This window comes from Rhodococcus sp. RDE2, from assembly GCF_020885655.1.
GTDB lineage: Bacteria > Actinomycetota > Actinomycetes > Mycobacteriales > Mycobacteriaceae > Rhodococcus > Rhodococcus pyridinivorans.
This window is the reverse complement of the sequence record NZ_AP025186.1, coordinates 2,000,343-2,923,088: the sequence shown is the minus strand read 5'-3', so window position 1 is coordinate 2,923,088 and position 922,746 is coordinate 2,000,343. Positions and strand designations below refer to the sequence as shown.

Here is a 922,746-nt window from a genome sequence, read left to right as displayed (position 1 = left end):
CGGAGCGGTCTCCGCTCCACAGGGTGTGGAACTTGCCGGGGCGGTCGGTGCGCTCGTAGGTGTGGGCACCGAAGAAGTCGCGCTGGCCCTGGGTGAGGGCGGCGGGCAGCCGGTCGGCGCGCAGCCCGTCGTAGTAGGACAGCGACGACGCGAACGCCGGGACGGGGATGCCGAGCTGGGTGGCGGTGACCACGACGCGGCGCCAGCTGTCGATGCCGATCTCGATGGCGTCGCGGAAGTACGGCGCGAGGATCAGGCTGGGCAGCGTCGGGTCGGCGTCGTAGGCCTCCTTGATGCGGTTGAGGAACTGGGCGCGGATGATGCAGCCGCCGCGCCAGATCGTCGCGAGCGCGGCGCGGTCGACGTTCCAGCCGTATTCGGCGCTGCCGGCGGCGATCTGGTCGAAGCCCTGCGCGTAGGCGACGATCTTCGACGCGTACAGGGCGGCGCGGATGTCCTCGGTGAACTGCGCGGCGTCGGTGGGGGCGGCGCCGAGGTTGCCGGCGGCGAGGCCGCGGGCGGCGGCGCGCTGGTCGCGGGAGCCGGACAGGGCGCGGGCGAAGACCGCTTCGGCGATGCCGGTGACCGGCACGCCGAGGTCGAGGGCGGCCTTGACGGTCCAGCGGCCGGTGCCCTTCTGTTCGGCGGCGTCGACGATGACGTCGACGAGGGGTTTGCCGGTGGCGGCGTCGGTCTGGCGCAGCACGTCGGCGGTGATCTCGATGAGATAGGACTCGAGGGTGCCGGTGTTCCAGTCGGCGAAGACGTCGGCGATCTGTCCGGCGTCGTAGCCGAGGGCGTCGCGCAGCAGGTGGTAGGCCTCGCCGATGAGCTGCATGTCGGCGTATTCGATGCCGTTGTGCACCATCTTCACGAAGTGGCCGGCGCCGTCGGGGCCGATGTGGGTGCAGCAGGGGGTGCCGTCGACCTGGGCGGCGATCTTCTCGAGCAGCGGGCCGAGCGCCTCGTACGATTCGGCGGGGCCGCCGGGCATGATGGACGGGCCGTTGAGGGCGCCTTCCTCGCCGCCGGAGATGCCGGCGCCGACGAAGTGCAGGCCGCGGGCGCGCAGGGCGGCTTCGCGGCGGATGGTGTCGGTGTAGAGGGCGTTGCCGCCGTCGATGATGATGTCGCCGGGTTCCATCGCGTCGGCGAGCTCGTCGATGACCGCGTCGGTGGCGGCGCCGGCCTTGACCATGATCAGGACGCGGCGCGGCTTCTCGAGGGCGGCGACGAAGTCGTCGATGGTTTCGGTGCGGACGAAGGTGCCGTCGCTGCCGTGCTCGGCGAGCAACGCGTCGGTCTTGGCGATGCTGCGGTTGTGGAGGGCGACGGTGTAGCCGTTGCGGGCGAAGTTGCGGGCGATGTTCGAGCCCATCACGGCCAGTCCGGTCACGCCGATCTGGGCCTGCGGTGTTTCGGTGCGTTCGACGGTCATGGTCTACAGCTTCCCCCGAAACGGGGGCCGATCGAAATCGGGGCGGGCCGAACGGTGCGGCGTGTCGCGGCTCAGAGGCCGAGCAGCAGGGACAGTTCGGTGAGCCAGGGCACCGCCACGGCGATGGTGGGCACGACGAGGATGGCGGCGGCGGCGGTGTAGGCGGCGGCGGAAATGCCGAGGTTGGGGCCCGGTCCGGTGAGGCGTTGCACGCGCAGCACGGTGCTCGGACCGCCGACGGCGAGCGCGCCGGTGGGGGTGTGGGCGCCGGCGCAGGCGACGAGGGCGCGGGCCAGCGGGGCGGGGCCGGTCTTGCGGACGGCGGAGTCGTCGGCGAGCAGCTCGACGAGCAGTTTCACCGAGCCGAGCGCCGAGCCGGAGCGCACGACGCGGGGGAACGCTTCGTAGACGGCGGTGAACGCCTCGAGGATGAGGTCGTGGCGGGCGCGCAGGTGGGAGTGTTCGTGGCGCAGAATCGCGCGTAGTTCGTCGTCGCCGAGGTTGTCGAGGGTGCCTTCGCTGAGCACCACCCGGTGCCGCAGCCCGGGGAGGCAGTAGGCGATGGGGTCGGCGGTGTCGAGGATCCGCACGTGCGGGTGGTGGCGGACGGCGGCGCCGCTCTCGCGGCGGTCGAGCAGGTCGACGAGCATGCGGTGGCGGGAGCGGCGGCGGCGGGTGCGCACCGCGACGCGCAGCATGGAGAAGGTCAGGCGGGCCCCGATGAACACGGTCAGGGCGAAGACGATGACGTAGGTCAGCCACAGGGGCAGACCGAGGGCGTCGATCTCTTCGAGGGGGCCGGTGGTGGGTCGGCCGTCGGCGCCGGGTACGAGGAGGCGGGCGGCGATGGCCAGGCCGCAGGAGAACGCGGAGAGCACCGCCGCCAGGGCCACGGACTGCCACAGCACGAGGGCGGCCCGGGGGTTGCGGTGCGGCCAGGTGGCGCGGGCGAGCAGCCCCGGCACCGGACCGGCGAGGAGAAGCGCTGTGGTTCCGAAGAACAGCGCCGTGGTCGCGTTCATGACATCGAGTGTGTCAGCCGGCCCGCTCGGTGTCGTGGCCGGTGGTGTCGTCGCCGTGTTGCGCTTCGAGTTTCGCCAGCGCCGCGCGCAGGGCGGCGGCTTCGTCGGCGCCGACGCGGCCGACGAAGTGGACGAGGGCGGCGGCGCGGCCGGCGGTCTCGTCGGCCTGGTCGAGGGCGTCGACCATGAGGCTGGCGACGAGTTCGTCGCGGCCGTGCACCGGCAGGTAGCGGTGGGCGCGGTCGTCGCGTTGCTGGATGACGAGGTTCTTCTTGGCGAGGCGCTGCAGGACCGTCATGACGGTGGTGTACGCGAGGTTGCGTCGAGCCGAGAGGGCTTCGTGGACCTGCCGGACGGTCTGTGGTTCGGGGGTGGACCACAGGTGGTCCATCACTGCGCGTTCGAGTTCGCCGAGTGCTGCCATGGGTCGATTCTACGGATTTCTCCGACGAATGTGCGTACTACCCCTAGTCGTAGGGTCTGACCTGCGGTGGGACCATCGTCACCGGCGGTGGGGACCTCCGGCGGCGCCGTAGACGTGGCGGGTGCCGATGGGCACGATCAGCGGCCGGTCGGACACCGGATCGTCGATGACCGACGCGTCGAGATCGAACACCTCGCGCAGCAACTCGACGGAGATCACCTCCGAGGGCACCCCGGAGGCGACGACGCGGCCGTCCTTCATCACCACCAGGTGGTCGCTGTAGCGCACGGCGAGGTTCAGGTCGTGCAGCACCATCACCACGGTGCGGCCGAGTTCGCTGTGCAATCGGTCGACGAGGTCGAGGACCTCCACCGAGTGCGCGAGGTCGAGATAGGTGGTCGGTTCGTCGAGCAGCAGGATGTCGGTGCCCTGCGCGAGTGCCATGGAGATCCAGGCGCGTTGCCGTTGCCCGCCGGACAGTTCGTCGATGGGCCGGTCGGCGAGGTCGGCGATGCCGGTGCGGTCGAGGGCGATGGCGACCTCGTCCTCGTCGTCGGAGGACCACTGCCGGAACCACGATTGGTGCGGGTGCCGGCCGCGGGAGACCAGGTCGGCGACGGTGAGCCCTTCGGGGGCGACGGGGGCCTGCGGCAACATGCCGAGCACCCGGGCGACCTCGCGGGTGCGCATGGTGGTGATGTCGTGGCCGTCGAGCAGCACGGTGCCGGTGCGGGGTTTGAGCAGCCGGCTCAGTGCGCGCAGCAGGGTGGATTTGCCGCAGCCGTTGGGGCCGATGACGGTGGTGACCACGCCGGTGGGGATGGACAGGTCCAGGTCGTCGACGATGAGCCGTTCGCCGTAGCCGAGGCTGATGTGTTCGGCGACCAGCCGCGGCGCCGCGTGCTCGATCGGGCCGGGGGCCGGGGCGGGGGGCAGATGGGTGTCGGTCATCGGGAGACCTTTCGGTTGGAACGCACCAGCAGGTACAGCAGGAAGGGACCGCCGAGCGCGGAGGTGACCAGCCCGACCGGCAGCGGCACCGGCAGGATGGTGCGGGCGATCAGGTCGGCGGCGACGACGAACAGCGCGCCGGTCAGGGCGGAGGCGATGATCGGGCTGCCCGCCGACCCGACGAGGCGCAGGGCGATCTGCGGGGCGGCGAGGGCGACGAAGCCGATGGGTCCGGCGGCGGCGGTGGCGACGGCGGCGAGCGCGCACGCCGCGATGAGCAGCAGCGCCTGCTGGGTCTGCAGCTTCACGCCGAGGGAGCGGGCGGTGTCGTCGCCGAGGCGCAACGCCCCGACGGTGAAGGAGGCGGTCGCGGCCCAGCCGCCGACGAGCAGCAGCGCGATCGCGGCGGGCACCACCTGGCTCCAGGACACGCCGTTGAGGGAGCCGGTCAGCCACACCTGGGCGCGGCTGACGTCGTTGATGTCGGCGGAGACGAGCATCCACTGGGTTACGGCGATGAGCATGGCGTTGACGCCGATGCCGATGAGCACGAGCCGGAAGCCGTCGGCGCCGCGCCGCCAGGCCAGCAGGTAGATGACGGTGGCGGTGAGCAGCGCGCCGAGCAGCGCCGACATCGGCAACCCGAGGGTGGCGAGCAGTCCGACGATGGAGCCGCCGCTGGTGACGACGATCAGGGCGACGGCGGCGGCGGAGGCGCCGGCGGTGATGCCGAGGATGTCGGGGCTGGCCAGGGCGTTGCGGGACACCGATTGGGTGATGGCGCCGGAGACGGCGAGGGCGGCGCCGACGACCACGGCGGCGATCCCGCGCGGCAGGCGCAGGTCGAAGACGATGAACCGGTCGAGGCGTTCGCCGCCGCCGAGGAGCACCTCGACGACCTGCAGGGGGCTGAGCGGGTAGTCGCCGCGGCCGAGGGAGATCGACAGCAGCACCGCGGTGGCGACGACGATCAGCGCGCACACGATGACCATGCGGGCGCGCCAGACCACCGAGAGGGAGCCGAGCCGGAAGGCGGGCCGGCCCGGGACGCGGGTGGAGACCTGCACGGGTGAGCGGCGCTTGCCCGTCGTCGGTTCGTCCTTGTCGAGGGAGGGGGTGGGGGTGTCGTTCACAGGGCCACCAGCTTCCGGCGACGGACGAGGGCGATGAAGAAGGGGGCACCGATGAGGGCGAGGACGATGCCGACCTGCAGTTCGCCGGGGCGCACCACGATGCGGCCGACGACGTCGGCGAGGACGAGCAGCGCCCCGCCGAGCAGCCCGGCGTAGGGCACGAGCCAGCGGTAGTCGGGGCCGGTGACCGCGCGGGCGATGTGCGGGACGATCAGCCCGACGAACGCGATCGGTCCGCACGCGGCGGTGGCGGCGCCGGTGAGCACGGTGATCGCGGCGATGCCGATCACCCGGGTGGTGACGACGTTGGTGCCGAGCGAGCGGGCGACGTCCTCGCCGAGGCTGAGCAGATTCAGGGCCGGGGTGGAGGCGAGCGCGACGAGCAGTCCGACGACGATGAACGGCAACACCTGCCAGAAGACGTCCATGCCGCGGCCGGCGACGGAGCCGACCACCCAGAAGCGGTAGCCGTCGAGGCTGGTCTGGTCGAGCAGCACGATGGTCTGGATCATCGCCTGCAGGAAGAACGCGACCGCCGCGCCCGCCAACGCGAGGCTGAGCGGACTCGAGCCGCCGTTGCCGATGGACGCGAACCCGAACACGACGATGCTGGCGAGGGCGGAGCCGGCGAAGGCGAACCACAGGTACTGCGCCGGGGTGGAGAGCCCGAACAGGTAGATCGACAACACCACGAGGAAGGCGGCGCCGGCGTTGATGCCGAGCAGGCCGGCGTCGGCGAGCGGGTTGCGGGTGTGCCCCTGGATGAGTGCCCCGGCGACGCCGAGCGCGATGCCGACCAGCAGCGCGAGCAGGGTGCGGGGGACGCGCAGCGAGTGCACGATCACGTCGGTTTCGGAGCCGTCGTTGACGACGAGGGCGTGGAAGACCTCCGCGAAGGTCATCGGGCGGGCGCCGACGGCGATGCTGGCGAGCGCGCCGAGCGCGAGCAGCACGAGCAGCGCGGCCAGGCCGAGCAGGCGCCGGCGGCGCAGCGCGGCGACGCTGCTGTCGGTGGGGCGGGGGGTGAAGTCGTCGTGGCGGGCGTGGCGTTCGGTGACGATCTCGGTGCCGCGGCGCAGCAGGGCGCGGCGGGTGCCGGCCGGTCCGGTGGTGGTGCGGTCGCGCAGTACGAGCCCGGTCCATTGCAGGCCCAGGCTTTGGCCGGTGCGGCCGGCGCGGTAGCCGTGGTTCCACCACAGCAGTCCGGCGGCGGCGGCCAGGGCGGCGCCGCCGAAGACGATGCGGTCGGTCTGGCCGCCGCCGTTGGCGTCGGCGAGGGTGTCGACGACGAGGGCGCCGACGAGCAGGGGGATGGCGAGGAGCGCGAGGTCGCACAGGACGGCGGCGATCCGGCGGCCCGGGCGGGGCGGGGCGGTCGGGTCGGCGTCCGGTGGGGCGTGGGGGGTGACGGTCACGGGCGCGGGGTGCTCCTCGGGAAGGCGGTGGTGCGGTTCGGGTCGTCGCGGATCGTGGGGAACGCGAAGGCCTTCGGAGTTAGGTTACGGAATCCTATGTGTCGGCGGGAGTAGGGGATGGGGTTGCGCACACCACCCCCGGATGCAATGGTTAGGCTTACCTAATCAGGATTCACCGTCGATCAGGAGGTGTCGGATGACGACGCTGCTGCTGCCGCCCACGGCGGCACCCGTCCGCCCGTTCGAGGACACGCGCGCCCGGCTGCGCGCACTCGCCGCGGGAGCCCCCCGCGTGTATGCGGTGGCCTGTATCGACGAAGAACCCCGCCGCCGCTGGTGGTTCCTCGGCGGCGGTGAACGGCAACAGCGCATCGAGGCGCTCTACGACCGCGCCCTGCTCGACACCGAGGACCCGCGCATCGCCGTCGAACAGGTCGCCGGCGCCCTCATCCACGCCGTGGTCGGCCGCGTCCTCGCTCCCTACGCCCTCGAGGGCCGCGTCTGGGATCCGGGTCTGGACAATCTGTGGCTGCACCAGGACAGCGACGGCTGCATCGACTGGGCCGGTCTCGCCGACGACACCCTGCGGGTGCTGCCCGAGGACCGTGCCGTCGGGCAACGCGACGTGGTGGTGCTGCCGTGCGAGCGGGCGATGGCGGTGTGGACCGCCCACCGCGCCGCAACAGCCCTCGAGGCCGTCCATCTCGCGCTGCGCTCCCTCGCCCCGCTCGACCGGAACCGCTTCTGGGCGATCGTCGGGCGCACCGTCGTCACCGGCGCCGCCCAGCTGCCCGTGCTGGGCGGCGCCTCCCGCCGCACCGCCGCGCGCCGCGGTCAGGCGTTGCTCGACGCCTTCGTCGCCGCCGGCTATCCCGTCCGAGGCCTTGCCGGATTAGGACAGCCTTCCCTATAATCGAATCCGTTCCGACTGCCGGACCGCAGCGGAGTCCTGAGGGCTGCAGTGACTCCCGGTCCCTTCCCGCGGCGGGCCTCACATCCATGTGGGGCCCGCCGTCGCGTGTCCGGAGCCTGCGCCGTCGACGCACAGCGCAACCGGCCGATCGCAGGCGCTGCGGTGGCGAACCCGGAGGATGCTGGAGGAATCCGCGCCGCGACCTGGGAAGCACCGAGAGATGACCACCCTGTGGATGATCGAAGACCTCGAACCGTGGCCCGACCAACCCGTCCCCGGGCAGGTGTGTGAACCGACCACCTCCTGGACCACCCCCGGCGCGAGCGACTGCATCCGCGAACTCGTCCGGCACATACCCGCCCGGGTCGAGCAGATCACCGTCGACGATCGGATCGAACTGCTCGCCCATCTCGGTCACGGCTTCACCACCGTGCTCCCACCGCAACTCGACACCCTCGGCGACGTCGTGCTCACCGGGCATCTGGTGTGGGACCGCTATCTGTGGACGCTGTACCGCACCCGACCGCACGGGCGCGCCCGGGTCGCCGAACGTCACCCGGTGATCCAGCGGACCATCAGGATCCCGACCGCGGACGCGGGCTGGTACGGCGTCGAGTACGAGGGCGCGCGGACCATGCACCGGTTCGGGCCGATCCCCGACGGCTACTCGATCGTCGCCTACGCGCTGCTGGTGACCCTGCAGTGACCAGCCCCGCGTGCCACGCTCGGAGGTCAGGCGTCCGAAAATCGCCATGTCCTACCATCGTTCGACGGCCACCTGTCCCGGCGGCCGGTCGACCCACGCACGAACAAGGGAAGCCCGTATGAGCGACCAGTCCACCTCCGCCCCGGCCCAGCACGACGTGCAGGCGATCAACGCCGTCAACGACCGAGGCTTCAACACCGCCCTCGGCCTCGAGTTCGTCGAACTCGGACCCGATCTCGCGCGGGCCCGGTGGACGATCACCCCCACGCAGCACCAGCCCTACGGCATCGTGCACGGCGGGGTGTACTGCGCGGTGATCGAGACCGTCGCCAGCGTCGCCGGCGCCAACTGGCTGGGGGACAAGGGCAACGTCGTCGGGGTCAACAACAACACCGACTTCCTCCGCGCGACCCGCGAAGGGGTCCTCACCGCGACCGGCACCCCGGTGCACCGCGGACGCACCCAGCAGGTGTGGCGGGTGGAGATCGTCGACGAGCAGGACCGTCTCGTCGCGCAGGGGCAGGTGCGCCTGGCGAACATCACGAACGCGGACCGCATCGGGCACTGACCCTGCAGCCGGGCGGCTCCGGCCGGGACACCGTGCCCGGCCGGAGCGCCGACGATCAGCCCGCGGCCTGCGTCCCCCCGCGGCCCCGCCCGGCCGGAGCCTCCGCCGAACGGTCCCCGCCCTTCGTCGCGCTCTCGCCGTTCTGCGAGTCGCCGCCGGGTTCGTCCGAGCGCATGTGCTCGAGCGCGATCCGCGCGAACACCTGCTGCTCGGTCGCGGCCATCTCGTTGCGGCCGGTGGAGAAGAACGCCTGCGCCCACGACAACAGCGTGGACAGCTTCGACGAGAACCCCACCAGATACAGCAGGTGGATGAACAACCACGCCACCCAGCCGAGGAACCCGCTGATCTCGAGTTTGCCGACCTTGGCGACCGCACTGAACCGCGAGATGGTCGCCATGCTGCCCTTGTCGAAATACTTGAACGGTTCCCGATGGGTCGGGTCGGCGCCGTCGAGGGAGGCGATGATCTGCCGGGCCGCGTACTTGCCGCCCTGCATCGCCACCTGCGCCAGCCCGGGTAGCTTGTTCAGCGACATCATGTCGCCGATGACGAACACGTTCGGATGCCCCGGCAGTGTCAGATCCGGCAGCACCTCCACCCGGCCCGCCCGGTCGATCCCGGCGCCGGACTGTTCGGCGAGCTGCTTGCCGAGCGGGCTGGCCGCCACGCCCGCCGACCACACCTTGCACTGCGATTCGATGCGTCGCTGCGAGCCGTCCTTCTCCTTGACGACGAGACCGTCGGCGTCGACGTCGGTGACCATCGCGCCGAGCTGGATCTCCACCCCGAGCCGTTCGAGGGTGTTGCGGGCCTTGCGGCTGAGTTTGCCGCCGTAGACCGGCAGCACATCGGAGGCACCGTCGAGCAGCACCACCCGCGCCTCGGTCGGATCGATGTTGCGGAAGGTGCCCTTGAGGGTGCGGCGCGAGAGCTCGGCGATCTGCCCGGCCAGCTCCACCCCGGTCGGGCCCGCGCCGACCACCACGAAGGTCAGCAACCGGGCGCGTTCCTCGTGATCGTGGGACAGTTCGGCCTGCTCGAACGCCCCGAGGATCCGGCCGCGCAGCTCGAGGGCGTCGTCGATGGTCTTCATGCCCGGCGCGAACTCGGCGAACTGGTCGTTGCCGAAATAGGACTGGCCGGCGCCCGCCGCGACGATGAGGCTGTCGAATTCGGTGGTGGTGTACCGCTCGAGGAACCGGGAGGTCACCGTCCGGTTCTCCAGGTCGATCTTCTCGACGTCCCCGAGCAGCACCTGCGCGTTCTTCTGTCTGCGCAGCACCATGCGGGTCGCCGGGGCGATGTCGCCGACCGACAGGATGCCCGTGGCCACCTGGTACAGCAACGGCTGGAACAAGTGATGGGTGGTGCGCGCCACGACCGTGACGTCCACATCGGCACGAGCCAGGGCCTGGGTCCCGAACAGCCCACCGAAACCGGATCCGATCACGACCACACGATGACGGCGGGGTTCGGTCTGCTCGACGCTCATGGATGCTCCTTCACGTTGCCGGATGGATCGATCCCCAGTCTTGCAGTTGCCGCGCCCGCCCACAGCGCAACCGACGAGCTAACCCGGCCCGTCGCCGAGCGGCTCACGACCCGACCCGAGCAACCCGTAGACGGGGTTGTGCCGCGCGGCGTGCCGCACCGCATCGTTGGTTGCCGAGGTGTACACCTGCACGGTCTGCAACGACCGGTGCCCGAGCAGCTGCTGCAACTCGACCATCGTCGCGCCGCTGTCGGCCAGGCTCGTCGCGAAGGTGTGCCGCAACGCGTGGGCGAGCGCACCGCGTTTGCGTTCGGACTCGATACCGGCGCGGCGGTAGATGCGCCGCACCCGGTACTGCAGCGTGCCGCGGGTGATGCGTTTGCCGTCCGCGCCGACGAACAGCGGGTCGGCCGGGTCGTGCCGCTCCCACACCGGCAGTTCGTCGCGGTCGCGGGTGCGGCGCCGCGCGGCGGGGAAACGGGCGTAGCGTTCCTCGAGATAGGCGGCGACGATCGCCGTCCAGCTGTCCTCGAGGGGGATCTCCCGTTCGATCGCGCCCTTGCCGAGCACCCGCAGCACCGGCGCTTCGCGGCCGCCGAGGATGCTGCCCACATCGAGCCGGATCAACTCGTCCGAGCGGATCCCGGTGAGCAGCAGGGTCGCGATGAGCGCCAGATCGCGCTGCGGCCAGTCCCGCGCCGACTCCGCGGGACGTTGCGCCTCCACGGTGATGGTGTCGACGAGTTGATTGATCGCGGTGGGGGAGAACGCCTTCGGGGTGTGCTGCGGTTTCTTCGGCTGCGCGATCGAGGCCATCGGGTTGCCTTCCGACACCCCTTCGGAGACGAGGAAGTTGCAGAAGTTGTTCCACACCGACCACGCGCGGCGCACCGACGCCGGTTGCCGTTCGGCGGCGAACGCCGCGAACGCCGACCGCAAGCCGCGCACCGTCACGTCCCCGAGTGTGAGCGTCTCCTCCGACACGGCGCAGGTCGCGGCGAGATGGGCGCGCACCGCGTGCAGGTCGAGCCGGTAGGCCTTGATGGTGTGCGGGGACCGTTTCGCGGTCTGTAAGGTCTCCAGATACGACCCGATCCAGTCCGACAATCCCGGCTCGGTCGCGCTGCCCGCCACGATGCCCCTCCCGTGAAGATCCGCTCGTACAGATGTGCGAGTCCAGTGTGACAGCAGGGACCGACGGGACAGCAGAGACCGCGTCCGGATTCGGGGACACCGGCACCGGGTACGCGGTGGACAACAGACCCTTCGTGGAGAGGAGCACCCCATGCCCGCCGGCGATGTCGAGACGTTCCACCAGGACGGATCCTGGCACAACCGCATCGAGGGCTCGAACGACCTGCTCGGCAGCTATCCCACCCGCGAGGAGGCCGTCGCCGCCGGCCGCGATGAGGCGCGCCGCCGCAAGGTCGAACATCTCGTCCACAACCTCGACGGGAGCATCGGCGAACGCAACACCTACGGTCACGACCCGCGCGACATCCCGGGCTGATCGACCCCGAACCGAGCGACACCGAACCGATCGACACCGGGCGGAGCGACACCGGGGAGGTCAGCCGCGGCGGCGCTTGGCGCGCGCGGCGAACTCGTCGAGCACCCGCACCACGTCCTTGGCCTGCCAGATGCGATTGCGGCGCCCCTCGGTGATCTGCGTGAGGATCCCCGCGTCCACCAACCGGTCGATGGCGATCTGCGCGTTGGCGCCGGTCACCGACAAGGTCGCGGCGGCCGAGCGGTTGTCGATCACCGGTTGGCGCAACAGCACGTCCACCAGCCGGTGCACCGCCGAATCCCGCCGCGCCGTCACCCGGGACCGCCACAGCTCACGCACCGCCTCGAGATCGGCGACGAGCGTGCGGCCGTTGGCGACCGCCGCGAACGACGCATCGACGATCGAGTGCACGATCGGCCCGATGTCCCCGGCGCGGTAGGCGCCGAGCGCATCGAAGTACTCCCCGGTGTTGTGCAACAGGCCCGCCGAGACCGGCACGGCGACACTGCGGGTGAGCTGCCCGCCGCGCAGCATCGCCTGGATCAGCGCGCGGCCCACCCGGCCGTTGCCGTCCGGGAACGGGTGGATGGTCTCGAACTGGGCATGCGCGACGGCGATCTGCGCGACCACCGGCAGATCCACCCGGTTGGTGAAGACCACCAGATCGTCGATCAGCTCGGGCACCCGCGCGTGGTGCGGGGGCACGAACTGTGCGGTGTGCGGACCCAGGCTGCCCCCGCCGATCCACACCTGCTGGGTGCGCCAGCGGCCGGCGATCGCCGGATCGTCGTGCTCGAGCAGCGCGTGGTGCATCCGCAGGATCGCGTCGGCGTCGATCGCATCGGACAGCTCGAGCGCCGCGCGCATCGCCCGCACGTTGCCGACGATCAGGCGGGCGTTGCGGGAGGCGTGTTCGCCGAGTTCGGCGAGCGCGATCTGCCGCGCCCCGCTGGAGAGGTTCTCGATCTCCGAACTCGACGCGCTCTCGGTGCGCAGCAGGATGGAGGCGAACGGGGCGGTGATGTGTCCGACCTCGACGTCGAATCGGGTCAGTTCCGTGGCGGCTTCCTCGGTGAGGGCCTGCAGTTCGCCGTCGAGGGGGATCGGCCGGTGGGCGATGAAGGGGGGTACCGCGGCGCGGTAGGGGCCGGTGGTCAGGCGTTTCTCCCGCCGCGAGCCGTAGGCATCGCTGGTCACCCACGGGTGCTGTTCGTAGGTGACCGCGGGCCAGCCGGACTCGACGTCAACCGATGCCATCCCCGGACCATACCATCGGATAGTCAATTATCCGATGGTATGGATCGGGGGTGGGTTCGGTTCGGGCCCGTGTGCACGACCGGAACCGGGGGTTTGGGCCGTGGGTGATTCGGACGTATGGTGCCGGCCATGGCACTACCGACCTTCGACATCGACACGCCTATGGCCTATCACGTTGCGCAGCACAACATCCTGCAGAGACTCGATGCCGGCGACGACGCCGGGACCGTGCGGGAGGAATGGCGGCAGGCCATCGAGCGCATCATCGACAACCACCTCGCCGGCAACGACGCGCTGAGCTTCGTGACCGCTCCCGCGCTCGGCCCGGTCGACTAGTCGCCCCGACCGCAGCGGGAGGGTCTACCGCAGCACGGTGTGCTGGAGCGAACGCATCACCGTGCGATACATCCCGCCGCCGGCGCCGTCGCGGGCCAGCGCGGCCCGCGCGGCGTTGGCGCCGGGCGCACCGTGGACCGCGCCACCGGGATGCGCCGAGGCGCCGGCCAGGAACACCCGGTCCACGGGAGTATCGGCGCGGCCCAGGCCGGGGGTGGGCCGGAAGATCAGCTGTTGATGCAGGGCGGGGGTGCCCTGGTTGATGGCCCCGCCGACGAGAGCGGGATTGTGTTGTTCGAGTTCGGCGGGGCTCTGGACGGCACGGCCGAGGATGCGACCGGTGAACCCCGGTGCGTGCCGTTCGACGACGGCCTGGATCCGATCGGCGAACCGTTCGCGCCGGTCGGCGGTCCATACGAGATCCCGGGGTACATGGGTGTACGCCCAGACCGCCTCGGTGCCCGGCGGTGACCGGGACGGGTCGGTGGTGGTCATCTGGCCCAGCAGCACGAACGGATGGTCCGGCAGTGTCCCGTTGCGCAACTGGGTGTGATAGATCGCCAGCCCGCCCATGTCGACGCCGAGATGGACGGTGCCCGCCCCGGAGGCGGCCGGGTTCGACCAGGGGATCGGACCCGACAGCGCCCAGTCGACCTTCACGGTGCCGTCGTCCCACTGGAAGTGCCGCAGATCGCGGAGCAGGCGGGCCGGCAGATGCTCCTCCCCGAGCAACTGCCGGTACAGCGTCGGGGCGGGCACGTCGGCGAGCACTGCCCGGGTGGCGCGGATCCGGTCGCCGTGGGCGTCCCGGACCCCGACGCCGCGACCGTCCTGCACGAGGATGCCGGTGATCTCCCGACCGCATTCGATCGTGCCGCCGCGGTCGGTCAGCCGACGGACCAGCGCGTCGGTGATCCGCGCCGCCCCGCCCGCGGGTGCGGGGAAGCCGACGGTCTGCCCCAGCATGGTCAGCAACCACCCGAACAGTGCGCCCGCGGCGTCGTCGGGACCCAGATCACTGTGGACAGCGTTGCCCGCCAATAACATTCGAGCGCCGTCGCCGGAGAAGGTCTCCTGCCCGAACCGTCGGGCCGGTAACAGGAACCGGCGCAGCAACCGGATCGCTTCACTGCCGGTGGTGCTCCGCGCCAGGGCGGCGGTACCGCGGATCGGGGGAAACGGGCTCAGCAACGCGTCGAGGAGCGGGCCGCCGATGCGCTGCCACAGCGCGAGTTCGTCGCGCCAGGCCCGGGCGTCGTCGGGTGCGAACCGGGCCACCGACGCGGCGGTGCGTTCGACGTTGCGGGAGAGCACCGCGATCTCGTCGTCGGGAAAGAGGTGGGCCAGCACATCCCGCGCGTGACGCCAGCGCAGCCCGTAACGGTGCAGGTCCAGACCGGCGAGCACCGGGGAGGCCACCCCCATCGGATAGAAGGCGCTGCACAGATCGGTGCCGAAGCCCTCGGCGGTGATCTCGGCGCTGCGCACGGCCCCGCCGGGTTCGGCGGCGGCCTCGACCACGAGCACACTCCATCCGGCGTCGGCGAGCAGATTGGCGGCGACGAGTCCGTTCGGACCGGCGCCGATCACCACCGCGTCGTAGTCGCTCACCGGGACGAGCCCTCCGTGGCCGACGATCCGGCCGGCGGGTCGGTGCCGTTCGAGGGGTCGGCATGTTCGCCGCGGTGCGCGGTGTCCTCGGCGAGATGCGATTCGCGTCCGATGCCGAGCGGAAGGACATGGGATTCGGTCCGCATCTTCTCGACCATGTGCGGGTAGTGCAGCTCGAAGGCGGGACGCTCCGAGCGGATGCGCGGCAGCTCGTAGAAGTTGTGCCGCGGCGGCGGGCAGGTCGTCGCCCATTCGAGTGAGTTGCCGTAGCCCCACGGGTCGTCGACCGTGACGACCTGGCCGTAGCGGTAGCTCTTGAAGACGTTCCACAGGAACGGCAGCGTCGAGGCGCCCACGATGAACGCACCGATGGTGGAGATCGTGTTCAAGGTGGTGAACCCGTCGGACGGCAGGTAGTCGGCGTAACGACGCGGCATGCCCTCGTTACCGAGCCAGTGCTGCACCAGGAAGGTGGTGTGGAAGCCGATGAAGGTCAGCCAGAAGTGCCAGCGGCCGAGCTGCTCGTCGAGCATGCGTCCGGTCATCTTCGGGAACCAGAAGTAGATGCCTGCGTAGGTCGCGAACACGATGGTGCCGAAGAGCACGTAGTGGAAGTGCGCCACCACGAAGTACGAGTCGTGCAGGTGGAAGTCCAGCGGCGGGCTCGCGAGGATGACACCGGTCAGGCCACCGAAGAGGAAGGTCACGATGAAGCCGACGGCGAAGAGCATCGGTGTCTCGAAGGTGATCTGGCCCTTCCACATCGTGCCGATCCAGTTGAAGAACTTCACACCGGTCGGGACGGCGATCAGGAAGGTCATGAACGAGAAGTACGGCAGCAGCACCGCGCCGGTGGCGTACATGTGGTGCGCCCACACGGCGATGGACAGCGCCGCGATCGCGATGGTCGCGTAGACCAGGCCGCTGTATCCGAAGATCGGCTTGCGGGAGAAGACCGGGAAGATCTCCGAGACGATGCCGAAGAACGGCAGTGCGATGATGTACACCTCGGGGTGACCGAAGAACCAGAACAGATGCTGCCACAGGATCGCGCCCCCGGTGCCCGGATCGTAGATGTGCGCCCCCAACTGCCGGTCCGCCAGCAGACCCATCAGCGCAGCCGTGAGAATCGGAAAAGCCAACAACACCAGCAGGCTGGTGATCAGGATGTTCCAAGTGAAGATCGGCATCCGGAACATGGTCATGCCCGGTGCGCGCAGGCACACCACCGTGGTGACCATGTTGACCGCCGCGAGGATGGTGCCCAGACCCGACAACGCCAGACCCACGATCCACATGTTCACCCCCATCCCCGGGGAATGCGCCACATCGCTGAGCGGCGCATAGGCCGTCCACCCGACATCGGCCGCCCCGCCCGGGGTGACGAAACCGGCGACGGTGACGAGCCCACCGAACAGGAACGCCCAGTAGCTGAACGCGTTCAGCCGCGGGAACGCCACATCCGGCGCACCGATCTGCAACGGCAGGATGTAATTGGCGAAACCGAAGACGATCGGGGTGGCATACAGCAGCAACATGACCGTGCCGTGCAGGGTGAACAACTGGTTGTACTGCTCATTGGACAGGAATTGCAGCCCCGGCACCGCCAGTTCGCCCCGCAGCAACATCGCCAGGACCCCACCGAACAGGAAGAAACCGAAGGCGGTGCACAGATAGAACACCCCGAGCCGCTTCGGATCCGTGGTGGTCACTGCCTCGACGATCGCCGCACCCTTCGGGTGGCGGCGCCGCGGATAGGGACGTGCGGGCCGCAGCGGCCGCACCTCGGTGGCGGTCATGGTCGACGGCCCGATTCGTGCACCCCCGACTCGTGCACCGCCGCAGCGAGAATCTGCGCGGTGTGCAGCGGCGTGCTGCCCGGCAGCAGATCACGCACCTGGGTGCGGCAACTGAACCCGTCCGCCACCAGCAGGGTGCCCGGCGCCGCGCGGCGGACCGCGGGCAGCAACTTGTCCTCGGCGCAGGCCACGGACACCTCGTAATGCCCGCATTCGAATCCGAAATTCCCGGCCAGGCCGCAGCATCCGGCGTCGAGGACCTCGACGTCCACCCCGGCGGCGTCGAGCGCAGCCTGTTCGGCACCGTATTTCAGCACGGCATGCTGATGGCAGTGCGGTTGCAGCAACGCCGACGCGCGCTGGTGCGGCTGTAGTAACGCCGACGCGCGCAGATGTGGCGAATGACGGTCCGGGGCGCGGGCGTGCAGCAACTCGCCGAGCGTCACCGTCTGGTCGGCCAGCCGCTGCGCGTCCTGGTCGCCGTACAGCAACTGCGGCAGATCGGCGCGGAACACTGCCGCGCAACTCGGTTCGAGCACCACGATCGGGGTGCCCGCCCGCAGTTCCGGGGCGAGGATCGCCAGGGTGCGGCGCAACACCCGTTTCGCGGTGGCCAGCTGGCCGGTGGAGATCCAGGTCAAACCGCAGCAGGCGGCACGCTCGGGTAGGCGCACCGAGAAACCGGCGTGTTCGAGGACGGTGACGGCATCGCGGGCGATCTGCGGATCGAAGTTGTCGGTGAACGTGTCGGGCCACAGCAGCACCGTGCCGCGCTCACCGCCCCCGACCGGTGTCTCCCGCATGGCGAACCAGCGGTGGAAACGCTGGTCGGCGAACCGCGGCAGCGGCCGGCGTCGATCGACCCCACCGACCGTCTTGACCAGATCCGCCAGCACCGGAGCGTGCGCGACGGTGTTGACCGCGCCGGGCGCCAGGGCCGCCAGGCGCGCCCAGACGGGGATCCAGCCCATCGCGTAGTGCGCGCGAGGCCGGGGCCGGTGGGCGTAGAAGTGGGAGAGGAATTCGGCCTTGTAGGTCGCCATGTCCACATCGACCGGGCAGTCGCTGCGGCAACCCTTGCACGCCAGGCACAGATCGAGGGCGTCCTTGACCTCCGTCGAGCGCCAACCGTCGGTGATCACGTCTCCCTGCAGCATCTCGAACAGCAGGCGGGCACGACCGCGGGTGGAATGCTCCTCCTCGCCGGTGGCGCGGTAACTCGGGCACATCACCCCCGATTCGTGACCGCGGCACTTGCCGACGCCGACGCAGCGGGCCGCCGCGTGCGCGAAGCGGTGACCGTCGTCCGGATAGGCGAAGTGGGTGCTCGGTTCGGCGGGCCGGTAGTCGCTGCCCTGTCTCAGGTTCTCGTCGAGCCGGAACGGGTGGACGATCTTGCCGGGGTTCATGCGATCGTCGGGGTCGAACAGCGCTTTGAGTTCCTCGAACGCGGTGATCAGCCGCTCGCCGAACATCAGCGGTAGCAGTTCGGCGCGGGACTGCCCGTCTCCGTGTTCGCCGGACAGCGACCCGCCGTAGCGGACGACGAGCCGGGCGCTGTCCTCGACGAAGGACCGGTACTCGGCGATGCCGTGGGCGGTGCGCAGATCGAAGGGGATGCGGGTGTGTACGCATCCTTGGCCGAAATGCCCGTACAGCGAGGCGGTTCCGTAGCCGTATCGCTCGAGCAGTGCCCGGAAGTCGCGCAGATAGTCCCCGAGCCGGTCCGGGGGCACGGCCGCGTCTTCCCATCCTTCATGGGTTTCCGGTTCGTTCGGTGGGTAGGCGGTGGCGCCGAGCCCGGCCTCGCGGGCCGCCCAGATCTGTTTCTTGTGGGTGGGGTCGTCGAAGACGGCGGCATGTGCCCCGGTGCGTCGGCACACGTCGTCGATCATCGTCTTGGCCTTGTCGTCGGCGTCGGTCCGGTCGTCGCCGTTCATCTGCACCATCAACCAGGCACGGCCCTCGGGCAGTTGCTGCAGGGCCTTCTCGGCGAGGCGCCGGCTGTGTTCGAGTTCGGCGAGCCGATGGTCGATGCCTTCGAGGGCGGCGGGGCCGTGGGAGACGACGAGCGGGACGGCGTCGGCGGCGGCGGTGATGTCGTCGAAGCCGAGCAGTACCAGCGCTGACGCCGCGGGGCGGCGCACCAGCTGCAAGCGCGCCCCGAGCACGGTGACGAGGGTGCTCTCACTGCCGACGAGCAGCTGCGCGATGTCGAAGTGCTTCTCCGGCAACAGCGAATCGAGGTTGTAGCCGGAGACGCGGCGGGGGATGTCGGGATACCGCTCGCGGATGTCGTCGGCCCAGCGGTCCCGCAGGGCGCGCAGGCCGCGGTAGATCTCGGCGCGCCGGTCGTCGCCGCGCACGATCCGCTCGTAGTCGTCGTCGCCGGTCGCCTGCACCCACATGCGGGTGCCGTCGTAGGTGAGCACATCGAGGGCGAGTACCGAGTCGACGGTCTTGCCGTATGCCTGCGCCGTGGATCCGCACGAATTGTTGCCGATCATGCCGCCGATGGTGCAGCTGACGTGGGTGGAGGGTTTCGGACCGACCATCCACCCGGTGTGCTCGAGCGCGTCGTTGAGGGCGTCGAGGGCGATGCCGGGTTCGACGGTGACGGTGCCGGCGTGCTCGTCGATCTCCCCGATCCGGGTGCAGTACTTGCTCCAGTCGAGCACCACCGCGGTGTTGCAGCACTGCCCGGCCAGGCTGGTGCCGCCGCCGCGCGAGAGCACGGGGATGTCGAACTCGCGGCACACGGCGACGGTGTCGACGGCGGCCTGCGCGGTGCGGGGCACGACCACCCCGATCGGGACCTGCCGATAGTTGGAGGCGTCGGTGGAATACGCGGCGCGGGAGCCGGCGTCGAACCGGACCTCACCGTCGATGCGGTCGCGCAGGGCCGCGGCGAGCTCGTCGAACAGCAACGTCGAGCGTCGACCCGTGCGGCGGGTGGGGTGGGTGCTCACTGGATCGTCCTCCTCATGGGGTGCCCGGGACCGTTACCGCACCCGGAAGCGGTCGAGGTCGGGGAGCTTGGGGGTCAGGCCGTGCCCGGGGGTGTCGTCGCGTGGCCGCACGCTTCCGCCGGCCGGGTCGAGGGCGCCGTCGAAGAATCTCGTCTCGATGCGCACGTGATCGTGGAACCATTCGAGGTGCCGCAGGTGCGGGATCGTGGCGGCGGCGTGGACGTGCAGGTGCGGGGCGCAGTGCGCGGACAGGTCCAGCCCGTGCGCCGCGGCGACGGCGGCCACTCGTAGCCATTCGGTGATGCCGCCGCAGCGGGTGAGGTCCGCCTGCAGGCAGTCGACGGCGCCGGCGGCGCACATGCGGTGGAAGTACGGCAGGTCGTAGCCGTACTCACCGGCGGTCACCTCGGCACGCACCGCCTCGCGGACCCGGCGCAGACCGTCGAGGTCGTCGGAGGACACCGGTTCCTCGAGCCAGCGCACACCGCAGTCGGCGGCGGCGTCCATCACCCGGACGGCCTGCTTGGCGGTGTAGCCGCCGTTGGCGTCGACGAACAGTTCGGCGGCGTCGCCGATCGCCTCACGTGCGCGGCGGATGCGGTGCAGATCGCGGGGGGTCGCGGTGCCCCGGCTCTCGGCGATCTTGATCTTCACGCGGGGGATGTGCTGCTCGTGCACCCAGTGGCGCAGCTGAGCGTCGAGCCGGTCGTCGTCGTAGGTGGTGAAACCGCCGCTGCCGTAGACCGGGACGCGGTCGCGGAGCGCCCCGAGCATACGGTGCAATGGGCGAGATGCCAGGCGCGCTTTCAGGTCCCACAGGGCCACGTCGACGGCGGACAGGGCGCAGCCGGCGATGCCGGGACGCCCGGCATTGCGCAGTGCCCGCACCATGTCCTCGTGCATGCCCGGCACGTCCTGGATCGAGCGTCCGACGACGATCGGGGCGAGCAGATCGGTGACGACCGGGACACATGCCGCCGGGGCGTAGGTCCAGCCGACGCCGACACCGTCCGGATGGTGGGCGTGGACGAGGACGACGGTGGTGCTGTCCCACGCCAGGGTGCCGTCCGCCTCGGGGGTGTCGGTGGGGATCGTGTACGCCGCGGCGGTGACGTCGATGACGGTCACGTCGATGCCGTCAGCGGTTCGGGTGGGGCAGGAATTCCTGGGCCTTGGTGCGGAGGCCTTCCTTGACGAAGTCCCACCGGTCCTCGTCGCCGCCGAGCACCGCCGCCGTGGCCGCCTTGAACTGCTCCCAGGTGGCGTGCGGTGGGATCGGCGGCATGTTCGGGTCGGTGTGGACGTCGAGCAGGGTGGGACGATCGGCGGTCAGCGCCGCGTCCCAGGCGGAGTCGAGATCGTCCGGGTCGGTCACCGTGACGGCCTGCAACCCGAGGGAGGCGGCGAAGGCGGCATAGTCGATGTCCGGAAGTGTCTGGGACTCGGCGAATTTCGGGGATCCGGCCATGGCGCGCATCTCCCAGGTCACCTGGTTGAGGTCGTTGTTGTGCAGCACCGCCACGATCAACCGGGGGTCGCGCCAGCTCTGCCAGTAGCGTCGGATGGTGATCAGCTCGGCCAGGCCGTTCATCTGCATCGCCCCGTCGCCGGCGAACGCGATCACCGGCCGCTCCGGGTGGGCGAACTTCGCGCCGATCGCGTACGGCACGCCCGGTCCCATCGTGGCCAGGGTGCCCGACAGCGACCCCCGCATGCGGCCGCGGAAGCGCAGCTGGCGGGCGTACCAGTTGGCCGACGATCCGGAATCGGCGGTGACGATGACATCGTCGGGCAACCGGGGGGACAGTGCGGCGAACAACCGCAGGGGGTTGACCGGATCGGCGGGCACGGCGGCCTGCATGTCCATCGTCTCCCACCACCGGGCGACGTCCGCTTCGATCTTCTCGCGCCAGCTGCGGTCCTGCTTGTATTCGAGATGCGGCAGCAGCGCGAGCAGTGCGGTTCTCGCGTCGGCTACGAGGTTCACCTCGTTGGGATACCGCATGCCGACGAGGCGCGCGTCGAGGTCGATCTGCACTCCGCGGGCCTGACCGTAGTCGGGCAGGAACTGGGTGTAGGGGAAGCTCGAGCCGATGGTGAGCAGGGTGTCGCAGTCGCGCATCATCTCGTAGCTGGGCCGGGTGCCGAGCAGACCGATCGCTCCGGTGACCCAGGGCAACTCGTCCGACAGCACGTCCTTGCCCAGCAGGGCCTTGGCGGCGCCGGCGGCGAGCGTGTCGGCGACCTGTTCGATCTCGGCCGACGCTGCCCGCGCCCCGTTGCCGACCAGCAACGCGACCTTGTGCCCGGCGTTGAGGATCTCCGCGGCCCGGGCGATCGCCCCGTCGTCCGGGGTGATGTGCGGGCGGTCGAATCCCAGGCTCGACGGCACCATCTTGAATTCGTGGGTCGGCGGCGAGTACGGCAGTTCCTGCACGTCGGCGGGGATGATCAGCGCGGTGGGCGCGCGCTGGGTCAGGGCGGTGCGGATCGCCCGATCGAGCACGTTGGGCAATTGCTCGGGGACGGTGACCATCTGCACGTAGTCGCTCGCGACGTCCTTGTACAGGCTCAGCAGGTCTACTTCCTGCTGGTAGGAGCCGCCCATGGCGGTGCGGTTGGTCTGCCCGACGATGGCGACGACCGGGACGTGGTCGAGTTTGGCGTCGTAGAGGCCGTTGAGCAGATGGATCGCGCCCGGACCGGAGGTGGCCATGCACACCCCGAGCCGGTCGGTGAACTTGGCGTAGCCGACCGCTTCGAAAGCGCTCATCTCCTCGTGGCGGGACTGCACGAACTGCGGGTGGTTGTCCGCTCGGCCCCAGGCCGCGAGGATGCCGTTGATGCCGTCACCGGCATAGGCGAAGACGTGTTCGACGTTCCAGTCGCGCAGCCGCTCGAGCAGATGGTCTGCGACGTTCTTCTCGGCCATCGGTGTCTCCTTACCGTGGGCGTCGGGGTTGTTCGCATGCCGTTCGGAAGGGCGAGAGGGGAGGTGCAGCAGGGTGCGTCTCGGCTCCGTGGGTGCCGGATCGGACGGTGCGCTCGGTACGCCCCATGGTCGTCCTTCCCGACAGAACTGGCAACCGAACGCAAATATTGCGTTTGCGCAATGATTGCCGGGTGCAAGATGGTGGTGGGTGGGACCACACCCACCGATCCACTCGTTCGTGCCGATTCGAAGCGAAAGCCGAGGCCACGATGCGAACACCCTGGTCCGGCGCAGACGTCGCACCCCACGTCCTGCGCGAGTACGCGCTCGTCGCCGACGGAGAACGCGGCGCCCTCGTCGGCCCCCGCGGCGACTTCGCCTGGATGTGCGCGCCCTCCTGGCATTCCGACCCCGTCTTCTCCACCCTGCTCGGCGGGGACGGGACGTACGCCGTCGCCCCCGACACCACCCGCTTCGTCTGGGGCGGCTACTACGAGGACGGAACCCTGATCTGGCGCAGCCGCTGGGTCGCCACCGGCATCGTCGAATGCCGGGAAGCGCTCGCCATGCCCGCCGACCCGCACACCGCCGTGATCCTGCGTCGCATCCTCGCCCCCGAGGACGACACCCGGCTGCGGGTCATGCTGCGCACCGGCGCCGGCTGCCACCACACGACGCACCCCACCCTCCGTGACGGCCGCTGGGAACTGACCGCCGGACGGATGTACCTGCGGTGGAGCGGCGCCGCGGAGGCATGCCCGACCGAGACCGGCCTCGACATGCATCTCCACCTGCCGGCCGGACGCAGCCACGACCTGATCCTCGAGATCTCCGACCGGCCGTTCCACAGCGATCCGGCCCCGGCCGACGAACTCTGGCACCGGACGGAACAGGCGTGGGCGAGCGCGGTACGACCGATCGACGGCACACTCGCCGACCGGGATGCCCGCCACGCCACGGCCGTGCTGACCGGATTGACCAGCCGCAGCGGCGGCATGGTGGCCGCCGCGACCACCTCGTTGCCCGAACGCGCGGCGCAGGGGCGCAACTACGACTATCGCTACTGCTGGATCCGCGACCAGTGCTATGCCGGACACGCAGCCGCCGCCTACGGCCCGCATCCGCTCCTCGACGCCGCGGTGCGCTTCGTCGGGGACCGTATTCTCGCCGACGGACCCGATCTGAAACCGGCGTACACCGTCGGCGGAGGGGACGTGCCGTCCCAGAGCGCTCTGCCGCTGCCGGGCTATCCCGGCGGCTCGGTGGTCGTCGGCAACCGGGTCAACCACCAGTTCCAGCTCGACACCTTCGGTGAAGCCCTGCTGTTGTTCGCCGCCGCCGCCCGCGACGACCGACTCGACAGCCGGGACTGGCGGGCCGTCGAGACCGCCGCCGCCGCCGTCGAGTTACGCCGGTGCGACCCCGATGCCGGTATCTGGGAACTCGACCGCCGCCACTGGACGCACTCGAAACTGACCTGTATCGCGGGTCTGCGGGCCGCCGCCACCGTCGCTCCCCGCGCACAACGGGACCGGTGGAACGATCTCGCCGACACCTTGACCCGAGCCGTCCTCGCCGACAGCACCCATCCGTCCGGGCGATGGCAACGTGCACCCGACGACGACCGCATCGACGCAGCCCTGCTGCTACCCGTCATCCGCGGTGCGCTACCCGCCACCGACCCACTGAGCCGCCGCACGCTCGACACCGTCCGCACCGAACTCGGCAGCGACGGCTACATCTACCGCTTCCGCCACGACGACCGTCCCCTCGCCGACGCCGAAGGCGCATTCCTGCTGTGCGGGTTCTTCATGGCCCTCGCCGACCATCAGCAGGGCAACACCGTCGAGGCCGTGCGGTGGTTCGAACGCAACCGCGCCGCATGCGGCACCCCGGCGCTGTTCACCGAGGAATTCGACGTCGTCGAACGGCAACTGCGCGGCAATCTCCCGCAGGCCTTCGTGCACGCCCTGCTGCTCGAAGCGGCCCGGCGTCTCGCCCACCCCTGGAACTCCGAGGGATGAGCGCCCCTCACACCGAAAGGACTCCGGTCTCATGACATCCTCACGCACCGACCAGGTCGTCGTCGTCACCGGCGCCAGCGCCGGCATCGGACGGGCCGTGGCCCGCGCCTACGGACGACGCCACGCCCGGATCGCGCTGCTCGCCCGCGGCGAGACCGGGCTCGCCGCCGCCGCCCGCGAGATCGAGGCGGCCGGGGGACAGGCGCTGATCCTGCCCACCGATGTCGCCGACCCCGATGCCGTCGACGCGGCCGCCGCCGCGACGGTGGAGCGTTTCGGCCGCATCGACGTATGGATCAACGTGGCGTTCACGTCGGTCTTCGCCCCGTTCACCGAGATCACCCCGGACGAATACCGCCGGGTCACCGAAGTCGACTATCTCGGCTTCGTCTACGGCACGATGTCCGCCCTGAAACGGATGACACCGCACGATCGCGGCACGATCGTGCACGTCGGTTCGGCCCTGGCCTACCGCGGCATTCCGTTGCAGAGCGCCTACTGCGGCGCCAAGCACGCCATCCAGGGTTTCCACGAAGCGCTCCGCTGCGAACTGCTGCACCGGCACAGCAACATCCACGTCACCATGGTGCAGATGCCCGCCGTGAACACTCCCCAGTTCTCCTGGGTGCTCTCCCGGCTGCCGCGCCACGCCCGACCCGTACCCCCGATCTACCAGCCCGAGGTGGCCGCCCGCGCGGTGCTGCACGCCGCCGACCACCCGCGCCGCCGCGAATACTGGGTCGGGGCGAGCACCGCCGCGACCCTCGCTGCCAACGCACTCGCCCCCGGACTGCTCGACCGCTATCTCGCCCGCACCGGATTCGACTCCCAGCAGACCGACCGACCCCGAGACCCCGACCAGCCCGCCAATCTCTGGCAGCCCGCGGACGGGCCGGACGGAACGGACTTCGGTGCCCACGGAGAATTCGACGACCGCGCCCGGACCTCGAGTGCGCAGGCCTGGCTGTCCCGCCGTCACGGACTGCTCGCGGCGTCGGTGACCGGCGTACTCACCGCCACCGGAATGGCCCTCGCGGCACGGACCCGCACCGCATGACCTCCCCGGCCGCGGCACCCGGTCACGGATGGATCGGCCACAACAACGTGAGCGCATCCTCGGTGGCCGGTTCCCCGGCGGCCTCGGCGAAGACACCGAAGGCGGCGGCGAGTTCGTCGCGCTGCCCGGCGCTCAACCGGCTCAGGACCGCAGCGATCGCGTCGCGGCGGTGGTCCATGACGGTGTGGACCACCGCCGCACCGTCCGGTGTCAACGTCAACGCCAGTTTCCGACGATCCTCCGGAGAGTCCCGCCGATCGAGCAGACCTGCCTTCATCAGCTTGTCGACCGCCCTGCTGGCACCGGACGGATCGACCCCCAGCTCGTCCGCCACCCCGGCGAGGGTGAGAGGCCCCCGCGTGCCCACGAGCACGAGAATGCGCAGATGCGGGATGCTGACACGGTCTTCGACCTCGGCCACCGAGGCCGCCGCGATGCCCACCAGGGCACGCGACGCCGACATCACCGCATCGACCTGCCGATCGAACTTCTTGTTCGAGCGACCACCGGACGGGGACCGGGCAGGGGAGTTCATGGCGTCATCCTCCGACGATGCATGCGATCCCGCAACTGTTGCGCAACCGCACGGATCACGGCACGCCCGCTACACGACGGTGTCGAACAACTGACCCACCCCATAGGTCACGACCATCGCGAGCGCACCACCGACCACCACCCGCACCACCGCCCGACCCCGCCGGGCCCGGCCGAGCCACGCACTGATCGATCCCGTCGCCGCCAGCGCACACAACACCGCCACGAACGTCACCGGGATCCGCACCGTGTCGGGCACCGACACCACCATCAGCAGCGGCACCAGCGCGCCCAGGGTGAACGACACGGCCGACGACAACGCCGCCGACCACGGATTCGCCAGTTCGGTCGGATCGATCCCCAACTCCACCTCGGCATGCGCGGCAAGCGGATCCCGCGCCGTCAACTCCTCCGCCGCGGCACGCGCCGTGACCGCCGACAATCCCTTGCCTTCGAGCAGGGCGGCCAGTTCGGCGAGTTCGGCCTCCGGCATGGCGGCGAGCTCACGACGCTCCGTGGACAGCGCCGCGCGCTCGGTGTCGCGTTGCGTACTCACCGACACGTACTCGCCCAGCGCCATCGACACGGCCCCCGCGGCCAGCCCGGCCGCACCGGCGGTGAGGATCGCCGCCTCGTTCGTCGTCGCGGCCGCCACACCGACGACCAGTCCCGCGGTCGAGACGATGCCGTCGTTCGCGCCGAGAACACCCGCCCGCAACCAGTTGAGTCTGCTCGCCAATCCGGCGGTGTGCGGTTCGCGGTCCTCGTGCCGCCTGCGGGAATCGTTCGGTGACGCCGGATCCGGACGGGGCATGTCGTGAAGCTACACCGACGGACGGCGGCGCGGGGGGATCCCCACGGCGGAGTATCGGCGCGCCTCCGCCGCGGCGACCGCCCACTCCGGGTCCCCGGGCAGCGCACCCATCGGGTCCCGCTGCGCGCACGGCACACTCACATCGGCGGGCAGCACTGCGCGCTGCAGCGCCTGCACGATCCCCAACGGCCGATGAGCAGCCGGGGCCAGGCGGCCGATCCACCGGCGATCGCGGGCGGTCATGTCGTGCCGCAGGCTCTCCATCAGCGCCGCCACGGTTCCCGACGGCACCTCCGTGAGCCACGCGCCGATTCGGCCGATCACCGCGCCCGGCAATCCGGCGACGGTGACCTGGGCGCGCGGCATGCCGGTGACCTGCCCGTAGAGGCGGAGCAACTCGGGATAGCGCAGCGACTGTCCGCAGCCCACATCGAACGAGTCCGTGGGAGTGTCCGCGACGGCCGCCCCGAGCACTGCGGCGACCAGGTCGACGACCGCGATCGGCTCGACCCGCGAGTCCATCCAGTCGGGCACCACGGTGACGGGTAGGCGCCCCGCGAGTTGGCCGAGCACCTCGAAGCTCGTCGACCCGGAGCCGAGCACCATCCCGGCTCGCAGCGTGATGACCGTGCGGCGGGATCGGGACAGTTCCTGCTCGACCTCCCAGCGCGAGAGCAGATGCTCGGACAGCGCGTCCGGCGCACACTCGGGGACGAGCCCGGAGACGTAGACGACGCGCGTCACCGGAGAGGCATCGACCGCGTGCCGGACGGTGCGGGCCGCTGCCAGGTCGAGGTCCCGGAAGTGCGCCGAGCGCATCCCGTGCACGAGATAGACCACGACGTCGACATCGTCGAGCGCCGGTGGGAGAGTGTGCGCGGCGGTGACGTCCACCTGCGCGGTCTCGACCCGGTCGTGCCACCAGAAGCGTCGCAAGGCCGCCGGGTTCCGAGCGGCGGCGCGCACGGTGCAGCCGGTAGCGAGGAAGGCGGGTACGACCCGGCTGCCGACGTAGCCGGAGGCACCGATCACGAGAACTCTCATGCGCTGTTCCGTCCCTTGTCGCCTTCGGGAGGGATGCACGCGCGGGACCGTCGCGAAACATCAGGAGTGGTTCTCATCACCAGAAATAGTGTTACCGTTGGTCACAAATACAGTGGCCGGTATCGAAGGAGGCCTCCCATGTCGATGCTGCGCGGCAGCCCACTGCGACATCGGATACTGTTCGTCCTCGCCGTCCCCCTCGGCGCCGGACTGCTGTCCGCCCTCGGACACCTCGTCCAGCGCCGCCACGGCCGGCCCACCTCCGTCTCCGAATCCCTCTTCGCCATCGCCAGCAGCCTGCGCCGCCGCACGCTGTTCACCCGCCCCACCGGCGATCACCCCCCGGCCCCCGAGGCGTCAGGACAACCATGACCACGCACACCGTCCCCAACGGGCCCGTCCGACTCCACGTCGTCGAAGAAGGCAACCCGCACGGCCCGACGCTCGTCCTCGTCCACGGCTGGCCCGACACCCACGCCCTGTGGGACCGCGTCGCACCCCTGCTCGCCGACGACTTCCGCATCCTGCGCTACGACAACCGCGGCGCCGGCGCCTCCACCGTGCCCCGCGAGGTGGCGCACTACCGGCTCGAGCACCTCGCCGCCGACCTGCACGCCGTCATCGACGCCCTCGCCCCGAACGACCCGGTCCACCTGCTCGGCCACGACTGGGGCGCGGTGCTGTGCTGGGAAGCGGTGTGCGAACCCGACGCCGGCGAGCGCATCGCCTCCCACACCTCGATCTCCGGCCCCAACCTCGACCACCTCGGCCTGTGGATGCGCCGCCGCCTCCGGCACAAACGCCCACTCGGCCCCGCCGAACAGGCCCTCGCCTCCGCCTACACCCTCGCCTTCCAGATCCCCGGCCTGCCGAATCCGGTGCTGCGCGGCTGGCTCGCCCACCACTGGCCGGCCTTCGTCGGATTCTTCGACCGCACCGACCCCACCGCGATCGCACCCGTCGCCCCGACCCTCGCCGACGACATGGTGCACGGACTGTCCCTGTACCGGGCGAACATCCGCGCGCGTCTCGCCCGACCCCGCGAGCGGCGCACCGACGTCCCGGTCCAGCTGATCCAGAACCTGCGCGACCGTGCGGTACGTCCCGTGGGCTACGAGGACACCTCCCGTTGGGTCACCGACCTGCGCATCCACCCACTCGACGCCGGGCACTGGTCGCCGCGTTCCCATCCCCGCGACGTCGCCGACGCCACCGCCCGGTTCGTGCAGCAGATCGAGGCCGCGCGCACCTGACCGTGTGACCTCAGCCGGACGACTCCGCGCGCGGCGCCGCCTCCACCGGCGGATCGTCGTCGTGCACCGGTAGCCGACGCGGACCCGGACCCTGCTGCCCGAGCACGTCACCGGGATTCGCGAGCGGACACGACGCCAAGCTCAGGCACCCGCAGCCGATGCAATCGGTGAAACTGTCCCGCAACGCGGTGAGATCCTCGATGCGGCGGGTCAGCCGGTCGTGCCACGCCCGCGACAGCCGCGCCCAGTCCTCCGTCGTCGGCACACGACTGTCCGGCAACGAATCGAACGCCTCCTTGATCTCGTCCAGCGACACCCCCACGCCCTGCGCGACCTTGATGAACGCGACCTTGCGCAGCGTGTCGCGGCGATAACGCCGCTGATTGCCCGAGGTGCGGCGACTGGTGATCAGACCACGCGACTCGTAGTAGTGCAGCGCCGAGACCGCCACCCCGGAACGGTCCGCCAACTGGCCGGGTGTCAGCCATATCGCAGGGTTCATCGGCCCCCTCCTCGCCCCGCAGACATCGTGATCGAGTTGTGCTGCACAGTACCGGCCACCGGAGACGCCGGGCACCCGGCTCGCGTGAGCACCCGGGGTCAGAACGACGGCGGCCCGAACTCGGCAGCGACCTCCGGCGCATCCATCCGCAACATGTCGTACGCGGTGTGCGCCCACGTCCGCACCGACTTCGGGTACGGCCGCTCGAACCGTTCGCAGACCCGCGCCGTCGCCAACGCCGCCTCGAACCGCCACTTACGGGAACCGCTCACGAACGTCCGGGCCTGGAACAGATAACTCGATGCGGGGATCGTCACGCCGACCACCGTAGAACCTCCGACCGGCCCAGCGGGGGAGCGGCACCCCGCGCGCCCCGCCGCTGCCGCCCGTCCCGACCACATTCCTAAGGGAGTGTTAGGAACCGCCACAGCCCCTTCCGCAACCACTGTGACCCGAACCACTGTGGGGAGCGCACAGATCCCCGCAGCGAAAGGAGTCCCCGGTGAGCACCACCTCGACGGGCGAACGCCGAGTCATCGGCAACGTGTTGAAAGGCTCGGTCGGCAACCTGATCGAGTGGTACGACTGGTACGTCTACGCCGCGTTCAGCGTCTACTTCGCGAAGGAATTCTTCCCCGAAGGCGACCCCACCGCCCAACTGCTGTCCACCGCAGCGATCTTCGCCGTGGGATTCCTCATGCGACCGATCGGCGGCTGGATCATGGGCCGCTACGCCGACCGGCACGGACGGCGCTCGGCGCTGACCCTGTCGGTCACCGTCATGGCCGTCGGCTCCCTCATCATCGCCGTCACCCCGGCCTACGCGACCATCGGACTCGCCGCACCCCTTCTTCTCGTCCTCGCCCGCATGATGCAGGGACTGTCCGTCGGTGGTGAATACGCCACCAGCGCCACCTATCTCGCCGAGGTCGCCTCACCCGGACGCCGCGGGTTCTACTCGAGCTTCCAGTACGTCACCCTCGTCGCCGGACAGCTCATCGCCCTCGGCGTCCAGATCGTCCTGCAGCTCACCCTCTCCGCCGAGGCCATGCAGGCGTGGGGCTGGCGCATCCCGTTCGTCATCGGCGCCGTCGCCGCCGTCGCCGTGATGTGGCTGCGCCGCACCATGGACGAATCCGAAGCGTTCACCGAGGAAGTCGCGGCCAAGAGCACCGCCGACCAGCCGGACGGCGCGCCCGAGCAGGGCGGCATCCGGATGCTGCTGCAGTACCCCCGCGAATGCCTGCTGGTGTGCGCGCTGACCCTCGGCGGCTGCGTGGCGTTCTACACCTACACCACCTACATGCAGAAATACATGATCAACACCTCCGGCATCTCCAAGGACACCGTGGCCTGGATCAACTTCGCCGCCCTGCTGGTGTTCATCGTCCTGCAACCCATCGGCGGGGCCCTCTCGGATCGCATCGGCCGCCGCAAGCTGCTCATCTTCTTCGGGGTCGGCGGCACCGTGCTCACCGTCCCGCTGATGACGATCCTCGGCAGCACCACGCACCCGCTGATCGCGTTCGGACTGATGATGCTCGGCCTGACCGTCGTCACCGGCTACACCTCGGTCAACGCCATCGTGAAGACCGAACTGTTCCCCACCGAGGTCCGCGCGCGCGGTGTCGGCCTGCCCTACGCGCTGACCCTCGCGATCTTCGGCGGCACCGTCGAAACCGTCGCGCTCGCCCTCAAGCGCGCCGGCCACGAATCGCTATTCTTCTACTACGTGACCGGCTGCATCGCCGTCTCGCTCGTCGTGTACTTCTTCATGCGGGAGACCTCCGACGGCTCACCCCTGGACCGCACGAGCACCCACACCGACACCCCCGACGAGCACGCCGACCTGGCCAGCTCACGACACTGACCGAAAGGGACCCACGTGCAGATCGCGGTGGTCGAGGACGACGACGGAGTCGGCGACGCCCTCGTCGAAGCCCTCACCTCCCACGGCCACCGGCCGATCCGCATGCGGCGCGGCGCCGACCTGCTCCTCGGCCACCGCGACCTCGACGTCGTCATCCTCGACCTCGGCCTGCCCGACGCCGACGGCCTGCAGGTGCTCCGGCAACTGCGGGCCGTCAGCGACGTCCCCGTCGTGATCCTCACCGCGCGCGGCGACGAACGCTCGGTGGTACGCGGCCTGCGCGGCGGCGCCGACGATTATCTCGTCAAACCGGCCCGCCTGGCCGAACTGCTCGCCCGCGTGGACGTCGTCACCCAACGGCGCCGCGCGCTGTCCGAGTCCTCCCGCATCGTCCGCGCCGGCGACGTCGTCGTCGACCTCGATGCCCGCGAAGTCGAGGTGGGCGGCGAACCGGTGACTCTCACCCCGAAGGAATTCGACCTGCTCGCCGTCCTCGTCGCCCGCCCCGGCGCCGCGGTCAGCCGCCAACAACTCATGGATGCCGTGTGGGGCGACGCGTATGTGGCGATCTCCCGGTCGCTCGACGTGCACATGACCGGGCTGCGCGCGAAACTCGCCCGCCCCGGACTCATCTCCACCATCCGCGGCTACGGCTACCGGTGGGGCGGCTGACATGCGCCGGCGGGTCCTGGCGGTGTTGCTCGTCTTCGCGACCGTCGCCGTCGTCGCCTTCGCCGTCCCGCTCGCCCTCGCCACCAGCGCCGGCCGCACCGCCGTCCTGGGAGCGAACCGGGAAGCCGACGCCCACCACTTCGCCACCCTCGCCGTCCAGATGCGCGCCCCCGGCAGCACCGCCCTGCTCGACGAGGAAGTGACCCGCTACCACCGCCTCTACGACGAGGGCGTGCTCATCGTCGACGCGCGCGGCGCACCCCGCGCGAGCGCGGGCCTGACCCCGACCGATCCCGGTGTGCCGGAGGCGATCACCGCCGGTCTGCGCAACCAGAAACAGGGCATCGGGGGTCCGCTGACCCCGTGGTCCCCGCAGCGGGTACTGCTCGCCGTGCCGGTGGGCACCGGCGCCCAGGTCGAAGGAGCCGTCGTCGTCGAGGTGTCCACCGACGCCGCCCGCCACGACATCCGCACCTCGTGGCTGCTCATCGTCACCGGTGCGGCAGCGGCCCTCGTGCTCGTCACCATCCTCGCGACCGCCCTGTCGCGGTGGACGGTCCGCCCGCTCACCGCACTCACCGCGCGGGTCGCGGCGCTCACCGACAGCGTCCCGGCGCTGCATCCACGCTTCCGCACCGGCGACACCACCGTCTCGGTCCGCTACCACGGCCCACCGGAGGTCCGGGAATTCACGCAGGCCTTCGACACCATGTCCGAAGCCGTCCGCACGTCCACCCGCGCCCAGAAACAGCTCATCGCCGACACCGCGCACCAACTCCGGAACCCGCTCGCCGCCCTGCACATCCGGCTCGACTCCCTCGAACCGCACGTCGCTGCCGCCGGCACGGAGACCTACCGGCGCACGGCCGTCGAAGTCGACCGGCTCGGCGGCATCCTCGACGGCCTGCTCGCCCTCGCCACCGCCGAAGCACCCACCGACACAGCGGGCACCGAAGGACACGACGGGTGCGATGTCGGCGCCGTCGTCGCCGACCGCGTCGATGCCTGGTCCGAGGCCCTCGCCGAGGCCGGCATGACCGTCACCGTGGACGAACCGTCCGCGCAGCGCCTGCACGCCTGTTTGTCCGCCGACCATCTCGCGCAGGTGCTCGACGTGCTGCTCAGCAACGCGAGCAAGTACGCACGCGCGGCCACCGGGGTCCGCATCATCACCCGGCGCAGTGGCGGGACCGTCCGGATCCGCGTCGAGGACGACGGCGCCGGAGTCGCACCCGACGAGCTCGGCGCCCTCACCTCCCGGTTCTTCCGCGGGTCCGGAGCCGACGGGCCCGGCACCGGCCTCGGGCTGTCCATCGCGGTCGCGCTCGTCGAGAGCGGCGGCGGCACCCTCGACCTCGCCGCCGCCGACCCGCACGGACTCGCCGTCACCCTGACCCTGCCCGCCGACTCCCGCGCGGAGGCATCATGATCACCCGCCGCGATCTCCTGCGGTCCGTCGCGCTGCTCGCGGTCGGCGGCGCCGTCGCCGGCTGCGCACCGACCGGGCAGCGTGAGGAACTGATCCTGGCGGCAGGGGAGGAGGGCGGGTTCTTCTGGGAGTTCGCGGAACTCACCGCGGCCGCCGCCGAGCGAGCGGGTCTTCCCATTACGGTCGTGCCGGAACGCACCCCGGGATCGGTCACCAATCTCGCCGCCTTGATGGCGGGGGACGCGGAGCTGGCGCTGACCCTCACCGACGTCGCGGTGCGGGCCCACGACGAGGGCGCCCAGTTCACGGCGATCGGGCGGGTCTACGAGAACTACATGCAGTTGGCCGTGCGTGCAGACTCACCGATCCGGGAGATCGCCCAGTTGCGGGGCGCACGGATCAGCCTCGGCGCTCCCGGCTCGGGTGCCGAATTCACCGGCGAACGCATCCTCGCCGTCGCCGGGCTCGCCGAGCCGGGAGCCGTCACCCGGGTGCACCTGTCGATGGCCGACGCCGGTCGCGCAGTGGTGGACGGCGAGATCGACGCCGTCCTGTGGGCGGGTGGTGTTCCTACCCCATCGTTTGCGAACCTGGGTGTGCCGCTGCGGCTGATCGATCTGTCCGTGCTCCTCGAACCGCTGCGGGCGCGATTCGGTCCGCGTTACGAACCGGTGCTCATCCAGCCCGGCACGTACGGGCAGCCGGACGCCGTCGCCACCATCGGCTTGGGCAACCTGCTGCTCGCCGGCGCCTCGGTGTCGGACGAGGCGGCCCCCGCACTGGTGGATCTGCTCGTCGACCGCGCCTCCGAACTCGTGCCGGCCCAGGCCACCGGCAGTCAGTTCCTCGACCGGCAGTCGCTGATCGTCACCGCCGATGTCCCGCTGCATCCGGGAGCGGTGGCCGCGTACCGGCGCCATCACGGTTGACGAGACGGGCGGGCAGGGGAGAAGGACCCCGGAATCGTGCCGTCCCAAGGGCGGACAGTGGGGTGGAAGGCATGCGCTGGTGTCGTGGGGATGCGGTGCGGAGATCGGGCTCGCCCTCGAGGTTCGAGGAGATCGGGACCGGATCGGCTGTGCAGGGGACATGCGCGGGGCACAATGGAACCGCTCACCTCTGTGTGCGTGAAACCTGTTGTCTGACAATATGATTCATGGATAACGGTGATTATCCATCAAATGTGGAAGAGGTGAGAAGGGGTAAGCGGTGGTCGCGGCACCCTGGGGGACGGGATGAGTCCGCCCGCCACATGCACATCATTCGGACGGTCTACTGCGCGACGTGCACGCGACAATGACACGGTGTTGCCGCAACGCACTGCATCAGCAAACTTGCGAGTCGCAGCAGTATGCATGTCGCAGTGTGCATGTCGCGCGCAGTGCGACACCGATGAATATGCGACCGATCGTGCGGCGGCCGGGCCGGCGGCTCGGTCCGGTACAGGCGCCGCCGGGCCGAGTCGGGCCGCGTGGGATCCGAAGGCGGGCCGGGGTCGAATCGACGCGGGTTGCATGCGGGACGACATCGCATCGACGCGTGTCGAATCAAGGATCTCCGGAGCGCTCGGGACGCCCTGCCGCACCTACCCGGAGGAGGTCCGATTCCACCCTAGTTAACATAATGTAGATTATCGGCACTTTTGATATGGGCGGTGACCTGGGGTTCGGCGCTGATAATCCCGATGCCGCCGACCGGCGTCCCGATCCGCAGATTCGCGCCGTCGTCGCACTGCGTCGCATCGTGCGCCGTGTCGTCCGGCGCGCGTTGTTCACTCACGCGTCGTGCGACGTACGAACCGGGCCGCACGACGCGCTCCCGACGCTCGATCTGCCGCGCATCCCGCCGTGCCCGATCCGTGGCGCCCGATCCGCGCCGTTCGGGCTTCTCAGCCCGTGGCCGGCCCGGACCGCCGCCTGGTGTCGGTTCGCTGCCTCGGGCGCCCGGTACGACCTTCCGGGCCCGCCGCCCTCGTCCCCTGCCTGCCTGTCCGCCCAGCCGTCGTGAAAACGTCACAGTGACGTTTTCACGTGGTCCGCGGAGTCCTGCTGTGGGCACGTATCTGCGTCGATATCATCGGCGCGGCAGTGACAATGCGATCCGGGAAGGTCGACCGTGACGCAACCACGGCTCCTGCGTTTCTGGGTGGTCTTCGCGATCACCACCGTCCCGTTCTACCTCTGGGGCGCACTCACCGACGGTGAACTCGACCTCGCCGGTGCGCGCGTGCCGATCAGCGCGTTGATGTTCGCCTGCCCGGCACTTGCGGCCCTCGCCGCCGGCGGCGGACGCGACGCGGCCGGGCAACGTATGCGCACGCCGCCGCGCGCGCTGTGGCTGATCGTCGCACTCGTTGTACCAGCTATGCTGGTGCTGGTCGCATCCATCGCGGTCGCCGGTGCCGGTCCGTCCGGCATTTCCGTCTCCCTCGTGGCGGTCGCCGGTGCGTATCTCGTCGCGGCGGTGTGCGAGGAGCTCGGGTGGACGGCGGTGTTGATGCCGGCGCTGTTGCGTACCCGCGGTGTGCTGTCCACCGGCGCGGTGATCGGCGTGATCTGGGCGCTGTGGCATCTTATTCCGTACGTGCAGGCCGGTTACGGGTCGGCGATGCTGCTCGGCCAGCTCGCGTTCACCGTCGTCTTCCGGATGCTGCTGGTGCAGATGACGGTCGCCGGCGGCGGCGCGCCGATCATCGCGGTGGTCGGTCACGCCTCGTCCAATGTGGCGTGGACGCTCCTGGCGGCGAGCGGGATCTACTCGCCTGTCGCGTCCGCGGTGGCCGTCGGGGTCGCCGTGCTCGTCCTGACCTGTCTGCGGGTCGCGTCCCGCCGGGTCGAGGGTGCGGACTCCCCTCCTCCGCCTCGGACGACAGACCCAGAAACGTCACAGTGACGCATTCATCCTGGGCTCCCGTGCATTATGACGGTCGCCGCAACCGCCGCAACCGCCGCAACTGCGCGGACAGATAATCCCGGGCACGGCGATGACCACCGACCCGGACGAGTTCGTCGGCGAGCTCCTCGAGCAGTCGCGTCAGCAGCTCCTCGTCGGGTGTCCAGCCGCGCTGCCGGCACCGGTCGAGCCATTCGACCGGCGCGACATGTCCGCGGTCGGCGTTGCAGCGTCGGCACGCGGCGACCTCGTTGGCGGTGATGCTCGGCCCGCCTTTCAGTCGCGGCACCAGATGATCGGTGGTCGGGGTGATCAGCCGCCCGAACTCCCGTCCGCACCACAGGCACCGCCCGTCCTGACGGTCGAGGGCGAGCGAGAGTCGGCTGACGCGGTCCATCCTCCGATCGTGGCCCATCGGCGTCGCCGTGGTCGCCGGTGGGTCCGATCCGGTGTCCCGGAGACGATTTCAGGGGCGTGCTTCGAGGACGAGGTTGAAGGGCGTTTCGGTGGCGCGGCGGAAGGTGCCGAATCCGGCTTCGGCCGCGACATCGGCGAGCCGTCGCTCCCCTGCCTGCGCGCCGAGCCCGAGCGCGACCGGCTGGTCGAGCGACGACGGGGTGCACAGCACCGTGGACGCGGCGTAGTACATCCGGCCGACGGGATTGAGGTTCTCGGGCAGGCTGTCGCGGGCGAACGGTTCGACGAGCATCACCGTGCCGTCGTCGGCGAGCGCGCCGCGCGCGTACCGCAGTGCGCCGACGGGATCGCCCATGTCGTGCAGGCAGTCGAAGTAGCAGATCAGGTCGTAGTCGGATCCGGGGAAATCCACGGCCGAGGCGACCTCGAAGGTGGCGTTGTCGACGCCCTCCTCCGCGGCCAGTTCCGTCGCCCGCGCGATGGACGCGTCGTGGTAGTCGAAGCCGCGGATGGTGGATTGCGGGAATGCCTGCGCGAGCAGGGTTGTGGAGACCCCGTGGCCGCAGCCGATGTCGGCGACGGTGGCGCCGGCACGCAGTTTGTCGACGACTCCGTCGAGGGTGGGCAGCCACACGTCGACGAGGTTGGCGCGGTAGCCGGGGCGGAAGAACTGTTCGGTGCCGACGAACAGTTCGGGATCGTGTTCGTGCCAGCCGAAACCCTCTCCGTTGCGGATGCGTTCGGTGATGCGCAGCCGGTCCTTGTAGACCGAACTGATCAGGTGGAGGCCGCCGGCGAGGTAGACCGGGCTGTCCTCGCGGGCGAGCGCCATGGCGTGTTCCGGGGACAGTGTGAAGGTGTCGTTGTCCGGCTCGTAGGTCAGATATCCGCTCGCTACCTGTGCTGACAGCCATTCGCGTAGATAGCGTTCGCGGAGGCCGGTGCGGGCCGCGAGTTGTTCGCTGGTGGTCGGGCCGGATTCGTCGAGGGCTCGCCACAGGCCCAGATCGACACCGATCAGGACCAGGGCGCCGTTCATGGCCGCGCCCATGTCGACGACGAGTTGTCCGAGGGTCTGTTCGAGTCGTGCTTGGTCGGGTTCGTGTATCTCCGTGGTCATCACGCACCTCCTGGCGATGGGAGTACTCGCTCACGGTAGGTCGCGTGGTCGGTTCCTCGGCGTCGGCTCGGGTTCGATCGGGTGTCGATCCGGGTGGCAGTGCGGACCGGGAGGTCACGAACCGGTGTTGAGAGAATGACGCGGGGTGCACGTCGTGTTGCAGACAGCTACGCTTGTAGCAGACTGCAACATCAGGAGGCCGTCATGACGTCGTCCACCGACAAGGTCACCCGCTTCGACGCCGAACTCGTCGACAGCGCTATCGCGGAGGGCGGCCGCCAGAACCGCACCGGACGCCAGCAACTCGAATACTGGGCCCGTATCGGCCGCGCGATGACCGCCCATGAGACCGCCTCCTTGCACCGGGTGCACGAGGCGCTGGCCGGGACGCGGGAGCTGAGCGAGCTCACCGCCGCGGAGGGACGGCTGTTCGACGCGGAGATCGATGCGCGCCTGGCGGACGGGCTGGTCCGCACCGATTACGCCGCGGTGCTCGCCGCGCGTGGGGTCACCACGGTGGTGCTCGACGACGAGGGCCGGTTGGTCGAGCAGCGTCCCGACGGTAGTCGCCGGGTGCTCGACGACGCATGAGGCGTCTGGATCTGATCGTCGGTCCCAATGGTTCCGGTAAGTCGACGTTCGTCGAGTTGTCCCTCGCTCCCCTGCTGCCGCGCAGTGTGTTCGTCAACGCGGATGTGATCGCGCGGCAGCGTTGGCCCGACCGTGCCGAGGAGATGTCGTACGAGGCGGCGCAACTCGCCGCGGCGGCGCGGGACCGGTTGCTGCGGCAGGGCCGGTCGTTCATCGCGGAGACGGTGTTCTCGCATCCGTCGAAGCTGGAGCTGATCGACCGGGCACACGAGGCGGGCTTCACGGTGGTGCTGCATGTGATGCTGGTGCCGGAGGCGATGTCGGTGCTGCGTGTGCAGCACCGGGTGGCCTCCGGTGGGCATGCGGTGCCCGAGGACAAGATCCGGGCGCGTTATCGACGGTTGTGGCCGCTGGTGGCCGAAGCGATCGGCCGCGCCGATCAGGCGTCGGTGTACGACACGGCGTGCGGGACCCCGGTGGTGGTGGCGCGGTTCGCCGGCGGGGTGCCGGTGGGTGCGGTGCGCTGGCCGGGATGGGTGCCGGCGGCGCTCACCGGGCTCGGCTGAGAGATCCGGGCCCGGTGAGCGGTTGCGACGAGATCAGTTCGTCGCCGCGCTCGTGGTGAACGGCAGCACCAGCCGCGAGGGGTGCGCGGCGTCCCGGTAGATCTTGTGGGTCACCGGGCGGCCGACGGGCAGGTGGAAGGCGTCCGGCGGCAGCAGTGCGTTGTGTTCGTCGGCGAGCGGTTCGTTGTTCGACAGTTCCACGACGAGCTTGTGGCCCGGCATGAAGGTGTTGGCGAACGGATACAGCCGCAGCACGTATTCCTCGATGGTGCCGGGTTCGACCGGCACGGCGCGGGTGTGCGGATGGTAGGGGTCGCCCTCGGTGGTGCGCTCGTCGAGTTCGCGGTGGGAGGCCTTGAGGTAGCCGGTGGTGATCAGCTGCCGCTTGCCGTTCGGGGCGTAGTCCCACATGCGGAGGATGAAGTTGGTGTCGGGCTGGTCGATCTCGGCGAAGAGGTGCGCGGCGCCGGTGCCGATCATCTCGGTGGGTTCGGCGAACACCGGCGTTTCCCAGCGCAGGATCTCGACCTTGTCGGTGACCGTGAGCGGCGCCTGGTAGAAGCCGTCCGGGGCGGCGTACTGCGTGCCCATCGGTTCGGGTTCGGTGGACAGCTTGCCGCGCGGCCGCAGGTACAGCGCCCGGTGCTCGACGTCCTTGGGCGGCCACTGGTCGGCGGTGACGCGCTGTCGGGAGCCTTCGACGAAGACGTTCACGGCGGGTTCGTCCATGATGCCGTTGTCGATGCCCTTGATCCAGTAGTCGTACCAGCGGAACATCGTGTCGTGCTCTTCGATGAAGGGCCGCGACTGCATGGGCGGGTAGGGGCCGATGTCGAGCTTCTTCGGTCCCTGCAGGGCGTGGAACAGTTCGATGGTGCCGTCCATCGTCCAGCCGCGGCCCTGGTCGATCTGCAGGTAGACGGGGATGTCGATGTTCCGGGCGAGATTGATCGGGTTGCGTTCCTCGTACCAGTCGCCGTCGAGTTCGTTGGTGATGATGTCGAACCACGCCTCGTGGTGCTTCGGGTAGTGCAGCACGTGCACGAGATTCGGCCAGGCCGCGACGTCCGGGTCGGCGAGCCGCTGGGCGACGCGCGCCCGGATCTCGTCGGGGGTGTAGGTCTCGAGCATGCGGGACTTGACCCGCTCGGTGAACGCCCAGCCGGAGTCACCGCCGCGGCCCTCGCGGGCGGCGCGGGGCATGAACCACATGATGCCGCCGTGGTAGGTGGTCTCGTAGAAGTCGTAGTGGCCGCCGGAGACGAAGATGGCCTTCAGGTGTGGGGGTCGTTCGGCGGCGGCGAGGACCTGCATGGACCCGAAGTAGGAGATGCCGATCATGCCGACGTTGCCGTCGCACCACGGCTGCGCGGCGACCCATTCGATGAAGTCGTAGGCGTCCTGCCCGAGGGAGACCCCGCCGGCGTTGTAGTTGCCGATGTGCTCGCCGTCGGAGTCGCCGGAGCCGCGGATGTCGCCGATGACGTGGACGTAGTCCTCGGCGACGACGCGGGCGATGTCGCCGGCCTCGATGCAGCCGTCCCACATGGGGCTGGGGCGGCGTTGCGGCGGGGTGGTCAGGGCGAGTGCCTGGAGTTCCTTGCCGTAGGGGCTCAGCGCGACCAGCGCGGGGCGGGGCTTGTCGTCGACCCCGTGGTAGGCGTCGGCGGCCAGCTCGACGCCGTCGCGCATGGGGACCCGCAGGTGCTTGCGGATGTGGATGGTCTGTCCGCCTGCGTCGAACGTTTCGAACTCGGCCATGAGAACCTACGACTCCTCTTCGTGTCGGTGCTGGTGCGAGAACTGGGTGCGGTAGCCGTGCAGTGTGGTGAAGAACGGGGACGGCTCGAGGGTGGGATCGCCGGTGTAACCGAGGTCGTCGGCGACCGGGGCGAACGGCGAGTACGCCGAGTCGGTGTCGAGCAGTCCGTGGCACAGGCAGCGGTGCGCGGCGCCGCGCACTCCCCCTTCGATGTCGACGCTCTCGCGGAGGGCTTCGGCGGCCTGGTCGCGGTCGAGTTCGACGCCGTAGGGGGTGCCGTCGGCGCGGCGGTAGGGATGCCCGAGATAGAGGGTCTCGGGGCGGATCGTCTCGCGCAGGTAGGCGAGGCTGTCGCGGTAGGCGTCGGGGTCGGTGTAGCCGGGGAATCCGTTGGCGGCGCCGTGTACCTGGACGGCGTCGCCGACGAATACGCTGTTCTGCCCTTCGACGACGTAGGCGACCGAGCCCGGGGTGTGCCCGGGGATCGAGTGCACGGAGATCTCCACTCCCCCGCCGAGGGAGATGGTTTCGCCGCCGCGTACGAGCAGGGTCGGTTCCATCTCCCCGGAGATGACGGCCTCGGCGGCGGCGGTGACCTTCGCGGCCCCGTCGGGGTCGTTCAGGTACCGGCCGCGGCCGGTGAGGTAGTCGTCGACGTGGGCCTGCCGGGAGCGCAGCAGTGGGGCGTCGGCCTCGTGGATGACCACCTGCGCTGTGCGGCCGGTGGCCTCCCACAGGGCGTGGGCGCCGCCGATGTGGTCGATGTGCCCGTGGGTGAGCAGGATCCACCGCACGTCCTCGAGCCGCCGGCCGAGCGTGTCGAGGGCGGGGGCCATGCCCTCGGCCGGGGACGACGCGATGCCGGTGTCGACGATCGCGGGCTCGTCGGCGTCGATGAAGAAGGTGTAGAGCCCGAAGCGTCCCCATGGGGAGACGATCGGGTGGATCGTCGCCTCATTCATGGGCGGTGCCCTGCAGGAAGGCGGCGGTCTCGTCGAAGACCTGCGCGTATTCGGGGATCCACGAGAAGTTCTGCACGAAGCCGTGGTTGGCACCGGCGTAGCGGCGCAGCGTCACCGGCACCCCGGCCTCGTCGAGCCGCCGGGCGTAGAGTTCGCCTTCGTCGCGCATCGGGTCGAACTCGGCGGTGACGACCAGCGCCGCCGGCAGCCCCGACAGGTTCTGCCGCTTGATCGGTGAGACGCGCGGGTCGGCGGGGTCGGCGCCGCTGTCGAGGTAGAAGGCGTTGAACGGTTTCAGTCCGGCGGTTTCGAGGCCGTAGCCGACGGCGTTCTCCCGCATCGACGGGTAGCGGTCCTCGTCGAAGTCCAGGTCGAGGGACGGGTAGTACAGCACCTGGTGGGTGATGCGGTCGAACCCGTCGTCGTGGGCCAGGCCGGTGACGGCGGCGACGAAGTTGGCGCCGGAGCTGTCCCCCGCCACCGCGAGAATCTTTCCGTCCCAGCCGAGTTCGTTGCCGTGGTCGGCGGCCCAGCGCACGGCGCCGTAGCAGTCGTCGAGACCGGCGGGGAACTGCGCTTCGGGGGCGCGGCGGTAGCCGACGGAGATCACCGTGCAGCCGGTGGTCTTCGCGAGGTGGCGGGCGACGTGGTCGTGGGTGTCGAGGCTGCCGAGGAAGAACGCGCCGCCGTGGAAGTAGACGACCAGGCCACAGGTGTCGGTGTCGGTCGGGGTGTAGATCCGCACCGGCACCTGCCCTGCCGGGGTCGCCGCGATCGTGTCGCGGACGTCGTGCAGGGGCAGTCGCTCCTCGAGCGGCGGAACCTGTGTCTGCTCCCCGGCGCGCATCGCGGCCGGATCGAGCGGTCCGGGCGGCGGGGCGGGCAGGTCGGCGAGGATCCGGGCGATCTCGGGGTGCAACGGCATGGCCGGTCGTCTCCTTCGGGCGGTGAACGGGTGGGGTGGGGATCTACTGGGCGGGCTGCTGCGCTGCGGGTTTCTGGCCCGGGAAGACGTCCTGGACCTCGTCCTCGGTCCAGCCCTGGCGGGAGATGCGCTGCAGTTCGTCGGTGACCGGTTTGCGCTGCGCCCGGAAGGCGGTGAGCGCCGCGGCGACGGTGTCGGTGTCGCGCAGGCAGTCGGCGAGCGCCCCGGCGTCGAGGATCGCCGAGTTCGCGCCCTGACCCTGGTGGTGCAGCATCGAGTGGGCGGCGTCGCCGATGAGCACCACGGAGTTGCTGTGCCAGCGCTCGATCGGGTCGATGTCGTAGACACCGCGGATGTTGACGATGTCCATGTCGAGGCCGGCGGTGATGTCGACGATGCGCTGGTCGAATCCGGCGACGGTGGCGAGCATGTCCTCCTTGCTCACCTGCGGCGCCCAGTCGGGGTCGGGGCACAGGGCGGTGATGTCGAAGGACACCTGGCCGCGGTGGCGCAGCGGCAGCAGGTACACCTTGGTGCCCTTGCCGATGTACATGCGCAGGTTGTCGTCGGTGACCATGCCGTGCGCGTCGGCGACGTCGATGACGGCGCGGTAGGCGCGTTCACCGGAGAACACCGGTTCGGCGGCGGAGAACAGTTGCTCACGGACCACGGACTTGATGCCGTCGGCGCCGATGACCAGGTCGGCGTCGACGCTGGTGCCGTTGGTGAAGGTCAGGGTGCTGCGGTCGCCGTGGTCCTCGATGCGCTCGAGCCGGTGGCCGAGTTTCACCATGCCGTCGGGCAGGGAGGCGATGAGGGTGTCGATGAAGTCGCCGCGGTGGATCAGGTGGGTGTGCTTCTGGTCGCCGTGCGCCGGCCAGGTGTCCTTCATGATCGGCTCGCCCGTGGCGGTGAGGATCTCGAAGTAGTCGCTCGGGGAGCTGACCTTGGCGATGTCGTCGAAGATGCCCCACTCGCGGAAGCGTTCCATGCTCGACGGGCGCAGGCCGATGCCGGCGCCGACCTCGCGGATCTCGGGGGCCTGTTCGTAGACGGTGACGTTCGCGCCGAGCAACGACAGGGCCCGGGCGGCGGCCGCACCGGCATAGCCCGCGCCGACGATGGCGATGGTGAGGTTGGTCGGATCCGAGGTCTGCATGTGGGTGTCTCTTTCGGAGGGCGCGCAGGGTGCGCGCCGGGAGATTCGGGTCAGGGTTGCGCGATGGTGAGGAAGTCGGCGGGGTTCTCGACGAACAGCTTGGTGATGGTGGCCTCGTCGAGTCCGGCCTCGCGCAGGTCCGGGATGAGGTCCTCGAACAGGTAGTTCACGGTGTGTCCCTTGACGCCCGGCCAGCCGAGTGGGCTGCAGTTGGCGTCGACGCCGGCCAGGGCCTGATCGAGGTGGCCGGCGTTGAGGAAGCGCAGGAAGTGGGCGAGGCGCTCTTTGCGGGGGCGGGCCCAGAACGGCGGGTCCTCGAGTTCGGTTTCGTAGCCGAAGGTGTCGAAGCCGACCCGGCCGCCCTGCTGCGCGATCCAGGTGTCGCGGGTCTTCTCGGCGTTGACGCCGTCGTCGGCGTGCCCGAACAGCACGCGGTGCAGCGGCAGGCCCTCCTCGGTGAAGATGGCGATGGCGTTCTCGGCGTCGATGGCGAGGTGGGTGAGGATCGGCACGCCGGTGGCGAGGGCGGCGCGGGCGGCGGCGCGGTAGATGCGCTTGTCGAGTTCGGTCATCTTCCCGCCGCGGGAGACCCCGACCTTGATGACGCCGGCGCGGCTGCCGGTGTCGCCGATGCCGACGGTGATCTCGTGCACGAACTGGCGCATCAGGTAGTCGACGGAGGCGCGTTCGAAGAACGGCAGGGCGGTGTCGCCGCCGACGAAACCGGTGCAGGCGACGATGTGCACACCGGTCTTCGCGGAGAGGGACTTGTAGTAGTCGATGTCGCGGCCGTTGCAGATGCCGGTGACGTCGACGAAGGTGCCGCCGCCGTACTCGTGGAACTTGCGCAGCTTCGGGACGGTCTCCTCGTAGCGGACCTCGGGGCTCTTCCACCAGTGGGTGTCCAGCTCGGAGCCGGGCATGCCGTATCCGATGTGCTCGTGGACGGCGACGATGCCCAGTTCCTCGGGCGCGATCGGGCCCAGGACGGTGTTGACTCTCGACACAGCAATTCCCCTTCGGGACGAAGACTTCTCGGTGATGGGTGGTCGGCGGCGGTTCAGCGCGCGGCCAGCAGGTCCTGCGGGTTGGCGATGAGGATCTGCTGCACCGCGTCGTCGGTGAGACCGGCGTCGGTCAGCTGCGGCACGAAACCGGTGAGCACCGTCTCGTAGGGCAGATCGTTCGCCGGATGCCCCTTGGCGACGCCGGTGACGCTCGACGACAGCAGGATCCGGTGACCGAGACCGGCGTCGACGAGGTCGCGGACCAGGGCGACACGCTCGGTGTCGGAGATGTGGGTCTCGTCGTCGGTCCCGACATGGTCGAGGGCGATGAAGGCGCCGCGACGGGCGATCTTCTCCGGGGCGCCGGCGGCGACGGCGTCGCGACGGTCCAGGCCGGCGACGACGATGCGGTCGGCGGGCAGCTCCTCGCCGAGGGCGACGTCGAGGTCGGCGAGGGCGTCGGCGCCGTAGCGCAGGATCGCCGCGACCCCGGTGTCGCGGGCGGCGCGGGCGGCGCCGCGGAACAGGCTCTCCTCGGTGGCGGTCATGCCGTCGGGATTCGCCGCGGTGGTCACCAGGCCGGCGGGGCCGCGGCGTTCGACGCGCGGCACGACCATGCCCTCGGTGATCTCCTGGGTGAACAGGTCGGCGAACTTGTCCGCGGGCCACGGGGTGGGCGGGTTGGTCTGCGGGGTCAGGAAGTAGCCGCCGAGCAGGTTCTCCGGGCCCAGGCCGGTGGAGGCGACGATGTGCACCCCGGAAGCGCGGGAGAGGTTCTCGTACAGCGGCACGTCGCGGCCGTGGAACATGCCGGTGGCGTCGACGACGGTGCCGCCGCCGGCGGCGCGGAAGGCGCGGAGCTTGGCGAGCAGCGTCGCGAAGATCTCGGCGCGGTCGAAGTCGATGTCGTAGGCGTGCTGGGCGCCGGGCAGCACCGACAGCAGGGCCTCGTGGATCGCGACGACACCGAGGTCGTCGGCGGGGACGGGGCCGAGGACGGTGTGGACGGTGCGGGGCGCGGCGCCTGTCATCGGCACTTTCCTTTCGTCGACATCGCTGGTTACGCGACGTGGTGGCAGTCACAGTACGGATTCGGATTACAGACTGTCAAGTGAATTATCGGAACGACGTGTGACTGTACTCGCCGGTAAGTGCTGCGTCGAGGATAGGATTTCGCCCATGTCGCTCCGTGCCGCCCAGAAGCAGATGACCTACGAGCTGTTCCTCGCCAAGGCGCTCGAACTGTTCGGCACCAAGGGCTACGCCGCAACCACCATCGACGACATCGCCACCGCCGCCGGATCCACGAGAACCACCTTCTACCTGCACTTCTCGTCGAAAGCCGACGTGATGAGCGCGCTGCTGACCAAGGTCGACTCGATCCTCACCGCCGCCGACGACCCGTCGCTGACCGAGGTCGTCGCCTCCGGCTCCCGCGCGTTGATCCGGCAGTGGCTCGACCGCAAACTCACCCAGTGGGACGAGATCGAGCCGTACATGACCGCCTCCTACCAGGCGGCCCACGAACCGGACGTCGCGACGACCACCGAGCAGTGGTTCGAAAGCGCCGTCGCCGACATGACCGCCGGTCTCGACCGGGCCGGCCGGCTCGACCCGGACCGCCGGCGCATCCGCTGCGTGTTGGCGTTCGGGCAGCTCGAACACATGTCCCGGCGCTACTTCTCGCTCGGCTGGCGCACCCCGCGCGAGATCTGCCTCGACGAACTCACCGACTCGTGGTGCTACCTGCTCGACGCGCAGAACGACTGACCATCGGCGCGGTCACTCGCCGATGGTCGCGCCGGTGGTGGCCTCGACGAGGATGGCCCGCAGCCACAAGATGAACGCGGTGTCGGCCAGGCGCGGATTCCACACCATGTCGATCCCCAACGGCGGCACCGGCAACGGGAACTCCTCGATCCGCAGCGGCAACTGACGACGCATCTGTGCCGCGACCCGCCAGGTGTGGATCGCGACCCCACCGGCACGCGCCACCAACTGCGGCACCATCAGAAAATCCGACACCAGACCACCGATCCGATAGGGCACCCCGGCCGCATCCAGCACCGCATAGGGGGTGATGCGGTGCCGCGCGTCGTAGGCGGTGTGCGGCACCGATTCGAGCAACTCCAGCGCCCCGGCGTCGGGAGCGGTGTCGGGGTGCGCGACGACCACCCACCGGTTCTCGTAGAGCCGCTCGCGCGGATAGGGCGCGGCGAACGCCTCCGACACGAGCACCACATCCACCCCGTCGTCGGTGAAGTCCGCCGGCTGCGGCTCGACGAAGGTGCGGATACGCACCGTCGCGTGCGGGGCCCGCTCGCCGATCACCCGCATCAGCTCCGCCCCGACCACGAAGGCGGTGCTGGTGGTCATCGCCAGGGTGATGGTGCGCGTGTCGCGGGCCGGGTCGAAACCGGGAAAGTTCACCACCCGCGCGGTCTGCCGCAGCACCTCCCGCAGCGGCGCGATCAGCTCGACGGCGCGCGGGGTGAGCGCCAGCCCGCTCCCCTGCCGCACCACCAGTTCGTCATCGAGCAACCGGCGCATCCGGCCCAGCGCATGACTCATCGCCGGTTGCGTCATCCCGACCCGCGCGGCGGCGCGGGTGACCGAGCGTTCCTCGAGCACCGCCAGCAGCGGCACCAGCAGGTTGAGGTTCACCGCGGCCAGCCGCGCGAGGTCGGGATCGGCCGGATGCTCCGAAGGGCGGGTCACGCCCACGAACCTACCGAGCCGCCCTCGCGGTGCTCGGCAGTTCCCCGGTGACCGCGGCGCGCCGCAGCCGCGGGATGGGGATGCGGTCGTTGATCGCCACCGCCACCCCCGCGCCGTCCGGATGCCGCCAGTGCAGCAACGCCGGTCCGCGCGGATCCTCTCCGGCCAGGACGGTGGGCTCCCCGTCGACTGGCAGGTGCCCGATCGCCTTGAGATGCAGTCCGAACTGCTCGGTCCAGAAATACGGATCGGCATCGAACTCGGGTGCGGCGTCGCCGAGCAGCACGGCCGCTGCGGCGATGCGGGCCTGCTCGATCGCGCTGTTCCACAACGGGATCCGCCGCACCACCCCGCGGACCGGTACATGCGCGACGTCACCGGCGGCGACGATGCCCGGCGCGACCCGCCCGCGCGAGTCGGCGACCAACCTGCCGTCGGTGAGCACCCTGGACTCGCGCAGCCACTCGACGTTCGGGATGTCGCCGATCGCGGCGACGACCAGCTCGGCGGTGACGCGGCTGCCGTCGTCGAGGGTGATCGTCCCGGCGGCGAAGCCGGCGGCGGTACCGTAGACGAGTTTGACCCCGGCGGCGGTGGCGGCGGCGGTGAACAGCTCGGACAGATACGGCCCGAACTGCGGGCGCATCGGGGCGGTGTCGGCGACGACGGTGACCTCGCAGCCGGCCTGCACGGCGGCGGAGGCGACCTCCATGCCGAGCGGACCGGCGCCGACCACCGCCACCGACGGCCGGTCGGCGAGCCGCTCGCGCAGGGCGAGGGCGTCGTCGAGGGTGCGCAGCACCAACGCCTCCCCCAGCGGCCGGGGGCGCGCACCGGTGGCGATGACGAGCCCGTCGAACTCCAGCGCGGTGCCGTCGTCGAGGTGCACGAGCCGTGCGTCCACGTCCAGGCCGACCGCGGCGTCGCCGAGACGTTCGGTGGCGCCGTGCGCCGGGGCGGCGAGTTCGTGGGAGCCACCGTCGGTGAGCAGCGCCTTCGACAACGCGGGCCGCGAGTAGGCGGGGACCGGTTCGTCGCCGACGACGGTCAGCTGCCCGGTGAACCCGGCGCCGCGCAGGCTGTCGCAGGCAGTCTGCCCGGCGATGCCGTTGCCGACCACCACGATCCGCTCCATCACGGTGGGCATGTCAGCTGCGGTGCTCATGCGAGCTTCAGAGCGGCGACGGGACACACCCGCACGGCGGCGCTCGCGGCCGCGGCCTGCGGGCTGCCCTCGGGCACCTCGACGATGTCGAGGACCAGTTCGCCGTCGTCGTCGAGATGCATCAGCTCGGGTGCGGCCTCCTCGCACAGGCCGTGGCCTTCACAGCGGGGACGGTCGAGGGTGATCTTCATGCGGGCACAACCTCCAGGATCTCGAGGGCGTCGATGGAACGGGTGGTGTTGCTGGGCACCCGGATCGGGTCGGCGGCAACGAGGCGGCGCGCGTGCCGGGCCAGGGCGGCGATGATCGCGTGGGCCTCGAGGCGGGCCAGGCCCTGCCCGGCGCAGCCGTGCGGGCCGTAGCCGAAGGACAGGTGATCGACCGGGTTGCGGGCCACCCGGAAGGAATCCGGGTCGTCGTAGTGCCGCGGGTCGCGGTTGCCGGAGCCGAGCAGCACCGCCGCCTGCGACCCGCCGGGGATCAGGTGGCCGTCGATCTCGATGTCGCGGGTGACGGCGCGACCCCAGGCGTGCAGCGGCGCCCAGTAACGCAGCACCTCCGCGAAGGCGGACGGCACCAGCGTCGGATCGGCGCGCACGAGGTCGAACTGGTCGGGAAACGCCGCGAACAGCGCGATCAGATTGCCGATCGAGGCGATGGTGGTGTCCACCCCGGCCCCGAGATACTGGTGGATGATGTGCCCGGCGCTGCCGGCGGGGACGGCGCCGCGCGCCTCGGCGTCGAAGATGCCGCGCCCGACCGAGCCGGGGGTCAGATCCTCGGCCTGCACCTGCGAGCACCACGCGTACAGCTCCCCGGCGATGGGGAAGTTCTCGGCGGTGCGCTGGTTCATCGGGCCGAGCACCTCCATGGCGGCCTGTCCCCAGCGCAGCATGTTCGCGCGTACCTCGCCGGTGAAGCCGATGAGGTCGGCGACGACCTCGAGCGGGAAGGCGCGGGCGAGGGCGTCGATCGCCTCGAAGGAACCGGTGGTGACGAGGTCGGCGACGAGCGTGTCGGCCTTGGTCTCGATGGTGGTCTTCAGTCCGCGCAGGGCGCGCGGCGAGAGGTTCTCGGTGAGGGTGGCGCGCAGTTCGGTGTGAACGGGTGGGTCCGAGGCCAGGGAGGTGCCCTGGAGGGCGTCGTTGGCGGCGGGGTTGAAGGCGATGGCGCGCGAGGAGAACGTCGCGGTGTCGGCGAGGGCGCCGCGGATGACGTCGTAGCGGGTCAGGGCGTAGACGTCGTGGCGCGGCAGGTACACCACGGGGCCGAGTTCGCGCAGCTGTGCGAAGGTCGGATAGGGGTCGACGAGGACGTCGTCGGCGAACAGGTCGACGTCGGCGGTGGGAGGGCTGCTGGTCATGCCCTCAGTGAAGCGACCCCCCTGGGATTAATCCAACTCATAATGTGCATCATTCATCATGCACCGTGTGCATGACGTGGGTATCAGTTGCGGCGGTCCCCGTTGCGCCCGGCGGCCTGCACCTCGATCCGGCCCCACCGGCGCAGTGTCGCGTCGCTCTCGGTCAGCCGCGCCGACAGCACCGCGATGATCGTCTCCACCGCCCGGGCGCTCACCATCTCGTGGTGGTCGCAGTCGAGCCGGTACTGGTGGATCTCCCCGGCGATCACGTTGTGCCAGGCCGCCACCGCCGGAACCGGGGCCTCCGAGCGGGCCGCGGTGAAGAACAACGCGTCCCCGTCGAAGGTGTCCGGTTCGTGCCGCCGCGCGGCGCGGGCGGTGTCGGTCGACCCGGCGTGCAACCGTTCGAGGTGGGCGGCGGTCAATCCGGTGCCGCCGCCGAACGCCTCGTCGAGCACCGCGGCGGCGTGCTCGAAGCTCGGCTCACCGTCGTCGACGGGAAGACCGAGATCGCGCAGCATGTCGCGGGTGCCGACCGCCGGGGACGCCCCGACCACCAGGTGGCTGTCGAGCAGTGCGAGAGTGTCGACGATCTCCCCGGCGCGGCGCAGTTCGACGGCGACGGCGTGCGCGACAACCCCGCCGAGCGACCAACCCAGCAGGTGGTACGGGCCGTGCGGCTGCACCCGGCGGATCTCCCGCACGTAGTGGCGGGCCAGCGCGGTGATGGTGTCGTGCTGCGGACCACCGGACAGCGCCGGCAACTGCAGTCCGTAGACGGGCCGGTCGTCGTCGAGCCGGTGCGCGAGGGTGCTGTACGGCCAGGCCAGCCCCGCGGCGGGATGGATGCAGAACAGCGCGGTGCCGGTGCCGGGGCGCAGCGGCACGAGCACCCGGAACGCCTCGTCGATCCCGCTGCTCGCCTCGGACTCGCCGCTGCTCAGGTGCGCGGCGAGTTCCGCCGGGGTCGGGTGCGTGAAGATCGACGCGATCGGCACCCGCCGCCCGAGTCGTTCCCCGAGTGCCGGCAGCAGCCGGGTGGCCAGCAGCGAGGTGCCCCCGAGATCGAAGAAGTCGTCGTCGACCCCGACCCGGTCGAGACCGAGATGCTCGGCGAACAGGTCGGTGACGAGCTTGTCGAGGTCGGTACTCGGTGCCCGGTAGTCTCCGGCCGGGGCGGTGAAAACGGGGGCGGGCAGCGCGGCGCGGTCGAGTTTGCCGGCCGGGGTGAGCGGGATGTCGTCGAGCACGGTGATCACCGCCGGCACCATGTGCGGCGGAAGATGCTGCGCGATGAAGGTTTTCACCTCGGCGGCGGTGACATCGGCATTCGGGGTCAGGCGCAGGTAGGACACCGGCACCGCCTGACCGGACGGGGCGGTGTGGCCGAGGGTGTGGGCGAAGACCACCTGCGGGTGCGCGGCCAGTGCCGCGTCGATCTCGCCGAGTTCGACGCGGAAGCCGCGGATCTTGACCTGGAAGTCGGTGCGGCCGACGTAGTCGAGGCGATGATCGGCGGTCCACCGCACCAGATCCCCCGTGCGGTACATCCGCTCCCCCGAGCCGGTGGGGTCGGGCACGAACCGGGCGGCGGTCAGCGCGGGCCGGTCGTGGTAGCCGCGGGCCAGACCCGGCCCGGCGACATACAGTTCCCCGGCCACCCCGACGGGCACGGGCTGGAGCCGCCCGTCGAGGACCAGCGCGCGGAAACCGCGGCTGGGGGTGCCGATGGTGACGGGCTCACCGACGGTGAGCGGGTCACCGAGGGAGGTCATGATCGTCGCCTCGGTGGGACCGTAGGCGTCGATCACCCGCCGCGACGCCGCCCAGCGCGCCACCAGCTCCGGTGGCAGTGCCTCGCCGGCGACGAGCAGGGTGTGCAGCTCGGGGACGGTGTCCGGATCCAGCGAGGCCAACGCGGTGGGGGTGATGAAGGCGTGGCTGACCTGCTGCGCACGCAGCACCGCGGCGAGCTCGTCGCCGCCGTAGACGTGCGGCGGCACGACCACCAGCGTCGCCGCCGCGCACAGCGCCATCATCTGCTCGAAGATCGACGCGTCGAAGCTCGGCGACGCCAGATGCGACACCCGGGCCGCGGCGGTGACCTGCAGCCGCTCCCGTTCCTCCCGGGCCAGGGAGGCCAGGCCGCGGTGGGTGACCGCCACGCCTTTGGGGCGGCCGGTGGAGCCGGAGGTGTAGATCAGGTAGGCCGGATGATCCGGGCGCAGCACCGTCGGCCGGTCCGCGGCGTCGATCGGTGCGACCGGCCCGTCGGTGAGGTCGATCTCGTCGAGGACGAGCCAGTCCACCTCGTCGGGCAGTGCGTCGCGGTGCGCGGCGACGGTGATGCCGATGCGGGCGGCGCTGTCGTCGAGCATGAAGGCGATGCGGTCGGCCGGATAGGTGGGGTCGACCGGCACGAACGCCGCGCCGCTGCGCACCGTCGCCCACACCGCGGTGACCGACTCGAGCGAGCGCGGGATCGCCAGGGCGATCACCTGTTCGGGTCCGGCGCCGCGGTCGAGCAGGTGCCGCGCGAGCCGGTGCGCGCGGGCGTCGAGCTCGCGGTAGGTGAGCTGTCGGTCGCCGTCGACGACCGCGACGGCATCCGGGGCGGCGGCAACAGCGGTGTCGAGCAGCTGCGGCCACAGCACCGCCGGTTCGGCCTGCGGTCCGATCGCGGGCACCAGCGCGGTGTGTTCGGCGGCGGTGAGCAGGTCGAGATCACCGACGGGGCGGTGCGGGTCGGCGGCGATCGCGTGCAGCAGCCGGCCGAACCGGTCGGCGAAGCCGCGCACCGTCTCGGCGTCGAACAGGTCGGTGGCGTAGACGAAGGCGGCGTCGAGACCACCCTCGGTGTTCTCCCCGACGAGCAGTTCGAGGTCGAAGTTGCACACCGTCGGGTCGAGGGCGACGCCCTGCACGCTCAGGTGCGGCAGCTCCACCGCGGGCAGCTCGGCGGTGTGGAATTCGATGGAGACCTGGAACAGCGGCGAATGCGCGGTCGAGCGGGTCGGGGCGAGCGCGTCGACGACACGGTCGAAGGGCAGATCCGCGTGTGCGAAGGCATCGAGGTCGCTGTCGGTGACGGCGGCGAGCAGCTCGGTGAACGACGCGTGTGCGGGCACCGCGGTGCGCAGCACGACGGTGTTGACGAACATGCCCACCAGATCGTCGAGGGCGCGGTGCCCGCGACCGGCGATCGGGGAGCCGACGGCGATGTCGTCGCTGCCGGACAGCCGCGCGAGCAGCACCGCGAACGCCGCGTGCACGGTCATGAACACGGTGCTGTGCCGGGCGGCGGCGAGTTGCTGCAGCAGGGCGAGTAGATCGGCGTCGACGGTGAAACGGGTGATGTCGCCGCGGAAGGACTGCTGCGGCGGCCGGGGCCGGTCGGTGGGCAGCGGCAGCACCTCCGGCAGCCCCGCGAGGCGTTGCTGCCAGTAGGTGGTCTGGTCGGCGGCGAGGGTGCCGGGGCTGTCCGGGTCACCGAGCCGGTCGAGCTGCCACAGGGTGTAGTCGGCGTACTGCACCGGCAGCGGCCCGAACGCCGGGGTCTCCCCGCGGCTGCGGGCCGCGTAGGCGATCATCAGATCGCGGGCGAGCGGACCGGTGGAACCGCCGTCGGCGGCGATGTGGTGCACGACCAGCACGGCGAGATGGTCGTCACGGCCGAAGGAGAACACCCGCGCCCGCACCGGGATGTCGACGGTGACGTCGAAGCCGTCGCCGAGGAAATCGGCGATGGCGGTGTGCACGGTGTCCTCCCCGGCGGGCACCACGTCCAGCGGCAGCGGGGCGTCGGCGGCGGCGAGGATCCGCTGGTGCGGTCCGGCCGCCGACTCCGGGTAGACGGTGCGCAGGCTCTCGTGCCGGGCCAGCACATCGTGCAGGGCGGCGCCGAGCGCGGCCGGGGACAGATGCCCGGACAACCGGATGGCCAGGGGGATGTTGTAGGCGGCGGAGGTCGGGTCGAACTGGTTGATGAACCACAGTCGCTGCTGCGCCGGGGAGAGCGGGATGTGCTCGGGGCGCGGACCGGCGACCGGGCCCGATGTGGTGCCGGCGGCGGGTTCCTCGCTCTCGGGGGCGGGTCGGTCGTCGAGGTGCGCGGCGAGCGCGGCCACGGTGGGGGCTTCGAACAGGGCGCGTACCGGCACGGGTCGGCCGAGCCGGTCGCCGAGGCGGGCGACGGCGCGGGTGGCGAGCAGCGAATTGCCGCCGAGGTCGAAGAAGTTGTCGTCGACGCCGAGCCGGTCGAGGCCGAGGATCTCGGCGAGTTCGTCGGCGACGAGGGACTCGAGCGGGTCGGTGGGTGCCGGGCGGTCGCCGGTGCCGGCGGTCAGCTCCGGTGCCGGCAGGGCGGCGCGGTCGAGTTTGCCGACCGGGGTCAGCGGGATCTCGTCGAGCACGCTGATGACGGTGGGCACCATGTGCGCCGGAAGACGCTCGGCGACATGGGTTTTCACCGCGGCGGGGTCGATGTCGGCGCCGGGCACCGGGTGCAGGTGGGCGACGAGGACCGTCTCGCCGCTCGGCGCGCGGTGCGCGACGGTCGCGGCGAACCCGACGGCCGGGTGGGCGGCGAGCACGGCGTCGATCTCGCCGAGTTCGACGCGGAACCCGCGGATCTTGATCTGGAAGTCGCTGCGCCCGACATAGTCGATGCGCAGATCCCGCCGGTCGAGGTCACCGACCCAGCGCACCAGATCCCCGGTGCGGTACATGCGTTCGCCGGGGGCGCCGTAGGGGTCGGCGACGAACCGGGCGGCGGTCAGCGCGGGCCGGGCGTGATAGCCGCGGGCCAGGCCCCAGCCGGCGAGATACAGCTCACCGACGGCGCCGAACGGCACCGGCCGCAGCGCGGTGTCGAGGACGACGGCGTGCACCCCGCGCAGCGGACCACCGAGTGTGAGTGGGTCGTCGACCCCCAGGGGGTCGCTGATCGCGGCCATGATGGTCGTTTCGGTGGGTCCGTAGGCGTCGACGAGACGCCGCCCGGGCGCCCAGGTGGCCTGCAGATCGGCCGGCCACGCCTCCCCACCGACCGCGAGATCGGTGAAGGCGGTCAGATCCGCCGGATCGAGGGAGGCGAGCGCGGCGGGGGTGATGAACCCGTGGGTGACCCGCTGCTCGCGCAGCAGCGCGCCGAGTTCGGCGCCGCCGACGATGTGCGGGGGCACGACCACCAGCTCGGCGCCGGACCCGAACGCGAGGAGGTATTCGAAGATCGACGCGTCGAAGCTCGGCGACGAGACGTGCATGACCCGCGCGCCGGGACCGGCGTGGAAGCGGCCGCGCTGATCGCGGGCGAAGTTCTCCAGGCTGCGGTGGGTGGTGAGCACACCCTTGGGCCGGCCGGTCGAGCCGGAGGTGTAGATCAGGTAGGCGGGGTGATCGAGCCGCAGCGCGACGGGGCGGTCGGTGTCGTCGATCGTGGCGGTGCTCTCCCCCGCGGCGTCGCGGTCGAGGTCGTCGAGCAGCAGCCACGGCACCGTGTCCGGGAGCTGGTCGCGGTGCGCGGTGGTGGTCAGGCCGACGGTGGCGCCGCAGTCGTCGAGCATGAACGCGACGCGTTCGGCCGGATAGCGCGGGTCGACGGGCACGAACGCCGCGCCGGTCTTGGTGATCGCCCACATCGCGGTCACCGACTCGACGGAGCGGGCGATGCCGACGGCGACGAAGGTTTCCGGGCCGGCGCCGTGGCGCAGCAGCACCCGCGCCAGCCGGGTGGAGCGTTCGTCGAGGTCGCGGTAGGTCAGCACCCGTTCCCCGTCGCGCAGCGCCGGCTGATCCGGGTGTGCGGCGGCGGTCGCGGCCAGCAGGTGCGGCAGGGCGACGTCGCTGCCCCCGGCCGGTCCGTGCACCGGCAGCAGCGCGTCCTGCTCGGCGGTGGTGAGCGCCGGCAGCGCGGTGATCGGGGCGGCCGGGTCGCCGGTCAGGGCGTCGAGCACGGCGGTGATGCGTGTGGCGATCGCGGTGACGGCGTCGCGGTCGAAGACCTCCGGCAGGTACTTCATGCGCAGGTGCACCGCGGTGTCGGTGTGCACGACCACCGACAGCGGGTAATGCGCGGCGTCGCGGCCGGTGATGTCGGCGACCCGCATGCCACCGAGGTCGGTGTCGCGGTCGAGGCCGGCGCGTTCGACCGGATACGACTCGAAGACGGTGAGGGTGTCGAACCGCACCGCGGCCCCGAGATGCCGGTCGAGGGTGCCCAGGTCGAGATGGTGGTGATCGAGCAGCGCGACCTGTTCGGCCTGCACCCGGTCGACGAGCCCGCCGACGGTGTCGCCGGGCCGCACGGTGATGCGCACCGGGACGGTGTTGATGAACAACCCGACCATCGCCTCGATGCCGGGGATCTGCGGCGGCCGCCCGGAGACGGTCGCGCCGAACACCACGTCGGTGCGGCCGGTGAGCGCGCCGAGCACCACACCCCAGGCGGTCTGCACCAGGGTGTTGACGGTGACGCCGCGGGCGGTGGCGGTGTCGTGCAGCCGCACCGACAGGCCGGTGTCCAGGTCCAGGTCGAGGTCCTCGGAGATCCCGGCGGTGGTGCCGGGCCGGTGCTGCGGGGCGAGCAGGGTCGGCTCGTCCACCCCCGCGAGGGCGCGGCGGTAGGCGTCGAGAGAGGCCTGCGGGTCAAGGTCGGCGAGCCAGGTGAGGTAGCTGCCGTAGTGCGGTGCCGGCGGCAGTGCCCGCTGGTCCGCGTCGGTGGCGTAGAGCATCAACAGTTCCCGGATCAGCACCGGGGTGGACCAGCCGTCGAGCAGCAGATGATGATTCGTCAACGCCAGCAGGTGCCGGCCCGGGCCGGTGTGCACGACGGTCGCGCGCAGCAGCGGCGCGGTCTCGGTGTCGAAGCGGGTGCGCCGATCGAGGGCGAGCAGCTGCGCGGCGGCGTCGTCGGGGTCGGGGTCGTCGCTGGTGTCGGCGACGGTGAACGGCACCTCCACGTGGGTGGGGATGACCTGCACGTGCCCGTCCCCGGCGGCGGGGAACGCCGCGCGCAACGCCGGATGCCGGTCGAGCAGCAGCTGCAGGGAACGGCGAATCCGGCTCGCGTCGACCTCACCGCGCAGGTCGAGCACGAGCTGCACGATGTAGGCGTCGGGGCGGTCCCCGGCGAGCAGGGCGTGGAAGAGCAGACCGGTCTGCAGCGGCGCGGTCGGCCACACGGTGTCCAGGCGCCCGTAGCGCTGCTCGAGGCGTTCGATGACGTCCTGGTGCAGTCGCACCAGCGGCAGATCCGAGGGGGTCAGGCCCCCGGCGTGCGGGCTGCGGGTGTGCCGGGTCAATGCGGTGGCGGCGGTGGCGAAGTGGTGCGCGAGGGCGGTGACGTCGGCGTCGTCGAGCAGCCCGGCCGGATACGACCAGTGCACCTTGAGCACCGGACCGGTGGGGGTGTCGGCGGTGACGGCGTTGATGTCGAGCACCGCGGCGGCGGGCATGTCCGGGCTCTGCGCCCCACCGCGTGGGAAGCCGTCGATGGGCAGCCAGGGGGTGTCGGTGTCGGTGACCCCGGCGGTGGGGCGGCCGAGATAGTTGAAGCTGACCTGCGGGGCCGGCGCGTGCGCCAGGTCGGCGGCGGTGTCGGGGTCGAGATAGCGCAGCAGCCCGAAGCCGGTGCCGTGGTCGGGGACGGCAGTGAGGTGTTCCTTGACGGTCTTGACGGCGCGACCGGCGGCCGGGCCGGCGGCGAGCGCGTCGTCGAGGTCGATTCCGGTCAGGTCCAGGCGCAGCGGGTGGATGGTAGTGAACCAGCCGACGGTGCCGGACAGGTCGGCGCCGGCGGCGGCGGTGCTGTCGCGGCCGTGCCCTTCGAGGTTGAGCAGCAGCGAGGTCGGGTCGTGGCCGCGGTCGCGGCGCCACGCCGCCACCGCCAGGGCGAGCGCGGTGAGCAGCCCGTGGTCGACGGCGCCGTGGAAGGCGGTGGGTACGGCGGTGAGCAGCGCTTCGGTGACCGAGATGGGCAGTTCGGTGGCGACGGTGGTGACGGTGGCGTTGGTGTCGCGCGCCGGATCGAACATCCGGTGCCCGAGCGGCGGGTTCGGTCCGTCGAGCACTCCGCGCCAGAAGTCGAGTTCGGTGCGGCGCTCGGGGGCGGCGTCGCGCAGGGCGTGGGCCCAGCGGCGCACGCTGGTGCCGGTGTGCGGGGGCAGCAGCGCACCACTCGGGGCGCCGCCGGCCGCGGCGGCCGCCCACGCGGCAGCCAGATCGGGGACGAGGATGCGCCAGGACACCCCGTCGACGGCGAGATGGTGGATGACGATGAGCAACCGGCCGGCTCCGCTGGTGGCGTCGAACCACACCAGTTGCACCACCGCCCCGTTGTGCGGGTCGAGTCGGTCGGCGGCGGCGTCGAGTTCGGTGGCGGCCAGGGCGAAGAAGTCGTCGCTGTCGGCGGCGCTGGTGACCGGCACCCGGTGGATGACGGTGTCGACGTCGACGCTGCCCGGGGCGGGTACGTGCAGCACGTGTCCGCCGGGGGCGTCCGGCGCCGGACGCAGTTGCACGCGCAGCATGTCGTGCCGGTCGAGGACGGCGGTGACGATCGCCCGCAGCGTCGCCGCGTCCAGGCCGGTGGGCAGGCGCAGCAGCAGCGCCTGCGAGTAGCGGCCGATGCTGCCGCCGCGGTCGAGCATCCAGTGCGCGATCGGCGGTAGCGGCATGTCCCCGACCCCGCCGCCGGGCAGCTCGGCGAGGGTCTCGGCGGGGGCGGTGGTGCCGACGACGGCGGCGAGCGCCGCGGGGGTCTTGTGTTCGAACACCTCGCGTGGGGTCAGGTCCAGGCCGGCGGCCTTGGCGCGGGAGACCAGCTGGATGGACATGATCGAATCGCCGCCGAGGGCGAAGAACGAATCGTCCACCCCCACCGTCGGCAGGCCGAGGACCTGGGCGAACAGTTCCACCAGCACCGTTTCGGGGCCGCGCGCCGGGGCGCGGGAGACGGTGGTGCGGGCGGCGAAGTCGGGGGCGGGCAGCGCGCGCCGGTCGAGTTTGCCGGTCGCGGTGACCGGCAGCGTGTCGAGCACCACCAGGGTGGACGGCAGCATGTACGCGGCGAGTTCCCCGGCGGCATGCTCGAGCACCACGTCGACGTCGAGATCGTGGCCGGTCTCGGGCACCACGTAGCCGACGAGACGTTCGGTGCCGGCGGCGTCGTCGGTGTGGACGACGACCACGGCGCGGCCGACACCGGGGGCGCGCAGCAGCGCCGCTTCGATCTCGCCGAGTTCGATGCGGAACCCGCGCAGCTGCACCTGGAAGTCGGCGCGGCCGAGATATTCGATCTCGCCGTCGCGGGTGCGGCGCGCCAGGTCCCCGGTGCGGTAGAGCCGGTCGCCGGGGGCGCCGTGCGGGTCGGCGACGAACCGGGTGGCGGTCAGATCCGGGCGGTGCAGATAGCCGCGGGAGAGTTGGGCGCCGGAGACGTACAGTTCGCCGATCACCCCGGTGGGCACCGGATGCAGCCGGCTGTCGAGAATGTGCAGGCGCAGCGACGGCAACGGCTGCCCGATCAGGCTCGCCGCGGCGGTGGCGGCGAGGTCGCGGGTGATGGTGCGGGCGGTGACGTGCACGGTGGTCTCGGTGATGCCGTACATGTTCACCAGCGTCGGGGCGGTGTCGTCGTGGCGCCGGTACCAGCGGTCGAGCTGCCCGAAGTCGAGGGCTTCCCCACCGAAGATCACCCGGCGCAGCGCCGGCAGGTCGGTGCCGGCGGCGCGGTCGGCGTCGATGAGCTGGTAGAAGGCCGTCGGGGTCTGGTTGAGCACGGTGACCCGTTCGCGGCGCAGCAACGCCAGAAACTCCTGCGGGTTGCGGGCGGTGTGGTAGTCGACGACGACGAGCCGGCCGCCGTGGGCGAGCGCGCCCCACAGTTCCCACACCGAGAAGTCGAAGGCGTAGGAGTGGAACAGTGTCCACACATCGGAGGCGTCGACACCGAACATCTCGGTGGTGTCGGTGAGCAGGGTGACGACGGTGCGGTGCGGCACCATCACGCCCTTGGGGCGGCCGGTGGAGCCGGAGGTGTAGATGACGTACGCCGCCGCATCCGGGTGCACGCGCGGCAATCCGTCACCGCCACCGGGCATCTCGGAAAGGCGGGTGCGCACCGCCGGGTCGTGCAGGTCCACGACCGGTGGGGTGTGCGGGGGCAGGGCGGTGGCGTGTTCGGCGGTGGTGAGCAGGCACACCGGGGCCGCGTCGTCGAACATGTACGCGAGCCGGTCCGGCGGGAACGCCACGTCGATGGGCAGATAGGCGGCGCCGCTGTGCACTACGGCGAGCAGCGCGACGATCAGGTCGGTGCCGCGCGGCAACGCGACCGCGACGAGCCGGTCCGGTCCGGCGCCGTGCTCGACGAGCAGCCGCGCCAGGCGCTGCACCCGGTCGGTGAGTGCGTCGTAGCGCAGCGACCCGTCGGGGGCGGTGACCGCGATCGCGGCCGGGTCCAATCCGGCGCCGCGGGCGTACAGATCGAGCAGGGTCTCTGGGGCCGGGCGCACCGGAGCGGGGGCGGTGGGACGTTCGTCCTCGGTGAGCAGATCGACGTCGCCGATGGGGCGGTGCGGGTCGGCGGTGACCGCGTCGAGCAACCGCACCAGCCGCTGCGCGAACGAGGCGACGGTGTCGGGATCGAACAGATCGGTGGCATAGGTGAACGCCGCCGGCATCCCGCCCGGCTCCCCCACCCCGGCCGGGTCGGTGTCCTGCAGGGTCAGTTGCAGGTCGAACTTGGCGACGGGCAGTTCCGGGTCGAGGGCGTCGACCTCGAGCTCGGGCAGCACCAGATGGGCCTGCTCGGTGTTGCCGTATTCGAGGACCACCTGGAACAGCGGGGACCGGTCGGTCTCGCGGGCCGGGGCGAGCACGTCGACGAGGGTCTCGAAGGGCAGCTCGGTGTGCCCGAAGGCGGCGAGGTCGATCTCGCGGGTGCGGTGCAGGTGGTCGGTGAACGACAGGGCCCCGTCGACGGGGGTGCGCAGCACCACGGTGTTGACGAACATGCCGACCAGGTCGTCGAGGGCGCGGTGGCCGCGACCGGCGACCGGGGAGCCGATGACGATGTCGGATGTGCCGGTCAGGCGGGCCAGCAGCGCCGCGAACGCCGCGTGCGCGGCCATGAACACGGTGGTGTCGTGCTCGGCGGCCAGCGCCTCGAGGCGCCGCTGCACGTCGGCGGGCACGGTGAAGCGGTGCAGGGCGCCGTGGAAGCTGCGCTGGGTGGGGCGCGGCCGGTCGGTGGGCAGCGGCAGCAGTTCGGGGGCGTCGGCGAGGGTGTCGCGCCAGAACCGCAGCTGCGCGGCGGCGAGGGAGGTCGGGTCGTCCGGGTCGCCGAGCAGCCGGCGCTGCCACAGGGCGTAGTCGGCGTACTGCACCGGCAGCGGTGCCCGGTCCGGGTCCGTCCCGCCGGTGCGGGCGGTGTAGGCGAGCATCAGGTCGCGGGCCAGCGGCGCCATCGACGAGCCGTCCGCGGCGATGTGATGCACCACCACCGCCAGGACATGGGCGTGCTCGTCCAGGCGCCACAGCCGCAGCCGCACCGGCACGGCCGCGGCCACGTCGAAACCGGCACCGACGAACTCGCCGAGCTCGGTGGGCAGTTCCTCGGCGGTGACCGGCCGGGCGGTCAGCGCGCCGAGCACCCGGTCGGTGTCGACGACGACCTGGCGGGGACCCTGGTCGTCGCCGGGATACCAGGTGCGCAGGCTCTCGTGCCGGTCGAGCACGTCGCGCACCGCCGCGGTGAGCGCCGCGACGTCGAGGCGGCCGGACAGGCGGATCGCCAGGGGAATGTTGTAGGCGGCGGAGGTGGTGTCGAACTGGTTGACGAACCACATGCGTTGCTGCGCCGGCGACAGCGGTAACCGTTCGGGCCGCTCGGCGGCGACCAGCGGCACCCGCCCGTGCCCGCCGTGATCGTCGAGGATCCGTGCGGCGAGCGCCCGCACCGTGGGGGCCTCGAACAGGGCGCGGACCCCGGCGTCGGTGCCGAGCGCGGCGTTGAGGCGGGCGACGACGCGGGTGGCGATCAGGGAGTTGCCGCCGAGATCGAAGAAATTGTCGTCGACGGAGACCTGCGGGTGCCCGAGGACCTCGGCGACGATCTCGGCGACGGTGGCCTCGAGATCGGTGCTCGGGGCGCGGTAGTCGCCGCCGAGCCGCGTCAGATCGGGCACCGGCAGGGCGCGGCGGTCGAGTTTGCCGACCGGGGTCAGCGGCAGCTCGTCGAGCACCACCACCGCGGCGGGCACCATGTGGCCGGGCAGCCGCGCCGCGGCCCAGGCGCGCAGCGCCCGCGGATCGATCTGCGCGGCGGTGGTGTCGGTGGTGTCGGGCAGCACGTAGGACACGAGCACCGTGTCGCCGCTGGGTGCGGTGTGCCCGACGGTGTGCGCGAAGGCGATCGCGTCGTGGGCGGTGAGGGCGGCGTCGATCTCGCCGAGTTCGATGCGGAAGCCGCGCACCTTGACCTGGAAGTCGGAGCGGCCGAGATATTCGACGGTGCCGTCGTGCCGCCACCGCACCACATCGCCGGTGCGGTACATGCGTTCGCCGGGGGTGCCGTAGGGGTCGGCGACGAACCGGGCGGCGGTCAGGTCGGGGCGGCGATGGTAGCCGCGGGCCACGCCCGGCCCGGCGATGTACAGCTCACCCGCCACGCCGACGGGGACGGGCCGCAGCCGGTCGTCGAGGACGGTCTGGTGGAAGCCGACGGCGGGGCCGCCGATGGTGACGGTGTGCCCGGGCCGCAGCTGCGGGCTGACGCTGGTCTCGATGGTGGCCTCGGACGGGCCGTAGCCGTTGAACATGCGGCGTCCCGGCGCCCAGCGCGCCACCAGTTCCGGTGGGCAGGCCTCACCGGCGACGACGAGGACCTCGAGGTCGTCGAGGCCGGTGGGGTCGAGGGACGCGAGTGCGGTGGGGGTGATGAAGGCGTGGGTGACCTTCTCCTCGCGCAGCAGCCGGGCGAGTTCGTCGCCGCCGTAGACGTCCGGTGGCACGATCACCAGGGTGGCGCCGGCGCAGAACGCCTTGGTGAACTCGAAGATCGACGCGTCGAAGCTCGGCGACGCCAGGTGCGAGACGCGGGCCCGGTGGGTGATGGTGAAGTGGCTGCGCACCTCGGCGTTGAGGTTGGTCATGCCGCGGTGGGTGACCACCACGCCCTTGGGGCGGCCGGTGGAACCGGAGGTGTAGATCAGATAGGCCGGGTGGTCGAAGTGCAGCGGAGCGGTGCGGTCGGCGTCGGTGATCGGCGCGTCGCTCGTCGCGGCGATCCGGGCGGCGACCGCGTCGTCGTCGAGCACCAGCCACGGCACCTGCACCGGCAGTGCGTCGCGGTGCGCGGCGGTGGTGATGCCGAGGGCGGCGGCGCTGTCGGTGAGCATGTAGCTCACCCGCTCCGGCGGGTAGGCGGGGTCGACGGGCACGAACGCCGCGCCGGTCTTGGTGACCGCCCACACCACCGCGACCGAGTCGACCGAGCGGGTCGACGCCAGCGCGACCACCGTTTCCGGCCCGATCCGGTGCTCGTCGACGAGCAGCCGCGCCACGCGGGTGGACCAGGCGTCGAGTTCGGCGTAGGTGACCTGCCGGTCGGCGAAGCGCAGGGCGACCGCGTCGGGCAGGATCGCGGCGATCGAGGTGAGCAGTTCCGGCCACAGCTGCGGGGAGACCGGCGGCAGGCCCCGCGCCGGGGTCAGATCGGCCAGTTCCCGGTCGGTGACGATGTCGATGCTGCCGACCGCGATGTCGGGGGCGGCGGTGATCGCCTCGACGATGCGCACGAACCGGTCGGCGAACGAGGCGACGGTGGCGGGGTCGAACAGGTCGGTGGCGTAGGTGAACGACGCGCGGATGCCGGCGGGGCCGTCGGCGTCGGTGGTCTCGGCGATGGACAGCTGCAGGTCGAACAGCGCCAGCATCGGATCGAGGTCGATCACCCGCACCGACAGATCGGGCAGTTCGATCTCGGGGCGTTCGGTGTCCTGGAATTCGAGCAGCACCTGGAACAGCGGGGTGTAGGCGGTCGAGCGGGGCGGGTCGAGGACCTCGACGAGCCGCTCGAACGGCACCTCGGTGTGCCCGAAGGCGGTCAGGTCGCCGGTGCGGATGCGGTCGAGCAGCGCGGTGAACGGCTCGTCGTCGTCGACCCGGGCGCGCAGCACCACGGTGTTGACGAACATGCCGACCAGATCGTCGAGGGCGCGGTGACCGCGCCCGGCGACGGGGGTGCCGACGACGATGTCGTCGCTGCCCGACAGGCGGGCGAGCAGCACCGTCAGCGCGGCGTGCACCAGCATGAACACCGACGCGTCGTGGGCGCGGGCGATGTCGAGCAGCCGGCGGTGCGCGGCGGCGTCGAGGGTGAACGGGATGCGGGCGCCGCGCCGCGACGGCTGCACCGGGCGGGGCCGGTCCAGCGGAAGTTCGAGCAGTTCCGGGGCGCCGGCGAGGGCTGCGCGCCAGAACCGGAGCTGTTCGGCGGCCAGCGAGGTCGGGTCGGTGTCGTCGCCGAGCACCCGGTGCTGCCAGAGGGTGTAGTCGACGTACTGCACCGGCAGCGGGGTCCACTGCGGGGTCTGCCCGGCGTGGCGGGCGCTGTAGGCGGCGATGACGTCGCGGGCCAGCGGCCCCATGGAGAAACCGTCGGCGGCGATGTGATGGGCGACGAGGACGAGCACGTGTTCGTCCTCGGTCAGGGCGAGCACCCGGATGCGGATGGGGATCTCGGTGGCCACATCGAATCCGGCGGCGAGGATCGGGGTGAGTTCGGTGTCGAGGTCGGTGCCGTCGTCGACGGTGAGCACCGCCAGATCAGGGACGGCGGCGCCGGCGGGCACCACGACCTGCACGGGCCCGTCGTCGGTGAGCGGATAGCGGGTGCGCAGCGACTCGTGCCGGGCGACGACGTCGCCGATGGCGTGTTGCAGCGCCGCCTGGTCGAGCCGGCCGGTCAGGCGCAGCGCGACGGCGATGTTGTAGGCCGGGGAGGTGGTGTCGAACTGGTTGATGAACCACATCCGCTGCTGCGCCGGGGACAGCGGGACCGGGTCGGGGCGCGGCCCGGCCACCGGGGCGCCGCGCCCGGCGCCGGCGCGGTCGGGCTGGTCGAGGTGCGCGGCGAGATCGGCGACGACCGGATGGTCGAAGATCTCCCGGATGCCGAGCTCCCCGCCGGTGTCCGCGGCGAACCGGGCGGCGGCGCGCATCGCGAGCAGGGAGGTGCCGCCGAGGTCGAGGAAGTGGTCGTCGGCGCCGACCCGGTCGACGCCGAGCAGGTCGGCGAAGACGGTGGCGACGAGCTGTTCGGTGGGGGTACGCGGTGCCCGGTAGCCACCGGCGGCGGTCGGTGCCGGCGGGGCGGGCAGCGCGTTGCGGTCGAGTTTGCCGTTGGGGCCGACCGGCAGCGCGTCGAGGACGATCAGGGCGGCGGGCACCATGTAGTCCGGCAGCTGCGCGGCGAGATCGGCGGTGACCGCGGCGGTGTCGATGCTGCGGCCCGGGGTGGGCACGAGATAGCCGGTGAGCCGGTCGTCGGCGCCGTGGTGGACGAGCACCACCGCCTGCCCGATCTCGTCGCGGGCGCGCAACACCTGCTCGATCTCGCCGAGCTCGATGCGCAGACCACGGATCTTGACCTGGAAGTCGGTGCGCCCCAAGTACATCAGGGCACCGTCGGCGCGGCGGGTGGCCAGATCCCCGGTGCGGTACATCCGCTCCCCCGGCGCCCCGAACGGATCGGCGACGAACCGGTCGGCGCTCAGCGCGGGGCGGTCGAGATAGCCGCGGGCGAGCTGGATGCCGGCCAGATACAGTTCGCCGGCGGCGCCGGCGGGCACCGGATGCAGCCGCGCGTCGAGCACGTAGGTGCGGGTGTTCCACACCGGCAGCCCGATCGGCACCGATCCGTGGTCGGTGTCGGTGGTGGTCCAGGCGGTGACGTCCACCGCGGCCTCGGTGGGCCCGTACAGATTGTGCAGGGCGGTGTGCGGCAGCGCCGCGCGCAGTGCGGCGGTGGTCTCGGCGGGCAGCGCCTCCCCCGACGCGAACACGTGCCGCAACACGAGCGGCTCCCGGTCGCGGCCGTGCAGGGCGTCGACGAACACCGCGAGCATCGACGGCACGAAATGCGCCACGGTGACCTGCTCCTCGGCGAACAGCCGCAGCAGATAACCGGGATCGCGGTGCCCGCCCGGGGCGGCGACGGCGAGGCGCGCCCCGACCTGCAGCGGCCAGAAGAACTCCCACACCGACACATCGAAGGTGGCGGGGGTCTTCTGCACCACCGTGTCCTCGGCGGTCAGCGGATAGGTGTGCTGCATCCAGCGCAACCGGTTGACGATCGCGGCGTGCGGCACCGCCACGCCCTTGGGGCGGCCGGTGGAGCCGGAGGTGAAGATCACGTAGGCGAGATGCGCGCCGCTCGGCTCCGGCCGATCCGCCGCCGTCAGGGCCGCCGGGGATTCGTCGTCGAGGTCGAGCCGGTCGATGCGCAGCACCTCGGCGCCGGTGTCCGGCAGGGCGTCGGCGACGTCGCTGGTGGTGAGCACCGCGATCGGCGCGGCGGTGTCGAGGACGTAGCGCAGTCGCTCGGCGGGATGCTCCGGGTCGAGCGGCAGATAGGCGGCGCCGCTCTTGACGATCGCGTACATGCCGACGAGCAGATCCAGCGAGCGCGGCGCGGCGAGGGCGATCACCCGGTCCGGTCCGGCGCCCGCGCGCAGCAGCCGCCGCGCGAGCCGGTTGGTGACCGCGTCGAATTCGGCGTAGCCGAGGGTGCGGCCGTCGACGGTGACGGCCGGGGCGTGCGGGGTCGCGGCGACCTGCGCGGCGAACAGTTCCCCGAGGGTGGTGGCGGGACCGGCGTCGGCGGCGGTGGCGTTCCACGTGTCGAGCACGGTGCGGCGTTCGTCGGCGGTGAGCAGATCCACGTCGCCGACCGGCACCGCCGGATCGGCGGTGACCGTCTCGAGCAGCCGCACGAGGCGCTGCCCGATCGCGGCGGCGGTGGCGGGATCGAACAGGTCGGTGGCGTAGGACAGCGCGCCGCGCAGCGCGTGGGTGCGGCCGTCGCTGTCGGCGACCGCCCCGAGCTGCAGGTGCAGGTCGAACTTGGTGGTGTGCGTGTCGATCTCGGCGATGTCGACGTCCAGGCCGGGCAGGGTCAGGTGCGCGCCGGTGGTGTCGGCGAAGGCGAGCATCACCTGGAACAGCGGCGAATAGGCCGCCGAGCGGGCCGGCACCACGGCGTCGACGAGCCGGTCGAACGGCAGATCGGTGTGCGCGAAGGCCGCCAGGTCGGTGTCGCGCACCGCGGCGAGGAACTCCGCGAAGGACAGGTCGGCGGGCACCGCGGTGCGCAGCGCGACGGTGTTGACGAACATACCGACCAGGTCGTCGAGGTGGCGGTGGCTGCGCCCGGCGACGGGGGTGCCGACGACGATGTCGTCGCCGCCGGACAGGCGGGCGAGCAGCACCGCGAGGGCGGCGTGCACGACCATGAACTCGGTGGCGGTGTGGGCGTGGGCGAGCTGCCGGATCCGCCCGTACAGCTCCGGGGCGATCTCGACGTCGACGCTCGCACCGCGGAAGGACTGCTGCGGGGGGCGCGGCCGGTCGGTGGGCAACGCCAGCAGATCGGGGGCGCCGGCGAGGATCTCGTGCCAGTACTCGAGCTGCCGGGCGGCGCGGGAGGCCGGGTCGTCGACGTCGCCGAGCAGATCCGCGAACCACAGGGTGTAGTCGGCGTACTGCAGCGGCAGCGGCGCCCAGTCCGGGGCGCTGCCGACGGCGCGCGCGGCGTAGGCGGTGACCAGATCCCGCGACAGCGGCGCCAGCGACGCGCCGTCGGCGGCGATGTGGTGCACCACCACGGCGAGCACGTGCTCGTCGTCGGCGACGCGGAACAGCCGCATCCGCAGCGGCGGGTCGACGGTGACATCGAAACCGGCCGCGACCACCGCGGCGACGTCCGCGTCGAGATCGGCGGTGGCGGTGGGGGTCAGGTCCAGGGCGAGCGCGTCGACGGGCAGCACCTGCTGGATCGGCCCGGCCGGGGTGGCCGGGTAGACGGTGCGCAGCGCCTCGTGCCGGTCGAGCACATCGCGGGTCGCGGCGACCAGCGCCGCGTGGTCGAGGGCGCCGCGCAGCCGCAACGCGACCGGGATGTTGTAGGCGGCCGAGGACGGGTCGAGCTGGTCGACGAACCACAGGCGCTGCTGGGCGGCGGAGACCGGGATGCGGTCCGGGCGCGGCAGCACCGGCGCCGGGGCGGGCCGGTCGACGTCGTCGCCGGCGGGCAGGTTCGCCGCCAGCGCCCGCACGGTGGGGGCCTCGAACAGCGACCGCACCCCCAGATCGGTGCCGAAGGCGTCGTTGATGCGGGAGATCACCCGGGTGGCGACCAGCGAGTTGCCGCCGAGCTCGAAGAAGCTGTCGTCGGCGCCGACCTCGGCGACACCGAGCTGGTCGGCGAAGATCGCGGCCAGCGCGGTCTCGGTGGGCGACATCGCCGCCGCCCCGCCGGCACCGGCGAAGACCGGTTCGGGCAGTGCCTTGCGGTCGAGTTTGCCGACGGCGGTCAGCGGGATCTCGTCGAGCACCATGATCGCGGCGGGCACCATGTGGGCGGGCAGCCGCGCCGCCAGCGCCGCGGACAGCTGCTCCGGGTCGAGGGTGCAACCGGCGTCGGGCAGCACGTAGGACACGAGCATCTGTTCCCCGGAGGGTGCGGCGCGGCCGAGGGTGACGGCGAAGGCGACGTCGGGGCGGTCGCTCAGGGCGGCGTCGATCTCGCCGAGTTCGATGCGGAACCCGCGGATCTTGACCTGGAAGTCGGAGCGGCCGAGATATTCGACGGTCACCGAACGGGCGGGACGGTGCGGGTCGCGGATGCGCCAGCGGGTGACGTCGCCGGTGCGGTACATGCGGGAGCCGGGCGGGCCGAAGGGGTCGGCGACGAAGCGGGTCGCGGTCAGGCCGGGCCGGTCGTGATAGCCGCGGGTGACGCCGGGGCCGGCGATGTACAGCTCCCCGGCGACCCCGACCGGCACCGGATGCAGCCGCCCGTCGAGGATCAGCTCGTCGATGCCGCACACCGGGTGGCCGATGGTGACGGTCTCCCCCGGCACCAGCATGTCGGTGATGTTGCAGACGATGGTGGTCTCGGTGGGCCCGTACGCGTTGTACATCCGCCGCCCGGGTGCCCAGCGCGCCACCAGTTCCGGCGGGCACGCCTCCCCTGCGACGGTGACCGCCTCACATTCGACGCCGGTCGGGTCCACCGACGCCAGCGCCGCCGGGGTGGAGAACAGGTGGGTGACCCGTTCGCGGCGCAGCAGCGCCGCCAGTTCGTCGCCGCCGTAGATGTGGGCGGGCACCACCACGAGGGTCGCACCGATACCGAAGGCGGTCATGTACTCGAAGATCGACGCGTCGAAGCTCGGCGAGGAGAAGTGCGAGACCCGCGCCGCCGGGGGCGGGGCCAGGCGGGTGTGCAGGGTCGCCGACAGGTTCGCCAGGCCGCGGTGCGGCACCACCACGCCCTTGGGGCGGCCGGTGGAGCCGGAGGTGTAGATCAGGTAGGCGGGATGGTCGAACAGCAGCGTGCCCGGCCGGTCGTCGTCGGTGACCGGCTCATCACCGGCCTGCGCGATCCGTGCGTCGAGATCCGGATCGTCGAGGACGAGCCAGGGCACCGTGCCGGGCAGCTCGTCGCGGTGCGCGGCGGTGGTCAGGCCCAGGATCGCCCCGGAGTCGGTGAGCATGTACTCGATGCGTTCGGCCGGATACTTCGGGTCGACGGGCACGAAGGCGGCCCCGGACTTGGCGACCGCCCAGATCACCGCCACCGATTCGAGGGAGCGGGCGATGCCGACCGCGACGAAGGTCTCCGGTCCGGCCCCGGCGTCGATGAGGACGCGGGCGAGCCGGTTGGACCAGGTGTCGAGTTCGCCGTAGGTCATGCGCCGGTCCTCGCATACCACCGCCTCGGTGTCCGGCACCACCGCGGCGACCGCGCACAGGATCTCCGGCAGGGTCTGCGCGGAGCGCGCCGGGTCGCCGTGCGCCGGGACCAGCCCGGCGACCTCGTCGCCGCCGACGAACGGCAGATCCCCCGTGGGCAGGTGCGGGTCGGTGAGCGCCGCGGTCAGGGCGCGGCCGAGTCGCCGGCCGGTGGTGGTGGCGGTGTGCGCGTCCACCTGCTCGGGCCGGTAGCCGGTGCGGATCTGCAAGGTGGTGCCGGTGGTGTCGATCGCCACGCGCAGCACCGCCTCCGCAGGGGCGGGGGTCGGGTCGTCGAGGGCGAGCACCACCGGGCAGGCGGGCCCGAGGGCGGCGAGCACGGCCGGGTCGACGTCGGTGTGGGCGGACAGATCCGCGTCGAGGGTGCGCACGCGCCGCACCAACTCGGCGAAGGGTTCGGCCGGGTCCACGACGACGCGCAGCGGCAGCACCCGCCCGTCGCGGGCCACCCCGACGAGGACGTCGTCGTGGCCGGTCAGCCGCGCGGTGAGCGCCGCCGTGGCGGCGTGCAGCACCGCGGCGATCGTGGTGTCCGGGGCGCCCCCCTCGGTGGTGGCGAAGCGCGCGGCGAGCGCCGCGGCGGTGACCGCCAGGCGGTCCTGGGCGTCGATGGGGGTGTCGTCGGTGGGTGCGGTGACCGGGCGGGGCAGCTCGAGTCGTTCGGGGGCGTCGGCGAGGCGTTCGCGCCAGAAACCGGCGGCGGCCGCGGCGCGGCGGCGCTGCTCGCCGAGTGTCACGCTGGCCGGATGGATCGCGGCGACCATACGGTCGGGGGCGCTGCGCAGGAAGTCGTCGAGCAGTTCGACGAACCGGTCGTGGTGGGTGCGCAGTTCGTCCTCGTCGTAGCGGTGGGGGTTGCCGCGGAAGTCGAGGAAGGTCCGGGCCGGGTCGCCGCTCTGATAGATGTTGACCAACAGGTCCTCGACGGGACCGGAGGTCATGATGTGGAATTCGCCGCGGATGGCGCCGAGCACGATCTCCTGCCGGAACAGCATGACGTTGACCATCGGCCCGGCATAGCGGTACGGATCGCCGGCGGCGCCGGTCTCGCGGCGGATGTCCTCGAGGCTGAACCGCTGGTGTCGCAGCGCCCCGGTGAGTTCGAGCTGCACCCGCCGCACCAGGTCGGTGCGGGTGTCGCCCGGTTCGACGAAGATGTGCAGCGGCGCGGTGTTGACGAGCATGCCGCCGGAGCGGCGGGCCATCGCGGTGGTGCGGGCGAAGACCGGCAGGTTGATCATCACGTCGTCGCGGCCGGTCATCCGCGCGAGATAGCACGCGAACGCCGCGATCACCGCCGCCGTCGACGACAGTCCCGGCTCGTCGTCCACTGCGGTCAGCGCGTCGACGAGCTCGTCGGGGAGGGTGTGGCTCGACAGCAGCGACACCGCCGCGGTGGGGGCGTCGCGGTGCGCGAGGGTCGAGCCGTCCTCGAGTCCGGCGACCCGTTCGATCCAGTAGTCGCGGTCGGTGCGGTAGCGCTCGGAGGTGCGGTAGTCGCGGTCCCAGTCGTACAGGGCGCGCAGGTCGGCGGCCTTGGACGGCTCCGCTTCGCGGCCTTCGATCGCCGCGGTGTACAGCGCGGCGATGCGGTTGACCATGGTCATCGCCGCGAATCCGTCGAGGGCGACGTGGTGGATGCGGGCGTACCAGAGGAACCGGTCGTCGGCGATCTGCAGGATCGTCATGTTCACCAGCAGGTCGTTCGCCAGATCCACCGGGGTGGCGTAGTCGGCGGTCATCCACTCGTGCGCCGCGGTCATCGGATCGGGTGCGCCGCGGAAGTCGAGCAGCGGGATCTCGTTGCGGTCCTCGACGGTGGGGTCGACGTACTGGACGGGTTCGCCGTCGACGTCGACGACCCGCAGATAGGCGGACTGGAACTCGGCGCCGGCGCGATATCCGCAGCGTCGCAGCAGATCCAGGTCCGGGGCGCCGCGCAGATCCACATACTGCGCGATGCACACGGGTACCTCGGGCGCGAGCTGCTGCGCGAACCAGATGGCTCGTTGCGCGGACGACAGCGGGAAAGCGCCGGCCGGTATCTGCGGACGACGGTGTCGCAGCGACATGTCCCCTCCGAAAGCGATGTTGTTGGCCGTGATCGGCGTGTGTCCCCCGACATCGCGTGCAGGGGCCGACCCCGGTGCCGCTGGGCGTGCGGCGCCGCGATCGGACCCCCGTTCGATCGTGTGATCCCGTGTGACCGGGACCACACAACAAGCTAGACCACCTGTGCGACCGGTACGACCGGATTGCGGCGACGACCGCACCACCACCGGCCGATGCGCCCCGGAGGCCGTGCCCGTGCCGCGGCAGGGCCGGTACGGCACCGCGGGTGACCTCGGAAATCGTTCCCGCGCAGGGGATCAGTCGCGTTTCGATAACGTTTTCCCGACCGCCGGGAGGAATGCCCTGTTCGTGACCGGAGTGACGAATGAGGTCGGCGTCGAAGCAGGATCGGGCTCGCCGGAAACGCCCCGAAACCGGATAGGTGTCCTTATTCTCGAAGCGGCCGTCACCTTCGTGCCTCCGTGCCGCGACCGGTGCGTGACCGGATCGCGACCGGATCGTCTCGTCCCGCCTGCTCGACCCGATTCGAAGGAGCCCGAGATGTTGCGTCGCCGATCCGCCCCGCTCGTCACCGCCCTGCTCGCCGCCGCCCTGCTCGCGGCCCCCGCTCAGGCCGCCGCCGACACCGCCCCGCCGGGGGCGCCTCTCGACCAGTTGCGTGCGGAGGTCGCCGACTCGCCCGAGACCCTCGCCGCGCTCGAACGGCTCGTCGCCGATTCCGGCTCGGCGAATCCGTTCGCGCCGCCGCCGAAGAACATCCCGCAGCCGTTCTCGGCGCCCGCGCCCACCGTCGGCCCGGGCTGCGGCGGCGGTGTCGTGCCGTTCGCGATGACCACCGCCTGGGTGCATCCCGGCCCGCACGGTCAGGTGCCGTTCGGCTCGATCGAGGTGTTCGTCGAACCCACCGCCGGCGCGCCGGTGACCGCCTCGGACCTGAAGTTCGTGTGGATCAACATGGAGAACATCCGGGCCGGGGTCGCCACCCTCGACAACAACGGCGGCGGGCTGCAGTCGACGGTGATCGACAGTGGCCCCGGCGCGGTGCTCGGCGCCCTGTTCGGTTCGCTGCAGTACGCCAACGGCGCGTTCTGCCAGGTCGTCTACACCATGGGCGGCTTCTTCGCCTGAGGCCTGTGCTCCCGAGCGTGTGCTGTCGGCTCGTGTGCGGTCAGCGCAGTCGTTCGGCGTCGCGGGCCAGCTCGAGCAGCTCCGTACACAGGGCGGTCAGCTCGTCGGCCGCGGCGCCCTCGGCGACCGCGGTGGCGACGTCCTCGGCGGCGCAGCGCACCCGGAACGCGCGGTCGGCGAGCGCCTCGACCTCGGCGGCGGTGAGCACCACGGAATCCTCGGGCAGCCCGGCGCGGCGGGCGCTGCTGCGCTGCTCGTAGGCGCGTTGCCGGCACGACTGGCGGCAGTACCGGCGTCGCCGGCCGGTGCCGATCTCCGGTACCGGGCGCCCGCACCACAGGCACGTGCTCGCTCGCGTGTCACGTCCGGTCACGAGCGTCACTGTACTGCCCGCCCGCACCCCCGGCGGGGCGGCGGGAACACCGGATGCGCGGCCGGTGCGGGCGCCGTGCGCGTGGCGACGCGGCGGGTCGGTAGACTTGCCCTTCGGCTCCTCGGTGGGCCGCGGGAACGGAATCGGCTCCTCCGACGTTGAGCACAGTGGACGTCGAGCTCGGCGTCGATGCCGCACGGCATCGTCACCCGGGCGGAGCACACAAGGAAGGACACCACCATGGCAGATCGTGTACTGCGAGGCAGCCGACTCGGGGCGGTGAGCTACGAAACCGACCGCGACCACGATCTGGCGCCGCGGCGAATCGCGCGCTACCGCTGCGACAACGGCGAGGAATACGACGTGCCGTTCGCGGACGACGCGGAGATCCCCGGCACCTGGATCTGCAAGAACGGCCTCGAGGGCACCCTGGTCGAGGGCGCCGCACCGGAGCCGAAGAAGGTCAAGCCGCCGCGCACCCACTGGGACATGCTGCTCGAGCGTCGCTCCATCGAGGAACTCGAGGACCTGCTCAAGGAGCGCCTGGACCTGCTCAAGGCCAAGCGCCGCGGCGCCTGACACCACGCCGCCGAAACTCGCACGTGTGCCGCCCCGGACGATCGTCCGGGGCGGCACACGCCGTTACGGACCCGACGACGCCCTCCCGACGGGACGGTGGTTCCGCGAATTCGGTTGCGGCCCCGCCACGAATCGATCAATCGTCGATATCGGCCGGACGGTGCGTGCAATCATGATCGCACGCCGATCGATCATGATCGGCACGCCCGATCCACGACCTTCGCGCCGGTGTTCCGGCGGGTCGCTTGCAAGGGGGTGAGTGTCCGTGACCGACCGTCACCACACTGCGGCGGACGCACCGCCGACCCGGGCCGCCGCCGAACTGGCCGAGCTGCGCGCCGAACTCGACGACATCGACCGGGCCCTGCTCGACGGGGTCCGCGCCCGCCTCGAGGTGTGCGGACGCGTCGCCGAACTCAAGCAACGCCACGGCCTCGACGTCATGCAACCCGGCCGCATGGAGGTCGTGCATCGCCGCGCCCAGGACTACGCGCACCGGCACGGCCTGTCCGGCGACTTCGTGCGCTCGCTGTACACCCTGCTCATCGACGAGGCCTGCCGGGTCGAGGACCGCATCGTCTCCGGCAACGACTCCGCGGAGCGGGTCGCCTTCGGCAACGACGCCGCGGACCGGGTCGGCTCCGGTCGCCGCGGCGACGGCACGAACTGAGGCCCGTCGTGTCCGCGCCCCGACCGCTCCGCACGCTGTTGATCGACAACTACGACTCGTTCACCTACAACCTCTACGACCTGATCACCCGCGTCAACGGCCTCCCGCCGCGGGTACTCACCAATGATCGCAGCTGGGACGAGCTCGTCGCCGAACCGTTCGACAACATCGTCATCTCCCCCGGACCGGGCCGCCCCGACCGGGCCCGGGACTTCGGGATCAGCGCCCGCGCCCTCACCGACGCCGGGGTACCGCTGCTCGGGGTGTGCCTGGGCCATCAGGGGCTGTGCCAACTGTTCGGCAGCGCCGTGATCACCGCCCCCGAACCGGTGCACGGCCGCACCAGCCCGATCCTGCACGACGGCACCGGCCTGTTCGCCGGGCTGCCGTCACCGTTCGAGGCGGTGCGCTACCACTCGCTGATCGCCGACCCGGTCCCCGACGACCTCGTCGCCACCGCCCGCACCCCGGACGGGCTGCTCATGGCCGTCGCGCACCGGCACCGCCCGCTGTGGGGGGTGCAGTTCCATCCCGAATCGATCGGCACCGCCCACGGCGCGCAACTGCTCGCCAACTTCCGCGACGCCACCCCGCCGCGCAGCCCGATCACCGTCACCGCCCCCGCCGATCCGGAACCGGCACCCGAATCTGCCCCGCGCTACGTGCTCGCCAGCCGCCGACTGCCGCTGCACCTCGACCCGTCCGCCGTCTACGAGGCGCTCTTCGCCGCCGGGCCGCACGGGTTCTGGCTCGACGGCAGCGCCGCGCTGGATCCGCAGTCGCGGTTCACCGTCCTCGGCAACGGCGCCGGACCGCGCGCCGATTACCTGACCTACCGGGTCGGGGAGGGCATCGTGCGCGAACACCGCGCCGACGGCACCGTCGAGGAACACCGCCGCCCCGTCTTCGACCATCTCACCGCCCGGCTCGCCGAGCGCCGCGTCGCCGCCCGCGACGACCTGCCGTTCGGGTTCGCGCTCGGCTATGTCGGCTATCTCGGCTACGAACTCAAGGCCGACGCCGGCGCGCAGCTCGTGCACACCTCCCCCTACGCCGACGCCGCGCTGGTCTTCGCCGACCGCGCGGTGGTCGTCGACCACGACGGGCGTTGCTGTTATCTGCTGGCCCTGACCGAGGACACCGACGAGCCCGAGACGCTCGCCTGGTTCGACGCGACCGCCGCGATCGTCGCGGCGCTGCCCGAACCGGCGACCGACGAACAGGTCCCGGTGCCGCTGATCGGCGCGGACGGTGGCCCGCAGCTGCGGCTGCGGCACTCCCCGCAGCGCTATCTCGACCTGATCGCCCAGTGCCAGAACGAGATCCGCAGCGGCGAGACGTACGAGGTGTGCCTGACGAACACCGTCACCGTCGACGGCGGCATCGACCCGCTGAGCACCTACCGGGTGTTGCGCCGCATCAGTCCCACCCCCTACAGTGCGCTGCTCGACTTCCCCGAGGTCGCGGTGCTCAGCGCGTCCCCGGAACGGTTCCTGCGGATCGACGCCGACGGCACCGTCGAATCGAAACCGATCAAGGGCACCCGCCCGCGCGGCCGCACCCCCGGTGAGGACGCGGCGTTGCGGGACGGACTGCAGGCCAGCGAGAAGGACCGCTCCGAGAACCTGATGATCGTCGACCTGGTGCGCAACGACCTGTCGCGGGTGTGCGTGCCCGGCTCGGTGCACGTGCCGGCGCTGTTCGCGGTGGAAACCTATGCGGCGGTGCATCAGTTGGTGTCGACGGTGCGCGGCAGGCTGCGCCCGGACGTCTCGGCGGTGGACTGTGTGCGTGCCGCCTTCCCCGGCGGGTCGATGACCGGCGCCCCGAAGCTGCGCACCATGGAGATCATCGACAAGCTCGAGGACGGCCCGCGCGGGGTGTACTCCGGGGCGATCGGGTATCTGTCGCCGACCGGCGCCGCCGACCTGTCGGTGGTCATCCGCACCCTCGTCGCCACCGCCCACGAGGTCACCTTCGGGATCGGCGGGGCGATCGTGGCGCTGTCCGATCCGGACGACGAACTCGACGAGACCCTCGTCAAGTCCGTGGTGATGCGCCGCTGCCTCGCCGCCGCCCGCGACACCACCCCGACCGACGGGGCCGGTGCCGTCGGCTCCGCGGCCGATCTCGTCGACGGGCCACCGGTGCTGCCGGGGCGGGCCGGGCCGTGACCACGCCCGGCCGGGTGGTCGTCGCCGGCGGATGCGGCGCCGTCGGCGCCCTGCTCACCGCCGCGCTGCGCGAGGCCGGCCGTGAGGTGCTCGTCGTCGACCCGGCCGCCGACCCGGCTGCACCCGGGATGCTGCGCGCGGATCTGACCGCCCCCGACACCCGCCTCGCCGCGGCGCTCGACGGCGCCGACATCGTGGTGCTCGCCGTCCCCGACGTCGTCGCCGGTGCCGCCCTGCCGGTGCTCGCGCGGCTGCTGTCCCCGCACACCCTGCTGGTGGAGACCCTGTCGGTGAAGACCCCGATCGCCGCGGCGCTGCACACCTACCGGCCCGGCGCCTCCGCGCTCGGCATCAACCCGATGTTCGCCCCCGATCTCGGGTTGCCCGGCCGGCCCGTGCTGACGGTGCGCCACCACGACGCCCCGGTGGTGGCCGAGTTCGTCGCGGCGCTGCGCGACTGGGATGCCACGGTGGTCGAGACCACCGCCGACGAGCACGACCGGATCACCGCCGCCGTGCAGGTGCTCACCCACGCCGCGATCCTCGCGTTCGGTATCGCCCTCGACCGGCTCGACGTGCCGGAGGTCGCCGCGCAGGTCGCCGCGCCCCCGCACACCGTGCTGCGGGCGCTGCTCGCCCGCGTCGCCGGTGGCACCGCCGAGGTCTACCACGACATCCAGCTCACCAACCCGTACGCCGCCACCGCCCGCCGCGCCCTCGCCGAGGCGGTCGCCGATCTCGACGCCGCCACCGACGCGCTGCCCGACTTCGCGGCGCTGCTCGACCGGGCCCGCGCCGCGCTCGGCGACGGGCAACCCGCCGCCGCGCAGCTGTGTGCGCAGCTGTTCGCGGCGCTGCCCCGCGATCCGGGTGCGGCCGGCGATCCGAGCGAGGAAAGGAGCCGGACATGAGTGCGTCCGACATCCCCGGCCCGCAGCTGCGCGCGCCGGAACTCCCGCAATACGATCCGTCCGATTCGGCGGAGAGCGCGGTGATCGCCGGGCTGACCCGCTCGTGGCCGCGCCGCGCCGCCGTGAAGAAACCCGAGGTCGACCTCGACGCGCTGTTCGAGGCGGACCGCGCCGACTATCCCGAGCAGATGCTGCCCTTCGCCGAGCATCCGCGTTATCTCGCGCTCGACGAGCAGCAGCAGGCGCGGCTGCGGGCGTGGGCGTGGATCGCGTACAACAAGAGCGTCGTCGACATCGAACAGCACGTCGTCAACCCCGGCTTCGCGTTGATCACCGAGGACGCCTTCGGCATCGACCCGTCCGACACGGTGGTCACCGGGGTGCTCCAGGCGATGGTCGACGAGCAGTACCACACCCTCATGCACCAGCAGGCCAACGTGCTCACCCGCCGTCGCCGCGGCTGGACGCTGCCGGAGTCGGTGCTGCCGCCGTGCCCGACGGTGCGCGAGCATCGCGCCGCGGTCGCGCACGCCGAGACCCCGCGGGACGCGGCGCTGGTGCAGTTGGCGTTCACCACCGTCGCGGAGACCTCGATCAGCGCCTATCTGGCGTTGCTCACCACCGACCCGGAGCTGCAACCGGTCAACCGCGCGACGGTGGCGGTGCACCGCCGCGACGAGCTGTGCCACGCCTCGCTGGCCGGTGGGCTGCTCACCGCGGTGCTCACCGAACTCGACGACACCGATCGGGTGCGGCTGCTCGACGCGCTCGGCACCGCGGTCGCGGCGTTCACCGGCTCCGACACCTCCACCTGGGCGGCGATCATCGCGCACGAGAACATCCCCGGCGGCGACGAGCTGGTCGCCGACACCATCGCCGTGACCGAGGGCCGGCCGGTGGTGCAGGACTGCAGCGCCATCCGCCGGCTGTGCGCGGGCCTGGGGCTCGGGGACGAACTCGACGCCCGCTGGCCGTGGCCGCGCAGCGGCTAGCGCATCAGCCGCGCAGCGCCTGACACCTCGGCCGCGCGGGCCGGTTCAGCGGCCGAGCAGTGCCCGCAGGCGCGCGAGGCGGCTGCGCAGCCCCCACACGGTGACCCGGACAAGGGCCTCCTGCACGATGTTGCCGTTCATCTTCGACTCACCGATCTCCCGTTCGGTGAACGTGATGGGCACCTCGGCGACGGTGAACCCGGCCTGCAGGGTGCGCCACGCGAGATCGACCTGGAAGCAGTAGCCGTGCGAGGCGATCGCGTCGAGGTCGAGCTTCTCGAGCACCTCACGGCGATAGGCGCGGTAACCGCCGGTGATGTCCTGGACCGACACCCCCAGCGCGAGGCGGGAGTAGATGTTGCCGCCGCGGGAGAGCACCTCGCGATGCCACGGCCAGTTCACCACCGTGCCGCCGGGCACGTAACGCGAGCCGAGCACCAGATCGGCGCCGGCGTCGACCTTCTCGAGCAGCAGGTGCAGCTGTTCAGGGGCGTGACTGCCGTCGGCGTCCATCTCCACGAGCACCGTGTAGTCGTGCGCCAGACCCCACCGGAAACCGGCGATGTAGGCGGCGCCGAGACCGTTCTTCTCGGTGCGGTGCAGCACCGCGATGCGCTCGTCGGCGGCGAGGTCGTCGGCGAGGTCACCGGTGCCGTCGGGGCTGCCGTCGTCGACGACGAGGACATGGGTGTGCGGCAGCGCGGCGTGCAGCCGGGTGATGATCCGACCGAGGTTCTCCCGCTCGTTGTAGGTCGGAATGATCACCAGGGTGCGGGCGCTGGGTGCGCTGTCGTTCCCGGCCGGCGTCGCCGCTGCCATCAGAGGTCCTCCTTGTCGAACCGGCCACCGGCCGGTGCTCCTGCTGCGCCGGTGCTGGTGCGAGCTGCCGCACCGGCCTTCTCCCGCCGCCCCCGCACCAGGGCGAGAGCGGTGGCGGCCACGGCCGCGGCGCAGAGCACAAGCTCCGGCGCCACTCCGAGCCGACTAGCCAGCGTAACGTCTGCGCGCAAGGGCACCTGCGCCACCAGGGCATCGGGCACGAACAACGGTGTGCTCTGCTGCACCCGACCGTCCGGTTCGACGATGGCACTGACCCCGCTGGTCGCCGCGACGATCACGGCCCGGCCGTGCTCGACGGCCCGCACCCGCGACATCGCCAGCTGCTGATAGGTCATCTCGGTGTCGCCGAAGGTGGCGTTGTTCGTCGGCACCGCCAGCAGCTGCGCGCCGGCGTCGATCGAGTCGCGGAACGCCCGGTCGAAGGCCACCTCGTAACAGGTCGCCACCCCGATGTCGATGCCGCCGGCGGTGACCATGCCGTCGCCGTCGCCGGGCACGAAATGGCCGGCGCGGTCGGCGTACTCGGAGAACAACCGGAAGAACGACCGCCACGGCAGGTATTCGCCGAACGGCTGGATGATCTTCTTGTCGTGCCGCTCCCCCGGACCGGTCTGCGCGTCCCACACGATCACCGAATTGGTGGTGGTCCGGTCGTCGTTGACGAGCACCGCCCCGACGAGGATCGGTGCGTCGATCGCGGCGGACGCGGCGGAGATGTCGCGGGCGGCGTCGGCGTTGCGCAGCGGGTCGATGTCCGAGGCGTTCTCCGGCCAGATCACCACATCCGGGGCCGGGGCCCGCCCGGCGGCGACGTCCTCGGCGAGGGCGAGGGTGCGGGCGACGTGGTTGTCGAGCACCGCCTTGCGTTGGGCGTTGAAGTCCAGGCCCAGGCGCGGCACGCTGCCCTGGATCGCTGCGACCGTCACCGTCGACGACTCGTCGGTGGTGGTGCGCACCAGCGGCCACGCCGCCGCGGCGAGCAGCGGCCCGAGCAGCGTCACCGCGACCGGCGCCGTCCAGGCCCGCGCCGGGCGGGGACGGCGGTAGGCGGTCAGGGCGAGGGCGGCGAGACCGGCGCCGGTCGCGGCCACGGCGAACGACACCAGCGGGGCGCCCCCGACGACGGCGAGGGAGACGAACCCACCGTCGGGTTGCCCGAACGCCAACCGACCCCACGGGAACCCACCGAACGGAACGCTCGAGCGCAACCATTCGGTCAGGCTCCATGCCGCCGCGATCCACAACGGCGCGACCGGCAACGACCGCAGGTGCACCACCAGCGCCCCGAACAGACCGACGAAGACCGCCTCGGTGGCGGCGAGCGCCAACCACGGCAACGGACCGACATAGACGCCGATCCAGGGCAGCAGCGGCACCAGGAAACCGAGACCGGCGAGATAGCCGTAGCCGAACCCGGCGCGCCGCCGCAGCGGCGCTGCAGTCGATACACCGACCAGGAGCGCGATCCCGACCGGGGCGAGGAACCACAGCGGACGCGGCGGGAACGACGCGAACAGCAACACTCCCGCGACGACGGCCAGCAGCGCGCGCAGCGCGACGACACGCACCGCCCGCGCGGTGACCTTCGCGAAGCGTCGGCCGGTCACCGCGCGTACACGACCCGGCCGCGGTGCACACTGCGCACCAGCACCGGATCGGCGGTGCCCGGTGTCAGATCCGGCAGCGGCGCCACCCGTGACCGCGGATCCGTCGACCACCGCTGCACCGAATCCTTCGGGGCGCTGACCACCAGCTCCCCGACCTCCCAGATCGCATACGACGCCGGCGCCCCCGGATCGAGGGTGCCGGCCATCCCGTCACGCACCCCACCGGCGCGCCACGCGCCGCGGGTCGCGGCGGCGAACGCCGCCCGCGGCGAGATCCCGCTGCCCTCGGTGCGGTGGTGCACCGCCGCACGCAGCATCGGCCACGGCCGCGGCGCTGTCACCGGCGCATCGGAGCCGAACGCCAACGCCAGTCCGGTCGCCGCCAGCGGCGCGAACGCGTTCAACGCCGCGGCGCGGTCGGCGCCGAGCCGCTGCGCGTACATCCCGTCCGGCCCGCCCCACAGCGCGTCGAAGCTCGGTTGCATGCTCGCGATCACCCCGTACCGCGCCAACACCTCCGCCTGCGCGACCGTCAGCGACTCGACGTGCTCGAGCCGATGCCCACGCGCGGCGAGCGCCGGTCCCCCGACCTCCGCGGCGACCGCCTCGAAGGCCGCGACCGCGGCGGTGGTCGCCGCGTCACCGATGACGTGGAAACCGGCCTGGATGCCCGCCGAGGTGCACGCCCGCACGTGCGCGGTCAGCTCGTCCTCGGTCAGATAGGTGGTGCCGCAGCAGTCCGCTAGGTCGTCGTACGGGCGGGCCAGCGCGGCGGTGTGCGAACCGATCGACCCGTCGGCGAACAGATCCCCGCCCAGGGCATCGGCGCCGGTTTTCGCGAGCAGCTCCGCGGCGTCTTCGCCGGTGCGCACCGCTTGGCCCCAGTAGCCGCGCACCTGCACCGGATGGTCGGTGCCGAGCAGTTCGGTGAAGTCGTCGAGCCCGGAGATGTCGGGGCCGGCGCATTCGTGCACCGCGACGTAGCCGTGCGCGGCGAAATCGTCGAGGGCCGCCAAGCGGGCGCGGGCACGCTGCGCGGCGGTCAGCCCGTGGCGGGCGGCGCCGCGCACCGCGTGGTGCGCCGCGGCGGTCAGCGGCTGCTGCGGATCGAACCCGTCCAGCTCGTCGAGGGGTTCGGCGGCGGCCCGCAACGCGCTCGATGCCGCCGCCGAATGCGCATCGATCCGGCCGAGATAGACGAGCCGGGCCGGGGCGGCGGCATCGAGGTCGGCGGTGGTCGGCGGCGTCGGGTCGGGCCAGCGGGTCTCGTCCCAGCCGTGCCCCCAGATCACCGCGTCGTCGTGCGCATCGGCGTGTGCGCGCACCCGGCGCAGCGCGTCCTCGCGGTCGACGGCGTCGGTCAGATCCAGCCCGGTCAGGGCCAGGCCGTGGGTGGTGGTGTGCACGTGGGTGTCGACGAAACCGGGGGCGACGAACGCGCCGTGCAGGTCGACGATCTCGGCGTCCGGGTGCAGGGCGCGGCCGGGCCGGTCCTGCCCGACCCACACGACCGTGCCGTCGGTGACGGCCATCGCGGTGGCATCGGGGGCACTGGCGCTGTAGATGCGGCCGCCGACGAGAAGCTGGGTGTGCGGTGCAGGGCTCACGAGTGCCCAGTCTGCCCGGTTACCGCTCTTCGCGGCGGCGCGGGGTCTCCACGATCTCCCCTTCGAGCACGGTGCCACGGTCGTCGACCTGCTCGGTCACCGCCGGACCACCGGTCAGGTGCGGGGCGCCGCCGACGACGCTGTGGTCGACGACCTGTCCGTCGACCACCACCAGCCGCTGCGCGGAGAACCCGGTGGCGCGGGCGCGTCGCGCGACCAGCGTGCGCACCACCGGCCGCAGCGCGGCGCGGGTCGGCAGCAACAACAGCATCCCGAGCACGGTGCTGACGATGCCGGGAATCAACACCAGGGCCGCGCCGGCGCCGATGAGCGCACCGTCGGTGAGCACCCGCTCCGGGGAATTGGCGCGCGGCGCCCGGCCCCCGCGCAGTTCACCGAGGTTGCGCAGCGCGCGACGACCCAGGGCGGCGAGCACGAGATAACCGGCGGCGCTGACACCGAGGAAGATCAGCACGGTGGCCAGGGCGCCGAGGGTGGAGCCGAGCCAGGCCAGCACCGCGATCTCCGCCACGACGTAGAGCACGAACAACAACGGGTACACGGCGGGACTTCCTTCCGTCGGCGGTTTCTGTCCGGTCAACGAACGGGCCGCCGGTTTTGCTCCCGCACCCGCCCCCGGATACGGCGCGTGATCGAATGGCCGCCATGACTGCAGGTGACTGGGCGTTGCTGATGACCGCCGCGACGGCCGCCGGCTGGGTGGACGCGGTGGTCGGCGGTGGCGGGCTGATCCTGCTGCCCGCCCTGTTCCTCGTCGCCCCGCAGTTGACACCGCAGGCGGCGCTGGCGACGAACAAGCTCACCGCGATCTGTGGGACCGGCGCGGCGGTGCTGACCTTCGCGCGGCGCATCCCGCTGCGCTGGTCGCTGCTCGGCCCCGCCGCCCTGGTCGCCGCGGTGGCCGCGGCGGCGGGGGCGGCGGCGGTCTCGCTCATCGACCGGGAGGTGTTCATCCCGATCGTGATGGTGGTGCTCGTCGCGGTGGCGGTGTTCGTCACCGCCCGCCCGAAACTCGGCGCCGGCGGCACCCGCCGCCCGTCGACGCTGCGGCTGGTCACCGTCGTGATCACGGCCGCGGCGGTGATCGGCCTCTACGACGGGATCCTCGGGCCCGGCACCGGCACCTTCTTCATCATCGTGTTCGCGGCGATGCTCGGCAGCGAGTTCGTCACCTCCGCGGCCATGGCGAAGGTGCTCAACTTCGGCTCGAATCTCGGGGCGCTGGTCCTGTTCGCCGTCGGCGGGCACGTGTGGTGGGCGCTCGGGGCGGCGCTGGCGGTGTGCAATGTCGCCGGCTCGGTGCTCGGCTCCCGGATGGCGCTCGCCCGCGGCGCCGGGTTCGTGCGGGTGGTGTTGCTGGTCGTGGTGATCGCCATGGTGATCCGCCTGGGCATCGAACAGTTCGGCTGAGCCACCCGAGACGCTCGGTGCGGCAACCCCGATGCCGCACATCCCGGCGTTACCGTGGGCGGGTGAATGCGGTGGACGACGATTTTCTGGCCCTGCCGTTGCACGCCGCCGCCGACGCGGGCCTGACGGTGGCGCGGGCGGCGGGTGCGAGTCACGCCGATGTGCGGGTGCATCGGATCCGAACCGGGACGAGCACCCTGCGCGACGGCGCCCTGCAAGCGGCGGTGGACGACAGCGACTGCGGGGTGGCGGTGCGGGTGCTGCTCGACGGCACCTGGGGGTTCGCGTCGCATCCGGTGCCCGGCCCGGACGGCGCCGCCGACGCCGCGGCCCGAGCCGTCGCGGTCGCCCGCACCCTGCGCGCGTTGAACCGTGATCCGGTGCAGTGGGCCGACGAACCGGTCCACCGGGACGCGGTGTGGGTCTCGCCGTACGAGATCGACCCGTTCACCGTCCCCGCGGCCGAGCGCATCGCGGTACTCGAGGACCGTTCGCGGCGACTGCAGGACGCCGCCGGCGTCGACCACGTCGCCGCGAATCTGACCCTGGTCAAGGAACAGACCTTCTACGCCGATCTCGCCGGGTCGACGATCACCCAGCAGCGGGTGCGGATCCACTCCGACCTCGACGCGACCCGCGTCGACCGTGAGGCCGGCACCTTCGAGTCGATGCGCACCCTGGCCCCACCGACCGGCCGCGGCTGGGAGTATGTGGCCTCGGACCGGTGGTGGGACTGGAGCCGTGAGCTCGCCGAACTGCCCGAGCAGCTCGCGGAGAAGGCGCAGGCCCCGTCGGTGACGCCGGGCCGCACCGATCTGGTGATCGACCCGACGAATCTGTGGCTGACGATCCACGAATCGGTCGGGCACGCCACCGAATACGACCGCGCCATCGGCTACGAGGCCGCCTACGCCGGCACCTCCTTCGCCACCCCCGACCTGCTCGGCAGCCTGCGCTACGGTAGCGACGTCATGCACGTCACCGCCGACCGAACCGAACCGCACGGCATGGCCACCGTCGGCTACGACGACGACGGGGTCGCCGCCCAGTCCTGGGATCTCGTGAAGGACGGGGTGCTCGTCGGCTACCAGCTCGACCGGGCGTTCGCCCCGAAGCTCGGGGTGGCCCGCTCGAACGGCTGCGCCTACGCCGATTCGGCGCATCACGTGCCGATCCAGCGGATGGCGAACGTGTCGCTGCAACCCGATCCGAGCGTCGATCGCAGCACCGCCGATCTGATCGCCGGGGTCGACGACGGGCTGTACATCGTCGGTGATCGCAGCTGGTCGATCGACATGCAGCGGCACAATTTCCAGTTCACCGGGCAGCGGTTCTACCGGATCCGCGGCGGCCGCCTCGCCGGGCAGGTCCGCGATGTGGCCTATCAGGCGTCGACCACCGAGTTCTGGGGTGCCCTCGAGTCGGTCGGCGGCGCGTCGACCTGGCAGCTCGGCGGCGCGATGAACTGCGGCAAGGCGCAACCCGGGCAGGTCGCGTCCGTCTCGCACGGGTGCCCGTCGGTGCTGGTGCGCGGCGTGAACGTGCTCAACACGGTGCAGGAGGGTGGCCGATGATCCCCGGAGACCGACTCGTCGAAACCGCGCTGGCGGCCTCCCCCGCCGACGAGACCATCGTGATCGTCACCGACAACGCCGAGGCGTCGCTGCGGTGGGCCGGCAACTCGATGACCACCAACGGTTCCGTCCGTGCCCGCGGCGCCACGATCCTCGCGATCCGCCGCACCCCCGACGGGGCGCACTGCGGGGTGGTCAGCGCCGCGATCGTCGACGCCGACGACATCGGCGGGGTGGTCGGCGCGGCGTGGGAGGCCGCGCAGCAGGCCCCGGCGGCCCCGGACACGATGCCGCTGATCGACGGCGACGCCACCGACCCGCAGTGGGGCGAAGAGGCTGTCGGCACCGACATCGAGGTCTTCGCCCCGCTCCTCGACGGGCTCGCCGCCGGCTTCGACAACACCGACGCCCTCTACGGGTTCGCGCACCACCAATCCACGACGATGTGGCTGGGCACCTCCACCGGGGTGCGGCGCCGCTGGGTGCAGCGCGACGGCTCGCTCGAGATCAACGGCAAACGCGGCGGCCTGACCGGGGCGAGCGCCTGGGTCGGCGCCGGCACCGTCGACTTCACCGACCTCGCGATGGATCCGCTGCGCGCCGAGCTGGCGCGGCGGCTGGACTGGGCCGGCACCCGCGTCGACCTGCCCGCCGGGCGGTACGAGACACTGCTGCCGCCGTCGGTGGTCGCCGATCTGATGATCCCGCTGTTGTGGTCCCTCGACGGGCGCGGCGCCGAGGAGGGCCGGTCGGTGTGGGCGGGGCCCGGCGGTACTCGCCTCGGCGAGCAGATCGCGGCGCTGCCGGTGACGTTGACGTCCAATCCGGCCGCCCCGGGGCTCGGTTATGCGCCGTTCGTGGTCGCCACCGCCTCCACTGACAGCGTCTCGGTGTTCGACACCGGCATGAGCGCCTCGCGGGTCGATTGGCTGCGCGACGGCGCACTGCACGCGTTGGCGTATCCGCGGGCCGCGGCCGCCGAATTCGGCGCCACCCCCACGGCGCCGGGTGAGAACCTGCTGCTCACCGGCGGCGGCACCGCCGATGTGGACGACATGGTCGCCCGCACCGAACGCGGTCTGCTGCTGACCACCGTGTGGTACCTGCGGGAGGTCGACCCGGCGGTGCTGTTGCTGACCGGCCTGACCCGCGACGGGGTGTATCTCGTCGAGGACGGGCAGGTGCGGGCGGCGGTGAACAACTTCCGGTTCAACGAGTCCCCGGTGGATCTGCTCGGCCGCGCCACCGAGATCGGCGCCACCGAACGCACCCTGCCGCGGGAGTGGAAGGACTGGTTCACCCGCACCGCGATGCCGCCGGTGCGCATCCCCGACTTCCACATGTCCTCGGTCAGCGCCGCGCACTGACCTCCGGTCCGGTCGGCGAGCACCGACCGGACCGGCAGTGGCTCAGAGCAGGTCGGCGAGTTCCTTGCCGATCTCCTCGGGGGTGACCGTCGGCTCGAAGCGGCGCACCACCGCGCCCTGCGGGTCGACGAGGAACTTGGTGAAGTTCCATTTCACCTCGTCGGTGCCGAGCGCCTCCGGGCGGGTCTTGCTCACGTGCTCGAACAGGAAACCGTGCTGCGGCCCGAAATCGCCGGGAGCCTCGGCGCGCAGGTACCGGTAGAGCGGGTGTGCGTCGTCGCCGTTTACGTCGAGCTTCGCGAACACCGGGAAGGTGACGTCGAAGTTCACCCGGCAGAACTCCTGGATCTCACTGTCGCTGCCCGGTTCCTGACCACCGAACTGGTTGCACGGGAACGCGAGGATCTGCAGGCCGCGCTCACCCAGTTCGCGGTGCAGCGCTTCGAGCGCCTCGTACTGCGGGGTCAGGCCGCACTTGCTGGCGACATTGACGATCAGCAGGTACCGGCCGGCGAAGCGGGCGAGATCCTCGCTGCCGCCGTCGGCGGTGGCCACGGTGTACTCGTGCACGGACATGCGCTCTCCTGAACTGGGTTCGATCGGCTCGGCCCCGCAGATGAGGCCGAGATCACCACGGACCCTACGGGATCGGCGAACCCGGACGATCCGGACGCGCTCGGGTGGCGGGGTCAGTCCAGGTCACGGACGTGCCGGGCGGGACTGCCCAGATGCAGCGTGTGCGGGGCGCAGTCCTTCGTCACCAGCGAGTTCGCGCCGATCACCGCGCCGGCCCCGATGCTCACGCCCGGCATGATCACCGCCCCGGAGCCGATCCACGCGCCGTCGCCGATGGTCACCGGCTCCCCCGTCAACGTCGACGCGCGCTGTTCGGCGGTGCCCATCCGGTGGCTGCTGGTGAGCACCCGCACGTGGTCGCCGAGGAACACCCGCTGCCCGACCGTGATGTCGGCGACCGTGTCGAAATAGCAACCGTGGTTGACGAACGAGCCCGCGCCGAGGGTGAGCCGGCCGAGGCCCTGCACCACCACGCGGGTGTGGATCAGGCTCGGCGGTGCGGCGTCGACACCGGCGCGGCGCAACCACTTCCAGCGACTCCCGCTGGAGATCAGCGGGCTGCTCGCGAGCGCCACCGCGATCGCCTGGGACCGGTAGGTGTGAGAACGCGCCACGACGCCTACCGGCCGGCCGTGTCGGCGGGATCGAGCACACACGCCAACCCGACGGTGCCGGTGCGGCCGCGGCGCACCACGCTCGCGCCCACGATGATCCGGCCGAGCAGCCCGTACTTGCGGGCGATCACCGACCGGGCGTGCGCCGAACCGTCGGCGTCGAGCACCTCCCCCGTGCCCGGTACGGCCGCCGACTTCGCGTTGCCGCGCGCGTCGCAGATCGCCAGGGACACCCGCGGATCGCGGCGCAACCGCCGCACCTTGTAGGCATCGGCGACCGTCCACACCAGCAGCCGGTTCCCGTCGGGCGCCGCCCACACCGGGGTGTCCACCGCGCTGCCGTCCTTGCGGTAGGTGGTCAGCAGCACGAACTTGGCGGCGGCGAGGTCCGCGAAGGTGGGGGTCGTCGACTCGGGCATGGCCACCACCCTACAAACCGCACGGTCCGACGGCAGCGCTCGTCCCGCCGGCGCCGCGTTCTACGCTGGCGGTCATGGCCGATACCGCTGTCGACGTGCACCTGCCCGCCGGGCACCTGACCTCCGCGCAGGTGCAGGCGCTCGCCGAACTCGCCCACACCCACGGCGGCGGCGAACTGCACCTGACCGCCCACGCCCAGCTGCAGGTGCGGGGTGACCACGCCGCGATCAGCGCGGCCGTCACCACCGCCGGGCTCACCGTCGACGTGCCCACCCGCGCACGGCTTCTCGTCTCCCCGCTCAGCGGCCGCATCGGCGGACACCACGACCTGCGCGAACTCACCGCCGCGGTGATCGCGCGCCTGGACGAGCGGCCGGTGGCGGCCGGCACCGTGTTCGGGCTCGACGACGGCACCGGCGACATCGTCGCTCTCGCCCCCGCCGTCGCGGTCCTCGCCCGCCCCGACGGTCGCTTCGCGGTCATCCGCGACGGCGCCGATACCGGGGTGCGCGTCGACCCGGCCGACGCAGCCGAGGCGCTGCTCACCCCACCGACCGACCCGACCTCGGATCCGGAGCCGGTGCCGGAGCAGCCGCGGCCGCCGATCGGCTGGCTCGACCAGCCCGACGGGGCCGTCACCCTCGCCGGCGGGCTGCCCAGCGGAATCCTCCCCGCGCGACTCGCGGAATTCCTCGCCGCCGTCGAACGTCCGGTGATCGTCACCCCGTGGCGGTCGGTGCTGCTGTGCGATCTCGACGAGTGGACCGCCGAGCAGGTGGTGCGGGTGCTCGCCCCCATGGGGTTGATCTTCGACGCCGACTCCCCGCACCTGCACTGATCCGTCCCCGACCTGCACGAACGGGCGGACTTCGCGAACCGGACCGTCGCCGCCGATCCGGCCCGCCGGCGGTTCGGCCGCGCCTATCGTGGACGGATGAGCGGTCCGACAGCGGAATCCGACAGCTATGACGTGATCGTCCTCGGCGCGGGCCCGGCCGGGGAGAACGCCGCCCAGTACGCCATCGCCGGCAGCGACCGCACCGCGGTGCTCGTCGAACACGAACTCGTCGGCGGCGAATGTTCCTACTGGGCGTGCATGCCCAGCAAGGCTCTGCTGCGTCCCACCCAGGTGCTCGCCACCGCCCGCAACATGCCCGGCGTCGCCGACAAGATCAGCGCCCACGGGGTCGAGGTACCGGCCGTGCTGGCCCGCCGCGACAGTTTCACCCACAACCGCGACGACAGTTCCCAGGTGGATTGGGCGAAGGGTGCGGGTATCGACGTGGTGCGCGGCCACGGCCGCCTCGACGGCGAACGCACCGTCACCGTCGCCGGCAGCGACGGGGAGCGTCGCCTGCAGGCCCGGCACGCCGTGGTCCTGGCCACCGGCACCGTCCCGTCGATCCCGGACCTGCCCGGGCTGCGCGACGCGCTGCCGTGGACCTCCCGCGATGCGACGAACCTGCTCGAGATCCCCCGCCGCGTGCTGGTCGTCGGCGGCGGTGTCGTCGCGTGCGAAACCGCCACCTGGCTGCGGCAACTCGGCGTCGAGGAACTCACCCTCGCGGTGCGCGGCGACCGCTTGCTGCCGCGTGTGGAGTCGTTCGCCGCCGAACGCGTCGCCACCCGCATGGCCCACAAGGGCCTGGATGTGCGCTACGGCACCGAGATCCGCTCGGTGCAGCGCCCCGATGTGAAGGACACCGGCGTCGGCTGCATCCACGGTGGTCCCGCCACCGTCGAACTGTCCGACGGCAGCACCCTCGAGGTCGACGAGATCGTCGTCGCCGCCGGCCGCCACCCCACCGTGGACGGACTCGGCCTCGACAGCGTCGGCCTGACCGACGGGAAGGTGACCGTCGCCGACGATCTGACCGTCGACGGGGTGAACGGGCAATGGCTGTACGCGGTCGGGGATATCGCCGGTCGCGCCGCACTGACCCACATGGGCAAATACCAGGCGCGGGTGTGCGGGGACGTCATCGCCGCCCGCGCCGAGAACCGCCCCACCGACGGGTCACGGTTCCGGGCGAGCGCCGACCACGGTCAGGTCCCGCAGGTGATCTTCACCGTCCCGGAGATCGCCGCGGTCGGCCGCACCGCCGAGCAGGCCCGCGTCGACGGCGTCGACGTCGAGGTCCTCGAGGCCGACATCGACGTCGCCGGTGCCTCGCTGGCCCGCGACGACTACGCCGGGCACGCCGCGCTCGTCGTCGATCGGGCCACCGACACCCTGGTCGGCGCAACCTTCGTCGGTCAGGAGGTCGCCGAACTCGTCCACGCCGCCACCATCGCCCTGGTGGGGAAGGTGCCGCTGGATGCGCTGTGGCATGCGGTGCCGTCCTACCCCACCATCAGCGAGATCTGGTTGCGGCTGCTCGAATCCCGCCGCAGCTGACCGCCTCTCGAACGTGCAGTTGTCGTCGTGACACGCCGCGTGGCGACGAGAACTGCACGCCGACGGTCAGCGCGGCAGACGGGGGTTCCGGTAGTAACCGCCGAAAAATCAACGGATATGGCGTAGCCGCGGCTGATTGCTGGTGAGGGCCCGGTTCGGCCTGCGGTGGAGGCGGACTACTGGTTGGCTTGGCTCCCAACGTGGTTGGTTGATGGGAGGTCGGTTTCGTGGCGACGCGGGTGTTCGCGGATGAGGAGTTGGCGCGTCTGCGGGAGTTCCCGGAGATCGGCCGGGAGCAGCTGTTCCGGTTCTTCACGCTCTCGCCGGCGGATCTGGCGTTCGTCGATCCCGGCCGCGGTCGTGGTCCGGCTGATCGGCTCGGGATCGCGATCGCGTTGTGCACGTTGCCGTGGCTGGGATTCGTGCCCGATCGTGTGGTGACCGCCCCGCCGGTCGCGGTAGCGCGGCTGGCCGAGCAGCTGCGGCTCGACGGCACTGAGATCCGTTCCTACGGCCGCCGCGCCCAGACCCGCACCGACCATCTACGCCTGGTCGCTCAGTATCTGGGCTGGCGGGCGGCGGGTGCGCTCGAACTCAAGGAGCTCGACGAGTTCCTGCTCGCGCGGGCGATGGAACACGATTCCCCGACTCTGCTGTTCCGGTTGGGGTGTGAGTATCTGATCTCGGCGCGGGTGATCCGCCCAGGCCCGGTGAGCATGGTCGAACGCGTCGCCCACGCCCGCGAGCAGGCCCAGCGCGAGACCTACGACCGTCTGGCCCACGAGTTCACCCCGGCCCGCTGCGCCGAGTTGGACGCACTGCTGACCACCGATGCCTCGCTGGGGGTTTCGCGGTTGCGGTGGCTGTCGACCGGGCCGGTGGAGGCGTCCGCGGCTGCGGTGCGCGCCGAGGTCGACAAGCTGGCGTTCCTGCGCGACCTGGGTGCCGACCGGCTCGATATGTCGGTGCTGCCCGCCGAACGACGCCGGTTCCTGGCCACGATGGGGCGCCGGTTGACCCCGCAGGCGTTGGAACGCCGGGATCCGCAGCGGCGGTATCCGATCCTGCTCACCGTGCTGGCGCAGTCCGGAACCGACGTGCTCGACGAGGTCGTGGCCTTGTTCGATCAGGCGATCTCGGCGAAGTTCGGTGCCGCCGAACGCCGGATGCAGCAGGAATTGGCCGAACGCGGCAAATCCGGAGAGGACCGCCAGGCCCTGCTGGACGACCTCCTGGCGATCGTGACCGATCCTGCGGTGGCCGATGAGGAGATCGGTGCGTTGATCCGCGGCGATGCGATCGGGTGGGAACGTCTGCGGGCGGCGATCGCGCAGGCCAAACCCCGGTTGCCGCGTGATCACGGGCACCTGGCCGCGCTGGACTCCTCCTACAATTACCTGCGTCAGTTCACCCCCGCGGTGCTGTCGACGGTGGAGTTCGCGGGCGGGACCGCGGCGACGGAGTTGTTGATCGCGGTCGCGATGCTGCGTGAACTCAACGCGACCGCGCGGCGGAAGGTGTTCGACGAGGCCCCGACCGGGTTCGTGCCCGCGAAGTGGCGCGGCTACCTCGACGCGGCGCGCAAGTCCGGCAGCGCTACCGCCTACCGGCACTACTGGGAGCTGTGCGTGCTGCTCGGGCTGCGCAGCGGGGACGTGTACGTGCCCGGCTCACGCCGCTACGCCGACCCGGCCGCCTACCTGCTCACACCGCAGCGGTGGGAACCGCAGCGCGGCGAGTTCTGCCGTTTGGTCGGGCGGTCGGCCGATCCCGGCGTCGCCCTGGCCGCCGTCGTCGAAGAACTGCACACCGCGGTCGATGAACTCGAGACCGTGCTCGCCGAAGGTGAGGGGCCGGTACGCCTGGACGGCGAGTCCGGGGATCTGATCATCTCCCCGCTGACCGCCGAGGACGTTCCGGCCGAGGCGATCGCGCTCAAGGCCGAGCTGACCGAGATGCTGCCGTTCGCACCGATCGTGTCGTTGCTGATCGAGCTGGACAAACGCACCGGCTACCTGGACTGCTTCACCCACGCCGGCGGACAGGCCACCCGCACGCCGGAGTTGAAGCGCAACCTGATCGCGGTGCTGCTCGCGCACTCGACCAACCTCGGGTTGACCCGGATGGCCGAGGCCTGCGGCATCTCGTACGACATCTTGTCCTGGACCGACGAATGGTATGTGCGCGAGGAAACCCTGCGCGCGGCCAGCCTAGTACTCATCGACTACCACCAGCGGCTCCCGCTGACTCCGGTGTTCGGCACCGGGACCTTGTCGTCGAGCGACGGGCAGCGGTTCCCCACGCGCGGGAAATCCACCACCGCGCGGCCGATGAGCCGCTACTTCGCCGGTGAGGGCCTGTCGACCTACACCCATGTCACCGACACCCACGCCACCTACGGCACCAAGGTGATCGTGGCGACCAAACGCGAAGCCCACTACGTGCTCGACGAGATCCTGGGCAACGCCACCGATCTGCCGATCACCGAACACGCCACCGACACCCACGGGGTCACCCTGGTCAACTTCGGGTTGTTCGACCTGCTCGGGATGCAGCTGTCCCCACGCATCCGGGACCTGGGCCGCATCACCCTCTACCGGCCGGGCCCCCGCGCCGACGCCGAGGCCCGGTTCCCGCACGCGGGCCCGCTGATGACCCGCAAGGCCAACATCGATCTGATCGCCGAGCACTGGGACGACCTGCTCCGGTTGGCTGGCTCGCTGAAGTTCGGGCACGCCACCGCCTCCCTGCTCGTCGGCAAGCTCTCCGCCTCGGGCCGTCAGAACACCCTGGCCGCCGCGCTCAAGGAGTACGGGGCGCTGCGGCGCACCATCTACGCCGCGACCTGCTCTACGCACACGAGGGCACGATCCGCGCCCGCCAGCTCGCCGACCAGACCGAGCAAGCGTGGTGCCTGACCCTGGCCACCAACGCCGTGATCGCCTGGACCACCGAGTACTACGGCCTCGCGGTCGAGCAGATGCGCCGGGCCGGGCACCGCATCGACGACGAGGTCCTGGCCCACGTCAGCCCCGCGCACAGCGCCAACATCAACTTCTTCGGCGCGATCGAAGTCGACATCGAGGGCGAACTCGCCGCGCTCGGCCCGACGGGCTACCGGCCGCTGCGGGTGCGCGACACCCTGTTCTGACCGGTCCCGGCGTTACCCCAGGGCCCGGTTCGTGTGCTCGTGGTCGAGCCATTCGGTGGTCCTCATGTCCGGGATCAGGTCCGCGCAGGATCGTCCGTCCTGGGTCCAGTCGTGGTCCCAGGCCCGTGAGTGGTGCGGTCCGGCGATGTAGCCGAAGGAGTAGGGGCGCCCTCAACTCCGATCCGCAGCTTGTCGGCGGTGATGCCCGCCCACTGGCGTCCGGTGTGCCGGCTGATCACCCGCCGTGCCCGGCCGGTCCAGACGTGCAGGGCGTATTTCGGGCTCGCTGTGGGTGACGCCGGGATTCCATGCCGGCTCCTGGGTCGACTGTGCGGGCGGGGCGTCTGGTCGGCAGGTGACCGCGGCGCCGAAGGGGCGGCGCGTCAGTGGGGGCGATGCGGTTCGGCGTCGCGTTGGTCGGTGACATGCGTACTCCAGGTCCACGCTTCCCGCCGGGCGGTGTACGTCGGGGACCTCGCGGTTCCGAATGGCGAGCCCGACATATGCAGAAGTTAGGACTTACTGCGTGCGAAGAGAATCGCTTGCTGAGCTTTCGCATCCGGGTCGAGCAGCATCTGGGCCTCGACCACGAATCCGGCATCGTGCAGCCACGATGCCACCTGGTTCGGCTGCCGGCGGTGGACATGGACCTTCATCGGGTGACCGCCGTAGCCCTCTGTCTTCAACAGCGACTCGCCGCCGACGTGAAACAGGAGTTGCAACGGTCCGCCGGGACGCAGTGCTTGGTGGAAGCGCCCGAATACAGTCGGCACCTCGTCGTCTGGGATGTGGATCAAAGACTGCCAGGCGAGCAGGCCGGCCACCGAAGCGACGGGCAGGTTCAGTTCCGTCATCGAGCCCACCTCGAACCGCAGGTCGGGGTGGTCGCGTCGGGCCACGTCGATCATCGCCGGGGAGAGGTCGATACCGAAGGCGTCGACACCGAGCTCATGCAGGTGGGCGGTGACTTCACCGGGGCCGCAGCCGACGTCCGCGACCGGTCCGCCGCCAGCGGTCCGCACGCTGTCGGCGAACAATGCCAGAGCCGCGCGAAGGTACTGGTGTCCGGCGAGGGCGCCGCGCACTTGGTCGGCATAGCTGACCGCAACCGTGTCATAAGAGGTTCGGGTGTCGGCCAACCAATCATCCGTGGTCATGACCGGCACGATATTCCATGATCGCGGCGGACTCGGCGCTACCCGGGAACGGCGAAGGTGCCTCCACCCGGTCGGGTGGAGGCACCGGAACGGCGGTACGCGTCTGGCCGTGACCGCTCAACGATAGCAGTGATACCCCGGATAATGGTCTGTTATCCGGGGTAACTTGAGAGGCGACCTGCGGCGGACCCGCTCCGGGGTGCACACGAAGCGACCCCGTTATCCGGGGCTATAGTACTGAAGAGGGGAATCCGATGGCCGCGAGAGTGACCCGGCTGCGTACCGCCCCGCCGGCGCGCACCCTGCGCACCGCCGCCGAGGCGTTCCTCGACACGATCGGCTCGGCGAACACCCGCCGCGCCTACGGCATCGCCGTCGTCAAGACCGTCGACCAGCTCGACGCCCGCCACGACGGACTCACCGCCGCCAGCCGCGCCCTGGACTCGGTCACCGACACCGAAGTCGGCGCCGCACTGGAAACCCTCTGGGGCACCGCCGCGGTGAACACCTGGAACGCGCGCCGCGCCGCAGTCGCCAGATGGCTGTCCTGGTGCGCCGAGCAGGGCTGGACCGCGCCGAGCGTCCCGGCCTCGGCCGCGCGGTCCACTCCGCCGGACTCCGACACCCCCGTCCGCTCGCGTACCGCGATCGACCGGCTCATCGCCCGCCGCGAGATCCACCTGCGGGAGAAGACGCTGTGGCGGATGCTGTACGAAACCTGTGCCCGTGCCGAGGAACTGCTCCAGCTCAACGTCGAAGACCTCGACCTCGCAGGGCGGTGTGCGGCGGTGAAGTCCAAGGGCGCCAAACCCCGTACCCGCCGCCGCGGCGCCGCCCACCACGAACACGTCCTCGAGAACGTGTACTGGGACGCGGGCACCGCCCGCCTGCTGCCCCGGCTCATCCGCGACCGCACCCGCGGACCTGTTTTCGTGACCCACCGCCGGCCGGGGCCCGGCAAGTACCTCGCCGACCGCGACGTTTGTCCCAACACCGGCCTGGCCCGGCTGTCCTACGACCAGGCCCGCGACCTGCTCGACGCCGCCACCGCCGTCGATGGACCCCGGACCGGCTGGGACCTGCACGAACTGCGCCACTCCGGCCTGACCCACCTCGGGGAATCCGGGGCCAGCCTGCTGGAACTGATGGCCAAGTCCCGCCACCGCAAAGCCGAGAACCTGCGCCGATACTTCAAACCGTCCCCACAGGCGATGCGCGAGCTGACCTCGATCTTGGGCCCGGGAGCCGAACGCCGACGCTGACCAGCAGCTACGTCATATCCGTTGATTTTTCGGCGGTTACTACCGGAACCCCTACATATCGAACCGCGAGGCGACGGAGAGGCGCCGCACCTCTTCAGCGACAGCGGTAGTGACGTTCCAACGTTCGAAGCCATCGCCCCTGGCACCGAGGTGGGCGTGTTGACAGCGCTGCACATGGGCGTGGCATTGACCCAACATGTGACCTTGCACTGGCAGGACGACGAGGGCAAGGACCACACTTACAGCCATACGATGACGCTCTGAACCGAGTCCGGAACGGGTGCAGCGTACAACCCCTGCTCATCGCGTCCGCTACGGGGTTGCCTCGACGCCCGAACGAATGACGAAAGGGTGGCAGATGATCGTCTCATAAACGTGGCATTTAGACAGTCATCCAGCATGCAAACGGGACCGGGTCGACCCAGCTCCCGGCGTCTCAATTCATAGCCCCCAGCAAGCACCTGCCGAGGATCCTGCGCCTGCATCTCCTTCCGAGGATCAAGGGCCAACAAGTCTGCCTCCTGCTCCTTCCACATCAATCGAATCTGACCCTTCCGAACCTGCAAACACCGATTCCCCTGACATAACAGCGTCGACACCACCTTCGGCCCCTTCGACAGAAATGCTCACGCCTACTCCTGTCACGCCGAGTACCGATGTTGAAGAGACCTTCTCGGAAGAGAATGACAATAGGTCCCGCCCCGCGCCTCAGGCACGCCCTTTTCCACGCCAGCCTTACGAACCTCAGCAGGAGCCCACGGATCCAGATGCTCTACCTTCGATCGAAGGAACGGAGTTGCAAATTCAAGAGCGTGAGTGGTTACAGATGCGAGAGGGGGGGTATCCGCGCCAGGGACGCGAACCCGCAGCCTTACTTGAAGCCATGGTGTGCTGTTATGGCGAATGAAGTGTGGCGTTCCGAGCGGTACTACAGCTGTGTGCGAGGACTATTCTCGGTGACACTTCGGTCTAATGGAGTCGCGGTAGGCGGTGCTCACGGAGAGATAGAAATGTCACTGGACACCCAGTACAAGGGAACCGATAATACTTTCCAAATCCGACTGCGCACAGTGGAAAAATGGGGATCCGGAATTAATACTACAATTTCGCTCGCTACAGAGGCGACGTGCACAGGGGCATGTCAGCCCACTCTTACACGACCTGGAGGGCCCACTGATGTACTGACCCCCGGGCAGACTCTCCGCTACTCGGTGTCGATGAACGCCGGATCGATTCCTTCGGGTACGGTCCAGGCAGCACATAATGGTACGTTCTGGGCTCAGCCTTCCGCGCCCGGATATGCAAGTATTGATGCCCAAGCCTGGACAACGCCCCAAGTTCGTTGCGATGCGCAAGCGCTGAAGACATCTGCCGGATGTGTAATGCTGAAGGGCATCCCTACCCTCGATGTGACGACCACTCGCATCAATGCTCCCGAATTGGTGAGTCACGTGGCCAGAGCTCAAAACTCCGGACTTCCGGGGCACCCGTCGTCGGGACGCGCGCTCAATCGCATTCTTGAAAACGATCCACGCAAGGGGCCGAACCGGGCCACTGCTTGCCCGTCATGGCTGCCGCGCCCGGACTCCACTAAAACTTGCGATGAATACCCCATGGCTTCGACCGCTCAGGGCGCATCGACGGGACTTAATCCAAGCAACGGTCGTACCTTTGCGGGGTGTCTCATAACTGCATTCCCTGAAGAGTCCGGGTCCCCCGGGGGCGTCCATTTCGTAGGTTTCAGTTCGTGCATGATAAAAGCCAACCAGAATAGTGCCCAGGGAGGGATTATGGTGACTTTCTACCGCAAAAACCGCGTATTGGATGGTGACGCATTGTATGTGACTGCGGGATAGGTGGATTGAATGTTGTATTCAGGTACCGCGAATGTCGACCGAATGTTCTGTCTGAAGGATTCAGACGAGCGGGCATGGGAGGAACTGCCACCCCTTCCCGAGGAGGGTTTTGGACTTGCTGCGAGTGACGTCGGAATGGTGTATTTTTATACAGGCATGTACATGGGACCCCTCGAGTTAGTAGTTGAGGTCTTAAATGACCCCCCATCAACGGTAGATGAGGGTTGGGAAGACATCGAAGAAGTCTCGGTCCAAACTTACTCGGATACGGTCCAGGTTCTTACAGGGGCCGAGGACGTCATTCCTGGTTTCCCAGAGACGGTTCTGTCCCGGGGGGCGGGGTCTTACCGCGTCCGAGCGTATGCCACGGGACGCGATCGAATGTGGGACTTGGTCACTGAAGAACCGGTCGAACGTTACAAGGTGCAGATCTGGCCGGCTCCTTTCAGGATGCCTTCAATCATCCAGCACCAAAGTGTCCATGCTGTGATGGGCAGGTAGGAGTTGTCAAAGAGGAAGGCTCGACGAGGTCGAGCCTTCCTCCCCTCATTCGGACTCGAATGGTAAATCGCACTAGAGGTATGGAGCGAAGTTCCGGCTCAGACCCCAGGTGATCACGTCGTGGCACGTGCGCAGGAACGATGAGGATCCCGACAAGATCGTGGGAATCTCTGACTGACACGAACTTGGAAAATCGCGGGTCCAAGGACCGTCCTACTGACACGCCCGGGGAGAACCTACATTTTTGTAGGTTCCACGATTCGGTGTCGGTTTCCAGATTTCGTGGCGGTAGCGTGTCGGTTTCCGAGTTTCGTGTCGGTCGGCACCGTCCTGGACGGATACCGCGAAAGTGCCCCGGACCAGCGAGGTTGAGGTCAGGTACGGGCAGGACTCGGGTGTTCTTGTCGCGACGACCCTCGCTGCGGTAGATCGCCATCGGAGGAGCCGGGGACTGCCTATACGGAAATTCCGTAGCCATCCCCGTCGTCGGCACTATTCCGGGATGTTCTGGCCGGCCACCAACCGTGCTCATGTCCTCTACGAGAGCCGACTCGAGCCGGACCGATTGTGGCTGGCGGACTATGCACCGGAGGTGGTGCGGATCTCAGCCCAGCCGATGTGGTTGTGCGGGTTGGACGGGAAGACCATGCGCCGGCATGTGCCGGATCGGCTGCTCCTGTTTGCGTACCTTCGGGATCTCGAGGACACGAACGACCGCATGCGCGAGGGTACTGAAACCGCTCGGTACCGGTAGCGTTCCCGGAATGTATCGTGCGCCCCTGAAGAAAACCGGAATCGTTGGGCTACTGCTGGTTTTAACAGCATGCGGGGGAAGCGACGAGGAGCCGAAAGAGCCAGCATCCCGCGACAGCCTCCTGCTCACCACCGAGGACCTGCCCGCCGGAACGCAGACCGCCCGGTTCACCGAGCCGGAACAGTTGGTACTGAACCTGAAGCTGGATACGCCGAGTGACGTCGGGTTGCCGATCGACATCACGTACGAACCCGTCGGGTGCGGCGAGCAGTCGAGCTACGCCGACGAAGCCCGGCTGACGTTGAGCAACGTCGATACGACATCGATGATGGGCGCATACCTCGACAACGAAAGGTCCTATCTCGCGCTGGTCAGTGTCGCTTGCCAGGGTGATGGGACCACCTCGTTGCCATGAGCATGGGACCACCCGAGAGTGCTCATCGAGCATCGGCCTCGCTTTCTGAACTGTCAACCACGGTCCGTCCGGGACGGCTGCGTTGCCGGTAGGACGGACCCTCGATCACCAGGGTGTGCGCCGCGGAAGTGAGCCGATCGACGGCGGACTGCGCCAGCAGCGCATCGGTGGTCATCGACAACCACTCCGAGGGCTCACGATTGGAACTGACGATCGTAGATTTGCGTTTGTGCCGCTCGACGACAAGCTCGTAGAAGTCGTTCGTTTCGGTTGCATCGAGCGGCCGCAACGCGAAATCGTCGAGGATCAACACGTCGACGGCGGTGATCCGCCGCATCTCCGCGTCGAGGGAATTGTCGAGGCGGGCGGCGCGCAGGCGGGCGAAGAGTTTGTCGGCGCGGGCGCAGAGCACGCTGCGTCGTTGCCGGATCGCGATGTGACCCAATGCGGTGGCCAGATGCGTTTTACCCACGCCCACGGCGCCGAGGACCAGGACGCAGTGGCCGGCGTCGGCGAACCGCAACGACACCAGATCCGACAACAACGCCCGGTCGTAGTGCAGGTCCTCGAGTGCATCCCAGGTGTCGATGCGCATGTTCGGATCCAGCCCGGCCTTGGCCGAACGGAGGGCTGCCGACCGTGATTCGCGGCGTGATACCTCGTCGGCCAACAACAGTTCCAGGAAGGCGAGGTGGCTGAGTTGATGCTGGCGGGCCAACGCGAGTCGCTGCGGCAGAGTGTCTTTCAATGCGCCGAGTTTGAGGGCCTTGAGGATCGCGATCAGGTCGGCGCCGATCGGATCGACCGGGCCGGTGGTTGTGGTGGTCATCGGGGCTCCTTCGCGTCGGTGCCGTCGTCGGGGACGACCGTCAAATGGGGGGTCCTGTCGGTGGCAGAAGCGGTCCTCTCACCGGCAACGGTGGTCCCGCCGGTGGCGATGCAGGTCCTGGCGGTGGCGAACTCCGACGGGTCCCGGGCGAAACGAGCAGGGGCGGCGGCACCGGCCGCCGGCAGGACAGGTGGGGTGGTTTCGGTGCCACGTTCGAGCATCGAGGCGATCTTCGACACCGACACGACATCGAGGTCCAGCGCGAGGCTGCACGCCGTGTCGACCGGGTCGGGCCCGTAGCGACGCACCAACCCGAGCAGTCGGTAAACCGCTCGCATCCGGGTCCACGGCAGTCGGTCGTCGAGCAGACGCTGGGCGTAGATCCCGATGCACCGACCGTGCTCGGTGCAGGTGGCGATCAACCGATCCAGATCCCGCATCGCATATCCGACCTTCTCGGTGGGCAGATCCTCCGGATCGGTGCTGCGCCCACCGGGAGGCTGGCGGGGGTGCACCTTGACCAGGGTGCCGCGGGAGTAGAACTTCACCAGTTCGGAATCGGCGCGGGCATCGAGCACAGTCCCGATCCACTGCTGCGGAAGCGAATACAACGCCCGGGCGATCTCGGCATGGAAGTCGCGGTGCACCTTGATCCGTTTGAAGATCGGCACATCATAGGGTTGCGGAACCGCCAGCAGCATCGGCGCTTCGTCGGTGTCGAACGCCTCGGACGGGCGGGCCGCGGTGGTTCCGTGTATCCGGTGGCCCGCCACCTCACGACACCACTTCTCGGCATGGTCCTGCGCCTCGGTCAGGTCGGTGAATGTTTCACCGGCCCAGAAGTTTCCACGCACGTATTGCACGGCGCGTTCGACGCGGGGTTTGTCCTTCGGGGAGCGTACCCGAGCCGGGTCGGTGACGAATCCGACGTGCTGGGTGTAGTCCAGCCAGCCTTGGGACAGGCGCGGATTGACCGCGTCCGGGTCGGTGACGACGGCTTTCATGTTGTCGGGGATCAGGACCTTGAACACACCGCCGAAGAAGGTCCACGCCGCGTCGCAGCCGGCGATGATCGCCGTCAAGGTCTGGGAGTAGGTGAGCCAGACGAACATGTGCCGCGAGTACACGGCGGTGAAGATCAACGCGTGGACCTTGCGCCGGCGGCCGGTCTCGGGGTCGGTGAGCATCCCCAGGTAGCCGAAGTCGATCTGGCATTCGCTGCCGGGTTCGCCGTCGAGGATCCGCACGGTGGTGTCGGTGCGGCCGAATCCGCATCGCTGCGTGGCGAATCGGTGCAGGGTGCGATACGGCACCACACATCCCTGCCGCGCCAGCAGGGTTTCGATCTTGGTGATCGTCAGGGGCGGATGATCCTTGCCGCCGGTCACCCATTCGCGGATCTGGTTCTCGAAAGGCAGCAGTGTTTCCCAGGCTGCGCCGTGGCCGTGCGGGCGTGCCGGGCGCACCGCGTCGATCACCGCACCGATCAGTGTGTCGTCGAGTGCCTCGATGCTGTCGGTGCGAGCCAGGCCGGCGGCTCGAGCGGCCTCGATGTAGCGGCGGACCGTTTTGCGGTCGACGCCGCAGTGCGCTGCGATGGTGCGCAGTCCTGCGGGTCTGTCGCCGGGGCCGGTGAGCCAGATCCGGAGTACTTCTTTGACTTCGTTCACGTTGACCTCCCGAAACGCCATGCTCGCCTGCCTTCGTGTTCGGAGAACTCCGACACGAGGTATCAAACGAGCTGTTCGTCGGGACCTCGGCGCGACGCGCCGGGTGGTCCCATGACTGGCAATCCGGGTGGTCCCATCTACCTGGCAAGAATCAGGTCAAAGTGGTCCCATTCTCATGGCAGGCGACAGTCAGTGATGTTCCACTCGATATCGCGCAGGTCGCCGATGCTCACACGGGATCGTGTTCGACGTACAGGATGAACTCGCGAACCATCACCACTTCGCCACTGGACCTGCCCCCAGCGATCGCAACCGAGGACGCTGTCATCCTCTACGAGGTCTCCGATCCAGACAATCCGGAGTGGTCAAACGACGAGGTCTTCTACGGCTACGCATCTGTCGACGGGTACACGGTTGCTGTCTTGGGCATGAACGGCAAGGAGTTCGAACAGGAGTTCACCGAGTTCTTCACGAAAGCCGTCCTGAAGGTAAGAGACCGCTAGCGGGGACTGTCCGGTGAAGGTCGGTCTATCGATCGTCGGGGTTGGGGAGGTCGGGATAGTTACGTAGAGCGTGCGCTCGATCCTCGGTTCCGGCCGGGTAGAACCTGGATATCAGTTGGTCGAAATGCAGTCCGGCGTCCGAGAGGACGTGCACGAGTTGGTCGCCGAGGATGGTGTGGTCCCCGGTGCCACGGAGGCCAATGAAGATCTCCCACAGTCGAGTTCCCGGCGGAGGTGGTTCCTGTCGATGCTCAACGTGAAACGCTGCGGTGCGCTCGGAGGCCAGCGCGGGATCGAGGATCTGCCAGCGGCCGAGGACTGTGAGGGTGTCGGCAAGGACTTGGCGCAGTTCGGCGACGTACTTGTCAGCCCCTGCCTCGTCCGCATAGATCTGCAAGACATTCTCGACAAGATCCCCGTCCTGAAACGGCGCCGGCGGGTCCGGCTCGACATCCCAGACGCTGCCGAAGGAGACCGGGCGGCCACCGACTGCGGGATAATCGGTGACAGTGGATTCGACAAGGCACAGCATCGGGTGCGCGTAGAGCGCGGCTAAGCGTGCTTGAACCGCGAAGATGTCGAGCACTACGCCGGCGGTGCGCCGGTCCATTTCGGCGAGGGTGTCATATCCGGCGATCGCGAGGACGGTGCCCGAGCTAGCGGGATCGCTGCCGTAGTAGAACCTGGCGACGTCGGATAGCACATCATTGAGGGCGTCGAGGTTGCGGCCATAGCAGGAGGGAAAGGACATCGTCTCCGCGAATGCGGTGTGCATGTCCTCGACGGACGTCCACGGATCGGCGTCGATGCGGTGTACGAGGTACCCGAGATCCGCCAGGCGGGTGCAAGCGCTGTCGAGTTGGAATGCGTGGTCATACCGGTACACGTTGCCGTTTGCAAAAGACTCCAGTCGAAGCGTTGTCGCTGCTCGTTGAACAGATCGCGGTCGGTCGGATCGAGCACACCTCGGTGAGCCATACCTCGAGCCTAGGTGGGTGCGCACCCTGACCAGGTCCGATCAAGACCACTTAACGATCCGCTAACGGGATTGCGACTGGGCTGAGGATTCCGACAAGTTCGTGAGAATCAGGCACTGACACGATGTTGAGAACACGCAGGTCGGATGCACAGAGAAGTGACACCGAGCAGTGGAACCTACACTTTTGCAGGTTCCACCGGGACGTGTCATTTTTCAGATTTCGTGTTGGTAAGACGCCCTATCGCCGCATTCCTCAGTCAAGCAACGCTGCAGGTCCACGCGCTGCACGACTGACAAGCTGGGCGAGAACCACCAGGGGAAGAGTCGGATCTCGACTGCTGTGGCGGGTGTCGATCCGGGTCCGCGTGTCTCATCGTTCCGACGCGGCCGGCTGGCCTGCGCGCTGCCGTCATACCGGCTGGTCGTGCGGATAGCATCGGCCGTGTGACTACTGCGTGGAACGGCTCATGAGGGGACGCCGAACGCTTTCCGTCGAAGTCGAAGCCGTCGCGATCGAGGATGGCGAGATACCGCCTCCTCGAGTCGGATCGGTCATCGCGTTCCCACTCCGGTTCGTCGAACTGCCAGCTGTCGGTGACGGGGTGGTCACTGTGCGTGCGCTCCTCGAAGCAAGCACGCGGCCGCCAATCTGGCAATACACGGGCGAAGGCACTCCGCGCCAGTGGGAGTGGTCAGGGCTGCTGCGCGGGGATGGCTGGACCGCGTCGTGGCGGGGCTTTCGGCCGTTGACCGGCCGGGTCGAGCTCACGGGACGCTTCTACGGAGTCATGGGTTACGACACCGGAGGACGTGTCCGCGGTCGTGTCACCAGGGTCCGGATCGTCAGCGCGCGATTCCGTCGTGGGCCTGGAACGGTGGGGTCGTGGCACATGGTTTCTGGGTACCGGCAGTTGCGGGATGTCGATGCCGCACCACGATTCTTCGACCGCGATGGGTTGTTCGAACACGACGGTGACGAGGCCGACTCCGAGGTCGGAGCGTTGATCGACCTCGATCTCGACGACGTCCCGGATCTTCCTGCACGTCCGAGCATTGTTGCCGGTGACATTTCTGCCGCCGGTGGGGTGCTGTGGGTGGTCGACAGCTCCCTGCCGCTGATAGTGAGCGTCGACGCCGACCATACTGTCCACGAGTACGTGCTACCCGGGGCCGTGGGGATCTCGCGCCGGATCTGGGCGACCCCGGGCGGCTGTTGGGTCGCTGGCGGTGACGGGCTGTTTCGGGTCGAGGCGGGCGAAACCCCACGTCAGGTCGATAACATCCCAGTGCTCGCCGGCGCCGCACTCGGTGACACTCTCCTGTCCTGCCGAGCCGAAGGCAGGTGGACACTGCACGGTCCGGGCGGACATCCGATCGAGGTGAACGCTCCGAAGGGGTACGTGGCGTCCGTAGCAGTCGATGCCGACGGCTTTGTCGTCGCCGTTCGCGGCGGGGACTCGGCCTTCCGGCTCGTGCGCGTCCCTCTGGAAGGCGCGCTGACTGTCGGACCGGTTCTTCCGCACACCCGTCGCCAGCAGCATCGTATGTTCCTCGGCGGCACACCACTGCGCCTGTTCCTCGGCGAACACGCGGCACCGGTTCTCGCGGACCTCACGCTGGGAGACCCACGTCCCCTGCCGAAAGGGCTCATGTCGGCCGGGCAGGCCGGGCCGTTCGTGTGGTTCACCGACCATCCACCGGACGGGACCGGGCGCTCCGGCTGGTGGCCTCTTCCCGGGCCGGTCACCTACGACCGCGCTCGCCAGTTCTGGCTGTTCACGCTGCTCGACGGGCAGAGCCTTGAACCGGTCACCAGCACGCCGATCTTCGCGACGCGCCCACCCGTGACCGTCGACGACCACGGAACGGTGTGGGTGGTCGCCGACGGAATCAGGCCCATCCCCGACACCACGATGCAGTGGCCGAACGAACTCGATATCGCGGCACTGCTCGACGCAGCGCGCAACCACACAACCGACTCCGCCGAATGATCGTGCCGCGCTGACTCGACACAGAAAGGTGCAGGCGACCGACCTGTTCGGTGGTGACGCCCACTCGCGGCGCTTCTCAGTTCCAGATCAAGTTCGGCTGCACCACTTTCAACCCTCAGAACCGTGCCACCTACCGCTGAAAGTCACATCGTCCGATTCGGCGGCGGACGTTTCATATACGTTCGTTTTCGGAACAAGATCAATTTTGCGGACCGATCCTCAAACAGCACACCCCGAAACGGTCCGGCACTCGATCGCGTCCTGCGGAAGACGGCCATCCAACCGTCCTGCTTAACCGTCCTGCATGTCGGTCTCGAATAGCTGACTCAAACAGCACTTTCGTCGCCTCATGGACGGAATCCTGATCGGCTATTCCCGATGCAGCACCGCGGGCCAAGATCTGCAACCGCACCACAGAGTCCTCAAAGGCCGGAGTCCGCGACGACCGGCTCTATACGGACAAGGGCTACGCGGGGGACAATCGACATCGGCCCGGTCTGCGCGAAGCGCTCGCCGTCTGCCGCAGTCGTCAGCGCGGCAGACGCCGCCACACCGCCCGCGGCAGCAGCCGCATCCCGAAGAACACCGGCCGCAGCACCGCCGGCACCCACACCTCCCCGCGCCCGCGGTGCAGCGCCCGCACCGTCGCGTCGGCGACCTGCGGTGGGGTGCTCGACAACGGCGCCGGGCTCATGCCCTCCGTCATCCGCCCGATCACGAAACCGGGGCGCACCAGCAGCAGCGACACCCCGCTGCCGTGCAGGGCATCCGCCAGACCGGACGCGAAACCGTCGAGGCCGGCCTTCGCCGAGCCGTAGACGTAGTTGGCGCGGCGCACCCGCCACCCGGCGACGGAGGAGAACACCACCAGCCGCCCCGAGCCCTGCGCGCGCAGCCGCTGCGCCAGGTCGGTGAGCAACGCGACCTGCGCGAGGTAGTCGGTGTGCACGATCGACACCGCGTGCGCCGCATCGGTTTCCGCGCGGGCCTGGTCGCCGAGGATGCCGAAGGCCAGCACCGCCACATCGATCGGCCCGAAGGCGGCGATCCGGTCGAGCACCGCGGTGTGGGTGTCGAGGGCGTCGGCGTCGAACTCGACTGGGTGCACCGCCGTCGCACCTGCCGCCCGCACGGCGGCGCACTCGTCGGCCAGGTCGTCGGCGCGACGCGCGGCCAGGATCACGGTGCGGCCCGGCGCGAGTCGGGTGGCGACCTCGACGCCGATCTCGCTGCGTCCCCCGAAGATGACGACGGTTCCCTGCGCGGTGTGGTTCATGCGGCCAGTGTCCCGGGTCGATCTCCGGGATGCAGTGGCGGGGTTCTACTGTCTGCGGGATGGACAGTGACCGCACCCCGAGCATCGACGTCTCCCTCGCCGACAAGCTGCTCGCCCTGCTCGACGAGCGGTGAACCCGGCCGGGTGTCAGCCCGGTAGCACCGTCAATCCGTGCGGGCGCAGATTCATCGACTCGCAGCCGTCCTCGGTGACGACGACGATGTCCTCGATCCGCGCACCCCACTCGCCGCGGAAGTAGATACCCGGTTCGATGCTGAACGCCATGCCGGGCTGCAGGGTGTCGTCGTTGCCGGAGACGATGTACGGCTCCTCGTGCACCGACAGGCCGATGCCGTGCCCGGTGCGGTGCACGAACGCCTCCCCGTAACCGGCGGCGGCGAGCAGGTTGCGGGCGGCGGCGTCGACGTCCTCGGCACGCACCCCGGGACGCACCGCATCCACCGCGGTTTGCTGTGCCTTCTCGAGCACCGCGATCTTCGTCGCGACCTCCGGGTCCGGTTCGCCGATGCTGTAGGTGCGGGTCGAATCCGAGTAGTAGCCCGGTTCGACGGGACCACCGATGTCGATGACGACGATGTCGCCGGATTCGATGACCCGGTCGGACACCTCGTGGTGCGGGTCGGCGCCGTGCGGTCCGGAACCGACGATGACGAACGCCGCCGCGGTGTGGCCTTCATCGAGGATCGCGGCGGTGATGTCCGCGGCCACCTCGGCTTCGGTGCGCCCGGCGCGCAACCATTCACCCATGCGGGCGTGCACCCGGTCGATGGCGGCACCGGCACGGCGCAACGCCTCGACCTCGTCGGCGTCCTTGACCATCCGCAGCTGCCGGATCACCGACGTCGCCAGGGACGGGGCGCTGCCGAACCGGGCGGTCAGCGGCACCAGGTGCAGCGCCGGCATCGCCTCGGCCACCGCGAACGCCCCCGCCGTCGCGACGAGGTCGCGCACGAGCGCGTAGGGATCCTGGCCGTCCACCCAGTCCCGCACCGGCAGACCGAGCTCACCGATCGCGGAGTCGTTCAGCGACGCCAACTCCAGCCGCGGCACCACCACGGTGGCCCCGGAGCCGTCGGTGGGGATCACCAGGCAGGTCAGGCGCTCGAACGACTCGGCGCGCGAACCGGTGAGATACCGCAGGTCCGGTCCGGGTGTGATGAGCAGCGCATCGAAGCCGGCGGCGGCACCGAGTTCGGCGGCGCGGGCCAGGCGGGCCGCGTAACGGTCTGCGGGGAATCGGGTGGCGGCAGTGGTCATGTCTTCGAGCCTAGTGGCCGCGACCGGATGGCAGGATGTGGTCCGTGACCGCACCGGAGAACCCCACGCCCGCACCGGACCCCACGTTGATGCTGCTCGACGGCGCGAGCCTGTGGTTCCGCGCCTTCCACGCCATCCCGGAGAAGGTCACCGCCCCCGACGGCAGCCCGGTCAACGCGGTACGCGGATTCGTGGACATGGTGGCCTCGCTGATCCGCACCCACCGCCCCACCCGGCTGGTGGTGTGCCTGGATCTGGACTGGCGCCCGGCCTTCCGGGTCGCGGCGATCCCCAGTTACAAGGCGCACCGGGTCGCCGCCGGGTCCGACGGCACCGTCGAGGAGGTCCCGCCCGCGCTGCTGCCGCAGGTGCCGGTGATCCTCGAGGTGCTCGCCGCCGCCGGCATCGCCACCGGCGGCGCGGCCGGTTTCGAGGCCGACGACGTGCTCGGCACCCTCGCCGCCCGCGAGACCACGGACCGGGTGATCGTGGTCAGCGGCGACCGCGACCTGCTGCAGGTCGTCACCGACAGCCCGGTGCCGGTGCGGGTGCTCTACGCCGGGCGCGGCCTGGCCAAGGCCGAGTTGTTCGATCCGGCGCTGGTCGCCGAACGCTACGGGGTGCCCGCCGAGCGGGCCGGCGCCGCCTACGCCGAACTCGCGGCGCTGCGCGGCGACCCGTCGGACGGACTCCCGGGCGTCAAGGGTGTGGGGGAGAAGACCGCGGCGTCGTTGCTGCAGCAGTACGGCTCCCTCGACGCGGTGCGCGCGGCCGCGCTCGACGAGTCGACGTCGATGGCGAAGGGCATGCGGGTCAAACTCGCCGCCGCGGCGGACTATCTGGATGCGGCGCTGCCGGTGGTGCGGGTCGCCACCGACGCCGACGTGGACCTGTCCCGCTCGGACGTGTTGCCGGCGGCACCGGCCGATCCGGAGCAGCTCACCGCGCTGGCGCAGCGGTGGGGTCTGGAACGGCCGGTGTCCTCGCTGGTCGCGGCCCTGGCCGACCGCTGACCGGTCCCGGTCAGTTGGGGCGGCCGACCTCGTAGGTGCCGTTGTCGTCGGTGACGGTGACGGTCACCTCCCGGAACTGGCCGTCGACGGTGACCGCGCAGGTGAAGCTGTGCCCGGCCTCGACCTTCTGGTCGCTCGGGCACTGCACGTCGCCGACCTGCCCGGCCCCGTAGGACTCGGTGAGCACCTTCGCAATGCCGGCCTGGGTGGATTCGGTGTCGAGGACCTTCCCGCCGAACATCGTCGCGGCGATGATCCCGACGAGGGCGAGCACCGCGACGAGCCCGACGCCGCCGAGGATCCACGGCAGCTTCGACTTTCCCGTCTGCGGGCCGTTCTGCTGCGGTGTACCGGGCTGCTGCCAGGTGTTCGCGGGCGCACCCCAGGGCTGCGCCCCGGCGGGCTGCTGCCCACCCCACCCCGGGACGGGCTGCGTCGGCTGCTGACCGGGCGCGCCCCACGGCTGGGCTCCCGGCTGCTGGGCCCAGCCCGGTGCCTGCCCTGGTGCCTGTTGACCGGGTGCCTGCTGTCCCCAGCCGGGCGCGGGTGGCTGCGGGGCCGGACCCCACCCCTGGTGCGGCGCACCGGTCGGCGCACCCCACTGATTCTGGTGCCCGGCACCGGGCTGCCCGGGAGTCTGCTGCCCGGCGGGCGGCGCCCACCCGGGCTGCGGGGCGTTCCCACCCGCACCGGTGTCGGGTTGCCACGGCGACTGCCCGGTGGGTGACTGCCCCCAGCCGGTGCCGCTGCCCTGCCCCCACTGCTGTTGGCCGGCGGGCGGCGCCCACGGTGATCCGGGCTGCTCACCGCCCCCGGAGGTCGGGTTCGGTGCCCATGGATCCGTCGATTCCGGCGGCCTCTGCCCCGGCGAGTCCTGCGGTTCGTTCGGCCCGGTCATCGTCGTCTCCACTCACCCTTCCCGTTGTGTGCCCATACGGTAGCGTCCACCCGTCGCGCGGGCATCCACGCCTACCGGGCGTCCCGGACACCCCGCAGGGGCCGGGTCATTCGGCGGTGGGATCGACGGCGACGACCCCGCGGCGCACCGCCCCGACCGCCTTGCCGGCGGTGCGGGCGAGCTCCGGATCGTCCGCGCAGGTGCGGATCTGGTCGAGCAGATCGATCAGCTGCCGGCACCACCGCACGAAATCCCCGGGTGAGAGTTCCTTGCCGGCCGCCTCCGCGGCGACGAGCGCCTCGGTCAGCGACGCGGTGGACGCCCAGGTGTAGGCGGCGGTGACGAAACCGAGATCCGGTTCGCGGGTCGGGGGCAGCCGGTGCCGGATCTCGTCGGCCCGCAAGCCGTCGCAGATCCGGGTGGTCTCGGCCAGCGCGTGCCGGATCGGGCCGGTCGGTCCGACGACGGTCACCGGTTCGTCGGTGCGCGATTCGTAGATCACCGCCGAGGCGACCGCGGCGAGTTCGGCGGCGGACAGTCCCGCCCACGCGCGGCGACGCACGCATTCGGCGACCAGCAGATCCGATTCGGTGTAGATGCGGGCGAGCCGCTCCCCCGCCTCGGTGGTCGCCGGGTCGTCGCCCTGGGTGAGATAGCCGCGTTCGGTGAGCAGTGCGACGATCCGCTCGAAGGTGCGCGCCAGCGAATCCGTCGCCGCGGAGGCCTTGCGGCGCTGCTGCTGGGTCTCGCGCAGCAACCGGTGGTAGCGCTCCCCGGCCCGCGCCAGCGAATCCAGATCGGGATGCTTGCGGGCCGGATGATGCTTGAGCTCGCGGCGCAACGCGTCGATCTCGCGGGTGTCACCCTTGGACCTGCTGCGCTTGGGACGGCGCGGCGGCACGAGGCCCTTCGACCGCAACGCCGACGCGATGTCGCGGCGCCCGCGGCCGGTGCGGTGATCGACGTGCCGCGGCAGCCGCAGCGTGCCCAGCACCGTCGCCGGGGTCGGAAAGTCCCCGGCGGAGAGGCGACCGGACCAGGCGTCGGCGGTGACGACCTGCGGCCGCGGATCACCGGCATCGGTGTCCGGCAGCACCACCACGGCCAGGCCGGTGTGTTTGCCGGCGGGCACGGCGATGATGTCGCCGCGCCGCAGGGTCACCAGCGACGCCACCGCCGCGGCCCGGCGATCCTGCTTGCCGCGCCGCTCGTGGGCGCGTTCGGCGTCGGTCAGCTCCGCGCGCAACCGCAGATAGTCGAGGATCTCGCTGCCCTCACCGCCGAGCTGGTCGCGCAGCTGCGCGAGGGTGGTCTCGTTGCGGTCGATGCCGCGTTTGAGACCGACCACCGACTTGTCGGCCTGGAACTGGGCGAAGGACATCTCCAGCAGCGCCCGCGACCGCTCGACCCCGACGGCGTCGATGAGGTTGACCGCCATGTTGTAGGACGGGCGGAAGGAGCTGCGCAGCGGGAAGGTGCGGGTGGAGGCGAGCCCGGCGACCGAGGCCGGTTCGATGCCCGGCTGCCACAGCACGACCGCGTGGCCCTCGACGTCGATGCCGCGCCGCCCGGCCCGGCCGGTCAGCTGCGTGTACTCGCCGGGGGTCAGCTCGGCGTGGGTGTCGCCGTTGAACTTGACGAGCTTTTCGAGCACCACGGTGCGGGCCGGCATGTTGATGCCCAGCGCGAGGGTCTCGGTGGCGAACACCGCCTGCACCAGCCCGCGGACGAAGAGTTCTTCGACGGTGTGCCGGAAGGCCGGCAGCATGCCCGCGTGGTGGGCGGCGATGCCGCGTTCGAGGGCGGTGCGCCACGATGCGTAGCCGAGGACCTCGAGGTCGCCGCGCGGCAGATCCCGGGTGTGTTCGTCGACGATCCGGCGGATCTCGGCGGCTTCAGTGTCGTCGGTCAGGTGCAGACCCGAGCGCAGGCACTGCTGCACGGCGGCGTCGCAGCCGGCGCGGCTGAACACGAAGGTGATGGCCGGCAGCAGACCGTCGCGGTCGAGGCGGACGATGACCTCCGGGCGCGGCGGCGGCCGGAAACGGGGTCCGCGTTCACCCCAGCGGTCCATCCCGGACAGGCTCTGCCGTTGCCGCACCGCCGACGCCAGTTCCGGGTTGACGACGATGTCGCGGCCCCGGCGGGTCGGGGCGGTGTCGGTGTCGGCGCGGCGGTCGAACAGGTCGTAGATGCGGGAGCCGAGCATCATGTGCTGGTGCAGCGGGATGGGCCGCACCTCGTCGACGACGACGGTGGTGTCGCCGCGCACCGTGGTCATCCAGTCACCGAACTCCTCGGCGTTCGACACCGTCGCCGACAGCGACGCCAGCCGCACGTCCTCGGGCAGGTGCAGGATGACCTCTTCCCACACCGCGCCGCGGAAGCGGTCGGCGAGGAAGTGCACCTCGTCCATCACCACGTGGGTGAGGCCGATCAGGGCGGTGGACGACGCGTAGATCATGTTGCGCAGCACCTCGGTGGTCATCACCACCACCGGCGCATCGGAGTTGATGGACTGGTCGCCGGTGAGCAGACCCACCGCGTCGCGGCCGTGCCGGGCACACAGGTCGGCGTATTTCTGGTTGCTCAGCGCCTTGATCGGGGTGGTGTAGAAGCACTTGGAACCGCCCTGCAGCGCCAGATACACCGCGAACTCACCGACGACGGTCTTGCCGGCGCCGGTGGGGGCGCACACCAGCACCGAATGCCCGTTCTCGAGGGCGCGGCACGCCTCGATCTGGAACGGATCGAGCGGGAACCCGAGGCCGGTGCCGAACTCCGCGAGCTGCGGGGTGGGGACGAGCGGCGCGGTGCCGGTCCCGTCGTCACCGGCAGGGCCGGGAGTGGGGTCGCCGGTCACAGGGTGTCGGAGTAGTCGGTGCGGGCCGGATCGGTGGGCGCTGCCGGCTCCACCGGGCTCGGGGCGGGGATCGTCGAACCCTCGTCGTCGTCGAGATCGGCCCAGCCCTCGGCGCGGGCCTTGCGGGCGCGGCGCCGGTCGGTCAGCCGGGCGATCTGGATGGCGAACTCCACGAGCAGCGTCAGCGCCAACGCCAGGGCGAGCATGGAGAACGGATCCTGGCCGGGGGTGGCGATGGCGGCGAAGACGAACACCGCCATGATCAGCCCGCGCCGCCACGCCTTGAGCTTGGCGTAGGGCAGCACCCCGACGCCGTTGAGCGCGACGATCACCAGCGGGATCTCGAAGGACACCCCGAAGATCACCAGCAGGTTGATGAGGAAGCCGAAGTATTCGGCGCCCGACAGGGCGGTGACCTGCACGTCGTTGCCGACAGTGAGCAGGAACGACAACGCGTGGGAGATCACCAGATAGGCCAGCACCGCGCCGGTGACGAACAGCGCCGCCCCGCAGGTGACGAAGCCGATCGCGTAGCGGCGTTCCTTGCGGTACAGGCCGGGGGTGACGAACGCCCACAGCTGGTACAGCCAGATCGGGCACGCCATGACGATGCCCGCAGTGGCGGCGACCTTCAGGCGCAACATGAACTGCTCGAACGGACCGGTGGCGAGCAGACGGCACGCCCCGTCGCTGCTCAGGTCGGCGCGGGCCGAGGCGGGCAGGTCGCAGTAGGGGCCGCGCAGGATCTCCCCGAGACTCTCGAGGCCGAACAGGCTGCGGCTGTACCAGACGAAACCGAGGATGGTGGTGAGCACGATCGCAGCGAGAGCGATCAGCAGACGCGTGCGCAATTCGTAGAGGTGCTCGACCAGCGACATGGTGCCGTCGGGATTGGTCTTGCGCCGGCTTCGGCGCGGATCGAACGGGATGCGCACGGTGCGGTTCTCAGCTCCTGTCGAGACCACCGGCGTGCGGGCGTGCCGGGGTCAGCGGAACGCCGGGACACCCGCGGTGGGCGCCCCGGCAGGATGAACGTCGGTCAGGCAGACCGCGGTTCGGTGTGCGTGTTCGGCGCGGCGGGATCGGTCGTCGGCTGCGCGGCCGGCAACGGATTCGGCGCCGGCTGCTGCGGCGTGGACGCCCGGGCGTCGTCGTTCTGCATCTCCTTGACCTCGCTCTTGAAGATCCGGAGCGAACGACCGAGACCGCGCGCGGCGTCGGGCAGCTTCTTCGAACCGAAGAGAATCACGACCACCAGCGCCACGATGGCCCAGTGCCAGGGGCTCATTGCACCCATTTACAACAACCTCCACTGATCGGCTCCGATCGATGCTACCGGACCTCGAGCACACACCGAGGCCTCGCGCCGGTGTATCCACCCACAATTTGCAGAGGGTTCACACAGATGTTTCACAACTCTCGCCGTCAGGGTGTCGGCCCCGCACCGCGGCTCGCGTTCTCCCCGTCGAGCTCGGCGTAGGCCGCCAGCGCCGCCTCGGCCCGCGCCCGCACCGCCGCCCGCAACTCGGGCGGGTCGAGCACCTGCACCCCGGCGCCGAGACCGACGAGCAACCGCGCCATCCACCCCGGCGACGCGTACCGCATCGACGCCTCGCAACTGCCGTCGGGCAGTACCTGCACGTCGGTGAGCGGGTAGTAGTCGAGCAGCCACGTGTAGGACGGGGCGATGCGCAACCGTGCGGCGGGCAGCGAGGGGTCGCCCTCGAACAGTTCGAGGTGCTCGTCGTCGGTGATCGCCCGGTGCGGGGGGCGCGCCGGCTCGTCGAGCACGGTGGCGGCGTCGATGCGGTCGAAGCGGAACAGCCGCACCCCCTCGGCGCTGCGGCACCAGGCCTGCAGATAGGCGTGTTCGTCGATGATGACGATGCGGATCGGGTCGACGTCGCGTTCGGAGACGGTGTCGCGGGAGGCCGAATAGTAGGTCAGGTGCACGGCGCGCCTGTCGCGCACCGCGGCCCGCACCTGTCCGGCGGCGTCGGAGTCCCCGGCTGCCTCCGGATCCGGCTCGGCAGTCGCCGCGGTGGCGGTGTCAGTGGTGGTGTCGGCGGGCAGCGCGGCGGTCCCGGCGGCCGCCTCGATCTTCGCGATCGCCGACTGCGCCGCGGACGGGTCGACGACACCGGGCATCTCCTGCAGCGATCGCAGCGCCACGAGCAGTGCGGTGGCCTCGGTGGAGGTCAACCGCAGGGGGCGTTCGATGCCGGCGGTGAAGGTCACCACGATGCTGTCCTCGGAGAACGACAGATCGATCAGGTCGCCGGGCCCGTAGCCGGGCAGCCCGCACACCCACAGCTGGTTCAGATCGTCCATCACCTGCTTGGGGGTGACCCCGAGATCGCGGGCGGCCTCGGCCGCGCTGATCCCCGGGTGCGCCAGGAAGTAGGGCACGAGATTGAGCAGTCGTCCCAGTCGCGCCGACAGTCGTGTGCTCATCGCTCCTCCTCCCCCGCATCCGTGGTTGCCTGTTCGAGGATGCGGTGCACCTCGGCCCGCAACTCCGGTGGGTCGAGCACCAACGCGTCCGCGCCCTGCCCGGCGACGATCCGGGCGATCCATTCCCACGAGCGCACCGGCACCTCGAGTTCCACCCCGTCGCGGTCGCCGATCCGCCGGGCCGCGCCGGCCTGTCCGAGCCGGCGCAGCTCCCAGGCGCGCCCGTCGGCCACCCACAGCCGCGCCGATCCGCTGACCTCCGCCGGGGAGGTCGCGGCGAGCACGCGCCCCCGCAGATCCACCCCCTCCGGGATCTGCACCGCCCCCTCGGGGCCGATCGCGGTGATCTCGTCGCCGATGCGCGAGAGCCGGAAGGTGCGCACCGCGTCGCGGTCGCGGTCGTGGCCGACGAGATACCAGCGGCCGTGCACGGTGACCACACCCCACGGTTCGACGGTGCGCGTCGACCACGGCTCGGTGGGGGAACTGCGGTGGGTGAACCGCACCGCGCGGCGCGCGTCGATCGCGGCGAGCAACGCCGTCAACGCCGGTTCGGAACCGCGGGCGCGCGGCGGCAGCGGCGCCACCACTTCCCCACCGTCGGAGTCGACACGGATCCCGGCGGCACGCAGCTTGAGCACCGCGCCCTGCGCGGCGGCGGTCAGCTCCGGCGATTCCCACAGCGCCGCGGCGACGGCCACGGCGGCGGTCTCCTCGCGGGTGAGGTCGATCTCGGGCAGTTCGTAGGCGTCGCGGTTGATGCGGTAGCCCTCCACCGTCGACGACCGCGACGGCCGGCCCGTCTCGAGGGGCACCCCGAGATCGCGCAGTTCGTTCTTGTCCCGCTCGAACATGCGGCTGAACGCCTCGTCGCTCGCGCATTCGGAGTAGCCGGCCACCGAGGCACGGATCTTCTCCGCGGTCACGAACTGTCGGGTGGACAGCAGCGCGATGACCAGGTTCACCAGCCGTTCGACTTTCGAGATCGCCACGCGCCAACCCTAGTGCCCGCACGCCGCCGGCACCGCATCACCGTCCGTCGGATCGGACCGTCCGGTCCGATCCGACGGCCGGCGGTACTCACATGGAGGCGATGAGCCGTTCGACGCGTTCGTCCACCGACCGGAACGGGTCCTTGCACAACACGGTGCGCTGCGCCTGATCGTTGAGCTTCAGATGCACCCAGTCGACGGTGAAATCGCGGCCCGCGGCCTGCGCGGCGGCGATGAAATCACCGCGCAGCTTCGCCCGGGTGGTCTGCGGTGGGGTGTTCACCGCCGCGTCGACGGACTCGTCGTCGGTCGCCCGCGCCGCCAGACCCTTGCGCTGCAGCAGGTCGAACACACCGCGGCCGCGTTTGATGTCGTGGTAGGCCAGGTCGAGCTGCGCGATCTTCGGATCCGACAGCTCCATGTTGTAGCGGTCCTGGTAGCGCTGGAACAGCTTGCGCTTGATCACCCAGTCGATCTCGGTGTCGACCTTCGCGAAGTCCTGCGATTCGACGGCGTCGAGGACGCGGCCCCACAGGTCCACCACCTGCGCGACGTGCGGGTCGGGTTCGCGCTGGTGCAGATATTCCACGGCCCGCGCGTGGTATTCGCGCTGGATGTCCAGGGCGCTGGCCTGCCGGCCGCCGGCCAGGCGCACCGGACGCCGGCCCGTCAGGTCGTGGGAGACCTCGCGGATGGCGCGGATCGGGTTGTCGAGCGCGAAGTCCCGGAACGGCACCCCGGCCTCGATCATCTCGAGCACCAGCGCCGCCGACCCCACCTTGAGCATGGTGGTGGTCTCGGACATGTTCGAGTCCCCGACGATCACGTGCAGGCGCCGGTACTTCTCGGCGTCGGCGTGCGGCTCGTCGCGGGTGTTGATGATCGGCCGCGACCGGGTGGTCGCCGAGGAGACACCCTCCCAGATGTGCTCGGCGCGTTGCGACAGGCAGAAGGTGGCGGCCTTGGGGGTCTGCAGCACCTTCCCGGCGCCGCAGATCAACTGGCGGGTCACCAGGAACGGCAGCAGCACATCGGAGATGCGGGAGAACTCGCCGACACGGGCGACGAGATAGTTCTCGTGGCAGCCGTAGGAGTTGCCCGCCGAGTCGGTGTTGTTCTTGAACAGGAAGATGTCGCCGCCGATGCCCTCCTCGGCGAGACGCTGCTCGGCGTCGATGAGCAGTTCCTCGAGGACCCGCTCACCGGCATGATCGTGCTCGACGAGCTGGAGCAGGTCGTCGCACTCGGCGGTGGCGTACTCGGGGTGCGAACCGACATCGAGATACAGTCGCGCCCCGTTCCGCAGGAAGACGTTCGAACTGCGCCCCCAGGACACCACCCGGCGGAACAGATAGCGGGCCACCTCGTCGGGGCTCAACCGACGATGCCCGTGGAAGGTACACGTGACGCCGAACTCCGTCTCGATACCCATGATTCGTCGCTGCACACCTCGACAGTACCGCGCGAACCCGACCCCCATGGGTCGCAACGACATCTACGGTCGAGGTGTGATCGTTCCCGAGCGTTACCGCACCGCCGACCGGGCCCTGTTCGAGCGCACCGGGGCGCTGCGCGCGTCCCCCGCCGACCCACTGCTGCGCGATCTCGGGCGCGCCGCCAACCACAGTGTGCTGTGGGTGGCGTGCGCCGCGGTGTGCGCCGCTGTCGGTGGTCACGCCCGCCGCGGGGCGGTGCGGGGTCTGCTGTCGGTGGCCGGGGCCAGCGCCCTGACCAACGGGCTGCTCAAACCGCTGTTGCCGCGCCGCCGGCCCCCGGCGCGCACCGACCCGAAGTTCCGGCGCCGCAGTGTGCCGATCCCCCGCTCGTCGTCGTTCCCGTCCGGGCACGCCGCGTCGGCGGCGGCGTTCGCGACCGGGGTGGCGCTCGAATCCCCTGCGGCCGGGGCGGTCCTGGCGCCGCTGGCCGCGGCGGTGGCCTATTCGCGGGTGCACACCGGCGTGCACTGGCCCGGCGACGTCGTCGTCGGCGCCGCCGTCGGCGCGACGGTGGCGTGGTCGACGCGCCGCTGGTGGGCGGTGCGCAGCCGCGAACCGGCGACCGTGCAGGTCGCGGCCGCCGCGCCCGCCCTGCCCGGCGGCGACGGGATGCTGCTGGTGGTCAACCGCGACGCCGGGACCGCCGAGGAGATCGCCGCGGCCGTCACCGCCGCGCTGCCGGGGGTGCGGCGCGTCGATCTGGATCCCGACGGCGATCCGGCGGAGCAGCTGGAACGTCTGCTGACCGAACATCGGCCGCAGGCGGTGGGGGTGTGCGGCGGGGACGGCACGGTCGCGGCGGTGCTCGACGTCGCCGTCGACGCGCGGCTGCCGGTGGCGGTGTTCCCCGGCGGCACCCTCAACCATTTCGCGCTCGACCTCGGCGTGGTGGACCTGGAGGAGACGGTGCGGGCGGTCACCGCCGGGCAGGCGGTGGCCGTCGGGCTCGGTCAGGTCACGGTGACCGGGCCGGACGGGCGCACGGTGCGGCGGTTCGTCAACACCGCCAGCCTCGGCGGCTATCCGGATGCGGTGCGGTTGCGGGAGCACTGGGAACCGCGGATCGGCAAGTGGCCGGCGGCGGGCCTGGCGATGCTCGCGGTGCTGCGCACGGCGAGCCCGATGCCCGTGCGGATCGACGGGGCGGGGCGGGCGGTGTGGTTGCTGTTCGTCGGCAACGGCCACTACACCCCGGCGGATCAGGTGCCGATGTCCCGCGCCCATCTGGATCGGGGCACCCTCGACGTGCGGTATCTGCCCGCGGAGAGCCGGTTCTCGCGGCTGCGACTGCTCCTCGCTGCGGCGACCGGCACCCTCGGCGCGTCACCGATGTATCGGCAGCGGCACATCCCGGGCCTGTCGGTGGAGGTCATCGGGGATCCGGTGGCGTTGGCCACCGACGGGGAGGTCCTCGCCGACGGCACCGGTTTCGACTTCGAGGTGGTGCCGTCGGCGTTGACGGTCTATCGGCTCGCGGCGGATCAGCCCGCGTCGGGACCGGACCCGGTCTCCGAGCCGGTCGCGGTCTCGGACCCCGACTCGGGGGCCGGATCGGCGGGCGTCTCCGACGGCGCCGCCTGAGCAGACCCGGTGCTGGGCAGCAGCGCGTCGAGCGCCGCCCCCGAGATACGCCGGAAGGCGCGGCGCGGCCGCTGCTTCTCGAGCACCGCGACCTCGAGTTCCCCGCGGCCGAGCACCCGCGGCGCCGCATCGGCGGTGGCGGGCTGCTGCAGCGCGGTCACCGCCACGGCGACCGCCTCGTCGAGCGGCAGACCCCCCGTGTACGACGAGCGCAGCGCGGTGACGATCGGTTCGGTGTTGCCGCCCATCACCACGAACTGCGGTTCGTCGACGATCGACCCGTCGTAGGTGATGCGGTACAGCTGCGGGCCGTCCTCGGTGTCGGCGCGCCCGACCTCGGCGACGCAGATCTCCACCTCGTACGGCTTGGGCTGCTCGGTGAAGATCGTGCCGAGGGTCTGCGCGTAGGCGTTCGCCAGCGCCCGCCCGGTCACGTCCCGCCGGTCGTAGGAGTAGCCGCGCATGTCGGCGTGCATGATCCCGGCGCGCCGCAGATTCTCGAACTCGTTGTACTTGCCGACGGCGGCGAAACCGACCCGGTCGTACAGTTCGCTGATCTTGTGCAGCGCCTTCGACGGATTCTCCGCCACCAGCAGCACACCGTCGGCGTAGGTCAACGCGATCACCGACCGGCCCCGGGCGATGCCCTTACGGGCCAGCTCCGAGCGATCGCGCATGATCTGCTCGGCGGACGCATAGTACGGAAGTGTCACCGGGCATCTCCTGCGGTGCGGTCGGCCACGATGGTGCGGGCCAGCTCGGACAGGGTTTCCTCCGCGACGGCCACGGCCCCGGCCGCGGTGATCACCACCGCCGTCGGGTAGATCCCGCGGGTGGTGTCGGGACCACCGGTGGCGGTGTCGTCGTCGGCCGCGTCGTACAGCGCCTCGACGGCGCTGCGCAGCGCGCTCTGCTCGTCGGCGTCGGCGCGGTAGAGCTTCTTGAGCGACGAGCGGGCGAACAACGATCCGGAGCCGACCGCGTGGTAGCCGGCGCGTTCCTCGTAGCGGCCCCCGACCACGTCGTAGGACACGATCCGCCCGGCGCGGTGCGCATCGGCGGCGTCGAGGTCGAAACCGACCAGCAACGGCACCACGGCCAGGCCCTGCATGGCCGCACCGAGATTGCCGCGCACCATCGACGAGAGCCGATTGGCCTTGCCGTCGAAGGTCAGCGGCACGCCTTCGATCTTCTCGTAATGCTCGAGTTCGACCGCGAACAGTCGCACGAGCTCGATCGCCAGGCCCGCGGTGCCCGCGATGCCGGCCGCCGAATAGTTGTCGGTGATGAACACCTTGTCGACGTCGCGGGAGGCGATCAGGTTGCCCATGGTCGCGCGCCGGTCGCCGGCGATGAGCACACCCCCGTCGAAGGTCAGCGCCACGATGGTGGTGCCGTGCGGGGCGAGGTCCACGTGGTCACCTCGCTCGAACCGGAACCGGTTCTCCGGCAGCATCTCCGGGGCGTGCATCCGCAGGTGGTCGGAGAACGACGACAAGGGCGACGCGAGGTGCAGCTTCGGCTGCACCTCGCGGTAGGGAAGAGAGGATCGTTCGGCTGTCACTGGCCACCTTTCTGCACATATGCCCGCACGAAGTCCTCTGCGTTCTCCTCGAGCACGTCGTCGATCTCGTCGAGAAGATCGTCGGTGTCCGAGGCGAGCTTCTCGCGACGCTCCTGACCGGCACCGCCGTCACCGACGACCTCGTCGTCGTCTCCGCCGCCACCGCGTGTGGTCCGCTCCTGTGCCATAGCCGCCGACCTCCTCCTGTACTCGGCGCGGAACCGTCACCGGTCGACGATCGGTGTGGTCACCGCTGCTTCGAACTCCTACCCTACCCAGCGAAGCGGTCCACCGGTGGCGACACGCGTACTCGCGACCTGTGATCCGGCCACCGCCCACCGCAACAGGGGCGGTCAGTGGGTGAGCTGATCGACCAACTCCGCCGCCGACTGCGCCGTCTCGAGCAGCTCCCCGACATGCGCGCGGCTGCCGCGCAGCGGCTCGAGGGTCGGGATGCGCACCAGCGACTCGCGACCGAGATCGAAGATCACCGAATCCCAGCTCGCCGCCGCGATATCGGCACCGAAGCGGCGCAGGCACTCGCCGCGGAAGTAGGCGCGGGTGTCCGACGGCGGGGTGTGCACCGCATCGAGGACCTGCTGCTCGGAGACCAGCCGCTGCATCGACCCGCGAGCGACGAGCCGGTTGTACAGGCCCTTGTCCAGGCGCACATCCGAGTACTGCAGGTCGACCATGTGCAGGCGCGGCGCCGACCAGGACAGTCCCTCGCGGTTGCGGAAGCCCTCGAGCAGCCGCAGCTTCGCGGGCCAGTCCAGCAGGTCGGCGCATTCCATCGGGTCGCGTTCGAGCAGGTCGAGCACCATCGCCCACTTGTCGAGGATGTCGAGGATCCGCTTGTCCTCGGTGCCGTCGTGGAACTTCGCGACCCGCTCGTGGTAGATCCGCTGCAGCGCCAGACCGGTCAGCTCCCGGCCGTCGGCGAGCGCGACGGTCTTGCGCAGCGACGGGTCGTGGCTGATGTGGTGCACCGCGGTGACCGGGCGGGCGAGCTGCAGATCGGACAGGTCGATGCCGGCCTCGATCAGGTCGAGCACCAGCGCGGTGGTGCCAACCTTGAGGTAGGTGGACATCTCCGCCAGGTTCGCGTCGCCGATGATCACGTGCAGGCGCCGGTACTTGTCGGCGTCGGCGTGTGGTTCGTCGCGGGTGTTGATGATGCCGCGCTTGAGGGTGGTCTCGAGACCGACCTCGACCTCGATGTAGTCGGCGCGCTGCGAGAGCTGGAAACCGGGCTCGTCACCGGACTGGCCGATGCCGACGCGTCCGGAGCCGGTGATGACCTGCCGGGAGACGAAGAACGGGGTCAGGCCCGCGACCACCGCGGAGAACGGGGTCTCGCGGTCCATCAGGTAGTTCTCGTGGGTGCCGTAGGAGGCGCCCTTGCCGTCGACGTTGTTCTTGTACAGCTGCAGCCGGGGTGCGCCGGGCACACTCGACGCGTGCCGGGCGGCGGCCTCCATCACCCGTTCGCCGGCCTTGTCCCAGATCACCGCGTCGAGGGGGTCGGCGACCTCCGGGGCGGAGTATTCGGGGTGGGCGTGGTCGACGTACAGGCGAGCGCCGTTGGTGAGGATCATGTTCGCGGCGCCGACCTCGTCGGCGTCGATGACCGGGGCCGGGCCGTTGAACCGGCCCAGATCGAAGCCCCGCGCGTCGCGCAGGGGTGATTCGACCTCGTAGTCCCAGCGGGTGCGCCGTGCGCGCGGCACCCCTTCGGCGGCCGCGTAGGCCAGCACCGCCTGCGTGGAGGTCAGGATCGGGTTCGCCGATGGCTCGTTGGGTGAGGAGATCCCGTACTCGACCTCGATACCGATGATCCGCTGCATGCCCTCGAGCCTAGGCGATCCGGACGCTCACGGTCGTGAACAGCCCCGCCACCGGTCAGCGGTGCGGCTGCGGGGTGCAGTCCAGATAGCCGTGCGCGCCGATCGCCTGCAGCGCCACCCGCACCGGCAGCGGCGCCCAGCTCGCCTGCCGGTCGGTCCCGAGCCGCGGGTCGCGCACCGGGATGGCCCTGCCCCGAGTGTGCACCACCGCCTCGCCGGCGGCGCACACGTTGCGCACCCAGTCGGTGTCGGCGCCGTAGGTCAACGCGATCCGCAGATCGTCGCCGACACCGAACAGCAGCACCGGGGTGCGGAACACCCGGCCCGAGCGGCGCCCGCGATGTTCGACCACCGCGGTGCCCGGCAGCAGCTGCGCGAAGGGTGTGGTGACCCGGTTGGTGACGATCTTGTTGAACCGGGCCATGGTGCGCGGCAACGGCACGGTCGGTCCTCCCCCGATAGGCCGCGACGGCCGGACCTTCCGGAGGAGGGAAGGCCCGGCCGTCGCGGGTCGATTCCTACAGGTACTGGCCGGTGTTCGACTCGGTGTCGATCGCGCGGCTCGCGCTGGCGTTCTTGCCGGTGACCAGGGTGCGGATGTACACGATCCGCTCGCCCTTCTTCCCCGAGATCCGGGCCCAGTCGTCCGGATTCGTGGTGTTGGGCAGGTCCTCGTTCTCGGCGAACTCGTCGACGATCGAATCGAGCAGGTGCTGCACCCGCAGACCGGGTGCCCCGGTCTCGAGCACCGACTTGATCGCGTACTTCTTCGCCCGGTCGACGATGTTTTGGATCATCGCGCCGGAGTTGAAGTCCTTGAAGTACAGGACCTCCTTGTCACCGTTGGCGTAGGTGACCTCGAGGAACCGGTTGTCCTCGGACTCGGCGTACATCCGCTCGACGACCCGCTCGATCATCGCCCGCACGCACGCGACCCGATCGCCGCCGAACTCGGCGAGATCGTCGGCGTGCACCGGCAGGCTCTCGGTCAGGTACTTCGAGAAGATGTCCTGCGCGGCCTCCGCGTCCGGACGCTCGATCTTGATCTTCACGTCGAGGCGGCCGGGCCGCAGGATCGCCGGGTCGATCATGTCCTCACGGTTCGACGCACCGATGACGATGACGTTCTCGAGCCCTTCGACACCGTCGATCTCGGCGAGCAGCTGCGGCACCACCGTGGTCTCCACATCGGAGGACACACCGGAACCGCGGGTGCGGAAGATCGAGTCCATCTCGTCGAAGAACACGATCACCGGCGTGCCCTCGGACGCCTTCTCCCGGGCCCGCTGGAAGATCAACCGGATGTGCCGCTCGGTCTCACCGACGAACTTGTTCAGCAGCTCCGGGCCCTTGATGTTGAGGAAGAACGACTTCGCTTCCTTCGAATCGTCGCCGCGGGCCTCGGCGATCTTCTTCGCCAGCGAGTTCGCGACCGCCTTCGCGATCAGGGTCTTACCGCAACCGGGCGGGCCATACAGCAGCACACCCTTCGGCGGGCGCAGCGAGTACTCGCGGAACAGATCCTTGTGCAGGAACGGCAGCTCCACCGCGTCGCGGATCTGCTCGATCTGCCGGCCCAGGCCACCGATGTCGCTGTAGCCGACGTCCGGGACCTCCTCGAGCACGAGATCCTCGACCTCGGCCTTGGGGATCCGTTCGAAGGCGTAGCCGGCCTTGCTGTCGACCAGCAGCGAATCACCCGGGCGCAGCGTGAACGAGTTCTCGTCGTCGACGAGCACATCGGTCCTGTCGTCGGCGGCGGCCGCGGCGAGCGGGGCCGCCAGCCACACGATGCGTTCCTCGTCGGCGTGCCCGACCACCAGCGCGCGGGTGCCGTCGTCGAGCACCTCCCGCAGGGTGGTGATCTCGCCGACGCGCTCGAACCCACCGACCTCCACGACGGTCAACGCCTCGTTCAACCGCACCGTCTGACCGGGCCGGAAGGTGTCGAGTTCGAGATTCGGGGACACCGCGACCCGCATCTTGCGGCCCGAGGTGAACACGTCGACGGTCTGATCGTCGAACGTCTCGAGCAGCACCCCGTAGCCGCTCGGCGGCTGGGCCAGCCGGTCGACCTCCTCGCGCAGCGTGATCAGCTGCTGGCGCGCATCCTTGAGGGTCTCGAGCAGTTTGCCGTTGCGGACCGTGAGGGACTCGAGCCGGGCTTCGAGGTCGCGTACCTGATCGGACGGTTCGCCGAGCCGACGACGCAAGGTCGCCACCTCTGCGCGCAACTCTTCGATTTCGCGTGCCGCCGCAACCGCATCCGGCTTCTCTGACGAGCTCATAGCGACTCCCTCCACTGTCGGTCATTCCACGCTACCGGGACATCGCCCCACATGGGGGAGGACACGAAACAGTCGTGTTCCGAACATGTGTCGCGTGTGGGACGCGCCATGGCACCGCACACCCGACACGCTGTTAGGCTGCCCTAAATATCGTGCGTCGACCGTTTCTCTCGAAAGGTACTCCTCCGTGACCCCACGTCCAGTCCGCACACTCTGCGCCGCCACCGCGATCGCCGCCCTCACCGCCCTGACCGGCTGCAGCTCCGACGACGCCGGCGACGACACCGCCACCACGACCAGCGCGACGACGACCACCAGCACCACCGTGACCGCCGCGGTCACCGTCGAGCAGCTGCAGGAACAGATCGACGTGTTCTTCGACCCGGCCGCCACCACCGAGGACCGCGCCGCGGTCGTGGAGAACGGCACCGCGCGCACCGCCGTGCTCGACCAGTTCACCGGAGTGCTCGCCGGCTACCCGCTCACCGGCACCGTCGGCGAGATCACCACGGTCGACGCCGACACCGTCACCGCGACCACCGAGGTCGCCGGCCCGCACGGCGGCGCCCCGATGCCGCTGACCTTCGAGCAGATCGACGGCACCTGGGTCATCGCCGACGAGAGCGCCTGCTCGATCCTGGCCATGGGCACGCTCAGCTGCGAATAACCCCCGCCGGTCGGCGTCGGCTCAGCCCTTGCTGGGCCGACGCTGCGGCTTCGGGGTCTCCACCCCGTCCTGCAGACGCCGGGCACTGACCAGGAACGCCGTGTGCCCCTGCATCCGATGCTCGGGACGTACCGCCAGCCCCACCACGTGCCACCCGCGCACCATCGACTCCCACGAGCGCGGCTCGGTCCAGCAGGTCTGCTCCCGCATCGCCTCGACCACCCGCGACAGCTGCGTCGTCGTCGCCACGTAGACGATGAGCACCCCGCCGGGTACCAGCGCCTTCTTCACCGTCTCGAGCACATCCCAGGGGGCGAGCATGTCCAGCACCACCCGGTCCACACGGCCGTACTTCTCGACGTCGTAGTCCGCCAGATCCCCGAGCACCGTCGTCCAGTTCGCCGGGCGCTCCCCGGAGAAGGTGTCGACATTGCGCTCGGCGTATTCGAGATGGTCCTCGCGCACCTCATAGGAGATCACCCGGCCGCTCTCCCCGACCGCGCGCAGCAACGAACACGTCAGCGCACCGGAGCCGGCGCCGGCCTCGAGCACCGTCGCACCGGGGAAGATGTCGCCCTCCTGCACGATCTGCGCGGCGTCCTTCGGGTAGATCACCTGCGCGCCGCGCGGCATCGACATCACGTAGTCGACGAGCAGCGGACGCAACGCCAGATAGGGGGTGCCGTTGGTGGAGGTGACCACCACACCCTCGTCGGTGCCGATCAGATCGTCGTGCAGGATCCCGCCGCGATGGGTGTGGAACTCCTTGCCCGGTTCGAGCACCACGGTGTACTTGCGGCCTTTGGCGTCGGTCAACTGCACCCGGTCCCCCACCTGGAAGGGTCCGCTGCGCCCGAGTCCGCCTACTGCCATCGCCGTGTCCACCTTCGTTCCAGCCCCGCACCCGGGATCGGGCACGCGGGTCCGGCACCGTGTCGGACCCGCGTCCTAGCCTGCCAGGTGTGACCACAGCTGCGCCCACACCCCCCACCGACACCACGCGGCCGGTCGCCCTGTCCCCCTCCCGGGCCGCCGACTTCACCCGCTGCCCGCTGCTCTACCGCTTCAAGGCCGTCGACCGGCTCACCGCACCGCCGACCCGCGCCCAGGCGCGCGGCACCGTCGTGCACGCCGCCCTCGAAGCGCTGTTCGGCCTCGACGGACCGGCCCGCACCGCCACCGCCGCGCAGACCCTGCTGCCCGAAGCCCTGGCCCGGGTCCTCGCCGCCACCCCCGATCTCGGCGTCGACATCGACGACGCGGCCTTCCTCGCCGAGGCCGCCGCGCTGCTGGACACCTACTTCACCGTCGAGGACCCCACCGCCGTCACCGCCGACGGCTGCGAACTGCGGGTGGAGACCACCCTCGACGGCGACGTCCCCTTGCGCGGCATCATCGACCGCCTCGATGTCGACGCCACCGGGGCGGTGCACGTCGTCGACTACAAGACCGGCCGCGCCCCCTCGCTGCGCGGCGAGCGGGCGGCGCTGTTCCAGCTGAAGTTCTACGCGCTGATCGTGTGGCGGCAACGCGGCATCGTCCCGGCCTCGCTGCGGCTGCTGTATCTCGGCGACGGACAGGTGCTGCACTACCGGCCCGATCCCGACGAGCTGGATCGCTTCGCACGGATCGTGCGGGCGATGTGGGCGACGATCCGGCAGTTGCGCAGCAGCGGCGACTTCCGCCCCCGTCCCGGCCCCGGCTGCCGGTGGTGCGATCATCGGGCATTGTGCCCGGCGTTCGGCGGTACCCCACCGCCGTATCCCCTCGACGGCGTTGCGACGCAGTCGATCCAGTCGACACCGTCGACGTCGGGTGCGCCCCACCGTATCGAGCAGCAGGAGAATCCCGAGTGAGCGACGCCGCCTACTACGTGCCGGTCCCCCGGCCGAGCACCCCCACCGGCCCGGTCGACGACGTCGAGATCGCGATGTTCCGCCCCACCGAACACACCGTCAGCACCTGGGGACCGCACCTGCAGCACGGCGCCCCACCCTCGGCGCTGCTCGCCCGCGCCATCGAACGGCACCGGCCGCGCCCCGACACCCGCCTGAGCCGGCTCACCGTCGAACTGCTCGGCCCCGTCCCCCTCACCGACCTCGAGGTGCGCACCCACATCGAACGACCCGGCCGCCGCATCGAACTGGTCGTCGCCGAACTGTGGGCCACCGCCCCCGACGGCACCCACCGCGCGGTCGCGCGCGGCACCGGCTGGCGCCTCGAAACCGTCGACCTGCCGCAGGTCGCGCGCACCTCGGAGACCCCGCTGCCCGCCCCCGGCCACTTCGAAGCCAGTGCCCCGCATCCTGCCTGGAAGGGCGGCTACATCGGCACCGTCGACTGGCGCATCATCGTCCCCTTCGGCGCTCCCGGCCTGTCGTCGGCGTGGGTGCGCAGCGAGATCGCCCTCGTCGAAGGCGAAACCCCCAGCGGACTCGACCGGTTGATGAGCGTCGCCGACGTCGCCAACGGTGTCGGATCCAAACTCGACGCCCGCGAGTACACCTTCCTCAACACCGAACTGACCGTGCACCTGTTCCGCGCCCCCGAGTTCCGCGAACAGGACTGGGTGGGGATCGCCGCGGAGATGTCCGTCGGACCCGACGGGATCGGCACGACCGCCGGTCTGCTCTACGACGAGACCGGCGCGCTCGGCCGCATCGCCCAGAACGTGCAGGTGCGGCCCCGCTGATCAGCGGGGCCGCACCAGAAGATCGAAGATGTCGGGATCGGTGCGCGTCTATTCGGGGGCGCGCATCGCCCGGCACGAGCGGATGTTCGACGCGAGGATGGCGCGGGCACCGATCTCGGCGAGCCGGTCCATCACCGCGTTGTGGCCCTTGCGCGGCACCATCGCCCGCACCGCCACCGAGTTCTCGTTCGCCAGCGGCGAGATCGTCGGCGACTCGAGACCGGGCGTGACCTCGACGGCCTGCTCGAGCAGGTGCTTGGGGCAGTCGTAGTCGATCATCACGTACTGCTGCGCGAAGACCACACCCTCGAGGCGGGCGATCAGCTGGTTGCGGGCCCGATCCGAGTGATCCGAACCCTCCCGCTCGATCAGCACACCCTCCGAATCGCACAGCGACTCGCCGAAGGCGACGAGATCGTGCTGGCGCAACGTCCGGCCCGAGCCGACCACATCGGCGATCGCGTCGGCGACGCCGAGCTGGATGGAGATCTCCACCGCACCGTCGAGCCGGATCACCTCGGCTTCGATGCCGCGGGCGGCGAGATCACGACGCACCAGATTCGCGTACGAGGTGGCGATGCGCAGACCCTGCAGATCCTCGACCGACCAATCGCGGCCCTTCGGGGCGGCGTACCGGAAACGCGAGGACCCGAAGCCCAGCGACAGCCGCTCGGTGACCGGAGCCCCCGAATCCATCGCCAGATCGCGGCCGGTGATCCCCAGATCCAGCTCGCCGGAACCGACGTAGATCGCGATGTCCTTCGGCCGCAGGAAGAAGAACTCGACGTCGTTGACCGGGTCGATGACCGTCAGATCCCGCGAGTCGGTGCGCCGACGGTAACCGGCCTCCTGCAGGATCTCGGCGGCGGACTCGGACAGCGAACCTTTGTTGGGGACTGCGACGCGCAGCATGACGGAATTGGGTCCTTTCGAACGACGAGCAGAAGCGAGGAAGGGATCTACAGGGCACCTACAGGGCACGGACGGCGGCACCGACACAGCGGGCCACCGGCCGTCACAGATGCTTGTAGACGTCCTCGAGCTTCAGACCCCGCCCCACCATCAGCACCTGCACCCAGTACAGCAACTGCGAAATCTCCTCGGACAGTTCCTCGTCGGACTGGTACTCGGCGGCGATCCACACCTCACCGGCCTCTTCGAGTACCTTCTTGCCCTGGAAATGCACGCCGGCGTCCAGGGCGGCGACGGTGCCGGAGCCCTCGGGGCGGGTCGCGGCGCGTTCGGACAGCTCGGCGAACAGGGAATCGAAGGTCTTCACAGGGGTCGATTGTTTCATGCCCCGCCACCGGCCCTACAGCCAGGACACCACCACCCGCTCAGAAGTCGAGTTCCCGTCCGCTGACGAACCGCCGCGCCACCCCGCTGATCGGATCGGTGAACTCCAGCGACCGCGCCAGCAACCGCAGCGGATCGGTGAAATCGTCCGCGCGGCGCCGCCGGAACCGCGGATAGAAGTTGTCCCCCACGATCGGCACCCCCAACCACGCCAGATGCAGCCGCAACTGATGGGTGCGGCCGGTACGCGGGAACAACCGATAACGGGCCAGCTCCCCCCGCCGCTCGACCAACTCGATGCGCGTCTCCGAATTCGGTTCGTCGGCGAACTGCTCGGCCGTCAACTCCCCGTGCCGCTTCACGATCCGGGTGCGCACCACCTGCGGGAACGACAGGTCCGGGTGGTAGCCGGCGACCGCCTCGTACACCTTGCGCACCCGCTGCCGCTCGAACAACTCCTGATAGGGCCGCCGCCACGCCGGATCCGTGGTGCACAGCAGCACCCCGGCGGTCATCCGGTCCAAACGGTGCACCGGCACCAGATGCGGCAGCTCCAGCTCGCGCCGCAACCGCACCACCACCGACTCGCGGATGTGCGCTCCGCGCGGGATGGTCGCCAGGAAATGCGGTTTGTCGACGACGACGAGACCGTCCTCCCGGTGCAGGACGCGCACCGGGAACGGCACCGGCACCTCCGGCGCCGGATCGCGGTAGAAGTACACGAACCGCGTCGGCTGATACGGCGTGCGCGCATCGATGCGGCGGCCGTGCTCGTCGACCAGCTCGCCCGCGGCCATGTGCGCCGCCCAGTCCTCTTCGGGATGGCCGGCCTGCAGGAACTCGACGATCGTGGCCGCGTCGACGTCGGCGGGCATCCGGATGCGGTCGGGGCCGAGCCCGTCGCGCACCGGCAGCGGTGCAGCACGCACCGGTCTACGCCTCCACGGGGTCCGGGACGCAGCCCTCGCACACCAGGGTCAACTCCCGGCCGTGGATCTCCGGATGGTTCCGGTACCGCGAGGTCGGCGTCCCGCACAGGGTGCAGCGGCCGATCACCGTCGCCTCGTCGCTGAACTCGACGTTCATCCGCCCGTCGAAGACGTACAGCGAACCCTCCCACAGACCCTCGTCGCCGAAGGTCTCGCCGTAGCGGACGATGCCACCGTCGAGCTGGTAGACCTCCTCGAACCCGCGGTTGCGCATCAACGCCGACAGCACCTCGCAGCGCACCCCACCGGTGCAGTAGGTCACCACCGGGCGGCCCTTGAGATGGTCGTAGCGTCCACTGTCGAGCTCGGCGACGAAATCGCGGGTCGTGGCCACGTCCGGCACGATCGCATCCCGGAACCGGCCGATCTGCGCCTCGAAGCGGTTGCGGCCGTCGAAGAACACCACCTCGTCGCCGCGCTCGGCGACCAACTCGTGCACGCCGTGCGGCGACAGATGGGTGCCGCCGTCGACGATGCCGTGCTCGTCGACCTTCACCTCGTCGGGCACCCCGAACGTCACGATCTCCGGACGCACCTTCACCGACAGCCGCGGAAAGTCGTCGCCGGTGCCGTCGGACCACTTGATGTCGGTGTCCTTGAACGCCGCATAGCCGCGCAACCCGCGTACGTACTTCTTCACGTCGGCGATGTCACCGCCGACGGTGCCGTTGATGCCGTGCTCGGAGATCAGGATCCGCCCGGTCAACCCCAGCGACGACGCCAGAGTGTGCTGCCACAACCGGATCGCCTCCGGGTCGGGCAGCGGGGTGAACTTGTAGAACAGCACGATCTTCGGGACCGCCACCTCAGGGCACCCCCGCACCGTGCAGCTCGTGCAGATCCTCGGCGCTCAACCCCTCGAGCGTCGATCGGAACACCCGCCGCTCCGAGCCGGGCACATCCACCAGCGACGGCACCACCAGCACCGTGCACCCGGCCGCATCCGCCGCGGCCGCCCCGGTCGGGGAATCCTCCACCGCCAGGCACTGCGCCGGATCCAGACCGAGCAGCTCCGCCGCCCGCAGGTAGGGCGCCGGATCCGGTTTGCCGGCCGGCACCTCGTCGCCGCACACCGAATGATCGAAAAGCTCACGGCCCAGAGTTTCGAGGGCCACCTCGCACAACGCCCGCTCGGTGTTGGTCACCAGCACCGACCCCAATCCGGCCTCACGGACGGTGCGCAGCGCGGCCTGCGCGCCGGGCCGCCACGTGAGCCCGTCGGCGAACAACCGGCCCATGTAGTCGGTCAGCCACGCCGCCGCAGCCGCCGCCTCGTCCGGGGTCGGGTCCAGACCCAACCCGGCGAAGGTGCGCAACACCGCCAGATCCATCGGACCCCCGATCGTGGAGATGCGGGTCTCGTCGCTCATCGGCCCACCGAGATGCAACGACAACTCGTGCATCCCGATGTCCCACAAGCGTTCCGATTCGAGCAGGGTGCCGTCCATGTCCCACAGCACCGCCCGCAGCGCACCGGTCTGCACCGCGAGCGGCGCCTCCACCCGATCAGACATTGAAGTACTTCGCCTCCGGGTGGTGCAGCACGAACGCATCGGTGGACTGCTCGGGATGCAACTGAAGCTCCTCCGACAGCTCCACCCCGATCCGCTCGGGTTCGAGCAACTCGACCAGCTTGATGCGATCCTCGAGATTCGGGCACGCGCCGTAACCGAACGCGAACCGGGCGCCGCGGTAGGCGAGCTTGAAGTACTCCGCGACCTCCTCCGGATCCTCGTCCGCGGCCGTGCCGCCCTCGGCGAACGCCAGCTCCTGCCGCACCCGCCGATGCCAGTACTCGGCCAGCGCCTCGGTCAGCTGCACACCGATGCCGTGCACCTCGAGATAGTCGCGGTACGAGTTCGACGCGAACAGCTCGTTCGCGAAGTCCGCGATCGGCTGGCCCATCGTCACCAGCTGGAACGGCCACACATCCACCTGACCCGACGCGATCGCATCCTCCCGCGACCGCACGAAATCGGCGATGCACAGGAACCGCGAACGCTGCTGCCGCGGGAAGGTGAACCGGTAGCGCTCGGGAGCATCCGGACGCGGCTCGGTCAGCACCACCACGTCGTCACCCTCGGACACCGCCGGGAAGTAGCCGTACACCACCGCGGCGTGCTGCAGGATGCCCTCGGTCGCCAACCGGTCCAGCCAGTACCGCAACCGCGGCCGGCCCTCGGTCTCCACGAGCTCCTCGTAGCTCGGGCCGTCGCCGCCGCGCTGCCCGCGCAGCCCCCACTGCCCCAGGAACAGTGCACGCTCGTCGATCAGCGCCGCATAGTCCGCCAGCGGGATGCCCTTGATCACCCGGGTGCCCCAGAACGGCGGCGTCGGCACCGGCAGATCCTTCGCGACATCACTGCGCTCGGGGATCTCCACCGGTGTCTCCGCGGCCTTGCGCTTCTCCGCGATCCGCTTGCTGCGCTCGTGCCGCTCCTTGCGCTCGGCGGCCTTACGGGCGGCCTCGATCGCCTCCGGGCTGTCCGGCGCCGGACCCTCACCGCGCTTCTCGGCCATGACCCGATCCATCAACGACAGACCCTCGAACGCATCGCGCGCGTACGACACCTTGCCCTCGTAGACCTCCGCCAGATCGTTCTCGACGTAGCTACGGGTCAGCGCCGCACCACCGAGCAACACCGGGAACTGCTCGGCGACCCCGCGAGCGTTGAGCTCCTCGAGGTTCTCCTTCATCACCACCGTCGACTTCACCAGCAGACCTGACATGCCGATCACATCGGCGCGCTTGTCCACCGCCGCATCGAGAATCGTCGCGATCGGCTGCTTGATACCGAGGTTGACCACCTCGTAGCCGTTGTTCGACAGGATGATGTCCACGAGATTCTTGCCGATGTCGTGCACATCGCCCTTGACCGTCGCCAGCACGATCCGGCCCTTGCCCTCGTCACCGGTCGACTCCATGTGCGGCTCCAGGAACGCCACCGCGGTCTTCATCACCTCGGCGGACTGCAGCACGAACGGCAACTGCATCTGCCCCGACCCGAACAGCTCACCGACCGTCTTCATGCCCGACAGCAGCGTGTCGTTGATGATCGCCAGCGGCGGGGTGGTCTCCATCGCCTCGGTCAGATCGTCCTCGAGACCGTTGCGCTCGCCGTCGACGATGCGCCGCTCGAGCCGCTCGAACAACGGCAACGCCGCCAGCTCCTGCGCCCGCGACTCGCGTGCCGACGCCGCCGACACCCCCTCGAACAGCTCCATCAGCTTCTGCAGCGGGTCGTAACCCTCGCTGCGCCGGTCGTACACCAGATCCAGAGCGACCTGCCGCTGCTCCTCCGGGATCCGCGCCATCGGCAGGATCTTCGACGCGTGCACGATCGCCGTGTCCAGCCCCGCCTCGGTGCACTCGTTCAGGAACACCGAGTTCAGCACCTGCCGCGCCGCCGGATTCAGACCGAACGACACATTCGAGATACCGAGGGTGAAGTGCACCTCCGGATGCGCCTCGTGGATGCGGCGGATCGCCTCGATCGTCTCGATCGCATCGCGCCGCACCTCCTCCTGACCCGTCGAGATCGGGAAGGTCAACGCATCGACGATGATGTCCTGCGGCGACAACCCCCACTTGCCGGTCAGATCCGCGATCAGCCGCTCGGCGATGCGCACCTTGTGCTCGGCGGTTCGGGCCTGGCCCTCCTCGTCGATCGTCAGCGCGACCACCGCTGCGCCGTGCTCGACGACGTGCTCCATGATCCGCTCGAACCGCGAACCCGGGCCGTCACCGTCCTCGTAATTCACCGAGTTCACCGCGCAGCGGCCACCGAGATGCTCGAGGCCCGCCTTGATCACGTCCGGCTCCGTCGAGTCGATCATGATCGGCAACGTCGACGACGTCGCGAACCGCGACGCCAACTCCGCCATGTCCGCCGCCCCGTCGCGCCCGACGTAGTCGACGTTCAGATCCAGCATGTGCGCCCCGTCGCGGATCTGGTCCTTCGCAATGTCCAGGCACTTCTGCCAATCCGCGGCGAGCATCGCCTCCCGGAACGCCTTCGACCCGTTCGTGTTGGTGCGCTCACCGATCATCAGGATCGACGCGTCCTGCTCGAACGGCACCGAGGTGTACAGCGACGACACACCCGGCTCCGGCTGCGCGGCGCGCGGCGCCGGCTGCACCCCGCGCACCGCCTCGGCGACCTGCCGGATGTGCTCGGGGGTGGTGCCGCAGCAGCCACCGACGAAGGTCAGCCCGTACTCGGAGACGAAACCGGCCAACGCCTCGGCGAGCTCCTCCGGCTGCAGCGGGTACTCGGCACCGTTCGCGCCCAACACCGGCAGACCCGCATTCGGCATCACCGACACCGGGATCGTCGCGTGCTGCGACAGGTACCGCAGGTGCTCGCTCATCTCCGCCGGACCGGTCGCGCAGTTCAACCCGATCAGGTCGATGCCGAGTGGTTCGAGGGCGGTCAGAGCGGCACCGATCTCGGAGCCGAGCAGCATCGTGCCGGTGGTCTCCACCGTCACGTGGGTGACGATCGGGATCCGGCGACCAGCCTGCTCCATCGCCCGCTTGCTGCCGATGATCGCGGCCTTCGCCTGCAACAGGTCCTGACAGGTCTCCACGAGGATCGCGTCGGCGCCACCGTCGAGCATGCCCAGCGCCGCCTCACCGTAGGCGTCGCGCAGCGCAGCGAACGGCGCGTGGCCGAGGGTGGGCAGCTTCGTACCCGGACCCATCGACCCGATCACCATGCGGGCCATGCCGTCGGCACCGGGACCCATCTCGTCGGCGACCTCGCGGGCGAGGCGGGTACCGAGCTCGGACAGCTCACGGATGCGGTCGGCGATGTCGTAGTCGGCGAGGTTGGGCAGGTTGCAGCCGAAGGTGTTCGTCGAGACGACGTCGGCGCCGGCCTCGAAGTACGCCCGGTGGATCCCCCGGATCACATCGGGACGAGATTCGTTGAGGATCTCGTTGCACCCCTCCAAACCGCGGAAGTCGTCGAGCGAGAGATCCGCGGCCTGCAACATGGTGCCCATCGCCCCGTCTCCGATGACAACGCGCTGGGTCAGCGCATCGAGCAGGACAGAATGAAGTGGGGTGGACATGCCCTTCAGACTAGTGGGCGCCCGGATCGGCCCGGGTCGTAGGCTGGACGAGTGAGTACACCCGAGTATCCCGAGACCCCGGACCAGGACGTCCCCGTCCTGCGCGATCCGGTGCTCGTCGCCGCCTTCGAGGGGTGGAACGACGCCGGCGACGCCGCCAGCGGCGCCGTCGAGCACCTCGAGCTGATCTGGGACGCCGAGCCCTTCGCCGAGCTGGACTCCGAGGAGTACTACGACTACCAGGTCAACCGGCCACAGGTCCGTCTCGTCGACGGCGTCACCCGCGAGATCGACTGGCCCACCACCCGACTGTCGCTGTGCTCCCCGCCCGGCAGCGACCGCGACGTCGTCCTGCTGCACGGCATCGAGCCGAGCATGCGCTGGCGCAGCTTCTGCGACGCCATCATCGAACTCGTCGACGAGTTCGAGGTCCACACCGTCGTCCTGCTCGGCGCACTGCTCGCCGACACCCCGCACACCCGCCCCGTCCCGGTGACCGGCACCGCCTACAGCTCCGAGGCCGCCGAACGCTTCAAGCTGCAGACCTCCCGCTACGAAGGACCCACCGGCATCACCGGTGTGCTGCAGGACGCCTTCGTGCGCGCGGGCATCCCCGCCGTGTCGTTCTGGGCGGCGATCCCCCACTACGTGTCCAACCCGCCGAACCCCAAGGCCACCGTCGCGCTGCTGCGCCGCGTCGAGGACGTCCTCGACCTCGAGGTGCCACTCGGCGAACTCCCCCTCCTCGCCGAGGAGTGGGAGCAGACCGTCACCGACATGATCGAGGACGACGAGGAGATCGCCGAGTACGTGCGCACCCTCGAGGAGCGCGGTGACGCCGAGGCCGAGGAGGACATCTCCGAAGTCATCGCCAAGATCGACGGCGACGCCCTCGCCGCCGAGTTCGAACGCTATCTGCGGCGACGGGGCCCCGGCGGCTTCAACAGGTGAGAGATCTGCGCGAACCGCTGCAGCGCACGGCGCTGTACGCGGGAGGATTCCTCGGCCCCTTCGGCGGCAGCGTCGTGGTGTCGATGCTCCCGGAGATCGGCGCCGACACCGGTGTTTCCACCGGCACGGCCGCGACGACCGTCACCGCCTATCTCGGTGTGTTCGCCGCCGCGATGCTGTTCTCCGGCACGCTCGGCGCACGGTGGGGACGCGTCCGCACCGTGCGCACCGCCTATCTCGTCTACGCGGCGGTCTCGATCGCCGCGGCGCTGGCGCCGACCTTCTCGGTGCTCATCGGCACCCGCATGCTGCAGGGCGCGGCCAACGCGTTCACCACACCGCTGCTGCTCGCGGCGCTGGCCGTCATCACCCCGAAGGACAGGCTCGGGCGCGCGCTCGGGTTGTTCGGGGCGATGCAGGCCGCCGGCCAGACCGTCGCCCCGCTGATCGGCGGTCTCGCCGCCGAGGTGAGCTGGCGGTGGGCGTTCGTCGTGCTCGCCGGCGCCGCGCTGCTCCTGGCGCTCGCCGGGCTGCCCGACTCGGTGCGCGACGACCCGTCCGGTACCACCCGGGTCCGTCTGCGCGACGCGCTCACTCCGCGCGTTCTGCGTATCGGGCTGGTCGCGTTGCTCGGCTGGGGTGCGCTCGGCGGACTCGGGTTCCTCCTCGCCTTCCGGGTCGAGGACGACTTCGGGTTGTCCCCGTCCGAACGCGGCGTGGTACTCACCGTGTTCGGTCTCGCCGGCATCCTCAGTTCCCGACCGGTCGGGATGCTCATCGACCGCGTCGGTGCCCGCGCGATCGTGCTCATCGGCGCGGTGAGCGGCGCAGCGCTGGTCGTGGTCGTCGGTACCGTCCCGTGGCTCGTCGTGCTCGGCGTCGCATGGTTCCTGGCGGGCATCGCTTCGCAGTTCATCCTCGTCGGGGTCAACGCCGCGGTACTCGGCGGGCCGGGCGGCAACCGCGGTGGCGCGGTGTCCGTCGTGCAGGCCTTCCGGTTCGGCGGTGCGGCCTTCTCCCCTCTCCTGCTGACACCGGTGTACGGCGCCGACCCGGTCCTCGCGTTCCTGCTGCCCGCCGCACTGCTCGGTGTGCTCGTCCCCCTGGCCATGACTCGGCGTCCGGAGGCTTCGGACCGCTGATGGCGGCCTGCCCTCTCGGCTGTTGAGGTGTTGGTGGCGGTGGCCTCGATGGGTGGTGACGGGGATGAGAAGGAGGAGGAATTCTGTTTTTCTATGATTTCCGTATTGTCCAGAATATCTCCAAGGGCTCTTCGGGCTGGCTCCGCAGTAGCCTCAGACCGAGCGTCTTTCCCGTCGTCGCCCACCCGGCGTGCGGCCGGTCCACCGCTTGAATGCCACCGAGAAGCTCGACGCATCGGCGTAGCCCAGACGGTGCGCCACCCTCTCCACCGGCAGGCCCGCATCCAGCAACTCCCCCGCCATCGCCCCCAGCGTCTCGGCCACGATCGCCCGGTACGAGGTCCCCTCCTCCCCCAACTGCCGCCGGAGGGTGCGCACACTCGAACCCAACTCCGCGGCCACCTGGTCCTGCGTGGGACCCTCGGCGGCCCGGCGCAGCAGCACCTCTCGCACGCGGGCACCGAGCTCGCCGTGATTCTGTCTGCGCTGCAGCAGTTCCGCGCACTCCCGCAGCAGTACTGCGGCGGCCTCCGGGCTCGCGGTCGGCATGGGCCGGTCCAATGCCCGCGCGTCCACCACCACCGCATGCGTCGACGCCGTCGTCTCCACCCAGAAACCCCGGTCGCGGAAGACCGGCGGGACCCGCTCACCGAGCGATTCGGCCACCTCGATGCGACGGACCTCCGACGGCTGCCCCCACAGCGCACCCCAGTGCGCGAGGATCCCCGAGACGTCCCGCTCCAGCAGGAAACCCCGCAGGTGCGCCGGCACGTGCCGGTCGTCGAGGCAGAAGCGGACCTCGTCACCCGCATACTCGAGGGCCGCGCGCGAGAAGGCGAAGGTGAGGTCGAAGAAGCGGGTGCCCACCTCGATGCCGTCGCGCACCGTCGCACAGCTCATGAGGGCGTAACCGAAGATCCCGTGCACCGCCGCCTGGTACCGCAGACCGAGGGCGAACCCTTCCCCGGGCCGGTCGTCGAGCGCCTCCACGAGATTCGCGATCACGGCCAGTTCCAGGTCGTCGGTGATCTCCCCGCCCGGATCGGTGATCTGCTCCTCCCCCAACCCGGTACCCGCCAGCAATGTCTCGGCGTCGAGGCCGCGCTCGCGTCCGAACGACACCATCAGGGCCGCGCTCGTCGCCGCGCGGCGGGAGGTCCAGGGGTTCACGAGGCTCCATCCTCGGCAGCGTGGCCGAAATTCACAAGAACTTGCCGATAGTGGCATGGATCACGGAGAGCTCGGTTCGTAGCGTCGATTTCATCAGCACAGCGAGGAAAGGACGACACGGCATGAGCCTGAACGTGCACGGCAAGAGGGTTGTCATCACCGGTGGAGCGCGCGGCATCGGACAGGCGACGGCCGAAGCCCTCGTCGCGGCCGGCGCGCGCGTGGCCATCGGCGATATCGACAAGGATCTGGTGCAGGACACCGCTGCCCGGATCGGTGCGCGCTTCGGCACCACGGTGCTCGGGTTGCCTCTCGACGTCACCGACCGAGGATCCTTCGACGAATTCCTCAGCCTGGCCCACATGGAGTTCGGCGGGATCGACGTGCTCGTCAACAACGCCGGCATCATGCCCACCGGCGCGTTCCTCGAGGAGACCGACACGGTCACCGATCGGCAGATCGACGTCAACGTCCGCGGCGTGATCCTCGGCTCGAAGCTGGCCGCCGCCCGGTTCACCGAGCAGGGCTACGGACACATCGTCAATCTCGGCTCCGTCGTGGGCATCGAAGGTGCCCCCGGACTCGCGGTGTACTCCGCGACCAAGCACGCCGTGATCGGCCTCGGATCGGTGCTGCGCCAGGAGCTCGCCGGCTCGAACATCGTGGTCTCCACGATCGCCCCGGGCTTCGTGCGCACCGAGTTGATCGCGGGCATGAAGCCGAACGCGCTCATCGAGAAGCTCGCGATGGTCGGCCCCGAGGAGGTCGCCGCCGCGATCGTGCGAGTGATCGCGACAGCCCGTCCCGGCCTGCGGTACGTGCCCCGCACGGCGGGCGCGATCCTCGGAGCGCTGAAGGCGGTGCCGGAGGCGACCCGTCACCGCATCTCCGCCGCGTTCGGTCTCCAGTCGCTCGCACTGAACACCGACGAGACGGCACGTGCCGCCTATCGTCGGCGCACCGAGGCCCCCGACGCGGCAACGGCCGGTGAGGGCCCGGTGGCGAAGGATCCTTCCGGCAGCGCACGCTGATCCGACGCGCGCTGCCGGTCGGGGCTCAGTCTCCGGTCGGCAGCGCGCGCAGCGAGCGCACTGTGGCGTCGACGGCGCGAGCCGCCTCGGCGCCCTTCTTGACGAAGTGCCGCGTGAAGTACTCGACGTGCTCGTCGTGCTCGTGGAAGTGGTGCGGGGTGAGCACGACGGAGAAGACCGGCACATCGGTGTCGAGCTGGACGCGCATCAGGCCGTCGATCACCGCGGTGGCGACGAAGTCGTGCCGGTAGATGCCGCCGTCGACGACCAGTCCGGCCGCGACGATCGCGTCGTAGCGCCCCGTCTTCGCCAGTCGCTGGGCGTGCAGCGGGATCTCGAAGGCGCCGGGGACCTCGAAGAAGTCCAGGGCGTCCTGCGAGACGCCGAGGCGGGTGATCTCGTCGGTGAAGCCTGTACGTGCCTGGTCGACGATGTTGCGGTGCCAGGTCGCCTGAACGAACGCGATGCGCCCGGTGATGTCGGTCATGGTCACGAAACTAGCGCATGCCCCGTCATAGTTTGTGGTGCGGGAGGGGCGCTGTTCCGTCCTATGAGATTTCGTTTATTTCTCTTTTCCGTCATGCACAGAGTGACTACCGTGGTGGATGTGACACAGCCGGCTCCCGCCCCCGAGAACACCGTCGGTCCCCGCCCCGAGCGGTACATCGACATCTACCGCCGCGCCACCGCCCGACTGGAGGCGTGCCTGCCGCTCGGCTGGTCGCTGTCGAGCGACCGCCCCCGCTCCCCCGAGGCACCCACCCGGATGCTCGTCACCGCCCCCGACGGCGACACCGTGTCCTTCTCCGTCGTCGCCTCCCGCGGTGTGCTCTCCGGCGACGTCGCCCGCATCGCCGCCGACCTGTCCGACTCCGACCGCGGCTTCGTGTGCGCCCACTATCTGTCCGATCCGGTGCGGCGCCAGCTCGACCGGCACGGCATCTCCTACGCCGACGCGACCGGCAACCTCTCGCTCGTCGCGAACCGCCCGGCGGTGTGGGTCCGCGACCGCGGCGCCGACGCCGACCCGTGGCGCGGCCCGGGCCGCCCGTCCGGGGTGCTCACCGGCGAACCGTCCGACCGGGTGGTGCGCGCACTCGCCGATCACGTCGGGGAGATCTCCGTCCCCGAGCTGATCAAGCTGTCCGGCGCGTCCACCGGCGCGACCTACCGCGTCGTCGAGGTGCTCGTCGAACGCGAGCTCGTGCGCCGGGTCCCGCGCGGCCCGATCGTCGAGGTGCGCTGGGAACCGATGCTGCGGGCCTGGGCTGCCGAGCGGAAGGTGTGCGCGGTCCGGCGGTTCACCGCCCCCGAGGGCGTCACCGCGACCCGCGCGCGACTGGCCGAACGCATCGACATCCCCTACGCGCTCACCGGCGTCGGCGCCACCGACTACGCGGCCCCGGCGCTGCTCGAGGTCTACGCCGACGACCCCGACGACTTCGCCGACAGTCTCGGTCTGCGCCCGGTCGAGCACGGCGGCGACGTGGTGGTGGCGATTCCCTGGTCGCCGGTGGTCTTCGAACGGATGGACCGCCGCGGCGGACTGCGCCACGCCGCCATCTCACACGTCTACGCCGACCTGCTGGCGGGCCCGTTCCGCAACGACGATGCCGCCGAACACGTCCGCTCCCGACTCACCGCGGACGAGCACTGGCGACGCCCGGTGCGTTGACCGCTGCATCCGGCCGATCCGCCTCCCCGGATCCCCGGCCGAGCATTTCGATCTTTGTGTACGGTGCGAACCATGACGGGTCGCCGCGACGACAGGAGTACCGATCAGATGACCGCGCCGCGCACCGTGGAGGACCTACCGTCGGCACTCGACGGCGCCGCCCTGTCCGACCGTCTCGCGGGCCGCCGGCCCGCGGTCTTCCTCGACTACGACGGCGTGCTCACCCCGATCGTCGCCCGCCCCGAGGACGCGGTGTGGTCGGACACCATGCGCCGCACCGTCCGTGAACTCGCCGACCGCGTGTCGGTGTGCATCGTCACCGGCCGCGACCGCGACGTCGTCCAGCAACTCATGGGTGTCGACGATCTCGTCGTCGCCGGCAGCCACGGTTTCGACATCTGGAGCCCCACCGACGGGCAGATCGCCCACGACGTCCTCGCCGACTTCACCGATCTGATCACCGAGACCACCGAGACCCTGCGCAGCCGCCTGGACGGTCTCGACGGCGTCGGCATCGAACCGAAGCGCGCGTCGGTCGCCGTGCACTACCGGCAGGCCTCCCCCGAGGTGCACGAGCGGGTGGGCGCGATCGTCGAGACGCTGTTGCAGGAGAACCCCGACCGACTCGCCGTGGTGCCGGGAAAGATGGTCTACGAACTCAAACCGGCCGTGGACTGGAACAAGGGCAAGGCGGTCCTGCACCTGATCGAGGTCCTCGGTCTCGCCTCCGACGAGGTCGTGCCGCTCTATCTCGGCGACGACATCACCGACGAGGACGCCTTCCGGGCGTTGCGGGGTCGTGGCATCGGGATCCTCGTCGGCAGCCCCGACGACCCGGAGATGGCCGGGCGCCGCACCGACGCCGAGTTCGTCCTCGCGTCGGTCGACGACGTCGAACGTTTCCTGTCGACTCTGGGCAGGTGACAGCGCTACCGGACAGTTCGTGTCGACTACGACCCGCCAGGAGGTTCGCGTGTACGACCCGGAGTTCACCCTCGACTACGACGGTTTCGATCCCGACGACGAACCCCTGCGCGAAGCCCTGACCTCGACGGGCAACGGCTACTTCTGTTCACGCGGCACGGCCGAATGGGAGGACATGGGCGAGGTCCACTATCCGGGGACCTACGCGCATCGTTGCTACAACCGCGAGACCACCATCATGGGTGGCAGCCCGGTCCTGAACGAGGATCTGGTCAACCTCCCGAACTGGCTCGTGCTGAAGCTGCGCATCGACGGCGGTGAGGCGATCCGCCTGGCGCAGGTGGAGATCCTCGACTACCGGCACGTCTACGACATCCGCACCGCCACCGTGGTCCGCGAACTGCGGTTCCGGGACCGGCACGGCCGCGAGACGTCGCTGCGCAGCAGACGGTTCGTGAGCATGGAGCATCCGAACCAGGGAGCGCTCGAATGGTCGCTGACCCCGGAGAACTGGTCGGGGCGGGTCGAGATCGTCACCGCCCTCGACGGCCGGGTTTCCAATCGCGCGGTCGCCCGCTACCGCGATCTCGAGGCGCGGCACCTCGATCCGGTCTCGCCGCGCACCTACGGTCCCGAGACGATCGCGCTGAAGGTGCAGATCCGCCAGTCCGACACCTACATCGCCCAGGCCGCACGCACCCGGGTGTTCCGGGAGGGTTCGGGAGGAGCGATGCTCGTCGACCGGGATCTGTACCAGATGGAGGACTACATCCAGCAGGTCCTCTCCTTCGACATCGCCGAGGGTTCGACGGTGCGGATCGAGAAGATGGTGGCGATGTTCACTTCCCGCGACGACGCGATCACCGAGCCCCTCGCGTCGGCGGGCCGGCACGTGCTGCGTTATCCGGATTTCGCCGAGGCGTACGACGAGCACGTCGCGGCGTGGGACGAGCTGTGGGACATCTGCGACATCCGGTTGCCGCGGGAGTCGCGCGCGCAGTTGCTGCTGCGCCTGCACGTCTCGCACGTACTGCAGGTCTGCTCACGGCACACCGCGCGCCTCGACGCGGGAGTGCCGGCGCGCGGACTCAACGGCGAGGCCTATCGCGGGCACGTGTTCTGGGACGAGATGTTCGTCTATCCCTTCCTGAACCTGCGGGTCCCGGAGATCACCAAAGGCCTGATCCTCTACCGCTACCGCCGGTTGGGTGAGGCGCAGGCCGCGGCGAGCGAGGCCGGTTACCGCGGCGCGATGTTCCCCTGGCAGAGCGGCAGCGACGGCACCGAGGAGACCCAGACGGTGCATCTGAACCCGATGTCGGGTCAATGGGATCCGGACCTGAGCCGGAACCAGCGTCACGTCAGCGCCGCGATCTTCTACAACGTGTGGCACTACTACCAGGCCACCGACGATGTCGACTTCCTCGCCGACTACGGCGCCGAGATGATGCTCGAGATCGCGCGGTTCTGGGCGTCGATCGCGCACTACAACCCGGATCGGGACCGCTACGAGATCCACGGGGTGATGGGCCCGGACGAGTTCCACGAACGGTATCCGGGAGCCACCGAGGGCGGTGTGCGCAACAACGCGTACACGAACGTGATGGTCGCGTGGATCGCGGCGCGCGCCCTCGATGTCTTCGAGGTGCTGTCGAAGAGCCGGCGCACGGCCCTGCGGGCCCGGTTGCGGGTCACCGACGAGGAACTGCGCACCTGGTCGGAGATGAGCCGGAAGATGTTCGTGCCCTACCACGACGGGGTGATCAGCCAGTTCGAAGGCTACGAGGATCTCGAGGAGCTCGACTGGGAGCACTACCGCACGGAGTACGGCAACATCGGCAGGATGGACCGCATCCTGCGCGCCGAGGGCCGCGATCCGGATGCCTACAAGGTCGCCAAGCAGGCCGACACGGTGATGTTGTTCTTCCTGTTCGACGATGCCGAGTTGCGGCAGGTGTTCGAGCAGCTCGGTTATCCGTTCGGTCGCGACCTCGTGCGCCGCACCGTCGACTACTACGACCAGCGCACGTCGCACGGGTCGACGCTCAGTCACGTGACGTTCGCCGGTGTGCTCGCCACCTTCGATCCGCAGTCGTCGTGGTTGCGGTTCAAGCTCGCGCTCGAGAGCGACGTCAGCGACCTGCAGGGCGGCACCACCAAGGAGGGCATCCACATGGGGGTCATGGGCGGCACCCTCGATCTGGTGCAGCGCTACTACGTCGGTGCCCGTGCGTACGGCGACGTGCTCGTCTTCCGGCCCAAGCTGGTCTCGCACCTCGACGGGGTGTCGTTCTCCATGCGGTACCGCGGCACTCCCCTACGGGTGCGGATCGACGGCGACAAGCTGTCGGTGCGCGCCGAGACCGAGGGTTTCCGGGTGCCGGTGCGGGTCGCGGTGGACGGCGAACTCGTCGAGCTCGGCGCCGGCGAGTCGCACGAGTTCCGGCTCGCCGCCGTCCCGGCCTGACCGCGAGGAGGACATCGTGGCCGAGACGCAGTCGCGGTTCCGCGCGGTGATCTTCGACGTCGACGGGGTGCTCGTCGATTCACCGCACGAGACGGCGTGGCGGGAAGCGCTGGCGGAGTTGATGGCCGGCGACTGGTGCGACCTGCAGCCCGAGACCTCCTGGCAGGAGGACGCGTTCACCGCGGAGGTGTACCGGCAGGTGCTGTCGGGCCGGCCGCGGATGGACGGTGCCCGCGCCGCCCTCGAGTACTTCGCGGTGCCCGACGCCGAGCGTCGCGCGGTCGACTACGCCGAGCGCAAGCAGGCCCGGTTGCTGCGGTTGATCGACGAGCGCAGGTTCCGCGCCTACGACGACGGAGTGCGCTTCGTCGCGGCCGTGCAGGCGGCGGGGATCGCGGTGGCCGCGGCGTCTTCGTCGAAGAACGCCGGACTGTTCCTGCGGGCGATCCCCGCCCACGACCATCCCGGCGAGACGCTGCTCGACCGCTTCGACGCCGATCTGTCCGGGCGCCCGGTCGCCCACGGCAAACCCGACCCGGAACTGTTCCTCACCGCCGCCGACGAACTCGGGGTGCCCGCGCAGGCGTGCGTGGTGGTCGAGGACGCGATCAGCGGGATCCGGGCGGCGAAGGCCGGCGGCATGCGGGCGCTCGGTGTCGCCCGTTTCGACGACTCCGCCGATCTCGAGGACGCGGGCGCCGATCTGGTGGTGGCCTCCCTCGACGAGGTCGACGTCGACGCCTTCACCGCCGGACGACTGGCCCGTCGCGGATCAGTTTGACGCTCAGTCGATTCCGACGCCCTGCCAGTGCCAGTCGGTGATCACCGGCATGTCCTCGCCGTGGGTGCGCACGTAGCGGGTGTGCTCGGCGAGGATGTTCTCGAGTTCCTCGCGGGCGTGCCCGGCGATGGGCCGGATCCGCTCGACGCGGTCGAGGACGTCGAGCGCGAGGTGGTAGCGGTCGATGCGGTTGAGCACGCACATGTCGAAGGGTGTGGTGGTCGTGCCCTCCTCGATGTAGCCGTGGACGTGGAAGTTCTCGTGGTTGGTGCGCCGGTAGACGAGACGGTGGATCAGCCACGGATAACCGTGGTAGGCGAAGACCACCGGCTTGTCGGTGGTGAACAGCGCGTCGAAGTGCGCATCAGGCAACCCGTGCGGGTGCGCCCGGTCGTCCTGCAGCCGCATGAGGTCGACGACGTTGACCACCCGGATCCGCAGGTCGGGGAAGCGGCGGTGCAGGATGTCGACGGCTGCGAGGGTTTCCATCGTGGGGATGTCGCCGGCGCAGGCGAGCACCACATCCGGTTCGACGTCGCGGTCGGTCGAGGCCCACTGCCAGATCCCGATGCCCTTGCGGCAGTGGGTCATCGCGTCGTCGATGTCGAGGAACTGTACGGCCGGTTGCTTCCCGGCGACGATCACGTTGATGTACTGGCGGGTGCGCAAGCAATGATCGGCCACCGAAAGCAGGGTGTTGGCGTCCGGCGGCAGGTAGACGCGCACGACTTCGGGTTTCTTGTTGACGACGTGGTCGATGAATCCGGGATCCTGGTGCGAGAAGCCGTTGTGGTCCTGCCGCCACACGTGGGAGGTGAGCAGGTAGTTCAGCGACGGGATGGGGCGGCGCCAGCGGATCCGGTTCGTGGTGAGCAGCCATTTGGCGTGCTGGTTCACCATCGAGTCGACCAGGTGCGCGAAAGCCTCGTAGCTGGAGAACAATCCGTGCCGGCCGGTGAGCAGATACCCCTCGAGCCAGCCCTGGCAGGTGTGTTCGGACAGGATCTCCATGACGCGGCCGTCAGGGGCGACCCGGTCGTCACCCGGCTCGATGCGCGCGTTCCAGGTGCGGTCGGTGGCGTCGAGGACCGCGTCGAGGCGGTTGGAGTTGTTCTCGTCGGGCGCAAACATCCGGAAGTTCGTGGCGTTGCGCCGCATGACGTCGCGCAGGAAGGTGCCGAGGATGCGGGTGGCCTCGCCGGTGGCGGTGGCCGGTTCGGGAACGTCGACGGCGTAGTCGCGGAAGTCGGGCAGGATCAGATCCCGCAGCACCGCTCCCCCGTTGGCGTGCGGGTTGGCGCTCATCCGCCGGGTGCCGCCCGGCGCGAGGTCGCGCAGGGCCGCGACGGGAACACCGTCGTCGTCGAACAACTCCTTCGGCCGGTAGCTGCGCAGCCACTCCTCGAGGAGGCGGCGGTGCTCGTCGTTCCCGCGCGGATCACCGATCGGCACCTGGTGGGCGCGCCACGTGCCCTCGACCGGGGCGTCATCGACCTCCACCGGGCCGGTCCAGCCCTTCGGGGACCGGAGCACGATCATCGGCCACGCCGGTCGGGTCGCGTTTCCCGAGCTGCGGGCGGTCTGCTGGATCTCGGAGATGCGGTCGAGCGCCGCGTCGAGGGCGGCGGCGAAGCGCCGATGCATGTCGGCGGGATCGTCACCGGCGACGACGATCGGTTCGTGCCCGTAGCCGCGCAGCAGCGAGATCAGTTCGTCCTCGCCGATGCGCGCGAGCACCGTCGGGTTGGCAATCTTGAAACCGTTGAGGTGCAGGATCGGCAGCACCGCACCGTCGCGGCGCGGGTCAACGAATTTCGTCGAATGCCAGCTCGCGGCCAACGGGCCCGTCTCGGCTTCGCCGTCGCCGACGACCGCGGCGACGATCAGATCGGGATTGTCGAAGGCGGCGCCGTAGGCATGCGAGAGGGAGTAGCCGAGTTCACCGCCCTCGTGGATCGATCCGGGGGTCTCGGGGGCGACGTGGCTGGGAATGCCGCCGGGGAACGAGAACTGGCGGAACAGGCGCCGCATGCCGTCCTCGTCGCGGGAGACGTCCGGGTAGACCTCGCTGTAAGTGCCTTCGAGCCACGCCGCGGCCACCGGTCCGGGTCCGCCGTGACCGGGACCCATGACGTACATCATGTCCAGGTCGCGGGTGGCGATGGCGCGGTTGAGGTGCGCGTAGACGAAGTTCAATCCCGGTGTGGTGCCCCAGTGTCCGAGCAGACGCGGTTTGATGTGTTCGGGCCGCAGCGGTTCGCGCAGCAGCGGATTGTCCATGAGATAGATCTGGCCGACGGACAAATAGTTCGCGGCCCGCCACCACGCGTCGAGGGTGTCGAAGTCCGGATCGCTCGTGGGCCCGGGCTCGGCGGCTGCGTCGGAAGTGGTCTGCGGTGTGCGGAGTGACATCGGGTTCCTCGTCGTCGGCGACCGGGGTGCTCGTTGCAGCGGTACCCATCCGGCGACGGGCTCACTCGCCTCGGCGCCGCACCATCTCGCCGATCCAGGCCGGCGCGTACGGCGACGTGCAACCGGGGGACGTCGGATAGTCCTTCAGCACCTCGAGGCGTTCGCCGATGTCGAGCGCGCGGGCCCGGTGGTCGGGATGTTCGATGCCGATCTGCGCCAGGCACGTGTTCATCGCCCATTGCAATCGTTCGGGGGCGTCGCGCATCCGGGCGTCGATGGTGTCGAGCAGGCCGGACAGGTCGAGTCCGTCGGCGTTCTTGACGACGCGCTCGGCGGTGAGCGCCCATCCCGCGCTCGCGACGACCGGATCGGGATCGGTCATCCACCGACCGCGCAGCTCCTCGGTGTGCGGGTTCTTCTTCACGACGTAGTTGACGAACCAGTCGTGCACCTTCGGGGTGCCGGTCTCGCGGACCATCGCGTCGAGCTCGTCGACGGTGAACGCCTTGGGGCGGCAGATCAGCAGCGCGAGCAGCCGGGCGGCGGTGTCGCCGGTGGCCCAGAGTTGCTGCGCGAGCTCGTGCTGGGTCTTCACCCGCTTGGCGACGGCGCGCAGGGCGGAGAGGCTCACGCCGTGGTCGTCGCCGTGTTTCTCGTTCACCGCGCGGATCTTCGGGTCGTCGAGCGCGGCGAGTTCGGTGAGCAACTCCTCGACGGTCGGAGCGTCCGTTGTCGTCTGTGCCACCGCGATCTCCTGTTCCTGGGTGTCGGTCGCGCCTCAGCCTACGAGCGCCGGGCGACAGCATGTGCCGGTTCCGTCGTCGATTCGGGTGGGTTCGGCCCCGCTGAGCGGGGTCGGATCCACCCGAATCCGCTCACAGGCCGAGTTGGGTCACGGCGTTGCCGACGAGACCGGCGTGGTGGCGGCTGTACAGCGCGACCATCCGTTCGTCCGCGTGCCCGGTCTGCGTCATGATCGTCTGCGTGGTCGCGCCGCCGCGCACCGCCTGGGTGACGAACCCGGCCCGCAGGCTGTGCCCGCCGAGGGTGGCGACGAGGTCGTCGCTGAATCCGGCGCGGCGGGCGCGGCGCTGGATCATCGAGTGCACGGACTGTCCCGACAGCGCGGTCGTCCCCACCGTGCCGCTGTGGTGCACCGGCCGGAACAGGGACCGGTCGCCGTCCTGTGTGCGCCCGGCCGCGAGACCGCGGCAGCAGTGCTCGGCCGGGTCGGCCGCGGCGGTGCCGAGCAGGTCGACGACGGCCTCGCGTCCGGACTCGTCCCACGCGTCGAGCACCTCCCGCCAGCGTCGATAGGCGCATACCGGGCAGGTGTGCGGATCGGACCCGTACGGCAGGGTGACGGTGCGGCCGCGGGCGCTGCGGTCGGTCTTGGAGCGGCGGACCGTCACGTAGAGCCCGTCGGCGCGGTGCGGGACGACATCGGAGACGACGAGGCCGGTGAGCTCCGAGCGGCGCAGCGCCCCGGCCAGCCCCATGAGCAGCAGCGCCGCGTCGCGACGTTCGGCGACGCGTTCGGCCCACCCGGCGTCGGCCGCCTCGGAGCGCATCGCGGTGAGGATGGTGCGGATGTCGTCGGTGAGCAGCGGGGTCCGGCGCGCCGGCGGGGTGGCCCGGTCGCGTCGGATGCCGCGTAGGAGGTCGCGGACCGATTCGTGCCCACCGGGTTTCGGTAGGCCCGCGAGGGCGTGCATCTTGTTGATGGTCGACACCCACCGCGACAGCGTCGACGGCGCGTACGCCCAGCGCCCGTCCGGGCGCACTTCGGCGGCCTTCTCGGTGAGGAACCAGCTCAATTGCTCGGCGGTGGCCGGCATCGGACTGTGCCCGGTGCGTTCGCACCAGCGGGTGAAGATCGTCCAGTCGCCGATCTGGGCGGCGCGAGTGTTCTCCGAGGTCGCCTTCTCCCGCAGCCGCCGCATCGCGGTGGCGACCGTATCCGGGACCGCGGGCACCTCGGGACGGGGCAGATCCGGGCTGGTCACGGCGTGTTGATCCTCTGGACACGCAGGTCGCGGGCGAGATGGTCGCGCTGTTCGATCACCAGCCGCCGCAGCGCGGCCGGGGCGTCGGTGTGGGCCTCGAGCCAGGTGTCGACGGGTTCGAGGCTGTCGGCCGCGGGGAACAACCCGACGACGATGCGGCGGGCGATCTCGATGCTGCGGCTCGTCCAGGTCTCCTGCAGCACGGCGAAGTAGTCGGTGTCGTAGGCGGAGATCAGGTCGCGGCGCGCCCCGGCGCGGAACCCGGCGATGGTCGCGTCGAGGTGGTCGTTGGTGAGGGTGTGGTCGGCGAGGATCGTCGCCCACGCGTGCGCCTTGACCTCGGCGCGGGGACGGGAGGCGAGTGCGCGCAGGTGCGCGGTGCGTCCCGAGGCGGTGTCGTCGGTGCGCAGTTCCTCGTCGAGGTCGGCCTCGTCGGCGTCGCCGGTGGTGGTCAGCGCCGCCCACCAGCTCCATCGCAGGTCGGGGTCGAGGCGCAGGCCCTCCGGCGGTGCGACGGTGCCGCACAGGATCGCTCGCAGGTCGGCGGCGTGCCGGTCGTCGATGCTCGCCGCGACACCGACGGCGCGGGCGAACGCCAGCTGGGCGTCGCTGCCGGGTGCGGCGCCGTGCATCCCGTCCCAGACCGCGTCGAGCCAGCGACGCCGCGCATCGGTGCGCGCCGAGTCCGGCACATAGTGTTCGACGGCCTGGGCGGCGTTGGCGAGCACCGCGGTGAGCAGCGCGATGTCCGCCTCGTGCGGGGCGAACCGGGCGGCCATCGACAGATAGCGGTCGACGGCGAGTTCCCCGTCGCGGGTCGCGTTCCACAGCGCCGACCACAGCAGGCCGCGCGCGAGCGGTTCGCGGACGCGGTCCAAGGAGGACTCGACCGTGTCGAGCGACCGGGCGTCGAGGCGGATCTTCGCGTAGGTGAGGTCGTCGTCGTTGAGCAGCACCAGCGCCGCCTCGGGCAGGTCGACGGGGGTGCGTTCGTCGGCGAGGTCGACCTCGACGCGGTGGGTGCGGACGAGGTCGCCGGAGTCGTCGGGGTCGTAGCAGCCGACGGCGAGGCGATGCGGGCGCGGATCGCTCTGCACGATCTCGTACCCGGTCCCGGACTCCTCGAGGTGCAGGGTGGATACGCCGGTGGTCTGCAGCCATGCCTGCGCCCAGGACGTCAGGTCGCGGCCGGAGGTGCTCGACAGTTCGACGAGCAGATCGTCGAGGGTGGTGTTGCCGAAGGCGTGCTTGCGGAAGTACCGGCGGGCACCCTCGAAGAAGGCGTCGCGGCCGACATAGGCGACGAGCTGCTTGAGCACGCTCGCGCCCTTGGCGTAGGTGATGCCGTCGAAGTTCAGTTTCGCGGCCTCGAGGTCGACGATGTCGGCGACGATCGGATGCGTCGTGGGCAGCTGGTCCTGCAGATACGCCCAGGCCTTGCGGCGGTTCGCGAAGGCCACCCACGCGTCGGTGAACTTGGTGGCCTCGGCGCTGGTGAAGGCGCCCATGAAGTCGGCGAACGACTCCTTGAGCCACAGGTCGTCCCACCACTTCATGGTCACCAGGTCGCCGAACCACATATGGGCCATCTCGTGGAGGATCGTGTTGGCGCGCCCCTGGTGCTGGGCGGCGGTTGCGGCGCCACGGAAGACGTACGCCTCGGTGAAGGTGACGCAGCCGGGGTTCTCCATCGCGCCGAGGTTGTATTCGGGCACGAACACCTGGTCGTACTTGCCGAACGGATACGGATAGTCGAAGTGCTCGGCGTAGAAGTCCATGCCCTGCCGGGTCACCTCGACGATCTCGTCGGCGTCGAGATGCTCGGCGAGCGAGGCGCGGCACAGCACCCCCAGCGGCACCGTCAGCTCGTCGCGGCTCCACGACGCGTCGACCCGGTGGTACGGGCCGGCGACGATCGCGGTGATGTAGGTGGAGATCGGCTGGGTCGGCGCGAACGTCACGGTCTGCGTGTCGTCGCGCTGCACCGTGCGCTCGGCGGCCTCGTTCGAGAGCACCTGCCAGCGCCGCGGGGCGGTGACCACGAAGGTGAACGGCGCCTTGAGATCCGGCTGTTCGAAGCACGCGAACACGCGTCGGGCATCGGCCGGTTCGTACTGGGTGTAGAGGTAGGTTTCGCCGTCGACGGGGTCGACGAAGCGATGCAGCCCCTCCCCCGACCGGCTGTACCGGCCGGTCGCGACGACGGTGACGACGTTGATCTCCTTCAGACCACCGATGGTGATCCGCGCGCCGTCGTAGACGACGGGCACGAGCTCGCCGTTGATCGTCACCGACTCGACGGAGTCGCCGATGAAATCGAGCCAGGCCTCGTCGGTGGAGGCGGTGAATTCGAGCGTCGTGACCGTGGGGAATCCGGTGCGTCGGGCGTCGACGGCACCCCGAAGGTCTAGTTCGACGCGGTAGGAGTGCACGTCGAGTGCGCGGGCGCGCGCGGCGGTTTCGGCACGGGTCAGATTCGCGGAGCTCACGAGTCCCGATCCTGCCATCACGCGCCCGGACTCGACGGGATTAGCGGGTGTCAGGCACCGATCGCTTCGGCTGCCGGCGTGGCGGGGCGTCCGATGAGGCGTTCGAGATCTCCACTGTCGGTGTCGAGCGCGCCGACGGCGATGCCCGCGTCGGAGTCGGCGAGCACTGCCGCGAACTGTACGGGCACACCGGCGTTCTCGAGGATCGTCGCGTACTCCTCCTTCGGCAGATCCTTGTAGGTCACGGGTACGCCGACGATGCCGGAGAGGACCTCCGCCAGGTCGGCGTAGGTCAGTCGCTGACCGCCGAGTTCGTAGACGGCACCGGCGTGTCCCTCGGTCGTGAGGACCGCGGCGGCGGCTTCGGCGAAGTCCTTGCGGGCCGCTCCGGCGACGCGGCCTGTGCCGGCCGAACCGAACAGCGCCCCGGTGGCAGCGGCTGCGGTGCCCGAGTTGTCGTAGTTCTCCCAGTACCAGCCGTTGCGCAGGAGGGTGTGCTCGATGCCGGAGGCGGCGAGCAGTTCCTCGGTGGCCTTGTGTTCGCCGGCGAGGATCAGCGGGCTCGTGGCCGCGCGCAGGATCGAGGTGTAGGCGATGAACGCGACGCCGCCGGCCTTGGCGGCGTCGATGATGTTGGTGTGCTGGGGCAATCGCTGTCCCACTTCGCTGCCGGAGATGAGGAGCAGCTTGTCGACACCGGCCAGCGCCTCGCGCAGGGCCGCCGCATCGGCGTAGTCCGCGACACGGACCTGCACCCCGTCGGCGGCCAGGTCTGCGGCCTTCGCCGCGTCGCGCACGATGGCGACGATGTCGCCTGCGGCGATTCCGCGGGCGCGGAGGGCGGTGATGGTCAGGCGGCCGAGGTGGCCGGCGGCGCCGGTGACAGCGATGGTCATGGGACTCCTCGAAGTGGTCGAGCGGGCTCGGGAACCCCACCATCTCATCACTTACTTTTAGTAAGTGCAACCGTTCGAGTCAGTACCCATCGCTCGCATAGCCGCCGTATACTCGGCATTCATGAGCACCGATCGCCTCCCCGAAGCCGATGTCTTCGCGCGCGAGTGCCCGTCGCGTCCGGTGCTGCAGAGCATCACCGGGCGTTGGGGTGTGCTGGTGCTGGCGGCCCTCGTCGACGACACGCGTCGGTTCTCGGAACTGCGTCGCCGGGTCGACGGCGTGAGCGAACGCATGCTGTCGCAGACCTTGCAGACCCTCGAACGCGACGGCCTGATCCACCGAGCCGTCCTGGGGACGATCCCTCCGCACGTCGAGTACTCGCTCACCGACCTCGGACGCCGCATCACCGCGCCACTGCTGACGCTCATCGACGTCGTGGAGGAGTCGATGCCCGAGATCGCCGCCGCGCAGAACGAGTACGACCGCGGCCACTGATCCGGCAGCGCGAACCGCCCCCACCGGCCCGGATGCGGCTGACAGAATGGAGCGGCCGGTCGTTCCGGCCGGTGTCGCTCGCCGGAAGGACATCCACGATGGCGCACGTCAATCTCGGTAAGCAGCACCCGGCCGCCTACAAGAGCGTACTGGCATTGAACAAGGAGGTCGAGGAGGCCGTCGCGCAGGCCGGTCTCGATGCGAAGCTCGCCGAACTGGTGAAGATCCGCACGTCGCAGCTCAACGGGTGCGCGTTCTGCCTGCGCATGCACACGCGGGACGCCCTGGAGAAGGGCGAGACCACCGATCGTCTCGCGGTCCTCGCGGCCTGGCGGGAGTCGCAGTACTTCTCCGACCAGGAGCGGGCCGCGCTCGCCCTGGCGGAAGAGGTCACGCACCCCATGGAACCCGGTCGGCACGAGTGGGACAACGGTTCGCTCAGCGACGAGCAGGTTTCCGCCGTCACGTGGCTTGCGATCGTCATGAACGCGTGGAACCGCATCGCCGTCCGGAGCCACTACCCCGTCGGCCCCTGACCCGCACCGGCCCCACGGCATCCCTCCTCAGAAGTCGGTGAGGTTCGGGAAGAACAACACCTGCCCGACGGTGATCCTGTCCGGATCGGCGATGTGGTTGGCAGCCGCGATCATGGCGAACATCTCCGCGTTCCCGTAGTGGTCCTCCGCCAGAGCCCGCAGGGTATCGCCTGCGACGACGGTGTGCCGGTAGTTGAGCCCGGGACGGATCAGCACCCGTCCGACCTCGACGTGGTCGGGGTCGGTGATGTGGTTCGGAAACGAGATCACCGGATACAGTTGCGCCTCGCCGTACCAGCGACGTGCGAGCCCCGAGAGGGTCTCACCGGTGACCACGGTGTGGTGCCCCACGTCCCCGAGTTCGGGAACCAGCAGTGACCGGCCGACCCGGACGACGTTCGGGTCGGTGATGTGGTTGGCCGCCGCGAGCACCGGGAACAGGGTCCCGTCGCCGTAGAAGTGTTGCGCCAATCCCGACAGTGTCTCGCCGGGCGCAACGGTGTGCCGGTCGGTGATGTACGGGATGAGCAGTTCCTGTCCGACGGTGATGTCGTCCGGGTCGACGATGCCGTTCGGAACAGCGATCACGGGGTACAACGTCGCGTCACCGTAGAACCGCTGTGCCAGCTTCGAGAGGGTGTCGCCTGCGACGACTTCGTATTTCGTAACCATGACCGTGCCTCGGTGGTGTGGAGGGTCGTCGATTCGAATCGAATCGACGAGGATCATGGTGCTCACCGTCGGCACGATGCACACGCGTAGTGCGCTACCCGAATCTCGTACGAGAGATGTCCGTCGACTACGTCGGTGGCAGCAGTTCGAAGACCGGATGATGATCGGCCTCCGCGACGAACCGCTCCACCGGGTCGTTCCTGCTCGCCTCGAAATACCGTCGGGTGGCGGACGCCAACTCGACGTACCGCTGCAGGACCGGCCCGGCCTCCTCCGCCGACACCTCACGGATCGAGTAGCGGTGCGTGTCCCGCCGCCTGCTGAGCTCGACCTCACCGGCAGCACGCGCGTTGTGCACCCACCCCACCGATCCGTACGGGGCCACGAGCCAACGTTTTCCGTGCAGATCGACGATCAGCACGGGGTTGCGGCGGATCTTCCCGGTGCGCCTGCCGCGCGTGGTCAACAGATTGGAGTGCGGCACCAACCCCGCGCGGGTGAGAGCGCTCATCACGGCGTTCTCGAGGTGCCGCCACCGGCTCGGTCGGTAGGTGCGCTCGGGGCGGAACGAACTGTCGGTCATCGTCCGCCCCCACCCCGGCCACGCAACCCCGAAGGCCCGCGGCCCGTGCTCGACAAGCCGGGACGCCGACAGCCGACGTACCCCGGGCTCGCTGAGCCGGGGCAGTGTGGCCGACATGTCCGCATGTGGCCGGTCGGGCGGCGACCTGTCAGCGCCGGTCGGCGGACTCGTCGGTGACGAGGCGATACAGCACGTATACCGCGAACCACGCGATGAGCACCGACGCGATCACGAGGGCGATCTCGTAGAAGAGGACCATGTGCTCGATGCTACGACCCGCTGTGGCTACCTGCCTGTTATCACCGGAACTGTCCGCCGCGCCAGGTCGGCAGGTCGCGCGTTCCCAGTGCCACCTCGAGGGCCGCTCGTCCGGACAGCCGTGTCGAATCCAGTACCGGTAACGGCGAGTCGTCCGGGGAGACCAGCAGCGGGATCTCGGTGCACACCAGCGCGACCGCGTCTCACCCGGAGTCCGCGAGTCTGCCGATGAGGTCCATGAAGGACGCCCGGGTCTCGTCCCGGAAGACGCCGTGCACCAATTCGTCGAAGATCGCCGCGTGCACCAGGGCCTGATCGTCGTCCGTCGGGATGACGGCCTCGATTCCTCGTGCCGCCAGTTCGCGGGGGTACAGAGGGCCCTGCATGGTGAACCGCGTTCCCAGGATGCCGACGCGTCGGTGCCCGGCGCACTGCGCCGCGTCGGCGACAACGTCGATCAGGTGCAGCCCGGGAATCGCGAGGGGATCGCCGGGCGTTTCGAGCGCAAGATGGGCGGTGTTGTCCGGACACACGAAGAAGTCGCATCCGACCCTGGCCAGACGATCGACGCTGGTCGCAAGTACGGCGCGCACCGCCTCGTGGTCCCCGCGCTCCCACGCGGGCATGCAGCGCTCGAAGGAGATGCAGTCCATGGTGACGTCCGGATGTGCCGGATGCCCGACACGGGTGCTGTGCTGACACACCTCGCGCCAGCACAGCGAGGCACCTTCCCAGCTGTGGCCCAGGATTCCGACATGTCTCATCCCTGTACCCCCTTTGTCCTGCACCTGAGATCACCCTTCGTATGCAGAGCCCGTTCGACTATCCCTCCTTCATCGACATGCACGCTCGACCGAGCGCAGAATTCCAGCGCTGCAATGCCTTTCATCGCCTCCGCCGGCCCGGGCACACAGTTGACGACTCGCGTTCCGCGCACCTGACGACCGGCGCCGGAGCCGAGGGTCCCACTTTTCTGCCGGCTCCCCGATCCCCGGATCGGAGGGATGCACAGTTTTCGACCCGTGTCGGCACTTGATCGTCATAAGTGGGGATTATGACGATCAGTGCTCTCACTCGATCATGGACGAAAGCGAGCGGTTTCAATGGCGATAGTAGTTACGAAACCGGAAATCGTACGTTGTTTGGCCAGTTCAGCATGTTTCATATCGTTTCGTTTCATTACGGTCTTGTTCTGTAATAACGTAACTAAATGCGGTACGATACCTACGACCTGCGATTTCGGCGCCACGACGAGGACATCCATGACCGACGCACACTCCCCCGCCCGCGAAGCGACCACCGACGAGGACGACTCGAGCAAGCCTCGGGTGGGACGCCCCCGGAAGTACGCCACCGCAGCCGACCGCGTGCGCGCCTATCGCGAACGCGAGCGCGCCAAGAAGGAAGCTGCCGGCATGGCCCCACCGGTCGTCGAGAGCCCGGACGATGCGGTCTCCGCGCTCACGGCCGCCACCACTGCACTACGCGCGTTGGCCACCAACACCGTCGAGCAGTACTCGGCGATCGCCGAGCGGATCACCACCGCGGTCGACAAGCTCACCGACGCCGAGGCCGTCGAGGCTCAGATGACGCGGTCGGCCGCCGAACTCGCGAAGGTCAAAGCCGACGCCGACGCGAAGATCGTCCGGCTACGCGAACAACTCGCCCAGGCAATCGAGGACCGCGACAACGCCGACGCCGCAGTGGCCGCCGTCGATGCCGAACTCGCCGACGCTCGTACCGCACACACCGAACAGGTGCGCCGACTCGAGGAAGCGCATCACGCCGAGCTGACTCGGCTGAAGGACGAGCACGCGGCAACACTGCAGCGGTGGAAGGACGAATTCGAGGCAGCGACCGCCGAGCACACACGAACTGTCGGCGACCTGCGAGCGACGATCGTTCAGCAGGACGAGTCGCTCACCGCACAGCGACGGGAACTCGACGACGCGGCTGCCCAGCGTGAGCGCGCGACCGTCGAGATCACCGATCTGCGAGCCGAGCTCGCGCGCCTGCAGGCCGCGCTCGACCGGGAGGTCGCGACCCGCGAACGCCTCGACACCGAGCTCACCACCGAGCGCGACCGCACCTCCGAGCTACGGAGCCGACTCGAGGAATCGCGCATCACCGCCGCGACGGCCCAGGCGGCCGAGACCGCAGCACGGGCGCGTGGCGACGAACTGCGGGCTGAACTGTCGGCACTGCGCGACGAGATCACCGCCTTACGCGACGAGACGAGGACGCTTCAGGCGGAGAATCTGACGCTGAAGACCGAATCGAGTTCTCTCCGTGCCGAACTGGATGCAGCGAGAACGGCCGGGACGAGCTGAACCGGCCGGCCGATCATCGAGCGCGTGTCCGCGATCGGCGAGCGCGCACTCCGTCGATCACCGTCGACCACGCCAAACGACTTGCCGCGGTCATATTGGAAACGCGAACGGCGTCGCGGGTGAGAAGTGCGTTGGCCAGCACTTTCGTATGCCGCGACGCCGAACTGGTGTGACCGCTGTCGAACGGCGGGGCGGGGTCGTACTCGATCATCAACTGGATCGCCTTCGCGCGTTCCTCCCCCGCGATCCGGGCCGCGAGCGACAGTGCCAGGTCGATTCCGGCGGAGACGCCGGCGCAGGTGACGACTTTGCCGTCGAAGACCACCCGTTCGTCACCGCACGGAACCGCTCCGAACGCGCGCAACGCCGTCAGCGCTTGCCAGTGCGACGCCGCGCGTCGGCCCTCGAGGAGTCCCGCCGCGGCGAGAATCAGCGCGCCGCCGCATACGGAGACGGTCCACGTCGATGTCCGGTGTGCGCTGCGCAGCCATTCGCGGAGACGGTTGTCCTCGGCGGCGACGGCGATGGCTGTCCCCGACCCGGGTACGAGCACGATGTCCGGGCACGGTGTCTCGTCGAACGTGTGTGTCGCGCCGAGCGCGAGCATTCCGCTGTCGACAACGACCGGTCCGGTCTCGTGCCAGACGAAGCGCACGTCCGCCTCCGGAAGGTACCGGAGCACTTCGTACGGTCCGACGACATCCAGTGCGGTCAGACCCGGGAAGACGACGATGGCGATCTGCACTCCGGCACCCTAGCAGTCTGCGCACGCATGTACTCAGACTTTCGGTGCCGATCTCCGCGGGTAGGGACGAGCGTCAACCGAACTGTTCGAACAGCGAGACGATGATCCCGTCGGGTCCCCGCACGTACGCCATTCGCACACTGTTCTCGTACTCACCGATGCCCCCGACGAGGCCGTATCCCCGCTCGGCGACAGCATCGACGGCAGCGTGGAGATCGCCGACCTCGAACGACACATTGCGGATCCCGAGCTCGTTGGGCATCGCCGTCGGCGAGCCGGGAAGGTGGTCGGGTGCGATGAACCTCGAGAGTTCGAGCCGGGCTCCTCCGTCCGGCGGTCGGAGCATCACGATGTCGCAGTGCGTGCCGGGCAGACCGCAGACGGTCGCGGGAAAGTCGCCCTGCACAGTGCCGGTGCCTTCGACCTCGAAGCCGAGGCCGACGAAGAACGCCGTCGCGGCGTCGAGGTCCGAGACGGTCAGGCCGACATGATCGAAGCGTCGTACGTGTGCCATGGGATCCATCCTTCGATGTTGTCTCGTCCGTTTGCTGCTGGGACGGAGCCGGTGCTCGGATCTCGACATTCCACGGACTCGGCGGGACACCGGATCGTTTCCCACCACCGCATCGATGAGCTACGACGCGCCCACCGCTCTGCGACGCGCAACTCTGATCCAAGCGGCCCTGACAAGCATCAGCAGGCACAGCCCGATGCCCCATCCGATCTCCGACAGCATCACACCCACTCCCGCCTGACCGGTGTCGTCGGTACTGGCCACCACGCTGAAGGCGGTGGTGAATCCTGCCGCCGTGCCGATTGCGGCGGCCAGTCCGCCGCTCACCACCCAGCGAGATCGACGAGCGGAAAGGAGGCACGCCAGCACGGCGGTCACTCCACAGGCGATCACCTGCCAGGTGGGGAACTCGTTCGGTGCGGGCAGGCCGGGGCCTCGGAATTCTCCGTCGTGCTCTGCCGACCAACTCAACCATCCCGCGCAGGACAAGAATCCGAGTGCGAATGCGGTTGCACCGGTCGCCCACAGGCCGCGCCGGCCGAGACCCACGGGTCGATCACCGGTCTGCTCGTGGTCGCTCGTCGGACTCCGGACACCGGCACGCTCCCGCTGCCAGGCAACCCACACCGTGCTCACGCCGATCAGGGTCGGCACGCCCACGAAGATGAGCACGATCCACAGGAATTGAGCCCAGGAGAATTCGAAACCGGCGGCCATAGGCAGACACTATGTCGAGGGGAGGGAAAGTCCGACGCACGGTCGTGATCGGCCTACGGTGCCGGCCCTTCGATCGGCTGCGTCCCCATCCGTACGAGGAGCGCGGTCACTTCGGGTACTTGCGTAGTTCGTTCTTGGCGATCGTGCGCAGGTGCACTTCGTCGGGCCCGTCGTAGATGCGCATGGCGCGGTGCCAGCCGTACATTGCGGCCAGGGGGACGTCGTCGCTCATACCCGCGCCGCCGTGCACCTGGATCGCCCGGTCGATGACCTCGAGGGTCATGCGCGGCACTGCGACCTTCGCGGCGGACACGTACGGGGCGGCGGCCTTGTTGCCGTGTTCGTCGATGGTCTTGGCCGCGAGACGGCACAGCAGCCGGGCCTGTTCGATCGCGACGCGCGATTCGGCGATCTGATGCTGCACGACACCCTGCTCGGCCAGTGTCTTGCCGAAGGCGACACGTCCCTGCGCGCGCGTGGTCATCAATGCCAGGGCTCGTTCGGCGGCGCCGAGTGCGCGCATGCAGTGGTGGATGCGGCCGGGTCCGAGACGTGCCTGCGCCATGGCGAAGCCGCCGCCCTCCTCCCCGAGGAGGTTCTCGGCGGGAACGCGGACGTTGTCGTAGACGACTTCGCAGTGACCGTGCTGGTCGTGTCGTCCGAACACCGGCAGGTCGCGGACGATCGTGACCCCCGGAGTGTCGATCGGCACCAGGATCATGGACTGCTGACGATGGGTGTCGGCACTCGGATCGGTCTTGCCCATGACGATCAGCACCTTGCAGCGAGGATCCGCGGCGCCACTGGTCCACCACTTGCGACCGTTGATGATGTAGCTGTCGCCGTCGCGCTCGATTCTGGTCTCGATGTTGGTGGCATCGGAGCTGGCCACGGCGATCTCGGTCATCGAGAAAGCGGACCGGATCTCGCCGTTCAGCAGTGGGTCGAGCCACTGCTTCTTCTGATCATCGGTGCCGAACAGGTGGAGCAGTTCCATGTTGCCGGTATCGGGAGCCTGCCCATTGGTGGCTTCCGGGGCGAGATGCAGGCTCCAGCCGGTGATTTCGGCGAGTCCGGCGTAGTCGAGCTGCCCGATGCCGGATTCGGACGGCAGGAACAGATTCCACAGGCCCCGCTTGCGGGCCTCCTGCTTGAGGGTCTCGATGACGGGCGGGACGGTGTGGTCGTCGGGGCCGACGTTGCGGCGATAGGTCTCGTATTCGTGTTCGGCGGGGAACACGTGGCTGTGCATGAACTCCACCAGCGCCTGTTCGAGTTCGAGTGCTCTGGGAGACGGTCGAAGATCCAGTGATCCGGTGTTCGTCTGCGCGGTGAGCATGCTGTTGGCTACGTCGGTCATACGGTTTCTCCCTCGAAGGTTCGGTCGGGGACGTCGTGAAACGGGGTCGAGGTTCGGTCAGGGACTGCGGTCGAGGTCTGAGCCTCGGTACTGCATGAGATCGAGGGCGTACTCCACGTAGAGGTTCGCGACTTCTTCCGGGCTCATCCGCCCGCCGGGTCGCCACCAGGTGGGGAGAGCGGTACACATCGAAACCACGGCGCGAGCGGCGTCCTCGGGATTGCGGACCCGGAACGATCCGGCGCGCACGGCGGCCAGCACCTTCTCGTCGACGACCGCTTGTTGCCAGTTCCTCTTGTTGGCGATGATCCGTCGATTCTCCGTTGTAAGAGAACGCATCTCACTGGCACCGATGAAGCCGAGTTCGCGCCGGTGCGTGTGGTACAGCGCCAGGTTCTCGATCAACAATGTGAAGACCGTGACAGGATCTCGGCCGGCCCCTTCGGCGAGTGCGCCGCGCGTGCGCTGCTCCAGATCGTCCATCGTCACCTGATAGATCGTCATCAGGATGTCCTGCTTGCTGGTGAAGTAGTTGTAGATGCCGGGAACCGACAGGCCGCAGCGCTTGGAGATCTCGCGCATGCTCGTGCCGTGGTAACCCACGGCGAGGATCTCCTCGAGCGCGGCCTGGACCACGGGCGCGAGCGGCAACGGCTCGTACTCACGCCACTGCCGGCGCGTTTCGGTCTGTCCGAGGCGGTCTGGCCGGGCCGCAACGAGGGTTTCGGGTTCCACTGCGGGTGCCACAAGTGCCGTCCGACCGGCTTCGAGGATGTCCGCCGGCCGCACTCCGAGTGCGTCGGCGATGCGGTTCAAGCGATCAACGGTCAATCCGGTCTTGTCGTTCTCGATCTGACTCAGCGTGGCCGGGCTGACGTCGATGCGCTGGGCCAGGCCCCGCAGCGTCATGCCGCGCGCAGTCCGTACCTGGCGCAACCCGGCCCCGACCGACGCCGACCTGTCGACCGAAACCGCGCTCACCGACAACTCCTGTGTTTGGAATAGTTGAACACTGCTCACCCGACCCTCGACCGTTCCGGGCAGCGTATCCATTTGCACGACTGTCTCGCAGTCCTTTTCAGGAAAATATCGAACCGTTGACGTCGGCAAGTGTGACGTGCACCATAGGCGACACCGAGCGTGTGCTCGCTCCCGCTGTTTACCCGATGGAGGACAACATGACCGAGGTCGACGCTCCCGCAATGCGTGAACTGCTCGGAGAGAACGCGCCGAGCAATTGGGGCAAGTGGGGACCCGACGACGAGCTGGGTGCACTGAACTACCTCGACGCAGCAGAGGTTCTGCGCGGCGTCCAGCACGTCAAGTCGGGCGAGACCTTCACGCTCCAGATCCACATGGGACGCGCCGAGAGCCCCGGCGACCCGCTCTGGCCGGGTCGCGAAGGAATCAAGCGGCAGAACGTGCTCGACGAGAGCTCCTGGGACGGCGACGGGGCTCCGGCCTTCCCGGGTGGCCTGCACTACGCCGACGACACCGCCTTGGTCTTCCTCCAGGGATCGACCCAGTACGACGCACTCGGCCACGTCTGGTACGACGGCAAACTCTGGAACGGATACGACGCCCGCAGCACCGTCGGAGGAATGGACAAGGCCTCCGTCCTCCCGATCGCGGAGAAGGGCGTCGTCGGCCGCGGCGTCCTCATCGACATGGCCCGCCATCGCGGGAAGCCCTATCTCGACAAAGGTGAAACCTTCGACCACCGCGACCTCGAGGAAGCTGCCACCGCACAGGGTGTGACCATCGAGCCGCACGACATCCTGATCATCCGCACCGGATGGCTCAAGTACTGGTACGAGCTGAACAACCCCGAGCAGTTCTACGACGGATTCTGCGAACCCGGCCTGACCTACTCCCCCGAACTCGTCGAGTGGTTCCAGGACAAGGAGATTCCGAACCTGGTGACCGACACGATCGCCAACGAGGTGACCTACGACCCGCAGAGCGGCGTCGCACTGCCGCTGCACTGCGCGCTGATGCGCAATCTCGGTGTCACGCTGACGGAGATCGCCTGGCTCGACGACCTCGCCGACGCGTGCGCTGCGGATGGCCGATGGAGCTTCCTCTACACCGCCGCGCCCCTGAAGATCGTCAACGGCACCGGCGCCCCGGTGAATCCCATCGTCATCCGCTGAGGCGAACCATGACCATCTACGGCGACAAGGTGTGGTTGTCGCAGTACGACGCTGCGCAACGGCAACCACGCACGATCGAGTTCGACAATGCCCTGGCGATGTTCCGGGCGACCGTCGACCGCAATCCGGACGCCGACATCATCCGCTACTTCGACGGCCGGATCACCGCACGCGAACTCGACGAGCTGAGCGACGCCTTCGCTGCGGGCATCCTCGACGCCGGGTTCCGTCCAGGAGAACGAGTCGCGATCTACGCACAGAACGTGCCGCAATTCGTGATCGCCCAGCTCGGAACGTGGAAGGCCGGCGGTATCGCGGTGTCCGCCAACCCGATGTACCGCGAACGCGAACTCGAGGAGATCCTGCGCGACTCCGGTGCCACGGTCCTGGTCGCGCTGCAATCCCTCTACACCGACGTGGCAGCGAAGGTCGTCGAGTCGACCGACGTGCGCACCGTGATCACGACGTCGGAACTGGAGTACCAGACTGCGAACAGCGGCACCCTCGCCGGCGTCGAACGCGTCGCGTGCGCGGGCACCACGGACATGGCGGAGATGCTCGCGGCCTTCCGGGGCCGGACCGCCCCTCCTGCCGAGATCGGCCCCGACACGGTCGCTTTCCTGACGTACACCTCCGGGACCACCGGCCCACCGAAGGGCGCGATGACCACCCACCGCAACGTGGCGTTCAACGCGCAGACCTACCGGGACTGGATCGACATCGGTCCAGACGACGTCGTCCTCGGCGTCGCACCGCTGTTCCACATCACCGGGCTCGTCGGCCACATCGCCCTGTCGCTGCTGACCGGTGCACCGCTGGTGCTGATGTACCGCATGGATCCGGCCGACACCATCGACACCATCGAGAAGCAACGCGCCACGTTCACCGTGGGGTCGATCACGGTGTTCATCGCGTTGATGAACGCTCCGAACGCGAGCAAGGAGGCCCTGGCGAGCCTGACCAAGATCTATTCGGGTGGCGCGCCGATCCCGCCGAGCACCATCGCGGCGTTCGAGGAGAGGTTCGGTCACTACATCCACAACATCTACGGCCTCACCGAGACGACCTCCCCGTCACACGGGGTGCCGCTCGGCAGGCGGGCTCCGGTCGACGAGCTGACCGGAGCGACCTCCGTGGGCGTGCCGGTCTACGACACCGTCGTGCGGATCGTCGACGACAACGGCAACGATCTTCCCCCGGGCGAGGTCGGGGAGCTCGTGACGGCGGGACCGCAGGTGGTGGCGGGGTACTGGAACAACCCCGAGGCCACGGCGAACTCGATCCCGAACGGCGTGCTGCACACCGGCGATGTCGGCTACATGGACAGCGACGGCTGGTTCTACATCATCGACCGCAAGAAGGACCAGATCAACGCCAGTGGCTACAAGGTCTGGCCTCGCGAGGTCGAGGACGTGCTCTACGAACACGACGCCGTTCGCGAAGCAGCGGTGGTGGGTGTACCCGACGAGTACCGAGGGGAGACTGTCAAAGCTTTCGTCAGCCTCCGCCCCGGAGCCACGGTCACGCCCGATGAGCTGATCGCGTTCACGAAGAAGCGACTGGCGGCCTACAAGTGCCCACGCTTCGTCGAGATCATCTCCGACATCCCCAAGACGGCGACGGGCAAACTGCTGCGCCGCGAGCTACGAACGGCGACACCGTCCTGACGATGGTCGCAGAGTTTCTCGCCCGCGTGCGCACTCCGTAGGCGCTGCGCCGAAGGCGGGTCTTCTTCGGTACAGAGCTACCGGAGAAGACCCGCCTTCTCGCGTGCGACCGGACGGCACACCATCACGATCCGCACATTGCGTGGATCAACCGCGCACGGTCGCCATCAGGGCATCGAGTGACTCGGCGGCGGGGAGCGCCAGCGCGGCTCCAGCGACCTCTACGGCGCTCTCCGGCGACAACCGTCCTTCGCGTTGAGATCGAACTTCATCGTGAGCTCGTCGTCGGAGAGCGGGTTCGCCGGACCACCCCGGTTATGGTCGACGCGAGCCTCGTGCCAGGAACCGTCCCGCGTACGTACCCGGAGCACCGCCGGGAACTGATGTGGGTAGATCTCGTCGCAGCGGTCGTCGCTGTAACTCGTGACCAGCCGCGCGAGTTCGAGTGTGCGCGGATCCTTCGCGGCAGCGTCGGTGAAATCGGCGTGTCCCACACCGAGTCCCGAGCCACCGAGCAGTGCCCGTGCGACGGTGAACGGGCCCGAGAAGGCCGCGTGGTAACCGGATTCGGGAGCAGCCTTCGATGCCGGGGGCTCGGCGATCGTGCGTAGTACCGGCTTCGGTACGCCGAGTTGGATCTCCACGATGTCGGCCGGTCCAGACCGTCGCGGACGAGCGCCCGCGCGGCGTCGATGCCGGCGTGGGTGAAGTGGTTGCACGGGTAGGGCTTGAAGAAGATGCCCGGCAGTTCCCAGTGCTCGCCCAGTCCGTCCAGCACCTTCGCGGTGTCGGCCCGATCGCCGCAGAAGGCGTGCAAGAATCCGAAGCGTCCTTCGATCACGGTCGGCGGTCCGGTGAGCCCGGCGCGAGCGAATTCTGCCGAGGTGACACCGGAGTGTGCGGCCCATCCGCAGTGCGTCCGCTTGACCGTGCCGCCGGTGCGGTTGGCTTCGAGCAATCCGGCACCGAAGCTCGCGGCGATGCCCATGGCGTCCGCGATGCCTTCGGTCTCGAGTCCGTAGAGCATCGCTGCGGCGGCAGCCGAACCTACGGCACCGCAGATGGTGGTTGCGTGCTGGCCACGTTCGAAGAATTCGGAGTTGCCGAGTTCCTCGTCGTAGCCGCCCATTCCCAGGCGGACCACGATCTCGATACCCACACCCGCAGCGTCGAGAACGGCTGCACCGGAGGCTCCCACTGCTTCACCGACGGCGAGCGCCGCCGGGATCACCGAAGCGGACGGGTGCAGCACCGACGGCAGATGGGTGTCGTCGGAATCCATCGAATGGGCGAGTGTTCCGTTGACGAGCGCGGCGGTGGCCGCCGGGAACCGCTCTCGGGTGCCGATGCCGTTGGCCGCGGCTGCGCCCGACCAGTTGCGTGCCACCTCGGTGACGACGCGAGCGGACGGCTGGTCGTGCGCCGCGAGGGAGTTTCCGAGCAGGTCGAGCACCCGGCGCGCGACGTCCTTGCGCAGTTCTGCGGGCAGTCCCGTGGTGCGGATGTCGGCGGCGAGGGCGGCGAGCCGGCCGACGACCGTTCCGGTCAGGTCGTGTCGGGTCTCGGTGCTGGTCACGAGGCCACCACCGCGACGGGGCGCACGGGCGAACCGGTGCCGCCGGTGATGCGCAGCGGTGCCATGACGAACGTGAATTCGGTCAGGCCGCGGGCGCTTGCATCCTCGAGGTCGAGGTGCTCGATGATGTGGATTCCGTTCTCCACCAGCATCACTCGGTGAACCGGAAGAACACTGTGCCCCTTGCCCGCCGGGATGTGTTCGAAGGCAGTCGTGTCTGCACCGGCGGCCGCGATGCCGCTGGCCGCGAGCCACCGGCCCGCACCGACATCGGCGCCCGGAACACCGTCCTGCTGGCCGAGATAGCGTTGCGGATCGTCGAAGTACCGGGCCCATCCCGTACGGATCAGCACGACATCACCGCGGCGCGGTGTCACACCGGCGGCGTCGGCCGCGTCGCGCAGGTCCTGTTCGGTGACCGCCTGCCCCGCGTCGAGGGAGTCGACGCCGCGGACCCGTGCGTCATCGAGGAGCAGTCCACGGCGAAGCATGAAGGGAATGGACTCCGCGCCGAGCTGGGAGAATTTTCCACCGCGCTGGGCTTCCTGGGCGTCGATGCCGCCGTGCAGCTTGCCCTCGTGGCTGACGTGGGAGAGCGCGTCGACGTGGGTGCCGACGTGTCCGCCGGTCACGATGATCTCGTTCGATGCCGATCCGCCGTCGGGTCGCACCATGTCGCCGTGCCGGCGGATGAGCGTCATCCGGAATCCGGGGTGGTTCGGTGAGCAAGGCATACCGGTCGTGTGGGGATGTCCCAGCTCGACGATGTCGACGTCGGTGTCGACGACCGCATTCAGCAGTGCGTCGGGACCGGTGATGGTTTGTTCGGTCATGATGTGGCTCCTCGTACTGTGATGGCCGGGGCTCGGTCGAGTACGACGCGAGCATTCGCAACGACCGCCGGGTCGATGAATCTGCCGTTCTCGTCGAGAACCGCGGACTCCCCCGCCGCCGAGGACGCGGACGCGTCGTCAACGATGCGCTGCGCGCGCTCTCGTTCCTCGGCCGAGGGCGTGTAGGCCTCGTTGACAATGTCGATCTGCTTCGGGTGGACGACGGAGCGTCCGAAGAATCCTTGGATGCGGCCGACTCGGGACGATTCCGCGAGCCCGGCCAGGTCGCTCACGGCGGTCCAGACACTCTGGATCGGCGACGACAGTCCCGCTGCGCGTGCGGCTGTGACGATCCAGCGCCGGCGAGTCCCACGCCGACTATTTCGACCGGCTCTTCGGCACGTCCTATCGCGCCTGGGTCGAGCGCGACCGCGTGATGGTCGCCGGCCTGCAGGCGGTCAACTACGACGACAAGCTCAGCGCGCGGTGGACAGCGCTGGTCACCGATCTCAACGGCCGACTGGCCGCGCAGATGAGTAGGGACGCCGACGCCGGGGAGATCACTCCGCTGTCGGACGACCACGAAGGCCTCGTCACGACCCTGACCGACATGATCGTCATGGCCTTCTTCAAGGACCGATCACTCAGGCCGTCCGAAGCCGAGTCGAGACGGATGCTGGCCAACGTGAAGACGGTCTGGCTCGGAACATGGGTTGCGCCGAACCCGCCGTCGCATCGAGGCGACTGATACGGCGGCGTCATATCGCCTTCGTGGCGTGGTGCGACCGGTCCACGCCCCTCTCTACTACCGCGAGGCAGTTCGCTTTTCCGTTACCTCTTCACCTTCATTTCGTCGCGCGCTCAGAACAGCCCGACTGCTCGGATGATCAGACCGACAGCCACCACCAGGACCACGATCACCACGATCGCGATGGCGATGAGGGCCCCGGCACTGCGGCGCTGCGGCGGTTCGTGTTGCGGACCGCCCACAGCAGTCTCGGCGGGCGGAGTATCTCCGGGCGCCACCCCGCCTCCGGGTTCGAGACCAGGAGTGTTCGCGGGATCAGGGTTCTGCGGGTCGAACTTGGACGCGTCGGGATTCTCGTCAGCCATACTCTCCTGTACCCGATTATCGACGAGCAACGCCTCGACTTTCCTTCTTCGCAGCGCCGCACCTGCGAGTGCGCGGGGTACAACGACTGGGACAACGGTTCGATGATCCCGGAATCGACGTGGCCGCCGATACGCCGGGATAAGCTGACAACGGCCGAACAATACACCGCTGCAGGCTCCGGGAGCCGGTAACACCGCTGCTCCCAAGCCTTTTGACCTCGGGAGGAATCATGACCGACCCACAGCAGGATCCGAACAAGGACGAAGGCCAGGAGGGCCCGGCGGACGGCGGTGCAGCCGGCGTCCCGGGCGTTCACGATGGCGGAGCTGACGGGGGTGCCGACGGGGGCGCCGACAGCGGTGGCGACGGCGGAGCCGACGGCGGCGCCGATGGTGGAGCCGACAGCGGCGGTGACGGCGGAGCCGACGGCGGGGCTGACGGAGGTGCCGATGGCGGAGCCGACGGAGGCAGCTAGGTATGAGGACTCCTCATATCGCATCCAGGACTCCGGCGTCGAAACGGACGCCGGAGTCCTGGAAACACGCTTGATCGACATCGGTCGGGAGAAGTTCGCGTCCGAAATCTGGGGACGTGCACCACTGCTGACGCGTCGCGCCGGCACATTCACCGACCTGTTCTCCGCCGAGGCGGTCGACGAACTCATCTCGCGCCGAGGACTCCGCACGCCCTTCCTTCGCGTCGCCAAGGACGGGACGACACTGCCGGACTCGTCGTTCACCTCCCCCGGCGGGGTCGGAGCGACCATCTCCGACCAACTCGACGACACGATGCTCTGGCGCAACCTCGCCGACGGCGCCACCCTCGTCCTGCAGGCACTGCACCGCACATGGGAACCGATCTCGCAGTTCGGCACCGCTCTGAGCGACGAACTCGGACATCCCGTCCAGGTCAACGCGTACATCACTCCACCTCGGAACCAGGGTTTCAGCCACCATTACGACGTCCACGATGTCTTCGTCGTGCAGATCGAGGGAACGAAGAGGTGGGTGATCCACGAGCCCGTCCACCCGGCGCCGCTACGCAATCAGCCCTGGACCGATCACCGCGCCGCTGTCGCCCGAGCCGCGACAGAGCCGGCGTGCATCGACACCGTGCTCGAACCCGGCGACTGTCTCTATCTGCCGCGCGGCTGGATCCATGCCGCGGAGGCCCGAGGGGAGATCTCCATCCACCTCACCGTCGGCATCCACACGTGGACGCGCCATGCACTCGCCGAGCATCTGACCCGGGCAGCACTCGCTGCGCTCGGCGACGATCCCGGGATGCGCGGCGCACTGCCCATGGGCATCGACGACCCGGATGACGAGATCGCCGCTGTCCGTGATCATCTCATCTCCGCGATTGCAAGAGCGGACGTCACCTCCATGTTCCATCGTGCCCGGCGGGAGCAGGCCCGTCCGGCACCGCTGGGGCCGCTCGCCCAATTCGCCGCCGTCCACGATCTCGGCCCCGACACCACGGTGAAACTCCGCAGCGCACTGTATGCGCGCCTGGAAGGTTCACACCTGGTCACGCGTGTCGGCCGTGTCTCTGTGGCGGACGAGGAACTGCCGTCTGTCACGCGCCTGCTCGACGGCGGATCCCACCCGGCGAAAACCCTCGGGACCGACCTGGTCGAACGGCTGTTGCGCGCAGGGATCCTCGTCCCCGCGGAACAGTGACGGTGCACTGTGGTCTCAGCCGAACGCTTCTTCTGCGCAGACAATGCCCGCCTGCGGGGTGATCCGATGGCCGGCACGGCCCCGCGCGGATTCGCCTGGGTCCTCGTCGAATACCGGGGCAGATGGCCGGTGAACGGGTTCGAGGGGCTCGAGCTCGACGCCGCGACCAAGACGGCCGTGTTCTCCGCCGCGCAGGCGGCCCGCGCACGCATACTGCTGGTCAAGCGCCCGGGCCGTCGCCGCCGCGGCGGACACGACCATTGGGCGGTGCTCCGCCGCGAGACCTCGGGCGCGGTGCGTCAGCAATGGGGAACGTGGGATCGCGAGGAGGATCTGACACAGATCGTCACCGCCCTCGAGACTCCCGGCGACCTCGGTGGCCCCTCCGTCCTCCTGGTCTGCGCTCACGGTCACCACGACCCGTGCTGCGCCGTGCGTGGACGGCCGGTCGCGCGCGCCTTGGCCGAGCGCTGGCCCGACCAGGTCTGGGAATGCTCGCACGTAGGCGGAGACCGGTTCGCCGCCAATGTCGTCGTCGTACCCGACGGTGTCTACTACGGCGGTCTCGACGCCGAGTCGTCCGTCCTCACGATCGAAGAACACTTCTTCGACCGGATCCACCACCGTCATCTACGCGGCTACACCGATATGTCGCCGCCTCAGCAGGCCGCGCTCGCTGCCACGCTCCGACGCTTCGGTCCGGCCGGGCGCAGTGATTACACAGTCGCAGAGAGTACCCGCGAGGGTGATCTCTGGCGGATCCGGCTCGCCGGTCGTGCACCGCACCCGGAGCGTGTCGACGTCGAACTGCGGGCCCATCGCACTCCCCCGTGCCGATTGACCTGCCGTGGAGCGCCGACGGCTTCGGTCATGGTCTACGAACCCACCTCGGTCCGCACGCTGTGAGCACACGGCCGCGCGGACGGCTTCAGGTCGTCACCCCAGCTCTTCCTCTGCCTTCGCGAGGGCCGCGAACTCCTCGTCCGGGGAGTTCGCGACGAGGTGGTGACGGCTGTAGAGACCGAAGTAGGCCATGAATGCCGCGAACGCGGCGAACGTCCACAGAGCCGCGACGGGATCGACGAGGAAGGTGGCCACCACAGCGGCCGCGGCGATCACCAGCGCGAACGAGATCGTAACGACACCACCGGGCGTGCGGTACGGACGCGGCATCTCGGGCTCACGCACGCGCAGCACGATGTGGCTGACCATCATGAGCACGTAGCTCACGGCGGCACCGAAGACCGCCATGTTGAGAAGCATCGCACCTTCACCGGTCAGCGACAGGACGAACCCGATAACGCCGGGCACGATCAACGCGAGCATGGGTGCCTTGCGCGAATTCGTCACCGACAGGCTCGTCGGCAGGTAGCCGGCACGAGACAACGCGAAGGTCTGCCGCGAATACGCGTACATGATCGAGAAGAAGCTGGCGATCAGCCCGGCGAGCCCGATGTAGTTGACGACCTTCGCCGCGGTCCCGTCACCCAGCGCCTCGACGAGGGGATTGCCCGAGGTCGACAATCCCTCGGCACCCATCGCACCGGTCGCGAGGAACAGCACGGTCGCTCCTGTCACCAGGAGCACGAGCATGCTGGAGATGATGCCGCGCGGCACGTTCTTCTCCGGCTCGCGCGCTTCCTCCGCAGCGAGAGGAACGCCCTCGATCGCCAGGAAGAACCAGATCGCGAATGGGACCGCGGCCCAGATACCGAAGTAGCCGAACGGCAAGAAGTCCGAGGCACCGAGGGCACCGGTCGGCGCGATGTCCATGAGATTGTCGGACTCGAACAGTCCCACCGCAGAGATTGCGAAGATCACGAGTCCGACAAGTGCGATGGCGGTGATGACGAACATCGCCTTGAGCGCTTCGCCCGCACCGGTGAGGTGGATGCCGATGAAAATGGCGTAGACAGCGAGGTAGATCCACCATCCGTCGGTGATCCCGAAGATGTTCAACGATTCGACATAACTGCCGATGAACGTCGCGATGGCCGCAGGTGCGATCGCGTACTCGATGAGAATGGCCGTGCCGGTGGCGAATCCACCCCAGGGGCCGAGCGCGCGACGAGCGAAGGTGTATCCGCCCCCTGCGGCCGGAAGGGCCGACGACAATTCCGCCATCCCGAGCACCATCGCGAAATACATGCCCGCGATGACCACGCCTGCGATCAGCAGGCCGCCGAATCCACCTTCGGCGAGTCCGTTGTTCCATCCCGCGTAGTCACCGGAGATGACGTAACTGACGCCGAGTCCCGCGAGGAGCACCCACCCGGCGGTTCCTGTACATAGTGAACGTTTTTCGAGGTATTCACTCTTTTCGGCGTGGAAGTCGGCGCCGTCGCGATGCTTACGGGTTCCCGAACTCTTCGATGGTTCTACGACTGACATTCCGTCTCCCTGAGGCGATCGGTTCGTACGGCGGCATCACGCCGCCACGGTGGTGGAACGTTGCGCGAGCAGCGGCCGGCGTCCATGGGCTACCCCCTGGTCGTGGAAGTCGCGCAACGAGATGGAGTGCAGCCGTGTAACTCGGATGATCCAGCATCCTCCCGGGCGAACAGGGTGTCTGTTCGTTTCTCGAGTATCGGAGAAGACTGTTGCAACTCCGTTGCGAGCTTGTAATGGAACGAGTCGACACGAAGATCCGATCGCACGGTGGTCTGAACCGTCGCCACATCGTCGATACCTCGGTCCAATCCGAACCTCGAACATCCGAACCGCGGTATGTAGCCTGCGGGCGGTCCCCCTACCAACCGACGACACGTGGAGGATTCGAAGTGACTGCGCTGCTGCTGGCGGTATCGATCGTGGCTGTGGCTGCGTTCGGATGGGGCGCATCGGTGGTGTACCGGGCTCATCGTTCTGTCGTGCGCCGATCCGAAGGTCTGCTCTCGGCCACTGGGCGTACCCGGGTGAAGACAGGGCGCAATGTTGCGGTCGCCGGACTGGTCGTCGGAGCTCCGAGTCTGGCGATCGCGCTTCTGCCGACCATGGACAAGGTGGTCGTGGTGATCGTCGTTGCGCTGCTGATGCCCGGCTTGTTCCATCTGACTCGCGAGACCCTCGCCTTCCCGGTGAACGAGCACTGACTGCGGATACGACCGTCAGTTGGCGGTGTTCACATCCGTGGTGGTGACAACCGATGCGCACCATCGACCTTCGAGTCGATGACCGAACGCGATACCGACGTCCGAAAATGCGGTTGCTCGGGCTGCCACTGCTCGATAGGGTGGCCCGCATGGCGTCGGTCAGAGAGGTCCAAGTCACGTTCGATTCCACCGAACCCGAGCGACTCGCGCACTTCTGGTGCGCTGTTCTCGGCTACGAGGTGCCCACGCCGCCCGACGGGTTCGCGACATGGACCGACTACGACGCAAGCCTGCCTGCAGCGTCGCAGGGACGCGCGTTCGTGTGCGCCGACCCGACCGGTGCCGGGCCACGACTGCACTTCCAGCGAGTACCCGAAGAAAAGGTAGTGAAGAACCAGGTGCATCTCGACGTCCGCGTCGGGACAGGCTTGGAGGGTGACGAACGCCTGTCTGCTCTGCAAGCCGAATCCGACCGGCTGGTCGCGCTCGGCGCTGCGCAGGTGAAGGTTCTGCATGCCGACGGCGTCGACGAGTCCTGCATCGCCATGCAGGACATCGAAGGCAACGAGTTCTGCCTGGACTGAGCTCGTATGCCTTGGTGTTCAGTGATCCGACAACCGATCACAGAGAAGCGGTGTAGTCCTCGACGATTCGCTCGGCAACTCGGGCCAGGGCCACATTGAGATCTTGCGACAACATCCGCAACATCACGAAGGCGCGGGCGGCGTCGACGCCGCAGCGCTGCATGAGAAGACCTTTGGCCTGGCCGATGGTGTCTCGGGTGCCCAACGCCGAGCGCAGATGCAGCTCCGCGCGTGCAGCCGTGAGCTCGGCGGCCGCCTGAGCCGCCAGTGCGATGCCCAGCGCCACTGCGGCACCGTCGAAGGCCTGCGGTTTCGATGCGAACAGGTTCAGCGAACCGGCGATGTCGGTGCGGGTGTGGAGTTGGAAGGACAACACGCTGCCGACCCCGACCATCAGGGCTTCTTCCGTGAACTGCGGCCAGCGCATCTCGGATCGGAGGTCGCTGCTGTAGACGACGCTCGTGAGTCCGGCAGCATCGATACAGGGGCCACCGGCGTCGCGTTGGATCCGACCGAGTTCCTGGGACAACGACGAGGTCGCTCCGTGGGCTTCGAAGGTATTCTTGCCGATGAGCACGATATCGGCACAGTCGACCCTGGCGATCGTGGCAGCCGCAGCCGCGGTCACTGCGCGCAACGCTTCGCCGAGATCGTGCCGTCCGCTCGGTGGTCTTCGTAGATCTCCAAGGGCCTTGATTCGGCCATTATGGGAAGCCTCTTCCGCCTGTTTCACGATGCCGCGTGTCAAGGCGAAAAGTCGCGGGCAAGGTGCCCGTACCACCCACGCTACCCGTGATTGCCGGTACGGAGGTGTGAAGAGCACCTTCTGGGCGTTCGGCAGATACCTCGGGCATCGGGTGGCCGACTGTGGGTCGGAAGGTCAGAGGGTGTGGCCGAGGATGTGGGTAAGGGCGATGAGAGCGGCGAACCAGATGAGAGTTCCGCCGAGTGTGGCGAAGTCTGTGTACATGAGTGGTCTCGATCGTACGCCGGTTGAAGCATCAACAAAAATGTCCGTGGTCACAGTCCCTCGCGCACGCGTTCGACTTCCGACGGCTTGTCCCCACCGGGAATAGACGGGTAGCGGGTCGCGTTGTGCTCGGCGGATCGGGTGCGTATTCGTGTCCCCCGGGCTCAACCCATTGCCTTCACGGAAGTTCCGTTCGGCTGGAGCCGTGTTGCGCCTTTCGCCGAGAGGCGACCGAACGCACCCGGTCCCTTGACATTTCGTACGTCGCGGCGACGCATACCGCCACAGAAGTATTCGCTGCCGATGTACTCCCCGAGGATATTGCCGACCCGCCGCGTCGCCCGAACGCCCCCAGGTTCAGCCGGCACTCGACCGGGTACCTCCGTGAGAAGACAACGGTTCGAGAGACGAGCAAGTGCAGGAGGACATGCGCCCACCAAGTTGACCGCCACCGACCTTCGAGAACTACTCGATTCGACGCTCGATGACCCCGCACTCGTTCTGGAGGAGGGACGGTTCCGCGTTGTCGGAGGTCAGGAGCTGACCGATCAGAACCGACCGTTTCTCGTAGTTACCAGAGAAGACCTCCGGAAGCAGCTGCCGCAGGATCGCGACTACGACGAGAGCGACCTCGAACTGCAGGCGGGCGTGCTCGACTCGACCGTCGCAAACCTCGGCGGGTGAGTACGGAGTCGACACCGGTCGTCGGGTGATCACCCTTGTATCGGCTGCCTACCGGAACAGTCGGTGACACACTCGAAGAATGAGCGAAGAACCCACATCCGCGCCGGTCTGGAATTACCTGATGGACATGGATGGTGTTCTCGTGCACGAGGATCACCTGATACCCGGCGCCGACGCGTTCCTGACCGAACTCCGCGATACCGGTACGCCGTTCATGGTGCTCACCAACAATTCCATCCGCACGCCCCGAGATCTGCGGGCTCGCCTGCTGCTCTCCGGCCTCGACGTTCCGGAGAAGGCGATCTGGACCTCGGCGTTGGCGACGGCGACGTTCCTCGCGAATCAACGCCCCGGCGGCAGTGCCTACGTGGTGGGTGAATCCGGATTGACCACCGCGCTGCACGACATCGGCTACGTGCTCACCGACAGCGACCCGGATTACGTCGTCCTCGGAGAGACACGCACCTATTCCTTCGAGGCGATCACCACCGCGATTCGTCTGGTCGAACGCGGCGCCCGGTTCATTGCGACCAATCCGGATCCTACCGGCCCGTCACGGGAGGGTTCGCTTCCCGCAACCGGCGCCGTTGCGGCGCTGATCACCCGCGCGACCGGCCGCGAACCCTACTTCGTGGGGAAGCCGAACGCCTTGATGATGCGCTCGGCCCTGCGCGCGATCGGTGCGCACTCCGCACACACGCTGATGATCGGCGACCGCATGGACACCGACATCGTCTGCGGCCTCGAAGCCGGCCTGCAGACGCTGCTGGTCCTGACGGGTATTTCCACCCGTGAATCAGTCGAACGATTCCCCTACCGTCCGACCCGCGTCATCAATTCGGTGGCGGATCTCGTTGGCTCCACAGCTGATCCGTTCTGATTGCGAGATTGTCGGATAGGTCCTGTCGACCCGGTCCGGCAAGGACGCCGGTGACGAGTAGCTGCACCAGACGATCGGCATCGTTGACTGGTCCGCCGCCGCGCCGTGCACCAGACCTGCTCCGCACGCCTGCGGTCGGAACGGTGGTCGCGAACCAGGCAGCTTCGACGGCGAACCCTTCGTCGATGGGCTCGGTGCGCCGTTATGGCTGCGTCCGATCCGGATGGCCCCGCATTGGGTGGCCGACGATCACTCACCGACACCCGATGACACACCATTCGACCACAGCGCGGCCGCACTCGGCAGGGGTACGAGCGCGGCCGCCGCCTATAGGTACTCACGTTTCTGCCAGCCCCACCATCATCGTCAAGATGGCTGGTCCCGCTGCCGCCCTGCGTGCCGAAGTGCCCGCTGCAAGCCCTGCCCGCCGGCATTCGGAACCACCAGTGTCACCACTGGTAAATGACCTGTCTTCGGAAAATGCGGCTCCGTTGCCCCAACCTTCACTCCTACAACATCTGGGATTGGCATCCGCATCCCGAGGCTCGATGTGCCCCGCAGGAGGTGAAAGACTGAACGAGAACCGGACGCGGGTGCTTGAACCTCACCCTTACGGTTCGGTGTCACCGATACTCGGGTCAGGAGGAAGCGGCATGCGCACACTGATCGTCTACGAATCGATGTACGGCAATACCCACACTGTGGCAGAAGCAATTGCACGAGGAATAGCACCGACGGGTACTGTCGCCACGATCCCTGTGTCCCAGGCATCCCAGGAGGACGTACAGGCATACGATCTGCTGATCGTCGGTGGTCCCACGCACGTGCACGGAATGAGCCGTGACTCGACCCGGCGCGGCGCCGTCGAGGCCGCCGAGAAACCGGAGAGCAACTTGACGCTCGAACCCGACGCGGCCAGTGCGGGAATTCGTGAATGGCTCGACGGGCTTCCCCGAAGCAAGGGAAACGCCGCCGCGTTCGACACCCGAATCGACAAGCCCGCCCTTCTCACCGGGCGCGCGTCGAAAGGAATCTCGAAAAAACTACGTCACCTGGGCTTCACGATCGTCGCCGACCCAGAGAGCTTTCTGGTCGATACGCACACCCAACTCGTCGAGGACGAGGAAGCACGCGCGGAACAATGGGGCGAGAGGCTGGCGAGGCAGACTTCAGCACACACCTGACGCATACGACTCTTACCAGCCTGCGGCGCGTGCATCCATTCTCCCGGTCCCGACAGGTACGGTGCCATAGGCCGAACGTGAAGACGTGAATCTGTCATGTCTCCCGATGCTGAGCGCATCCACCACTTGTTCGTACCCCACCGCACCATCACTGGGCACGGGAGGCACGATCCACACCGATCATCTCGAGCCACGCCTCGGCGCGACGGCTGTCCGAGCCCCGGAATCCCACATAGCCGTCGGGCCGGACGATCACGACGCCCGTGCCCGGCCAACTGAGTATTCGGTGGACCCTGAGCACTTCGTTGTCGCCGGGCGGTGTCGTCGCCCGCGCCCCCTCTTTTTGCGGCGCTTCTGGTGGCACGACAGTGTCGAGACCACCGAGGTGGACGTCACGGACGGGAACACGCTTCCCGCCGCGCTCGACGATGTGGACGTCGTGGTCCATCTCGTGCACGGGATGCGTTCGGCGGATTTCCGGGAGGTCGATCTCGCGGCCGCTCACGAGGTGCGGCACGCGGTCGATGCGTCCTCGGCGACCTGCATCGTCTACGTGTCCGGTTTCGTCCCCGACTGCGATCCGGACGAGTTGTCCGAACATCTGCTCTCCTGGTGGGAGGTCGAGCAGGAACTGTCCTGGTCGAATCGACCGGTGATCACCCTGCGGGCCGGAATGGTGCTCGGATCCGGGTCGACGAGCTTCGAGGTGCTGGGCCAGCTCGCGGGGCGGCTGCCGGTGACGGTGGTGCCCGACTGGATGAACTCGAAGGTCGAACCGGTCGCGATCGTCGATCTGACCGCAGCGGTGGCCGGTGTGTCCGGATCACGGGGATGCCGCGCGCACAGGTCACCCTCTCCCGGCTGCTGGAATCGGTGATCGGTCGGATCGGGTCGTGGCTGACGGAGGTGCCCTCCGGAACCGTTGCGGCTCTGATGGAGAGTCTGCGTCACGACATGACCGCCCGGGACTTCCGGGTGGATCGGTGGCCTGGTCGCGTCGGACCACCGGCCCTTGGGTATCGAGCGGGCGCTGCAGCGCGCGGTGCTTCCCGCCGACACGAGCGTCCCGTACAGGAATCGGGATCCGATGGACCCACTGCCCGGCGATCCGGACTGGGCGGTCGCGCCACCACGGAGGCCCGCCGGTATTCGGCGCAGGGTATCCCTTTGCGGCACCGAGCGCGGATACGCCGGCGCGACGACCGAGACCTCGGGGCCGGGTCAGGTAAGGATGTCCGTCCTGTCGCGTCTCGGGGGTTCGGTGCTAGCTTCTCGACATGTCGCTACCGAACCCACCGTCGGCGAAGGATTCCGGCGGGCAGCACGAGCGCGTCGAACCGCACACCGGCGGGTTGGCGAGCAAGCTCAACTGGCTGCGGGCGGGCGTGCTCGGCGCGAACGACGGCATCGTCTCGACCGCGGGGTTGGTCGTCGGTGTCGCTGCCGCCACGACGGACGAGTCGACGATCCTCACCGCCGGGGTTGCCGGGCTTGCCGCGGGCGCGGTGTCGATGGCGCTGGGCGAGTACGTGTCGGTGAGCACGCAACGCGACACGGAGCGTGCGGCGCTGCACACCGAACGGCGCGAGCTCGCCGTGATGCCGGAGGCCGAACTCGACGAACTCGCGGGGTTGCTCGAGCGCAAGGGCTTGTCGGCGGTCACGGCGCGTGCCGCCGCCGAGGAGTTGACCGCCCGGGATCCGCTCGCGGCCCACGCCGAGGTGGAATTGGGGATCGATCCGACCGAACTGGCGAATCCGTGGGTGGCGGCGCTGTCGTCCGCGGTGTCGTTCACCCTCGGGGCGTTGGTGCCGCTGTTGATGATCGTGTCGGTGCCGGAAGCGGTGCGGATCCCGGTGACCTTCGTGGCGGTGCTGTGTGCGCTGGCCGCGACCGGATCGATCAGTGCGTGGCTCGGTCGGGCGCGGCGGGGCCGGGCGGTGCTGCGGGTGGTGCTCGGCGGTGCGCTGGCGATGGCCGTGACCTATGCAGTGGGTCAGTTGTTCGACGTGGCCCTGTAGCGCGGGTCGTCGCGTCGTGATCGTGTGCGGCAGGCCGGTTCATGCGCCGAGCGCGAAGGCGATCAGGAATCCCGCCGCGGTACAGATACCGACCCACCAGCCACCTTCCCGATAGGCCTCGGGCATCAGCGAGTCGGCCATGACGGCGATGGTGGCGCCGCCGGCGAAGGCCTGGATCAGGCCCGCCGCGGACTGCGCTGTTGCTGCGGCACCCGCAGCACACCGACCAACGCGAAGTCGGGGCGCTCGGTGAGCAGATCGGACCATCGGCCCATCCGCCGACTACCGGCCACAGAAGACGTCCCTCCCGGTCGAGGGCGGAGTGAGCGCCGCGGTCCGCGTCACCGCACGGCCGGTGAGAATCCGATCGGTCAAGGCAACTCCCAGGGGTCGGACAGCACGAACACCATCGCCGACCAGACTTCCCGGCACTCCGCCGCTCACCGTACCGCGCCGATCCACGGACGGCGAGGGCGTAACGCGCCGGGCTCTCGACGCACCCGGGCGTTGCACCCCGGGCGCCCGTCAAGGGTGCGTCAAGGCGGCGCGGACCTCGGTGGCGTGGCGCTCGAGAGTCCGCCGGGTCACAGCGTCATGGTCGCGAAGGTGCTCGCACACCGGCGCGAGTTGCTCGATCGGCGTAGGACAACGCCCGAAGGTCGGCATCGATGACGTGGATCCTCAGCGTGCTCGGCGCGGCACTCATCGCGATGGCGTTACGGGATCTCTATGCGACTTTGTAGCATCCGCACGGGTTGGGCACGCTCAGCCGAGGTGTGTTCCGGGGTGCCTGGTGGGTCGCCGGCAAGATCCGCCGCCACGGCCGGGCGCTCGGCTCGACCGGACCGCTGGGCATGATCGCCACGGTGTTGTGGGCGGCGCTGATCGTCGGCGGGTGGTCGTCGACGGCATCGACTCCCGCCTCGAGATGGCCCGCCCCCAGAACGCCGACCCCATCGACTTCGGCACCGAAGATCCGGTGCAGACCGTGCTGGAGTCGAACGGTGGTATCGGCGTCGACCGGATCATCGATGCTGTGGGTGTCGACGCGTATCGCCACAAAGCCGGTCCGGACGGTGACACGTGGGTACCTGGCGCTGCGGTGGGCCACCCCCGTGCGCCGCGAAGGTCGGCAGCACAGGCATCATCGGCGTGTACCCCGCCGATCTTCGATCGGTTCCCGCTCGGAGGGACTCCTGCCCGCTAAGCGGGCTACCCTTTCGCGCCCGCAACGGTGGCCGAACAAACGCGCCCTGGTGACAGGCAACGGTTCGGCGCAACGACCGGTTGAGACGTGACTATGAGGATTACTGCGTAATCGGCCGGGCGGCCGCGTCCCGGTCGTCTCGCTCAATCGATTCGGACAGCCCGCTCTCCTGAGGACGATAACGGCGGGCATCTTCGTTACCACCCGACGAAGAGGGAACCATGAGCTCACGCCGGTTTGGCCACTCGCCCGGATAGCCTCCATGTGACGGCACCCATCGCCTATGGTCGGCACCGGTACGGAACCAACCTCGCTCTCCTAGCGGCAGGGGCTTCTCGCGGGACACGCCGACCGGCATCCGATACTTGGAGTTCGTGCTCGGCCTACTCACCTTTCGTGCGCCGATGGTGTCCTTCTTGCGGTCCGGGGGTCTCAATGCGATAGGGTCGCAAGCGGTGTGCCGGGAAGTCTGGTCGGCGAGAACATGTTGTCGTAGTCGACCCGAAGGTGTCGGGTCCGGTCGAAAGATGAGCTGTTCGTCCGGTCGAAAGATGAGCAGGTTCGGTCAATCCAGTCTGTCTCACCGGTTCGATCCGCGGAAGGCCCAGATCCGCTTGAGTTTTTCGTGACGTTTCAGTCGTCCGAGTACCAAATCAACGTTCCCGTTGTGGTCGTTGTCCAGCCGTCATGGAGTGGACGTCGGTTCCGGATGCTGTCGACGACGGTTGCGATCATGGCGTTGACCGAGACCCACAGCGGGCGTGAACCACCTGCGGATGCGGAGTACTCGACGACGCAGCTGTGCAGGTCGCCGGGGCGGGTGTCGACACACAGTGAAGTACCGGCAGCATCGTCGGCGATGGGGATCAGGTCGGGGATGAACACTTCGGCCGGACTGCCCGCGGGCGCTGATCGGATTGCTGCCTCGTCAGGGGCGGAGCCTTCCGGCCAGCGCTCCCGTAGATCGTCGTTGATCTGCGTCCACATGTCCCAGGTGGTGAGGGTCTCGTCGAGGGAGAGCAACCGGAACATCGGGACGATCTCGATACCTCCGCCTTGGAGCTGGAACAGCTCACGGACCTCGTCCGGCCACTGATAGCCGGTGTGGTTCTCGGCGGCGTCGAGATCGTCATCGGTGGCTCCTGCTGCCACGTCCTCGAGGGCGGCGGTGGCAGCGAGGTCCTGCCACAACACGGTCAGCTCACCGCCGCGGCTGACGGACCGCGGTGTGGTGCCGTCGTCTTCCGGCTCGATCGCACTAGCGCTCTCGTACTCGGGGACTGCGGGGCGTTGCTGAACTTGCCACTGGTGCAGCGCGTCCTCGGCTCCGGCCGCGACCTCATCCAGGGACGATGAACCGTCGAGGCCGGGAAGATCGATCGGCCCCAGCACCCCGTTGATCAGCAAACGGCCCGGAACAGCCTTGATGGTGCTGCCGGTTCTGTCGGCCCACTCCCGGGCGGCTCGCGCTGCATCGCGTGCTGCCTGCACGACGGAGTCACTGTTGCTCAGGCCGTGCAGTCCTTGCCCACCACCGGTGTCACCCCGTCGGTAGAAGACTGTCAGATCCCAGGCGATCACGTGAGCATTGTGCCTTGTTCTGCTGATCGGCAGTCGAAGTGACAGGTATCTCGGGCCGAGAGAGGTCAGAACAGCGCCGGGGACACCCGTGCTGCGGTGACTGTCGAGGTTCCGTGCATCGGGTCAAGGTGACGAGCAGGTTCAGGTCTGCGCATCGGTCCCTCCAGCGGCAGCAGCGGACGGCAACGACTCGATCGCGGTGTGCTTGATGCGATAACTGGTGCCCTTCAACGCGATCACGTCGGCGTGGTGAACGATCCGATCGATCATCGCCGAGGCGATGGTGGCCTCGCCGAACACCTCGCTCCACCTCGCGAACGGCAGATTCGAGGTCAGGATGATCGAGGACTTCTCGTAGCGACTCGACACCAGCTGGAAGAACAGGTTCGCGGCATCGGTGTCGAACGGGATGTAGCCGACCTCGTCGATCACGACCAACCCGATCCGGGCGATCTTGCGCAGCTCGATATCCAACCGCCCCAACCGATGTGCATGCGCCAGCCGGGTGATCCACCCGGTCGCCGGCGCGAACGCCACCCGGTGACCGGTATGCGCGGCCGCGACCGCCAATGCTGTCGCCAAATGCGTTTTCCCTGTTCCCGGCGGTCCGAGCAACACCACATTGCGGGCCTCGGCGAGCCATCCGCCGCCTTCGAGACGGGCGATCTGCGCCCGATCGAGACCGGGCTGGACACCGAAATCGAAGTCGGTGACCGTCTTGATCGCGGGAAATCCGGCGCTCTTGATCCGCAACCGGGCCCCGGATTCGGCGCGGGCATTGGACTCGATGGCCAGCACCGCCGCCAGATACTCCTCGAACGACCAGTTCGCGGTGCGTCCCTGCTCAGCGAGGCGGGCGTATTCGGCGACGATCCGCGGAGCCTTGAGCGCCCGGGCATGGTGGACGATCACCTTGTGCGCCTCCGAGGTGGTGTGACGGGCATTCATCACGCCACCTCCGACGTCCCGAACACCGCGTCGTAGGTGGCCAGATCCGCGACCTGCACCTCGACCGCATCCGGTGCAGGTCTGCCGCGCTGAGCGGCGGTGTAGTGGGCGCGTTGCTGCCGGGCGACGGCGGCATGCTCGGGATCGGTCACCACCGCCCCCGGCCCCCACCTGCGCCGATGATCGGCGACGAGGCGATGCTCGCAGGACACCCGCACCTGCTGCGGATCGGCGGTCAGGGTGATCATCCGTCCGATCACCTCCGGATGCACCGAATAGGCGGCCCCGCCGACCTGGACGTAGTAGTCCCGGCCGAGCCGGACGGTGCGGGTGGTCCCGACCGCCGGAGCGACCGGTGGCAGCACCGTCATCGCTGCCCGGTCCTCGGCCATCGCGTCGACCGGCCGCCGCCGGGTCACCCGGTGAGTGCGTGTGTTGGCCACCGCGAGCCACCGGGTGAGCTGGAAGTTGAAATCCGCCGGGGAGGTGAACCGCCGGCCGGGCAGAAACGAGGTCCGCAGATAACCGTTGGCGCGTTCGACGATCCCCTTGGTTTCGGGATCATAGGGCGGTGCCTGCACCAGCCGGGTGGCCAGCGTGCCGCAGAACCCGGCGACGCCGTCGGCGAGCCGTCCTCGCTGCCCGATCCCGGCTTCGTTGTCCCACAACAGTGTCCGCGGAACCATCGTGAACGATTCGGTCAGCAGCTGCCACATCCCGGCCAGCAGGTCCCCGGTCACCCGCGAGGGCAGCATCACCGCGGCGAGAAACCGCGAATACGTCGCGACCATCACCAGCACCGGAAACGAACGCAAGGCTCCCGCGTGGTCGGGAACGAGCGGTCCGGGGAACATCAGATCGCACTGGATCTGCTCACCGGGCAGATGCACCAGCCGATCCGCCGGGTCGGCCGGCTGATATTCCGGACGGATACGGGCAACGTTCTCGGCGAACCACGAGTTGCCACCGCTCCAGCCGACCCGTTCGGCGAGCACCGTCGTCGGCATCGCCGGATACGTCGCCAGCAGGGTTCGCACCGCCGGTTCGGTCAGCGCCCACGCCGAGGACTGGGAACGGGCGCGTTCGTACTTCGGCGGTGCCTGGGAGCGCAACGCCTTGGCTACGGTGTTGCGCGAGAGCCCCAACTTGCGGGCGATCGCGGTCTGCGTCATTGCTTCCGAGTTGTGCAGCTGACGGATCAACGCCCAGTCCTCCACAGTGATCACTCCTCAATCGTCGAGTGGAGTGCTCACTTTTCGACCGGAATACCTGCTCAACCTTCAACCGGAGCCGACACCCGAAGGACCGTTGTGTTTGCGCCGATCTTCCTCACCCTCCCCTGTCCTGGCAATCACGATGTGCTACTCGCCCAGTGACCGGTCTGCACACCAAGTACCCATATCGCAGTCCCGGTGACCACATCTTTGTGCAGTCCTCGTGTCGCCGCCTGTTGTCCGGTACGAAGCAGCGGTACGAGGTTCGGTACGTCGACAGTGCGCTGGGTGCCACTGGTGTGGTCACCAGCGGCACCCGATCCGCGTTGCCGGCAATCGTAGTGGTGGCCGGTACGGAGGTTCCGGCTGCGGCGATGACGGCACTGATCGATGTCCTCGGTCCGTCCCGGCAGGTTTTCATCGTCGACCCGCCGGGGATGCCGGGTTTGAGCGACCCGCGATATCCCGTCCGAGATCTCTGGACCGTTTACGGGCAGTGGTTCGACACGGTGTTGGCCCAGCTGACGTCCTCACCGGTGACCGTGATCGGGTACGGATTCGGTGCCGCGATCGCCGTATCGGCGCCACGCCACGTGCACGTCACCGATCTCGTGTTGGCCGCCCCGATCGGGTTGTCCCCGATCCGGCAGACCGCGGCATCACGATGGCACCGGTGGCGGTGGCACACCGACGCCGATCCGCAGTCGGCAGAGCGGTTCCTGCGTGTGGTGACCGGTACCGGTTTCGAGCCCGATGCGGACTTGGTGGCGTTGTACTGCACTATCGGTGCGCACTACCTTCCGCCCCGGATCCGGCCATTGGTCCCCGACGACGCGATCACACAAAAGGCAGAGCACGTCCCGATCACGATCGCAGTCGGTGGAGACGACCCTTTCCTGACCGAGCCCGTGCGCGGCGCGCTCGGCGGGCGGGTACCCCAGGCATCGATCCACCTGCTCGACGGCGTCGGGCATCTGATCCCGCTCGAAGCCCCCGAACAGCTCGCCGCACTCGCCGACTCCGCGACATCCACCGCCCCTCCCCCGCGATCCAGCGGCCCGGACGATCGAGCACCAGCAACCACGTCGAGGACATGTGATGTCGAATATCTTCTCCGGTCGACCGTTTCTGTCCCGCGGATCCTGGGAGGAATCCCGCCGGGTGGCGGAGATCCTCCGCAAGGAAACCGTCGGGGCGTGCTGCTGCTGATCGGCGCGCTGGCAGCGTTGATCTGGGCGAACACCACGTGGTCGGATTCCTACCACACGTTGCGGGAGACCACCGTCGGTCCGGCTGCGTTGCACCTGGATCTGTCCCTCGGGGCCTGGGCGGCCGACGGGCTGCTGGCGGTGTTCTTCTTCGTCGTCGGCGTCGAACTCAAACGCGAATTCGTCGAAGGCAGCCTGCGGGATCTGCGGCGCGCCGCGATGCCGGTGACCGCCGCCCTCGGCGGAATGGCCGTGCCCGCACTGATCTTCGTGACGGTCAATCTCCGCGGCGGAGCCGAAGCGTTGAACGGCTGGGCGGTGCCCACCGCCACCGATATCGCGTTCGCGGTGGCGATCCTCGCCGTGATCGGCAGTCATCTGCCGTCGGCCTTACGTACCTTTCTGCTCACCCTCGCCGTGGTCGACGATCTGCTCGCGGTGACCGTGATCGCCGTGTTCTACACCGACGAGCTGAACCTGCTGTATCTGGGTGCTGCGTGGGTTCCCCTGCTGGCCTTCGGTATCACGCTGCGACGCGGGGGCGGCAGGTGGTGGTTGCTGGTGCCCTTGGCCGGCCTGACGTGGTGGCTGGTGCACGAATCCGGTGTGCACGCCACCATCGCCGGGGTACTGCTCGGGTTCGCGGTTCCCGTCACCCGCCGGGTCGGAGACAGCTCGGTCGCGGTCGCCGAGCACATCGAACACCGCATCCGGCCTCTGTCCGCGGGGTTCGCGGTGCCGGTGTTCGCGTTCTTCGCCGCCGGCGTCACCGTCGGGGGACTCAGCGGATTGTCCGATGCGCTCACCGATCCCATCTCCCTCGGGGTGATTGCCGGTCTGGTGCTCGGCAAGGTCGCCGGGATCTTCGGGGTCAGCTATCTGGTGGCCCGGTTCACCCGTGCTCGTCTGGACGACGAGCTGCGGTGGGTGGACGTGCTCGGGGTGTCGCTGCTCGGTGGTATCGGATTCACGGTGTCGCTGCTGATCGGGGATCTCGCCTACGGGGCGGGCACTGTCGCGGCCGACCACGTCAAGGTCGCGGTGCTGTGTGGCTCGCTGCTCAGCGCGGTTCTCGCCTCGATCGTGCTCACCTCCCGCAACCGCACCTACCGGAGAATCCGCGCGGCCGAACTCGAAGATGAGGACGGCGACGGGATCCCCGACGTCTACCAGCAGCGATGACCGATCTTCCCGTCTCCGGTTCGCCCCGTACCCGGTGGTGGGCCCAGGCCACCGCCCGCTCGCCCCAGGCCCTGTTGCAGTGTGTGTTCTGGCCGGTCGCAGTGATGCTGGTGGTGCACCGCACCGTGATCCTGGCGGTCGACGGGCACCGTACCGACGACTTCACCGGGGTGTATCGGGCCGCGGTCGCGTTCTGGAATCGCCAGCCGGTCTACACCGCCGCCTATCACCACGTCGACCCGCACTATCTCTACCCACCCTCGGGCTCACTTCTGATCGCCCCGTTCGCGGTGTTCGAGCACGAACTGTCGCGATGGGTGTTCATCGGCGCCAACGCCCTCGCGGTGCTGCTCGCGGTGTATCTGGTGGTTCGGATGTTCGGCCATACCGCTGCGTCGGCAGCGCTACCGATCGCCGTAACGGTGGCGTTCGTGTCCGAATCGGTGGTCAACACCTTGGTATTCACCAACATCAACGGCGTGATCCTGCTCGGACAAGTGGCCTTTTTGACGCTGCTGCTCGCCCGACGCGACCTGTGGGCGGGAGCGGCGATCGGGCTGACCTTTGCGATCAAACCGATCCTGGCGCCCCTGCTGCTTCTGCCTGTCCTGCGCCGACAACTGAAAGTGTTCATTACGGCAGCCGGAGTCCCCATCGCGCTGACCGCGCTGGCGTGGCCGTGGGCGGCCGATCCGTGGCAGTTCGTCGAACGCACCGTGCCGTATCTGCTGCAGTCCCGCGACTATTTCAACAGCTCGATTACCGGCAACGGCACCTACTACGGGCTGCCCCAACCGCTGATCCTCATCCTGCGGATCGGCTTCGCCCTGCTCACCGCGATGACGATCTATCTGCTCTACCGCTATCACCGCCACGACGAAGTATTCTTCGTCGTCACCAGCGCCGGTGTATTGATGACCGCATCCTTTCTGCTGGGCTCGCTCGGACAGATGTATTACTCCATGCTGCTGTTTCCCCTGCTGATGAGCGTGGTGTTACCGCAATCGGTGATGCGCAACTGGCCGGCCTGGCTGGCCGTCTACGGCTTCCTCAGCGCCGACCAGTGGTATTCCGGACGCTGGATCGAAGCCGGTCGTTACATCGAATACATGCGCCCGACCTGGGGATGGTCACTGCTGCTGGTCGTGATCTTCGCGGTGCTGCTCGACCGTCGAATACGACCGCCCCGTCCACCCGCCGAGCAGGACGGCAGGAACACCGGCCACCGCCCCGCATCCTCTGTGCCGCATCGTCTTTGAGGAGACAACGTGAACTGGACCGTCTTTGTCGTCTTTCTGATCGTCTGGGTGCTGTCCGGGTTGGTTACCGGATTGTGGATGGCCCGCCGTGGCCACGACCCCCGCTGGACCGTCATCGCCGTGATCCTCGGGCCGCTGTTCGTCCCGATTGCTCTCGAACGCATCGAACGCACCCCCCGCTCGGTGGAAACAGCACCGATTGCCCGGTGGGGCGCCGGTGACGCCGAGCCCGGCGGTCTTCGGGTGATGGTCGGCTACGATGGCTCGACGGAAGCCGAGCACGCCTTGCGCGCGGCGTTGCAACTGTTCGGCCCGGCCGCAGCCGTGTTCGAACTCGTCGCGGTGATCTCCTACGACGACGGCACCGATCCCGATTCGGCCGCACTCGAGCGAACCAAACGCCCCCTGGCCGACGCCGCTACCAGGGCAGGGGACCTCCCGGTCGGTTACGCCGTGCTCGCCGGCCCGCCCGGACCATGCCTGCGCTGGTTCGCCCAGGACCAGCACGCCGACACCGTGGTGGTCGGCAAGCGTGGGCGCGGGATGTCCAACCGGATGCTCGGCAGTGTCGCCGAATATCTCATCGCCCACTGCCCCGTCCCCGTCCTCGTGGTCGACCCCACACGCACCACCGCGAGCCCGTCCGTCCCCTCCGCTGCGCCGGTGGCAGTGCGAGTCTCCGCCGAGGAAATCTCCGACAGCGACGGACACCGCACCACCTGACCCTTCGGACCTGATTCGAAACACCGTCCGAGCCCACCCCGCACCCTGTGCGGGGTCCCTCCAGAGCACCGCACGGGTGGACCGACCCACTTCCTGGTGCGGCGGAATCGGCGCATGCGCCTCAGCTATCTCACCAGGAGAATCCCCTGACGAAGGAGCGCGGCAAACTCGCGGCAGCGGTCAGGAATCGACACCGAGTCGTTCGTCCGCACGAGCGACGCACATGGTCATCCAGGGGAAACATCTCGCGCGAGAGTTCATCTACCGCGGCGGCGGGTACGGATGCATATATCCGTGCGCCCAAAACGGTGGATATCCGTAGTGAGTGTAGAGGCGCTGATAGAAGTCGGAGGCTGGTACCACGGTGGGGTCGTAAGGTTCGCTTCCGGCGACGTGTTCTTTCGTCCGATCGATGTGCACGCCGCTGTCCTCGACACGCGTGATCGCATCCACCGGTACGAGCCATTTCGTCTTGCCGATCCCGAGAAAGCCACCGGAGCCCAGCTGGACAAATCTCACCTTCTGCTCGGCCTCGTCGACAAGAAGACCATCGGCGTCCCCGAGTTGCTCTCCATCGCGGTCGTATACGCGGCGCCCCGAATGTCCTCGTGCGGGTTCAGAAGCATCATCTCGCCTTCATCGAGATCGATCAACGTAGGGTAGGTCTCTTCCTCGGACACAGTCTTGCCTCCTCACCTCAGCGGTTCCACCCGCTCGCAGCGCAGAGCCTTCACCGGACGGGTGCCCGATTCGGCTCGGCCTCAACCACGCCGCACCACCGTCGCAGTTCGGTGAGCGCGGTCTGTCCGCCTGGACAGAAAGCTTCACAAGGGTGTATCCGGGGTATCGGCGTGGCTTCCCCGAGTGAGCACGATACCGAGTCCGATCATGCCGACACCCAGGACGAAGTGCAGCCAGTCATCGGCCGAGTTGAGCGGGATGAAGTTGATGGCGCCGCCCTTGTCGATCAGCAGCCCGAACACCCACAACCCCAGATAGATCAGCCCGCCGAGCAGCAGGTAGATCCCTGCAGCCGAATGGACACGGGCCGCAGCGATACCGGCGATACCGAAGACCACGTGAACGAGGTTGTGCAGCACCGACACCTGGAAAACGCCCAGCAGCATCGCGCCGGAATCGTGACCGGCACCGGCGAGATGATCGAGGTCGGAGGTGATACCCGGGATGAACCCGAGGATACCGACCAGCAAGAACATCACGCCGGCGACCACTGCCGCGGTCTGTACCGGCGTCGCGGTGAGTGAACGTCGGGCAGGGCGAGGCGATGGAGTTGTCATCATGCGACCCTTTCGCACAGTCGGTGCCTGATGCGCTCCTCGCCCGAAGGGTTCCCGACCCACAGGAGCCACAAACCGTCTCGCCACAGCCGACTTCTGCATAATTTTCGATTCGCGATCGGTGTCTCGGCGCGTCTTCACACGGGCGGACAGCAGCGGCTGCACGGGCCGTACCGATGTCCCGTACTCCTGCGGCCTCAACGCAGCCGGGACCGTGAGTGCCAGCGATGTGTGAGGCTGCTGTCGACATCGTCGGCGGTGCGCTCGAGAGCACGACGGACCACATCTTCGTGCTCGCCGAGGCAATCACGGAGCCGCGCGAGCTGATCGCCGATGGCAACGCGGTGACTGTCGGTGACCGCTTTCCACCCCAGCAGCTTCAACATCGACAGCAGCGCCTCGAGGACCTCGGGATCGGCGGCACCGTAGATTCGCGGTTGTGTGCACACCAGATCGAGCAGTTCAGCAAAGGTCGGGCGTGCGATCACCACTCGCACCCGATCGTCGAGATCGCACACCGGGTAGGGCCCCAACCGAGCAGACAGCAATTCGACGAGGACCGCCGTGCAGGCGACGAGACCGTGCACCGCGGTCGTCGGATCGTTGATTCCCGGTGACAGGGCACGTACCACCACATCGGTGAGTTGACGTAGTCCGTAGCCGACGTCCTGGGCGGTGGTGCGTTCACTGCTGGTGCGCACCGCGCTGCGGATCCGGTCGTCGAGCCGGTCGAGTGTCTCACCGGTCAGGGGGTGTTGCGGGTGCACAGGCCAGCAGCGCGCGATCGGTGTTCCCGCCACGACCGGGTCGCCCACCGGGCGATCGATCCACACGAAAGCCTCGGCGCGCACCGCCGCGTCGAGGACGGCGCGTTCGTGGATCTCGACCACGAACCCGGAATCGGCGGCTTCGACGAGGTGAGCGTGCGGCGGCGGTTCGGGCAGTGGTTGCTCCGGTCCCCCGCCGGTGGTGGCCTGCGGAAGGATATCCGCTGCCGTCGCGCAGGTGTCGGCGCGTACCTGGTCGAGGACGGTTTCGACGCGGATCTGCCGCACCAGATGGCCGAGGAACAGCACCAGCGACACCACACTGGCGACGGTCAGTGCATACGCCAGAGTCACGGCCAACTGGGGCACGAATTCGCTGGTGCCGGCGTCGGTGTCGTTACGGACTGTCCGCAGCACGGTCAAGGCGTAGATGAAGGTGCTCAGGAACAACGCCAGGGTGCGTTGCACCACGCGGTCGGCGGCGAAGGTGCGCAGCAGCCGCGGTGAATACTGGCTGCTGGCCAGCTGCAAGGTCACCAATGTGAGGGAAAACGTCAACGAAGTGACGGTGATGAGCGAGCCGGCGATCGCGCCGAGCACCTCCCGGGCCGCGTCAGCGCTCCCACCGAACAGATACCCGGCCACCTCCGCAGGCATGTGATCGTCGACGGCGGTGTCGAGTTCGGGCACGCCGATCCCGGCCAGCACCGCGAGCAGCACCGCCACGGCCGGCAACGGCCACAAGCGCGACCGAAGCGCCTCGACAAGCACTCGGCGCCGCGCTCGTACGACATCGAACACCTGGACGTGCCCTCGAGGACCGGTCATGGCAACGTCGTGCTCCTCATCGACGGTCACCACCGGGTCGGGACGATCGGCGGTGACCACCGGATGCCGAATGAGCGACATCGTCCAGGACCGAACCGTTGCCGTACTGCTGGTGGCCGATCACGCTGAGGCTGCCGTCGGTTTCGAGCACCACGGCTGCGACCTGTCCCAGGTCGCCGAAACCGGAGGCGCGCACCGCTTGCCGTACCTCGCCGGGGCTGATCCGTTGCTGTGCCAGCGCCAGGTCGAGCATTGCACCGTGCTCGACGAGCAAAGTCGGATCGGCAGTGAGCACGGCGCGACTGCGAGGCCAACGAGAGGAAACAGCAGCGGCCAGAAACTGCAGCCCAGCCAACAGCACCAGCGCCACCGCGCCCTCGGACCACGACACATCGGAACTGAGCAGAATCGTCGCCAGCGTCGAACCGAGCGCGACGGTGACGACCAGGTCGAAGGCGTTGAGTTCGGCCAGGGTTCGCTTCCCCGAGATCCGCAGCACGAACACCAGCCAGAGATAGGCGGCCGCACCGACGAGCACCACACGCATCAGATCGGACCAACTTCCGAACCACATCCGTCGGGCATACCCGCACCAGCGGGTGGGTACTCGCCCGGCCATGGCCACCGATCGCACCCGAACAGATCCGTCGCTGCAACTGTCCGTCGGCCGGGAGCAGGTCGTGATCGACAACCGATACGAGACAGCCTCGATCGTCAACGACGTCCTGATCGCGGTGTTCTTCACCATCGGCAGCGTGTTGTTCTTCTTCGACTCCACCCAGACCGCCGGCACCTGGCTGTTCCTGCTCGGCTCGCTCGACTTTCTCGCCCGGCCCGTGATCCGCCTGAGCCGGCGCACGCATCTGCGACGGCTGGGACACCGCTCCGCTCCCACCGACCGCGACTACGACTACTGATTCTCCGAATCTCGGCCCGCACTCCCCCGAGTCACCATCGTTCGGATGGGTGACGATTGCGATGCGTCGATCCGGGAATGCGATCGTCATGCACATCGATGTCGTTCTCGCCGTGGTCGGCGGACTCGGGGTAATCGTGGCAGCGATTTCCTCGGCGATGCGCCGCCTGCCGTTGTCCGAACCCCTACTCGGTCTGGTCGCCGGGGTACTGCTCGGTCCCCAACTACTCGATGCGTTGCCGATTGCACCGGTGACGGTCGAACACGGCCTGTTCCACGAGCTCGCCAGGGTTCTCTTGGCCGTGTCCGTGATGGCGGTTGCCTTGCGTTACCCCATCGCCGCGCTGCGTCGCCACCGCCGCGCACTGGCCGTGCTGCTGCTGGTCGTCATGCCCTCGATGGCGGCGATCTCGACCGGACTCGGATGGGCGGTGGCCGGATTACCGCTGGCCACGGCACTGTTGTTCGGGGCCGCGATCTGCCCGACCGATCCGGTGCTGGCCTCGAGTGTGGTCACCGGCGATCTTGCCGAACGGGACCTTCCCGCCCGGGACCGACAGCTGCTCTCGCTCGAATCCGGCGCGAACGACGGCCTGGCGCTGCCACTGGTGGTCGCCGCGATCGCGGTCGCCGGCCCACTCAGCGCCGGTGCGGCGGTCAGCGAATCACTGTGGCAGGTCCTCGGCGCCCTGGTCGCCGGCGCACTCCTCGGCGCCATAGGCGGTGCAGCACTGCGACTGGGCGACAAGCACGGCGCCACCGCACACGGCCCGGCCCTGTTGTTCACCGCTGTGTTGGCCCTGGGAATCCTCGGCGTGGCCGGTCTGCTGCACGTCGACGGGGTGCTCGCCGTATTCGTCGGCGGCCTGGCCTTCAACGCCGTCGGCACCGGCGCCGAACGGACTTCCGAAGTCGAGATCGACGAGGCCGTCAACAGGTTCGCAGTCCTGCCGTTGTTCTTCCTGCTCGGCGCCGCCCTACCGTGGCAGCAATGGGCCGAGCTGGGCTGGAAAGCGCCCGCCTTGATGGTCGCTGTCCTGCTTCTGCGGCGGATCCCGATCGTGCTGTTGTTGCGACGGCCACTGCATCTACCGCTGCCCGACGCGGTGTATCTCGGCTGGTTCGGGCCTGTGGGGGTGTCCGCATTGTTCTATCTGACGATAGAAGCCGAACGTCTCGGCGTCGACGACGCCGTGCTCGGCGCCGGCACGCTCGTGCTGACCGCGAGCACAGTGGCATTCGGTCTCACCGCCGCAGCCGGGCGCAACCTCTACGTTCGGGCCGTAACAGGAAGAGTCGATCGGGTGCGGCCGACGCGCGCTAGGGACCGGAGGTAGACGGCAATGACGTGGTTACTCAGCGCGCTCGGCGCAGCGCTCATCGCAGGGGCGTTGCGGGACATCTATGCCACGTTGTGGCATCCACACGGGCTGGGCACGCTGAGCCGCTGGGTGTTCCGAATCATCTGGTCGATCGCCGGGAGGATCCGCCGCCACGGCCGGGCGCTCGGCTCCGCCGGCCCGCTGGGCATGATCGCCACGGTGTTGCTGTGGGCTGCGATGATCGTGACCGGGTGGGCGCTGATCTACCTGCCGCACAAGCCGGGCGGTTTCTCCTTTGCCTCTGCGCTGCAGCCGCAGTCGTCATCCGATCCGGTGGCGTCGCTGTATCTGTCGCTGGTGACCGTGGCCACCCTCGGCTACGGCGACATCACTCCCGCCTATCCGGCGTTGCGGTTGCTGCTCCCGGTGCAGGCGTTGATCGGGTTCGTGTTGTTCACTGTGGCGATCTCGTGGATCTTGCAGATCTATCCGGCGTTGATCCGCCGCCGCGCCGCCGCCCGGACCGTGCATCTGCTGATCTCGACCGATTCGACCGAGGTTGCCCGCCGTGGAGAGGCGAGCATCGCGTGCGCGCTACTCGACGAGCTCACCGAGGCGTTGACCACCGTGGAGTTCGATCTGCGGCAGTACGGCGAAACGTACTTCTTCCGCGACGCCGACTCCGATCGGTCCCTGGCCGCGATGCTCGGGCACGCTCCCTCTCTGGTTCGGGCCGGGGAGGCATCGACGGCGATGGAGGTGCGCCGCGCCGCAGTGCGGCTCGAGCAGCAACTCGGGTCGCTCACCAGCTATCTCGATAGCCGCTATCTGCACACCGGAGGATCGATCGAACAGATCTGCGCTGCCTACGCCGCCGACCACCGGCACCGGACCACACCACGGTGACCCGGCGCCGGCGATGCTGCGTGAGCAGGTCAGTTGAGGGCGGCGAGCAGATCGCGGCAGGCCTGCTCACAGCGCCGGCACGCCTCGGCGCAGATCCGGCAGTGCTCGTGATGGGAACTGTGCCGGTCGCATTCGTCGCCACAGACCTGGCAGGCGGTGGCGCAGGCCTCGAGCACGGCCTTGGTGACCGTCGCGTTGTTGCCGGTCTGGCGCGAGAGGATCCGGGCGGTCGCCGCACACAGGTCGGCGCAGTCGAGGTCGGTGCGGATGCAGGTGGTCAGGTCGGCGACGGTGTCCTCGGCCAGGCACGCGTCGGCGCAGGCGGTGCACGTCTGCGCGCAGTCGGTACACGCCTCGATGCAGGCGGCCAACACGCCCGTGTCGATGTCGCCCACATTCTTCGGATAGCTCTCGAGCATGCTCGCTGCAGTGCCCATGACAGTGCTCCTTTCCTCGGGTGACGGCTTCTCACGGAACAGCAAGTTCCGCTTCGTCTGTCGCGTACCCGAGCAAGCACACTCTCAACATGTCGTACAGATTTTTCGGTGCCCGGAAGTGCCGCCGCGGTGGAGGTATTAGCCCGAATCAAGGCCGATCCGGAACTGTCTGCCATCCCCGTGGTGGTGTTGACCTCCTCCGCGGCCGAAGAAGACCTGCTACGTAGCTACCGGCTGCACGCCAACGCCTACATCACCAAACCCGTCGACTTCGATCAGTTCGCGGGCGTGATCCGCACGATCGACAACTTCTTCCTGCACGTGGTGCGTCTGCCCCATCGGCCGCCGATCTCCGGCGCACCGTGAGGCGATGCGCCGACGCGGGCTGTGCGCACCTGAGGTGACGCATCCCCTTGTCTCACGGTCGGCGCCCAGTTCGGGAGCTCGGACGAATACCAGTGCATCCTCGCCGGCGATCCGGTGGTCGATGATGCGGTCGATGGTCTGCCGCCACTGTGCACGCACGTCGTCGATGTCGGCGCCGGCGTCGAGTCGTTGCAAAATATTCTGTTGCGCAACGTGATAGGCCATGCGGGTATCGATGTCGAAGGAGGGTAGTGCCATGGGCCTGCACCCTACGGGCCACACGCGAGAAGCCCAAACACCCTGGTCGTCGTGAAGACGATTGCCGAGCCGAAGGTTTCGCTAGGACGGCGCTCGTGTATCCGGATCGCGCCTCGAGTCATCGGGGCACCGTGGGCGCAGCCGCGAGAGCGGATCGGCCTGTGGTGCGACGGGCACAGCGGGCGATCTCCGCACCGGAGGCGCGCACGCGGAACGGAGGGACATGTGATGTCTTCCAGCACCGACGAGACCAAGAAATTGTCGTTGATCGGCTCGATCGCGCTGGGCACCGGCGTGATGATCGGGGCGGGCATCTTCGCTCTGGTCGGTCAGGTCGCCGAACTGGCCGGCTCCGCGATACCGTGGGCGTTCGTCGCCGGCGCGGTCGTGGTGGCATTCAGTGCGTATTCCTATGTGCGCTATTCGAGTACCGATCCCTCCTCGGGAGGAATCGCGATGATCCTTACCGCCGCCTACGGTCCCGGGGTGATTGCCGGGTCGTTCTCGTTGTTCATGTACGTCTCGATGATCCTGGCCGAGAGTTTGCTGGCTCGAACGTTCGGTACCTATCTGCTGCGCCCGTTCGGGATGCAGAACTCCCCGGTGTGGGTGCCGGTGCTCGCCGTCACGGCGATCGTGGCGGCGACGATCGTCAATCTGGTGGGTAACCGATGGGTGGAAGGCTCGGCCACGGTCACCGCAGCGCTCAAGATCGCCGGTATCGGTGTGCTGGCGGTGGCCGGAATCATCGCCACCGGGATGTCGGCGCTGTCGGATGCGCTGGTGGGACGTCCCGGCGGAGCGCCGCCGGACAGTGGACTGTGGGGATTTCTGGCCGGCACGACCCTGTGCATCCTGGCCTACAAGGGCTTTACCACCATCACCAATCAGGGTGCGGACATCCGCAATCCCGAACGCAATATCGCTCGCTCGATCGTGATCGCGATCGCGGTATGCACCGTGATCTACCTGTTGTTGACCGTCGCCGTCGTCGGGAGCCTGCCGGTCCCGCAGATCCTCGCCGCCCGCGGCTACGCCCTCGCCGAGGCCGCCGAACCCTTGTTCGGTTCGTGGGGGGGTGTGGTTGACGGTGGCAGTGGCCGTTGTAGCAACGTTGTCGGGTCTGGTGGCGAGCCTGTTCTCCGTCTCCAGGTTGTACGACATGCTGCGCGAGATGAAACAAGTCCCGGGTGTGCCGGTGTCGCTCAACCGGCAGTCTCTGCTCATCACCGCAGCGTTGGCACTGGTGACGGCGAGCCTGTTCGACCTGAGCCGGATCGCGGCGCTCGGAGCGATGCTCTATCTGTCGATGGACATCGCCATCCACTGGGGAATGATCCGCCGACTGCGCCACCGGGTCGAGTTCACCGTGTGGATTCCGGCGGTGGCCATCGCACTTGATGTGCTCGTACTCGTGCCGTTCGTCATGATGAAAGCACGCAGCGACTGGTTCACGGTGGCGATCACCACCGCGGTGGCAGCAGTGATCATCGCCGCCCAGGCGGTGAATGCGCGGCGCCACCCCCACGACGATCCCGGACAGAACAGTTCGGCAACGTCCGAGGCGAGCTGAGACGATGCCGTCTATCTGCCGGGGTCCTTCTCCCGCGTAACCCCGCCTGCCGGATCTCGACTCAGCCGACGAGGCGACGCACCTGCACCAACCGGTCCCCGGCCTCGAGCACCCCCGCCTCGCTCGCGCCGGCGCGCAACAGCTGCCCGTTGCGCACCACCGCGACGACCGGATCGGGCAGCCCGTGCGGTGCACACCCGATCTCCTCGGCCCGCACCTGCCGTTCGGTGAGCGCAGGACCTGTCTCGGAGGTGAGCAACTCGTCGACGAGTTCGGCGCCCGTCGGGGTCGCCACGGCCAAACCGAGCATGCGTCCGGCGGTTTCCGAGGACAACACCACCGAATCCGCACCGGCGCGACGCGCGGCACGCACATTCGCCGACTCACGGATCGCCACGGTGACCGGTACGGTCGGAGCGATCTCGCGTGGAACCGATCTCGTGTTCGACCAGCCACTCGTAGGAGTGCCCATCGAGCGTACGAGCGGCGCTTCCACCAGCGTGTGCGCCATGGGTCAGCATCCGCAGACCGCCGCGACGCATCCCGAATCCTCAATCCACAGTCCCCATATTGCAGCCTGAACGCAGGCCCGGCCCGCACGCAATACGTCAGCGGATATGAACGGTGACTCTGCCCGAAAACCTCCGATTCGTACATAACTCCCCTCGCCCACTGGATTCTCATGATCCTGTTGGACGCTGGACAATGACCACTCGGCTATCGAGCAACCGGGCGGATCGCCACCGCGGTGATCTTGTACTGGGACACCCGGTGTCTTCGTCTGTACGAGCGGAGGTCAGGGCATTCACCGGTGCGTGCGGGAAGTGGAAATCGCAGAAAGCCGTGCCGGGAGCTGTCTCATCGGTGACTGTGGCGGTCAGGCGCACGGCGCCCCGCCGGCTGCGAACCTCGACGGTGTCGCCGGTCCGCACACCCATCGTTACCGCGTCCTGCGGATGGAGATCGACGGATTCGCGCGGACTCAGGTCGATGTCGGGTGTACGCCTGGTCATCGAGCCGGTGTTGTAGTGCGCCAACCGTCGGCCGGTGACGAGTACGTACGGATAATCCGCGTCGATGGCTTCGCCGGGCGCTAGGTAGGGCACGGGCGCGAGGTGCGCCCGACCGTCACCGGTGGCGAACCCCTCGAGGTACAGGGTGGCCTGCCCGGACTGATTACGATCGGGACACGGCCAGTGCAGCGGGCCCTCGCGGTCGAGGCGGCGGTGTGAGATCCCGGCGAACAACGGCGCGAGCCGAGCGCATTCGTCCATTGCCTCCGAAGGGGTGGCGCAACCGAGTTCGACGCCCATCGCGCGGGCAACACTGCTGATGATGTCGAAGTCCGTCCAGGCACCGGCCGGCGGTGCGACCGCGGGTCGCACGCGTTGAAATCTCCGATCGAAGTTCACGAAGGTTCCGTCCTTCTCGAGGAACGCTGCAGCCGGGAAGACGATGTCGGCGACGCGAGCGGTCTCGGACGGAAACAAGTCGTGACAGATGAGTAACTCGCACGAGGCCAACGCTTCCCGAACGTGCGCGGATTTCGGGTCGGATACGGCGACCTCCTCACCGATGACGTAGAGGGCACGCAGCTCGCCTGCGCAAGCGGCGTACGATCGATTGGATCGAGGTGCCGAACTCGACCTCGTAGACGCCGGGATGACGAAAGAGCTGATTGAGACGAGCGGGCGTTTGCCCCCATACCGCCACCCTGACCGTATCCGTTAGGTGCATGCACATTCCGTAAGACACCGCCGATACTTTCGACTCAGTTCTCACCGACGCAGGTCGGTACACGGACCGACATGGAATCCGAAGAGGCCTAACGAGCCAGGCTGCCACTGAGATGCACCGGCGCCCACCCTGCGGATCACAGTCGGCCGGGTGGCCGGCTCCAGCGACAACGGGTCCAAAGGCCCTTCCTCAGAGCACCAACAACTGAGACGCTGAAGGATGTCAGAAGCTGATGGTCTCGAACAAAGGCACCATTGTGCCCACACGACCCGTTATCGGCACTCCTGCAACCACGATGGCAGGGGCTATCCCACTGAGCGAATTCCTCCGGGGCATCGAGAAGGTCCGGCGCACTTTCGGGCGTGGGACGGCAGTGCCCCACGTCGTCACGTACAGCGGGTGGGATCGCTATGTCCCGCGCCTGTGAGATCATGCACGCCAAAGCGACGTGCATCGACGAACACGACACCTTGCGTACCGCGGCGCAGAAAATGCGACAGTGAGGTTTTCTCACCAGAGAGTCACCGACGACAGCAAAGACATCCGAACGGTGTGGCGTGAAAAGAGGACGTGGGGTCCTGCCTGGTAGGGATTGTTTCGAGCAAGAAGCAACCCGGAGCAGGACCCCACGTGATTACCTATCGTGCCACGCTCGACGTGCCCGAGCACACCCTGACCTTCGTCGCCCGTATCCTCGCTGCCCACCGCCGCAGGACCGATCGCCGGCCGTGGCAGCGGGCCGCGACCGTCTACGTCCAGGCTCTGATGGTGCTGCGGTGGTTCCGCGACGGCACCGACGTCGCCACCCTGGCGCGCGATGCCCGCATCTCGCAGGCCACCGCCTACCGGTATCTCCACGAAGGTATCGACGTGATCGCTGCGCACGCCCCGGACCTGCACGACGTGCTCGAACGTGGGATCGAGTCCGGCTGGGAGCATGTCTGCCTCGACGGCACCCTCATCGCCTCGACTCGCTGCCGGGAGCGTTCCGAGTCCGGGCACGACGTGTGGTACTCGGGTAAACATCGCCGCCATGGCGGCAACGTCCAGGTCCTGACCGATCCGACCGGCTACCCGATCTGGGTGTCCGAGGTTGCCCCCGGTTCGGTGCACGACCTCACCGCTGCTCGTCGGGGCGGGATCCTCGGCGCCCTCTACCACGCTGCCGCCGGCGGGATGCCCACCCTCGCCGACAAGGGGTACACCGGTGCCGGGATCGGCGTCCACGTCCCGACGAAAGGCCGTGATCTCGATATCGGCACTCGTTGCCGCAACACGCTGCTGTCTGCGATGCGTGCTCCGGCCGAACGCGCGAACGCGCTGCTGAAGACCCGGTGGAAGGCGCTGCAGCGAATCAGTCTATGTCCGTGGAGGATCGGCTCGATCGCTGCTGCGGCTCTCGTTCTTCTTCACCTGCAAGCACCGGCCTGGTGAGAAAACCTCAGTCGGGCATCCAAGCGCTACCCGTCTGTGACGACAACGGATACCTGAGAGGTGTCATTACCGATCGTGACATCGTGATCAACGGCATCGCAGCACAACTCGACCCCGCCACCACTACCGTCGGTGAACTCACCGACGATCGCCCGGTGTGTATTCAAGCCGATGCCGAAGTCGAGGACGCACTCATTGTCATGCAAGCTCACAAGATTCGACACCTGCCGGTTGTCGACGACCGCCGCGTCGTCGGGATCATCAGCGAAGCCGACCTCGCACATCATCTTCCCAAGCATATGTTCCTCGACTTTATGAAGACGATGAGCTTGCGACAAACGCTGTTGGAGTGATAACCCATGGCGTTCCTCTCTCGCCTTTCCCTGCGTATGATCGGTTGTCTTCCGAAGGCATGGCTATGAGTGCACACCGGCCGATCGTCGTGGGGGTCGACGGATCGGCACCGGCCCTGCAGGCCGTGATCTGGGGTGCACGCGAAGCCAAGGAGCGGGGTGTGCCGCTGGCGCTGGTGACGACGGTGTCGATCCGGGGCTTTCACGGAACTCCGGGCGGTATGCCGGCAGGGTTCTTCGAACAGGAGGAAGGCGAGGGGCGGAAACGACTGTCCGAGGCCACCGACCGCGCACACCGCGCGACTTCAGGCCTCGAGGTCGAGTCCCATCTGTGTACCGGATCGCCGGTGCTCGAGCTGATCGAGCGGTCAAAGACCGCATCGATGGTGGTTGTCGGGGCCGGCCACAGCCGCCTGGGATGGGAGAGATTCGGTTCTGTGAGCAGCTCGCTCGTGCTGCATACGCATGCACCGGCAGTGGTGGTGCGCGACCTGCCGTACATCGACGTCTCCGACATCACCGGTCCGGTCGTGCTGGGCGTCGACGGATCCGAAGACAATTCCCGCGCTGTCGAACTGGCCTTCGACGAAGCGGCGCGGCGGGATGTCGAACTGGTGGCAGTCCATGCCTGGTCCGACGTGGATGTGCGATCCCCCTTCCGGTTTCGGATCGACTGGGACGCCGTGGAGACCCGCGAACGGGCACTGCTGTCGGAAAACCTTGCCGGCTATGTCGAACAGTTCCCCGATGTCCCGGTCCGGCCGATCGTCGTGATGGATCAACCCTCCCGTAATCTCGCTGCACATGCCGCCAACGCTCAATTGCTGGTCCTCGGCCGACGCGGACGCGGCGGATTCCCGAATATGCTGTTGGGGTCGACCACATGGGCCTTGCTGCACACCGTGCTCTGTCCGTTGATGGTGGTGCCGTAGGTCCCTACAAGCACTCGACGGCCGTGGAACGGGCGGCATTCAGCTTTCTGCCGAGTCCGTCCGCAGGGAATCGATGGCGGCCTGCAAGGCCGTGGTGGCGTCGGCGGCGACCTCGGCCAGCCCCGGTTGCTCGGCGACCTGCACCATCAGTTGTGGGTTCATTGCATCGACGACGATGGTATGCGGATCGTTCGGGTCGGCGCGCACAACGACGTTGCATGGAAGCAGCAGGCCGATCTGTCGGTCGACGGTCACCGCCCGGTGCGCCAGCGGCGGGTTGCAGGCGCCGAGGATCAGATAGTCCTCGATGTCCTCGCCGAGTTTCGATTTCAAGGTGGCCTTCATGTCGATCTCGGTGAGCACGCCGAAGCCTTGCTCGGACAAGGCTGTGCGGGTGCGTTCGACGGCGTCGGCGAACGAGGTGTGCAGCGTTGTCGACAATGCGAGTGTCATGGCTGGTACGTCCTTGTCTCGAGCGCGCCGGTCAGGCCAGGGCGAGGAAGAGCTTTTCGAGTTCCGCCTCGGTCATCGGTTGCTTGCCGTCCTGAGCGGTGTCGGTCAGGCATTCCTTCAGACCTGTCGCGACGATCTTGAAACCCGCGCGGTCGAGGGCGCGGGAAACCGCGGCGAGCTGGGTAACGACGTCCTTGCAGTCGCGGCCCTGTTCGATCATCGAGATCACCCCTGCGAGCTGCCCTTGGGCGCGGCGCAGCCGATTGAGAACCAATGCGATGCTGTCTTCGTCGCCGACCATGTAAGTGTCCTTTCTCCGGTTTTCCACAGTATACCCCAGGGGGTAATTTAGGGTGTGGTGTACACCCGATGTGAGCCCGCGGCAGGCCGCTTCACGCCATGAGTCCGAGTCCTCGGGCACGGTCGAATTCGTCGTTGACGAGGACGACGCTGCGTTCGGGTGCATCGATCATCGATGCTGCAATCGACGAGCGATAACCGGACGCGCAATGCACCCAGACCTCACCCTCGGGAACCTCGCCGAGACGACCGGCCAGTTCGTGCAGTGCGATATTGACGGCGCCGTCGATGTGCGACTCGTCGAACTCGTTCGCCTGCCGCACATCGAGGACGGTGACCTGCTGCTCGTCGCGTCTGCGGGCCAGCGCCGAGAAATCGGCGACACGATAGGAACGCAATTCACCACCGGCGACGAGTGTGTGGATCTCACCCACCGCCGCGCCCTCGAGATCGTCGATGCCGATGCGGACGAGTTCGCGACGCGCGTCGAGTACCTGCTCCTCGCTCTCTCCGATCAGGGTCAACGGCGCTCCCCAGGTGTAGAGCCAGCCCAGATAGGTCACGAACGAACCGGACAGCTCGAATCCGAGGGTGCCGCCGAGGTGCCCGGCGGCGAAAGCAGTGCGCTCGCGGAGGTCGACCACCCATTCGCCAGCGTCGATCCTGTGGCGCAACTCGTCCGGATCGACGCGCTCGGGCATCGACAGGTCCACCGGCGCAGGCCCGGCGCGGTTGATCACTCCCATATGCGCGTAATACGCGGGATAGGCGGCCAGTCCCGCGAGCAGTTCGTCGACATAAGCTTGTTCATCCTGGGTCAGCGCCGGGTTCGACGTACGTTCGCGGCCGATAGTGGACTCGTCGCCGCTGGCGGGGGTGGCCGCGCAGAAACTGCCGAAGCCGTGCGTGGGGTACACCTTCGTCTCGGCGGGCAACTCCTCGGCGAGGCGGCGCACCGAGTGGTACTGCGCGTGGGTGAGTTCGTCGGTGTGCTCCTCGCCGACGAGGTCGGTGCGTCCGGTCGTGCCGAAGAGCATCGAACCGCCGGTGAACACTCCGACGGCAGTGTCGTCGGGGTCGCGCAGCACATAGCTGACGTGATGATGCGTGTGACCGGGAGTGTGCATGACCTGGAAGCGGAATGCTCCGGCGTCGACGATGTCGCCGTCGACCACCGCGCGCCGCGGGTAGCCGAGGTCGTCGCCGGCCGGAACGACGTATTCGGCGTTCACTGCCCGGGACAGTTCGAGACCGCCGGTGACGTAGTCGTTGTGGATGTGGGTTTCGAGTACGTGGGTGATGCGCACCCCCCGTTCGGCCGCCAGTTTCAGTACGCGGTCGATGTCGCGTTGCGGGTCCACCACGGCGCCGATCTCCCCGGCGCTGATCAGGTAGCTGCGATCGCCGAGGCCGGAGGTTTCGATGATCGACACGTCCATCGCGGGTCTCCTTCGTTCGGGGGAGGTACGGGACGAATACCCGCACCCGTATAGGTGAAAGGTTAGATGTGGGGTCTCGATCACCGCAGGAAGATCGCATCGACGAGCACGTAGGCGGCCACGGCGAACACCAGATACGCGAACCAGCGTTGCAGCCGATCGGTGTCGACGCGGGTGCCGAACTGCCCCGCGATGAGTGAGCCGACGATCGCGGTGCCGGCGAAGGCTGCGGTGATCGCCCAGTCGATGCTCGTGCCGCTCAGATGTGAGATCAGACCCGCGGCGGAGTTGACGACGATGATCACCAGTGAGGTGCCCACGGCGATGGGCATCTCGATGCCGAGCATGAGGACGAGCGCGGGGATGATGAGGAATCCGCCGCCGACTCCGAACAGGCCGGTGAGGAAGCCGACGGCGAGGCCGGCCGAGATCGACCGGGGTGCGCAGCGGCGCCAGTTGATCCGGGAGCCTTCGGTCGAGCACGCCGTTCCGGTACCCCCACGATCGGCGAGCATCCGCGCACCCGCCGCGACCGTCACCACCGCGAAACCGATCAGCAGAACACGTTCCGGGAGCAACCGTCCCACGGCGCTGCCCGCGAAGGTGGCCGGAATTCCGGTGGCGGCGAAGATGCCTGCCAGGCGCCACTCGACCAGGTGGGCGCGCATTTTCGGCAGCGCCCCCATCGCCGACGCCATACCGACGACGATCAGCGAGATCGGGATGGCCTGCTCCATGCTCAGCCCCAGGCCGAAGACCAGCGCCGGGACCGCGAGGATCGATCCGCCTCCGCCGAGCAGGCCGAGCAGCACGCCGATGACAGCCCCGAAGCCGAGCGCGAGCGCCAACGTCATCTCGATCCTTTCCGTCGATTTCTCTGTCAGCAGTACGGCGGGGCCGGTCGATCCGACGCCGAACCCGATATCGGATCCGTCCTCAGGCGGTGGGTCCGCGGCGGACCTCTCGGCCCGCAGTCACCCACGCTCTCGTTCCGCCGGCAACGGATACCGCGGGCCGTCCGGCCGATTCGAGGATCTCGGCTCCGCGCTTGCTCCGGTTTCCCGATGCACAGATGACGTAGACGGTCTCTCCCGGAGACACCTCGCCCACACGGGCGGACAGTTCGGGGAGGGGAATCAATTGGGCGCCGGGAACGTGGCCCTGGATGTACTCGTAGTCCTCGCGGACATCGAGCACCGGAGCTCCGGACTCCCACGCCTGGATCAGAGCGGCAGTGTCGACTTCGTGCATGGTGAACTCCTCGGTTCGGGTCTGTCGAGAATGGGTGAGCACTTCCGACTCTTCCGCTCAGCCCGCCGCCACGGCGGCGCGAGGGCGCCCTCCGAGTCGTTGCAGCGGGCAGTGCTCCCTGCGGTTGCAGGCATAGGTAGCGCCGGCGGCAACGACGGTGAGTGCCGCCGCGGCGATGCCGACACCGGGGTGGATCTCCTGGGCGAGGATGACGGAGGACATGATCAGGACGAACCAGCCGAAGCTCTTGCGCAGGGTGTCCGGATCGACCAGTGAGGTCAGACGGCCGCCGATGACGCTGCCCACGACGGCGGCACCGGTGACCATCGCCGCCAGACGCCAGTCGATCTGCACTGTGGACAGGTAACCGCCGAGTCCGGCGAAGGACTTCATGGCGATCACGATCAGCGAGGTACCGACCGCGACCGGCATCGGCAGACCACCGAACAGCGCCAGAGCCGGGACGACGAGGAAGCCGCCGCCGGCGCCGACGAGGCCGGTGACCAGACCGACGACCACACCGTCGAGCAGGATCTTGCCCACGGGCATCGCGCGCTCGCCCTCGTCGGCCGCGGCTTTGTTCTTACGGCCACGGAGCATCGCGATCGCCGTGGCGATCATCATCACGGCGAAGCCGAGCAACAGGACGGTGCCGGGGATGAAGCGTGAGAGCAGACCACCGCCGTAGGCGCCGACCATGCCGGCCAGGCCGAACAGGATTCCGGTGCGCCACTGCACGCGGCCGGCGCGTGCGTGGGAGATCGCGCCGACCGCGCTCGTGACACCCACGACCAGCAGCGAAGTGGCAATCGCTTCCTTGGCGTCCATGCCTGCGACGTAAGCGAGTAGCGGGACGGTGAGAATCGAGCCTCCGCCACCGAGCAGTCCGAGGGTGACGCCGACGAGGACTGCCAGAGCTACGGTCAACGCGATCATGATCAGTTCCTCTCGGCGCGTTCTGTATTCGAACGGACCAGCTGCGCGACGATGCTCTGGGCATCACACGAGGCGCCGCGGTTGTAGGGCAGCTTGGACAGCAGCATGCCCATCGCGCAGGTGTTCGACAGTGCGGCGAAGGTCAACCCACCGCCGATTCCGGCGGCGAGCCACTTGAGCTTCGGCACGGCGATGCTGCCGAGAACCGAGCTCAGCACGAGCGAACCGGCGACGAGCCGGACCTGGCGTTCGAGATCCCAGCGTTCGGCGCCGCGGTTGACGGGCAGGCCGGCCGATTCCCAGCCGAGCATGCCGCCGGCGAGGATGTGGAGGTTGAACAATCCTGCCCCGCGCAGGGTCTCTTCGGCTTGACCGGCACGCTGTCCGGATCTGCATACCAGCACGACGTTCTCGTCGAAATGGGCACAGAACTCGTCGCGGTGCTCGCGCAACAGGTCCAGGGGGACGTTGTAGGCGCCGGGAATGTGCACGGACTCGAACTCGCCCGGAGTCCGGACGTCGATGATCCGCACGTTCTTGCCGGAGTCGATCGACGCGTGCAAGGAGTTCGGGTCGACGGTGACAGCAGACTCGATCATGAATGGCCTTTCGATCAGGGAAGCCGAGAGGGAAGAGCTCCGGCAACAATACCCTTGGGGGTATTGTTCAGCCATCATACAGATACCCCTGGGAGTACTTGACATACCCTAGGGGGTATATGCCACGATGTCCACATCACCCCGGATCCAGCAACGGAGGAATCCATGATTCTCGAGCAGTACTACATCGAGTGCCTCTCCCACGCCTCCTACCTCATCGGCGACGAGAGCACGGGAAAGGCCGTCGTGGTCGACCCCCGCCGCGACATCACCGAATACCTGTCCGACGCAAAGAAGTACGGGCTGACCATCGAAGGTGTGATCAACACCCACTTCCACGCCGACTTCGTCTCCGGCCACCTCGAACTGGTCGACGCCACAGGTGCGTGGATCGGATTCGGTGAAGCCGCCGAGACCGACTACCCGATCCGGCGGTTGCGCGACGGCGAGAAGCTCTCCCTCGGCGAGGTCGAACTCGAAATCCTGTCCACCCCGGGCCACACCTGGGAATCGATCTCGGTGCTGGTGCGCGAACACCCCGGCGCCGTCCCGACCGCGGTGCTCACCGGCGACTCCCTGTTCATCGGCGACGTCGGCCGTCCCGACCTGGTCAACCTCGGAGACGGCTCGACCAGCGATCTGGCGCGGGCCATGTACCACACCGTGCACGAGAAGTTGCTGACGCTGCCCGACGAGGTCGTCGTCATGCCCGCTCACGGCGCCGGTTCGTCGTGCGGAAAGAACCTGTCGACCGAACTCACCTCGACCATCGGGGAGCAGCGCGCCACGAATCCGTCCGTGCAACCGATGAGCGAGGACGACTTCGTCGCCCTGGTCACCGAAGGGCAGCCGGCCGCCCCGTCGTACTTCTCGGTCGACGCCGCGATGAACAAGCGGATGCACCCGCTTCTGCTGCAGGACCGCACCATTCCCGAGCTGAACCCCGAGCAGGTGAAGGCCGAACTCGTCGCCGGCACGCGTGTTCTCGATGCGAGAAGCGTCGACGATTTCGCCGCTGGGCATCTGCGCGGATCGGTCAACGTCGGGTTCGACGGGCGTTTCGCCGAGACCGGCGGCATGGTCGCCGAGGTCGGCGAGAAGATCGTGCTGATCACCTATCCCGGTGAGGAGCAGGACGCCGCGGTGCGTCTCGCGCGAATCGGATCCGACGGTGCCGCAGGCTATCTGAACGTCGATCGGGACGGGGCCTTCCCCGCGGAGCTGGCCGGCCTGATCGAGGCCGCACCCCGGACGACCGTCGAGGAACTCGACTGCTTGCTCGCCGCCGACGCGGTCACCCTCGTCGACATCCGCAACCCCGGTGAGCGCGAGTTCGGGACGATCCCGGGCGCGGTGCCGATCCCGTTGGCGCAGTTGCGCGCCCGCCTGGACCAGGTGCCGGTCGGCAAGCCGATCGTGGTGCACTGTGCCGGCGGGTGGCGTTCGAGCGTGGCGGCATCGCTGCTGCGGGCGCAGGGTTTCGGGAACGTCACCGACCTGCTCGGCGGTTACAACGCCTGGGCAGAATCCCACACCCTTGCTTGATCATCGACTATTCGCATTCCACGAGATCGCGTACCGAGGAGAATTGTCATGTGGTACCCCGTCACCTGCGCGAACTGCGGAAAGACCGGATGGGGTGGATGCGGACAGCATGTCGACGCCGTCATGGCATCCGTACCCGTCGCCGACCGCTGCACCTGCCATCGGGAGACCGGACCTGCCCATGTCGAGCGCCGCAGCGTCCGCGCTCTCTTCCGTCGGTGACCATAGGCGGTCAGATGCGTGACCGGGCAGCTCGCCAGTCCCTCATCGGCGCAGAGCAGAAGGACCCCCGACAACGCCTCGCCGCAGCGCAACCAGTCCAGACGTGTATCGGTGGTAGTCGACAGCAGCAGCAAGGCGGCGCGGTCCGGTGCGTCCCGCCCACCACCGGCGGTGCCTGCAGGAAACTCCCGTTCCGTGGCGACCGTCCGATGCGCTGGGGGCAGCGCGTCGGCGGGGACCCCTTCGGGATACACCACCTGGCCGGTCCACCAGGTCAGTTCCGCTTCGTAGTCGGGATCGGCTCGGCGTAGCCCGCTGATCCGCCGGGACAGGTCCTCGAGGGCGGGCCGCTGATGTTCATCGATCACACCGAGCTGTACACCGGTGCCCTCGACGAGGTCCTGCAATCGGGCAACGGTCCTCGGCCACTGCGGTGGGGCGTCCATCAGGAGCCGCTCGGTCCGTCGACGCTCGATCGCGGCCGCTATCCGTAACGCCTGCTCGGGGACGGCGGGGGTACGACGGAACCGGAGCGTGGCCAACAGATCGTGGTACGACGCGGGCGTCAGCCGGTCGATGTCCGCCGCCCACCCGGGCGAGCAGTGCAGTTTGCAGGTGGTGCAGCACCGCTCCGCAGGAGAGCACCATCTGGCGACCCGAGGGGTCGGTGGCCGGCAGGATGCGCTCGGGGTCGCTGAACAACCTCAATTCGGTCGTGCCGAGAACCCACCGCCAGGGCTGACTGTTGTGCAGGGACGGTGCGCGGCAGGCCGACGCGACCACCGACTCGAGCGTGCGGCGGTCCGGCATCGTCTCCGCAAAAGTCCCCATGCTCGTGTGACGTCACTTCCTGCCGGCGAACCGGGGGCGTCCCGGACCGCGGTGACCCGTGCAGTCCAGTCTCGCGCGTGCCCCTGCCGTACGAGTAGGGCCCGAGGTCCCCATCGGAACCCTCGAGCCGCCCCAGGACGGGCGCATTGTCCGGATCCACATGAAGGAAGCAGGCCCTCCCGTCGCCACGCCTACCGGCGGTGTCGTTGTCCGCCGCGGGCGTGGTCACCGCACGATCAGCAACGGACAGGTGACGGTGTGTATCAGGGCGCGACTGGTCGAACCCAGCAGCATCCCGGAAAAACCACCGCGTCCGCGTCGCCCGATCACCAGCAGCTGAGCGTGCGCGGCCTGTTCGCGCAGATTGTGCGCGGGTTGGTCCATCACCATCACCGGACGGACCGGCACGTCCGGATACCGCTCGGCGTATCCGGCCAAACTCTCCGACAGCAGGACTTTTTCGCTCGTTTCCATTGTTTCCCAGTCGATGCCGACTTGGAACGGGGAGCGGACGGTGAGGTCGGACCAGGCGTGGACGGCCACCAGTTCCACCCCTCGCAGCGCGGCTTCCTCGAACGCGGCGGTGACGGCGTGTTCGCCGGATTCGGATCCGTCCACACCGACCACGACCGGCCCGGTGATGTCGGTGACCTCGACGTGCGGCAGGTCCCGCACGACGACCACCGGGGCGTGGGCATGCGCCACGACGGCGGCGCTGACCGAACCGAGAAACATCCGCTCGAGCACATTCCGGCGCCCACCTCCGACCACGACCATCAGCGCCGAGGTCGAGCACTCGAGCAGCTCATGGATCGGCCCTCCCCAACCGAGCCGGGTGTCGATATCGAGGCTCTGCTCCGGGACGGTCCTGCCCGCGCAGTCGACGGCCTCGTCCAGGTGCGTGCGCGCCTCGAGTTCTTCCTGCTCGAAGAATGAGGCGGACAGTCCAATCGGAACACCGTAGGTGCTCCGATTCGGCATCGCCGCCAGTATGGACAGGGGGACGTGGCGTCGGGCGGCTTCCTGCGCTGCCCACGCCACGGCTTGCAGCGCGGAAGGCGATCCGTCGACTCCTACCACGATCGATCGGCGCATGGTCATGGCGAGTTCCTTCGACAGGAGAAGAGCGTGTCCGGCATCGTCATCGGTGTCCCCTCCGGTGGGGTGCGTCGGCGCTGTCGCCGTCAGGGCACGATCATCAGGGGGCAGGGAACGGTGTGCAGCAGCATCCTGGTGGTCGACCCGATCCGCATGTTCGCAAAGCCGCCGCGTCCGCGGCTGCCGACGACCACCAGTCGCGCCCCATCAGCGAAGTTCTGCAACTGACGGACGGGCCGGTCCAGGGCGACGATCGCGCGGACCCGCACCTCGGGGTACTGCGGCGCGTACCTGGCCAGGTTCTCGCTCAGGAGCGTCCGCTCCCGAGCTTCGATTCCGCCCCAGTCGAGGGTCCGGCGGAAGGGCAGGTTCATCTCGGCATCGGACCAGACGTGCACCGCCACCAGCTCGGCGCTATGTAGCGATGCCTCCTCGAATGCCGCAGTCACCGCCCGCGTGCTGCAGTCGGATCCGTCCACGCCGACGACGATCGGGCCGGACAGATCCGAGACCGAGATATAGGGCAGATCCTGCACGATCACCACCGGTCCGCAGGCATGGGTGACCACCGCGGCCGCGACCGACCCCAGAAGAGCGCGTTCGACCACACTGCGGCGGCCGGCGCCGAGCACCACCAGCACCGCCGCGCTTGATCGTTCGATCAGCTCCGCGGCCGGTGGACCGGTACACAGATGGGACTCGATCTGCACTCCCGCGACGGTGTCGGATGCGTGTTTGGCGGCCTCGGCGAGTCGCTGCCGGCCGTCGAGTTCTTCCTGCTCGAAAAATGCCGTCGGCATACCTATGGGGATGCCGGGGGTGCCACGCCCGGGCACGGTCGTGACCAGCGACAACGGTATCTTCCGCAGCGAGGCTTCCCGTGCGCCCCAGGACACCGCTTGGAAGCACTGTTCGGATCCGTCGACTCCGACGACGATGGAACGGTGCGTGGCCATCTCGGCTCCTCGGATCCGGGGCGGGATTTCCCGGGTCTTTCCATCGTCACCGGGCTCGGATCGATACCGTAGAGGCGAAGGTCCCCCATCACAGGCCGAGTGTGGTCGTGCTTCGCTCGGTCGTCCGCTGGATCAGCGCCGAACGTCCACCACCGAAGGCACACGATGACAACCTTGGTGCTCGGCAGCGCCATCCACAACGGGCAATGTCTTCCCGACGCTACCGCAGCGGTCGAACGACTCGACCTGCCCGCACATCAATGTGCGGTATGGGCGTTTTCGGTGTCGTCGGTGGGTGCGACGAGCACGACTCTCTCCCCTCGGGTGGCACGATATCTACGGCGCGTCATGTCCGAACCCGACGCAGTACAGATGTTGCGGACCCGCACCGAGCTCCGGGATCACCGGTTCTTCGCCGGCGCGATCGCCCCCGGCGACTGGCCAGGCTTCGGACGCATCGTCTTTCGCCTCATGGGCGGGCGATACGGCGACGCACGGGACTGGCACGACATCGACACATGGGCCCGGACCATCGGCGGTGAGATCACCGACAACCGGCACTGACCACGCCGTACCGGGCAGACGCCCCGGTTGGACGGCGGAGCGGCAGTCCGGCACCGGACCAATTGCCGACCGTGGTGGCCCCGACAGTGCCATGATCAGAGCACCACGTCATCGCGACGCGGGACCTCCTGCGGCGGTACACCCGACTCGGGAGGAAGTGCTGCTTCCCGGGGAAGGCGCCGTGTACCAGCCAGATCACCAGCACGCCGCCCGACCGGATGCCGCCAGACCGGATGCCGCCAGACCGGTGATCGACCTGCGCCACCACGAGGCGGTTCTTGTCGACCTCGGCGTGATGATCGACTACCCCACCGCCGGTGCGCTGCTGCACCAACTGCAGGCTGCGAAAATCCATGTAGCAGTGTTCTTCCAGGGCGGTGGACCGCACACACTGCGCGAAACACCGGGTCTCGACGCTGCACCGCTGATCCGACTCGACGACGCCTCTCCCCGACAAGCCGCGGCGGGACTGCACGTTTCACCCGCGCTGACCGTCGTGCTCACCGCCGACGACGAGGTCGCCGCCGCGGCGCACCGAGCCGGGTTCGCCCTGGTGATCGTCGTCAGCGGCCCGGACAGCGCCGGGGCATCCCGCCGACAGCACACCGTGATGGTCGTCGGCGATCCCAGCGAGATCGACCTGCGCGCGGGCGATCTGCACCTGTCGGCGATCCCCGACGCCCTCACTTCCCGGCACGAGGTGGCAGCCCTGCTGCGCGTGCGCACCCCGGCGATCCTGCTCGACTTCGACGGCACCTTGGCCAACATCGTGCCGGATCCGGACGCCGCAACTCTTCCCGACGGCACCGGCGCAGCATTGCGGCGACTGGCGGCGGCCTGCCCGGTCGCGGTGATCAGCGGCCGCGATCTGACCGACGTGCAGGCACGGATCGGGATCCCCGGGATCCGGTATGCGGGCAGCTACGGCAGCGAACTCGCCGGCCCGCACGGCGAACGGTACGACGATCCCGACGCGGTGGCCGCCATTGCGCTCCTGGCCCAGGTGTCCCGACGCCTCGAACACCGGCTGCGCGCGATCCCGGGTGTCGTGGTCGAACACCGCCGCTTCGTCGTCACCGTCCACTGGCGCGCCGCGCCCCCCGAGTGCGTCGAGGACGTCACCACGGCCGTCGCCGAGATCGCAGGAGCACAGGATCGTCTCCGGATTCTGCGCGGCCGCAGAGTATTCGAGGTGATCTCTGCGCGTGCACCGGACAAGGGAGCGGCGCTGCGCCGGATCCTCGATCAGATCACCGAACCTCAGGCACTCGTGCCGATCTACTTCGGTGACGATCCGACCGACGAGGATGCCTTCGACGCCCTCGCCGACAAAGGGATCGGCATCGTCGTCCGCAGCGAGGAAGCCGACGACCGCCGCTCCGCCGCCCATTTCGCCGTGAACAGTCCCGAGCAGGTGCGCGACGTGCTGATTCGCCTGGCGGATCTGCTCGACCGCGACCCCGCCACCCCCTCTCAAGCGGGTGAGTGGATCTTGTACTTCGACGGCTACGACCCCCCGCACGAGAAGCTGCGTGAGGCGCTGTGCACGGTGGGCAACGGCTACTTTGCCACCCGCGGGTGCGCACCGGAATCCTCGGCAGGGGCTCTGCACTATCCGGGCACCTACATCGCGGGCCTGTACAACCGTCTGCACGACGATCGCGACGGTGTCCCGATCGCAAACGAAAGCCTGGTCAACGCCACCAACTGGCTACCGTTGACCTTCCGCATCGACGACGGGGAGTGGTTCGATGTCGACACCGTCGAGCTGCTCGACCACCGCCAGTACCTGAATCTGCGCCGCGCGGTGCTGACCCGACGGCTGCGCTGGCGCGACCGGCAGGGCCGCACGACCACCCTCGTCCAACGCCGCTTCGTCGCCATGCACCTGCCGCATGTCGGCGCGATGCAGACCACGGTGATGGCCGAGAACTGGAGCGGCACCATCGAGTTCCGCTCCATGCTCGACGGTGCGGTTCGCAACACCCTCGTCGACCGCTACCGCGATCTGTCCAGTGATCACCTCGAACGCCTCGTCGCCACCGAAACCACCCCCGATACGGTGGTGCTGACGATGCAGACCACCCAGTCCCGCATCCCGGTTGCGACCGCGGCGCGCACCACTATCTGGTCCGATGGACACCGCTGTGAAGGCCGATACCGGTACGTCGAGGATGACGACGGGGCCGAGGTCGGCGCCGGCGAAAGGATCGGCCACCTGATCACCGTCGACCTCGAGACCGGCGGTGCAATCGTCGTCGAGAAGACCGCGACCGTGTTCACCGGCCGCGATCACGCCGTCTCCGAGCCGGCCGACGCCGCCGAGCGTCTGCTCGCCGGTGTAGGCCGCTTCGACGAGATCCTGGATGGGCATGTTCTGGCATGGGAGCACCTGTGGGACCGCGTCGACATCGATCTTGCCCACCACCCGTACGAGTCCCGGATCGTACGCTTTCATCTGCTGCACCTGCTGCAGACCGTCTCGCGTAACACCGCCGACCTCGATGTGGGAGTGCCCGCCCGCGGACTGCACGGGGAGGCCTATCGCGGTCACATCTTCTGGGACGAATTGTTCGTCTTCCCGGTGCTGAACCTGCGCGAGCCGGCGCTGACCCGGTCACTGTTGCAGTACCGCTACCGGCGGCTACCCGAAGCGCGTCGTGCGGCGGCCGCCGCCGGCTACCGAGGGGCGATGTATCCGTGGCAGTCCGGCAGCGACGGCCGGGAGGAAAGCCAGCAGCTGCATCTGAATCCACGCTCGGGACGGTGGCTTCCCGATGCGAGTTGGCGACAGCACCACATCGGCATCGCGGTCGCCTACAACGTCTGGCACTACTACCAGGTCACCGGCGATCTGGAGTTTCTCGCCGATCAGGGAGCAGAGGTGCTGATCGAGATCGCCCGATTCTTCGCCTCTCTGGCTTCCTACGACCGGTTCCGCTCCCGGTACAGCATCCGCGGGGTGATGGGCCCCGACGAGTTCCACTCCGGGTATCCGCATGCCCCGTACGGCGGGGTCGACAACAATGCGTACACCAACATCATGGCGGTTTGGGTGATTCACCGGGCGATCGAGGCGCTCGACCTCGTCCCCGACCGCTATCGCGCCGAACTCGTCGACCGGCTGCGCCTCGATGCCGAGGAGATGGTCCGGTGGTCCGATCTCGGCCGCCGCATGGTCGTTCCCTTCCACGACGGGGTCATCAGCCAATTCGACGGTTACGCCGAGCTGTCCGAACTCGATTGGGATCACTACCGCGAACGCTACGGCGACATCCGCCGCCTCGACCGCCTGCTCGAAGCCGAAGGTGACGACGTCAACCGTTATCGGGCATCGAAGCAGGCCGACGTGGTCATGTTGTTCTATCTGCTCTCTGCCGACGAACTCCGTGACCTGCTGCAGCAGCTGGGATACGGTCTCGAACCCGAGGCGATTCCACGCACGATCGAGTACTACCTCGCCCGCACCTCCCACGGTTCGACCCTGAGCGCCGTGGTGCACGCATGGGTGCTGGCGCGAGGGCACCGCGATCGGGCAATCCGCTATTTCGAGCAGGTCCTCGCCTCCGACATCACCGATATCCAGGGCGGGACGACCGCCGAGGGCATCCACCTCGCGGCCATGGCCGGCAGCATCGATCTGCTGCAACGTTGTTTCACCGGCCTCGAGGTACGCGGTGACCGGCTGATCCTCTGCCCCCAGTGGCCCGACACGTTGGGAACCCTGGAATTCCCGATCTACTATCGCGGCCGGCAACTGTGGCTCAAGGTCAGTGGCCGTTCGATCGAGATCACCGCCGAATCGGGACATCAACCGCCGATCGAGATCATGTGCCGCGATTCGCTCGTCGTCCTGCACCCCGGTAGTAGTGTCACCGTGAGCTGACCGCGCCGACCACCGCTGCCCTCGGCGCTCACGGCCCTCGGTCAGGGCGAGAATCGATCCGGGACCAGCACGGCCGCGCCCCGAACCCGGTCGTCGGCCAGATCCGTCAACGCTCGTTGCGCCTCGGACAACCGGTACCCGTTGGCGCTCACGCGGATCCGATGCTCGGCCGCGAACCGCAGGAACTCCCGCGCCTCCCGGCGGGTATTGGCGGTCACCGACCGGATCTCCCGTTCGTAGAACAGATGCCGTTGATAGTTCAGGGGCGGGACATCGGTCAGATGAATGCACGCGAGCGACAGGATCCCACCACGGTCGAGCGCCTCGAGAGCCATCGGCACCAATTCTCCCACCGGAGCGAACACGATCGCCGAATCGAGCGGAACCGGCGGCGCGTCGGCGGCACCTTGGACCGAGGCTGCCCCGAGTTGGGCAGCAAGGTGCGGCACACCCCGCACGCGCGGACCTCGACCAACAACTCACCGGCACCAGCGCGAGGTACAGCCGCAGGTGCGAACGTCAACGGCTTGTCGTGAATCGGACGCGGATCGCTCACCCGCCACGCCATCATCGTCTCGTCCGAATCCATGAGGCCTTCCCTCCCGGCGACAATCCGCGTCCGGACCTACATGTCCCGTGACCTACATGTCCCGAGACGACCGTCCCGGTATCGAGGATGAACCGAGTACGGGATGCACACACAACGAACACCGGCATACCAGCCGAAGAGCACGGGAAAATCTGCGGACCAAGGGCTCTTGCCGTCCGACCGGCGAACTCGTCACAGTGGAGGACAGATCGGTGCCCGCGCCCCACCGTCCGGTCCGGCCGACAGATGCACCGACCTGCACGCCAGGACGGGAGCGCAGATGGACGCGCAACATGTGATCGAGGTACGCGATCTGCACAAGCATTTCGGTCACGTCCACGCACTGGACGGGCTCGACCTCACGGTCGACGCCGGAGAGATCCACGGCTTCCTCGGCCCGAACGGCGCCGGCAAATCCACCGCCTTGCGGGTTCTGCTGGGGATTTTGCGGCCCACCTCCGGCTGGGTACGGATGCTCGGACGCGATCCCTGGTCCGAGGCGGTCACCCTGCACCGCGATGTCGCGTACGTGCCCGGCGATGTCACCTTGTGGCCGTCACTGACCGGGGGCGAAACGATCGACCTACTGGCCCGACTGCGCAGCGGACTCGACGAATACCGTCGCGACGAACTCATCGAGCGGTTCGCCCTCGATCCTCGCAAGAAGACCCGAAGCTACTCCAAGGGCAACCGACAGAAGGTCGCGCTGATCTCGGCGTTGTCGTCGCATGCGCGGATGTTGCTGCTCGACGAACCCACCTCCGGTCTCGACCCACTGATGGAGCAGGTCTTCCGCGAGTGCGCCCGCGAAGCAGTGGCGCGCGGTGCCACCGTCCTGCTGTCGAGCCACATCCTCTCCGAGGTCGAGGCGTTGTGCCACAAGGTGACGATCATCCGTGACGGCCGGACGGTCGACTCCGGCGCGGTCGAACAGATGCGCCACCTCGGACGCATGTCCATCACCGCCGAACTGGTCGGCGACCCCGGCGACCTGAGGCGGGTTCCCGGCGTCACGGATGTCGTCCTCGACGGCACCACGGTGCACTGCCAGGTCGACGAGGACGGCCTCGGTGACCTCGTCCGCCTGCTCGGCGACGCCGGTGTGCGCAGCCTGATCAGCACACCACCAACTCTCGAGGAACTGTTCCTTCGGCATTACCGGGTGGAGAACGGACCGCAGCACCGAGTCGCCACCGAAGTCGAGGAGCGGACATGACCACGATGCCGGCCCCTGTGTCCCTCCGCCCCAGACGGGCCCCAGGCACTCTCACCGGTACGACACAACTGGTGCGGCTGTGTCTGCGTCGCGACAGGATCGTGCTGCCCCTGTGGGTCCTGATCATCGGGGTGCTGTTGCCGACGACCTACGCCGGCAGCATCGAGTCGGTCTACCCCACCGCAGCAGACCTACAGCGCTTCGCTGTCGCGACCGCCGCCAGCCCGGCGCTGATCGCGATGTACGGGCCGATCTTCGCGGCTACGCCAGGGGCGGTGGCCATCTGGAAGGCCGGTGCGCTGTACACCGCGATCGGAGTCGCAGTGATTCTCACCGTCATCCGGCACACCCGTGCCGAGGAGGAGTCCGGACGATCCGAACTGGTCGATTCGACCGTCGTCGGCCGGTACGCCGAACTCACGGCCGCAGTGCTCGTCGCGGCCGGCGCGTCGATCGTCGTCGGAACATCGTTCGCGTTCGTGCTGTATCTGTACGACCTGCCCGCAGCCGGTTCGATCGGCTTCGGAAGTGCCCTGGCTGCATGCGGTCTGGTGTACACCGGGGTCGCCGCGATCGCCGCACAGCTGACCGCTTCGGCACGTCCGGCGCGCGGTATCGCGCTCGGAACCCTGGGGGTGTTCTTCGCGCTGCGCGCCGTCGGCGACGCCGGGACCGGGACGCTGTCGTGGCTGTCTCCACAGGGCTGGTCGCTGCAACTGCGCCCGTTCGCCGACGAACGCTGGTGGGTACTGCTACTGCACGCGGCCGTCACGGCAGTCACGGTCACCGCGGCCTATGTGCTGCTGCACCGCCGTGATCTGGGCAGCGGACTTCTCGCCGAGCGCCCCGGCGAACGGGTCGCCGGTCCGAGCCTGGCCGGACCTGTCGGACTCGCGTGGCGGATGCACCGCGGTTCCCTTGTTGCCTGGAGCATCGCGTTGTTCCTCTACGGACTGTTGTTCGGCAGTGCCGCGCACGGGCTCGGCGCCCAGTTCGGTGGCAACGAAGCCATCGACGAGATCATCGCCCGGCTCGGCGGCACAACCGTGCTCGAAGACGCATTCGTAGCGCTGGCGCTCACCATGTTGGGTATCGCCGCGTCGGCGTACGCCATCTCCGCCACCTTGCGACTGCACTACGAAGAAACCGCGCACCGCGCCGAGTCGGTCATCGCCGGCCGCGTCGGGCGACTCCGCTGGGTGCTGAGCCACCTGATGTTCGCGATGCTCGGACCGGCGGTGGCGCTGCTCGCGGCCGGTGTCGCCGTGGCGCTGACCTATGGTGCCGCGACCGGAGACATCGCCGGCACCGCACCCGGCTCGCTCGCCGGTGCTCTGGTGCAACTACCCGCGGTCTGGATCTGTGTCGGCGTCACCATGATGCTGTTCGGGTGGCTCCCACGGTTCACACCGGCCGCGTGGGCGGTCTACGTGATGTTTCTGCTGATCTTCAGCATCGGCTCGCTCACGGATCTTCCGCAGTGGGCCCTCGATGCGGAACCGTTCGGGCATCTGCCGAAACTGCCCGGAGCAACCTTCACCCCCGTGCCGGTGATGGGAGAAATCTTCCTCGCGGTCGTCCTGATCGTTGTCGGAGCGGTCGGATTCCGTCGCCGCGATCTGAGATGAGGGTCTCGACTCGGAGAGGTCGACGTATGCGTCAGCGCATCGAGGACTACGCGTTGATCGGAGACCTGCACACTGCTGCGCTGGTGGGTCGTGACGGGTCGATCGACTGGTTGTGCCTGCCACGCTTCGACTCACCTGCGTGTTTCGCCGCGCTGCTCGACGGGGACGAGGCGGGACGATGGTTGCTCGCTCCCGTGGAAGGCGGTTCCTGCACGCGGCGGGCGTACCGCCGCGACACCTTGATCTTGGAGACCGAATGGGTCACCGCCACAGGGTCGGTGCGGGTCACCGACTGCATGCCGGTGCGGCGACAGACCGCCGACGTCGTCCGTGTGGTCGAGGGCGTGACCGGATCGGTGAGGATGCAGACCGAGCTTCGGCTGCGGTTCGATTACGGGCACATCGTCCCGTGGGTCCGCCGAGTCCCGGGATGCCTGACCGCCGTCGCCGGTCCCGATGCCGTCTGGCTCCGCACTCCGGTGCCGCTGCGCGGGCACGATATGCGAACCACCGGACAGTTCGACATCCACGCCGGAGACACCGTTCCGTTCGTGCTCACCTACGGTCTGTCCTACGAGCACGCACCCCGGCCGCTCGATGCACGCCAGGCGATCTTCGATACGGACAGGTACTGGACCGACTGGATCGACTCGTGCGATTACAGCGGGGAGCACACCGACGCGGTACGTCGTTCGCTCATCACCCTCGAGGCTCTGACCTATCGTCCGACCGGGGGCATCGTGGCGGCGGCCACCACCTCGCTACCCGAGCAGATCGGTGGCAGCCGCAATTGGGACTATCGATATTGCTGGCTCCGCGACGCCGCCTTCACTCTGCAAGCTCTGCTCGGTTGCGGATTCGTCGCAGAGGCCAAGGCATGGCGCAACTGGCTGGTACGGGCAGTTGCGGGAAACCCCGCGGACCTGCAGATGGTGTACCGGCTCGACGGAGCACGACGAGTGCCGGAATTCGCCCTGCCGTGGTTGTCCGGTTACAACGGTTCCGCACCCGTGCGCGTCGGCAACGCCGCCGCCGAGCAGTTCCAACTCGACGTGTGGGGCGAGGTACTCGACTGTCTGCATCTGGCCCGCGAGAACGGCCTGCGCGGCGACCCCGCATGGGACATCGAAGTTGCCCTGCTCGACTTCCTCGAAGGTCACTGGCACGAACCCGACAACGGACTGTGGGAGATACGCGGTCAGCCACGCCCGTTCGTGCACTCCAAGGTGATGGCCTGGGCAGGAGTGGACCGCGGCGTCCGAGCCGTTGAGCGGTTCGGCCTCCCCGGACCGGTCGATCGGTGGCGCGCGCTGCGCGAACAGATCCGAACCGAGATCCTGCAGGAAGGATTCGATGCACGCCGCGGCACCTTCACCCAGTTCTACGGCAGCCGCGGGGTGGATGCGGCGCTGCTGCTCATACCCCGCACCGGCTTTCTGCCGTGGGACGACCCCCGCGTGGTCGGCACCGTGTCGACGATCGAGCGTGAGCTGGGCCGGGACGGATTCATCCTGCGCTACCGCCCCGAGCTCGAGCAGGTCGACGGCATCGCCGAACCCGAGGCGACATTCGTGGCGTGCAGCTTCTGGCTCGCCGACGCGCTGTACGGCGCCGGTCGCGTTCACGATGCCCGCGAGCTGTTCGAACGCGTGCTGTCGGTGCGCAACGACGTCGGGTTGTTCGCCGAAGAGTACGACCCCGACGCGCGTCGCCAACTCGGCAACGTCCCCCAGGCCTTCAGCCACGTAGCGTTGGTCAACACCGCGCGGCACCTGTCCGGTTACCGCGTCGGCACCCATCGCCCTGCCCCGCGGTGACGTCGGGGAGCGTCCATGCGTCGATATCCGCTCTGCGGAGGTGTCTACCTTCGGGACACTCCGTCGAAGGAGACTCGGATCCTGTCGCCTTCTGCACGTCTCTTCGCGTCCGCATCCGTTCAGCGAACGTGGGTGTGCTCCATCAGCAGCAAGACGAGTGTCGTATGCCGTCGGTCAGGAACTACCGAACCCGTTTTGCTGCAGCACATGTCGATCATGGTGCCACATCCGATGTTGGTGGCCTTGCTCTCTGCGCCACTCCCGACGTCCATGATCTTGCTGCCCCTGCCAGGGACCGGCGCGGTCACAGTCTGTTTGGCTCGAATGCTCTGTTGTCCTGCCTGGGCCACCGGATGACCGCTCTCTGCAAGACGCGAGCCGCGCCGGCGCCCCGGTTTCCGGCCAGGAGCAGACGAAACCTGGTACACAACAGATTTGGCGCCGTTATGCACCTGTGCGCGAACCGTATCCGAGTTCTTCCCCTACCCGGAGCAGACTGCGAACCTGCCGAGTTCATGTGAACGCCCTGGACCGGACACGGCCGTCCAGGTAAGACCAGGACCGGGCACAGAGAAACAGGCCCGTGACCCGATGGTGCGCTGGATCTGCGGGTCGAGCACCCCCACTTCATCGCTGAGGCCACATGCCAGCCGGACACCCGACGGCCGTCGGGTGCCGAATGGAGGATCTCGTACTACATGGGCATGTGCATCATCGGCATCCCACCCATCATGTGCAGCCACATCATCAACTGGTGGAGCACCATATGCGCTTGGTCCATCATCGTCATCATGTTCACCGCCGCGCACCGCCCTTCCCGGGTCGTCGGGCCGAGAACTTCGACCCACGCCCACGTCCCATCGTCCTCCTCGGTGCGGCCGATTCACACCGCTGTTCACCCGTGATCCGAGTGCACACCTGCGCGCCCGAAAAGCGCGCTTTCCAGACCTGCTGAGAATGCTTGGAGGTCGAGAGCCGACAAGATGCCATTTTGTTGGATCCGCCCGAACTCGCCCCCGCATCGGCATACGCACTCGAATACTGAGGTCATGTCGACTGTCAGCGGCCTTCCGGCGCATGTACTGCTCGTCCATTTCATGGTGGTCCTCACTCCGGTGACCGCAATCCTCGTTGCAGTGTGCGGAGTGTGGCCCGCTGCCCGACGTCAACTCATCTGGCTGACCGTCGCTCTCGCGACCGTCGTACTGGCCCTGACTCCGGTGACCACGGACGCCGGTGAATGGCTCGAAGACCACGTCGAACGATCAGCGGCCGTGCACACCCACACCGAACTGGGCGACACGATGGTCTACTTCGCCACAGTTCTGTTCCTCGCCACCCTGATTCTTGCCGCGCTTCATCTCCGAGAACGAACAACTCGACCGTCCACGCTGCTCCGAGCGGTCGCAGCCGCACTGGCGCTCGTCACTGCCGCCGCAATGATCGTGCAGATCTACCGGGTCGGCGAATCCGGTTCACGCGCAGTGTGGGGCGATATCGCGGCGTCCTCGAATGCGGCCGCGCAGACACGGCAATCCCCCGCCGACAGCAACCATGCACACCCGGCACGCAGATACGACCTCGGTATCCGCTGGACCCGACCATGACCGATTCGGACGGTGATCCACCGGACCAGTCCGATCCGGAGCGAGTTCCGGATCCCGACCCCATCGCCGCCGCCGAACAGGCTGCGGCCGCACTGAGCAACGACCGCTCCCCTCGCGGCACACTCGGTCCCCGATTCGATCGCCACTCCCCCTTCTTCACCGGAATGACTGCCGCGGCGGGCGCGCTCACCACCGTATTCGTTGTCGGTGGCGCCGCACTCATGGCATTGGTGGCCGCGGCGATTCCTCCGTTGACCGAACAGGCATCGGCGCTGATCGCTGCCGCCCCGCACTACTTCGAACAACTCACCGAGCCGTCGTCATGGCTCGGCCGTCTCAATGCCCGCTTCGACCTACAACACCGGTTGACCCAGTTCTGGGGCGGCGCAGGCACATCGGTGCTCGGAGACATCGTCACCGCCGGTCAGGCCGTGTTCACCGCCTTGACCGACACCCTCATCGTCACGGTACTGACCGTCTATTTCCTCGCCGATCTCCCCCGCTTACGTGCCACCCTCTATCGGTTCGTCCCGCACTCACGGCGCCCCCGGGCGATTTTGCTCGGCGACGAGATCTTCGCGAAGGTCGGCTCCTACGTCCTCGGCAACATCCTCATCTCCCTGATCGCCGGGATCGCGGTGGCCGCTGTGGCATTGACGGTCTCGGCGCCGGTGTGCGTGACCACGATCGTGTTCTTCATCGCCTTCCGCCTCGGGGAGGACTACCTGCTCATTTCCAAGATCATCGGACGCTCGGTCGAGGTACCGGCTCTGAGTACCCTGATCGCCGTCCTGATCGGCGGCGCCCTGCTGGGCTTGGTGGGAGCGCTGGTGGCGATTCCCTTCGCCGCGGCGGTGCACCTGATCGCACAGGAAGTGCTCTTCCCACGTCTCGACCGCGGCTGACCGCCGCCACCGCAATAAGCGGACCGGTCGTCAACTACGCCGCAGGGTCGCACGCCGGGCGAGGAACTCGTCCTCGTCGATCTCACCGCGAGCGAAGCGTTCGGCGAGGATCCGTTCGGCGTCATGATGAGCCGGGCGTTCCGGTTCGGGGCGGCCTGAAGCGGCGGGCCGGCGGACCAGATAGATGCCGTAGACGGCAAGGCCGACGATCGCCGACCAGAACAAGACGAACATCACCATCATCAGCAGCCAGCCGCCCCATCCGGCGCCGTACCAACCGTGCATGGCTTTCGCCTCTCGTTTCGGTGTCCTCACGGCTCTCACTCGCGAGGGAAAGGGAGCCGGTGCCGGTGCACGAGTGCTCACAGCGACACTCGGCCCCGACCCGGCACTCGGCAAGCGGCAGCCGGACCCGTCGATCCGCCCCCGACTCGGATCGGCGGGTTCGTGTCGATGCTTCGCCACGTTTCACGCTAGGCTCGGTTTCTGATGAATCGAGCAGGAGATCCTGAGAATTCCGAAAGGCGCCGAGACGGTCTTACCCTTGCTGGACGGGGACTCTTTGCGAGCGTCGGATATCCGTCGGCACGCGCATCTCGGTAGCGTCGGCAATATCCGCTAGTGCACCCCCAGATAAGCAGGAGGGGCGCGATGACTGCTGCGTCACCGACACCGGCGACGTCGTGGATGACGCGTGTGCGTGCCCGGGCGGAGTCCGTGTTTCTCGTCGTGACCGTCACCGCCCTGGTCGCAGGTGGTCTGGCCTGGATCCTCGGCGATAGTGCGGTTGCCGACATCTGCTGGATTTTCGGCACCCTCATCGCGATTGTGCCCGCGACCTGGTGGGTGATCGGTGCACTGCGGCGGGGCCGGGTGGGGGTGGATCTAATCGCGGTGTTGTCGCTGGTCGGCACGTTGGCCGTCGGTGAGTACGTGGCCGGCGCGCTGATCGCGGTGATGCTCGCATCGGGACAGGCACTCGATGCTGCTGCCGAACGCCGTGCCACCACGGATCTGCGGGCGTTGCTCGAGCACGCTCCCCGCACCGCCCGCCGTCGGGTCGGTGACGCACTCGAGGTGGTACCTCTCGAGGTGATCGTTCCCGGCGACAGGATCGTCGTCGGGCCGGGTGAGGTGGTGCCCATCGACGGGTGGGTCGCGTCCGAGGTTGCGGTGCTCGACGAGTCGGTGCTCACCGGCGAGCCGATACATGTGCAGCGCCGGACCGGCGAGTTGGTGCGCAGCGGAATCGTCAACGCGGGCGCGGCGTTCGAGATGACCGCCCGCGCCACCGCCGAGGACAGCACCTACGCCGGCATCGTGCGCCTCGCTCGTGAGGCCGCCGCCGAAAGTGCCCCGGTGGTGCGCATCGCGGACCGGGTCGCCGCCTGGTTTCTGCCGTTGACGATGGTGGTGGCCGCGCTCGCGTGGTTGGCCGCAGGGTCGGCAACTCGTGCCGTGGCGGTGCTGGTGGTGGCCACCCCGTGTCCTTTGCTGCTCGCCGCCCCGGTCGCGATCGTCTCCGGCCTGTCCCGCGCGTCCCGATTGGGTGTGGTCATCCGCAGCGGTGGGGCGCTCGAAAATCTCGGGCAGGCCCGAACACTGATGATGGACAAGACCGGCACCCTCACCAGCGGGCGGCCCACCGGAACCGATATCGTCACCGCCGCCGGCCAAGACGCGGTGGAACTGTTGCGCCTGGCCGCCTCCGCCGATCAGCTGTCTCCTCATGTCCTTGCGGAGGCGATCGTGCAGGAGGCGAGAAAACGCAGGTTGACGTTGTCGATGCCCACCGGGGTCGTCGAGCAGGCCGGCACCGGCGTGAGCGCCACCGTAGACGGTCACCGCGTGAGCGTCGGCGCTCTCGCTCTGCCCACCGACCCTCCGGGCTGGGCACGGGCGGTGGCGAACCGGGCGGCGCTCGATGGTGCCGTGATCGCCTGGGTCACGGTCGACGGGGATCTCGCGGGTGCGCTGCTGCTCGTCGATCCGCTGCGACGCGACGCCGCCCGCACCCTGCGACGACTGCGCGCCGCCGGACTGAACCGGCTCGTGATGCTCACCGGGGACCGGCGCGAGCCCGCCGAAGCCGTCGGGTCGGTGCTCGGACTGGACGCGGTGTGTGCCGAGCAGACCCCGGCCGACAAGGTCGCCGGCGTCCGCGCTGAATGCCGTTCGGCGGTGACGGTCATGGTCGGCGACGGAGTCAACGACGCTCCGGCCCTCGCCGCGGCGACCGTCGGGGTCGCGATGGGTGCACGCGGTTCGACGGCCAGTTCCGAGGCCGCGGACATCGTGCTCACCGCCGACCGCCTCGGCCGGCTCGCCGACGCGATGGTCATCGCCCGACGCTCGCGGCGCATCGCCGTGCAGAGCGCCGTGATCGGGATGGGCCTGTCACTGGTTGCGATGGGTTTCGCTGCATTCGGCTATCTGCCTCCGGCGGTGGGGGCGCTGTTGCAGGAGGCGATCGATGTCGCGGTGATCGTCAATGCCCTGCGCGCTCTGCGCAGCGATCGTGCCCGTGCACCGGCTCTGCGCGAGGACACCGCGGCGATGGTGCACCGGTTCTCGGCCGAACACGAGGTGCTGCGCGACCACCTGTCGGTGCTGCGCGAGACCGCCCAATTGCTCGCCGACGGTGATCTCGTCGCCGCCCATGCGGGGTTGCGGCGGGTGGACACTTTTCTGTTCGACACCTTGCTGCCGCACGAGCGCGCCGAAGACACCGAGTTGTATCCCGCGCTCGCAGAGCCGTTGGGCAGCGGTGAAGCGACCGCGACGATGAGCCGGATGCATGCCGAGATCGATCGGCTCAGTCACCGGCTGCGGGCGCAGCTCGCCCAGGCCGATGCGGCCGGGGGTCTACACCCCGACCAGTGCGAGGAACTCCTCGCCGACCTCTACGGTCTGTCGGCGCTGCTCCGCCTGCACTTCGTGCAGGAGGAGGAGAACTATTTCACTCTTGCTCCCGAGGCGGACTCGGCGACCGGCCCGGAACGCCTGTAGGTGCAGACGCTCACCCCACCATGAGTAACCGAAGATCACGGAGATCCTGACGCTGCGGTCGGCGGCGGCACCGGCTGATGGGTGCTGAAGCGTGCGGCGCGACGGTGGATGCGGTGTTCGTGGCCGCGCCACCGAAGCGGCGGCAGGTGGCGTATGGGTTCGGAGTAGAACAGCCGCTTGGCGCTCTCGACGAGCACCAGGTACCCGCAGATCAACCCGATGAGAGTGAGGAAGAACCCGATCGGCAGCGGGGTGAAGCCGAGATCGTCGGACCACGGGGAAAGAGTCAGACCGATGCCGACGATGAGCACCCCGGCCACCGTGGCGACCAGCGTGCGACCGGGGCGGCTGCGGAAGAACGGGGTGCGTCGGGTACGGATGGCGAACACGATCAAGGTCTGGGTCGCCAAGGATTCGACGAACCATCCGGTGCGGAACAGCTCGGGGCCGGCATGGAACATTCCGATCATGATGCCGAAGGTCAGAAAGTCGAACAGGGAGCTGATCGGCCCGAAGAAGAGCATGAACCGTCGGATGAACGCGATGTCCCAGTGCGAAGGGGCGTGCAGTTGTTCGGCATCGACCCGGTCGGAGGGGATGGCGAGTTGGCTGGTGTCGTAGAGCAGGTTGTTGAGCAGGATCTGGCTCGGCAGCATCGGCAGGAAGGGCAGGACCGCCGATGCGGCAGCAGCACTGAACATGTTGCCGAAATTGCTCGATGTGCTCATCAGCACGTACTTGATCGTGTTGGCGAAGGTGCGGCGCCCTTCGGTGACCCCGTCGGCCAGAACCCCGAGGTCCTTCTCCAGCAGCACCACATCCGCGGCGTCCTTGGCCACGTCGGTGCCGGCGTCGACGGAGACGCCCACATCGGCTGCGTGCAGTGCCAGTGCATCGTTGACGCCGTCCCCCAGGAAAGCGACGGATCGGCCGTGGGTGCGCAGGGTGCGCACCAGTCGCGCCTTCTGCTCGGGTGACACCCGGGCGAAGATCGTCGCGTTCCGTGCGATATCGACGAACTGCTCGTCGTCGAGTGCGGCGAGTTCGGCGCCGGTGACGCTGCCGCCGGATTCCAGTCCCAGTTCGGCGCAGACCTTCTCGGCGACCTTCGGGTTGTCGCCGGTCGCGACCTTGACGGTGATGCCCAGTTCCGCCAGGCGGGCCAGGGAGGGACCCGCCGAGGCCTTCGGTTCGTCCACGAAGGCCAGGAACCCGCTCAAGTGCAGGTCGCTCTCGTCGTGTCGCTCGATTCGGTCCCGGCCCGGTGGGAGCGTTTTCGTCGCGACGGCGACCACCCGACTGCCCTGCGCGAACAACCCGTCCAAGGCCTGGTGATCGGTGGCGTCGACCTGCCGGCAGCGGGCGAGCACCGATTCGGGTGCGCCCTTGACCATCAGGGTGGGGACGCCATCGGGGGCGCGGACGAGTACCGAGGTCATCCGTCGGGTGTGGTCGAAGGGCAAGGTGTCCAGGTGCCGGTACCGCTCGGCCACCGGCCCGGCCTGCCCCGCCGCGACCCACAGGGCGGTGTCCATGGCGTTGGCGGCGAGCCGGGTGCCCGAGCCGGTGTCGGTCTCGGTGGCGAGCAGTCCGTGTACCAGCGTCGTGTCGGCGTCAGCACCAGAGGTGGGCAGGGCTCGGTCGAAGGTGATCCGGCCGTCGGTGAGGGTGCCGGTCTTGTCGGTGAGCAGGATATCGATGTCACCAAGGTCTTCGATGCACACCAGCCGTTTGACGAGTACCCGACGCGCCGCCAGGCGACGGGATCCGCTCGCCAGTGCGGTGCCGACCACCGCGGGGAGCAGTTGTGGAGTGATGCCGACCGCGATCGCCAGAGCGAACAGCAACGATTCGATCAGCGGACGGTCCAGCAGCAGGTTGGTAAGCACGATCATCGAGGTCAGGACCACTGCGACCTGCAGCAGCAGCACCGAAAACCGGCGCAACCCCCGCTGGAAGTCGGTTTCCGGTTCCCGGTGACCGAGCCCGACAGCGATACGCCCGAACTCGGCGTCGGCGCCGGTGGCGACGACGACCCCGGTCCCGGTGCCGGCATGCACCACGGTTCCCATGAACGCGCAGTCGGCCAGGTCGGCGAGCGCCGCCCCCGCCGGTTCGATCGCGGTCGACTTGCAGGCCGGTTCGGATTCGCCGGTGAGCACACTCTCGTCACATTCGAGATCGGTCACCTCGAGCAGACGCAGATCGGCCGGAACGATGTCCCCGAGAACCAGTCGCACCACATCACCCGGCACGAGATCGATGACATCGATCCGGACCGGTTGTCCGTCGCGCAGGACGACGGTGGTGTGCCGCACCCGTGAATGCAGAGCTGCAGTGGCACGTTCGGCGCGGTATTCGTTGACGAAGCCGAGACCGACACTGGCTATGAGGATCACGCCGATAACGACGGCATCGGTGCGGTTTCCGAGAAAGAACGACGCAGCCGCCGTGACGATCAACAGCACCAGCAAGGCGCTGCGCAACTGCCGTGCAAGTACCGCCCACACACTCACGCGGTAACTACGCACCGCATTCGGACCGACCTGGGCGCGGCGACGGGCCGCGGTCTCCGCGCTCAGACCAGCCGGTGAGGATCCGAGCCGGACCAGCACCTCCGGCACGGGTAGGGCAGCTGCGACGGCCGGGGTCATCCGCAGACTCGCGACGTCCTGCGCGGCATCCGTTCGGTCGCTGCGGGATGTTCGTGTCATCGCGCCTGTGCCCGCCTTCCGATTCCCATGAGGAGTGAACCTCGAAGGGCCATACCCCGATCATCACCCGTCCAGGAGGTGGGGGCGTCGAAAACGGAAGGCGCTTCGGACGGTGGCGATACCGATCAGCGAGCAGGATGGACCCGAGACCGCCGGATCACATCGGCCACGGAGCCGTGTCGACCGACGGTGCCAGGTCGAGCACTGTCCCGGTAGTGGCGCCCCCGTCGACGACGAATTCGCATCCGGTCGAATAGCTGGCCTCGGTGACGATGAACCGCACCATCCGGGCCACCTCCTCGGGGGTACCGAACCGGGCGATCGGCTGATCCGCGGCCACGGCTCGGTCCATCTGGGCGGTCATCGGGGTCTCGATCGGTCCCGGGTGCACCGAACACACCCGCACGCCGTCGGAGGCGAACTCGAGCGCGGCGGTCTTGGTCAGCCCGCGCAGCGCCCATTTGCTGGCACCATACGCTCCGAGTCCGGCGTAACCGGTCAGCCCGGCGATCGAGGAGATGTTGACGATCGAGCCATGGCTGCGGCGCAGGGCCGGACCTGTGACATGCATTCCCAGCCAGGTGCCGACCAGGTTGACCTGCAGGACATGCTCGAATTCTGCGCGGTCCTGTTCCTCGATGGTGCCGACCGCCAGGATGCCGGCGTTGTTGATCAAGGCGCGGAGAGGACCGACGGATTCGGCGACGTCGAGCGCTCGACGCCAGTCCTGTTCGTCGGTCACGTCCAGGTGGGTGAATCTCGCCTCGCCTCCGAGATCGGTTGCGGCCTGAGTGCCTTCATCGTCGAGGATGTCCGCGATCACCACATTCGCGCCGGTATCGGCGAGTTGTGTGGCAACAGCGGCGCCGATACCGCGGCTCCCGCCGGTCACGAGCACGGATCCCTGTACTGGCATTGTCATGATGTCGCTCCTTCATCGAATCGGAGGTGCCGGCACGCGGGAATCGACGCGGTGCCGAGCCTGAGATGAGCGGATGTGATCGAGGCTCGAGCACGGCGCTGCCGAGCGGCAGGAAGGTGCGCCGGCGTTCAGCGAGCGACCATCATCGGGCACGACACCGAATGCAGCAGGGCCCGACTGGTCGACCCGAGCAGCATGCCCGTAAAACCCCCGCGGCCCCGGCTTCCGACTACCAGAAGCTGTGCGCCGTTGGCGTACTCGCGTAGGCGCCGGGTGGGCCGATCCATCGCTACCACCGACCGCACGTACACGTCAGGGTACTGTTCGGCGTATCCCGCGAGACTTTCGGCAAGGACGACGCGCTCCTGGACCCCGGTGTCACCCGATTCCAGGCGATGAAAGGGAATCGGTATCTCGATATCGGACCAGACATGCACCGCGAGTAGGTCCACGCCCCGCAAGGACGCCTCCTCGAAGGCCACCGCCACCGCCCGCTGACTGTGTTCGGAGCCGTCGACCCCAACGACAACCGGCCCGGTGATGTCCAGAACCGGCAGGTACGGCAGGTCCCGCACGACGACCACCGGGCAATGCGCATGGGTCACCACCGCGGCGCTGACCGATCCCAGCAGTGCACGTTCGAGTGCATTGTGCCGACCAGCGCCGACGACCACCATGATTGCCGAGGTGGACCGTTCGACTAGTTCCGAGGCGGGTGGTCCGGTGCACAGATGGGTGTCCATCTCGGGCGCCCATGTGGTGTTCTGTGCGTACTTGACCGCCTCGTCGAGGCGCCGCCTACCGTCCGCTTCTTCCTGTTCGAAAAAGGCGGCGGGCATACCCACCGGTATTCCGGCGAAACCGCGACCGGGTACCGTCGTCACCCGCGACAACACGGCATTCCGTAGTGCGGCTTCCCGTGCTCCCCAGACCACGGCCTCGAGCGAGGCATCCGATCCGTCGACTCCCACGACGATCGACCGATGTGCGGACATGACGACCCCCTCGGGTCCGGACCGAGCCGGTGTGCTCGTGTGCCGTCCCCTCATCGTCGTCCTGTCCCTCGGCAGGGCCTAGGGGACAAGGTCCTTGCTCGGCTCACGCCGGTCCTGCGGTGTCGCCGGCGGCCTGTCCTGCAGTGGTGAGTGTCGGCGACGTCGCCCAGCGTCTGTTGTTCGGATCAGCATGGCATCACTCCCTCGCCACGAGCCGTGCGCACGGCTCGTGCCCCACGTTCGTTCGCCATCATCGGCGTCGAGTACCCATCGCGGCCCGGCCCCGAGATCTTCACCCCCTCCGTTGTGCGGTGAGTACCTCGGTTCTGTCGGTTCGACGGCACCGACACAGGAGCAGGAGGACACTTCCTCCAAGGCCCTGTAACGAGATCGGGAAGGTGCAGATCTGTCCACGCCCACGCGATAGGAGCGGTCCTGCAGGGATGAAGCCGATGAGCGACCCGACGACCGACACAGCCGGACACGATGTGCCCGTCGATCCCCTCGAATCTCTCGATCGCCTACTGCGGGATCTCCGCTCGTCCCGGACCGGCTTGTCCACTCGCGAAGCGCAACGGCGCCTGGGCGTGTCCGGCTTCAATGAGCTGGTTCGCCGCCGCCGCGAAGGCTGGTGGCGGGCACTGGGCCGGCAACTCGTCCATCCGCTCGCCTTGCTGCTGTGGATCGCGGCGGTGCTCGCGGCGGTGTCCGGATCGGCTCCCTTGGGGGCGGCGATCCTGGTGGTGATCGCCCTCAACGCCGCGTTCGCGTTCGTGCAGGAACGCCACGCCGATCAGGCCGTCGAGGCGCTCGCCGCCTATCTGCCCCAGCGTGCCCGGGTTCTGCGCGACGACATCGAAACGGAGATCGACGCGCGGGAGCTGGTACCCGGTGATGTCATCGTGGTCTCCGAGGGAAACCGGGTCTCCGCCGATGCACGTCTGCTCGACGGCGTCGCCGAAATCGACGCCTCGACACTGACGGGGGAATCGGCGCCGGTGCGGGTGAGCGCGGACAGCGCCGACAGTCATGTCCCATTGATCCACGCCCGTGATCTGGTGTTCAGCGGCACGACGTGCGTCACCGGGGAGGCGACGGCGGTGGTGTTCGCCACCGGTATGAACACCGAACTCGGCCGGATCGCCGCGTTGTCCCAGCGCGGCGGCCATCAGGAAAGTCCCCTCGAGAGGCAGGTCAAGCGGGTCGCCTGTCTGATCGCCGTCGTGGCCATCGGGATGGGTGCGGCGTTCATTCCACTCGGCACGCTGCTGGCCGGACTGTCTCTGGGTGATTCGGTGACCTTCGCGATCGGATTGATCGTCGCCAATGTCCCCGAAGGACTACTTCCGACGATCACTCTCGCGCTGGCCGTGGGCGTGCGCCTGTTGGCCCGGCAAGGTGCACTGGTCAAGCGGATCTCGGCGGTCGAGACGCTCGGTTCGACGAGTGTGATCTGCACCGACAAGACCGGGACGTTGACCGTGAACCGGATGACCGTAACGCAGGTGTGGACCAGTCAGGGGATCGTCGACTTCGACTCTCTCCCTGAATTGTCCGTGCCGGATCCGGTCGCGGAGCGGTTACTGAGGGCGGCGGTGTGGTGCAGTAACGCGGAACCGGCACCAGCCGTGGGCACCACGCGCATCGGGGAACACGAAACGGACACCGGTATCGGTGATCCGACCGAACTCGCACTGCTCGAAGCCGCCGCGCGTCTCGACATCAAACCCCGCCGCGACAAGGACGGCAGGCTGACGCAGTTCCACTTCGATCCCGCGCTGCGGCGGATGTCGACGATCGATCGTGTCGGCCACACCGTCGTCGTACACACCAAAGGCGCCCCGGAGGAAGTCCTCGCCCGCTGCGCCCATCTCGCCGAAGCCACCGGCACCAGACCGTTGACGGACGCCGATCGCACTACGATCGAGGCGATCATCGCCGATTGGGCGCGACGAGGTCGGCGACTATTGGCGATCGCCGAACGCCCTCTCGGACCGTCCGAAGTTCCGGCAGATCTGACCCGGGATCAGGCAGAGCAGGGTTCGACGTTGCTCGGGATCACCGCGATGATCGATCCGCCCCGCCCCGAGGTCCCCGAGGCCGTGGACCGCTGCCATTCGGCGGGAATCCGCTTGATCGTCGTCACCGGCGATCATGCGCTCACCGCCCGGGGGATCGCCGAGAGCGTGCACATCGGGCACCGGGGTCTGCGGGTGATCGGCGGAGACGAAGCGGACGCGATGTCCGATCGGGAACTCGACGCCACCCTGGCCGGGGACGACGAGATCGTCTTCGCCCGTAGCTCCCCAGAGTCGAAACTACGCATCACCGACGCTCTGCAGGAATCGGGGCATATCGTCGCAATGACCGGCGACGGCGCCAACGATGCGCCGGCCTTGCGGCAGGCCGATATCGGGGTGGCGATGGGACGCTCGGGCACCGATGTCGCACGCGAAGCCGCGGTGATGGTCCTTGTCGACGACAATTTCGCCTCGATCGTCGGGGCCATCGAAGCGGGCCGTCGTGTCTACGACAACGTCCGCAAGTTCATCGTCTACATCTTCGCGCATGCCACCCCCGAGGTCGTGCCGTTCCTCGCCTATGCCCTCACCAGCGGCGCGATCCCCCTGCCGCTGACGATCATGCAGATCCTTGCGGTCGATCTCGGCACCGAGACTCTTCCGGCGTTGGCGCTCGGTCGGGAGAACGCCGAACCGGACCTGATGCGACGCCCCCCTCGGCCCCGGTCGCAGCCGGTGATCGACGGCCCCATGCTCGCCCGGGCCTGGGGGCTGCTCGGTGGCATCTCCGCCGTCCTGGTGATGGCATTGTTCCTGCTCACCCTGCACATCGGCGGATGGACCTTCGGCGCTGACACCAGCACGGGTGAACTGCACCACACCTGGCAGCAGGCAACAACGATGACCTTCCTCGGTATCGTGGCCTGTCAGATCGGCACCGCCATGGCTGCCCGTACCAGCCGCAGCTCCCTCATCCGTATCGGCTTGACTACCAATCCGATGCTGCTGTGGGGCATCGCCTTCGAAATCGTGTTCGCGGCAGCCGTCGTAGTTCTTCCGCCGTTGCAATCCGTCTTCGGTACCGCGGTGCCGCAACTGTGGTTGCTGGCACTGTTGATCCCCCTGCCGGTGATCGTGTGGGGATGCGACGAGGCCTTCCGCTGGTGGTTACGAACCCACCGTTGACAGGTCGTTCACTCCACTGCCGAGGACCACTGTGCTTCGGCAGATTCTGGGGGACGTGCGACCGTTGGACCGGAGTCGAGAACACCGTGTCCGGGACACAGCGCCTCATCGCCTCGTTGCACACCGTCCGGTGGGCACTCGCGCACGCGCGCATGAGGGACCGCGCGGACTGAACGATGGAATCTTCTCGGTGTCGGTTCAGGGAGCGGAGCGGTCCACCGAGGCTGTGAAGCCTCCGTCACTGCGCGCATCGGCGAGGGTGATCTTCACTTCTACGATTGGTCCCGGCGCGCTGCCGTTTCGCGACCAGCCCATGTCCCGAAGGACCTGCAGCATCGTGGTGTTCTCCGAGAGCACGAATGCAGACAGGTGCCGAATCCCGTGTGCCCAGGCGATACCGACCAGACGTTGCAGCAGAGCGGTTCCGATGCCGTGATGTTGCATGGGGTGACTGACAGCGACCGCGCATTCCGCCGATACCCCATCGGAGGCGGAGCCAGGATCGGGATCGAGCACGGTGTAGTTCGCGACACCGACGACCGTCCCATCGTCGAACGCCCCCAGGCTCACATGCCTATCGTCCTGCCGACACAGCATTTCCACCAGTTCGTCGACGTGACGCGGGGCCACCGTGAAGAACCTCATATAGGTGTCATGTTCGGTGAGATGCTCGTGCAAAGCTCGCACGGCGCCCTCGTCCTGCGGACCCAACGGCCGAATGACCAGGTCGGCCCTGACCGACTGCTGTGTAGTGGTCCCCATCGGATACATCCCTCCGAAAGCTCGGCGATGACCGTCCTGTTCCCGGACCCACCCGCACATGCGGCCCCGGCTCATGGCCACGAGTCTGACATACGATTCGCCTCATGCGCTGACCAGTCTCGCCGCACCCGCCACATACTCGTCCGTTCACGACCACCCTTTCGGGACGCGACGGTCATCGGCACCGTTCGGTTGTGAAAGACTTTGCCCCAACGGCCATATCGTCGCATCGAGTCTCGATACGGAGAAGGCACTCGATACGGAGGAGGTATCGCATGCCCCGGCCACTCTCGATTGCTCGCGTCGCCCGTCCTATCGGCGCACCCTGACACGCTCTGTCCGAGCTCGAGGGCACCGCTGAGCGGTCCGCCCCAGCTATGACCACACTCCTGCCACCTGCTGCACGTCGCCGGATCGACCACGCGGCACGCCGAGGGCCGCAGCCGCACGACTCGAGATGTCCGGGCAGATCCGGCTCGGTTCTCGGAGACCGTTCACCGCCGTCCAACTCCTCGCTCCGAGGACCGGGTTCATCGGGGCTGCGACAACTCGGATCGGCCGCGCGTCCGTAGCGGGGTACGACTGTTTCACTGCCGGGCATGACCATCGCCTCGCCGGTCCCCGCGCGACAGATCCCGTTTGGTGGTTACTTCGCGTCGACGGCGATGGTGCGCGGGATTCGCCCGAGGACCAGCAATCCGGGCAGGCCGGCCGACGACGGGTCAGCGAACAAGCGCAGTTCCGGAGGGTGGGGTTGAGCCTTGCCCGACAGGCGGGCGGGGATGCCACGCATGAAGAACGATGTCGTCGGTAGGAAATCGTCGTCCACCGCATTCACGCGCTCGTGTCGAACAGGTCCTTGCACAGGTGCATATTGGGACGCATACTCCGCACACGGTGCAGGACGTGGTTCGTCCGCCGTTGCAGTCCGTCTTCGGTACCGCGGTGCCGGAGCTGTGGTTGCTGGCTCTGATGATCCCGCTGGCGGTGATCGTGTGGGGATGCGACGAGCTGCCCCAAATGGGGGCGTCGGACTCGAAACGGAGCGCAACGCCGATGAAGCACCAACCGATGAAACGCTGGCTGGCGAGGTGGATCGCGGTGGTGACGGCAGGAGAAGCGGTGGGTTTCGCTGTGCCTGCCGCCATCGGTGTCCTCACGCGGGATTCCGCGTCGGCATTTCCCTTGCTCCTGGTCGCCGGTGCCGTGGAAGGAGCGATCCTGGGACTCTCGCAGGCGACGGTACTGCACGGGCAATTGCCATATTTGTCGAAACGGAGATGGGTGGTGCTCACAGCTGCAGCGGCGATGTCGGCGTACGCGATCGGGCTGTTGCCCTCCACCCTCGCGGCGTGGTGGACGAGTTGGCCGCTGATCGTGCAGGTGCTCTTCTTCGGAGCGGGGCCTGTCGTCCTGCTGATATCGATCGGCCTCGCTCAATGGCTCGAACTGCGCCATCATCTTTCCGGCGCGACATGGTGGATACCCGCCACCGCTCTCAGCTGGCTTGTCGGTCTCGCTGTCTTCTTTGCGGTGGCCCCACCACTCTGGCATCCCGACCAATCCCCTGCTCTCGCAGTGACGATCGGACTCGTCGCCGGCGTCGGCATGGCATTTGCCATGGCGGCGGTGACGGGCTGGGCCATGACGGTCCTGCTCAGGCGGCAGACCTCCTCCGTCTCCCGAGCTGCGGAGTCTCGACAGGGGCGACCGTGAACGCAGTCGACGAGATTCCTTGCAGAACTCCGCCGGATCGGCTTCACTGGTCTCCAATGGAGGGGAGTATCCCCCAACTGTCTCGTCGTCACGACGGCCCGGTGATCCGGTCCCGGCGAACGGGCCCGCCTCGGGCGGGCGGGAAAGACCTCCGGTTGATCATGAACCGGAGGTGTGTCGATGACTGTTCCGTTCTGGGCGTGGGCCGCGGTGCTCGGCTTCATCGTGGCCATGCTTGCGATCGACCTGTTCGCCCACCGCTGCGCCCATGTGATCGGGGTACGCGAGGCGGCGGTCTGGTCGGCCGTCTGGGTCGGCTTCGGGATCGGGTTCGGTGTTCTGATCTGGCTCAACGCCGGCGCGGAGTTCGGCCGGCAGTACTTCGCGGGGTACCTGATCGAGAAATCCCTCGCAGTGGACAACGTCTTCGTGTGGGCGATCATCTTCACGTACTTCGCGGTTCCTCGCCGGTTGCAGCACCGGGTGCTTTTCCTCGGGGTACTGGGAGCGTTGGTCTTCCGTGGTCTGTTCATCGCTGCCGGGTCGGTGCTGATCGCCAGTTTCGGGGCGATCCTGTATCTGTTCGCAGCGTTTCTGATCGTCACCGGCTGTCGGATGCTGCGCCGCCGCGACGAGCACCTCGATCCGGAACGCTCGCGCACGTTACGCCTGTTCCGCCGCTACGTACCGATGACCGACGCCTTCTACGAGCAGAAGTTCTTCGTTCGGATCGGTGGCACACTGCTGGCCACTCCCCTGCTGGCGGTGCTGGTACTGGTAGAGGTCACCGATATCGTCTTCGCCGTCGACTCCATTCCGGCGATCTTCGCGGTCACCGACATTCCGTTCCTGGTATTCACGGCCAACGCGTTCGCCATCCTGGGCCTGCGAGCGATGTACTTCCTTCTCGCCGATCTGATCCACCGCTTCATCTACCTGAAGGTCGGCCTGGCGCTGGTACTCGTCTGGGTAGGAATCAAGATGGCACTGAAGATCGACGTGTTCTACATCCCCACCACGATCTCGTTGGCCGTGGTGACCACGATCATCGGCGTCTCCGTTGCTGCGAGTCTGTACGTCACCCGCGGCCGGGGACGCCAGGCCCCTCCGGTCACTGAGACTCCGTTCCGCAGCGCCACTGCGGCGGAACTCGCTGCCGCAGCACCCCTATGGACGCGGACACGCACACGTTTCCCGGCTCGACCGGACGACACCGACACCGACACCGACACCGGGTCTCGGACTTCGGCGACCCGCTCCGACAACTGACCGGAACAAGGATTCATTCGCGTGCCACCATGTCAGCGAGGCACGGGGAGGACATTCACATGCTCGACGACATCGAGACCCTACTGGTGAAGCGGAAAGAGGTCGGAGCTCGCATTGGTGGGGCGCGTTTGTGGGAGAAGTGGACTCCGGGACTGAGCGCGAGTCTCGCCGACCCGCAGCGGCAGATCGAAAACGACGGTTGGAAACAGGTCGCTCTCGGATCCGAGGCATGGGATCTGACGTATCGACGCTCTGTCGAAGTGCCCACCGGGTAGAGGGCGCCGATCTTCACGCCTGCGCGCGGCGGGCGCGGTCGAGCAGGATGCGTTGCTCCGCTCGCGCCACCGTCCGCCTCGTCTGCGCCGCGGCGTCGGGCGTAACCGACACGGAGGTGATACCGCGCCGGACGAGATGTTCCGCCAGGTCGGTGCTCGTCGACACGGCCTGACCGCACAGCGACGTCGTCAGTCCCGCGGCCGACGCGCGCTCGATGATGTGATCGATCGCGTCGAGCACCGCCGGGTCGAGGGTGTCGAACAGGTCCTTGCACACCTCCGAGTCCCGATCGACCCCGAGCATCAACTGCGTGAGGTCGTTGGTTCCGATGGACACGCCATGGATCCCGAGCTTCGCGTACTCCGGCAACCAGTAGACGACCGACGGGACCTCGGCCATGATCCAGCGCAGCATACGCTGGTCGGAGCCGAGCGGATGCCGGTCGAGTTGGGCGAGGCAGTCCCGCAGTTCCCAGCGGGTGCGCACGAACGGAATCATCAGGTGCACGTTCCGGTGCGTGCTCCGAACCCGGTGCAGCACATCGAGATCCAGGGAGAACAGTTCCGGATCCCGCACGTACCGGAAACACCCGCGGTAGCCGATCATCGGGTTCTCTTCGTGGGGCTCGACCTCACCACCCTCGAGATCGGCGAACTCGTTGCTGCGCAGATCGATCGCGCGATACACCACCGGACGCGGCGCGAACGCCGCCGCGATCCGCGCGACGCCACCCGCCATCTTCTCCACGTACTCGTCGCGACGACCCTGCGCGATCATGTGCGAGGGGTGCTCCCCCGCGAGCGCTTCGGTGATCATGAACTCGGCGCGCAGCAGACCGACGCCGTCGACATCGGTCGCGGCGACCGCCTCCGCGGCGTCGGGGGTGGCGAGATTGACATACACCGACGTCGCGGTGACCGTTGCAGCGTCGCTCACCACCATCGGAGGCCCCTGACCCGCCGCCTGTTGCCGGGCCACGGTACGCACCGCACCGTCGAACACCGTCCCGGCGTCGCCGTCGACGGTGATCAGCTGCCCGTCACTCAGATCGATCGTCGCGGTCCGGGCACCGACCACGACAGGTTTGCCGAGTTCACGTCCGACGATCGCCGCGTGGCAGGTGATACCACCACCGTCGGTGACGATGCCGCCGGCACGCCGCAGGATCGGCAGCCAGTCCGGGCGGGTCATCGGGGCAACGATGATCTCCCCGTCGGTCAGGCGTGTGCCGTCCGCCAGTTCATGAAGGACCCGCACCCGTCCGGTCGCCGAACCGGGACCGGCACCGAGGCCGGTCAGCAACGGTCGCGCCTCACCGTTTCCAGACGGTCCCGCCGTCGCGTTCCCCGCCGCCGCAGGCTTGTCGAGGGTGGTGATCGGACGGGTCTGCACGATCCACAACTCGTCGTTGGCGAACGCGAACTCGAGGTCCTGGGGGCGCCCGTAGTGTTCCTCGACTCCGGCGGCCAGGCGCGCGACGCGCAGGAGTTGCTCGTCGTCGAGCACCCGGGTGCGGCGCGCGGGGTCGACGGCGACGCGACTGTCCCCGCTGTCGGTGGAGGTGATGCGGAATTCCTGATGACCGAGGTGCACGTCGAGCACCGCGAAACCGTCCTTCGCCACGACATAGGTGTCGGGTTCGACCTGCCCGCCGACGACGACCTCACCGAGACCGAGCGCCGCCTCGACCACGATGCGATCGAGTTCACCGGTGCGCGGGTCGGCGGTGAACGCCACCCCGGACGACTCGGACTTGACCATCACCTGCACCACCACGGCGATGGACGGTTCGTCGGCCACCCCACGCAGCCCTCGGTAGGTGCGGGCGCGTTCGGACCACAACGACGCCCAACACCGCTGCACCGCGCGCACCACCGCGTCGGCGCCGATGATGTTCGTGTACGACTCGTGGATACCGGCGAACGACGTGTCGGAGGCGTCCTCCGCGGGAGCGGACGACCGCACCGCGACCGGCACATCGGGACCGAGGCTCTCGTAGGCGGAGACGATCGCCGCGCGCATCCCGGCCGGCACGGTCGAATCCGTCACCAGGGCGGCGAGCTCGGCGGAGGTGCGGATCAGGGTGACGTCGTCGATGTCGGCGGCGGGCACCGCCTCGGCGGCCAGCCGGGATCGGACGCCGGCTGCGTCCATCGCGTCGAGATACGCATCGGTGGTGACGGCGAACGCCGGCGGTACCGGAAACCCCGCCCGGGTGAGTTCACCCAGATTGGCGGACTTGCCACCGACCGTCGGCGCGTCGGCGGCGCCGACCTCCGCGATCGGTCGTACCCACAGATTGTCTTCGGCCATGGTTGACTCCCCGGAGTGTGGCCGTGCCGAGTGCAGGGGCGCTTTGTCTCGTGCACGGCAGGATGTGTTTCACGGTAGGCCGCTGGGGGCGGTCTTCGGATCGAATCGCGGGGTGAAAGGACGTCGGTCCGCAATCGACGACAGGGGTCCAACGACTCTTCCCCCGAGCGCGTAGGGCGGTGACGCTGGAGTCGACGGAAGGAACGAGCATGCACGCGCGGCACATCATGAGCATCCCCGTCACCACGGTCGGCCCGACGACGTCGATCGACGACTGCCTGCGCATCGCCGACGAATCCGGCTTCACCGCCCTGCCTGTCGTCGACGACGAACACCTGGTCGGCATCGTCTCCGAAGGTGATCTGCTGCGCGAGAAGTTCCACAACCATCCTCGAACGGAGGGCACCGCAGCCGATGCCATGACCAGCCCGGTGGTGGCGATGACCCCAGAGACCGAGGTCAGTGCTCTCGCCTCCGCGATGCTGCGCTCCGGTCTGCGCGCAATCCCGATCGTCGAGAACGGCAAGATCGTCGGGATCGTGACACGGCGCGATCTGCTGTCGTTGCTGACGATGGATGACACCCGCATCCTGCACGAGGTTCAGCACCGTCTCGACGTCTACGCAGGACCACATCGCTGGACGGCGACGGTCACCGACGGCCGCGTCGACGTTTCCGGCGCAGACGCCGAGGAGTCCGAACGTCGGGTCGTTGCCGCGCTCGCCGAGACGGTCCCCGGTGTGACCGGTGTACGTGTCGGCTGACGCCATGACCCCCGGCGCAGACAACCACACGCACGGTCCGCGAAAGGTGATCGGATCGAAGCAGATAGAGCGTATCGGTCCAGGTGATCTGACCGAGCTCGTCTCGGATGTCGGACCGGTACCACTGCACGTCGGTGCGGTACTTTTCCTCGCCGAGACCGACATCGACACCCCGGATCCGGCGACGGTGCGGTCCGTCCTCGCCGAGCGACTCGTCCGGATCGGGCGGTTGCGGCAACGTTTGATCGAACCGGGCTGCGGGCTCGGACGTCCCTACTGGTTCGACGATGCGCACTTCGACCTCGAAGCCCACCTGTCGCAGGTGCGGTGCCCGGCTCCCGGCGACCGGGAGGCCGTCCTGTCGCTGGCGCTGGACGCGCTCACCTGGCTATTGCCTCGAACGCGGCCGTCGTGGCGTGCGATCGTCGTCACCGACATCGCGGATCCCCACGGCCGGGTGGCGGTGGTGATGGTGCTGCACCACGTGCTGGCCGACGGGATCGGAGGTCTGGCGATTCTGGCGCACCTCGTCGATGGCCCGCACACCACCGCACCCACCGACGACCCTGTCTCGATTTCCGAGCGGCCCCGGAATCGGGAATTGTTCGTCGACAACCTCACCGAACGTCTGCGGATGCTGCGCCATCTTCCATGGACCCTCGCCCGTATTCCGGCAGCGTGGGCCGAACTCGGGCGCGGCACCGGTGGACGTGCACCTCGCTGTTCGTTCAATGCCCCCACCGGTGCTCGCCGTGCGGTCAGCACGGCCGAGATGGAGTTGGAGACCCTCCGCCGGGTGGGGCGATGCGGGGCGGCGACGGTCAACGATGTGCTGCTGGTGGCCGTCAGCGGCGCCCTGGCCACGGTCCTGCGCAGGCGCGGGGAGCGCCCGTCGGAGTTGGTGATCTCGGTACCGGTGTCCGCTCGTAGCGCTGCCGCCGGTGGCCAGTTGGGCAATCAGGTCGGGGTCATGCCCGTGCGGGTACCGCTGGTCGGGACACCGACACAGCGTCTGGTGGCCGTGGCCCACAGGACCCGACTGCAGAAGGCGACCGTGCGCGGTGGGTCAGCCGCGGTGATGGGTCCGTGGTTCCGGGCCCTGGCCGCCACCGGGATGTTCCGGTGGTTCATCGACCGGCAGCGGCTGGTCAATTCGTTCCTGTCCGACCTGCCGGGCCCACCCACGCCGCTGACGATCGCCCACGCGCCGGTCACCTCGATCATGCCGCTGATCGTCAGCACCGGAAACATCGCTGTCGCCTTCGTGGCACTGTCCTATGCGGGCACACTGACGGTGACGATCATGGTCGATCCGGATCTCGTCCCCGACCTCGAAGAGCTCACCACGGCTCTGCACGAACAGTTCCACCACCTCGCCGACGCCGCAGACCCAACAGCACCGTAACCAGCAGATATCACCGGACCGGCACACATGCGGATCTTTTGGGTCACGCGGCAGACGACGACGCGACAGACAGGACCGATGCATGTCTCCCGAGACCGAGACCTTGCGACTCCAACTGGAAGAAGTCGGGGCCCGGCACTGGTGGGCCGCGCTTCTGGCGACCCTGTCCTCCCAGTCGGGTAACGCCTACATGCGGTTCGTCGGCGTCGTCGACGGCCGAGCACGTTACCGCGGTGCCGCCTTCCCCGTCCCCCGACTATGGGGAACGGTACCCCCACAGGACCAGTGGGCACCCGGGATGGACGACAGCCTCGCCGAAATACAACACCGCATCGAAGGGGACGGATGGCGCCCGGTCGACCACGGAGCGCAGCCGTGGGAAGTGACCTACCAACGGCCGAGCACGCCTGGCGCATCCCGGTGACAACTTGGGAAGCGCACCCATGGTCCGAATTGCGCCATTTGGTGCCCTCAACCGATGTGCCACCCCGGCGAACGGCGCACCTGTTGCCACTCCTGCTGCCACCGCACGATCCGATGTCTGTTCATCACCCAGTGCAGCCCGAACAGGACGAGTGCGCATCCCGCCGTTCCGAGGACGAGAAACGCCAAAGCTGTTCCGAGCGCCGCGATCGCGTTCTCCGTTCCGGTACGCGGCGCCGGCCTGTAGTTGCCGTCCTCATCGACCCAGATGAGCACAGTCTCCCCCGCCTCGGCGCGGGTCTCGAGTCTCACCCGACCGGTGTGCTCTGTGCCCGCCGCCTCCCAACGCGCGAGAACAGGGGCAAGTCCTGTCGAAGTCTCGGATACCGGGTCCCGCACCGGCATTGCACCCGCATCGTTGTCGACCACGAGTGCCGGCACTTGCTGGGCCCCGGTGATCGCCTGATGTGATCGTTCGGTCAGCTGCGCATACGAGACGGTTCCGATCGCACCGGCAATGGGCACGAGCAGCATCATGGCGGCCACTATGAAGATCACTGCGACGGTCTCGATCCGGTCACTGCCGCGCATGAGCGGATTCGGGCTCCACGGCCGCAGGCGCCACCATCGAATCACTACCGGATCCTTGCGACTCATCACACTCTCCGGGACATCCGTTGTCCTGTCCTCGGTGTTGTTCTGTCCTCAGTGTCGACCGTCTACCGCCGTTGCTGTAGAGCCATTGGTCGCTTCCATGGGCGCGCCCGGTGGCCACCGAACGCCGGGCACGATTCGGTAGAGCCGTTGTTCCCTTCCCGGCACTGACCTGTGCGACATACGCTGGGACCGACCACCGGCAACGCCCCCGACAAATCCGCCGAGGGCGCCGCGCCGTCACCTCTGCGTGCCCCACCGCACCAGTGCACAGTCCCGGAGTCGTTCCTCCAGTGACCCGACGACTCCCCCGACCGTCGTTGTCGTCTGGAGGGCCAATCCGTGAAGACCGGCAAAGTCGTCCTGCTCGTCGTCGGCACAATCCTCTCGCTGCTCGGCATGCTCTTGGGGGCCGCCGCGTTGATCCTGGGGGTGCTGTACGTCATCCAGCGGGACAAGGGATATCTGACCACCCCCACCGAGACGTTCCGAACCGCCTCCAGCGCGCTGCTCTCCGAACGTGTGGATCTGTTCCTCGACGAACCGGCCCCGCCCGGTTTCCGCACCCAGGACATCGGCCGTTTCCTCGTGCGCGCCACGGCCACCGCACCGGAGCGTGAGATCTTCGTCGGAATCGGCCCCACCCGCGACGTCGAGGCCTATCTGGCGAACGTCGCGCACACCGTTATCACCGAGGTGCAGTTCGATCCCTTCGACGCCGACTACCGGGAGATCCCCGGCGACGAGCCCGCCGCAGCACCGAATGAGCAACCCTTCTGGGACGCCACCGCCGTCGGGGCGGGAACCCAGCAGGCCCAATGGCCGGTACGTGAGGGAAGCTGGACCGTCGTGGTCATGAATGCCGACGGCTCACCGGGAGTCGATGTCCGCCTGCAGGCAGGGGCGCACATCGACCTGCTCGGACCGCTCGCGCTGGGGGCGCTGGCCGGCGCCGTGGTGTTGCTGATCCTCGGACTGCCCCTGCTGCTCGCCGGGGCGATCGGACTCGGCCGTCACGGACCCCCACCTGCGCACCGGCCGGCATACGGTGCCGCCGACGCCACGCCCACACCGGCACCGCAACACCAGGTGCGGGCGTACCCGGTGCACCTGCGCGGAGAACTGGACGAACCGCTGTCCCGGTGGCTGTGGCTGGTCAAATGGATCATCGCGATCCCGCACTACCTCGTGCTGTTCTTCCTGAATGTCGCCTTCGTGTTCGCCACCCTGGCCGCCGGGGTCGCCATCGTGGTCACAGGCCGCTATCCCCGTGCCCTGTTCGATTTCAACGTCGGGGTGTTGCGCTGGAACTGGCGGGTGGCGTTCTACACCTATTCGGCGCTGGGCACCGACCGCTACCCCCCGTTCAGCCTGCACCGCACCGACTACCCGGCCGATCTCGAAGTCGACTACCCCCAGAGACTCTCCCGCGGACTGGTGTTGATCAAGTGGTGGCTGCTGGCCATCCCCCACTACCTCGTCCTCGCAGTGCTGGCGGGCGGATGGCTCGGCGGCTGGAGCATCGGGATCGTCACCGGCAACGGTGCTGACAACGCCACCGGCAACGGCACATGGGCGTTCGGTTCACTGCTGGGCGTGCTGGTGTTGTTCGCGGCACTGGCGGTGTTGTTCACCGGCACTTATCCCCGGGGATTGTTCGACTTCGTCATGGGCATCAACCGCTGGCTATATCGCGTGTGGGCCTATGCCGCGCTCATGCGCGACGAATATCCTCCCTTCCACTTCGACCAGGGCCCGCACGACCCGGGCGAGCGCGCCGACACCACCCCACCGCCAGGACCGGCCGCCTCCTCGTCGGTCCCGGACCATTTGTCAACCCGCGAACCACCGCGTCTGTGACGTTCTGGTCCACACTCGATGCGCCGCACCAGCGACCGTGTCCGCCCCGACGCTGCCGAGCACGACCGAGGATCGGTGTACCGGATCAGGCCTCTCGCGCATCTCTCCGGATGTCGGCACCTCGCTCGTGGACGATCCGGAGAGCTTTCGGGTCGATACGCAAACCCCGCTCCTCGAGCACGAGGGGATACGTGCGGAGCGAATCGGGGCAAGATCGGCGCCCATTCATGAGGCGTCCCTACGGACGCGGCTTCGGTGCGGTCGGCAACGGATGCTGCGGTCACCCCCGATCTGCGGTCCAGGACGGCGCGCAGGTGCCTCTGGTGGTTCGTGCGGCCGCGTTTCGGTCCCATCATGCGCGTGCCTGTGGACCATTGACTCCGACTGTCGATGCAGCATGGAGTCCGATTGCTCGCCCACTGCCGTATCGTCCGGGTACATGGCAATCGAGCCCAGTGTCCTCGACAACGCTGTGGGCCTCGGCATCGCTTATGGGGCGGGAATCGGGATGGTTCTCGGCCTTGCGATTCGAGACGATCCCGCGCAATCGGGTCGGCATGCCGGCCTCAGAACCGCATGGCCCCCTTGCCTCGATGAGGGCTCGGTGAGCAGAGTCCGCGCCACGCGCACCGTGGGCTTCCCCGTGTGTGGCTGCCGGGTGGAACAAGGGAAATCAGGTGCCTCGGCGGGCATCGGCTGCGATGGTGCGCACGGTGGCACGCATGATGTGACCGACGAACGGCCGAATCAGCCACCAGTACCGCATCATCTGCTTGTGTGAGCGCGGATCTGTCGTGCTCGTGCGGCATTCGTAGCTGAGCACACTGCGGTTCGCGCCGTTGGGTCGCACCAGGAAGTGACAACCGATCTTTCCCCATCCTGGGTCGTCGAACGCCGCGAACTCCTCGCGAGGGACGTCGCGCCATTCGATGTCGGGCTGCCAGAACTTACCGACCGCACCGAAGGCGATCTCCCGATCGGGTACCTGCCCCAGGATCAGCCAGCCGGGTAACCCAGCCGACGAGGGGTCGGCGAACATGCGCAGCTCAGGCAGCGTTGGCGCCGGTCGGCGGGCGAGACGGGCGGGCAGTCCGCGGACGAAGAAGGCCGCGGTCAGCAATGGGGTGCGGACCCGCAGGAAATCCAGATCATGCGCGGCCCGGTAGGTGGCGGACACATCGGCTTCGACCGTCAGGTGTTCGGTCAGCACGACATCGTAGGTCGGTAGATAGACATCGAGCAGATCACCGGTAGCGGGGTTGTCGGATTCGGTTCCTGTCACCGCTCCACGATAGGAACATCGTGCGCCGCAACGGGCGCTTTTCGCGCCGGGGTCATTGAGATCGTCGAAGGCCCGCCGCAGCCGCCGCTGCTCTGCAGGGTGAGCACCTACCCCTCGAGACGAATGTCGTTACCGTACCTGGCCGTGGTCCCGATCGACCGGGCCCGGCCGCGGTGCCGGTTCGGTCCCGATTCGAGCCCCTCGCCGCCGGAGCACGGACACCAGATACGCGGTCCCGGGCGTAATCTGGAAAGTCGCCAACGTCAGCGGTCGGCGGGTGAAAGCCCCGTTCCGCCGACATCGAGCAATGCCGCGGGAGATCGACAAGCACGATGGAGGAGACGTCGAATTCCTGCTTCATTGCCCGTGCCCTCGCGTGACACGGAACGGGATTCGTCGAGTCGACACCCCTCGGGGTCGGTGACTTCCGAGAATCGGCGCCCAAGTCGCGAAGCCAGGTCGTGTGCCTGCGCGATGGACGACACGGTTGGATGCTGCACACAGCAGATGCGCAACCGCTCTACTCTCGACTCGGATTCGTTGCCTCCGGCCCGACATATATGAAACGGCCGTGTAAAACACCCTCAGCCGACCAGTCGATTCGTGCTATGCGACGCCGAGACGCCGAACCGCTCGCGTCCCGGCCCGCGCAACCTAGTTCGGTTGAGACTGCTACCACTATCGCGCCAGCGACGAAAGCCACCATCCCCACAATCGGCGTCCTCAACCCGTGGCGCGCATGTGTACCTCTTCCGTCTCGGACGACCGTCTACCCCGCGACGCCACCCGCGACCGACCGAGATTTCCTACAGCGCGACGATCGACTATTCCATCGGCAAGGACACGGGGCCGGGCATAATGTGCTGGAATCAGCGAGTATCGGCCCACCCCACCGATGAAGCACCGAGTCCGAGCGAAGCATCGTCAAGGGCTGAGCCGACCGGTGGAGGATTCGTGCGCATAGGCCGTGCACCAGCTGTTCCGTGCGCCGCTCATCATGTCGGCGCACACTGGCGCGCTCTGTCCGAGGTCAAGGGCACCGGTAAGCGGTTCGCGCCGGCAATGACCGCATCCCTGCCACCTGCTGCGCGGCGTTGGATCGATCATGCCGTCGCTGAGGGCACGCCGATGGCCGCAGCTGCACGGTTGGAGATGTCCGGGGAGATCAGACTCGGCTCCTGGCGACCGTTCACCGCCGTGCAACTCCTCGCTCCGGCGACGGGGTTCATCTGGGCTGCGACCACTCGGATCGGCCCGCTGTCCGTGTCGGGGTACGATCGTTTCACCGACGGGTGTGGCGAGATGCGTTGGCGGATCGGGGGAATCATCCCGGTGATGTCTGCCGATGGTCCGGATGTCAGCGACAGTGCGGCCGGTCGCCTGGCCGGGGAGAGCATTTTCGTGCCCACAACATTTCCCCTCGCACGGTGGCGGGGCGACGAATTCGTCGCCTCGGCGACCTGGACGGTGGATGGACGCAAGGAGACCGTGCGTCTGGATGTCGCCGATGACGGGGCATTGTGCGGGGTGCGGATGCTGCGGTGGGGCAACCCCGACAATCATGAGTTCGGCCGGTATCCGTTCATCGTCGCGGTCGAGGCCGAACGCCGGTTCGGCGGCATGACGATCGCCTCGCGGATCCGCGCGAGTTGGGACACGGGTACCGGTGGGGACGGCGAGTTCTTCCGCGCCGAGATCACCTCTGCCGACTTCTTCTGACGGTCTACGAGGCCAGCCGCGAGAACCGGCGTCGTCACTCCCTGCCGGGTGTCTGTGTGTGGTCCCGCCGGTCGGCCGTCCACACCGATTGCAGCATGTGCCAGTCGGCGGGATGCGCGGCGATACCGGCCGCGAACCGATCGGCCAGCCTCTGGGTTGTGGCGTGGACGCCGCCTGCGGTATCGATCGGTGCGTCGACGTGGAATCCCCATCCGCCCGGAGTGAACCAGCAGTGCACCGGCAGCAGCGGTGCGCCGGTATCGATCGCGAGCTTGGCCGGGCCGGCCGGCGTGCAGGCCGGTTCGCCGAAGAAGGTGACCGGCACGCCCGTTCCCGTCAGATCCCGTTCACCGAGGAGTCCGACGAACCGTCCCTCCCGGATCCGGACGGCCAGCTGTTCGAACGGTGGGACAGTGCCGCCGGTGAGCGGGATGATCTCGAAACCCAGGTTTTCACGGAACCGGACGAAGCGGCGGAACAACGATTCCGGTTGCAGCCGCTCGGCGACGACGGTCGGTGTGCCGATCCGCTGTACGATCCACACTCCCGCCAGGTCCCAGTTTCCGCTGTGCGGAAGCGCCAACACTGCGCCGCGCCCACGCGCGACGGCCGTATGGATATGTTCGAGACCGGTGGCCGCGGAGTCGATGGTCTCGGCCAGCCGTACCGGATCCATCGACGGCAAGCGGAACGCTTCGCACCAATATCGCGCGTACGAACGCAGGCTCGCGCGTACGAGTTCATCCGGTACCTGATCGGGAGTGGTGGACAACACCCGAGCGAGGTTGCGGCGTAGTTGGGTCGGTCCGCCGTTTCGGGCCGCTCGATCCGCGGCCATCTCGAACAAGCGCCTCGCCGGCTCCTCCGGTAGCGCGCATACCGCCCACCAACCGGCGGCGTATGCGAGATCCCAGGCCCGATCCTTCATGCGCATCGAGTACCCCGAACGCGGAGGTCGACAACGATGACCATCACGACGGGCGCTGCGCGACGTTCACCCGATCGGCCACCCCGGGAGTCGTCCTGCTTCCTGCCACTTACGGTCCCACCGAGACAGTCTCTGCCGGTTCATCACGACGTGGACGCCGAACAGCGTGAGCGAGCATGCCACGGTGCCGAGGACGAGAATCACCAGAGCCGCACCGAGCGCCGTGACCGCATTCTCGGTACCGGTGCGGGGAACCGGCATGTAGTTGCCCGTCTCGTCGACCCCCATGCGGACTGTCTCTCCCGTGCGGCCGCGGCCCTCGAGACTCACTCGGCTGATGTACTCGACGCCGTCGTACTCCCACTGAGCAAGAACAGAGTCGAAATGAGGCGAAGACTCGGCCGACGGGTCGGGGACCGATACGTCGTCCGGATCGTCGAGAACGACCGCCGGCCCGATGCAGAGCCGATGGTCGTGCAAACCGGGTCCACTGCAGCGACCGAGGGACCTCGGTAACGAACCACGCCCGCCCCGTCCAACTTGCGAACAAAAATCCGGCTGCCTGCAGATTGCTCTGCCGACAGCCGGATTCGGTGTGCTGTATTCGGTGCGCCTACTCGGTGGGCGGGACCGCCGGTGCCTCGCGCGACAGGATCGGAAGCCGCGACGCGAACGGCAGAAGCACCACGACGACCAGCGCAACCACCAACACGCCGAGCGCCATACCCGACAGCACGTCGTGGACGTAGTGCACCCCCACCGTCACCCGAGAGAAGGCGAGCACTGCGGCGAGCGGAGCGACCAGCCAGATCAGACGCGGAGCCGCGAGGACACACGCCGTGGCGAACGACGCCGCGATGACGGAGTGGTTCGACGGCCAGGACCAGTCACCCACTTCGGGGCATTCCAGCACCGTCTCGATGCCGAGTGCGCGGCACGGTCGCGGTTCCGTCACCACGAGCTTGACGAGTTCGCTCGACAGGTAGGCACCCACGACACCGGTGCCGCCGACGGCGAGGGTGCCGAAGCCGCGGCGATCGTTCCGCCACAGCCATGCCGCGAGCACACCGGTGAAGGCGACAAGGACGAGCAACCCCTTGTCGGCGACGAGACCTGCGAGCGGTCCGAGGAAGGATCCCTCGACGGTCTGGGCTACGGACAGATACAGGCGGTCGCGCATCGGCACCGTCGCCGCCGCGAGAAGAGTCAGCACGAGCGCCACCCCTACGGCAGGGATGAACATCAAGCGGACCAACCGCGGGGATACAGGAGGTGAACTCTCGGTGACGACCATGACCGAATACGCTATCGCGCCATCTCGACCGGCTGCAGACCGGCAGGTCGGGCGGGTTCCGCCGTGCGTCTCACTCGGCAGGTTTCGGTAGGGCTCGACGGAACTAGGCTCACAGGGGTGTGGCGAACCTGGATCCTTTCCGCAACGATGGTGGCCGTCGCGGCCGTCGTTCTGCTCACCGGCGCATTCGACGTGACCTCGGTGGTGACGGCAGTACTGCTCCTCGCCCTCGCCTGGGTCGTCTCTCCCCTGTTCCTCCCCCATCACGTCGACGACGCCACCGCCCGTCGCGACGCCGCAGCCCGCGGCGTTCCGGTGGTGTACTGGCGCCCGGGGTGCACGTTCTGTATCCGGTTGCGCGCCACCCTGCGCACTCGCGCGCGTCGCGCGATCTGGGTGAACATCTGGCGGGATCCCGCTGCGGCCGCTCGGGTCCGGGAAGTCAACGGCGGGAACGAGACGGTGCCGACGGTGTTCGTCGGCGACGTGTCGCATACCAATCCCGACCCACGTTGGTTTCGCGATCAACTGGTCTGACGAGACGACCCCCGACATGAACGAGGTCCCGGATCCGTGTGGATCCGGGACCTCGTTGACGCAGAGCGGTCAGCGGCGCACGCCTCGACCGGTGACGGCCTTGACGAGGAACAGCAGGATGACCGCGCCGAGGAGGCAGGTCAGGAAGCTGAAGATCAGTCCGCCGCCTTCGACATCCACGCCGAAGACCTTCAGCAGGAAACCACCGATCAAGCCGCCGATGACGCCGACGACGATGTTGAGGAGAATGCCCTGCTGGGCGTCGGTGCCCATGATCTTGCTGCCGATCCAACCGGCGAGACCACCGATGATGATCCAACCGAGGATTCCGAGTCCGAGCATGTGCAGTCCTTTCATGAACACTGGCTAGTTCGACACAACTCAGATACCCAGTCGTCCCACCAGTCACACCTCTCACTTCTGACAACTTCAGAGTGGCACGAATGCGACGCCCGGAAGGTCGGATTCGGCGGTTCCGACCGTGGCACGTGCCGTCTGCCCGACGGGGACGGCTCGCGCTGGCACACTCGTGCGCATGACCCAGCCTCCCGTCACGATCACCGTCACCGGGCACGCCGAGCGCACCGTCGCACCCAACCGGTGCACAGTGGTGTTGCGGGTGCACGCCGACGGCTCCTCGCGCAAGCAGTCCGCCGAACCGGTGACCGCGGCCGTCGCCACCATCACCGATCTCATCACCGAACTGCGCAAGCGCACCCCGAGCCCCGTGAAGCGGTGGACCTTCGATCGGGTGCGCCACAGCCGGCGGCGCCCGTTCAACCGCGAGGGCAAGAACCGCCCGTGGGTGTACAACTCGTCGGCGTCGATCACCGTCGCCTTCCACGAGTTCGACGCTGTGGGTGCGTTCGTCGAACGGGTCGCCGAACTCGAGGTGGTCACCGTCGCCGATCTCCAGTGGTGGATCACCCGCAAGGCCCGGAAGAAGCGACTCGCACAGGTCCGCGACCTCGCCGTCCGCGACGCCCTGGACAAGGCGAAGGCGTACACGACGTCGCTGGGTCTCGACACTATTCGTGCGGTGGCCATCGCCGATCCGGGCATGCTCGGCTCCCAGCCCTCACCCGTCCATGCGGGCGGCGCTCCGATGATGCGCACCGCGATGCTGCGCTCGGATGCGATGAGCGCACCCGAGTCCGCCGAACCCGAGCTGGTCTTCGAACCCGACCGCGTCACCCTCACCGCCGACGTCGAGGCGCGGTTCGAAGCTTCCCCCTAGCGCCGGTGAAAATTCGGTGTTCCGGACCCCGCTCAGCGAGGTCGAGAACACCGAAATTCGAGCACCCCCCGCTTGATTCCTTGCGCGCCTTGTACAGACGGTGGCACGATGCCAGCACGCCGCCGATCCGCGCGGCCACAATCGAATAAGGCCCGCCAGGAGCTGCAACTCCCGACGGGCCGGATGTCCGACTGAACAGGAGTCGAACGTGGGTCAGAATACCCTGGCCGGCGGCGTGCGTCGTGGACCGCGCCTTGCCGCCAACTTCACCGTCCTGAGCAATGCCGTCATCACCGACGAGCGTTTGTCCTTCCGCGCACGGGGCGTGCTCGCCTGGTTGCTGTCCAAGCCCGACGACTGGCGCACCCGCGCCGACTCGATCGCGGCGCAGTCACCAAAAGAAGGTCGCGACGCCATCCGATCGGCTTTACGCGAGCTCGCCGACCTCGGCTACCTGGTACGCGAGAAGATCCAGAACGAGCTCGGCCAGTGGATCACCATCCAGACCATCTACGAACGTCCCGTCACCGACCCGGCGCCTGAGAATCCGACCCGCGGCAGCGCGGACATCGGAGACCCAGGCGCTCTTTCAAGTACCGATACACCAAGGACGGAAACCAACCGCACACCGCGCGTCACGAAAGCACCGCTCGGTCCGGCGGTGGTCGAGCTTGCGGCAGCCTGCAGACGGGCCGGACTCACCGCAACCTTCGTCTACCTCAAACCCGATGCGGCAGCGGCGATCGAAGCACTCGTCGCCACGCATGGTGTGCCGGCTCTCGTTGCGGCAGCGAATTCCGTGCACAGACCGGGCAATCCGATGCGGTTGGCGCACGGATGGTTGCCGTTATGGCGGTCGCTGCCGACGCCCCTTGTCCTCCAACCGAAGTGCGGCGACTGCGACGAGTACGGGTGGCTTCCCGACGACGAGCAGGGGCGTGCCGTGCGATGCGGATGTCGGGCACCGGCTGCGGCCTGAGATCCACTGCGGCGGTGCCCGGCCGAATTCCGTTGACCGATCGAATGGATCGGTTGTCTCATGAGAGGTAGGTGACGTTCTGCGGTAGACAGTCTCGCTGAGCTATCGACGGCGAGGGGTGGTGATGATGTCGGGAACCCCTATCGAAGTGGCCGTCGACTCGGTGTTCGTTCGTCCTCGGCGGTGAGGGCGAAAATTCCGTTGCCCCAGTACTCGTCGAAGAGTACTACTGGGCGCTGGCGAATTTCGAGATTCTCGAGGAGAGACACAGCGATGGCCACCACGATCGAACGGCCGGATGGCACGAGCATCCATGGTCCGGGCAAGCTTTCTGCGGAGCGTCTGCAGCACGAGCTCGCGCTGCGTCGACGCGCGCAGCGGATACCGGGGCGGCGACGTCACGACGGAAAAGGTGGGCGTCGGCAGCAGCGACGTGCCGCCGCCGGAGCGTGGTAGCTCTGCCCAGCATCGTCGAGGCTGCGGCGTGATCGGTCAGCGGCTCAACAGCGGCGATTTCCGACGATAGTGCGCGTCCAGCACGACAGCCCCGTCCTCGACGCGATCGACATCGGACCACGGAACCAGGCAGGTCCCGCGGTGGCGCCACCGGATCCACCGAGCGAGCAACACCGGGGCACGCACATCGGTGCGTTCGAATCCGAGGTACGAGCCGCGCCGGTGAGGCGAGAGGAGAAGGCCGACGACCTCCGGCGACGGCACTCCCCCACTGTCCGATACAGCCGGACGAGCAGGGAGGCGGAAGCGTATATCGCACACCCACCCGACGTGGTCGCCGTTGTGCTCGTGGACGGGCAGGTCGAGCAGATCAGTCAGGAGCATGGCGGCCTCCGGGAATGCGGCCGATGATCTGGTCCCGTACCCATCGCTCGGGCCACGTCGCATCCAAGGCCTCGGACCGCACTCGTAGCCGGAGAATGATACCGACCTCGGCAACGTCGTCCCACTTGATGCGATGCAAGCGGCTTCGGGGCAGACAGCCCCCGAAGATCCGAGTCATCAAGGTTGAGCCGGTGAGGATCGCCTCGATACGCGGTGCTGACGAGGTGACGCCGTCGGATTCGATGCCGCTGAGTTCGATGTCATCGACCGTGGCCACCGGTACGCCGTCACAGTCGAGGATCTGCCGGTCCAGCAGGTGCAGGCGGGCATCGATCAGCCGACCGTCTCGGTCGGTGCCGGCTGGGTGCTCTGATCTGCTCATTGTCCTGCTCCGGTGACGATCATCAACGGTATCGCCGCTGCCGAGGCGGCGACAATGATCACCAGGTAGACGGTACCGATCGCGTTGACGACCGGGCCGTTGACATGCTCGCCCATGTACTGCGGGTCGTTGGAGATGATCAGAACCGGTAGATACGTCAAGGGCAGGGCGATTGCGGAGAACACCACCGAGTACTCGGTGACCAGGATCGGGTCCACCCCCGTCATCAACACACCGACGGCGACGACCAACAACACCAGCATGGTCAGGTGGAATCGCGCCGCCTCCACCGGGCGTCGGAACTTGCCCCACGACCACCCCAGGAACTGCGCCAGGGTGTAGCCACCGGACAGCGCAGTTTCGAGCGCCGCGCCGAAGGTGGCCGCCACGATCCCGAGGATGATCACCGCGACCGCCAGTTTTCCTCCCGCTTCCGCCACCGGAATCAGCACCTGCGACAGGCTGGACACCTCTATCCCACCGGGCATCAGCACGATCGCAGACAGGGCGGCGATGGCCACCGAGAGGATGCCACCGAGGGGAAATCCCACGAGGACGTTGAGCCGGGACTTCGCGAGATCTCGCACCGTCCACTTCTCTTCCACCGCCCCGGAGGAGAAGAAGAACACCTCGTACGGAGTCATCGCCGCACCGAACAACGCGATCGCGTAATACCAATATGCCGCCAGGTTTTCGCCGTCCGACAGGGATGGAGTGAACACCTGGTCCGCGAGCTGCCCCCAATCCGGGCCGAGAAGGAACACCGCCACTGCGAACATGACCAGGCACAGTCCGACGACCCCGGTGACGTTCTCCATCACCGAGAACCTCACCCGCCAGATCACCAGCCACACCGCCAGGGCGGCTACCGGAATCCACAACTTCGGGTTCACACTGCTCGCCAACTGCAACGCCAGCGCAATACCACCGACCTCGGCGGTCAACGTCAACAGGTTGATCAGAAACGACGCGCTCAGATTCGCCACTGCCATGCGCGGCCCGAGACGTTCGCGAATGATCTCGAAAGTGGCTCGGCCGCTGACCGCAGCGACGCGACCGGACATCTGCGCGAAGACACAGATTCCCAGCACGCCTACCGGCACCACCCAGGCCAGGGACAACCCGAAACGCGCGCCCACCACTGCATTGGTGACCAGATCACCGATGTCGAGGAATCCCCCGATCGCGGTGAGGATTCCGAGAGCGACGGCGAAGAGACTCTTCATCCGGCCGCCTCGAGGCGGTCTCCGAGATCGAGCAACTCCGTACCTGCACGTCCGAGCTCGGCCGCAACCGCAGTCAGCTCGGTCTGCTCGCCGACTCCCGCAACGATGTCTCGTCCCCGGATGATCTGTCCGGTAACCGTGTTCGCCGCCTGCAGGACCTCGGCGCGCAGGGTTCCCTGGTCGGGGGTGTCCACCTCTCGATCCGCGGTTGCCGAGACGGCCTGGTCGACCTCTTCGAGCATGTCCGACAGGGCGATGTCCGTGGCGGCGGTGGTGTTGCGACCGTCGGCGAAAACCTGCAGGCTCAGCTGAGCCGAGACCGCCGCCGAACCGATCTGCTGCGCTGCCCGACCGAAATCGCCTTCCACCCCGCCGCGCATCGAGGCGCACCCGGATGCGAAGACACCCAGGAGCAGCGCTGCAGCGACCACAGAAAGCAGCACACCCCTGCTCCGGCGTCCACCCGTCTCCCGCGAGACGCGCCGTGAAGACCACGCGTTCCTCACCAACCTCACGATAGAGGCCGGTTTCCGTCGCCGGTCGGTTTCGACAGTGTCGACACTCGTCGCGCTGTCGACCCGGCGCCTATCGTTGTTCCCATGGATCCGCCCGTGACGCGGTACATCCAGCGCGACGGCAACGCACTGGCGTATCAGGCCGTGGGCGAGGGGCCTCATCCGATCGCATGGTTCTGCGAAGACATGATGCATCCGGACCTGATGTGGACCGATCCGCATTTCCACTACAACTTCGAACGTTGCGCCGGCTTCGCGCGTTCGCTGTTCTTCCAGCGCCGCGGATTCGGACTCTCCGATCCCGTCGACCACGTCCCCACGCTCGAGGAGCAGGCCGACGACGTCGTCGCGGTGCTCGACGACGCCGAGGTCGCTCACGCCGCGCTCGTCGGCGTGGCCAGCACCTGCGGGCCCCTCGCCTTGGTGGCCGCTCGGTATCCCGACCGTGTTTCCGGACTGGTCCTCGCCCAAGCCTGGTCCGACACCCTGTTGCCCGAGGACGGCGATCTGCCACCGGGATGGACTGCTGACGAGCGAGACCGGTTCGTCGAGTCGTATCGGGATGCGTACGCATGCTGGGGTCACGGGAAACTCACACCTCTGACGCACCCGACCCTCGATGTCCCGCACAATCGACGCATCATGGCGCTGCTCGAACGCTGCTCCGCCACACCGAGAACTGCCCAGAAACATCTCGAGTGGGCTCTCCGCGCGAACTACTCCTCGATTCTGCCGGCAATCCAATGCCCGACGAAGGTGCTGCATCAGCCGGAGACTCTGTTCGCTCGAGAGGCCGGCCGCAGGATGGCCGCGCAGATTCCGAACGGCCGCTTCTACGAACTGCCACCGATCCCCCTCGGTGCAACGCTGGGTGAAGTGCTGATCCCTGTTCTCGACCACGTGGAGGAACTCGTCAGCGGCACGGACCATCCGGTCGACGCCGATCGGTTCCTGGGCGCGGTTCTGTTCACCGATGTCGTCCGCTCCACCGATCTGCTCGCGGAGGTCGGTGACAACCGGTTCGCGAGGTTGCTGGGCGCGCACGACCGACTCGTGCGTGCGGAGGTCGAGGCCGGCGGAGGCACGCTGGTGGGCATCGCGGGCGATGGGACCCTCAGTGTGTTCGACGGTCCGGTGGCCGCACTGCAGTGCGCGCACCGGATCATCTGATCGGCATCGACTCTCGGATTTTCCGTGCGCTCCGGCGTGCATGTCGGGTCGGTGACCCGCGCCGGTCCCGGGTTGACCGGAATGACGGTCCACATCGGCGCGCGGATCGCTGCCTCCGCCGGGCCTGGCGAGGTGCGATGCTCACAGGCGGTGCGCGACCTTGCGGTCGGCGGAGATTTCGATTTCACCGACCTGGGCAGGCATCGGCTCAAAGGTGTGCCCGGTCAAGTGCAGGTGTTCAGGGCGACGGTCGGGGCCCGGCCTGCACAGCCTCCGCTGCCGCCACGCCCGACCGTCTCGGACCGGGCAGTATTGACCATGGCGCGCCGGGCTCCCGGCATGCTTCGTGAGCTCGCCCGCCTCGCAGACCGTCGCAACAGAGCAGCGAGGCGTCCACGATGATCGTCGCCGACTAGGCTCGGCTCCGTGAGCGTGCGTGCAGGAATCATCGTGACCGGGACCGAAGTGCTGACCGGGAGGATCTCCGACCTGAACGGACCGTGGTTGTCCGACCAACTCCTGAAACTCGGCGTCGACGTCGCCCACATCACGATCTGCGGTGACCGGCCCGCCGACCTGACCGCACAGTTGCGTTTCCTCACCGAGCAGGGCGTCGATCTCATCGTCACCAGCGGGGGTCTCGGTCCCACCGCCGACGACCTCACCGTCCCCACCGTCGCCGAGTACTGCGATCGCGAACTGCTGCTCGACCCCGAACTCGAAGAACACATCGCAGGTGTCATCCGCCGGTTCCGCCCGGACACCCCCGATCTCGACGCCGGGCCGACGCGTATCGGGATCCGGAAGCAGGCGCACGTGCCCGCCGGTGCCACCGCCCTGCCGCCCACCGGTACAGCGCCGGGCGTGGTCATCCCCGCGGTCGCCGGCGATCGGCCGGTACCGACCATCGTCATCCTGCCCGGCCCGCCCGGTGAGCTGCAGGCGATGTGGCCGAGCGCGGTCGCCTCCCCCGCGGTCGCCGACGTGTTGGCGCGAGCCGACGACCTGCAGCAGCACACCGTGCGCGCCTACGGATTGCACGAGGCCCAACTCGCCGAGACGCTGCGCCGGGCCGAAGCAGAGATCGCCGGCCTCGAACGCCTCGAGATCACCACCTGCCTCCGACACGGCGAACTCGACATGGTGACGCGAGTCGCCTCCGGTGACGCGGACATCTACCACCGCCTTCTCGACATCCTCACCGAACACCATGGACGCCAGATCTTCTCGACCGACGGTTCCACCATCGACGACCAGCTGATCGCCGCCCTAGACGGCCGCACGATCGCGACTGCGGAGTCGTGCACCGGCGGACTCGTCGCTGCGCGGCTCACCGACCGTCCCGGGTCGTCGGCCTATGTCATGGGTGGCGTCGTCTCGTACTCCAACGACGCGAAGTCCGATCTGATCGACGTACCGGCCGAGATGATCGCGGAGCACGGCGCGGTGAGCGAGCAGGTCGCCGCAGCTATGGCCGAGGGTGCCCGACGTCGCCTGAAGGTCGACGTCGCGGTCTCCACCACCGGGATCGCCGGCCCCGACGGTGGAACCGAGGCCAAGCCGGTGGGCACGGTGTGCTTCGGCGTCGCGATCGAGGGACGGCCGACGTACACGGTCACCCGCCGCTTCCCCGGAGACCGCGAACGGGTCCGGACTCTCACCACCACGGCGGCGCTGCATCTGGTTGTCGCACAGCTCGGTCGGAATTGAGCCTGCACGCGCGCCCCTCGGCGGCCGTCAGTTCTCCCCCGCCGCCTTCAGCTGTGCCCGAAGAGAATCCACTTCGGCTCGGAGGTCGTTGATCTCGTCGATGTAGGGACGGATCCGGGCGCGGACCGCTTCGTCGGTGTACTGCGGGATCAAGCTCCGCGAGCAGTTCCAGTCGAAGGCCTCGACCTCGATGACGATGCTTCGCTCGCATCGCGCCGAGATTCTCCGACCGTCACCGAGATCGCGCAGCCGGTCGAGAAGCTGCGGGTCGTCGTCCGCATCGACCACCCGCGCGGTACCGAAGACCTTCAACCGCCTCTTCAGCGGAAGGTCCGCGAGGAACAGCGCGACCCTTCCGTTGTCCGCGATGTTCCCGACCGAGACGAATTGTTGATTGCCTCGGTGGTCCGCGAACCCGATCGTCTGCCCACCGAGGTGGTGCAGGAACCCGACGGGTCCGCTGCGGTACTGGACATAGGGCCATCCGCTCGGGGTCACCGTCGCCATATGGAACTGGAAGCTTTCGCGTACGAGAGCGAGTTCCCGGTCGCCCAACGGCTGAGGTCCTCGGTCGGGTTCGTCGAGGTCGGCACCATAGGCAACGATGCTGCCCGCAGCTTCCTGACGAGCGACCGCCTCCGGGCCGAACGCCAGATGGTGATACCTCAATCCCATACCGATCTCCTCGCCGATGTCCGTTATGCCGACAACGAGACAGTGCATCACAATCGACCGTGACCGGAAAGACGCGGGTGTCGACCCTGCAGTTCGCCGAACAGCGGCCGTCTGGTTTACGATACGGAACGTGTCGTATCTGAATGAGCCGCCTGCGCAACGCGGACGTCCACGCGATGCCGAACTCGAGCGTCGGATCACTACCACCGTTCTCGAACTACTGGCCGAGGGAGGCTACGAGGGCGTGACGTTCGAAGCGGTCGCTCGACGTTGCCAGGCGTCGAAGGCAACGCTGTATCGACGATGGCCGTCCAAGCGCGACATGGTGCTCGCAGCAGTGAAGGACGCCCCTGCGCATCCCTCGGCGGTCCCACTCCGGCGGGGCGACACACTCCGCGACGATCTGCTGATGCTTGCGCAACGCCTCAGCCTCACCATGTCCGCAACCGACAGCAACGCCGCCTTCATGCTGCTCCACGCGGGACTCGAAGACCCGGAGTTGTGCGACGCCATCGAGGAGACCGTCGGCCCGACAGGCGCACGCCTCCCCCAGGCGGTCCTCGACGATGCCGTTGCACGAGGCGAACTCCCTTCGGGCGCTCAACCATTCGCATACGAGGAGGTCGTGGGCACAGTCCTGCTCCTGCGACGAGCGAACGGTCTCACCGTCGACGACACCTACCTCGAAGCCCTCGTCGACACCGTCATCATTCCCGCGCTCACCGCGTCCGCCGGCCGAACGGACCTGCCCGCCGGCATCTTCTCCGGCCACCCCGAAACCTCCACCACGACTACGACTACGGAGACCCCATGACCCGCTGCACCATCGAGGACTTCACCTACCGCACGATAGCCGGGGACGGCGGCGTGAAGCTCAACGTCGCCATCAGTGGCCAGGGGCCGGCTGTCGTCCTGCTGCACGGTTTCCCGCAGACCCACTACATGTGGCGCCACGTCGCCCGCACACTCGCCGACGACCACACTGTGATCGTCCCCGACCTGCGCGGCTACGGTGCCAGCGACCAACCCCCAGCCGACAACCCCGAGACGTATTCCAAGCGCACCATGGCGAACGACATCATCGCCGTCGCCCACGAGATCGGTTTCGACCACTTCGGGCTCGTCGGTCACGACCGCGGTGCGCTCGTCGCCGTCCGCGCAGGACTCGACCACCCCGACGCCGTCGACTACCTCGGCATCCTCGATGTCCTTCCCACGATGGACACCTGGGCCGTACTCCAGGGCGTGAACGCGAAGGTGGCTTGGCATCTCTATCTCATGGCCCAGCCCGCAGGGATGCCCGAGAAGATGATCGCCGCCGTCGCCCCGGAGTTCTTCGGCTCGTTCCTCGACGCGTGGGACCCCACCGGAACCACCTTCACGCCCGAGGAGCGCGACCACTACGTCACCAGCTCGATCAACTCCATCGACTCGATCGTGGCCGACTACCGCGCCACCGCCGGCATCGACCTCGACATGGACCTCGCCGACCGCGAACGCGGGACCCGGCTCACCATGCCCGTCGCGGTCATCTCCCAGGACTGGGGCTCTCAACTGGGCTTCGACGCCTCGGCTCTCTGGCAGGCGTGGGCACCCGATTTCACCTACCGGGCCACCACCAGCGGCCACTTCATGGCCGAAGAGAACCCCGACGAGATCGCCGCCTTCATCACCGAGCTGGCCTCCCGCATCCCGGCCGAGCAGCCCTGACGGACATGCCACCGGAGTCACCGGTCGGGGGTGACCATGATCACCGAAAAGCGCGCATCCTTAACATGCCGAACAAACGGGACATCGATATCATCGACCTCAATTGTTGTCTGTCGGGGGCACACGAGGAGAATCGCGCATGTCCCGGATCGATCGCAGACGCACACGCACCGTCGGCCTGCTCGCCGCAGGTCTGCTCACCGCAGGACTGAGCGTCGCGGGTCCGGTCGGTTCCGCGTCCGCCGACCCGGTCCGCAACTGCCCCGAGCGGTACGTCCTCGCCGTCGACGGAACCCGCGGCTTCGAGACCCTCGACTCTATCGATCCGGAATCCCCCTTGGCGAAGATCTCCGCTCGGTTCGAGGCTCCCGGCACCGTGGTCGAGCACATCCGCTACCCCGCAGTGGTCGTGCCGCTGCCCGGGACCGGCTCGCACGACGACTTCGACGGCATCGACGACGACGGCACCATCGCCTACGACAGGTCGAAGCAGATCGGGCATCAGCGACTCCGCCAGACCATCACCGTCCGGCACAGCACCTGCCCCGACTCGGACCTGCTGATTCTCGGCTACTCGCAGGGCGCCTCGATCGCCGGCGACGTTCTCGCCGAGATCGCAGCCGACGGGTCCGTTCCCCCCGAACGGATCTCGGGCATCCTCTACTCCGATCCCCGCGACGACCGCGGCGTCGAGACCCTGTTCCCGGGTCCCGTCGCTCCCGGCGTGACGCTCGGCGGCGGCCGGAACGACTTCGGCGAGATCCACGTCGAACGAGTCTGCATCGAAGGCGACGCGGTCTGCGACGGTCGCACACCCGAGGACGGCAAGGACTGGCTCCGGGAGAACGTGACGGGGTACTTCCAGTTGCACACGAAGTACCCCGACTACCAGCCCTGACCGAGGCTGGGAGTCGGCCGCGCGGGTGGAATCGGGTCAGACTCGGTCGCTACCGATAGCAGTAGGAGTCCGAGGACGCGTCGCCACCTTGGAGGCGAACCTGGTGCGCCCGCAGTCCCCGGAAGTCGTCGCCGTGCGGGAAGAAGCGGTCGTCGATCTCCATCCCGCCATGAGGGTCGGTGTGCATCAGTGCCATCCAGGCGCCGACCCCGTCCGGGTAGAACTGATCGTCCCAGGCCCCGTACAGGGAGTTGGTGACGTAGACCCGCTTTCCGTCCCGGCTGATCTCGACCATCTGCGGACCACCGGCCAGCGGCTCGCTCGGTACCGCCGGGTGGGCGCGGCGGCCGACGATCCCGCCGAGTCGGACGGATCCGGTCTCCTTCGGATGAGCGGGGTCGCGCACGTCGAACTGCTTGAGCTCGCCGGTGCCCCAGCATGAGACGTAGAGGAACGCGTCGTCGACGGACAGGTCGATGTCGGAGACGAGCGGCGGCACCGCACCGAACGGCTTCAGCGCCGGTGGCAGCAGGTCCGGCTCTGCGGGTTCGGCCGGGATGGTGATCACCTTGTCCACCGCCCAACCGTCGTCACCGGGGTGCCAACGCCAGACCGACGCGGACAGGTCCTCGGTCGAGACGACCACGCCGACGAATCCCCACGTGGCCTCCGGGTCGTGCGAGGGGCGCAACTCGAGCGGCATCTGGTACTGCGCGCCGAGATCCACTCGCTGCTGATGCGCACCGGTGGACAGGTCCCAGAAGTGGATGGCATGGCCGTACTCGTTCGCCAGGAGCAGCTCGGGCACCAACCCGTTCTCGATCATCGACGGTGTGCCCCACTCGCTGCTGATCAGCGTGTTCCGGTTGAGATGCCACCAGGCGTCGTACGCGAAATACTGCGGCCCCCGGTCGGTTTCCCACTGCCGGAGCACGTCGAACGTGCCGTGGTCGAGCAGGGCGATCCCGCCCGGCCCGTCCGATCCGTCGGCACCACCCAGGCAGGTCATGAAGACCCCGTCCGGTCCACAGTGCAAGGTGTGCGGTCGGGAGTAACCCGCCTTGGCGGCGAGATCGGCGGCGTCCACGACTTTGGCCACGGTGGGTTGGCGCGGGTCGGGCTCGGTGTCGAGTATGTACAGGGACGACGAGCGGATGCCCGGCACGATGAGGTATCTGCGCGCCAACCCTGTCATATCGTGACCTTCGTGCTTCAACGCGCTGCTGCAGGCGTTCCAACCGAAATGATGTAGTTCGTTGCCCAGCCCGGGTACCTCGGTCCAGCCCACCACCCGTCCGTAGGTGTCCGAGTCGGGATCCACGTCGATCACGCTCATGGCGTCGGGTTTGTCCGCCGCACGATCGAACGCGACCACGTAGGCCAATCGCTCCGGTGGGGCGGCTGCCGCGTCTGCCGCGGTCCGATAGAAGGTCGGGTCTGTGATCGGCTGACTCATTTCCAGCCTCCTTCGTCGAGGAGACCCCACGAGTCAGAGTACGAGGATCGCGCGAGGGACGGAACCGTGGCGAACTCACGGGAGCGTGCAGAGCTCCGGATGATGGTCCGTCTTCACCCGCTGCCGACGAGAACAGCTACATGCGCGCCAGGTCGCTGGTAGAACCCCCGCTCCATACGCGGTATCCGCGCTTCCAGGCGTTGCCTCGTCGGTACGAACACGAACGCGGACTGTCGCTCGCGACAACACTTCTCGGCCCGTCCGGGGTCCTCGCACCGAAGGTCCCGCTGCGTCCGCCGTGGTTGGTTGCAGCGGCACGGCGAAAAAGTGACGGAATAAGGGGAGGTTCTGTGCGAGTTCTTCACCGGAACCGCACACAACCTCCCCCGAGTTTCGACGGCCGCTACTCCTCCTCGACGCCACCAACGGCCCAACGCAAGAGGGAACCCATCCTCGGGTGAGGATGGGTTCCCTCGTCGACGAGTCCCTGGAGGGCTGTCGTCACTGCTATCCGTGCAGGACTGTTATGCCTGTGCAGTGGCAGGTTCCTCGACATGCTCCACGGGGCCAGCTTCCGTGATGGGGTAGACGGGGTATTCCACACCCGACAGGTACTGGACGGTACGCACCACCTGGCACGAGTAACCGAACTCGTTATCGTACCAGACGTAGAGGATGGCGGTGTCGCCGTCGACGATCGCTGCATTGGCATCGATGATGCACGCCGCGCGCGAACCGATGAAGTCGCTCGACACCGCGTCGGTGGCCGAGGTGTAGTCGAGGTTGCGGCGCAGCGCACCGGTGAGCGACTCCTGGTGCAGGTGCTCGAGCACCTCTTCCTTGGTGGTCTCACGAGTCAGCTGAAGGTGAAGGATCGCGACGGACACATCCGGCGTAGGAACGCGGATCGAGTTGCCGGTGATCTTCGCCTTCAGATCGGGAAGCGCCTTCGCGACCGCCGAAGCTGCGCCGGTCTCGGTGAGCACCAGGTTGAACGGCGCGGAACGACCGCGGCGGTCGGCCTTGTGGTAGTTGTCCAGCAGGTTCTGGTCGTTGGTGAACGAGTGCACCGTCTCGACGTGGCCACGCAGCACACCGAACTTGTCATCCATGGTCTTCAGCGGCGGCACGATGGCATTGGTGGTGCAGGACGCGCACGAGACGATCTTCTCGTCCGGGTCGATGGCGCGGTGGTTTACGCCGTGCACGATGTTCGGAAGGTCGCCCTTGCCCGGCGCGGTGAGCACCACCTTGGCGATACCGGGGCGAAGGTGGTTCGACAGCCCGTCACGATCGCGCCAGATGCCGGTGTTGTCGATCAGGATGGCGTTGTCGATGCCGTACTCGGTGTAGTCGACGCTCGCCGGATCGTTGCTGTAGATGAACTTGATGACGTTGCCGTTGGCGATCAGGGCGTTGTTCTCGGCGTCGACCTTGATCGTGCCGTTGAACTGCCCGTGGACGGAATCGCGACGCAACAGAGACGCACGCTTGGTCAGGTCGTCACCGCTGCCCTTCCGGACCACCACAGCGCGCAGGTTCAGGCCGTTGCCCGAGCCGGCCTTCTCGATGAGAAGACGGGCGACGAGGCGACCGATCCGACCGAAGCCGTACAGGACCACGTCCTGCGGCTTCGCGGGGCTCGTCTGAGCACCGCCGACCAGGTCCGAGAGGGTCTCGGCAACGAACTCCGGGATGGACCGTCCGGCACCCTCGGCCTGATAAGCCGTCACCAGCAGGCCGAGGTCGATCTTCGACGGCTGCAGGTCGAGGTCGGTCAGCGCCTCGAGGAACGGGAACGTCGCCTCGACCGACAGCTCGTCACCGCGGATCTGACGCGCGAAACGGTGCGTCCGCAGAATGCCGATCACCGACTTGTTCACGAGGGAGCGGCTGTGAAGCAAGATCGTGACCGAATGCCGGCGGTGCAGACCGCCGATGATCGGGATCATTGCTTCCGCAATAGCCTCTTGCGAGTTCCACTGTGCCAATTCCGGGGTGCTCACTGCGCTCCTCTGCCTTTCCGGCTCGTCTGACACGTCGCAGGCTGTTGGGTGCAGCCCAGACGAGACGCACGTCACTCGCCGGTCGGTGTCCGGATCGGTGGAACCGTACGCGACCGACGCCGATTACGGCGTGCGTACCGCCAAGCATATGAAAGAGCTCTCACGGGTCGACGCCCGGTAGGCGATACGCGCCCGCGCGTGCGGGAAGCTGATCGCTTCTACTCTGATAGGCAGGCATTCGCGGCGCCCCGTGCTGTAGATGAACCAGCGAGCTGCGTGTGTCTCCAGTCACAGCGACAGTGACGGGGTCGCGTGATGGTATCGAGAGTCCCAGTGGGCACCACGTAGATCGACATTACTGGCACACAGGTGTATGCGGATCAGGTCCTGCACCTGACTGCACAGCGGTGACGACCATCATTCTTACGGCCCCTCGCCTTATCCTCTCGAGGTGCAAGCCTCATCCTCGAGGGGTCACCGCCGCGTCCACGAGCAGACCGATATATCGCTGCCGTGGCTGCCCGTTCGCTGCGTCCCGGCTGCGCCGCCCAGTTCGTACACCGTGCCGCTCCTGACTCAGGAATACCGAACGGCACCGCTCCGGCATCCCTACCGAGGCTCTCGGTGGGGTGGGTTGATCAGTCGATGCATGTACGCCACGCGAGTCGCGCCGCCTCTGCAACCGGTTGAAGCGGTCCTACGCGCCGCTGCTCGACGTGATCTATCGGCCGGATAATAAGAATCTTTTGGATATGGCGACCCAGGTCCTCGTAAAGCACCTAAAGTGAAAACTCTCCACGAACGGTCCATCTCAGCGCGCACCGCGAATCGCATCGTGGATCCTCACCACTTCGCGCACTCGAGGAAATGAACATGACACGCATACCCCGATGTGGCAAGAATATCGGCGCAAACCGAACCGTGGGCGTGCTCGCCGCCGGAATGGTAGTTGCGTTCGGTTCGGTCGGCGTAGCGGGCGCCGCACCTGCGCCTGCGGTCGAGCGCAGCACCGAAACATACACGTATACCTATACGTTCGACGGACCCGTGACGTGCAACGGCGGACCCATGTATACCTTGACCAGCACCGTTACATCTACGGATCATCTTCTCGAGAATCCGGGCGGAAGAAGAGTTATCCGGTCGGATCTCACCGAGAAAATCACTGGCATTCCGCTGGATCCGTCATTGCCCACGGTCACTGCGACGACCGAAGCAAAGCTCGCCGCGAGCACTTCGACACAGGGAGCCTTCGCCAACACATACCATGGGAAAACAGTCGCGACCTACTCGGACGGGAGCACTGAAACTGCCTCGTTCGTCGGACATACGACCGTCAGTCCGTACCATCAGAAAATCTTGAATTTCGACAGATGTCACTGAGTTCCCATTTCGATGACTTTTCGACCGATTCCGGCATTCTCGGAACCCTCGAACCAACCGAGCTACTTGCCATTCCAGACAACTAGGGACAGAGCCCAGCATTTACTCAAGGTGTTCTCCGGACTGCGAAAGTCCGTAGCTCGTGCCTTCCGCTGCCAGGCCCCGGCTGCACGTGGCAACCCGTAAGAAATGACGAGACTGAGGAAGAATTGGTCGCTGGGCGTTGCAGGTTCCCTGATCGTTGCGACACAGTCGCAGCCTGCGAGATGGTGCTAGTTCCTGGCTGAAGCCAGAAGATGAGCGGTAACCGCATCCCAGTCGGGGAACTCGGCGCTGCCGAATTTGATCAGTTCACCCGTGAAGTCCTTCGCGCCATTGTGGTCGCGGTCGTCGACCAGGAAGTCTCCATGATTGAGGTTCTTGTGGTGCGACAGAATCAATCGTTTGTAGGCGACGGAGGTGGGCTCGATGCCGAAATGCTTCTGTACCCACAGTAGTTTGTCCGACCACGCTGACGGGTTCTTCCACGGCGCAGTCGAGAGTATGTACGCATCGAAGTGTTCGGCCAGCAGTGTGAATGCTTCGATCGCACCGTCGATGGGATCCATCAACGCGAAGATCCCGGGTGCCTCGTCATAGCGGTCCTGGTACTCATGGAAGTCGGCAGCGCCGAGCCGATCGATTCCGGACTTGAAGTGAACCAGCGTGTTGTCGAGATCGACGTAGAGGATCTTTCTGCGATCAGTCACGTCGTGACGATACCTGCGGCAGCTCACCGCGGAAAGACCGACAAAACCCGGCCTGACAGAACGTCGAATCGAAGAGATCGGCAGGTGGCGACTGCCGGTCGACCGCGAGATGATCGGAGTACTCCGATGCTTCAACCGACGCTCGACCTTACGCACAGAGGAGAAAGCTGTGAGAGTGAGTCACCTTCCCCTGCGTCTGACCACTGGCGCGTTCATCCTCAACTCGGGACTCGGTAAGCGAGCACTTTCCTCCGAAGCTGCCGCCGGGTTACAAGGCATGGCCGCCAACGCTGTTCCCGCTGTCCGCACGATGCGTCCCGAGACTTTCGGAAAGACGCTCTCTGCAGCCGAAACGGCACTCGGTATAGCACTGCTCACGCCGTTCGTGCCCTCCGCGCTTGCTGGGGCCGCACTCGCGGGCTTCAGTGGTGGATTATTGACCATGTACTGGAAAACCCCAGGCATGCACGAGCACGGCTCGATCCGACCCACCCAGGACGGCACCGCCGTGGCCAAGGACGTATGGATGTTCGGGATCGGTGCAGCCCTCGTGATCGACGCACTGGGTCGCAGACGGTAGGTATACGAAGCCCCGTCGTGCTCGTCCTCTTGTTCGAACCGTCAGCGCGCCTGGCGTCGGCGAGCAAGGTGCCTGACACGAGTTGCGGCATTGAACGCCGCCTTCACTGCGCGATCGGCAATCGACCCGTCGGCTGGTAGCAACTGGATCTGGCGGGCGAATTCCATTTGGTCGTAGCGCACAGTGTTGGTGACGACGTGTCCGTTCTCGACGACGAAGTGGTCGAATCCCTCGAGGTCGATGCGACGCCCTGTGCCGGCGATGCCCATGAAGGTTCCGACGTGTTGCCCGGTCAGGTGCCAGTGGACGAGGACATCGTGTCCGGATTCGGCAACCGAGACGATCTCGAGGGTGAAGTCGGCGAGAGCGGCGAAGACCTGTGCGAAATAGGCCGCGATTTCGGCGTGACCGTGACACGTCCCGGTAGGGAAATGCACGGTGGTGTCGGCGGTCCAGAAGTTGCGCAGACTGTCGAGGTCCTGGGCGCTGATGCGTCCGATCGCCCACTGCACGAGTTGGGTCTTGGAGGCATCGTTCGGCGGTGCGATCGGGGTCGAGGAAATGGTGTGATCGGGCATCTCTGCTCCCATGCACGGTGGTGATACTGCACGGAATCTTCCTCTCCCGAGGCTAACGCTCACCCATCCGAACGCGGACGTGAACGACCGCCCACAACGATGCCGGGTAGCACCGGGAAGGCCACTGGTGTCCCGACGCTACGCCGCGGCGCCCGCCTCGACATCGTACGAGCGCCGCAGCGTGAACTTGCTACGCGTGCAGGGCGTCCCGGAGGAAGGAAACAGCCTGGGCGACTGCGGCCTTCGCAGCGAAGGTGTCGTGCAGAGAGTTGACCATCACGAAGTCGTGAATGATGCCCTGATAGCGCACCGCGGTTGTGGGAACACCTGCCCGACGGAGCTTCGCGGCGTAGGCCTCGCCCTCATCACGCAGCACGTCGGCTTCGGCTGTGATCACGAGCGCCGGCGGCAATCCGCTGAGCTGGTCAGTGGTCGCGCGCAACGGCGAGGCGGTGATCTGGGCGCGCTCGGCCTCGTCGGTCGTGTACTGGTCCCAGAACCATTTCATGCCCTCACGCGTGAGGAAGTATCCCTCGGCGAACTCGTGGTAGCTGGCGGTGTCGAAAGCGGCGTCGGTGACCGGGTAGAACAGGACCTGGGCGGCGATATCGATGCCACCACGTTCTTTGGCGAGCAAGGTCAGGGCCGCGGTCATGTTGCCGCCGACCGAGTCACCGGCGACCCCCAGGCGGGTGCCGTCGAGGTTCTTGTCGGCGCCGGCGCTCGCGATCCACTGCGCGGTGGCCCAGACCTGCTCGATCGCGTGGGGATAGCGCACCTCGGGTGAGCGGTCGTACTCGGGGAAGACGACGGCGGCGTTCGCACCGACGGCGAGGTCGCGCACGAGGCGATCGTGGGTGTGGGCGTCGCCGAAGACCCATCCGGCGCCGTGCGTGTAGACGATGACCGGGAGCGTGCCGGTGGCCCCGGCCGGGCGCACGATGCGAACCTGGACCGTCCCGGTCGGACCACCGGGGACCTCGACCCATTCCTCATCGATCGCCGGCTTGAAGATCGGTTCGTCCTGCACACCGTCGACAGCTTTTCGGCCGTCTTCGGGAGCGAGTTGGTAGAGGTACGGCGGGTTGGCGGTCGCCTCGACGAACGCTTGGGCGGCCGGCTCGAGGGAGATGTTCTTCGGGTTCGCGGACATGACGGAACTTCCTCTTGATCGGTGGAGCCGGAAATCGAGAACGATCGTTCTCGCTCTGGTGTCGACTGTAGAGAACGACCGTTCTCAGCGTCAAGAGGGAGCCGAGAATTTCGCCGGAACCCAGCCCGATGAGGCAGAACGCCCACAACCGACGCGGCGGACGAATGCATGACAGACCCCTTGCCGGGCCGAACGAAGGCCTGGAGAACCAGCGTTCTCAGGATGCGTAGACTGGCAGCGTGAACGAGGAGACCCGTACCCGCATCGTCGAAACCGCCGATGCACTCTTCTACAGCCGCGGCTTCGGCCAGGTGGGCATGGACGCCGTGCGCGATGCCGCTGGGGTGTCGCTACGCGCGCTCTACAAGGAGTTCCCTTCGAAGGACGAGTTGATCGCGGCCGTCCTCGCCGGCCGCCACGAGATGTGGACCAAAGGGGTCGAAGCGAAGGTCGACGCGATCGCCGACCCGGCAGCCCGCCTGCTGGCCGTGTACGACTTCCTGAGCGACTGGTTCGCAGACCCTCACTTCCGCGGCTGCGGATTCATCAACGCCTTCGGCGAACTCGGGTCGGCGAACCCGCGCGTCGCCGAGATCGTGCGCGAGCACAAAGCCGATTTTCAGCGGTACGTCGCTCGCCTCGTCGCCGAGGCCGGAGCACCCGACTCGCTCGCTCCCCAGCTCGCCATCCTCGCCGAAGGCGCTCAGACCACCGCGGCCATCGCGGGCACGACGGATGCCGCGGCACAGGCGCGTGCCGCGGCGGAAATCCTCATCAATTCCGCACTGGGGCGGTGATTCCGGCCAGAGTCAGGGTGTCTTCGAACATGGCGCAGGGGTCACCCGCTACGACACCACCCGCTGTCGTGCAACAGCGCCCGACACAGAGTCTCGGTCACACGATTTCGTCGGCAGACCAAGACGTGCAGTCCCCCACATCACGCGCGCGAACATCGTTGGGCGCATCAATGATTCGGGTCGTTCGAGAAGATGGACGACTCGCGCGAACGCAGCTCCGATTCGGGGGTCACCGACGCCGGCCCGATACAACAGGCCGAGGTAGGCGTTCATCAGCCTCGTCTGCACAGACCGATCCCCCGCCACGACGGGCATCCGCAGGTCCGACTCGGCAGACATCGACCACGCCTCGTCGAGGATAGGTTCGATTCCGCGCAGGAACCGGTGCGCAAGCGTGTTCTCGTTCCCAGCACAACACTCGCGAAGACATGAGCATGCCGACCCTGCGGCACACCCCACCGGACACTCGGAGCTTCGGGCAACGTGTCGCGCTCGACGACGATCACTCGATCGAAGCGGTCGCTGAGCGCACGCGCGGCCAACAGACCCCCTACTCCGGCACCGATCACTACCGCAGTCGAGTTCCTGATCTCGGTCATGGCTTCAGTGCGTTGTCACAACAGGGCGAGAACCATCCCTCACTCGGGGGGGTAATGCGATCCGAGCTTGCGAGCTGCCTGTTGTCAGTTCGACACCAGACGCACGTACAACAACCGGTCGTCCGCGGCGATGACACCGCTCCCGAAGGAATCGATCCGGATCAACTGTTCGCCACGGACGACGCCGAGCACGATCTCGGGCAACTGGCGTGGCGGGAGGCCGACTTCGTGCGGTGCGACCTCACGTTCGGAGACCGCGAAACCGGCCTCCGGGGTCAGCAGGTCCTCGATCATCTCCACCACCGTGGGCGTAGCGGGAGCCAAACCCAGCAACCGGCCTGCGGTCTCGGCCGAGACCACCACCGTATCGGCGCCGGACTGGCGCAGCACATGGGTGTTCTCCGATTCGCGCACCGCAGCAGCGATGCGTGCCTGCGGGGCGAGCTGGCGCGCGGTGAGGGTGACCAGAACGGCGGTGTCGTCCCGGCTCACGGCCACGATGATCGACGCGGCATGCCGCGCCCCGGCCAGTTGCAGGACATCCGACTTGGTGGCCGAGCCGTGCACGGTGACCAGTCCCTGACGCGACGCGGCGTCCAGACTCATCGGATCGGTGTCGACCACCACGATCTCCGAAGGAGGAAGCCCATCGGCGAGTAGGGCATCGACAGCGCTACGGCCCTTGGTGCCGTAACCGACGACCACGGTGTGACTGCGGGTGCGCCGCCGCCACCGCTGGATCTTGAATGCCTGCCGCGAATCCGCGGTCAGCGCCGACAAGGTGGTACCGACCAACACGATCAGGAAGAACACCCGCAAAGGTGTGATGACCAGGACGTTGATCAGCCGGGCCTGCGGTGTCAGTGGCGCGATGTCGCCGTAACCGGTGGTCGACAGTGAGACGCTGGCGTAGTAGATGCAGTCGAGCAGCGAGAGCGGATTGTCCTGCACGTCGCGGTAGCCGTCCCGACCCAGATACACCACGATCACCGCCACCATCAGCGCCGCCAGGGCGTAACCGATCCGGCGTACGATCGCGCGGCCCGGACTGGTGAGCTCCTGCGGTACGCGCAGTACACCCACAAGCGCGAAGTCGGGACGGTCGGTGAGGGTGTCCGGGCGCCCCAGCGGCACCCGCAACTTACCGGGCATGATCGAACGCACCCATCCTTCGGCCGCTCACCGGACTATCCCCGTCATGCCCGTCAGCTTAGGACGATCTGCTCCCCGATGAACGTCGGTCCGCAAGCGGGGCACCCCGGCTGTCGTGTCGGTCATGACGGACGCAGATCCGGCCCGCAGCCCTCCACAGTGCGTCGCGCCGCGTCGGCAACCACATCGGTGAAGGAACCCCCGCTCTCGAGAATGCGACGCTGCCTGATCGCCCCATTACCTCGATCCAGGGTCCCCGAAAGAGCGTCGTGCACGGAGCGGTAGACGTCGAGTTCCTCCAGGATCGGCCGGACCTGAGCGAGCAGTCGCCGGACCAGGTCGACTGCCGGAACCAACTGCTCAGAGCCGAGATCGACACCGCGCCCGGCCAGACCGTCCCGCGCGGCTCTCCAGCACGCCGCGCGCAGCAGCTCCTGGTCGACCGAGGGCGTCGGCTCACCGCGTTCGATCGATGCCGTCGCCTGGGCGACCAATGCATACACCAAGGTGGCCAGCGTGACGGTCTCCTCGACGGTCGCGGGAACATCCGCGATGCGGATCTCGAGGGTCGGATGATGCGCGGAGATCCGCACATCCCAATAGACCATTCGAGGGTCCAGGATCGTGTCGGTGGTGAGCAGCGATTCGACCGCCGCGTCGTAGTGCGCAGCCGAGGCGCACTGCGGGGGCAGTCCCGCGCTCGGCCAGCGCCCCCATCGCAGGTATCGCCAGCTGGCATAACCGGTGTCCCGACCGTCGGCGAGCGGGGAATTCGCGGTCAGCGCCAGCAGAGTGGGAAGCCACGGACGCAGATGGTTGATCAGCTGGGCCGCGCGGTCACGATCGTCGACACCGATATGCACGTGGCATCCGCAGATCACGCCGTCGGCGACGCCACGATAGTGCTGTGCCATGCGTTGGTAGCGAGGCGTGGCGGTGACCGATCCGCTCGGAGGTTCGAAGATCGGTGTGCCGACCGCTACGAGCCAGCATCCTGCGCGCGCTGCGGCGTCGGCGGCCGTCGCGCGGGAGCGGCGCAGCTCTTCGCGTAGGTCCTGCGGGTGTGCACATACCGCGGTGGCGGTCTCGACCTGACACGGGGAGAGCTCGACCTCGAGCTCGATGCCGAGCGTGCGTCCGGCCGCGAGCACGTCGAGACTGCGCAGGAGGGGACGACCGGTACGGGGATCGACCAGGACGAATTCCTCTTCGACGCCGATCGTGGCCGCCGCCCCGCCGCGCACAGGAGAGGTGTCGGTCGGTCCTGTGGCGGCCATGGCGTTCTCCCCACTCGAGATCTTTCACTCTACGAAGGAAGAGCGGCCGGCGTGGGTGTACTGCAGTCGGGATCCGTCTTACCGGACGGTGCGTGTGCGTTGCCGGTTGGCGGCGTGGCGGAGCTGCAGGATCCGCAGACCCCCGGCGAGTCCGACGATCACCGCTCCGGCGATCGCAGCGAACAGCAGTGCGACACCCAGCGGCAACGAGAAGTCCCACGCGAACAGTTCGAGGGTGACGCTGTCCAGGTTCTGCAGGATGAACACCATCAGCAACAGCAGGATCAACACACCGACGATCAGGGCGGTCCACAACGCCCCGGTGCGGGTGCCTCTGATGCCTTTGCCCCGGGCGACGTCGGGATGCAGCCTGCTGGGAGCGTCCGGATCCGGTGTCGCCCCGGATGGGGGTACCGGAGTATCGCTACGTCGCGCGGGCGGCGAGAAGTCGGGGTTCGGATCACCGGGGCCCCTCGAGCTGGTCGTCATGCTCGATCGGGTACCCCGGCCCTGTTCCGGTTATCCCACCGGCAGAATCTTCGCGGTCAGTTCACGTCCCGGCTCCGGACCAGAATCCCTGCGGTTACGACCGCGACGACGATGTAGGCCGTCACGGTGATGAGTGCCCTCGGTCCCGAGATCACATCCACCACCCCGGGTGTGCCCTCCCCTCCCCCGGTGACCGCTCCGACGAGCGATCCGGCTGCGGTTCCTGGCAGGAAGGCCGTCACGTCCTCGACGAGCTGCAGCGCGGAGCCGACGCCTCTCAGCAGATTCTCGACGACGAGCGTCCACACCAGACCCAGGCCGACCGACAGCGCCGCACTGCGGGCGTAGGTGCCGAGCGCGAAGCCGATCGTTCCCCACATCATGAACACGAGGTACGCCGTACCCGCGGAGCGAAGAAATGTGCCGGCGGACGGCATCGTGAGCGGTTGTGATTCGATCGCGGCGAGCGAGACGGACACGATCGTGCACAGCGCAGCGGTGACGACCACCATCGCGGCAACGATCACCGCAAGCGCGAGCAGGGCGCCGATCGTGGGGCGCAGACGGCCATGGGTGAACACGGTCTTCCACGTCCCCCAGCTGTATCCGTTCCCGGCGATGAGGGCACCCAGGACGAGTACGAGCGCGCCACCGAACAACGGTGTGCCCTGAACCAGGACGTCGGGGATCGATTCGGGCAGGACGCTCTGCAGCAACGCTTCGGTCGGCTCCCCTTCCGTGGAGAACCCGGCCGTCCCGGTCGTGTAGGAGACGTACGGGAACACGTAGCCGAAAACCATCGCGAGCAGGAACCACGTTCCGACGGTCGCCCACATCGCCGGCCATGCACGCAACCGGTACAGCTCGGCACGCAAGCTCCGAGCAACGGTGTTGTGCCGTGCGGCAAGTGAGGTGGAATCGGAGTGCGAACGGAGTGTCGAGGCGGACATGTCACGCCCCCTTCGTGGGTGTGGAACCAGTGGTCATTTCGAAGAACACGTCCTCGAGGGTGCGTTCGGCCGGTCCGACCGACGACACATCCACGCCGTCGGCAACGAGCGCGCGGACGACCTCGGGGGCGCGATCGGGCGGCAGATCCAACAGCACCGAGTCGCCGTCGATTTCGAACCCGTTCTCTCCGGCGAGATCCGATGCGATCGAGACCACCCGATGCACGGGCGTGCCGCGAACCTTCAGCACCGCGTCGCCGAGCAGGGTGGAGACGGTCGATTCGCGCACCAGGCGCCCGTTCGCGATCACACCGACGCGGTCGCAGATCTCCTGGACCTCGCCGAGCAGATGACTCGACAGAATCACCGTGTGCCCGGACCGCGCGAGTTCGACGATGAGAGCCCGCATGTCGGCCATGCCGCTCGGGTCGAGCCCGTTCGTGGGTTCGTCGAGCACGATCAACTCCGGGTCGCCGAGCAGGGCCGCGGCCACTCCGAGACGTTGCTTCATCCCCAGCGAGTACGACTTGTACGCGTCACCGCCGCGGTGGACGAGGCCGACCCGAGCCAGCACCTCCTCGACGGATCGGTCGCTCAGCCCACGGTGGCGTGCGAGGGTGCGGAGGTTCCCTCGTCCCGACAGGTACGGGAAGAAGCCGGGACCTTCGATGAGAGCGCCCGTGGACGCTGATGCTTCGCGCGATCCGGCCGGCTTGCCGAGAACCCGGACGGATCCGGAGGTCGGGTGGATCAGGCCGAGGATCATGCGGAGTGTGGTGGTCTTCCCGGCGCCGTTGGGCCCGAGGAATCCGTAGATCTCGCCACGTCGGACGGTCATGTCGACGGAGTCGGCGGCGGCGCGGTCGCCGTAGCGTTTGGTCAGGGCCGAGGTCTCCACGACGATGTCGGTCTCGGTGGAGTGCACCCGGCCGGGCGGGTCGGTGGTGGTGATTCGGGTGTCTTCGGTCATGCTCCGATCGTGGTCAGGAAAGGCGCCGTCGTCGTCCGCCGACGGGCGTGATCGAGCTACGCAGAATTGCGTAGAGAATGCGCACCGCGTCGATCGGCCGGCGCGGCTAGCGTCGAAAGATGTGGGAATCGATCACAGCCGTGCGGTCGCCGACCCGGTGATGCGGCGCGTCGGGTTCGCGGTCACTCTCGCTGCCCTGGTCACCGTGGCGACGCTCGGGGCGAACAGCATGCGACCGCTGCCCGCCATGATCGGTGCGGGGGTACTCGCAGCGGCATGCGTCGGGGTCGCGCTGACCGCTCCCAGATGGCCCCGAACAGCCCTGATCGCGGCTCCTGCACTCGTGGGCTTGTACTTCGCGACGGGCGGCGCCGACGGGCCGATCTTCCTCCTACCCGCACTGACGGCGTTCGGTGCGGCGAGTGTGAGGCCGGTCCGAGAGCTCACTACCCCGGGCCTCATCGCAGGTCTCGTGCTGGTCGCCGGGATGACGGCGCGGGTCGTCGTCACCGGATATCCCGCATGGGTCGCGATGTGGCAGACGCTCGGCACCGCGGCCCTCGCCGTCGCCGCCGCTGCGGTGGGCTTCTGGCGGTCGGCGCGGCGGGATGCGAACGCCGAACGGGTCCGCCGCGCCGCGACCGAGGAACAACTACGGATCGCCCGCGACCTGCACGACGGCGTCGGGCACGGACTCGCAGTGATCGCGATGCAGGCCGGCGTCGCACTGCACGTGCTCGAGCGCGATCCCGACGCGGTGCGGGACGCGCTGGTCGCCATCCGCGACACGAGTCGCGATGCGCTCGGTGAGCTGCGCGCCGAACTCACGACCCTCACCGGAGACACCGCCGAGCGCCGCCCGCAACGCGGTCTCGCCGACCTGCCGGTCCTCGTCGACCGGATCCGGGCTGCCGGACTCGACGTCGACGTGAAGGTGCCGGCGCGTCGACTGCCCGCCGACGTCGATCACGTCGCGTACTCGATCGTCGCGGAGGCGATGACCAACGTTCTGCGGCACGCGCGAGCAAATACGGTGATCGTCGAAATCGCGTGTGAAGGGCAGACGGTGACCGTGCGGGTCGCCGACGATGGGCGCGGCCGCGCGACGGACGCATCCACCGGCGGACTCGGACTTCGTGCGATGGAGGATCGCGCGGCAGCCCTCGGCGGAACGCTCGTCGCCGAGCCCGGACCCGATCGCGGATTCGTGGTGCGGGCGGTGCTCCCCGTCGGTGCGTCCGAGCGTGTGGAGGACTCGCTGTGACCATCCGGGTGGTGCTCGTCGACGATCAGGCCCTCGTCCGGGTGGGCCTGCGGACGTTGTTCGCTTCCGAACCGGATATCGAGGTCGTCGGCGAGGCGGCCGGCGGCATAGAAGCACTCGCAGTCGTGGCGCACACCCGCCCCGACGTCGTTCTGTGCGACATCCGGATGCCCGCACCGGACGGTCTCGAGGTGTTGCGCCGGATCACCGCCGACCCTGCGCTGCGAGATGTCCGCGTCGTGATGCTCACGACCTTCGAGTTGGACGAATACGTCTTCGAGGCATTGCATGCCGGCGCGAGCGGATTCCTGCTCAAGGACGCGGAGCCGACGGCCCTGCTCGATGCAGTGCGCATCGTCGCCGACGGCGGATCGCTGCTCGCACCGTCGGTCACCCGGCGCGTGATCGAGCACTTCGTCCACACGCAGGACACCGCGCAACCGCACCCCCGGATCGGGGAACTCACGGCGCGGGAACGTGAGGTCGTCGCGTGGGTCGCGACGGGGCGCTCGAACAAGGAGATCGCCGACGAGCTGGTCGTCAGCCCCGACATCGTGCGCACGCACGTCTCGCGCGCGATGCTCAAACTCGGCGCTCGCGACCGGGCACAGCTGGTCGTGTTCGCGATCCGATCGGGCCTGCAGCCGTGACGGCGCCGGTTCTCTCCGAACAGCAAGCGACTCCGCATAAACAGCGCTCATCTACCCGGCACGAGGTCGGCAGGAGCCCTGGACAAGGGTCCTAAAATTATCGGTATCACCGCCCCGGAATCAGGGGCGACGAGCGGTTTCCGTCCGTCTGCGTCGGGAGGCAGCATGCCCAACACCACCAGCGACGATCTCGAAACCCTGCGCAGTGCGATGCAAGGGGTGGTGCTCGGACCCGGCGACGACGGGTACCACGAGGCACGCCGCGTCTGGAATGCCGACATCGATCGTCGGCCGGCTGCGATCGCCCGGTGCCGCAGCATCGACGATGTGAAAGCCGCGGTCGCCTTCGCGCTCGAACACGACCTGGAACTCGCAGTGCGCGGCGGCGCGCACAGCGGCGCGGGGGCCTCGGTGGTCGACGACGGCCTCGTCGTCGATCTCGGTGCCCTCAACAAGGTGACCGTCGACCCGGTGAACCGATTGGCACGGGTAGAAGGTGGCGCTCTGCTGAGCGATGTCGACGCCGCCACCCAGGTGCACGGATTGGCTGTGCCGGCGGGGCTGATCAGTCACACCGGAATCGGGGGCCTGACTCTGGGCGGTGGCATGGGTTGGCTCACCCGGCGCGCCGGATTGACCATCGACAACCTCGAGTCCGCCCGCATGGTCACCGCCGACGGCCGACTCCTACATGTGACGGCGCATGAGAATCCGGATCTGTTCTGGGCGATCCGCGGTGGGGGTGGCAACTTCGGCGTGGTTACCGAATTCGAGTTCCGATTGCACGAGGTCGGTCCCCTCGTCTCGGTCGGTCTACTGTTCTGGGAGCTCGAACACGGCCCGCAGGTCCTGCGGCTCGCCCGGGACACCATCGAAACCCTTCCCCGCGACTTCAATATCGTCATCGCCGCGCTCAATGCTCCACCGGCGCCCTTCGTCCCCGAGCAGTACCACCTGCGCCCCGGCTACGCGCTGATCGTCGTCGGGTTCGGCGCCCTTGAAGCGCACGAGGAGCTTGTGGCACGGCTCCGCAGTGCTCTGCCCCCGCTGTTCGACTTCGCCACCCCGATGCCCTTCGCCGATGTGCAGAAGCTGTTCGACGAGGCCAACGCCTGGGGTTTTCACACCTACGACACGGGCTGCTATCTCGACAGTCTCTCCGACGACGCCATCGCCGCGGTCGTCGAGCATGTCCCACAAAGGAACTCACCGCTGTCCGCGCTGCTGTTCTACCGCCTGGACGGCGCGTACTGCGAGGTCGCGGACGACGACACCGCATTCGGCGGTACCCGCACGCCCCGCTTCGCTGTCTTCTTCGCCTCGATCTGCCCCGCCCCGGACCTGCTGCCCGGCGAACGGTCCTGGGCGCGCGAGTTCTGCCGGGATCTCGGCCGGCAGTCGGCACTGTCCGGGGCGTACGTGAACGTGATGAGTGAAGCCGACACCGAACAGACGCACGGTACCTACGGTGACAACAAGTATGCGCGCCTGGCCGCGGTCAAGGCAAAATACGATCCCGGCAATGTCTTTCATCGAAACGTCAACATCACCCCGGTGAGTTCACCGACCTGAACCGACCGATCCCACGAGGCGATCGACGGCCCGACCGATTCTACGAGAAGGAATCGGCGCAGCGTTCGCCGAACATGACGGATGGGGCGTTGAGTCGGCACGCGGAATCCGAGGCAGAACCGAGACGTCGGCGACGCGCAGGCTCTCGACTCCACGAACACGGCGTTTCTCGTCGAGGGGACTGTCGGCCTCGCTGCCCATCGCGACACTGCACGACGGATGATTCATCGTCATCGCGGTGCTCCTGAGGTGCATCTCGAGATCCGTGCCGGGGCCGGGAAGAAGTTCGCGCTCGACGTTGGACGCGATCGGCTCGGTCGCGATGATCTCGCGCGTCCGCTCGAATGCCGGTACGAGCGCGTCCACGTCGCCGCGTTCGACCAGGAGGTTCGTCCGGATGGCCCGCGGAGTCGCGGGATCGGATGAGCGGATCAGCACGGTTCCTCGACTCTCGGGCGTCCAGTACGAAGACAACTCGAGTGACACACTCTCACCGAATGTCCCACCACGGGCGCCGCTTCTGCAGGAACGCTGTCATCCCCTCCGCGGCTTCCTCAGAGCCGAACATCCGTGCCGAACGTGCTGCCAGGTCATCTCCGTAACGATCGAAATCCTCGAGGATCCGCTGCGTGACGAGGCGTTTCGATTCGGCCAGACCCTGCGGTGAGCATGCACGGATCTCCGCGAGTAACTCCACCAGGACAGCTCCGGCATCGGCCACCGAGAGGGTGACGAGACCCTCGGAACATGCCTCCTCGGGACCGAACCGTTCGCCGGTCAGGAAGTACCGTGCAGCCGCGCGCGGCGACAATCGCGGGAGCACGGTCAAGGAGATGATCGAGGCGGCCAGACCGAGCCGTGCCTCGGTGAGCGCGAACGTCGACGCCGGCCCGGCGACCACGATGTCGCAGGCACCGATCAGCCCCATGCCGCCGGCGCGGACGTGCCCGTCGAGGCGGGCCAGGACCGGCTTGGGGAGCTCCAGGATCTGCCGGAGCAAGGCCGTCATGTCGCGGGTGCGTGCGGCAGCCGTCTCCTGCGCGGATCCGGAAGACCCGCTCAGATCTGCTCCGGCGCAGAACGTTCCACCGGTGTGGGTGAGGACGACCGCGCGGACGTCGGGGTCGGCGGCCGCGTCGGCGAGTCCGCCGCTCAGTTGGGTCAGCAGCGGTACGGACAGGGCGTTGCGGTTGTGCGGGGAGTCGAGGGTCAGTGTCGCAGCGCCGTGGTCGACGGCGTAGCGCACCACCACCGGATCGGGTTCGGTCATGACAACTCCTCGATGTGGTTGCCCCCTTCGCTGTCGGGACTCTCGACCAGTGCGGACACGTCGTGCGGGGTGACGACAGCGAGGACGGTGCCGACGGCGACCTGATCGCCGACTTCGACGGCGAGCGTCGTGAGCGTGCCGGCAGTGGGTGCGGTGACGGTGTGCTCCATCTTCATCGCTTCGAGCCACACGAGAGGTTGGCCCGTGTCCACCACATCGCCGACGGCCGCGCCGAGCCGGATCACCGATCCCGGCATGGGTGCGAGCAGTGATCCTTCAGCAATTCGGGCGGTGGGGTCCACGAAGCGCGGCACCGCGGTCAGGCGCACCGGTCCGAGTGACGAGTCGACGTGCACCGCGTCGCCGTATCGCGCCACAGCGAAATGCCGGCGGACACCGTCGACGTCCACAACCACGCGATCCGGTGTGAAGCCGACGACGCCGAGGTCGTCACGGCCGTCGACGTGGACACCGTCGCGCGTGAGCCGGTAGCGCACGTCGTGGTCGTTGTGGACGCCCGTGAATCGTTTGACCTGCGGCTGCGAGGGCAGATTCCGCCATCCCGAGGGCAGGCCCGCATTCACCGTGGCAGCGGCGCGATTGGTGGCCGACTCCGCCAGAGCAGCGGCGATCGCGGAGAGTGCTTCCGCGTGCGCTGAGGCGAGCGGGGCGGACAGTTCCGTGAGTCCGTGGGTGTCGAAGAAGGCGGTGTCGGTCTCCCCCGCACGGAAGGCGGGGTGTTTCAGCACCGCGACGAGGAGGTCCCGGTTGGTGACGATGCCGTGGATCTCGGTGCGCGTCAGCGTCGACGCCAGCAGACGCACCGCCCGGTCGCGGGTAGGCGCGTACGAGATGACCTTGGCGAGCATCGCGTCGTAGTGGACCCCGACCTCCGATCCCGCGACGACACCCGAGTCGACGCGCACACCGGTGCGCCGGAGCACGTCGAACTCGCGTGCCTCGTGCGGCAGCGCGAAACGGTGCAGGGTGCCGGACTGCGGTTGCCAGTCCCGGCCAGGGTCCTCGGCGTAGAGCCTGGCTTCCACCGAGTGGCCGTGCACGGGTGGCGGTTCGGGGTCGAGAGGGTCACCGTCGGCGATGCGGAACTGGAGGTCGACGAGATCGAGCCCGGTCGTGCATTCGGTGACGGGATGCTCGACCTGCAGGCGCGTGTTCATCTCCAGGAAGTGGAACTGCCCCGAGCGGTCCGCGAGAAACTCGACGGTGCCGGCACCCTCGTACCCGATGGCCTGGGCAGCGCGCCGGGCGGCGTCGAACAGGCGTGGACGCATCCCCTCGATCGCGTCGACGAGCGGCGAGGGGGCTTCCTCGATCACCTTCTGGTGGCGACGTTGGATCGAGCATTCGCGTTCGCCCACCGCCCACACCGTGCCGTAGTGGTCCGCGAGGATCTGGACCTCGACGTGCCGCCCGTTCTCGAGATACCGCTCGCAGAACACCGTCGGGTCGCCGAACGCCGACGCGGCCTCCCGGCGGGCAGCATCGAGTTGCCCCTGCAGGTCGGCCAATGTCCGCACCACCCGCATTCCGCGCCCTCCACCGCCGGCGGATGCCTTGACGAGCACCGGGAGATCGGCGTCGGTGATGTCGGCGGGGTGGAGTTCGGCGAGAACCGGGACACCGGCGTCGGTCATGATCTTCTTGGCCTCGACCTTCGAGCCCATCCGTTCGATCGACTCGGGGCGCGGTCCGATCCAGATCAACCCAGCGTCGAGCACCGTACGCGCGAATCCGGCGTTCTCGGAAAGGAATCCGTAACCCGGATGGACCGCATCGGCACCCGCCGCCAACGCTGCCGCGACGATCTTCTTCGCGTCGAGGTAGGTCTCGGAAGGGGTGACTCCCGCAAGTCGCACGGCGGCATCGGCGTCGCCGACATGCGGACTGTTCGCGTCGGCATCGGAGAACACCGCGATCGCCCCGAGTCCGGCCCGACGACACGACGCGAACACGCGGCGGGCGATCTCCCCGCGATTCGCCACGAGCACCGTGGTGATGGTCGATTCGGTCACGGGAACCTCACATCCGGAAGACGCCGAAGGATTCGGCACCTCTGATCGGGGCGGTGGCAACAGCCGACAAGCACAGTCCCAGCACGGTGCGGGTATCGCGGGGGTCGATGATGCCGTCGTCGTAGAGACGACCGGACAGGAACATCGGCAGTGATTCGGCTTCGATCTGGTTCTCGACGGCCGCGCGCATCGCCTCGTCGGCGGCTTCGTCGAAGGCCTGGCCGCGCGCCTGCGCCGCTGCGCGGCCCACGAGAGAGATGACCCCGGCCAGTTGGGCACCGCCCATGACCGCAGATTTGGCGCTGGGCCACGCGAACAGGAACCGCGGATCGAAGGCACGTCCGCACATGCCGTAGTGACCGGCGCCGTAGGACGCGCCGATCAGGATGGAGATGTGCGGCACCGTCGAGTTGGCGACCGCGTTGATCATCATCGCCCCGTGCTTGATCATGCCGCGTTCCTCGTATTCCCGACCCACCATGTACCCGGTGGTGTTGTGCAGGAACAACAGCGGCGTATCGGCACGGTTCGCGAGTTGGATGAACTGCGCCGCCTTCTGGGACTCCTCGTTGAACAGCACGCCGCGCGCATTGGCGAGAATCCCGATCGGATAGCCGTGCACCTGTGCCCACCCGGTCACCAGCGACGACCCGTAGAGCGGTTTGAACTCGTCGAAGTCGGAATCGTCGACGACGCGGGCGATGACCTCACGCGGATCGAAGGGTTGCCGAAGATCCTCGGGGACGATCCCGAGCAGCTCCTCGGCGTCGTACCGCGGTTCGCGTACGTCCGTCCGGGGTGCCGGGCCGGCCTTGCGGTGGTTGAGGCGTCGCATGATGCTGCGACCGATGCGCACCGCGTCCTGTTCGTCGACCGCGAAGTGGTCGGCCAGACCCGAGATACGCGCGTGCATCTCGGCGCCGCCGAGTGACTCGTCGTCGGATTCCTCACCGGTGGCCATCTTCACCAGCGGCGGGCCGGCGAGGAACACCTTCGACCGCTTCTCGATCATCACGACGTGGTCGGACATGCCGGGGATGTATGCGCCGCCGGCGGTCGAATTGCCGAAGACCACTGCGATCGTGGGGATGCCTGCCGCCGACAACCGGGTCAGATCGCGGAAGAGCCGGCCACCGGGAATGAACACTTCCTTCTGCGTCGGAAGATCCGCGCCACCGGATTCGACGAGGGAGATCAGCGGCATCCGGTTCTGCAGCGCGATGTCGTCGGCGCGCAATGTCTTGCGAAGCGTCCACGGATTACTGGTTCCCCCGCGCACGGTGGGGTCGGTGGCCACGATGACACATTCGACGCCTTCGACCACGCCGATGCCCGTGACGACGCTGCCGCCGACGGGAAACTCGGTGCCCCAGGCCGCGAGCGGTGAGAGCTCGAGGAACGGCGAGTCGGGGTCGAGGAGCAGTTCGATCCTCTCCCGCGCAAGCAACTTGCCTCGGTCGTGGTGTCGCCGGACGTACTTTTCTCCCCCGCCGGCGAGGGCCCCGCCGTGTTCTGTGTCGAGTTCGGCCAGGCGAGCACGCATCGTCTCGGCGGCTGCGCCGTACTCGGTGGAGCCGGGATCGAGGGTCGAGATCAAGGTGCTCACGTGTGCTTCTCCAGCAGGACGGTGGGGATATCGATGTATCTCGCGCGCAACCATTCACCGAGGCCCTTGGCCTGGGGGTCGAAGCGGGCACGGGAGGCGACGCCGCGACCGAGAATTCCCTCGATCACGAAGTTCACGGCTCGCAGGTTCGGGAGCAGATGACGCGTGACGGACAAGGGTTCGATCTCGGGGAGCAGACCCTTCAGCGTGTCGACGGTGAGAGTGTTTGCAAGCCATTGCCATTCGACGTCGGATCGGACCCACACCCCGATGTTGGCGTCACCGCCCTTGTCGCCGCTGCGGGCACCGGCGATCGTGCCGAGCGGAACGCGACGAGTATGTCCGGGCGACAGCGGCGCGGGCACACTCGGGTCCGGCAACGGTTCGAGCGCCCGGGTGGTCGCCGCGGCCGGGATGTCGACGCGGGCGCCGTCGGGCATTACCGCGACGTGCGGCACGCGCGTCGCTTCGACGTACTCGGCCGTGTAGACACCGTAGGCGGTGCCCGGACCGGGCGGAGCGGTGACGAAGAACCCGGGATAGCTGGCAAGGGCGAACTCGACGGCCGTGGAGGTGAATGCGCGTCCGACGACGTCGGGGTCAGGATCGCGCGCAGTGCAGCGCAGCAGAGCGCTCGCGGTTTCCTCGGTGTCGGCATCGGCACGGTCGGTGCGGGCGAGAGTCCATTCGAGTTCGGCAGGCCGTCTCGGCAGGTCCGATTCCATCTGAGATCGCACCAACTGGGCCTTCGCGTCGATGTCGAGTCCGGTCAGGACGAAGACGACCTCGTTGTAGAACCCGGCGAGCGCGTTGAGACACACCTTCAGGGTCGGTGGGGGCGGCTCGCCCTTCACCCCGGTGATGCGGACACGATCGGGTGCTTCCCGGCTCAGCGTGACAGTGTCGATGCGCGCGGTGACGTCGGGGTTCGCGTAGCGTCCGCCCGTCACCTCGTACAGCAGTTGTGCGGTGACCGTGCCGACGGTGACGGCTCCTCCCGTGCCCGGGTGCTTCGTGATCGTCGCCGCGCCATCGGCCTCGATCTCAGCGATGGGGAATCCGGGGCGGACGAGGTCATCGAGTTCGGTGAAGAACGCATAGTTTCCGCCGGTGGCCTGGGTACCGCATTCGATGATGTGACCGGCGACAACAGCACCCGCGAGTGCGTCGAAGTCTTCGGGTGCCCAACCGAAGTGGGCGGCGGCGGGACCGACGATCACCGATGCGTCGGTGACGCGCCCGGTCACGACGATATCGGCTCCGGCATCGAGGCACCGCGCGATGCCCCATGCACCGAGATACGCGTTGGCGGTCAGCGGGCGCGGGTCGGCGTCGAAACCGAACTCGTCGATGCGAGCGAGGAGATCGTCGCCTTCGACGTGGGCGATGCGTGGTGACAGACCGAGCCGATCCGCAACCGTGCGCAGCGCCGAGGCCAGACCCGCAGGGTTGAGACCTCCGGCGTTCGCGACGATCTGCACCCCCTTGTCGAGGGCGAGACCCATGCAGTCCTCGGCCTGCCGCAGGAACGTCTTGGCGTAACCGAGCTCCGGATTCTTCAGACGGTCGCGGCCGAGGATGAGCATCGTCAGTTCGGCGAGGTAGTCGCCGGTCATATAGTCGAGTTCGCCGCCTTCGAGCATCTCGCGCATCGCCGACAGACGGTCGCCGTAGAAACCGGAGCAGTTGCCGATTCGCACGACGCGGTTCACGCGATCCGCTCCTGGACCGGTTTGCGTGCCCGCTGAAGAACGAGCGGAGAGAGACCGTCGAGAAGCTCGCGCAACTCCACCATGTGGTCAGCGTCACATGTCGCTGCTCTCGGAGCAAGCACTCATGACTGTTTGGCGCGGCCCATGTTCATAACCCGCCGGGCCAAGAGTGGAATCACCGCTGTGTGCGGCGACGACGCCTTCCATCCGGCACGTCGGATTGTCCGGCCGGCTCTGCGGCTCCTCGACTGCTCCCGAACTCGACGGCATCTGCGTCCGCACCTCGGCCGGTCAGTGCCTGTACCACCATCTCGAGGTCGTGCAGCGTCACCTCATCGGCCGATGAACGGCCTTCTTCATCTCGAACGGAACGGGCCATGACAACTCCTGACAGAAGAACCACCGACCGCACCGTCGACCGTCGCAACACGAACAGAACCATCGCCACACGAACCGGCACCGGCAAGGCACCGGGCCCGACATCATCGGCAGGCCTGCGGCACCGCAAGTCTAATCCCGCCCGGAGGTACTTTTCGCCGCGATCGGTCGCGCGCACGTAACTTGCCAGGACGACGAACCTCGAAATCGTCACGACTCCTCGTTCACGACTCCTGCCTACCCCGCGGCGGATACCGTGGATGCATACTTCACCGAGGTCAGGAGTTGCCGTGCCGAAGCTGGAGATCAAGCAGAAGGCCGAACTTTCCCGAAAGCAGGCGTCCGAGCGATTGATCGCGCTCGGCCGCGCCTTGGCGACGGGATCCGAAGTGGAACTGGACTCGGGCGGTGACACCATTTCGCTCGTCGTCGCCGACCGACTCGAATGGGAACTCGAAATCGAGGTGGACGGCGACCAGGTCGAGATCGAGGTCGAATTCAGTTGGCGCGACGCCCCATCCGACAGTCCACAAGTCGAAGCGGACGACGAGGAGGAAGACGACGAACCGGACGAAGAAGCGGACACCGCCGAAGGTTCGGATCAGGACCCGGATGAGGACGAGGACGAAGGCGAGCCGCAGCAAACCGAGCCGCGGCGGAGAGCCCCGGTCAAGAAGACGGCGCGGCGTGGCCGGCCACGCAAGCGCGCCGCCGACTGATCGATGCACAGCCCCTGCGCCGTCCCTCCTCTCTCGTCGCCGTAGGGACGATGCAGCGCAGAGTCACCATTGAGGTTTTCTCACCGGGCTGGTGCTTGTAGGTGAAGAAGCACGAGGGCTGCAGCAGCGATCGCACCGATCCTCCACGGACATAGACTGATTCGCTGCAGCGCCTTCCACCGGGTCTTCAGCAGCGCGTTCGCGCGTTCGGCCGGAGCGCGCATCGCAGACAGCAGCGTGTTGCGGCAGCGGGTGCCGGCATCGAGACCATGGCCTTTCGTCGGGACGTGGACGCCGATCCCGGCACCGGTGTACCCCTTGTCGGCGAGGGTGGGCATCCCGCCGGCGGCAGCGTGGTAGAGGGCGCCGAGGATCCCGCCCCGACGAGCAGCGGTGAGGTCGTGCACCGAACCGGGGGCAACCTCGGACACCCAGATCGGGTAGCCGGTCGGATCGGTCAGGACCTGGACGTTGCCGCCATGGCGGCGATGTTTACCCGAGTACCACACGTCGTGCCCGGACTCGGAACGCTCCCGGCAGCGAGTCGAGGCGATGAGGGTGCCGTCGAGACAGACATGCTCCCAGCCGGACTCGATCCCACGTTCGAGCACGTCGTGCAGGTTCGGGGCGTGCGCGGCGATCACGTCGATACCTTCGTGGAGATACCGGTAGGCGGTGGCCTGCGAGATGCGGGCATCGCGCGCCAGGGTGGCGACGTCGGTGCCGTCGCGGAACCACCGCAGCACCATCAGAGCCTGGACGTAGACGGTCGCGGCCCGCTGCCACGGTCGGCGATCGGTCCTGCGGCGGTGGGCAGCGAGGATACGGGTGACGAAGGTCAGGGTGTGCTCGGGCACGTCGAGCGTGGCACGATAGGTGATCACGTGGGGTCCTGCTTCGGGAATGAATTTCTTGGTCGAAACCATTCCCTACCAGTCCGGGCCCCACGTCCTCAGCACCGCCCCGGCCCCCGACTCGACACAGCTCTCATGAGTGCTCTCCTGGTGAGAAAACCTCATTGACAGCTACTTCATCTCATTTGATACTTCGGAATCATGCTGCGCATCAGGTAGGTGATGGATGTGGCGGTCGAGGGAGGGAAACTTCTCGCACGTGCCCTGGAGCCCGCCGAAGTATCGGACGCCTTTGCACCACGCAGAGGTCGCCTGGATGCATTCCGGACCACCGTCCTCATGCCGCATCGTGGAACCATCGCACAGTCCAGGTTGCACCGATGAAGGCCGTCAGTTGCCATCGCGCGACCCTGTCGGTCGTCGACATCCCTACCCCCGGACCCAACCGAGGACAATTGCTCCTCGACGTTGTGCGTTGCGGCATCTGTGGATCGGATCTGCACGCAAGAGACCACATCGACGAGCTGACAGAGGCGATGTCTGCACTCGGTGTCAAACATGCTGCCGGCAGCGACATGCCGTTCGTCTTCGGGCATGAGTTCTGCGGTGAGGTGGCCGAGCGTGGCCGCGGCGTAAGTGGACGGTTCAAACCGGGCTCCAGGGTCGTATCGTTTCCGCTGCTGCGGGACCGCAACGGTGTGCACATGACAGGTCTGTCCCCGGCAGCGCCAGGAGCCTACGCAGAACAGGTATTGGCAGAGGCTGCACTGAGTTTCGTGGTACCCAATGGTCTGAGTCCCGACATCGCGGCACTGACCGAACCCATGGCTGTCGCGCTCCACGCCGTACGGCGCAGCGACATTTCGCGTCGTGATACCGCCATCGTGGTCGGTTGCGGTCCGGTAGGTCTAGCGATCGTGTGCCACGAGCCGTTCGAGTCCCCATCGGCCGTCCACGTGCCGGTACAGCGCGGCAGCGGACACACCGAGCCTGGAGGCGACGGCGTTGAGGCTCAGCTGTTGCATGCCGAGCGCGCGACCGACCCGGACGATGTCGTCGAGGTCGATCTTGCGCGCGCGTCTGCCCAGCTGAGCCACCCGATCCCCTCCCCCGAAGCGCTTAAGTTATACCCCATAACTTAGGTGAGTCTAAGCAGGCCTCGTTTCCGGATGCAAGACGTATCTCGCGGAAGGTCCACAACCGAAAAGCGAGGCTCACAATCCTGGTGGTCGACCCTGCGGGTTGTGAGCCTCATTTCTGCGTTGTGGACCTTCCGCCGAACGCACTCTGCGGTCAGCGGGTGTAGCGGTCGGCGAGCTCGGCTCCGATCCGCGCCAGTTCCTCCTGCACCGAGGCGGGCTCGAGCACCTCGACCATCGCGCCCCACCCGGCGAGATTCCGCGCGATGTCGAGCGGGGTCGGGGCGGCGATCCGCACCCGGCTGCGTCCGTCGTCGAGTTCGTCGTCGACGTCGCAGTGCCGGCCGAAGTGGCTTCGCAGGATGGGCACATACCGGGTTCCGATGAGCACCGTCGCCCACGTGCGCGAGCGCTTCTGCTCGACCTGCCCGATCACCTCGTCCCACGCCCGCTCGAGTTCGAAGTCGTCGGGACGTTCCGCGGTGTCGTCGGTGGGTTCGGCCTCGCTGATCCGGTCGACGCGGAAGGTGCGCTGCCCTCGTTCGGTGCCGGCGATGAGATACCAGGTGCCGTCCTTGTCGACGAGTCCCCATGGGTCGACGACGCGCTCCGATCGCTCCCGCACGGCATTCGTGTAGGTGAACCAGACCTTCCGTCGGCGCACCACCGCGGTCTGCAGCAGGTCGACGATCTCGGGTCGCGGACGGTCGAGCCCGCTCCAACCGGTCCGGTCGCTCATCACCGCACCGGCGGCCGCTTCGGCGTCCGCCCGGAAGGTCTGCGGCAGGGCGCGAACGAGCTTGCGAAGTGCGGTCTTCGCCTCCGCCGACACGGGCGCTGCCGGCCCGACGAGGAGGAACAGCGCCTGGGTCTCGGTGGCCGACAGTCCGCTGAGGTCGGTCCGGGCTCCGCCGACGAGCGACCACCCGCCTCCGCGTCCCGGCTGCGGATAGACGGGGATGCCTGCCGCCGACAACGCTTCGAGATCGCGGCGCGCCGTCGCCACCGACACCTCGAGCTCCTCCGCGAGATCGGCAGCGGTCACCCGTCCCCGCTGTTGGAGGAACAACAGGGCCGCGACGAGCCGGTCTGCGCGCATGCCTCGAGTATTCCGAAAAAAGTGCTCAGTCGATGAGCACTTTGACTGCGAGAGTTGTTCCCAGAAGACCAACGAGAGGAACGACCGTCATGTTGCGAGGACTCACCACCACCAACTACATCGTCGACGACCTGCGTGCCGCTATCGACTGGTACACCGAACTGCTCGGTGTCGAGCCGTATTTCGTACGCGAGGTCGACGGAGCGCCGGCGTACGTCGAGTTCCGGCTCGGCGACTTCCAGCACGAACTCGGATTCATCGACCGCCGGTTCGCGCCGCCGCACCGGGCCGGTTCGGACACCGGCGCGACGCTCACCTACTGGGCGGTCGACGACGTCGAGGCCACCTACGAGCGGCTCCTGTCGCTCGGAGCCACCACGCACGAGGGCATCACCGAACGCGGTCCCGGGTTCGTCACCGCGTCGGTCGTCGATCCGTTCGGCAACGTGCTCGCGGTGATGTACAACCAGCACTATCTCGACATCCTCGACTCCGTGAAGGTTGCCTGAAATACACCTCGCGACGGACGGGCGCACACCCACCCCGGCGACCGGCGACCTGCACCCGCCTCGCTACGCTCCAGCTCATGAGTGAGCCGACTTCGACCTACACCAACGTGACGCTCGACCCGCGTGCCAACGTCTACTTCGACGGCAAGTGCGTCAGCCACAACTTCCATCTCGCGGATGGAACCCGTAAGTCGGCCGGCGTGATCCTGCCCGCGACCCTGAACTTCGGCACCGCTGCTCCCGAGGTCATGGAGCTGCACAGCGGCGCGTGCCGCGTCCGGTTGGCCGGCAGTGAGGACTGGACCTCCTACGGTGCAGGCGACTCCTTCTCGGTGCCCGGCGACTCGTCGTTCGACATCGAGGTCACCGAAGCCGTCAGCTACGTCTGCCACTACGGCTGACCACACTCCCGAGCGAACGAGAACGCTCCCACCGAGTCCTGCTCGGTGGGAGCGTTCTTCCGTTCGCGGCGACCGGGCCACTACATACGAACCCGACTCAGCCGGTGACCTCTGCGCGGTCGGCCGAAGTGCCGGCCTGCGCCTTCCGCTGCGACGAGGCGTGGCCGACGAACATCGCCGACGCCACGATCCCGATGATCAGAACCGAGGCGGGCAGGAGCATCGACTGGCTCAGCGCGGTGCTGAACTTCTCGGCGATCTGCTCCGGGAGACCGGCTCCCATCGCGGCTCCGCCGCCCTCACCGGCCTGCACCTCACCCAATCCTTGGGCGGCCATCCGCGACGAGATCAGAGCACCGATCGCGGCGCTGCCCAGCACCGAACCGACCTGGCGGGTGGTGTTGTAGATGCCGGCACCGGCGCCCGCCTGGTGGATCGGCAGGTTGTGCGTTGCGGTGGAGGCCAGCGGTGCCCAGATGCACGAGTTGGACACGCCGGCGATACCGGCGATGAGCAGGAACAGCACGATGGGACTGTCCGGCGTCATGAGCACCGCGAAGCCGAAGATCGTCGCGGAGAAGAGCGTGAAGCCGACGGTGGGCAGCACCCGGGGCGGCATCCGGTCGGAGAACTTGCCGATGAGCGGTGCCGTCAGACCGGTGACGATCGCCATCGGGGCGAAGATCAGGGCGGCTTTCGTGGGTGAGAATCCGCGGACCGTCTCGAGATAGAAGTAGGCCGGAACCATCAGGGCGGTCATGGCTGCGCCCATCGACGAGATCGCGATGTTCGACATCGAGAAGTTCCGGTCGCGGAACAGGGCCAGGGGCACGAGAGGTTCGCCCTTGTTGCGCGCCTGGTTGAGCACGAACAGCACCATCACCGCGATACCCGCGACGATCATCGTCCAGGTCCAGACGTCCCAGTCGCGGCTGGAACCTTCCTGGATTCCGAAGACCAGCAGGAACAGTCCGACGCCGCTGAGGATCACGCCGACGACGTCGAACTTGTGCGGTTGGGTCTCGAGACTGGGCACCAGCCATGCCGCCAGCACGAAGGCGATGACGCCGACCGGGACGTTGATGTAGAAGATCCAGTTCCAGCCCTGCCAATCGACCAGCACACCGCCGACGAGGGGCCCGAGCAGCGAGGCCAGACCGGCGACCGCGCCCCACAGACCCATGGCCGCGCCGCGCTTGTCGGGCGCGAAAGTGCGGGTGATGATCGCCATCGTCTGCGGCGTCATCAGCGCCGCGCCAAGTCCCTGGACGGCGCGGGCAGCGATGAGCATCTCGATGGTGCCGGAGGTCGCGCACCACAGCGATGCCGCGGTGAACACCACCAGGCCTGCGAGATAGACGTGCTTGGGTCCGAACCGGTCGCCGAGACGACCGGTGAACAGCAGGGGCACCGCATAGGTGAGCAGATAGGCGCTGGTCACCCAGACGACCTGATTGATGTCGGCCTGCAGGTCGGCCATGATCGCCGGGTTGGCCACCGCGACGATGGTCAGGTCCAGCAGGATCATGAAGAACCCGACCACCAGGGCCGAAAGGCCCCACCACGGATTACGTTCGGTTTTCATCGATTTCGTTCCTGTTCGTACCGGTCGAGCACGACCGGCGATCTATTGGGTCAAGGTGTCCCGGTGCGGTCGATGTACTACGGCCGCCCGGGAGCACTACTTCCCGCACTGCTCCTCCGCAGTTCGGCGAGAGTCTCGTCCGTCAGCGCCGCACCCCAGTCGCGGCCGAGATCACAGGGCGGGTCCGGAATTTGTCGATCCGCGGCGTCGAAGCTCTGCCACACCAGGGAGCCGTTGCGGATCTCCTCGATCAGTCCGCGCAACCAGTCCGCTTCGTGGGCGGTCCTGTCCCGGAGGAAGTCGACGGCCACCCAGTAGCGACGCGGCACGCCGTTGTCCGCGGCCCACGTGCGGATCGCGTCGAATTCGACGAGTTCCTCCTCGAGCCGGTCGATGCGTTCGCCGAGGAGGGCGACGACCTCGTCGGCCGGAAGGTTGTGCGATTCGGCGAGGCCGAGGGGAAAGATCGGATACTCCCGCACCGGGCGACGGATGATCTCGGCGAGGCGGGCCCGCACGGCCGCGGCGCCGGCCGCAGTGATGCTGTAGGTGGTGCGCTCGGGCCGGTTGCCTGCGCGTTCGGTGCCCTCCTGCCGGATCAGTCCGCTTTCCGCGAGGCGGGAAACGGTGTGGTACAGCGAACTCGGCCGGAGCTTGATCAGGTTGTCCTCGCGCCGCTTGAGCAGAAGCTGGTGCATCTCGTAGGGATGCATCGGCCGTTCCTCGAGCAGCCCGAGTACCGCGACCGCCATGGGCGTCAGGACGGGGATGCGGGGCTGATCGGACACCGGTCTCGATTTCCTTCGATCGTCGGGAGGCGTTGCGATTCTGCGACTGGTTCGCTTCGAATAGTCGGCGCCGAATATACGGCGTGGAATAGCAGACGGACAAGCAGGTGGGATCGGTCGACATCGGCACGCTCGAGCGTCCCCGGAATCGGCGCGTCCGGGTGGCAGACTCCCCTCGTGGACAGTCGCGTCGAACTCGGAGTCATCGCAATCTTCGCCGGCCTGCTCGTCGGTGCGGTGCTGTTCGTGCCGTTCGTCGCGGTGAGCTATCGACGCCGCGGCCGCCTCTCACTCGGACGGCTGGCACTGTTCGTCGCGGCTCTCGTCTACTTCTGGGCGCTGTGGGCGTACACCCTGCTGCCACTCCCCGACCCGCAGATGCTGGTGTGCGCCGGGACCAACACCGATCCGCTCGCCTTCGTCGACGACCTGTGGGGTGCGTGGTCGAACACCGGCAGTCCCACCGCATTCCTCCGCGACACGGCGGTCCTGCAACTGGCACTGAACGTGCTGCTGTTCGTTCCGCTCGGATTCTTCGTCCGCGCGCTCGGGGGCCGCGGAATCCTCGTGGCGATCGCGGCCGGGTTCGCGACGTCGCTGTTCGTCGAACTCACCCAACTGACCGGCATGTGGGGTGCGTACGACTGCGCGTATCGGGTGTTCGACGTCGACGATCTGCTCACCAACACGGTCGGCGCGGCGCTGGGTTCGCTGTTGGCACTTCTGGTTCCGCGCGGATTGTCGGATCCTTCCGCTGACGTCGACCCGGGAGCACCGCGCCCGATCACCGTCCCACGCCGGTTGCTCGCGATGTTGTGCGACTGGCTCGGCTACACGTTGACGACCTTCGCCGTGGCGGTCGCGGTGCGGGCCTACCTGATCTACCTCGCCGACGATCGCGCGACCGCCGTCGAAGGTCCGGTATCGACGATCATCGGCGGCAGCGTGACCCTCGCGGTGTGGTTGCTCGTCATCCTCACCACGGGCAGGTCTCCCGGTGATCACGTCGTGCGACTGCGGTACGTGGGAGGCTCGATGCCCGTGGCGGTCTCGCGGCTCCTGCGGTTCCTCGCCGGGATCGGCGGATACGGTCTGCTCGATCTTCTCCCCGAGGAGTGGAGCATCCTGGTCACGATCTTCGCGGGTGTCGCGGTGGTGACGGTTCTGTTCACCCGCAACGGTCGCGGTCTGCCGGGTGTGCTGACCAGGCAGGAACTCGTCGACAGTCGTGCGCTCCCGCAGCCGGCGGTGGAGGTCGATTCGACAACCCGCACGTGATCGTCACGTCCGAAAGGAGGCTCTTCGAGTAGTCCGCTACGCATGATTCCGCAGCACCCGAGCGTGAAGCTTCGTTCGAAGCACTTTTCGGCGCAGGAAAGGATCCGTCATGGCCGACCTGGACTCCCCGTCGACCCGCGAGGTCTGCGGAACGATGGCTGTGCATCACAAACTGCTGTTGCAGAGCCCCAGCTACAAGCAGCGCTGCGAGATGTTCGAGAACCGGGTGTTCGCCTACCGGACAGGACGGCGCGCACCGGCCCCGACAGGTGTCGTGAGCATTCCGGTCGTCGTTCACGTCGTGCACGATCCCGCGTCGGCGTCCCAGAACATCGGTGAAGACCAGATCCGGAGCCAGATCGCCGCCCTCAACCGGGACTTCCGCGCCGCCAACCCCGACCGCACGAAGGTGCCGGAGGTCTGGAAGGACCTCGTCGCCGACATCCAGGTCGAATTCCGACTCGCGACCGTCGATCCGGACGCCGCACCGACCGACGGGATCACCAGGACCCCGACGACGAGGGAGTACTTCACGGCGGACGAGGACGACATCAAGTCGTCCGACACGGGCGGCGCCGACCCCTGGCCGAGCGACGACTACCTCAACATCTGGCTGTGCGACGACCTTCGCGATTCGATCGGTCGGCAGATCCTCGGCTACGCCCAGTTCCCCGGCGGACCGGCAGCGACCGACGGTGTCGTCATCGCCCACTCGTGCTTCGGGACCACCGGCACGGCGCGACCTCCCTTCCATCTCGGTCGCACCGCGACACACGAGATCGGCCACTGGCTGAGCCTGCGCCACATCTGGGGCGACGACGGCGACGGCTGCTCGGGCACCGACTTCGTCGACGACACCCCGAACCAGGCGGGCCACAACTTCGGCAAGCCGCGATATCCGCGGGTGACCTGCAACAACGGTCCACACGGCGACATGTTCATGAACTACATGGACTACACCGACGACGAGGCGATGTTCATGTTCACCGCCGGGCAGGCGCTCCGCATGCGAGCATGCCTGGAAGGCCCGCGGGCGTCGTTCCTGCTCGGGGCGCTGGAACCGGCCCGGACGGAATCGCTCGCACCCGGGCCGTCCGGCAACGGTGAGACGCGAACCGACACCTCGGCGCTTGCGTCGCTCGACGGCGAGGTGGACGAGCTGCGACGTCAGATCGCAGCGATCCGGTCGCTTCTGGATCGGATCGGCGGAATCCTGGACCGTGCCGGCTGAGCACCCACCACGGACCCGTCAGGACGAACTGTGAGCGAACCGTCTTCGATCATCGGTACCTGGTTCCATTCCTACGAGGAGGACACCGACACTGCGAGGGTCTACCGCCCTCGCGGGTTTCCGTTTCCTCGCTCGCGCGGACGACCCGGATTCGAGTTCCGGCAGGACGGCACCTACGTCGAGTACGACGGCGGTCCCGACGATCGTGGTCGCGCGCGTGTCGGACAGTGGCAGGACCTGGGCGACGGTCGTGTCCGCACCGTCCTTCCCGAGGCGGACCCGACTCCGCATGTGCGCACGGTGCTCTCCGTCGACGACGAGGTCCTCACCTTGGACGGACCGTAATGCCCGAGAAGGGCAAGTTCCTCAGGTGAACATGAGCGTCGCCACGACCCACCCGAGCCGGGCGTACATGCGCAGGTTGCCGAGGCTGTGTTCGCACGTTCCCGAATGCTCACGGCGGTGCTAGATTGCCCGCATGACCGCGGAGGGGGCCGCTGTGTCCACACATACTGTTGCTCGTCAGTGCACCCTGTGCGAGGCGCACTGCGGAATCCTCGTCACCGTCGATGGAGACAGAGTGACCCGCATCGAGGGCAATCCCGACGACATACTCTCGCACGGCTACATCTGCCCGAAGGCCACCGCCCTCGCGGACCTGCACCACGATCCGGACCGGCTCCGGCGTCCGATGCGGCGCGTGGGTGACGGCTTCGAGGAGATCGGCTGGGACGAGGCGTTCGCGCTGGCCGGTGAACGGTTGCGCGCCGTCCGGCGACAGTACGGTCGCGACGCGATCGCGATGTACCTGGGCAATCCGGCCGCGCACAGTTCGTCGGCTGTCTACGGCATCGCGCTGCGCATCGCTCTTCTGACGCGCAAGTTCTACACGGCGTCCTCGATCGACCAGTTCCCGCAGGAGTTCGCGGCGTGGAAGATGTTCGGCTCGAACGTACTGATGCCGATCGCGGACGTCGATCGCACCGACCGGTGGTTGATCTTCGGCGCCAATCCTGCGGTCTCCAACGGGTCCATCACCACCATGCCCGACGCGCGCGGCCGGATCGCCGCGATCCGTCGCCGGGGCGGCTCGGTGGTGGTCGTCGATCCGCGGCGCACCGAGACGGCGCGGCTGGCGGACGAGCACATCGCGGTGCGTCCAGGTGGGGATCCGTATCTACTGCTCGGGATGCTGCACACGATCCTGACCGACGGCACTCGACCTGCGCCGGGCAGCGTGCCGCTCGCCGGCGTGGACGAGCTCGCCGAGCTGGTCGCCTCCTGCTCACCGGAGGCGATGGCGCCGCGCGCCGGGGTGGATGCGGACACGATCCGGCGTCTGGCTCGCGAGCATGTCGCGGCACGGTCGGCGATCGCCTATGCCCGGATCGGTGTCTGCCATCAGGTCACCGGCACTCTCACACATTGGCTGGTGAACACGCTCAACGCCGTGACCGGGAATCTCGACCGGCCGGGTGGTCAGATGTTCGCGACGCCTCCGATCGATGCGGTGCGGCTGGTGCGTCGTCTCGGTTCGGGATACGGGCAGTGGACCAACCGCACCGGGGAGCACAAGTCGTTCCGGTCGGAGCTTCCGGTGGTGGGTCTGGCCGACGAGATGCTCGGCGACGGAACGGGGTCCGGTGGCCCTGTCCGTGCGCTGGTCACCTATGCCGGAAATCCGGTGCTGTCCACTCCGCAGGGCGGGCGTCTGGATGAGGCTCTCGAGAGTCTGGACTTCTTCGTCGCGGTGGACATGTACGTCACGGAGACGTCGCGGCATGCCGACCTGATCCTTCCCCCGGTGTCGCATCTCGAGCGGGAGGAATTCGATTTCCTGTTCCCGGTGTTCTCCGTGCGCAACAATGCACGGTTCAATGCCCGGGTGTTCGAGCCGGCGGCGGACGCTCTCGAGGACTGGCAGATCATGTCGCGGTTGATTCTCGAGGTCGTTCCGGTTCCGGTGCGGTCGCGAGTGACGCGGCCGCTGCGGGCTCTGGTCGATCGGCTGAGTCCGGTGCGCCTCGGTGCGCTCGGGGTTCTGACGGGGCCGCACGGGGTGCTTCGTCGCGGACGTCGGGGTCTGACGCTCGGGCGGATCCGGCGGACGCCGGGCGGTATCGATCTGGGCCCGTTGGAACCGCGGTTGCGTTCGCTGGTGGCCACGCGGGATCGTCGGGTGCAGGTGGCGCCGCCGGAGTTCCTCGCCGAAGCCCGCCGTCTGCTCACCGCGGACGAGAAGGCCGTGCGGGATACGGAATTCGATCTGCGTCTGATCGGTCGCCGGCATCTGCGGTCGAACAATTCGTGGTTGCACAACATTCCGACGATGGTCAAGGGCCGTGATCGGTGCACGGTCCTGATGCACCCCGACGATGCTGCGGCGCGCTCGCTCGTTCACGGTCAGCAGGTGACCGTGCGGTCGCGGATCGGCAGCATCGTGGTGCCGGTGGAGGTCAGCGACGAGATCCGGCCGGGCACCGTTGCGATCCCGCACGGCTGGGGGCACGGGGAGAAGGGTGTCGGGTGGTCCACCGCGGCCGCGCATCCCGGCGCCAATGTGAACCTCCTGCACGATCCGGCGGTCATCGACACGTTCACCGGCACGGCCGCAGTCAACGCGACGATGGTGAACGTGTCCGCGGCGGACGAGCGCTCCGCGGACCACGCTATGAGCAGGAAGTAGTCGTCGCGACTCACCGCACCGGGACCGATCTGCGACGACTCCGACGCGGTGCGGCCGGTCGGTCGTGACGGTCGATCCGTGTGCTTTCGCGCGACCGTCGACTCCCATCGTTACTCTGCCTTCGGCCCGAAAGGGGAACATTCTTGCGTCGCTTCGTCCATCAGGATCTCAGGTCCGCGAGCGCCAGTCGGCTCAGCGTCCTGGGATTGTTCATCGGATTGGTCGTCGGTTTTCTCGCCGTCCCTTCGGCAGCGCCGCTGTGTTCTGTGACCGGGTCCGGATTGGGCGCGCTCCTCGGTGCACTCGTGCACCGGAGGTCCGAGCATTATCGCCTCACTCGATGCCCCGCCGACCACCGTCCTTCTCGAAGGCGCGAGCCTGTCGCAGCACCTGATCGACGAACTCGCTCGCGCGGCCGCGACCTACACGACGCTGGCGGTGCAGGCCAGCCTGCGTCCGTTCAACAGCGATCACGTGCCATTCACCGAAAACAGGGATTCCCGCGGTGCTGACCAATGAAGGAGCCGACAGCACGAACGCGAACATCCACAGTGCGCGCGACATGCTCGATTCCATCGACTACGACCTCGCACTCGAGATCCTTTCGCATGGATGTTGCTGCTACAGCACGTCTGCTGGTAGCGGAACAGACGTGAACAAGGGGTTCCGGCCGGTGCGACGCACCGGCCGGAACCCCTCGATCGAGTACGGTCACGATCTGTGCAGCCATACACCGGCGCTGCCGAACCCGATGATGTCGGCGCGACCGTCGCCGGTGGTGTCCGCCAGGAACCGCGGATGCTGGTCGACCCGCCACCCACCGGCGTCGTAACCGAAGTTGGTGACGATCAATCCGGGCGCGTCGAACCCGCCGTTGCCGAGTGCCCGCGACACGTAGACGCCGGCATTGCCGAACCCGACGATGTCCGCCCGGCCGTCACCGGTGGTGTCCGCCAGGAACCGCGGGTGCCGATCGATCCGCCATCCTCCGGCGCTGTAAGCGAAGTTGTCGACGACGCGCGTGACCGGCCCGTACGTCCCATCGGCTCGCGCCAGGGAGACATACACACCCGCCTCGCCGAATCCGACGATGTCGGCCCGGCCGTCCCCGGTGATGTCCGCGAGGAACCGTAGATGCCGCTCCACGCGCCAACCACCCGCGTTGTACCCGAAGTCGTCGACGACGCGCGTGACCGGACCGAACGTCCCGTCCGCCTGCGCCCGAGACACGTACACCCCGGCATCACCGAATCCGACGATGTCCGCCCGGCCGTCACCCGTGGTGTCGGCCAGGAACCGCGGATGCCGATCGACCCGCCACCCACCGGCAACGTAGCCGAAATCGGCGACCACCCTCGTCACCGGACCGAACGACCCATCGGCCTGAGCCCGCGAGACATACACCCCGGCATCACCGAACCCGACGATATCGGCCCGACGGTCCCCGGTCGTATCCGCCAGGAACCGCGGATGCCGCTCCACCCGCCACCCACCGGCAACGTAGCCGAAATCGGCGACCACCCTCGTCACCGGACCGAACGACCCGTCCGCCTGAGCCCGCGAGACATACACCCCGGCATCACCGAACCCGACGATGTCCGCCCGGCCGTCCCCGGTCGTATCCGCCAGGAACCGCGGATGCCGCTCCACCCGCCACCCACCGGCCTGGTAGGCGAAGTCCTTGACGACGAGGCGTGGTGTCTCGAAGCGTCCGTTGGGCTGGGAGCGCGACACGTAGACACCGGCATCACCGAATCCGACGATGTCGGCGCGGCGGTTGCCCGTGGTGTCGGCGAGGAACCGCGGGTGCCGATCGGTACGCCACGATCCGGCGTTGTACCCGAAATTGTTGACGGCGAGCTGCGGCGCCCATCCGAGGTGCCCGGGAGTGACGCCGCAGACGGTGAACGTGTTGCCCTTCATCAGGCACGGGACGCCACCTTCGGCCGCGCAGTTCTCGCAGTTGCCGTTGGCGAGTCCGTATCGTCCGAAGGCACCGCCGCACGTGCACCTGCTGTCCGCGTACTCGTCCGGGCAGCCGAAGATGTGTCCGGTCTCGTGCGCGAACACCCGGTCGATGTTGTCCGGGCCCCAGCCGTCGTTGTTGTAGTCCATGACGACCCGTGGCGCACCCGCGTACGCGAAGTGACCGAGCGGATACTTCGTGAAGAAGGCGCAGTACGTCCAGCGGGTTCCGTAACGGCTGCGGATGTCCTCGACGTAGGCACCCACGCCGTTCCAGTCGGCACTGTAGCCCAGCGCGCCCATCGCCGGATCACGCCAGAGCGCCTCGAGGTCGGCAGCGGACGGGTCCGCCTGCACACTCAGGTTCACGTTCTGGATGTCGTACGAGAAGGAGATGCCCGCCAAGGGGTTTGCGGTGGCGAGCCATCCCAGACCGTTCTGGACCTCGGCGATCACCTTCACCACCTCGGCCTCGGAGAAGCTCAATGCCGCAGTCGGTCCCTGAACGATGACGATGCCGACCGCCACCGACCCCTCGAGATAGGAACTCGTCGGGCCCGCTTCCTGCTCGCTGTCGCTCTCTGCCACCTGGGGCGGGACGGGCACGACCGACGTGCAGTCCCCCATGTCCCACTCTCGACCGTCGCGGGGCCGGTTCTCCTTCGCCCGCCGGTAGTCGGCGGATTGCCGCAACCGTTGCGCCGCGAGGCCCAGTGTCTCGACCTCGGTGGGGTCGTCGACGAGGTCCCGCATGTCTCTGATCTCCGGGACGGATTCCTCCGCGGACTCCCCCGGAGCGGCAAGGATGGAGATCCGCCCGTAGCGGTGGATCGTTCGTTCCTGTGCCTCGTCGCTCGGATCGGCTGCGCGTACGTCGTCTGCACGTACGACGCGTTCCGTGATGTTCAGGTCGCCGGTCATGTCATGCTCCTGATGTCGAAAATGTGTGCAAACCGGTCCGGTGCGAGTCACCGGCCGGGGATGTCCGGCGGTTCGAATCCGGGAGTGTCCCAGTTCGAGCCCTCGCCGGGGCGCGTCTTCGGCGCGTGTCGGGCCACCCAGGCGTCCACGAACAACTGCTCCTCGGGCGACAGACCGAACGACTCGTCATCGGGGGCGGTGTCGTAGACGCCGAGGACGCCGGGGATTCTTCGAATGCCCTCCCTCACATCGGGATCCGCGAGGACGAGGAGCAGTCTGGGCCGGAGCAACTGGGTCACCGGAGCCATGGCCTCGACGTCGGCAAGGGTCGCGTCGGCTCGCTCGGGAACAAGGACGACCAGGTGCTCTCGCGGTGGTTCGACCATGGATGTCTCCCCGTCCTCCGAGGTGCTCCCTCGTTGCGGATTCGTGGCGTCGTGCGAGCAGGCCGCCGCCGACACCAGGACTACGGCCGACAACACCGCCAGGACGACGGAGGTCCTGCGCATCGGACGCCGGCTCACGGCGCGATGGCCAACCCCGCGCCCGCATCGACCTGCGGCAACGGCAGCACCTCGGCCCCGTCGACCAGCGTCTTCCAGAGTTCCTTTCCGGTCTTTGCCGTGCTCTGCACGATGAGCGCCGCCAATCCGGCCACGTGCGGTGTGGCCATGGATGTCCCGCTGATCGTGTTGTAGCGGTCCGGCATCGGCCACGACGAGTACACATCGACACCGGGTGCGGCGATGTCGATCGCGCCGCCCGGGACCACGGTGGCCCTGGCCGAGAACGCCGCCATCCTCAGGTCGGACGCCAGCGCCGCGACCGCCATGATCGACGGCGAGTTCGCGGGACTTCCGACGAATCCGGGGTCCGCGGGCCGACGCGCGTTGTTCCCCGCGGCCGCGATGATCAGTGTCCCGGCGGCCAGTGCGCGCTGTCCGACGGCCTCGTAGGCCATCACCGGCTGAGGAACGTTGGCGCCCAGCGACATCGAGACGACCTGGCACCCGTTGGCCAACGCCCACTCGATCCCGGCAAGGATCGTGGAGTCGGACCCACTGCCCTGATTGCTCAGCACCTTCCCGACGAAGATCGCCGCCTTCGGCGCGACGCCGTAACCCCGCGCGTTCGGTAGATTCCTCGGTCCACAGGACGTGCCGACACAGTGGGTGCCGTGTCCGTTCCCGTCCTGGACCGCCTGGCCTGCGATGAACGACTTGCTGATGATCGTCCGGCCCGCGAAGTCGGGATGGTTCAGGTCGAATCCGGTGTCGAGCACGGCCACTCGAACACCGGAGCCGTCGAACTGCGACGCGAGCGCACGGGTGGCCTGCAGACCCCAGGTGTGCCTGCGGCCGTCCGCCAGATGTGTCTCCATGGCGAGCGGTGCCGCCAGGGTATGGACGACATGTTCGGGTTCCACGGCCACGATCGCCGGATCCTGCCGTGCGACCTCCTCGAGCGATTCGACCTGCGACCCGTCGACCGCGGCGACAGCCACCCCGAGTCGTTCGAAGATGGTCGCGTCGGCGGATTCGAGTTCGTCGGCGGGTACCGCTTCCGGTCCCGTCTCGTCGCTGGACGCGATCGAGGTCACGCCGCTGATCGATTCGAGTGCGGCCACCCGTTCCTCGTGCGTGCTGTCCTCGGTGAAAGTGATGATCTGCCGGCCCGTGGTCTCGGCTTCGACGGGGCCGTCGACATCGTCCGTCATCATGATGGTTTCCTCTGATCCGAAGGGTGACAAGAGATGCGGGAGGACCCCGCGGGATCAGTATGGGAATCGGCCGATACCGGCGCCTGCGTAGACGACTACCCCATTTCGACCGGGCGGGTCGCGTCACTGGTGCGTAGCCGTTCTCGATTTCGGTGTTCCCGACCGCGCTGAGCGATGTCAGGAACACCGAAATCGCATCCGGTCACCGCGGGTGCGACCGCTCCGCGACGGGGCGGAACCACTCCCCCACACGCGACATCAGTGCGGGATGACCTGCGGCCGTGACAGATCCGTCCCGGACAGCACGAGACCAATCACTCCGACCGTGGGCGAGCGCCAGCAGTGCCGGGATCGACGACTCGAGATACACGTAGCGAGCCGGGTCCAACAGCGGATCGGTGAGGCATCCGTACGGTTGTGCGCCGCGCTGCACGACCAGCCAGTACCTGCGGTCGCACCGATGGTGGAGCCGGAACTCGAGCACGACCGGCCGGGCCGGACAGTGCGCGCGATCCACCCGTTGCGCCAGCCAGCCGAGCACAACGTCCGGGTCGCGTTCGACCATCGCCGGATCATCCGGCAACCACGTCTCCGCCCAGGTGCGCAGCGCGCCGAGCGGTGCCATCAACCCGAGGCCGACGTCGGTCAGACGGTAGGCCGGGTGCGGATCTTCGCAGCGGGACACCACGCCGAGCATCTCCAGCCGGCGCAGTCGGTCGGCGAGCACCGAACGCGAGATCCGGCCGGGCAGGCCGGTGGCGAGGTCGTTGAAGCCCTGCGGCCCGAGGGTTCCCAACTGCCGTACGACGAGCAGACTCCACCGGTCACCGAGGTGTTCGATGGCCTTGGTGAAGGAGCAGTAGCCGGCGGATCCGCTCGCGCCCACACCCCGAGTGTCCCACCGCCCGGCGGTCGGGTGCGGTTCGAAGTTCGAACTGGTCACGCCCCACTCGACGACGGATCGTGAAGACGAGGACGAGGTCCGGAGGTCACGATGAACACCCAGACGCGTGTACCGGGTCACCCGATTCGGGTGCGGAACAGATACGACCGGATGGTTCGGGACGCCGGTGGTCGGAGCCGATTCGTCCCGACACGGACAGGCCGGGCACACGTCGTCGAGCACGGTGACGGGCTACCGGTTGTCCATCTGCACGGCAACAACACCTCGTCGTTGTCGCACCTGATGCTGCTCGAGCACACGACGGCGGTGCACTCCTTCCTCGTGGATCGGCCGGGGTTCGGTCTGAGTGATCCGTCGGACTTCCACCGCACCGGACTCCGGCGGCATGCGGTCGGATTCGTCGACGACGTGCTCGACGGGCTCGGGCTCGAGTCGGCGGTTCTCGTCGGCGCGTCGGGCGGAGGGATCTGGTCGGTCTGGTACGCCCTCGATCGTCCGGAGCGGGTGCGGGGCGTGGTCATGCTCGGGTCCGTCCCGCTGCTGCCCGGTGCTCGGATTCCCGTCGATGTCCGGGTCATGGCGACCCCCGTGCTCGGGCAACTGCTCGGCCGCATCGTGAAACCGGGTCGACGGATGCTGCTGCACCTGCTGTCCTCGGTAGGCGAGGGCGGCACCATCCGGCGGTACCCCAACCTCCTCGATTCGCTTGTCGACGCGGCGCACGATCCCGTCGCGAGGGCAGCGAACGTTGCGGAGTTGCAGGCGATCCTGTCGCCGTTCGGCACCCGCCCCGAGGCCGGGATCCACCCGGATGCGCTGCGGAAACTACGAGTTCCCACGCTGATGATCTGGGGTGATCACGATCCCGTGGTCCCGGTGAAGGACGCGCAGGCCGTCGCGGCACTCGTACCGTACGCGCGCCTGGAAGTGCTGGTCGCGGGGCATGTGCCGCAGCTCGGTCATCCCGCACGGGTCGCGGCGCTGATCGAGGAGTTCGCCCATTCGATTCCGTGAGCAGCCCGCGGGACGCGATCAGGACATCGAATGGTGCAGCCGTTCGTGTTCCGACAGTCCGCCCCACACTCCGTGCGTTTCGCCGCTGAGCATCGCCTGGGTGCGGCACTCGACCAGCACCGGACAGCTCGCGCAGATGCGTTTCGCGACGACCTCGCGCCGCCTGCGAATGCTCGGTGGTTCGCCTTCCGGGGCGAAGAAGAAGTACTCGTCGGAGGTCCGGCAGTTGGCATGCTGTTGCCATCCGAGTCGTGGCCGGACACGCTCGGTCAGCACGGTCATCCGATCATCACCACCTCCAGGGTGCGGGGGCCGTGGACGCCCTCGACGCGTTCGAGTTCGATGTCCGACGTCGCGGACGGTCCACTGATCATGGTGATAGGCCGTTCCGGGACGAGCCGGGCCAGCGCTTCGGGCACTCCTACCTCGACGTCGCTCATCGCCACCACGCACACGTGCAGGTCGGGGACGAGCGTCAGCGCGCGTCGCCCCTGGTCGGGGCTGCCGTCGAGGAAGATCGTGCCCGTCTCCGCGCAGGTGACGGCCGAACCGGTGACGACCCCGTCGAGATCACCGAGGTCGGCTGCGGGCCGGTCGGTGGAGTCGACCACCACCTCGCCACCGAACTCCGCCAGCCACGAGCGATCCAGGCCCTCCGGGATCCCGACGCGGCGCACCCCGCGATCCGTGAGGATCTTCGCCAGCACGACGGGCAGATCCTCCGGTGTGCTCTCGTGCACGTGGGCCTTGTAGTCGACCAGCCGGTCGACCAGCAGCTCACGGCGCTCGGCGTCCGGCAGGGCGCGTCCGATGCGATAGTCGCGCGGTACCTCGACCGGTGTCGGCGGTGCCAGAGTCTGCGCCGAACGGATCCGGCCGAGAATCGCGTCGCGGCTGCTCATCGCTGCTGTCCTTCCTCGCGTGCCTTCGCGAGCGCGGCACGTCCTTCGTCGGAGGCCCACCATTGCCGGAAGGTCTGTTTCGGCGGGGCCGGCATGTCGCGAGCGTCGGTCCAGCCGGCGAGCGGACCGGGCAGATTGGTGATTCTCCCCTTCTTGCCGGCGAGGACACGGCCGAGTCCGGCGGCCTTCTGCGCGGCCGTCCAGCGTCGAGAGGACGACATGGCCAGCGACGCGGCCTTCATCGCCGCGGCCTCGGGTCCGAAGCGGGCGTGTTCGACCTTCTGGTGGCGCAGTTCCACCAGCAACGAGGGGATGTCGATCTTGACGGGGCATGCGTCGTAGCAGGCACCGCACAGGCTCGATGCGAACGGCAGGCTGGCGTTGGGGTCGTCGGGTTCGTCCATCCCGGCCAGTTGCGGGCTGAGGACGGCGCCGATCGGGCCCGGATAGGTCGAGCCGTAGGCGTGGCCTCCGGTGCGCTCGTAGACCGGGCACACGTTCAGGCAGGCCGAACACCGGATGCAGTGCAGTGCTTCACGTCCGATCTCGTCGGCGAGCGCGGCGGTGCGGCCGTTGTCCAGCAGTACGAGGTGGAATTCCTGCGGACCGTCGCCGGGGGTGACACCGGTCCACATCGACGTGTAGGGATTCATGCGCTCCCCCGTCGACGAGCGCGGCAGCAGCTGCAGGAACACCTCGAGGTCGCGGAAGGTGGGCAACAGCTTCTCGATGCCCATGACGGTGATGAGTGTCTGCGGCAGCGTCAGGCACATGCGGCCGTTGCCCTCGGATTCGACGACGGCGAGGGTGCCGGTCTCGGCGATGCCGAAGTTCGCGCCCGACACCGCCACCGGCACCGTCATGAACTTGTGTCGCAGGAACTTTCGTGCCGCGGCGGCGAGATGGCGGGGGTTGTCGTCGAGGTCGGGGTCGACGTCCGGCATCTCACGCAGGAAGATCTCGCGGATCTCGGCGCGATTGCGGTGGATGGCTGGCACGAGGATGTGCGAGGGCTTGTCGTGGCCGAGTTGGACGATGAGCTCGGCGAGGTCGGTCTCGTAGGCGGCGATCCCTTGTTCCTCGAGGTGCTCGTTGAGTCCGATCTCCTGGGTGGCCATCGATTTGACCTTGATGACCTCGTCGGATCCCGTCTTCCGGATCAGGTCGGTGACGATGGCGTTGGCCTCGGCGGCGTCTGCCGCCCAGTGCACCACGCCGCCGCGCGCTGTCACCGCCTCCTCGAGTTGGACGAGCAACTCCGGGAGGCGGTTGAGCACGTCGGTCTTGACGGCAGCTCCGGCGTCGCGCAGCTGCTCCCAGTCGGGCAGTTCCCCGGTGACGTTCAGTCGCTTGGCACGGATGGTGTGGGTGGCCTTGCCGATGTTGCGCCGCAACTGCGGGTTCGCGAGTTCCTGGCGCGCTGCGTCGGGAAACTTCTCGAGACCGCGCAGATTTCCGGATCCTCGTGGCGGGACGACGGGCATACCGAGTGCGGTCACGCGGGCACTCCCTTGGGGGCGACGGCCGGTTCCACGGAGGCGAGGATCTCGGCGAGGTGGATGGTGCGGGTGCCGGTGCGCAGGCGCGTGAGACCGCCGCCGATGTGCATCAGGCACGACGAGTCGCCGGCGCTGCAGTATTCGGCGCCGGTGGCGGCGACATTGCTCAGCTTGTCGGCGAGCATCGCAGTGGAGGTCTCGGCGTTCTTGATCGCGAAGGTGCCTCCGAATCCGCAGCACGAGTCGGCCTCGGGCAGTTCGACGAGGTCGATCTCGCGCACAGCACGCAACAGCTGGAGCGGTTTCTCCCCCACCCGCAGCATCCGCAACGAGTGGCAGGTGGGGTGATAGGTCACCCGGTGGGGGAAGTAGGCGCCGACGTCGGTGACGCCGAGGACGTCGACGAGGAATTCGGACAACTCGTACGTCTTGGCCTTGACGGTGTCGACCCGCCCGCACAACGACGCGGAACCGTAACGGGAGGCGACGATTTCGTGCTGGTGACGGACGGATCCGACGCACGATCCGGAGGGGGCGACGACGGCGTCGATACTGGTGTCGTCGAAGGCGTCGACGTAGTTCTCGACGAGCGGCAGCGCGTCGGGTTGGTAGCCGGTGTTGACGTGCATCTGGCCGCAGCAGGTCTGACGTTCGGGGAAGACGACGTCGTGCCCGAGCCGGGTGAGGAGCAGGGCGGTGGCCGAAACGGCCTTCGGGAACATCGTGTCGCCGAGGCACGTCGCGAACAGGGCGATTCGCATGGAGATCTCCGCATCGGGGGTGTGGTCTGACCACATTGAACCACACGTTCCGGAGATGCGCCGCACATTTTCGGACAGTGACCGCAAATTCCGTCAGGGGTCGACTGTGACGCGGACCATGGTGTACTTTCACGTGGTCTGACCACATCGGTCGAAATCACATCCGCCGCGAACAGCGGCGCAACCACAGGAGTTTCGTGTGGCAACCCGGATATCGGCGGTGACATTCACACCCGCCACTGACGCCATCGCAGGCAGCCTCACCGCGTCGGCTCTCGTGGGCCTTGCGCCGCTGCTGACCTTCTTCGTCCTGCTCGCCGGCTTCAAACTCAAGGCCTGGTATTCCGGACTCGGTGCCCTCGTCGTCGCGCTCGTCGTCGCGATCATCGGTTTCGACATGCCCGCGCCACTGGCCGGCCTGTCCGCCCTGCAGGGCATCACCTTCGGGCTCTTCCCGGTGATGTGGATCGTGATCACCGCGATCTGGTTCTACGAACTCACCGTCGTCAGTGGCCGGTTCGAGGATCTGCGGCGCATCTTCAACTCGATCGGTCACGGCGACATGCGGATCCAGGCGATGCTCATCGCTTTCTGTTTCGGCGGCATGCTCGAAGCACTCGCCGGATTCGGCGCACCCGTCGCGATCACCGGCGCCATGCTCGTCACCCTCGGTATGCCCGCCCTGCGGGCCGCGGTCACGGTCCTGATCGCCAACACCGCACCGGTCGCCTTCGGCGCCATGGCCATCCCGATCACCACCGCCGGCGCCCTGACCGACATCCCCGCCACCGAGATCGCCGCCGTCGTCGGCCGTCAGACACCCGTCCTGGCGCTCTTCGTGCCGCTGTTGCTGCTCTTCCTCGTCGACGGTCGTCGCGGTGTCCGGCAGGCCTGGCCGATCGCACTGGTCACCGGCACGACCTTCGCGCTCGCCCAGTTCTGGTGCTCGAGCCACTTCTCGTACGAACTCACCGATGTCGTCGCCTCGCTCGCCGGCCTCACCGCGGCCGTGCTGATGCTGCAGGTCTGGAAGCCGCGGACCCCCGAGGACCAACTCTCGCGCACCCGCACCGATACCATCGCGGTCCAGGCCGGCACGGAGGGACCCGGAGCCGCTCGTGCTCCGCAGCGTCCCGTCGCCGACGAGTCGCTGACCACCTCGCGCGTCGTCATGGCCCTGTTCCCGTACCTGCTGGTCATCACCGTGTTCGGCATTGCGAAGCTGTGGACCGTCGGTGTCGATCTGCCGGAGCGTCTCGCCGCCACCGACGTCAAGATCGAGTGGCCCGGCCTGTACGGCAATCTGCTCACAGGCAACGGCGCCGCGTCGAGCAGCGCGGTCTACACCTTCTCGTGGCTGTCGTCGCCGGGAACACTGCTGCTGCTCAGCGGCGCGATCGTCACCCTCGTCTACGCACGGTGGGACAGCGGCGGTATGTTCCCGCTGACCGTCCGTAGGGCCGCGGCCACCTTCGGCACCACCGTCGTGCGGATGAAGCTCGCCATCGCCACGGTGGCCACCGTCCTGGGCCTGAGCTACGTGATGAACCAGTCCGGCCAGACCGTCGCGATCGGCACGTGGCTCGCCGGCACCGGCGCGATCTTCGCCCTGTTCTCCCCGATCCTCGGCTGGCTCGGCACCGCCGTCACCGGCTCGGACACATCCGCCAACGCCCTGTTCGCCCGCCTGCAGCAGGCCGCCGGGCAGACCGCCGGCATCGACCCGACCCTGCTGGTCGCGGCGAACACCTCCGGTGGTGTGGTCGGCAAGCTGATCAGCCCGCAGAACCTCACCATCGCCGCCACCGCCGTCGATCAGCCGGGCAGCGAATCGGTGTTGTTGCGCAAGGTGATCGGCTACAGCGTCGCGATGCTCGTCATCCTCTGTGTGCTGGTCTACCTGCAGTCCACGCCGGTGTTGTCCTGGATGCTCCCCTGATCCGGAATCGACTAGGCTCTGAAGTCATGTCGTCGTCCGAGGGTCGTGCGTGGGAGCAGGTACTGAACCGCTTGGAGCAGATGCTGGTCTCGGGAGAACTCGGCCCGGGCCAGCGTCTGCCCCCGGAGCGCACGCTCGCCGCACAACTCGGCGTCGGCCGGTCTTCGGTTCGTGAGGCACTGCGGGTGATGGAGGCCCTCGGGCTGCTCAGCACCCACACGGGGTCCGGGCCGAACGCCGGCGCGATGATCGTCTCGCGACCCACCGGCGGGATGTCTATGCTCATGCGCCTGCAGGTCGCGGCGCAGAACTTCCCGGTCTCCGACATCGTCCGCACACGCCTGGTACTCGAGACGGAAGTGATGCAGACGCTGGCCAACCGGAGCCCGGCACCGGAACTCACCCCGGCCGAGGAACTGCTGGACGCGATGGACGATCCGGAGTTGGCGGCACCCGAGTTCCTCGTTCTCGACGCCCAGTTCCATGTCGCAATGGCCGACGCGGCGGGCAACCTCGTCGTCGCGGCGATGATGGCCGGTCTCCGCGACTCCATCGAGAGCTACGTCCTCGCGGGCGCACCACACACCGATTGGCCCGCGACCTGCGTGCGGCTGCGTCACGAGCACCGCGGTCTCGTCGACGCGGTCCGCGCCGGCGATGCCACGCTCGCTCGCAAGCGCATCGTCGAGCACATCCGTGGTTACTACGCTCAGAGTTTCGGCGCCGACGCGTTCTGACGCCCTGTCCGAGCGATGTCCACCGAAGGGTCTGTGACCGGTCCGGGGACGCGTGCGGATCGTCGGCGATCGACCAGCACCGCGAATATCACGATGAGCAGCAGCGACCAGCCCAGTGTCGGGCGCATGTACTCGGCGTACCGGCCGGCCTCCACCCATCTGCCCGAATACCATTCGTCGGCGCTGAGGAAGCCGTACACCGCCAGCCATGCCGGCCAGTTCCGCATCACGGACTGCGGCAGGACCACGCTCATGAGCAACGGGAACAGCAGCATCGAGTAGTACATCTGCCCGAGCGAACCGAGCAGAAACGATGCGGTCATCAGCACACCGGCACCGGTGACGACGAAGAACACCTCGTCGTGCCGGTGATAGCGGTGGAGCAGATACAGCGTGGCCGCGGCGAGGAACGCGAAACCGATGCGCAACGCGAGGATCAGGGGTTCGGGCAGACCGTAATAGGTGCCGTTGCCGGTGATCGAACTGTTGAAGTAGTCGCGGGACTGCAACAGATACGGAACGGTGCGTTCGACGAACTGCCACGGATCCGCAGCCCACGGCCACGCGAGTGCGGTGAGCCCGACCGGCACCGCTGCGGCGGTCAGGAGAGTCTTGCTCTGGCGGCGCAGCACGGGAAGCAACAGCAACGGCGCGAGAATCGGTTTGATAGCGAAGGTCACCCCGATCGCGGCGCCGGCCCAGAGGTCCCGCCGCGCCAGCAACAACGTCAGGAACGCCATCTGACCGAGTAGGACCACACCGTTGATGTTGGTGAACACCAGGGTGTTGATCACCGATTCGGACGCGAAGGCGACCGTCACCGCGATCGGGAGCGCCGCGGATCGCGCTGTGTACCCGAACATCCGCACGACCAGGTACACGGCAACGAGGACGGCCGCCGCGTTGACCCCGATGAATGCCCATCGTGAGAGTTCGTGTTCGAGGGCCGCGAACGGTGCGATCAGCAGCGAACCCGACGGCGGGTAGAGGTAGTGCGGGTCGACGTGTTCGTACGTCGCTGTGTAGGCCGGTTCACGGTTCCAGAAGGCGACGGCTGCGCGGTAGACACCGGTGAAGTCGTCCGTGCGTGCACCGTCGACGGCGAGGATCACCGTGCGATGGACGACGAGCATCACGGCGACCGGCCAGAAGACGCACTTCAGCAGGGCCTGCGGTGACCGCACGGTCGGCTGGACCCACCACGGCAGACCGTCCCGACCGCGATCCGAGGTATCGATCATCGCTGATAGACGTCGGGAATCCCGTCGCCGTCCTCGTCGACCTGCTCGGCCGCCCTGATCGTGCGGTAGGCACGGTTACGGGCCACGAGAACAGTCGAGGCCAGAGCGGCGCTGAGCAACGATCCGCACAGCACGGCGACCTTCACGTGATCGGCCGCGACGGTTCCTGCACCGTAGGCGAGATCGCCGATGAGCAGGGACACCGTGAAGCCGATACCGCCGAGCAGGGACACACCCAGCACGTCCACCCAACTCAGCTCGTCGTCGAGATGTGCTCGGGTGAAGCGCGCCACCAGGTAGCTGACCCCGAAGATCCCGACGACCTTGCCGACGACCAGACCGGCGATCACCCCGGCGGAGATGGGATCGGTGAGGGCGTTCGCCAGGCCGGTGAATCCTCCGACGGTGACGCCGGCGGCGAAGAAGGCGAAGACCGGCACGGCAATACCGGCGGACAGCGGCCGGAGCCGGTGTTCGACGTGCTCGGCGACCGGAATCGTGCGGTCCCCCACCTGCCGGGCGACGGGAACCGCGAAGCCGAGCAGTACACCGGCGATGGTCGCGTGCACACCGGATTCGTGGACCAGCCACCAGGTCACTGCCGCCAACGGCACCAGGAGCCACCAGGCACCGAAGCCGCGTCGGAGCGCGATGCCGAACAGCGCCAACGGGATCAGCGCCCCGCCCAGGTAGAGCAGGTTCACCTCGTCGGTGTAGAAGACCGCGATCACGGTCACGGCGAGCAGGTCGTCGACCACGGCGAGGGTGAGCAGGAACGTTCGCAGCGCCGACGGGAGATGACTACCGATGACGGCGAGAATCGCTACGGCGAACGCGATGTCGGTCGCCGTCGGGACCGCCCATCCGTTCAACGCGTCGGCGCCACCACGAAGATTGATGACGGCGAAGATCACGGCCGGGACGATCATGCCGCCCAGGGCGGCGGTCACCGGCATGGCGGCACGCCACAGGTCCCGCAGACTGCCTTCGACGAATTCCCGTTTGAGTTCGACGCCGACGACGAAGAAGAACACGGCGAGCAGTCCGTCAGCCGCCCAGGTGCCCAGGGACAGGTCCAGGTGCCACGACGCCGGACCGATCGAGGTCTCCCGCAGGGCATGGTAGGAATCCGACCATCCTGTGTTCGCCCAGATCAATGCGATGACGGCGCCGATGAGCAGCAGGACACCGCCGACGGTCTCCTTGCGGAGGATCTCCGTCACACGGCGTGTGTCCTGCCATGTTCCGCGAGAGAGGAAGGGGACTCCGGAGAAGATGTTCGGCATCACAGGTCCTCGGAATTCTCGACCGCACGCGGTGCGCGAACGGGGACCGGCCGGGGCGGATGCACCCGATCCGCATGGGCGGCAGTACGTTCCGATCCCCGGAGTGGGATCGGGTACCGAAAACTATGGCATCCCTGCGATTTCGGCGTCGGACGCCGACACGCAGCCAGGAGGTCGATGCGACCTTCGGCGCTGCGGTGGACGTGCTTCGCGGGGGTGCCGGTCACTGCGCCGGCTGCAGAGCTCGGGCGGGACGGGTGGCGACGGGACAGATGGGTACAGACACGGGTCCTCCGGTTCGACGACGTAATTACTTCTGCCGACCAGACTTCCCGGCGCACCGAGATCGACCATACCGTATCGGGTCAGGTCGACGCGGTGCCCGTCACATTCTCCTCGGGAGCGACCCGAACGGCGACCGTGGGTTCGTTCGCACCCGCGTCCGGCGAGACGACGGTGGGATCGACGACGAGCACAGGCACATGCGAGTGCCCGATGAGATATTCCGCGACGCTGCCGAGCATCCGAGAGGACATGCCTCGTCCGCGGCGGCCCACGACGAGAACGTCGGCGTGATGTTCCTCGGCGAACCAACCCAGGCATCGACCGGCCGGGCCGGCGAGGACGGCATATCCCACCGAAATATCACCCATCGATTCGACGGCCTGCTCGAGGCGCCGTCGCACCGTGGCGAGAAGTTCGGAGTCGGGATCGCCGGCGTCGTCGTAGGAGATCACGACGACGAGTTCGAGCACTCCTCCGGCCGGCCCGAACAGTCGTCGCGCCGCGTCCAGCGCATGCTTGGCCTCGGTGGATCCGTCGTAACCGACCATCACGCGGAGTCCGCCCTCGTCGACCTCTCCGGCATGCTGCCGGGCCACCGTCGTCACTTCGACGGACCGGGGAACACGCTCGATGCGCTCGAAGGCGATGGGGACGAACAACGGTCCGAGGATGACGGCGATGATCGTCCAGCGAGGGTCGTGGCCTCGCCGTGCCATCCACAGACCGGTCACGAGTCCTGACAGCACCCATACGACGAGGAAGGCGACGAAGACGGCCCAGTTCATGGCGTGCCTCCAGATGCGTGCACCGAGAAGAGGTGTACCGATGCGTTCATGTCGTCCTCCGGGTCGTCGAAGAAAGCTGTTCCCGCCGACCAGACTTCCCGGCACACCATGGGAGACGATACCCGACCCGGCCGCGCGATCTCACCTGTTGCTCCGACAGGTCTGCGCGCGGAGGACGTCGCGCGAGATCGCCCCCGTTCAGCGTGGTGCCGGGCCCCCGGCGGCATCCGTCCGATCATCGTCCTGCAACTGCCGGATGGCGTCGACCAGTGGCGCCAGGACAGGTTCGGCCGCGGCCTCGTCGAGCGCCTCCCGCAGGGCGGTGTTGTGGGTGGGCCGGGCCTCGTCGAGCAGGCGCCGGCCGGCGTCGGTGACGTCGGTGTAGATGCCGCGGCGATCGGTGGGACATAGATAGCGCGCAAGCAACCCGCGATCCTCGAGCCGCGTGACCAGCCGCGTCGTCGCACTCTGACTGAGGACCACGGCGTCGGCGACCTGGCGCATCTGCAGGTGCCCGCCCTCCCCGTCGTGCTGACGGTTGAGCACGTCCAGCAGTGAATACTCGCGCACGCTCAACCCGTGGCCGGACTGCAGGGCGCTCTCGATCCGGTTCTCGATCCGCCCGTGCAGGAGCGACAGCGCCGACCAGCTGTTGGCCAGCGCGGTCATCGACGGGTCCGTGGCGGTCATGGTCGGCTCCTCGGTCGGCTCGTACGAAACAGGTGACGCGGGCGGTGTGCCGGCGTTGTCACATCGCTCACTATACCCGCGCTTGCAATTAGTCGGCGTCTGCAATTATTGTTGACGCCAGTAAAGCGCGTCTGCGTCTCTTCTCGATCGAAGGATCGTTCTCATGCCACTCGCTCTGCTGGCCCTGGCCATCGGCGCCTTCGGAATCGGCACCACCGAATTCGTCATCATGGGGCTGCTCCCCCAGGTCGGATCGGATCTCGGAGTCTCGATCCCCACAGCCGGATATCTCGTCACCGGCTACGCCCTCGGCGTCATGATCGGTGCCCCGATCATGACGGCGCTCGGCACCAGGATCTCCCGCAAGAACATGTTGATGCTGCTCATGGGCCTGTTCGTCCTGGGCAATGCCGTCTCTGCCCTCGCACCCACCTTCGCCGTCATGTTGATCGGCCGCGTCGTCGCCTCCCTCGCCCACGGAGCGTTCTTCGGCATCGGCTCGGTCGTCGCCGCCGACCTGGTGGCACCGCAGAAGAAAGCCGCTGCCATCTCCCTGATGTTCACCGGACTGACGGTGGCCAATGTCGTCGGCGTGCCGCTGGGCACCTTCGTCGGCCACACCGCGGGCTGGCGCGCGACGTTCCTGATCGTCGCCGCGCTCGGCGTCGTCGGCCTCGCGGGCGTCGCGAAGCTCGTTCCCGACGTCCCCCGACCCGAGGGCGTCCGGCTGCGTCACGAGATCGCGGCGTTCAAGAACGTCCAGGTCGTGCTGGCCATGACCATGACGGTCCTCGGCTTCGGGGGCGTGTTCGCCGCGATCACCTACATCGCACCGATCCTGACCGATGTCGGCGGTTTCGCCGAGTCCTCCGTCCCCTGGCTGATGGCCGTGTTCGGAACCGGCATGGTGGTCGGCAACCTCGTCGGTGGACATTTCGCCGACCGCAATCTCATGCCGATGCTCTACACCGCCCTGGCCGGCCTGGCCGTGGTGCTCGGCCTGTTCACCTTCCTGGCCTCCGCCAAGACGGTGTCCGTCGCGGCGGTCTTCCTGATCGGCGCTCTCGGTTTCGCGACCGTCCCACCCCTGCAGAAGCACGTCCTCGACCATGCGCACGGCGCCCCGACCCTGGCGTCCGCTGCCAACATCGGTGCCTTCAATCTCGGCAACGCCCTGGCCGCCTGGCTCGGCGGCATGGTGATATCCGCCGGATTCGGGTACACGGCACCCAACGCCGTCGGGGCCGTCCTGGCCGCGTCCGCTCTGATCCCGGCGGTCCTGTCCCACCGACTACAGCGAAAGGACGATCACGCCAACGCAACTCACACATTCACAGAACCCGACCTCCACAGCACCTCCCGTGCTGCCGTCGACCCCGTCCGACTGTGATCCCGAACTACGCGAACACCCCCGAAGGAGCACCATCTCGTGACATCGTCCACGATCCCTACCGTCACCCTGAACAACGGCGTCGAGATCCCCCAGCTCGGCTTCGGCGTCTTCCAGATCCCCGAGGACGAGACCACCGCGGCCGTCAGCGCGGCACTCGAGACCGGCTACCGCCACATCGACACCGCCGCGATCTACGGCAACGAAGCCGGCGTCGGCCGCGCGCTGGCGGACTCCGGACTGTCCCGCGACGAACTGTTCATCACGACGAAGGTGTGGAACTCCGATCAGGGTTACGACGCCACCCTCCGCGCCTTCGACACCAGCCTCGCCGCGCTCGGCCTCGATCGTCTCGACCTCTACCTGATCCACTGGCCGACCCCGGCCCGCGACCTCTACGCCGATACCTGGCGTGCCCTCGAACGCCTCGTCGAGGAAGGACGCCTCCGCGCCGCGGGCGTGTCGAACTTCCAGCCCGCCCACCTTCAGCGATTGCTGGACGGCAGCTCGCTCGCCCCGACGATCAACCAGATCGAACTGCATCCCGGTCTGCAGCAGAGCGAACTGCGCGCCTTCCACGCCGAGCACGGCATCGCCACCGAGGCGTGGAGCCCGCTCGCCCAGGGCGCCGTGCTGGACGACGAGGCGATCACGTCGATCGCCGGACGCACCGGCAAGTCGCCGGCCCAGGTGGTGCTGCGCTGGCATCTGCAGCTCGGCAACGTCGTCATCCCGAAGTCGGTCACGCCGTCCCGGATCCGGGAGAACTTCGAGGTCTTCGACTTCGAACTGACCGACGAGGACATGTCCACCATCGCCGGCGCCGACCGCGATCTGCGCACCGGACCCCATCCGGACCAGTTCAACTGACAGACCTCGCGGCTCCGGGCGGATCCACCGCCCGGAGCCGGTAAGGCACTCGAAGAGCTGCGTTCAGGTGTATTCGACGGTCATCCTGTCGATGCTCCCGTCGAACGGGAACGGTGCCCGGTCGAAGTAGTCGAGCGAGACAGGTGACCCCAGGCAGGTGCCGATATCCAGGCAGTCGTTCGCCGTGAACAGCAACGGCGCACTGACCGGCACGACGGTCTCCCCCACCGACTGCCCGTCGACGGACATCAGGACGTTCAACGGACCACCGGGGCGCGCTTCGGCGTACTTGGTGACCACCTCGACGAGGTGGTGTCCGGGCGCGACGCGGCTCGCCGAACGCATCTTCGTCCGCATCAGGATGAACAGGTTGTACTCGTAGCAGAGATAGCCGTCGTCCGCGAAGCACGTCAGACCACCACCGTTGGCACCCAACGCATACAGGACGCCGTGCGCCCGCTCCGGGAAGGTCACCTCGATACAGACCCGGTTGTTCTTGTTTCCCAGTGCGGGAGCGCAGAATTCGGGCATACGGGTGACCTCGCCGGTGAAATCCCAACTCGTGTACGGCGTGGTGATGCGTTGTTCCGGATGGATCGCCGCGACCCAGAGGCCCCCACCGATGGGAAGGGCGTTGTTCTTGGCCGCTTCGATCGCGAAGATCTCCCGCATCTGTGCCAGTTTCTCGGGGTACTGCTCGGCGAGGTCGCGGCTCTGCGTCCAGTCCTCGTCGAGGTTGTAGAGCTCCCAGGTGTCGTCGTCCGGGCTCCAATCGCGGATTCCGCCGGGCAGGCCGGGCAGCCACGGTGCGCGGGGTCCGAAGGCCGACGCCATCCATCCGTCGTGGTAGATCGCTCGGCTGCCCATGACCTCGAAGTACTGGGTGAGCTTGCCCGCCGGCGCGTCACGGTCCACGAACGTCCGGGCGAAACCAGCGCCGTCGATCGGATCCTGCGGAATCCCGTTGACGGTCCGCGGCGGGGTGATGCCCAGCAGCTCGTAGAAGGTCGGCACCAGGTCGTTGCAGTGCAGGAATTGGGTCCGGGGGGTGCGATCCGGCGTGATGCGCGCGGGCCAGCGCACCACCATGGGATTGCGGGTTCCCCCGAGATGGGACGCGAGAAGTTTCATGCCCTTGTAGGGCGTGCTGCCCGCCCACGCCCAGCCTGCGTGATACATGTTGTCCGTCTTCGGGGAGCCGAGAACGTCGAGTCCGCCGAGTTCGTCGAGGGCCGCGATGTGCTGGGCCGTGGTCGTGGGGATCCCGTTCTGCGCGAGCAGTTCGCTGATGGTGCCGTTCTGGCCCTCACCGGACGACCCGTTGTCGCCCCAGATGTAGAAGACCAGGGTGTTCTCGCGGTAGCCCAGCCGGTCGAGTTCGTCGAACAACCGCCCCACCTGCACGTCGCAGTGTTCGGCGTATCCGGCCGCGACCTCCATGAGGCGTCGCTGGAAGGGCTTCTCGTCGTCGGGGATGTCGTCCCAGGCCGTCATGGTGGGGTGCCGCTCGGTGAGTTCGGCATCCGGTGGGATCCAGCCCTTCTCCTTGGCCCGCTCGAACACGCGCTCGCGATAAGCGTCCCATCCGTCGTCGAACTTGCCCGCATACCGGTCGGCCCACGGCTTCATGATGTGGTGCGGCCCGTGCAGACACCCGCTGGCCCAGTACATGAAGAACGGCCGGGACGGATCGAGCGCCTTGTGGCGGCGCAACCAGCCGATCGCGTCGTCGGCGAGGTCCTCACTGAGGTGGTAGCCCTCCTCGGGAGTCTTCGGGGGCAGGACGACGGTGGTGTTGCGGACGAGGTTCGGCTCGTACTGCGACGCCTCGCCGGCGAGGAAACCGTAGAAGTAGTCGAAACCGACTCCGGTGGGCCAGTTGTCGAAGGGACCCGCTGCGGTGGTCTCCTCCGCAGGAGTGTTGTGCCACTTGCCGAAAGCCGCTGTGGTGTAACCGTAGTGGCGCAGCACCTCGGCTCCGGTGGCGCTCGATTTCGGGATGTGCCCGGAATAGCCGTCCCAGTCGTTGGCGAGTTCGGCGATCTGCCCGTTTCCGACACGGTGATGGTTGCGTCCGGTCAACAACGATGCGCGGGTCGGCGAGCACATCGCCGTGGTGTGGAAGCGGTTGTAGCTGATGCCTTCGTCGAGCAGGCGGTCGAGGGTGGGTGTGCTCACCTCGCCACCGAATGCGCTCGGCAGACCGGGGCCCGCGTCGTCGATGAGGACGACCAGGATGTTCGGGGCGTCGTCGGGAAGGCGACGGTGTTGTGCGCGTGGGCTGTAGACCGATTCCTGCATGGTCCGTCCTGCGATGCTTCCCGACGGCACCGGTGGGAACGGCAGAGTTTCTCCGCCCGGGATCGGATCCGGACGCAGATCCTGGCTCATGGTGGACGCCTCTTTTCACCCCCATCCGTTCCCAGTACACCACCGGTATCGGGCCGCATACACCCCTGACCAGGGTGAAACCTGCCTTCTCACGGGCGAATGATGCAGCGGAATCCGATATGGCACGTCGCGGTCTCCTCGGTGTCACCCTGGCGGGCCGCGGGTCGGTACCGCAGACAGTAATTCGGGGCACACAGATGCGATCCGCCCTTGATGACGCGGCGCGGATACGCTTCGCGCGGATCGTGTTCGGCCGTGTCCACGCGGGGATTCGTCGGGATGCAACACGACGACGCCGGCGCGACGTTCTTGCCGCTCGAAGCATGGTTCGCGGTGTAGTAGTCGGCGGTCCACTCCCACACGTTGCCCGCCATGTCGTGGAGACCGTACCCGTTCGGCCGGAAGTGTCCGACAGGTGAGGTTCCGGCGAATCCGTCCGTTTCGAGGTTCTGCCACGGGAATTCGCCCTGCCAGACGTTCCCGCCGGGCCGGCCCTTCGGTTCGTGCTCGTCGCCCCATGTGAAGGCCTTGCGGTCGAGTCCGCCGCGGGCGGCGAACTCCCATTCGGCCTCGGTCGGCAGTTCCTTGCCGGCCCACTCGGCGTAGGCGCGGGCATCGAACCACGACACGTGGGTGACGGGATGGAGTTCCCGCCCGCCGACGGTGCTCCCCGGCCCTTCGGGATGACGCCAGTCCGCACCCGGGACGAACGACCACCACCTCGTGTAGTCGTCGAGCGGTACCGGCCCCGGGGGAGGCGTGAACACGAGCGAGCCGGGCACGAGCAGGGACGGATCGGCGCCGGGATAATCGGCGGGGTCGGGCGCGACCTCCGCGGTGGTGACGTATCCGGTGTCCTTCACGAAGCGCCGGAACTCGGCGACGGTCACCGGGTGCGTGTCCATCCAGAACCCGTCGACCGTCACCTGGTGGACCGGTCGCTCCTCCGGATAGAAATCCTCCGACCCCATCCAGAACGTGCCTCCGGCGATGAGAGTCATGTTCTGTGTCGCAGCGCGCGTCATGACGTCAGCCTCGCACGGCCCGGGTCGGGGCGCGAGGGACGCACCGACGCGACGAGACCGCGCATTCACCGGTCCCGTCCCGGCCCCGTACCGCAGACTCGGGACATGCCCTCCACGACGACGGAACTGTCCCCGATGCTGGCGACCCTCGGTCCGCCGCCGACCGGGAACTGGGCGTTCGAGATGAAATGGGACGGCCAGCGCACCCTCGCCACGGTAACCGACGGACAGTGCCGGCTGACCAGCCGCACCGGCAACGACATCACCCGGAGCTTCCCCGAACTCCCCCACCCGCTCACCACCGCGACGGGCGGCCGCGACTGCATCGTCGACGGTGAGATCGTCACGCTCGATTCCGAGGGTCGGCCGTCCTTCGCCCGGCTGCAGCGCCGCATGCACGTCCACCGTCCCACCGAGGAGTTACGCGCCGAGCTACCGGTGCTGATCTACCTGTTCGACGTCCTTGCTCTCGACGGAGAGTCCACGACGGAGTTGTCCTATCTGCAGCGCCGGGCCGTCCTCGACGATCTGATCGTCCCCGGACCTCGGGTTCAACTGTCGCCCTACTGGACCGATGTCGACGCACCGACCATGCTCACGGTCGCGCGCGAACACGGCCTCGAAGGAATCGTCGCCAAGGACCCGGACGCACCGTATCTACCCGGGACCCGCAGCGACGGCTGGATCAAGACGCCGCTGCGTCGGAACACCGAGGTGGTCGTCGTCGGGTGGCTCCCCGGATCCGGCAAGGCTGCCGGCGGCATCGGTTCGCTACTCCTCGGAGCGCACGACGACGAGGAACGGTTGGTGTTCATCGGCCGGGTCGGGACGGGGTTCACCGCCGCGACCCGACGTGAGTTGCGATCGCAGCTGCGTCCCTTGGAACGACCGACGACCCCACTGGCGGTTGCGCCGCCGGCGCGGGAGACCCACGGCGCCCACTGGGTGGAGCCCATCCTCGTCGGAGAGGTCGAGTACCGGGAGTACGCGGGCGGAAGCCTGCGGCATCCGAGCTGGCGAGGACTACGCACCGACAAGACGGTGCCGGAGGTCGATCTCCCGGGTCGCCACTGAGCCTCGGCCTCCTCCCCGTCGGGCGGGTGTGGCGGCAACGATCGACGGGTATCGCCGGAGCAGGGAGCGGAGCATGGACGGCACGGGCCACCGGGACGACGCCGAGTGGAACTATCGGGTGCGCGGTGAAACCGAGACCCAGCGACTCGACCGCAACTGGAGCAATCTCCTCCAGGAACTGCGGGTGGTGCAGACCGGCGTTCAGCTTCTGACAGGATTCTTGCTCACCCTGCCGTTCCAGCAACGCTTCGAGGGGCTGTCGGATGCACAGGAAGTCATCTACCTCGCCACCGTTGCGCTGTCCGTGACCGCGGTGATCATGCTTGTCGCGCCGGTCGGACTGCACCGTCTCCTCTTCCGGCAGCATGCCCTGTCCACGCTCGTCGCGACCGGACAACGACTGGCGATCGCCGGCCTCACGGCTCTGGGCCTGGCCCTTGTCGGAGTCGTCCTGCTGATCTTCAGCGTCGTGGTCAACATGCCCGTCGCGATCGTTGCGGCCGCGGTAGCGACACTCATGTTCTTCGGTCTGTGGATTGTGCCGTCGTTCCGGAACCGAGTCGGCACGGGCGGCGACATCCGAACATCGAGATGACAGGACCACCGTGTCCGGCCAGGCGGTCGTGTCGGGTTACCGTGAGGCGCATGGATGTCCGTCGCAGTGTCGCCGATGCCCGAGTGGCCCGCCTCGCCACCGCCGACGGATCGGGCGAGCCGCACCTCGTTCCGATCGTGTTCGCCCTCGACGGCGACGTGATCTACACGTGCGTCGACGACAAACCCAAATCCACCCGGCGCCTACGTCGCCTCGCCGACATCGCAGAGAACCCGCGGGTGTGCGTGCTCGTCGACCACTACAGCGACGACTGGTCGCAGCTGTGGTGGGTCCGCATCGACGGCATCGCCACGGTCCACGACGCCGACACTGCCGAGGGAACCACGGGCATCGACGCGCTCGTCCGCAAATACCCGCAGTACCAGGCGAAACAACCACCGGGACCGGTGATCACCATCGACAGGCTGCGCTGGCGGTCCTGGTCGGCGTGAGCGACTACCGGTCCAACGTGAGCATCGCCTCGGCGATCTCGTCGACCGCCGCAACAGGGACCGCGGTGCCGGCGTCGTCCAGGACGAGCAACCGCGCTCCCGGGATCTCGCGTGCGATGGCTTCTCCGTTGCCGACGGGGAAGAACGGATCCCGGCGACCGTGCACGACGAGGGCCGGGGTGCCGACCTCGGGCAAGCGTTCTCGCCAACGGGGCGTGCAATCGAGTCTGGAGAAGACCATTCCGAGCTGATTCGCGGAGTGGGCCGACGGTTGATCGTTCGGTGTGCGGTCCCAGATGCGCTCGGCGACCGCGTGCGCGACGTCCGGATCGTCGCCGAGGACTGCTGCGCGGGCAGCGGCGAACTCTGCCACGGCCGTGCGATCGGCCCACTCGGGCATCGGAAGTGCGAACATGCGCTTCATCGTCGCTGCGTCGTGATCGGGAAGGTCGCGGTCGCACGGGCCCGGGGCGACCGAACGCGTCCCCACCAGGGTCAGCGCGCGGAACGCGGCGGGATGGTCGAGCACCGCGACCTGGGCGACTATGCCGCCGACGCCGATTCCCGCAATATGCGCCGGCCCACCACCGAGCACGTCGACGAGGGCTGCCGCATCGTCGGCGAGGTCGCGCAGGGTGTAACCGGGCGCGTCCGGGTTCTTCGTCGTAGACTCCCCGCAATCCCGCAGGTCGTACCGCACGACGCGACGCCCACCCGCTGCGAGCCGCTCGCACAGTTCATCGGGCCACGAGAGCATCGTCGTCCCGCCGACGAGCAGGACGAGTGGTGCGTCCGCGTCGCCGAAGGACTCGACGCCCAGATCGACCCCGTTGGCACTGACGGTGGCCACCGTTGCTCAACCTTCCGGTGCAGCGACGGTCGGTGCGGCCTTCGAACAGCGGAACGCCCGGTCGAACCGGTCGAACCGGTCGATCACGTCCTCGGTGGTCCTTGTGATGTGGTGTGCCTGTCCCATGATCGGCTCCTTCGCGATCGAGGTTCGTTCCCGTCCGCGTCGGTGGCGCGGATCGGGCGTTACTCGGACAGACCGGTGCAACTCGCCGATCTCATCGATCCCCACTGTGACCTCGATTCGACTCGAGGTCGACTGCGCCGGATGAATCCGCCCCGAACCGTCGTTCTGCACGAATTCGGCGTCCGAGGGGAGCACAATACGGGCGTCTGCTTCCAACGACAGGAGCACCGATGGGCGCAGTACTGGGACAACTGCTTCCGCTGGCCGTCGGTGTGGCGGTCTCCCCGTCCCGATCATCGCGACCATCCTCATGCTGCTCTCCGACCGGGCGAGAACCACCAGCGTCGGATTCGCGGGCGGTTGGCTGGTCGGCATCGTCGTCGCCACGGTGGTGTTCGCTCTTCTGGGCGGGGTCGTCACCGATTCGCAGGACGATCCGTCGACATCGAGGGCAACGATCGAGATCGTCCTGGGTGTGCTGTTGCTGGTCGTCGGTCTCCGTCAGTGGCGCAATCGTCGCGCCGAACACGACACTCCGGCATGGATGAAGACGATCGATCACATGACCGTCGCCAAGAGCGCCGGGCTGGGTTTCGCGCTCGCTGCGATCAACCCGAAGAATCTGATCATGTGTGCCGCGGCCGGTGTCGCGATCGGTGGTGCCGATCTGACGAGCGGCGGCACCGTCGTGTCCATCGCGGTGTTCGCGATTCTCGCGGCGTCCACCGTGGTGCTGCCGGTACTGGGCTATCTGCTGGCGGCCGACCGCCTGCGCGGCCCCTTGGACGAGCTCGAATCCTGGTTGCGCGCCCACAACACTGCGGTGATGAGCGTGCTGGTGCTGGTCATCGGCGTGACACTGATTGGTAAGGGTGTCGGCGCACTGGGCTGACGTCCGCGACGGATTCCGATACCGCCTCCTTCGAGGGATGATCCAGCCCTGGCACCACACTTACCTTAGCGCGTTCCCGGTCAATTTCGGTGGGCAGCGACCACCGCTGCGGTCGGCGCCGCCGCTGCACGGGGAACACACCGACAAAATCCTCGCGGGATATCAGGAGGTCTCCGTTCCGTCCTAGCGACGAACGTCTCGAATATCGCTGACCTACGGCCGTTTCCGATCGATCGGGAGCGGCCGTAGGACTGTTCGACCAGAACGACGGTAGAGACATCCCGCTCCGGGTGTCGTCGCGGTCACGCAGTGCGGCAGCACTTCTGAGGTCGACGCGTCCGGATTTCTCCGCGATACGCGGGGGTAACGTCCGCGAAACAAGAGCCGCGCATGATCGGCATCGATTGCACGACCGCCGACTCGCACGAAAGAACGACATATGCAGCTGACTCCCGCCGACACCGAGAAACTCCTTCTGGCCGTCGCCGGCATGGTGGCGCGCGACCGGCGGGACCGCGGCGTCCGACTGAACTATCCCGAAGCCGTTGCCCTGTTGTCCACCTGGGTGATCGAACGGGCACGCGAAGGCGCCGACGTCGCCGACCTCATGGTGAAGGGCCGCGAGGTCCTCACCCGCGACGAGGTCATGGACGGTGTCGCCGAGATGCTGACCGACGTGCAGGTCGAGGCCACTTTCCCGGACGGACGCAAGCTCGTCACGATCCACCACCCGATTTCCTGAAAGGAGCTCCGCCATGGCATCCGGACCGACTTCGGGACCCGGAGCGATTCGCGTCGCCGAGGGCTCCCTCACCCTCAACGCGGACCGCTCCGACGACGAGCGCATCACCCTCGTCTTCCTCAACACCGGCGACCGTCCCATCCAGATCGGATCGCACATCCACCTGCCGGACGCGAACGCGGCCCTCGAATTCGACCGCGAACGCGCGCAGGGCTACCGCTTGGACATCCCGTCGGGGACCTCGCAGCGCTTCGAACCCGGCAGCAGCCGCGAACTGGGCGCCGTCGCCCTGCGCGGGCGACGCGTCGTACCCGGCATCCAGGTGCGGAAGCAGGAGGACTGAGAACGTGGAGATCACACGCGCCGAGTATGCGGCACTGTACGGACCGACGGTCGGCGACCAGGTGCGCCTGGGCGACACCGACCTGTGGATCCAGATCGAGGAGGACCGCACCTTCGGTGGTGAGGAAGCCGTCTTCGGGGGCGGCAAGTCCATCCGCGAATCGATGGCCCAGGGCGTGACGACCCGGGCCGAGGGTGCTCCCGACACCGTCATCACGAACGTGATCGTGCTGGACTGGTGGGGAATCGTGCGCGCCGACGTCGGCATCCGGGACGGCCGCATCGTCGCCCTCGGTCGCGCCGGCAACCCCGACATCGCCGACGGAGTGCACCCGAAGCTGCAGATCGGACCGTCCACCGACGTCATCTCGGGTGAAGGGCGCATCCTCACCGCGGGCGCGTTCGACTCGCACGTGCACCTGCTGTCGCCGTCGCAGATCGTCGAGGCACTCGCCACCGGCATCACCACGATCGCCGGCGGCGGAACCGGTCCGTCCGAAGGATCGAAGGCCACCACCGTCACACCGGGTCCGTGGCATCTGATGCAGATGCACCGCGCGCTCGACGTGCTGCCGGTAAACGTGCTGCTGCTCGGCAAGGGCAACACCGTCTCCGCCGAGGGGCTGCGCGAGCAGGCCCTCGCCGGTGCCGCCGGGTACAAGGTGCACGAGGACTGGGGCTCCACACCAGCCGCGATCGATGCGGCGTTGCGCGCGGCCGACGAGCACGGACTGCAGGTCGCGCTGCATTCGGACTCGCTCAACGAGGCGGGCTTCGTGGAGAGCACGCTCGCCGCGATCGGCGGACGCTCGATCCACGCCTTCCACGTCGAAGGCGCCGGTGGCGGGCACGCCCCGGACATCCTGAGCATCGCCGGATTGCCGCACATCATCCCGGGCTCCACCAACCCGACGTTGCCCCACACGATCAACACCGTCGACGAGCACCTCGACATGCTGATGGTCTGCCATCACCTCAACCCGGCCGTCCCGGAGGACCTCGCGTTCGCCGAGTCCCGGATCCGGGCCACCACCATCGCGGCCGAGGACATCCTGCACGACATGGGTGCCCTGTCGATCACCTCGTCCGACGCCCAGGCGATGGGCCGCATCGGTGAAGTCATCACCCGCACGTGGCAGGTCGCGCACGTGATGAAGAACCGACGCGGGGCGCTCGACGGCGGCATGCCCGCCGACAACGAACGGGCCCGCCGCTACGTCGCGAAGTACACGATCAACCCTGCGATCGCGCACGGCGTCGACCACGAACTCGGTTCGATCGAGGTCGACAAGATGGCCGATCTGGTGCTGTGGGATCCGAAGTTCTTCGGGATCCGGCCGTCGCTGGTCATCAAGGGCGGATCGATCGCCTGGGCCGCGCTCGGCGACCCCAACGCCTCGATCCCGACGCCGCAGCCGGTGCTGCAGCGACCTGCTTTCGGCGATGCGCTCGCTCCGCACACGTCGGTGTCGTTCGTCTCCCCCGCCGCCCTCGACGACGGCCTGGTAGAACGACTCGGGTTGCGCCGCAGACTGTTGCCGCTGCGGCCGACCCGGCACATCGGCAAGGCCGACATGAAGCAGAACGACGTGTTGCCGCGCATCGAGATCCGTCCCGACACCTTCGACATCGACATCGACGGCGAGCGGGTCGTTCCGGCGCCGGCCACCGAACTGCCGCTCGCGCAGCTGTATTCGATGTTCTGATGTTGCCCGGAACTCTGTCCCCCACCACGGTGCTGCTCCTCCTCGCGGACGGGCGCGCGCCGGTCGGCGGGAACGTCAACTCGGGTGGGCTCGAACCCGCACTCCAGGGTGGGATGTCGCCGACCGAGGTGCGCCGCTTCCTCGTCGCGCGGTTGCGCACCTCGGCGGCGGTCGAGGCCGGCGTCGCTGTGGTGACCCGGCACGCGGTGGACGCCGCTGCCGGAGCCGCCCTGACGCTCCGGATCGACGAGATCGAGGACCACTGGGCGGCGCGTACTCCGGGCCCGGCCCAGCGCGACGCGTCCCGGTTGTTGGCCCGCGGTTATCTGCGAGTGGCCCGGAACCTGTGGCCCTCCACCGTTCTCGACGATCTCGACACCCGGACCCCGCGGCCCTCGCGGGGACTGGTCGTCGGGGCCATCGCGGCGCTCGCGCGCATCCCGGCGATCGACACTGCACGACTGGTGCTGTACGAGGAGGCGCAGGCGATCGTCGCGGCCTTCCTCAAACTGCACCCCACCGACCCGGCCACCGGTTCGCGATGGGCGCTCGAGGCCTGCGCTCATCTCGAACCGCTCATCGCCGAGCTGTCCGCTCTCACCGATCCGGCGGACATCCCGGCCACCGGTGGTCCCCAGACCGAATTGTGGGCCGAAGCCCACGCATCCGCTCCAGAAAGGCTGTTCCGTGCCTGAACACATCACCACCCGTTCGCTCCGTCTCGGCGTCGCCGGTCCCGTCGGCACGGGCAAGAGCTCGCTGATCGCGACCATCTGCCGCACCCTCGCGTCCGAGCTGCAGCTCGGCGTGATCACCAACGACATCTACACCGACGAGGACGCCCGTTTCCTCCGCTCGGCGGGCGTGCTCGACCCCGAGCGCATCCGCGCGGTGGAGACCGGTGCGTGCCCGCACACCGCGATCCGCGACGACGTGACCATGAACCTGCTGGCCGTCGAGGATCTCGAACGCGACTTCGCGCCGCTCGACGTCGTCCTGGTGGAGAGCGGCGGCGACAACCTCACCGCGACCTTCTCCCCCGCGCTCGTCGACGCGCAGATCTTCGTGCTCGATGTCGCCGGTGGTGGCGACGTCGCCCGCAAGGGCGGTCCGGGCATCAGCCGCGCCGACCTGCTCGTGGTGAACAAGACCGATCTGTCCCCCTATGTGGGTGTCGACGTGCCGCAGATGGTCGCCGACGCCGAGAAGGCCCGCGAAGGCGGACCGGTGCTGGCGCTGTCCCGGACCGACGCCGCATCCGTGCAGGCGCTCGGTGACTGGGTGCGCGAGATGCTGGCGGCCCACCGCGCCGGGTCGCACACCCCTGTCGATCCCGGTCCGATGGCTCCGCACTTCCACGCCGACGAGGACGACGACCACGATCACGGCCATGGGCACGGTCACGGTCACGGTCACGGTCACGGTCACAGCCACGATCACGCCGTCGCACACACGCACGACTGATCATGTCCCGCACCACGATCCGTATCGACCGCGCACCGGACCGGGCACGCCTGGCCCTGCGGGCGGGCATGCTCGTCCCCCGCACGGTCGAGGTCGGTCCGGACCACGCGCGTGTCGCCCTCGTCGCCGCCGGCGCGCTGTTGCTCGGTGGTGACTCGGTGACCGTCGACGTCCACGTCGACGCCGGGTGCACGCTCGAACTGCAGGACATCGGTGGCACCGTCGCCTACGACGCCGACAACCGGTTGTCCCGGTGGGACGTGCGGATCACCGTCGCCGAGGGCGGCACTCTCGTCTGGGACACCTACCCGTTCGTGATCGCCACCGGCGCCCGCGTGCACCGCGACACCCGGATCGAACTCGCCTCCGACGCCGCCGCGAGTACGCGGGAGACCCTCGTCCTCGGACGCCACGGAGAAACCGGGGGCGCGATCCGCAGCCGTACCTCGGTCACTCTCGATCGTCGTCCCCTCTTCGTCGAGGAGTTGTACGCGCACGGCGCGTTCCCCGAGCCCGGGATCCTCGGTTCCGCGCGGGTGCACGACGTCATCGCGACCTACGGGCGACGCGCCGAGGGCGACGGCGTCGTCCAGCTCGAAGGGCCCGGCAGCCTGCTGCGGTTCCTCGGTGCCGATACCCACTCCTCGCCACTCGAGTCGACCTGGCGCTCCTGGCGCTCCGCACACGTTCACCCGTCCACCCTCGAAGGGAGTCTCACCCATGCACGTCCCTGACCATTTCCTCCCCATGAGCGCCACCGCGCCCGCCGCGGCGATCGCCACCGGTGCGGTCGTCCTCGCCGCCACCGCCGGGCGGCCGCGCATCACGAGCCGGGACACCCTTCTCGCCGGAACGACCGCAGCGATGATCTTCGGCGCTCAGATGGTCAACTACCCCATTGCCGGCGGCATCAGCGGCCATCTCATCGGCGGCGCTCTCGCGACCGCGCTTCTCGGGCCCCGGCTCGCGCTTCTCGCGATGACCGCCGTCGTCGGTGTGCAGGCATTGCTGTTCGGGGACGGCGGGATCAACGCCCTCGGGGTGAACGTGCTGCTGATGGCGGTGCTGCCCGTCCTCGTCACCGCCGGTGTCCGTACCGGCGCCGAGCGACTCGGCCTCGGGAAGCTGACGCGGACCACCGCCGCCGTCGGCGCCGGTCTGTCCGTGCCGGTGAGTGCCGCAGTTCTCGGCGTCGCGTACTCGGCGACCGCCGGAACCGGCGCCGCAGCAGCGTTCATCGGCGATCTGACTGCGGTCCACCTGACCATCGGCCTCGGTGAAGCCCTCATCACCGCTGCCGTGCTGAGCGCCGTGATGGCGTTCGCGCCCGGCGTCGCCGCGTGGGACGCACGGTCCTCCGTCACTCCTGTTGCCGTCCGACGTGGTCTCGCCGCGATCGGCGGTCTGGGCGTGGTCAGCGCCTGTGCGCTGGCTCTCGGCGCGTCCGGTAGTCCGGACGGTCTCGAGCACATCGTCGGTGCCTATTCGCTGCCGGTCGGTGACGCCGCCTTCGCCGGTCTTCCCGGCCTCGCCGACTACGGCACGCTCAGTGGCACCGAATTCCTCGCGGCACTGGCCGGGCTCGCCGCCACCGCGGTGATCGGCGCCGCCCTCACCGCGATGGGTCGTCACACGCCGGTCCGTCAGAGCGCGTAACGGTCCTCTCGAAGCCCCTTCGAGCGGTGCGGTCGCTGATGCGGCCGCACCGTTCGGCGTTTCGCAACCGATACGATCACCGACCGTTGCAGCTCCGTGACCTGGCGTTTTCACCGCCGATCAGGAATCTCGGAAATTTTTTCGATTCGGCGGGAACCTTTCCGCCTCCCGGTCTCTCTTACCTGTGTCAGTCACCGAGACACCGAAAGAGGCACCCACCATGGCTACCAACTCCTTCCCCGGCAGCAGCTCCTCGAACGCCGACCGCGCCGCATCGCAGTCCACCGCCAGCGACCGTGCGGACTCGTCGTACGGCTCGCAGTCCTCCTACGACGGCAACTCGTCCTACGGCTCCTCGTCGTCCGACCAGTCGGGATCGACGAGCTACGAGTCCTACGAGCGTTACGAGCGGTACGACAGCTCCGGCTCCTCGAGCTCGGACTCGTCCTACGGATCGGCGAGCAACTCGGGTGCGTCGAGCTCCGCCGGATCGGCCTCCTCGGCCTCCGACCGCGCCGCCGCGGAGAACGCCGAGTCCACCTCGAGCGTGACCTCCGGATCGGCCTCCACCGAGCCGGTCGTGCTCGACGAGTACACCCTCGGTGACGGCACCCGCGTCGCCGACGTCGACGTGGACGGCGACGGACAGGTCGACCTGTCGCTGGTGGACTACGACGGCGACGGCAGGACCGACGCGCAGATCAGCGACTCCGACGGCGACGGCAACGCCGACCTGATCGAGTTCGACCGCGACGGCGACGGCTACATCGACGCCGTCGCCGGTGATCTCGACGGTGACGGCCGCCTCGATCTGGCCGTCTTCGACGAGGACGGCGACGGCGAGGTCGACGTGGTGGTGGACCTGCACTCCGGTGCGGTGGACTACGACGGCGACGGCATCGCCGACGACTACGTCGACGTCTCGGCCTTCGACAACGGTTCCGAGTCGACCGACGCCGGTTCCGATCTGGTCTGAGACCCACTCCGACCGATCCGAGACGAAGGGCAAGCAGGTGATGTCACCGCAGATCCGTGAGCGGATCGACGAACTGATCGCGGCGGCGGATGTCGCGGCGGACGGGCCCGAGCGCGCCGCCGCGACCGCACGACTCGCCGATCTGGGGGTCGAACGTCTGGCCGTCGAGCCCGGTACGCGATTCGATCCGAGCCGTCACCGTGCGGTGGCGGTGACGCCGGCAGCGGCACCGGCGGACGAGAACCTGGTCGCCGCAATGATCCGGCCCGGCTGGTGTCACGAGGGGCAGATCCTGCGGTACGTCGAGGTGCGGGTGCAGGTTCCGCCGGCGCAGTACCCCAGTCCGGGGGCGTCGTGACACCCGCCACCGGGCGACGACCGTTCGCCGCTATAAAGTCCGCGGCGGTCATCGCACCGTCCATGCAGGTTTTGTGGGTTCGCATTCGAAAGGCACGATCGAGATGAGCTGGGTTCTGGCGGTCGATTTCGGCACGTCCAACACGTCGGCGGCGCACCGGATCGGGCCGGACCGGGTCGAATCACTGCCGCTGACCCACACCTCCAACCTCATGCCGTCCTCGGTGTACGTCGACCACACCGGGGCGATCACCACCGGCGACGTGGCCATCAACCAGGCCACCGTGGACCCGGCCGGCTTCGTCGCCTACCCCAAGACCCACGTGGCCGTCGGGTCGGTGATGGTCCGCGGCCAGGACGTCCCCGTCGCCCACACCATCGCCTCGGTCCTGCGCACCGTCTACAACCAGGCGCTCCCCCGGCACAACAACCACCCTCCGGCGGAGGTCGTGCTCACCCACCCCGAGGCCTGGTCCCAGCGCGAACTCGACGTGCTGCGGCACGCCGCGTCCCTGGCCGGTCTCGGCGGCAGCGTCTCGCTGATCTCCGAACCCCGCGCCGCCGCGTTCTACTATTCACGTCAGCACGATGCGAAGATCGTCAAGGGCTCGACGATCGCGGTGTTCGACTTCGGTGGCGGCACCCTCGACATCGCCGTACTCACCGCGACGAGCGAATGGACCTTCGAGGTCGTCCGGGCCGGCGGCGACAACACCCTCGGCGGCAAGAACCTCGACGCCACCGTCGCCCGCTGGGTCGACGAACGCCTGCGCGACGACGACGCGGATCTGGCGGCGTGGTTGCGCACCCCGGACGGGCTCGACGCCCGCCGCACCCTCGACGATCAGATCCGCCGCGCCAAGGAACTGCTCTCCGAACATCCCTCGGCGACGATCCGGGTCACCGGCAACGGCGCGGATCTGACCTTCACCATCACCCGCGACGAGTTCGAGCAGCTCATCGAACCGCAGATCACCCGCGGCGTGCAGCTCGCCGCCCAGGTGCTGCGCGATGCCGGGGTGGACCGGTCGAGTCTGCAGGCGCTGTATCTGACCGGCGGTTCCTCGCGGATCCCGTACGTGCATCGGCGGCTGTCCGAACTCGGTTCGATCGCCACCCTCGACGACCCGAAGACCGTCGTGGCCAAGGGCGCGGCCGGGTTCGTCGCCGGCGGACGCACCACCGAACCCGCCGCGGACCTCGTCACCGAGGTGCTGCGACCGGACACTCCCCGCCCCGCAGCACCCCGACCCGGCGTTCCCCGTCCGGGTACCCCTGCAGCACAATCGAACCCGGCACCGACGCGCGACATCGAGCGGTCACGGCCGTCTCGGCCCCTGCTCATCGCCGGGGCCGCCGTGCTGGCGGTGCTCGTCGCCGCAGGGGCGGTCTTCGGACTCACCCGTGGGGACGCGGACGACGGAGCGACGGCCGGCGCCGCAGCCGCCCCCGCTGTGGCCGAGGACAGGTCGGACACCGGAGCCCCGCCCCCGGCGACGTCGGATTCGGTCTATCGCAGCGAGAGCACCGACGAGGTGGTCGAACTGCTGCCGACCAAGTTGCTCACCGGGTCGAGTTCGTGCGAGAAGTCCGGCTTCTCCTCGGAAGGTGCCATGCAGGTGCGGTGCCAGATCAGCCCCAACTCCAACCTCGGGAAGGCGCTGGGCATGGAACCCACCGACTACGAATCCGTGTCGGTGTACCGGGACGATCAGTACGCACGCTCGAACTTCATCCGGCTGCGCGACGCCAAGAACGACAACACCAGGATCGTCTCGGCGGACGGCACGCGTATCGCCGACTACGACCACCCGCCGGGCGGCAACTCGTACTTCACCGTCATCGACAAGTCCACCGGACTCGTCGCGCAGTTCTCGACGATGACGGAGCGCGGCGAAGCACTGCTCGCCGAACTCGGTTGGAACGCCTGACCTGCCTTTCTCCCATACCTTCCTCTTCAGGAGTCCTCTTCTCATGCACATCCCTCGAACCGGCCGTCTCGCCCTGGCGCTGGCGGCCGTCACCGTCGTCACCGTGGCCGGCTGCGCGTCCGACAGCGACGCCACCGTCGTCGACGAGACCACCACGACCGAACAGACCTCTGTCGGTGTGGATCTCGATTCGCTCGATACCGGCGACTACAACACCCAGCCGCGCGATTTCGTTGCGCTGGGCATGGCGGCCGAGGATTTCGGTCCGGCGGTGGAAGGCCAGCGACTCGCCGAGTTCGTCGTCCACCCGCACACCGTCGACCCGGCCCTCACCGTCGGCGGATCGACCAACGGCGTGTTCCTCGGCGGCACGGGCAACATCTTCTCCGGCAGCGAGAACGAGATCCTGAAAGAATTCTCGATCATCAACGCCTTCACCAGCTTCCGGAGCACCGACGACGACAGCCGCGAGTTCGGTGTCAGTGTCTGGCGATTCCCCACCCCCGAGGACGCCGCCGACGCCGCACAGGCCCTGTACGAGTACAAGCTCGCACCCGCGGACGGGCCGTTCGCCACCGGACCGGAGACCCCGATATCGCTGCCGGAGCTACCTGACACTCTGGCCACCACCTACTCCTGGCCGGAACTGGACACCACCTCCCTGAGCACGCTCACCACACGCGGCATGTTCGTCGTCTACACCTACAGCGGCGACGACAGCGGTGGGACCGAGTGGATCACCGATACCGCGACGCGCGGTGTGCAGCAGCAGATCGAGTTGCTCGACCGGTTCCCGGCCACCCCCACCGACGAGATCGCCTCGCTGCCCATCGATGTGGACAAGGTGATGGCCCGGGCCGTGGGATTCGTCGACAGCGAGTACTCACGTAACTCCGACATGGCGGTCTACGGACCGGACGGCTGGTTGCACTACGACTCCGCTCCGGCCGACACCGAGGTGGTGTTCGAGCAGACCGGCACCGATCGTGTCGCGAAGGTCAACAGCGTCGTCTATCGCACCGCGGGCCCGGACGAGGCCGAGGTCCTGAAGGACGCGTTCGCTGCACACACGGCAGAGACCTATCCGGACCTCGTCGAGGATCCCTCGCTGACGCAAGGCCTCCCGAACACCACCTGTTGGTCGGGCGACGTCGCCGAGGGCCGAGCCGCCGCGTGCCTGATGACCTACGGCCGCTACATGGCCGAACTGTCCGGCTTCCGCTCGATCGGCAACGAGAACCCCGATTCCGACACCCTGCGCACCGTGCCGCAGCGCGTCGCGACGCAGTACGTCAAGTTCGTCCGCGCCGAGGAGATGGGCCTGGGCGAGAACTGACCTCCCTCGCGGTCCGGTGACCGTCGGTGCGCGCCACCGATGACGGTCACCGGACCGCTGCGCGACGCGGCCGGGTAGGTTACTCCGCGTACAGATGGGGGTTCCATGAACGAGACGGAGTTGATCGAGCGGTGCCGGTCCGGCGACCGGGCCGCATTCGCTCCACTGGTGGAACCGTCGCGCACCCAGGTGTGGGCGGTATGTGTGCAGATCACCGGCAACCGCCACGACGCCGAGGACGCCCTGCAGGACGCCCTGATCGCCGCCTGGCAGAACCTCGACAAGTTCCGGGGCACCTCCCGCTTCGGCTCCTGGCTCTACCGCATCGCGAGCAACGCCGCGCTGGCGATCGTGCGCAAGCGCCGCGAGATCCCCGACGACGAGATCGACCTCGGTCGAGCCTCCACGGTGCCGGGACCGGCCGATCGCGTCGTCGACACCGACGCGGTGCGTCACGCCCTCGCTCAACTCCCGGAACAGTTCCGGGTCGCGGTGGTGCTCCGCGAATACGCCCAGATGAGTTACGCCGAGATCGCCGAGCATCAGAACGTGCCGGTCGCGACGGTCAAGACCCGCATCAACCGGGGGCGAGCACAACTCGTCGAACTGCTCGATCCCACCCGCCTCGATCCCGCCGGTCTCGATCCCTGACCGGTAGATTGGGACGAGGCAGGAACATTCCGGGGCCCACACGACTCCAACCTGACGACGACGGACAACGGGGGAAGAAGGAAGAGCCCATGACAAGCGATGAGACCGATCCGCTGCCCTCACTGGGGGAGCTGCTCGGTATCGATGTGCTCGCCGACCTACCGGAACTGCCCGATCAGGTCTGGGAGCGCGCGCTCGACATCGCCACCGACCCCGGCACTGCCGCGGTCGACATCTCGTTGATCCCGGACGACGAGATCGACCCCGAGGTGGTCACCGTCGACTCTCTCGACCTCGATCCTGTCCTCGACTCCGACGCCGACCTCGCCGGCGCAGGTGGAACCGATCCCGCCCTCGATGACGCCAACAGCGAGCCTTCCTCGGGCGACGAGGCCGCCCCGTCCGACTTCACCGACAACGTCGACGAGCCCGATCTCGACGCGTAACACGCAGGCCGGGTCAGTAACCGCGGGCGATCACCGTGTAGGCGTGCGTGAGCGCCGTCAGCGCCGTGTCCTCGGCCGCCGAGCGCGTCGACACGCTCTGCGCCTGCACCGCGACAAGCTTCTGTTGCGCCATCGCTCGGATCTGCTCGGGTGACGCCGTCGGCTCCAGCCCCAACGCCTCGGCGATCGTGCCGCCGCGCAGCACCTGGACCAGTTCGTCGACCGCCGGGGCGCTCGGGTCGGCCTGCAGCAGAGATCGCAACGCCCGCAACAACTCCACCGGCACCAGCGCCGGGTCAGTGCGCAGCGCCGAGACGATCTGCCGGATGGCGTCGCGCGCCGGATGCGAATAGACGAGGGCGTCGAGTTCGGCGAGGATCCGGCCGGCGCGGTGCAGCACCGCGAAGCGACGCAACGACTGTTCGAGCACCGCTCGCAGCGGAGGGACGCCGGACACCCCGGACAACCACTGGTTGACCTGGTGCGCCCCACCCGTTGCCTGCGCGCGGGCGTGCACGAGCCCGTACTCCCCGATCAGCTCCAGCAGTCGCCACACCTGGTCGTGTGGCACCGGCAGCGCGGCCGGATCGGCGTCGAGCAGATCGAACAGCTCCAACGGGGCCAGTGGGTCGAGCGCCGCGAGCGCGCGGGCGTCGGCGTCGGTGAACGCACCGGTGTGGGAGGTCTGCGCGAGCAACCCGGCGACCGGCACCACCGTGCCGACCTGTCCCGCCAACCGCCGCGCGAGCACGTTCGCATGTTCGGCGGCGTGTCCGAGCGGATCGCGGTTGCCGAGCACCCCGCGGCCGAAACCGTCTGCGCGCGACAGCACTCCGAGTGTGTTCAGCGGAGTGAAGCCGAGGCGCTGCAGGAATTCGACCTCGTCGGTGCGCGGCATCGAGTCGAACAGGAACACCGCCGCGTCGGCGTCGACGGACGCCGAGCGGGTCTGCTCGAACCCGTCGATCAATGCGCGCTCGGTGGCGGCGGCGTTGGTGACGGTCAGCGTCGCCAGGCCGGGGGTGTCGACGAGGGTGATCGTGCTCAGCGCATGGGAGGGCAGGTAGCGGTGCACGTACGCGACCTGCTCCGGCGGGACGCCGAGGTCGACGGTGGTGCCGAGTGCCGGCGGCACGGGTCGGCGGGTGCCATCGGTGGACACCACGTCGGCGCGGGAGGGCGCACCGTTCTCGTAGACGGTGACGACATTGGTGGCCTCGAGCGCCGCGGTCTCGGCGACCGGCGCGCCGATCAGCGCGTTCACCAGGGTGGATTTGCCGGCCTTGAGCCGCCCGACGACGACGATGCGCGGCGGTGACCACAGGATCGCGCCGATACGGTTGGCGTGTGCGACGAGATCGCCGCCGAGCGCGGCAAGTTGGTGCAGGGCCGCGTCGATGCGCTGGTGCACCGGATCGGGTGCCCCGGTCCGCGGTGGGATGTGCGGGGCGCTCATGCGGCACCTCCCCTCAGAGCCGTATCGATCGGGGTGATGCGGGCGCGGGTGATGCGCAGGTTCTTCTCCAGTCGTTCGATGTTCGCGGTGCGGGTCGCGGCGTCCGCCTGCGCGGCGCGCTTGGCCTCGTCGATACGCTTCTGCAACTCGGTGATCCGGTCCTGGAGGTGTTTGCGGCGACGCAGCACGATCTCCGGCCGGGTGGTGGCCATCGCGGCCTCGAGCATGCGGGTCGTGACGGTCCGCACGGTCGCGAGGGTCTCGCGCAGCCAGGTCAGCAGGTTCGTCTTGCCGGTGCGCATCGCCTTGAACCCGAGATTGATCGCCACCCAGGCGACGCCGGCGATGGCACCGGCCCCGATCACCGCGCCGAGCATGGTGGTGCCGATCATGCCCATCGTCAGCACGCTCGGATCCAGCAGCCCTTGGCGTTTCGAGCCCACCTCCCCGGTCACCAATGGATCGGTCTGCAGCGCCTCGAGGGTGATCTCGCGGATGTGCTCCCACTGCTGCGGGTCGTGGAAGAGGTCGGTGACGATCTTCTCGAGGTCGTCGAGGAAGACCTGCGCGGTGGTGGCCATCGCGTCGAGCAGGTCGGCCTGGATCTGGGCGGTGAACACCTGCGGGGAGCGCCGCAGCACCTGCATCGACGACTTGTTGATGCGTGTCGTCCAGTCCTCGCGCACGCGGGCGATCTCCTCGTCGAGGCGGGTGATCGCCCGTTGCCGCGCGAGGGTGAGGTCGCGCTGCAGGTGCTGTTCCCATTGCTGCGCCTCGTCCTTGAGCCCCTTCAGCCGTTCCATCTCGGCGGTCAGGTCCGGGATCGCGGATTCGCCGTCGCGCACCACGGAGAGTTCGTCGCTGATTCCGGTTTCGATGCGGCGCAACCCGTCGAGGGCGACGCGCAGCGCGTCGGCTTCGGGACGGTGCCGTGCGGCGGCGACCCGCTCGTCGAGCATCCCCCACAGTCCGGGGAGACCGGAGCAGGCGAGGCTGCGCTCGCGCACCGGGGAGGGTGGTAGCGCGGTCGCGGCCAGGGCACGCACGCTCGAGACGGCGACGACGGGGATGTCGCGGCCGACGTGTTCCGCGACGGCGCGGCGGTTCTCCGCGACGATCTGTTCCCAGCGGGTGAGGTTCTTGTCGGTCTTGGTGACCACGACCAGCACGTTCTCCACTCCGGCAGCGCTCTCGCGCAGGAACCGCATCTCCGGTTCGGTCAGCGGGGTCGACGCATCGCATACCAGCACGAGCACGGCGGCCCGATCGGCGGAGTGAGCGGCCATCGCCGCGTGCCGGGGGTCGAGGCCGCCGATGCCGGGAGTGTCGACGACCGACGCGTTCGTGAGCTTTTCCGAGGTGATGGGCACGACCGCCGCGACCGGCAGCGCCTCGACGGTCGGGTCCTGGACGTAGCGGCCGCCGGTGGTGATCCACTCCCCCAGCTCGGCGCCGTCGATGCGCCGGCGCCCGTCGGGGAACACCAATTCGGCCGTGCCCTCCGGGAAATCGTCGGTGGCGGTGACGAAACGGGTTGCGACGGCGGTCGAGTACTCGACGTCGTCGAGAGCGGCACCGTCGCGGCCGATGAGAGCACTGACCAGCAGACTCTTGCCGCGCTTGATCTCCCCCACCACCACGATCGACGTCGGCCGGCCGGTGTCGGCCAGTTTGCGTTCGGCACGGTCGGCGACCTCGTCGTGCTTGTAGGCGCGCAGCACCTTGCACGCGCCGTCGATCAGGTCGGCCACAGACGGATCAGGAGACACGCGACGACACTACATACCGGTCGGTACGGGGCCGTGCTCCACTCCGGCGTTCGGACTCGTGGCCGCGTCCACGATGATTTCCGGCACCTGCCCCGGTCAACATTCGTGAACGGATCCGTCCGACTCCGGGAGACGTCATGACCCAGCAGACCACCCGCGCCCTTCCTCCGATCGTCGACGAACAGACATGGCGGTCGGCGCTCGACGACCTACGGCGACGGGAGAAGGCCGCCACTCGCGAACTCGACGCCATCGCAGCGCAGCGCCGCCGGCTGCCGATGATCGAACTGCCCGACTACACGCTGATCGGCGCCGACGGCCCGATCCGGCTCGTCGATGTGTTCCAAGGCCGCTTGCAGCTCATCACCTATCACCACATGTGGTCCGACGGTGCCGAATGGCAGTGCGGCGGATGCACGAGTCTCACGACGCAGTGGACCCGACTCGGCATCCTCGACAACTACGACGCCCGCATGGTCATCGTCACCAACGGGCCGATCGACGAAGCCCTCGCCTACAAGGCGAAGGTGGGCAACACGATGGAGTGGTACTCGTCGTCGGAGAGTTCGTTCGGCGCCGACGTCGACGCACCTCCCGGTGGAGGGTTCGCGGTCAACGTGTTCCTGCGCGACGGCGACAAGGTCTACCGCACCTGGCACACCACGGGCCGGGGCACCGAACAGCTCAGCTACACCTTCGCGCTGATCGACCTTCTTCCGTGGGGCCGTCAGGAGGAATGGCAGGACTCGCCCGAGGGCTGGCCGCAGTCACCGACCTATTCGGGGTGGCTCGACTCCCCCGACGTGGCGCGGCTCTACGGTCCCGGCACCGGCGCGCAGTGAAGGCCGGGTGACATGGCGGACTCGACACCCTCGCGCAGCGGACATCTACCCATCAACGGCCTGAGTCTGTACTGCGAGGTGCACGGCGAACTCGGCGGGTCCGCTCCGCTGCCCCTGCTGCTGATTCCCGGCGCGTTCATGAGCACCGAGTCGATGCCGTCCTGGGTGACCGCCTTCGCCGAACGGCGCCCGGTGATCCTCTTCGATCAGCAGGGGCACGGTCGCACCCCGGACACCGATCGTCCGATGTCGTACGAGCAGTTCGGCGACGATGCGGCGGAGTTGCTGCGGGCTCTGAACGTCGAGCGTGCGGACGTGATGGGTTATTCGCAGGGCGGCGGGGTGGCGTTGCAGGTGGCGCTCCGGCATCCGGACCTCGTCGGAAAGCTCGTCACGTTGTCGGCCACCTACCGACAGGACGGTTGGTACGCGTCGGTGCTCGAGGGCGTCGGACATCTCGATGCCGAGGTGTTCGCCGGTTCCTCGGTCGAGAAGTCGTTCACGGAGCACACGCCCGATCCCGCGGCATTCGCTGTCTACGTCGACAAGATGAAGGTCCTCAACATCGAGGACCAGCAGATCACGGACGAACAGATGCGGTCGATCACTGCGAACGCGATGGTGATCGTCGGCGACGCGGACGGCGTGAAACCGGAACACGCGGTGACGATGTTCCGCTTGCTCGGTGGCGGCGACGAGGAAGCAGCGGCGACGGGGATGCTGCAGAAGGTTCCCCGGGCACGCCTGGTGATCCTCCCGGCGATGTCACACCTCGGCATCTCCGGAGAGGCCAACGTGCTGGCGCCGATGGTGACGGCGTTCCTCGACGACGTCCCGCCGGTGACGCCCGAGCTCTTCTGATCCGGCCGGCGGTCCTCAGTCGGCGAGATAGCGCAGCATCACGGCGGTCGTGAACTGTCGTGTCTCGACCAGGCGCAGATCCACGCGCTTCTCCAGGGGCGGGAACATCGGTGTGCCTCCACCGAGCAGGACGGGTGAGACGAACACCTGGTACTCGTCGATGAGACCGTGCGGGATCAACGACGCGGCGAGATTTGCCCCACCGACCTCCATGACGCCGTCGCCCTCGGTCTTGAGCCTACGCACCTCCTCCACCGCGTCGTCGCTGACGAGGCGACTGTTCCAGTGGACCTCGGTGAGGGTGCGGGAGAAGACGACCTTGGGCGTGGTCGTCCACAACTCGGCGAAGTCGCGTTCGATGGGCGAGGCGTCCTCGGGCAGGTGCGGCCAGTACTCGGCCATCAGCTCGTACATCCGCCGGCCGTGCAGCGAGAGCTCGAGCTGACGGAACCGGTCGTTGTGGAACTGGTGCAGTTCGTCGTCGGGGTCGGTCCAGTCGATGTTGCCGTCGCGGTCGTTGATGTAACCGTCGAGGGACACGCCGAAGTCGTAGATCAGTTTTCTCATGATCCGATAGACCGTCGGCGGGCCCCGAACTCATCGGCCCGGTGCGAACGTGTCGCGCCTACGGCTGGAGCAGCACGTCCAGGCCACGCTTGAAGTCGTCGATGCGGCGACCGAGAGCGTGGTGACCGCCGTTGACGAGCTCGGACACCCGGACGATCCCCGCGGTGTCCGCGACCTCGTTGAGGTTGCGCGACGTCCAGTACCAGGCAGCGGTGGTGAAGGCGTTCTCCGGCGCAGCGAGCAGCTCGGGGTGCGCGACGAAGTCGACGCCGATGTGCTCGCTGACCTTCTCGTAGTTGTGGCGACCCGTGATCTGGATCGCGCCGCGACCCTTGTAGCGCTCACCGTCGCCGGGATGGGTGTTGCCGAGATCGGCACGACCCTCGTAGGCGCGACCGGACGCGTACTCCTCGAAGGTGCGGAAGGAGTCCGATTCGACGGCCAGCTGGGCGATGAACGCCGCTTGACGGACCGGATTGTCGATGCCGCTGCGTGCCATCGCCTCGTTCAACGGCGCGATGAACTGCTCGACCTTCTCCGCCGGGATACCCGGCACGATGCGGGTCAGTTCCTCGGGTGTGACGGCGGGCGGTGCGGGAGTCGTCTCGGCGACGAGTTCGACCACCTCGGTCGCCTCTGCGGAGTCGGCCTCCTCTTCCTCGTCGTCCGTCACGGTCCAGCCGTCGGCGGCCAGGGCGTCGAAGTCGAGCGCCCGGAGCAGGTCGCGGGGCTCTTGGAAACGGGTCTGCGTGGGGGTGGTGGGTGCGGTGTCGGCGTGGGCGGCGGAGGTACCGACGCCGAGCGCGGCGGTGAGGACGGCCGCCGCGGCGACCGCGGCACGGAAACGGCGCAATGATGAAACGGACAAGGGTCGTGCTCCAAGATTCGCCGAAGCTGGGTTCGGCCTTCGAACGGGGCCGCGGGCATCACCGGCGGGATCGTTACCACCGCACGGAGGGCCAACACGCGACCATCAGGTCACAACCAGGTAACGTCGCAGGTCGAGAGGTTTTCAAGCGATCATGGCCGACGCCATCTGAACCCATGAAAGTGATGCGCGACATACCCGGAAGTCGATCATTGCGGCGATCGCATTCGGCCGGCCCTACGAGAACCTGCCGCAGCGACACCTGGCCGATCCTGCCCCTTGTCCACCAAGGATCGACGATCTCTTACCGAATTCCTTGTGCGCCAACAACTTCGATACAACGGGCGCACGCGCCGAAGGTTCGCGTCACCGATGATCGAATCGACGCCGCGATGGGTCGCCCACTCGAGAACAGACCGGTTCGGTTCGACCGAGGAGAAGTACACCCCCGAGCTGGGTCGTAATCATTTCGTGTCCGACGACACACCTCGATAACGCGGAGCTGCACGCCCACCGAGACCATCCGCGTTCACACTGCGACGGACCCGAGCAGGAAGTACCGACCGGTATGTTCGCGCAGGTCGAAGGCCCCGACCATTCGGTCGGGGCCTTCCATGATCAGCGCGCCGAAACGGGGTCGACGCGGCGTGTTGCAGTAGCGAGCCCCGGTTCACCGCGCGAACTGCGCGGGAGAGTACCGACCGCCTTGTATGCCGCGCCGAGAACCCTCAGCGTTCGCGGTAGTACGCCCGGATCGCGCGGCTCATCACCTTGATCTCACGGGTCCGCTCGTGCCGCAATCGGGCATCGGACCGGGCCGCGATCCATTCGTTCTCACGCCGCAGTTTGCGATGACTCTCCACTCGCCGGGCATCGAGGTCGCCGCGGTCGACGGCGGCACGAACCGCGCATCCCGGTTCGGTCTCGTGTGCACAGTCCGTGAAGCGGCAGTACTGAGCGAGCTCGTCGATCTCGGGGAAGGCGGAGGCGATGCCGGCACCGGCGTCCCACATCCCGACGCCCCGCAATCCCGGCGTGTCGATGAGGGTCACGCCGCCACCCAGAGGGAACATCTCCCGATCGGTCGTGGTGTGCCGGCCCTTGCCATCCCCCTGCCGCACCGGTGCCGTCGCCTGGACGTCGCGGCCGCACAGGGCGTTGACCAGCGTCGATTTCCCGGCGCCGGACGCTCCGACGAACACGACGGTGCCGTGGAGCAGCGCGCGCAGTTCGTTCAGCCCGGATCGATCCGGCGCACAGACCTCGACCACGCTCGCTCCGGGTGCGAGCACGGCGACCTGCTCGGATACCGCTTCGGTCGCGAGGTCGACCTTCGTCAGGGCGACCACCGGTTGCGCGCCGCTGTCCCAGGCCAGCGCCAGCAGACGTTCCATGCGACCGACATCGAGGGTGTCGGCCGCGACCGTCACCACGACGGTGTCGACGTTGGCGGCGAGAACCTGCTCTTCCGAACGTCCCGACGCGTCGGCTCGACGATCGCGCCGGTACGCGGCAGGACCGCACAGACGGTGCCGATCGTGTCGCCTTCCGTGGGCGGTTCGCGCACGATCACCCAGTCGCCGGTGCAGACGGGGTGACCTGCCGTCCGCACCCGCAGCGGACCGGCGAAGGTCACGGCGTCACCGTGACCGCGACCGACCCGCACGATCCGGCCGGGAGTTCCCTGAATGTCTTTGTCCGCGAACCGTTCCGCGATCTGTTCGGACCAGCCGTACTCGACCGGCGAATCGGTTCCGGGTGGGACATCGGGGTGCACGGTGACTCCTGGATCGTGACGAGGCGCGGGTGGTCCGCTCCGACAGATCCGATGGTGAACTTCGCACCCCGGCAATGCAATCGAATTTCCACGTGCACCCTCAACCGCGGTGGGCCGACAGCAACCAGGCCGGGAGCATCGAGCGGCCCTTGTCGTCACGCTGCCACGCGGCAGCATCCTCGTCGCCGAGAAACGCATGGATGAACGCCGGCCGCACGTCGTCGACGGTCCAGAACTCGGCGACCGCGTCGCGCAACTCGTCGTCCGTCACCGGATTGGGTCCCTGACCCTCTTCCGGAAAGGCGTCCTTCGAGAAGGCGAGGACGAAGAAGGACGCCCTCGGAGCAGCGGCACGGGTGACGGCCCTCAGGTAGGCGCGGCGCCGGTCCACGGGCAGCGAATGGAACAGGGTGCTGTCGACGATCGTCGTGAACCGGCCGTCGAATCCCGTGAACGACGTGATATCGGCGACCTGGAAGGTCGCGGTCGTCAGGCCCCGCTCCGACGCCGCGGCCCGAGCTGCCTCGATGGCGGTCGGCGACAGGTCGAGACCGACCACCGTGTACCCCTGGGCCGCCAGGTGGAGGGAGGTCTCGGCATGTCCACAGCCCGCGTCGAGCACGTCGCTGCGGAATCCGCCCTCGTCGATCAACCGGGCGATCTCGGGCTGGGGTTCGCCGATGTTCCACGGCACGGGGCCCGAAAACCCTTCGGCGACGCCCCGGTAGATGTCGTCCCACGGTGCAACCTGGCCGTCCTCGGTCATGGATCCGACGGTACGCCCGCCGCCGGATCCACCGCACCGATTCCGAATTCGACACCGGTAACCGGTTCACTCGACCGGGTTCGTGAGGAAGGATCGACAAGCGCCACCGTTCGAGAGGGGAACTCACTCGTGACCGAAACTGCCGCATCCGCACCCGCCGGTCCCGGCCGGGAACGTCAGGGGGTCGTGTACCGCAACGGAGCGTTGGGCCGGCGTCCGGCCGTTCCGACGTCCTTCGGCGACCTCGAACGCGCCGCGCGGCGTGCGAGTTCGAAGCGGGCCTGGGCGTACGTCGCGGGCGGTGCCGGTGAGGGACGCACGATGCGCAACAATCGGCGCGCGTTCGACCGATGGGCGATCGTCCCGCGCATGGCCCACGGTGTCACCGAACGCGACCTGCGTACGACCGTGGCGGGCACGTCGCTCTCCTCGCCGCTGCTGCTGGCCCCGATCGGGGCGGGAGCGTTGATGGCCGCCGACAGCGACCTGGCGATCGCGCGGGCGGCCGCCGCGACCGGCGTGCCGTACATCTTCTCCAACCAGGGCTGCAATTCCATGGAGGACTGTGCCGGCGCGATGGGCTCTGCGTCCCGCTGGTTCCAACTGTACTGGAGTTCCGACGAGGATCTCGTCGACAGCCTGCTGCGACGGGCCGAAGCAGCCGGCGCCGAAGCCGTCGTCGTCACCCTCGACACGACGATGCTGGGATGGCGTCCGCAGGACCTGAATCTCGGGTCGCTGCCGTTCGCACGTGGCGAGGGCATCGCACAGTACACCTCGGATCCCCGCTTCCTCGACATCGTGCGGCAGCGGATCGACGCCGCCCGCGAGATGGTGACGGAGCGACCCGATGTCACAGTCGGCGCGATCCGCACGCTGCTGTCGATGACCCGCAACCATCCGGGTCGATTCCTCGACAACCTCCGCTCCCCCGTGCCGCGCGCCGCCGCGGAGACCTTCCTCGACATCTATTCCAATCCGGGACTGAGCTGGGAGCATCTGGCGACGTTGCGAGATCGGACGCGACTTCCCATCGTGCTCAAGGGAATTCTGCATCCCGACGATGCGCGTCGCGCCGTGGACCTCGGAGTCGACGTCCTCGTCGTGTCGAATCACGGTGGACGCCAGGTCGACGGATCGATCGCCTCGCTCGATGCCCTGCTCGACATCCGTGCCGCGATCGGCCGGGAACCGACCGTGCTGCTGGACAGCGGGATCCGAAGCGGTGCCGACGTCTTCGTCGCGCTCGCGCTCGGCGCGGACGCCGTGCTGCTCGGCCGGCCCTACATGTACGGATTGGCGATCGCAGGTCGACAGGGTGTCGAGGAGGTGATCCGCAACGTGATCGCCGAGTTCGACCTCACCATGGCATTGACCGGCGCCCGATCGATCGCCGACATCGACGAACGGTTCGTCCGGCCGAATCCCTCCTTCTGAGACAGGGTCAGGCCTTGCGCGCACGCACCTTGCGGTAGGGAGTCTCGTCGATGCGCGTGGTGATCTCGGCGACCATCTTGTCGTACGACTCGTTCTTACGAGCGATGCCGATGAGCCGCTTGGTGGTGCGTGCCGCGGCGCGCAGGTTCATCGGGCGCCCCTCGATTCCGTACATCAGGCGCGCCCACTCCGGCAGCAGCGACAGCATGCCGTCCTGCACGACGACGAAGGTGAACACCTTCACCGGATTGCCCCACAGGTTCGGCTTGCGGAGCGCGTGCGTCACCTCGGCGGCCGCGAGCGACAGCGACAACCAGTGGCGCTGCTCGTCGACGTACGCCTCCAGGTCGGCCCGGGTAGCGGGCAGGCGGGCCGGGTCCGCACCGACGAGTTCTGCGGCGATGTGCTGTTCGACGACGAACTTGTCCTGCTCGGCCGGGGTCAGGTCGAGGCCGAAGGATTCCGCACCGCGCAGCAGCGCGAACGCGAGGGCGTTGTGGGTCCAGTCGATCCACGCGGGCTCGTCGGCGCGCAGCGTGGTGCCGGTGTGCGGGTCGTCCCAGACGGCGTGCGCGTGCATGCGGCGCACCGAGGCTGCGGCGGCATCCGCATGGGCCTTGTCACCGAACATGACCGTGTCGAGATAGCGGCCGGTGCGCTCGTCCCGCCCCTTCGGATCGACGTACGCGGCCGACGCGTGCTCGAACAGCCGCATCATCCCGGGGTTGAGTGCCTGCAGCAGCAGACCCGCCATGCCCGCGACGCGAGAGGACGGGTCGGCGTACACCTTCCACGAGACGGAGCCGGGGCCGAAGTAGCCGTCGTCTTCACGCGGCGCGTTCCGGGCAGGGTGGGGGGTGGTTGCGGTCACGGGTGAGGGCTCCTTCAGCACCGGGGGAAGTGCATGTCGGGAGGATGTTATTTCCGTATGCGAAGTTTCGCGGCGCCGCGCGCGCCCGTCACCGCACATTCACCCCGGAAGATCACCTCATGTCTTCAGGTACGCCAACGCCGACCGGGCGGCGTGGTAGCCGCACATGCCGTGCGCCCCGGCACCCGGCGGAGTCGCCGCCGAGCACAGGTACACGCCCGGAACGCCGGTCGCGTACGGGTCCAGTGCCGGGCGGGGCCGGAGCACGAGTTGCACCGCACTGTTGGCTCCGGTGACGATGTCGCCGCCCACGTAGTTCGCGTTGTGGACGGACATCTCGGTCGTCGTCCGCACGTGCACGGCACGGATCGTGTCGCGGAAGCCCGGGGCGAACCGTTCGATCTGGGTGGTGATCGGCTCGGTCGCGTCGCCGGTGTATCCGTGCGGGACGTGCGCGTAGGCATAGAGCGGGTTCAGGTTCCCTGCGGAGCGCGACGGGTCGGCGAGGAACTGCTGGCCGACCAGGACGTAGGGGCGATCGGGCATGATCCCCCGGTTCACCTGGCGTTCGGCTGCCGCCGTCTCGGCGTACGAACCGCAGACGTGGACGGTGCCGGCGCGGCGGGACGGTTCGTGCTGCCAGGGCACGGTGCCCTCGACGGCGTACTCGACCTTGAACGCCCCCGGACCGTGCTTGTACCGACGGTAGGCACGGGCGGTGCGGCGGGGCAGCCTGTCGCCGACGATCCGCACGGCGTCGGCGGGTGAGGTGTCGAGGAGCACCAGGTCGGGGTTGCCGAGTTCGTCGAGGGACTCCACGCGTACCCCGGTTTCGACGGTGCCGCCGTTCTTCTCGATCAGTGACGCCATCGCTGTGGCGATCGCGCGCGATCCGCCCTGCGCGACCGGCCAGCCGTAGGCGTGCGCGGCCGTGCCCAGCGCGATGCCGATGGCCGAGGACATCGGCGAGCCGAAGGGCCGCAGGGCGTGGGCCGCCACCCCACCGAACAGGGCGCGCGCCTCGGGTGTGGACCAGGCGCGTGCGAGCACGTCGGCGGGCATCGCGGCGAACATTCCGAATCCGGCGAGCAGCACCGGATGGACGGGTACGTGCAGCATCGGGCGCAGGAAGTCCTCGGTGATGCCGCCGAATCGTTCGGTCAGTGCGCCGAAGATCCGGCGCCACCTGGCCCCGTCGGTCCCGAGTTCCGTGGCGGTGTCGTCCACGGATCGGTAGGCCGCGCCACCACGTCCGCCGTCGAGCGGGTGGGTGTACTGCACCTCGGGCCACGACCAGGTCAGCCCGTGTTCCGCGAGGTCGTACTCCCGGCTGAAGGGTGTGTCCACGGCCAGCGGGTGGAAGCCGCTGCATTCGTCGTGGAGCAGACCCGGCAGGGTCAGTTCGCTGCTGCGCGTGCCGCCACCGATCGTCTCGGCTGCCTCGAGCACTCGCACCCGTACGCCCTCGGAGGAGAGGACGACGGCGGCGGCGAGCCCGTTGGGCCCGCTGCCGACTATCACCGCGTCGGTCATGCTCCAACCTTGACACGATCGGGCCGGACCTGCGGGTGGAGGTAGGCCGTCCCGGCCGGTTCGTAACCGGCCATCCGCCAGGTGACGGTGTGCGGGATCGGGCCGTCGGGCAGCCACGGCTGCGCCGACACCGCGTCCTCGATGTGATAGTGACCGCGCTCGACGACACCGAGCGCCGCGTCGATCACCTTGTATGCCAGCGTCTTCCGATGGATCGGCTGGGATTCGATCCACACGATGACGCATTCTCCCGGTTCGAACCGGCACCGCTCCTGCACCGCGCTGATGGTCTGCTCGTTGTGCAGATGGCCGTCGCCGAACTGCCAGCCCACCAGGGTGGTGCAGGTGAACTCGCCTTCGCGGATGCGGTAGTTCTCGAGCTTGTCGAGATGCCGCATCATCAGCGACATCAGCCCGCGACCCTGGCTGTGCATGGTGCGCCATGCGACCGCCTTCTGCATGAAGATCTCGGCGACCTCCTTGCCGAACGCCCCGCTCAGCTGGTCGATCTGATTGTCGTTGAACTTGGTGAGGTTCTCGTTGAGCTTGTTCTCCGCTTCGTCGCCGCGGAAGGCCCACAGGGCCGACGCCCAGTTGCCGGCGTACTGACGCATCGACGGCAGGAAGGAGACGAGGTCGGGACGCAGGTTCCCAAGGATCGGGAACAGCAGGAAGGCGACGAGGATCGGCGCGAGGATCCAGACGGAGCTCACGTCGCCCACCCCGTAGCCGGCGCCGGCGGGGAATCCACCGAAGAGCCAGACGGCGGCGAACATGTAGAAGACGTTCCACTCGAGCGGGACCGCCAGCGGGAAGGTCGAGGTGATGAAGATGTGGAACATGACCATGCCGATGATGGCGAGCCAGGTGATCGTCGTGTTCGTCGAGAACAGCAGCACCAGCGGGACGACGAGTTCGACGACGGTGCCGCAGACGTGGGCGAGGAACCAGCTGACCTTCGACGGACGCAGGTCCTGCGGGAAGTTGCGGTAGAGCGAGCGCTTGAACCGCTTCGAGGTGATCCACGGGGTGTTGCTGAGCATCGGCGGGATCACGTTGGTGAAGTGGTGACCGAACTTGGAGACACCTGCGCCGAACCACACAGTGACCAGCGCGATCTTGGCGGCCAGGATCATGTCGACGTGGTTGCTGAAGATGCCGAAGAAGAACATGACGGCGACGTACTGTTCCGAGCGTGCGGCCAGGAAGACCACGCGGTCGCGCAGGCCCATGACGACGATGAGGCCGACGTAGGTCAGCAGCGCCCACTGCGGGAGCAACCCGACCTCGCTTCCCGGGAGGGCAGCGGTTGTCACGCCCGGTCCGAGCAGCAGGAACAGCAGAGTGGCCAGGAGCGCGAAGTAGATCGCGACGTCGACGACGGTGCGATGGTCACCGCGGGTGAACGGCACCACCTTCGGCCAGGGTGGGAGCCGCAGGGTGCCGCGGCGGGTCCAGTAACGCCAGCCACCGGTGAACGGTTTGAACTTGAACGCCAGCGGTCCGGAGGACGACGCGTAACCGGTGATCTCGAACAGAATTGTCCACACCATCAGCTTCTGGTAGACGATGGGCTCGCCCCACCAGCCGGCGAGGTCGGCGAAACCCAGTCCGGGAGTGGTGAGTCCGACGACCGCCACCCCACCGAGAACGTAGAAGATCAGCTTGTACACGTAGAGCATGTGCATCTGTTTGGGGCTGCCGAAACCGTATTCGGCCCAGTGGGTCGCCAGCACCCGCATGCGCTCCATGAAGGGCATGTCGTCGTAGGTGGCCGGGTCGACCGGTGGCATGTCTGCCGTCTTGAATCCCATTGTGACTCCTGAAGGTGGGCAGGGCTCATCCCCGCGAGGGGCACTCGCGTCGATGTAGGAAGAAGATGAGGTCAGGCGTGTTGCAGTGTGCGCCTGAGCGAGGGTTTGTCGATCTTGCCGACGGGGTTCTTCGGTAGCGCGTCGAGGATGTCGATCCGCTCGGGCACCTTCGCGCGCATCAGGTGCCGCCGGCAGTGCTCGAGGAGGTCCTCGGTGGTCGTCGTCGCATCCGGGTACAGCACCACGTAAGCGACGGGAACCTCGCCGAGGACCGGGTCGGGCCGCCCGACGACCGCGGCTTCGAGAACGTCATCGATCGAGGTCAGGACGGTTTCGATCTCCTTGGGGTAGATGTTCTCGCCTCCGCGGATGATCATGTCCTTGACGCGGTCGACGATGCGCAGATAACCGTCCTCGTCCAGGATGCCGATGTCCCCGGTGTGCAACCAGCCGTCGCGGACGGTCTCGGCGGTCGCACCGGGGCGATCGAGGTAACCGCGCATGACGGTCGGTCCCGCGATGACCACCTCCCCTGTCTCGCCGGGTGCCAGCAGTTCACCGTCCGGGGACATGATCCCGATCCGCTGTCCGGGCAGTGCCGGTCCGACCGTCCCGAGTTTGCGGACGCCGTCGACGGGATTGCAGGCGGACGCGCAGGTCGCCTCGGTGAGTCCGTATCCCTCGACCATGACGAACCCGAAGCGGTCGTGGCACCGTTGCAGCAGTTCCTTCGACACCGGCGCGGCGCCGCACACCACGAACCGCAGGGACGAGGTGTCGGGGCGCACGGTGTCGGGCAGCGCCGCGAGCATCGCGTAGATCGCGGGTACAGCGGAAAAGTATGTGGGACGGAGCTTTTCCACGTGGTCGAAGAACCGGGTCGCGGAGAACGATCCGATGACACTGAGCTGTCCGTGCGAACGCCAGACCGCCAGTGCACTCACCATGATCGCGTTGACGTGGAACAACGGCAGGACGAGCATGCAGTGGTCGTCGGCGGTGAGACGGAAATGCTGCGCCATCGTCGACGACATGGCCTCGGCGTTGTCGTGATCGAGCATCACGCCCTTCGGCCGTCCGGTGGACCCGCTGGTGTAGATGACCAGGCTCAATTCGTCGCCGCGCAGGGCCACAGGGTCGGGGCCGTCGCCCTCGTCGGCGAGATCGTCCACCGCGATGCTCGGGCGGCCCCCGTCCGGTGCGTCGACCGAGTGGTTGACCACCAGGACAGCGCCGGAGTCCGAGATCTGATAGGCCGCTTCCGATTCCGTGAACGCCGGATTGACGGGTGTCGCAGCAGCACCGAGACGCCACGCCGCGAGCATCGCGACGAGCAGCTCGACCCGGTTCGGCAGCATGATCGCGACGATGTCGCCCGCGCCGACGCCGTGCCGCGCGAATTGTGCTGCGACAGAGCGGGTTCGGTCGTCGAGCTGAGCGTAGGTGAGTTCGAGCCTGTCGTCCCGGACCGCCGCACGAGAGCGATCCTCGGCGGGGACGTTCCAGGGGAGAAAGGGAAAGTGGGAGAAGGGCATCTACAGCTCCTCGGTCCGACGAGCACGTATCGGTTGTGATGCACGACACTATGCTGCCGGCGTGATCCAGGACACGTCCCCGCGAAACCAACTTCGACGCTTCTCTTGTCGATTCTGCACAAAAATCGGGTCAGCGACCGGACGAACGCTTCTCCTTGGGCATCAGCACGGGTCGTCCGAGCACGTGACAGACGTGCAGAGCCAGCTCGAGATCCAGTCGATTGTCGGAGATCGGCCGTCCCCGTTCGTCCTCCGCCTTCTGCAGCCGGTACTTCACGGTGTTCCGGTGGAGGACGAGTTCCTCGGAGGTCTGCACATAGCTTCCCCCGGTCCGCAGGAACACTCGTGTCGTGTCCCGCAACCGCTCCGCGGCCGGGCTGTCGATCGCGAGCCGACCCAGCGTATCGGCGACGAAACGCCTGGTCGTCGCGAGATCGCGCGCCAGCACCGCCGTCGCGGACATGCCGTCCTCGCCGTAGTACACCGCTCGGCTGTGCCGAACGGTCGCGGTGCTCGCGACGATCCGCACCGCCTCGGCCTGCTCATGGCTGCGCCGGAATCCCGCGACCCCGACGGCCGGCTTCCCGAACGCCACGCGCAACCCGGGGACGGCCTGCACAGCCGTCCGAAGGCGTGACACGTCGACGACCGTGCCACCCGCCGTCGTCGTCCACAGCCAGGCCGTGCGCCGATCCACCGGTACGAACAGGGGTGCGCCTCCCCCACCGGCCGCGACGGTGAGAGTCTCTGCCGCCGCCGCGAGCGTGGGCGTCTGGTCTGCGCCCTGCGCCGGGCCTTCGATCCACGCGATCGCACCGGGGTGGGTTCCGTCGAGCCGGTAACCGGTCTTCGTCGCGAACTCCTCGGTATCGAATGCACCGCTGCTCAACACCTGCTCCACCAGCGCCGACGTCACATTCTCGGACTGCTGGACCAGCACCCGCTGCTCTTCTTCGTGTGCGTCGAGCACGACGCGCGTCATCCAGTCCACGTACTTGTGCATCCACCCGGCGAAATGATGGAGCAGTTCGAGTTTCAGGTCGGGTGCACAATCGAGCTGCTGGATCTCCGCGAACATCTGGTTGAACAGGTCGTCGGAGCCGATGTGGTAGGCGCGGCGCAGCGCCGCCGCGGGAACGCCGTGCCGCGCGAGCCGCACCGCATACTCCGTGGCGGCGGTGATCGGCTGGATGCGATCGAGCGGAATGTCGTTGCTGATCATGTGCAGGATGGTGGCGACATTGCCCTCCACGCTCGCCCGCAGCATGTCGGTCAGTTCGGACTCGCCGAGATCTTCGACGGCCGATTCGATCGCCGCGTCCATGCTCGCGACGATCTCGTCGGACCGCCGCTGCATCCGCTCGCCGACCACCACGACGAGTTCCTGCACGTCGGTGGCCCGCGCGTCCTTCGACGGAGTCCCGCGTCGGGCGTCATCGTTCATTGCACTCGTCTACCAGAAAACTCGATCTGCAGGTCGTGCTTGCGCCGAACGGCGTCGATGCCGGGAACGGTCAGAAGGCGTATGCTGCCGGCACCACCAGCACGGACAACGCCAGCATGCCCAGACAATTGACCCAGAACGATTGTCCCAGGAACCCGGCCCGCACGTGCGCAACCGCAGCGCACACGAAATAGCCGACCACGGCGACCGCGGCTGCGGCTCCGATTCCCGGATATGCCGGTCCCACCAGCAACCCGGCAGCCGCCAGCAGCTTCACCACCACGAGAGCCCACCACCAGTCCCGGGGGAATCCCACCCCGTCCAGGCACTCGCTGATGAATCGTGGCGGGCGGATCGACAACAGCGCATCCCCCACCAGAATCGCCGCCAATACCACCGACAGCCACCACCACCCGGTTGTCGCGATCATTTCTGTCCCCCTTGTCATCCGTTGGATCGGTCGAGCACGAGCTCGATGACCTCACGCAGTTGGTCCATTTCGGATCCGCCGACGGTTGCACTGTTGCCCGCGGTCAGGAGCAGACCGAGGTACGCGAAGTACACGACGCGTGCGCCACGCCCGGCGTCGGCCGCGTCCAGTCCGGCGCGACGGAAGGTGTCTTCCAGCTCCGAGACGAGTGCCACTGCCAGCCCCTCGAAGATCTCCGATTCGTGTCTACCGCGCACGATCACCGCCGCGTATTCACGTGAAAGATCCTGGTCCTGAACGAAGTACGCGACGAAGGGCGCGAACAACTCCAGAACGGCCGTGACCGTGGAGGGTGCGTCGAGTTCGTCCTGCGGCGAGGCCTCCCGCCGTTCCCGGTGCACCCCGGCGATCCACTCGTCGAACACTGCGACCAGCAACGCATCCTTGTCGCCGACGGCCATCACGGTTCCGACGCTCACCCTTGCCGCGGATGCGATCTGCCGAACGGTCGTCGCGGCGAAACCCTGTTCACGGAACAGCGTCTCCGCGGCGGCGAGTACCACCCGACGGGTGACGTCCCGTTTCTCGGCACGAGACTGAACACGTTCAGTGAACATGTTCATGATCATGTACGGCGGTGCGCTTCACGTCAACAGGTACGTGAACGAGATCCGGCGAAAGTCGTCGCGTCAGCCCGCGGCTTCGTCCCGGCATGCCGCATAGCCTCCGGCGACGAAGGTCGTCGCGGAGCAGTACACGGCCTCGGGATAGTACGGACCCATCACCGTCGCGGGATCGGCACCGGTCGCCTGCGAGGCCTGGATCGACTGCGGGTAGAAGGCCGACGACGGCAGCATGTAGCGCAGGAACAGCACCTTCTTCGGCACCGTGGTATCGCCCCACGGCAGCACGGTCACGGTCGGATCTGCGACCGAGGGAAGGTCGGTGGGTGCAGCGACCGCATACGTGTAGTAGCCCGACGCATCGAGCGAGGTCTCGAAGTCGCCGGCACACGCCACCACCGGATACGGCGAGACCAGATCGTTCTGGCACATCGACCAGTACCGGACCTGCTGATCAGGATCCGTGACCGGCACTCCCGCACGGGTGTCGGGGAACCGCGGCGCCTTACCCCGCACCACGACGATCCGCCCCGGCTGATAGGTCAGCGCCGTTCCGAGATACTTGTTGTCGCCGTTGGGGAACAGGCCCGACGAACTCGCCGGGTTCACGAACACCGTCTCGGGGGTGCCACCGGGGAACGCGCCGCTCGCTGCACCGGCGGCGATGACCTGGTCGAAGCCTGCCTGTGCGAGCTGTGCGACGGGTCCGGTGTAGGAATTCGGGTCGAACGGCTGCTCGCACGGCTGCCTGAGCATCGTCGCCCCACCGAGGCGCATGGTCACCTCGGGCAACGGCACGCCGCCGCTGACAGATGTGGCGTCGTCGGGCACGTACACGCGGATGATCAGGAAGCCCACCGGGGTGCTCTGCCCCTCTGGAACCCCGCGGATCTCGTTGCGCGCGTGGTCCGCCGGACCGGGTACCACGGTGGCACGCCACTTCTGCTGTGACGGAGGAAGATTCCGCGCCGTCGCATCCGCGAACGGGTTCCCGCTGCCCGGATCCGGCACGATCATGTCGTCACGCAGCGTGTCGACGGTGTCGAAGTTCGTGCCGTAGGTGTTGAGCGAGAAGTACCGCGCGGCCGGATAGGTGCCGGACACCTCGATCGAGTCGCCCGGGCCCAGCGCATAGGGCAGCACCCAGTAGGTGGCGTTGACGTCGGGGAACGCCACGTTGAGCACCGTCTCGTTCGACATGAACCGCCACGCGCACAAGGCCGGTTCGGCGCCGGCGGCCGGGGGCACGGTGACCGTGATGCTCGCGCACAAGAGCGCGATCGCGGCGACGAGGCGAGCGCGGAGGGCTCGGGATGAATTGCGGGACACGGGGACTCCGTTCGTCGCATACACGATAAACGCAGGTCACCACCTGTGGAACGGATTCGGTGGACGAAATCGTCGATTTCACCCTCGTCGCGTCAGGCGAGGAGGGCGGCGTCGAGCACTCGGCGCGCCGCTGTGGGATCGTCGACGTGGATCGCGAACCGGCTCACGAGTGCCGGACGGCGGCGGTGTTCGAAGAAGGCCGGCAGCAGGGCCTCGACGGGTTCCGCGAGGATGAGGTCGAGGTTGGTGCCGTCGGGTCCGGGCAGGAACAGCACCTCGCCGTCCACGCCCGTCTCCGTCGGCTGGAAGCGATGGCGCGGGACGCATTGCTGCAGGTTGTCCGCGTCGATATGGGCCACGACCTGATGTCCGGAGCGCAGAACCAGGCCGTCCCGCGTCAGAAGATGCGGGTTGACGACACGATCCGCGAGCCACCCCACGAGGGGAAGAAGCGAGTACACCGACACGATCAGCAACGTCCAGCGCAGCCATTCCCAGGGCACGAGTATGTGGACCACCGCGATCTCGATGCCCGAGGCCACGAGCCACGCGATCGGCACGCTCATCGTGCCGCGGGTGTAGCCGATCGTCGTCACCTCAGGTCCGGCGCCGACGCGACGCCGTCGTATCAGGAACCACAGTGCGCGGTAGCTTCTCAACTCTGCGCGGATCAGGGTCGCGGGCACGCGGCCGACGAGTTCGTCGAGCACCCCTGCCCACGGTGTTCCGGATCGGCGCAGGACTCGGACGCGCAATGCGCCGACGATCAGCACCAGGATCCCGACAGGTAGCTCGAATCCGAGCCAGAACTTCAGCGCGGTCGCCGGGGTGAGGACACCGAACGCGGCGAGGACGGCGTTCGTACAGGCCACCACCACGGTGAGGACGAGGGCGGTTCGGTGGGCGAGCCGGACGGTGCGCTCGGTCATGCCTGCACTCCGTCCTGTGGCGGTCCCGACTGTGCAGCGACGCGCCGGACGAACCCGATTGCAACGGCCTGCTGTGCCGGGTCCGGAAGGAACTCGGCAAGCACTTCGGTGTTCGATTCGAGAGCCGTTGCCGCCTCGGCCGCCCACGAACCGAGCACCTCCACCATGATCGGGATGTCGTCGAGCAGCGCGGTCATGCCCTCGATGACGGCGGTGATCTCGTCGGCCGCCGCGGTGGGATCCTGCCCGGCGAGCGCACCGAAGCGTCGGTAGACGGCGACCATGGCGTGCCGTTGTTCGGGGTCGTCGAGCAGGGTTCGCAGGGCGTCGAGATACTCCGGTGATGCCTGCCCGGTGAGGGCGAGCATCTCCCAGCTGTCGCGTTCGCGCACGAACAACGTCCGGGTGTGCGGGTCGTCCTCGCCGTCGATGAGTTCGTCGAACGCGTCGACGATCGGCGCGGGCAAGGGCGAGAGTCGGTCGCCGGCGCGGTGACGCTCGAGAATCGCGGCGAGTGCCTCACGTTTGACCTGCAGCGTCCGGATCTGAGTATCTGCCGCCTCGAGCAGCGACTCGAGATCTGCGGTGAGGTCGGACTCGGCGTCGTGGTCGTCGCTGTCGGTGACGTGGCCACCGAGGACGGTCGCCACCGAACCCAGTGGAACACCCGACTGGGCGAGCCAGCGGATACGCAGCAGGCGCACCAGGTCGGCCAGTTCGTAGTCCCGGTATCCGTTGGGTGTCCGTGGGGGTTCGGGCATGAGCCCGAGCCGGTGGTAATGCCGGACGGCGCGAACGGTGGTTCCTGCGGCCTGGGCCAAGTCGCTGATCCTCATGGTTTCAGCATCGACCCTGACGCTGCGTCAGGGTCAAGTCGTGGATGCGGCGCACCTCGGGTGGGAACAACCCGAGGAGGACGGCGGTTGAGTGCAGTAAGGTAGTTGACAAATCAACTACATGACCGAGAGGGGTTACCGTGCCCGCCGTAACCGTCGACAACATTCTCGCTCTTCCCCGCGTCGAAGAGCCCGCACCCGACGCGCTCTCGCGTCCTGTCCTGTCGGTGACCACCGCTCCGCACGGCTTCGAAGGCGAAGGCTTCCCCGTCCGCCGTGCGTTCGCGGGCATCGAGACGAAGTACCTCGATCCGTTCATCCACATGGATCAGATGGGCGAAGTGAACTACGCACCCGGCGAACCGAAAGGCACGCCCTGGCATCCGCACCGCGGCTTCGAGACCGTCACCTACATGATCGACGGCATCATGCAGCACCGCGACTCCCACGGAGGCGGCGGCACCATCGGCGGCGGTGACACCCAGTGGATGACCGCCGGCAGCGGCATCCTGCACATCGAAGCACCACCGGAACACCTCGTGGTCAGCGGTGGACTGTTCCACGGCGTGCAGTTGTGGGTGAACCTGCCCAAGGCCGAGAAGTTCGTCGCCCCGCGGTACCAGGACATCGGCGGCGGCGAGGTCGCCCTGCTGTCCTCGGCCGACGGCGGCGCGCTCATCCGGGTGATCGCCGGAGAGCTCGACGGGCACCGCGGCCCCGGTTCGACGCACACGCCGATCACCCTGCTGCACGCCACCGTGGCACCGGGAGCGAGCGTCACCCTGCCGTGGAACCCCGAATTCAACGCGCTGGCATACGTGCTCGCCGGCGATGGCGCGGTCGGACCGGAACACCGCCCGATCCGGACCGGACAGACCGCCGTCTTCGGCAGGGGCGAGAGCCTGACCATCTCTGCTGCCGCGACGCAGGATTCGCGCACCGACGCCCTCGAGGTGTTCGTGCTCGGCGGCAAGCCGATTCGTGAACGCGTCGTCATGGCCGGTCCGTTCGTCATGAACACCCGGGCCGAGATCATCGAGGCGATGGAGGACTTCCAGGCCGGGCGATTCGGTTCCATTCCCGCCGTGCGCGGCTCGGACGAGAAAGACCTGGACCGATAGTTGCGATTCGGGTGGTTTCGACCCCGGAAAGCGAGGTCGAAGCCACCCGAATCGTCTATCCACTGTGGTCCACGAAGCGATCGCCGACGAGCACGGGCACGGTCGCACTCCGATCGACCTCCGCCGCCACGGCGACATCGGATTCGTATCCCATGTCGATCAGCTCCCGACCGGATGCGCATGCTTCCAATGACGAGTTCACATTGCCTCGAACTGCATGCCAGGCGGCCACTGCCATCTCGGCCTCGGTCGACGCGGTCAGTTCCGGACGCCGAACCAACACGTCGGCAAGCACCGCGCCCGCACCCCACAGATCTTCGACGCACGGTCGCAGAGACCCGTCGGGCCACTTCTCGCCGGCGGCGATCACTGCCACGGTCGCACCCTCCGACAGCACTTCCGCGATCCATGCTGCCACCGCAGTGGCATTGCGCAGGCACGCTCCGACGACGACAGTCGACGACGTAGCCGGCAAGTATGCGATCGACGACCCGTTCGGCGAGGGCAGAACGAGGCGATGCAGGTTGTCGGCGTCGCGAACGGTGCGCGGAGACAGGCTCACCTCCCCCGCCTCCGCTCGGCTACGCCCGACCGCCAGGACGGCATCATGTCGCGCGGCGTACTCGGCGGCCGAATCGTCTCTCGCCCAGTACGGCAACACCTCGATTCCACGATCCGCGGCGACCGACAGCGTCGTGGTGAACGACAGCACGTCCACCACGACCGAGATGTCGGAGGCCCCGAGAGCAACCGCTCCGGACAGGCCCCACTCGAAGCGAACAGAAGCATGCGACTGCAGGTGCGCGGGCGTCACGGAGAGGTTGCCTTCGGCGGCATTCGTCGGACGAGGTCGATCATCGGATCGATGCGAGCACACCTCTGCCACCCTTCCAAGCGCCCATCAGGGTGCGGCCGGAAAGCGCTACGCCCGCCGGTAAGTGGTGCACAGCGATCGTGATACCCGCTGTGTCGATGCACGTCCGACCCTCGCCATCATCGGTTACATCGAGTCTCGTGATTGCGGGAACCTCGATGCCCTCGGCACCACTTCCCTGAACCCGAACAGTTCCGGCGACCTTCCTCGGCTCGTCCCCCTCGACGTGGACATACTGTTCGGCTTCGCTTCCGCCGGCACAGATCGTGACGAGCAATTGCCGGATGTAGACGGGATCGGTCGTCGCGTCGTAGACGAAGCGGTGTCCGAGCACCGAATGTTCCGTCTCCCCGACCGATCGACCTTCACGTAGCGGCGCCGAACGGTAGGTCCAGGGCACCTGATAGACGACACCGTCGGCGTCGCGCACGAGGTGGGTTTCGATACCGACCTCACCGGCCGGATCATCGAACCGAAAGGCACCGAGCCGGTCGACGCTGGACTCGCCACCCCGATAGAAGGACGTCCGCGGCAGCCAGTCCCGCAGCAATTCGACCTTGGTGGGAGACAACTCGGCGTCGTACAGGAGAGCCATGCGGTCGACACTAGCGGTGGCTCAGAGCGAACGAACGCCGACTTGGGTGGCTTCACCCCCGCTTTCCGGGGCTCGAACCACCCAGTCGTCGGTCGCGCCGCTTCTACGCGAATGCCAGTGCTACGAGCGCGATCAGCGACGGAACGCTCTGACACAGCGACCCCACCACCCCGGCTCCCCGCGGACGGCTCATCGCCATCCGATCCGAGGCGAACAATGCGATCCCGGCCAGGAACATGAATGTGCACGTGTAGACGACGAGCGTGCGGCCCGGCGTCTCGTGGCCGGTCCACCACAGGATCACCCCGGCGAGCGCTCCGGAGCCGAGGAAGAGGTTGTAGAAGCCGACGTTGAACGCCCACATCCGCACCGGCCGGACGTCCTCGGTCGGGATGCGGAACACGTCCCGGTGGATGCTCGGACGGCGGAAGAGGATCGTCTCCCACACGAAGGCCAGCAGGTGCACCGCGGCGGCGACGAGGGCCGCGAGTTGCGCAACGACGATCATGGCGAGACCTCCTCGGCGAATCGGATGCCGTAACGGGTGGCGATCTGCCCGAACCTGCTCATCAGCGCATCCTCGGGCAGGTACTGCTTCGCCAAGGCGTCGACATCGGTGAAGAAGCCGCTCATCCCGGTCCCGGAACAGACGAGGAGAAAGACCGCATCGTCGGTGAGGACCGAGAAGCTGTTCATCGTTCCCGCCTCGATGGTGAGCGTGTCACCGGCGGCGAGTTCGCAGCCCTCACCGTCGAGCAGGACGAGGATCCGGCCGCGCAGCAGGTGGAAGGTCTTGGGCCAAGGCTCGGAGTGCAGGGGCGGTGGGCTGCCGCAGGGGGCCTCGACGAGCATGAGCTCGTAGGCGTCGCCGGTGTGTTCACCGGACGACAGGACGGTGACGACGGCGTCCGGCATCGACAATCGCCTGCCGGTACCGGCCCGTTCGAGATGAATCGTGGACACATTTGCGACGCTAGGGACCGGGAAGCAGCCGAACCATCCCCTGAATCGGGGATGCTCCCGTTTCCCGGATCCGGCGCATACTGGGCTCATGCTCGAAGTGCGGGCGGAGCGGCTACGCCGCGAGATCCTGGAGTTCGCGGGCACCGGCGCCGGCGTCACCGCACTGCACCAGCGTGCCATCGAACTGGTCGATCGCACCGTACGCAGCGAGCTGACGTGCTGGGCGCTGTTCGATCCCCTGACCCTGGCGTTCGGTTCGATGACCAGTGGGCGCAACCGCATTCCCGGTGAGTACGAGCCACTACTCGCCGAATCGGAATGCGGTGGACACGATCCCGCGACGTTCGCAGACATCGCCCGCAGTGGACGAACGGTGGTGCGGGCCTCGGATCTACCGTCGACCGAACTCGCCCACAGCCTCCGGCACGTTGCGGTGTGGCGCCCACTCGGACTCGACCGTGAGGTGCGGGTCGTCTTCACGGTGGACGGGTTGTGTTGGGGATCGGCCGGTTTCGTCCGATCGGGACCGGACTTCACGGATCGGGAGCTGGAGTTCCTGACGATGGTCGCGCCGGCGGTGGCGGCCGCGACCCGGGCGGCCGCCGTCCACACCCTGCGCGCACGCCCCGGAGCCGATCCGGGACCGGCCGTGATCGTGACGGATCCAGCGGGTGAGCCGGTCGCATCGACGGTCGCGGCGCGGGCATGGGAGGAGCGGCTCGCCGGTCCCGTGCGATTGGCACTGCTGTTGCGGGCGGCAACGTTCGGAGCTCGGGCGAGTTCGACCGGAGTGTTCCGGGCGCGTATCCGCAACGAGGGTGGAGGCTGGATCGTCGTCCGTGCAGCGCCGTTGAGCACCGACGGCGACGAATCCCGCACGGCGGTCACCATCGAACCCGCGGCCGACAGCGAGCTCACAGACATGCTGTTCGCCGCGTACGCGCTGACCGCCCGCGAGTGCGAGGTGTGCACCGACGTGCTGAGCGGACTGTCGACGGCCGAGATCGCTCGGCACCGGGGCATCACGCCGAACACGGTGCACGACCACCTCAAATCCGTCTATGCGAAGACGGGAGCGGGTAGTCGCGCGGAACTCGTCGCTCGGTTGGCCGGCCGGCAGATGCCCCGGCCGTCGCTGTCGTCCCCTATCTAACGCAGCACCACCGGGATCAGTTCGGTGGGCGCGTCGGACCCCGTGAACGCCGTGGTTCGACGCTGAGAATCCATGTCCTCGAGGATGGCGCTCTGGGCGGCCGGGGGCAGAGTGTGCAGGATCGAGCGCACCCGCTCCTGCCGACGCGCCACCGCCTGCCGCTCCGGCATTCCCGGCGTGGCCTGCATCTGCGGCACGATCCCCTCGATATCGTCCACACCACCGGCATGATGACCGGCATCGACGAGCGCCTGCTCGTGCGCCATCGTCGCCTCGTCCTTCTCCTCCGACATCCCGATCGGACCGATCATCGTGCCGTTGAGGAACTGCTTGACCACCGGCTCATCCGAGGTCAACAACACCTCACGCGGACCGAACATCACCAACTGCCGACGGAACAACATGCCGATGTTGTCCGGCACCGTACGCGCCAGATTGATGTTGTGCGACACGATCAGGATCGTCGCATCGATCTCCGCGTTGATATCGATCAACGTCTGCGAAATGTAGGTGGTGCGCACCGGATCGAGACCCGAATCCGGCTCGTCGACCAGGATGATCTCCGGATCGAGCACCAACGCCCGGGCCAGGCCGGCGCGCTTGCGCATCCCCCCGGAGATCTCCCCGGGCAGCTTGTCCTCGGCGCCGAGCAGACCGACGAGCTCGAGCTTGCTCATCACGATCTGCCGGATCTCGGATTCGGTCTTCTTGGTGTGCTCGCGCAACGGGAAGGCGACATTGTCGTAGAGGTTCATCGACCCGAACAACGCCCCGTCCTGGAACAGCACCCCGAACAGCTTGCGGATCTCGTAGAGCTCCTTGCTCGAGCACTGCAGGATGTCGGTGCCGTCGACGACGATCGAGCCCTCCTCCGGGCGCAACAGACCGATCAACGACTTGAGGAACACCGACTTACCGGTACCCGACGGACCGAGCAGCGCACTGACCTCACCGGCCGGCAACGTCAACGTCACGTCCTGCCAGATACGTTGCGAGCCGAAGGACTTGGTCAGCCCCTCGACGGAAACCTCGACTCCCACACTTACCTCCTGATGGACCCGACGCGGTGCCGGGTGATGATCCGTTCTGTCGATCCGCGGTGCGGTTACCGCGTGATCGGTCCTCGACGCAGGCGCCGGTACGTCGCATACGCCGTGAGTGCGCGTCGATCGGCGGCGCCGACGTCGACCTCCCACAGCGTGCGCGCGGCCGGGTGCAGCAGCGCGCGGACGACCCGGGCCGGGATCCCGCGCTGCACCCAGTCGCGGGGCCGCAAGATCTGGTCGCGGTAGCGGTCGCCGCTGGGTGTGCGGGCCAGGACCGAGGCGCAGGTGTCGTCGAAATAGTCCGTGAACTCCGCCCAGTCCTGCGGCATCCGCCGATCGGAGATGCCGTAACGCCGGTACCACGCGCAACTGTCCAGGTAGAGCGCCTCCTTCTCCCCCACCTCGAGGCGACGGACGAAGACGTCGATCATCGTCACGAGCGTGTCGACGTAGGTCGCGTGCTGGAAGAAGAAGACATCCGGGTCGAGCGCGTGGTACCGGCGGCCGAGGTCGTCCGTTCCCTTCACGTCCTCGTGCGCGAACCGGACGATCGGGCGGATGTGCCGGTCGTCGTAGGCGGCACGGACGAGCACCGGCACCGTCCGGCGTTTGTGCAACCAGAGCCGGCGCGGCGTCCGCGAGTGGTCCATGCCCGCCGCGATCGCCGGATGCAGCATCTGCAGCGCCACCGCCCGCGGCAGGGCGAGCAGGAAACGCCGGTCGTGCAGGTAGCGCCGCAACAACCCGTCCGGGTCGATGTCGGTGTCTGGAACGGTCATGCGCCTGTCAGATCAGATTGCGACCGGACTTGACGCGGCGACGCAGATCGGCGACGAGCGCTTCGCTTCCGCCGTGCCGCAGGAAACGCGGGATGAACCGATTGACGAACGAGACGAACACGAACAAGTGCTCGTAGCGTCGGCGGTCGGCTTCGCTCCATTCCAGGTCGAGCGCTTCCCGGAAGATCGGGGGCAGGCTCCCGATGGTGAGGAAACGCAGGAGATTCCGGAACATCAGGCGCATCGGCCAGTTGATCATCTTCAGATCGACCAGGTCCATCAAGTACGCCTTGGTGGTCTCGTCGAAGACGACCCGCTCGCAGGCGATGTTCCAGTACCTGTCGAAATCGGCCCGCGTCGCGGGCCACATGTCCTCGGTGACCTGCAGGGTTGTGCCGAGGGTGGAACCGGTGCGGTAGAACTCCTCGAGCTGCTCGTCGTCGAGCTTGCCGTGCAGCAGCTGGTACATGTCCTCGATGCCGATGTACAGGCAGGCAGCGACCCACAGCTGCAGTTCGCGGTTGAACGCGTTGTACTTGACCGGGCTGTTCTCGTCGGATCGCACGAACCGGTGGGCACCGTTGACGGCCTCGCGGTAGGCCTTGCGGTCCTCGTCGTTGCCGAGGATCGCCACAGCCAGGTAGGTGGCGGTGGTGCGGGCCCGCTTCCACGGGTGCTTGACCAGCGAACCGGATTCGACCTTGCTCTCCATGACGCCGTACGCCACCTCGGGCCAGCCGAGCTGCATGATGACGTTCGCGGCGGCCCCGGCAAAGGACCAGAAGTCGACGGCGTCGGACACCTTGTGCTGCTTGCGACTCCACCGGTTGGGGCCGCTGGTGATGGCGATACGGGTCCGGCGCGAGCTCAGTACCGGTTCCCGGTCCAGGTCGTCGAGATAGGGAGTGGGCATCGCGTGTCTCCTCGTGGTGTGGGTCAGAGTGTTTCGACGTTGTCGACGAGCCAGCGGTCGTCGATGCGGACCAGGGAGAACACCATGCGGAAACGCGAGGTGCCCCCGTCGGGCGTCGAGACGTTCGTGGCGTTCTGGTCGGCGAAGACGAGCACCGTGGCGGTGTCGCCGTCGGCGTGCTCGGCGGCTGCGTGCAGCGCCTGCGCTTCGGCGCTCCCCTGTCCCTCGGTGACGAGTTCACGCAATGCGTCGACCATCGATCCGTAGCGTTCGGCGAAGGCCGGCGTGGACATCTCCGCGATCCGTTCGCGGTTGGCGTCGAGGTTCTGGTAGTCGAAGGTCGACATCACCACGGCGTACTCGCGCGCCAGTGCCACCGCCTCCTGTGCGGCCTGCTCGTCGGTGCGGTGATCGACGAGGACCACGACGAGTGCTGCCAGCATCACGAGCAGAGCGTTGATCGAGAGGACCAACGCGACCACCAGCCCGCGGGGCTTCGACGAGCGTCGTTCGACGGTCGTGGACTCTGGGACCGGAGCCTTGTCGAGGACTGCCGTACCGGTGTCATCGTGTGCCATGGGTGTTGCCTTCCAGCAGACTCTTCCAGAAGTAGAGCAGTTCGGTGCCGCTCGGGATGAGGACCGGATCGGCAACGACAGGCGGTCCGATCACCGTGCCCGGGATGGTGCCTCCGAGCCCGAGATCGTTCGGACGGGGTGCGTTGCGGGAACCGCGTTGCTCGAGGTCCTGGCCCGGCGGGCAGTAGTAGTCGAGGTTCGGTTCGATCGGGGACGTGTCGCCGAGCGCGCGACGGGGATTGTCGTAGTAGCAGGCCGGTCCCTGCGTAGCGATCAGGGCGAAGTCCGCGCGGTCGCCGTGCACGATCGATTCGAGTGCCGCCAGGCCGCGGGGAATCGCGTCCAGACCGGTGCGCAGCGCCGCGGACCGGTCGGAGATCACCGGACCGACCGCGCCGAGGTTGGCGAGCACCGCGGAGAACGACTCCTGGTTCGCGCCGATGGCCTCGTCGGCACGGCGCATCGCGTCGGGGCCGGTGGCCATCATCGAGGCGATGCGATCCTCGTTGGCCTGCAATGATTCGGCGACGGTCCGCGCCGACGCCATCCCGTCGACGAACTCGGTGGAGTTCTCGGCCATGGTGCCCGTCAATCCGGCTGCGCGATCGAGCAGTTCGGCGAGGGCGGGCGCGTCCTCGGCGAGCTGCGCGGAGATCCGGTCGGCGTCGGTGACGAGACGGGCCAGGTCGGGTCCGAGTCCTTCGAACGCGCTGCCGAGCTCCTGACCGACGGTCGAGATCACCGCGGGGTCGATGGTTTCGAGCAGATCGGCGGTGTGCGCGAGGGTTTCGGAGATCTGGGTGGGCTGCTCCTCGGCCGGCATCGTGATCTCGTCGCCGTCGGCGAGATAGGGGCCGTGGTCGACACGCGGGAAGATGTCGACGTTGAGCATGCCGGCCATGGTGCCCTGGGTGATCTTGGCGTAGGAGTCGACGGGGATACGGGTGTCGCCGTCGAGCGCGAAATCGAGGCGGGCACGCCGGGTCTCGGGGTCGAATCCGATACCGGTGACCATGCCCGCCTGGACACCGCGATAGGTCACGACGGTGCCCTCGCCGACACCGAGGGCGTTGTCGACCGTGGCGTGGATGTTGATGCGGTCGCCGACACCGGTGGGTCCGACGATGTAGTAGATGCCGTAGGGCACCACGGTCAGCGCGGTGATGACGAACAGGACCAGCTGGACGACGACGATCTTCTTCATCGCTCCCCTCCGAGCAGTTCTTCCAGCGAAGCCGGTGCGGACGCGTCGTCGAATCCGGTGAAGTCACCGGTGAAATACCCGCCGGTGAAGATCGTGTCGAGGCTCTCCGGGATCTCCAGGGCACCGTCGAACACCAGGTAGTCGCCGCGGACGGAACTGTCGAAGGCGGCCATGAAGGCGTTCATGTTGGCGAGGGTGGTGCCGATGCGGTCGTTGAACGACGCGAGCGTGGCGGTGATCGTGTCGGCGTCGCGTAGCAGTCCGCCGGCCCCGTCGGGGGTCGCGGCAGTCAACTCGTTGACGTTCGCCGCCAGGCGCGTGGTGGCGTCGAGCAGGGAAGCCATACTCTCGCGTTGGGCCACCAGGACATCGACGGCGCCGGCGGTTTCGACGAGATAGCGGTCGAACATCTCCTCCTCCTCGACCATCCGTCGGGTGACGTCGGCGGCGAGCGTCATGGCCTGGTCGAAGGAGGTCTGTTCGTCGATCGCGCGGGTCATCATCTCGGTCGCGGTGTCGGCGAGGGCCTGGACGCTCCCGGATCGGCCGGTGAATGCGACGTTGAGTTCGCGCACGACGGTTTCGAGTTGGGTCAGTCCGCTGCCGCTGACGACATTGCCGAGCGCGGCGAGCATCGTCTCCACCCGGGGACCGAGGTCGACGTTCTGCTCCGATACGACGTCACCGTCGGCGAGCAGCGACGAACTCGGGTTCGGAGGCGGGACGAGTCGCAGGTACGGGCTGCCCAGCGCGGACGGGATCTCGACGGAGACGAGGACATCGGACGGGACCTCGAGGTTTTCCTCGAGCGAGACCCGCACGTCGGCGCCACCGGGTGCGGGGTCGAGTCCGGCGACGCGGCCGACGATCTGCTGGCCGTAGCGCACGTCGGCGCCGAGGACCAGGCCGTCCGCGGACGGCAGTTGCACGGTGACCTCGAAGTCGCCACCGCCGATGGAGCGTCCGACGGGAAGATCCTGGATGCCGTAGCCGCATCCGGACACCACCGTCGCGCAGGTGAGAGCGGCACCGACGAGGGCCAGGACCCGCGTCACGGAGCGACGAGGTGACGCTGCAGAAGCTGAGCTCACGGGTTGCCTCCTGGTTGTCCACCGGTGACCGCGCTGACGATGCCGAGCGGATCCGAGGCGCTGATCGGGAAGGAGATCGGATTGGTGAAGCCGGCTCCCGTGCACAGCGGGAGCGGATGTTCCGCGCACAGCGGGGCCGCGACCGCGAACTGCGTCAGCGCGGTGGAGATGTTCAGACGGATGCGGCCGCGACCGTCGGGGCCGATCGTGTCGGTCAGGTTCTCCATCATCAGCGGGACGAGGTCCATGAACTCGGCCAGACCCTGAGGGTTCTCGCCGAGGGTGTCGCCGATGACCTTCAGGTTGTCGGAGATCGCACCGAAGCTCTCCTGGTGCTGCGCGACGAAGGTGTCGACCTCGTCGAACACGACCTGCAGTTGCTGCAACGGCTCGGTGACGTCGAGATCGCTCTCCTCCCAGACCGCGGCGAGCGCGCTGAGATCGGTGACCATGCTGTCGAGACCCACCGACCGTTCGTCGAGGGCGCGCAGCAGTGTCGAGAGGTTCTCGACGAGCAGTGCGAAGTCCTCAGTGGATGCCCCGACGACGCCCGTGGCGGCGGCGAGATCGGCGATGGCGTCGTGGAAGGCCGCGCCGCGCCCCTCCCACACATCGGCTCCGCTGGTGAGGACGGCACCGAGGTCGGCGTTGTCCGGTCCCATCGTCTCGATGATCGTGGACAGGCTGTCGAGCATGTTGTCGATGTCGATCGGCGAGTGGCTGCGGTCCTTCGGGATCACCCCGCCGTCGGCGAAGGTGGGACCGCCGTCGTAGGCGGGCCCCAGTTCGACGTAGCGTTCGCTGATGATCGCGGGGCTCATCACGTAGGCGGAGACGTCCTCGGGGAGAGTCACCTCGTCGGGGACGGTCATCGTCACTCGCACGGACGTTCCCTGCGGTTCGATGTCGGTGACGGTGCCGACCTCCACGCCGAGCACGGCGACGGTGCTGCCCACGTAGATGCCGTTGACGTATTCGAAGTCGGCGTGGACGGTGTGGCTGCGGTCGGTGCGGCCGAAGACGTACCACGCGGGCAACGCGATCAGAAGGAGTAGGACAAGGGTCGCCGCGACGATCTTCTTCCGTCGCGAGGTTCTCGTCGGTGTCGAGGTCACCGGCATTCCTGCATCACTCCGATCGCGCAGAGAAGATTGTCGGGAAGGACCGTGGCGGGGGTGACGACGTCCGCCCACGAGCCGTTGCCCGTGGCATCGGTGACGGTGCGCAGGGCCGGGGGCAGGCGGTCCATGAGCAGGCCGATCCGGTCGGCGTTGCGCTGGAGGGTCCCGGAGACCTCCACCAGGTTGGCGACGAGGCGGTCGGCGTCGCCGCGGTTGGCGGTGAGCGTCTCCGACATGGTCGCGATGACGACCCGCAGGTTCTCGACGAGCCGGGTGAGTGTGTCCTTGCGGACGACGAGGGTCTGCACGAGGGTGCGGGCGTCGACCGCGTTCTGCACCAGGGTGTCCTGCTGGTCGACCGCCATTTCCGACAGCTTCCGGGCGGTGTCGAGGAGCTGGTCGAACTGTTCGCCGTGCCGGGAGAACGCGGTCGAGGCGGCGCTGATACCGGTGAGGGCACGGTCGAGTTCGTCGCTCTCCCGCGGCAGCACCTGCGACAGGGTGCTCATCATCTCGGTCATCGCGTCGAGGTCGAGGTCCTCGGCGACCGCGTCGGCGCCGGCTCCGATCTCGTCGAGCGAGTAGGGAACGGTGGTGCGGGCCAGCGGGATCCGGTTCGCTCCGTCGTCGACCCCGGCGGGACGGAGATCGAGATACCGCTTGCCGAGGACGGTTTCGAGCCGGACCGATGCGGTGGAGGTGTTGCCCACGGCGCGCTGCTTGTCGAGGCGGAAGTCGACGTCGACGTGGGTACCGGCGAGCCGGATGCCCTCCACGCGCCCGGCCGCCACGCCCGCGACATAGACCGGATCGCCGGTGGCGAGTCCGGCGGCATTGGCGAACTCGGCCGTGTACGGCTCGGTGCGCACCTGGTACCACACCCGCGGAAGTCCCACGGCCGCACCGAGTCCGACGACGAGGACGAAGATTCCGATGGTGCCGAGCACGAGCGGCATGTGGGTGGTGTTCTGCCGTCGGCCACCACCGAACAGGAACTCGAGGGCACCGACGAAGACGTCGATGAGCTTGACGAGGAACATCATCGGGTGAGTGCCCCTCCCCCGGCTGCCGAGGCTGCGTCGCCTCGGAGGACGTGGACGAGATCGTCGATGTAGGCGATGCCCACCGCGACGAGCGAGACACCGGCGACCGCCACCACGACGACGACCGTCCAGGCCGCGAACTGGGGCACCCGGCCGATGCGGCCACCGAGTGCGGTGACGAAACGCACGAGCAGATCGATGATTCGGGTGAGGGTCATCATGAGCACACCGGCGAATGGGTCGGGCCGAAGATGTTCACTTCCGCGTCGCCTGCTTTCAGGGTGAAATTGCAGAGATAGAGACTGATGAAGCTGCCGTACTGCCCCGTGTGGTTGATGTTGTCGGCGAAGGCGGGCAGGCCGGCGAGCATGCGCTCGAACTCGGGTGTCGACGCGATCCACTGGTCGGTGACGGCGCCGAACTGCTGCAGGCTGCGGGTGAAGGCGCCCTGCGAGTCGGCGATGGTGTCCGCCAGTGCGGACACGCTCTGCGCACCGGTGTCGAGGAAGGCGGCCAGTTGCTGCCCGTCCCCCACCACCGAGGCGCTGAGCGCGGCCAGCCCGTCGGTGAGGTCGCGCAGTTCGTCGTGCCGGTTGTCGAGCGAACCAAGGATGCGGTTCATGTTCGTCGTGACCTCGCCGAGGATGTGTTCGCGGTCGCCGAGCTGCGTCGACAGCACCGCCACCCGGTCGAGGAACCGGGCGACCGCGTCGCCTCGGCCGTTGAAGGTGTCGACCACGTTCCGGGCGAGGACATTCACCTCCTGCGGGGGCAACGACTCGAACAGGGGCCGGAAGCCGTTCATCAGGGCGGTGAGGTCGATGGGCGGGGTGGTCTGCGAAACGGGCACCACGCCTCCCGGTTCGAGCACCTCGGTGCCGTCGGATTCGGCGGGCACCCCCGCCTCGGTGCCGTCGGATCCGGCGGCGACCCCCGCCTCGGGCAGGGTGAGCGCCACATAACGGGCGCCGAGCATGTCGCCGTACCGGACGGACGCCTCGACGTCCTTCGGGAGGGTGCGTCCGCGTTCGACCTCCACGGTGACGCGGGCGAGCGCGCGACCGTCGTCGGTGTCGGCGACGTCGACCGCGTCGACCCGGCCCACCCGCACCCCGGACAGGGTCACGGGGTTGCCGGGGTTGAGCCCTTCGACATCGGTGAACTCGAGGACGTAGTTGTCGCTGGCACCCCGCACCGGCACGGCCAGCGCGTTGTAGACGAGGGTGCTGCAGACGACGCCGATGGTGCAGTAGCCGACCAGGGTCGAGACCTGGAGTCGTGTCAGTTTCACGGAATCCGTACCTCGCTTCCGCGGAAGAGGGGGGCGAGCAGCGCCGTCACCGCGGCGTGCGGTCCGGTCGGCTCCGCCGTGTCCTGTTCCGCCGGCGCCGCGGCGGGCTCGCCGCGCAATTGCTGTTCGAGAAGTTGCAGGGGGCCGGCCTCGGCGGCCGCGTTGATCACCGGCTTGGCGGCACTGTAGGAGCCGTTGCCGGGACTGTTGCAGTTCGCGCCGGTGAGGGACCCGTAACTGGGGCAGTCCGCAGCGGTGTAGGGCAGCGGGCCGGCGAAGGTCGGGACGGCGGTGATGTCGAACCGGCCGCTGCCGAAGACCCGGGCACCGGCGGCGCCGAAGGTCTCCGCGTTCGCGAGGGTGGCGTAGAGGCCGTCCGGATCGGCGCCGGTGGTCGCGAGGATCGTGCCGATCGAGTCGGTGACCGTGATCATCGTGTCCAGTCGGGGGCCGGTGAATCCGTCGACGGAGGCGGCGAGCAGAGTCGCCGCTCCCATCGTGTCGGCCAGGTCGCCGCGGTGTTCGACGATGGCCCGGGAGACCTCGGTCGCGGCGGAGAGCATGCCCACCATATCCGGGGTCGCGGTCTGGAGCGATTCCATGACCGTGACGAATTGCGGTGTCGCGTCGATGAACTCGTTCAGCGACGGAGTGAGCTGGTCGGTGGTCGCGGCGAGCCGGTCGATGGTGCGTCCGATGGTCTCACCGTTGCCGTCCAGGGCGCGCCCGAGCGCGTCGAGGGCCTTGGCCATCTCCTGCGGCTGCATCTGCTCGAGCACACTCGACATCCGGGTGAACACGTCGTACATCGCGACGGCCTCGGGGCCGGTGTCGACGGCGATCGAGTCGACGTCGGCGAGGGCGACCGCCTCGGTGCGCGCGGAACTGCCGCGCGCGGCATTCTCTTCGGCCGGATCGGTCACCAACTCGACGTAGATGTCGCCGAAGAAGGTGCGGGGCACCACGCGTGCCAGGACGTCGGACGGGATCGTGCGGGAGGCATCGATGTCGACGGCCAGTCGCACCCGCGATTCGGTGGCGCCGGCTTCGATCGAGGCGATCCGGCCGATGTCGACGCCGAGATACCGGACCGGTGCTCCGGCGTTGACCAGGCCGACTGCGGAGGGCACCTCGACGAAGACGTCCTCGGTCCGATCGAGCGCGCCGGTACCGCGCAGCACCATCACCGCCGCGACACCGAGGGCCACGGCGAAGGCCACAGCACCCCGGACCAGATAATTCAGTCGTTCGCGTGAACTGGGACGGTCCACGAATCACACCCCCATACCAGGAATTTCGGGAACCAGTCCCCACAGCGCGAAGGTCAGCAGCACGTCGAGCACACCGATGGACAGGATCGCCGTGCGCAGAGCCCGGCCCGCGGCGGCACCGACGCCTGCGGGACCACCCGAGGCGTAGTAGCCGTAGGCGCAGTGCACCAGGCTGACGACCATCGCGAAGACCATGGCCTTGATGCCCGAATACAGCAGGTCCTGCGGGGTGAGCACGAGGTGGAAGAAGTAGTCGTAGGTGCCGGCGGACGCGCCGTTGAACACCACCACGACCAGCCGGGTGGACAGGTAGCTGGCCAGCAGTCCGATCATGTAGATCGGGATGACACACACCATCGCGGCGATGGTGCGGGTGGCGGCCAGGAACGGGATCGACTTGATGGCCATCGAGTCGAGCGCGTCGATCTCGTCGGAGATGCGCATTGCCCCGATCTGGGCGGTGAAGCCGACGCCCACCTTCGCCGACAGGGCGATGGCGACGACGACCGGCGCCAGCTCGCGGGTGTTGGCCACCGCGGAGAGCATGCCCGACATCGTGGTCATCCCGACGAGTTCGAGGCCGCGCTGGGTCTCGACGCCGAGCATCATGGCCGCGGCGAGCGACATCGCGAAGACGATGCCGATCGTGCCACCACCGGAGAGCAGTGACTGGGTACCGAAGCTGACCTCGCTGATCTGCGCGATGACGTGCTTGCGGAATCGGGTGAGCGCGTACGGGATCGACGCAATGGTGCGGCAGTAGAAGGTGACGTGCATCCCGAGCGTCGCGAGATTGTCGCCGGTCTGCCGGATCGGCTGCGCCAGCCGGGTGGCCTGCAATCGGACATCGGTGCTCATCGGAACTCACCCACTGCCGGGACGATCACCGTGTACAGCGCCGACAGAGCGGTGTTGACGATGAAGACGAGCGCGAAGGCGATGACGACGGCTTCGTTCACCGCGTCGGCCACCCCGCGCGGGCCGCCGTTGGTGTGCAACCCCTTGAACGTGGCGACCAGCGCCGCGAGCAGGCCGAACACCGCGGACTTCACGAGGGCCATGACGAAATCGGCCGGTCGGCCGTACTCGGCGAAGGTCGCCATGAACGTGCCGGCCGGCAGATGCTGCACGTAGATGTGGTAGAGCCAGCATGCGGCGACACCACCGACCGTGACCATCGAGCACAGCGCCAACGAGACGATGACCGCTCCGACGAGCCGGGGGGCGACGAGGCGCTCGAGGATGTCGAGACCCATCACCTCCATCGCGTCGATCTCCTCGCGGATCTTGCGGGACCCGAGATCGGTGCAGATGGCGGAGCCGGCGACGCCGGCGAGCATGAGCGCGCAGACCAGGGCCGAGGCCTGGCCGACGATGATGAACGCGACGACGGCACCCGAGTAGCCGCCGGCTCCGATGCGGCCGGCGAGTTCGCCGACGGACACGGCGATGAACACCCCCACCGGGACCATGAGCAGCAGGGACGGCCCGGTACAGACCCTCCCAATGAAGAGTGTCTGAGTGACCGTCTCGTGCAACGAAAGTCGCCGTCTGAGCACCGCGGCCGCGAGGACCACGAGCGATTGGACGGCGAAGCCGATGAGATAGCCACCTTCCGTCGCGACGTCCCTGATGGGACCACGCGAGTTCGGCAACTCGTAGGTCATCTACCGGTTCCCTTCATCGAACCCCCCTGGATGTCGGCGCCGGAAACCGCCCGTCGGCGCCGAGTGGAACTGTCCGGCCGGTGGCGGAGCGCGTCACGGTCCGAGCGCGTGAAGTGTGCCACACCCGTCCTGTGCCGGACAAGAGCTAGGTGAACAACCATTCCGACGTTCATGTCATGCACACGTCGGAGAAGATGAGGACCGGCCAGCACACGATCGATCCGAGGAACGAGATCACCAGATCCGCCCCGTCCATGGCACCGAGATGTGAGGTGTGGGTGAGGGTCCAGATCACCCCGACCAGGCCGTACGGGATTGCGACGAGGATGACGAGTCCGATGAACTCGGCGACGGTCATCTCGTAGGACAGGATCCTGCGGGCGATGGCAAGCATGGCAGAGCCCTCCTCGATGGATGGAAGAACGAGCGGAGAACGACGGTCCCGGCCCGGGCCGGATCAGGATCGATCGAACCGGTCCGCCGGCACGACCGCCGGGGAGGTTATCAGGAACATCCGGAATTTGCGAACGGCCATTCCGAAGGTCTCCGAAGACCCGATCGACGTCGCGCGGACATCGTTCGGACGGCCCCGATGGCAACAAGGAACCGGCCGCTCGGATGGATCGATGCCCCGTCGGTGTGTACGCTGCTCGCAGAACGGGTCGAGAATTTCCCCGACGGAGCGACACCGATCCTCCGCGAACGACATCCAGAATCAGTGAGGCGAACACGCGTGGTCGGCAAGACGTCCCCCGACACCGGACGACGAACCCGCCCGAAGGATCGTCGTGCGCGAATCGCCGCCGCAGCTGCCGTCGCCTTCGCCGAGCGCGGCTACCACGGTGTGAGCGTCGAGGACATCGCGACGGAGGTCGGTGTCACGAAGTCCGCGCTCTACCGGCACTTTCCGGGCAAGTACGCCCTGTTCCTGAATTCGGCGCTCATGCTGATCGATTCGCTCGAGGGCGCCCTCGATTCCGTGCCCGACGACCCCGCGCGCGATCCACGGGAGACCCTCCGTGCCCAGATGTCCGCGATCATCGCGGTGACGATCGAGCAGCGTCGGTCGGCCGGGATCTACCGATGGGAGCGCAGATATCTCCGGAAGGAGGACCGCCCCGCCATCCGCGAACGCTCCTGGGCGGTCAATGCCCGCATCCGTCGCCCACTGCAGCAGATCCGGCCGGATCTGTCCGACGAGGACGCGTTCGTGCTCGTCGCGGCCATGCTCAGCACCATCGGCAGCATCACCGTGCACAATCTGACGCTGCCTCCGCGGTACATGGAACAACTACTGCTCGATGCGTGCACCGCGCTCGCCGAGACCCGCTTCTCCCCCGCTCCCGCCGCGCCCGAGCGAGTCGCCGCCGCGGATCGCCCGGGCCAGGACAACATGCGGGAAAACCTGCTGCGTTCGGCGGTCGGGCTGTTCCACCAACGGGGCTACAACGAGGTCGCGGTCGAGGACATCGCTGCCACGGTCGGCCTCCCCGCCTCCGGGATCTACCGTTATTTCGTGTCGAAGTCCGACATCCTCGCTGCGGCCTTCCACCGAGCGGCCGACCGACTCGAGACAGCCGTGGCCGCCGGGACGGCCGCAGCGTCCGATCCGGAGGACGCGTTGCGATCGCTGGTCTCGATCTACGTCGACCTGTCGTTCTCCCAGCGGGAACTGATGTCGGTGTACTTCGCCGAGCTCGTCAACGTTCCGGACGCCTCGCGCGCCGATCTGCGGCTGCGTCAGCGCGCCAATGTGGAGCAGTGGTCGTCCTACCTGCAGGCGATCTGCGACGGTCTGTCCGCCGCGGATGCCCGCTTCCTCATGTACGCCGCGATCAACCTGGTGCCGGATCTCGGGGTCCTGCTGGGCACGTCCGCGGCACAGCAGCAAGCGGAGAACATCCACCGGTGCATGCTCGCGGTGCTGCTGAGCCGGTCCGGTCAGCGCCTCGGCCACGGCGAGGACGCCCCGTGCACGCCGACGATCGGGTCCGCGCACTGAGCGATCACGCTCAATACGCACTGAGTGGTGCCGCTCGTTGCACACTGCGCGAGATCACCCGCTGACGCCCGTAGTGCCACTGGGTGCACACAGCTGTGATCCCCGAAAACCCTCTGTTCCAAGCTAGGTGACGTCGACCCATTGTTTTTTGCACCTTGTTGCACATAGTCTGGCGGCAGAGGGACCCTCCGGAGACGAAGAAGGAACACATCATGACGCTGCCACCGATCCTGTCCGGCCCGCTGAGCGTGCCCCTGGTCGCTTCCCCGATGTTCATCGCGTCAGGGCCGGAACTGGTGTCCGCCCAGTGCCAGGCCGGAGTCGTCGGGTCGTTCCCGGCACTCAACGCGCGTCCTCAGTCGATGCTCGTCGACTGGCTGCAGCAGATCACCGAGAGCAACGCCGACTACGCGGCACGCCACCCCGAGGAGTACGTCGCGCCGTTCGCCGTCAACCAGATCGTGCACCGCTCCAACGAGCGGCTCGAGCAGGACCTCGAGGTGATCGTCGAGCACCGGGTCCCGATCGTGATCACCTCGCTCGGTGCCCGTAAGGAGGTCAACGAGGCCGTTCACTCCTACGGTGGCATCGTCCTGCACGACGTGATCTCGAACGAGTTCGCACACAAGGCGATCGACAAGGGCGCCGACGGCATCGTCGCCGTCGCCGCGGGCGCAGGCGGGCATGCCGGGACGCAGTCCCCGTTCGCGTTGCTCCAGGAGATCCGTCGGTGGTTCGACGGCCCCCTGCTGCTGTCCGGCTCGATCGCTCACGGCCGCTCGATCCTCGCCGCGCAGGCCGCCGGCGCCGACCTCGCCTACGCCGGCACGGCCTTCCTCGCCACCGAGGAGGCCCGCAGCGCCGAGGACTACAAGAACATGATCGTCGACAGCACCGCCAAGGACATCGTCTACAGCAACCTGTTCACCGGCGTGCACGGCAACTACCTGCGAGGAAGCATCGTCGCCGCCGGACTCGACCCCGACGACCTCCCCGAATCCGATCCGTCCGCCATGAACTTCGGGTCCGGTGGCACCACCGACGCCAAGGCCTGGCGCGACATCTGGGGAGCCGGCCAGGGCCTCGGCGCGATCGAGTCCGTCGTCCCCGTCCGCGAGCTCGTCCAACGACTTCGCGACGAATACGAGCAGGCGTGGACGTCCCTCGAACGACGCCGGGTCGCCACGATCGACGCCGGATAGTGTGACCTAGGCTGACGCGGTGTCTCTCAGGTTCGCCATCCTCACCGCGCTGGTCGAGCGCGACAGCACCGGACTGGAACTGGCGCGGCGCTTCGACCGGTCGATCGGGTACTTCTGGCCCGCGACCCACCAGCAGATCTACCGCGAACTGGATCGGATGCGGGCGGGCGACCTGATCCGCGAAGTCCCGACGGACGGAAAACCCGGCCGCGGTCAGCCTCGACGTTTCACCATCACACCCGATGGTCGCCGACTGCTGCGCGGCTGGATCTCCGAGATCGAGGATCCGGACGTGGTGCGCTCCGGTGTCTCCGTGCGCCTGCGCGCGGCCGCGGCGCTCGACGATCCCGACGCCGCGCGTCCCGCGCTGGAACATCAACGGGCGTATCGCGCGGCGATGCTCGAGCAGTATCGCGCCATCGAGCAACGCGACTTCGCCGAGGCTCGGGGCGACGCGCGGAGCATCCTGCAGCACCTTGTGCTCCGCCTCGGCATCCTCCTCGAGGAGACCTGGCTTACCTGGCTGGACGAGGCGCTCGACACGATCGACCGGCTCGACGCGACGCCGGATTCCTCCGCCGACCGCAGCGGAACGGTCCCGTAGACCGGAACACGAGAACCGCGCCGAGGCGCACTACGCGAGGAGGTCGACCGGCCCTTCATTCGGGGCCGGTCGACCTCCCTCTGCCCGTGCATTCTCGGGACTGCGTGACGACCCGCGCGGTCACACCGGCCGAGGAGCGGCGGCTTGTCTACACGGATGCAGGTCTACCTGTCACGGTGCGTTTCCGGCCTCAGGGTCGACTGCCGTCAGCGCGGTGGTCAGGGTCCGACTCGGCCGCATCACGGCCACGGTCTTGTCCCTGTCCGGCCGGTAGTAGCCGCCGATGTCGACCGGCGCGCCCTGCACCTCGTTCAACTCCCGCACGATCGTGTCCTCGTCCCTGGCCAGCGCCTCGGCCAGCGGGGCGAACTGTTCGGCGAGTTCCGGATCCTCGGTCTGCGCGGCAAGTTCCTGTGCCCAGTACATCGCGAGGTAGAACTGGCTGCCCCGGTTGTCGAGCTCGCCGACCTTGCGCGACGGGCTCTTGTTCGTCTCCAGCAGCTTGCCGGTCGCTGCATCGAGCGCGTTCGCCACGATCTTGGCGCGCTCGTTGCCGGTCTTGATACCGAGGTCCTCCAGGCTCACGGCCAACGCCAGGAACTCACCGAGCGAATCCCAGCGCAGGTGGTTCTCCTCCACCAACTGCTTGACGTGCTTGGGCGCCGACCCTCCGGCGCCCGTCTCGTAGAGGCCGCCGCCCGCCATCAGCGGCACGATCGACAGCATCTTGGCGCTCGTCCCGAGTTCGAGGATCGGGAACAGGTCGGTGAGGTAGTCGCGCAGGATGTTGCCGGTCGCGGCGATGGTGTCCATTCCGCGGATCAGCCGCTCCAGTGTGTACCGCATCGAGCGCACCTGCGACATGATGTGGATGTCGAGGCCCTCGGTGTCATGATCCTGCAGGTACAGCTCGACCTTCTTGATCAACTCGTTCTCGTGGGGGCGGTACGGGTCGAGCCAGAACAGGACCGGCATACCGGAGTTGCGTGCCCGGGTGACCGCGAGCTTGACCCAGTCGCGGATCGGCGCGTCCTTGACGGTGCACATGCGCCAGATGTCGCCCGCCTCGACGTGCTGGGTGAGCAGCACCTCGCCGGTTTCGACATCGACGAAGTTGGCCTCGCCCTCCTCCGGAACTTCGAAGGTCTTGTCGTGCGAGCCGTACTCCTCGGCCTTCTGCGCCATGAGACCGACGTTGGGGACGGTACCCATGGTCGTCGGGTCGAACGCGCCGTTGGTCTTGCAGAAGTTGATGATCTCCTGGTAGATGCGCGCGAAAGTCGACTCCGGCATGACCGCCTTGACGTCCTTGGGTCGTCCGTCGGCGCCGTACATCTTGCCGCCCGAGCGAATCATTGCGGGCATCGAGGCATCCACGATGACATCGCTGGGGGAATGGAAGTTGGAGATGCCGCGGGCGGAATCGACCATGGCCAATTCGGGCCGGTGCTCATGGCAGTTGTGCAGGTCCTGCTTGATTTCGTCCCGCTGCGTGCTGGGCAGCGCCTCGATCTTGTCGTACAGGTCGCCGAGACCGTTGTTGACGTTGACGCCCAGTTCGTCGAACAGCTTCTGATGCTTGGCGAAGGCGTCCTTGTAGAAGGTCTTCACCGCATGGCCGAAGACGATGGGGTGCGAGACCTTCATCATCGTCGCCTTGACGTGGAGGGAGAACATCACGCCCGTCTTGCGCGCATCCTCCATCTGCTCCTCGTAGAACTCGAGCAACGCCTTCTTGCTCATGAACATGCTGTCCATGATGTCGCCCTCACCGAGCTCCACCTCGGGCTTGAGGACGATCGTCTCGCCACCCTCGGTCACCAGCTCCATCCGGACCTTGCGCGCCCGGTCCAGCGTCATCGACTTCTCGCCGTGGTAGAAGTCGCCGTGCCGCATGTGCGCGACGTGGCTGCGCGAGGCCATCGACCACTCGCCCATGCTGTGCGGGTGCTTACGGGCGTACTCCTTCACCGCCCGGGGTGCGCGCCGATCGGAGTTGCCCTCACGCAGGACAGGGTTGACCGCACTGCCGAGAATCTTGCCGTAGCGCTCCCGGATGGCACGCTCTTCGTCCGTCTTCGGGGCGTCCGGGAAATCCGGGACCTGGTAGCCCTTGCTCTGCAGTTCCTTGATGGCAGCCAGGAGCTGCGGTACGGACGCACTGATGTTGGGCAGTTTGATGATGTTGGTCTCGGGCAGTTGCGTCAGACGACCCAGCTCGGCCAGGTTGTCCGGGACGCGCTGCTCTTCCGTGAGGTGCTCGGGGAACTCGGCCAGGATCCGCGCAGGCACCGAGATGTCGCTGGTCTCGACCTCGATGCCCGCGGCCCCAGCGAAGGTACGCACGATCGGCAGGAAGGCGTAGGTCGCAAGCAACGGCGCCTCGTCGGTCAACGTATAGATAATGGTCGACTGCTTGTCGGCGCTCATTCTTGTCTCGACTCCCTACGTCGGTTCGGTCCGCCTCACGAAATGCTCCGCGTGCGGGATTGCATCGGGTATCAGGCTACGTGCGAGAACTCGAGAACGATATTTACTCGCCGGTAACTCGAACTCCGCCGACAGGCTTCGACGGCCCGACGGGCGCCCGACCGTCGACCCCATGTCTGCTCGCGACCGACAACGCCGCAGTCCGGCGCGCCACCGATTCGATGGCCCCTCGACCTGTCGTGACGCGGGTGCGATCAGCGCACAGCATCGCCGTCAGGAAAGAAGTCTTCGCAAGCAGTGGGAAGACTGCTGTCACAAGCGATCCCGATGTCGAACCGGAATTCGATCCCTCGGCCGCCCGATCGCGGTCGAACGCCGACGCCTGCAGATGCTGTCGTCAGGGACGATCGTTCCGTCGAGATTCGTCGATCGTCGCTCTGCGGGGAGACGACCGCGGACCCTAGAGGGAGCCGCACGCCTGCGTCCCGATGAAAAACTTCACATTTCTCGCCGACGACTCGACTCGAGCTGTTACCGGCAGGAGCCCGCCACTGCTCCGACATCAATCGCAGGCGGGCGCCGGAACATCCTCGAACAGCGGCGACCCGATCGGCACGAGGTACACCACGTCGAGGATCACCGGCTCCGCGCCGAGATTCCGGCCCACGTGCAGGTGGTCCCGACCCGAGGGTTCGTTGATGAAATCACCGGTCTCGAACACGACAGGCTCGCAGTCTCCTTCGGGATGCGTCAACGTGCCGGCCCGCACGATGCCGAGCACGGGACCATCGTGATAGTGCCAACCGGTGCTACCGCCCGGTTCGATGGTGATCTCCCGGGCCACGGCGTGCACACCGTCCGGTACGAACGGCAGCAGTCGCGGTGGCACCTCGATGTCCACCCGAGTGACTCCTGAGATGCCCTCGCTCGGGGTGGCGTGCGCCCACCCGGGCACCGCCATCGTTGCTGCACATGCCGTCGCCGCGAGTACACCCTGCACGGAGCGCTCCATGCGCACGGACGCTACCGCCTACACGACACTGCTGCAGGACAACTCGTGCACTCGATGAACCCGTCCTCTGCTTGCCGCTCCGCCGCGGCCCATCATGCCCATCCATGACGGCTCGCTCGGAAGCCGGCGTGTCGGTAGCGTCTCGTGAATGACGAACTCGGATCACGGAGACCCCGGCGACGCTCCCACCGTGCCGCCGCCGTTGGCGGAGATCGTCAACGCGACCCGACCCACTGCCGCCGAGGAAGCGCGGACGGTCGCGGCGTCGACGAACACCGGCACTCTCGCGACCCTCACGAAGGAAGGAGACCCCTGGGCCTCCTTCGTGACGTACGGACTGGTCGGCGGCTCACCGGTGTTGTGCGTGTCGCACATGGCAGAGCACGGCCGCAATCTTGCGCGCGACCCACGCGCGAGCATCGCGATCGTCGCGCCCGACCCGCAGTCCGACCCGCTCGCCGGCACCCGCATCACTCTCGCCGGGTACGTCGAGCGTCCCGAAGGTGAGGAACTGGCCGCCGCGCGCGAAGCACACCTGGCAGCTGTCCCTGCGGCCCGCGTGTACATCGATTTCAGCGACTTCACGCTCTGGGTTCTTCGGGTTCAGCGCGTGCGCTGGGTCGGTGGGTACGGACGGATGGATTCGGCCACCGCCGAGGACTATGCCGAAGCGTTGCCGGATCCTGTGACCCCGTCGGCGGCTCGTGCGATCGCGCATCTCAACGACGATCACGCCGACGCGCTGCTGGCGATGGCCCGGAAGCTCGGCGGGTTCCCGGATGCGACAGCGGCAACCTGTGTCGGAGCCGACCGATACGGCCTCGACCTCGATGTCACCACGCCGCGTGGGCGAGCCATGACGCGCGCCGGCTATCTGTCGCCGCTCGACTCCGCCGACGAATTGCGCGCAGCAACAGTCGCTCTGGCTCGCGCGGCGCAATCACCGTAAGCATGGTCAGTGCTGTGGATCGAGCATCGCTGCTGCCGTGGCAAGGTCGGATTCCTTCTCGGTGATCAGCGCGAACAATGCGTACCCGACGGGGGCCGCGTTCCAGAGGTGCTCGACCTGGGCAGCCAGACCGTCGTGGACACGTCCACCCGCGTCGATATAGGCAGCGAGGGTGACCCGGAGCATCTCCTCCCCCGCTGCCCCGTACTGGATCACGAAGTCCCGCGCGGGATCGTCCACGCGAGCCGTCGTCCAGTCCAGAACACCGGTGACGACACCGTCCTCGTCGAGCAGGACATGCGCGGGATAGATCTCACCGTGTGTCATGACCGTGCGGTCGGGCCAGCAACTGTCGTCGTCGAGCCACGCCTCCCACCCCTCGGCGAGGGCGGGTGCGACGGTGAACGCGTCGCGTACCCGCGCGATGTCGTCCCGCCAGGCCTGGCGTGCCCGGTCGGGCGTGCGCACTTCGACACCGGCCACACCTGCTCGTTCCACGTCGATCGAGTGCAGGCGTGCGAGAAGACGTCCCAGCCGCTCCGCATAGCGGGCGTCGGCAGGGTCCATGTGCCAGACGGGTTCACCGGCGTCGTTCAGGGTCAGTCCCGGGGCGCCCGGCAGAGCGCGGTAGGCAATGAGGTCGGGCCTGTGGATCTCCCAGCGTGGCACCGCAATGCCGTCCTCGGCGAGGACGGGCCCGACCAGATCGAGGATGCGCAATTCGTCGGCCGTCTTCGCCGAGACGTCGGGCCGGCGCGGGATGCGCAGGACCCACCGTCGGCCGGTGTCGTCGGAGGCGAGGACGACACGGTAGTCGAGTCCCGCCTCGTTCACCGTCACGTCGTCGGCCGACAGGTGCAGGTCGTGCCGAGCGGCGAGCGAGAGGGCGTCGGTGACGTCGAAGGAGCTCATGCGGTTCACGCTCTCATCGCCACATCGTTCCGGTCCACCGATTTCCTCGGACGGTCGTGGCGGCTCACGTGCCGTTACAGGCGGAGAACAGGTCGGCCCCACGCGCGTGTCCTGCCCCGGAATCGCCGGTCACTCGTGGCAATGTCCACAGAATGCATCCGTACGACCAGGGGTTCGAGCCTCCGCAAGCATGCTCCGAGTGGTGTCGGGCGCGCTCGTTCGACCTGCAGGTGCTCGACGAGGGCGTCACCGTCGACCTGAAATGGTGGAACAGCCATCTCGAACGTGCCGGGCACGAGATCCGCCTCCGGGGACGGAATCTCGACGGACGGATCATCGACGACGGTGACGCGATCGTCCAACGCAACGACCTCCGATCGGACAGTGAACTGTTCGAAGCCGACCACGCCGGTCTGGGACTGTTGTTCCTGTGCGCGGCCTGGCGCAGCGCGCATCCGCGACGACGCGGCGCCCGACGTTTTCCGGACGTCCGCGACACACACGCCCCGAAGGACCGGGACCGGTTCACCAAGATCAAGGGAGTCCTCGACTACTGCGCGAAGACCAAGTCGCTGCCCGACACCGCGCGGCAGACCTGGTCCGGATGGCCGGACACTCCCGGCGTCGGCGTACCGCTCCTGGCGACTTATCTGTGGGCGGTCGAGGTGCGGACCGAGGCGGGCCCGGCACAACTTCTCGATCAGCACGCGGTGTCGACACTCATCCACGAAGGGTGGCTCGAGGATCCGTCGGTCGCCGACTTCACGCTGCGGCGCTATCACCGGTACGTCGAACTCCTCAACATGTGGGCGTCGTTGATTGCCACGCGTCCGGAGATGGTCGAGATGTGGCTCGTCGACCGTTGGCACGCCCGTATCTGTGAAGCCCGGGACGGGTCGCACGCGACTCCGCGATTGTTCTGATCGACCCGGGCGTCGCGATGAGGCCGCCCGAATCGTCCCGTCGGGGCTGATGCACACTCGCAGGATGGGGTCACCGACTACGACGAGCATCACCAGGACGACCGGCGCACAGCCGATTCCACAGCCGCGATGGAGACTTCCGCTGGTGGGTGATCTGCTCAGTATCGATGTGGCCAAACCGGTTCAGCGTGAGATGCAGATGGCTCAGGAACTAGGTGGAATCTTCGAACGCAAGATCCTCCGGCACCGATTGATCGTGGTCTCCGGCGCCGAGCTGGTGCGCGAGGTCAACGACGAGGAGAAGTGGGCGAAGTTCCTCGGCAAGCCGCTGCGCAAGCTTCGTGTCATCGCCGGCGACGGGCTGTTCACCGCGTTCAACTCCGAACCGAACTGGAGCAAGGCCCACAACATCCTCGGCCCGGGATTCGGCCAGGCCGCGATGCGCGGCTATCACGACTCGATGCTCACGGTCGTCGACCGGCTGGTCGACAGCTGGGACGCCGCCGCGGCCGGCGGCGAGTATGTGGACGTGCCGAAGAGCGTGACGTCGCTCACCTTCGACGTCATCGGCCGGTGCGGCTTCAGCTACGACTTCGACTCGTTCGGCCGCACCGAACCGGATCCGTTCATCGCGGCGATGAGCCGGGCGCTCGAGTACATCAACCGCTCGTCGAACGACATCCCGATCCTGCGCGCCCTGTTCGGCCGCAGCGCCCGTGAGCAGCACGAACGCGACATCGCGCTGATGCAGGAGACGGTCGATCGCATCGTAGAGGAGCGGATGCGCTCCGGTGAGCAGCACGGCGATCTGCTGGACCTGATGATGCACACCGCCGATCCCGACACCGGTGAGCAGCTCGATCGCGAATCGATCCGCAATCAGGTGCTGACCTTCCTGGTCGCGGGCAACGAGACCACCGCGGCCACTCTGGGGTTCGCGGTCCACTTCCTGAGCCGACATCCCGAGGTGGTGGCGAAGGCGCGGGCCGAGATCGCCCAGGTCGTCGGTACCGACGGCCGGATCGGGTATGAGCAGGTCGCCAAGCTGCGGTATGTGCGGCGAGTGGTGGACGAGACGCTGCGATTGTGGCCGGCCGCCCCGGGCTATTTCCGCAAGGTGCGCGGTGAGACCACCCTCGGGGGTCGTGTCCTGCCGAAAGGTTCGTGGGTGTTCGTGCTGCTGCCGCAGCTGCACCGCGACCCGCTGTGGGGCGACGACCCCGAGCGGTTCGACCCGGACCGGTTCGAACCCGAGGCCGTGCGCAAACGGCCGGCGCACATCTTCAAACCGTGGGGCACCGGCATCCGCGCGTGCATCGGTCGGCAGTTCGCGCTGCACGAAGCGGTGCTCACGCTCGCATCGCTGATCCGGCGGTACGACTTCGCTCCGGAACCCGGCTACGAACTCGACGTCCACGAGGCAATCACGTTGAAGCCTCGTGGCCTACGCGTGAGGCTCTCCCGCCTCTGAATCGTCGCGTCGCTCCTCGCGCACGGCGGACGGTGGCCGGGTCGTCGACAGACGCACCCGGCCACTGTCGAGATCGACCCATTCGTCGTCCCCGACGGCGATGTCGATCCGGCCGTTCTTCTTGCTCGCGATCTCCTCGATCGTGTGTCTCCGACCGGGCGAGAAGAGTTCGTCCATCACCCCGAGGACGCTGCCTCCGGCGTCACCTCCCCGACCGTTCCGGCGCTTGCGCCAGTACACCCACCCTCGCCGTTCGGCCCACAGTCCTACCCGGTCGATCACGACGAAGACGGCGATCACGGTCACCGCGACCAGCAGAGCTCCCACCGGCAGTCCCTTCTCCTGCAACCATGATGCCTTCGCGGTCCTGGTCGCGCCGCCGGGAAGGCGTCATGATGGAGAAGTGACGCCCGCGTCGCCCGGAGACTTCGTCCTCCTCGCCCGGATCCACTCGTGTGATCCGGAATCGCTGTGCGCCAATTCCGTTCACGCACGAGGAGCAGCACCATGACATCGATCGAACCCGCAGGCGGCGGGGGCGGCGGAACGATGGCCCGACCGAATTCGTCCGGGTTGGCGGACGTCATCGACACCATCCTGGACAAGGGTCTCGTCATCGACGCGTTCGTACGCGTCTCTCTCGTCGGCATCGAGATCGTGACCATCGACGCCCGCATCGTGGTCGCAAGCGTCGATACCTACCTGCGGTTCGCCCAGGCCGTCGACAGACTCGAGATCTCCCAGACCCAGCCGAAAGGTGTGCCCGAGATCGTCGGCGACGTCAGCGGCAAGGCCGTGGAGAGCGCCGCCAAGTACAAGACCCACAGCGCCCTCGACTCCGCGGCCGAGAAGGTGCTCGGGTTCTTCGACGACGTGGCGGAGAAGCGACAGGAAGCTCCGCGACGCAAGAGGAAGCAGCGATGAATATCCGAACTGGGGAGGTGTTGTGGCGGACTTCGAACAGGACCGAGCGCTGATGATCCGGCTGTGGCGCATGTGGGGTTCTCGCGCCGCCGAACTGTCCGACGAGCAGTGGACGACCGAAACTCGGCTACCGGGATGGACGGTCCGGGACGTCTACGTGCACATCACGCCGGACGTGATGATCGAGATGCTCGCCGCGCCGTCGGCAGACGGTGAGGCGAAGGTGACCAGCGCCGCGGAGATGCTCCGGATGCTCAACACCGATCCGGCCGAGGCCGAAACGAGGCACGAGCGGATGGCCGAGACGGTGCGCCGACTGGCAGCCGATGTCGAGCGCACGGCAGTCGCGACCCGCTTCGAATCCGACTTCCCCGCCGCCTTCGACCGGATCACCGGATTGAGCCGTGCGTCCGTGATCGCACACCCGTTCCTGGAGTCGGTCGCGCTCGGCGCGTTCCTCGACATGGCGATCCTGGAGACCACCATCCACTGGCTCGACGTGATCGACGCGGTCGGCGGACCACGGCCCGAGTCGATGGCCCTCGAACGGACACGGGACGTCCTTGCCGCGGTGCCCGATCCGCTCACCTTCGTCGAGGCGGCGTCGGGTCGCGCCGATCCGATGATCCTTCCCTTCATGCACTGAAGGACCACGCGTCGTCGCTCTATGCTCGGACGATGTTCCTTCTCTTCGGCTTCGGCACCAAGCGACAGAACCTCGGTCCGGGGCAGAACCGGACGTGTCCGCGCTGCCACAACACCACGCAGTGGCTCCGGATCCGGGAGTCCAAGCAGTTCACGCTGTTCTTCGTGCCGGTCGCGCGGTGGGGCCGCCGACAGTTGGAGCAGTGCGGGATCTGCGGGACCGCCGTGGAGATCTGAGTCCGGTCAGTCGGGATCGGCGAAGGCAGGAGCACGCTCGGTCATCCCCGCCGTGACCGCCTCGATCTGATTGGGCGACCCCATCAGCTCGACCTGCAGCGTGCTCTCGAGCATCAGCGCGGACTCCGGATCGGAGCCGGTCCACGTCTCCTCGTACAGGCGCTTGGCCGCCTGCACGGCGTGCGGCGACTTGCCGGCGATCTCGTGGGCCAGTTCCTGCGCCGCGGCGAGCGGGTCGTTCGAGACATGAGTGACGAGACCGAGTGCGTCGGCCTCGGTGCCGGTGAGGATGCGCCCCGTGAAGGTGAGTTCCTTCGCCACATCGAGGCCCACGAGTCGCGGCAGGCTCTGGGTGATCCCCATGTCGGGGACGAGGCCCCACTTGACCTCCATGATCGACAGCCGCGCGTCGGGCGTCGCGAACCGGATGTCGGCGCCGAGCGCGATCTGCAGGCCGCCGCCGAAGCAGTTGCCGGTGATCGCGGCGATCACCGGGGCCGGGACGCGGGACCAACCGTAGGCCACGCGTTGGGCATGGTTGGCGATGTGCCCGTCCGCGCGGGCGAGCAGATCCCGCGGGCCACTGCCGTCACGGTTACCGAGACCGGTGATGTCGAGGCCGGAGCAGAAGCTCTTGCCGGCGCCGTGGAGCACGACGGCGCGTACCGTGCGGTCGATCGCGAGCTGCTCGGTGGCATCGACGATCGCATCGAACATCGCCGGGTCGAGCGCGTTGTGCTTCTCGGCGCGGTCCAAGGTCACGGTTGCGACACCGAACTCGTCGATCTCGATCCGCACTCTCTGCTCGCTCATCCGCCGAACCTCCTCGAGAACTGGTGGGGATCGGGACGTCCGGAGAATCCTGCCCGCGATCGCGAAGCCGACTGTACAGCAAGGATTTCGCCGCCGACGGTGAACATGCGAGAGGCCGCGACGAACGTCCTCGGCTGCCGTTCGGAGACGCGCCGCCATCCGGGCACCGCCCGCCTCCGGCGTGCAGACCGTGACCGAACCGTTATAGTCGGCGGCATGACTACAGTTCTCGGTGTCTCGGTCGGTGCCAGCGCGGTGCGCTTTGCGCGACGTGACACCGGGAGCCTCGACAGCCCCGTCTTCGGATCCCGCTCGATGCCCGCCCTGCTCGACCGGCCGGCCGAGCTGGCCGCGGAGTCCATCGAGACGATGCTCGCCGAGACCGACGAGATCGAGCAGGTGCGCGCCATCGGCGTCGCCTACCAGAACGAGACGCAGGCCGATTTCGTCCAGGGCGCGATGAGCCGCCTGGACATCGACAACTTCCGGCTCGTCCCGGAAGTGACCGCGGCGCTCGAAATGCTGGAAACCACAGGAGAGCTCGGCGATCACGAGACGCTCGTGTTCTACGACCTCGGCAGCTCGGGCCTCACCGTCACGGTTGTCGACCGGGGTACCCGCATCGCGTTGAGCACGGCACGCTCGGAGGGGATCAGCGGCGACCTCGTCGACCGCCTGATCTACGACCACCACGTCGACCTGCAGCGTTTCGCCGAGCCGGCCGACATGGCGGCACAGCGGGCCCTCACCGCCCGGTGCCGCGACGCGAAGGAGCAGCTGTCCTCGAAGGATGCGGTGTGCATGCCCGGCGAGGGTGGTCTGCTGCTGCTCTCGCAGGACAGCTTCGATTCGCTCATCGACGGACCTGTGAAGGCCTCGGCCCGCCTCACCCTCGACGTGATCCGCCGTTCGGGACGCACTCCCGACGCCGCGGTGCTCATCGGGGGCGGAGCGAACATTCCGCTGGTCACCGCCGTGATGGAATCGTGGCTCGATATTCCGGTGATCGTGCCCCCGCAGCCCGAACTGGTGGCGGCGGAAGGCGCGGCGCTCCTCGCCCGCCCGGACACCGCGAAGGTCGCCGAGACGGCGGAGTTCGCGGCGCCGCTCGAGCTCACCGAGACGGCACAGTTCGCTCCGCAGCCGGTCGCGCCGGACGCGCCGACCGAGAGCTTCGCTGCCGCCGACATCCGGCAGGAGACCGAGACGCCCGCGCAGCCGCGGAACCGTCGACGCCTCCTGCTCGCCGGTGGTGCCGTCGTCGTCGCAGCGGCGATCGGCCTCGGTATCGACCTGCTCCAGAGTTCCGGTCGCGATCCGCAGCCGACCGCCACACAGCAGGAGATGCAGGAGCCACCGGCGCAACCGGCAGCGGAGCCCCGGTCCACGACCACCACGGACGCTTCGACCGTGCCGGAAACCGTCCCGGCGGTGTCGGACGAGCAGTCGACGGTCACCGATCGCAGCGAGACCCGCACCACCTCCCGGCCACCGACGACGGCGGAGACCTCCACGCAGATCCCCACCACCGGGGCACAGGACGACGCGGCGGCCGACACCTCGGTGCCGTCACTCGAACCGGAGCCGGCCCCGATGGTCCCCGGCCTCCCCCAGTTCGAGCTGCCGACGCTGCCGCCGCCCCCGCAGATCCAGCTCCCGCAGCTGCCCCGCATCCCCGGGCTCTGATCGGTCAGCCGCAGACCGCCGGGGTGCGACGCGAACTCGTCGGTTCCGGATGAGGCAGCAGTCGCTGCCACCACCGGGTCACCCGCGGACTCGCAATCGGTCGCGCGACACGGAACCGGTTCGTCCCGGGTCCGGTGCGCATCGGCGGCGCCGCCGTCACGGCCTGTTCTCTCGACGCCGAGTGCACGCGTTCGTCGTGGCACCAATCGACCACCACCGACCGCGCTCCGCTGCGGATGATCAGCGACCGCACGGGTCCGTCCACGAAGACCTCCCGGTCGACGTGATGGGGGCCGGGATGCCCGGGCTCCGGGGCGGAGGCGACGCCCAACAGGATCTCGGGTTCGGTGGACGGCCGGCTCGCCTCGACCAGCAGACGCTCCTCGTCGACCTCGCGGACGGTGACGTCGCTGTGTCCCGAGACGTCGCCCACCAGCAACGCCACGTAGTCGGTCTCGCTCTCCGAATCGCGAATGGCCAGCAATCGGGCCTTTCGGGAGCCGCAGCGCAGTGACTCGTCGAGCTCCGGTGTCACCGTGCGCGCGTCCGCTGCAGCGCTCAGGTCGATCCGTCTCGACGTCCAGCTGAAGAACGGCTCCGACGATGTCGTGGTCATCACCAGCTCCTTCGGCCGTTTTCCGTTCGCTTGCTCCGACGACTCCATCGTGGTCGCCGAGAGTGGGGACGTCGCGCGTAGTGGAGTACTCGATCTGCGGTCGCCCGCGGGAGGTGAAATCTCCAACCCGGAGATATCCGCACTTCGCGGATCTACGATCGTGTGCATGGATCAGCGCTGGCCACTGATTCAGCTGCGGGGGGAACTGGAAATCATTGTCGCGGCCCTGACGGACCACGACCGAGGCGGTGTGGTCCTCACCGGAGATCCCGGAGTCGGGAAGACCACCCTGGCCCGCATGGCCACCGACTCGCTGTCCGCCCCGGTGCGCTGGATCGCGGGAACGGAATCCGCTCGGAGCATCCCTCTGGGTGCCTTCGCGCACCTCATCGAAGCTCCCCCTGCCAGCGACCCCGTCGCCTTCCTCGCCGCTGCACGACAGGCCCTGCTGGGCGAACACGGCTCCGATCGCGCACGGCTCGTCCTCGGGGTCGACGACGCCCACCTGCTCGATCCACTCTCGGCCACCTTCCTCCATCAGCTCGCCCTCGATCGCGCGGTCCACACGGTCGCTACGGTCCGCAACGGCGAAGTCGTGCCCGACGCCGTCACCTCCCTGTGGAAGGACGGCCATCTCATCCGCCTGGAGCTGTCACCGTTCACCCGGCAGCAGTGCATCGATCTCATCGAGACCGTGCTCGGTGGACCCCTGGAAGAGTTGAGCGCCGACCTGATCTGGAAGGCTTCGGGTGGGAACGCGCTGTTCGTCCACCACCTCGTGGTCGGGACCCGTGAGGCCGGCACGCTCCGCCGGGTGGGGAACGTGTGGCAGCTCCGGGGCGGCACCGCCGTCACCTCCGAGCTCGCCTCACTCCTCGAACATCGCATCGACCACCTCACGCCCGAGGTGCTGCAGGCCCTGCAGCTGTTGGCGTTCTGCGAACCGCTCGACCTCGAGATCCTCTGCGGTCTCGCCGGTGACGACGCCGTCGAGGAAGCCGAACGACGTGGACTGATCGACGTCGTCGACGACAACCGCAACTATCGCGTCCGCTACACCCATCCCCTCTTCGGTGAGGTCGTGCGCCGCCGCGTGGGCCGGGTCGCGGGTCCCAGGATCCGAGGGCAGCTCGTCGAGGCGCTGGGTTCACGCGTCCAGCGAGGCCCGGCCGACCGGATCCGTCTGGCCGAGCTCTCCCTGGACAGCAGCCGGTCCGTCGACCCCGAATTGCTCGAGACCGCGGCCCACGATGCGATCGCCCTGGGCGACGCACCGCTCGCCGAACGTTTCGCACGCGCAGCGTTCGATGCCACGGGGACGTTCTCGGCCGCGGATCTCCTCGCCCGCGCACTGGTGTGGCTGGGTGGAATCAGTGAGGTGGAGTCCGTGCTCGCCTCGTTCGATCCCCGCACCCTCGACGAGAGCGAGCTCGTGCGATGGGGCGCGACCCGCATCTCCAATCTGTTCTGGGGGATGGGTAACGCCGCCGAGGCCCAGCAGGTGCTCGCGACCCTCCGCGAATTGGTGACGCGGCCCCATCTGGGGCTGGTGGTTGACGCAATCGACTGCGGATGCGCGGTGTACGAAGGGCGTCCCCGCGATGCACTCACCCTCGCCCATCGCGTCCTCGCCACCGAAACCGCGCTCCCCTGGGCCGTCGAGTGGGCGTTCTTCGGCGGCGGACTGGCCCTCGCGGTGATGGGACGTGGTCACGAGGTCCCAGCCATGGCGGCGCGCTGCGCAGCGGTCGCCGATCAGGTCGACGGCCTGCTGCGCTATCCCGCCGGACTGGGCGAGGTCCTCGCACTGCTCCTCACCGGAAGCCTCGACGAGGCCGAGCGTCGGGCCGAGACCTATCGGGAGAGCGCGGTGCGCGGTCCCGCCGACGCCCACGGGACCGTCACGTCGATAGGCCAGTATCTCGCGTGGGGCCTGGCGAACATCCTGCTCGGCGTCGTCGACACCGCGCGCGGGCGGTTCGTGCACGCCGTGCACCGCCTCGAACAGGCCGTCGCCGCGCTCCAGGTGGACGACCGGGCTGCCACCGTCTCCTGGAACGTGCCGGCGTACCTCGCCCTCACACACGGCTACGCCGTACTCGGGCGTGTCAACGACGCGGATGCCGCTCTGGCCCAGGCGACCTCGCGCAGCGACCGGCACGTCGCCGTCTTCGAGCCGCAACTCCGGATCGCAGCGGCATGGCTCGCCGCGGCGCGCGGCGAGACCACGAACGCGATCACCTCGGCCCGGGAGGCGGCGCAGATCTCGGTACGACACGATCAGTTCGCCGTCGAGGCGATCGCCCTGCACACCGCCACCCGGTTCGGGGATCGCACCACCGCGGAACGACTCTCGGCACTGACCGAGCAGTGCGACGGACGTCTCGTCGCCGCCATGGCCGCCCACGCCACCGCTTCCGCGGAGGCGGACGGCCGGGGACTGACCGCGGCCGCGGAGACCTTCGAGGCGCTCGGGGCCCTCGCCGACGCGGCCGATGCCCACGCCCTGGCCGCGATCGCCTACCGCGACCACGGCGACACCCGACGATCCGTCGAAGCCGCCGCCGCGGCCGCGGCACTGGCTGCGCGATGCGATCACGCCTCGTCGCCGGCGCTGGACGAGGCGGCTCACCCGCTCCCCCTGACCAGCCGGGAACGGGAGGTCGCCGCGATGGTCACCGCCGGGCTGTCCAACCGGCAGATCGCCGACCGGCTCGTGGTGTCGGTCCGCACCGTCGAGGGGCACATCTACCGGGCGTGCACCAAACTCGACGTCTCCGACCGCACGGAGCTCGCCGAGTTGATGCGCGACACCGGCCGGCGCTAGCGCGACCTCCGGTTCACCCCATCGACTTCGATCCGTCGAGGGATTCGCGGATGATGTCGGCGTGGCCGGCGTGCTGCGTCGTCTCGGCGACGATGTGCAGCAGCGCGCGACGCACCGACCAGGCGTCCTCGGTGTTCCACGGTGCCTTGGGAAGTTCGTGGACGACGTCCAGCGACGGCAGCGTGCGTACCAGCTCGTCGGTCCGGGCGGCGACCTCGTCGTAGGCGCGCAGCGCTCCTTCGAGGGTCTCACCGGGCTGCAGCTGGAAGACCTTGTCGTGTTCGGCGAAATCCTCTTCGGTCCACTCGGTGAAATCCTTCTCCATGTAGTCGGCTCCGACCACGAGGAAATCCGCCCATCCCCGCTCGACCTCGGTGACGTGCTTGATGAGTCCGCCGATCGTCAAGGCGCTCACCGTCGTTCGTTGCGACGCCTGTTCGGTGGTGAGATCGCGGGCCGTGAACCGCAGGAAGTGCCGCGCGTGGGCGAGGCCCGACAGCAGATCGCGGCGTTCCTGGTCGAGGGTCGGGGTGGCGTTCCGGGTGGTGGTGGTCTCGGTCATCGGGTGCTCCTCGTCGTCGTGATCCGGCAAGAACTACGCTACGAGCCATTGGTGCCAGTTCCTGTCACTTATAGGTCCGCAGGTGCGGAAGAATGAGGTCATGTCCGACACGAGCTCCCGCACCCTGCGGCTTCTGTCGCTGTTGCAGACCCACCGCTACTGGCTCGGCGCCGAACTCGCCGACCGGATGGGCGTCTCGCTGCGCACCCTCCGCCGCGACATCGAACGGCTCCGCAATCTCGGATATCCGGTGCGGTCCGATCGTGGGGTCGGCGGCGGGTACCAGCTCGCGCCGGGCGCGTCGTTGCCACCACTGGCTCTCGACGACGACGAAGCGGTCGCGCTCGCGGTCGGCCTACTCACCGCGGCCCAGACCTCGATCACCGGGATCGCCGAGATCTCCGTGCGCGCGCTGGCCAAGGTCATCCAGGTGATGCCACCGCGGCTGCGACGCCAGGTGGAGGCGCTCGATGCGGCGACGGTCTCCGCCGACACCCCCTGGGCGACCCGCGCGACCGATTCACAGCAACTCGTCACCGTCGCGCGCGCGTGCCGCGACGACGAACGCATCGTCTTCGAGTACACCGCGGCCGACGGCACCACGACGAGCCGGCGCGTCGAACCCCGGCAGCTCGTCTCCCTCGGGCGACGCTGGTATCTCGTCGGCTACGACCTCGACCGTGGTGACTGGCGCAGCTTCCGGCTCGACCGCATGGCCGAGACCACCGCCACCGGGATGCGATTCCGGCAGCGCGAGCTGCCCGGCGGCAATGCCGCGGCCTTCGTCGAACGCGGCATCCGCAGCCGCTCCCAGGTGAAGGTCAGTGCGGAACTCGAGGCGCCGGAGCACGAGGTGCGGCGCCGGATCGGTCAGTGGGCCGAGGTGATCGCGATCGACTCCGAACGGTGCCGGATCGAGGTGGACGCCGACAGCATGGACTGGGCGGTCTTCGCCGTGGGCATGTCCGGAGGATGGCTGCTCGGTGCGTCGCCACCGGAGTTCGTCGAGCACCTGGAGAACTGGTCGAATCGGCTGGTCACCGCCGCCGAACACTCGGAGTGACCATCCACCCGGCGCTATGACCCATCCCACAATCGGCCGGGCACCGGAATGCCGTCGGGGGTGGGGGTGGTTGCGCCACCCATGGATCTGTTCACACCTGTCGCCCTCGGAGACCTCGAACTCGCGAACCGCATCGTCATGGCCCCGCTGACCCGCCTGCGTGGTGGTTCGGCCGGTGTACCCGGAGATCTGATCGTCGAGCACTACCGTCAGCGGGCGAGCGCCGGACTCATCATCGCCGAGGGAACCTATGTGAACTTCGAATCGCAGGCCTTCGTCGGTCAGCCCGGCATCGTCACCGACGAGCAGGTCGCCGGCTGGCGTCGCGTCGCGGATGCCGTGCACGAGCGCGACGGACGCATCGTGCTGCAGTTGATGCACGGCGGCCGCGTCACGCATCCCGACGTCAACGGTGGCCGGCGTGTCGTCGGGCCGAGCGCGATCGCGATCGACGGCCAGGTGCACACCGAGCAGGGTAAGCAGCCCTACCCCGTGCCCCACGCGCTGACCATCGACGAGATCCCCTCCGTCGTCGACGACTTCGTCGCCTCGGCCCGCCGCGCAATCGATGCCGGACTCGACGGCGTCGAGGTCCACAGCGCCAACGGCTACCTGCTGCACGAATTCCTCTCCCCCGCATCGAACGTGCGGGACGACCAGTACGGCGGTTCGGTGGAGAACCGGATCCGCCTCGTTGTCGAGGTCGTGAAGGCCGTGTCGGAGGCGGTCGGCGCCGGACGTGTCGGGCTGCGGATCTCCCCCGAACACAACATCCAGGACGCCGTCGAGACCGATCGCGACGATGTGCGTGCCGTCTACGGCGCTCTGGTCGACGCCCTGCAGCCCCTGGGCCTGGCGTATCTGTCGGTCCTGCACAAGGAGCCGACCGGCGATCTGGTCCAGGAACTCCGGAAGCGTTTCGGCGGCAAGGTGATCGCCAACAGCGGCTTCGGCTCGCCGACCACCCGCAACGAGGCCGTGCAGCTGATCGACGATTCGCACGCCGACGCGTGGCCGTCGGCCGCGCGCTGATCGCCAATCCCGACCTGGCCGAGCGCTGGCGGGACGGGCAGCCGGAGAACGCACCGCGTCCGGAGCTGTTCTACGCGTCCGGAGCCGAGGGCTACACCGACTACCCGTTCCTGCAGACCGCCTGAGCGCAAGCCCTACGAGGCGCTCGAATCCTCGCGCGCCGAACCGTTTCTCGCCGCTGCTGTAGCGCGGGCGAGGCCCGGTTCGGCGCGCGAGGTCGTTTCGGTCTCCCGATACAGGTCGGGCATCATCCGTTCGAGCACCGGTCGCCATCGCGCCACGTCATCCGGGAAACACGTGCTCAGCAGCTCGACCATCGCCGATGGAGCGATCGAGGCGCCGGGCGACGCCCCGAGCAACCCGGCGATGCTGCCGTCCGCGCTCGCCACGACCTCGGTGCCGAAGGTCAGGACGCCGACCCTGCGACGATCGGGTTTGACGAGCTGGGCTCGTTGCCCCGCGTCGATCAACTCCCAGTCGGACTGCTGTGCCTCGGGACAGAATCGCTGCAGCTGCCGGAATTTCCGCGCGCGGGACGCGAGCAGTTGGCCGACGAGATAGCGCACCAGCGACAGATTCTGCAGGCCCACCGCCACCACCGGGGCGATGTTGTGTGGGCGCAGGGTGGTGAACAGATCGGTGAGCCGGCCGTGTTTGAGCAACCTGGTGCTGAACGTGGCGTACGGGCCGAACATCAACCACTCGCGTCCGTCGACGACCCGCTTGTCGAGATGCGGCACGGACATCGGTGGTGCGCCCACGTCGGCCTGGCTGTAGACCTTCGCCGCATGCTGGGACACCACGTCGGGATTACCGGTGCGGAGGAACTGCGCGCCGATGGGAAAGACGGCAAAACCTCGCACCTCCGGGATCCGGGCCTTCTGCAAGAGCTTCAGGGCGTACCCGCCGGCGCCGACGAACACGAACCGGGATCGGACCGAAAACCGTCCCGTCGTCGTGCGTCCCGAGACCGTCCACCTCCCGTCGGTGGTGCGGCGCAGTCGTGTGACCTCGTGCCCGGTACGAAGCTCGACGCCACGACGACGCGCGTCCGACAGCAGTCGGTGGGTCAGGGCACCGAAGTCGACGTCGGTGCCTGCCTCGTAGCGCGTGGCGGCGACCGGTTCGGACCCCGAGCGACCTGCCATCACCAGCGGTGCCCATCGGGCGATCGTGTCGGGGTTCTCGCTGTACTCCATTGCGGAGAACAGCGGCGAGCGTTGCAGGGTGGCACGCCGCCGACGTAGATAGTCCACATCGCGTTCGCCGAAGACGACGTTCATGTGCGGTGTCGCGTTCACGAACGTCGTCTCGTCCGGCTCGTCGAGGGACTCCCAGAACTGCCGTGAGATCCGGAACTGTCGGCCGATCTCCTCGGCCCGGGTCGAATCCTCAGGATCGGGCATGTAGTTCAGTTCGCAGAGGCCCGCGTGGCCGGTGCCGGCGTTGTTCCACGGGGCGCTGCTCTCGGCCGCGACCTCGTCGAGTCGTTCCAGGACGAGGATCGACCGATCGGGTTCGAGCCGTGTCAGCAGTGCACCCAGTGTTGCCGACATGATGCCGCCGCCGATCAGGACGGCGTCGCACTCGTGGTCGTCGTGCTGTGGTCCGTCGGCAGAGTGCTTCCGATTCACCATCATTCACCTGCTTTCGCCGTTGTCGATCTTCAGCGTGCCTCTTCCCGATTCATCCGTCCAATGAGATTTCGCAGGTATTACCATGCAGATGTGGATTGGTATATGACGTCCGAGACCGCAATGGTCGCCCCACTGCTCGTCGCCTTCGACGCCGCGGCGCGCGAAGGCCACATCACGCGCGCGGCGGATCTGCTCGACGTTCCCCAGTCCTCGGTCAGTCGCCGCATCCGGGCACTCGAGAAAGCAGTGGGTGTGGCGTTGTTCCAGCAATCCGGACGAGGGGTCGTGTTGACGTCGGCCGGGCGGGAGTTGCACGAACGCACCCGGCATCTGGTCCGGGAGCTCGACGGTGCGATCGCCACGGTGCGTGAGCACGCCAATCCCGATCACGGCGTCGTCCGCTTCGGGTTCCCGCTCACCCTCGGGCCGGTGAGCATCCCGTCGTTGCTGGCCGAGTTCCACCGTCTCGCCCCCGGCGTCCGGTTGCACTTGGTCCAGGCGCACGGCGAAGCGCTCGCAGAGATGGTTCGCGACGGCCGGCTCGATCTCGCCGTCATCATCCCTCCGCCGGAGGATCTGCCGGTCACCGTGCTCGCCCAGCAGCGGCTGTTGCTCCACCTCCCGAGCAGCCATCGACTCGCCGGCCGTGCCCGCCTCGACCTGCGCGACCTCGCGGACGATCACTTCATCGCCAACCCTCCCGACTACCACATCCGGAGAGAACTCGAATCTGTTTGCGCTGAAGCAGGATTCGAACCGTACATCGCGTTCGAGATCAGCGAGTTCGAAACGATCCGGGCACTGGTCGCCCAGGGCCTCGGGGTTGCACTGTTGCCTCGCTCGGAAACTCCGGTCCCCGGAATCGTCACCGTGCCGGTCGCCGGCATCGCGAATCGCACCATCGGATTGACGACGGGGACGAGGACGCCTTCACCGGCGGTCACGCGACTGCACGCTCACATCGCCGGACACGCCGACAGATTCGACGATCGCCGGCTCGATTCGTAGGCATCCCTCTCGAACGCCGGAGACGGTGCACAGCTTCGCGAGGCGTGCGCCATCTCCTGCGTCGCCGGTCCCGACGAGGCGCAAGCTCCCGGTTCGAATGGTCGCCGACGGGGTATGCCACACAGATGCGATCGTCTGCAACGAGTGTTACCCGACGCCGCTGTCGGCAGTTCTCGGATACGAGGAGATCGTGCTGACTCCGGCATCCAGACCGGCTGGTGGAGCCCATTTGTTCGAACAGATCAACACCACATTCGGCGATTCGGTAAACGCATCGACCTTCGAGCCCGTCGTCGCTTTTCTCTGACCTACCTACCGTCGAGGAGTTCTTCATGACAACAACAGATCTCGGTTCCACCGCCACGTTCGCCGGGCAGCCGGTCGCCTCCCAGTTCATCGATGGGCAGTGGCGCGAGGGACGCTCCGACCGCGTCCTGACCGACGCCAACCCGTTCGACGACAGCGTGGTCGCCACGATCCGCCTCGCCTCCGCCGAGGATGTCGACGCCGCCTACACCGCTGCCCGGGCAGCACAGACCGATTGGGCCGCAACCGGTCCCGCGGAGCGCGCCGCGGTCCTGCGTCGCGTCGCGCAGATTCTCGAGCAGCGCCGAGCCGAGATCATCGATTGGCTGGTCGCCGAGTCCGGCTCTACGCGGATCAAGGCCGATACCGAGGTCTCCCTGGCCATCGGCATCACTCAGGAGGCGGCGTCGTTCCCGTCCCGGGTCCACGGATCGATCTTCGATTCGAACACCTCGAACCGTGAGATGCGGGTGTACCGCAAGCCGATCGGAGTGGTCGGGGTGATCAGCCCGTGGAATTTCCCGCTGCACCTGTCGCAGCGATCGGTGGCACCGGCGTTGGCATTGGGCAATGCCGTGGTGATCAAGCCGGCCTCGGACACTCCGGTGACCGGCGGCCTGTTGATCGCACGGATCTTCGAGGAAGCAGGCCTACCGGCGGGAGTGTTGTCGGTCGTGATCGGCTCCGGTTCGGAGATCGGCGACGCTTTCGTCGAGCATCCCGTCCCGCGGTTGATCTCCTTCACCGGCTCGACACCGGTCGGCAAGCAGGTCGGTGCGGTCGCCACCGGCGGTGAGCACCTCAAGAAGGTCGCACTCGAATTGGGCGGCAACGCGCCGCTGGTGGTCCTCGACGACGCCGATCTCGACGCGGCCGTCGAGGCAGCGGTGACAGGGTCGTTCCTGCATTCCGGACAGATCTGCATGGCCGTGAACCGCATCATCGTGCAGGCGCCGGTGTACGACGATTTCGTCGAACGGTTCACCCGAGCCGCGCAGGCCGTGCCCTACGGCGATCCCTCCGCAGACGGCACTTTGGTCGGGCCCGTCGTCAACGATTCGCAGTTGAAGGGCCTCGAGGAGAAGATCGAGCAGGCCCGGCACGCCGGAGCACGCGTTGCGCTCGGTGGGGAGATCAACGGCCGGGTCGTGCCTCCGCACGTGTTCGTCGACGTCACGCCCGACATGGAGATCGCCCGCGAGGAGATCTTCGGCCCGATGGTCGCGGTCCTGCGCGCCGATGACGAAGCACACGCCCTCGAACTGGCCAACGACCACGAATTCGGTTTGTCCAGCGCGGTCTTCACGCAGAACATCGACCGCGGACTGCAATTCGCGCATCGGGTCGAGGCAGGCATGACGTTCATCAACGAGATGACCGTTCAGGACGAGGCGCACGTGGCATTCGGTGGCGAACGCAACTCCGGTCTCGGACGATTCAACGGCGAGTGGGCGATCGAGGAGTTCACCACCGATCACACCATCGGCGTGACACGGCTGGTGTAGGCACGCCGCAGCGCTCTCCGGCTCCGATACAGCATTCTGCCGTCTGCACCCTGCCCAGCCTCGCGGTGCAGACGGCAAGCTGTCACAGAGGCCTCCTCGGTTGACGGTGAGAACGCCGGCCCGGCGTCCGTTGCGTTCGCCGTCTCCTCTTTGTAGGCTCCGTGCATGGCACGGATTGTCGACAATCCTACAAACTCGGAGGGGGCTGATGGAGTTCCTTGAACCGACGCGCCCATATTCCCTGCGGTCCCCGTTCCTGACGCGGCGCACGCGATGAACGACGACCAGCTCACCATAGGACAGGACGGCGGAGCTTCCTCGACCGACGAGAACGTCCGAGTTCGACTCCTCACCGACAGACTCCACGCACTGGGCGTCCCGATCGACACCTCGACGCGTCGACGGGCCGAGTACTCCTACGACGCCTCCAACTATCGGGTGCCACCCTCGGCCGTGGTCTTTCCTCGGTCGGTGGACGACGTCGTGACGGTGGTGACCGCCTGCGGCGACACCGGGATTCCGCTGGTCAGCCGAGGGGGCGGGACGTCGATGGCGGGTAATGCCATCGGCTCCGGTGTCGTCCTCGACTTCTCCCGGCACATGAACCGCATCCTCGACATCGACGAGACGTCCGGTGTCGCCGACGTCGAACCGGGCGTCGTGCTCGACACCCTTACGCGGGCAGTCGAGGACGCGTCCTCGGGTCGGATGACCTTCGCCCCCGATCCCTCGTCGAAGAACCGGGCCACGGTCGGTGGCGCGCTGGGCAACGACGCCTGCGGAAACCACTCGGTGCGCTACGGCCGCATGTCCGATCACGTCCACGAGATCGACCTCGTCACCGCCGACGGGTTCCGGCTCACCGCGGCGCAGCGAGGCCTGCGTGCCACCGACCCCGACGACGCGGCCGCTGCGGCTCGCGCGCAGCAGCTCGACGCCGAGCTCACCGCGTTGGCGGGCGAGCACCTGTTCGAGTTCCGCACCGAGCTCGGGAGGATCCAACGGCAGGTCTCGGGGTACCACCTGGACAATCTGTTGCCGGAGAAGCGGTTCGATGTCGCCCGTGCGCTCGTCGGATCCGAGGGAACGTGCGCGGTGATCGTCGGCGCCCGCGTCGAGTTGGTTCCCCGCCCGTCCAGCGCGTTGCTGGTCTGCCTCGGCTACGACGACGTCGTCGACGCAGCCCGCGACATCGGAACCATCCTGGAATTCTCTCCTGCGGCGGTCGAGGGTGTCGACGCGGCGATCGTCGAGACCATGCGGCTGCGTCGGGGCGAGAACTCCGTCCTCGGTCTCCCCGCCGGAAGCGCGTGGCTCTACGTGGACCTGGACGGTGACGACCCGGACTCCGTGGCCGCGGCCGCCGACGCACTGCTCGACAAACTTCGCCGCAACGGCCGTCTCGTCGACGGCCGCATCGCGGCCGACACCACCGAGCGCGCTTCCCTGTGGCGGGTGCGCGAGGACGGCGCCGGACTGTCCTCCCGTCTGGCGTCCGGTGGCGAATCCTGGCCGGGCTGGGAGGATTCCGCTGTCGCGCCGGAGAACCTCGCCGATTACCTCCAGGACTTCCGCGCACTGCTCGACGGGCACGGTCTGCAGGGCGTGATGTACGGGCACTTCGGCGCCGGCTGCATGCACATCCGCATCACCTACGACCTGCGCACCGAGGAAGGCCGGCAGGTCTTCCGCGAGTTCACGCACGAGGCCGCGCGTCTGGTGGTCCGTCACGGCGGATCGCTCTCCGGAGAACACGGCGACGGCCGTGCCCGCTCGGAACTGCTGCCGGTGATGTACTCCCCGCGGATGATGAGCGCATTCCGCGCCTTCCGCACGATCTGGGACCCGCAAGGCATCCTGAACCCGGGATCGCTGACCGACCCGGCGCGGATCGATGACGATCTGGCGTTGGCGGGCGTTCCCGAACGCACCTGGCGTACCCACTTCGACCTGCACCCGATCGAGGCGGTCCGTCCCGACGGCGCGCGGCCGCAACACACCCCCGACCCGTGGGTGCACGCCGTCCAGGGCTGCATCGGCGTCGGACGATGCCGGGCCGACTCCGGTGGCGTGATGTGCCCGAGCTACCGCGCGACCCGCGACGAGAAGGACTCCACTCGCGGCCGGGCCCGGGTCCTGCAGGAGATGGTGCGCGGCGCCCGCACGATCGAACGAGGGTGGAAGTCCGAGGAGGTGCGTGAGGCGCTCGATCTGTGCCTGTCGTGCAAGGCCTGCTCGACCGACTGCCCGGCCGGCGTCGACATGGCCACCTACAAATCCGAGTTCTTCTCGCACTACTACGACGGCACACGACGACCGGTGTCGCACTATTCGCTGGGTTGGCTGCCGCGCTGGCTCCGCGTCACGGGGTTGGCAGCACCGCTGGTCAACGCGGTCCTGCGCACTTCTCTCGCGAAGCGCGCCGCCGCTCTCGGCGGCATCTCCCCCGACCGGGTACTTCCGCCCTTCGCCTCCCGGCGAGCCTGGAAGAAGGTCGTGAGCGACGCGCTGAGCGGCCGGTCCGGTTCGACGCCGGTGGTGCTGTTCGTCGACACCTTCACTCGCGGGTTGCGGCCGGAGGTCGCCGGTGCCGCCGCCCGCGTGCTCGCCTCGGCGGATCAGCAGGTGAGCTGCTCCGCGGACGCGTGCTGCGGACTGACGTGGATCTCCACCGGCCAGCTCGACACCGCGAAGAAGAAACTCTCCCACGCCGCCCGCACACTGGACGACGGCACCGACCGGCCGATCGTCGTCGTCGAGCCGAGTTGCGCCGCCGCCCTGCGTAAGGACCTGCCCGAGCTGGTGCCCACCGAGGCTGCGCGTCGCGTCGCCGCACGGGTCCACAGCTTCGCGTCCTACATCGACACCCTGGTGCGCGGCGGCTGGTCACCTACCCCTGCGCGGCCGTTGCCGAACGAGATGGTGCTGCAGACCCATTGCCACGAGTACTCCGTGTTCGGCGCCGGAAGCCATCGCCGGATCCTGACCGCAGCGGGAGTCGACGACGTCCGCGACGCGGTCGGATGCTGCGGCGTAGCAGGAAACTTCGGATTCGAGAAACAACACCACGACATCAGCATGAAGGTCGCCGAGACCTCCCTCGCCCCGGCACTGCGCGCGGCCGACGACGACTCCGCGGTGGTCACCGACGGATTCTCGTGCGCGATGCAGGTCGCACAGATCGACGTGTCCTGCCCGGGGCAACATCTCGCAGAACTGCTCGATCCCGGGCCACGAATGTCGATGAACAACACCATCTCCGAGGAGGAAAGCGCATGACCGATGCAACGATTGTCGGGACACGGGTGGGCGTCTCCGACGCAGTGTCCCGCGTCAGCACAGGATTGTTCATCGACGGTGAGTGGGTCGAATCGAGCTCCGGTGAACGATTCGAGGTCGTCGCCCCGGCGACCGAGGAGGTCGTCGCGACCGTCGCGAACGGCAACGCCGACGACGCCCGGCGTGCCATCGAAACCTGCGCCCGCGTGCAGAAACACTGGGCGAAGACCGCTCCGCGCGAACGCAGCGTGATCCTTCGCCGGGCCTACGAGCTCATCCTGGAGCGGCAGGACGAGTTCGCGACCATCATGACCACCGAGATGGGCAAACCCTTCGCCGAGGCGAAGGGCGAGGTGGCCTACGCGGCGGAGTTCTTCCGGTGGTTCTCCGAGGAAGCCGTCCGCATCCGCGGTGATGTGACCAGCACCGGCGACGGCGCGACCCGCATCCTGGTGTCCAAGGAGCCGGTGGGACCCTGCGTCCTCGTCACGCCGTGGAACTTCCCGCTCGCCATGGGCACCCGCAAGATCGGACCCGCCATCGCAGCCGGGTGCACCATCGTCTTCAAACCCTCGGAGCTCACTCCGCTGACCTCGCTGGCCCTGGTCGACGTGCTCGTCGAGGCCGGTGTGCCGAAGGGTGTGCTGAACGTCGTGCCCACCACCGCGCCCGGGGAGGTCGTCTCGGCCTGGATGTCCAGCGGTATCGCACGCAAGGTCAGTTTCACCGGGTCGACCGCGGTGGGCATCCGATTGCTCGAACAGGCATCCCAGCACGTGATGCGGAGTTCGATGGAACTGGGAGGAAATGCCCCGTTCATCGTGTTCGAGGACGCGGATCTCGACCGGGCAGTCGACGGCGCGCTCGCCGCGAAGATGCGCAACATGGGTGAGGCGTGCACCGCCGCGAACCGCATCTTCGCGCAGCGCGCGGTCGCCGATCGGTTCGCCGAGAAGCTCGCTGCGCGTATGGATGCCCTCGCCGTCGGGGACGGCCTGGTCGAGGGCACCCAGGTCGGTCCGCTGGTCGAGGAGAAGGCCCTGGCGAAGGTGGAGCGTCTCGTCGCCGATGCCGTCGAACGTGGAGCGCGCGTCGTGTGTGGCGGCAACCGGCCCGAGGGACCCGGCTACTTCTACCCACCCACCGTCCTCGCCGACGTGTCGAAGGACGCCGCGTTGATGAGCGAGGAGATCTTCGGGCCGGTCGCGCCCATCGTCGTCTTCGACACCGAGGACGAGGTCGTCGAGATCGCCAACAACACGCCCTGGGGACTGGCCGGATACATCTTCACCCAGGACGTCGACCGCAGTTTCCGTGTCAGCGAAGCGCTCGAGGTCGGCATGATCGGGCTGAACACCGGCATCGTGTCCAACCCCGCGGCACCGTTCGGCGGCATCAAGGCGTCGGGTCTCGGACGCGAGGGAAGCACCATCGGCATCGACGAGTTCCTCGAGGTCAAGTACGTCGCGGTCCCCCGTAGGTGACGCGCTGTTCCGCCGACCCTTGCGCGCCGAACCGTGTCTTGCCGCCGCTGCAACGCGCGCGAAGCCCGGTTCGGCGCGCAAGGTCTATACGGCCTACCCATGTAGGTCAGGAATCCCCTGATCACGCAACGGTTCCTGATCGGCGGGCCGCAGTGCCGCACCACTTCGCGAGTGCGTCGTCGAGACCGTCCGTCGAGCCCTCCCCCACCCAGGCCACGTGCCCGTCCGGGCGCACGAGCACGGCCGACGGTGCGTCCACCTCACCGAGCAACGGCAACTCCCAGGGGCCGTCGTAGCGCACCCGCACGAGGTCGACGCGTTCCGGAAGATGCCCGGAATCGATTGGCGGGCCGTCGAATTGCAGCAGAAGTGGACGAGCCCAGTGCATGAGCCCGAACACGCGCACCGGCTTCTCCTCGGCGATGATGTCGAGATCCGGCATGCGTCGTCCCAGCAGCGGGTGTCCCTCACCGAGGTCGTAGGCGACGTCGAGGCCGGAGATCAACGCCGCGATCGGTGAGCCGGCATCGCCGACGCGAAGCACCTCGTCGGTCAGATCGCGCAGGGCCTCCTGACGCGGATCGGCCTTCTGGAAAAGAGATTGGGCCATCGTGAATTTCAGTGCTCGCGCCCCGGCCGGGTGCCGTTCGGCGTGGTAGGTGTCGAGCAGATCGTCCCCCGAGCCCCCTCGCACGACCTGCCCGAGTTTCCAGCCGAGGTTGACGGCATCCTGGATGCCCAGGCCGATACCCAGTCCGCCGGTGGGTGAATGCACGTGTGCGGCGTCGCCCGCGAGCAGGATCCTGCCCGCGCGATAGATCGTCGCCTGTCTGGTCGCGTCGGTGAACCGTGAGAGCCAGGTGGGATCGTGGACACCGAAATCGGTGCCGAACACGTGGAGCAGTTCTCGTCGCAGGTCGTCCAGCGTCGGCGGCATGGGAGGTCCCAGTTCGGCTTCGGTCACCACGACCCGCGCTCGGCCCTCCCCCATCGGGTACAGACCGTGCACGCCGCGTTCGTCGATCTTGGCGTCCGTGGGGAGTTCCTCGGTGACCCGCACCTCGGCGATCAGGCTGCTGCGGGTCGCATCCGGCCCTTCGAATCCGATCCCGGCCGCGCGGCGCACGACACTGCGGCCACCGTCGGCGCCCACCACGTAGCGAGCCTGCACAGTCTCCCCCGATGCGAGCCGAAGGCGGACGTTCCCCTCGCCCGCGTGGACCCCGACTACCTCGATGTTCCGCCGGATCGGCACGCCGAGCTCCTCGATCCACTGCAGCAGCAGTCGTTCGATGTGGTTCTGGAACAACGCGAGCGTGTACGGATGACGTGTGGGCAGACGGCCCACGTCGAGGCTGGTGCCCCCGAAGGTCGCGGTGTTCACCGTTCGCCCCTCGGCTAGGAATCGCTCGGCGATCCCACGTTGATCGAGCAGTTCGATCGTGCGCGCGTGGATACCGCCACCCCGCGACCCTGCGAGTTCCTGCGACTCGCGACGTTCGAGTACGACGACGTCCGCGCCGGCCAGGCGCAACTCCCCCGCCAGCATCATTCCCGTCGGCCCGCACCCGACCACTGCGACCTCCTGCATGTCCGCCCCTCTCCACGACACCGGACGGGCAGTATGAGCCCCAGATGGGGGCTTGCGACAAGCCCCCACCTGCGCGATACCGTAGAAACGGGACGGGACGACGAGCGTCCCGGGTCAGCTCTCGAGGATGCGCTTGATCGCGTCCAGGGTCTCCGGAATTCCACTGCGGGCGGCCTGTTCCCGCGCAGCGATCTGGGCAGGTGCCTCCGCCCCGAACTTCTCGTGGAACAACTTCCGCCCCGCTTCGGTGAACTCCCAGGTCTCCGTCAGTTCCGTGCCGGCGTCCGCGGGCTTGATGACGTAGCTCCAGCGCACGAGGCCGGGACCGACCGACCACGCGAATTCGCGGCCCGGGGAGGCGACGACGACCTCCGAGCGGGTCTCCCAGGTGCGCTCGGGGGTGACGTTCCGGCCGGTGAAGAAGGAGCCGACCTCGGGGCCCTGCCCTTCGTCCCACCAGCACTCCGCGCAGACTGGCGACCATTCACCCGTGCGGGTGACATCGGAGACGAGGGCGTACACCTCGTCGGGGGTGGCGGAAACGATGACGGAGGACTCGAAGGTCAGAGGTGTGGTCTGCATGGCCACCATCCTGCCCTGTCCCGACCAGTGCGTCGCGACGCACCGCCTCCCGGCCGCCGGAAGGCTACGCAGGCTTTGCCCTCCACACGCGCCGGCACGGTCCGGCCGCGACCAAGGTGAACGGCGTTTTCGCCGGAAAACCCTCGTGAAGGGATTCCACGCACTTACCTCGCACGAACGAGGTATCGACCAACTACATCCTTGGTGAACTCGGAGGGTGAATTCGCGGCCGGGCGCCCTCCCCCTGGAGAGATGCCGTGTTCCCCGCTGCGTTCATCTCGCAGAAAGACTGTCGCCGTGGAGATCTCGTCCTATACTCGCGCAATGTTGATCATCGGAATCATTCTGTTCGGGCTGCTCGTCGGCGCGGCGGCGCAGCTCGTCGTGGGCAGGTCCAGGACCGGGATCGACTGGACGCTCGCGTTCGTCGCGGGCGTCGGCGGTTCGTTCGTCGGCGGTCTGCTCATCAGCCTTCTCGCCGGTGACGGACTCGAACTGCGTCCCAGCGGGATCATCGGCTCCCTCGCCGGCGCGATCATCGTGACCGCTGCCTGGTCGGCCTGGAAGTCCCGGTCGCGTCAGGCCTAGCGCTATCGATATCCCCGCGACGAGAGACGATGCCCGAGTGACCTCATGCCCCGCAACCGAGCAGCGACTGCTCGACATCGTTCTCGGAAATCCGGTGTGCCGGGTCGTCCTGGACCGGGCGGGTGAACTCGGCATCGGAGACTGGTATCTCACCGCGGGCGGAGTCTTCCAGACGGTCTGGAACTTTCTCGACGGCCGCGACCCGCAGGCCGGCATCCGGGATTACGACCTGTTCTACTTCGACGACTCCTCCCTGAGCTACGAGGCCGAGGACCGTGTCATCGAGAAGACCGCGGCGTTGTTCGCGGACGTCGACGCCGTGGTCGAGGTGCGCAACGAGGCGCGGGTGCATCTCTGGTACGAGGAGCATTACGGTGTTCCGGCCGATCCGTTCACCAGCAGCGCCGACGCCATCGACCATTTCGCATCCACCACGTGTTGTTTCGGCATCACCCGTGATCCGGGATCAGGCCTACGGGTCTACGCTCCGCACGGTTTCGACGACCTGTTCGGGATGGTGCTCCGCCCGAATCCGGTGCTGGCGCCTCGCGAGGTGTACGAAGCGAAAGCCCGACGATGGCAGGCGGAATGGCCTCGGTTGGTCGTCGAACCGTGGCCCGAGCGCTGACACGCTCATTCGTCGGGCTCCTCGTCGAATCTGCGTCGCGCTTCCTCGATGCGAGGAAGATTTGTCGACGCCCACAGCAGCAGGGCGTCGATCGGTTCGCGCACCGTCTTCCCCAGTGGCGTGATGCGGTATTCGACCGCGACGGGACGGGTGTTCACCACCCGGCGTTCGACGATTCCGTTGCGTTCGAGTCTGCGCAGCGTGGTCGTCAGGGATTTCTGCGTGACCTCGGGAACGGCGCGCCGCAGCTCGTTGAAGCGGCGCGGAGCCTCGCACAATTCGGTGAGCACGCTCAGGGACCACTTGTCGAGGATCTGTCCCAACAGTTCCCGGTGGGCGGCGACGGCAAGCAGATCGTGGTCAGCGGTATCCGACATGAAACCTGGTTTCGTTGAAGTGACTTCCGGCTACCAAGTATAAATCGGCTACCACTCGGTTCCGACCTCAGGAGAAGCCCGTGTCCGTCACCTTGTTCAGCCCCGAAGGCATGCTGCCGAACGCGCCCTACCACCACGTCGCCGTCTCCACCGGTACGCGACAGGTACATCTCGCCGGACAGGTCGCACATATGCCGGACGGCTCACCGATCCCTACCGATCTGGCCGGTCAGGTGGTCCAGGCGCTGCGCAACGTGGCACGAGGCCTGGACGGAGTGGGCGCAACCTTCCGCGATGTCGTGCGCCTGACGTTCTACGTCACCGACTGGCATCCCGAGAAGATCGGACAGTTCATGGCCGGTGTGCAGGCCGTCGCGCAGGAGATCGATCTGCCCGATCCGATGCCGCCGGCATCGCTGATCGGTGTCGCGGCACTCTATGAACCTGCCGTGCTCGTGGAGATCGAAGCCACCGCGGTTCTCGAGGGGTGTGCGTCGTAGATCAGGCCGCGCAGACCCCGAAGACGGGGAATCCGTCGTCGCACGCAGTGGACCGGAACGCGACCCGCACCCGCGCCTCGGCGCATTCGGGGAACGATCCTTCGATCCTCGAGTAGAGCCACGGCCCGTCGTCGAGTTCGACGATCGCGAGGGTGACCGCGTTGTCGTCCTGTGCGCCGACGTCGAGCGGTTCGACGACCTTCCAGGACACGATCGAGCCGGTGCCGGAGCAGTGGGCGGACTCGAGGTTCGCGCCGCCGCAGGAGGAGCAGCGCGCTGTCTCGGGAGCGTGAAGCGTCGTGCAGCTTCCGCAGCGCAGGATCGTCATGCAGTTCTGCGTCGCGTGGGGCGCCATCGCGGTCCTTCCGTCAACGGAGAATGTCCGAGCCACGAAGCGATCCGTCGTAGAGGGGCGGGACCCCCGACGGGCCGATGACGTGGCTCCGATCATCGGCCCCCTATTCGAAGGTAGGTCGACCCGGGACCTTTTCCATCGGTACGCGAGCACACAGATCATGGGGGTTCGCTGGTCGCAGCGCACAATGCCGGGTCGGTCGACCGGTCCGTTCGGGCCACCGAATGCCAATTGGACAAGCTCCCAAAATAGGACCCTGACCTGCAGGTCCGTCCCGATCAGACGTGATCCAGCTCGCACCGGCACCCGGTGCCACCCTCGGACACTGTGCGCTCAGCCCGAACCACGACGGAAACAGTGTGCAGCCGCACCGGTGAACCGAGGGACGTTCGTCCTTAACGTGGAATACAGCGGCACCCGCTTCGCCGGGTCCACTCGCCGCTGTTCGACCGTCTCCCCTTCGCGGATCGACCGGTCGCAGACACCCCACCGGTTGTGAGGAGCTCTTTCCCGTGACGACCGCACGTGACGTGCGCGCACCCCTCGTTCCGCGCGATCTGCCGACGCCTCGGCCGCCGCACGCCCCCGATCGCTCGGCCCCGGTCCGCCGGCGCGACTTCCCCGGGTCGAGCCGTCAGTCCAAACTTCTGGCGCAGGCGATCCGCAGGTCGGTACGTCCACTGCTCGGGCTGTGGAGCCGCTCGACGACGCTGCCCTGGCCGACGGGTCTGCTGGACGCCGCCGGAGCGTTGCTCCCCGCGATCGATGGGACGGTGTGCGCTCCCGTCCAGTTGCCGAACTGCACGGGTTCCTGGGTGGAAGGCCCGAGAACGGGATTCGATCGTGTGATGCTCTATCTGCACGGCGGCGGCTTCCTGTGCGGCGGGATGCGCAGCCACCTCCGCCTCGTCTCGCGGATCTCCGATGCCGGCCGCACCCCCGTGCTGATGGTCGACTACCGGATGCTGCCCGAGCACTCGATCGACGATGCCGTCGACGACGGTGTCGAGGGCTATCTCTTCCTGCTCGCCGCCGGTTACCGACCCGAGCAGGTCGTGATCGCCGGTGATTCCGCCGGCGGCTATCTGGCCTTCATGGTGTCGTTGGCGTTGCGCGACCGGGGCATCCCGGTGCCGGGAGCGATCGTCGCCCTGTCCCCGCTCACCGAATTGGATCCGGCCCGCAAACTCGGCCACTCCAACGCCGCACACTGCGCGCTGCTGCCCGGCAACGCACTCGAGGCGCTGGCCGGTCTTGCAGGACGTCGCCAGGAGTCGGGGCGGCTCTGCCCTGCCGACGCGGATCTGTCGGGCATGCCGCCCACGCTCATCCAGGTCGGCTCGCACGAATTGTTCCTGGTGGACGCGGAGTCGATGGCCGACCGTCTCGCCGACGCCGGTATCGCGTGCGAACTGCAGGTCTGGGACCGGCAGGTGCACGTATTCCAGGCCGCCGCGGATCTGCTACCCGAAGGAATCCGCGCGATCGGCGAGATCGGACGGTTCGTCCGCAGCGCCGTGCCCGGCTCCCGATAACGGGCCGTCACGCGGGCGAAGGTGGACCTTCCGAATCGGGCGCGAGCACGGCGGCTCCGAGCCAGTGGCACAGCGCGAGCGCGTTCTCGAGGTCGAGTCGACACTCGCGGACACTGTGCCCGATCTGCTCCTCCGCCTTGCTGATCCGGTAGGCGACCGAATTCCGGTGCAGATGGAGCTTTTCCGCGGTGGCGACGAAACTGCCTCCACTGGACAGGAACTCCCGCAGTGTGTGCCGCAGTTGTGCGGCAGCGGGATCGTCGGCGGCGAGGCGGCCGAGCACATCCCCCACCCAGGCGCGCGCCCATTCGAGATTCGTGCACATCAACGCGACCGCGCCGACCTCGTCGATCGAGACGAGACGTGGGACCGGCAGAGCCGATGTCAGAGCCACCTCCCGCGCCTGCGCCGCCTGCCGATGGGTGCGGACGAAACCGTCGATCCCCTCCTGCGGCGCTCCGACGGCGACACCGACGGGTCGCTGCCAGGCCGCGACGACCCCGGACAGTCCGCTCGGGTCGATGCGATCGACGGTACCGAGCGGGATCCATGCCCAGGCGGTGTACTCGTCGAACTGTTCGAACAGCACCCGACCTCCCCGCCCGAGATGTTCGGCCAAGGCCGTCACCGCCTGCTCGAGGCCGTTCCATTCGGTGCCGGACCGGTCCCCGCCGACCACTTCGATGTCGTCCGTCCAGACGATCACCCCGAGGTGGTGCTGGCCGAGCCGGTAGCCGAGGGTGCGCTCGGCGTCCCCCACCTCGATCGGCCGTCCGGCCAGGATGTCCTGGATGCGGGCGGTCCGGGAGGCGTTGCGGTTGAGCAGCCAGGTGTCGCGCTCGGCCTCGTAGACCCCGAGCAACTTCTGCGACACCCCATCGATCCCGGCAGAGAGTTTCATCAGGATCTCCACGCCCGCCTGCATCACTGCCGCGGCGTCGTCGCTGAGTCCCGCCAGCACCTCGAGGCACCAGCGCATGATGCTGTCCTGCGCGAGCCGGTTGCTGCGGTCGACCACCGAGACCGGGAATCCCTGCCGGGCCAGCATGCGCACCAGTGAATAGGACGCCGCCGGGATCTCGATCTCGGCAAGATCGTCCCGCAGGAACCGGGTGATGGCTGCGACACCCTCCTCCGCGGCCTGGGCGAGGGAGCGGCGGGTGTGGCGGTCGGTGGACATCGCCTCGATCTCGGCCGAGATCCGCTCGGTCATGTACTGCGTGATCTCGGCCTGCCGCGTCGTCGACAGGTCGGCGACCGCCTCGATCAGTGCACGCGTGGCGGGTCCCGGATCGCCCACTCTGTGGGTGTCCTGTCCGATCTCGTGAGGATTCATCGTGTCCGATTCCGGAGGCTGCGGCGTCTGTCCGGGCGCACTGCCCTCGCCGAGCGCACCGCCTCGACCGTAACGGCTCGGGGCGGGCCGCCACCGCGGATCGGGGCGTTCATCGGGCAACGATCGTGCCGACACTCACGCCGGGTGTTGTCCGGACCCGTCGGTTGCGCCGCCTAACCTGTCACGGTGAGTGAATCAGGCCGAGCGCGGTTCGGCGCGATGGAGGACGCGTTGGTGCGGGACGACCGCCTGCGCCTCTTCTCGTTCGCAACGGCCGAGAAAAGGGTGCACTACCTGTGGGTTCTGCGCGCATTCGATCATGCGCGCGGCAACTACTCGGTGCTGCTGCACGCCGGCGACGTCGAGAACGTCCTCACTCGGCTGCCCGGCGCGAACGGCGACGACGTGCCCGATTCCTCCGAGATCCCGGCCCTGCTCGAGCAGCTGCACGCGTGGGGTGTGCTCGAACGCAGCTACGACGGATCCCGGGCGGCGACGCTCGCCGAGTACCGCAACCGGCACTACGTCTACCAGTTCGGGCAGGCCGGTTACCGGGTGTTCCGCGCCGTGGAGGACGTGCTGTCCTCCCGTGGGGAGGACGTCTCGCTGTCGCGTCTGGCCCTCCCCGATCTGCTCGCCGACCTGAACGATCTCGCCGATGCGAACGCGGCCGGCGACGGCGAACTGGTCTACCGGAAGTTGAGTCGCCTCGACGCGACGCTGTCGGACATGGCCGAGCGCGCTGCCCGTTTCTATCTCGTCCTCGGCGAGCTGGTGCGCACCACCGAGGTCACCCCGGAGACCTTCCTCGCCCACAAGGACGCGCTCCTCACCCACATGCGTGAGTTCAGCACCGATCTGGCCCGCTACGCCCCGAAGCTTTCCGCGGCGCTCGACCGGGTGCAGGTCACCGGGGTTCAGAAGCTCACCGCGGCCGCGGCCCGGCACGACGAGCGGGTGCTGCTCTCGTTCGAGGAACGCGAAGCGGACTGGGCGCAGCGCTGGTGGGGCATCGAACACTGGTTCGTCGGGGTGGGCTCCGAACCGAGCGAATCCGAACGCCTGCGCGGCGCGACCATCAACGCGATCTCCGCGGTGCTCGGGCTGCTGCGCCGGCTCACCGAGCAGCGTCGTGGGGGTGTCAGCCGCGAGTCGCAGCTGCGGCATCTCGCGGGATGGTTCGCTGCCGCGCCGTCCGAGGAGGCCGCGCACGCGCTGTTCGATGCGGTGTTCGACCTGGGCCGGCCCCGACACTTCTCCGTCGCCCATCCCGATGCCGACATCGTGCCGGTCACCCGGTCGTGGTGGGACGCGCCTCCCGTGGAGATCGCCCGCACCCTCGCCGAGACCGGCCGGCGCCCCGCAGCGGGAGCGCCGGGGCGGATCCAGCGCAACGACGCCGGAGTACGGCGGCTGCGCGAGGCGCAGCTCGAGAAGCAGCGTCGCCGGGCCGAAGCGGCGCGCTCCCTCGCCGCCGGAGGTGTGCGCGAACGGAAGCTGAGCGAACCGGAAGCCGAGGTGCTGTTGAGCCTGCTCGACGCCGCACTGTCGGCCCGGGTGCCCGTGAGCGGGCGGGTGCGCAGCGACGATGCCTCCTCCGGTACGCAGAACGGCGTCAAGCTCACCCTCCGACCGAGCGGCGAGTCGACGGTGGTGCACACCGCGCGCGGGCGCCTGTATCTCGACGGTCTGTCGGTGGAGGTGCGATGAGGGCCCGTTCGATTCCGTCCGTCGAACTGGATTCGTATCAGCGCGCCGCGCGGCTGGTGCTCACCCACCATCTCGTCACCACGACCTTCCCCGACCGGTCGGCGCTGGCGACGGTGCGCCGCTGGGCCACCGAGCTGCGCGAGGATCTGCTCGCCACCTTCGGATACCGGCTCGAGGTCACCGAGACCACCGCGCGGCTGTTCACCGTCGCCGATCGCCTCGACGCGGGGGCAGGCACGTCGACGCACACCGGCCGGCCGTTCGACCGGCGCCGTTACGCCTATCTCGCGTTGGCAATCGCCGCGCTCGGTCGCGGCGCCGGACAGATCACGCTGTCCGAACTCGCCGAGCACGTCGCCTCCGAGGCGAGCCGGGTGGACGGTGTCGAACTCGACACCGAACGTGCCGCCGACCGCGATGCCTTCGTCGATGCCGTGACCTGGCTCGGCGTGCGCGGCGCGATCACCCTCGCCGACGGTGATGCGGGCAGGTGGGCGAGCGATCCCGACAACGGTGAGGCGCTCTACGACGTCGATCGTGCGGTCGTGCACGCCCTGTTCCGGCCACCGCGGGCGTTGCAGCACCTCGAATCGGTGCGCGGCCTGCTCGGCAATGCCGGTGCCCCGCACTCGGATACGGCGGAGGTCCGGCGGCGGGTGCGCCGCGCACTGGTGCAGCGTCCCGTGGTGTACGCCGACGATCTCGACGACGACGAGGCGCTGCAGTTGGCGTTGCCGCGCACCACCGACGAGGTGGAACTGCTCACCGGCCTGGTCTGTGAGCGTCGCGCCGAAGGCGTTGCGCTGGTGGACACCTCGGGACGGTTGTCGGATATGCGGTTCCCGAACACGGGGACGGTCGCGCAGGTCGCGCTGCTGCTGGCCGGGGAGATGTGCGATCGCGTCCTCGATCCCGACGCCCCTGTCCCGCCCCGGATGCCGGTGCCCGCGCAGACGCAGGACGTCCTCGTCGCGGCGGTCGATTCCGCGATCCCGAGGTCGACGGTGTTCACCCCGCTCGCGGCGTCCGACACCCCGATGCCCGACGAGCAGGAGCAGGACGACGACGCTCGTGCCCCGCTCGAGCATCCCTTGCTCGAGGATTCGTGGCTGGCGGGCACGGTCGGTCGTCTCGTCGACATCTACGGCCGGACCTTCGCCGCGCAGTGGCAGGCCTACCCCGCGGGACTGGCCGAGGCCGCGGTGGACATGCTCGACAGACTGCGCCTGGTGGCCCGCGTACCGGGCGGAGTGTTGGTCCTGCCCGCCATCGCCCGCTTCCGCGGCGTGACGGTCAGTGTGCGCGAACGGGATCCGGAGATCGACCTGTTCCCCGAGACCACCCCACCGACAGTCCCCGCCCCCGATACGACCCCGACGGAGATCTCATGAGCAGCGCCCGATTCCGCCCCACGCGTGCCGGGATCATCAACCTGTGGGACTACCGCGACCAGGAGTTCTCGTTCGCCGACGGACGACTGGTGCTGCGCGGACCGAACGGGTCGGGCAAGACCAAGGCGCTCGAGGTGCTGTTCCCGTTCGTGCTCGACGGCCGGATCGAACCGCGACGTCTGAACCCGTTCGCCGGCGAGGAGCGCACCATGCGCTCGAACCTGCTGTACCGCGGCCAGGACAGCGCCCACTCGTACGTGTGGATGGAGTTCTGCCGCGGCCGCGCCGACGACCCGGAGGCCGTCACCGTCGGCATCGGGATGCGCGCCACCCGCGGCAACGACAAGGTCACCCGCTGGCATTTCGTCGTCGACGGCCGTGTGGGAGTCGACTTCTCGCTGCTCGACGACGAGGACCGACCGCTCACCCGCAAACAACTGGTCGATCAGATCGGAGCCGACGCGATCGCCGATCGTCCCGTCGACTACCGGGCCGCGATCGACGCGCGCATGTTCGGTCTGGGCGCGCAACGCTACGACCAGCTGATCAACCTGATCCTCACGCTGCGCCGCCCCCAGCTCGCCAAGAACCTCGACCCGAAGGGCCTGTCGCAGGCGCTGACCGACGGCCTTCGCCCCCTCGACGAGGATCTCATCGTCGAGGCCGCCCGCTCGTTCTCCGCGATCGAGGAGGTCGAGCGCACCCTCGAATCCCTCGCCGCCGCCGACGATGCGGCGCAACAGTTCGTCAAGGTGTATTCGAAGTACATCCGTCAGCAGGCGCGCACCGCCGTCGACAAGGTCGCCACCCGTCTCGGAGTGGTGGACACCGCCGTCCGGTCGCTGCGCGAGGCGACCGAAGCCCGCACCGAGGCCGCCGCCGCCCGCGCGGCCTCCGAGGAACAGCTCCTGGTGGCCGAACGCGACCACGAACAGGCACGCACCACCCTCGAGGCACTGCACCGCTCCAGCGCCTACGAGGGCAAACAGCAGCTCGACGACCTCGCGTCCGCGGTGAAGAACCTCGAGCGCACCACCGCCGCACAGGCCGAGCAGGCGAACCGCGCCCAGGCCGTCGTAGCCGACCGGCTCCGCGACCACGACAGCGCCCGCGACGCGCTCGAGACGGCGACGGCGGCGCGTCGTCGCGCCGAGGACGGGCTGAGTGCGGCGGCCGAGGACGCCGGCATCACATGGACCGGTCTCGACGGCATCGAACGGACCGAGCAGCTCAACACCGCGATCGACGCACTCGCCGAGGAACGCGACGCCGACGTGCGCGCGGTGCGCAGCGCACTGTCCCAGCTCGACGGTGCGACCGCCGCGCGGTCACGGGCCGAGGCCGCCGCGGTGCGTGCCCGCGCGCAACGCGACACCGCCTCGGCCGCGGTGGAGGCCGCCGAGACCATGGTCGAGCTGTCCCGCAGCGAGGTCGCCGCCGAGCTGGGCCGGTGGTGGTCCGATCGCGCCGAGACCTTCGCGGCCGTGGGCCTGTCCACCCCGGTCTTCGAGGCGCTCGACACCGCCTTCGGCACCGTCGGTCAGGACGATGCCCCGTCCCCCGCGGCGGTGTTCGCCGAGCACACCGGGCCTGTGCTCGACGACCTGCGGTTCCGGCGTCGCGTGTGCGGCTCTGAGATCGAGTCGCTCGGCACCCGCATCGCCGAACTCGAGACCGAACGCACCGCCGTCGCGGCCGAACGCGACGACGCTCCCCCGGCGTTCCCTTCCCGCACCGGCAGCCGCGACGATCTCGTCGGCGCCCCGCTGTGGCAGCTCGTCCGGTTCCGCGACGATGTGTCGACGCAGGACGCTGCCGGTATCGAAGCGGCGCTGCAGGCCGCGAACCTGCTCGACGGGTGGATCACCGACGGCGACCTGCCGGACATCGAGTCGGAGCAGTTACTGGTGCCGTTGGCGCCCGAGCACCGCCCCAGCGGTCTCACCCTCGCCGACGTACTCGTTCCCGAACCCGACACGGCCGTCCCCGAGGAACGGATCGCCGCGGTGCTGTCGTCGATCGCGTGGACCACCGATCCCGGTCCGGACGCGCGAGTGTCGGTCGATGCGCACGGCGGGTTCCGGCAGGGAGTGCAGCTCGGTCGCCACGTCAAGGAGCAGGCCGAGTTCATCGGAGCCACCGCCCGCGCCCGGCGTCGGCAGCGTCGCATCGTCGAACTCGAGACCACCATCGCCGAATGCCGCGCCGACGTGGAGGCGCAGCGCGAGCAGGACCGCGAGATCGGCCACCGGCTCACCGCACTCGACGAGGCCGTGAAGTCGTTGCCGCGCACCGGATCCGTGCTCGCGGCGCTGCGCAAGGTCACCGAATGCGCCGGCGCGTTGCGGACCGCATCCGAATCCGCAGCCGCCGCCGATCGCGACCTGGACCAGGCGATCGCCGCGGTCGCCACCAAGGAACAGCACTTGCGGTCGACGGCCGGCCGGCACCGAGCGCCGCTCACCGCGACGGAACTCGACAGTCTCGACGCAGCCGTGCGGCACTTCCGTTCCCAGGGCCAGGCCCTGCAGCGCGCCCTGCGTGAACAGGTCACCTGCGGTGATCGACTCCGCGACACCGAAGTTCGGCTCGACGAGGCGCGGGTCTCCGCCGAGAACGCGGCCGAGCTCGCGGCGGAGAACGCCGAGACGCTGGCCAACGAGCAGCAGAAGCTCGAGACGCTGCGCGAGTCGATCGGGGCGAGCGCCGACCGGATCGATGCCCAGCTCGACGAGGCCCGACGCCGGATCGAGACTGCGAAGACCGCCGAGCGAACCGCGCGTAAGGCCCACGAGTCGGCGCTCGAGCGGATCGGCAAGGCAGAGGCCGCCCACACGGGCGCCGAGCAGACACTGCGGTCGGCGCTCACCGAGGCCCGCGCCGACGCCGACGCCCTGGCACCCTTCGCCCGGCGCGACCTGCTGACCCTGCTCGGCGTGGAGAGCGAGCACGTGTGGCCGTCCAGCGCCGCCGCGTGGCTCGATGCCGATCAGCTGGCCTACCGGATCCGGCAGTCCCCCGACGACACGGTCGATGTGCTGCCCACCGAGGTCCTCTCGTTGTTCCGGGCACTCGACGCCGCCACCGAATCGGTCACGGCCTCCGAGTCGACCCGCAAGTCCACGGCCTCGGCACTGACCTCCGCGCTGCAGGAGTTCGACGCCGAACTCGCCCGGGGCCGCGACTACCGGCTGCACTGGGACGCCGCCGACGGCATCACCGTCGTGCAGGTTCAGGACGAACAGGGCTACACGTCCGTCGCGGCGTTCGCGCAGCGCATCGCCCGGGCGCGGCAGGAACAGGAAACCCTGCTCACCGACTCCGAACGGCGCATCCTCGAGGACGCCCTGCTCACCGGTCTCGCGCAGCAGATCCACGAGCGCACCGTCGACGCCCGCGACCTCATCGCCCGGATGGGCACCGAGATGCGGCAACGGCACATGTCCTCGGGCAACACCATCGGGGTGCACTGGGTGCTCGCCGACCATCTCGACGAGCCGGCCCGCGCGGTGTGCAAGCTCCTCGACCGCGACGCGTCGATGCTGGCGCCGGAGGATCTGGCGGGGATCCGTGCGCATTTCGCGTCGCGGATCCGCGCGGAGCGGGCCGCGCATCCGGAACGGTCGTACCCGGAGATCCTCGCCGCGACGCTGGATTATCGCCGGTGGCGGGTGTTCTCGTTCAGTCTCGTCGGTGCGGACGGCAGCGAGGACCGGCTCACCCCGGCGCGACATTCGGCGCTGTCCGGTGGCGAGCAGTCCGTCTCTCTGCACCTGCCGTTGTTCGCTGCCGCGCACGTGATGCTCGATTCCGCCGACCCGCATGCGCCGCGTCTGCTCGCCCTGGACGAGGCCTTCGCCGGTGTGGATGACACCGGTCGCAGCGAATTGCTCGGTCTGTCCGTGCAATTCGACCTCGATCTGTTCATGACCGGTTTCGACCTGTGGATCACCTATGCCGGCGTGCCGGGTTGTGCGCACTACGATCTGTCACATTCGGTGGCCGAGCACACCGTCGCCACGACGCTGCTGGTGTGGTCGGGTGGCGAACTGCTCGCCGAGCACGACGGGTCGGATCTGGAGAGCGCGCTCGGATCTCCGCGGACCCGGCGGGTCACGCACCCGGTGGAGGGAGCGCTCGAGTTCGTCTGATCGTGACGACGGTCACTGCGGCGTGTTCCGCCCCGATCGGGGCCTCTCACCTGCGTCGCGGTCCTACGATCCGGAAGATGACGAGGCTTCGGGTATCCAGACTCATCGTCGGCGCCGCGACCGTGGTCGGGTTGCTGCTGGGCACGAGCCTCGCGGCGGCGGCGGCACCGGCGCCCGGTGCACGGGTGACCGCGTCGCCGGACGGTTTCGCGCTCGACGGTCGGGCCTGGTGGCCGACCGGGTTCAACGCCTACCAGCTCGCCACCGACTGGTCGGTGAACTGGGGATGCGGAGCAATGGTCGACCTCGACGCCTATTTCGGTGCGCTGCCGCCGAATTCGCTCACCCGCTTCAACCTCTTCCAGGCGCTGGCCGTCAACCGGTTCACCGGGCAACTCGACTTCGGACCGATGGACGCGGTCTTCGCGGCGGCGGAAGCGCATGATCAGATGCTGCTGCCGGTTCTGGCACCCCAGGACGGCGCGTGCGAGGACGAGGTCTTCAAGAGCCGGCAGTGGTACGTCGACGGGTGGACCGAATTCACCCCGGGTCACGAGCGGGTGGTGATGAGCTACCGGGACTGGATGCACACCGCCGTCGCCCGTTACCGGAACTCCCCGTCCCTCGCAGCGTGGGAGCTGGTCGGGGAGCCGGAGACCAGTTCGTGCATCGACGCCGCGTGCCAGTGGTGGACCCGGTCGTGCGAGCCCGGCGCCGCCCAGGTGTTGCGCGACTTCTTCGACACGGCCGGTGCCGAACTGCGCGCCGTCGACCCCCACACCCTGATCACGGCGGGTTACACCGGGGGTGGCCAGTGCGGCACCCAGGGTGACGAGTACCAGTTCGTCAGTGCCTCACCGTATGTCGATGCCGTGCAATACCACGACTACGGCGCCGACGGCGTACCGTTGCCGGGCGACCAGTGGAACGGCCTGGCCCGGCGGGTCGCGCAGGCCGCGGCCGTCGGGAAACCGTTGCTCGTGGCGGAGATCGGCGAACTCGCGGGGTCCTGCGGGTCGCTCGGTGACCGCGCCGACCACATCACCTCGAAGATCGAGGGTCAACGCGCCGCCGGCACCGCGGGTGCGCTGCTGTGGGCGTTCGTGCCCGACCCGCGAGAGGCGGACTGCACCTTCGATATCGGCTTCGACGACCCGCTGTGGAATGTGGTCGCGGATCTCGGTTCCCTCGAGTCGTCCATCGTCCCGAACGCGCAGTTCTCTCCGTAAGAGCAGTCCTCACACATCGACGGTGAATCCGAGATCCACATCGCACGCGGCCTGCCCGGCGCGGATCCCCCAGCTCTCGGTCGGGATGTCGCGCACGATCACGGTCACGTGGTCGGCAGGAATCGCGAACGCGCCGAGCCGCTCGGTGATCTCGCGGTAGAGGCGCCGCTTGGCGTCCACGCTGCGCCCGGCGAAGCAGTCGACGATCACGAGGGTGTAGAGCTCGGGCGATGTCAGGGTCGGCGGCACCGCGAAGCGTTCGGGTTCGTGAACCACGAGCCGGATGTGCTTGTCGGCCTCCGGAATCCGGAAGGCGGCGACGAGCGCATCGTGGACGGCGTCGATCATGCCGGTCTCGACCTCGCGGTCGTGGCGGGTGCGAACCTCGATGAGCGTGCTGGGCATCCGACACTTCTACCCGTCGGAGAACCCCTGTGCAACCTCGTGGGGCAGGTCGTCACCGATCCGCCGCGCCGGTCCCCAATCGGTCGCCGTCGCGGATCGGGAGCGCACGTAGTTCGGCAATGCGTTCATCAGCCGTGCCTGCCGTGCCTCGACCGCTCTGATCGAGTGTTCCGTGGCGGGCCAGTGCTGGGCGAGCAGTTCGTAGGCCACACGGCCGAAGAACATGCCGTCGATGCCGGCGAGGACGTGGGCCATGTGATCGTCGAGGTCGTCGTCCGCGACATCGGTGTGCGGGCACGAATGTCGTCCGACGATCGGCGGCCCCAGCAGGCATGCCGGCGATTCTCCGGTGTCGCCGCAGGTTGCCCACGCACACCCGGCCCACGAGCGCGGGATGCATCAGATGTCCGGGCGGATCCATCAGGCTGCTGACCCGAAGGAAACGGTCGACGACCACGGGATCGTTCTCGGCCGCGGCCAGGACCCGCGCCACGTACGCGTTGCCGAGTCGCGTCTGCACGCTGCGGGGTCCTTCGACTTCGGGCAGCGCGAGGTCGGAGCCGATCGCGAACTGCCACGCAGCACCGATCGGTTTCTTCGCGGCCCGGAAGAACCTGCGGGACAGGTCGTCCTCGTCGAGGGGTTCGGCGGTCCGGAGCGCGGCCACCACGTGGTCGGGTGCGTACGCCTCCACGGCGAAGATCATGCCGCCCAGGCTCGGTGGCGGTTCGCGACCGGCCATCGCAGCGACCGTGAACAGCCACATATCGTTCTTGTAGCCGAACAGCGCCATGCCCGCCGGACGTCCCGGCACAACACCGATCAACACCATCTTCTCCATCGGTGTGCCCGGCGCGAGTCGTAGCAGCCGGCTGCGGTACACGACGTGGACGACGACGTGCTCTTCGACCGGTCGTCGGTAGCCGAGTTTCTCTAGACCCGCCGGGGTGCGGGCGCCCCGTCCCATCGCGTCGACCACCAGATCCGCCGTCATGATCCGAACACCGTCGCCGCTGCCCATCTCTGCACCCCGGTGCCCCGGCGGCGGTCGGGTGTCGTCGTCAGGTCGCCGACGTTGTGTTCGTCGAGGAGGGTGATGTTCGGGATGGCGCGGACGCGTCGCCGGACATGGTGTTCGAGCAGCGGCCGACTCGGCACGTAGGTGGCTCGACGGTCGCGGAAGCGACGGTTCTCTGCACCGGACGGGAGGACGTCGCGGTCGACGACCGTCACCGCGTCGTAGGACTCTGCCGGCGCACGGGCCGCGAGCAGACCACCGACGCTCGCGCCCAGAACGATTGCATGGTCCCCGATCTTGTCCATCTCGTCATCTCCGTCGTCCGGTCGACTGTCGCACTCCGTGCCTGTACACGAAGTCTGTGGTGGCGATCGTCGAGGGTCGCGAGTAGCGCACTACTCGATTCGGAATCCGGTTGACCGGCCGCGGCGGCACTGCTTCGATCGGTGCCATGAGCGACCGCACGCGCCTGACCCGCAAACCCGAACGCGGCACCGACGATCCGGCGGTGCTGCACCGGCTTCTCGACGAGGCCCGCATCGCGCACGTGGGTTTCGTCCGCGAAGGATCGCCTGTGGTGCTGCCGATGGCGGTGGGCCGCGACGGGGACCGGTTACTGCTGCACGGCTCGACCGGCGCCGGCATGTTTCTCGCCGCGCGGTCCGGGATCGAGGTGTCGGTCGCGGTGACGCATCTCGACGGGCTCGTCTTCGCCCGGTCGGCCTTCGACCACAGCATGAACTACCGCAGTGCGGTGTTGTTCGGTGTGGCCACACCGGTCGCGCCGGGCGAGAAGGAACACGCATTGAAGGTGGTGACGGAGCATCTGATTCCCGGTCGGTGGGACGAGGTCCGGTCGCCGACACCGAAAGAACTGGCCGCCACCACGGTCCTGGAAGTGCCGCTCACCGAGGTGAGCGTAAAGGTCCGGGCGGTCGGACCGGGAGAGGACGCCGGGGACGGTGAAGACCACTCCGTGTGGGCGGGAGTGGTGCCGTTGCGGACCGTCGCCGACGATCCGATCCCGTCACCGATCACCGGGTCCTCGACCGCGTTGCCACGCTCCGTGCGCGCATTTCTGTGACATCGAACGGGCTGTCCGTTGTGACATCGAAGGGGCTTTCCGTCGTGTCCGCCCCCGAATCCGACATCGGTGATGAAAGGATGCCCGCGTCGAAGGAACAGATCGGAGTCGCCGCGAGTGCCATCAACGTCCGTGTCCGTGAAAGCCGCACGCAAGCGGCTCGGTGAGCTGGTCCGGGAGGTCAACGACGAGACCGTCGCCGTCGAGATCGTCGGCAAACGCGGCACGGGCGTCCTGATCTCCAAGGACCGCTATGCGGCGCTGCAGGAGGCAACCTTCCTGCTCCGCTCCCCCGAACTAATGGACAGCCTGCGCCGGGAGATGCAACGTTCGCTCGAGGCCGCCGCGTCGACGGGCCGGCGGCAGCCGCCGGCTGCTCGCCGGCGCGCGAAGAACAAGAAGAAGCGCAAGAAACGGCGTCGCGCCCGTTGACCGTCTCCATCCCGTACATCTGCACACCGCCGCCGAGCACTGCGGCCGGGCGGTGCAGATGCCGGAAGTCTCGCCGCGAGGCGGTGAAAGCGGTCGTCCAGCTCGCCGATCCCGCGGCCGCCTCCGACGCGAACTCGCCACCTGCAAGTGCCCGACCGGAGTCGAGTTCGTGCGTAACCGGCCGCGCGATCCGACCCGCACCCGACTGGTCCAGAATCGACCGAGACCGGTGTTGTTCGCGAAATCCGTTGGGAACTCGCGAACAACACCGGTCTCGATTCGTCAGTATCGGGCGGTCAGGTGCCGCAGAAGGTCCGGAAGGACTCGGCGAACGAACGCGATGCGGGCGAGGCATATTCGGCCCACTCGGCACGCGCCTCGAAGGGTTGCGTGACGACGTCGAGCAGCTTCGCGAACGGTTCGAGGTCGCCGCCGGTCGCCGCCTTCAGCGCGGCGTCGACCTGATGATTACGCGGGATGTACAGCGGATTGACGCGGTCCATCGCCTCCGCCCTCTCCCCCGCTGCCCGGCCGTCCCGTTCGGCGGCGGCGCGCCAACGTTCGAGCCACGACGCCGAGCGCTCACGCGGCACGAGCCCGTCGAGGGGTGCCGGATTGCCGCGCAGTTCGTCGGCGAGGGCACGGAAGGTCGCCGTCCAGTCGGCATTGTGCTCTTCCAGCAGCGTCAGCAGATCGTCGACCCGAGCCTGGTCGAGGGAGTCTTCCGGGAGACTGAGTTTGGCGGCCAGACCGGACCGGTAGTGACGCTCGTAGCGGGTGTCGAAGCTGTCCAGAACGGCGGTGACCGCGGCGATCGCCGCATCCGGGGTCGAATCGACGAGTCTGAGCAGGGTTTCGGCGAAGCGCGCCAGATTCCATTTCAGGACGGCGGGTTGGTTGCCGAACGCATAGCGTCCGCTGTGGTCGATGGAACTGAACACCGCCGCCGGATCGAAGGCGTCGACGAAGGCGCACGGACCGTAATCGATGGTCTGCCCCGAGATGGTGGTGTTGTCGGTGTTCATCACCCCGTGGACGAAACCGACGAGCATCCACTGCGCCACCAGCGACGCCTGCGCCTCGACCACGGCGGTGAACAAACCCAGGTAGCGGTTGTTCTCACCGGTCTCCGGCAGGTCGAGCAGATCCGGATAGTGCCGGGCGATCGCGTGGTCGGCGAGTGCACGCACGACCTCGCCCTGCCGCGCCGCGAACTCGAAGGTCCCCACCCGCAGGTGGCTGGACGCGACCCGGGCCAGTACCGCACCGGGTTCGGCGCCCTCGCGGTAGACCGGCCGACCGGTCGCCACCACCGACAACGAACGGGTGGTCGGGATGCCGAGCGCGTGCATGGCCTCGCTCACCAGATACTCGCGCAGCATCGGCCCGACGACCGCGAAGCCGTCCCCACCCCGGGAGAACGGAGTGGGACCCGAACCCTTCAGGTGCAGATCGACGCGGTCACCGTTCGAATCGACGAGTTCACCGAGCAACAACGCCCGACCGTCGCCGAGCAGCGGAGCGTATCCGCCGAACTGATGTCCGGCATAGGCCATCGCGACCGGCTTCGCACCCGCCGGTACCTCCGCGCCGGCCAGGACGGCGACCCCGTCGGCGCTGCGCAACGCCATAACGTCCAGTCCCAGCGACACCGCGAGGTCCTCGTTGAGCGCGAGCAGTTCCGGGTCGGGAGCCTCGGCGCCCTGCCACGGCACCGACAATCCGCTCAGTTCGTCGGCGAAGGAACTGCCGAGACCGGATATCGTGGTGTTCGTGCCGGCGGGGAAATCCGGAATCGCAGTCATCCCTCGAGGGTAACCGTGTGACACCGACGCACGCTGGGAGCGAGGGAAACGCCGGTGGACCCCGGTCACCGGCGGCGCATCATTCCGCCCCGGACCGGGTATCCGCCCCCGTGCACACCGACCCGGACGATCCTCGCCGTCCCACCCGGCGGATCCAGGTCCGCGACGTCGCCGAGCACCTCCACGATGTCCTGCGATCCGGGCCGCCGGACGGGCACGACCGCGTGATCACCGGCATCAGCGACGATTCCCGCACGGTGCGGCCCGGCGATCTGTACGTCGCGCTACCCGGACACCACGCCCACGGGCTGGACTTCGAGGCCGAGGCCGCCGCCCACGGTGCGGTCGCGGTGCTCAGCGACCGGCCGTCGCGCCTGCTGCCCGCCTTCGTCGTCGATCGACCGCGCGAGGTGGTCGGTCCGTTGGCGTCGTGGATTCTCGGGCACCCCTCCCGCGACCTGCAAGTCCACGGCATCACCGGCACCAACGGCAAGACGAGCGCGACCTATCTCCTCGACACCGCGCTCGCGGCCACCGGCGTGGAGACCGGCATGATCGGCGGGGTCGTCGTCCGCGGTCCCGCCGGCACTCGGCCCGCGACCCGCACCACCCCCGAGGCCGCGGTCGTGCACCGCACCCTCGCCGAGTTCCGTGACCAGGGCGTGCAGGCGGTGACGCTCGAGGTGTCCTCGCACGGCATCAGCCAGGGCCGCGTCGACGGTGTGCGGTTCCGTACCGTCGCCTTCACCAATCTCGGGCCCGACCACCTCGACTTCCACCACACGATGGAGCAGTACTTCGCCGCCAAGGCGGCACTGTTCACCGCCGACCGCACGCAGACGGCAGTGGTGAACATCGACGACGAGTACGGCCGGCGTCTGGCCGCCTCCGTCGACGTGCCGCTGTGGACGCATTCGACCCGCGATGCCCGCGCCGACGTGTACGCGGACGCGATCCGGTGCGATCTCCACGGCACCACCTTCACCGTGCACACACCGGCCGGGAGTGCGCCGGTGCGACTGTCGCTCCTCGGACCCCACCAGGTGGCCAATGCGCTGACGGCGCTCACCTCGGTGGCCGCCGTCGACGGCGACGTCCTGCAGGCTGCGGCGGGTCTGGAAACCCTCGCGAGTGTGCCCGGCCGGCTCGAACGCGTCGACACCGGCGAAGGCGTTCTCGCGCTCGTGGACTACATGCACAACACGTCCGGGCAACGCGAACTGTTGCCCTTCCTCCGATCGCTCGCCCCCGAGCGGCGACTGGTCCTCGTGATCAGCGCGACCGGAGAACGGGATCCCGGCAAGCGATTTCCGCTCGGTCACACCGCCGCGACCTACGCCGACGTCGTGGTCGTGACCGACGACAGTCCCCTTTCGGAGGACCCGCGTGTCCTCCGGGACGCGGTCGCCGAAGGTGCCTTCGCCGCGCGCAGTGCCCGCGTCGTCGTCGAGGCCGACCGACGTCGCGCGTTCGACATCGCCGTCGCCCACACCGGTCCCGGAGACGTCGTCGTCGTGGCCGGGCGGGGATGCGAGCCACGCCTGGTCTCCGGGGACACGGTGCAGGTGTTCGACGACCGGGACGAACTGCGACGCGCACTGCACCGCGCACAACACCGGCCCGTCTCGCGCGTCCCCCGCCCCTGAGCGATCCGCTCGGCGGCTACGGCTGCAGCCACATGTAACCGCTGGTGCCCCAGCTCGGCGCACCCATGGCGCCGGTGTTCGGGACGGAGACGAGCAGGCTCACACCCGCACCGGGGTTGATGATCGTGCTGGTGCGGCCCCCGGCGACGGTCACCGAGTGACCGTGGGTGAACGGGAACATCCCGTTGATCCACGCGAACTCGACCGGCACCTCGCAGCCCGGGATCGCACCCCAGGTGCCGGTCGGGGTGAAGATCGCCTCGGCCAGATCCGGTCGGCCCGGTACGTGCTCGTAGGCCACCTCGATGCTGCCGTGGCACTGCCCGGACGGGATTGGCACGATCGCATTGCCGAGGATCTGCAGGACGGGAACCGGTGCGGCGGCGGCACTTCCGGCGCCCACCCAGGCGGCACCCGCTGCGAGTGCGGCGGTCGAGGCTGCGAGGGCGGCCCCGCGGGTGATCCGTCGGCGAATCGACATGAAGACAGTCCTTTCGGTCGGTGAAGGAACACAGTACCGACCGTCCAGGATGTTACGAACGCGGCTGCAGGCCCGGCTGTCCGGACACGATGGCGAACGACGCCGCCGTCGACACCGGCGCGTCCGGTTCGGTGACCGTGTCGAGCACCCGGAAGTCGGCGTGCACGGCGTCCGGGGTGATCGTGGTACGCACGTAGCCTCGCCGGTCGTTGTAGAACTTCAGGTGCGGGTTCGCCGGCAGGTGGTCGACCTGCGTCGCGCCGGTACCGTTGCCGTTCGACGTGATCGACGTGCACACCAGTTCCGACCCCACCACCGGCGCGTCCGGGTCGGCGAAGTCGACCTTGATGTCGTTGGCCCAGTGCCGGTGCACGTCGCCGGTGAGGACCACAGCGTTGCGCACCGGCGACTCCACCCAGCCCTGGGTGATCCGACGACGTGACGCCGCGTACCCGTCCCAGCCGTCCATGCTCACCTCGTCGCCATCGGGGCTCGGGTCCTTGTCCTGTTCGGCGAAGAACACCTGCTGGCCGAGGAAGTCCCACTGCGCGGTGGAGGTACGGAACCCGTCGAGCAGCCACTGTTCCTGCTCGGTCCCGGTGAGTGTTCGTGCCTCGTCGTGACGTTCGGCGACGTTCTTCTTCCACCCGTCGCCGGCGGCCTGATCGTCGCGATACTGGCGGGTGTCGAGCATGTGGAAATTGGCGAGATTCCCCCACCGGATCCGCCGGAAGATCGTCATGTCGTGCCCCCGCGGTGCCGACGAGGGTCGCAGCGGCATGTTCTCGTAGTAGGCCTGGAATGCAGCGGCGCGGCGGGCGAGGAAGTTCTCGGTGGTGTCGTTGCCCTGAGCGGCGTCGGTGTTCTCCGGAATCGTTCCGGCCCAGTTGTTGTCGACCTCGTGGTCGTCCCACACCACCAGCCACGGCGCGATCGCGTGCGCGGCCTGCAGATCGGCGTCGGCCTTGTACTGGGCGTGACGTTGCCGGTAATTCGCCAGGGTGACGGTCTCGGGCCCGTCGAGCGAGCGGACGAGACCGGTGTCGCTGGTGTAACCGCCACTGGTGTACTCGTACTGGTAATCCCCCAGGTGCAGAACGAGATCCGGATTGTCCTCCGCCATGCGCCGGTAGGCGGTGAACCAGCCGTGTTCGTACTGGGCGCAACTCGCGAACGCCATCGTCAGGGCGGCCGGGGTCTCGGCCGCGGCCGGTGTCGTGAGCGCCCGCCCCACCGGGCTCAACTGGTTGCCGGTGCGGAACCGGTAGAAGTACTCCCGTCCGGGACGCAGGCCGAACAGTTCGACGTGCACGGAGTGAGCGCTGTCGGGGACGGCGTGTTCGGTGCCGCGTGCGACGACGCGGGTCATCTTCTCGTCCTCCGCCACCTCCCATTGCACCGGAACATTCCGGTTGGGCATGCCGCCGAGTCCGTCTTCGGCGAGCGGGTCGAGGGCGAGGCGGGTCCAGATCACGAATCCATCGGGCGCCGGGTCACCCGAGGCGACACCCAGCAGGAAGGGGTCGCCCTTCACTCTCGGCGCGTCGGCGCGCGCGTATCCGGTGACACCGACGGAGGTGGCTGCGGTGACGACAGTGATTCCGAGTCCGGCCGACAGGAACGATCTACGTGACAAAGGCATGGCCACGGAAGGTAGTGGTCGAATCTTCTTCGCACGGAATGCGTTACCGAACGTAGGGAGAACACTCGGAAACATTTGGGATACGCAGATATGGGTCGGCACGATCGCGCCGAAGTCTACGATGAGGAGGGGCTTCGAACGGAGGAGACTGTCATGGTTTTTCCCGCACTCACCCACGTCGCCGTCACCGTCTCGGATCTGGCTGCGAGCACCGCGTGGTACTCGAACCTCTTCGACGCCACACCCGTCCTCGACGAGGACGACGAATCCGGCACCTTCCACCACGCGGTCTTCGCACTCGACGGCGGCACCCTGTTCGGCCTGCACACCCACTCCGGTTCGCCGGCGCAGACGTCCTTCGACGAACGGAACACCGGGCTCGACCACATCGCGTTCGGTTGCACGGCCGACGAACTCGAGAAGTGGCGCGACCGGCTCGACAGTCTGGGTATCCCACACGGGGACATCAAGAACGCCTCGTACGGTTCCGGGTTGTCGTTCCGCGATCCCGACAACATCGCGCTCGAATTCTTCGCGCCGCCGAGCTGATCGCACTTTCAGGTCGCGCGTGCACATCTCGTCGCGACACGCCGAAGCACAGCGACGAGATGTGCACTCACGAACCGGGATTCAGCGCAGGTTCACACCGAGCAGCGCGTCGACGGCGTCGGCGAACAGGCCCGGTGCCGCAGCGTCGTCTCCCCCGCGCTCGACGGCGAAGGTCGCCCACCCGTCGAGGGCATCGAGGGCCTTCGGGGTGTCGAGGTCGTCGGCGAGGTGCTGGCGCAGGCGCGCGACCGTGTCCTCGGCGGAGGCGGCCGACGGCAGCGCCGCCGCCTGCTTCCACAACGCCAGTCGCGCCTCGGCGGCGGCGAGGACCTCGGACGTCCACGGACGGTCGACGCGGTAGTGCACCGACAACAGCCCGAGCCGGATGGCGGCGGGGTCGACGCCCTCACCGCGCAGCTTGGAGACGAACACCAGATTGCCGCGCGACTTCGACATCTTCTCGCCGTCGAGGCCGATCATGCCGGTGTGCACGTAGTGCCGGGCGAAACGCCGGTCGCCGGTGACGGCTTCGGCGTGCGCGGCGGAATACTCGTGGTGCGGGAAGATCAGGTCGCTGCCGCCGCCCTGCACGTCGAAGCCGGAGCCGATGCGGTTGAGGGCGATGGCCGCGCACTCGATGTGCCAGCCGGGGCGTCCGGCACCGAAGGGCGACGGCCAGGCCGGTTCGCCGGGACGCTCCGCGCGCCACAGCAGGGCATCGAGCGGGTCGCGCTTGCCGGGGCGCTCCGGGTCGCCGCCGCGCTCGGCGAAGAACCGCATCATCGTGTCGTGGTCGTAGCCGGACTCGTAACCGAACTGCTCGGTGGCGTCGGTCCGGAAGTAGACATCCGGGTACTCGGCGTCGTCGACGATGTAGGCGGCACCGGAGGCGACGAGCTTCTCGACGAGTTCGACGACCTCGTTCACCGATTCGACGGCACCGATGTAGTCGCGCGGCGGCAGCACGCGCAGCGCCTCCATGTCCTCGCGGAACAGGGCCGTCTCGCGCATACCGAGGACGACCCAGTCCTCACCGTCGCGCTCGGCGCGTTCGAACAGCGGGTCGTCGACGTCGGTGACGTTCTGCACGTAGTGGACGTCGTGGCCGGCGTCGCGCCAGATGCGGTTGACCAGATCGAAGGTCAAGTAGGTGGCGGCGTGGCCGAGGTGCGTGGCGTCGTAGGGGGTGATGCCGCACACGTACATCGTTGCCGTGTCGCCCGGGGTGACCGGACGCACCGCTCGGTCCGCGGTGTCGAACAACCGCAACGGAGGCCCCTGACCGGGGACGGACGGGATCGCGACGTCGGACCAAGATTGCATGACTACGAGCCTAATGGAGTCGCGGGAGTGCTCCGCGCGGGCACCCGGGCGTGCGGTAGGCGAACGGCTGGGACGTCAGAAGGCGGGCCAGGGAATGCGCCGGTCGCCGCGCGGATGCGGCATCACGGGGTGTTCGAGCAAGCGGGTGATCCTGCGCTGCAGGGCACGCACCTCGATGGCGGTGATGTGCTCGCACAGCTCCTCGGCGAAGCCGCCGTCGAACCGGCGCAGCAGCTTGTCGAGGTCGGCGAGGAGGACCGGGTCGACCGGGTCGCCGCTCCACCCCCACAGCACGGTGCGCAGCTTGTCGTCCTGGTGCAGGCAGATGCCGTGATCGACGCCGTAGACGTGTCCGTCGAGACCTTCGAGGACGTGGCCGCCCTTGCGGTCGGCGTTGTTGAGGACGACGTCGAGCACCGCCATGCGCTGCAGGCGCGGATCGTCGGCGTGGACGAGCACCACCTCGGCGCCGTCCAGATCGCGGGCACGCAGGATCGGCAGCCACCCCTGCGCAACCGCACCGGCCGGGCACAGGTCCACCAAATCCAGGCGTTCCGTTCCGCCCTGCGCGGAGTCGACCGTGTCGATCCAGCGCTGCACCATGCCGGGACCGTACGGGCCGTCGCGCAGCACGGTGAGCGGGATGACGTCCCAGCCGAGTGCCTCGGAGATCAGGTACGAGGCGACCTCGCGTCCGGCGAGGGTGCGGTCGGGGAAGTCCCACAACGGCCGCTCGCCTCGGACGGGTTTGTAGACGCACCGCACCTCGGTGTCGCCGAGCTGCGCGTCGCACACGAGGGTCGCGTTGCTTGCGTGCGCAATCTGCCCGACGACGTCGAGGTCGCCATCGGTCAGCACGCTCCGCACGTCCGGCGCCGTCACGCGGTCAGCTTTCTTCCTCGCCGAACCACGCGGCCGGATCGAATCCGGGGGTACGCAGGTAACCGTTGGTGCGGACGCAGATGTGTCCGTCGGCGCCGATCGGTTCGCCGCACAGCGGGCAGGGCGCGCGCCCGGCCGAGACGACGAGTTCGGAACGGGCCGCGAATTCGCGGGCCTGCACCGGGGTGAGGAATACCCGCACCGCGTCGGGACCTTCCTCGGTGTCGTCGAGCACCACGGACTCGTCGAGTTCGGTGTCGGTGACCGCGAGCAGCTCCACCACCACCGATCCGGCGTCGGCGTCCCAGCCCAGACCCATGGTGCCGACCCGGAACTCGGCCTCGATCGGTGTCACCAACGGGCTGACGTCGACCTCGGGGTCGTCGGGGATCACGGTGCCGAAGCGGCGCTGTACCTCTTCGAGCAACAAGCCCATCCGGTCGGCCAGGATCTGCACCTGCTGCTTCTCCAGAAGCACGCTCACCACACGGGACTCGTGCACGGCCTGCAGGTAGAACACCCGGTCGCCCGGTTCACCGACAGTGCCGGCGATGAACCGATCAGGTGTTCGAAACACGTGTATCGCGCGGGCCATCACACCTCCTCGAGTCCCCACACTCTGCCATGACGGACACTGCCATTATCCGCGTGCCGTCTCCTGTCGGTGCCCCTGCGGTGGGTCGCCGGGTTCCTCGACCGCGCCGGGCACTTCGCCGCCGGGCACGGACTTGGGTTCGGACGGGCCGGCGAGCCCGGACAGGTCCGAACCGGTGTCGTTCACGCGCAGCACGAACGGCCGGGTGTCGGTGTAGCGGACGACGCTGATCGACGCCGGCTCGGCGGCGATCCGCTGGAAGCTGTCGAGATGCGTCGCGAGCGCGTCGGCGAGGATCGACTTGATGACGTCGCCGTGGCTGCACGCGATCCACACGACGTCCTTGCGGTGCGCCTCGCGCAGACGCCGGTCGTGTTCGCGGATCGCAGCGACCGCGCGGGACTGCACCTGCGCGAGCCCTTCACCGTCCGGGAAGACCGCTGCGGAGGCGTGCTGCTGCACGACCGCCCACTGCGGTTCCTTGACCAGTTCCTTCAGTTCGCGTCCGGTCCACTGCCCGTAGTCGACCTCAGCGAGTCGCTCATCGACGACCGGTTCGAGTCCACGATCGGTCGCCAACGGCTGCACTGTCTGCCGGCACCGCAGCAGCGGCGACCGCACGATCTCGGTGATCTCGAGCCCGGCCAACCGGGTGACGAGATTCTTCGCCTGGACGTGGCCGACCTCGTCGAGTTCGACACCGAGGGAACGACCGGCCAACACGTGCGAGGTGTTCGCCGTCGACCGTCCGTGCCGCAGCAGGATGACCGTCATGCGCCCAGCCTAGAGGTACCGCCTGCCGGCAGCCTCTCAGGTGGCGGAGACCACGCCGGTCGCGAGCAGTCCCAGCACGATCACGCCGAGGATCACGCGGTAGCCGACGAACCAGTACATCGAGTGGTTGACGACGAAGCGCAACAACCAGGCGATCGCCGCGTAGCCGACCGCGAAGGCGATCACGGTCGCGACGAGCAACTGCGCCCCCGACGCATTGAGCCCTTCCCCCGCCGGTTCGAAGGCGTCGGGCAGGCTGAACAGACCGGAGGCGACGACCGCGGGAATCGCGAGCAGGAACGAGTACCGGGCGGCGGCCTCGCGGGTGAGCCCGAGGAACAGACCGGCGGAGATGGTGCCGCCGGAGCGGGACACGCCGGGGATCAGGGCCAGCGCCTGCGCCGAACCCATGATCAGACCGTCCTTGAGGGTGAGCTGACTGACGTCGCGCCGCTGCTTGCCGAAGTACTCGGCGGCGGCGATGACGATCGAGAACAGGATGAGCATGGTGGCGACGAGCCACAGATTGCGGGCGACGGTGCGGATGTCGTCCTTGAACAACACACCGAGGATGCCGATCGGGATGGTGCCGAGGATGACGTACCAGCCCATCTTGTAATCGTGATCGGCGCGGTGCTCCTTGTGGAACAGGCCGCGGAACCACGCGCGCAGGATCCGCCAGATGTCGCCGGCGAAGAACACCAGCACCGCGGCCTCGGTGCCCAGCTGGGTGACCGCGGTGAACGACGCGCCGGCGTCCTCTCCGAAGAAGATCTCCGACACGATCCGCAGGTGACCGGACGAGGAGATCGGCAGGAACTCCGTGAGGCCCTGCACGATGCCGAGGACGATCGTCTGCAGCCAGGTCATCGATTCGCCGATCATGCGGCGACTCCCGGCACGGAGGCTGCGGTGGGGACGGATCGGCGGTCGCGGATGCAGGGAGCGGTTCTCACTCGCCGAAGGGTACGTGGAAGCCGACCGGTCGGCGCGCCGGACGCTGCCGCGCGCCTGTCGCGCATTAGGGTGCAGTACCGGGGTCGTGGCCGAGCGCGGCGACGTCCCGTCGTGTCGGGAGGAAACGCGGACGGTTATGGAATACAGGACAGTCGGTGCGAGCGGCCTGCGGGTTTCACGGCTCGGCCTGGGCACCTTGACGTGGGGTCGCGGAACGGACGGCGACGAGGCCGCAGCCCAGTTGTCGGCCTTCGTCGATGTGGGCGGCACGCTCGTCGACACCTCCCCCGCCTACGGGGACGGGGTCGCGCAACGGATCCTCGCCGAACTGCTCGACGACGTGGTGCCCCGCGACCAGCTGGTGCTGTCGGGCAGCTCCGGCATCGACACCACCACACTCGGTTCCGGCCGCGTGGACTGCTCCCGCTCGGGCCTGCTCAACCAGCTCGACGCGACCCTGCGTGAACTCGGCACCGACCACCTCGACGTGTGGCAGGTCGCGACGTGGGATCCGCACACCCCCGTCGACGAGGTGATGGACGCCCTCGAATTCGCCGTCACCAGCGGGCGCGTGCGATACGTCGGGGTGCGCGGCTATCTCGGCTGGCAGCTCGCGACCGCCGCGGGGGCGGCCCGGCGCCCGGCGCCGCTGATCAGCACGCAGGTCGAGTACTCCCTGCTCGCCCGCGGGGTCGAGGAGGAGTTGATCCCCGCAGCCGCCCACCACGGAGTGGGTGTGTTCGCAGCGGTTCCTCTCGCCGGCGGTGTCCTCACCGGTAAGTACCGGTCGGGGGTGCCGGCGGATTCGCGGGGCGCCGACGACGTGCACACCGAGGAGGTGCGCCGCTATCTCACCGAATCCGCGGTGCGCGTGGTCGATGCGGTCGCCACGGCCGCCGACGGTCTGGGCACCTCGCCGCTTGCCGTGGCACTGGCGTGGGTGCGCGACCGTCCGCACGTCGCCTCGACGCTCGTGGGTGCCCGGGATCTGGCGCAGCTCACCGGAGTGCTGGTCGCGGAGGAGTTGGCGTTGCCGCCGGCGATCGCCGCGGCGCTCGACGACGTGAGCGCGTGATCCCGGCGACACCGCCCGCACCCTGCCTTTTTCCGGAAGGTTAGGCTAGCCTGCCGAGTACATTCGGTTCAGGCAATGTGAGGGAGGTCGGTCGATGGCCGCGACCGAAGTCGTCGGATTCGCCGAGCGCATCCGGCTCGAGACCCAGCAGGCCCACAGCGACACCGAGAACTCGGTGTTCGTCTCGGAACTGCTCGGCGGCAAGTTGTCGACCGAAGCCCACGCCGCGCTCATCGCGCAGACCTGGTTCGTCTACGACAGCCTCGAGCGGATCGGCCGTGGCTACACCGACGACCCGATCGCCGGTCCTTTCCTCAGCGACGAACTGCTCCGCACCGCCGCGCTCGAAGCCGACCTCGACTTCCTCGTCGGCTCGGACTGGCGCGAGCGCATCGCGCCGCTGCCCGCGACCGTCGCCTACGTCGACCGGCTCGAGCAGGTCGCGGCGGTGTCCCCGGAAGCCTTCCTCGCGCATCACTATCTGCGTTATCTCGGCGACCTGTCCGGTGGTCAGATCATCCGCCGCATGCTCGAACGCGCCTACGGCTACGAACGCGACGGCCTGCGCTTCTACATCTTCGATCAGATCCCGAAGCCCAAACCGTTCAAGGATGCCTACCGCGCGAAGCTCGACGCCGCACCGCTCGACGGCGACCAGCAGCAGACCGTCATCGACGAGGCGAACCTGGTGTACGGACTCAACGGTGCCCTGTTCGCCGACCTCGCGCGGGACATCGACCGTTACCCGGTGCGTGCCTGACCGATGTACCGTTCCCTCCTCCGCCTCCCGGTCGCGCTGATCGCGGTGCTGGGTGTCCTCGTCGTCGCCGCGTGCAGCGCCCCCACCACCGACGGTACGACCGCCACCGACATCGCGACCGGTCCGCGCACCGCCGTCGTCGACTCCGAACCCGAGCCGATCACCACCGACCCGGATCCCGTGCTACCGGCCACGGTGCGCGGCGTGGACGGGGTCGAGACCACGATCACCGACATCTCCCGGATCGTGGTGGCCGACCGCTCCGGTACCCTCGCGCAGACCGTGTACTCGCTCGGTCTCGGCGACAAGCTCGTCGGCCGCTCCACCGCGTCCTTCCCCGCGATCGAGGACGTCCCCAACGTCACGCCCGGCGGGCACGGTCTCAACGCCGAGGCGATTCTCGCGCTGAACCCGACCGTCGTACTCACCGACACCTCGATCGGTCCGCCGGCGGTGCAGGAACAGATCCGCGCGACCGGCGTGCCGGTGGTGTTCGTCGACCCGGAACGCTCCCTCGACACCGTCGCCGGCGACATCGAGGCGGTCGCGGCCGCGCTCGGTGTGCCCGAGGCCGGTGCGGCGCTCGCGCAGCGGACGCTCGACGAGATCGCCGCGGCGAAGGACTCGATCCCCGTTGATCATCCCGAACCCACGGTCGCCTTCCTCTATCTGCGCGGTGCGGCGATCAAGATGCTCGGCGGTCCCGGTTCGGGGGCCGACGCGCTCGTCGCGGCCGCCGGTGGTCGCGACGCCGGCATCCTCGCCGGCCTGGACTCGCCGTTCGTGCCGATCACCAGCGAGGCGATGATCGCCTCGGCGCCCGACATCATCCTGGTGATGACGCACAGCCTCGACTCGGTGGGCGGACCGGACGGGCTCGCGCAGCTCCCGGGGGTCGCCCAGACCCCGGCCGGGAAGACGGGCACCATCGTGGACATGGACGATTCGACCCTGCTCAGCTTCGGCCCGCAGACCGGCAAGGTCCTGGCCGCTCTGGTGGAGGCGTTCTACCCGTCGGACCGGGCGTGATCGCCGGATGTCCGTGAGCGAAGACGTCACCGAAGCGACCGGTCTGCCCGAACGGGCACTGCGGAAGGCCGGACGGGGACGCACCACCGTCGTCCTCGTCGGTCTCGTCGTCGCCCTGCTCGCCCTGGCCGTCGCGTCGACGTGCCTCGGCCAGGTGCCCACGAGTCCGGCCGAGGTGGTCGGCAGTCTGCTGCACCGCATGGGGCTGGACCTCGGCCCGGTGCCCGCGCACCCCGCCGGGGAGGTGACCCTGTGGGAGGTGCGCTTCCCGCGCGTGGTGCTCGCGATGCTCGTCGGTGCCGCCCTCGGCTGTTCCGGGGCGCTGCTGCAGGGCATCTTCGCCAATCCGCTCGCCGAACCCGGCGTGATCGGCGTGTCCTCCGGCGCCGCCGTCGGCGCGTCCGCGGTGATCGTGCTCGGCGGCGCCTTCACCGCCGGCTGGGCGCTGGCCGGCGCCGCACTCGTCTCCGGTCTGATCACCACCGTGCTGGTCTATGTGCTGTCCCGATCGAACGGACGCACGGAGGTGGTCACGGTGATCCTCACCGGTGTCGCCGTCAACGCCGTCGCCGGCGGGCTCATCGCGTTCTTCACCTTCGTCGCCAGTCCGGCCGCCCGCGACCAGATCGTGTTCTGGCAGCTCGGTAGTCTCGGCGGCGCCACCTGGGACATCGTCGCGGTGGTCGCCCCGCTGACCCTCGCCGGGGTGCTCGTCGCGGTGCTGCTCGCCCCGAAACTCGACCTGCTGGCGCTCGGTGAGAGCGTCGCCCGGCATCTGGGTGTGGACGTCGAACGCGTCCGTCAGTTGTCGATCCTGGCGGTCGCCGTGCTGGTCAGCGGCGCCACCGCCTTCACCGGCATCATCATGTTCGTCGGACTGGTCGTGCCGCACCTGATGCGCCTGGCGCTCGGCCCCGCCCACCGGGTGCTCGTCGTGGCGAGTGTGCTTGCCGGCGCGGTCGTCCTGCTCGCCGCCGATCTCGCGGCGCGCACGCTGGTCGAGAACGCAGACCTACCGCTCGGCATGATCACCGCCCTCATCGGCGGTCCGGTCTTCTTCCTGATGCTCCGCCGCACCCGAGCGAAGCAAGGCGGATGGGCATGAGGCTGCTCCCCCGCTCCCTGGGATCCCCGGCGACCGCCGTCCCGGCCCGCTCGGCGCCCGGCACCGCGACGATGCGCGCGGTGGGTGTGCGACTGCGGCGCGGCGAGCGGGAGATCCTGCACGGTCTCGACTTCGAGGTGCGCACCGGCGAGGTCGTCGCGCTGGTCGGCCCCAACGGGGCGGGTAAGTCCACCCTGCTCGCGGCGTTGTCCGGCGATCATCCGATCAGCGGTGGCACCGTCGAGATCGAGGGCCGCCCCCTCGAGCAGTGGTCGTCGCTCGCGCTGGCGCGTCGCCGTGCGGTGCTGCCGCAGCAGCACACGGTCGGTTTCCCGTTCACCGCCCGGCAGGTCGTGCGGATGGGACGGGCCGCGTGGACGCGCACCCCCCGGCAGGACGACGACGATCGCATCGTCGCCGAGGCATTCGCAACCTGCGACGTCACCCATCTCGCCGACCGGCCGTTCCCCGCGCTGTCAGGCGGCGAACGCGCCCGGGTGGCGCTCGCGCGGGTGCTGGCCCAGGACACCGAGACACTGCTGCTCGACGAACCCACCGCGGCACTGGACCTCGGCCATCAGGAGGCGGTCATGCAGGTCGTGCGGGCCCGCGCCGACGACGGGCACGCCGTGGTCGTCGTGCTGCACGATCTCGGGTTGGCCGCCGCCTACGCCGACCGCGTCTGTGTGCTCGAACAGGGCCGCATCGTCGCCGACGGCGCACCCGGCGACGTCCTCACCGAAGAGCTGCTCGGCCGTGTCTACCAGTACCCGGTGGCGATCGGCCGCCACCCCGAGACCGGTACCCCGCTCGTGTTGCCGCGACGACCGAACCGCGACCGGTCCGCCTCGGCGCAGACCTGAGCAGCAGATCACATCCGGCCCGTCGGACGACCCACTGATTTCTTCCCCGCGACCGGCATCAGGAACACTGAAGGTCGGCGCGCCGGGCGCCGGAGCACGTCCGGCAGGTGCGAATCGAATCCGAGGACGAGGAGCAACGATGGGCAGAGCGGGGATCCGAGCGGTCACGATGGTGGGCGCGATCGCGATGGTCGTGCTGGCCGGCTGCTCGTCGGAGAGCACCCCGGACGTGCTGCAGACCATCGAACCCGCCACTCCCGCGGCCGCCCCCGAGGTCGGCCCCTCCCCTGCCGGCGACGTCCGTCCGCTCGACCTGCAGGTCGACGCGCTGGTCGTCGAACCGTCCACGGGTACCTTCGCCGCGCTCGTCGACGACGGCGCACGGGTCGCGTTGTTCGACGACACGGCGTTCGACGGTGCCGGGGCGGAACCGCGCATGGTGGACCTGCCGTCGTCCGCCGCGACCGTCGTGACCGGCCCCGAGGGCAGTGTGCTCGCGCCCGTGTCCGGGGCCGTGCTGCGCATCGACGCCGCCGACGGCACCATCACCGAGGTCCCGGTCGACGGCAATGCCGCGTCGGCGGCCGTGCTGTCCGACGGCCGCTGGGCCGTCGGCACCGACGACGGCCGGGTGCTCGTCGTCGACCCCGAATCCGGCGAGGTGGCCACCACCCTCGGGGGCCTCGCCTCCGTCGACGCTCTCGCCGTCACCGGTGACGCCGTCGCGGCGCTCGACCGCCGGCAGACCTCCCTCACCGAGCTCGACCTCGCCGACGCCCATCTCGGGCCCGCGCTGCGTGCCGGCGAAGGTGCGACGCAGCTGACCACCGACCCGTTCGGACGCGTGGTGGTCACCGACACCACCGGCGACGAACTGCTCGTCTACACCCTCGACGCGATCGTCCTGCGGCAGCGTTATCCGGTCGGCCCCGCCCCGTACGCTGTGACCTACGACGAGACGCGGGACCTGATCTGGGTGACTCTGACGGGCAGCAACGAGGTCGTGGGCTACGATCTTTCGACCGGGATCCCGCGAGAACGCCACCGCTTCGCAACGGTGCGGCAACCGAATTCGATCGCCGTCGATCCGGCCGATGCGGCACTGGTGATCGCGTCGGCAACCGGTGACGGACTGCAGCGGATCCCGATCGAAGGACAGTGATGGCGAACGAGCGACTCGGCCGGTTGACCCGGATGCCTGTCGGTTGGGACACCAGCAACGACGAATACGAATACGTGCCGCTCAAGCTGCCCCGGGACGTGTCCCGGGTGAGCGCGTCGATGCGTCTGGCGATCTCCGCCGAATTCCACGGCTGGGAACTCACCCGGGTGCGTCTGTATCCGGACGGGAGCCGGCGGGTGCTGCTGCGCCGCCGCAAGACCGCCCATCACGTCCCCGAACCCACCGTTGGTTGATAACAGATCCCGGACCGTCGTGGACCGGGCTTGCAGGGAGTAGTTCGTGTACCGCTATCTTCTTCGGCTCATGTTCCTGTTGCCGCCGGAACGAGCCCACCACCTCGCCTTCCTCGCGATGCGCTGGTCGACTCGCTTCGGGCCGCTGCGCGCCCTGGTGTCGAAGGTGCTCGTCACCGACGACCCCATCCTCCGCAACACCGTCTTCGGCGTGCAGTTCCCCACGCCGGTGGGTCTGGCGGCCGGTTTCGACAAGGACGCGACCGGTGTCGACGTGTGGGGGCCGCTCGGATTCGGGTTCGCCGAGATCGGCACCGTCACCGCCCAGGCGCAGCCGGGCAATCCGCAGCCGCGACTGTTCCGCCTCCCCGAGGACCGGGCGATCGTGAACCGGATGGGCTTCAACAACCACGGTGCCGGGGAGGCCGCCAATCGGCTGCGTCAGCGCCGCCGCACCGTTCCGATCGGCGCGAACATCGGTAAGACGAAGGTCGTGCCGGCCGAGCAGGCCGCCGAGGACTACACCGAGAGCGCGCGACTCCTCGGCCCACTCGCTGATTTCGTGGTCGTCAACGTCTCCTCCCCCAACACCCCCGGCCTGCGGGATCTGCAGGCCGTCGAGTCGCTGCGCCCGATCCTGGCCGCGGTGCTGGACACCGTCACGGTGCCGGTGCTGGTGAAGATCGCCCCGGATCTGTCCGACGAGGACGTCGACGCGGTGGCCGACCTGGCACTCGAACTCGGGCTCGCCGGCATCGTCGCCACCAACACCACCATCCGCCGCGACGGGTTGAACACCCCGCAGAGCCGCATCGAGGAGATCGGCGCGGGCGGCCTGTCGGGTGCCCCGGTCGCCGAGCGGTCTCTCGAGGTGCTGCGCCGGCTGCGCACGCGGGTCGGCGATCGCCTCACCCTGATCTCGGTGGGTGGCATCGAAACCCCGGAGCAGGCGTTCGAGCGCATTCTCGCCGGCGCGTCGCTGGTCCAGGGCTACACCGGCTTCATCTACGGCGGTCCGTTCTGGGCGCGGCGCATCAACCGCGGTATCGCCCGCAAGCTGCGCGCGCACGGCTACCGCTCTATCGCCGACGCGGTGGGCGCCAGCACACGAGTGTGACCTGCAGCGGACGGGGCCCGGGTCGTACTCGACCCGGGCCCCGTCCGTCACGACCTGTCAGCGCACCTCGTAGGTGCCGGTCAGCAGACCGCGGGCGATGGCGTGCCCGAAGACGTTGAAGCCGAGGAAGGCCGGGCTCGACTCGGGCGTGACGCCCTCGAGCACCTCGACGTCGAGTGCGTGCACCGCGACGATGTAGCGGTGGTGGCCGTGTCCGGCCGGCGGAGCGGCACCGATGAACCCGTGGGCTCCGCCGTCGTGGCGCAGGGTCACGGCCTGCTCCGGAAGAGCATTCGAGTCGGCGCTACCCGCACCCGTCGGCAGTTCTGTGACCGAGGCGGGGATGTTCGCGACGGCCCAGTGCCAGAAACCCGACGCCGTGGGGGCGTCCGGATCGAACACCGTGACGACGAAGCTCTTCGTCTCGGCGGGGAAACCCGACCAGGACAGCTGCGGGGAGACGTCGCCGCCCCCGGGGATTCCGAACGCACCGCTGGCCTGCGGGAGTTTCCATTCCTCGCCCTCGGCGAAGTCCGCGCTGGTCACCTGGAGGATGGGCAGCTCGGGCAGGAACTTGTACGGGTCGTAATCGAAAGCCATTCCGGTCCTTTCGTGGCGGTTTCGTGTGTTCTAGGCGTGCATGAGGAAGTGTTCCATGACCCGGGTGCCGAAGCGCAGTGCCTCGACGGGGACACGCTCGTCGACACCGTGGAACAGCGCGGCGAAGTCCAGATCGGGCGGCAACTGCAGCGGCGCGAAACCGAAGCAGCGGATGCCGAGCTTGGCGAACGCCTTGGCGTCGGTGCCGGCCGAGAGCATGTACGGCACCGTCCGGCCGATCGGGTCGTGCGCGAGGATCGCCGCGTTCATCGCGTCGACGAGGTCGCCGTCGAAGGTGGTCTCGTACGGCTCGAGCCCGGTGATCCACTCCCTGGTGACATTGGGGCCGATCAACTCGTCGACGGTGCGTTCGAACTCGGCGAGCCGGCCCGGCAGGATACGGCAGTCGACGACGGCGTGCGCGGTGCGCGGGATGACGTTGGCCTTGTACCCGGCGTCGAGCATCGTGGGGTTCGCGGTGTCGCGCAGGGTCGCGCCCACGATGCGGGCGATCGACCCGAGCTTGGCGAGCGCCCCCTCGAGATCGGGCGAGGCCGGGTCGAAGTCCAGCCCGGTCTCCTCGCTCACGGCGGAGAGGAACTCGGCCACGGAATCGTTGACGACCAGAGGGAACGTGTGGGATCCGAGCCGGGCCACCGCGCGGGAGAGGACGGTGACGGCGTTGTCCTCGTGCAGGAAGGAGCCGTGCCCGGCGACACCCGTGGCGGTCAGGCGCATCCAGCGCATGCCCTTCTCGGCCGTCTCGACCATGTACAGGCGACGTTCGGTGCCGTCGGGACGCGGCACGGTCAGGGAGAACCCGCCGACCTCCCCCACGGCCTCGGTCACGCCCTCGAACAGCTCGGGCCGGTGCTCGACCAGCCACTGCGAACCGAACTTGCCTCCGGCCTCCTCGTCGGCGACGAACGCGAACACCAGATCGCGCGGGGGCACGATGTTCTCGACCTTGAAGTAGCGGGCGACGGCGATCATCATCCCGACCATGTCCTTCATGTCGACCGCGCCGCGTCCCCACACGTAACCGTTCTCGACGGCCCCGGAGAACGGGTGCACACTCCAGTCCGCGGCTTCGGCCGGCACGACGTCGAGGTGGCCGTGGAGCATGAGGGCACCGCGGCTCGGGTCGGAGCCGGGAAGCCGCGCGAAGACGTTGACGCGGCCCGGCGCTCCGGATTCGACGTAGGTGGTCTCGTAGCCGACCTCCTCGAGCACGGAGGCCACCCATTCGGCGCACTCGCGTTCGCCGCGGGTGGTGGTGGGTTCGCCGGTGTTGGAGGTGTCGAACCGGATGAGGCGGGAGACGAGGTCGACGACCTCCTCCTCCGCCCGGGACGGCTGGTGGGCGCTCATGTCATTGGCCATGGCCGTATGTCTACCACCGCCCGTCCACCATCTCGACAGTTCGGATCACCGCAGGTGGAGGTGGCGATTTGGGACCGTGGGCGCGGTGGGTTACTCTTTCACAGCGCCCACGACGAGCGGGCGCGAGCATCAGGTCCGAGTGGCGGAATGGCAGACGCGCTAGCTTGAGGTGCTAGTGTCCTATTAACGGACGTGGGGGTTCAAGTCCCCCCTCGGACACTCTGAGTCGAGACAGACGACGAAGGCCCCGAACATCATGTTCGGGGCCTTCGTCGTTGTCGGGAAACGATCGAACGGGCGACAGCCGCTACCGCTTTCGTCAGCCGCGGCGGCGGTTGCCGTAGCGGCTGACGAATCAGCGCGCGGATCCATACGAGGTCCGGCTCGTCGAGTACCGCGGGCGCGCCTGAAGTGCCGTTTTGGGGATCGGGCGCCCCATGCGCTACTGTTTCTTCAGCGCCCGCGGGAGCGGGTTCTACCGACATGCCCCGTGTGGGCGTCGGTCCGAGTGGCGGAATGGCAGACGCGCTAGCTTGAGGTGCTAGTGTCCTATTAACGGACGTGGGGGTTCAAGTCCCCCCTCGGACACTCCGAAACCCGAAGGCCCCGAACCGATATCGGTTCGGGGCCTTCGGTTCGTCCGGGGTCCGCTCAGTCCCGGCGGCCCTTGCGGAAGTACCGGATCGGACCGAAGAAGTTCACCGCGATGGTCAGCGCCCAGCGCAGTTTGCTGCCGTTGATCTTGTCGGCCGGTCGCCTCGCCAGATCGACCCAGGCCGTGATGGCGAGCGACAACTGCACCACCGCGAGGAGGACCACCAGCGCCTGCTGGGGGCGGCTCAGTTCGGCGAACTTCTTCTTGGACAAGGGGGAGCTCGGGCTCATCGTTCCTCCGGTACCTGCACGGGAATTCGGACACGATCATCCTGCCCGATACGATCGGGCATACAGCAGCACACGGAAAAAGGCAGATGAACCCCCACAGCGACACCACCGCCGAGCCCGCCACCGACGGCTTCACCCGCATCGACCCCGACGATCTGGCCACCTGCCTGCGGGTGCTCGACCAGGCGGCGGGTCTCGACGCCGAGCATCCCGACGCGATCACCGTGCAGCGGGCCGTGGGGCACATGTTCAAGAAGTTCAAGCGGTTGCGCCGCAACGAGGCCCGCAAGCAACGCGTCGACGCCGACCGTCAGGTGCTGTCCGCGACCGCCACCGCCTCCCCCACCCGCATCGACGACGAGACCGCCGGACTCCCGCTCGCGTCGGCGACGCGCGGTGCGAGCGCGGGAACGCTGCTGCGTCCGCGGCACTGCTACATCTGCAAGGACAAGTACACCCGCGTCGACGCCTTCTATCACCAGTTGTGCCCGACCTGCGCCGAGGAGAACCACGCCAAGCGCGACGCGCGCACCGATCTGCGGGGTCGTCGCGCCCTGCTGACCGGCGGGCGCGCCAAGATCGGCATGTACATCGCGTTGCGGTTGCTGCGCGACGGCGCGCACACCACCGTCACCACCCGGTTCCCCAACGACGCGATCCGCCGCTTCACCGCGATGGAGGACAGCGGCGACTGGCTGCACCGGCTGCGCATCGTCGGCATCGACCTGCGTGATCCCGCCCAGGTGGTCGCCCTCGCCGACGATGTGGCCGCGCAGGGTCCGTTGGACATCCTCATCAACAATGCCGCGCAGACGGTGCGCCGCTCCCCCGGTGCCTACTCGGCGCTCGCCGAGGCGGAGGCCGATCCGCTGCCCGCCGGCCCTCGCCCCGAGGTCCTGACCTTCGGCAAGCCCTCGGACGCCCACCCGGCCGCCCTGGCCGGGTCGCTGCCGGCCGAGTTGTCGGCGCACTCGCTGACCTCGCTGGCACTGGTGGCCGGCTCGGCGACACCCGAGCGGGTAGCGGCCGGCGTCGCCGTCGACGCCGGCGGATTGCTGCCGGATCTCGTGCACACCAACAGCTGGGTGCAGACCGTCGGCGAGGTCGAGCCGCTGGAACTGCTCGAGGTGCAGCTGTGCAACTCGGTGGCGCCGTTCATCCTCGTCAACCGTCTGCGTCCGGCGCTCGCCGCATCCCCGGCACGCCGCAAGTACGTCGTGAACGTCTCGGCGATGGAAGGGCAGTTCGCGGGTCGCCGCTACAAGGGCGCCGGGCATCCGCACACCAACATGGCCAAGGCCGCGCTGAACATGCTCACCCGCACCAGCGCCGAGGAGATGCTCACCGACGGCATTCTCATGACCGCCGTCGACACCGGGTGGATCACCGACGAGCGGCCGCACCACACCAAGATGCGGCTGGCCGAGGAAGGCTTCCACGCGCCGCTCGATCTCGTGGACGGCGCTGCCCGCGTCTACGACCCGATCGTCCAGGGCGAGACCGGTACGGACCTGTACGGATGCTTCCTCAAGGACTTCCGCCCGGCACCCTGGTGATCCGGACCCCGAAATTCGGGGAGACCGGTTCCACACCGTCGATCGTGGCCCGGCCTCGGGGCCGCGGCGATAATGGAGGACGTCCCCGCAGGCCCGCACGAGGAGAGTCATGACTGTCGCTGTCGTTCACGCCGATACCCCCGAAGGCCGGATCGCTCTGCAGGCCGCGGTGCGGGAGGCCGCCGATCGGCAGCAGTCGCTGGTGGTGCTCCACCCGCTCGACGAGCCCGACGAGGTGGAGGACGTGCGGGCACAGGTGAGCGAGGTGGCCGGTACCGACGGGTGGGAGTTGCTCTCGGCCGTCCACGACGGCGATCCGGTCGGCACGACCGTCGAACTGCTCGCGCGCAGCGGCGCCGAACGCGTGGTCATCGGCAGCCGCGGACGCACGGCGACCGGCAAGTTCCTCGTCGAGCGGGCGGTGCAGCGGCTGATCACCGAGTCGTCGGTGCCGGTGCTGGTCATCAAGGCCGGCTGAGCCGCCGCCCACCCTCCGGCGACCCCGTCCGTTCCGCAGCCGTTCGTTCTACCCTGGGCACATGGCGTTCCGGGTGGTCGCCGACCTCACGGCCTTCGTGCATCTGCTGTTCGTGCTCTACGTCGCGTTCGGTGGCTTCCTCGCGTGGCGGTGGCCCCGCACGATCGTCGCGCACGTCGCCGCGGTGGTGTGGGGAGCGGCCTCGGTGGCCGTGGGGTTCGACTGCCCGCTGACCGCCGTGGAGAACTGGGCCCGCCGCGAGGCCGGCCAGGAGGGTCTGCCGCCGAGCGGGTTCATCGACCACTACCTCACCGGCGTGATCTACCCGGAGTCCGCGCTCGGTGCGGTCCGCGCCCTCGTCGCGCTCGCCGTGCTGATCTCATGGGTGGTGCTGTGGCACCGGATCCGTGTGACGAAGGTCGCCCCGAAGACTTACTCCTGAGTAGGGTGGGGACATGACTGTCTCCCGGGATCTCGACATCGTCGTCTACGGCGCCACCGGCTTCGTCGGGCGCCTCACCGCCACCTATCTCGCCGAGAACCTCCCCGACGGCGTCGCCGTCGGACTCGCAGGACGTTCACGCACCAAACTCGAGAAGCTCGCCGCCGACCTCGGAACCGACTGGCGGCTGATCGAGGCGAACGCCGACGATCCCGCCTCGCTGACCGCGCTCGCCGAGTCCACCCGCGTGGTGATCACGACCGTCGGTCCCTACGCCACGTACGGGCTGCCGCTCGTGCAGGCGTGCGCCGAGGCCGGCACCGACTACGTCGACCTCACCGGCGAGGTGCTCTTCCACCGCGAGAGCATCGACCGCTTCGACGACGTGGCCCGGCGCACCGGCGCCCGCATAGTCCACTCCTGCGGTTTCGACTCCGTCCCGTCCGACCTCGGCGTCCATGCGCTCTACCGCGCCGCGGAGGCCGACGGCAACCTGCCGCTCACCGACACGACCTTCGTGCTCGGCTCCTTCCGCGGCGGGGTGAGCGGCGGAACCATCGATTCGCTCCGGCAACAGCTCGACGCGGTCCGCAAGGATGCCGCCGCACGGAAGATCGCCGCGCGCCCGTACTCGCTGTCCCCCGATCGGGCTCGGGAACCCGATCTCGGTCGCCAGAACGACTTCGCGTTCGTCGACGGCAAATCCGTGGCGCCGGAGATTTCGGGGCGGCTCGCACCGTTCGTGATGGCCTCCTACAACACCCGCATCGTGCGACGCAGCAACGCGTTGCGCGACTGGGCCTACGGACGCCGGTTCCGCTACCGGGAGGTGATGAGTGTCGGCTCCTCACCGCTCTCCCCCGTCCTCGCCGGGCTCGTCGGACTCGGCACGGGAGCCCTCGCCGCCGGCCTGTCGTTCCCGCCCACGCGGTTCGTCCTCGACAAACTCCTGCCCGCGCCCGGTGAGGGACCGTCGGAGGAGACCCGCGAGAACGGTTACTTCACGGTGGATCTGTACGCTTCGACCGAGTCGGGAGCTCGCTACACCGCGCGGTTCTCCGCGCAGGGCGACCCAGGTTACAAGGCCACGGCCGTGATGCTCGGCGAGTCCGCCCTCTCGCTCGCCCTCGGCGGCGCGGCCCTGCACGCCGGTGGCGGTGTCCTCACCCCCGCGGTGGCCTTCGGGGACGTGCTGACCGAACGGCTCCGCACGGCCGGTTTCGAGATCTCCGCGCGCCGCCTCGGCTGACCTCGCCTCCGGCGCGCCCGATGGGCGCGCCGGGCCCGCCGAGTGTGGCTCCGTCGCTTCGACGGGCTATGCTCGACCGGACCGAACGATCCGCGCGCGGAACGAGACCTGAGGACGTGACCATGGCTGCGACGAGTACCGAGATGGCTCCGGCCGCTCGTCTCGCGCTCATGCCGTTCTGGCCGACCCGTCGCGGCGCCTGCTTCGATTGTCTGTGTTGCACCCGGGAGTGTTGCTGAGCGCTTCGCCGCTCGTCCAACTTTTCGGGTTCTTCCAGCTTTCGGAGCCAACGCATGTTCAATCTGCTCATCTTCACGCTCGTCGGTGTCGGCGCACAGCTCGTCGACGGCGCACTCGGCATGGCCTTCGGTGTCACCGCGACCACCCTGTTGCTGTTCAGCGGTGTCGGTCCGGCGCACGCGAGCGCCGCCGTGCACCTCGCCGAGGTAGGAACCACCCTCGTCTCCGGTGCCTCGCACTGGCGGTTCCGCAACATCGACTGGAAGGTCGTGCTGCGGCTCGGTGTTCCCGGTGCCATCGGCGCCTTCCTCGGCGCGACCGTGCTGTCGGGACTGTCGACCGAGGCCGCCGAACCGGTGACCGCCGGGATCCTGCTGGCCATCGGCGTGTACGTCGCGTTGCGCTTCTCGGTGCGACCCCCGGCGGTCGCCCATGCCCGCACCTCCCCGCACACCGCGAAATTCCTGTCGCCGCTGGGCTTCTTCGGCGGATTCATCGACGCGAGCGGCGGTGGCGGCTGGGGCCCGATCACCACCAGCACCCTGCTCTCCCGCGGCAAGACGGCACCGCGCACCGTGATCGGCTCGGTGAGCGCGTCGGAGTTCCTCGTCGCGGTCGCGGCGAGCGTCGGCTTCCTGTTCGGGCTCGGGCACGACTCGCTCGGCAATCTGGTGATCGTCGCCGGTCTCGCCCTCGGTGGTGCCCTCGCGGCGCCGGTCGCGGCGTGGCTGGTCAGCCGCGTCCCCGCGACGCTGCTCGGTACCGGTGTCGGCGGTGTCATCGTGCTGACCAACGCGCACAAGCTCGCCAAGACTGCCGACCTCTCCGGCGCGGCGCTGGCGGTGCTCTACCTCGCCATCGTCGCTGCCTGGCTCACGCTGCTGATCGTGTCCTGGAAGCGTTCGCGCCTCACCGCCGCGGAGAAGAGCGGTTCGCTCGAACCGCTGGCGCAGCCGACGCCGGTGGCACTGCTCGAAGGCGCCGACGCGACGCCCCTCGCCGGGGCCCGTCCGGAGCCTCGGGAGGTGCCCGGACACAACGAGACTCGCCTGAATTCCACCCCGTCACCACGCTCCTCCGACGGCGCTTGATAATCGCTATTATGCCCGCGTGCGACAAAAGCGAATACATACTGGTGCCTTCGTCTTCCTCACCGCCGGCGCCGCTCTGACGGCCTGTTCCTCGGACGATTCCACGGTCGGCATCCGCAACGCAGCCGACATCAATTCCCCGACGTCCACCTCCGCCGAATCGCCGTATCTGGTGAAGATCGCACAGAGCTTCCCCAGCTGCGAGGCCATCGGCGCGACCCTCGAGCGCTACATCGACGGGCTGACGCCCGCTCCCGGCGGCATCGTGAGCACCCAGCGCGTGAACTGCGTGTGGGAGGCCGGAGCCGGCGAGCCGCCCTCCGGACTCCGTTCCGTCGAGGTCGTCGTCGAACCCGAGACCGTCACACCCGCCACCGCGGCGAAGACCGGCCTGGTGGTGCTTCCCGATCCCGCCATCGAAGCGGCCGGCGGATTCGCGCACAGCATGCCGATCAACATGGCCGGCACCGCCTTCACCGCGACCGGCGTCGAACTCCCCCAGGCCTCCGTGTCGATCACCGTCGGCGGCCGCGATGCCGCGATGGTCCTCGATCCGGCGGGCGGCGTGGCGGTCGCCAAGCAGCTTCTCGGGCTGTAACGCACGGTGTCGCGGCCCTCGACCGCCCGGGCGGAACCAAGATCACATACAACTCGTACGGACGCTACGATGCGCCGTGTGAATCTGACCCGATACGCGGTCGCATCCGCGACCCTCGCCGGCGCTCTGCTCCTCGGAGCGTGTTCCTCCGGCGACGACGCCTCCTCCGACACCGCCTCGGACGCCGACTCCGCAGCCGTCGACACCACCTTCGACGCCGACACCGTCGGCGAACCGACCGGCCTCGGCAGCGACATCCTCGCCCGCTTCGAATCGTGCGACGATGTCGCGCCCGCCGTCGCCCCCTACATCGAAGGCCTGAGCCTGCGTTCGTCGAGCGGCGTGGACGAGTACAGCGTCTACTGCGCGTGGGAGACCCCGGACACCGCGACGAACCTCGACGAGATCCGGTCGGTGGAGATCGTCCTGGCACCCGGATCCGGAAACGTCCCGTCGGCGAGCGACCTCGAAACCGGCGGTCTCGAATTGCTTCCCGACCCCGACATCGAGGCCGCCGGCGGCGTCGCCTACACCATGGGAGAGGCCGTCTCGGTCGCCGCCGTCTCGGTCACCCAGATCCAGCTGCCCGACGTGGAGGTGTCCATCACCGGCGGGCAGTGGGGCGACTACCCGTCGCTCGACGCCCCGACATCGGTGACCGTCGCCAAGGAACTGCTCGACCTGTAGGCCCGTCCGCGCCGATCGTGCGCGGTGAGCACACCGCGCACGATCAGGGCCTGGGCCGCGATGTAGGTGGCCATGATCCACAACCCCACGGCAGGCAGATCCGCGTCGACGAAGGCACGCGCGGCGATGAGCGCATCGGAGACGACGAAGAGCATCGCGCCGACCGCCGCCGTCCGGTTCAGACCGGTGGCGAGCACCGCCATCGCCGCCAGACACGACGCGTAGACCGCCATCGGGACCACGAGAATCCCTGCCGCCGAAGCGCACACGGCGACCATGGCGATCACCGCGAGGGCGTAGAGACCGACCACCCACGGGCGGGTCCGCACCACGCTCGACCGCCGGTACGGCCGGAACGCGACGATGTAGGTGAGCTGGGCGCACAGGAAGAAGCCCACCAGCACCAGGAACGAGGCATCCCCCTCGACGAGATCGGGCGCGGTGTCCCCCAGCCACGAGAACCCCAGCGCCACAAGCGTGCCCACGACCAGCCGGTCGCGCGGTGCGGACGTGACGAGGACGAGTCCGAGCGCGAGCAGCGGCATGAGGAACCACTGCGAGACGTCGGTGAACGCCGAATCCGGCGCGAGAACCTGGAAGACGAGATGAGCCGCCGCGACGATCGCGAACGCACCGAGAACGGTGGCGGCGATCGTGCGGCGGCTCATGGGATCAGGAGTCCTCGCCGGACGTTCCGGGGTCGTTCACCCCGTCGAAGGCGTCGAGCAGGCGTTGCGCGGCGAGCGCGGCGGTCAGCGAACCGTCGCGCACCCCGGCCTCGACATCCTTGCGGATCGCCCGCACGCGCGGGGAGGTCTCGAGACGACGCAACAGCTGGTCGTGCACCATCGTCCACGTCCAGTCCACCTGCTGACGGCGCCGGTTCTCCTCGAACATGCCCGCCTCGGTGAGCACCTTCTTGTGCTCGAGCACGGTGTCCCAGAAGGTGTCCAGACCGTTGCCGGTCATGCCGCTCATGGTGATCACCGGCGGCTTCCAGATCGCGTCGTGCGGATGCACCATGCGCATCGCGCCGGCGAGTTCGCGGGCGGCGACCCGCGCGTCGCGTTCGAACTCCCCGTCGGCCTTGTTGACGGCCACCAGGTCGGCGAGTTCGAGCACGCCCTTCTTGATGCCCTGCAACTGGTCGCCGGTGCGGGCCAGGGTCAGGAAGCAGAAGGTGTCGACCATGTTCGCCACGGTCACCTCGGACTGCCCGACACCGACGGTCTCGACGAGGATCACGTCGAAACCGGCGGCCTCGAGCAGCACCATCGTCTCGCGGGTGGCCTTCGCGACCCCACCGAGCGTGCCGGCCGAGGGCGACGGGCGGATGTAGGCGTCCCGCTGCACCGCGAGACGCGCCATCCGCGTCTTGTCGCCGAGGATCGAACCACCCGTGCGGGTCGACGACGGGTCGACGGCCAGCACCGCGACCCGATGCCCCTGCTCGAGCAGATACATGCCGAGCGCATCGATGAAGGTCGATTTGCCGACACCGGGCACACCCGTGATACCGACACGAATCGCGTTGCCCGCCTTCGGGAGCAGGCGCAGCAGCAACTGCTGCGCCCGCTCCCGATGGTCGTCGCGGGTCGACTCGATCAGCGTGATCGCCCGCGCGAGGCCGGCCCGCTTGTTGGCGAGCACGGCCTCGGCGAGGGCGTCGACGTCGATCTGCCGTCGGCGGGTCTGCGCGGCGCCGGCCGAGGTGTCGCTCATGCCGACGTCAGCCTCCGAGGTGGTGGCCGAGCTGCGCGGCGAGCTTGGTCAGCAGACCGGTCGCCGCATCCGCGATCACGGTGCCGGGCGGGAAGATCGCCGCCGCACCCGCCGCGTAGAGCTCGTCGAAGTCACCCGGCGGGATGACACCACCGACGACGATCATGATGTCCTCGCGGCCCACCTCGGCCAGTGCCTGCTTGAGGGCAGGGACCAACGTCAGGTGACCCGCGGCCAACGACGACACGCCGATGACGTGCACGTCGTTGTCGGCCGCCTGCTGGGCGACCTCTTCGGGGGTCTGGAACAGCGGTCCCACGTCGACGTCGAATCCGAGGTCGGCGAAGGCCGTGGCGATCACCTTCTGGCCTCGGTCGTGACCGTCCTGGCCCATCTTCGCGACGAGGATGCGGGGGCGACGGCCCTCCTCCTCGGCGAACTTCTCGACCAGCTCGGTCGCGGCGGTGATGTTGGTGGCCTTGCCGGCCTCGTCGCGGTACACGCCGCTGATCGTACGGATCTCCGCCTGGTGACGGCCGTAGACCTTCTCCAGGGCGTCCGAGATCTCACCGACGGTGGCCTTCGCGCGGGCCGCGTCGATGGCCAGCGCGAGCAGGTTGTTGTCGAGACCCTGGCTCTGCGCACCGGCGGCGCGGGTGAGCGCGTCGAGGGCGGCGCGAGTGGCCTCCTCGTCGCGGTCGGCGCGCAGCTGTTCGAGCTTGGCCAGCTGCTCGGCCCGCACACGCGAGTTCTCGACCTTGAGGACCTCGATCTCGTGGTCCTCGGTCACCTGGTACTTGTTGACACCGATGACCGGCTGGCGACCCGAGTCGATGCGCGCCTGGGTGCGGGCGGCCGCCTCCTCGATGCGCAGCTTCGGGATGCCCTCCGAGATCGCCTGTGCCATACCGCCGGCCGCCTCGACCTCGGCGATGTGGGCGCGGGCCTTGTTGGCGAGCTCGTGGGTGAGCCACTCGACGTAGTGCGAGCCGCCCCACGGGTCGATGGGCCGCGTGGTGCCCGACTCCTGCTGCAGCAGCAGCTGGGTGTTGCGGGCGATGCGCGCCGAGAAGTCGGTGGGCAGCGCCAGCGCCTCGTCGAGCGCGTTGGTGTGCAGCGACTGGGTGTGGCCCTGGGTCGCGGCCATCGCCTCGACGCAGGTGCGGGCGACGTTGTTGAAGACGTCCTGCGCGGTGAGCGACCAGCCGGAGGTCTGCGAGTGGGTACGCAGCGACTTCGACTTCGGGTTCTTCGCCCCGAACTTCTCGACGAGCTCGCTCCACAGCAGGCGACCTGCGCGCAGCTTCGCGACCTCCATGAAGAAGTTCATGCCGATCGCCCAGAAGAACGACAGGCGCGGCGCGAACTTGTCGACGTCCATGCCCGCGTCGAGTCCGGCGCGGATGTACTCCATGCCGTCGGCGAGGGTGTAGGCCAGCTCGAGGTCGGCCGTCGCGCCGGCTTCCTGGATGTGGTAGCCGGAGATCGAGATCGAGTTGAAGCGCGGCATCTTCGCCGAGGTGTACGCGAAGATGTCGGAAATGATCCGCATCGACGGCTTCGGCGGATAGATGTAGGTGTTGCGGACCATGAACTCCTTCAGAATGTCGTTCTGAATGGTTCCGGCCAGCTGCTCGGGCTTGACGCCCTGCTCCTCCGCCGCCACGACGTACAGCGCCAGGATCGGCAGCACCGCGCCGTTCATGGTCATCGACACCGACACCTGCGACAGATCGATGCCGTCGAACAGCTGACGCATGTCGAGGATCGAGTCGATCGCGACACCGGCCATACCGACGTCACCCTGCACGCGCGGGTGGTCGGAGTCGTAGCCGCGGTGCGTGGCCAGGTCGAAGGCCACCGACAGACCCTTCTGGCCGGCCGCGAGGTTGCGCCGGTAGAAGGCGTTGGACTCGGCGGCGGTGGAGAAGCCGGCGTACTGGCGGATGGTCCACGGCTGGTTCACGTACATCGTCGGGTACGGCCCGCGCACGAACGGGGCGATACCCGGGTAGCTGCCGAGCGGATAGCCCTCGGCGACGACGGCGTCGCGGTCGGCCTTGGTGTAGACCGGCTTGACGTCGATGCCCTCGGGCGTCGACCACACGACGTCCTCGGTGCTGTAGTTGTTCGCCTCGGCGACGGACTCGACGAGCGCGGCGGCCTGCTCCGCGGTGGGAGCGGTGGGCGCCGGCGCTGCCGGGTCCGTCAACGGGACGTCGGCGAAGCTGCCGATTTCGTGTTCGATGCTCACTTACGCTCCCAGAGTGTTCAGCAGGTCGGTGAGGGCGGCGACGGCGTCGATGCGCGCGGTGAGGAAGCCGTCCGGACGATCGTCGCCCTGCGCGTCCTTCACGGCCTTCTCGGGTCCGGCCAGCAGCACCGTCGTGATCCCCGCCGCACGCAGCGCAGCGGTGGCCGTACCGGCCTGCTCGCCGTAACGGGTGTCGGTGCCGCACAGCACGGCGACGGACGCTCCGGTGTCGCCCACCAGGGACGACAGGTCGGCGTCGAGATCGAGCGGTCCGGGATTGACCGCTTCGATGCCACCGGCGGCGAGCAGGTTCGCCGCGAAGGTCGCCCGCACGTTGTGTTCGGCGATCGGTCCGAGCGGGGCGAGCAGCACCCGCGGGCGGGCACCGTGCGAGGCCAGGTAGGTGTCCGAGCGGTCGCGCAGCGCCTCGAACGGGGCGGCGTACCGCGCGGCGGACGCGCCGGCCTCGGCGACACCGACCGGCAGCGGCTTCTCGGCCAGGTTCGGGAACTCGTTGACACCGGTCACCGAGAACTTGCGGTGCGCGATGTCGGACTCGCGGCGGGCACGCGTCTGCGCGACACGCTCGGCGATCAGCCCCGCCTCGAGAGCGGCGCGGTAGCCACCGGCCGCCTCGATCTCCTGGAAGAAGCCCCATGCCTTCTCCGCGATCTGCGCGGTCAGCTCCTCGACGTACCAGGAACCGGCGGCGGGATCGAGAACGCGACCGAGGTTGGACTCCTCGAGCAGCAGCAGCTGGGTGTTGCGGGCGATCCGCGCGGAGAACGCCTCGGACACCTCGAGCACACCGGCCGGCAGTGCGGAGTCGAACGGCAGGACCGTGACGGCGTCGGCGCCACCGACACCCGCACCGAAGGCGGCGAGGGTCGTGCGCAGCATGTTCACCCACGGATCGCGCTGGGCCATCATCGCCGCGGAGGTCACGGCGTGCTGCGGAGCGTTGCCGGCCTCGGGGGCACCGGCGACCTGGGCGACGCGCGCCCACACCTGACGACCCGCGCGGAACTTGGCGATGGTCTGGAACTGGTCGTCGGTCGCGGCGAGACGGAACTCGAGCTGACCGAGCGCGGCCGCGACGGGAACCCCGGCGTCGACGAGTGCTCGCACGTAATCGAGGCCGGCGGCGATCGCGGCACCGAGTTCCTCGGCGTCGGACGAACCGGCGTTGTGGAAGGCGGTGCCGTCCACGGTGAGGGCACGCACCCCTTCGGTGCGGTCGGCGGCGGCCCGTGCCAGCTCGACGGCCTCGTCGAGAGACACGTCGGGACGCTCGGAGAACGCGCTGGTGAGCGGCGCTGCACCGAGGAAGATGCGCACGGCGGCGCGGTCCTCGATGTCGGTGCGGTTGTCGAGCACGGAGTACACGGCGGTGGTTGCTGCGACCACATCGGCACCGGCGTCGAGACGGACCGGCGCGAGGTCGAGGAGCACACCGCTCAGCGCGGTGTCGAGCGCGTCCACGGGGACCGCGCCGGCGCCGAGACCGAGCCACACCGAGCTGACACCGTTGTTCAGGGCGTCGAGGATGCGCTCGTTGACCGAGGCCGCGTCGGTGCCGGTGAACCGGACGTCGACGAGCCAGCCGGTGTTGACGTCGCGCGTGGACGAGCCGCCGCGGACGAACGGGAACTCACCGGGCAGCGGCGCTTCGTCGCGCTCGTCGCGCAGGCCGTACAGCGGCGCGACGGTGACGTCGTCGTAGGTCGTGGTCTCGAGCAGACGCTGCGGCTCGGGTCCGAGTTCGGCCGGGTCGACGCGTCGGGACTTGGCCAGCACCCCCGCCACCGCGTCCTGCCACTGCGCATATGCGCGCGCGGCATCCTCGGCTTCTGCAGCTAATGACACGGGCGATTCCTCCTACTGCGGGTTTGCAGGCTTTGTACGGACGGCGTTGTCGGCCGGAGGTGGACAACCTCGAAAAGGGTAGGTTGCCTTCGGTGTGATGCTATCCCCACACACCGCGCGGTCGTTGTGGGGATCACCACAGTTTTTCTAGCGCTCGATAACGACGTCCTCGACCGGAACGGTATCGTGCCGCCTTCGCCACTCTGCTCGCGGGGAAGCAGACACTGCCCGGCCGGTAGTGTGGACGCTCGTGACGAGGCTTGCCGCAGACCGCAGAGTGCTCGGCATCCTGGGCCTGGTGGCGGCGCTCGTCGTCGTAGCTCTCGTGGTGCCGCATCCGTCGATCGCCCAGATCCGGGAGTGGTCCGAATCGGTGCACGGCCCGGCACTGGTCCTGGCGTTCTTCGCCGTCCACGCCCTGGTCACGATCGCCCCGATTCCGCGCACGGTGTTCACCCTCAGCGCCGGCGTGCTGTTCGGCAGTGCCGTCGGCATCGGCGTGACGGTCGCCGCCTCCACGGTCAGCGCCGTCCTCGCGTTCCTGCTCGTGCGGGCCGTCGGACGCAAGGCCGTGGAATCGCGTCTCACACACCCGGCGGCGAAAGCGATCGATCTGCGGCTGGCACGCCGCGGATGGCTCGCGGTGGGCTCCCTGCGGTTGATCGCTGCCGCCCCGTTCTTCGTCGTGAACTGTTGCTGCGCGGTCTCGGCGGTCCGTCTCGTCCCCTACACACTCGCGACGGTGGTGGGCATCCTGCCGGGCACCGTGGCGGTCGTGCTCCTCGGCGATGCCCTGACCGGGCAGACCGATCCGCGGCTGATGGTGATCACCGGGGTGTGCATCGCGCTCGGTCTCGCCGGACTGCTGCTCGAGGCCCGGCTCCCCGAGCCCGCCGGTTCGGCGCTCGACGCCGTCGTCGATCCGCATCAGGACCCGGCGGCGAGATAGTCGGCCAGGATCGGGCCACGGACGGCGAGCACGGCCGGGGTCATCCACCGGTCTCGTGCCCGGGACCGCGGTTCAGCGCGTCGAGCAGCACATCATGAGCTGACGGGGAACGAGCCGGCCCGATAGCCTGTACGCATCACTACGCGGCACCGATTCGTCAAGCTTCAGGTATTGATTATCCGGAATCAAGCCCTCACACTTGACACATGTTCGTCTTGACGGTCGACCAGCGGCGCAGCCGCCGAGACATCGACCGCGTGGCAAACCTCCTCACCGAACTGCAGGACGTTCCGCTGGTACGGCCCTTCGATCGCACCGCGGGCGACGAGGTCCAGGCCGTCGCGGACAATCCCGCCCTCGTCGTCGATCTCGTCCTCGACCTCCTCCGGAGGGAACGCTGGAGTATCGGGGTGGGAATCGGCCCGGTGGAGACCCCGCTCCCCGAACAGACACGCGCCGGCCGCGGACCCGCCTTCGAACACGCCCGCACCGCCGTCGAACGCGCCAAGAACGCCCCTGGGCAGGTCGCGGCCGAAGGCGACGACACCGAGGTCACCGCCGACGTCGACGCCGCGCTCACCCTGCTCGCCACCGTCGTCCTGCGCCGCACAGACCAGGGGCACGAGGCCGTCGACTTCGCTCGTCAGGGCCTGTCGCAGGCGCGGATCGCCGAGCGTCTCGGCATCAGCAAACAAGCGGTGTCCCAGCGCCTCGCCACCGCCGGCTGGCAGGCCGAACTGGCCGGACGCGAACTCGTGCGCCGACTCCTGGAAAGGGCCGACCGTTGACCGTCCTCTCACTGGTGTGCCTGGCCGTGGCCGCTCTCGCACCCGCACTCGCGCTACGCCCGAGCATGCCGGTGTGGCCGGCCGCCTCGTTGAGCATCGCGGGTCTCGCCGGTGCAGCCCTCGCCGCCACCGCGACCACACCGGTTCAGGGAGTCGCGCTCGCGGCCACGCTGATCCTCACCGCCACGGCGGCGATCACCGGGGGCGGACCCGCGGTCCTCGTGGCGTTCCGCATCGCGCGCCGGCAACCCGACGCCGGTCCCGAGCCCACCCCTCCCCCGGGCCCGCTCCGCGGCGGACGCGTCATCGGCGTGCTCGAACGCGGAGCGGTCACCGCCTCGATCCTCGCCGGATGGCCCGAAGGGATCGCCGTCATCATGGCGGTGAAGGGTCTCGCCCGTTATCCCGAACTGCGCGAACCGAACGCTTCCGAACAGTTCATCATCGGTACATCCACCTCGGTGCTGTGGGCGGTCGCGGTGTGCGGCGTCGGGCAGGCGCTGATCACCTGAGCGGGGATCTTCACCGTCAGGTCTTCTTCAGCGCACTCCCCTTGTGCATCGCGACGTGATCGGTCTTGTCGCTCCGGATCTCGTACTGCGGCTCGTCCTCGCTGCACCGCCGCGTGCGTCCCTTGAACTCCACGTCCTCCGTGTGCTTCGCGATGATCACACCCTCGACGTATCCGGCTTCGGAGTTCCATCGGACGTGGTCACCGACGGAGAAGTGGGTCGCCATGTCGTCGTCCTCCCGATCGGCCCGCTTCCTGTCGACAGTCGGATAGCCGTCTCCCATCGGTCCTACACCCCGGGCCGATCAGTCCGTCCGATGCTCTGCGGGATCCGCGGACCCCTCGGCGACGGCGCGGAAACGTTCGAGGTCCTCCGGACGGAACTCGGGCCGGGCCATCACCGCGTCGACGAGCAGACGCAACTGGTGTTGCAAGGCCGGTACCGGCTCGGTGCGCCCCTGCTCGGAGAGATGATCGATGAGCATGCGCAGCACCCGGGCGAGCGCCGTGGCCACGTGCAGCTGCGCCGAACCGGCCTGCCGGATCTGTTCGAAGGCGTGCTCGATGTACTCGTCGGGCGACAGGATCCACGGACGCAGCAGGATCCGGCCGTCCGCACCCTCGATCGCCGGCACCGGACTGCCGGTGACCAGCAAGGTGCGCAGCAGACTGCCGAGTCGGAGCACTACCTCGGTGGCGGTCGTCGGGTCGTTGATCGCCTGGCTCAGCGCGCGCAGCGCGATGTCGACGAGTTGCCGCAGCGCGAAGTCCACGTCCTGTTGCATGGTGCGCGTATTCGAGATCTCCACGGCCGCCTCGAGCCGCCGCAGGATCACCGCCCGTTCCGGCTTCGGATGGATCCGCAGCAGCGGTTCCCCGCAGTGGATGTACGCGCCGGGACGCGTCTCCATCCGCACGACCGAACCCGGCGGTGCCACGGCGAGAGCGAGCTCGGCCGGCGCCTGGGTCACCCAACCGTCGCGCGGGGCGTGCACCGTCGCCCCCTCGGTGAAATCCGGCTCCGGCACCCGGTCGACGCGGATCTCGCGTTGCGCACTCCGGCTCGTGTTCGCGATGACCTTCTCGGCCTCCGAGGCGATGCTGCGCACCACCTCCCCGACCTGCAGACCATGGGCCAGCCGGTTGAGATAGGCGATGATGAGCACCACGGTCGACACCGCGAGGACCACCGCGAGGGTGGTCGACAGCGTCGGGGCGGGTGCGGCGTCGTCCGCGCCGATGTGGCGCAGCGTCAGCACGCAGTAGACGAAGGTCGCCACCAGCATCCCGATCACCGTCTGGCTGGCCCGATCCCGGATGAAGGACCGCATCACCCGCGGCGAGAACTGGCTGCTCGCCAACTGCAGGCTCACGACGGTCAACGAGAAGACGACACCGGCGGTGGTGATCGTGGCACCCGCCACGGTGCTCAGTAGCCAGATCGCGGCGTTGCTGTTCATCTTCATGCCCCACGGAAAGGGGCCGAAGGCCCGATCGATGTAGCCACTCACCTCCGCCAGCACGGCTCCGGCGACGACGACCAGCGCGGGCAGCGCGAACAGGCTCTCCCGGAATCGGTATACGCCCGCGGCGATCCGCAACTGCATCCACGATCTCGGCAGAACACTCATGTCGACCAAGCTAACCATCCGGTCTCCGCACCGCGGGCACTCGCAACGAACTGGGGGCACGCGCACCGGATGTCCCCTGCGGCGCGGTCACGACGAGTCCATGAGATACTCGACGGACAACTGAACAGCCACCGAACCGCGGCGGGAGAGTCCCGCACACAGCGGGCGCCGAAGGAGCAACCTCCCCGGGAATCTCTCAGGCCCCCAGACCGCCACGGCGAGGCTCCTCTGGAAAGCAACTCTTCCGGGTTCACCGAAGGTGTAAGCGGCTCCGTCCGCGAAAGCTCTCAGGTCCGATGACAGAGCGGGGAACGACAACACCCGCTGGTGCTCGTGTCGTGCACCCTGGACCCGAGGTAGACGTGTGACCGTTTCCCTGGGCGCGCCTTCGCGCGCCGATAATTCGCTGTCCGCGCCCCTGCGCGCCGATGATGCGCTGCTCGAGCAGCGCGCCGATATTGCACCGACCGAGTCGCGTGGCCCTGTTCTCCTTCCCTCCCCCGCCCCGAAGTCGACGCCGCGTACGAACCGGCGACTCGGGATCGCCGCGATCGTGCTGTCCGCGACCGCGATGGGCGCCGCAGGATTGTTCGGCCGCAAGGCCACTCCCGAAGGCGCGGTGCTCGGTGAGGCACTGACGCTCGGGCGGATGGCGGTCGGAGCGCTCGGCATGCTCGTCCTGATCGCGCTGTCCCGCCGCCTCGGACAGTTGCGCCGGACCCGCCTGTCCTGGTCGGTCGTCGGTGGCGGTGTGCTTCTCGGACTGTCCCTCGCGACCTATCTGTCCGCCACGGTGTTGACCGACCTGTCCCGTGCCGTGGTTCTCCATTACCTCGGCCCCGTCGTTGCGACGGCCCTCGCCCGGGTGTTCCTGAAGGAGAGGGTCGGTCGCCTCGACGCCCTGTCGATCGGCACGGCGTTCGCCGGGATGTTGCTCGCCGCCGGCCTGGTGGGCGGTGAGTCGTCCGGGGGCGAGCACGAGACGCTGGGTACCGTGCTGGGCGCTGCCTCGGGAGTCTTCTACGGCGGGGCCCTGCTGTGCTACCGCTATCGCACCGACATGCCGTCCGACGTCCGGTCCCTGTGGAACTTCGTCTTCGGTGCCGTCGCGGCAGGGGGGATGGTCGCGGTGACCCGACCCGACATGTCGGGGATGACCGCGACGCACTGGTTGTGGGCCGGTGGGTTCTTCGTCGTCTGCGGTCTGTTCGCGCTGGGGCTGCTCGTCGTCGCGGGAAAGCACCTCCGCGCCGCGGAACTGTCGGGCCTGTCCTACCTCGAAGTCGTGGTCGCGCTGATGATCGGCATGGTCGCCTTCGGAGAGTCCGTGACCGTGCTCGCCGCCGCGGGCGCCGGTCTCATCATGGTGGCGATGACACTGCCGATGCTCGGCCGCCGATGACGAGTGGGAGGGCGCGCCGACGGGCGCGCCCTCCCACTCGAATCGGTTTCCGTTACTGCTGTTGCGGCGGCTCGACCGGTTGCTCGGATGCGTCGTTCGTCATCCAGCGCTGCGCCGGCGGCGTTGCGGGCAACGCCGACTGTCCTTCACCGGCACCCTGCGTCCCCGCCGTGGCGAGACCCGTACGGACCGCGGGATCGACCGGCTTGCGCGCGACCGCCTCGGCTTCGGCAACGGCCTGGGCCACCTCGGGGTCGCGCTTGGTCGCGAACCAATCCTCGACCTCGTCACTGTCGTCCTCGGGCCGTTGCAGTTCCTCGTCGACAGGACTCGGTTCGAAGCGGAAGACGCCGTCCTCGCCGGGTGCACCGAGCGTCCGCGCGAATCCTTCGAGCGCCTTGCCGAAGTCGCTCGGCACCACCCACATCTTGTTCGCATCGCCCTGGGCCATCTGCGGCAGGGTCTGCAGGTACTGGTAGGCGAGCAGCTCCGGAGTGGGCTTGCCGGCCTTGATCGCGGCGAACACCTTCTCGATGGACTTCGCCTCGCCCTGGGCCTCGAGGTACCGTGCCGCGCGATCACCCTGCGCGCGCAGGATCCGCGACTGCCGGTCGGCCTCGGCCTCGAGGATCGCGGCCTGCTTCGCACCCTCGGCGGAGAGGATGCGCGACTGCTTGTCGCCCTCGGCGGTCTTGATCGCGGATTCGCGGTGACCCTCGGCCGTGAGGATCATCGCGCGCTTCTCGCGGTCGGCCTTCATCTGCTTCTCCATCGATTCCTGGATCGACGGCGGCGGATCGATGCTCTTGAGTTCGACCCGGGCGACACGCAGTCCCCATCGGCCGGTCGCTTCGTCGAGCACCCCGCGGAGCTGGCCGTTGATGGAGTCACGGGAGGTGAGCGTTTCCTCGAGGGTCATACCGCCGACGACGTTGCGGAGCGTGGTGACGGTGAGCTGCTCGACCGCGGCGATGTAGTTGCTGATCTCGTAGACGGCCGCCTGCGGGTTCGTGACCTGGAAGTACACGACCGTGTCGATGCTCAGCGTGAGGTTGTCCTGGGTGATGACCGGCTGCGGCGGGAACGAAACCACACGTTCGCGTAGATCGACCTTCGCGCGGATGCGGTCGACGAAGGGCACCAGGAAGGTGAGCTGACCCGACGCCGTCCGGTAGTACCGGCCGAGACGTTCGATGACCGCGGCCTCCGCTTGCGGTACCAGCGATACCGATTTGGCCACGACCACCACGACCAGTGCCACCACTACGGCGAGCACGATCAGAGCTTCCATCCTCAGACACCCCTCCACACGACGGCAGTCGCGCCGTCTATCTGCATCACTGTCACTGTCGTTCCCGGCTCGTATACCTCGGTGGCGTCCAGCGGCCTGGCGGTCCACACCTCACCGTCGATCTTGACGCGCCCGGAATGCTCCCCCACCTGCTCGAGGACCAAGGCGTGCTTGCCCGGGAGAGCGTCGATCCCGGTCGGCAGAGCGGGCGGCTGGGAGTACCGCCGCCTCAGCATCGGCCGGACACCGAGCAGCAGAACCAGCGAGGTCACGGCGAAGATCACCGCGTCGATCCAGACGGGCAGATCGGTCACCGCGGAGACACCGCCGGTGACGAGCGCTGCACCGCCGAGCATGAGCAGCGCGAAATCGCCCGTGAGCGCTTCGCCGGCCGCCAACGCCACTCCGGCGATCAACCAAATCAATGCGGCCACGATCACCATCGAACCACAAATCGGACATCCTGGCAGACGCCCTGGTGGAGGAAACGGTCTCGGCTCCTCGTCTTGGATGCTGTTTCCTGCAGGGGAGATCTCAGGGCCGGAGATTCTGTATTTTTCTTTCTTCCGTCCCGACCGGACTCCCGCCTCGCTTCATAAGTGAAGTTAGCCGAAACACATCCTTTTGTCGTTGTGAGATCGGTGATACCGTCCCCGAACTATGGGTATCACCCCCGTGCGTTCGCTCCTCGTGGGAGCGTTGATCGGCCAGAGCGCCGACGCCGATCCGACCGACACCGCAATCCTTGCGGCCACCATCCGCTGCCTGAGCCATCACGGCCTCGAGCGGACGACCGTGGCCGACGTCGCGGCGGAGGCCGGCGTCGGCCGCGCGACGGTCTTCCGGCGGTTCGACACCAAAGAGGAACTGCTCGGTCGCGCGTTCGCGTGGGAGCTCGATCAGCTCGTCACGCGGTTCCACGCCGCCATCGACGACATCGAGGACCCGTACGAGCGCGCGGTCGAATGGATCGTCGAAGCGGTCCGCACCGTTCGCCACCACCCGGTCGCACGACGATTCGTCGACGACGGAGCCGCCCTCCCCCTCCTGCACGATCCGCAGATCACCGCTGCGCTGCTCACGTCGGTCCGCCACGAACTCGACCTCACCGCACAACGGGCGGGGATCACGTTCGACACGGCCACCGCCGCGGAGATCGTCTCGCGATTCTTCGCGAGCGTGTGGCTCGCACCCGATCTGGGCAGCGCCACCGCGACCGACGACGGGGTACGACGGGTGGCCCGGACCATGCTGTCCTTCCTGATCGTGCCCTCGACGCCCTCCACCGACAGCTGATGTCCGCATCCGTTCCCCAGCCATCGAACCCGAGGAGTCCGGCAATGGAAGTCACTCCCGCACAGCGTGTTCGCGCAAACATCGAGGACGACGTACCCGTCGCCGACCGCACCTTCGTCCGGTTGCTGGCAGATCGCCGCATCTGGCCGATGTTCCTGTTCCGGGCGCTCTCCCTCCAGGGCACCCACCCCACCGTCATGGTTGCGCTCGAACAACATTCGAAGTCGTTCACCGAGCCGTCGGTACGCGCGGAGAACACCCTCGCGTACACCTACCGCATCTACTTCGGCGAGAACGTCGCCGATTCGGCACGCGAACTGCGGGAGATGCACCGCCCCATCACCGGACTCGACTACGAAGGCCGGAGATACCACGCGTGGAACCGCGACGTGTGGACGTGGGTCCACCTCACCACCATCGAATCGCTCATCTACGCGATCGAGGTCTGCTTCGGTCCGCAACCCGCACCGGAGGTGGAGGCCTTCTACCGGGAGAGCTGCCGGCTCGGCATGCTGTTCGGCGTCCGTGAGCAGGACATGCCGGACGACGTGGCAGCTCTTCGCGCCTACGTCGACCGAGGGGTCGCCGACAAGCTCGCGATGTCGCCCGGAACCCGGCGGATGCAGCAACTCGTCGACGAACAGGACGTGATCGCAACCCTCGAGCCGAAACTCGCCGCACTCCCCCGGCCCCTTCCCGCCGTCCTCGAGAAGTTGACGGGGCGGCCGGTGAAGACGTTGATGTTCGGCGCATTCCCCGAATCCGTCCGCCGGATCTGGGGAGTGCCGTGGAGCGCGGCCCGCGAGCGTGAGTTCCGAGCGATCCTCGCACTCATGCGCGTCGGCTCCCGGCTGTTTCCCGAGCGCCTGCGCATGATCCCGGAAGCCCGCGCCGCGCTGGGGATCTGACCCACCGGTCCTCACCGCCGTACACGCGTCCGCTCGTAGCGGACGCGAGCCGATGCTGCAGTCGTCGGCCGTCCTGCAAGTACCCGACTCGGGTATCCGGTTGCTTCCGTGCCCGGTTCCACCCAGTACCACTCGATCCAGTGTCAGTTCATCAGGGGGCTCGATGAAGACCTCGCGACCCGCGGACGCAGACGTCCGGGGCGAGCGGCCGTTCGGAGGTGCCGTGGTCACACGCACCGCCGACTCCACGCGCACATTCGGACGCACGCTCCGTCTGGCGTTCCGCTCCACCGCATACCTGATCGTCGACATCGCACGCGGTCGTTTCCCGATGCGGGAAGCAATCGTTCAGGGATGGTTCTTCATCTCCGTCTCGGCCGTGCCCGCAGTTCTGGTGGCGCTGCCGCTCGGCGTCGTCATCGCCGTCCAGGTCGGCAGCATGACCGACAACGTCGGCGCCAACTCCATGGCCGGCGCGGTGGGCGGCATGGGAGTGATGCAGCAGATCGCGCCCCTGGCCGCGGCCCTGCTCATCGGTGGTGCCGGTGGTTCGGCCATCTCGGCCGACCTCGCCTCGCGCACCATCCGGGAGGAGATCGACGCGCTGCGCACCCTCGGCATCGACCCCCAGCGCAGATTGGTCTCCCCCCGCATCCTGGCGATGGTCGTCGTCGCCCCGATGTTGTCGGTGCTGATCATCCTCATGAGCATCCTTGCGAGCTTCGCCGTGGCCTCGCTCGGCCAGGGGGTCGCCCCCGGCTCGTACTGGTTGTCGTTCGGCAGTTTCGCCTCGACCACCGACCTGATCGTCTGCCTGTTCAAGGCCGCGGTCTTCGGTTACGTGGTGGCGATCATCTCCAGCCAACGGGGCCTCGAAGCCAAGGGTGGCCCGAAGGGCGTCGCGGACAGCGTCAATGCGGCCGTGGTGCTCAGCATCATCGCCTGCATGGTCGTCAACCTCTTCATCACCCAGGTGGTCCTGATGTTCGTCCCCATGAGGTTCCTCTGATGAGCGCCACACGCAGCGGATCCGTTGCCACGCCGTCGCCCTATCGTCCCCGCGGTCTGCGGTGGACGCGCCACGCCGGCCGGGCGTGGAACCCGATCGAATCCCTCGGGCTCTACCTGCACTTCGTCGTCGTCTCGTTCCGCGGCATCGGCCACGCCCTGCGCCGCAACCGCCGCCAGACCGTCGCCATCTTCACCGACCTGACATGGGGCAACGGCCGCGCGGTCATCGTCGGCGGAGGCGTCGCACCGGTACTGGCCATCCTCGGCATCGTCGCCGGGGCGATGGTCGGTCTCGTCGGCTTCTCCGCACTCGACATGCTCGGGATGGGACCGTTGACCGGCGCCATGTCGGCCCTGGCGAATCCACGCGAGCTCGCTCCCCTCATTGCGGCGATCGGATTCGCCGCCCAGGCCGGCTGCCGCATCACCGCCGAGGTCGGCGCCATGCGGATCTCGGAGGAGATCGACGCGCTCGAAGCCCAGGCCATCGACTCGATCCCCTATGTCGTCTCCACCCGGCTCATCGCCGCCGTCGGCGCCGTCGTCCCGTCCTATCTGATCGCGCTCGCGCTCGGATTCGCCGCCACCGGCGCGACCGTCACCGTGGTGCAGGGTCAGGGGTCGGGCGCCTACGACCACTACTTCCACATGTTCACCGAGCCGATCGACCTGATCTACTCGCTGGTCAAGGTGATCGTGTTCGTCCTGGTCGTGACGCTCGTGCACGCCTACCAGGGCTATCACGCGAGCGGTGGTCCCGAGGGGGTCGGGATCGCCTCGGGCCGCGCCATCCGGGCGAGCCTCGTGCTGATCGTGACCACCGACATGGTGCTCACGCTCGTCATGTGGGGCCTCGACGCGACGATCAGCTTCTCGGGGTGAGGAACCAGTGAGCGCAGCACAGTATTCGGGCTTCGGCCCCAGCCGCCGCGGACTGCGGATCCGCGGGCTCGCCGTCGTGGTCGCCGCCGCACTCGTCGTCACCGCGGCCTGGTGGGCGTCGCAGCCCGACCGCTCCGGTGAGGTGCAGTTCGCCGTCACCGCATCGAATCTCGGCGACGGGGTCTCCACCGACACCGCCGTGCGTCTGCGGGGCATGTCGATCGGATCGGTGATCGAGGTCGAACCGCAGGGTCCGCAGCAACAGATCGTCACACTCAGCGTCGACGAAAGCCACGTCGCCGAGTTGTCGACGGCCATGCACACCCGTTTCGTCTCGTCGAACATCTTCGGTTCCACCGCACTCGAGCTCATCCCGATGCCGGGCGGCGAGCCGATCCGAGCCGGCAGCACCCTCGCCCTCGGCGATGTCGGGGACTACACCGTCACCACGGTGCTGCGCGATTCCGGTCGTCTCCTGCTCGACGTGGTGACGCCACAGCTGTCGGACTCGATCGACAGCGCCGCCGAACTGACCCAGCAGATGGCGCCGCTGCTCGCCTCGTCGCTGCTCGTGATGCGCAACATCGCCCGCACCCAGAACGAGCCGCTCAGTGAGTTGCTGCCGAAGTTCGCGGATGTCTCCGAAGGTGTCGCGGCGTTCACTCCGTCGGCACTGAACACTCTGTCGGCCATCGCGTCCGTCGAGGAACTCGAGGACGACTTCCGCACGCAGCAGGCGAGCGAGACGATCACCGAGGTCTCGCATCTGGTGCTCGCACTCTCGGGTGAGATCGTCGGCGCGCTCGGCCCCACTTCGTCTGCCGTCGACATGCTCCTCGACATCCTGATCCCGCTGAACCAGAGCCTGGGCGGGGTCACCCCCGACCAGGTCGACCGGCTCGTCGACGGCGCCGACGGCGCACTGCAGCACCAGGGCGACCGGGTGGTCCTGGGGGTGGACGTGCTCGTCGACACCTTCCCGGCCTTCCGGGTCCCGCTCGAGACCACCGGGGGTACCCGATGAGAACTCCACGCCAGGCAGCCGTCCGGCTCGCCCTGCTCGCCGGCGTCGTCGTCCTGATCATCGTGCTGATCGTGCAGGCGATCGAACGTCCCGTCGGCGGATCGACCGTCGCCTACAAGGCCCAGTTCGGTGACGTCTTCGGCCTCAAGGAGAACGCCGATGTGCGCCTGCGGGGCGTACAGATCGGCAAGGTCACCGACATCTCGGTGTCCGACGGCAACCGTGCGCTCGTCGACTTCACGGTGCTCGAGGAGTACCGTCTGCGCGAGTCGGACCGGCTGCTCGTCAAGTTCCAGAACCTCACGGGCCAGCGCTATCTCGAACTCGATCGCAGCGAGGAGGGCGGTCAGGAGGTCGATCCGTCGGGGCTGGTCGTGAACACCGTCGACTCGTTCGACATCACCACGGTCTTCAACGGACTCAAACCGCTTCTGCGCGAAGCCGATCCGGCCGTCTACAACCGGCTCGCCACGAATGTGGCCGCGTTGATCGAGGGCAGCGAGTCCAGTCCGACCCCGGTGATGCGCGACATCGCCGAGCTCGCGAGCTACGCCGAGGACCGCAGCGCCCTGATGAGCACTCTGCTCGACAACTTCACGGCCCTCAACGAGCAACTCGAAGGCCGGTCCGCGAACCTCGAGAACATCCTCGAGGTCTTCCACTCGATCTTCACCCCGCTGGTGACACGTATGACCGAGTTCCTGTCCCTGACCAAGCTCGGTGCACTCGAGATGGCGGAGGTCGACCGCACGGTGAACCTGCTCTCCCAGCTGGGCCTCGGCGCGCCTGCCGAACACGACGGATTCCTGGAACGCAACGACGATTTCATCGTCCGGGTGGACCAGGTGATCCCGGATCCGCAGACGGCCATCGACACCCTGTCGGTTCTGCCGGGGATCTTCGAGGGCATCAACTCCCTGGTGCCGCGCGTGGACGAGTCCCGGCAGTGCAGCAACGGCGCGGTGCAGTTGCCGATCGAGGCCGACATTCTGCTCCAGGGCCGTCCCCTGACCATCTGCAACGGAGGTGCCTGATGCGCACCCGCCTGTTCGGACGACTCGACTTCGGCGCCGAGGACGCCGATCCCCGCACCCAGATGTGGTGGGCGCTGTCGGGTCTGATCGTCCTCGCCCTCGTCGCGGGCATCGTCCTCGTGCTCTATCTGCGACCGGTCGGTTCGACGACCTACCGCCTCGACCTGCCGGAATCGGCGGGGCTCGCCGCGGGCGACGACGTGCGCATCGCGGGTGTGCCGGTCGGTTCGGTCACCGGCCTGCACCTCGCCGACGACCACGTCGACGTCGAGTTCACCGTGGACTCCGAGCATTTCGTCGGCGACCAGACCTCCGTGTCGGTGCGGATGCTCACCCCCATCGGAGGCCTGTACCTCGCGGTGCACCCGGCCGGCCGGCAGCCGCTCACCGAACCGATCCCCGAGAACCGCGCAGCACTGCCGTTCCTGGTGAACGACATGTTCGAGGAGGCCACCGAGGTGGTGGAAGAACTCGACACGCAGGCACTGCGCACCGCCCTGAACAAGACCGCTGCGCTGCTCGGCGAATCGCCGGATTCGGTGCGGATCACGGTCACCGACCTCGAAGCCGTCATGGACGTCATCGCGAATCAGAAGGACCAGATCGAAAGCCTGCTCGAGCTGTCCAACGAATATCTCCGCACCGCCAACGACAACAAGGAACTCGCGCTCGAGATCATCCGCGGCTACGCGATCCTCGGCCCCAAGATCGTCGAGGCCCATCAGGACGTGAAGATCTTCGCCGACGGGCTCTCCGGGCTCGCCGGGCTGCTGTTCGACTTCCTCAGCGGCCCGTACCAGGAAAAGGTCGAACCGATCATCCCGCATCTCGTCGAAGCCGCCGACAGCAGTGCGGAACTGTCGGCCTCCGTCGAGTCGATGACGGAATCCCTCCGTGCCACCCTCACGGGACTCGCGGCCGTCGCCGGTCCCGAAGGCCAGGCCCTTGTCGACCAGAGCGGACTGACGGTCCAGCGACCCGACGTCTGTCTCCCGATGCCGGGAACACGGTGCTGACGTGCGAACACTGACGACGACTACACGACGACTCGTTCCCGCGGTGACGGTCGTGGCGCTGGCCGTGGCCGGCGCGACCGCCTTCGCCGCGACCTCGGGGGACGACACCTCGATCTGCGCGTACTTCGAGGACTCCTACGGCCTCTACCCCGGTTCCCCGGTCACCATCCGCGGGATCTCGGTCGGGACCGTGGACCGGATCGAACCCGACGGTGCGCGCGTGCGCGTCGACATGACCGTCGGTGACCGCGAGCTTCCCGCCGAGACCGGCGCGGTGATCACCAACGCGTCCATCCTCACCGACCGCAGACTCGAACTCGTCGACGCCGATCCCCGGCCGGGACCGACCCTGTCGCGGGAGACGTGCATCGACACGGCGCACACCCGCACCCCGGTCAGCGTGTCGGACGCGCTCGGATCGTTCTCCGAACTCGTGCGGCAGATGACCGAGCGCGGACCCGACGGGACCGCGCCGCTCGAAACCGCATTGAAGGACGCCGGACGCGAGTTCGAGGACCTGGGACCGACACTCAACCGAGAACTGCGCGACCTCGCGGACCTGCTCTCCTCCCCCGACAACTTCATGGACCAGCTGGGGCAGATCCTCGACAACTCGGCCGAGATGACGACCCTGCTCACCGGCGACTGGGAGAACGTCAAGTCCACCATCCAGACGTTCGCCCCGGGCCTGGCGGGCATCGAGCAGATGCTCGTCGTGGCGAAGATCCTCGTCGAGAAGCTGTCACTGGCCGTCGGACCTCTCGACCGGCTGTTCAACGAGCACTTCCCGTACCTGATGAACGCCCTGAACTCGACGCTGCCCACGCTGACGATGTTGCGCACCCAGGCGGAGAGCTCGAGTGAGCTGCTCGCCACCATTCCCGGCACGATCACGATGCTCGAGACCATGGTGCAGTCCCACCCGGGGTCGGTCGCCGTCGAACTCGATCCCGCCCGCGCCGAGGTGCCGACCCCCGATGCCGCGCTGACGTGCACGGCACTCGAGCAGATCGCACCCGACAGCTGCACCGTGGTGTCGTCCCGCTCGGTGTCGGTGCCGCTGCCTCAGCTGGTCCTGTCGACGATCGGAGCAACGCCGTGACCCGTTCGTTCTCCCGGTCCCGCCTTCTCATCGGTGCGGTCCTCACCGCTCTGGTGGCATTGTGCGGATGCAGTTTCGACCCAAGCGACCACGCGCTGCCCGGCTCCGGGGTGCGCGGACCGACCTACCGGCTGAACCTCGAATTCGAATCGCTGCTGAGCCTGCCGGCCGGGGCGGACGTCCGCTCCGAAGGCATCTCGGTCGGCACCCTGCGGGCGATCGATCTCGAGCCGCACAGCGCCGTTGCCCGGATCGACGTGCGCGAGTCGGTGGTCGTGCCCGCGGGCACCCGCGCCGAACTGCGGCAGAACACCGTGCTCGGCGACATCTACGTCGCTCTGCTCCCCCCGAAGGACGGCAGCGGCGCACCCTTGCAGGACGGCGACACGATCCCGTTGCAGGACACGGATCCGGGTCCGCAGATCGAGGACATGCTCGAACGCATCGCGATGTTCGTCAACGGCGGAAGCCTGACCCGCCTGCAGGATTCGCTTGCGCGGCTGAACGACGTGCTGCCCGAGGACACGCAGGAGACCCGTGAGTTGTCGGCGGTCATCTCCAACGATCTGAGCGAGGCCGCCGCGAACATCGACCAGATCGATCGCATCGTCGTCGCGACGGAGGACCTGTCCCAGCGTCTCGATGCCGCACGCGACGACGTGGGGTTCCTGTTCTCCGACACCGCACGTCGGCGTCTCGACCGCGTGCCTTACTTCATGGAGGCCGTGCTCAACATCGTCATCGACGTGAACACCATGGTCACGGGCCTAGAATGGTTGATCCCCCGCCTCCCGCACATCAACGACAACCTCGAGATCCTCACTCCGCTGCTGCGCGAACCGTCGCCGAACGCCACCGAACTGCGCGGCAACGCAGCAGAACTCGTGGAGCTCGTCGACGAGAAGCTCGTCCCCTTCCTGCTCGAACCCGGCATCGACATCCGTGAGGTGACCATCGCCGGTAACGAGGGAAGTCCGGCGGCCGACGGACTGGTTCTCCTGCGCATGATCGGAGCGATCCCGTGACCCGAATTCCGGCCTGGATGTCCGCACTCGCCCTGGCCCTCGTGATGATCCTGGGAACCTGGTATCTCGTCGTCGGTGTGCTGCAGATCGATCCGACCCAGCGCCGCGTGCACGCCGTGGTGGACATGCGCGACGCGGCAGGACTGCGCACCGGATCGAGCGTCGTCTACCGCGGGGTGAGCATCGGACGGGTCGACGGCATGGAAAACCTCGACGGTTTCGTCCGCATGAACATCTCTTACGAAGCCGAACACCGCATCCCCGTCGACAGCACCATGCGCGTCGAGAACCTGTCGTCGCTGGGCGAACCGGTGTTCTCGTTCCTCCCGGCCTCGACCCAGGGGCCCTATCTCGAGGACGGCGCCCACCTGACCGAGATCGTCGAGCTGCCCACCTCGGTACCCGATCTCCTCGCCACCACCTCGGAGCTGCTCGAACAGACCGACGCCGAGTCGCTGAACGAGCTCGTCGCGACGTTCACCGAATCGGTTGCGGGTCTCGAGGAGACCATGCCCGCGGCGGGTCGTGGCGCCGAGCTGCTGCTGTCGACCCTGACCCGGCACGAGGGATCGCTGGAAACGGTACTGAGCGACCTGATGTGGATGATGGGCGATGTGGACTGGGTGCGACCCGCGATGGTCGCGGCGCCTCCCATGCTGGACCAGTTCGGTGAGACCCTCGGTGTCTCGTACGAGTACCTCTTCGAGGGGTCCTCGGTACTGAAGGGTGAGGAGATCCTCGGCTCGTGGCGCGAGGAGGAGATCGAACTCGCCGACTTCCTCAGGAGGTTCGCACCCGAACTCGGCGCGATCGGTGTCGCGCTCCGCCCGGTCACCCAGGCCACCGGTTCCGTGGTGGGCCGAATGGATCTCGGTACCCTGCTCGAACAGGCCATCGCGACCATGCCGGGCGACAGCGTCCGATTCACCGTGAACGTACCCCGATGAAGAAGGAAGAAATCGTCATGTCGAACACCGGCCCCTCGAACACCGGACCTTCGAACACCGGGCCCTCGAACATCGGGGTCACCGAACAGGAACCGGCCACCTCCACGCCGACTGCCGCCGAGGCGGGAAGCCGCGGTCCGTGGTGGTCGTCGGTCCGTGCCCTCGCGGTCGTGACGGTGCTCGCCGTCGTCGCCGCGGTCACCTTCGGGGTGCTGTGGGCGACGGACGACTCGTCCGAGCAACTGCAAGCCCTGCAGAGCCGACTCGACACCGAGGCCGAGGCCGAGGCCGTCGCCTCCGACTACGCGCTGAGCGTCTCGGAGGTCGACTTCCGTGATCTCGACGCCTGGCGGACGGCGCTGACCGACGGCGTCAGCGAACAACTCGCACCGAAACTCGAAGGCGCCGTGGACGTCGTGGCTCCGTGGCTGACGCAGATGGAGTACACCGCCGACGCCCGGTTGCTCGCGGCCGAGGTGGCGAGCAACGACGGCGATACCTTCGTCGTCCAGGTCTTCGTCGACATGATCTCGAAGAGCAAGCAGACACCCGACGGCGTCGCCGCCACCGCGACCTACACGGTGACGATGGACCGCGCGTCGGACTGGACCATCACCGACGTCGGCGGAGTGGGCGCCGGCCTGCCGGGTGGCGCCGCGGAGCCGGAACCTGCGCCGGCGCCGGCGGACGGGGGCCGCTGAGGTTCCGGTCGGTCAGCCCTCGTCGGGTTCGGTGACGAAGTCGACGAGGCGCTCGACGGCGCCGATGAGGTGCGATTCGAGATCGCGGAACGAGTTCACGGCGTTGTAGACGCGCCGCCAGCCGTCCTGCGGGGTGCCCCAGCCCAGTTCACGACAGACGCCGGTCTTCCAGTCCTGGCCGCGCGGGATGGTGGGCCAGGCGTCGATGCCGACGGCCTTCGGTTTCACCGCCTGCCACACGTCGATGTAGGGATGACCGGTGACCATCACGTGCGAACCGAGATTCGCGGTGAGACGCTCCTCCTTGGATCCGGTGACGAGGTGGTCGGCGAGCACACCGACCCGCCGGCCCGGGCCGGGATCGAACTCGGCCAGCCGGGCACCCAGATTGTCGAGGCCCTCGAGCTGTTCGACGACCACGCCCTCGACCCGCAGGTCGTGCCCCCACACCCGTTCGACGAGGGCGGCGTCGTGCACGCCCTCCACCCAGATCCGGCTCCCCCGCGCCACGCGTGCGCGCAGACCCTCCACCCGGGTGGATCCCGAGGCGGATCTCGTCGGTGCGGAGGCGGGACGGATCTTCGGCTTGACGAGGGTGACGGATGCTCCGTCGACCAGGAACGCGGCGGGGCGCATCGCAAACAGGCGGGTGCGTCCCTGCGCGTCCTCGAGCCGCACGAAGTCGCCGTCGTAGGTCTTCTCGATCCCCACGATCGCGCCGCACCAGCCGGATGCGGCGTCCTCGACGACGACGCCGCGCTCCGCTGCGAGTTCGGGAACGGCCTTCTTCTTGGTGCGGGCGTGACCGGCGTAGATGTCGCCGCCGTAGATATCGCGTGGGCTCACGCCAGTCGACCCTAGGACATCGCGCGGGGCCGCTCGCGCTGCCACGCCGGACCGCCGTGCGCGGTCGCCGTATGCTTTCGGGGTGAGTTCTCCGAGCCTGACGCTGACCGTGTGGGCGGGGTCGTGGCTGTCCGGTCACGCCTCCCCCGACGATGTGATCGACGCGCTGCACGAGTGGGCGCCGATGCATCTCGTGGGTGCCCACGATGCGGCGACGGCCTCCGCGGCGGATCTGCCCGACAGGGGTGTCGCCGACGGTGCCGCCCTGCTGCTCACCCTGATCCGCCGCGTCGACACCGCCGCCGGCACGGGTCTGCATCTCGTCCTTCCCGCCCCGGGCGACGTGCGCGCGCTGCCTGCCGGTACGGCGTTCGCCTCCGCGGCGCTCGCGGCCGGTGAAGGCGTCGTTGTGGGAGCGCCCGGGGCCCCGGGGCTGGGGCTGGTACCCGTGATCGAGGGTCCGGACGTCCTACGGTGGAACGTCTTCACGCTGCCGGCGGTACCCGAGATCGCCGTCGACGGGGGTCTCGGTGCCGCCGAGTTCGCGATCCGCGAGGCGGTTCGTGATGCCGCCTCCGCATTGAGCGGAATCCCGACGGTGGGCACCGACGGGCGCCGCGCCGATCCGCGGACGGAGATCGCCGAGGAGATCGCCGAACTCGCCCGGCACCGCTATCCCCCGTCCCTGCCCGCACGTGCCGTGCGCGTCCTCGACACCGCCGACCAGGTCGCGGCGATTCTCACCGTGGCCGGTCGCGGAGGGGGCCTGCGGGCCGGTTCGGTGTCCGCCGCCACCGGTCGCGAGGGCGCGCTGCAGCCGCTGTGGGCCGCGGTCCGCGAGGCCCGCACCGGTGCAGTCGCGGCGGCTCTGCGGGCCGAGCACCATCACTGACCGCGCCGGCAGTGCGCGTCGACTCCAGTGCGCGTCAACCTCGTTGCGCGGTGACCAACAGGTACTCCCAATTCATCGCTCCCCCACCGAGATCGTGACGCTGGGCGAGTTCGAGCAGATCGAGATCGAGAGCCGCGACCCGTTCGTGGTCGTCCGCAATGTTGCGGTACACCGCGATGGTGGGACCGTAGGCGGACTTGAAGAACTCGCGGAAGTCCTCCCCGGTCGCGAACCGTTCGACGCGCAGATTGTCGGTGCGTGCCTGCAGGTCGGTGACGCGGTCGCCGATCAACTCGCGCACGTGCACCTCGTCGCCCCACAGCGGCGGCGGCTGTGCGCCCGGCGGGGGCGGTGGCGCATACGGTTTCATCGTCGCGAACATCTGCCCGATGAAGCCGGTGGGGGTCCAACTCAGGAGGCCGATACGTCCGCCCGGCCGGGTCACCCGGAGCAGTTCGTCGGCAGCGGCCCGGTGGTGGGGCGCGAACATCACTCCCACGCAAGAGATCACGGCATCGAAGCTCGCATCGTCGAACGGGAGTGCTTCGGCGTCGGCTTCCTGCCAGTCGAGCGTCGCACCTGCCGCGTCGGCGTCACGACGGCCCACCTCGAACAGTTCCGGGGTCAGGTCGGTCGCGAGCACCGTCGCACCGGTGAGCGCGGCGGGGATCGACGCGTTGCCCGATCCGGCGGCGATGTCCAGGACGCGGTCGCCCGGACCGATTCCGGTCGCGGCCACGAGAGCGGGGCCGAGTTCGGCGATGACCTCGGTCGCCACCGCCGGATAGTTGCCGAGTGCCCACATCGCCCGGTGCTTGGCCTTCAGGGCGAGATCGGCGTCGTGTGTCGTGGAGATGTCGGTCATCAGAGGATTCCTCCTGTCGAGGGACCCGGCTTCGGCGCCGTCCCGGAGGCGGCCCGGGTCACAGATCGACTGTAGGAACGCGGACGCGGTGTCCTCCAGTACACAATCTGTACTGCACCGCCACACATTCGTGCTGGTCGCGGCGGTCCGACCGGCCTAGGATCCGATCATGGGCCCGCCCTACCACCAGTTCTGTCCCGTCGCGAAGGCGATGGAACTGTTCGACGAGAGGTGGACGCTGCTCGTGGTGCGCGAACTCGTGCTCGGCAGCGAACGGTTCAACGATCTCCGGCGCGGCCTGCCCCGCATGTCGCCGACGCTGCTGTCGAAGCGGTTGCACCAGCTCACGGCGGCGGGAATCGTGCGGCGTCTCGAGGACGGAAACGACGTCCGGTACGTGCTCACCCCGGCGGGACGCGATCTCGAGACCGTCGTCGACGCACTCGGTGCGTGGGGCACGCGGTGGACCGGGAAACTCGGTGACGTCGACCTCGATCCGCGACTGCTGATGTGGGACATGCACCGGCACGTCGACCATGCGGCCCTGCCGGAATCCCGGGTGGTCGTGGAGTTCGCCTTCCCGACGGTCACCCACGCGTCGCGCCGGTGGTGGATGGTCATCACGCCGCACGACGTCGACGTGTGTGACGAGGACTCGGGCTTCGAGGTCTCGATCCGGGTGACGACGGGACTGCGGGAGCTGACCGAGATCTGGCGTGGCGAAGCGACCTGGCCGGACGCATTGCGCTCGGGCGCCGTGGTCGTCGACGGTCCGAGCGCCCTGCGCCGGTCGCTGCCGCGCTGGTTCGACTCCCCTCTGGCCTCACCGGTCGGGCACGCCGCCCGGTGAGGCGCGGAGGGATCTATCCGTTCGCGGCGGGACGGGACGGGCGTTTCGGCGGCTCGCAGCACCCGACGGCGCACAGGCTCCCGTTGCACGCGGCCCCGAGCAGCGGTTCGGTGCCGCAGCGACGGGCGGTGATCCCGTCCCGCTGTTCCTCGACGAGTTCGCGGACGAGTTGCGCGAAGCGCGGGTCGGTACCGGCCGTCGCCGCACGAGAGAAGCCCATGCCCAGCTCAGCGGCCCGGTCGCGAGCCTCGGTGTCGAGATCCCACACGACCTCGAGATGATCGGAGACGAACCCGACCGGCACGACCACGACGGCGCGGACTCCCCGTTCGTGCAGGGCGTCGATGTGGTCGACGATGTCGGGTTCGAGCCACGGCACCTGTGGCGGACCGGACCGCGACTGCCACACCAGGTCGTAGTCGTCCTCGCCGAGCGCCTCGGCCACCAACCGCGCCGCTTCGGCCACCTGCCGGCTGTAGAGATGCCCACCCTCCTCCGGCGGACCACCGGTCGCGTCGAAGGAGTTCGGAACGGAGTGCGCGGTGAACACCACGCGCGCGGAATCGCGCACGTCGTCGGCGAGTTCGACGCGGGCGGCGCGCACGGCGTCGGTGACGGCGTCGAGGAACAGCGGGTGGTCGTAGAAGTGCCGCAGCTTCGTCAACTGCGGGGCGTTCTCGACGGCGTCCCGTGCCCGCGCGATGTCCTCGTGGTACTGCCGGCATCCCGAGTAGCCGCCCCAGGCGGAGGTCGCGAACACCAGGGCGTTGCGGATCCCGTCGTCGCGCATCCGCGCGACGGTGTCCTCGACCATGGGATGCCAGTTGCGGTTGCCGAAATAGATCGGCAGATCGATACCGTGCGCGTCGAACTCGGCGCGGACGGCGTCGATGATCGCCCGGTTCAGGGCGTTGATCGGCGAGACACCCCCGAAGTGCAGATAGTGCTGCGCAACCTCGTCGAGTCGTTCCGGTGGGATCCCCCGTCCGCGGGTGACGTTCTCGAGGAACGGCCGCACGTCGTCGGGTCCTTCCGGTCCGCCGAACGACAGCAGCATCAGCGCGTCGTACGCCCCGGGGGTGTTCGTCATGAAAGTGCCTTCCGTCGTACGGTCAGCTGCCGAAGCCGACCTGGGAATGGAAACCACCGTCGACGTAGACGATGGATCCCGTTGTCCCGGGTAGCCAGTCGGACAGCACCGCACACACGGTCTTCGCCACAGGCGTCGGGTCGTCGACGTCCCAGCCGATCGGGGACGCGGCCGACCAGCCCTCGTTCAAGCGGTTCATCTCCGCTCCCGGGCCGGTCGCGTCGCCCGCGATGGCCTTGGCCGCGAGCGTCTTGATCGGGCCGGCGGCGACGAGGTTCGAACGGATGCCGCGCGGGCCGACCTCCTTGGCCACGTAGCGGTTCACCGACTCGAGCGTCGCCTTGGAGACACCCATCCAGTTGTAGAACGGCACGGCCCGGGACGGGTCGAAGTCCATTCCGACGATCGAACCGCCCTCGTTCATGACGGGCAGGACGGCCTTGGCGAGCGCGCCGTAGGAGTAGGCCGACACCTCGAGCGCCACCGCGACGTCGGTCCACGGCGCGTCGAGGAACGGGCTGCCCAGGCAGGACCGGGGTGCGAAACCGATGGAGTGGACGACACCGTCGATCCCCTCCGGTGCGAGTTCGCGGATCTTGTCGGCGAGACCGTCGAGATCATCCTGGTTCTGCACGTCGAGGCTGATGGCCGGCGGCACCGGCTGCGGGAGACGCTGCGCGATCCGGTCGATCAACCGGAGTCGCTCGAAGCCGGTGATGATCACCTTCGCGCCCTGTTCCTGCGCGGCCTTCGCGGTGTGGAAGGCGATCGAGGCATCGGTGATGATGCCGGTGACGAGAATGGTCTTGCCCTCGAGCAGTCCGCCCATGAGTGTGTCGGTCCTCCAGTGAGATTCGGATGTGGTCGCGAGACCGTCAGTGGCCCATGCCCATGCCGCCGTCGACCGGGATGACGGCGCCGGAGACGTAGGCGGAGTCGTCGGAGGCCAGGAAGCTGACGACGGCTGCGACGTCCTCGGGCTTGCCGAGTCGCTGCAGCGGGATGAACTTCTTCGCGGTGTCGCGCAGGTCGTCGGACAGATCCGCAGTCATGTCGGTCTCGATGAAACCGGGAGCGACGACGTTGGCGGTGATCGATCGCGAACCGAGTTCGCGGGTGACCGAACGGGCGAGACCGATGACACCGGCCTTCGAGGACGCGTAGTTGATCTGACCGGCCTGCCCGGCGAGGCCGACCACGGAGCCGAGGAAGATCATGCGGCCCCAACGGGCACGGAGCATCGCGCGGTTGGCGCGCTTGGCGCACCGGAAGGCGCCGGTGAGGTTCGCGTCGATCACCGAGCTGAACTGGTCCTCGGTCATGCGCATCAGCAGGGTGTCGTCGGTGATGCCCGCATTCGCGACGAGCACCTCGACGGGACCCTGATGCTCCTCGACCTCCTTGAACGCGGCGTCGACCGAGTCGGCGTCGGTGACGTCGCATCGCACACCGAACAGGCCGTCGGGCGCGCCCGAACCGCGGTGGGTGACGGCGACCTTGTGGCCGTCGGCCTGCAGGCGACGGGCGACGGCGAGGCCGATCCCGCGGTTTCCACCGGTGACGAGGACGGATCGGGGGGTGACACCCGCGCGCGTGGACGCTGCGGCACTATCTGCGTCAGTCATGCATTCCAACCTATCTGGTGGCCTGTCCGGGACGGAAAACGCTCCGTGAGCGTGCACAAGGTGGATCAGGGCAGCCGTTGGCGCAACACCATCGCCGCGCCGAGCCCCGCGATCACCGAGAGCGCTCCGAGCATGAGCCACGGACGACTGGCGTCGCCGCGGGTCGTCTCGAAGCCGATCTGCTCCTCGAGCGTGTTGTAGGCGTCCTCGAGTTCCTCGAGGCTCGCCGCCGTGAAGAAGCTCCCACCCGAGAGATTGGCGATCTCCTTGAGCGACGGGTCGTCGACGGGCACGGGGATCCGATCGTCCTCGATGGTGACGGTGCCCGTCTGCGTGCCGAACGAGATGGTCGAGACCGGGATTCCCTTCTCCGCCGCCTGTCGCGCCGCGGTGAACCCCCCGCGAGGATCGTCGGGACTCTCGGGGACGGTCTGCTTGCCGTCGGACAAGAGCACGATCCGCGCGGGCGGCGCCTGGTCGCTACCGCCGAGCACGGCGGCGAGCGTGTCGATCGACTGCATCGCCGTGAAGATCGCCTCGCCGGTCGCGGTGCGCTCGCTGAGCTGCAGGTTGTCGATCGCGGACTTGCTCGCCTCCCGGTTGGTGGTCGGCGAGACCAGGACCGAGGCGGTACCCGAGAACGCGACGAGACCGAGGTTGATGCCGGGTGTCAGGTCGTCGGCGAACTGCTTGGCCGCCTCCTGAGCGGCGGCGAGTCGCGTGGGTGCGACGTCCGTGGCCTCCATCGACAACGACACGTCGATGACGAGCACGACCGTGGCCCGGTTGCGCGGCACCCGCTGTTCGGCGGTCGGGCCGGCGAGCGCCACGGTGAGGAAGACGAGGCCGACGAGCAACAGTGCGACGGGAATGTGCCGAGCGCGTCCCGGGCGGGCGGGCGCGACCTTCTCGAGCAGCTCGAGATTGGTGAAGCGCAGCGTGTTCGTCTGGCGCCGGCGCTGGACCAGCACGTACGCACCGCCGAGGGCGGCGACGACGAACAGCAGCAGCAACCACCACGGTGAAGTGAAACCGGACAGGCTCATCGTCCCCCCTGCCGTGCGGGTGCGCCGAAGCTGTGCCGCCGGGCCGCGACGAACCGCACGACGTCGCCGATCCAGTCGCGGTCGGTGCGCAGCGTCAGCACGGGTGCACCGGAACTGCGCAGTGCCTGGTGCACGGCCGCGCGATGCTCGGCGGCCGCCTGCGCGTAGTCGGCCCGCAGTTCGGGAGTGGTCGTGAATTCGCGGGTGCGGCCCGTCTCCGGGTCGTGCAGCACCACGTCGCCCAGATCGGGCAGTTCGAGGTCGCGGCGATCGATGATCTCGACGGCAAGCAGTTCGTGCCGGCCGGACAGTGCCCGCAAGGATCGCTCCCAGTCGAGCGGGCCGAGGAAATCGCTCACCACGACCGCCAGACCGCGGCGGCGCTGGGGACGCCGCAGCGACTCGACGAGGCCTTGGAGATCGCCGCGGGTGCCGTCGGGTGCATGCGGGGTGGTCGCGACGGTACGCAGCAACGACTGGGCGTGCAGCCGCCCACCACGCGCGGGGACGCGGACCGTCTCGTTGCCGGTGGAGATCACCGCACCGATCCGATTCCCGCCGCCGGTGGTCAGATGCGCGAGCGCGGCCACCGCTGCGATCGCCAGGTCGCGCTTCTCGCACATACCGGTACCGAAGTCCAGGCTGGCCGACAGGTCGACCGCGAGCCACGTCTCGAGTTCCCGGTCGGCGACGGTCTGCCGCACGTGCGGGTGCGTCGTGCGCGCAGTGACCGACCAGTCCATCTGCCGCACGTCGTCGCCCGGCTGGTACTCGCGGGCGTCCCCCGGTTCGGAACCCGGGCCCGGGATCAGACCGAGGTGGTCGCCGTGCAGGACGCCGTCGAGACGGCGCCGCACGGTGAGCTCGAGGGTGCGGAGCGCGGCGGTGAGCGCGGGATCGCGCAGTTCACCGGACCGGAACCGCGGTGGCGACCCGTCGTGAGGACGTGTGCTCACCGCGCGCCCGCACCTCCCTGCGGACCGGGTGCACCGACGGGTGCCTGCTGACCGGCAGCGGCCCGCGGATCGGCGGGCGCCGGGCCGGGGGTCGCGGTCGGCACGGGTGCGTTCGCCTGGGGGGCGACCTGCGGAAGACCCACCGTCTGCAGGATTCGGGTGATGATCTGGTCCGGGGAGACGTCGTCCGCGAGCGCGTCGTAGGACAGCACCAGGCGGTGGCGGAGCACATCGGGGATGACGTCGACGATGTCCTGCGGCACCACGTAATCGCGACCACGCACGAGCGCCAGGGCACGCGCCGAGGAGATGATGCCGAGCGTCGCGCGGGGCGAGGCGCCGTAGGCGATCCAGCCCTGCACGTCGTGCAGGCCGAGCTCGGCGGGCCGACGCGTCGCGAAGATGACCCGCACCACGTAGTCGACGAGCGCGTGGTGCACGAACACACGACCGGCGATCTTCTGCAGGCGCAGGAGCTGCTCGTTGTCGAGCACCTGCTTCGGCTCGGGAGCGGCGACACCCATCCGGTAGACGATCTCGCGTTCCTCCTCCACCGTCGGGTAGTCGACGAGGACCTTGAAGAGGAAGCGGTCGCGCTGTGCTTCCGGCAGCGGGTAGACGCCCTCGTTCTCGATGGGGTTCTGCGTCGCCATCACGAGGAACGGCTCGGGCATCGGGAAAGTCTTGCCGCCGATGGTGACGTGCCGTTCGGCCATCACCTCGAGCAGCGCCGACTGCACCTTCGCCGGGGCGCGGTTGATCTCGTCGGCGAGCACGAAGTTCGCGACGACCGGTCCGAGTTCGGTGTCGAACTCCTCGCGTCCCTGCCGATAGATGCGGGTACCGACGAGGTCGGTCGGCACGAGGTCGGGGGTGAACTGGACGCGGGAGAACGATCCACCGACGACCTTCGCGAAGGTCTCGACGGCCAGCGTCTTCGCGACACCGGGAACGCCTTCGAGCAGCACGTGCCCGCGCGCGAGCACACCGACCAGCATCCGCTCGACCAGCAGGTCCTGGCCGACGATCACGCGCTTGACCTCGTAGATGGCCCGTTCGAGGAGACGGACGTCGTCGGCCGGGTCGTACGCCTTCGCAGGAGCGTCGCCGGGTTTCCGCATGTTCGCGCCGGCTGCCGGCTGGGTGTTCGTACCGGCCGCCGGCTGAGTGTTCGCACCGGTCCCCTGCGGAGCCGGCTGAGTGTTCGTACCGGTCCCCTGCGGAGCCGGCTGAGTGTTCGTACCGGTCCCCTGCGGAGCCGGCTGAGCGTTCGCGCCGGACCCCTGCGGAGCAGGACCGTTCGCGCCCGCCGCCTTCGGCGCCGACGCGGCACCCGCCGCAGCCTGGTTGTTCTTGCGTCCGTCGTTACCGCTCTGGTCGCCCGGCGTTGCCGAACCGGACGTCCCACCCTCGCGTGAGGTCACCAACAATCCACCGCTTTCGCCTACGTCGCTCCGCTGGAAACACCTGCTGCACCACTATTGCAGGTGCCGGCTCGGTGTGTCGTCGCCCCTGCACCGACCGGGAGACGGCACCCGGAAACGACCGGATGGCACCCGTCCTCGGTGGTACGCGGGCCGCGGCAAACCTCGCCCTCACGACACCATGCGCACCACGTACGGTGTCATGCCGCCCCAGCGTACCGGCGAGATCTTCACGAACGATCCCGACTGCGGCGCCTCGAGCATCTGCCCGTCGCCGAGATACAGCGCGACGTGCTGGCTGGCGTTGGGCCCGTAGAAGATCATGTCGCCCCGCCTCATCTGCGACGACGGGACCTGCGTGCCGGCCGTGTACTGGTAGCCGGTGTAGTGCGGGAGCGAGATACCGATGCCCGCGAAGGCGTAGATCATCAGTCCCGAACAGTCGAAGCCGACCTTGGCGTAGTCGCCGTGGACATCGGCGACGCCACCGTCGCGGATACCGCGGGTCGGGCCGTTCTCGTTGCCACCACCCCACGCGTACGGGACGCCGATCTGGGACATCGCGCGGTCGATGACGATCTCCACCGCAGCGGGACCCGTGACGGACGGACGCGACGGGGTGCTGGGCGTCGAATTCGGTGTGGAGGGGCGAGAACCCGATCCCCCGGTCCCCGATCCGGGGGTCTCCACGACGGGGTCGCCCGGATCCGGGTTCTCCCAGTCGATCCCACCGTCGCTGCCGCTGTCCTCGTCTTCGTCGGGGATCGTGCCGCTGTCGGTGCCGTCCGGGACGGATCCATCGTCGGTGTCATCCGGGACGGTTCCACCATCGCTGTCATCCGGGACGGTTCCACCGCCGGTGTCATCCGGGACGGTTCCACCATCGGTGTCATCCGGGACCGTTCCGCTGTCCGTGTCCTCGAGGACGTCGTCCAGGACGCTTCCACGGTCGCCGTAATCCGGGACCGTGGCGTCGTCGGTGTAGTCCGGTGCAACCGTGTCGGTGCCACTGGTATCGGTGCGACTCGCAGCGGTGTCACTGTCCTCCGGCGCTCCGGATTCGGTGGTGACCTCACCCGGTGCGGCGACGTCGCTGTCGCCGGTCGACGGAGACTCCTCGATCAGCGTGTGAGGGCGACGGCCGTTGGCCAGTTCCGCCGCACGTTCCCGGGCTGCGGCGTCGGCGGCGACACGCTCGGCCGCCTCGGCTGCCGCGACCCGTGCCGCCGCGGCGGCTGCTTCCTCGGCTGCGCGGCGACGCTCCCAGTCCTGGTACTGCGCGCGTTGCCCTTCCAGGCCCGCAACGTTCACGCGGGCCCGGTCGAGTTCGCTCTGCGCGTTTTCACGTTCCTGCTCGATGCGCGACTTCTCGGCAGCCTGCCGACCGAGTTCCGCTCGCGCGACGGCGATCGCGGCCTCGGCCTCGGCCCTGCGCTGCTCGGCGGCTTCCGCCGCCGCGTCGGCCTCGAGCTTGGCCGCGCGTGCCCGCGAATGGGAGTTGGCCTCCTGGGCCCGGGCGCGCTGGAGCGCATCGAGCACCGCGGTGCGCCCGGCGGACAGCAATCGCATGACCTGGGCGCGGTCGAGCAGATCGTCGGGACCGTCGACGTCGAGGAAGGCCGCGAGGGAGACCGAGTTGGCGCCACGGGTGTAGCTGTCGCGGACGAACGCGTCGAAGTTCTTCTGGGCAGCAGCGATCCGGTCGGCGGCGTCGTCGAGTGCGCGGCGGGAATCCACGACCACCCGTTCGGCGAGATCCGCCGCGTCGCGCGCGCTCTGGAGATCGACGAGGGCGCGGTTGACGTCCTCGCGGCGGATGGCGACCTGCGCGTCGAGCTCGGCGAGCTGCTGATCCGCGTCGGCGATCCGGACGATCAGCTGCCCGACCCGGTCGATGTTGGCCGCGACGGCCGCACCTGCGCGGTCGATCTCGGCGTCCGAGGGGTTCGGCGGCGGGGCCGGTGCGGCGGACGCCGTCGTGGTCACGGTGAGGAGCACGGCTGTGACCAACCCCAAACCGGCGAGGAGCGTGCCGGTGCGCGTCCGCGGGATGCGACCGGGCGTCGGACCGTCGGGTCGACGGCCTGCAGTGAGCGTCGTGGCGGTGCCGTCCGGCCCCGACCGTCGCGGAATCCCTCCGTGGATACCGAACCGTCTCACGTGCATCTCCCTCGGTCGCACCTGGTGGCCGAGACATCCGGCCGGACGACCCGAGGAAGGCAGGCAGCATCCGCTCGCCGTGGGTGCCCCACGGCTCACACGCTGCAGTCGTACACCGACTGCGGACAGCGTCCCCACGAGCCGGGTTGTGACACACCTTCCCCAAGAGCGTCATGAGAACCGTACGACACCTCAGGGGTATGTCGCATGACAGTCACGAAGATCGGCCGGAAGAACGCCGAAAGAACACGGTGCGGACACCGAGCAACACCGTGAGGACGCCGAACGATCTTCCCTGCCGGATTCCGTCACGATCGGGACGAGGACAACCCGGAGAAGATCTCTACGGTGACGGGAAAGAGACCTCAGACATCTTCGGCCGATGACGATCCGCTACCTCCGGCAACGGTCGCGTCGCCGTCCGCGCGGCGGCGTTTGGCGAGCCAGGTCGCGCCGGCCGCAAGAGCGACCACCGCGACGATCAGCAGCGTCATCAGCGTCCAGGGCGGAGACGGCTCGAGCACCGAGTCGACGAAGTTGCGTGTGGAGACCACCGGATCGCCGGTGTAGGTGCGATCCTGGGCGGCCTCGAGAGTGACGCGGTCGAGATCCTCGCTGAACGTCCCGACCCATCCCGGGCTGAGGACCAGCACCGTTCCGCCGTCCTCGGCGCCGACCTCCGTCGCGAGGTCGCGCAGCTGCGAATCCATACGGGGGTCCCGGTCGAGCACGACCACGCTGAGGTCGATCCCGTTCTCCTGCGCGCGCTGCACCTCGGCGACGAGGTCGTCGACGTACTGCGAGGGCGCCGCCACCTGGTCGTCGGCGAGATCGGCGAGCACTTTTTCGACCGAGACCCCGGTAGGAAGATCCGTGAGCGCAGGGCCCGGTATGCGAAGCAGTGGCGCAGACATCTCTCTCCGGTGGTGCAGGGTCGGAAGCCGGGCGATACGGCGATCCGGCCGCGCGGAGACGACACGAAGCGCCACACCCGTGCGGCAAGGGAGAACACTACGCGATCGCGCGACGGCGCCTCGAAGCACTCGTCGCGAGCAGGACCGATGCCGGCGGGACGCCTCGTCGACACGACGGACCCGACTTCGGTTCAATACAGGACAAGCGTACTGTTAGAATCGAGTGCGAGACGCCACGACTACTGCATCCGGGCCACGGGCCGCGAGCGGACGTCGTGTGCCTCGCTTCAGCCGTCGACACAGCCCCGTCGGCGGCCAGCCGAAACGACGAGTGGAGCTGACGTGAGCACCAGTAGTGATTCGTTCGGCGCCAAGGGTTCGCTGCAGGTCGGAGACAACTCCTACGAGATCTTCCGCCTGTCGGCCGTCCCCGGCACCGAGAAACTTCCTTACTCTTTGAAGGTCCTGGCCGAGAACCTGCTGCGCACCGAGGACGGTGCCAACATCACGGCCGATCACATCCGGGCCATCGCCAACTGGGATCCCTCCGCCGACCCGAGCATCGAGATCCAGTTCACGCCCGCCCGCGTGATCATGCAGGACTTCACGGGCGTCCCCTGTGTCGTCGACCTCGCGACCATGCGTGAGGCCGTGACCACCCTGGGCGGCGACCCGAACAAGGTCAACCCCCTCTCCCCCGCCGACATGGTCATCGACCACTCGGTGATCCTCGACTACTTCGGTCGCGCCGACGCCCTCGAGCGCAACGTCGACCTCGAGTACGAGCGCAACGGCGAGCGCTACCAGTTCCTGCGCTGGGGCCAGGGCGCCTTCGACGACTTCCGCGTCGTGCCCCCGGGCATGGGCATCGTCCACCAGGTCAACATCGAGTACCTCGCCCCGACCGTCATGGTCCGCAACGGGCAGGCCTACCCCGACACCTGCGTCGGCACCGACTCGCACACGACGATGGTCAACGGCCTCGGCGTGCTCGGCTGGGGCGTCGGCGGCATCGAGGCCGAGGCCGCGATGCTCGGCCAGCCGGTTTCCATGCTCATCCCGCGCGTGGTCGGCTTCAAGCTCACCGGTGAGATCCAGCCCGGCGTGACCGCGACCGACGTCGTGCTCACCGTCACCGACATGCTGCGCAAGCACGGCGTCGTCGGCAAGTTCGTCGAGTTCTACGGTGCCGGCGTGGCCGAGGTCCCCCTCGCCAACCGCGCGACCCTCGGCAACATGAGCCCCGAGTTCGGTTCGACCGCAGCGATCTTCCCGATCGACGGTGAGACCATCAACTACCTGCGCCTGACCGGCCGCAGCGACGAGCAGCTCGCTCTCGTCGAGGCGTACGCCAAGGAGCAGGGCCTGTGGCACGATCCGAGCCGCGAGCCCGAGTTCTCCGAGTACCTCGAGCTCGACCTGTCGACGGTCGTCCCGTCGATCGCCGGCCCGAAGCGCCCGCAGGACCGCATCCTGCTGTCCGAGTCGAAGGTCGCCTTCCGCAAGGACATCCACAACTACGTGGAGGAGAACCTCCCGGCCGAGCACACCAAGCTCGACGAGGCCGTCGAGGAGACCTTCCCGGCGTCCGACCCGGCCGTGCTGTCCTTCGCTGACGACGGTGCCGTCGACGTCCACTCGGCTGCCAACGGCGCCCACGGACGTCCGTCGAAGCCGGTCAAGGTCGTCTCCGAGGAGCGCGGCGAGTTCGTCCTCGACCACGGCGCCGTCGTGGTCGCGGGCATCACCTCCTGCACCAACACCTCCAACCCGTCGGTCATGCTCGGCGCCGCGCTGCTCGCCCGCAACGCCGTCGAGAAGGGCCTGTCCACCAAGCCGTGGGTCAAGACCAACATGGCTCCGGGTTCGCAGGTCGTCAACGACTACTACGAGAAGGCCGGCCTGTGGCCGTACCTCGAGAAGCTCGGCTTCTACCTCGGTGGCTTCGGTTGCACCACGTGCATCGGTAACACCGGCCCGCTGCCCGAGGAGATCTCGAAGGCCGTCAACGACAACGACCTCTCGGTCACCGCGGTGCTCTCCGGCAACCGCAACTTCGAGGGTCGCATCTCCCCCGACGTGAAGATGAACTACCTGGCCTCGCCGCCGCTGGTCATCGCGTACGCGCTCGCGGGCACGATGGACTTCGACTTCGAGACCGACGCGCTGGGCAAGGACAAGGACGGCAACGACGTCTTCCTGAAGGACATCTGGCCTTCCGCCCAGGAGATCGACGACACCATCAAGTCGGCGATCAACCAGGACATGTTCCGCAAGTCCTACGCCGACGTCTTCAAGGGCGACGAGCGCTGGCAGAACCTCGAGACCCCCGAGGGCGACACCTTCGCGTGGGACGAGGAGTCGACGTACGTCCGTAAGGCTCCGTACTTCGAGGGCATGACGATGGAGCCGGACGCGGTCAGCGACATCAAGGGCGCTCGCGTCCTCGCGCTGCTCGGCGATTCGGTCACAACCGACCACATCAGCCCGGCCGGTCCGATCAAGCCGGGTACCCCGGCCGCGCAGTACCTCGACGCCCACGGTGTCGAGCGCAAGGACTACAACTCGCTCGGTTCGCGTCGTGGCAACCACGAGGTCATGGTCCGCGGCACCTTCGCGAACATCCGTCTGCAGAACCAACTGCTCGACGGTGTCTCCGGTGGCTACACCCGCGACTTCACCCAGGACGGTGCTCCGCAGGCGTTCATCTACGACGCCTCGCAGAACTACCAGAAGGCCGGCATCCCGCTGGTCGTCCTCGGTGGCAAGGAGTACGGTTCCGGCTCCTCGCGCGACTGGGCCGCCAAGGGCACCCGCCTGCTCGGCGTCAAGGCCGTCATCACCGAGTCCTTCGAGCGCATCCACCGCTCGAACCTCATCGGCATGGGTGTCATCCCGCTGCAGTTCCCGGCGGGCGAGTCGGCCGCGTCGCTGGGCCTGACCGGCACCGAGGTCTTCGACATCGAGGGCATCGAGAAGCTCAACGAGGGCGTCACGCCGAAGACCGTCAAGGTCACGGCGACCAAGGACAACGGCGAGAAGGTCACCTTCGACGCTGTCGTCCGCATCGACACCCCCGGTGAGGCCGACTACTACCGCAACGGCGGCATCCTGCAGTACGTGCTGCGGAACATGATCCGCGGCTGAGAGCAGTGCTCGTGACCCGATCGGTCACATCCGTGTGAAGCGGCGGGCCCGGGACGAGACTCGTCTCGGGCCCGCCGTCTCCATCGAGCCGAAAGGAAGTGGCGCGTGCCCAAGGTCAGTGAGGACCATCTCGCCGCGCGGCGCAGGCAGATCCTCGACGGTGCCCGTCGCTGCTTCGCCGAATACGGTTACGACGGCGCGACCGTGCGACTGCTCGAAGACGCCACGGGTCTGTCTCGTGGCGCGATCTTCCACCATTTCAAGGACAAGGACGGACTGTTCCTCGCCCTCGCCCAGGAGGATGCGAGACGGATGGCCGACGTCGCGGCCAACGAGGGTCTCGTGCAGGTCATGCGCGACATGCTGTCCTCCCCCGACCAGTTCGACTGGCTCGGGACGAGGCTCGAGATCACGCGCCGTCTCCGCACCGACCCCGAGTTCGCGAAGGCGTGGATGCAACATTCGGCCGAACTCACCGAGGCCACCGTCGGACGCCTCGAACGGCAGCGGGAAGCGGGCCGGCTGCGCGACGACGTGCCGACCGAAGTCGTCCTGGGTTATCTCGACCTCGTGCTCGACGGGCTCGTCGCCCGCCTCGCTTCAGGGCACACCGAACAGGACCTCGTCGCGGTTCTCGACCTCGTCGAGGAATCCGTGCGCCGGCGCGACTGACGCGCCGGATCCGTTCCTCACGCCTTCTCGTCGCTCGCTGCCGCCCGACGACGATTCGGGCCGCCGCGGCCCCGCAGCCGCACCTGCGACTCCACGAGAACGTTGTGCACGAAACCGTAGGATCGACCGGTTTCCTGCGCGAGCCTCCGAATGCTCGCGCCCTCCTCGTAGCGGCGCTTCAGATCCTCCTGCAAGCGGTCCCGCGATTCCCCTGTAACTCGGGCTCCCTTCGCGTAGGTCGTCTCTCCACCACCGGAATTTCGCGCCATCGGATCCTCCCTGCGCCCTCGCCAAAGGTCCCTTTCCCAGGCTAGAGGACTGTCAGGTTGCGCGGACGCAGATCGGACCAGCGGGAGCGGATCAGGGGGCGGATCCGACCGGGAGCCCGATCAGGCGAGCTGGATGAGCTCGAGGTATTCCTGCGACCAGTGGTCCTCGGTTCCGTCGGGAAGCAGGATCACCCGTTCCGGGTCGAGGGCCTCGGCCGCACCCGGATCGTGGGTGACCAGCACGACGGCACCCTCGTAGCTCCGCAGCGCGTCGAGCACCTGCTCGCGCGAGATGGGATCGAGGTTGTTGGTCGGCTCGTCGAGGAGCAGCACGTTCGCTGCGGACGAGACGAGGCCCGCCAGGGCGAGTCGTGTCTTCTCACCGCCGGAGAGTGTTCCGGCCGGCTGCTCGAGCTGCGGACCGGTGAACATGAACGCGCCGAGCAGTCCGCGCAGGTCCTGTTCACCGGCGTCCGGAGCGGCGTGCCGGATGTTCTCCCACACCGTCGCCGAGTCGTCGATGGTGTCGTGCTCCTGCGCGAAGTAGCCGATCTTCAGACCGTGACCGGGCACGAGTTCGCCGAGATCCGGCTGCTCGACACCGGCGAGCAGTCGCAGCAGCGTCGTCTTGCCGGCACCGTTGAGGCCGAGGACGACGACGCGGCTGCCCCGGTCGATCGCGAGGTCGACGCCGGTGAAGATCTCCAGGGAGCCGTAGACCTTGGTCAGTTCCTTGGCCATCAGCGGGGTCTTTCCGCAGGCGGCCGGCGTGGGGAACCGGATCTTGGCCACCTTGTCGGCGACGCGTACGTCGTCGAGGTCGGAGAGCAGCTTCTCGGCGCGCTTGGCCATGTTCTGGGCGGCCGTGGCCTTGGTGGCCTTCGCGCCGAGCTTCGCGGCCTGCTTCTGCAGGGCGGACGCCTTCTTCTCGGCGTTCGCGCGCTCGCGCCGGCGCCGCGCCTCGTCGGTGGCGCGTGCGTCGAGGTACTTCTTCCAGCCCATGTTGTAGACGTCGGCCTCGCCGCGCACCGCGTCGAGGAACCACACCTTGTTCACCACATCGGCGAGCAGGTCGACGTCGTGGCTGATAACGATGAGCCCACCGTCGTGGTTCTGCAGGAAACCGCGCAGCCAGGTGATCGAGTCCGCGTCGAGGTGGTTGGTCGGCTCGTCGAGCAGCAGCGTGGTATCGGACTTCCCGCCGGAGCCGTCCGAGGCGGCGAACAAGATGCGGGCGAGTTCGACACGACGGCGCTGACCACCCGACAGCGTGTGCAGCGGCTGGCCGAGGACCCGGTCGGGCAGGCCGAGGCTGTGGCAGATACTCGCAGCCTCGGATTCGGCGACGTATCCGCCGAGCGTCGCGAAACGCTCTTCGAGCGAACCGTACTTGCGCACGGCGCGGTCGCGGATCTTCTCGTCGACAGCCTCCGCCATGAGCGCCTGCTGCTTCTCCATGCTGCGGAGGATCTCGTCGAGACCTCGCGCCGAGAGCACCCGGTCCTTGGCGAGGACGTCGAGATTGCCCTCCTTGGGATCCTGCGGCAGGTAACCGATGTCGCCGGAACGGATCACGGTGCCGGCGTAGGGTTCGCCTTCACCCGCGAGGATCCGCAGGGTCGTGGTCTTGCCGGCACCGTTGCGTCCCACGAGGCCGATACGGTCCCCGGCCTGCACCCGCAACCCCGATCCGGGGGCGGAGAGCAGTGTCCGCACGCCGGCGCGGACTTCGAGGTCGGTAGCGGTGATCACGCACGGGCTCCTAGAACGAAAGACGATGGATGAGTGCCATGGTGGCAAACAGCCGGGCACACGAACCACTCATTTTACCGTGACGGCCCCTCTCCCCCACGGTGAGATTCGCTACCCTCGCCACGCACGGCCGGGTCCTCCCCTCGCGCGACCTAGGCTGACGCCCGTGACCCACCTTCCCCCCACCGACCTCGTCGTGGCCGGACTCGGTCCCGCGGGCCGTGCGCTGGCGTTCCGAGCGGCCGCAGCCGGACTGTCGGTGACGGCCGTCGATGTGCGCCCGCAGCGCCGATGGACCGCGACCTACGCGGCGTGGGCCGACGAACTACCCGCCTGGCTGCCCGACGAGGTGGTGGCAGCGCACATCGACAGGCCCGCAGCGTGGACGACCGGGCCCCACGTCGTCGATCGCGCCTACCGGGTGCTGGACACGGCGGGACTGCAGGACTTCCTCGCCCTCGACGCCGTCACGGTGGTCACGGGTCGGGTGCGCGACGTCGATGCGGACGGCGTGGTCCTCGGGGACGGCCGCCGGGTGCCTGCCCGCTACGTCGTCGATGCCCGCGGGGTTCCCGCCGAACCGGAACGCGCCCAGCAGACGGCGTTCGGGCTGATCGTCGACGATGCGACCGCGGCTCCGGCACTCGACGGCCACGACGCCTGGTTCATGGACTGGCGCCGCGACAACGGCACGGGCCCCGACGACGTGCCGTCCTTCCTGTATGCGGTGCCGGTCGGTGACGGACGCACGATCCTCGAGGAGACCTGCCTCGTCGGCCGTCCGGCACTCGGTCTCGGCGAACTCGAGCGGCGCCTGCACATCCGCCTCGCAGCTCGAGGAGTGCGCACGACCGGCGACGAGCAGGTCGAACGGGTGCGCTTCGCCGTCGAGGGTGCACCGACAGCCCCCGGGGTGATCGGTTTCGGCGCTCGCGGTGGTCTGATGCATCCGGCCACGGGATACGCGGTGGCTACCGCCCTGTCCACCGCTGATGCGGTGGTCGATGCGATACGCCGCGGCGACGATCCGCAGCGCGTCCTGTGGCCGGTCCGCGCCCGCTCGGTGGCGACGCTGCGGCAGATGGGGCTGCGGGTCCTGCTGCGACTCGACGCACGCGGAGCGATCGAGTTCTTCGACGCGTTCTTCGCTCTGCCGGTCGAGCAGCAACGCGCCTACCTGTCCGGTCGCGACGATGCGACCGGCGTGGCGACCACGATGTGGCGGTTGTTCCGGGTGCTGCCGATGGACGCACGCATGACGATTCTGCGTTCGCTCCGCTGATCCGACGGATGCGGCGGTGTGGCGAACGTCTCGACGAACCCGCCGGTGAGTTTCGCAGCTTTCCAGCGTGCTCCCGAGGTGTCGATCATGATGGACACATGCGGTCGATCTGGAAAGGCTCACTCGCGTTCGGCCTCGTCAACGTCCCGGTAAAGGTGTATTCGGCCACCGAGTCGCACGACATCTCCTTCCACCAGGTGCACGCGAAGGACGGCGGGCGGATCAAATATCAGCGCGTGTGCACCGAGTGCGGTGAGGTCGTCCCCTACCAGGACATCGACAAGGCGTACGACTCCGAGGACGGCGAGCGGGTGGTGCTCACCGACGAGGATTTCGACAAGCTCCCCGCCGCCGAGAAGCACGAGATCCCGGTGCTGCAGTTCGTGCCCACCGAGCAGATCGATCCGATCCTGTTCGAGAAGTCCTACTATCTCGAACCCGATTCGTCGTCGCCGAAGGCCTACGGCCTGCTCGCCGCGACCCTCGAACAGAGCGACCGGACGGCGCTGGTGCACTTCACCCTTCGTCAGCGCACCCGGTTGGCGGCGCTGCGCACCCGCGACGGACTGCTCATCCTGCAGACCCTGTTGTGGCCCGACGAGGTCCGCGCGGCCGAGTTCGAGTCGCTGGACGACATCGAGAAGCCGAAGCAACGCGAACTCGCGATGGCAGAGACCCTCGTCGAGTCGATGTCCGACGATTTCGATCCCACCGAGTTCACCGACGAATACCAAGTGGAACTGCGCACACTGATCGACGAGGCCCTCGCTCGTGGCGGCGAGAAGGTCTTCCAGGTCGCCGAACCCGACACCGGCGAAGAGGACGCCGAGGTGCTCGACCTCGTTGCGGCCCTGCAGCGCAGCGTCGACGCGGCGGGCAAGAAGGTCCCGTCCGGTTCGTCCTCCGGCGGGAAGAAGTCCTCGAAGGACGACGACGAGGACGAAGGCGAGGACGAGGGCGCGAAGAAGAAGGCCCCCGCGAAGAAGACCGCGTCCAAGAGCACGGCGAAGAAGAGTCCCGCGAAGAAGACCGCGGCGAAGAAGACCACGTCCAAGAGTTCGGCGTCGAAGAGCACGGCGAAGAAGAGTCCTGCGAAGAAGACGGCCGCCAAGAAGACCTCCGGCGAACGCAAAGGCGCCTGACCTCCGACGAGAAGTCGAAGATCAGGCGCCGAGGATCGGAGCCGGAGAAGGCCGGATCAGACGGTGAATCCGAGTGCGCGCAGCTGTTCGCGTCCGTCGTCGGTGATCTTGTCGGGACCCCACGGCGGCATCCACACCCAGTTGATGCGCAGCTCGTCGCACAGACCGCTGCGCACGAGTGCGCCCTTGGCCTGCTCCTCGATGACGTCGGTGAGGGGGCACGCCGCCGAGGTGAGCGTCATGTCCACGGTCACGGTCTCGTCGACCTCGGAGATCCCGTAGACGAGACCGAGATCGACGACGTTGATGCCGAGCTCGGGGTCGACGACGTCGCGCAGCGCTTCCTCGAGTTCGTCGAGGCGGCCCGGATCCAGCGGCGGGGCCGTGGCCGCGACCAGCGTCGAGGTCTCGTCCGCGCCGGCGTCGGCCGTCGGATTCTCGTCGGTGTTCACGGTGCCCGGTGCGGGTTCGGTCATCAGTTCTGTCCTCCGCTCGAAAGGGTGTGCGCGCCGCCCGCCAGGTCGGCGGGGGCGGCGTCCACGGTCTGCGCGACCGCGTCCTTGAAGGCCATCCAGCCCAGCAACGCGCACTTCACGCGCGCCGGGTACTTCGCGACGCCGGCGAACGCGATGCCGTCGCCGATCAGGTCCTCGTCGCCCTCGACGGTGCCGCGACTGCCGACCATCTCGACGAAGCCCTCGACGATCTTCAGTGCATCGCCGAGCGGAACGCCGATCACCTGGTCGGTGAGCACGGACGTCGACGCCTGGCTGATCGAGCAGCCCTGCCCGTCGTAGGAGACGTCGCTGACGGTGTCGCCGTCGATGTGCACGCGCAGGGTCACCTCGTCGCCGCAGGTCGGGTTGACGTGATGCACTTCGGCGCCGAACGGTTCGCGCAGTCCGCGATTGTGCGGGTGCTTGTAGTGGTCCAGGATCACTTCCTGGTACATCTGCTCCATCCGCATCGGATCACGCCTCCCCGAAGAACTTCTGGGCGCGCCGGATCGCCGCGCCGAGTGCCTGCACCTCGTCCGGCGTGTTGTACACGGCGAACGATGCGCGGGCGGTCGCGGCCACCCCGAAGCGGCGGTGCAGCGGCCAGGCGCAGTGGTGTCCGACCCGGATCTCGACGCCCTCGTCGTCGAGGATCTGGCCGAGATCGTGAGCATGGATTCCGTCCACGACGAACGACACCGCCCCGCCGCGCTGTTCGCCGGTCGTGGGTCCGATGATGCGCACGCCGTCGATACCGCCCAGCTCGGCGAGTGCCGCAGCAGTCAGCTCGTGTTCGTGTGCGGCGACGGCGTCCATGCCGATGTCCTGCAGGTAGCGCACGGCGGCACCGAGGCCGACGGCCTGCGAGACCATGGGCGATCCGGCCTCGAATCGCTGCGGCGGTGCGGCGAAGGTCGTCGCCTCCATCGTCACCGTCTCGATCATCGAGCCACCGGTGATGAACGGCGGCACGTCGGCGAGCAGGTCACGTCGGCCGTAGAGGACACCGACGCCGGACGGACCGAACATCTTGTGTCCGGAGAACGCCGCGAAATCCACACCGAGAGCACGGAAGTCGACGGCCATGTGCGGCACCGACTGGCACGCGTCGAGCACGACGATCGCGCCGACCTCCTTCGCGCGCCGCACGATCTCCTCGACGGGAGCGACCGCACCGGTCACGTTCGACTGGTGCGTGAACGCCACGACCTTCACGGCGTCGGTCAGCGTCAGCGAATCGAGATCGATGCGACCGTCGTCGGTGACCCCGTACCAGCGCAGGGTGGCACCCGTGCGCCGCGCGAGTTCCTGCCACGGAACGAGATTCGCGTGGTGCTCGAGTTCGGTGACGACGATCTCGTCACCGGGTCCGAGCCGGTGCGGGAACCGGTCGTCGGCGAAGGCGTACGCGACGAGGTTGAGCGACTCGGTGGCGTTCTTGGTGAACACCACCTCGTCGACGTCGACCCCGACGAAGGACGCGATGACGGCGCGAGCGTCCTCGTACGAGTCGGTCGCCTCCTCCGACAACGCGTGCGCACCGCGGTGCACGGCCGCGTTCCGCGTCGCGAGGAACTCACGCTCGGCGTCGAGCACCTGTACCGGGCGCTGGGAGGTGGCCCCCGAGTCGAGGTAGACCAGGGGTTTGCCGTCGCGCACCGTGCGCGCGAGGATCGGGAAATCGGCCCTGATCCGGGCGATGTCCAAGGTCCGCACCGGCACCGTCATCCGATCACGCTCCTTGCGTTGCTGCCTGGGTGAAACGAACGTAGCCGTTGGTCTCGAGCTCGTCGGCGAGCTCGGGGCCGCCGGACTCGACGACGCGGCCACCCACGAAGACGTGCACGAACTGCGGCTTGATGTAGCGCAGGATGCGGGTGTAGTGGGTGATGAGCAGGACGCCGCCGTTCTCGTTCTCCTGGTAGCGGTTCACGCCCTCGGAGACGACGCGCAGCGCGTCCACGTCGAGGCCGGAGTCGGTCTCGTCGAGGATGGCGATCTTCGGCTTGAGCAGACCCAGCTGCAGGATCTCGTGGCGCTTCTTCTCGCCACCGGAGAAGCCCTCGTTGACGCTGCGCTCCCCGAAGGCCGGATCGATGTCCAGATCGGACATCGCCTGCTTGACCTCCTTGACCCAGTGGCGCAGCTTGGGGGCCTCGCCGCGCACGGCGGTCGCGGCGGTGCGGAGGAAGTTCGACATCGACACGCCGGGCACCTCGACCGGGTACTGCATGGCGAGGAACAGGCCGGCGCGGGCGCGCTCGTCGACGCTCATCTCGAGCACGTCCTCACCGTTGAGGGTGATGCTGCCCGAGGTGATCTCGTACTTGGGGTGGCCGGCGATCGCGTACGACAGGGTGGACTTACCGGAGCCGTTGGGGCCCATGATGGCGTGCGTCTCACCCGAGCGGACCGTGAGGTTCACGCCCTTGAGGATGTCGATCGGCTCGGCGTTCTCGTCGGTCTGTGCGACGCGGACGTGCAGGTCTTTGATCTCGAGGACGTTCGAAGGTGTGGACATCGAAATGCGTTTCCTTAGTGAAGTATCGGGAGTACGGGAGGCAGGGCCGGTCAGGCGCCGACGGCGGCGAGTTCCGCCTCGATGGCGGCCTCGAGCCGTTCGCGGACCTCGGTGACCGTGATGCGCTCGAGCAGCTCGTGGAAGAAGCCGCGGACGACGAGGCGACGCGCTTCCTCCTCGGGGATGCCGCGAGCACGCAGGTAGAACAGCTGCTCGTCGTCGAAGCGGCCGGTCGCCGACGCGTGTCCGGCACCGACGATCTCACCGGTCTCGATCTCGAGGTTCGGCACCGAGTCGGCGCGCGCACCGTCGGTGAGCACCAGGTTGCGGTTGAGCTCGAAGGTGTCGGTGCCCTCGGCCTCGGCGCGGATGAGCACGTCGCCGATCCACACGGTGTGCGCGTCGGGCTTGCCGGAGGCCGGATCGCCCTGCAGCGCACCCTTGTACACGACGTTCGACTTGCAGTTCGGCTGCGAGTGGTCGACGAGCAGACGCTGCTCGAAGTGCTGACCGGCGTCGGCGAAGTACAGGCCGAGCAGTTCGGCGTCGCCGCCGGGGCCGTCGTACTTGGTGGTCGCCGACACGCGCACGAGATCGCCGCCGAGCGCCACGGTGAAGTGGCGCAGCACGGCATCGCGGCCGAGGCGAGCGTGATGCGCGGCGACGTGTACGGCGTCGTCGGCCCAGTCCTGCACCGCGACGACCTTCAGCTGTGCGCTGTCGCCGAGCACGAACTCGATGTTCTCGGCGTAGGTGCCGCTGCCGCGCTGATCGATGACGAGCGTGACGTTGGCGAACGCCTCGAGCCGGATCTGCACGTGTCCGTAGGCGACAGCGCCCTCGCCCGGTCCCGTGATCGTCACGGTGACGGGCTCGGCGACCTCGACCTCGCGGCCGACGGTCAGGACGGTCGCGGTCTCGAACGACGAGTACGCCTGTGCTGCGATCCGGTCGAACGGCACACCGGCCTGTCCGAGTCGCGCGTCGTCGCGCGCCACGGTCTCGACCTGCACGCCGTCGACCGGGGTGACCTCGACTGTCGCGGTGCCGGTCGCGGGAGCGGTGCCGTCGTGCAGACCGCGCAGGCGGCGCAGCGGGGTGAACCGCCACACCTCGTCGCGACCCGACGGAATCTCGAAGGCATGCACGTCGAACGACGTGAAGACCTCACCCTTGTTGATTGCCGGCTTGCCGGCGGTCTTGACCGCCGGGGCACGATTCTCGGCACGCACGGCATCCTGCACTCCGGTAGCCGGAGTGTTCTTCGCTTCCGCAGTCATTTAGCCGACTGCCCCTTCCATCTGCAGTTCGATCAGGCGGTTGAGTTCGAGGGCGTACTCCATCGGCAGTTCCTTGGCGATGGGCTCGACGAATCCGCGCACCACCATCGCCATGGCCTCGTCCTCGTCGAGTCCGCGGCTCATCAGGTAGAACAGCTGGTCGTCGCTCACCTTCGAGACGGTCGCCTCGTGACCCATCGTGACGTCGTCCTCACGGATGTCGACGTACGGGTAGGTGTCGGAGCGGCTGATCTGGTCGACGAGCAGCGCGTCGCACTTGACCGTCGACTTCGAGCCGTGAGCGCCCTTGTTGACCTGCACGAGGCCGCGGTAGGAGGCACGTCCACCGCCGCGCGCCACCGACTTCGACACGATGGTCGAGGAGGTGTGCGGAGCCAGGTGCAGCATCTTCGCGCCGGTGTCCTGGTGCTGGCCCTCGCCGGCGAAGGCGACGGAGAGCACCTCACCGCGAGCGTGCTCGCCCATCATCCACACGGCCGGGTACTTCATCGTCACCTTGGAACCGATGTTGCCGTCGATCCATTCCATCGAGCCGCCGGCCTCGACCTTGGTGCGCTTGGTCACCAGGTTGTAGACGTTGTTCGACCAGTTCTGGATGGTCGTGTAGCGGCAGTGGCCGCCCTTCTTGACGATGATCTCGACGACCGCGGAGTGCAGTGAGTCGGACTTGTAGATCGGCGCGGTGCAGCCCTCGACGTAGTGCACCGAGGCGCCCTCGTCGACGATGATCAGGGTCCGCTCGAACTGGCCCATGTTCTCCGTGTTGATGCGGAAGTAGGCCTGCAGCGGGATGTCGACGTGCACACCCGGCGGGACGTAGATGAACGAGCCACCCGACCACACCGCGGTGTTCAGGGCGGAGAACTTGTTGTCGCCGGCCGGGATGACCGTGCCGAAGTACTCCTTGAACAGCTCGGGGTGCTCGCGCAGACCCGAGTCGGTGTCGAGGAAGATCACGCCCTGGCTCTCGAGGTCCTCGCGGATCTGGTGGTAGACCACCTCGGACTCGTACTGGGCGGCGACACCGGCGATGAGGCGCTGCTTCTCCGCCTCCGGGATGCCCAACTTGTCGTAGGTGTTCTTGATGTCCTCGGGGAGCTCGTCCCAGCTCGCGGCCTGCTTCTCCGTCGAGCGCACGAAGTACTTGATGTTGTCGAAGTCGATTCCGTCGAGGTTCGAGCCCCACACCGGCATCGGCTTCTTGTCGAAGGTGCGCAGCGCCTTGAGGCGGATGTCGAGCATCCACTCGGGCTCGTTCTTCTTGGCGGAGATGTCCCGCACGACCTCTTCGGACAGGCCGCGCTGCGCCGTGGCGCCGGCGGTGTCGGGGTCCGCCCAGCCGTATTCGTAGTGGCCGAGAGAATCGATCGTCTCTTCCTGCGTCAGCGGCGCGGTTCCGGACGTCTGATCCGATGCGACGGTCATGCGAGCTCCTTCCGGAGTCTGGTGGGCGTCGGCGCGGGCTGTGCGTCGACGGTCGACGGGTGGGTGGATGTCTTCCTGGTGTGCCCTGGTTCGCGGAGCACTCGCGGTGGGGTCGTCACGTGGGCGGCTCCGGACGGGGCACATCCGCTCTGGGGAGAACGGGCACGTGTGTCGTGCAGAAGGCGTCGCCGTTCGCGATCGTCGCGAGGCGTTGCACGTGGGTTCCGAGGATCCGCACGAAGGCCTCCTGCTCCGCCTCGCACAGTTCGGGGAACTGCTCCGCGACGTGCGAGACAGGGCAGTGGTGCTGGCAGATCTGCACGCCGGTGCCGACGCGTCGGGTCGAGGCGGCGAAACCGGAGGCGGTGAACGCCCCGGCGATCTCCTCGGCGACGCTCTCGACGTCGTCGACGTTCTCGTCGGCGGGTGCGATGGTGCCGAGGATCGAGTCCACGCGGCGCCGCGCGAAGTCCTCCACGGCGGCGTCGCCTCCGAGTTCGCGCAGGTGCCGCATCGCGGCGGTGGCGAGATCGTCGTAGGAGTGCCCGAGTCGGGCACGCCCGACGGCGGTGAGCTGGAAGCGGCGGGCGGGGCGGCCACGACCGCGTCCCTGCCTGCGCGGCGGCGCGGCGGCCTGCGCCTCACCGGACTCGATGAGCGCGTCGAGATGGCGTCGCACGCCCGCGGCACTGAGCCCCAGACGCTCGCCGATCTCCGGCGCGGTGATGGGACCTTCTTCGAGCAGCAGCTGCACGACTGCGGCGCGGGTTTGACCCTCCGGGATCTCGCGGCCCGTCGAAGCAGGATTCCTGCGGGTGTCCTCGACGCGCGACGCCGTCGCGGCAGGTGCGTGACCTGCGCGTTCTGCGGTGTCGGTGGTGTCGGACCGGTATTTCACAACACCAGTGTGACGGAATTCGGAAGCACGGTCCACCAAGGGTGCCCTTTGTTACACCTCATGACGGAGCCGTCGAAGACCACCCTCGCCGTCCCGTTACGCTTCTGACGTGCCGTCGACTCCTCCCCTGTGCGCCCCGCGCACGACGTCTCCGTCGCCGGGCCGATCCGGGGTCCGCGAACGGCTGCACGTGTGGATCCGACGCGCCCTGGGCCTCGACGCCCCGGGCCCACACGCCGATGTCTCGGTCGTGCTGCACGGCGACGAGACCGAAGGCCGCGGACTCGACGCGATCGAGAACATCTATCTCCACCGCATCCGGCTGCTCGGCGCGACCGGCGCCGTCCTCATGGCGGTCGGAGCGCTCGGCGCCGGCGCCCAACCGGTCCTGCAGAACCCCGTGCAGGGCGTCCGCGCCCTCGGACTGGCGGCACGTATGCCGAGCGCCGCCCTCACGACCACCATGATCGGCACGGCGCTGGTGATCCTTGCCTGGCTGCTGCTCGGCCGGTTCGCGATCGGCCGGAGCGCACCGCACGGTCCCGCGCGCCGACTGTCCCGGTCACAGCTCGACCGCACCTTGCTGCTGTGGATCCTTCCGCTGGTCGTCGCGCCGCCGATGTTCAGCAAGGACGTCTACTCGTATCTCGCGCAGAGCGAGATCGCGGCGCGCGGGCTCGATCCCTACGCCATCGGTCCGGCCGGCGCGCTGGGGGTCGACCACGTCCTGACCCGGACTGTGCCGAACATCTGGCGCGACACCTCGGCCCCCTACGGCCCGGCCTTCCTGTGGATCGGCGAGAAGATCACCTACCTCACGGGCGAGAACATCGTGGCCGGCATCTTCGTCCACCGCCTGCTCGCGCTCGTGGGTGTAGCCCTGATCGTGTGGGCGCTGCCGCGGCTCGCCCGCCGGTGCGGCGTCGCGTCGGTGAGCGCATTGTGGCTCGGTGCCGCGAACCCGCTGTTGCTCTTCCACCTGGTTGCCGGCATCCACAACGAGGCCCTGATGCTCGGGCTCATGCTCGCCGGAGTCGAACTCGCGCTGCGGGCCGTCCACCCGGACGACGAGGCAGCCTCGCGCCTGCGTCTCGCGGGATGGCTCGCGGCCGGCACCGCGCTGATCGCCCTGTCGTCGATGATCAAGGTGCCCTCGCTGCTCGCGCTCGGATTCGTCGGCATGGCCCTTGCCCGCAAGTGGGGTGGCGGCTTCCGCGCCGTGATCGCCGCCGCCGCGATCCTCGGGATCGGGACCTGCGTCGTCATCGGCGCTGTGAGCTGGGGCAGCGGCTTGGGCTTCGGCTGGACGAAGACCCTGGGCACCGCCACGGAGGTCCGCAGCTGGATGTCGATCCCGACCCTGCTCGGCATGGGTACCGGCCTCGGGGGCGTGCTGCTCGGTCTCGGCGACCACACGACGGCCGTACTGTCCATCACACGCCCCATCGCAGCGCTGGTGGCCGCCTTCGTCACGGTGCGCATGCTGCTCGCGGTGCTCATGGGACGGATCCATCCGGTCGGTGCGCTGGGAGTGTCGCTGGGTGCGATCGTGCTGCTCTTCCCGGTCGTGCAACCGTGGTATCTGCTGTGGGCGGTGATCCCGCTCGCGGCCTGGGCGACCCGCCCGGTCTTCCGGATCCCCACCATCGCGTTCTCGTCGGTCGTCGGCATGATCCTCATGCCCAACGGCAGCGAATACCAACCGTTCATCATCGTCCAGGCGTCGATCGCGACCATCGTCGTGGTCGGGCTGATCATCGTCGCCACACGCTCCCGGCTGCCGTGGCGGCTGCAGGAGCGCACACCACCGCGTCCGACGGAAACCGCGGACGCCTAGGCTGGAACCCTGTGACCCCGAGTTCTCCCGCCGGTGCGGTACCGGCCGTGCGCCTGGACGGCGTCGTCAAGACCTACGGGGGCGTCACCGCCGTGAACGGTCTCGATCTGACCGTCGAACGTGCCCAGGTGCTCGCCCTCCTCGGCCCGAACGGCGCCGGTAAGACCACCACCGTGGAAATGTGCGAGGGGTTCGTCACTCCCGACGCGGGCACGGTCCGCGTCCTGGGTCTCGATCCTGTCGCCGATTCCGACGCCCTCCGCCCCCGGATCGGCGTGATGCTGCAGGGTGGCGGCGCATATCCGGGTTCGCGGGCCGGCGAGATGCTCGACCTGGTGGCGGCGTACTCGGCCGATCCCCTCGACCCCGACTGGCTGCTCCAGCGCCTCGGACTCACCGATGCCCGCCGCACCCCCTACCGCCGGCTGTCGGGCGGACAACAGCAACGCCTCGCGCTCGCGTGCGCGCTGGTCGGACGCCCCGAACTGGTGTTCCTCGACGAACCGACGGCGGGTCTCGACGCGCAGGCCCGGCTCCTCGTGTGGGAACTGATCGACGCGCTGCGCCGCGACGGCGTGAGCGTGCTGCTCACCACCCACCTCATGGACGAGGCCGAAGAGCTCGCCGACGAGATCGTCATCATCGATCACGGCCGGGTGGTCGCCGCGGGAACGCCGGACGAGGTCACCCGTGACGGCGCCGAGGGCCAGTTGTGGCTGACCGCGCCTGCGGGTCTCGACCTGAGCGCCCTGCAGTCCGCTCTGGCCGGCACCCACCGGGTCCGGGAGGACAATCCCGGGCGGTATCTCGTCGAGGGCACGATCGAACCGTCCGTCGTCGCGGCGGCGGCCACCTGGTGCGCGAACCTGGGCGCACTGGCAACCGAGATCCGGGTGGATCAACGCAGCCTCGAGGACGTCTTCCTCGAGTTGACCGGTCGGGAGTTGAGAGGGTGAGCGTGACCCACGATCGTCTGGCGAACAACCGGTTCGCGGAGGGGACCTTCACCCCGCGACCGCAGCCGAACTCGCCGTCGAAGATGCTCGCGGCGCAGACCGCCATGGAACTCAAGCTGCTGCTACGCAACGGCGAGCAGCTCCTGTTGACCATGTTCATCCCGATCACGCTGCTGATCGGCCTGTCGCTGCTGCCCATCGGCGATCTCGGCGACTCGCGGGTCGACAGCGTGCTGCCTGCGGTGATGATGGTGGCCGTGATGTCGACGGCGTTCACCGGTCAGGCGATCGCCGTGGGCTTCGACCGCCGCTACGGCGCCCTCAAGCGGATCGGCGCGACCGCGCTGCCCAAGTGGGGGATCATCGCGGGCAAGAGCGCAGCGGTGGGCATCGTCGTCGTGCTGCAGGCCGTGCTGCTCGGCGCCATCGGACTGGCCCTGGGCTGGCGCCCCTCCCCCGTCGACCTGCTCATCGGGGCGGTCGTCATCGCCCTGGGCACGGTGATGTTCGCGACACTGGGGCTGCTGCTCGGCGGAACCCTGCGCGCCGAGATCGTGCTCGCCCTCGCGAACATCGTGTGGTTCGTGCTGTTGGGCATCGGCAGCATCGTGGTGCTCGGCGACGTGATCCCCGAAGCGGTGGTCCACCTGCTGCGGATCGTGCCGTCGGGGGCGCTGACGCTCGCGCTCGAGAACGCCACCTCGGGTGTGTTCGACTGGCTGTCGATCGTCTCGCTGCTCGTCTGGACGGTGATCGGCGGCACCGCCGCGGCGCGCTGGTTCCGCTTCACCTGAGTCGTGGGCGGCCCGATCGGGCACGACCCAACTACAGCGTGTAGTGGTTCACGCCGTACCATCGAACCGTGTTGTATCGCGGCTACCTGAGCCTTGTCGACCGTCTCCCCCTGCCGTCGCTGCGGACGCAGAAGATCATCGCGTTCCTCACGATCGTCACCCAGGGCGGCATCGCCGTGACCGGCTCGGTCGTCCGCGTCACCGCCTCCGGACTGGGTTGCCCGACCTGGCCGCAGTGCTTCCCCGGGTCGCTGGTTCCGGTGGGTGTGTCGAGCGGGGTGAACACCCTGCATCAGGTGGTCGAGTTCGGCAATCGGCTGCTGACCTTCGTGGTCGTGGCCGTCGCAGCCGCGATCGTCCTGGCCGTCACCCGCGCGCGGCGCCGCAAGGAGGTCATCGCCTGGGCATGGTTGATGCCTGCGGGCACCGTGCTGCAGGCGATCATCGGCGGCATCACCGTCCTGGCCGGTCTGGCCTGGTGGACGGTCGCGATCCACCTGCTCGCATCGATGCTCATGGTGTGGCTGGCGACGGTGCTCTACGCGAAGGTGAGCGAGCCGGACGACGGGACGGTGGTGCAGGTTCTGCCCCAGCCGCTGCGCTGGCTCACCGCGTTGTCGGGTGTCGCGCTCGCCGGGGTCCTCGTGCTCGGCACGATGGTCACCGGCGCCGGCCCGCACGCCGGAGACAAGAGCATCGACAGGCCCGTTCCGCGCCTCGCACTCGACATCACCAATCTCGTCCACCTGCACGCCGAAGCGCTCGTCGGCTACCTCGCGCTGCTGATCGGCCTCACCTTCGCCGTCTACGCGGTCCGCGCACCGCGAGCCGTCACGCTGCGACTGAAGGTCGTCCTCGCCCTGGTGGTCGCACAGGCCGGCATCGGCCTCGTCCAGTTCTGGACGGACGTGCCAGCCGTACTGGTCGTCTTCCACGTCGCCGGCGCCGGACTGTGCACGGCGGCGACCGCGGCGGTGTGGGCGGCCGGACGGACGCGCACGACCGCTCCGGATCGCGAACCCGTTCCGGCCTGATCGTTCGACGACGCGGCCCCTTCCCGGGTTTCCGGAAAGGGGCCGCGTGTCGTCGTACGGGGATCGGGCCTGTCAGCGCTCGTTGCGGGCCTTCGGGAACTTCGTCTGGCGTGCCACCCAGCCGGCCATCTTCGCCCAATGACCCTTCTGCGGGTTGGCGATGCTGGTGACCTCGCGGTCCCACTCGGAGACGGTGACGTCGGGGATCTCCTCGACGATGACGCGCGCCGTCGGGAGGTCCTTCGCGACGCGGTCGCCGAGGGTGCCGTCGGCGGCGACCACGGTGATCCGGACGCCGGACAGACCGATCGGCTGCAGCACGGCCTTCCCGGAACCTCCGTGCTCGGCGACGAAGCTGCGGATGGACGAGACGATGTCGGCCGGTGCGGCCACGACCTGTGTTTCGACGCTCATGTCTGCAGAATACTGTGAGCGCTATGCACGCAATCGAAGTGGCACAGCACGGAGGCCCCGACGTCCTCGTCCCCGTCGAACGACCCGACCCCTCGCCCGGACCGGGTGAGCTGCTGGTCCGCACGGACGCGATCGGCGTCAACTTCATCGACACCTACTTCCGCACCGGCCTCTACGGCACGGAGCTGCCGTACATCCCGGGCTCGGAGGGCACGGGCACGGTCGTCGCCGTCGGCGAAGGTGTGCGGGACACGGCGGTCGGCGACCGGGTGTCGTGGTGCGAGGCACCCGGCTCGTATGCCGAACTGGTCCGCGTCCGCGAGCAGGTCGCCGTGCCGGTCCCGGACTCGGTGCCGGCCGAGCAGGCCGCCTCGGTCCTCCTGCAGGGCATGACGGCGCACTACCTGCTGAACTCCGTCCACCCGGCACAGCCCGGCGAGACGGTGCTCGTCCACGCCGGTGCCGGTGGGGTGGGGCTGATCCTGACGCAGCTCGCCGTCGCGAAGGGCGTGCGGGTGATCACCACGGTGTCCTCCGACGAGAAGGAGGCCCTGTCGCGCGAGGCCGGTGCCGCGGAGGTGCTGCGCTACGGCGACGACCTCGCCGGGAAGGTGCGCGAGCTCACCGACGGTGAGGGGGTGGCCGCGGCCTACGACGGTGTCGGTGCCGCGACCTTCGAGGCGTCGCTGGCGTCCGTCCGCGTGCGCGGCACGGTCGCGCTGTTCGGTGCCGCGAGCGGCCCCGTCCCGCCCTTCGACCTGCAGCGGCTGAACCCGGCGGGTTCGCTGTTCGTCACGCGGCCGACCCTCGTGCACTACACCCGCGACCGCGAGGAACTGCTGTGGCGGGCGGGCGACGTGCTCGCGGCGCTGGCCGACGGGTCGCTGAAGCTCCGCGTCGGAGCGAGCTATCCCCTCGCCGAGGCCGCCCGCGCCCACGCAGATCTCGAAGGACGCCGGACCACCGGATCGATCGTCCTGATCCCGTGATCTCCCGACCCGACACGACGAACGCCCCGGCCGATCGGCCGGGGCGTTCGTCGTCGAGCGTGGGTCAGAAGTACGAGCCGATCGTGGGCAGTGCGAGCACGGAGTCGATCGCCAGGCCCAGGCACACCACCGCGAGGTAGTTGTTGGACTGCAGGAACAGCTTGAGCGGCTTGACCGACGCCCCACCGCGCACGCTGTTGAACAGCTGGTGCGCGACGATCAGGAACCAGGCGCCCGCGAGCAGCGCGACGGCCGCGTAGATCACACCGGCGGCCGGGACGATCACCAGCGTCGCGATCACGGTCGCCCAGGTGTAGAGCACGATCTGCTTCGTGACGTGCTGCTCGGTGGCGATGACCGGCAGCATCGGCACGCCGGCGGCCTTGTAGTCCTCCTTGTAGCGCATCGCGAGCGCCCAGGTGTGCGGCGGCGTCCAGAAGAAGATGACCAGGAACAACACGATGGGTTCCCAGCTCAGCGAACCCGTCACGGCGGCCCAGCCGACCATCACGGGCATACATCCGGCGGCCCCGCCCCAGACCACGTTCTGCCAGGTCCGGCGTTTGAGCACCATCGTGTACACGAGTACGTAGAACGCGATCGTCGCCACGACCAGCAGTCCGGCCAACAGGTTGGCGCGCCACCACAACCACGCGAAGGACGCGATCCCGAGGATCATGCCGAAGACGAAGGCGTTGCGTGTCGGCACCGTCTGCCGGGCGAGAGGACGCAACGCGGTGCGTTTCATCACCTTGTCGATATCGGCGTCGACGACGCAGTTGAGCGAGTTGGCGCTCGCCGCACCCATCCAGCCGCCGAACAGGGTGCTCAGGATGAGCACGATGTCGACGTTGCCGCGGTCGGCGAACAGCATCGCGGGAATGGTCGCGACCAGCAGGAGTTCGATCACCCGCGGCTTGGTCAACGCGATGTAGGCGAGGACGGTGCCGGAGATCCGGCCCCACGCGGTGTCGGGGCGCGGGGCGCTCGGCGCTTCGGGGACGCCGAAGCCGTGTCCTCCCGGCCGTCGCCCTGCCCGCACACTGTCTCCTTGTCCCACGCGGATCCGCACCTTCGTTTCGCCCGTTCACGGTCGCCCGGTTCCGGACGCTCCTCTACTACGAACGATGGTAGACCGGACCGTTGCCCGGACCGAATCGACCCGTTCGGAGCAGCGCACTAGTCTGAAGTAGCGCGCGGGCCGACTTCCACCCGCCGGGACCCCGTACACCCATGTCAGGAGACTTCAAGCTCGTGTCGATCACAGACGAGATCCGCACCCTCACCCAGCCTGCGCATCCTGCCGACTGGACCGACCTGGACACCAAGGCCGTCGACACCGCGCGCGTGCTCGCCGCCGACGCCGTGCAGAAGGTCGGAAACGGGCATCCCGGTACCGCGATGAGCCTCGCTCCCCTCGCGTACACCCTCTTCCAGCGTGTGATGCGCCACGATCCGACCGACCCCGAGTGGGTCGGCCGCGACCGCTTCGTGCTCTCGTGCGGACATTCGAGCCTGACGCTGTACACCCAGCTGTACCTGTCCGGTTACGGACTCGAGCTCGCCGACCTCGAGGCGCTGCGCACGTGGGGTTCGCTCACCCCGGGCCACCCCGAGTACGGCCACACCGCCGGCGTCGAGATGACCACCGGCCCGCTGGGTCAGGGTCTCGCCTCCGCCGTGGGTATGGCGATGGCCGCCCGCCGCGAGCGCGGTCTGTTCGATCCCGAGGCGCCCGCCGGCTCGAGCCCGTTCGACCACTACGTCTACGTGATCGCCTCCGACGGCGACATCGAGGAGGGCGTGACCTCCGAGGCGTCCTCGCTCGCCGGTGTCCAACAGCTCGGCAACCTGATCGTCTTCTACGACGACAACAAGATCTCCATCGAGCACGACACCGCGATCGCTCTCGGTGAGGACGTCTCCAAGCGCTACGAGGCCTACGGCTGGCACGTGCAGACCGTCGAGGGCGGAGAGAACGTCGCCGCGCTGCTCGAGGCCGTCGAGGCCGCGAAGGCGGTCACCGACCGTCCGTCCTTCATCTCCGTCCGCACGATCATCGGCTACCCGGCCCCGACGAAGATGAACAGCGGCGACGCGCACGGTGCCGCGCTCGGCGCCGACGAGGTCGCCGAGATCAAGAAGATCCTCGGCTTCGACCCCGAGAAGAACTTCGACGTCGACCCGGCCGTGATCGAGCACGCCCGGCAGGTCGTGACGCGCGGCACCGAGGCACGCGCGGCTTGGCAGGCCGACTTCGACGCGTGGGCCGCCCGCGAGCCGCAGCGCAAGGAACTGTTCGACCGCCTGCACGCCGGTGAGTTCCCGGAGGGCTGGGTCGACGCACTGCCGACCTACGAGCCCACCGAGAGCGGTCCCGCGACCCGCTCGGCGTCCGGCAAGGCCCTCGCCGCGCTCGGACCGGTGCTGCCCGAGCTGTGGGGCGGCTCCGCCGACCTCGCCGGCAGCAACAACACGACGATCCCCGGTTCCGACTCCTTCGGTCCCGAGTCGATCTCCACGAAGGACTGGAACGCGCAGCCCTACGGACGCACGCTGCACTTCGGTGTCCGTGAGCACGCGATGGGATCGATCCTCAACGGCATCGCCCTGCACGGCCCGACCCGCCCCTACGGCGGCACCTTCCTCGTCTTCTCCGACTACATGCGGCCCGCGGTGCGTCTCGCGGCCCTCATGCAGACCCCGGCGATCTACGTGTGGACGCACGACTCGATCGGTCTCGGCGAGGACGGCCCGACGCACCAGCCGATCGAGCACCTCGCGGCGCTGCGCGCGATCCCGAATCTCGCCGTGATCCGCCCGGCCGACGCCAACGAGACGTCGTTCGCGTGGAAGGCCGCGCTGGAGAACCGCACCGGCCCGACCGCGCTCGCGTTGACCCGTCAGAACGTGCCGGTGCTCGAGGGCACGCGGGAGAAGGCCGCCGAGGGTGTCGCCCGCGGCGCCTACATCCTGGCCGAGGCATCCTCGGGCACCCCGGAGGTCGTGATCCTCGCGACCGGTTCCGAGGTTCAGCTCGCCGTCGCCGCCCGCGAGACCCTCGAGGCCGACGGTGTGGCCACCCGCGTCGTCTCGGTGCCGGTGCTCGACCGGTTCCTCGAGCAGGACCAGGCCTACCGCGACGAGGTGCTGCCCCCGTCGGTGCGTGCCCGCGTGTCCGTCGAGGCCGGTCTCGCGATGCCGTGGTACCGCCTCATCGGCGACGCCGGTGAGCCGGTCTCGCTCGAGCACTACGGCGCCTCCGCCGACTACGAGACCCTGTACCGCGAGTTCGGCATCACTGCCGAGGCCGTCGTCGACGCCGCGCGTCGCTCGCTGACCCGAGTGAAGGGATGATCCGATGACCCAGCAGACCTCCACGCAGAACGCTGCGCTGGCCGAACTGTCCGCCCAGGGTGTCTCGGTGTGGCTGGACGACCTGTCCCGCGACCTCATCGATTCCGGCAAGCTCGCCGAGCTCGTCGCGACCCGCAGTGTCGTGGGTGTGACGACCAACCCGTCGATCTTCCAGGCCGCCCTGTCGAAGGGCCACGCCTACGACGCGCAGATCCGCGATCTCGCTGCCGCCGGCGCCGACGCCACCGAGGCGATCCGCACCGTCACCACCGACGACGTGCGCGCGGCCTGCGACGTCCTCGCGCCGGTGTTCGAGGCGACGGACGGCCTCGACGGACGGGTGTCGATCGAGGTCGACCCGCGTCTGGCGCACAAGACGGACGACACCGTCCAGCAGGCCCTCGAGCTGTGGCGAATCGTCGACCGCCCGAACCTGTTCATCAAGATCCCGGCGACGGTGGCGGGTCTGCCGGCCATCGCCCGGGTGATCGGTGAGGGTGTCAGCGTCAACGTCACGCTGATCTTCTCGGTCGAGCGCTACGAGCGGGTCATCGAGGCCTACCTCGACGGCCTGACCGCAGCGAAGGCCTCCGGTCACGACCTGTCGAAGATCCGCTCGGTCGCGTCGTTCTTCGTCTCGCGTGTCGACACCGAGATCGACCCGCGCCTCGAGGAGATCGGCACCGATCAGGCGTTGGCGCTGCGCGGCAAGGCCGGTCTCGCCAACGCGCGACTCGCGTACGGCGCCTACCAGCGCGCGTTCGAGGGCGGGACGCGGTTCGAGCAGCTCACCGAGGCGGGTGCCGTTCCCCAGCGTGCGCTGTGGGCGTCGACGGGTGTGAAGAACCCCGATTACCCCGACACCCTCTACGTCACCGAACTGGTCGCGCCGAACACCGTGAACACGATGCCGGAGAAGACCCTCGAGGCCGTCGCCGACCACGGTGAGGTCACGGGCGACACCGTCACCCGCAACATCGCCTCCTCCCAGCAGGTCTTCGACGCGCTGGCATCGGTCGGTGTGGATCTTCCCGACGTCTTCCGCAAGCTCGAGGACGAGGGTGTGGAGAAGTTCGTCGTGTCGTGGAAGGACCTGCTCGCGGCGACGGCGGAACAGCTCGCGGCTCACGCGCCGGGCGCGGAGGGCTGAACGTGCCCGAATCCGGTGCGGCGGAGTGGGTGAATCCGCTCCGGGACAACAGAGATCGCAGACTGCCACGTATCGCCGGCCCGTGCGCGCTGGTGATCTTCGGTGTGACCGGCGATCTGGCCCGGCGCAAGTTGATGCCCGCCGTCTACGATCTCGCCAACCGCGGCCTCCTGCCGCCCGGATTCGCGCTCGTCGGTTTCGCCCGGAGGGACTGGGCCGACGAGGATTTCGGTCAGGTGGTCCACGACGCGGTACGTGAGCATTCGCGTACCCCCTTCCGCGAGGAGGTCTGGCAGCGCCTCGCGGAGGGGATCCGCTTCGTGCAGGGCACCTTCGACGACGATGCGGCGTTCGCGGAGCTCGCGACAACCCTCGAGAAGCTCGACCGCGAGCGCGGTACGGGTGGCAACCACGCGTTCTACCTGTCGGTTCCCCCGGACGCCTTCCCCGTGGTGTGCGGGCAGCTGTCGCGTTCGGGTCTGGCCGCGCAACGCAACGGCTCGTGGAGCCGCGTCGTGATCGAGAAGCCGTTCGGGCACAACCTCGAGAGTGCGCGCGAGCTCAATTCGGTTGTCGGTGAGGTGTTCTCCGAGGAATCCGTCTTCCGCATCGACCACTATCTCGGCAAGGAGACGGTCCAGAACATCCTCGCGTTGCGGTTCGCGAACCAAATGTTCGAGCCGGTGTGGAACGCGCACTACGTCGACCACGTGCAGATCACGATGGCCGAGGACATCGGTCTCGGTGGTCGCGCCGGCTACTACGACGGCATCGGCGCGGCGCGCGACGTCATCCAGAACCACCTCCTGCAGCTGCTCGCCTTCACCGCGATGGAGGAGCCGGTGAGCTTCGCGGCGTCGGAGCTGCACGCGGAGAAGATCAAGGTGCTCTCCGCGACCCGGCCGGCCGAGCCGTTCGACGAGACCACCGCGCGCGGCCAGTACGCATCCGGCTGGCAGGGCGGCGAGAAGGTCGTCGGTCTGCTCGAGGAGAAGGGCTTCGCGGCGGATTCGACCACCGAGACGTACGCGGCCATCACCCTCGAGGTCGACACCCGCCGCTGGGCGGGTGTCCCCTTCTATCTGCGCACCGGCAAGCGCCTCGGCCGCCGCGTCACCGAGATCGCGGTGGTCTTCAAGCGGGCCCCACACCTGCCGTTCGACAAGACCATGACCGAGGAACTCGGTCAGAACGCGCTGGTGATCCGCGTGCAGCCCGACGAGGGCATCACGATGCGCTTCGGCTCGAAGGTGCCCGGCTCCGAGATGGAGGTCCGGGACGTGAACATGGACTTCAGTTACGGCCAGGCGTTCACGGTCTCCTCCCCCGAGGCCTACGAGCGGTTGATCCTCGACGTGCTCCTCGGCGTCCCGTCACTGTTCCCGGTGGACGAGGAAGTCGAATTGTCCTGGAAGATCCTCGATCCGGTGCTCGAGCACTGGGCGGCGAACGGGCGACCGGAGCCCTACGAGTCCGGCACCTGGGGTCCGCGTTCGGCCGACGAGATGCTGCGGCGCACCGGCCGGGAATGGAGGCGTCCGTGAGGCTCCAGTTGCGCAACACCTCCGCCAACGCCATCAGCCGCAAGCTGGTGGAGTTGCGGCGGTCGAGCGGAATGGTCACGCAGGGACGTGTTCTCACGTTCATCGTGTGCGCCGGCGACGCGCGGGGCCTCGACGCCGCGATCACGGCCGCCACCGAGGCGTCGAAGGAACATCCCTGCCGCGTCATCGTCGTCGGTCGCGGCCGGCAGGACGGTCCGTCGCGGCTCGACGCGGAGATCCGGGTCGCCGGTGAAGCGGGTGCCTCCGAGGCGTTGATCCTCGCCCTGCACGGCGAACTCGGTGAACATCAGGAGTCGGTCGTGGTGCCGTTCCTGCTGCCGGACACCCCCGTCGTCGCGTGGTGGCCCAACCAGGCCCCCGCGGTCCCGGCCGAGGACCCGGTGGGTCGCCTCGCCGTCCGCCGCATCACCGACGTGACCAACTCCGACGACCCGCGTGCCGATCTCGCGACCCGCCTGTCCGGTTACCGGCCGGGCGACACGGATCTGGCCTGGGCCCGCATCACCTACTGGCGGGCGCTGCTGGTCTCGGCACTCGATCAGCCGCCCTACGAGCCGGTGCTCTCGGCGCGCGTGTCGGGTCTGCGGACCGAGCCGGCCGTCGATCTGATCGCGGGCTGGCTCGCGAGCCGTCTCGACTGCCCCGTCGAGCGAGCTATCGGCGAGCTGAGGGTGGAACTGCGCACGGCGTCGCAGACGATCGCCCTGGAACGCCCGCAGGAAGGCCGCGTGGCGACCCTCGAACGCACCCACAAGCCCGATTCGCTGATCAGCCTGGCACGCCGGAACTCGGCCGAATGTCTCGCCGAGGAACTGCGTCGCCTCGATCCCGACGAAGTCTACGAAGCCGCATTGTCGGCCCTGCCGAAGGTGGATTATGTCTGACACGGTCCGCACTCCGTCCGAGATCCGGCGTTTCGCCGACGCCGACGAGGTCGCCCGCGCCGCGGCGTCCGCCTTCGTCGATGCCGTCGTCGCCGCGCAGCGCGAGCGGGTGCAGGCCCACGTCGTGCTCACCGGCGGCGGTACCGGTATCGCGATGCTCGAGAACGTGCGGCGCGACCAGGGCGCCATCGACTGGTCGGCGGTGAACGTCTACTTCGGCGACGAGCGTTTCCTGCCGCCCGGCGATCCGGATCGCAACGAGGTGCAGGCCCGTGAGGCTCTGCTCGACCACGTGCCGATCGACCCGGCCCGCATCCACACCATGCCGGCGCTCGGTGAGGACGGGTGCAGCACGCCGCAGGACTCGGCCCAGCGGTACGCCGAACTCCTCGCGGCGCACTCCCCCGACGGCACCGCACCGGTCTTCGACGTGCACCTGCTCGGCATGGGCGGTGAGGGACACATCAATTCGCTGTTCCCCCACACCGACGCGGTGCGCGAGTCCGAACGTTTCGTGGTGGGTGTCGACGACTCCCCGAAGCCGCCGCCGGCCCGGGTGACGCTGACGCTGCCCGCCGTGCAGCGGGCGCGGCAGGTCTGGTTGCTGGTCACCGGTGACGCCAAGGCGGAGGCCGTCGCAGCGGCCGTGGGTGGTGCCGCACCGGAGGACTTCCCCTCCGCCGGCGCCCGCGGCACCGAAGGCACCGTGTGGTTCCTCGATCCGGCTGCCGCAGCGCAACTCCCGGCGTAGTAACCGAGCGGAGCACCGGGAGCCCGACGCCGTGATCGGCGATCCGGACGTCACGCGCCGGCGCCGTCGAAGTCGGGATCGTCGGCGTCGTCCGTCTCCACACGGCGCCCCTCCGAAGTACCGGCGGTGTCGCCGTCGTCGACACCGCTTCGCACGCACCGCATCCGATTCATCGAACGCGGGCCTGCCGTCGAGCGCAGCGCGCGCAGTGGTGATCGGCCCGGGACACATCGCACCGTTCGTGGGTCCATGCCGGTGAGCTCCTCCCGTCGTGGACCGTTGTCGTCACGGCCCTCTGTCTCGTTCGACGCGCCGGGACGCCCGACGGTTCCACTCGGGACGAAATCGATGGTTCCGATCCGGGATCGAGCGGTCAGATACTCCGTTCGATCACCGCGGCGGTGACGCGGTCGTCGATCGACGACACGGGGTTCTCCCGTGCCACCCAGGGATCGCCACCGAAGTACTTCGCGAAGATCTTCTCGGCCGTGCGGGTGGCGATCGCCTGTGTCGTCAACGTCGGGTTCGGGCCTCCGAGACTGTTGGCGAGCGCCGAGTTGTCGGCGACGAACAACCTTTTCACCCACCGCGCCTCCGCGTCGGCGTCGAGCACCGAATCCCGGTCGCTCACCCCCATCCTCATGCTCGACTGCGAGTGCAGGATCAGCGGTGGCCAGTCGCAGCGATGCACCCTCTTCGCGCCCGCCGCCCTCATCAACTCGACGGCCGTGCGGGTCGCGTGGTCACGATTGCGGCGGGTACGAGCCGAGCGCCGACGATGCTGCACGGTCACCCGCGGCGCCAGACCCCCTTCGTCCGGATACAGGATCGGTGAGAGCGTCACGCGGTTGTCCGGTTCGACGTCGTCGTCCGAGATGACGAGCGCGGCGAGGACGCGGTCGGCGTCGGCCATCGTGTCGAGCAGGTCGCGTCCGACGAGCCGACCCACACTGTCGGCCCCCGCCGAATCGACGACACCGCCGGCACGTCCGTATCCGTGGATGCCGGAGTCGCTGAAGTTCAGCGCGTACGCGATCAACGCCGGGGGCAGGCCGACCTGCTCGATCCCGCCGTAGCCGGGCAGATCGACGCGCGCGTTGGATCCCGGTCCGCGCGTCTGCCCGGTGTACTCGTCGAAGACGCCGAAGACCGCGTCCATGTGGTGGTCGGTGAGGCCGCGGCCGACCCAGCCGTTCGGATTCGGCAGCGTCGAGTTCAGCCACAATCTCGGGCTCTCGATGCACCCTGCCGCCAGCACCACCACCGGCGCGGTCGCCTCGTGCTCCTCCCCCGCTGTCGTGAACCGCACGCCGCGCGCCACGGTCTCCCCGTTCACCTCCTCGACGAGGATCTCGGAGACCACCGCATCGGCGATCAGGGTGACGGCACGCCCCTGGGGTGACCACGCGTCTGCGGTGAGCATCATCGGGACATACGAGTTGTCGGTGGAGCGTTTGGCCTTGAGATTCCGCGGCGCCCCCAGCGGCAGGAAACAGCCCTGATAACAGTGCCCGCACATCGTGCAGCCCCGCGCTTCTGGATGGTGCAGACGCGCGCGGTCCCGGGTGCGGCCGGCGGTGCCACCGGGCTGGAGGATCGCGTTCTGCTGGGCGCGATGGGCTGGCCCGGTGGTGTCGAGCGAGGTCTGGTGCGGCAGCCCCATGGCCGCTGCACCCCGCAGGAACAACTGCTCCTTGGCGCCCATCGGTGCGGTCTGCACGGGCAGCGTGGCCTCCACCCACTCGTAGTAGGGACGCAGCTCGTCGTATCCGAAGGGGAACAGGTGCGCCGTGTCGTACATGGCGCGGTCGGCGCCGTCGTATCCGGAGAACGCGCCGGGTGCCGCCCGCGGCGAGTTGCCGAAGAAGTGCAGCGTGGTGCCACCGACACCGGACACCTGCCACACGAACGAGTTCTGGGGCAGATCACGCAGCCACGGCGTGCCCGAGCGGTCCCCCGGCCCGTGGCGGAACAGCCCGGTGATCGGATTGTTGATGTCGTCCTCGAAATGGGTCCACTCGTTCTCCGGGTCGGCGAAGCGGGGGCCTGCCTCGAGAACGAGCACGTCGAGACCGCGCGCTGCGAGTTCCTTGGCCACGACGGGTCCGCCGCCACCCGCCCCGATGACGATGACGTCGGTCATCTATTTCTCCACCTCGTCGATTCCGCCGTAGTAGCCCAGGAACTCGTCCCACCCGTCGCTCGGCCCGGAATAGCGGCTCAGTTCCCAGCCGACCGGGCGCCCGGTGACCTCGCGCCGGGCGCGGTCGTACGCGGAGACCTCGGAGAAGGCCGCGAAGGCGGCCAGGGTGGGGATCGCGTTGACCACGAATTTCAGCACCAGGCCCTCGAAACGCGGGTCGGTGTCGAGCCATTCGAAGACCTGCGCTTTCGCGGCATGGCTCAGATTCGCGAAGGGCGCCGCGAACGGCCCGCTCACCGAACGCGGGTCGGCGGTGACACCGAAGGTGTTGAGCAGCACTGCGATCGCCGCGGCACCGGGCAGGTTGCCCGCCTCGGGTCCGAGCAACGGCATCGGCGACGCCTGGTCCAGGGTTCGCTCGAGGGATTCCGCCGTGCCGACGGTGACGCCGCCGGGCCGGTCGGTCCACACGCCCTGCTGGTGCGAGTACGGGTCGTTGCCGGGTACGACGAACGCGAGCACTCCGTTGATCGTGTCGCGCACGGGAGGCGTCTCGCTCAGCGGACTCGCGTTCACCTCCCGCGCGAACACGCCTGCGGTGCCGACCAACGCCGCCATCGTCGTGGCCATCCCGGCGAGAAAACGCCGCCTGTTCCAGTACCCGTGCTGCGGGTCGTCCACGTCGCCCCCTCGTCGCTTCGTGGTGCAGCGTACGAGATGTCACGGAACGGTTGCGGTATTTCGTCCGGATCGCCCCTCGGTCGCACGGACCGGCGGAGCGATCGACGGAATCGGGTAGCTCGCTACCCGTGCCGTCCGCACCCGAGGCGCGCAGGATTCGAATACAGCCGAACGATGCAACGGGGTGAGAATCATGTTGCAGAAGAGGGAGAGCAACCGGTTCGCGTCTGCCCTGAAGACACTCCGAAGCCTGGACGATGCTCTCGCTACCCGTCCCGGCAACGATAGCCACGGCGGCGCTCCCGCGCCGGCTTCGGACACGGCACCTGCGGAACTGCGCAATGCGACGCCTTCCCGCTTGCACATCACCCACGCGGACGGTCGGACGCTCGTGTTCGCACCGCTCGAACGCCGCGTACCGACCGACCCGGAGCGACAGTGGCCCTGGGAGGGCCTGATCCGCCACGGATACGTCGTCCCCCTGCACGCCACAACGGATACACCCCTCGACGGCACCAAGGCTCGTTCCCGCCGTCAACTCCACACGGTCACGTTGTGGTGCGGGCTCGTGATCAGCGTGGCGGTGCCTATCTCGGCATTCGCTACCGGACTGGTGAGCATCACGGCGGCGCCCGTCGTCGCAGTCGCATTTGTCGCAGTGGCAACCATGTTGCCGGGCCTGTTGTTCTTCCTGTTCGACCGTCAACGTCTGAGTACGCTCCGCGACCGCTTCGAATGGCAGATCTTCCGCCTGGACCCGAACGTCCACACGTTGGCAGACGTGCAGGCCAAGTACGGCGGCCAGATGGACGAGGTCTTCTACGCCGCAGACGAGCGGACCACCACGGTGAACGCCACCCAGCGACTGTGGCCCATCCTCGTTTCCACCGTCACCATCGCGTTGGGCTGGACCATGGCGCTGTACTCCCCAGCCGCGTCGTCCGGCACGCCCGATACGAGTCTCTTCACTGCGCTCGCCGATCCGCTCGCGTTCGCATTCCTGGGCGCGTACTTCTTCTCCCTCAACACCTGCCTGCGCCGGTATTCACGGAACGACTTACGGCCCAAGGCATACAGCGCGATCACCGTACGAGTGATCACCGTCGTCATCCTTGCCTGCTTGCTCCAGGCCGTCGTCGAATCACCGGAGTCGCGGGTCTACGACGCCACCGTGCTCCCATTGGCGTTCGTGATCGGCGTGCTTCCCGAAACCGCGATGGTGCTACTGCGCGACACCCTGCGGCGTTTCGCCCTCACCAAGAAACGCCGCATGCTCGAAGAGCAATTGCCGCTCACCGACATCGAGGGACTCGACCTCTACGACCGGGCACGACTGATCGACGAGGGTGTGCCCAACGTCGAAGCCCTTGCGCATCACGATCTCGTCGATCTGCTGCTCGAGACACGGATTCCGGTCGGCCGCCTCGTCGACTGGGTCGATCAGGCGATTCTGCGACTCCATATCGTGGATTCGACCGCCGAGACGGATCCCGAGGGCGCGAGAGTGCTGTCCGACCTGCGCGCACTGGGCATTCGTAGCGCGACCGACCTCCTGGCGGCCCGGCAGAGATGCGCCCACCGTAAGGCGTTGGTCGAGGCGGTCGCCCGTGGTAACGAGTCACCCGCAGACGCCGAGAACCGTCTGGAACTTCTCGTCACCGCCCTGTGTGACGACGAGTGGATCACCTACATACGCACCTGGCGGGACCGGACCCTGGTCTCGGACCGGTACATCCGGCTCGACCGGAACGGTGAACCCGCATCCGTGAGGACCGAAGTGCCGGACAACGACCTTCACGACTGCCGCCGTCCGAATTCGCGGATCTCTTCCCTGTACCGACGGTTCACCCCGCCGTACCGAATCGAGACGATCCTGTGAACGGATTCGAGTAGCGCACTACTCGTGCCGATGCCTGCCGATGGCGCACACTGGGAATATCGATTCGGTGGACACGGAAGCGTCCCCCGTCCGAGGAGAAGTCGTGCGAATGCAGAACATGGAGCGACGAGTATCGCATCGGTGATCCCGCCTTCCGGCGGTCCGATCCCGGCGTGCCCTCGCTTCGTGTTGCATTCCGTTCCGGCCCTGCCCTCGACTCCGTCGAGCGCCGACTTCTTCCAAGGACCCGTCATGTCCTCGCACCATGTTGCGGTTCCGCAGCTCTCATCACCGACGTCCGGCGATCCATTACCCACACATCGCGACATTCTCGCGGTGCTGCTTCCCCTGCTCGCCGCGCTGTTCGCCGCCTTGCTCTCCGGCACCGTCGCGATCCCTGCACTGCCTGCCGTCACGGCGGAACTCGGTGGCGGGTCCGTAGGCCTGACCTGGATCATCACGGTCGCTCTCCTGGCCAACGCGACCACCACCCCGGTCTGGGGATCGATATCCGACCGCTACGACACACGCCTCCTCGTCCAGGCGGCGCTGCTGACGCTGACGGCGGGATCGGTGGTCTCGGCCTGCGCTCCGGCTCTGCCCGTCCTCCTCGCCGGCCGCGTGGTGCAAGGGATCGGCCTCGGCGGCGTCGTGGCCGTCACCGTCGCGGTGCTCGGCGCCCTCATCCCGCCGCGGGAACAGGGTCGTTATGCCGGATACGGCGCCGTGGTCATGGCGGTGTCGATGGCCGGCGGTCCGCTCCTCGGCGGCGCCCTCGTCGATACGCCCCTCGGCTGGCGGGCCTGCTTCCTCGTTCCTGCGGCACCGGCCGCCATCGCACTGGTCGCACTGCGACGCAGGCTGAAGCCGGGGCCGCGCAACTCGTCGGACGCGCGGATCGACTGGGTCGGCGCGGTACTGCTCACGTCCGGGGTGACGCTGGTGCTCGTGTGGGTCAGCGCCGGAAATGGGAGCCGGTCGTCGTGGCCACAGGTCGGATACCTCCTCGGCAGCGGTGTCCTGCTCGTCGCTGCGCTCGCCGTCGAACGCCGCACTCCCGCACCTGTGGTTCCGGTGGATCTGCTCGGGCAGCGCACCGTCGCGTGCGCCCTGATCACGTCCGTGTCGTCCGGGTTCGCGTTCTACGCAGCGCTGTCCTTCCTCAGCGAGTACTTCCAGGCGGTGCGCCACCACACGGCCACTGCCACAGGGATCCTACTGACCCCCTTGGTGTTCGGACTCGCGTCGTCCTCCTACACCTCGGGTCGTCTCATCACCCGCTCCGGCAGGTGGAAGGCACTGCTCGTGGCCGGGTCCGTGCTCCAGGTCGCCGGATGCGCGATGCTCGCGTTCGCCGACGGCAACACCGCTCCGTGGTGGATCGAGCTCGCCGTCCTGCTGCTCGGCCTGGGAATCGGGGTCCTGTTGCAGAATCTCGTGACGCTGGTCCAGAACGCCGTCGCTCCGGAGCGTTTCGGAGCGGCCGGTGCGGCGGTCTTCTTCTTCCGTCTCATCGGAGCGGCGGTGGGTCTGCCTCTCCTCGCCGCGACGGTCCCGCCCCACGGCCAGGGCACCGGCCAGGTCTTCCTCCTGCTGGCGGCGCTGTCCGTCGTCGGACTCGTCGCGGTCGCGCTGCTGCCCAACCAACGGCTGCGCACCTCCTTCGCCGCAGCGGAGGAACCATCGCGGTGAAACGGACCGCGCAGGCAGCCGAATGCAGGACAATTCCGATAAGGCGAGCGCCATCGAGAGGAGCCGTGATGAGCACGCCGAGGACGAACACAGGCGAAGTGAGCCCGGAACGTGATTGTCCGAGCGACGCGTCGCTGGTGCGGCTGATCTACCACCGCAACTTCCTGCTCCCGATCGGCGAGGTCTGGGCGGCACTCACCGATTCGGAGAAGCTGGGTCGCTGGTACGGCACGTACACCGGCGACCCGGCCACGGGCCGTGTGCTCCTGACGATGACCGACGACCTCGACTCGGCCACCACCTATGTCGACATCCTCCGGTGCTCTCCCCCGGAGGGATTCGCCGTCGACGTGGACGGGTGGCAGCTCGAGGTGGCGCTGCGCCAGGTCGGGAAGGTCACCACCCTCGAGTTCACACACCGCCACGTCCCGCGCTCGGAGGCCGGAGAGATCGGGCCGGGGTGGCAGTACTACCTCGACCGTCTCGACGCGGCACTGGCCGGCACTCGCCCGCCGGTGTGGGACGACTACCTCGACCTGGTCGACGAATACCGCTGACCGGCGCCGTTCGCTGCAGTGATCCGCCCGACGAGCACCACCGGATTCGAGTAGCGCACTACCCGTGAGACCTCCCGAGCCGCCTCCTAGCGTCGAATCCACCAACCGGTCGCATTCAGGGAGCACTACGATGCCGCAGCCCGGAACGAGCACACAACCGACAGAGATCACGCAGAAGGTCGCGAGAAGGAAGGGATCGAAGAACATCGTCCTGTGCTTCGACGGCACCGGCAACGAAATTCGGGCGAAGGGGAACACCAACGTCGTCCGTCTGTTCCGCGCGCTCGAGAACACGACGGGCGAACAGGTCACCTACTACGACCCCGGCGTCGGTACCTTCTCCTCCGCCGGGGCCTCGACGCGTGTGGGACAGAGGATCTCCCGCACGCTCGGCCTCGCATTCGGCGTCGGTATCAAGACGAACCTCGCAGAGGCCTACACGTTCCTGATGAAGCAGTGGGAGCCCGGTGATCGCATCTATCTCTTCGGGTTCAGCCGGGGCGCCCACACAGCACGTGCCTTCGCGGCGATGTTGCATCTCGTCGGCCTTCCACGGGCGTCGTCCGAGAATCTCGTGCAGTACGCGATCGCCGCATACGCCCGTCGCAGGTCCTGGGACTCCGACGACTTCGCATGCGCCGAACAGTTCGCGACGACCGTGTGCCGCGCGTCGAACGGGACGTTCTCCGTCCCCGTGCACTACCTCGGGATCTGGGACAGCGTCAGCGCACCCGGAATCTTCGAGAAGGACTACCACTTCGAAAAGACGGCCGAGTTGCCGAACGTGGAATCCGGCCGGCACGCGATCTCCATCGACGAGTACCGCAGGCCGTACAGGGTGGACAAGGTCGCGAACGACCGGATCGAGGAGGTCTGGTTCTCGGGCGTCCACTCCGACGTCGGAGGCGGATTCGAGGACTGCCGACTCGCCGACATCTCGCTCCGCTGGGTCCTCGAGGGTGCCCTCGACCACGGCGTGCTCCTGCGCCGGACGGTGAGCCTGCGGCAGCTTCCGAAACCGGAGCAGACGAGCGCGACGGCCACGCCGACCCGGATGAGCCGCATCTGGTGGCTCATCGGTCGAGGAACTCGTGAGATCCTCGGCGGGACACGATCTCCCGAAGGACTGAAAGTCCACGAGAGCGTCAGGCTCCGGGAGGACCGTCTGGCGGCCCGGCTACGGAATCCGCACTGGGTCGATCCGGAGTGGTACACGCCGAAGCGCTACGACCTCGAGGTATCCGGCTATACGAACCGCCGAACCGCGCCGCTCCGTCCTGATCGGAGGTCTCGGCGCACCGGGGTCGGTCACAACTCGCGCGAACGCGACAACTCCGCCGACCTCGCCCTGAGGTGGCGTCGCTCGGGTTCGGTACCGGCGAGCTCGAACGCCCGCCGATATGCTTCGGCCGCTTCGCCTTTCCGGCCGACCCGGGCCAGCAACTCGGCCCGCGCCACCACGTACGGCCCGTAGTCGCGCAGACCCGGCTCCTCGGCGAGTCCGTCGAGGAGTTCGAGGCCGGCCGCGGGCCCGTCGCGCATCGCAACCGCAACGGCGCGGTTCAGTGCGACGACCGGTGACGGGCTCATGGCAGTCAGCACGTCGTAGAGGGCGACGATCTGCGGCCAGTCGGTGCTGTCGAGGTCGCTCGCTTCGTCGTGCAGCGCGGCTATCGCGGCCTGCACCCCGTACGGTCCGGGTGGTCCTCCGGTGAGCGCGGCGACCACCAGTGCACTGCCCTCGTCGATCATCGCGCGATCCCACCGGGAACGGTCCTGCACCTCGAGCAGCATCACGGCGCCGGACGGGTCGGTGCGCGCGTCCCGGCGGGCGTGGACGAGCAGCATCAGCGCGAGCAACCCGCTCACCTCCCGTTCCGCCGGCATCAGACGGTGCAGGATGCGCGTGAGGCGGATCGCTTCCTCGGCCAGGTCGGGGCGTTGCAGATGTTCGCCGCTGCTCGCGGCGTAGCCCTCGGTGAAGATCGCGTACAGCGCCGCGAGCACCACGGGCAGCCGCTCGGGCAGTTCGTCCGGTCCGGGCACCCGGAACGGGATGCGGGCACCGCGGATCTTCTTCTTGGCCCGCACGATCCGCTGCGCCATCGTCGGCGACGGGACGAGGAAGGCCCGCGCGACCTCGTTCGTGGTGAGACCGCCGAGGCAGCGCAGGATCAGCGCGACGCGGTCGTCCGTCGCGAGGGCGGGGTGGGCGCACGTGAAGAACAGCTCGAGGCGGTCGTCCGGCAGTTCCCCGGCCCCGAGCGGCTCGTACGGCGCGCGACGTTCGGTGTCGACGGCGAGTTCGGCCAGTCGCGTCGCATACACGCGGTCGCGGCGCACCCGATCCAGCGCTCGGCGCCTGGCCGTGGTGAGCAGCCACGCGCCCGGACGCTCGGGCACACCGTCGACCGGCCAGTGCACGAGCGCCGCCTCGAGTGCCTCCGATGCGACCTCTTCGGCGAGATCGAGATCGCCGAAGCGATGGACGAGCGCGGCGAGGAGCCGGCCGTGTTCCTCACGGAACACCGACTCGACGGCGGCGGCCGACTCCCCCATCGCTCAGTCCCCGAAGTCGGCGATCGGCCGCACGACGACCGTGCCGCCGTCCCTCGACCCGGGGCAGCGTGCCGCCCAGTCGAGTGCCTCGTCGAGGCTGCCGACGTCGATGACGTCGTATCCGCCGAGCACCTCGCGGCTCTCGCCGAACGGCCCATCGGTCACCGTGCGTCGTCCGTCCGCGTCGACCTGCACGGTCGTCGCGGTGACGAGATCCTGCAGGGCGTGCCCGGACACGAGGACACCCGCATCGCGCATCGCCTTCTCGTAGTCCTGCCAGTCCTCGAAGGTGCAGGTGGGCTCGTCGGTCGTGGATGCGTAGATCAGCAGCATGTACTTCATCGCGGTTGCTCCCGTCTGTGTGGTGTTCGTCCTACACCATCACGACGAGCGGACACCTGCCGTATCGACAACCGACGAGAAAAAATTTCTAGCCGCTGTTGCGCAACGCCGTGGCGAGACCGTTCATCGTGATCTGGATACCGCGCCGGACCCGGTCGGTGTCCTCCCCGGCACGGAACCGCCGCAGCAATTCGACCTGCAGGTGGTTGAGCGGTTCGAGATACGGGAAGCGGTTGTGCAGCGACCGCTCGAGCGCCGGATTGTCCGCGACGAGCGAGTCGTATCCCGTGATCTGCCGGTAGGCGTCGACCGTGCGGGCGTGCTCGTCGACGATGCTGCCGAACACCCGCTCGCGCAGTTCGGTGTCCTCGACGAGTTCGGAGTACCGGGCGGCCAGGCCGAGATCGGACTTGGCGAGCACCTGCGCCATGTTCGACAGCACCGAACGGAAGAACGGCCAGCGACGGTAGAGATCCTGCAGGGTCGCCAACCGGTCCGGATCACCGGCCACCCAGTCCTGCACGGCCGTTCCCGTGCCGTACCAGCCGGGGAGCATCACGCGGCTCTGGGTCCACGAGAGCACCCACGGGATGGCCCGCAGGTCGCTGATCGCCTTCGTCTGCTTGCGGGACGCGGGACGGCTGCCGATGTTGAGGGCACCGATCTCCGAGACCGGTGTCGCGGTGGTGAAGTACTCGACGAAACCCGGTGTCTCGTGCACGAGCCGGCTGTACGCGGCGCGAGCGAGATCGGCGAGTTCGTCGAGGATCCGGTAGGCCTCCGGTGCGTCCTTGCCGAGGCCCTCGACGTCGAGCAGGCTCGACTCGAGGGTCGCCGAGACGAGCGCCTCCAGGTTGCGGCGGGCGAGCACCGGTTCGCGGTACTTCGCGGCGATGACCTCGCCCTGTTCGGTCAGGCGCAGCGAGCCCTGCACCGCGCCGGGCGGCTGGGCGAGGATGGCGTCGTAGCTCGGTCCACCACCGCGGCCGACGGTGCCGCCGCGACCGTGGAACAGGCGCAGCCGGATCCCGGCGGTGCGCGCCGCCTCGACGAGGTCGAGTTCTGCGCGGTAGAGCGCCCAGTTGGCGGTGAGATAGCCGCCGTCCTTGTTGGAATCGGAGTAGCCGAGCATGATCTCCTGCAGTCCGTCGTGTCCGTCGACGAGGCTGCGGAACTCGGGCACGGCGAGCGCGGCGGTCAGCGTGGCGGCACCGCCGCGCAGGTCGTCGATCGTCTCGAACAGCGGGATGACCTGCACCGTGCTGCGCGGATAACCGCGGTCGAGATCGAGCAGCCCGACCTCCTTGAGCAGGACCTCGACCTCGAGCAGGTCGGACACCGACGTGCACATGCTGATGATGTAGTGCTCGACGGCGGCCGGTCCGATGCGACGGACCACGTCGGCCGCGGCACGCAGGATGCCGAGTTCCTTGGCGGTCTCGTCCGACAGGTGGGCGTCAGGAGCAGTGAGCGGGCGCCGGATCCGCAACTCCGCGGTGAGCAGCGCGACCTTGTCGTCCTCCGGCAGGTCGCGGTAGCGGTCGGTCACCCCCGCCCAGGAGAGCAGTTCGGCAACGACGTTCTCGTGGACCTCGGAGTTCTGCCGCAGATCGAGCGGGGCGAGATGGAAGCCGAAGACCTCGACGGCGCTGCGCAGGTGCGCGAGCCGATCGTCGGCGATCACGGCCGCGCCGCCGGCACGCAGCGAGGCGTCGACGATGTTCAGGTCGGTGTGCAGGCGGGCCGGGGTGGCATAGGGCTCGCACGGGATACGCACCGTGTGGGGCAGATCGACGCCGGGCAGCAACCTGTCCGCGGTCGCGGTGAGGCGAGCACGGATGCCGTGCACTGCGCGTCGGTACGGCTCGTCGCTGTGGGCGGGATTGTCGTCGCCCGAGTCGTCGGCGAGCTTCTTCAGAGCGCTGCTGATGGTCGCGGTGCGTTCGGACATCGACAGTGCGCGTTCGAGCGCAGCGAGTTCGGTGAGGTGGTGTCGCAGCGCGGTCTCACAGGCGCGGTTCGCTGCGGTGGTGACGACCTCGCCGTCGACATTGGGGTTGCCGTCGCGGTCGCCGCCGATCCAGGTTCCGGGCCGGACCAGCGGTTCGGTGAGCACCGCCGCGTCGGGCCAGCGTCGCCGGAGTTCGCGTCGCACTTCGGCATTGAGGGCGGGAACGACGTCGAACAGCGCGAGGTCGTAGTAGCGCAGACCGTTGTCGACCTCGTCGCTGATCCTCAGACGCGCGAGCCTGATGAGCGCGGTGTCCCACAAGGTCAGGATGTGCCGGTACAGGGCGCGGTCGATCTCCTCGAGCGCGGCGGGATCGTCGGTCCTCTCCCGGCGCCGCATGAGCTCGGTGACGGCGGTCTGGACGTCGAAGACGGTACGTCGGCGGGTCTCGGTGGGATGAGCGGTGATGACGGGGGCGACGAGAGCCGATGCGAGCGCGTCGGTCACGGTATCGGCGTCGAGACTCGGGCCGGCGGCGTCGAGTTTGGCATAGGTGGCGGCGAGGCTGCTGTCCTGCGGTGGGTCGCCTGCGCGCACGTGCAGGGCCCGACGTCGTTCGCGGTGCAGGTCCTCGGCGAGATTGGCGAGCAGACCGAAATGGCTGAACGCCCGGGCGACGGGAATCAGGTCGTCGGTGGCGACGCCGGCGAAGCGTTCGGCGAGTTCGGTGCGGTCGATCTCGGAGCGCCGGATCCGGAAACTCTCCACCCGGGCGGATTCGACCAGGTCGAAGGTCTCGGGTCCCGCCTGCTCACGGATGACGTTGCCGAGGATGCCGCCGAGCAGGCGGATGTCCTCGCGGAGTGGTTCGGTCGCAGAGGCAGGCACAGTGTCCGTCATACAGCCAGTATCTGTGCCTGGTAGCCGGGGCGCGACCGCGGCAGCGGCCGTGCACCCGCGGGGATCAGCTGAACTTGATCTGCAGTCCGATGCCGAGGATCGAGATCACCCAGATGATGCCGGTGAAGACGGTGAGACGGTCGAGGTTCTTCTCCGCCACGGTCGAGCCCGAGAGATTGGACTGGACTCCGCCACCGAACAGGCTGGACAGACCACCGCCCTTACCGCGGTGCAGCAGCACCAGCAGGATGAGCAACAGGCTCGTGACGATCAGGAGGATGTCCAGGAACAGTTCCATGTCGGTGTTCGATGTCCTTCGGATGGTGGGCGACGTCGGCGTCAGCTTACCCGCTCGTCATACGGGGATGCTGCGGGTGTGCCAGGGACGGTCGTCGTGGCTGCGCGGGTCGGGGTAGCAACACCGCGGTGAGGCGAAACGCGGGTGGGGTGCAGGATCTCGTCGAGATCCTGCACCCCACCGTGATGCCGGTCGCTCTAGAGAAGCGGACCGCCTGCGGCGATCGCCGACAGCTGGGCGAATTCGTCGGCCTTGAGGGAGGCGCCTCCCACGAGGCCGCCGTCGACGTCGGTCTGAGCGATGAGCTCACCGACGTTCTTGGCGTTGACCGACCCGCCGTACAGGACGCGGACCGACGCCGCGACCTCGGGCGAGGCCAGCTCGGCGAGAGTGTTGCGCACCGCGGCGCACACCTCCTGCGCGTCGGCCGCCGAGGCGACCTTGCCCGTGCCGATGGCCCAGACCGGCTCGTACGCGACGACGATCTTCGCGATCTCCTCGGCGGACAGGCCGGCGAGCGAGTTCTTCAACTGCTCGACGTTGTACTCGACGTGGTTGCCGGCTTCGCGGACGTCGAGTCCTTCACCGATGCACACGATCGGCGTGAGACCGTGCCGCAGCGCGGCCTTGGTCTTGTCGCGGACGATCTCGTCGGTCTCACCGTGCAGGGTGCGACGCTCCGAGTGCCCGACCACCACGTAGGTGCAGCCGAGCTTCGCGAGCATCGCGCCGGAGATCTCGCCGGTGTAGGCGCCGGAGTCGTGGACCGACAGGTCCTGGGCTCCGTAGGTGATGCCGAGCTTGTCGCCCTCGACGAGGGTCTGCACCGAGCGGATGTCGGTGAACGGCGGGATGACCGTCACGTCGACCTTCTCGAGGTACTTCTCGGGAAGGGTGAACGCGATCTTCTGCACCAGAGCGATGGCCTCGAGGTGGTTGAGGTTCATCTTCCAGTTGCCCGCGATGAGCGGTGTCCGTGCCATGACCGTCAGCCCTCCAGAACTGCGATGCCGGGCAGTTCCTTGCCCTCGAGGTACTCGAGGGAGGCGCCACCACCGGTGGAGATGTGCGAGAAGCGGTCCTCACCGAGTCCGAGCGACCGCACGGCCGCAGCGGAGTCGCCACCGCCGACGACGCTGAACGCTCCCTTGCCGGTGGCCTCGATGATCGCTTCCGCGACACCCTTCGTTCCGGCCGCGAAGTTCTCGAACTCGAACACGCCCATGGGGCCGTTCCAGAACACTGTCTTCGCCGAGCCGAGGAGCGAGGCGAAGCGCTGCACGGATTCCGGTCCGATGTCGAGGCCCATCCATCCGTCGGGGATGGAGTCGGCCGCGACGGTCTGCAACTGTGCGTCGGCCGCGAACTTGTCGGCCACCACCACGTCCTGCGGGATGTGGATGACGTCGCCGAAGCGTTCGAGCAGCTGCTTGCAGGTGTCGATCATCGACTCCTCGAGCAGCGAGGTGCCGACCGAGTAGCCCTGTGCCGCAAGGAAGGTGAAGCACATACCGCCACCGATGACGAGCGTGTCGACCTTGGGTGCGAGCGCCTCGATGACCCCGAGCTTGTCGGAGACCTTCGAGCCGCCGAGCACCACGGCGTACGGACGCTCGGTGTCGGTGGTGAGCTTGGCGAGCACGTCGACCTCGGCTGCGACGAGACCACCCGCGTAGTGCGGGAGCAGCGTCGCGACGTCGTAGACCGACGCCTGCTTGCGGTGCACGACACCGAAGCCGTCGGAGACGAATGCGCCGTCGTCGCCGACGAGCTCGACGAGCTCACGGGCGAAGGCGAGCCGCGCGGCGTCGTCCTTGCTGGTCTCGCGAGCGTCGAAGCGGACGTTCTCGAGCAGGAGGATGTCGCCGTCGGTCAGCCCTTCGGAACGCGCGAGCGCATCCTGCCCGACGACGTCGGAGGCGAGCTGGACGTTGCGGCCGAGCACCTCACCGAGCTTCGCTGCGACGGGCGCGAGCGAGTACTTCGGATCCGGCTCGCCCTTGGGGCGGCCGAGGTGCGCGGTCACGACGACCTTGGCCCCGGCCTCCGCGAGCGCGCGGATGGTGGGCGCGGACGCGAGGATGCGGCCGGCATCGGTGATCGTGTCGCCGTCGAGCGGGACGTTGAGGTCGGAGCGCACGAGTACGCCCCGACCCTCCACACCTGCGTCGAGCAGATCCTCGAGGGTCTGAACTGCCACTGTTCAAATGTCCTGTTCTACGAGTTTCAGAGAGACTTGCCGACGAGACCGGTGAGGTCGGCAAGACGATTCGAGTAGCCCCACTCGTTGTCGTACCAGGAGACGACCTTGACCTGCTCGTCGATGACCTTGGTCAGAGGCGCGTCGAAGATCGACGAGTGCGGGTCGGTGACGATGTCCGAGGACACGATCGGATCGGTGTTGTACTTCAGGATGCCCTTCAGCGGACCCTCCGCGGCAGCCTTCAGTGCGGCGTTGACCTCGTCGGCGGTGGCCTTCTTGGTGAGGGTCGCGGTGAGGTCGGTGACCGAGCCCGTCGGGACCGGGACGCGCAGCGCGTAGCCGTCGAGCTTGCCGAGCAGCTCGGGGAGCACGAGGCCGATGGCCTTGGCGGCGCCTGTGCCGGTGGGGACGATGTTCAGGGCGGCGGCGCGAGCGCGACGCAGATCCTTGTGCGGTCCATCCTGCAGGTTCTGATCCTGGGTGTACGCGTGGATCGTGGTCATCAGGCCCTTCTCGATGCCGAATTCGTCGTTCAGCACCTTTGCGAGGGGGCCGAGGCAGTTCGTGGTGCACGAGGCGTTGGAGATGATGTTCTGCGTGCCGTCGTACTTGTCGTGGTTGACACCCATGACGATGGTGATGTCCTCGTCGGTGGCGGGCGCCGAGATGATGACCTTCTTGGCACCGGCGTCGATGTGACCCTTCGCCTTGGCGGCGTTGGTGAAGATGCCGGTGGACTCGACGACGACGTCGACACCGAGGTCGCCCCACGGTAGAGCGGAGGGGCCTTCCTTGATCGAGAGGGCCTTGATCTTCCGGTCGCCGACGACGATGTCGTCGCCCTCGACATGCACGTCCTTGTCGAGGCGCCCCAGGATCGAGTCGTACTTCAGGAGCGTCGCGAGGGTGTCGTTGTCGGTGAGGTCGTTGACGGCAACGATCTCGATGTCGGTGGTACCGAGTGCCTTCTGTGCCTCGACCGCCCGGAAGAAGTTGCGCCCGATGCGTCCGAATCCGTTCACGCCTACGCGGACAGTCACAATGAAGCTCCTTTGCCCAGTATTCGATGGTCGTGGTGGTGCTCGTGCTCGTGTGACCTCCACCCTAGTGGGATGTGGCCGTACTGCGGGGAGCCGCCCGGTCGTGGCGCGAACTCCCTTGCAAGCCTGCCCCGCTATGCCTCGTCCAGCAACTCAGCGGTGACGGCCGACTCCGTGTCGGGGATCCCGAGTTCCTTCGCTCGACGATCCGCCATCGACAGCAGACGGCGGATCCGTCCCGCGACGGCATCCTTGGTCATCGGCGGATCGGCGAGCTGACCGAGTTCCTCGAGGGACGCCTGACGGTGCTGCACGCGCAGCGCGCCGGCGGCGGCGAGGTGATCGGGAACGTCGGCGCCCAGGATCGCCAACGCCCGCTCGACCCGCGCAGCGGCAGCGACGGCGGCGCGTGCGGACCGGCGCAGATTGGCGTCGTCGAAGTTGGCGAGACGGTTCGCGGTCGCCCGCACCTCGCGGCGCATGCGACGTTCCTCCCAGACCAGCCGGGTGTCCTGCGCGCCCATGTGGGTGAGCAGCGCGCCGATGGCCTCGCCGTCGCGGATCACCACGCGGTCGGCGCCGCGCACCTCACGTGCCTTGGCGGTGACGCCGAGCCGGCGGGCGGCGCCGACGAGCGCGAGGGCGGCCTCCGGGCCGGGGCAGCTGACCTCGAGGGCCGAGGAACGGCCCGGTTCGGTGAGCGAACCGTGGGCGAGGAACGCTCCGCGCCACGCCGCGGCGGAGTCGGAGACGCTGCCACCGACCACCTGCGCAGGCAGTCCGCGCACGGGTCGTCCGCGCCCGTCGAGCAGGCCGGTGCGGCGGGCCAGCGCCTCACCGTCCTTGCCGACGCGGACGATGTACCGGGAGCTCTTGCGCAGACCGCCCGCGCCGAGCACCTGGATCTCGGCGGGATAGCTGTAGAGCTCGAAGATCTCGCGGCGGAGGCGACGTGCGATCGATCCGAGGTCGACCTCGGCCTCGACGACCACCCGTCCGGCGACGATGTGCAATCCCCCGGCGAAGCGCAGGAGGGCGGACACCTCGGCCTTGCGATTGCTGATCCTGGTGACCGACAACCTGCTCAGCTCGTCCTTGACCTCCGCTGTCATTGCCACGAGACGCTCTCCCTCCCGTCCCCGCGCGCGGCACGGACTCCACCGCGCGAGGACAGACATGTTTCCAGTGCCCCCGCCAACTTGGCGGGGTCGTGTCGATGCGTACCGGGCTCGGCGACGTCGACGAACGAGACGTCCGCTCCGAATCGGGCCGCGGACCGGCTCAGGTGCTCGCGCTCGCGTCCTTCCGGTACCGAGGCAGCATCCACGACGACGTGGTCGACACGGAAATCGGGGGCGTGCTGGGCGAGAACGTGCAGGTGACGTTCCGCGGAGAAGCCGGCGGTCTCCCCCGGTTCCGCCGCGAGGTTGAGCACGAGGACCTTGAGCGCCGTCGTGTGGACCAACGCCTCGTGCAGGTCCGGGACGAGCACGTGCGGGATGACGCTCGAGAACCAGGATCCCGGGCCGAGCACCACGAGATCGGCCTCGCACACCGCGTCGAGCGCCGGCGGACAGGCCGGCGGATCGGCGGGGATCAGGCGGACGCGGCGCACCTTGCCCGGGGTGGTCGCCACCGCGACCTGTCCCCGGATGCAGCGGCTCACCCGCGGGTCGGATTCGAGTCCCGACACGTCGGCTTCGATGTCGAGGGGGATCGGCGACATGGGCAGTACCCGACCGCGTACGTCGAGGACGCGAGCGAGCATGTCGAGAGCAGTGACGGTGTCGCCCGCCACCTCGGCAAGCCCGGCGAGGATCAGGTTGCCGACGGAGTGCCCGGCGAGTGCGCCTGTGCCGCCGAAGCGGTGTTGGACGGTCTCGGTCCACACCCGGACCTCGTCGTCGCGGCCGGCGAGTGCGGCGAGGGCCATGCGCAGGTCGCCGGGTGGGACGACGCCGAGTTCGGCGCGCAGCCGTCCCGAGGAACCTCCGTCGTCGGCGACGGTCACGACGGCGGTGACCCGGTCGGTGAGGCGCCGGACGGCACTGAGCGTCGCGTACAGACCGTGTCCGCCGCCGAGAGCGGTGATCGCAGGTCCGGGCGCTGCCCCGGGGTTCGGAGCGCTGTCGGAGTTCGGAGTCTCGGCGTTCACTCGCGCCCCAGATCCCGGTGCACCACGTTCACCGTCAGATCCGGTGCCTGCTCGAGGCGTGCGGCGAGGGCCTCGGCCATCGCCACGCTCCGGTGTTTCCCTCCGGTGCAGCCCACTGCAATCGTCATGTAGCGCTTCCCCTCCCGACGGTAACCGGCGGTCGTCAGATCGAGCAGCCGGTGATAGGTGGCGAGATAGTCCTCGGCACCGTCGCGGGAGAGTACATAGTCGCGCACCGCCGCGTCCTGCCCGGTGTGCGGACGCAGTTCGGCGATCCAGTGGGGGTTCGGCAGGAACCGCACGTCGCACACGACGTCGGAGTCCATGGGCAGGCCGTACTTGAAGCCGAACGACTCCACGGTCACCCGGATGGTGTCGGATGCGGCGTCGCCGAAGGCCGCATCGATCTTGCGACGCAGATCGGGCCCGGACAGCGCGGACGTGTCGATGACGAGGTCGGCCGCGGCCTTGACGGGAGCGAGCTGCTCGCGTTCGACGGCGATGCCGTCGGTGAGCGTGCGGTCGGCCGTGTCGGACTGCAGCGGATGGCTGCGGCGCACCTGCTCGAACCGCCGGACGAGCACCGAGTCGGCGGCTTCGAGGAAGAGCACCCGGGTGTTGACCGGGCGGGCCGCCAGATCGGTGACCACGCGTTCGAGGTCGCCGGTGAACAACCGGCTGCGCACGTCCATCACCACGGCGAGGCGTTGCAGCGGAGGTTCGGCCTGCACCGCGAGATCGATCATCGACAGCACCAACTGGGGCGGGAGGTTCTCCGCGACGTACCACCCGAGATCCTCGAGGGCGGTCGCCGCCGTACTCAGTCCGGCTCCGGACAGGCCGGTGACGACGATGACCTCGGCCTGCGCCGGCCGTTCTCCGTCGACACCCTGTTCCGAACCGTCCGCCATCCCCGGGATCCGACCCACTTCGGTCACTGTTCCGACTCCGCTCGTACTCCCGACACGCCGACTGAGCCATCATCGCCTACCGGCGTGTCGCCCGCATCCGCGGCAGCCGGGTCGACCACAGGTGCCGTAACCGGAGCGCCCGCAGGGGCGGGGGTGGCGTCGCTCTCGTCCGCGACGGTCGGGGAGTCGGTGTCCTGCGGCGATTCGGCCGGAGCGGGTGCGTCACCCCGCAGCGCCTCGAGGACGGCCTTCGCCGTGGCCTGCCCGATCCCGGGCACCGCGGTGATCTCCTCGACGCTCGCCTCCCGCAGTCGCGCGACGGACCCGAAGTGGGTGACGAGCGCCTTGCGCCGGGTATCGCCGAGACCGCGGACCCCGTCGAGAGCGGAGGCCGTCATGCGCTTGGACCGCTTGCTGCGGTGGTAGGTGATCGCGAAACGGTGTGCCTCGTCGCGGATGCGCTGCAGCAGGAACAGCGACTCGCTGGTCCGCGGGAGGATCACCGGATCCTCCTCCCCCGGCACCCACACCTCCTCGAGACGCTTCGCGAGTCCGACGACCGCGACATCGGTGACACCGAGTTCGTCGAGGACCTCGCCCGCAGCCGCGACCTGCGGTGCACCACCGTCGACGACGAACAGGTTCGGCGGATAGGCGAACCGCCGCGGACGGCCCGTCGCCGGGTCCAGTGCCGCTTCGGGCGCCAGATCCCCGCCGTCGCCTCCCTCCGGGGCGGAACCGTCCGGATCTGCCTGCCGGGCGAGGTCGCGGTTGTGGCGGAGGAAACGCCGGCGCGTGACCTCGGCGATCGAAGCGACGTCGTCGGAGTGCCCGTCGCCGGCGGCGTGCTTGATGGCGTAGTGCCGGTAGTCGGACTTACGGGGCAACCCGTCCTCGAAGACGACCAGCGATGCGACGACGTCGGTGCCCTGCACGTGGCTGATGTCGACGCACTCGATGCGCAGCGGCGCCGAGTCGAGGTCGAGGGCGTCCTGGATGCCCTGCAACGCCGCCGATCGGGCGTTGAAGTCGCCCGCGCGCCGCAGCTTGTGCTGCGCGAGTGCTTCCTTGGCATTGCGCTCGACCGTGTCGGCCAGTGCCTTCTTGTCGCCGCGCTGCGGGATGCGCAGACGCACGGGACCGCCGCGCAGGCGCCCGAGCCAGCGGCTCATCTCGTCCGGGTCGGGCGGCAGGGCGGGAACGAGCACCTCGCGCGGCACAGCGCTGGTGGCGTCCGCGTCGTCGGTGCCGAGCGCGGCCTCCTCGCCGTAGAACTGGGTGAGGAACTGTTCGACGAGCAGCGAGAGTTCTTCGGCGTCGTCGGTCCCCTCGGCGGCCTCGACGCCTTCGACGTCGCGGTCCTCGGGACGGTCGAGCACGTCACCGGACTTCTCGACGACCCAGCCCCGCTGACCCCGCACGCGACCGCCGCGCACATGGAAGACCTGGACGGCCACCTCGAGGTCGTCGCCCGCGAACGCCACGAGGTCGGCGTCGGTGCCGTCGCCGAGCACGACGGCCTGCTTCTCGAGTGCCTTGCGCAGCGCCCCCAGATCGTCGCGCAGGCGAGCTGCGGTCTCGAAGTCGAGTTCCTCCGCGGCGGCCTGCATCCGCTTCTCGACATCGCGGACGAGCTTGTCGGTGCGACCGGCGAGGAAGTCGCAGAAGTCCTCGACGATGCGGCGATGTTCGTCGGCGGAGACGCGTCCGACGCACGGCGCGGAGCACTTGTCGATGTAGCCGAGCAGGCACGGGCGGCCGATCTGCGCGTGCCGCTTGAAGACCCCGGCCGAGCACGTGCGCGACGGGAACACCCGCAGCAGCAGGTCGAGGGTCTCGCGGATCGCCCAGGCGTGCGAGTAGGGACCGAAATAGCGCACACCCTTGCGGCGCGGCCCACGATAGACGAACAGGCGGGGATATTCCTCGTTCAACGTGACCGCGAGCATCGGGTACGTCTTGTCGTCGCGGTAGCGGACGTTGAACCGGGGGTCGAACTCCTTGATCCAGTTGTACTCGAGTTGGAGTGCCTCGACCTCGGTGCGCACCACCGTCCACTCGACCCGGCCCGCGGTGGTCACCATCTGACGGGTGCGCGGATGCAGCGAGGCGATATCGGCGAAGTACGAGTTCAGGCGGGACCGGAGGTTCTTCGCCTTGCCGACGTAGACGACCCGGCCGTGCGGGTCGCGGAACTTGTAGACCCCCGGCTCCGTGGGAATGGAACCGGGGGCTGGGCGATATGTCGAGGGGTCGGGCACAGGTCCAGGCTAGTCGTCGCCCCTGACGGCTCCGCCGTCCTTGTCACTGACGGCTCCGCCGTCGTCATTACGCCTGACGGCTCCGCCGCCGTCGTGGTTGTCGCGGACGGTGTAGCGGGATTCGAGTTCGCGGAAAAGCTCGAGCGCGTCCACGGCGCGTTCCCCGTCGCGCGCCTGGATGGCGACGACGGGCACGTACTCGTCGAACGGCAGCTCGAGACGGGCCCAGGGTGCGCCGTGGTCGAAGAACAGCCCGCGCACGTCGGTCCACGGGATGTGTCGTTCGGCGACCACGTTGCGGACGGAGACGCCGTCGGCACCCGCCCGCAGCCGCGGCCGGGTGAACAGCAGGACGCCTCCGGTGAGCACGACACCGATGGCGAGGATCGCGATCTGGTCGACGACCCGCAGGTTCACACCGGTGTCGCCGCCCCCGCGGAGCACGAGCGCCGCGAAGATGTGGAGGGCCATGACGACGACCGCCGCCACGACGACCCAGCGCCGCATCTTCTCCGGGCGTACCTCGAGATCCCAGCCGGTCTCGTCGTGGGTCAACGCGCCGCCTTCCGCAGCCGCCGCAGGGTCACGGCGGTGTCGAGTGCCGCCGCGCAGGCCTGGCCGCCCTTGTCCTCTGCGGAGCCGGGCAGACCGGCGCGGTCGCGGGCCTGCTGTTCGGTGTCGGTGGTGAGGACGCCGTTGCCCACCGGGGTGCCCTCGTCGAGCGCGATCCGGGTGAGGCCGTAGGTCACGGCGTCGCACACGTACTCGAAGTGCGGCGTGCCACCACGGATCACCACGCCGAGCGCGACGACCGCGTCGTGGGTGCGGGCGAGCTGCTGCGCGACGACGGGAAGCTCGATCGCTCCGGCGACCCGCTCGAGGGTGACGTCGGTGACGCCCGCCTGCTCGGCGACACGCTGTGCGCCGGCGATGAGGGCGTCGGAGATCTCGGTGTGCCAGCGACCGGCGACGATCGCGAGGCTCAGTCCCGCGGCGTCGGCGAGCTGCAGGTCGGGCAGGCCTTCGCCGCTCATCAGGCGTCTCCCTCGTCGAACTCGTCGAGACCGATCAGGTCGTGGCCCATGCGATCGCGCTTGGTGCGCAGGTACGAGATGTTCTCGCGGTTCGCGCGCAACGGCATCGGGACGCGCTCGGTGATCTGCAGGCCGTAGCCGTCGAGACCGACGCGCTTGGCCGGGTTGTTGGTCAGCAGGCGCATCGACGAGATGCCGAGGTCGACGAGGATCTGGGCGCCGATGCCGTAGTCGCGGGCGTCGGCGGGCAGGCCGAGCTGCAGGTTGGCGTCGACGGTGTCGGAACCGGAGTCCTGCAGCTGGTAGGCCTGCAGCTTGTGCATCAGGCCGATGCCGCGTCCCTCGTGGCCGCGCATGTACAGCACGACGCCGCGGCCTTCCTCGGCCACCATCTCGAGGGCGGCGTCGAGCTGCGGACCGCAGTCGCAGCGCAGCGACCCGAAGACGTCGCCGGTCAGGCATTCGGAGTGCACGCGCACGAGCACGTCGGAGCCGTCGCCGTCCGGGCCGGCGATGTCGCCGCGGACGAGCGCGACGTGTTCGACCTCGTCGTAGATGCTCTGGTAGCCGACGGCCGTGAAGTCGCCGTGCCGGGTGGGGATGCGGGCCTCGGCGACGCGCACGACATGCTTCTCGTGCTTGCGGCGCCACGCGATGAGATCCGCGATCGAGATCAGGGCGAGCTCGTGCTCGTCGGCGAAGACCCGCAGTTCGTCGGTGCGGGCCATCTCGCCTTCGTCCTTCTGCGAGACGATCTCGCAGATGACGCCGGCCGGCCGCAGGTCGGCCATGCGGGCGAGGTCGACGGCGGCCTCGGTGTGCCCGGGCCGGCGCAGGACGCCGCCCTCCTTGGCGCGCAGCGGCACCACGTGACCGGGACGCGTGAAGTCCTGGGCGGTGGAGGTCGGGTCGGCGAGCAGCCGCATGGTGGCGGCGCGGTCGGACGCGGAGATACCCGTGCCGATGCCTTCCTTCGCGTCGACGGTGACCGTGTAGGCGGTGCCGTGCTTGTCCTGGTTGACGCTGTACATGGGAGGCAGACCGAGACGGTCGCAGTCCTCGCCGTCCAGCGGCACGCACAGGTAACCGGATGTGTAGCGGACCATGAACGCCACGAGTTCCGGCGTTGCCTTCTCCGCAGCGAAGATGAGGTCGCCCTCGTTTTCACGGTCTTCGTCGTCGACCACGACGACCGCCTTACCGGCGGCGATGTCGGCGACCGCGCGCTCGATGGTGTCGAACCTCGTCACTTCCCTGGACTCCAACTCTCGTATCCGGACGACTCGTGCTCCGCGTCCACTGTCGATCTCCACAGTACGACGCGTCAGCGCGCGTTCTGCAGGCGCTCCACGTACTTGGCGATCACGTCGACCTCGAGGTTGACGAGGGTGCCCGGCTCGGCGGTGCCGAGGGTCGTCAGCGACAGGGTGGTCGGGATGAGCGAGATCTCGAACCACTCCTCCCCTCGTTCCCCTCCGAGACCCGAGACCGTCAGCGAGACACCGTCGACGGTGATCGAGCCCTTTTCGACGACGTAGCGGGAGATTTCGGACGGGAGCGAGATGCGCACCACGGTCCAGTTCTCCGAGGGTGTGCGGGAGACGACGGCGCCGGTGGCGTCGACGTGGCCCTGCACGAGGTGGCCGCCGAGGCGGCTGTTCAGTGCGGCGGCGCGTTCGAGGTTGACGGAGCTGCCGAGGGTGAGCTGTCCGAGCGAAGACCGGTTCAGCGTCTCCTGCATCACATCGGCGGTGAAGGCCCCACCGTCGAGGACGTCGACGACCGTCAGGCACACCCCGTTGACCGCGATCGAATCGCCGTGCTTGGCGTCGGAGGTGACCAGCGGTCCGCGCACGGTGAAGCGTGCCGCGTCGGCGAGGTCCTCCTTCGCGACGATCTCCCCGAGTTCCTCGACGATGCCGGTGAACATGTTCCGCTCCTTAGCTCCCGATCCGCGACCGGGTCCGATTCAGTTGTCCCGGTCCGGGACGAGTGTCAACAGAATGTCCGAGCCGACGGTCTCGACCCGTTCCCGGCGGAACCGTAGCGCGTCGGAGATCGTGCCCACGCCGGCGTCCTCGACGGCGGCCTCACCGGCTCCGAGCACGACGGGCGCCAGGTAGGCCTGGATGCGGTCGACGCAGCCCGCTGCGAGGAAGGCGCCCGCGAGCCGGGGGCCGCCCTCGAGCAGCACGTCGGGTCGGTCGCCGAGCGCGTCGAGCACCTCCCCGATGTCGTGGGTGCGCAACACCAGCGTCGGCGCCGCGTCGTCGAGAACCCTTGCAGAGGTGGGAATCTCACGCATGCCGACGACGACCCGCAGCGGCTGGTGCGGCGCGAGTTCACCGTCGGGCAGACGGGCGGTCAGCCACGGATCGTCGGCGAGGACGGTGCCGGTTCCGACGATGATGGCATCGAGCCGGCTGCGCTGGTCGTGCACGCGCGCACGCGATTCGGGACCGGAGATCCACTTGCTCGTGCCGTCGGCGGCCGCGCTGCGGCCGTCCATCGACGCGGCGTACTTCCACGTCACGTGCGGCCGGCCGGTGTGCTGCCGGTGCAGCCATGCCCGCAGCGGGCCGCGCGCGACGGCCTCGGCACCGAGGCCGGGATGCACGGCGATGCCCGCGGCGCGGAGGGTGTCGGCGCCTCCCCCGGCGACGGGATTCGGGTCGGCGACGGAGTAGTACACCGTCGCGATCCCCGCCTCGATGAGGGCAAGCGCGCACGGGCCGGTGCGGCCGGTGTGGTTGCACGGTTCGAGGGTGACGACGGCGGTGCCGCCGCGCGCGCGTTCGCCCGCGGCCTCGAGTGCCCGGACCTCCGCGTGCGGACCGCCGGGTGGTGCGGTGGCCCCGACACCCGCCACCGCGCCGTCCGCATCGAGGATCACCGCTCCGACAGGCGGGTTGGGGCTGGTCGTGCCCCGCACGGCCTCCGAGGCGTCGAGCGCGAACTGGAGGGCTTCGGCGATCTCGGGTGCGGTCACGGCGCGAGCGTCAGGTGCGGGGATGCAGCCCCGGCCTGCGCCCGCAGCTTGCGGACCGCCTCACCGGGATCGGCGGCGCCGTAGACGGCGGACCCGGCGACGAAGCAGTCCACACCGGCTTCCGCGGCGGCCTCGATGGTGTCGGCGTTGATGCCGCCGTCGATCTCGACGAGCAGGCGCAGTTCACCCGAGTCGACGAGGCGACGCACCTGACGGGCCTTGTCGAGGACGTCCGGGATGAAGGACTGACCACCGAAGCCCGGCTCGACGCTCATCACCAGCAGCGTGTCGAATTCCTTCAGGATCTCGAGATAGGGCTCGATGGGGGTGCCGGGCTTGACGGACAGCCCGGCCTTGCCGCCGGCCGCGCGGATGTCGCGGGCCACGGCGACCGGGTCGTCGGTCGCCTCCGCGTGGAAGGTGACGTTGTGGGCACCGGCCTCGGCGTAGGGCGGAGCCCACCGACCGGGGTTCTCGATCATCAGGTGACAGTCGAGCGGGATGTCGGTCGCCTTCAGCAGCGACTCGACGACCGGAAGACCGAGCGTCAGGTTCGGAACGAAATGGGCGTCCATCACGTCGACGTGGAGCCAGTCGGCACCGGCGACGGCCTGCGCCTCGTCGGCGAGACGAGCGAAATCCGCGGACAGGATGGACGGAGCGATCATCGGGTGGGCCACAACCGACGAGTCTAGTCGGCGCCCTCCACCGGGTCGGACCTGCGTCGGACCGGCGGTCCACAGCCGAACCGCCGGGAATTTCCGCTCTCGGGCGCATTGGTGCCATCAGGTGGCCGTTATGCCCGGAAGGCTGGCAGTCACCCGATCGAAAGGATCATCGTGACCGCTCTCCATCACCGCGAATTCCTCCCTCCCCGACCGGACGGATCGAACACCGTCGACACCTTCCTGATCTCCGACCGCGCAGCCGAACTCGTCGACTTCCTCGTCGCCGTCCTCGAGGCCGAGGAGGTGCCCGAGGCGCGCACCCTCGACCACGACGGGCTCCTCCTCCACTCCGAGGTGCGGGTCGGCGATTCCGTGCTCGTGGTCGCCGACCGGAAACCGGACTGGCCCTTCACACCCGCCTTCGTGCGGGTCCACGTGCACGACGTCGATGCCGTCCTCGAACGTGCCACGCAGCACGGCGCGGAGATCGTCACACGGCCGACGGATTTCTTCGGCGATGTCCTCGCCCGGTTCTCGGATCCGTCCGGCAATCTCTGGTGGATCCAGTGGCACGATCCCGGCGCCGACACATCCGCGTGGACGGACGACGCAGCGACGGAAGACACAGCGACGGACGAGTCGGCGGACTGGTCGGACGTTGCGAGTCCGGAGCTCGGGTACATCCACTCGACACTCACCGAAGCTGTTCGCACCCTGCGGGATCCACGGTCCCGCGCGGTGTGAACGGCGGGTCGTCAGACCACGCGTGCGAGGGCGTCGAAGCGGTCGATGTCCTCGCGGCGGCAGACGTGGCTTCCGGCGGTGAGCAGTGCCGCGGTGCCGCAGGCGATCCCGAGAGCGAGCGCGTCCCGCAACGACCGTTCCTGCAGCAGTCCGACGACGAGTCCGGCGACCATGCTGTCGCCGGCGCCGACGGCGCTGCGCACCTTGGCCGCCAGGGCCGGCACCCGCACGGCCTCGTCGGCGGTCACCATGATCGCCCCGTCCGCCCCGAGCGAGACGACGACGATCTCCGTGACACCGGAGGTGACGAGTTCCCGCGCGGCCGCGATCTGCTCGTCGTCGGTGACCAGCTCCCGCCCGGTCCACTCGCACAACTCGTCCAGGCTCGGTTTGACGAGGTAGACCCCTGAATCGATGCTGGTCAGCGCATCGCCCGACGAGTCGAGGACGAACCGTGCGCCGGCTTCGTGCGCCGCGGCGGCGATGCGTCGGACGAAGGTGCCGGGTACACCGGGCGGGAAGCTGCCGCTGGCCACCACGTACTTCGCCCCTTCGGCGACCTTCTCGAGCGTCGTGAGGCAGCGTTCCTGCTCCTCGTCCGTCAGCTCGGGACCGGGTGTGACGAACCGGTATTCCTGACCGCTGCGGCGGTCGATGGCCGTGAAGCACTCGCGGGTGGACCCGGCGATGGGGACGATGTGCTCCTCGACGTCGTCGTCGTCGAGGAGACCGCTCATCTGCTCACCCCGCGCACCACCGGCGGGGTAGACGGCGGCGGCCGAGGCACCGAGCACGCGCGCGACCTTCGCGACGTTCACTCCTCCCCCACCTGCGTCGTAGAACGGCTCTTCGCAGCGGAGTTTGCGGGTGGGCACCACCGCGTCGGTGAAGGTCGTGACGTCGAGTGCCGGGTTCATGGTCAGGGTGACGATCTCGGGCATGCCCGAAACCCTATTCGGACCGATCGACGTACGCGTGCTGCTTTCGCCCGAGCGGTCCGGAGCGCGGCACCTCGCGGTCAGCGCTCCGGTTTACGCAGCGCGGCCATGAACATGGCGTCGGTGCCGTGGCGGTGCGGCCAGAGCTGGACGCCCGGCCCCTCCCCGACCTGCGGCACGCCGGGGACGAGTTCGCGGGTGTCGAGCTGTTCGACACCGTGGCGGCGCACCGCGTCGGACACGACGGCGACCGTCTCCGAGACGTGCGGTGAGCACGTCGAGTAGAGCACCACACCACCGGGACGCAGCAGTCCGATCGCCGATGCGAGCAGTTCCTTCTGCAAGCGCACGAGTTCGGCGACGTCGCCGGGTTGCCGGCGCCATCGCGCCTCGGGACGCCGACGCAATGCGCCGAGTCCCGTGCAGGGCGCGTCCACGAGGATCCGGTCGTAGCCCGGTTCGAGTCCGGGCTCGCGCCCATCGGCGACGTGCACGGTCACCGGTAGGTCGCGGGCGGTCTTGCGGACCAGCTCCGCGCGATGTTCGACCGGTTCGACCGCGTCGACGGCGAACCCGTCGATCGCGGCGATGGCGCCGAGCAGTGCCGCCTTTCCGCCCGGTCCCGCGCACAGGTCGAGCCAGCGGCCCCGGTCCTCGCCGACGAGGGGCGCGAGCGTGAGGGCTCGTGCGACGAGCTGGCTGCCTTCGTCCTGCACTGCGGCCATGCCTTCGCGGACGGGTTCGAGGCGGCCGGGGTCGCCGTGCTCGAGATGCACTGCATAGGGCGACCACGGTCCGATCTCGCCGCCGGTGACGAGCGCGAGTTCCTCCGCGGTGATGACCCCGGGGCGGGCGACGAGGTGGACGATCGGGCGCGCGTCGTCGGCCGCGAGGACGTCGGAGAGTTCGGAGGCGTCCGATCCGAGCGCGTGCGCGAACGCCTGCGCGATCCACAGGGGGTGGGCGTACCGGAAGGCCAGGTGACCCACCGGATCGCGGTCCGCGTCGGGGGCGAGCAGCGTGATCCACTCCTCCTCCGAACGCTCCCCCACACGACGGAGCACCGCGTTGACGAAACCTGCTCGGCCCGCTCCGAATTCGGCCCGGACGAGGTCGACGCTCGTGGCGACGGCGGCGTGCGGGGCGACGCGCGTGCGCAGCAGCTGGTAGGCACCCAGACGCAGCACGTCGAGCAGCGCACCGTCGATCTCGTCGACGGGACGGTTCGCGGCGTCGGCGATCACGGCGTCCAGCAGACCCCGTGCACGGGCCGCGCCGTAGGTGAGTTCGGTGGCCAGGGCAGCGTCGCGCGCGTCGAGATGCCGTTCCCGGAGCAGCGACGGGAGAACGAGATTGGCGTAGGCGTCCCGTTCGCGCACCGCGCGCAGCACGTCCCGCGCGGCGACGCGTGCGGGGTCGGCGGGTGGCTTCGACGGCCGGCGGGTCTGTTCGGACGCCGGATTGCGGTTCGGCTTCCCTCCGCCGTTGCGTCCCCCGCGGCCTGCCGGGTTCCGTCCTCCGGGATTGCGCTTGCCCCGCGGGGGCCTGCCGGATTCGCTCATCGCGCACGCACCTTCGGGTCGAGACGGGCGCCGCGCGCCCAGTCCGTGGCTGCCATCGCCTTCTTCCCGGGCGGTTGCACCGTCCCGAGCCGGACGGCAGTCGTGGCGGTACCGACGAGCACACCGTCCTTGCGGATGTCGAGCTCACCGGGTTCGAGGGTCTCGTCGGTCACTGTCACGGGGCCGATCTTCACGCGCAGGTCGCCGATCATCGTCCACGCGCCCGGAGCGGGGGTGACGGCGCGGATCCGGCGGTCGATGACGTGTGCGGGGAGGGTCCACTGCACCTGAGCGGCCTCGACGGTGACCTTGGGCGCGTGCGAAACACCGTCGGCCGGCTGCGGTGCGGGCGTGAGGATGCCGTCCTCGAGTCCGTCGAGGGTGGATTCGAGCAGTGTCGCACCGGCCTCGGCGAGTCGGCCGAGCAGGTCGCCGGCGGTGTCGGTGGGACGGATCGTCTCGGTGACGACGCCGTAGACCGGACCGGTGTCGAGTCCGGCCTCGAGCCGGAAGGTGCTCGCTCCGCTGATCTCGTCACCGGCGGCGATCGCCGCCTGGACGGGCGCCGCGCCGCGCCAGGCGGGCAGCAGCGAGAAGTGGAGGTTCACCCATCCGTGCGTGGGGATGTCCAGGACGTCCTGCGGGATCAGGGCGCCGTAGGCCACCACGGGGCAGCAGTCGGGTGCGAGTTCGGTCAGCCGCGCGACGAACTCGGGGTCGCGCGGCGAGCGCGGCGTGAGGACCTCGATGCCGTGTTCGTCGGCGATCTGCCCCACGGCCGATCGCACGACCTTCCGGCCGCGACCGGCGGTGGTGTCGGGGCGGGTGACCACCGCGACGACCTCGTGGCGCGTCGACTCGATGAGGCGGAGCAGCGACGGGACGGCGGGTTCCGGCGTTCCCGCGAAGACCACGCGCATGTCAGAGCACCGCCGGGCAGGAGGTGGGGTGCGCTGCGTGTGGACTGTGCGGGGATGTCACGGATGCTGCTCCAGTTTTCGACGGCGATGATCTCTCACAGTCTAGGGAGTCGACGTCGTGGGACCTGCATCACCGCGCCGAGCGGTCACCTCACGGAGGTCGGTGCCCGAGCAGCAGGGAGCTCAGGTGTTGGACTGCAGGATCAGTTCGGGGATACCGGTGCCGAGCGCGACGGGAGTGCACTCCCCGATCGCGTACCGGTCGGGGTCGAGCGCATGCCGCGCGAGCTGCAGCGAGAACGGGTCGTAGACCATGTTGAAGTGACCCGTCAGATCCTGCGGGCACAGCTCCTGGATCACGTGGTTGACGGCGCCCTCACCGTGGAGCGCGACGTTGCCGGCAGGTTGGATGACCTCGTCGACCTCGCTGCCGATGGTCGTGTAGCGCACGCCGGGCACGGTGTCGGTGGGTGTGTTGAGCTCGGTGAGCAGTTCCGACCCCTGGAGCTGCTGCACGAGGGCGACGGAGAACTCGCCCTCGACGATGTCGGTCGCTCCGGGCAGCGTGGCGAAGGCTGCCCCGATGCCGTAGAAGGTGCCGCCGTAGCTCGGCGACGCGACTCCGACCCACCGGTCGACGACCTCGGAACCCCCGAGCTCGTTGATGTAGTAGCGGGCGACGGTGGCTCCCTGCGAGTAGCCGACGACGTCGACCTCCTCCGCACCGGTGGCGTCGAGAACCTCGGTGACGAACTCACCGAACTGTGCTGCGGAGACCCGAATGTCGCCCGTGCCGTAGTCCTCGGCGCCGTCGGCGAACCCGTAGTTCAGAGCGAACACGCACCAGCCGGACGCGGCGAGCAGCGGTGAGAGAGCAGCGAAGTCGGAGTAGGCGTTGGAATCGGTGCCGTGCGCGAGCACCACCGGACGGGGGTGCTCCTCGGACGGCACGCACGCGAAGTCGTTGCTACCCGCGGGGGCGACATCGGGGTTGTTCTCGGCGTATTCGGCGGCTTCGGCGTGCCCGGTGGCCACCGGTCCCACCGGGACCGGCACGCTGCTGTACGACCCCTCCCCGAGACCGAGGATGGGTCCGTCGTCGGACGGGAGCGGCTGCGCCGCCGCTGCGCCCGCAGTCAGTGCCGCTGCACCCACAGTCAGCATCGCGACGACACACGCTCCGACGGCACCACCGACACTCCGCCCGGCACTCATTCGTCCGCCCTCTCCTCCTGTGCCTCCCCGGCACCTACTGAAGAGATCGGTCACAATCACCGGCTCCGTTACTGTGACAAATAATATCTCCGGCAACGCGTGTCGCTGTCGTACATATGCAGGACAGCAGCGGGCGGGTCTTGCGCTCGGTCCGTGCCGGATCGACACTGGGAACAGCCTCCGTCGACGGAAACCCCACGGTGCGAACACGGTGCCCCCACCGTCCTCGCAGATCCCCGCCTGCGCTCCGCAGGTCTCGTTGCTCGTCGATTCACGGGAGTCGTCATGATCACCGATCCCGACGGACCTGCCGATACCCGAATCATGGGAATCGTGCATTCCGCCCTCCGCCGCGACCTACTCCGCATCGAGGTCGCCACCTCGACGAAGACATGGCAGGAGACCCACCGAGTGGCTCTCGCCGATCATGTGTTGTGGATGATGGATTTCCTGCACCATCACCACGAGTCCGAGGACCGTGGGCTCTATCCGCGCGTGGTGCAGTGCAATCCCGACGCGGCGCCGCTCGTGGAGAGGATGAACGCCGACCACCGCACCATCGAGCCTGCGATCGCCACCGTCGAGGACGCCGCCCGGGATTTCCGCGCCGACCGCCCCGGTTCCGGGGAGGCACTCGGTGCAGCACTGTCCCGCCTGTCCGAGGTGCTACTACCCCATCTCGAACGCGAGGAGCGGGAGATGATGCCGCTGGTCTCGACCAGTATCACCGATGCGCAGTGGCGCGCGTGGGACCAGGAGTTCAATATCGAGCCGAAAGGCATGCAGCAGCTCGGCAAGGAAGGGAACTGGCTGATCGACGGCCTCGACGACTCCTCGCGCGATCACGTCGTGCATCTCGTGCCGCCCGTACCGCGCTTCATCCTCGTGCACGTCCTCGGCATACGCCATCGCCACGACTTCGCGGCACTGTGGAAGGGTACGGACGCCGCATCGATTCCGTCGCAACCGATTCCGAAAGCGGCCTAGCCGCGCGGTGGCGATCCGCGCCCGCTCACCTCGGCCGGTTCAGCCGATACGCGGCGGATCCACCTGGACCCGCAGCGGCCCGTCCGCGCGACGCGCCGTGCGGGTGGCCTGCGCGTCTCGCAGGGCGCGACCGAGTGCGCGACCGCGCTCGCGTGCGACCCGCACGATCATCCGGTGCACGTCCTCCGGTTCGGGTCCCTCGGACCCGAACGGCAGTCGTTGCCCCGGCGGTAGCGGCACGGGCCCGAGCACCTCGGCTCCCTCGGGCAGGTGTGTGGCCTCGAGCAGTTCCGCGACCGCCGCGGACGACCCGTCGATCGCGGCCATGTGGACCGCAGGTGGGAAACCGACCTCGGCTCGTTCGGAGACCTCGGACTGCGCGTGCCCCACGGGATCCCAGCGGACGAGCGCCTGCACGGTGGGGATGCCGGAATCGGCGACGACCACGACCTGTCCCCCGTCGGCGAACGACCGTACGAGCGCCGACGCGGTGAGCCAGCGGCGCATCGTCTCCTCGGTGGCGCGCAGGTCGGCACGGCCGAGCAGCGCCCACCCGTCCAGGAGCAGCGCCGCCCCGTAACCACCTTCGGCGACCGGTTCGGCACCCACGGTGGAGACGACGAGCGACGCCGAACCGGGCACGGTGTGCTTGACGTCGTTGCCGCCGGAGGTCACGACCGGCACGCCGGGGAAGGCGCGGCCCAGTTCTTCGGCGGTGCGGGCCGCCCCGACCACCACGGCCCGCAACGAGCGCGCACCGCACGCATGGCAGCGGTGACGCGCATCGGCGACACCGCACCAACGGCACGCAGGGATCGCGGCACCGTCGGGACCGGCCGCCGTGGGCAGAGCGAGCGGGCCGTTGCAGTGCCGGCAGCGGGCGGGTGCCCGGCACTTTCCGCACGCCAGCGCGGGCACGTACCCGCGCCGCGGTACCTGCACGAGCACCGGGCGGTCGGCCGCGAGGGCGGATCGGGCGGCGGCGAACGCGATGGCCGGCAGTCGCGCGGCACGCGCGGCCGGATCCCGTGCGAGTGCGTGGTCGCTGTCGGCGAGGGCCGTGACCTTCGGCGCGCACGCCCGTACGACGTCACGGGGTGCCACGAGATCGTGTGCCCAACCGGCGTCGACGAGTGCCTGGGTCTCGGCGGTGCGGGCGTGCCCGGCGATGACGATGGCGGCACCCACGGCGTGGGCGCGCAGAGCAGCCACTTCGCGGGCGTGCGGATACGGCGACCGCGGTTCGCAGTGCAGGTCGTCGCCGTCGTCCCACACCACGAGGAGCCCGAGCTCGGGCGTCGGGGCGAAGACCGCAGCCCGCGTTCCGACGACGATGCGGGCGGATCCACGCAGGGCCGCGAGCCAGCGTCGATAACGTTCGGCCGGTCCGAGGCCGGCGGCGAGGCCGACGACGTGATCGGCGCCGGCGACGTCGGCGCACGCCGTCACGAGACGGTCGAGGTCGCGCTGGTCGGGAACGACCAGCACGGCCGCCTTCCCCGAGGCGAGGGTCAGCGCGGCGAGTTCGGCGAGCCGTCGGGGCCAGTCCTCACCGGGCAGCGCCTGCCAGGCCGCGCGCGGGGCGCGGCCGCCGCCGAGCGCTTCGAGGAAGTTCTCGCCGTGCCGGTACCGACTCCATGCCGCGTGCTCGATCTCCGGGACAGGCGGAGTTTCCGGTGTACGCGGCGCCTCGGCTTCGACGCGTGCGTGTCGCGGAGGTACCGCCAGACGCAGCACGTCGGCCCGGGTCCCGGCATAGCGGGTCGCGACTTCCTCTGCCAGAGCCGCGATCTCGGGGGTGAGGACCTGTTCGGACGAGACGACCCGGTCGAGCCGGCCGAGCTTGCCGGTGTGATCGCTCGTCGCGGCGCGCGCGAGCAGGAAACCGTCGACGAGACGTCCGGCGAAGCGGACGCGGACGCGGACGCCCGGGCGGGCGTCCGCGTCCAGGTCGCGCGGGATCAGGTAGTCGAACTCCCGGTCGAGGTGCGGAACCGGTAGCAGCGGGAGAACCCGCGCGACCGGATCGACCTCGGCGGCGTCGAAATCAGCAGCCACCCGGGCCCGATCGGAATCTACAGACCGGCGGCCGCGCGCAGCTTGTCGGCGCGGTCGGTGTTCTCCCACGGCAGCTCGATGTCGGTACGGCCGAAGTGGCCGTACGCAGCGGTCTGCGCGTAGATCGGGCGCAGCAGGTCGAGGTCGCGGATGATCGCGCCCGGACGCAGGTCGAAGACCTCGCCGATGGCCTGCTGGATGCGGGCCGGGTCGGTCTTCTCGGTGCCGAAGGTCTCCACGAACAGACCCACCGGAGCCGCCTTGCCGATCGCGTAGGCGACCTGCACCTCGATGCGGTCTGCGAGACCGGCAGCGACGGCGGTCTTGGCGACCCAGCGCATCGCGTAGGCGGCCGAACGGTCGACCTTCGACGGATCCTTGCCGGAGAACGCGCCACCACCGTGACGGGCCATGCCGCCGTAGGTGTCGACGATGATCTTGCGACCGGTGAGGCCGGCATCGCCCATCGGGCCGCCGAGGACGAACGATCCGGACGGGTTGACCAGCAGCCGCACGTCGGTCGTGTCGAGATCGGCCAGGTTCGGGTCGGCGAGCACCGCGTCGACGACGTGGGTGCGCAGGTCCGGCGTGAGCAGGTTGTTCAGATCGATGTCGGCGGCGTGCTGCGTCGAGATGACGATCGTGTCGAGGCGGACGGGCTTGTCGCCGTCGTACTCGATGGTGACCTGGGTCTTGCCGTCGGGACGCAGGTACGGCAGGACCCCCGACTTCCGGACCTCGGTGAGCCGGCGCGACAGGCGATGCGCGAGGGAGATCGGCAGCGGCATGAGTTCGGGCGTGTCGGAGCACGCGTATCCGAACATCAGGCCCTGGTCGCCGGCGCCCTGACGAGCGACCTCGTCGTCGGTGAGCACACCGCTGCGCGCCTCGTGCGAGACGTCGACGCCGCCGGCGATCTCGGGCGACTGCGCGCCGATCGCGATGTTGACACCGCAGGAGTTGCCGTCGAAGCCCTTCGACGACGAGTCGTAACCGATCTCGAGTACCCGATCGCGGACGATCTTGGGGATGTCGGCGTACGCCGAGGTGGTGACCTCACCCACCACGTGCACCTGACCCGTGGTGACGAGGGTTTCCACTGCTACCCGGGCACGAGGATCCTCGGTGAGGAGCGCGTCGAGAACCGAGTCGCTGATCGCGTCACAGATCTTGTCCGGATGCCCTTCGGTCACGGACTCACTGGTGAAAAGACGACCGCCGGTCTTGCTCACGAAACTCCCTCTCGACTGTGCGCCAGGCGCTGGACGGACAAACCGTATGGAGCATGCGCTCCCCGATCGGGCCGGAAGGACCCGATCGCAGTGCCGACGCTACTGCTCCGCAGGCGTCGGCGCGAGTATTGAAATCACCCGATTCTGCTGCGTTCCGCCAGCAGAGGTCCCAACGCGTCGAGCACGCGGCTGGCCATGAGAGCCTTCGATCCGTGGGCGAGGGCCGTTTCCGAACCGTCCGCGGACAGCAACCAGCCGTTGTTGTCGTCGACCTCGAACGCCTTGCCTTCCCCGACGGCGTTGACGACGAGCAGATCGCATCCCTTGCGGGCGAGCTTCTCGCGGGCGTAGGAGAGCACGTCGCCGTGTTCGTCGCCGGTCTCCGCCGCGAATCCGACGATGACCGTCTCGGCGGACAGGCCGCCGTCGGCACGCGCCCGGACGAGACCGGCGAGTATGTCGTCGTTCTTCGTCAGCGCGATGGAGTCGGGTTCGCCCTCGCCCTTCTTGATCTTGCTGGTCGCGAAGGTGGAGGGTCGGAAATCGGCGACGGCCGCGGACATGATGACCGCGTCGGCCCCCGAGGCGTGCTTGGCGACGGCGTCCTGCATCTGCGCGGCCGTCTGGACCCGCACGACGTCGACCGCGGCCGGGTCGTCGAGACCCGCGATGCTGCCGGCGACGAGCGTGACGTCGGCGCCGCGCTGCGCGGCGAGACGGGCGAGCGCGTAACCCTGCTTGCCGGACGACCGGTTGCCGAGGAAGCGCACCGGGTCGAGGGGCTCGCGGGTACCGCCGGCGGAGACGACGATGCGGCGACCGGCGAGGTCGCGGGGCAGCGCGTCGGCCCGCTCGAGCAGCAGCGAGGCCAGATTGAAGATCTCGTCGGGTTCGGGCATGCGCCCGGCACCGGTGTCCTTGCCCGTCAGCCGACCGGAGGCCGGTTCGACGACCACGGCACCGCGGCGGCGCAGCGTCGCGACGTTGTCGACGGTCGCAGGATGCTCCCACATCTCGGTGTGCATCGCGGGCACGAACATCACGGGGCACCGCGCGGTGAGCAGGGTGGCCGTGAGGAGGTCGTCGGCGCGACCCGCGACCGCCCGCGCCATGAGGTCGGCGGTGGCCGGAGCGATGACGACGAGGTCGGCCTCCTGCCCGAGCCGGACGTGCTGCACCTGCGGCACCTCGGCGAACACACCGGTCTGCACGGGATTGCCGGAGAGCGCCTCGAAGGTGGCGCGCCCGACGAATTCGAGGGCGGACTCCGTCGGGACGACCCGCACGTGGTGTCCGCTCTCCGTGAAGGCACGGATCAGTGCGCAGGACTTGTAGGCGGCGATGCCACCGGCGACACCGACGACGATGCGGCGGCGCTGCACGGATCCGGCCTCGCCGCTCGAAGCGGGGTTGCTCACTCGCCTTCGGTGTGCTCGAGCAGATCCGAGTGGATCTCGCGCATGGCGATCGACAGCGGCTTCTCCTGCAGGCCCGGCTCCACGAGGGGGCCGACGTATTCGAGGATGCCGTCGCCGAGCTGGTTGTAGTAGTCGTTGATCTGGCGTGCCCGCTTGGCGGCGTAGATCACCAGCGCGTACTTCGAGGAGGCGCGCTCGAGCAGCTCGTCGATAGGCGGGTTGGTGATACCCGTGGGGGTGTCGTAGACCGGAAGGGTGTTGCCCTCGAGGTCGGTCGCGGCTGCCTGGATGCTGCTCACTCGGTGTTCTCCTGAGATGTCGCGGGATGGGAGGGCGCCGGAACCGGCAGCCGGACGCGCTCGAGGCGCGGACGGTCAGTCGGCTCCGGGTCCAACCAACAAGGATACCAATTCATCGCAGGCCCGGTCGACATCGTCGTTGACGATCACGACGTCGAACTCGTCCTGCGCGGCCAGTTCGCTGCGGGCGGTATCGAGCCTGCGAGCGACGACCTCGTCGGTTTCGGTGCCTCGGCCGGTGAGGCGCTCGACGAGCACCTCCCAACTGGGCGGGGCGAGAAAGGCGAGGACTGCGTCCTGCATCGCGGCACGGACGGCTCGCGCTCCCGCGAGGTCGACCTCCACGAGCACCGGATGTCCCTCGGCGAGTGCGTCGAGCACCGGCTTGGCCGGAGTGCCCGATCGTTGCAGGCCGCCGTGGATGTCGGCCCATTCGAGCAGTTCACCGGCTTCGATCATCCGGTCGAACTCGGCGCGGCCGACGAAGTGGTAGTCCACCCCGTCCACCTCGCCCGGTCGCGGGTCCCGGGTGGTGGCCGAGACACTGAAGTGCAGATCCGGGATCCGGCTCCGCAGAAGGCGTACGACGGTCGACTTACCCACCGCGGAGGGTCCGGCCAGTACCACCAGCCGGCCCCTCCGCGTTGCGGGTGCGCTGTCCGTCACAGGTCGTGCGTCAGCTACCACGGTGCTCAGGCGTCGAAATCGAACCTGGCGAGCAGGGCCTTGCGCTGACGGTCGCCGAGGCCGCGCAGACGGCGGGTCGGGGCGATCTCCAGCTCGGTCATGATTTCCTGCGCCTTGACCTTGCCGACCTTCGGCAGGGCCTCGAGCAGAGCCGACACCTTCATCTTGCCGAGGATCTCGTCGTTCTCGGCGTCCTTGAGCACCTGCTTGAGGTCGGTGCCGCCGCGCTTGAGGCGCTCCTTGAGCTCAGCCCGGGCACGACGGGCAGCAGCCGCCTTCTCCAGAGCAGCGGCGCGCTGCTCATCGGTCAGCTGGGGAAGGGCCACGGTTCCTCCGTCTCATCGTTGGCTTTCGAGTCTTCACCGCTGTAACCAGCGGCGATAGCGACCGTACTCACGACCACCGACGAATGCGAACCCACCCCCCGGCGATCCGCTCGAAAATCCGTGCGGTAGTGCACGCCGTTTCCGCAGTGGATCTCGCGCCCCCCGATCGGCGTCGAGACATCGCCGCGAACTGCTCGAACAGCGAAAAACCGCAGGTCACCGGGTATCCGCCGCGACAGAGGGGGCGGCATCGGGCCGGGCGGCTTCCCCGCTCACCGACCCGCTGTTCCGGCGATTCGGCGGGCCGAGAAATTTTTTTCCCATTCCGCGTGTCGCGCCACTCCGAGCGCAGGTCAGAGTGCATACGAGCGGTATGTACGACTCGTGCCCGGACCGCGCGTGGCGATCCGGGCACGAGAGTCGAACGTCTCAGTTCGTGAGGAAGGCGAAGCCGTCCAGGGCGCGGGCGACGGCGGCCCGCAGGTCGGCGACGGACGGGCCGGCCCGCAGCACGTCGCGTGAGACGTTGGGCACGACCGCGCGCAGGTGGTCGCCTGCGAGTCGTCGCACGTCGTCGGCGGTGCCGCCCTGGGCCCCCACTCCGGGCATCAGGATGGGCCCGTGGAGGTCGGACAGGTCCGGTGCCTCGGTGAGGGTCGCACCGACCACCACACCCACGGAGCCGAGTTCTGCGGCCCCGTCCGTGCGGGCAGCGCTGTTGCGGGCAGCGCACTCGTCCACCACGACCTGCGCGACGGTGCGCCCGTCGTCGAGCCGTGCGCGCTGGAACTGGGCGCCCTCGGGATTGGAGGTCGCCGCGAGCACGAACACCCCGCGGCCCGTTCCGGCAGCCAGATCGAGCGCCGGGGCGAGCGAACCGAACCCCAGATACGGGGAGACGGTCACCGCGTCCGAACGCAGCGCAGAGCCGTCCGACAGCCAGGTGCGCGCGTAGGCGTCCATCGTGGAGCCGATGTCGCCGCGCTTGGCGTCGGCGAGGACGAGCGCCCCCGCCTCCCCCAGGTCGGCGATGGTGCGTTCGAGCACCGCGAGACCGGCGGAGCCGTACGCCTCGAAGAACGCCACCTGCGGCTTGACGACCGCGACGGTGTCGCCGAAGGCCTCGACGCACAGTTCGCTGAACCGGGCCAGGCCGTCGGCGTCGTCGTCGAGCCCCCACGCGGTGAGGAGCCCCGGGTGCGGGTCGATGCCCACGCACAGCGGCCCGCGGCTCCCGAGGGCGTCCGCGAGTCGCTGCCCGAACGGCGTCACGCCTGTTCGGCGGGCACGCCGCGCAGCCGCGCGTGCATCCGCTGGATCGAGCTGACTCCGATCTCGCCGCGCAGTGCCGCCTCGATACCCTGCACGGCCGCGGAGGCACCCTGCACCGTGGTGATGCACGGGATGTTCGCGGCGACCGCCGCGCTGCGGATCTCGTAACCGTCCACGCGCGGACCGGCGTTGCCCCAGGGGGTGTTGATGACCATGTCCACATCGCCGGCACGGATGCGGTCGACGACGTCGAGCGCGCCTTCCGGCTTGTCCTCACCGGACACCTTGTGGACCTGCTCGCACGGAACACCGTTGCGGCGCAGCACCTCTGCGGTTCCCACAGTGGCCATGATGTGGAAGCCCAGGTCGGCGAGGTGCTTGACCGGGAAGATCATCGACCGCTTGTCCTTGTTCGCGAGCGAGACGAAGACCGTGCCGGAGGTCGGCAGGGAGCCGTAGGCGGCGGTCTGGCTCTTCGCGAATGCGGTTCCGAAGTCGTCGTCGAGGCCCATGACCTCACCGGTGGACTTCATCTCCGGGCTGAGCAGGGTGTCGATGCCCGTGCCGTCGGCACGTCGGAACCGGTTGAAGGGCAGCACCGCTTCCTTCACCGCGACCGGTGCATCGAGGGGGATGTCACTGCCGTCGCCCTCGGCGGGGAGGATGCCCGCGGCACGCAACTCGGCGATGGACTCGCCGAGCATCACCCGGGCGCAGGCCTTGGCGAGCTGCACCGCGGTGGCCTTGGACACGAACGGCACCGTGCGGGAGGCACGGGGGTTCGCCTCGAGGACGTACAGGATGTCGTCCTTGAGCGCGTACTGGACGTTGAGCAGGCCCTTGACGCCGATGCCCTTCGCGAGCGCCGCAGTCGAGCGGCGGACGTTCTCGATGTCGGCGCGGCCCAGGGTGATCGGCGGCAGCGCACACGCCGAGTCGCCGGAGTGGATGCCGGCCTCCTCGATGTGCTCCATGATCCCGCCGATGTACACGTCGGTGCCGTCGCACAGCGCGTCGACGTCGATCTCGACGGCGTCGTCGAGGAAGCGGTCGACGAGCACCGGCCGGTCGTCGGAGATCTCGGTGGCGTTGGAGATGTAGGTCTCGAGCGCCTTCTCGTCGTAGACGATCTCCATGCCGCGACCACCGAGCACGTAGGACGGGCGCACCAGCACCGGGTATCCGATGCCGGCGGCGATCTCGCGCGCACCCTCGAAGGTGGTGGCCGTGCCGTACTTCGCGGCCGGCAGGTCGGCCTCGTCGAGCACGCGACCGAACTCGCCACGGTCCTCCGCCAGGTCGATGGCCTCCGGCGAGGTACCGACGATCGGCACCCCGGCGGCCTTCAGGCGACGCGCCAGGCCGAGCGGGGTCTGGCCGCCCAGCTGGACGATGACGCCGGCGACGGTGCCGGACTCGCACTCGGCGCGGTAGACCTCGAGGACGTCCTCGAAGGTCAGCGGCTCGAAGTACAGGCGATCGGCGGTGTCGTAGTCGGTCGAGACCGTCTCGGGGTTGCAGTTGACCATCACGGTCTCGTAGCCGGCCTCGGACAGCGTCAGCGCGGCGTGGACGCACGAGTAGTCGAACTCGATGCCCTGGCCGATGCGGTTGGGGCCGGAACCGAGGATGAGCACCTTCGGCTTGTCGCGCTGCTCCGCGACCTCGGACTCGGCCGCGGGGTCGAGCTCGTAGGTCGAGTAGTGGTACGGCGTCTTCGCCTCGAACTCGGCGGCGCAGGTGTCCACGGTCTTGTAGACCGGGTGGACGCCCAGCTCCTGACGCAGGGCGCGCACGTCGTCCTCGGAGGCGAACTGCGACGGGCGCAGGGCTGCGATCTGCCGGTCGGAGAATCCGTGGTGCTTGGCGTAGCGCAGCTCGGTGGCACCGAACTGCTCTGCGTTGCGGACGTCCTGGCCCAGCTCGACGATGTGCGCGAACTGCTCGAGGAACCACGGGTCGATCTTCGTGGCGTCGAAGAGCTGCTCGACGGTCGCACCGAGCTCCAGGGCCCGGGCGATCCGGTAGAACCGGCCGTCCGTGGGGGTGCGGATCTCCTCGAGGATCTCGTCGAGGGTGCCCTCGACCTCGGGGCCCGTCCAGAAGCCGGCGGACTTCGTCTCGAGCGAGCGCAGCACCTTGCCGAAGGCCTCGGAGAAGTTGCGGCCGATCGACATGGCCTCACCGACCGACTTCATGGTGGTGGTGAGGGTGCCGTCGGCGCCGGGGAACTTCTCGAAGGCGAACCGCGGGGCCTTGACCACGACGTAGTCGAGGCTCGGTTCGAAGCAGGCCGGGGTCTCCTTGGTGATGTCGTTGACGATCTCGTCGAGCGTGTAGCCGATGGCGAGCTTGGCGGCCATCTTCGCGATCGGGTAGCCGGTGGCCTTCGACGCGAGCGCCGACGACCGCGACACGCGCGGGTTCATCTCGATGACGACGAGCCGGCCGTCGCGCGGATCCATCGCGAACTGGATGTTGCAGCCGCCGGTGTCGACACCGACCTCGCGCAGGATGGCGATCGAGAGGTCGCGCATCTTCTGGTACTCGCGGTCGGTGAGCGTCATCGCGGGAGCGACGGTCACCGAGTCACCGGTGTGCACACCGACCGGGTCGACGTTCTCGATCGAGCAGACGATGACGACATTGTCGGCGCCGTCGCGCATGAGCTCGAGCTCGTATTCCTTCCAGCCGAGGATGGACTCCTCGATGAGCACGTTCGCGGTGGGCGAGGCCGCGAGGCCGCCACCGGCGATGCGCTCGAGGTCGGCGTCGTTGTAGGCCATGCCGGAGCCGAGGCCACCCATTGTGAAGGAGGGGCGCACGACGACCGGGAAGCCGAGTTCGGCGACGGTCGCGCGGACCTCGTCCATCGTGTAGCAGACGGCCGAGCGGGCGGACTCGCCGCCGCACTTGGCGACGATGTCCTTGAACTTCTGCCGATCCTCGCCGCGCTGGATCGCGTCGAAGTCGGCGCCGATGAGTTCGACGTCGTACTTGTCGAGGATGCCGCGCTCGGACAGGGCGACGGCGGTGTTGAGGGCGGTCTGGCCGCCGAGGGTCGCGAGCACCGCGTCGATCGGGGTGCCGTTGGCCTGCTCGGTCGCGATGACCTTCTCGACGTAGTCGGCGGTGATCGGCTCGATGTAGGTCGAGTCGGCGAACTCGGGGTCGGTCATGATCGTGGCCGGGTTCGAGTTGACCAGGGAGACGCGCAGGCCCTCCTCGCGGAGCACCCGGCACGCCTGGGTGCCCGAGTAGTCGAACTCGCAGGCCTGTCCGATGACGATCGGGCCGGACCCGATGACCAGGACGTGGGAGAGGTCGGTACGGCGTGGCATCAGTTCTTCTCTCCCTCGAGCATGCGGGTGAAACGATCGAACAGGTAGGCGGCGTCGTGCGGTCCGGCCGCCGCTTCGGGGTGGTACTGCACGGAGAAGGCACGGCCGTCGAGGAGCTTGACGCCCTCGACCGCACCGTCGTTGGCGCAGGTGTGGCTGACGACTGCGCGACCGAACGGGGTGTCGAACTCCTGGCCGGCCTCGCCTTCGAGCGCGAACCCGTGGTTCTGCGCGGTGATCGCGATGCGACCGGTCTCGTGCTCGACCACCGGGATGTTGATGCCGCGGTGACCGAACTTCATCTTGTAGGTGCCCAGGCCGAGCGCGCGGCCGAGGATCTGGTTGCCGAAGCAGATGCCGAACAGGGGCAGTCCCTGGCCGAGCACCTCCTTGGTCAGGTGCACCGCGCCGTCGGCGGTCGCCGGGTCGCCCGGGCCGTTGGACAGGAAGACGCCGTCGGCCTTCAGGTCGAGGATGTCGTGCAGCGTCGCGGTGGACGGCAGCACGTGCACCCGGATGCCGCGCTGGGCGAACATGCGCGGGGTGTTGGTCTTGATGCCGAGATCGATGGCCGCGACGGTGAAGCGGGCGTCCCCGTCGGTCGGTTCGACGACGTAACCGGAGGTGGTGCTCACCTCGCCGGCGAGGTCGGCGCCGAGCATCGAGGGCTGGCTCTTCACCCGGTCGAGCAGGACGTCGATGTCGAGGTCGTCACCCTTCCAGGCGAGGGCGTCGCCGGAGAAGATGCCGGCGCGCATCGAACCGCGGGTGCGCAGGTGCCGCACGAGTGCGCGGGTGTCGATACCCGCGAGACCCACGATGTTCTGCCGCTCGAGTTCGTCCTGCAGCGAGCCGGTGGCGCGCCAGCTCGACACGCGACGCGAGGGGTCGCGGACGATGAAGCCGGCCACCCAGATCTTGGACTCGGTGTGGTCGCCGGTGGGGCCGACGGACTCGTTGTCCTCGTGGTTCCAGCCGGTGTTGCCGATCTGCGGGGCCGTGGCCACCACGATCTGCCGGTGGTAGCTGGGGTCGGTGAGGGTCTCCTGGTAGCCGGTCATGCCCGTGCTGAAGACGGCCTCGCCGAGGGTCTGTCCGACCGCACCGAAGGGGATGCCGCGGAAGACCCGTCCGTCCTCGAGGACCAGCACAGCCGTGCCGCCGCCGAATGTTCTGCCGCTCATGCGTTGTCTCCGTTCTTATCGACCGCACCAGAGCCGGCCGCACGGGCTGAGATCTCGCGTGTCGTGATCGTCGTGTTGTTCGTCGTGATCGTCATCGTCGTTGTGATCGTCACCGTCTCAAGATTTTTCGTCCGACCCGTTCGTCCAGAGCGGGTAGATCGACTTGTCGTCACCGCGGAAGCCGGTGTCGACCTCCGTGCCCGAGGGCAGCTGCCAGCGGATGACCAGCACCCCGTCCTTGGACATGACCTTGCCCGCCAGACCGCGTTCGGTGCGGATCGCGCGGATCGAGTCCTGCGGGATCCAGATCGGGGACGCACCGTCGCGTTCGAGCAGGGCACCGGATCGGTATCGGGTCAGTTCCGCGTTGGCGCGGTGGCCGAGATCGCCGACCGCGATGCGGTCCTGCCAGCTCGGCGCGAGCGTGCTGCCGACGTACAGACCGGTGGTCGGTTCGACGAGCCGCTCCCCCAGCTCAGCCGGCACGGTCGGCAGTTCGCCGACCGCGTCCTGCTGACGTCGGGCACGTGCCTTCCAGCCCTTCCACATCAGCAGCACGAGCACGACCCAGAGCGCGAGGAAACCGACGGTGATGAAGAAGCGATCCATGTCGGTTCCTACCTTTCGGTCGAGCGCGGGAACACCGCACCGTCGCGAGCGGTGATCCGCCCGCGCAACACGGTGGTGGTGACCCGGCCCGGCAGGGTCATGTCCTCGTAGGGCGTGTTGTGGGAGATGCTCGCGAGGTCGGGGCCGTGCACCGTCCACTCGGTATCCGGGTCGACGAGCACGATGTTCGCGGGTTCGCCCACCTCGAGGGGCCGGCCCTGATCGTCGAGGCCCACGATCTCCGCGGGACGCTCGCTCATGACCTTCGCGACGCCGCGCCAGTCCAGCAGGCCCGGCCGGACCATCGTCTCGATCACGACGGACAACGCCGTCTCGAGCCCGAGCATTCCCGGACGCGCCTGCGAGAACTCGCAGCACTTGTCCTGTTCGGCGTGCGGGGCGTGGTCGGTGGCCACACAGTCGATGGTCCCGTCCGCGAGGCCGCGGCGCAGCGCTTCGACGTCGGATCGCTCGCGCAGCGGCGGATTGACCCGGTTGATGCCGTCGTAGCTCTCGAGACGCGAGTCGTCGAGGAGCAGGTGGTGCGGCGTGACCTCGGCGCTGATCGAGATGCCCTGCGAGCGTGCCCACCGGACGAGTTCGACGGTGCCGGCCGTGGACGCGTGGCAGATGTGCACGCGGGCTCCGGCGTCGCGGGCGAGCAGCGCGTCGCGGGCGACGATGGACTCCTCGGCGGCGCGGGGCCAGCCGGTGAGGCCGAGACGCGCCGCGGTCGGTCCCTCGTGCGCGACGGCACCGACGGTCAGCCGCGGTTCCTCGGCGTGCTGGGCGATGAGCACACCGAGCGAGGCGGAGTACTCGAGCGCGCGACGCATGAGCAGCGGGTCGTAGACGCACTTGCCGTCGTCGGAGAACATCCGCACGCCCCCGACGCCGGCGGCCATCGTGCCCATCTCGGCGAGCTGCTTGCCCTCGAGTCCGACGGTGACGGCACCCACGGGGTGGACGTCGACGAGCCCGACCTCGCGGCCGCGGCGCCACACGTGGTCGGTGACGACCACCGAGTCGGCGACCGGATCGGTGTTGGCCATCGCGAACACCGCGGTGTACCCGCCGCGCGCCGCGGCAGCCGAGCCCGAATCGACGGTCTCGGTGTCCTCGCGGCCCGGTTCACGCAGGTGCGTGTGCAGGTCCACGAAGCCCGGGAGCACGATCTGCCCGGTGCCGTCGACGATCTCCGCGTCGGCGTCGGCCTCGAGGTCGGTGCCGATCGCGAGGATCTGCTCGTCGCCGAGCAGCACGTCGACCGGGTCGCCCTCGCCGTAGAGGCGGACGTTGCGGATGAGCACCTGCGGCGTCACCTGTGTCACTCCTGTTCCTGTGTCTCCCGGGTGGGAAGTGTGGGTCACGACAGGTTCCCTTCCGTGCCCACGAGCAGGCGGAAGAGCACCGCCATCCGCACGTGGACACCGTTGCTCACCTGCTGCAGCACAGCGCTCTGCGGGGCGTCGGCGACGGGGAAGCCGATCTCCATGCCGCGGAGCATCGGGCCGGGATGCAGGATCACGGCGTGCTCCGGCAGCAACGCCGCGCGCTTGGCGTTGAGCCCGTATCGGATCGAGTACTCGCGGGCGGACGGGAAGAACCCGCCGTTCATGCGCTCGGCCTGCACGCGCAGCATCATGACCGCGTCGAGGGTGGGCAGTTCGGCTTCGAGCGAATCGGCGACCGTCACCGGCCAGGTCTCCACACCCACCGGCAGCAGGGTGCGAGGAGCGACGAGCACGACCTCGGCGCCGAGCATGCTCAGCAGCAGCGCGTTCGACCGGGCAACGCGGCTGTGCAGCACGTCGCCGACGATGCCGATCCGGCGCCCTTCGATGGAGCCGAGACGCTGACGCAGGGTGAGCGCGTCGAGCAAGGCCTGGGTGGGATGTTCGTGGGTGCCGTCGCCGGCGTTGACCACGGCCGGTCCGGAGCCGGATTCGTTGGTCCACTGCGCGATCCGGTGTGCGGCACCGGAGGCGGAGTGACGGACCACCAGCGCGTCGGCGCCGGCGGCGTGCAGCGTCAGGGCGGTGTCGCGCAGCGATTCGCCCTTCTTCACCGACGAGCTGGACGCCGAGACGTTGATGACGTCGGCGCTCATCCACTTGCCGGCGACCTCGAAGGACACGCGGGTGCGGGTGGAGTTCTCGTAGAAGACGGTCATGATGGTGCGGCCGCGCAGCGTGGGGAGTTTGCGCACCTCACGCCCGAGCAGTGCCTGCTCGAACCGCTCGGCCTCGTCGAGAAGCCCCGTCGCGGAGTCCTTCGTCAGATCCGCGATGGTGAGCAGGTGTTTCACTGGGACTTGCCTCCGGAGATCTCGACGGCGTCGCGCCCGTCGTGTTCGGTCAGCAGTACGCGGACGTCCTCGCTGCGCGCGGTGGGCACGTTCTTGCCGACATAGTCGGCGCGCAGCGGCAGTTCGCGGTGGCCGCGGTCGACGAGGACCGCGAGTTGCACCGCGCGGGGTCGGCCGAGATCGCGCAGGGCGTCGAGCGCGGCGCGGACGGAGCGTCCCGAGAACAGGACGTCGTCGACGAGGACGACGAGGGTGTTGTCGACGCCGCCCTCGGGCACCGAGGTGCGCTCCAGCGGGCGGTGCGGCTTCGTGCGGAGGTCGTCGCGGTAGAGCGTGATGTCGAGCGAGCCGACCGGGACACGGACGCCGGCGAATTCCTCGATGCGGTCGGCGAGGCGCTGGGCGAGGGTGATCCCGCGGGTGGGGATGCCCAGGAGCACGACACGCGGTGCGTCCTCGGGGGTGTCGAGCGCGGTCTTCTCGATGATCTGGTGCGCGATGCGCGAGATCGTCCGGTGGACGTCGGCAGCGGAGAGCAGCTCACGCGCCGGCACGCCGGTACCGGAAGACGTAGTGGGGGTAGAAGCTGTGGACCCGTCCTCGGACACGGCCATGCAGCGACCTCCTTCTCCGCCTCACTGGACGGATCGTTAAAGGATGCCTGACAGTTGTCGAGCCTATCAGCGTCGACGTCCGCCCCGGCACGGATGACGGGTGAAGCGCAACACAGACCCCGGATGCGTGGACGGGCCCGGCGGGAAGACTCCCACCGGGCCCGCTCACGGTGCCTCGTGTCGTCGCTCACCCGAAGAGGGTGACGAATTCAGGACTCGTCCGAGCCCTGATCCTGCGACTCCTGCGCCGGCCGGACGAGGGTGGCAGCGGCAGCTGCACGCACCTGGTCGGCGACGGCGACGATCTGACCGAGCACCCCGTTGACGAAGGCCGGCGAATCGTCGGTGGACAGCTGCTTCGCCAGCTCGACCGCCTCGTCGACGGCCACCACGGGCGGCACGTCGGTCGCATGGAAGAGCTCCCACACCGCGATGCGCAGGATCGCGCGGTCGACGGCGGGAAGACGGTCCAACGTCCATTCGTGCAGGTGATCGGCGATCACCCGATCGGTCTCGTCGAGATTGTCGGCGACACCGCGGATGATGGTCTGCGCGTATGCCGGCACCGGCGCGACCTGGTCGTCGTCGATCGCGAGTTCGACGCGATCGGCGGCGAGGTCGACGGGATGCACGTCGCGGGCCTCCGCCTCGAAGAGCAGATCCACGGCCCGCTTGCGGGCCTTGTGGCGGGCCCCGAGCTTCTTCTGGTTACCGGACACTCAGGAATTCACTCGCCCGAGGTAGCTGCCGTCGCGGGAATCGACCTTGAGCTTGTCGCCGGTGTTGATGAACAGCGGGACCTGGATCTCGGCACCGGTCTCGAGGGTCGCAGGCTTGGTGCCACCGGTGGAGCGGTCGCCCTGCAGGCCCGGATCGGTGTGCTGGACGACGAGCTCGACCGTGACCGGGAGCTCGACGAACAGCGGAACGTCCTCGTGCGTCGCGACCTGCACGGGCATGTTCTCGAGGAGGAAGTTGGCGCTGTCGCCGAGCAGCTCGGGCGAGATGGTGATCTGGTCGTAGGTCTCGCCGTCCATGAAGACGTAGTCGGTGCCGTCGTTGTAGAGGTAGGTCATGTCGCGGCGATCGACGGTGGCGGTCTCGACCTTGACACCGGCATTCCAGGTCTTGTCGACGGTCTTGCCCGACGTCACATTCTTGAGCTTCGTGCGCACGAAGGCGGGGCCCTTGCCCGGCTTGACGTGCTGGAACTCGATGATCTGCCAGAGCTGTCCGTCGATTTTCAGAACGAGGCCGTTCTTGAAGTCACTGGTATCAGCCACTTGGTTCGTGTCTCCTAGGGTCGAGGAACCGCCCTCAAACGACGGTCAATGTCTTGTCGGTGAGCGTGAGCAACTCCGGAGTATGCTCCCGCACCACGAGCGTGTCTTCGATCCGCACGCCTCCGCGCCCCGAGAAGTACACACCCGGCTCGACGGTCACCGCCGCACCGGCGACAAGTGTACCGGTCGCCGCCGCGCCGATTCCGGGTGCTTCGTGGATCTCGAGCCCGACTCCGTGACCGAGCCCGTGCAGGAACAGGTCGGCGTAGCCCGCCTCGGCGATCACGGTGCGCGCCGCGGCGTCCACCGCGGCGCAGTCGACACCGGGGGCGAGCGCCTCGCGTCCGGCCTGCTGAGCGCGCAGGACCAGCTCGTACAGATCACGCTGCCAGTCCGCGACCCGGCCCAGCACGTAGGTGCGCGTCATGTCGGAGTGGTAGCCGCCGATCTGCGCCCCGAAGTCGAGTTTCACGAAGTCGCCCTCCGCCAGGACCGCGCCGGTCGGGCGATGGTGCGGGATCGCCGAATTGGCGCCCGCGGCGACGATCGTCTCGAAGGAGATGCCGTCGGCGCCGTGCTCGAACATGCGCCATTCGAGGTCGCGGGCGACCTCCTTCTCGGTTCGTCCCGGACGCAGGCCGCCCGCCGCGATGAGGTCCGCCAGTGCGCGATCGGCCGCACCGCACGCGTCGCGCAACAGACCGATCTCGTGTTCGTCCTTCACGGCCCGCAGCTGCTCGACGAGTCCGGGAGCGGGAACGAAGCGGACGGACACGCCGAGATCGTCCCACCGCGATCGTTCGTCGACCGTGACGACGTGGCTCTCGAATCCCCAACGCGCAGAACCGGTTCCGAACTCGGCGACGAGGTGCGCGGCCGACGACCGGGCGATCACGGCCCGCAGATCGGGGACCTGCTCCCCCACCTGCGTGACATAGCGGCCGTCGGTGCAGATGACGGTGCGCGTCTCGTTCTCGTCGTCCTCGGTCGAGACGATCAGCGCCGCGTTGGATCCCGTGAAGCCCGTGAGATAGCGGATACCGGTCAGATCGGTCACCAGCAGCGCATCGAGTTCGCGTTCGGCGAGCAGCGCACGCAGCGCTCGACGGCGGGAGGCGTGGTCGGCAGACATATCGCTCAACCTACCGCGATCACGGCTGTGGGACGGGACACACTGTCGGCTTCGCCACCCGTTACGCTGAGGTACATGAAACCCTGGTTGCTCCGCGGACTCGGGCTCGCCCTGGTCCACGTGGTCGTGCGCGTCCTGCTCGGTGCCGCTCTCATCCAGTGGCCGTTGCAGGGATCGGTACTGCGCTGGCTGGGCTTCGCCGTGGTGGTCGTCGCAGCGTTCGTCTGGGCCGGCCTCGACGGCATCCGCGACCACCGCGCCCATCCCGAACCCGACGAGGGCGACGACCTCACGATGCGCTGGCTCGCCGCCGGTGCGGTCACCGGACTCGTCGGCGGGGTCCTCACCTGGCTCGTCGACACCGTCACCCCGATCCCGGTGGGCGTGACCTCCCTGTTCTTCGAGATCACCTCCGGTGCCGCGTTCACCGTGCTCCTGGTGTTCCTGCCGGCGATGGCCGCGGTGACGCTGGGCCGGTTCTTCGCGCGCCGGAACGAGCGCAAGGCCGCCCGCGACGACGACTGGTCCGTCCACCACGAGCACCACGCGCCCGCAGGGGTCGCAGCGACCGCGTCCGCGGGTTCGGCGCCCGCGAACTCCGCACAGCAGGCCGATCCCGCCTGGCGCAGCGACGACTCGCCCACCGAGGTGTTCCCGAGGATCGATCCGAAGCAGTGACACCGCAACACTGAGACCGCAACACTGCTGAGCGCCCGGCCCGCATGCCGGGGGCGGGCGCTCAGTTTTCGGCGCGGTGACGGTCGGTACACGTAACCGACCTCGAGGAGCTGGCCATGACCGACACCACCGAGACGCTCGACCTGACTCCCGCGACCCGCCGCATGGAGCGCATCCTGGCAGGGATCGACGACGCCCACTTGGCGGGGCCCACACCGTGCTCCGAAATCTCCGTCGGTGCGCTCGTCGACCACGTGCTGGGCCTGTCGCTCGCCTTCACCGCCGCCGCGCGCAAGGACATCGGCCCGTACACCGACACTCCCCCGGAGCTCACGAGCGAACTGCCGCCGGACTGGCGGCGTCTCGTTCCCGATCGGCTCGGCGAACTTCGCGGAGCGTGGAGCGATCCCGCGGCCTGGGAGGGCATGACGCGTGCGGGCGGCCTCGACCTGCCCGCGCCGGTCGCCGGACTCGTCACGCTCGACGAACTCGTCGTCCACGGCTGGGACCTCGCCGTCGCCACGGGACAGCAGTACTCCTGCGAGCCCGACGAGATCGCCGCGTGTACCGCCTTCGCGGAGAGCATCACCGACGAGGAACGCGTCGCCGACGGGGGTGGCCTGTTCGGTCCGGCCGTCCGGGTGGGCGAGGACGCTCCGCCGCTGGAACGCCTGATCGGACTCACCGGGCGCGACCCGTCGTGGAGACCGCCCGCGTCGAACCGGACGGCCTGACTACGCGGAGGTCAGAGCAGGACGGTTCCCGCGTCGGCCTTGCCCTGGCGCGCGACCTCGGAGTAGGCCGCCGCGAGCAGGGTCGGGTCAGGCCCTTCGAGCCTGCCGGGCTTCGCGAGCCCGTCGAGGACGACGAACCGGAGCATGCCGGCACGGTTCTTCTTGTCGGTCTGCATGCCCTTGAGCAGATCGCCGAAGGCGTCGGGATCGTAGGTGGTCGGCAGGCCGACGGATTCGAGGATCGCGCGGTGCCGGTCGGCGGTGGCGTCGTCGAGACGCCCGGCGAGCCGGCCCAACTCGGCGGCGAAGACCAGGCCCACCGACACGGCGGCGCCGTGACGCCAGCGGTACCGCTCGCGACGCTCGATGGCGTGGCCGAGCGTGTGACCGTAGTTGAGGATCTCGCGCAGGCTCGACTCCTTGAGGTCGGCCGCGACCACCTTCGCCTTGACCTCCACCGAGCGCCGGATGAGCTCGGGCAGCACCGTCCCGGCGGGATCGAGCGCGGCCTCGGGGTTCTCCTCGATCAGGTCGAGGATCACCGGATCGGCGATGAAGCCGGTCTTGATCACCTCGGCGAGGCCGGCCACGATCTCGTTGCGCGGCACCGTCTCGAGGGTCGCGAGGTCGACGAAGACCGCCGACGGCTCGTGGAACGACCCGACGAGGTTCTTGCCCGCCTCGGTATTGATGCCGGTCTTGCCGCCCACGGCGGCGTCGACCATCGCCAGCAGCGTGGTGGGGATGTGGTAGACCCGCACGCCGCGCATCCACGTCGCGGCCACGAAGCCTGCGAGATCGGTGGCGGCACCGCCGCCGAGGCTGATGACGGCATCCGAGCGGGTCAGGCCGATGCGGCCGAGCACCTCCCAGCAGAATCCGGCGACGGCGAGTTCCTTACCGTCCTCGGCGTCGGGGATCTCGATGCGGTGGGCGTCGATGCCGGTCTCGGCGAGCGCCTCCCGCACGGCCTCGGCCGTCGCGGTGAGCGTCGGCTGGTGGAAGATCGCGACGGTCCGCGTGCCGGACAGTTCTTCGACGACGTCGCCGAGCAGTCCCCGGCCGATGATCACCGGGTAGGGCTGGGCGGTCTCGACGTCGATGCGTACCGGTTCGGTCACGGTGTGGGGCTCCGATCCTCGCTGATGGTCTGGCTGGTGGCGGCGTCCGCCGCTTCGAGTTTGGCGAGCACCTGCTGGACGACCCGCCCGGGGCTGCGGCCGTCGGTGCGCACCCGGATGGTCGCCGCCTGCCGGTACAACGGGCGGCGGCGACGCATGAGGTCGCGGTACTTCTGGGCCGGATCACCGCCGGCCAGCAACGGCCTGGTTCCGGCGGCGCCGACCGCGCCGGTGCGACGCAGTCCTTCCGCCACGCTGATCTCGAGATAGACGACGGTGTGGCCGGCCAGTCGCGCGCGGGTGCGCTCCGAGAGGATCGCTCCCCCGCCCAGCGACACCACTCCGTCGTGGGTGTCGAGGGCCCGCGCGACGACCTCCTCCTCGATCTCCCGGAAGGCCGGTTCGCCGTCCTGGGAGAAGATCTCGGGGATGGTCCGGCCGGTCACACGCTCGATCTCGGCGTCGGTGTCGAGCAACAGCAGTTCGAGTGCGTTCGCGACCCGACGTCCGATCGTCGACTTGCCCGCTCCCGGCGGGCCGATGAGTACCAGGCGAGGCGACATGAGATCACCGCGGCGGCCGCGCCGCGATGCCCTTCAGGTAGTGGTCGATGTTGCTCACGGTCTCGGCGAGCGAGTCGCCGCCGAACTTCTCGAGGGCGGCCTGCGCGACGACGAGGGCGACCATCGCCTCGGCGACGACACCCGCTGCGGGCACCGCGCACACGTCGGAGCGCTGGTGGATCGCGACGGCCTCGTCGCCGGTGGTCATGTCGACCGTCGACAGCGCACGCGGGACGGTCGAGATCGGCTTCATCGCCGCCCGCACGCGCAGGGCCTCACCGTTGGTCATGCCGCCTTCGATGCCGCCGGCACGGTTGCTCGAACGGAGCACACCGTCGGGGCCGGGCTTCATCTCGTCGTGGGCGGCGCTGCCGCGTCGGCGCGCGGTCTCGAAGCCGTCGCCGACCTCGACACCCTTGATGGCCTGGATTCCCATGAGGGCCGCGGCCAGTCGCGCATCGAGGCGATCGGCACCGCTGACGAACGAACCGAGGCCCACGGGCAGACCGTGCACCACGACCTCGACGATCCCGCCGAGGGTGTCACCGTCGCGCTTCGCGGCCTCGATCTCGGCGATCATGGATTCCTCGGCGGCCTTGTCGTAGGCGCGCACGGGGCTCGCGTCGATCGCGGCGAGATCGTCGGCACCGGGTTCGGGGCCGACATAGGGATCGGATGCGCCGATGGAGATGACGTGCGAGACGACCTCGGCGCCGAACGCCTGGCGCAGGAAGTTCCGGGCGACGGTGCCGGCCGCCACGCGTGCTGCGGTCTCCCGGGCGCTGGCACGCTCGAGGACGGGACGCGCGTCGTCGAAGCCGTACTTGAGCATGCCCGCGAAGTCGGCGTGGCCGGGGCGGGGACGGGTCAGCGGCGCGTTGCGCGCCTGGCCTTCGAGCAGTTCGGCATCGACCGGGTCGGCGGCCATGATGGTCTCCCACTTGGGCCACTCGGTGTTGCCGATCTCGATCGCGATCGGGCCGCCCAGGGTGCGTCCGTGCCGGACGCCACCGATCACGGTGACCTTGTCGGCCTCGAACTTCATGCGTGCGCCGCGGCCGTAGCCCAGTCGCCGTCGCGCGAGTTGCTCCGAGATGTCGTTCGACGTCACCTCGACTCCGGCGACCATCCCCTCGAGCATCGCGACGAGGGCGGGACCATGGGATTCTCCAGCAGTTATCCAACGCAGCACACGTCCATCCTTCCATGTTCGTCCGCCACCTCGACATGCCGCCCCTGGTCAACCCGTCGAGATCGCCGCCAGTGCCGCGGCGGCGCACATCGACGGTCCGTGCGGAAGCACGCGCGGAGCGGCACGCGCTCCCCCGCGGCCGGCCTCCCGGAGCCGCAGAAACAGGGCCGCACCTGCGGTGAGGACGGATGGGAGCAGTGCACCGAGGAGCACCGCCGAGGGGCCGGCGAGTCCGGTGACGGCCCCGAGACCGAGGGCGAGTTTGACATCACCCGCACCCACCGACCGCGGCACCACGAGGTGGGTGATCAACAACGGTGCCGCGAGCAGAAGTGCACCGGCGAACGCCGCCCGGCCGTGCCCCGTCGCCGCGGCCACGCCGAGGATCGTGCCCGCTCCCCCGAGCGTCAGCACGTTCGGCAGACGCCGCACGAGCAGGTCCACGGCGCTCAGGCACACGCACCACCATCCGAACATCGCTGCTCCGACGACCGCGGCACCTGTGGTGATCGAGACCGCGACGAGTGCGGCTGCCGCGCATGCCGCCTCGCACAGACCCGGCGGTGGCCGACGACCGGCCATTCCTCCCGCCACCACGCGCACGATCGCTCCCACGCCCACACCGAGGACCACCGTCGCGAGCACACCCACCGTTTCCCCTGTCACGACCCGGAGCATCCCCCATCCGCACTCGCCGGCATGGTGTTCGCGCGGTGTCCGGCCCGGCCCTGTGGACAGGCACACCTCCTGTGGACAAAGCCGCACGGTGCGTCGATCGTCCTGCGAGGATTGCCGGAGTCTGTCGGTTCCGGTCGGAAGGTTCTGGTCGAATGGAGATTTCGTCGCTGCTCGAACACGTGGGCACGGCCATCGACGTCGTCGGAGTCGGCGTCATGGTGATCGGCGCGTTGGCGGCGACGTGGATCGCGGCGACCGCCCGGCGGGGCGGGCCGGGTTCGGAGATCTACGAGCCGTACCGGCGCAATCTCGGCCGGTCGATCCTGCTCGGCCTCGAATTCCTGGTCGCCGCCGACATCATCAAGACCGTCGCCGTCACGCCGACCTTCACATCGGTGGGTGTGCTGGCGGTCATCGTGCTCATCCGCACCTTCCTGAGCTGGTCGCTACAGCTGGAGATCGACGGCCGGTGGCCGTGGCAGCGTTCGGTTCCCGAGTCCGAAACGACGACCGGCACGACACCGGTTACCTGAGCGAGCCCCGGAGTTCGTCGCGCCGGCGCAGGAGATGGGCGCGTTCGATCGTGTTCTCCGTGCGCGCGGCGGCGGTGGCGTATGCCTCGCTCGCCTCGGTGATCCGGCCGAGGCGGGCGAGCAGGTCGGCTCGGACGGCGTGGAAGACGTGGTACGGCTCGAGGTCGAGGCGGTCGACGATCCCGAGAGCGACTGCGGGACCCTCCATTTCGGCGAGTGCGACGGCCCGGTGCAACGCGACGACCGGGGTGGGGTCCGCGGCCATCAGCAGGTCGTAGAGCGCGACGACCTGCACCCAATCGGTGTCCTCGAAGGTGGGCGCGTCCGCGTGCACTGCGGCGATCGCGGCCTGGATCTGATAGGGCCCCGGCCTGTTCCAGCGCAGGGTGCGCCGCACGAGCGCATGCCCTTCGTCGATCAGCGCGCGGTCCCACCGCGAGCGGTCCTGGTCTGCGAGCAGGACGAGTTCGCCGCCGGGTCCCGTACGCGCCGGGCGCCGGGATTCACCGAGGAGCATCAGGGCGAGAAGTCCCGTGGTCTCGGGATCGCCGGGAACGAGCCCGGCCAGCACGCGGGCCAGCCGCACCGCCTCGGCACACAGGTCCGTGTCGGCGAGTTCGGGTCCGGTGCTCGCCGTGTGGCCCTCGGTGTACACGAGATAGAGCACGGACCGCACCGCGCCGAGGCGTTCGGGAAACTCGTCCGGAGACGGGATACGGAACGGGATGCGCGCGTCGCGGATCTTCCGCTTGGCGCGGGAGATCCGTTGCCCCATCGTCGCTTCCGGAACGAGGAAGGCCCGGGCGATCTGCGCGGTGGTGAGCCCGCCGAGCAGCCGCAATGTCAACGCGACTCGCGACGCAGGCGCGAGCGCCGGGTGACAACAGGTGAAGATCAGACGGAGGCGATCGTCGGGGATTTCGGGCGAGTCGACCGCCTCGGGGTCGAACGCGACGCCGGATGCCGGGTGGAGCAGGTCCGCCTCGGCGTGCTTGACCGAGCGTGCGGCCTCCCGCCTCGCCCTGTCGATCGCCCGGCGACGGGCAGTGGTGATGATCCACCCGGCCGGGCTCGGCGGGATCCCCTCCCCGGGCCACCGTTCGACGGCGATCGAGAAGGCGTCCTGCACCGCGTCCTCGGCGGCGTCGATGTCACCGAGGACGCGGGTGAGCACGGCGACCGCCCGGCCGTATTCCTCACGGAAGACACGTGCGATGTCGGCGGCGGAGGGCGCGGTCATCGAGGTGTGCACGTCATCCGGCGCAGGATCCGAACGCCAGGGGCCGCACCTCGATGGGCAGTGTGGTGGCGTCGGCGAGACCGCGCGCCCACTTCAGCGCCTCGTCCAGGTCGGGCACGTCGATGACGTCGAAACCGCCGAGATGCTCCTTGCCCTCGATGTACGGACCGTCGGTGGTCACCGTGCGCCCCTCGTCCGTGCGCACGACCGTCGCCGTGTCCGGTGGATGCAGGCCGCCGGAGAACACCCAGATCCCGGCCTCCCGGATCTCGTTCTGCCACGCCTCGACCCTCTTCATGATCGGTTCGAGGAACTCCGCTGACGGCGGTTCGCCGTCGGGCTGGTAGATGCTCAGCAGGTACTGCGCCATGTCGGGGTCCTTCCCCTCGGCGGCCGGCGGTTCCGGCCTCTCACCCTCTACACGAACGGTAGGGCGCCGATTCGACACCTGCGCGGAGAAATCCGCTGCCCACCCGCTCAGGCATCGCGGGTGGACAGCGGACGGTGTCGGGTGCGGCTACTGCGCGACGAGTTCGAGGATGGTGGCGTTGGCCTGACCGCCGCCCTCGCACATGGTCTGCAGGCCGTACCGGAGGTTGTTGCGGCGCATGTGGAAGATCATGTCGGTGAGGATGCGGGCACCGGAACCACCGAGCGGGTGACCGAGGGCGATCGCACCACCGTTGGGGTTGAGCTTGTCCTCGGGTGCGCCGATCTCCTTCTGCCACGCCATGGGCACCGGAGCGAACGCCTCGTTGACCTCGAAGACGCCGATCTCGTCGACGGACAGGCCGGACTTCGCGAGCGCCTTCTCCGTCGCCGGGATGGGTGCGGTGAGCATGATGACCGGGTCGGAGCCGGTCACGACGGCAGTGTGGATCTTCGCGAGCGGGGTGAGACCGTGCTTCGCCGCGGCCTCCTCGCTCATGATGAGCAGTGCGGCGGACCCGTCGGAGATCTGCGAGGAGTTCCCGGCGTGGATGACGCCGTCCTCCTTGAAGACGGTCTTCAGGCCGGCGAGCTTCTCGACGGTGGTGCCGCGACGAATGCCCTCGTCCTGGGAGACCACAGTTCCGTCCGGGGTGGTGACCGGCACGATCTGGTCGGCGAACAGCCCGGCGTCCTGGGCGGCGGCGGCGCGTTCGTGCGAGCGCGCGGAGAAGGCGTCCACATCGGTGCGGCTCAGGCCCCACTTCTCGGCGATCATCTCGGCACCGATGCCCTGGTTCGGCCGCACCCCGTCGTACCGCTCGAGAAAGGCCTCGGGGTAGGGCGACCCGCCCACCGAGGTCGAGGTGCCCATGGGCACCCGCGACATCACCTCGACGCCACCGGCGACGACGACGTCGTAGTGTCCCGCTTCGACACTCGCGATCGCGAAGTTCAGCGCCTGCTGGCTCGAGCCGCACTGCCGGTCGATGGTCACGCCGGGCACGGACTCCGGCCAGCCCGCCGTGAGCACCGCGGTGCGGGCGATGTCGATGGCCTGCTCGCCGGCCTGCTGCACGCAACCCCAGATGACGTCCTCGACGACCGACGGATCGATGCCGGCGCGCTCGACCAGCGCGTTCAGGACCACGGCGGACAGCTGTGCCGGGTGCACGCCGGACAGACCGCCGTTCCTCCTGCCGACAGGCGTACGCACGGCCTGGACGATCACTGCACTCATGTTTGCTCCTTCTCGACCCGCAGGCGACAGCGGTGACGGCCGTCACGGCCGTCGGACGGGTCCGACACTACTTCGCGAAGGGGCCGGAAAGTGCTTGCGGACCATTCTTGTTCGGTATCGGACCCCTCACCCGTATCTATGGATCAGGAGCGCGCGAATTCTCAGGCCGGGCGCGGAGAATTCAGGTCGAGTCCGACGGCGCGCGCCATCTCCGCGCGCGGGGCGGGAAGACCCGTGAACTGCTCGACCTGCCCGAAGGCCTGGTTCAACAGCATGTGCAGACCGCTGACGACGCGGACGCCGCGCGCCTCGGCCGCTGCCGCCAGCGGCGTGGGCCAAGGGTCGTAGATCGCGTCGAGGATGCACGGGGCCTGTGCGAGAGCTTCCGCGTACGGCGCCGCCGCGGGTGCGGGCACGGTGCTCACGAGCGCTCCGGCCTCGGCGCAGACCCGGCCGAGTTCGGGTGCGTCGAACGACAGCCATCGGGCCTCGATGTCGTCGTCGAGACAATCGAACGTCGCTCGGGCCTTCTCCTCGGACCGAGCGACCACGGTCACCGAGCGCACACCGAGGTCGGTGAGACCGACGAGCGCCGGCCGCGCGGTACCACCCGAGCCCACGACGACCGCCGTCGCGTCGGACAGATCACCGACGCCGGCCGAGCGCAGTGCTCCGGACACGCCGTCGACGTCGGTGCAATCGGCACGCCACCCGTTCTCGATGCGCACGAGGGTGTTCGCCGAGCCGATCCTCACGGCCCGCTCAGTGCGTTCGGTGGCGAACTCGAGCGCCGCGAACTTGCCGGGCATCGTCACCGACAGACCGACCCATTCCTCACCGAGTGAGGACACGAGTCCCGGTAGTTGTTCACCGGTGCATTCGATGCGTTCGTAGGTCCACTCGGCGAGCCCGACGGCCCGGTACGCCGCGAGATGCAACAGGGGCGACTTCGAGTGCGCGATGGGTTTCCCGAGGACCGCCGCCTTCCGGACACCCGACTTCGGATCAGCGGCCACTGTCGAGGATCCCGCTCGCGAGTGCCAGTTCGGTGTTCTGCAGGTGCTCCTCGTAGGAGTTCGCGAAGAGCGTGGTGCCCTTGTCGTCGATCGTCACGAAGTAGATCCATTCCCCCGGTTCCGGGTTCTCCATCGCCTGCAGCGCGCCGATGCTCGGTGACGAGATGGGCGTCGCCGGAAGACCGACCATGGCGTAGGTGTTCCAGGGGGTCACCCGCGCGCGGTCGGCGTCGGTGGTCGCGAGTTCGGTCTCGTCGAGCTCGTAGTTGACGGTCGAATCGAACTGGAGCATCTGGTCGATGTCGAGGCGGTTGAGGATCACGCGCGCGACCTTCGCGAAATCCTGTGGCAGCGCCTCGCGTTCGACGAGCGATGCGGAGATGAGCATCTCGTACGGGGTCAGCCCCACCCGTGCGGCCGCGTCGGTGATCCCCGTCGCGTCGTAGCTCGCAGCGCTTTCCGACACCAGGCGGGCAAGGATCTCGACGGGTTCGGCCGTCGGATCGAAATCCCAGCTGCCCGCGGCGATGAGGCCTTCGAGCTGCCGCCTGCGGTCGGGCACGTTCGCCACCGCGTCGCGCGCCCATTCCGGAACGCCGAGTGCCTGCAGGTCCGGGGTGGCACCGGCCGCGTCGAGTTCCTCGTAGGTGACGCAGTTCTCGGCGGCCGGATCGCCGTGGCAGCTCGCCTCCGCGATGAGTGTGTAGATGCCCTTGCGGACGGCACCGGTGTTGACGTCGCGGATGTCGTGGAGCTGACGTCCCTCGGAGATCACGAGCGCACCGACCCGGCTGGCCGGGTCGACGAGCGCGGCGACGGCGTCGACGGCCGGGATGTTCGTGGCCACCTGGTAGAAGCCGGGCTGCAGCGAGTTCATCCCCGAGTTCTGCACGGCCGCTTCGTAGAAGGCGGCGGAGCTCGCGACGACTCCCTTGTCGACGAACTCGCTGCCGATCTCCCCGGCGGTCTCACCCGGGTTGACCTGGACGACGACGGCGGGTCCGGGAGGTCCGGTGAAGTCCGGCGGAAGGTTCGTGCCGAGAAACCGGTCGTAGGCGAGATAACCGCCGCCCACGACGACGAGCAGGAGCACCGCGGCGGCGAGTGCGCCCACGACCCGTCCGCGTTTCTTGCGCCCGCTCGCCTTCGGATCGCGGCGTGCAGCGCGTTCCGAACCACCGACCGCGACGGGGACCGCACGTTGCTCGGCGGTGATCTCCTCCGCTGCGACCGCGTCGTCGGCGGGGTCGTCGTCGCGGTAGGCGTCACGGTTCGCGTCGCGTGCGGCGTAGGAGTATCCGCCCGGGTACTCGTCGTCGAGATGTCCACCCTCGGGGTGATCGGCCGGAGCGTATCCGGGATCGGTGTCGGTCGATCCGTCCTGCTCGTACCCGGCTCCTGCGTAGCCCCCGTCGCCGTAGCCCTGCTCGGCATAGCCCTGCTCGGCATAGCCCTGCTCGGCGTACCCCTGCTCAGCGTACCCCTGGTCCGCATAACCCTGTTCGGCGTAACCCTGTTCCGGGTGACCGGGCGGCGGGCCGTCGAACACACCCGGCTCGAAGTTCAGGACCGTGGTCTCGTGATCGTCCGGATCGGGTCGACGGGCCTCCGGGGTCTCACCCGGGGCGCCCTCGTACGCACCACCGCCGTACGGGTCGTGCCCGTACGCATCGTGACCCCGGGGGTCGGATACGTACGGATCGTCGTACCGGTACCGCGGGTCCGATCGATACGGATCCTCTGCTCCCGCGCGATACGGATCGTCTGCTCCGGTGCGATCGACCGGAGGTTGCGCGTACCCACCGGCATAGGGATCCGCGAACAGATCCTCCCGTGCGTTCTCCGAATGGTCGTCGTGTCGTCCGTGCCGGCTCACCGGCTGCCCCCCGCGTCACGCCCCGACTCGTTCACTACCGAACTCCGCTCGTCCAACCAACCCTGCAAGATGGCCACGGCGGCAGCCTGGTCGATGACCGGCCGCGCACCTCGCGCACTCACCCCGCTCTCGCGGAGGGCGCGCGCCGCAGTGACCGTCGTGAAGCGTTCGTCGGCCAGGCGCACGGGAACGTCGGGTAGGGCACGGCGAAGTCGGCGCGCGAAATCGCTCGCCAGTTTCGCAGCCTTGCCGGGCTCACCGCGCAGTGTCTGCGGCAGCCCGACGATAACCTCAACAGCCTCGTATTCCCTAACGATCTCGACGATGCGCCGGATATCGGGTGCGTCGGGTCCGCGTTCCTTGGACCGCGGCACCGTCTCGACCGGGGTGGCGAGGATGCCGTCGGGGTCGCTGGAGGCGACCCCGATCCGGACGCTGCCGACGTCGACTGCGATGCGGCGACCACGGCCGGGATCGTCCACTCCGGGACGATCGGGGCGCGGCGGTTCGGCCACGCTCAGCCGGCCAGCTCGCTCAGGCGGGCACGGAAGGCATCGAGTGCGGCCGGGATACCGGCCGGATCCGACCCTGCACCCTGCGCCATGTCGGGCTTGCCGCCACCGCGACCACCGATCGCGGGACCGAAGCTCGCAACGAGGTCGCCTGCCTTGATGCCCTTCTCCTGCGCTGCCTTGGTGGTGGCGACGACGAAGGGCACCTTGCCGCCGGCGTTGCCGAGCAGCAGCACCACGGCGGGCTCGGTGCCGAGCCGGCCACGGACGTCGGATGCGAGTGTGCGCAGGTCGTTGCCGGCGACACCCTCAGGGGCGGCCTCGGCCACGACGAGCACGTCACCGACGCGCTGCGCCTTGCCCACGTACGTTCCGGCTGCGGCGGCGACGTTCGCGGCGCGGGTCTTCTCGAGTTCCTTCTCGGCGGCCTTGAGCCGGTCGAGCAGGGCCTCGACACGTCCGGGCACCTCCTCGGAGGGAACCCTCAGGGTCGAGGACAGGCCCGCGAGCAGCGCGCGTTCCTTCGCCAGGTGGCGGTAGGAGTCGAGACCGACGTACGCCTCGACGCGGCGGATACCGGAACCGACGGACTGCTCACCGAGGAGCGTGACGGTGCCGACGTGCGAGGAGTGCTGCACGTGCGTGCCACCGCACAGCTCCATCGAGAACGGCCCACCGATCTCGACGACGCGGACCTCGTCGCCGTAGTTCTCGCCGAACAGGGCCATCGCACCCATCTTCTTGGCCTTGTCGAGGTCGGTGACGAAGGTGTTGACGGGATAGTTCGCCGCGACGGCCTCGTTGGTGACGGCCTCGATGTCCTGCTTCTGCTGCTCGGACAGGGCGCCGGGCCACGAGAAGTCGAAGCGCAGGTAGCCGGGCTTGTTGAGCGAACCGGCCTGCACGGCGTTGGGGCCGAGCACCTCGCGCAGCGCGGCGTGGACCAGGTGGGTGCCGGAGTGGCCCTGGGTGGCGCCCTTGCGCCACTCGGGATCGACCTGCACGAGGACGGCGTCGCCTTCGACGACCTGACCCTCGAGCACCGTGACCTTGTGCGTCCACAGCTGCTTGGCGATCTTCTGGACGTCGTCGACCTTGATCTTCAGGCCGGGGCCGGTGATGGTGCCGATGTCGGCGATCTGACCGCCGGACTCCGCGTAGAGGGGGCTGCGGTCGAGGATGAGCTCGACCTGCTGGCCCGCGCTCGCCGCGTGCAGGCGCTCGCCACCGGTGATGACGGCGAGCACGTGCGCCTCGGTCACCAGCTCGCTGAAGCCGGTGAACTCGGTGGGACCGCGGTCGAGGAGTTCCTTGTAGACGGTCAGGTCGGCGTGGGCGTGCTTGCGGGCGCGGGCGTCGTCCTTGGCGCGCTGGCGCTGCTCGGCCATCAGCGACCGAAAGCCCTCCTCGTCGACGGTCAGGCCCGCCTCGGCCGCCATCTCGAGGGTGAGATCGATCGGGAATCCGTAGGTGTCGTGGAGGGTGAACGCCTCGGTGCCACCGAGCACGTTGCTGCCCTGCGACTTCACGGTCTCGACGGCGCCTTCGAACAGCTTGCTGCCGGTACCGAGGGTCTTGAGGAAAGCCGTCTCCTCGCCCACCGCGACGGTCTCGATGCGCGAGAAGTCGGTGTCGAGTTCGGGATAGGACGGGGCCATGGTGTCGCGCACGACCGCCATGAACTCGCGCATGGTGGGCTTGTCGGCGCCGAGCAGACGCGCCGAGCGCACGATGCGGCGGAGCAGACGGCGCAGCACGTAGCCGCGGCCGTCGTTGCCGGGGTTGACGCCGTCGACGATGAGCATCGCCGCGGTGCGGGCGTGGTCGGCGATGACGCGGAAACGCACGTCGTCGTCGTGCTTCGCACCGTAGACGGCGCCGGTGAGTTCGGCGGCCTTGTCGATCACCGGGCGCAGCAGGTCGGTCTCGTAGACGTTCTCGACGCCCTGGAGCAGGAAGGCGACGCGCTCGACACCCATGCCGGTGTCGATGTTCTTCTTCGGCAGCGGGCCGAGGATCGGGTAGTCGTCCTTCGCACCGCCCTCACCGCGCTCGTTCTGCATGAACACGAGATTCCAGATCTCCATGTAGCGGTCCTCGTCGGCCTCGGGGCCGCCTTCGACGCCGTAGGCGGGGCCGCGGTCGTAGAAGATCTCGGAGCACGGGCCGCACGGTCCGGGGATGCCCATCGACCAGTAGTTGTCCTTCATGCCGCGACGCTGGATGCGTTCCTCGGGCACGCCGACCTTGTCGCGCCAGATCGAGAACGCCTCGTCGTCGTCGAGATAGACCGTCGCCCACAGCTTCTCGGGATCGATGCCGTAGCCGCCGTCCTCGACGGAGCCGGTGAGCAGCGACCACGCGAAGGTGATGGCCTCTTCCTTGAAGTAGTCGCCGAACGAGAAGTTGCCGGCCATCTGGAAGAAGGTGTTGTGGCGGGTGGTCTTGCCGACCTCCTCGATGTCGAGGGTGCGCACACACTTCTGCACCGACGTGGCGCGGGTGTAGGGCGGGGTCTGCTGACCGAGGAAGTAGGGCACGAAGGGGACCATGCCGGCGTTGACGAACAGCAGGTTGGGATCGGCGAGGATCAGCGACGCGCTGGGCACCTCGGTGTGTCCCGCCTTCACGAAGTGATCGAGAAAGCGCCTGCGGATCTCGTGGGTCTGCACGTCGATGGTCCTTTGTGGTCTGGCGATGGTGTGAACTACCCGGGACGGGCGGTCGATCCTGTCGATCGGCCGTTCTTCAGCTTATCGCGCCGCCCGAAGTGGCCTCGGTACGGCGCCGTGAGTACTCGGCGTCACCGCTCACCGCGCACGATGCGGCGCAGCTTGGGCAGGCGGGCCGACAGCTCCCGCTCCACGCCGCGGCCGGTCGGCTCGTAGTAGTCGACGCCGACCAGCTCGTCCGGGGCGTACTGCTGCGCGAGCACGCCGTCCGGGTGCGCGTGCGGGAACTTGTAGCCGATCGCGTTGCCGAGCTTCTGCGCGCCCTGGTAGTGCCCGTCGCGCAGGTGCGCGGGTACCGGACCGGCCTTGCCGGCCCTCACGTCGGCGATCGCGGCGCCGAGGGCGGCGGTGACCGATCCCGACTTGGGGGCGGTGGCGATGTGGATGGTGGCCTGGGCGAGTGCGAGCTGGGCTTCGGGCATCCCGACCTGCTGCACGACCTGCGCAGCGGCGACCGCCGTCTGCAGAGCGGTGGGATCGGCCATGCCCACCTCCTCGCTGGCCTGGATCATCAGGCGACGGGCGATGAAGCGCGGGTCCTCCCCCGCGACGATCATCCGTGCCAGATAGTGCAGGGCCGCGTCGACGTCGGAGCCGCGCAGCGACTTGATGAAGGCGCTCGCGACGTCGAAGTGCTGGTCGCCGTCGCGGTCGTAGCGGACGGCGGCCTCGTCGATGCTCGACTCCACGGTCGCGAGGTCGATGACGGCCGCGTCGCCACCGGAGACGGCGAGCGCGGTGTCGGCGGAGGCCTCGAGCGCCGTCAGGGCGCGGCGGGCGTCGCCGCCGGCGAGCCGGACGAGGTGGTCGAGGGCGTCGTCGTCGATCTCGACCGCACCGGCGAGTCCACGGGCGTCGGTGCGCGCGCGTTCGAGCAGGGCCCGGATGTCGTCCGGCCCGAGCGGCTGCAACTGGAGCACCAGCGAGCGCGACAGCAGCGGGGCGACCACCGAGAACGACGGGTTCTCGGTCGTCGCGGCGACGAGCAGCACGATGCGGTTCTCGACCGCGGCGAGCAGCGCGTCCTGCTGGGTCTTCGAGAAGCGGTGGACCTCGTCGATGAACAGCACGGTCTGTTCGCCGTGGGTGAGGCGCCGGCGTGCCAGATCGATGACGGCACGCACGTCCTTGACGCCCGCCGACAGGGCGGACAACGCTTCGAACCGGCGTCCGGTGGCCCCGGAGATCAGCGAGGCCAGGGTCGTCTTCCCGGTACCGGGCGGACCGTAGAGCACGACGGAGGCCGCACCCGATCCCTCGACGAGCCGCCGCAGCGGCGCTCCCGGTTCGAGCAGGTGCTGTTGTCCGACCACCTCGTCGAGACTCGCCGGTCGCATGCGCGCAGCGAGGGGCGCGTTCGCGCCGCCGGCCGCGACGGGTTGCCGGCGGACCTGCGGTTCGTCCTCGGGTTCCGGTTCGCGTGGCGCCTCGAACAGGGCGTCCGGTTCGGCAGACGGGTCGTTCGCCCCGAAAAGATCACTCACACATCCGACGCTACAAGCTCGCGCCGACGCCCGGTCGACGGCGGTGTTCGTCGTTCGTATGGACGGATGACCGACCGTGTGGTCGGATCTTGGTCGTGGCCACGACACCGTCCGCCGATCATGTGTCCCGCCGCGCCGTGCTCCGGTCGTCGATCCTCGCCGCCGGTGTTGCGGCCTTCGCCTCGACCACGCAGCACGCGCAGGCATCTCCCGCCGTCTTCGCGCACGGCGTCGCGTCGGGAGATCCGTTGCCCGACGCGGTGATCCTGTGGACGCGGGTGACACCCTCGCCGGAGGCGACACCCGGCTCGGGTGCGGGACCGGACGTCCCGGTCACCTGGGAGCTCGCCCGCAGCAGCAGCTTCGACGCGGTGGTCGCTAGCGGGACCGCGACGGCGAGTTCCGTCTCCGACCACACGGTCAAGGTCGACGCTCGTGGGCTCGCACCGGGAACGACCTACTTCTATCGATTCCGCGCCGGCGGTGCCGTCTCCCCGACCGGCAGGACGTCCACCGCCCCCTCGCACGACGCTGCGGTCGGACGCCTGCGCTTCGGGGTCGTGTCGTGCGCCGACTGGGAGGGCGGCTTCTTCTCCTCCTACCGCCACCTCGCCGCACGCGACGATCTCGACGCCGTGATGCACCTCGGCGACTATCTGTACGAATACGCGGCGGGGAAGTTCCCCGTCGCCGGCGGCCGGGGCGTCCGGACGCACGAGCCCGCCCACGAGATCGTGAGTCTCGCCGACTACCGCATCCGGCACGCGCAGTACAAGACCGACCCGAACCTGCAGGCGCTGCACGCAAAGGTGCCGTGGATCGTGATCTGGGACGACCACGAGGCGGCGAACGACGCGTGGGCGGGAGGGGCGGAGAACCACGATCCGCTCGTCGAGGGCGACTGGGCCTCCCGCAAGGCCGCATCGGTGCAGGCCTACGACGAGTGGATGCCGGTGCGTCCGAACGGCGGCCGACTCTACCGGCGTCTGCGGTACGGACGGCTCGCCGAACTGTCGATGCTGGATCTGCGGAGCTACCGTTCCCGGCAGGTCCTCGCAGCCGGACGGCAGGTCGACGATCCGGGTCGCACGATGACCGGACGGGACCAGATGGAGTGGCTCACCGCCGGCCTGACGACCTCCCCCACCCGATGGCAGTTGATCGGCAATTCGGTGATGTTCTCGCCGATCGTGTTGCCGCCCCTCGATCCGCGGACCACCGGAGCACTGACCGAACTCGTCGGAGTGCCGGCCGGAGGTGTGCCCTTCAACACCGATCAGTGGGACGGCTACACCGCCGACCGCCGGCGGTTGATGGACACCATCACGGCGGCGGGACTGCGCAACGTCGTCTTCCTCACCGGCGACATCCACACCTCCTGGGCGATGGACGTCCCGGTGGACGCCGCCGACTATCCGGGTGCGGGCACCGTCGCCACGGAGTTCGTGGTTCCGTCGGTGACGTCGGCGAACATGGACGAGTTGCTCGGTGTGCCCCCGCGTAGCCTGTCTCCCGCGCTGGAGGCGACGGCGACCGCGGCCAACCGGCACGTGCGGTTCGTCGAACTGGATTCGCACGGTTACGGCGTACTCGACGTGACTCCCGAGGCGACACAGATGGAGTGGTTCTTCATCGGCGACCGCACGGATCCGAACACGGCCGCGCGTCGCGTCGCGGGATACCGGGTAGCCGACGGCGCGACGAGGATCGAGCCCGCCGCTCCGCTGGTGTAGACGCCGGTCGGCGCCTGCCGGATCGACCGCGCTAACCGGCGGCGCGGTCCTCGAGGTGGGCGAGCACGTCGCGGGCGTGGGCGGCGACGTCGTCGTGGCCTGTCGCGGTGGCGAACTCGGCGAGCAGCGACCAGCGGGCGCGGAGCGCGGGGATGCGCGGCACCGACAACCCGTGTTCGCGTACCGAGGCGATCCGGGCATGGTCCTCGGGCAGGAACAGGTGCGTGCTCAGCCAGATGCACGCGAGCAGTGCGTCGAGCAGCCGCTCCTCGAGTACCTCGTCGTAGGCCAGCTGCGGCCACATGGCGACGACCTCGGCGCGCCACGCGTCGGCCATCGCACGGATGCGATCGACGGACAACGGCACCGAGCACAGGCACAGCGGGAAGGAGCTGAGTGCGTACGCGATGTCGAGGGTCGCGTCGCGGAAGCCGCCCCATTCGTAGTCGAGGAACTGCACACCCTCGTCGCCGACCACGATGTTGTCGGGGCACAGGTCGGACGGGCTGAAGGCCCGGAAACGACCGCCGGTGAAGAGCTTGGACGCCCGCTCGGCACGCTCGCGTACCGACTCGGGCACCGACAGACCGAAGTCGGCCTCGAGGAGCTCGGGCACGCCCCGCACGGCGTCGAGAGCCTGCTGGGACACGGCGTCGGCGACCCGCGCGACGTCGGCGCGACGGAGCAGCGCCGCGAAGTCCTCCTCGCGGCCGACGGTCGCGGCATGCATGCGCCCGAGTGCCTGGGCCAGGGCCATCAGGGTGTTCCCGGCGGCCTCGGAACTGTTGCGCAGCACCTCCGACAGCGTGGTCGCGTCGCCGAGGTCGCTGAGGACCAGCAGGCGGGCGTCGAAGTCGTAGGCGAGCAGTTCGGCGCCCGGACGGTGATCCTTCGCCAGGGCCGTCGTGAACTGGTAGGAGACCGCCTCGCGGAGGAAGGCGATCTGCTCGTCCGTCTCGGAACCGCGGAAGTCGACGTGGCCGGTGCCACGCGAGGGCGGTACCTGCTTGAGGACGAGGGTGCGCGGGAGCGAGAACGGATTGGCGGCCACTCGTACCCGTACGACCACCGAGCGGCCACTGCCCCCGAGATCCACGGGATCGGTCAGGGTCACCGTGGCGCCGGTACGGCGGGTGAGCAGCGCTTCGGCGGCGTGAACCACCTCGGACACGGGGTCTGCCAATGTTGCGGTCATCACTGCCCAATCTACAGGTTCCCGGTCACGACGAGGTCGTCCACAATGCTCGGATCGAGCAGGACCTTTCTCACCCGCGCCCGGCCCACCAGGTCGCTATTGTCTGCTTTGCGAGGGAAAATCGCTGTTCATGCGGGCGTGTCCCCGTCCGCGCCCCGGCAACTCCGCGCTTCGGGCACCGATCACGATCGGGACACGTCATGATCATTCGGGTGAAACGTGTGTCACCTTCTGAAAACCACGGGCCGTACCGCGGTCCACCGCAGCCTTCACGACACCGAAGATCAGACCCTGGAGGGCAGCCGCGATCAGCACGTCCCGGGTGCGCTGCGACAGATCCTGGGGTTCGGGCCGTTCGTCACTGCCGCCGACCTTCTTCCACACCTGGTTGAAGACGGCTCCGGCGAGGATGCCGCCTCCCACACTGGCTGTGAGAGCGAGCGGCTTGTAGAAGATCACGCGTGCGTCGGCCATGGATACCTCCTCGATCCGTCGCCACCGTTGGCGCCGGACCGACGGAGTACCCGGGCTCGATCCTCACAAACCTCATCGGGCCCACGAACCTCACCCGGGAACACCGCCGGACGGCACACACGACGGCGCGGCGCCCCGTCCGGAGACGGGCGACACCGCGCCATCGACAGCTACGGGTGATCAGGCCTTGTCGGTGCCCTCGGTCTCGGGTTCGGGCACGAAGTCGATGCCCGTCTCCTTGCGCTGCTCCGGCGTGATCGGGCCGGGAGCATCGGTCAGCGGATCGACACCGCCACCGGACTTGGGGAACGCGATGACCTCGCGGATCGAGTCCACCCCGGCGAGCAGCGCAGTGATGCGGTCCCAGCCGAAGGCGATGCCGCCGTGCGGGGGCGCGCCGTACTTGAACGCCTCGAGCAGGAAGCCGAACTTCTCGTTCGCCTCCTCCTCCGAGATGCCCATCACCTTGAACACCCGCTCCTGGATGTCGGGGCGGTGGATACGGATCGAGCCGCCACCGATCTCGTTGCCGTTGCAGACGATGTCGTAGGCGTACGCCAGCGCCGAACCCGGATCGGTGTCGAAGGTGTCGATGTACTCGGGCTTGGGCGAGGTGAACGCGTGGTGCACCGCGGTCCACGCCGAGTGACCGAGGGCGACATCGCCACTCGCGGTCGCGTCGGCCGCCGGCTCGAACAGCGGGGCGTCGACCACCCACACGAACGCCCAGGCGTTCGGATCGATCAGATCGAGCTTGCGGGCGATCTCGTCGCGGGCCGCACCGAGCAGGGCGCGCATCTGCTTGGTCGGACCGGCGGCGAAGAAGATGCAGTCACCAGGGTTCGCGCCCACGTGCGCGGCGAGGCCCTCGCGCTCGGCGTCGGTGAGGTTCTTGGCGACCGGACCGCTCAACGTGCCGTCCTCACCGACGAGCACATAGGCGAGGCCCTTGGCACCGCGCTGCTTGGCCCACTCCTGCCACGCGTCGAGCTGACGACGCGGCTGGCTCGCACCACCGGGCATGACCACGGCACCGACGTACTCGGCCTGGAAGACACGGAAGGTGGTGTCCTTGAAGAACTCCTTGCACTCCACGAGTTCGATGCCGAAACGCAGATCCGGCTTGTCGGTGCCGAAGCGGCGCATGGCCTCGGCGTAGGTCATCCGCGGGATCGGGGTCTCGAGTTCGTAGCCCACCAGACGCCACAGCGCGTGCAGCACCTCCTCGGCGAGGAGGATCACGTCGTCCTGGTTGACGAACGCCATCTCGATGTCGAGCTGGGTGAACTCGGGCTGACGGTCGGCGCGGAAGTCCTCGTCGCGGTAGCAGCGGGCGATCTGGTAGTAGCGCTCGATGCCACCGACCATGAGCAGCTGCTTGAACAGCTGCGGGGACTGCGGCAGAGCGTAGAAGTTGCCGGGCTGCAGACGGGCCGGGACCAGGAAGTCGCGCGCGCCCTCCGGCGTCGAGCGGGTGAGGGTCGGAGTCTCGACCTCCACGAACTCGTGGTGGGCGAGCACCGCGCGGGCCGCAGCGTTGACCTTGCTGCGCAGACGGATGGTCTTGCCGGGCTTCTCGCGACGCAGATCCAGGTAGCGGTACTTCAGGCGCGCTTCCTCGCCGACCTGGTCGTCGAGCTGGAACGGCAGCGGGGCGGCCTCGTTGAGAACCACGAGCTCGGAGGCGTCGACCTCGATCGCACCGGTCGGGATCTCGAAGTTCTGGTTGCCCTCGGGGCGGATGTCCACCTTGCCGGTGATCCGGACGCAGTACTCCGCGCGGAGCCGGTGCGCCTGCTCGAGGACGCCGGCGCTGCGGAAGACCACCTGCGATACACCCGAGGCGTCGCGCAGGTCGATGAAGATGACCCCGCCGTGATCGCGTCGCCGGGCAACCCAACCGGTGAGGGTGACTGTCTGCTCGGCGTGCTCGGCTCGCAACGAGCCGGCGAGATGGGTGCGCAGCACGGAATTCCTTTCGAAACGATCAGCGACGGGTTCGTCGGCTGTAATCCTACGAAAGACACGATCGGCCCGAGCGCACCCGTACCGAATAGTTCGTGCCAAGCTTGTCCGAATCCGACGAACACAGGAGAAAGCGGCGGCGATGACGTTCAGAGAAGGTGCACGCATGGATGCGGGCCGGGTCCGTACCGGCGGCGGTGGGCGCGGTGGAAAGCTCGCTCTCGGTGGCGGGGCCGGTGGCCTGATCGTCATCATCCTGGCGCTGCTGTTCGGCGGCGATCCGTCCTCGCTGCTCGGCTCGGGAGTGCCCGACACCTCCGGCGATCCGCAGGCCGAGAGCGCACTCGAACAGTGCGAGGTCGGCGGCAGCGCCGCGAACGAGAACGTCGACTGCCGGGTGCTCTACACCGTCGGGTCGCTCGACTCCGTGTGGGAGCAGCAGTTCGGGACGCAGACCGGCGTGGCCTACGTGCAGCCGGAGGTCGAGATCTTCACCTCGGCCACGTCCACCGGGTGCGGCAACGCCACCAGCGACATCGGGCCCTTCTACTGCCCGGCGGACCGGACCGCCTACTTCGACACCAGCTTCTTCGACGAACTCGAGACGCGATTCGGCGCCAGCGGCGGTCCGCTCGCGCAGGAATACGTCGTCGCCCACGAGTTCGGGCACCACCTGCAGAACCAGCTCGGCGATCTCGGTCGCGCGCAGGCCGATCCGCGCGGCCCCGAATCCGGCGCCGTCCGTACGGAACTGCAGGCCGACTGCTACGCCGGGGTGTGGGCCTACCACGCCGACAAGCTGCCCGAACCGACCACCGGCGAGCCCTTCCTCGTGCCGCTCACCGACACCGACATCCGCGACGCACTGTCGGCAGCATCGGCCGTCGGCGACGACCGGATCCAGCGGGCCGCCACCGGCCGGGTGAACCCGGAGGGCTGGACGCACGGGTCGTCCGAGCAGCGTCAGGCATGGTTCCTGGCCGGCTACCGCACCGGCCGGGTCGACGCGTGCGACACCTACTCGGCACGCGATCTCGACAACCCGCCTGTACTGCGCTGAGTCCGTGCGCCTCCGGCACTGCGCTGAGTCCGTGCGCCTCCGGCACTGCGCTGAGTCCGTGCGCCTCCGGCACTGCGCTGAGTCCGTGCGCCTCCGGCACTGCGCTGAGTCCGTGCGCCTCCGGACACCGTCACGCGACGGTGACGGTCATGTTCGCGCGGTCGGCGACGAGATCGGCATGCTTCCGCATGCGCAGGGAGATGGGCCAGGTGCCGGCGCGGCGCGCCTTGAAGAAGAAGACCCGCTCGCCGGTCCCTCCCGGCAACGGGTTCTTCGACGGCACGAATCGGATGTCGCGAAGGACGAGCCCCTCTCCGACCCTCGACGTCGACCAGCAGTAGTCCCGGGAGGTGTTCTCGGGAAGATGCAGCTCGATCATGTCCCCGACACCGACAGTGACATCCTTCGGACCAGTGGCGATGTGCTTCATGACCTCAGGATAGCCCGCGAATGTGATTCCCCTCACTCTCGCGACGATGACGCTCGTGCACTGGTGGCGGCAGCGATGTGTGATGGGACACAAAACGGGGCATTCGTTCTCCATGCACGAGGAACGAGCCGGAATCACACGCAGCGACGCGGTGATGGGAGGACGCCTTCTCGCTCTGGCACACGAGAACGGCTACAGCGAACTGACCGAAGAGGTCGCGGCGCTGGTGTCGAGCGCCGGTTCGGACTCGCCGTCACAGATCACTCCCCCGCTCTACGGGGGCGTGCTGAGGTGGACGGTCTCGACGATCGCCGACGTCGTCGTCGACAAGATCGGTCCGCAGGTGCGGGGCGACGAGAGCTTCGAACTGACCATCCGGACCGAGAGCGGCCGTCACGTCCGGCCGGAGGAACTTCCGCAGCCGGAGAGCACCGTGATGAAGGCGGTCGTCGACGCGCTCGCCGGCGACTCGATCGCAGCCCGCAGCGACCTCGACGAAGTGGTCTTCGCGATGGACTGGGCGTCGCAGATGGAAGCGCTGGTCGAGGCGGTGCTCTGGCTCGATCGGCTTCTCGACACACCGGTACCGGAGGGGAACGACACACCGCCCTGGTGACGTCCACCCCCGGAAGGGAGTGACGGCGAGCGATGGCCGCCTTCACTCCCCTGACCCCCGAGATACTCACGATCTCCGTCGCCGATCGCGCCGCAGCGCTCACCGGACGCGTGTGTGTCGCCGTGAACGCACCGGACGCGGCGGATCCGGTGGAGTTCGCGCAGCATGTCGCGATGGAACTGAGAACGCGGGGCCGCGCGGCGGACGTCGTCGATCTCCACGATTTCGTCCGGCCCGCGTCGCTCCGGCTCGAGCACGGGCGGACCGATCCGTACAGCTACCGCCACGACTGGTTCGACTACGCCGCGGTCGACCGGGAGGTGCTCCGCGCGGTACGCGAACACCAGCGGTGGCTTCCGCGTCTGTGGGACGAGCGCACCGATCGTTCTGCGCGCGAACGCCCTCGGCGAGCGGCGGAGGACCAGATCCTCGTCGTCGCCGGCCCCATGCTCCTCGGCCGTGGTCTCGACTTCGACGTCACCGTCGTCCTGACGATGTCCCGGGGCGCACTCGAAAGGCGCACGCGCGCCGAGGATCACTGGACGATCGACGCGGTGCTCGAACACGACGAGACGGACGCGGACGTCCTGGTGCGCTACGACCACCCCACCCGCCCGGCAGTGCGGACGCGATCGGCCTGAGCGCTCCTGCCGTCGCGGATCATCGCCCCGATCGAGGCTTGGCCAGGACCCGGTGGACGGCCGAGGTCACCGCGTCGGGCGCCACCGTGCCGAAGACCGCCATCGACTTCGCGAGCACGGACCCGGGCACCACGTTCGCCTCGCTGCGCATCAGAGCGGCATAGCCGTCGCGCGCGACGTGGGCGGGATCGTCCTTGGGCGCCTTCCCGAGGATCGTGTCGAGCATCCCGGCACGTGCGAAGAAGTGGGTGTCCGTGGCCCCGGGCAGCATGGCCGTGAGCGTGACCCCGCTGCCGTCGAGTTCCTTGCGGACGCCGTCGGTGAAGGACTGCACGAAGGCCTTGGATGCGTTGTACACGGCCTGGTACGGGCCGGGCATCTTCGACACGACCGACGAGGTGACGAGCATCCGGCCCGAACCCACCCGCAGCATGTCGTTCAGCAACAGATGCGCCAGATGCACCGTCGAGCGCACGTTGACGTCGACGATCGAGAGAACGTCCTCGAGCTCTGCGTCGACGAACGCCCCGCCGATCCCGACACCGGCGTTGAGCGCAGCCGCCGCCGGGACGCGACCTCCGGCCGTCGCCGCCTCGTGCACCGCCCGGACCCCTTCCGGAGTCCTCAGATCCGCGTGGACCGACATCACCTCCGCACCGGACGTCCGCAGGTCGGCAGCGACCTCGTCCAGAGTGTCCGATCTCGCCGCGAGCACGAGGTCGTATCCGTCGGCCGCGAACAGGGCCGCCAGCTCCCGGCCTATGCCTCGCGATGCTCCGGTCACCAGAGCGAGAGGTCGAGCGTCGTTCATATCTCCTCCTCGGCACGTATGGCTCGCGGGTACCCACACCCCGTCGGCTCGACACGGCACCGGGAGCTCGCAACCGTTTGGGTCGGGCACGTCGTCGGGTATGCGGGAGACATCCTGCGCTCGCCCCGTCACGGGCAGTCCCTTCCGATTCCTGGAGTCCACTTGCAGCACAAGACATATCGGCCGTCGTCCGACAGAGCATCGGAGGATGCCCGCGAGGAACTGTGCGCCGCGGCGCAGAAGGTGTTCGGCTGGGACACGCTGCGTCCCGAACAGTTGGACGCGATGGTTCCGCTGCTCGACGGACGCGACGTCCTGGCCGTGATGGCCACCGGCTCCGGGAAGTCCGCGATCTATCAGGTGCCCTCACTGCTGCTACCGGGGGTGACGGTCGTCGTCTCCCCCTTGATCGCGTTGCAGAACGATCAGATCGCCGGTCTGGACCACTCGGAGGCGCCCGAGGCGGTCGCGATCAATTCGCGCCAGCGCGAGTCGGAGAACGAGGCGAACTGGCAGGCCGTGCTCGAACACGACGCCGACTACGTCTTCCTCGCTCCCGAACAGCTCGCCAAGGACGAGGTCCTGGAGCGCCTGAGGAGCGTGGAGGTCTCGCTCCTCGTCGTCGACGAAGCGCACTGCGTCGCCATGTGGGGGCACGACTTCCGGCCCGAATATCTGCGCCTGGGAGACGTGGCCGAGGCTCTCGGCCGACCACCCGTCGTCGCACTCACCGCGACCGCCTCACCCCCGGTCCGCGAGGACATCGTCGAGGCGTTGCGCATGCGGGATCCGCTCGTCGTCGCCGGAGGTTTCGACCGGCCGAACCTCGACATCGAGGTGCGCAGACACACCGACGACGGCGAGAAGCGACGCGCCGTCGTCGAAGCAGTGGCGTCCCTGTCCGGTCCGGGCATCCTGTACGCCGCGACCCGCAAGGACACCGAGCGGTACGCCGAGGCCCTGCGCGAACGCGGGATCGATGCGTGCCCTTATCACGCCGGGATGCGCGCGGCCGAGCGCGAGGACGTCCACCTCGGATTCCTCGACGGTCGCTGCGATGTCGTGGTGGCGACCTCCGCCTTCGGCATGGGTATCGACAAGCCGGATGTGCGTTTCGTCGTGCACGCCTCGGTACCCGACTCGGTCGATTCCTACTACCAGCAGATCGGGCGCGCCGGACGCGACGGGGAGCCGGCCACCGTCCTGATGTTCTACCGTCCCGAGGATCTGTCGCTCGCGACCTTCTTCACCACCCACAACCCCGACGAGGAGCTGATCGGCCAGGTGTTCTCGGCGGTCCGCTCCGCGTCGCCGATGAAGCTCGGACGGCTGCGTACCGAACTCGACGTGCGGGGCCGGAGACTGTCCAACGCGGTGAACCTGCTCGAGCGATGCGGGGCTCTCGTCTCCGGCCGGCGCGGACTCTCCGCCGCCGACATCCCACGACGGAAGGCGGTCGAGCGCGCACGCGAGACGGCTGCCTCGGGTGAACGACTGGACCGGTCGCGGGTCGAGATGATGCGCGGATACGCCGAGACCCGCGGATGCCGCCGCCGGTTCCTGCTCGGATACTTCGGCGAGGCGCTGTCCGACCCCTGCGGCCGGTGCGACACCTGCCGGGACGGCGCGTCCGACGAGGCCGCAACGGTATCCGTGCTTCCGGGCACCGAGACGGCGCAGGTGGACTGCGAGACGTCGGCGTTCGCCCCGAACACTCGCGTGGTGCATGCCGAGTGGGGACCGGGAGTGGTGATGACCTGCGAGCACGATCGCGTCACCGTCCTGTTCGACAGCGAGGGCTACCGGACGCTGTCGCTCGAGGCGATCGCCGAGTCGGGGGTGCTGACGGTCGACGATGCCGGTCGCCCCGACGAGACCCACACCGACACTCTGCCTGCCCACATGGAAGAACCCGTGGCGTGAACCACGGGTTCTTCCGGATCCCGACGTCGGGAGGGGCGGGCTCGGGTCAGGGGCGAGCCGTACCCGGGGCCGTTCGCGTGCGTGTGAGAAGCACGCCGAGAGCGATCATGCCCAGGCCGAGGACGAAGTGGAGCCAGTCGTCCGCGGTGTTCAAGGGCACGAAGTTGGCGCTGCTGTCCTTGTCGATGATCAGACCGTAGATCCACAGCACCAGGTAGATCGCACCGCCGATGATGAGGAAACTGCGGGCCATGGCTGCATCCCGGGCTGCAGCGAGTCCCAGGACACCGAAGAGCAGGTGCACGATGTTGTGGAGGATGGAGACCTGGAAGATCCCCAACAGCAGAGCCTCGGAATGGTGGCCTGCACCCGAGAGCTGGTCGTAGTCCGACGTGACACCCGGGATGAAACCGAGGATGCCCACCAGGAGGAAGACCGCGCCCACCACGAGCGCCGCGGTCTGCACCGGCGTTGCCGTCATCGAGCCGCGGCCGGGGCTTGGTGTTCGAGATGTCATCTTTCGCGTCCTCTCACCGAACGTCCGTTTGGGTTGAGTGGTCCGAATTACATCCACCGGTTAGCCCTGGCGAAACGAACCCAAACGTCGGTTTCTGTGGTCGGGACGGGATCGAGAACGGGGGTCGGAAACGGTGCGGCACTCCGCTCCCCCTGGCCGGACGGAGACGACCATCTCCGGACACGACGAAGGCCCGCGGGATCAACCCACGGGCCTTCGAGTCTGCGAGGCTCAGGCCTGGCTGCTGCCGAACGCATCGCCGGCCGCATCAGCGGAACCGGTGAAGAAGTTCAGCACGTCGAACAGGTCGGCGAGGTTACCGAAGAGGTCGACAAGGAACTCGAGTGCAGGCACGGGCTTCTCCCATCAATGGAACAACAACGAAGTTGTGACGACGCGCGTCGACACGCGATCCAATTGTTACCTGCATTCCACGTCCGCGCAGCACTTAGATTTGTAATCCGGGCCACAAAATGTCCCTACCAGCACAAACGTCGAAATATTCGAGAAAATCGGTCAGAAATGTCGTAATCGCTCGGAAATACCCGCGTCGGACAATCCGGTCCATTCGGATGATAATCCGGGGATTACAAGATCGCTTTGTGACCATACCTCCACCCGGATGGTGGAACTTCCACCCCCGTCCGTTCGTCCTATCCTGTGAATGCATCCGTCAGCCCCACCCGACCCAGAGGGAGTCATGAAACGCCCCAAGCGAAAACCTCGAAGACCCGTCCCGCCCAGATGTGACGCTCTGCTCGTCACCCGAGCCCGGTCCCCGAAGTGCTGACCGCCCTCGGAATCGCGGCCGGCATTCTTGTCGTTCTCGCCATCACTGCACTGACCGGCTACTTCGTCGCGCAGGAATTCGCGTACATGGCCGTCGACCGCTCCCGTCTGAAGGCCCGCGCCGAAGGCGGTGACTCGGCTGCGGCCCGCGCACTGGCGGTCACCCGCCGCACCTCGTTCATGCTCTCGGGCGCTCAGCTCGGCATCACCGTCACCGGCCTGCTCGTCGGTTACGTCGCGGAACCGCTGATCGGTAGCGGCCTCGGCGAACTGCTGGGCGGTGTGGGCATCCCCACCGCCGTGGGTGTCGCCGTCGGCACCGTGCTGGCCGTGCTCTTCTCGACGGTGGTCCAGATGGTCTTCGGTGAGCTGGTACCGAAGAACCTCGCCATCGCCCGTCCCGAACCGGTCGCACGCCGCCTCGCCCTGTCGACGAGCGCCTATCTCGCCGTCTTCGGATGGCTGATCAAACTGTTCGACGCGTCGTCGAATCTCCTGCTGCGAGCCCTGCGCATCGAGCCGGTGCACGACGTCGAGCACTCCGCGACACCGCGCGACCTCGAACACATCGTGGCCGCGTCCCGCGAGACCGGCGAACTTCCGCCGGAGCTGTCCACCCTCCTCGACCGGATCCTCGAGTTCCCGACCCGGACCGCCGAACACGCGATGATCCCGCGGTCGCGGGTCGACGTCGTCGAGCTGGACGAGCCGGTCGCCATGATCCTCGACAAGATGAGCGAGGGGCACACCCGCTACCCCGTGGTGGGCACCTCGTCCGACGATCTGCGCGGGGTCGTGCATCTGCACGACCTCCTCGGCCTCGACACCCCGACGGGCACGGCCGCGACGGTCTGCCGACCGCCCGTGATCGTGCCGGCCACGCTGGCACTACCGGAAGTCCTCACCGAACTGGCCCGGGCCGACGACGAGATGGCACTGGTGATCGACGAGTACGGCGGTTTCGCCGGCGTCGTCACGCTCGAGGACATCGCGGAGGAACTGGTCGGCGAGATCGCCGACGAGCACGATCCCGCGATGGCCGTCGAGGTCATCCGTCCCGAGGGCGACGGCTGGATCGTCCGCGGCGACGCACACATCGACGAGGTGGCCCGCACCCTCGACCACGAACTGCCCGAGGGCGACTACGAGACGCTCGCGGGTCTGGTCATCACCGAGTTCGGCGGCCTGCCCGAGGTGGGGGACACCGTCCGGATCACGCTGGATCCGGATCCGGCCGAACTGTTGAACGAGGACGGCCCGATCCACAGGACCCTGGTGGCCGAGGTACGCGACATCGACAAGCACGTGCCGTCGTCCGTGCGCGTGACCGTTCTGACGGACGAGGTGACCGGCAATGAGTAACCCTGTGGTCGTCGCGGTGGTGACGATCGGCCTGATCGCCGCCAGCGCGTTCTTCGTCGCGGTCGAGTTCGCGCTCATCGCGGCGCGACGACACCGGCTCGAGGACGCAGCGCCGTCGAGCCGCTCGGCGCGCGCCGCCCTGCGCAGCGCGTCCGAACTGTCGGTGCTGCTCGCAGGATCCCAGCTCGGTATCACGGTGTGCACGCTCGCACTGGGTGCGACGACGAAACCCGCAGTGCACCACTGGCTCACGCCCTTGTTCGAGAACTGGGGCGCGCCGCTGTGGCTCGCGGATGTCGCCGGCTTCGTCCTTGCGCTGATCATCGTGACGTTCCTGCACCTCGTCGTCGGCGAGATGGCACCGAAGTCGTGGGCGATCGCCCACCCGGAGAAGTCCGCCACGATGCTGGCGCTGCCGATGCGGGCGTTCATGTGGGTGACCCGGCCGTTGCTCGTCCGGTTGAACCACATGGCGAACTGGTGCCTGCGGAAGGTCGGCGTGGATCCCGTGGATCAGGTCGCCGAAGGTCAGGATCCCGATGCACTCCGCCATCTGGTCGAGCACTCGGCCACCGTCGGCACGCTCGACGAGCGCTATCACGGGCACCTGAGCAGCGCGCTGGAGCTCGAGACGCTCACGCTCGGCGAGATCGTCACGCCGCAGGCGGAGCCGAGCAGTGTGAAGCCGACCTCGACGGCCGACGAGATCCGTGAGACGGCTCATCGCACGGGGCATCTCCGGCTGCTCGTACGCGCCAACGGGCACGTGGACGGTGTCGTGCACGTACGTGACAGTCTCCAGGCCGCACCCGGAACCACGGCGGCCGAACTGATGCGCCCCGCGCTGACGATCGACGCCGTGACGCCGGTCTACGAGGCGCTCACGACGATGCGGGAGACCAGGAACCATCTGGTCACCGTCACCGAGAACGGACGGATCGTCGGGTTGATCACCCTGTCGGACGTCCTGGCCCGGTTGCTGCCGATGAGCGGCGCCGCGAACTGACCCACGACGGCGACAGGCCCGTCCCGGATCTGCGGGGCGGGCCTGTTGCCGTTTCCGGTCCGCCGGAGCGGTCGGCAGTGCCGGTGTTCAGGAATGTCCGAGTGCGGCGTGCATCTCCCAGACGATGATCTCGGCGCCGGTCGCCGTGGTGAGCGCTCGACCGCCACCTCCGGCGATCCGCACCGCGTCTCCTTCGGCGAGAGGTCCGGCTCCCTCGAGTGCGGCTTCGCCCCGGGCGACGAAGAGGTGCACGAAGGGTGCGTCCGGCAGCGTCACGGGGCGATCCGGACGCATCCGCGCGACGTGCATGGCGGCATATCTGTTGCGGATGCGGATGGCGGAATGGTCGGCGTAGGCGTCCATTCCGGATGCGACCGGCACGAGACCGCCGGAGAGCAGTTCGTCGTCGATCTCGAGTTGTTCGTATCCCGGCTCGATCCCGGCTTCGTCCGGCAGCACCCACATCTGCACGAACCGTACCGGTTCGTCGTGCTCGGCGGCATACGACGCGGTGGCACCGGGATAACGCCACGAGTCGTTCTTCTCGGAGTGGAGGATCCCGGAGCCCGCGCTCATGCGCTGCGCGAGACCCGGGTAGATCACCCCGGAATGCCCCGTCGAGTCCTGGTGCACGAGCGATCCGCGGAGCACCCAGGTGACGATCTCCATGTCGCGGTGCGGGTGGGTGTCGAAACCGCTTCCCGGACGGACGATGTCGTCGTTGTTGACCATCAGCATCCCGAAATGCGTGTTGTCGGGATCATAGTGGTGGCCGAACGAGAAGGAGTGCCTCGAGTCGAGCCAGTCGATCTTCGTATGGAGGCGGTCGTTCGCGCGGCGGACGTCGAGAATCGGTGCGGTGCTCATGCGGGGTCCTGTGTCGGGCAGTTCGGATCTGCGGTGGGTGGATTGCGGCGGGGGCGGATACGCGCCTGGGGCAGGGGCGGTGCCGGGAGACGCTCGACCTTGCCGGTGTAGCCGGAGACGCTGCCGAACCGATCGGAGCCGCGTTCCCAGGCGTCCCGGTAGGCGACGATCTCGTCGTGGTCGCGCCCGACGAAGTTCCACCACATGACGATCTCCTCGCCGAAGGGTGTTCCGCCGAGGAGGACGATACGTGCGGGTTCGTCGGTGGTGTTGGTCAGTTCGAGGGCCGGCACGCCGGTTTCGGTGTAGCCGAGCGCGGCACGGGTGAGCACGGTGCCGAACAGTGCGACCGTACCGGTGTCGACGAGCACCCCGTGTTCGAACGACGGGTCGACGTCGAGGGTGATACTCGCTGCGGGGTCCAGGACGATCTCCGCGCCGAGCAGCGGGGTGTACGTCGTCACGGGCGACTCCTGGCCGGCGAGCGAACCGAGGAAGACCTTGACGTCGGCGCCGGGCACCCGGACGACCGGCGGCACGTGGTGCTGGAAGTCGCGGGGCGCATCGCGATGCGCGTCGGGCAGGGCCACCCACAGCTGGACACCGTGCAGCGTCGTGGTCGCGGCGGTGGAGACCTCCGAGTGGCAGATCCCGTGGCCTCCGGTCATGAGGTTCAACTCCCCCGGCCGGACCATCGCGTGCACGCCGTGACTGTCGCGGTGTTCGATCTCCCCGGTGAACAGCCACGACACCGTCTGGAGCCCGGTGTGGGGGTGCGGTGCGACGTCCATGCCGCCGGTGCGGGAGACGTCGTCGGGACCGTAGTGGTCGACGAAGCACCACGCACCGATCAGCGAACGTTGCCGTTGCGGGAGCGTGCGGCGGACGGGCATGGCCCGGGGGCCGCCGAGCGGGACCTCACGCGAGGTGATGATCTCCACGCGGGGGCGGAGCGGGTCGCGAATCGGGAGGTCCTCCGTCCGGCAGCGGATCTCCTCGGGACGGGTGTCGGTGTTGCTCATGCCGCTCGACTCCTCTCGGTGGTCCGTCGGTCGACGCTTCCAGTGTGTCACATTTGATTGCGCAGTCAACTAACACGGGTACACTGGAGGTCATGGGAGAAGCGAAGTGGCTCGGCGACGACGAACAGCGCCTGTGGCGCGCCTATCTCGATGCGACGCGTCTGCTGTTCCAGAATCTCGACAAGCAGCTGCTGCGGGACTCCGACATCTCCTTCACCGACTTCGAGATCCTGGTCCTGCTGTCCGAGGCACCCGACCGCCGGATGCGCATGCGCGACCTCGCCGACGCGAGCACCACGACCCGCAGCGGCATCACCCGCGCCGTTTCCCGCATGGAGAATGCGGGGTGGGTCCGGCGCGTGGAGTGCGAATCCGACCGACGTGGCGCGTGGGCCGAACTGACGGACGTCGGCTACGCGAGACTCGCCGAGGCGGGTCCGGGCCACGTCGAGGCGGTCCGCGAGAACATGTTCGACCTGCTCTCGCCCGATGACGTCACCTCCATGGCCGAGGCCTTCACCCGCATGCGCGATCGCATGATCGACGGTAGACGGTAGGCCGTCCACCCCGGGACGAACACCGCCCGCGCCTCCGAAGGGGGACGCCGGCCCGGTCACGGATATGTTGACCGGGTCACAGTCACCATCTCGAAGGCGGTACCTCCCATGCGGTACGACCCGCGACGCACCTCGCTCGACCTGTATCCGTTGCAGCGCACGATCACGCCCCTGTTCGGCGACACCGACGCGCTCGGGCACATCAACAACGTCTCGATCGCCCGCTACTTCGAGCAGGCCCGCGTCCTCGTCATGGAGGCCGTGTCGTCGACCCTGGGCGGTACCCACCCCTTCGAGCGTGCGGTACTCGCGAAGATCGAGATCAACTTCCTGGCCGAGGTGTTCTATCCGCACGACATCGTCATCGCCACCGGTGTCCACCGCATCGGGACGTCGTCGGTGGTGATCGGCTCGGCCCTGTTCCAGCACGGCCGGTGCGTCGCGCTCGCCGACTCGGTGGACGTCGGCACCGCCGCCGAAGGCGGCTCACAACCGATCCCCGAAGCATCGCGCGTGGCGTTCGAGAAGTTCCGGCTCGCATACCGCGACTGACGCGCCGCCCACGAACCGCCTCAGAACAGGGTGGGCGCCGCCTCGGGTTCGGGGACGTGTTCGTCGGTGCGCAGCGCACCCTTCTCCTCGCGCCGACCGGACGCCCGGACCCCGAGGCGGTGACGTTCGAGCAGGGGCGCGACCCGCTCCCCCAACCACTGCGAGTACTCCGGAGCAACGTAGGCGCCCCGTCCGTAGAGGCGGCGATAGCGTCGCATGAGGGCAGGATGCTCCTGCGCGAGCCACGACAGGAACCACCCGCGGGTCGAGCCGCGCAGGTGCAGCGGTATCACGGTGACCCCCGACGCGCCGGCGGCGGCGAGGGAACCGAAGAGCGTGTCGAGGTGCTGTCGCGAGTCGGTGAGGAAGGGCAGCACCGGAGCGACCATGACGTGGCACGACAATCCGGCGTCGGCGATCGCCTTCACGAGATCGAGACGGGCCTTCGGTGACGGCGTGCCCGGTTCGATGTGCGCGGCCAGTTCGGGATCGCCGATGGGGAGCGACACCGCGACCGACACGTCGACCTGACCGGCTGCCAGCGACAGCAGCGGGAGATCGCGGCGCAGCAGCGTGCCCTTCGTGAGAATGGAGAAGGGGGTGCCGGATTCGGCGAACGCCCGGATGACTCCGGGCATCAGCCGGTAGCGCCCCTCTGCCCGTTGGTACGGATCGGTGTTGGTGCCGAGCGCCACGTGTTCCCGGGTCCAGGATCGTCGCGCGAGTTCGCGGCGCAGGACGGCGGCGACGTTGGTCTTGACGACCAGTTGCGAGTCGAAGTCGTGCCCGGCGTCGAGATCGAGGTACTCGTGCGTGGGCCGGGCGAAGCAGTACCGGCAGGCGTGGGTGCAGCCCCGGAAGGTGTTGACGGTGTACCGGAACGGCAACCGGGAGGCCTCCGGCGTCCTGTTCAGCGCGCTCTTGCACAGCACCTCGTGGAAGGTGACGCCCTCGAACTCCGGTGTGCGGACACTACGGACGAGGCCGGCTCGTTCGAGGCCCGGCAGAGCTCCGTCGTCCGCATCCACAGTCTGGCCCGCCCACCGCATGCCCTCCAGTCGAACATGTGTGCTATTCGCTGTCAACAGATCGTTCGACATCGTGGTCGATCGGACGGGGCGCACTCGCTGTGCAACGAATACATCGGCGTTCCCGCCGGTTCATCCACAGGCGGCCGAGGGTCCGGTGGCTCGCCCGGCGCGCTCGAGTTACAGTGCTCGCCACACTGATCTTCGATGGGGGGTTCGATGAGCGGTCTGTTTCCCGGTGCCGGAATCCGGGTGGTGCCCGACGGTATTCGAGCGTTCGGGTCCACGAATCTTCGTGCGGCCGAGCAGGTGGCGCAGGCGGGGACGTTCGATCTGCAGGCCAACATCTCCGCGTTGAGCCCGGCTCTGGGACTCATCGGCGGAGAGTTCCTCGCGGTGTTCGCCGCGGCCCAGTCCGAGCACACCCGTGCCGTCGCGCAACTGTCGTGGGCCTACGCGTCCAACGGCATCGCAGCACACGAGGCGGCCACCGGTTACGAAACGACCGACACCGGAACGGCTTCGGCGCTGGCCCACGCTGCGGGAGGACTGTGATGCAGGGATCGGTCATCGACACCGCAACACCCGCCGCGTCACCGACCGTTCTCGACGCTCTCCGCGCGTCGCCGATCGGACCGGTCCTCGACGCGCCGCTGCCGGTACTTCCGGAACCCGTTCTTCCCGAGCCGGGTCTGCCCGTCCTCGAGGCGAATTCGATCGTCGAGCTGCTCGAATCGATTCCGGTGCCGGTGCTGCCCGATCTCGAGACGATCGTGCGGCCGCTCACCGAACTCTGCTCGATGTTCGGCACCGGCATCCTCGACTCGCTCGATCCGTCGGCGATCCTGCAGCAGGGGTCGCGTCTGCTCGAGACCGCCACGATGCTCGGACGCAGTGCGCTGCACGCACTTCCGGAGTCGTGGGAGGGGGTGACGGCCGACGAGGCCGCAGGTCACGGTGTGCGCGCACAACAGTCGGCCCTCGAACTGGCCGACCGCGGCGACCGGATCGGCGACGTCACCCGCGCCGCCACTGCGACCGTCGAACGCGGCAACATCGAATTGACCGGCATCGCACAGTCGTTCGTGGCCACGGCGATGGCGGCCGCGCCTGCTCTCGCGACGCCGCCGGGCCAGGCCGCTCTGTTGGCGTCCGCCGCGCAGCATCTCCAGGCTGCCCTGGCCGTCGTCGCGCGTACCCGCGGCGAGCTCACGGTCCACACCGCCGCAATGACGGCGCTGACCACGCCGATTCCCGTGCCCGCGCCGGTGGCCGTGGCCGGGGTGCAGGAGATGCGCACGGTCGCCACGGCCGCAACCGATGTCGCGTCGAGTGTCGCAGCGCCGTTCACGGCCGCCGCGCACGCCGCGACCACTCCCACCGCCTACGCGGCGACCGTGCCCACCGCACACGCGGCGGTTCCGACCGTCGGCGCGGCGGTCGCGGGATCGGCCGGAACGATGTCGGCCGGAGTGGTCGCCGGTCACGGCACCGCGGGGGCCGCGTTCGGAACTGCGGGTGTGCCTGCCGCCGCTCCGATTCCGACCGCCCCGGGCTCGGGCGGGGGTTCGCCGGCCACGACCGGCGCGAGCGCGATGGGAAGGGCACCCTCGACCGGCGGGATGGTCCCCGCGAGCTCGGGCCGCGGATCCGACGACGAGGAGCACCGCTCCCCCACCCGTCTGCTGAGTGCCGCCGCGGAGGGCACCGAGGTCGTCGGCGAACTGCCGTTGGTCGTTCCCGCGGTGATCGGTTCGCACGACGAACGCTGAGCATTACTCGTCGATCGGACGACCCTGTCAGTCGACGAGGGAGGCCACTTCGTGGTCGGTCAGCGTCGTCTGCGGCACCCGGCCGGCGCCGCGCGCGAGTTCGATCGCCCGGTAGAGCGGGCGTTCACCGAGCGCGGCGTCGCGGGCTTCGGCCCGCAACTGTTCGACGAGCACCGACGAGATCGCCGCCGCCGGTGCGATCTCGCTGGTGGCGAGCGCATCCGCGAGCTTTCGCAGGGCAAGCACGTCGAGTTCGCGGCCGCCGCCGTCGGCGTACAGGGCGAGCGGGACCGACACGAGATTGTGCTCGCCGTCGTTGACGCGCACGACGGCCTGCGACACGCCGCCCACCCGGACGATCAGTTCGACCCCGGCGAGTCGCGCGAGATCGACACTGCGCGACCGGAACGCCCCCGACAGGGTGACGACGGTGCCGCGCAGCAGCAGGTGCCGACGCGTCGCCAGGAACGCACCGACGGCCGGCGGCACCGCGAAGACGGCCCCGACGAGCAGCGCGACCCAGCCGGGCGCGACGATCCAGACGAGAATGCCGAGGACGACGCCGACGGCGAGTGCGAGCAGCGCGATCCTGCGGGCGCGTGGCCTGAGCAGCCGGGACGGGATCAGATCGAGCGGGACGGCGGCACCGTCCCGGTCGTCATGCGCCGGCAACGACCTCACCCACACGGGCGACGACGTCCGTGAGTGCAACGCTGTGCTGCTCGCCGTTGCGCAGATCCTTGACGACGATCTCGCCCGCCTCGAGTTCGCGGTCGCCGAGCACGAGGGCGACGACGGCACCGGACTTGTCGGCCGCCTTCATGGCGCCCTTGAGGCCGCGGCCACCGTAGGCGAGGTCGACGCGGACACCCGCGGCGCGCAGCTTGTGCGCGATGGGCACGAGCGCGGCCTTGGCCGCGTCGCCCATCGGCACCCCGTAGACCTCGCACCGCGCGGGACTGCCGGCGGTCTTGCCCTCGGCGGCGAGCGCGAGAACCGTGCGGTCGACGCCGATCCCGAATCCGATGCCCGAGAGCGGCTGGCCGCCGAGCTGTTCCATGAGCCCGTCGTAGCGACCACCACCACCGATGCCGGACTGGGCGCCGAGCCCGTCGTGGACGAACTCGAAGGTGGTCTTCGTGTAGTAGTCGAGGCCGCGCACCATGCGCGGATTGACGACGTACGGAACGCCGATCGCATCGAGGTGCGCGAGCACCTCGTCGAAGTGCGCGCGAGCGGTGTCCGAGAGATGGTCGAGCATCAACGGTGCGTCGGCGGTCATCTCGCGGACCTCCGGGCGCTTGTCGTCGAGCACGCGCAGCGGGTTGATCTCGGCGCGGCGGCGCGTCTCCTCGTCGAGCGGGAGCGCGAACAGGAACTGCTGCAGCTTCTCCCGGTACTGCGGGCGGCAGGTCTCGTCGCCGAGGGACGTGATCTCGAGGCGGAATCCGTCGAGTCCGAGCGACCGGAATCCTGCGTCGGCGACCGCGATGACCTCGGCGTCGAGCGCGGGATCGTCGATGCCGATCGCCTCGACGCCGACCTGCTGGAGCTGACGGTAGCGACCCGCCTGGGGGCGCTCGTAGCGGAAGAACGGTCCGGAATAGGACAGCTTCACGGGGAGCTGACCACGGTCGAGGCCGTGCTCGATCACTGCGCGCATCACGCCCGCGGTGCCCTCGGGACGCAGCGTGACCGAGCGCTCACCGCGATCGGCGAAGGTGTACATCTCCTTCGTGACGACGTCGGTGGATTCGCCGACGCCGCGAGCGAACAGGCCGGTGTCCTCGAAGATGGGCAGCTCGACGTGCCCGTACCCCGCCAGGCGTGCGGCACGGGTCAGACCGTCCCGTACCGCCACGAACTCCGCCGACTGCGGGGGAAAGTAATCGGGCACACCCTTCGGCGCCGAAAACGTGGAGGCCTTGCTCACTGGTACTGCCTTCTCTCGGGATTCTCTCGGTTGGTCACCGGACGGATCGCGGTGTTCGTGCGTCGGTATCGATGCGCCGGTGTCGATGTGTCGGTGTTCGTGCGTCGGTGTTCGTGCCGTCAGCGGGATTCTGCCAGGCCGGTGAGGAAGGGATTCGACACCCGTTCCTGCCCGATCGTGCTCGCCCCGCCGTGTCCGGGGAGGATGTTGGTGCCGTCGTCGAGCACGAGCAGTTTGCGCGCGATCGAGTCGAGCAGTTGCGCGTGATCGCCGCCGGGCAGGTCGGTGCGGCCGATCGATCCCTGGAACAGGGTGTCGCCGGTCAGAGCGACGTTCAGGACGGCTCCGTCGGGCGTGGTGGTGCGGGTGCGCAGGACGACCGAGCCGCGGGTGTGCCCGGGCGTGTGGTCGACGACGAACTCGATTCCGGCGTGTTCGATCTCGTCCCCGTCGGCGAACTCCACGACCTGCTGCGGTTCGACGAACTCGACGCCGTCGAGGAAGGGCGCAAGGCTCGACCCCATGCCCTGCAGCGGATCGGTGAGCATCATCCGGTCGTCCGGGTGGATGTAGACGGGGATCCCGTACCGGTCGGCCACCGGCTGCGCCGACCACATGTGGTCGAGGTGACCATGCGTGAGCAGCACCGCGCGGGGCGTGAGATCGGATCCGGTGAGGAACTCCACGAGCGGCTCGGCGGCGTCCTGGCCGGGATCGACGACGACGCACTCCTTCGCATTGTCCTGCGCGAGGATGTAGCAGTTGGTCTGGAACATCCCGGCAGGGAATCCGGTCACGAGCACGAGCATCGCTCCTACGGGTGGAAGCCTTCGAGGTCTCCTACAGACTATGCGTTGCGCCCTGCCCGCGGGTTGCCGGTCCCGGGTGGCAGACTCGGGTCTGCTTCGAAGTCGGTTGGACCACATCGATCGTTCACGGGAGGACTACTGCAGTGCCGAGCAACGCACAACGGCGCCAGGCCGCGAAACGCAAACTCGAACGGCAGCTCGAGCGTCGAGCCGAACGCGAGCGCAAGCGGCGCCGCATGACGATCGCGCTGTCCGCGCTCGCAGTGATCGTGGTCGTCGGTGCGGGTGTTGCTCTGTGGGCGGTCGACCGGGGCGACGACACGGCCACCGAGGCGGCGTCGAACGACACCTCGGGTTCGGAAATGGAGTACGCCGCGCTCCCCGAGGGCCGGTCCGAGCCGTTGCCCGAGACGGTGAACTGCTCCTACCCCGCGGACGGCCGCGAACCGTCGAAGCCGGCGGAGCCGCCGCGCACCGAGGGCATCCGCACCACCGGCGAGGGCAACACGGACATCAGCGTCAGCGTGGAGACGAGCCAGGGGAACATCGGCCTGATCCTGCACAACGACGATTCGCCGTGCACCGTCAACAGCTTCCTGTCGCTCGCCTCGCAGAACTTCTTCGACGAGACGGCCTGCCATCGGCTCACCACCTCGCCGTCCCTGCAGGTCCTGCAGTGCGGCGACCCGTCGGGTAGCGGGTCGGGCGGGCCGGGTTACCAGTTCGCGAACGAGTTCCCGACCGACCAGTTCGCCGCCGACGATCCCGCGGCGCAGGAACCGATGACCTATCCGCGCGGCACGCTCGCGATGGCCAACGCCGGCCCGGACACCAACGGCAGCCAGTTCTTCCTGGTGTACGGCGATTCGGTGCTGCCGCCGCAGTACACCGTCTTCGGCACGATCGACGAGACCGGTCTCACGACCCTCGACAAGATCGCCGCGGCCGGTGTCGCAGGCGGAGCCGCCGACGGTGCCCCCGCGCTGGAGACCACCCTCACGTCGGTCAGGATGGACTGATGATCCGATTGCGCACCACCCTCGCCGCCGGCGCCGGGCTGGCACTCCTGCTCACGGGATGCTCCGACGACACGTCCACCGACAGCGCCGCGACCTCCTCGGCACCCGCGTCCGTCGCCGACCGGGAGTCCCCCGCCTACACGGGCGAACTGCCGGAGCGACCCGCCGGTGGCGATCCCGTCTCGTGCACCTACAACGCCTCGGGCGACGCCGCGCGCGACGTGACCGCCCCGTCCGCGGACGACGTCTCCGCCACCGGCACCACCGCCGCGCAGATCACCACCAGCGTCGGCGAGATCGGCGTGGAGCTCGACCGGGCCGCGGCGCCGTGCACGGTCAACAGCTTCGTGTCCCTCGCGGAGCAGGGCTACTTCGACGACACGCCCTGCCACCGTCTGGTGACCTCGCCGGGTCTGCAGGTGCTGCAGTGCGGCGACCCGACGGGCACCGGCACGGGCGGTCCGGGTTACGGCTTCGACACCGAGTACCCGGAGAACGTGTACGCGCCCGGCGACGCCCAGCTGCGCCAGCCGGTGATCTACCCGCGCGGCACGGTCGCGATGGCCAACACCGGCCGGCCCGGCAGCAACGGCAGCCAGTTCTTCCTGGTCTACGAGGATTCGCAGCTTCCCCCCACCTACACGGTCTTCGGGACGGTCGACGAGGCCGGACTCACCGTGATCGAGGACGTCGCGGCGGAGGGCGACGACGGATCGATGGCGGCCGGCGGCGGTGCCCCCAACCGCGCGGTGCAGATCGAGTCGGTGACCGTCGGGTCCTGACACCCCCTCGCACGACAGCGCACGACGTCCCGCCCCGGATCCCGGGGCGGGACGTCGTGCCTTCGGGACTCCGACGGCGCGGATACTGCCGACCGGCACGAGATCCGCTGGACCACACCACCTCACGGGGTGATCTCGGGGGTGATTGTTCACCGATCCACCCTCGGCCCCTATCGGTTCGTGCAGGGTTCCGATAGCGTCCCGATGCTGTGATCCACACCACCGAACAGCGGTTCGCGTCCCGGCTCCGTACCGTTGTTCCGCTCTGTCTCGTCGCCGTCGCAGTGTTGCTCGGCGGCTGTGCGCAGGACGCCGGTTCCGAAACCACGAAGGTCACCGAGGTCGCCCAGCCACGGTCCGCTCCCCCACGCGATCTGTCCATCTACCGCGGGCTCCCCGAGGTCCCGGCCCAACCGGCACCGACGGTGACATGCGAGTACGTCGACAGGGGTGGCGCTCGTCCCCCGTCCACCGTATCGACCGTGGGCATCGTCGACCTGACGCTCGAGACGTCGATCGGCGCGATCCCGCTCGTGCTCGACCGGGCCCAGGCGCCGTGCACGGTCAACAGCTTCGTCGATCTCGCGCGTCGCGGGTTCTACGACGGCACCTCCTGTCACCGTCTCGCAACCGATCCGGGCGGTGAGCTCTACCAGTGCGGCGACCCCACAGGGACGGGATCCGGCGGGCCCGGTTACACCTTCGCGGACGAGTACCCGGTACCGCAGTTCGCGGCGGAGGCGGCGACGTCCTATCTCCCGCCGGCGGTGCTGTATCCGCGCGGCACGGTCGCGATGGCCAACGCCGGAGTGGAGAACAGCAACGGCAGCCAGTTCTTCCTGCTGCTCGGAGATTCGCTGTTGCGCCCGGACTTCACGGCCTTCGGCCGCATCGCCGATGCCGGGATGCCGGTGCTCGACGCGGCCGCCGCGGACGGGCACGACGGGTCCAGCCCGCTCGGGGGCGGCGTACCCACGACGCCCGTCGTGATCGGAGCCGTGCGGTGACGGAGCGACCCGACCGCCGCGATCAGGCTGCCGAGGTCACCCGGTAGACGTCGTAGACGCCCTCGACGTTGCGGACGACGTTGAGCACGTGTCCGAGATGCTTAGGATCGCCCATCTCGAAGGTGAACCGGCTCACCGCGACCCGGTCGCCCGTGGTCGTCACCGAGGCCGACAGGATGTTGACCTTCTCGTCGGCGAGCGCCTTCGTGACGTCCGACAGCAGGCGGTGCCGATCGAGCGCCTCGATCTGGATCGCGACGAGGAAGACCGACGACGGCGAGGGCGCCCACTGCACCTCGATGATGCGCTCCGACTGCTCCCGCAGCGACCCGGCGTTGGTGCAGTCGGTGCGGTGCACGCTCACCGCTCCGGTGCGGGTCACGAAGCCCATGATCTCGTCGCCGGGGACGGGCGTGCAGCACTTGGCGAGCTTCGAGACCGTGCCCGGTGCGCCGGGCACGAGGACACCGGAGTCGCCGCTGTGCCGCGAGCGGGTGGGGATGGTCGACGGGGTGGACCGCTCGGCCAGCTCCTCCTCGACGCCACCGACCCCGCCGAGCAGCGCGACCAGCCGTTGCACGACGTGGTGCGCCGAGACGTGGTGCTCACCGACGGCGGTGTACAGCGCCGAGACGTCGGCGTAGCGCAGTTCCTTGGCGACCGCGACCATCAGGTCGGCGTTCATCAGGCGCTGCAGCGGCAGACCGACGCGACGGACCTCCTTTGCGATGGCGTCCTTGCCGGATTCGAGGGCCTCCTCGCGACGCTCCTTGGCGAACCACTGCCGGATCTTCGCCTTGGCGCGAGGTGAGACGACGAACGACTGCCAGTCGCGGCTCGGGCCCGCGTTGGGGTCCTTGGAGGTGAAGACCTCCACGACCTCGCCGTTCTCGAGCTTGCGTTCGAGGGCGACGAGGCGGCCGTTGACGCGGGCTCCGATGCAGCGGTGCCCGACCTCGGTGTGCACGGCGTACGCGAAGTCCACGGGCGTCGAGCCGGAGGGCAGGGTGATCACGTCGCCCTTCGGCGTGAAGACGAAGATCTCCTTGACCGCCAGGTCGTAGCGGAGCGATTCGAGGAACTCCCCCGGGTCGGCCGCTTCCCGCTGCCAGTCGAGGAGCTGCCGCATCCAGGCCATGTCGTCGAGCTCGGCGACATCACCCGAGTGACGTCCCTTGGTCTCCTTGTACCGCCAGTGCGCGGCGATGCCGAACTCGGCGGTGCGGTGCATCTCGTGTGTGCGGATCTGCACCTCGAGCGGCTTGCCCTCGGGACCGATGACGGTGGTGTGCAGCGACTGGTAGACGCCGTAGCGGGGCTGCGCGATGTAGTCCTTGAACCGTCCCGCCATGGGCTGCCACAGCGAGTGCACGACACCGACGGCCGCGTAGCAGTCGCGGATCTCGTTGCACAGGATGCGCACGCCGACCAGGTCGTGGATGTCGTCGAAGTCGCGGCCCTTGACGATCATCTTCTGGTAGATCGACCAGTAGTGCTTGGGCCGGCCCTCGACGACCGCATCGATCCGCGACGCTGCGAGCGTCCGGCCGATCTCGTCGCGGACGGTGGCCAGGTAGGTGTCGCGCGACGGCGCGCGGGTCGCGACGAGCCGGACGATCTCCTCGTACTTCTTCGGGTGGAGGATCGCGAAGGCGAGGTCCTCGAGCTCCCACTTGACCGTCGCCATTCCGAGGCGGTGGGCCAGCGGGGCGATGACCTCGAGGGTCTCGCGTGCCTTGCGGGCCTGCTTCTCGGGAGGCAGGAAGCGCATGGTCCGCATGTTGTGCAGGCGGTCGGCGACCTTGATGACGAGCACCCGGGGGTCGCGCGCCATCGCGATGATCATCTTGCGGATGGTCTCACCCTCGGCGGCCGAGCCGAGCACGACCTTGTCGAGTTTGGTGACGCCGTCGACGAGATGCGCGACCTCTTCACCGAACTCGGCGGTGAGCTGCTCGAGCGTGTATCCGGTGTCCTCGACGGTGTCGTGGAGCAGTGCCGCGACGAGGGTCGTGGTGTCCATGCCGAGCTCGGCGAGGATCGTGGCGACCGCCAGCGGATGGGTGATGTACGGATCGCCGGACTTGCGCTTCTGGCTCGCGTGCCGCTCCTCGGCGACGTCGTACGCGCGCTGCAGCTGCGAGAGGTCGGCCTTCGGGTACAGCTCGCGGTGGATGGTGACCAGCGGCTCGAGGACCGGCTTGAGGCTCGTGCCCCGCTGACCGGTGATGCGTCGCGCCAGGCGGGCGCGCACCCGCCTCGACGCGGAGGTCGATGCCGGTGTGGGTGTCGGGTTCTGACCGGAATTGTGCGACCGATCGAGATTCTGGGTCATGCCTCCACCTCCCGTCGCGGCTGCGAACCCGGTTCGTCACCGATGCGCATGTCCGGACCGTACGGGCCCGGCGGGTTCACCGGCACCTGTGGCAACTCTATCTCTCAGATCCGCACGAGAGACGTGAGCGGGTACTTCTGCAGTCGCGCTCGGCCGCCGAGGGCTTCGATCTCGGTGACGACGGTGATCCCGACGACCTCGGCGCCGACGCGTTCGAGCAGTTCGACGGTCGCGGCGAGGGTTCCGCCGGTTGCGAGGACGTCGTCGACGACGAGCACCTTGCGGCCCTGCAGGGCCATCCAGTCGCCCGGGATCTCGATCGCCGCGGTGCCGTATTCGAGGCTGTATTCGCAGGTCTGGACGGGCGGCGGGAGCTTGCCGGCCTTGCGGACGGCGAGCACGCCCACGCCGAGGGAGCGGGCGATGCCGCCGCCGAGGAGGAAACCGCGCGCATCGATACCGGCGACGAGTTCGGCGTCGGGTGCCGCGGACGCCAGCGCCGCGATGACGGCCGAGAAGGACGGTCCGTCGGCGAAGACGGGCGTCAGGTCGGCGAAACGGACGCCCGCGGTCGGGAAGTCGTCGACCCATCGGGTGTGTTCGGCCACGGCCACGGCAGCTTCCTCGACGAGCCGCGTGTCGCCGATCCGTTGAGCGTTCATCCTCCGAGTATCCACCGGTCCATGTTCCAGCCCGCACCCGCGGTCGTCGGGTTCGGCACCCCGGCATGCATTCCCGCCGCGAACCCGAGCGTGCGGGGCTGCGCGAACAGGGGCAGGGTGGGGACGTCGCCCCACAGGATGCGTTCGGCCTCGGTCGCGAGTCCGGCGATGGCCGCGTTGTCCTTCGCCACGAGCAGACCGTCGAGCAGTTCGTCGACGCGTCCGATCGAATAGCCGCCGACGTTGCTGCCGGTGCCGGAGTGCAGCGAGCCGCGGGCGTCCTCCATGTCGGCGGCACCACCGGCACCGGCCGCCGTGGCCGTCCCCACGAGGATCGCGTCGACCTCCCCCGCCGTCAGCTGCGACGGCGTGAAGGTGTCGGAGCCGGCGTCGACGATCTCGATGCCCGCCTCCCGGCAGGACTCGCCGATCAGCTCGACGGTGCGCGCGCGACGCTCGTCCGGTCCGAGATAGCCGATGCGGACCTGCATGCGGTCCTGACCGGAGGCCTCACGTTCGGAACGCGCGGCGTCGATGTCGACCTCGGCGTAGCGTTCGGCGGTCTGCGCCGTCTGCGGGTACAGCGGCGAATCGGGCGCCAGGAGCCGCGAGGTGACGGGGCCCGTGACGCCGTTCGACTCGTCGGATGCGCCGAGTTCGTCGAACAACTGTGTCCTGGGCGTGCACAGGGCGACGGCGCGGCGCGCCGCCGGGTCCTGGAAGACACCGCTCGTGGCGAACACCAGTTGTTCGAGGTTGCGTGAGACGACGGTGGAGACGTCGGCGCCGTCACCGAGGTTGCTGTGGCCGACGGATCCCTCGGCCACGTCGACGACGTGGATGCGGCCGTCCTCCGCGGCCGCGGACGTGTCGGTGCCGCGCGGCCAGACGACGATGCGGTCGGTGCCCGGGGCGTTCCCCCACCATCGCTCGTTCGCGACGAGGGTCAGGCCGTCCTCGGCGGTGTACGACTCGATGCGGTACGGCCCCGCGGACGGGAAGAGCGCCGGATCGATCTCGCCCGGGGTGAGGGTCCAGCCGGTGTTCCAGAACTCCGCGATGCGCCGGACGGCCTCGGTGTCGTTCGCCGTGATCGCCCCGACCAGGTCGGGGACACCCGACCTGTCCGCCGCCACGTGGGCCGGCATCAACTCGGTGGCCCCGAACAACGCCTTCCAGTTCGTGTCCTCACGGCCGGGCCGGAAGACGACGGTGGCCTCCTTCGACCCCGCCTGACAGTCGACCCGCTCGATGTCGGCGTAGCCACCGCGGTGGGCGGCGTCGAACAGCGGGATCTGCTCGCCGGACTCGTCGGGTGCGGTGAAGCGTCCGCTCGACGCAGCCCAGGCGAGGACGAGGTCGTCGCAGGACATCGGCACGCCGTCGGAGTAGACCGCATCCGGCGACAGGCGGTACTGCACGGTCAGGCCCTCACCGGGCACGACCGAGGCGGTGCCGATGTCGGTGTCCGCGACCACTCGGCCCGACGGGCCGACGTAGCCGAAGCCCGGCAGCACCCGGGCGAACGCCTGGCGTGCGCCGGAGGCGGCGCCGTCGACGGTGTTGGCGTTGTAGGTCGTCACCGTGTTGTCGATCGCGTACCCGATCGAGTGCACCGGTTCCTCGTCCGTGCCACAGGCCACGGCGGAGAACGCGAGTGTCGAGGCCACCGCGCACGCGAGGAGCGTGCCGCGGCGCCTCGGCGACCGCCTCGTCGTCGGGTCGTTCCGCTCGCTCACCGCCATGTCAGGACCTTCTCTTGCCGCGCTTTCCGGTGGGTCGCGCTCCGGGGGCGGGGCCGCGACGGACCGTCGCCCGGTCGGGCAGGGCTCCGGCCCCCTGGACCGTCGGCACAACCTTCGCGGAGGGCACGGCGGGCGGCTGCGATCCGGCCGTCGTCCCGGCCTTCGCTGCGCGGGCGGCGGCCTCCTCCCGCTTGACGAGCACCTTGCGGGTGTGCTTCGCGACCGGACCACGCCATTCCTCGAGCGTAACCAGCAACGGGGTCGCGAAGAAGATCGACGAGAAGGTACCGACGACGATGCCGACGAGCTGGACGAGGGCGAGGTCCTTGAGCGTGCCCACTCCGAGGAGCCACACCGCGACCACCATGAGCGCGAGCACCGGCAGCACCGAGATGATCGTGGTGTTGATCGAGCGCATGAGGGTCTGGTTGACGGCGAGGTTGGCCTGCTCGGCGTAGGTGCGGCGGTGCAGGTGCAGGATGCCGCGGGTGTTCTCCTCGACTTTGTCGAAGACGACGACCGTGTCGTACAGCGAGAAGCCGAGGATCGTGAGCAGGCCGATGACGGTCGCCGGGGTGACCTCGAAACCGACGAGGGCGTAGACACCCGCTGTCACGATGATGTCGAAGAACAGGGCCGCGATCGCTGCGGCCGCCATGTTCCGCTGGTATCGGATCGTGATGTAGATGCTCACGATGACCAGGAAGACCACCAGCGCGATGAGCGCCTTGTTGGTGATCTGGCTTCCCCACGTCTCGCTGACATCGGCGACGCTGATCGCGTTGCGGGACGGCTCACCGTCCGGCCCGGCGGGCTGGAACTCCTCGAACAGCGCGGTCTGCAGCTCGGCGACCTGCTCGATGTCGAGGGTCTCCGACCGGATCTGCACCGTCGCACCGTCTCCGGCGCCGACGGTCTGCACCGCTTCGGGTTCGAAGCCGATCGTGTCGCTGAAAACGGTTTCGACGTCGTCGACGGAGACACCGGCCACTGCCGGCATCTGGATGCGGGTGCCGCCCTCGAAGTCGATACCCCAGCTGAATCCGCGCAGCAGCATGCTGAGCAGGGCGATCAGCACGATCACCGCGGTGACGATGTACCACCGCTTGCGGCGGCCGACGATCTCGAAGGCACCCGTGCCGGTGTACAGGCGGGACAGCAGACCGTGCTGCGGTATGGCCGTCGTCGTGGTCGTGTCGGTCATCGTCACGCCTCCTTCGCAGCGGTCGCGGCAACGAGGCGACGCTCGTCGGCCACCTGCTGGATCGCGCCCAGACCGTTCACACTCGGCTTGGACCAGAACTTCGACTTCGAGGCCAGGAACACCAGCGGCCAGGTCACGAGGAACACCACGACGACGTCGAGGATCGTGGTGAGGCCGAGGGTGAACGCGAAGCCACGGACCTGACCGACGGCCAGGACGTAGAGCACGGCGGCGGCGATGAAACTGACCGCGTTACCGGAAAGGATGGTCCGGCGGGCACGGGCCCAACCGCGCGGCACGGCGGAACGGAAACTTCGTCCCTCGCGGATCTCGTCCTTGATCCGTTCGAAGAAGACGACGAACGAGTCGGCGGTCATGCCGATACCGATGATGAGACCGGCGACGCCGGCGAGGTCGAGCGTGAACCCGATGTATCGGCCGAGCAGCACCATGACCGCGTAGACCGCCAGACCCGACAGGACGAGCGACAGTGCGGTGAGCAGTCCGAGCATCCGGTAGTAGGCGAGGCAGAAGATCAGCACGAGGGCCAGGCCCACCGCACCGGCGATCAGGCCGGCCTCGAGCGAGGCCAGACCCAGTGTCGCGGAGACGGTCTCGGCTTCGGACGCGACGAACGACAGCGGGAGCGAGCCGTACTTGAGGGTGTTCGCGAGCTCGGCGGCCTGCGTGTTCGTGAACTGGCCGGTGATCGAGGTGGCGCTGCCGGCGGGGGTGGCGCCCTGGATCACCGGGGCGCTGACGACCTTCGAGTCGAGCACGAAGGCGGCCTGCTGACCGATGTTCGCGGCGGTGAACTGCGCCCAGGTGTTGCTGCCCTCGCTGTCGAAGGTCAGGCTGACCTCGTAGCGCGATTGCTGCTGGTTGAAGCCGGAGGTGGCGTCGTCGATCTGCTGGCCGTCGATGATGCTCGGGCCGAGCAGGTAGATCGCGGTGCCGTCCGTGGAGCACGCGACGAGCGGAAGCGCCGGGTCGTCGTTGCCTGCGAGCGGGTCGGCCGCGGAGCAGTCGAGCGCGAGAGCTGCGGCCTGCTGCACCGCGGGGTCCTCGCTCTGGCGGGTGGCCTTGGCCGCGGCGATGTCGGCGGCCGCCTGTTCCTGCGGGGTGAGCGAGCCGTCGTTCTCGGGAGCCTCGGGTGCTCCGGTCGGCTCGGTCGGAGCCTCGGGCGTCTCGGCCGGTTCCGGGGCATCGGTGGGCGCGGTGGGATCCTGCGCCGGGAACGGACGTCCCTGCGGTTCGGGCGCATCGGCGGGCGGAGCCTGGTCGGCCGGTGCGGGTTCGCCGGGTGCCGGTTCGGCAGGGGCCGGTTCTGCGGGCAGCCCGCCCTCGGGCGTACCGGCGCCGGGCTGCTCGGCGAGATCCTCGGCGGTCATGTTCGCGTCGATCGGTCCCCCGATCACCGGCCTGATGTACAGACGGGCGGTCTGGCCCAGCGTCCTGGCCTGGGAGCTGTCCTCACCCGGGACGGTGATCACGAGGTTGTCGCCCTCGACGATCACTTCCGAACCCGAGACACCGAGGCCGTTGACGCGGGTCTCGATGATCTGCTGGGCCTGGCGGAGGCTGTCCGGACTCGGGCTGCTCCCGTCGGGGGTTCGCGCGGTGAGGGTGACGCGGGTGCCACCCTGCAGGTCGATGCCCAGCTTCGGGGTGGGCGACTTGTCCCCGGTGAAGAAGACCAGTGCATACAACGCGGCGAGAATCACCCCGAACAGGGCGAGAGCGCGCACGGGATGCACCGATCCGTTGGAAGGTGCCACGGTCTGTCAGTCTCCTCGATGCGAGTGAGTGGTGGTCGGGTGCAGTCGCGCGGCGCTCGGCACCGGCACCGGAGACTCCGGTGCCGAAACCGTGCGTCGCGAATCGGCTGTCAGTACTCGGTCGGACGTCCCTCCGGCGGGGTCGCATCGTCGTCCTTGCGGAGCAGATCCGGATCCTGCGGGGTCTCGGTCTCGACGCGCTCCCGGATGACCAGACGCGACCAGGTCGTGACGACACCCGGCGCGATCTCGAGATCGACGGTGTCGTCGGCGAGGGCGGCCACCGTGGCGTGCAGACCCGCGGTGGTCATCACGCGGTCGCCGATGCGCAGGGAGTCCTGCAGCGCCGTCACCTTCTGCATCTCCTTCTTCTGACGCCGCACGCCCAGGAAGGTCGGGACGAGCAGTGCCAGGATCAGGAGAGGGAAGAGCAGTTCCATCGTTGAAGTCAGTCCTCGGTCGTTGTCGGTGGGTGGTGACGCGGGCGACACCAGCGGGTCGTGGTGGCGCATGCGGCACCACGACGTCGGGATCGGCCTCCACGGACCGACGCAGTAGACCAGTGTGCCATTCCCCGGGCGAGGGTCCTACCGCCGTACGTCCGGATCGTCCGGGTCGGACGGATCGACACCGCCCTCGAGGGTCGTGTCGGGGTCGTCCTCGAACAGCTCGAGCTGGGGTTCGCGCGCACGCACCTCGATGCCCCCGGTGGCGGCCTCCGGCGGCGGGGTGAGGCCGAGCTGCAACCAGGCGGCCTGCGTGGCCACACGTCCGCGCGGAGTGCGCGCGACCATGCCGGCACGGACCAGGAACGGCTCGCACACCTCCTCGACGGTGGCGGGCTCCTCCCCCACTGCCACGGCGAGTGTCGACACGCCGACCGGGCCGCCACCGAAACTGCGGACGAGTGCGCCGAGGACGGCGCGGTCGAGACGATCGAGACCGATCGGGTCGACGTCGTACACCTCGAGCGCGGCCTGGGCGACGGCCCGGGTCACGACACCGTCGGCCCGCACGTCGGCGTAGTCGCGGACGCGGCGCAGCAACCGGTTGGCGATACGCGGCGTGCCGCGGGAGCGACCGGCGATCTCCGCAGCGGCGTCGTCGCGCAGATCGATCCCGAGGATCGACGCGGAGCGGTGCAGGATCCGCTGCAGTTCGGGAGGCTCGTAGAAGTCCATGTGCGCGGTGAAACCGAACCGGTCGCGCAGCGGGCCGGTGAGGGCGCCGGAACGGGTGGTCGCGCCGACGAGGGTGAAGGGTGCGACCTCGAGCGGGATGGACGTCGCGCCGGGCCCCTTGCCCACCACGACGTCGACGCGGAAGTCCTCCATCGCGAGGTACAGCATCTCCTCGGCCGGTCGGGCGATGCGGTGGATCTCGTCGATGAACAGCACGTCGCCCTCGGCGAGGTTCGACAGCATCGCGGCGAGATCGCCGGCCCGTTCGAGCGCGGGACCGGAGGTGAGTCGCAGCGACGTGCCGAGTTCGGCGGCGATGATCATCGCCATCGACGTCTTGCCGAGACCGGGCGGGCCGGACAGGAGGATGTGGTCGGGAGTGCCGCCGCGAAGTTTCGCTCCTCGCAGGACGAGCTGCAGCTGCTCGCGGACCCGCGGTTGCCCGATGAAATCGTCGAGACTGGTCGGGCGCAGGCTGGTCTCGATGTCGCTGTCGGAGGGCAGGTGCTCCGCCGTGACGGGCGACCGATCACGGTCGGCCGCTGCAGCATCGAACTCACGGTACTCGTCGGTCACCGCGACCTACCCAGCAGCTTGAGCGCCGAGCGCAGTGCCGTCGAGACGTCGGCCCCCGGATCCTCGGTGAGAACCTTGTCGGCGGCAGGTTCGGCCTGACGCGGCGTGAATCCGAGGCCGACCAGCGCCTCGACGATCTGGTCGCGCAGCGGCGAGGCTCCGGCCGCGACGGGCGACCCTCCGGTCGCACCGAAGGCCGCGACCTTGTCGCGCAGTTCGACGATCATGCGTTCGGCGCCGCGCTTGCCGATCCCGGGCACCCGCGTCAGCGCTGCGGTGTTGCCGTCGGCGAGAGCCGCACGCAAGGCATCGGGTTCGAGGACGGCGAGCGTGGCCATGGCGAGCCGGGGGCCGACGCCGCTGACCGTCTGCAGCAGACCGAACAGCTCGCGCGCCTCCGCGTCCACGAAGCCGTACAGCGTCATGGAGTCCTCGCGGACGATCATCGCGGTGGCGAGTCTGGCCTGCTCGCCGCGCCGGAGACCGGCGAGGGTCGCGGGTGTGGTGTTGATCCGGTAGCCGATCCCACCCGCCTCGATCACCACGTGGTCGAGGGCTATGTCGAGTACCTCGCCGTGTACCGAGGCGATCACCGGCTACCTGCCTTCCGTGCGGCCGACTGTTCGCGCAGCCGCTCCTCGTAGCGTTTCTTCTGCTGGGCGGCCGCAGCTTCGGCGGCCGCAAGTCTGGCGATCAGCGGGGCCCGCCAACAATGTGCGACGGCCAGCGCGAGCGCGTCGGCGGCGTCGGCGGGCTTCGGCGCGGCGTCGAGCTTGAGGATGCGGGTGATCATCGTGGTCACCTGCTTCTTGTCGGCCGTGCCACTGCCGGTGACCGCGGCCTTCACCTCGCTCGGCGTGTGGAACATGACCGGGATCGAGCGACGCGCCGCGGCCAGGGCCACGACACCGCCGGCCTGCGCGGTGCCCATCGCGGTGCGCACGTTGTGCTGGGAGAACACGCGCTCGATCGCGACGACGTCGGGCTCGTAGCGGTCCATCCATTCCTCGACCGAGTCGGACACCTTGAGGAGCCGGTGCTCGAGGTCGAGGTCGGGCGAGGTGCGGATGACCCCGACGGCGACGGGGATCACGTCGCGTCCGCGTCCTGTGTCGACCATCCCCAGACCACAGCGGGTCAGACCGGGGTCGACACCCATCACGCGCACCCGACTCACCTCTCGACACCCGAATACGGCCGGTTTCCGACACATCCGACGGACCCGACCCCGCTCCGCACGATTGCGAACGCCTGTTCGAGAGCATAGCGGCCGGGGTCGGGTGCCGGGAGACCGACACGCGACCCCGGCCGCTGTGACAAGTACGACGAGCGTCGCTCGGGGACGAGTACGACGAGAGCGTCGCTCAGGCGTCGAGTTCGGCGAGCACGTCGTCGGAGATGTCGACGTTCGTGTAGACGTTCTGCACGTCGTCGCAGTCCTCGAGCGCGTCGACCAGCTTCATGACCTTGCGCGCGCCCTCGGCGTCGACGGGCACCTCGACCGAGGCCCGGAAGTCGGGGTCGGCCGAGTCGTAGTCGATGCCGGCGTCGACGAGCGCCGTACGCACGGCGATCAGGTCGGACGCCTCGGAGACGATCTCGAAGGAGTCGCCGAGATCGTTGATCTCCTCGGCGCCCGCTTCGAGGACGACCTCGAGGATCTCGTCCTCGGAGCGGCCGTTCTTCTCGAGCACGACGACACCCTTGCGGGTGAACAGGTAGGCGACCGAACCCGGATCGGCCATGTTGCCGCCGTTGCGGGTCATCGCCGTGCGGACCTCACCGGCGGCGCGGTTGCGGTTGTCGGTCAGGCACTCGATGAGCAGCGCGACACCGTTGGGGCCGTAGCCCTCGTAGGTGATGTTCTGCCAGTCGGCACCGCCGGCTTCCTCACCGGCGCCGCGCTTGCGGGCACGCTCGATGTTGTCGTTCGGGACCGAGCTCTTCTTCGCCTTCTGGATGGCGTCGAACAGGGTCGGGTTACCCGCCGGGTCGCCACCGCCGGTCCGAGCCGCCACCTCGATGTTCTTGATGAGCTTCGCGAACATCTTGCCGCGCTTGGCGTCGATGACCGCCTTCTTGTGCTTGGTGGTGGCCCATTTGGAGTGGCCGCTCATTCGCTTCGAGCCCCTTCCGGCGAAGTGTGGTCGGCGTCAACCGACAGGTCGGAGCGTCGATTCTACTCGCTCCCGCTGTGGGTCACCGCACGGTGGCCGTGTCGTCATGTCGCCGAGGTCGTCGGGCGCACTCCGCGGTCAGGTGGCCGAACGCACGGTCTCCACGAACAACCGGTGCACGCGATGGTCGCCGGTGATCTCGGGATGGAAGGAGGTCGCGATCACCGCACCCTGCCGCACCGCGACCACCCGGCCCGCCGCCGGCCCGTCCGGCACCGTGGCCAGGACCTCGACGTCGGGCCCGACCTCCTCCACCCAGGGTGCGCGGATGAACACCGCGCGCACCGGTCCGTCGTCGAGGCCGGTCAGCGGCAGGTCGGTCTCGAACGAGTCGACCTGACGGCCGAACGCGTTGCGGCGCACCACGATATCGAGGGCGTCGAGGTGCTCGGCGTCCTCGGTGGTGTCGAGCACCCGGGAGGCGAGCAGGATCATGCCGGCGCACGAACCGTAGGCGGGCAGGCCCGCCTTCAACCGGCTCCGCAACGGCTCGAGCAGATCGAACACGCGTAACAGCCGGCTGACGGTCGTGGACTCGCCGCCGGGGAGGGCGATGCCGTCGACCTCGTCGAGTTCGCGCTCGCGCCGCACCGCGATCGTCCGCGCACCCGCCGCCTCGAGAGCACTGCGGTGTTCGCGGACGTCGCCCTGCAGTGCCAGGACGCCGATCGTGGGGGAAGAAGTGGTCACCGTTGCCTGCCTGTCCGTCCGGGGTCGCCGGTGTGCAGGCACTCCGTGAGGGCGTCCTCGTCGGGGACGCCCTCGTTCAGGACTCGCGCAGGTACCGCGTGAGTCCTTCCTGCACCACCGCCGCGACCATGTTGCCGTTGCGATCGAAGATCCGCCCCTGGGTCAGTGCGCGCCCCAGCCCGGCGGAGGGTGACGTCTGGTCGTAGAGCAGCCAGTCGTCGGCGCGGAACGGCCGCAGGAACCACATCGCGTGGTCCAGGGATGCGCCCTGCGTCCGTTCGTCGTCGTGGCCGACACTCGCCGAGCCGAGCAACGTCATGTCGCTCATGTACGCGAGCGTGCACACGTGGAAGACGGGGTCGTCGGGGAGGATCTCGCGGGACTTGAACCACAGCTGCTGCTGTGCGGCCATCCTGCTCGACGAGTCCATCCGGTCGCGGGGAACGAACCGGAAGTCCCACTCGGCCCATTCCTTCTTCGCCCACAGCAGGGTTGCGTCGTCGACCACGGTCTCCGGATCGGGCAGTTCCTCCGGAGCCGGCACGCGCGGCATCGTGTCCTGGTGCTCGATCCCCTCGTCGCGCACGTGGAACGACGCCGACATGGTGAAGATCGCCTTGCCGTCCTGGACGGCCGTCACGCGCCGGGTGCAGAAGGAGCGGCCGTCGCGGATCCGGTCGACGAGATAGACGATCTGCATCGTCGGGTTCCCCGGCCGGAGGAAGTAGCCGTGCAGCGAGTGGACCCCGAAGTCGGGATCGACGGTGCGGACCGCCGATACGAGCGCCTGACCGGCGACCTGACCACCGAACGTCCGCGGCAGCAACGTCTCCGTCGCGATACCCCGGAAGATGTCGTTCTCGATCTGTTCGAGCGCCAGGATCTGCTCGATCTTCGCCATGGGAACTCCTTCTGTGCACCGTACGCAAGAAGGCTAGCTGCACGGACGTGTACCGAACGCCGTGTCCCCGGGAAGTGGTGGGAGAACCGGGATCGCTATCGGGTACCGAATGTGACACCCTCGGGAGAACGGAGGGGGTGCAATGCGACAAGTCACCGATGTGGTGCGCAGGAACAGCGTGACGATCACGGGCAACCGACAGGGCCCGGTGGTCGTCCTCGCGCACGGTTTCGGCTGCGACCAGCACCTGTGGCGCCTGGTGATCCCGCTGCTCGAACCCGACTTCACCGTGGTGCGGTTCGACCACGTCGGCTCCGGGCGCTCCGATGCGACCGCCTGGGATCCCCAGCGCTATTCGCGGATGGAGACCTACGCCGACGACGTCGTGGACCTGTGCCGGAGCCTGGATCTCGGGCCGGTGCTCTTCGTCGGCCACTCGGTGAGCGCGTCGATCGGTGTCCTCGCGGCGGCCGCTGCCCCGGAGGTCTTCTCCGGTCTCGTGCTGCTCGCGCCGTCCCCGTGCTTCATCGACGATCCGGCCACCGGTTACCGAGGTGGGTTCAGCGCCGACGACATCGACGAGCTGCTCGAATCCCTCGAGGCGAACTATCTGGGCTGGACCGAGTCGATGGCGCCGGTCATCATGGGCAATCCCGAGCGGCCGGAGCTCGGCGACGAACTCGCCGAGATCTTCTGCCGCGCGGATCCCGAGGTGGCGCGCGTCTTCGCCCGGGTGACCTTCCTGGCCGACAATCGCTCCGATCTGGCCGCGGTGTCGGTGCCCACGCTCGTCGCCCAGTGCGCCCACGATGCGATCGCTCCGCGCGAGGTCGGTGCCTTCGTTCACGAGCAGATCCCCGGGAGCGAACTCGTGACTCTGAACGCGACCGGCCACTGCCCGCAGCTCAGCGCACCCGAAGAGACAGCAGCCGCGATCGCGGCGTTCGCGCGCCGATCGGGGTGACGGCGACGACCGATCGGACCCTCGATCCCCGTATCCGACACGGCGATGCGCTGTACGACAACGCGCCGTGCGGATTCCTGACGACGCTCCCGGACGGACGGATCACGGAGGTGAACCGGACGTTGACGGACTGGCTCGGGTTCCCGAGCGACGAACTGGTCGGCAAGCGGTACTTCTCGGACCTGCTCAGCGTGGGCGGCCGTATCTACCACGAGACCCATTACGCGCCGCTCCTGCTCATGCACGGGCAGATCAACGGGATCGCTCTCGAACTCGTCCGTGCCGACCGGACCCGGCTTCCGGTCCTGGCCGCCTCGGTGGTCGAGCCGGACGCCGAGGGCAGGCCCGCGCTGATCCGCACGATGCTGTTCGATGCGCGCGAGCGCCGCGCCTACGAGACGGAACTGCTCCGTGCCCGTCGCGAGGCGGAACTCGAGCGTGAGCGGCTCCGCAAGATCAACGCCACGCTCCAGGCGACCCTGCTTCCACCGAGCCTGCCCGCGGTACCGGGACTCGAGGTCGACGCGTACTACCACATCGCGTCCCCCGACGAGGTCGGCGGCGACTTCTACGACCTGTTCCCCGCGCGCGCCGGCACGTGGGGGCTGTTCCTCGGCGATGTGTGCGGAAAGGGCGCTCGCGCAGCGGCGGTGACGTCGATCGTCCGCTACACGCTGCGCGCCGCGGCGGTCTACGAGACGTTCCCGTCCGCGGCGCTCAGGACGCTCAACACCACCCTGCTCGACGAACGCGACAGCGAGACGCGAGCTCCCTTCTGCACGCTCACCTTCGGCACGGTCGCGCCCGATCCGGACACCGGACGGGTCGACATCCGTCTCGCCTCGGGTGGGCATCCGCCGCCGCTTCTCGTGCGCGCGAACGGCAACGTCGACTATCTCCCCACGATCGGCGGACAGCTGATCGGAATGCTGCCCACGCCGCGGCTCGTCGAGCACACCTTCGCGCTGCGCCCCGGCGACACGCTGCTGCTGTACACCGACGGGGTGACCGAGGCCCTCGTCTCCGGCGAGACCCGCGAACGCTTCGGGGAGGACCGCCTCCTCGACCACGTCCGCGCATCGAAGCCGACGAGCGCGGCGGAAGCGGTCGGAGCCGTCCGCGAGGCGCTCGCGACGCTCGGGGCGGGCGTGCAGGACGACGTCGCCCTGCTCGCCCTGCACGCACCCCGGTAGAGCGGTCACCAGCCGCGTTCGGCGAGCCGGTGCGGCTGCGGGATCTCGTCGACGTTGATACCGACCATCGCCTCGCCGAGGCCGCGCGAGACCTTCGCGAGCACGTCGGGATCGTCGTGGAAGGTGGTGGCCTTGACGATCGCGGCCGCACGCTGGGCGGGGTTGCCCGACTTGAAGATTCCGGATCCGACGAACACGCCCTCGGCGCCGAGCTGCATCATCATCGCCGCGTCGGCGGGGGTGGCGATGCCACCGGCGGTGAAGAGGGTGACGGGCAGCTTGCCGGCGCGGGCGACCTCGACGACGAGGTCGTAGGGGGCCTGCAGTTCCTTGGCGGCGACGTAGAGCTCGTCCTCGGGAAGCGAGGTCAGGCGCCGGATCTCCTGGCGGATCCGACGCATGTGGGTCGTGGCGTTCGAGACGTCGCCGGTGCCGGCCTCGCCCTTGGAGCGGATCATCGCCGCGCCCTCGTTGATACGGCGCAGTGCCTCACCGAGATTCGTTGCGCCGCACACGAACGGCACGGTGAACGCGAACTTGTCGATGTGGTTCTCGTAGTCGGCGGGGGTGAGCACCTCCGACTCGTCGATGTAGTCGACCCCGAGAGCCTGCAGGATCTGCGCCTCGACGAAGTGGCCGATGCGCGCCTTGGCCATGACGGGGATCGAGACGGCCTCGATGATGCCGTCGATCATGTCGGGATCGCTCATGCGCGACACGCCGCCCTGCGCGCGGATGTCCGCGGGCACGCGTTCGAGGGCCATGACCGCCACCGCGCCGGCGTCCTCGGCGATCTTCGCCTGTTCGGGGGTCACCACGTCCATGATCACCCCGCCCTTGAGCATCTCGGCCATGCCGCGCTTGACGCGGGCGGTGCCGGTGACGGGGGCGGTATCGGGGCTGGTCACGATGGGGATTCCTCCTCGGTGGACGGATCGGCGAGTACTGCCGGCGCACGGGGCGACGGGCAGCGGACCCCAGCCTAGGGCCGTATCCGAGGCACCCCCATAGCCAGTTGACAACAACTGGACTGCATGCTGCCGGTCCACTCCCCCGGCCGGGCTCCGGAGGTTTCGATCACGCCGACTCGAACCGTCGCCCGGATCGTTGCCGATGCTCATGATGGGAGGGATGTGCGCCCACGGCCGTGGGCGCACTCCGCCGTTTCACCTCGAGGGTTCACGCGGATGTCCGGGAACCGACGAAAGGCTGGGATGCCCGTGGCACCGAACCGCCCTGTTGCTCGTGAACCGCTCCGCGGAGCCACCTTCCGGGCAGGAATCGCGATGATGGTCGAGGACTGTCGCCGATTCCCCGTCCCCGCGGCGGTCGCGATCGGCGCGAGCATCGCCAACGGCCTGTGCACGGTACTGTTCGCCGACGTGATCGGCTCGGCCACCGACGATCTCGTCCTCGGGAGCTTCGAACGCGGCGAGCTGTCCACCGGCGTCGCCGTGGCAACGGCCCTCGCGTTGATCGGCGTCGCCCTGTTGCGCGTCCTGAGCATCGTGACCCGCACGTTCGCGGGAGGCACCGTCCAGTTCCGCGGACTGGCCCGCACGCGCACGCGCCTGGCCGATCACTATCTCGATTCCGGATCGCGCTGGCACCGAGGTCATCCCACCGGTCGCCTGCTCGCCCATGCCGTCTCCGACGCCGACTCCGCCCACGCCCCGATGCAGCACTTCCCGTTCGCGGTCGGCATGACCGGCATGCTCCTGGCGGTGCTCGTCCAGGTCTTCCGCACGGACACCCGGCTCGGTGTGATCGCGGCCGTGCTCATCCCCGCGCTCATCGCGACGAACGTGGTCTACCAACGGGTCCTGTCGCCGCGCGCCCGGCAGGTGCAGTCGCGCCGCGCCGAGGTCGCCGCGCTCGCGCACGAGGCGATCGCCGGCGCCCAGGTCATCCGCACGCTCGGAGCGACCGACGACGAGACGCGGCGATTCGCCGGCGCCGCACACGAACTCGCGAGGGCCAATCGGTCCGCGGGTCGTGTCGGGGCGATCTTCGACCCGCTCATCGAACTGACCCCGTCGTTCGCGGTCCTCGTGGTCCTGCTCGTGGGCGTGGTGCGGATCGAGGCCGGTGCGGTGACCATCGGCGCTCTGGTCTCGGTCGTCTACCTGCTGCTCACCATGGTCATGCCGCTCGGTGTCATCGGCCGCTTCCTCGCCGTCCTGCCGGCCGGTGTCGTCGGTCGCCGCCGCGTCGAGACGGTACTGGCCGAGGCCGAACCGGAGCCGTCCGGCTCGGCCTCCGTCCCCCACTCGGCCGCTCCGGCCCGTCTGCGCGCCGATGCCGTCTCCTACCGCTTCGCCGACGCCGACCGGCCCGCCGTCGACTCGGTCGACCTGGATCTGCGCCCGGGACGCATCGTGGCGCTCGTCGGGCGCAACGGTTCCGGCAAGTCCACCCTCGTCGCGCTGCTCACTCGTCTGTTCCCGCCCACCTCGGGCACCGTGACCCTCGACGACGTCGACCTGGCCACGACACCACCCGGTCACACGGCACGACACGTCGCTCTCGTCACCCAGACCCCGTTCGTCTTCGCCGGATCCGTGCGCGACAACCTCACCCTGTGGGACGACGGGATCGACGAGGCAACGGTCCGTCGCGCGCTCGCGCTCGCCGAGGCCGGCTTCGTCGACGAACTGCCGGACGGTCTCGACACCGTGCTCGGCGACGGTCACGCGCGGTTGTCCGGCGGCCAACGTCAGCGCATCGCCCTCGCTCGGGCACTCGTGCGGCGACCCCGTGTGTTCGTCCTCGACGACGCCACGTCCGCACTCGATCCCGCCGTGGAGCGTGCCGTCGTCGACAACCTGCGGGCGGAGTTCTCGCAGGGACGATCGGAGACCACGATCCTCGTCGTCGCACACCGTCCCGCGATGATCTCGCTCGCCGACGAGGTGGTCTTCGTCGATCAGGGCCAGGTGGTCGCGACCGGCACTCACGCCGGTCTCGCGGCATCGGTGCCCGCCTACCGCGACCTGGTGACGGCCTACGACGACAACGCACGCACGGCCGAACTCGAGGGGGCGACCCGATGACCGTGTCCCCCACCGCATCCGCACAACCGGACGCCGAAAGGATCGACACCGAACGACTCGGCACCGTCGCGTTGCTCCGCCGCGTCGCCCGGCTCGTCCCGTCGGTGCGGACCGGCCTGGCCGCCACCCTGGCGTTCGCCGCGCTCGCGGCGGTGGGACGCATCGTCGTTCCCGTCGTGGTGCAGTACACGATCGATCACGGTCTGCTCACCGCGGTCACCTCCGAGGAGCGCACCCGGATCGTCGTCCGGTGCGCGCTCCTGGGAATGGCGGCCGTGCTGGTCGCGGGCGTCGGCTCGTCGCTGATGAACCGTCGTCTGATCTCGACCGTCGAGGACGTCGTGTCCGCCCTGCGGACCCGGGTGCTCGACCACACCCTGCGGCTGCCTCCCACCCGTCTGGAATCCGGCGCGCAGGGCAGCTTCGTCGCCCGGAGCACCGACGACCTCGATGCGGTGACGGTGTTCGCCCAGGGTGGCGGCATGACCCTCGTCCAGAACCTGACCCAGATGACGATCGCGTTCCTCGTCATGGCGGTGTACTCGTGGCCGCTGGCGATCCTGGCGGCGCTGGTCGCGTGCGTCGTGCCGCTCGTCGGCCGCTACGTGCAGCGGATCATCGCGGGCCGGTTCGACGTGGTGCGCTCGCGGATCGGGCAGCTGTACGCGGCGTTCGCGGAGACCCTCACCGGGATCGACACGATCCGGGCCGCCGGCGCCGTCGAGCGGGTCCGGACCCGGTTGCATTCGCGGATCGATGCGACGGCGGACGCACAGGTCCGCACGCTGCTGCCGATGAGCGCCTCGTTCTCCGTCGGCCAGAGCATCGACACGCTCATCACGATCGCGGTGATGTGCGGCGGGGTCGCGCTCGGCCTCGGCACCTCCGGTGTGGGTTCGTCGATCACCGTGGGGACGGTGGTCGCCTTCGTCTTCCTCGTGACGTTCTTCGTGCGGCCTCTGCAGTTCGCCGTCAACACACTGGCCGACGCCAAGAACTCGGAGGCGGGACTGCGCCGGGTGCTCGCGATCCTCGACCTGGAGACCGACGCGGTCGCACAGGAGATCGCGACGCCGCTGCGACCCGGGATGTTCGACGTCGACATCGACGCCGTCGAGGTGGGCTACGTCCCCGGACGCCCGGTCCTGAGCGGGCTGGACCTGCGGATCGGTGCCGGGCAGCAGGTCGCGGTGGTGGGCGAGACCGGTTCGGGCAAGAGCACCTTCGCCAAGCTGCTCACCCGGCAACTGCACCCCACGACCGGTACCGTCCGCTTCGCCGGTGTCGACGTCGCGAGCATCGGCGACGAGTCGCTCGCCCGGCGTGTCGCCGTGGTCCCCCAGGATCCCTTCCTGTTCGATCGCAGCGTCCTCGAGAACATCGCCGTCGCCCGTCCGGGAGCCGACCGGCACGACGTCGAAGCGATCCTTGCCGAGCTGGGGCTCGACGACTGGGCCCGCGACCTGCCGCACGGCCTCGACACCCGCACCGGCCAGCGGGGTGAGGCGCTGTCGGTCGGCGAACGCCAGCTCGTCGCGCTGGCACGCACCGCGCTCGTCGACCCCGACCTGCTGGTCCTCGACGAGGCCACCAGCGGTGTCGATGCCGGAACCGACGTGCGCCTGCAAAGGGCGCTGACATCGATCGGACGTGGACGCACCACGGTGACGATCGCCCACCGCCTGCACAGTGCGCGGGTCGCCGATCGAATCCTGGTGTTCGACCGGGGCCGGATCGTCGAGGACGGCACGCACGACGAGCTGGTTGCCACGGGCAGGCTCTACGCCCGGCTGCAGGACGCCTGGTCGTTCCGGTCGACGCTCGTGTGAGGGGAGCGGCTCGGGCTCAGTGGATCGCGCGGATCTCCGGCTCGAGCCGGCGCATCGCAACCTGCCGCGCCTCGTCGAGCAGCTCGGGCAGATCGTGCGGGTAGACCGGGTTCCCGGACTGCACGAGCGTCTGCAGTTCGTCGTCGTCGAACCAGCGGTGTTCGAGGCGCATGCTCCGCTCGAGATCGGTGAAGCCGTCCGCTGCGGGTTCGAAGGACGGCACCCGCACCGCGAAGAACAGCTCCTCCGAGTGCAGGACCTCGCCGTTGAACGGGAAGACGGCCACGCGCCGCCACATCGGCCCACACAGGATGTCGCGCTCGACCCGCAGGCCGGTCTCCTCGGCGAGCTCGCGGAGCGCGGCCGACGCGAGGTCCTCGCCGGGTTCGACGGCGCCGCCGATCGTGAACCAGAAGTGCCGCTCGGGCACCGCCGGGTCGTGTCCGCGCAGCAGCAGGACCCGGCCGTCCTCGTCGAGCAGCACGACGCGGGCCGACGTGCGTGCCCGATCCGGCACCGGGGTGGTGCGCGCAACGGGAGCGGTGGCAGTGCCGGAGGCAGGGGTCGCGCTCGGAGAAGGAGCCGTGCCGGGAACGGCCGGAGACGCGGTGGCGACCGCACCCGCCCGCTCGGCGATCTCGAAGTAGGTGGGTAGCGGCGCGGTTCCCCCGAGGTGCAGCCAGCGGACCGGTCGTCGGGTGCGCAGCGCCAGGGTGTCGCGTACCGCGTCGTTGTGGAAGCGGCGGGCGATGAGCACGCGTGCCTCCGCATCGGCGAGTTCGGCCACGAGCTGGGGGCGCAGCCGGCCGGTCTCGAGGCGTGCCAGGGCAGCCGACAACGCGTTCTCGGCCTCCTCGCGCCGGTCGCGGTCGGCCCGCTCGGCGGTGTCGGCGAGCTGGGCGAGTGCGCGCCCCTCCGGGACGGGGATCGACGCGGCGATGCTCCGCACGACCACCGCGCGGCGCGCCAGGGCCGCATCGAGTGCCTGCCAGGACAGATCCGAGCGCACGTGGAGACGGTCGAGCCGGTTGGCAGTGGAATAGGCCCACACACCGATCGCCACGACCACGGCGGCGACCAGCGACAGGACGAGGATCGTCACCGCGCTGACGGTCACGACCGGACCTCCCGCACCGGGCCGGCACCGACGGTGACGGTCTCGTAGACCCGCAGGATCTGATCAGCGACCACCGGCCAGTCGTACGCCTCGACCACCGTGGATCCGAAGTCGACCAGCGCCTGCCGGCGGTCGTCGTCGTCGAGGACCTCGAGGATGCCACGTGCGAGCGCGTCGGCGTCGCCGACCGGGACGAGGACACCGGCCTGTCCGTCGCGCAACACACGGCGGAAGGCGTCGAGCTGGGAGGCGACGACCGCCGTCCCCGCCGCCATGGCCTCGACGAGCACGATGCCGAAACTCTCACCACCGAGGTTCGGCGCGCAGTACACGTCGGCGCTGCGCATCGCGGACGCCTTCTCGTCGTCGTCGACCTGCCCGAGCAAGCGCAGGTGCCGGAAGTAGCGCCCCGCCTCCTTCCGCAACCGCTCCTCGTCGCCGCGCCCCACCACGAGGATCTCGATGTCGGGATGCCGGGCGACGAGAGCCGGCAACGCTCCGAGCAGGACATCCATGCCCTTGCGGGATTCGTCGTACCGGCCGAGGAACAGCACCGTGCGGCCCGGTCGCGGGTAGCCCGGCAGCAGCGGGGCGTGCCGGAAGAACGGCACGTCGACACCGTTGGGGATCTCGACCGCGTCGGCGCCGAGAGAGGTGACCTGCCAGCGCCGGGCCAGCTCGGACACCGCGATCCGGCCGCTGATCTTCTCGAGATAGGGCTGCAGGACACCTTGGAAGGTGCTGAGCACCAGCGATTTCGTCGTCGACGTGTGGAAGGTCGCCACGATCGGCCCTTCCGCCACCTTGAGCGCGAGCATCGACAGGCTCGGCGCGTTCGGTTCGTGGATGTGGAGGACGTCGAAGTCGTTGTCGTTGATCCAGCGGCGGACCCGCGCGTAGGAGACGGGACCGAAACTCAGGCGCGCGACCGATCCGTTGTACGGAATGGCGACGGCGCGACCTGCGGAGACGACGAAGTCCGGCAGGGGCGTCGTCTCCGACGCGGGAGCGAGCACGCTCACCTCGTGCCCGCGGCCGATGAGGACCTCCGCGAGATCCACGACGTGTGCCTGTACTCCACCGGGAACGTCGAAGGAGTACGGGCAGACCATCCCGATCCTCACCTACGCCTCCATCCGGGCGCGGCGGGCCTCCGACAGGTCGTCGAGCCACAACGGTTGCAGCATGTGCCAGTCCTCGGGGTGGGCGGCGATGTTGGCGGCGAACCGGTCGGCGAGGGCCTGTGTGGCAGCGTCGATCCCGACGCTCACGTCGAGCTCCGGATCCACACGGAACCCCCAGCCGTCCTCGGTGAACCAGCAGTGCACCGGCAACAGTGCCGCACCGGTGTCGATGGCCAGTTTCGCCGGTCCGGCGGGCATGCGGGTCGGTTCGCCGAAGAAGGTGACCGGGACTCCCTTGCGAGCGAGGTCGCGTTCGCCGAGCAGGCACACGATCCGGTTGTCGCGCAACCGCGCGGCCAGCTCCCCGAACGGAGGTGTCTCCCCGCCGCTCGAGGGGAAGATCTCGAAACCGAGACCCTCGCGGTAGTCCACGAAACGGCGGTAGAGGGACTCGGGACGCAGGCGCTCGGCGACCGTGGTCAATCCGCCGAAGTAGCGGACGCACCACACGCCGGCGAGATCCCAGTTCCCACTGTGGGGCAGCGCCAGGATCGCGCCGCGACCGGCGGCGAGCGCCACCTCGATGTGCTCACGGCCCTCGATGGACGAATCGATCGACTTCGCGGTCGCGTCGAGATCCATCGACGGCAGGCGGAACGCCTCGCGCCAGTAGCGCGCGTAGGACCGGACCGACCGGCGGATCAGATCGTCGGGCACCTCGTCCGGCTGCACCCCGAGCACCCGCGCGAGGTTGCGGCGCAGTTGCTGCGGTCCGCCGCCACGGCGCGCCGCATAGTCGGCGCCGACGTCGAACAACCGTCGCGCGACGCCGTCGGGCAGTGCCCGGACCAGACGCCAGCCACCCGCGTACGCCAGATCGGACGCCTTCTCGCCGACACTCACTGCGCTCCCCCGTCGTCCCGGGTCTCCGTCGTCCCGCCTGCCGGGGGCGTGATGGGAAGCAGTTCGCGCGCACCCGCGGAGTTGCGGACGGCGAGAACCCGCTGGAAGACGGTGATCACCGATCCGACGACGAGCAGCCACATCGCGATGTGGATCGCCCAGTCGAGCCCGAGGCCGGTGAGACCGGCGCCCACAAGCACGATCACGAGCCGGTCGGGCCGCTCGATCAGACCACCGTCGGCGGACAGTCCGCTCGCCTCCGCCCGCGCCTTCGCGTACGAGATGACCTGCGACGTCACGAGACAGACGAGGGTGGCGACGAACAACGGGCGGCTCTGCTCGTGGTAGACGGCCCACCATGCCAGACCACCGAAGATCGCGCCGTCGGCGACCCGGTCGCAGGTCGCGTCGAGTACCGCTCCGAAGCGCGTTCCGCCACCGCGGGCCCGGGCCATGGCGCCGTCGAGCATGTCGAACATGACGAACAGCCAGATGACCATCGCACCCCAGAACAGGTGTCCCATGGGGAACAGGGTCACGGCGGCGGCGATCGTGGCGACGGTGCCGACGAGTGTGACGGCGTCCGGAGTCAGGCCGGTACGGATCAGCGCCTTGCCGAGCGGCGCGGTGACCTTCGACACCGACGCACGCCCGAAGAAGCTCAGCATCCCGCGACCCCTGTCTTCCTGTCCGACCGTTGTGTCCGGAATCCGATCCTGCCACGAATAGGGCCGGAAATGCGCAGTCGGCCCGCGGCGGATCGGCACGCGAACGACACCACGGCCGTGCGCTGCGATCGCGACGACTCGGGGAGGGCTGTCACTCGTCCCATGCCGAGGCGAGCAGTGCACGGGTGTCGCGCAGCAGCTGCACCATGACCTTCGACCCACCGAGGACGGTGATGAAGTTGGCGTCGCCGCCCCAGCGCGGCACGACGTGCAGGTGGAGATGCTCGGCCAGCGAGCCTCCCGCCGCGGCACCGAGGTTGAGGCCGACGTTGAAACCGTGCGGACGCGAGACGCGCTTGATGACGCGGAGCGCCCGCTGCGCGAACTGCATGAGTTCGGCGCTCTCCTCGGGCGTCAGGTCCTCGAGGTTGGCCACCCGGCGATACGGTACGACCATCAGATGACCCGGGTTGTACGGGTACAGGTTGAGCACCGCGTACACCAGTTCGCCGCGTGCGACGACGAGGCCCTCCTCGTCGGACATCTTGGGGATGTCGGTGAAGGGCTCGTACGGCTCGTCGCGACCCCGCGGGGACTCGGTGATGTACGACATGCGATGGGGCGACCACAGGCGCTGCAGGTGGTCGGACTCCCCCACGCCGCGGTCGACCATCGAGGCGGGACTGTCGTCGGTCGCTGGGATGTCGGCGGGCCCCGGGGTACGGTCGCCCGTCACGACGGGCTGCCTTCCCCGCCGGAACCGACGAGTTCGGCGGTGGGCGAGGCGTTCTCGCGGCGGCGGACCCACTCGGTGACGATTCGCACGGCCTCGTCGACGGGCACGCCGTTGACCTGCGTGCCGTCGCGGAAGCGGAAGCTGACCGCGCCGGCCGCGACGTCGCGCTCGCCGGCGAGCAGCATGAACGGCACCTTCTGCGTGGTGTGGGTGCGGATCTTCTTCTGCATGCGGTCGTCGGAGACGTCGACCTCGGCGCGGATCCCCTGCGCCTTCAGCTTGCCGACGACGTCGAACAGGTGGCCCTCGAAGTCGGCGGCCACGGGGATGCCCACGACCTGCACGGGCGAGAGCCACGCGGGGAAGGCACCGGCGTAGTGCTCGGTGAGCACACCGAAGAACCGTTCGATGGAACCGAACAGGGCGCGGTGGATCATGACGGGGCGGTGCTTGGCACCGTCGGCGCCGGTGTACTCGAGCTCGAACCGCTCGGGCAGGTTGAAGTCGAGCTGGATCGTCGACATCTGCCAGCTGCGGCCGAGCGCGTCCTTGACCTGCACCGAGATCTTCGGGCCGTAGAAGGCGGCCCCGCCCGGGTCGGGCACGAGGTTCAGGCCGGAGGCCTCACCGACCTCCCGCAGCGTCTCGGTCGCGACGTCCCACAGCTCGTCGCTGCCGACGAACTTCTTGGGGTTCTTCGTCGACAGTTCGAGGTAGTAGTCGTCGAGCCCGTAGTCCTTGAGCAGGTCGAGGATGAAGTTCAGGACGCTGGTGAGCTCGTCGCGCATCTGCTCGGGGGTGCAGAAGATGTGCGCGTCGTCCTGCGTCATGCCGCGCACGCGAGTCAGGCCGTGGACGACACCGGACTTCTCGTAGCGGTAGACCGAACCGAACTCGAACATGCGCAGCGGCAGTTCGCGGTAGGAGCGCCCGCGCGACCGGAAGATCAGGTCGTGCATCGGGCAGTTCATGGGCTTGAGGTAGTAGTCCTGGCCCGGCTTGCGGACGGTGCCGTCCTCGTTGAGCTCCTCGTCGATGTGCATCGCGGGGAACATGCCGTCGCGGTACCAGTCGAGGTGACCGGAGACCTCGTACAGCTGACCCTTGGTGATGTGCGGCGAGTACACGAACTCGTAGCCGGCCTCGACGTGCCGCTGGCGCGAGTAGTTCTCCATCTCCTGGCGGATGATGCCGCCCTTGGGATGGAAGACGGGCAGACCCGAACCGAGCTCGTCGGGGAACGAGAACAGGTCGAGCTCGTTGCCGAGCTTGCGGTGGTCGCGGCGTTCGGCCTCGGCGAGGAGTTCGAGGTGCGCGTCGAGCGCCTCCGTGGACTCCCAGGCTGTGCCGTAGATGCGCTGCAGGCCGGCGTTGTCCTGGTCGCCGCGCCAGTAGGCCGCGGAGCTGCGCGTGAGCTTGAAGGCCGGGATGAACTTGGTGGTGGGCACATGCGGGCCGCGGCACAGGTCCTTCCAGACGAGCTCACCCGTGCGCGGGTTGAGGTTGTCGTAGATGGTCAGTTCCTTGCCGCCGACCTCCATCACCTCGGGGTCCGGCTCGAAGTCACTGCTTCCTGCCTTGTCGTCGATGAGTTCGAGCTTGAACGGCTCGTCCTTCAGTTCCTCGCGGGCGTCCTCGAGGCTGTCGACGACGCGACGCGAGAAGCGCTGGGCGTCCTTGACGATCTTCTTCATCCGCTTCTCGAGCTTCGCGAGATCCTCGGGCGTGAAGGGACGCTCGACCTGGAAGTCGTAGTAGAAGCCGTCGCGGATCGGCGGGCCGATGCCGAGCTTGGCCTCCGGGAACTCCTGCTGCACGGCCTGCGCGAGCACGTGGGCGGCCGAGTGGCGGATGACGCTCCGGCCGTCGTCGGTGTCGGCGCCGACGGCCTCGACCTCGACGTCCGCTTCGGGCGTCCAGGACAGGTCGCGCAGCGCGCCTTCGGAGTCGCGGACGACCACGATCGTCTCGGGTCCCTTGGTGGGCAGACCCGCGTCACGGACCGCCGCGCCCGCAGTGGTCCCCGCGGGCACCCGGACGATCGTGGCTGGTTTCGCGGATGCGGGCGTGGTCACTGTGACGGACTCCTCGGCTCGATGCCTGATACGTGGTCGTCGCCGGGCACGTGCTGCGGTCGACGACCGCGAGCACACGGCAACTTCCTCATGCTATCGACATCCGCGCGGACCGCGAACACAGGGAGCCGTGAAGTCCTCAGAGGTGGTTGAGACCCGTCAGTACCCGTTCGAGCAGTTCGACGTTCGGTCCCACCTTGTCGGCGGTGCGGTGCACGGTGATCTCCCCGGTCGCCGCGAGATCGCCGACGAGCACGCGGGCGACACCGAGCGGGATCTGCGCGAGGGCCGCGATCTCCATGATCGATCTCGGCTGGGCGCACAACGCCAGCACGAGGCGATGCTCGTCCATCGCCGGACCGGACTCACTGCCCATCGCGGAGGGGACGGCCGACACGAGCACTTCGAGAGGCAACTCCACCTCGGCTCGGGTGCGTCCCCCGCTCCGTACGAACGGGCGCACGAACGACGACGTCTCTGGCTGGTTCATGTCCTCGATTCCCACACTGGTCCCGGTGCCCGCATTCCGGCCGGCCGCCTGCGCTGCTCCGACCGACTGCGCTCTGTCGACCGGTTGCGCTGTGTCGACCGGTTGCGCTGCGGGCCGGTACACCTCGGCTGCCGTGACCTCGTCCACGACGGGGCCCGGCTCGCGGTGATTCCGTACCGGCACGGCGTGATCCGCCGGCCGCCGACGCCGACGGGACCGACCGGATCCGAATCTCGCTCCGGTCGCCCCCACGACCGGCCATTCGCTGTCCGCAACGCTCATCCGGACGTGTCCTCCTCGACGACCACGATCCTGCCATCACTATGCGCACTTCGGCCACAAGCACCACAGCTGTGCCCACACGACACGCGTGGTCGAGCCCGATGGGGCCGTTGCGGTTCGAAGGAAACAAGCGCTCGCGGGCGACCCGCCCGACCGGGCGCCACGCACGCTCAACGATTTCATCAAGGTACGAAAAAAGGCACCCCTGCGGGGGTGCCTTTCGTCACTGTCGATCTCGGTGGTCCCGGCTGGGATCGAACCAGCGACCTCCCCGGTGTGAACGGGACGCTCTTCCACTGAGCCACGGGACCGGGCCGCTTCGCAGCGGCTCGAACGAGATGGAACACTAACACGCTCCCGCCACGAACACGAATCGCCTGGTCGTAGCGTTTCGATGCGATATTCCGTGCAGCGCGTCCGGGCGCTGCACGCGCGCGCACGCGGGCGGGCAGGAGTCGGCACCCGGAGCGGCACGCCCCTCCGCCCGGGAGGCCCCGGAGGGCGCGACCGCCGGCGGGATCGACCCGAGCAGGAGACGCGAGATCGGCCCCGAAGCCGAATTCGGAAGCCTGATTCGACACCTCTCATGGGGTCATCGAGCCGTCACGTTCGCGAAATCTGCCGGTTTTCCGCCGTTGACCTGTGGATTTGTGTGTTTCGTAGATGCTCGGCTACTGTTTTGAACCGCACCACGGAGAGCAAGACGCCGAACGGTGCGAATGCGGATGTAGCGCAGCTGGTAGCGCATCACCTTGCCAAGGTGAGGGTCGCGGGTTCGAATCCCGTCATCCGCTCGAGAGGTTGGACTCGACCTTTTACGGTGGAGTGGCCGAGTGGTGAGGCAACGGCCTGCAAAGCCGTGCACACGGGTTCGATTCCCGTCTCCACCTCGCGCGATTAGCTCAGCGGGAGAGCGCTTCCCTGACACGGAAGAGGTCACTGGTTCAATCCCAGTATCGCGCACCAGGTTCGACCAGCACGTGGGTCGAACCGGTTCACCGAAACAACGTGCACATGCGGATGTAGCGCAGCTGGTAGCGCATCACCTTGCCAAGGTGAGGGTCGCGGGTTCGAATCCCGTCATCCGCTCCACTCCGGCGATCACCATGCCGGCGCGATTAGCTCAGCGGGAGAGCGCTTCCCTGACACGGAAGAGGTCACTGGTTCAATCCCAGTATCGCGCACAGAAGATGAAGGCCCCCTTCGATTTTCGAAGGGGGCCTTCATTCGTTCGTGGAGACGCATTCGTTCGTGGAGCCGGCCGATCGTCCGGGTCACCACGGTGAGAGATCCGACTGCGGGTGGTCCGGTGCGAAGGCACTCCCCCGCACCGGACCGGCGCGTCACGCGCCGAGCTTGTTGATCCCCGCGATCATCGCCCGCAGCGACGACTCGTTGCCGGTCTCGCCCGTGCCCATCACCCAGGTCGTGCGCTCGCCGGAACGGCACAACAGGAAGGTCGCGGACATCCCACCGAGGTCGTGGCGGTGGAACGACAGGATCTCGATGTTCAGCCCGAGGTCGTACAGCATCGCAGTCATTGCGGCGATCGGCCCGCAGGTCGTGGCGGATGCCGTGTGGATCGTGTCGCCGATCGCGATCGTCGCCTCGAAGGCGCTGCGCCCCGCACCCAGGGCCGTCGCGGTCCAGCCACCGAGGCGGACCGGGCCGTGCTGGGCACCGTAGGTGGATTCGAACTCCGTCCAGCTCATGCCGGAGGCTTCCTCGCGCAGTCCGCGAGGAAGGGCACGCCCGTAGCGGGCGAAGAACGGATCGGCATCAGGAGTGCCGAAAGGGAACATCGGAGCAGAACCGGAGAAGGAGGTGAAGGCGTTCATCGTTCGTAGTGGTCTTCCACGAGAAGGGAGGACCGACGCGTAGCTCAACGACCCGCAGCGAGGGGTCGGTCCGAATCAGACCCCGCTACGGCGGTGAACTACGAGTACGCGCTTCATAGCCGCGACGGTACAACGCACCGACATTTCGTGCAAGTCGTATACACGGGACCGTGTGACGGAACCGTGACCAGTGCGGCTGGAACCTGAGGTATCCCTCATGTAGCGTGGATGTTGCCATCCCCCCGATGGTGTCGAACCCCAGCCATGACCCCCCATCCAAGGCTGGGGTTCAGCCATATCCGGACCCTTTTCCGCCTCACGTCCGGCTCGTGTCTCCGTCTCGCATCGACACGCGGGGCACCTGCAGGATCGTCCCGTCCGAGTGCTTCACTGGTGTGCATGTCCATGCCACCACTCGAAGAAGCGGTCTCCGTCGACGAGGCAGGCATCTGGGATGCCGAGGCGATCGCCCAGGTCGCCGCCGCGACCTTCCCGCTCGCCTGCCCTCCGGACGCCGCCGAGGACGACATCGCCGACTTCATCGAGCGCACTCTCAGCGCGGAGAAGTTCGCCGAGTACCTGTCCTCCCCCGAACGCATCGTCCTCGAGGCGCGCGCGGGTGAGGAGATCGTCGGCTATCTGATGGCAGTGGACGCCGCTCCCGAGGATCCGGCGATCGATGCGATGCTCACGGCACGGCCGGCGATCGAGATCAGCAAGCTGTACGTGATGCCGGGTCACCACGGTTCCGGGGTGTCCGCGGCGCTCATGGACGCGATCGTCGCGCGGGCCCGCACGCTCGGGCGGGCGGGCCTGTGGCTCGGCGTCAACCAGGAGAACACCCGCGCCCGGCGCTTCTACGAGAAGCAGGGCTTCGAGGTGGTGGGCACGCGCACGTTCGTCGTGGGCGCGCAGACGCACGACGATTTCGTCATGCAGCGCACCCTCTGAACGAAACTCCCGGCAGTGAGCCGGTGATGGGATGAGGACGACCCGGCGCGCACGAGCGCCGGGCATGCGATCAGCCCGCGGCGACCTCGAAGCGGGACAGCGCCAGGAGACGGGACGTCGCGCGCAGGTACTTCTTGCGGTAACCGCCGGCGAGCATCTCGGGCGTGAAGATCTCGTCGAGCTTGGCGCCGGAGACCGTCACGGGGATGCTCGCGTCGTACATGCGGTCGGCGAGGACCACCAGACGCAGGGCGACAGACTGGTCCTTCGCCGGGTGCACGCCCTCGAGGAAGACCGCGGGGACACCCTCGACGAGCTTGCCGTAACGCGAGGGGTGCAGCGTGCTCAAGTGCGCGCACAGCTCGTCGAAGTCGTCGAGCGTGGCGCCCGGGATCGCTTCGGCGCGCTCGGCGAGCTCGGCCGAGTCGACCGGATCGGGTGCGGGCGGCAGGTCGCGGTGACGGTAGTCGGGGCCGTCGACGCGGATGGTCTCGAAGATCGACGCGAGCTTCTTGATCTCGCGCAGGAAGTCCTGTGCCGCGAACCGTCCCTCACCCAGCTGGCCGGGGAGCGTGTTGGAGGTCGCGACGATCGAGACGCCACGGGCCGACAGTTCGGTCAGCAGACGCGAGACGAGCATGGTGTCGCCCGGATCGTCGAGTTCGAACTCGTCGATGCACAGCACGCTGTGGCTCGACAGCTCCTCGACGGCCTTGTTGAACCCGAGGGCGCCGACGACGTGGGTGAGCTCGACGAACGTGCCGAAGGCCTTGGGGGCGGGTGCGCTGTGGAAGATCGAGGCGAGCAGGTGGGTCTTGCCCACACCGAAGCCGCCGTCGAGGTAGAGGCCGGCACCCTGCGGCTGGGAGCGGCGGCCGAACAGGCCGCGCTTGCCGCCGCGGATCTTCCCGATCTTGCCGACGAACTCTGCCGCGGTCTTCACCGCAGCCGCCTGACTCGGCTCGTTCGGATCCGGGATGTACGACTCGAAGCTCACCTCGTCGAACATCGCGGGGGGCACCATCTGCGCCACCAACTGGTCTGCAGGCACCACCGGATTGCGGTCGACGAGACGTTCGTGCATTAGCCCAGGGTACGACCGCACCATGCTCGGATCCTCACTCGAATCCGGATTGCGACCTACTTCACACGGCGTTCACCTCGGCGTCATGCACTGGGAGGACACTTCGGATCGGCCGCTCCACCACCGGTTGCACGCGTCCGCCGGTGAACCTGGCAGGCTGTGCGCATGCGCAGATCGGGAGTGATCGCCGCGATGTTGATCACGGTTGCCGCGGCGTCGACCGCGTGCGGAGCAGGACCGTCGATACGTCCCGACGTCGCCGTGGTGCGCGACGATCCCGGTGTCGCCGTCGACAGGACCCCGCAGGACGAGACCGAGGTGCCCGACCTCCCGGTGCCGTCGGCCGAACCGGCGTGGCGGAACTGCACCGACGAGACACTCTCCTCGTTCGACGCACTGCCCGGCCCTCAGGGCCTGGTTCTCGAGTGCGCGGAGGTCGTCGCCCCGATCGATGCGGCCGGCACCGTGACGGGCACCTTCCCGCTGGCGGTCATGCGGGCACGACTGCCCGATACCCCCACCGACGTGGCGCCGCTGGTTCTCACGACCGGCGCCGACATCGCGTCCTCGCGTGCACTGACCGGCATGGCGACCGGTCCGATGTCCGGTGCACTGGCGATGCGCCCGATCGTCGCGGTGGATCGGCGCGGAATCGGCAACTCGCTCGCGATCGACTGCATCTTCCCCGCGGACCGTCGTGGTCTCGGCGATCTCGGGCAATTCGGCCGCACCGGCGATGCACCCGAACGTGTCGCCGATCTGGGCCGACAGGCGACCGTCTCGTGCACCGACTACCTGCAGCCCCAGCAGCTGATGTTCGGCGCATCGCACGCCGCCGACGACATCGAGCGCCTCCGCCAGGCGTGGGGCGTGGACCGGATCGGCCTCCTCGGCGTGGGGAACGGTGCGACGGTCGCGCTCGCCTACGCCGCCGCCTATCCGGGCGCGGTCGGCCGCCTGGTCCTCGACTCCCCCGCCGCGGCCACCGCCGACGCCGAGCTCATGGCCGAGTCGCAGGCCCGCGGGGCAGAGGCCGCCGTCGATGCCTTCACGCGGCAGTGCATCGCCCTCGACTGCGCCCTGGGCGACGATCCCCGCGCGGCGATCGAGGATCTGCACGAGCAGGCCACCGAGGGTGACCTCGCGCCGGTCTCGGCCAACTCGTTCCTCACGGCGCTGACGGGTGTCCTCGGCACGCCGCGCGGCGATCTGCAGGGCCGCGTCCGTGAGGTGGCGGACGTCCTCGCGGCGGCACGGGACGGCGATGTCATGCCGCTCATCGAACTGGTCGGCGCGGCCGAGGAGAGGCTCTCGACGGACGGTCAGTTCGTCGCCCGGTGCAGCGACGGACAGCGGTGGCCGACCCCGACCCATGCGGGCGATCTCGCCCGGAGCTGGTCGACCCTGTATCCGCTCTACGGCGCGGACCTTGCGACGGGCCTGACGGCATGTGCGGCGTGGCCGAGCCTGCCTCCCCCGCCGCTGCCGGCTGCGCTCGACGTGCCCGTGCTCGTCTCCTCGGGGGCCGCGGACCCGGTCGTGGGCAATGCCGGCGTGGAGTCGGTGACCGGTGTGCTCACCGCGGGCGGTATCGCCTGGGCGTCACTGTCGTGGCAGGGCGCCGGTTATTCGGCAGTCCTGCACTCGGGTTGCGTGCAGGCCCGGGTGGAGGCCTATCTGTCCGAGGGGGAACTTCCGCCCAACGGGAGCCTGTGCCCCGCGTGAACCTTCCCGGCACGGGGTCAGGGCGTGTGCACGGGTCCGCAGGCCCGCGGTGTACCGTGCCGTAGTGTTCCTCAGAAGTCTCGAACCCCGGACCGCACGCACGACCGCCGAGGTGGTCAAGGCTGTGGTGTGGCCCCTTGCCGTACTGACGGTTCTGCACCGGGTCGTGATCAAAGCGGTCAACGGGTTCCGGACGGACGACTTCACCCCGGTCTACAACGCGGCGCTGGCCTTCCTCAACCGCCGGCCGGTGTACACCGCCGAGTTCCAGTGGGTCGATCCCCACTATCTCTACCCACCTTCCGGCACGCTGCTGATCGCCCCGATCGCGGTGATCGACCCCGAACGGTCGCGGTGGTTGTTCATCCTCGCCAATGCGATCGCGATCCTCGTCGCGCTGTACCTGCTGCTGCGCATGTTCGGTCTGCGGCTCGACTCGCCGATCGCGCCGGTGCTGGTCTTCGCCGCGTTCGCCTCCGAGACGGTGACGAACACGCTCGTCTTCACGAACATCAACGGTCTCGTCCTGCTCGGCGAGATCGCCTTCCTGACGCTGCTGCTCAAACGCCGTGATCTGTGGGCGGGAGCTGCGCTCGGCCTGACCTTCGCCGTCAAACCGATCCTCGCGCCCCTGCTGTTCCTGCCACTCGTGCGCGGACAGTGGAAGGTCTTCATCACCGCCGCGGGCGTCCCGATCGCGCTGACGATCATCGCGTGGCCCCTGTCGGTCGACGCGTGGCAGTTCGTCGAACACACCGTGCCGTACCTGCTCGAGTCCCGCGACTACTTCAACAGCGCGATCGTCGGCAACGGCATGTACTACGGGCTCCCGGCCTGGCTGGTCTTCGGCCTGCGGGCGGTGCTCGCGGTGATGGTCGCGGTCTCGGTGTGGCTGCTCTACCGCTACTGCCGCCACGACGAGGTGTTCTTCGTGTGCACCGCCGGCGGTGTGTTGCTCGCGGCCTCGTTCCTGCTCGGATCGCTCGGCCAGATGTACTACTCGATGATGCTGTTCCCGCTGCTGATGACGGTGCTGCTGCCTAATTCCGTGATGCGGAACTGGCCCGCCTGGCTCGCCGTCTACGGCTTCCTGAGCTACGACTCGTGGCTGTCGAGCCGATGGGTGGAGGCCGGGCGCGCGGCGGAGTACATGAAGACCACCTTCGGCTGGTCGCTGCTGCTCATCGTCGTCTTCGCCGTCCTGCTCGACCGCTACCTCGCCGCGAAGCGGGAAGGACGCCTGGCGGACGGAATCGAGCCGTCGCACCTGCTCGAGGTGAAGCAGCCGGCACGGACGTGACCCGCTGCTTCCGGTGCAGACGTGACGCGTGCGCCGACCGCGGTTAGCGTGGAGATCATGACGTCTGCTCCTCGATCCGAACCCGCACCCAAGGTCGTCCACACCGACGAGGAATGGCGCGCGAAGCTCACTCCCGCCGAATTCGCCGTGTTGCGGCAGGCCGGCACCGAGCGCCCCTTCGTCGGCGAGTACACCGACACCGAGACCGAGGGCATCTACGAATGCCGCGCGTGCGGTGCCGAACTGTTCCGCAGCACCGAGAAGTTCCACTCCCACTGCGGGTGGCCCTCGTTCTTCGACCCCGCCGACTCCGACGCCGTGATCCTGCGCGAGGACAACTCGCTCGGCATGCGGCGCATCGAGGTGGTGTGCGCGACGTGCCACAGCCATCTCGGGCACGTCTTCGAGGGCGAGGGTTACCCGACGCCCACCGACCAGCGGTACTGCATCAACTCGATCTCCCTGCGCCTGGTTCCGTCGGAGTGATCCCGGCCGCGGCCAGCGCGGTCCACAGCGCGTCGTGCCGTTCGGCGGTCGGTGCCGGTTCGACGAGTTCGAACGCGCATCCGATCGACCGGGCGGCACCGTCCGCTTTCTCGCTGTCGCCGATCATCAACGTGCGCTGCGGGTCGACGCCCAGTGCGTCGACCGCGTAGCGGAAGATCTCCGGCTCGGGCTTGACGGCGCCCACCTCGAAGGAGAGCGCGAACACCGACACGAGGTCGTCGATACCGAGGCGCGCGAAGGCCGGTCGCAGATCGAAGGCGATGTTGCTCACCACGCCGACCGCGATGCCGTCGCCGGCGAGTGCCTCGACGACGGGGACGGTGTCCGGATAGACGGTCCAGCAGTCGGGGTCGGTCACCTTCTCGTAGAGCGCCTGTGCCTGCTCGGGATCGGCCACACCGGACTTGCGCAGCACCGTCAGGTAGGCCTCGCGGTGCCAGCGCGGCTCTCGGTCGCGGTTGGTCCACGCGTGGTGCTCGTCGGCGTCCATCTCGACGGGCTGCCCGACGGGTTGCGTCAGCCGCCGCATGAGTTCGGCCTGCCGGTGCACGTCGAAGGGTCTGCCCTCGTGGTCGGTGACGTCCGCGAGCCAGCTCTCGTCCTCCTCGAGCCGGAAGAGGGTGCCGGAGAAGTCGAACAGGACGGCATCGAAGGGGGTCTCGGCCATGTCCCGAGGCTAACGGCTGCGGGACAGTGGCAGGTCGGCTCGGGTAGATCTCCTCGAGCAGTCGCATCGCCGCCCTCGCGGCGGGCCGGCCGCTCGCAGGGAATGCCCCGATACGGACCGAATCATGTGGCCCGAGGTCACCGACCGAGCGGCCGGTATACGCCACAATTTCTCGCATGAGCGAGACGGGTACGAGAATCCGGCGGCACACGAAACTGTCCGTCGTCGGTGCCGGAAGCGTCGGCACCGCGGTGGCGTACGCATGTCTGCTCCGGGGGTCGGCAGACGCGATCGCGCTGTACGACACGAATACCGCGAAGGTGCGCGCGGAGGTCCTCGACCTGAACCACGGCACCCAGTTCGCGCCGTCGTGCCGGATCGAGGGCAGCGACGACATCGCCGTCACCGCCGGTTCCGATCTGATCGTCGTGACCGCGGGGGCCAAGCAGCATCCCGGCCAGTCGCGCCTGGATCTCGCGGCCGCGAACGTCGCCCTGGCACGGGACCTGACTCCCGGTCTGCTGTCCGTCTCCCCCGAGGCGGTGATCGTCTTCGTCAGCAATCCGGTCGACATCGTCACCCGCGCCGCGATCGCGGCGACCGGCATCGCGGACGGCCGGATCTTCGGGTCGGGCACGGTGCTCGATTCCGGCCGGCTGCGGTACCTGCTCGCCCACCGCGCCGACGTCGCGGTCGAGAACGTCCACGCGTTCGTCGTCGGGGAACACGGCGACTCGGAGGTCGCCCTGTGGTCGAGTGCGACGATCGGCGGTGTGCCGGTGGAGTCCTTTGCCGTCGACGGACGCCCGGTCTTCGGTCCGGACACCCGCGCCGAACTCTTCGAGGAGGTCGTGCGCAGCGCCTACGAGATCATCCGCGGCAAGGGCGCCACGAATCTCGCGATCGGACTGTCGAGTGCCCGCATCGTGGAGGCCGTGCTGCGGAACCAGCGCCGGGTGCTCGCGGTGTCGACGCTGCAGACCGGGCGGCAGGGCCTGCAGGACGTCTGCCTCTCGCTTCCCACCGTCGTCGACGCGCGCGGCGCGCACACCGTGCTCGACGTGCCGCTGTCGCCGGAGGAGGAAGCGGGGCTGGCCGCCTCCGCAGCCACCCTGCGTGAGGTCCAGGCGTCCCTCGGCCTGTGACCGCTCAGCGCTGCCGGACGACCGGCGGATCGTAGGCCCGGATGGGCGGCAGCTCGCCGTCGAACCGCTCGACGTCGACGAGCACGTGCTGCCCCGTACAGCCGTGGGACAGCGACGACGTGCCGACGTCGGGGGTGAGCACGTTCGCGTTCCCGTGCACGCACATCGATCCGGGATCGGACGGATCCAGCGGGTCGTACCACGCTCCCGTCGCGAGCTGGACGACGTTCGGCAGCAGGCCGTCGTCGAGGACCACCCCGGCGAGGCAGGAACCCCGTTCGTTGAAGACGCGCACGATGTCACCGGCCTCCAGACCTCGCGCGGCCGCGTCCTCGGGATGCATCCGGATCGGTTCGCGTCCACGGATCTTCGATGCCTGGCTCACCGAGCCGTGATCGAGCTGGCCGTGCAGGCGCGTGGCCGGCTGGTTGGCGATCAGGTGCAGCGGGAACCGTTCGACCCGCGAGGAGCCGAGCCACTCGTCGGGTTCGTACCAGGTGGGGTGCCCGGCGCAGTCGTCGTACCCGAACGAGTCGATATCGGCGGAGAAGATCTCGAGCCGTCCGCTGGGGGTCCGCAGCGGGTTCGCCTCGGGGTCGGTCCGGAAGTCCTCGAACAGGGTCAGATCGTCCTCGGTCCGCATCCGGACCGGTCCGCCGTACCAGAAGTCGTCGAAGGGCGGCGGGTCCTCGATCCGCCGGTCGTCGGCGAGGACGAAACCACGCCACTGCTCGTAGAGGTGCTCGAGCCACTGCCGGGAGCTCCGGCCCTCGGTGAACTTCTCGCCGAAGCCCAGGCGATGGGCGAGATCGGTGAAGGTGTCGTAGTCGTCGCGGGCGTCGGCGAACCGCGGGACGGCGGCCTGCATCGCGACGAGCAGCGGATCGTTGCGCGTGCACGTCAGGTCGTCGCGCTCGAGCGCGGTGGTCGACGGCACGACGATGTCGGCGTGCTTGGCCATCGGCGTCCAGTACGGGTCGTGGACGACGATCGTGTCGGGTCGCTGCAGGGCCCGGCGGAGCCGGCCGATGTCCTGGTGGTGGTGGAAGGGATTGCCGCCCGCCCAGTACACGAGCCGGGTGTCGGGGAAGGTCAGGCGTTGCCCGTCGTAGTCGAACTGCTCCCCCGGCCGCAGCAGCAGGTCGGCGATCGCGGCGACGGGGATGAAGTCCTCGACGTCGTTGTTGCCCTGGAACAGGGTGGGCAGCGGATACGGGACGGGCGCGAGACCGGGTTCGTTCATCGAGCCGTAGCCGTGGCCGAAACCGCCTCCGGGAACGCCGAGTTGACCGAGCATCGCGGCGAGGGTCACACCCGCCCAGGGTGCCTGCTCGCCGTGCCGGACGCGTTGCAGCGACCATGTGACCGACACCAGGGTGCGGCCTCGGGCCATGCGTCGCGCGAGGTCCACGAGGGTGCCGGCCGGGATGCCCGACAGTCCGGCGGCCCACTCGGGGGTCTTGGGGACGCCGTCGGTGCGGCCGAGCAGGTATTCCTCGAAGCGGTCGTAACCGGTGCAGTAGCGGTCGAGGAACTCGCGGTCGGCGAGGCCTTCGGTGGCCAGGACGTAGCCGAGGGCGAGCATGATCGCGACGTCGGTGCCCGGCCGGGGTGCCAGCCACTCGTGCTCACCGTGCACGTCGCTGCGGATCGGGCTGAACGAGACGATCCGGCCGCCGCGGGCCCGCATCCGGTCGAGGGCGTCGCGGGTGGGGTGGTCGCTCGTGCCGCCGTCGTTGACGGCGGTGTTCTTGAGCGGGATCCCGCCGAAGCACACCATCAGATCGGTCTCGCGGGCGATGACCTCCCAGGAGGTCGAGCGCGCGAACAGTTTCCAGTGGGTCCCCACGACGTGCGGCATGATCACGCCGGTCGCGCCGAGCGAGTAGGAGTGCACCGAGCGGGTGTAGCCGCCGAACATCTTCAGGAAGCGGTGCACCTGGCTCTGGGCGTGGTGGAACCGGCCGGGTGCGGACCAGCCGTAGGAGCCACCGAAGATCGCCCGGTTGCCGTGCCGGTCCTTCACACGCTGCAGTTCGCCCGCGAGGATCTCGGTGAGTTCGTCCCACGAGACGGCGACGAACTCGTGGTCGCCGCGTCGTGAGCTCGGTCCCGGTCCGTTCTCGAGCCAGCCGCGGCGCACGGCCGGGCCGGCGATGCGAGCACGGTGCCGCACCGATCCGGGGATGTTCCCCAGGATCGGTGAGGGGTCGCGGTCCCCGGCGTAGGGGCGCACGGCGACGACCTCGCCGTCGCGTGCCTGCGCCGAGAACATCCCCCAGTGCGCCATCTGGGAGAACAGACGACCTTCTCCCTCGGGTGGCACCGCGCTCGTCGAGGTCACGTCAGGGCAGCGACGCGACGAGGGCTTCGACGTCGACCCGCGGTCCGGTGAAGAACGGGGTCTCCTCGCGGACGTGCAGGCGCGCGTCGGTGGCCCGCAGGTCGCGCATGAGGTCGACGATGCGGTGCAGCTCCGGCGCCTCGAAGGCGAGGATCCACTCGTAGTCGCCGAGCGCGAAGGCCGGAACGGTGTTGGCGCGGACGTCGGGGTAGCCGCGGGCCGCCATGCCGTGGTCGGCGAGCATCTTGCGACGCTGCTCGTCGGGCAGCAGGTACCACTCGTAGGACCGCACGAAGGGGTACACGCAGACGTAGTTGCCCGGTTCCTCCCCCGCGATGAAGGCGGGCAGGTGGCTCTTGTTGAACTCCGCGGGCCGGTGCAGTGCGGTGTTCGACCAGACCGGGGTGCTCGCGCGGCCGAGGATCGTGGTGCGCCGGAAGTCGGCGTACAGCTTCTGCAGGTCCTCGATGTGCTCGGCGTGGGTCCAGATCATGAAGTCGGCGTCGGCGCGGGTGCCGGCCACGTCGTAGATACCGCGCACGATCACGTCGGTGTCGTCGAAGCGGGCGAAGAACGCCTTCGCGTCCTCGATCGCCGCGGTGCGGTCGTCGCCGAGGACGCCGGGCCGGACCTGGAAGACCGACCACATCGCGTAACGGAGTGTGGAATTGAGCTTGTCGTAGTCGAGACGTGCCATGACGTTCATCCTTCCATTCGTGCAGCCAGGCGTGCGGCCGCGGCCGTGCCTGTTGCGACACATGCGGGTACGCCCACACCGTGCAGCATCGCGCCGGCGACCTCGAGTCCGTCGATCCCTGCGATCTCGGCCTCGAAGGCGGCGACGATCTCGCCGTGATGTTCGCGGTACTGCGGCAGCCCGCCGTGCCACCGCTGCACGAAGGCGGCCACCGGTTCGGCGTCGACTCCGGTGACGGTCGCGAGATCCGCGCGGGCCAGCGCGATCAGATCGGCCTCGGACGCGTCGACGAGCGCGTCGTCGCCGAACCGTCCGAACGACGCGCGGGCGAGCGCGACGGGTCGTTCGGCGAGGTGGGGCCATTTGCGGCTCGACAGCGTGAAGGCCTTCGCCGACAGGTCCTCCCCCGTCGCGACGAGGATTCCGGAGTTCTGCGGCAGGCCGGCGTCGTGCGGCAACGCGAGCGCGACCACCACCGACGAGGCGAGCGGGATCTGCGCGGCGCACTGCGCGGCGGATCTCACGCTGTCGGCGAGCAGCCGGGCGGCGTCCGGGGCGGGCACGGCGAGCACCACACCGTCGACCTCGCCGAGCGGGTCGACCGACCACCGGCCGGCGCTGCGCTTCAGTCCGGATGCCGCCGTGCCGTAGAGGAACTCGGCGTCGGCCTCGCGGACGAGGGCCTCGATCAGCACGCCGTAGCCCTCGCGCAGCGTCCCGAAGACCGGGGCGTCCGTCTTCGGGGGCAGGGCGCGGGCGACGGCCTCGCTCAGGCTCGTCGCGCCGGCATCGAGCGCCGCCGCGAGCGTCGGGACGGTGGCGCGGACACCCGCGGTGTCGGACAGCCCCGAGTACACCCCGCCGAGCAGCGGGTCGACGCTGCGCCGCACCACCTGCTCACCGAAGCGTGCTCGGACGAGATCCGCGACGGAGACGTCGGAGTCCCGGTCCCAGTGGAACGGCACGGTGGGTTCGGCGGCGATGCGTGCCAGGGTCTCGTCGTCGACGAGTCCTTCGACGGACTGCGCGGATGCGGGGATGCCCATCAGCGTGCCCGCCGGCAGCGGATGCAGTCGCGCGTCGGCGTACAGGAGGGGACGGGCCGCCGAGGGGTGGACGATGTGGTCGCTCAGGCCGAGTTCCTCGACGAGCGCGAGCACCTCGGGTCGGCGTGCGATGAACGCCTCGGCACCGACGTCGACCGGGTCGCCCGCGAGCGGGACCGTGCGGAGCTTGCCGCCGAGCCGCGTCGACCGTTCGAGCACGACGATCCGCGCGGCGGCGCCGAGCGAACGACGCAGCCGGTACGCGGCGACGAGCCCGCTGATCCCACCGCCGACGACCGCGACCGTCGGCGGGGTCACAGCGAATGCACCAGCTCGACCACTCGGGTGATGACGTCGGGATCGGTGTCGGGCAGGACACCGTGACCGAGGTTGAAGATGTGTCCGACAGCGCCGGCCTCGAGAGCACGGTCGGCCTCGGCGACGATGCGGCGCACCTCGCGTTCGACGACCTCCCGGCCCGCGAACAGGATCGCGGGGTCGAGGTTGCCCTGCAGGGCCTTGCCCGGGCCGACGCGGGTCGCGGCGACGTCGAGCGGGATGCGCCAGTCGACGCCCACCACGTCGGCGCCCGCCTCACCCATGGCGCCGAGGAGCTCACCGGTGCCGACACCGAAGTGGATGCGCGGCACCCCCGCACCGGCGATCTCGGCGAAGACACGCTCGGAGTGCGGCAGGACGTACTCGCGGTAGTCCGCGAGAGAGAGGGCACCGGCCCACGAGTCGAAGAGCTGGACGGCGTCGACACCGGCACCGATCTGCGCGCGGAGGAAGGCGATGGCGACATCGGTGAGCTTGCCGAGGAGGGCGTGCCAGGTCTTCGGGTCGGCGTGCATGAGCGCCTTGGTGCGCTCGTGGTTGCGGCTCGGGCCGCCTTCGACGAGATAGGAGGCCAAGGTGAAGGGCGCGCCTGCGAACCCGATGAGCGGGGTGTCTCCGAGCTCGCGGGTCAGCAGCCCGACCGCGCGGGCGACCGCTCCGACCTCCTCGGCCTCGAGGGTCGGCAGCGCGGTGACGTCGGCGGCGGTGCGGACGGGGTTCGCGACGACCGGGCCCGTGCCGGCGACGATGTCGAGGTCGATCCCGGCGGCCTTGAGCGGGACGACGATGTCGGAGAACAGGATGGCGGCGTCGACCTTGTGGCGCCGCACCGGCTGCATCGTGATCTCGCAGACCAGTTCGGGGTCGAAGCACGATTCGAGCATGCCGATACCGGCCCGGATCTCCCTGTACTCGGGCAGGGAGCGGCCGGCCTGGCGCATGAACCACACGGGGCGGTGGGCCGGCTTCTCACCGCGAGCGGCCGCCAGCAGGGGCGCATGGGGCAGGATCCTCCGCGCGGGGTAGTCCGCGGGCACCGCAGATCCGACGTTCGTGTTCTCCAAGCCGGTCATCGATCCTCGTTCTTCGGGCACTGCGCGCCGTCGCGCAGGGCAGCGTCTGCCGGGGCGCACACGGGACGTGTGGTCCGGACCCGTTGCCCATGCTGCCACGCCCGTGCCGTTCGCCGGAATCGGCGCGCCTCCCGCGTGCGGTGCGTCACCGGCACTAACCTCCGCTCGGTGACCACCTCGCCCGCCGAGCCGGCCCGCTTCCGTTCCGCAGTCGATGCGATGAACGCGGCCACCGTGCGCCCGGAGATCGAGGTCGGGCCGATCCGGCCCCCGCAACGGCTCGCGCCCTACAGCTACGCGCTGGGCGCCGAGGTCCTGCACGACGAGACCGACCGGGTGCCCGAACAGTCCGAGGGCGACGCGTTCGGCCGCCTCATCCTTCTCTACGACCCCGACGGCGACGAGGCGTGGCACGGAACCACCCGGCTCGTCTCGTACATCCAGGCCGACGTCGACGAGAGCCTGGCAGCGGACTCACTGCTGCCGGAGGTCGCGTGGAGTTGGCTCGTCGACGCCCTCGCCGCGCACGGTGAACCGCTCACGGCGCTGGGCGGCACGGTGACGGCGACGACCTCCGTGCGGTTCGGGGACATCGCCGGGCCGGGACGGGCCCACCAACTGGAACTGCGTGCATCGTGGACTCCGCAGTCCGACATGCTGACCCCGCACGTGGAGGCGTTCTGTGACGTCCTCGCCTATGCCGCGGGTCTGCCTCCGGCGGGGGTCGCGCGACTCCAGCGGTGAAAACCGGCGCAATCCGACCGGATTTCTAGAACCTGTTCTACCCTTGTTTCCATGCAGCGTCTCAGCGGGCTCGATGCCGGTTTCCTCTACCTCGAGACCCCCAGTCAGCTCCTCCACATCTGCGGGCTGATCGTGCTGGATCCGTCCACCGTCCCGGGCGGCTACGACTACGTGAGCCTGCGCAACGAACTCGCAGCGCGCCTCACCGCCGTGCCCCAGTTCCGGATGAAGCTGGCCGACAGCAGGTTCAACCTCGACCATCCGGTCTGGGTCGACGACCACGACTTCGACCTCGACCGGCACGTCCATCACGTCGGCGTGCCCGCCCCGGGCAGCCGGACCGAGCTCGCGGAGCTGTGCGGCCACATCGCCGCGCAACCCTTGGATCGCTCCCGGCCGCTGTGGGAGATGTGGTTCGTCGGCGGCCTCGACGACGGCAGGATCGCGGTCATCGCGAAGATGCACCACGCCGGGGTGGACGGGGTCTCCGGCGCCGCACTCATCGCACAGCTGTGCAGCCTCGACCCCGCCGATCCCCGGCCCGAACCGGTGCAGTGGGGCGCCGGCGACGCGAACGACCTCGCCATCGCGATTGCCGGAGCTCTCAACGTGGCCCGCCGGCCCCTGCATCTGCTGCGGATCCTGCCCGGCGCGGTCACATCGCTGACCTCGTGGATCGCCCGCGCACGACGCGGCGACGCCATGCCCGCGCCGTTCACGGCGCCGCGCACCCCGTTCAACTCCACCATCACCGGCCACCGCAACGTCGGCTTCGCCGAGTTGAACCTCGACGACGTGAAGCTGGTGAAGAACGTCTTCGGCGTCACCGTCAACGACGTGGTGATGGCGGTGTGCTCCGGCGCGCTGCGCCGATATCTGGAGCGGCGCGGCGAGCTGCCCGACTCGCCGCTCATCGGGATGATCCCGGTCTCGGTGCACGGCAGGTCGGATCGGCCGGGGCGCAATCAGGTCTCGGCGATGTTCGCCGACCTCCACACCCACATCGCCGACCCGGCCGAGCGGCTGCGGGCACTCTCGGAAGCGAACGCGGTGGCCAAGGAGCACAACGCCGACCTCGGTGCGAACCTGCTGCAGGACTGGTCGCAGTTCCTCGGCGCGGCGGTCTTCGCCCCCGCGATGCGCGCGTACGCCGGGCTCCGCCTCGCCGACCGGCATCCGGTGATCCACAACCTCGTGATCTCCAACGTGCCCGGGCCGCCCGTGCCGCTGTACTTCCTGGGTGCGCGCATGACGGCGATGTACCCCTTCGGGCCGATCTTCCACGGCGCGGCGCTCAACGTGACGGTGCTCTCGCTCGACGGCAGGCTCGACATCGGCCTGATCTCGTGTCCCGATCTCGTGCCCGACCTGTGGGAGCTCGTCGACGACTTCTCCCCCGCCCTCGAGGACCTCGTCCTCGCGGCCGGTGCGGACAGCGACGATGTCGTCTCGCAGGAGGGGTGACGCGGCGCCCCGGAGAGGTCCGCGTGGCATCGAGCGGGTCCGCGCGTGTCCACCGATCGGACGTTCCGGACAGGAACGGAATTGCGCACGGGGACGACACCGCTAGAGTCACGCCCATGCCGGCACAGAACGACGAGGACGAGCAGAAGAGCACGAGCGTGACCACGGTGCCGCTCCTCGAACCGCGCGACGGCGTCCCGGAGGTCGTCACCACGGCGCGCGGGGTCGCCGACGCGGCAGCGATGCTCGCGCGGGGACACGGCCCGCTCGCCGTCGACGCCGAACGCGCATCGGGTTACCGCTACTCGGCGCGCGCCTATCTCGTCCAGCTCCGTCGTGACGGCGCCGGCACGGTGCTGCTCGATCCCATTCCTACACGGGACGACCTGGCTCCCCTGGCCGAGGTGATCAACGACCTCGAATGGGTCCTGCACTCCGCCGACCAGGATCTCCCCGGCCTGGCCGAACTCGGACTCCGCCCGGCGAAGCTGTACGACACCGAACTCGCCGGTCGTCTCGCCGGATTCCCCCGTGTCGGGCTCGCCGCGATCGTGGCCGAGACCCTCGGCCTCGAACTGCGCAAGGGCCACGGTGCGGCGGACTGGTCGACGCGACCGCTCCCCGACTCGTGGCTCAACTACGCCGCGCTCGACGTCGAACCGCTCGTGGAACTCCGCGAGGCGATGGCGCGCGAACTCGAGCGGCAGAACAAGACCGAGTGGGCCGCCCAGGAATTCGAGCACATCCGGCTCGCGGGGCCGCCCGCTCCGAAGCCCGATCGGTGGCGGCGCACGTCCAAGATCCACGCGATCAAGGACCGACGCCGTCTGGCGATCGTCCGGGAACTGTGGACCACACGCGACGAGATCGCTGCGCGGCGCGACATCGCGCCGGGGCGCATCCTTCCCGACTCCGCGATCATCGCCGCCGCAGAGGCGAATCCCACGACCGTCGAACAGTTGCAGAAGCTTCCGGTCTTCGGCGGTCCGCGGCAGCGCCGTTCCTCCCGCGCGTGGCTCAACGCGATCGAGCGGGCCCGTGCACTGCCGGAAGACCGGCTCCCACCCCTCACTCCGCCGCTGACCGGGCCTCCCCCGGCCGGTCGGTGGTCGCGTCACCACCCCGAGGAAGCGGCACGTCTCGCCCTCGCGCGCGGCGAACTCGCCGCCCTGAGCGAGGAAGTCGCCGTTCCCGTCGAGAATCTGGTGAGTCCCGAACTCGTTCGGCGCCTGTGCTGGGACTGGGACGTCTCCGACGGAGACGACGTCGAGGAGTACATCGACGGCCGCTTCGCCGAGGGTGGGGCACGGCCGTGGCAGCGCGCGCTGACCGCGCCGCGGCTGGCGAAGGCGCTCACGGCGGAGAACTGATCTCCGCCGTCCGCCCTGCGTGCCATCTACTTCCGGCGCTGCCGCGTCCTGGACATCACATCCGGGCAGCCGCAGCGTGCGCGGGCACCGCGGCGAACCTCTTGCGTGCGTCGCGCAGGACCAGCTTCCTGGGCAGGTGCCGCGCCGCCGCGGGCAGTGCCCGGTAGGCGGGCGCCGCGATCCGCATGAGGCGGTCGAACCACCGCTGGTGGGCCTCGGTCCACGTGAATCCGTAGGCCTCACGGATACGGGGATCGAGCATGCCCAGGGTGAAGAACCTGTTGAGCGCCATCGCCGGCCGGACGACGATCGGCAGGTCGCCACCGGAGAGCAGGGCGCGCGCGTAGGAACGAACGGTCCCGTCGATCTCGAGATCGTCGACGACGCTGTGCCAGTAGGCATCGAACGCGTCGAGGTCGGCAGGCCACATCTCCTCCGGTACCTGCAACGACGTGCCGTAGACCGCGAATTCGCGGTACAACCGTTCGGCCTCGGCCCGGTCGAGGCGGCCGAAGAACCGCTCGTACACGTCGCGGCCGCCGTGGAACATCACCGCGGCGATCCACAACTGGAGCTTCGGATCGAAGGCGTTGTATCCGTCGGCGCGAACCGGTGCGTGTGCGCGGTTGACGAAGCGCACCACCCTGCGCCGTTCCTCGTCATCGCCGAACGCCACGAGGAAGATATACGCGCTCGTGTTCCGGAAACGTGTGACGGGATCGATGAGCGCCTTGCTGTGTTCCACCACACCGTGCCCCACCGGAGGCAGAGCGATCTCCATGAGGAACCTCCAGGGAGAGGTCAGAAGGAACGCCGCTTCACCCACCACACCCTGCACCGTTGCGTCCGGTCGTCGCCGAGTCATGGAACGAGACTGTATTCCCAGATCACACAGTGTCAAGCAGAGGTCCTCACCGGACGGGAACGTCGCAGGCAGAACGACGGTGCGGAGAGAATATTTCTTAACTTCCTGCCCGCTCGGAGGCGTCGTCACACACCGTGGATGTCCCGTCCGGAGTCCGCCCTGTGGGCGAGTTCTCGCCGGAAACGTCGAGTCGGCCGTTCACCCCGGCGTAATGTTCCCCTGAAGAAAACACACTGTGTCCAGCCCTTTTCCCGCCCTCGCGGCCAGTCCCATCCAGGAGTTCCTCGGTGACCCAACCATCGACCGCACACGCCGCGAAAGTCATCGCCGTGACCGTCGCGGCAGCCGTGGGCGGTTTCCTGTTCGGCTTCGACAGCTCGGTCATCAACGGCGCCGTCGACTCCATCCAGGACAACTTCGCGCTCAGTTCGTTCGTGACCGGTTTCGCCGTCGCCATCGCCCTGCTCGGCTGTGCCGTCGGCGCATGGTTCGCCGGACGCCTCGCCGACAGTTGGGGCCGCAAGCGCGTGATGCTCCTCGGCTCCGCCCTGTTCGTCATCTCGTCGATCGGGTCCGGTCTGGCCTTCAGCGTTCCCGATCTCATGCTGTGGCGCGTGCTCGGCGGCCTCGGCATCGGTATCGCCTCGGTCATCGCACCCACCTACATCTCCGAGATCGCACCCGCCCGCTACCGCGGTGCGCTCGCATCGCTGCAGCAGCTCGCCATCACCCTCGGCATCTTCGCGGCCCTGCTGTCCGACGCGGTCCTGCAGAACGCCGCCGGTGGAGCGTCGAACGAGCTGTGGTGGAATCTCGAGGCCTGGCGGTGGATGTTCCTCGTCGGCGTCGCGCCCGCCGTCCTCTACGGCGTACTGGCGCTGACGATCCCGGAGTCGCCCCGCTATCTCGTCGGCAAGGACATGGACGAAGAGGCCGCGGCCGTGCTGGCCAACGTCACGGGCGAACTCCGGCCCGACGAGCGTGTCCGCGAGATCCGGCTGACGCTGCGGCGGGAGTCGAAGGCGTCCTTCGGCGACATCCGCGGCCCGGTCTTCGGTCTGCAGCCGCTGGTGTGGGTCGGCATCACGATGGCCGTCTTCCAGCAGTTCGTCGGTATCAACGCGATCTTCTACTACTCGACGACCCTGTGGAAGTCGGTGGGCTTCACCGAGAACCAGTCGTTCACGACGTCGGTGATCACGGCCGTGATCAACGTGCTCATGACGTTCGTCGCGATCCTGTTCGTCGACAAGATCGGCCGCCGTCCGCTGTTGATGACCGGTTCGATCGGCATGTTCGTCAGCCTGTTGCTCGCCGCGATCGCCTTCTCGCAGGCGGTCGGCAGCGGTGAGGACGTCGAACTGCCGGCACCGTGGGGGGCGCTCGCGCTCGTCGGCGCGAACGCCTTCGTGATCTTCTTCGCTGCCACCTGGGGCCCGATCATGTGGGTGATGCTCGGCGAGATGTTCCCGAACCGCATGCGCGCAGTGGCCCTCGGCATCAGCACCGCCGCCAACTGGGTCGCGAATTTCACGGTGACGCTGGCGTTCCCGCCGCTCACCTCCGCGGTCGGACTGTGGTTCCTGTACGGACTGTTCGCGTTCTTCGCCCTGCTGTCGTTCTTCTTCGTCAAGTCGAGGATTCCCGAGACCAAGGGCATGGAACTCGAGGAGATGCAGAGCTAGTCGATACAGACGCGAGGGGCGGTATCCGGTGGTCCGGATACCGCCCCTCGCGTCTGTATGAGCGCGTCGGCCGACTCAGCCCGCTTCGCGATCGGACTGTTCCACCGCCGACGGTCGCGACCGCTCCTCGGCTTCGCTGTCGAGGCCGGCGACCCAGCCGGTGACCTGACGCGCCACGTCCTGGGCCGTCAGACCGAGTTCGGCGTGGATCTCGTTGCGGGAGGCGTGATCGAGGAACTTCTGCGGCACCCCGAGATCGCGCGTGGGCACGTCGACGTCGTTGCGGCGCAGCGCGGCGGAGACCGCCGAGCCGACACCACCGTGGAGGCCGCTGTCCTCGATCGTGACGACGATCCGGAAGCCGCGTGCGAGGTCGACCACCGCGTCGGGCACGGGGAACACCCATCGCGGGTCGACGACCGCAGCGTCGATGCCCTGCTTGGAGAGACGATCGGCGACGTCGAGTGCGAGACCGGCGAAGGCGCCGACCGCGACGATCAGTGCGTCGCCGCGCCGCGACGACGGCATCCGCAGCACGTCGACCGTGCCGTCGAGACGTTCGATCGCCGGAATGTCTTCTCCCACCGAACCTTTGGGGAACCGGAGGACAGTCGGGCCGTCGGAGACGTCGAGCGCCTCACCGAGTTCCTCGCGCAGCGTCGCCCCGTCGCGCGGAGCGGCGACCCGGATGCCGGGAACGATGCCCAGCAGGGACAGATCCCACATACCGTTGTGGCTGGCCCCGTCGGAACCCGTGACACCCGCACGGTCGAGCACCACGGTGACCGGCTGCCGCAGCAGCGCGACGTCCATGAGCAGCTGGTCGAACGCGCGGTTGAGGAAGGTCGAGTAGACGGCGACGACGGGATGCATCCCGCCGAGCGCGAGACCCGCCGCCGACGTCACCGCGTGCTGTTCGGCGATGCCGACGTCGAAGGTGCGCTCGGGGAACCGTTCGCCGAACTTGGCGAGACCGGTCGGTCCGGGCATCGCGGCAGTGATCGCCACGACGTCCTCCCGCTTCTCCCCCAGCGCGATGAGTTCGTCGGAGAAGACCGACGTCCAGTCGGGAGCGGAGGCGGACTTCGCCCGACCCGTGCGCGGATCCATCACGCCCGTGGCGTGCATCTGATCGGCGAGGTGGTTCTCGGCCGGCGCGTAACCGGCGCCTTTCCGCGTGACGGCGTGGACGAGGACCGGACCGCCGTACGCCTTCGCGCGGCGCAACGCCGACTCCATCGCCTGCTCGTCGTGCCCGTCGACCGGACCGAGGTACTTGATCCCCAGGTCGGTGAAGAGCACCTGCGGGCTGACGGCGTCCTTCACGCCGGTTTTCATGCCGTGCAGCACCGAGTAGGCCGCCGAGCCGATCCAGGGGATCCGCTTGACGATGCGCCGACTGTTGTCGAGCACCTTCTCGTAGCCGGGCTTGAGGCGCAGCGCCGCGAGGTGCTCGGCGAGACCGCCGATCGTGGGGGCGTAGGAGCGGCCGTTGTCGTTGACGACGATCACCATCGAGCGGTTCTGCCCGGCGGCGATGTTGTTGAGCGCCTCCCAGCACATACCGCCGGTCAGTGCGCCGTCGCCCACCACGGCCACCACGGTCCGATCGGACTGTCCGGACAGCGAATAGGCCTTGGCGAGTCCATCGGCGTACGACAGGGCCGCCGAGGCGTGCGACGACTCGATCCAGTCGTGTTCGCTCTCCGCGCGGCACGGGTAGCCGGACAACCCGCCCTTCTGCCGGAGACTGTCGAACTCGTCGCGACGACCGGTGAGGATCTTGTGGACGTAGGCCTGGTGACCGGTGTCGAAGAGGATCGGATCGCGTGGCGAATCGAACACCCGGTGCAGAGCGATGGTCAGCTCGACGACGCCGAGATTGGGCCCGAGGTGACCGCCGGTCGCCGCGACCTTCTCGACCAGGAATTCCCGGATCTCCCCCGCGAGCTCGGTGAGCTCCACAGGGGAGAGTCGACGCAGATCGTCGGGCGACTGGATGCGGGACAGAACACCCAACTGGAACAGCTCCCTCCGGCTCGTGGCTCACGCTCGTCGCGCGAGTGATTTCCTCAGTCTACGGAGCGCGGGAACGGAGCGTCTCCCGCCACCGCCTCGCTTCCGCGTGATCTCCTGGTCACCGGCGGACGGATCGTCCGCCGGTGAGCGAGGTCACCCTCACGAGGAGATGTCGGCGCGATCTGCCGGCGACTTCTCCTCGACGAGGTCGATGGTGGTGCGCAACGCCTGGTTCGGAATCAGCACCACTGCCACCAGGGTAACGACCGCGAACGCCGCCGCCACGAGGAAGAGGGTCGCCGTCGCGTCGCCGTAGGCGGCACGGATGACTTCCGCCACGGGTGCGGGCAGCTGGGAGAAGTCGAGGCTTCCGCCCGATCCGCCGCCGGAGGTGTCCACACCGAGCTTCGCGAGGCCGTCGGCGGAGATCGTCGCGACACGGGACGCGAGGATCGAGCCCAGCACCGACACACCGATCGCGCCACCGAAGGTGCGGAAGAAGGCGACCGAGCTGCTCGCGGCGCCGATGTTGCGCACGCTGACGGTGTTCTGCACGGCGAGGACGAGGTTCTGCATCAGCATGCCGGTGCCCAGACCCACGATCGCGATGTACACGCTGATCAGCGTGAGCGAGGTGAGGTGGTCGACCGTGCCGAGCAGGCCGAAACCGACCATCTGCAGGATCGCGCCGCCGATCAGGAAGCCCTTCCACTTGCCGAAGCGCGTGATGAGCTGACCGGAGAGCATCGACGAGACGAGCGTGCCGGCGACCATCGGGATGGTGAGCAGACCGGCCACCGTCGGACTGTAGGCCCGCGAGGTCTGGAAGTACTGACCGAGGAAGGTGGTGGCACCGAACAGACCGATACCGACTGCCACGGACGCGATGATCGCGAGGCCGGTGGTGCGTTCGGTGACGATCTTCAGCGGGATGATCGGATCGGCGACCTTCGACTCGACGATCAGCGTCGCGACGAGCAGGACGATGCCGGCACCGACGTAGAGGGCGGACTCGAGCGAGAACCACTCGTAGTAGCCGGCCTTACCCGCGAAGGACACCCACACGAGCAGGACGCTCACGGCGGCGGTGATGAGCGTGGCTCCGAACCAGTCGATGCTCACGTTCTCCTTGCGGACGGTCGCGACGTGCAGCGTGCGCTGCAGCAGGATCAGCGCCACGACGGCGATCGGCACGCAGACGTAGAAGCACCAGCGCCAGCCGAGGAGGTCGACGATGACACCACCGAGCACGGGTCCACCCGACATGGCGACGGCCATGACGGCGCCCATGTAGCCGGAGTACCGGCCACGCTGACGGGGCGGGATGATGCTGCCGATGATCGCGACGACGAGAGCGGTCAGACCACCCATGCCGATGCCCTGGATCACGCGGGCGGCGAGCAGGACCGGCACGTTGTGCGCGATACCGGCCAGCACCGAGCCGATCACGAAGACCAGGATCCCCAGCTGGACGAGCAACTTCTTGTTGAACAGGTCGGCGAACTTGCCCCAGATGGGCGTCGACGCGGCGTTCGCGAGGAGGGCCGTGGTGATGACCCAGGCGTACTGGGTCTGGGTGCCGTTCAGGTCGGCGATGATCGTCGGCAGGGCGGTCGAGACGATCGTGCTGCTCAGCAGCGCCGTGAAGAGAGCGGCGAGGAGGCCCGACAGCACGACGAGGATCTCGCGGTGCGTCATCTGCTCCTCGGCTGCCGGAGCATCCGGCTGCGCTCCCGATCCGGAGACTGTGGTCATGAATTGGTCCTTCGAGTATCGATGACGAGCGGAGCCAGGGACGAGGTGAGACGGTCGAGCGTCGTGATGGCGCCCGCGATCTCGTCCTCGTGCCAGTCCGCGAGTTCTGCGGAGAGCCGTTCGGTTCGGCGCTTCTTCACGAGTTCGAGGATCTCGATACCCGCGACCGAACAACTCACCCGATGAGCGCGACGATCGTCGGGATCGGGATGTCGATCCACGAGGCCTCGCTCGACGAGTTCGGCGATCTGTCTGCTCAACGACGACTGGCTGACGCACATTTCGACGGCGAGCTCGCTGGGCCGGCACTCCCCCATCCGTGCGAGCACGAACAGCACCGCGACGAGCGCAGAAGGAAGCACATCGGTGTCGTGGTGCACGAGTGCACCACGCAGCGTGCGACCGAACATGAAGATGGCGTCGGCGAGTTCGTGGGCCTGAGCCTTTTCCAGCACAGCGAACCTCCGTCGGAACGAACTAATTGATTACGTCATGCAACTATACAGATTAGTTGCGTACTACAAGCAATCGTATTCTCATGTCACACCGACTACCCCGATGCGGTCTCCGTCACACCTCTTCCGAGCGGTGCGGCGGGAACCCTGTTCAACGGGTGAACAGACCGATGCATTCCACGTGATGGGTGGAGGGGAACGCCGCGAAGGCCCGGACGTCCGTCAACTCGAATCCGTGGTCCCGGTACAGACCCACGTCCCGACCGAAGGACGCGGGATCACAGCCGACGTGGACGATCCGGCGAGGTCCCGCCGCGGCCACGGCGGCCACCACGTCCTTGCCCGCCCCCGCGCGCGGCGGATCGAGGACGACCACCTCGGGAGCCGGGAGATCGGGGATGATCCGCTCCACACGTCCGTGAAGGAAGGACACCTGATCGAGGTCGGCGAGCGCCTCGATCCCATCGTCGACCGCGGTCTTCGACGACTCGACCGACACCACCCGGCCGGACGGACCGACCTGCTCGGCGAGCACGGCCGCGAAGACCCCCACTCCGCCGTACAGATCCCATGCCGTCGCACCCTCCGAGGCCCGCGCCCAGTCGGCCACCGCAGCCGAATAGGTCGACGCAGCGCCGCGATGGGCCTGCCAGAAACCGGTCGGAACCAACCGCCACTCGCGCTCGCCGACCCGCTCGACCACGCGTCCCGGGCCTTCGATCACCTTCTCCGGACGAGGCGCGTTCACCGCCGCCCGTCGCGACGCCGCGCCGCGCCGGCCCTGCCGCCGGGCACCCCCCGAGAGGACCGGAGGTGCGATCTCCACCACGTGCCGCCTGCCGTCCGCGTCGAGCACGACCTGCAGCTCCGCTCCCGGCTGCCACACACGATCGGCGAGACCGACGTAGGCGTGCGGATCGATCTGCGGGCACGCGAGTTCCGGGACGACCTCGTTGCTGCGATACCGGCGGTAACCGGGGTTCCCCACCACGTCCACCGCGAGCCGGACCCGGGTGCGCCACAGGGTGCCGTTGGACGCACCGCCCGGCACCTCCTCGACGGTCACCTCCCGGTCCACCCCACCGAGCCGACGCAGTTGTTCGGCCACCACGGCGCCCGTGAAACGGCGTTGAGCCTCGACGGTCATGTGCGAGAGATCGCAGCAACCCGCTCCCCCCGGACCGGAGATCGGGCAGACCCGCTCGAGGCGGTCCTCGGACGCCTCGAGCACGTCCTCCACGTCGGCGAAACAGAACGACCCGCCCCGATCCTCGGTGACGCGAGCGAAGACCCGCTCCCCCGGCAGTCCGTGCCGCACGAACACGACGCGTCCCTCGAACCGCGCGACACACGCACCGCCGTGGGCGGGATTGCCGAGGATCACCTCGATCCTCCGGCCGGACCAATCCGTGCGCGGGTGTGCCTGACGATTCACCGCGGTTCCTCCTCGTTGTCGAACTGTCGATCCTGCCCGTTCGGGGTGGCCCGCCCCACGGCGCCGGCGTCCGCGGACGAGCGCAGCTGCCAGGGCACACTCGTCACCATCACCCCCGGCTGGAAGAGGAGCCGGCTCTTGAGCCGCAGGGCGCTCTGGTTGTGGAGCAATTGCTCCCACCAGTGCCCCACCACGTACTCGGGGATGAAGACGGTCACGACGTCGCGGGGAGAATCACGCCGCACCCGGCGGACATAGTCGAGGACGGGCCGCGTGATCTCCCGGTAGGGCGACTCGACGACCTTCAACGGCACGGTCAGATCGCTCTTCTCCCACTCGAGGACGAGACGCCGGGTGCTCTCGTCGTCGACGTTCACGGTGATCGCCTCGAGCGTGTCGGGGCGTGTCGCCCGCGCATAGGCGAGGGCGCGCATCGTGGGCAGGTGCAGGGTCGAGACGAGCACGATCGAATGGGTGCGGCTGGGCAGCACGCCGTCCCAGTCCGCCCTCTCGAGTTCCGCGGCGACCGTGTCGTAGTGGTGCCGGATCGCCTTCATGAGCCCGAACGCGACGACCATGGTCACCACCGCGATCCACGCACCGGCGGCGAACTTGCCCGTCAGCACGACCAGCAGCACCACCGACGTGGAGACGCATCCGACACCGTTGATCCACCGCGACCGCGTCATGCGGCCCCGGGCCGCCGGATCCGTCTCGGTGCCCAGTTCCCGCGTCCAATGACGCACCATGCCGGCCTGTCCCAGGCTGAACGCGACGAACACACCCACGATGTACAGCTGGATCAACCGGGTGACCTCGGCCTCGAAGACCCACACGAAGACGATCGCGATCCCGGCGAGGAAGAGGATGCCGTTGCTGAAGGCGAGCCGGTCGCCGCGGGTGTGGAACTGGCGCGGCAGGTAGCGGTTCTGCGCGAGAACCGAACCGAGCACCGGGAATCCGTTGAAGGCCGTGTTGGCGGCGAGCACGAGGATCACGGCGGTGACGATCGTGATCAGGACGAATGCTGCCGGCACCCCCTCGAAGACGGTGTGCGCCAACTGGGAGAGCAGCGTCTTCTGCTCGTAACCCTCGGGTGCACCGCGCAGCTGGGTGTCGGGATGCTCGGCCACCACCACGCCGAGTCGCTCGGCGAGGAAGACCACCCCCAGGAACAGCGTGACGGCGACACCGCCGAGCACCAGCAGGGTCGTTGCAGCGTTGCGTGCCTTCGGCTTCTTGAAGGCCGGCACGCCCGTGCTGATCGCCTCGACACCCGTCAGCGCCGCGCAACCGGACGAGAAGGCGCGCGCGAGCAGGAGGACGAAGGCGAGCGCGGTCAGATCGGTCTGCTCGGCGACGAGTTCGAAGTCCGCCGACTCCGCACGCAGGTCGTCGCCCAGGACGAAGATCCGGAACAGCCCGGCCCCGAGCATCACCAGCATGCAGCCCACGAAGGTGTAGGTGAGCACGGCGAAGGCCCGGCCGGCGCGCCGGAGTCCGCGCAGGTTCACCGCGGTCAGCAACGCGATCGCGACGACGACGAAGAGCACCTTGTGCCGGGCGACGAACGGGACGGCCGATCCGACCGTCGCCGCCGCGGACGACAGCGACACCGCGACCGTCAGGACGTAGTCGACGAGCAGCGCACTGCCCACGGTCAATCCTGCCGTGGGGCCGAGATTCTTCGTGGCGACCTCGTAGTCGCCGCCGCCGGACGGGTAGGCGCGCACGGTCTGGCGGTAACCGGCGATCACGATCACGAGCACGAAGGCGACCGCGAGACCGATCCACGGGGAGAAGGCGTAGGCGGACAGCCCCGCGACGGACAGGACGAGGAAGATCTCCTCGGGTGCGTAGGCGACCGACGACAGCGCGTCGGAGGCGAAGACCGGCAGTGCGGTGCGCTTGGGCAGCAACTCGTGCCCGAGAGTGTCGCTGCGGAAAGGGCGACCCAGCACGAGCCGCTTCGCCGCGGTGGAAAGCTTGGACACGCGCAAAGCCTATGCGGTTCCGGCCCCGAAGTACCCCTCGGCCGGGTCACGACCTCTCGAAGATCGTCACGCGGTACCGTTCGGATCGGCGGTCCGCTGCGGTCCGTCTCGGAAAGATCGACCGGAACGGAGTCCACGGGTGTACGTGGTGGTGATGGGGTGCGGTCGGGTCGGTTCGGCGGTGGCCACCGCTCTCGTCCGGCTCGGTCACGAGGTCGCGGTCATCGACCGCGACGAGAGCGCGTTCGGACGGCTCGGCCCGGACTTCCCCGGGCACACGGTGCTCGGCATGGGCTTCGACCGCGACGTCCTGATCTCCGCCGGCATCGAACGAGCCGATGCCTTCGCGGCGGTCTCGTCCGGCGACAACTCGAACATCATCTCGACGCGCGTGGCCCGGGAGACCTTCGGCGTCGAGCGCGTCGTCGCGAGGATCTACGACGCCAAGCGGGCCGCGGCATACGAGCGGCTCGGCATCCCCACCGTGGCGACGGTGCCGTGGACCACCGACCGTTTCCTGCATGCGCTCACGCACGACAGCGAGACCGCCCGTTGGCGCGATCCCACCGGATCCGTCGCCATCGCCGAGGTGAACGTGCACGAGGGGTGGGTCGGACGACGCGTCACCGAACTCGAGGAGGCCACGGGTTCGCGTGTCGCGTTCCTGATCCGGTTCGGCACCGGACTGCTGCCCGACCGCAGGACGGTGCTGCAGGCCGACGACTCCGTCTACATCGCGGCCGTGTCGGGTTCGGTCTCGGAGGCGATCACGCACGCCGAGAACCCGCCGGTCGACGAGAACTGACCCGTCCACCCGAGAGGAAGCCCACATGAAGGTGGCGATCGCCGGCGCCGGCGCGGTGGGGCGCTCGATAGCGCGGGAACTGCTGCGCAACGCCCACGAGGTGATGCTCATCGAACGCAAGCTCGACCACGTCGAACCCGAGTCCGTGCCGGACGCGACATGGGTCCACGCCGACGCCTGCGAACTCAGCTCGCTCGAATCCACCGGACTCGAACAGTACGACGTCGTGATCGCGGCGACGGGTGACGACAAGGCCAACCTGGTCCTCAGCCTGCTCGCGACCACCGAGTTCGGTGTCCCGCGGGTCGTGGCCCGCGTCAACGATCCGCGCAACGAGTGGCTGTTCGACGAATCGTGGGGTGTGGATGTCGCGGTCTCCACCCCGCGCATGCTTGCGGCGCTGGTCGAAGAGGCCGTCACCGTGGGCGATCTGGTGCGGCTGATGACGCTGCGCAAGGGCGCGAATCTGGTGGAGGTCACCCTGCGCGACACCACCGCGCTCGCCGGGAAACCGGTCCGGAAACTGGAACTGCCGCGCGATACGGCCCTGGTGGCGATCCTGCGCGGGGGGCGGGTGATCGTCCCGCAGCCGGACGACCCGCTCGAAGGCGGGGACGAACTGCTGTTCGTCACGGCGGAGGACGTCGAGGACGATCTCCGGCAGGCGGTGAACCGCTAGTCGCGGAGGCTGTGCCGACTGGTCGCGGAGGCTGTGCCGACTAGTCGCGGAGCCGGTGCTGGCCGGGGAGTCGGTGCTCGTCGCGCGCGCCGTGCTCGTCACGGGACTTGTTCGACAGCGCGTCGTCCGCCGCCGGATCATCGGTCGGTGCGGCGTCGACCGATGCGTCGTCGACCGTCTCCGCGGGCGGGGGTTCGACGATGCGGTCGGCACGCCGGACCGCCCAGAGGGTCACGAGCAGGGCCAGCGCGGTCAGCGGCCAGCCCATGCCGATCCGGGCCACCGCGAGCCAGCCGGTGCGGTCCTCGTCGTAGAGGTGGTTCTGCACGAGATAGCGACCGAGGAAGACCAGGGTCCATGCGAGGGTCGCGACGTCGTACGCGCGCACCGCGGTGTGATGCGAGCGCCACCGCGATCCCTGGCCGTTGAGCATTCCCCAGATCACGCCCACGAGCGGTCTGCGGACGAGCACGGACAACAGGAAGGCGCCCCCGTAGACCAGGCTCGCGTAGATCCCGAAGAGGAAGTATCCCTTCGCATCGCCGGTGCGATGAGCGATGAAGGCACACAGCGCGACTCCGAAGAAGCCCGAGATCGCGGGCTGGATCGGGGTGCGCTGGATCAAACGCCACACGAGCACCGCGAGGGCGACGCCCAGCGCGGACCAGATGGCGACGGTGAGGCCCCAGAGGCTGTTGACGGGGACGAACACCAGGACCGGCAGCGTCGAATAGATCAACCCGCTGATACCACCGAGTTGTTCGAGCATCGTCTGCTGGTTGGTGTCGCTCACTCCTACGAGCCTGCCACATCCGGCACAGGGCCACGACCCCGCATGCACCGGGTTGTCGCCCCCGAGGTGCACCGATCAGGCGGGCTCGCGCAGCTCGTAGTAGGGGTTGTAGATCACCTTGCGTCCGTCGCGTTCGCCGACACGACCGCGCACCGTCAACGTACGCCCGGGCTCGATTCCCGGGATGCGCCGACGGCCGATCCACACGAGCTGGATCGAGTCGGTCCCGTCGAAGAACTCCGCCTCGACGACGGCGGCAGCAGCACGCGAACACGACTCGACACTGCGAAGACGTCCGTACATGGTCACTTCCTGACCGCGGGCGCATTCGACGACGGGTAGAGCGCCCGTGGAGTGCGAGGATTCGGCCATCTCCTCGGCATCGAGTTCTTCGATGTCCTCGGTGAGCCGCCGTGTGAGCCGACGCAGGTAGCCGGCCGGGGAAGCCATAACACGCTCCTGTACGGAAGGGGCACGGATCTCGTGCCACCGGACTCTTCTTCGACCGCCACTGTAGACGCATTCTCGCCGGATACAAGTTGCACGGTGCACACGCGCGTGCAGCCGCCCTTCGTCCTGCTGTGCGGGCAGGTGAGCGCGGTCTCCGGGGGCCGATGGTGCAGGATCGTCCGCATGTCCCACAGCGAATCCCCGGTCCCCCCGACCGTCGGCACCGCGGTCGTGCTTCCCGGCACGGGTTCGGACGCATGCTTCGCCGAGAAGGCGTTCGGCGCCGAACTCCGACGGCGGGGCATCACCCCGATCGCCGTCGATCCGGATCCGCGCGGTGTGGTGGCCAGCTATCTCGCCGCACTCGACGACGCGGCCGGGAACGGACCGATCCTCGTGGGAGGGGTGTCGATCGGAGCGGCCGTCGCGGTGAGGTGGGCGTTCGACAATCCGGACCGGGCCGTCGGCGTCCTCGCTGCCCTACCTGCATGGACCGGCGATCCGCGGGAGGCGCCGGCCGCCGCGAGCGCGCGGTGGACGGCCTCCGAGCTACGGACCCACGGGATCGATGCGGTCACCGCTGCGATGACGGCGTCGAGTCCGTCCTGGCTCGCGCGGGAACTGAGGCGTTCGTGGAGCGCCCAATGGCCCGATCTCCCGGCCGCACTGGACGAGGCCGCGCGCTATCGGGCACTCGACGTCGACGAACTGCGGTCCGTGGCCGTGCCGGTCGGCATCGCCGCCGCGGTGGACGACGCGGTCCATCCGCTCGAGGTGGGGCGGCAATGGGCGCGGGAGATCCCTCGCGCGGAACTCGCGACGGTGACACTCGAACAGGTCGGGGACGATCCCTCCGTGCTCGGGAGGCTGTGCCTCACCGCGCTCGACAGGATCGTCCCCGTCCCGAACCGATGATCGGTCTCGGTGTCAGAAGCCGAGTTGCTGCATCGCCGAACCGGATTCGCCCCGACGCGGCGGCGTCTGCTGGGTGGGCGGAACCTGCTGCGTCTGCTGGGTGGGCTGTGCCGGCGGGGCCGTCCGCGGAGCGGGTTGCGCCGGAGCCGTGCCCTGCTGGGGCGCGGCCTGTTGTTGCTGCTGCGCGGCAGCGGCCTGCTGTTGCTGCTGCTGGGCCGCGACGAGCTGGCGGGTGAGTGCCTCGGGCAGCACGATCGGCAGCGGCGTACGGACCGGATGGGGCTCGGATCCGCGGCGGACGACGGTGCCGGAGATCACCGACCGCGCGATCCCGACGAGTTCGGAGTCGGCTCCGGCGTTCCCGGCGGGCGCTGCGACGACGCAGCGGATCATCCAGCGGAAGCCGTCGACACCGATGAACCGGAGATCCGCGTTCGCGGTCCTGCCGTGCAGTTCGCGGCCCCACGGCCCCGATTCGATGCTGACCTCGGCCTTGTCGTTGCGCAGCGTCTCCGCGAGCTCCGCGGCGACCTCGCGCCACTGTCCCGGCGACTTCGGTGCCGCGTACGCGGAGACCGTGATGCGCCCGAACTGGGTCACGAGGTGGACGTTCTGCGGCGTGCCGTTCGGTGCCATCTCGACCTGGATCTGGCCACCGGCCGGGAGCGGAACGAGCACGGATCCGAGGTCGAGACGGGAGGCCGTCACCGTCTCCTCGTCGACCTCGTCGATGTCGTACGGGCCGGAATCGGCCGCACTTCCGGTGGCGTACTCGTCGTACTCCTCGTCGGAGGGCTCGTCGTACGCGCCGAGGTCGCCGGCGGGTGCGGCGTCGGCCGCCTCGACGTTCGACCCGCGGTCCTTGCGGCGTCGTCCGAACATGTCAGGAACCCTCCTTCACGAGGCCGGCGTGCCCGCCGCTCGATCCGTATCCGCCGCTGCCCCGCGCCGTGTCGTCGAGCTCGTCCACTTCGACGAAGTCGACGAGTTCGACACGCTGGACGAGCAGCTGCGCGATGCGGTCGCCCCGGCGGAGTTCGACGGCGCGCTCGGTGTCGTGGTTGATCAGGCACACCTTGATCTCTCCACGGTAGCCCGCGTCGACCGTCCCGGGAGTGTTCACGACGGACAGGCCGAACTTGGCGGCGAGGCCCGAACGGGGGTGGATCAGGCCGACCGTGCCCACGGGCAGCGCGACGGCGATGCCGGTGCCGACGAGCGCCCGCTCCCCCGGGCCGAGAGTCACGTCGACCGACGTGCACAGGTCCACACCGGCGTCACCGGGGTGGGCACGAGTGGGCACGGGGAGCTCCGGATCGAGCCGGCGCAGCGGTATCGGGGGAAGATCGGTCACGTCGTCCGAGACTACTCGCGTGCCGGGCCGCTCCACCGAGCCGACTATCCTTACGGTGTGTCCCGTTCCTCGCGCACCTCACCGACTACTCCTCCGACGGCCGACGCTCCGACCTTCTCGGAGCGGATGTGGGTACCGTGGTGGTGGTGGCCGATCGGGCTCGGTGTGGCCGCTCTGCTCGCGGCCGAGCTGCACATGGGCGCGCCGGGGATGTACGCGTGGCTGCCCTACGTCCTTCTGCTCCCGGTGCCGATCTGGGTGCTCACCTGGCTCTCACGCAGTCGGGTCGAGGTGGTCGGCGGCGAACTCGTCGTCGGTCGCGCACATCTGCCCGTCGACGTGATCTCGCGGGGTGTGGTGGTGCCGGCGTCGGCCAAGAGTGCCGCGATGGGACGCCAGCTCGATCCGGCGGCGTTCGTCCAGCACCGCCCCTGGGTGCGGACCATGGCGCTCGTCGTGCTCGACGACCCGGAAGATCCGACGCCCTACTGGCTGGTGAGCACGCGGCGGCCTGCCGAACTGCTCGCGGCGCTGGGTTGCGACGAGTCGGGCCGCAAGGACGATCCGACCCGCAAGTAGGGCTGCTCGAACGGGAATCGGCCCCGGATACGACAGGGCCCGGATACGACAGGGCCCCGGATGCCGGGAACAGCGGAGGCTGCCGCGGCGCCGGGGCACGCACGAGGGAGACGCGGGTGACCACGGCGCACCGTCGTCACCCGGCCTCGTTCCGCACCTATGTCCTCATCACGCTGCGCAGTCCCGGCAGATCATGACACCGTTCTCCTCGCTTGCGAGTCTGCTCCGGTGATGCACCAGGAAACAGCTCGAGCAGGTGAACTCGTCGGCCTGCTTCGGGACGACACGCACCGACAGCTCTTCGCCGGACAGATCCGCCCCGGGCAGCTCGAAGGACTCGGCGGTGTCCGATTCGTCGACGTCCACCACCGCGGACTGGGCCTCGTTGCGCCGGGCCTTCAGTTCCTCGAGTGAATCCTCCGACACATCGTCGCTGTCGGTCCGCCGGGGTGCGTCGTAGTCAGTCGCCATTTCCTCTTACCTTCTAGTACTCGTACCGGTAGCCGGCCGGGACACGGACGGTGCTCCCGGCCAGGGCAACGCACGGCCGTCCGTTGGAGTTCCCGACGGGTGTGTCACTGCTGTGGCATACCCGAATTCACTCTGTTTTCGCGCCGCACCGCCCCTTCTTGGACGGTTCGGCCGCCGAACAATAGCCGACCTCACGCACGAATATGCAATCGATGCGTGGAAACGCCGGAAATTGTCGGGCAATCGTCATCAACAACACAACGACTCGTGACATTTCCTCGGGTCGGCGGTTCCACCGACCACGTCCACGACCTCTACAGTGAGTGCGACGAACCCGGCATGACACGAGAGGCAGGGCCGCGTGGTTTCCCTGATCACCGAAGGAAGCGCAAACGATGATCGCGGCCGCCCGTTCCGTCGGCGCCGGGTGGTCCCGGCCGCCGTCGCGGGTGCCGTCCTCGCCGCCGCCACCATCGTCGTGTGGACCTCCGTGTTCACCTCGTCCGAACCCGTCACGACCACGGTGGCGTGCAATGCTCCTCCGACCGAGGCCACCGATCCCGAAGGCCCGCAACCGGCCCCACACGGCGAGGTCGTGGACCGGTCGACGCTGCTCGAGGTCGAACCCGCTCCCCTGGCGGCCACCCGGGTGCGCGTCTACAACGCCAACGGCGAACGCGGCCAGGCCACGCACGTGGCCGCCCAGTTGAGCGATTACGGTTTCTCGAGCCCGCCCGACGTGCAGGCCGGCAACGATCCGGTCTACGTCGACCAGAACATGCAGTGCCAGGGGCAGATCCGCTTCGGCGAGGCCGGACGCGCGGCTGCGTCCTCGGTGTGGTTGCTCGCCCCGTGCGCCGAGTTGGTGCAGGACACACGCGAGGACGACACGGTCGATCTCGCGCTGGGGACCTACTTCCGGGACATCTCCCCCGGGGCGGATGCCGAGGAGGTCCTGCGAGCGCTACGCGAGGTCCCGGTGGGCGAGCAGACGGCTCCGCTCGACCTCGATCTGCTCACGGCCGCACGCAATGCCCGGTGCTGAATCTCTTTTCACAGACCGTGCATCCTGTTTTTCGTCACTACTGCGATATAAAGGTGACGAACGGCAATTCGTGATGTGACGAATCGGTCAATTCGGAATTGGGTCGAGCGCTCCGATTTCGGCGAGCAGAGTTTCGAAATCGGCGGCGATCCCCGGCGCGGCCGCGACCGTGAGCTCGCCGTCGTCCCCGGTGCCGTTCGGGACACGTACCACGGCACCGGCTTCCGCGGCGACGAGCGCACCCGCCGCCCAGTCCCAGGGACCGAGTCCGTGTTCGTAGTGGGCGTCGACCCTGCCGGCCGCGACCATGCACAGGTCCAGGGCGGCCGCTCCGACCCGCCGGATGTCGCGCACCCGCGGTAGCAGCGCCGCCACCAGTTCTCCCTGCCGTGCACGCCGTTCCGAGGAGTACGAGAACCCGGTGGCCACGAGCGCCAGCTGCAGATCCGTTATCGGATTACAGCGCAACGGGACCCGCGTGCCATTCGTTTCGAGATGGGCACCGAGACCTTCTGCCGCCGAGAACGTCTCCCCCGATGCGATGGCGACGACTGCGCCGGCCACCGAGCGTCCGTCGACCTGCGCAGCCACCGACACCGCCGACGCCGGGAGTCCGTAGACGAAGTTGACGGTGCCGTCGATGGGATCGACCACCCAGACGACGCCTCTCGCAGTCGACGTTCCAGCGTCGCCTCCGGTCTCCTCCCCCAGGAAGGCATCCCCGGGCCGCAGCACGGCAAGTCGGCGCCGGATGAGCTCTTCGCTCTCGGTGTCGGCCACTGTGACGGGATCGGTCACTGTCGACTTCGTCCCGACACGGGTGATCTCGCCCGATCCCGGAGGGCCGAACAACGTGGCCCTACGTCCTCGTACGTAGGCTGCGGCCTCCCGCGCGACGGTCACGGCGACGTCCCTCAAGCCGGACAACTCGGATGCGGAGAGCGTTCTCTGTGTATGCACGAACCGATCCGAACACAGCGCCGAGCGTTTCGCCAGTGTGTGCCGCACCGGTCACACGGGCATTATCGTTTCCACACGAGCGGAGCAGACGGCCCCACCCAGCGAGAGGAAGTACGCAATGGCACAGGACGTCCCCACGGACCGATCGACTGCCGTCAACCACGGGTTCGGAGTCGACATCGGGGGCAGTGGCGTCAAGGGTGCCGTGGTGGATCTCGACACGGGCCGTCTGGTAGGCGACCGGATCAAGATCCTCACTCCGCAACCGTCCACTCCGGAGGCCGTGGCGAAGACGGTGGCGCAGATCGTCGAGCAGGCCGGCTGGACGGGCCCCGTCGGCGTGACACTGCCGAGCGTGGTCACCGGAGGCGTCGCCCGCACCGCCGCCAACATCGACAAGTCGTGGATCGGCACCGACGCCGGATCCCTCTTCTCGCGGGTGCTCGGCGACCGGGACGTCTCGGTGCTCAACGACGCGGATGCCGCGGGGATCGCCGAGGACCGCTTCGGTGCCGCCAAGGACACCGACGGCGTGGTGATCCTGCTGACCTTCGGCACCGGGATCGGTTCGGCCGTGCTGCACAACGGTGTACTGCTGCCCAACACCGAGTTCGGACACATGGAGGTCGACGGCAAGGAGGCCGAGCACCGCGCCGCTTCGTCGGTCAAGGAACGCAACGACCTGTCGTACAAGCAGTGGGCGAAGGAGGTCTCCCGCGTCCTCACCCGCTTCGAGGCCCTGCTCTGGCCCGACCTGTTCATCGTGGGCGGTGGTATCAGCCGCAAGCACGAGAAGTGGGTCCCACTCCTGACCAACCGCACCCCGGTGGTCCCCGCCGAACTGCGCAACGCGGCGGGAATCGTAGGGGCTGCATATGCTGCGAAAACAGGTGTCACTCCCTGAGTCCGGCGCATCGGCTGCCCGAGGGATCGTTACAATGGTCCCCAGCAGGCCGGAACCGGCCCCCATCCCGACAGACCTCTCCGCCGGAATCACTCTGGCGCGACGCCGCACTACCTCGTCACGAAAGGGCGTACGTGGCAGCCACCGACATCCACACCGCTGATTCCGCCAACGAATCGGCACCCGTTGCGGACGCTTCGAGCGTCGCAGGCGCTGCGGACTCCGCGGAGGGCACCGCTCCCGGTGCCAAGCCGCCGGCGAAGAAGACCGCTGCGAAGAAGGCCCCCGCGAAGAAGGCAGCCGCCAAGAAGGCTCCTGCGAAGAAGGCAGCCAAGAAGACCACCGCGAAGAAGGCAGCAAAGAAGGCCACGAAGGCTGCAGGTTCGGGCGACGAGGACTTCGACGCCACCGAGGAAGCGGACCTCGCAGACCTCGAGGTCTCGGAGGGTGATCTCGCCGGCGCCGAGGATGTCGTGGTCGACGACGACGAGCCCAGCGAGAAGGACAAGGCCTCGGGCGACTTCGTCTGGGACGAGGAGGAGTCCGAGGCGCTGCGTCAGGCACGCAAGGACGCCGAGCTCACCGCGTCGGCCGACTCCGTGCGCGCCTACCTCAAGCAGATCGGCAAGGTCGCCCTCCTCAACGCCGAGGAGGAGGTCGAGCTCGCCAAGCGCATCGAGGCCGGTCTGTACGCGACCCACATGCTGCAGCAGCTGGCGGAGAAGGGCGAGAAGCTCCCCGTCGCCCAGCGCCGCGATCTGAACTGGATCTGCCGCGACGGCAACCGGGCCAAGAACCACCTGCTCGAGGCGAACCTCCGCCTCGTCGTCTCGCTCGCCAAGCGCTACACCGGCCGCGGCATGGCGTTCCTGGACCTCATCCAGGAAGGCAACCTCGGTCTGATCCGCGCGGTCGAGAAGTTCGACTACACCAAGGGTTACAAGTTCTCCACCTACGCCACCTGGTGGATCCGTCAGGCCATCACCCGCGCCATGGCCGACCAGGCCCGCACCATCCGTATCCCGGTGCACATGGTCGAGGTCATCAACAAGCTCGGTCGTATCCAGCGCGAGCTGCTCCAGGATCTGGGCCGCGAGCCCACGCCCGAGGAGCTCGCCAAGGAAATGGACATCACGCCGGAGAAGGTGCTGGAGATCCAGCAGTACGCGCGTGAGCCCATCTCCCTCGACCAGACGATCGGCGACGAGGGCGACAGCCAGCTCGGCGACTTCATCGAGGACTCCGAGGCCGTCGTGGCCGTCGACGCCGTCTCCTTCACCCTGCTGCAGGATCAGCTGCAGTCGGTGCTCGAGACCCTGTCCGAGCGCGAAGCGGGCGTCGTGCGTCTGCGCTTCGGCCTCACCGACGGCCAGCCGCGCACCCTCGACGAGATCGGTCAGGTCTACGGCGTGACGCGCGAGCGCATCCGCCAGATCGAGTCGAAGACCATGTCGAAGCTGCGCCACCCGTCGCGGTCGCAGGTGCTGCGCGACTACCTCGACTGATCTCCGTCACGCAGAACAATCGCACGGAACGAGGGCCATCCGATCGGGTGGCCCTCGTTCTGCGTTCCGGGCCACAGGCCCGCTAGAGGAGTTCCGGCTCGTCTCCGGGAAGGCGCTGGCGCCCCTCGCGTCCGGGGAGCCGTGCGGATGCGAACCGCATGACCGGTTCGACGACACGCGCGGCCACCGGACCGAGCACCGCGGTGATCATCACGTATGCCGAGGCGAGAGCCGCGAGGCGGCTGTCGACGTGGCCGGAGGCGACGGCCAGACCGGCGATCACGATGGAGAACTCTCCTCGGGCGATGAGCGCCGCGCCGGCGCGGGCCCGGCCCATCACGGCGATACCGTGATGGGCCGCCGCGATCCATCCGGTGACGAGCTTCGTCAGCGCGGTCAGCACGGCCAGCAGGACCGCCCAGCCGAGCACCGGCGGTATAGCCGTCGGATCGGTGTTCAGTCCGAAGAAGACGAAGAAGATGGCGGCGAACAGGTCGCGGAGCGGTTCGAGGACCCGGACCGCGTTGTGTGCCGTCGAACCGGAGATGGCGATGCCCAGTAGGAAGGCTCCCACGGCCGCCGACACCTGCAGGGCCGACGCGATCCCCGCCACCAGCAGCGCTGCGCCGAGCAGCTTGAGCAACAGCGTTTCCCGGTCGGGGCTGTCGAGCACGACCGAGACGTAGCGTCCGTACCGCACCACCAGGACCAGCACCACGGTGACGAGACCGAGCGAGATCGCGACGGCTTCGAGGCCGCCGAGCAGGCTCACGCCCGCCAGGATCGCGGTGAGGATCGGGAGGTAGACGGCCATCGCGAGATCCTCGAAGACGAGAATCGACAGGACGACCGGTGTCTCACGATTGCCGAGGCGTCCCAGATCGGCGAGAACCTTCGCCACGATCCCGGACGACGAGATGTAGGTCACGCCCGCGAGCACGAAGGCGCCGATGGGACCGAGCCCCAGGATCAACGCGACGGCGGCTCCCGGCACCGCATTCAGAGCAAGGTCGAGCAGGCCTCCCATCCGGGAGCGTCTCAGGCCGCTGATCAACTCGTTCGCGGTGTACTCGAGCCCGAGCAGCAACAGCAGCAGGACCACGCCGATCTCGCTGGCGAGGTGACTGAACGCCCCGATGTCGCCGAGTTGGATGAAGCCACCGTTGCCGAAGCACAGGCCGCCGATCAGATAGAACGGGATCGGCGACATGCCGATCCGCGCCGCGAGCCGGCCGAGGACGCCGAGTCCGAAGAACACCGCACCCAGTTCGATGAGTGCGAGTGTCGTGGTGTTCATTCCGCGGGATCAGCCGTTGCGCAGGATCCTGGCGGCAGCGTCGAGACCGTCCGCTGTGCCGACCGCCACCAGGATGTCCCCACCCGTGAGGACGAAGTCGGGTGTCGGGGACGGCATGACCTGACCGGCACGCATCACGGCCACGACCGACACGCCGGTGCGCGTGCGCAGCGCCGTGTCGCCCAGTACCGCTCCGTCGAACCGCGAATCCTCGTGGATGTGGAGCTGGCGAGTGAGGATTCCGGGCAGGTCGCGGTGGTCCTCACGCAATTGGGCGACGAGCTGTGGGGCACCGAGGAGATTGCTGAGCGTCGCTGCCTCCTCGACGGTGAGAGGCAGGGAGGCGGCACACGCGTCGGGGTCGCCCGCCTTCGAGATGATGAGGTCGCTGTGACCGTCCCGATGGGTGATCACCCCGATGCGGCGTCCGGAGGCGAGTTCGAAGTCCTTGCGTACACCGATCCCGGGTAGCGGCGTCACGTCGACGATCATGGCCGAAAGACTAGTCCTCCGGACCGACGACGTCCGCCTGCTCCCGGTCGAGGGGTGCGAACCGGCCGTCCGGTCCCGGCAGGTAGGGCATCACCTCCACCACGGCATCGACGGGCAGCGGCCCGTAGAGGTGGGGGAAGCGCATGGACTCCGGGTCCCCCGGCACGCCGGGTTCGAAACGGAGCGGGTCGACGAGACGCGTCGGATCGACATGCAACAGGAGCAGATCCGTACGGCCTGAGTACAAGCGGTCGGCGGGCAGGTGCACCTGGTGCGGCGTGGAGAGGTGGACGAAACCCTGGGTCCCGAGGGACTCCGGTGCGACCGCCCCGAGGGGTCGGAAGTGGTCCCACTCGTCGCGGGAGATGATGTGCAGCAGGGTCTCGGTCATGGCGTCATTGTGCGTCGGACGGCCTCTCCGGGGCGTTCCCGGCCCCCTGGAGCTCTGCGCTGTGAGCGAACACACTGTGCGGAAAACGGCCATGTCGCAGCGTTTTCGCTGTTCGATGCGTGAAACACGCCACCATTGGGCATCCAGGGGAACAACACGTGAATACGAATCGTCTGTCAGAGTAGATCCACCGCGCCGGCCGGTGCGGCGGACCAGACCCCGGCACCCGATATGAGCGGTGGCCAGTTTGGAGGAGTCATGCCCGGTACGTTGACCAGCCCGAAGTTGACCGCTGCAGATCGCTGCGATCGGTGCAATGCCGCCGCTCGTGTCCGCGCCGTCCTTCCGACCGGCGGAGAACTGTTGTTCTGCGGGCACCACGCGAACGAGCACACCGACCGCCTCCGTGAACTCGGAGCGACGATCGTGAGCGAGTCCGACGCCACCGTGTGATCCGCCGTCCGGAACCACGGTTCCGAGACCCGACCGAACGGGCGACCACCTCGAGGTGGTCGCCCGTTCTCGTCGTCACCAGCTGCGCAGGATCGCGATCCGGTCGCGCAGTTGCTCGGCGGTCGCCATCGCCGTCGGCGGACCACCGCACTGGCGACGCAGTTCGCCGTGGATCACCCCGTGCGGCTTCCTGGTCCGGTGGTGCACGACCGCGACGAGCGAATTGAGTTCGCGGCGGAGCTGGGCGAGGGTGTCGGCGGTTTCGACCCGCTCGGTCACCTGGGGCGGCGGAGTGGGTGCCGGTGCGGCCTTCGGCTTGTTCAGCTGCTGTTCCTGACGCTGACGCAGCAGTGCCCGCATCTGTTCCGCGTCCAGCAGACCCGGGAGTCCCAGATAGTCGGCCTCCTCGTCGGAACCGGCGAATGTCGCGGTGCCGAACGAGGATCCGTCGTAGATGACCTGATCGAGTTCGGCGTCCGCTCCGAGCGAGTGGTAGGCCTTCTCGTCCTCGCCGGGTTCGTCCTTGCGCCGGTTCGCGTCGGCGAGCAGCTCGTCGTCGAAGCCCTCCTTGACCCGGTGCGGCTTGCCGAGGATGTGGTCGCGCTGGGCCTCGAGCTGGCTGGCGAGCTCGAGCAGCACCGGCACGGACGGCAGGAAGACACTGGCGGTCTCCCCCTTGCGCCGCGACCGCACGAAGCGGCCGATCGCCTGTGCGAAGAACAACGGGGTCGAGGCGCTGGTCGCGTACACACCCACCGCGAGTCGCGGGACGTCGACGCCCTCGGACACCATGCGCACGGCGACCATCCACCTCTGGTTGCCCTCGCTGAACTGCGAGATGCGCTCGGAGGCGGTGGGATCGTCCGAGAGCACGACGGTCGGTATCTCGCCGGTGATCGACTCGAGGATCTTCGCGTACGCCCGCGCGGTGGTCTGGTCGGTGGCGATGACGAGGCCACCGGCGTCCGGCATGCCGCCGGCACGCAGCTGCTGCAGACGGGTGTTCGCCGCCCCCAGCACCGCGGGAATCCAGTCGCCCTGGGGATCGAGGGCCGTCCGCCACGCCCGGGCCGTCTGCTCGGCGCTGAGAGGCTCCCCCAGCCGCGCGGTGAACTCCTCCCCCGCACTCGTGCGCCAGCGCGCCTCGCCCGAGTACGCGAGGAACACGACGGGGCGCACGACGCCGTCGGCGAGCGCGTCGGCATAGCCGTAGGCGTGATCGGCCTTGGACTGCAGCAGACCGTCCTCGTTCGGCTCGTAGCTCACGAACGGGATCGCACTGTCGTCGCTGCGGAAGGGTGTACCGGTCAGCGCCAGACGGCGGGTCGCGTCCCCGAACGCCTCGAGGATGCCCTCACCCCAGCTCTTCGCGTCGCCACCGTGGTGGATCTCGTCGAGGATCACCAGGGTGCGGCGCCCCTCCGTACGCACGCGGTGCTTGAACGGATGCGAGGCAACCTGCGCGTAGGTGACCACGACGCCCTGGTAGTCGCTCGACGTCTGTCCGGTGGAGTTCGTGAAGTTCGAGTCGAGCGCGATACCGATGCGGGCCGCAGCACCCGCCCACTGGTGCTTGAGGTGCTCGGTGGGGGCGACGACCGTGATCTGGTCGACCGTCCGGTCGCGCAACAGCTCCGACGCCACCCGGAGGGCGAAGGTCGTCTTACCGGCGCCGGGGGTCGCGACGGCGAGGAAGTCACGCGGCTTCGTCGCGAGGTACTTGGTGAGGGCGCGGCGCTGCCAGGCACGCAGCTGGGCCACAGGGGCGGAGGTCGTAGCTTGTCCGACGGTTTCGGTGCTCACCGGTTTCTCGTGCTCCTTGTCCGCTTCGCTCGGGTCGGTGCCACCGCACTCGTCCGGGCGCCGACCGTCATGCAGCCTATCGTCTCGGAGCCCGCGAACCCGCCGAAGCCGCGGCGTCGGCGGGTTCTCCGAGGACTGCGTGGCAGAATTCGAGAGGCCCTCACCTGCCTGTGCGCGCACGCGAGCGTGTCTTCAGGAATTCTGGAAGTAGATGAACGACACACCACGATCCCCCGCACAGGCATCCTCCGGCCGCGTTCGCCGCGCGGTCGGGAAGGGCTGGGAGGTCGTCACGCACACCCTGTCGTCGGCCTGGGACCACTCGATCTTCAGCAAGGCGGCGACGGCGGCCTTCTGGCAGACCCTCTCGCTGCCGCCCTTGGTGCTCGGTCTGCTCGGCAGCCTCGGTTACGTAGGAGGCTGGTTCGGTCCCGACACGGTGGAGATCATCACGTCGAAGACCGTCACCTTCCTCCGCTCGGTCTTCAGCGACAGCGTGGTCGACCAGATCATCGAACCCACCGTCGAGGACGTCCTCCGGCGGGGCCGCGCCGACGTGATGTCGTTGGGCTTCGTGTTGTCGCTGTGGGCAGGATCGTCGGCGATCTCGACGTTCGTGGATTCGATCGTCGAAGCGCACCACCAGCAGGACCATCGCCACCCGGTGTGGCAGCGGATCTTCGGCCTGCTCCTCTACGTGGTCTTCCTGATCCTGGCGGTGTTCACGATGCCGCTCGTCGCGCTCGGGCCCACACTGATCGGCCGGCTGCTGCCCGACGCCTGGTTCGACGTCGGCTCACGGATCATCGACACCTTCTACTTCCCCGCGGTGGGCCTGCTCCTGCTGATCGGTCTGACGACCCTGTACAAGGTGGCGCTGCCCAGGTCGCTGCCGTGGCACCGACTGCTCGGCGGCGCGGTCCTGGCCGGGGTGTTCTTCCTCGCGTCGAGCGTGATCCTGCGGTGGTACCTGACGTGGGTCGCGGCAACGGGCTACACCTACGGCGCGCTCGCCGCCCCGATCGCGTTCCTGCTGTTCACGTTCTTCCTGGGTTTCGCCGTGGTCCTCGGAGCCGAGTTCAACGCCACGGTGCAGGAGTTCTGGCCGGCACGCGCCACACGCCTGGAGCAGTGGCGGATCTGGCTCGCCGAGCAGTCGGCACGAGATCCGTCGCCCGACAGCGGGCCGGTGACGAACCTCACGCGCCGGTTGACGGGCTCCACGACGATTCGGCTGTCCGACCTGATCCGGCCCGGGGATCGCCAACCCGAGTCGTGGCCGATCGACGGGAAGCCGACCGAGTCGGATACGGCGACCCACAACGACACGTCTCTGCACGACGACACTGCCTCGTGCGACGAGCACGACGCCACTGCCTCGTGCGACGAGAAGGCCCGGCACGACGACAAGGCCGGGGGATCCGAAGTTCCCCCGGCCGAGACCGAACTTCCGCCGGTGGAGACGCTTCCGCGAGAATCACCCGACGCCGCGGCGGACGACGGGGTGTTCCACCAGGTGTCTCAGTCGCCCTTGCGCAAGCCGTCGTAGACTTTCTTGCATTCGGGGCACACCGGCGAGCCGGGCTTCGGCGACCGGGTCACCGGAAAGACCTCACCGCACAGCGCGACCACATGGGTACCCATGACCGCACTCTCGGCGATCTTGTTCTTCTTCACGTAGTGGAAGAACTTCGGGGTGTCGTCGTCGGTCGTTTCGTCGGTGGTGGTATCCGGCCGTTCCTTGATATCCGTGCTCACGTGTCCATGATGCCGCACGGAAGGGCCGGATGCGTATGTGCGTGCGACGGCCCGGCGTGGGAAGGTGGAAGACATGGCGAGAACTCACGGTTTCGGCGGATCCCCCGAGAACGGATCGCCCGACAACCCGGTTCTGATCACCGCGGCGGAGACGTCGCTCGAGGATCAGCACCGAGCACGGGTTCGCAAGTACCTCACCATCATGTCGGTCCGCATCCCCGCCCTGCTGCTGGCGGCGATCGCGTACGGCATATGGGCCAATCCCTGGATCTCGATGGCGATCATCGGGGTGTCGATCCCGCTGCCGTGGATCGCCGTCCTCATCGCCAACGACCGGCCGCCGCGCCGCAAGGACGAACCGAGCCGCTGGGACGGCCGCTTCGACGATCCCCCGGCGATCGAGTCGTCCCGCCACCATGTGATCGACGGCTGAGAGGGACCCCGGACGGGACGCTTGCGAGAATGTCGTGGTGGACCGCGACCTTCTTCTGTCTCTCTGCCCGGCTCTGCGCACCGCACTGATCCGGTGCCGCTACGACCTCGCCACCGTCCGGGAACTGCTCGGCCCCGAGGCGCACGCCGCCCTCGGGCGCAGCGAACCCGTCCCTGCCCGGCGCATCGCGCGCGGTGCGGGCGATCTCGGCGTGCTCGTGCGGCTGTTCCTCCTCCAGGACACCTGCCCCGAGGACGAGGTCGCGCAGGCTCTCGCTCCGGTGACGACGGAGCAGGCCGTGCAGGCGGGACTCGTCGAACGCGACGGCGACGGCGTGCGGGCCGCTCTCGACCTGCGGCCCCTCGACGCCGGGACCGGCAGCCGCTGGGTGCTGTCCGATCTCGACGGCTCGATCCGTCCCGTCCCGACCCGTCCCGATCACGTCCTCGGCGTCGGTCAGGCCTCCTTGTCGCTGCTGCAGGCCACCCCGACCGATCGGGTCGGTTCGGTGCTCGATCTCGGCACCGGTTGCGGGGTGCAGGCCATCCGCGCCGCGGACCACGCGGACGAGGTCACCGCGACCGACATCAATCCCCGCTGTCTGACCCTGGCCGCCGCGAGCGCCGCGTTGAACGAGATCGACATCGATCTTCTCGAGGGGTCGTGGTTCGAGCCGGTCGCCGGCCGGACCTTCGACCGCATCGTCGCGAATCCGCCGTTCGTGGTGAGCGCCGGACGCGTCGAGCACAGCTACCGCGACTCCGGTCTCGACCTCGACGGCGCCAGCCGCCTCATGATCTCGCAGGCCGCCGAACACCTGAATCCCGGCGGCACCGCCGCGATGCTCGCGTCCTGGGTGCACGTCGAGGGTGAGGACTGGCGGGCCCGCGTCGCATCGTGGTTGCCGTCACACGGCGTCGACGCCTGGATCGTGCAGCGCGATGTCGCCGATCCCGCCCTCTACGTCGGGACGTGGCTGCGCGACGGTGACGCCGATCAACGCGAGCCGGAGGTCGCGGTGCGCGCCGAGCAGTGGCTCGACCACTTCGAGGAGCACGGCGTCGAGGGCGTCGGGTTCGGGTTCGTCTACCTGCGCCGCACCGACCTGCCGTCCGATGTGATGGCCGAGGACCTGCGGCACGCGTTCACCGACGCGCTGGGCGACGAGGCGATCGACTACTTCCGGCGCCTCGACTGGTTGCGTACGCACGAAGTGCTCGACGCCCGCTTCGCGGTGCGGCCCGACACGGCCCTCGAGCGGGTGCACCTGCCCGGTGAGGACGGGTGGGACCAGGTGGTCGCGCGGGTGCATCGCGGTGGCGGTCCGGCCTGGCAGCACGAGGTGGACGACCTCGCGGCCGCCCTGCTCGGCGGCATGCGCGCCGACGGCCTGCCGCTCGGGGATCTCGTGTCGCTGCTCGCGGCCGCGCACGGCGAGGACGAGGACGACCTCCTCGCGCAGGCGGTGGGCCTCGTGCACGGGTTGGTGCGGCACGGGCTGATCGAGCCCGCCTGACCCCCTTCGGGGCGTTCCTGAGGTTCCACGATTCGGTTCTCTCAGCAACTTCTCAGGAGCTCATCGGGTTAGTGCAGGTCAGCGCGGTGGTACTCGGAGACCGACGGGAACTCCACCGCTTCGCCGGTCGTTGAACCCTGTGAGACACCACCGATGAGGAGGCACGTCATGGCACGCCCCGAAACCACCGCTCGCTTCGATTCCGACCTCGACGGTCAGAGCCCCGCAGCCGATCTCGTTCGCGTCTACCTGAACGGTATCGGACGGACTGCTCTGCTCACCGCAGCCGACGAGGTGGAACTGGCCAAGCGGATCGAGGCCGGCCTGTATGCCAAGCACCTGCTCGAGACGAAGAAGCGTCTGTCGGCCGCGAAGAAGCGCGATCTCGCGATCATCGTCCGCGAAGGACAGGCCGCTCGCAGCCACCTGCTCGAGGCCAACCTGCGCCTCGTCGTCTCGCTGGCGAAGCGTTACACCGGACGCGGTATGCCCCTGCTGGACCTCATCCAGGAGGGCAACCTCGGCCTGATCCGTGCGATGGAGAAGTTCGACTACGCGAAGGGCTTCAAGTTCTCGACCTACGCGACGTGGTGGATCCGTCAGGCCATCACCCGCGGCATGGCCGACCAGAGCCGCACCATCCGGCTCCCCGTCCACCTCGTCGAACAGGTCAACAAGCTCGCCCGCATCAAGCGTGAGCTGCACCAGCAGCTCGGCCGCGAGGCGACCGACGAGGAACTCGCCAACGAGTCGGGTATCCCCGTCGAGAAGATCGCCGACCTGCTCGATCACAGCCGCGACCCGGTGAGCCTCGACATGCCCGTCGGCAACGACGAGGAGGCCCCGCTGGGCGACTTCATCGAGGACGCCGAGGCGACGTCCGCCGAGACCGCGGTCATCGCCGGCCTCCTGCACAGCGACGTCCGCAGCGTCCTCGCGACGCTCGACGAGCGCGAACAGCAGGTCATCCGGCTGCGCTACGGACTCGACGACGGCCAGCCCCGCACCCTCGATCAGATCGGCAAGCTCTTCGGGCTCTCCCGTGAGCGTGTCCGCCAGATCGAACGCGAAGTGATGGCCAAGCTCCGCGAAGGCGACCGCGCCGAGCGCCTTCGCGCCTACGCCAGCTGACCGGGCGCGTCAGCGGTATCCGATCCCCGAGAACCGGGCTGGGTTCTCGGGGATCGTTGCTGTCCGGGGCCTGTTCGGTGAGACGTCCACCAGGCCGCCGTCAGCGCAGACGGCGCGGGCCGAGGTCGAGAGGGTGCGGTTCGGGCCCGATCCGCACATGGGCGTCGGTGAGTTCGGCTCCCACCACCGAGGCCAGCACCGGCTCGCACACCAGCTCGCGCACCTCGGGAAGGTCGTCGGCGAGCGCCGAGATCCGCTGGACGAAATCGACGAGTGCCGGCTTGTTCACCGGCGCGGCGTTGCGGTAGCCCGACAGCAACGGCGCCGCCTTCGGAGCGTCGATCAGCTCGACCGCCTCGTCCTCCGTGAGCGGCAGGACCCGGTAGGCCCGATCACCGAGCAGATCGGAGATCACACCGGCGAGACCGAACGAGATGAGCGAACCGAACGACGGGTCGTCCTGCACACGGATCGCGCACCCGATGCCCTTGTGGGCCATCCGCTGCACGTGCATCAACGGCTCCCCCGACACCGCGGCCAGGTCGCGATAGGCGATCCGCACCGAATCCGCGTCGACGAGATCGAGCCGGACACCGCTCAGGTCGGGCCGGTGCCGCCACTGGGCACCGGTGGCCTTGACCGCCACGGGGAAACCGATCTCCTCCGCCGCAGCGACCGCCTCCTCCTCGGTGGTGACGGCGCGGAAGTCCGCGACCTCGACCCCGTAGCAGGACAGCAGCAGCGCCGCCTCGGTGTCCGACAGGTAGCGGCCCTCGGGTGTCGTTTCGAGCCAGCCGTCCACGAGCCCGCGGGCGCGTTCGGGGTCGATGCCCGCCGGCCGCACGACCTGCGAGGGCGGACGACTGCGCCACTTCGCGTACCGCCAGGCCCGTCCCAGGGCGAGCGCGGCCCGTTCCGGACCGGGATAGGACGGCACGGATCCGCGCGTCGGGTTGCCGTCCGGCCCGCGTACGGCCAGCACGTCGGGAATACCCTCGGTCGCCAGAAAGGTCGTGACCACGGGCTTCTCCGACCCTGCGACGGCGTCGCGCAGGGCCTGGGCGTAGGGCTGGACGTCGACGGCGACCGGCGGGACGAAGACCGCGATCACCGAGTCGACGTCGGGTGAGTCGAGCGCCTTCGCGACGGCCTCGGCGAACTCCTCCGGCGACGCCTGCGCGCCGAGATCCACCGCGTCCGGTGCCTGCAGGCCCTGGCCCCGGGCGGCGTCGACGGCGAGCAGGCCCAGCGCGGTGGAGTTGCCGACCACGGCGACGCGGGGACCGGCGGGCAGCGGCTGGTAACCGAACAGCAGCGCCGAGTCGAAGAGCTGGCCGATCGACTCGACCTGGACGACACCGGCCTGCTCGAACAGGTATCGCACGATGGTGTCGTCCATCTCCCCCGTCCGGGCGGCGAGCGCCGGCGGCACCGCGTGGCGGCCACTCTTGACGGCGACGATCGGTTTGCTGCGCGCCACCCGCCGCGCGATGCGCGAGAACTTGCGCGGGTTGCCGAAGCTCTCCAGGTACAGCAGCACCACTTCGGTGGCGGGATCGGTGTCCCAGTACTGCAGCAGGTCGTTGCCGGACAGGTCGGCGCGGTTACCGGCCGAGACGAAGGACGACAGCCCGACCCCCGTCTTGGCGGCCTCGTCGAGGATCGCGATGCCGAGGGCACCGGACTGGCAGAAGAAGCCGACGTTGCCGGCGGCCGGGAGCACGGGTGCGAGGGTCGCGTTGAGCCGGATGGCGGGATCGTTGTTGGCGACACCGAGAGCGTTCGGCCCGATGAGCCGCATACCGTGCGACCGAGCGGCCAGTGTGAGCCGCCGCTCGGCGTCGCGGCCCTCCGGTCCGGTCTCGCCGAAACCGGACGAGACGACGAGCAGCGCCTTGACGCCCTTGGCGAGGCAGTCGTCGAGCACCGAGTCGATCGATTCGGCGGGCACGGCGGCGACGGCGAGGTCGATCTCGTCGGGGATGTCGCGGACGGTCGGGTAGGCGCGGACACCCCGGACGGACCGGTGTTCGGCGTTGACCGGGTAGACGGGCCCGGTGAATCCGCTGCGCAGCATGTTCACCAGCACGGCGTTGCCCACCTTGCGGCTGTCGGTGGACGCACCGATGACGGCGACGCTGCCGGGACCGAGGATGTTGCGCACGCTGCGCGCCTCGGCGGCGCGTTCGCGGGCGTTGCGGACCGAGACCAGGGCCTCGGTGGGGTCGATCGCGAACTCGAGCCGGACGACTCCCCCTTCGAAACTACGGCTGACCTGGTAACCGGCCTCCCGGAAGACCGTGATCATGTGCCGGTTCTCGGCGAGGACCTCGGCGACGAAGGTGTGCAGTCCGTTCTCGGCGGCCGCGCCGGCGAGATGTTCGAGCAGGATCGGACCGAGACCGCGGCCCTGGTGGGCGTCGGCGACGGTGAAGGCCACCTCGGCGGAGAGACCGTCGCCCTCGTGCGAGAGTCCCTCGTACCGCCCGACGGCGATGATCTCGTCGCCGAGCACCGCGACGAACGCCACCCGGGACCTGTGGTCGACGACCGTGAAGTTGAACAGGTCCTTCTTCGAGATCGTCGGGTACGGACCGAAGTACCGCAGATAGCGGGTGCGTTCGGACAGCTTGCTGTGGAAGGCGACGATCCCGTCGGCGTCCTCCGGGACGATGGGCCGCAGGTGCACGACACCGCCGTCCGAGGCCAGCACGTCGGCGACCCAGTGCCGCGGATAGTTGCGGGCGCGCGCCAGCGCCGCCTCGCGCGCAGGGTCGGTCTCCCCGGTCGGCCCGGCGCCCTGCGCGGGAGTCGCCCCCGCCGCAGACGCGGAGTCCGGTGCCGCCGAAGGATTCTGCCGGTCAGTCACGGGGATCCTCCGGGTCCAGGCCGAGCAGCGGGAAGGCCGCCCGCCTCGTGGCGATGATCGCCGAATCGATGCGGGTCAGTGCACGGTCCAGGGACGCAATGCCCGTCTCCGGTGTGCCGCCGGGTCCGTCCCACGGCAGGTACGAGACGTCGGAGCCCTCCCCCATGACGGTGGGCAGTTCGACGCTCGGAGCGAGAGCGCCGACGCGCTCGCTCCAGTCCGCCGGGACGGGGGTGCTCAGGTCGATCTCGCGGTCCAACGCCGCGGCGATCAGGTGGGTCCACGCCCGGGGCACCACCCGCACGAGGCCGTAACCGCCGCCGCCCACGGCGAGCCAGCGGCCCTCGCAGTAGCGGTCGGCGAGATCGCGCATCGCGAGATACGACGCGCGCTGGCCGTCGACGGTCAGGGAGAGGTCGGCCAGGGGGTCCTCGCGGTGGCTGTCGGCACCGCATTGGCTGATGAGGATCTGGGGGCGGAACGCCGCGACCGCGCCCGGTACGACGGCGTGGAAGGCGCGCAACCACAACGCGTCCACGGTGCCCGGCAGCACCGGCAGATTGATCGCGGTGCCCTCGGCCGGACCCGAACCGACCTCGCTGGACCAGCCGGTGTTGGGCCACAACGTCGCGGGATGCTGGTGCAGGGAGATGGTCAGGACGCGGGGATCGCCGAGGAAGGCGTGCTGCACACCGTCGCCGTGGTGGGCGTCGACATCGATGTAGGCGATGCGGTCGTAGCCGTGGTCGAGCAGCCACGAGATCGCGATGGCGGCGTCGTTGTAGACGCAGAATCCGGCAGCCCAGTCGGCCATCGCGTGATGCATCCCGCCCCCGATGCTCACCGCGCGGCGGGCCCGGCCGCTCGCGATCTCGCGTGCGGCTGCGAGGGTCCCCCCGGCGAGCGTCGCGCTGGCCTCGTGCATTCGGGGGAAGATCGGGTTGTCCTCGGTGCCGAGACCGTGGGGCGCGTCGGCCGGAGGCGCCGCTCCCTCGGGGGCGGAGCCCGCGCGCTTGACCGCGTCGACGTAGGAGGCGGTATGGATGCGCAGCAGATCGGTGTCGTCCGCAGGGGACGGGCGGACCGTCTCGACACCTTCGAGGAGACCGAGACTGCGGGACAGCGCCATGGTGAGATCGAGGCGCGTGGGATTCATCGGATGTGTCGGACCCCACCGGTAATCGAGGTAGTCGGGGCTCCACACCACTATCCGATCGCCGCTCAGCTGTGTCGTACCGCCCGCCGCGGTGGAGCTCGTGGTCATGGACACAGACGCTACTGGTCCACCCACGGACATGCGAGCCTCGGAGGGCGCCCCCACCGTCCTGTTCGCACGGTTAGAATCGGCCCAGACGAAGGGGTGTGAGAGTGAAGGACCTGGTCGATACAACGGAGATGTATCTCCGGACCATCTACGACTTGGAAGAGGAAGGCGTGGTGCCGCTGCGCGCGCGTATCGCCGAGCGCCTCGAACAGAGCGGACCGACGGTCAGCCAGACCGTGGCCCGTATGGAACGCGACGGCCTGCTCCGGGTCGCCGGCGACCGCCACCTGCAGCTCACCGAGAAGGGCCGCGACCTCGCGGTCTCGGTCATGCGCAAGCACCGGCTCGCGGAACGGCTTCTCGTGGACGTGATCGGTCTCGACTGGGAGAACGTGCACGCCGAGGCGTGCCGCTGGGAACACGTGATGAGCGAGGAGGTCGAGCGCCGCCTCGTGGAGGTGCTCAACAACCCGACCACCTCCCCCTACGGCAACCCGATCCCGGGACTGGCCCAGCTCGGTCTCGACCGCACGGCGGTCCTCGACGAGAAGCTGGTGCGGTTGACGGAGATCCCGCACGGCAAGCCGACCGCGGTCGTGGTGCGCCGGCTCGCGGAGTACGTCCAGTCCGACCCCGAGGTCATCGCGCGGCTGCGTGAGGCCGGTGTGGTCCCCGACGCGCGGGTTACAGTCGAGACGCGACCGGGCTCGGTGTCCATCACCGTGGCCGGTCACGACAGCTTCGAGCTTTCCGACGAGATGGCCCACGCCGTGCAGGTGAAGCAGGTCTGACCCAGACCCCTTTTCGCATGTCCGGTACGGGCATGCGAAAAGGGGATGTCCAGCGTGAGACTTCTGGTGACCGGCGGCGCCGGCTATGTGGGCAGCGTGTGCACGACCGTGTTGCTCGAGCAGGGCCACGACGTCGTGGTCGTCGACGACCTGTCCACCGGCAACGCCGGGGCGGTGCCCACCGGTGCCGAGTTCGTCGAGGGCGACATCGCGGCCGTCGCCGACGAACTGCTCTCCGGATCCCGTTTCGACGGCGTCCTCCACTTCGGTGCACAGTCGCTGGTCGGCGAGTCGGTGGAGTTCCCCGAGAAGTACTGGCAGGGCAACGTGGTGACCACCCTCGCCCTGCTCGAGGCCATCCGCCGCTCGGGCACCCCGCGGTTGGTGTTCTCCTCCACCGCCGCGACCTACGGCGAACCCGAGAGCGTGCCGATCACCGAGGACGCACCCACCCGGCCGACCAACCCGTACGGTGCGTCGAAGCTCGCCATCGATCACGCGATCTCGTCGTACGCGCACGCCCACGGTCTCGCGGCGACGAGCCTGCGGTACTTCAACGTCGCCGGCGCCTACGGCGGTGCCGGGGAGAACCGGGTCGTCGAGACGCATCTGATCCCGCTGGTACTGCAGGTCGCTCTCGGTGTGCGCGATCACATCTCGGTCTTCGGCACCGACTGGCCGACCAAGGACGGCACCGCGGTGCGCGACTACATCCACGTCAAGGATCTCGCCGACGCCCACGTACTGGCACTGACGAAGTCCGAGCCCGGCCGCCACGGCATCTACAACCTCGGAAGCGGAGAGGGTTTCACCGTCCGCGAGGTCATCTCGGCGTGCGAGCGGGTCACGGGCCTCCCGATCGCTGCGGTCGACGCGCCGCGCCGCGCCGGTGATCCGGCCGTGCTCATCGCCTCGAGCAGCCGCGCGATCTCCGAGCTCGGATGGAACCCCCAGCACACCGATCTCGACGAGATCGTCTCCGATGCGTGGGAGTTCACCCGGTCCCTCGGCGACCGTCTGCACGCCGCTCGACGCTGATCGAGCGCACCACTCCGGTTCAGGACGGTTCGTCGCCGCGCGGCAGTTCGAGTCCCAGCCGCGCCGCGATCTCGTGTCCGGTCTCCGCGAGGCCGCGGATCGACTCGGGACGCAGTCCCGCCTGCAGGGCCTGGTCGAGCAGATCCGAAAGCCGGTGGCGGGGATCGGATTCGAGGGCCGCTGCGAGCGCAACCCCGGCGAGCGGACCGTCGCCGCGCACGTAGGCACCGAAGCCGACGAGCGCGGCGGCATCGGCCCGCTCGGGATCGGGCAGAGCTCGAGCGAGCTCGGTCCACAGACGCTCCGCCGGCCGCGCGAGCGGTCCGGTCGCGAGTCCCATGGCGGCGTCCCGCACCGTGCGGTTGGCGAGCAGGACGGCCAGCTCGGCGATGTCGGACGCGCTGGGATCCGTTCCGGCGGCGTACGTCTCGATGTGCGCGAGCACGGTCTCGAGTTCGAGACGGTCGGCGCGTTCGCCGCCGCCCTCACGGGCACAGCGTTCGTACTCGCGGTCGCGGGTCTCGACGACCTCGTCGATGCACCGCGCGACCTCCTGCCGCACCGCCGGCGGATACGGCGCGAGCAGCGCGGCGAGTTCGGTGCGGGAGCCGCGGATCGGGCTGCCCTCGAACACCCGGGCCGCCGCGACCACCGAGGACCCGGGATCGGCCACCCTGCCGGTGATGTCCTGGCCGGGCACGAACCAGGTCGCTCCGCCGGTGATCTCCGGAAGCGCGTACACCCCCGCCAGGTCGATGCCGACGGCGTCGAGATGATCGGCGAAGTCGTCGACGAGCCTGCACAGGTCGGCGATCACCGGATCGTGCCGGTCGGCGAGATCGTCGTCGACGAGAACGGCCACCACCGATTCCGCGCCCTCGCGGGCACAGACGGCGCAGAAGCGCCGGAACGCCGCGCGCATGAGCTCGGGGACGGGTTCCCCCGGCCGGGGCAGGACGAGGTCGTGTCGCATCACCGCGCCGATGCTCGCCACCCTGCCGTTCGGGCGGGTCGGGGCGTCTCCGGTCGGGGTCAGGCACATCACGACGATCGAGCGCGTCGGCGGGAAGCCCATCAGTGCGGGCAGGGCAGCGATGACGTCACCGACATCGGTGAGACGGAGCGGATGCGACGACGAAGGCGTGGAAGTTGTCATGCGCCGACCGTGGCCCATCGGTCCGAACGACAAGCGGCGCCGGAGGCCGTTCCGGGGTCTTCTGGGGATGAACCGGCCGGCTGTGGACAACTCCGCGAGCGGCACCGCGATCGGATGCCGGACGGGCGATCCCGTCGGCAGGCGCTGTTAGGGTGCGCGCCCGGCCCCCGTCAGGGACGGGCGGCGAAGTCGACGGCCTCCCGGAACACGCGGTCGAGATTGTCGGTGTCGGGCGCCGCCGCATCGAAGGACATGTACGTGACCGTCACACGCACGTCCTCGATCTGCGCGATCCGCGTGGCCATCGACTGGGTCATGCCGCCCGATCCCCGACCGGAGTCGACCGTGCGGGTCAGGGCCAGCGTCCCGGCTCCGTCGAGGGGCGCAGCGGGATCGTCGCCCAGGACGGTCGAGACGGTCGAGGTGATGCCCCGCACGGTGGCGTCCACCTGCGAGCATTCCGTCAGATAGGTGCGGTACTCGGCGAGGTCCGGAGCAGGCCGGGTGACCTCGACGCTGATCGTCGCGCGACTGGCGTTGTCGGTACCGACCACCATGGCGGTGCTCTCGGGGCCGTAATCCTGCGCGGGCGGCAGACATCCGCCCGGATCGACCCTCGAGCCGGGCTGGATCCCGGTCAGGTCGGGCGCCGCCTGCGCCACCGCCTCCGGTGGGAGGACCACCGCGACGTACGGTTCGGGAAACCGTTCGGGGGGAAGCACCAGTTCGCCCGGTGCCCGGACGATCGCGGGCGCAGGCGCAGGCGCGGACGCGGTTCCTGTCAGGGCTGCCGGTTCGGGCCGGGGGTCGCCGGAGACGGTCTGGGAGCAGGCGGATGCGAGCATCAGGCACGCGGCCGCCACCACGCTCCGGCCGGCCGATGCGCGGCGCCTCGGACGAGTATCGCGTCGGGTCATCCGAACCTCCCTCGGTCGTCGACGTCGGGCAGGGTGTGCGCCCCGGAATCGGTCGTCGTGGCGTCAATTAGACTCGAACACCACCATGCCACGTCGGGTGACCCCGGCGGAGATGCCGAGACTGAGTGTGATCGGAGTGGTTCGCAGATGGACGAGCAGTCCCGCATGTACGAGCTGGAATTCCCGGCTCCGCAGCTCACCTCCCCGGACGGTGAGGGGCCCGTCCTCGTGCACGGTCTCGAAGGGTTCGCCGACGCGGGACACGCGGTGCGCCTGGCGACCACGCACCTGCGCGAGAACTTGGAGACCGAACTCGTCGCGTCGTTCGCCGTCGACGAACTGATCGACTACCGGTCGCGTCGGCCGCTCATGACGTTCAAGGCCGACCACTTCTCGGACTACGCCGAGCCCGAACTGAACCTGTACGCGCTCATCGATGAGGCCGGCACCCCGTTCCTACTGCTCGCGGGTGCTGAGCCGGATCTGAAGTGGGAGCGTTTCATCACCGCGGTGCGGTTGCTCGCCGAGCAGTTCGGGGTGCGGCGGACCATCGGACTCAACGCGATCCCCATGGCGATCCCGCACACCCGGCCGTTGGCGGTCACCGCGCACTCGACGAACAAGGACCTCATCGCGGGGCACCACCGTTGGTCGGGCGAGCTCCAGGTGCCCGCGGGAGTGTCGTCGCTGCTCGAATACCGCATGGGCCAGCACGGGCACGAGTCCGTAGGCTTCTCCGTGCACGTGCCGCACTATCTCGCCCAGACCGACTATCCGGCGGCCGCCGAGACGCTGCTGACGAACGTCGCAGAGGTCGGCGGCCTCGAGCTGTCTCTGCAGGCGCTCGGTGAGGCCGCGGCGCGGGTGCGGGAGCAGATCGACGAGCACATCGAGGACAATGCCGAGGTCCTCGGCGTGGTGCACGCGCTCGAGCGGCAATACGACAGCTACGTCGCCGCCCAGGAACAGCAGACCTCTCCCCTGCCGACCGACGAGAGTCTGCCGACGGGTGAGGAGATCGGGGCGGAGTTCGAGCGGTTCCTCGCCGAATACGACCGGCGCGGCGCCGGTCCCGGCGGCGATCTCCCCGGTCCGGACGACGGAAGAACCGGCGACGGCGGATTCGGCGAGTTCGACCCGGACGACGGGGACGATTCCGCTCCGCGTTGACACCACGGCGGGTTCGCCGGATGTTTCATGATCATCACAATCGTCGTTGTCGACGTCACATACAGACATGTACGCTTCGGCGACATGCCACAGTGGTAGTTGTGTCCGGTTCTCGGCCACGGGTCGGGCAGCCTGACTACCACCACGCGATCACCGACGTCGCAGGAGACGCTCATGGTTCCACCGCGCGCCCGGACGCTCCGCCCGGTTCCGGACAACGAACCCCGCATCGTGTTCCGCACGATCCACGGTTACCGACGCGCGTTCCGCCTGGCCGGAAGCGGTCCCGCACTGCTGCTCGTACACGGAATCGGTGACGACTCGTCGACCTGGCAGGACGTGATCCCGCACCTGGCGGAGAAGTACACCGTGATCGCCCCCGACCTGCTCGGGCACGGTCGATCCGACAAGCCGCGGGCCGACTACTCGGTGGCCGCCTACGCGAACGGTATGCGCGACCTGCTGTCGGTCCTCGGGATCGAATCGGTCACGGTGATCGGCCATTCGCTCGGCGGCGGGGTGGCGATGCAGTTCGCCTACCAGTTCCCGCACATGGTCGAGCGTCTGGTGCTCGTCGCGTCCGGCGGGGTCACCAAGGACGTCCATCTTGCCCTGCGGCTGATCTCGGTGCCGATCGTCAGCGAAGCGCTGCGGGTCCTGCGACTGCCCGGGGCGATGCCCGTCCTGCGCGCTGCCGGCGCGATGCTGAACCGGGTCAACGGATCGCCACTGAGGCCCGGTGCCCTGCTGCACGACACCTCGGATCTGGTGCGCGTGCTGGGGAACCTCCCCGACCCCACGGCCTACGAAGCGTATTTGCGCACGCTGCGCGCGGTGGTCGACTGGCGTGGTCAGGTGGTGACCATGCTCGACCGCTGTTATCTGACGGAGAACCTTCCCGTCCAGCTCATCTGGGGCGATCACGACAGCGTCATCCCCATCGCCCACGCCTATCTCGCGCATTCGGCCATGCCCGGTTCACGTCTCGAGATCTTCCGGGGCTCCGGCCACTTCCCGTTCCGCGACGACCCGCTGCGCTTCCTGCGGGTGGTCGAGAACTTCCTGGAGACCACCGCTCCCCTGGAGTTCGACCTCGACCGCTGGCGCCGGCTCCTCGTGTCGGGCGTGAGCGAGTCGCAGATCAGCGGTGGCCCGGAGACCCGCATGGCGGTGCTCGGCGCGATGGGTTCGGACGAGCGCAGCGCCACCTGACCTGAACTCGACCCAGGGCCACCGACTGCGCTCCTGCAGCGCCGCGCGACCCGCTCCGGTGGGTCGGGTCCTTCCGACTAGCCTGGAGAAGTGCTGCTTCCCGATCTGATACCCGACCCCGTCGACGACGACGCGCTGTTCGACGCGTTCACCACCTGGACGACGGATCGGGGCATCTCGCTGTATCCGGCGCAGGAGGAAGCGCTCATGGAGCTCGTCGCCGGCTCCAACGTCATCCTCGCCACGCCCACCGGTTCGGGTAAGTCGATGGTGGCGCTCGGCGCGCACTTCTTCGCGCTCGCTGCGGGGAAGCGCACCTTCTACACCGCCCCGATCAAGGCGCTGGTGAGCGAGAAGTTCTTCGCCCTGTGCGACGTCTTCGGCGCCGACAAGGTCGGCATGATGACCGGCGACGCGTCGGTCAACGCCGGAGCACCGATCATCTGCGCGACCGCCGAGATCGTCGCGAATCTCGCCTTGCGCGAGGGACCGGACTCCGACATCGGCCAGGTCGTGATGGACGAGTTCCACTTCTATTCGGAACCCGACCGCGGGTGGGCGTGGCAGGTTCCGCTCATCGAGTTGCCGCACGCACAGTTCCTGCTCATGTCCGCGACGCTCGGCGACGTGACCTTCCTGCAGAAGGATCTGACCCGGCGCACCGGACGGCCGACGGTGGAGGTCTCGGGCTCCGAACGTCCGGTCCCGCTGACCTTCTCGTACTCGCAGGCGCCCATCGGGGAAGCGATCGAGGAGCTCGTCACCACGCATCAGGCTCCCGTCTACGTCGTGCACTTCACCCAGGCCGCGGCCCTCGAGCGCGCCCAGGCCCTGACCAGCGTGAACATGTGCACGAAGGCCGAGAAGGAGGCAATCGCCACCGCGCTGGGCGACTTCCGGTTCTCCACCGGTTTCGGCAAGACCCTCTCGCGTCTCGTCCGGCACGGTATCGGCGTGCACCACGCGGGCATGCTGCCGAAGTACCGGCGCCTGATCGAGAAGCTCGCGCAGGACGGGCTGCTGAAGGTCATCTGCGGCACCGACACGCTCGGCGTCGGCATCAACGTCCCGATCCGCACCGTGTTGCTCACGGGCCTGACGAAGTTCGACGGCACCCGCACCCGGCAGCTCAAGGCCCGCGAGTTCCACCAGATCGCCGGTCGTGCAGGTCGCGCCGGATACGACACGATGGGCACGGTCGTCGTGCAGGCCCCCGAGCACGAGATCGAGAACGTCCGGGCCCTCGCCAAGGCCGGGGACGACCCGAAGAAGCGCCGGAAGGTGCAGCGCAAGAAGGCACCCGAAGGGTTCGTCTCGTGGGGTGAGGGCACCTTCGACAAGCTGATCGCGGCGTCGCCCGAACCGCTGCAGTCGCGGTTCTCGGTGAGCAACTCGATGCTGCTCAACGTCATTGCGCGACCGGGCAACTGCTTCGACGCGATGCGGCACCTGCTCGAGGACAACCACGAACCCCGTCCGGCGCAGCGCAAGCACATCCTCAAGGCGATCTCGCTGTACCGGGGGCTGCTGCAGGCGGGCGTGGTCCAGCAGCTCGACGAGCCGGACGAGTTCGGGCGCCGGGCCCGTCTCACCGTCGACCTGCAACGCGACTTCGCGCTCAACCAGCCGCTGTCGCCGTTCGCGCTCGCAGCGATCGAACTGCTCGACGTCGACTCCCCCACCTACGCACTCGATGTGGTGTCCGTCATCGAGTCGACGCTCGACGATCCGCGTCAGGTGCTCATGGCGCAGCAGCATGCCGCGCGCGGTGAGGCCGTCACGCAGATGAAGGCCGACGGCATCGAGTACGACGAGCGGATGGAACTGCTCGAGGAGATCACCTGGCCCAAGCCGCTCGTGGAACTGCTCGAGCCGGCCTTCGAGACGTATCGGGGTGGGCATCCCTGGGTGTCGGAGTTCCCGCTGTCCCCGAAGTCGGTGGTGCGCGACATGATCGAGCGCAGCATGACCTTCTCCGAGCTGGTCTCGCACTACGGTCTGGCCCGCTCCGAGGGATTGGTCCTGCGCTATCTCGCCGACGCCTACCGCGCGCTGCGGCAGACGGTGCCGGACGCCGCGCGCACGGAGGACCTCGAGGACATCATCGAGTGGCTCGGTGAGCTGATCCGCCAGGTCGACTCGTCGTTGCTCGACGAGTGGGAGTCGCTGACCCACCCCGGGGCGGAATCCGACGAGCAGCAGATCGCGTTCGGCGCCGACTCCCCTCGCCCGTTGTCCGCGAACGTCCGTGCGTTCAAGGTCATGGTCCGCAACGCGATGTTCAAGCGGGTCGAGCTGGCCTCGCGTCGACGCTGGGACGAACTCGCGGCCCTCGGCGACGGTCTCGATGCCGAGGACTGGGAGGACCTGCTCGAGCTGTACTTCGAGGAGTACGACGAGATCGGCACCGGCCCCGACGCGCGCGGGCCGTTGTTGTTCACCGTCGAGACGGGTCCGGAACTGTGGCGGGTGCGTCAGACCCTGCACGACCCGCAGGGGGATCACGGCTGGGCGTTGATCGGCGAGGTGAATCTCGGTGAGTCCGATGCCGCCGGCGAAGTGGTGTTCGATGAGTTCGAGATCGTCGAGGGTTGATCGTCGCAGGCGGCGGGTCCCGGGAGCGGTAGCCTGACTCGGTGAGCGAACCGACCGTGCAACCCTTCCGCTTGGCCTACGTCCCGGGTGTCACCCCCGCGAAGTGGGTGCGGGTGTGGAACGAACGGATGCCGGACGTCCCGATCGAACTGGTCCCCGTCGAACCGACGGCAGGTGCGGATCCGCTGCGCGAGGACGTCGCCGACATCGCGCTGCTGCGCCTGCCGCTGCAGCGGGACGGCCTGTCGGTCATCCCGCTCTACACCGAGGTCTCCGTCGTGGTCGTGCCCAAGGAGCACGTGTTCGCGGCGGTCGACGAGGTGTCGGTGTCCGACCTCGCCGACGAGACGGTGCTGCATCCGCTCGACGACGTGCTCGACTGGGTCGCCCTCCCCGGCGAGGAGGCCTTCGAACGGCCCGCGACCACCGAGGACGCGATCTCGCACGTCGCCTCGGAGGTGGGTGTGCTCGTCACGCCGCAATCGCTCGCCCGCCTGCACCACCGCCGCGACCTGACCTACCGTCCCGTCGTCGACGCGCCGGCGTCCCAGGTGGGTCTCGTGTGGATCACCGACCGGACGACCGATCTCGTCGACGAGTTCGTCGGGATCGTCCGGGGGCGGACGGCAAACAGTTCTCGTGGACGCCGCAGTGATTCGGAGCCGGAAGGCGAGTCGGGCGGCACCTCGCGTCGTGGCGAACGCAAGGGCTCGGCCCCCAAGCGCCGCGCGCCGGAACCCAAGACGTCCCGCCGGGCGGGGGCGTCCGCGCGGAAGCGCCCCGGAAAACCCCGACGCGGTAAGCGCTGATCGACACGACGCGGTCGGCGCTGATCGGGGTCGTGGTCAGGAGACGACGGGGCGGCAGGTGGGCGGCACGCAGCCACGGATGGTCTCGGCGAGGATGCGGTAGTCGACTCCGCGCGGGGACGACGAGCGGAACACCAGTCCGATCCGGCGGCCGGGTGCCGGGTCCGCGAAGTGCGCGACCTCGAGGTCTCCCCTGGCGGTTTCGACGGCGACCGCGGAGGCCGGGACGAGGGTGATGCCCAATCGTCCTGCGACGCAGCGCACCACGGTGGACAGGGAGGTCGCGCGGGTGTCGCCGAGTGCCGGTCGTGCGTCGACGGACCGGCACAGGTCGAGTGTCTGGTCGCGCAGGCAGTGGCCTTCGTCGAGCAGCAGCAGTTGAGCGTCGTCGAGTGCGGACACCGAGAGGTCGGTGCGCCCGGCGAGTTCGTGTCCGGTCGGCAGGACGAGGACGAAATCCTCGTCGTACAGAGGAACTTCGATCACACCCGAGACGTCGGCGGGCAGCGCGAGGACGGCGACGTCGAGGGTTCCGGCTCGCAGTGCGTCGAGGAGCCGGGCGGTCTGGTCCTCGACGACCTGCAGCGACAGGGCCGGCATCGCTGCGTCGAGGGCGGGCAGGATCTCGGGCAGGACGTAGGGCGCGACGGTGGGGATCAAGCCCACCCGCAGCGGGCCCGACAGCCCGTCGGACACTCCTGCCGCCGCGTCGACGAAGCCGTCGGCGGCGTCGAGCACCACCTCCGCGTAGGGAAGCAGGCGTGCGCCCACCGGTGTCACGAGCACACGGCGGGTGCTGCGCTCGATGAGCTGGACGCCCAGGCCGTTCTCGAGAGCCGCCAGGCCCTGGGACAGTGTGGGCTGGCTGACCTCGAGTCGCGCTGCTGCCGTGCCGAAGTGGCGGTAGGTGGCCACCGCGACGAAGGCACGCAGCTGCGAGAGGGTGGGCTGGTAGCTCTGATCGCTCACGCCTATCAGTGTAGAGCGACCTATCGCCTTTACCTTTCGCAACTATCGGACTACGCCGGCCGCGGGCCCTACGACGTCGAGCCTGCCGCCTTGCCGGCAGCGAGGTCGTCCTCGTCGAGCACGACCTCGATCTCGCCACCGAACTCCACACCGGGGGCGAGCGGCAGCCGATCGCCACTCCAGAACCGGCCGGGGTCGTACCAGTTGCTCCCCCGATGCCGTTGCTGCAGCAGACCCATCTCCTCCAGCGTCAACCCGACCACCTCGGCGCAGTACGCGCTCTCGAGCCCGCCCGACGGGACGGATGCCCTGCGTCGACGCGGGAGCCGGCCGGAGAACCAGCGCCCGGTGAGTTTCGTCGTCGACGGGAACGGTGTGCCGTCGAGCCGCGCGACGGTGCGCAGCAACTGGTCCTCCTGATCCGGCGTGACGGCCACCGAGATCTGCCGCAACCAGCCGCGCTGGCCGTAACGCGCACCCCATACCTGCACCGCGCTGCGGAGGTCGTGCAACTGCACGCCCCGCTGATGCCGCCCCGTCCACATGTCCGGGAGGCTGCGCCCGAGTTCGGCATGCCACATCAACGGCGGCAGATCGTCGAGCGCGACCGTCATCCCCACATGGTTCACGGGCGCATTGGTCAGCGTCTGGATCGCGCGGTCCGCCGGTGTGGCGCCACGGAAGATCCACAGGTCCCCCGTGCGGGTCGCCGCCACGGCCTCGTCGAGCGTGAGACGCGAACGCGCACCGGCGGGCCGGGCTGCCGACGAAGTGTCCATGCCGCCAGCCTGCCATGCCCGGCGGCCGCTAGGGTCGTCCGCATGGCGCTGCGCGGTGGCAAGTGGTGGAAGCTCGTCGGACTCGCCGGACTGGTGGGTGTGGCGGCGACGGGCGCCGTCGCCGCCCGCAACGAGCGACAGCGGCGGAACTACAGCCCCGACGAGGTGCGCTCGGTGCTGCACGAGCGCTACGCGCGATCGCTCGCCGCACGCGACGGCAGCGCCGAACTCCCCCTCTCCGAGGTACCGGCCGGGCCGAAGGAACGGATCAGCCGAGTGCTGCGGCGATTCCGTCGGCGAGATCGGTGATCTGCTCGTCGGTCATCACGAACGACGGGGAGATCTGCATCGCGCCCTGACCGGCCGCTCGTCCCGAGATCCCGTGCTGCCGCAGGGTCTTCACGAAACCGAGCGCCTCGGACGGATCGGCGAGCTGCACGGCCGCCACCGCACCGAGGCCGCTGCGCACCTCCGCCACCCGCGGGTGGTCCGCCAGCGGAGCGAGCTTCTCGTGCAGCGTCCGCTCGATCCGCGCCGCCTCGGCGAGCAGATTCTCACGCTCGATGATGTCGAGGTTGGCGAGCGCGGCCGCTGCGGCTGCAGCATGCCCGCCGTAGGTGTATCCGTGGCGCCACCACACGCCGCCGGCGAAGAACGGTTCGGCGACCCGCGGAGCGACGAACAGGGCGCCCATCGGCAGGTAGCCGGAGGTGAGTCCCTTGGCGGTGGTGACCATGTCGGGATCCAGGTCGAATCGCGACGACGCGAACCACGAACCGCCGATACGACCGAAGCCGGTGACCACCTCGTCGACGACGAACAGGATGTCGTGCTCGCGGCAGATGTCGCGGATCTCGGCGAGATAGCCGTCCGGCGGCAGGTACACCCCGCCCGCACCGATGACGGGTTCGCAGAAGAAGGCCGCGATGGAGTCGGCACCGACCGAATCGACGAGTTCGAGCAGCGCCTTGGCGTCGTCCCACGCAACCCGCGCGGTGTCCTCCCACAGGCGGCCGTAGCCCTCACCGTTGACGGGGATACCGGCGAGCGAGGTGCCACCGACGTGCATGCCGTGGTACGCCTTCTCGCGCGAGACCAGCAGCCGCTTGCCGGGCTTCCCGACCTCCTGCCAGTACCGCCGCGCGAGCTTGGCCGCCGAGTCGACGGAGTCGGATCCACCGGAGGTGAAGAAGATCTTGCTGCCCGGAACGGGGGCGATCCCCGCGAGACGCTCGGCGAGTTCGACGGTGGGTTCGGAGGTCAGATCGCCGAAGTTCGAGTAGTGGGCGAGCTTGGCGACCTGCGCTGCGATCGCGTCGCCGATCTCGGTACGGCCGTGACCGACATTGGTGAACCACAGTCCGGCGGTGGCATCGAGGTAGCGGTTGCCGGCGTCGTCCCAGATGTACGCGCCTTCCCCGCGCGACACGACGAATGCGCCGTCCCGTTCGATCGCGCCCATATCGGCGAATCCGTGCCACAACGCACCCACGACCAACTCCCGTCCACGACGATCACGACACCCGTCATCGTATGCGGAGGAAACGACTCTGGTGCCGGAGGCCCGAACCCGCCACCCTGGGTGCCATGACCGAGTTCCGCTTCTCCGTCAACATCTTCGAGGTCGGGTCCCCCGACGAGTTCGTTCGCTGGTGCCGCGCCGTCGAGGACGCCGGCTTCGATGCGGTGTACGCGGCCGACCATCTCGGTGTCCCCGCGCCGTTCCCCGTCCTGGCCGCCGCCGCCGGCGCCACCGAGCGTCTGCGGGTCGGCACGATGGTGCTCAACGCCGGTTTCTGGAATCCGGCACTGCTCGCCCGCGAGATCGCGACCACCGATCTGCTCACCGGCGGCCGTCTCGAGGTCGGTCTCGGCGCAGGCCACATGAGATGGGAGTTCGAGGCGGCCGGGATCGAGTGGGAGCGCTTCGACGAGCGCGCCGAGCGTCTCGAATCCACCGTGCAGGAACTGCAGCGATCGTTCACCGGGTCCGGTTTCGACGAGCAGGCGGCGCTGCGCGAAGCGTTCGATCTGCCCGTGCTCCGTCCGGTACAGCGGCGCGGATTCGGCGGCTACGGCCCGCCACTGATCGTCGGAGGCACCGGCGACCGGATCCTGTCCGTCGCCGCCGCCCATGCCGACATCGTGAGTGTCGCGGGTGCCGTCCAGCTGCCGGGGAGGCCACCGGGGACGTTCCGCATCGCCACCGCGACCGAGGCCGACGACCGTGTCGCGTTCGCGCGGGCGCGGGCCGGCGACCGGGTCGAGGACATCGAGTGGCACACCCTGCTCCAGGCGGTCGTCGAGACCGACGACCGGGCGGGCACCGCCGCCGCGCTCGCCGAGCGGTTCGAGCACACCGTCGGCGCCGACGACCTGCTCGACTCGCCGTTCGTGCTGATCGGTACGGTCGACGAGATGGCCCGGCAGATCCTGCACAGCCGGGAGCGCTACGGGTTCACCCACTTCACGGTCCACGCCCCGTACCGGGAGATCTTCGGTGAAGTGATCGGCCGGGTGCGTGCCCTGGCGGGCTGACCACCGGGCCTGTCTACCCTCCCCGACCGGCCCCGACCGGGTCGTTTCGCTAGGCTGTGTGATCAGCATGTCCATCTCCCCCGCCCCGAATCGTCGCGAACTGCGCGCTGCCCTGTCCGAGGTCTCCCTCCGCGACGAGAAACGCCTCCGTCGCAGGCTCGACCGGGCGCGGGGCGGCGAGGCGCTGACCGAGGTCGCCTCCGAGATCGAGAACGCCCGCACCCGGCTCGCGTCCCGCGCGTCGTCGGTCCCGCAGATCCGCTATCCCGAGGATCTGCCGGTCTCGCAGCGCAAGGACGACATCGCCGCCGCGATCCGCGACCACCAGGTCGTGGTGGTCGCCGGTGAGACCGGTTCGGGCAAGACGACGCAGATCCCGAAGATCTGTCTCGAACTCGGGCGTGGAGTTCGCGGCCTGATCGGCCACACCCAGCCGCGCCGTATCGCCGCGCGCGCCGTCGCCGAGCGACTCGCGGACGAACTGGACACCGAGCTCGGCGACGCCGTCGGATACACGGTGCGGTTCAACGATCAGGTCACCGAGTCGACACTCGTCAAGCTGATGACCGACGGCATCCTCCTCGCCGAGATCCAGCGCGACCGGCTGCTGCGCCGGTACGACACGCTCATCATCGACGAGGCGCACGAACGCAGCCTCAACATCGACTTCCTGCTCGGCTACCTCGCGCAGCTGCTTCCGCGTCGTCCCGACCTGAAGGTGATCATCACCTCGGCGACGATCGACCCCGAACGTTTCGCGCGCCACTTCGCCGACGCGAACGGCACGCCCGCCCCCATCGTCGAGGTCTCCGGCCGCACCTATCCCGTCGAGGTGCGTTACCGGCCGCTGACCGTCGAGGTGGGCGACACGCTCGTCGACCGCGACCCCGTCGACGCCGTGTGCGAGGCCGTCGAGGAACTCCAGCGCGAGGGCGACGGCGACATCCTGGTCTTCCTCTCCGGCGAACGCGAGATCCGCGACACCGCCGACGCACTGCGCGACCGTAAGCTCCGCAACACCGAGATCCTCCCGCTCTACGGACGCCTGTCGGCGGCCGAACAGCACCGGGTCTTCGCACCGCACACGGGTCGGCGGGTCGTGTTGTCCACCAACGTCGCCGAGACGTCCCTGACGGTTCCCGGCATCCGCTACGTCGTCGACCCCGGCACCGCCCGTATCTCACGGTACTCGGTGCGGACGAAGGTGCAGCGACTGCCGATCGAGCCGATCTCGCAGGCCTCGGCGCGGCAGCGCGCCGGGCGCTGCGGTCGTGTCGCCGACGGCATCTGCATCCGTCTGTACTCGGAGGACGACTTCGACGGCAGGCCGGAGTTCACCGAACCCGAGATCCTGCGCACCAACCTCGCGTCGGTGGTGTTGCAGATGACCGCGCTCGGTCTCGGCGACATCGAGGCGTTCCCGTTCGTGGAGGCCCCGGATCCCCGCGCGATCCGCGACGGCATCGCTCTGCTCGAGGAGCTCGGCGCGCTCGAACCCGCGAAGAAGGGCGAGACGCCGCGCCTGACCGCGACGGGTCGCGAGGTCGCCCGGCTGCCCGTCGATCCGCGCATGGCCCGCATGATCGTCGAAGGCCACCGCAACGGATGCCTGCGCGAGGTGCTCATCATCGTCGCGGCCCTGTCGATCCAGGACGTGCGCGAACGCCCGACCGAGTTCCAGCAGGCCGCCGACGAGAAGCACGCCCGGTTCGCCGTCGAGGGCTCGGACTTCCTGGCCTTCCTGCGGCTGTGGGACTACCTGAAGGAACAACGGCGGGAACTGTCGTCGAGCAGGTTCCGCAGGTTGTGCCGCGACGAGTTCCTGCACTGGCTGCGGATCCGTGAGTGGCAGGACCTGCAGGGGCAGCTCCGTCAGATCACGGTCGACATGGGCTGGCAGACGCACCACCGCGACGTGAATCCCGACGACGTCCACAAGTCGCTGCTCGCAGGCCTGCTGTCGCACATCGGTCTTCGCGAGGGCGACAAGCGCGACTTCCTCGGTGCCCGCGGCGCACGGTTCGCGATCTTCCCCGGATCGTCGTTGTTCAAGAAGCCTCCGCGCTGGGTCATGGCGGCCGAACTCGTGGAGACCTCACGGCTGTGGGCGCGGACGGCCGCGCGCATCGAACCCGAATGGGTCGAGAAGCTCGCTCCGCACCTGGTCAAGCGCACCTACTCGGAGCCGCACTGGTCGACGCGCCGAGAGTCGGCGATGGCCTACGAACGCGTCACGCTCTACGGCATCCCGCTGATCGCCCAGCGTCCCGTGCCGTACGGACGGATCGATCCGGAGGTCTCGCGAGAGCTGTTCATCCGCCACGCCCTCGTGCAGGGCGAATGGCGCACGCAGCACAAGTTCTTCCACGACAACCGGGCGCTGCTCGAGGACGTCGAGGAACTCGAACACCGTGCGCGCCGGCGCGACATCGTCGTCGATGACGAGACCCTGTTCGACTTCTACGACCAGCGGGTGGGCCCGGAGGCGATCTCGGCCCGGCACTTCGACACGTGGTGGAAGAAGACCCGGAAGCAGCAACCCGACCTGCTGACGTTCACGCCGGACACCGTGGTGAACCAGGACGCCGCGTCGGTGCTCGAGGGCGACTACCCGGATGCGTGGCGTCAGGGCGAGATCCAGTTCCCCCTCACCTACCAGTTCGAGCCGGGCACGGAGGAGGACGGCGTCACCGCACGCGTCCCCGTCGCGCTGCTCGCGAACCTCAAGTCCGTCGGTTTCGACTGGCTCGTACCCGGGATGCGGACCGAGCTGGTGACGGCCCTCATCAAGACCCTGCCGAAACACCTTCGGAGGCAGGTCGTCCCGGCTCCCGATTTCGCGGCGGCCGCCCTCGCGTCGGTGACGCCGCGCTCCGAACCGCTCGTCAACGCGATGGCCCGCGAGCTGTCGCGGCTCGGCCGGTGCACGATCGAGCCCTCGGACTTCGATACCGGTGCGTTGCCCGACCATCTGCGGATGACCTTCGCGGCGGTCGACGAACGCGGCACCGTGCTGGGCCGCAGCAAGAGTCTGGCGGCGCTGCGGAAGAAGCTGGCTCCGCGGGTCGAAGCGGAGGTCTCGCGCGCCGCTGCGGGCACCGAACGTCCCGCGGCGGTGGTGTGGACGGCCGAGACCCTCGGGAACCTGCCGGAGACCGTCACCCGTGAGGTCGGCGGCCGGAAGGTCACCGGTTATCCCGCCCTGGTTGCGGAGAAGGACGGCGTCGCGGTGCGCGTGCTCAGCACACCGCAGGCCCAGCAGAACGCGACGCGTCAGGGGTTGCGTGCCCTGCTTCTGTCGTCGGCACCGACGAAGGCGAAGGCCGTGACCTCGGGACTGACCAACATGGAGCGACTCGCGCTCGGGCGGAACCCGGACGGATCGTTCGAAGCGCTGATCGAGGACTGCCGTGCCTGCGCGGTGGACGAACTCATCGCCGCGCACGGAGCTCCCGTGCGCACACCCGAGGAGTTCGAGGCGCTCGCGGCCACGGTGCGCTCACATCTGCCGGGGCGCGTGGCCCGTCTGTTGAAAGCGGTTGTGCCCGTGCTGTCCCGCGCCCACGAGGCGGGTGTGCTCCTCGATCGGTCGAACGGCGAGGCTGCCGACGACGTACGCGAACAGCTGCAGTCGTTGCTGTTCCCCGGCTTCGTCACCGACCTCGGATCGCGGCGGATCGCCGACCTGCCGCGCTACCTCACCGCGGCCGCGCAGCGCCTGGAGGCGTTGCCGGCAAGTGCGCATCGCGACGCGGCGGGAATGGATGTGCTCGATCGCGTCTACGGCGCCTACGACAAGCTGCTCGCACGACTGCCGGAGGAGCGACGTGCCGCACCCGAGGTGGTCGAGATCTACTGGATGATCGAGGAATTGCGCGTGAGCCTGTTCGCGCAGGGTCTCGGGACGCGGATCCCGGTGTCGGAGAAGCGCGTCCTGAAGGCGATCGACGCGATCCGGTAGCGACCGAAACCGTCAGTCGGTCGCGTCCGAGCGGGACTTCTTGTGCTCGCGCAGTTCCTGGATCTCGCGTTCGAAATCCTCTGCGGAACTGAAGGAACGGTAGACCGAGGCGAATCGCAGATAGGCGACCTCGTCGAGATCGCGCAGGGGCCCGAGGATCGCCAGTCCCACCTCGTGGCTCGGGACCTCGGGGGATCCCTTCGCCCGCACCGCGTCCTCGACCTGCTGCGCGAGCTTGTTGAGCGCATCGTTGTCGACATCGCGTCCCTGGCAGGCACGGGCCACGCCGCGCACGACCTTCTCGCGGCTGAACGGCTCGGTCACGCCGCTGCGCTTGACGACGGACAGCACGGCCGTCTCGACTGTGGTGAAGCGGCGCCCGCATTCGGGACACGCCCGCCGACGACGGATCGCGGCACCCTCGTCTGCCTCGCGCGAATCGACCACCCGGGAATCGGGGTGGCGGCAATACGGGCAGTACATGTCGGTTCCTTCGTCGTGCCCGTGCGGGTCGCGACGTCGGCGCCGAAGCAATGTCTCCCGACCGGAACCGTCTCCACCCGCGAGTGGGCCGACACCGCCGCAACCACACGGAGTGGTGTGACTGACAGTGTTAGACAATACCCGCCTGTCCGGTTCGGGCGCGGATCGCGGGTCGGGCAGGGCCACGACACCCTCATCCCCGGGAGGAATCCGGCACGAGGAGACGGCTTCCGGCCTGCACGGCCGTACCGTCGAGCGAGTTGAGGTCGGCGATCCTCGCCACCGTGACGTCGACCGGAGCATCGGGCCACACGCGAGCGGCCAACGCCTCCAGGCCCTCCCCCTCGCGTACGACCGTGACCGTGGTGCCGGCGCCCTGCGAGATCACCTCATCGGTACGCACGTGGGCGAGCACGAGGAGCATCGTCGTCGCGAGCGCGGTGAGGAGCACCGTCGCGGCCATCTGCCGCCAACTCGTCCCCTCCGCAGGCCGGCGACTGCGCGGCGTGATCTCCGAGCGACGGTGCAGGGGTTCGCGCGAGGGTGCGGCGACATATTCGCGATATTCGCGCGTGGGCGCGGCGACGCGCGGTCTCGTCCGCGCCGGGACACGGGTGCGATGATGCAGCGTCGACGTCGCGATCGGCCGGATGCGATACGCCGCCGCCCCGGGTGCACCTGCTCCGGGCGGGCCCGTGACGGTCCGTCCTGCCGTGCTCGTCCGGACTGAGGCACCGGTTCGGGCCACAGCGCCCTGTCGCGCCGTACCCACCGGAACCGCCGTGTCGATCCGAACCGCTCTGCTCATCGGAAATCCTCCGTGTCGCTGTGCGTGGTCTTCCGACCCCGTCCGTGTCGCTGTGCGTGGTCTCACGACCCCGTTCGATCAGTCGCTCATGTGTTCGAACGAAAGTCTGTTCGAATGTTCTACCACGAGTCGCACCCCGACGACAGCTCCTCGGAGGGTGAATCTCGAACATCTGTTTGATATACGCGCGGGATCTCGATAGATTCGAAAGGCAACTTGCAACCCATCCGACACTCGCCGCACGGAGGTCACGATGAAGGCGGACGGAACATCCACAGCCCGCCGGGGCGGACCCACGACCGACGATCCCACCGCGAGCCTCACCGAGCGTCAGCGTCGTGTGCTCGAGGTCATCCGCGATTCCGTCAGCGAACGGGGGTACCCACCGAGCATCCGCGAGATCGGCGACGCCGTCGGGCTCAACTCCACGTCCTCCGTCGCGCACCAGCTGCGCACCCTCGAACGGAAGGGCTTCCTGCGCCGCGATCCGAACCGTCCGCGTGCCGTGGACGTCCGCGGTCTCGAGCCCACCCCCGCAGCCGAGTCCTCCCCCGAGGTGGTCGCCGGCTCGTCGACCGACGACATTCCTTCGGCGGCAATGGTTCCCGTCGTCGGTCGGATCGCGGCCGGTGGCCCGATCCTGGCCGAGGAATCGGTCGAGGACGTCTTCCCGCTGCCGCGCGAACTCGTCGGTCAGGGCTCGCTGTTCCTGCTCAAGGTCGTCGGCCAGTCGATGATCGATGCGGCCATCTGCGACGGCGACTGGGTGGTCGTCCGGCAGCAGAACGTCGCCGACAACGGCGACATCGTCGCCGCGATGCTCGACGGCGAGGCCACCGTCAAGACGTTCAAGCGGGTCGACGGCGACGTCTGGCTCATGCCGCACAACCCGATGTTCGAACCGATCCCGGGCAACGACGCCGTCATTCTCGGCAAGGTCGTCACGGTCGTCCGCAAGATCTGATTCCCGGGTGCACCCGGAGAGGAACGAGGCCGGGGTGGCTCCGCTGAGCGGAGCCACCCCGGCCTTTCTCGTACGTGCCTCAGACGTTGAGGCCGCGCCCGATGACTTCCTTCATGATCTCGTTCGTGCCGCCGTAGATCTTCTGCACGCGGGCGTCGAGGTACGCCTTGGCGACCGGGTACTCGCGCATGTAGCCGTAGCCGCCGTGCAGCTGCAGGCAGCGGTCGATCAGCTCGACCTGCTTGTCGGTGGTCCAGTACTTGGCCATCGCGGCTTCCTGGACGGTGAGCTTCTTCTCGTTGAGCAGCTCGATGCACCGGTCCACGAACACCCGGGCGAGCTGGGTCTCGGTGGCGAGCTCGGCGAGCTCGAAGCGGGTGTTCTGGAACTTGCCGATCGGCTTGCCGAAGGCCTTGCGGTCGCGGCAGTACTGGATCGTGTCGTCGAGCACGCGCTCCATCGCAGCCGCGGCGACGACCGCGATCGCCAGGCGCTCCTGCGGCAGGTTCTGCATCAGGTAGATGAAGCCCATGCCCTCCTGACCGAGGAGATTGGCCGCCGGGACGCGGACGTCGTTGAAGCTGAGCTCCGCCGTGTCCTGCGCGTCGAGGCCGATCTTGTCGAGGTTGCGTCCCCGCTCGAAGCCCGGCATGCCGCGCTCGACGACGAGCAGCGAGAAGCCCTGGGCGCCCTTCTCCGGGTCGGTGCAGGCGACGACGATCACCAGGTCGGAGTGGATGCCGTTGGTGATGAACGTCTTGGCGCCGTTGAGGACCCAGTCGTCACCGTCGCGCACCGCGCGGGTCTTGATGCCCTGCAGGTCGCTGCCGGTGCCGGGCTCGGTCATCGCGATGGCTGTGATCAGCTCACCCGAACAGAAGCCCGGAAGCCAGCGCTTCTTCTGCTCCTCGTTCGCGAGCTCGAGCAGGTAGGGAGCGACGACATCGTTGTGCAGCATGAAGCCCAGACCGCTGAAGCCCAGCTTGGTGGTCTCCTCGGCCATGATGGCGTTGTAACGGAAGTCGTCCATGCCACCGCCGCCGTACTCCTCCGGCACCGCCATGCCGAGGAAGCCCTGCGCGCCGGCCTTCTTCCACACCTCACGGTCGACGATCTTGTCCTTCTCCCACTGCTCGTGGAAGGGGGCCACCTCCTGTTCGAGGAACTTCCGGTACGACTCCCGGAAGAGGTCGTGCTCGGGCTCGAAAAGGGTGCGTTCCATCTGCGCTCCTGTGTGAGACGTCGTTCGACATACTCACGGTATGCAGCCGAGCGCGCGGTGACGCTGACACAACCGAGCGCATTTTGTGACCCGGACGACCCCGGCGGGCGCCCGTCGGTATCCCACGGCCCGCGGGCACGGGTCGGTGTCTGCCGTCGCGCCGGGCGCCGGTCAGCGGCGCAGATCGGCGAGTCTGCGCAGCAGCGGGTGCGCGACGAGGATGCCGATCGACCCCCAGGCGATACCGCCGAGTTCGACCGAGCCGATCGACAGGGTCAGGTCGCCGATGCCGGCGACGAGCGCCGCGGCTGCGACCGTGAGGTTGACCGGATCCGTGAAGTCGACCTTCGCCTCCGTCCAGATGCGGACGCCGAGGATGCCGATCAGGCCGTAGAGCACGAGGGTCGCGCCACCGAGGACACCGTCGGGCACGGTGAACACCAGCGCACCGAACTTCGGCGAGAAGGCCAGCACGACGGCGGTGACCGCCGCGACGGCGTATGCAGCGGTCGAGTACACGCGGGTCGCCGCCATGACGCCGATGTTCTCGGCGTAGGTGGTGGTGCCCGAGCCGCCGCCCGCACCGGCGAGGGTGGTCGCGAGGCCGTCGGCGATGAGCGCGTTGCCGGCCATGTCGTCGAGGTTCCGGCCGGTCATCGCGGCGACCGCCTTGACGTGGCCGACGTTTTCCGCGACCAGCACGACGACGACGGGCAGCGCCAGCAGCACGACCGACAGTTCGAAGGTGGGGGCGCGCAGGTCGGGCAGACCGAACCAGGCGGCGTCCCGCATGGCGTCGATGCGTTCCGACGCGATCGCCCCGGTGAACGCCGCGAAGATCCATCCGACGATCACACCGACGAGGATGCCGAGGCGGCCGAGCATGCCCGGGCCGACCACTGTCACGAGCAACGTGACCACGAGCGTGATCGTGGCGACGAGCGGTTGGGCTTCGAACGAGCCGGTGGCGGTCGGTGCGAGATTGAGGCCGATGAGGGCGACGATCGCCCCGGTGACCACCGGCGGCATGACCGCGTCGATGATGCGCGAACCCGCCGCCTTGACGATCAGACCGATGAGCACGAGCACGATGCCGACGGCGACGATTCCGCCGAGCTGCGCTGCCGGACCGGACCCGGCCGACGCGCTGAGCGGCGCGATGAACGCGAACGACGAACCGAGATAGCTGGGCACCCGGCCGCGCGTGATGATCAGGAACAGCGCGGTGCCGATACCGGAGAAGAGCAGCGTCGTCGTGACGGGGAAGCCGGTGATCGTCGGCACGAGCAGGGTGGCGCCGAACATCGCGATGACGTGCTGCATCCCGATGCCGATGGTGCGCGGCCACGACAGTCGCTCGTGCGGTGCGACCACCGCACCGGGATTGATACGACGCCCGTCGCCGTGCAGGGTCCAGCCGCGGCGTGTGGTCGTGCGTCCGGTCGTGTTCGCTCGTTCGGTCACGACAGGTCATCGTAGAACCGGCAGCCTCGGGCGCGTGGAACAGGCCGTCCCGGCCGCGTGGAACCGGCCGTCCCGGCCTTGCCGTTCAGTCCAGCAGTTTCGCTGCCGCGGCCCGTGCCGCGACGGGGTCGTCGCTCGCGAGGACCGCCTCGGCCGCCTCGCGGCAACGGTCCATCGGGACCGAGGCGAGCCGGGCCCCGACACCCGTCACCGCCGAGGCGGCGCACGACAGGGAGGTCACGCCCATTCCGGTCAGGACGCAGGCGAGGAGCGGGTCGGCCGCCGCCTCGCCGCACACCCCCACCGGCTTGCCCGCGGCCGCCCCGGCCTGTGCCGCGCGGGCCACGAGCGCGAGCACCGCGGGCTGCCACGGGTCGGTGAGTGCGGCAAGCTGCGGCGACATCCGGTCGGCCGCCATCGTGTACTGGGCGAGGTCGTTGGTGCCGATCGACAGGAAGTCCAGGTGTTCGAGCAATCGGTCGGCGCGCAGGGCGGCGGACGGAACCTCGATCATGACGCCCGGTGACAGTCCGCGCTCGCGTACGCGCGCGGCGAAATCGGCGGCCTCCGAAACGGTCGCCACCATCGGCGCCATGACCCACGGCGTGGCGCCGGTACGCGCGGCGGCCGCGGCCACCGCGTCGAGCTGGCGATCGAGGACTCCCGGCGCCGTGGTCGTGATGCGGATACCGCGGACTCCGAGGGCGGGATTGTGCTCGTCGGGGTGGTTGGCGAACCGGAGGGGCTTGTCGGAGCCGGCGTCGAGGGTCCGCAGGACGACCTTCCGCCCTTCGAACGCCTCGAAGACCTCCGCATAGATGTCGGTCTGCTCGTCCACCGTCGGTTCGGTGTCGCGGTCGAGGAAGCACAGTTCGGTGCGGAACAGACCGACGCCCTGCGCCGGCGTCCGGCGCGCCGCGACGGCACCGGATCCGTCCTGCACATTGGCGAGGATCTCGACCGGGTGACCGTCGGCGGTGGCGCCGGGACCGGACCACCCCGCCACCCGCTCGCGCTCGACGCGGTCGCGTTCGACCTCGGCCGCGGCCTCGCCACTGTCCGGGGAGAGCACGATCCGGCCCGTCGCGCCGTCGACCAGCACCTCGGTGCCGGCCGGGACGTCGTCGAGGCCGGCCACCGCGACGACGCACGGGATGCCGAGCTGGCGCGCGATGATCGCGGTGTGGCTGGTGGGTCCTCCGAGGGAGGTGGCCAGCGCGACGACCACGGACGGGTCGAGCCCGGCGGTGTCGGCGGGTGCGAGATCGGTCGCGAGGAGCACGGACGGCGTGTCGGGCATCTCGAGCCCGGGTTCGGGGGCGCCCTGCAGTTCGGCGATCACGCGGTCGCGGATGTCGAGCAGGTCGGTGACCCGCTCGGCCTGCAGTCCGCCCATCTTCTCGAACAGGGCCGCGAACTGGTCGGTGGCGGCGACGGTGGCGCCGACCGCATCGGTGCCGGAGCGGATCTTCGTCGCGGCCGCTCCGCGCCAGGCGCGGTCCTCGACCAGCACAGCGGTGGCCTGGAGCACTTCTGCCGCGGCGCCCGATGCACGCGAGGCGCGGGCCCGCAGTCGCTCGGCCACGACCTTCGCGGCGTCCTCGAATCGGCCCACCTCGGCCTCGCGCGCCGTGTCGGGGATCGAGGTGCCCTGGGCCGGGACCACAGGACGCGCGACGGGACGGATGACCGGCCCGTATCCGATACCGGGGACGACGGGGGTGCCGTGCAGGACGGACGCCGACTGCTCCATGGAGATCTCCTCACCGCAGTAGTTCGTTGTGACTCAGATTACTCGGAAGCCTTGACATGTCAACACAGACGGGCGTAAAACAACATAAACCAACATTGTTTTCCCACAAATCGGGTACCCTCAGGAGTGTCGGTGTACGCAGAGGAACGGCAGCAGGCGATCGCAGCGCTGGTGGCGGCTCGTGGCCGCGTATCGGTCGCAGTGCTCGCCGACCGGTACGGCGTCACCACCGAGACGGTGCGCCGCGACCTCGCGCACCTCGAACGCCTGGGCCTCGTGCGGCGCGTCCACGGCGGCGCGATCCCGGCCGCCTCGCTCTCGGTGGCCGAGCCCGCCCTCTCCGAACGCGAGCACACCCGCGCCGAACACAAGGACCGCATCGCCGCGGCCGCGACGTCCTTCCTCCCGCCCACCGGCGGAAGCGTGCTCTTCGACGCCGGCACCACCACCGGCAGGATCGTCGGAGCGCTGCCGCCCGAGGTCGACCTCACCGTCGTCACCAACTCGGTGCCGATCGCCGCGCGCCTCGCCGCGATGAGCACCGTGCAGCTGCACCTGCTCGGCGGTCGTGTCCGCGGTGTCACGCAGGCCGCGGTGGGCGCCGAGGTCCTCGCCACCTTGTCGACGGTGCACGTCGACGTGGCGTTCATCGGCACCAATGCCCTCAGCATCGACCACGGCCTGTCCACCCCCGACGCCGACGAGGCCGCGGTCAAGCGCGCGATGGTGCGTACCGCCGACCGCGTCGTCGTGGTCGCCGACTCGTCGAAGGTCGGTCGGCGCAATCTGCTGAGCTTCGCGTCGCTCGAACCGATCGACGTCCTGGTGACCGACACCGACCTCGACGACACCGACCGTCGGCAACTCATCGAACACGGAATCGAGGTGGTGACGGCATGATCGTCACGCTCACGGCCAACCCCAGTCTCGATCGCACGGTCGGGCTGACGGGCCCTCTCGAGCGCGGGAGGGTGCATCGAACCGAGCGATCCACCGTCGATCCGGGCGGCAAGGGGATCAACGTCGCTCGTGTGCTGCACGCCGCGACGACCGAGGTCGTCGCCGTGCTCCCGGCCAACGCCGGCGATCCTCTGCTCGCCGCGCTCGACGACCAGGGCATCGCCCATCGGGCCGTGCCCACCTCCGGACCGACGCGCAACAACATCACCGTCGCCGAACCCGACGGCACCACCACCAAGCTCAACGAACCCGGAACCCCCTGCACCGGACGCACGCTGGGCGAGCTCCACGCCGTCCTGCTCGAATGCGCTCAGGGAGCGGCGTGGACCGTCCTGTCCGGTTCTCTTCCTCCCGGTGTGCCCGAATCGTGGTATGCCGATCTCGTAGGTGCACTGCGCGGCCTCGGATGCCGCATCGCGGTCGACACCTCCGAGCGGCCACTGCTCGCCCTCGCCGAGCGGTTCCCCGCGGCGGCCCCGGACGTGATCAAGCCGAATTCCGACGAACTGGCCCAGCTCACCGGCGCCGACGCCCACGAACTCGAATCCGGTGCCGCCGCGGGGGACGTCGGCGCCGTGGTCGACGCAGGACGCGTGCTGGTCGAACGCGGTGTCGGCGCGGTGCTCGCGACCCTCGGCGGTGCAGGCGCAGTGTTGGTCACCGCCACCGGCGCGTGGCGCGCCACCGCCGACGACGTCACGGTCCGCAGCACGGTCGGGGCGGGCGATTCGTCGCTCGCCGGATATCTGCTCGCCGAGCAGGCCGGTCACACACCCGACGAGTGCCTGCGCCTCGCCGTGGCGTACGGGACCGCGGCCGTCGCACTCCCCGGAACAGCCTTGCCCACACCCGATTCCGTCGATCCATCCCGAGTGCACGTCACCGACGTCCACCGCCGACCCCGACCGCTCCCCTCCCACTCCTAAGGAACGTCATGTCCGACACCACCTCCGGCTCCGCAGGCGGTTCCTCGATCATCGGCACGGAACTCGTCTCGCTCGATGCCGACCTGGGATCCGACAAGAACTCCGTCATCGTCGCGCTCGCCGAGCGTCTCGCAGCGAACGGTCGCGCGTCCGACGCCGACGCACTCACCGCGGCCGTTCTCGATCGGGAGGCCAAGTCCGCCACCGGTCTTCCCGGCGGGATCGCGATCCCGCACGCGCGCAGCGAAGCGGTGACCACCCCGTCGCTCGGTTTCGCCCGACTGTCCCCGAAGGCCGACTTCGGTGCGCCCGACGGACCCGCCGACCTCGTCTTCCTCATCGCCGCGCCCGAAGGGGCGGGGGGCGACCACATGAAGCTCCTCACCGCTCTCGCTCGTGCACTCGTGCGCCCCGACTTCGTCGCGTCGCTGCGCGCGGCCGCGTCCGCGGAGGAGGTCATCGCGCTGGTCGAGGACGTCCTCCCGCCCCGACCGGCGCCGTCGAGCAGCGCTCCTGCCGGCTCGGCCGCAGCGCCGGAACAGCCGGCACCGGCAGCCTCCGCGAAGCCGGCGGTCGCGCCTCCGCAGAGCGCCGAACAGCCCGGAGGCCGCACGATCGTCGCGGTCACCGCGTGCCCGACCGGCATCGCGCACACCTATATGGCCGCCGACGCGCTGGCCGCCGCCGGTGAACGCGCGGGCGTGACGGTCCGGGTGGAGACGCAGGGATCGAGCGGCAGCACTCCCCTGCCCGCCGAGGTGATCGCCGGTGCCGACGCCGTCATCTTCGCCACCGACGTGGGCGTCAAGGGCCGCGAACGGTTCGCCGGCAAGCCCGTGATCGCGTCGGGCGTCAAGCGCGCGATCAACGAACCGGACACGATGGTCGACGAGGCCCTGCGGGCCGCGACCGATCCGTCCGCACGCACCGTCGAGGGCACCTCCGGCGCCGCGGCGGGTGAGTCGGAGAGCGGCAGCGACCTCGGCTGGGGTACCCGGCTGCGGCAGATCCTGCTCACCGGCGTGAGCTACATGATCCCGTTCGTCGCGGCCGGTGGACTGCTCATTGCCCTCGGCTTCCTGCTCGCCGGTCCCGACATCACCGACTCGGCCGCCGACATCGTCCTCGACAACACGCTCACCAACCTCCCCGAAGGTGGGCTCGGCACCTATCTCGGTGCGGTGCTGTACCAGATCGGCTCGTTGGCGTTCTCGTTCCTCGTCCCGGCACTGGCCGGGTACATCGCCTTCGCGATCGCGGACCGTCCGGGTCTGGCTCCGGGCTTCACCGCCGGTGCGGTGGCCGTCTTCGTCGGCGCCGGTTTCATCGGCGGTCTGGTCGGTGGCATCATCGCCGGCTTCGCGGCCCTGTGGGTCGGACGCATCCCGCTGCCCACCTGGGCGCGCGGCCTGATGCCCGTGGTGATCATCCCGCTGCTCGCGAGTCTGATCGTCGGTGGGCTCATGTTCCTGCTGCTCGGTCGCCCGCTGGCCGCGATCACGACCGGTCTCACCGACTGGCTCAACGGTCTGTCCGGCGGTTCCGCGGTGCTGCTCGGCGCGATCCTCGGCCTGATGATGTGCTTCGACCTCGGCGGACCGGTCAACAAGGCCGCCTACGCCTTCGCGGTCGCGGGTCTCGACGTCGCCAACACCGGTTCGCTCGAGATCATGGCGGCGGTCATGGCCGCCGGCATGGTGCCGCCGCTCGCCATGGCACTGTCGTCGCTGGTGCGTCCGCGTCTCTACAGCACGGCCGAACGCGAGAACGGCAAGGCTGCATGGCTGCTCGGTGCGTCGTTCATCTCGGAGGGCGCCATCCCGTTCGCCGCGGCCGACCCGTTCCGGGTGATCCCGTCGATGATGCTCGGCGGCGCAGTGACCGGCGGAATCGTCATGGCGACGGGTGTCACGCTCACCGCTCCCCACGGCGGATTGTTCGTGCTGTTCGCGATGGACCGCGTCGTGTGGTTCCTGATCGCGCTGGCGGCGGGCACGGTGGTCGCCGCACTCGCGGTCAGTATCGCCAAGTCGATCACCCGTCCCGCCCGGGAAGCCGCCGACGAGACGAACCCCGAGCCCGTAGCGGCACACTCCTGATCACAGCCGCACGCTCGTGATCACAGCGACATCTTCCTGATCGACGCCCTGCACTTCCCCACCACGAAGGAGATTCACATGCCCAGCACCACGGTTGCCGTCGGTTCGTCCATCGGCCTCCACGCCCGTCCCGCAGGAATCATCGCCGAGGCCGTGGTCGCGGCCGGTGTCCCGGTGACCCTCGCGGTCGACGGCGGCGAGCCCGTCGACGCCGGTTCGGCCCTGATGATCATGACGCTCGGCGCGGAAAAGGGCACGCAGGTCACGATCTCGTGCGACGACGACGCGGTCCTCGCGCAGGTCGCGGAACTGGTCGCCGCAGACCTCGACGCCTGATCTCAGCCGCGGGCGCGGCGCCGGACGACGAGTCCGAGGACCCCGAGCGCGATGACCCCGGCTGCCACGCCCGCACCGACTACCGGCAGTGCCGCGGACGACATCTCGTCCGCGGCATCGTCGTCCGCGGGTGCGAAGAGATCGGTCGCACCGCGACGGATATGGATCGGTGGATTCTCCGTGCCTGCCGCGCCGCGCTCGGACGCGGTGACCAGGTCACCGTCGGCGGTGAAGGCGACGGCTTCGCCCTGCGGTTCGTCCGGGATCGGGACGCGGAAGCGCGGACCGGCGACCAGAGCGGACGCGAGATCGCCGTCGGGGACGTGGAACAGGTAGACGTCGGTGTAGGTGCGGACCGCCGCGACCGTCCCGTCGGCGCTGACCGCACCGCCGGTGACCATCGAGGAGGACGCACCGGGAACGGGACCGCCGGGGGTGTCCGACGGTCCGAGTGCCAGCGATCCGACCTTCTCGAGGGGGGCCGGTCCCGGGACGGGCAGGCCGTCGATCGTGAGTCCGCGTGCGGGCCGGTAGACATTGCTCGATCCGAACAGCGCCTTCGTCACGATGATCGGTTCGCCTGTCGCGGAGACGAGTACGGTCTCGGCGTCGCGGGGACCGTCGGGATAGGTCAGCCGGTGCAGATCTCCCTGCCCGGTGTCGGGGTCGAGGGAGATGAGCGCGATCGTCTCGCGGACGCGGGTGTTGTCGCCGAGATCGCCGAGCCACAACCGGCCGTCGGGACCCGCGGCGAGATCCTCGACGTCGTAGGGATCGACGGGCGACGGGATCCGTTGCAGAACCGCACAATCCCCGTCGAGTTCGACGATGCGTTCGTCCTCTCCGGCGTCGGGGGTCGCGAACAGCCGGTCGCCGATCGTCGCGAGGCCGGACAGTTCGGCGAGCGCGGGATCGTCGGGAGTGCACAGCATCTCGGTCGGCAGATCCGCGGCCGGGATCGCGGTGTCCTGCGCGCCGGCGTTCGGGGCCGGCACGAACGCCACGACGGCAGCGAGCAGCGCCGCCCGGCGCACGACCCGCATCAGGCCGCGAAGTCGACCAATGCCGACGCCAGCGCGGCCGGCACCTTCGCGTGCACCCGCGTGCCGTCCACCTCGTGCTCGGACGACAGGATCTGACCGTCCGAATGGATGCGCGCGAGCAGATCACCGCGGGTGTACGGCAGGAGCAGCTTCACCTCGACGTCGGGATCCTCGAGCAGACCCGCGAGCTGGGTCTGCAGCTCCTCGACGCCCTCGCCGGTGTGCGCGGAGACGAACACCGCGCCGGGGATCGCGCTGCGCAACTGCGTCAGGGTGACCGGGTCGGCGGCGTCGATCTTGTTGACGACGATCAGTTCGGGCGGCGGCGGTGCGTCCGATTCGCGGAGCACCTCGGTGACGACCTCGCGCACCGCCTTGATCTGCTCGGTGGGCATCGGGTCGGAGCCGTCGACGACGTGGAGCAGCACATCGGCGTCGGCGACCTCCTCGAGGGTCGACCGGAACGCCTCGACCAGCTGGGTCGGGAGGTGCCGGACGAAACCGACGGTGTCGGTGAGCACGTACTCGCGGCCGTCGGGCAGCGCCGACCGGCGGGTCGTCGGGTCGAGGGTCGCGAACAGTGCGTTCTGCACCAGGACACCGGAGCCGGTGAGCTTGTTGAGCAGGCTCGACTTACCGGCGTTGGTGTATCCCACGATCGCGACGGACGGGATCTTGTTGCGCAGACGCCGGGTGCGCTTGGTGTCGCGCGCGGCCTTCATCGCCTTGATCTCGCGACGGAGCTTGGCCATCCGCTCACGGATCCGGCGACGGTCGGTCTCGATCTTCGTCTCACCGGGACCGCGCAGGCCCACACCGCCGTTGCTGCCGGCACGGCCACCGGCCTGCCGCGACATCGATTCACCCCAGCCGCGCAGACGCGGGAGCATGTACTCCATCTGCGCGAGGGAGACCTGTGCCTTGCCCTCTCGCGAGGTGGCGTGCTGGGCGAAGATGTCGAGGATCAGCGCGGTCCGGTCGATGACCTTGACCTTGACGACCTTCTCCAGCGCGGTGAGCTGGGCGGGGGTGAGTTCGCCGTCGCAGATCACGGTGTCGGCGCCGGTGGACAGGACGATCTCCCGGAGTTCGTCGGCCTTGCCGGAGCCGATGTAGGTGGAGGCATCGGGCCGGTCGCGACGTTGGACCAGGCCTTCGAGGACCTCGGAGCCCGCGGTCTCGGCGAGCGCGGCCAACTCGGCCAGGCTCGCTTCCGCCTGGGCGGCCGTTCCGCCCGTCCAGACACCGACGAGCACGACACGCTCGAGTCGGAGCTGACGGTATTCGACCTCGGTGATGTCCTCGAGTTCGGTGGACAGACCGGCCACACGCCGCAACGCGCTACGGTCTTCGAGTTGCATCTCGCCGACGGACGGATCCTCGGCGGTCCAGCCTCCGGATGCGTCGTACGCGGTCGAAGTGCTGTCATCTGTGGTTGCGCGGCGCGTGCGCTGTGTGTTCGTCATACACCTCCATGGTGTCACGAAGCCCGAATCGGTGCATTCGAGTTTTTCCGCCGCATTCGCGCAGGGGCATACCCGAGTGCGCCTCAGCAGGGCCGATCGGTGCCGATCAGTTCGGCGCCGACCACCAGGTGTCGTCGAGTTCACCCACCGCGACCAGCACCGACGGTCCGCGTAGCCAGGCGTGACCGTCCTCGATCCGCACCTCGACCGAGCCGCCCGGGATCCGGACCCGCACCGCGCCCTCGGATGCGCCGTCGAAGCGCAGGGCCGCAGCGGCCGCGGCGACCGTGCCGGTTCCGCACGAGCGGGTCTCCCCCACGCCGCGTTCGTGGACGCGCATGTGGACCGTTCCGGCCGCGATGGGGGTCAGGAACTCGATGTTGACGCCGTGTGGGAAGAAGCCCGGGTCGAAGCCGGGCGAGGTGAGGTCGAGACCGGCCAGGCTCGTCTCGTTCAGGTGCGGGTCCACGCACGCGAGGTGCGGGTTGCCGACGTCGATGCCGATGCCCGGGTAGACCCGTCCGTCGATGGTCGCCGCCGACTCGCCGAGGGTGCGCACCGTCCCCATGTCCACGGTCACCTCGCCGAGGACAGGTCCGGTCTCGTGCACCGTGACGGGCTTGCCTCCGGCGCGGCTGCCGACGACGAACTCGCGGCGGTTCTCGAGCCCGTGCGCGGTGAGATAGTGCGCGAACACCCGCACACCGTTGCCGCACATCTCGGCGATGGATCCGTCGCCGTTGCGGTAGTCCATGAACCAGTCGTCCGCCCCGGTGCCCTCGGGCAGTTCTCCGAGCACGCCGGCCGACACCAGCGCACCGGCACGGGCGACGCGGAGCACACCGTCGGCACCGAGCCCGCGACGCCGGTCGCACAGGGCGGCGATCCGGCCTGCGTCGAGGTCCAGGCGCGCGTCGGGATCGGGAAGGATCACGAAGTCGTTCTCGGTTCCGTGCCCTTTGCTGAACTCCATGCGCGCTACCTTATCGGGCTGGTGAGGCCGGTGATGTGCGTGCGTCCCGGACGGCCCGCAGGGCAGCGTCGAGCAGGTGGGGGTCGGCGCCGTCGAGCCAGTGGATGCGCGGGTCGCGGCGGAACCACGAGCGTTGCCGTCGTACGTAGCGCCGGGTCCCGATGAACGTCCGCTCGCGCGCGTGATCGAGGTCGTACTCCCCGTCGACGTACGCGAGGACCTGCGCGTAACCGATCGCGCGACGGGCCGTGACACCCTCGCGCAGGCCGACTTCGAGGAGTCCGTGCACCTCGTCGACGAGGCCGCGTTCGAACATCAGGTCCGTGCGCCGCGCGATGCGGTCGTCCAGCTCGGCGGTGTCGCGGTCGACGCCCAGGATCACGGTGCCCCAACGGGGCTCACCGATCGTCGGTTGCGACGCCGCGAACGGTTGCCCGGTCAGTTCGACGACCTCGAGCGCGCGGACCATGCGGCGGCCGTCGGTGGGCAGGATCGTCGCCGCGGCGGCGGGATCCGCGCTCTGCAGTGCCCGGTGGACCGCTGCGAGTCCCTCGGTCTCGAGCACCGCCTCCCACTTGGCGCGGACCTGCGGATCCGTCGCCGGGAACTGCCATTCGTCGAGCAGTGCCTGCACGTACATCATCGATCCACCGACGACGATCGGGAGGCGACCGCGGCCGAGGATCGCCTCGACGTCGGCGATCGCGGCCTGCTGGTAGCGGGCGACCGTCGCGGTCTCGGTGACGTCGAGGACGTCGAGCTGATGGTGCGGGATGCCGCGACGCTCGTCCGCTGGCAGCTTGGCCGTCCCGATGTCCATGCCGCGGTACTGCTGCATCGCGTCGATGTTGACGATCTCGCCGCCGAGCACCTCGGCGAGGTCCAGTCCGAGATCGGACTTGCCCGTGGCCGTGGGACCCACGACCGCGATCGGGACGAGCGTGTCGGCGGGACCGGTGTTTTCTGCGCTCACGGTGTCCAGATCCCCACGTGGTAGCCCACGCCGTAGGGCGCGGCGGAGTAGGTGACGGACGCCGAGCGCGGGCGCTCGCCGAGGGCGGCCGCCAGGACGTGCCAGGCGGCGCGTCCGGTCAGCTTGATGTCCGAACACAGGTCGGGGTCGAGCGCCGCGAGCGCCTCCGGGTCGCCGGCGGCGAGCGCCGCCGCCAGGACGGCCTCGACGTCCTCGGCGCGAGGATCGTAGGCGCCGGGCGCCTTGGCCGTGAGGGTGGTCGCTCCGTCCGCGACGACGAGCAGTGCGCGCGGCAGATCGTCGCGGTCGAGCGCCGTGCGCAGGTCGCGGCCGAGATCGGCGCAGTGCGCGGCGTCCGCGTCGACGGCCACCACGTGGGTCGTCACGCGGGTGCCGGGTGCCGTGCGGTCGCGGATCCAGCCGGCCACCAGAGCGGTCAATGCGAGCTCGGGATCGGGTTCGCCGGCGGCCTCGGGACCGAGCTGCACGGTGACGTCGACTCCGAACCCGAGGAAGGTCCCGCGCGCGGTGGAGGGAACGGTCTGTTCGGCCGACTCGGCGCCCACGACCACCCATTCCGCGGCATCGGACAGGCTGCGACCGACCTCGAGAACCGCCTCGCGCAGATCGTCGGTCTCGGACGCGGCGAGACCGGTCAGCTCGGGGACGAGCAGCGGTGGGGACGGCACGAACGCCGCGGCGGTCAACACATCGGCAACCGTAGTCCACCGGACCCGGCGCCCTGCATCGACACGACCTGTTTCAATAGTGGGCGGACACGATCGCGGAACCCCGGGATCGACCGGCGGTAGACCATGCGACCAGGCAGCCGTGCCGCGCGGCAGAGATGAGGTATCGATGAGCGACCCGAACGCACAGGACCGAACCGGCGAGTCGACGCAGGAGCGGACCCCGCGTCCCGGTCCCGCCACGCCCCGAGCCCATGCTGCGACGCCCGGCCCTGCGGGCCGAGAGAACGGCAGTTCCACCGCAGCACCCCCGAAGCCGCATCCTGTCGCGGCCCAGACGCACCCTCACGTCCCGGCGGTGCCCGCGAGCGATCCGAGTCGGTTCGGACGCGTCGACGAGGACGGCACCGCATGGGTCCGCACGAGCGAGGGCGAGCGGTGCATCGGATCGTGGCAGGCAGGCGACGCCGCCGAGGGCCTCGCGCACTTCGGACGCCGTTACGACGATCTCGCCACCGAGGTGGCGATCCTCGAGACCCGGTTGACCTCCGGCACCGCCGACGTGAAGAAGACCCGCGCGGCCGCCGAGGCACTGGCCGAGTCGCTGCCGACCGCCGCCGTCATCGGTGATCTCGATGCGCTCGCCACCCGGCTCGCCGCGATCATCGAGCACTCCGAGGAGGCCGCGGCTCTCGCCAAGCAGGAGAAGGAGCGTCGGCGCGCCGAGAGCACGGCCCGCAAGGAGGCCCTCGCGGCCGAGGCCGAGACGATCGCCGCCGAATCCACCCAGTGGAAGGCCGCCGGCGACCGGCTGCGCGAGATCCTCGAGGAGTGGAAGACCATCCGCGGGGTCGACCGGAAGGTCGACGACGTGTTGTGGCGTCGCTACTCGAAGGCACGCGAGGCGTTCAACCGGCGTCGCGGAGCCCACTTCGCCGAACTCGATCGTGAGCGCGCCGCGGCGAAGAGCCGCAAGGAGGAACTCGTCGCCCGGGCGGAGGAACTGCAGAACTCCACCGACTGGGGTGCCACCGCCGCGGCCTTCCGCGACCTGCTCGCCGAGTGGAAGGCGGCCGGACGCGCACCGAAGGACGCCGACGACCAGCTGTGGAAGCGGTTCAAGGGTGCCCAGGACGTCTTCTTCGCCGCGCGCAACGCCGCGAACGCCGAGCGCGACGCCGAGTTCGAGGAGAACGCCCGCGCGAAGGAGGCCCTGCTCGAGGCGGCCTCCTCGATCGACCCGGCGGCCGATCTGGAAGGTGCCCGGGCGCGCCTGCGCGAGTTGCAGGACCAGTGGGAGGCGATCGGCAAGGTGCCGCGCGACCGCATGCACGATCTCGAGGGTCGGCTGCGGGCCATCGAGAAGAAGGTGCGCGAGGCCGCGGATTCCGAGTGGCGCCGCACCGATCCCGAGGCACTCGCGCGCGCGGCCCAGTTCCGTGAGCGGGTGCGCCAGTTCGAGGAGCAGGCCGCCAAGGCGACCGCCGCGGGCCGGGCGAAGGAGGCCGAGAAGGCTCTCGCCCAGGCGGCGCAGTGGCGCGAGTGGGCCGACGCGGCCGAAGGCGCCGTCGGCGAGCGCTGACCCGCGACATCCGAAGACGACGATCCCCCTCTCCCGATCGGGAGAGGGGGATCGTCTTCGTTCGGGAGGCGTCAGGCCTCGGGGTCGTCGCGCATCAGGCGGGGCCGTTCGTGCTGGGCCGCGACCTTCCGCAACTCGGCCTCGGCCTCGAGCTGGGCCGAGGTCCGCGCCCACACCACACGGGCCCAGTGGAAGACGATGACCATGACGGCGAACCAGCCGATCACGAGACCGAATCCCGGTCCCGCGGCGGATGATTCGACGGGCAGCGTCTGACGCGACCAGATCGCGAGCATGCCGAAGACGATGGTCACGGCCGAGCCGGCGAGGGACACCCACGCCAGCGCCCACTTGCGGGTGACGAGCGCGAGGATCGAGCCCAGCCCGGCGAAGACCACCGCGAAGCCCACGAACAGCCGTGACGGGAGACCGATCTCCTCGGTGGTCGCGTCCGGGGCGAAGGACAGCACCTCCCAGCCGTTGGCGGATCCGGCGTGGGGCAGGCTGAAGGTCGCCAGCAGGATCAGGACTGCGATCGCGACGAACATCGCCCGGGCGCCCGGGTCGATGTCGCTCGCCACCTTTCGTTCGGCGGCTTCGAGCTCGGCGCGTACGTCACCCGTCGCGTGGTGATCGTGCGGCTTGTCGGTGGTCATGCGTTGCATCCCATCTGAGGCGGCAGCGGGTCCGGGACGCCGATGCTCGGCAGTCCGAGGCCGACACCGATCGGTGGTGTCTTGGGCAGCCGGCCCTGTTCGAAGTGGTCGCCCGCACGTGTGCGGCGGTGCGTGAGGATCGGGGTGTCGGCGACGAGGTGGTGCGGCGCGGCGTCGCTGACGACGATCGTGATGACGTCGCCGGGACGCACCGCGGTGTCGATCGCGCCCTCGGGACGGAAGTGGACGAGGCGGCCGTCGCGGGCACGCCCGCTCATCCGGGCGGTCTCGGCGTTCTTGCGGCCCTCCCCCGCTGCGACGAGCAGTTCGACCTCGGTGCCGACGAGCTTGCGGTTCTCCTCGAGGGTGATGCGTTCCTGCAGGGCGATCAGCCGGTCGTAGCGCTCCTGCACCACGGCCTTGGGGACCTGCCCCTCCATGTCGGCTGCGGGCGTGCCGGGACGCTTCGAGTACTGGAAGGTGAACGCGCTGGTGAAACGCGCCTTCTCGACGACCTCGAGGGTCTGCTGGAAGTCCTCCTCGGTCTCGCCGGGGAAGCCGACGATGATGTCGGTGGTGATCGCGGCGTGCGGCATCGCGGCACGGACCCGCTCGATGATGCCCAGGAAGCGTTCCTTGCGGTACGAGCGGCGCATGGCGCGCAGGATCCGGTCGCTGCCGGACTGCAACGGCATGTGCAGTTGCGGGCACACGTTGGGGGTCTGCGCCATCGCGTCGATGACGTCGTCGGTGAACTCCGCCGGGTGCGGGGACGTGAAGCGCACCCGCTCGAGGCCTTCGATGTCGCCGCACGCGCGCAGCAGCGACGCGAAGGCACCCCGGTCGCGGGGCTGATCCGGGTCGGCGAAGGACCGGCCGTAGGAGTTGACGTTCTGGCCGAGCAGTGTCACCTCGAGCACACCCTCGTCGACGAGCGCCTGCACCTCGGCGAGGATGTCGCCGGGGCGCCGGTCGACCTCCTTGCCTCGCAGCGACGGGACGATGCAGAAGGTGCACGTGTTGTTGCAGCCGACGGAGATCGACACCCATCCGGCGTACGACGACTCGCGCTTGGCGGGCAGCGTCGACGGGAACGCCTCGAGAGCGTCGAGGATCTCGACCTCGGCGCGGCGGTTGTGCCGCGCACGCTCGAGCAGGGCGGGGAGATTGCCGATGTTGTGCGTGCCGAAGACCACGTCGACCCAGGGCGCCTTCTCGACGACGGTGTCGCGGTCCTTCTGGGCGAGGCAGCCTCCGACGGCGATCTGCATGTCGGGGTTGTCGTCCTTGACCGGACGCAGATGACTCAGATTGCCGTACAGCTTGTTGTCGGCGTTCTCCCGCACCGCGCAGGTGTTGAAGACCACCAGATCGGGTGACGCACCGGGCGCGGCCTTGGTGAAGCCGGCGTCCTCCAACAACCCCGACAGACGCTCGGAGTCGTGTACGTTCATCTGGCAGCCGTAGGTGCGGACCTCGTAGGTCCGGGCACCGGTACGGGGGGCTTCTTCGTCGATCAGTGACACGTCTCAGGGTATCTCACCTCGGTCGGTCCTCTTTCCTCGCGCCGACCGCGCGGGCCCCGTGGAGGTATCCGTTACTGCTCGTGCAGTAAAAATCCCGTGACGCGTGTGTCGAAGGTGTCCCGAAATGCGAAGTCTCGGGCGTCGGACGGCATAGGGTCTGCAGATATGACATCAGCGGCAGCCGGAACGGATCGTCCGTCCGAGAAGTCGGACACCAGCTCGTCCATGATCTCCATGAACGGGGTGAACAAGCATTTCGGATCCCTGCACGTACTGCAGGACATCAACCTCGAGATCCCGCGAGGACAGGTCGTCATCGTCGTCGGCCCGTCGGGTTCGGGTAAATCGACCCTCTGCCGCACCATCAACCGGCTCGAACCGATCGACTCGGGAGAGATCCACGTGGACGGCACCCTGCTGCCGGAGGAGGGCAAGGCACTCGCCCGCCTGCGTTCGGACGTCGGCATGGTGTTCCAGTCGTTCAACCTCTTCGCCCACAAGACGATCCTCGAGAACGTCATGCTCGGCCCCATCAAGGTGCGCAAGATCAAGAAGGAGAAGGCCCGCGAGTCGGCGATGCAGCTGCTCGACCGGGTCGGCATCGCCAACCAGGCCGACAAGTACCCGGCACAACTGTCGGGCGGCCAGCAGCAACGCGTCGCCATCGCACGCGCGCTCGCGATGAACCCCAAGGTCATGCTGTTCGACGAGCCCACCTCCGCCCTCGACCCCGAGATGGTCCAGGAGGTCCTCGACGTGATGACCTCCCTCGCGAAGGAGGGCATGACGATGGTCGTGGTCACCCACGAGATGGGATTCGCCCGCAAGGCCGGCGACCGCGTGCTGTTCATGGCCGACGGTCGCATCGTCGAGGACACCGATCCCGAGACCTTCTTCACCGCACCGAAATCCGATCGCGCCAAGGACTTCCTCGGCAAGATCCTCAGTCACTGAACCTTTCCCCGCATCCGACGGGCCACCCGGTCCGTCGGACGTAGTTCCGAACCGCACCGGAGGTATTCGATGAAATTGTCCCGCTCCATCCGCCTGGGCATCGGCGCCGTCGCCGTGGCAGTGGTCGCCACGGCGTGCGGTGGCGACGAGACGCGCAGTGTCTCGCAGTCCGCGGAGAACGGCACCCTGACGGTCGGTATCAAGTTCGACCAGCCGGGCCTGGGCCTGCGCAACCCGGACGGTTCATTCAGCGGGTTCGACGTCGAGGTCGCCGAGTACGTCGCCGACCAGCTCGGTGTCCCGCCGGAGAACATCACCTTCAAGGAGGCTCCTTCGGCCCAGCGCGAGACGCTCATCCAGAACGGTGAGGTCGACTACGTCGTCGCGACCTACTCGATCACCGATGCCCGCAAGGAGAAGGTGGACTTCGCAGGTCCGTACTTCATCGCCGGACAGTCGCTCCTCGTGCGCGCCGACGAGACCGAGATCACCGGACCCGAGACGCTCAGCGGCGGCAAGCGCCTGTGCTCGGTGGCGGGTTCGACCCCGGCCCAGAACGTGAAGGACAACTATGCGCAGGACGTCCAGCTCCAGGAGTTCGACACCTACTCGCTGTGTGTCGAGGCACTGCGCAACGGCGCGGTCGACGCCGTGACCACCGACGACATCATCCTCGCCGGTTACGCCGCGCAGAGCCCGGGCGACTTCAAGGTCGTCGGTGAGCCGTTCACCACCGAGCGTTACGGCATCGGTCTCGCCAAGGGCGACGACGAGTCGCGCAACGCGATCAACGACGCGATCGAGGAGATGATCGCCAGCGGTGCATGGGAGGCCGCGTTCCAGGAGACGGTCGGTGCCTCGGGCTACGAGCTCCCGGAGCAGCCCACCGTCGATCGCTACTGAGTGTCGATCGACACCGCGTACGGGTACCACCCGTCACGTCCGCCGGTGCGGCCGGTCCGTGATCCCACGGACCGGCCGGACCGTTCCGGACTCCCACCCGTCCCCTCGATCCCGGAGTGACCTGTGGATCTGTTGAGCAAGTACAGCAGCCAGCTACTCGACGCGTTCTGGACCACGATCCAGCTGACCGTCATCTCGGCGATCGGTGCACTGATCCTCGGAACGATCCTCGCCGCGATGCGCGTGTCCCCCATCCCCGTCGCGCGTGCCGTCGGCGCCGCCTACGTGACGATCTTCCGTAACACCCCGCTGACCCTGATCATCATCTTCTGCCTGTTCGGTCTGTCCCAGACGCTCGGCATCAAGCTGGCCTCCGAGTCGTCGCCGACCTTCCTGGTGGACAACAACTTCCGGCTCGCCGTGCTCGGCCTGAGCGTCTACACGGCGGCCTTCGTGTGCGAGTCGCTCCGCTCGGGCATCAACACGGTCTCGCTCGGCCAGTCGGAGGCCGGCCGCTCGCTGGGCCTGACCTTCAGCCAGAACCTGCGCCTGATCGTCCTCCCGCAGGCGTTCCGCGCGGTCATCGCCCCGCTCGGTTCGGTGCTCATCGCGTTGACCAAGAACTCGACGATCGCCTCCGTCATCGGCGTGTCCGAGGCCTCGCTGCTGATGAAGACGATGATCGAGAACGAAGCGGCCATCTTCGTCGTCGGTGGCATCTTCGCGCTCGGGTTCGTCATCCTCACCCTTCCCACCGGCCTGCTCTTCGGCCGGCTCAGCAAGCGATACGAGGTCGCCCGATGAGTGCACACGGAACCGTTCTCTACGACGCACCCGGGCCCCGCGCCAAGGCGCTCTACCGGATCCTGTCGGTGGTCGTGGTCGTGCTCCTCGTCCTCATCGGCTGGATCGTCTACCGCGCACTCGACGCCAACGGACAGCTGACGGCGGCCAAGTGGGAGCCGTTCGTCGAATCCTCCAGCTGGACCACCTATCTGCTGCCCGGCATCCGCGGCACGATCATCGCGGCCGTCGCGTCGATCGTGCTGGCACTCGTGCTCGGCACGGTCCTGGGCATCGCGCGTCTGTCCGACCACCGGTGGGTCCGCTGGATCGCCGGCGCGATCGTCGAGTTGTTCCGCGCCGTCCCGGTGCTGATCCTGATGATCTTCGCCTACCAGGTGTTCGCCGAGTACCGCGTCTTCAAGTCCGGATATCTCGCGCTCGCGGCCGTCATCACCGGTCTGACCCTGTACAACGGCTCGGTCATCGCCGAGATCGTGCGCGCGGGCATCAGGTCGCTTCCGCGCGGTCAGAGCGAGGCCGCCTTCGCGATCGGCATGCGGAAGAACCAGCTCATGCGGCTGATCCTGCTGCCGCAGGCCGTGACGGTCATGCTCCCGGCGATCGTGTCGCAGATGGTGATCGCCCTCAAGGACTCGGCACTCGGCTACCTCATCGGCTACGTCGAAGTGGTGCGTTCCGGTCAGCAGCTCGGCGCGTTCTTCCAGAACTACCTGCCGTCGCTGCTGGTGGTCGCGGCGATCATGATCATCCTCAACAGTGCGCTGACGCAGTTCGCGGTCTGGCTCGAGAAGCGCCTGCGATCCGGGAAGCGCAAGAAGGGTGCCGTGCCGGCCGAGAATCCGGAGACCGTTCCGACGATGTCGGTGCCGGGCCTGGATCTGAGCGGCGAGGGCCGGAAGTAATGCTTCAGTCGTGCGGGAGGTCGCTCGCGTCGGCACCGAACGTCGCGAGTTCCTCCCGCACGACGTCGAAGGCCATCCCCTGCGCGTAGCCGCGCCGGGCCAGCATCCCGACCAGCCGCCGCACCAGCTTGTCGCGTTCGGCCGCGATCTCGCGCCGATCGCCCTCGGTGGGCAGCGGCGGCTGGGTGCGGAGCTTCTTGCGGACGAGTTCGACCGCCCGTTCCCGTTCGTCGGCGGTGTCGATCTGTTCGAGGGCGGCCGCTGCGTCGTCGGCGTCGATTCCCTTGCGGCGCAGTTCGAGTGCGATCGCGCGCTTGCCCTTCCCGGCGTGCAGATGCCGTGAACGCGCCCACTGGTTCGCGAAATCCGCGTCGTCGATCAACCCGACCTCGGTGAGCCGATCGAGGGCACGTTCGGCGACGTCGGACGCGAACCCTTTCTGCTCGAGTTTCGTCGCGAGCTCGGATCGGCTGCGTGCGCGATCGGTCAGCAGACGAAGGCAGACGTCCTTGGCCTGCGCTTCGGTGCCGCCGCCGGGCAGTTCCTGCTCGGTGCGAGCCGAGCGCCGCCGTCCGCGTCGTTCGCGTCGGGCGTCGGGCCGTCGTTCCTCGGGGTCGTCCATGACGCGCACAGTAACCGGACCCACCGACAACGCGGCCGGGTGCGGATACGCCGCGGGGGCACGGACGCGATGTGCGTCCGTGCCCCCGCAGAGCCGTGGGTGGTGACTAGAAGTCGACCGGCTCCTCGACGTCGCTCGGATCGGTGAGAACGGCACCGATGCCGAGCTTCTCCTTGATCTTCTTCTCGATCTCGTCGCGCACATCGGTGTTCTCGAGCAGGAACTTGCGGGCGTTCTCCTTGCCCTGCCCCAGCTGGTCGCCTTCGTAGGTGTACCAGGAGCCGGACTTGCGGATGAAGCCTTGCTCGACACCCATGTCGATGAGCGAGCCCTCCTTCGAGATGCCCTGGCCGTACAGGATGTCGAACTCGGCCTGCTTGAACGGAGGCGAGACCTTGTTCTTGACGACCTTCACGCGGGTGCGGTTGCCCACCGCGTCGCCGCCGTCCTTGAGCGTCTCGATCCGGCGCACGTCCAGACGCACCGAGGCGTAGAACTTCAGTGCCTTACCGCCCGTGGTGGTCTCGGGCGAGCCGAACATCACGCCGATCTTCTCGCGCAGCTGGTTGATGAAGATCGCGGTGGTGCCGGAGTTGTTGAGAGCACCGGTCATCTTGCGCAGTGCCTGGCTCATCAGGCGGGCCTGGAGACCGACGTGGCTGTCGCCCATCTCGCCCTCGATCTCGGCGCGGGGCACGAGCGCCGCCACCGAGTCGATGACGATGATGTCGAGTGCACCCGAACGGATGAGCATGTCGGCGATCTCGAGGGCCTGCTCACCGGTGTCGGGCTGGGACACGAGCAGGGCGTCGGTGTCGACACCGAGCTTGCGCGCGTAGTCCGGATCCAGGGCGTGCTCGGCGTCGATGAACGCCGCGATGCCGCCGGCGGCCTGCGCGTTGGCGACCGCGTGGAGGGCCACCGTGGTCTTACCCGACGATTCCGGGCCGTAGATCTCGATGACGCGCCCGCGCGGCAGGCCGCCGATACCGAGAGCCACGTCGAGTGCGATCGACCCGGTGGGAATGACGGCGATGGGCGGACGGACGTCCTCGCCCAGGCGCATCACCGAGCCCTTACCGAAGCTCTTGTCGATCTGCGCGAGGGCGAGCTCGAGCGCCTTCTCGCGGTCGTGAGCCTGTGCTGCCATCTTGGTCCCCTTAATAGAATCTCGTCCTTGTTGTCGACGACGTTAGAACCCGGCACCGACAAGTTCGCTGTCGCGACCGCGGAAACGCCGCATCTGTGGATGGAATCACCACCTGTGGACAACCCACCCGGCGCTCCCAGCATAGCCGAACACGTGTTCGAAAGCCGGTCGCTTCGTGTACGCCAGGAATGGTCGCATCCCGGTCGGACAGAAAATCGATCCCGCCATCGACTCCGGCATCGATTCCTGCCCGGAACAGCCCCGGCCGGCTCCGCGCTACCGCCGCACGGGCGGGACGTCGAATTCGTCGCAGAGCGCGCGCCACACCTCTCGGGGCTCCTGTCCCGCCTCGATCGCCTCGGCCGCCGTCCGTCCACCGAGCGAGAGCAGCACGTGATCGCGCAGCAGGGCATCGCCGTGCATCTGTCCGAACTCGTCCCGGACCACCTCGTAGAACTCCGTCAACCGCACCCCGACCACGGTAGTCGCGCTCGGTGCGGCGCGACAGTCAGTCCGCTGCGGCCTCGCACACCGCGACCGGATCCTCCACGTCACCGGCACCGTCCGCGGCCGCACGAGCCGCGGCGGCGAAGTCCGGCGAGGACAACACGGTGTCGATCGCGGAGCGGACCGCATCCGCGTCGAGCGGACGCACCACCACCGCACTCCCCTGCCGCGCGGCGCGGTTCGCCAGCTCCCACTGGTCGCCGCCCCCGGGCACGATCACCGCAGGAACCCCCGCGCTCAACGTCTTGGCGAGCATCCCGTGCCCACCTCCGCACACGACGACATCGGCCTGCCGGAGCAGGACGTCCTGCCTGCCACGACCCGCGACCGCCCAGCTCGGCAGCGACTGCTGCGGAGGGTCGAGCATCGTCGCCGCGACCCGCATCCCGGCCCCGGCGAGTGCGTCGCAGACCGTCTCGACCATCCCGGTCACCCCGGTGACCGCGGTCGACGGCGCGACCATCACGAGAGGTCCGTCACCCGGCGGCGGATCGAGGATCTCCGCGGTGGGTTCCCACAGCAGCGGACCGACGACGTGCGCGTGCCCGGGCCAGTCGGGGCGGGGCACCTCGAGTGCCGGCAGGGTGGCGATCAGCCGGGCCCGGGGCCCGGGATCGCGCGCCGGCAGGCCGATCCCGACGCGTGCGGCCGAACGCTCGCGCTCCCCCTGCCGCAGCGATCTCGCGGTCATCGCCCGCAACGCGGCGTCCCTCAACCGGCCCCGCACGCCCCTGCCCACATCGAGACCGCTGCCGATCGGCGGGAGCCCGCGCGACGGCAGGTACAACGGGTGCGGCGAGAGCTCGACCCACGGGATCCCCAGGCGCTCGGCGGCCATCCCTCCGCCGGCGGTGAGCACGTCCGCCACCACGAGGTCGGGTAGCAGGGCTCCGAGATCCGGGAGCATCTCGCTCGCGATGTGGGCGGCACGGGCGTGGATCTTCGCCCCCGCGTCGCCGTCGTCGTCCCCGAGCCGGGGCGCGAGCCCCTTCAACTCAGCGAACGTCACTCCGGGCAGTTCGAGGCCGAGCCATCGTTCGCCTGTGAAGACGACCGCGTCGTGCCCGGCATCCGCGAGCCGCAGCGACAACGCGATCGCCGGAATCGCATGACCCGCATCGGGCCCGGCCACCACCGCCACTCGCACGCGCACAGCCTGCCACAGGCCACCGACGGCGGGACGCTTCCTATCCCGCGAAGGTGTACAACTCGAACCCGGAGGCGCGCTCGGCAGCGAATCCCGGCAGCGGCGCCGATGCGCGCTCCACCTGTTCGCGCGCTTGTGCCTCCACCGGCCTGTCGTCGAGAGCCTGCAGGTACAGACGGTGCGCCGCGAGGGACTCAACTGCCAGTTCGACCGTATCGGTCACGTCCACCGCGTGGGTCGGAGGCGAACCCGGACACACGGCAGCCCATCGCACGCCGTGCCACGGTTCCAGACCGCGTTCGGTGAGTTCCGGGAAGATCCATTCGTTCGCGGCATCGGAGACGGCGTCGAGGACGCTGATCCCGAGCGCCCGATGGTCGGCACTGTTGACCCAGCCCGGCCGGGGCGACAGCCCGAACGCGAGCGTGACCACCATCTCAGGACGATGACGTCGGATGGCGGAAGCGATGTCGCGACGGAGATCGAGACTCGGGACGAGTCGACCATCCGGGTGCCCGAGGAACTCGACGGTATCCACTCCGACGATCCGCGCGGACTCGCGCTGCTCCGATTCCCGCACCGGCCCGCTCTTCTCGGGCGACAGACCGGCGATGCCCGCCTCGCCACTGGTGGCCAGAACGTAGGAAATCTCCTTGCCCTGTCGGGTCCACCGCGCGATCGCCGCCGCCGCGCCGTATTCGATGTCGTCCGGGTGGGCGACGACGACGAGTCCGTCCTGCCAGTCCTCCGGTACCGCCTCCACAGCTGCCCCCTTCGTCCTACAGACGTGTCAGGTCGTGCTTGTCACCTCCCGATACTGCCTTATACAGCAGGTATCCGCCGAAGATCACGGCGCCGAGTACGAGAAAGCCGAACAGGTTGTCGAGCAGGGCACCGAGGACGGCGAGACCGACCCACACCACCGCGACGATTCCTACGATCTTCCAGAACATTGGGTACTCCCACCCTCGATGCCGACCTCTTCCGTGCCGGACTCCGTTTGCTCGGTACGCCTCGATCCTGACAGCTCGAGTGGAGAAAAACAGCAGGTCAGCGCAGATATCAGGGAAAGATCAGGGGACACCCGGAGACGCACCCCGGGTGTGGCCCACGGGCACCCGGAGGTGGGTCGGTGACCCGCGGCACGCCGGTACGGCTTAGGCTCTACGGGTTCACCGTCCATACCGGAAGGCTGAGTAATCGTGTCCACGTCCCGCCGTATCCCCGCGCGCGACCTCGCGCAGATCGCCGTCTTCGCCGCCCTGATCATCGCCCTGGGACTGCCCGGTCAGATCAGCATCGGATCGTCCGGCGTGCCCATCACGTTGCAGACCCTCGGCGTGATGCTCGCGGGTGCACTGCTCGGCGCACGCAAGGGTGTCCTGTCGGTGCTCACCGTGATCGTGCTGGGACTGGCGCTGCCCGTACTCGCCGGCGGGCGCACGACCCTCACCTCGCTGGCCGGTCCCACGGTGGGCTTCCTCATCGGCTGGGTTCCTGCCGTCGCCGTGATCGGCTGGCTGAGCATGAAGATGCTGCCGCGATACCGCACGTTGCCCGGTGTGGCCGTCAACGTCCTCGGTGGCATCGTCGTTCTCTACGCCTTCGGTATCGCGGGCATGGTCCTGCGCACGGATCTCACGGTGTGGGCCGCCGCTGCTGCCAACGTCACCTTCCTGCCGGGCGATCTCGCCAAGGCGGTCGTCGCCGCAGCGGTCGCCGCCCAGGTGCACCGCGCCTATCCCGCACTGGCGGCACCGCGCATCGCGCCCCGCCCCGCTGCGGATCCCGCGCACTGACGCCGCCGCCCGACCGTCGATGAGCGAGATCCGATTCCGGGAGGTGCGGCACGCCTACGGCGACCGCACCGTCCTCGACGGGGTCGACGTGGTCCTCACCGAACGACGCGTCGGCATCGTCGGCGCGAACGGCAGCGGCAAGTCGACGATGGCGCGCATGATCAACGGCCTGCTCGTCCCGTCGTCCGGTTCGGTGACCGTCGACGGCCTCGACACAGCGCGCAAGGGCCGGGAGGTCCGCAAGAAGGTCGGATTCGTCTTCACCGACCCGGACCATCAGATCGTCATGCCGACGGTCGCCGAGGACGTCGCCTTCTCGCTCCGACGCAGCGGACTCGGCAAGGAGGAACGCGAGGCCCGGGTACGGCAGGTCCTCGCCGACTTCGGGCTCGCGGGGCATCACGACCACCCCAGCCACCTGCTCTCGGGCGGCCAGAAGCAGTTGCTCGCGCTCGCCGCGATCATGGTGACCGACCCGGCGGTGCTCGTCGCGGACGAACCGACGACCCTGCTCGACCTGCGCAACACGAAGCTCATCGCGCGCACCTTCGCGAGCCTGCCACAGCAGGTGATCGCGGTGACCCACAATCTCGAACTCCTCGCGGACTTCGATCGTGTGCTGGTGGTCGATTCGGGGCGGGTCGTCGCCGACGACGAACCGGCGTCCGCGCTCGCGTTCTACCGGAATCTGATCGGGTGAACACTTTCGGCCTCTACCATCCCGGACGCTCCGTCCTGCATCGGCTTCCGGCGGGAGCGAAGCTGCTCGCGGTGGCAGCACTGATCCTCGCCCTGACCCTGTGGATCCGGCAGCCCTGGCAGGTGCTGCCCGCCCTGGCGTTGGCCGTGCTCGCGTACGCGGCCGCGCGCATACCTCCGCGTCTGGCCGCTGTGCAATTGCGGCCGCTGGTGTGGATGCTGGCGATCATCGCAGCGTTCCAGGTCCTGGTGGCGGGATGGGAACGGGCGGTGGTGATCTGCGGGTCGCTGCTCGTGGCGGTCGCTCTGGCCGCCCTCGTGACCCTCACGACGCGGACCACCGAGATGCTCGACGCGATCGTGCGGGCGGCGCGTCCCCTCGCGCGCGCCGGGGTCGATCCCGATCGGGTGGGACTCGTGCTGGTGATGACCGTCCGGGCCATCCCGCTGATCGGCACCGTGGTCACCCGCGTGACCGAGGCACGCAAGGCGCGTGGTCTCGGATTCTCGTTGCGGGCCCTCGTGGTTCCGGTGGTGGTGGGAGCGCTGCGCACCGCGGAGGCGATGGGTGAGGCCCTCGCCGCTCGTGGTGTGGACGACTGACCGGTGTCGACGGCCGACGTGCTCGGCTCGCGGTGTCGATGACGGAGGTGTTCCACCCCTCAGGGGCGGTAACGCTGCTCGATCTGTCCCAACTCGCGCCAGGACTGCGCCCAGCTCTCGAGCTTGTCGGACGTGGCGATCAGTTCGGCGCGTCGCTGGTCGAGCATCGCCAGCGACCGGTTGCCCTCGGCGGTCGCGGCGAGGCGTGCGGCGGCGGCGACGAGTTCCTCGAACTGGTCGACACCCGTCCCGAGACGCTCGCCGGCGTCGACGATGGCGGCGGAGAGATGGGTCTTCGCGGCCGCACTGCCCCGCGCGGCGGATTCGAGGGCCACGACGTCCTCGACGACGGCATCGAGTGCGGATGCGGCTGCGCGGGCCGCGTCGTCGATCTCGGTGAGGTCGTCGGGGGCCACGGAGTTCGACCGGACGAGCACACCGAGCAGTCGCCGCAGGCTCTCCTCGTTCGCCGCGAGGCGTTCCATCGGGGCGCGGGCGACCGAACCGGCCGGTGGCAGCGACCGGCGGCGCGGCGGCGGTGGGGGCAGCGGCACCGCATCGAGACGACGGAACGTACGGACGGCGAGGACGGCGGGCACCGCGAGAGCCGCCGTGGCTCCCCCGGCCGCGACGAGCGTCCATTCGGGAGCCGACGCGACGGCGAGAGTGGCGGTGCCGATTGCTGTGGTGCCCGAGCCGGCACCGAAGAAACTGGCCCGGCGACGCGCGCGACGCTTCTTACGCCGTAAGCGGGCGGCGGGATCGCGCCAGCGGCGCGCGGCCTCCATCGCGTTGTCGGTGGCGTCGCGGAACGCAGAGACGACCGAACCGGGGATGTTCCCGGTCCGGTCGTCTCCGAAGGCGTTCACGGCGGATCGGTTCCGAGGCGTGCGGATCAGCGGCCGGTGGTACCGGCAGCGTTCGGGGGCTCTTTGCGCGTGTCGACGGCAGGGTTGGCGGGAGTGCCCGGAAGGGCCTCGCCCTTCATCGATGCCCGGATCTGCTCCAGTCGGCTGTGGCCGGCCATCTGGACGGTGGCCTGCTGCACCTCGAGCATGCGGCCCTGCACCGAGTTCTGGGCGAGCTCGGCGGAACCGAGAGCGTTGGCGTAGCGACGCTCGATCTTCTCGCGGACGGCGTCGAGGCTCGGGGTGGTGCCCGGCGCTGCGAGGGTCGAATCCATCGAACGCAGCGACTCGCTCACGCGCTCCTGCATCTTGGCCTGCTCGAGCTGGCTGAGCAGCTTCGTGCGCTCGGCGACCTTCTGCTGCAGCGCCATGGCGTTCTGCTCGACGGCCTTCTTGGCCTGCGCGGCGGCCTGGAGCGACTGGTCGTGCAGCACCTTGAGGTCCTCGACGGACTGCTCGGCGGTGACGAGCTGGGCCGCGAAGGCCTCCGCCGCGTTCGTGTACTGGATTGCCTTCTCGGTGTCGCCCGCCGCCGTCGCCTGGTCGGCCATCATGACGGCCTGGCGAGCACTCGCGTTGAGCTTCTCGACCTCGTCCAACTGACGGTTGAGCTTCATCTCGAGCTGACGCTGGTTACCGATGACGGAAGCCGCCTGCTGCGAGAGCGCCTGGTGCTGCCGCTGCGCGTCCTCGATCGCCTGCTGAATCTGGACCTTCGGATCGGCCTTCTCATCGATCTTCGAGTTGAAAAGCGCCATCAGGTACTTCCAGCCCTTGACGAAAGGATTAGCCATGGGTGTGATCCTGCCTCCATCTGGTACGCCGCGCCGAACGCGACCCGGTACGCGGCCCTCGCGCCCCGGTTCGAAGATCGCCGGTCCGCTGCTACCCCCGACGACCCACCTGCCCCGGCCGGGTCCGTGCACGCACCACGCCCCGGTCGATGTCGCTTACGACCGTATCCGGCGAGGCCGGCACGGTTCGTGATCCATGTTAGGCGGCTGCCAGCGCCTGTGCGGCGGGTGCAGGGATCACCATGCGCGGCTCCTGCGCGAGCAGCCCCGGCTCGGCGGTGGCGCCGTCGTCGGACCGCTCGGCGGGTGCCGTGGCGGCTGCGGTGGTCTCCATGCCCGCGCGACGGTCGACGCCGTCCGCCAGCAGACCGCTCACGTCGAACAGCACGTCGGACAGCGGGACGTCCAGTGCATCGCAGATGGCCGCGAGCAGTTCGCTCGAGGCCTCCTTCCTGCCGCGCTCGATCTCCGAGAGATAGCCGAGGCTGACCCGGGCGCTGCTGGAGACTTCGCGCAGGGTGCGGCTCTGCGAAACACGGGTGCGCCGAAGGCTGTCACCGAGTGCCTCACGCAACAACAGCGCCATCCCATCCTCCTTCGTCCGTCGTGCCGACACCTCGTCAACGCACGACGACGCTGCGAGGTTCCCGCAGATCGATCGGACCTCGATACCGCGGTGTCCAGACATTACAACGCCGACGGCGGTTGCAGACGTCCGAGTAGTCCCGACACAGCGGTGTCGGCCGCACCGGGCCGGATCCCGCACGTGCCGCACGTGGTTACCGGACGCGGTTACGGGGCAGGGTCACCGGGCGTCCTCACCCACCGTGCGACCGTCGTCCGGCGTGTCCTGGGCGGCGACGTCGTCCGCCGGCCCGTCCTCCGCCCGGACGGTCTCGCTCCGGCGCACCCCGGTACGCAGCCGGATCGCCTGGACCACATAGTCGAGTCCCGTCACCACCGTCAGGGCGACCGCGAGGATCATCAGGCCGATCGCCACCGGTGCCACCGAGTCCGGCAGCGGCAGCAGGTAGACGCCGATCGCGAGCGTCTGTACCAGGGTCTTGAGCTTGCCGCCGCGACTCGCCGGGATCACGGCGTGCCGGAGCACGGCGAACCGCAGGGCGGTGATCCCCAGTTCCCGGGCCGCGATGATCCCGGTGACCCACCACGACAGGTCGCCGAGCAACGACAGGCCGACCAGCGCGGCACCGATGAGGGCCTTGTCGGCGATGGGATCGGCGAGTTTGCCGAAATCGGTGACGAGACCGTGCTTTCGCGCGAGTTGACCGTCGATCCGGTCGGTGATGGCGGCGATCGCGAAGACTCCGGTCGCCGCGAGCCTCCACACGGTGTCGTGCCCGTCGCCGACGAAGAGCAGCACCAGGAAGACCGGCACCAACGCGATCCGGCCCACCGTCAGGATGTTGGCGATGTTCCACAACGGCACCGGATCGTGCGGGCTCCCGGCGTGCGGTCCCGGTGCGGCGCCGCTCCCGCCCGACGCGGTGACATGCTGGCGGGGCGTGCTCATGTGCCCCACAATATCGGTAGCCGCACGCGCTACTGTTCACCGCATGACGACACCGCCGACGAACCACGACTCGAACGATCGAATGGTCGTCCGGCGCGCCCGAACCTCCGACGTGCCCGAGATCAAGCGGCTCATCGACATCTACGCGGGCAAGATCCTGCTCGAGAAGAATCTGGTGACCCTGTACGAGGCCGTCCAGGAGTTCTGGGTCGCCGAACTCGGAGGGCAGGTCGTCGGTTGCGGTGCCCTGCACGTGCTGTGGTCGGATCTCGGCGAGGTACGCACCGTGGCCGTCGATCCGTCGGTCAAGGGTCACGGCGCGGGTCACCTGATCGTCGCGCGCCTCATCGAGGTCGCCCGCGAGCTCGAGCTGGAACGATTGTTCGTGCTCACCTTCGAGGTGGAATTCTTTGCGCGGCACGGTTTCGCGGAGATCCAGGGGACTCCTGTGACGGCCGAGGTCTACGCGGAGATGTGCCGGTCGTACGATACGGGCGTCGCGGAGTTCCTGGACCTGAGCTATGTGAAACCGAACACGCTCGGGAACACCCGGATGCTCCTCACCCTCTGATCGAGACCACGAAAGCGAGGCCCGCATGGCCCTGTTCGCCGTCGAGTACACCTATTCGGACGCGACCGCCTCGGCGCGCGACGAGCACCGCCCGAAGCACCGCGCATGGCTCGGCGATCTCGTCGAACAGGGCATCGTGCGGGCAACCGGCCCGTGGACGGACGGTTCGGGTGCGCTCATCCTCGTCGACGTGGCCGACGAGGCCGCGGCGCGCGAACTGATGGCCCAGGACCCGTTCGCGCAGCGCGACCTCGTCGATGCCGTGCGCATCACCGGGTGGAACCCGGTGATGGGCGTATTCAACTCCTGACGGATTCCTTCTCGCCGCGCGTCTTCAGCAGGCTGGCCACCGTCGTCACGGCCAGCACGCCGACGATCACGACCAGGGACACGCCGGTGGAGATCTCCGGGACGGCGACGTGCTCGCCGCCGTTGATCCAGCCGAGCGTGTTCTCGTGCAGGGCGTGGAGCACCAGCTTCACGCCGATGAACGCCAGGATGATCGACAGTCCGTAGGACAGGTAGACCAGCCGCTCGAGCAGACCGCCGATGAGGAAGAACAGCTGTCGCAGACCCATCAGCGCGAAGGCGTTCGCGGTGAACACCAGGTACGGCTCGTTCGTCAGACCGTAGATCGCGGGGATCGAGTCGAGCGCGAAGAGGATGTCGGTGAACCCGATCGCGACGAGCGCGAGCAGCATCGGCGTGACGAGCTTCTTGCCGTCGATGCGGGTGACGAGCCGGTCGCCGTCGTACTCGTCGTGCACCGGCAGGAACTTCCGGGCCAGCTTGACCATCCGGTTCTCCGAGATGCCCTGCGGGTCCTCGCCGTGGTCGCGGATGAGCTTGACGGCGGTGTAGACGAGGAAGAAGCCGAACAGGTAGAACACCCAGCTGTAGGCGTTGATCGCCGCGGCACCGACCGCGATGAAGGCACCACGCATGACCAGGGCCAGCACGATGCCGATGGTGAGAACCTTCTGCTGGTACTCACGGGGCACCGCGAAGGTGGCCATGATGATGACGAAGACGAAGAGGTTGTCGACCGACAACGCCTTCTCGGTGATGTAGCCGGCGAAGTACTCGCCGCCGTAGGTCGGGCCCCAGATCACGAAGACGATCACGCCGAAGAGGATCGCGATGGCGATGAAGACGGCCGACCAGAAGCCGGATTCGCGCAGGGTGGGCGCGTGCGGCTTGCGGACGTGGGCGAAGAAGTCGAAGACGAACAACCCGATGATGACGGCGATCGTGATCAACCAGGTGGTCAGGGTTACGTGCATGGATACACGGGCCTTCCGGTAGGTATGCGTACCTGCCGGAGGTCTCTCCCGCCCGGGCTATCGCCGGACCGACGGCCCCGGGACGGCATCGGCGCCGCACGTGTTGACGAGACCGCCGCGGATCAGGGGATACTCCCCTCCACAGCTCCCACGATTGTGCCACACATCGTCACTTCCCGCCGGGAGGCCTGTCTCACTGCTCTGCGACCGGGGCCTCCGCCGGGTCTCCGCCGCCACGGATCGAGTACAGCAGGCCGTCGAGTTCCTCGGGCTTGACCAGCACCTCGCGGGCCTTGCTGCCCTCGCTCGGGCCGACCACGCCGCGGGTCTCCATCAGGTCCATCAGGCGACCGGCCTTGGCGAAGCCGACGCGGAGCTTGCGCTGCAGCATCGAGGTGGACCCGAACTGGCTGGTGACGACGAGTTCGACCGCCTGCAGGAAGACGTCGAGGTCGTCGCCGATGTCGGGGTCGACGTCCTTCTTGTCGCCGGCCTTCGGGGCGGTGACGCCCTCGTTGTACTCGGGTTCGGCCTGGTTCTTGGCGAAGTCGACGACCCCTGCGATCTCCTCGTCGGTGATGAACGCACCCTGCAGGCGGATCGGTTTGCCCGCGCCCATCGGCAGGAACAGTCCGTCGCCCATACCGATGAGCTTCTCGGCACCGGGCTGGTCGAGGATGACACGCGAGTCGGTGAGCGAACTCGTCGCGAACGCGAGTCGCGAGGGCACGTTCGTCTTGATGAGACCCGTGACGACGTCCACCGAGGGTCGCTGGGTGGCGAGCACGAGGTGGATGCCGGCGGCGCGGGCCTTCTGGGTGATGCGGACGATCGCGTCCTCGACGTCGCGCGGGGCCGTCATCATCAGGTCGGCGAGCTCGTCGACGATGGCGAGGATGTAGGGATACGGCCGGTACACGCGCTCGCTGCCGAGCGGTGCGGTGATCTCCCCCGACTTCACCTTGGCGTTGAAGTCGTCGATGTGCCGCACACGGTTGGCCTGCATATCCTGGTAGCGCTGCTCCATCTCCTCGACGAGCCACGCGAGCGCCGCCGCGGCCTTTTTGGGCTGCGTGATGATCGGGGTGATCAGGTGCGGGATGCCCTCGTAGGGCGTCAGCTCGACCATCTTGGGGTCGATGAGGATCATCCGCACCTCGTCGGGCGTCGCGCGGATGAGCAGCGACACGAGCATCGAGTTGACGAAGCTCGACTTACCGGAACCGGTAGAACCGGCGACCAGCAGGTGCGGCATCTTCGCGAGGTTGGCCGAGACGAAGTCGCCCTCGATGTCCTTGCCGAGACCGATGACGAGGGGGTGGTGGTCGCGGCGGGTCGACGGTGCCGCGAGCACGTCCGACAGACGCACGAGTTCGCGGTCGGTGTTGGGGACCTCGATGCCGACTGCGGACTTACCCGGGATCGGCGCGAGCAGACGGACGTTGTCGGTCGCCACCGCGTACGCGATGTTGCGGGCGAGCGCGGTGATCTTCTCGACCTTGACGCCGGGGCCGAGCTCGACCTCGTAGCGGGTGACGGTCGGGCCGCGGGTGAAGCCGGTGACCGCGGCGTCGATCTTGAACTGTTCGAGGACCTCGGTGATCGCCTCGATCATCTGGTCGTTCGCGGCCGACCGCGTCTTGGGCGGATCGCCCTTGGTGAGCAGTTCCAGGGAGGGCAACGTGTAGTCGCCCTCGACCTCGCGGTCGCGGACGAACGTCTCTGCCGGTTCCGGTTCGGAGGTCTGGTCGACGACCTCGGGGACGGGCGCGGTCTTCGGTTTCTTGCGGGCGGGAGCGGGGGCCGGTGCTGCGGCCGGGGTCTCGGCGACCGAGGGCATCTCCAGCGTGGCCGGCGGTGAGGTGGGCTTCTCCGGTTCGGGTGCGCGGTCGTCCCACAGCGGGAGCACCTCGGTCTTCGCGTCTCCGTCGAACTCGTCGGGCGGGTAGTTCTCCACCGGGGTACGGCGGCGGCGGGACCGCTTGGGCGCGGGCGGCTCGTCGATCGGGTAGCCGTCGGCGTCGAACATCGGCGGCTCGTCGTAGCCGTAACCGTCGTCGTAGTGGTCGTCGTAGTCGCCGTATTCGTCGTCGGCGCGGTAGCCGAGGCCGAAGTAGTCGCGGAACAGTTCCGGCAGCTCACGCACCGTGGTTCCGGTGAGGAGCAGGATCCCGAAGCCTGCCGCGAGGAGCATCAGCGGCACGGACAGCCAGACGGTGAGGCCGGAGGTGAGTGGTCCGCCCACGGCGGCACCCACGAAACCGGCTCCTTCGGATCGGCCCTCCGCGTCGGTGGGCGAACCGGAGGCGATGTGCCACAGGCCCAGTGCGGGCAGACCGACGAGCAGTCCGCCGACGACGAGCCGGGGACGGATCTCGGGATGCGGTTCGGTGCGCATCAGCGTCACTGCGATGCCGACCGCGACGAGCGGAAGGACCGCGCTCGCACCGCCGGTGACGGCGCGGACGGCCGTCTCGACCCACTCCCCCACCGGGCCACCGACGCCGAACCACACCGTGCCGGCGATGATCACGCCGAGGGCGATCAGTCCGAGCGCGATGCCGTCGCGGCGGTGTCCGGACTCGATCTCGGTGGCGCGACCCATCGTGCGGGTCGTGGCTCCGACGGCGCGGGCCGTCATCATCCAGCCGGCACCGACGGTGCGGCCCACGGCGGTGAGAATCCCCCCGGAACTGCGCCGGGGACGGGCGGGCGCGGGGCGGCGGCTCGCGGCCGGAGCGCGACGCGCGGTGCCACCGCTGCGACGGTTCGCGGTCGAGGCCGCGGCGCGCGGCTTGCGTGCAGCGGTGGACCGGGTGGAACCGGCCGCCTTCGACTTCGCGGTCGATCGGGTCTTCGAAGTGGAGGCACCCGCGCTGCGAGCACGGGAGGTGCTGCCGCCCGAGCCCCGCGCCCCCGTCCGCGACCGAGAGGTCGTAGACGACGTTCCGCGGCTGCCCGACGACTTTCCTGCCATATCCGCCAGGGTAGCCGCACGGACCTCTCATGAACCATCAGCAACACGGGTACCGGGCGGCGGCACTGGTCACACGCCGCCCGGGCGAGCGCTCACAGTCCGCGTTTCGACCCCGCCAGTTCGGTGACCGCCGACTCGTCGCCCTCGATCCCGAGCCGCACCTGATCGCGTCCGAAGGCGTGCAGCACGAGTTCGGACGGTTCGCCGCGCAGCACGACGGTGCGCGGACCGCGCCTGCGCAGGGTGACCCGCTCGCCGGAACCGGACCTTTCGAAGACCACCGTGACGTCGCATCCGCCGTAGCTGTTGCGTCCGATCATCCGCGCGATCCGCCAGAGCTGGTCCTGGTCGTCCGCCGACAGCGTCCGCGGCTCCCATCCGGGCTGCGCGCGGCGCACGTCCTCGTGGTGCACGAACATCTCCGCCGCGTTGGCGACGGCATCGAACAGGAACATCGGCGACCACTTCGGCGGGCCGGAATCGACGTCGGCGAGCAGGTGTGCCCACTGCCGGTCGGTGGCGGAGCGTCGCACCTTCTCCGTGTGATCGGCCAGGGCCGGGACGACGATGCCGGGCATCGCGTCCACGCGGCGCTCGCGGACGAGCAGGTGTGCGGCGAGATCCCGGACCGTCCAATCGCCGCAGAGCGTCGGCGCGTCGGGTCCGACCTCGGACATGGTGCGGACGAGGGCATGTCGTTCGCTTCGGGCGAGGCTCATTCCGCCACTCTAGCGATCACCATCGCCCGCGCCCATCGCGCGAGCCCGCGTGTTCGGCGGACCCGCGCGGACCGCGCTCAGGAGACCGGGATCACCGTGGGCACGATCATCGGGCGACGACGATAGGTCTCGGCGACCCAGCGTCCGACGACCCGGCGGATGCCCTGGGCGATGCGATGGGTCTCCGTGACCCCTTCGGCAGCGAGTTCGTTGAGCGCCTTGTCGACGAGCTGCGCTGCTTCGTTGAGCGCGCCCGGATCGTCGGAGAAACCGCGACCGGAAACCTCCGGGGTGCTCACCGCACGGCCGGTCGTGGCGTCGACCGCGACGGAGATCGAGATGAAACCACCCTCGCCGAGGACGAGACGATCGGACAGCGTGGACTCGCCCACGTCGCCCACCGACAGGCCGTCGACGTAGACGTGACCGACCGGGACGCGCCCGACGATCTCCGCGAGTCCGTCGACCATGTCGACGACCACACCGTCCTCCGCGAGCACGATCCGCTCGCGGGGAACACCCGTGGCCTCGGCCAGGGCGGCGTTCGCCCGCAGGTGGCGCCACTCGCCGTGGACGGGCATCGCGTTGGTGGGACGCACCGCGTTGTAGAGGTACAACAGTTCGCCGGCCGACGCGTGACCGGAGACGTGCACCTTCGCGTTCTGCTGGGTGACGACCTTCGCGCCGCGCTTGGCCAGACCGTTGACGACCGCGAACACCGAGTTCTCGTTGCCGGGGATCAACGACGACGCGAGGACGACGAGGTCGTCGGCCCGGATGTTGATCTGCCGGTGCTCGCCGCGCGCCATCCGGGACAGCGCCGAGAGCGGTTCGCCCTGCGAACCGGTGGAGACCAGCACGACCCGGTCGTCGGGCAGGCTCGCGGCGGTGTCGATGTCGACCTCGAGGCCGTCGGGCACGTTCAGGTAGCCGAGATCCTGCGCGATCTGCATGTTGCGGACCATCGACCGGCCGACGAACGCCACGCGCCGGTTGTAGCGCTCGGCGACGTCGACGATCTGCTGGATGCGGTGCACGTGGCTCGCGAAGGACGCGACGATCACCCGGTTGGTCGCCTTGCCGATGACGGTGTCGAGCACTCCGCCGATCTCGCGCTCGGGCGTGACGAAACCGGGGACCTCGGCATTCGTCGAGTCGACGAGGAACAGGTCGACACCTTCGTCACCGAGGCGGGAGAAGCCCGCGAGGTCGGTGAGACGGTTGTCGAGCGGCAGCTGGTCGAGCTTGATGTCGCCGGTGTGCAGCACGACGCCCGCCGCGGTACGGATCGCGACGGCGATCGCGTCGGGGATGGAGTGGTTGACCGCGAAGTACTCGCACTCGAACGGGCCGTGTGAGGTGGTCTGCCCCTCGACGACCTCGACGAGGTTGGGGCGCTGACGGTGCTCGCGGCACTTCGCCGCGACCAGCGCCAGGGTGAACTTGGACCCGACGACCGGGATGTCGGGGCGCAGGCGCAGCAGGAACGGCACGGCACCGATGTGGTCCTCGTGACCGTGGGTGAGGACGATCGCCTCGACGTCGTCCATCCGGTCCTCGATGTACCGGAAGTCGGGCAGGATCAGGTCGACGCCCGGCTGCTGGTCCTCGGGGAAGAGCACACCGCAGTCGACGACGAGCAGTCGTCCCTGGTGCTCGAAGACCGTCATGTTGCGGCCGATCTCACCGATACCGCCGAGCGCGACGACCCGCAGACCGTCGCGGGGAGCCTTCGGCGGCAGCCCCAATCGCTCGGTGGGGTCGACGATGCGGGCGTCCGGACGCTGGGGGTTCGCCGAGTTCTGCGCGACACGCCGCGGAACGCGGGCGGGCGGACCGGCGTTGCGGGTGGCGCGGCCCCGGCCGCGTGCGGGGCGGCTCATCACAGCACCCCCGCAGCCTGGAGATCCGCCGCGAGAGCGTCGATCTGCGCGGTCACCGGGGCGACCTGCGGCAGACGAGGCTCTCCGACGTCGATGCCGAGCAGCCGCAGACCGGCCTTGGAGGCGCTCACGCCGCCGAGCCGGGCGACGGCGCGGTAGATGGGCACCATCGACAGGTTGATGCGGCGGGCGAGTTCGAGATCGCCGGCCTCGAAAGCGGTGTGCAGCTCGCGGAGGCGACCGGGCACGAGATGGCCGATCACGCTGACGAATCCGACGGCACCGACGGACAGCCACGGCAGGTTCAGCGGGTCGTCGCCCGAGTAGAACTTCAGGTCGGTGGTGCCGATCAGCTCGGCGCCCGCGTTCAGATCACCCTTGGCGTCCTTCACCGCGACGATCCGCGGGTGCTCGGCGAGCAGACGCAGCGTGTCGATCTCGATCGGCACGACGGATCGAGGTGGGATGTCGTAGAGCATGACCGGCAGATCGGTCGCGTCGGCCACCGCGACGAAGTGGGCGTACAGGCCGGCCTGCGGGGGACGCGAGTAGTACGGGGTCACCACGAGCAGGCCGTGTGCACCCGCCCGCGCGGCGTCGCGCGCGAGCTCGACGCTGTGGGCGGTGTCGTTGCTGCCGGCACCGGCGATGATCTTGGCGCGGTCGCCGACGGATGCGAGCACGGCCCGCATCAGCTCCATCTTCTCGTTCTCGGTCGTCGTGGGCGATTCGCCGGTCGTACCGGCGAGAACCAGTGCGTCACAGCCACCGTCGACGAGGTAGTTCGCCAGACGCACGCCCGCATCCACGTCGAGCTTGCCATCGGCAGTGAACGGGGTCACCATCGCTGTGGCGACGGTGCCGAACGGAAGCTCGACAGCAGTTGCGGAATCACCGTTGGTCATGGTCAGAAGGCTACCGCGTGGCAGGGCCGACTCGACACACGCCCGCCCCCCGAAGACGGATCACAGATCGGTGTAGCGGTCGAGCAGAGATCTGTGTGCAGGTCGATCGGAGATCTGTGTGCAGGTCGATCGGAGATCTGTGTGCAGGTCGATCGGAGATCTGTGTGCAGGTCGATCAGAGATCGGTCGCAAGCGTGGGAGCTGCGATCTCGCTGCCGTCGGCCAGCTTCGTGATCGCGAAGTCCGAGAACGCGTTCGGTGCGGCATCCGCGAGCTGACGCACACATTCGACGGCGAGACGCCGGATCTCGACGTCGGCATGTTCGGTCGCGCGCATCGCGACGAAGTGACGCCACGAGCGGTAGTTGCCGGTGACGACGATGCGGGTCTCCGTGGCGTTGGGAAGCACCGCCCGGGCGGCCTCCCGGACCTGCTTGGCGCGCAACGGACCGGCGGGAAGATGCGAGAGCTTCTCGTCGAGCGCCGCCAGCAGCGCCACGTACGCCTCGCGGCTGCGTTCCGCGGCGGCGAGGAACAGTTCCTCGAGCTCGGGATCGCCCGCGATCGCGGGCGGAACCACCACGGGCACCTCGCCGTCGGCGACGAAACGCTGGGACAACTGCGAGAACGAGAAGTGCCGGTGCCGGATCAATTCGTGCGTGCACGAGCGGGAGATACCGGTGATGTAGAAGGTCGCCGTGGCGTGTTCGAGAACGGACAGGTGTCCCACGGTGAGCAGGTGACGGAGGTATCCGGCGTTCGTCGCGGTGCGGGGGTTGGGCTTGGACCAGCTCTGGTAGCAGGCGCGACCGGCGAACTCGATGAGCGCTTCGCCGCCCTCGGCGTCGGTGTCCCAGTCGACGTCGTCGGGGACGTGGAACTCCGTCGTGGCGATGAGCCGGACCTTCGGAACGGCGGGTTCGGGCGCCATCGTCTCCTCCTCGCCTCGGTCGTCGCGCGTCCTTATGACGCACCGTCTCTTCCGTCCGAACACTAACGCGCCTCGACCTGCGACGATCGATGACATCACGATGACACCTTGCATGACGTCACCAGCGGCGTCACACTGGCGTCATGGACATCGACAAGTACACGTCCGCCATCACCGACTCCGTGATCTCCGCGGCCGAACTCGGCGACGAGCAGACCCGGCGCACCGCCGCCGCCCTCGCGACCGCCATCGCCGCACCCGTCCGCCTCGCGGTCCTGGCAGCACTGTCCGACATGGCCAACGAGATCAGCGCCGAACTCGGCGACCGCACCGTCACGGTGCGACTCGACGGCACCGATGCCGTCCTCGCCGTCCACAACGAACCCGCTCCCCCGCACGAGGATCCGACGCCGTCGTTCGAGGAGATGACCGGCGACATCAGCCGGGTGACCCTGCGCCTCGTCGAGCAGATCAAGACCAAGGCCGAGGAAGCGGCGCAGCAGAGCGGACTGTCGCTCAACTCCTGGATGGCACAGGCCGTGCAGGGCGCCCTGCGTGAGCAGATGCGCTACCAGCGCCGGGCCGACGAATGGCGCCGGCAGGGCGGCTGGGCGAAGCCCACCCCGCCTGCACCCACCGAGCAACCGCCGACCGACACCGCCGGCCCGGACGATGCCGCGGGACCCGACGACACGGGCCCTCGCACCGACGCGTGAGGCACCTCACCGCACGATAGAGTGCCGACGCACACAATCGGGCGACGCGGAGGGCGCATGGCGGTCAGCAGCACCAGGAGTTTCGACATCGACGCAACCCCGGAGCAGGTGATGGCCGCGCTCGCCGCGGTCGAACGCCTGCCCGAGTGGTCGTCGACCCACAAGTCCGTCACCGTCGAGTCCACCCACCCCGACGGACGACCGCACCGCGTGCGGATGACCGTCTCCATTGTCGGCATCACCGACGAACAGGTCGTCGAGTACGCCTGGAACGGCGACGAGTCCATGTCGTGGACCCTGGTGGAGAGCAGCCAGCAGCGCCAGCAGGACGGCGCCTACACCCTCACCACCAAGGGATCCGGCACGACGGCCGAATTCTCCCTGACGATCGACCCGAAGATCCCCGTCCCCGGCTTCCTCGTGCGGCGCGCCGAGAAGATGGCCCTCGAAACCGCCGGCAAGGGCCTCAAGTCGTTCACGGAGAAGCATTTCCGCTGACCGCGGAGCGAAGTACTTTCGCTGACTTCAGATCTCACCGGCCGCGGTCGCCGCGACGATGGCGCCGAGCTCGTAGCACTGCTCGCGCAACTTCGCGTCGACCGGTCCGGTGATCTCGAGATCGGCAGCAGCCTGCACGAGACCCAACCCGGTGGTCAGGCGCCGAACCGAGGCCACAGCGCCGGCTGTGTCGTTGTTCCCGTGCACCCACAGACCGTAGGGACGGCCGGCCACGGCATCGAGACACGGGTAGTAGACCGTGTCGAAGAAGTGCTTGAGCGCACCCGACATGTAACCGAAATTGGCTGTCGTGCCGAACAGGAAGCCGTCGGCGGCCAGCACATCGGGCACCGTGGCGCCCAGCGCGGGAACCACCCGGACGGTCACACCCGTGATCTCCGGGTCCCGAGCTCCCGCCAGGACGGCTTCGAGGATCTCGCGGGTCGGCGGCGACGGGGTGTGGTGCACCACCAGCACCGTGCGGGATCCGTCCCCGCGCCCTGCCTCGTCCGCCCCTGCCCGGTCTTCCACAGCCTCGTCCGTCACATCAGCAGGCTGCTGCACCACGTCGAGGTTGTCAAAGCCGCTCGCCGGTTCAGAAACCGGCGTGGCCGTCCCGTTCGAGCTTCTCGAGCGCGACCGCCCGGCGCATCGTCTCCCGCGCGCGACTGCGGTCGCCCGCATAGTCGTAGGCGCGTGCGAGCCGGTAGGAGTTGCGCCAGTTGTCGGGGTCGGCTTCCCATTCCTGCTTCACGGTCGCGAACAGTTCGTCGGCGGCGTCCCGCTCGACCCGCCCCGACGGCATGCGGGGCAGGTCGTCGACGTCGAGTTCGAGGCCTTCGTCGTGGATCCGCCGCGCGAGGTGCTGATGCTGCAGCCCTGCGCGGAGGGTCGCGTAGACGATCCAGGCCCCGACGATCGGGAGGATGAGGATGCCGATCCCGAGACCGATCGCCGCGACCTCACCGGACCGGATCAGTTTCAGGCCGGTGGAGCCGAGCAGAACGAAGTAGAACCCCAGCGCCACCACGATGAACGCGATGGGCACGAGCACTTTGAGCGAGCCAGTTCTCACAGGTCGAGGAGGGGATCGATTCCGACGGTCAGACCCGGTCGCTTACCGATCTCCCGCACACCGAGCAGCACGCCGGGAGCGAAGGAGGAACGGTCGATCGAGTCGTGCCGAATGGTGAGGGTCTCGCCCTGGGTGCCGAGCAGCACCTCCTGGTGAGCGACGAGGCCGGCGAGACGCACGGAGTGCACGCGGACACCGTCGACGTCACCGCCGCGCGCACCGTCGAGTTCGGTGGTGGTGGCGTCCGGGCTCGGAGCCACACCGGCCTCGGCGCGGGCCTGCGCGATCAGACGGGCGGTGCGGTAGGCGGTGCCGGACGGGGCGTCGGCCTTGTTCGGGTGGTGCAGCTCGATCACCTCGACGGAATCGAAGAACCGGGCGGCGGCCTGAGCGAAGCGCATCGACAGCACGGCACCGATCGCGAAGTTCGGCGCGATGAGCACGCCCACCTCGGGACGATCCGCGAGCCAGCTCCGCACCCGGTCGAGGCGCTCGTCGTCGAAGCCGGTGGTTCCGACCACGGCGTGGATGCCGTTCTCGACGAGGAAGTGCAGGTTGTCCATGACGACGTCGGGGTGGGTGAAGTCGACGACCACCTGGGTCTGCGAGTTCACGAAGGCGTCGAGGCTGTCGCCCTTGTCGACGGTGGCGACGAGCTCGAGATCGGACGCGGCGTCGACGGCGGCGCAGATCGCCTGGCCCACCTTGCCGGCAGCCCCGAGTACACCCACCCGAACCTTTGTTGCATCCACTGCGTCGTCACGCCCTTTCGTTGCCGTCTCCCCGGAAATCCTACGCAACCACCCGGGGATGTCCCGAGCGGGTCGAATGCCACCTACTGCTGCGCGCAGAGCGCGTCGAGCCACAGACCGACGGTCGAACGGATCTCGTCGACCCACGCCCTGCCCGAATCCGGCGACGTGTGGGCGCGAGTGCCGTGCGTGCGATCGAACAGGACTCCTTCGAGCAGGACCACCAGATCGCGCCCCGCCGTGTCGGGCTCCTGCGCCCCGAGCTGCCGCACGAGATCGCTCGCCGCGGGGATCGAGAACATGCAGGTCGCGAGCGCTTCGGCCGACTCCGGTTCGAGCCGCGCGTCGGTCGCGAGCGCGTAGCGGGCGAGCACATCGCTGCGGCGCACGGTGAGCAGGCGTTCGAGATAGCGCGCGATCAGGTCGGATGGGTTCGGGTCGCCGGTCGTGGCGTCGAACAGCGCGGCGAAATCCGCGCGCGATCGTTCGGTGAGGCGGGCGATCGCAGCCGAGACGAGCGCGTGGCGGGTGCGGAAGTAGTAAGAGGTCGACCCCTTCGGCAGGCCGAGGTGCACGTCGATGCCCGTGTGCGTCACCGCGTGGTTGCCGCCGCGGGCGGCGAGTTCGAGGGCGGCGTCGCTGATGGCTGTGCGCCGGGAGGGACGTTGGGGCGAAGTCGTCACTCTACGATGATAGAGTCTCGGCCGTGAGGTTGCGCCGACGCAGGAACCGCAGGTCGCCGAACACCGCCACTTCGAACCCGGTCCCCCGCACCGTGTTCGACGACGCCGCGCGCAGCCGGGGCTTCGTGCTCGATCCCGCGCAACACGACGCCGTCGAGCAGCTGTGTCATCCCGAGCGCCCGAACGTCTATCTGTGGGGCCCACCCGGACGCGGCAAGAGCTGGCTCGCCGACGTGTACTTCTCGGCCTATCCCGGACCGGACAAGCTGCGCGTCCACTTCCACGAGTTCTTCCGCGACCTGCACGTCGAGCTCCGGCGGCACCGCTTCGATCTCGACGCCGCACTCGATCACCTGATCGGTCGCGCCGAGCTCGTGTGCTTCGACGAATTCCACGTCCACGATCCGGCGGACGGCACGTTCGTCGCACGGCTGCTCCCCGCACTGCTCGCACGGCGCACGCGCCTCGTCCTGACCTCGAACTATCCTCCCCACGACCTGCTCCCCAACCCGCTCTTCCACGAGGGTTTCGTCCCGACGATCGAGCTCGTCGAGCGGTGCGCGACGGTCGTCGCCCTGGACGGTCCGCGCGATCACCGGCTCGATTCCGACCGTGCGCGGGGCTTCGCGTCGGGGATCTGGGCCGTCTCCCCGTCCGACCTGCAGCTACGACGACTCGGTCTCGAGCGGCCGACACCGGCCGAACATCGGGTCCTGCGCCCGGCGGGACGTCCGCTCCGCGCCCTACGGGCCGAGAAGGACTGTCTCTGGTTCGACTTCGGCGATCTCTGCGGGCACACCACGGCTCCGGCCGACTATCTGGCGCTCGCGGCGGACCACCTGTTCTGGGTCGTCGACGGGATCCCGGACCTGACGGCCGCGGGGGGCGAACCGGCGCAGCGCTTCGCCAATCTCGTGGACGTGCTCCACGACCGCGACGCGCGGGTCGTGTTCGTCTCGGAGGTCGCCGTGCCGGAACTCGCCGCCCGGGCGGGACCCGTCGCGCACGACATCGGACGCCTGCGGAGCCGACTGGCCCAGCTGGGGACGATTCAGGACACGAGTTCGCGCACCGACGCCGGAAGGTCCCGCGTGCGCCTGTAGGGACCGGCGACGGCGACCGCGAACGGCCGGTGCAGCAGGTCGGCTGCCACCCTGCGCACCTCCTCGGTGGACACCGACGAGATGCGTTCGAGGGTCTCGGTGATGCTCCAGTGCTGCCCGTAGCTCAGTTCGCTGCGGCCGATCCGGTGCATGCGCGCCCCGGTGTCCTCGAGTCCGAGTACGAGACCACCGCGCAGCGACCCCTTGGCGCGAGCGCATTCCGCGTCGGTGATGCCGTGTTCGGCCACGTCGGTGAGTACCTCCCGGACCACCGCGGCGACCTCACCGAGGTTGTCGGGCTGACAGCCCGCGTACACGGAGAAGGCGCCGGTGTCGGCGAAGGTGTCGGTGCCGGAGTACACCGAGTAGGCCAGGCCCCGCTTCTCGCGCACCTCCTGGAACAAACGCGAACTCAGTCCGCCGCCGACAGCTGCGTTGAGCACCGACAGCGCCCAGCGGCGCCCGTCGTGCCGGCCGAAGGACCGCACGCCGAGGGTCAGATGAGCCTGTTCATTGTCGCGCTCGACGATGCTCATCGTCGGCGCGGTACGCAGTTCGAGCCGACCGTCGCGGCAGGGCGCGGGAGTGGCCGCGTCGTCCAGATGACCGGTGAAGGCGCGGCGCACCAGTTCGACGGTGTGCGCGTGGTCGACGTTGCCGGCGACCGCGACGACCATCCGCGGCGGCGTGTAGCGGCGCACGTGGAACGAATGCAGCTGGGTGCGGGTCATGGACTCGATCGACTCGACGGATCCGATGATCGGCCGTCCGATCGGGTGATCGCCGTACAGTGCGGTGAGCAGCGAGTCGCCGAGCAGGTCCTCGGGATCGTCGTCGCGCATCGCGATCTCCTCGAGCACCACCTGACGCTCGACGTCGACGTCCGCGCTCAGGCACCGGCCGCGCAGGACGACGTCGGCGACGACGTCGACGGCGATCGGCAGGTCGTCGTCGAGGACGTGCGCGTAGAAGCAGGTGTGTTCCTTGCTGGTGAACGCGTTGAGCTCTCCCCCGATCCCGTCCATCGTCTCGGCGATGTCGAGAGCGGTACGCGTCGGGGTCGCCTTGAACAGCAGGTGCTCGAGGAAGTGGGCGGCGCCTGCGACCGACGGTTGTTCGTCGCGGGATCCGACGCCGACCCACACGCCGACGGCCGCCGAGCGCACTCCCGGGACGTGCTCGGTGACGACCCGCACTCCCCCGGGGAGGACCGAGCGGCGGACGCCGGTGGCCGCGACGGGTGCGGGGGTCGAAGCGTCGTTCTTCACGTGGGAACTGGAAGCCATGGGGATCTTCGGTGGTCCTGACAAGGTCGGAGGGCGCGGAACATTTCACAGTACACCGGGACTCTCCCCCACCGTCGGTCGCGCTCACCACCCCCGTCGTTGCGGTTGCGAACCCACGAGCCGGCCGGGACGTGCCTCCTCGCGGCTGCGGTAGACGATGTACGGCCGGAACAGGTATCCGACGGGGGCACTGAAGGCGTGGACCAGGCGGGTGAACGGCCAGATGGCGAAGAGCAGGAGACCGATCAGCGCGTGCAGCTGGAAGCTGAACGGTGCCTCGACCATCAGGTCGCCGCGGGGTTGCAGGACCCAGATCGACCGGAACCACGGCGAGACGGTCTCCCGGTAGTTGTGTTCCTCGCCCACGACACCCGACCCCATCAGCGTGGTGGCGAGACCCGCCACGATCGCGGCGACGAGCACGACATACATGACCTTGTCGTTGAGAGTGGTGGCGCTGAAGACGGGACCGCGGGTGCGACGGCGGTACACGAGCAGGGAGATGCCGACGAGCGTCGAGACACCGGCGATCGTGCCGAGAGTGATGGCCTGCACGTGATAGGCGTGCTGACTCAACCCGACGGCGTCGGTCCACGACTGCGGGATCACCAGGCCGATGACGTGGCCGACGATCACGACCAGGATTCCGAAGTGGAACATCGGGCTCGCGATGCGCAGCAACCGCGCCTCGTACAGCTGGGACGAACGGGTGGTCCATCCGAACTTGTCGTATCGGTACCGCCACCAGGTCCCCACCGCGACGATCGCGAGTGTCACGTACGGCACCACGTCCCAGAAGATCTCTCCTGCACTCATGATTCCGGGACTCCTCGCCGGGAAGATCCGTCGGACGGCGACGAGGGCGCGGGCCGGGGCGGCACCGTCAGGGTGAAGGGCTGCAATCCGATCGACTCGCGGGGCGGTCCCGCCTGCGCGAGGCGCCGGGCCCGCTCCTCGTCCCGGGCGGTGACCGGCGGGAGCGTCGCGCACACGGCCGCGACGACCTGCGCGTACGGCGAGCCGGCCTCGTGCAGGGAGGTGTGCAGCACGTCGAGGGCCACCCGATACCGGGTGAGGAGTTCCTCACCCGCGGCGGGATCCACGGTGGCCGCGAATTCGAGGACGACCGGCAGATGGTCGGGTGATTCGTGGGCGGGCGGCTCGACGCCCGCGGCGCGGTAGGCACTCGCGAAGGCGTGCATCTCGGCGCCGCGATTCCGGGTGTCGCCCGCGGTCCAGTAGGTCAGGTACATCGTCGAGCGTCGCCGCAGGTCGAAGGTCTCGACGTACCGCTGGGCCAGGACGAGCAGATCCGGTTCGTCCAGTGCGCGGACCGCCGTCCCCAGCATGTCCTCCTCGGGACCGGTGATGTGGTCGACGAGCTGCCCGGCGACGTCCAGCCGTCCGGCGTGTCCGTCGTCGGGATAGGCCAGCAGCAGCGACGCGGCCTGACGGACGAGGCGACGGTGCAGTGCGCGATCGACGCCGGCGCGCCGTGGACGCAGCAGTCTCATCGCTTCTCCCCTTCCGTGCCGTGACCGCCCCTGTCGTGACCGCCCGGGAACATGCCCGTCGGCACGCCCTTGCCGTCCCAGTTCAGGAGGTTCACCCGCGACGGGTTCGACGCGTTCGCCGCCATCCCCTCACTGGTCTGCCGCTGGGCGAGGGCGTGGAAGGTCTCGACCGCCACCGGGACCGGGGCGCCGCTGGCCTCACCGAACGGACCCGACTCGTACATGCCGGGACCACCCTCGTAGGACAGTGCGCAGTCCGTCGCCGACTCCTCGAGGCGATGCCCTTCGGCCGCGTAGGCGGTGGGGATGACGTACCGCTCGTCGTACTTGGCGAGCGCGAGGAGCCGGTACATCTCGTAGATCCGTTCCTCGGTCATGCCGACGGCCTCGGGGATCTCGGGGCGGGTCTCGCGGCCGAGATTGATGTCGCGCATGTAGGAGCGCATCGCGGCGAGTCGTCGCAACACCGCCTCGACCGTCGCGGTGTCCCCGGCGGTGAACAGTTCCGCGAGGTACGCGATGGGGATGCGCAGGGCGTCGAGGGCGCCGAACAGGTTGCCGATGTCCTCGCCGTCGTGTCCCTCCCGGCTGACGGCGTCGACGACCGGTGACAGCGGTGGCACGTACCAGACCATCGGCATCGTCCGGTATTCCGGATGCAGCGGCAACGCGACCCGGTACGTGCTGATCAGGTCGTAGACCGGGGACCGTTGCGCGGCCTCGATCCACTCGTCGGAGATGCCCTCGGCGCGGGCGCCGGCGATCACCTCGGGGTCACGGGGGTCGAGCAGCAGGCCGCGTTGCGCCTCGTACAGGTCGGTGTCGTTCTCCACCGATGCCGCCTCCAGGACCCGATCGACGTCGTAGAGGACCAGACCGATGTACCGGAGCCTGCCCACGCACGTCTCCGAACACACGGTCGGCAGCCCCACCTCGACCCGCGGGTAACAGAAGGTGCACTTCTCGGCCTTGCCGGTCCTGTGGTTGAAGTACACCTTCTTGTACGGGCATCCGGACACGCACATCCGCCAGCCGCGGCACCGGTCCTGGTCGACGAGCACGATGCCGTCCTCCGACCGCTTGTACATCGCGCCGGACGGACACGACGCCACACACGACGGGTTGAGGCAGTGCTCGCAGATCCGCGGCAGGTAGAACATGAAGGTCTGCTCGAACTCGAGCTTGATCCGGTCGCCGACCTTCTTCAGGATCGGGTCGTCGGGCACGATCGCCGGTGAGCCACCGAGGTTGTCGTCCCAGTTCGCCGACCATTCCACCTTCATCGGTTCACCGGAGATGAGGCTGCGCGGCGAGGCCACCGGGACGTGGTCGCCGAGCGGGGCGTTCGTCAGGTTGTCGTAGTCGTAGGTCCACGGTTCGTAGTAGTCGTGGATCGACGGCATCTTCGGGTTCGAGAAGATGCGGGCGAGTTTCGCGAGGCGTCCACCGTCGCGGAGACGCAGCCGTCCCTTGGTATCCCGGACCCAGCCACCGCGCCAGCGTTCCTGGTCCTCGTAGGTGCGCGGATAGCCCTGGCCCGGGCGGGTTTCGACGTTGTTGAACCACACGTACTCGGTGCCCGACCGGTTGGTCCACGCCTGTTTGCAGGTCACCGAGCAGGTGTGGCATCCAATGCACTTGTCGAGGTTCATCACCATCGCAAGTTGTGCCATGACCTTCATGTCCGCCTCGCTTCCTGCATCGCACTCCACCCGGCTGTTCGCTCGACGAACATCAGTAGACGACCTCCTGCGATCTGCGACGCACGATCGTCACCTCGTCGCGCTGGTTGCCCGTCGGGCCGAGATAGTTGAACGCGTAGGCCGTCTGCGCGTATCCACCGGCCAGGTGGCTCGGCTTGATGAGGATGCGGGTCAGCGAATTGTGGATGCCGCCGCGGCGTCCGGTGGTCTCGCTGCGCGGGACGTCGATGACGCGGTCCTGGGCGTGGTAGACGAACACCACCCCTTCGGGCATCCGGTGCGAGACGATCGCCCGGCACACCACGACACCGTTGCGGTTGACGGCCTCGACCCAGTCGTTGTCGCTCACCGAGATCTTTGCGGCGTCGGCCGGCGACATCCACATCGTCGGCCCGCCCCGGGACAGCGACAGCATGAACAGGTTGTCCTGATATTCCGAGTGGATCGACCACTTCGAGTGCGGCGTCAGATACCGAACGGCCAGCCCGATTCCGTCACCCGTGCCGACGGCCGGTTCGTCGAACAGTCGCGACATGTCCAGTGGGGGCCGGTAGACGGGGAGCTGCTCACCGAGTTCCTCCAGCCAGTCGTGGTCGAGGTAGAAGTGCATCCGTCCCGTCAGGGTGTGGAAGGGTTTGAGTTCCTCGATGTTGACCGTGAAGGGCGCGTACCGCCGACCTCCGGTTTCGCTCCCCGACCATTCGGGGCTCGTGATGACGGGCACGGGACGGGCCTGGGTATCGGCGTAGGTGATGCGCCGCTCTTCGCTGCCCTCCGCCAGGTGCACGAGTCGCCGTCCGGTGCGTTTCTCCAGTTCACGGAAACCCTCGACGGCGAGCCTGCCGTTGGACGTGCCCGACAGCGCGAGGATCGTGTCGGCCATGCGTTCGGCGGTGGTGATCGCCGGACGTCCCTGTCCGGCACCGGAATCCATCACGCCGAATCTCTGTGCCAGTTCGGCGACCTCACGGTCCGGCCGGGTCACGACGCCCTTGGTGTTCAACCCGAGAGACTCGACGAGCGGACCGAGCGTCGCCCACTTCTCCGCGATCGCACCGTAGTCCCGTTCGACGACGGTGAGCGGACCCATCGTCCTCCCCGGAACCGGCACCTCGCCGGTCGAGCGCCAGTCCCGCTCGGTGCCGGACGGATACGCCATCGCTGCGGGCGTGTCGTGCTGCAGTGTCCCCATCACGATGTCGGTGCGGGTTCCCAGGTGGGTCCGGGCGAGGGTGCTGAAGGTCTGCGCGATGGCGCCGAAAGCGTCGTAGTCCGAACGGGTTTCCCAGGGCGGATCGACCGCTGCGGTGAAGGCGTGGATGTAGGGGTGCATGTCGGTGCTCGACAGGTCGCCCTTCTCGTACCAGGTCGCGGCGGGCAGGACGATGTCGGAGAACAACGTTGTCGAGGTCATGCGGAAGTCGATCGACATGAGCAGGTCGAGTTTTCCTTCGGGCAGGTCGTCGGGCCACGCCACCTCACCGGGCCGCAGGCCGGGGGCGGTCGGCTCGGCCTGCACGTTGGAATCGGTGCCGAGCAGGTGCCGCAGGAAATACTCGTTGCCCTTGCTGGACGAGCCGAGCAGGTTCGACCGCCACACGCTGAGCACGCGCGGCCAGTTCCGCGGGTCGTCGGGGTCGGTCACCGACAGTTTCAGTTCACCCGAGGCGAGTTGCTGCGCGACGTGCTGCGGGATCTCCCGTCCCGCCGCCCGTGCCTGTTCGGCAATCTCGTGGGTGTTGCGGTCGAACTGGGGATAGAAGGGTGTCCAGCCCATGGCGACCGCGGACGCCATGACGTCCATCGTGTGCTTGTCGCGGAAACGACCTCGTCCCAGCGGACTGGCCAGCGCGTCGGCACGGTAACCGTCGTAGCGCCACTGGTCGGTGTGCACGTACCAGTAGGAGGTGCCGGCCATCTGGCGAGGTGGGCGAGACCAGTCCGTCCCCATCGCCATGGCCGCCCATCCCGTGACGGGACGGCACTTCTCCTGGCCGACGTAGTGCGCCCACCCGCCTCCGTTGCGTCCCATGCAGCCGGTGAGCATGAGCAGCGCAAGTACGGCGCGATAGGTCGCGTCGCCGTGGAACCACTGGCAGATGCCGGCCCCCATGATGATCATCGAACGCCCGCCCGACTCCTCGGCGTTGCGGGCGAACTCCGTCGCGATCCGGATCGCCTGGGCCGCGGGCACCCCGGTGAGGGCCTCCTGCCAGGCCGGGGTGTACGGCGAGCCCGGGTCGTCGTACCCGCTCGGCCACTGCCCGGGCAGGTCGAGCTCCGGACGGTTCACCCCGTACTGCGCGAGCATCAGGTCGAAGACGGTGCACACGAGGTGGTCCCCGATCCGACGGACCGGCACGCCCCGTTCGATGCTTTCACCGTGCCCGTCGACGGTGTCGAAGCTCGGCAGGTACACCGCCGCGGTCTCGCCCGCTCCCCCGCCGCCGGGCGCGACCGTCAATGTCGGGACGAGGTCGCCGAGTTCGAGATTCCACTTTCCGATGCCGTCGTCGCCGTAGCGGAAGCCGAGGGAGCCCGGGGGTACGACGACGGTGTCGGTCGTACCGTCGACGAAGACCGGTTTGAAGGCCGCGTTCTCGACGCTGTGCCCGAGATCGGCGGCGGTGAGGTTCTTGCCCGGCACGAGCCTTCCGTCGCGTTCCTCGACCCGCACGAGGAAGGGCAGGTCGGTGTACCGGCGCACGTAGTCGACGAAGAACGGCACGCGCTGCCGCACATAGAACTCGGTGAGGAGCACGTGGCCCATCGCCATCGCCAGGGCACCGTCGGTACCGGCCGCGCACGCCATCCACTCGTCGGCGAACTTGGTGTTGTCGGCGTAGTCCGGACTCACCGAGACGACCTTGGTGCCGCGGTAGCGGACCTCCGTCATCCAGTGCGCGTCCGGGGTGCGCGTGACGGGCACGTTCGAACCCCACATCATCAGGTAGGAGGCGTCCCACCAGTCCCCGGACTCGGGCACGTCGGTCTGATCGCCGAAGACCTGCGGCGACGCCACCGGCAGGTCGGCGTACCAGTCGTAGAACGACGTCATCACGCCGCCGAGCAGTTCGACGAACCGGGATCCGGCGGCGAAGGAGACCATCGACATGGCGGGGATCGGCGAGAAGCCGGCCACCCGGTCGGGTCCGTACTCCTTGATGGTGTGGACGTGCGCGGCGGCGATCATCTCGGTGGCCTCGGCCCACGTGACGCGCACCAGTCCGCCCTTGCCGCGGGCACGCTGGTAGCGGCGGCGCCGTTCGGGATCGTTCTGGATGTCGGCCCAGGCGAGCACCGGATCGCCGAGTCGCTGCCGCGCCTCCCGGTACATCTCGACGAGCAGCCCGCGCGCGTACGGATAGCGCACGCGCGTCGGCGAGTAGGTGTACCAGGAGAAGGCCGCGCCGCGCGGGCATCCGCGCGGTTCGTACTCGGGACGGTCGGGGCCGACTGTCGGATAGTCGGTTTCCTGGGTCTCCCAGGTGATGATGCCGTCCTTGACGTAGATCTTCCACGAGCACGAGCCGGTGCAGTTCACCCCGTGGGTCGAGCGGACGACCTTGTCGTGGCTCCAGCGGTCCCGGTAGAAGATGTCGCCCTCGCGGCCACCGCGCCGCGTGACCGTGCGTGTGTCGTCGGACTGCTCGCCGGAGGTGAAGAACCGTCCGCTGCGCACGAGCAGTTCCTCGATCCGGTTCCCGACTCCGGCGGTGTCCGTCACGGCTTCTCCTCACGTACGTCGCGGGTTCCGGATCGTGCGACAGGGGGCGGTTCGTGGGCGTGCAGGCGGAATGCGGTGTAGAACAGGCACACCAGTGCCGTCGCCGCGAGCAGGAGCAGACCGACGGTGTAGTCGTTGCCTTCGGCGTCGTAGGTCGCGCCCATCACCAGTGGCGGGAAGTAGCCGCCGAGCCCACCGGCAGCGGCGACGATGCCGGTGACACTGCCCACTGTGTGCGCCGGGGCGCGGCGCGCCACCCACGCGAAGACACCGCCGGTGCCGATGCCGAGGAAGATCGCCATTGTGATGAACGTCAGCGCCGACCACAGGTCGGGCGGGGGCTGGAAGGTCGCGATCACCGCCATCACGGCGGTGCCGGTGAACGAGGCCAGGACCACGTATTTCGGCGGCACCCGGTCCGACAGCGCTCCGCCCACGGGCCGGGCGAGGACCGCGGCGAGCGCGAAACCCGCCGTGCGCGTACCGGCGTCGACGGCGGAGAAGCCGTAGATCGTCTTGATGTAGGTGGGCAGATAGTTGCTGAACGCCACGAATCCGCCGAACACGACCGCGTACAGGAACGACATCTCCCAGGTCACACCGAGTTTCGCCGCGGCTGTCAGTTTGGGCAGCACCGGGTCGGTGTTGGGACGGAAATCGGGAGCATTGCGCATCATCAGGATGCACACCACGGCGGTCACGGCGAGGGCGGCCGCCACGACGATGTGGGTGGGCACCAGCCCGAACCAGTTCACGAAACGCGGGGTGAAGAAGGCCGACAGGGCCGTGCCCACCATGCCCGCCCCGAACACGCCGGTCGCGAAGCCGCGGCGGGCGGGTTCGTACCAGTTGTTGGCGAACGGGATCCCGACCGCGAAGATCGTGCCGGCGATGCCGAGGAAGAACCCGCAGACCAGGAGCAACGGATAGGAGCCGGCCTCGGCGGCGAATCCGACCGCGACGACGGGAACGATCGACGACAGCGAGACGGCGATGAACATCGCCCGTCCGCCGTACCGGTCCGTCATCGCCCCGACCGCGATGCGACCGAGGGAGCCCACGAGGATCGGCGTGGCCACCAGCATCGACGCTTCCGTGCTGCTGAGCGACATGTCGGTGGCGTAGGTCGTCGACAGCGGCCCGATCATGTTCCAGGCCCAGAAGTTGATGGCGGACACCCAGGTTGCCAGAGCCAGATTCGCTCCGCGCAACCTCCCGAGATCCGCCTGCGTGTCCGTTCTCACATACTCAGGGAACCATTCCCGGGCGCGGTCCGGACCCGGTTCGGCGGAACCTCACCCGGATGACGTCCGGCCGTTGCACCCCGGTAACCATGGTCTGCCGGAAACGACGCACCCGTGGTGCCCGACCGGATGTCGGGCGCCACGGGTGCGGGGTTCACGCGCCCACCGGGAACCGGCAGGCGGGTGGGGTGATCAGGACTCGGCGTTCTCGCCGGTCGCAGCGGCCTCGGCCGACTCGTCCTCGACGGGGACGAGGCTGATCTTGCCGCGGTTGTCGATGTCGGCGATCTCGACGCGGATCTTCGAACCGACGTTCACGACGTCCTCGACCTTGGCGATGCGCTTGCCGTTGCCGAGCTTGCTGATGTGCACCAGGCCGTCGCGGCCGGGGAGCAGGGAGACGAACGCTCCGAACGCCGTGGTCTTGACCACGGTGCCGAGGAAGCGCTCGCCGACCTTCGGCAGCTGCGGGTTGGCGATGGCGTTGATCTTGTCGATCGCGGCCTGCGCGGACGGGCCGTCCGCTGCACCGACGTAGACGGTGCCGTCATCTTCGATGGAGATGTTGGCGCCGGTCTCCTCGGTGATCGAGTTGATCATCTTGCCCTTGGGGCCGATGACCTCACCGATCTTGTCCACCGGGACCTTGATGGTGGTGATCCGCGGAGCGAATTCGCTCATCTCGTCGGGCGTGTCGATGGCCTCGGCCATGACCTCGAGGATCGTGGCGCGGGCATCGTGGGCCTGCGAGAGCGCACCGGCGAGGACCTGCGACGGGATACCGTCGAGCTTGGTGTCGAGCTGCAGGGCGGTCACGAAGTCCTTCGTGCCGGCGACCTTGAAGTCCATGTCGCCGAACGCGTCCTCCGCACCGAGGATGTCGGTGAGGGCGACGTAGCGGGTCTCGCGGGTGCCGTCCTCGAGCTCGACCTCGTCGGAGACCAGGCCCATGGCGATACCGGCGACCGGGGCCTTGAGCGGCACACCGGCGTTGAGCATCGATAGCGTCGAGGCGCAGACCGAACCCATGGACGTCGAGCCGTTCGAGCCGAGGGCCTCGGAGACCTGACGGATGGCGTAGGGGAACTCCTCCTGGCTCGGCAGAACCGGGATGAGCGCGCGCTCTGCGAGGGCACCGTGGCCGATCTCGCGACGCTTCGGCGAGCCGACACGACCGGTCTCACCGGTGGAGTACGGCGGGAAGTTGTAGTGGTGCATGTAGCGCTTGCTGGTCTCGGGACCGAGCGAGTCGACCTGCTGCGCCATCTTCACCATGTCGAGCGTGGTGACACCCATGATCTGGGTCTCGCCGCGCTCGAACAGCGCCGAACCGTGGGCGCGGGGAACGACCGCGACCTCGGCGGAGAGGGCACGGATGTCGGTGACACCGCGGCCGTCGATGCGGAACTGGTCGCGCAGGATGCGCTGGCGCACGAGCTTCTTGGTCAGTGAGCGGAAGGCAGCGCCGATCTCCTTCTCGCGACCCTCGAAGTTCGGAGCGACCTGCTCGAGCACCTCGACCTTGATCTCGTCGGTGCGGTCGTCGCGCTCCTGCTTGCCGGCGATGGTGAGCGCCTCGGCGAGCTTCTCCGACGCGGCGGACTCGACCGCGGTGTAGACGTCGTCCTGGTAGGGCGGGAACAGCGGGAACTCACCGGTGGGCTTCGCGGAGGCGGCGGCGAGCTGCTGCTGCGCGATGCACAGGCGGGCGATGAACGGCTTCGCCGCCTCGAGGCCCTCGGCCACGACGGACTCGGTGGGCGCCTGGGCGCCACCGTCGACGAGCGCGATGACGTTCTCGGTCGCCTCGGCCTCGACCATCATGATCGCGACGTCCGCGGTGTCGGGGTTGTCTGCCCCACCGACAATGCGACCGGCGACGACCATGTCGAAGACGGCGTTCTCGAGCTGCTCGACGGTCGGGAACGCGACCCACTGGCCCGACTTGTTGTCGTCGGAGACGATGAGCGCGACACGCACGCCACCGACCGGGCCGGAGAACGGCAGGCCGGCGAGCTGGGTGGAGGCCGACGCGGCGTTGATCGCGACGACGTCGTAGAGGTCGTTCGGGTTCAGGCTCAGAACCGTGACGACGACCTGGATCTCGTTGCGCAGACCGTCGACGAAGGACGGGCGCAGCGGCCGGTCGATCAGACGGCAGGTCAGGATCGCGTCGGTGGAGGGGCGTCCCTCACGACGGAAGAACGAGCCGGGGATACGACCCGCGGCGTACATGCGCTCCTCGACGTCCACCGTCAGCGGGAAGAAGTCGAACTGGTCCTTGGGCTGCTTCGAGGCGCTGGTGGCCGAGAGCAGCATGGTCTCGTCGTCGAGATAGGCGACGACCGAACCGGCGGCCTGGCGTGCGAGGCGGCCGGTCTCGAAACGGATGGTGCGGGTGCCGTAGGCACCGTTGTCGAGCGTCGCGGTGGTCTCGTAGACCCCTTCGTCGATCTCGACTGCGGTAGTGCTTGTCATCTGTATGTCTTCTCTTCCCTCTTCGTCTTCGCCGTACCCGCGCGGGCGCCGCGACCCCCGTGGCCACGGCTGCGCACCGACTCACGGAGGCGGTCGTCGATCGAAACCCTCCGGCGGATTCGGGATACGACACCCGACGGGACCGGAAGGTCACTACCGAGGACCGACACCGTCGGTGCATACGGATCATCACCATTGGAGGCGATGGAAGTCGCCGGCCGAACCGGCACAAACACCGACAGCCAACGGGGCCCAGTGTAGTGGGTACCCCGTCGGCTGCCGGAAAAGATCAGCGAATGCAGATCAGGTCGTGTCGTGTCCGCGTCAGCGACGCAGACCCAGACGCTGGATGAGCGAGCGGTAACGCTCGACGTCGACCTTCTCGACGTACTTCAGCAGGCGGCGACGACGACCGACCAGCAGCAGCAGGCCGCGGCGGGAGTGGTGGTCGTGCTTGTGCTGCTTGAGGTGCTCGGTGAGGTCCACGATGCGCTTGGTGAGCAGTGCCACCTGCGCCTCGGGGGAACCGGTGTCGGTCTCGTGGAGGCCGTACTCGCCGAGGATCTGCTTCTTCTGTTCGGTGGTCAGAGCCACTGGGTCACTCCTGTACAACTGACGTCCGCGTGACGGTAGACGGACCGGAGTCCGCCCGGTACGGCCACCGCGAACCGCAGCGCGCACCGACGGTCCAGCCTATCAGAGCCGGCTTCCGCCGCCGAACCACGATCGGGGTTCAACGCCGGCCGGCACCCGCGCGGCCCACCGCGGCCGACACCTCGGCGAAACCCTGATCGAGCAGCTCGACGTACCGGTCGATGTCGCGGTTGGGACGGTTGTCGTCCCGTGCCGGGGCTAGGACGGTGACCGCGAACGCATCCCCCGCCCGCGCGAAGGTGTGCATGAAGTCGACACGCGGCACGAGGGCCTGCACACCGGCAATGAACTTCAGGTGCCCCCACGGCACCGACCACCGTACGTCCGCACCGCAGTTGACGCTGCTGAGCGCCGTCGCGACGCCGGGGACCGCTCCGGACGCGAGCGCGCGCGCCAGCGCGCGGGAGACACGCCGGAAGACCGGATAGGGCGCGGCGCCCGTGCGGTGCATCGCGTCGATGCTCTCCGCCGAGTCGACGCGGGCCCGTTCACGCGCGAGGGAGTCGGCAATCGTCGCCGCGCGCTGCGCAGGCTCGGGGATCTCGACGTGCAGGGGCACCAGACCGCCCGCGACGCGATTCACCCCGAGCCCGGCCGCCGACTCGCCGAGCGCCACGGGCACCGCCGCGTACTCCGAGGGCACATCCTCCCCGCGCTCGCGGTAATAGCGCTCCATCGCGAGCGACACCGCCGTCAGCCCGAGGGCGGTCACCGTCCACGATCGTCCGGCCAGCGCCGACAGGTCGGGCCGCAGGATGCGGATGACCCGGCGGTTCGTCTGCACGACGGGAGTCCTGTCCGGGGCGGGATCCGCGCTTACCGTTCCGGGCAGCGGATCCTGACGGCGACGACGCGCCTCCGGATGTGCCCGCACGAGCCCGCCGAGCGCGACGACCGGCCAGATCGCGAGACGGGCGATGCCGTGCGTCGTGGCCGCGACGGGATGGGTCGTGCCGGCGGGCGGCGCGAGACCGTCGACCTCCAGCGGCCGGCCCTCCTCACCGAACAGGGCTTCGAGGAGCCCCCGGGCGGAGGAACCGACGAGCATGGCATGGCTCGCCTGGATCGCGGCGACGGTGACGGTCGCGCCGGGCTCGTCCGGATCGGGGACGCCCGGGAAGACGTGCACCTGCCACGGGCACCGGGCGGCGTCGACGCCGTCGGCGGACAGTCGCGCCACCGACCCGAGCCAGTCCTCGAAGGTGGAACTGCGCGCGTCGTGGACGGTGACCACGTCGTCGACGGCGAGGTCGGCCTTCACCCAGTAGGGATAGTCCAGTGAGCCCGGCGCGTCGGCGATCCGACGTGCCAGAGCGCTGACCAGGTGCATCCGGGAGGCGAAGAACGACAGAACCGCCTCGCGGTCCGGAGTGCGTCCCCGGTCCTCGGAGAACACGGCGAACGACCACCAATCGGTGGGCCGTCCCGGGATCGACTGAAAGTAGTTACCCGCATCGACCCACGAAAGGCGCGCGGACCTCCACTCTCGAAAAAGCATGTAGCCGATTGTGACGCCATACAAGCGGTTCTTGCTACCGAACTCGCAGTTTCGTTCGTTCGGACGACACCGGCCACCCGAACGACACCGGCGTCAGTCGGGAGTCTTCGTAAGGACCTCTCGCGCTCGTTCGGCGTCGCGGTGCATCGCGGAGATGAGCGCCTCGACCGAATCGAACTTCTCCATGCCCCGCAGCCGCTCGACGAAGTCGACCGCCACGTGCTGGCCGTACAGATCGGCCTTCTCGTCGAGGACGAACGCCTCGACCGTGCGCTTGCGTCCGGAGAAGGTCGGATTGGTACCCACCGACACGGCCGCGAGGTAACGCTGACCGGCCGTGAGTCCCTCGACGGGCGAACCGGAGTCGAGCACCGTGAACCAGGCCGCGTACACGCCGTCGGCGGGGATCGCCGCGTAGATCGGCGGTGCGACGTTGGCGGTCGGGAATCCGAGTCCGCGACCGCGGCCGTCGCCGTGCACGACCACACCCTCGACCCGGTGCGGGCGCCCGAGTGCGTCCGCGGCCGCGACGACGTCCCCGGCGTCGACGCACGAACGGATGTACGTCGACGAGAACGTCACGGCGTGCTCGGCGACCAGCGTGAGCCCCTGCACCGCGAACCCGAAGCGTTCACCGATCGAGCGGAGCATGTCGACGGTGCCGGCAGCCTTCTTGCCGAAGGTGAAGTTCTCCCCCACGACCACCTCGGCCACGTGCAGTCGCTCGACGAGGATCTCGTGGGCGTACCGCTCCGGTGAGAGCTTCATGAACTCCGGGGTGAACGGCATGACGCAGAAGACGTCGATGCCGAGTTCCTCGGCGAGTTCGGCGCGCCGCGCGAGGGTGGTCAGCTGCGCCGGGTGACTGCCGGGGCGTACCACTTCCATGGGGTGGGGATCGAAGGTCATGAGCACGGCGGCCACACCGCGTGCCCGCGCGGCCTCGACGGCACGCGCTATGAGTTGCTGATGGCCGCGGTGTACACCGTCGAACACGCCGATCGTGAGTACACACCGACCCCAGTCCGCAGGAATTTCGTCCAGACCTCGCCATCTCTGCACATCGGCAGCCTACGGCTCATGAGCGGGTGGGGCACGCCCGGATGGCTCCCGGCGTGCCCCACATGACGTTGACGGCCCTGCGAATGCATAATTTCGGTGTGCCGAACTTTTCGTCGAGAGCCCACAGAACACGGTCCGTATCCTCCCGCGCCGGTCGCATGATCGCCGTCTTCGCGGCCACGGCCTGCGCTGCCGCCCTCACGGCGTGTTCCACCACCGGTTCCGCCGACGACCGGCCCCTGGTCCTGACCACCTTCACCGTCCTCGCCGACATGGCACGCAACGTCGGCGGCGAACACGTGCGGGTCGAGTCCATCACGAAACCCGGCGCCGAGGTCCACGGCTACGAGCCCACCCCGGGCGACCTGCGGTTCGCGACCGAGGCCGATCTCGTCCTCGACAACGGACTCGGTCTCGAGCGGTGGTTCGAGCAGTTCGTCGCCGACGTCGACGCCGAGCACGTGGTCGTGAGCGAGGGCGTGGACCCCCTGCCGATCGGCGAGGGCGCGACGACGGGCCCGTACAACCCCCACGCCTGGATGTCCCCGCTCGCCGCCCGCGTCTACGTCGACAACATCGCCGCGGCACTGGCCGACCTCGCCCCCGAATACGCGGACGACTTCGCGGCCCGCGCCGAGGCGTACAAGGCCGAACTCGACGGTCTCCACACCGAACTCGTCACCGCCCTCGACGGCGTGCCCGCCGACCGGCGCGCACTCGTCACCTGTGAGGGCGCGTTCAGCTATCTCGCGCGGGACGCCGGGCTGCAGGAGGCCTATCTGTGGCCGGTGAACTCCGACCAGCAGGGCACCCCCCAGCAGATCGCCCGCACCGTCGACTTCGTGCGCACCAACGAGGTGCCGGCGGTGTTCTGCGAATCGACCGTCTCGGACAAGGCGCAACGGCAGGTCGCCGCCGACACCGGAACGGAATTCGGCGGAATCCTCTACGTCGACTCGCTCTCCGAGGCGGACGGCCCCGTCCCCACCTACCTCGATCTGCTCCGACACGACATCGACGTCATCACGACGGGACTGAGGCCATGACTTCGACACTCGACACACCGGCACTGTTCGTCGACGACGTGACGGTGCGTTACGACACTGTCCTGGCCCTGCAGAACGTCACCCTGAAGCTCGCACCGGGCCGCGTCTGCGGACTCGTGGGCACGAACGGCTCGGGCAAGTCGACGCTGTTCAAGACGATCATGGGTCTCGTGCGACCCACCTCGGGTCGCGTCACCATCGGCGGGACGACCACCGCCGTGGCGCGTCGCCGCACGCAGGTCGCCTACGTGCCGCAGTCCGAGGCCGTCGACTGGAACTTCCCGATCGGCGTACGCGACGTCGTCATGACGGGACGCTACGGCCACCAGGGCTTCCTGCGCCGTCCGCGCCCCGCCGACCACGAGGCCGTCGACGCCGCGCTCGAACGCGTGGGCATGACCGCGCTCTCCGGCCGGCAGATCGGGCAGCTCTCGGGCGGTCAGCGCAAGCGTGTCTTCGTGGCACGGGCGATCGCGCAGGGCTCGCCGCTGCTGCTGCTCGACGAGCCGTTCGCGGGGGTCGACACCACCACCGAGCACGCGCTGACCGCCGTCATCCGCGAACTGGCGGCGAGCGGTCACGCGATCCTCGTCGCCACCCACGATCTCGCGGGTCTCGCGCAACTGTGCGACGAGGCGGTGCTGCTGCAGCGGCGCGTGCTCGTGCACGGCTCCCCCGAGGAGGTCCTGCTCCCGGAGAACCTCGCCCGCGCCTTCGGTGCTCCCCCACCGGCGAACGGTGGGCGGGCCGAGGACTTCGCACGGGAGACGTACGCACAGGAGGCCGGACGATGATCGACACGTTGATCGAACCCCTGCAGTACGGCTTCATGCAGCGCGCGCTGCTCGTCGCGGTGGCCGCGACGATCGTGTGCGCGCTGCTCAGCTGCTGGCTCGTGCTCATCGGCTGGTCGCTGATGGGCGACGCGGTCTCGCATGCCGTGCTGCCCGGTGTCGTCCTCGCCTATCTGGTGGGGGTGCCCTTCGCGCTCGGAGCCCTCGTCTTCGCCGGCATCGCCGTCGCGTTGATCTGGCTCGTCCGCGGCACGAGCCGCGTCAAGGAGGACGCGACCATCGGCATCGTCTTCACGACACTGTTCGCCCTGGGCGTGGTTCTGATCTCGAAGAACCCGAGCCAGATCGACCTGCACCACGTGCTGTTCGGGAACCTGCTCGGTCTCGCCACGGGCGACGTCTGGCAGGTGTCGATCCTGGCGGCCGTCGTGCTGGCTGTCCTCGTCGCGAAGCGCCGCGATCTGACGCTGTTCGCCTTCGACCGCGTCCAGGCGCACACCCTCGGCCTGTCCCCCGCCGCGCTGTCGGCGCTGCTGCTGTCGCTGCTCGCGGTGACGATCGTCAGCGCGTTGCAGGCGGTCGGTGTGATCCTGGTCGTCGCGATGCTCATCATCCCGGGCGCGACGGCCTATCTGCTCACCGACCGGATGGCCCGGATGTTGGTGATCGCACCGGTACTCGCGGTGATCGCGTCGGTGGTCGGTGTGTACACGAGCTACTACACCGATGCTGCGACCGGCGGCGTGGTGGTGCTCGCCCAGGCCGTGGTCTTCACCCTCGCGTACCTGTTCGCGCCGCGGCAGGGCGTCCTCACCCGGCTCGTGACGCGTCGCCGCGCCCCGGAGGGCGAAAGGGCGAGCGAGCCGACGGAGAGCGTGATTCCCGGGTGACGGTTACCTAAGCTGGACGCGTGCCTGAGAGTAACGAGACCACCGCGACCGAGATGTTGTCCTCGGTCGCACAGGACTATCTCAAGATCATGTGGACGGTCCAGGAGTGGTCCGGGGAGAAGATCTCCACCAAGCTGCTCGCCGAGAAGCTGGGCGTGTCGGCGTCCACCGTGTCCGAAGCGGTGCGCCGCCTCGCCGACCAGGGACTCGTCGACCACGAGCGATACGGCGCGATCTCGCTCACCGACGAGGGTCGGCAGGCCGCGGTGGCGATGGTCCGTCGCCATCGCCTCATCGAGACCTTCCTGGTCCGCGAGCTCGACTACGGGTGGGACGAGGTGCACGACGAGGCCGAGATCCTCGAACACGCCGTCTCCGAACGGATGGTCGCGGCGATCGACGCCAAACTCGGCCATCCCGAACGCGACCCGCACGGCGACCCGATCCCGTCGCCCGACGGCACGATCCCGGCACCGCCCGCCCGCGCCCTGAGCGAGTTCAACGACGGCGACCACGGCCGGGTGGCCCGCATCTCCGACTCCGACCCCGCGATGCTGCGCTACTTCGACGAGGTCGGGATCGCGCTCGACACCGACATCACGGTCCTCGAACGCCGCGACTTCGCCGGGACCATCTCGGTCCGGCTGGGCCGGACCGAGGGCCGCACGATCGACCTCGGTCACCCGGCCGCCGAAGCGATCTGGCTGGTCTGAGCCGGCTCACATGTTGGAGGGCCGCACCACGAACACCGCCGCGGCCCGCTTGCCCTTCTCCTGCAGCAGCGCCGCGGCCCGGCCCTGCGCATCCACGGCGCCGTAGACCCCGCGGATCCCGACGGGCTCGAGCCAGCGGCCGTTCGCGAGCAGCCCCGCCTCCTCGTCGCTGATGGTCCGGCACTCGAAGGCCGTGCGCACCGCCGCGTCGATGTCGAGGCTCGGCGTCGGGTCGTCGGCGAGCTGTTCGAGCGTGCGGGCGTGTTCGAGTCCGAACGGGCCGACCTTCGTGCGACGCAGCGCCGTCAGATGGCCGCCCACTCCGAGGGCCGCGCCGAGATCGCGTGCGAGCGCCCGGATGTAGGTGCCGGACGAGCAGTCCACGTCGACGTCGAGGTCCACGAAGCCGCTCTCGGGCACATCGCGCCGGACGAGGACGTCGAACCGCGAGACGGTGACGGGCCGGGCCTTCAGCTCGACCGCCTCCCCTTCACGCATCCGGGCGTAGGCGCGCTTGCCGTCGATCTTGATGGCGCTGACGCTGGCGGGCACCTGCTGGATGTCGCCGGTCAGCGCCGCCACGCCCTCGCCGATCTGCTCGTCGGTCACGTGCGTCGCATCGGTGGTCGCGACGGTCTCGCCTTCCGCATCGTCCGTGACGGTGCTCTGCCCGAGACGGATCGTCGCGGTGTACGACTTGGTCGTCAGCGCGAGCAGCCCGAGCAGCTTCGTGGCGCGCTCGACGCCGAGGACGAGCACGCCCGTCGCCATGGGGTCGAGGGTGCCCGCGTGCCCGACCTTGCGGGTGCCGAGCAGTCGGCGGCAGCGCGCCACCACGTCGTGGCTCGTCATGCCGGCGGGCTTGTCGACGACGAGCAGGCCTGCGCGGGCGAGGGCCGGATGTTCCTGCGAGGGGACGGTGTCGTTCATCAACGCACCGTGATCGCGGTGAGGACGAGACCGTCGGCGATGAGCCACCGTCCGTCGAAGCCCGTCAGCGGTTGCCCGTCGAGGGTGTCGCCGGGGACGAGCAGTCGCGAGTGGAAGGTGCCGGTGACCGCGTCCGCGGTGGTGTCGCGTTCGAACGTGATGTGGGCGTCCTCGAAGCCCAGCCACCGCTTCGTCAGCGGGAACCACGCCTTGTAGGTGGCCTCCTTGGCGCAGAACAGCAGACGGTCCCAGTGCAGGTCGTCGCCGGCCGAGGCGAGCCACTCGCGTTCGGGTTCGAGGCTCACCGCGGGCAGCACCCCGTCGGGGAGCACGTCGTGCGGCTCGGCGTCGATGCCGAGCGAACGGATCTGCAGCGAATAGCCCAGCACGGCACCGCGATAACCGTCGCAGTGGGTGAGGCTGCCGACGACGCCGCGCGGCCAGATCGGATCGCCCTTCTCCCCGCGCAGTACCGGCGCCGGGTCGACGCCGAGGGTGCGCATGGCCTGTCGGGCGCAGTGACGGGCACCGGCGAACTCGCGGCGCCGCTTCTCCACGGCCCGCGCCACGAGCGGCTCCTCCTGGGGATGCGGCCGCAGTCCCGGTGGGTCCTCGAACAACTCGGCTGCAGCGACGCCGTCCGGCACGATGCGCCCGATCAGCGCGCCGCGCGTGTCCGTCTTCTGGCCGGTGTCCGGTTCGGTCACCGCAACTCCTTCTCTCGTTGAGCCCGCATCTTCTCGGCCTCCGCTTCCATCTCGGGGGTCACGGTGAAATGACCGCCCCACTTGTTCAGGCTGCCCGGCGGATACTCCGGGACCGGCAGGATCTGCCGCAGGGGCTGCTCCGGCATGCCGCGTCGCTGCCATTCGCGCGGGTAGCCGACCGAGACCTCCTCGAAGCGCACCCCGTCGTAGTAGGTGGTCCGCGGGATGTGCAGGTGGCCGTAGACGCTGCACAGCGCCCGGTAGCGCAGGTGCCAGTCGGCCGTCTCGGTGGTACCGCACCACAGCGCGAACTCGGGGTAGAACAGCATCCGCGTGGGTTCGCGCACCAGCGGGAAGTGGTTGATCAGCACGGTGGGCAGGGCGGGGTCGAGCGCGTCGAGACGGGCGCGGGTCTGCTTCACACGCACCCGGCACCAGGTGTCGCGCGTGATGTACGGATCCGGCTTCAGCAGGAACTCGTCGGTCGCGACGACGTTGCGTTCGCGCGCGAGAGCGAGACCGTCCGCCTTCGTCGTGGTGCCCTCCGGCAGGAACGAGTAGTCGTAGAGCAGGAACATCGGCACGAGCACCACGGGCCCGTCCTCGCCCTCCCAGACCGGATAGGGATCCTCGGGGGTGAGCACGTCGAGTTCGCGGCACATCGTGACGAGGTAGTCGTAGCGCGCGACCCCGAACATCTGCACCGGATCCTTGGCGGTCGTCCACAGTTCGTGGTTGCCGGGCACCCAGATCACCTTCGCGAACCGGCTGCGGAGCAGCGACAGCGCCCACCGGATGTCGTCGGTCTTCTCCGACACGTCGCCCGCGACGATCAACCAGTCGTCGGGCGACTCGGGATACAGATCCTCGGTGACCGGCCGGTTGCCCCGATGGCCCACATGGATGTCGCTGATCGCCCACAGCTTCGCTGCCACGCACTAACCTCCCGACTCGTCCTGGACACGCACCTGCCGGTCCGCGCCCGTCACCGCCCATCGTCCCGAGAGCGTGCGCCATACGACGGCGATCATCCGGAACACGATGAACACCGTAAGCCCCGTCCAGATACCCGCCAGACCCCAGTCGTACGCGAGCGACAACCAGATCAACGGCAGGAAGCCGAACAACGCCGAGGCCAGCGTCGCGGTGCGCAGGAAGGCGGCGTCCCCGGCACCGAGGAGAACACCGTCGAGTGCGAACACGATTCCCGCGAGCGGCATGATCGCGACGAAGAACCACCACGCGACGCCGATCTGGTCGAGCACCTCGGTGTCGGTGGTGAACAGACCCGGGATCACGTCCTTGCCGACCACGAAGACCACCGCGAGGACGACCGCGAAGACCGCCGACCAGGCCGACAACCGCCACGCCAGGCGCGTCGCGCCCCGCCGATCGGCCGCACCGAGTGCTGCTCCGACGAGGGCCTGCGCGGCGATCGCCAGCGAGTCCAGGGTCAGGGTCACGAAGTTCCACAGTTGCAGCACGACCTGATGACCGGCCACCGCGGCCGCACCGAAGCGCGACGCCACCGCCGCCGCGGACAGGAAGCAGGCCTGGAACGCGAGGCTGCGGGCGATCAGGTCGCGGCCGAGCCGCAACTGCGCGCCGATCACGGCGGGTCGCGGTCGCAGCGGAACCCCGGACCGCAACAGCGCCACGACGAACAGGACGGCCGTCACGGACTGCCCGATCACGTTGGCGACGGCGGAACCGACGAGCTCCCACCGGGGAGCACCCAGCAGACCGTGGACCAGTACCGGGCACAGCACCGCCGACAGGGCGAGACCGGTGATGACGAAACGCAGCGGCCGGATCGTGTCCTGCACGCCGCGCATCCAGCCGTTCCCTGCCAGGCCGACGAGGATCAGGGGTGCCCCGAACAGCGCGACACGCAGCCAGGAGACGGCGGCGTCGGCGATCTCGGCATCACCGGCGAGCAGCCGCGCGACGGGGCCGGCCAGCGCCTGCCCGACGATCAGGATGGCCAGTCCGACGATCATCGCGAGCCACGTCGCCTGCACGCCTTCGCCGACCGCGTCGTCGTGCCGGTCCGCGCCGTGGAAACGCGCCGCACGCGAGGTGGTGCCGTACGACAGGAAGGTGAGCTGGGTGCTCACCTGAGCGAGGATCAATCCGCCGATCGCGAGACCGGCCAGGGGCAGCGCCCCGAGCCGGCCGACGACGGCGATGTCGAACAGCAGGTAGAGCGGTTCGGCCGCGAGCACCCCGAGCGCGGGAAGGGCGAGTCCGAGAATGCGCCGTCCGGAGATATCCGAGGCGGGCGACTCGCCGGACGCCGTCAACCGAGCACGCCGCGCAGGGCGGCGACGATCCGATCGGTGTCGCCGTGGGCGGTGTACCCCGCCGCCAGGCGGTGTCCTCCGCCGCCGAGTGCGGTGGCGACGGCGGACACGTCCACCGAGCTCTTGGCGCGCAGCGAGACGGTCCACTCCTCGGGAGCGACCTCCTTGAACACTGCGGCGACCTCGGCCTCCGCGGTGGTGCGCACGATGTCGATGACGCTCTCGACCTCCTCCGGACCGAGATGTGCGGAGTCGGCGCGCCGGACGAAGGCGTAGACCAGTCCCCTGCCCTGCGCGGCGTCGCGTTCGAGCGTGGCAGTGGCAAGCACCGACGACAGCATCGGCAGCCACCCGAAGGGATGGGTGTCGAGCAGGGCACGCGTGATCGACGTGCCGTCGATCCCGGTGGCGAGCAGACGCTCGGCGAGTCCGTGGGCCTGCGGGCGACCCCACCGGAACGATCCGGTGTCGGTCACCAGTCCCGCGTACAGGCAGTGCGCGAGTGCGGCATCGATCTCGACACCCCACACGTCGAAGAGGTCGGCGAGCACCATCGCGGTGGCCTCGGACTCCGGGTCGATGAGGTTGTGGGTGCCGAACCGCGTGTTGGACAGGTGGTGATCGATCACCAGGACGTTCGGGGCGGTCTTCAAACGGTCGCGCAGGACACCGAGACGGCCCGCGGTACCGCAGTCGACGGTCACCACGAGATCGGCCTCGCGGCGCACCTCCGAGACCGGCGTGACCAGGTGTGCGCCCGGCAGCGACCGCATCGAGTCCGGCATGTTCGCCGGCGAACCGAACGCCACCTGCACGGCGACACCGCGCCGCTCGAGCGCGAGCCCGAGGGCCAGCCCGCTGCCGAGGGTGTCGGCGTCGGGATTGATGTGGCACAGCACCGTCACGGTGGCCGCCGCATCCAGCAGTGCGGCGGCACCCGGCAGGTCGACGGATCCTGCCGGGGCAGACGGGAGAGCGGCATCGTCCCGGTGCGACGGGATCACCGGAGGAGTCGGGTCGGGCACCGGTGCGTTATTCGTCGTCGTCACCGGCGTCGCGTTCACGGGGTTCCTTGTAGGGATCGGCGTCGCCGGCCGGAACGGCACCCTCACGGGCGCGTGCGACCTCGTCGTCGGCCGCGCGAGCGCGTGCGAGGAGTTCCTCCATGTGCCGTGCCGTGTCGGGCACGGTGTCGGTGACGAACGTCAGCGTCGGGGTGAACCGCACACCGGTGCCGGCGCCGACCTTCGAGCGGAGCACGCCCTTGGCCTTCTCGAGGCCGGCAGCAGCTGCTTCGTGATCGGGTTCGGTGTTCAGATCCGCGCCGCGGACCGTGTAGTAGACGGTGGCGTCGTGCAGATCCGCGGTGACCTTCGCGTCGGTGATCGTCACGAACTCGAGCCGCGGATCCTTGATCTCGAGGTCGATGGCGGTGGCCACGATGGTGGCGATGCGCTTCGCGAGTCGGCGGGCCCGTGCTGGATCGGCCATGTCGTTCGTTCCCTTCTGTGGCCGCCGGCAGGCGGCCCGTCGTGCGGCCGGGATCAGTCCTCGGGCCCGTACAGCCTGCGTCTGACCGACAGCAGGTCGAGTTCGGGCCGCTGGGCGACCAGCCGCTCACACTTGTCCAGTATCTCTCCGACGTGCGCGAGGTCGGGGGCGACGACCGCCACACCCACCTGCGCCCGGCGGTACAGATCGTGTTCCCCGGTTTCGGCGGCGGACACCCCGAACCGGCGCAGTTCCGCGATCACCGGACGGATCGCCGATCTCTTCTGTTTGAGCGAATGCACGTCGCCGAGCAGCAGGTCGAGTTCGAGCGCTCCCAGATACATCCGCTTCTCCCCTCGAGGACCGTCCGGTCGCCCGTCCGGTCGGCTCTGCACCGGCCCGGTCGGGCGTCCCGACACACCCGTGGCGGCGAACGACGAATCGTTCACCGCCACGGGTGCGGGTGGATCAGTCGCGCGGCTTCTCGCGCAACTCGTACGCCTCGATCACGTCGCCGACCTTGATGTCGGAGTAGGTGATCGTCATACCGCACTCGAAGCCCTCGCGGACCTCGGTGACGTCGTCCTTCTCGCGGCGCAGCGACGAGATGGTGACCGTCTCGGCCACGACGTTGCTGTCGCGGATGAGGCGGGCCTTCGCGTTGCGCTTGACGATGCCGGACTGCACGAGGCAACCCGCGATGTTGCCGACCTTCGACGACTTGAAGATCGCACGGATCTCGGCGCGGCCGAGCTCGACCTCCTCGTAGATCGGCTTGAGCATGCCCTTGAGGGCCTTCTCCACCTCGTCGATCGCCTGGTAGATGACCGAGTAGTAGCGGATGTCGACGCCCTCGCGGTTCGCGAGCTCCGTGGCCTTGCCCTCGGCGCGGACGTTGAAGCCGATGATCACGGCGTTCGACGCGGCAGCGAGGTTGACGTTGGTCTCGGTGACACCACCGACACCGCGGTCGATGACGCGCAGACGCACCTCGTCGTCGATCTCGATACCCATGAGCGCCTCTTCGAGGGCCTCGACGGTACCCGAGTTGTCGCCCTTGAGGATGAGGTTGAGCTCGTTGTGCTCCTTGAGAGCGGCATCGAGGTCCTCGAGGCTGATGCGCTTGCGGCTGCGTGCTGCGAGCGCGTTGCGCTTGCGGGCATTACGCCGGTCGGCGATCTGACGCGCGATGCGGTCCTCTTCGACGACGACCAGGTTGTCGCCGGCGCCGGGCACCGACGTGAAGCCGACGACCTGGACCGGACGCGACGGCAGTGCCTCGAGCACGTCCTCACCGTGCTCGTCGACCATGCGCCGCACGCGGCCGTAGGCGTCGCCGGCGACGATCGAGTCGCCGACCCGCAGGGTGCCGCGCTGGATGAGCACCGTGGCCACCGGACCGCGACCGCGGTCGAGGTGCGCCTCGATGGCGACGCCCTGCGCCTCCATGTCCGGGTTGGCCCGCAGATCGAGCGCCGCGTCGGCGGTGAGCAGCACCGCTTCGAGCAGCTGCTCGATGTGCAGGTTCTGCTTCGCGGAGATGTCGACGAACATGGTGTCGCCGCCGTACTCCTCCGCGACCAGCCCGTACTCGGTGAGCTGCTGACGGATCTTCTGAGGGTTCGCACCCTCCTTGTCGATCTTGTTCACCGCGACCACGATCGGGACATCGGCGGCCTGCGCGTGGTTGATCGCCTCCACCGTCTGCGGCATGACGCCGTCGTCGGCGGCGACCACGAGGATCGCGATGTCCGTCGACTTCGCACCGCGGGCACGCATGGCGGTGAACGCCTCGTGACCCGGGGTGTCGATGAAGGTGATCAGGCGATCTTCACCATTGAGGTGCGTCATCACCTGGTAGGCACCGATGTGCTGGGTGATGCCACCGGCCTCGCCCTCGCCGACGTTCGCCTTGCGGATCGTGTCGAGCAGGCGGGTCTTGCCGTGGTCGACGTGACCCATGACGGTGACCACCGGCGGACGCTGGCGGAGGTCTTCCTCGCCACCCTCGTCCTCGCCGTACTGGATGTCGAACGACTCGAGCAGCTCGCGGTCCTCGTCCTCGGGCGAGACGACCTGCACGACGTAGTTCATCTCCGAGCCGAGCAGCTCGAGGATGTCGTCGTTCACCGACTGAGTGGCCGTGACCATCTCACCGAGGTTGAACAGCGCCTGCACCAGGGCCGACGGGTTCGCGTCGATCTTCTCGGCGAAGTCGGACAGCGATGCGCCGCGAGCGAGACGGATGGTCTCGCCGTTGCCACGCGGCAACCGCACGCCGCCGACCGACGGCGCCTGCATCGAATCGTATTCCTGCCGCTTCTGCCGCTTCGACTTGCGACCACGGCGCGGAGCGCCACCGGGACGACCGAACGCGCCGGCTGCACCGCCGCGACCGCGTCCACCGCCGCCGCCACCGGGGCGACCGCGGAAACCACCGGGAGCGCCTGCACCTGCGGGTGCGCCGCCACCGCCGCCACCGCGGTAGCCGCCGCCACCGCCGGGACGTCCACCGGGAGCTCCACCCGGACGACCCGGACGACCGGACGCGGCCGGACGCGCAGCACGCTGCGGCATCGCACCCGGATTGGGACGCGGGGGCATCGAACCCGGGGACGGACGGGGTCCGCCCTGACCGGGCGCCGGGCGGGGACCGCCCTGACCGGGAGCCGGACGCGGACCGGCCTGGCCGGGTCCGGGACGCGGGCCACCGGGGCCTGCTGCGGGACGTCCCTGTCCGGGCGTGGGGCGGGGTCCGCCCTGTCCGGGAGTCGGACGCGGTCCGCCCGGGCCGGGGCGCGGAGCACCCGGACGCGGAGCGGGACGCTCGGCCGGAGCCGAGGAGTACGGGTTGTTACCGACGCGCGGGGTCTTCGGACCCGGACGCGGACCGGCCGGTTTGGGGCCGGGCTTGGCCGCGGGGGCCTGCGGTGTGGCGCCGGGAGCCTGAGCAGCCGGGGACTGCGGTGCAGCCTGGGCGGCAGGGGCCTGCGGCGTGGGAGCCGCGGGCTTCTCCGGTGCCGGAGCCGGCTTGGGAGCGGCCGGCTTCGGTGCGCCCGGCTTCGGACGTGCGGTCTCGGCCGCGGGGGCCGGGCTCGCAGGGGTGGGCCGGGGACCCGGCCGGGGGGCACCGGGCTTCGGTGCGGGGGTGGGTGCAGCCTTCGCGGCTGCATCGCCTTCGGACTTACCGAACGATTCGCGGAGTCGACGCGCGACCGGCGGTTCGACCGTCGACGACGCGGACTTGACGAACTCGCCCTGTTCCTTCAGGCGTGCGAGTAGTTCCTTGCTGGTGACACCGAGTTCTTTCGCCAACTCGTGCACGCGGGCCTTGCCTGCCACTGCTCTCCTCACTGATGAGGTCGAGCGGCCGACTGCCCGCACGACCTCGGGTTATCTCCGATGGACGTTCATCGCTGGTGCTTCACGGTGTGCTCATGAGTGTTCGTGCCTGTTCTTCTCAGAGTGCGATGTCACTGTTGGTGTTCCTCGTCGTCGTTCCCACGTCCGTCTATCCGGCCGAAGCCGTTTCGATGCGTCCGTGATCACTGTTCCGTGGACCCGACCAGCTGATCCAGCGCTGCGGTGTCCGGTTGTCCGGTCACACGCAGTGCCCTGCCGAATGCTCGACGCCGAACCGCCAGGCCCAGACATTCCGGAGTGGGATGCAACCAAGCACCTCGCCCGGGAAGCCTGCGTCGGGGATCGGGAATCACGGCGAAACCTGACGGTTCCTTCTCGCGCGCCACCACCCGGAGCAGTTCGGCAGCCAGCGTTCGCTGCCGACATCCGACACAGGTCCGCACCGTAGTGGCGCGTTCCCCGCCGGTCGAGGGCAGGTCATGCTGAACCATCGACCACTGTACCGCTGATTTGCCCGGAATCCCGCATCCCACTCCTAAGAGCCTGTCGAGCCGCCGCGCGAATCGTCGTTCCCCGCCGGTGCCGCGTCGCTGCGGATGTCGATCCGCCAGCCCGTCAGCCGGGCCGCGAGCCGGGCGTTCTGCCCTTCCTTGCCGATCGCGAGGGACAACTGGAAGTCGGGCACGACCACCCGGGCGGCACGCGCGTCGGGGTCGACGACCGTGACCGAAACCACCTTCGACGGCGAGAGTGCGTTGCCCACGAACTTGGCGGGATCCTCGTCGTAGTCGATGATGTCGATCTTCTCCTCGCCGAGCTCACGCATGACGTTGCGCACGCGCTGCCCCATCGGGCCGATGCACGCACCCTTGGCGTTGAGGCCCGGGACGGTCGAGTGCACGGCGATCTTCGAGCGGTGGCCGGCCTCACGGGCGACGGCGACGATCTCCACCGATTCGTCGGCGATCTCGGGGACCTCGAGGGCGAACAGCTTGCGTACGAGGTTGGGGTGCGTCCGCGACAGGGTGATCTGCGGGCCGCGCTGTCCGCGGGAGACGCCTACGACGTAGCACTTGATGCGGTCGCCGTGCTCGTAGGTCTCCCCCGGCACCTGCTCTGCCGGCGGGATCAGTCCCTCGGCGTTGTTGGTCTCGCCACCGATCTTCACGACGACCATGCCGCGGGCGTTGGCACGCGAGTCGCGCTGCACGACGCCGCTGACGATCTCGCCCTCGTGGGTCGCGAACTCACCGAAGCGCTGCTCGTGCTCGGCGTCGCGGATGCGCTGCATGATGACCTGGCGCGCGGTGGTCGCCGCGATCCGGCCGAAGTCCTCGGGAGTGTCGTCCCACTCGGCGATCAGGTTGCCGTCGGCGTCGCGCTCCTCGGCGAGGACCTGGATGGCGCCGGTCTTCGTGTCGACCACGACCCGCGCGTGCGGCTGGTGTCCGTCGACGTGCCGGTACGCCGTGAGCAGGGCCGTCTCGAGCGTCGCGATCAGCTCGTCGAACGGGATGTTCTTCTCCGCCTCGAGCATGCGCAGGGCGGCGATCTCGATATTCACTTGTCCACCTTCGTTTCGTTCGTCTCGTCGTGGTCGTCGCTGCCGGTCTCGTCCTCGGGTCCTTCGACCAGCTCCCCGGCCGCGACCCGGCCGTCCGGAACCCCGCCCGCGAGCTCGAGTTCCCGCGGCGGCGGCGGGGAGAACTCCACCTCCACCACCGCTCTGCGCACCTCCGAGAGCGGGACCGAACGCACGACCGGCCCGGCCCGATCGGGCAGGACGAGCCTGATCTCGTCGCCGACGAGCTCGCCGATGCGTGCGACGAGGGTCTCGTCGGCCAGTTCCACCTTCGCCTTGCGACCCTGGGCGCGCCGCCAGTGGCGGGGATCGGTCAGGGGCCGGCCGATCCCGGGGCTGGTGACCTCCAGGACGTAGGGCGACTCGCCGAAGTCCGAGACGCCGTCGAAGGCCTCGGAGACGATCCTGCTCAGGCGGGCCGCCTCGTCGAGACCGAGACCTGCGTCGCTGTCGACGAGGAGGCGCACCGTACTGTGCTTTCCGGCGGCCGTGACCACCACGTCCTCGAGGTCGTATCCCTCTCTGGCGAGCAGATCGGAGACGAGCTCGACGATCCTCTCCGGGGGCGGCACAGGCATGGCGGGCAGGCTCCTCGTTCAGTTGTGGTCGCAGCGGACAGCGGGCCGGAACGGATGCGTACCGGCAGACATCAAGCCTAACCCGCGTTTCGTGCTGCCGTGACCAGGGCGGCGTCCTTCACCGGGCGAGGAGACTGGCAGGATGGTCCGGTGCCGATGTCACTCGACCGTCCCACCCTCTCCCGACGAACCCTCCTTCGATGGTCGTCGGTCGCCGTCGGCGGGTTCGGAATAACGACGATCACCGCGTGCGGCGCCTCCGACGAGGATGCCGCCGAACCCGATCCGCTGGCGGGCCAGGCGACCCGCGCCCGCACCGACGCCGCGATCGCGACCGTGCTGGTCGCGCGGGCGCCGGAGCTGTCCGCGGCGCTCACCACGATCGCGGCCGAACGGACCTCCCACGCCGACGCGCTCGAGGCCGAGATCGCCCGGATGGAGGGCGCCACCACGAGTTTCACTCCCCCGTCGACCACCGTCACCACCCCCGCCGGGGAGCTGCCGACCGTCGAGGAGCTCCGTGAGCGGTTGAACCGGTCGCAGCGCGAAGCCGCCGACCTCGCCCGCACACTCTCGGGTTACCGCGCGGGCCTGCTCGCTTCGATCAGTGCCTCCTGTGCCGTGCAGACGGCGGTGATGTTGCCGTGAGCTCACCCGAACTCGGTTCCGAACAGCAGGCCCTCGTCGACGCGCTCGAGGCCGAACACGCGGCGGTCTACGGATACGGCGTGATCGCGGCCTTCGCGGATCCCGCCCGCGCGGACGCCGTGGCTGAGGACACCGCCGCGCACCGCGCACGACGTGATGCGACGGTCGAGGCTCTTCGTGCCGCCAGCGTCGAGCCGCCGGTCGCGGCACCCGGTTACACCGTCCCGTTCCCGGTGGTCGACGCCGCGTCCGCCGCGCAGCTCGCCGAGCAGATCGAGAGCGACACGGCGGTCGCGTGGCGCTCGGTCGTCGAGCGGGCACGCAGCGAGGCCACCCGGGCCACGGCCGTGGGTGCACTCACCGAGGCGGCGCTGCGGGCGGCACGGTGGCGGCAGAGCCGCGGGGTCGTGCCGTCGGTGGCCTTCCCCGGTCAACCCTGATCCGGTCGGCCCCGAAGCACGGGTCACCCGGTCACGACCGCCAGCGCGAAGCCGTCCCAGCCCTTCGTCCCCACGGTCTGCAGCGCCGTCGCGTCGAGACGCGGCTCACGGGCGAGCAGTTCGAGCACGTCGCGCGACGCGCGCACCCGTTCGTCGTCGCTGTCCGGGTCGACGATCGCCCCTGCCCGCACCACGTTGTCGACGACGATGACGGTGCCGGGGCGTGACAACCCGAGGGCCGCGCGCACGTAGTTGCTGTTGTTCTCCTTGTCGGCGTCGATGAACACCAGGTCGAAGGGATCCTCGTCGACCAGGCCCGGCAGCGAGTCCAGGGCGGGGCCGACCCGGATGTCCACGCGGTCACCGACGCCGGCTCGGTCGAGATTGCCGCGGGCCACCTCGGCGTGCTTCGGCTCGTATTCGAGGGTGACCACCCGGCCGGACTCCCCGACCGCCCGGGCGAGCCAGATGGTCGAGTACCCGCCGAGGGTGCCGATCTCCAGGACCCGGCGGGCACCCCGGATCCGTGCGAGCAGGTGCAGGAACTTGCCCTGCGGCGCGGAGACGTCGATGGGCGGCAGTTCCGCTGCGGCGTTCGCCGCGAGCGCCGAGCTCAGCGCAGGATCGTCGCCGATCAGCGTGTCGGTGAGGTAGTTGTCGGTCGCACTCCAGTTGTCGGCCATGCACCTCATTGTGGTTCGGCGCGCAGCGCACCACGGCGACTTCTGCCACACGCACCGGTGCCCCCGCGACGACAGGTCGCAGGGGCACCGGAATGCGAGTGTGTCAGCGGGTGACGATGCGCTGGACGACCTCACCGATCGGCAGTTCGTCGGCATCGCCGGAGAAGCGATCGCGGACCTCGACCTTGCCGTCCGCGAAGCCGCGGCCCACCACCACGACCAACGGCATACCGAGCAGCTCGGAGTCCTTGAACTTCACGCCGGGCGACGCCTTGCGGTCGTCGAGGAGCACCTCGAGGCCGGCGTTCGAGAGTTCCTCGGCGAGGTTCTCGGCGCCTTCGCGGGCCTGCTCGTCCTTGTTGGCGATCACCAGGTGCACGTCGAACGGCGCGATCTCCGACGGCCAGCGCAGACCCTTCTCGTCGTGCTGCTGTTCGGCGACCACCGCGACGAGACGCGACACACCGACGCCGTAGGACCCCATGGTCGGACGGACGGGCTTGCCGTTCTCGCCGAGGACGTCCACCGCGAAGGCGTCGGTGTACTTGCGGCCGAGCTGGAAGACGTGGCCGATCTCGATACCACGGGCGGAGACGAGTGCGCCGGCTCCGTCGGGCGACGGATCGCCGTCGCGCACCTCGGCGGCCTCGATCGTGCCGTCCGGGGTGAAGTCGCGACCGGCGACCAGCCCGAAGACATGCTTGCCCTGCTCGTCGGCGCCGGTGATCCAGCTGGTGCCGTCGACCACGCGGGGGTCGACGAGATAGCGGACACCGTTGGCGAGCAGCGCCTTCGGGCCGATGTAGCCCTTGACGAGGAAGGGATTGGCCTCGAAGTCGGCGTCGGTGAGCAGCTCGACCTCGGCGGGTTCGAGCGAGGCCTCGAGGCGCTTGTCGTCGACCTCGCGGTCGCCGGGGATGCCGATGCCGAGCAGTTCCCAGTCGCCACCGGGCTGCCGGACCTTGACCATGACGTTCTTGAGCGTCTCGGCCGCGGTGACCTCCCGGCCGAGGACCTCCGACGCCACAGCGACGAGCGAGGCGATCGTCGGGGTGTCGGGGGTGTCGTGCACGACCGCCTCGGGCTGTCCGTCGATCGGCAGCGGTTCGGGCGCGAGGGTCTTCACCGCTTCGACGTTCGCGGCGTAGCCGGACTCGAGGCACCGCACGTAGGTGTCCTCGCCGGCGGGCGAGTCGGCCAGGAACTCCTCGGAGGCGCTGCCGCCCATCGCGCCGGAGGTGGCCGAGACGATCACGTACTTCACGCCGAGGCGCGCGAAGATGCGCTCGTAGGCGTCGCGGTGCGCCTTGTACGACTGGGACAGGCCCTCGTCGGTGAGGTCGAAGCTGTAGGAGTCCTTCATGACGAACTCGCGACCGCGGAGGATGCCGGCGCGGGGACGCTCCTCGTCGCGGTACTTCGTCTGGATCTGGTAGAGGGTGACCGGGAAGTCCTTGTAGGAGTTGTACTCACCCTTCACGGTGAGCGCGAAGAGTTCTTCGTGGGTGGGGCCGAGGAGGTAGTCGCCACCCTTGCGGTCCTTCAGCCGGAACAGGCTGTCGCCGTATTCCGTCCACCGGTTGGTGGCCTCGTAGGGCTCGCGCGGCAGCAACGCGGGAAGAGCGATCTCCTGCGCACCGATGGAGTTCATCTCCTCGCGCACGACCCGCTCGATCTGCCGCAGCACCCGCAGGCCCAGAGGCAGCCACGAGTACACACCCGGCGCGATACGTCGCACGTATCCGGCTCGGACCAGCAACTTGTGGCTCGCGACCTCGGCGTCGGCCGGGTCGTCTCGGAGGGTGCGGAGGAACAGGTGCGACATGCGGGTGATCACGACCCTGCAGCCTACCGTGGCCGCCTCGAGTGACGTCGGTACGGTTACCGGTTGTGCTGGTGCTTCTCCCCCCATCCGAAACCAAGTCCGACGGCGGCGACGGCGGTCCGCTCGATCTCGCCGACCTGTCGATGCCGCAGTTGACGGAGACGCGGGAGATGCTCGTGCAGGCCCTCGTCGACCTCGCCGCCGACCCCGAGGAGTCGAGCCGCGCACTCGGGCTGGGCGCGAAGGGCGCCGACGAGATCGAACGCAACGCGAAGCTGTGGGTCTCCCCCACCCGCCCGGCGCTCGAGCGGTACACCGGGGTGCTGTACGACGCGCTCGACGCGGGAGCGTTCACGAAGGCGCAGCGCGACAAGGCGTACCGGCGCCTCGGCATCGGATCGGCGCTGTTCGGCGCGGTCCGCGCCGCGGATCCGATCCCCGCCTACCGCCTCTCCGGAGGGTCGAAACTGCCCGGCTTCGGCACGTCGAAGTCGGTGTGGCGGAACGAACTCACCGACGCGCTGGTGGCCGAGGCCGACGGCGACCTCGTGGTCGATCTCCGCTCCGGTGTCTACCAGCAGCTCGGTCCCGTGCCGGGCGCAGTGACCGCCACCGTGCTCACCGAGCAGCCCGACGGCACCCGCAAGGTCGTCAGTCACTTCAACAAGCACCACAAGGGCCTGTTGGCCCGCGCGCTGGTCCTCACCCGCGCGGAGCCGAGCGACATCCGAGCACTCGCCCGCGTGGCGTCGAAGGCGGGACTGAGGGTCGAGGTGGAATCGCCGACCGAGCTGGTCGTGCTCACCTGACCTCGAGTCCCATCGCCGCGACGATCCGGCGGGCCGTGTGCAGGACGGCGCCGAGTCGCGCGGTCAGGACCAGGTCGTCCGATCCGGTGGCGAACCGCTCGAGCTCGGTGAGGTTGCTGCGGCACGCCCCGTCGGGGTCGACCTCGCGGCCCGCCCCCACGGCGTCGACCATCTCGGCGAGTGCGTCGAGCATCGCTGCGATCCCCGTCCGCAGGCGGTCACGGTCGGCTTCGGCGAGGTCGGCGCCGAGTACCGGGTCCAGAGCGTGCGCGAGTTCCTCGACTGCGCTGGACACCGACGAGAGGTCGTCGAGTGTCCGGTCCCAGCGACGTGCCCATTCCCCTGCCCGTGCGGCCGCGGGGCGCGGGTTCATCCGGGTACTCTCGTGCGCCCACCGCGATTCGTCGAAGGCTCGCTGCACGAGACCGTCGATGCCCCGCGCGCGCTGCACCCAGTCCCGCACCCCCGACGATCCCTCACGGCATCCGGACGCCATGTCCCGCAGCAGGTCGCGCAGCTCACCGGTGAGTTCGCGGGCCTCCTTGCCCGCCGAGTACACCGGTGGGAAGACCAGCGCCGTCACGGCCACGCCGATCGCCGCGCCGATCATCGTCTCCGCGAGTCGCTCACCGAGCAGGATCGGACTGTCCGAAGCGCCCGTCGCGATCACCAGCAGCGCCGTGATCGCCACCCAGATGCCGCTGGCCCCGAACCGCCGCCAGCGACCCGCGAAGTAGCCGACCGCAACGGCCGACCCGATCGCAACGGTCGTCGACTCCACGAGCCGTGTCACCACGACCGCGACCAGCAGACCCGCAACCACCGCCCCGACCTGCACCACCGCCTGCTGGAGCGAGCGCACGAGCGTCGCCTCGACGAGGAAGACCGCGACGTAGGGCGCGAGGAATGCCTGCTGGAAGTGGAAGACCTCGGTCACGACCAGCCACGCGACGACCGCGGCGAGCGTGGACCGGAACGCCTGGAGGGCGACGTACCGCTCGTGTCCGGCCTCGCGTACGGCCCGGACGATCCACGATCCGACGAATCTGCCCCGTTCGAGAACACCGACCTGCATGAGTGCCGGGTACCCGGGGTTCGGGTACGGCAGGCGTGAGCAAACTCATCCGCCGCAGCAGTCGCCTGTCCGCCGAGCGCCGGTCCGGCGGTCAGGAGGTCTGTGCGGCCTTCTCGGCTTCCTGCGCCTGCGCGACCTCTTCGGGCGTGAAGCGGATGAACAGGGCCGCGACGCCGGCGATCACCGCGCACACCGCGCAGCCGACGAGCGCGAACATGTATCCCTTGCCCTGGGCGACGAGCTGGGCATCGGTCATGTCGGCGACGGCTCCGGAGACACCGCCGAGCGACATCGTCCGCGAGGTGGCCATCGCGCCGATCACGCCGAGGCCGACCGGACCTCCGAGGGTCTGGGCGACCTGCGCGATCGCCGAGAGCGGTCCGATCTCGTGCGGTCCCACCCCGGAGATCGCGCACAGCGGCAGCGGAACGACGGCCAGACCGACACCGAAGCCGACGACGAGCACCAGCACGAACAGGGTCGGGAAGTAGCGGACGCTGCCGTCCATGGTCGAGCCGTAGAGCAGGCTGACGGTCATGATCGCCGAGCCGGTGACCACGAGCCAGCGCGGTTCGATCCGGGCGACCAGCTTCGACGACACCGCGGCCGCGCCACCGAGACCGAAGGCGAACGGCACGAAGGCCAGGCCCGCGGCGAGCGGGCTGTAGCCGAGGATGTCCTGCACGAACAGGGCGACGAAGGCCGCGAGGCTGAACATCACGGCGCCCGCGAAGAAGATCGCCACGAAGGTCGCGACGCGGTCCTTGTTGCGGAACAGCACGAACGGCAGCAGCGGGTTCTCGGCCCGTCGCTCGACGAGCAGGAACACTCCGAGCAGCACGAAGCCGGCGACGATCGCGCCGATCACGGAGGGGCTCGCCCAGCCCAGTTCGGGACCCTCGGTGAGACCGAAGACCAGGCCGGTGCAGCCGAGCGTCGCGAGAACGGCTCCGGGCACGTCGAGCGCGAGGCGTTCGGAGACGGTCTCACGCAGCGCGATCGCGGCGAGCACGACGATGAGGACGCCGATGGGGACGTTGATGAGGAAGATCCAGCGCCACGACACCTGGGTGAGCGCACCACCGAGGATCAGTCCGGCGATGGACCCGACACCGGTCATGGCGGCGAAGACCGCGATGGCGCGGTTACGTGCCGGACCTGCGGCGAAGGTCGTCGCGACGAGCGCGAGGGCGGTCGGTGACGCGACCGCGGCGCCGACACCCTGCAGCGCGCGGGCGCCGATGAGCATCGCTTCGCCGGTCGCCAGACCGCACAGCAGTGACGCCAGGGTGAACAGACCGACCCCGCCCATGAACATGCGTTTGCGCCCGTAGCTGTCGCCGAGACGACCGCCGAGGAGCATCAGCCCGCCGAAGGCGAGGGCGTAGGAGGTGAGGACCCAGTTGCGACCGGCGTCCGAGAGTCCCAGATCGCTCTGCAGCGGCGCGAGCGCGAGGTTCGCGACCGTTCCGTCGAGCACGACCATCAACTGGAGGCCGCTGAGGACCAGCATGGCCAGAGCGACCGCGCGGGTGGCCGACGGATGCGAGGTGGCTGACACGTGACCCAACGTTACCCACCGTCCGAGTCGGAGCCGGTCTGCGGATCGAGTCCGAATCCGGCCACCGGCCCGATCACGATGATCGCGGGCGGGCGCACGGCCTCGTCCCGGACGCGCTGCGCGACGGTCGACAGGTCGGCACGCACCACTCGCTGGCTGCTCAGAGTGCCCTCCTGCACGACGACCACGGGGGTGTCGGTGGGGCGCCCGCCGGCGATCAGGGCGTCGGCGAACTGCTCGATGCGTTCGACGGCCATGAGCAGGACCAGGGTGCCGCGCAGCTTGGCGAGCGCGTCCCAGTCGGTGAGCGAATCGGGGTGCCCGGGTGCGACGTGACCACTGACCACGACGAACTCGTGGGTGACCCCGCGGTGGGTGACGGGGATCCCGGCCGCGGACGGCACGGAGATCGCGCTGGTGATGCCGGGGACGACGGTCACCGGGATGCCGGCCGCAGTGCAGGCTTCGAGTTCCTCGTAGCCGCGTCCGAAGACGTACGGGTCGCCGCCCTTGAGCCGGACGACGAACTTGCCGGCCTTCGCGCGGTCGATGAGGGTGTCGTTGATGACCTGCTGGGCCATGGCCCGCCCGTACGGGAGCTTCGCCGCGTCGATCACCTCGACGTGCGAGTCGAGTTCCGCGAGCAGCTCCTGGGGGGCGAGATGGTCTGCGACGACCACGTCGGCGCGGGCGAGGAGACGGCGGCCGCGCACGGTGATCAGATCGGGATCGCCCGGTCCTCCGCCGACGAGGGCGACACCGACCGGCTTCGGCGCGGTCTCCGCGAACTCGGTGACGGCTGCTCCGGCGAGGGCGTCGCGGATCGAGGTGCGCACCGCGGCGGACCGGCGGTGGTCGCCACCGGCGAGCACGCCGACGGTCAGTCCCTCGTAGCGGGCCGTGGCGGGGGTGACGGCGCTGCCGTGGCGGGCGTTGTCGGCGCGGACGCAGAAGATCCTGTTGCGTTCGGCCTCGGCGACGACCGCGGCGTTGGTCTCGGGTTCGTCGGTGCAGGCCATGGCGTACCACGCACCGTCGAGGTCGCCGTCGCGGTAGTCGCGCAGGTCGAGGGAGATGCGGCCCTTCGTCGCCATGCTCTCGACCACGGGGGTCGCGGCCCGGGCGACGACGTGGACATCGGCACCGGACGCGACGAGCAGACCGAGACGCCGCTGCGCGACGCTGCCTCCTCCGACGATCACGACGCGGCGTCCACGAAGATCGAGTCCGACCAGGTAACTGGTCTCGTCCTCAGCGGCAGCGGACACGGGCATCTCCCCATCTCTCGTGTCGGGGCGAATCCGATCGGACCCACCTTCAGGACACCTGTGGCCCGGGCATCGCCTCGGGCCACAGGTGCAGTGATCGGATCAGACCGCGGCGGCCTCTGCGGGCGCCTCGGCGACGGTGTCGGAGACGACGTCGAGCTGCAGCGATTTCGTGCTGTGGTCCCAGACCTGGCGGAACAGGTCGGGGTTGTCGGACAGCTTCACGCCGAGCGACGGGACCATCTCGCGGAGCTTGGACTGCCAGCCCGCCCACTGCTGCGGGAAGCAGCGCTCGAGGACGTCGAGCATGGCCGGAACGGCCGTCGAGGCACCCGGTGACGCACCGAGCAGACCGGCGATCGATCCGTCGCCCGCGTTGACCACGGCGGTACCGAACTCGAGGACGCCGCCCGCACCCTTGCGGCGGATGACCTGCACGCGCTGACCGGCGACGATGAGCTCCCAGTCCTCGAGGCGCGCCTCGGGCACGAACTCGGCGAGGGTGCCGATGCGGTCGGCGGGCGACTGCATGAGCTCACCGACGAGGTACTTGACCAGGCCGAGCTCGGTGACGCCGACGCCGAGCATCGACATCAGGTTGCCGGGCTTGACCGACTTGGGCAGGTCCATGATGCCGCCCTGCTTGAGGAACTTGGGCGACCAGCCGGCGTAGGGACCGAAGAGCAGGCCCTGCTTGCCACCGATGACGCGGGTGTCGAGGTGCGGCACCGACATCGGAGGGGCACCGACTGCGGCCTTGCCGTAGACCTTGGCGCTGTGCTGCGCGATGACCTCGGGATTGGTGCAGCGCAGGAAGGCACCGGAGACGGGGAAGCCGCCGAAGCCCTTGATCTCCTTGATGCCCGACTTCTGCAGCAGGTGCAGCGCGCCACCGCCGGCGCCGACGAAGACGAACTTCGCCTGGACCTTGCGCGACTCGCCGGTGCGGCGGTTGCGGACCTTCACGATCCAGCTGCCGTCGGACTGCTTGGACACGTCGGTGACCTCGTGGCCGAAGAAGACGGTGCCGCCGGAGGCCGCGACGTGGTTGATGAGCTGCTTGGTGAGGGCGCCGAAGTCGACGTCGGTGCCGGTCTGCGTCCAGTTCAGGGCGACCGGGTCGGAGAAGTCGCGGCCCTTGCCCATCAGCGGCAGGCGCTCGGAGAAGACCTCGGGGTTCTCGGTGTACTCCATGCCCTCGAAGAGGGGGTGGCCGGCGAGGGCGTCGTAGCGGGCGCGCAGGTACTTCACGTTCTCGGCGCCGTGCACGAAGCTGACGTGCGGGACCGGGTTGATGAAGTTCTTCGGGTCGGACAGGATGCCGTTGTCGACGGCGTACGCCCAGAACTGACGCGAGACCTGGAACTGCTCGTTGACGTTGACGGCCTTCGCGATGTCGACCGAACCGTCCGGCTTCCCGGGGGTGTAGTTGAGCTCACACAGCGCGGAGTGGCCCGTACCGGCGTTGTTCCAGGGGTCGCTGCTCTCGGCGGCCGCTGCGTCGAGGCGCTCGAACGCGGTGATCGACCAGTCGGGCTGCACCTGACGCAACAACGCACCGAGGGTTGCGCTCATGATGCCCGCGCCCACGAGCACGACGTCGGTTTTCGCTACTACGTTCTCTGACACTGGGAAATCGACTTCCTTGTCTGGTTCGCACGCGCCGCCGAAGTACGTAGGTACCGTCTCGCGTGGGTGTCCCGTCAACGCGGCGCGCGAATGCGACCGACAGGTTACCCGCGCGTGGTCCGGCGTTTCATTTCACCTCATTGTGTACCCATGAGCGCTGGTCGGCGAACACACCTAGGGTGTGATAGTGACTACTTGGCGTCCTGACGTCCTCGGAGACGGCTACGAGCAGCTCGAACTGCCGCTGGGCACCGACCCCGACGGCGAAGGCGAGATCTCGGCGACCCTCGTGCGCTACCAGCCGACGACCACCGATCTCCCCGACCGTGCGGTGCTCTACGTCCACGGCTTCACCGACTACTTCTTCCAGCAGCACCTGGCCGAGCACTTCGCGGCGCGCGGCTACCGCTTCTTCGCGCTGGACCTGCGCAAGTGCGGCCGATCCCGGGCACCCGGGCACACTCCTCACTTCGTCACCGATCTCTCCCACTACGACGCCGAGCTCGACGAGGCGCTGCGCGTGGTCCGCGAGGAGGTCGGTGGCGGTGTGCTGCTGGCGGCCCACTCGACGGGCGGACTGGTCCTTCCGCTGTGGCTCGACCGGCTCCGTCGCCGTCCCGGGGGTGTGGCCGCGACGGGCATCGTGGGTCTCGTCCTGAACAGTCCGTGGTTCGACCTGCAGGGGCCGTCCTACCTGCGCAATGTCGGCACGGCAGCCATCGACGTCGTCGGCCGCCTGCGGCCCCGCGCGCTCATCCCGCTGCCGAAGACCGAGGCCTACGGACGCAGTCTGCAATCCGACGGCTGGCGCTACGACCTCGACTGGAAGCCCCTGGCCGGCTTCCCCGTCCGGTTCGGCTGGTTGCGTGCCGTGCGGCGGGGCCAGGCCGTCCTGCACCGCGGGCTCGACATCGGGGTGCCGTCGCTGATCCTGCGATCCGGTGCGTCGCGCTCCGCTCCGCGGTACGACGCGAGCGTCGACACCCTCGACGCCGTCCTCGATGTCCGCCAGATAGCCCGATGGGCGGGTTGCCTGGGCAACCGCACGACGATCGTGCCGATCGACGGTGCCCGTCACGACGTGTTCCTGTCCACACCCGGTCCCCTGGCGGAGGCCTTCCGGGAATTGGACCTGTGGCTGGAATGGTTGGACGGAGCGGACGAGGCGGACACCTCCGGTTCCCGAACCGAGACCGACGACTCCGCCGGCTCCGCCACCGTTTCCGTACTGCACCGACCCATGGGAGAGCACGCGTGACCCACTACGACCTCGCGATCATCGGCACAGGATCGGGGAACTCGATCCTCGACGAGCGGTACGACGGAAAGCGCGTCGCTCTCCTCGAAGAAGGCACCTTCGGGGGCACCTGCCTCAACGTGGGCTGCATCCCCACGAAGATGTACGTCTACGCCGCAGAGGTCGCCCACACGGTCCGCACCGCGTCGAAGTACGGTGTCGACGCGTCGATCGACGGGGTGCGGTGGAACGACATCGTCGACCGGGTGTTCGGTCGCATCGATCCCATCGCTGCGGGCGGTGAGCGCTACCGCCGCGAGGACTGCGCGAACGTCACCGTCTACGACGGTCACGCGCGGTTCGTCGGCGAACGCCGCATCGACACCGGAACCGGCGAGGTGATCACCGCGGATCAGGTGGTCGTCGCGGCCGGTTCGCGACCTGCGATCCCGCAGGACGTCCTCGATTCCGGTGTGAGATATCACACGAGTGACGACGTCATGCGGCTGCCGAAACTGCCCGAGTCCCTCGTGATCCTCGGGACGGGCTTCATCGCGATGGAGTTCGCCCACGTCTTCTCGGCGCTCGGCACGCGGGTGTCGGTGGTCGCGCGGACCGACCGGTTGCTGCGGCACCTCGACGCCGACGTCTCCGAGCGGTTCACGGCGCTCGCCGCGGCCAAGTGGGACGTCCACCTCGCCAACCCGGCCCGGGCGTTCCGTCCGGTCGGTGACGGAGTGGAGGTCGAACTCGCCGACGGCACCGTCGTGAGCGGCGACGCCCTGCTCGTCGCGACGGGCCGGCAGCCCAACGGAGACCTGCTCGACGCAGCGGCGGCCGGCATCGAACTCGATGCGAAGGGCCGGATCGTGGTCGACGAGTTCCAGCGCACGTCCGCTGCGGGCGTGTTCGCGCTCGGCGACGTGTCGTCGCCCTACCAGCTCAAGCACGTCGCCAACCACGAGGCGCGGGTCGTCCAGCACAACCTGCTGCACGACGCGTGGAGCGGCGGCACCGCGGGTCTGCAGCGGACGGATCACCGCTACGTCCCGTCCGCGGTGTTCACCGATCCGCAGATCGCGTCGGTCGGTCTCACCGAGACCGAGGCCCGGCAGGCGGGATACGACATCTCCGTCAAGATCCAGGACTACGGGAACGTCGCCTACGGCTGGGCGATGGAGGACACCGAAGGCTTCTGCAAGCTGATCGCCGACCGGTCGACGGGTCTGTTGCTCGGCGCCCACATCATCGGGGCGCAGGCGTCGACGGTCATCCAGCCGCTCATCCAGGCGATGTCGTTCGGTCTGCCCGCGCGGGAGATGGCGACGGGCCAGTACTGGATCCACCCGGCGCTGCCCGAACTCGTCGAGAACGCCTTGCTGGGTCTCTGAACTCGCCGGGGTCTCCGAACTGTTGGGCCCCTGAGCACCTCATCGATGCCGTGTGGCCTGCTGCCCGTCCGGGCGGCAGGCCACACGCGTCTCACCAGCTTCCGGTGCGCAGCGCGATCGCGGACGCGAAGTCGGTGGGCGCCTCGGCGGGCACGTTGGCGACACCGGCGAGTTCGACCACCCGGAACTCCCCCGTCACGTAGCGCATCGACGCGTCCGCTTCGGGTCGGCGCGATGCATCGCCCACGACGACCGTGGTGGGCACCTCCGCGGGCGGCGCCGACTCGTCGCGCACCGTGCCGTCACGATCCGGGACCGCGGGATGGCCGCGGTCGGCGACCACCAGGCTCGCGAACCGTCCGAAGCGCCCTGCGGCGACGGCCCATGCCAGCTCGGCTCCCGCGCCGCTGCCCGCCAGATGAACCCAGGGCAGGGCGAGCGCGTCCAGTAGGGCGAACACGTCGGCGGGCGCGAGCCCGTCGATCTTCTCGACCACGATCGTCCGCAGGTCGGAGGTGTGCAGCCGCTCGCACACGACGTCGTACACACCTGCGTCCTCCCCCGCGTCGGGGAAGAGCAGCACCGTGTAACGACTTTCGGGGCCGCCGATCCGAACCTGCACGTCCCCACCGGGCGTGGTCACCGTCCTCGATTCCATGGGCAAACGCTACATGGCCGCGGTCCGTGCTCCGCCTCTTGCCGTATCGACGACGAGGTCCTATGGTTCATTACATGAGTAATGAACCGATGCACCCGCCCTCGGGCCCCGGGGCGTCGTGCTGAACGACGAGGGCAAGCCCCTCTTCCAACAGATCGCCGAGCTCATCGAGAACTCGATCGTCGACGGCAGCCTCGCGGAGGAATCGCAGGTTCCCTCGACGAACGAGCTCGCGGCCTTCCACCGCATCAACCCGGCCACGGCCGCGAAGGGCCTCAACGCACTGGTAGCCGACGGAATCCTCTACAAGAAGCGAGGAATCGGCATGTTCGTCACCACCGGCGCCCGCGACAAACTGATCGCCCGCCGACGGGATCGGTTCGCCCAGCAGTACGTCGTCCCGCTCGTCCTCGAGGCCGAGAAACTCGGAATCGGCATCGACGAGCTCAAGTCCATGCTCGACACACGGGAGCACGTATGACCATCACTCCGCCCGTCGTCCGCGCACGTCACCTCGGCATGCGGTTCGGGGACGTCGCCGCCCTCACCGACGCCGACTTCACACTCCGCCGGAACACGATCTACGGCCTGCTCGGCCGCAACGGCGCCGGCAAGACCACCCTGATGCAACTGCTCGCAGGCCACATGCGCCCCACGACCGGCAGCGTCGAGGTGTTCGACGCCGATCCGTACGAGAACACCGCGGTGCTCCAGCAGTTGTGCTTCGTCGCCGACACCCAGCGCTATCCCGACGACATGCGCGTCGGGCACGTGCTCGCCTCGGCGGAACTGCTTCTGCCGCTGTGGGATCGGGAATACGCGCAGCGGCTGGCCGAGAAGTTCGCGCTGCCCTGCGGACGCAAGGTCAAGAAGCTCTCCCGCGGCATGAGTTCCGCACTGGGCATCGTGGTGGGTCTCGCGTCGCGCGCACCGGTGACGATCTTCGACGAACCGTATCTCGGTCTCGACGCCGTGGCCCGGCAGATGTTCTACGACGAACTTCTGCTCGACTACGCGGAGCGGCCGCGCACGATCGTGTTGTCGACCCACCTGATCGACGAGGCCGCCGACCTGCTCGAACACATCCTCGTGCTCGACCGCGGACATCTCGTCGTCGACGAGGACACCGATACGCTGCGCACCCGCGCCGCACAGGCGACCGGCCCGGCGGACGAGGTGGCGCGAATCGTCGGCGACAGCACCGTCCTGCACGCGGAGAGCCTCGGTGGTATCGCCCGCACGGCCTTCCTCCGCAACGACGCGGACGAACTCCCCCACGCCTCCGGACGTGTGGACGTGCAACCGATCTCGCTCCAGGACCTCGTGGTCCACCTCCACCGGACACCCGAGACCGTCACGACGAACGAGGAGGCATCGCTGTGACCACCGCGATCCCGTTGCCCGCTCCGGTCGTCACCGGGTCGGCACGTGTCCTGTCCGTCGCCCGCCTGCAACTCGTCTCGTGGCCGCTGCTCGTCGCGTGGCCCGTCGGGCTGCTGATCACCTCGGCTCTCATCCCGTGGGTGATCTTCTCTCTCGTCGACACGGGTGCGGAGTACAACGTCACCGGCAGCATACTGTCGGTCTACGGCTTCGTCGTCGCGTTCTACATCCTGGCGATGACCCAGATGTTCTCGTTCGCACTGCGTCTCGGCTCCACGCGATCGCACTACATGCAGTCGATAGTGGCGATCGCGGTGGCCCAGTCGGCGGTGTTCGCGGTCGCCTTCCAGATCCTCTCGGTGCTCGAGGCCGCGACCGGGGGCTGGGGTGTGGACATGCGGATGTTCGGGATCCTGCGTTTCGTCACCGACAGTTCCGTGGTGCAGTTCCTTGGCTTCTTCGCCACGATGCTCCTGATCGTCGCGTTGTCGATGCTCACCGGCGCGATCCAGCACCGTTGGCGTGCAACGGGTCTGCTCACGGCTGCCGCGTCCGTCGTCGTGATCGGCGGTCTCGCCGCGATCCTCGTCACGTGGACCCGGTCGTGGTCGTCGCTGTGGTCGTGGATCGTCGACACGTCGCCGACGACGACCCTGGTGGTCCTTCCCCTGCTGGTCGCCGCGGTGTGGGTGGGTGCGACCTGTCAGGTCGTCCGCAACGCGGCACCCTAGGCCGGCCGCCTTCCGGAACAGGTTCGGCCCCGACCCTTTCCGGGTCGGGGCCGAACTCCGTGCTCGCTCCAGCGAGCGGAGGTCACGGCAGGGTGAGGATCTCGGCGCCGGTATCGGTGACGACGATGGTGTGCTCGAACTGCGCGGTCCACTTGCGGTCCTTGGTGACGACCGTCCAACCGTCGTCCCAGATCTCGTAGTCGGGCGTACCGAGGTTGATCATCGGTTCGATGGTGAACACCATGCCGGGCTCGATGATCGTGTCGATGTCGGGCCGGTCGTAGTGCAGGATCACCAGGCCGTTGTGGAAGGTCTCGCCGATGCCGTGGCCGGTGAAGTCGCGGACGACGCCGTAGCCGAAGCGGTTGGCGTAGGACTCGATGACCCGGCCGATGACGTTGAGGGCGCGGCCCGGCTTGACCGCCTTGATGCCGCGCATCGTCGCCTCGCGGGTGCGATCGACGAGCAGGCGGACCTCCTCGGAGACGTCGCCGGCCAGGAAGGTCGCGTTGGTGTCGCCGTGGACCCCGTCGATGTAGGCGGTGACGTCGATGTTGACGATGTCGCCGTCCTCGACGACGGTCGAGTCGGGGATGCCGTGGCAGATGACCTCGTTGAGCGAGGTGCAGCACGACTTGGTGAAGCCGCGGTAGCCGAGCGTCGACGGGTAGGCGCCGTGATCGCACATGTACTCGTGCGCGATGCGGTCGATCTCGTCGGTGGTCACGCCCGGCGCGACGGCCTTACCGGCCTCCACGAGGGCCTGCGCGGCGATCTTCGACGCGAGTCGCATCTTCTCGATCGTCTCGGGTGTCTGCACCCACGGCTCGTTGCCTTCCTTCGCCATGGGCTTCCACACGTACTCCGGCCGTTCGATCGACGCGGGCACCTCCCGGACGGGAGTCGGAGTGCCGGGGACGAGCGGAGCGCGGGTAGCCATGACTTCCAGATTAGCTGCCGCGCCCCGCTCCCCCGTCATCCACCGATCGAGCGGTCGTGCACCGAATCAGCCGACGGCGCCCGCCTGGCGCAACTTGAAGCGCTGGACCTTGCCGCTCGGCGTCTTGGGCAGGTGCGGCACGAAGTGCACCGTGCGCGGGTAGGCGTGGGCGGCGTACTTCTGCTTCACGAGCTTCTGGAGCTCCGCCTCGAGCGCGTCGTCGCCCTCGACACCCTCCCGCAGCACCACGAACGCCTCGAGGACCTCACCCCGCAGTTCGTCCGGCAGCCCCACCACGGCGGCCTCGATCACGTCGGGGTGCATCACGAGCACCGACTCGACGTCGAACGGGCCGATGCGGTAACCGGCCATGATGATCACGTCGTCGTCGCGGGACGAGAAGAAGAAGAATCCGTTCTCGTCGACCTTGCCGGCGTCGCCGGTCAGGTACCAACGGCCGTCCTCGCTGAACCGGTCGGCGGTCTTCTCGGGGGCGTCGACGTAGCCGGTGAACCACACGAGCGGGCTCGCATGCACATCGATCGCGACGCGCCCGACCTCACCCGGCTCGGCGATCTCGTCGCTGTCCTCGCGCAGCACCGCGCAACTCCAGCCCGGCAGCGGCTTGCCCATCGAACGCGCCGGGGTGTCCTCGCGCAGTTCGTCCGCCCACGCGTCGACGACGAACATGCCGTGCTCGGTCTGCCCGTACTGGTCGCGCACCACGACACCGAGGGTCTCCTGCGACCACTCGAGGACGTCCGGGGTCAGCGGCTCACCGGCCGAGGAGGCCCGACGCAGCCGGACCGGCGGGTGCTCGGCGGTGTCGGCCTTGAGGCTGCGGTAGACCGTCGGGGCCGCCGCGAAGTTGGTGACCCCGAAGGTGTCGAGGATCTGCCAGGTGAGCGCGGGCGAGAAACCGGCGTGCAGCAGGAGGCTGCGCCGACCGGCCGCGAGCGGCCCGAGCAGCGCGTAGTAGAGCCCGTACGCCCATCCCGGATCGGCCGCGTTCCAGAAGACGTCGTCCTCGCGCACGTCGAGGCCGAACTCCAGGTAGGCGTGGAAGGACGCCAGCGCCTTCACCGGGACGGGAACACCCTTGGGAGTGCCGGTCGTGCCGGAGGTGAACAGCTGGACCAGGCGTCCCTCGGCGCCGACGGCGACGGCCTCGCCACGCGGGTCGTCGGCCGACTGCGCGGCGATCAGTTCGCCGAAGTCGCGGCCCTCACGACCGGACGCGTCTGCGTCGCCCTGGCCGGCCACGACGACCTGCCACGGCACCTCGGCTGGAAGATCCGATCCGGCGGCGAGCTTGCCGGCCTGATCCCGATCGGCCACGACCACCTTGGTGCCGCTCGCGTCGAGCCGGAAGGCGATCGCCGGCGGGGCGAAGGCGGTGAAGAGCGGCACGTGCACGGCGCCGCGACGCCAGATACCGAGAACCGCGACCACCAGGTCTGCCGACTTGCCCATGAGCGTCGCGACGTGGTCGCCGGGTTCGACACCGAGATCCGCCAGCGCCGCGGCGAAGCGGGCCGACCGTTCGCGGAGCTCACCGTAGGTGAGATCCGTCGAGCTCAGGTCGGCATCGACGACGGTGAACGCCACCGCGTCGGCGGGATGGTCGTCGCACAGCAGTCGGGCTGCGCAGGCGTCTGCCGTGTCGTACCGCTCGAGCAGTGTCCGCACGCGGCTCGCTGTGTCGCCCATTGTGGTCCTTTCGTCCGTACCGGCCAGGGTGTTCCCGATCTGGGGAGCACACCCGTTCGACGTCTATGATTCGAGTCACACCATGTTCCCCGATACCCCCGGAAAGGGGTGGCGTTCGTGTCGTCCTCCTCGTCGGCGCTGCTGCGTCCCCGCGACGGTGATGCCCTGCGCGGTGAACTCCGCCGCACCGCGGCGCAGGCCCAGCTGCCGGTGGTCTTCGCCGGCGAGGTCCAGCAGGGATCGCTGCAACTCAGCGAATTCTTCGGCACCCGCACCAACAGCCTGGCCGGGGTCGTGGTGCCTCCGCGGGCGGGTCTCGGCGGTCGCGTCCTCGCGGAGTCGCGGGTGGTGACGGTGTCGGACTACGGTCGCTCCGCGTCGATCACGCACCACTTCGACCGTCCCGTTCTGTACGAGGGATTGCGGTCCATCCTCGCGGTGCCGGTACTCGTCGAGGGCAAGGCCCGCGCGGTGTTGTACGGCGCCGCGCGCGAGTGCGCGCCCGTCGGCGATCGGGCTGTGACGGCGTTCGCGCAGGCGGCGGCTCGTCTCGCGCACGAGATCGAGGTGCGCGACGAGGTCGATCGGCGACTCGCGATGCTCGAGCGGTCGTCCGGCGACCGCGATCCCGTCGCGACTGCGCAGGTCCGCGAGGTCCATGCCGATCTGCGGGTGCTCGCGCAGGGCACGACCGATCCGGCGCTGCAGGAGAAGCTCCGCTCGTTGTCCGACCGTCTCGCCGGGGTGCTCGACGGAACGGAACCGGAACCGACGGACGTCGTGCTGTCCCCCCGCGAGACCGACGTGCTGTCCCATGTGGCGCTGGGGTGCAGCAACGCCGAGATCGCCCAGCGCCTGTCGGTCGGCGCCGAGACGGTCAAGAGCTACCTGCGCAGCGCCATGAGCAAGCTCGACGTCCATTCCCGCCACGAGGCCGTCGTCGCCGCGCGAAAATCGGGTCTGCTGCCCTGAATCCGGTCGGTCCCCGCCGGCGGTGGACAGGGTGCGCGGAAGGGGGCCTGCGGTGGCCGAGACGACCGACTCACCCCAGCTCGTCCGCGTTCTCGGGCCGGGTCTGCTCCTGCTGTTCGTCATCGGCGACATCCTGGGCACCGGCATCTACGCCCTCACCGGGGAGGTCGCGAACGAGGTCGGTGGCGTGGTGTGGCTGCCGTTCCTCGTCGCGTTCGCCGTCGCGACGGTGACGGCGTTCAGCTATCTGGAGCTGGTCACGAAGTATCCGCGGGCGGCCGGAGCGGCGCTCTACACGCACAAGGCGTTCGGCGTGCACTTCCTGACCTTCCTGGTGGCCTTCGCCGTGATGTCCTCGGGCATCACCTCTGCCGCCACGGCTGCGCGGGCGTTCGCCGCGAACATCGCCGAGGCCTTCGGACTCGACCTGGCCGGCACGGCCGGGATCACCGTGATCGCGCTGGTCTTCGTCCTCGTCCTCGCGGTGATCAACTTCCGCGGGGTCGCCGAGAGCGTGAAGACCAATGTGGTGCTCACGATGATCGAGTTGGGCGGCCTGCTCATCATCGTCGCGATCGGCATGTGGGCGTTGGGTTTCGGCGGCGGCGATTTCTCGCGTGTGGTCGAGATCGATCCCGGCGACCGGTCCGTCTTCTCCGCGGTGGTCGCGGGGACAGCCCTGGCTTTTTTCGCGATGGTGGGATTCGAGGACTCGGTGAACATGGCCGAGGAATGCAAGGAGCCCACCCGGATCTTCCCCCGGATGCTGCTGCTCGGCCTGGGTCTCGCTGCGCTGGTGTACGTGCTCGTGTCGATCACCGCGATCGCGCTCGTCCCGCCCGACGAACTCGGGGCGGGCGAGACGCCCTTGCTGCGGGTGGTCGAGGTCGGCGCCCCGGCGTTCCCGGTCGGGATCTTCGCCTTCGTCACGATGTTCGCGGTGGCCAACACCGCGCTGATCAACATGCTGATGGCGAGCCGGCTGATCTACGGCATCGCCCGCGAGGACGTCCTGCCCGCCGTCCTGGGGCGGGTGCACCCGACCCGCCGCACGCCCTATGTCGCGATCGTGTTCACGACGCTGCTCGCGGTCGGTCTCGTCGTCTTCGTCGGCGGGGTGCCCGAACTCGGGGGTACGACGGCGCTGCTCCTGCTGGGGGTGTTCGCGATCGTCAACGTCGCGGCCCTGGTCCTGCGCCGGGACCACGTGGAGCACCGGCACTTCCGCGCGCCGACGATCCTTCCGGTGCTCGGGGCGACCAGTTGCCTGTTCCTCGTCCTACCGTGGGTCGACCGGCCTGCGACCCAGTACCGGACGGCCGGGGTGCTGCTCGGGATCGGCGTGGTGCTGTGGCTGGTGACGCGACTCGCGGGCCGGCGCGACGGCCGGCCCGCGAGTACGACGGATCGTGAGGAGAGCTGAGGGTCCGTCAGCGGTTGCGGACCAACGCCATCGAGCCGAGGCCGAGGACGGCGGTGACGAGCATGGCGAGGGACATGGGGACCGCGGTGTCCTCACCCCAGGCGCCGACGATCGGAGCGACTACGGCCGCCAGCAGGAACTGGAGGGCGCCGAGGAGCGCCGAGCCGGTGCCGGCAGCGTGCCGGACCTGACCGAGAGCGAGGGTCGCGGCGTTGGCGAGCACCAGCCCGAGGCTCGCGACGCCGAACCACAACGCCACTATGGTCACTCCGAGGACGGGTCCCGCGAGGGCGTTGACGGTGAGCACGGCGGACCAGAAGACGAGCAGCGCCGACCCGATGCCGAGCAGCCGGTGCGGGGTCGTGCGCTGGAGCAGCTTCTGGTTCACCACATTACCGAGGCTGATGCCCACGGCGTTGAACGCGAACAGCAGGGTGAACCAGCCGGTCGACAGGCCGTGGATCTTCTGCATGACGAACGGCGACGCGGAGATGTACGCGAAGAGCACACCGAACGCGAAGGTGTGGGCCAGCAGGTAGCCGAGATAGGTGCGGTCGCGGACGACGACGGCGATCCCGCTCGCCAGGCCGCCGAGGCCACCTGCCGAGCGACGGTCGGCCGGGAGGCTCTCGGGCAGGAAGAAGACGATCGCCGCGAGCATCACGAGGCTCAGCGCGGCCAGGAACCAGAAGACGGCGCGCCAGCCGACGGACAGGATGATGCCGCCGCCGACGAGCGGCGCCGCGATGGGCGCCACTGCGCTGACGAGCACGAGCAGGCCGAACAGCCTCGCCGCGGCCATGCCCTCGGCACGGTCGGAGACGACGGCTCGACCCACGACGATGCCGGCGGCGCCGGCGAAGCCCTGGACGAAGCGGGAGACCGCGAGCAGTTCCACGGTGGGCGCCAGAGCGCACGCGACGCTCGCGAGGGCGCACACGGCCGTGCCGATGAGCATGGACGAGCGGCGACCGAACCGGTCGGACATCGGTCCGATGATCAGGTTGCCGAGGGCCATGCCGATGAGGAAGGCCGTCAGCGTGAACTGCACCGCGGACGCGGTACTGCCGAATTCCTCGGCGATGTCGGGGAAGCCGGGCAGGTACATGTCCACGGCGAGCGGGGCCAGGGCGGCCAGCAGACCGAGCGACGCCACGGACATGCCGGACAGCGAACGGCCGCCGGATCCGTGCTCGTCGGTCTTCACTCCGGTTGCGGCCTCGGAGGGTCGGTTCATCACACCTCGATCGATAAGTTCGAATCTATATATAAATTTATATATAGATTCTAGCCTACGATCGAGGCATGCCCGACGACCCGAGGATCAGCGACGCCGACGTCGACCGGCTGGCCGACAGCGTGCGCACGCTCGTGTGGAAGTTGCAGCGCGTCGGCGAACGCGAATCGGGCCTGGTCGGGATCCCCCAGTCCGAGATCGAGGTCCTGCGGGTGCTCTCCGACCATCCCGGCATCACCGTGTCCGATCTCGCGCGCATGCTCGGACTGCAGAGCAGCAACGTCAGTGCCACGGTGCGCAGCCTCGTCGCCCGCGGCCTCGTCTCCCGCACGACCAACCCGAACGACGGGCGGTCGCACCATCTGCACCGCACTCCCCTGGCGGAGCACAACGGGAATCTCATTCGGCGTATGTGGATCTCACGGATGCAGGAGGTGCTCGCAGCGATGGATCCGGTCGATGCCGCCGAACTCGTCGCGGCGGCACCGCTGCTCGAACAGCTCGCCGCCCTCGCCGAGGATCCGGCCCTGGCCTGAGCTCAGGCTCCCTCGTCGTACTCCGGCGGCAGGGCGGCGAACATGTCGCGGGTGACCGCGACCGCGTTGTCGGAGCTGCCGCCGCGCACGACGAGCGTCGCGAACGCCAGATCGCCGCGGTAGCCGACGAACCACGAGTGCGACCCGCCCTCGACCTCGGCCTCGCCGGTCTTGCCGTAGACGTCGCCCTGGTCCCGGATACGGTCGGCGGTACCGCTCGTGATCACCAAGCGCATCATCTCGCGCAGACCCTCCACCATCTCCGGCGTCACCGGCGGCGGCGAACCGTTCACAACCGTCTCGCGACCCGCGATGAGATAGGGCACCGGAGTACGGCCGGCGGCGACCGTCGCCGCGGTGAGCGCCATCCCGAACGGGCTCACGACCACCTTGCCCTGACCGAAACCGTCCTCGGTCCGTTCGACGAGATCCTCCGCGGGCGGAACCGATCCGGTGAAGGTCGGCATCCCCACCACCTCGTAGTCCACACCGATACCGAACTGCGAGGCGGCGACGGTCAGCGCGTCCGGGGCCATCTCGGAGGCGAGCTTGGCGAAGGAGGTGTTGCAGGATCGGGCGAAAGCGGTGGCGAGAGAGACCGTCCCGAGCTCGAACTCGTTGTAGTTCGGCACGCTCCGCTCGCCGATCGTGATGCGACCGGGGCACGGCACCATCGTGTTCGGGGTCGCGCGACCCTCGGCGATCGCCGCACCCGAGGTGACGATCTTGAACGTCGAGCCCGGGGGGTACTGGCCGGCCAGCGCGACCGGGCCGTCCCTGTCGGCGGCCTTGTTCTGAGCCACCGCCAGCACCGCACCCGTGGACGCCTCGATCACGACCGTCATCGCCTGCTCGGTGCGGGCATCGACGGCCGCCTGAGCCGCGAGCTGGAGGGGACGGTCGAGGCTGACCGAGAACGACGGCACCGGCTGCGGCGGCGTCTCGGTGAGCACCCCGGTGTCCACGCCGTACTGGTTCACCACGACGACGCTCCACCCGGCCGTGCCGTCGACCTCGTCGATGACGGTCTTCTTGATCTGGCCCACGAGATCAGGCGCGAAGTTGCGATCGGTCGCGACGAGGTCGGCCTGCTCGGTCACCACGACACCGTCGATCCCGGCGAGACGTGGGGCGACGCGCTCGTAGTCGTCCTCGCGCAGTCGCATCACCGACCGCGGCCCGGACGAGGCCGTCACCGATTCCGCGATCGCCTGCGCCGTGAGCGAGGAATCGAACTCCGACAACGTCGACGCGAGCTGTCGTGCCGCACCGGCGACGTCGGTGGTCTGCGAGGCGTCGAAGGCGATGCCGTAGACCGTGCCGGGGACGAGGATGTCGCTGCCCGCGTGCTCGTTGACCCGGGCGCGCGGCGCCGGGCTGCTGCGGAGCTGCATGGTCTGCCGTTCGCCGAGCTGCGGGTGCAGCGCGGATTTCGCCCACCGCACGATCCAGTCGTTCCCGCTGCGCCCCATGTTGAGCTCACCGGTGTACTGCCACACCCGTTCCTTCGGCAGGTGCCACTCGTAGTTGTAGCCCACGGTCGCGGAGTCGCCGCTGATCCGGGTGGATGTCGTGGTGGCGGTGAGGGATTCGGCCTGAAGCCCGTCCAGGACTTCCTGCATCGCGACGGCCGCGTCGTCGGGGCGGTCGGTGCGGTCCGCCGCCGACGCGACGTCCTGAGCGGCGAACGAGTCGAGAAACGCCTGGGCGGCGGCCTCCGGCCCGGCCGGGCGCGGCGTGCACGCGACGGCCAGGCCGAGGAGCACGACGGCCACCGACAGCACAGCGCCGATCCGGAGTGCGCGTGCGTACGGGGATGCCGGGGTGGAACTTCGAGGTCTCATCGCCCGTCATCGTAGGCAGAGCCGACGGGAAATCAGTCGAGCAGCACCGTGGAGAACGTCGCGACCTGGCGGAAACCCGCGCGGGCGTAGGCTCCGCGGGCCGGGGCGTTGAAACTGTTGACGTAGAGGCTGGGCAGGCGACCGCTGCGAGCAACCGCGCAGGCCACGGCGGCGGTGCCGATCGTGCCGAGGCCCGAACCTCGATGCGCGGGATCGACCCAGACGCCCTGGATCTGGCCCACCGTGGACGACTGGGAGCCCACCTCCGCCTTGAACACCACCTGTCCGTCCTCGAATCGCGCCCAGGCGCGTCCCGCCGCGATGAGGCTCGCGACGCGGCGCCGGTAACCCGCACCGCCGTCGCCGGTGCGCGGGTCGATACCGACCTCCTCGATGAACATCGAGATCGCGGCCGGCAGATAGACATCGAGTTCCTCGGGCCGCACGGGACGGACCTGCGGGTCGGGTTCGACGAGCGGCTCGCGGTCGAGAACGAGGAGGGGTTGTTCGGCCCTCACCTCGCGGGGAGCGCCCCACGCCGATTCGAGCCGCTCCCACATCGGCAGCGCGTACTCGGCGCGACCGACGATGGACGAACACAGTCGCGGCCCGCGACTCGCGCGCTCGGCGAACGCCTGGATGTCGTCGGGACTGCCCAGCAGCGGAATGAGGTTCGCGCCGGAGAAGCACAGCGAGGTCTCGGGGCCGCCGCGGCTCCACATCTCACCGCCGACGGCACGCCCGTCGAGTCCGTACTCCTCGACGCGGCCGGCCACCATGCACGCGGCCACGGGGTCGCGGGAGAGCACCCGGAGCACCGCGGCGGTGTCACGTCCACCCAACGACCGGACACCCAGAAGCTTGAGCACTCGCTCACCACCCGTCGACAAGCCGATACGAGATCAGAGTGCCATGCCGGACGGCGGCGTGGAAACCTGAGTCCTCGAAAGTGAGAGAACGCCGTCCCGTGCGCCCCACCCGTATCAGCCGACCGACACCACGGGGCCGCCGCCCGAGGCGTTGCCTTCCATCTCGTCGGCGATGCGCATCGCTTCCTCGATGAGGGTCTCGACGATCTGCGCCTCGGGCACGGTCTTGATGACCTTGCCCTTGACGAAGATCTGGCCCTTGCCGTTTCCGGAGGCCACACCGAGGTCCGCCTCACGAGCCTCACCGGGTCCGTTGACGACGCACCCCATCACCGCGACCCGCAGCGGCACCTCCATGCCCTCGAGTCCGGCGGTGACCTCGTTGGCGAGGGAGTAGACGTCCACCTGGGCGCGCCCGCAGGACGGGCAGGAGACGATCTCGAGCTTGCGGGGACGCAGGTTCAGCGACTGCAGGATCTGCGTGCCGACCTTGATCTCCTCGGCGGGCGGCGCCGACAGCGACACGCGGATGGTGTCGCCGATGCCCTCGCTGAGCAGCGCGCCGAAGGCGACGGCCGACTTGATGGTGCCCTGGAAGGCGGGGCCGGCCTCGGTCACGCCGAGATGCAGCGGGTAGTCGCACTGCGCGGCGAGCTGCCGGTAGGCCTCGACCATCACGACGGGGTCGTTGTGCTTGACGGAGATCTTGATGTCGCCGAAGCCGTGTTCCTCGAACAGGCTCGCCTCCCACAGGGCGGATTCGACGAGCGCCTCCGGCGTGGCCTTGCCGTACTTGGCGAGCAACCGGGGGTCGAGGGAACCGGCGTTGACGCCGATACGGATGGGGATCCCGGCATCGCCGGCCGCCTTGGCGACCTCCTTGACGCGACCGTCGAATTCCTTGATGTTGCCGGGATTGACGCGCACGGCCGCGCAGCCGGCGTCGATCGCGGCGAAGATGTACCGCGGCTGGAAGTGGATGTCGGCGATCACCGGGATCTTGCTCTTCTTCGCGATGATCGGGAGCGCGTCGGCGTCCTCCTGACGCGGGCACGCCACACGCACGATGTCGCAGCCGGACGCCGTGAGCTCCGCGATCTGCTGGAGGGTGGCGTTCACGTCGTGCGTCTTCGTGGTGGTCATCGACTGCACGGACACCGGATGATCGCTGCCGACGCCGACATTTCCGACCATGAGCTGGCGGGTCTTGCGTCGGGGTGCGAGGACCGCAGGAATTTCGGGCATGCCCAATCCGACGGGGCTGGTCACAGTTCGCCTTCTTTCGTCGCTACTCGGCAAGTCTACCGGCGCAGATCAGAACAGCTTGATGGGGTTGACGATGTCTGCTGTGAGGGTGAGCACCATGTAGGCGCCCCCGATGACCACCGCCACATAGGTCAGCGGCAGCAGTTTCATGTAGTCCACGGGCGGGCCGACCGGCAGTCCGCGCAGGCTGCGCAGCCAGTTCCGGGCCTTCTCGTAGATCGCGACGGCCATGTGCCCGCCGTCGAGCGGCAGCAGCGGGAGGAGGTTGAACGCACCGAGGAAGAAGTTCAGCTGTGCGAGCAACAACACGAACGACTCCCAGATGCCGCGCTCGGCGAACTGGCCGCCGATGACGCTGGCGCCGACGACGCTGACCGGGGTGTCGACCGCGCGCTCTCCCCCGGTGACCGCCGTCCACAGGTCGGCGACCTTGCTCGGCAGGCTCACGAGCGCCTCGGCCGTGCGGACCGCCAGGTAACCGGTGAAGTCGAAGGTCGCGGGGATCGCCGAGAGCGGCGTGTACTCGATGATTCCCGGCTCTCCCCCGACACCGATCGCACCGACGGTGCGGGAGACGGGTTCGGCGTCGGGCGACTCGCTCTCGTAGACCCAGCGCTGGACCTGCTGGACCGTGACCGGCACGGTGAGGGTCTCCTCGCCGCGTTCGACGGTGAACGGCACGGTGCCCGACAGGGGCTGCGTGGCCCGGACGAGGTCGCCGAAGGTCTCGACGGACTGCCCGTCCACGGCGACGATCACGTCGCCCGGTTCGATGCCGGCCTGCTCGGCCGGACCGGGACCCGAACAGTCGGCCGGGGTGTAATCGGGCGGGCCGTCCTGGGTCGGCGCGGCACAGCCGACGGTGCCGACCACCGCGCGGTTGTCGGTGTTGGGCAGCCCCGCACTGGCGGCGAGGCCGTAGATGAGCACGATGCCGAGCAGGAAGTTCATCGCGATGCCACCCGACATCACGACGAGGCGCTTCCACGTCTTCTGCTTGTACATCGCGCGCTCGACCTCGTCGGGCGCGAGTTCGTCCAGGGCCGTCATGCCGGCGATGTCGCAGAACCCGCCGGCCGGAACCGCCTTGAGACCGTATTCGGTCTCACCGCGGCGGAAGGCGAACACGCGGGGGCCGAACCCGATGTAGTAGCGCCGGACCTTCATGCCCAGCTTCTGCGCGGTCCACATGTGGCCGGCCTCGTGCAGGGCGATGGAGATGGCGATGCCGAGGGCGAACAGCACCACGCCCAGTACGAACATCATGAGTGGCCGATCCTCCTATACGAGTGTGCGCGCCCGGTCGCGGGCCCAGCCGTCGGCGGCGAGCACGTCGTCCACGGTACTGGGTTCGGCGGACCACTCGTGTGCGTCGTTCAGCACGGCCTCGACGGTCTGCACGATCCGCGGGAACGACAGCGTCCCCGCGAGGAATGCCTCGGCGGCGACCTCGTTGGCCGCGTTGTAGACGGCGGTGAGGCATCCGCCGCCCACGCCCGCCTGGCGCGCGAGCCGCACGGCCGGGAAGACGTCGTCGTCGAGGGGTTCGAACTCCCAGGTGGACGCCGTCGAGAAGTCGAGTGCCGGGGCGGCGTGCGGAACGCGGTGCGGCCAGCCGAGGGCCAGCGCGATCGGCAGCTTCATCGACGGCGGCGACGCCTGGGCCAGAGTCGACCCGTCGACGAAGGTGACCATCGAGTGCACGATCGACTGAGGGTGCACCGTCACGTCGATCCGGTCGTAGTCCACGCCGAAGAGCAGGTGGGTCTCGATGAGTTCGAGTCCCTTGTTGACGAGGGTCGCCGAGTTGAGGGTGTTCATCGGTCCCATCGACCAGGTGGGGTGGGCGCCGGCCTGTTCGGGAGTCACCGATTCGAGGCGGTCGGCGGTCCAGCCGCGGAACGGACCGCCCGAGGCGGTGAGCACGAGACGCGCCACCTCGTCGCCGGTGCCGCCGCGCAGGCACTGCGCAAGCGCGGAGTGCTCCGAGTCGACCGGCACGATCTGGCCGGGCGCCGCCGCCTTCGTGACGAGCGAGCCGCCCGCGACCAGCGACTCCTTGTTCGCCAACGCGAGTCGCGCACCGGTACCGAGCGCCGCGAGCGTCGGTTCGAGGCCGAGGGAGCCGACGAGGGCGTTGAGCACGACGTCGGCCTCGACCTCGCGCACGAGCTCGGTGACAGCGGTCCGGCCGCTCCGAACCGGCAGGTCGAGACGTGCGGCGGCGTCGGGGTCGGCCACGGCGACCTCGCGGACACCCGTTGCGCGGATCTGCTCGGCGAGCAGATCCGTCTTGCCTCCGCCCGCGGCGAGACCGACGACTTCGAAGTCGTCGGGGTTGGCGGCGATCACGTCGAGTGCCTGGGTACCGATGGAACCGGTACTACCCAGCAGGAGCACCCGGGTGCGGGAAGAAGATCGAGTGTCGGCCACGCGAGCATTGTTCCCCACGCACCTGAACGGTTCCTGAACCGCCCGGTCTCCACCTCTCGACAGGCGCCACACGCATGCCCCGCTTCGTACGACGCGGGGTCGTATGTCACGATAAGCAGCAACAGCAGCATCTGGTGAGCAGGAGGAAACCGTGGCCGGTACCGAGTTGCAGTCCACTCGTGGTGATGTGGCGGCGGAAGTGCCGTCCGCCGAGTGGGGTTGGAGCGGGGAAGCCCCCAAGTTCTTCCGCGTGATGGCTTTGATCGTGGCGGCGTTCCTGCTGCTGATGCTGATCGGCAATCACGAAGGCCATGTCGAGAGCCTGTACCTCATCGGTTCGGCGGCTCTGCTGGTGTTCATCGTCGCGCGCGATGCGGTGCGTCGCCGCCGGTTGCGCTAGTCCATCGACGAAAGGGCCCGTCCGGAATTCTCCGGACGGGCCCTTTCGTGTCTGTCGGCTCAGCCTTCCGCGGCGAGCTGACCGCACGCTGCGGCAATCTCCTGGCCGCGGGTGTCGCGGACGGTGCACGACACGCCCTGGGCCTGCACGCGCCGCACGAACTCGCGTTCGACGTCCTTCGGGCTGGCATCCCACTCGCTGCCCGGGGTGGGGTTGAGCGGGATGAGGTTCACGTGCACGAGCGACCCGAGAGCCTTGTGGAGCTTCTTGCCGAGCATGTCGGCGCGCCACGGCTGGTCGTTGACGTCGCGGATGAGGGCGTACTCGATCGAGACGCGCCGGCCGGTCTTGTCGGCGTAGTACCGCGCCGCCTCGAGGACCTCGGCGACCGACCACCGGTTGTTGACCGGGACGAGGGTGTCGCGCAGTTCGTCGTCCGGGGTGTGCAGCGACACCGCGAGGGTGACGCTGAGCCCTTCGTCGGCGAAGCGGCGGATGGCCGGTGCGAGTCCCACCGTGGAGACGGTGACCGAACGCTGCGACAGACCGAGGCCTTCGGGCGCAGGTGAGGTGATGCGCCGCACCGCCGCGACCACGCGCTTGTAGTTCGCGAGCGGCTCGCCCATGCCCATGAACACGACGTTCGACAACCGTCCCGGTCCGCCGGCGACGTCGCCGTCGCGCAGGGCAGCGGCGGCCGCGCGCACCTGGTCGACGATCTCGGCCGTGGACAGGTTGCGGTCGAGACCGCCCTGGCCGGTCGCGCAGAACGGGCATGCCATGCCGCATCCGGCCTGGCTGGAGATGCACAGCGTGGCGCGATCGGGATAGCGCATGAGGACGCTCTCGAGCAGGGTGCCGTCGTGGGCGCGCCACAGGGTCTTGCGGGTCTCGCCTCCGTCGCACGCGATGTGCCGGACCGCGCTGAGCAGAGGCGGGAACAACGCCTCCCCCACCTTGTCGCGGACGGCGGCGGGCAGATCGGTCATCTTCGCCGGATCCGCCTCGAGCCGCCCGTAGTACTGGCGGGCGAGCTGGTCGGCGCGGAAGGCCGGAAGCCCCAGTTCGCGCACCGCATCACGACGCTGATCTGCGTCGAGGTCGGCGAGATGGCGCGGCGGAAGACCACGCTTGGGTGCATCGAAGACCAGGGGCAGGGAAGAAGCCATAATCACCTATTGTCCCATGATCCGGGACGGATGGGTCCGGGCGTTGCTGTGATACTCGCCCCCATTCCCGGGCCGGTGTCACCGGTCGGTCTCCCTCACGCCGAGTCGCCCGGGCGCGGAGGGGGAATACGGGAGCATGGACATCATGACCGGTCTCGTCGCTCCCGAAGTCGCACGCTCGTGGTTGCTCGTTCCGGGCCGCTCCCCCGATCTCTTCGACACCGCCGCCGACTCGCCGGCGGATGCGGTGGTGCTCGACCTCGAGGATGCCGTACCCGCCGCGGCCAAACCCGCTGCTCGCGAAGGCATCGTGGCGTGGCTGCGCGAGGGTGGGAAGGCCTGGGTGCGGGTCAACGACGCCACCACGTCGTTCTGGGCCGACGATCTCGCCGCACTCGCCGGCCTCCCGGGCCTGCAGGGCGTCATGCTCGCGAAGGCGGAGAGTGGTCACCAGGTCGAGGCCACCGCAGATCTGCTGCCGGAGGGCACGCGCATCCTCGTGTTGATCGAGTCGGCGATGGGTCTCGAGGCGGCTCCCGAGATCGCCCGTGCGGAGGGCACCTTCCGCCTGGTCTTCGGCAGCGGCGACTTCCGGCGCGACACCGGCATGAGCGACAGCCCGATGGCGATGGCGTACGCGCGGTCGAGGTTGGTCATCACGAGCCGCGCCGCGCGCCTGCCGGGACCCATCGACGGACCCACACTCAGCGACGACCCCGAGGTCCTCGAACGTGAGGCCGAGCTGACCCGCTCGATGGGGATGACCGGCAAATTGTGCATGACCGGCGAACGCGCGTCGTACGCGAACGTGGCTCTGAGCCCGAACAGCACGGACGTGGACTGGGCGGAAGGCATCATCGACAAACTCGGTGAGGACGGACGCAACGTCCGCGACGGCAGCGACCTGCCGAACCTCGCGAAGGCGAAGAAGATCACCGAGCTGGCGCGAATGTTCGGTATCGGCCGGTCGCGCTGACCGCTCTCAGCTCAGTTCCAGGCCCAGGGGTCTGCGGCGCACGTGCAGCCGGTAGCGGACGGTGAGCGTCGTGCCGGGTGTCTCGCGGATCGCCCGGGTCGCGACGCGTGGTGCGAACTCGATGCCGAGCACCCGCTCGAGGGTCGCTCGGTCCGGAAACTCCCACAGCGTGTCGACGCGGCGCAGATCGAATCCCTGCGCCTCGAAGAACGCCTCGACCGCGGCCGGGTCGTAGTGCGGCAGGTCGTCGCGCATCCAGTCGCCGTAGGGATGGGCGGTGGCGTCGAGATCGACGACGGCGAGCGCGCCGCCCGGACGCAGCACACGCATCGCCTCGAGGATTCCGGCGCCGCACCCCGGGCCGAAGAAGTAGGCGGTGCGGGCGTGGACGAGATCGACCGAAGCGTCGGGAAGCGGCATGTCAGCCGCGGAGCCTTCCGTCACGGTGACCGACGGAAGACCGTCCACGCGGATGCGGGCCGCGGCGACCAGCGGCGGATGCGGTTCGATCCCGGTCACCGTGCGTGCGTCGGCCGCGAACATCGGAAGGTGGAAACCCGAACCGCACCCGACGTCGACGACGTCGCGGCCGGTCCAGTCCGCGGCCTCCCGCAGCGCCGCGTACACGGCGCCGCGGGGATCCTGCGCGCGGTTCTCCTCCTCGTACACCTCGGGCCAGTGCCAGATGTTGGGGCTGGCGATCACACCACTCCCCGACTTCGGCGCACGAAGCTTCGACGAACGCACCATCGGGCGACTACACGAAGGCCGTGAGGATCAGCCAGGTGACGAAGGCCGACGGCAGGATCGAGTCGAGCCGGTCCATGATGCCGCCGTGGCCGGGCAGCAGGGTGCCCATGTCCTTGATGCCGAGATCCCGCTTGACCTGCGACTCGATGAGATCGCCGGCCGTCGCCGTCACCACGAGCACGGCGCCGAGCAGCAGACCGGCCCACCACGGGCCGTCGAGCAGGAAGACGACGGTGAGGACACCGACCGCGATGCAGGCCACCAACGACCCGGCGAAACCTTCCCACGACTTCTTCGGGCTGATCGCCGGGACCATCGGGTGCTTGCCGAACAGGACACCCGAGGCGTAGCCACCGATGTCCGACGCGACACAGACGAGCATCAGGCAGAACACGCGCTGGGCGCCTTGATCCTCGAGGACCATGAGGGTCGCGAACGACGCCAGCAGCGGCAACCAGGCCGCGACGAAGACCGCGACCGCGGTGTCGCGCAGGTAGTTGCGCGGTTGCGCGACGAGACCGTGGTCGAACAGGCGCCACAGCATCGTCACGACGACCGTGCCTGCGAACGCACCGAGCACACCCGTCGTGCCGTACGGCCACCCGAGCCAGATCATCGCCTGACCACCTGCCAGCAACGGCAGTCTGGGGACGAGCACGTCCGCCTCGCGCAGACGCTTGGTGACCTCCCAGGTCGCGATGCCGATGGCGATCGCGACGACGGCGAGCCACGCCTTCGGGGCGAACAGCAGGATCCCGATGACGAGCGCGCCCAGACCACCGCCGACCGCGAAAGCGGCCGGCAGGTCGCGTCCCGCCCGTGAGGGTTTCTTCACCGGCTCCGACGCGGGGTCGGGGGCCGGTGCCGGGTCTGCAGGGGTGGCACCGGAGTCGGCTCCGGCACCGAGTGGAAGCTGCGGGTCGGAGGACCCGTCGGCTCGACCCACTGTCAGACCTCCATCAGTTCGGCTTCCTTGTGCTTGATCAACTCGTCGATCTGACCGACGTACTTGGCGGTCGTCTTGTCGAGTTCCTTCTCGGCGCGGTTCACGTCGTCCTCGCCGGCCTCGCCGTCCTTCTGGATACGTCCGAGTTCCTCCATCGCCTTGCGGCGGACGTTGCGCACGGCGACCTTGGCGTCCTCACCCTTGGCCTTGGCCTGCTTGACGAGTTCGCGACGACGCTCCTCGGTGAGCTGCGGGACCGAGATGCGGATGATGTTGCCGTCGTTGGTGGGGTTGACACCGAGATCGGAGTTGCGGATCGCGGTCTCGATCGCGTTCAGCTGCGAGGCCTCGTACGGCTTGACGATGACCATGCGCGCCTCCGGAACATTGATGCTGGCGATCTGCGTGATCGGCGTGGGAGCCCCGTAGTAGTCGACGACGATGCGGTTGAACATGCCCGGGTTCGCGCGACCGGTCCGGATGCCACCCAGATCGTCCCGGGCCACCGTGACGGCCTTCTCCATCTTCTCTTCTGCTTCGAAGAGGGCTTCATCGATCACGGCAGTTCCTCCATGTTCCGTTGTCCGTTCATGACCGTACGAGTGTTCCGATCTTCTCACCGGCGATGGCTCGGGCGATATTGCCCTTGGTCAGCAGATTGAAGACCATGATCGGCATGGCGTTGTCCATGCACAGGCTGAAGGCGGTCGCGTCGGCGACCTTGAGGCCCTGCTCGATGACCTCGCGATGGGTGATCTCCTCGAACAGCACCGCATCCGGGTTCGTGCGGGGGTCGTCGGAGTAGACGCCGTCCACGGCCTTCGCCATGAGGACGACCTCGGCGCCGATCTCGAGGGCGCGCTGCGCGGCGGTGGTGTCGGTGGAGAAGTACGGCATGCCCATGCCGGCACCGAAGATGACCACACGCCCCTTCTCGAGGTGGCGGCGCGCACGCAGCGGCAGGTAGGGCTCGGCGACCTGCCCCATCGTGATGGCGGTCTGCACGCGGGTGTCGATGCCTTCCTTCTCCAGGAAGTCCTGCAGCGCAAGGGAGTTCATGACCGTGCCGAGCATGCCCATGTAATCGGACCGCGCGCGTTCGAGACCGCGCTGCTGGAGTTCGGCGCCGCGGAAGAAGTTGCCGCCACCGATCACGACGGCGACCTCGGCGCCACCGCGCACGACCTCCGCGATCTGCTGGGCCACCGTCGTCACCACGTCCGGATCGAGTCCGACCTTGCCGCCGCCGAACATCTCGCCGCCGAGCTTGAGCAGTACCCGGCGGAATCCGGGCCGATCGTGGGCGTGGTCGGACATGACTCTCCTCTGGTTGCGCATGAATCGGCCCTTATCATCCTGCCTCATCCGCTCGAGGGAACCGAGATCGGGCGGATAGACACGCCACACCTGTCACCGCGCAGCACGCGCGAGCGCCTCCGTGCCCCGAGGCGGCGTGGCCCGACACACCTCGACCCCGCCGGTAGCAGCACCGACGGGGTCGTGGAGTGGAAGAACTAGCTGGCGCCGACCTCGAAACGCACGAAGCGGACGACGTTCGCGCCGGCCTCGTCGAGGATCGCCTTGACGGTCTTCTTCGAGTCCGTCACGGACGCCTGCTCGAGCAGGACGACGTCCTTGAAGTAGCCGTTGACGCGGCCTTCGACGATCTTCGGCAGAGCCTGCTCCGGCTTGCCCTCGGCCTTGGCGGTCTCCTCGGCGATACGACGCTCGTTGGCGACGATGTCCTCGGGAACCTCGTCACGGGTGACGTACTTGGCCTTCAGAGCGGCGATCTGCATCGCGGCAGCGCGAGCGGCCTCGGCAGCAGCATCGCCCTCACCGGTGTACTCGACGAGCACGCCGACGGACGGCGGCAGGTCGGAAGCACGCTTGTGCAGGTAGACGGCGGTCTGACCGTCGAATGCGGCAACGCGACGCAGCTCGAGCTTCTCGCCGATCTTCGCGGACAGCTCCTGGACGAGGGCGTCGACGGTCTTGCCGTCGGCCTCGACGGCCTTGAGCGCCTCGACGTCGTTCGCGCGGGCCTGTGCGGCAGCGGTGACGACCTTGTCGGCGAGAGCCTGGAACTCGTCGTTCTTGGCGACGAAGTCGGTCTCGGAGTTCAGCTCGACGAGAACGCCGTCCTTGGCGACGACGAGGCCCTCGGCGGTGGAGCGCTCGGCGCGCTTGCCCACGTCCTTGGCACCCTTGATGCGCAGCTGCTCGACGGCCTTGTCGAAGTCGCCGTCGTTGTCGGCGAGAGCGTTCTTGCAGTCCAGCATTCCGGAGCCGGTGAGCTCACGGAGACGCTTGACGTCGGCGGCGGTGTAGTTCGCCATGGAAGCGAGCCTCCTGTGTCTGTGGTGGAAAAGTCTCTGGGGGCGGCCCTATCGCGCGGATGAGCTCGGGCCGCGATGCGACGGCCCCGACCAGGATCTCTCGATCGGAAGGTCGGGGCCGGGCAACGAATCAGGCCTCGGGGGCCGCGTCTGCTGCGTCCGCTGCGGGCGCCTCGGCGTCGGCGGCGGGGGTGGCCTGCGCGAGCAGCTCCTGCTCCCACTCGGCGAGAGGCTCGGCGCCGGCCTCGGGCTTGGCCTCGGCGTCGCTGCTCTTGCCGGCGCGGGCCTGCAGGCCCTCGGCGACGGCGGAAGCGACGACCTTGGTCAGCAGCGCCGCGGAACGGATCGCGTCGTCGTTACCCGGGATCGGGTAGTCGACGAGGTCCGGATCGCAGTTGGTGTCGAGGATCGCGATGACCGGAATGTTCAGTTTGCGGGCCTCACCGACGGCGATGTGCTCCTTGTTGGTGTCGACGACCCAGATCGCCGACGGAACCTTCGCCATGTCGCGGATGCCGCCGAGGGTGCGCTCCAGCTTGTTCTTCTCACGCGTGAGCATGAGGATTTCCTTCTTGGTGCGTCCCTCGAAGCCACCGGTCTGCTCCATCGACTCGAGCTCCTTCAGGCGCTGCAGGCGCTTGTGGACGGTCGAGAAGTTGGTGAGCATGCCGCCGAGCCAGCGCTGGTTCACGTAGGGCATGCCCACGCGGGTGGCCTCTTCGGCGATGGATTCCTGCGCCTGCTTCTTGGTGCCGACGAACAGCACGGTTCCACCGTGAGCGACGGTCTCCTTGACGAACTCGTACGCCTTGTCGATGTACGTCAGGGTCTGCTGCAGGTCGATGATGTAGATGCCGTTGCGGTCGGTGAAGATGAACCGCTTCATCTTCGGGTTCCAGCGACGGGTCTGGTGTCCGAAGTGGGCGCCGCTGTCGAGCAGCTGCCGCATAGTCACAACAGGCATGCCTGTTTCTCTCTTTCGTGTCGGTTTCCGCGGTGGATCTTCCGATCCCCGCCCTGGCGTCCACATGCCCGTCGAACCCTTGCGGGACCGGCCGACGGCCATTTCCGATGCGGCCCGGAGAAACGGGTCGGCATCGATGCGCGGACGCGCGAAGTCGATCTGCGTATACAGACCGCCCGACAAGTGTACGCGGAGCAGGCGCGGATCCCTAACCGGGAGTCGCCGGGCCTGTGGACGGATCCGGGGTTGTCCACAGATCGCGTCGCCCTCTGGTGCGCAGCGACTCCGATTCACGAGACTGGCGGGCATGCTCCTCGCCGCTCGCCTCCGGTCGCTCGCCGTCGTGATCGCCGCGTTCGTCGTGCTCACCGCTGCGCCGGGAACCGGATCGGCCGACGCCGGACGGTTCGTGTGGCCGCTCGATCCCCGGCCGGTCGTGAGCCGGGAGTTCGACCTGCCCGAGCAGAACTGGCTCCCCGGTCACCGCGGTGTCGATCTCGACGCACACGTGGGGCAGACCGTCGTGGCGGCAGGTGACGGCGTCGTCGCGTTCGCCGGTGTCGTGGCCGGGAAGCCTGTGGTCTCCATCGATCACGAGGGCGGGCTGCGCACGACCTACGAGCCGGTGGAGGCGGCGGTCGCCGCGGGTCGCCGGGTGACGAGGGGCGATCCCATCGGCACCGTCGTCGCCGGTCACGAGGGAGGCGTCTCCCCCGCATGCCTGCATTGGGGACTCCGACGCGGCCGCGACGACTATCTCGATCCGCTGCCGCTCGTCGAGCGCCCGGTGATCCGCCTGCTGCCGGTATGACGCCCTGGTGGCCCGTACGCCCGCCTAATGCACTGCGTGTCGACCCGACAGTACGGGGAAGTCGTCGGCGACCATCGCGGCGAGTTCGACGAACGCCGTGCGTGTCGCGGGGCGGAGCCGTTCGAGATCGATCTCGGCTCCCTCCGCGAGGTGCTCGTCGAAAGGCAGCACCTTCACCGCGCGGCACCGCGCGAGGAAATGCGCGGTCAGCGCGTCCATGTCGATGCTCGCCGCACCCGGGCGCGGCGAACTGATCACCACGACCGTGCGCTCGACCAGGTCGGAGTAGCCGTGCGCCTGCAGCCAGTCGAGGGTCGCCGCCGCACTGCGCGCCGCATCGACTGCGGGCGACGCGACGAGCACGAGGGTGTTCGCCAGGTCCAGCACGCCGCGCATGACCGAATGCATGATCCCGGTGCCGCAGTCGGTGAGGATCACGTTGTAGTAGACCTGCAGGATGTCGACGACGCGGCGGTAGTCCTCCTCGCTGAACGCTTCCGAGGCAGCGGGATCGCGTTCGCTCGCGAGCACTTCGAGCCGGCTCGGCGCCTGCGAGGTGTGGGCACGCACGTCCGAGTACCGGCGGATGCCCGACGCGTTCGCGAGCAGGTCCCGCACGGTCGAGGTGGTCTGCTGCGGGATCCTCTGCCCGAGGGTGCCGAAGTCCGGATTCGCGTCGACGGCGATGACGCAGTCGCCGCGCAGTGACGCGAACGTCGACCCCAGTCCGACGGTCGTGGTGGTCTTGCCCACCCCGCCCTTCAGCGACAGCACCGCGATCCGGTAGTCGCCCGGGATCGGCTGGCGGATCCGGGCGACGAGCTCCTCCCGGCGCTCGCTGCCTCCTCCGTCGAGCCTGCCGCCGGTCAGCCGGTCGACCCGCTCCCGCCACCGTCGCGTGGAACGTCGTGACCTGCGGACCAGCACTCCCGAGGCGAGGTCGACATTGGACGGCTGATGGTCGAAACGACGGGCCTCGTGTTGCAGGTCGTCGACCGGAGCGTCCGTTCGTGCCGGTAGCGGGGCCTGGACCGATGCGGGCTCGGGGTCGACCGGATCGGGTGCGACCTCCGTGGCCTCCGGACTCGACACCTCCGGTGCAGGTGCAGGTGCAGGTGCCTCGGCCTCGGGCTGCTCCGCGACGTCGGGAACCGGATCCACGGAGACGGGCGCAGGCCCGGGTTCGGTCGCGGCTGCCGGGACCGTCACCTCGGGCACTGCGGAAAACGTCGCCTCGGGCACTGCGGGAAACGTCGCCTCGGGCTCCGCCGGGACCGTCGCCTCGCGCTCCGCGGGCGGGAGAACACGCCTTTCGGGTCGCGCCGGTTCGTGCGTGAGAGCGGCTTCGGACACTTCCGGCTCCGGGTCGGCCTCGGAACTGACCCGGGGCCGCAACGCCATGCCGAGAGGCACGGAGGCCGTCATCTCGAGCGGAGCGGAGGGAGCGGGCGGAGTCGCACCGTCGCCGGGCGAAGTGGAGGGACCGGGCGTCTCGGTGCCTCTGGCCGCGCGGCGGAGGCCGCGTCGCGCGTGGTCGGTTCCGGATTCCGGTGGGTCCTGCAGCCAGGCGGGCACGGCAGGACCCGGTTCGTTGCGTCTCATCTGTTCCCCCGATTCGATGGTGCCGGCGCACGCTATCAAACCGGGACGGCTTCTCGGGCAAGCCGATCAGGCGCGGGGATGGGCCTGATCGTGCGCGGCGCGCAGACGCGCCACCGAGACGTGGGTGTAGAGCTGCGTGGTGGCCAGACTCGAATGGCCCAGCACCTCCTGGACCACCCGCAGATCCGCTCCCCCTTCGAGCAGGTGCGTCGCAGCGCTGTGCCGCAGACCGTGCGGCGCGAGGTCGGGTGCGCCCGGCACCGACGAGACGGCGTCGTGCACCACCGACCGGACCTGCCGCTGGTCGATCCGACCACCACGCTTGCCCAGCAGCAGCGCCGCACCCGACGACGGTCGTGCGAGATGCGGGCGTCCGTGACGCAGCCACGCGTCGAGCGCCTCTGCCGCGGGACCTCCGTAGGGAACGATCCGTTCCTTGTCGCCCTTACCGAGAACCCGGACGGCCCGCCGCTCGGCGTCGACGTCGTCGATGTCGACCGCGCACAGCTCACCGACCCGGATTCCGGTCGCATACAGCAGCTCGACGATCGCCCGGTCACGCAGTGCGACGGGATCGAGTTCACGCGCACCGGATTTCGCGGCCTCCATGATCTCCAGTGCCTGGTCGTCGCGGAGCACGGCGGGCAGTGAGCGGTGCGGACGCGGTGAGACGAGACGCGTCGCCGGGTCGGCGTCGAGTCGCCGGGTGCGCACGAGCCATGCCGTGAAGACGCGTGCCGACGAGGTGCGCCGCGCGAGCGTGGTGCGGGCCGCTCCCGCCGCCACCATCCCGGCGAGCCAGGACCGCAGCAGATCGAGATCGAGGTCGGTGATGCGCGCATCGGGATTCCGGTCGGCGAGGTGCTGCAACAGCGAGCGGGTGTCGGTGCGATAGGCGCGAATCGTGTGTTCCGAGCGGTTGCCTTCGAGGCGCAGGTGGTCGACGAAGTCCCCGAGGTGCACGTCCAGCGTCGCCGGGAGCATGTCGGATTCGTTGCCTCGCATGGGTCTACCGTGCGGCACGACCGGCTCGGGTGCAACGACCCGCGCCGACTAAGGTGCTTTCGTGAACAAAACGATCCCGGTACCGATGTTGTGCGCCCTGGCGTTGCTGTCGGCGATCGCGCCGCTCGCTACGGACATGTACCTCCCGGGACTTCCCGTCATGGCGGAGAGCCTGGGCAGTTCGACCGTCGGCGTCCAGCTCACACTCACGACCTTCATGGCGGGTCTCGGGCTCGGCCAGTTGCTCGTGGGTCCCCTGTCGGATGGCTGGGGCCGTCGACGGCTGATCCTCGCCGGCACGATCGTCCTGGCGGTGAGCAGCGCGATCTGCGCGATGGCGCCCACCGTCGAGATCCTGATCGCTGCGCGTCTGGTCCAGGGCTTCAGCGGCGGCACCGGCATCGTCCTCGCCCGGGCGGTCATCGCCGACCGGGCTCGAGGCAATCAGGCTGCCAAGCTGTTCAGCCTGATGATGATCATCGGTGGCATCGCGCCCGTCGCCGCTCCTCTGCTCGGTGGTGTGCTGCTGGGTCCGATCGGATGGCGCGGCATCTTCTGGGTGCTCACGGGCCTGGCCGTCCTGATGGCCGTCGGTGCCTTCGCGTTCGTCCCGGAGACCCTGCCGCCGGAGAAGCGGCACGGTGGCGGTCTGAAGACGATGGCCGGCAACTTCGGATACGTTCTCCGGCAGCGACGCTTCGTCGGTTACGCCGCCGCGATGGCCCTGGGCTTCGGCGCGATGTTCTCGTACATCTCCGCCTCACCCTTCGTCACCCAGAACATCCTCGGTCTGAGCCCGGGCCAGTTCTCTCTGGTCTTCGCCGTGAACTCGGCCGGTCTCGTGCTGGCCAATGCCGTCAACACCCGCCTCATCGGCCGGTTCGAGGTGCGGACACTGCTGCTCTTCGGAGTGACCACCATGTTCACGGCAGGTGCGCTGCTGTTGCTGACGATGGTCGTCGTCGGCTACGTCGCGGCGCTGATCCTGCCGCTGCTGTTCGTCGCGATCAGCATGATGGGCCTGACGCTGGGCAACGCCACCGCGCTGGCCCAGTCGCAGGTCCCGAAGGCGGCCGGTACGGGCTCCGCCGTGATCGGCGCCTCCCAGTTCGGTCTCGCTGCCGTGGTCTCCCCGCTCGTCGGGCTCGGCGGCGAAGGCACCGGTATCCCGATGGCCGTCGCCATCGTGGTCTGCTCGGGACTCGCGCTCACCTCCGCCGCGGTGCTGGCGCGTGACTCCGCCGCGGTGCTGGCGCGTGACTCCGCCGCGGTGCCGGCGCGCGAGTCCGCGAGCTGACGTGAACGACCGGCCGTCAGTTGCTCTCGACGGCCGCCAGTTCGCTCTTCCACACGCGGAAACCCTCCTCGGTGCGTCCGCGACGCCAGTAACCCGAGATCGACGCGCGTGCCGGCGGCACGGCCCGTTCCTTCCGCAGGTACGGCCGGATGTGCTTCATGACGGCCTCGGCCTCACCGTGCACGAAGACCTGCACGTCGCCGCCCGGCCAGGGCAAGGCCTTCACCGCGGCGACGAGCGGCGAGTTGCCGTCGATCAGGTCGGCACCGGCGTCACCGGCCGCGACACCGCGATGGAGCCACGTGATGTCCACACCCGCCGGGGCGTCGAGTTTCAGTTCGTCGCCGGGACCGATGACCTCCAGGAAGACCGCACCCCGCGCGTCGGCGGGCAGGTCCTCGAGCGCAGCCGCGATCGCGGGGATCGCGGTCTCGTCGCCGGCGAGCAGATGGAAGTCGGCGGAGCGATCGGGCCGGTATCCGGCGCCGGGTCCTCGCACCACGACCTGCGTGCCCGGCTGTACCGAGCGGGCCCACGGCCCCGCAACGCCCTCGTCGCCGTGCACGACGAAGTCGATCCAGATCTCCCGGGCGTCCGGGTCCACACGCCGGACGGTGTAGGTGCGGACGACCGTCTCGTCCCCCGCGGGCAGCTCGATCTTCACGTAGCTGTCGGTCTCCGCGCGGGCCTGGAACTCTCCGAAGCCGTCTCCGCCGAGCACGACGCGGACGAAGTGCTCGCCGATCGTTTCGGTCCGCAGAACCGTGAGTGTCGTCCCCATGGGCGCTTTCCGTGCCACCGAACCTCCTATTAGGGTTACCTATTCTCGCGTCACCGTACTCTGTCGCGGGATGCGGCGGGGAGGTCACGATCGGCGAGGCTCTAGGCTCGAGAACATGAGCACCACCGCGGCCGACATCGCCACCTGGATGACCGACATCATCACCACCGAACGCAGGGTCACCCAGACCGACATGGTCGACGCGATCGAGGCCAAGTTCGGTTCCGAGTGGATCTACGTGAACGACAACGGCCACCCGTCGATCGACCGCGCCGTCCTCAAGGAGTTCCGGAAGGCCCACCGCGGTGCCGTGAAGTGGGACCGCGAGGACCGCGCCTGGTACGTCGAGGACGAGCCGACCGCCGACACCTCGGCCGAGTAGGCGGTCCTCCTCCGAATTCACCCTCGCGCGTCCCGGCGAAACGTCTCGGAGTCTGTGAACATACGGTCACGACTCCTTCGCGCGACCGTCTCCGGCACCGCCGGGCGGATCGGCGCGTCGGCGGCAGGTCGGAGGGCGCCGGGTGGACATCGAGAACGTGCGGGAACCTTCCGTTCCCGCTCGCGAACTGGCGACGATCTGTGTGCTGGCGATCGTGGCCGGCGCCGTCATCGGCGTCGTCGGCGGGGCCTTCCGCTGGTGTCTGGAACGGCTCGAGCGATGGCGGATCCACACCGTCGAATGGGCGCACGAACTCCCCGGTCCGGGATGGCTCGTGCCGGTGGGAATCACGATCCTCGGCGCTCTGCTCGCGGCGCTGATCGTCCGGATGGTCCCTCTTGCCTCGGGTAGCGGAATCCAGCACGTCGAAGCCGTCGACCGCGGGCAGGCCGAGCCACCACCGCTGTCGGTGCTGCCCTCCAGATTCGTCGGGGCGCTCCTGTCGATCGGGTCGGGTCTCGTCCTGGGACGGGAGGGCCCGATCGTGCACATGGGTGCCGCGGTGGGCGCCGAGACCGCACGCCGTGCCCGGCGTCCCGAGCACGAACGTCTGTTGCAGACCTCGGTGTCCGGTGCCGGACTCGCCGTCGCGTTCAATGCGCCGATCGGTGGTGCGCTGTTCGTCGTCGAGGAGGTCACCGGCAGCTTCCGGTTCCGCACCGTCGTGCCCGTCGTCCTGTCGGTGGCCGCCGCGGTCGCGTGCTCGCGGACGATCGTCGGCGACACCCCCGACTTCGCCGTGGACCCCATCGCTCCCCCGTCCATCGTCCTGCTGCCCGTCTTCGTGGTGTTCGGTCTGCTCACCGGACTGCTCGGCGCGGCCTACAACCGGATGGTCCTGGGATCGCTGAGCGTGGTGGAGTCGGTCCGGTCGCTCTCCCCGGTGACGAAGGCCGCGATCATCGGCGGGCTCATCGGGTTGTTGTCGGTGGTCGCACCGTGGGCGGGTGGGGGCGGCGACTCCCTCGTCCAGCACGTGGTGAGCGGTGGTGCGCTCGCACTGCCGGTGGTCGCCTGGTACGTCCTGCTGCGGTTCGTCGCTGGTCCGCTGTCGTACGCGGCCGGGACACCGGGCGGACTGTTCGCGCCACTTCTCGCACTGGGTGCTCTCTGGGGCCTGTTGTGCGCCGGGATCTGCACCGCGATCGTCCCCGGGATCGGGTCGTCCCTGGCCGTGCCGATGGCGATCGCGGGGATGGCCGCTCTCTTCGGTGCGTCGGTGCGGGCCCCGATCACCGGAGTCGTCCTCGTCGTGGAGATGACCGCGGCGACGGGAGTGACGGTCCCGATGCTCGCCGCGACGATCTGCGCCGTCGTCGTGGCGTATTCCACGCGGGTCCCGCCCATCTACGACAGCCTGCGCGACCGCATGTTCGGCGCCCTTCCTCACCGCGGGTAGACCGGTCCGGCGTCGGGCCACCATCACGTCCGCTGCCACCCTCCGTCAGTCGCCACCACCAGACCGTCGAGTTCGAGCAGGGGCAGCGCCGCCCGCACCCGCTCGATCGGCAGCCCCGCCGACTCGGCCACCGTCGCCGGATCACAGACGTCCGACGCCGGAAGCGCCTCGTAGACCAGCGCCATGTCGCCCGACAGTCCGTCCAGGTCGCGGCGGAACAGGCCGTCGCGGTCGTCGTCCCCGCACGCCAGGAGCGGACCGCACTCCTCGACGACGTCGCGCGCCGCACCCACCAACCGGGCCTCCCCCTCCCTGATCATGCGGTGACAACCCTGCGAGGCCGCCGAGGTCACCGGTCCGGGGACCGCCATGACCGGCCGGCCGAGTCGTCGCGCCCACGCCGCGGTGTTGCGCGCCCCGCTGCGCCAACCCGCCTCGACGACGACCGTGCCCGCGGACAACGCCGCGATCAGGCGGTTGCGGGCGAGGAACCGGTACCGCGCCGGAGTCGTGCCCGGTGGATATTCGCTGACCACGAGGCCGGATTCGGAGATCCGCCGCAGCATCGTCGCATGTGCTGCCGGATACGCCCGATCGACACCGCAGGCCAGGATCGCGACGGTGGTGCCGCCCACCCCGAGCGCCGCGCGGTGTGCGGCAGCATCGACGCCGAAGGCCGCACCGGACACGACCGTCCATCCGTCGGCGGCGAGATCCCCGGCGATCTCGGCGGTGACGTGCTCCCCGTAACCACTCGCGGCGCGAGTTCCGACGATGCCGATCGCGCGTTCGGCGAGGTCGTCGATCCGCCGGCTCCCCCACACCCACAGGGCGAGGGGTGGCCCCTCGGCGTCGGTGGCGGTGTCGAGGGCGCCGAAGCCGAGCATCTGCCAGGCGGGCCATTCGTCGTCGTCGGGGGTCACCAGTCGCCCGCCGGCCCGCCCCAGGCGGTCGAGATCCCGCGCCGCGGTGTCGAGGTGCGCCCGCACCGAGTACCGCGACGAGAGTTCGCCGAGGCCCGAACCCGACCGGATGGCGGCGGCCACCTCGAGTACACCCTCGGCCTCGACCGCCGCCGCCAACGATCGTGACGCACCCTGCGCGACAGTGGACAGATAGGCCCAGGCCAGGCGCCGTTCGTCGTCGTGTCCGTTCATGCGACACCCCGATCCCGGAAGTCGAGTGCGGCAGCGACATGGGTCGCCGACGGTGAATCGGAACCGTCGAGGTCGCTCAGCGTCCACGCGACCACGAGCGTCTGCCAATAGCAGACCTCACCGCCGCGTCGTCGTTATCGCGGAGCCCGACGTTACCCAGCCCGCCCGGTCACATTCCCGAACCGGCGGGACGCTCTCCCGGCAGGTCTGGCCAGATGGCGCGGAGAGTCCAACCAAGCTCGTCCCCTATCGGGTACGAGCTACTCGTGTTGGTCCGACGCGGTGCGGGGAGGCGGTCCGTGGGAAGTTCCGGGATGGGGTATTCGACACCGGCACCCCTGGGTGCTCCTCGAGGTCGAGGGGAGCCCGCCGCCAGGCGGTCCGATTCGTCGTCCGGGTTCTGTGTATCTGTCGGACACAAGTCGTAGAGTTCCCTCCGGGTCGGGGACGGACGAGGGACCAGGGGAGACAACAACGTGAGTGCAGAGATTCGTGTGTGGGAACCGGTCGGCCCGGACAACTACTCGTACGAACTCGTGAAGTCGGTCGCAGGTTACTACGGCGTGGCGATGACGCCGCCGGGGAGTCCGGAGCGTGCCATGGCCGCCAGGGAGGACGAGGCCCGCGGAGTCGGATGGTGGGTCATCAACGGGGACGAGAAGTTCAAGGTTCACAAGGTCGAGGCCACGCGGAAGCCCATCCGGATTCACGCGGAGACCACGCCGCCGTTCGGTGAGTGGCGGGAGGTCACGGCGTGACGAACACCGAACCGTGGGCCGTCTCAATCGACGGCGGTAAGTTCCGCTTCACCAACGCGACCGACGAGCGGGCCGTCATGGTGACGCTCCAGGGTGTCGGGAGCGACTACCAGGACGCCGTACCGGCTCCGGTCAATCCGGGGGAGTCGTTCGCCGTGAAGATCAGGGGCGGGGCGGGGGTCCGGATCAACTGGACGACGCTTCCGACCAGGCACCACACCTGGGTCTACACGCGGTAGTCACCGCCCCAACGCGAGGAGAGGCCCCGCCCGGTAACCATCCGGACGGGGCCTCTCGTGTGCGGTCCCGGAGTGACAGGGGACCGCGACTCCAGGCGGGGACCAAACGCCTGGAGGGTCCGGGTTACGGCGTGGCGACCGTGGCCACGCGGACGACGCCCAGCGGCTTGGTCACCACCGCGGCGTACCGCGACTCCACGCGGGCCCGGACGAGATTCTTCTGGAAGTCGTCCGCGACCGTCTCACTCCACCGGACGTCCACCACGTTGTCGGAGTAGACGACGACGGCCTCCCGGTCGATGACCAGGCCCGTCCCCGCGGGGAGGGCGTTGGAGACGACGACGGGGACGCCCCAGAGGGTCCGCTGGGCCCGCTGGGTCACGTTGGCCACCGCCTCGAGCTGGCCGGAGCCCTCCGCCCGGGCGGTTTCCGCCGCCTCCCAGTCCTCCGGACGGAGAACGATCACGTGATTGTCCTCGTGGCCGGCCACCTCGAGCTTGGTGATGGCGGAGCGGACCGAACGGGCCACGTCCGTGGTGAAGCTCTGGACCTGGACTCCGGACGTGGTGAGGACGCCCTGGAGGTTGGGACGGGTGCCGTCTCCGGTGAGGACCTGGGCCTCGAGGGCGTCCCGGAGGCCACGGACCATCTCGTCCTGGACGAACACCTGGAGGGCGTCGTTGTCCTCGAACCAATACCGCGGCGTCGGCTCCGACATGTGGGCCAGGACCTCGAGGTTGACCTCCACCTCCTCCAGGCCGAACACGGACGTGGGCTTGGTGTCGCCCTCCGCCACCGGAGCGGCGTTGTTGTCGCGCTGGCGCTGGACCAACGCCTTGAACGTCGGTCCCGGGGCCGGAAGTGCCACGAGAGCGTCCAGGAGGGTATTGGACGGGTGGCCCAGTTCCACGACCTCCGGCAGGAGCGGGACGCCCGCGTGAGCGGTACCGGCGGGCAGGAGAGCTTTCTGCCCGTCCACCATGCCGTCCGCGATACGGGAGGCCAGTTCCTTCCCCGCCTTGCCCGACAGGCCCACCCGGCCCTTGGCCTTGGTGGCACCGGAGAGGCCACCGCCCAGTCCGTCCATGGGGCCGATGGCGGTGGTCCCGTTGAGACGGGCCGCCAAGCCCTTGGCCTGGTCCAGAACGGCTTCGTCCGCCTTGAGTGTCTTGATCTGCTCCAGGTAGCTCTTGGCCTTGGCCAGGGCCGCGTCGTACTCCGACCGTTCGGCGGCGGTGAAGTCGCGGCCTTCGCCCTGGGCCTTCTCGGTGAGGGCGCGGGCCTTGGCGGTGAAGGTGAGGGCCTCGTTCTGAAGGGCCTTGATCTTTGCATTCATCAGAGTTGTTCCGTTCCAACGGGATTGGTGAGTTTCCCGAGACGGACGGGTTGACTCCGGCGGGCATGGCTCCCGATGACGGGGACGGCTCCCTGGCCGGATTGACCGCTGGCCTCGTCGGTACAGTCCCCACCGCCGCGGTTGGCGTCGGCGTCCCGACACGGACCGCGTGGCGGCCGGACCGGTACCTCGTCGTCCACGTTACGTCACGTGACGCGAGAAGGGCGGCGGGACACGCTTTTTTCCGCCGCCCTCCTGCCCTCGTCCGCTACGACGTGGCCCCGCCCGCGAACGGGTTGTCCTCGTCGTCCGGGTTCACGGTCTGGGGTGACAGGCGGCCCTCCGCCGATGGCGTGAGCCCGAACTCTTGAGCCCAGCTCCGGACGGACCGCTCCGCCGCCTCGAGGATGGCCACCGCCGGATGCTTCACCAACGAGCCCGTGGACCCGGGGACCGTGAACCCGTCCCGGTCGATGGCCTCTTGGGCATCGTGGAGCCGCTGGACGGCCATGCAGTACGTCCGGAAGGCGGTCCGGTCGATGGCCTTGGAGAGCTCCAGGCGGTCCAGCTCCGGGGCCACCGCCGCCCATTCCGCCGCCGCCACGTCCGGCAGGTCCGGCGGTGGCGGTCCCAGAGGCTCCCGCTTGAATCCGGGGCCCGCGTTGACCTTCCGGCCTCCGGAGTCGTAGCCCTCCCGGCGTCCGTTGAGCAACTTCAACGCCGGCGGGCGTGGTGCGGGTCCCTTACCCATGATGTTCTCCCTTCTCGTCCTCGAGGACCGCGTGGGCCCCGGTCTCCGGAACCGCGTACGCCGCTTCCAGATACGCCGCTTCGGCGGAGTCCGCCAGGAGTGCGATGGTCGCGGAACGGGACCCCACCGCCGCCCGGACCGTGGCCGCGGTCCACGAGGCCAATATGGTGAACGCCTCCCGGATGACGTCGGGGTCGTCGTGGGCGGCCAGTTGTGCCACTCGTTCGTCATCTCCCACCGCCGCGGCGTAGAGGGCCATGGAGACCGTGAGCGTGGCCTCCGCCTTGGTGAGGTCGTCGTGGATGGTCATGATTCCTCCTGTTGGTACAAATGATGGTTCAAATAGGGGCCCAACCTGAGCCCGCGTCCGCGACACCTGGTGGCCGGGTGCCTGGGCCGTCCGCTCCATGGATCGACGGTCCCGTACCCCCTGGGGGTCACTCCTGGCCCCCAGTTCGACGCTGGCGGCCTCTGCCTGCCTTGGCCTGGGCCTTGGTGACCTCGTTGTGGTGGTCGTGGCAAAGGGACCGCAGCGGACCGAACATGTCGCCACCGCTGGCGATGTTCTCCACATGGTCGGCCACCTGGGCCACCTGGTGGCAGGAGGGCCACTCACAGAGGGGATGCTCCTGGAGGTGCCGGTCCCGATAGCGGCGGTACGCCCGGGTGGACTTCCCGGACCGCTGGGAGCCCTCCCAGGGCTTGCGACACGGGCAACGGGGCCCGGTGAACGAGTTCCGGCACTTGGCACACATACGAGGGGGACGAGTAGGCATCACGCCACCGCCTTCCGCTTGGATACCGGGAACCTGATGGACGATGGCGGCGTCCCGTCTGCAACTCGGGGGAATCCGTACATCCGCCCCGCGGCGACGCTCCGGAAGCCATCGGCCAGGACTTCACACGAGGCCAGGAGAGGGCACTGGAGGCAGAGGCGTTCGGCCTCGAGGAGACGAGGCATCTCGTCCACGAGGGCGGCCCCGGGCTCGTGATGGTCGAACAGGTGAGGACGAGAGACACACGGCGGTACGGGGTCGTCGCGGGTGGTTGCAGTTGTCCGAAGTAAGGACGCTGCCGCCCGGGCGTTGTCCGCGGCCTTCCCACCTTCACCGCCCCACAGTGTCGCGGTCACCGGACGGTCTCCCGGGTCGTAGCGGGAGCGAGACGGGCCGGGGCCGGAATGTCGTCTGCCGTGATGAGACAACGATCCGGACGGCCCACCTCGTCGGCCCGGACGATGCGGTAGCCCTTGACGACGAGGGGAACGACGCGGACCCCGCCGGCCTCCGGGATGGAGGCCATGGCCACGACGGAGTAACAGCGGTACTGGTCCCCAGCGTCGTTGTAGTGCAGGAGCGACATGTCCGCCGTCGTAGGGATGACGACGGAACCGGGAGGGAGAAGCGGGTATGTAGCCATGAGTTCATTCCTGTTCGTGAGGAGTGGTGTGGGGCGGTATCGGGTCCGCCGCTCTGGCCCGTCACGAGTCCTTATCCCCTCCCGGTCGTATCCGATATCCGATGGATGGGGCCCTATAGGGCCCCCCATCGGATAGGTCATCGGATATCCGACGAAAATTGCCATCGGATTCCATCGGATAGTTGCCCTTGACCTGCACGGATGGAGGGCGGCGGAGGGTCCGTCGGATTCCATCGGATAGCCCATCGGATAGGGGCCATCGGATTTCATCGGATAGGCCCATCGGATAGGGCGGCGGCGGGTCACGAGACCGCCTCCAGGCCAGCGGCGGGGCCGTCGTCCTCGTCGGTTTCCGGGGCCTCCACGAGGCCGAACTCCACCGCCGCCTCGTCGGAGAGATGGAAGCGGCTACCCGTGGCCTTGACCAGGGCTCCCCGCTTCTCCAGCACGGCCCAGGCGTTGTAGAACGCCTTGGACACCGATTGCCGGTCCTTCCCTTCCAGGCGGAGGTCCTCGTCTCCCTGGAGGACGGCCCGGACCTCTCCCTTGGTCCCGCCGGACGTCCCCGGCCCGAACGTCCGCCAGAGAACGGCGGCCACGCGGACATAGTGCGGGGAATGCTGTCCGACAGAGGGACCCTCCGCCGTGAACGGGTCCATCCCCTCCACCACGGGGTCGAGGACCACGGACGCGGCGGCGGGAATCTCCTTGGGAAGGAACTTGATCGGCTCCGCCTCCGGGGAGTCCTTCTGTTTCGTGGTGGACAACTCCGCCACGACCCGGCCCTGTTCGGTGCTGCGACGCATGAGGAACACCGATTGCATGGCCCCTTCCACGGCGGTGGAACCACGCCCGTGGGTCGTTCCCCGTGTCGTGTGGTGGACGACGAGGACACACGCCCCGGTCACCCGCCGGAGGACGTCCAGGTTCGTGATGAGGCGGCCCATGTCCTGGGCGGAGTTCTCGTCATGACCGGACGTGTACCGGGCCATCGTGTCGATGACGATGAGGGATGGCTTCCGTTCCCGGAGGGAGAGGAGGGCGGCCACGTAGACCCACTCCGCCTCCACCGTTGCCTCCGCCGCGAAGTCCACAATCTCCCGGAACACGTCCACCGGAGCCTCGTGGACCTCGTGCTCCATCTCCCAGGCGGAGAGGCGGTCATCGAACTTGGCCACGCCTTCGCCCGCGAAGTAGAGAACGTTCCCGTGGTGGACGCCGTGGCCGTTCCACGAGGTTCCCGTGGCCACGCTGCCGGCCCAGTCCAGGGCCAGGAACGTCTTGAACGTTCCACGCTCCCCGTTCAACTGGGCCAGCGTGTCCAGGTACAGGTACCCGTCCACGAGGGCGGTAAGAGGAGGCAGGGAGCGGAGGTCCGCCCGGGAGAGGAACGCCCCGTCCAGCCTGGCCCGCCGCTGTTCCCGTGTGCCGCCGCCGCTGCCGGTCATGGCCACGATGCGGGCCACGGCGGCGTCGATGGGGTCCACGGGGACCTCCAGGGCCATGGCGGCGGGGTCGGTCGTGTCCTCGTCGTCCACGAGGCCCTCCGCCACGAGGAACTCCTCCATCGTTTGGTGGCGCATGGCCGCGACGAACTGGGCCTTGGTCCACCGCTCCCGGTCCTCGAGTTCCACGGGCGGGTGGTCCGTCCAGATGTGGAGAGGTCCGGAGGCTCCCTCGAGGTCCACGCGGCGGTTGGTGCAACCGCCCTCGTGAGCCGTCGCGGACTTCGGGGAGGCGTGGTCCCCTGGGGCCGTCACGATGGGGCAACCGCAGTTGTCCGGCTTGCCCGTGGGCGTCCAGTCGTAGGCCGTGAGCAACTCCTCCCACGGGTGGGCGTCGTTCCACGCCTCCACGGACGAGGGCCCCTCCGTCTCCCGCCGCTGGGCCCGGTCCTGGGCGGCCTGGGCCCGGGCGGCGGTGTCGGCCTCGTCGGCGTCGGCCTGGGCCCGGATGAGGTCCACCAACCACGGAGCCGACGACAGAGGACGGACCGGACCCGTCACCGTGTACGGACCTTCGTTCCGAACAGAGGGAGGGATGAGGACGTAGCGGTCCTTGGTGGAGACCTCCGCTCCGCCGGGGAGCTTGAACGACTTCACCAACGGGAGGTCCTCCACGTCCACGTAGAAGTGGAAGTGCCCGCCGCCGGAGTGAACCCACTTCCCGGCGGCGTCCTGGGCTCCCGGCGTGGTGACCGTGGGCGCGTACGCCTCCAGGGGAACGTCGGCTCCCTCCAGGCCGCGGCGTTGCACGTCGGCGGTCTCGTCGGCCTGGTCCGCGTCGATGGTCACCAGGCCGGAGCGTTCGACGTTGACGGCCACGTTGGGCTCCACGCCGAACTTCTCCACCGCCCGGGCCCAGTACTTCTCGAGGCGATCCAGGTTGGTGGTGGCCGTGTGGAGACCGGAGCCGGAGCGTCCGGCCTTCTCGTCGTTGGCCTTCTCCCGGTCGGAGCGCACGTCCAGCGGGTCCTTGGTCCCCGGCTTCACGAGGAGGACGGAGAACCCGGCCTTGGCCATGACTTTCACGGCGTCCCAGCGGGTAGGGGCGGTGGGGACGCCACGGAGGGCGGCGTCCATGGCGTTGCTCGAGGTCTCCCTCATCGGACCCCACCTCCGACCACGAACGCGGTATCGTCGTTGGTGGCGGTCTCGTCAACCGTCAACGTCCAGAACGCGGGAGTGGCCTCATCGGAAACGGTGGGGCCACTTTCGTATGTGGGCATGGCCTACGCACCGCCCCGGAGGATGACGGTAAGACGGTCCACCTGGGCCGGGGTGAGCGGCGGGGCGGTGGCAAGGACCTGTTCGATGTGGTCCTGTATCCGTGACGCGGCCAGTTCACGACGGAGTTCCGTCAAGTCCGCGTTGGGGTCACGCTTGAGGGCGTTACCGATGTGTCCGGAGATGCTCCGGGACCGGGTGGAGATGGCCATTCTGGGCTCCTGGGTACGAAACGGGCACGTACCCAGGCGGCGGAGAGAACTACCGCCAGACCAGCGGCATTGTCTCTACGTCACCCCTGGCGTGGAGGCTGTCAACCTCACGAGGCGTCGTTTTCGATGGCGAACCATCGGCGGTACTAGGGTCTGGTAGCCCGCTGGGGACGACGGTACCCGGTGTCCGGGGACCATGCAACCGTAAACGTCGTCAAACCCATTGCCGCCCCGCATATTTGACGGCGTTTACTCCCCCGCCTTCCACGCGATATGGACCGTGGCCGGGTTGAACGTCCGCCTCCCCCGCCCCGGCGGGTACAGGGTTACGACGGCCAACGTGTCGATGACGGAACGCTTACGGGCCGTGGACAACTCGTTCCACGCCGCCTCCACGTCCCCGGAGGTGACCAACGGAGCGATGACGTCGGCGGCCCCGGCGGCGGTAATCTCCGTCTCCACTTCCGCCAGGCGGGCCTTGGCCGTCTCCGTGGCCGCCCGGAACTGTTGCCGGGTCATGATGCCGTCCGCGTAGTCCACCGCCATGTCCTCGAGGCGGCGGCGGAGTACGTCGGCCTCCTGGGAGAGGTCCCGGGTGTCGGTCTCCACTTTCGGCGCGAACACAGCCAAGGCGTCCGGCATCGACAGACGGGCCACCATGACGGCCTCCACGTACGCCTCCACCGGGTCCGCCATCCGGGCCAGGTGTCCGGGCGTGGCCTTGCACCGATAGGTCCGGTAGTGGCGGCGGGCCCCGCCGGAGTTGACCGTGGACCCGCACACTCCGCAGAGGCCCACGCCCGTGAGGAGGGCCACGGCGTTCCGTGAGGGCTTCCGGCGGGACGGGTCGGTGAGGAGGGCCACCGCCGCCCTCCAGGTCTCCTCCGGGACGATGGCAGGCCATTCCGCCTTACCCACGACGAACGCGGCGGGGTCCTGGCGATAGGTGGCATGGGAGCCTTCCGGACGATGCCGGCGGAGACCGGCATTCCGGGCGTTGATGAGAACGTCCTTCACCGCGGACCGCTCCCACTTCGCGCCGCCCTGGGTCGTACCGATACCGGAGGCGTCCCACATACGGCCCACCGCCGCCACGGACTCCCCCGCCAGGATGGCGTCGTAGCCCGCCTTGATGAGGGCCGCCTCCTCCTCCCGGACGGTCACGCCGTCCGCCTCGTATCCGAATGCCCGCCGCCCTCCGACATAGCGGCCCTGGGCGGCGGCCTGGGCCACGGCGGACCGTTGCCTGGCGGACTTGCGTTCCATCTCCCCCTGGGCCACGGAACCCAGGACGCGGACGACGAGGCGGCCTCCGTCCGTGGAGGTGTCCACGCCATCGGCGGCGGTGACGATGACGACTCCGTGGGTATCGCACCGCTCCAGGACGGTCTCGAGGTCCACGAGGCGGCGGACGAGGCGGTCCACGTGACGCGCCACGATGACGTCCACGTCTCCCGCGTCCACCGCCGCCATCATCGCCTCGAACCCGGGCCGCGGCTTCCGCTTGGTGGCGGAGGTGTCGTTGTCCACGTACTCCGCGACCACGGTCCAGCCACGGGCCTGGACGAGTCGTTGGACGTCCTCCCGCTGGCGTTGGATGCCGTATTCGTTGCCGTCCCGGTCCTGGGACTGGCGGAGATACGCCGCTACCCGCTTGGTCATGCGGCATAGACTACGGACTCCCAGATCCGCTATGGTGTCGTCCACGCGACCCGCAGTGCGCGATCCGCTCCTCGCGCGGTGATCGCGCCCTTGCGCAGCGCCCATTCGACGGGTTCGAGCGCAGCACGCGGAAGGCGGAACTTCTGCCGGAGGGCCGGTCCGGGCACCTCGGCGTTGGTGGCCCAGCCGTGGTCGGCCCACCGTTCGCGTGCCGCGGCTCTCGCCCGGGCGACGCGCGCCCGCACCTCGTCGGTGCTCTCGCCCGTCTCCCCCATCAAGGCGCTCGTCGCGACGGCCTGCATCCGGACCCGCAGGTCGACGCGGTCGAGGAGCGGACCCGACAGGCGTCCCAGATAGCGGCGACGTGCGGTCGGCGCACACACGCAGTCGGCGTCGCGTGGAGGTGCGCACGGGCACGGGTTGGCGGCGAGGATCAGCTGGAAACGGGCCGGATATCGCGCGACACCGTCCCGTCTGGCGATGCGCACTTCCCCGTCCTCGAGCGGTGTCCGCAGCGCTTCGAGTGTCTTCGTCCCCATCTCGGCGACCTCGTCGAGGAACAGCACGCCGCGGTGCGCCCGGCTCACCGCACCGGGTTTCGCCATGCCGGTGCCGCCTCCGATCAGCGAACTCACCGACGCGGTGTGGTGGGGCGCGATGAAGGGTGGTTCCGTCACGAGCGGCCGGTCGCTGGTGAGGGTGCCCGCCACCGAATGGATGGCCGTCACCTCGAGGGCATGATTTTCGCTCAGGTCCGGCAGGATCCCCGGAAGTCGCTGCGCAAGCATCGTTTTCCCGATTCCCGGCGGACCGGTCAACATCAGGTGGTGTGCACCGGCCGCAGCGACCTCGATCGCGCGTCGCGCTTCGTGCTGACCGACCACTTCGCTGAGATCGCCGCGCACCGCCCGCGGTGGCAGCGCACGCGGATCGGGCCGTTCGAGCGGACCGTCGCCCTGGAGCCAGAGCACCAACTCCCGCAGCGTCTCGGCGCCGTAGACGTCGATGCCGTCGACGAGCGCCGCTTCGGTCATCGTCGCGGTCGGCACCACCACGCGCGACCAGCCGTGTTTCTTCGCCGTGAGCACGGCGGGCAGCACCCCGCGCACCGGGCGGACGCGCCCGTCGAGCGCAAGTTCGCCGAGCAGCACCGTCCGGGAGACGGCTTCGGTCGGCACGACATCCGCCGCGTCGAGCACCGCGCACGCCAGTCCGAGATCGTAGACGCTGCCGACCTTCGGCAGCGTGGCCGGCGACAGTGCGAGCACGACCTTCGAATCCGGCCACTTGGCACCGGAATTCGACACGGCGGCGCGCACCCGGTCGCGCGACTCCTGAAGCGCGGTGTCGGGCAGCCCGACCATCGTCACACCCGGCAGACCTCGCCCGATGTCGGCTTCGATCTCGACGACCTGCCCGTCGATTCCGGAGACCGCGACCGACCAGGCGCGTCCGAGCGCCATCAGAGGACCTGCTTGCGGTGGGTGATCTCCGGAGCGTGCCCCCGTGCGAGCAGGACGGTGACCACATCGACGCGGATGTGCGACCAGCGGCGCGTCTGCTCGGACAACCACTGTCCGGCGAGGCGACGGATGCGTTCGGCCTTCGCGTGCGTCACCGCTTCGGCGGGGGTGCCGTAGCCGGTGCCGGTGCGGGTCTTGACCTCGACGAAGACGACGGCCGCGCCGTCCTGTGCGATGAGATCGAGTTCGCCGTATCGGCTGCGCCAGTTGCGTTCGAGCACGACCATGCCGGTCGATTCGAGGTATTCGGCGGCGAGGTCCTCGCCTCGCGCGCCCAGATCCCGATTGTGTGATGTCCGATTCGTCCCCTGCATGCCCCCACTGTGGAGGACCGAGGCACGCGGAATCGGGGTCCGAGCACGGAGATCGGGGATCTGTGGATGAGTGCGGTGCCTGTGCACAACCGCGGACGACGAGCCGCGGCGAACGGCTCGGTGTCGGCGCCCCGGTTAGGATGCGGCCGCTGCGCGCAGGATCGTCCCCGAGGGCGTCAGCCCAGCTTGTCGGGCAGTCTCAGTTCGGGCTTGTCGAGCTCTTCGATGTTCACGTCCTTGAACGTGATGACACGGACGTGCTTGACGAAGCGTGCGGGACGGTACATGTCCCACACCCAGGCGTCGGACATGCGTACCTCGAAGTACACCTCGCCGTTGGCGTTGTGCGGCAGCAATTCGACCGCGTTCGCCAGGTAGAACCGGCGCTCGGTCTCCACGACGTACGCGAACTGACCGACGATGTCCCGGTACTCCCTGTACAGCGAGAGTTCCATCTCGGTTTCGTACTTCTCGAGATCCTCGGCACTCATCGGTCTCGGTGTCCTCCCAGTCTGGTGTGTCCTGCAATCATCCCGCATCCGCCTCGTCGGTGAACAATCGACGCTCCAGGTCGTCTGCATACGAGCGACGAACCAGGTCGTCGGCGAACAGTCGACGTCGCACCGCGGGCACTCCGCACACGGAGCGCACATTGGCCCACGACCGCCGGTGCTGCGGCGACGGGCCGTGCTCGGCCAACGCCGCCATGTGCGTCGGAGTGCTGTAGCCCTTGTGTACTGCGAAACCGTACTCCGGTAGCTCGCCGTCGAGGTCGACCATCATGCGATCGCGTGTGACCTTCGCGAGCACGCTGGCCGCCGCGATGCACGCGGCCGCCGCGTCGCCGCCGATCACGGGCAGGGACGGTGCGGGTAGTCCGGGCACCCGGAAGCCGTCGGTGAGCACGTAGCCGGGCGGTGTCGACAGCCCTGCCACCGCGCGTCGCATGCCTTCGATGTTGGCGACGTGGATGCCGATCGCGTCGACCTCCTCCGCGGGGATCACCACCACGCTCCACGCCCGGGCGCGTTTCACGATCACCGAGTACAGCTCCTCGCGGGTGCGTTCGGTGAGTTTCTTCGAATCGTCGAGCCGGTCGAGCGACGCGTGCGGCCGGTCGCCGAGCACGCAGGCGGCGACGACCAGCGGCCCGGCGCAGGCACCGCGGCCGGCTTCGTCGACCCCCGCGACCGGACCGAGACCGCACCGCGCGAGCGCGGACTCCATGGTGCGCAGTCCCGAGGAGCGACGGATCACGGGTCGAGGTGGCCAAGCAGTCACGAGGGAAGGATCTCCGGTGAGTCGATCAGGCCCCATCGGCCGGGAGGCAGCACGATGAAGCGGGCTTTTCCGATGACATTGTCCAGCGGGATCGAGCCCTGATGCTCGTCCCCGACGTGGTAGCGCGAGTCGGCCGAGTTGCTGCGGTTGTCGCCCATCACCCAGACGTGGCCCTCGGGCACGGTGACGGGCCCGAAGCAACGCCCGGAGGGCACCTCGGTCTCGCACGTGACGACACCCGGGGTGAACGGGAAGTCCATGGTCACGTACGGCTCGTCGAGCGGGACACCGTCGACGAGGACACGGCCCTCGTCGTCGCAGCATTCCACCGTCTGCCCGCCGGTCGCGATCACGCGCTTGACGAGGTCGTTCTCATCCGGCGGCACGACGCCGACGAGCGAACCGATCTCCTGCAGTCCCCGCACGACGACGTTGTCGGAACGGGTCGAGGTGTAGCCGGCCGACCACGATTCGGGGCCTTCGAAGACGATGACGTCGCCGGGGCGCGGGTCGGTGAAGCGGTATCCCACCTTCTCGACGACGATGCGGTCGCCGGTGCAGCCCGGGCAGCCGTGCAGTGTCGGCTCCATCGATTCCGAGGGGATGAGGTAGACCCGCGCCACGAAGGTCTGCAGCAGGAAGCTCAGGGCCAGTGCGACGACGACCAGGATCGGCAGTTCACGCCAGAACGACTTCTGCTTCTTCGCCTTGGGGGCGGTGTCGTTCGCTGCGGGGTCCTCGCGCCGGTGGTGTGCACCGTCGGCTCGATCGCTCCGAGCCGAACCTCGAACATCGTTGCGGTTCACATCCGGTCGAGCCGGATCGTGCGGGGAATCTGCCACCTCGACAGACTAGCGTCTGCGGCACGGCGGCCCGCCGAGGACGACCGTCGACCGGACGGGTGGGCGACGGACCGCTGCCCACAACGACGACGACCCGGCCGGGACGGAAGTCCGGGCCGGGTCGTCGGATGCTGTATCGGGTGGCTCGAGAGCCGTGCCGAGCAGCCCAGGGGGCTGGTCAGCGGCCGAAGATCAGCGCTTCTCCTTGATCTTGGCAGCCTTGCCGCGCAGCTCACGCAGGTAGTAGAGCTTCGCGCGACGGACGTCGCCACGGGTCAGCACGTCGATCTTGGCGAGGTTGGGGCTGTGCACCGGGAAGGTGCGCTCCACGCCGACGCCGAAGGAAACCTTGCGGACGGTGAAGGTCTCGCGGATGCCGCCGCCCTGACGCCGGATCACGACGCCCTTGAAGACCTGCACACGCTCCTTGCTGCCCTCGATGACCTTGACGTGCACATCGAGAGTGTCGCCGGGACGGAAGTCCGGGATGTCGTCGCGCAGCGACTTGGCGTCCAGAAAGTCCAGGGTGTTCATCGGTTTTTCATCCTCTTGTTCGCTCGAGCAGAGGAACCTGGCGGCGACCGCCGTGTGGCGGGCTCGACCGGTTCGTGCCCAGGTCAGGTAGGCGTGCCCGAACGGGGCAACCCGTCCATTGTGCCAGACGGAATATCGATCGAGGAAATCGGCGGTGGCGCCGGTTTGACGCGGCGGTCCAGTTCCGCCTCGGTCGCGGTGCGCGAGTGCGCGACACTGCCCCGCACGGTCTCGAGCGTCGGTGCGCCCGCGACGAGATCCTGCACGAAGATCTTGGCGCGGATCACCGGGCGCCGCAGTCGACGTTCGCGTTCGAGCGCGCGCGCCATGCGGCGGGGCCGCTTGCCGTACCGCCAGCGAGCCCAGGGCGCCCCGGGCCGGGAGAGCCGGATCGCGCCGACCCACAGCAGCGGAACGACGAACAGCCCCACCAGGCCGGTCCAGATCTTGCCCTTCGCCAGGACGATCGCGGCGAGCAGGAGGTTCACGAGCACGGCCACCACCAGCGCGGCCCGTCCGGCCCAGTCACCGCTGTCCTCGAAATTCGCGGTGTCCCCGAGTTCGAACGGTCGCAGGCCGAGCAACCACATCCCGGTCACGGCGATCGCCACGAATACGGCGTCGACGGAGACCCGTCCCTGTTCTTCCCAGTACACGTCGTTCAGGTAGAAGATCAGGGCGAATTCGTCGAGGGTCAGGGCGGCGCCGATCCCGAAGAGCGCCGCGAGGACGCAGGCGGCGATGCGGTTGGCGTCCTCGGAGATCGCGATCAGTCCCCCACCGGCGATCACCATCGTCACGACACCGAACACCACGTGGTGCACGTGCTGACCGCCCGGGGTGATGTTGCCGGGCCACCAGCGCACCTGCGCGCGGATCAACCGCACGCTGATCCGGATGAAGACGAACGCGGCCACGAAACCGAGCAGGAAGAACAACAGCGGCAGGCGCCCCTGATCGACGATCTCGCGCTGCACCCAGTCGAGCATCACCGGATCACCCCGGCCACCGTGGATCTCATGTCCACAGCATTGCAGGAGTGACCCGGTGATTCGCGTCAGTTGTTGCCGAAACCGGCGCGTCGCAGGGCGTCGGCCATCGATCCGGAGGCGGCCGGCGCCGAACGGCGGTCGCCACCGCGGCCCTGCTGCCCACGATTGCCCTGCTGTCCACGATTGCCCTGAGCGTTGCGACCCCGTCCGCCGCCCTGGTTCCCGCCGCCCTGGTTCCCGCCGCCCTGGCCTCCGGGACGCCGGCCACCTCCGCGCGGCTGACCTCCCGACTTCTCGGCGCCCGGGGTGGGGATCTCGTCGTCGAGTCGCAGCGTCAGACCGATGCGCTGACGCGCGACGTCGACCTCGAGGACCTTCACCTTGACGACCTCCCCGGACCGGACGACGTCGTGCGGATCCTTCACGAAGCTGCGCGACATGGCGGAGACGTGCACAAGGCCGTCCTGGTGCACACCGACGTCGACGAACGCACCGAACGCCGCGACGTTGGTGACCACTCCCTCGAGGACCATGCCGGGCTTCAGGTCGGCGACCTTCTCGACACCGGCGGCGAAGGTCGCGGTCTTGAACTCCGGACGCGGGTCGCGGCCGGGCTTCTCGAGCTCGGAGATGATGTCGGTGACGGTCGGGACACCGAAGCGGTCGTCGGCGAACTCGTCCGCGCGCAGCTTCCGCAGGGTCGCGGTGTTACCGAGCAGTTCGCGGACGCTGCTGCCGGTCCGGTCGACGATCCGCCGCACCACCGGATACGCCTCGGGGTGCACCGCGGACGCGTCGAGCGGGTCGTCGCCGTTGGGGATTCGCAGGAAGCCCGCGCACTGCTCGAAGGCCTTCGGACCGAGTCTCGGGACGTCCTTGAGCGCGGTGCGCGCCCGGAACGGACCGTTCTGGTCGCGGTGGGCGACGATGCTCTCCGCGAGCGAGCCGGTGATACCCGAGACCCGCGACAGCAGCGGAACCGACGCCGTGTTGACATCGACACCGACGGCGTTCACCGCGTCCTCGACGACCGCACCGAGCGACCGCGCGAGCATCGTCTCGGACACGTCGTGCTGGTACTGGCCGACACCGATCGACTTCGGGTCGATCTTGACCAGTTCGGCGAGCGGATCCTGCAGACGACGCGCGATGGAGACCGCACCGCGGATGGACACGTCGAGGTCCGGGAGTTCCTTGGTGGCGTACTCGGATGCCGAGTAGACGGACGCGCCCGCCTCGGACACCACGATCTTCGTCAGCCCGGGCACCTTCGCCAGCGACACGAGATCGGCTGCGAGAGCGTCGGTCTCACGAGACGCCGTGCCGTTGCCGATGGCGATCAGTTCGACACCGTGCCGCGCGACCAGCGCGGCGAGCACCGCGAGGGCCTCGTCGCGCTTGTTGTGCGGCTGATGCGGATAGATGGTGGTGTGGTCGACGACCTTGCCGGTCGCGTCGACGACGGCGACCTTCGTGCCGGTGCGATAGCCGGGGTCGAGGCCCATCGTCGGGCGCGTGCCGGCCGGTGCGGCGAGCAGCAGGTCCTTGAGGTTGGCGGCGAAGACGTCGACCGCATCCTTCTCGGCGGACTGCCGCAGCCGCATCCTGATGTCCAGCGACAGCGACATCTGCAGCTTGGTGCGCCACGCCCACCGCACGGTGTCGAGCAGCCACGTGTCGGCGGGACGTCCCTCGTCGGCGATGCCGAAGCGCGTCGCGATCCGGCCCTCGTAGTAGCTGCGCTCGCCGGGCACCGGCTCGTCGATCTCGGGATCGAACGACAGCGACAGCACCTCCTCCTTCTCGCCGCGCAGGAGGGCGAGGATGCGGTGCGAGGGCAGCTGGGTGAACGGTTCCGAGAACTCGAAGTAGTCGGAGAACTTCGCGCCGTCGTTCTCCTTGCCGGACCGCACGGTGGAGCTCACCTTGCCGCGCGTCCACATCGCCTCGCGGAGCTCGCCGACGAGGTCGGCGTCCTCGGCGAAACGTTCGACGAGGATGGCGCGCGCACCGTCGAGCTGCTCGGAGGTGTACCCGGCAGGATCGGTGGTGGGGTCGCCGATGAGCGCGTCGGCGACGGGTTCGTGACCGGCCTCGCGGGCGATCTGTGCCTTGGTGCGCCGCTTCGGCTTGAACGGCAGGTAGATGTCCTCGAGCCGCGCCTTGGTGTCGGCGAGCATGATCTGTCCGCGCATCGTGTCGTCGAGCTTGCCCTGCGCCTCGATCGATTCGAGGATCGCGACGCGGCGCTCGTCGAGTTCGCGCAGATAGCGGAGGCGTTCCTCGAGGGTGCGCAGCTGGGCATCGTCGAGACCGCCGGTCGCCTCCTTGCGGTAGCGCGCGACGAACGGCACGGTCGCGCCGCCGTCGAGCAGTCCCACGGCCGCGGCCACCTGGTCTTCGCGGACGTCGAGTTCCTGGGCGATCCGCCGGTTCACGGTGTCGAGTTCGGTCGTCACGTCGAACGACCCTACAGTTGCCGACCTCGGCACGCGCCTGTGACCGCGTAGGCGCTCGCGCCTGTGACCCCGTAGGCGCTCGCGCCTGTGACCCCGTAGGCGCTCGCGCCTGTGACCGCGAGCGCTCGCACTCGGGGTCCGTGCAGGCTGTCGGGTGGACCGGCGCTATCGTCCACAGCACAATGGAATGCAGGAACCGGAAATGAAGCACGGGCGCGGACGCGCACGATCGGGCGCGATGATGCTGTGCGTGGCCACCGCACTGGCCGTATCCGGCTGCGATTCGATGGACACCCACCCGCTCCCGCACGAGGCGCTCGGTCTCGCCTCGGTCGCGGACACCGATTCCGACGAGTCGACCGTGACGCTGTCGACGGCCGAACTCCCCCGGCAGATCGACGCGGCCGTCGCACTCGCCTACAGCCGCGGAGCGCGTCTGACCATCGCCGTGCTCGACCGCGAATCAGGGGCCCGCGTGCTCGGCGGCACGGACGAGCCCTTCGAGACCGCCTCGACGGTCAAGCTCTTCATCGCCGAGGAGGTCCTGTACCGCGAGGTGACGGGCGAGGCGACGCTCGCCGACGAGGACCACGAATTGATCCGGTCGATGCTGCGCTCCTCCGACGACAACGCCGCGACGCTGCTGTGGGAGACCTACGGCGGCCCCGGGATCGTCGAGCACGTCGTGGAGCGGCACAACCTGACCGGCACGACTCCCCCGGATCCGGGGTCCTGGTGGTGGAACACGACCACGACGGCGTCGGACCTGCTGACCTGGTACGACGATCTGCTCGGCGACAGCGCATCCGGTGACGAGAGTGCGGCCCGGATCGTCGGCCATCTCGTGGAGTTCACCGACGAGGGCGTCGACGGATACGACCAGCGTTTCGGGCTTCCCGAGGGGCTCGGAGACTCCACGGAGCTGGGTGTGAAGCAGGGGTGGATGTGCTGCCTGGCCGGTGAATGGCTGCACCTGTCCACCGGGTTCTTCGGCGACGACCACCGGTACGTGGTCGTGGTCGCGGCACGGGAGACCGTCACCTACGACGAGTCGGATCCCTTCTACGACACCGGTTTCCTGCCCGACACGGCGATGTACGACGCAACGGACGACGGCAGCGCACAGCACGCGCGCGAGACCGTCACGCTGGCGGTCGAGACGACGCTCGGAAGCGCGCACCGCCCCTGAGGGCCGTCCGGCCCGGCGTCAGTCGTCGGACGGAAGCAGATCGGGTCGTCGTTCGCGGGTGCGTTCGAGCGACTGCTCGTGGCGCCAGCGAGCGACCTTCCCGTGGTCGCCGGACAACAGCACCGGCGGCACCTCGAGGTCGCGCCACACCGCCGGCCGGGTGTAGCTCGGCCCTTCGAGCAGTCCGTCGGAGAACGAATCCTCCTGGTGCGACTGCTGATTGCCGAGCACTCCGGGCAGCAGCCGGACGACGGCCTCGACCATGACGAGAACGGCGACCTCCCCACCGATGAGGACGTAGTCGCCGATGCTCACCTCCTCGACGCGCACGCGACGCGCGGCATCGTCGAAGACGCGCTGGTCGATACCTTCGTAGCGGCCGCACGCAAAGACGATCCGCTTCTCCTTCGACCAGCGTTGCGCGGTGGCCTGATCGAAGCGGCGACCGGCGGGCGTCGGGACGACGAGCAGCACGTCGGGATCGGTCCCACCGTCGGGTCCGGCGAGCACGTCGTCGAGCGCCGGTCCCCACACGGTGGGTTTCATGACCATGCCAGGGCCGCCCCCGTAGGGCGCGTCGTCGACGGCCTTGTGCACGTCGTGCGTCCAGTCGCGCAGGTTGTGCACACCGACGGAGATGAGCCCCTTGTCGATCGCCTTGCCGAGCAGAGCGACGCGCAGGGGTTCGAGATATTCGGGGAAGATGGTGACGACGTCGAGCCGCACGGACTACTGCTTCCCCTCGGTCGACTTCTTCTTCTTGGACGGCGGTTCCCCGAAATCGGGGTCGAGGAGCCCGTCGGGCGGATCGATCTCGATCACGCCGTCCCGGACCGACACCGTCGGCACGATCTCGGTGACGAACGGGACGAGCAGCTCCCCGCGTTCCTGGCCGGCCGGCCGGATCGACAGCAGTTCGCCGGCGGCCGTGTGCAGGACCTCGCGGACGGTGCCGACCTCGGTTCCACCGTCGGGACGCCCGGCGACGATCCGCACCGTCAACCCTTCGAGTTCGTGGTCGTAGAACTCGTCCGGGTCGTCGGAGGGCGGAAGGTCGGCGCTGTCGACGACGAACAGCACCCCGCGCAGTGCGTCGGCGGCGTCGCGACCGTCGATGCCCTGCAGGCGCAGCAGAAGCCGCCCGGAGTGTTCCCGGGCGGCTTCCACTGTGTACTCGTGCAGGTGCTTGTCGCGAGGCTTACGGCCACGCAGGACCGCGCCGACAGCGAAGCGCTCCTCGGGTTCGTCGGTGCGAACCTCGACGACGACTTCGCCTCGGATGCCGTGCGACTTGGCCACACGGCCCACGACGAGCTCCATCGACGCTCGCCTAGCGGTCGGTGTCGACGACGTCGACACGGATACCCCGGCCACCGATTCCGGTGACGAGGGTCCGCAGCGCGGTCGCGGTGCGACCGCCGCGGCCGATGACCTTGCCGAGGTCGTCGGGGTTGACGTGCACCTCGACGGTGCGGCCCCGACGACCCGCGATCAGGTCGACGCGGACGTCGTCGGGATGGGCGACGATTCCACGAACGAGATGCTCGACGGCATCGGCGACCACGGCGCTCATTACTCGGCGGCCTCGGTGGACTCGGCCTCGGTGGACGCCTCGGCGGACTCTTCCTTGGCAGCCTTCTTCTTCTTGGGCGTGACGGCCTCGGCAGCCGGCTCGTTCTCGGCCTGCGCGAGGGCGGCCTGGAACAGCTCGAGCTTGGACGGCTTCGGCTCCGCCTTCTTCAGCGTGCCCTCGGCGCCCGGCAGGCCCTTGAACTTCTGCCAGTCACCGGTGATCTTGAAGAGGTTGAGGACCGGCTCGGTCGGCTGGGCGCCGACGTTCAGCCAGTACTGCGCACGCTCCGAGTCGATCTCGATCAGCGAAGGCTCTTCCTTCGGGTGGTACTTGCCGATGGTCTCGATGGCCCGGCCGTTGCGGCGGGTGCGCGAGTCCGCGACGACGACGCGGTACTGCGGGTTGCGGATCTTGCCGAGACGGGTGAGCTTGATCTTGACAGCCACTGCTGTGTTCTCCTTCGGGGTGCGCCGAGGCGCGTGTCACGTGCAATTCGGACGACGCGCCCTTCTGGCACGCCCGGTTTTGCCTCTAGCCTGTGACCGCCGCGCGGTACGTAACCGGATGCGACGACAGCGAACCATTCTGCCAGACGCGTGAGCCAGGACGAAACCGGCACCCGGTGACCCCACGCACCCTCTCTACAGGCGCGCGGGACTGCCCGAGACCACCCGGCCGCGGAGAACCACGAGATCGGGACGGGCCGCCGCCGGGTCGCTGCGCGGATCCTCCCGGTACACGACGAAATCCGCCGACGTCCCCGGCTCGAGACTCGGGTGCCCGAGCCACGCGCGGGCCTTCCAGCTCGCCGCGGCATACGCCTCGGTGGGGTCGAGACCCACGCGCACGAGCGACGCGATCTCGTCGGCGATGCGCCCGTGCTGCACCTGACCACCGGCATCGGTGCCCGCGTAGATCGGGATGCCGGCCTCGTGGGCGGCGCCGATGGTCTCGTCGAGGCGCGCGTACAGGGCGCGCATGTGCGCTGCGTACACCGGGAATCGCGTCGCCGAATCAGCGATGTCCGGGAAGTTCTCGATGTTGACCAGTGTCGGCACGAGCGCGGTGCCGTGAGCGGCCATCGTCGCGATGGTCTCGTCGGTCAGGCCCGTGCCGTGTTCGATGCAGTCGATCCCCGCCGCGAGCAGTCCGGGCAGGGCGTCCTCACCGAAGACGTGCGCCGTCACCCGCGCGCCCTCGCGGTGGGCCGCGGCGATCGCCTCGACGAGGATCTCGTCGCTCCACAGCGGAGCGAGGTCGCCGACCTCACGGTCGATCCAGTCGCCGATGAGCTTGACCCAGCCGTCGCCGGCCCGGGCCTGACGGGCCACTTCGTCGGGCAGCTGCGACTCGTCCTCGAGGTCGACGGGCAGCCCGCGGATGTAGCGCTTGGGCAGCGCGATGTGCCGGCCGGCCCGGATGATCCGGGGCAGGTCCGCCCGCTGGTCGAGGGCCCGGGTGTCGACGGGCGACCCGGCATCGCGGAGCAGCAGGACACCCGCATCGCGTTCGGTGACGGCCTGCGCGAGCAGACCCTCCTCGTCCTCCGCTCCCCCGCCGAACCGGATACCGACGTGGCAGTGCGCGTCGACGAGACCCGGCAGGATCCAGCCGTCGGCGCAGAGCACCTCGGCGTCGCGGCCGGGCTCGTCCGTGAACGCTCCGTCGGCCCCGACGAACAGCTCGACGGGTTCGCCGTCGGCCAACGACCGGCCCCGCACGACGAAGGAACGCGCATCACCCTCGGTCACGGTCATCCCCCGGCCCGGCTCAGTTCTTGGGGAACTTCAGCTTCGACAGGTCGAAGTTCTCGAGACCCGGAGGAAGCTCGTCGAGGCCCTTCGGCATCTTCGACAGGTCGGGCATCCCGGCGGGCATGCCACCCGGGAGACCGGGGAAGCCGCCGGGCATACCGCCCCGCACCTTCGGCGGCGTCGGTCCGCGACCGCCCTTCTTCCCCTTCTTGCCCTTCTTGCGCTGGTTCTTGCGTGCGCCCGGCATGCCCATCTGGCCGGCCATCGCCGTCATCATCTTCCGGGCCTCGAAGAACCGGTCGACGAGCTGGTTGACGTCGGAGACCTTCACACCGGAACCGTTGGCGATGCGCAGTCGCCGCGAGCCGTTGATGATCTTCGGGTTGGCGCGCTCCTCCGGCGTCATGCCGCGGATGATCGCCTGGATGCGGTCGAGCTGCTTCTCGTCGACGTTGGCGAGGGCGTCCTTCATCTGCCCGGCTCCGGGCAGCATGCCCAGGAGATTGGCGATGGGGCCCATCTTCCGCACGGCCATCATCTGCTCGAGGAAGTCCTCGAGGGTGAGCTCGCCGGAACCGATCTTGCTGGCGGTGGCCTCGGCCTGCTCGGCGTCGAAGACCTGCTCGGCCTGCTCGATGAGGGTGAGCACGTCGCCCATGCCGAGGATGCGGCTGGCCATGCGCTCGGGGTGGAAGACGTCGAAGTCCTCGAGCTTCTCACCGGTGGAGGCGAACATGATCGGCTGGCCGGTGAGCTCGCGGACGCTGAGCGCGGCACCACCGCGGGCGTCGCCGTCGAGCTTGGTGAGCACCACGCCGGTGAAGCCGACACCCTCGCGGAACGCCTCGGCGGTGCTCACAGCGTCCTGACCGATCATCGCGTCGAGGACGAACAGCACCTCGTCGGGCTGCACGGCGTCGCGGATGCCCGCGGCCTGCGCCATGAGTTCCTGGTCGATACCGAGGCGACCGGCGGTGTCGACGATGACCACGTCGTACTGCTTGTTGCGCGCCTCGGCGATGCCCTGCTCGGCCACGGCGATCGGGTCGGCGGCGGTGACTCCGAGTTCGTTCTCGCCTCCGCCGATGGAGGTGCCGGGATGGGGCGCGAAGACCGACACGCCGGCACGCTCACCGACCACCTGCAGCTGGGTCACAGCGCCGGGGCGCTGGAGGTCGCAGGCGACCAGCATCGGGGTGTGCCCCTGCGCCTTGAGCCACTTCGCGAGCTTGCCCGCGAGTGTGGTCTTACCGGCACCCTGCAGACCGGCGAGCATGATGACCGTCGGCGGGGTCTTCGCGAACTGCAGACGACGGGTCTCACCGCCGAGGATCCCGACGAGTTCCTCGTTGACGATCTTGACGACCTGCTGGGCCGGGTTGAGCGCGCCGTGCACCTCGGCACCCTTGGCGCGCACCTTGATCTTCTTGATGAACTCGCGCACCACGGGCAGCGCGACGTCGGCCTCGAGCAGGGCGAGGCGGATCTCACGGCAGGTCGCGTCGATGTCCGCGTCGGACAGCCGCCCCTTGCCGCGCAGGTCCTTCAGGACCCCTGTCAACCTGTCGGAAAGGGATTCGAACACCGAATGCGCTCCTGAGCTCTGACGAAGATGCGGACAATGCTGCGAACCAGGGTAACCGCTCCCGATCCGTCGCGACCGCGGGTGGCCACGCCACAGGGCGGGCCACCCGCGCGGTCACGATCCGTCGGTCACGATCTGTCGGCGGGCGCGGGCGGCTCGGGAGCAGGCAGGACCGACAGCAGTTCCTTCTCGAGATGTTCCCGAGAGACACGGGTGTGCGCACCGGCGAGATCGACGCAGAACGAGTCGATCACCGTCGAACCCAAGGTGCTCACCCGCGCCCACCGCACGTCGGCTCCGACACGCTCGAAGACGTCCGCGAGACGGCACAGCAGACCGATCCGGTCCTCCGACCGGATCTCGAGCACGACCTGGTCCGATTCGGACCCTTCGAACCAGATGATCCGCGGCGGCGCGAGAGCGGCGCTGACTGGAACCGCCCGGGCCGTTCGCTCGGGAAGCCGGCTTTCGCGTTCGGCGCGGTCCTTGGCCTCGAGGGCACCGAGGAGGTCGAGATCGCCGGAGCGAGCCCGCACGAGTTCCTGCCGGAGCAGGGCCGCTTCGGGCGGTGAGCCGAATCTCGGAGCCACGACGAAGCTGTTGACCGTGCTGCCGGCGTGGCTGCCGATCGAGGCCGACAGCACCCGCAGACCGTGCAGCGAGAGCACACCGGCCTCGTCGGAGAGCACGCCCCGCTCGTCGGGCGCGACGAAGGTCGCGGTGAAGCTGCGGCCGTCCTCGCGCGGGTCGAGCGCGACGTGCAGGGCACCGTCCTCGGCGAGGTTCGCGAGGACGGGATCGATCGGATCCGGCGCCGGGAGCTCGTCGCCCGCCATCATCATGCGGCAGCGGCGTACGAGTTCCCGGATCAGCGACGCCTTCCAATCCCCCCAGACTCCTGGGCCGGTGGCCTGCGAATCCGCTTCGGCCAACGCGTGGAGCAGGTCGAGCAGCACCGGATCGCCGTCGAGGGCGTCGACGACCGCGGCCACGGTCTCCGGATCGTCGAGGTCGCGGCGGGTCGCGGTGTGCGGCAGGAGCAGGTGGTGCCGCACCATCGAGGTGAGCAGCGCCAGATCCGAGGGCCACAGGCCCATCCGCCGCCCGATCTGCAGGGCCAGTTCGGCACCGACCACGCTGTGGTCGCCGCCGCGTCCCTTGCCGATGTCGTGCAGCAACGCGCCGAGGACGAGCAGGTCCGGCCGGGCGACCCGCGTCGTCAGTTCGCTCGCGTAGACGGCGGTCTCGACGAGGTGCCTGTCCACGGTCCACGTGTGCACGGCGTCGCGGGGCGGCAGGTCGCGCACCGCACCCCATTCGGGGAGCAACCGCCCCCACAGTCCGGTGCGGTCCAGCGACTCGATGACGTCGACCGCGCGACGTCCCGAGCCGAGCAACACCAGGAAGTCGTCAAGGGCTTCGCGAGGCCAGGGTTCGCGCAGTTCCGGTGCGTGATCGGCGAGCCGGGTGAGCGTGGCCGCCGAGACCGGCAGTCCGGCCTGCGCGGCGGCCGCCGCGACCCGCGTGATCAGGCCCGGATCGCGACGCGGATGCGCGTCGCGCGCGAGGGCCACCTCTCCCCCGTGCTCGACGACCCCTTCGTCGAGGGGACGCCGCACCGGTCCGCGGCGCAGCCGCGACAGGCCCTTGCGCGGCAGCGAATTGGCCGCGGTGCGCAGGCCGACGTCGACGGAGTAGCTGATCGTGCGGGCCGATTCGGTGAGCACCCGTGCGAGATCGAAACGGTCGCCGATCCGCAGCGCCGCGGCGATCTCGTCGGCGTCCTGGGCGCGCAGCTGGTCGCGGGAGCGGCCGGCGACGCGGTGCAGCTCGGTGCGTACGTCGAGCAGTCGCCGGTGGGCGGCCGCGAGGCCTCCGCCCGGGACGTCGGGTCCGAGTCCCGGCATGCCGTCGGTGAGCTGCGCAACGGACAGGACATTGAGCAACTGCACGTCCCGCAACCCGCCGCGACCGCTCTTGAGGTCGGGTTCGGCCCGGTGGGCGATCTGCCCGCTGCGCTGCCATCGCACCTCGGTCATCTCGATGAGTTCGTCGAAGCGGGACCGGATGCCGGTGCGCCACTGACGTCGCACACCGCCGATGAGCAGATTGCTCAGCTGGGCGTCGCCCGCGATGTGCCGGGCCTCGAGCATTCCCAGTGCGGCTGTCAGATCGGAGGAGAACACCTGGAGGGCCTGGGGCACCGTCCGGACACTGTGGTCGAGCTTGATGTGCGCGTCCCACAGCGGGTACCAGAGCTCGTCGGCGACCTTCGACACGACGGACGGCGCCATGTCGTCGTGGAGGAGGATGAGATCGAGATCGGAGTACGGGAGCATCTCGCGGCGTCCGAGACCCCCGACGGCGACGATGGCGAAGCCTCCCTCGCGCTTGATGCCGAGTTCGGAGCCCTTCGTCGTCAACCAGAATTCGTGCAGGTCCACGAGGGCGTGACGCAGGGCCACGGTGTCGAGGCGGCGGCTGCGGGGGCCGCCGGAGAGCAGGGTGTCGCGGGCTGCCGCGAGATCGGCGGCGCCCGCCGGTGCGGTTGTGCGGGCCGAGGACACCGAAGGCCCCGACCCCGCTGCCGAAGCAGCGGGATCAGGGCCTCGAGTGCCGGACCCCTGGGGGTCAGAGCGCATCCGAACCTCGTTCTCCGGTGCGGACCCGGACCACCGCTTCCACGGGCGTGACCCACACCTTGCCGTCGCCGATCTTCCCGGTACGGGAGGCCTCGACGATGGTCTCGACGACCTTGTCGACAGCGGAGTCGTCGACGACGACCTCGACGCGGACCTTCGGCACGAAGTCGACGGAGTACTCCGCTCCGCGGTAGACCTCGGTGTGGCCCTTCTGGCGGCCGTAGCCCTGCACCTCGCTGACTGTCATTCCGAGCACACCGGCCTGCTCCAGGCCTGCCTTGACGTCCTCGAGCGTGAACGGCTTGATGATCGCCGTGATCAGCTTCATATCCTCATCCTTCCCAGAGCCCGCTGGCCGCTGTCATCCCTGCTCGCTGTCGTGGTCTTCTTATCACTTGAGAGCCGGCGCGAAGTCGTATGCGGATTCCGCATGTTCGGCTTCGTCGATACCGCGGGCCTCTTCCTCGTCGCTCACACGCCAGCCCATGGGCTTGAGTGCGAAGGCGATCACTGCGGTGACGACTGCGGTGAACACCAGGGCGACGACTGCGATGACGATCTGGATGACGAGCTGCTTGTAATCGCCACCGTAGAACAATCCGGTCTCGGTGCCGAGGAAGCCGATGGCGACCGTGCCCCACAGGCCCGACACGAGGTGGACACCCACGACGTCGAGCGAGTCGTCGTAACCGAACTTGTACTTCAGACCCACGGCGAGGGCGGACAGGATGCCGGCGATGACGCCGAGGGCGATCGATCCGACCGGGCTCAGCGAGCCGGCAGCGGGGGTGATGGCGACCAGGCCGGCGACGGCACCGGACGCGGCACCGAGGCTGGTGGCCTTGCCGTCACGGATGCGCTCGGTGACGAGCCAGCCGAGGATGGCGGCAGCGGTGGCGGTGGTGGTGTTGACCCAGGCCAGACCTGCGAGACCGTCGGCCGCGAAAGCGGAACCGGCGTTGAAGCCGAACCATCCGAACCACAGCAGTGCAGCGCCGAGCATGACGAACGGCAGGTTGTGCGGGCGGAAGGCGGTGCGACCGAAGCCGGCGCGCTTGCCGATGACGACGGCCAGGACGAGAGCGGCGATACCGGCGTTGATGTGGACGACCGTGCCACCGGCGAAGTCGATCGGGGCGACCGAGGCGACCGTCTCACCGTCGACGTCGACGGTGCCGAACAGTGCGGCAGCGATGCTGTCCTCGGAACCCGACAGCAGGCCACCACCCCACACCATGTGGGCGAGCGGGAAGTAGGCGCACGTGACCCAGATGGCCGCGAACGCCATCCACGTACCGAACTTGACGCGCTCGGCCAGCGCACCGCTGATCAGGGCGGTGGTAATGATCGCGAAGGTCACCTGGAAACCGATGTCGATGATCTGCGGGTAGTCACCGAGACCGGGGAGGAAGCCACCCTCGTCATCGTAGATGGCGCCCTGCAGACCGAACTGTTCGAACGGGTTCGCGAAGATACCGAGGACGTTCTCCGTGCCGTAGGACATCGACCAGCCCCACAGGACGTAGATCACCGCGATGATCGCCATGGAGCCGAACGACATCATCATCATGTTGAGCACGGACTTGGAGCGGGACATCCCGCCGTAGAAGAACGCCAGGCCCGGGGTCATCAGAAGCACGAGCGACGCTGCTATCAGCATCCACGCTGCGTCGCCGGTGTTCACCACTTCCTCCACTTGCAACCTCCCTGTAGGCCGCGCCGATCGGCGCGTTGTCGAGGGAAAGCTTGCTGCCCGGATGTTTCCGTGGAGGCGCCGTGCTGTTTCGTGGGCGTGAACGCAGGAACCGACCTTGTTTCATCCTTGTTTCACACTTTTCGGACACCGTATTTCCACCGACGGAACCGGCCGCTGCCCGCACGAGCGGACAGCGGCCGGAGCGACGGACGCGGTGTGGATCAGCCCAGCAGAGCGTCCACAAAGGCTTCCGGTTCGAAGGGGGCGAGATCGTCCGCTCCCTCACCGAGACCCACCAGCTTCACCGGGACGCCGAGTTCGTGCTGCACCTGGAAGACGATGCCGCCCTTGGCGGTTCCGTCGAGCTTGGTGAGCACCACACCGGTGATGTCGACGACCTCGGCGAACACACGGGCCTGCATCAGGCCGTTCTGACCGATCGTCGCGTCGAGGACGAGCAGCACCTCGTCGACGGCGGCCTTCTTCTCCACGACGCGCTTGACCTTGCCGAGCTCGTCCATCAGGCCGGTCTTGGTGTGCAGGCGGCCGGCGGTGTCGACGAGGACCGCGTCGACGCCGTTGTCGATGCCCCTCGCGACGGCATCGAACGCCACCGCGGCGGGATCGGCTGCCTCCTTGCCGCGGACGACCTCGGCACCGACGCGTTCGGCCCAGGTCTGCAGCTGGTCGGCGGCCGCGGCACGGAAGGTATCGGCGGCACCGAGCAGCACCCGGCGTCCGTCCGCGACGAGCACGCGGGCGAGTTTGCCGGTCGTCGTGGTCTTGCCGGTGCCGTTGACACCGACGACGAGCAGCACGGCGGGATGGTCCTCGTGCGGGAGGGCCCGGATGGAGCGGTCGAGCTCGGGGCGGAGCTCGTCGACGAGCACGCTGCGCAGCACGGCGCGGGCGTCGGCCTCGCTGCGCACGTTGTTCACGACCATCTCCTCACGCAGACGGTCGACGATCTTGGTGGTCGTCGCGGCGCCGAGGTCGGCGACGAGCAGCGTGTCCTCGATCTCCTCCCAGGAGTCCTCGTCGAGGTCGCCGCCACCGAGCAGACCGAGCAGGCTCTTGCCGACCGCCGACTGCGAGCGGGCCAGACGGCCGCGCAGGCGGACGAGGCGACCCGCGGTGGGTTCGATCTCCTCGATCGGGGCTGCCGGAGGAACAGCGGCCGGTCCGGCCGGTTCGACGATTTCCGGTTCGACGACCTCGGGTTCGGCGACGGTCTCCGTCACCGGGGCGGGCTCGACCTCGGGCTCCGGCGCCGGTGCGACCTCCGGTTCCGGTGTCGGTTCGGGGGCGACCTCCGGCTCGACGGGCTCGGGAGCGGGACGCTCCGGCTCCGGGGCGACCTCGGGCTCGACCGGCTCGGGTTCGGCCGGCTTCGGTTCGGCCGGCTTGGGTTCTGCAGGCTTGGGTTCTGCAGGCTTGGGTTCTGCAGGCTTGGGCTCGGCCTTCGGCTCGGGCTTCGGTTCCACCTTCGGCGCAGGCGCCGGTTCCGCCTTCGGCTCCGCGGGTGCGCTCGGCGGAGCTTCGGTGATCTCCTCCGGAAGCGGCACCGTGCGGGGCGCGGGCTCCGGCTTCGCCGCAGGCTTCGGTGCCGGTTTCGGCGCAGGCCGGGGGGCCGGCGCCGGTGGCGCGGCCGTGCCCTGCGAGAAACTGAATCCGCTCTGCGCCTTGTAACCGCCCGAGCGGTCCTTGGTCTCGGCGGAATCGAGCTGCGGGGTCTCGGGCGCCTTCAGCGACACCTGCCGCCGCCGGTAGAGGGTCAGACCGACGACGAGCGCGACGAGAACGACCGCCAGCGCGGCGGCGATGACTATCCAGGCTCCGGTACTCACGCACCCATACTGTCAGGCCTGGAGCTCTTCCTCCGGTTCGGGGACCGGTGTCGCGATCTCGCGTCCGCGCAGTCGCTGCGAGATGACCCGGGTGATGCCGTCGCCCCGCATGCTCACGCCGTACAGCGCGTCGGCGACCTCCATCGTCGGCTTCTGGTGCGTGATGACGATGAGTTGGGACTTCTCGCGCAGCTGCTCGAACAGCCCGATCAACCGTCGCAGGTTGGTGTCGTCGAGCGCGGCCTCGACCTCGTCCATCACGTAGAAGGGTGAGGGGCGGGCCCGGAAGATCGCGACCAGCATCGCCACCGCGGTCAGGGACTTCTCGCCGCCCGACAGCAGCGACAGGCGCTTGACCTTCTTGCCCGGCGGGCGGGCCTCGACCTCGATTCCGGTGGTGAGCATGTCGCTCGGGTCGGTGAGCACGAGCCGTCCCTCACCGCCGGGGAACAGCTTCGCGAAGACCTGTTCGAACTCGCGCTCGACGTCGGCGTAGGCCTCGGTGAACACCTGCAGGATTCGCGCGTCGACCTCCTCGACAACGGCGAGCAGGTCCTTGCGGGCGCTCTTGACGTCCTCGAGCTGGGTCGACAGGAAGTTGTAGCGCTCCTCGAGGGCCGCGAACTCCTCCAGCGCGAGCGGGTTGACGCGCCCGAGCGTCGCGAGATCCTTCTCCGCGCGCTTGGCCCGCCGCTCCTGGGTGGCCCGGTCGTAGGGCATCGGTTGCGGAGCGACCACCTGTTCGCCGCGCTCGCGTGCCTGCTCGTACTCGGCCATCTCCAGCGGCGTGGGCGGCAGCGGCACGTCGGGGCCGTACTCGGCGACGAGGTCGTCGAGGGCGATGCCGTGCTGCTCGAGGATGGTCTGTTCGAGCTGTTCGATCCGGAGCGAGGCCTGCGCCCGGGCCACTTCGTCGCGATGCACTGCGTCGGTGAGCTGGTCGCGCTGCGCGGACAGTTCGCGGACGAGTTCGCGGGCCCGTTCGAGCTGTTCGGCGCACTCGGCGCGGCGCCGGTTCAGTTCGTCGCGCTGGGCGAGTGCCGTCGCCACGGCTACGTCGAGTTGTTCGGCGAGTCGCTGTCCTGATTCCGCCACCGCCGCGGCGACGGCCGCCGCCTGACGACGCGCGATCCGGGCACGTTCGGCACGAGCACGTGCCTCGCGCTCGGCCTGCGCGGCGCGGCGGAGCGAATCCGCTTTGCCCCGAAGCGCTTCGGCGCGTTCCTCGGCCGTGCGTGCCGCGAGTCGCGCCTCGACCTCGACGGCCCGGACCTCGGCGAGGGCGGCCGCGGCCATCTCCCGCTCGGCGGCGGTGTGATCGGTGCCGGCACCGTCGCTGCTCCCGGCCGAGTCGTCCTCGGCCAGGCGCAGTCGCTCCTCGAGTTCGACCAGCTTCTCCCGCGCCGCGTCGCGTTCCTTCTCGGCCTCGGTGCGCTGGGACGCGAGCCGTCCGGATTCGGCGTGGGCGGTGCGTGCCGCCTGGCCGAGCCGGCCGAGCTGTTCGTAGACGGCAGACATCGCCGCATCGGACTCGTTGAGGGCGGCGAGGGTCTGTTCGACGTGTTCGGCGCGTTCGGCCTGTTCCGCGAGTGCGCCCGCGAGGGCTGCGGCCAGTTCCTCGGAGCGGCGTTCGGCCTGTTCGAGACCGGCACGGGAGGTGTCGATCGCCGCCTGGATCTCGAGGGTGCTCGGGGCGCGGTGCGAGCCGCCGACCACCCAGCCCGCGCCGGCGAGGTCTCCTCCGCGCGTCACGGCGCGCAGGTCGGGCCGGGCAGCGCTGACCCCGAGGGCGGTGGGCAGGTCGTCGACCACGACGGTGCGGGCCAGCAGGCCGTCGACGCCTCCGCGCAGGTCGGCGGGACACTCGACGACCTCGCGGAGCCACCGGGCACCGGTCGGCAGGTCGCCGGTGTCGGTGGGGCCGGTTGCGCCGGGCAGGACGAACGCCACCCGGCCCTGGTCGGCGTCGGCGAGCGCTGCGACCGCCGAGATCGCGGCGTCGGCCGACTCCACCTCGAGGGCATCGGCTGCGGCACCGAAGGCGGCTGCGACGGCGGCCTCGTATCCCGGGGACACCCGGAGGCGGTCGGCGAGGCGCCCGACGAGTCCGTCGCCGGACCGCGTGTCGATCAGCCAGGCCGCGCCGTCGGTACGTTCGAGGCCCATCGACAGGGCCTCGATGCGGGCGCCGAGGGAGGCGACCTCCTTGCCCGCGGCGCGTTCTGCCTCCTGCAGTTCGGCGACCCGCTCGTCGGCGAGCCGCTGCGCTTCGAGCGCTCGTTCGTGCTGCGCGTCGGCATCGATCTCACCGGCGTCGAGATCGTCGATGCGTGCCTGAGCGGTCTCGAACTCGGCCTGTGCGGCAACGCCACGGAGGCGGGCCTCCTCGATGGCGACGGTCAGGCGCGCGATCTCCGCGTCGATCGACTCGGCGCGGGTGCGCATCGTCTCGACCTGGCCGGCGAGACGCGCGAGGCCCTCGCGCCGGTCGGCGACGGCACGCACCGCGGCCAGATGCGCGCGTTCGGCGGCCGCTGCGGCCTCCTCCTGCGCGGCGAGCTGCTCACGTGCCGCTTCGAGCGCGCCGTGCGCGATCTCGACGGCCTCGATCAGTTCCGCTTCCTCCGCGGCGATCCGGTCGGCGCGGGCCTCCATCTCGTCGGGATCCTGACCGGAACGGTCCTCGGGTTCGGCGTGCAGGTGGCGGGCGCGTTCCTGCGCGACCCGCACGGTCGCCGAGACACGCTCGGCGAGGGCGGACAGGCGGAACCACGTCTGCGACGCCGCTTCGGCACCCGGTGTGAGCTGCGCGAGGGCCTGTTCGTGGCGGGCGAGTTCGGCGTTCGCGTCGTCGAAGGCCGTGAGCACGGTGTCGAGTCGCTCCCGGACCATCTTTTCCTGCTCGTCGTGCCCGGCGAGTTCGGCGCGGCGCGTGACGAGGTCGTCGGCGGCCAGACGCAACCGCGCGTCGCGCAGGTCGGCCTGGATGGTCTGGGCACGACGCGCGACCTCGGCCTGCCGGCCGAGCGGTTTGAGCTGGCGTCGCAGTTCGGCGGTGAGGTCGGTGAGGCGGGCGAGGTTGGCCTGCATCGAGTCGAGCTTGCGCAGCGCCTTTTCCTTGCGCTTGCGGTGCTTGAGGACGCCGGCGGCCTCCTCGATGAAGGCGCGCCGGTCCTCCGGGCGGGATTCGAGGATCGCAGCGAGGCGGCCCTGGCCGACGATGACGTGCATCTCGCGGCCGATACCGGAGTCGGACAGCAGTTCCTGCACGTCCATGAGACGGCAGGAACTGCCGTTGATCTCGTACTCGCCGGCGCCGTCGCGGAACATGCGGCGGGTGACGGAGACCTCGGAGTACTCGATGGGCAGCGCGCCGTCGGAGTTGTCGATGGTGAGCGTGACCTCGGCGCGTCCGAGCGGCGGGCGACCGGCGGTTCCGGCGAAGATGACGTCCTGCATCTTGCCGCCGCGCAGGGCCTTGGCGCCCTGCTCCCCCATCACCCAGGTGAGTGCGTCGACGACGTTCGACTTGCCGGACCCGTTGGGGCCGACCACACAGGTGATGCCCGGTTCGAAACGCAGAGTCGTCGACGAGGCGAAGGACTTGAAGCCCTTCAACGTCAGACTCTTGAGGTACATGGGTGAGAACTCTACCGGCGGGTTGTGACCGCTTTCCTAGGCCGGGTGCACCGCGCGCACCGTCCCGTCGAAACCGGTCGTGTACAGGACGTTCGGGTCCCAGCCCGGTCCCGAACCGAAGGCGAGCGAGGACATCAGCGGGATGCCCTCGGCGATGCGGCAGCCGTGCCCGGTCGCCGGATCGACCCGCAGGACCGCGCCGGCGAGGTTGAGTGCGATGTACAGCGCTCCGTCGGGGCCGATCGTGAGGTCGTCGGGCATCGAGAGCAGGCCCGGCCCGGGCAGGTCGATGCTGCGCACGGGTCCTTCGAGGTCGCGTGCGTCGAGGATGTGGAGCCGGTTGACGTTCTCGAAGGTCGTCACGGTGTACACCGTGTCGCCGTCGACGGCGATGCCGTTGACGGATCCGAGATCGGTACGGACGACACGGACGTCGCCACCGCCCGCGGGCACGAGAGTGAGTCCGACCTCGCCGAGATCGCGCGAGGCGAGCATCGAGCCGTCCGAGAGTCGGCCGAGGCCGTTGGGCATGACCAGCCCGGTGCCGTGGGTGCCGCGTTCACCCGTGTCGAGGTCGAGCGTGTCGATCGTGCCGTCGGCGGTCCCGGCCAGCCCCGAGACGGTCGTGTTGCCCACGTTCAGGTACGCGGTTGGACCGTCGACGACGATGCCGCCCGGACCGGACACCTCGGGCAGCACGGTGGTGATGCTGCCGTCGGGAGCGATCCGGCGCAGCGCTCCGGGGCCGACGAAGGAGGTGTCCGAGACGAGCAGACCGCCTCGCTCGTCGAACGCCAGATTCTCGAGGACACCGAGTCCGGACGCGACCGTCGTGACCGTCCGCGGCGCGCAGGCAGCCGGATCGGCCGCCGCCGGTGCTGCACCCAGAGGTGTCACTGCCACAGCGGCGACTGCTGCCGCCACCATCGTCGAACGTGCACGCCTGCCCATGCGTCTCCCCCTTGCCGACCGCGACCGGCACCACCCGGCCGCATCCACCCGATCGCGGCAGGATACCAAGCCGAACGGACAAACAGGACGAAGTCAGCGTTCGACGAAACCGGTGAGGTCGCCGCGCGCGGGATCCCACGATTCGACGACGAGCCGCACCCCACCGGGAGTGTCGCCGGATTTCAGCCACGCGAGGAGCTGTTCGAGTGCGGGACGGGGGCCTTCGGCGACGACCATCACGCGACCGTCGGGGTGATTCGTCGCGTGCCCGACGAGACCGAGTTCGAGTGCGCGGGCACGCGTGAACCAGCGGAAACCGACCCCCTGGACGCGGCCGTGCACCCACGCCGTGAGCCGTTCGACGTCTGCGGGGGCGTTCATCGATCAGTCCTCGGCGGTGATCGTCAGCGAGACCTTGGTGCCCGCCTTGAGGGTGCGGCCCACCGTGCATACCTTGTCGACGGAGCGTTCGACGAGGGCGATGAGCCGGTCCCGCGCAGCAGCGTCGAGCTCCGACAGGTCGAGGACCATCTCCTCCTCGAGGTGCGGGTAGACCTCGTTCTCGCGGTCGGCGGCACCGGAGACACGGATCGTCGCGTCGTAGTCGTCGCCGAGCCGGCGGGACAGCGGGAAGTCCGAGGCCATGCCGGAGCACGCGGCGAGCGCGATCTTGAGCAGCTCGCCCGGGGTGAAGACGCCCTCGACGCTCTCCGAGCCGATGAGTACCTCGGCGCCGCGGGAGCTGCGTCCGGTGTAGCGGCGCGTGCCGGTGCGCTCGACCCACAGCTCGGTGGCGGGAAGGTCGGAAGTCTGGTCAGCCATGGGGGAAATCCTGCCATGTCCCGTCGACGGGGATGTCGCGGAGGATGGTCACGAAGTCCTCGACCGCGGCGGACGACGCGTCGGCACTGCGTCGCAGCACTCCGACCGGTTCGACGGTGCCCGCGGTGGGCACGTCCAGGCGCCGGACCACCCCGTCGGCGAGGTCGTCGCGGGCCGCACGCTCGGTGGTGATCCACACGGCGTCGCTGCGCCGGACCACCCCGCGTGCCACGGCGAGGTCGAGTGTCTCGATGAGCCCGACCGGCAATCGCAGGCCGTGACGCTCGAACAACGCCTCGGTCGCGTGGCGCGGCACGGTGCCACTGGTCGCGACCACCAGGGGGTGTTCGAGTGCGTCGGCGACGGAGACGGAACGCCCGGCGAGAGGATGGCCGGGGCGGACGACGAGGATCAGCGTCTCGGCGTACAGGAGCTCGAACGACAGCCCGACCATCCGGGACGGTTCGGCCATGCGTCCGAGGACGACGTCGAGGGCGCCGGCGGCGAGCGCCGACAACAGGACGGCATTGGGATCGGTGCGGATCCGGATGTCCAGATCAGCGCGCACGCGGCGCAGCTCCACCAGAGCTTCGGGGAGCACGGACCCGGCCACGGTGGGCAGGGCCCCGATCCGCAGCGGCTCGCGGGCGGGTTCGGCCGCTCCCGCCAGTGCGGCCACTGCTGCGTCCAGTGAGGTGGTGACGTCCTGCGCGTATCGCAGGAAGCGGTGACCTGCCGCTGTGAGGCGCGCGCCGTGCCGGCCGCGGTCGAGGAGCTTCGCTCCGGCGAGCACCTCGAGCTCGTTCAGGGTCTTCGTGACGGCCGGCTGACTCAGTTGCAACAGATCGGCGGCCCGCCCGACCTGACCCTCGCGCGCGACGGTGACGAAACATCTCAGGTGCCGGAGGCGGATTCTTCGCGCCTGCTCCGGGACGGACGAGGACGGACCGAACTCGGATTGCATCACTGGAAGTTATGAATCAACTGCTCTTTTGTCAATTTACATGAGTTTTTCTTCGCCATATGGTTGTGCTCACAGCTCAGAGATCGGAGATCGCATGTCCACCGGCGAATACGTCGAGCGCGACCACACGCTGCACCCACCCGCGCTCACCCCCGGCTACCGCACGTCGGTGCTGCGCGCACCGCGGAACGCGCTCATCACGCCGAAGCCGACCCTGTCGGAGATCACCGGCCCCGTCTTCCGCAGCGACGAACTCGGCGCCCTCGACAACGACCTGATCCTGAACTTCTCCAAGGACGGCCTACCGATCGGTGAGCGCATCATCGTCCACGGCTTCGTCAAGGACGAGTTCGGCAATCCGGTCGAGGGCGCACTCGTCGAGGTGTGGCAGGCCAACGCCGGTGGCCGGTACCGCCACAAGAAGGACACCTATCTCGCTCCCATCGATCCGAACTTCGGCGGTTGCGGGCGGATGCTCACGGACGCGAACGGCTACTACCAGTTCCGGACGATCAAGCCCGGCGCATATCCGTGGGGCAACAGCCGCAACGCCTGGCGCCCGGCCCACATCCACGTGTCGATCCTCGGCCGCGGGTGGGCGCAGCGCCTGATCACCCAGCTGTACTTCGAGGGCGACCCGCTCATCGAGAAGTGCCCGATCGCGCGGACGATCCCCACCGTGGACCAGCTCCGCAGCCTGATCGCCCAGGAGGATCCCGCCTCCAACGCGCCGTTCGACGCCCGCGCCTACCGCTGGGACATCACCCTGCGCGGTCGCCGCGCCACCTTCTTCGAGAACACCGACCTCCCGGGAGCCCCGCGATGAGCCTGCCCACCGACCCCTACCGGCCCGTGCCCCCGCTGCTCCCCCGCGCGATGGTCACGCGTTTCCCGGAGACGCCCTCGCAGACCGGCGGCCCGTACGTCCACATCGGGCTGGCGCCGCAGCAGGCCGGCTTCGACATCTTCGACAACAACTTCGGCAACGTCCTCGTCACCGATGAGACCGAGGGCGAGCGGATCGTGTTGGAGGGCCGCGTCATCGACGGCACCGGCACCCCGGTGCGCGATGCCCTGCTCGAGAGCTGGCAGGCGAACGCGCACGGCCGGTACGCCCATCCGGACGACGCGCAGGACAAGGACCTCGACCCCAACTTCCGCGGCTGGGGACGCACCGGCGGCGATTTCGAGACCGGTGTGTTCACGATCGAGACGATCAAGCCCGGAGCCGTCACCAACCCCGACGGCTCCGTCTCGGCACCCCACATCCTGCTGGTGATCTTCGCGCGCGGCATCAACCTCGGCCTGCACACGCGGGTCTACTTCGAGGACGAGGCCGAACTCAACGCCGCGGATCCCGTCCTGAAGGGCATCGAATGGGAGGTGCGGCGCAACACGCTGATCGCGTCGCGGTCCGAGCGCGACGGACGCACCGTCTACACGATCGACATCCGACTGCAGGACACCCCGGACGGCGGCGCCGAGACGGTCTTCTTCGACATCTGACGAGAACCGTTGCGAACGGCCCGGTCTGCGCGTGCGCTACCGGGCCGTTCGCGGTCGTGGCTGACACTTCGGGCAGCTGTACGACGAGCGGTTCATGAACTTCTCGCGACGGATCGGCGCGCCGCAGCGTCGGCACGGCTCGTTCTCGCGCCCGTAGACGTTCAGGGAGCGCTCGAAATAGCCGGACTCCCCGTTGACGTTGACGTACAGGGCGTCGAACGACGTACCACCCTGGCCGAGAGCCTCCGCCATCACCTCGGTGGCGGCGTCGAGAGCCGACCGGAGCTTCGGACGCGACAGCGCGTCGGTCGGCCGGTTGCCGTGAATCCTTGCGCGCCACAGCGCTTCGTCGGCGTAGATGTTGCCGATACCGGAGACGACGGTCTGGTCGAGCAGCGCACGCTTGAGCTCGGTGTGCTTGGTGCGCAGCACGGCCACGACCGCGTCCGGGTCGAACCGGGGATCCATCGGGTCGCGGGCGATGTGCGCGACCGGCAGCGGCAGACGATCACCGTCCACCTCCACGAGCGGGGCCAGGGCCCAGCCTCCGAAGGTGCGCTGATCGACGAAGCGCAGATCGGCGCCGTTGTCGAGGACTGCGCGGATACGCAGATGCTTCTCGTCCGGCACGGTCGGAGGCTGCACGAGCATCTGCCCGCTCATCCCCAGATGCACCACGAGCGCCAGATCGGCCGGTTCGAGCACGAGCCACATGTACTTGCCGCGACGCTCGACCGAGGCGACCTTCTGACCGGTCACCTGCAGTGCGAGATCGCGCGGACCGGGCTCGTGCCGGCGGACGGCACGCGGATGCAGCACCTGCACCGAGTCCACCGTCGCGCCGACGACGTGCGCGTCGAGTCCGCGACGGACCACCTCGACTTCGGGAAGTTCGGGCACCTGCGGTCAGTTGCCCTCGGTGGGCGTGTCGGTGGATCCGGACTGCTCATCGGAAGTGCCGGCATCACCGGCTGCGGCAGCAGTGCCCTCGGTCAGCGCGTTCCACGCAGCCGACGCGGCCTTCTGCTCGGCTTCCTTCTTGGTACGTCCGACACCGGTGCCGTAGGGATTGCCACCGATGAGGGCGGTGGCGGTGAATTCCTTGTCGTGATCCGGACCGGTGGCGGTGATCTCGTAGGCCGGAACACCGAGACCGCGTTCGGCGGTGAGTTCCTGCAGACTCGTCTTCCAGTCCAGACCGGCACCGAGACGGGGGCCGCGTTCGAGCAGCGCGGCGAACAGGCGCAGAACCACTTCGCGCGCGACATCGATGCCGTGGGCGAGGTGGACGGCACCGAGGAGCGATTCCATGCCGTCGGCCAGGATGCTGGCCTTGTCGCGTCCGCCCGTCAGCTCCTCGCCCTTGCCGAGCAGGAGGTGCACTCCGAGCCCACCTTCTCCGAGGCCGCGCGCCACCTCGGCGAGCGCGTGCATGTTGACGACGCTCGCGCGGATCTTGGCGAGTTCGCCCTCGGACTTGTCCGGGTGGGTGAGGTAGAGCTTTTCGGTCACCGCGAGCCCGAGGACGGCATCGCCGAGGAACTCGAGACGTTCGTTGGTGGGCAACCCGCCGTTCTCGTAGGCGTACGAGCGGTGGGTGAGCGCCAAGGACAGCAGTTCTGCGTCCAGAGGCACGCCGAGGGCGGCGAGGAGAGACTCGTGGCTCTCTTCGCCGCCCTCGGTAGCTGTTTCGGAGGACTTGCTCGTCACGTGAATACCGATTAGACGGGCGCGGTCACCTGACGGCCGTTGTAGGTGCCGCACGACGGGCACGCCACGTGGGGCAGCTTCTTCTCTCCGCAACCCCGGTTCGGGCAGGTGACGAGCGTCGGCGCAGTGGTGTTCCACTGGCTGCGCCGCGACCGGGTGTTGGAACGCGACATTCTGCGCTTGGGGACGGCCACGTCTACTTCTCCTCGTTGTTCGAGCTGTCGATTTGACTGCTGGGTTCTTCGGAGCCCGCGCCGAACTTGGCTGCCAACCCAGCCCAGCGAGGATCCATTGTCTCATGACGGTGCCCGGATTCCGCAATCGCCAGGCGAATGCCGCATTCGGGGCACAATCCCGCACAGTCGTCACTACACAACGGCTGCAGCGGAAGTTCCAGGCCCACCGCGTTCACGAGGACCGGTTCGAGATCGATGAGATCGTTCTCGACGCGGTACACCTCGTCGTCCTCGGTGGTCTGCTCCGTGACGCTGTTCGGGTAGGCGAACAGCTCGGTGAGGTACACGTCCACCGGCTCGGTGAACGACTCGAGGCACCGAGAGCACTCACCGACGGCGTCGGCACGAACACTACCGGTGACCAGGACGCCCTCGGACACCGACTCCAGGCGGAGATCGAGATCGATCTCGGAGCCTTCCTCGATCGCGATCAGATCGAGCCCGATGCGCGAGGGTGACGGCACCTTCCGCTCGACCGTACGCATCGAACCGGGCCGACGGCCCAGGGAGAGCGTGTCGAACACCAGCCCGGAGTCCCGGCCGGAACGGGACGTGCTGGAATCACGGGTGGACACGGGGAACTCACCTTCTTCGGACGACGCAGGACACGACTCGGTCGTGATAGGGCAACCGCTCCATGATACGCGATGGGCGGCAGGAGCGAAAATCCCGCGGGTCAGCGGCGACGGCTCGCCCGGTGATCGGCCTCCGCGAAGTCGGGAGCACCCGACAGCCGCAACTGCTGCCGGCCGCGGCCGACGGACCGCAGCGTGGTGCCGAGCAGTTCCTCGAACTCCGACAGCTTGCCGTCGATGTACTCGTCGCACTCGGTCCGGAGACGGTCGGACTCGGCGTGGGCCGAATCGATGACTCGCGCCGACTCGGCGTGTGCGGCCTGCACGACCTCGGTCTGCGACACCAGGCGCGCCTTCTCGGCCTCGCCCTCGGCCACGGAACGCTCGTAGGACGCCTGCCCGGACTCGACCAGACGGTCGGCCTCGACGCGGGCACGCCCGGTCACGCTCTCGTACTGCTTGTTGCCCTCGGCGACGAGATCGTCGGCCTCGGCCTGCGCATCGCGCACCAGTTCCTCGGCGTGGGCGCGGGCCTCCTTGACCATCCGGTCCGCCTGGGCCTTCGCGTCCGCGAGCATGCGGTCGGCGTCGGCGCGCGCGTCCTCGAGGAGGGTGCGTGCCTCCTCGTCGGCGTCCCCGACCGTCTTGTCGGCCTGGGCCCGCGCGTCGTTGATCAGCTTGTCACGGTGATCGAGGACGTCCTGCGCGTCGTCGAGTTCGGGCGGCAGCGCATCGCGCACGTCGTCGAGCAGTTCGAGGACATCGCCGCGCGGTACCACGCAGCTCGCCGTCATCGGAACGCTACGTGCCTCTTCGACGATTGCGACCAGCTCGTCGAGTGCCTCGAATACCCGGTACACGCCCAACCCCAATCACTCGCTCGACACGACCGGTGCGGTCGCGCCGCCGTCCAGTCTGCCGCAGCGCAGGGCACGCTCGTGTGCCCTGCGCTCGGTGTGTCGGGATACGGCCGTCACAGGTCGTGCGGGAGGGGTCGGTCTACTTCGCGGCGGCCCGCTCGGCGAGACGCGCGAGCAGACGATCGTGCACGGAACCCGGCAGCATCTCGGAGACGTCGCCGCCGTAGGTCGCGACCTCCTTGACGAGCGAGCTCGACAGGTAGCTGTAGACCGGGTTGGTGGCGACGAACAGGGTGTCGACGCCGGTGAGCTTGTGGTTCATCTGCGCCATCTGCAGCTCGTAGTCGAAGTCGTTGGCGCCGCGCAGACCCTTGACGATCGCGGTGATCCCCCGTTCGCGGGCGTAGTCGACGAGCAGACCCTGCCAGGCGTCGACCGTGACGTTCGGCAGGTGCGCCGTGGCGTCGGAGAGCATCTCGAGGCGTTCGTCGATCGTGAACATCCCCTGCTTGTTGGGATTGATCGTGACGGTCACGACGACCTCGTCGAACTGGGCCGAGACCCTGCCGATGACGTCGAGGTGTCCGTTGGTGACCGGGTCGAAGGATCCTGGGCAGACCGCGCGGCTCATGACCCAGCACCGTAGCAGGTGGCGATCTCCACTCTGGTCTCGCCGTAGCGCTTCGACCTGCCGACCTCGAATCCCTGCGGCCACACCGTTTCCGGTGATCGCGACGACCGTTCGACCACGACGATCGAGCCGTCCTCGACCCACCCCCCGGAGACCAGCGCCCCGAGCACGCCGGTGACGGCCTCCTCGGTGACGGCGTAGGGCGGGTCGGCCAGGACGAGGTCGTAGACGCGATCGGGGATGCCCGCGAGCACTGCGGACACCGGTGCGGTACGCAGCACCGCACCGGGCAGTCCGACCGTCGCGATGTTCTCGCGGATCACGCCCGCCGCCTTCGCGTCGGACTCGACGAGCATCGCGTGCTCGGCGCCGCGGGACAGCGCCTCGAGGCCGAGCGCCCCCGACCCCGCGTAGAGGTCGAGGACGGCGGCCCCGTCGATGTCCATGCGTGCGTCGAGCGAACTGAACAGGGCTTCGCGCACCCGTTCGGAGGTGGGCCGGGTCCCGCGGGGCGGCACCTTCAGGCGCCGCCCCCCGGCCCGGCCGGCGACGATCCGTGTCACTCGGCGCTGTCTCCCGTGGACACCTCGACGAGCAGGTCGCCACCTTCGACCTGTTGCACCGGTCCGATCGCGACGCGCGTGATGCGTCCGCCGCGCGGCGCGGTGATCGCGGCCTCCATCTTCATGGCCTCGATCGTGGCGACGGTGTCGCCCGCCGAGACGCTGTCACCCTCGGACACGACGAGGGTGACCATGCCGGCGAACGGCGCCGCGACATGACCGGGATGGTTGCGGTCGGCCTTCTCCGCGGCAGGGATCTCCGCGGCCACCGAGCGGTCGCGCACCGACACCGGGCGCAGCTGCCCGTTGAGGATGCACATGACGGTGCGGTAGCCCTTCTCGTCGGCATCGGAGATCGCCTCGAGACCGATGAGCAGTTCGACGCCCTTGTCCAGGCGCACCCGGTGCTCGTCGCCGTGCCGCAGACCATAGAAGAACTGGTTGGCCGACAGCTCGGTGGTGTCGCCGTAGGTCTCGCGGTGCTGCTCGAACTCCTTCGCGGGGCCCGGGAACAGCAGGCGGTTGAGCATGCGGCGACGCTCGTCGGACGAACCGCCGAGGGCCTTCTCCTCCTCCGGCGCGAGCGGGGTGACCGGCTTGGGCTCGGCCCGGCCCGACAGCGCCTTGCTGCGGAAGGGTTCGGGCCAACCACCGGCCGGAGTTCCGAGATCGCCGCGCAGGAAGCCGATCACCGAATCGGGGATGTCGTACTTGCCGGGCTCGGCGGCGAAGTCGTCGACCGAGACTCCCGCGCCCACGAGGTGCAGCGCGAGGTCGCCGACGACCTTGCTCGACGGCGTGACCTTGATCAGGCGGCCCAGGAGGCGGTCGGCGCCGGCGTAGGCGGCCTCGACCTCCTCGAAGCGGTCGCCGAGACCCAGCGCGATGGCCTGCTGACGCAGGTTCGACAGCTGACCGCCGGGGATCTCGTGGGTGTAGACGCGGCCGGTCGGTGCGGGCAGGCCCGACTCGAACGGTGCGTACACCTTGCGCAGTGCCTCCCAGTACGGCTCGAGATCGCACACGGCCTGCAGGTCGAGGCCGGTGTCGAACTCGCTGTTCGCCGCGGCGGCGACGATCGCCGACAGGGCGGGCTGGCTCGTCGTACCGGCCAGGGCCGCGGACGCACCGTCGACCGCGTCGGCACCGGCGTGCCAGGCCGCGAGGTAGGTGGCGAGCTGACCACCCGGGGTGTCGTGCGTGTGCACGTGCACCGGCAGATCGAAGTTGCTGCGCAGCGCCGACACGAGCGTCGCGGCGGCCGGGGCGCGCAGCAGACCCGCCATGTCCTTGATGGCCAGCACGTGCGCACCGGCCTCGACGATCTCCTCCGCCAGGCGCAGGTAGTAGTCGAGCGTGTAGATCGTCTCGTTCGGGTTCGACAGGTCGCCGGTGTAGGACATCGCGACCTCGGCGAGCGTGGTGCCGGTCTCGCGCACCGCGTCGATCGCCGGTCGCATCTGGTCGACGTTGTTCAGCGCGTCGAAGATGCGGAAGATGTCGATGCCGGTGTCGGCGGCCTCCTGCACGAAGGCACGGGTGACGGCCTCCGGGTAGGGGGTGTAGCCGACGGTGTTGCGTCCGCGCAGCAGCATCTGCAGGTTGATGTTCGGGATCGCCTCGCGCAGCGCCGCGAGCCGCTCCCACGGATCCTCGTGCAGGAAGCGCAGTGCGACGTCGTAGGTCGCGCCGCCCCACGCCTCGATCGACAGCAGCTGCGGCGTCATCCGGGCCACGTGCCCGGCCACGGTCAGCAGGTCCTTGCTGCGCACGCGGGTCGCGAGCAGCGACTGGTGGGCGTCGCGGAAGGTGGTGTCGGTGACGCCGATCGCCTTCTGCTCGCGCAGCGCACGGGCGAAGCCCTCGGGGCCGAGTTCGAGCAGGCGCTGACGCGAACCGGCCGGCGGCGCGGCGTTCAGGTCGATCGCGGGGAGCTTGTCGTGCGGGTACACCGTCGTGGTGCGCTCACCGTGCGGCTTGTTCACCGTCACGTCGGCGAGGTACCGCAGGATCTTGGTGCCGCGGTCGGCGGACGAGCGCAGCGTCAGCAGATGCGGGCGCTCCTCGATGAACGAGGTGTTCACGTTGCCGCCGCGGAAGTCCTCGTCGTCGAGCACCGCCTGCAGGAACGGGATGTTCGTCGCGACACCGCGGATACGGAACTCGGCGACCGCGCGGCGGGCGCGGGCGACGGCGGTCTCGAAGTTGCGGCCGCGGCAGGTGAGCTTGACGAGCATCGAGTCGAAGTGGGCGGAGATCTCCGCGCCCACCGACGTGCCACCGTCGAGACGGATACCGGCACCACCCGGGGTGCGGTAGCCGGTGATGCGGCCGGTGTCCGGGCGGAACCCGTTGGCCGGGTCCTCGGTGGTGATGCGGCACTGCAGCGCCGCGCCGCGGATGGTGATGCTTTCCTGCGACAGGCCCAGTTCGTCGAGCGACTCGCCCGCGGCGATGCGCAGCTGGGACTGCACGAGGTCGACGTCGGTGATCTCCTCGGTGACCGTGTGCTCGACCTGGATCCGCGGGTTCATCTCGATGAACACGTGGTTGCCGCGTTCGTCGACGAGGAACTCGACGGTGCCCGCGCACTGGTAGCCGATCTCCTTGGCGAAGGCCACGGCGTCGGCGCAGATGCGGTCGCGAAGCTCGGGATCGAGATTCGGGGCGGGGGCGAGCTCGATGACCTTCTGGTGGCGGCGCTGCACCGAGCAGTCGCGCTCGTACAGGTGGATGACGTTGCCGTGCTTGTCGGCGAGGATCTGCACCTCGATGTGCCGCGGGTTGACCACGGCCTGCTCCAGGAAGACGGTGGGATCACCGAAGGCGGCGTCGGCTTCACGAGAAGCGGCTTCGATGGCCTCGCGCAGCTGGGAGGGCTCGGCGACCCGGCGCATGCCGCGTCCGCCACCACCGGCGACGGCCTTGACGAAGACCGGGAAGTTCATCGTCTCCGAGGCGGCGAGCAGCTCGTCGACATCCGACGACGGCTCCGACGACGCCAGTACCGGGAGGCCGGCGGCCTTCGCCGAGGCGATCGCGCGGGCCTTGTTGCCCGTCAGTTCGAGGATTTCCGCCGACGGACCGACGAAGGTGATGCCCGCTTCCGCGCACGCTGCAGCGAGGTCCGGGTTCTCGGAGAGGAAGCCGTAGCCGGGGTAGATCGCGTCGGCGCCGGCCGACACGGCCGCTTCGACGATCTTCTCGACCGACAGGTATGCGCGGACCGGGTGCCCCTCCTCCCCGATCTGATAGGCCTCGTCGGCCTTCAACCGGTGCAGGGAGTTCCGGTCTTCGTACGGGAACACCGCGACCGTCCCGGCACCCAGTTCGTAGGCGGCACGGAACGCGCGGATCGCGATCTCGCCACGGTTGGCGACAAGCACTTTCGAGAACATTGGTCGACGGTACCGCGCCGTAACATGCCGACTCGGACGCGCGTTCCACATCGTGGGACGAGGCGTCCGGATGGCACGACTGGAACGATGCAGTCGGCTCCGCCGTAACACGGCGTCAACACGCCGGGCACGGCCACCGAAACCTCACCACGGGTTCTGGGGCACGGTGTACGGAACGTAACTCAGGACTTGTCGAGATAGGCCACACGCTCGGCGTCGAGCGCGGCCCGCACCATGCTCGCGAGCCCCGGGTGGTGTTCGAGGCCGGGATCCTTCTCCGTCACCGTCCGGGAGAAGTCGCGGGCCGCCTCGATGACGTCGGCGTCGTCGACGAGCGAGAGCAGCCGCAGCGTCGACACTGTGCCGGACTGGGCGACACCGAGGACGTCGCCCTCCCGGCGCAGCTGCAGGTCGAGCTGGGCGAGTTCGAAACCGTCGGTGGTGCCGGCGACTGCCTCGAGCCGCATCATCGTCGGGGTCGCGGGCTTCGCGTCGGTCACGAGCAGGCACAGACCCTGGTGGCCGCCACGACCGACGCGACCGCGCAACTGGTGCAGCTGGCTGACACCGAACCGGTCGGCGTCGACGATCACCATCACGGTCGCGTTCGGCACGTCGACACCGACCTCGACGACGGTCGTGCACACGAGCACGTCGAGTTCCGCGGCGTTGAAGGCCTGCATCACCGCGTCCTTCTCGTCGCCGGCGAGGCGACCGTGCAGCAGCCCCACCCTCAGATCCCGCAGCGGACCGGAGGTGAGGAACTCGAACTGCTCGAGCACCGAGACGGTCTCGGGCGGGGCCTGCTTGCCCTTCCCCGATCCCGACGGCTCGGACCCGTCCGGATCGAAGAGCGCATCGTCGTCGGAATCACCGTCGCCGATACGGGAACACACCACGTAGGCCTGCCGCCCCTCGGCGACCTCCTCGCGGATACGCTCCCAGGCGCGGTCGACCCACTTCGGATGCACCTTCGCCGGGACCACGCGGCTGACGATCGGCGACCGCCCGCGGGGCAACTCGCGCAGGGTCGAGACCTCGAGGTCGCCGAGCACCGTCATCGCGATGGTGCGCGGGATGGGCGTCGCGGTCATCACCAGCACGTGCGGGGACGCGCCGTCGCGACCTCGCGAGCGCAGGGCGTCGCGTTGTTCGACACCGAAGCGGTGCTGCTCGTCGATCACCACCAGGCCGAGGTCGAAGAACTGCACCGTGTCCTCGATCAGCGCGTGCGTGCCGATGACGATCCCGGCATCGCCCGTCACCGCCTCGTTGAGTGCGGCCCGTTTGCGCGCGACACCCATCGAGCCGGTCAGCAGGGTCACGCGGGTCGCGAGTTCGTGGGCACCGAGTTCGCCCGCCGCGGCGAGATCGCCGAGCATCTTCGTGAGCGATCGCGCGTGCTGCGCCGCGAGCACCTCGGTGGGTGCGAGCAGCGCGCACTGCCGACCGGAGTCGATCACCTGCAGCATCGCCCGCAGCGCCACGATGGTCTTGCCGGAACCGACCTCACCCTGGAGCAACCGGTTCATGGGGTGCTCACGTGCGAGATCGGCCGCGATCTCGTCGGCCACCGACAGCTGCCCGGCCGTCAGCTCGAAGGGCAGCCGCCGGTCGAACTCGTCGGCGATCCCGCCCTCGCGGCGTGGGCAGGACGGCGCCGACCGCACCTCGACGTCGTGCCGGCGTCCGGCGAGCACGAGCTGCACCGCGGCGGCCTCGTCGAACCGCAGGCGGTCGCGCGCCCGGTCGATCTCCTGCTTCGTGTCGGGCAGGTGGATCGAGCGCAACGCTTCGTCGAGCCCCACGAAGCCGTGCTCGTCGCGCACCCACTCGGGCAGCGGGTCGTCGACGTGGTCGAGCTGGTCGAGCACCTGCCGCACACACCGCATGACGGTCCACGACTCGACCTCGCGGGTCGCGCGGTACATCGGGATCAGCGCACGGTCGAAGACCGACATGTCGACCCCCGAGCCGTCCTGCGCGGTGCGTGCGAGACCCGCCAGGGCTCCGGCGCCCCGCACCCGCGCCGGTGTCGCCGAGACCAGGTCCTCGGCGTCGCGCGGTTCGGGCAACACGAGATAGCTCGGGTGGGTCAGGCTCCACTTGTCGCGGAAGTACTTCACGGTGCCGGAGAACATCGCACGCACGCCGGGCTTGATGTTGTGCTTGACCCGGTGCGGGTTGAAGAAGGTGACGTCGATGCTGTGACGATCGGAGCGCAGCCGCACCGCGAGGCGCTTGCCGGCGCGGGACTTCATCGGCACCTCCTGCGCCGACTCGACCCGCGCGATGATCGTGATGTGCTGGCCCTCGGTGGGCTGACTCTCGCCGAGCTCGGCGCCCTGGGTGGCGTAGCGGTGCGGATAGTGCCTCAGCAGATCCTCGACGGTGGTCATCCCGAACGCGTCGTGCAAGGCGTCCGCCGTCTTGCGGCCGAGGACATGATCGAGCCGGTCCGCGAGTGTCGCCACTGCCGTCCCTTCCGCTACTCCTGCGGTGGCCTCGCGGCGCACCGGCTACTCGACGCCGAGCTGCAGCAGGTCGCTGCGCTGACCGCCCTGGTAGACCGCCACGTCGATCTCCGGGTGACGGTGATCGAGATGAGCGACCAGCTGCTCGACGAGTCCGTCGGGGGCGTCGGCACCGACCAGCATCGTCACGAGCTCACCGCCCGCGGCGAGAATCCTGTCGAGCAGTGACGCTCCCGCTGTCACCAGATCATGCTCGATCACTACGACATCATGGCCGGCCAGTCCGAGACTGTCGCCGGGTTCGCACGTTCCGACCCAGGTCAGCGCACGTTCGTTCGCGTACCGCAGCGACCCCCACCGCACACACGACGCCGCCTCCGACATCGCGAAGGCGTCGTCGACGGTGGCGCGCATCGGATCGTGCACGGCCAACGAGGCCAGTCCCTGAACGACGGAGGAGGACGGCAGGAACATCACGTCGCGGTCGTCCCGCCGCGCCCGCGCACCCACGGCGACGACGTCCTGTGCAGAGAGCGCACCGTTGGGCAGCACGAGGACGTCCCGGCTCGGCAGTGCCCGGATCGCCTCGAGCAGTTCGTCCGGGACGGAGATCTCCTCGGCCCGCAGCACCCGGGCGCCCTCCGCCTCGAACAGTTCGGCGGCGCCCTCGCCGCCCACCACCGCGAGGACCGCCCGGGACTGCTCCCCCGCCGACTCGGCGCGGACCGCGGCGGTGGCCGTGCCGAGCGCCACGGGACCGTCGCCGCATCCGCGACGCGCGGACTCGAGCGCGAAGCACGTGATGTCGATGCGGCTCAGCGAGCCCGCCGCGAGACCGGCCTCCACAGCAGCTCCGGGATCGCAGCAGTGCACATGCACGGACCAGCACCCCGCTTCCCCGGCGACGATCGCGACCGAGTCGCCGAGCGCGTCGAGGGAGGACCGCAGGGCGTCCATACGCGCGTCGTCGGAGTTCCCGACGAGATACATCACCTCGTATTCCTGCTGGTCGCTGTCGGGACGTTCGTCGACGATCTCGGGTTCGACCACGGGACGCGAGGCGCCGGCGAGCACCATCCGGCGGTCGGGACGTGTTCCGGTGGTGACCTCCACCAGGCAGTCGAGCAGCACGAGCAGGCCGAGACCGCCGGCGTCGACCACCCCGGCCTCGGCGAGGACGTCGAGCTGGGTGGTGGTGCGCTGCAGCGCGTCGGCGGCGGCGTCGGCACTCGCGACGGCGACATCGCACACGGTCGCATCCGTCTCCGAGGCGACGCGGGTCGCGCCGTCGGCCGCGGCTTCGAGGACGCTGACGATGGTGCCCTTCGCGGGCGCGCTGAGCGCTCCGGTCACGAGCGTCGCGGCATTGGAGAGGGCCGCGGCCAGGTCACGGGCGCCGACCGTCGTCAGTCCCGCGACCGCGTCGGCGACACCGCGCAGCGCCTGCGCCAGGATGATCCCCGAGTTGCCCCGCGCCCCGGCGAAGGCGCCGCGCGCGAGCCCTTCGGCGACGTCGGATGCGGTGAGCGCGCCGTCCACGGGCCCGCCGATCCGGGCCGCCGCGGCCTGCAGGGTGATCAACAGATTGTTTCCGGTGTCCCCGTCGGGCACCGGGAAGACGTTGAGCGAGTTGATCTCCGCTCGGCGCTGTTCGAGCGCTTCCACACCGAACTCGACCCACCGGCGCAGCGCCCGCCCGTCCACCGTGTCCTCGGCTCCGAGCAACGATTCCACCCCCTTCGCCTCGTCCTGCGGGCATCGTCCACCTCTACGATCGGTACCGTCGAACACGGTGCCGAGCCCTGGCGAACAGGTTAGCCGCGACCCGGCGCACCGTCCGGTTTGGCCAACCGCCCTCGAGTTCGCTAAGCTTGCCGGGTTGCCTCGCACGGGCGGCTCGTTCCCCGTGTTCGCAAGGCGAAACAACAGACAGAAGATCTATCCACTAGACACAAGGAGTTCGCGACATGGCTGCCGTCTGCGACGTATGCGCCAAGGGCCCCGGCTTCGGGAAGTCGGTCTCGCACTCGCACCGGCGTACCAACCGTCGCTGGAACCCGAACATCCAGAGCGTGCGCGCTCAGGTTGCACCGGGCAACACCCGCAAGATGAACGTGTGCACCTCCTGCCTCAAGGCCGGCAAGGTCGTCCGCGGCTGATTCCCGGTCGAGTCGTAGCGAAGGCCCCCTGCGCTGATTGCGTAGGGGGCCTTCGCCGTTCGATCCCCCGGCCGGATATCGTGCGGGAATGACCGAGAACCAAGTTTCCTTCCCCGACAGCGACTCTCTCCGCTCATTGGTGAGCGTGGAGGACCGCGTCCTGCGGATCGCCGTGGCGACCTCCGAGTACGGCACCTCCCTGTCCCCCGCAGGGATGGAGCAGGGCATCGCGGCCCTGCGCGCGGCAGGCCCCGAGATCGGGGCCGTGCTGCTCGTCGGTGAGGGTGCGAACTTCTGCGCGGGCGGAAACGTCCACGGATTCGCCGCGGCCGAGGACCGCGGCGCCCACCTGCTCGACATCGCGAACCTCTTCCACGACTTCGTGCGCGAGCTGGACAAGGCGGCCGTGCCGGTCGTCGCCGCCGTGCACGGCTGGGCTGCCGGCGCCGGGATGAGCCTGGCGCTGCTCGCCGACATCGCGCTCGCCGGCCCCGGCACGAAGATGCGCGCCGCGTACCCGTCGATCGGTTTCTCCCCCGACGGCGGCATGTCGTGGACCCTGCCGCGGATCGTCGGTCCGTCGCGGGCACGGGAGATCATCATGACCGACGCCGTGATCGGCGCCGACGAAGCCGTGCGTCTGGGTCTGCTGAGCCGGCTCGTCGCCGACGGCGAGATCCAGAGCGAGGGGTTGCGACTCGCACGGACCCTCGCGCACGGCCCCACGCAGTCCTACGCCGCCATCCGCTCGCTCGTGGCGGGCTCGGCGGAACGATCGCTGTCCGAGCACCTCGATGCGGAAGCCGCCTCGATCTCCGCGGCCGCGACGTCGCCCACTGGCATCGAGGGTGTCGACGCCTTCGTCGCCAAGCGGCGCCCGGACTGGGATTCGGTCCGCGCCTGATCTCCGGGCGGCGGATCGGTGCTCAGGACAGTCGCCAGTCCACCGGTTCGCCGCCCTGCTCGACGAGCAGAGCGTTCGCGCGGCTGAACGGACGCGACCCGAAGAATCCGCGTGAGGCCGACAGCGGGGACGGGTGCGCCGACTTCACGGTGGGCACACCACCGAGCATGGGTTCGAGGGTCGCGGCGTCGCGACCCCACAGGATCGCGACGAGCGGGGTCCCGCGTGCGACCAGCGCGCGGATCGCCTGCTCGGTGACCGCCTCCCAGCCCTTGCCGCGGTGGGAGGCCGGCTGGCCCGGTGCGACGGTGAGGACCCGGTTGAGCAACAGGACGCCGTGCTCGGTCCACGGCGACAGGTCGCCCGTGGAGGGCTGCGGCAACCCGAGATCGTCGGTGTACTCGCGGTAGATGTTGGCGAGACTGCGCGGGATCGGCCGGACGTCCGGGGCCACCGAGAAGCTCAGTCCCACAGCGTGACCCGGAGTGGGATAGGGATCCTGACCGACGATCAGGACGCGGACGGATTCGAAGGGCTGCGTGAAGGCACGCAGCACGTTCGGACCGGACGGCAGGTAACTGCGGCCCGCGGCGAGTTCGGCGCGGAGGAACTGCCCCATCGCGGTGATGTCACCGGCGACGGGTTCGAGTGCTCGCGCCCAGCCCGGGTCGACGAGTTCGGACAGGGGCCGACCGGAACGGGGCTCGTCCGCTCCCCCGGCCGCGGACTGTGTGTCGACGGTGTCGGCCACCTGTCACTCCTGATCGATGCGGCGGAGGGCGGTCCGGTAGTAGGCGGCGTTCGCCGCGTACATCTCGGCGTTGGCGTCGAAGTTGTTCTCGGGGACCTCGTAGCCCTCGCGGACCTTCGCGGGGATACCCATCGCCATGCGGCGGGGCGGCAGTTCGAAGCGCGGCGGGATCAGGGCGCCGGCGGCGACCTGCGCGCCGGCACCGACGACCGAGCCGTTGAGGACGAGCGAACCCGAGCCGATCAGCGCACCGTCACCGATCGTGGCGCCCTCGATGTGCGCGTTGTGCCCGACGACGCAGCGAGCGCCGATGACCGTGGCCTCGATCGCGGTGCAGTGGATGATCGTGCCGTCCTGGATGTTGGTCTTCTCCCCCACGGTGATCGTGCCGTAGTCGCCGCGCAGCACCGCCGAGGGCCACACGGAGGCGCCGGCACCGAGGGTGACGTTGCCGATCACGACCGCGTCGGGATGAACCCACGCGTCGGGATGGATATCGGGGACACGCTCGCCGAGTGCGTAGACAGCCATGACTGCAGAACCTATCTCGAGCGAACCCCACCCGGAGTGGTCGCCCTAGCGATCAGCGCCCGCCGCGAAGCTCTGCCAGCCCCCGGATCCGTTGTGGTGTCGCCCGTCGATGGTGACGCCGGAGCCTTCCAGGACCACGCCGATGGGCCGCCATCCGTCCGGCAGGGTGACCTCGCGAGGGAAGCACGCCGCGAGGGCGTGGTCCTCGCCGCCGGTGAGGATCCATTCCTGCGGGTCGACCGACAGTGCCTCCCCGGCGTCCCGGAGTTGCGTGTCGGGAGCGAGTGCACCCGGGTCGAGATCGATCGCGACCTCCGATGCGGTGCAGATGTGCCCGAGATCGGCGACGAGACCGTCGGAGATGTCGGTACATGCGTGGGCGCCTGCCGCGGCCGCGGCAGGACCTGCGGCGTAGGGCGGTGTGGGCACACGATGCGCCGCGACGAGTTCGGGGAAGTCCCGGTTGCCGGCCAGCAGCAGGGCCAGGCCCGCCGCGGAGCGACCGGTGCGACCGGCGAGGGCGACGACGTCGCCGGGGCGCGCAGTGGAGCGGAGGAGCGGTGGCCGTCCGTCGAGTTCGCCGAGCACGGTGACCGAGACGATCACCTGACCCGCCTGCACGAGATCACCTCCCACGACTCCGGCGCCCATCTCCTCCGCAGCCTCCCCGATGCCCGCCGCAATGCCGTCGAGCACGGCGACGGGTGTCTCGGGTGGGCATCCGAGGCCGACGACGAAGGCGGTGGGACGCGCACCGACCGCGGCGACATCGGCTCCGTTCTGGGCGACCGCCTTGCGTCCGACCTCCTCCGGGCTCGACCAGTCGAACCGGAAGTGACGTCCTTCGACGAGCATGTCGGTCGAGATCGCGATGCGACCGTCGGCGGCCGACACGACCGCCGCGTCGTGGCCCGGCCCGACGAGTGTGCTGTCGGGTTGCCGTCGTGCCCTCACCGCGCGTTCGATCACGGGGAATTCGCCCATGTCGGCGACGGTGGGTCCGGTCGGGTTCGTCACGGTGACGGTCGCCTCTTTCTGGGTCGGCGGTGGGAGAGAGCCGGCACGTGCCCTGCTACGTTCGATCACGCTACCGCCCCCTGTCCCCGAGCCCGGATGCTGGACACGATGAACGACACCTCTGCTTCCGATCGCGAACCCTCCGACGACGCCCCCGTCGAGGCGCCCGGATCGGACGGGACGCGACGCAGTCCCGCGCTGATCGCCACGGCGATCGCACTGCCCGTCGCCCTGCTGGTCGGTGTGGTGGTCGCGGCCGTGATCGTGTCGCAGTCACCGGTGAACACGCCTGTCGGTCTCGGTCCCGTGCCGGCTCCGGAAGCGGAGTCCGAATCCTGCTCACAGTTGCTCGACGCGCTGCCGGAGGAGCTCGGCGACTACACGCGCGCCGAATTGGCCGATCCGGCACCGGTGGGTGCGGCGGCCTGGCAGTCGGACGACGGCGAGGAGGTCGTCCTGCGCTGCGGTCTCGACCGGCCCGACCAGTTCGACCAGGCGGCGGCGCTGCAGGTGATCGACGACGTGCAGTGGTTCGAGGTGTCGGGAGCCGAGCAGGGCATCCCGGCGAGTACGTGGTTCGCCGTCGACCGTCCGGTCTACGTGGCGTTGACCGTGCCCGACGGATCCGGGCCGACCCCGCTGCAGGACATCACGGCGACGATCTCCGCGACGCTCCCGCAGCAGGAGATCGATCCGGCGCCGATCCGCTGAGTCGGACGAACGAGAAAGGTCGGCCCCGGCACCGTGGTGTGGTGCCGGGGCCGACCGTGTTCGCCGCCGCGTCGATCAGGACGCGTGCATGGTCCCCGTGCGCTGGTAGCGCTCGTGGAAGGAGAATGCCTCACCGAGCAGGTGCGGGGTGTGACCTGCGCCGGGGGCAGCTTCTGCGCGCTCGATGTAGTCGAGCAGTTCGGCGCGGTAGTCGGGATGCGCGCAGCGCTCCACGACGACCCGCGATCGACGGCGGGGAGACAGGGCGCGCAGATCGGCAAGACCTTGTTCGGTCACGATGACCTGCACGTCGTGCTCGGTGTGGTCGACGTGCGGCACCATCGGGACGATCGACGAGATCGCACCGTCGCGAGCCGTCGACGGGCTCAGGAACATCGACAGGTAGCCGTTGCGCGCGAAGTCGCCGGAGCCACCGATGCCGTTCATGATGCGGGTGCCCATCACGTGGGTGGAGTTGACGTTGCCGTAGACGTCGGCCTCGAGCATGCCGTTCATGGCGATGATGCCGAGTCGGCGCACGATCTCGGGGTGGTTGCTGATCTCCTGCGGCCGCAACATGATGTGGTCGCGGTAGAAGTCGATGTTCTCGACGAAGTCGTTGAGTCCGTTTTCGGACAGCGCGAGGGCGGTGGCCGAGGCGAACCGGACGGTGCCGTGCTTGACGAGGTCGAGCATGCCGTCCTGGATGACCTCCGAGTAGCAGGTCAGCCCCCGGTACGGTCCGCTGTCGAGACCGGCGAGCACGGCGTTGGCGACGTTGCCGACACCCGACTGCAGCGGGAGCAGAGTGTCGGCGGGCAGCCGGCCGGCAGCGACCTCGTGCGCGAAGAAGTCCAGGACGTGGTCGGCGATGGCCCGGCTGGTGGCGTCGGGCGCCGTGAGCGCGGTCGCGCTGTCGGGGCGATCGGTCTCGACCACCGCGACGACACGTTCCGGATCGATCCGGAAGTAGGGCTGGCCGATGCGGTCCTCGACGTCGGTGAGGTCGATCGGGCGGCGGTTGGGGGGAAGCGCGGTGCCGTAGTAGACGTCGTGCACGCCGTCCATGGCGGCGGGGATCCACGAGTTGACCTCGAGGATCACCTTCTCGGCGACGTCGAGCCAGGTCTTGTTGTTGCCGATGGAGGTGGCGGGGATCAGCTCGCCCGTCTCGGTGATGCCGGAGATCTCGACGACGGCGACGTCGACGTGTCCGTAGTAGCCCTCCCAGACCTGCTGGGCGACGTGCGACAGGTGGATGTCGACGTAGTCCATGCGGCCTTCGTTGATCCGTCCGCGGGCGGTGGGCTCCGCCTGGTACGGCATACGCAGCGCGATTCCGTCGACGTCGGCGAGCATGCGCTCGGTGTCGGAGGCCACCGATGCTCCGGTGAGCAGGTTGATCCGGAAGTCGCCGCCGGTCGCCCGCGTGCGGCGGATGTGTTCGGCGAGGGCCGGGGTCACGGCCTTCGGGGTACCTGCGCTGGCGAAGCCGCTGATGGCAACGGTGTCGCCGGGGCGGATCCACTGGACGGCGTCCTGCGCCGACACGATCTTCTTGCGGTAGGTCTCATGACGTACCCGAGCCTCGGCCGGGGTCACGACGACCGACTCCACAGACGGTGCTGCGGGCGATGAAAGGGCTGCGTACATGACGACGACCATAGCGGCGCGGATGATCCGCTCGTCACACTCGGGCCGGACCGGCGATCGCCGTCACCAATTTGGACACAGAGTGTCACGAGTCGCACTCCAAGATCGATGTAATCGGAAGTTGTTGTTCCGCAAGATTTTACACGATGATTTCCGCCACGCTGACTGACACTGGGTGCCACCACCTTTCGCGCGAGCCGCTCCGCCGCCATCTCTACGGTATCCCCCGTTCGCCGCCGCATCAGTACCGTTCGCCGCCCCCGGAGAACCGTTCACCGCCGCCGTGACGGAACGCCGTCGGGCACGATTGCAACATGACGAACTCCACCGACCTGTTGCGCGACGATGCCGAGCACCTTCTCCGCGAGTTGGCGGGCCCCGATGCCCGGCTCCGCGACGACCAATGGGTCGCCATCGAAGCGCTCGTGGTGCACCGTCGCCGAGCCCTCGTCGTCCAGCGCACGGGCTGGGGGAAGTCGGCCGTCTACTTCATCTCCGCCAAGCTGCTGCGTCGACAGGGCCGGGGTCCCACGGTGATCGTCTCGCCGCTGCTCGCCCTGATGCGCAACCAGGTCGCGGCCGCCGAACGGGCCGGTGTCCACGCCGCGACCATCAACTCCGGCAACGTCACGGAATGGTCGGCGATCCACGAGCGGATCGCGGCGGGCGAGGTCGACGTCCTCCTCGTCAGCCCCGAACGCCTGAACAACCCCGACTTCCGCGACCAGGTGCTGCCGTCCCTCGCCCGCGACGCCGGACTGGTGGTCGTCGACGAGGCGCACTGCGTGTCGGACTGGGGTCACGACTTCCGGCCCGACTACCGCCGCATCCGCACCCTCGTCGCCGAGCTCGGCGACGACATCCCCGTGCTGGCGACGACGGCGACTGCCAACGACCGCGTCGTCGCCGACATCGCCGCCCAGCTCGGTGTCGGTGGGAACAGCAGCGACGGCCCGGGTGACACGCTCGTGCTGCGCGGCGGCCTCGACCGTCCATCGCTGCACCTGTCGGTGGTGCGGATCGACGAGCCGGCACGACGCGCAGCGTGGCTCGCGCAGCATCTGAAGGATCTGCCGGGCTCGGGCATCGTGTACGCGCTGACGGTCTCCGCCGCCCGCGACCTCGCGGCGCTGCTCGCAGACCACGGTTACGCGGTGGCGGCGTACACCGGGCAGACCGAACCGACCGAGCGCGAACAGCTCGAAGCCGATCTCCTCGACAACAAGGTCAAGGCGCTCGTCGCGACCTCGGCGCTCGGCATGGGTTTCGACAAACCCGACCTCGGCTTCGTGGTGCACCTCGGCGCTCCCTCGTCCCCGATCTCCTACTACCAGCAGGTCGGGCGTGCGGGTCGCTCCACCGACCGCGCCGAGGTGGTTCTGCTCCCCGGCCCGGAGGACCGCCGGATCTGGCAGTGGTTCGCCTCGGTCGCCTTCCCGGACGAGGAGCTCGTCCGACGTGTGATCGCAGCACTCGATACCGAACGGCCGGTATCGACGCCCGCCCTCGAACCGCGGGTCGACCTCATGCGCTCCCGCCTGGAGATGGTCCTCAAGGTCCTCGACGTCGACGGAGCAGTGAAGAGGGTCAAGGGCGGCTGGCTCGCCACCGGGCAGCCCTGGGTGTACGACGAGGAGCGCTACGGGCGCCTCGAGGAGGCGCGCACCGCGGAACAGGAGGCGATGCTCGAATACGAGCGCACCACCGAATGCCGCATGGTCTTCCTCCGCCGTCAACTCGACGACCCCGATCTCGACGCTGCAGGCACCGGCTGCGGCCGGTGCGACAACTGCATCGGCTCCCGGTGGGAGACGTCCGTCGGCGACGACGAGGTCGCCCGGACCCGCGCCCGCCTCGAACGCCCCGGCGTCGATCTGCCACCGCGACGGCAGTGGCCTACGGGGATGTCGACCCTCGGGATCGCGCTGTCGGGCCGGATCACGGACGGTCCGCGTCCGGGGCGTGTATTGGGCCGGTTGTCGGATCTGGGGTGGGGACCGCGACTGCGCGAGCTGCTCGACGGGCCGGACCGCGAAGTGCCGAAGGCGGTGGTCGACGCGTCGATCGCGGTGCTCGCGGCGTGGGACTGGGAGGAGCGGCCCACCGCCGTCATGGCCATGGACTCCCCCACGCACCCCCTGCTCGTCGAGTCACTCGCGTCCCGATTGGCACAAATCGGACGATTGCGAGATCTAGGTGTATTGCGACGCCGAAGCGGGAATACGGAGCCCACGGCAGCGAACTCGGCATACCGGGTCGCCGCACTGATCGATGGGTGGGAGCGACCCGACGACGTCGGGTCGGTTGGTCCGATCCTGCTCGTCGATGCGGTGACCGACACCGGCTGGACGTTCACGATGGCGGCGAGAACCCTCGTCGCCGCGGGAGCCGACGCGGTGTTGCCGTACGCACTCGCGAGCCCGAAGTAATCGCCACGAGGAGGACCGACGTAACATGTTTGTGACCGGCATCACAACATGCGCTCGACCTGCACGGACCACAGGGTTCCGATCCCGATTCCGGAGACGGGCGTGATCTCGACACCGGAAGTTGTTAGGTTGAAAGGACATATGAGGCCCGTCAAGGAAAGAAGTACCCCGACCCCCGACTCGGCTGAATCGAATACCGCGACCACTTCTTCGGACGTGGCCGCCACCGAGTCCGGTAGTGAGCCGGCTGCAATCGAATTCCGGCGTCCGCGTATCGCCGACGGTAGACGACTCTGGCAGATCGCGCGTGATTCGCAGGTTCTCGACGTCAATTCCGGTTACGCATATGTGCTGTGGTGTCGCGATTTCGCAGACACATCGGTCGTCGCAACGGACGACACCGATCGCCCCGTGGGATTCGTGACCGGCTACCGCCGCCCCGACTCCCCGAACACCTTGTTCGTCTGGCAGGTGGCAGTCGACGCAGACCAGCGTGGACGTGGAGTGGCCGGCCGTATGCTCAACGCACTGCTCGACCGACTCGAGCCGCTCGGCGTGACCCGTCTGGAAACGACGGTGAGTCCCGACAACGAAGCGTCGATCGCAATGTTCACCGCTCTCGCACGTCGCCGCGGAACGCATATCACTCGCACCGAGTTGTTCGCGCCCGACGATTTCCCCGATTCACATCTGGCCGAGGATCTCTACACCATCGGCGAATGATCGCAGCGCATGTGCGCGCGACATCTTCATAATTCTCGAATAATCACAGGAGGACCACGACATGACCATCCTGGAAAACAAGCCCGAGACCACCGGTAAGCCCGATACTGCGATTTTCTCGCACCTCGAATCCGAGGTTCGGAGTTACAGCCGCGGCTGGCCCGCCGTTTTCGACAAGGCATCGGGATCCTGGCTGCGCAGCGAGGACGGCAAGGACTACCTCGACTTCTTCGCCGGCGCCGGAGCCCTGAACTACGGCCACAACAATCCGGTTCTCAAGTCGGCCCTGGTCGACTACATCATGAGCGACGGCGTCACCCACGGCCTCGACATGCACACCGTCGCCAAGCGCAAGCTGCTCGAGACCTTCGAGTCGCACGTGCTCGCGCCGCGCGGCCTGGACTACAAGGTCCAGTTCCCCGGCCCGACCGGCACGAACGCCGTCGAGGCAGCGCTCAAGCTCGCCCGCAAGGTGACCGGCCGCGAGTCGATCATCAACTTCACCAACGCTTTCCACGGCATGACCCTGGGTGCGCTCTCGGTGACCGGTAACTCGATGAAGCGCGCCGGCGCGGGTGTCCCCCTCGTCCACGCCACGCCGATGCCGTTCGACAACTACTTCAACGGCGTCACCGAGGACTTCCAGTGGTTCTCGCGTGTGCTCGACGACGCGGGCAGTGGCCTGAACCGTCCGGCCGCGGTCATCGTCGAGACCGTGCAGGGTGAGGGCGGCGTGAATGTTGCTCGCCCCGAGTGGCTTCGCGCTCTGGCCGACCTGTGCAAGGAACGCGACATCCTGCTGATCGTCGACGACGTGCAGATGGGTTGCGGCCGCACCGGCCCGTTCTTCTCGTTCGAGATCGCCGGCATCACGCCCGACATCGTGACCCTGTCGAAGTCGATCGGCGGATACGGAATGCCGCTGGCGCTCACCCTGTTCAAGCGTGAGCTCGACGTGTGGGGTCCGGGCGAGCACAACGGCACCTTCCGCGGCAACAACCCGGCCTTCGTGACGGCGGCTGCCGCCCTCGAGCACTACTGGGCCGACGACAAGCTCGAGCGCGACACCCTGCGCAAGGGCGAGCGCATCCGCCAGACCTTCATGAACCTGTCGGACATGTTCGACGGCGTCTCGACCCGCGGCCGCGGTCTGGTCCAGGGCCTGGTCTTCGACAAGCCGGAGGACGCCGACAAGGTCTGCGCCCTGGCCTTCGAGGAGGGCCTGCTCGCCGAGACCTCCGGCCCGTCGGACGAGGTCGTCAAGCTGCTGCCGCCGCTGACCATCACCGACGACGAACTCGAGTTCGGGCTGAACATCCTGGCGGAAGCGACCGCCAAGGTCCGTTCCTGAGCGGTCCCCCGCTCCGCCCGTTCCGAAACTACTTGCAGAAGAAGGACTTTCGACACCCATGATCGTTCGTACGACAGAAGAGATCACCGGCACCGAGCGCGACGTCGTCTCGGAGGACGGCCAGTGGCGCAGCAAGCGCATCATCCTCGCCGGCGACAAGGTGGGCTTCTCGTTCCACGAGACCACCATCGAGCCCGGCACCGTCAACGAGTTCCACTACGCCAACCACGTCGAGGCCGTGTGGCTCGTCGAGGGCACCGGCAAGCTCCAGGACCTCGACAACGACGTGGAGTACGACCTCGCTCCGGGCACGATGTACCTGCTCAACGGACACGAGCGTCACCGCGTGCTCCCCGAGACGCGCATGCGCATGCTGTGCGTCTTCAATCCCCCGGTCACCGGCCGTGAGGTGCACGACGAGAACGGTGTGTACCCGTTGATCGTCGAACCCGCCTGAGTGCGGTAACCACGTGACCGATGCGGGGCGGACGCTTAGAGTCGAGACCATGACTCCCGAGCGTGCGCCCCGCATCGCTGTCGGCCCCGAGCGCGACCCCCGTTTCGAACGGGCGGTCTCGGGCGGGGGCGGCGTGCCCTGCGGACTCGAGGACACCCCGGACGCGCTCGTCTGGGCGGCCGGGCCGCAGGACTTCCCCGAGGTCCTCCCCGCCTCCGTCCGCTGGGTGCAGCTTCCGTCCGCCGGTGTCGAGTACTGGCTGTCGCAGGGCGTCGTCAAGGCTCATCCTCGCGTCACCTGGACGTCGGCGGCCGCCGCCTACTCCACGACCGTCGCCGAGCACGCGCTCCTGCTCCTGCTCGCCGGGGTCCGGGCCCTACCCGCGCATCTGGCGGCCACCTCGTGGGCACCCGAGAGCCTCGCGCCCGCCGTCGGCACCCTCCGCGGCGCGACGGTCGGGATCATCGGTGCCGGTGGTGTCGGTCGTGCACTGATCCCGATGCTGGCCACGCTGGGCGCACATGCGCTCGCCGTCACCCGCAGCGGTCGTCCCGTGCCCGGGGCCGTCGAGACGTTCCCCGTCGAACGCATCGACGAGATATGGACTCTGGCAGATCATTTCGTCATCTCCGCGACTGCCACCCTCGACGTCGAACGCCTCGTCGGCGCAACCGAACTCGCAGCGATGAAATCCACGGCGTGGGTCGTCAACGTCGCCCGGGGTGATCTCGTCGACACCGACGCCCTCGTCGCCGCCCTACGATCCGGCGCGATCGGCGGTGCAGGGCTCGACGTCACCGACCCCGAACCGCTCCCCGACGATCATCCGTTGTGGACGCTCCCCAACGCCGTGATCACGCCCCACGACGCCAATCCGCCCCCATTGCGCATCCCGGCCTATCTCGAGCACGTGACCGAGAACGTCACGCGGTTCGCGTCCGGCCTCGTGCCGATCGGGGTCGTCGATCCCAGCGCCGGCTACTAGGCCACATCTACCGGACCACAGTTGTCCGACCACAGCGCTCACTCCGACCCCTTGTCCTGCTTCTCGTCGCGTTCCGCCCATTCCAGCAGCGGATCGAGGGCGAAGACCGCGTCGTCGATCCCCGCGTGCAGGTCGCCCAGTTCCTCGAACCGCTTCGGCACGGTCCGGATCGTGAAATCCCGCGGATCGAGGTCGTCGATCTCGTCCCACCGCACCGGCGTGGAGACCGTTGCCTCCGGTACACCGCGGACCGAATAGGCACTGGCGATCGTGTGGTCGCGCGAGTTCTGGTTGTAGTCGACGAAGACCGCCGACGGATCACGTTCCTTGCGCCACCACGCCGTCGTCACGTCCCCCGGCGCGCGTCGCTCCACCTCCCGCGCGAAAGCCCATGCGGCCCTTCGGACATCGTCGAACTCCCACTCCGGTGCGATCCGGACGTAGACGTGCAGGCCGTCGCCGCCCGAGGTCTTCGGCCAGCCCACGGCACCGAGCTCGTCGAGCACCTCGTGCGCCACCGACGCCACGCGCCGCACCCGGTCGAAATCGCAGTCGGACATCGGGTCGAGGTCGATCCGCCATTCGTCGGGCCGCTCCACGTCGCTGCGCCGCGAGTTCCACGGATGGAACTCCACGGTGGACATCTGCACGGCCCACACCACATCGGCGAGGTGGGTGACGCACAGTTCGTCGGCGTCGCGGTCGTAACGCGGGAAGTGCACCCGCACGGTCTCGACCCAGTCCGGCGCCCCGCGGGGCAGCCGCTTCTGGTGCACCTTCTGCCCTTCGAGTCCGTCGGGGAACCGGTGCAGCATGCAGGGCCGCTCACGGAGCGCCCGGACGATCCCCTCCCCCACGCTCAGGTAGTAGTTCGCGAGATCGAGCTTGGTCGCCCCGATCTCGGGGAAGTACACGCGGTCGGGATGCGTGATACGCACCGGGCGACCGTCCACGTCGAGCTCGACCGCCTCGGAGTCCTTGCTCATCCGCGTCTCCCGTCCCTCCCGCTCATGCACGCGTCCCGTGCACCATCCTGGCCTCTCGATTCCCGTCTGCGTGCGGAAATACACCCCGGCGCACGATTTCCTCCGCGTGGCACGGCCGGGCGCTAACGTCGAAGCGATGCTGCTGCACTCGGTTGTCGACACGTCCGTCGCCGTCGCCGCCACGCGGTCACGACGCACCAAGATCGATCTGCTGCGGGAATTACTGGAGCGCGCCGAATCCCACGAGGTCGAAGCGGTGGTCTCGTGGTTGTCCGGAGAGATGACCCAGGGCCGCCTGGGTGTCGGCTTCCGCACCCTTGCCGGTCTCTCCGCACCGGTCGCCGACGATCCGACGCTCTCCGTCGACGAGGTGTCCGGTTTCCTCGACCGGCTCGCCGACATCTCAGGTCCGGGATCCACCGCCGCGCGGCAGCAACTGCTCCTGGACCTGTTCGGCCGGGCCACCGAGGGCGAGCAGCGTTTCCTCGTCGCGCTCCTCGGCGGTGAGCTGCGGCAGGGTGCGCTCGAAGGGGTGATGACCGATGCGGTCGCAGCGGCAGCCGGTCTCCCCGTCGAACCGGTCCGCCGGGCGGTGATGTTGTCGGGTCGCCTCGCCCAGGCCGCAGCGGCGGCCTTCGACGGTGGTGTGGACGCGCTGGCGGAGTTCGGCCTGGAACTCGGCCGACCGGTCCGGCCGATGCTCGCCTCGCCCGCCGAGTCGCTCGAGGCGGCCCTGACCGAGTTCGACGGGGCGGTGAGCGTGGAGTACAAACTCGACGGCGCACGCATCCAGGTGCACCGCCACGAGGACGCCGTGTGGATCTTCACCCGCACACTGCGCGACATCACCGCGTCGGTTCCCGAACTGGTCGAACTCGTCCGGGCGCTGCCGTGCCGCAGTGTCGTGCTCGACGGCGAGACGCTCGCGCTCACCGATTCCGGCCGTCCCCGACCGTTCCAGGAGACCATGAGCCGGTTCGGCGCCCGCTCCGAACGCGAACTGCTCCTCCACCCGTACTTCTTCGACTGCCTGCACCTCGACGGCGACGACCTGCTCGACGAGCCGCTGTCGGTGCGTCTCGACCGTCTCGCCCATGTCGCGGGTGAGCACCGCATCCCGACGCTGGTCGCCCCGCACGCCGACAGCGCCGAGGCGCATCTCGGTGACTCGCTCGGCAACGGTCACGAGGGTGTGATGGTGAAGTCCCTCACGTCGACCTACACCGCCGGACGCCGGGGCCGAGCGTGGCAGAAGGTCAAGCCCGAGCACACCCTGGACCTCGTGGTGCTCGCCGCCGAGTGGGGTTACGGGCGCCGCACCGGCTTCCTGTCCAATCTGCACCTCGGTGCCCGCGACCCGGACGGTGGTCCGCCGATCATGGTCGGGAAGACGTTCAAGGGACTCACCGACGCGCTGCTGCAGTGGCAGACAGAGGAATTCCCGCGCTACGAGACACACCGCGACGAGCACACCGTCCACCTGCGACCCGCGATCGTCGTCGAGATCGAGCTCGACGGAGTGCAGACCAGCAGCCGCTATCCGGGCGGGGTGGCGCTGCGCTTCGCACGGGTGCTGCGGTACCGGCCCGACAAGTCCGCTGCCGACGCCGACACCATCGACGCGGTGCGCGCGCTCCTGCCCGCAGCGCCGGTGCCCGGAAGCGGCCTACCGTAGATGGGGTGATCGACGTTCCACTCCGTTCCGACGACCTGCCCGCTCTCCTGCACAGCCGTCGGATCGCGGTTCTCACCGGCGCCGGGCTGTCGACGGACTCCGGTATCCCCGACTATCGCGGACCCGACTCGCCCCCGCGCAACCCGATGACCTACCAGCAGTTCGTCGGCGATGCGGAGTTCCGGCAACGCTACTGGGCGCGCAACCACGTCGGCTGGAAACACATGGACGCCGCCCGCCCCAACGCCGGGCACCGGGCGCTCGCGGCCCTCGAACGCGCCGGTTCCGTCGTCGGTGTGATCACCCAGAACGTCGACCTGCTGCACACGAAGGCAGGCAGCCGGCGGGTCGTCGACCTGCACGGCACCTACGCGCAGGTCCGGTGCCTGTCGTGCGAGCACCGCATCTCGCGGTTCACGCTGCACGAGCGGCTGTGCGCGGCCAATCCGGGATTCGACGACCGGATGCGCGCGACGACAGGTCTCGAGGTCGCCCCCGACGCGGACGCAGTGGTCACCGACACCGAGGACTTCGTCGTAGTGGACTGCGACCGCTGCGGCGGGATGCTCAAACCCGACATCGTGTACTTCGGCGAGACGGTGCCGCGCCCGCGGGTCGAACTCGCCTTCTCGGTGGTCGACGGCTCCGACGCCCTGCTGGTCGCCGGAAGTTCGCTGACGGTGCAGTCGGGGCTGCGTTTCGTGCGCCGCGCCGCACAGCGGAACATCCCGGTGGTGGTGATCAATCGTGGCCCCACGCGCGGGGATGTGCTGGCGACCCTCAAGCTCGAGGCGGGCACCTCGGAGACCCTCGCCTTCCTGGCCGACGCAGTGACTGCACCGAGCCGGTGACGGCGACGACCGCACCGAGCGGGTGACGGCTCTCAGACCACCCGGACGAGGTCATCGGCGTGCACGACGGGCCGCTGGAGATCCGGCGGCAGCTGACCGGTCGAGAAGCCGATCATGAAATCGAGTTCGGACGCGTCGTAGGCCACCACACCGCGCGCGACCGTGCGGCCGTCGGGTGCGACGATGCCGACCACGTCGCCTGCGTGGAAACCGCCACTGGTGCCGGTGATTCCAGCGGCGAGCAGCGAGCGCCGCCGCTCCACCACGGCCCGCACGGCACCCTCGTCGAGATACAGCGAGCCGTGGACGTCGGCGGCGTGCCGCACCCAGAAGCGCCGCGCCGACAGACGCTGCGGGCGGGCCGCGAAGGCCGTGCCGACGTCGGCGGCACCCAGCGCACGATCGGCCTGGGAGGCGGCGGCGAGCAGCACCGGCACGCCGGAGTCCGCCGCGAGACGGGCTGCGGACAGTTTCGACGCCATGCCACCGGTGCCCAGCGCGCCACCAGACCCGGCGACCACACCGTCGAGATCCTCGGGGGTGCGGACCTCGGGGATGAGGTTCGCGGAGCCCTTGCGCGGATCCCCGTCGTACAGACCGTCGACGTCGGACAGCAGGATCAGCGCCTCGGCGCCGATGAGATGCGCGACGAGCGCGGCGAGCCGGTCGTTGTCGCCGAAGCGCAGTTCGACGGTCGCGACGGTGTCGTTCTCGTTGACCACCGGCACCGCACCGAGCGAGCGCAGCCGGTCGAGGGTGCGTTGCGCGTTGCGGTGCTGGGTGCGCCGGCCGATGTCGTCGGCGGTGAGGAGCACCTGGCCCACGGTGCGGTCGTAGCGGGCGAAGGAGGTGCCCCAGGCGTGGGCGAGGGTGAGCTGCCCGACGCTCGCCGCGGCCTGCTTCGTCGCGAGATCACGCGGCCTGCTCGTGAGGCCGAGCGGTGCGAGCCCGGCACCGACCGCACCCGAGGAGACCACGACGACACTCGAGCCCGTGCGGATCCGGGACTCGATGGCGTCGACGAGCCGATCGAGCCGGCCGCGGTCGAGCCCGCCCACCAGGCTCGTGATCGCCGACGAGCCGATCTTGACCACTACGCTGCGGGCGTGGGAGACGACCTCCCGGGTGTCGCTCATGTTCTCCTCGGTACGCTTCGGGCTTCCTGAACGGTGGGAACGCGGGGCCGGTTACTCGAACTCGTCGTCGGTGGCCAGACCGCGGCGCACCTTCTTCGCGTGGCGACGCTCGGCGGCGCCGACGCGGTCGACCTGGTCGAGACGGGCGTCCGTGCCGCGACCGGTGGGCACGACGTCCACGCCGGCCTGCGTCTGCGGTTCCCACTCGAAGCCGACCTCGCCGATGGTGACCCAGCATCCGGGTTCCGCGCCGAGCTTGACGAGCTTGTCCTCGACGCCGAGACGTGCGAGGCGATCGGCGAGATAGCCCACGGCCTCGTCGTTGTCGAAGGCCGTCTGGCGCACCCACCGCTCGGGACGGGTGCCCCGCACGATGAATCCGCCGGGCACCTCGGGATCGCGGACCACGGTGAAGGCCTCCTCGTCGCGGGCGACGGGACGGATCACCGGGCGGGTCGGCGCGGCCGGCGGATGTGCCTCGCGGTACTCGTCGACCATCTTCGCGAGGGCGAACGTCAGCGGACGCAGGCCGTCGCGGCTCACGGCCGAGATCGTGAAGACCGGCCAGCCGCGGGCCTCGAGTTCGGGGGTGACGAACTCGGCGAGTTCCTTCGCGTCGGGCACGTCGGCCTTGTTGAGGATCACGATGCGGGGGCGCTCGGCGAGGTCGCCGAGTCCGCTGTCGCCCGACAGCGCGGGCTGGTAGGCGGCGAGTTCGGCCTCGAGCGCGTCGATGTCGGAGATCGGGTCGCGGCCGGGTTCGAGGGTCGCGCAGTCGACGACGTGCGCGAGCACGGCGCAGCGCTCGAGATGCCGGAGGAAGTCGAGGCCGAGGCCACGTCCCTCACTGGCGCCGGGGATCAGGCCGGGCACGTCGGCGACGGTGAAGGTCGTGTCGCCCGACTGCACCACACCGAGGTTCGGCACGAGGGTGGTGAACGGGTAGTCGGCGATCTTCGGCTTGGCGGCCGACAGCACCGACACGAGCGACGACTTGCCGGCCGAGGGGAAGCCCACGAGGCCGACGTCGGCGACGGACTTCAGTTCGAGGACGAGGTCGAGTTCCTCGCCTTCCTCGCCGAGCAGCGCGAAGCCGGGGGCCTTGCGTGCCTTCGACGCGAGTGCGGCATTGCCGAGACCACCGCGACCGCCGTGCGCGGCGACGAAACGTGTGCCGGTGCCCACGAGGTCGGCGAGGATCCGGCCGTCGCGGTCGAGCACGACGGTGCCGTCGGGAACCTTCAGGACGAGGTCGCCGCCGTTGGCACCGTTGCGGTGGCCGCCGGCGCCCTGGGCACCGTTGGTCGCCTTGGCGTGCTGGTGGAAGTGGAAGTCGAGCAGGGTGTGGACGTTGCGGTCGACTTCGAGGACGACGTCGCCGCCGTTTCCTCCGTTACCGCCGTCGGGGCCGCCGAGCGGCTTGAACTTCTCGCGGTGGACGGAGGCGCAGCCGTTGCCGCCCTTGCCGGCGCTGACGTGCAGCACCACCCGGTCGATGAAGCGGGACATGGGTGGACCTTCTCTCGTCCTAAACAAACCTGGTGATCAACGCAACAAGGGCGGGTCAGGGTGTGCGACCCTGGCCCGCCCCTATTGGGAGTATGTCGCGGGAGCTGGTCCCGCGGTGTCCGTTACCGGACGGCAGATCAGGCGTCTGCCGCAGCCGGAACGATGTTGACGGTCTTGCGACCGCGCTTGGTACCGAACTCGACGGCACCGGCCGCGAGGGCGAACAGCGTGTCGTCGCCGCCGCGTCCCACGTTCACGCCGGGGTGGAAGTGGGTGCCGCGCTGGCGCACGATGATCTCGCCGGCGTTGACGGCCTGGCCACCGAAGCGCTTGACGCCGAGGCGCTGTGCGTTCGAATCGCGACCGTTACGGGAGCTGGATGCGCCCTTCTTGTGTGCCATGACGAACCCTCCTGGGGTTGAAGCTCGAAGCTCGGTTTACTTGATGCCGGTGACCTTGACGACCGTCAGCTTCTGACGGTGGCCCTGGCGCTTGTGGTACCCGGTCTTGTTCTTGAACTTGTGGATGCGGATCTTCGGGCCCTTGGTGTGCTCGACGATCTCGCCGGTGACCGAGACCTTGGCCAGCTTGTCGGCGTCGGTGGTCAGTTCGGATCCGTCGACGACGAGGACCGGGGCAAGCGAGACAGCAGCGCCGGGCTCACCCTCGATCTTCTCGACCTTGACGAGGTCGCCTTCAGCGACCTTGTACTGCTTACCGCCGGTCTTGACGATCGCGTACGTTGCCATCGGACGGCTACCCCTTGCTTCTTCGAACGTGCTCGCGCCACAGTGCTGCGGACGCGACTGGTCTGGTGTGGTTGCTGACTCGGGTCCCGCCGGCATCCTGAATCCGGACGCGGCTGGGCACTATCGCCGAGTAGCGACTGAACAAGATTACGGGAAGGTGACTCCCAGGGTCAAACCGGGTGGCACGGTAGTGCCTGCTTCCGGGCCGGTCGTGACCGGCCCGGAAGCGGAGGGTCACGCTTCGGCGTCCACCGGAGGTCCGGCGGGGCGCCCTGCGGCACGCCGCGAACGCGGCCGCCGCACGATCTCCACCGGCGTCTCGACCGGTGTGCTCGGCCGGGAGTCCGACTCGGCCCCCGTCGACGTGTCGGTCGTCGCGGGGACGACGAACACCTTGGCTGCAGGTCCACCGTCACCGGCGGGCGCTGCGGCCGCCCGTGCGACCCTGCGGGCCCGACGACGACGCGGAGCCGGTTCTGCGGCCTCGACGGAAGCCGCACCGTCGGTGCTCTCCCCCGCGCCGGAGACGGCCGTCCCGGACACGGCAGCCTCGGGAACAGCGGTCTCTGCGACCGCGGATTCGGCCGCTGCGACCTCGGCTTCGATCTCGGCGGGCTCGTCGGAGGCGGTCGTCACCGTGGTGGCGTCCTCCCCTGCGACGGGCTCCTTCGTCGGTGCGGCGACCTTCTCGGGCTCGACGGCCCGCAGCGGCTCGGTGACCTTGACCGGGTCGACGTCGGCCGCCGTCTCGGATGCGGCCTCGGCCGCTGCTGCCGACTCTGCCTCCGGAGCGTCCGCGGCCGGTGTCGAGTTGTGCGCGGCCATGGCGAGCGCCACGGGGTGCGCGGCACGCTTGACGACCTCTTCGGGCGACGGCGTCGCGTGCGTCTCGGCGGCGGGCTCCTGCGAGCTCTTGTCGCGTCCACGCTTGCGCCGCGAACCACCGCCGGACGAACGACCGGAGTCGTCCGAGGACTTCGACTCGATCGGCTCCGAGTGCACGATGAGGCCGCGGCCGCTGCAGTGCTCACAGGTGGTGGAGAACGCCTCGACGAGACCGGTCCCGAGCCGCTTGCGCGTCATCTGGACCAGGCCGAGCGAGGTGACCTCCGAGACCTGGTGGCGGGTGCGGTCCCGGCCGAGAGCCTCGGTCAGGCGCCGCAGCACGAGATCGCGGTTGGACTCGAGCACCATGTCGATGAAGTCGACGACGATCATGCCGCCGATGTCGCGCAGGCGCATCTGGCGGACGATCTCCTCGGCCGCCTCGAGGTTGTTACGGGTGACCGTCTCCTCGAGGTTGCCGCCGGACCCGGTGAACTTGCCGGTGTTGACGTCGATGACGGTCATCGCCTCGGTGCGGTCGATGACGAGCGTGCCGCCGGAGGGCAGCCACACCTTGCGGTCGAGAGCCTTCGCGAGCTGCTCGTCGATGCGGTGCGCGCCGAAGACGTCCACCGAGTTCTCCGAGCGGTAGCGCTCGACGCGGGGCAGCAGGTCGGGTGCGACCGTCCGGATGTAGCTCTCGACGGTGTTCCACGCCGAGTCGCCCTCGATGACGAGCTTGGAGAAGTCCTCGTTGAACAGGTCTCGCACGACCTTCACGAGCAGATCCGGCTCCTCGTAGAGGGTCTTCGGCTGTCCCGATGCGTCGGCCTGCAGCTTCTCGGACTGCTCCCGGATCGCCTCCCACTGCGTCTGCAGACGGGTGACGTCGCGCGAGAGTTCCTCCTCGCTCACGCCCTCGGCGGCGGTACGGATGATCACGCCCGCCTCGGAGGGGACGATCTCGCGGAGGATGTCCTTGAGACGCTTGCGTTCGGTGTCGGGCAGCTTGCGGCTGATGCCCGTGGACGAGCCGCCCGGCACGTACACCAGGAAGCGTCCGGCGAGGCTGATCTGGGTGGTCAGACGCGCGCCCTTGTGACCGACCGGGTCCTTGCTGACCTGCACGACCACCTGGTCGCCGGGCTTGAGGGCCTGCTCGATCTTGCGGGAATTGCCTCCGAGGCCCGCGGCCTCCCAGTTCACCTCACCGGCGTAGAGCACGCCGTTGCGGCCACGCCCGATGTCGATGAACGCGGCTTCCATGGACGGAAGGACGTTCTGCACGCGGCCGAGATAGATGTTGCCGACCATCGACGCCGACCCGGAGGTCGTGACGAAGTGCTCGACGAGGATGCCGTCCTCGAGCACCGCGACCTGCGTCATGCCCGCGTGGGAACCGCCCGTGCGTTCGCGCACGACCATGACCCGGTCGACCGCCTCGCGGCGGGCGAGGAACTCGGATTCGGTGAGGATCGGGGGCCGGCGGCGACCGGCCTCGCGGCCGTCACGCCGACGCTGACGCTTCGCCTCGAGACGCGTGGAACCGCTGATGCCCTGGACCTCGTCCTTGGCGCGGCTCTTCGGACGCGGCTCCCGCTCGTGGACGACCGTGGGAACCGAGTCGTCGTCGGTGCTCGCGGTGTCGGTGTCGGAACCGCGACGACGACGGCGACGGCGGCGGCGGCGGGACGTCCCCCCGCCCTGCTCGTCGTCGGTGTCGTGCTCGTCGCCCGAGGCGGCCTCGTCGGAGGTGCTCTCCTCGGTGCCGGCGGTCTCCTCGGCGTGGGTCTCCGCTGTGGTGGACTCTGCTGCGGTGGACTCCGCTGCAGCGGGCTTCTCCGTCTCCGCGGCGGCGGACTCGGTGTCCTCGCCGGTCGCGGTGGTCTCGTCCTGCTGGTCGGTGTCGGTGCCGTCCCCGCGGCCACGTCCACGACCGCGACGTCCGCGGCGGCGGCGACGCGGCTGGTCGTCCTGGTCTTCCTCGGCCTGCTGCGACGGCGCTTCCTCGGTGGACTCGGCGGCGGCCGGCTCGGCGGTCTGCTGCTCGTCCTCGGCCGGAGCCTGCTCGGTGTCCTTGCCGCGGCGTGCGCGTCGGCGACGCGGGCGGGTCTCCTCCTCCTCGGCCGGCGAGGGCACCTCGGGCTGGAGGAACAGCGGTGCGGCGACCATCGGCTCGGCCGTCGTCGACGGCTCGGGCATCTCGAACAGCGGAGTGCTCTGCTCCACCGACGTGAACAGCCCGGTGGGTCCTCCGACGGAGGGGATGTCGACGGCCTGCGGCGCGGTCTCGTCCGCGGTCTTCTCGGCGGGTCGCAGCTCGTCGCTCTCGACCGGCACCGCCTCGGCGATCTCCGCCACCTCGGCCGCAGGCTCGGGAGTCGCCTCGGCGACGGGCTCGGGAGCAGTCTCGGCCTCGGGAGCCGTCTGTGCTGCAGGTTCGGGAGCCGTCCCGGCTTCCTGCACGGTGGGTTCGGGCGTGCCCGTGTCGTCGCTCAACGCGGCGTGCAGGTCCTCCGCGACGTCGCGTGGGAGGGTCGAGTGCGCACTGCGCAGCTCGGTGCCGCGCTCGGCGGCTTTCGCAATCACCTGCTTACTGGTCAGCCCCAGCAGCTTGGCGAGGGCATGGACGCGGATCTTGGCAGGCAGACCGAGGAGGTTCCGTCCCCCTGCGTCCGACGCTTCGATCGAGTTGTTCTCCGGCGGCTCTTGATCGGCCACGTAGGTCTCCTAAGGCCCCCGGGCGCGTCCACCACCGACAACAGCGATGTGAGCGGCCACGCGGGGGCGCAGCTTGTGTACTCGCGCCGGGTGGGCGCGAGTCCTTCCGGTCTCGCATCGCGCGGTCGTCCGGTGCCCGTTTTCACTGCACGGCCGAGCAATGCCTGGCTTGATCGCGGGTCGAGCGCCGGAACATCCAGCGTGCCGCCGAGCGAGGTGTCTCCTTCGTCCTCGGCCACAGCGATGTCGGGCATCGATCCGTGATGTCGTTCGGCTGCTCCGCACGCGGTGTGTGCGGGGCAACCTCTGCCAGTATCCCACACGGAGATGCACGGATACGCCAACGGCGCCCCGGAGGGCGCCGTCGGCGGTGTCGGGAGGCGCGAAGCGCGACGCCCGAGAGGTTTCGTGAGCGACACGCCAGGCGCCGCTCGTGCGGGGCTGTTACTTCGCAGCCAGGGCGGGGAACCAGAGAGCGATCTCGCGCTCGGCGGACTCCACCGAGTCGGAGCCGTGGACCAGGTTCTCGCCCGGATCCAGGCCGAGATCGCCACGGATCGAGCCGGGCACGGCCTTCTCGACCGGATCGGTGCCACCGGCGAGCTGCCGGAACGCCGCGATCGCGCGGGGGCCTTCGAGGACCGCGGCCACGAGGGGGCCGCCGGTGATGAACTCGATCAGCGAGGGGTAGAAGGGCTTGCCCTCGTGCTCGGCGTAGTGCGCTCCGGCGACCTCCTCGGTCGCGGTGCGCAGCTCGAGAGCCATGATGTCCAGCCCCTTGCGCTCGATGCGCGAGAGGATCTCTCCGACGTGACGGCGTGCGACGCCGTCGGGCTTGATCAGTACCAGGGTCCGCTCAGTCACGCGACAAGCCTAGAGGTCAGTCCCGCTGGCCCGGGAGCAGACCCCTGGATTCGCGATCCCTGATGTCCTTGCGCAGGTAGAAGATGTACGCCCACACCACGGCGAAGAGCACACCCACCGCACCGAACGCGAGGTCGACGAAGAAGCCCAGCACGGCCAGCACCTGCAGCGTGATGTTGAACGGGATCGCCCACGACTTCTTCTGTATCCCGGCTCCGAGGAACATGAGAACGGCGAGGCCCACGACGTAGGTCGTCGACCACGCGCTCAGTCCCCCGCCGACGGTCGCGATCACCGGCAGCACCAGCAGCACCACGATCGCCTCGAGCACGAGCGTTCCCGCCATCACGCCGCGGAAGCCCTTCCAGGGGTCCGTCGTCGGCGGCCGGAACTTCTGTTCCTCCGGCTTGTCGTTGCTCACGCGGGATCCTTTCCGAACAGACTGCGGGCCGCACCTGCGGTCACCACCGAACCGGTGACCACGACCCCGGCGCCCGACACCGCTTCGCCGGGCTCGCCGACCTCCTCCGCGATCGCGATCGCGGTCTCGATCGCATCCGGGAGCGTCGCCGCGGTGACGACCCGTTCGTCACCGAATCGGGCGACGGCGATGTTCGCCAGATCGTCGACGTCCATCGCCCGCGGCGACCCGTTGTGGGTGACGACGATCTCGTCGAAGACCGGTTCGAGCGCCTCGATCAGACCCGCGACGTCCTTGTCGGCCATCACGCTCACGACACCCACGAGCTTGCGGAAGTCGAATTCCTGGGCGAGCGCGGCCGCGAGGGCCTTCGCACCGTGCGGGTTGTGCGCGGCGTCGAGGAAGACGGTGGGCGCATTGCGCACCCGTTCGAGCCGGCCCGGCGTGGTCACCGACGCGAACGCGTCGCGCACCGCCTCGACATCGAGCTGCTTGTCGGGGCCCGCCCCGAAGAACGCCTCGACCGCGGCCAGCGCGACCGACGCGTTGTGCGCCTGGTGCTCGCCGTGGAGCGGCAGGAAGATGTCGGTGTAGAGACCGCCGAGACCCTGCAGGTCGATCTGCTGTCCACCGACGGCGACCGCGCGCCGCACCACCGCGAACTCGGAACCCTGGCGGGCCACGGCCGCGTCGGCCTCGACGGCCTGCCGCAGCAGCACGTCCATCGCCTCGGGTTCCTGCTGCGCGATGATCGCCACGGTGTCGCGGGGCACGAGACCGTCGTCGGGTGCCTTCTTGATGATCCCGGCCTTCTCCCCCGCGATCTCCGTGAGGGTGTCGCCCAGATAACCGGTGTGGTCGATCCCGACGGGCGTGATCACCGCGACCTGCCCGGTGACGACGTTGGTGGCGTCCCACCGTCCGCCGAGACCCACCTCGACGACCGCCACGTCGACGGGCGCGTCGGCGAACGCCGCGAACGCCATGGCCGTGGTGACCTCGAACTTGCTCATCTTCGGGCCACCGGCCGCCTCGGACTGCTCGTCGATCATCCGGACATACGGTTCGATGTCGCGGTAGGTGTCGACGTAGGTCCGCGGCGAGACCGGCGCGCCGTCGATGCTGATCCGCTCGGTGGCGAGCTGCAGGTGCGGGCTCGTCGTCCGGCCGACGCGGTGGTGCATGCGGGTGAGCAACGCGTCGATCATCCGGGTCGTCGACGTCTTGCCGTTCGTGCCGGCCACGTGGATCGACGGGTAGCTGTTCTGCGGCGACCCGAGGATGTCCATGAGCGCGGCGATCCGCGCCAGGGACGGCTCGATCTTCGTCTCCGGCCAGCGCTTGTCGAGCTCGGCTTCGACGAGCGTCAGTTCGGCCAGGTCCACCGGGGACGGCGCCCCCGGGGTGTCGGTGCTCACGCCGCGCCCAGCTCCTTCAGTCGTGCGGTGATCCGTGCGATTTCCTCTTCGGCGATCTGCTTGCGACCGCGGATCTTCTCGACCACCTGGTCGGGTGCCTTCGCAAGGAAGGCCTCGTTCGACAACTTCGCGGAGGTGCCCGTCAGCTCCTTCTCCGCGGCGGCGAGATCCTTGCGCAGGCGGGCGATCTCGGCGCCGACGTCGATGCTGCCGGAGGTGTCGAGCTCGACGGTGACCGTCGCGCGGCTCAGCCGGACCTCGATCGACGCGGTGGCCGAGAACGAGTCCTCCGGCGCGGTCAGGCGCGCGAGCGACTGCGCGGCCGGCACCTGCGCGACGAGATCGGCGTCCTCGACACCGACGAGCCGGGCCGCAACCTTCTGCGACGGCTTGAGGCCCTGATCGCTGCGGAACCTGCGGACCTCGGTGACGAGCTTCTGCAGGTCGGCGACACGCTGCGCCGCGGTCTCGTCGGTGGCGACGCCGGACGCCTCGGGCCAGGCCGCGATCACGACGGACTCGCCGCCGGTGAGCACCTTCCACAGCGTCTCGGTGACGAACGGGATGACCGGGTGCAGCAGGCGCAGCAACTGGTCGAGGACGGTGCCGAGCACGACCTTGGTGCCGTCGGCGTAGGCGCTGCCCTCGGCGAGCTGGACCTTGGCGAGCTCGAGATACCAGTCGCAGACCTCGTCCCACGCGAAGTGGTAGAGCGCCTCGCACGCCTTCGAGAACTCGTAGTGATCGAAGGCCGCGTCGACCTCGGTGCGCACCTGCTCGAGGCGATCGAGGATCCACCGATCGGCATCGGTGAGCTGGTCGCGGGCCGGGAGCTCGCCGATCACCGCGCCGTTCATCAGCGCGAACTTGGTCGCGTTGAACAGCTTGTTCGCGAAGTTGCGCGACGACTGGGCGTGGTCCTCACCGACGGCGAGGTCGCCACCCGGGTTCGCGCCGCGCGCCAGCGTGAAGCGCAGGGCGTCGGCGCCGAAACGCTCGACCCAGTCCAGCGGGTCGATGCCGTTGCCGCGCGACTTCGACATCTTCTTGCCGAACTGGTCACGGACGAGGCCGTGCAGGAACAGATCCCGGAACGGCACCTGCGCCTGGTGCACCGCGTCGTCGCCCGACACGTAGGTGCCGAACATCATCATGCGGGCGACCCAGAAGAACAGGATGTCGTAGCCGGTGACGAGAACGCTGGTGGGATAGAACTTGTCGAGCTCGGGGGTCTTCTCCGGCCAGCCCATCGTGGAGAACGGCCACAGACCGGACGAGAACCACGTGTCGAGCACGTCCGGGTCCTGCTCCCAGCCCTCGGGTGCGGTCTCGTCGGGGCCGAAGCACTCGACCTCGCCGTTCGGGCCGTACCAGATCGGGATGCGGTGACCCCACCACAGCTGACGCGAGATGCACCAGTCGTGCATGTTGTCGACCCAGTCGAACCAGCGCGGTTCCTGGCTCGCGGGGTGGATGACGGTGTGGCCGTTGCGCACTGCGTCGCCGGCGGCCTTGGCGAGCTTGTCGACCTTGACCCACCACTGCATCGACAGGCGCGGCTCGATGGTCTCGCCGGACCGCTCGGAGTGGCCGACGCTGTGCAGGTAGGGGCGCTTCTCGGCGACGACACGGCCCTGCGCGGCGAGTTCCTCGCGGATCGCGACGCGCGCCTCGAAACGGTCCATGCCGTCGAAGCGGGTGTCGGAATCGGCGATGCGGCCGGCCTTGTCCATGATCGTGGGCATCGGCAGGTCGTGCCGCAGACCCATCTCGAAGTCGTTGGGGTCGTGCGCAGGCGTGATCTTCACTGCGCCCGTGCCGAATTTGGGGTCGACGTATTCGTCGGCGATGATCGGGATCTGCCGCCCGGTGATCGGATGCTCGAGCGTGGTGCCGATGATGTCCTTGTAGCGCTCGTCCTCGGGGTGGACCGCGACGGCGGTGTCGCCGAGCATCGTCTCCACACGGGTGGTGGCGACGACGACGTGCGGCTCGTCGTCGTTCAGGGAGCCGTAGCGCAGGGAGACGAGCTCACCCTCGACCTCCTCGAACTTCACCTCGATGTCGGAGATCGCGGTCTGCAGCACGGGCGACCAGTTGACCAGACGCTCGGCGCGGTAGATCAGGCCCTCGTCGTAGAGGCGCTTGAACATCGTCTGCACGGCGCGGGACAGGCCCTCGTCCATGGTGAAGCGGTCGCGCGACCAGTCCACGCCGTCGCCGATGCGACGCATCTGGCCCTGGATCATGCCGCCGGACTCGGCCTTCCACTGCCAGACCTTGTCGATGAAGGCCTCGCGACCGAGGTCCTCCTTCTTCTTGCCGTCGGCAGCGAGCTGCTTTTCGACGACGGTCTGGGTGGCGATGCCGGCGTGGTCCATGCCGGGTAGCCACAGCACCTCGTAGCCCTGCATGCGCTTACGGCGGGAGAGCACATCCATGAGGGTGTGGTCGAGAGCGTGACCCATGTGCAGGCTGCCGGTGACATTCGGCGGCGGCAGGACGATCGAGTACCCGGGCTTGTCGCTCGTGGGGTCGGCCTCGAAGTAGCCGGCGTCGACCCACTGCTGGTAGAGCTCCGCTTCGACGGCGCTGGGGTCCCAGCTCTTGGGAAGGGCGTCGGCGGGGTTCTGCGAGTTCTCTGGCGCACTGGTCACCCGTCAATCGTAAGCGTCGCGGCGAACCTCCTGGACAGGGGCCACGACAGAGCCGGACAGGGGCCAGGACAGAGTGTGGCCCGACCCCCGACGGGGTATCGCAGTGCCGAGCGGCCGAATGCGCGGACGCCGAACGACAGGACGGAGGACACCGTCATGATGCGGGCATTGATCTTCGCTGCAGGTGCAGCCGCGGGATTCGTCGCGGGGACCCGGGCGGGACGCGAGACGTACGACAAGTTGCTGGGACGTTCGAACGAGCTGTGGCACAACCCGGCGGTCCAGGAAAAGGTCATTCCTGCGGTACAGGACAAGGTGACGGAAGCGGCCGGCGTCGTGAAGGAGAAGGCGCCGCACCTCCAGGAGACGGTCGGTGGTCTCGCAGAGAAGGTCACCCATCGCGGCGGATCGGGTCAGCACTCGTCGACCGGCTCCGGTTCCGGTTCAGCGACGAGCGAGTCGACACCGGCCACCGATGAGCCCACCCGTCCGCCGGCCTCGCCGGGCGACCAGCCGCGCCCACCCGAATAGCGGGGCGGCGAACCCCGAGCAGACGTGCTCGGTCAGCCCAGCTCGTCCGGTAGGTCGAGCGGGCGGCCGAGCACGTGCTCGGACAGGAACGCCTCGACGGTCCGGTACCAGATCTTCGAGTGCCGCGGCTTCAGCACCCAGTGGTTCTCGGACGGGAAGTACAGGAAGCGGTGGACGGTGGTGCCGTCGTCCTCGGCGGGCCGCCCCGATTCGTTGAGCAGCTCGTACCACAGGCGCAGGGCCTCGCCGATCGGGACGCGATAGTCCTTGTCGCCGTGGATCACGAGCATGGGCGTGACGATGTCGGCGACGAACAGGTGCGGTGAGTTCTCGACCGCCATCTCCGGGGTCATCTCCCGCTGCCAGTACCAGGCCACGTCGGTGGTCGGGGTGAACTGGTCCAGCGCCCACAGACCCGCGTGGGTGACGACCGCGCGGAATCGGTCGGTGTGCCCGGCGATCCAATTGGCGAGATATCCACCGAACGATCCGCCCATCACCGCGGTCCGCTCCTCGTCGATGTCCTCACGCGCGACCGCGGCATCCGTGACGGCCATCAGATCGGTGTACGGTTCGCTCCCCCACCGCCCCCAGCCACGCCGCACGAAGTCGTCGCCGTAGCCGGTGGACAGTGCGGGATCGGGCAGCAGCACCGCATAGCCGCGGGCGACGAGGAGCCACGGGTTCCAGCGCCACGACCAGGTGTTCCAGCTGCTCAACGGGCCACCGTGCACCCACAGCAGCATCGGCGCGGGGTCGTCGGCGGACGCGGTGTGCGGAATCGCGAACCACGCCCGCACCGGCGTGCCGTCGGGGGCCTGGGTGGTCAGTTCCTCGAGACGTCCCGGGAGTTCCGGAAGCGCAGCGGGAGCACGTAGCGGCGTGACGGTGCCGGCGTCCGGTCCGGTGAGGTCGATGCGCACGGGGTGCGGCGGCGCTTCGTAGGAGGCCCGCAGCGCGTATGCCCTGTTGCCGTCGGGCGCGATACGGACGTCCGTGTAGGCGGCGTCGTCCGGGGTGAGGCGGTCGGGCTGTGCGGACCCGAGCCTCTGCACGAACACCGGCGCGCGACCGTGATCGTCGGCGGTGAGCACGAGACCCGAACCGTCGGGCAACCAGGTGACGGAAGTGGGACGCCTGTCCCACTCCGGGGCCTCGACGGTCGTGGTCCCGGTCGCGATGTCGAGGACGCGGACGGTGATCTGCGGCGGGTTCTCCGCGTCGCCGATCGACTCGTGCAGGTAGGCGAGCCTCGTCCCGTCGCACGAGATCACCGGGTGCGTCGCGTCGCCGGTCTCGTCGTCGACGAGCGGGGTGCGCAGGCCGGTGCCGAGATCGATCCGCACGACGGTGACGCGGCGCGAAGCGAGCGGACCGGGGACCACCCAGGTGGCCGCGGCGAACGAACCGTCCGCAGCGACATCGAGGTGGGCGTCGCGCAGCGACCCGCGGATCCCCGGGGTGAGATCGGTGAACCCGTCGCCGCTGTTGTCCGGGAGGAGCAGATGCGGCTGGTCGGGTCCGAGATCGTGATCCCAGTAGCGCACCGGATAGCCGGCATGCAGCACGGCGGTGACCGCACCGTCCTTGCGGGCGTCCCGGATCCGTTCGTCGTCGGACTCGCTGTGGCCGAGAACGGACGCGAGCAGGACCGTCCTGTCGGCGTGCGACGCCGCACACACCGACGCGAACCCACCCTTCCGGGATCCGATCTGCTCGGCCTCCCCGCCGGCCACGGGCAGTCGCCACAGCGACACCGGCGGGTCGTCCGTACCGCGGGCGGCGGTGAAGAGCAGGTCGCCGGTCGCGGTGAAGGTCGGGTTCGACTCCCCCGTGGCGCCGTGGGTCAGGCGCCGCGCCGGGGTATCGCCGGCGGGATCCACCTCCCACAACGCGCCCGTGTACGAGGTGGCCTTGTCGTCGAGCGTCGACTGCGTGATCACCAGGCGGTTCCCGTCCGGAGACATCGTGAGGGAGGTGACGCGGGGTAGCGCCAGGTAGTCGTCGAGCTCGTCGAAGGCCGTCATGCCTGGACGATATCGGGAGCGGCGGTGGGCGGTCCGCAGGTGGCACCGGGTTCGTCTGTAACCTGGTCGTCCGGCGGGTACATCCCGCGGAAACGCCGTCTCCCCGTCCGAACGGAGCACTCACATGGTCGACCTCGCATACGTCATCGCCGGCTCGGAAGCGACCGGTGGCGCCGGTCTGCAGGTCGACCTCAAGACGTTCCAGCAGCTGGGTGTGTACGGCGTGGGCACCACGACGTGCATCGTCTCGTTCGATCCGAAGAACGACTGGGGCCACCGCTTCTTCCCCGTCCCGGCCGAGGTGATCGCCGACCAGATCGAGGCAGCAACCGCCGCTCACGACCTCGACGTGGTGAAGATCGGCATGCTGGGCACACCCGCGACGATCGATGTGGTCGCCGAGGGCCTGGAGAAGCAGTCCTGGCGGCACGTCGTGCTCGACCCGGTCCTGATCTGCAAGGGCCAGGAAGCCGGGGCGGCGCTCGACACCGACAACGCGTTGCGCGCGCAGGTGCTGCCCCATGCCACGGTCGTCACCCCGAACCTGTTCGAGGCTCGCATGTTGTCCGGTATGGACGACATCACCTCCGTTGACCAGCTCGTCGAGGCGGCACGTCGCATCCACGATCTCGGCCCGCAGTACGTCGTGGCGAAGGGCGGCGTCGAACTCGACGGCGAGGACGCCGTCGACGTCCTGTTCGACGGTTCCGAGGTCACCCTGCTGACGGCACCGAAGGTCGGCAACGAGCGGGTGTCCGGCGCCGGCTGCACCCTCGCGGCCGCGATCACGGCCGAACTCGCGAAGGGCGGGTCGGTCGCCGACGCCGCGGCCCGCGCCAAGGATTTCGTCACGACCGGGATCAAGGGACGCGTGTCCGCCAACACTCCGTTCGACACCGTCTGGCAGGGCGCCTGATCCGAAGGCGGGGAGCATCCGCGATCCGATTCGTCATCCGCTGCGGCAATTGCTGTAGCGGATGACGAATTCGATCGCGGATCGACACCTCAGCGCGGCTGCCGCCACATTCCCCACAGCGTCGGCCCGCCGTCGGGGACGACGATGGCGCGGGTGACCTCGAACCCGAACCGCTCGTAGTAGGGAACGTTCGCCTCCTTGCTCGATTCGAGGTAGGCCGGAGCGTGTTCGGCGTCGGCACGGTCGAGGCCGGCCTTCATGAGGGCTGTGCCGAGGCCGGTCCCCCGCGCGGCAGGTGAGGTGCCGATCGTCGACAGATACCAGTGCGGTTCGCCCGGATGCGCCGCATCGAGGGTTTCGTCGACCTGCCGTCCCCGTTTCATGTACCTGCCGAGTGCTGCGCAGAAACCGGGCAGCAGACGGAGCGAGGTCCACGTATCGCTACGCCATCGTCCGGGTGGCGCCCACATCGCCGCGCCTCCGACGACCCCGTCGGACTCGGCGATGTCGGTGGCTCCCAACGGCACCATGTGGTGCCGGGCGTCGGCCGCGAAGAAACGGGTCATGCGCCGGATGCGGTGGTGTTCGTCCGGGAACATCCACGTGAAGACCGGATCGTCGACGAAGGCTTCGGCGACCACCGGAGCGAAGGCCGGAATGTCGCGGCGCGTGGCGGTTCTCGGTTCGATGGCCATGAGCGCAGCCTACGACGAGGACCTGCCCGACGGCGCGCCGTCCGTCGCCGCCGCGAGTTCCTTCGCGAGAGGTGTCGGGAATCTGGCCGTCACCTTCACTCCCCCGAGCCACTCGTCGAGGCGCGCGGCCTCCTGTTCGAGCACCGCCCGGCCGTCGACCCCGATGTCCTCGAGCAGATGCAGTTCGACGGATCCGGAATCGCTCTGCCACCACGTGCCGACGATCCGTCCGTCCCACCACGCCGTGGGCCCGGCATTGCCGTTCGAATCGAACAGGTCGCCCTTGTACGACCCCAGATACCAGTCTCGTTCGGCCCACCCCATCACCGTGGGGTCCAGGGAAGGCAGCAATACCCCCCACGGGTCGGCGGGAGCAGGTTCCTCCACGTCGTCGGCCAGGAGGTATCCGGAACGGCCGTCGAGATCCACCTCCACCACGTCGAGGTCGGCGAGAGCCGCGCGTACGGCGGTGAGGGTGGAGCCGAGCCACCACTTGATGTCGGCCTCGGTACCCGGCCCGAAGACCCGCAGCCATGATTCCACGAGGGCGCGTAAACCGTCGGCTTCGCCGCACGGCGCGATCCCGGCGCCGAGCCACGACTCCGTCGACGTCCAGGCGGGCCGCGACACGCGCCACGACCCGTTGTTGGACGCCCGCACCACTTTTCCTTCGGCGGAGAGCACGGTGAGCACGCGCGGAGCGAACGGGACCCTGCCGCCCCACGACTTCCCGATCCCGTAGTCGATACTCGCGTCGAGAAGCGGGATCTCGGCACGCAATTCGCTGGACGTCGCTTCGCGTCCGCCGGACAACGCCTGCAGCACGTGGCCGCTCACCTCGTCGAGCCACTGCTCGCCGTCGCCGTGCAGACCGGCCTTCTCGACGTCCTTGACCACCTGACGGCGTTGCGCCGCTGCGACTCGCGCGCTCGCGCCCGCCTGCACGACCGGCAGGATCTCGCGCGGGAAGACGAAGACGGTGCGCCGCATGGCCATGTGTTTCACCAGCGACCGATCCGTGTAGAGGGCCCGATCGAGGTCGGTCGTGACGAAGTCGTCGACCCGGGCCCATGCCGACAGGTAGACGCTGGCGGGATCGGTGCCGTGCAGGCACACCATGCCGGTCGCGGCGTCGACCGCATCGGCGGCGCGGTGCCCGGGATGCAGGCGGTGCCGGGTGGCGAGTCGTGCTCGGCGTTCGGTTGCGTCGATCCTGCGCACAGCCATGGCCGACATCGTAGATGCGATGTCCGACTCGGCAGAGCGACCACACGAGTCCACCCTGTTCGACCCTGGTATCCGCGATCCGAAGCCGACCGGTGGCCCGCATTCATCACCGTCCCCCGAGAGGAGACCGAGTCTGTAGTGTCCCTACGAGGAGCGAGGGGGTTTCGTGTGGTGCCACCCGCGGTCCACACCGCCTCGGGGCGCAGCCGAGCGCAGTCGTGAACGGGCGGGCAGTGGCGGACAGTACGGAGGATGACGTGCCGCACGACCGGGTACCCCTGCCCTGTCGAGTTGCGTAGTGACAAGGGCTCGACCCGCTGCACGTATCTGGGAGGTAGAGGATGGGACGGGTCACGACACGTCGATCGGTACTGCGCATCACGGCGGACAGGGTGACGCGACGTCCCGACACCCTCGCCGTCGAGGAACCGCTCGAGATCAGGATCGGCGGCGAATCACTGACGATCACGATGCGCACCCCCGGGCACGACGTCGACCTCGTCCACGGATTCCTCCTGGCCGAGGGGATGATCGGCGGCCGCGAGGACATCGCCGCCGTCCGCTACTGCGACGGGGTGGACGAGAGCGGCGCCAACACCTACAACGTTCTCGACGTCGCTCTCGCGCCCGGCGTCACCATTCCCGAAGGGACCGGGCGACGCGCGTTCACGACGACCTCCGCGTGCGGGGTGTGCGGGAAGAACTCGCTCGACGAGGTGCGCACGCGCACACGCTATCCGCTGAAGGACGCCGGCACCACCTCGATCGGTACGCACACTCTCGCCGAACTGCCCGACACGCTGCGCCGACACCAGCAGGTCTTCGAGTCGACCGGTGGTCTGCACGCGGCCGCGCTGTTCACCCCCGACGGGGCGCTGCTGGCCCTGCGTGAGGACGTCGGCCGGCACAACGCCGTCGACAAGGTGATCGGCTGGGCCCTGACCGACAACCGGGTTCCGCTCTCGCACACCGTGCTCATGGTGAGCGGACGCGCCTCGTTCGAACTCGTGCAGAAGGCGGTCATGGCCGGGATCCCCGTGCTCGCGGCGGTCTCCGCGCCGTCGTCGCTGGCCGTCGACCTCGCCGCGGAGTCCGACCTCACGCTGGTGGGTTTCCTCCGCGGCGAGACGATGAACGTCTACACCGTCCCCGAACGCATCAAGACCGACTGATCGGCGGCATCAACCGCACGTGCCGTCCTGGGCCTCGCCCGCGCGTACTCCGTCGACGAACGCCCGTACGTCGTCGACGGACTCCTCGAGTACCGCTCGGTGATCGGCTCCGTCGTACACCCGATAGGTCAGATCGGCTCCGTTGCTGCACAGCGCCGCGGTCACCTGATCGGTGACCGGACGCAATACCAGCGCGTCGTCGCTTCCCTGCACAACGAGCGTCGGCACCGTCAGGGTGAGCGGTTCGACCTCCTGACCGGCGTAGTACTCACGGAGCGACTCGAGGTCCGCATCCGGAGCGAACACCCGATCCACCGGTACCGTGCTCGCCACCTCGCGGATGTCGTCCATGCACCCGGTGCGCGCGGCGTCGAGCAAGGGGCGCGAGGCGTCGGTGAGCATCGCGTCGGCATCGATGCTCGGGTCCGCCGCCTGCGCTCCGAGCAGCAGCACCGGCAGGAACCCGAGCGCCGGACCGATCGCGGGGCCCGCGGTCGCGTAGTACTCGGCCGTCTCACTCGTGCGGCTGCCCGGGGCGAAGGCGATCGCTCCCTGCAGGTCGAGCTCGGGGGCGTGTTCCTGCCCGCGCGCCGCCGCGTACAGCGCGGCGTGGCCACCCTGACTGTGGCCCATCGCGACCCACCGGGTGCCGATGCCCGGATCGAGTTCCCGGGCCGCGCGCACGATGTCGACGACGGCGGCCGCGGCACTGTCACCGTTCATATAGGGATGTCCACCCGGAGTGCCGAGCCCCTCGTAGTCGGTCTGGACCACGGCGTAGCCGTCGGCGACCCACCGGTCGAGCATGGCGGTCGTCCTTGCGACATAGGAGTGGGCCGGGCCGCCGGGAGTGTCGGCGGAGGGCGCACAGGCATCGCCGACCCCCGTGGTCCCGTGGGCCCAGCTGAGCACGGGCCAGCCTCCCTCCGGTGCCTCTCCTTCGGGGATCGCGACAGTCCCGGAGACGAGGACGGGACGCCCGTCGGCCCCCTCGGACAGATAGGTGATCAGGTCGGTTCGTGACGCGCTGGGAAGCGCCGCCGCACCGGTGAGAGGGCGGTCGGTGACCAGGGAGCCGGGTCCTCCTGCTGCCTCCTCGGTGTCGTCACCGCCGGTGTCGGAGCAGGAGGTGAGGCCGAGCATCGAGACCGCGGCGAGTACCGATACCGCGCTCCGAGCAGTACGAGAGATCATGAACCCTCCGTCGGGATTTCAGTCGACCGCCGGCGCCCATTGCACGCCGTTGATGTGGCTACCGCCGTCGACGAACAGCGTGTTGCCGGTGAGATAACGCGAGTCGTCGCTCGCGAGGAAAGCCGCGACGGTACCGATGTCGTCGAGAGGGTCACCGATACGGCCCATGGGGTTGGCCGCGGCCTGTGTCGCCGCCATCTGCGGATCGGCCTCCGCGACCCGCCGGTACGCCGCGCTCTGCGCGCCGGGGCAGATCACGTTGCAGCACACCTGTTTCGGGGCCCATTCCCGGGCCGCGGTGCGGGTCATGCTGCGCAACGCCTCTTTCGCGGCGTTGTACGACACCGAGTACATGTGGGCATTGACGCCGTTGAGACTGCACATGTTGATCACTCGGCCGGTTCCGTGGCGGGCGAGTTCCGGGTACGCGCGTTGCATCGCCCAGAAGGTCGCCATCACGGCCATGTCGAAGCCTGCCTGCATACTCTCTTCGGGCGTCTTCTCCATGCGCGCGAATCCCAGTGACCGCCAGGCGTTGTTGACCAGGATGTCCAGACGTCCGAATTCGCGCACGGCCGAGTCCACCATCGCGTGCACCTGCTCGCGGTCGGTGACATCGGTCGGCACGAAGTGCGCACGCACGCCCCACCGGTCGGTGAGCCACCGCGCGGTATCGGTCCCTGCCGCCCGGTCCACTTCGGCGACCACGACGTGCGCGCCCTCGCGGGCCAGGGCACCGGACACCCCTCGGCCGATCCCCATACCGGCTCCGGTGACGATCGCCACCCGTCCGTCCAGCTTTCCCATGTCGGTTCTCTCCGATCCGGTGAGGTGAGTGATGGCGACCGTCAGCGAGGACGGGGAACCGTCTTGTCGATGAACAGTGCCTCGACGGACACGCACACCGTGCCGTCCGCGGTCCTGATCTCCCCGGCCGTGCTGATCTTGCGGCCGTCCTGCTCGACCAGACGACCGGTGACCGTCAGCGGTTCGAACAAGGGCGTCGGACGGTGGTACCGCACGTTCAGCTGGGCGGTGGCACCGCTGCGTCCGGCCCATGCGTTCGCCACACCCAGCGTGTGATCGAGCAGAAGCGCCGAGACTCCGCCGTGCACGTGCCCGGGCGGACCCTGGTACGGGAAGGTCAGTTCGACGACGCCTTCCACCGAACCGTCCTCGCGCCCGGAGAGAACCAGCGGCGGCGCGAGCGCGTTCTCGGGTCCGGTGACGGGGTCGTGCCGGGTGACACCCTCCCCGTGCCACATGTCGACCAGTCGCTCCTGCACCTCGGGGGCATGTTCCTCGAGGTGCTCGGCGATGCTGTCGAGTTCTTCCGCGACCCGCTCGAGATTCGCGTTGGCGCGGTCGGTGCGCAGCAGCGCGTCCACCACGCGCCGCGCGGCAGCGGTGGCGCGGTCGACGGCGGTGTCCTGCGGCGCCGAGGTCAGCACCGTGCCGGCGGGCGCGTGCCCGACGATGGGGTGGGTATCGGGGTCGACTCTCATCGGATCTCCATCGTGGCGTGGGTGAGCACCGGTTGTCCGTCGCGCTCGGGGCAGGTGGCGAGCAGGGTCAGGGTGTCGCCGTCGCGCCACACCGCCGTCTCGATCGTCTCCCCCGGGTACAGCGAGCCGGCGAAGCGGACCGAGAACGACCGGACACGGGTGGGATCGCCGTCCAGCACACCGTCGACGACGGCCTTGCACACGACACCGTACGACGCGAGGCCGTGCAGGATCGGCCGGTCGAACCCCGCCATCTTCGCGAAGTCGGGGTCGGCGTGCAGCGGGTTGAGGTCGCCGCTGAGCCGGTACACCAGCGCCTGCTGTGTGCTCGTGGGCGACACGAGGGTCTTGTCGGCCTCCCGTTCCGGGACGGTGGTCGACGTGTCGGGTCCAGGATTGCCGCCGAAGCCGCCCTCACCGCGCGCCCAGATCTGCATCGCACTGGTCCACAGCGGGTTTCCGTCGCCGTCCGTGGCGGACTGTTCGAGCACGATCACCGCGGCCTTGCCCTTGTCCCAGACATCCGCGATACGCGACGAGATCGTCGCGGAACCCGAGGTCGGGATCGGGGCGTGCACGGTGACGGATTGCCCACCGTGGAGAATCTTGCGCAGATCGATGTCGATTCCCGGCAGGTTCATCCCGGTCGGCGACACCTGTCCGGCGGAGACCCCTTGCCCCGCAACCATTGCGAAGGTCGGCAGGACCTGCAGGCCTTTCTCGTAGACCCACCGCAGTTCGGCGGGGTCGAGCGAGTCGGCGCCCGCCCCCAGCCCGAGGTGGTAGAGGATCACGTCGCGGTCGGTCCAGGCGGCCTCACGGGTGGTGGGGGCGGCGGACAGTGCGACATCCCTGTCGATGGGCATGGGCACTCACTTTCCGGGTTCGGGATCGCGGGGCAGGCCGAGAAGCCGCTCACCGATGATGTTGAGCTGGACATTGGTCGTCCCGCCGGCGATGGACATGCACTGCACGTTGAGGAACATGTGGGTGGCCGAGGCGCGGTCCTGGTCGTCGAGCAGAGAGGCCGGGCCGGCCCAGTCCATCGCGGTCTCCCAGACCTGCTGGAGGTGCTCGACACCGAGCAGCTTGGCGACGGAGGACTCGGGACCGGGCTGCGCACCGGCCAGGGAGCGCAGCGCGGTGCGCAGACCCATGAGGCCACCGGACGCGGCATCGCCGAGCACCTTGCCGAGGACGGTGAGCTGTTCGTCGTCCGGCCCGCCGGGGGTGTTCTCCGCCAGCGTCGCCAGAGCCTCGCAGCCGGCTCCGAAGGAGGAGTCGTGGGAGAGGGAGACACGTTCGTTGGCGAGGGTGGTGCGGGCGAGCTTCCACCCGTCGCCCGGCTCACCGACGAGGCACTCGTCGGGCACGAACACACCGTCGAGGAACACCTCGTTGAACAATGCCTCGCCGGTGATCTCCCGCAGTGGCCGGATATCGAGACCCTCGGTGTTCTTGATGTCGATCAGGAAGTAGGACAGGCCCTTGTGCTTGGGTACGTCCATGTCGGTGCGGGCGAGGCAGATGCCCCAATCCGCAACGCGCGCCATCGACGTCCACACCTTCTGGCCGTCGAGTTTCCATCCACCGTCGACCTTGACGGCCTTCGTGGACAGACCCGCGAGGTCCGATCCGGCGCCGGGCTCGGAGAACAGCTGGCACCACACGAGATCCCCGCGCAGCGACTGCGGGACGAAGCGCTCGATCTGGTCGGTGCTGCCGTGTGCGATCAGGGTCGGCACCACCCAGTTGCCGATGATCATGTCGTGCGGTTCGAGGCCGGCGGTCCGCAGTTCCTCGGCGACGACGAGCTGCGTGACGGCGTCGGCGGCCTTGCCCCACGGTGCGGGCAGATGCGGAGCGGTGTATCCCTTCTCGGCCAGATATGCCTTGCGTGCCGCCCCCTCGAGCGAGGTGGCCGGCTCGAGCTCTGCGCGGATGTCGGCACGGATCTCTTCGGCCTCGGCCGGCAGGTCGACACTCAGCACACGGCGGGCACCGCCGAGCGTGAGACGGGCGACCCGGCGGCGCCAGGATGCCGTGGAGCCGAGCAGCAGGCGAAGCGACTGAGCGCGTCGCATGTACAGATGGGCGTCGTGCTCCCAGGTGTAGCCGATGCCGCCGAGCACCTGGATGCAGTTCTTGGTGACCTGGAAGGCCGCTTCCGGGGCGATGGACGCCGCCACGGCGACGGCGAGCGACGCCTCGTCCTCGGGTGCCTTCTCGTCGAGTGCTCGCGCGGCATCCCATGCCACGACGCGCGCCTGCTCGGTGAGGCAGAGCATTCGGGCGACGGTGTGCTTGACGCCCTGGAACTGGCCGATGACCCGTCCGAACTGCTTGCGGACCCGTGCGTAGTCCGCCGCGGTGGTGGTGGCCCGGTCCGCGAGGCCGGCCGCCTCGGCGGCGAACAGCGTGGCGGCGATATCCACGACCCGCTGCGAGTCCAGTCGCAGCACATCGCCGTCGGACAGGTCCAGGCCGTCCACGGTGATCTCGGCGTTCCGTCGGACCACGTCGTAGCTGGGCAGGTGCGCGACGTCGACCCGATCACGCGTGACGACGACGAACGCCGTCTCGCCGTCGTCGTCGGCCGCGAGCAGGAACACATCGGCGACCTGGCCGCCGAGCACGACACCCGAGGTGCCCGAGAGGGTGACGGAGTCGCCCTCTCGCACGACTCGCATGTCCCCCGGCTGCAGGGACACCGCACCGAACAGCGATCCGTCCGCGAGTCCGTCGAGTTCGGTACGACGCCCCGCCTCGTTCAGGACCGCCGAGACGATCACGGTCGGAAGGAACGGGCCGGGCACCATCGATCGCCCGAGTTCCTCGGCGACGATCGCGGTTCCGAGCAGGCCGAATCCGGCACCTCCCACCTCTTCCGGTAGGTGCAGTCCGAGCATGCCGAGTTCGGCGAGCGAACTCCAGTAGGGCGGGCGCGCTTCGGTTTTCGCTTCGACAGCCGTGCGGATCACGTCGGCTGTCGCGTGCCGAGCCGCCCAGCCGCGTACGGAATCGCGGATTTCGCGGTCCTCGTCACTCAATCCCAGAGTCATGAACGGTCCTTTGGATAGAAGAATGTCCGACGTCAGATGCGCTCGATGATGGTGGCGGTGGCCATGGCGCCACCCGCACACATCGTGACCAGCGCCGTGGAACGGTTCGAACGCTCGAGTTCGTGCAGGGCAGTGGTGATCAGCCGGGATCCCGTGGAACCGACGGGATGTCCGAGCGCGATGGCACCGCCGTTGACGTTGACCTTGCTCATGTCGGCTCCGTGGACCTGGGCCCAGGACAGCACGACGGAGGCGAAAGCTTCGTTGATCTCGACGATGTCGATGTCCGACAACGACATTCCGGTTCGATCGAGCACCGCGCGGGTCGCGTCGACGGGGCCGTCGAGGTGGTAGTACGGGTCGGAACCGATCAGGGTCGACGCGAGGATGCGCGCACGCGGCCGCAGACCGGCTTCGCGTGCCTTGTCCTCGCTCATCAGCAGCACCGCGGCGGCACCGTCGCTGACCTGGGAGGAGTTGCCCGCGGTGTGGATTCCGTTCTCGATCACCGGACGGAGGCCGGCAAGCCCTTCTGCGGTGGTCTCGCGGAGCCCACCGTCGCGGGTCACGGTCGCGATCTCACCGGTGGGCTCGCCTTCCTTCGTCACGACGGGCGCCTGCACCGGGACGATCTCGCGGTCGAAGCGGCCTTCCGCCCAGGCGGCCGCGGCGCGCCGCTGCGACTCGAGCCCGAGGGCGTCGACGTCGTCGCGCTTGATCCCGCGCTTCGCGGCGATCCGCTCGGCGGAGGTGAACTGGTCACCCATGTCGATGGACCAGTCGTCCGGATAAGGGTTTCCGGTGCCCGGTGCGTTGGCCTGACCGAGGAATACCCGGCTCATGACCTCGACGCCGCACCCGATTCCGGCATCGATCTGACCGGACGCGATCAGTCCGGCGACCATATGGACGGCCTGCTGCGACGAACTGCACGCGCAGTCGATGGTCGTCGCAGCGGTCGTGTACGGAAGTCCCGCGTGGAGCCACGCCTGGCGGGTC

At 68.8% G+C, this 922,746-nt stretch carries 836 protein-coding genes, 8 tRNA genes, 17 pseudogenes and 1 riboswitch (2 of these 862 running past the window's edge); of the genes and pseudogenes, 344 read left to right on the top strand and 517 right to left on the bottom strand.

The window, feature by feature from the left end; translation table 11 throughout:
• From gndA to LPH33_RS13575, 6 genes are all read right to left on the bottom strand, one after another.
• Positions 1 to 1,438 carry the 5' portion of an NADP-dependent phosphogluconate dehydrogenase gene (gene gndA / locus LPH33_RS13600; RefSeq protein WP_088899760.1) on the bottom strand. It extends 14 nt beyond the left edge of the window, so 1,438 of the gene's 1,452 nt are visible here — the first part of the coding sequence; the start codon lies at positions 1,436 to 1,438; its stop codon lies beyond the left edge, outside the window.
• A gap of 71 nt (positions 1,439 to 1,509) precedes the next feature.
• The gene (locus LPH33_RS13595) at positions 1,510 to 2,460 is read right to left on the bottom strand and encodes a M56 family metallopeptidase (protein WP_088899761.1); all 951 of its coding nucleotides are present in this window, start codon (positions 2,458 to 2,460) and stop codon (positions 1,510 to 1,512) included.
• Positions 2,461 to 2,473: 13 nt separating this feature from the next.
• Positions 2,474 to 2,884, bottom strand: coding sequence for a BlaI/MecI/CopY family transcriptional regulator (locus LPH33_RS13590; RefSeq protein WP_088899762.1), 411 nt, complete (start codon positions 2,882 to 2,884; stop codon positions 2,474 to 2,476).
• A 78-nt stretch (positions 2,885 to 2,962) separates the two neighbouring features.
• Entirely contained in the window at positions 2,963 to 3,835 is an 873-nt protein-coding gene (locus tag LPH33_RS13585; RefSeq protein ID WP_088899763.1) for an ABC transporter ATP-binding protein, read from the bottom strand.
• Complete coding sequence (locus LPH33_RS13580) at positions 3,832 to 4,968, bottom strand: FecCD family ABC transporter permease (RefSeq protein ID WP_229564948.1); 1,137 nt, start codon at positions 4,966 to 4,968, stop codon at positions 3,832 to 3,834. The genes LPH33_RS13585 and LPH33_RS13580 overlap by 4 nt, the downstream gene beginning before the upstream one ends.
• Positions 4,965 to 6,383 (bottom strand): FecCD family ABC transporter permease, encoded by a 1,419-nt coding sequence (locus tag LPH33_RS13575; protein ID WP_229564947.1) that lies wholly within the window; start codon positions 6,381 to 6,383, stop codon positions 4,965 to 4,967. Before LPH33_RS13575 ends, LPH33_RS13580 begins: the two co-directional genes overlap by 4 nt.
• Positions 6,384 to 6,579: 196 nt before the next feature.
• Here LPH33_RS13575 and LPH33_RS13570 point away from each other — a divergent pair, with 196 nt between their 5' ends.
• The 3 genes from LPH33_RS13570 (at position 6,580) to LPH33_RS13560 (ending at position 8,570) form a co-directional block, all read left to right on the top strand.
• Entirely contained in the window at positions 6,580 to 7,296 is a 717-nt protein-coding gene (locus LPH33_RS13570) for a hypothetical protein (protein ID WP_229564946.1), read from the top strand.
• 220 nt (positions 7,297 to 7,516) lie between these two features.
• Positions 7,517 to 8,002, top strand: a complete 486-nt coding sequence (locus tag LPH33_RS13565) for a hypothetical protein (protein WP_106199568.1) — start codon at positions 7,517 to 7,519, stop codon at positions 8,000 to 8,002.
• A gap of 118 nt (positions 8,003 to 8,120) precedes the next feature.
• Positions 8,121 to 8,570, top strand: a complete 450-nt coding sequence (locus LPH33_RS13560; RefSeq protein ID WP_088899596.1) for a PaaI family thioesterase — start codon at positions 8,121 to 8,123, stop codon at positions 8,568 to 8,570.
• A gap of 55 nt (positions 8,571 to 8,625) precedes the next feature.
• On the opposite strand, the gene LPH33_RS13555 is transcribed toward LPH33_RS13560, so the two are convergent.
• Both LPH33_RS13555 and LPH33_RS13550 read right to left on the bottom strand, forming a co-directional pair.
• Positions 8,626 to 10,065, bottom strand: a complete 1,440-nt coding sequence (locus LPH33_RS13555) for an NAD(P)/FAD-dependent oxidoreductase (RefSeq protein WP_160877864.1) — start codon at positions 10,063 to 10,065, stop codon at positions 8,626 to 8,628.
• Between the two features lie 78 nt (positions 10,066 to 10,143).
• Positions 10,144 to 11,199 (bottom strand): tyrosine-type recombinase/integrase, encoded by a 1,056-nt coding sequence (locus LPH33_RS13550; RefSeq protein WP_160877862.1) that lies wholly within the window; start codon positions 11,197 to 11,199, stop codon positions 10,144 to 10,146.
• A gap of 151 nt (positions 11,200 to 11,350) precedes the next feature.
• Between LPH33_RS13550 and LPH33_RS13545 the strand changes: the two genes are divergently transcribed.
• On the top strand, positions 11,351 to 11,575 hold the full coding sequence (locus LPH33_RS13545) for a DUF2188 domain-containing protein (protein WP_160877860.1): 225 nt from the start codon (positions 11,351 to 11,353) through the stop codon (positions 11,573 to 11,575).
• Between the two features lie 60 nt (positions 11,576 to 11,635).
• Here the strand turns inward: LPH33_RS13545 and LPH33_RS13540 are convergent, their stop codons facing one another.
• Positions 11,636 to 12,832, bottom strand: coding sequence for a Fic family protein (locus LPH33_RS13540; protein WP_229564945.1), 1,197 nt, complete (start codon positions 12,830 to 12,832; stop codon positions 11,636 to 11,638).
• A gap of 129 nt (positions 12,833 to 12,961) precedes the next feature.
• On the opposite strand from LPH33_RS13540, the gene LPH33_RS13535 reads away from it, so the two are divergent.
• The gene (locus tag LPH33_RS13535) at positions 12,962 to 13,168 is read left to right on the top strand and encodes a hypothetical protein (RefSeq protein WP_006552774.1); all 207 of its coding nucleotides are present in this window, start codon (positions 12,962 to 12,964) and stop codon (positions 13,166 to 13,168) included.
• A gap of 24 nt (positions 13,169 to 13,192) precedes the next feature.
• Here LPH33_RS13535 and LPH33_RS13530 read toward each other — a convergent pair whose 3' ends face one another.
• From LPH33_RS13530 to LPH33_RS13510, 5 genes are read right to left on the bottom strand one after another with little or no spacing between them, the layout of a single operon-like run.
• Positions 13,193 to 14,779, bottom strand: a complete 1,587-nt coding sequence (locus LPH33_RS13530) for a phytoene desaturase family protein (protein WP_229564944.1) — start codon at positions 14,777 to 14,779, stop codon at positions 13,193 to 13,195.
• Complete coding sequence (gene ctaD, locus LPH33_RS13525; protein ID WP_229564943.1) at positions 14,776 to 16,578, bottom strand: cytochrome c oxidase subunit I; 1,803 nt, start codon at positions 16,576 to 16,578, stop codon at positions 14,776 to 14,778. Before ctaD ends, LPH33_RS13530 begins: the two co-directional genes overlap by 4 nt.
• Positions 16,575 to 19,547: an FAD-binding and (Fe-S)-binding domain-containing protein gene (locus tag LPH33_RS13520; RefSeq protein WP_229564942.1), complete on the bottom strand. Its 2,973-nt coding sequence runs from the start codon at positions 19,545 to 19,547 to the stop codon at positions 16,575 to 16,577. Before LPH33_RS13520 ends, ctaD begins: the two co-directional genes overlap by 4 nt.
• A gap of 33 nt (positions 19,548 to 19,580) precedes the next feature.
• Entirely contained in the window at positions 19,581 to 20,675 is a 1,095-nt protein-coding gene (locus tag LPH33_RS13515; RefSeq protein WP_160877702.1) for an enolase C-terminal domain-like protein, read from the bottom strand.
• Positions 20,676 to 20,685: 10 nt separating this feature from the next.
• Positions 20,686 to 22,479, bottom strand: coding sequence for a thiamine pyrophosphate-requiring protein (locus LPH33_RS13510; RefSeq protein WP_145691901.1), 1,794 nt, complete (start codon positions 22,477 to 22,479; stop codon positions 20,686 to 20,688).
• 269 nt (positions 22,480 to 22,748) lie between these two features.
• On the opposite strand from LPH33_RS13510, the gene LPH33_RS13505 reads away from it, so the two are divergent.
• Together LPH33_RS13505 and LPH33_RS13500 are read left to right on the top strand one after the other, a co-directional pair.
• Complete coding sequence (locus LPH33_RS13505) at positions 22,749 to 24,503, top strand: glycoside hydrolase family 15 protein (protein WP_229564941.1); 1,755 nt, start codon at positions 22,749 to 22,751, stop codon at positions 24,501 to 24,503.
• Positions 24,504 to 24,534: 31 nt separating this feature from the next.
• Positions 24,535 to 25,560, top strand: a complete 1,026-nt coding sequence (locus LPH33_RS13500; protein WP_229564940.1) for an SDR family oxidoreductase — start codon at positions 24,535 to 24,537, stop codon at positions 25,558 to 25,560.
• Positions 25,561 to 25,582: 22 nt separating this feature from the next.
• Here LPH33_RS13500 and LPH33_RS13495 read toward each other — a convergent pair whose 3' ends face one another.
• The 3 genes from LPH33_RS13495 to LPH33_RS13485 all read right to left on the bottom strand — a co-directional run bounded on the left by LPH33_RS13495 (position 25,583) and on the right by LPH33_RS13485 (position 27,952).
• Positions 25,583 to 26,095: a MarR family winged helix-turn-helix transcriptional regulator gene (locus LPH33_RS13495; protein ID WP_229564939.1), complete on the bottom strand. Its 513-nt coding sequence runs from the start codon at positions 26,093 to 26,095 to the stop codon at positions 25,583 to 25,585.
• A 69-nt stretch (positions 26,096 to 26,164) separates the two neighbouring features.
• Positions 26,165 to 26,908, bottom strand: a complete 744-nt coding sequence (locus LPH33_RS13490; RefSeq protein WP_229564938.1) for a VIT1/CCC1 transporter family protein — start codon at positions 26,906 to 26,908, stop codon at positions 26,165 to 26,167.
• Positions 26,909 to 26,917: 9 nt separating this feature from the next.
• The gene (locus tag LPH33_RS13485; protein WP_229564937.1) at positions 26,918 to 27,952 is read right to left on the bottom strand and encodes an NAD(P)H-binding protein; all 1,035 of its coding nucleotides are present in this window, start codon (positions 27,950 to 27,952) and stop codon (positions 26,918 to 26,920) included.
• Positions 27,953 to 28,090: 138 nt separating this feature from the next.
• On the opposite strand from LPH33_RS13485, the gene LPH33_RS13480 reads away from it, so the two are divergent.
• Together LPH33_RS13480 and LPH33_RS13475 are read left to right on the top strand one after the other, a co-directional pair.
• Positions 28,091 to 28,324 (top strand): hypothetical protein, encoded by a 234-nt coding sequence (locus tag LPH33_RS13480; protein WP_088899584.1) that lies wholly within the window; start codon positions 28,091 to 28,093, stop codon positions 28,322 to 28,324.
• Positions 28,321 to 29,205, top strand: a complete 885-nt coding sequence (locus LPH33_RS13475) for an alpha/beta fold hydrolase (protein ID WP_229564936.1) — start codon at positions 28,321 to 28,323, stop codon at positions 29,203 to 29,205. Before LPH33_RS13480 ends, LPH33_RS13475 begins: the two co-directional genes overlap by 4 nt.
• A 10-nt stretch (positions 29,206 to 29,215) precedes the next feature.
• Here the strand turns inward: LPH33_RS13475 and soxR are convergent, their stop codons facing one another.
• Both soxR and LPH33_RS13465 read right to left on the bottom strand, forming a co-directional pair.
• The gene (gene soxR, locus LPH33_RS13470; protein ID WP_016696413.1) at positions 29,216 to 29,707 is read right to left on the bottom strand and encodes a redox-sensitive transcriptional activator SoxR; all 492 of its coding nucleotides are present in this window, start codon (positions 29,705 to 29,707) and stop codon (positions 29,216 to 29,218) included.
• Between the two features lie 98 nt (positions 29,708 to 29,805).
• Entirely contained in the window at positions 29,806 to 30,024 is a 219-nt protein-coding gene (locus LPH33_RS13465; protein ID WP_226949839.1) for a hypothetical protein, read from the bottom strand.
• 185 nt (positions 30,025 to 30,209) lie between these two features.
• On the opposite strand from LPH33_RS13465, the gene LPH33_RS13460 reads away from it, so the two are divergent.
• The 6 genes from LPH33_RS13460 (at position 30,210) to LPH33_RS13435 (ending at position 36,570) form a co-directional block, all read left to right on the top strand.
• The gene (locus LPH33_RS13460) at positions 30,210 to 31,577 is read left to right on the top strand and encodes an MFS transporter (protein ID WP_229564935.1); all 1,368 of its coding nucleotides are present in this window, start codon (positions 30,210 to 30,212) and stop codon (positions 31,575 to 31,577) included.
• A 15-nt stretch (positions 31,578 to 31,592) separates the two neighbouring features.
• A complete protein-coding gene (locus LPH33_RS13455; protein ID WP_016696416.1) occupies positions 31,593 to 32,249 on the top strand; it encodes a response regulator transcription factor in 657 nt (218 codons plus the stop codon).
• 1 nt (position 32,250) lies between these two features.
• On the top strand, positions 32,251 to 33,678 hold the full coding sequence (locus LPH33_RS13450; protein ID WP_229564934.1) for a sensor histidine kinase: 1,428 nt from the start codon (positions 32,251 to 32,253) through the stop codon (positions 33,676 to 33,678).
• Positions 33,675 to 34,607, top strand: a complete 933-nt coding sequence (locus LPH33_RS13445) for a TAXI family TRAP transporter solute-binding subunit (protein WP_229564933.1) — start codon at positions 33,675 to 33,677, stop codon at positions 34,605 to 34,607. Before LPH33_RS13450 ends, LPH33_RS13445 begins: the two co-directional genes overlap by 4 nt.
• Positions 34,608 to 35,325: 718 nt before the next feature.
• Entirely contained in the window at positions 35,326 to 35,685 is a 360-nt protein-coding gene (locus LPH33_RS13440; protein ID WP_229564932.1) for a hypothetical protein, read from the top strand.
• A gap of 108 nt (positions 35,686 to 35,793) precedes the next feature.
• Positions 35,794 to 36,570 carry a CPBP family intramembrane glutamic endopeptidase gene (locus LPH33_RS13435; protein WP_229564931.1) on the top strand — a complete coding sequence of 259 codons (777 nt, stop codon included), beginning with the start codon at positions 35,794 to 35,796 and terminating at the stop codon, positions 36,568 to 36,570.
• Positions 36,571 to 36,595: 25 nt separating this feature from the next.
• Here the strand turns inward: LPH33_RS13435 and LPH33_RS13430 are convergent, their stop codons facing one another.
• Entirely contained in the window at positions 36,596 to 36,967 is a 372-nt protein-coding gene (locus LPH33_RS13430) for an HNH endonuclease (protein ID WP_160877726.1), read from the bottom strand.
• Between the two features lie 69 nt (positions 36,968 to 37,036).
• Positions 37,037 to 38,107: a class I SAM-dependent methyltransferase gene (locus tag LPH33_RS13425; RefSeq protein ID WP_229564930.1), complete on the bottom strand. Its 1,071-nt coding sequence runs from the start codon at positions 38,105 to 38,107 to the stop codon at positions 37,037 to 37,039.
• Between the two features lie 204 nt (positions 38,108 to 38,311).
• On the opposite strand from LPH33_RS13425, the gene LPH33_RS13420 reads away from it, so the two are divergent.
• Together LPH33_RS13420 and LPH33_RS13415 are read left to right on the top strand one after the other, a co-directional pair.
• Positions 38,312 to 38,698: a TA system antitoxin ParD family protein gene (locus LPH33_RS13420; protein WP_160877730.1), complete on the top strand. Its 387-nt coding sequence runs from the start codon at positions 38,312 to 38,314 to the stop codon at positions 38,696 to 38,698.
• The gene (locus LPH33_RS13415) at positions 38,695 to 39,264 is read left to right on the top strand and encodes a zeta toxin family protein (RefSeq protein ID WP_160877732.1); all 570 of its coding nucleotides are present in this window, start codon (positions 38,695 to 38,697) and stop codon (positions 39,262 to 39,264) included. Before LPH33_RS13420 ends, LPH33_RS13415 begins: the two co-directional genes overlap by 4 nt.
• A gap of 33 nt (positions 39,265 to 39,297) precedes the next feature.
• On the opposite strand, the gene LPH33_RS13410 is transcribed toward LPH33_RS13415, so the two are convergent.
• The 6 genes from LPH33_RS13410 to LPH33_RS13385 are packed head-to-tail and all read right to left on the bottom strand — an operon-like array spanning position 39,298 to position 46,110.
• Positions 39,298 to 41,025: a CocE/NonD family hydrolase gene (locus LPH33_RS13410; RefSeq protein ID WP_229564929.1), complete on the bottom strand. Its 1,728-nt coding sequence runs from the start codon at positions 41,023 to 41,025 to the stop codon at positions 39,298 to 39,300.
• A 6-nt stretch (positions 41,026 to 41,031) separates the two neighbouring features.
• The gene (locus tag LPH33_RS13405; protein WP_229564928.1) at positions 41,032 to 41,988 is read right to left on the bottom strand and encodes an MBL fold metallo-hydrolase; all 957 of its coding nucleotides are present in this window, start codon (positions 41,986 to 41,988) and stop codon (positions 41,032 to 41,034) included.
• The gene (locus LPH33_RS13400) at positions 41,981 to 42,913 is read right to left on the bottom strand and encodes an alpha/beta hydrolase (RefSeq protein WP_160877738.1); all 933 of its coding nucleotides are present in this window, start codon (positions 42,911 to 42,913) and stop codon (positions 41,981 to 41,983) included. The genes LPH33_RS13405 and LPH33_RS13400 overlap by 8 nt, the downstream gene beginning before the upstream one ends.
• 43 nt (positions 42,914 to 42,956) lie before the next feature.
• On the bottom strand, positions 42,957 to 44,072 hold the full coding sequence (locus LPH33_RS13395; protein WP_160877700.1) for an FAD-dependent oxidoreductase: 1,116 nt from the start codon (positions 44,070 to 44,072) through the stop codon (positions 42,957 to 42,959).
• A gap of 50 nt (positions 44,073 to 44,122) precedes the next feature.
• A complete protein-coding gene (locus LPH33_RS13390; protein WP_160877698.1) occupies positions 44,123 to 45,079 on the bottom strand; it encodes a phosphotriesterase in 957 nt (318 codons plus the stop codon).
• A gap of 53 nt (positions 45,080 to 45,132) precedes the next feature.
• Entirely contained in the window at positions 45,133 to 46,110 is a 978-nt protein-coding gene (locus LPH33_RS13385) for a phosphotriesterase (RefSeq protein WP_229564927.1), read from the bottom strand.
• A 148-nt stretch (positions 46,111 to 46,258) separates the two neighbouring features.
• Here LPH33_RS13385 and LPH33_RS13380 point away from each other — a divergent pair, with 148 nt between their 5' ends.
• Complete coding sequence (locus LPH33_RS13380) at positions 46,259 to 46,849, top strand: TetR/AcrR family transcriptional regulator (RefSeq protein ID WP_229564926.1); 591 nt, start codon at positions 46,259 to 46,261, stop codon at positions 46,847 to 46,849.
• 12 nt (positions 46,850 to 46,861) lie between these two features.
• Here LPH33_RS13380 and LPH33_RS13375 read toward each other — a convergent pair whose 3' ends face one another.
• The 5 genes from LPH33_RS13375 to LPH33_RS13355 all read right to left on the bottom strand — a co-directional run bounded on the left by LPH33_RS13375 (position 46,862) and on the right by LPH33_RS13355 (position 72,437).
• On the bottom strand, positions 46,862 to 47,797 hold the full coding sequence (locus tag LPH33_RS13375; RefSeq protein ID WP_229564925.1) for a LysR family transcriptional regulator: 936 nt from the start codon (positions 47,795 to 47,797) through the stop codon (positions 46,862 to 46,864).
• 10 nt (positions 47,798 to 47,807) lie between these two features.
• On the bottom strand, positions 47,808 to 48,962 hold the full coding sequence (locus LPH33_RS13370; RefSeq protein WP_229564924.1) for an NAD(P)/FAD-dependent oxidoreductase: 1,155 nt from the start codon (positions 48,960 to 48,962) through the stop codon (positions 47,808 to 47,810).
• Positions 48,959 to 49,153 carry a ferredoxin gene (locus LPH33_RS13365; RefSeq protein WP_085470249.1) on the bottom strand — a complete coding sequence of 65 codons (195 nt, stop codon included), beginning with the start codon at positions 49,151 to 49,153 and terminating at the stop codon, positions 48,959 to 48,961. The genes LPH33_RS13370 and LPH33_RS13365 overlap by 4 nt, the downstream gene beginning before the upstream one ends.
• Complete coding sequence (locus tag LPH33_RS13360; protein WP_160877688.1) at positions 49,150 to 50,325, bottom strand: cytochrome P450; 1,176 nt, start codon at positions 50,323 to 50,325, stop codon at positions 49,150 to 49,152. The genes LPH33_RS13365 and LPH33_RS13360 overlap by 4 nt, the downstream gene beginning before the upstream one ends.
• Before the next feature lie 83 nt (positions 50,326 to 50,408).
• Positions 50,409 to 72,437 carry a non-ribosomal peptide synthase/polyketide synthase gene (locus tag LPH33_RS13355; RefSeq protein ID WP_229564923.1) on the bottom strand — a complete coding sequence of 7,343 codons (22,029 nt, stop codon included), beginning with the start codon at positions 72,435 to 72,437 and terminating at the stop codon, positions 50,409 to 50,411.
• Between the two features lie 541 nt (positions 72,438 to 72,978).
• Between LPH33_RS13355 and LPH33_RS13350 the strand changes: the two genes are divergently transcribed.
• Positions 72,979 to 73,566 carry a hypothetical protein gene (locus tag LPH33_RS13350; RefSeq protein WP_229564922.1) on the top strand — a complete coding sequence of 196 codons (588 nt, stop codon included), beginning with the start codon at positions 72,979 to 72,981 and terminating at the stop codon, positions 73,564 to 73,566.
• A gap of 40 nt (positions 73,567 to 73,606) precedes the next feature.
• Here LPH33_RS13350 and LPH33_RS13345 read toward each other — a convergent pair whose 3' ends face one another.
• Positions 73,607 to 73,948 (bottom strand): hypothetical protein, encoded by a 342-nt coding sequence (locus LPH33_RS13345; protein ID WP_120284335.1) that lies wholly within the window; start codon positions 73,946 to 73,948, stop codon positions 73,607 to 73,609.
• A gap of 231 nt (positions 73,949 to 74,179) precedes the next feature.
• Between LPH33_RS13345 and LPH33_RS13340 the strand changes: the two genes are divergently transcribed.
• From LPH33_RS13340 to LPH33_RS13320, 5 genes are all read left to right on the top strand, one after another.
• Positions 74,180 to 74,518, top strand: a complete 339-nt coding sequence (locus tag LPH33_RS13340) for an RNA polymerase-binding protein RbpA (RefSeq protein WP_026061850.1) — start codon at positions 74,180 to 74,182, stop codon at positions 74,516 to 74,518.
• 265 nt (positions 74,519 to 74,783) lie between these two features.
• Complete coding sequence (locus LPH33_RS13335) at positions 74,784 to 75,188, top strand: chorismate mutase (RefSeq protein WP_420714438.1); 405 nt, start codon at positions 74,784 to 74,786, stop codon at positions 75,186 to 75,188.
• Between the two features lie 8 nt (positions 75,189 to 75,196).
• Positions 75,197 to 77,362 (top strand): aminodeoxychorismate synthase component I, encoded by a 2,166-nt coding sequence (pabB, locus tag LPH33_RS13330; protein WP_229564920.1) that lies wholly within the window; start codon positions 75,197 to 75,199, stop codon positions 77,360 to 77,362.
• The gene (locus tag LPH33_RS13325; protein WP_229564919.1) at positions 77,359 to 78,273 is read left to right on the top strand and encodes a prephenate dehydrogenase; all 915 of its coding nucleotides are present in this window, start codon (positions 77,359 to 77,361) and stop codon (positions 78,271 to 78,273) included. The genes pabB and LPH33_RS13325 overlap by 4 nt, the downstream gene beginning before the upstream one ends.
• Complete coding sequence (locus LPH33_RS13320; protein WP_229564918.1) at positions 78,270 to 79,265, top strand: AurF N-oxygenase family protein; 996 nt, start codon at positions 78,270 to 78,272, stop codon at positions 79,263 to 79,265. Before LPH33_RS13325 ends, LPH33_RS13320 begins: the two co-directional genes overlap by 4 nt.
• A gap of 45 nt (positions 79,266 to 79,310) precedes the next feature.
• Here LPH33_RS13320 and LPH33_RS13315 read toward each other — a convergent pair whose 3' ends face one another.
• The 4 genes from LPH33_RS13315 to LPH33_RS13300 are packed head-to-tail and all read right to left on the bottom strand — an operon-like array spanning position 79,311 to position 83,881.
• Positions 79,311 to 80,084 (bottom strand): polyprenol monophosphomannose synthase, encoded by a 774-nt coding sequence (locus LPH33_RS13315; protein WP_229564917.1) that lies wholly within the window; start codon positions 80,082 to 80,084, stop codon positions 79,311 to 79,313.
• Positions 80,084 to 81,712, bottom strand: coding sequence for an apolipoprotein N-acyltransferase (lnt, locus tag LPH33_RS13310; protein ID WP_229564916.1), 1,629 nt, complete (start codon positions 81,710 to 81,712; stop codon positions 80,084 to 80,086). The genes LPH33_RS13315 and lnt overlap by 1 nt, the downstream gene beginning before the upstream one ends.
• Entirely contained in the window at positions 81,709 to 83,319 is a 1,611-nt protein-coding gene (locus LPH33_RS13305; protein WP_229564915.1) for an amidohydrolase, read from the bottom strand. The genes lnt and LPH33_RS13305 overlap by 4 nt, the downstream gene beginning before the upstream one ends.
• Before the next feature lie 19 nt (positions 83,320 to 83,338).
• Positions 83,339 to 83,881, bottom strand: a complete 543-nt coding sequence (locus LPH33_RS13300; protein ID WP_088899438.1) for an FxsA family protein — start codon at positions 83,879 to 83,881, stop codon at positions 83,339 to 83,341.
• 104 nt (positions 83,882 to 83,985) lie between these two features.
• On the opposite strand from LPH33_RS13300, the gene LPH33_RS13295 reads away from it, so the two are divergent.
• The 3 genes from LPH33_RS13295 to LPH33_RS13285 all read left to right on the top strand — a co-directional run bounded on the left by LPH33_RS13295 (position 83,986) and on the right by LPH33_RS13285 (position 87,691).
• A complete protein-coding gene (locus LPH33_RS13295) occupies positions 83,986 to 84,750 on the top strand; it encodes a TSUP family transporter (RefSeq protein WP_229564914.1) in 765 nt (254 codons plus the stop codon).
• Positions 84,751 to 84,812: 62 nt separating this feature from the next.
• Positions 84,813 to 86,324: a TldD/PmbA family protein gene (locus LPH33_RS13290; protein WP_088899437.1), complete on the top strand. Its 1,512-nt coding sequence runs from the start codon at positions 84,813 to 84,815 to the stop codon at positions 86,322 to 86,324.
• A complete protein-coding gene (locus LPH33_RS13285; RefSeq protein WP_229564913.1) occupies positions 86,321 to 87,691 on the top strand; it encodes a metallopeptidase TldD-related protein in 1,371 nt (456 codons plus the stop codon). Before LPH33_RS13290 ends, LPH33_RS13285 begins: the two co-directional genes overlap by 4 nt.
• Positions 87,692 to 87,733: 42 nt before the next feature.
• On the opposite strand, the gene LPH33_RS13280 is transcribed toward LPH33_RS13285, so the two are convergent.
• The 3 genes from LPH33_RS13280 to LPH33_RS13270 all read right to left on the bottom strand — a co-directional run bounded on the left by LPH33_RS13280 (position 87,734) and on the right by LPH33_RS13270 (position 89,300).
• On the bottom strand, positions 87,734 to 88,267 hold the full coding sequence (locus LPH33_RS13280) for a glutathione peroxidase (RefSeq protein WP_059384180.1): 534 nt from the start codon (positions 88,265 to 88,267) through the stop codon (positions 87,734 to 87,736).
• 113 nt (positions 88,268 to 88,380) lie between these two features.
• Positions 88,381 to 88,881: an acyltransferase gene (locus LPH33_RS26900; RefSeq protein ID WP_088899434.1), complete on the bottom strand. Its 501-nt coding sequence runs from the start codon at positions 88,879 to 88,881 to the stop codon at positions 88,381 to 88,383.
• A 5-nt stretch (positions 88,882 to 88,886) separates the two neighbouring features.
• Positions 88,887 to 89,300, bottom strand: coding sequence for a PPOX class F420-dependent oxidoreductase (locus LPH33_RS13270; RefSeq protein ID WP_026061867.1), 414 nt, complete (start codon positions 89,298 to 89,300; stop codon positions 88,887 to 88,889).
• 74 nt (positions 89,301 to 89,374) lie between these two features.
• Here LPH33_RS13270 and LPH33_RS26980 point away from each other — a divergent pair.
• From LPH33_RS26980 to LPH33_RS13255, 4 genes and pseudogenes are all read left to right on the top strand, one after another.
• A pseudogene (locus tag LPH33_RS26980) lies at positions 89,375 to 89,512 on the top strand (precorrin-3B synthase); the annotation flags it as partial.
• Positions 89,513 to 89,689: 177 nt separating this feature from the next.
• A pseudogene (locus LPH33_RS26975) lies at positions 89,690 to 90,133 on the top strand (precorrin-3B synthase); the annotation flags it as partial.
• A gap of 102 nt (positions 90,134 to 90,235) precedes the next feature.
• Entirely contained in the window at positions 90,236 to 91,699 is a 1,464-nt protein-coding gene (locus LPH33_RS13260; RefSeq protein WP_229564911.1) for a dihydrolipoyl dehydrogenase family protein, read from the top strand.
• Between the two features lie 227 nt (positions 91,700 to 91,926).
• Positions 91,927 to 94,850, top strand: a pseudogene (locus LPH33_RS13255) (Tn3 family transposase).
• A gap of 512 nt (positions 94,851 to 95,362) precedes the next feature.
• On the opposite strand, the gene LPH33_RS13250 reads toward LPH33_RS13255, so the two are convergent.
• Positions 95,363 to 96,007, bottom strand: a complete 645-nt coding sequence (locus LPH33_RS13250) for a class I SAM-dependent methyltransferase (RefSeq protein ID WP_229564910.1) — start codon at positions 96,005 to 96,007, stop codon at positions 95,363 to 95,365.
• Positions 96,008 to 96,261: 254 nt separating this feature from the next.
• On the opposite strand from LPH33_RS13250, the gene LPH33_RS13245 reads away from it, so the two are divergent.
• The 3 genes from LPH33_RS13245 to LPH33_RS13240 all read left to right on the top strand — a co-directional run bounded on the left by LPH33_RS13245 (position 96,262) and on the right by LPH33_RS13240 (position 100,795).
• Positions 96,262 to 97,269 carry a tyrosine-type recombinase/integrase gene (locus LPH33_RS13245; RefSeq protein ID WP_229564909.1) on the top strand — a complete coding sequence of 336 codons (1,008 nt, stop codon included), beginning with the start codon at positions 96,262 to 96,264 and terminating at the stop codon, positions 97,267 to 97,269.
• A gap of 656 nt (positions 97,270 to 97,925) precedes the next feature.
• Entirely contained in the window at positions 97,926 to 99,125 is a 1,200-nt protein-coding gene (locus tag LPH33_RS26970) for a NucA/NucB deoxyribonuclease domain-containing protein (RefSeq protein ID WP_420714437.1), read from the top strand.
• A 1,265-nt stretch (positions 99,126 to 100,390) separates the two neighbouring features.
• A complete protein-coding gene (locus tag LPH33_RS13240; protein WP_229564908.1) occupies positions 100,391 to 100,795 on the top strand; it encodes a hypothetical protein in 405 nt (134 codons plus the stop codon).
• A gap of 22 nt (positions 100,796 to 100,817) precedes the next feature.
• Here the strand turns inward: LPH33_RS13240 and istB (LPH33_RS13235) are convergent, their stop codons facing one another.
• Positions 100,818 to 101,624 carry an IS21-like element helper ATPase IstB gene (gene istB / locus LPH33_RS13235; protein ID WP_229564907.1) on the bottom strand — a complete coding sequence of 269 codons (807 nt, stop codon included), beginning with the start codon at positions 101,622 to 101,624 and terminating at the stop codon, positions 100,818 to 100,820.
• The gene (gene istA / locus LPH33_RS13230) at positions 101,621 to 103,315 is read right to left on the bottom strand and encodes an IS21 family transposase (RefSeq protein ID WP_229564906.1); all 1,695 of its coding nucleotides are present in this window, start codon (positions 103,313 to 103,315) and stop codon (positions 101,621 to 101,623) included. Before istA (LPH33_RS13230) ends, istB (LPH33_RS13235) begins: the two co-directional genes overlap by 4 nt.
• A gap of 14 nt (positions 103,316 to 103,329) precedes the next feature.
• On the opposite strand from istA (LPH33_RS13230), the gene LPH33_RS13225 reads away from it, so the two are divergent.
• The gene (locus LPH33_RS13225; RefSeq protein ID WP_229564905.1) at positions 103,330 to 103,797 is read left to right on the top strand and encodes a hypothetical protein; all 468 of its coding nucleotides are present in this window, start codon (positions 103,330 to 103,332) and stop codon (positions 103,795 to 103,797) included.
• Between the two features lie 25 nt (positions 103,798 to 103,822).
• On the opposite strand, the gene LPH33_RS13220 is transcribed toward LPH33_RS13225, so the two are convergent.
• Positions 103,823 to 104,683: a barstar family protein gene (locus tag LPH33_RS13220; RefSeq protein WP_229564904.1), complete on the bottom strand. Its 861-nt coding sequence runs from the start codon at positions 104,681 to 104,683 to the stop codon at positions 103,823 to 103,825.
• Between the two features lie 983 nt (positions 104,684 to 105,666).
• Between LPH33_RS13220 and LPH33_RS13215 the strand changes: the two genes are divergently transcribed.
• Complete coding sequence (locus LPH33_RS13215; protein ID WP_229564903.1) at positions 105,667 to 106,767, top strand: hypothetical protein; 1,101 nt, start codon at positions 105,667 to 105,669, stop codon at positions 106,765 to 106,767.
• Positions 106,768 to 107,296: 529 nt separating this feature from the next.
• Here the strand turns inward: LPH33_RS13215 and LPH33_RS13210 are convergent.
• Both LPH33_RS13210 and LPH33_RS13205 read right to left on the bottom strand, forming a co-directional pair.
• The gene (locus tag LPH33_RS13210) at positions 107,297 to 108,043 is read right to left on the bottom strand and encodes an SDR family NAD(P)-dependent oxidoreductase (RefSeq protein ID WP_229564902.1); all 747 of its coding nucleotides are present in this window, start codon (positions 108,041 to 108,043) and stop codon (positions 107,297 to 107,299) included.
• A 147-nt stretch (positions 108,044 to 108,190) separates the two neighbouring features.
• The gene (locus LPH33_RS13205) at positions 108,191 to 109,321 is read right to left on the bottom strand and encodes a M24 family metallopeptidase (protein ID WP_160875326.1); all 1,131 of its coding nucleotides are present in this window, start codon (positions 109,319 to 109,321) and stop codon (positions 108,191 to 108,193) included.
• A gap of 35 nt (positions 109,322 to 109,356) precedes the next feature.
• On the opposite strand from LPH33_RS13205, the gene LPH33_RS13200 reads away from it, so the two are divergent.
• A complete protein-coding gene (locus tag LPH33_RS13200; protein ID WP_229564901.1) occupies positions 109,357 to 110,334 on the top strand; it encodes a 5'-3' exonuclease in 978 nt (325 codons plus the stop codon).
• Positions 110,335 to 110,344: 10 nt separating this feature from the next.
• Here the strand turns inward: LPH33_RS13200 and LPH33_RS13195 are convergent, their stop codons facing one another.
• The 7 genes from LPH33_RS13195 to pafA all read right to left on the bottom strand — a co-directional run bounded on the left by LPH33_RS13195 (position 110,345) and on the right by pafA (position 118,988).
• Positions 110,345 to 111,232 (bottom strand): DUF4333 domain-containing protein, encoded by an 888-nt coding sequence (locus LPH33_RS13195; RefSeq protein ID WP_229564900.1) that lies wholly within the window; start codon positions 111,230 to 111,232, stop codon positions 110,345 to 110,347.
• A gap of 106 nt (positions 111,233 to 111,338) precedes the next feature.
• Positions 111,339 to 114,095, bottom strand: a complete 2,757-nt coding sequence (locus tag LPH33_RS13190) for a DEAD/DEAH box helicase (RefSeq protein ID WP_229564899.1) — start codon at positions 114,093 to 114,095, stop codon at positions 111,339 to 111,341.
• Complete coding sequence (tatC, locus tag LPH33_RS13185) at positions 114,092 to 115,030, bottom strand: twin-arginine translocase subunit TatC (RefSeq protein WP_016695540.1); 939 nt, start codon at positions 115,028 to 115,030, stop codon at positions 114,092 to 114,094. Before tatC ends, LPH33_RS13190 begins: the two co-directional genes overlap by 4 nt.
• 104 nt (positions 115,031 to 115,134) lie before the next feature.
• The gene (gene tatA / locus LPH33_RS13180; protein WP_016695541.1) at positions 115,135 to 115,392 is read right to left on the bottom strand and encodes a Sec-independent protein translocase subunit TatA; all 258 of its coding nucleotides are present in this window, start codon (positions 115,390 to 115,392) and stop codon (positions 115,135 to 115,137) included.
• Positions 115,393 to 115,520: 128 nt separating this feature from the next.
• Complete coding sequence (locus LPH33_RS13175) at positions 115,521 to 116,549, bottom strand: helix-turn-helix transcriptional regulator (RefSeq protein ID WP_229564898.1); 1,029 nt, start codon at positions 116,547 to 116,549, stop codon at positions 115,521 to 115,523.
• Positions 116,546 to 117,541: a helix-turn-helix transcriptional regulator gene (locus tag LPH33_RS13170; RefSeq protein WP_016695543.1), complete on the bottom strand. Its 996-nt coding sequence runs from the start codon at positions 117,539 to 117,541 to the stop codon at positions 116,546 to 116,548. Before LPH33_RS13170 ends, LPH33_RS13175 begins: the two co-directional genes overlap by 4 nt.
• Before the next feature lie 88 nt (positions 117,542 to 117,629).
• Positions 117,630 to 118,988, bottom strand: a complete 1,359-nt coding sequence (gene pafA, locus LPH33_RS13165; RefSeq protein WP_026061779.1) for a Pup--protein ligase — start codon at positions 118,986 to 118,988, stop codon at positions 117,630 to 117,632.
• Positions 118,989 to 119,019: 31 nt separating this feature from the next.
• Between pafA and LPH33_RS13160 the strand changes: the two genes are divergently transcribed.
• Positions 119,020 to 120,618 (top strand): bifunctional phosphatase PAP2/diacylglycerol kinase family protein, encoded by a 1,599-nt coding sequence (locus tag LPH33_RS13160; protein WP_229564897.1) that lies wholly within the window; start codon positions 119,020 to 119,022, stop codon positions 120,616 to 120,618.
• On the opposite strand, the gene prcA is transcribed toward LPH33_RS13160, so the two are convergent.
• From prcA to arc, 6 genes are all read right to left on the bottom strand, one after another.
• On the bottom strand, positions 120,519 to 121,331 hold the full coding sequence (gene prcA / locus LPH33_RS13155) for a proteasome subunit alpha (RefSeq protein WP_229564896.1): 813 nt from the start codon (positions 121,329 to 121,331) through the stop codon (positions 120,519 to 120,521). The two genes, LPH33_RS13160 and prcA, sit on opposite strands and share 100 nt — an antisense overlap.
• On the bottom strand, positions 121,328 to 122,182 hold the full coding sequence (gene prcB, locus LPH33_RS13150; RefSeq protein WP_420714436.1) for a proteasome subunit beta: 855 nt from the start codon (positions 122,180 to 122,182) through the stop codon (positions 121,328 to 121,330). Before prcB ends, prcA begins: the two co-directional genes overlap by 4 nt.
• Positions 122,179 to 122,370, bottom strand: coding sequence for a ubiquitin-like protein Pup (locus LPH33_RS13145; RefSeq protein ID WP_229564895.1), 192 nt, complete (start codon positions 122,368 to 122,370; stop codon positions 122,179 to 122,181). The genes prcB and LPH33_RS13145 overlap by 4 nt, the downstream gene beginning before the upstream one ends.
• Before the next feature lie 165 nt (positions 122,371 to 122,535).
• Positions 122,536 to 124,029: a depupylase/deamidase Dop gene (gene dop / locus LPH33_RS13140; RefSeq protein WP_006552172.1), complete on the bottom strand. Its 1,494-nt coding sequence runs from the start codon at positions 124,027 to 124,029 to the stop codon at positions 122,536 to 122,538.
• 55 nt (positions 124,030 to 124,084) lie between these two features.
• A complete protein-coding gene (locus LPH33_RS13135) occupies positions 124,085 to 124,471 on the bottom strand; it encodes a nitroreductase family deazaflavin-dependent oxidoreductase (protein ID WP_026060877.1) in 387 nt (128 codons plus the stop codon).
• Between the two features lie 76 nt (positions 124,472 to 124,547).
• Positions 124,548 to 126,317, bottom strand: coding sequence for a proteasome ATPase (gene arc, locus LPH33_RS13130; protein ID WP_120282828.1), 1,770 nt, complete (start codon positions 126,315 to 126,317; stop codon positions 124,548 to 124,550).
• A 187-nt stretch (positions 126,318 to 126,504) separates the two neighbouring features.
• Here arc and LPH33_RS13125 point away from each other — a divergent pair, with 187 nt between their 5' ends.
• Complete coding sequence (locus LPH33_RS13125) at positions 126,505 to 126,984, top strand: nuclear transport factor 2 family protein (RefSeq protein ID WP_120282826.1); 480 nt, start codon at positions 126,505 to 126,507, stop codon at positions 126,982 to 126,984.
• 21 nt (positions 126,985 to 127,005) lie between these two features.
• On the opposite strand, the gene LPH33_RS13120 is transcribed toward LPH33_RS13125, so the two are convergent.
• Complete coding sequence (locus tag LPH33_RS13120) at positions 127,006 to 127,857, bottom strand: tRNA (adenine-N1)-methyltransferase (protein WP_229564894.1); 852 nt, start codon at positions 127,855 to 127,857, stop codon at positions 127,006 to 127,008.
• A gap of 89 nt (positions 127,858 to 127,946) precedes the next feature.
• Here LPH33_RS13120 and LPH33_RS13115 point away from each other — a divergent pair, with 89 nt between their 5' ends.
• Both LPH33_RS13115 and LPH33_RS13110 read left to right on the top strand, forming a co-directional pair.
• On the top strand, positions 127,947 to 128,840 hold the full coding sequence (locus LPH33_RS13115; protein WP_229564893.1) for a RecB family exonuclease: 894 nt from the start codon (positions 127,947 to 127,949) through the stop codon (positions 128,838 to 128,840).
• A complete protein-coding gene (locus LPH33_RS13110; protein WP_160875342.1) occupies positions 128,837 to 129,676 on the top strand; it encodes a thioesterase family protein in 840 nt (279 codons plus the stop codon). The genes LPH33_RS13115 and LPH33_RS13110 overlap by 4 nt, the downstream gene beginning before the upstream one ends.
• Before the next feature lie 48 nt (positions 129,677 to 129,724).
• Here LPH33_RS13110 and hisG read toward each other — a convergent pair whose 3' ends face one another.
• From hisG to metH, 6 genes are all read right to left on the bottom strand, one after another.
• On the bottom strand, positions 129,725 to 130,588 hold the full coding sequence (hisG, locus tag LPH33_RS13105) for an ATP phosphoribosyltransferase (protein WP_016690818.1): 864 nt from the start codon (positions 130,586 to 130,588) through the stop codon (positions 129,725 to 129,727).
• 103 nt (positions 130,589 to 130,691) lie between these two features.
• The gene (locus LPH33_RS13100) at positions 130,692 to 130,973 is read right to left on the bottom strand and encodes a phosphoribosyl-ATP diphosphatase (protein ID WP_170318512.1); all 282 of its coding nucleotides are present in this window, start codon (positions 130,971 to 130,973) and stop codon (positions 130,692 to 130,694) included.
• Positions 130,974 to 131,013: 40 nt separating this feature from the next.
• Positions 131,014 to 131,901 carry a pseudouridine synthase gene (locus LPH33_RS13095; RefSeq protein WP_229564892.1) on the bottom strand — a complete coding sequence of 296 codons (888 nt, stop codon included), beginning with the start codon at positions 131,899 to 131,901 and terminating at the stop codon, positions 131,014 to 131,016.
• Between the two features lie 4 nt (positions 131,902 to 131,905).
• The gene (locus LPH33_RS13090) at positions 131,906 to 132,766 is read right to left on the bottom strand and encodes a rhodanese-related sulfurtransferase (protein ID WP_229564891.1); all 861 of its coding nucleotides are present in this window, start codon (positions 132,764 to 132,766) and stop codon (positions 131,906 to 131,908) included.
• Between the two features lies 1 nt (position 132,767).
• Entirely contained in the window at positions 132,768 to 133,475 is a 708-nt protein-coding gene (locus LPH33_RS13085; RefSeq protein WP_229564890.1) for an HAD family hydrolase, read from the bottom strand.
• A complete protein-coding gene (metH, locus tag LPH33_RS13080) occupies positions 133,468 to 137,037 on the bottom strand; it encodes a methionine synthase (protein WP_229564889.1) in 3,570 nt (1,189 codons plus the stop codon). The genes LPH33_RS13085 and metH overlap by 8 nt, the downstream gene beginning before the upstream one ends.
• Positions 137,038 to 137,088: 51 nt before the next feature.
• Here metH and LPH33_RS13075 point away from each other — a divergent pair, with 51 nt between their 5' ends.
• A complete protein-coding gene (locus LPH33_RS13075) occupies positions 137,089 to 137,988 on the top strand; it encodes a PAC2 family protein (protein ID WP_016690813.1) in 900 nt (299 codons plus the stop codon).
• Positions 137,985 to 139,130: an MFS transporter gene (locus LPH33_RS13070; protein WP_145691989.1), complete on the top strand. Its 1,146-nt coding sequence runs from the start codon at positions 137,985 to 137,987 to the stop codon at positions 139,128 to 139,130. The genes LPH33_RS13075 and LPH33_RS13070 overlap by 4 nt, the downstream gene beginning before the upstream one ends.
• 153 nt (positions 139,131 to 139,283) lie before the next feature.
• Here the strand turns inward: LPH33_RS13070 and LPH33_RS13065 are convergent, their stop codons facing one another.
• Positions 139,284 to 140,300 (bottom strand): AraC family transcriptional regulator, encoded by a 1,017-nt coding sequence (locus tag LPH33_RS13065; protein ID WP_229564888.1) that lies wholly within the window; start codon positions 140,298 to 140,300, stop codon positions 139,284 to 139,286.
• Positions 140,301 to 140,422: 122 nt separating this feature from the next.
• Here LPH33_RS13065 and LPH33_RS13060 point away from each other — a divergent pair, with 122 nt between their 5' ends.
• Positions 140,423 to 141,331, top strand: a complete 909-nt coding sequence (locus LPH33_RS13060; RefSeq protein ID WP_088898968.1) for an SDR family oxidoreductase — start codon at positions 140,423 to 140,425, stop codon at positions 141,329 to 141,331.
• Positions 141,332 to 141,356: 25 nt separating this feature from the next.
• Here the strand turns inward: LPH33_RS13060 and LPH33_RS13055 are convergent, their stop codons facing one another.
• Positions 141,357 to 141,818: a 6,7-dimethyl-8-ribityllumazine synthase gene (locus LPH33_RS13055; protein WP_088898969.1), complete on the bottom strand. Its 462-nt coding sequence runs from the start codon at positions 141,816 to 141,818 to the stop codon at positions 141,357 to 141,359.
• A 120-nt stretch (positions 141,819 to 141,938) separates the two neighbouring features.
• Here LPH33_RS13055 and LPH33_RS13050 point away from each other — a divergent pair, with 120 nt between their 5' ends.
• The 4 genes from LPH33_RS13050 to LPH33_RS13035 all read left to right on the top strand — a co-directional run bounded on the left by LPH33_RS13050 (position 141,939) and on the right by LPH33_RS13035 (position 147,178).
• Positions 141,939 to 143,006, top strand: a complete 1,068-nt coding sequence (locus LPH33_RS13050) for a helix-turn-helix domain-containing protein (protein WP_088898970.1) — start codon at positions 141,939 to 141,941, stop codon at positions 143,004 to 143,006.
• Between the two features lie 72 nt (positions 143,007 to 143,078).
• Positions 143,079 to 143,930 (top strand): trehalose-phosphatase, encoded by an 852-nt coding sequence (otsB, locus tag LPH33_RS13045; protein WP_229564887.1) that lies wholly within the window; start codon positions 143,079 to 143,081, stop codon positions 143,928 to 143,930.
• Between the two features lie 49 nt (positions 143,931 to 143,979).
• Entirely contained in the window at positions 143,980 to 146,397 is a 2,418-nt protein-coding gene (locus LPH33_RS13040; RefSeq protein WP_183070707.1) for a glycoside hydrolase family 65 protein, read from the top strand.
• A gap of 16 nt (positions 146,398 to 146,413) precedes the next feature.
• On the top strand, positions 146,414 to 147,178 hold the full coding sequence (locus tag LPH33_RS13035; protein ID WP_106199629.1) for an HAD family hydrolase: 765 nt from the start codon (positions 146,414 to 146,416) through the stop codon (positions 147,176 to 147,178).
• A 3-nt stretch (positions 147,179 to 147,181) separates the two neighbouring features.
• Here the strand turns inward: LPH33_RS13035 and LPH33_RS13030 are convergent, their stop codons facing one another.
• The 5 genes from LPH33_RS13030 to LPH33_RS13010 form a co-directional block, all read right to left on the bottom strand.
• Positions 147,182 to 149,590: a phosphoketolase gene (locus LPH33_RS13030; protein WP_229564886.1), complete on the bottom strand. Its 2,409-nt coding sequence runs from the start codon at positions 149,588 to 149,590 to the stop codon at positions 147,182 to 147,184.
• Positions 149,591 to 149,651: 61 nt separating this feature from the next.
• Positions 149,652 to 150,335 (bottom strand): DNA alkylation repair protein, encoded by a 684-nt coding sequence (locus LPH33_RS13025; RefSeq protein WP_229564885.1) that lies wholly within the window; start codon positions 150,333 to 150,335, stop codon positions 149,652 to 149,654.
• Between the two features lie 130 nt (positions 150,336 to 150,465).
• Entirely contained in the window at positions 150,466 to 151,596 is a 1,131-nt protein-coding gene (locus tag LPH33_RS13020; protein WP_160875356.1) for a tyrosine-type recombinase/integrase, read from the bottom strand.
• Positions 151,593 to 154,085, bottom strand: coding sequence for an aminopeptidase N (pepN, locus tag LPH33_RS13015; RefSeq protein ID WP_229564884.1), 2,493 nt, complete (start codon positions 154,083 to 154,085; stop codon positions 151,593 to 151,595). Before pepN ends, LPH33_RS13020 begins: the two co-directional genes overlap by 4 nt.
• 50 nt (positions 154,086 to 154,135) lie before the next feature.
• Complete coding sequence (locus LPH33_RS13010) at positions 154,136 to 154,981, bottom strand: SDR family oxidoreductase (RefSeq protein WP_229564883.1); 846 nt, start codon at positions 154,979 to 154,981, stop codon at positions 154,136 to 154,138.
• A gap of 121 nt (positions 154,982 to 155,102) precedes the next feature.
• Here LPH33_RS13010 and LPH33_RS13005 point away from each other — a divergent pair, with 121 nt between their 5' ends.
• Positions 155,103 to 155,477: a winged helix-turn-helix transcriptional regulator gene (locus tag LPH33_RS13005; RefSeq protein WP_059384459.1), complete on the top strand. Its 375-nt coding sequence runs from the start codon at positions 155,103 to 155,105 to the stop codon at positions 155,475 to 155,477.
• 98 nt (positions 155,478 to 155,575) lie between these two features.
• Positions 155,576 to 156,013, top strand: coding sequence for a carboxymuconolactone decarboxylase family protein (locus LPH33_RS13000; protein ID WP_059384458.1), 438 nt, complete (start codon positions 155,576 to 155,578; stop codon positions 156,011 to 156,013).
• A gap of 27 nt (positions 156,014 to 156,040) precedes the next feature.
• On the opposite strand, the gene LPH33_RS12995 is transcribed toward LPH33_RS13000, so the two are convergent.
• The 5 genes from LPH33_RS12995 to LPH33_RS12975 all read right to left on the bottom strand — a co-directional run bounded on the left by LPH33_RS12995 (position 156,041) and on the right by LPH33_RS12975 (position 158,790).
• Positions 156,041 to 156,685 carry a LysM peptidoglycan-binding domain-containing protein gene (locus LPH33_RS12995; RefSeq protein ID WP_229564882.1) on the bottom strand — a complete coding sequence of 215 codons (645 nt, stop codon included), beginning with the start codon at positions 156,683 to 156,685 and terminating at the stop codon, positions 156,041 to 156,043.
• Positions 156,686 to 156,812: 127 nt separating this feature from the next.
• Entirely contained in the window at positions 156,813 to 157,268 is a 456-nt protein-coding gene (locus LPH33_RS12990; RefSeq protein ID WP_059384457.1) for a nitroreductase family deazaflavin-dependent oxidoreductase, read from the bottom strand.
• A gap of 299 nt (positions 157,269 to 157,567) precedes the next feature.
• Positions 157,568 to 157,714, bottom strand: coding sequence for a hypothetical protein (locus LPH33_RS12985; RefSeq protein ID WP_229564881.1), 147 nt, complete (start codon positions 157,712 to 157,714; stop codon positions 157,568 to 157,570).
• Between the two features lie 15 nt (positions 157,715 to 157,729).
• A complete protein-coding gene (locus LPH33_RS12980) occupies positions 157,730 to 158,290 on the bottom strand; it encodes an aspartate/glutamate racemase family protein (protein ID WP_229564880.1) in 561 nt (186 codons plus the stop codon).
• A gap of 314 nt (positions 158,291 to 158,604) precedes the next feature.
• Positions 158,605 to 158,790, bottom strand: a complete 186-nt coding sequence (locus LPH33_RS12975) for a hypothetical protein (protein WP_229564879.1) — start codon at positions 158,788 to 158,790, stop codon at positions 158,605 to 158,607.
• On the opposite strand from LPH33_RS12975, the gene LPH33_RS12970 reads away from it, so the two are divergent.
• Entirely contained in the window at positions 158,789 to 159,856 is a 1,068-nt protein-coding gene (locus LPH33_RS12970; protein ID WP_229564878.1) for a hypothetical protein, read from the top strand. The genes LPH33_RS12975 and LPH33_RS12970 overlap by 2 nt on opposite strands.
• Before the next feature lie 13 nt (positions 159,857 to 159,869).
• On the opposite strand, the gene LPH33_RS12965 is transcribed toward LPH33_RS12970, so the two are convergent.
• The 5 genes from LPH33_RS12965 to LPH33_RS12945 form a co-directional block, all read right to left on the bottom strand.
• A complete protein-coding gene (locus LPH33_RS12965; protein WP_145692003.1) occupies positions 159,870 to 160,601 on the bottom strand; it encodes a DJ-1/PfpI family protein in 732 nt (243 codons plus the stop codon).
• A gap of 73 nt (positions 160,602 to 160,674) precedes the next feature.
• Positions 160,675 to 161,115 (bottom strand): VOC family protein, encoded by a 441-nt coding sequence (locus LPH33_RS12960; protein ID WP_088899020.1) that lies wholly within the window; start codon positions 161,113 to 161,115, stop codon positions 160,675 to 160,677.
• 120 nt (positions 161,116 to 161,235) lie between these two features.
• Positions 161,236 to 161,832, bottom strand: a complete 597-nt coding sequence (locus tag LPH33_RS12955) for a hypothetical protein (protein WP_088898981.1) — start codon at positions 161,830 to 161,832, stop codon at positions 161,236 to 161,238.
• A gap of 106 nt (positions 161,833 to 161,938) precedes the next feature.
• Positions 161,939 to 163,192: an acyl-CoA dehydrogenase family protein gene (locus LPH33_RS12950; protein ID WP_145692004.1), complete on the bottom strand. Its 1,254-nt coding sequence runs from the start codon at positions 163,190 to 163,192 to the stop codon at positions 161,939 to 161,941.
• 57 nt (positions 163,193 to 163,249) lie between these two features.
• Positions 163,250 to 164,173: a helix-turn-helix domain-containing protein gene (locus tag LPH33_RS12945; RefSeq protein WP_324256215.1), complete on the bottom strand. Its 924-nt coding sequence runs from the start codon at positions 164,171 to 164,173 to the stop codon at positions 163,250 to 163,252.
• 197 nt (positions 164,174 to 164,370) lie between these two features.
• Here LPH33_RS12945 and LPH33_RS12940 point away from each other — a divergent pair, with 197 nt between their 5' ends.
• Together LPH33_RS12940 and LPH33_RS12935 are read left to right on the top strand one after the other, a co-directional pair.
• Positions 164,371 to 165,345 carry a cyclase family protein gene (locus LPH33_RS12940; protein ID WP_026060867.1) on the top strand — a complete coding sequence of 325 codons (975 nt, stop codon included), beginning with the start codon at positions 164,371 to 164,373 and terminating at the stop codon, positions 165,343 to 165,345.
• Between the two features lie 8 nt (positions 165,346 to 165,353).
• Complete coding sequence (locus tag LPH33_RS12935; protein ID WP_229564877.1) at positions 165,354 to 167,012, top strand: class I adenylate-forming enzyme family protein; 1,659 nt, start codon at positions 165,354 to 165,356, stop codon at positions 167,010 to 167,012.
• A gap of 221 nt (positions 167,013 to 167,233) precedes the next feature.
• Here the strand turns inward: LPH33_RS12935 and LPH33_RS12930 are convergent, their stop codons facing one another.
• From LPH33_RS12930 to LPH33_RS12915, 4 genes and pseudogenes are all read right to left on the bottom strand, one after another.
• Positions 167,234 to 167,920: a hypothetical protein gene (locus LPH33_RS12930; protein ID WP_229568336.1), complete on the bottom strand. Its 687-nt coding sequence runs from the start codon at positions 167,918 to 167,920 to the stop codon at positions 167,234 to 167,236.
• Positions 167,866 to 168,588 (bottom strand): annotated as a pseudogene (locus LPH33_RS12925) (MmgE/PrpD family protein); the annotation flags it as partial. The pseudogene LPH33_RS12925 and the gene LPH33_RS12930, both read right to left, overlap by 55 nt.
• The gene (locus LPH33_RS12920) at positions 168,585 to 169,421 is read right to left on the bottom strand and encodes a cyclase family protein (protein ID WP_106199639.1); all 837 of its coding nucleotides are present in this window, start codon (positions 169,419 to 169,421) and stop codon (positions 168,585 to 168,587) included. The gene LPH33_RS12920 and the pseudogene LPH33_RS12925, both read right to left, overlap by 4 nt.
• The gene (locus LPH33_RS12915; protein ID WP_226949835.1) at positions 169,418 to 169,714 is read right to left on the bottom strand and encodes an HpcH/HpaI aldolase/citrate lyase family protein; all 297 of its coding nucleotides are present in this window, start codon (positions 169,712 to 169,714) and stop codon (positions 169,418 to 169,420) included. The genes LPH33_RS12920 and LPH33_RS12915 overlap by 4 nt, the downstream gene beginning before the upstream one ends.
• A gap of 140 nt (positions 169,715 to 169,854) precedes the next feature.
• Between LPH33_RS12915 and LPH33_RS12910 the strand changes: the two genes are divergently transcribed.
• Positions 169,855 to 170,169, top strand: coding sequence for a hypothetical protein (locus LPH33_RS12910; protein ID WP_143533474.1), 315 nt, complete (start codon positions 169,855 to 169,857; stop codon positions 170,167 to 170,169).
• 113 nt (positions 170,170 to 170,282) lie between these two features.
• Here the strand turns inward: LPH33_RS12910 and LPH33_RS12905 are convergent, their stop codons facing one another.
• A complete protein-coding gene (locus LPH33_RS12905) occupies positions 170,283 to 170,534 on the bottom strand; it encodes a DUF6480 family protein (RefSeq protein ID WP_059384447.1) in 252 nt (83 codons plus the stop codon).
• 230 nt (positions 170,535 to 170,764) lie between these two features.
• Here LPH33_RS12905 and LPH33_RS12900 point away from each other — a divergent pair, with 230 nt between their 5' ends.
• The 3 genes from LPH33_RS12900 to LPH33_RS12890 all read left to right on the top strand — a co-directional run bounded on the left by LPH33_RS12900 (position 170,765) and on the right by LPH33_RS12890 (position 173,123).
• The gene (locus LPH33_RS12900; protein WP_106199641.1) at positions 170,765 to 171,010 is read left to right on the top strand and encodes a BatC protein; all 246 of its coding nucleotides are present in this window, start codon (positions 170,765 to 170,767) and stop codon (positions 171,008 to 171,010) included.
• 70 nt (positions 171,011 to 171,080) lie between these two features.
• A complete protein-coding gene (locus LPH33_RS12895) occupies positions 171,081 to 172,217 on the top strand; it encodes a cupin domain-containing protein (protein ID WP_226949834.1) in 1,137 nt (378 codons plus the stop codon).
• 66 nt (positions 172,218 to 172,283) lie between these two features.
• Positions 172,284 to 173,123, top strand: coding sequence for a sucrase ferredoxin (locus LPH33_RS12890; protein ID WP_229564876.1), 840 nt, complete (start codon positions 172,284 to 172,286; stop codon positions 173,121 to 173,123).
• 30 nt (positions 173,124 to 173,153) lie between these two features.
• On the opposite strand, the gene eat is transcribed toward LPH33_RS12890, so the two are convergent.
• Positions 173,154 to 174,608: an ethanolamine permease gene (gene eat, locus LPH33_RS12885; protein ID WP_229564875.1), complete on the bottom strand. Its 1,455-nt coding sequence runs from the start codon at positions 174,606 to 174,608 to the stop codon at positions 173,154 to 173,156.
• 389 nt (positions 174,609 to 174,997) lie between these two features.
• Here eat and LPH33_RS12880 point away from each other — a divergent pair, with 389 nt between their 5' ends.
• Together LPH33_RS12880 and LPH33_RS12875 are read left to right on the top strand one after the other, a co-directional pair.
• Positions 174,998 to 175,309, top strand: a complete 312-nt coding sequence (locus tag LPH33_RS12880) for a hypothetical protein (RefSeq protein WP_229564874.1) — start codon at positions 174,998 to 175,000, stop codon at positions 175,307 to 175,309.
• Positions 175,310 to 175,416: 107 nt separating this feature from the next.
• Positions 175,417 to 175,893, top strand: coding sequence for a VOC family protein (locus LPH33_RS12875; protein WP_229568334.1), 477 nt, complete (start codon positions 175,417 to 175,419; stop codon positions 175,891 to 175,893).
• Positions 175,894 to 175,930: 37 nt separating this feature from the next.
• Here LPH33_RS12875 and LPH33_RS12870 read toward each other — a convergent pair whose 3' ends face one another.
• Positions 175,931 to 176,641 carry an ANTAR domain-containing protein gene (locus tag LPH33_RS12870; protein ID WP_229564873.1) on the bottom strand — a complete coding sequence of 237 codons (711 nt, stop codon included), beginning with the start codon at positions 176,639 to 176,641 and terminating at the stop codon, positions 175,931 to 175,933.
• A 663-nt stretch (positions 176,642 to 177,304) separates the two neighbouring features.
• Here LPH33_RS12870 and LPH33_RS12865 point away from each other — a divergent pair.
• The 3 genes from LPH33_RS12865 to LPH33_RS12855 all read left to right on the top strand — a co-directional run bounded on the left by LPH33_RS12865 (position 177,305) and on the right by LPH33_RS12855 (position 179,611).
• Complete coding sequence (locus LPH33_RS12865) at positions 177,305 to 177,547, top strand: hypothetical protein (protein WP_229564872.1); 243 nt, start codon at positions 177,305 to 177,307, stop codon at positions 177,545 to 177,547.
• A gap of 79 nt (positions 177,548 to 177,626) precedes the next feature.
• The gene (locus LPH33_RS12860; protein ID WP_016690736.1) at positions 177,627 to 178,427 is read left to right on the top strand and encodes an HAD-IIA family hydrolase; all 801 of its coding nucleotides are present in this window, start codon (positions 177,627 to 177,629) and stop codon (positions 178,425 to 178,427) included.
• A 653-nt stretch (positions 178,428 to 179,080) separates the two neighbouring features.
• Complete coding sequence (locus LPH33_RS12855) at positions 179,081 to 179,611, top strand: flavodoxin family protein (protein WP_026060854.1); 531 nt, start codon at positions 179,081 to 179,083, stop codon at positions 179,609 to 179,611.
• A 148-nt stretch (positions 179,612 to 179,759) separates the two neighbouring features.
• Here the strand turns inward: LPH33_RS12855 and LPH33_RS12850 are convergent, their stop codons facing one another.
• Positions 179,760 to 180,059 (bottom strand): hypothetical protein, encoded by a 300-nt coding sequence (locus LPH33_RS12850; protein WP_183070821.1) that lies wholly within the window; start codon positions 180,057 to 180,059, stop codon positions 179,760 to 179,762.
• Positions 180,060 to 180,071: 12 nt separating this feature from the next.
• On the opposite strand from LPH33_RS12850, the gene LPH33_RS12845 reads away from it, so the two are divergent.
• Positions 180,072 to 180,488, top strand: a complete 417-nt coding sequence (locus LPH33_RS12845; RefSeq protein WP_229564871.1) for a hypothetical protein — start codon at positions 180,072 to 180,074, stop codon at positions 180,486 to 180,488.
• A gap of 400 nt (positions 180,489 to 180,888) precedes the next feature.
• The gene (locus tag LPH33_RS12840) at positions 180,889 to 181,632 is read left to right on the top strand and encodes a VIT1/CCC1 transporter family protein (protein ID WP_145692128.1); all 744 of its coding nucleotides are present in this window, start codon (positions 180,889 to 180,891) and stop codon (positions 181,630 to 181,632) included.
• A 39-nt stretch (positions 181,633 to 181,671) separates the two neighbouring features.
• Here the strand turns inward: LPH33_RS12840 and LPH33_RS12835 are convergent.
• Positions 181,672 to 181,815 (bottom strand): annotated as a pseudogene (locus LPH33_RS12835) (ZIP family metal transporter); the annotation flags it as partial.
• Between the two features lie 712 nt (positions 181,816 to 182,527).
• Here LPH33_RS12835 and LPH33_RS12830 point away from each other — a divergent pair.
• Entirely contained in the window at positions 182,528 to 182,839 is a 312-nt protein-coding gene (locus LPH33_RS12830; RefSeq protein ID WP_145692127.1) for a hypothetical protein, read from the top strand.
• Positions 182,840 to 183,472: 633 nt separating this feature from the next.
• Here the strand turns inward: LPH33_RS12830 and LPH33_RS12825 are convergent.
• The 3 genes from LPH33_RS12825 to istA (LPH33_RS12815) all read right to left on the bottom strand — a co-directional run bounded on the left by LPH33_RS12825 (position 183,473) and on the right by istA (LPH33_RS12815) (position 186,585).
• Positions 183,473 to 184,420, bottom strand: a complete 948-nt coding sequence (locus LPH33_RS12825; protein ID WP_229564870.1) for an SMI1/KNR4 family protein — start codon at positions 184,418 to 184,420, stop codon at positions 183,473 to 183,475.
• A 141-nt stretch (positions 184,421 to 184,561) separates the two neighbouring features.
• Positions 184,562 to 185,368, bottom strand: coding sequence for an IS21-like element helper ATPase IstB (gene istB / locus LPH33_RS12820; RefSeq protein ID WP_145692125.1), 807 nt, complete (start codon positions 185,366 to 185,368; stop codon positions 184,562 to 184,564).
• Positions 185,368 to 186,585, bottom strand: a complete 1,218-nt coding sequence (istA, locus tag LPH33_RS12815) for an IS21 family transposase (protein ID WP_229568332.1) — start codon at positions 186,583 to 186,585, stop codon at positions 185,368 to 185,370. The genes istB (LPH33_RS12820) and istA (LPH33_RS12815) overlap by 1 nt, the downstream gene beginning before the upstream one ends.
• A 1,095-nt stretch (positions 186,586 to 187,680) precedes the next feature.
• On the opposite strand from istA (LPH33_RS12815), the pseudogene nhaA (LPH33_RS12805) reads away from it, so the two are divergent.
• The 3 genes and pseudogenes from nhaA (LPH33_RS12805) to LPH33_RS12795 all read left to right on the top strand — a co-directional run bounded on the left by nhaA (LPH33_RS12805) (position 187,681) and on the right by LPH33_RS12795 (position 190,954).
• Positions 187,681 to 188,972: pseudogene (gene nhaA, locus LPH33_RS12805) on the top strand (Na+/H+ antiporter NhaA).
• Positions 188,969 to 190,231, top strand: a complete 1,263-nt coding sequence (locus LPH33_RS12800; RefSeq protein WP_145692124.1) for a glycosyltransferase family 87 protein — start codon at positions 188,969 to 188,971, stop codon at positions 190,229 to 190,231. The pseudogene nhaA (LPH33_RS12805) and the gene LPH33_RS12800 overlap by 4 nt, the downstream one beginning before the upstream one ends.
• Before the next feature lie 9 nt (positions 190,232 to 190,240).
• On the top strand, positions 190,241 to 190,954 hold the full coding sequence (locus LPH33_RS12795; RefSeq protein WP_145692123.1) for a universal stress protein: 714 nt from the start codon (positions 190,241 to 190,243) through the stop codon (positions 190,952 to 190,954).
• A 261-nt stretch (positions 190,955 to 191,215) separates the two neighbouring features.
• On the opposite strand, the pseudogene LPH33_RS26965 reads toward LPH33_RS12795, so the two are convergent.
• The 4 genes and pseudogenes from LPH33_RS26965 to LPH33_RS12775 all read right to left on the bottom strand — a co-directional run.
• Positions 191,216 to 191,491: pseudogene (locus tag LPH33_RS26965) on the bottom strand (PRC-barrel domain-containing protein); the annotation flags it as partial.
• Between the two features lie 287 nt (positions 191,492 to 191,778).
• Positions 191,779 to 192,252: a DUF4383 domain-containing protein gene (locus LPH33_RS12785; protein WP_120284300.1), complete on the bottom strand. Its 474-nt coding sequence runs from the start codon at positions 192,250 to 192,252 to the stop codon at positions 191,779 to 191,781.
• 197 nt (positions 192,253 to 192,449) lie between these two features.
• Positions 192,450 to 193,847, bottom strand: coding sequence for a DUF2254 domain-containing protein (locus tag LPH33_RS12780; protein ID WP_145692122.1), 1,398 nt, complete (start codon positions 193,845 to 193,847; stop codon positions 192,450 to 192,452).
• A 16-nt stretch (positions 193,848 to 193,863) separates the two neighbouring features.
• Entirely contained in the window at positions 193,864 to 194,421 is a 558-nt protein-coding gene (locus tag LPH33_RS12775; RefSeq protein WP_145692121.1) for a DUF421 domain-containing protein, read from the bottom strand.
• Positions 194,422 to 194,464: 43 nt separating this feature from the next.
• Here LPH33_RS12775 and LPH33_RS12770 point away from each other — a divergent pair, with 43 nt between their 5' ends.
• The 3 genes from LPH33_RS12770 to LPH33_RS12760 all read left to right on the top strand — a co-directional run bounded on the left by LPH33_RS12770 (position 194,465) and on the right by LPH33_RS12760 (position 196,991).
• Complete coding sequence (locus tag LPH33_RS12770; RefSeq protein ID WP_088898126.1) at positions 194,465 to 194,764, top strand: YrhK family protein; 300 nt, start codon at positions 194,465 to 194,467, stop codon at positions 194,762 to 194,764.
• Positions 194,765 to 194,852: 88 nt separating this feature from the next.
• Positions 194,853 to 196,100, top strand: a complete 1,248-nt coding sequence (locus tag LPH33_RS12765; protein ID WP_229568330.1) for a cation:proton antiporter — start codon at positions 194,853 to 194,855, stop codon at positions 196,098 to 196,100.
• Positions 196,101 to 196,106: 6 nt separating this feature from the next.
• The gene (locus LPH33_RS12760; RefSeq protein ID WP_145693068.1) at positions 196,107 to 196,991 is read left to right on the top strand and encodes a potassium channel family protein; all 885 of its coding nucleotides are present in this window, start codon (positions 196,107 to 196,109) and stop codon (positions 196,989 to 196,991) included.
• A 29-nt stretch (positions 196,992 to 197,020) separates the two neighbouring features.
• On the opposite strand, the gene LPH33_RS12755 is transcribed toward LPH33_RS12760, so the two are convergent.
• Positions 197,021 to 197,428: a four-helix bundle copper-binding protein gene (locus LPH33_RS12755; RefSeq protein ID WP_145693067.1), complete on the bottom strand. Its 408-nt coding sequence runs from the start codon at positions 197,426 to 197,428 to the stop codon at positions 197,021 to 197,023.
• Between the two features lie 132 nt (positions 197,429 to 197,560).
• Here LPH33_RS12755 and LPH33_RS12750 point away from each other — a divergent pair.
• From LPH33_RS12750 to LPH33_RS12740, 3 genes and pseudogenes are all read left to right on the top strand, one after another.
• A pseudogene (locus tag LPH33_RS12750) lies at positions 197,561 to 197,794 on the top strand (response regulator); the annotation flags it as partial.
• Between the two features lie 486 nt (positions 197,795 to 198,280).
• Complete coding sequence (locus tag LPH33_RS12745) at positions 198,281 to 199,453, top strand: APC family permease (protein ID WP_229564868.1); 1,173 nt, start codon at positions 198,281 to 198,283, stop codon at positions 199,451 to 199,453.
• Positions 199,437 to 199,625: a hypothetical protein gene (locus tag LPH33_RS12740; protein WP_229564867.1), complete on the top strand. Its 189-nt coding sequence runs from the start codon at positions 199,437 to 199,439 to the stop codon at positions 199,623 to 199,625. The genes LPH33_RS12745 and LPH33_RS12740 overlap by 17 nt, the downstream gene beginning before the upstream one ends.
• Positions 199,626 to 199,686: 61 nt before the next feature.
• Here LPH33_RS12740 and LPH33_RS12735 read toward each other — a convergent pair whose 3' ends face one another.
• Together LPH33_RS12735 and LPH33_RS12730 are read right to left on the bottom strand one after the other, a co-directional pair.
• Positions 199,687 to 200,136, bottom strand: coding sequence for a hypothetical protein (locus LPH33_RS12735; protein ID WP_183070704.1), 450 nt, complete (start codon positions 200,134 to 200,136; stop codon positions 199,687 to 199,689).
• Between the two features lie 169 nt (positions 200,137 to 200,305).
• A complete protein-coding gene (locus tag LPH33_RS12730; protein ID WP_229568329.1) occupies positions 200,306 to 201,202 on the bottom strand; it encodes a molybdopterin oxidoreductase family protein in 897 nt (298 codons plus the stop codon).
• A 790-nt stretch (positions 201,203 to 201,992) separates the two neighbouring features.
• On the opposite strand from LPH33_RS12730, the gene LPH33_RS12725 reads away from it, so the two are divergent.
• The 4 genes and pseudogenes from LPH33_RS12725 (at position 201,993) to LPH33_RS12710 (ending at position 204,081) form a co-directional block, all read left to right on the top strand.
• Complete coding sequence (locus LPH33_RS12725) at positions 201,993 to 202,796, top strand: IS5 family transposase (protein WP_145690968.1); 804 nt, start codon at positions 201,993 to 201,995, stop codon at positions 202,794 to 202,796.
• Positions 202,724 to 202,873 (top strand): annotated as a pseudogene (locus tag LPH33_RS26960) (hypothetical protein); the annotation flags it as partial. The gene LPH33_RS12725 and the pseudogene LPH33_RS26960, both read left to right, overlap by 73 nt.
• A gap of 6 nt (positions 202,874 to 202,879) precedes the next feature.
• The gene (locus LPH33_RS12715) at positions 202,880 to 203,149 is read left to right on the top strand and encodes a CBS domain-containing protein (protein ID WP_229568529.1); all 270 of its coding nucleotides are present in this window, start codon (positions 202,880 to 202,882) and stop codon (positions 203,147 to 203,149) included.
• Between the two features lie 65 nt (positions 203,150 to 203,214).
• A complete protein-coding gene (locus LPH33_RS12710; protein WP_145693064.1) occupies positions 203,215 to 204,081 on the top strand; it encodes a universal stress protein in 867 nt (288 codons plus the stop codon).
• Positions 204,082 to 204,120: 39 nt separating this feature from the next.
• Here LPH33_RS12710 and LPH33_RS12705 read toward each other — a convergent pair whose 3' ends face one another.
• From LPH33_RS12705 to LPH33_RS12675, 7 genes are all read right to left on the bottom strand, one after another.
• Positions 204,121 to 204,534, bottom strand: a complete 414-nt coding sequence (locus tag LPH33_RS12705) for a DUF302 domain-containing protein (protein WP_120282729.1) — start codon at positions 204,532 to 204,534, stop codon at positions 204,121 to 204,123.
• A 31-nt stretch (positions 204,535 to 204,565) separates the two neighbouring features.
• A complete protein-coding gene (locus tag LPH33_RS12700) occupies positions 204,566 to 204,835 on the bottom strand; it encodes a metal-sensitive transcriptional regulator (protein ID WP_120282728.1) in 270 nt (89 codons plus the stop codon).
• Positions 204,836 to 204,926: 91 nt separating this feature from the next.
• Positions 204,927 to 206,273: an MBL fold metallo-hydrolase gene (locus LPH33_RS12695; protein WP_145693063.1), complete on the bottom strand. Its 1,347-nt coding sequence runs from the start codon at positions 206,271 to 206,273 to the stop codon at positions 204,927 to 204,929.
• 80 nt (positions 206,274 to 206,353) lie between these two features.
• A complete protein-coding gene (locus LPH33_RS12690; protein WP_229564866.1) occupies positions 206,354 to 207,127 on the bottom strand; it encodes a sulfite exporter TauE/SafE family protein in 774 nt (257 codons plus the stop codon).
• 82 nt (positions 207,128 to 207,209) lie between these two features.
• On the bottom strand, positions 207,210 to 207,524 hold the full coding sequence (locus LPH33_RS12685; protein WP_159416617.1) for a rhodanese-like domain-containing protein: 315 nt from the start codon (positions 207,522 to 207,524) through the stop codon (positions 207,210 to 207,212).
• A 57-nt stretch (positions 207,525 to 207,581) separates the two neighbouring features.
• Positions 207,582 to 208,460: a sulfite exporter TauE/SafE family protein gene (locus LPH33_RS12680; protein ID WP_229564865.1), complete on the bottom strand. Its 879-nt coding sequence runs from the start codon at positions 208,458 to 208,460 to the stop codon at positions 207,582 to 207,584.
• 2 nt (positions 208,461 to 208,462) lie between these two features.
• The gene (locus tag LPH33_RS12675; protein ID WP_064852759.1) at positions 208,463 to 209,059 is read right to left on the bottom strand and encodes a rhodanese-like domain-containing protein; all 597 of its coding nucleotides are present in this window, start codon (positions 209,057 to 209,059) and stop codon (positions 208,463 to 208,465) included.
• Between the two features lie 165 nt (positions 209,060 to 209,224).
• Here LPH33_RS12675 and LPH33_RS12670 point away from each other — a divergent pair, with 165 nt between their 5' ends.
• The 3 genes from LPH33_RS12670 to LPH33_RS12660 all read left to right on the top strand — a co-directional run bounded on the left by LPH33_RS12670 (position 209,225) and on the right by LPH33_RS12660 (position 211,320).
• Positions 209,225 to 210,604 carry an MBL fold metallo-hydrolase gene (locus tag LPH33_RS12670; RefSeq protein ID WP_229564864.1) on the top strand — a complete coding sequence of 460 codons (1,380 nt, stop codon included), beginning with the start codon at positions 209,225 to 209,227 and terminating at the stop codon, positions 210,602 to 210,604.
• A 48-nt stretch (positions 210,605 to 210,652) separates the two neighbouring features.
• Positions 210,653 to 210,826, top strand: coding sequence for a hypothetical protein (locus LPH33_RS12665; RefSeq protein ID WP_229564863.1), 174 nt, complete (start codon positions 210,653 to 210,655; stop codon positions 210,824 to 210,826).
• A 353-nt stretch (positions 210,827 to 211,179) separates the two neighbouring features.
• A complete protein-coding gene (locus tag LPH33_RS12660) occupies positions 211,180 to 211,320 on the top strand; it encodes a hypothetical protein (protein ID WP_229564862.1) in 141 nt (46 codons plus the stop codon).
• Between the two features lie 562 nt (positions 211,321 to 211,882).
• Here LPH33_RS12660 and LPH33_RS12655 read toward each other — a convergent pair.
• Positions 211,883 to 212,758, bottom strand: coding sequence for a universal stress protein (locus tag LPH33_RS12655; protein WP_229564861.1), 876 nt, complete (start codon positions 212,756 to 212,758; stop codon positions 211,883 to 211,885).
• Between the two features lie 83 nt (positions 212,759 to 212,841).
• A complete protein-coding gene (locus tag LPH33_RS12650) occupies positions 212,842 to 213,711 on the bottom strand; it encodes a universal stress protein (protein ID WP_229564860.1) in 870 nt (289 codons plus the stop codon).
• 99 nt (positions 213,712 to 213,810) lie between these two features.
• Between LPH33_RS12650 and LPH33_RS12645 the strand changes: the two genes are divergently transcribed.
• Positions 213,811 to 214,275 (top strand): hypothetical protein, encoded by a 465-nt coding sequence (locus tag LPH33_RS12645; protein ID WP_420714434.1) that lies wholly within the window; start codon positions 213,811 to 213,813, stop codon positions 214,273 to 214,275.
• A gap of 295 nt (positions 214,276 to 214,570) precedes the next feature.
• Positions 214,571 to 218,161 (top strand): trehalose-phosphatase, encoded by a 3,591-nt coding sequence (gene otsB / locus LPH33_RS12640; RefSeq protein ID WP_229568327.1) that lies wholly within the window; start codon positions 214,571 to 214,573, stop codon positions 218,159 to 218,161.
• Positions 218,162 to 218,202: 41 nt separating this feature from the next.
• Here otsB (LPH33_RS12640) and LPH33_RS12635 read toward each other — a convergent pair.
• Positions 218,203 to 218,601, bottom strand: a pseudogene (locus LPH33_RS12635) (hypothetical protein); the annotation flags it as partial.
• A gap of 429 nt (positions 218,602 to 219,030) precedes the next feature.
• Here LPH33_RS12635 and LPH33_RS12630 point away from each other — a divergent pair.
• The 5 genes from LPH33_RS12630 to LPH33_RS12610 all read left to right on the top strand — a co-directional run bounded on the left by LPH33_RS12630 (position 219,031) and on the right by LPH33_RS12610 (position 225,923).
• A complete protein-coding gene (locus tag LPH33_RS12630; RefSeq protein ID WP_120282718.1) occupies positions 219,031 to 219,966 on the top strand; it encodes an ABC transporter ATP-binding protein in 936 nt (311 codons plus the stop codon).
• Positions 219,963 to 221,594 carry an ABC transporter permease gene (locus LPH33_RS12625; RefSeq protein WP_229564859.1) on the top strand — a complete coding sequence of 544 codons (1,632 nt, stop codon included), beginning with the start codon at positions 219,963 to 219,965 and terminating at the stop codon, positions 221,592 to 221,594. The genes LPH33_RS12630 and LPH33_RS12625 overlap by 4 nt, the downstream gene beginning before the upstream one ends.
• Positions 221,595 to 221,620: 26 nt before the next feature.
• Entirely contained in the window at positions 221,621 to 223,411 is a 1,791-nt protein-coding gene (locus LPH33_RS12620) for a glycoside hydrolase family 15 protein (protein WP_145692014.1), read from the top strand.
• A gap of 1,049 nt (positions 223,412 to 224,460) precedes the next feature.
• The gene (locus LPH33_RS12615; RefSeq protein ID WP_145692015.1) at positions 224,461 to 225,018 is read left to right on the top strand and encodes a DUF2231 domain-containing protein; all 558 of its coding nucleotides are present in this window, start codon (positions 224,461 to 224,463) and stop codon (positions 225,016 to 225,018) included.
• Positions 225,015 to 225,923, top strand: a complete 909-nt coding sequence (locus LPH33_RS12610; protein ID WP_229564858.1) for an AI-2E family transporter — start codon at positions 225,015 to 225,017, stop codon at positions 225,921 to 225,923. Before LPH33_RS12615 ends, LPH33_RS12610 begins: the two co-directional genes overlap by 4 nt.
• Before the next feature lie 30 nt (positions 225,924 to 225,953).
• Here the strand turns inward: LPH33_RS12610 and LPH33_RS12605 are convergent, their stop codons facing one another.
• The gene (locus LPH33_RS12605) at positions 225,954 to 226,208 is read right to left on the bottom strand and encodes an SHOCT domain-containing protein (protein ID WP_145692017.1); all 255 of its coding nucleotides are present in this window, start codon (positions 226,206 to 226,208) and stop codon (positions 225,954 to 225,956) included.
• 402 nt (positions 226,209 to 226,610) lie between these two features.
• On the opposite strand from LPH33_RS12605, the gene LPH33_RS12600 reads away from it, so the two are divergent.
• On the top strand, positions 226,611 to 228,932 hold the full coding sequence (locus tag LPH33_RS12600) for a heavy metal translocating P-type ATPase (RefSeq protein ID WP_229568325.1): 2,322 nt from the start codon (positions 226,611 to 226,613) through the stop codon (positions 228,930 to 228,932).
• 35 nt (positions 228,933 to 228,967) lie between these two features.
• On the opposite strand, the gene mgtA is transcribed toward LPH33_RS12600, so the two are convergent.
• From mgtA to LPH33_RS12585, 3 genes are all read right to left on the bottom strand, one after another.
• Positions 228,968 to 231,646: a magnesium-translocating P-type ATPase gene (mgtA, locus tag LPH33_RS12595; RefSeq protein WP_390889775.1), complete on the bottom strand. Its 2,679-nt coding sequence runs from the start codon at positions 231,644 to 231,646 to the stop codon at positions 228,968 to 228,970.
• A 157-nt stretch (positions 231,647 to 231,803) separates the two neighbouring features.
• Entirely contained in the window at positions 231,804 to 232,568 is a 765-nt protein-coding gene (locus tag LPH33_RS12590) for an SDR family NAD(P)-dependent oxidoreductase (RefSeq protein WP_120282715.1), read from the bottom strand.
• Between the two features lie 128 nt (positions 232,569 to 232,696).
• Positions 232,697 to 233,563, bottom strand: a complete 867-nt coding sequence (locus LPH33_RS12585) for a universal stress protein (RefSeq protein ID WP_229568226.1) — start codon at positions 233,561 to 233,563, stop codon at positions 232,697 to 232,699.
• Positions 233,564 to 233,874: 311 nt separating this feature from the next.
• On the opposite strand from LPH33_RS12585, the gene LPH33_RS12580 reads away from it, so the two are divergent.
• Positions 233,875 to 236,769 (top strand): cation-transporting P-type ATPase, encoded by a 2,895-nt coding sequence (locus LPH33_RS12580; RefSeq protein ID WP_324256233.1) that lies wholly within the window; start codon positions 233,875 to 233,877, stop codon positions 236,767 to 236,769.
• Between the two features lie 198 nt (positions 236,770 to 236,967).
• Here the strand turns inward: LPH33_RS12580 and LPH33_RS12575 are convergent, their stop codons facing one another.
• Entirely contained in the window at positions 236,968 to 237,606 is a 639-nt protein-coding gene (locus LPH33_RS12575; RefSeq protein ID WP_229568224.1) for a GNAT family N-acetyltransferase, read from the bottom strand.
• Positions 237,607 to 238,177: 571 nt separating this feature from the next.
• On the bottom strand, positions 238,178 to 238,360 hold the full coding sequence (locus tag LPH33_RS12570) for a hypothetical protein (protein WP_183070702.1): 183 nt from the start codon (positions 238,358 to 238,360) through the stop codon (positions 238,178 to 238,180).
• Positions 238,361 to 238,476: 116 nt separating this feature from the next.
• On the opposite strand from LPH33_RS12570, the gene LPH33_RS12565 reads away from it, so the two are divergent.
• The 3 genes from LPH33_RS12565 to LPH33_RS12555 all read left to right on the top strand — a co-directional run bounded on the left by LPH33_RS12565 (position 238,477) and on the right by LPH33_RS12555 (position 240,791).
• Positions 238,477 to 239,247, top strand: coding sequence for a hypothetical protein (locus tag LPH33_RS12565; RefSeq protein WP_229568222.1), 771 nt, complete (start codon positions 238,477 to 238,479; stop codon positions 239,245 to 239,247).
• A gap of 180 nt (positions 239,248 to 239,427) precedes the next feature.
• The gene (locus tag LPH33_RS12560; protein WP_145692021.1) at positions 239,428 to 240,516 is read left to right on the top strand and encodes a TerC family protein; all 1,089 of its coding nucleotides are present in this window, start codon (positions 239,428 to 239,430) and stop codon (positions 240,514 to 240,516) included.
• 59 nt (positions 240,517 to 240,575) lie between these two features.
• The gene (locus LPH33_RS12555; protein ID WP_145692022.1) at positions 240,576 to 240,791 is read left to right on the top strand and encodes a hypothetical protein; all 216 of its coding nucleotides are present in this window, start codon (positions 240,576 to 240,578) and stop codon (positions 240,789 to 240,791) included.
• A gap of 13 nt (positions 240,792 to 240,804) precedes the next feature.
• Here the strand turns inward: LPH33_RS12555 and ppsA are convergent, their stop codons facing one another.
• Positions 240,805 to 243,105, bottom strand: a complete 2,301-nt coding sequence (gene ppsA, locus LPH33_RS12550) for a phosphoenolpyruvate synthase (protein WP_229568220.1) — start codon at positions 243,103 to 243,105, stop codon at positions 240,805 to 240,807.
• A 209-nt stretch (positions 243,106 to 243,314) separates the two neighbouring features.
• Here ppsA and LPH33_RS12545 point away from each other — a divergent pair, with 209 nt between their 5' ends.
• The 3 genes from LPH33_RS12545 (at position 243,315) to LPH33_RS12535 (ending at position 245,698) form a co-directional block, all read left to right on the top strand.
• Positions 243,315 to 243,869 carry a CBS domain-containing protein gene (locus tag LPH33_RS12545; RefSeq protein ID WP_229568218.1) on the top strand — a complete coding sequence of 185 codons (555 nt, stop codon included), beginning with the start codon at positions 243,315 to 243,317 and terminating at the stop codon, positions 243,867 to 243,869.
• Positions 243,870 to 243,873: 4 nt separating this feature from the next.
• Positions 243,874 to 245,274, top strand: coding sequence for a wax ester/triacylglycerol synthase domain-containing protein (locus LPH33_RS12540; protein ID WP_229568216.1), 1,401 nt, complete (start codon positions 243,874 to 243,876; stop codon positions 245,272 to 245,274).
• Positions 245,275 to 245,356: 82 nt separating this feature from the next.
• Positions 245,357 to 245,698: a hypothetical protein gene (locus tag LPH33_RS12535; protein ID WP_016696365.1), complete on the top strand. Its 342-nt coding sequence runs from the start codon at positions 245,357 to 245,359 to the stop codon at positions 245,696 to 245,698.
• Positions 245,699 to 245,745: 47 nt separating this feature from the next.
• Here the strand turns inward: LPH33_RS12535 and LPH33_RS12530 are convergent, their stop codons facing one another.
• The gene (locus tag LPH33_RS12530) at positions 245,746 to 246,333 is read right to left on the bottom strand and encodes a hypothetical protein (protein WP_229568214.1); all 588 of its coding nucleotides are present in this window, start codon (positions 246,331 to 246,333) and stop codon (positions 245,746 to 245,748) included.
• Positions 246,334 to 246,693: 360 nt separating this feature from the next.
• On the opposite strand from LPH33_RS12530, the gene LPH33_RS12525 reads away from it, so the two are divergent.
• Positions 246,694 to 248,211: a DUF4389 domain-containing protein gene (locus LPH33_RS12525; RefSeq protein WP_229568213.1), complete on the top strand. Its 1,518-nt coding sequence runs from the start codon at positions 246,694 to 246,696 to the stop codon at positions 248,209 to 248,211.
• Positions 248,212 to 248,884: 673 nt separating this feature from the next.
• Here the strand turns inward: LPH33_RS12525 and LPH33_RS12520 are convergent.
• Complete coding sequence (locus LPH33_RS12520; protein ID WP_229568211.1) at positions 248,885 to 249,493, bottom strand: hypothetical protein; 609 nt, start codon at positions 249,491 to 249,493, stop codon at positions 248,885 to 248,887.
• A gap of 954 nt (positions 249,494 to 250,447) precedes the next feature.
• Here LPH33_RS12520 and LPH33_RS12515 point away from each other — a divergent pair.
• Complete coding sequence (locus LPH33_RS12515) at positions 250,448 to 251,212, top strand: DUF6920 family protein (protein WP_229568209.1); 765 nt, start codon at positions 250,448 to 250,450, stop codon at positions 251,210 to 251,212.
• Positions 251,213 to 251,246: 34 nt separating this feature from the next.
• Here LPH33_RS12515 and LPH33_RS12510 read toward each other — a convergent pair whose 3' ends face one another.
• The 3 genes from LPH33_RS12510 to LPH33_RS12500 all read right to left on the bottom strand — a co-directional run bounded on the left by LPH33_RS12510 (position 251,247) and on the right by LPH33_RS12500 (position 253,353).
• Positions 251,247 to 252,146, bottom strand: a complete 900-nt coding sequence (locus LPH33_RS12510) for a phosphatidylinositol mannoside acyltransferase (RefSeq protein WP_229568207.1) — start codon at positions 252,144 to 252,146, stop codon at positions 251,247 to 251,249.
• A gap of 60 nt (positions 252,147 to 252,206) precedes the next feature.
• On the bottom strand, positions 252,207 to 252,428 hold the full coding sequence (locus LPH33_RS12505; RefSeq protein ID WP_229568205.1) for a hypothetical protein: 222 nt from the start codon (positions 252,426 to 252,428) through the stop codon (positions 252,207 to 252,209).
• Positions 252,429 to 252,753: 325 nt separating this feature from the next.
• On the bottom strand, positions 252,754 to 253,353 hold the full coding sequence (locus LPH33_RS12500; RefSeq protein WP_229568203.1) for a phosphatase PAP2 family protein: 600 nt from the start codon (positions 253,351 to 253,353) through the stop codon (positions 252,754 to 252,756).
• A gap of 198 nt (positions 253,354 to 253,551) precedes the next feature.
• Here LPH33_RS12500 and LPH33_RS12495 point away from each other — a divergent pair, with 198 nt between their 5' ends.
• On the top strand, positions 253,552 to 253,971 hold the full coding sequence (locus LPH33_RS12495) for a glutaredoxin domain-containing protein (RefSeq protein ID WP_145692031.1): 420 nt from the start codon (positions 253,552 to 253,554) through the stop codon (positions 253,969 to 253,971).
• Between the two features lie 69 nt (positions 253,972 to 254,040).
• Here LPH33_RS12495 and LPH33_RS12490 read toward each other — a convergent pair whose 3' ends face one another.
• Positions 254,041 to 254,313 (bottom strand): GlsB/YeaQ/YmgE family stress response membrane protein, encoded by a 273-nt coding sequence (locus LPH33_RS12490; protein ID WP_019289453.1) that lies wholly within the window; start codon positions 254,311 to 254,313, stop codon positions 254,041 to 254,043.
• A 193-nt stretch (positions 254,314 to 254,506) separates the two neighbouring features.
• On the opposite strand from LPH33_RS12490, the gene LPH33_RS12485 reads away from it, so the two are divergent.
• From LPH33_RS12485 to LPH33_RS12475, 3 genes are all read left to right on the top strand, one after another.
• Entirely contained in the window at positions 254,507 to 255,208 is a 702-nt protein-coding gene (locus tag LPH33_RS12485) for an SIMPL domain-containing protein (protein ID WP_145692032.1), read from the top strand.
• 208 nt (positions 255,209 to 255,416) lie between these two features.
• A complete protein-coding gene (locus LPH33_RS12480) occupies positions 255,417 to 256,187 on the top strand; it encodes a helix-turn-helix domain-containing protein (RefSeq protein ID WP_145692033.1) in 771 nt (256 codons plus the stop codon).
• 273 nt (positions 256,188 to 256,460) lie between these two features.
• Positions 256,461 to 256,643, top strand: a complete 183-nt coding sequence (locus tag LPH33_RS12475; RefSeq protein ID WP_186455177.1) for a hypothetical protein — start codon at positions 256,461 to 256,463, stop codon at positions 256,641 to 256,643.
• A 370-nt stretch (positions 256,644 to 257,013) separates the two neighbouring features.
• Here the strand turns inward: LPH33_RS12475 and LPH33_RS12470 are convergent, their stop codons facing one another.
• Genes LPH33_RS12470 through LPH33_RS12460 form a run of 3 tightly spaced genes read right to left on the bottom strand, consistent with a single transcriptional unit; the run spans position 257,014 to position 259,078 of the window.
• On the bottom strand, positions 257,014 to 257,409 hold the full coding sequence (locus tag LPH33_RS12470) for a hypothetical protein (protein WP_106199662.1): 396 nt from the start codon (positions 257,407 to 257,409) through the stop codon (positions 257,014 to 257,016).
• A complete protein-coding gene (locus tag LPH33_RS12465; RefSeq protein ID WP_229568201.1) occupies positions 257,406 to 258,635 on the bottom strand; it encodes an NRAMP family divalent metal transporter in 1,230 nt (409 codons plus the stop codon). The genes LPH33_RS12470 and LPH33_RS12465 overlap by 4 nt, the downstream gene beginning before the upstream one ends.
• Complete coding sequence (locus tag LPH33_RS12460) at positions 258,632 to 259,078, bottom strand: hypothetical protein (protein WP_226949830.1); 447 nt, start codon at positions 259,076 to 259,078, stop codon at positions 258,632 to 258,634. The genes LPH33_RS12465 and LPH33_RS12460 overlap by 4 nt, the downstream gene beginning before the upstream one ends.
• A 156-nt stretch (positions 259,079 to 259,234) precedes the next feature.
• On the opposite strand from LPH33_RS12460, the pseudogene LPH33_RS12455 reads away from it, so the two are divergent.
• Together LPH33_RS12455 and LPH33_RS12450 are read left to right on the top strand one after the other, a co-directional pair.
• Positions 259,235 to 260,722 (top strand): annotated as a pseudogene (locus tag LPH33_RS12455) (adenylate/guanylate cyclase domain-containing protein).
• Between the two features lie 24 nt (positions 260,723 to 260,746).
• Positions 260,747 to 262,030, top strand: coding sequence for a competence/damage-inducible protein A (locus LPH33_RS12450; RefSeq protein ID WP_016696383.1), 1,284 nt, complete (start codon positions 260,747 to 260,749; stop codon positions 262,028 to 262,030).
• 27 nt (positions 262,031 to 262,057) lie between these two features.
• Here the strand turns inward: LPH33_RS12450 and LPH33_RS12445 are convergent, their stop codons facing one another.
• Complete coding sequence (locus tag LPH33_RS12445; RefSeq protein ID WP_229568199.1) at positions 262,058 to 262,705, bottom strand: pyridoxamine 5'-phosphate oxidase family protein; 648 nt, start codon at positions 262,703 to 262,705, stop codon at positions 262,058 to 262,060.
• 130 nt (positions 262,706 to 262,835) lie between these two features.
• Between LPH33_RS12445 and LPH33_RS12440 the strand changes: the two genes are divergently transcribed.
• The 3 genes from LPH33_RS12440 to LPH33_RS12430 all read left to right on the top strand — a co-directional run bounded on the left by LPH33_RS12440 (position 262,836) and on the right by LPH33_RS12430 (position 265,313).
• Entirely contained in the window at positions 262,836 to 263,519 is a 684-nt protein-coding gene (locus LPH33_RS12440) for a TetR/AcrR family transcriptional regulator (RefSeq protein WP_160875420.1), read from the top strand.
• The gene (locus tag LPH33_RS12435) at positions 263,516 to 264,415 is read left to right on the top strand and encodes an alpha/beta fold hydrolase (RefSeq protein WP_145692038.1); all 900 of its coding nucleotides are present in this window, start codon (positions 263,516 to 263,518) and stop codon (positions 264,413 to 264,415) included. Before LPH33_RS12440 ends, LPH33_RS12435 begins: the two co-directional genes overlap by 4 nt.
• 139 nt (positions 264,416 to 264,554) lie before the next feature.
• Positions 264,555 to 265,313 (top strand): cutinase family protein, encoded by a 759-nt coding sequence (locus LPH33_RS12430; RefSeq protein ID WP_016696388.1) that lies wholly within the window; start codon positions 264,555 to 264,557, stop codon positions 265,311 to 265,313.
• Between the two features lie 49 nt (positions 265,314 to 265,362).
• On the opposite strand, the gene LPH33_RS12425 is transcribed toward LPH33_RS12430, so the two are convergent.
• Positions 265,363 to 266,769, bottom strand: a complete 1,407-nt coding sequence (locus LPH33_RS12425; RefSeq protein ID WP_160875424.1) for a selenium-binding protein SBP56-related protein — start codon at positions 266,767 to 266,769, stop codon at positions 265,363 to 265,365.
• 524 nt (positions 266,770 to 267,293) lie between these two features.
• Positions 267,294 to 268,775, bottom strand: coding sequence for a glyceraldehyde-3-phosphate dehydrogenase (locus tag LPH33_RS12420; protein ID WP_037192819.1), 1,482 nt, complete (start codon positions 268,773 to 268,775; stop codon positions 267,294 to 267,296).
• An 873-nt stretch (positions 268,776 to 269,648) separates the two neighbouring features.
• Between LPH33_RS12420 and LPH33_RS12415 the strand changes: the two genes are divergently transcribed.
• Positions 269,649 to 270,158 (top strand): hypothetical protein, encoded by a 510-nt coding sequence (locus tag LPH33_RS12415; protein ID WP_143543577.1) that lies wholly within the window; start codon positions 269,649 to 269,651, stop codon positions 270,156 to 270,158.
• A 272-nt stretch (positions 270,159 to 270,430) separates the two neighbouring features.
• On the opposite strand, the gene LPH33_RS12410 is transcribed toward LPH33_RS12415, so the two are convergent.
• Positions 270,431 to 270,907 (bottom strand): 5' nucleotidase, NT5C type, encoded by a 477-nt coding sequence (locus LPH33_RS12410; RefSeq protein ID WP_016696393.1) that lies wholly within the window; start codon positions 270,905 to 270,907, stop codon positions 270,431 to 270,433.
• 169 nt (positions 270,908 to 271,076) lie between these two features.
• On the opposite strand from LPH33_RS12410, the gene LPH33_RS12405 reads away from it, so the two are divergent.
• Positions 271,077 to 271,487 (top strand): membrane protein, encoded by a 411-nt coding sequence (locus LPH33_RS12405; RefSeq protein WP_037192823.1) that lies wholly within the window; start codon positions 271,077 to 271,079, stop codon positions 271,485 to 271,487.
• 41 nt (positions 271,488 to 271,528) lie between these two features.
• Here LPH33_RS12405 and LPH33_RS12400 read toward each other — a convergent pair whose 3' ends face one another.
• Together LPH33_RS12400 and LPH33_RS12395 are read right to left on the bottom strand one after the other, a co-directional pair.
• Positions 271,529 to 272,065, bottom strand: coding sequence for an ester cyclase (locus tag LPH33_RS12400; RefSeq protein WP_024100970.1), 537 nt, complete (start codon positions 272,063 to 272,065; stop codon positions 271,529 to 271,531).
• Between the two features lie 190 nt (positions 272,066 to 272,255).
• Entirely contained in the window at positions 272,256 to 273,218 is a 963-nt protein-coding gene (locus LPH33_RS12395) for an alpha/beta hydrolase (protein ID WP_160875428.1), read from the bottom strand.
• Positions 273,219 to 273,457: 239 nt separating this feature from the next.
• On the opposite strand from LPH33_RS12395, the gene LPH33_RS12390 reads away from it, so the two are divergent.
• A complete protein-coding gene (locus tag LPH33_RS12390) occupies positions 273,458 to 274,015 on the top strand; it encodes a TetR/AcrR family transcriptional regulator (protein WP_088899180.1) in 558 nt (185 codons plus the stop codon).
• Between the two features lie 428 nt (positions 274,016 to 274,443).
• Here the strand turns inward: LPH33_RS12390 and LPH33_RS12385 are convergent.
• From LPH33_RS12385 to LPH33_RS12360, 6 genes and pseudogenes are all read right to left on the bottom strand, one after another.
• Positions 274,444 to 274,614, bottom strand: a pseudogene (locus tag LPH33_RS12385) (NAD(P)-binding protein); the annotation flags it as partial.
• Positions 274,615 to 274,698: 84 nt separating this feature from the next.
• Entirely contained in the window at positions 274,699 to 275,766 is a 1,068-nt protein-coding gene (locus LPH33_RS12380) for a potassium channel family protein (protein ID WP_024100965.1), read from the bottom strand.
• Positions 275,767 to 275,888: 122 nt separating this feature from the next.
• Positions 275,889 to 277,043: a carboxylate-amine ligase gene (locus tag LPH33_RS12375; RefSeq protein WP_229568197.1), complete on the bottom strand. Its 1,155-nt coding sequence runs from the start codon at positions 277,041 to 277,043 to the stop codon at positions 275,889 to 275,891.
• 78 nt (positions 277,044 to 277,121) lie between these two features.
• The gene (locus tag LPH33_RS12370; protein ID WP_229568195.1) at positions 277,122 to 277,532 is read right to left on the bottom strand and encodes a LapA family protein; all 411 of its coding nucleotides are present in this window, start codon (positions 277,530 to 277,532) and stop codon (positions 277,122 to 277,124) included.
• Between the two features lie 56 nt (positions 277,533 to 277,588).
• Complete coding sequence (locus LPH33_RS12365; RefSeq protein WP_229568193.1) at positions 277,589 to 278,482, bottom strand: ABC transporter permease; 894 nt, start codon at positions 278,480 to 278,482, stop codon at positions 277,589 to 277,591.
• A 1-nt stretch (position 278,483) separates the two neighbouring features.
• Complete coding sequence (locus LPH33_RS12360) at positions 278,484 to 279,452, bottom strand: ABC transporter ATP-binding protein (RefSeq protein WP_088899182.1); 969 nt, start codon at positions 279,450 to 279,452, stop codon at positions 278,484 to 278,486.
• 121 nt (positions 279,453 to 279,573) lie between these two features.
• Between LPH33_RS12360 and LPH33_RS12355 the strand changes: the two genes are divergently transcribed.
• The 3 genes from LPH33_RS12355 to LPH33_RS12345 all read left to right on the top strand — a co-directional run bounded on the left by LPH33_RS12355 (position 279,574) and on the right by LPH33_RS12345 (position 282,938).
• Entirely contained in the window at positions 279,574 to 280,716 is a 1,143-nt protein-coding gene (locus LPH33_RS12355; RefSeq protein WP_229568192.1) for a sensor histidine kinase, read from the top strand.
• Entirely contained in the window at positions 280,713 to 281,366 is a 654-nt protein-coding gene (locus LPH33_RS12350) for a response regulator (RefSeq protein WP_229568190.1), read from the top strand. Before LPH33_RS12355 ends, LPH33_RS12350 begins: the two co-directional genes overlap by 4 nt.
• Positions 281,367 to 281,531: 165 nt before the next feature.
• A complete protein-coding gene (locus tag LPH33_RS12345) occupies positions 281,532 to 282,938 on the top strand; it encodes an FAD-binding oxidoreductase (RefSeq protein ID WP_229568188.1) in 1,407 nt (468 codons plus the stop codon).
• Here LPH33_RS12345 and LPH33_RS12340 read toward each other — a convergent pair.
• The 6 genes from LPH33_RS12340 to LPH33_RS12315 all read right to left on the bottom strand — a co-directional run bounded on the left by LPH33_RS12340 (position 282,927) and on the right by LPH33_RS12315 (position 290,151).
• Positions 282,927 to 283,376 carry a GMC oxidoreductase gene (locus tag LPH33_RS12340; RefSeq protein ID WP_160875438.1) on the bottom strand — a complete coding sequence of 150 codons (450 nt, stop codon included), beginning with the start codon at positions 283,374 to 283,376 and terminating at the stop codon, positions 282,927 to 282,929. The genes LPH33_RS12345 and LPH33_RS12340 overlap by 12 nt on opposite strands.
• A 52-nt stretch (positions 283,377 to 283,428) precedes the next feature.
• The gene (locus LPH33_RS12335) at positions 283,429 to 284,208 is read right to left on the bottom strand and encodes an enoyl-CoA hydratase family protein (protein WP_088899186.1); all 780 of its coding nucleotides are present in this window, start codon (positions 284,206 to 284,208) and stop codon (positions 283,429 to 283,431) included.
• Positions 284,205 to 286,241, bottom strand: a complete 2,037-nt coding sequence (locus LPH33_RS12330; RefSeq protein WP_229568186.1) for an acetyl/propionyl/methylcrotonyl-CoA carboxylase subunit alpha — start codon at positions 286,239 to 286,241, stop codon at positions 284,205 to 284,207. The genes LPH33_RS12335 and LPH33_RS12330 overlap by 4 nt, the downstream gene beginning before the upstream one ends.
• Positions 286,242 to 286,248: 7 nt before the next feature.
• Complete coding sequence (locus LPH33_RS12325; protein WP_229568184.1) at positions 286,249 to 287,847, bottom strand: acyl-CoA carboxylase subunit beta; 1,599 nt, start codon at positions 287,845 to 287,847, stop codon at positions 286,249 to 286,251.
• Complete coding sequence (locus LPH33_RS12320; protein ID WP_229568324.1) at positions 287,844 to 289,499, bottom strand: acyclic terpene utilization AtuA family protein; 1,656 nt, start codon at positions 289,497 to 289,499, stop codon at positions 287,844 to 287,846. The genes LPH33_RS12325 and LPH33_RS12320 overlap by 4 nt, the downstream gene beginning before the upstream one ends.
• A 235-nt stretch (positions 289,500 to 289,734) precedes the next feature.
• The gene (locus tag LPH33_RS12315) at positions 289,735 to 290,151 is read right to left on the bottom strand and encodes a hypothetical protein (protein ID WP_143543578.1); all 417 of its coding nucleotides are present in this window, start codon (positions 290,149 to 290,151) and stop codon (positions 289,735 to 289,737) included.
• Positions 290,152 to 290,227: 76 nt separating this feature from the next.
• Between LPH33_RS12315 and LPH33_RS12310 the strand changes: the two genes are divergently transcribed.
• Complete coding sequence (locus LPH33_RS12310; RefSeq protein WP_088899190.1) at positions 290,228 to 290,656, top strand: amphi-Trp domain-containing protein; 429 nt, start codon at positions 290,228 to 290,230, stop codon at positions 290,654 to 290,656.
• 80 nt (positions 290,657 to 290,736) lie between these two features.
• Here the strand turns inward: LPH33_RS12310 and LPH33_RS12305 are convergent, their stop codons facing one another.
• A complete protein-coding gene (locus tag LPH33_RS12305) occupies positions 290,737 to 291,540 on the bottom strand; it encodes an IS5 family transposase (protein WP_229565117.1) in 804 nt (267 codons plus the stop codon).
• Between the two features lie 350 nt (positions 291,541 to 291,890).
• On the opposite strand from LPH33_RS12305, the pseudogene LPH33_RS12300 reads away from it, so the two are divergent.
• Positions 291,891 to 292,436 (top strand): annotated as a pseudogene (locus LPH33_RS12300) (alcohol dehydrogenase catalytic domain-containing protein); the annotation flags it as partial.
• On the opposite strand, the gene LPH33_RS12295 reads toward LPH33_RS12300, so the two are convergent.
• Entirely contained in the window at positions 292,419 to 292,535 is a 117-nt protein-coding gene (locus LPH33_RS12295; RefSeq protein ID WP_229568323.1) for a TetR family transcriptional regulator, read from the bottom strand. The pseudogene LPH33_RS12300 and the gene LPH33_RS12295 overlap by 18 nt on opposite strands.
• A 268-nt stretch (positions 292,536 to 292,803) precedes the next feature.
• Positions 292,804 to 293,748: a helix-turn-helix transcriptional regulator gene (locus LPH33_RS12290; protein ID WP_229568182.1), complete on the bottom strand. Its 945-nt coding sequence runs from the start codon at positions 293,746 to 293,748 to the stop codon at positions 292,804 to 292,806.
• Positions 293,749 to 293,837: 89 nt separating this feature from the next.
• On the opposite strand from LPH33_RS12290, the gene LPH33_RS12285 reads away from it, so the two are divergent.
• Complete coding sequence (locus LPH33_RS12285) at positions 293,838 to 294,257, top strand: VOC family protein (RefSeq protein ID WP_229568180.1); 420 nt, start codon at positions 293,838 to 293,840, stop codon at positions 294,255 to 294,257.
• A 77-nt stretch (positions 294,258 to 294,334) separates the two neighbouring features.
• Entirely contained in the window at positions 294,335 to 294,658 is a 324-nt protein-coding gene (locus LPH33_RS12280; protein WP_229568178.1) for a pyrimidine/purine nucleoside phosphorylase, read from the top strand.
• A gap of 97 nt (positions 294,659 to 294,755) precedes the next feature.
• Here the strand turns inward: LPH33_RS12280 and LPH33_RS12275 are convergent, their stop codons facing one another.
• Together LPH33_RS12275 and LPH33_RS12270 are read right to left on the bottom strand one after the other, a co-directional pair.
• On the bottom strand, positions 294,756 to 296,243 hold the full coding sequence (locus LPH33_RS12275) for a DHA2 family efflux MFS transporter permease subunit (protein WP_229568176.1): 1,488 nt from the start codon (positions 296,241 to 296,243) through the stop codon (positions 294,756 to 294,758).
• Positions 296,244 to 296,320: 77 nt separating this feature from the next.
• Positions 296,321 to 297,031, bottom strand: a complete 711-nt coding sequence (locus LPH33_RS12270; RefSeq protein WP_229568174.1) for a PadR family transcriptional regulator — start codon at positions 297,029 to 297,031, stop codon at positions 296,321 to 296,323.
• 177 nt (positions 297,032 to 297,208) lie between these two features.
• Here LPH33_RS12270 and LPH33_RS12265 point away from each other — a divergent pair, with 177 nt between their 5' ends.
• The 4 genes from LPH33_RS12265 (at position 297,209) to LPH33_RS12250 (ending at position 302,226) form a co-directional block, all read left to right on the top strand.
• Complete coding sequence (locus tag LPH33_RS12265) at positions 297,209 to 298,309, top strand: VanZ family protein (RefSeq protein WP_229568172.1); 1,101 nt, start codon at positions 297,209 to 297,211, stop codon at positions 298,307 to 298,309.
• A 109-nt stretch (positions 298,310 to 298,418) separates the two neighbouring features.
• Positions 298,419 to 299,540 (top strand): zinc metalloprotease, encoded by a 1,122-nt coding sequence (locus tag LPH33_RS12260; RefSeq protein WP_229568170.1) that lies wholly within the window; start codon positions 298,419 to 298,421, stop codon positions 299,538 to 299,540.
• Positions 299,541 to 299,570: 30 nt separating this feature from the next.
• Positions 299,571 to 299,885: a hypothetical protein gene (locus LPH33_RS12255; RefSeq protein WP_016691390.1), complete on the top strand. Its 315-nt coding sequence runs from the start codon at positions 299,571 to 299,573 to the stop codon at positions 299,883 to 299,885.
• Positions 299,886 to 300,018: 133 nt separating this feature from the next.
• Positions 300,019 to 302,226, top strand: coding sequence for a molybdopterin-dependent oxidoreductase (locus LPH33_RS12250; protein ID WP_420714491.1), 2,208 nt, complete (start codon positions 300,019 to 300,021; stop codon positions 302,224 to 302,226).
• 333 nt (positions 302,227 to 302,559) lie between these two features.
• On the opposite strand, the gene LPH33_RS12245 is transcribed toward LPH33_RS12250, so the two are convergent.
• From LPH33_RS12245 to LPH33_RS12225, 5 genes are all read right to left on the bottom strand, one after another.
• Positions 302,560 to 302,790, bottom strand: coding sequence for a hypothetical protein (locus LPH33_RS12245; protein WP_229568168.1), 231 nt, complete (start codon positions 302,788 to 302,790; stop codon positions 302,560 to 302,562).
• 147 nt (positions 302,791 to 302,937) lie between these two features.
• On the bottom strand, positions 302,938 to 305,112 hold the full coding sequence (locus tag LPH33_RS12240; RefSeq protein ID WP_229568167.1) for an FG-GAP repeat domain-containing protein: 2,175 nt from the start codon (positions 305,110 to 305,112) through the stop codon (positions 302,938 to 302,940).
• A gap of 47 nt (positions 305,113 to 305,159) precedes the next feature.
• On the bottom strand, positions 305,160 to 305,621 hold the full coding sequence (locus LPH33_RS12235; RefSeq protein ID WP_229568165.1) for a hypothetical protein: 462 nt from the start codon (positions 305,619 to 305,621) through the stop codon (positions 305,160 to 305,162).
• Positions 305,622 to 305,632: 11 nt separating this feature from the next.
• Entirely contained in the window at positions 305,633 to 306,832 is a 1,200-nt protein-coding gene (locus LPH33_RS12230) for a S8 family peptidase (protein ID WP_229568163.1), read from the bottom strand.
• A 202-nt stretch (positions 306,833 to 307,034) separates the two neighbouring features.
• Positions 307,035 to 307,775 carry a winged helix-turn-helix transcriptional regulator gene (locus LPH33_RS12225; RefSeq protein ID WP_160875454.1) on the bottom strand — a complete coding sequence of 247 codons (741 nt, stop codon included), beginning with the start codon at positions 307,773 to 307,775 and terminating at the stop codon, positions 307,035 to 307,037.
• Positions 307,776 to 307,826: 51 nt separating this feature from the next.
• Between LPH33_RS12225 and LPH33_RS12220 the strand changes: the two genes are divergently transcribed.
• Positions 307,827 to 308,750: an alpha/beta fold hydrolase gene (locus tag LPH33_RS12220; RefSeq protein WP_229568161.1), complete on the top strand. Its 924-nt coding sequence runs from the start codon at positions 307,827 to 307,829 to the stop codon at positions 308,748 to 308,750.
• A gap of 18 nt (positions 308,751 to 308,768) precedes the next feature.
• Here LPH33_RS12220 and LPH33_RS12215 read toward each other — a convergent pair whose 3' ends face one another.
• Genes LPH33_RS12215 through LPH33_RS12200 form a run of 4 tightly spaced genes read right to left on the bottom strand, consistent with a single transcriptional unit; the run spans position 308,769 to position 311,912 of the window.
• A complete protein-coding gene (locus LPH33_RS12215; protein ID WP_160875458.1) occupies positions 308,769 to 309,032 on the bottom strand; it encodes a WhiB family transcriptional regulator in 264 nt (87 codons plus the stop codon).
• Positions 309,029 to 309,652 carry a LutC/YkgG family protein gene (locus LPH33_RS12210; RefSeq protein ID WP_160875460.1) on the bottom strand — a complete coding sequence of 208 codons (624 nt, stop codon included), beginning with the start codon at positions 309,650 to 309,652 and terminating at the stop codon, positions 309,029 to 309,031. The genes LPH33_RS12215 and LPH33_RS12210 overlap by 4 nt, the downstream gene beginning before the upstream one ends.
• Entirely contained in the window at positions 309,649 to 311,151 is a 1,503-nt protein-coding gene (locus LPH33_RS12205) for a LutB/LldF family L-lactate oxidation iron-sulfur protein (RefSeq protein WP_160875462.1), read from the bottom strand. The genes LPH33_RS12210 and LPH33_RS12205 overlap by 4 nt, the downstream gene beginning before the upstream one ends.
• Entirely contained in the window at positions 311,148 to 311,912 is a 765-nt protein-coding gene (locus LPH33_RS12200; RefSeq protein ID WP_085468316.1) for a (Fe-S)-binding protein, read from the bottom strand. The genes LPH33_RS12205 and LPH33_RS12200 overlap by 4 nt, the downstream gene beginning before the upstream one ends.
• A 220-nt stretch (positions 311,913 to 312,132) precedes the next feature.
• Here LPH33_RS12200 and LPH33_RS12195 point away from each other — a divergent pair, with 220 nt between their 5' ends.
• Together LPH33_RS12195 and LPH33_RS12190 are read left to right on the top strand one after the other, a co-directional pair.
• A complete protein-coding gene (locus LPH33_RS12195) occupies positions 312,133 to 313,851 on the top strand; it encodes an L-lactate permease (RefSeq protein WP_419957089.1) in 1,719 nt (572 codons plus the stop codon).
• 26 nt (positions 313,852 to 313,877) lie between these two features.
• Positions 313,878 to 314,588 (top strand): FadR/GntR family transcriptional regulator, encoded by a 711-nt coding sequence (locus LPH33_RS12190; protein WP_160875466.1) that lies wholly within the window; start codon positions 313,878 to 313,880, stop codon positions 314,586 to 314,588.
• On the opposite strand, the gene LPH33_RS12185 is transcribed toward LPH33_RS12190, so the two are convergent.
• The 4 genes from LPH33_RS12185 to LPH33_RS12170 form a co-directional block, all read right to left on the bottom strand.
• Positions 314,561 to 315,829 carry a glycosyltransferase family 87 protein gene (locus LPH33_RS12185; RefSeq protein ID WP_229568159.1) on the bottom strand — a complete coding sequence of 423 codons (1,269 nt, stop codon included), beginning with the start codon at positions 315,827 to 315,829 and terminating at the stop codon, positions 314,561 to 314,563. The two genes, LPH33_RS12190 and LPH33_RS12185, sit on opposite strands and share 28 nt — an antisense overlap.
• Complete coding sequence (gene nhaA / locus LPH33_RS12180) at positions 315,826 to 317,052, bottom strand: Na+/H+ antiporter NhaA (protein ID WP_229568158.1); 1,227 nt, start codon at positions 317,050 to 317,052, stop codon at positions 315,826 to 315,828. The genes LPH33_RS12185 and nhaA (LPH33_RS12180) overlap by 4 nt, the downstream gene beginning before the upstream one ends.
• 428 nt (positions 317,053 to 317,480) lie before the next feature.
• On the bottom strand, positions 317,481 to 318,185 hold the full coding sequence (locus tag LPH33_RS12175; RefSeq protein ID WP_016692223.1) for a universal stress protein: 705 nt from the start codon (positions 318,183 to 318,185) through the stop codon (positions 317,481 to 317,483).
• Between the two features lie 198 nt (positions 318,186 to 318,383).
• On the bottom strand, positions 318,384 to 318,875 hold the full coding sequence (locus LPH33_RS12170; RefSeq protein ID WP_088899205.1) for a MarR family winged helix-turn-helix transcriptional regulator: 492 nt from the start codon (positions 318,873 to 318,875) through the stop codon (positions 318,384 to 318,386).
• Positions 318,876 to 319,038: 163 nt separating this feature from the next.
• On the opposite strand from LPH33_RS12170, the gene LPH33_RS12165 reads away from it, so the two are divergent.
• Positions 319,039 to 320,265 (top strand): MFS transporter, encoded by a 1,227-nt coding sequence (locus tag LPH33_RS12165; protein WP_229568156.1) that lies wholly within the window; start codon positions 319,039 to 319,041, stop codon positions 320,263 to 320,265.
• A 39-nt stretch (positions 320,266 to 320,304) separates the two neighbouring features.
• Positions 320,305 to 321,135: an aldo/keto reductase gene (locus LPH33_RS12160; RefSeq protein WP_145692189.1), complete on the top strand. Its 831-nt coding sequence runs from the start codon at positions 320,305 to 320,307 to the stop codon at positions 321,133 to 321,135.
• Between the two features lie 63 nt (positions 321,136 to 321,198).
• Here the strand turns inward: LPH33_RS12160 and LPH33_RS12155 are convergent, their stop codons facing one another.
• Together LPH33_RS12155 and LPH33_RS12150 are read right to left on the bottom strand one after the other, a co-directional pair.
• Positions 321,199 to 323,526, bottom strand: coding sequence for an arylsulfatase (locus LPH33_RS12155; RefSeq protein WP_160875474.1), 2,328 nt, complete (start codon positions 323,524 to 323,526; stop codon positions 321,199 to 321,201).
• Positions 323,527 to 323,615: 89 nt separating this feature from the next.
• Positions 323,616 to 324,551, bottom strand: coding sequence for a formylglycine-generating enzyme family protein (locus LPH33_RS12150; RefSeq protein ID WP_160875476.1), 936 nt, complete (start codon positions 324,549 to 324,551; stop codon positions 323,616 to 323,618).
• Positions 324,552 to 324,656: 105 nt separating this feature from the next.
• On the opposite strand from LPH33_RS12150, the gene ligD (LPH33_RS12145) reads away from it, so the two are divergent.
• The 3 genes from ligD (LPH33_RS12145) to LPH33_RS12135 all read left to right on the top strand — a co-directional run bounded on the left by ligD (LPH33_RS12145) (position 324,657) and on the right by LPH33_RS12135 (position 326,672).
• Positions 324,657 to 325,625 carry a non-homologous end-joining DNA ligase gene (ligD, locus tag LPH33_RS12145; protein WP_229568154.1) on the top strand — a complete coding sequence of 323 codons (969 nt, stop codon included), beginning with the start codon at positions 324,657 to 324,659 and terminating at the stop codon, positions 325,623 to 325,625.
• Positions 325,626 to 325,698: 73 nt separating this feature from the next.
• The gene (locus LPH33_RS12140; protein WP_229568152.1) at positions 325,699 to 326,220 is read left to right on the top strand and encodes a DUF6328 family protein; all 522 of its coding nucleotides are present in this window, start codon (positions 325,699 to 325,701) and stop codon (positions 326,218 to 326,220) included.
• Between the two features lie 50 nt (positions 326,221 to 326,270).
• A complete protein-coding gene (locus LPH33_RS12135) occupies positions 326,271 to 326,672 on the top strand; it encodes a TIGR03668 family PPOX class F420-dependent oxidoreductase (protein ID WP_229568150.1) in 402 nt (133 codons plus the stop codon).
• A gap of 4 nt (positions 326,673 to 326,676) precedes the next feature.
• On the opposite strand, the gene LPH33_RS12130 is transcribed toward LPH33_RS12135, so the two are convergent.
• Complete coding sequence (locus tag LPH33_RS12130) at positions 326,677 to 327,522, bottom strand: alpha/beta fold hydrolase (protein ID WP_229568148.1); 846 nt, start codon at positions 327,520 to 327,522, stop codon at positions 326,677 to 326,679.
• A gap of 356 nt (positions 327,523 to 327,878) precedes the next feature.
• On the opposite strand from LPH33_RS12130, the pseudogene LPH33_RS12125 reads away from it, so the two are divergent.
• The 14 genes and pseudogenes from LPH33_RS12125 to LPH33_RS12060 all read left to right on the top strand — a co-directional run bounded on the left by LPH33_RS12125 (position 327,879) and on the right by LPH33_RS12060 (position 340,147).
• Positions 327,879 to 328,540 (top strand): annotated as a pseudogene (locus tag LPH33_RS12125) (GAP family protein).
• A 439-nt stretch (positions 328,541 to 328,979) separates the two neighbouring features.
• Complete coding sequence (locus LPH33_RS12120; protein ID WP_229568147.1) at positions 328,980 to 329,282, top strand: urease subunit gamma; 303 nt, start codon at positions 328,980 to 328,982, stop codon at positions 329,280 to 329,282.
• A gap of 13 nt (positions 329,283 to 329,295) precedes the next feature.
• Entirely contained in the window at positions 329,296 to 329,625 is a 330-nt protein-coding gene (gene ureB / locus LPH33_RS12115) for an urease subunit beta (RefSeq protein WP_088898586.1), read from the top strand.
• Positions 329,626 to 329,629: 4 nt separating this feature from the next.
• Entirely contained in the window at positions 329,630 to 331,330 is a 1,701-nt protein-coding gene (locus tag LPH33_RS12110) for an urease subunit alpha (RefSeq protein ID WP_229568145.1), read from the top strand.
• The gene (locus tag LPH33_RS12105; protein WP_229568143.1) at positions 331,330 to 332,025 is read left to right on the top strand and encodes an urease accessory protein UreF; all 696 of its coding nucleotides are present in this window, start codon (positions 331,330 to 331,332) and stop codon (positions 332,023 to 332,025) included. The genes LPH33_RS12110 and LPH33_RS12105 overlap by 1 nt, the downstream gene beginning before the upstream one ends.
• The gene (gene ureG / locus LPH33_RS12100) at positions 332,018 to 332,794 is read left to right on the top strand and encodes an urease accessory protein UreG (RefSeq protein ID WP_229568141.1); all 777 of its coding nucleotides are present in this window, start codon (positions 332,018 to 332,020) and stop codon (positions 332,792 to 332,794) included. Before LPH33_RS12105 ends, ureG begins: the two co-directional genes overlap by 8 nt.
• 2 nt (positions 332,795 to 332,796) lie before the next feature.
• Positions 332,797 to 333,528: an urease accessory protein UreD gene (locus LPH33_RS12095; RefSeq protein ID WP_229568140.1), complete on the top strand. Its 732-nt coding sequence runs from the start codon at positions 332,797 to 332,799 to the stop codon at positions 333,526 to 333,528.
• A gap of 13 nt (positions 333,529 to 333,541) precedes the next feature.
• Complete coding sequence (locus tag LPH33_RS12090) at positions 333,542 to 334,450, top strand: energy-coupling factor ABC transporter permease (RefSeq protein ID WP_229568139.1); 909 nt, start codon at positions 333,542 to 333,544, stop codon at positions 334,448 to 334,450.
• 220 nt (positions 334,451 to 334,670) lie between these two features.
• Entirely contained in the window at positions 334,671 to 335,426 is a 756-nt protein-coding gene (locus LPH33_RS12085; RefSeq protein WP_016692262.1) for a hypothetical protein, read from the top strand.
• A 40-nt stretch (positions 335,427 to 335,466) separates the two neighbouring features.
• A complete protein-coding gene (gene grpE / locus LPH33_RS12080) occupies positions 335,467 to 335,784 on the top strand; it encodes a nucleotide exchange factor GrpE (RefSeq protein ID WP_033098152.1) in 318 nt (105 codons plus the stop codon).
• A gap of 103 nt (positions 335,785 to 335,887) precedes the next feature.
• Positions 335,888 to 337,714, top strand: coding sequence for an Hsp70 family protein (locus LPH33_RS12075; RefSeq protein WP_229568138.1), 1,827 nt, complete (start codon positions 335,888 to 335,890; stop codon positions 337,712 to 337,714).
• A gap of 43 nt (positions 337,715 to 337,757) precedes the next feature.
• Positions 337,758 to 339,050, top strand: coding sequence for a DUF7373 family lipoprotein (locus tag LPH33_RS12070; protein ID WP_160875500.1), 1,293 nt, complete (start codon positions 337,758 to 337,760; stop codon positions 339,048 to 339,050).
• A gap of 105 nt (positions 339,051 to 339,155) precedes the next feature.
• Positions 339,156 to 339,701: an RNA polymerase sigma factor gene (locus LPH33_RS12065; protein ID WP_160875502.1), complete on the top strand. Its 546-nt coding sequence runs from the start codon at positions 339,156 to 339,158 to the stop codon at positions 339,699 to 339,701.
• Positions 339,702 to 339,790: 89 nt separating this feature from the next.
• A complete protein-coding gene (locus LPH33_RS12060) occupies positions 339,791 to 340,147 on the top strand; it encodes a hypothetical protein (RefSeq protein WP_160875504.1) in 357 nt (118 codons plus the stop codon).
• 13 nt (positions 340,148 to 340,160) lie between these two features.
• On the opposite strand, the gene LPH33_RS12055 is transcribed toward LPH33_RS12060, so the two are convergent.
• Positions 340,161 to 341,603: a GTPase gene (locus tag LPH33_RS12055; RefSeq protein ID WP_229568137.1), complete on the bottom strand. Its 1,443-nt coding sequence runs from the start codon at positions 341,601 to 341,603 to the stop codon at positions 340,161 to 340,163.
• Positions 341,600 to 343,372: a dynamin family protein gene (locus tag LPH33_RS12050; RefSeq protein WP_229568136.1), complete on the bottom strand. Its 1,773-nt coding sequence runs from the start codon at positions 343,370 to 343,372 to the stop codon at positions 341,600 to 341,602. Before LPH33_RS12050 ends, LPH33_RS12055 begins: the two co-directional genes overlap by 4 nt.
• A 137-nt stretch (positions 343,373 to 343,509) precedes the next feature.
• On the opposite strand from LPH33_RS12050, the gene LPH33_RS12045 reads away from it, so the two are divergent.
• Together LPH33_RS12045 and LPH33_RS12040 are read left to right on the top strand one after the other, a co-directional pair.
• Entirely contained in the window at positions 343,510 to 344,214 is a 705-nt protein-coding gene (locus LPH33_RS12045; protein ID WP_016692270.1) for a DUF899 domain-containing protein, read from the top strand.
• A gap of 12 nt (positions 344,215 to 344,226) precedes the next feature.
• Positions 344,227 to 345,075, top strand: coding sequence for an alpha/beta fold hydrolase (locus LPH33_RS12040; protein WP_145692183.1), 849 nt, complete (start codon positions 344,227 to 344,229; stop codon positions 345,073 to 345,075).
• A 15-nt stretch (positions 345,076 to 345,090) separates the two neighbouring features.
• Here LPH33_RS12040 and LPH33_RS12035 read toward each other — a convergent pair whose 3' ends face one another.
• The 5 genes from LPH33_RS12035 to LPH33_RS12015 all read right to left on the bottom strand — a co-directional run bounded on the left by LPH33_RS12035 (position 345,091) and on the right by LPH33_RS12015 (position 349,053).
• Positions 345,091 to 345,642 (bottom strand): dihydrofolate reductase family protein, encoded by a 552-nt coding sequence (locus LPH33_RS12035; protein ID WP_016692272.1) that lies wholly within the window; start codon positions 345,640 to 345,642, stop codon positions 345,091 to 345,093.
• A gap of 58 nt (positions 345,643 to 345,700) precedes the next feature.
• A complete protein-coding gene (locus LPH33_RS12030; RefSeq protein ID WP_229568135.1) occupies positions 345,701 to 346,510 on the bottom strand; it encodes a glycoside hydrolase family 19 protein in 810 nt (269 codons plus the stop codon).
• Positions 346,511 to 347,238: 728 nt separating this feature from the next.
• Entirely contained in the window at positions 347,239 to 347,943 is a 705-nt protein-coding gene (rsgA, locus tag LPH33_RS12025; RefSeq protein ID WP_229568134.1) for a ribosome small subunit-dependent GTPase A, read from the bottom strand.
• Complete coding sequence (locus LPH33_RS12020) at positions 347,937 to 348,287, bottom strand: hypothetical protein (protein ID WP_229568133.1); 351 nt, start codon at positions 348,285 to 348,287, stop codon at positions 347,937 to 347,939. The genes rsgA and LPH33_RS12020 overlap by 7 nt, the downstream gene beginning before the upstream one ends.
• A 100-nt stretch (positions 348,288 to 348,387) precedes the next feature.
• Positions 348,388 to 349,053 (bottom strand): class I SAM-dependent methyltransferase, encoded by a 666-nt coding sequence (locus tag LPH33_RS12015; RefSeq protein WP_016692274.1) that lies wholly within the window; start codon positions 349,051 to 349,053, stop codon positions 348,388 to 348,390.
• A gap of 129 nt (positions 349,054 to 349,182) precedes the next feature.
• On the opposite strand from LPH33_RS12015, the gene LPH33_RS12010 reads away from it, so the two are divergent.
• Positions 349,183 to 350,490: an alpha-hydroxy-acid oxidizing protein gene (locus LPH33_RS12010; RefSeq protein ID WP_016692275.1), complete on the top strand. Its 1,308-nt coding sequence runs from the start codon at positions 349,183 to 349,185 to the stop codon at positions 350,488 to 350,490.
• Between the two features lie 7 nt (positions 350,491 to 350,497).
• On the opposite strand, the gene LPH33_RS12005 is transcribed toward LPH33_RS12010, so the two are convergent.
• The 10 genes from LPH33_RS12005 to LPH33_RS11960 all read right to left on the bottom strand — a co-directional run bounded on the left by LPH33_RS12005 (position 350,498) and on the right by LPH33_RS11960 (position 361,834).
• Positions 350,498 to 351,361: an oxygenase MpaB family protein gene (locus LPH33_RS12005; RefSeq protein WP_229568132.1), complete on the bottom strand. Its 864-nt coding sequence runs from the start codon at positions 351,359 to 351,361 to the stop codon at positions 350,498 to 350,500.
• 117 nt (positions 351,362 to 351,478) lie between these two features.
• Positions 351,479 to 352,894, bottom strand: a complete 1,416-nt coding sequence (locus LPH33_RS12000; protein WP_016692277.1) for a phytoene desaturase family protein — start codon at positions 352,892 to 352,894, stop codon at positions 351,479 to 351,481.
• Positions 352,891 to 354,708 (bottom strand): DUF3556 domain-containing protein, encoded by a 1,818-nt coding sequence (locus LPH33_RS11995; protein WP_088898596.1) that lies wholly within the window; start codon positions 354,706 to 354,708, stop codon positions 352,891 to 352,893. The genes LPH33_RS12000 and LPH33_RS11995 overlap by 4 nt, the downstream gene beginning before the upstream one ends.
• Before the next feature lie 71 nt (positions 354,709 to 354,779).
• The gene (locus LPH33_RS11990; RefSeq protein ID WP_145692182.1) at positions 354,780 to 356,243 is read right to left on the bottom strand and encodes a class I adenylate-forming enzyme family protein; all 1,464 of its coding nucleotides are present in this window, start codon (positions 356,241 to 356,243) and stop codon (positions 354,780 to 354,782) included.
• Between the two features lie 130 nt (positions 356,244 to 356,373).
• A complete protein-coding gene (locus LPH33_RS11985; RefSeq protein ID WP_229568130.1) occupies positions 356,374 to 357,687 on the bottom strand; it encodes a PucR family transcriptional regulator in 1,314 nt (437 codons plus the stop codon).
• A 70-nt stretch (positions 357,688 to 357,757) separates the two neighbouring features.
• On the bottom strand, positions 357,758 to 358,117 hold the full coding sequence (locus tag LPH33_RS11980; protein WP_145692181.1) for a DoxX family protein: 360 nt from the start codon (positions 358,115 to 358,117) through the stop codon (positions 357,758 to 357,760).
• Between the two features lie 14 nt (positions 358,118 to 358,131).
• Positions 358,132 to 358,734: a TetR/AcrR family transcriptional regulator gene (locus LPH33_RS11975; RefSeq protein WP_145692180.1), complete on the bottom strand. Its 603-nt coding sequence runs from the start codon at positions 358,732 to 358,734 to the stop codon at positions 358,132 to 358,134.
• Between the two features lie 72 nt (positions 358,735 to 358,806).
• Complete coding sequence (locus LPH33_RS11970) at positions 358,807 to 360,069, bottom strand: hypothetical protein (protein WP_145692179.1); 1,263 nt, start codon at positions 360,067 to 360,069, stop codon at positions 358,807 to 358,809.
• Positions 360,070 to 360,161: 92 nt separating this feature from the next.
• Positions 360,162 to 360,998, bottom strand: coding sequence for a hypothetical protein (locus LPH33_RS11965; RefSeq protein ID WP_016696333.1), 837 nt, complete (start codon positions 360,996 to 360,998; stop codon positions 360,162 to 360,164).
• Positions 360,995 to 361,834, bottom strand: coding sequence for a MerR family transcriptional regulator (locus LPH33_RS11960; protein ID WP_016696334.1), 840 nt, complete (start codon positions 361,832 to 361,834; stop codon positions 360,995 to 360,997). The genes LPH33_RS11965 and LPH33_RS11960 overlap by 4 nt, the downstream gene beginning before the upstream one ends.
• A 140-nt stretch (positions 361,835 to 361,974) precedes the next feature.
• Here LPH33_RS11960 and LPH33_RS11955 point away from each other — a divergent pair, with 140 nt between their 5' ends.
• A complete protein-coding gene (locus LPH33_RS11955) occupies positions 361,975 to 362,955 on the top strand; it encodes a pirin family protein (protein WP_016696335.1) in 981 nt (326 codons plus the stop codon).
• Positions 362,956 to 363,010: 55 nt separating this feature from the next.
• Here LPH33_RS11955 and LPH33_RS11950 read toward each other — a convergent pair whose 3' ends face one another.
• From LPH33_RS11950 to LPH33_RS11935, 4 genes are all read right to left on the bottom strand, one after another.
• On the bottom strand, positions 363,011 to 363,769 hold the full coding sequence (locus LPH33_RS11950; RefSeq protein WP_016696336.1) for a 2-phosphosulfolactate phosphatase: 759 nt from the start codon (positions 363,767 to 363,769) through the stop codon (positions 363,011 to 363,013).
• A 40-nt stretch (positions 363,770 to 363,809) separates the two neighbouring features.
• Entirely contained in the window at positions 363,810 to 364,424 is a 615-nt protein-coding gene (locus LPH33_RS11945; protein ID WP_016696337.1) for a maltokinase N-terminal cap-like domain-containing protein, read from the bottom strand.
• Positions 364,425 to 364,527: 103 nt separating this feature from the next.
• Positions 364,528 to 364,932, bottom strand: coding sequence for a DUF1304 domain-containing protein (locus tag LPH33_RS11940; RefSeq protein ID WP_016696338.1), 405 nt, complete (start codon positions 364,930 to 364,932; stop codon positions 364,528 to 364,530).
• Complete coding sequence (locus LPH33_RS11935; protein WP_026061929.1) at positions 364,929 to 365,387, bottom strand: cupin domain-containing protein; 459 nt, start codon at positions 365,385 to 365,387, stop codon at positions 364,929 to 364,931. Before LPH33_RS11935 ends, LPH33_RS11940 begins: the two co-directional genes overlap by 4 nt.
• An 88-nt stretch (positions 365,388 to 365,475) precedes the next feature.
• Here LPH33_RS11935 and LPH33_RS11930 point away from each other — a divergent pair, with 88 nt between their 5' ends.
• A complete protein-coding gene (locus LPH33_RS11930; RefSeq protein ID WP_016696340.1) occupies positions 365,476 to 366,540 on the top strand; it encodes a helix-turn-helix transcriptional regulator in 1,065 nt (354 codons plus the stop codon).
• Here the strand turns inward: LPH33_RS11930 and LPH33_RS11925 are convergent.
• The 14 genes from LPH33_RS11925 to LPH33_RS11860 all read right to left on the bottom strand — a co-directional run bounded on the left by LPH33_RS11925 (position 366,537) and on the right by LPH33_RS11860 (position 378,938).
• Complete coding sequence (locus LPH33_RS11925; RefSeq protein ID WP_229568127.1) at positions 366,537 to 367,580, bottom strand: ABC transporter ATP-binding protein; 1,044 nt, start codon at positions 367,578 to 367,580, stop codon at positions 366,537 to 366,539. The two genes, LPH33_RS11930 and LPH33_RS11925, sit on opposite strands and share 4 nt — an antisense overlap.
• 65 nt (positions 367,581 to 367,645) lie before the next feature.
• Entirely contained in the window at positions 367,646 to 368,365 is a 720-nt protein-coding gene (locus LPH33_RS11920; RefSeq protein WP_016696342.1) for an oxygenase MpaB family protein, read from the bottom strand.
• A gap of 7 nt (positions 368,366 to 368,372) precedes the next feature.
• Positions 368,373 to 369,278 (bottom strand): oxygenase MpaB family protein, encoded by a 906-nt coding sequence (locus tag LPH33_RS11915; protein WP_016696343.1) that lies wholly within the window; start codon positions 369,276 to 369,278, stop codon positions 368,373 to 368,375.
• Positions 369,279 to 369,301: 23 nt separating this feature from the next.
• Positions 369,302 to 369,856 (bottom strand): hypothetical protein, encoded by a 555-nt coding sequence (locus tag LPH33_RS11910; RefSeq protein ID WP_016696344.1) that lies wholly within the window; start codon positions 369,854 to 369,856, stop codon positions 369,302 to 369,304.
• Positions 369,843 to 371,060, bottom strand: coding sequence for an MlaD family protein (locus LPH33_RS11905; RefSeq protein ID WP_016696345.1), 1,218 nt, complete (start codon positions 371,058 to 371,060; stop codon positions 369,843 to 369,845). Before LPH33_RS11905 ends, LPH33_RS11910 begins: the two co-directional genes overlap by 14 nt.
• Positions 371,057 to 372,151 carry an MlaD family protein gene (locus LPH33_RS11900; RefSeq protein WP_186455137.1) on the bottom strand — a complete coding sequence of 365 codons (1,095 nt, stop codon included), beginning with the start codon at positions 372,149 to 372,151 and terminating at the stop codon, positions 371,057 to 371,059. Before LPH33_RS11900 ends, LPH33_RS11905 begins: the two co-directional genes overlap by 4 nt.
• Positions 372,148 to 373,272: an MCE family protein gene (locus LPH33_RS11895; RefSeq protein ID WP_016696347.1), complete on the bottom strand. Its 1,125-nt coding sequence runs from the start codon at positions 373,270 to 373,272 to the stop codon at positions 372,148 to 372,150. Before LPH33_RS11895 ends, LPH33_RS11900 begins: the two co-directional genes overlap by 4 nt.
• On the bottom strand, positions 373,263 to 374,315 hold the full coding sequence (locus tag LPH33_RS11890; RefSeq protein WP_229568124.1) for an MCE family protein: 1,053 nt from the start codon (positions 374,313 to 374,315) through the stop codon (positions 373,263 to 373,265). Before LPH33_RS11890 ends, LPH33_RS11895 begins: the two co-directional genes overlap by 10 nt.
• Positions 374,312 to 374,536, bottom strand: coding sequence for a hypothetical protein (locus LPH33_RS11885; protein ID WP_145691663.1), 225 nt, complete (start codon positions 374,534 to 374,536; stop codon positions 374,312 to 374,314). The genes LPH33_RS11890 and LPH33_RS11885 overlap by 4 nt, the downstream gene beginning before the upstream one ends.
• A complete protein-coding gene (locus tag LPH33_RS11880) occupies positions 374,533 to 375,606 on the bottom strand; it encodes an MlaD family protein (protein ID WP_016696350.1) in 1,074 nt (357 codons plus the stop codon). The genes LPH33_RS11885 and LPH33_RS11880 overlap by 4 nt, the downstream gene beginning before the upstream one ends.
• Positions 375,603 to 376,877, bottom strand: a complete 1,275-nt coding sequence (locus LPH33_RS11875; RefSeq protein ID WP_026061931.1) for an MlaD family protein — start codon at positions 376,875 to 376,877, stop codon at positions 375,603 to 375,605. The genes LPH33_RS11880 and LPH33_RS11875 overlap by 4 nt, the downstream gene beginning before the upstream one ends.
• 3 nt (positions 376,878 to 376,880) lie before the next feature.
• Entirely contained in the window at positions 376,881 to 377,735 is an 855-nt protein-coding gene (locus tag LPH33_RS11870; protein WP_016696352.1) for an MlaE family ABC transporter permease, read from the bottom strand.
• Entirely contained in the window at positions 377,732 to 378,544 is an 813-nt protein-coding gene (locus LPH33_RS11865; RefSeq protein ID WP_229568120.1) for an MlaE family ABC transporter permease, read from the bottom strand. Before LPH33_RS11865 ends, LPH33_RS11870 begins: the two co-directional genes overlap by 4 nt.
• Before the next feature lie 169 nt (positions 378,545 to 378,713).
• Positions 378,714 to 378,938, bottom strand: a complete 225-nt coding sequence (locus tag LPH33_RS11860) for a hypothetical protein (RefSeq protein WP_016696354.1) — start codon at positions 378,936 to 378,938, stop codon at positions 378,714 to 378,716.
• A 324-nt stretch (positions 378,939 to 379,262) separates the two neighbouring features.
• On the opposite strand from LPH33_RS11860, the gene LPH33_RS11855 reads away from it, so the two are divergent.
• From LPH33_RS11855 to LPH33_RS11845, 3 genes are all read left to right on the top strand, one after another.
• The gene (locus LPH33_RS11855) at positions 379,263 to 380,546 is read left to right on the top strand and encodes a TetR/AcrR family transcriptional regulator (protein WP_172414979.1); all 1,284 of its coding nucleotides are present in this window, start codon (positions 379,263 to 379,265) and stop codon (positions 380,544 to 380,546) included.
• A 212-nt stretch (positions 380,547 to 380,758) separates the two neighbouring features.
• Positions 380,759 to 381,748: an NAD(P)H-dependent flavin oxidoreductase gene (locus LPH33_RS11850; protein WP_016696356.1), complete on the top strand. Its 990-nt coding sequence runs from the start codon at positions 380,759 to 380,761 to the stop codon at positions 381,746 to 381,748.
• Positions 381,749 to 381,767: 19 nt separating this feature from the next.
• Positions 381,768 to 382,352 carry a PadR family transcriptional regulator gene (locus LPH33_RS11845; protein ID WP_016696357.1) on the top strand — a complete coding sequence of 195 codons (585 nt, stop codon included), beginning with the start codon at positions 381,768 to 381,770 and terminating at the stop codon, positions 382,350 to 382,352.
• Positions 382,353 to 382,523: 171 nt separating this feature from the next.
• On the opposite strand, the gene LPH33_RS11840 is transcribed toward LPH33_RS11845, so the two are convergent.
• Entirely contained in the window at positions 382,524 to 384,782 is a 2,259-nt protein-coding gene (locus tag LPH33_RS11840; RefSeq protein ID WP_016696358.1) for an NADP-dependent isocitrate dehydrogenase, read from the bottom strand.
• Positions 384,783 to 385,344: 562 nt separating this feature from the next.
• On the bottom strand, positions 385,345 to 385,794 hold the full coding sequence (locus tag LPH33_RS11835; RefSeq protein WP_229568118.1) for a cupin domain-containing protein: 450 nt from the start codon (positions 385,792 to 385,794) through the stop codon (positions 385,345 to 385,347).
• Positions 385,795 to 385,942: 148 nt separating this feature from the next.
• On the opposite strand from LPH33_RS11835, the gene LPH33_RS11830 reads away from it, so the two are divergent.
• Positions 385,943 to 386,743 carry a HugZ family protein gene (locus LPH33_RS11830; RefSeq protein WP_016694803.1) on the top strand — a complete coding sequence of 267 codons (801 nt, stop codon included), beginning with the start codon at positions 385,943 to 385,945 and terminating at the stop codon, positions 386,741 to 386,743.
• 6 nt (positions 386,744 to 386,749) lie between these two features.
• Here LPH33_RS11830 and LPH33_RS11825 read toward each other — a convergent pair whose 3' ends face one another.
• Complete coding sequence (locus tag LPH33_RS11825; RefSeq protein ID WP_016694802.1) at positions 386,750 to 387,655, bottom strand: macrolide 2'-phosphotransferase; 906 nt, start codon at positions 387,653 to 387,655, stop codon at positions 386,750 to 386,752.
• A gap of 152 nt (positions 387,656 to 387,807) precedes the next feature.
• On the opposite strand from LPH33_RS11825, the gene LPH33_RS11820 reads away from it, so the two are divergent.
• Together LPH33_RS11820 and LPH33_RS11815 are read left to right on the top strand one after the other, a co-directional pair.
• On the top strand, positions 387,808 to 388,578 hold the full coding sequence (locus LPH33_RS11820) for a hypothetical protein (RefSeq protein WP_016694801.1): 771 nt from the start codon (positions 387,808 to 387,810) through the stop codon (positions 388,576 to 388,578).
• A 64-nt stretch (positions 388,579 to 388,642) separates the two neighbouring features.
• Positions 388,643 to 390,049 (top strand): cytochrome P450, encoded by a 1,407-nt coding sequence (locus LPH33_RS11815; protein ID WP_229568117.1) that lies wholly within the window; start codon positions 388,643 to 388,645, stop codon positions 390,047 to 390,049.
• Here LPH33_RS11815 and LPH33_RS11810 read toward each other — a convergent pair.
• Positions 390,023 to 390,376: a DUF6191 domain-containing protein gene (locus LPH33_RS11810; protein ID WP_095092022.1), complete on the bottom strand. Its 354-nt coding sequence runs from the start codon at positions 390,374 to 390,376 to the stop codon at positions 390,023 to 390,025. The genes LPH33_RS11815 and LPH33_RS11810 overlap by 27 nt on opposite strands.
• Positions 390,377 to 390,556: 180 nt before the next feature.
• Between LPH33_RS11810 and gvpJ the strand changes: the two genes are divergently transcribed.
• From gvpJ to LPH33_RS11795, 3 genes are read left to right on the top strand one after another with little or no spacing between them, the layout of a single operon-like run.
• Complete coding sequence (gvpJ, locus tag LPH33_RS11805; RefSeq protein WP_088898610.1) at positions 390,557 to 390,973, top strand: gas vesicle protein GvpJ; 417 nt, start codon at positions 390,557 to 390,559, stop codon at positions 390,971 to 390,973.
• A 22-nt stretch (positions 390,974 to 390,995) separates the two neighbouring features.
• Complete coding sequence (locus LPH33_RS11800; protein WP_229568115.1) at positions 390,996 to 391,619, top strand: maleylpyruvate isomerase N-terminal domain-containing protein; 624 nt, start codon at positions 390,996 to 390,998, stop codon at positions 391,617 to 391,619.
• Between the two features lie 32 nt (positions 391,620 to 391,651).
• Positions 391,652 to 391,855 (top strand): zinc-ribbon domain-containing protein, encoded by a 204-nt coding sequence (locus tag LPH33_RS11795; RefSeq protein ID WP_016694796.1) that lies wholly within the window; start codon positions 391,652 to 391,654, stop codon positions 391,853 to 391,855.
• Between the two features lie 6 nt (positions 391,856 to 391,861).
• Here the strand turns inward: LPH33_RS11795 and LPH33_RS11790 are convergent, their stop codons facing one another.
• Complete coding sequence (locus LPH33_RS11790; protein WP_229568113.1) at positions 391,862 to 392,668, bottom strand: crotonase/enoyl-CoA hydratase family protein; 807 nt, start codon at positions 392,666 to 392,668, stop codon at positions 391,862 to 391,864.
• Positions 392,669 to 392,884: 216 nt separating this feature from the next.
• Between LPH33_RS11790 and LPH33_RS11785 the strand changes: the two genes are divergently transcribed.
• A complete protein-coding gene (locus LPH33_RS11785) occupies positions 392,885 to 394,354 on the top strand; it encodes an Hsp70 family protein (RefSeq protein WP_088898612.1) in 1,470 nt (489 codons plus the stop codon).
• 4 nt (positions 394,355 to 394,358) lie between these two features.
• Here the strand turns inward: LPH33_RS11785 and LPH33_RS11780 are convergent, their stop codons facing one another.
• Complete coding sequence (locus LPH33_RS11780) at positions 394,359 to 394,970, bottom strand: hypothetical protein (protein ID WP_229568111.1); 612 nt, start codon at positions 394,968 to 394,970, stop codon at positions 394,359 to 394,361.
• A gap of 166 nt (positions 394,971 to 395,136) precedes the next feature.
• Here LPH33_RS11780 and LPH33_RS11775 point away from each other — a divergent pair, with 166 nt between their 5' ends.
• Positions 395,137 to 397,797 (top strand): helix-turn-helix transcriptional regulator, encoded by a 2,661-nt coding sequence (locus tag LPH33_RS11775; protein ID WP_229568110.1) that lies wholly within the window; start codon positions 395,137 to 395,139, stop codon positions 397,795 to 397,797.
• A gap of 13 nt (positions 397,798 to 397,810) precedes the next feature.
• On the opposite strand, the gene LPH33_RS11770 is transcribed toward LPH33_RS11775, so the two are convergent.
• Positions 397,811 to 398,359, bottom strand: a complete 549-nt coding sequence (locus tag LPH33_RS11770; protein ID WP_172414981.1) for a DinB family protein — start codon at positions 398,357 to 398,359, stop codon at positions 397,811 to 397,813.
• Between the two features lie 100 nt (positions 398,360 to 398,459).
• On the opposite strand from LPH33_RS11770, the gene LPH33_RS11765 reads away from it, so the two are divergent.
• Entirely contained in the window at positions 398,460 to 399,422 is a 963-nt protein-coding gene (locus LPH33_RS11765) for a helix-turn-helix transcriptional regulator (RefSeq protein WP_229568108.1), read from the top strand.
• A gap of 81 nt (positions 399,423 to 399,503) precedes the next feature.
• Positions 399,504 to 400,579: pseudogene (locus LPH33_RS11760) on the top strand (alkene reductase).
• A gap of 9 nt (positions 400,580 to 400,588) precedes the next feature.
• On the opposite strand, the gene mqo (LPH33_RS11755) reads toward LPH33_RS11760, so the two are convergent.
• A complete protein-coding gene (gene mqo / locus LPH33_RS11755; protein WP_229568106.1) occupies positions 400,589 to 402,094 on the bottom strand; it encodes a malate dehydrogenase (quinone) in 1,506 nt (501 codons plus the stop codon).
• Positions 402,095 to 402,193: 99 nt separating this feature from the next.
• On the opposite strand from mqo (LPH33_RS11755), the gene LPH33_RS11750 reads away from it, so the two are divergent.
• The 4 genes from LPH33_RS11750 (at position 402,194) to LPH33_RS11735 (ending at position 409,673) form a co-directional block, all read left to right on the top strand.
• Positions 402,194 to 403,099, top strand: a complete 906-nt coding sequence (locus LPH33_RS11750; RefSeq protein ID WP_229568104.1) for a LysR substrate-binding domain-containing protein — start codon at positions 402,194 to 402,196, stop codon at positions 403,097 to 403,099.
• Between the two features lie 332 nt (positions 403,100 to 403,431).
• Positions 403,432 to 404,910, top strand: coding sequence for an aldehyde dehydrogenase family protein (locus tag LPH33_RS11745; RefSeq protein ID WP_229568102.1), 1,479 nt, complete (start codon positions 403,432 to 403,434; stop codon positions 404,908 to 404,910).
• A gap of 273 nt (positions 404,911 to 405,183) precedes the next feature.
• Positions 405,184 to 408,189: an FAD-binding and (Fe-S)-binding domain-containing protein gene (locus tag LPH33_RS11740; RefSeq protein ID WP_229568100.1), complete on the top strand. Its 3,006-nt coding sequence runs from the start codon at positions 405,184 to 405,186 to the stop codon at positions 408,187 to 408,189.
• The gene (locus LPH33_RS11735; RefSeq protein WP_229568099.1) at positions 408,186 to 409,673 is read left to right on the top strand and encodes an NAD-dependent succinate-semialdehyde dehydrogenase; all 1,488 of its coding nucleotides are present in this window, start codon (positions 408,186 to 408,188) and stop codon (positions 409,671 to 409,673) included. The genes LPH33_RS11740 and LPH33_RS11735 overlap by 4 nt, the downstream gene beginning before the upstream one ends.
• Positions 409,674 to 409,794: 121 nt before the next feature.
• On the opposite strand, the gene LPH33_RS11730 is transcribed toward LPH33_RS11735, so the two are convergent.
• Entirely contained in the window at positions 409,795 to 411,264 is a 1,470-nt protein-coding gene (locus LPH33_RS11730) for an FAD-dependent monooxygenase (protein WP_229568097.1), read from the bottom strand.
• Positions 411,265 to 411,378: 114 nt separating this feature from the next.
• The gene (locus tag LPH33_RS11725; protein ID WP_229568095.1) at positions 411,379 to 411,855 is read right to left on the bottom strand and encodes an SRPBCC family protein; all 477 of its coding nucleotides are present in this window, start codon (positions 411,853 to 411,855) and stop codon (positions 411,379 to 411,381) included.
• Between the two features lie 315 nt (positions 411,856 to 412,170).
• On the opposite strand from LPH33_RS11725, the gene LPH33_RS11720 reads away from it, so the two are divergent.
• Together LPH33_RS11720 and LPH33_RS11715 are read left to right on the top strand one after the other, a co-directional pair.
• Positions 412,171 to 412,434, top strand: a complete 264-nt coding sequence (locus LPH33_RS11720) for a GlsB/YeaQ/YmgE family stress response membrane protein (RefSeq protein ID WP_160875132.1) — start codon at positions 412,171 to 412,173, stop codon at positions 412,432 to 412,434.
• 37 nt (positions 412,435 to 412,471) lie between these two features.
• Positions 412,472 to 413,062, top strand: coding sequence for a nucleotidyltransferase family protein (locus LPH33_RS11715; protein ID WP_229568094.1), 591 nt, complete (start codon positions 412,472 to 412,474; stop codon positions 413,060 to 413,062).
• Between the two features lie 5 nt (positions 413,063 to 413,067).
• Here LPH33_RS11715 and LPH33_RS11710 read toward each other — a convergent pair whose 3' ends face one another.
• On the bottom strand, positions 413,068 to 413,439 hold the full coding sequence (locus LPH33_RS11710; RefSeq protein ID WP_016692746.1) for a winged helix-turn-helix transcriptional regulator: 372 nt from the start codon (positions 413,437 to 413,439) through the stop codon (positions 413,068 to 413,070).
• An 80-nt stretch (positions 413,440 to 413,519) separates the two neighbouring features.
• Between LPH33_RS11710 and LPH33_RS11705 the strand changes: the two genes are divergently transcribed.
• Positions 413,520 to 413,939, top strand: a complete 420-nt coding sequence (locus LPH33_RS11705; protein ID WP_229568092.1) for a RidA family protein — start codon at positions 413,520 to 413,522, stop codon at positions 413,937 to 413,939.
• Between the two features lies 1 nt (position 413,940).
• Here the strand turns inward: LPH33_RS11705 and LPH33_RS11700 are convergent, their stop codons facing one another.
• On the bottom strand, positions 413,941 to 414,294 hold the full coding sequence (locus tag LPH33_RS11700) for a Zn-ribbon domain-containing OB-fold protein (RefSeq protein ID WP_229568090.1): 354 nt from the start codon (positions 414,292 to 414,294) through the stop codon (positions 413,941 to 413,943).
• A gap of 512 nt (positions 414,295 to 414,806) precedes the next feature.
• Here LPH33_RS11700 and LPH33_RS11695 point away from each other — a divergent pair.
• A complete protein-coding gene (locus tag LPH33_RS11695) occupies positions 414,807 to 415,829 on the top strand; it encodes an alpha/beta hydrolase (protein ID WP_229568088.1) in 1,023 nt (340 codons plus the stop codon).
• 7 nt (positions 415,830 to 415,836) lie between these two features.
• Here LPH33_RS11695 and LPH33_RS11690 read toward each other — a convergent pair whose 3' ends face one another.
• Positions 415,837 to 417,129: a PucR family transcriptional regulator gene (locus LPH33_RS11690; RefSeq protein ID WP_229568087.1), complete on the bottom strand. Its 1,293-nt coding sequence runs from the start codon at positions 417,127 to 417,129 to the stop codon at positions 415,837 to 415,839.
• Positions 417,130 to 417,384: 255 nt separating this feature from the next.
• Between LPH33_RS11690 and LPH33_RS11685 the strand changes: the two genes are divergently transcribed.
• The 4 genes from LPH33_RS11685 (at position 417,385) to LPH33_RS11670 (ending at position 425,646) form a co-directional block, all read left to right on the top strand.
• Positions 417,385 to 418,875 (top strand): TIGR02677 family protein, encoded by a 1,491-nt coding sequence (locus tag LPH33_RS11685; protein WP_072740516.1) that lies wholly within the window; start codon positions 417,385 to 417,387, stop codon positions 418,873 to 418,875.
• Complete coding sequence (locus tag LPH33_RS11680) at positions 418,872 to 420,266, top strand: TIGR02678 family protein (RefSeq protein ID WP_229568086.1); 1,395 nt, start codon at positions 418,872 to 418,874, stop codon at positions 420,264 to 420,266. The genes LPH33_RS11685 and LPH33_RS11680 overlap by 4 nt, the downstream gene beginning before the upstream one ends.
• Positions 420,263 to 424,417, top strand: a complete 4,155-nt coding sequence (locus tag LPH33_RS11675) for a TIGR02680 family protein (RefSeq protein ID WP_229568085.1) — start codon at positions 420,263 to 420,265, stop codon at positions 424,415 to 424,417. Before LPH33_RS11680 ends, LPH33_RS11675 begins: the two co-directional genes overlap by 4 nt.
• 77 nt (positions 424,418 to 424,494) lie before the next feature.
• Positions 424,495 to 425,646 carry a beta-mannosidase gene (locus LPH33_RS11670; RefSeq protein WP_229568084.1) on the top strand — a complete coding sequence of 384 codons (1,152 nt, stop codon included), beginning with the start codon at positions 424,495 to 424,497 and terminating at the stop codon, positions 425,644 to 425,646.
• Between the two features lie 9 nt (positions 425,647 to 425,655).
• Here the strand turns inward: LPH33_RS11670 and LPH33_RS11665 are convergent, their stop codons facing one another.
• Genes LPH33_RS11665 through LPH33_RS11655 form a run of 3 tightly spaced genes read right to left on the bottom strand, consistent with a single transcriptional unit; the run spans position 425,656 to position 427,374 of the window.
• Positions 425,656 to 426,051 (bottom strand): tautomerase family protein, encoded by a 396-nt coding sequence (locus tag LPH33_RS11665; protein WP_024100872.1) that lies wholly within the window; start codon positions 426,049 to 426,051, stop codon positions 425,656 to 425,658.
• Between the two features lie 52 nt (positions 426,052 to 426,103).
• Entirely contained in the window at positions 426,104 to 427,045 is a 942-nt protein-coding gene (locus LPH33_RS11660) for a hypothetical protein (RefSeq protein WP_229568083.1), read from the bottom strand.
• Positions 427,042 to 427,374, bottom strand: a complete 333-nt coding sequence (locus LPH33_RS11655) for a hypothetical protein (RefSeq protein WP_229568082.1) — start codon at positions 427,372 to 427,374, stop codon at positions 427,042 to 427,044. Before LPH33_RS11655 ends, LPH33_RS11660 begins: the two co-directional genes overlap by 4 nt.
• A gap of 146 nt (positions 427,375 to 427,520) precedes the next feature.
• Between LPH33_RS11655 and LPH33_RS11650 the strand changes: the two genes are divergently transcribed.
• Together LPH33_RS11650 and LPH33_RS11645 are read left to right on the top strand one after the other, a co-directional pair.
• The gene (locus LPH33_RS11650) at positions 427,521 to 428,153 is read left to right on the top strand and encodes a pyridoxamine 5'-phosphate oxidase family protein (RefSeq protein ID WP_229568081.1); all 633 of its coding nucleotides are present in this window, start codon (positions 427,521 to 427,523) and stop codon (positions 428,151 to 428,153) included.
• Positions 428,154 to 428,291: 138 nt separating this feature from the next.
• Positions 428,292 to 428,585: a type II toxin-antitoxin system Phd/YefM family antitoxin gene (locus LPH33_RS11645; RefSeq protein ID WP_006551987.1), complete on the top strand. Its 294-nt coding sequence runs from the start codon at positions 428,292 to 428,294 to the stop codon at positions 428,583 to 428,585.
• A 296-nt stretch (positions 428,586 to 428,881) separates the two neighbouring features.
• Here LPH33_RS11645 and LPH33_RS11640 read toward each other — a convergent pair whose 3' ends face one another.
• Positions 428,882 to 430,390: a protein adenylyltransferase SelO gene (locus LPH33_RS11640; protein WP_229568080.1), complete on the bottom strand. Its 1,509-nt coding sequence runs from the start codon at positions 430,388 to 430,390 to the stop codon at positions 428,882 to 428,884.
• Positions 430,391 to 430,500: 110 nt separating this feature from the next.
• Between LPH33_RS11640 and LPH33_RS11635 the strand changes: the two genes are divergently transcribed.
• Complete coding sequence (locus LPH33_RS11635) at positions 430,501 to 432,036, top strand: Mur ligase family protein (protein WP_160875114.1); 1,536 nt, start codon at positions 430,501 to 430,503, stop codon at positions 432,034 to 432,036.
• A gap of 16 nt (positions 432,037 to 432,052) precedes the next feature.
• Here the strand turns inward: LPH33_RS11635 and LPH33_RS11630 are convergent, their stop codons facing one another.
• Together LPH33_RS11630 and LPH33_RS11625 are read right to left on the bottom strand one after the other, a co-directional pair.
• Entirely contained in the window at positions 432,053 to 432,517 is a 465-nt protein-coding gene (locus LPH33_RS11630; RefSeq protein ID WP_088899283.1) for a hypothetical protein, read from the bottom strand.
• A 52-nt stretch (positions 432,518 to 432,569) separates the two neighbouring features.
• Positions 432,570 to 434,159, bottom strand: a complete 1,590-nt coding sequence (locus LPH33_RS11625; RefSeq protein WP_160875112.1) for an alkaline phosphatase D family protein — start codon at positions 434,157 to 434,159, stop codon at positions 432,570 to 432,572.
• A gap of 153 nt (positions 434,160 to 434,312) precedes the next feature.
• Between LPH33_RS11625 and LPH33_RS11620 the strand changes: the two genes are divergently transcribed.
• Positions 434,313 to 434,708: a VOC family protein gene (locus LPH33_RS11620; RefSeq protein ID WP_016691418.1), complete on the top strand. Its 396-nt coding sequence runs from the start codon at positions 434,313 to 434,315 to the stop codon at positions 434,706 to 434,708.
• An 81-nt stretch (positions 434,709 to 434,789) separates the two neighbouring features.
• On the opposite strand, the gene mshC is transcribed toward LPH33_RS11620, so the two are convergent.
• From mshC to LPH33_RS11595, 5 genes are all read right to left on the bottom strand, one after another.
• On the bottom strand, positions 434,790 to 436,031 hold the full coding sequence (gene mshC / locus LPH33_RS11615) for a cysteine--1-D-myo-inosityl 2-amino-2-deoxy-alpha-D-glucopyranoside ligase (protein WP_229568079.1): 1,242 nt from the start codon (positions 436,029 to 436,031) through the stop codon (positions 434,790 to 434,792).
• Between the two features lie 75 nt (positions 436,032 to 436,106).
• A complete protein-coding gene (locus tag LPH33_RS11610) occupies positions 436,107 to 436,913 on the bottom strand; it encodes an SCO1664 family protein (RefSeq protein ID WP_229568078.1) in 807 nt (268 codons plus the stop codon).
• A 4-nt stretch (positions 436,914 to 436,917) separates the two neighbouring features.
• A complete protein-coding gene (locus tag LPH33_RS11605) occupies positions 436,918 to 437,508 on the bottom strand; it encodes a DUF3090 domain-containing protein (protein WP_006551966.1) in 591 nt (196 codons plus the stop codon).
• Between the two features lie 45 nt (positions 437,509 to 437,553).
• A complete protein-coding gene (locus LPH33_RS11600; protein WP_229568077.1) occupies positions 437,554 to 438,282 on the bottom strand; it encodes a histidine phosphatase family protein in 729 nt (242 codons plus the stop codon).
• A gap of 36 nt (positions 438,283 to 438,318) precedes the next feature.
• Positions 438,319 to 439,164 carry an undecaprenyl-diphosphate phosphatase gene (locus LPH33_RS11595; RefSeq protein ID WP_174479658.1) on the bottom strand — a complete coding sequence of 282 codons (846 nt, stop codon included), beginning with the start codon at positions 439,162 to 439,164 and terminating at the stop codon, positions 438,319 to 438,321.
• Positions 439,165 to 439,375: 211 nt separating this feature from the next.
• Between LPH33_RS11595 and LPH33_RS11590 the strand changes: the two genes are divergently transcribed.
• The 8 genes from LPH33_RS11590 to LPH33_RS11555 all read left to right on the top strand — a co-directional run bounded on the left by LPH33_RS11590 (position 439,376) and on the right by LPH33_RS11555 (position 446,604).
• Entirely contained in the window at positions 439,376 to 440,314 is a 939-nt protein-coding gene (locus LPH33_RS11590; protein ID WP_229568075.1) for an aldo/keto reductase, read from the top strand.
• Positions 440,315 to 440,408: 94 nt separating this feature from the next.
• Complete coding sequence (locus LPH33_RS11585) at positions 440,409 to 441,074, top strand: heme oxygenase (biliverdin-producing) (protein WP_229568073.1); 666 nt, start codon at positions 440,409 to 440,411, stop codon at positions 441,072 to 441,074.
• A 3-nt stretch (positions 441,075 to 441,077) separates the two neighbouring features.
• On the top strand, positions 441,078 to 442,103 hold the full coding sequence (locus LPH33_RS11580) for a heme/hemin ABC transporter substrate-binding protein (RefSeq protein ID WP_229568072.1): 1,026 nt from the start codon (positions 441,078 to 441,080) through the stop codon (positions 442,101 to 442,103).
• 7 nt (positions 442,104 to 442,110) lie between these two features.
• Positions 442,111 to 443,208, top strand: coding sequence for a FecCD family ABC transporter permease (locus tag LPH33_RS11575; RefSeq protein ID WP_088899293.1), 1,098 nt, complete (start codon positions 442,111 to 442,113; stop codon positions 443,206 to 443,208).
• A complete protein-coding gene (locus LPH33_RS11570; protein ID WP_420714490.1) occupies positions 443,199 to 444,071 on the top strand; it encodes a heme ABC transporter ATP-binding protein in 873 nt (290 codons plus the stop codon). Before LPH33_RS11575 ends, LPH33_RS11570 begins: the two co-directional genes overlap by 10 nt.
• Before the next feature lie 139 nt (positions 444,072 to 444,210).
• Positions 444,211 to 445,233 (top strand): hypothetical protein, encoded by a 1,023-nt coding sequence (locus LPH33_RS11565; protein WP_229568068.1) that lies wholly within the window; start codon positions 444,211 to 444,213, stop codon positions 445,231 to 445,233.
• On the top strand, positions 445,233 to 445,487 hold the full coding sequence (locus LPH33_RS11560; protein WP_006551956.1) for a DUF5703 family protein: 255 nt from the start codon (positions 445,233 to 445,235) through the stop codon (positions 445,485 to 445,487). The genes LPH33_RS11565 and LPH33_RS11560 overlap by 1 nt, the downstream gene beginning before the upstream one ends.
• Before the next feature lie 46 nt (positions 445,488 to 445,533).
• On the top strand, positions 445,534 to 446,604 hold the full coding sequence (locus LPH33_RS11555; RefSeq protein ID WP_229568067.1) for a quinone-dependent dihydroorotate dehydrogenase: 1,071 nt from the start codon (positions 445,534 to 445,536) through the stop codon (positions 446,602 to 446,604).
• Between the two features lie 57 nt (positions 446,605 to 446,661).
• Here LPH33_RS11555 and LPH33_RS11550 read toward each other — a convergent pair whose 3' ends face one another.
• Positions 446,662 to 447,204, bottom strand: a complete 543-nt coding sequence (locus LPH33_RS11550) for a YbhB/YbcL family Raf kinase inhibitor-like protein (protein ID WP_064060329.1) — start codon at positions 447,202 to 447,204, stop codon at positions 446,662 to 446,664.
• A gap of 30 nt (positions 447,205 to 447,234) precedes the next feature.
• Positions 447,235 to 448,587 carry a M20/M25/M40 family metallo-hydrolase gene (locus LPH33_RS11545; RefSeq protein WP_229568065.1) on the bottom strand — a complete coding sequence of 451 codons (1,353 nt, stop codon included), beginning with the start codon at positions 448,585 to 448,587 and terminating at the stop codon, positions 447,235 to 447,237.
• Positions 448,588 to 448,720: 133 nt separating this feature from the next.
• Here LPH33_RS11545 and LPH33_RS11540 point away from each other — a divergent pair.
• Together LPH33_RS11540 and LPH33_RS11535 are read left to right on the top strand one after the other, a co-directional pair.
• Positions 448,721 to 448,806: transfer RNA gene (locus LPH33_RS11540), tRNA-Leu, on the top strand.
• Between the two features lie 283 nt (positions 448,807 to 449,089).
• Positions 449,090 to 449,175, top strand: a tRNA-Leu gene (locus LPH33_RS11535).
• A gap of 63 nt (positions 449,176 to 449,238) precedes the next feature.
• On the opposite strand, the gene LPH33_RS11530 is transcribed toward LPH33_RS11535, so the two are convergent.
• Positions 449,239 to 449,472 carry a PLDc N-terminal domain-containing protein gene (locus tag LPH33_RS11530; RefSeq protein WP_160875094.1) on the bottom strand — a complete coding sequence of 78 codons (234 nt, stop codon included), beginning with the start codon at positions 449,470 to 449,472 and terminating at the stop codon, positions 449,239 to 449,241.
• Positions 449,473 to 449,558: 86 nt separating this feature from the next.
• Here LPH33_RS11530 and LPH33_RS11525 point away from each other — a divergent pair, with 86 nt between their 5' ends.
• The 7 genes from LPH33_RS11525 (at position 449,559) to LPH33_RS11495 (ending at position 455,813) form a co-directional block, all read left to right on the top strand.
• Complete coding sequence (locus tag LPH33_RS11525; protein WP_088899297.1) at positions 449,559 to 451,028, top strand: SDR family oxidoreductase; 1,470 nt, start codon at positions 449,559 to 449,561, stop codon at positions 451,026 to 451,028.
• A 109-nt stretch (positions 451,029 to 451,137) separates the two neighbouring features.
• Positions 451,138 to 451,506, top strand: a complete 369-nt coding sequence (locus LPH33_RS11520) for a universal stress protein (RefSeq protein WP_160875092.1) — start codon at positions 451,138 to 451,140, stop codon at positions 451,504 to 451,506.
• Between the two features lie 61 nt (positions 451,507 to 451,567).
• The gene (locus tag LPH33_RS11515; protein WP_229568063.1) at positions 451,568 to 451,948 is read left to right on the top strand and encodes a DUF2784 domain-containing protein; all 381 of its coding nucleotides are present in this window, start codon (positions 451,568 to 451,570) and stop codon (positions 451,946 to 451,948) included.
• A 13-nt stretch (positions 451,949 to 451,961) separates the two neighbouring features.
• Positions 451,962 to 453,197, top strand: coding sequence for a saccharopine dehydrogenase family protein (locus LPH33_RS11510; protein ID WP_229568062.1), 1,236 nt, complete (start codon positions 451,962 to 451,964; stop codon positions 453,195 to 453,197).
• A 293-nt stretch (positions 453,198 to 453,490) separates the two neighbouring features.
• The gene (locus LPH33_RS11505; RefSeq protein ID WP_160875090.1) at positions 453,491 to 454,528 is read left to right on the top strand and encodes a sulfite exporter TauE/SafE family protein; all 1,038 of its coding nucleotides are present in this window, start codon (positions 453,491 to 453,493) and stop codon (positions 454,526 to 454,528) included.
• A 19-nt stretch (positions 454,529 to 454,547) separates the two neighbouring features.
• Positions 454,548 to 455,126 (top strand): hypothetical protein, encoded by a 579-nt coding sequence (locus tag LPH33_RS11500; protein ID WP_016693110.1) that lies wholly within the window; start codon positions 454,548 to 454,550, stop codon positions 455,124 to 455,126.
• Positions 455,127 to 455,195: 69 nt separating this feature from the next.
• Positions 455,196 to 455,813 (top strand): hypothetical protein, encoded by a 618-nt coding sequence (locus LPH33_RS11495; RefSeq protein WP_088899302.1) that lies wholly within the window; start codon positions 455,196 to 455,198, stop codon positions 455,811 to 455,813.
• Here the strand turns inward: LPH33_RS11495 and LPH33_RS11490 are convergent.
• Genes LPH33_RS11490 through mutA form a run of 4 tightly spaced genes read right to left on the bottom strand, consistent with a single transcriptional unit; the run spans position 455,753 to position 461,655 of the window.
• On the bottom strand, positions 455,753 to 456,481 hold the full coding sequence (locus LPH33_RS11490) for a lysoplasmalogenase (protein ID WP_088899303.1): 729 nt from the start codon (positions 456,479 to 456,481) through the stop codon (positions 455,753 to 455,755). The two genes, LPH33_RS11495 and LPH33_RS11490, sit on opposite strands and share 61 nt — an antisense overlap.
• A gap of 4 nt (positions 456,482 to 456,485) precedes the next feature.
• Complete coding sequence (gene meaB, locus LPH33_RS11485; protein WP_229568060.1) at positions 456,486 to 457,535, bottom strand: methylmalonyl Co-A mutase-associated GTPase MeaB; 1,050 nt, start codon at positions 457,533 to 457,535, stop codon at positions 456,486 to 456,488.
• 7 nt (positions 457,536 to 457,542) lie between these two features.
• Positions 457,543 to 459,789 (bottom strand): methylmalonyl-CoA mutase, encoded by a 2,247-nt coding sequence (gene scpA, locus LPH33_RS11480; protein WP_106199843.1) that lies wholly within the window; start codon positions 459,787 to 459,789, stop codon positions 457,543 to 457,545.
• Positions 459,790 to 461,655 carry a methylmalonyl-CoA mutase small subunit gene (gene mutA, locus LPH33_RS11475; RefSeq protein WP_229568058.1) on the bottom strand — a complete coding sequence of 622 codons (1,866 nt, stop codon included), beginning with the start codon at positions 461,653 to 461,655 and terminating at the stop codon, positions 459,790 to 459,792.
• Between the two features lie 277 nt (positions 461,656 to 461,932).
• Here mutA and LPH33_RS11470 point away from each other — a divergent pair, with 277 nt between their 5' ends.
• The 3 genes from LPH33_RS11470 (at position 461,933) to LPH33_RS11460 (ending at position 463,904) form a co-directional block, all read left to right on the top strand.
• Positions 461,933 to 462,604, top strand: a complete 672-nt coding sequence (locus tag LPH33_RS11470) for a TVP38/TMEM64 family protein (protein WP_229568321.1) — start codon at positions 461,933 to 461,935, stop codon at positions 462,602 to 462,604.
• Between the two features lie 206 nt (positions 462,605 to 462,810).
• Entirely contained in the window at positions 462,811 to 463,392 is a 582-nt protein-coding gene (locus LPH33_RS11465) for a SatD family protein (RefSeq protein WP_160875084.1), read from the top strand.
• Positions 463,389 to 463,904 (top strand): hypothetical protein, encoded by a 516-nt coding sequence (locus LPH33_RS11460; protein WP_229568056.1) that lies wholly within the window; start codon positions 463,389 to 463,391, stop codon positions 463,902 to 463,904. Before LPH33_RS11465 ends, LPH33_RS11460 begins: the two co-directional genes overlap by 4 nt.
• Before the next feature lie 16 nt (positions 463,905 to 463,920).
• Here the strand turns inward: LPH33_RS11460 and LPH33_RS11455 are convergent, their stop codons facing one another.
• The gene (locus LPH33_RS11455) at positions 463,921 to 464,130 is read right to left on the bottom strand and encodes a DUF2945 domain-containing protein (protein ID WP_006551530.1); all 210 of its coding nucleotides are present in this window, start codon (positions 464,128 to 464,130) and stop codon (positions 463,921 to 463,923) included.
• Between the two features lie 78 nt (positions 464,131 to 464,208).
• The gene (locus tag LPH33_RS11450) at positions 464,209 to 465,534 is read right to left on the bottom strand and encodes a DUF2254 domain-containing protein (protein ID WP_229568054.1); all 1,326 of its coding nucleotides are present in this window, start codon (positions 465,532 to 465,534) and stop codon (positions 464,209 to 464,211) included.
• Positions 465,535 to 465,666: 132 nt separating this feature from the next.
• A riboswitch (glycine riboswitch) is annotated at positions 465,667 to 465,756 on the top strand.
• Between the two features lie 142 nt (positions 465,757 to 465,898).
• Here LPH33_RS11450 and LPH33_RS11445 point away from each other — a divergent pair.
• Positions 465,899 to 466,936, top strand: coding sequence for a DMT family transporter (locus tag LPH33_RS11445; RefSeq protein WP_229568053.1), 1,038 nt, complete (start codon positions 465,899 to 465,901; stop codon positions 466,934 to 466,936).
• Between the two features lie 52 nt (positions 466,937 to 466,988).
• Here the strand turns inward: LPH33_RS11445 and LPH33_RS11440 are convergent, their stop codons facing one another.
• Both LPH33_RS11440 and LPH33_RS11435 read right to left on the bottom strand, forming a co-directional pair.
• The gene (locus LPH33_RS11440; protein ID WP_160875078.1) at positions 466,989 to 468,227 is read right to left on the bottom strand and encodes an SPFH domain-containing protein; all 1,239 of its coding nucleotides are present in this window, start codon (positions 468,225 to 468,227) and stop codon (positions 466,989 to 466,991) included.
• A 2-nt stretch (positions 468,228 to 468,229) separates the two neighbouring features.
• Complete coding sequence (locus LPH33_RS11435) at positions 468,230 to 468,670, bottom strand: NfeD family protein (RefSeq protein WP_060653287.1); 441 nt, start codon at positions 468,668 to 468,670, stop codon at positions 468,230 to 468,232.
• A gap of 217 nt (positions 468,671 to 468,887) precedes the next feature.
• Here LPH33_RS11435 and LPH33_RS11430 point away from each other — a divergent pair, with 217 nt between their 5' ends.
• The 11 genes from LPH33_RS11430 (at position 468,888) to LPH33_RS11380 (ending at position 479,173) form a co-directional block, all read left to right on the top strand.
• Complete coding sequence (locus tag LPH33_RS11430) at positions 468,888 to 469,523, top strand: TetR/AcrR family transcriptional regulator (protein ID WP_159418417.1); 636 nt, start codon at positions 468,888 to 468,890, stop codon at positions 469,521 to 469,523.
• Between the two features lie 44 nt (positions 469,524 to 469,567).
• Positions 469,568 to 470,431 (top strand): oxygenase MpaB family protein, encoded by an 864-nt coding sequence (locus LPH33_RS11425; protein ID WP_229568051.1) that lies wholly within the window; start codon positions 469,568 to 469,570, stop codon positions 470,429 to 470,431.
• 163 nt (positions 470,432 to 470,594) lie between these two features.
• Positions 470,595 to 471,440: an MlaE family ABC transporter permease gene (locus LPH33_RS11420; protein ID WP_202399687.1), complete on the top strand. Its 846-nt coding sequence runs from the start codon at positions 470,595 to 470,597 to the stop codon at positions 471,438 to 471,440.
• Positions 471,440 to 472,324 (top strand): ABC transporter permease, encoded by an 885-nt coding sequence (locus LPH33_RS11415; RefSeq protein ID WP_060653283.1) that lies wholly within the window; start codon positions 471,440 to 471,442, stop codon positions 472,322 to 472,324. Before LPH33_RS11420 ends, LPH33_RS11415 begins: the two co-directional genes overlap by 1 nt.
• 7 nt (positions 472,325 to 472,331) lie before the next feature.
• Positions 472,332 to 473,348: an MlaD family protein gene (locus LPH33_RS11410; protein WP_229568050.1), complete on the top strand. Its 1,017-nt coding sequence runs from the start codon at positions 472,332 to 472,334 to the stop codon at positions 473,346 to 473,348.
• On the top strand, positions 473,345 to 474,382 hold the full coding sequence (locus LPH33_RS11405) for an MlaD family protein (RefSeq protein ID WP_229568049.1): 1,038 nt from the start codon (positions 473,345 to 473,347) through the stop codon (positions 474,380 to 474,382). Before LPH33_RS11410 ends, LPH33_RS11405 begins: the two co-directional genes overlap by 4 nt.
• A complete protein-coding gene (locus LPH33_RS11400; protein WP_229568048.1) occupies positions 474,382 to 475,398 on the top strand; it encodes an MlaD family protein in 1,017 nt (338 codons plus the stop codon). The genes LPH33_RS11405 and LPH33_RS11400 overlap by 1 nt, the downstream gene beginning before the upstream one ends.
• A gap of 1 nt (position 475,399) precedes the next feature.
• Positions 475,400 to 476,500 (top strand): MCE family protein, encoded by a 1,101-nt coding sequence (locus LPH33_RS11395; protein WP_229568047.1) that lies wholly within the window; start codon positions 475,400 to 475,402, stop codon positions 476,498 to 476,500.
• Positions 476,497 to 477,525: an MlaD family protein gene (locus LPH33_RS11390; protein WP_120282476.1), complete on the top strand. Its 1,029-nt coding sequence runs from the start codon at positions 476,497 to 476,499 to the stop codon at positions 477,523 to 477,525. Before LPH33_RS11395 ends, LPH33_RS11390 begins: the two co-directional genes overlap by 4 nt.
• Positions 477,522 to 478,472, top strand: coding sequence for an MlaD family protein (locus LPH33_RS11385; protein WP_229568046.1), 951 nt, complete (start codon positions 477,522 to 477,524; stop codon positions 478,470 to 478,472). The genes LPH33_RS11390 and LPH33_RS11385 overlap by 4 nt, the downstream gene beginning before the upstream one ends.
• On the top strand, positions 478,469 to 479,173 hold the full coding sequence (locus LPH33_RS11380; RefSeq protein ID WP_229568045.1) for a hypothetical protein: 705 nt from the start codon (positions 478,469 to 478,471) through the stop codon (positions 479,171 to 479,173). Before LPH33_RS11385 ends, LPH33_RS11380 begins: the two co-directional genes overlap by 4 nt.
• Before the next feature lie 12 nt (positions 479,174 to 479,185).
• On the opposite strand, the gene LPH33_RS11375 is transcribed toward LPH33_RS11380, so the two are convergent.
• Positions 479,186 to 480,019 (bottom strand): DUF3097 domain-containing protein, encoded by an 834-nt coding sequence (locus LPH33_RS11375; RefSeq protein WP_229568044.1) that lies wholly within the window; start codon positions 480,017 to 480,019, stop codon positions 479,186 to 479,188.
• An 82-nt stretch (positions 480,020 to 480,101) separates the two neighbouring features.
• On the opposite strand from LPH33_RS11375, the gene LPH33_RS11370 reads away from it, so the two are divergent.
• Positions 480,102 to 480,911 carry a hypothetical protein gene (locus LPH33_RS11370; RefSeq protein ID WP_229568043.1) on the top strand — a complete coding sequence of 270 codons (810 nt, stop codon included), beginning with the start codon at positions 480,102 to 480,104 and terminating at the stop codon, positions 480,909 to 480,911.
• A 34-nt stretch (positions 480,912 to 480,945) separates the two neighbouring features.
• Here the strand turns inward: LPH33_RS11370 and LPH33_RS11365 are convergent, their stop codons facing one another.
• The gene (locus LPH33_RS11365; protein ID WP_229568042.1) at positions 480,946 to 481,776 is read right to left on the bottom strand and encodes a class I SAM-dependent methyltransferase; all 831 of its coding nucleotides are present in this window, start codon (positions 481,774 to 481,776) and stop codon (positions 480,946 to 480,948) included.
• 169 nt (positions 481,777 to 481,945) lie between these two features.
• Here LPH33_RS11365 and LPH33_RS11360 point away from each other — a divergent pair, with 169 nt between their 5' ends.
• On the top strand, positions 481,946 to 482,626 hold the full coding sequence (locus LPH33_RS11360; protein ID WP_160875052.1) for a winged helix-turn-helix transcriptional regulator: 681 nt from the start codon (positions 481,946 to 481,948) through the stop codon (positions 482,624 to 482,626).
• Between the two features lie 13 nt (positions 482,627 to 482,639).
• Here LPH33_RS11360 and LPH33_RS11355 read toward each other — a convergent pair whose 3' ends face one another.
• The 8 genes from LPH33_RS11355 to LPH33_RS11320 form a co-directional block, all read right to left on the bottom strand.
• Positions 482,640 to 483,716 (bottom strand): ferrochelatase, encoded by a 1,077-nt coding sequence (locus tag LPH33_RS11355; protein WP_160875050.1) that lies wholly within the window; start codon positions 483,714 to 483,716, stop codon positions 482,640 to 482,642.
• A gap of 22 nt (positions 483,717 to 483,738) precedes the next feature.
• Complete coding sequence (gene inhA / locus LPH33_RS11350; RefSeq protein WP_160875048.1) at positions 483,739 to 484,545, bottom strand: NADH-dependent enoyl-ACP reductase InhA; 807 nt, start codon at positions 484,543 to 484,545, stop codon at positions 483,739 to 483,741.
• 46 nt (positions 484,546 to 484,591) lie between these two features.
• Positions 484,592 to 485,341 carry a 3-oxoacyl-ACP reductase FabG1 gene (gene fabG1, locus LPH33_RS11345; protein ID WP_016694070.1) on the bottom strand — a complete coding sequence of 250 codons (750 nt, stop codon included), beginning with the start codon at positions 485,339 to 485,341 and terminating at the stop codon, positions 484,592 to 484,594.
• 65 nt (positions 485,342 to 485,406) lie between these two features.
• Positions 485,407 to 486,387 carry a VWA domain-containing protein gene (locus LPH33_RS11340; RefSeq protein ID WP_006551517.1) on the bottom strand — a complete coding sequence of 327 codons (981 nt, stop codon included), beginning with the start codon at positions 486,385 to 486,387 and terminating at the stop codon, positions 485,407 to 485,409.
• Positions 486,384 to 487,343, bottom strand: coding sequence for a DUF58 domain-containing protein (locus tag LPH33_RS11335; protein ID WP_120282469.1), 960 nt, complete (start codon positions 487,341 to 487,343; stop codon positions 486,384 to 486,386). The genes LPH33_RS11340 and LPH33_RS11335 overlap by 4 nt, the downstream gene beginning before the upstream one ends.
• Complete coding sequence (locus LPH33_RS11330) at positions 487,340 to 488,767, bottom strand: AAA family ATPase (protein WP_420714489.1); 1,428 nt, start codon at positions 488,765 to 488,767, stop codon at positions 487,340 to 487,342. The genes LPH33_RS11335 and LPH33_RS11330 overlap by 4 nt, the downstream gene beginning before the upstream one ends.
• A 171-nt stretch (positions 488,768 to 488,938) precedes the next feature.
• Positions 488,939 to 490,927 (bottom strand): NlpC/P60 family protein, encoded by a 1,989-nt coding sequence (locus LPH33_RS26895; RefSeq protein ID WP_160875044.1) that lies wholly within the window; start codon positions 490,925 to 490,927, stop codon positions 488,939 to 488,941.
• A 365-nt stretch (positions 490,928 to 491,292) separates the two neighbouring features.
• A complete protein-coding gene (locus LPH33_RS11320) occupies positions 491,293 to 491,841 on the bottom strand; it encodes a DUF6676 family protein (protein ID WP_229568041.1) in 549 nt (182 codons plus the stop codon).
• Between the two features lie 342 nt (positions 491,842 to 492,183).
• Here LPH33_RS11320 and acnA point away from each other — a divergent pair, with 342 nt between their 5' ends.
• Together acnA and LPH33_RS11310 are read left to right on the top strand one after the other, a co-directional pair.
• Entirely contained in the window at positions 492,184 to 494,988 is a 2,805-nt protein-coding gene (gene acnA, locus LPH33_RS11315) for an aconitate hydratase AcnA (RefSeq protein ID WP_088898529.1), read from the top strand.
• A gap of 105 nt (positions 494,989 to 495,093) precedes the next feature.
• Positions 495,094 to 495,660, top strand: coding sequence for a TetR/AcrR family transcriptional regulator (locus LPH33_RS11310; RefSeq protein ID WP_016691734.1), 567 nt, complete (start codon positions 495,094 to 495,096; stop codon positions 495,658 to 495,660).
• Between the two features lie 17 nt (positions 495,661 to 495,677).
• On the opposite strand, the gene LPH33_RS11305 is transcribed toward LPH33_RS11310, so the two are convergent.
• Both LPH33_RS11305 and LPH33_RS11300 read right to left on the bottom strand, forming a co-directional pair.
• On the bottom strand, positions 495,678 to 495,929 hold the full coding sequence (locus tag LPH33_RS11305) for a helix-turn-helix domain-containing protein (protein WP_026061044.1): 252 nt from the start codon (positions 495,927 to 495,929) through the stop codon (positions 495,678 to 495,680).
• Positions 495,930 to 496,049: 120 nt separating this feature from the next.
• Complete coding sequence (locus tag LPH33_RS11300) at positions 496,050 to 497,681, bottom strand: ABC-F family ATP-binding cassette domain-containing protein (protein ID WP_229568040.1); 1,632 nt, start codon at positions 497,679 to 497,681, stop codon at positions 496,050 to 496,052.
• A 166-nt stretch (positions 497,682 to 497,847) separates the two neighbouring features.
• Between LPH33_RS11300 and LPH33_RS11295 the strand changes: the two genes are divergently transcribed.
• Positions 497,848 to 498,963 carry a lycopene cyclase family protein gene (locus LPH33_RS11295; RefSeq protein ID WP_229568038.1) on the top strand — a complete coding sequence of 372 codons (1,116 nt, stop codon included), beginning with the start codon at positions 497,848 to 497,850 and terminating at the stop codon, positions 498,961 to 498,963.
• A 98-nt stretch (positions 498,964 to 499,061) separates the two neighbouring features.
• Positions 499,062 to 500,105, top strand: coding sequence for a Ku protein (locus tag LPH33_RS11290; RefSeq protein ID WP_160875038.1), 1,044 nt, complete (start codon positions 499,062 to 499,064; stop codon positions 500,103 to 500,105).
• A 56-nt stretch (positions 500,106 to 500,161) separates the two neighbouring features.
• Here LPH33_RS11290 and LPH33_RS11285 read toward each other — a convergent pair whose 3' ends face one another.
• The 7 genes from LPH33_RS11285 to LPH33_RS11255 all read right to left on the bottom strand — a co-directional run bounded on the left by LPH33_RS11285 (position 500,162) and on the right by LPH33_RS11255 (position 506,747).
• On the bottom strand, positions 500,162 to 500,581 hold the full coding sequence (locus LPH33_RS11285; RefSeq protein WP_016691730.1) for a metal-sulfur cluster assembly factor: 420 nt from the start codon (positions 500,579 to 500,581) through the stop codon (positions 500,162 to 500,164).
• Positions 500,581 to 501,072 (bottom strand): Fe-S cluster assembly sulfur transfer protein SufU, encoded by a 492-nt coding sequence (sufU, locus tag LPH33_RS11280; protein ID WP_024100819.1) that lies wholly within the window; start codon positions 501,070 to 501,072, stop codon positions 500,581 to 500,583. The genes LPH33_RS11285 and sufU overlap by 1 nt, the downstream gene beginning before the upstream one ends.
• Before the next feature lie 4 nt (positions 501,073 to 501,076).
• Positions 501,077 to 502,330, bottom strand: a complete 1,254-nt coding sequence (locus LPH33_RS11275; RefSeq protein ID WP_088898525.1) for a cysteine desulfurase — start codon at positions 502,328 to 502,330, stop codon at positions 501,077 to 501,079.
• 4 nt (positions 502,331 to 502,334) lie between these two features.
• Positions 502,335 to 503,123 carry a Fe-S cluster assembly ATPase SufC gene (gene sufC, locus LPH33_RS11270; protein WP_006551503.1) on the bottom strand — a complete coding sequence of 263 codons (789 nt, stop codon included), beginning with the start codon at positions 503,121 to 503,123 and terminating at the stop codon, positions 502,335 to 502,337.
• Between the two features lie 50 nt (positions 503,124 to 503,173).
• Positions 503,174 to 504,403, bottom strand: a complete 1,230-nt coding sequence (gene sufD, locus LPH33_RS11265; protein WP_229568036.1) for a Fe-S cluster assembly protein SufD — start codon at positions 504,401 to 504,403, stop codon at positions 503,174 to 503,176.
• Positions 504,404 to 505,849 (bottom strand): Fe-S cluster assembly protein SufB, encoded by a 1,446-nt coding sequence (gene sufB / locus LPH33_RS11260; protein WP_006551501.1) that lies wholly within the window; start codon positions 505,847 to 505,849, stop codon positions 504,404 to 504,406.
• A gap of 115 nt (positions 505,850 to 505,964) precedes the next feature.
• Positions 505,965 to 506,747 (bottom strand): helix-turn-helix transcriptional regulator, encoded by a 783-nt coding sequence (locus LPH33_RS11255; protein ID WP_372473013.1) that lies wholly within the window; start codon positions 506,745 to 506,747, stop codon positions 505,965 to 505,967.
• 109 nt (positions 506,748 to 506,856) lie between these two features.
• Between LPH33_RS11255 and mptB the strand changes: the two genes are divergently transcribed.
• The 4 genes from mptB (at position 506,857) to LPH33_RS11235 (ending at position 511,368) form a co-directional block, all read left to right on the top strand.
• The gene (mptB, locus tag LPH33_RS11250; RefSeq protein ID WP_420714488.1) at positions 506,857 to 508,584 is read left to right on the top strand and encodes a polyprenol phosphomannose-dependent alpha 1,6 mannosyltransferase MptB; all 1,728 of its coding nucleotides are present in this window, start codon (positions 506,857 to 506,859) and stop codon (positions 508,582 to 508,584) included.
• A gap of 11 nt (positions 508,585 to 508,595) precedes the next feature.
• Positions 508,596 to 509,540: an ABC transporter ATP-binding protein gene (locus tag LPH33_RS11245; RefSeq protein WP_016691723.1), complete on the top strand. Its 945-nt coding sequence runs from the start codon at positions 508,596 to 508,598 to the stop codon at positions 509,538 to 509,540.
• A complete protein-coding gene (locus LPH33_RS11240) occupies positions 509,537 to 510,334 on the top strand; it encodes an ABC transporter permease (protein WP_016691722.1) in 798 nt (265 codons plus the stop codon). The genes LPH33_RS11245 and LPH33_RS11240 overlap by 4 nt, the downstream gene beginning before the upstream one ends.
• A gap of 68 nt (positions 510,335 to 510,402) precedes the next feature.
• A complete protein-coding gene (locus LPH33_RS11235; RefSeq protein ID WP_088898523.1) occupies positions 510,403 to 511,368 on the top strand; it encodes a COX15/CtaA family protein in 966 nt (321 codons plus the stop codon).
• 72 nt (positions 511,369 to 511,440) lie between these two features.
• Here the strand turns inward: LPH33_RS11235 and LPH33_RS11230 are convergent, their stop codons facing one another.
• Complete coding sequence (locus LPH33_RS11230) at positions 511,441 to 511,782, bottom strand: hypothetical protein (RefSeq protein ID WP_088898522.1); 342 nt, start codon at positions 511,780 to 511,782, stop codon at positions 511,441 to 511,443.
• Positions 511,783 to 511,805: 23 nt separating this feature from the next.
• Between LPH33_RS11230 and LPH33_RS11225 the strand changes: the two genes are divergently transcribed.
• Positions 511,806 to 512,771 carry a quinone oxidoreductase family protein gene (locus LPH33_RS11225; protein ID WP_088898521.1) on the top strand — a complete coding sequence of 322 codons (966 nt, stop codon included), beginning with the start codon at positions 511,806 to 511,808 and terminating at the stop codon, positions 512,769 to 512,771.
• 64 nt (positions 512,772 to 512,835) lie between these two features.
• Here LPH33_RS11225 and LPH33_RS11220 read toward each other — a convergent pair whose 3' ends face one another.
• Positions 512,836 to 513,813, bottom strand: a complete 978-nt coding sequence (locus LPH33_RS11220) for a heme o synthase (RefSeq protein WP_088898520.1) — start codon at positions 513,811 to 513,813, stop codon at positions 512,836 to 512,838.
• Positions 513,814 to 514,025: 212 nt separating this feature from the next.
• On the opposite strand from LPH33_RS11220, the gene tkt reads away from it, so the two are divergent.
• The 5 genes from tkt to pgl are packed head-to-tail and all read left to right on the top strand — an operon-like array spanning position 514,026 to position 520,478.
• Positions 514,026 to 516,128: a transketolase gene (gene tkt / locus LPH33_RS11215; RefSeq protein ID WP_229568034.1), complete on the top strand. Its 2,103-nt coding sequence runs from the start codon at positions 514,026 to 514,028 to the stop codon at positions 516,126 to 516,128.
• Positions 516,129 to 516,132: 4 nt separating this feature from the next.
• Positions 516,133 to 517,278 carry a transaldolase gene (gene tal, locus LPH33_RS11210; protein WP_088898519.1) on the top strand — a complete coding sequence of 382 codons (1,146 nt, stop codon included), beginning with the start codon at positions 516,133 to 516,135 and terminating at the stop codon, positions 517,276 to 517,278.
• Between the two features lie 2 nt (positions 517,279 to 517,280).
• Positions 517,281 to 518,822, top strand: a complete 1,542-nt coding sequence (gene zwf / locus LPH33_RS11205; protein WP_172414976.1) for a glucose-6-phosphate dehydrogenase — start codon at positions 517,281 to 517,283, stop codon at positions 518,820 to 518,822.
• Positions 518,819 to 519,727, top strand: coding sequence for a glucose-6-phosphate dehydrogenase assembly protein OpcA (gene opcA, locus LPH33_RS11200; protein WP_324256232.1), 909 nt, complete (start codon positions 518,819 to 518,821; stop codon positions 519,725 to 519,727). The genes zwf and opcA overlap by 4 nt, the downstream gene beginning before the upstream one ends.
• Complete coding sequence (gene pgl / locus LPH33_RS11195; RefSeq protein ID WP_160875034.1) at positions 519,720 to 520,478, top strand: 6-phosphogluconolactonase; 759 nt, start codon at positions 519,720 to 519,722, stop codon at positions 520,476 to 520,478. Before opcA ends, pgl begins: the two co-directional genes overlap by 8 nt.
• 373 nt (positions 520,479 to 520,851) lie before the next feature.
• On the opposite strand, the gene LPH33_RS11190 is transcribed toward pgl, so the two are convergent.
• Positions 520,852 to 522,621 (bottom strand): GMC family oxidoreductase N-terminal domain-containing protein, encoded by a 1,770-nt coding sequence (locus tag LPH33_RS11190; protein ID WP_088898518.1) that lies wholly within the window; start codon positions 522,619 to 522,621, stop codon positions 520,852 to 520,854.
• Positions 522,622 to 523,302 (bottom strand): hypothetical protein, encoded by a 681-nt coding sequence (locus LPH33_RS11185; RefSeq protein WP_016691711.1) that lies wholly within the window; start codon positions 523,300 to 523,302, stop codon positions 522,622 to 522,624.
• Between the two features lie 391 nt (positions 523,303 to 523,693).
• Between LPH33_RS11185 and LPH33_RS11180 the strand changes: the two genes are divergently transcribed.
• The 4 genes and pseudogenes from LPH33_RS11180 to LPH33_RS11165 form a co-directional block, all read left to right on the top strand.
• Positions 523,694 to 525,181, top strand: coding sequence for a hypothetical protein (locus tag LPH33_RS11180; protein ID WP_229568032.1), 1,488 nt, complete (start codon positions 523,694 to 523,696; stop codon positions 525,179 to 525,181).
• Positions 525,182 to 525,433: 252 nt separating this feature from the next.
• On the top strand, positions 525,434 to 526,873 hold the full coding sequence (locus LPH33_RS11175; RefSeq protein WP_229568031.1) for an MFS transporter: 1,440 nt from the start codon (positions 525,434 to 525,436) through the stop codon (positions 526,871 to 526,873).
• A 68-nt stretch (positions 526,874 to 526,941) separates the two neighbouring features.
• Positions 526,942 to 527,430 (top strand): SRPBCC domain-containing protein, encoded by a 489-nt coding sequence (locus tag LPH33_RS11170; RefSeq protein ID WP_088898515.1) that lies wholly within the window; start codon positions 526,942 to 526,944, stop codon positions 527,428 to 527,430.
• A 130-nt stretch (positions 527,431 to 527,560) separates the two neighbouring features.
• Positions 527,561 to 528,376: pseudogene (locus tag LPH33_RS11165) on the top strand (DUF2235 domain-containing protein); the annotation flags it as partial.
• Between the two features lie 362 nt (positions 528,377 to 528,738).
• On the opposite strand, the gene LPH33_RS11160 reads toward LPH33_RS11165, so the two are convergent.
• From LPH33_RS11160 to rpe, 17 genes are all read right to left on the bottom strand, one after another.
• Positions 528,739 to 529,989 carry an RNA polymerase sigma factor gene (locus LPH33_RS11160; RefSeq protein ID WP_088898513.1) on the bottom strand — a complete coding sequence of 417 codons (1,251 nt, stop codon included), beginning with the start codon at positions 529,987 to 529,989 and terminating at the stop codon, positions 528,739 to 528,741.
• A 3-nt stretch (positions 529,990 to 529,992) separates the two neighbouring features.
• On the bottom strand, positions 529,993 to 530,331 hold the full coding sequence (locus LPH33_RS11155; RefSeq protein ID WP_088898512.1) for a YciI family protein: 339 nt from the start codon (positions 530,329 to 530,331) through the stop codon (positions 529,993 to 529,995).
• 88 nt (positions 530,332 to 530,419) lie between these two features.
• Complete coding sequence (gene ppc / locus LPH33_RS11150; RefSeq protein ID WP_229568029.1) at positions 530,420 to 533,182, bottom strand: phosphoenolpyruvate carboxylase; 2,763 nt, start codon at positions 533,180 to 533,182, stop codon at positions 530,420 to 530,422.
• Positions 533,183 to 533,246: 64 nt separating this feature from the next.
• Complete coding sequence (secG, locus tag LPH33_RS11145; protein WP_006551479.1) at positions 533,247 to 533,480, bottom strand: preprotein translocase subunit SecG; 234 nt, start codon at positions 533,478 to 533,480, stop codon at positions 533,247 to 533,249.
• A gap of 197 nt (positions 533,481 to 533,677) precedes the next feature.
• Complete coding sequence (tpiA, locus tag LPH33_RS11140; protein WP_016691702.1) at positions 533,678 to 534,463, bottom strand: triose-phosphate isomerase; 786 nt, start codon at positions 534,461 to 534,463, stop codon at positions 533,678 to 533,680.
• A gap of 5 nt (positions 534,464 to 534,468) precedes the next feature.
• Positions 534,469 to 535,680, bottom strand: a complete 1,212-nt coding sequence (locus LPH33_RS11135; RefSeq protein ID WP_229568028.1) for a phosphoglycerate kinase — start codon at positions 535,678 to 535,680, stop codon at positions 534,469 to 534,471.
• 26 nt (positions 535,681 to 535,706) lie between these two features.
• Positions 535,707 to 536,723 carry a type I glyceraldehyde-3-phosphate dehydrogenase gene (gene gap, locus LPH33_RS11130; RefSeq protein ID WP_160875018.1) on the bottom strand — a complete coding sequence of 339 codons (1,017 nt, stop codon included), beginning with the start codon at positions 536,721 to 536,723 and terminating at the stop codon, positions 535,707 to 535,709.
• A 134-nt stretch (positions 536,724 to 536,857) separates the two neighbouring features.
• Entirely contained in the window at positions 536,858 to 537,841 is a 984-nt protein-coding gene (whiA, locus tag LPH33_RS11125) for a DNA-binding protein WhiA (RefSeq protein ID WP_006551475.1), read from the bottom strand.
• Positions 537,832 to 538,878 carry a gluconeogenesis factor YvcK family protein gene (locus tag LPH33_RS11120; RefSeq protein WP_301843947.1) on the bottom strand — a complete coding sequence of 349 codons (1,047 nt, stop codon included), beginning with the start codon at positions 538,876 to 538,878 and terminating at the stop codon, positions 537,832 to 537,834. Before LPH33_RS11120 ends, whiA begins: the two co-directional genes overlap by 10 nt.
• Positions 538,875 to 539,789, bottom strand: coding sequence for an RNase adapter RapZ (rapZ, locus tag LPH33_RS11115; RefSeq protein ID WP_106199890.1), 915 nt, complete (start codon positions 539,787 to 539,789; stop codon positions 538,875 to 538,877). Before rapZ ends, LPH33_RS11120 begins: the two co-directional genes overlap by 4 nt.
• Positions 539,790 to 539,812: 23 nt before the next feature.
• Positions 539,813 to 542,050 carry an excinuclease ABC subunit UvrC gene (gene uvrC, locus LPH33_RS11110; protein WP_229568026.1) on the bottom strand — a complete coding sequence of 746 codons (2,238 nt, stop codon included), beginning with the start codon at positions 542,048 to 542,050 and terminating at the stop codon, positions 539,813 to 539,815.
• 9 nt (positions 542,051 to 542,059) lie between these two features.
• Complete coding sequence (locus LPH33_RS11105; RefSeq protein ID WP_229568025.1) at positions 542,060 to 542,605, bottom strand: PH domain-containing protein; 546 nt, start codon at positions 542,603 to 542,605, stop codon at positions 542,060 to 542,062.
• Positions 542,602 to 543,084, bottom strand: a complete 483-nt coding sequence (ribH, locus tag LPH33_RS11100; protein ID WP_016691694.1) for a 6,7-dimethyl-8-ribityllumazine synthase — start codon at positions 543,082 to 543,084, stop codon at positions 542,602 to 542,604. Before ribH ends, LPH33_RS11105 begins: the two co-directional genes overlap by 4 nt.
• Positions 543,084 to 544,334, bottom strand: coding sequence for a bifunctional 3,4-dihydroxy-2-butanone-4-phosphate synthase/GTP cyclohydrolase II (locus LPH33_RS11095; protein WP_016691693.1), 1,251 nt, complete (start codon positions 544,332 to 544,334; stop codon positions 543,084 to 543,086). Before LPH33_RS11095 ends, ribH begins: the two co-directional genes overlap by 1 nt.
• 74 nt (positions 544,335 to 544,408) lie before the next feature.
• Positions 544,409 to 545,014 carry a riboflavin synthase gene (locus LPH33_RS11090; RefSeq protein ID WP_016691692.1) on the bottom strand — a complete coding sequence of 202 codons (606 nt, stop codon included), beginning with the start codon at positions 545,012 to 545,014 and terminating at the stop codon, positions 544,409 to 544,411.
• 39 nt (positions 545,015 to 545,053) lie between these two features.
• Positions 545,054 to 546,073, bottom strand: a complete 1,020-nt coding sequence (gene ribD, locus LPH33_RS11085; protein WP_016691691.1) for a bifunctional diaminohydroxyphosphoribosylaminopyrimidine deaminase/5-amino-6-(5-phosphoribosylamino)uracil reductase RibD — start codon at positions 546,071 to 546,073, stop codon at positions 545,054 to 545,056.
• Positions 546,070 to 546,753 carry a ribulose-phosphate 3-epimerase gene (rpe, locus tag LPH33_RS11080; RefSeq protein ID WP_160875010.1) on the bottom strand — a complete coding sequence of 228 codons (684 nt, stop codon included), beginning with the start codon at positions 546,751 to 546,753 and terminating at the stop codon, positions 546,070 to 546,072. Before rpe ends, ribD begins: the two co-directional genes overlap by 4 nt.
• A 159-nt stretch (positions 546,754 to 546,912) precedes the next feature.
• Between rpe and LPH33_RS11075 the strand changes: the two genes are divergently transcribed.
• A complete protein-coding gene (locus tag LPH33_RS11075) occupies positions 546,913 to 547,485 on the top strand; it encodes a VOC family protein (protein ID WP_016691689.1) in 573 nt (190 codons plus the stop codon).
• Between the two features lie 11 nt (positions 547,486 to 547,496).
• On the opposite strand, the gene LPH33_RS11070 is transcribed toward LPH33_RS11075, so the two are convergent.
• The 4 genes from LPH33_RS11070 to LPH33_RS11055 all read right to left on the bottom strand — a co-directional run bounded on the left by LPH33_RS11070 (position 547,497) and on the right by LPH33_RS11055 (position 552,120).
• Positions 547,497 to 548,426, bottom strand: coding sequence for a 1-phosphofructokinase family hexose kinase (locus LPH33_RS11070; RefSeq protein WP_229568024.1), 930 nt, complete (start codon positions 548,424 to 548,426; stop codon positions 547,497 to 547,499).
• Positions 548,427 to 548,503: 77 nt separating this feature from the next.
• On the bottom strand, positions 548,504 to 549,985 hold the full coding sequence (locus tag LPH33_RS11065) for an RsmB/NOP family class I SAM-dependent RNA methyltransferase (RefSeq protein ID WP_229568023.1): 1,482 nt from the start codon (positions 549,983 to 549,985) through the stop codon (positions 548,504 to 548,506).
• Entirely contained in the window at positions 549,982 to 550,905 is a 924-nt protein-coding gene (gene fmt / locus LPH33_RS11060; RefSeq protein WP_229568022.1) for a methionyl-tRNA formyltransferase, read from the bottom strand. Before fmt ends, LPH33_RS11065 begins: the two co-directional genes overlap by 4 nt.
• A gap of 183 nt (positions 550,906 to 551,088) precedes the next feature.
• Positions 551,089 to 552,120 carry an esterase/lipase family protein gene (locus LPH33_RS11055; protein WP_229568021.1) on the bottom strand — a complete coding sequence of 344 codons (1,032 nt, stop codon included), beginning with the start codon at positions 552,118 to 552,120 and terminating at the stop codon, positions 551,089 to 551,091.
• Between the two features lie 285 nt (positions 552,121 to 552,405).
• Between LPH33_RS11055 and LPH33_RS11050 the strand changes: the two genes are divergently transcribed.
• Entirely contained in the window at positions 552,406 to 553,107 is a 702-nt protein-coding gene (locus LPH33_RS11050; protein WP_160875008.1) for a hemerythrin domain-containing protein, read from the top strand.
• Between the two features lie 39 nt (positions 553,108 to 553,146).
• Here the strand turns inward: LPH33_RS11050 and LPH33_RS11045 are convergent, their stop codons facing one another.
• The 16 genes from LPH33_RS11045 to LPH33_RS10970 form a co-directional block, all read right to left on the bottom strand.
• A complete protein-coding gene (locus LPH33_RS11045) occupies positions 553,147 to 555,165 on the bottom strand; it encodes a primosomal protein N' (RefSeq protein ID WP_085468097.1) in 2,019 nt (672 codons plus the stop codon).
• 17 nt (positions 555,166 to 555,182) lie between these two features.
• Positions 555,183 to 556,397: a methionine adenosyltransferase gene (gene metK, locus LPH33_RS11040; protein ID WP_088898499.1), complete on the bottom strand. Its 1,215-nt coding sequence runs from the start codon at positions 556,395 to 556,397 to the stop codon at positions 555,183 to 555,185.
• Positions 556,398 to 556,531: 134 nt separating this feature from the next.
• A complete protein-coding gene (coaBC, locus tag LPH33_RS11035; protein WP_088898498.1) occupies positions 556,532 to 557,815 on the bottom strand; it encodes a bifunctional phosphopantothenoylcysteine decarboxylase/phosphopantothenate--cysteine ligase CoaBC in 1,284 nt (427 codons plus the stop codon).
• Complete coding sequence (rpoZ, locus tag LPH33_RS11030) at positions 557,812 to 558,114, bottom strand: DNA-directed RNA polymerase subunit omega (protein WP_016691680.1); 303 nt, start codon at positions 558,112 to 558,114, stop codon at positions 557,812 to 557,814. The genes coaBC and rpoZ overlap by 4 nt, the downstream gene beginning before the upstream one ends.
• 75 nt (positions 558,115 to 558,189) lie before the next feature.
• Entirely contained in the window at positions 558,190 to 558,741 is a 552-nt protein-coding gene (gene gmk / locus LPH33_RS11025; RefSeq protein WP_016691679.1) for a guanylate kinase, read from the bottom strand.
• Positions 558,742 to 558,806: 65 nt separating this feature from the next.
• Complete coding sequence (gene mihF, locus LPH33_RS11020; RefSeq protein ID WP_006551450.1) at positions 558,807 to 559,127, bottom strand: integration host factor, actinobacterial type; 321 nt, start codon at positions 559,125 to 559,127, stop codon at positions 558,807 to 558,809.
• Positions 559,128 to 559,556: 429 nt separating this feature from the next.
• Entirely contained in the window at positions 559,557 to 560,399 is an 843-nt protein-coding gene (gene pyrF, locus LPH33_RS11015) for an orotidine-5'-phosphate decarboxylase (RefSeq protein WP_088898497.1), read from the bottom strand.
• Entirely contained in the window at positions 560,396 to 563,740 is a 3,345-nt protein-coding gene (carB, locus tag LPH33_RS11010; RefSeq protein ID WP_088898496.1) for a carbamoyl-phosphate synthase large subunit, read from the bottom strand. The genes pyrF and carB overlap by 4 nt, the downstream gene beginning before the upstream one ends.
• On the bottom strand, positions 563,740 to 564,924 hold the full coding sequence (carA, locus tag LPH33_RS11005) for a glutamine-hydrolyzing carbamoyl-phosphate synthase small subunit (RefSeq protein ID WP_033096601.1): 1,185 nt from the start codon (positions 564,922 to 564,924) through the stop codon (positions 563,740 to 563,742). Before carA ends, carB begins: the two co-directional genes overlap by 1 nt.
• Positions 564,925 to 565,041: 117 nt before the next feature.
• Positions 565,042 to 565,533, bottom strand: coding sequence for a hypothetical protein (locus LPH33_RS11000; RefSeq protein WP_033096600.1), 492 nt, complete (start codon positions 565,531 to 565,533; stop codon positions 565,042 to 565,044).
• 8 nt (positions 565,534 to 565,541) lie between these two features.
• Complete coding sequence (locus LPH33_RS10995) at positions 565,542 to 566,855, bottom strand: dihydroorotase (protein ID WP_006551445.1); 1,314 nt, start codon at positions 566,853 to 566,855, stop codon at positions 565,542 to 565,544.
• Positions 566,856 to 566,899: 44 nt separating this feature from the next.
• Positions 566,900 to 567,841, bottom strand: a complete 942-nt coding sequence (locus LPH33_RS10990) for an aspartate carbamoyltransferase catalytic subunit (protein ID WP_016691672.1) — start codon at positions 567,839 to 567,841, stop codon at positions 566,900 to 566,902.
• On the bottom strand, positions 567,838 to 568,455 hold the full coding sequence (gene pyrR, locus LPH33_RS10985) for a bifunctional pyr operon transcriptional regulator/uracil phosphoribosyltransferase PyrR (RefSeq protein ID WP_024100783.1): 618 nt from the start codon (positions 568,453 to 568,455) through the stop codon (positions 567,838 to 567,840). The genes LPH33_RS10990 and pyrR overlap by 4 nt, the downstream gene beginning before the upstream one ends.
• A gap of 209 nt (positions 568,456 to 568,664) precedes the next feature.
• The gene (gene nusB / locus LPH33_RS10980) at positions 568,665 to 569,174 is read right to left on the bottom strand and encodes a transcription antitermination factor NusB (protein ID WP_016691671.1); all 510 of its coding nucleotides are present in this window, start codon (positions 569,172 to 569,174) and stop codon (positions 568,665 to 568,667) included.
• Positions 569,175 to 569,738, bottom strand: coding sequence for an elongation factor P (gene efp / locus LPH33_RS10975; RefSeq protein ID WP_006551441.1), 564 nt, complete (start codon positions 569,736 to 569,738; stop codon positions 569,175 to 569,177). It lies immediately after the preceding gene.
• 34 nt (positions 569,739 to 569,772) lie between these two features.
• On the bottom strand, positions 569,773 to 570,870 hold the full coding sequence (locus LPH33_RS10970) for a M24 family metallopeptidase (protein ID WP_088898495.1): 1,098 nt from the start codon (positions 570,868 to 570,870) through the stop codon (positions 569,773 to 569,775).
• Positions 570,871 to 570,945: 75 nt separating this feature from the next.
• On the opposite strand from LPH33_RS10970, the gene LPH33_RS10965 reads away from it, so the two are divergent.
• The gene (locus tag LPH33_RS10965) at positions 570,946 to 571,548 is read left to right on the top strand and encodes a B-4DMT family transporter (RefSeq protein ID WP_016691669.1); all 603 of its coding nucleotides are present in this window, start codon (positions 570,946 to 570,948) and stop codon (positions 571,546 to 571,548) included.
• Between the two features lie 116 nt (positions 571,549 to 571,664).
• The gene (locus LPH33_RS10960) at positions 571,665 to 572,282 is read left to right on the top strand and encodes a TIGR03086 family metal-binding protein (protein ID WP_016691668.1); all 618 of its coding nucleotides are present in this window, start codon (positions 571,665 to 571,667) and stop codon (positions 572,280 to 572,282) included.
• Positions 572,283 to 572,293: 11 nt separating this feature from the next.
• Here the strand turns inward: LPH33_RS10960 and aroB are convergent, their stop codons facing one another.
• From aroB to LPH33_RS10940, 4 genes are read right to left on the bottom strand one after another with little or no spacing between them, the layout of a single operon-like run.
• Positions 572,294 to 573,403 (bottom strand): 3-dehydroquinate synthase, encoded by a 1,110-nt coding sequence (aroB, locus tag LPH33_RS10955; RefSeq protein ID WP_016691667.1) that lies wholly within the window; start codon positions 573,401 to 573,403, stop codon positions 572,294 to 572,296.
• Positions 573,400 to 573,966: a shikimate kinase gene (locus tag LPH33_RS10950; protein ID WP_088898493.1), complete on the bottom strand. Its 567-nt coding sequence runs from the start codon at positions 573,964 to 573,966 to the stop codon at positions 573,400 to 573,402. Before LPH33_RS10950 ends, aroB begins: the two co-directional genes overlap by 4 nt.
• 4 nt (positions 573,967 to 573,970) lie before the next feature.
• Positions 573,971 to 575,158 carry a chorismate synthase gene (aroC, locus tag LPH33_RS10945; protein WP_026061033.1) on the bottom strand — a complete coding sequence of 396 codons (1,188 nt, stop codon included), beginning with the start codon at positions 575,156 to 575,158 and terminating at the stop codon, positions 573,971 to 573,973.
• A gap of 48 nt (positions 575,159 to 575,206) precedes the next feature.
• Entirely contained in the window at positions 575,207 to 575,824 is a 618-nt protein-coding gene (locus tag LPH33_RS10940) for a prepilin peptidase (protein WP_390889766.1), read from the bottom strand.
• A 164-nt stretch (positions 575,825 to 575,988) separates the two neighbouring features.
• Here LPH33_RS10940 and LPH33_RS10935 point away from each other — a divergent pair, with 164 nt between their 5' ends.
• Positions 575,989 to 576,369 (top strand): DUF1622 domain-containing protein, encoded by a 381-nt coding sequence (locus LPH33_RS10935; RefSeq protein ID WP_088898491.1) that lies wholly within the window; start codon positions 575,989 to 575,991, stop codon positions 576,367 to 576,369.
• Here LPH33_RS10935 and LPH33_RS10930 read toward each other — a convergent pair.
• The 8 genes from LPH33_RS10930 to LPH33_RS10895 form a co-directional block, all read right to left on the bottom strand.
• Positions 576,362 to 577,609: an RNA polymerase sigma factor gene (locus tag LPH33_RS10930; RefSeq protein ID WP_106201533.1), complete on the bottom strand. Its 1,248-nt coding sequence runs from the start codon at positions 577,607 to 577,609 to the stop codon at positions 576,362 to 576,364. The genes LPH33_RS10935 and LPH33_RS10930 overlap by 8 nt on opposite strands.
• A gap of 13 nt (positions 577,610 to 577,622) precedes the next feature.
• Positions 577,623 to 577,979, bottom strand: a complete 357-nt coding sequence (locus tag LPH33_RS10925; protein WP_088898490.1) for a YciI family protein — start codon at positions 577,977 to 577,979, stop codon at positions 577,623 to 577,625.
• 147 nt (positions 577,980 to 578,126) lie between these two features.
• Positions 578,127 to 579,278, bottom strand: coding sequence for a thiolase family protein (locus tag LPH33_RS10920; RefSeq protein ID WP_088898489.1), 1,152 nt, complete (start codon positions 579,276 to 579,278; stop codon positions 578,127 to 578,129).
• A 161-nt stretch (positions 579,279 to 579,439) separates the two neighbouring features.
• Positions 579,440 to 580,294 (bottom strand): shikimate dehydrogenase, encoded by an 855-nt coding sequence (locus LPH33_RS10915; RefSeq protein WP_229568020.1) that lies wholly within the window; start codon positions 580,292 to 580,294, stop codon positions 579,440 to 579,442.
• Positions 580,284 to 582,170, bottom strand: a complete 1,887-nt coding sequence (locus tag LPH33_RS10910; RefSeq protein WP_016691645.1) for an endolytic transglycosylase MltG — start codon at positions 582,168 to 582,170, stop codon at positions 580,284 to 580,286. Before LPH33_RS10910 ends, LPH33_RS10915 begins: the two co-directional genes overlap by 11 nt.
• Complete coding sequence (gene ruvX, locus LPH33_RS10905) at positions 582,167 to 582,685, bottom strand: Holliday junction resolvase RuvX (protein ID WP_026061030.1); 519 nt, start codon at positions 582,683 to 582,685, stop codon at positions 582,167 to 582,169. Before ruvX ends, LPH33_RS10910 begins: the two co-directional genes overlap by 4 nt.
• Positions 582,686 to 582,687: 2 nt before the next feature.
• A complete protein-coding gene (gene alaS, locus LPH33_RS10900) occupies positions 582,688 to 585,354 on the bottom strand; it encodes an alanine--tRNA ligase (protein ID WP_229568019.1) in 2,667 nt (888 codons plus the stop codon).
• Positions 585,355 to 585,485: 131 nt separating this feature from the next.
• Positions 585,486 to 586,898 carry a replication-associated recombination protein A gene (locus LPH33_RS10895; protein WP_160874992.1) on the bottom strand — a complete coding sequence of 471 codons (1,413 nt, stop codon included), beginning with the start codon at positions 586,896 to 586,898 and terminating at the stop codon, positions 585,486 to 585,488.
• 95 nt (positions 586,899 to 586,993) lie between these two features.
• Between LPH33_RS10895 and LPH33_RS10890 the strand changes: the two genes are divergently transcribed.
• Entirely contained in the window at positions 586,994 to 588,631 is a 1,638-nt protein-coding gene (locus tag LPH33_RS10890) for an alkaline phosphatase D family protein (RefSeq protein ID WP_229568018.1), read from the top strand.
• 31 nt (positions 588,632 to 588,662) lie between these two features.
• Here the strand turns inward: LPH33_RS10890 and LPH33_RS10885 are convergent, their stop codons facing one another.
• The 3 genes from LPH33_RS10885 to aspS all read right to left on the bottom strand — a co-directional run bounded on the left by LPH33_RS10885 (position 588,663) and on the right by aspS (position 592,268).
• On the bottom strand, positions 588,663 to 589,826 hold the full coding sequence (locus LPH33_RS10885; RefSeq protein ID WP_060653204.1) for a hypothetical protein: 1,164 nt from the start codon (positions 589,824 to 589,826) through the stop codon (positions 588,663 to 588,665).
• A gap of 204 nt (positions 589,827 to 590,030) precedes the next feature.
• Positions 590,031 to 590,300, bottom strand: a complete 270-nt coding sequence (locus LPH33_RS10880; protein ID WP_229568017.1) for a DUF4235 domain-containing protein — start codon at positions 590,298 to 590,300, stop codon at positions 590,031 to 590,033.
• A 180-nt stretch (positions 590,301 to 590,480) separates the two neighbouring features.
• On the bottom strand, positions 590,481 to 592,268 hold the full coding sequence (aspS, locus tag LPH33_RS10875) for an aspartate--tRNA ligase (protein WP_016691638.1): 1,788 nt from the start codon (positions 592,266 to 592,268) through the stop codon (positions 590,481 to 590,483).
• 139 nt (positions 592,269 to 592,407) lie between these two features.
• Here aspS and LPH33_RS10870 point away from each other — a divergent pair, with 139 nt between their 5' ends.
• Positions 592,408 to 593,325, top strand: a complete 918-nt coding sequence (locus LPH33_RS10870) for a neutral zinc metallopeptidase (RefSeq protein ID WP_016691637.1) — start codon at positions 592,408 to 592,410, stop codon at positions 593,323 to 593,325.
• A gap of 130 nt (positions 593,326 to 593,455) precedes the next feature.
• On the opposite strand, the gene LPH33_RS10865 is transcribed toward LPH33_RS10870, so the two are convergent.
• Positions 593,456 to 593,755, bottom strand: a complete 300-nt coding sequence (locus tag LPH33_RS10865) for a protease inhibitor I42 family protein (protein WP_016691636.1) — start codon at positions 593,753 to 593,755, stop codon at positions 593,456 to 593,458.
• A gap of 154 nt (positions 593,756 to 593,909) precedes the next feature.
• Between LPH33_RS10865 and LPH33_RS10860 the strand changes: the two genes are divergently transcribed.
• Together LPH33_RS10860 and LPH33_RS10855 are read left to right on the top strand one after the other, a co-directional pair.
• Positions 593,910 to 594,371, top strand: coding sequence for a hypothetical protein (locus LPH33_RS10860; protein WP_229568016.1), 462 nt, complete (start codon positions 593,910 to 593,912; stop codon positions 594,369 to 594,371).
• 32 nt (positions 594,372 to 594,403) lie between these two features.
• Positions 594,404 to 595,012 (top strand): hypothetical protein, encoded by a 609-nt coding sequence (locus LPH33_RS10855; protein WP_016691632.1) that lies wholly within the window; start codon positions 594,404 to 594,406, stop codon positions 595,010 to 595,012.
• 19 nt (positions 595,013 to 595,031) lie between these two features.
• Here LPH33_RS10855 and LPH33_RS10850 read toward each other — a convergent pair whose 3' ends face one another.
• Positions 595,032 to 595,823: an SDR family NAD(P)-dependent oxidoreductase gene (locus tag LPH33_RS10850; RefSeq protein ID WP_016691631.1), complete on the bottom strand. Its 792-nt coding sequence runs from the start codon at positions 595,821 to 595,823 to the stop codon at positions 595,032 to 595,034.
• Positions 595,824 to 595,985: 162 nt separating this feature from the next.
• Between LPH33_RS10850 and LPH33_RS10845 the strand changes: the two genes are divergently transcribed.
• Entirely contained in the window at positions 595,986 to 597,746 is a 1,761-nt protein-coding gene (locus LPH33_RS10845) for a RecQ family ATP-dependent DNA helicase (RefSeq protein ID WP_016691630.1), read from the top strand.
• Positions 597,747 to 597,792: 46 nt separating this feature from the next.
• Here LPH33_RS10845 and LPH33_RS10840 read toward each other — a convergent pair whose 3' ends face one another.
• Both LPH33_RS10840 and LPH33_RS26825 read right to left on the bottom strand, forming a co-directional pair.
• Positions 597,793 to 598,227 carry a DUF4383 domain-containing protein gene (locus LPH33_RS10840; protein WP_016691629.1) on the bottom strand — a complete coding sequence of 145 codons (435 nt, stop codon included), beginning with the start codon at positions 598,225 to 598,227 and terminating at the stop codon, positions 597,793 to 597,795.
• Positions 598,228 to 598,494: 267 nt separating this feature from the next.
• Positions 598,495 to 598,617, bottom strand: a complete 123-nt coding sequence (locus LPH33_RS26825; RefSeq protein WP_016691628.1) for a hypothetical protein — start codon at positions 598,615 to 598,617, stop codon at positions 598,495 to 598,497.
• A 429-nt stretch (positions 598,618 to 599,046) separates the two neighbouring features.
• Between LPH33_RS26825 and LPH33_RS10835 the strand changes: the two genes are divergently transcribed.
• The gene (locus LPH33_RS10835) at positions 599,047 to 600,414 is read left to right on the top strand and encodes a hemolysin family protein (protein ID WP_145691725.1); all 1,368 of its coding nucleotides are present in this window, start codon (positions 599,047 to 599,049) and stop codon (positions 600,412 to 600,414) included.
• The gene (locus tag LPH33_RS10830; protein WP_229568015.1) at positions 600,407 to 601,420 is read left to right on the top strand and encodes a hemolysin family protein; all 1,014 of its coding nucleotides are present in this window, start codon (positions 600,407 to 600,409) and stop codon (positions 601,418 to 601,420) included. Before LPH33_RS10835 ends, LPH33_RS10830 begins: the two co-directional genes overlap by 8 nt.
• Before the next feature lie 87 nt (positions 601,421 to 601,507).
• On the opposite strand, the gene LPH33_RS10825 is transcribed toward LPH33_RS10830, so the two are convergent.
• Positions 601,508 to 602,287 carry a pirin family protein gene (locus LPH33_RS10825; RefSeq protein WP_229568013.1) on the bottom strand — a complete coding sequence of 260 codons (780 nt, stop codon included), beginning with the start codon at positions 602,285 to 602,287 and terminating at the stop codon, positions 601,508 to 601,510.
• On the bottom strand, positions 602,284 to 603,309 hold the full coding sequence (locus LPH33_RS10820) for a pirin family protein (RefSeq protein WP_229568011.1): 1,026 nt from the start codon (positions 603,307 to 603,309) through the stop codon (positions 602,284 to 602,286). The genes LPH33_RS10825 and LPH33_RS10820 overlap by 4 nt, the downstream gene beginning before the upstream one ends.
• 92 nt (positions 603,310 to 603,401) lie before the next feature.
• Here LPH33_RS10820 and LPH33_RS10815 point away from each other — a divergent pair, with 92 nt between their 5' ends.
• Positions 603,402 to 603,866, top strand: a complete 465-nt coding sequence (locus tag LPH33_RS10815; RefSeq protein WP_016694941.1) for a MarR family winged helix-turn-helix transcriptional regulator — start codon at positions 603,402 to 603,404, stop codon at positions 603,864 to 603,866.
• A gap of 108 nt (positions 603,867 to 603,974) precedes the next feature.
• Positions 603,975 to 604,418 (top strand): acyl-CoA thioesterase, encoded by a 444-nt coding sequence (locus LPH33_RS10810; RefSeq protein ID WP_229568010.1) that lies wholly within the window; start codon positions 603,975 to 603,977, stop codon positions 604,416 to 604,418.
• Between the two features lie 20 nt (positions 604,419 to 604,438).
• Here the strand turns inward: LPH33_RS10810 and LPH33_RS10805 are convergent, their stop codons facing one another.
• Positions 604,439 to 605,467 (bottom strand): Rv2578c family radical SAM protein, encoded by a 1,029-nt coding sequence (locus LPH33_RS10805; protein WP_229568008.1) that lies wholly within the window; start codon positions 605,465 to 605,467, stop codon positions 604,439 to 604,441.
• Positions 605,468 to 605,665: 198 nt separating this feature from the next.
• On the opposite strand from LPH33_RS10805, the gene LPH33_RS10800 reads away from it, so the two are divergent.
• Together LPH33_RS10800 and LPH33_RS10795 are read left to right on the top strand one after the other, a co-directional pair.
• Complete coding sequence (locus LPH33_RS10800) at positions 605,666 to 606,001, top strand: type VII secretion target (RefSeq protein WP_229568006.1); 336 nt, start codon at positions 605,666 to 605,668, stop codon at positions 605,999 to 606,001.
• Positions 606,001 to 607,218, top strand: a complete 1,218-nt coding sequence (locus LPH33_RS10795; protein WP_229568004.1) for a hypothetical protein — start codon at positions 606,001 to 606,003, stop codon at positions 607,216 to 607,218. Before LPH33_RS10800 ends, LPH33_RS10795 begins: the two co-directional genes overlap by 1 nt.
• A 27-nt stretch (positions 607,219 to 607,245) precedes the next feature.
• Here the strand turns inward: LPH33_RS10795 and LPH33_RS10790 are convergent, their stop codons facing one another.
• The 3 genes from LPH33_RS10790 to LPH33_RS10780 form a co-directional block, all read right to left on the bottom strand.
• A complete protein-coding gene (locus LPH33_RS10790) occupies positions 607,246 to 607,890 on the bottom strand; it encodes a hypothetical protein (RefSeq protein ID WP_229568003.1) in 645 nt (214 codons plus the stop codon).
• Positions 607,877 to 609,151: a histidine--tRNA ligase gene (gene hisS, locus LPH33_RS10785; RefSeq protein WP_229568001.1), complete on the bottom strand. Its 1,275-nt coding sequence runs from the start codon at positions 609,149 to 609,151 to the stop codon at positions 607,877 to 607,879. Before hisS ends, LPH33_RS10790 begins: the two co-directional genes overlap by 14 nt.
• 119 nt (positions 609,152 to 609,270) lie before the next feature.
• Positions 609,271 to 609,954 carry an MBL fold metallo-hydrolase gene (locus tag LPH33_RS10780; RefSeq protein WP_179161701.1) on the bottom strand — a complete coding sequence of 228 codons (684 nt, stop codon included), beginning with the start codon at positions 609,952 to 609,954 and terminating at the stop codon, positions 609,271 to 609,273.
• Positions 609,955 to 610,103: 149 nt separating this feature from the next.
• Between LPH33_RS10780 and LPH33_RS10775 the strand changes: the two genes are divergently transcribed.
• The 3 genes from LPH33_RS10775 (at position 610,104) to LPH33_RS10765 (ending at position 612,768) form a co-directional block, all read left to right on the top strand.
• Positions 610,104 to 610,979: a peptidylprolyl isomerase gene (locus tag LPH33_RS10775; protein ID WP_088898162.1), complete on the top strand. Its 876-nt coding sequence runs from the start codon at positions 610,104 to 610,106 to the stop codon at positions 610,977 to 610,979.
• Complete coding sequence (locus LPH33_RS10770) at positions 610,979 to 611,761, top strand: peptidylprolyl isomerase (RefSeq protein WP_229567999.1); 783 nt, start codon at positions 610,979 to 610,981, stop codon at positions 611,759 to 611,761. The genes LPH33_RS10775 and LPH33_RS10770 overlap by 1 nt, the downstream gene beginning before the upstream one ends.
• A gap of 209 nt (positions 611,762 to 611,970) precedes the next feature.
• Positions 611,971 to 612,768, top strand: coding sequence for a peptidylprolyl isomerase (locus tag LPH33_RS10765; RefSeq protein ID WP_145691732.1), 798 nt, complete (start codon positions 611,971 to 611,973; stop codon positions 612,766 to 612,768).
• A gap of 22 nt (positions 612,769 to 612,790) precedes the next feature.
• On the opposite strand, the gene LPH33_RS10760 is transcribed toward LPH33_RS10765, so the two are convergent.
• From LPH33_RS10760 to tesB, 12 genes are all read right to left on the bottom strand, one after another.
• Positions 612,791 to 615,103: a RelA/SpoT family protein gene (locus LPH33_RS10760; RefSeq protein WP_016694930.1), complete on the bottom strand. Its 2,313-nt coding sequence runs from the start codon at positions 615,101 to 615,103 to the stop codon at positions 612,791 to 612,793.
• Positions 615,104 to 615,207: 104 nt separating this feature from the next.
• Positions 615,208 to 615,765, bottom strand: coding sequence for an adenine phosphoribosyltransferase (locus LPH33_RS10755; RefSeq protein ID WP_145691733.1), 558 nt, complete (start codon positions 615,763 to 615,765; stop codon positions 615,208 to 615,210).
• Positions 615,762 to 617,510, bottom strand: coding sequence for an ABC transporter substrate-binding protein (locus LPH33_RS10750; RefSeq protein ID WP_229567997.1), 1,749 nt, complete (start codon positions 617,508 to 617,510; stop codon positions 615,762 to 615,764). The genes LPH33_RS10755 and LPH33_RS10750 overlap by 4 nt, the downstream gene beginning before the upstream one ends.
• Before the next feature lies 1 nt (position 617,511).
• On the bottom strand, positions 617,512 to 618,720 hold the full coding sequence (gene secF, locus LPH33_RS10745) for a protein translocase subunit SecF (RefSeq protein ID WP_420714487.1): 1,209 nt from the start codon (positions 618,718 to 618,720) through the stop codon (positions 617,512 to 617,514).
• The gene (gene secD, locus LPH33_RS10740; RefSeq protein WP_229567993.1) at positions 618,717 to 620,492 is read right to left on the bottom strand and encodes a protein translocase subunit SecD; all 1,776 of its coding nucleotides are present in this window, start codon (positions 620,490 to 620,492) and stop codon (positions 618,717 to 618,719) included. Before secD ends, secF begins: the two co-directional genes overlap by 4 nt.
• A 110-nt stretch (positions 620,493 to 620,602) precedes the next feature.
• Positions 620,603 to 620,932, bottom strand: a complete 330-nt coding sequence (gene yajC / locus LPH33_RS10735; protein ID WP_016694925.1) for a preprotein translocase subunit YajC — start codon at positions 620,930 to 620,932, stop codon at positions 620,603 to 620,605.
• Positions 620,933 to 621,079: 147 nt separating this feature from the next.
• On the bottom strand, positions 621,080 to 622,249 hold the full coding sequence (gene ruvB / locus LPH33_RS10730) for a Holliday junction branch migration DNA helicase RuvB (RefSeq protein ID WP_016694923.1): 1,170 nt from the start codon (positions 622,247 to 622,249) through the stop codon (positions 621,080 to 621,082).
• A complete protein-coding gene (gene ruvA, locus LPH33_RS10725) occupies positions 622,246 to 622,842 on the bottom strand; it encodes a Holliday junction branch migration protein RuvA (protein ID WP_016694922.1) in 597 nt (198 codons plus the stop codon). The genes ruvB and ruvA overlap by 4 nt, the downstream gene beginning before the upstream one ends.
• Positions 622,839 to 623,417: a crossover junction endodeoxyribonuclease RuvC gene (gene ruvC / locus LPH33_RS10720; protein WP_026061730.1), complete on the bottom strand. Its 579-nt coding sequence runs from the start codon at positions 623,415 to 623,417 to the stop codon at positions 622,839 to 622,841. The genes ruvA and ruvC overlap by 4 nt, the downstream gene beginning before the upstream one ends.
• A gap of 196 nt (positions 623,418 to 623,613) precedes the next feature.
• Positions 623,614 to 624,366, bottom strand: coding sequence for a YebC/PmpR family DNA-binding transcriptional regulator (locus tag LPH33_RS10715; RefSeq protein WP_088898171.1), 753 nt, complete (start codon positions 624,364 to 624,366; stop codon positions 623,614 to 623,616).
• 138 nt (positions 624,367 to 624,504) lie between these two features.
• Positions 624,505 to 625,116: a pyridoxal 5'-phosphate synthase glutaminase subunit PdxT gene (gene pdxT, locus LPH33_RS10710; protein ID WP_088898172.1), complete on the bottom strand. Its 612-nt coding sequence runs from the start codon at positions 625,114 to 625,116 to the stop codon at positions 624,505 to 624,507.
• A gap of 76 nt (positions 625,117 to 625,192) precedes the next feature.
• A complete protein-coding gene (tesB, locus tag LPH33_RS10705; RefSeq protein ID WP_016694918.1) occupies positions 625,193 to 626,017 on the bottom strand; it encodes an acyl-CoA thioesterase II in 825 nt (274 codons plus the stop codon).
• 142 nt (positions 626,018 to 626,159) lie between these two features.
• Here tesB and LPH33_RS10700 point away from each other — a divergent pair, with 142 nt between their 5' ends.
• Positions 626,160 to 626,981 (top strand): alpha/beta fold hydrolase, encoded by an 822-nt coding sequence (locus tag LPH33_RS10700; RefSeq protein WP_229567992.1) that lies wholly within the window; start codon positions 626,160 to 626,162, stop codon positions 626,979 to 626,981.
• Positions 626,978 to 628,174 (top strand): SpoIIE family protein phosphatase, encoded by a 1,197-nt coding sequence (locus tag LPH33_RS10695; protein WP_229567990.1) that lies wholly within the window; start codon positions 626,978 to 626,980, stop codon positions 628,172 to 628,174. Before LPH33_RS10700 ends, LPH33_RS10695 begins: the two co-directional genes overlap by 4 nt.
• A 5-nt stretch (positions 628,175 to 628,179) precedes the next feature.
• On the opposite strand, the gene pdxS is transcribed toward LPH33_RS10695, so the two are convergent.
• Positions 628,180 to 629,082: a pyridoxal 5'-phosphate synthase lyase subunit PdxS gene (gene pdxS / locus LPH33_RS10690; RefSeq protein WP_059381317.1), complete on the bottom strand. Its 903-nt coding sequence runs from the start codon at positions 629,080 to 629,082 to the stop codon at positions 628,180 to 628,182.
• A gap of 378 nt (positions 629,083 to 629,460) precedes the next feature.
• Here pdxS and LPH33_RS10685 point away from each other — a divergent pair, with 378 nt between their 5' ends.
• Complete coding sequence (locus tag LPH33_RS10685; protein ID WP_229567988.1) at positions 629,461 to 631,227, top strand: ABC transporter ATP-binding protein; 1,767 nt, start codon at positions 629,461 to 629,463, stop codon at positions 631,225 to 631,227.
• The gene (locus tag LPH33_RS10680) at positions 631,224 to 633,056 is read left to right on the top strand and encodes an ABC transporter ATP-binding protein (protein WP_229567986.1); all 1,833 of its coding nucleotides are present in this window, start codon (positions 631,224 to 631,226) and stop codon (positions 633,054 to 633,056) included. Before LPH33_RS10685 ends, LPH33_RS10680 begins: the two co-directional genes overlap by 4 nt.
• Before the next feature lie 16 nt (positions 633,057 to 633,072).
• On the opposite strand, the gene LPH33_RS10675 is transcribed toward LPH33_RS10680, so the two are convergent.
• The 8 genes from LPH33_RS10675 to LPH33_RS10640 all read right to left on the bottom strand — a co-directional run bounded on the left by LPH33_RS10675 (position 633,073) and on the right by LPH33_RS10640 (position 640,762).
• A complete protein-coding gene (locus tag LPH33_RS10675) occupies positions 633,073 to 634,173 on the bottom strand; it encodes an NUDIX domain-containing protein (protein WP_229567985.1) in 1,101 nt (366 codons plus the stop codon).
• Positions 634,170 to 635,297, bottom strand: a complete 1,128-nt coding sequence (locus LPH33_RS10670; protein WP_016694911.1) for a glycosyltransferase family 4 protein — start codon at positions 635,295 to 635,297, stop codon at positions 634,170 to 634,172. The genes LPH33_RS10675 and LPH33_RS10670 overlap by 4 nt, the downstream gene beginning before the upstream one ends.
• Positions 635,298 to 636,200: a phosphatidylinositol mannoside acyltransferase gene (locus LPH33_RS10665; RefSeq protein WP_160876014.1), complete on the bottom strand. Its 903-nt coding sequence runs from the start codon at positions 636,198 to 636,200 to the stop codon at positions 635,298 to 635,300.
• Positions 636,197 to 636,868, bottom strand: a complete 672-nt coding sequence (pgsA, locus tag LPH33_RS10660; RefSeq protein WP_160876013.1) for a phosphatidylinositol phosphate synthase — start codon at positions 636,866 to 636,868, stop codon at positions 636,197 to 636,199. Before pgsA (LPH33_RS10660) ends, LPH33_RS10665 begins: the two co-directional genes overlap by 4 nt.
• Positions 636,869 to 637,019: 151 nt before the next feature.
• Positions 637,020 to 637,541, bottom strand: coding sequence for an HIT family protein (locus LPH33_RS10655; protein ID WP_060653306.1), 522 nt, complete (start codon positions 637,539 to 637,541; stop codon positions 637,020 to 637,022).
• Positions 637,542 to 637,600: 59 nt separating this feature from the next.
• Positions 637,601 to 639,679 carry a threonine--tRNA ligase gene (gene thrS, locus LPH33_RS10650; protein ID WP_085468071.1) on the bottom strand — a complete coding sequence of 693 codons (2,079 nt, stop codon included), beginning with the start codon at positions 639,677 to 639,679 and terminating at the stop codon, positions 637,601 to 637,603.
• A 139-nt stretch (positions 639,680 to 639,818) separates the two neighbouring features.
• Positions 639,819 to 640,451: a DUF742 domain-containing protein gene (locus LPH33_RS10645; protein WP_059381311.1), complete on the bottom strand. Its 633-nt coding sequence runs from the start codon at positions 640,449 to 640,451 to the stop codon at positions 639,819 to 639,821.
• Positions 640,452 to 640,690: 239 nt separating this feature from the next.
• A tRNA-Val gene (locus LPH33_RS10640) sits at positions 640,691 to 640,762 on the bottom strand.
• A gap of 410 nt (positions 640,763 to 641,172) precedes the next feature.
• Here LPH33_RS10640 and LPH33_RS10635 point away from each other — a divergent pair.
• The 5 genes from LPH33_RS10635 (at position 641,173) to LPH33_RS10615 (ending at position 641,635) form a co-directional block, all read left to right on the top strand.
• Positions 641,173 to 641,245 (top strand) — tRNA-Gly (locus LPH33_RS10635).
• 25 nt (positions 641,246 to 641,270) lie between these two features.
• A tRNA-Cys gene (locus LPH33_RS10630) sits at positions 641,271 to 641,341 on the top strand.
• A 1-nt stretch (position 641,342) separates the two neighbouring features.
• Positions 641,343 to 641,417 (top strand) — tRNA-Val (locus LPH33_RS10625).
• A gap of 50 nt (positions 641,418 to 641,467) precedes the next feature.
• Positions 641,468 to 641,543: transfer RNA gene (locus LPH33_RS10620), tRNA-Gly, on the top strand.
• Positions 641,544 to 641,563: 20 nt separating this feature from the next.
• A tRNA-Val gene (locus tag LPH33_RS10615) sits at positions 641,564 to 641,635 on the top strand.
• Positions 641,636 to 641,794: 159 nt separating this feature from the next.
• Here LPH33_RS10615 and LPH33_RS10610 read toward each other — a convergent pair.
• On the bottom strand, positions 641,795 to 642,289 hold the full coding sequence (locus LPH33_RS10610) for an alpha-isopropylmalate synthase regulatory domain-containing protein (RefSeq protein WP_160876009.1): 495 nt from the start codon (positions 642,287 to 642,289) through the stop codon (positions 641,795 to 641,797).
• Positions 642,290 to 642,688: 399 nt separating this feature from the next.
• Here LPH33_RS10610 and LPH33_RS10605 point away from each other — a divergent pair, with 399 nt between their 5' ends.
• Positions 642,689 to 643,240 carry a GNAT family N-acetyltransferase gene (locus LPH33_RS10605; RefSeq protein ID WP_229567983.1) on the top strand — a complete coding sequence of 184 codons (552 nt, stop codon included), beginning with the start codon at positions 642,689 to 642,691 and terminating at the stop codon, positions 643,238 to 643,240.
• Positions 643,241 to 643,310: 70 nt separating this feature from the next.
• On the opposite strand, the gene zapE (LPH33_RS10600) is transcribed toward LPH33_RS10605, so the two are convergent.
• On the bottom strand, positions 643,311 to 644,324 hold the full coding sequence (zapE, locus tag LPH33_RS10600; protein WP_016694441.1) for a cell division protein ZapE: 1,014 nt from the start codon (positions 644,322 to 644,324) through the stop codon (positions 643,311 to 643,313).
• Between the two features lie 165 nt (positions 644,325 to 644,489).
• Here zapE (LPH33_RS10600) and LPH33_RS10595 point away from each other — a divergent pair, with 165 nt between their 5' ends.
• The 3 genes from LPH33_RS10595 to msrB all read left to right on the top strand — a co-directional run bounded on the left by LPH33_RS10595 (position 644,490) and on the right by msrB (position 647,835).
• Positions 644,490 to 646,049, top strand: a complete 1,560-nt coding sequence (locus tag LPH33_RS10595; protein ID WP_229567981.1) for an alpha/beta fold hydrolase — start codon at positions 644,490 to 644,492, stop codon at positions 646,047 to 646,049.
• A gap of 64 nt (positions 646,050 to 646,113) precedes the next feature.
• Positions 646,114 to 647,349: a glycosyltransferase family 87 protein gene (locus tag LPH33_RS10590; RefSeq protein WP_160876005.1), complete on the top strand. Its 1,236-nt coding sequence runs from the start codon at positions 646,114 to 646,116 to the stop codon at positions 647,347 to 647,349.
• A 57-nt stretch (positions 647,350 to 647,406) separates the two neighbouring features.
• Positions 647,407 to 647,835, top strand: coding sequence for a peptide-methionine (R)-S-oxide reductase MsrB (gene msrB / locus LPH33_RS10585; RefSeq protein ID WP_059381498.1), 429 nt, complete (start codon positions 647,407 to 647,409; stop codon positions 647,833 to 647,835).
• On the opposite strand, the gene LPH33_RS10580 is transcribed toward msrB, so the two are convergent.
• Complete coding sequence (locus LPH33_RS10580; protein WP_016694444.1) at positions 647,798 to 648,523, bottom strand: HAD family hydrolase; 726 nt, start codon at positions 648,521 to 648,523, stop codon at positions 647,798 to 647,800. The two genes, msrB and LPH33_RS10580, sit on opposite strands and share 38 nt — an antisense overlap.
• 176 nt (positions 648,524 to 648,699) lie before the next feature.
• Here LPH33_RS10580 and LPH33_RS10575 point away from each other — a divergent pair, with 176 nt between their 5' ends.
• Positions 648,700 to 649,668 (top strand): L-lactate dehydrogenase, encoded by a 969-nt coding sequence (locus LPH33_RS10575; protein WP_016694445.1) that lies wholly within the window; start codon positions 648,700 to 648,702, stop codon positions 649,666 to 649,668.
• 4 nt (positions 649,669 to 649,672) lie between these two features.
• On the opposite strand, the gene LPH33_RS10570 is transcribed toward LPH33_RS10575, so the two are convergent.
• From LPH33_RS10570 to hemE, 4 genes are read right to left on the bottom strand one after another with little or no spacing between them, the layout of a single operon-like run.
• Positions 649,673 to 651,958 carry a molybdopterin-dependent oxidoreductase gene (locus LPH33_RS10570; protein WP_229568318.1) on the bottom strand — a complete coding sequence of 762 codons (2,286 nt, stop codon included), beginning with the start codon at positions 651,956 to 651,958 and terminating at the stop codon, positions 649,673 to 649,675.
• Between the two features lie 55 nt (positions 651,959 to 652,013).
• A complete protein-coding gene (gene hemQ / locus LPH33_RS10565) occupies positions 652,014 to 652,709 on the bottom strand; it encodes a hydrogen peroxide-dependent heme synthase (protein ID WP_006551366.1) in 696 nt (231 codons plus the stop codon).
• A 5-nt stretch (positions 652,710 to 652,714) separates the two neighbouring features.
• The gene (locus LPH33_RS10560) at positions 652,715 to 654,073 is read right to left on the bottom strand and encodes a protoporphyrinogen oxidase (protein WP_059381303.1); all 1,359 of its coding nucleotides are present in this window, start codon (positions 654,071 to 654,073) and stop codon (positions 652,715 to 652,717) included.
• Positions 654,070 to 655,167: a uroporphyrinogen decarboxylase gene (gene hemE, locus LPH33_RS10555; RefSeq protein ID WP_016694449.1), complete on the bottom strand. Its 1,098-nt coding sequence runs from the start codon at positions 655,165 to 655,167 to the stop codon at positions 654,070 to 654,072. Before hemE ends, LPH33_RS10560 begins: the two co-directional genes overlap by 4 nt.
• Before the next feature lie 168 nt (positions 655,168 to 655,335).
• Between hemE and LPH33_RS10550 the strand changes: the two genes are divergently transcribed.
• From LPH33_RS10550 to LPH33_RS10540, 3 genes are all read left to right on the top strand, one after another.
• Positions 655,336 to 655,911 carry a DUF3000 domain-containing protein gene (locus LPH33_RS10550; RefSeq protein ID WP_026061620.1) on the top strand — a complete coding sequence of 192 codons (576 nt, stop codon included), beginning with the start codon at positions 655,336 to 655,338 and terminating at the stop codon, positions 655,909 to 655,911.
• 51 nt (positions 655,912 to 655,962) lie between these two features.
• Complete coding sequence (locus LPH33_RS10545) at positions 655,963 to 657,375, top strand: WS/DGAT/MGAT family O-acyltransferase (RefSeq protein ID WP_229567979.1); 1,413 nt, start codon at positions 655,963 to 655,965, stop codon at positions 657,373 to 657,375.
• A 116-nt stretch (positions 657,376 to 657,491) separates the two neighbouring features.
• On the top strand, positions 657,492 to 658,745 hold the full coding sequence (locus LPH33_RS10540) for an HRDC domain-containing protein (protein WP_016694452.1): 1,254 nt from the start codon (positions 657,492 to 657,494) through the stop codon (positions 658,743 to 658,745).
• A 55-nt stretch (positions 658,746 to 658,800) separates the two neighbouring features.
• Here LPH33_RS10540 and LPH33_RS10535 read toward each other — a convergent pair whose 3' ends face one another.
• On the bottom strand, positions 658,801 to 659,610 hold the full coding sequence (locus tag LPH33_RS10535) for an oxygenase MpaB family protein (RefSeq protein ID WP_051033069.1): 810 nt from the start codon (positions 659,608 to 659,610) through the stop codon (positions 658,801 to 658,803).
• Positions 659,611 to 659,897: 287 nt separating this feature from the next.
• Between LPH33_RS10535 and LPH33_RS10530 the strand changes: the two genes are divergently transcribed.
• Positions 659,898 to 661,295 (top strand): sugar porter family MFS transporter, encoded by a 1,398-nt coding sequence (locus LPH33_RS10530; RefSeq protein WP_088898189.1) that lies wholly within the window; start codon positions 659,898 to 659,900, stop codon positions 661,293 to 661,295.
• 75 nt (positions 661,296 to 661,370) lie between these two features.
• Here the strand turns inward: LPH33_RS10530 and dxs are convergent, their stop codons facing one another.
• The 5 genes from dxs to LPH33_RS10505 all read right to left on the bottom strand — a co-directional run bounded on the left by dxs (position 661,371) and on the right by LPH33_RS10505 (position 668,953).
• Positions 661,371 to 663,314: a 1-deoxy-D-xylulose-5-phosphate synthase gene (gene dxs, locus LPH33_RS10525; protein ID WP_229567977.1), complete on the bottom strand. Its 1,944-nt coding sequence runs from the start codon at positions 663,312 to 663,314 to the stop codon at positions 661,371 to 661,373.
• Positions 663,315 to 663,473: 159 nt separating this feature from the next.
• Positions 663,474 to 665,069: an MDR family MFS transporter gene (locus tag LPH33_RS10520; RefSeq protein ID WP_229567975.1), complete on the bottom strand. Its 1,596-nt coding sequence runs from the start codon at positions 665,067 to 665,069 to the stop codon at positions 663,474 to 663,476.
• Complete coding sequence (locus LPH33_RS10515; RefSeq protein WP_160875991.1) at positions 665,066 to 665,524, bottom strand: MarR family winged helix-turn-helix transcriptional regulator; 459 nt, start codon at positions 665,522 to 665,524, stop codon at positions 665,066 to 665,068. Before LPH33_RS10515 ends, LPH33_RS10520 begins: the two co-directional genes overlap by 4 nt.
• Before the next feature lie 151 nt (positions 665,525 to 665,675).
• Positions 665,676 to 666,959 carry a class I SAM-dependent RNA methyltransferase gene (locus LPH33_RS10510; protein ID WP_160875989.1) on the bottom strand — a complete coding sequence of 428 codons (1,284 nt, stop codon included), beginning with the start codon at positions 666,957 to 666,959 and terminating at the stop codon, positions 665,676 to 665,678.
• Positions 666,956 to 668,953 carry an APC family permease gene (locus LPH33_RS10505; RefSeq protein ID WP_229567973.1) on the bottom strand — a complete coding sequence of 666 codons (1,998 nt, stop codon included), beginning with the start codon at positions 668,951 to 668,953 and terminating at the stop codon, positions 666,956 to 666,958. Before LPH33_RS10505 ends, LPH33_RS10510 begins: the two co-directional genes overlap by 4 nt.
• Before the next feature lie 139 nt (positions 668,954 to 669,092).
• Here LPH33_RS10505 and LPH33_RS10500 point away from each other — a divergent pair, with 139 nt between their 5' ends.
• The gene (locus LPH33_RS10500) at positions 669,093 to 669,758 is read left to right on the top strand and encodes a potassium channel family protein (protein ID WP_016694460.1); all 666 of its coding nucleotides are present in this window, start codon (positions 669,093 to 669,095) and stop codon (positions 669,756 to 669,758) included.
• Positions 669,759 to 669,783: 25 nt separating this feature from the next.
• On the top strand, positions 669,784 to 670,437 hold the full coding sequence (locus tag LPH33_RS10495; RefSeq protein WP_016694461.1) for a potassium channel family protein: 654 nt from the start codon (positions 669,784 to 669,786) through the stop codon (positions 670,435 to 670,437).
• 40 nt (positions 670,438 to 670,477) lie between these two features.
• Here LPH33_RS10495 and LPH33_RS10490 read toward each other — a convergent pair whose 3' ends face one another.
• Both LPH33_RS10490 and LPH33_RS10485 read right to left on the bottom strand, forming a co-directional pair.
• Positions 670,478 to 671,230, bottom strand: coding sequence for a DUF3159 domain-containing protein (locus LPH33_RS10490; RefSeq protein WP_229567972.1), 753 nt, complete (start codon positions 671,228 to 671,230; stop codon positions 670,478 to 670,480).
• A 75-nt stretch (positions 671,231 to 671,305) separates the two neighbouring features.
• The gene (locus LPH33_RS10485; RefSeq protein ID WP_016694463.1) at positions 671,306 to 671,680 is read right to left on the bottom strand and encodes an OB-fold nucleic acid binding domain-containing protein; all 375 of its coding nucleotides are present in this window, start codon (positions 671,678 to 671,680) and stop codon (positions 671,306 to 671,308) included.
• Positions 671,681 to 671,863: 183 nt separating this feature from the next.
• On the opposite strand from LPH33_RS10485, the gene LPH33_RS10480 reads away from it, so the two are divergent.
• The gene (locus tag LPH33_RS10480; RefSeq protein WP_229567971.1) at positions 671,864 to 672,595 is read left to right on the top strand and encodes an alpha/beta fold hydrolase; all 732 of its coding nucleotides are present in this window, start codon (positions 671,864 to 671,866) and stop codon (positions 672,593 to 672,595) included.
• Between the two features lie 12 nt (positions 672,596 to 672,607).
• Here LPH33_RS10480 and LPH33_RS10475 read toward each other — a convergent pair whose 3' ends face one another.
• The gene (locus tag LPH33_RS10475) at positions 672,608 to 673,477 is read right to left on the bottom strand and encodes a DUF3710 domain-containing protein (protein ID WP_088898195.1); all 870 of its coding nucleotides are present in this window, start codon (positions 673,475 to 673,477) and stop codon (positions 672,608 to 672,610) included.
• Between the two features lies 1 nt (position 673,478).
• Positions 673,479 to 673,949, bottom strand: coding sequence for a dUTP diphosphatase (gene dut / locus LPH33_RS10470; protein ID WP_016694466.1), 471 nt, complete (start codon positions 673,947 to 673,949; stop codon positions 673,479 to 673,481).
• A gap of 126 nt (positions 673,950 to 674,075) precedes the next feature.
• Between dut and LPH33_RS10465 the strand changes: the two genes are divergently transcribed.
• On the top strand, positions 674,076 to 674,528 hold the full coding sequence (locus tag LPH33_RS10465) for a DUF3093 domain-containing protein (RefSeq protein ID WP_060650904.1): 453 nt from the start codon (positions 674,076 to 674,078) through the stop codon (positions 674,526 to 674,528).
• A 168-nt stretch (positions 674,529 to 674,696) separates the two neighbouring features.
• On the opposite strand, the gene LPH33_RS10460 is transcribed toward LPH33_RS10465, so the two are convergent.
• Complete coding sequence (locus LPH33_RS10460; RefSeq protein WP_006551346.1) at positions 674,697 to 674,999, bottom strand: DUF4193 domain-containing protein; 303 nt, start codon at positions 674,997 to 674,999, stop codon at positions 674,697 to 674,699.
• A gap of 361 nt (positions 675,000 to 675,360) precedes the next feature.
• Between LPH33_RS10460 and cei the strand changes: the two genes are divergently transcribed.
• The gene (gene cei, locus LPH33_RS10455) at positions 675,361 to 676,044 is read left to right on the top strand and encodes an envelope integrity protein Cei (protein WP_229567970.1); all 684 of its coding nucleotides are present in this window, start codon (positions 675,361 to 675,363) and stop codon (positions 676,042 to 676,044) included.
• An 87-nt stretch (positions 676,045 to 676,131) separates the two neighbouring features.
• On the opposite strand, the gene LPH33_RS10450 is transcribed toward cei, so the two are convergent.
• Entirely contained in the window at positions 676,132 to 677,022 is an 891-nt protein-coding gene (locus tag LPH33_RS10450; RefSeq protein WP_160876032.1) for an inositol monophosphatase family protein, read from the bottom strand.
• Between the two features lie 100 nt (positions 677,023 to 677,122).
• Between LPH33_RS10450 and ppgK the strand changes: the two genes are divergently transcribed.
• Together ppgK and LPH33_RS10440 are read left to right on the top strand one after the other, a co-directional pair.
• Positions 677,123 to 677,908 carry a polyphosphate--glucose phosphotransferase gene (gene ppgK, locus LPH33_RS10445; RefSeq protein WP_088898196.1) on the top strand — a complete coding sequence of 262 codons (786 nt, stop codon included), beginning with the start codon at positions 677,123 to 677,125 and terminating at the stop codon, positions 677,906 to 677,908.
• A 134-nt stretch (positions 677,909 to 678,042) separates the two neighbouring features.
• Positions 678,043 to 679,413, top strand: a complete 1,371-nt coding sequence (locus LPH33_RS10440) for an RNA polymerase sigma factor (protein WP_016692739.1) — start codon at positions 678,043 to 678,045, stop codon at positions 679,411 to 679,413.
• An 82-nt stretch (positions 679,414 to 679,495) separates the two neighbouring features.
• On the opposite strand, the gene LPH33_RS10435 is transcribed toward LPH33_RS10440, so the two are convergent.
• The 3 genes from LPH33_RS10435 to LPH33_RS10425 are packed head-to-tail and all read right to left on the bottom strand — an operon-like array spanning position 679,496 to position 681,593.
• A complete protein-coding gene (locus LPH33_RS10435) occupies positions 679,496 to 680,710 on the bottom strand; it encodes a cation:proton antiporter (RefSeq protein WP_016692738.1) in 1,215 nt (404 codons plus the stop codon).
• A gap of 9 nt (positions 680,711 to 680,719) precedes the next feature.
• Entirely contained in the window at positions 680,720 to 681,202 is a 483-nt protein-coding gene (locus tag LPH33_RS10430; RefSeq protein ID WP_088898197.1) for a cation:proton antiporter regulatory subunit, read from the bottom strand.
• A 10-nt stretch (positions 681,203 to 681,212) separates the two neighbouring features.
• A complete protein-coding gene (locus tag LPH33_RS10425) occupies positions 681,213 to 681,593 on the bottom strand; it encodes a DUF952 domain-containing protein (protein ID WP_088898198.1) in 381 nt (126 codons plus the stop codon).
• 258 nt (positions 681,594 to 681,851) lie between these two features.
• Here LPH33_RS10425 and LPH33_RS10420 point away from each other — a divergent pair, with 258 nt between their 5' ends.
• Positions 681,852 to 682,046, top strand: coding sequence for a DUF7455 domain-containing protein (locus tag LPH33_RS10420; protein ID WP_006551338.1), 195 nt, complete (start codon positions 681,852 to 681,854; stop codon positions 682,044 to 682,046).
• A gap of 75 nt (positions 682,047 to 682,121) precedes the next feature.
• Here LPH33_RS10420 and LPH33_RS10415 read toward each other — a convergent pair whose 3' ends face one another.
• Positions 682,122 to 683,849, bottom strand: coding sequence for a DEAD/DEAH box helicase (locus LPH33_RS10415; RefSeq protein WP_229567969.1), 1,728 nt, complete (start codon positions 683,847 to 683,849; stop codon positions 682,122 to 682,124).
• Between the two features lie 211 nt (positions 683,850 to 684,060).
• On the opposite strand from LPH33_RS10415, the gene LPH33_RS10410 reads away from it, so the two are divergent.
• Complete coding sequence (locus LPH33_RS10410; RefSeq protein WP_229567968.1) at positions 684,061 to 685,398, top strand: YihY/virulence factor BrkB family protein; 1,338 nt, start codon at positions 684,061 to 684,063, stop codon at positions 685,396 to 685,398.
• Here the strand turns inward: LPH33_RS10410 and LPH33_RS10405 are convergent.
• Positions 685,371 to 685,607, bottom strand: coding sequence for a DUF3039 domain-containing protein (locus LPH33_RS10405; protein ID WP_006551335.1), 237 nt, complete (start codon positions 685,605 to 685,607; stop codon positions 685,371 to 685,373). The two genes, LPH33_RS10410 and LPH33_RS10405, sit on opposite strands and share 28 nt — an antisense overlap.
• A gap of 73 nt (positions 685,608 to 685,680) precedes the next feature.
• Here LPH33_RS10405 and LPH33_RS10400 point away from each other — a divergent pair, with 73 nt between their 5' ends.
• The 3 genes from LPH33_RS10400 (at position 685,681) to LPH33_RS10390 (ending at position 688,687) form a co-directional block, all read left to right on the top strand.
• The gene (locus tag LPH33_RS10400; RefSeq protein WP_160875975.1) at positions 685,681 to 686,040 is read left to right on the top strand and encodes a DUF3099 domain-containing protein; all 360 of its coding nucleotides are present in this window, start codon (positions 685,681 to 685,683) and stop codon (positions 686,038 to 686,040) included.
• Between the two features lie 37 nt (positions 686,041 to 686,077).
• Positions 686,078 to 687,556 (top strand): DUF7059 domain-containing protein, encoded by a 1,479-nt coding sequence (locus LPH33_RS10395; RefSeq protein ID WP_160875973.1) that lies wholly within the window; start codon positions 686,078 to 686,080, stop codon positions 687,554 to 687,556.
• A 168-nt stretch (positions 687,557 to 687,724) separates the two neighbouring features.
• Complete coding sequence (locus LPH33_RS10390; protein ID WP_016692730.1) at positions 687,725 to 688,687, top strand: sigma-70 family RNA polymerase sigma factor; 963 nt, start codon at positions 687,725 to 687,727, stop codon at positions 688,685 to 688,687.
• Positions 688,688 to 688,787: 100 nt separating this feature from the next.
• Here LPH33_RS10390 and LPH33_RS10385 read toward each other — a convergent pair whose 3' ends face one another.
• Together LPH33_RS10385 and LPH33_RS10380 are read right to left on the bottom strand one after the other, a co-directional pair.
• Positions 688,788 to 691,442: a bifunctional GNAT family N-acetyltransferase/acetate--CoA ligase family protein gene (locus LPH33_RS10385; RefSeq protein WP_088898247.1), complete on the bottom strand. Its 2,655-nt coding sequence runs from the start codon at positions 691,440 to 691,442 to the stop codon at positions 688,788 to 688,790.
• Between the two features lie 106 nt (positions 691,443 to 691,548).
• Positions 691,549 to 692,820, bottom strand: coding sequence for an acetoin utilization protein AcuC (locus LPH33_RS10380; protein WP_026061234.1), 1,272 nt, complete (start codon positions 692,818 to 692,820; stop codon positions 691,549 to 691,551).
• A 104-nt stretch (positions 692,821 to 692,924) separates the two neighbouring features.
• Between LPH33_RS10380 and LPH33_RS10375 the strand changes: the two genes are divergently transcribed.
• Together LPH33_RS10375 and galE are read left to right on the top strand one after the other, a co-directional pair.
• A complete protein-coding gene (locus LPH33_RS10375) occupies positions 692,925 to 693,611 on the top strand; it encodes a metal-dependent transcriptional regulator (RefSeq protein WP_016692727.1) in 687 nt (228 codons plus the stop codon).
• A gap of 45 nt (positions 693,612 to 693,656) precedes the next feature.
• Positions 693,657 to 694,649 (top strand): UDP-glucose 4-epimerase GalE, encoded by a 993-nt coding sequence (gene galE / locus LPH33_RS10370; RefSeq protein WP_172414945.1) that lies wholly within the window; start codon positions 693,657 to 693,659, stop codon positions 694,647 to 694,649.
• Positions 694,650 to 694,668: 19 nt separating this feature from the next.
• Here galE and LPH33_RS10365 read toward each other — a convergent pair whose 3' ends face one another.
• Positions 694,669 to 695,805: a DUF4192 domain-containing protein gene (locus LPH33_RS10365; protein WP_088898203.1), complete on the bottom strand. Its 1,137-nt coding sequence runs from the start codon at positions 695,803 to 695,805 to the stop codon at positions 694,669 to 694,671.
• 170 nt (positions 695,806 to 695,975) lie between these two features.
• A complete protein-coding gene (locus LPH33_RS10360; RefSeq protein ID WP_088898204.1) occupies positions 695,976 to 696,722 on the bottom strand; it encodes a hypothetical protein in 747 nt (248 codons plus the stop codon).
• Positions 696,723 to 696,869: 147 nt separating this feature from the next.
• Between LPH33_RS10360 and LPH33_RS10355 the strand changes: the two genes are divergently transcribed.
• The 4 genes from LPH33_RS10355 to LPH33_RS10340 all read left to right on the top strand — a co-directional run bounded on the left by LPH33_RS10355 (position 696,870) and on the right by LPH33_RS10340 (position 702,508).
• Positions 696,870 to 697,892 (top strand): proteasome assembly chaperone family protein, encoded by a 1,023-nt coding sequence (locus tag LPH33_RS10355; RefSeq protein WP_160875967.1) that lies wholly within the window; start codon positions 696,870 to 696,872, stop codon positions 697,890 to 697,892.
• A 174-nt stretch (positions 697,893 to 698,066) separates the two neighbouring features.
• Complete coding sequence (locus LPH33_RS10350; RefSeq protein ID WP_006551325.1) at positions 698,067 to 699,104, top strand: alpha/beta fold hydrolase; 1,038 nt, start codon at positions 698,067 to 698,069, stop codon at positions 699,102 to 699,104.
• Positions 699,105 to 699,194: 90 nt separating this feature from the next.
• On the top strand, positions 699,195 to 701,699 hold the full coding sequence (locus LPH33_RS10345; RefSeq protein WP_160875965.1) for a DEAD/DEAH box helicase: 2,505 nt from the start codon (positions 699,195 to 699,197) through the stop codon (positions 701,697 to 701,699).
• Positions 701,700 to 701,740: 41 nt separating this feature from the next.
• Positions 701,741 to 702,508 (top strand): LysR family substrate-binding domain-containing protein, encoded by a 768-nt coding sequence (locus LPH33_RS10340; RefSeq protein WP_145691763.1) that lies wholly within the window; start codon positions 701,741 to 701,743, stop codon positions 702,506 to 702,508.
• A gap of 36 nt (positions 702,509 to 702,544) precedes the next feature.
• Here the strand turns inward: LPH33_RS10340 and LPH33_RS10335 are convergent, their stop codons facing one another.
• Complete coding sequence (locus tag LPH33_RS10335; RefSeq protein ID WP_016692719.1) at positions 702,545 to 703,477, bottom strand: hydrogen peroxide-inducible genes activator; 933 nt, start codon at positions 703,475 to 703,477, stop codon at positions 702,545 to 702,547.
• Positions 703,478 to 703,545: 68 nt separating this feature from the next.
• Positions 703,546 to 704,256 carry a hypothetical protein gene (locus tag LPH33_RS10330; protein ID WP_229567967.1) on the bottom strand — a complete coding sequence of 237 codons (711 nt, stop codon included), beginning with the start codon at positions 704,254 to 704,256 and terminating at the stop codon, positions 703,546 to 703,548.
• A 42-nt stretch (positions 704,257 to 704,298) separates the two neighbouring features.
• Between LPH33_RS10330 and LPH33_RS10325 the strand changes: the two genes are divergently transcribed.
• Entirely contained in the window at positions 704,299 to 704,565 is a 267-nt protein-coding gene (locus LPH33_RS10325; RefSeq protein ID WP_229567966.1) for a hypothetical protein, read from the top strand.
• Here LPH33_RS10325 and LPH33_RS10320 read toward each other — a convergent pair.
• Positions 704,525 to 705,718, bottom strand: coding sequence for an aspartate aminotransferase family protein (locus tag LPH33_RS10320; protein ID WP_145691872.1), 1,194 nt, complete (start codon positions 705,716 to 705,718; stop codon positions 704,525 to 704,527). The genes LPH33_RS10325 and LPH33_RS10320 overlap by 41 nt on opposite strands.
• A 125-nt stretch (positions 705,719 to 705,843) precedes the next feature.
• Between LPH33_RS10320 and LPH33_RS10315 the strand changes: the two genes are divergently transcribed.
• Both LPH33_RS10315 and hrpA read left to right on the top strand, forming a co-directional pair.
• Positions 705,844 to 706,794: a TIGR03621 family F420-dependent LLM class oxidoreductase gene (locus LPH33_RS10315; protein WP_229567965.1), complete on the top strand. Its 951-nt coding sequence runs from the start codon at positions 705,844 to 705,846 to the stop codon at positions 706,792 to 706,794.
• A 67-nt stretch (positions 706,795 to 706,861) separates the two neighbouring features.
• Positions 706,862 to 710,755, top strand: coding sequence for an ATP-dependent RNA helicase HrpA (gene hrpA / locus LPH33_RS10310; RefSeq protein WP_229567964.1), 3,894 nt, complete (start codon positions 706,862 to 706,864; stop codon positions 710,753 to 710,755).
• Positions 710,756 to 710,767: 12 nt separating this feature from the next.
• Here the strand turns inward: hrpA and nrdR are convergent, their stop codons facing one another.
• Positions 710,768 to 711,238 (bottom strand): transcriptional regulator NrdR, encoded by a 471-nt coding sequence (nrdR, locus tag LPH33_RS10305; protein ID WP_059381265.1) that lies wholly within the window; start codon positions 711,236 to 711,238, stop codon positions 710,768 to 710,770.
• 193 nt (positions 711,239 to 711,431) lie between these two features.
• A complete protein-coding gene (locus LPH33_RS10300) occupies positions 711,432 to 712,046 on the bottom strand; it encodes a LysM peptidoglycan-binding domain-containing protein (RefSeq protein ID WP_229567963.1) in 615 nt (204 codons plus the stop codon).
• Positions 712,047 to 712,299: 253 nt separating this feature from the next.
• Here LPH33_RS10300 and lexA point away from each other — a divergent pair, with 253 nt between their 5' ends.
• Positions 712,300 to 713,010: a transcriptional repressor LexA gene (lexA, locus tag LPH33_RS10295; RefSeq protein ID WP_145691767.1), complete on the top strand. Its 711-nt coding sequence runs from the start codon at positions 712,300 to 712,302 to the stop codon at positions 713,008 to 713,010.
• A gap of 79 nt (positions 713,011 to 713,089) precedes the next feature.
• Here the strand turns inward: lexA and LPH33_RS10290 are convergent, their stop codons facing one another.
• The 3 genes from LPH33_RS10290 to ptsP form a co-directional block, all read right to left on the bottom strand.
• Positions 713,090 to 714,232, bottom strand: coding sequence for an acyl-CoA dehydrogenase family protein (locus LPH33_RS10290; protein WP_016692710.1), 1,143 nt, complete (start codon positions 714,230 to 714,232; stop codon positions 713,090 to 713,092).
• A 171-nt stretch (positions 714,233 to 714,403) separates the two neighbouring features.
• Positions 714,404 to 715,696 (bottom strand): uracil-xanthine permease family protein, encoded by a 1,293-nt coding sequence (locus LPH33_RS10285; RefSeq protein WP_229567962.1) that lies wholly within the window; start codon positions 715,694 to 715,696, stop codon positions 714,404 to 714,406.
• An 85-nt stretch (positions 715,697 to 715,781) separates the two neighbouring features.
• Entirely contained in the window at positions 715,782 to 717,449 is a 1,668-nt protein-coding gene (ptsP, locus tag LPH33_RS10280) for a phosphoenolpyruvate--protein phosphotransferase (protein ID WP_229567961.1), read from the bottom strand.
• A 132-nt stretch (positions 717,450 to 717,581) separates the two neighbouring features.
• On the opposite strand from ptsP, the gene LPH33_RS10275 reads away from it, so the two are divergent.
• The 4 genes from LPH33_RS10275 to LPH33_RS10260 all read left to right on the top strand — a co-directional run bounded on the left by LPH33_RS10275 (position 717,582) and on the right by LPH33_RS10260 (position 721,770).
• Positions 717,582 to 718,349, top strand: a complete 768-nt coding sequence (locus tag LPH33_RS10275) for a DeoR/GlpR family DNA-binding transcription regulator (RefSeq protein WP_145691770.1) — start codon at positions 717,582 to 717,584, stop codon at positions 718,347 to 718,349.
• Positions 718,346 to 719,335 carry a 1-phosphofructokinase gene (gene pfkB, locus LPH33_RS10270; protein WP_145691771.1) on the top strand — a complete coding sequence of 330 codons (990 nt, stop codon included), beginning with the start codon at positions 718,346 to 718,348 and terminating at the stop codon, positions 719,333 to 719,335. The genes LPH33_RS10275 and pfkB overlap by 4 nt, the downstream gene beginning before the upstream one ends.
• An 8-nt stretch (positions 719,336 to 719,343) precedes the next feature.
• Positions 719,344 to 721,434, top strand: a complete 2,091-nt coding sequence (locus tag LPH33_RS10265) for a PTS fructose transporter subunit IIABC (protein ID WP_160875953.1) — start codon at positions 719,344 to 719,346, stop codon at positions 721,432 to 721,434.
• A gap of 78 nt (positions 721,435 to 721,512) precedes the next feature.
• On the top strand, positions 721,513 to 721,770 hold the full coding sequence (locus LPH33_RS10260; protein WP_006551308.1) for an HPr family phosphocarrier protein: 258 nt from the start codon (positions 721,513 to 721,515) through the stop codon (positions 721,768 to 721,770).
• 2 nt (positions 721,771 to 721,772) lie between these two features.
• On the opposite strand, the gene LPH33_RS10255 is transcribed toward LPH33_RS10260, so the two are convergent.
• The 5 genes from LPH33_RS10255 to LPH33_RS10235 all read right to left on the bottom strand — a co-directional run bounded on the left by LPH33_RS10255 (position 721,773) and on the right by LPH33_RS10235 (position 726,935).
• A complete protein-coding gene (locus LPH33_RS10255) occupies positions 721,773 to 722,813 on the bottom strand; it encodes a hypothetical protein (protein WP_088898214.1) in 1,041 nt (346 codons plus the stop codon).
• Positions 722,813 to 724,279 carry a GTPase HflX gene (gene hflX / locus LPH33_RS10250; RefSeq protein ID WP_229567960.1) on the bottom strand — a complete coding sequence of 489 codons (1,467 nt, stop codon included), beginning with the start codon at positions 724,277 to 724,279 and terminating at the stop codon, positions 722,813 to 722,815. Before hflX ends, LPH33_RS10255 begins: the two co-directional genes overlap by 1 nt.
• 106 nt (positions 724,280 to 724,385) lie before the next feature.
• Complete coding sequence (dapF, locus tag LPH33_RS10245) at positions 724,386 to 725,252, bottom strand: diaminopimelate epimerase (RefSeq protein ID WP_088898215.1); 867 nt, start codon at positions 725,250 to 725,252, stop codon at positions 724,386 to 724,388.
• 10 nt (positions 725,253 to 725,262) lie between these two features.
• Positions 725,263 to 726,225: a tRNA (adenosine(37)-N6)-dimethylallyltransferase MiaA gene (gene miaA / locus LPH33_RS10240; RefSeq protein ID WP_229567959.1), complete on the bottom strand. Its 963-nt coding sequence runs from the start codon at positions 726,223 to 726,225 to the stop codon at positions 725,263 to 725,265.
• Positions 726,222 to 726,935, bottom strand: coding sequence for a class III extradiol dioxygenase subunit B-like domain-containing protein (locus tag LPH33_RS10235; protein WP_229567958.1), 714 nt, complete (start codon positions 726,933 to 726,935; stop codon positions 726,222 to 726,224). The genes miaA and LPH33_RS10235 overlap by 4 nt, the downstream gene beginning before the upstream one ends.
• Before the next feature lie 148 nt (positions 726,936 to 727,083).
• On the opposite strand from LPH33_RS10235, the gene LPH33_RS10230 reads away from it, so the two are divergent.
• Positions 727,084 to 728,496: a DUF349 domain-containing protein gene (locus LPH33_RS10230; RefSeq protein ID WP_145691774.1), complete on the top strand. Its 1,413-nt coding sequence runs from the start codon at positions 727,084 to 727,086 to the stop codon at positions 728,494 to 728,496.
• 71 nt (positions 728,497 to 728,567) lie between these two features.
• Here the strand turns inward: LPH33_RS10230 and LPH33_RS10225 are convergent, their stop codons facing one another.
• Positions 728,568 to 729,161, bottom strand: a complete 594-nt coding sequence (locus tag LPH33_RS10225; RefSeq protein WP_016692697.1) for a hypothetical protein — start codon at positions 729,159 to 729,161, stop codon at positions 728,568 to 728,570.
• Entirely contained in the window at positions 729,149 to 730,678 is a 1,530-nt protein-coding gene (gene miaB, locus LPH33_RS10220; protein WP_160875947.1) for a tRNA (N6-isopentenyl adenosine(37)-C2)-methylthiotransferase MiaB, read from the bottom strand. Before miaB ends, LPH33_RS10225 begins: the two co-directional genes overlap by 13 nt.
• A 225-nt stretch (positions 730,679 to 730,903) precedes the next feature.
• Here miaB and gluA point away from each other — a divergent pair, with 225 nt between their 5' ends.
• The 4 genes from gluA (at position 730,904) to LPH33_RS10200 (ending at position 734,244) form a co-directional block, all read left to right on the top strand.
• Positions 730,904 to 731,632 carry a glutamate ABC transporter ATP-binding protein GluA gene (gluA, locus tag LPH33_RS10215; protein ID WP_186455156.1) on the top strand — a complete coding sequence of 243 codons (729 nt, stop codon included), beginning with the start codon at positions 730,904 to 730,906 and terminating at the stop codon, positions 731,630 to 731,632.
• 69 nt (positions 731,633 to 731,701) lie between these two features.
• A complete protein-coding gene (locus LPH33_RS10210) occupies positions 731,702 to 732,535 on the top strand; it encodes a glutamate ABC transporter substrate-binding protein (protein ID WP_160875945.1) in 834 nt (277 codons plus the stop codon).
• Positions 732,536 to 732,658: 123 nt separating this feature from the next.
• On the top strand, positions 732,659 to 733,339 hold the full coding sequence (locus LPH33_RS10205; RefSeq protein ID WP_006551296.1) for an amino acid ABC transporter permease: 681 nt from the start codon (positions 732,659 to 732,661) through the stop codon (positions 733,337 to 733,339).
• Positions 733,336 to 734,244 carry an amino acid ABC transporter permease gene (locus LPH33_RS10200; RefSeq protein ID WP_016692691.1) on the top strand — a complete coding sequence of 303 codons (909 nt, stop codon included), beginning with the start codon at positions 733,336 to 733,338 and terminating at the stop codon, positions 734,242 to 734,244. The genes LPH33_RS10205 and LPH33_RS10200 overlap by 4 nt, the downstream gene beginning before the upstream one ends.
• 4 nt (positions 734,245 to 734,248) lie before the next feature.
• On the opposite strand, the gene recX is transcribed toward LPH33_RS10200, so the two are convergent.
• From recX to LPH33_RS10170, 6 genes are all read right to left on the bottom strand, one after another.
• A complete protein-coding gene (gene recX, locus LPH33_RS10195; RefSeq protein ID WP_016692690.1) occupies positions 734,249 to 734,866 on the bottom strand; it encodes a recombination regulator RecX in 618 nt (205 codons plus the stop codon).
• A gap of 106 nt (positions 734,867 to 734,972) precedes the next feature.
• Entirely contained in the window at positions 734,973 to 736,016 is a 1,044-nt protein-coding gene (recA, locus tag LPH33_RS10190) for a recombinase RecA (protein WP_006551292.1), read from the bottom strand.
• A gap of 276 nt (positions 736,017 to 736,292) precedes the next feature.
• A complete protein-coding gene (locus LPH33_RS10185; RefSeq protein WP_006551291.1) occupies positions 736,293 to 736,487 on the bottom strand; it encodes a DUF3046 domain-containing protein in 195 nt (64 codons plus the stop codon).
• Between the two features lie 37 nt (positions 736,488 to 736,524).
• Positions 736,525 to 737,670 (bottom strand): glycosyltransferase, encoded by a 1,146-nt coding sequence (locus tag LPH33_RS10180; RefSeq protein ID WP_229567957.1) that lies wholly within the window; start codon positions 737,668 to 737,670, stop codon positions 736,525 to 736,527.
• A 40-nt stretch (positions 737,671 to 737,710) separates the two neighbouring features.
• Positions 737,711 to 738,433, bottom strand: a complete 723-nt coding sequence (locus tag LPH33_RS10175) for a PIG-L deacetylase family protein (protein WP_106199985.1) — start codon at positions 738,431 to 738,433, stop codon at positions 737,711 to 737,713.
• A gap of 16 nt (positions 738,434 to 738,449) precedes the next feature.
• Entirely contained in the window at positions 738,450 to 738,623 is a 174-nt protein-coding gene (locus tag LPH33_RS10170) for a hypothetical protein (RefSeq protein ID WP_006551287.1), read from the bottom strand.
• Between the two features lie 249 nt (positions 738,624 to 738,872).
• Between LPH33_RS10170 and LPH33_RS10165 the strand changes: the two genes are divergently transcribed.
• Genes LPH33_RS10165 through LPH33_RS10155 form a run of 3 tightly spaced genes read left to right on the top strand, consistent with a single transcriptional unit; the run spans position 738,873 to position 740,771 of the window.
• Positions 738,873 to 739,469: a biotin transporter BioY gene (locus LPH33_RS10165; protein ID WP_088898222.1), complete on the top strand. Its 597-nt coding sequence runs from the start codon at positions 738,873 to 738,875 to the stop codon at positions 739,467 to 739,469.
• Between the two features lie 19 nt (positions 739,470 to 739,488).
• Positions 739,489 to 740,169 carry an energy-coupling factor ABC transporter ATP-binding protein gene (locus LPH33_RS10160; protein WP_024100681.1) on the top strand — a complete coding sequence of 227 codons (681 nt, stop codon included), beginning with the start codon at positions 739,489 to 739,491 and terminating at the stop codon, positions 740,167 to 740,169.
• A complete protein-coding gene (locus tag LPH33_RS10155) occupies positions 740,166 to 740,771 on the top strand; it encodes a CbiQ family ECF transporter T component (RefSeq protein ID WP_160875941.1) in 606 nt (201 codons plus the stop codon). Before LPH33_RS10160 ends, LPH33_RS10155 begins: the two co-directional genes overlap by 4 nt.
• A 59-nt stretch (positions 740,772 to 740,830) precedes the next feature.
• Here the strand turns inward: LPH33_RS10155 and pspM are convergent, their stop codons facing one another.
• The 4 genes from pspM to pgsA (LPH33_RS10135) form a co-directional block, all read right to left on the bottom strand.
• Positions 740,831 to 741,640, bottom strand: a complete 810-nt coding sequence (gene pspM / locus LPH33_RS10150; protein WP_160875939.1) for a phage shock envelope stress response protein PspM — start codon at positions 741,638 to 741,640, stop codon at positions 740,831 to 740,833.
• Positions 741,641 to 741,666: 26 nt separating this feature from the next.
• A complete protein-coding gene (pspA, locus tag LPH33_RS10145; RefSeq protein WP_006551283.1) occupies positions 741,667 to 742,473 on the bottom strand; it encodes a phage shock protein PspA in 807 nt (268 codons plus the stop codon).
• Positions 742,474 to 742,672: 199 nt separating this feature from the next.
• Entirely contained in the window at positions 742,673 to 743,059 is a 387-nt protein-coding gene (locus LPH33_RS10140; RefSeq protein ID WP_026061660.1) for a helix-turn-helix domain-containing protein, read from the bottom strand.
• A 219-nt stretch (positions 743,060 to 743,278) separates the two neighbouring features.
• The gene (pgsA, locus tag LPH33_RS10135) at positions 743,279 to 744,007 is read right to left on the bottom strand and encodes a CDP-diacylglycerol--glycerol-3-phosphate 3-phosphatidyltransferase (protein ID WP_016694602.1); all 729 of its coding nucleotides are present in this window, start codon (positions 744,005 to 744,007) and stop codon (positions 743,279 to 743,281) included.
• Between the two features lie 43 nt (positions 744,008 to 744,050).
• Between pgsA (LPH33_RS10135) and LPH33_RS10130 the strand changes: the two genes are divergently transcribed.
• A complete protein-coding gene (locus LPH33_RS10130) occupies positions 744,051 to 744,578 on the top strand; it encodes an amino-acid N-acetyltransferase (protein ID WP_016694603.1) in 528 nt (175 codons plus the stop codon).
• A gap of 25 nt (positions 744,579 to 744,603) precedes the next feature.
• Entirely contained in the window at positions 744,604 to 744,888 is a 285-nt protein-coding gene (locus LPH33_RS10125) for a YciI family protein (RefSeq protein ID WP_033096530.1), read from the top strand.
• Here the strand turns inward: LPH33_RS10125 and LPH33_RS10120 are convergent.
• The 6 genes from LPH33_RS10120 to thyX all read right to left on the bottom strand — a co-directional run bounded on the left by LPH33_RS10120 (position 744,878) and on the right by thyX (position 753,276).
• Positions 744,878 to 745,861 (bottom strand): TerC family protein, encoded by a 984-nt coding sequence (locus LPH33_RS10120; RefSeq protein ID WP_088898225.1) that lies wholly within the window; start codon positions 745,859 to 745,861, stop codon positions 744,878 to 744,880. The two genes, LPH33_RS10125 and LPH33_RS10120, sit on opposite strands and share 11 nt — an antisense overlap.
• A 193-nt stretch (positions 745,862 to 746,054) precedes the next feature.
• Positions 746,055 to 748,838 carry a DNA translocase FtsK gene (locus LPH33_RS10115; RefSeq protein WP_229567956.1) on the bottom strand — a complete coding sequence of 928 codons (2,784 nt, stop codon included), beginning with the start codon at positions 748,836 to 748,838 and terminating at the stop codon, positions 746,055 to 746,057.
• 92 nt (positions 748,839 to 748,930) lie between these two features.
• Complete coding sequence (locus LPH33_RS10110; RefSeq protein ID WP_229567955.1) at positions 748,931 to 749,557, bottom strand: TIGR03085 family metal-binding protein; 627 nt, start codon at positions 749,555 to 749,557, stop codon at positions 748,931 to 748,933.
• 77 nt (positions 749,558 to 749,634) lie between these two features.
• Complete coding sequence (locus LPH33_RS10105; RefSeq protein ID WP_016695557.1) at positions 749,635 to 751,440, bottom strand: ribonuclease J; 1,806 nt, start codon at positions 751,438 to 751,440, stop codon at positions 749,635 to 749,637.
• The gene (gene dapA, locus LPH33_RS10100; RefSeq protein ID WP_229567954.1) at positions 751,440 to 752,345 is read right to left on the bottom strand and encodes a 4-hydroxy-tetrahydrodipicolinate synthase; all 906 of its coding nucleotides are present in this window, start codon (positions 752,343 to 752,345) and stop codon (positions 751,440 to 751,442) included. Before dapA ends, LPH33_RS10105 begins: the two co-directional genes overlap by 1 nt.
• A 175-nt stretch (positions 752,346 to 752,520) precedes the next feature.
• Entirely contained in the window at positions 752,521 to 753,276 is a 756-nt protein-coding gene (gene thyX / locus LPH33_RS10095; protein WP_016695555.1) for an FAD-dependent thymidylate synthase, read from the bottom strand.
• A gap of 143 nt (positions 753,277 to 753,419) precedes the next feature.
• Between thyX and LPH33_RS10090 the strand changes: the two genes are divergently transcribed.
• Positions 753,420 to 753,992, top strand: coding sequence for a hypothetical protein (locus LPH33_RS10090; protein WP_088898227.1), 573 nt, complete (start codon positions 753,420 to 753,422; stop codon positions 753,990 to 753,992).
• A 57-nt stretch (positions 753,993 to 754,049) separates the two neighbouring features.
• The gene (locus tag LPH33_RS10085; protein ID WP_016695553.1) at positions 754,050 to 754,490 is read left to right on the top strand and encodes an SRPBCC family protein; all 441 of its coding nucleotides are present in this window, start codon (positions 754,050 to 754,052) and stop codon (positions 754,488 to 754,490) included.
• A 27-nt stretch (positions 754,491 to 754,517) separates the two neighbouring features.
• Here the strand turns inward: LPH33_RS10085 and LPH33_RS10080 are convergent, their stop codons facing one another.
• From LPH33_RS10080 to LPH33_RS10065, 4 genes are all read right to left on the bottom strand, one after another.
• The gene (locus tag LPH33_RS10080) at positions 754,518 to 755,021 is read right to left on the bottom strand and encodes a flavodoxin family protein (RefSeq protein WP_229568316.1); all 504 of its coding nucleotides are present in this window, start codon (positions 755,019 to 755,021) and stop codon (positions 754,518 to 754,520) included.
• Positions 755,022 to 755,085: 64 nt separating this feature from the next.
• Positions 755,086 to 755,565, bottom strand: coding sequence for a hypothetical protein (locus LPH33_RS10075; RefSeq protein WP_160875935.1), 480 nt, complete (start codon positions 755,563 to 755,565; stop codon positions 755,086 to 755,088).
• Entirely contained in the window at positions 755,562 to 756,317 is a 756-nt protein-coding gene (gene dapB, locus LPH33_RS10070; RefSeq protein WP_170318494.1) for a 4-hydroxy-tetrahydrodipicolinate reductase, read from the bottom strand. Before dapB ends, LPH33_RS10075 begins: the two co-directional genes overlap by 4 nt.
• 83 nt (positions 756,318 to 756,400) lie before the next feature.
• Positions 756,401 to 757,000, bottom strand: coding sequence for a TetR/AcrR family transcriptional regulator (locus LPH33_RS10065; protein ID WP_160875933.1), 600 nt, complete (start codon positions 756,998 to 757,000; stop codon positions 756,401 to 756,403).
• A 92-nt stretch (positions 757,001 to 757,092) separates the two neighbouring features.
• On the opposite strand from LPH33_RS10065, the gene zapE (LPH33_RS10060) reads away from it, so the two are divergent.
• Complete coding sequence (zapE, locus tag LPH33_RS10060) at positions 757,093 to 758,103, top strand: cell division protein ZapE (RefSeq protein ID WP_229568315.1); 1,011 nt, start codon at positions 757,093 to 757,095, stop codon at positions 758,101 to 758,103.
• Here zapE (LPH33_RS10060) and LPH33_RS10055 read toward each other — a convergent pair.
• From LPH33_RS10055 to LPH33_RS10010, 10 genes are all read right to left on the bottom strand, one after another.
• Positions 758,052 to 759,389 carry a M16 family metallopeptidase gene (locus tag LPH33_RS10055; protein WP_160875931.1) on the bottom strand — a complete coding sequence of 446 codons (1,338 nt, stop codon included), beginning with the start codon at positions 759,387 to 759,389 and terminating at the stop codon, positions 758,052 to 758,054. The two genes, zapE (LPH33_RS10060) and LPH33_RS10055, sit on opposite strands and share 52 nt — an antisense overlap.
• Before the next feature lie 84 nt (positions 759,390 to 759,473).
• Positions 759,474 to 760,205 carry a respiratory nitrate reductase subunit gamma gene (gene narI / locus LPH33_RS10050; protein ID WP_229567953.1) on the bottom strand — a complete coding sequence of 244 codons (732 nt, stop codon included), beginning with the start codon at positions 760,203 to 760,205 and terminating at the stop codon, positions 759,474 to 759,476.
• Complete coding sequence (narJ, locus tag LPH33_RS10045; protein ID WP_229567952.1) at positions 760,202 to 760,903, bottom strand: nitrate reductase molybdenum cofactor assembly chaperone; 702 nt, start codon at positions 760,901 to 760,903, stop codon at positions 760,202 to 760,204. The genes narI and narJ overlap by 4 nt, the downstream gene beginning before the upstream one ends.
• A complete protein-coding gene (gene narH, locus LPH33_RS10040) occupies positions 760,900 to 762,585 on the bottom strand; it encodes a nitrate reductase subunit beta (protein ID WP_229567951.1) in 1,686 nt (561 codons plus the stop codon). The genes narJ and narH overlap by 4 nt, the downstream gene beginning before the upstream one ends.
• A 52-nt stretch (positions 762,586 to 762,637) precedes the next feature.
• The gene (locus tag LPH33_RS10035) at positions 762,638 to 766,333 is read right to left on the bottom strand and encodes a nitrate reductase subunit alpha (RefSeq protein ID WP_145691782.1); all 3,696 of its coding nucleotides are present in this window, start codon (positions 766,331 to 766,333) and stop codon (positions 762,638 to 762,640) included.
• Positions 766,330 to 767,577: a nitrate/nitrite transporter gene (locus LPH33_RS10030; protein ID WP_160875927.1), complete on the bottom strand. Its 1,248-nt coding sequence runs from the start codon at positions 767,575 to 767,577 to the stop codon at positions 766,330 to 766,332. Before LPH33_RS10030 ends, LPH33_RS10035 begins: the two co-directional genes overlap by 4 nt.
• A gap of 192 nt (positions 767,578 to 767,769) precedes the next feature.
• Positions 767,770 to 770,055, bottom strand: coding sequence for a polyribonucleotide nucleotidyltransferase (locus LPH33_RS10025; protein ID WP_160875925.1), 2,286 nt, complete (start codon positions 770,053 to 770,055; stop codon positions 767,770 to 767,772).
• Between the two features lie 324 nt (positions 770,056 to 770,379).
• Positions 770,380 to 770,649: a 30S ribosomal protein S15 gene (gene rpsO, locus LPH33_RS10020; RefSeq protein WP_006551263.1), complete on the bottom strand. Its 270-nt coding sequence runs from the start codon at positions 770,647 to 770,649 to the stop codon at positions 770,380 to 770,382.
• 139 nt (positions 770,650 to 770,788) lie between these two features.
• Positions 770,789 to 772,207, bottom strand: coding sequence for a wax ester/triacylglycerol synthase domain-containing protein (locus tag LPH33_RS10015; RefSeq protein ID WP_160875923.1), 1,419 nt, complete (start codon positions 772,205 to 772,207; stop codon positions 770,789 to 770,791).
• Positions 772,208 to 772,300: 93 nt separating this feature from the next.
• The gene (locus LPH33_RS10010; protein ID WP_160875921.1) at positions 772,301 to 773,269 is read right to left on the bottom strand and encodes a bifunctional riboflavin kinase/FAD synthetase; all 969 of its coding nucleotides are present in this window, start codon (positions 773,267 to 773,269) and stop codon (positions 772,301 to 772,303) included.
• A gap of 158 nt (positions 773,270 to 773,427) precedes the next feature.
• On the opposite strand from LPH33_RS10010, the gene LPH33_RS10005 reads away from it, so the two are divergent.
• The 4 genes from LPH33_RS10005 to LPH33_RS09990 are packed head-to-tail and all read left to right on the top strand — an operon-like array spanning position 773,428 to position 776,712.
• On the top strand, positions 773,428 to 774,315 hold the full coding sequence (locus LPH33_RS10005; RefSeq protein WP_145691783.1) for a metal ABC transporter substrate-binding protein: 888 nt from the start codon (positions 773,428 to 773,430) through the stop codon (positions 774,313 to 774,315).
• A complete protein-coding gene (locus LPH33_RS10000; protein WP_145691784.1) occupies positions 774,312 to 775,109 on the top strand; it encodes a metal ABC transporter ATP-binding protein in 798 nt (265 codons plus the stop codon). The genes LPH33_RS10005 and LPH33_RS10000 overlap by 4 nt, the downstream gene beginning before the upstream one ends.
• Positions 775,106 to 775,999: a metal ABC transporter permease gene (locus LPH33_RS09995; RefSeq protein WP_145691785.1), complete on the top strand. Its 894-nt coding sequence runs from the start codon at positions 775,106 to 775,108 to the stop codon at positions 775,997 to 775,999. Before LPH33_RS10000 ends, LPH33_RS09995 begins: the two co-directional genes overlap by 4 nt.
• Positions 776,000 to 776,019: 20 nt before the next feature.
• A complete protein-coding gene (locus LPH33_RS09990; protein WP_016693574.1) occupies positions 776,020 to 776,712 on the top strand; it encodes a metal-dependent transcriptional regulator in 693 nt (230 codons plus the stop codon).
• 6 nt (positions 776,713 to 776,718) lie between these two features.
• On the opposite strand, the gene truB is transcribed toward LPH33_RS09990, so the two are convergent.
• The 11 genes from truB to rimP form a co-directional block, all read right to left on the bottom strand.
• Entirely contained in the window at positions 776,719 to 777,642 is a 924-nt protein-coding gene (gene truB, locus LPH33_RS09985) for a tRNA pseudouridine(55) synthase TruB (RefSeq protein ID WP_145691786.1), read from the bottom strand.
• Positions 777,642 to 778,304, bottom strand: a complete 663-nt coding sequence (npt, locus tag LPH33_RS09980) for a 4'-phosphopantetheinyl transferase Npt (RefSeq protein ID WP_026061431.1) — start codon at positions 778,302 to 778,304, stop codon at positions 777,642 to 777,644. Before npt ends, truB begins: the two co-directional genes overlap by 1 nt.
• 41 nt (positions 778,305 to 778,345) lie before the next feature.
• Positions 778,346 to 779,284, bottom strand: a complete 939-nt coding sequence (locus LPH33_RS09975; RefSeq protein WP_229567950.1) for a metallophosphoesterase family protein — start codon at positions 779,282 to 779,284, stop codon at positions 778,346 to 778,348.
• 3 nt (positions 779,285 to 779,287) lie between these two features.
• Positions 779,288 to 780,652 (bottom strand): MATE family efflux transporter, encoded by a 1,365-nt coding sequence (locus tag LPH33_RS09970; RefSeq protein WP_145691788.1) that lies wholly within the window; start codon positions 780,650 to 780,652, stop codon positions 779,288 to 779,290.
• Positions 780,649 to 781,656 (bottom strand): DHH family phosphoesterase, encoded by a 1,008-nt coding sequence (locus LPH33_RS09965; protein WP_016693579.1) that lies wholly within the window; start codon positions 781,654 to 781,656, stop codon positions 780,649 to 780,651. Before LPH33_RS09965 ends, LPH33_RS09970 begins: the two co-directional genes overlap by 4 nt.
• A 28-nt stretch (positions 781,657 to 781,684) precedes the next feature.
• The gene (gene rbfA, locus LPH33_RS09960) at positions 781,685 to 782,143 is read right to left on the bottom strand and encodes a 30S ribosome-binding factor RbfA (protein WP_016693580.1); all 459 of its coding nucleotides are present in this window, start codon (positions 782,141 to 782,143) and stop codon (positions 781,685 to 781,687) included.
• Positions 782,144 to 782,196: 53 nt separating this feature from the next.
• Complete coding sequence (locus LPH33_RS09955) at positions 782,197 to 782,487, bottom strand: DUF503 domain-containing protein (RefSeq protein ID WP_026061433.1); 291 nt, start codon at positions 782,485 to 782,487, stop codon at positions 782,197 to 782,199.
• Between the two features lie 124 nt (positions 782,488 to 782,611).
• Complete coding sequence (gene infB / locus LPH33_RS09950; protein ID WP_145691789.1) at positions 782,612 to 785,485, bottom strand: translation initiation factor IF-2; 2,874 nt, start codon at positions 785,483 to 785,485, stop codon at positions 782,612 to 782,614.
• A 203-nt stretch (positions 785,486 to 785,688) separates the two neighbouring features.
• Complete coding sequence (locus LPH33_RS09945) at positions 785,689 to 785,997, bottom strand: YlxR family protein (RefSeq protein ID WP_145691790.1); 309 nt, start codon at positions 785,995 to 785,997, stop codon at positions 785,689 to 785,691.
• Between the two features lie 44 nt (positions 785,998 to 786,041).
• Positions 786,042 to 787,070 carry a transcription termination factor NusA gene (gene nusA, locus LPH33_RS09940; RefSeq protein ID WP_145691791.1) on the bottom strand — a complete coding sequence of 343 codons (1,029 nt, stop codon included), beginning with the start codon at positions 787,068 to 787,070 and terminating at the stop codon, positions 786,042 to 786,044.
• Entirely contained in the window at positions 787,067 to 787,666 is a 600-nt protein-coding gene (rimP, locus tag LPH33_RS09935; RefSeq protein WP_202400134.1) for a ribosome maturation factor RimP, read from the bottom strand. The genes nusA and rimP overlap by 4 nt, the downstream gene beginning before the upstream one ends.
• A 156-nt stretch (positions 787,667 to 787,822) precedes the next feature.
• Here rimP and LPH33_RS09930 point away from each other — a divergent pair, with 156 nt between their 5' ends.
• The gene (locus LPH33_RS09930) at positions 787,823 to 788,314 is read left to right on the top strand and encodes a hypothetical protein (protein ID WP_186455159.1); all 492 of its coding nucleotides are present in this window, start codon (positions 787,823 to 787,825) and stop codon (positions 788,312 to 788,314) included.
• Complete coding sequence (locus LPH33_RS09925) at positions 788,311 to 788,754, top strand: ferritin-like domain-containing protein (protein WP_016691202.1); 444 nt, start codon at positions 788,311 to 788,313, stop codon at positions 788,752 to 788,754. Before LPH33_RS09930 ends, LPH33_RS09925 begins: the two co-directional genes overlap by 4 nt.
• Positions 788,755 to 788,777: 23 nt before the next feature.
• On the opposite strand, the gene LPH33_RS09920 is transcribed toward LPH33_RS09925, so the two are convergent.
• Both LPH33_RS09920 and LPH33_RS09915 read right to left on the bottom strand, forming a co-directional pair.
• Positions 788,778 to 789,437, bottom strand: coding sequence for an O-methyltransferase (locus tag LPH33_RS09920; protein WP_229567949.1), 660 nt, complete (start codon positions 789,435 to 789,437; stop codon positions 788,778 to 788,780).
• Positions 789,438 to 789,540: 103 nt separating this feature from the next.
• Positions 789,541 to 791,274 carry a proline--tRNA ligase gene (locus LPH33_RS09915; protein ID WP_229567948.1) on the bottom strand — a complete coding sequence of 578 codons (1,734 nt, stop codon included), beginning with the start codon at positions 791,272 to 791,274 and terminating at the stop codon, positions 789,541 to 789,543.
• Between the two features lie 53 nt (positions 791,275 to 791,327).
• Between LPH33_RS09915 and yaaA the strand changes: the two genes are divergently transcribed.
• The gene (yaaA, locus tag LPH33_RS09910) at positions 791,328 to 792,071 is read left to right on the top strand and encodes a peroxide stress protein YaaA (RefSeq protein ID WP_145691793.1); all 744 of its coding nucleotides are present in this window, start codon (positions 791,328 to 791,330) and stop codon (positions 792,069 to 792,071) included.
• On the opposite strand, the gene LPH33_RS09905 is transcribed toward yaaA, so the two are convergent.
• From LPH33_RS09905 to mqo (LPH33_RS09890), 4 genes are all read right to left on the bottom strand, one after another.
• The gene (locus tag LPH33_RS09905) at positions 792,064 to 793,146 is read right to left on the bottom strand and encodes an FUSC family protein (protein ID WP_160876472.1); all 1,083 of its coding nucleotides are present in this window, start codon (positions 793,144 to 793,146) and stop codon (positions 792,064 to 792,066) included. The genes yaaA and LPH33_RS09905 overlap by 8 nt on opposite strands.
• Positions 793,147 to 793,237: 91 nt before the next feature.
• Positions 793,238 to 794,659 (bottom strand): MFS transporter, encoded by a 1,422-nt coding sequence (locus tag LPH33_RS09900; RefSeq protein WP_202400147.1) that lies wholly within the window; start codon positions 794,657 to 794,659, stop codon positions 793,238 to 793,240.
• 59 nt (positions 794,660 to 794,718) lie between these two features.
• Positions 794,719 to 795,981, bottom strand: coding sequence for a uroporphyrinogen-III C-methyltransferase (gene cobA, locus LPH33_RS09895; protein WP_088897305.1), 1,263 nt, complete (start codon positions 795,979 to 795,981; stop codon positions 794,719 to 794,721).
• 96 nt (positions 795,982 to 796,077) lie between these two features.
• Positions 796,078 to 797,604: a malate dehydrogenase (quinone) gene (gene mqo / locus LPH33_RS09890; protein WP_026060946.1), complete on the bottom strand. Its 1,527-nt coding sequence runs from the start codon at positions 797,602 to 797,604 to the stop codon at positions 796,078 to 796,080.
• Positions 797,605 to 797,791: 187 nt separating this feature from the next.
• On the opposite strand from mqo (LPH33_RS09890), the gene LPH33_RS09885 reads away from it, so the two are divergent.
• Both LPH33_RS09885 and mtr read left to right on the top strand, forming a co-directional pair.
• Positions 797,792 to 798,862, top strand: a complete 1,071-nt coding sequence (locus LPH33_RS09885; protein WP_016691210.1) for an alpha/beta hydrolase — start codon at positions 797,792 to 797,794, stop codon at positions 798,860 to 798,862.
• Entirely contained in the window at positions 798,859 to 800,232 is a 1,374-nt protein-coding gene (gene mtr / locus LPH33_RS09880; protein WP_229567947.1) for a mycothione reductase, read from the top strand. The genes LPH33_RS09885 and mtr overlap by 4 nt, the downstream gene beginning before the upstream one ends.
• Before the next feature lie 91 nt (positions 800,233 to 800,323).
• On the opposite strand, the gene LPH33_RS09875 is transcribed toward mtr, so the two are convergent.
• On the bottom strand, positions 800,324 to 800,890 hold the full coding sequence (locus tag LPH33_RS09875) for an alpha/beta fold hydrolase (RefSeq protein WP_037189752.1): 567 nt from the start codon (positions 800,888 to 800,890) through the stop codon (positions 800,324 to 800,326).
• 121 nt (positions 800,891 to 801,011) lie between these two features.
• Between LPH33_RS09875 and LPH33_RS09870 the strand changes: the two genes are divergently transcribed.
• From LPH33_RS09870 to LPH33_RS09860, 3 genes are read left to right on the top strand one after another with little or no spacing between them, the layout of a single operon-like run.
• Positions 801,012 to 801,371: a GntR family transcriptional regulator gene (locus LPH33_RS09870; RefSeq protein WP_026060947.1), complete on the top strand. Its 360-nt coding sequence runs from the start codon at positions 801,012 to 801,014 to the stop codon at positions 801,369 to 801,371.
• Complete coding sequence (locus LPH33_RS09865) at positions 801,368 to 802,273, top strand: ABC transporter ATP-binding protein (protein WP_016691214.1); 906 nt, start codon at positions 801,368 to 801,370, stop codon at positions 802,271 to 802,273. The genes LPH33_RS09870 and LPH33_RS09865 overlap by 4 nt, the downstream gene beginning before the upstream one ends.
• Positions 802,270 to 803,004 carry a hypothetical protein gene (locus LPH33_RS09860; protein WP_016691215.1) on the top strand — a complete coding sequence of 245 codons (735 nt, stop codon included), beginning with the start codon at positions 802,270 to 802,272 and terminating at the stop codon, positions 803,002 to 803,004. Before LPH33_RS09865 ends, LPH33_RS09860 begins: the two co-directional genes overlap by 4 nt.
• Positions 803,005 to 803,086: 82 nt before the next feature.
• On the opposite strand, the gene map is transcribed toward LPH33_RS09860, so the two are convergent.
• Both map and LPH33_RS09850 read right to left on the bottom strand, forming a co-directional pair.
• A complete protein-coding gene (gene map, locus LPH33_RS09855; RefSeq protein ID WP_229567946.1) occupies positions 803,087 to 803,944 on the bottom strand; it encodes a type I methionyl aminopeptidase in 858 nt (285 codons plus the stop codon).
• Between the two features lie 66 nt (positions 803,945 to 804,010).
• Positions 804,011 to 805,654 (bottom strand): AMP-binding protein, encoded by a 1,644-nt coding sequence (locus tag LPH33_RS09850; RefSeq protein WP_160876478.1) that lies wholly within the window; start codon positions 805,652 to 805,654, stop codon positions 804,011 to 804,013.
• Between the two features lie 108 nt (positions 805,655 to 805,762).
• Here LPH33_RS09850 and LPH33_RS09845 point away from each other — a divergent pair, with 108 nt between their 5' ends.
• Both LPH33_RS09845 and LPH33_RS09840 read left to right on the top strand, forming a co-directional pair.
• Complete coding sequence (locus LPH33_RS09845) at positions 805,763 to 806,626, top strand: LuxR C-terminal-related transcriptional regulator (RefSeq protein WP_088897308.1); 864 nt, start codon at positions 805,763 to 805,765, stop codon at positions 806,624 to 806,626.
• Between the two features lie 52 nt (positions 806,627 to 806,678).
• Entirely contained in the window at positions 806,679 to 808,049 is a 1,371-nt protein-coding gene (locus LPH33_RS09840) for an APC family permease (RefSeq protein ID WP_229567945.1), read from the top strand.
• 7 nt (positions 808,050 to 808,056) lie between these two features.
• Here the strand turns inward: LPH33_RS09840 and LPH33_RS09835 are convergent, their stop codons facing one another.
• On the bottom strand, positions 808,057 to 809,286 hold the full coding sequence (locus LPH33_RS09835; protein ID WP_229567944.1) for a multidrug effflux MFS transporter: 1,230 nt from the start codon (positions 809,284 to 809,286) through the stop codon (positions 808,057 to 808,059).
• 68 nt (positions 809,287 to 809,354) lie between these two features.
• Here LPH33_RS09835 and LPH33_RS09830 point away from each other — a divergent pair, with 68 nt between their 5' ends.
• Positions 809,355 to 809,822, top strand: a complete 468-nt coding sequence (locus tag LPH33_RS09830) for a MarR family winged helix-turn-helix transcriptional regulator (RefSeq protein WP_120282269.1) — start codon at positions 809,355 to 809,357, stop codon at positions 809,820 to 809,822.
• 2 nt (positions 809,823 to 809,824) lie between these two features.
• Here LPH33_RS09830 and LPH33_RS09825 read toward each other — a convergent pair whose 3' ends face one another.
• The 5 genes from LPH33_RS09825 to dxr all read right to left on the bottom strand — a co-directional run bounded on the left by LPH33_RS09825 (position 809,825) and on the right by dxr (position 816,252).
• Complete coding sequence (locus LPH33_RS09825; RefSeq protein WP_229567943.1) at positions 809,825 to 811,666, bottom strand: penicillin-binding transpeptidase domain-containing protein; 1,842 nt, start codon at positions 811,664 to 811,666, stop codon at positions 809,825 to 809,827.
• Between the two features lie 32 nt (positions 811,667 to 811,698).
• Complete coding sequence (locus LPH33_RS09820) at positions 811,699 to 812,535, bottom strand: GNAT family N-acetyltransferase (RefSeq protein ID WP_145691800.1); 837 nt, start codon at positions 812,533 to 812,535, stop codon at positions 811,699 to 811,701.
• A 114-nt stretch (positions 812,536 to 812,649) separates the two neighbouring features.
• Positions 812,650 to 813,804, bottom strand: coding sequence for a flavodoxin-dependent (E)-4-hydroxy-3-methylbut-2-enyl-diphosphate synthase (ispG, locus tag LPH33_RS09815; protein ID WP_016691224.1), 1,155 nt, complete (start codon positions 813,802 to 813,804; stop codon positions 812,650 to 812,652).
• A gap of 45 nt (positions 813,805 to 813,849) precedes the next feature.
• Positions 813,850 to 815,067 (bottom strand): M50 family metallopeptidase, encoded by a 1,218-nt coding sequence (locus LPH33_RS09810; protein ID WP_159418581.1) that lies wholly within the window; start codon positions 815,065 to 815,067, stop codon positions 813,850 to 813,852.
• 15 nt (positions 815,068 to 815,082) lie between these two features.
• Positions 815,083 to 816,252 (bottom strand): 1-deoxy-D-xylulose-5-phosphate reductoisomerase, encoded by a 1,170-nt coding sequence (gene dxr / locus LPH33_RS09805; protein ID WP_420714486.1) that lies wholly within the window; start codon positions 816,250 to 816,252, stop codon positions 815,083 to 815,085.
• Between the two features lie 133 nt (positions 816,253 to 816,385).
• Between dxr and LPH33_RS09800 the strand changes: the two genes are divergently transcribed.
• Positions 816,386 to 816,634, top strand: coding sequence for a DUF2631 domain-containing protein (locus tag LPH33_RS09800; RefSeq protein WP_120282265.1), 249 nt, complete (start codon positions 816,386 to 816,388; stop codon positions 816,632 to 816,634).
• A gap of 59 nt (positions 816,635 to 816,693) precedes the next feature.
• Here the strand turns inward: LPH33_RS09800 and rlmN are convergent, their stop codons facing one another.
• Positions 816,694 to 817,803, bottom strand: a complete 1,110-nt coding sequence (gene rlmN / locus LPH33_RS09795) for a 23S rRNA (adenine(2503)-C(2))-methyltransferase RlmN (RefSeq protein ID WP_160876488.1) — start codon at positions 817,801 to 817,803, stop codon at positions 816,694 to 816,696.
• 136 nt (positions 817,804 to 817,939) lie between these two features.
• Here rlmN and LPH33_RS09790 point away from each other — a divergent pair, with 136 nt between their 5' ends.
• Positions 817,940 to 818,779 carry an HpcH/HpaI aldolase/citrate lyase family protein gene (locus LPH33_RS09790; protein ID WP_160876490.1) on the top strand — a complete coding sequence of 280 codons (840 nt, stop codon included), beginning with the start codon at positions 817,940 to 817,942 and terminating at the stop codon, positions 818,777 to 818,779.
• A gap of 6 nt (positions 818,780 to 818,785) precedes the next feature.
• Here the strand turns inward: LPH33_RS09790 and LPH33_RS09785 are convergent, their stop codons facing one another.
• The 6 genes from LPH33_RS09785 to rpsB all read right to left on the bottom strand — a co-directional run bounded on the left by LPH33_RS09785 (position 818,786) and on the right by rpsB (position 823,778).
• The gene (locus tag LPH33_RS09785) at positions 818,786 to 819,529 is read right to left on the bottom strand and encodes a class I SAM-dependent methyltransferase (RefSeq protein ID WP_229567941.1); all 744 of its coding nucleotides are present in this window, start codon (positions 819,527 to 819,529) and stop codon (positions 818,786 to 818,788) included.
• Positions 819,530 to 819,536: 7 nt separating this feature from the next.
• Positions 819,537 to 820,475, bottom strand: a complete 939-nt coding sequence (locus LPH33_RS09780) for a phosphatidate cytidylyltransferase (protein WP_071934800.1) — start codon at positions 820,473 to 820,475, stop codon at positions 819,537 to 819,539.
• A 2-nt stretch (positions 820,476 to 820,477) separates the two neighbouring features.
• The gene (gene frr / locus LPH33_RS09775) at positions 820,478 to 821,035 is read right to left on the bottom strand and encodes a ribosome recycling factor (protein ID WP_024100638.1); all 558 of its coding nucleotides are present in this window, start codon (positions 821,033 to 821,035) and stop codon (positions 820,478 to 820,480) included.
• A 28-nt stretch (positions 821,036 to 821,063) separates the two neighbouring features.
• Positions 821,064 to 821,792 carry a UMP kinase gene (pyrH, locus tag LPH33_RS09770; RefSeq protein WP_006550976.1) on the bottom strand — a complete coding sequence of 243 codons (729 nt, stop codon included), beginning with the start codon at positions 821,790 to 821,792 and terminating at the stop codon, positions 821,064 to 821,066.
• A 197-nt stretch (positions 821,793 to 821,989) separates the two neighbouring features.
• The gene (tsf, locus tag LPH33_RS09765; protein ID WP_006550975.1) at positions 821,990 to 822,814 is read right to left on the bottom strand and encodes a translation elongation factor Ts; all 825 of its coding nucleotides are present in this window, start codon (positions 822,812 to 822,814) and stop codon (positions 821,990 to 821,992) included.
• Positions 822,815 to 822,944: 130 nt separating this feature from the next.
• Entirely contained in the window at positions 822,945 to 823,778 is an 834-nt protein-coding gene (rpsB, locus tag LPH33_RS09760) for a 30S ribosomal protein S2 (RefSeq protein ID WP_160876494.1), read from the bottom strand.
• Between the two features lie 307 nt (positions 823,779 to 824,085).
• On the opposite strand from rpsB, the gene LPH33_RS09755 reads away from it, so the two are divergent.
• Positions 824,086 to 824,589 (top strand): murein hydrolase activator EnvC family protein, encoded by a 504-nt coding sequence (locus tag LPH33_RS09755; protein ID WP_160876496.1) that lies wholly within the window; start codon positions 824,086 to 824,088, stop codon positions 824,587 to 824,589.
• Positions 824,590 to 824,613: 24 nt separating this feature from the next.
• Here LPH33_RS09755 and LPH33_RS09750 read toward each other — a convergent pair whose 3' ends face one another.
• Together LPH33_RS09750 and LPH33_RS09745 are read right to left on the bottom strand one after the other, a co-directional pair.
• Entirely contained in the window at positions 824,614 to 826,191 is a 1,578-nt protein-coding gene (locus tag LPH33_RS09750) for a MinD/ParA family ATP-binding protein (RefSeq protein ID WP_229567939.1), read from the bottom strand.
• Between the two features lie 66 nt (positions 826,192 to 826,257).
• Positions 826,258 to 827,196 (bottom strand): tyrosine recombinase XerC, encoded by a 939-nt coding sequence (locus tag LPH33_RS09745; protein WP_088897319.1) that lies wholly within the window; start codon positions 827,194 to 827,196, stop codon positions 826,258 to 826,260.
• 85 nt (positions 827,197 to 827,281) lie between these two features.
• On the opposite strand from LPH33_RS09745, the gene LPH33_RS09740 reads away from it, so the two are divergent.
• Positions 827,282 to 828,493: a multidrug effflux MFS transporter gene (locus tag LPH33_RS09740; protein ID WP_088897320.1), complete on the top strand. Its 1,212-nt coding sequence runs from the start codon at positions 827,282 to 827,284 to the stop codon at positions 828,491 to 828,493.
• Positions 828,494 to 828,509: 16 nt separating this feature from the next.
• Here LPH33_RS09740 and LPH33_RS09735 read toward each other — a convergent pair whose 3' ends face one another.
• The gene (locus LPH33_RS09735) at positions 828,510 to 829,274 is read right to left on the bottom strand and encodes a siderophore-interacting protein (protein WP_016691237.1); all 765 of its coding nucleotides are present in this window, start codon (positions 829,272 to 829,274) and stop codon (positions 828,510 to 828,512) included.
• Between the two features lie 115 nt (positions 829,275 to 829,389).
• Between LPH33_RS09735 and LPH33_RS09730 the strand changes: the two genes are divergently transcribed.
• Both LPH33_RS09730 and LPH33_RS09725 read left to right on the top strand, forming a co-directional pair.
• Complete coding sequence (locus tag LPH33_RS09730; protein WP_006550968.1) at positions 829,390 to 829,656, top strand: DUF6953 family protein; 267 nt, start codon at positions 829,390 to 829,392, stop codon at positions 829,654 to 829,656.
• Between the two features lie 142 nt (positions 829,657 to 829,798).
• Complete coding sequence (locus LPH33_RS09725) at positions 829,799 to 831,115, top strand: ClC family H(+)/Cl(-) exchange transporter (RefSeq protein ID WP_229567937.1); 1,317 nt, start codon at positions 829,799 to 829,801, stop codon at positions 831,113 to 831,115.
• Positions 831,116 to 831,138: 23 nt separating this feature from the next.
• On the opposite strand, the gene dprA is transcribed toward LPH33_RS09725, so the two are convergent.
• Both dprA and LPH33_RS09715 read right to left on the bottom strand, forming a co-directional pair.
• The gene (dprA, locus tag LPH33_RS09720) at positions 831,139 to 832,272 is read right to left on the bottom strand and encodes a DNA-processing protein DprA (RefSeq protein WP_088897322.1); all 1,134 of its coding nucleotides are present in this window, start codon (positions 832,270 to 832,272) and stop codon (positions 831,139 to 831,141) included.
• Positions 832,269 to 832,367, bottom strand: coding sequence for a hypothetical protein (locus LPH33_RS09715; protein ID WP_229567935.1), 99 nt, complete (start codon positions 832,365 to 832,367; stop codon positions 832,269 to 832,271). Before LPH33_RS09715 ends, dprA begins: the two co-directional genes overlap by 4 nt.
• Positions 832,368 to 832,748: 381 nt before the next feature.
• Here LPH33_RS09715 and LPH33_RS09710 point away from each other — a divergent pair, with 381 nt between their 5' ends.
• Both LPH33_RS09710 and LPH33_RS09705 read left to right on the top strand, forming a co-directional pair.
• Positions 832,749 to 833,030, top strand: coding sequence for a hypothetical protein (locus LPH33_RS09710; RefSeq protein ID WP_229567933.1), 282 nt, complete (start codon positions 832,749 to 832,751; stop codon positions 833,028 to 833,030).
• Positions 833,027 to 833,269, top strand: a complete 243-nt coding sequence (locus LPH33_RS09705) for a hypothetical protein (protein ID WP_229567931.1) — start codon at positions 833,027 to 833,029, stop codon at positions 833,267 to 833,269. The genes LPH33_RS09710 and LPH33_RS09705 overlap by 4 nt, the downstream gene beginning before the upstream one ends.
• Before the next feature lie 124 nt (positions 833,270 to 833,393).
• Here the strand turns inward: LPH33_RS09705 and LPH33_RS09700 are convergent, their stop codons facing one another.
• The 15 genes and pseudogenes from LPH33_RS09700 to LPH33_RS09630 all read right to left on the bottom strand — a co-directional run bounded on the left by LPH33_RS09700 (position 833,394) and on the right by LPH33_RS09630 (position 849,320).
• Positions 833,394 to 834,605 (bottom strand): phage major capsid protein, encoded by a 1,212-nt coding sequence (locus tag LPH33_RS09700; RefSeq protein WP_229567929.1) that lies wholly within the window; start codon positions 834,603 to 834,605, stop codon positions 833,394 to 833,396.
• Positions 834,606 to 834,873: 268 nt separating this feature from the next.
• Positions 834,874 to 835,356 carry a phage terminase small subunit P27 family gene (locus LPH33_RS09695; RefSeq protein ID WP_229567928.1) on the bottom strand — a complete coding sequence of 161 codons (483 nt, stop codon included), beginning with the start codon at positions 835,354 to 835,356 and terminating at the stop codon, positions 834,874 to 834,876.
• Complete coding sequence (locus LPH33_RS09690) at positions 835,349 to 835,666, bottom strand: hypothetical protein (protein WP_229567926.1); 318 nt, start codon at positions 835,664 to 835,666, stop codon at positions 835,349 to 835,351. The genes LPH33_RS09695 and LPH33_RS09690 overlap by 8 nt, the downstream gene beginning before the upstream one ends.
• Before the next feature lie 818 nt (positions 835,667 to 836,484).
• Complete coding sequence (locus tag LPH33_RS09685) at positions 836,485 to 836,775, bottom strand: hypothetical protein (RefSeq protein WP_229567924.1); 291 nt, start codon at positions 836,773 to 836,775, stop codon at positions 836,485 to 836,487.
• A 302-nt stretch (positions 836,776 to 837,077) separates the two neighbouring features.
• Entirely contained in the window at positions 837,078 to 839,381 is a 2,304-nt protein-coding gene (locus LPH33_RS09680; protein ID WP_229567923.1) for an AAA family ATPase, read from the bottom strand.
• A 125-nt stretch (positions 839,382 to 839,506) separates the two neighbouring features.
• Positions 839,507 to 839,713 carry a hypothetical protein gene (locus LPH33_RS09675; RefSeq protein WP_229567922.1) on the bottom strand — a complete coding sequence of 69 codons (207 nt, stop codon included), beginning with the start codon at positions 839,711 to 839,713 and terminating at the stop codon, positions 839,507 to 839,509.
• A 249-nt stretch (positions 839,714 to 839,962) separates the two neighbouring features.
• Positions 839,963 to 841,375 carry a recombinase family protein gene (locus LPH33_RS09670; RefSeq protein WP_229567921.1) on the bottom strand — a complete coding sequence of 471 codons (1,413 nt, stop codon included), beginning with the start codon at positions 841,373 to 841,375 and terminating at the stop codon, positions 839,963 to 839,965.
• Between the two features lie 38 nt (positions 841,376 to 841,413).
• Positions 841,414 to 842,838, bottom strand: a pseudogene (locus LPH33_RS09665) (YifB family Mg chelatase-like AAA ATPase); the annotation flags it as partial.
• Complete coding sequence (locus tag LPH33_RS09660; RefSeq protein ID WP_016691241.1) at positions 842,838 to 843,212, bottom strand: YraN family protein; 375 nt, start codon at positions 843,210 to 843,212, stop codon at positions 842,838 to 842,840. The gene LPH33_RS09660 and the pseudogene LPH33_RS09665, both read right to left, overlap by 1 nt.
• A gap of 176 nt (positions 843,213 to 843,388) precedes the next feature.
• Complete coding sequence (locus LPH33_RS09655; RefSeq protein ID WP_006550963.1) at positions 843,389 to 843,703, bottom strand: DUF2469 domain-containing protein; 315 nt, start codon at positions 843,701 to 843,703, stop codon at positions 843,389 to 843,391.
• A gap of 37 nt (positions 843,704 to 843,740) precedes the next feature.
• A complete protein-coding gene (locus tag LPH33_RS09650; RefSeq protein WP_198430678.1) occupies positions 843,741 to 844,493 on the bottom strand; it encodes a ribonuclease HII in 753 nt (250 codons plus the stop codon).
• Entirely contained in the window at positions 844,490 to 845,299 is an 810-nt protein-coding gene (lepB, locus tag LPH33_RS09645) for a signal peptidase I (RefSeq protein WP_088897323.1), read from the bottom strand. Before lepB ends, LPH33_RS09650 begins: the two co-directional genes overlap by 4 nt.
• A gap of 228 nt (positions 845,300 to 845,527) precedes the next feature.
• A complete protein-coding gene (gene rplS, locus LPH33_RS09640; protein WP_006550960.1) occupies positions 845,528 to 845,869 on the bottom strand; it encodes a 50S ribosomal protein L19 in 342 nt (113 codons plus the stop codon).
• A gap of 83 nt (positions 845,870 to 845,952) precedes the next feature.
• A complete protein-coding gene (locus LPH33_RS09635; protein ID WP_160876510.1) occupies positions 845,953 to 846,858 on the bottom strand; it encodes a hypothetical protein in 906 nt (301 codons plus the stop codon).
• Positions 846,859 to 846,926: 68 nt separating this feature from the next.
• Positions 846,927 to 849,320 carry a Tex family protein gene (locus LPH33_RS09630; protein WP_229567920.1) on the bottom strand — a complete coding sequence of 798 codons (2,394 nt, stop codon included), beginning with the start codon at positions 849,318 to 849,320 and terminating at the stop codon, positions 846,927 to 846,929.
• A gap of 202 nt (positions 849,321 to 849,522) precedes the next feature.
• Between LPH33_RS09630 and LPH33_RS09625 the strand changes: the two genes are divergently transcribed.
• Positions 849,523 to 850,509: a hypothetical protein gene (locus LPH33_RS09625; RefSeq protein WP_229567919.1), complete on the top strand. Its 987-nt coding sequence runs from the start codon at positions 849,523 to 849,525 to the stop codon at positions 850,507 to 850,509.
• 18 nt (positions 850,510 to 850,527) lie between these two features.
• Here LPH33_RS09625 and trmD read toward each other — a convergent pair whose 3' ends face one another.
• The 15 genes from trmD to LPH33_RS09550 all read right to left on the bottom strand — a co-directional run bounded on the left by trmD (position 850,528) and on the right by LPH33_RS09550 (position 867,982).
• Positions 850,528 to 851,235, bottom strand: coding sequence for a tRNA (guanosine(37)-N1)-methyltransferase TrmD (gene trmD / locus LPH33_RS09620; protein ID WP_088897327.1), 708 nt, complete (start codon positions 851,233 to 851,235; stop codon positions 850,528 to 850,530).
• Between the two features lie 3 nt (positions 851,236 to 851,238).
• Positions 851,239 to 851,829, bottom strand: coding sequence for a ribosome maturation factor RimM (gene rimM / locus LPH33_RS09615; RefSeq protein WP_088897328.1), 591 nt, complete (start codon positions 851,827 to 851,829; stop codon positions 851,239 to 851,241).
• A gap of 10 nt (positions 851,830 to 851,839) precedes the next feature.
• Complete coding sequence (locus tag LPH33_RS09610; protein WP_006550954.1) at positions 851,840 to 852,082, bottom strand: RNA-binding protein; 243 nt, start codon at positions 852,080 to 852,082, stop codon at positions 851,840 to 851,842.
• Entirely contained in the window at positions 852,082 to 852,528 is a 447-nt protein-coding gene (gene rpsP, locus LPH33_RS09605) for a 30S ribosomal protein S16 (protein WP_088897329.1), read from the bottom strand. Before rpsP ends, LPH33_RS09610 begins: the two co-directional genes overlap by 1 nt.
• Before the next feature lie 195 nt (positions 852,529 to 852,723).
• On the bottom strand, positions 852,724 to 853,839 hold the full coding sequence (locus tag LPH33_RS09600) for an amidohydrolase family protein (protein WP_088897330.1): 1,116 nt from the start codon (positions 853,837 to 853,839) through the stop codon (positions 852,724 to 852,726).
• A 13-nt stretch (positions 853,840 to 853,852) separates the two neighbouring features.
• Positions 853,853 to 855,421, bottom strand: a complete 1,569-nt coding sequence (ffh, locus tag LPH33_RS09595) for a signal recognition particle protein (RefSeq protein ID WP_059381161.1) — start codon at positions 855,419 to 855,421, stop codon at positions 853,853 to 853,855.
• Positions 855,422 to 855,549: 128 nt separating this feature from the next.
• Positions 855,550 to 858,063 (bottom strand): [protein-PII] uridylyltransferase, encoded by a 2,514-nt coding sequence (locus LPH33_RS09590; RefSeq protein ID WP_160876514.1) that lies wholly within the window; start codon positions 858,061 to 858,063, stop codon positions 855,550 to 855,552.
• Positions 858,053 to 858,391, bottom strand: coding sequence for a P-II family nitrogen regulator (locus tag LPH33_RS09585; RefSeq protein WP_016694628.1), 339 nt, complete (start codon positions 858,389 to 858,391; stop codon positions 858,053 to 858,055). Before LPH33_RS09585 ends, LPH33_RS09590 begins: the two co-directional genes overlap by 11 nt.
• A gap of 63 nt (positions 858,392 to 858,454) precedes the next feature.
• Positions 858,455 to 859,759, bottom strand: a complete 1,305-nt coding sequence (locus tag LPH33_RS09580; RefSeq protein WP_016694627.1) for an ammonium transporter — start codon at positions 859,757 to 859,759, stop codon at positions 858,455 to 858,457.
• A gap of 221 nt (positions 859,760 to 859,980) precedes the next feature.
• A complete protein-coding gene (gene ftsY / locus LPH33_RS09575) occupies positions 859,981 to 861,606 on the bottom strand; it encodes a signal recognition particle-docking protein FtsY (RefSeq protein WP_229567918.1) in 1,626 nt (541 codons plus the stop codon).
• Positions 861,607 to 861,618: 12 nt separating this feature from the next.
• Positions 861,619 to 865,245, bottom strand: a complete 3,627-nt coding sequence (gene smc, locus LPH33_RS09570; protein WP_229567917.1) for a chromosome segregation protein SMC — start codon at positions 865,243 to 865,245, stop codon at positions 861,619 to 861,621.
• 36 nt (positions 865,246 to 865,281) lie between these two features.
• Positions 865,282 to 866,196, bottom strand: a complete 915-nt coding sequence (locus LPH33_RS09565; RefSeq protein ID WP_229567916.1) for an SMP-30/gluconolactonase/LRE family protein — start codon at positions 866,194 to 866,196, stop codon at positions 865,282 to 865,284.
• Between the two features lie 93 nt (positions 866,197 to 866,289).
• Complete coding sequence (locus LPH33_RS09560) at positions 866,290 to 866,577, bottom strand: acylphosphatase (RefSeq protein ID WP_229567914.1); 288 nt, start codon at positions 866,575 to 866,577, stop codon at positions 866,290 to 866,292.
• A gap of 3 nt (positions 866,578 to 866,580) precedes the next feature.
• Positions 866,581 to 867,018 (bottom strand): OsmC family protein, encoded by a 438-nt coding sequence (locus LPH33_RS09555; protein ID WP_145691818.1) that lies wholly within the window; start codon positions 867,016 to 867,018, stop codon positions 866,581 to 866,583.
• Positions 867,011 to 867,982 carry a LysR substrate-binding domain-containing protein gene (locus LPH33_RS09550; protein ID WP_229567913.1) on the bottom strand — a complete coding sequence of 324 codons (972 nt, stop codon included), beginning with the start codon at positions 867,980 to 867,982 and terminating at the stop codon, positions 867,011 to 867,013. Before LPH33_RS09550 ends, LPH33_RS09555 begins: the two co-directional genes overlap by 8 nt.
• Positions 867,983 to 868,076: 94 nt before the next feature.
• On the opposite strand from LPH33_RS09550, the gene pcaH reads away from it, so the two are divergent.
• Positions 868,077 to 868,808 (top strand): protocatechuate 3,4-dioxygenase subunit beta, encoded by a 732-nt coding sequence (gene pcaH, locus LPH33_RS09545; protein ID WP_006551212.1) that lies wholly within the window; start codon positions 868,077 to 868,079, stop codon positions 868,806 to 868,808.
• Positions 868,805 to 869,488 (top strand): protocatechuate 3,4-dioxygenase subunit alpha, encoded by a 684-nt coding sequence (gene pcaG, locus LPH33_RS09540; protein WP_160876524.1) that lies wholly within the window; start codon positions 868,805 to 868,807, stop codon positions 869,486 to 869,488. Before pcaH ends, pcaG begins: the two co-directional genes overlap by 4 nt.
• Before the next feature lie 36 nt (positions 869,489 to 869,524).
• Here the strand turns inward: pcaG and mutM are convergent, their stop codons facing one another.
• From mutM to LPH33_RS09490, 10 genes are all read right to left on the bottom strand, one after another.
• Positions 869,525 to 870,388 (bottom strand): bifunctional DNA-formamidopyrimidine glycosylase/DNA-(apurinic or apyrimidinic site) lyase, encoded by an 864-nt coding sequence (mutM, locus tag LPH33_RS09535; protein ID WP_160876526.1) that lies wholly within the window; start codon positions 870,386 to 870,388, stop codon positions 869,525 to 869,527.
• A gap of 6 nt (positions 870,389 to 870,394) precedes the next feature.
• Entirely contained in the window at positions 870,395 to 871,198 is an 804-nt protein-coding gene (rnc, locus tag LPH33_RS09530) for a ribonuclease III (protein ID WP_160876528.1), read from the bottom strand.
• 11 nt (positions 871,199 to 871,209) lie between these two features.
• A complete protein-coding gene (gene rpmF, locus LPH33_RS09525; protein WP_006551208.1) occupies positions 871,210 to 871,392 on the bottom strand; it encodes a 50S ribosomal protein L32 in 183 nt (60 codons plus the stop codon).
• 2 nt (positions 871,393 to 871,394) lie between these two features.
• On the bottom strand, positions 871,395 to 872,009 hold the full coding sequence (locus LPH33_RS09520) for a YceD family protein (RefSeq protein WP_120282236.1): 615 nt from the start codon (positions 872,007 to 872,009) through the stop codon (positions 871,395 to 871,397).
• Positions 872,010 to 872,110: 101 nt separating this feature from the next.
• Positions 872,111 to 872,869: a DivIVA domain-containing protein gene (locus LPH33_RS09515; RefSeq protein WP_088897337.1), complete on the bottom strand. Its 759-nt coding sequence runs from the start codon at positions 872,867 to 872,869 to the stop codon at positions 872,111 to 872,113.
• 139 nt (positions 872,870 to 873,008) lie between these two features.
• Positions 873,009 to 873,500, bottom strand: a complete 492-nt coding sequence (gene coaD, locus LPH33_RS09510) for a pantetheine-phosphate adenylyltransferase (protein WP_160876530.1) — start codon at positions 873,498 to 873,500, stop codon at positions 873,009 to 873,011.
• Positions 873,497 to 874,063, bottom strand: a complete 567-nt coding sequence (gene rsmD / locus LPH33_RS09505) for a 16S rRNA (guanine(966)-N(2))-methyltransferase RsmD (RefSeq protein ID WP_145691820.1) — start codon at positions 874,061 to 874,063, stop codon at positions 873,497 to 873,499. The genes coaD and rsmD overlap by 4 nt, the downstream gene beginning before the upstream one ends.
• Positions 874,060 to 877,461, bottom strand: a complete 3,402-nt coding sequence (locus LPH33_RS09500; RefSeq protein WP_229567912.1) for a pyruvate carboxylase — start codon at positions 877,459 to 877,461, stop codon at positions 874,060 to 874,062. The genes rsmD and LPH33_RS09500 overlap by 4 nt, the downstream gene beginning before the upstream one ends.
• Positions 877,462 to 877,643: 182 nt before the next feature.
• On the bottom strand, positions 877,644 to 879,935 hold the full coding sequence (gene recG / locus LPH33_RS09495; RefSeq protein WP_229567911.1) for an ATP-dependent DNA helicase RecG: 2,292 nt from the start codon (positions 879,933 to 879,935) through the stop codon (positions 877,644 to 877,646).
• Positions 879,936 to 879,980: 45 nt separating this feature from the next.
• On the bottom strand, positions 879,981 to 881,669 hold the full coding sequence (locus LPH33_RS09490) for a DAK2 domain-containing protein (protein ID WP_016691905.1): 1,689 nt from the start codon (positions 881,667 to 881,669) through the stop codon (positions 879,981 to 879,983).
• Positions 881,670 to 881,902: 233 nt separating this feature from the next.
• Between LPH33_RS09490 and rpmB the strand changes: the two genes are divergently transcribed.
• The gene (rpmB, locus tag LPH33_RS09485; protein ID WP_006551201.1) at positions 881,903 to 882,094 is read left to right on the top strand and encodes a 50S ribosomal protein L28; all 192 of its coding nucleotides are present in this window, start codon (positions 881,903 to 881,905) and stop codon (positions 882,092 to 882,094) included.
• Between the two features lie 88 nt (positions 882,095 to 882,182).
• A complete protein-coding gene (locus LPH33_RS09480) occupies positions 882,183 to 882,998 on the top strand; it encodes an enoyl-CoA hydratase/isomerase family protein (protein WP_088897341.1) in 816 nt (271 codons plus the stop codon).
• Between the two features lie 22 nt (positions 882,999 to 883,020).
• Here LPH33_RS09480 and LPH33_RS09475 read toward each other — a convergent pair whose 3' ends face one another.
• From LPH33_RS09475 to LPH33_RS09465, 3 genes are read right to left on the bottom strand one after another with little or no spacing between them, the layout of a single operon-like run.
• Complete coding sequence (locus LPH33_RS09475) at positions 883,021 to 883,749, bottom strand: uracil-DNA glycosylase (RefSeq protein WP_145691823.1); 729 nt, start codon at positions 883,747 to 883,749, stop codon at positions 883,021 to 883,023.
• A gap of 3 nt (positions 883,750 to 883,752) precedes the next feature.
• Entirely contained in the window at positions 883,753 to 884,280 is a 528-nt protein-coding gene (locus LPH33_RS09470; RefSeq protein ID WP_088897343.1) for a gamma carbonic anhydrase family protein, read from the bottom strand.
• A 45-nt stretch (positions 884,281 to 884,325) separates the two neighbouring features.
• Positions 884,326 to 885,264, bottom strand: coding sequence for a thiamine-phosphate kinase (locus LPH33_RS09465; protein WP_229568312.1), 939 nt, complete (start codon positions 885,262 to 885,264; stop codon positions 884,326 to 884,328).
• 129 nt (positions 885,265 to 885,393) lie between these two features.
• On the opposite strand from LPH33_RS09465, the gene LPH33_RS09460 reads away from it, so the two are divergent.
• On the top strand, positions 885,394 to 886,008 hold the full coding sequence (locus tag LPH33_RS09460; RefSeq protein WP_145691825.1) for a DUF3515 domain-containing protein: 615 nt from the start codon (positions 885,394 to 885,396) through the stop codon (positions 886,006 to 886,008).
• A 75-nt stretch (positions 886,009 to 886,083) separates the two neighbouring features.
• Here the strand turns inward: LPH33_RS09460 and LPH33_RS09455 are convergent, their stop codons facing one another.
• Complete coding sequence (locus LPH33_RS09455; protein ID WP_160876552.1) at positions 886,084 to 887,625, bottom strand: acetyl-CoA hydrolase/transferase family protein; 1,542 nt, start codon at positions 887,623 to 887,625, stop codon at positions 886,084 to 886,086.
• A gap of 350 nt (positions 887,626 to 887,975) precedes the next feature.
• Here LPH33_RS09455 and LPH33_RS09450 point away from each other — a divergent pair, with 350 nt between their 5' ends.
• From LPH33_RS09450 to LPH33_RS09430, 5 genes are all read left to right on the top strand, one after another.
• The gene (locus tag LPH33_RS09450) at positions 887,976 to 890,090 is read left to right on the top strand and encodes a RecQ family ATP-dependent DNA helicase (RefSeq protein WP_229567910.1); all 2,115 of its coding nucleotides are present in this window, start codon (positions 887,976 to 887,978) and stop codon (positions 890,088 to 890,090) included.
• 216 nt (positions 890,091 to 890,306) lie between these two features.
• Positions 890,307 to 890,813 (top strand): diaminobutyrate acetyltransferase, encoded by a 507-nt coding sequence (gene ectA / locus LPH33_RS09445; RefSeq protein ID WP_088897347.1) that lies wholly within the window; start codon positions 890,307 to 890,309, stop codon positions 890,811 to 890,813.
• 61 nt (positions 890,814 to 890,874) lie between these two features.
• Positions 890,875 to 892,164, top strand: a complete 1,290-nt coding sequence (ectB, locus tag LPH33_RS09440; protein WP_016691896.1) for a diaminobutyrate--2-oxoglutarate transaminase — start codon at positions 890,875 to 890,877, stop codon at positions 892,162 to 892,164.
• Between the two features lie 58 nt (positions 892,165 to 892,222).
• Entirely contained in the window at positions 892,223 to 892,621 is a 399-nt protein-coding gene (locus LPH33_RS09435; protein ID WP_016691895.1) for an ectoine synthase, read from the top strand.
• A 49-nt stretch (positions 892,622 to 892,670) separates the two neighbouring features.
• Positions 892,671 to 893,606, top strand: coding sequence for a D-isomer specific 2-hydroxyacid dehydrogenase family protein (locus tag LPH33_RS09430; RefSeq protein WP_229567909.1), 936 nt, complete (start codon positions 892,671 to 892,673; stop codon positions 893,604 to 893,606).
• 38 nt (positions 893,607 to 893,644) lie between these two features.
• Here the strand turns inward: LPH33_RS09430 and ligD (LPH33_RS09425) are convergent, their stop codons facing one another.
• Positions 893,645 to 894,592: a non-homologous end-joining DNA ligase gene (gene ligD / locus LPH33_RS09425; protein ID WP_229567908.1), complete on the bottom strand. Its 948-nt coding sequence runs from the start codon at positions 894,590 to 894,592 to the stop codon at positions 893,645 to 893,647.
• Between the two features lie 136 nt (positions 894,593 to 894,728).
• On the opposite strand from ligD (LPH33_RS09425), the gene LPH33_RS09420 reads away from it, so the two are divergent.
• Together LPH33_RS09420 and LPH33_RS09415 are read left to right on the top strand one after the other, a co-directional pair.
• On the top strand, positions 894,729 to 896,267 hold the full coding sequence (locus tag LPH33_RS09420; RefSeq protein ID WP_026061077.1) for an ATP-dependent DNA ligase: 1,539 nt from the start codon (positions 894,729 to 894,731) through the stop codon (positions 896,265 to 896,267).
• 5 nt (positions 896,268 to 896,272) lie between these two features.
• Positions 896,273 to 897,118 (top strand): NAD-dependent protein deacetylase, encoded by an 846-nt coding sequence (locus LPH33_RS09415; RefSeq protein WP_016691891.1) that lies wholly within the window; start codon positions 896,273 to 896,275, stop codon positions 897,116 to 897,118.
• A 32-nt stretch (positions 897,119 to 897,150) separates the two neighbouring features.
• Here LPH33_RS09415 and proB read toward each other — a convergent pair whose 3' ends face one another.
• From proB to LPH33_RS09370, 9 genes are all read right to left on the bottom strand, one after another.
• Positions 897,151 to 898,254, bottom strand: coding sequence for a glutamate 5-kinase (gene proB, locus LPH33_RS09410; protein WP_016691890.1), 1,104 nt, complete (start codon positions 898,252 to 898,254; stop codon positions 897,151 to 897,153).
• A 51-nt stretch (positions 898,255 to 898,305) separates the two neighbouring features.
• Positions 898,306 to 899,763, bottom strand: coding sequence for a GTPase ObgE (obgE, locus tag LPH33_RS09405; RefSeq protein WP_016691889.1), 1,458 nt, complete (start codon positions 899,761 to 899,763; stop codon positions 898,306 to 898,308).
• A 137-nt stretch (positions 899,764 to 899,900) separates the two neighbouring features.
• The gene (rpmA, locus tag LPH33_RS09400) at positions 899,901 to 900,164 is read right to left on the bottom strand and encodes a 50S ribosomal protein L27 (RefSeq protein WP_006551184.1); all 264 of its coding nucleotides are present in this window, start codon (positions 900,162 to 900,164) and stop codon (positions 899,901 to 899,903) included.
• Between the two features lie 36 nt (positions 900,165 to 900,200).
• The gene (gene rplU, locus LPH33_RS09395; protein ID WP_006551183.1) at positions 900,201 to 900,512 is read right to left on the bottom strand and encodes a 50S ribosomal protein L21; all 312 of its coding nucleotides are present in this window, start codon (positions 900,510 to 900,512) and stop codon (positions 900,201 to 900,203) included.
• Between the two features lie 234 nt (positions 900,513 to 900,746).
• Entirely contained in the window at positions 900,747 to 904,058 is a 3,312-nt protein-coding gene (locus tag LPH33_RS09390; protein ID WP_420714485.1) for a translation initiation factor IF-2 N-terminal domain-containing protein, read from the bottom strand.
• Between the two features lie 444 nt (positions 904,059 to 904,502).
• Positions 904,503 to 904,922: a nucleoside-diphosphate kinase gene (gene ndk, locus LPH33_RS09385; RefSeq protein WP_160876542.1), complete on the bottom strand. Its 420-nt coding sequence runs from the start codon at positions 904,920 to 904,922 to the stop codon at positions 904,503 to 904,505.
• Positions 904,923 to 904,938: 16 nt separating this feature from the next.
• Entirely contained in the window at positions 904,939 to 905,343 is a 405-nt protein-coding gene (locus LPH33_RS09380) for a DUF4233 domain-containing protein (RefSeq protein WP_016691887.1), read from the bottom strand.
• Positions 905,340 to 906,761 carry a bifunctional tetrahydrofolate synthase/dihydrofolate synthase gene (gene folC / locus LPH33_RS09375; protein WP_026061075.1) on the bottom strand — a complete coding sequence of 474 codons (1,422 nt, stop codon included), beginning with the start codon at positions 906,759 to 906,761 and terminating at the stop codon, positions 905,340 to 905,342. Before folC ends, LPH33_RS09380 begins: the two co-directional genes overlap by 4 nt.
• The gene (locus LPH33_RS09370) at positions 906,758 to 909,418 is read right to left on the bottom strand and encodes a valine--tRNA ligase (protein WP_229567907.1); all 2,661 of its coding nucleotides are present in this window, start codon (positions 909,416 to 909,418) and stop codon (positions 906,758 to 906,760) included. Before LPH33_RS09370 ends, folC begins: the two co-directional genes overlap by 4 nt.
• A 156-nt stretch (positions 909,419 to 909,574) precedes the next feature.
• Between LPH33_RS09370 and LPH33_RS09365 the strand changes: the two genes are divergently transcribed.
• On the top strand, positions 909,575 to 909,949 hold the full coding sequence (locus LPH33_RS09365; protein ID WP_088897351.1) for a hypothetical protein: 375 nt from the start codon (positions 909,575 to 909,577) through the stop codon (positions 909,947 to 909,949).
• 32 nt (positions 909,950 to 909,981) lie between these two features.
• On the opposite strand, the gene LPH33_RS09360 is transcribed toward LPH33_RS09365, so the two are convergent.
• Complete coding sequence (locus tag LPH33_RS09360; protein ID WP_229567905.1) at positions 909,982 to 911,976, bottom strand: alpha/beta fold hydrolase; 1,995 nt, start codon at positions 911,974 to 911,976, stop codon at positions 909,982 to 909,984.
• 124 nt (positions 911,977 to 912,100) lie between these two features.
• On the opposite strand from LPH33_RS09360, the gene thiD reads away from it, so the two are divergent.
• Positions 912,101 to 912,892 carry a bifunctional hydroxymethylpyrimidine kinase/phosphomethylpyrimidine kinase gene (thiD, locus tag LPH33_RS09355; RefSeq protein WP_229567903.1) on the top strand — a complete coding sequence of 264 codons (792 nt, stop codon included), beginning with the start codon at positions 912,101 to 912,103 and terminating at the stop codon, positions 912,890 to 912,892.
• Between the two features lie 89 nt (positions 912,893 to 912,981).
• Here thiD and LPH33_RS09350 read toward each other — a convergent pair whose 3' ends face one another.
• Positions 912,982 to 913,587, bottom strand: coding sequence for a GNAT family N-acetyltransferase (locus LPH33_RS09350; protein ID WP_229567902.1), 606 nt, complete (start codon positions 913,585 to 913,587; stop codon positions 912,982 to 912,984).
• 9 nt (positions 913,588 to 913,596) lie between these two features.
• Complete coding sequence (locus LPH33_RS09345) at positions 913,597 to 914,814, bottom strand: winged helix DNA-binding domain-containing protein (protein ID WP_229567900.1); 1,218 nt, start codon at positions 914,812 to 914,814, stop codon at positions 913,597 to 913,599.
• Between the two features lie 341 nt (positions 914,815 to 915,155).
• On the opposite strand from LPH33_RS09345, the gene fdhD reads away from it, so the two are divergent.
• Positions 915,156 to 915,986: a formate dehydrogenase accessory sulfurtransferase FdhD gene (gene fdhD, locus LPH33_RS09340; RefSeq protein ID WP_229567898.1), complete on the top strand. Its 831-nt coding sequence runs from the start codon at positions 915,156 to 915,158 to the stop codon at positions 915,984 to 915,986.
• A 9-nt stretch (positions 915,987 to 915,995) separates the two neighbouring features.
• On the opposite strand, the gene LPH33_RS09335 is transcribed toward fdhD, so the two are convergent.
• The 6 genes in view from LPH33_RS09335 to LPH33_RS09310 are tightly spaced (at most 41 nt apart) and all read right to left on the bottom strand, a layout consistent with a single transcriptional unit that may run on beyond the window.
• Positions 915,996 to 917,180 (bottom strand): alpha/beta hydrolase family protein, encoded by a 1,185-nt coding sequence (locus LPH33_RS09335; RefSeq protein WP_229567896.1) that lies wholly within the window; start codon positions 917,178 to 917,180, stop codon positions 915,996 to 915,998.
• An 18-nt stretch (positions 917,181 to 917,198) separates the two neighbouring features.
• Positions 917,199 to 917,987 carry an SDR family NAD(P)-dependent oxidoreductase gene (locus LPH33_RS09330; RefSeq protein WP_106200070.1) on the bottom strand — a complete coding sequence of 263 codons (789 nt, stop codon included), beginning with the start codon at positions 917,985 to 917,987 and terminating at the stop codon, positions 917,199 to 917,201.
• 41 nt (positions 917,988 to 918,028) lie between these two features.
• On the bottom strand, positions 918,029 to 918,685 hold the full coding sequence (locus LPH33_RS09325; protein ID WP_106200071.1) for a PaaI family thioesterase: 657 nt from the start codon (positions 918,683 to 918,685) through the stop codon (positions 918,029 to 918,031).
• Positions 918,682 to 919,551, bottom strand: a complete 870-nt coding sequence (locus tag LPH33_RS09320) for a MaoC/PaaZ C-terminal domain-containing protein (RefSeq protein WP_106200073.1) — start codon at positions 919,549 to 919,551, stop codon at positions 918,682 to 918,684. Before LPH33_RS09320 ends, LPH33_RS09325 begins: the two co-directional genes overlap by 4 nt.
• 6 nt (positions 919,552 to 919,557) lie before the next feature.
• Positions 919,558 to 921,747, bottom strand: a complete 2,190-nt coding sequence (locus tag LPH33_RS09315) for an acyl-CoA dehydrogenase (RefSeq protein WP_229567895.1) — start codon at positions 921,745 to 921,747, stop codon at positions 919,558 to 919,560.
• A 32-nt stretch (positions 921,748 to 921,779) separates the two neighbouring features.
• Positions 921,780 to 922,746, bottom strand: partial view of a steroid 3-ketoacyl-CoA thiolase gene (locus tag LPH33_RS09310; RefSeq protein ID WP_064063327.1) — the 3' portion only. It continues 197 nt past the right edge of the window; the window shows 967 of its 1,164 coding nt (coding positions 198-1,164); the start codon falls outside the window, past its right edge; its stop codon occupies positions 921,780 to 921,782.

Excerpts from the sequence above, each read along its gene's own strand:
- LPH33_RS13595 (WP_088899761.1), bottom strand. The coding sequence starts at position 2,460 with ATGAACGCGACCACGGCGCTGTTCTTCGGAACCACAGCGCTTCTCCTC.
- LPH33_RS13590 (WP_088899762.1), bottom strand. The coding sequence starts at position 2,884 with ATGGCAGCACTCGGCGAACTCGAACGCGCAGTGATGGACCACCTGTGG.
- LPH33_RS13585 (WP_088899763.1), bottom strand. The coding sequence starts at position 3,835 with ATGACCGACACCCATCTGCCCCCCGCCCCGGCCCCCGGCCCGATCGAG.
- LPH33_RS13570 (WP_229564946.1), top strand. The coding sequence starts at position 6,580 with ATGACGACGCTGCTGCTGCCGCCCACGGCGGCACCCGTCCGCCCGTTC.
- LPH33_RS13565 (WP_106199568.1), top strand. The coding sequence starts at position 7,517 with ATGACCACCCTGTGGATGATCGAAGACCTCGAACCGTGGCCCGACCAA.
- LPH33_RS13560 (WP_088899596.1), top strand. The coding sequence starts at position 8,121 with ATGAGCGACCAGTCCACCTCCGCCCCGGCCCAGCACGACGTGCAGGCG.
- LPH33_RS13555 (WP_160877864.1), bottom strand. The coding sequence starts at position 10,065 with ATGAGCGTCGAGCAGACCGAACCCCGCCGTCATCGTGTGGTCGTGATC.
- LPH33_RS13545 (WP_160877860.1), top strand. The coding sequence starts at position 11,351 with ATGCCCGCCGGCGATGTCGAGACGTTCCACCAGGACGGATCCTGGCAC.
- LPH33_RS13540 (WP_229564945.1), bottom strand. The coding sequence starts at position 12,832 with ATGGCATCGGTTGACGTCGAGTCCGGCTGGCCCGCGGTCACCTACGAA.
- LPH33_RS13535 (WP_006552774.1), top strand. The coding sequence starts at position 12,962 with ATGGCACTACCGACCTTCGACATCGACACGCCTATGGCCTATCACGTT.
- ctaD (WP_229564943.1), bottom strand. The coding sequence starts at position 16,578 with ATGACCGCCACCGAGGTGCGGCCGCTGCGGCCCGCACGTCCCTATCCG.
- LPH33_RS13510 (WP_145691901.1), bottom strand. The coding sequence starts at position 22,479 with ATGGCCGAGAAGAACGTCGCAGACCATCTGCTCGAGCGGCTGCGCGAC.
- LPH33_RS13505 (WP_229564941.1), top strand. The coding sequence starts at position 22,749 with ATGCGAACACCCTGGTCCGGCGCAGACGTCGCACCCCACGTCCTGCGC.
- LPH33_RS13500 (WP_229564940.1), top strand. The coding sequence starts at position 24,535 with ATGACATCCTCACGCACCGACCAGGTCGTCGTCGTCACCGGCGCCAGC.
- LPH33_RS13495 (WP_229564939.1), bottom strand. The coding sequence starts at position 26,095 with ATGAACTCCCCTGCCCGGTCCCCGTCCGGTGGTCGCTCGAACAAGAAG.
- LPH33_RS13490 (WP_229564938.1), bottom strand. The coding sequence starts at position 26,908 with ATGCCCCGTCCGGATCCGGCGTCACCGAACGATTCCCGCAGGCGGCAC.
- LPH33_RS13485 (WP_229564937.1), bottom strand. The coding sequence starts at position 27,952 with ATGAGAGTTCTCGTGATCGGTGCCTCCGGCTACGTCGGCAGCCGGGTC.
- LPH33_RS13480 (WP_088899584.1), top strand. The coding sequence starts at position 28,091 with ATGTCGATGCTGCGCGGCAGCCCACTGCGACATCGGATACTGTTCGTC.
- LPH33_RS13475 (WP_229564936.1), top strand. The coding sequence starts at position 28,321 with ATGACCACGCACACCGTCCCCAACGGGCCCGTCCGACTCCACGTCGTC.
- soxR (WP_016696413.1), bottom strand. The coding sequence starts at position 29,707 with ATGAACCCTGCGATATGGCTGACACCCGGCCAGTTGGCGGACCGTTCC.
- LPH33_RS13450 (WP_229564934.1), top strand. The coding sequence starts at position 32,251 with ATGCGCCGGCGGGTCCTGGCGGTGTTGCTCGTCTTCGCGACCGTCGCC.
- LPH33_RS13445 (WP_229564933.1), top strand. The coding sequence starts at position 33,675 with ATGATCACCCGCCGCGATCTCCTGCGGTCCGTCGCGCTGCTCGCGGTC.
- LPH33_RS13440 (WP_229564932.1), top strand. The coding sequence starts at position 35,326 with ATGGGCGGTGACCTGGGGTTCGGCGCTGATAATCCCGATGCCGCCGAC.
- LPH33_RS13430 (WP_160877726.1), bottom strand. The coding sequence starts at position 36,967 with ATGGACCGCGTCAGCCGACTCTCGCTCGCCCTCGACCGTCAGGACGGG.
- LPH33_RS13425 (WP_229564930.1), bottom strand. The coding sequence starts at position 38,107 with ATGACCACGGAGATACACGAACCCGACCAAGCACGACTCGAACAGACC.
- LPH33_RS13420 (WP_160877730.1), top strand. The coding sequence starts at position 38,312 with ATGACGTCGTCCACCGACAAGGTCACCCGCTTCGACGCCGAACTCGTC.
- LPH33_RS13415 (WP_160877732.1), top strand. The coding sequence starts at position 38,695 with ATGAGGCGTCTGGATCTGATCGTCGGTCCCAATGGTTCCGGTAAGTCG.
- LPH33_RS13410 (WP_229564929.1), bottom strand. The coding sequence starts at position 41,025 with ATGGCCGAGTTCGAAACGTTCGACGCAGGCGGACAGACCATCCACATC.
- LPH33_RS13405 (WP_229564928.1), bottom strand. The coding sequence starts at position 41,988 with ATGAATGAGGCGACGATCCACCCGATCGTCTCCCCATGGGGACGCTTC.
- LPH33_RS13400 (WP_160877738.1), bottom strand. The coding sequence starts at position 42,913 with ATGCCGTTGCACCCCGAGATCGCCCGGATCCTCGCCGACCTGCCCGCC.
- LPH33_RS13395 (WP_160877700.1), bottom strand. The coding sequence starts at position 44,072 with ATGCAGACCTCGGATCCGACCAACCTCACCATCGCCATCGTCGGCGCG.
- LPH33_RS13385 (WP_229564927.1), bottom strand. The coding sequence starts at position 46,110 with ATGACAGGCGCCGCGCCCCGCACCGTCCACACCGTCCTCGGCCCCGTC.
- LPH33_RS13380 (WP_229564926.1), top strand. The coding sequence starts at position 46,259 with ATGTCGCTCCGTGCCGCCCAGAAGCAGATGACCTACGAGCTGTTCCTC.
- LPH33_RS13370 (WP_229564924.1), bottom strand. The coding sequence starts at position 48,962 with ATGAGCACCGCAGCTGACATGCCCACCGTGATGGAGCGGATCGTGGTG.
- LPH33_RS13365 (WP_085470249.1), bottom strand. The coding sequence starts at position 49,153 with ATGAAGATCACCCTCGACCGTCCCCGCTGTGAAGGCCACGGCCTGTGC.
- LPH33_RS13360 (WP_160877688.1), bottom strand. The coding sequence starts at position 50,325 with ATGACCAGCAGCCCTCCCACCGCCGACGTCGACCTGTTCGCCGACGAC.
- LPH33_RS13355 (WP_229564923.1), bottom strand. The coding sequence starts at position 72,437 with ATGTCGCTGCGACACCGTCGTCCGCAGATACCGGCCGGCGCTTTCCCG.
- LPH33_RS13350 (WP_229564922.1), top strand. The coding sequence starts at position 72,979 with ATGTTGCGTCGCCGATCCGCCCCGCTCGTCACCGCCCTGCTCGCCGCC.
- LPH33_RS13340 (WP_026061850.1), top strand. The coding sequence starts at position 74,180 with ATGGCAGATCGTGTACTGCGAGGCAGCCGACTCGGGGCGGTGAGCTAC.
- LPH33_RS13320 (WP_229564918.1), top strand. The coding sequence starts at position 78,270 with ATGAGTGCGTCCGACATCCCCGGCCCGCAGCTGCGCGCGCCGGAACTC.
- LPH33_RS13315 (WP_229564917.1), bottom strand. The coding sequence starts at position 80,084 with ATGGCAGCGGCGACGCCGGCCGGGAACGACAGCGCACCCAGCGCCCGC.
- LPH33_RS13295 (WP_229564914.1), top strand. The coding sequence starts at position 83,986 with ATGACTGCAGGTGACTGGGCGTTGCTGATGACCGCCGCGACGGCCGCC.
- LPH33_RS13285 (WP_229564913.1), top strand. The coding sequence starts at position 86,321 with ATGATCCCCGGAGACCGACTCGTCGAAACCGCGCTGGCGGCCTCCCCC.
- LPH33_RS13280 (WP_059384180.1), bottom strand. The coding sequence starts at position 88,267 with ATGTCCGTGCACGAGTACACCGTGGCCACCGCCGACGGCGGCAGCGAG.
- LPH33_RS13270 (WP_026061867.1), bottom strand. The coding sequence starts at position 89,300 with ATGCCCGAGTCGACGACCCCCACCTTCGCGGACCTCGCCGCCGCCAAG.
- LPH33_RS13260 (WP_229564911.1), top strand. The coding sequence starts at position 90,236 with ATGAGCGGTCCGACAGCGGAATCCGACAGCTATGACGTGATCGTCCTC.
- LPH33_RS13250 (WP_229564910.1), bottom strand. The coding sequence starts at position 96,007 with ATGACCACGGATGATTGGTTGGCCGACACCCGAACCTCTTATGACACG.
- LPH33_RS13245 (WP_229564909.1), top strand. The coding sequence starts at position 96,262 with ATGGCCGCGAGAGTGACCCGGCTGCGTACCGCCCCGCCGGCGCGCACC.
- LPH33_RS26970 (WP_420714437.1), top strand. The coding sequence starts at position 97,926 with ATGTTGAAGAGACCTTCTCGGAAGAGAATGACAATAGGTCCCGCCCCG.
- LPH33_RS13240 (WP_229564908.1), top strand. The coding sequence starts at position 100,391 with ATGTATCGTGCGCCCCTGAAGAAAACCGGAATCGTTGGGCTACTGCTG.
- istB (WP_229564907.1), bottom strand. The coding sequence starts at position 101,624 with ATGACCACCACAACCACCGGCCCGGTCGATCCGATCGGCGCCGACCTG.
- istA (WP_229564906.1), bottom strand. The coding sequence starts at position 103,315 with ATGGCGTTTCGGGAGGTCAACGTGAACGAAGTCAAAGAAGTACTCCGG.
- LPH33_RS13215 (WP_229564903.1), top strand. The coding sequence starts at position 105,667 with ATGGTTTCTGGGTACCGGCAGTTGCGGGATGTCGATGCCGCACCACGA.
- LPH33_RS13210 (WP_229564902.1), bottom strand. The coding sequence starts at position 108,043 with ATGAACCACACCGCGCAGGGAACCGTCGTCATCTTCGGGGGACGCAGC.
- LPH33_RS13205 (WP_160875326.1), bottom strand. The coding sequence starts at position 109,321 with ATGACCACTGCCGCCACCCGATTCCCCGCAGACCGTTACGCGGCCCGC.
- LPH33_RS13200 (WP_229564901.1), top strand. The coding sequence starts at position 109,357 with ATGTGGTCCGTGACCGCACCGGAGAACCCCACGCCCGCACCGGACCCC.
- LPH33_RS13195 (WP_229564900.1), bottom strand. The coding sequence starts at position 111,232 with ATGACCGGGCCGAACGAACCGCAGGACTCGCCGGGGCAGAGGCCGCCG.
- tatA (WP_016695541.1), bottom strand. The coding sequence starts at position 115,392 with ATGGGTGCAATGAGCCCCTGGCACTGGGCCATCGTGGCGCTGGTGGTC.
- LPH33_RS13175 (WP_229564898.1), bottom strand. The coding sequence starts at position 116,549 with ATGAGCACACGACTGTCGGCGCGACTGGGACGACTGCTCAATCTCGTG.
- LPH33_RS13160 (WP_229564897.1), top strand. The coding sequence starts at position 119,020 with ATGGGTCGCAACGACATCTACGGTCGAGGTGTGATCGTTCCCGAGCGT.
- LPH33_RS13145 (WP_229564895.1), bottom strand. The coding sequence starts at position 122,370 with ATGGCACAGGAGCGGACCACACGCGGTGGCGGCGGAGACGACGACGAG.
- dop (WP_006552172.1), bottom strand. The coding sequence starts at position 124,029 with ATGCAGCGGATCATCGGTATCGAGGTCGAGTACGGGATCTCCTCACCC.
- arc (WP_120282828.1), bottom strand. The coding sequence starts at position 126,317 with ATGAGCTCGTCAGAGAAGCCGGATGCGGTTGCGGCGGCACGCGAAATC.
- LPH33_RS13120 (WP_229564894.1), bottom strand. The coding sequence starts at position 127,857 with ATGGCAGTAGGCGGACTCGGGCGCAGCGGACCCTTCCAGGTGGGGGAC.
- hisG (WP_016690818.1), bottom strand. The coding sequence starts at position 130,588 with ATGCTGCGCGTCGCAGTCCCCAACAAAGGTTCGCTGTCCGAGTCCGCC.
- LPH33_RS13100 (WP_170318512.1), bottom strand. The coding sequence starts at position 130,973 with ATGAAACAATCGACCCCTGTGAAGACCTTCGATTCCCTGTTCGCCGAG.
- LPH33_RS13085 (WP_229564890.1), bottom strand. The coding sequence starts at position 133,475 with ATGTCTGATCGGGTGGAGGCGCCGCTCGCGGTGCAGACCGGTGCGCTG.
- metH (WP_229564889.1), bottom strand. The coding sequence starts at position 137,037 with ATGTCCACCCCACTTCATTCTGTCCTGCTCGATGCGCTGACCCAGCGC.
- LPH33_RS13060 (WP_088898968.1), top strand. The coding sequence starts at position 140,423 with ATGAGCCTGAACGTGCACGGCAAGAGGGTTGTCATCACCGGTGGAGCG.
- LPH33_RS13055 (WP_088898969.1), bottom strand. The coding sequence starts at position 141,818 with ATGACCGACATCACCGGGCGCATCGCGTTCGTTCAGGCGACCTGGCAC.
- otsB (WP_229564887.1), top strand. The coding sequence starts at position 143,079 with ATGACGGGTCGCCGCGACGACAGGAGTACCGATCAGATGACCGCGCCG.
- LPH33_RS13030 (WP_229564886.1), bottom strand. The coding sequence starts at position 149,590 with ATGTCACTCCGCACACCGCAGACCACTTCCGACGCAGCCGCCGAGCCC.
- LPH33_RS13010 (WP_229564883.1), bottom strand. The coding sequence starts at position 154,981 with ATGACCATCGCTGTCACCGGCGCCGCCGGCCACCTCGGCCGCCTGACC.
- LPH33_RS13005 (WP_059384459.1), top strand. The coding sequence starts at position 155,103 with ATGAGCACCGATCGCCTCCCCGAAGCCGATGTCTTCGCGCGCGAGTGC.
- LPH33_RS13000 (WP_059384458.1), top strand. The coding sequence starts at position 155,576 with ATGGCGCACGTCAATCTCGGTAAGCAGCACCCGGCCGCCTACAAGAGC.
- LPH33_RS12995 (WP_229564882.1), bottom strand. The coding sequence starts at position 156,685 with ATGGTTACGAAATACGAAGTCGTCGCAGGCGACACCCTCTCGAAGCTG.
- LPH33_RS12990 (WP_059384457.1), bottom strand. The coding sequence starts at position 157,268 with ATGACCGACAGTTCGTTCCGCCCCGAGCGCACCTACCGACCGAGCCGG.
- LPH33_RS12980 (WP_229564880.1), bottom strand. The coding sequence starts at position 158,290 with ATGAGACATGTCGGAATCCTGGGCCACAGCTGGGAAGGTGCCTCGCTG.
- LPH33_RS12970 (WP_229564878.1), top strand. The coding sequence starts at position 158,789 with ATGACCGACGCACACTCCCCCGCCCGCGAAGCGACCACCGACGAGGAC.
- LPH33_RS12975 (WP_229564879.1), bottom strand. The coding sequence starts at position 158,790 with ATGGATGTCCTCGTCGTGGCGCCGAAATCGCAGGTCGTAGGTATCGTA.
- LPH33_RS12960 (WP_088899020.1), bottom strand. The coding sequence starts at position 161,115 with ATGGCACACGTACGACGCTTCGATCATGTCGGCCTGACCGTCTCGGAC.
- LPH33_RS12955 (WP_088898981.1), bottom strand. The coding sequence starts at position 161,832 with ATGGCCGCCGGTTTCGAATTCTCCTGGGCTCAATTCCTGTGGATCGTG.
- LPH33_RS12950 (WP_145692004.1), bottom strand. The coding sequence starts at position 163,192 with ATGACCGACGTAGCCAACAGCATGCTCACCGCGCAGACGAACACCGGA.
- LPH33_RS12940 (WP_026060867.1), top strand. The coding sequence starts at position 164,371 with ATGACCGAGGTCGACGCTCCCGCAATGCGTGAACTGCTCGGAGAGAAC.
- LPH33_RS12935 (WP_229564877.1), top strand. The coding sequence starts at position 165,354 with ATGACCATCTACGGCGACAAGGTGTGGTTGTCGCAGTACGACGCTGCG.
- LPH33_RS12930 (WP_229568336.1), bottom strand. The coding sequence starts at position 167,920 with ATGGGCCGCACACTCCGGTGTCACCTCGGCAGAATTCGCTCGCGCCGG.
- LPH33_RS12920 (WP_106199639.1), bottom strand. The coding sequence starts at position 169,421 with ATGACCGAACAAACCATCACCGGTCCCGACGCACTGCTGAATGCGGTC.
- LPH33_RS12905 (WP_059384447.1), bottom strand. The coding sequence starts at position 170,534 with ATGGCTGACGAGAATCCCGACGCGTCCAAGTTCGACCCGCAGAACCCT.
- LPH33_RS12900 (WP_106199641.1), top strand. The coding sequence starts at position 170,765 with ATGACCGACCCACAGCAGGATCCGAACAAGGACGAAGGCCAGGAGGGC.
- LPH33_RS12890 (WP_229564876.1), top strand. The coding sequence starts at position 172,284 with ATGGCCGGCACGGCCCCGCGCGGATTCGCCTGGGTCCTCGTCGAATAC.
- eat (WP_229564875.1), bottom strand. The coding sequence starts at position 174,608 with ATGTCAGTCGTAGAACCATCGAAGAGTTCGGGAACCCGTAAGCATCGC.
- LPH33_RS12875 (WP_229568334.1), top strand. The coding sequence starts at position 175,417 with ATGCGGTTGCTCGGGCTGCCACTGCTCGATAGGGTGGCCCGCATGGCG.
- LPH33_RS12860 (WP_016690736.1), top strand. The coding sequence starts at position 177,627 with ATGAGCGAAGAACCCACATCCGCGCCGGTCTGGAATTACCTGATGGAC.
- LPH33_RS12855 (WP_026060854.1), top strand. The coding sequence starts at position 179,081 with ATGCGCACACTGATCGTCTACGAATCGATGTACGGCAATACCCACACT.
- LPH33_RS12850 (WP_183070821.1), bottom strand. The coding sequence starts at position 180,059 with ATGGACCACGACGTCCACATCGTCGAGCGCGGCGGGAAGCGTGTTCCC.
- LPH33_RS12845 (WP_229564871.1), top strand. The coding sequence starts at position 180,072 with ATGCGTTCGGCGGATTTCCGGGAGGTCGATCTCGCGGCCGCTCACGAG.
- LPH33_RS12840 (WP_145692128.1), top strand. The coding sequence starts at position 180,889 with ATGTCGCTACCGAACCCACCGTCGGCGAAGGATTCCGGCGGGCAGCAC.
- istB (WP_145692125.1), bottom strand. The coding sequence starts at position 185,368 with ATGAATGCCCGTCACACCACCTCGGAGGCGCACAAGGTGATCGTCCAC.
- LPH33_RS12800 (WP_145692124.1), top strand. The coding sequence starts at position 188,969 with ATGACCGATCTTCCCGTCTCCGGTTCGCCCCGTACCCGGTGGTGGGCC.
- LPH33_RS12785 (WP_120284300.1), bottom strand. The coding sequence starts at position 192,252 with ATGACAACTCCATCGCCTCGCCCTGCCCGACGTTCACTCACCGCGACG.
- LPH33_RS12780 (WP_145692122.1), bottom strand. The coding sequence starts at position 193,847 with ATGACCGGTCCTCGAGGGCACGTCCAGGTGTTCGATGTCGTACGAGCG.
- LPH33_RS12775 (WP_145692121.1), bottom strand. The coding sequence starts at position 194,421 with ATGTGGTTCGGAAGTTGGTCCGATCTGATGCGTGTGGTGCTCGTCGGT.
- LPH33_RS12770 (WP_088898126.1), top strand. The coding sequence starts at position 194,465 with ATGGCCACCGATCGCACCCGAACAGATCCGTCGCTGCAACTGTCCGTC.
- LPH33_RS12765 (WP_229568330.1), top strand. The coding sequence starts at position 194,853 with ATGCACATCGATGTCGTTCTCGCCGTGGTCGGCGGACTCGGGGTAATC.
- LPH33_RS12760 (WP_145693068.1), top strand. The coding sequence starts at position 196,107 with ATGACGTGGTTACTCAGCGCGCTCGGCGCAGCGCTCATCGCAGGGGCG.
- LPH33_RS12755 (WP_145693067.1), bottom strand. The coding sequence starts at position 197,428 with ATGGGCACTGCAGCGAGCATGCTCGAGAGCTATCCGAAGAATGTGGGC.
- LPH33_RS12745 (WP_229564868.1), top strand. The coding sequence starts at position 198,281 with ATGTCTTCCAGCACCGACGAGACCAAGAAATTGTCGTTGATCGGCTCG.
- LPH33_RS12735 (WP_183070704.1), bottom strand. The coding sequence starts at position 200,136 with ATGGCGCACACGCTGGTGGAAGCGCCGCTCGTACGCTCGATGGGCACT.
- LPH33_RS12710 (WP_145693064.1), top strand. The coding sequence starts at position 203,215 with ATGAGTGCACACCGGCCGATCGTCGTGGGGGTCGACGGATCGGCACCG.
- LPH33_RS12705 (WP_120282729.1), bottom strand. The coding sequence starts at position 204,534 with ATGACACTCGCATTGTCGACAACGCTGCACACCTCGTTCGCCGACGCC.
- LPH33_RS12700 (WP_120282728.1), bottom strand. The coding sequence starts at position 204,835 with ATGGTCGGCGACGAAGACAGCATCGCATTGGTTCTCAATCGGCTGCGC.
- LPH33_RS12695 (WP_145693063.1), bottom strand. The coding sequence starts at position 206,273 with ATGGACGTGTCGATCATCGAAACCTCCGGCCTCGGCGATCGCAGCTAC.
- LPH33_RS12690 (WP_229564866.1), bottom strand. The coding sequence starts at position 207,127 with ATGACGTTGGCGCTCGCGCTCGGCTTCGGGGCTGTCATCGGCGTGCTG.
- LPH33_RS12685 (WP_159416617.1), bottom strand. The coding sequence starts at position 207,524 with ATGCACGAAGTCGACACTGCCGCTCTGATCCAGGCGTGGGAGTCCGGA.
- LPH33_RS12680 (WP_229564865.1), bottom strand. The coding sequence starts at position 208,460 with ATGATCGCGTTGACCGTAGCTCTGGCAGTCCTCGTCGGCGTCACCCTC.
- LPH33_RS12675 (WP_064852759.1), bottom strand. The coding sequence starts at position 209,059 with ATGATCGAGTCTGCTGTCACCGTCGACCCGAACTCCTTGCACGCGTCG.
- LPH33_RS12670 (WP_229564864.1), top strand. The coding sequence starts at position 209,225 with ATGATTCTCGAGCAGTACTACATCGAGTGCCTCTCCCACGCCTCCTAC.
- LPH33_RS12665 (WP_229564863.1), top strand. The coding sequence starts at position 210,653 with ATGTGGTACCCCGTCACCTGCGCGAACTGCGGAAAGACCGGATGGGGT.
- LPH33_RS12660 (WP_229564862.1), top strand. The coding sequence starts at position 211,180 with ATGTTCATCGATCACACCGAGCTGTACACCGGTGCCCTCGACGAGGTC.
- LPH33_RS12655 (WP_229564861.1), bottom strand. The coding sequence starts at position 212,758 with ATGACCATGCGCCGATCGATCGTGGTAGGAGTCGACGGATCGCCTTCC.
- LPH33_RS12650 (WP_229564860.1), bottom strand. The coding sequence starts at position 213,711 with ATGGCCACGCACCGTTCCATCGTCGTCGGAGTCGACGGATCCGAACAG.
- otsB (WP_229568327.1), top strand. The coding sequence starts at position 214,571 with ATGATCGACTACCCCACCGCCGGTGCGCTGCTGCACCAACTGCAGGCT.
- LPH33_RS12630 (WP_120282718.1), top strand. The coding sequence starts at position 219,031 with ATGGACGCGCAACATGTGATCGAGGTACGCGATCTGCACAAGCATTTC.
- LPH33_RS12625 (WP_229564859.1), top strand. The coding sequence starts at position 219,963 with ATGACCACGATGCCGGCCCCTGTGTCCCTCCGCCCCAGACGGGCCCCA.
- LPH33_RS12620 (WP_145692014.1), top strand. The coding sequence starts at position 221,621 with ATGCGTCAGCGCATCGAGGACTACGCGTTGATCGGAGACCTGCACACT.
- LPH33_RS12615 (WP_145692015.1), top strand. The coding sequence starts at position 224,461 with ATGTCGACTGTCAGCGGCCTTCCGGCGCATGTACTGCTCGTCCATTTC.
- LPH33_RS12610 (WP_229564858.1), top strand. The coding sequence starts at position 225,015 with ATGACCGATTCGGACGGTGATCCACCGGACCAGTCCGATCCGGAGCGA.
- LPH33_RS12605 (WP_145692017.1), bottom strand. The coding sequence starts at position 226,208 with ATGCACGGTTGGTACGGCGCCGGATGGGGCGGCTGGCTGCTGATGATG.
- LPH33_RS12600 (WP_229568325.1), top strand. The coding sequence starts at position 226,611 with ATGACGCGTGTGCGTGCCCGGGCGGAGTCCGTGTTTCTCGTCGTGACC.
- mgtA (WP_390889775.1), bottom strand. The coding sequence starts at position 231,646 with ATGACACGAACATCCCGCAGCGACCGAACGGATGCCGCGCAGGACGTC.
- LPH33_RS12590 (WP_120282715.1), bottom strand. The coding sequence starts at position 232,568 with ATGACAATGCCAGTACAGGGATCCGTGCTCGTGACCGGCGGGAGCCGC.
- LPH33_RS12585 (WP_229568226.1), bottom strand. The coding sequence starts at position 233,563 with ATGTCCGCACATCGGTCGATCGTCGTGGGAGTCGACGGATCGGATGCC.
- LPH33_RS12575 (WP_229568224.1), bottom strand. The coding sequence starts at position 237,606 with ATGAGCCGGGGCCGCATGTGCGGGTGGGTCCGGGAACAGGACGGTCAT.
- LPH33_RS12560 (WP_145692021.1), top strand. The coding sequence starts at position 239,428 with ATGACTGTTCCGTTCTGGGCGTGGGCCGCGGTGCTCGGCTTCATCGTG.
- LPH33_RS12555 (WP_145692022.1), top strand. The coding sequence starts at position 240,576 with ATGCTCGACGACATCGAGACCCTACTGGTGAAGCGGAAAGAGGTCGGA.
- ppsA (WP_229568220.1), bottom strand. The coding sequence starts at position 243,105 with ATGGCCGAAGACAATCTGTGGGTACGACCGATCGCGGAGGTCGGCGCC.
- LPH33_RS12545 (WP_229568218.1), top strand. The coding sequence starts at position 243,315 with ATGCACGCGCGGCACATCATGAGCATCCCCGTCACCACGGTCGGCCCG.
- LPH33_RS12540 (WP_229568216.1), top strand. The coding sequence starts at position 243,874 with ATGACCCCCGGCGCAGACAACCACACGCACGGTCCGCGAAAGGTGATC.
- LPH33_RS12535 (WP_016696365.1), top strand. The coding sequence starts at position 245,357 with ATGTCTCCCGAGACCGAGACCTTGCGACTCCAACTGGAAGAAGTCGGG.
- LPH33_RS12510 (WP_229568207.1), bottom strand. The coding sequence starts at position 252,146 with ATGCGCATGAAGGATCGGGCCTGGGATCTCGCATACGCCGCCGGTTGG.
- LPH33_RS12505 (WP_229568205.1), bottom strand. The coding sequence starts at position 252,428 with ATGGGGGTCGACGAGACGGGCAACTACATGCCGGTTCCCCGCACCGGT.
- LPH33_RS12490 (WP_019289453.1), bottom strand. The coding sequence starts at position 254,313 with ATGCTCGGACTCGGAATCCTCGGTTGGATCATCATCGGTGGTCTCGCC.
- LPH33_RS12485 (WP_145692032.1), top strand. The coding sequence starts at position 254,507 with ATGACCCAGCCTCCCGTCACGATCACCGTCACCGGGCACGCCGAGCGC.
- LPH33_RS12475 (WP_186455177.1), top strand. The coding sequence starts at position 256,461 with ATGGCCACCACGATCGAACGGCCGGATGGCACGAGCATCCATGGTCCG.
- LPH33_RS12470 (WP_106199662.1), bottom strand. The coding sequence starts at position 257,409 with ATGAGCAGATCAGAGCACCCAGCCGGCACCGACCGAGACGGTCGGCTG.
- LPH33_RS12465 (WP_229568201.1), bottom strand. The coding sequence starts at position 258,635 with ATGAAGAGTCTCTTCGCCGTCGCTCTCGGAATCCTCACCGCGATCGGG.
- LPH33_RS12445 (WP_229568199.1), bottom strand. The coding sequence starts at position 262,705 with ATGGGATTGAGGTATCACCATCTGGCGTTCGGCCCGGAGGCGGTCGCT.
- LPH33_RS12435 (WP_145692038.1), top strand. The coding sequence starts at position 263,516 with ATGACCCGCTGCACCATCGAGGACTTCACCTACCGCACGATAGCCGGG.
- LPH33_RS12430 (WP_016696388.1), top strand. The coding sequence starts at position 264,555 with ATGTCCCGGATCGATCGCAGACGCACACGCACCGTCGGCCTGCTCGCC.
- LPH33_RS12425 (WP_160875424.1), bottom strand. The coding sequence starts at position 266,769 with ATGAGTCAGCCGATCACAGACCCGACCTTCTATCGGACCGCGGCAGAC.
- LPH33_RS12415 (WP_143543577.1), top strand. The coding sequence starts at position 269,649 with ATGACACGCATACCCCGATGTGGCAAGAATATCGGCGCAAACCGAACC.
- LPH33_RS12400 (WP_024100970.1), bottom strand. The coding sequence starts at position 272,065 with ATGCCCGATCACACCATTTCCTCGACCCCGATCGCACCGCCGAACGAT.
- LPH33_RS12395 (WP_160875428.1), bottom strand. The coding sequence starts at position 273,218 with ATGTCCGCGAACCCGAAGAACATCTCCCTCGAGCCGGCCGCCCAAGCG.
- LPH33_RS12380 (WP_024100965.1), bottom strand. The coding sequence starts at position 275,766 with ATGCCCGGTAAGTTGCGGGTGCCGCTGGGGCGCCCGGACACCCTCACC.
- LPH33_RS12375 (WP_229568197.1), bottom strand. The coding sequence starts at position 277,043 with ATGGCCGCCACAGGACCGACCGACACCTCTCCTGTGCGCGGCGGGGCG.
- LPH33_RS12370 (WP_229568195.1), bottom strand. The coding sequence starts at position 277,532 with ATGACGACCAGCTCGAGGGGCCCCGGTGATCCGAACCCCGACTTCTCG.
- LPH33_RS12365 (WP_229568193.1), bottom strand. The coding sequence starts at position 278,482 with ATGTCCGCCTCGACACTCCGTTCGCACTCCGATTCCACCTCACTTGCC.
- LPH33_RS12360 (WP_088899182.1), bottom strand. The coding sequence starts at position 279,452 with ATGACCGAAGACACCCGAATCACCACCACCGACCCGCCCGGCCGGGTG.
- LPH33_RS12345 (WP_229568188.1), top strand. The coding sequence starts at position 281,532 with ATGCCCAACACCACCAGCGACGATCTCGAAACCCTGCGCAGTGCGATG.
- LPH33_RS12335 (WP_088899186.1), bottom strand. The coding sequence starts at position 284,208 with ATGACCGAACCCGATCCGGTGGTGGTGCGCTACGCCGTCGACCACGGC.
- LPH33_RS12320 (WP_229568324.1), bottom strand. The coding sequence starts at position 289,499 with ATGCGCGAGATGCTCGAAGGCGGCGAACTCGACTATATGACCGGCGAC.
- LPH33_RS12295 (WP_229568323.1), bottom strand. The coding sequence starts at position 292,535 with ATGCAACAGCTGAGCCTCAACGCCGTCGCCTCCAGGCTCGGTGTGTCC.
- LPH33_RS12290 (WP_229568182.1), bottom strand. The coding sequence starts at position 293,748 with ATGCGCGCAGACCGGCTCGTCGCGGCCCTGTTGTTCCTCCAACAGCGG.
- LPH33_RS12285 (WP_229568180.1), top strand. The coding sequence starts at position 293,838 with ATGTTGCGAGGACTCACCACCACCAACTACATCGTCGACGACCTGCGT.
- LPH33_RS12280 (WP_229568178.1), top strand. The coding sequence starts at position 294,335 with ATGAGTGAGCCGACTTCGACCTACACCAACGTGACGCTCGACCCGCGT.
- LPH33_RS12275 (WP_229568176.1), bottom strand. The coding sequence starts at position 296,243 with ATGAAAACCGAACGTAATCCGTGGTGGGGCCTTTCGGCCCTGGTGGTC.
- LPH33_RS12260 (WP_229568170.1), top strand. The coding sequence starts at position 298,419 with ATGGCCGACCTGGACTCCCCGTCGACCCGCGAGGTCTGCGGAACGATG.
- LPH33_RS12250 (WP_420714491.1), top strand. The coding sequence starts at position 300,019 with ATGACCGCGGAGGGGGCCGCTGTGTCCACACATACTGTTGCTCGTCAG.
- LPH33_RS12245 (WP_229568168.1), bottom strand. The coding sequence starts at position 302,790 with ATGTCGCGCGCACTGTGGATGTTCGCGTTCGTGCTGTCGGCTCCTTCA.
- LPH33_RS12240 (WP_229568167.1), bottom strand. The coding sequence starts at position 305,112 with ATGACCGGCGACCTGAACATCACGGAACGCGTCGTACGTGCAGACGAC.
- LPH33_RS12235 (WP_229568165.1), bottom strand. The coding sequence starts at position 305,621 with ATGCGCAGGACCTCCGTCGTCCTGGCGGTGTTGTCGGCCGTAGTCCTG.
- LPH33_RS12230 (WP_229568163.1), bottom strand. The coding sequence starts at position 306,832 with ATGATGACGGACGATGTCGACGGCCCCGTCGAAGCCGAGACCACGGGC.
- LPH33_RS12220 (WP_229568161.1), top strand. The coding sequence starts at position 307,827 with ATGAACACCCAGACGCGTGTACCGGGTCACCCGATTCGGGTGCGGAAC.
- LPH33_RS12215 (WP_160875458.1), bottom strand. The coding sequence starts at position 309,032 with ATGACCGTGCTGACCGAGCGTGTCCGGCCACGACTCGGATGGCAACAG.
- LPH33_RS12210 (WP_160875460.1), bottom strand. The coding sequence starts at position 309,652 with ATGAGCAGCCGCGACGCGATTCTCGGCCGGATCCGTTCGGCGCAGACT.
- LPH33_RS12200 (WP_085468316.1), bottom strand. The coding sequence starts at position 311,912 with ATGCGAATCGCCCTGTTCGCGACGTGCCTCGGCGACACGATGTTCCCG.
- LPH33_RS12190 (WP_160875466.1), top strand. The coding sequence starts at position 313,878 with ATGTCGTCGTCCGAGGGTCGTGCGTGGGAGCAGGTACTGAACCGCTTG.
- LPH33_RS12185 (WP_229568159.1), bottom strand. The coding sequence starts at position 315,829 with ATGATCGATACCTCGGATCGCGGTCGGGACGGTCTGCCGTGGTGGGTC.
- LPH33_RS12175 (WP_016692223.1), bottom strand. The coding sequence starts at position 318,185 with ATGAACTGGGCCGTCTTCGTCGCCTTCCTCGTCGTATGGGTGCTGTCA.
- LPH33_RS12170 (WP_088899205.1), bottom strand. The coding sequence starts at position 318,875 with ATGACCGCCACGGACCCGTCGATGACCGCGCTGGCCAACAGCTGGTCG.
- LPH33_RS12165 (WP_229568156.1), top strand. The coding sequence starts at position 319,039 with ATGCCACTCGCTCTGCTGGCCCTGGCCATCGGCGCCTTCGGAATCGGC.
- LPH33_RS12155 (WP_160875474.1), bottom strand. The coding sequence starts at position 323,526 with ATGAGCCAGGATCTGCGTCCGGATCCGATCCCGGGCGGAGAAACTCTG.
- LPH33_RS12150 (WP_160875476.1), bottom strand. The coding sequence starts at position 324,551 with ATGACGCGCGCTGCGACACAGAACATGACTCTCATCGCCGGAGGCACG.
- ligD (WP_229568154.1), top strand. The coding sequence starts at position 324,657 with ATGCCCTCCACGACGACGGAACTGTCCCCGATGCTGGCGACCCTCGGT.
- LPH33_RS12140 (WP_229568152.1), top strand. The coding sequence starts at position 325,699 with ATGGACGGCACGGGCCACCGGGACGACGCCGAGTGGAACTATCGGGTG.
- LPH33_RS12135 (WP_229568150.1), top strand. The coding sequence starts at position 326,271 with ATGGATGTCCGTCGCAGTGTCGCCGATGCCCGAGTGGCCCGCCTCGCC.
- LPH33_RS12120 (WP_229568147.1), top strand. The coding sequence starts at position 328,980 with ATGCAGCTGACTCCCGCCGACACCGAGAAACTCCTTCTGGCCGTCGCC.
- ureB (WP_088898586.1), top strand. The coding sequence starts at position 329,296 with ATGGCATCCGGACCGACTTCGGGACCCGGAGCGATTCGCGTCGCCGAG.
- LPH33_RS12105 (WP_229568143.1), top strand. The coding sequence starts at position 331,330 with ATGTTGCCCGGAACTCTGTCCCCCACCACGGTGCTGCTCCTCCTCGCG.
- LPH33_RS12095 (WP_229568140.1), top strand. The coding sequence starts at position 332,797 with ATGTCCCGCACCACGATCCGTATCGACCGCGCACCGGACCGGGCACGC.
- LPH33_RS12090 (WP_229568139.1), top strand. The coding sequence starts at position 333,542 with ATGAGCGCCACCGCGCCCGCCGCGGCGATCGCCACCGGTGCGGTCGTC.
- LPH33_RS12085 (WP_016692262.1), top strand. The coding sequence starts at position 334,671 with ATGGCTACCAACTCCTTCCCCGGCAGCAGCTCCTCGAACGCCGACCGC.
- grpE (WP_033098152.1), top strand. The coding sequence starts at position 335,467 with ATGTCACCGCAGATCCGTGAGCGGATCGACGAACTGATCGCGGCGGCG.
- LPH33_RS12075 (WP_229568138.1), top strand. The coding sequence starts at position 335,888 with ATGAGCTGGGTTCTGGCGGTCGATTTCGGCACGTCCAACACGTCGGCG.
- LPH33_RS12070 (WP_160875500.1), top strand. The coding sequence starts at position 337,758 with ATGCACATCCCTCGAACCGGCCGTCTCGCCCTGGCGCTGGCGGCCGTC.
- LPH33_RS12065 (WP_160875502.1), top strand. The coding sequence starts at position 339,156 with ATGAACGAGACGGAGTTGATCGAGCGGTGCCGGTCCGGCGACCGGGCC.
- LPH33_RS12060 (WP_160875504.1), top strand. The coding sequence starts at position 339,791 with ATGACAAGCGATGAGACCGATCCGCTGCCCTCACTGGGGGAGCTGCTC.
- LPH33_RS12055 (WP_229568137.1), bottom strand. The coding sequence starts at position 341,603 with ATGAGCGCCCCGCACATCCCACCGCGGACCGGGGCACCCGATCCGGTG.
- LPH33_RS12045 (WP_016692270.1), top strand. The coding sequence starts at position 343,510 with ATGACCCAGCAGACCACCCGCGCCCTTCCTCCGATCGTCGACGAACAG.
- LPH33_RS12040 (WP_145692183.1), top strand. The coding sequence starts at position 344,227 with ATGGCGGACTCGACACCCTCGCGCAGCGGACATCTACCCATCAACGGC.
- LPH33_RS12035 (WP_016692272.1), bottom strand. The coding sequence starts at position 345,642 with ATGAGAAAACTGATCTACGACTTCGGCGTGTCCCTCGACGGTTACATC.
- LPH33_RS12015 (WP_016692274.1), bottom strand. The coding sequence starts at position 349,053 with ATGACCGAGGACGGCCAGGTTGCACCGTGGGACGACATCTACCGGGGC.
- LPH33_RS12000 (WP_016692277.1), bottom strand. The coding sequence starts at position 352,894 with ATGACCGACGCGGTGATAGTCGGCAGCGGGCCCAACGGGCTCGCCGCC.
- LPH33_RS11995 (WP_088898596.1), bottom strand. The coding sequence starts at position 354,708 with ATGGGATTCAAGACGGCAGACATGCCACCGGTCGACCCGGCCACCTAC.
- LPH33_RS11990 (WP_145692182.1), bottom strand. The coding sequence starts at position 356,243 with ATGCCCTTCTCCCACTTTCCCTTTCTCCCCTGGAACGTCCCCGCCGAG.
- LPH33_RS11985 (WP_229568130.1), bottom strand. The coding sequence starts at position 357,687 with ATGAACGATGACGCCCGACGCGGGACTCCGTCGAAGGACGCGCGGGCC.
- LPH33_RS11980 (WP_145692181.1), bottom strand. The coding sequence starts at position 358,117 with ATGATCGCGACAACCGGGTGGTGGTGGCTGTCGGTGGTATTGGCGGCG.
- LPH33_RS11975 (WP_145692180.1), bottom strand. The coding sequence starts at position 358,734 with ATGTTCACTGAACGTGTTCAGTCTCGTGCCGAGAAACGGGACGTCACC.
- LPH33_RS11965 (WP_016696333.1), bottom strand. The coding sequence starts at position 360,998 with ATGACCGAGCGCACCGTCCGGCTCGCCCACCGAACCGCCCTCGTCCTC.
- LPH33_RS11960 (WP_016696334.1), bottom strand. The coding sequence starts at position 361,834 with ATGAGGATCAGCGACTTGGCCCAGGCCGCAGGAACCACCGTTCGCGCC.
- LPH33_RS11945 (WP_016696337.1), bottom strand. The coding sequence starts at position 364,424 with ATGGCTCTCCTGTACGACGCCGAGTTGTCTCCCACCAAGGTCGAATTG.
- LPH33_RS11940 (WP_016696338.1), bottom strand. The coding sequence starts at position 364,932 with ATGATCGTCGTTGCGCAACTCGCGGCCCTCGTCGCCGCCGCGGTGCAC.
- LPH33_RS11930 (WP_016696340.1), top strand. The coding sequence starts at position 365,476 with ATGCTCGAAGTGCGGGCGGAGCGGCTACGCCGCGAGATCCTGGAGTTC.
- LPH33_RS11920 (WP_016696342.1), bottom strand. The coding sequence starts at position 368,365 with ATGACCGTTCCAGACACCGACATCGACCCGGACGGGTTGTTGCGGCGC.
- LPH33_RS11915 (WP_016696343.1), bottom strand. The coding sequence starts at position 369,278 with ATGCCCACTCCCTATCTCGACGACCTGGACCGGGAACCGGTACTGAGC.
- LPH33_RS11910 (WP_016696344.1), bottom strand. The coding sequence starts at position 369,856 with ATGGCACACGATGACACCGGTACGGCAGTCCTCGACAAGGCTCCGGTC.
- LPH33_RS11905 (WP_016696345.1), bottom strand. The coding sequence starts at position 371,060 with ATGAAGAAGATCGTCGTCGTCCAGCTGGTCCTGTTCGTCATCACCGCG.
- LPH33_RS11895 (WP_016696347.1), bottom strand. The coding sequence starts at position 373,272 with ATGCCGGTGACCTCGACACCGACGAGAACCTCGCGACGGAAGAAGATC.
- LPH33_RS11890 (WP_229568124.1), bottom strand. The coding sequence starts at position 374,315 with ATGATGTTCCTCGTCAAGCTCATCGACGTCTTCGTCGGTGCCCTCGAG.
- LPH33_RS11885 (WP_145691663.1), bottom strand. The coding sequence starts at position 374,536 with ATGATGACCCTCACCCGAATCATCGATCTGCTCGTGCGTTTCGTCACC.
- LPH33_RS11870 (WP_016696352.1), bottom strand. The coding sequence starts at position 377,735 with ATGAGCACCGATGTCCGATTGCAGGCCACCCGGCTGGCGCAGCCGATC.
- LPH33_RS11865 (WP_229568120.1), bottom strand. The coding sequence starts at position 378,544 with ATGACCTACGAGTTGCCGAACTCGCGTGGTCCCATCAGGGACGTCGCG.
- LPH33_RS11860 (WP_016696354.1), bottom strand. The coding sequence starts at position 378,938 with ATGCTTGCCATCGCCCGCAGGATCCTGTCCTACGAGATGACCGTCGCC.
- LPH33_RS11850 (WP_016696356.1), top strand. The coding sequence starts at position 380,759 with ATGACGCTGCCACCGATCCTGTCCGGCCCGCTGAGCGTGCCCCTGGTC.
- LPH33_RS11840 (WP_016696358.1), bottom strand. The coding sequence starts at position 384,782 with ATGAGCGCCGACAAGCAGTCGACCATTATCTATACGTTGACCGACGAG.
- LPH33_RS11835 (WP_229568118.1), bottom strand. The coding sequence starts at position 385,794 with ATGGAGCGCTCCGTGCAGGGTGTACTCGCGGCGACGGCATGTGCAGCA.
- LPH33_RS11830 (WP_016694803.1), top strand. The coding sequence starts at position 385,943 with ATGACGAACTCGGATCACGGAGACCCCGGCGACGCTCCCACCGTGCCG.
- LPH33_RS11825 (WP_016694802.1), bottom strand. The coding sequence starts at position 387,655 with ATGAGCTCCTTCGACGTCACCGACGCCCTCTCGCTCGCCGCTCGGCAC.
- LPH33_RS11820 (WP_016694801.1), top strand. The coding sequence starts at position 387,808 with ATGCATCCGTACGACCAGGGGTTCGAGCCTCCGCAAGCATGCTCCGAG.
- LPH33_RS11815 (WP_229568117.1), top strand. The coding sequence starts at position 388,643 with ATGGGGTCACCGACTACGACGAGCATCACCAGGACGACCGGCGCACAG.
- gvpJ (WP_088898610.1), top strand. The coding sequence starts at position 390,557 with ATGACATCGATCGAACCCGCAGGCGGCGGGGGCGGCGGAACGATGGCC.
- LPH33_RS11795 (WP_016694796.1), top strand. The coding sequence starts at position 391,652 with ATGTTCCTTCTCTTCGGCTTCGGCACCAAGCGACAGAACCTCGGTCCG.
- LPH33_RS11790 (WP_229568113.1), bottom strand. The coding sequence starts at position 392,668 with ATGAGCGAGCAGAGAGTGCGGATCGAGATCGACGAGTTCGGTGTCGCA.
- LPH33_RS11785 (WP_088898612.1), top strand. The coding sequence starts at position 392,885 with ATGACTACAGTTCTCGGTGTCTCGGTCGGTGCCAGCGCGGTGCGCTTT.
- LPH33_RS11780 (WP_229568111.1), bottom strand. The coding sequence starts at position 394,970 with ATGACCACGACATCGTCGGAGCCGTTCTTCAGCTGGACGTCGAGACGG.
- LPH33_RS11775 (WP_229568110.1), top strand. The coding sequence starts at position 395,137 with ATGGATCAGCGCTGGCCACTGATTCAGCTGCGGGGGGAACTGGAAATC.
- LPH33_RS11770 (WP_172414981.1), bottom strand. The coding sequence starts at position 398,359 with ATGACCGAGACCACCACCACCCGGAACGCCACCCCGACCCTCGACCAG.
- LPH33_RS11765 (WP_229568108.1), top strand. The coding sequence starts at position 398,460 with ATGTCCGACACGAGCTCCCGCACCCTGCGGCTTCTGTCGCTGTTGCAG.
- mqo (WP_229568106.1), bottom strand. The coding sequence starts at position 402,094 with ATGATGGTGAATCGGAAGCACTCTGCCGACGGACCACAGCACGACGAC.
- LPH33_RS11750 (WP_229568104.1), top strand. The coding sequence starts at position 402,194 with ATGACGTCCGAGACCGCAATGGTCGCCCCACTGCTCGTCGCCTTCGAC.
- LPH33_RS11745 (WP_229568102.1), top strand. The coding sequence starts at position 403,432 with ATGACAACAACAGATCTCGGTTCCACCGCCACGTTCGCCGGGCAGCCG.
- LPH33_RS11740 (WP_229568100.1), top strand. The coding sequence starts at position 405,184 with ATGAACGACGACCAGCTCACCATAGGACAGGACGGCGGAGCTTCCTCG.
- LPH33_RS11735 (WP_229568099.1), top strand. The coding sequence starts at position 408,186 with ATGACCGATGCAACGATTGTCGGGACACGGGTGGGCGTCTCCGACGCA.
- LPH33_RS11730 (WP_229568097.1), bottom strand. The coding sequence starts at position 411,264 with ATGCAGGAGGTCGCAGTGGTCGGGTGCGGGCCGACGGGAATGATGCTG.
- LPH33_RS11725 (WP_229568095.1), bottom strand. The coding sequence starts at position 411,855 with ATGGTGGCCATGCAGACCACACCTCTGACCTTCGAGTCCTCCGTCATC.
- LPH33_RS11720 (WP_160875132.1), top strand. The coding sequence starts at position 412,171 with ATGTTGATCATCGGAATCATTCTGTTCGGGCTGCTCGTCGGCGCGGCG.
- LPH33_RS11710 (WP_016692746.1), bottom strand. The coding sequence starts at position 413,439 with ATGTCGGATACCGCTGACCACGATCTGCTTGCCGTCGCCGCCCACCGG.
- LPH33_RS11700 (WP_229568090.1), bottom strand. The coding sequence starts at position 414,294 with ATGGCGCCCCACGCGACGCAGAACTGCATGACGATCCTGCGCTGCGGA.
- LPH33_RS11685 (WP_072740516.1), top strand. The coding sequence starts at position 417,385 with ATGGAGGACGCGTTGGTGCGGGACGACCGCCTGCGCCTCTTCTCGTTC.
- LPH33_RS11680 (WP_229568086.1), top strand. The coding sequence starts at position 418,872 with ATGAGGGCCCGTTCGATTCCGTCCGTCGAACTGGATTCGTATCAGCGC.
- LPH33_RS11675 (WP_229568085.1), top strand. The coding sequence starts at position 420,263 with ATGAGCAGCGCCCGATTCCGCCCCACGCGTGCCGGGATCATCAACCTG.
- LPH33_RS11670 (WP_229568084.1), top strand. The coding sequence starts at position 424,495 with ATGACGAGGCTTCGGGTATCCAGACTCATCGTCGGCGCCGCGACCGTG.
- LPH33_RS11665 (WP_024100872.1), bottom strand. The coding sequence starts at position 426,051 with ATGCCCAGCACGCTCATCGAGGTTCGCACCCGCCACGACCGCGAGGTC.
- LPH33_RS11660 (WP_229568083.1), bottom strand. The coding sequence starts at position 427,045 with ATGACGGCGGATCTGGTGGTCGACGCGATGGGACGGGGCGCCCGCACC.
- LPH33_RS11655 (WP_229568082.1), bottom strand. The coding sequence starts at position 427,374 with ATGGACAAGATCGGGGACCATGCAATCGTTCTGGGCGCGAGCGTCGGT.
- LPH33_RS11650 (WP_229568081.1), top strand. The coding sequence starts at position 427,521 with ATGAGCGACCGCACGCGCCTGACCCGCAAACCCGAACGCGGCACCGAC.
- LPH33_RS11640 (WP_229568080.1), bottom strand. The coding sequence starts at position 430,390 with ATGACTGCGATTCCGGATTTCCCCGCCGGCACGAACACCACGATATCC.
- LPH33_RS11630 (WP_088899283.1), bottom strand. The coding sequence starts at position 432,517 with ATGTCGATTCGCCGACGGATCACCCGCGGGGCCGCCCTCGCAGCCTCG.
- LPH33_RS11625 (WP_160875112.1), bottom strand. The coding sequence starts at position 434,159 with ATGCCTTTGTCACGTAGATCGTTCCTGTCGGCCGGACTCGGAATCACT.
- LPH33_RS11620 (WP_016691418.1), top strand. The coding sequence starts at position 434,313 with ATGGTTTTTCCCGCACTCACCCACGTCGCCGTCACCGTCTCGGATCTG.
- mshC (WP_229568079.1), bottom strand. The coding sequence starts at position 436,031 with ATGCAATCTTGGTCCGACGTCGCGATCCCGTCCGTCCCCGGTCAGGGG.
- LPH33_RS11605 (WP_006551966.1), bottom strand. The coding sequence starts at position 437,508 with ATGGCCCGCGCGATACACGTGTTTCGAACACCTGATCGGTTCATCGCC.
- LPH33_RS11600 (WP_229568077.1), bottom strand. The coding sequence starts at position 438,282 with ATGACGGTCATCCTGCTGCGGCACGGACGGTCGACGGCGAACACCTCG.
- LPH33_RS11590 (WP_229568075.1), top strand. The coding sequence starts at position 439,376 with ATGGAATACAGGACAGTCGGTGCGAGCGGCCTGCGGGTTTCACGGCTC.
- LPH33_RS11585 (WP_229568073.1), top strand. The coding sequence starts at position 440,409 with ATGGCCGCGACCGAAGTCGTCGGATTCGCCGAGCGCATCCGGCTCGAG.
- LPH33_RS11580 (WP_229568072.1), top strand. The coding sequence starts at position 441,078 with ATGTACCGTTCCCTCCTCCGCCTCCCGGTCGCGCTGATCGCGGTGCTG.
- LPH33_RS11575 (WP_088899293.1), top strand. The coding sequence starts at position 442,111 with ATGTCCGTGAGCGAAGACGTCACCGAAGCGACCGGTCTGCCCGAACGG.
- LPH33_RS11570 (WP_420714490.1), top strand. The coding sequence starts at position 443,199 with ATGGGCATGAGGCTGCTCCCCCGCTCCCTGGGATCCCCGGCGACCGCC.
- LPH33_RS11565 (WP_229568068.1), top strand. The coding sequence starts at position 444,211 with ATGGGCAGAGCGGGGATCCGAGCGGTCACGATGGTGGGCGCGATCGCG.
- LPH33_RS11560 (WP_006551956.1), top strand. The coding sequence starts at position 445,233 with ATGGCGAACGAGCGACTCGGCCGGTTGACCCGGATGCCTGTCGGTTGG.
- LPH33_RS11550 (WP_064060329.1), bottom strand. The coding sequence starts at position 447,204 with ATGGCTTTCGATTACGACCCGTACAAGTTCCTGCCCGAGCTGCCCATC.
- LPH33_RS11545 (WP_229568065.1), bottom strand. The coding sequence starts at position 448,587 with ATGGCCAATGACATGAGCGCCCACCAGCCGTCCCGGGCGGAGGAGGAG.
- LPH33_RS11530 (WP_160875094.1), bottom strand. The coding sequence starts at position 449,472 with ATGAGCCCGAGCTCCCCCTTGTCCAAGAAGAAGTTCGCCGAACTGAGC.
- LPH33_RS11525 (WP_088899297.1), top strand. The coding sequence starts at position 449,559 with ATGAACCCCCACAGCGACACCACCGCCGAGCCCGCCACCGACGGCTTC.
- LPH33_RS11520 (WP_160875092.1), top strand. The coding sequence starts at position 451,138 with ATGACTGTCGCTGTCGTTCACGCCGATACCCCCGAAGGCCGGATCGCT.
- LPH33_RS11515 (WP_229568063.1), top strand. The coding sequence starts at position 451,568 with ATGGCGTTCCGGGTGGTCGCCGACCTCACGGCCTTCGTGCATCTGCTG.
- LPH33_RS11510 (WP_229568062.1), top strand. The coding sequence starts at position 451,962 with ATGACTGTCTCCCGGGATCTCGACATCGTCGTCTACGGCGCCACCGGC.
- LPH33_RS11505 (WP_160875090.1), top strand. The coding sequence starts at position 453,491 with ATGTTCAATCTGCTCATCTTCACGCTCGTCGGTGTCGGCGCACAGCTC.
- LPH33_RS11495 (WP_088899302.1), top strand. The coding sequence starts at position 455,196 with ATGCGCCGTGTGAATCTGACCCGATACGCGGTCGCATCCGCGACCCTC.
- LPH33_RS11490 (WP_088899303.1), bottom strand. The coding sequence starts at position 456,481 with ATGAGCCGCCGCACGATCGCCGCCACCGTTCTCGGTGCGTTCGCGATC.
- meaB (WP_229568060.1), bottom strand. The coding sequence starts at position 457,535 with ATGAGCGACACCTCGGCCGGCGCCGCGCAGACCCGCCGACGGCAGATC.
- LPH33_RS11465 (WP_160875084.1), top strand. The coding sequence starts at position 462,811 with ATGTTCGTCTTGACGGTCGACCAGCGGCGCAGCCGCCGAGACATCGAC.
- LPH33_RS11455 (WP_006551530.1), bottom strand. The coding sequence starts at position 464,130 with ATGGCGACCCACTTCTCCGTCGGTGACCACGTCCGATGGAACTCCGAA.
- LPH33_RS11450 (WP_229568054.1), bottom strand. The coding sequence starts at position 465,534 with ATGAGTGTTCTGCCGAGATCGTGGATGCAGTTGCGGATCGCCGCGGGC.
- LPH33_RS11440 (WP_160875078.1), bottom strand. The coding sequence starts at position 468,227 with ATGGAAGCTCTGATCGTGCTCGCCGTAGTGGTGGCACTGGTCGTGGTG.
- LPH33_RS11435 (WP_060653287.1), bottom strand. The coding sequence starts at position 468,670 with ATGGTGATCGTGGCCGCATTGATTTGGTTGATCGCCGGAGTGGCGTTG.
- LPH33_RS11430 (WP_159418417.1), top strand. The coding sequence starts at position 468,888 with ATGGGTATCACCCCCGTGCGTTCGCTCCTCGTGGGAGCGTTGATCGGC.
- LPH33_RS11425 (WP_229568051.1), top strand. The coding sequence starts at position 469,568 with ATGGAAGTCACTCCCGCACAGCGTGTTCGCGCAAACATCGAGGACGAC.
- LPH33_RS11420 (WP_202399687.1), top strand. The coding sequence starts at position 470,595 with ATGAAGACCTCGCGACCCGCGGACGCAGACGTCCGGGGCGAGCGGCCG.
- LPH33_RS11415 (WP_060653283.1), top strand. The coding sequence starts at position 471,440 with ATGAGCGCCACACGCAGCGGATCCGTTGCCACGCCGTCGCCCTATCGT.
- LPH33_RS11405 (WP_229568049.1), top strand. The coding sequence starts at position 473,345 with ATGAGAACTCCACGCCAGGCAGCCGTCCGGCTCGCCCTGCTCGCCGGC.
- LPH33_RS11400 (WP_229568048.1), top strand. The coding sequence starts at position 474,382 with ATGCGCACCCGCCTGTTCGGACGACTCGACTTCGGCGCCGAGGACGCC.
- LPH33_RS11380 (WP_229568045.1), top strand. The coding sequence starts at position 478,469 with ATGAAGAAGGAAGAAATCGTCATGTCGAACACCGGCCCCTCGAACACC.
- LPH33_RS11365 (WP_229568042.1), bottom strand. The coding sequence starts at position 481,776 with ATGACCGACATCTCCACGACACACGACGCCGATCTCGCCCTGAAGGCC.
- LPH33_RS11360 (WP_160875052.1), top strand. The coding sequence starts at position 481,946 with ATGGGCCCGCCCTACCACCAGTTCTGTCCCGTCGCGAAGGCGATGGAA.
- LPH33_RS11355 (WP_160875050.1), bottom strand. The coding sequence starts at position 483,716 with ATGACGAACACCCCCGGGGCGTACGACGCGCTGATGCTGCTGTCGTTC.
- inhA (WP_160875048.1), bottom strand. The coding sequence starts at position 484,545 with ATGGGCGGACTGCTCGAGGGCAAGACCATTCTCGTCACCGGCATCATC.
- fabG1 (WP_016694070.1), bottom strand. The coding sequence starts at position 485,341 with ATGACTGACGCAGATAGTGCCGCAGCGTCCACGCGCGCGGGTGTCACC.
- LPH33_RS11340 (WP_006551517.1), bottom strand. The coding sequence starts at position 486,387 with ATGAGCCTGTCCGGTTTCACTTCACCGTGGTGGTTGCTGCTGCTGTTC.
- LPH33_RS11320 (WP_229568041.1), bottom strand. The coding sequence starts at position 491,841 with ATGTCTGCGCCACTGCTTCGCATACCGGGCCCTGCGCTCACGGATCTT.
- LPH33_RS11305 (WP_026061044.1), bottom strand. The coding sequence starts at position 495,929 with ATGGCGCGAAATTCCGGTGGTGGAGAGACGACCTACGCGAAGGGAGCC.
- LPH33_RS11290 (WP_160875038.1), top strand. The coding sequence starts at position 499,062 with ATGCGGTCGATCTGGAAAGGCTCACTCGCGTTCGGCCTCGTCAACGTC.
- LPH33_RS11285 (WP_016691730.1), bottom strand. The coding sequence starts at position 500,581 with ATGACCGAACCCGCACCGGGCACCGTGAACACCGACGAGAATCCGACG.
- sufU (WP_024100819.1), bottom strand. The coding sequence starts at position 501,072 with ATGCGGATGGAGCAGATGTACCAGGAAGTGATCCTGGACCACTACAAG.
- LPH33_RS11275 (WP_088898525.1), bottom strand. The coding sequence starts at position 502,330 with ATGACGGTGCCGGTGCGGACCTTGGACATCGCCCGGATCAGGGCCGAT.
- sufC (WP_006551503.1), bottom strand. The coding sequence starts at position 503,123 with ATGTCCACACCTTCGAACGTCCTCGAGATCAAAGACCTGCACGTCCGC.
- sufD (WP_229568036.1), bottom strand. The coding sequence starts at position 504,403 with ATGACTGCGGAAGCGAAGAACACTCCGGCTACCGGAGTGCAGGATGCC.
- sufB (WP_006551501.1), bottom strand. The coding sequence starts at position 505,849 with ATGACCGTCGCATCGGATCAGACGTCCGGAACCGCGCCGCTGACGCAG.
- LPH33_RS11230 (WP_088898522.1), bottom strand. The coding sequence starts at position 511,782 with ATGAGCGTCGAAACACAGGTCGTGGCCGCACCGGCCGACATCGTCTCG.
- LPH33_RS11225 (WP_088898521.1), top strand. The coding sequence starts at position 511,806 with ATGCACGCAATCGAAGTGGCACAGCACGGAGGCCCCGACGTCCTCGTC.
- tal (WP_088898519.1), top strand. The coding sequence starts at position 516,133 with ATGACCCAGCAGACCTCCACGCAGAACGCTGCGCTGGCCGAACTGTCC.
- pgl (WP_160875034.1), top strand. The coding sequence starts at position 519,720 with ATGTCTGACACGGTCCGCACTCCGTCCGAGATCCGGCGTTTCGCCGAC.
- LPH33_RS11190 (WP_088898518.1), bottom strand. The coding sequence starts at position 522,621 with ATGACCGACGTCATCGTCATCGGGGCGGGTGGCGGCGGACCCGTCGTG.
- LPH33_RS11175 (WP_229568031.1), top strand. The coding sequence starts at position 525,434 with ATGTCCTCGCACCATGTTGCGGTTCCGCAGCTCTCATCACCGACGTCC.
- LPH33_RS11170 (WP_088898515.1), top strand. The coding sequence starts at position 526,942 with ATGAGCACGCCGAGGACGAACACAGGCGAAGTGAGCCCGGAACGTGAT.
- LPH33_RS11160 (WP_088898513.1), bottom strand. The coding sequence starts at position 529,989 with ATGGGGGAGTCGGCCGCCGCCGTCGAGTCGGTGTTCCGTGAGGAACAC.
- LPH33_RS11155 (WP_088898512.1), bottom strand. The coding sequence starts at position 530,331 with ATGAAGTACATGCTGCTGATCTACGCATCCACGACCGACGAGCCCACC.
- ppc (WP_229568029.1), bottom strand. The coding sequence starts at position 533,182 with ATGACGGACACTGTGCCTGCCTCTGCGACCGAACCACTCCGCGAGGAC.
- secG (WP_006551479.1), bottom strand. The coding sequence starts at position 533,480 with ATGGAACTGTTCCTGGACATCCTCCTGATCGTCACGAGCCTGTTGCTC.
- tpiA (WP_016691702.1), bottom strand. The coding sequence starts at position 534,463 with ATGGCACGGACACCGCTCATCGCGGGCAACTGGAAGATGAACCTCAAC.
- rapZ (WP_106199890.1), bottom strand. The coding sequence starts at position 539,789 with ATGGCGGACGGTTCGGAACAGGGTGTCGACGGAGAACGGCCGGCGCAG.
- ribH (WP_016691694.1), bottom strand. The coding sequence starts at position 543,084 with ATGAGCGGCGAAGGCCTGCCCGACCTGCAGCTCGCCGACGCCGCGGGA.
- LPH33_RS11090 (WP_016691692.1), bottom strand. The coding sequence starts at position 545,014 with ATGTTCACCGGCATCGTCGAGGAACTCGGGGAGATCGTCGCGAAGGAG.
- LPH33_RS11070 (WP_229568024.1), bottom strand. The coding sequence starts at position 548,426 with ATGCCCGAGATCGTCACCCTGACCATGAACCCGGCACTCGACGTCACG.
- LPH33_RS11065 (WP_229568023.1), bottom strand. The coding sequence starts at position 549,985 with ATGAGCGAATCCGGCAGGCCCCCGCGGGGCAAGCGCAATCCCGGAGGA.
- fmt (WP_229568022.1), bottom strand. The coding sequence starts at position 550,905 with ATGCGCGTGGTCTTCGCGGGAACGCCGGAACCCGCCGTCCCGTCGCTG.
- LPH33_RS11055 (WP_229568021.1), bottom strand. The coding sequence starts at position 552,120 with ATGAGTGCCGGGCGGAGTGTCGGTGGTGCCGTCGGAGCGTGTGTCGTC.
- LPH33_RS11050 (WP_160875008.1), top strand. The coding sequence starts at position 552,406 with ATGATCACCGATCCCGACGGACCTGCCGATACCCGAATCATGGGAATC.
- carB (WP_088898496.1), bottom strand. The coding sequence starts at position 563,740 with ATGCCACGCCGTACCGACCTCTCCCACGTCCTGGTCATCGGGTCCGGC.
- carA (WP_033096601.1), bottom strand. The coding sequence starts at position 564,924 with ATGAGCGGCAGAACATTCGGCGGCGGCACGGCTGTGCTGGTCCTCGAG.
- LPH33_RS11000 (WP_033096600.1), bottom strand. The coding sequence starts at position 565,533 with ATGGATCGCTTCTTCATCACCGTCGGTTTCCTCGCGCTCTGGGTCGTG.
- pyrR (WP_024100783.1), bottom strand. The coding sequence starts at position 568,455 with ATGGCCGTGTCCGAGGACGGGTCCACAGCTTCTACCCCCACTACGTCT.
- LPH33_RS10970 (WP_088898495.1), bottom strand. The coding sequence starts at position 570,870 with ATGTCTGCCGACCACGCCTCCCGCCGTCGAGCGCTGCGTGCGCTGCTC.
- LPH33_RS10965 (WP_016691669.1), top strand. The coding sequence starts at position 570,946 with ATGAAACCCTGGTTGCTCCGCGGACTCGGGCTCGCCCTGGTCCACGTG.
- LPH33_RS10960 (WP_016691668.1), top strand. The coding sequence starts at position 571,665 with ATGACCGACACCACCGAGACGCTCGACCTGACTCCCGCGACCCGCCGC.
- LPH33_RS10950 (WP_088898493.1), bottom strand. The coding sequence starts at position 573,966 with ATGTCGCCTCGCCTGGTACTCATCGGCCCGCCGGGAGCGGGCAAGTCG.
- LPH33_RS10935 (WP_088898491.1), top strand. The coding sequence starts at position 575,989 with ATGGAGATTTCGTCGCTGCTCGAACACGTGGGCACGGCCATCGACGTC.
- LPH33_RS10930 (WP_106201533.1), bottom strand. The coding sequence starts at position 577,609 with ATGACCGCGCCCTCCGCCGCCGACATCGCACGTGTCTTCCGTGAGGAA.
- LPH33_RS10925 (WP_088898490.1), bottom strand. The coding sequence starts at position 577,979 with ATGGCGCAGTACCTGCTGAGCATCTACCAGCCCGACGGCGAACCGCCG.
- LPH33_RS10920 (WP_088898489.1), bottom strand. The coding sequence starts at position 579,278 with ATGAGTGCAGTGATCGTCCAGGCCGTGCGTACGCCTGTCGGCAGGAGG.
- LPH33_RS10885 (WP_060653204.1), bottom strand. The coding sequence starts at position 589,826 with ATGACCGCAACATTGGCAGACCCCGTGTCCGAGGTGGTTCACGCCGCC.
- LPH33_RS10880 (WP_229568017.1), bottom strand. The coding sequence starts at position 590,300 with ATGGCCGACGCACGCGTGATCTTCTACAAGCCGCTCGCTCTCACAGCC.
- LPH33_RS10870 (WP_016691637.1), top strand. The coding sequence starts at position 592,408 with ATGACGTTCAGAGAAGGTGCACGCATGGATGCGGGCCGGGTCCGTACC.
- LPH33_RS10865 (WP_016691636.1), bottom strand. The coding sequence starts at position 593,755 with ATGAAGCACATCGCCACTGGTCCGAAGGATGTCACTGTCGGTGTCGGG.
- LPH33_RS10860 (WP_229568016.1), top strand. The coding sequence starts at position 593,910 with ATGGGAGGACGCCTTCTCGCTCTGGCACACGAGAACGGCTACAGCGAA.
- LPH33_RS10855 (WP_016691632.1), top strand. The coding sequence starts at position 594,404 with ATGGCCGCCTTCACTCCCCTGACCCCCGAGATACTCACGATCTCCGTC.
- LPH33_RS10850 (WP_016691631.1), bottom strand. The coding sequence starts at position 595,823 with ATGAACGACGCTCGACCTCTCGCTCTGGTGACCGGAGCATCGCGAGGC.
- LPH33_RS10840 (WP_016691629.1), bottom strand. The coding sequence starts at position 598,227 with ATGACGGCAACGCCGGTGCAGACCGCGGCGCTCGTGGTGGGCGCGGTC.
- LPH33_RS10830 (WP_229568015.1), top strand. The coding sequence starts at position 600,407 with ATGAGTAACCCTGTGGTCGTCGCGGTGGTGACGATCGGCCTGATCGCC.
- LPH33_RS10825 (WP_229568013.1), bottom strand. The coding sequence starts at position 602,287 with ATGAGCACCGCACCGATTCTCGACGTCCGCCGCGCGAACGACCGCCTC.
- LPH33_RS10820 (WP_229568011.1), bottom strand. The coding sequence starts at position 603,309 with ATGAGCAACACCGACACCCGTCCCGAGGAGATCCGCTGCCGGACGGAG.
- LPH33_RS10815 (WP_016694941.1), top strand. The coding sequence starts at position 603,402 with ATGGGAGAAGCGAAGTGGCTCGGCGACGACGAACAGCGCCTGTGGCGC.
- LPH33_RS10810 (WP_229568010.1), top strand. The coding sequence starts at position 603,975 with ATGCGGTACGACCCGCGACGCACCTCGCTCGACCTGTATCCGTTGCAG.
- LPH33_RS10805 (WP_229568008.1), bottom strand. The coding sequence starts at position 605,467 with ATGCGGTGGGCGGGCCAGACTGTGGATGCGGACGACGGAGCTCTGCCG.
- LPH33_RS10800 (WP_229568006.1), top strand. The coding sequence starts at position 605,666 with ATGAGCGGTCTGTTTCCCGGTGCCGGAATCCGGGTGGTGCCCGACGGT.
- LPH33_RS10795 (WP_229568004.1), top strand. The coding sequence starts at position 606,001 with ATGCAGGGATCGGTCATCGACACCGCAACACCCGCCGCGTCACCGACC.
- LPH33_RS10770 (WP_229567999.1), top strand. The coding sequence starts at position 610,979 with ATGATCCGATTGCGCACCACCCTCGCCGCCGGCGCCGGGCTGGCACTC.
- LPH33_RS10760 (WP_016694930.1), bottom strand. The coding sequence starts at position 615,103 with ATGACCCAGAATCTCGATCGGTCGCACAATTCCGGTCAGAACCCGACA.
- LPH33_RS10755 (WP_145691733.1), bottom strand. The coding sequence starts at position 615,765 with ATGAACGCTCAACGGATCGGCGACACGCGGCTCGTCGAGGAAGCTGCC.
- LPH33_RS10750 (WP_229567997.1), bottom strand. The coding sequence starts at position 617,510 with ATGGCGGTGAGCGAGCGGAACGACCCGACGACGAGGCGGTCGCCGAGG.
- yajC (WP_016694925.1), bottom strand. The coding sequence starts at position 620,932 with ATGGAACTGCTCTTCCCTCTCCTGATCCTGGCACTGCTCGTCCCGACC.
- LPH33_RS10715 (WP_088898171.1), bottom strand. The coding sequence starts at position 624,366 with ATGAGCGGCCACTCCAAATGGGCCACCACCAAGCACAAGAAGGCGGTC.
- tesB (WP_016694918.1), bottom strand. The coding sequence starts at position 626,017 with ATGGCGAAGATCGAGCAGATCCTGGCGCTCGAACAGATCGAGAACGAC.
- LPH33_RS10700 (WP_229567992.1), top strand. The coding sequence starts at position 626,160 with ATGCGACAAGTCACCGATGTGGTGCGCAGGAACAGCGTGACGATCACG.
- LPH33_RS10685 (WP_229567988.1), top strand. The coding sequence starts at position 629,461 with ATGATGGTCGAGGACTGTCGCCGATTCCCCGTCCCCGCGGCGGTCGCG.
- LPH33_RS10680 (WP_229567986.1), top strand. The coding sequence starts at position 631,224 with ATGACCGTGTCCCCCACCGCATCCGCACAACCGGACGCCGAAAGGATC.
- pgsA (WP_160876013.1), bottom strand. The coding sequence starts at position 636,868 with ATGCTGAGCTTCTTCGGGCGTGCGTCGGTGTCGAAGGTCACCGCGCCG.
- LPH33_RS10655 (WP_060653306.1), bottom strand. The coding sequence starts at position 637,541 with ATGGTCGACCGCGGCGTGGGGGAGTCCGACCACCTGCAGCGCCTGTGG.
- LPH33_RS10645 (WP_059381311.1), bottom strand. The coding sequence starts at position 640,451 with ATGAGCGTTGCGGACAGCGAATGGCCGGTCGTGGGGGCGACCGGAGCG.
- LPH33_RS10610 (WP_160876009.1), bottom strand. The coding sequence starts at position 642,289 with ATGAACGCCTTCACCTCCTTCTCCGGTTCTGCTCCGATGTTCCCTTTC.
- LPH33_RS10605 (WP_229567983.1), top strand. The coding sequence starts at position 642,689 with ATGTCCATGCCACCACTCGAAGAAGCGGTCTCCGTCGACGAGGCAGGC.
- zapE (WP_016694441.1), bottom strand. The coding sequence starts at position 644,324 with ATGCACGAACGTCTCGTCGACCGCAATCCGGTGGTGCCTGCAGACCAG.
- LPH33_RS10595 (WP_229567981.1), top strand. The coding sequence starts at position 644,490 with ATGCGCAGATCGGGAGTGATCGCCGCGATGTTGATCACGGTTGCCGCG.
- msrB (WP_059381498.1), top strand. The coding sequence starts at position 647,407 with ATGACGTCTGCTCCTCGATCCGAACCCGCACCCAAGGTCGTCCACACC.
- LPH33_RS10580 (WP_016694444.1), bottom strand. The coding sequence starts at position 648,523 with ATGGCCGAGACCCCCTTCGATGCCGTCCTGTTCGACTTCTCCGGCACC.
- LPH33_RS10575 (WP_016694445.1), top strand. The coding sequence starts at position 648,700 with ATGAGCGAGACGGGTACGAGAATCCGGCGGCACACGAAACTGTCCGTC.
- LPH33_RS10570 (WP_229568318.1), bottom strand. The coding sequence starts at position 651,958 with ATGGCGCACTGGGGGATGTTCTCGGCGCAGGCACGCGACGGCGAGGTC.
- hemQ (WP_006551366.1), bottom strand. The coding sequence starts at position 652,709 with ATGGCACGTCTCGACTACGACAAGCTCAATTCCACACTCCGTTACGCG.
- hemE (WP_016694449.1), bottom strand. The coding sequence starts at position 655,167 with ATGACCGGCTTGGAGAACACGAACGTCGGATCTGCGGTGCCCGCGGAC.
- LPH33_RS10545 (WP_229567979.1), top strand. The coding sequence starts at position 655,963 with ATGCAGCGTCTCAGCGGGCTCGATGCCGGTTTCCTCTACCTCGAGACC.
- LPH33_RS10540 (WP_016694452.1), top strand. The coding sequence starts at position 657,492 with ATGCCGGCACAGAACGACGAGGACGAGCAGAAGAGCACGAGCGTGACC.
- LPH33_RS10535 (WP_051033069.1), bottom strand. The coding sequence starts at position 659,610 with ATGACTCGGCGACGACCGGACGCAACGGTGCAGGGTGTGGTGGGTGAA.
- LPH33_RS10520 (WP_229567975.1), bottom strand. The coding sequence starts at position 665,069 with ATGACCACAGTCTCCGGATCGGGAGCGCAGCCGGATGCTCCGGCAGCC.
- LPH33_RS10495 (WP_016694461.1), top strand. The coding sequence starts at position 669,784 with ATGAAGGTGGCGATCGCCGGCGCCGGCGCGGTGGGGCGCTCGATAGCG.
- LPH33_RS10485 (WP_016694463.1), bottom strand. The coding sequence starts at position 671,680 with ATGGCTTCCCCGGCCGGCTACCTGCGTCGGCTCACACGGCGGCTCACC.
- LPH33_RS10480 (WP_229567971.1), top strand. The coding sequence starts at position 671,864 with ATGTCCCACAGCGAATCCCCGGTCCCCCCGACCGTCGGCACCGCGGTC.
- LPH33_RS10475 (WP_088898195.1), bottom strand. The coding sequence starts at position 673,477 with ATGTTCGGACGACGCCGCAAGGACCGCGGGTCGAACGTCGAGGCGGCC.
- LPH33_RS10465 (WP_060650904.1), top strand. The coding sequence starts at position 674,076 with ATGTGGGTACCGTGGTGGTGGTGGCCGATCGGGCTCGGTGTGGCCGCT.
- LPH33_RS10460 (WP_006551346.1), bottom strand. The coding sequence starts at position 674,999 with ATGGCGACTGACTACGACGCACCCCGGCGGACCGACAGCGACGATGTG.
- ppgK (WP_088898196.1), top strand. The coding sequence starts at position 677,123 with ATGGCACAGGACGTCCCCACGGACCGATCGACTGCCGTCAACCACGGG.
- LPH33_RS10435 (WP_016692738.1), bottom strand. The coding sequence starts at position 680,710 with ATGAACACCACGACACTCGCACTCATCGAACTGGGTGCGGTGTTCTTC.
- LPH33_RS10430 (WP_088898197.1), bottom strand. The coding sequence starts at position 681,202 with ATGATCGTCGACGTGACGCCGCTACCCGGGATCGGTGTACGCAAGGAC.
- LPH33_RS10425 (WP_088898198.1), bottom strand. The coding sequence starts at position 681,593 with ATGACCGAGACCCTGCTGCACATCATCTCCCGCGACGAGTGGGACCAC.
- LPH33_RS10420 (WP_006551338.1), top strand. The coding sequence starts at position 681,852 with ATGCCCGGTACGTTGACCAGCCCGAAGTTGACCGCTGCAGATCGCTGC.
- LPH33_RS10410 (WP_229567968.1), top strand. The coding sequence starts at position 684,061 with ATGAACGACACACCACGATCCCCCGCACAGGCATCCTCCGGCCGCGTT.
- LPH33_RS10400 (WP_160875975.1), top strand. The coding sequence starts at position 685,681 with ATGGCGAGAACTCACGGTTTCGGCGGATCCCCCGAGAACGGATCGCCC.
- LPH33_RS10390 (WP_016692730.1), top strand. The coding sequence starts at position 687,725 with ATGGCACGCCCCGAAACCACCGCTCGCTTCGATTCCGACCTCGACGGT.
- LPH33_RS10380 (WP_026061234.1), bottom strand. The coding sequence starts at position 692,820 with ATGACCACGAGCTCCACCGCGGCGGGCGGTACGACACAGCTGAGCGGC.
- galE (WP_172414945.1), top strand. The coding sequence starts at position 693,657 with ATGTCCAGCGTGAGACTTCTGGTGACCGGCGGCGCCGGCTATGTGGGC.
- LPH33_RS10365 (WP_088898203.1), bottom strand. The coding sequence starts at position 695,805 with ATGACAACTTCCACGCCTTCGTCGTCGCATCCGCTCCGTCTCACCGAT.
- LPH33_RS10360 (WP_088898204.1), bottom strand. The coding sequence starts at position 696,722 with ATGACCCGACGCGATACTCGTCCGAGGCGCCGCGCATCGGCCGGCCGG.
- LPH33_RS10355 (WP_160875967.1), top strand. The coding sequence starts at position 696,870 with ATGGACGAGCAGTCCCGCATGTACGAGCTGGAATTCCCGGCTCCGCAG.
- LPH33_RS10350 (WP_006551325.1), top strand. The coding sequence starts at position 698,067 with ATGGTTCCACCGCGCGCCCGGACGCTCCGCCCGGTTCCGGACAACGAA.
- LPH33_RS10330 (WP_229567967.1), bottom strand. The coding sequence starts at position 704,256 with ATGGACACTTCGTCGGCAGCCCGGCCCGCCGGTGCGCGTTCGCGTCTC.
- LPH33_RS10325 (WP_229567966.1), top strand. The coding sequence starts at position 704,299 with ATGGCGCTGCGCGGTGGCAAGTGGTGGAAGCTCGTCGGACTCGCCGGA.
- LPH33_RS10320 (WP_145691872.1), bottom strand. The coding sequence starts at position 705,718 with ATGGGCGCGATCGAACGGGACGGCGCATTCGTCGTGTCGCGCGGGGAA.
- LPH33_RS10315 (WP_229567965.1), top strand. The coding sequence starts at position 705,844 with ATGACCGAGTTCCGCTTCTCCGTCAACATCTTCGAGGTCGGGTCCCCC.
- hrpA (WP_229567964.1), top strand. The coding sequence starts at position 706,862 with ATGTCCATCTCCCCCGCCCCGAATCGTCGCGAACTGCGCGCTGCCCTG.
- nrdR (WP_059381265.1), bottom strand. The coding sequence starts at position 711,238 with ATGTACTGCCCGTATTGCCGCCACCCCGATTCCCGGGTGGTCGATTCG.
- LPH33_RS10300 (WP_229567963.1), bottom strand. The coding sequence starts at position 712,046 with ATGAGCAGAGCGGTTCGGATCGACACGGCGGTTCCGGTGGGTACGGCG.
- lexA (WP_145691767.1), top strand. The coding sequence starts at position 712,300 with ATGAAGGCGGACGGAACATCCACAGCCCGCCGGGGCGGACCCACGACC.
- LPH33_RS10290 (WP_016692710.1), bottom strand. The coding sequence starts at position 714,232 with ATGGAACGCACCCTTTTCGAGCCCGAGCACGACCTCTTCCGGGAGTCG.
- ptsP (WP_229567961.1), bottom strand. The coding sequence starts at position 717,449 with ATGGAGCAGTCGGCGTCCGTCCTGCACGGCACCCCCGTCGTCCCCGGT.
- pfkB (WP_145691771.1), top strand. The coding sequence starts at position 718,346 with ATGATCGTCACGCTCACGGCCAACCCCAGTCTCGATCGCACGGTCGGG.
- LPH33_RS10265 (WP_160875953.1), top strand. The coding sequence starts at position 719,344 with ATGTCCGACACCACCTCCGGCTCCGCAGGCGGTTCCTCGATCATCGGC.
- LPH33_RS10260 (WP_006551308.1), top strand. The coding sequence starts at position 721,513 with ATGCCCAGCACCACGGTTGCCGTCGGTTCGTCCATCGGCCTCCACGCC.
- LPH33_RS10255 (WP_088898214.1), bottom strand. The coding sequence starts at position 722,813 with ATGCGGGTCGTGCGCCGGGCGGCGCTGCTCGCTGCCGTCGTGGCGTTC.
- hflX (WP_229567960.1), bottom strand. The coding sequence starts at position 724,279 with ATGACGAACACACAGCGCACGCGCCGCGCAACCACAGATGACAGCACT.
- dapF (WP_088898215.1), bottom strand. The coding sequence starts at position 725,252 with ATGGAGTTCAGCAAAGGGCACGGAACCGAGAACGACTTCGTGATCCTT.
- LPH33_RS10230 (WP_145691774.1), top strand. The coding sequence starts at position 727,084 with ATGAGCGACCCGAACGCACAGGACCGAACCGGCGAGTCGACGCAGGAG.
- LPH33_RS10225 (WP_016692697.1), bottom strand. The coding sequence starts at position 729,161 with ATGCAACGCATGACCACCGACAAGCCGCACGATCACCACGCGACGGGT.
- gluA (WP_186455156.1), top strand. The coding sequence starts at position 730,904 with ATGATCTCCATGAACGGGGTGAACAAGCATTTCGGATCCCTGCACGTA.
- LPH33_RS10210 (WP_160875945.1), top strand. The coding sequence starts at position 731,702 with ATGAAATTGTCCCGCTCCATCCGCCTGGGCATCGGCGCCGTCGCCGTG.
- LPH33_RS10200 (WP_016692691.1), top strand. The coding sequence starts at position 733,336 with ATGAGTGCACACGGAACCGTTCTCTACGACGCACCCGGGCCCCGCGCC.
- recX (WP_016692690.1), bottom strand. The coding sequence starts at position 734,866 with ATGGACGACCCCGAGGAACGACGGCCCGACGCCCGACGCGAACGACGC.
- recA (WP_006551292.1), bottom strand. The coding sequence starts at position 736,016 with ATGGCAGCACAGGCTCACGACCGCGAGAAGGCGCTCGAGCTCGCCCTC.
- LPH33_RS10170 (WP_006551287.1), bottom strand. The coding sequence starts at position 738,623 with ATGTTCTGGAAGATCGTAGGAATCGTCGCGGTGGTGTGGGTCGGTCTC.
- LPH33_RS10160 (WP_024100681.1), top strand. The coding sequence starts at position 739,489 with ATGAGCGAGATCCGATTCCGGGAGGTGCGGCACGCCTACGGCGACCGC.
- pspA (WP_006551283.1), bottom strand. The coding sequence starts at position 742,473 with ATGGCTAATCCTTTCGTCAAGGGCTGGAAGTACCTGATGGCGCTTTTC.
- LPH33_RS10140 (WP_026061660.1), bottom strand. The coding sequence starts at position 743,059 with ATGGCGCTGTTGTTGCGTGAGGCACTCGGTGACAGCCTTCGGCGCACC.
- pgsA (WP_016694602.1), bottom strand. The coding sequence starts at position 744,007 with ATGAGCACGCCCCGCCAGCATGTCACCGCGTCGGGCGGGAGCGGCGCC.
- LPH33_RS10130 (WP_016694603.1), top strand. The coding sequence starts at position 744,051 with ATGACGACACCGCCGACGAACCACGACTCGAACGATCGAATGGTCGTC.
- LPH33_RS10125 (WP_033096530.1), top strand. The coding sequence starts at position 744,604 with ATGGCCCTGTTCGCCGTCGAGTACACCTATTCGGACGCGACCGCCTCG.
- LPH33_RS10120 (WP_088898225.1), bottom strand. The coding sequence starts at position 745,861 with ATGCACGTAACCCTGACCACCTGGTTGATCACGATCGCCGTCATCATC.
- LPH33_RS10115 (WP_229567956.1), bottom strand. The coding sequence starts at position 748,838 with ATGGCAGGAAAGTCGTCGGGCAGCCGCGGAACGTCGTCTACGACCTCT.
- LPH33_RS10110 (WP_229567955.1), bottom strand. The coding sequence starts at position 749,557 with ATGAGCCTCGCCCGAAGCGAACGACATGCCCTCGTCCGCACCATGTCC.
- LPH33_RS10105 (WP_016695557.1), bottom strand. The coding sequence starts at position 751,440 with ATGAGCCGCCCCGCACGCGGCCGGGGCCGCGCCACCCGCAACGCCGGT.
- dapA (WP_229567954.1), bottom strand. The coding sequence starts at position 752,345 with ATGACCAACGGTGATTCCGCAACTGCTGTCGAGCTTCCGTTCGGCACC.
- thyX (WP_016695555.1), bottom strand. The coding sequence starts at position 753,276 with ATGGCGCCCGAACCCGCCGTTCCGAAGGTCCGGCTCATCGCCACGACG.
- LPH33_RS10090 (WP_088898227.1), top strand. The coding sequence starts at position 753,420 with ATGGACATCGACAAGTACACGTCCGCCATCACCGACTCCGTGATCTCC.
- LPH33_RS10085 (WP_016695553.1), top strand. The coding sequence starts at position 754,050 with ATGGCGGTCAGCAGCACCAGGAGTTTCGACATCGACGCAACCCCGGAG.
- LPH33_RS10055 (WP_160875931.1), bottom strand. The coding sequence starts at position 759,389 with ATGGCTTCCAGTTCCCACGTGAAGAACGACGCTTCGACCCCCGCACCC.
- narI (WP_229567953.1), bottom strand. The coding sequence starts at position 760,205 with ATGAGTGCAGGAGAGATCTTCTGGGACGTGGTGCCGTACGTGACACTC.
- narJ (WP_229567952.1), bottom strand. The coding sequence starts at position 760,903 with ATGAGACTGCTGCGTCCACGGCGCGCCGGCGTCGATCGCGCACTGCAC.
- narH (WP_229567951.1), bottom strand. The coding sequence starts at position 762,585 with ATGAAGGTCATGGCACAACTTGCGATGGTGATGAACCTCGACAAGTGC.
- LPH33_RS10025 (WP_160875925.1), bottom strand. The coding sequence starts at position 770,055 with ATGACAAGCACTACCGCAGTCGAGATCGACGAAGGGGTCTACGAGACC.
- LPH33_RS10015 (WP_160875923.1), bottom strand. The coding sequence starts at position 772,207 with ATGCTTTTTCGAGAGTGGAGGTCCGCGCGCCTTTCGTGGGTCGATGCG.
- LPH33_RS10005 (WP_145691783.1), top strand. The coding sequence starts at position 773,428 with ATGATCGCCGTCTTCGCGGCCACGGCCTGCGCTGCCGCCCTCACGGCG.
- LPH33_RS10000 (WP_145691784.1), top strand. The coding sequence starts at position 774,312 with ATGACTTCGACACTCGACACACCGGCACTGTTCGTCGACGACGTGACG.
- LPH33_RS09995 (WP_145691785.1), top strand. The coding sequence starts at position 775,106 with ATGATCGACACGTTGATCGAACCCCTGCAGTACGGCTTCATGCAGCGC.
- truB (WP_145691786.1), bottom strand. The coding sequence starts at position 777,642 with ATGAACGACACCGTCCCCTCGCAGGAACATCCGGCCCTCGCCCGCGCA.
- rbfA (WP_016693580.1), bottom strand. The coding sequence starts at position 782,143 with ATGGCCGATCCAGCACGGGCCCGCCGACTCGCGAAGCGCATCGCCACC.
- LPH33_RS09955 (WP_026061433.1), bottom strand. The coding sequence starts at position 782,487 with ATGTATCTGGGAGCGCTCGAACTCGACCTGCTGCTCGGCGACGTGCAT.
- LPH33_RS09945 (WP_145691790.1), bottom strand. The coding sequence starts at position 785,997 with ATGGTTCAGCATGACCTGCCCTCGACCGGCGGGGAACGCGCCACTACG.
- rimP (WP_202400134.1), bottom strand. The coding sequence starts at position 787,666 with ATGCCTGTGCCGCCCCCGGAGAGGATCGTCGAGCTCGTCTCCGATCTG.
- LPH33_RS09930 (WP_186455159.1), top strand. The coding sequence starts at position 787,823 with ATGTCACTCGACCGTCCCACCCTCTCCCGACGAACCCTCCTTCGATGG.
- LPH33_RS09920 (WP_229567949.1), bottom strand. The coding sequence starts at position 789,437 with ATGGCCGACAACTGGAGTGCGACCGACAACTACCTCACCGACACGCTG.
- LPH33_RS09905 (WP_160876472.1), bottom strand. The coding sequence starts at position 793,146 with ATGCAGGTCGGTGTTCTCGAACGGGGCAGATTCGTCGGATCGTGGATC.
- LPH33_RS09900 (WP_202400147.1), bottom strand. The coding sequence starts at position 794,659 with ATGCTGGTCCTCAGCGGCCTCCAGTTGATGGTCGTGCTCGACGGAACG.
- cobA (WP_088897305.1), bottom strand. The coding sequence starts at position 795,981 with ATGCCCGTGTCCGCTGCCGCTGAGGACGAGACCAGTTACCTGGTCGGA.
- LPH33_RS09875 (WP_037189752.1), bottom strand. The coding sequence starts at position 800,890 with ATGGAATCGAGGACGGTGACCACGCCCGGTGGGGACGTGCAGGTTCGG.
- LPH33_RS09865 (WP_016691214.1), top strand. The coding sequence starts at position 801,368 with ATGACCATCACTCCGCCCGTCGTCCGCGCACGTCACCTCGGCATGCGG.
- map (WP_229567946.1), bottom strand. The coding sequence starts at position 803,944 with ATGGCTACCCGCGCTCCGCTCGTCCCCGGCACTCCGACTCCCGTCCGG.
- LPH33_RS09850 (WP_160876478.1), bottom strand. The coding sequence starts at position 805,654 with ATGGGCGACACAGCGAGCCGCGTGCGGACACTGCTCGAGCGGTACGAC.
- LPH33_RS09835 (WP_229567944.1), bottom strand. The coding sequence starts at position 809,286 with ATGAACCGACCCTCCGAGGCCGCAACCGGAGTGAAGACCGACGAGCAC.
- LPH33_RS09830 (WP_120282269.1), top strand. The coding sequence starts at position 809,355 with ATGCCCGACGACCCGAGGATCAGCGACGCCGACGTCGACCGGCTGGCC.
- LPH33_RS09825 (WP_229567943.1), bottom strand. The coding sequence starts at position 811,666 with ATGAGACCTCGAAGTTCCACCCCGGCATCCCCGTACGCACGCGCACTC.
- LPH33_RS09810 (WP_159418581.1), bottom strand. The coding sequence starts at position 815,067 with ATGATGTTCGTACTGGGCGTGGTGCTGTTCGCCCTCGGCATCGCCATC.
- rlmN (WP_160876488.1), bottom strand. The coding sequence starts at position 817,803 with ATGGCTTCTTCCCTGCCCCTGGTCTTCGATGCACCCAAGCGTGGTCTT.
- LPH33_RS09790 (WP_160876490.1), top strand. The coding sequence starts at position 817,940 with ATGGACATCATGACCGGTCTCGTCGCTCCCGAAGTCGCACGCTCGTGG.
- LPH33_RS09785 (WP_229567941.1), bottom strand. The coding sequence starts at position 819,529 with ATGGTGCGTTCGTCGAAGCTTCGTGCGCCGAAGTCGGGGAGTGGTGTG.
- pyrH (WP_006550976.1), bottom strand. The coding sequence starts at position 821,792 with ATGTCCGACCACGCCCACGATCGGCCCGGATTCCGCCGGGTACTGCTC.
- tsf (WP_006550975.1), bottom strand. The coding sequence starts at position 822,814 with ATGGCGAACTACACCGCCGCCGACGTCAAGCGTCTCCGTGAGCTCACC.
- rpsB (WP_160876494.1), bottom strand. The coding sequence starts at position 823,778 with ATGCCTGTTGTGACTATGCGGCAGCTGCTCGACAGCGGCGCCCACTTC.
- LPH33_RS09755 (WP_160876496.1), top strand. The coding sequence starts at position 824,086 with ATGCTCCTCGCCGCTCGCCTCCGGTCGCTCGCCGTCGTGATCGCCGCG.
- LPH33_RS09750 (WP_229567939.1), bottom strand. The coding sequence starts at position 826,191 with ATGAGACGCAACGAACCGGGTCCTGCCGTGCCCGCCTGGCTGCAGGAC.
- LPH33_RS09745 (WP_088897319.1), bottom strand. The coding sequence starts at position 827,196 with ATGCGAGGCAACGAATCCGACATGCTCCCGGCGACGCTGGACGTGCAC.
- LPH33_RS09740 (WP_088897320.1), top strand. The coding sequence starts at position 827,282 with ATGTTGTGCGCCCTGGCGTTGCTGTCGGCGATCGCGCCGCTCGCTACG.
- LPH33_RS09735 (WP_016691237.1), bottom strand. The coding sequence starts at position 829,274 with ATGGGGACGACACTCACGGTTCTGCGGACCGAAACGATCGGCGAGCAC.
- LPH33_RS09730 (WP_006550968.1), top strand. The coding sequence starts at position 829,390 with ATGAGCACCACCGCGGCCGACATCGCCACCTGGATGACCGACATCATC.
- dprA (WP_088897322.1), bottom strand. The coding sequence starts at position 832,272 with ATGAACGGACACGACGACGAACGGCGCCTGGCCTGGGCCTATCTGTCC.
- LPH33_RS09700 (WP_229567929.1), bottom strand. The coding sequence starts at position 834,605 with ATGAATGCAAAGATCAAGGCCCTTCAGAACGAGGCCCTCACCTTCACC.
- LPH33_RS09695 (WP_229567928.1), bottom strand. The coding sequence starts at position 835,356 with ATGGGTAAGGGACCCGCACCACGCCCGCCGGCGTTGAAGTTGCTCAAC.
- LPH33_RS09690 (WP_229567926.1), bottom strand. The coding sequence starts at position 835,666 with ATGACCATCCACGACGACCTCACCAAGGCGGAGGCCACGCTCACGGTC.
- LPH33_RS09685 (WP_229567924.1), bottom strand. The coding sequence starts at position 836,775 with ATGGCTACATACCCGCTTCTCCCTCCCGGTTCCGTCGTCATCCCTACG.
- LPH33_RS09680 (WP_229567923.1), bottom strand. The coding sequence starts at position 839,381 with ATGAGGGAGACCTCGAGCAACGCCATGGACGCCGCCCTCCGTGGCGTC.
- LPH33_RS09675 (WP_229567922.1), bottom strand. The coding sequence starts at position 839,713 with ATGGCCATCTCCACCCGGTCCCGGAGCATCTCCGGACACATCGGTAAC.
- LPH33_RS09670 (WP_229567921.1), bottom strand. The coding sequence starts at position 841,375 with ATGACCAAGCGGGTAGCGGCGTATCTCCGCCAGTCCCAGGACCGGGAC.
- LPH33_RS09660 (WP_016691241.1), bottom strand. The coding sequence starts at position 843,212 with ATGCAGGGGACGAATCGGACATCACACAATCGGGATCTGGGCGCGCGA.
- LPH33_RS09655 (WP_006550963.1), bottom strand. The coding sequence starts at position 843,703 with ATGAGTGCCGAGGATCTCGAGAAGTACGAAACCGAGATGGAACTCTCG.
- rplS (WP_006550960.1), bottom strand. The coding sequence starts at position 845,869 with ATGAACACCCTGGACTTTCTGGACGCCAAGTCGCTGCGCGACGACATC.
- LPH33_RS09635 (WP_160876510.1), bottom strand. The coding sequence starts at position 846,858 with ATGCTCGACTGGGTGCAGCGCGAGATCGTCGATCAGGGGCGCCTGCCG.
- LPH33_RS09625 (WP_229567919.1), top strand. The coding sequence starts at position 849,523 with ATGAAGCACGGGCGCGGACGCGCACGATCGGGCGCGATGATGCTGTGC.
- rimM (WP_088897328.1), bottom strand. The coding sequence starts at position 851,829 with ATGGAGCTCGTCGTGGGCCGTGTGGCCAAGTCGCACGGCATCCGAGGC.
- LPH33_RS09610 (WP_006550954.1), bottom strand. The coding sequence starts at position 852,082 with ATGAGCGCCGTGGTCGCCGATGCCGTCGAGCATCTCGTTCGTGGAATC.
- LPH33_RS09600 (WP_088897330.1), bottom strand. The coding sequence starts at position 853,839 with ATGACCGTGACCGAGGGTGATGCGCGTTCCTTCGTCGTGCGGGGCCGG.
- LPH33_RS09590 (WP_160876514.1), bottom strand. The coding sequence starts at position 858,063 with ATGCGCTCTGACCCCCAGGGGTCCGGCACTCGAGGCCCTGATCCCGCT.
- LPH33_RS09585 (WP_016694628.1), bottom strand. The coding sequence starts at position 858,391 with ATGAAGCTGATCACGGCGATCATCAAGCCGTTCACGCTCGAGGACGTC.
- smc (WP_229567917.1), bottom strand. The coding sequence starts at position 865,245 with ATGTACCTCAAGAGTCTGACGTTGAAGGGCTTCAAGTCCTTCGCCTCG.
- LPH33_RS09565 (WP_229567916.1), bottom strand. The coding sequence starts at position 866,196 with ATGGGCAGGCGTGCACGTTCGACGATGGTGGCGGCAGCAGTCGCCGCT.
- LPH33_RS09560 (WP_229567914.1), bottom strand. The coding sequence starts at position 866,577 with ATGAACGCCCCCGCAGACGTCGAACGGCTCACGGCGTGGGTGCACGGC.
- LPH33_RS09555 (WP_145691818.1), bottom strand. The coding sequence starts at position 867,018 with ATGGCTGACCAGACTTCCGACCTTCCCGCCACCGAGCTGTGGGTCGAG.
- LPH33_RS09550 (WP_229567913.1), bottom strand. The coding sequence starts at position 867,982 with ATGCAATCCGAGTTCGGTCCGTCCTCGTCCGTCCCGGAGCAGGCGCGA.
- pcaH (WP_006551212.1), top strand. The coding sequence starts at position 868,077 with ATGTCCACCGGCGAATACGTCGAGCGCGACCACACGCTGCACCCACCC.
- pcaG (WP_160876524.1), top strand. The coding sequence starts at position 868,805 with ATGAGCCTGCCCACCGACCCCTACCGGCCCGTGCCCCCGCTGCTCCCC.
- coaD (WP_160876530.1), bottom strand. The coding sequence starts at position 873,500 with ATGAGCCGCGCGGTCTGCCCAGGATCCTTCGACCCGGTCACCAACGGA.
- LPH33_RS09500 (WP_229567912.1), bottom strand. The coding sequence starts at position 877,461 with ATGTTCTCGAAAGTGCTTGTCGCCAACCGTGGCGAGATCGCGATCCGC.
- rpmB (WP_006551201.1), top strand. The coding sequence starts at position 881,903 with ATGGCTGCCGTCTGCGACGTATGCGCCAAGGGCCCCGGCTTCGGGAAG.
- LPH33_RS09480 (WP_088897341.1), top strand. The coding sequence starts at position 882,183 with ATGACCGAGAACCAAGTTTCCTTCCCCGACAGCGACTCTCTCCGCTCA.
- LPH33_RS09470 (WP_088897343.1), bottom strand. The coding sequence starts at position 884,280 with ATGGCTGTCTACGCACTCGGCGAGCGTGTCCCCGATATCCATCCCGAC.
- LPH33_RS09465 (WP_229568312.1), bottom strand. The coding sequence starts at position 885,264 with ATGGGCGAATTCCCCGTGATCGAACGCGCGGTGAGGGCACGACGGCAA.
- LPH33_RS09460 (WP_145691825.1), top strand. The coding sequence starts at position 885,394 with ATGCTGGACACGATGAACGACACCTCTGCTTCCGATCGCGAACCCTCC.
- LPH33_RS09450 (WP_229567910.1), top strand. The coding sequence starts at position 887,976 with ATGACGAACTCCACCGACCTGTTGCGCGACGATGCCGAGCACCTTCTC.
- ectB (WP_016691896.1), top strand. The coding sequence starts at position 890,875 with ATGACCATCCTGGAAAACAAGCCCGAGACCACCGGTAAGCCCGATACT.
- LPH33_RS09435 (WP_016691895.1), top strand. The coding sequence starts at position 892,223 with ATGATCGTTCGTACGACAGAAGAGATCACCGGCACCGAGCGCGACGTC.
- LPH33_RS09430 (WP_229567909.1), top strand. The coding sequence starts at position 892,671 with ATGACTCCCGAGCGTGCGCCCCGCATCGCTGTCGGCCCCGAGCGCGAC.
- ligD (WP_229567908.1), bottom strand. The coding sequence starts at position 894,592 with ATGAGCAAGGACTCCGAGGCGGTCGAGCTCGACGTGGACGGTCGCCCG.
- LPH33_RS09420 (WP_026061077.1), top strand. The coding sequence starts at position 894,729 with ATGCTGCTGCACTCGGTTGTCGACACGTCCGTCGCCGTCGCCGCCACG.
- proB (WP_016691890.1), bottom strand. The coding sequence starts at position 898,254 with ATGAGCGACACCCGGGAGGTCGTCTCCCACGCCCGCAGCGTAGTGGTC.
- obgE (WP_016691889.1), bottom strand. The coding sequence starts at position 899,763 with ATGTCCCGCTTCATCGACCGGGTGGTGCTGCACGTCAGCGCCGGCAAG.
- rpmA (WP_006551184.1), bottom strand. The coding sequence starts at position 900,164 with ATGGCACACAAGAAGGGCGCATCCAGCTCCCGTAACGGTCGCGATTCG.
- rplU (WP_006551183.1), bottom strand. The coding sequence starts at position 900,512 with ATGGCAACGTACGCGATCGTCAAGACCGGCGGTAAGCAGTACAAGGTC.
- LPH33_RS09365 (WP_088897351.1), top strand. The coding sequence starts at position 909,575 with ATGATGCGGGCATTGATCTTCGCTGCAGGTGCAGCCGCGGGATTCGTC.
- LPH33_RS09360 (WP_229567905.1), bottom strand. The coding sequence starts at position 911,976 with ATGACGGCCTTCGACGAGCTCGACGACTACCTGGCGCTACCCCGCGTC.
- thiD (WP_229567903.1), top strand. The coding sequence starts at position 912,101 with ATGGTCGACCTCGCATACGTCATCGCCGGCTCGGAAGCGACCGGTGGC.
- LPH33_RS09350 (WP_229567902.1), bottom strand. The coding sequence starts at position 913,587 with ATGGCCATCGAACCGAGAACCGCCACGCGCCGCGACATTCCGGCCTTC.
- LPH33_RS09345 (WP_229567900.1), bottom strand. The coding sequence starts at position 914,814 with ATGGCTGTGCGCAGGATCGACGCAACCGAACGCCGAGCACGACTCGCC.
- fdhD (WP_229567898.1), top strand. The coding sequence starts at position 915,156 with ATGGGACGGGTCACGACACGTCGATCGGTACTGCGCATCACGGCGGAC.
- LPH33_RS09335 (WP_229567896.1), bottom strand. The coding sequence starts at position 917,180 with ATGATCTCTCGTACTGCTCGGAGCGCGGTATCGGTACTCGCCGCGGTC.
- LPH33_RS09330 (WP_106200070.1), bottom strand. The coding sequence starts at position 917,987 with ATGGGAAAGCTGGACGGACGGGTGGCGATCGTCACCGGAGCCGGTATG.
- LPH33_RS09325 (WP_106200071.1), bottom strand. The coding sequence starts at position 918,685 with ATGAGAGTCGACCCCGATACCCACCCCATCGTCGGGCACGCGCCCGCC.
- LPH33_RS09320 (WP_106200073.1), bottom strand. The coding sequence starts at position 919,551 with ATGCCCATCGACAGGGATGTCGCACTGTCCGCCGCCCCCACCACCCGT.
- LPH33_RS09315 (WP_229567895.1), bottom strand. The coding sequence starts at position 921,747 with ATGACTCTGGGATTGAGTGACGAGGACCGCGAAATCCGCGATTCCGTA.